The sequence below is a fragment of the Kitasatospora sp. NBC_01250 genome (assembly GCF_036226465.1).
Lineage (GTDB): Bacteria > Actinomycetota > Actinomycetes > Streptomycetales > Streptomycetaceae > Kitasatospora.
Genome location: NZ_CP108476.1, coordinates 6,511,019 through 7,433,764, shown reverse-complemented (window position 1 = coordinate 7,433,764; position 922,746 = coordinate 6,511,019). Strand labels below are relative to the sequence as shown.

Below are 922,746 nucleotides of genomic sequence, written 5' to 3'. Positions count from 1 at the left end.
GGCTACCGGCTGGTGCTCTGCAGCCGCGGCTGGTCCACCTCCTGAGGCCGGGGCCTCAGTCCGTCGCAACCGCCGCCTCCGCCGGGCGCTTGAACATCCGGGTGGCCGTGATCTCGCCGTGGATCACCGGGCCGTCCGGGTCCTGCGGGGCCGGCAGGCCGGGGCGCAGGTGCTCCTCGACCGAGATGTACTTGAGCCCGGCCCGCAGGTCGGCGTCGTTGCGCAGCCGGATGACCAGCGGGAACTCGGCCAGCGCGGTGGTGTCGAACAGCCCGGTGGTGTAGATCAGCTGGACGCCCAGCGCGTCGGCCACCGCGCGCTGCAGCTCCAGCAGGTAGGTGGCGTTGGCGCGCCCGATCGGGTTGTCCAGGAAGAGCGTGCCCGCGTGCCGCAGCTGTGACTGGCCGCGGTCGTTGGCCCGCAGCGCGGCCATCGTGCAGTAGAGCGCGATGGCCGCCGTCAGCAGCTGGCCGCCGGAGAAGACGTCGGACATCTGACCCACGCTCACCCGCTCGGCGCGCAGCACCGCGTCGGGCTTGAGGATCTCCACCGAGACGCCCTTGGGCCCGATCGCGGCGGCCACCGCGCGCAGCAGCAGGGACATGCCGTCGCGCCGCAGGTCGGAGTTCTTGCGCACGGCGGCCATGGTCGCCTCGTCGATCACCTCGCCGAGCCGTTCGGCGAGCACCGTCTGGTCCGGGTCCTCGAAGCGGATCCGCAGGAACTCCTGGCCCGACCACTCCCCCAGCCCCTCGGGCAGCCGGGAGAGCCGCTGGGCGGCGCGCAGCGTGGCCAGCGAGCTCTCCACCAGTCCGCGCAGCCGGTCCACGATGGAGCCGCGGTTGCGCTCCAGCTGGGTCAGCTCGTCGGTGAGCACCCGCAGCCGGGGGGCGAAGGCGGCGGCCCAGGCGGCGGCGTGCTCGGGCAGCGCGGCGGCCGGCAGTTCGCGGATCTGCTGGCGGGCGGGGGTGCGCACGGCCTCGTAGCGGGCCGCGTTGGCGTGCCGGACCAGCGCGTCGCTCGCGTCGCGCACCGCGAGGTCGGCGGCGGTCAGCTCGGCGGAGGCGGTGCGCAGCGCGCGGCGGGTCTCGGTGGCCGCGCTGCGGGCCTCGGCGAGCGAGTCCAGGTACGGCTCGGTGGGCGCCTCGCCCTCGTCGGGGGCGTGGTCGCGCAGACCGTCGCGCAGCTGGGCGGCCGCCTCGTCGAAGTCGGCGGCGGCCGACTGCGCGGACTGCAGGGTGCGCAGCAGCTCGCCGTGCTCGATCCGGGCACTCTCCAACGCCTCGCGCCGCTCGGCCAGTTCGCCGGTGGCCACGCGCAGCAGCTGCTGGGCGTGCTCGGGGTCGGTGGGGACGAGCTCCGCGGGCAGCTCGGTGTGCGCCTCCTCGCCGCCGGCCGGGGCCGAGCGCTCGACCTCGCCGCGCAGCCGGCCGAGCTGCTCGCTGGCGACGGCCGAGCGCGCCTCGATGGTGGCGACCAGCTCCTCGGCGCGGCCGGCGGCGGCCTGCCGGGCCGGGCCGTCGGCGCCGTCGGGGCTGTTCAGCAGCTCCTCGGCACGGGTGCGGACCTTGTTGGTCAGCCGGTCCAGCTCGGCCTGCGCGGCGGTCTCGTCGCTCTCCGCGCGGGCCTGCTCGGCGCGCAGGTCGGCGCCCACACCGACCTTCTCGTAGAGCTGGGCGGCGGCCCGGTAGGCCTCGCGCAGCGCGGGCAGCGAGGCGGTGGGCAGCTCCTCGGCGGGGGTGACGATGCCGGACAGCTCGGCGCGTTCGGCGCGCAGCGTGCGCGCGGTGCGGCGGGCGTCGTCGGCGGCGCGCTGGGCGGCGCGGCGGTCCTCGTCGCAGGCCTGGGCGCGCTCGGCGCAGGCCGCCTGGCGGCGCTCGCACTCGGCGGCGTCCTCGGCCAGTTCGCGCAGCGAGCGGGTCCAGCTGGGCCGCTCGCGCAGCCGGAAGGCGAGGCCGGCCAGCGCGTCCGCGCGGCGGCGGGTCTGCTGGGCGGCCTCCCGGCGCTCCTCGTGGACGGCGACGGCGGCCACCCGGTCGGCCTCGGCCTCGGTGTGGTCGGCCCGGGCGGCGGCGAGCTGGGCGGCGGCGAGCTCGGCCTGCTCGGCGGCGGCGCTGGTGGCCTCGGCCAGTTCGGCCAGGGTGCCGGGCGGGCAGCTGGCCTGCCAGGAGGCGAGCCGGGCGGCGAGCGCGCGGTCGGCGCCGAGCCGGGCGGCGAGCGTGCGGATCTGCTCGTCACGGGCGCCGGCCCGCGCGCGCAGCTCGCGGCGCTCGGTGTCGGCGGCGGACTCGTCGTGCATGGCCGGGTTCGGCGGCACCAGGAAGAACGTCGGTTCGTCGGTGATCGGGGCGATCAGCGCGGCGGCGGTGCCGACCGCGACGGTGGAGCGCGGCAGCAGCGCGGCGGCCTGCAGCGCCTCCCGGGCCCGCTCGAGCGAGGACGGGTCGGTGACCACCACGCCGTCGACCAGTTCGGGGCGGGCGGCCAGGATCGCCTCGTGGTCCAGCGGGTCGACCGACTGGGCCAGGTAGCGCCAGCCGGGCAGCGCGGGCACGCCCTGTTCGCCGAGGAACTCCACGGTGGCGAGCACGTCGGGGCCGGGCGGCAGCAGACCGCCGTCGCCGAGCGCGGCCAGGATCCGGGAGTCGTCGGCGGCAGCGGTGCGCAGGTCGAACAGGGTCCGCTCGGCGCTGCTCACCGCGCCTTCGAGCAGCTCCGCGAGGTCCTCGGCGGCGCGGTCCAGCACGTCGGGGGTGAGGGCACCCGAGGCGTCGTCACCCTCGCCGTCGTAGTAGGGATCCAGCCCCAGCAGCTCGGCCAGCCGGGGCTCGGCGGCCAGCTGCACGGCGGTGCGCCGCTCGGCGGCCAGCGCGCGCTGGGTGGCGCTGCGGGCGTCGCTGGCCCGCGCGGCGGCGAGCTCGGCGCGGCCCTCGGCGGCGGCGGCCTCGCGGGTGCGGGCGGTGGCCTGCTCGGCGGCGGCGCGGGCCTGCTCCAGGCCGGCGGTGGCGGCCTGTTCGGCGTCGGCGGCGTGCAGCGCGGCGCGGGCCGGGTCGGGCTCCTCGGTGGTCGGGTCGATCCAGCCGGCGGCCACCGCGGCCTGGGTCTCCTGCTCGACCTCGGCCAGGCGCTGGCGCAGGTGCTCGGCGTCCGAACGGGCCTTCTGTGCGGCGGTGGCGGCGGCCAGCGAGTCGGCCTGGGCGCGGGCGCCGTCCTCCTGCAGCTCGGCGGAGCGGGCCTCCTCGGCCTCGGCCCGCTCCTCGGCGGTGCCGGCGGCGGCCTCCAGCGCGTGGGCGAGCGCACCGGCGGCCTGGGCGCGGGCGGCCAGCGCCGGGGCGGCGTCCAGCTCGGCCTCCCGGATCGCGACGGCAACCCGGGCCGCCCGGTCGGCGGCGGCGCGCTGGCGCAGCACGGCCTCGGCGGCCTGCCAGGCGGAGTACAGCGTGCGGGCGTCGAGCAGTTCGCGGCGCAGCCCGGCGGCCTCGGTGGTGGCGGCGGCCAGGCTCAGGGTGGCGTGCCGGTGGGTCAGCTCGGCGGTGATCAGCGCGTGCCGGGTCCGGTCGCCCTCGGCGGCGGTGACCGCGCTCGCGGCGGCGGCCACCTCGATGGCGAGGTCCTGAGCCCGGTCCCGCTCGGCGCCGGCCCGGGCGGCGAGCGCCTGGGCGAGGCGGCGGGTGCGGCGCTCGGCGCCGCGGTGCGCCTCGCGGACCGTCTCGCGGGCGGTGGTGGCCGTGACGATCCGCTCCAGCAGGTCGAGCGAGCCGCCGGTGAAGTCGCGCTCGGCGGTCAGTTCGCCGCGCCGGCCGAGCTTGGCGGCGAAGCCGTGCACCAGGTCGGCCAGGCCGTCGGTGTCCCGGGTGTCGGTGACCGCGCGCAGCAGCAGGTCGGTGAAGTCGGCGTCGTGCTTGACCGCGAAGAGACCGGCCGCCTCGCCCTCGTCGGCGTTCATCTCGCGCTGGTAGCGGAAGAGTTCGGGGTCCAGGCCGAGGTCACCGAGGTGCTCGGTCCAGCGGTCGTGGCCGTCCTCGAAGGTGAGGTCGAGGTACGGGTAGGCCTTGCCGGCCTCGGTGAGGGCGTCGCGGAAGCCCTTCATGGTGCGGCGCCGGCCGCGCGGGCGGGCGCTGGGGTCGCCGAGGGGGGCCCGCTCGGCGACCGGCAGCGCGTCCAGGCTCAGGCCGGGGCCGGGCCGGAAGGAGTACCAGGTCTCGGCGAACTTGCGCGGGTCGGAGGAGACCTGACGCCCGCGCCACTCGCTGACCTTGCCGACCACGATCAGCTCGCCGGTCACGGTGTGCTGCCACTCCAGCGCCACGTGGCCGCAGTCGTCGGCCAGCAGGAACTTGCGCAGCACGCCGGAGCTGGCGCCGCCGAGCGTGTTGCGGTGGCCCGGCAGCATCACCGAGAAGATCAGCTTGAGCAGGACCGACTTGCCACCGCCGTTCTCCAGGAAGAGCACACCGGCCGGGGCCGGGCGGCGCGGCGGACCCTGCGGCTCCTCGCCGAACAGGCCCGGCTGCTGCGGGGCGGGGTTGGCCACCGGCTCACCGACACCGCGCAGGTCCAGCACGGTGTCGGCATAGCGGGCGCCGGCCGGGCCGATGGAGTAGAGGCGGACCCGGTTGAGCTCGTACATGAACCGACTTTCAGCTAGGGAGGTCTCGGGGACTCACGGCGACGGACTCACGGACTCCGAGCGGCTGTCCGCCCGGGCGGGCGGACTCGGAAGCGCCCGGACTCAGAGCGAGTGGAACGGCAGGCCGGCGTCGGCCACCAGTTCCTCGCTCTGGTCGGCGGGCAGCAGGGTGGCCGTGCCGTCGGTCACCGGGACCACCCCCAGGTCGAGCAGCTCGGCCATCGCGGCGCTGCCCGCCAGGTCGCGCACCTGGAGCTGGTAGCGGGCGGTGGTGCGGTAGGTGCCGCCGGCATCGTCCGAAGTCTTCTGCAGGAAGCCGGAGTCGACCAGGAAGGCCACCGCCTTGCCGGTGATCCCGATGGTGGAGCCGGCCAGCCGGCGGGCGTCCTTGGTGGCGCCGGTGGTGGAGCGGCGGGCCCAGACCCGCCAGGCCGCCTCCAGGCCCGGGGCGTCGCTGGCCGGGTCGGTGTTGTCGCCGGCCTGCTCGGCCTGCTCCTCCAGCCGGCGGCAGGCCTGGCGGACGAAGGCGTCCACGCCGTTGACGGTCACCCGGCCCAGGTAGCCCTCGTCGGCCAGGTCCTCGGGGCGGGGGAAGGCCAGGGCGGCGACGGCCAGGTGTGCCAGGCCGTGCAGGAAGCGGTCGGTGGTCTCGGAGGCGGCGCGGCGCGAGTAGTCGCCCATCTTGACCGCGAAGACCGAGTCCTCGGCGGCGGCCAGCGCCATGCCGGCCCGCACCGAGACCTCCAGCACCACCAGGCCGAGCCCGGTGGCCACCGCGTCGGCCAGCCGGGCGAACGGCGGGTCCTCGCGGTGGCGGCGGACCAGCTCGGTGTACTCGGCGTCGCGCGCGGGCAGCAGCTTGGCCTGCAGACCGAACGAGACCAGCCGGGCGGCGTCGGCGACGTCCGCGGGGGTGACCGCGCTCTCGCGCGGCTGGGCGTCGTCGTGCGGCGTCGTCACGAGAGGTGCTCCTGGGTACGGGTGAGGGCCTGGGGCTGATGGGTGCTGGTCACTGGGCGTCCTGCCGGTCCGCCGCCATGCCGACCGCGTCCAGCAGCGCGCTGCCGACGATCAGGTCGGCGCCGCCGAACTCGGGGTCGGCGAGCGTGCTGCCGTCGTCGACCGCGAAGAGCAGCCGCTCCTCGCCCTGGCGGTAGGCGGTGCCGACCGGCGGGCTGGCCGCGTGCACCGCCAGCAGCGCGACCAGGTACGGCAGTTCCGGGTCCTGCCGGCGGGCGTCGGCGAGCAGGCCGGAGAGCCGGCGCGGCGCGTCCGCGGGCAGGTCGAGCAGCACCAGGGCGGCCTCCAGCTGGGCCTCGGAGAAGCGGCTGTCGTCGGGGGTGGCCACCAGGTCGGGGTCCGGCAGCTCGGCGCCCAGGTGCTCGCGCTCCACCGGCGGGGTGAGCAGCAGGTCGACCAGGTCGGCCAGCCGGGTGGCGGTGGGCGTGCGCAGCCCGGTGCCGCGGGCGAAGAACGCGTCGGTGGGCCGGATCGCCTGGTCTATCGGCAGCCGCAGCACGGGCGCCAGCAGGTGCCCGTAGAGGTCGATGCCGGAGCGGGCGGTGGGCGCGGCGAAGGCCTGGCGGTCCTGTTCGGCGCGGAACAGCGGCCCGGCCTCCAGCAGCCTGGTCTGCAGCTGGGTGTGCCGGCGGATGCAGTCCTTGACGATGTCGACCAGCTCGGCGGCCTGCCGCTTGTGCTCCGCGCTCTCGGCCTCGTCGCGGGCCCGGCGGATGTTGGTGAGGATCGCGTTCTCGTGCCGGTAGCGGTCGGCGATGTGGTCGAGCGCCTCGTCGATCAGGTCGGGGACGGCCCGCATCCAGTCGACGGCCCGCACGTTGCGCCGGGTGGCGTCCAGCGCGCGGCGCAGCGTCTCGGCGTACTGGACGGTGCGGTAGCGGGCCTGCTCGGCGGCGAGCTGCGCGTCGGCCAGCCGGCCGCGGCGGATCAGCACCTCCAGCTTGACCTCGGCGGCGATCTGGGCGGAGGTGACGTCGGTGTCCAGCGCGCCGACCAGGACGTTGACCGCCTCGTCGGTGGTGCGCAGGTAGACCCCGCCGTCCGGCCCGGGGACCTCCTCGATCAGCTTGAAGTCGTAGTCGCGCCGGACGTAGCCGCCGTCGGCGGCGAAGGTGCCGTAGACCGCGCGGAAGCCGCGGTCCACGCTGCCGACGTTGATCAGCGACTCCAGCACCCAGCGGGCCACCCGCTGGTGCTCGGTGCCCGAGCGCTCGGGGTGCTGGGCGGCGACCCTGGGCAGCAGGCGGGCGAGCACTATCTCGCGGTCCGCGCCGGTGTCGAAGTCCATGTGCAGGGTGACCAGGTCGATCGCCGCCAGGCCGACCTCGGCCATCGCGTAACCGCCGTACTCGCCGGCCAGGTTCACCTTGCGGTTGTCCAGGTCGTGCAGCGGCGCGGTGCAGGCCAGCGCCTTCAGCCGACGGGCCAGGCCCTCGTCGGCCGCCGGCCCGGGCGCGGGGCGGGTGCCGCCGGCGGGCGGGCGGAGCTCACGCTCGGCGGGTTGATCTGCGATGACGGTCACGGTGGACAAGATTAGGGCCCCACAGGGACATGGTCCGAAACGGGGTGGCTGTACCCCTTTCTCCCGGTACCGGCGCACTCGTACCCAAAGGCCCGGCCGATCGGCCGCCCGGAGCGCGCCGAACCGTCCGCTGCGCAATCAGGCGCACGCCCCGCACAGCCAACGGGGTGACCGGGGCGGCTCCGGCCAACCGAGAGGCCCTACCATCCCCCTTGGGCATCCGCAGCAGCTCTGGGAGGCAATCGCTCGTGACCGGTGCGGTGATCGATCTCAACGCGGACCTCGGCGAGGGGTTCGGACGCTGGACGCTGACCGATGACGAAGCCCTGCTCTCGGTCGTGACCAGCGCCAACGTGGCCTGCGGGTTCCACGCGGGCGACCCCGCCACGATGCGCCGGGTCTGCGCGCTGGCCGCCGAGCGCGGCGTGCGGATCGGCGCCCAGGTCTCCTACCGGGACCTGGCCGGTTTCGGCCGCCGGGCGATGGACGTGCCGCCCGACGAGCTGGCCGACGAGGTGGCCTACCAGATCGGCGCCCTGCAGGTGTTCGCCCGCGCTGCCGGCTCCCGGGTGAGCTACGTCAAGCCGCACGGCGCGCTCTACAACCGGGTGGTGGCCGACAGCGAGCAGGCCGAGGCGGTGGTCGCGGGCGTGCTGCGGGCCGGCGCGGTCTGCGACGGGCCGCTGCCGGTGCTCGGGCTGCCGGGCTCCAAGCTGCTGGCGGTGGCCGAGGGGGTGGGCCTGCCCGCGGTGACCGAGGCCTTCGCCGACCGGGCCTACACCTGGGCCGGCACGCTCGTCCCGCGCACCGACGCGGACGCCGTGGTGCACGATCCCGAGACGGTGATCGCGCGCGCGGTCGGGATGGCCAGGGACGGCCTGGTGACGGCGATCGGCGGCGAGCCGGTGGCCGTCGACGCCCGCTCGCTCTGCGTCCACGGCGACACCCCGGGCGCCACCCAGCTGGCCTGGCGAGTGCGCGGGGCGCTGGCCTCGGCCGGGATCCGGGTCGAGGCGTTCACCTGATGGACCGCCAGGGCACCGTGACGGTCCGGGCGGTGGGCGACCACGCGCTGCTCCTGGAGGTCGACTCGGGGCCGCAGGTGGCCGCGCTCTACGCCCGGCTGCTGGCCGAACGGGCGCGCGGCGGGCTCGGCGGGGCCACCGAGATCGTCCCGGCCGCGCGCACCGTGCTGCTGGACGGCCTGCCCAGGCCCGCCGAGCTGGCCGGGCGGCTCGGCAGCTGGCGGGTGGCCGGGGACGCCCCGCCCGAGGGGCCGCTGATCGAGGTCCCGACCGTCTACGACGGCGCCGACCTGGCGGCGGTGGCCGCGCACTGGGGGGTCACGCCCGCGCAGGCGGTGGCGCTGCACAGCGGGATCGAGTACCGGGTGGCGTTCTGCGGCTTCGCGCCCGGCTTCGGCTACCTGACCGGCCTGCCCGCCGACCGGGCCGTGCCCCGCCGGGCCACCCCGCGCGCCGCCGTGCCGCCCGGCGCGGTGGCGGTGGCCGGCGAGTACACCGGGGTCTATCCGCGCTCCTCCCCCGGCGGCTGGCAGCTGCTGGGCCACACCGACCTGGTGCTCTGGGACGCCGACCGGGAGCCGCCCGCGCTGCTGCGCCCGGGCGCGCGGGTGCGGTTCGTCCCCGTCCCCGGTCCGGTGACGGGCTGAGCGGTGGCCGCGCCCGGGCGCTCCGGTACGTTTCGTGCCGGCCCCGGCGGTGATCGTCCGTCCCCGTTGACCTTCCCCCTGGGGGAAGGCCCAGCATCCTTCCCACCGGGCCGAACGCCCGGTACGAGGAGGACCCACGGATGGACCGGTTCACCATCGGCGCCTTCGCCCGGACCTGCGGGCTGACGCCGAAAGCGCTGCGGCTCTACGACGAGCTCGGCCTGCTGCGCCCGGCCGAGGTGGACCCGGTCTCCGGCTACCGCTTCTACCGCCGCGAGCAGCTGGAGCGCGCCCGGCTGGTCGCCCACCTGCGCCGGATCGGCCTGCCGCTGGCCCGGATCGGCCGGCTCTGCGAGCTGGCGCCCGAGCAGGCGGCCCGCGAGCTGACCGCCTACTGGGACACCGTGCTGGCCGACACCGCCGCCCGGCAGGACCTGGTCGCCCTCCTCGTCGACCACCTCACCGGGAGGACCACCATGACCACCACGCTCGGGCTGCGCTACGCCGCCCGCACCGACCAGGGCCTGGTCCGGGCCCGCAACGAGGACGCCGCCTACGCGGGCGGCGCGCTGGTGGCCGTCGCGGACGGCTTCGGCGGCCCGCAGGCGGCCGGGGCCGCGGTGGCGGCCCTGAAGGGCTTCGACGCGGCCGCCGTGGGTCCGGGCGACCTGCTGAACGCGCTGGCCGAGGCGGTGCGCACCGGCGTCGGGGCGGTGCCGGGCAAGGCGGGCACCACGCTCACCGCGCTGCTGCTGACCGGCTCCCGACTGGCCCTGGTGCACATCGGGGACTCCCGGGCCTACCTGCTGCGGGAGGGCGAGCTGTTCCAGATCACCCACGACCACACGCTCGTGCAGGCGATGGTGGACGAGGGCCGGATCACCGCCGCGGAGGCCGCCTCGCACCCGCAGCGCGCGCTGCTGCTGCGCGCGCTGAGCGGGCCGGTCGGCGACGCCCGGCCCGACCTGTCGCTGCACACCGCCAGGGCCGGGGACCGCTACCTGCTCTGCTCGGACGGGCTGAGCGCGGTGGTGCCCGAGTCCCGGCTGCACACCGCAGTGAGCACGATCGCCGAACCCGAGCAGCTGGTGCAGCAGCTGATCGCGCTGGCCAACCGGGCGGGCGGCCCGGACAACATCGCCTGCGCGGTGGCCGACGTGGTCGCCGAGCCGGCCGGCACCGAGGCGGGCTGAGGCGATGCCGCTGCGCACCGCCTTCCTCGACACCCGGCCGCTGCGACTGCCCGCCTTCCGCCGGCTCTGGCTCGGCTCCGCCGTCACCGCCGTGGGCGGGCAGCTCACCGCCTTCGCGGTGCCGCTCCAGCTCTTCCACCGGACCGGCTCCTCGCTCTGGGTGGGTCTGGGCAGTGCGGCCGGACTGCTGCCGCTGGTGCTCGCCGCGCTCTGGGGCGGCGCGCTGGCCGACAGCACCGACCGGCGCCGGGTGCTGCTGCTCGGCAACGCGGGCATCGCGCTCTGCTCGCTGCTGCTCTGGGCCCAGGCCGCCGCCGGCGGCGCCGACCCGCTCGCCCTGCTGCTCCTGATCGCCGCCCAGCAGGCCTGCTTCGGGGCCAACACCGCCGTCCGCGGCGCGGTGGTGCCCCGCCTGGTGCCCGCCGAGCTGCTGCCCGCCGCCAACGCGCTGCAGTCCACGGTGAGCTGGCTCGGCGGCATCGGCGGACCGCTGCTGGCCGGTGCGCTGCTCGCGGCGGGCGGCCTGGCCCCGCTCTACCTGCTGGACGCCCTCGCCCTGCTGGGCGCGCTGCTCGGCGTGCGGCGGCTGCCCGCGATGCCGCCCGCCGGGGGCGCTGCGCCCCGGCCCGCAGCGCGCTCGATCGGCGCCGGTCTGCGCCACCTGGTCGGCTGTCGGATCCTGCTGGCCGCCTACCTCGCCGACTTCACCGCGATGTTCTTCGGCATGCCGGTGGCGCTCTTCCCGCAGCGGGCCCGCGAGGTGTTCGGCGAGCCGGCCGGCGGGCCGGTGATCGGCGTGCTGTCGGCCGCGCTCTCGGTCGGCGCACTGCTCGCGGGCGGCTGCTCGGGCAGCTTCAGCCGGATCCGGCGGCACGGCGCGATGGTGGTGGGCGCGGTCTGCGCCTGGGGGCTGGCGATGGCCGGCTTCGGCCTGGTCCGCTCGCTCTGGCCGGCGGCGGCGCTGCTGGCGGCGGGCGGCGGGGCGCTGGTGGTGCTGAGCGCCTTCCGCAAGACGATCCTGCAGGACGCCGTGACGGACGCGATGCGCGGGCGGCTGCAGGGCGCCGACACCGTGATCGCCGCCGGCGGGCCACGGCTGGCGGGCCTGGCGCACGGCGCGGCGGGTGCGGCGTACGGGACGAGCTGGGCGATCGGCGGCGGCGGCGTGCTGGTGGTGCTGGTGATGCTGGCCACCGCGGCGGCCTGTCCGGCCCTCTGGCGCTACCGCGCCCCGGCATCGGCGGGCAGCGCGCCGCCGAGCTCCCAGGCGGCACCAGACCCGGTACCGGCGAGCGCGGCGGCCGCAGGCCCGTCGGCAGCGAGCGCGATGGCAGGCCCGGTGGCGGCGCGAGCCCGCGAGCTAAGCCCCGGCCGGGCCGCGTGAGGTCAGCCGGCCACGCACCGCGGCGTGCACCTCGGCCTCCTCGGCGGGATCGGCGGCCAGCCTGCGCAGCCGCTCCAGCACCCGGGCGTCGCCGGTGGTCACCACGTGGCGGGCGGCGAGTTCCCGGGTGGACTCCTCACAGTCCCACAGGCACTCGACCGCGGTGCCGCAGGCGAAGTAGCGGTCGGTGGCGGCCAGCGCCTGCGCGGCCCGGCCGCGCAGGTCGGAGGAGGCCGCCTCACCGTAGATGTGGCGCAGGATCGGAGCGGCGCCGGCGGCGGCCAGCCGCCCCACACCGTCCACCAGGCCGCCCAGTTGGGCGCCGCGCACGCCGTGCACCAGCACCCACCGCCGCAGGCCCGCCACCACCGCGGGGGCGTCCGACGGCTCGCCGATGTCGGCGAGCAGCAGCACCGCGGCCTCGCCGAGCGCGCTGTCCGCGCCGCCGGTGGCCGGGTCGGCCCAACGGCGGGCCCGGGCCAGGGCACGCGGGCCGCGCATCCGGGCCAGCACCTCGAGCGCGGCGCGCACCACCCGCTCGTCGGCGTCGGCGGCAGCGGCCTCGATCAGCTCGGTGAGCGCCGGATCGTCCTGGTCGACCAGGTGCCGCAGCGCGGCCCGGCGGGCGCCCTCGGCACCGTCGCGGGCGGCGGCGAGCAGAGTGTCGCGGTCCTCGGGCCGGGCCACGGCGGCCAGGCAGCGCGCGGCAGCCGCGGCGCGGCGCTCGACCGCCTCCGGCTCGGGGCGGGCCGCGGTGTCGGCCTGGTCGGCCCAGGCGAGCACGTCGGCCACGCTCCAGCCCGGGGTCACCCCGCCCCGGTTCAGCTGCCGTTGCCACAGGTCGAAGGGGGACTGCTCGCTGGCGGCGGCCACCCGCGGGTGGTGCTCGGCCCACAGGCGCCAGGCGCGTGGTTCGTAGGCGGCGCGGATCGCCGCGCGCAGGTCCGCCTCGCCCTGCTCGGTGGCCGGGAAGCGGCCCAGCACGGCGGGGGCCAGCGCCAGCAGCGCCTCGTCCTCGTCGCGCAGCGCCAGCTCGTCCAGCGCCCAGGCCCAGTTGCTGCCGGTGGCGGCGTACTGGCGCAGCAGCAGCAGCGCGTCGCGCCGGCCGTAGCCCGCCAGGTGGCCCAGGACCGCCAGCGCCAGGCCCGTGCGCTGCTCGTCGGGGTCGAGCAGGTCGTCGGGGTGGCTCAGGTGCTGCTCGATGCCGCCGAGCGGGGCTTCCAGGTCCATGTAGACGCGGGCGTAGTAGAGGGAGCGGTTCTCGACCTGCCAGTCGGCGCGCGGGTCGCTGGTGACGCACTCCTCCAGGGCGGCGATCGCCTCGTCACGGTCGGCTGCGAGCGCATGCAACTGCCCGTCACCGCGTCCTCGCTGGAGCAGGCCGAGGAGGCTGGCGCTTGGGGCTATCACGGGCTCGAACATGAGGTCAGCATCCGTTGCGGCGGTCGTCGTGGCAACGGGATTTCCGTCGCCGGGGGTCTGATGGTCACGCTGGGCGGGCGCCCGGGCGCCGGAATCACCGTAGGTTACCGCCTGGCCGCCCTGGACGCACCCGCCTCGGCAGAACCGGCCCTGACCAGTGGTTTTGCCGGGAGCCCGGCCGACCCACCGGCCACTGGGCCACCAGGGCGGGCCGATCCGGCGGCGGCGCCCCGGTCCGGCCGGCCCGCCCTCGCCCACCCCGGCCGGCAGACGCTTCCGGCATATGCCAGATGAAAAGTCCCGCTGTTTCTGCCATTACCCCCACACGGAGGGTGATGGTGTGCGACAGTCGTCCCACACCATCCCACCGCCCGTCACCCTCACCCCCGTGGGACACGTCGATGAGTCTCCACCTGCCCAGCGCTCCCCCGGCCCCGACCACGGCGGCCGTCGAGTGGGACCTGCTCCGCGACACCGTGCGCTGGGAGGCGGACGCCTACCAGGTGCTCGCCCGCGATCCCGGCCTCGGCCCCCTCACGCTCGACCAGCTGCCGGGCCAACTGGTGCCGCAGGACCGCCCGGCGCTCTGCCGGATGGTGACCGCGGCCCTGGTCCACGGCCGGCCGCTGGACGGCGTGGTCCACCTGCTGGCGCCCGGCGACCGGGGCCCCGCCGTGCACTGCTCGGGCCGCCCGGTGCTCGGCCCCGACGGCCAGGTGGTCTCGCTGCGCATGGTGCTGCGCACCGCGGGCTGAGCCGCGGGCCACGCCGCGCGCGTGCCTCCCCTCTCTCTGTACCGCCGCCCCGGGCACCGTGTCACGGCGCCCCCGGCGATCAGTTGCCGCCGAGCGCACATATGCTGTCGGCCGCAGCGTCGGCACAGGGCGGGCCTGCACCGAGGGAGGACCGATCATGGACAGCCAGATTCTTCACAAGGCCGCGTTCCTGCTGCACGAGTGCCACGAGCCCGAGCAGACCGTGGTGGAGCGGCTCAAGGAGTACTTCCCGGCCCTGAGCCTGGTCGAGCGCGAGCGCTACGTCCAGGAGGCCTGGGACCAGGTCCACAGCGCGGCCGTCGACACCCTCTGAGTCGAGACCCCCTGACCAGGGATCCGCGCCGAGCGGTGGGAACCGGTCGGCCTCAGCCGGCAGGGCGGCGGGCCGGTGGCACCGCCGCCCTGATCTCGGCCCGCAGCTCGGCCACCGCGGGCAGCCCCTGGTAGCGCGCGGCCAGCTCGTCCATCCGCCGCAGCCGGTCCCAGGTGCGGTGCGAGGAGGTGTCGCCGATCCTCGCCAGCACCGCCCGGGTCTGCAGCTCGCCCTGCTCCGGCTCCCCGGTGATCCAGTGCACCGCGGCGTACGAGATCAGGTCGAAGATGCCGGACCGCTCCTGTCCCTGCCCCTCGCGCAGCCGGATCGCGTCCGCCACCTGGGCCACCGCCCGCGGCGCCGCCGCCGGATCGTGCTCCGCCAGGGTGCGGTAGACCAGCGACTGCATACCGCGCAGCTCGGCCTCGTTGAAGGTCTGCATCCAGCTCGGCTGCGGCTCGCCCACCCCCCGCACGTACAGCTCCTCGGCCTCCCCGAGCAGCCGCACCACCTCCTGGGAGCGGCCCAGTGAGGCCTGCGCCCAGGCCTCGACCGTGTTGAACATCGCCCGGGTCAGCGGCGAGGTGTCCGGCCCGGCACCGGAACGGGCCATCCGCATCAGGTCGAGCGCCTCGTCGGCCCGGCCGTAGTGCAGCAATTGGCGGGCGCAGCGCGAGATCGCCTCCCCCGCCCTGGGCCGGTCGCCCGCCTCCCGGGCGGCCTGCGCGGCGATCACGAAGTAGCGCTGCCCGGTGACCTCCAGGCCGATGTCGTGCGACATCCAGCCGGCCAGCGCGGCCAGGTTGGCCGCCACCAGCCACAGTCTGCGCGCCAGCTCCGGCGGATGGCGGTGGGTCAGCAGACCGCCCACCTCGTTGAGCTGGCCGATCACCGCCTTGCGCTGCAGGCCGCCGCCGCGGGAGGCGTCCCAGGCCCGGAAGACCTCGAACGAGCGCTCCAGGGCCGCGACCTCCTCCACGCCGGCCGGCCCCGACTCGTAGACGTCCACGATCGGCTTGCCCGAACTCCCGGGCAGTTGCCCGGTGATCACCCGGCGGGCACCGGGACGGTCGGCGGCGTAACTGACGCTCTCGCCGGAGAGCCAGCGGTGCAGGGAGTCGGGGATTGCTGAGAGGCCCGGCAGTACCGGGGCCGTATCGGCCTGTTGACGTCGGTTGAGCATGAGATCCATTCCCGTGAACTCGGTGAGGATCTCGGCCGTCCGCTCCGGCTCTTCGGCCGTGGCGCCACCCGCCCCGGCCGTACTTGATCGCCGATGTCGCGCCAGACCGAGGTCCTCGATGGAGACGACACGGCCGAGCCGCTCGGTGAACACCGCGGCCAGCACCCGCGGCACCGGATCGCGCGGCACCTCCCCGCGCTCGATCCAACGCCGCACGCGCGAGGTGTCGGTGGAGAGCTGCTGCTGCCCCATCGCCGCACCACGCCGGTTGACCAGCCGGGCCAGCTCACCCTTCGACCAACCGGTCAGGGCGAACAGATCGGCGAGTCTGGTGTTGGGTCCGCTGCTCACATCAAGCCCCCAGGCTCCTCGGCTGGTTCGAGCCTAATGCGCTGTCATGTGCCACGCGAGCATTCGCCAGGCTTCGCCAGGGCACGCCAACTGGTGAGCCAGTGCACTCAAGGTGTCAGCTATGAATGCGCAACCCCACCCCGGGGCTCCGGATCCTTCCGGGCCTTGGCAGCACTGGGCTCGGCGGTCCGAACCGGTCCGAGCGCACAGGCTGACGGACCGCCCCGGCGGCCTGGCGAGGGGGGTGGCGCGACCGGGTGGCGCGTCGGCGCCGGGCCCGGCCGCCAGGGCGGACCAGCGCATTTCCCCAGGGTGCGCGGGTCCGGCAAGGCGGCCGGACCCGGTCCGGCGTCCCATCCGACCCGGCCAGCCATCCGGTCCCACCCACCCCGGGCGGCCACCGCGCCGGGTACGCCGGAGCACACCCCCCGTGCGCCGTCGCACGCACCAGCGAGTGGTGACGCCCAGCAGCACCGGTTGACGCGCCAGGGCGCCGCCGTCCAGCCCCGCCGGACAGCCGCAGCTGGCTGACCTGACATATGCCGTCGGCAAGGAAGGGACTCCCTCCCCCTCATGTACTCCTCCGCGACTTCCCCCACCGCGCCCCGGACCGGGACCGTTCAACGGCCGCCGTCCTCCGTGGCGGTCCGCCGGCCCGGGCCGAAGCCAGCTCTGCCCGCCCGCCCTGCCGGGCGCATCGAGGCACCCGGGTTCCTGCCGCGCGCCGGCGAGCGCCTGCTGCGCCCCCGCGCACCCCAGCCGGCCGCCCCCCTGGTCGAGCGGGTCGACACCGCCGCGCTCGCCACCCCGGCCGTGCGGGCCGCGCTCGCCCACATCACGCGGATATGTCCCGCCTTCTCGGCGCGTCAGGTGCTGCGCGAGGACGGGGCGCACATCCTGATCACCGGGCTGATCGGCCGCACCGCCGTGGTCGCCAAGTGCCTCTCCCCGCAGGCGGTGCAGGGCGACCAGCGGGCTCTGCTGGTGGAGCGGTTCCGTCGTGAGGTGGCGATCTACCGCGCCTTCGTCCGGCACCGGCCGCCGGTGCGGATGCCGCGGCTGGTGGCGGCCGACCACGACCGCTGCGTGCTGGTGATGGAACGGATCCCGGGCCGCCCGGCCGCCGTCGAGCGCCACCCGGCCAACGCCCCGACGCCGGGCGAGGTGCGGGCCGTGCTCGGCTCGGTCCGCGCGCTGAACCTCTGGCGCCCGCCCACCGACGTCTTCCAGCAGCCGCTCGACTACCACTTCGAGATCGGCCGCTACCACTCGGTGGGCCAGCTGACCGACCGCGACGCCGGCGACCTGCGGCAACTGCTGCACGGCCTGGCGCACACCGGCTGGCAGCTGTGCCACGGCGACGCGCTGCTCAGCAACATCATGCTGGCGCCCTCGGGCCCGGTGCTGCTCGACTGGGAGCAGGCCGGCTGGTACCTGCCCGGCTACGACCTGGCGGTGCTGTGGAGCGTGCTCTCCGGGGACACCGCGGCGCGGCGGCAGATCGCCCAGCTCGCCCAGCTCGGCGGCACGGTGGCGCGGGACGCCTTCCTGGTCAACCTGGTGCTGGTGCTGATGCGCGAGCTGCGGATCTACGACGTGCCGGGGGCGGGCGAGGAGCAGCGGCTGATGATCCGTCGGCTCTACGACGACGCGGCCCTCGCCCGCCGCGCGGTGCGGGCCGCGGTGGGGACGCGCTGAGTGGGACGGGCAGAACCGGTGCTGCCGGTGCTGCAGCTCCTGGCGGTGCTGCCGGTTCCACCGGTGGGGCCGGTGCGCATGGGGCGGTCGGGACGACGGGATTCGGCCGGCCCCGGTCGGCCGGGGCCGGGCCGTCGTCCGACGGCCGGTCAGACCCCGCGCGAGCGGCCGGCCCGGGCCAGGGCGGCCCGCCCCGTCTGCGCCAGCATCGTCTCCTCGCAGCGCCCGTGCTGCCGGGCGCTGAGCGCGTCGCGCAGGTAGCGCTCCAGCGGGTGGCGCCGGCTCAGCCCCGGGCTGCCGGTGAGCGCCACCGCCCGCTGCACCGCGTCCACCACCGCGCGGGTGACCACCAGTTGGGCCGGGCCGGTGCGCTCCAGGGCCCCGGTCTCCCCCGCGTCGATCCGCGCCGCCAGGCCCGCCACCAGCTCCTGCGCCCCGATCAGCGCGCTCTCCACCTCGCCGAGCGCCGCCTGGTAGCGCGGCAGGGTCCCCAGCGGCTCGGCCAGATTGGCCGGAGTGCGCTGGTTGAGGAAGCGCACCAACCAGTCCCGGGCCGCCCGGCCGATGCCCAGCTGCACCGCCGCCAGCGCCAGGTCCCGCCAGGCGGTGGCCGCCGCGGCCACCGGATCGGCCCCGGTCCCCGCCGCGCCCGGGTCGCCCGGCACCGGCCGCAGCCCGAGAGCCGCCTCGGCCGGCACCTCGACCTCGGTCAGGACCACGTCGTGCCCCGCACTGGCCCGCAGACCCAGCTGGTCCCAGACCGGATCGACCTCGACTCCCGGGCTCTCGCCCCGGACCAGGAAGAGTCCACCGCGCGGGTGCGGCTCGTCGGTCTCGGCCCGCACCACCAGCCAGGCCAGCGCCTCGGCGCCGGTGCAGCCGCTCCACCGGCCGGTCAGCAGCCAGCCCGTGCCGTTGCGCCGGGCGGTCAGCGGCGCGGTCCGGCCCGGCTCCACCTCCAACGTGTTCACCAGCGCGGGTCCGCGGCGGGACTCGGTCAGCAGCCGGCGGTAGGCGGCGGCCGGCCAGTACGCGGCACGCGTCTGCTCGGCGTGGAGCAGCAGGGTGCAGGCGGTGACCAGGGCCACCGAGGCGTCGCCGCGGCCGAGTTCGGCCAGCACCTGGACGGTGTCGGCGAGCGTGCCGCCCGGTCCGCCGAAGCGCTGACCGACCGTCAGGGTGAGCAGGCCGGCCTCGTGCACCGCCTCGACGCCCTGGTAGGGGAAGGTCGCGTCACGGTCGTGCTCCTCGGCGCGGGCGGCCAGCAGGTCGACCACCCGGGGCAGTCCGGCCAGCGCCTCGGCAACCTCGGCCCGCTGCCCGGCCGCTGACGGGTGCTCGACCGATGACTGATCGACTGGCGGGCGTTCGGAACGGGTGGTCATGGCGCTGCTGCCTCCGGTGCGTCCGTGGGGGTCCCCCGGCCGAGGGCCGGGGAGGGATGCCCGGCGTCGCGCGCCCGGCGGGAAATGGCGAGACACGGCCTCAGGGCCTGTCCGGCAGGCTCCGCCGAACAGGCCCTGAGGCCGACGCTTCCTAGCGACAGATCGCGCTGGCGGTCCGCCGCAGGTCCAGATAGCTGCGCCTGGTCAGCAGCGGGCGGCGGGACGGCATGCCGTGACTGTACGAAGTGTTGATCGAGCACGTCAAGCAATGGTCGAACACCTGACGCAACGCTCGTCGCGCCGGCGCATCCGAACGCGCCGGTCGGTCAGCCCTGCTGGAAGAGGTCCGCCGGCAGCGGCTTGAGCAGCTGGTAGAGGTCGTCCGCGATCGGCCGGTCCCAGGAGGCGATGGTGACCTGCACCTGGTCGCTCCGGTCGAACTGGGCGCAGAACACCCGCTCCTCGGAGACCTTGACCTTCTTCACGATCAGCAGGTCGTCGCCGAGCATCACCGGGAAGTCCTCGGCCGAGACGAACTCGACCGGCTCGTCCAGCTCCAGCGCCGCCAGCAGTTGTCTGACCTCGAACGGGACGCCGTCCGCGGTGTCGCGCGCGGGCGAGCCCTCGGGCAGGTTGCCGATGAACATCGCCGGGCCGCGACCGCCGAACAGGTCGTAGCGCAGGAAGATCCCCTGGCAGGAGCCGTCCGGGCCGGTCATCACCGCGGCGCCGAAGAGGCCTGGCCAGTCGCCCGGGTCCATCGCGAGGACGTCGAAGTCCGGGCCCGCGGGGGTGCCGGAGCGGCGGCGGAGAAATGACATGTCGCCATCGTACGTGCCCGGGGGCGCGCGACCGCACGGGGCGGCGCCGAGGCGCGTTTGCCAGACGTTCACACGTGCGCGAGCTCCACGCTCCGAGACGAATGTTGACGCTGAGCAACCGTCCGGGCTACGGTCGCGGATGTACGGCAGCTGCTGTGGTCCGTCCACGTGGGGGTGGCCTGCTGTGGCGCATTCGTGTGCGCCCATCCTCCGTTGGCACACCGTCGTGCGGCGACTGCGGCTGTTGCGCTAGTGAGTTTGCCCGAGTCTGTCACTCTTTCACCCAAAGCCTGGTTCACGGGTTCCCCGACTTCGTCGCGCTCGTGAACCGCGCTCGGGACACCGACGCGTGGGGGCGTTCGGATCCCGGGCACCGGCGGCCTGGACCCTCAGGGTCCCGCCGCCAGCCTCCCGGCGACGGGACCGGTCCACTCGGGCCGGCCCCGGGGAACCTCGGGAGGGAAACCCGGTTTCGCGAACCGGGTCGTACAGCAGGCGCCGTGCACGACCGCGTGGGGGCGGTCGGCACGGCGCCTGCCTGTTGTGCGCGCCGCCTGCGGCGCCCGCCGATACCCCCGGGCCCGGACACGCGAAGGGCCGCCGGTCGGTGGACCGACGGCCCTCGGGCCGGAACTCCGCGGCTCAGGTCAGGTCGAACTCGCCGTCCTGGGCGCCGAGCACGAAGGCCCGCCACTCCTCCGGCGTGAAGACCAGCACCGGGCCGTCGGGAAAGCGCCCGTCGCGCATGGCGATGTAGCCGTCGACGAAGGCGATCTGCACGTCACCCGGAGAGCCGTCCTCCTGCTTCGCGGAGAGCCACTCCGCGCCGGTGGTGTCCAACTTGGGCTTGCGCGCCGCGGGCACGCTCTCCGTGCCCTGGGCGCTCTGGCCGGCCCCGGCGGTCTCGGTTGTCACTGGTCGTGCTCCTCCCGAACGTCCTTCAGGGGGGTCAGCGTAACGGCCGACGACCCGGCCGGGGCGGCCTGTGCACGAACTCCACCCCCGGCGGCGGGCATCGGCGGGAGCGGGCCCCGCACGGGCAGCGATCGTGCTATCGGCGGATCCTGCCCGGGCCGGGCCCGACCGGCGCGGCGGGGCCCGGGCGGCGAGCCGCGTTTGCGAGAGTGGGCACGGCCGGCGCCGGTCGGGCGCGGCCCCCGCACGCGGGCGGCGGGAGAGGCCGGGAGAGCTGGGAGCAGCCGATGGGGCAGATCAGCCCGCGGGGCGGGAACGGGGCGGACGTCATCCCGATCGGGGAGGCGCCCTCGGCCGCCCGGGTGCCGAGCCAGGCCCCGCTCCGCTCGGCCGCGCTGGGCCGGGTCGGCGTCGTGCTGGTCTCGCACAGCGGGGAGCTGGCGCAGGACACCGCCGACCTGGCCCGCGCGATGTCGGGGACCGATGACCCGGCCCCCGTCGCGGCGACCGGCGGACAGCCGGGCGACGGCCTGGGCAGCAGCGCGCTGCTGATCGCGGCGGCGGCCCGGCGGGTGGACCAGGGCCACGGCGTGGCGGTGCTGGCCGACCTGCCCTCGGCCGTCCAGACGGTGGCCGCGGTGCTGGCGGCCGCCGACGAGCACGGTCTGCCGTTCCCGGTGCGGTTCGCCGACGCCCCGTTCGTGGAGGGCGCGGTGGTGGCCGTGCTGACCGCCTCGGCCGGCGGCGACCTGGCCGCGGTGGTGGAGGCCGCGGAGGAGACCTACCGGCAGCGCAAGCTCTGAGCCCGCACGGCGGTCCGCCGGCCCACCGGACGCCTCCGCGGGCCGACGGCCGGCGGAGGCTATGAGTCCGCTCTCATCCGCCGACGGGGTCTACACGGACCGTGTCCGGTCGGCTACGATCGGCTCCGCGTCCCGGCCGCCCCCGGCCCGGACCGACGAGCCCTCGTACTTCCGGGAGGAGGCCCCGCGATGCGCGTGGTCGTCACCGGCGGAGCCGGTTTCATCGGCGCCAACCTGGTGGCGGCGCTGCTGGAGCGTCCCGAGGTCACCGAGGTCCGGGTGGTCGACGACCTCACCGGCGGCGCCAAGGCCGACCTGGCCGGCTGCGACGCCACGCTGTACGACGGCTCGATCCTCGATCCCGGCCTGCTCGACGCGGCCTTCGCCGGGGCCGACGCGGTGGTCCACCTGGCCGCGCTGCCCTCGGTGCCGCGCTCGGTGGCCGACCCGCTGGCCAGCCACGAGGTCAACACCACCGGCACCCTGCAGGTGCTGGAGGCGGCCCGGCGGGCCGGCGGCCTCTACGTCGCGGCGGCCTCCTCGTCCTCGGTCTACGGGGCCAACCGCGAACTGCCCAAGCGCGAGACCATGCGGGCCGAGCCGCTGAGCCCCTACGCGGTGAGCAAGCTGGCCGCCGAGGGCTACCTGGCGGCCTACCACCACTGCTACGGGCTGGACGTGCTGCCGCTGCGGCTGTTCAACGTCTTCGGTCCGCTGCAGCCGGCCGGGCACGCGTACGCCGCGGTGGTCCCGTCCTTCGTGGCCGCCGCACTGGCCGGCCGGCCGCTGACCGTGCACGGCGACGGCCGCCAGAGCCGCGACTTCACCTATGTCGGCACGGTGGCGCGGGTGTTCACCGAGGCGGTGGTGCGCCGGGTGGTCCATCCGGCGCCGGTCAACGTCGCCCTCGGCACCCGGACCACCCTGCTGGAGCTGGTCGACGAGCTCGCCGCCGTCCTCGGGCGACCGCTGGAGGTGACGCACTCCGGGCCCCGGGCCGGTGACGTGCGTGACTCGGTGGCCGACGACGCCCTGCTGCGCTCCCTCTTCCCCGGCCTCGCGCCGGTGCCGCTGCGGGTGGGGCTGGAGCGGACGGTCGAGTGGTTCCGCACCCGGCCGGCCGCCTGATCCCGCCGCCCGCGCGCCACCCCTCTTCCCTGGATCCGCCGCCCCCGCGCAAACCGGTTCAAGGTGTCGTACCCATCGCGTACAACCATCCGGATTACGTACGAGTCGGTAGTACGTAGAGCGATCTCCTTGCCGGGTCCGCCCGGCCGCGCCTTGGGGGCACTGTGCCGCGACCGGATGCCAGTACGCCGGACCAGATGAACACGCCCGACCTGTGGTCGGCCGCGTGGCGGGCGATCACGCCCGGGCTCGTCGGGCCCAGGTCGCGCCCGGCACCGGCCCTCGCCCCCGAGCAGCCGGCGCCGGCCGGCGCCGACCGTCTGGTGCACTGGCTGCGCCACTCCCCCGCGCAGCCGCTCTTCCGCGCCTGCGCGGCCCGCCGGCTGGCGGTGCTGGCCTACCGCCGGGTGACCGACCGGCGCGCCTTCGGTGCGCAGCTGGACCGGCTGTGCCGGGTCGCCGTCCCGGTGTCGCTGCCCGCCCTGGAGCAGGCGCTGCGCGAGGGCCGGCCGCTGCCGCCGCGCAGTGTGCTGATCACCTTCGACGACGCCGACCGCGGCGTGCTGGACCACGCGTTGCCCGCGCTGACCGCCCGCCGGCTGCCCGCGGTCGCCTTCGTGGTGACCGAGCTGGTCGGCACCGACCGCCCGTCCTGGCGCCAGGAGGCCGCCTTCCTGCTGGCCAACGGCGGCTACGCGCGCGCCGTCACCGCCGACGGGCTGCCCGCCCGGCTGGCGCAGCTGGCCGCGCTGCCCGACCCGGACCGCCGCCGCAGCCTGCACGAACTGCGGGTCAGCTCGCCGGTCCGCCCGCCGCACCGGCAGCGGCTGACGCCCGAGCAGCTGCGCCAGCTGGCAGCCGGACAGGTGGCGATCGGCAGCCAGACCCTCGGGGATCCGGAGCTGCGGCACTGCGACGACGACACCGTGCAGGCCGAGATCCGCACCGCGCACCGGACCCTGACCGGCTGGCTCGGCACCGCCCCCACCGCCTTCGCCTACCCCGGCGGCGGCCACGACGTGCGCGCGGCCCGGCTGCTCGCCGAACTCGGCTACCGCAGCGCCTTCCTGGCCGACCACCGGCTCAATCCGCGGCTGCCGCGCGAGGCGCTGCGGGTCAGCCGCCTGACCGTGGACCCGGGCTGCGACGGGGACCAGTTCGAGGCGGTCCTGTCCGGGCTGCACCCGGCGGTCAGCCGCTGGCGCGGGGCGCAGCGCCTGGTCGGCAGCTGACCGCCGGGCGGCGCACGTCATCGACGCGCGCCGCCCGGGTCCGTCGCGTCAGTGCGCGCCGGCCGCCACGCTCTGCGGCTGGCCGAGCGCCCGCCCCTGCGGGTAGCAGGCCGCCGCCGCGGGCAGCGGGTGCGGCCGGCCGGCGTGCAGCACCGTCAGGGTGCCGCTCCCCCGGCGGGCCAGGGCCTCGGCGGGCAGCCGGCGCAGCACCTGGGCGACCACCGCGTCGGCGGAGCCGTGCAGCACCAGCTCCGGGTGCGCGGTCGGCGCCAGCGCCGTGCGGATCGACTCGGCGACCAGCTCGTAGTGCGTGCAGCCGAGCACCACGGCCACCGTGCCCGGCGGGGTGAGCGCGGCGGCGGCCTCGATCGCCGCCGCCCGGCCCGCCTCGTCGGCGTGCTCCACCGCGTCGGCCAGTCCGGGGCACGGGACTTCGGTCACCTGCGCGTCACCCGCGAAGTCCGCGATCAGCGCGCGCTGGTAGGGGCTGCCGGTGGTGGCCGGGGTGGCCCAGATCGCCACCGGGCCGCCGCCGCGGGCGGCCGGCTTGATCGCCGGCACGGTGCCGATCACCGGCAGCTCGGGCTCCAACTCGGCACGGATCGCGGCCAGCGCGTGCACGGTGGCGGTGTTGCAGGCCACCACCAGCGCGTCCGGACGCTGCGCGGCCGCCGCCCGGGCGCAGCCCAGCGCGTGCTCGACGAGGTCCTCGGTGGCACGCAGTCCCCAGGGCATGCTCTCGGGGTCGCTGGAAAGGACGAGATCGACGTCCGGGCGCAGGTTCCGCAGAGCGGCCGCGGCCGGAAGCAATCCAATTCCGGAGTCCATCAGTGCGATCTTCACAGGGTACGACCCTAGCGGATCCGGCCGGGCGGCCGCCTGAAGCGATGCCGCTGCGGCAGACTGCCACCGTGACGCTGCTGCCGTGGGTGACCGGTGTGACCGGACTGTCGCTGCTCTGCTGGCTCTGGCTGGCCTGCTGCCAGGGTTTCTTCTGGCGCACCGACCTGCGGATGCCGCCGCACCGGCCCGAGCCGGTGCTCTGGCCCGCGGTCGCGGTCGTGGTGCCGGCCCGGGACGAGGCCGCGGTGCTGCCGTCGAGCCTGCCGGGGCTGCTGGCCCAGAAGTACCCGGGGCGGGCCCGGGTGATCCTGGTGGACGACCACAGCTCTGACGGCACCGCACAGGTCGCCCGGGCCCTGGCCGACCAGTGCCCGGAGGGTCTGCCGCTCACCGTGACCACCCCGCCCGCGCTGCCGGCCGGCTGGACCGGGAAGCTCTGGGCGGTGCGGCACGGGGTGGAGCTGGCGGGCGGGGTCGAGTGGCTGCTGCTCACCGACGCCGACATCGCGCACGGCCCGGGGACCCTGGCGGCACTGGTCGCCGGTGCCCAGGCCGGGCGGCTCGACCTGGTCTCGCAGATGGCCCGGCTGCGCACCGAGACCCGCTGGGAGCGGCTGATCGTGCCGGCCTTCGTCTACTTCTTCGCCCAGCTCTACCCGTTCCGCTGGAGCAACCGCCCCGGCGCCCGCACGGCCGCGGCTGCCGGCGGCTGCTCGCTGGTGCGGCGCGAGGCGCTGGAGCGGGCGGGCGGGGTGGCCGCGATCCGGGGCGCGGTGATCGACGACGTCTCGCTGGCCCGGGCCGTCAAGCGCAGCGGCGGCCGGACCTGGCTCGGGCTGGCCGAGCGTCCCGAGGAGCTGCGGGTGCTGAGCGTGCGCCCCTACCCCGGGCTCGGCCCGCTGTGGCGGATGGTCTCGCGCAGTGCCTACGCCCAGCTGCGGCACTCGCCGCCGCTGCTGCTCGGAACGGTGCTCGGGCTGGGGCTGGTCTACCTGCTGCCCCCGGTCGCGACGGTGGCCGGGCTGCTGACCGGCCACTGGGGGCTGGTGGCCACCGGCGCCGCGGCCTGGGCCCTGCTGACGGCGACCTACCTGCCGATGATCCGCTACTACGACCGCCCGGCCCCGGCCGCGCTGCTGCTGCCGTTCACCGCTCTGCTCTACCTGCTGATGACCGTGGACTCGGCGGTGCAGCACTACCGCGGCCGGGGCGCGGCCTGGAAGGGCCGGACGTACTGACGGGGGGTCGGGCGGCTCGGGTCAGGCGGTACGGGCGGAGCGCACCTGGCCGAGCATCCGGTCCAGCGCCCCCGGGATCGCGTCCACGCCGCCGGCCTTGGTCGGCGAGGTCCGGTAGCGTCCCTGGACCACCACGCTGGGCAGCTCGTCGACCTCGTACCGGGCCAGGTCGCGGGGCGCCTGGTCGACCTCGCCGCGCACCTGCTCGGACTCGTAGGCCCGGGTGAACCGCGCGCGGTCCACGCCCTGCGTCTCGGCCCAGTCGGCGGCCGTCTCCTCACTGGTCAGATCGCGGTCCTGATCGCGCACGGCGTGGAAGACGGCCCGCTGCAGGCGGTCGACCTCGCCGAGCTGGTCCAGCGTGTAGTAGAGCCGGGCGTGCGCGCGTTCGACCGTCTGGTCCGAGGTGCCGGGCCACACGGCGGGCAGCCGGCGCAGCACCACGTCGGCGGGCTGCCGGGCCGCCCACTCCTCCAGCGGCGCTTCGAGCAGCTGGGAGTGCTGGCAGCCGTACCAGAAGACCTCCAGCACCTCGCGGCCCTTGGTCCCGTGCACCTCCTGCGGGTGGCGCAGGCTCACATACGGCTCGTTCGCGCGGCTCGTGCGGGTCGCGGCGGAGCCGCTCGGCGCGGTGCCGCCGAGCGCACAGGCGACGGAGACCAGCAGGACGAGGGTACGGGTGACGGGCTTCATGCCCGCCACCGTGCCAGCTCGGCACCGGGCCAAGCCAGTTGGAACGCCGCAGTTCCCCCGATCGGGCGGTTCCGGCTACTCCGGGCGGGCTTCCGGGCGGGCCTTCGCCGCGTCCGCCGCGGACTCGAAGAAGCGCAGCAGCTCGACCGGAAACGGCAGCACCAGCGTGGAGTTCTTCTCCGCCGCCACCTCCACCACGGTCTGCAGCAGGCGCAACTGCATCGCGGCCGGCGTCTCGGCCATCCGGTCCGCCGCCTCGGCGAGCTTGGCGGCGGCCTGGAACTCGCCGTCCGCGGTGATGATCCGGGCCCGCCGCTCGCGGTCGGCCTCGGCCTGCCGGGCCATCGAGCGCTTCATCGAGTCGGGCAGCGCGACGTCCTTGATCTCCACCCGGTCGATGTGCACGCCCCAGCCGACCGCCGGGCTCTCCAGCATCAACTCCAGCCCGCGGTGGAGCTGTTCGCGCCCGGTGAGCAGATCGTCCAGCTCGCTCTTGCCGATGATCGAGCGCAGCGAGGTCTGCGCGACCTGGAGCATCGCGAAGGAGTAGTTCTGCACGTCCACGGTGGCCCGCACCGGCTCGACCACCCGGAAGTAGAGCACCGCGTCCACCCGCACGGTGACGTTGTCCTTGGTGATCCCCTCCTGGGCCGGCACCGGCATGGTCACCACCTGCACGTTGACCTTGCGCATCCGGTCCACCACCGGCAACAGCAGCGCGAGCCCCGGCTCCCGCACGGCGCTGCGCACCCGCCCGAGCCGGAACACCACCCCGCGCTCGTACTGCTGGACCACCCGGACACTGGTGACCAGCCAGAGCAGCAACACGACGACCAGCACGACGACGATCGGCATGTCTCGTCCCCCTCGTACGGCGCGGACCACGCCGGGCCAGTATGCGCCCGCCGGCGGCCGCCGCACAGGGGGCGTGCAGCACCTCCGGCGCAGCCACCCGGCCGGTGCGTGCACGTCACATCTGATGAACCGTCAATTCTGTGCACCCGTTAGGCAGAGCGGGTGAATGCGGTTGGACCGCGGCGCCCGCGCCCGGACAGGATGGCGCCGTGAGCGGGGCCGGCCGTCGCCCCGCGTGAACCCCCTGGAGTCAGAGCCGTGTTCAAGGGCTTCCGCAGCTTTCTGCTGCGTGGAAACGTGGTCGACCTGGCCGTCGGCATCGTCATCGGCGCGGCCTTCACCGCCGTCGTCACCGGCTTCGTCACGGCGTTCCTGACCCCGCTGATCGGGGTCGCGGCCGGTGCGGTCGGGGACTTCAGCAAGCAGAGCTTCACGATCGGCGCCACCACCTTCCCCTACGGCGCCTTCCTGAACGCGCTGATCAGCTTTGTGCTGGTCAGCGCGGTGATCTACGTCGCCGTGGTGGTGCCGGTCGGGCGCCTGCAGGCACGGCTGGAGAAGCCGAAGGCGGCCGAACCGGCCAAGGTGGACTGCCCGCAGTGCCTGAGCCGGATTCCGGCCGCGGCCGTGCGCTGCGCCTTCTGCACCGCCGAGGTGGCCGAGCTGCCCGGGTTCCCGGCCCAGGCGATGCAGCGCGGCTGATCAGACGCCAGTTCGGCCGCGTGGCGCGGGCCTGCGGGTGCGCCGGCGTGAGCCCCCCGATCCGGGAGGCTCACGCGTCGACGATGAGCAAGATTGACCGGAATGTGTCGGCAGAATGTCCGAAGTCTGACCATTCATCCGCTTTGCGTTGGCGAAGGTTGCGTAAACACTCGAACTGCCACCCCTCCCAGGCTCCTCAGGGGCGCATTCTGGGCTTACGGTATGCCCCATGACCTCGCCCCGCTCCTACGACGGAGTCGGCTACTACCCTCCGTCCTTCTCGTCGGGCACGCCCATCTACGACAGCTTGGTCGCAGAACGTGGAGTCCCCCAGATCGCGCCGATCAACGTGCCGGCCGCGCTCCCGCCGGCCCCCACCCCGGTGCCCGGCTACGGTTCGGCGATGGAGTCGACCAGCCTGCTCCCGGCCCTGCCGCCGGCCCGCCTGGCACTGGGCCCCGGCCCGAGTTCCGGCCCCGGCTACCAGAACGTGCAACCGGTTCCCGGTCCCGGCGGCCAGCCGTACGTGCCCGGTCCTCGGGTACCCGGGCCGATGCAGCCGGGCTACCCGCAGCCGTCCGCGCCGCAGGCCTGGGACCAGCAGCCCGGCGCCTTCCGGCCGACCGGACCGATGGCACCCGCGCCGGGCGCCCCGATGCGGCCGATGCCGCCCCAGCAGTTCTTCCAGCAGCCCGGGCAGCAGTTCCCCGGGCAGCAGTTCACGGGAGCGCCGCAGCCCGGCCAGCAGCAGCCGCAGGGCTATGCGGGCCAGCAGCCGATGGGTCAGCAGCCCTTCGGTCAGCCGCAGTTCGGCCAGCAGCCGATGGGCCAGTCGCAGTTCGGCCAGTCCCAGTTCGGCCAGGCACCGCAGCCGCCGCAGCCGGGCCAGGGGCAGGCCTTCTGACCGAAGGCAGGCCGGTCGTCCCGACCGGGCGACAACCGAGGGGGATCGGTCATCCACGGGCCGCTGGGACCGCCGTTCGACGGCGGACCCGGCGGCCCGCGCGCATCCGCCCAGGGGCGACCGCCGACGGCCCGCCCCGTGGCCGTCGCAGGCCTCGCGACCTGGCAGGATGGTCATATGCCACTCCTCACCGGCCTGCACCGCTACCCCGTGAAGTCGTTCCACCGGCAGAGCCTGGAGCACGCCGTGGTGGAGCCGTGGGGACTGCGCGGGGACCGGCGGTGGATGCTGGCCCGCCCCAGCGGCCTGGCCGTCACCCAGCGGGACCTTCCGCAACTCGCCGGCTACCGGGCGGAACCGCAGGAGGACGGCACGCTGTGGCTCACCTCCCCCGAGGGCGACCGGCTGCGGATACCCGTGCCCCGAGCCGCCGAGGGCGCCCGGCCCACCGAGGCCGACGTGTTCGGCACCCGGTTCGCCGCCCTGGAGGCCGATCCGAAGGCGCATCTCTGGCTCGCCGAACGGCTCGGTCCGCACCCGTTGGGCGAGATCCGGCTGCTGCACCTGGCGGACCCGCGGGCCCGCGCGATCGTGCCCGGCTTCGGCAACCCCGGTGAGACCGTGAGCATGGCCGTCACCACCGCCTCGCTGGCCGCGCTCGGCGAGTGGCTGGTGGCGGGCGGTTCGCCCGCCGTCCCGATGGAGCGGTTCCGGCCCAACCTGGTGATCGAGGGCACCGAGGCCTGGGAGGAGGACCACTGGCGACGCGTCAGGGTCGGCGAGGTGACCTTCCGGGCGGTCAAGCTCTGCGGTCGCTGCGTGGTGACCACCACCGACCAGGAGAGCGGCGAGCGGGCGGGGGCCGAGCCGCTGCGCACCCTGGCCAAGCGCCGACGTTTCGAGAAGAAATCCGTCTTCGGCGTCAACCTGGTTCCCGAACGCCCCGAGCAGCTGAGCGGCCCCGAACTGGGCACGGTGCGCCTGGGCGACGAGGTGACCGTGCTGGCCCGTGGCGAACGGCTGCCGGCCGCTTGACGCGATCGAGGCCACCCGGGACGCGCTACGGTGTGGCAACGGTGCACCGGACGGCTCGGACGAGCCCCGGCGCGGGCGACCGGCGGCACAGCACGACCAGCGGAAGGCGGACGACGGAGCGTCATGACTGAGCACAGGGTCCGGGTCACGCAGGACAGCGGCTCGCGCTGGCGGCGCCGTGCCGGGGAGTACCAGACGCTGGCCGAGGCGCTGGCCGCCGCCGAGCCCGGCGACACCGTCACCGTGCGGCCCGGCGTCTTCCGGGAGAACGTGCTGCTCGACAAGGCGGTCACGGTGGTGCCCGCCGAGGGCCCCGGCACGGTGCGGATCGACCCGTCCTCGGGCGTGGCGCTCACCATCACCGCCGCCGCCACCGTGCGCGACCTGGTCGTCGAGGGCTTCGACAGCTCCGCCGCCGCCGTGCTGGTCACCGGCCCCGAGGCGGCGGCCACGCTGATCGGCTGCCGGGTGGACACCCACTCCGCGGTCGGCATCGAGGTGACCGAGCGGGCCACCGCCCGGCTGACCGGATGCACCGTCAGCAACCCCGCCGGACTGGGCCTGCGGCTGCGCGGCGCGGCCACCGCGCAGATCGAGGAGTGCGAGGTCGCCGCGGCCGGGCAGGCCGGCCTGGCGGTGCTGGAGGGGGCCGAGGCCAGGCTGGACCGCTGCCGGCTGCACCACGCGGCGGGCGCCGGGGTGCTGCTCACCGACGCCGGCAGCCTGGCCGAGCTGACCGGCTGCGAGCTGTACGAGATCCGCGGCAGCGGGGTGCAGGCCGAGGCCAAGGCGGTGGGCCGGCTGACCGACTGCGCGGTGCACCGGGTGACCGGCAACGGCCTGACCCTGGACACCGAGGCCGAGCTGCACCTGGTGGAGTGCCGGCTGCACGAGCTGCCGGAGAACGCCGCCGACCTGCGCGGCCACTCCACGCTGACGCTCGAGCGCTGCACGGTGCGGGCGTTCGGCCGCGGCGCGCTCTCGGTCTGGGACCCGGGCACCAGGGCCGAGGCCACCGGCTGCGTGATCGAGGACAGCACCGGCGACTACCCGGCGATCTGGGTCAGCGACGGCGCCCAGCTCACCCTGGCCGACTGCACCCTGCACGACCTGCCGGACGCGCTCTTCGTGCTCGACCGCGACTCCCGGGCAACCGTCACCGACACCTCGTTCAGCCGGATCCGCAGCTCCGCGATCTCGGTCAGCTCCGGCGCCACGGTGGCGCTGGAGCGCTGCCGGGTGCGCGAGGCGGGCACCGGCCTGTGGTTCCGCGACCACGGCAGCGGCGGTCTGCTGACGGAGTGCGAGATCGCCGAGGTGGCCACCGGGGTGATCGTCACCAAGGGGGCCGACCCGGTGCTGCGCGACTGCGTGGTGCGGGGCAGCGCGGAGGCGGCGGTCTACGTCTCGGCGCAGGGCAGGGGCAGTTTCGAGAACTGCCGGGCGGTGCAGGGCAAGGGCTTCGGCTTCCATGTGATCGACGGCTGCCGCACCGTGCTGACCCGCTGCCGGGCCGAGCAGAACGGCCGGGCCGGCTTCGAGTTCGCCGAGCCGGGCCCGGTGGTGGAGGCCTGCACCTCGGACGACGTGCCCAGTGCCAAGGCCCCCGCCGAGACCGTCCCCGCGCCGCGCACCGCGCAGCTGACGGCGGGTCCGGCGCTGGTCGCCCCGCCCCAGATCGCGCCGATCCCGGACTGCCGCCCCGCGGACGAGGCGCTGGCCGAACTGGACGCGCTGATCGGGCTGGCCACCGTGAAGCAGGAGGTGCGCACCCTGATCGACCTGATCTCGGTGGGGCGCCGCCGCCAGCAGGCCGGACTGAAGGCGCCCTCGCTCCGCCGGCACCTGGTCTTCACCGGCTCCCCCGGGACCGGCAAGACCACGGTGGCCCGGCTCTACGGCGAGATCCTGGCCTCGCTCGGGGTGCTGCAGCGCGGGCACCTGGTCGAGGTGGCCCGGGTGGACCTGGTGGGCGAGCACATCGGCTCCACCGCGATCCGCACCCAGGCCGCCTTCGAACAGGCCCGGGGCGGGGTGCTGTTCATCGACGAGGCGTACACGCTCTCCCCCGAGGACGGCGCCCGCGACTTCGGCCGGGAGGCGATCGACACCCTGGTGAAGCTGATGGAGGACCACCGCGACGCGGTGGTGGTGATCGTGGCCGGCTACACCGCCGAGATGGAGCGCTTCCTGGGCTCCAACCCCGGGGTCTCCTCCCGGTTCTCGCGCACCATCACCTTCCCCGACTACACCGACGCCGAACTGCTGGAGATCGCCCGCACCCAGTGCGCGGAGCACGAGTACGAGCTCGCCGAGGCGACCGCCGGCGCGCTGCTCGACCACTTCGGCACGCTGCACCGCGGGCCGTCCTTCGGCAACGGACGCACCGCCCGGCAGGTCTTCGAGACCATGGTCGAGCGGCACGCGATGCGGGTCGCCCAGCTGCCGGACCCCTCCACCGAGGACCTCCAGCTCCTGGTGCCCGCCGACCTCCCGCTGCCCCGCGGGTGACCCCCGGGCCGCTGCTCCCCGTCCGGCCGGGCTGACGTGGCAGGATAATCCCATTGAAGGAGCACCGAGAGGCGGGACAGCGCACGTGGCCGACAACAGCAACCTGCTCGCCGAGCAGCGCCGGGCGCTGATCCTCGACGAGGTCCGGCGGCGCGGCGGTGTGCGGGTCAACGAGCTGACCCGGCGGCTGAACGTCTCCGACATGACGATCCGCCGTGACCTGGACGCGCTCGCCAAGCTCGGCACGATCGAGAAGGTGCACGGCGGCGCGGTGCCGGTCGAGGAGGCCCGCACCCACGAGCCGGGCTTCGAGGCGAAGTCGGCGCTGGAGCTGTCCGCCAAGGAGGAGATCGCCCGGGCGGCGTCCTGCCTGGTGGCGCCCGGCAGCGCGATCGCGCTCTCCGGCGGCACCACCACCTTCGCGCTCGCCCAGCACCTCACGTCGGTCGGGCAGTTGACGGTGGTGACCAACTCGGTGCGGGTGGCCGACGTGTTCGAGCGGGCCCAGCGGCAGGGCGAGGCGGTGGGCACCACCGTGGTGCTGACCGGCGGGGTGCGCACCCCCTCGGACTCGCTGGTCGGCCCGGTGGCCGACCGGGCGATCCGCTCGCTCCACTTCGACCTGCTCTTCCTCGGCACCCACGGCCTCTCCCCGGAGGCGGGCCTGTCCACCCCGAACCTGGCCGAGGCGGAGACCAACCGGAACTTCGTGGCCTCGGCCCGCCGGGTGGTGGCGGTGGCCGACCACACCAAGTGGGGCGTGGTCGGCCTGTCGACCTTCGCCGAACTGGCCGAGGTGGACACCTGGGTGACCGACGCGGCGCTGCCCGCCGAGGCGGCCGAGGCGGCGCGGGAGCACGTGCGCGAGCTGCTCCTGGCCCCGGCCGGCGACCGTCCCGACCGGGCTGGTCAGGCCAGGTCGATCCCGTAGTACTTCAGCTCCTCGTCCTGGTGGGTGAAGGTCAGGCCGCAGGCCTCCATCACCCGCTGGGACGGGGTGTTGCCGAGGTCGGTGTCGCCGATCAGGCGCTTGACGCCCCAGCCGGGCGCGGCCGCCAGGATGCCGCGCAGCGCCTCGCTCGCGTAGCCCTGGCCGCGCACCGACTCGGACAGGCCGTAGCCGATGGTGGCGGTGCCGTGCTCGTCGGGCGCCCCGTGGAAACCGATGCCGCCGATCGCCGCGCCGTCCGAGCGCCGACGGATCTCCCAGCCGCCGAACGGCTGGCGGGCGCCGTGGTTCGCGGCCCGCTTGGCGAACATGCCGGCGCCCACCCGCTCGCCCGCGCTCGGGTAGTCGGCGGCCCAGTTGTCGCCGGGCTCCGCCTGGCCCGCTGCCACCCGCTCGGCCTCGGCGACGGTGAAGGGGTGCAGGATCAGACGGTCGGTCAGCAGATCATTCATGTCCGGTGAATATCACACCGCGCTCTGCTCCGACCAGGGGTTTCCCGCCAGGAACGCCTCCAGCGCGCGCTGGTAGGGGGCGATGTCCAGCCCCTGCGCGGCCAGCCAGGAGTCCGCGTAGTACTTGTCCAGGTAGCGGTCGCCCGGGTCGCAGATGAGCGTGACCACGCTGCCGCGCTCGCCGCGCTCGCGCATCTCGGCCACGATCCGCAGCGCGCTCCACAGCCCGGTCCCGCTGGAGGCGCCCGCCCGCTTGCCGAGCACCCGCTCCAGCACCCGGATCCCCGCGATCGACGCGGCGTCGGGGACCTTCATCATCCGGTCGATCGCGCCGGGCACGAAGCTGGGCTCCATCCGCTGGCGGCCGATCCCCTCGATCCGCGAGCCGCTCTCGCAGGTGGCCCCGGCGTCGTGGTCGAGCCAGCCGTCGAAGAAGCAGGAGTTCTCCGGGTCGGCGACGCAGATCCGGGTGTCGTACTGCTGGTAGCGCACGTACCGGGCGATGGTGGCCGAGGTGCCGCCGGTACCGGCGGTGGCCACGATCCAGGCCGGTTCGGGGTGCGGCTCCAGGCGCAGCTGGGCGAAGACCGACTCGGCGATGTTGTTGTTGCCGCGCCAGTCGGTGGCCCGCTCGGCGTAGGTGAACTGGTCCATGTAGTGGCCGCCGGTCTCGGCCGCGAGCCGGGCGGAGACCTCGTAGACCTCGCTCGGGTCGTCCACCAGGTGGCAGCTGCCGCCGTGCAGCTGGATCAGGTCGATCTTGGCCTGGCTGGTGGTCTTGGCCATCACCGCGATGAACGGCACGCCGATCAGCTTGGCGAAGTAGGCCTCCGAGACCGCGGTGGAGCCGCTGGAGGCCTCGATCACCGGCTTGCCGGGCCGGATCCAGCCGTTGCACAGCCCGTAGAGGAAGAGCGAGCGGGCCAGCCGGTGCTTGAGGCTGCCGGTGGGGTGGGTCGACTCGTCCTTGAGGTAGAGGTCGATGCCCCACTGCGGCGGCAGCGGGAAGCGCAGCAGGTGGGTGTCGGCCGAGCGGTTGGCGTCGGCCTGCACCCGACGGACCGCCTCCTTGAGCCAGCCGCGGTAGTCGGCGTCGGAGCGGTCCACGTCCACGGTGCTGGTGAGTGTCACTGCCATGCATCGATTGTAACGGAAAGTAATCATTTTGAGAGGTCCAGGTTCCGCTTATCGGGCCCCCGGAGTGGTCCGGGGGCCCGGCTGGCGGACGTCTCAGGTGTGGTCGGACCCGGTGTCGCCCGGCCCGCGTTCGATCAACACCGCACGCCGGGCGCGGTATTCGTCCTCGTCGATCTCGCCGCGCGCATAGCGCTCACCGAGCACGGCCAGCGGCGACTGCAGGGGGCCCGCGGCGCCGAAACGACCGGCGGGGCCGAAGGAGCCGACCGGGCCGCCGTAGCAGCCGCGCCGCCAGAGGGTGCGACGCAGCGTCACGAAGACCAGCACCAGGAAGGCCAGCCAGAGCAGTGGGAAGATCACGAACCACGGGCCCCCGTGCCAGTGGTCACCGGCCAGCAGGCCGGTCGCGAAGGTGTGCATCAGGATCCATCTCCTCGGGTGCGACCCGGGCGTCACCGGGTCCGTCCCTGTGAGCCTCCCGCGCACCGGTCCCCGGCGCGTCCTGCCGGCGGCGGCACCCTGCCTACCGCCCGTGGAGTAGCCGGCGGCGCGGCGACTACTCCACGGCGATGGGGATGCGGCACGGCCGCCGGTCCTCGGACGAGGAACGGCGGCCGCGGCGGCGGGAGGGCTCAGCTCTTCAGGTGCTCAGCTCTTCAGGTGCTCAGGGTTCAGGTGCTCAGGGGTTCGAGCTCAGTGGTTCGAGCGCTCAGTGCCAGGTCCAGCTCTGGTTGGTCCAGCCGTTGCAGGACCACAGCTGGACCTTGGCACCATTGGCGGGAATGGTGTTGGTGTCGCCGTCCAGGCACTGGCCCTTGTCCGCGTTCCTCAGCGTGCTGCCGTTCCAGATCCAGGTCTGGTTGCTCCAGCCGTTGCAGCCCCAGAGCTGGACCTTGGCGCCGTTGTTGCCGATGGTGTTGGTGTCACCATCCAGACACTGCCATTGGTCGCCGTTCTGGATGGTGTAGTAGCCGGTGGGCTGGCCCGGCGCGGGGGTCCAGTACCAGTTCTGGTTGCTCCAGCCGTTGCAGCCCCAGAGCTGGACCTTCGCACCGTTGTTGCCGATGGTGTTGGTGTCACCATCCAGACACTCGCCACCGTCGTTGTTGGTGAACGCGGTGGTGTGGTAGGTGACGTCGGGCGTCATGGCGTCGTCCGGCCGGGCGTCGCCGACCGCCGGGAGCGCTTGCGTCTGCGAGCCGAGCTCGACGACGTGCTTGCCGGAGGCCGGCCCGGCGGCGTCGCGCACCGCCGGGACGCTGGAGGCGTGCGGGACGGCGGCGTGGGCAGTGGCACCGAGCGCGAGGATGCTCGTCCCGACGGTGAGCGCGAGCATGAACCGGTTGATACGCATGTACTGTCCTCGGATTCGTCGCAGGTCTTGCTCCGTGTACGCCATTACAGGGAATGCGAAGAGCTTCGAGCAAGGGGTTCGAAAATAGAGTGACAGTAAGAAGAAGGGGACGGTGTGCACACAATCAAGCCACCGTCACTCTTTTCTGAGATTCAGTCAGAATGACTTATCCATAGGACGCGTCGGCCACCAGCTGGGGGTCCGCCAGGTACGGCCCCCAGGCCAGCTCCCCGGCGCCCACCAGCCCCGCCCCCCGCAAGGCCGAGGCGACGATCGGGACCTGGTCGCACCGCCCCCACAGGCTGTGCCGGGTGACCGCCGCCGGGAGCCGCTCGGGCGCGGCGGCGAGCAGGTCGCCGTGCAGGCCGCCGAGCACGATCCGGTCGGGGTTGAGGATGTTGGCCAGGCCCGCCAGCCCCAGGGCGAGCCGGTCCACCACCTTGTCCACGGCCGCGCGGGCGAGGGGGTCGTGCGCGGCGGCCCGCGCGAGCTCCTGGGCCTGGTCGAGCAGCGGGCGGGCCGGGTCCGGGGTGCGGCCGGCGGCGGCGAGCAGCGCCTGGGGGTCGGCCTCCACATTGAGGCAGCCGCGGTTGCCGCAGGGGCACGGGCGGCCCTGCGGATCCACCGTCAGATGGCCGACCTCCAGGGCGAGCCCGGCGCTACCGGTGTGCAGCCGGCCGTCCACCACCAGCGCGCCGCCGACACCCAGGTGGCCGGAGGTGACCAGCAGCAGGTGCCGGGCGTCGCGACCGGCGCCGTGGCGGTGCTCGGCAAGGGCGACGAGGTTGGCGTCGTTGCCGACCGCGGTGGGCAACGGGCGGCGGGCCGAGGGGCCCAGGTCCTGGGCGGCGATCGCGTCGGCGAACAGCTCCGCCGCCGGGGTGTCGCCGGGCCAGCCGAAGATCAGCGCGGCCGGCGCGGTCCCCCGCGGCTCGCGCACCGGGTTGGGCAGCGCGAGCGCGGCGCCCAGGCAGCGGCGGCGGTCGGCACGGACCAGCGCGGCGCCGGCGGTGGCGATGGCGGTCAGCAGTGTGGCCGGATCGGTGCGGTCGGGCACCGGGTGGTGCGCCCGCTCGCCCAGCGCGCCGCCGAGTCCGACCAGCGCCACCGACAGGCGGTCGGCGTGCAGTTGGGCGGCGAGCACCACCGGTCCGTCGGCGGCCGGGCCGAGCCGGTGCGAGGGCCGCCCGCGGCTGCTGCCGATCGGGTGCTGGTCGACGGTCACCAGGCCGAGCGCGGCCAGCTCGCCGGCGACGGCGCCGGCCGTGGCCCGGGTGACGCCGAGGGCGCTGGTCAGTGCGGAGCGGGTGGGCGCGCGACCGGTGTGGATGAGCTCCAGGGCCGGGCCGAGCAGGCTGCGGCCCCGGTCGGGGGCGCGGCGGTGGGCGGGTTCGCCGAGTCTTGTCGGAGTGTGCTGCACTCCTCTATTCTGACTTTGTGCCGCTCCTAAACAAAATAAGTCGCCCCACCACCTCCTCACCCCGCTCCACCGCCTCCCCTGCCGCCTCCCCCCTCGACCGGCCGACCGGTCGCGGCTGGTCCTCCGCCCGGCTGGCACTCACCGCGATCTTCGCCATCGACGGCTTCCTCTTCGCCGCCTGGGTGGTCCGGATCCCCGACATCCGCGCCCAGGTGCACGCCTCGCACACCGCCCTCGGCCTCGCGCTGCTCTGCCTGTCGGCCGGGGCGGTGGCCACCATGCCGGTGATCGGCCGGCTCTGCCTGCGCTTCGGCAGCCGCCCGGTCACCGTGGTCGCGCTCACGGTGCTGAGCGGCGCGGTGCTGCTGCCGTCGCACGCGCACTCCGTGCTCACCCTGGGCGCGGCGCTGCTGCTCTTCGGCGCGGGTTACGGCGCGGCCAACGTCGCGATGAACAGCGCCGCCGTCGAGCTGGTGAGCGAGCTGCGACGCCCCGTCATGCCCAGTTTCCACGCCGGCTACAGCCTGGGCGGCCTGCTCGGCGCGGCCATCGGCGGGCTGCTGGCCGGGCAGCTGACGGCGAGCTGGGCACTGGCCTGCAGCGGGGTGCTCGGGGCGCTGGTCACCGCCGGCGCGGGCGCGGTGCTGCTGCGCGCGGCGCCGAGCGCCCCGCATCGGGCCGAGCGCCGGGCCGAGCGCCGGGCCGGGGCCGCGCCGAGCGGGCGGCTGCTGCCGCAGGCCCGGCTCCTGGTGCTGCTGGTCGGCTGCACCGCGCTGTGCAGCTCCTACGGCGAGGGCTCGCTGGCCGACTGGGCCACCCTGCACCTGACCGACGACGTGCATGCAAGCGCCGCGCTGGCCGCCTTCGGGTACGCCGCCTACGCCTTCGCGATGACCGCCGGGCGGCTGGCCGGCACCTGGCTGGCGATCAGGCTCGGCCCCGCACGGCTGATGACCGCGGGCGGGCTGACCGCCGGCGTCGGGATGCTGATCGCCGCGCTGGTCCCCTCCGTGCCGGCGGTGCTGGGCGGCTTCGTGCTGGTCGGGCTGGGCCTGTCCAACCTGTTCCCGCTCGCCATCGCCAAGGCCGGCGAGACCGGTGGGCCGCAGGGCGTGGCCACCGCCTCCACGCTGGGCTACGCGGGCATGCTGATCGGCCCGCCGGTGATCGGCTTCCTGGCCGACGCGGCGAGCCTGCCGATCGCGCTCACCACGGTCGCGGCGGCCGGCGCCGGGGCCGCCGCGCTCGCCGTGGTGGTGCACCGCCCCGGCCGCCAGGCCCGCGGCCGGGCGGGTACGCTGCCCGGATGACCGTCCAGCAACTGCCCGCCGCCGACCGCACCCCCAGCCCCTGGCGCAACGGCGGCGGTGTCACCCGGGAGGTCGCGGCCGACCCGGCGGGCGCCTGGCGGGTGAGCCTGGCGCTGGTGGCGGCGGACGGGGCGTTCTCGCTCTTCCCGGAGTTCGACCGGGTGCTGACGGTGGTCGAGGGCCCCGGGCTCGAACTGACGGTGGGCGACGCCGCACCGGTCACCGTCGGCCCGCTGCGGCCCTTCGCCTTCTCCGGCGCGCTGCCCACCACCGCCCGCCTGCTGGGCGGCCCGGTCACCGCGCTCAACCTGATGACCCGTCGGCCCGGCGCCACCGTCACCGCGACCCCCGGCGGCGGCGAGCTGCGGCCCGCACCGGGCACCGCGGTGCTGGCGCTGACCCTGGCCGGCCAGGACGCGGTGCTGGTCACGCATCCCTCGACGGCCCCGGGCCCGGCCGGTCCCGGCGTGCTGATCACGCTCTGAGACCCCCGGGCGGGGCGAGCCGCACCGGCGCCGTCGTGCCGGCACGCTCAAGGTCGACCAGGCCGACTTCCGACGCCCCAGCACCAGCCCCCGGCCCCGGCCGCCGTGCCATGAAGACGTCGACCTCGTCCGCGCGCTCGGCCACGAAGCCGAAGCGCTCGTAGAGCCGCCGGGCGGGGCTGCCCCGGAGCACGTTGAGCCGCACCGTCCAGCCGCGCTCGTCCGCCCGCGCGAGCAGGGTGCGCAGCACCGCGCTGCCCAGCCCGCGGCCCTGGACGGCCGGGTCCAGGTAGAAGTGCTCCAGCCAGTGACCGTCCGCCGCCGGGCGCAGCGCCACGCACCCGGCGAAGGCGCCGGCGGCCAGCACCACCGAGGTGTGCTCGGGCTGGTAGGCGTCCCGCAGGCGCTGGCGGACCCGCTCGGGGTCGTAGCGGCCGAGGCGCTCCAGGTCGGCGCGCATCACCACCGCGCGCAGCTCGACGAGCGGTTCGAGGTCGTCGGCGGTGGCGGGACGCAGGCGAAGGCCTGCCGAGGGCCGGCTCACGGTGTCGGCTGCCGTCATCGCAGGAGTCCTCAGCCTTCGGTCGGCGGACGCAGGTCCCAGCCCACCAGCGCCCGCAGCTGCTCGGCGGTCACGCCGTCCGGCAGCGGCCTCGGCGGGTCGTTGCGGAACGGCGGCTGCCAGCCCTCCACCTCGCTGAAGCTGCGCACCACGCGGGCGGGCGCGCCGGCCACCACGCTGTGGTCGGGCACCTCGCCGCGCACCACCGAGCCCGCCGCGACCACCACGTTGCGTCCCAGCCGGGCACCCGGCAGGATCACCGCGCCGGTGCCGATCCAGCTGCCCGAGCCGATCTCCACCGGCTCGTTGCGCGGCCACTGCTTGCCGATCGGCAGCGTGGTGTCGCGGTACTCGTGGGCCTGGTCGCTGATGTAGACGTTCGGTCCGGTCCACACGTCGTCGCCGAGCACGATCGACTGGTGCCCCACCAGGTGGCTGCCGCGGCCGATCACGCAGCCGCCGCCGATGGTGATCACCGGCTCGGGGCCGAGGTCGAGCCCGGGCAGGAAGCCCGCCGACATGGTGACCCGCTCGCCGATGATGCAGAACGGCCCGATCGCTATCGACTGCTCGTTGAAGACGGTGCCGAGCGGAAAGGCCAGCTTGCTGCCGTCGCCGAGGGTGTGGAACCGGTAGGGCCCGGGGTTCTGGTTGGAGACCGCGCCGCACTCCTGCACCCAGCGCCAGCCCTGGTGCACGGCCCGCCCGGCGGCGCGGCGGGCCCGGGAGCGGACGGAGGCGAGCAGGGCGGCGGCGTTCGGCATGCGCACACCGTAGCCGCCGCCCACCGGCCGCGGACCGCCGGGGCGATCAAGGTCACACGGACCGGACCCGCCCTACGGCGCGTCGACCGCCCACGGCGCCGGGCGGCGCTCCAGGAAGGCCTTCATGCCCTGCTGCGCCTCGGCGGAGCCGAACAGCCGGGCGGACTGCTCGACCCGGGCGTCCGCGTCCTGCTCGAAGGAGCGCACCACCTCGGCGTTGACCAGCCGCTTGGACTCCGCGAGCCCCTGCGGGGAGGCCAGCCGCAGCGCCGCCAGCACCTCGGCCAGCGCCTTGGCGGCCTCGTCGACCTCGGCGGCGGCCACCGTGACCAGGCCGATCCGGGCCGCCTCGACGGGGCCGAAGGTCTCGCCGGTCAGGTAGTAGCGGGCGGCCGCACGCGGCTCCAGCTTGGGGCGCAGCGGCAGCGAGATGACGGCGGGGGCCAGCCCGAGGCGCACCTCGGTGAAGGCGAAGGTGGTCGCGGGCCCGGCGATCACCAGGTCCGCGGCGCCGAGCAGGCCCAGCCCGCCCGCCCTGACGTGGCCGTTGACGTAGGCGATCACCGGCTTGGGGCAGTCCACGATGGCGCGCTGGATGTCCACCAGCCCGCGCGGACCGACCGTGGGGTCGGCGCCGGTGGCCTCGGACAGGTCCGCGCCCGCGCAGAACACCGTGCCGGTGTGGCCGAGCACCACGGCCCGCACCGCCGGGTCGGCGGCGGCCTGCTCCAGCCCCTGCGCCAGCTCGGCCATCAGCCGGGTGGACAGCGCGTTGCGGTTGTGCGGGGAGTCGAGCTCCAGGGTGGTGACGGCACCGGCCGTGCTGACGCGGACGAAGGGTGCTGCGCTGGTCATCGGGTGGGACCTGCTTTCCGGTATCCGACAGGCGATCTGAGGGTGGATCGCTCGGGCTGGGAAGACTCTGGCACGCCGGACCCGGCGATCACCAGACCCGCCCCGGCCCACCGCGCTCGATCGGGTCACCCGGCGGCCCGCTCGCCGGCTCTCACCCGGCGACGCGCTGCGACCAGCGGGCGACCGGCCCCATCGCCGCCCCCGCGGCGGCGAAGAGGGCACCGAAGGCGAGCCAGCCGAGCGGCCCGTGGCCGACCACGCCCAGGGTGATCAGCGCGGGTCCGGCCATCAGGGCGGCGGCCATGCCGGCGTTGTAGACGCCCTGGTAGGCGCCGGCCGCGCGGTCCCCCGCCAGGTCGTAGCTGAGCGCCCAGCCGCCGGCCTGGGTGAGCACCTCGCCGCCGCCCTCGATCACCACGCCGAGCACCAGCACCACCGAGGCGAGCACCGCCGGCAGCCCGTGCGCCAGCCCGACCACCGCACAGCCCGCGCCCAGCAGCAGCCCGCCGCGCAGGCAGGCCCGGGCCGCCAGGCGCGGCTCCTCGGTGCCCTTGGTCGCGCGGACCTGGAAGAGCACCACCAGCACGGTGTTGACGATCATGACGGCGGCGACCAGGAAGCGCGGCGCGTGGGTGTCGCGCACGACCCACAGCGGGATGCCGATCTCCAGCATCGCGAACTGCAGGGTGAGCACGGCGTTCAGGCCGGTGAGGGCGAGGAACGGCAGGTCGCGCAGCGCGGGGTTGCGGCGCTCGGCCCTGGGTGCGGCGGCGGCCTCGTCGGCCGCGGCCGCGGCGGCGGCCGAGCGCCCGGGCAGCCGCCGCAGGACGAGCGCCACCAGCACGAAGCTGAGCGCGTCGGCGAGCACCGTCGCCTGGTAGGCGGCCCGGCTGTCGAGCTGCAGCGTCACGCCGGCCAGCACCGAGCCCAGGCCCATCGCCACGTTGGTGACCGCCCGCAGGTAGGCGCGGCCGGCCACCCGCTGATCGGCGGTCAGCACCTCGGCGTAGAGCGCGCTGCGGGTGGTGGTGGTACCCCGGTCGACCGCGGTCACCACGCAGGCGAGCAGCGCGAAGGCGGCCAGGCCGTGCACAAGGGTGTAGCCGATGGTCCCCACTCCCTCGGCGGCCACCAGCGCGATCAGCACCCGCTTGCTGCCCCAGCGGTCGGCGGCCCGCCCGGCCGGGATGCTGGCCGCCACCCCGCACAGCCCGGCCACCGTCAGCACCACGCCGACCTGGCCGACGCCGTAGCCGAGGATCCGGGTGAAGTAGAGCGCGCTGACCGTGTAGAACAGGCCGTTGCCGAACGCGTTGACCAGCGTGGTCCAGCTCAGCAGCCGCATGACCGGATCGCCCGGCAACAGGCGGCCACGGGGGCGGATGGTGCTCGCCGGCGCGGCGGCCGAGGTTGTCGTCGTCATGACACGATCTCAGCCCACGGTCCGTACTCTTCGGTATTGATTTAGCTCCAGCCTGAAGCGAAGGGTCGCTATGTACCGGTTCCACCTCGGCCTGGCGGATCTGGCCGCGGTCTCCTTCGCCTGCTCACCGCTCCAGGAGACGGTGCTGAGCCTGCGGATGTGGACGCACCCGGCGAGCTACCCGGCGCAGCAGGCGTGGTTCCGCCGGCTGCGGCCGGACTTCGAGCAGTTGGAGAGCCGCCAGCTGCTGTGCTCGCTGATCGCGGGCAACCGGTACGTCGCCGACTTCCTGACCCCGCGGCCGGCCGGCCCCGCCCCCAGCTTCCGGTCCGAGCTGGGCGTGCTGCGGGCCACCGACCCGGCCACCCTGCGGGTCGAGCTGGAGCGCGCCTTCCTGCCGCACGACGGCCGGCTGCCGACGCCGCTGGCCGAGCGGCTGGCCGAGCCCGCCCGGCTGCTGGAGGAGATCTGCCTGGCGCTGGAGGAGTACTGGGAGAACTGCCTGGCCCCGCACTGGTGGCCGCGCGCCCGCTCGGTGCTGGAGGCCGACATCGTGCACCGTGCCCGGACCCTGGCCCAGCACGGCGTGGGCGTGCTGCTGACCGAGCTGGACCAGCGGCTGCGCTGGGGGGACGGGGTGCTGACGATCGACCGCGGCTGGGGCCGCGGGCGGGACGTCGCCGGCCGGGACATCCGGGTCGACCAGCGCGGCCTGGTCTTCACCCCGAGCTGCTTCATCCGCTCGGCCAACACCTTCATCAGCGACCAGTACCCGCCCGCCATCGCCTACCCCGCCCGCGGCCAGGGCTCGATGGCAGGCGCGCTGGACCGGCCGAGCACCTCGCGCGCGCTGGAGCAGCTGCTCGGCGCGCCCAAGGCCCGCCTGCTCGCCCTGCTGCACGAGCCCGTCTCCACCACCGAGTTGGCGCTGCGACTGGGCGTCACCCCGGGCGCGGTCAGCCAGCACCTGGCGGTGCTGCTGGCCACCCGGCTGGTCAGCCGGGCCCGGCACGGCCGCTCGGTGCTCTACCTGCGCACCGCGCTGGGCGACGAACTGGCCGGCTGACCGGTCCACCGGACACGGCCTAGCCCAGCCAGCCCGGCCGGACCAGCCCGCTCTCATAGGCCAGCACCACCAGCTGCGCCCGGTCGCGCACCCCCGACTTGACCATCGCCCGGCTCACATGGGTCTTGGCGGTGAGCGGGCTGACCACCAGGCGGCGGGCGATCTCGTCGTTGGAGAGCCCCATCCCGACCAGCGTCAGCACCTCCCGCTCGCGCTCCGTCAGCAGCGCGAGCCCGGGTGCGCCCGGCCGCCCGGGTGCCTTGGAGCGGGCCGCGAACTCGCCGATCAGCCGGCGGGTCACCCCGGGCGAGAGCAGCGCGTCGCCGCCCGCCACCACCCGCACCGCGCGCAGCAGATCGGCCGGCTCGGTGTCCTTGACCAGGAACCCGGCCGCCCCGCCGCGCAGCGCCTCGAAGACGTACTCGTCCAGCTCGAAGGTGGTCAGCACCACCACCCTGACCCCGGCCAGGTCGGGCCTGGCGCAGATCTGCCGGGTGGCCTCCAGCCCGTCCAGGCCGGGCATCCGGATGTCCATCAGCACCACGTCGGGGCGCAGTTCGGCGGCCAGCGCCACCGCCGCCGCGCCGTCGTCCGCCTCGCCCACCACCTCGATGTCGCCCTGCGCGTCCAGCAGCGCCCGAAAGCCCGCCCGGACCAGCACCTGGTCGTCCGCCAGCAGCACCCGGATCATCGCGCCTCCCGCGCACTCGTTGCGACCGAGCCCTCGCCGCGCGTCGGGAGCAGGGCCCGCACCCGGAACCCGCCCTCGCGCGGCCCCGCCGTGAGCGTGCCACCGAGGGCGGCGGCCCGCTCGCGCATCCCGGCCAGCCCGTTGCCGCCGCCGGCCGGCTCCCCGGCCTCGGGCGCGGCGGCCGGGCCCGGGTCGTCCACCTGCACGGTCAGCGCGTCGGGCTCGCTCCAGTCCAGCAGCACCTCGGCCCGGCGCGCGGCCGAGTGCCGGATCACGTTGGTCAGCGCCTCCTGGACGACCCGGAAGGCGGCCAGCCCCACCCCGGCGGGCAGCTCCCGGGGCCCGCCCACCGTGCGCACGGTGACGGTCAGCCCGGCGTGCGCGGCCTGCTCGGTCAGCTCGGTCAGCCGGTCCAGGCCCGGGGCCGGTCGGCGCGGCGCCGCGTCGCCGGGCCCGCGCAGCGTGCCGAGCACCTGGCGGACCTCGCCCAGCGCCTCCTTGCTGGCCGCCTTGATGGTGACCAGCGCGGCCCTGGCCTGCTCGGGCCGGTCGTCGATCAGCTCCAGCGCCACCCCGGCCTGGAGATGGATCAGCGAAATGCTGTGCGCCAGGATGTCGTGCAGCTCGCGGGCCATCCGCAGGCGTTCCTCGTCCGCCCGGCGCCGGGCGGCGGCCTGCCGGGCGGCGTGGCGCGCGGCGGCCTGCTCGTGGCGGATCCGCAGCAGCTCGGCGACGGCGGCCAGCAGCAGCGCGACCAGGCCGAGCCCGAACTCCGGCCAGCCGCCGCCCCCGGCGCCCGCCCCGCGCAGCCAGCCGTGCGGCACCGCGAAGGCGAGCAGCAGGTGGCCGCCGTAGAGGGCGAGCAGGCTCAGCACGGCCGCCCGCCGGTGCCCGCTCCACACCGCCACGCAGTAGGCGACCACGAAGCTGGCGAAGACCGGACCGTAGGGGTAGCCGGCCGCCAGGTAGACCAGCGTCACCGCGGCGGTGCCGGCCACCACCGCCACCGGCCGCCGCCGGCGCAGCACCAGCAGCACCGGGCCGGCCACCAGCAGCAGGTAGCCGAACGCGTCCAGCGGCACCCGCCCGGAGGCCTGGTGCCGCCACTCGCCGGCGGTGCCCACCAGCTGGAGCAGGGCGACCAGCGCCGAGGACCGGACCGGCAGACCGCCGCCCGGGCCACCGCCGGGGCCGCGGGCCCACGGCGGTCCGCCGGAGAGCCCCCCGAAGAGGCCCCGGGTACCGCGCTCGCTGCTGCCGGTAGGGCTCATGCCGGAAGGCTAGGCGAGGCGGGCCCCGGCGCACGTCAGCCGACCGGGGTGGTCACCCGTACTCCCCCGGGAGTACGCGGCAGGCACTGCCTACCGCGCGGCCATCGCGGCCAGCCGCCGGGCGGCCCGGTACTGCCGCAGGATCTGGGCGAAGGTGGTGTGTCCCTGGGTGGTCTGGGCGAACGCCCCCCAGGCAGGCTTGATCGTGCAGACCGCCAGGTGGAACAGGTGCGGCCGGCGCTCGAAGGCCGCCAGCATCACCTTGCCGGCCCGCATCTCCACGCCCAGGCCCGCCTTGACCGCGAAGGCGTAGTTCAGGGCCTGGCGGCGCACCTCGCCGGGGCCGTCGGCCTCGGCCACCTGGACGGCCCACTCCCCGGCCAGCCGGCCCGAGCGCAGCGCGTACGAGATGCCCTCGCGGGTCCACGGCTCCAGCAGCCCGGCCGCGTCGCCGGCCACCAGCACCCGGCCGCGGGAGAGCGGCGAGTCCTCGGCCCGGCAGCGGGTCAGGTGGCCGGACTCGACGGCCGGGGTGAAGCCGGCCAGGCCGAGCCGGCGGATGTAGTCCGCCAGGTACTGCTTGGTCAGTTCGCCGTCGCCGCGTGCCGAGATCACCCCGACGGTCAGCGTGCCGGAGTCGGTCTTCGGGAAGACCCAGCCGTAACTGCCGGGCAGCGGGCCCCAGTCCAGGTGGATCCGGCCCTCCCAGGCCCGCACCACCCGCTCGGGCACCGGGATCTCGGCCTCCAGCCCCAGGTCGATCTGGTCGAAGGTCACCCCGACGTGCCGCCCGATCCGGCTGGCGCTGCCGTCCGCACCGACCACCGCGCGCGCCTGCACCGCGCGCCCGTCGGCCAGGGTCACGGCCACCGTGCGGCGGTCCGCACCGCCCTGCTGCTCCACGCCGGTGACGGTCACCCCGGTCACCAGCACCGCGCCGGACTGCTGGGCCGACTCGACCAGGCGCAGGTCGAACTCGCTCCGGTTGACCAGGCCGAAGAGCATCCGCCGGGAGCGGCGGGTGCGGGTGAACCGGCCGTTCAGCGCGAAGGTGACGGCATGCACCCGGTCCTGGAGCGGCAGCTTGAAGTCGGGCGGCAGGCTGTCCCGGGACGGCCCGATGATGCCGCCGCCGCAGGTCTTGTAGCGCGGGTGCTCGGCCTTGTCCAGCAGCAGCACCCGGCGGCCCTGCGCGGCGGCGGCCTGCGCCGCCGAGGCGCCGGCCGGGCCGGCCCCGACCACGACGACGTCCCAGACGCCGTCGAGCGGGTCGGGGGCGGTGTTCTCGGCTTCGGGGTCGGCTTCGGGTTCAGCCGCCACCGGCTCGGCCCGGGCGTCGGGTTCGACGGTCGTCAGGTCGCTGGGCAGGCTCGATTCGGGCGCGGTACCGGAGTCTCTCACGTCGAGTCATCCTATGCGGCGCGGCCCGGCGCACCGCCCTCGCCACCAGCGACAGCCCGGCGCGGCATCGCCGCCCGGGGCTGCGCCTATGCTCGATCGCGCACTGAGCACCGGCATCCGACCGGTGCTCCAGCCGACCGACCAGCCCGACCACGAGCCCGACCACGAGTCCGTCCGACCGACAGACCGACCAGCCTGTCCGACCCGCAGACCGACCGACAGACCGACCAGCCGACGCTTCCGGAGCCCGTTATGACCCAGCCCTCGTCCGATCTCGCCACCGCCGTCCGCGCCCTGATGCCCCGTGCCCACGACGAGCTGGCCGAGCTGGTGGCCTTCCCCTCGATCGCCGACCCCGGGCTCGGGCTGGAGCAGGAGTGCCAGGCGGCCGCCCACTGGGTGGCCGAGGCGCTGCGCGCCGAGGGCCTGACCGGCGTCCGGCTGATCGACACCCCCGACGGCACGCAGTCCGTGTACGGCGAGCTGACCGGGGTGCCCGGCGCGCCGACCGTGCTGCTCTACTCGCACTACGACGTGCAGCCGTCGCTGGACGAGAACGCCTGGACCACCCCGCCGTTCCAGCTCACCGAGCGCGACGGCCGCTGGTACGGACGCGGCGCGGCGGACTGCAAGGGCAACATCCTGATGCACCTGACGGCCCTTCGGGCGCTGCGCGCCAGCGGCGGCCCGCAGCTGCCGGTCAACCTGAAGGTGATCGTGGAGGGCTCCGAGGAGCAGGGCACCGGCGGGATGGAGCAGTACGCGCTGGCCCACCCCGATCTGCTCACCGCGGACGCGATCGTGATCGGCGACGTGGGCAACTTCGCGGCCGGTCTGCCGACCGCCACCGCCTCGCTGCGCGGGATCACCGAGGTGTCGGTGGAGGTCCGCACGCTGGCCGGCAACCTGCACTCGGGCGCCTTCGGCGGCGCCGCCCCCGACGCGCTGGCCGCGCTGCTGAAGATCCTCGCCTCGCTCTACGACGAGCACGGCGCCACCGCGATCGACGGGCTGCCCGCCGACCAGAGCTGGCCCGGCGTCAGCTACCCGGAGGACCGCTTCCGCGCCGACGCCCAGGTCCTGGAGGGCGTGCAGCTGGTCGGCACCGGCGACGTCGCCGACCGGCTCTGGGCCCGCCCGGCCGTCACCGTGGTCGGCATCGACGTGCCTTCGGTGATCGGCTCGACCTCCTCGGTGCAGGCCACGGCGAAGGCCAAGGTCAGCCTGCGGGTGCCGCCCGGCATGTCGACCGGGACGGCGCAGGACGCCCTGGTCGCCCACCTGGAGCAGGCCGCCCCGTGGCAGGTCCAGCTCACCGTCACCCGGCTGCACAGCGGTTCCCCGTTCCTCGCCGAGACCTCGGGCCCGGCCTACGAGGCGCTGGGCGAGGCGATGCGGGAGGCGTACGGGGTGGACATGGTGGTGGCCGGCGAGGGCGGCTCGATCCCGCTCTGCAACACGCTGCGCACGCTCTACCCGCAGGCGGAGATCGTGCTGATCGGCGTGGAGGAGCCGACCACCCAGATCCACGCGGTCAACGAGAGCCTGGACCCGCAGGAGCTGGAGCGGATGGCGCTCTCCGAGGCCCTGTTCCTGCAGCGCTACGCGCAGGCCTGGCAGGGCTGACCGGCCCTCACCCCGCCCCGGCGGCCGCCGGGCCCGCAGCCGGGGCGGGGTCGCCGGCCAGGCCCAGACGCTGGGCCGCGCCGAGAGCGGCCGCGGCGGCCAGGACGCCCGCGCCGGCGCCGAAGCAGAGGTCGGCGATCAGATCGGGCCGGCCGCCCGGGCCGCGCACCCGACGCGCGTGGCGCACCCGGTGCGCCGCCCCGACCACCCCGGCGACGGCGACCAGCGCGCGGCGCCGGGCCGACCCGGCGGTCGCGGCGGGCGTGACGGTCGTGGCAGTCACGGCGGGCGCGGCCGCCACGGCGGTCGGAGCCGTCTCCGCCGGGCGCAGCTCGCGGGCCAGGTAACCGCCCAGGGCCGCCAGCGCGAGCGCCGAACCGCCGTACTGGGCCACCGTGCAGAGCGGCACCCCGGCCACCCGCCGCTCCAGCACCGGGAGCAGCCGCACCCCCGCCCGGCCCGGGTGGGTGAAGGCGTCCCAGCCGACGTGGCTGGCCGCGCCCAGCGCGGCCGAGAGCGCGAACCACCCCGCCCGGCCACGGACCCCGCCCGCCGCCGGGCGCCACGCGGTGGCGGCATCGGCGGTCCGGGCCCAGGGCGGCGGCAGCAGGTCGAGCAGCGGTCGGCGCAGCACCGCGTGCCAACCGCCCACCAGACCGGCCGCGAGCGCGACGTCGAGGGTGGGCACCGCCCACCAACGGTGCGTCAGCCCGCCCGCCGCGTAGAGCCCGGGGCGCACGGAGGCGGCGAAGAACGGCAGGTCCGGCGCCATCGACCCGGCCACCAGCGCCGAGGCGACCAGCGGGCCGCGGGCGCGCAGCCCGCGCAGCAGCGGAAGCACGGCGGCGGGGTGGCTGAAGGTGAACGGCATGCCCCCATCCTGCCGCCACCGCGCGCCGCCGGCCCGCCCGGGTCCGGGGCCCTACCCCTGCGCCGCCGGCCGGCCCGCCTCCAGGTAGCGCGGGGCACCGACCCCGCGTGCCTCCAGGGCCACCGCGAGGCGGCGGTAGCGGCCCGCCGAGAGCAGTCCGCGCGACTCCCCCAGGGTCACGAAGCGCCAGTCCCGCAGCTCGTCCGGCGGCAGCCGCAGCGCCGCCCGCTGGCCGGCCGTCAGGTGTCCGCCGTCATAGACCAGGCGCATCCCGCCGCGGCGCACCCCGGAGCGCGGCTCCCAGTCGACGGCCAGCAGGCGCAGCGCCTCCGGGGCCAGGTTCAGGCCCAGCTCCTCGGCCGCCTCCCGGACGGCCGCCAGGGTCGGCGCCTCGCCGCGTTCGACCACGCCGCCGGGGAACTCCCAGTCCGGCTTGTAGACCGGGTCGACCAGCAGCACCCGGTCGTCCTCGTCGAAGAAGAGCACGGCCGCGGCCACGGTGTCGTCCGCCGAGTCCGCGGCCCGCACGATCGGGCAGTGCCCGGCGCCCTCCTTGACCAGGGCGGCCAGCGTGCGGGCGACCTGGAGGGGCGTCAGCCCGCCGGTCTCCAGCACCCGGGCGTCGCGGTGCAGCCAGGACTGCGCCCGCTGGTAGGCGGGCAGCTTGGCGAAGCGCCAGCGGCGGCACTGCTCGCTCGCCTCGGGGTCGCCGGGATACTCCTCGCTGTGCGCTATCCGCTCGCGCAGGATCGTTTCCTCAGCGTGCAGCACGAAGTGGTGCACGGTCAGGCCGCGGGCCGCCAGCGCGCCGAAGATCTCGTCCCGGTAGTCCTCGCGCAGCAGCGTCATCGGCACCACCAGGGTGCCCGGCACCTCGGCCAGCACGGCCGCCGCCACCTCCGGGACCAGCCGGCGCCAGGCCGGCAGGTCCTGGAAGTCCCTGACCTCGGCCAGCCGGTGGGCCGGCAGGATCCGGCGCAGCGCGTCGCCGACCTGCTCCGGATCGAAGAGCGTACTGCCGGGCAGCAGCTCGACCAGCTCGCGACAGGCGCTGCTCTTGCCCGCGCCGAATGTCCCGTTGACCCAGATGATCACGATTCCCCCTGACCTAGGGCTTGTCCGACCCTGGGGCGAACCCGGCAGCGTCCGCGCCGGACGGTGCCGGCCGCCCCCGCACGGGGCGGCCGGCTCGCCGACGCACCCCGACGCACCGAGCGCCCCGGCACCATCCGAGGTGGTACCCCCCGGGCCCGACCCCTCATTCCTCAAGATCTGACGTCACGTCACTTCGCACCCGCTTGATCCCGCGCACACAGCGCGGCGGCGTACCCCCGCCCCCGCGCACAGGCGCCGCGCGCGCCGTGCGACCCTCCCGGCACGCCCCCGTCAGGTCCGAGCCGACCACCGCCCGGCGGCGGCCCCGACCCTCCGCCCCCACCTGCTGGACTGCCGTACCGGGCCCCGCGGTTCCCGTCCCCCGCTTTCTGGACACCGCCGCCCACCGGGCCCGAGAATCGACCTCATGAGCGCTCTCGAGCCCTGCACCGGCGCGGTCTCCGCCGACGCCTCGGCCCGCCCCTCGGAGGCCGACCGCGAGCACGCCCTCGGGCTGCTGCGCGAGGGCGCGGGGCAGGGCCGACTGTCCCACGACACCTTCATGCGCCGGATGGAGCTGGTGCTGACCGCGCGCAGCTCGGCCGAGCTGGACGCGGTGCTCGCCGACCTGCGTGCCGACGGGCGCCTGGCCCAGCTGGCGCTGCGCACCGTGGGGCGCCTGTCGGCGTTCACCGTGCGGCTGCGCGAGGCCTGGCGGACCGAGCGGCTGCCCGGCCTGACACTGCCCCAGCAGGGTCAGCCGGCCGTCCGGATCGGCCGCGCACCCGGTTGCGGCCTGCGGCTGAGCGACCACTCGGTCTCCCGTCAGCACGCCGAGCTGCGCCTGGGCGCGGACGGCTGGGTGCTGTACGACCTCGGCTCGACCAACGGCACCCTGGTCAACGGCCACCGGGTGACCGGCGGGGTGCGGGTCAAGCCGGGCGACCAGGTGGCGTTCGGCAGCCTGGCGTTCCGCCTCGCGACCACCTGACGCCCCGCCCCGGACAGGCCCTGACGGCCGGTCAGCCCTCCAGCAGCTTCTTCTTCAGCACCTTGCCCATCGCGTTCCGCGGCAGCTCCTGGACCAGCACGACCCGGCGCGGGCGCTTGTGCGCCGACAGCCGGGTGGCGACGAACTCGGTGAGCTGGTCGCCCGTCACCGGCCCCGCCGGGATCACGAACGCCACCACCGCCTGCCCGAGGTCGGGATCGGGTGCGCCGACCACGGCCGCGTCCGCCACGGCGGGGTGGTCGCGCAGCGCGGCCTCCACCTCGCCGGCGCCGATCTTGAAGCCGCCGCTCTTGATCAGGTCCACCGAGGCCCGGCCGACGATCCGGTGGAAGCCGTCGGGGCCGACGGTGGCCACGTCGCCGGTGCGGAACCAGCCGTCGGCGGTGCGCACCTCGGCCTCGGCGTCCGGGCGGTTCAGGTAGCCGTCGAACAGCACCGGGCCGCTGACCTCCAGGTCGCCCACGCTCTCGCCGTCGGCGGGCACCGGTTGTCCGTCCTCGCCGACCAGCCGGGTGGCCACACCGGTCAGCGGCAGCCCGACGCTGCCGGGGCGGCGCTCGCCGCCGGCCCGGGTGCTCAGCGTGATCAGCGTCTCGGTCATGCCGTAGCGCTCGACCGGCTGGTGGCCGGTGAGCGCGGCCAGCCGGTCGAAGACCGGCACCGGCAGCGGGGCGCTGCCCGAGACCAGCAGCCGGGCACCGCTCAGCGCCCGGGCCGCGGCCTCGTCGGCGGCCACCCGGGACCAGACCGTGGGCACCCCGAAGTAGAGCGTGCCGCCCGCCTCGGCGTACGCCGCCGGAGTCGGGCGCCCGGTGTGCACCAGGCGGCAGCCGGTGCGCAGCGCGCCGAGCACGCCGAGCACCAGGCCGTGCACGTGGAACAGCGGCAGGCCGTGCACCAGGGTGTCCTCGGCGGTCCAGGCCCAGGCCTCGGCCAGCGCGTCCAGGTCGGCGGCCACCGCCCGCCGGGAGAGGATCGCGCCCTTCGGCGGCCCGGTGGTCCCGGAGGTGTAGAGCACGAAGGCCGGGCCCGTGGGCTCGGCTTCGCCGCGGCCGAAGTCGTGCCGCTCGGCGAGGTCGACCGGGAGCGCCTCGATGCCGTCCTCGGCCGCCACCTCGCGCACCGCCGCCCCCGCACCGGCGATCAGCTCGGCACCGCTGTCGCGCAGGATGTGCGAACGCTCCACCGGCCCGGCGTCCGGCGGCACCGGGACCACCGGCACGCCCGCCAGCAGACCGCCCACCACCGCCGTCACCGTCTCCGCCGAGGGCCGGGCCAGCACGGCCAGCGCCCGGGCGCCCGCGGCCCGGGCGGCCACCGCCCCGGCGGCCCCCAGCAGTCCTTCGCGGGAGAGCTCCCGGCCGTCGATCCGCAGCGCGTCGGCCGAATCCCCGCGCCCGTCCTGAAGTGCCGTCAAGAGAGTCACGTCGGCACTCTACGGTCCTGTCGGACGCCACAGGGCGTGATCCACACCACTGGGTGGATCACGCCCTGTGCCGGCACCGGTGCCGGATCGGCCCGGGCCCCTCGGGGGCCGCAGGCTCCCGCGTACTCAGCCCTTGCGGGCCTTGACCTCGCCGGTCAGCTGCGGCAGCACGTCGAACAGGTCGCCGACCACGCCGTAGTCGACCAGCTCGAAGATCGGCGCCTCGGCGTCCTTGTTGATCGCCACGATGGTCTTCGAGGTCTGCATGCCGGCGCGGTGCTGGATCGCGCCGGAGATGCCCGCCGCGACGTACAGCTGCGGGGAGACCTGCTTGCCGGTCTGGCCGACCTGGTTGCTGTGCGGGTACCAGCCGGCGTCCACGGCGGCGCGCGAGGCACCGACGGCCGCGCCGAGCGCGTCCGCGAGCTCCTCGACCACTCCGAAGCCCTCGGCGGCACCGACACCACGGCCGCCGGAGACCACGATCGCGGCCTCGGTCAGCTCGGGGCGGCCCGAGGAGACCCGCGGGGTGCGCGAGGTGACCTTGGCGGCCTTGCCGGTGAACTCGACGGTGACGTTCTCGACCGCACCTGCGGCCGGGGCGGCCTCGGGGCCGACGGCGTTCGGCTTCACGGTGATGACCGGGGTGCCACGGGTGATCTTCGACTTGACCTGGAAGGAGGCCGCGAAGACGGACTGGGTGGCGACCGGGCCGTCGGCCCCGGCCTCCAGGTCGACGGCGTCGGTGATGACACCCGACTCCAGGCGCAGCGCGACGCGGGCCGCGATCTCCTTGCCCTCACCGGAGGAGGTCACCAGGACGGCGGCGGCACCGGAGGCCTTGGCGATCTGGGTGAGCGCGTCGACCTTCGGGACGACCAGGTAGTCGGCGAACTCGGCGGCGTCGGCGACGTACACCTTCGCGGCACCGAACTCGGCGGCCTTGGCGGCGATGTCGGCGGCAGCGGCGCCGGCACCGAGGACGACCGCGGAGGGCTCGCCGATGCGGCGGGCCAGGGTGAGCAGCTCCAGGGCGGGCTTGCGGACGGCGCCGTCGGCGTGGTCCACGAGGACCAGGATCTCAGCCATGATTCTTTATCTCCTGATGGAACGTGGGTCCGGACGGCGGGATCAGATGAACTTCTGCGCGGCGAGGAAGCCGGCGAGCTGCTTGCCGCCCTCGCCCTCGTCCTTGACGATCGTCCCGGCGGTACGGGCCGGACGCTCGGTGACGGTCTCGACCGCGGTCCAGGCGCCGGCCAGGCCGACCTCGTCCGCATCGATGCCCAGGTCGTCCAGGTCCAGGTCCTCGACCGGCTTCTTCTTGGCGGCCATGATGCCCTTGAAGGACGGGTAGCGGGCCTCGCCCGACTGGTCGGTGACCGAGACGACGGCCGGCAGCGCGGCCTCGACCAGCTCGGTGGCGGCGTCGCCGTCGCGGCGGCCCTTGACGGTGCCGCCCTCGACCGAGACCTCGGAGAGCAGGGTCACCTGCGGCAGGCCCAGGCGCTCGGCGAGCAGCGCGGGCAGCACGCCCATGGTGCCGTCGGTCGAGGCCATGCCGCAGATCACCAGGTCGTAGCCGGTCTTCTCGAGCGCCTTGGCGACGATCGCGGAGGTGGCGATCACGTCCGAGCCGTGGATGTCGTCGTCGTTGACGTGGACACCCTTGTCGGCCCCCATGGACAGGGCCTTCTTCAGCGCGTCCCGGGCGTCGTCGCCGCCGACGGTCAGCACGGTCACCTCGGCGTCGTCACCGGCCGCCTCCTTGATCCGCAGCGCCTGCTCGACGCCGTACTCGTCGAGCTCCGACAGGAGGCCGTCCACGGCGTCCCGGTCGGTGGTGGTGTCGTCCGCGAAGCGACGGTCACCGGTCGCGTCGGGCACGTACTTCACACAGACAACGATCCTCAAGCTCACGGCCTGTCTCCTGTACTGGTCTTGTCCGGCGGCTGCGGCGGTGCAACGGACGGGTGCGCACTGGGCGGCACCCGCTACGGACAGCGCATTCCTGCTGCCCCGACCGGCACTTCCGGCAGCATACTCGGCAGCATCCCGCTCTGGTTACTCGTCAGTATCTAAATACCGGTCGCCCACATCTTGCCGCAATGTCAGGGCGTTATCCCCCCTGATCATTGTGACGAAGCTCTCGACCTGGACAGTACGCGCCCCACCGGTCCCCGCGGGCGCGAACTGCCCAGCTCAACGGGGGCGACTCGGCACGATCGCCGGGCCCGGCCCGAGGCCCGGCCCGGGGTCCTGTCCGGGGCCTGTCCGGGCCGTCACAGCGCCCGGCCGAGCGCGGCGATCACGTCCGCCCGGCGCGGCTGGCCGGCGGCGCGCCGCACCACCCGACCGGCGGCGTCCAGCACCAGCACGGTGGGGGTGCGCCGGATCTCCAGCCGGCGCACCAGCTCCAGGTTCTGCTCGGCGTCGATCTCCACGTGCGCCACGCCGGCCACCAGCCCGGCGACCTCGGCGAGCACCCGGCGGGTGGCCCGGCAGGGCTGGCAGAAGGCGGTGGAGAACTGCACCAGGGTCGCCCGCTCCCCCAGCGTCACGCCCTCGCCCAGGTCGGCGGCGGACAGCAGCACGGTCTCGTCCCTCCCGCACGCCGCCGTGGCGCGCATCAGCAGTCCCGTCACGCGCCCCAGTGTGCGCCACCGCGCTCCGGGCGCCACGGCCGCCACCGCGCCGCACCTTCCTGCGGCACGGCGCGCCGGGATGTTCGACTGCTACCGACCGCGGTGCCGCGGAGTTCCCGGCCACGCCGATCAGTGATGTGATGACAATCTCCCGCCCGCCGGGCACGCCCAGATGACAGAAGGCACCCCTTCGGGGGACCATCATCACCAGAATCACCCGTGTCAGCCGCGGCGTGCCGCGCCTCGGAGGCCCGGTCCACGCGGTCGGACCCGGGTGCCGTCGCACCGGGCCAGGGCCCGTAAGCAGAAGTAGGGCTGACCGTGGCAGAGTTCGTCTACCCGCCAGTGATCCGCACGGCACTGACCGTCTTCAAGGCGCTCGATTGCCGGATCAGCATCGCGGGTGCCGAGCACGTCCCGGCGACCGGGGGCGCGGTGCTGGTGAGCAATCACATCAGCTACCTGGACTTCCTCTTCGCGGGCCTGGGCGCCTACCGCGGCGGGGACCGCAAGACCCGCTTCATGGCGAAGGACGAGGTCTTCCGGCACTGGATCTCCGGCCCGCTGATGCGCGGCATGAAGCACATCCCGGTCGACCGCACCGACGGCCAGCCCGCCTACGACGCGGCCGTGCGCGCGCTGCGGGCGGGCGAGGTGGTGGGGGTCTTCCCCGAGGCCACCATCAGCCGCTCCTTCATGCTGAAGAAGTTCAAGACCGGAGCGGCCCGGATGGCGGCCGACTCCGGTGCCCCGCTGCTGCCGGTGATCCTCTGGGGCACCCAGCAGCTGTGGACCAAGGGCCGCCCGAAGACGCTGACCAAGCGGCACGTCCCGGTCACCATCATGATTGGCGAACCGATTCACCTGGAGCCCACGGACAAGCCGGTGATGGTGACGCGGCGGCTGCGGGCGGCGATGAGCGAGATGCTCGACCGGGCCCAGCGCGAGTACCCCGCCAAGCCGACCGGCCCGGACGACTCCTGGTGGCTCCCCGCCAGCCTCGGCGGCACCGCGCCGACCCTGGAGGTCGCGGAGGCCGAGGACGAGCAGGAGGCGGCCGCGAAGGCCGCCAAGCGGGCGGCAGCGGGGGCCTGAGCAACCCTGCCGGTCCGACTGTCGACGGCGCGTCACCCGACCGGGAGGCGCGCCGTCTGACGTCGGCTCGGGCCGAGCGGTGCTCAGCGGTCGGCCGCGAGTGCGGCGGCGAGGCGCCGGTTGGTCTCCCTGTCTCCTTCGAGCGGGAACGGCCGCCGGCTCACCACGCCGTCCGCCGCGAATCAGTCGTGCGCCGGAGTCGGACACAAACGCGAGAAAGCCCCGCACCCGGTCTCCCGGGGCGGGGCTTTCTCTGAATGATTGTTCGGCGGCGTCCTACTCTCCCACAGGGTCCCCCCTGCAGTACCATCGGCGCTGTGAGGCTTAGCTTCCGGGTTCGGAATGTAACCGGGCGTTTCCCTCACGCTATGACCACCGAAACACTATGAAACTGTCGACCGCAACCCGCCCGTTCTTTCCCTGGCAGGGGTCGTTGTTTCAGAACAACACAGTGGACGCGAGCAACTGAGGACAAGCCCTCGGCCTATTAGTACCGGTCAGCTCCACCCCTTACAGGGCTTCCACATCCGGCCTATCAACCCAGTCGTCTACTGGGAGCCTTACCCTCTCAAGGAGGTGGGAGTGCTCATCTCGAAGCAGGCTTCCCGCTTAGATGCTTTCAGCGGTTATCCCTCCCGAACGTAGCCAACCAGCCATGCCCTTGGCAGGACAACTGGCACACCAGAGGTTCGTCCGTCCCGGTCCTCTCGTACTAGGGACAGCCCTTCTCAACACTCCTACGCGCACAGCGGATAGGGACCGAACTGTCTCACGACGTTCTAAACCCAGCTCGCGTACCGCTTTAATGGGCGAACAGCCCAACCCTTGGGACCTACTCCAGCCCCAGGATGCGACGAGCCGACATCGAGGTGCCAAACCATCCCGTCGATATGGACTCTTGGGGAAGATCAGCCTGTTATCCCCGGGGTACCTTTTATCCGTTGAGCGACGGCGCTTCCACAAGCCACCGCCGGATCACTAGTCCCTGCTTTCGCACCTGCTCGACCCGTCGGTCTCACAGTCAAGCTCCCTTGTGCACTTACACTCAACACCTGATTGCCAACCAGGCTGAGGGAACCTTTGGGCGCCTCCGTTACTCTTTAGGAGGCAACCGCCCCAGTTAAACTACCCACCAGACACTGTCCCTGATCCGGATCACGGACCCAGGTTAGACATCCAGCACGACCAGAGTGGTATTTCAACGTCGACTCCACAACAACTGGCGTTGCCGCTTCAAAGTCTCCCACCTATCCTACACAAGCCGAACCGAACACCAATATCAAGCTATAGTAAAGGTCCCGGGGTCTTTCCGTCCTGCTGCGCGAAACGAGCATCTTTACTCGTAATGCAATTTCACCGGGCCTATGGTTGAGACAGTCGAGAAGTCGTTACGCCATTCGTGCAGGTCGGAACTTACCCGACAAGGAATTTCGCTACCTTAGGATGGTTATAGTTACCACCGCCGTTTACTGGCGCTTAAGTTCTCAGCTTCGCCCCGACGAATCAGAGCTAACCGGTCCCCTTAACGTTCCAGCACCGGGCAGGCGTCAGTCCGTATACATCGCCTTACGGCTTCGCACGGACCTGTGTTTTTAGTAAACAGTCGCTTCTCGCTGGTCTCTGCGGCCGGCCCCAGCTCGGGCAGCAAGTGCCTCCACCAGTTCCGGCCCCCTTCTCCCGAAGTTACGGGGGCATTTTGCCGAGTTCCTTAACCATAGTTCACCCGAACGCCTCGGTATTCTCTACCTGACCACCTGAGTCGGTTTGGGGTACGGGCCGCCATGAAACTCGCTAGAGGCTTTTCTCGACAGCATAGGATCATCCACTTCACCACAATCGGCTCGGCATCAGGTCTCAGACTATGTGCAAGGCGGATTTGCCTACCTTGCGTCCTACACCCTTACCCCGGGACAACCACCGCCCGGGCTGGACTACCTTCCTGCGTCACCCCATCGCTCACCTAATACCCTGTTGGATCAGCGGCTCCACCACGTCCCTTTGTCCGAAGACTCCGGGCCGGCTTCACGGCTTTAGCATTCAGAGGTTCAGCGTTGGCGCTTCAAAGCGGGTACGGGAATATCAACCCGTTGTCCATCGACTACGCCTGTCGGCCTCGCCTTAGGTCCCGACTTACCCTGGGCAGATCAGCTTGACCCAGGAACCCTTGGTCAATCGGCGCAAGAGTTTCCCACTCTTGTATCGCTACTCATGCCTGCATTCTCACTCGTATACCGTCCACGACTGGATTCCTCCGCCGCTTCACCCGGCACACGACGCTCCCCTACCCATCCACAGCGCCGTTGGGCGTATTCTGTGAATGACACGACTTCGGTGGTGTGCTTGAGCCCCGCTACATTGTCGGCGCGGAATCACTTGACCAGTGAGCTATTACGCACTCTTTCAAGGGTGGCTGCTTCTAAGCCAACCTCCTGGTTGTCTCTGCGACTCCACATCCTTTCCCACTTAGCACACGCTTAGGGACCTTAGTCGGTGTTCTGGGCTGTTTCCCTCTCGACCATGGAGCTTATCCCCCACAGTCTCACTGCCACGCTCTCACTTACCGGCATTCGGAGTTTGGCTAAGGTCAGTAACCCGGTAAGGCCCATCGCCTATCCAGTGCTCTACCTCCGGCAAGAAACACGTGACGCTGCACCTAAATGCATTTCGGGGAGAACCAGCTATCACGGAGTTTGATTGGCCTTTCACCCCTAACCACAGGTCATCCCCCAGGTTTTCAACCCTGGTGGGTTCGGTCCTCCACGCGGTCTTACCCGCGCTTCAACCTGCCCATGGCTAGATCACTCCGCTTCGGGTCTTGGGCATGCAACTCAACCGCCCTATTCGGACTCGCTTTCGCTACGGCTACCCCACACGGGTTAACCTCGCTACACACCGCAAACTCGCAGGCTCATTCTTCAAAAGGCACGCAGTCACGGCTGATCAGCAAGCTGACCAACGACGCTCCCACGGCTTGTAGGCACACGGTTTCAGGTACTATTTCACTCCGCTCCCGCGGTACTTTTCACCATTCCCTCACGGTACTATCCGCTATCGGTCACTAGGGAATATTTAGGCTTAGCGGGTGGTCCCGCCAGATTCACACGGAATTTCTCGGGCTCCGTGCTACTTGGGAGAAGCTCAAGTGAGCCGTACAAGTTTCGTCTACGGGGGTCTTACCCTCTACGCCGGACCTTTCGCATGTCCTTCGACTACCCATACGGTTTCTGACTCACCCGATCGCCGGCAGACGACCGAAGAACTTTCCCACGACCCCGAAGTGGCAACCCCTGCCGGGTCTCACACCACAACGGTTTAGCCTCATCCGGTTTCGCTCGCCACTACTCCCGGAATCACGGTTGTTTTCTCTTCCTGCGGGTACTGAGATGTTTCACTTCCCCGCGTTCCCTCCACATACCCTATGTGTTCAGGTATGGGTGACAGCCCATGACGACTGCCGGGTTTCCCCATTCGGACACCCCCGGATCAAAGCTCGGTTGACAGCTCCCCGGGGCCTATCGCGGCCTCCCACGTCCTTCATCGGTTCCTAGTGCCAAGGCATCCACCGTGCGCCCTTAAAAACTTGGCCACAGATGCTCGCGTCCACTGTGCAGTTCTCAAACAACGACCAGACACCCACCTACACAACCCGGCAAACACCAGGTCGGTCCGTGGGACCGGCACTGAGACAACGATTACTCGTTCCCTCAGGACCCAACAACGTGCCCGACACACCAGATCACCCGTAACCGTTCCACGCCGAAGCAGTACTAGGAAACAACCAACCCTGTGTGCCGAATAGTCAACGTTCCACCCATGAGCAACCGTGCGAGACATTCGCTCGCATCCGGCCATGTGCTCCTTAGAAAGGAGGTGATCCAGCCGCACCTTCCGGTACGGCTACCTTGTTACGACTTCGTCCCAATCGCTGGTCCCACCTTCGACGGCTCCCTCCCAAGGGTTAGGCCACCGGCTTCGGGTGTTACCGACTTTCGTGACGTGACGGGCGGTGTGTACAAGGCCCGGGAACGTATTCACCGCAGCATGCTGATCTGCGATTACTAGCAACTCCAACTTCATGGGGTCGAGTTGCAGACCCCAATCCGAACTGAGGCCGGCTTTTTGGGATTCGCTCCACCTCACGGTATCGCAGCCCTTTGTACCGACCATTGTAGCACGTGTGCAGCCCAAGACATAAGGGGCATGATGATTTGACGTCGTCCCCACCTTCCTCCGAGTTGACCCCGGCAGTCTCCTGTGAGTCCCCATCACCCCGAAAGGCATGCTGGCAACACAGAACAAGGGTTGCGCTCGTTGCGGGACTTAACCCAACATCTCACGACACGAGCTGACGACAACCATGCACCACCTGTATACCGACCACAAGGGGGCGACTATCTCTAGCCGTTTCCGGTATATGTCAAGCCTTGGTAAGGTTCTTCGCGTTGCGTCGAATTAAGCCACATGCTCCGCTGCTTGTGCGGGCCCCCGTCAATTCCTTTGAGTTTTAGCCTTGCGGCCGTACTCCCCAGGCGGGGAACTTAATGCGTTAGCTGCGGCACCGACGACGTGGAATGTCGCCAACACCTAGTTCCCAACGTTTACGGCGTGGACTACCAGGGTATCTAATCCTGTTCGCTCCCCACGCTTTCGCTCCTCAGCGTCAGTAATGGCCCAGAGATCCGCCTTCGCCACCGGTGTTCCTCCTGATATCTGCGCATTTCACCGCTACACCAGGAATTCCGATCTCCCCTACCACACTCTAGCCTGCCCGTATCGAATGCAGACCCGGGGTTAAGCCCCGGGCTTTCACATCCGACGCGACAGGCCGCCTACGAGCTCTTTACGCCCAATAATTCCGGACAACGCTCGCACCCTACGTATTACCGCGGCTGCTGGCACGTAGTTAGCCGGTGCTTCTTCTGCAGGTACCGTCACTTGCGCTTCTTCCCTGCTGAAAGAGGTTTACAACCCGAAGGCCGTCATCCCTCACGCGGCGTCGCTGCATCAGGCTTTCGCCCATTGTGCAATATTCCCCACTGCTGCCTCCCGTAGGAGTCTGGGCCGTGTCTCAGTCCCAGTGTGGCCGGTCGCCCTCTCAGGCCGGCTACCCGTCGTCGCCTTGGTAGGCCATTACCCCACCAACAAGCTGATAGGCCGCGGGCTCATCCTGCACCGCCGGAGCTTTCCACCAACCCCCATGCAGAGGAAGGTCGTATCCGGTATTAGACCCCGTTTCCAGGGCTTGTCCCAGAGTGCAGGGCAGATTGCCCACGTGTTACTCACCCGTTCGCCACTGATCCACCCCGAAGGGCTTCACCGTTCGACTTGCATGTGTTAAGCACGCCGCCAGCGTTCGTCCTGAGCCAGGATCAAACTCTCCGTGAATGTTTACCCGTAATCGGGTCGACACCCGCGTCGAGCGGCACGACAACCACCGGAATAGGGTGGCCTCGCGCACTGCGTCCTCGCTAGTGTTTTACTTCAAAAGGAATCTCCAACCCCAGTCCGAAGACCAAGGCCGGGGATGTCAACATATCTGGCGTTGACTTTTGGCACGCTGTTGAGTTCTCAAGGAACGGACGCTTCCTTCAAGCCGCTCTCGCAAGCTCTCCGGGCGCTTCGTTCTTTCGTGTTTCGAGCTTATCAGACCAGTTTCACTCCGATTTACCGAAGTTCATCTTCCCGACTTCACTCTGCCGCCCCTCTCGGCGCGACTCCGGAACTGTACGGGCAGCGGCCCGCCACAAGCAAATCGCCTCGTCCGGCATTCTGGGGGCCGACCCGAGGGAGGAATGGCCATGGACATGGTCAAGAGGTTGAGTGCGGCGCTGGGTGCCGAAGCGGTCCCGATCGACGGGGCGGCGACACCGAACCGGAGCAGCCACTGGCAGCTCGTCCTGCCGGACTCGACCGCGCCCTTGGTGGTCGACCTGGTGACCGATCCGGCGACGGCGGTACCGCACAGCGTCGCCGTCCTGCTCCCCGGCGGCGGTCTCAATGTCCGGGCGAGCTACTGCACCGCGCAGGACGGCGGCGGTCTGGCCGGATTCCTCGCCGCCCGCGGCCACCTCGTCCTCGGCATCACGCCCCGCGAGGACGCGCTGACCACGGAGAGCACCGGCCCGCACTGTGCCGAGTGGGGCCTCGCCGCCCACCGCCGCGACGTGCGGCAGGTGCTCGCCGCCGTCGACGAGGCGCTCGGCCTCCCCTACGACCTGCTCGGACACTCGGCCGGCGCCGCCCTGGCGCTGGACACGGCGGCCCAGCCCGACGCCCACCCCCGACGCGTCCTCGTCCTCGACACCACCGGGCCCTACGACCCGGCCACCGAACCCGAGCTCGCCGCCCGCGCCGGCGCGCTCACCGATGCGCTCCAGGAGCAGCTCGCCGCGGGCCACTGGACGGTCGACCCCGGCCTCAAGGGCCTGTTCGCCCGCGCCGCCGCCGACCCCGCGGGTGACAGCCCGCTCCCCCGCCCGGGCCACCCCGGCACGGCCTTCGGCAACCTCGCCCTGCTGCACTACGCGCTGACCCGCACCCACCTGCTGCCGGGACCGGCGAACTGGATCTACCACCGCGGCCACAGCAGCGGCTCCTTCGAGTTCGGCGCCACCGCGGTGCAGGACCGCTTCACCCTGGACCGCACGCCGCTGGCCGTCTGGTCCGAGGCGGTCGGCCGGCTCGGCAGCGGGGAGCAGCCGACCGCCCTGCTGCGCGATCTCGCCGCCGTGTGGGGTGGCCGCGAGGAGGTGTACCGGATCGATTGGGCGGCGATCCGCGCCGAGGTGGTGTGGATCAACACCGAACTCGGGCGCGGCGATCACGACCTCGGCGCACGGCTGATCCGCGCGGGCGGGGCGCGGGTCGACTACCGGGTGGTGCCGGGCTACGGCCACGCGGACGTGGTGTGGGCGCCCGATGCCGAGCGGGACGTCTGGCCGCTGCTGCCCGCGCGCTGAGCCGCGAGCGGCGGTCGGGCAGCACGAAAAGGCCTTCGGCCGGCCGGGACAGTGTCCCGGCCGGCCGAAGGCTGGAGTCGAGCAGCGGGCGGAAGGACTCAGAGGCCCCGGCCCAGCTCCTCCGCTATCGCCGCCGCGAAGGCGTCGATGTCCGCCTCGGTGGTGTCGAAGGCGGTCATCCAGCGCACCTCGCCGGTCTGCTCGTCCCAGAAGTAGAAGCGGTAACGCTTCTGCAGCCGCTCGCTGACCTCGCGCGGCAGGATCGCGAAGACGGCGTTGGCCTGCACCGGGCGGACCAGGGTGACGCCGTCGATCGCGCCGACCGCCGTGGCCAGGCGCTGGGCCATCGCGTTGGCGTGCCCGGCGTTGCGCAGCCAGAGGTCGCCGGTGAGCAGCGCCTCGAACTGCACCGAGACGAAGCGCATCTTCGAGGCGAGCTGCATCGACATCTTGCGCAGGTACTTCAGGTTCCGGACCTTCTCCGGGTTGAGCACCACCACGGCCTCGCCGAGCAGCAGGCCGTTCTTGGTGCCGCCGAAGGAGAGCACGTCCACCCCGGCGTCGGTGGTGAACTCGCGGAAGGGCCGGCCCAGCGAGGCGGCGGCGTTGGCCAGCCGGGAGCCGTCCATGTGGACGAGCATGCCGCGCTCGTGCGCGTGCTCGCAGATCGCCCGGACCTCCTCGGCGGTGTACAGGGTGCCGAGCTCGGTGCTCTGGGTGATGGAGACCGCGAGCGGGGCCGCCCGGTGCTCGTCGTCCCAGCCGTAGGCCTGCCGGTCGATCAGCTCGGGGGTGAGCTTGCCGTCCGGAGTGGGGACGATGTGCAGCTTGATCCCGGCCATCTTCTCCGGGGCGCCGCACTCGTCGACGTTGATGTGCGCGCTCTCGGCGGCGATCACCGCGCCCCAGCGCGGCAGCAGCGCCTGGAGCGCGACCACGTTGGCGCCGGTGCCGTTGAAGACCGGGTAGGCCTCGGTCTGCTCGCCGAAGTGCTTCTTGAAGACCGTCTGCAGGTGCTCGGTGTACTGGTCCTCGCCGTACGCGACCTGGTGGCCGCCGTTGGCGACCGCCAGTGCGGCCAGGATCTCCGGGTGGACACCGGCGTAGTTGTCGCTGGCGAACCCGCGCACGGCGGGGTCGTGGCGGCGGATCGCGTCGGTCCCGGACGGGGTGGTGCTCATCGGGCTGTCAGCCACAGGTGCTGTCCGTTCAGTTCTGCTGCGGGGCGGGCCCAGAGGTCCGCGAGGTTGTCGGCCAGGTCGGCGGTGTCGGTGAAGCCGGCGAACTTCGCCTCCGGCTTCTCGGCCCGCATCTCGGGGCTGACCAGGGCCTTGATCACCAGGATGACAGCCGCGGCGGTCGGCACGCCGTCCTCGGCGGTGGTCTCCTTCTGGAAGGAGTGCGCCATGGCGAGCGTCCAGGCCTCGCTGGCGGCCTTGGCCGCCGCGTAGGCGGCGCCGCCACCGGTGGGCTTGTGCGCGGCGGCGGCCGAGACGATCGCGTACCGGCCGGCCTCGCTGCGAAGCAGCGCGGGCTGGAAGGCGAGCGAGGTGTGCTGCAGGGTGCGGACCACCGTGTTGTGCAGGAAGTCCCAGTCGTCGATCCGGGTGTCGTGGAAGCTCTTGCTGCCGCGCCAGCCGCCGACCAGGTGGAACAGGCCGTCGACGTGGCCGTGCTCGGCCTCCAGGTGGTCGGCCCAGTCGTGCACCTCCTGCGGGTCGAGCAGGTCGATGACCTGGCCGCTGACCCGCGCCCCGGGCACGGATTCGCGCACCTTGGCGAGCGCACCGTCGAGGCGCTGCTGGTCGATGTCCGCGCCGATCACCACGGCGCCGCCGGCCGCGAGCCGGCGCATGGTCGCCTGGCCGGCCGGGCCGCTGGCACCGGCGACCGCGATCACCTTGTCCTGCAGGGCGCTCACGCGGCCACCTCCGTCACGCCGGCACCGGTGATGCCGGTGGTCGCGGCGATCACGCCGCTGAGCTTCTTCGACAGGGCCTCGTAGAACATGCTGAGCGGGAACTCGTCGGGGTGGACGGCGTCGCACAGCGCCTTGTTCAGCGCCTTGCCGTCCAGGTCCAGCGGCAGCGCCTCGGGGCCCTTGGCCCAGGTGGAGGCCGGGTGCGGGGTCAGGTAGCGGGAGACCAGCTCGTAGGCGGCGATCCAGTGGGCGGTCTTGGGGCGGTCGATGCCGGCCCGGTAGAGCGCCTCGATCTCGCCGCAGAGGGCGTTGGTGACCTCGGCGACCCGGTCCCAGTCGATGCTCAGCCGGTTGTCGCGCCAGCGCAGCGCGTCGTGCTTGTGCAGGTAGGCGAAGAGCAGCTGGCCGCCCATGCCGTCGTAGTTGCGGACCCGGCCACCGGTGACGGGGAAGCGGAACATCCGGTCGAAGAGGATCGCGTACTGGACGTCGCGGCCCTGCGGGTAGCCCTCGGCCTCCAGCCGGACGGCCTCCTTGAAGGCGGTCAGGTCGCAGCGCAGCTCCTCCAGCCCGTACATCCAGAACGGGCTGCGCTGCTTGATCATGAAGGGGTCGAACGGCAGGTCGCCGTGGCTGTGGGTGCGGTCGTGCACCAGGTCCCACAGGACGAAGGTCTGCTGCGAGCGGGCCTGGTCGGCGATCAGCTCGGCGGCGTCGGCGGGGATGTCCAGGCCGAGCAGCCGCACGGCCGAGGTGGACACGGCGCGGAACCGGGCGGCCTCGCGGTCGCAGAAGATGCCGCCCCAGGTGAACCGCTCGGGGGCCTTGCGGACGGCCACGGTCTCCGGGAAGAGCACCGCGGAGTTCGTGTCGTAGCCCGCCGTGAAGTCGACGAAGGTGATCGGCACGAACATCGGGTTGTCGAAGCGGGTGCGCTCCAGCTCGGCCAGCCAGTCGGGCCAGACCACCTCGAGGAGGACGGCCTCCAGGTTGCGGTCCGGGTTGCCGTTCTGGGTGTACATCGGGAACACGACCAGGTGCTGCAGGCCGTCCACCCGCTCGGCGGCGGGCTGGAAGGCGAGCAGCGAGTCCAGGAAGTCGGGCTCGCGGTAGCCGGTGTCGGCCCACTTGCGCAGGTCGGCCTGGACGGCCTCCAGGTAGGCCGCGTCGTGCGGGAAGAGCGGTGCCAGCTCCGCGATCGCGTCGAGCACGGTGGCCAGCAGCGGGTCGACGGTCTGCCGCTGGACCGCGGCCAGGTCGATCGAGCCGTCCTTGGACTGCAGCGGGCGCAGCTCCTCGACGGTCTGCTTCAGCCGCTGCCAGGCGGGGTGGTCGGAGAGGGGCGCCGCCGGACGGTCGGCCGCCACCGCGAGCTTCGACGAGAGATTCTGCATCGGGGACCTGCTTCGACAGAAGTTATTGAATCAAGGACACGATAAGGACGAAAGGTTCTCCTGTTCAAGGGGGGTTCGATGAGAGAATCTCCACTCGATGGGGTAGATGCCCGATTTCCTTCCGGTGACGGGCCGCTGAACGCCCAGGCCGGACGCCCGGATTGGCCCGCCGGGGGCGGGCGCCCGACCGGAACGACTCTCTCCGCTCCTGTGACGCGATCGCCAGCGCACAGGTCCAGTCGGCCGTGCCGACCGCCCGGGTCCGACCGTCGGCCCGCCCCGCCGACCTGCCCGGCCCCGCCCCCGGCGCGCGGCTCCACCCAGTGCCACCGGCGCACCTCAGTGCGCCCCTGTGCACGCCCTGCTCCGCACCCGTGGCCGTGGGTGATCGTGGTCGGTACCCCCGTTCCGCTTGGCGCGCGCACGCGGCGGGGACGGAGGGGGAGGCATGTACGGACCGGCTGTGCTCAGCTGGCTGCTGGCGCTGCTGACCGCCGGCACCGGCGGGATCTGTCTGATCCGGCTGCACCTCACCCCCCGCACCGCGCCTGGCGGCGGGCGCGGCTCGGACGCGGTGGAGGCCGCGATGGGCCTGGGCACCGCCGCGATGATCGCGCTCGGCGACCGGCTGCCGGCCGCGCTCTGGGTCGCGCTCTTCGGCCTGCTCTGCGCGGGCTCGCTCGGCGCGGCGGCGGGCCGCGGGGCGGGCGGACGGCGGGCCCACCGACTGCACCACGCGGTCGGCGCGGCGGCGATGGCCTACATGGCACTGGCGATGGGCGGCGCACCGCAGCAGCACGCGGGGATGGTGATGCCGATGGGCCGACCCGCGGTCACCGGGCTGCTGCTGGTCTACTTCGGCTGTTACGCGCTCTGGGCGGGCAGCCGGCTGCTGACGGTGCCGGTCCGGCCGGGCGCCACCGGAACGACGGGGCGGGTGGTGCTCGGCGGCCCGCTGCCCCAGGCCTGCCGGCTCGCGATGGGCGTGGGCATGTTCGCGATGCTGCTGGTGCTCTGAGTACCCGACGAGTGCTCGGCGAGCGCCTGGAGAGTGCTCGGCGAGTGCTCGGCGAGCGCCCGAAATCTTGCTCCGCGCGGGAACCCGGCGGCGTTGCCCGGCGTTCACCAGTACGCCCGCGTGGCGTTGGTCACTGCCGGGGAGCGGCCGTTCCACGCCGTCCACCGAGCGCCTAGATTGAGCCGCAGTGTCCGGTCACACCTTCATCTGGGGGGACCCACTGCCATGACGGCCCTGCTCGGCCTGCTGCTGCTCGGCGTGCTGCTCGCCACCGCCGGGCCACTCCTGCTGACCCGGGCCGGCTGGGCCGAGCGTGAACCGGTGCTCGCGCTGCTGGTGTGGCAGTGCCTGGTGATCGCCGTCCTGCTCTGCTGCCTGCTGAGCCTGCTGCTGGCCGTCTCGGCCGCGCTGCCCGAGGTGCGCACCCTGCTCTTCGCCGGGGCGCCGCGCGGCGTGGAGGCGGCGTACGGACTGGGCGAGGCCGAAGGCTGGGGCCGGTTCTGCGCGGCGCTGCTGGCGCTGGGCGGGCTGCGCACCGCGCTCTCGCTGGCCCGTGAGATCCGCTCGGCGCGCGCCGAGCGCGGCCACCGGCACGCCGAACTCGCGACCCGCGCACCCGAGTTGCCGGCCGCCGCCGGAGATCTTCCGGCCCGCCGCGAGCGCCTGGTAGTGCTGGAGAACGTCCAGCCGCAGGCCTGGTCGCTGCCCGGACCGCAGTCCCGCCTGGTGGTCACCACCGGGGCGCTGAGCCGGCTGACCGACCGGGAGCTGGCGGCGGTGCTGAGCCACGAGCGCAGCCACGTCCGGGCCCGGCACCACTGGCTGGCGCAGTGCGCGCAGGCGCTCGCGGCGGGCTTCCCCGGGGTCGGGGTGTTCAGCGCGTTCCGGGACCAGGTGGGCGAGTTGGTGGAGCTGGCCGCGGACGACCGGGCCGCCCGCCGGCACGGGCGACTGATCACGGCGCACGCGATGGTCGAGATCAATGCGGGGCGCGGCGTCTTCGCGTCCTGCCCCGGCGGCCCGGTCCCCGGTCAGCTGGCCCAGGCGCCGCGCCGGGTGGACCGGCTGCTGGCCGGCCGGCCGCGGCTGCCCGTGCTCACCCGGCTGCGGCTGACCGCGGCGGCACTCGCGGCGCCGGGCAGCGTGCTGCTGCTCGCGGTGCTGCCGGGCCTCAGCGCGCTGCACTGAGGCGCGCCACCGGGGCGGCTTCGTACGGATCGGGAGGTGGCGGAGCAGCGGTCGGCGCGGCTCGGGAGTCAGCCGCAGCTGGGCTGTTGGCGCTTGAGCAGCATCCGCTCCAGCACCTCGCGGTGCAGCGGCCGGGCCGCCTCGTAGCGCTCCTGGCCCAGCGGCGCGAGCCGGACGTAGATGCCGCGCCGGTCCAGGTCGCACATGGTCCGCTCGACCAGGCCGGCCTTCTCCAGGCGGCCGATGAGGCGGGAGAGCGCACTCTGGCTCAGATGGACCTTCTCGGCCAGCTCCTGCACCCGCAGCAGGTCGGCGGCCTCGGCCAGGCGCTCCAGCACCTCGAAGTCGCTCATGCAGAGCCCGAAGTGCTCGCCCAGCTCACGGTCCAGGGCACAGGCTGTCGCCGCATGACGGGCCAGCAGGTCACGCCACTCGGAGACCAGGGCGGCCGTCTCGGCCAGGTCTTGTACTGACACACCCGCATGCTACCACATGCATGAGCACTATATGAGTTCACATTATATTTACTTGCATTGAATGCACATGCATGTACTGTTTGGGCCATGACCTCCGCAGGCCACCGTGCGCCAACAGCCAGCACTGTCCAGACATCTGACCGTCCGTCCGACCAGCTCCAATGGAGCCCCCAGCTCTGGGGCGCCCTGATCGTTCTCTGTGCCGCCCTCTTCCTGGACGCCCTGGACGTCTCGATGGTCGGCGTCGCCCTGCCGTCCATCGGCTCCAGCCTCAAGCTCTCCACGTCGGCACTGCAGTGGGTGGTCTCCGGCTACGTGCTGGGCTACGGCGGTCTGTTGCTGCTCGGCGGCCGGGCCGCCGACCTGCTGGGCCGCCGCCGGGTCTTCCTGATCGCGCTCGCGGTCTTCGCCGCCGCCTCGCTGCTGGGCGGCGTGGTCAGCGACGGCGGGCTGCTGATCGCCGCCCGCTTCCTTAAGGGCGCCAGCGCCGCGTTCACCGCGCCCGCCGCCCTGTCGATCATCACCACCACCTTCCCCGAGGGCCCGGCCCGCAACAAGGCGCTGTCGATCTTCACCACCTGCGGGGCCAGCGGCTACTCGCTCGGCCTGGTGATCAGCGGCCTGCTCACCTCGGTGGGCTGGCGCTGGACCTTCCTGATGCCCGTCCCGGTCGCACTGATCGCGCTGGTGTTCGCGCTGAAGCTGCTGCCCAAGCACCCGCACGAGCGCTCCGAGGGCGGCTACGACGTGGCCGGCGCGATCACCGGCACCGCTTCGCTGCTGCTGCTGGTCTTCACCGTCACCGAGGCCCAGGGGGCCGGCTGGGCGAGCCTGCGCACCATCGGCTCGCTGCTCGCGGTGGTCGTGCTCGGCGCGGCCTTCCTGCTGATCGAGCAGCGCGCCGCGCACCCGCTGGTACGGCTCGGGATCTTCCGCAACGGCAACGTCGCACGGGCCAATGTGGCGGCCTTCGTGCTGATGGGCTCCTACGCGGGCTTCCAGTTCATCGTGGCGCTCTACCTGCAGCGACTGCTCGGCTGGTCGGCTCTGGAGATGGGCTTCGCACTGCTGCCGGCCGGCGCGCTGGTCGCCCTCTCCTCCACCAGGATGGGCGCCATCGTGGACCGCTACGGCACCGGCCGGCTGCTGCCGCTCGGCAGCCTGGCGATGGTGATCGGCTACGCGCTCTTCCTGCGGCTGGACACCCACAGCACCTTCGCCGCCCTGGTGCTGCCGACCATGGTGCTGCTGGGCATCGGCTTCGCGCTCTTCTACCCCTCCGCCAACATCGCCGCCACCAACGGCGTGGCCGACGAGGAGCAGGGGCTGGCCTCCGGCCTGGTCAACACCGCCATGCAGATCGGCAACGCGCTGGTGCTGGCCGTCACCACCGCGGTGATCACCGCGGGCAGCCACGGCGGGACCAGCCCGCAGGCCCAACTGGACGGCTACCGACCGGGATTGCTGCTGGTCACCGGGGTCGCACTGATCAGCCTGGTGGTCACCGCGAGCGGCGCGGTGCTGGACCGCCGACGCACCGTCACCCCGCCCGCCGTGCCGGACTACGATTACGGTCGGGTCAACGCCGAGGCGGGCGCTGGCCGGACGCTGACCGAGAAGGTCTGATCACCAAGACCTGGACATGCGGCGGCTGCCGACCGGTCTCCACCGGTCGGCAGCCTGCTGACCAGCCACCGCGCGCCGAGCCCTCGCCGCGCGGTGGTGCCGGTCTCACCAGTCCCCCGTTCTGGTGAGACCCGCACCTGGGTTTCCGTACCCCGGCCGACGTCCGCCTTCGCCTCGGACGTATGCCTGGGCCGCTCCTGGCCACGTATATTGACCGAGAGCCAACCAAAGTACGGAGCTGACACGATGGCACCTCGCGGGGAATCGGTCAACGAGGAGATGCGGCTGCGCTCCCGGCGACGGCTGATGCGAGCCACCGTGGAACTGGTCGACCAGCACGGATACGCCGCCACCACGCTGGCCGACATCGCCGAGCGGGCCGGGCTCGCCCGCGGCCTGGTGTCGTACTACTTCGACGGCAAACGACTCCTGATGCAGTCGGCCACCCACCGCCTGATGCACCTGGAGCTGGCCGCCGCGCTGGAGGCACTGCCGTCCGGCGCCTCACCGCAGCACCGGCTGGCCACGGCGATCGACGCGGTGCTCCACCTCGCCCTGAACCACCCGCGGGTGATGCGCTCGCACCTGGCGCTGATCCTCGACCCGGACATCGGCGGCTTCGTGCAGGACCCCGAGCAGCAGCAGCTGGGCACCATCCTGCGCGAGGTGCTGGCGGACTGGGGGGCGGGCGATCCGATCGCCGAACACGCCGTCCTGCGCAGCGCGTTGATGGGCGGCTGCATCGGCGTCCTGCTGCCCGGGGCGCAGACCCCGCTGCCGCCGATCCGGGCCGCCCTGTTCGCCCGCTACTCGCTGGCCTGGGAGCTGGGCTGCCCGCCGCAGCCGCAGGCACCCGCGCAGCCGCACTGGCAGCCGCACGAGGCCTCGGAGTAGCGCCCGGCAGGAGCGGCCGGACAGGCCCCGGGGCTTGTCAGACGGACCCTAGTGCCGCGTCAGGCAGCCTTTGCCCGTCGCGACGGGGCGAAGGTTGCCTGACGCGGCACTAGTTCTCGGCGAGGATCGAGGCGAGCAGCTCGACCGTCTTCTCGGGGGTGAGACTGTCCACGCACAGCCGCTCCATCACCTGCACGTAGGCGTCGACGTCGTCGCGCTTGTCCAGGTAGAGCGCGCTGGTCAGTTGCTCCAGGTAGACCACGTCGGCCAGGTCCTGTTCAGGAAAGCGCAGGATGCTGAAGGCGCCGCTCTCGCCGGCGTGCGCGCCGAACCGGAACGGCATCACCTGGATCACCACGTTGGGCTGCTCGGCGACGTCGATCAGGTACTGCAGCTGACCGCGCATCACCTTGGGGCCGCCGACCGGACGGCGCAGCGCCGCCTCGTCGATCACGGCCCACAGGCGCGGCCCCTGACCCTCCGTCAGGAGCTTCTGGCGGCGCAGCCGCAGGCCGACCAGGCGCTCGATCTCCTCGTCGCTCAGCACTGGCCGGCTCTGCCCGAAGACCGCCCTGGCGTACTCCTCGGACTGCAGCAGGCCGGGGATGAACTGCACCTCGTAGGTGCGGATGAGCGAGGCGGCCTCCTCCAGGCCCACGTAGGTCTGGAACCAGCCCGGCAGCACGTCGCTGAAACTGTGCCACCAGCCGGACTTGTTGGCCTCCCGGACCAGGCCGAGCAGCGACTCGCGCTCCTCCCCGTCGGTCACCCCGTAGAGGCTCAGCAGATCCGCGACGTCGCGCTCCTTGAAGCTGACCCGACCCAGCTCCATGCGACTGATCTTGGACTCGGAGGCGCGGATGGCGTAGCCCGCGTCCTCGCGCGTGATGTTGCGGCTCTCGCGCAGTCGGCGCAGCTGGGAGCCCAGGAGGATCCGGCGCACCATGGATCCGCCGCCTGGCTGCACTGTGGTCATGCCGTGGGAACCTCCGCGTCGGGAAAACAGCGCACAGTCTGCCATCACTTGGCCGCTCACAGTGCCTGTAGTGGCAGAAGGATCTATCAATTTTGCATCGGCACGTCCATCAGCACGTCCATTGGCACGTTCCGCTGCACGTGCATCCGGTGTCTGCATATGCCAATAGTGCGACTGCACGTGAATCGACTCTTGCATCTGCCGTGAGCGCAGAGCACGATGGTGCACGTGCAGTTGCACGCCCCTGGACATTCCCCGCGGGCTTCGTTGTCGACCGTGCACGCCGGGTCGGGGCGAGGACGAAGCGGCCGAGCGAGTCGGAGGTGACCGGCATGACCCCGCCGGGTCCAGCCGTGTCTGCCCCCTTATGGGAGGAGCTCTTCATGGGCACCGGTGCGGCCCTGGCCGTCGATCCTGACGTCGTGACGTGTACCCTCGCTCCCCGCTATGACGCGGTGAAGACTGCCCGCGACTTCACCAGAACCACTCTGCAGCGCTGGGGACTCGGCGATCTCTTCGACGATGTGGCCCTGGTGGCCTCGGAGTTGGTGACCAACGCACTCCGGCACGCGATCGGCGAGCCCACCGCGGCGAGCCTGCCGGGCGCCAAGGGCTGTCCCGGTGGCCTCTCCGCGATCCCGGCCCAGCCGGGCGCCGGACGCTGCACCGAGGGACAGCCGGCCGAGGGACGGCTGCCGATCCGGATCAGCCTGGTCCACCGGGGTTCCCAACTGGTGTGTGCCGTCAGTGATCCGAGCATCGCCGGACCGGTCACCCGGGAGGCGGACTTCGTCGCCGAGTCGGGGCGCGGGCTGCACCTGGTGGACTCCTTCAGCCACTCCTGGGGCTGGCACCCGCTGGCCTCCGGCTCCGGCAAGGTGGTCTGGGCGGTCTTCCAGGCCGACGGACCGTCAGTCGACCTCGCCAGCGCGATCGCTGACTCCATATCAGCCCCGGCCACGACGGCCGGACGCCACCGCCGCTCCGCCTAGGACCCCGCAGGACGCGCCGACCGGCCGCCCCGGGGTCGAACACCGCCCCGGGGTCCCGCCTGTCCACGACGCCCCGCCGGAACGGATCACCACACCGGCTCCCCCTCGGCACCACTGCGGCCGCACGCCTTCAGCCGTGCGCCAACTCCCCAGCAGCGCAACGCCGAACGCCGTCGCGGCCCCTGCTCCCACGACGGCGCGAACCAGCCTGCCCCACCCGGCCCGATCGGCCACTCAGGCCACCAGGTGGTCGAACTCCCCGTCCTTGGCACCCAGCAGCATCGCCGCTATCTCGTCGCGGGTGTAGATGAGCGCCGGGCCGTCCGGGAAGCGTGAGTTGCGCATCGCGACCGCGCCGTCCGGAAGGGCGGCGAACTCCACGCAGTTCCCCTTGGAGTTGCTGTGCTGACTCTTCTGCCAGACCACGCCATCGAGGTCCGCAGCAGCCATGCCGTTGTACGTGTGGTGCATAGAAATCTCCCAAGAGCCTGGAGTGCTCGTACTGCTCGGCGCCCAACCGATCCGGCCGCCGGCCGCCTCCGGCTCGTACGGGCAGGGCGGATGCCTTACTACTCGTAATGATAACGCTAATGCACGTGCATCGGCATGTGATTTTGCGCGTGCAGCCGCCTGTACGGGAGGTGACCAAACCGCCTCCTGGCGGGCCCATCGGATGTCCCGATCCGGACATATGACAGCAAATCAGCAGACTGACCGTGACCCCGCGTCTGAAGGACGGCCGGAGAGGCTGACCGGTTCGACCATTGACACGGGGGTTCGATTGATCAACTTCGCAGCCGATTCCTCACACTCCGTCACATTGATCGAAGTGGGCTGGCGATTTGTCAGTGATTACCCGGAAATGCCCGCCCGCCGACCGGGCGCACCGGCCAGGCGGCGGCTGCTGATATTCCGGTGGATATGCGACAGACGTGCGGTAACGGCAGCCGAATGCCGGATGGTCCGGCGCATGTCCTACGATCTCCGCCATGAGCACTGCAGCCATCCCGGGCGCGCCACTACCCGTCCGCACGCCAGGCTCCCGCGCGCGGGGGCGCCATCGTCGACCCGAACGGCCTGAGCTGCCGGTCGGCGCCCCGGCCCTCGTGCTCGCCGTCCCGGCCGAGGCGACGCCGCAGGCGGTCGCGGTGGTGGACGAACTGCTCTCGATCCTCCGCGGCGAGCAGCCCGGAATCCTGGCGGCGGCCGGCTGGCTGCCCACCGCGCCGTCCCCGGCGCCCGAGGCCGGCGCCACCGCCTCCGCCGCGGCCGATGCTGACGTCGACTCCGGCGCCGCCGACACCGGCGCGGCGGCCGGCACCGAGGCCGAGGCCGCCGAGCAGGCGGCCGAGGCGAGCCCGGCCCCGGCGGTCCAGCAGGTCGACACGGTCGAGAGCCTGGTCGCCGGCGCACTGGCGGCCGGAATGCCGGCCCCGGTGCTGGTGCCGCTGCTGCCCGGCCCGCACGGCTACCTGACGGAGCTGCACGCCCTGGCCGCGCGGACCGGCGCCCAGGTGACCGACGTGCTCGGCCCCCACCCGCTGCTCGCCGAGGCCGTCCACGTGCGCCTCTCCGAGGCCGGCCTGGCCCGCGCCGACCGCGCGCGGCTGTTCGCGATCGCCACCGCCGCCGACGGCGTGGTGCTCACCACGGTCGGCGGCGAGGACGCCGCGGCGGCGGCCGGGATCACCGGCGTGCTGCTCGCCGCCCGCCTGGCGGTGCCCGTGGTGGCCGCGGCCCTGGACGTGCCCGGCGCGGTGGCCGGTGCCGTCGAGCACCTGCGGGCCACCGGCTCCCAGCGCCCGGCGCTGGCCCCGCTGGTGATCGGCCCCGAGGCCCCCGAGGACCTGCTGCTCGCGGCGTGCGAGGAGACCGGCTGTCCGAGCGCGGCCGCACTCGGCGCCTACCCGACCCTCGGTCAGCTGATCGCCTCGGCCTACCTGGCCGCGCTGCCCGAGCCGGTGGCCGAGCCGCTGCCGACCGAGGAGCTGCTCACCGAGGAGCCCGTCGCCGGCGAGTGACCCCCTGACCAACGGCCCTGCCGGCCCGCTGATGGCCCCGCTCCCGCCCAGGAGCGGGGCCATCGGCATGTCCGGAGCACGGTTCGTCGGCCGGTCGGTCAGGGCGCCCCGGAGGTCCGTTGACGGGCCGATGGCGCACATGTGGTGAATTGGTGACGATTCAGTGTCCAGTCGGGAAGTGGTGGACAGGACCACCCCGCCGACCGATTGGTCGGCGTCGCGAGCTGACGCGATGACAGAAGGGGTAAATCGGACATTCGGTCGATGTCGACCAGTGCGCCGGACCGGGCCGTTCGCCCCGCCGACAGCCGGTCAGGGCGCTCCGGTCCGATCGGCCACCCCCTTGATCACCAAGGCCGAAAACGGACAGCCCATCAGCATCACCAACCCTGAGCCCACGGCACATCCCGTTTCCCGCAGGCACATTGCACGCCCCGGCCGGACCCCTCCCCCGACGCCCTCTCAGGTCCGCCGCCGGGGCGATCTTGAAGGTTCCATGGTGGGCCTGTGACGGCCATCACAGCTGTTTGCGGATTCAACTTATCTCTGTCTAACGTGCTCCCCGTTCGTGGTCACACGGACCCAGCACAGCCGGACGCCGAGTCCTGCCACCGGATGCGCTGGCAGCGCGAAAACGCACCACGGCAGGAGCGGGGGAACCAGGTAAGCCGCCCCGGCACCCGGTCTTCGGACCGAGTGACCGGAGCTAGGGGTGAAGCCGCGCAGCAGCGCGGCCGGGCAACTCCAGTCCGAATCCGACAGCTCACCTCGTAGGCGTAGGAGAGGAACGCGTCTTCATGCTGCCCACCACTGGCACGACCCGTCCGTCCCGCACCGCTCGCCGAGCGATCGCCGCCACCGGCCTGCTCGGTCTCGGCCTCGCCCTGCCGTGCATCACGGCCACCACCGCCTCCGCGGCGCCCGTCTCCACCTGGGACAAGGTCGCCCAGTGCGAGAGCAGCGGCGACTGGAGCATCAACACCGGCAACGGCTACTACGGCGGCCTGCAGTTCAGCGCCTCCACCTGGGCCGCCTACGGCGGCACCCAGTACGCCCCGCAGGCCGACCAGGCCACCAAGGACCAGCAGATCGCCGTCGCCGAGAAGGTCCTCGCCGACCAGGGCCCCGGCGCCTGGCCGGTCTGCTCCGTCCAGGCGGGCCTGACCCAGGGCGGCGCCCCCGCCGCCGTGAACCCCGGCGCCCCCGCCACCAGCGCCCCGGCCCAGCCGAGCGCCCCGGCCCAGAGCGCCCCGCAGTCCTCGCAGTCCTCGCAGAGCGGCAGCCAGGGCCACTGGAACCACCAGTGGAACGGCACCAAGAACTCCGGCGGCCAGACCTACACCGTGGCGCGCGGCGACTGGCTCTCCACCATCGCGCAGAGCCACCACGTGGCCGGCGGCTGGCAGAAGCTGTACGAGCTCAACAAGTCGGTCCTGACCGCCGGTCCTGACACGCTCTACCCGGGCCAGCAGCTGAGCCTGGGCGGCTCGGCCAGCGCCGCCCCGAGCAGCGACAGCGCCCCGGCCGCCAGCACCCCGGCGCCGGCCGTCAACGCCCAGACCACCGCCTCCACCACCGCCGCCACCCCGGCGCCCGCCTCCGGCGCGATGGCCACCGCCGTCGCCTTCGCGGAGTCGAAGGTCGGTCAGGCCTACATCTACGGCGGCACCGGCAACGGTGGCTGGGACTGCTCCGGCCTGACCCAGGCCGCGATGGCCTCGGCGGGCATCTCCATCCCGCGGGTGGCCGCCGACCAGGCCGCCGCCAGCACCCCGGTGTCGATGAACAGCCTGCAGCCGGGCGACCTGCTGTTCTGGTCGAACAACGGCCAGAACTCGGGCGTCTACCACGTCGCCATCTACGTCGGCAACGGCCAGTTCGTCGAGGCCGCCAACCCGAGCGCGGGCGTGAAGTACGAGACCATCGCCAACTACGCCCCGGACTTCGCCGGCCGGGTCTGAACCTGGTGACACAGCGCTGAGCAGCCGCTGGACAGCACCGAGGGCCGCCTCTCCACTCTCCGGGAGGCGGCCCTCGGCCGTGCGGTGAACCGGCGTCACTGCGCCTTCGGCTGCCGGCGCCGGGTGAACCGGAGCAGCGCGACGAAGATCGCCGCGCCGATCAGCGCGCCGATCAGGCTGGCCCCGCGGAACCAGGGCGCGTTCACGTCCATCGTCCGCTGTCCCGCGTGCGCGCCGCTGCCGTCGCCGACCACCACGCCCAGCGTCCACAGCTTCGGCAGCGCGAGGACCAGGGCGACCGCCACCCAGGCCACCCAGGCCACCGAGACCTTCCAGGACCGGCTCCGGCGCAGCCCGAACCAGGCCACCAGGAGCGGCAGCAGGGTGCAGGTGACGCCGGTGAGCAGGCCGAAGAGCAGTCCGCTGGAGAGCCGGCCGTGCACGCTGTCGCCCACCTGCTGGGCCCACCAGCGCGGGATCGTGGCGGCCCACAGGAAGGAGAGGCCGATCAGCGCGGCCAGCGAGCAGCCGCCGAGCAGCAGTCGGCGCCGCCGGTCCGGGTGGACCGACGGCGCCGTGTCGTCGGGTCGCGGTGCGGTGGCTCCCATGCCTCGATGCCGGCACCGGTGGATCTTCGGCGCCCGTCGGGACGGGGCCGACGACTCCCCGCGGCTGCCGCTCGCCGTGGCGGCTACTCCCCGCGGTGCGGCCTGGCCCCGGTGGAGCCGCGCATCACCAGCTCCGGCTGGAACATGTACTCCACCCGCTGGGCCGACTCGCCGCCGACCTCCTCCAGCAGCGCGTCGACGGCTGCGGTGGCCATCGCCTCCACCGGCTGACGGATCGTGGTGAGCGGGGGCTCGGTGAAGGCGATCAGCGGCGAGTCGTCGAAGCCGACCACCGAGACGTCGCCGGGCACGCTCAGCCCGCGCTGGCGCACCGCGCGGATCGCGCCCAGCGCCATCAGATCGCTGCCGCAGATGATCGCGGTGCAGCCGCGGTCGAGCAGCACGCCGGCCGCCGCGTGGCCGCCCTCCACGCTGAACAGCGTGTGGTGCACCAGTTCCTCGATCTCCTGGTCGCCGGCGCCGAGCACCGAGCGCATGGCCGCGGTGAACCCCTCGATCTTGCGCAGCACCGGCACGTAGCGGCGCTGACCGACCGCCAGGCCGATCCGCTCGTGCCCGAGCTCGGCCAGGTGCTGGACCGCCATCCACATCGCCGCCCGGTCGTCGGGCGAGATGAACGGCGCGGCGATCTTCTCGCTGAAGCCGTTGATCAGCACGAACGGGACCTGACGTCCGGTCAGCTTGGCGTACCGGTCGTGGTCGGCGGTCGAATCGGCGTGCAGGCCGGAGACGAAGACGATGCCGGCGACCCCCCGCTCGACCAGCATCTCGACCAGTTCGTCCTCGGTCGATCCGCCCGGCGTCTGGGTGCAGAGCACCGGGGTGTAGCCGTGCCGGCTGAGCTGCTGCTCGATGACCTGGGCCAGCGCGGGGAAGATCGGGTTGCTCAGCTCCGGGGTGATCAGCCCGATCAGGCCCGCGCTGCGCTGGCGCAGCCGGGTCGGCCGTTCGTAGCCGAGCACGTCGAGGGCGGCCAGCACGGTCTGCCGGGTCGCGGCGGAGACGCCCGCCTTGCCGTTGAGGACGCGGCTGACGGTGGCCTCGCTGACCCCCGCCTGCGCCGCGATGTCCGAGAGTCGCGCCGTAGTCACGAGCCCAGAGCCTATTGCAACCATGTCAGACCGCCCACCAGCTGGTGCTGTCGGGCGCGAGCAGTCCCGGCTCGATCCGGTCGGTGGAGCTGAGCAGCAGTCGGCCCTCGGTGGCGAACGGCACCGCCTCGGCGGTGGTGTTGACCAGGCAGACGAAGGAGTCGCGGCGGAAGGCGAGCACGCCCTCGGGGGCCGGCAGCCAGGTCAGCCCGGCGCCCGCGCCGAGCGCCGGGTCGCTGCGGCGGATGGCGAGCGCGCCGCGGTAGAGCTCCAGGGTGGAGGTCGGGTCGCCGGTCTGCGCCTCGACGCTGAGTCCGGCCCACTCGGCGGGCTGCGGCAGCCAGCTGGGGCCGCCCTCGACGGGGCCGAAGCCGTAGGGCGCGGCCTCGCCGGACCACGGGATCGGCACCCGGCAGCCGTCGCGGAAGCCGTCCTGACCGCTGGCGCGGAAGAACGAGGGGTCCTGGCGGACCTCGTCGGGCAGGTCGGTGACGTCCGGCAGGCCGAGTTCCTCGCCCTGGTAGAGGTAGGCCGAGCCCGGCAGCGCGAGCATCAGCAGGGTGGCCGCGCGGGCCCGGCGCAGGCCGAGTCCGCGGTCGCCGCGCTCGCGGATCTGGGTGCCGCCGGGCGGGTTGGCGAAGCGGGTGGCGTGCCGGGTGACGTCGTGGTTGGAGAGCACCCAGGTGGCGGGGGCGCCGACCGGGCGCATCGCGGCCAGCGAGGAGTCGATCACGGCGCGCAGCTCGGTGGCGTCCCAGGCGGTGCCCAGGTACTGGAAGTTGAACGCCTGGTGCAGTTCGTCGGGGCGCACGTAGTTCGCGGTGCGCTCCACGGTGGGGGTCCAGGCCTCGGCCACCGCGATCCGCTCGCCCGGGTACTCGTCGAGGATCCGGCGCCAGGTGCGGTAGATCTCGTGCACGCCGTCCTGGTCGAAGAACGGCATGACGTCGTTGCCGAGCAGCTTGAGCTGGTCGTGGCCGCCGAGGTCGGGCAGGCCGGGAGCCTTGACCAGGCCGTGCGCGACGTCGACCCGGAAGCCGTCGACGCCCATGTCCAGCCAGAAGCGCAGGATCGAGCGGAACTCGTCGGCGACCGCGGGGCTGTCCCAGTTGAAGTCGGGCTGCTCGGGAGCGAACAGGTGCAGGTACCAGTCGCCCGGGGTGCCGTCGGGGTCGGTGGTGCGGGTCCAGGCCGGGCCGCCGAAGATGGACTCCCAGTCGTTGGGCGGCAGTTCGCCGTCCTCGCCCTTGCCGGGGCGGAAGTGGTAGCGCTCGCGCAGCGGCGAGGCGGGGCCCTCGCGCAGCGCCCGCTGGAACCACTCGTGCTGGTCGGAGGAGTGGTTGGGGACCAGGTCCACGATGATCCGCAGGCCCAGTTCGTGGGCGTCGCGGATCAGCGCGTCGGCGTCCAGCAGGGTGCCGAACATCGGGTCCACCGCACGGTAGTCGGCCACGTCGTAGCCGGCGTCGGCCTGCGGGGAGGCGTAGAACGGGGAGAGCCAGACCGCGTCGACGCCGAGGTCGCGCAGGTAGGGCAGCCGGCTGCGGACGCCCGGCAGGTCGCCCATGCCGTCGCCGTTGGCATCGGCGAAACTGCGCGGGTACACCTGGTAGATGACCGCGTCGCGCCACCAGCGACTGGGTTCGCCGGCAGGGGTGGCGACGGCGGACAGCGGCCGGGGGGTGTCGGCCAGGTTCTGGGTCATCAGGCGGATCCCTTGGGAACTAGGTATCGTTTCGCGCACTCACTCGAGTGTGCGATCGACGCACGAGCAACAGGCAGAATACTGGTAGGAGTTGACCGTCCGTCAGGACTTTGCGGCACCCGCGGTCAGCCCGGTGACCAGATTCTTCTGGACCAGGTAGAACAGCGCCGTGACCGGAATCGCGATCAGCACGGCGGTGGCGGCCATCAGGTTCCACTGGCTGTCGTGCTCGCTGACGAAGCTGCTCAGACCCACCGCGAGGGTGTACTTGTCCGAGCTGAGCATGAAGGTGGAGGCGAACGGCACCTCGGCCCAGGCGGTCAGGAAGGAGTAGAAGACGGCGACCGCCAGACCCGGGCGGGCCAGCGGCAGGATCAGCCGCCAGAAGGTGCCGAACGGGCTGAGCCCGTCGACCCGGCCGGCCTCGTCGATCTCCGCGGGGATGGTGTCGAAGTAGCCCTTCAGCAGCCAGGCGCAGTACGGCACCGTGGTGCTGGCGTAGACCAGGATCAGGCCGCCGTAGCTGTCCAGCAGGCCGAGGTTGGCCATGATGTAGTACATCGGCACGATCAGCACGGAGATCGGGAACATCTGGGTCACCAGCAGCGACCACATCAGCGGGCGCAGGCCCGGGAACTTCATCCGCGAGACGGCGTAGCCGGTGCTGGCGGCGATCAGCACGCCGAACAGGGCGGTGCCGCCGGCCACGATCAGCGAGTTGCCGAACCAGGTCAGGAAGTCGGTGTGGTTCAGCACCGTGGTGAAGTTGGCGAAGGTGGCCTTGCCGAGGATCTTCCCGGGGTGCAGGTAGTCCGTCTCGTCCGGGCCGAGCGCGATGTAGAAGATCCACAGCACCGGGAAGACCGCGACCAGCGCGGCCAGGCCCAGGGCCGTGTGCAGCAGGGCGGTGGCACCGGCGCTGCGCTCACCGCGGGCGCGCACCTTGCGGGGCCGCGCCGGGGTGGCGGGCGCGGCCGGGCGGGCCGCGGCGGGCCGGTCGGTGGTGGTGCTCATCGGGTGGCCTTTCCGTTCCTGGGGGTCTGCTGGGCCTGCTCGGCGGGCTGCTCGGGGCGCGGGGCGGTCGGGGATCCCATGGCGGGTCAGATCGCCGTCTGGTCGTTGCGCTTGAGCCAGCGCTGGTAGAAGCCGGTGAAGACGATCAGGATGGAGAGCAGGATGATCCCGTAGGTGGCCGACTGCGCGTAGTCGCGCGGCAGTTGGCCGAAGCCCAGCTGGTAGGCCCAGGTGACCAGGATCTGCGCGTCGGGCGCGTTGGTCTTGCCGAACAGCAGGAAGATGATGGTGAACTGGTTGAAGGTCCAGATCACCCCGAGCAGCACCACGGTGCTGGTGACCGGGCGCAGGCCGGGCAGCGTGACGTAGCGGAACCGCTGCCAGGCGCTCGCGCCGTCCATCTCGGCCGCCTCGTACAGCTCCCCCGGGATCGCCTGGAGGCCGCCGAGCAGCGAGACCATCATGAACGGCACCCCGCACCAGGTGTTGACCAGGATCGCCGCAGCCTTCTGGGCCATCGGGTCCTCCAGCCAGCTGGGCTGCGGCAGGTGCAGCGAGCCGAGCAGCATGTTGACCAGGCCGCCGTCGGCCAGCATCAGCCGCCAGGAGAAGACGGTCACGAAACTCGGCACCGCCCACGGCACGATCAGCAGCAACCGGTAGAAGGTGCGCCCGCGCAGCTTCTGGTTGAGCATCATCGCCAGGCTCAGGCCCAGGCTGAAGTGCAGGCCGACGCAGAGCACGGTCCAGGTCATGGTCCAGATGAAGTGCGACCAGAACCGGTCGTAGGCGCCCTCGCCGAAGAGCACGTCCTGGTAGTTGTGCAGGCCGACGAACTTGAAGGTGTCGGGGATGTGGTTGACCCCGATCGTGTGCCCCACGTTGAGGCTGGTCGCGTCGGTCAGCGTCAGGTAGATGCCGCGGCCGAGCGGATAGGCCACCAGCAGGCCCAGCACGATCACCACGGGCGCGGCCATCGCGTAGGCGTACCAGTACGTGCTGTACGAGCGCTTCAGGCGCTGCACCAAGGCTGTCATGGGGGTGGAACACCTTCTCCGGGTCGGTACCTGACGGCGCACTCGTCCGGCCCGCCCCCTCGGCGGGCCGGACGAGTGCGGGGGCTTGGCAGCCTTACTTGCTGAAGTCCGGCAGCAGCTTGGTGTAGTCCTGGGCGCTGGCGTCCAGGCCGGACTGGATGCCCTGCTGGCCCTGCGCGATCTTGCCGAGGTTGGTGCTCAGCGAGGTGAAGAGCGAGGAGTACTCGGGCAGCGCCGGGCGCGGCTGGGCCACGTTCAGGATCTGCTGGAAGCCGGCGATGCCCGCGTTGGACTTGACGTCCGCGGTGAAGGCGTCGGGGCGGGTGGGCAGCGTGGAGTTCTTCTCCGCGATGAAGACCTCGCTGTCCGCGGAGGTCATGAAGGCGGCGAACTTCTCGGCGGCGGCCTGGTGGGCGGCGTCCGAACCGGCGAAGACGGCGATGTTCTGGCCGCCGGTCGGGGCGCCGGGCTTGCCGGTGGAGCCGGCCGGCACCGCGGCGATACCGAGGTTCCCGTGGTCGGTGAAGGCCGAGCCCTTGTAGATGTTGGTGATCTCCCAGGGGCCGTTGATGATCGCGGCGACCTTGCCGTTGTTGAACGCGTCCATCATGTGCGCGTACGAGTCGGTGGTCACGTCGGCCTTGACGGTGCCGGGCGAGGTGAACAGCGACTGGTAGGTGGTCACCGCCTTGACGGCGGTCGGCGAGTTGACGGTGATCTTCTTGTTGGCGGTGTCGACCAGGTCGGTGCCCTCGCCGAAGAAGAGCGGCAGCGCGTCGTAGGCGTCGCCGGCGTGCAGCTCGAAGCCGTCGACGCCGGTCTTGGCCTTGATGGTGGCGGCGTCCGCCTTCAGCTCGTCCCAGGTGGTGGGCGCGCTGGTGATGCCGGCCTGGGTGAACAGCGCCTTGTTGTAGAGCAGGCCCAGGGTGTCGGTGACCAGCGGCACGCCGTAGGTCTTGCCCTGGTACTGGGCCTGCTTGATCAGGCTGGGCTGGTAGTCCGAGGGCTGCGGCAGCGCGGGGGTGCCGTCCAGCGGGGTCAGGAAGCCGGACTTGGCGAAGGCCGCGGTCCAGCCCACGTCGGAGCGGAAGACGTCGGGGGCACCCTTGCTGCCCATCGCGGTCTGCAGCTTGTCCTGCGCCTGGTCGAACGGCACGTTGACGAAGTTGACCTTGATGTCCGGGTTGGCGGCCTCGAACTTCGTGACCACGGCCTGGTAGTTCGGGGCCTCGTTGGTCGCGTTGGAGGTGTCCCAGTAGGTGATGGTCACCGGGCCGGACGCCGCGCCGGACGAGCCGGAGCCGCTGCTGCCGCAGGCCGCGAGCGACACCGTGAGGGCCGCTACCAGGGCGAAGGCCGCGCTGCCACGCCGCATGAGAACTCCTAGGAGGAAAAGGGTGGTGGGGGTGGGTGCCCGGTCAGGACGGCGGGAGCGCATACTGGCCCCCTGACACCGACCGCACTGGGTGTCGACGCCGGGCTGTGAGCAGGAACGTAACAGCGCTGCAAGCCGGTTTGAAAGTTCTTGCAGCAAGTTTCTGCAAGAAGTCGGGGATCGTTACATCCGCGTGTCCGGAGAGTTGCCGCGGTGCGTCTTGACGGTTCGCCCGGATTCATCTCGGTTCCTCCTGCTGGGCCATGGGCCCACCAGGTCGGTCCTTGACAGCACCTGGCCGCTGGCCGTGGGATTGGTCTTGTCCACCCCCACCCCCGGGTGGACGCCCTGGCCGGCGCAGTCCAGGGTGGTCAGTCGCTCAGGAGGCGCAGATGGCGTACTACCGCACCGTCGGCACGGTGCCGCCGAAGAGGCACACCCAGCACCGCAACGAGGCCGGCGGCCTCTACTACGAGGAGCTGATGGGCGAGGAGGGTTTCTCCTCCGACTCCTCCCTCCTCTACCACCGCGCCATCCCCTCCGCCCTGGTCGACAGCCGGATCTGGGCCCTGCCGGAGGGCAAACCCGAGCCGAACCACCCGCTCAAGCCCTTCCACTTCAAGCTGCACGACCTCTTCCCGGGCGAGGAGTGGCGCCAGACCGATGCCGTGCGCGGACGCCGGGTGGTGCTCGCCAACGCCGACGTGCGGATCGCCTACGTCGCCTGCGGCCGGCCCTCGCCGCTCTACCGCAACGCCATAGGCGACGAGTGCGTCTACGTCGAGTCCGGCAGCGGCACGGTCGAGACGGTCTTCGGCTCGCTGGAGGTGGGCCAGGGCGACTACGTGGTGCTGCCCCGCGCCACCACCCACCGCTGGCTGCCCGCCGGCGAGGAGCCGCTGCGGCTGTACGCGATCGAGGCCAACAGCCACATCACCCCGGCCCGGCGCTACCTCTCCAAGTACGGCCAGTTGCTGGAGCACGCACCGTTCTGCGAGCGCGACCTGCGCGGGCCGGTGGGGCCGCTGCTGGCCGGGGAGGACGAGCGCGACCAGGACACCGAGATCTACGTCAAGCACCGCGGCAACGGCTCCTCCGGGATCGCCGGCACCGTCTTCGTCACCCCCACGCACCCCTTCGACGTGGTGGGCTGGGACGGCTGCCTGTACCCGTACGTCTTCAACATCCGCGACTACGAGCCGATCACCGGCCGGATCCACCAGCCGCCGCCGGCGCACCAGGTCTTCGAGGGCAACAACTTCGTGATCTGCAACTTCGTGCCGCGCAAGGTGGACTACCACCCGCTCTCCATCCCCGTGCCGTACTACCACTCCAACGTGGACAGCGACGAGGTGATGTTCTACTGCGGCGGTGACTACGAGGCCCGCAAGGGCTCCGGCATCGGCCAGGGCTCGGTCTCGCTGCACCCCGGCGGCCACACCCACGGCCCGCAGCCGGGCGCCTACGAGCGCTCGATCGGCGCCGAGTTCTTCGACGAGCTCGCGGTGATGGTGGACACCTTCCGCCCGCTGGAGGTCGCCGAGGGCGGCCGGGCGAGCGACGACGGCACGTACGCGTGGAGCTGGAGCGGGCGCGGCCCGCAGGACGGTGGCAAGCAGCAGTGACCTCCCTTCAGACCTGGGTGCCGGTGCCGGAGGGCTCCGACTTCCCGGTGCAGAACCTGCCCTACGGCGTCTTCACCCCGCGCGGCTCCAGCCAGGCCCGGGTGGGCGTGGCGATCGGCGAGTCCGTGCTGGACCTGTCCGCGGTCTGGGCCGGCACCCCGCTCGGCGCCGACCTGGCGACCGGCTCGCTCAACCTCTTCATGCGACGCGGCCCGGGCGAGTGGGCCTACGTCCGCGAGCGGGTCACCGACCTGCTCACCACCGAGGGCGAACGACGGCTGGTGGAGGCCAACCTGCACCGGATCGACGAGGTGCGCCTCCACCTTCCGGTGGAGGTGGCCGACTACGTCGACTTCTACGCTTCGGAGCAGCACGCCACCAACCTGGGCCACATCTTCCGCCCCGACGGCGAGGCGCTGCTGCCCAACTGGAAGCACCTGCCGGTCGGCTACCACGGCCGGGCCGGCACGGTGGTGGCCTCCGAGACCGGGATCCGCCGCCCCAGCGGACAGCGCAAGGGCCCCGGTGACCCGGCGCCGGTGTTCGGCCCCACCGTGAAGCTGGACATCGAGGCCGAGCTGGGCTTCGTGGTCGGCGCGGGCTCGACCCTGGGCGAGCCGGTGAGCGTGGACGACTTCGCGCAGCACGTCTTCGGCGCGGTGCTGCTCAACGACTGGAGCGCGCGCGACATCCAGGCCTGGGAGTACGTGCCGCTCGGCCCGTTCCTCGGCAAGTCCTTCGCCACCTCCATCTCCCCCTGGGTGGTACCGCTGGCGGCACTGGAGGCAGCCCGGGTGGCCACCCCGGCGCAGCAGCCGCAGCCGCTGCCGTACCTGCTGGAGAAGGAGCCGTGGGGTCTTGACCTCAGCCTCGAGGTCAAGCTGAACGGCGCGGTGGTCTCCCGGCCGCCGTACGGCGGGATGTACTGGTCCCCGGCCCAGATGCTCGCCCACACCACCGCCAACGGCGCCTCGCTGCGCACCGGCGACCTCTACGGCTCCGGAACCATCTCCGGGCCCGAGGCCGGCCAGCGCGGTTCGCTGATCGAGCTGACCTGGAACGGCCGGGACCCGCTGACCCTGCCGGACGGCACGACCCGCACCTTCCTGCAGGACGGCGACACCGTGACGATGTCCGCCTCGGCGCCCGGCCTGGACGGCGTGCGGATCGGCTTCGGCGAGGTCTCCGGCACGATCACCAGCTGACGCCCCGCCGGGCGGCGCATCCGCGCCTCCCGGTCGGGCCGGTGGCCGGTCACCCCCTCTGGGGTGGCCGGCCATTTCTCATGCTTCACACAGGAAGATTTGCACACTCGTAATACCAACTGCCGGACGGACTGCCCTACAGTTGTCGCCGCACCGTCAAAACGGTGGTCCCCCACTGAAGTTCGCGCGACAGCCACACCCTCCTCTCACCCCCACAGGGAGCAGCCATGTCCGCAACTCCTCGCCGCAGCCTGGCCATCGCCGCCGCACTCGCCGCGGTCCTCGCCAGCGCCGCCCCCGCCCTCGCCGCAGGTGCCCCCACCCTGGTCAACGCGCCGATGGCGGTGGGCCCCAACCACCTCACGGCCCACGGCGGGATCCTGCACAGCACCAGCAGCAACTGGTCCGGCTACGCCGCCACCGGCAGCAAGTTCACCAGCGTCAGCGCGAGTTGGGTCCAGCCCGCGGCCAGCTGCAACGGCGACGACACGTACTCCAGCTTCTGGGTCGGCCTGGACGGCGACGGCAGCAACTCGGTCGAGCAGACCGGCAGCGAGGTGGACTGCTCCGGCGGCTCGCCGCAGTACTACGCCTGGTACGAGATGTACCCGGCCTACCCGGTCAACTTCAGCAACTACGTGGCCCCCGGGGACCACTTCACCGCTTCGGTGACCACCAACGGCAGCGGTTCCTTCACGCTCAAGCTCTCCGACACCACGCAGGGCTGGAGCAAGACCGAGAACAAGACCCTGCGCAACGCCGCACTGGCCTCCGCGGAGATCATCGCCGAGGCGCCGTCCGACAGCAGCGGCGCGCTGCCGCTGACCGACTTCGGCCAGGTCAACTTCACCTCGGCCACCGCCAACGGCAAGTCGATCGGCAGCTTCAACCCGGACAACATCACCATGGCCAGCAACGGCACCACCCTGGCCAGCACCTCCGCGCTGAGCGGCGGCAACGCCTTCTCGGTGACCTGGCAGAACGAGAGCTGAGGTGATGTCGGGCGCGGCGGCGCACCCGAACGGGTGAAACACGAGGTCGTTCTGAGTATGTGTCACATCACCGGACCGTAAGACGGGCATAAGGCTTCTCAACGCCAACCCCCGTCCGTACACAACCTTCCGGTGGAGTCGCCATGCCCGTCCCCCGTCGCCGCGCCCTCGCCTGCACCGCCGCCCTGGCGGCGGTGCTCGCCAACGCCGTCCCCGCCCTGGCCACCGCGCTGCCGGCGCCGTCGAACGCACCACTGATCGCCACCTCGCCCGTGCTGGCCAACGCGCAGGACGGTCTGCGGCACGGCACCAGCACCAACTGGTCCGGCTACATCGCCACCAGTACCAACGGCACCAAGTTCACCAGCGTCACCTCGCACTGGACCCAGCCGGCGGTCACCTGCACCGACCAGGACACCTACTCCAGCTTCTGGGTGGGCCTGGACGGCGCGGTCAGCAAGACCGTGGAGCAGACCGGCAGTTCGGCGGACTGCTCCAGCGGCCAGCCGGTCTACTACTCCTGGTACGAGATGTACCCGGCCTACCCGGTCAACTTCTACAACACCGTAGCCCCCGGGGACCAGTTCACCGCCTCGGTGACCACCAACGGCAAGGGCTCCTTCACCCTCAAGCTCTCCGACACCACGCAGCACTGGACCCACACGGTCAACAAGACCCTGCTCAACGCCGAGCTGTCCTCCGCCGAGGTGATCGCCGAGGCACCCTCCACCACGAGCGGCCCACTGCCGCTGAGCAACTTCGGCACCGTCGACTTCAGTTCGGCCACCGCCAACGGCCAGCCGATCGGCGCCTTCAACCCGGAGAACGTCACCATGGCCCGTCAGGGCAGAACGCTGGCCGCCACGTCCCCGCTCAGCGCGGGTAACGCCTTCTCGGTGACCTGGAAGAGCAGCAACTGACCCCTGGTCAGTAGGGCTCGACCAGCACGTGCGCCGCGCCGGGGATGCCGATCTTCAGCAGCTCGTCCTCGGCCGGCGTGGTCGCCCCGCCGGTCTCCTGCCGCAGGACCGCCCGGGACAGCGCCTGCACCCACATGGCCCGCGGCCGGCGCCGCTCCTCCCAGGCGGCCAGCGCCTGCGGCAGCTGCGCGTGCGCGTCCAGCGACTGCGCCAGCACCAGCGCGTCCTCGACCGCCATCGCCGCGCCCTGCGCCAGGTGCGGGGTGCTGGCGTGCGCCGCGTCCCCGGCCAGCACCAGCCGGCCCACGTGCCACGGCGCCTCCACGGTGACCTGGGAGATCCGCGAGTAGACCACCGCGGCCGGGTCGGTGACCTGCGCCAGCGCGGCGGCGACCGGACCGCCGAAGCCCGCCAGCCGCTCGGCGAGCTGCTCGTGCGCGCGCAGCGGGTCGGGGCGGAAGTCGGCGGCCTCCGCGAAGACCGCGCCGAGGTACATCAGGTCCTCGGTGACCGGCGTGAGCAGCGCCTTGGCGTTCCGGTCGCCGGCGCTCATCAGCACGCCCACCACCTCGGGGTCCCGCGGCAGCATGACGCGCCAGTTGGCGAAGCCGGTGTACTCGGGGGTGAAGCGCTCGCCGTACATCCGGGTGCGCAGCGGGGAGCCGATCCCGTCGAAGCCGACCACCAGGTCGTAGCGCCCCGTCGTGCCGTCGGAGAGGGTGGCCCCGACGCCGGCGGCGTCCTCGTGCAGCTCGTCGATCGTGGTGCCGAAGCGGATCCGGGCTCCGGCCGCGCTCGCGGCGGCGCCCAGCACCCGGGCCAGCGCCGGGCGGGGTATGCCGTTGTTCGACGGCACGTCACCCATCCGCGGCTGCGGGATCCTGGCCAGGGTGGCGCCGGCCGGGTCGCAGATGGTCAGCACCTCCCACGCGAAGCCGGCCGCCAGGCACTCCTCGAGCACCCCGATCTCGCGCATCACGTGCAGGGCGTTGGAGGGCTGGATGATGCCGACCCCGAGCGCCTCCAGCTCCGCGCGCAGCTCGGCGACGTCGACCCGGTGGCCGCGGCGGGCCAGCGCGGTGGCCAGCGTGAGGCCGCCGATGCCGCCGCCGTGGATCAGCACGCGAAGGGGTGAAGTGGTCATCAGTGGTGGTCCCTTGGGAGAGGCTCAGACGAGGGCGGGCTGGTTGATCAGGTGGTCGACCAGGGCGAGCAGCACGTCCCGCCCGAACGGGCGCGAGCGCACGTCCCCGATCAGCAGCGGCACCTGCGGGTCCAGGTCGAGGGCGCTGCGGATCTCGTCGGCGGAGCGGTCGTCCACGCCGTCGAAGCAGTTGATCGCCACCACGAAGGGGATGCCGCGGCTCTCGTAGAAGTCGATCGAGGCGAAGCTGGTGTCCAGCCGCCGGGTGTCGGCCACCACCACGCCGCCCAGCACGCCGTTGACCAGGTCGTTCCACATGAACCAGAAGCGTTCCTGGCCCGGGGTGCCGAACAGGTAGACCACCAGGTCGGTGCCGATGCTGATGCGGCCGAAGTCGAGCGCCACGGTGGTGGTGTCCTTGGCGTCCACGCCGTCCAGGAAGTCCACCCCGACACTGGCCCGGGTCAGGTACTCCTCGGTGCGCAGCGGGGTGACCTCGCTGACCGAGCCCACCAGGGTGGTCTTGCCGACGCCGAAGCCGCCCGCGATCAGGATCTTGACGGCGGCGGGGGCCGCCTGGGTGTCTGTCATGTCAGAGTCTCCGGAGTCCGTCGCGTACGGCGGTCAGCAGGCCGAGGTCCACCCCACCGCTCGCCCGGGCCACCGCGATCGGGGCACGGGCGACCAGCAGGCCCTGGGCGATCAGGTCGCCCAGCAGGATCTTGGTCACCGAGACCGGCAGGTCCAGGTCGGCCGCCAGCTCGGCGACCGCCGCCGGCTGGCGCAGGCAGCGGGCCAGGATGGTGCGGTGCTCGGGCTGCAGCCGCCGCCCGGCCTGCTCGGCGGCCTGCGGGACGGCCGTCAGCACGGTGATCAGGGTCAGGTCGTCGCGCTCGGGCGCGGTACGGCCCCGGGTGATGGTGTAAGGGCGCACCATCGAGTCCGCTCCGTCGTCGCCGACTTCGCGCTCCGCCTCGCTCCAGTGCGGGCTCACCCCGCGCTCCGGATCGGGGTGCTGAGCTTCTGCCCGACCTGCTGCACCAGGGTGTGCATGGCCAGCGACATCACCTCGGCGTCCACCTCCTGGGAGGCGATCACGGCCAGGTGGGTGCCCTGCCCGGCGGCGGTGATGAAGAGCCACAGCTCGGCCAGCTCCACGATCACCTGGCGCACTCCGCCGCCGCCGAACAGCGTGCCCACGCCCCGGGCCAGGCTCTGCTGCCCGGTGGCGACGGCGGCCAGCCGCTCGGCGTCCGCCCGGTCGATGCCACGGGACTGGCTGACCACCAGGCCGTCGTCCGAGAGCAGCACGGCGTGTCTGGTCCCGGCCACCGAATCGACCAACCCGTCCAGCAGCCAGTCCAGGTCCTGGTGGGTGGCGGTGGTGCGCGTCATGACGGGTCCTTTGGGGTGAGGATGGGGGTCAGTTCGGTGGTCTCGTCACCGAGTCGGGCGGCGCGCGAACGCCGCTGGAAGGCGCCGATGGCGGCGCCGGAGCGGGCCGGTGCGTCGCTGGGCGACTCGGCCGCCGGGGCCGGTTCGACCGGTTCGGCGCCGTCCGGCGGTGTCTGTGGCAGGCGCAGCTCGGCGACCAGGCTGGCCTGGCGGACCCGCTGCGGCAGTGGGGGCTGGACGGTCTCGGCGGTCCGCTCGTGGTCGGCGCGGCGCTCGGCCCAGGACGGCCGCGCGGCGGGGAGCTCCGCGGGCTCGGGGGCGGGCCCGGGGGCGGGCTCGGTATCGGCCTCGGGTGCGGCCGCGGTCTCGGGCTCCGCTGCAGGTTCGGGTACCGGCTCCGCTGCGCGTACGGGCAACGGGTCGGCGGCCGGTGCTGGTGCCGGTGCTGGTGCCGGTGCCGCCACGGGCGCTGCGCTCACCGCGGCGGTGGCCCCGGCCAGCGCCCGCCCGCGCACCCGGGCCGGCAGCGCGCCGGGCTCGGGGGCGGCGGCCAGCACGGTCGGCGCGGGGACCGCGGAGTCGTCGCTGACCAGCTCATCGGGGATCAGCACCACCGCACGGGTGCCGCCGAAGGCGGAGGGGCGGAACTCCACCCGCAGCCCGAGGGTGTCCGCCAGCCGGGCCACCACGTAGAGGCCGAGGCGGATGTCGTCGGCCTGGGCCAGCACGTCCATCCGGGGCGGACGGCGCATCAGGGTGTTGGCGGCCTCGTACTGTTCGGGCTCCATGCCCAGGCCCCGGTCCTCGATCTCCACCGCCAGGCCCCGCCCGACCATGGCCGCACGCACCTCGACCGGCGTGGGCGGCTTGGAGAAGGCCGCGGCGTTCTCCATCAGCTCGGCCAGCACGTGCACCACCGGGCCGACCGCGCGCTCGGAGAGCCACGGGCTGCCCTCGACGTCGACCAGGATCCGCCGGTAGTCCTGCACCTCGCCCTGGGCCGCGCGCAGCACGTCCAGCAGCGGCACCGGCTTGCGCCACCGCCGCTGCGGCTGGCCGCCGGCCAGGATGACCAGGTTCTCCTCGTAGCGGCGCAGGCGCGCCGTCAGGTGGTCGAGGTCGAAGAGGCCTTCCAGCACCTCGGGGTCCTCGTGCCGGCGCTCCATCTCGTCCAGCGTCTTGAGCTGCAGGCCGATCAGCAGCTGGGTGCGGCGGGCGATGCGCTGCAGCAGGCGTTCGAAGCCGCGGTGCTGCTCGGCCTGGGCGACGGCGGCCGTCAGCGCACTGTGCCGGGCCGCGTTGAGCGCCTGGCCGAGCCTGGTCAGCTCGTCGCCGCCCTGCGGCTCGGTGCTGATCGTCCGGCTCTCCTCGGCCGGCTCCAGTTGCTCGCCGCGGCCGAGCCGCTCCACCACCTCGGGCAGCGTGCGTTCGAGCTCGCCGGCCTGGTCCTGCAGGTCGACGATCCGCCGCCGCAGCGAGCGGGTGAGCCGCCAGGAGGTGATGATCACGGCGATCACGGCGAGCAGGCCGATCACGCTGGTCAGCACCACCCGCAGGAAGAGCGAGAAGATGCTGTTCTTGCCGGTGCTGACCACCGCGTCGGTGCGGGCCTCCAGCAGCGAGACCAGCTGCGGAGTGACCAGGTCGACGGACTCGCGCCACTGCGACTGGTCGGGCGGCAGCGCGATGGTGGCGTCGGGGCCGGCCGCGGCGGGCTTCAGCAGGTCCTGCTCGACGCCGGCCATGCTCTGCCAGGCCGAGCCCCTGGTCATCCGCTGCGCCGCGGCGCTCTCGGCGGCCGGCAGGTAGGGCGCGATCTTGCTGCTGTAGAGGAAGCCCTCCGCGCCGATCAGCTGCTGAACGGTCTGCAGGTCCGCCACCGGGATCCGTCCGGAGGGCCAGCTGCGGGCCAGGATCGCGTCCTCGCGGGAGATGAGCTCCTTGGTCCAGAACTCGTCGACCAGGATCCGCGAGATGTAGCCGACCTCACCGTTGTCGACGTGGCTCAGCGCGGTGAAGAGCTTGAGGTCGACGCTGATCAGGTTGGTGTAGAAGGAGTAGGTGCTCTCCTGGTCGGCGCCGTGGTCGACCGCCGCGCGGCGCTGCGGCAGCTGGGTCATCGCCTGCTGGGCCGTTCGGACCGCGTCGCGCACCTCGGCCGGGGCGTGGTTCTCCGAGACCCTGGAGAGCTGCTGGAAGGTGTGCACCGCCTCGTCGGTGGCCGCGCGCTGGCGGGTCAGCGCGTCGGTCACGCTGCCGGGCTGGGCCAGCTGCTCGGCGCTGAGCCGACGCTCCTCCTGCAGGTTGTAGTACACGATGTTGGAGGGCTGGCCGGCCTTCTGGGCGAGCAGCCCCTGCGCGGCCTGCCGCTGGAAGTCGGAGAAGGTCTGCCCGGTGGTGACGGCCCAGAGCGCGGCGAGCGCGAGGCTGGGGACGATCGCCAGGACCAGCAGGGCGGTTCGCAAGCTCAGGCGGGTGCGCCTGGCTCTGGAGGGACGCGCGCGCAGGGCATTCTCCTCGGGAAAGGCGGCGCTGAGGGACGACTCGCCGTCTGTGGTACGAACTTTGACGCAGTGATACTAGTCATCTCATGTGACTAGTGGGAAAGTCCCAGGCAAACCGCAGGATCGTTACCGAGTGAAACTCCTGGCCGGGCCTCAGCTCGGTGGACGGGTAGTCCGGGTGGTGCGGCGAGTCCGGATGGTGCTGGGTCTCCAGCGCCACCCCGGCGTACGGCCCGTAGGCGCTCCCGCTCACGCCGCGCACCTCGCCCCGGAAGGCGTTGGCCGTGTAGACCTGCACGCCCGGTTCGGTGGTGAGCACCTCGACCGAGCGCCCGGATCCCGGGTCCTGGAGCAGCGCCGCGCGCGCCGGCGGGCCGTCCTGCGGGCGGGCGCGCAGCACCCAGTTGTGGTCGTAGCCGCCGGCTGCGGTCAGCTGCGGGTGGTCCTGGTGGATCGCCTCGCCGATCGGCCGGGCGGTGCGGAAGTCGAAGGGGGTGCCGGCCACCGGCTCGTACGGACCGTAGGGGATCTGCCGCGCGTCGACGGGGGCGTACGCGTCGGCGTCCAGGGTGAGCAGGTGCCCGAGCACGTCGCCGCTGCCCTCGCCGGCCAGGTTCAGGTAGGCGTGGTTGGTCAGGTTGACGACGGTGGCACGGGTGGTGACGGCCCGGTACTCGATGGCCAGCTCACCGGTGGGCGAGAGCAGGTAGCTCACCCAGACGTCCAGCGCGCCCGGGAACCCCTGGTCACCGTCCGGGCTGTGCAGGTGCAGCCGCACGCCGGCGCGCGGGCCGCCCGCCGCAGGCCCGGGCAGCTGCCCCTCGGCCGTCCCCTCCGCCGGCAGCGCCTCGGCGGTCCAGATCCGGTTGGCGAAGCCGTCCGGGCCGCCGTGCAGGGTGACCCCGCCGCCGGTGGGCGCGAGCGGGTGGGCCACCCCGTCCAGGGTGACCGCGCTGTCCGCGATCCGGTTGGCGTAGCGCCCGACGGTGGCCCCGAAGTGCCGGGCCGGGCCGAGGATCTGGCCCAGGTCGTCGGTGCCGAGCAGGACCTGGGCCACCGCTCCGGTGCGGTCCGGGATCCGCACCCCGTGCAGGGTGGCACCCAGGGTCAGCACCGTCACCTCGACGGGCCCGGCCCGCAGCGTCCAGCGCTCGATGGCGGCGCCGGCACCCCCGGGCGCCAGCGGGGCGTGCGAGACCGTCACCGGGTGCGCGGGATTCGGCGCCATCTGCTGCTCCTCGGGCCTGGGGAACCGGGCTTGTGCTGGCAGCCACCCTAAATGTTGTCAGGTCCGGTCCAGGTCACGGCTTCTCGGTGTCCTGGCCTGGCTTCCCGGTGCCCAGGTCACGGCTTCCCGGTGTCCGGCTCAGGGCCCCTCGGTGTCCTGCCCCGGCTTCTCGGCGTCCCGGCCCGGGATGCCGAGGGCCGCGGCCAGCCCCTCCCTGGTGCTGCCGGTCTTGCGGTGCACGGCCGCCAGCCGACGGTTGATCAGGCTCACCGCGACATTCAGCCGCTCGGCGATCTGTACCGGCGAGAGCCCCTCCACGGTCAGCTCGGCGACCCGCCACTCGGCCATGCTGAGCGCGTCCCGCCCTGTGCTGCGCAGCCGGTTGGGGCGCAGCCCGGAGGCCTTGAGCTCCTCGCGGGCCCGGGACACCAGCCCGTCGGCGTTGCACTCCACGGCCAGCTCCATGCCCTGGTGCAACTGCTCGGTGGCCTCGTCGAGCCGACCCACCCGGCGCAGCGCCGCACCGAGGTCGACCAGGGCGAAGGCGTGCTCGTAGCCCGCCGGGGAGCGGCCGAGCACCCGCACCGCCTCGCCGAGCAGTTCCACGGCCTGCTGGCCGTCCGCCACCGCCGCGCTCATCCGCAGTGCGCTGCCGACCGCCGAGGAGGCGCCGAACTCCCTGGCCCGGCGCGCCCCCTGCGCGGCCAGTTCACGGGCCCGGTCCGGCTCCTCGGGCAGCACGGCCTGAGCCAGGTGACCGATCCACGGCGCCCAGATGGTGTTGTGCCAGCCGCGTTCGGCCAGCCGCCCGCCGACCTCGGTGAAGACCTCCGCCGCGGGGCGCAGGTCGCGCTGGGCCAGCAGCAGCTTGCCGTAGAGGGTGGCCGCGTCCGGCAGCACCATCGCGGTGGGGTGGTAGGGCGGCGCGAAGTCGTGGTCGGCGGCCAGCTTCCAGGCCTCCTCGACCCGGCCGCGGGCCAGCAGGGTGTCCGCCAGCACGCCGACCGCGTCCCACTGCAGCGGCAGGCCGGGGCCCAGCCGGCGGGCGATCCGCAGCGCGCTGCGCAGGAACTCCTCCGCCTCGGCCAGCGCACCGCGGCGGAACCGCACCAGACCCATCAGGAAATAGGCGAAGCCGAGGTGGCCGCCGCCCCAGCCCGCCACCTCGAAGGCCGGATCGCCTCCTCGAAGAGCTTCTCGGCGCGGTCCAGCCGGTCGGTGTAGATGTAGGTCAGGCCGATGATCCCGGGCAGCTCCAGGCCCCAGACGCTGCTGGTCCAGCCCAGCCCCTCGGGCAGCCGGCCGTCCGGCAGCAGCGCCGAGTCCACCAGGGCCAGCACCTGGGTCACGTCGGCGCCCTGCAGCGTCAGGTCCCAGGCGCGCAGCGCCCGGGCGGCGCGCGCGTACAGGTCGTCACCCGCCGGGTCGGCGGCGGTCAGCTCGGCGCTGAGCTGCGCGAGCCGTGCGGAGCGGGCCGGGCCGTCCGCCTCCTCGCGCTGGAAGGCCGCCCAGATGAAGTGGGCCACCTGCAGCCTGGTCCGTCCCGGCCCCGGCGCGGTGCGCTCGGCCTCCGCCAACGTGACCTCGGCCGCCGCCACCAGCTGGCCGCTGTGCGCGAGCACCTCGGAGAGCCGGAAGGTCGCGTCCACCCGCAGCCCGCTGCTCAGGCCGGGGTCGTCCAGCGCGAGCCGCAGCTGGTTGACCGTGCTGACCGGGTCGGTGAGCAGCGTGGCGCAGCCCAGCTCGTAGATCACCTCGGCCCGGTCCTCGTCCTCCGGCGGCTCGGCCAGCGCCCGGTCCAGGCAGCGCACCGCGGCGTCCGGGGCGCCGACCGCCAGGTGCTCGCGGGCGGCCCGGCGCAGCTTGGCGACCACCTCGGGATCGCCCTCCGGGTGGGTCTCCAGCAGATGGCGGGAGGACTCCATCAACGGGCGCCCGGCGTGCTCCAACTCCTGCGCCGCCTTGCCGTGCATCGCGGTGCGCATGCCCAGCCGGATGGACTTGTAGAGCGAGGTGGCCAGCAGCGGGTGGACGAACTCCAAGGGGCCGTCGGCCGGACCGTAGAGCACCTGCTGGCGGCGCAGTTCGGCGATCGCCTCGGCCGCGGCGGCCGGGGTCATCCCGGCGATCCTGGTCGCCACCGGGATCGCGATCTGGGTGTTGAGCATCGCCGCGGCCTGGGCGAAGTTGAAGGTGTTCACCCCGAGTTTGCCCAGCCAGTACTCGCGGTCCATGCCCTGCGCCTCGGCGGCCAGGTCGTGCAGCAGCAGCACGTTCTCGTGCACCGGCTCGATGCCGCTCTCGCGGACCTTGGCCAGCAGGGCGTTGACCAGGAACGGGTTTCCGTCGGTGACCGCCCAGACCTGGCGGCAGAAGGAGTCCTCGGCGGTCTCGGGGAAGACCTCGCGGACCAGCTTCTCGGTGGCCTTGGGCTGCAGTCCCTGGAACTCCTGGTGCTGGTGCGAGTTGCCGGCCACCAGGGCGCGGAAGGCCTGGGCCTGCTCGGGCAGTTCGCCCGAGCGCCAGGCGACGGCCAGCAGCACGGGCAGCTCGGGACAGCGCTGCGCGAAGGACTCCAGCCAGCCCAGCGACTCCAGGTCCGCCCACTGCAGGTCGTCCACCAGCATCACCAACGGCGCCCTGAGGCGGGCCAGCTGGGTCATCACGTAGTCCAGGCCGACCCGCACGCTCTGCGGGTCGGCCGCCTCACCACTGGGGACCGCCAGGCCGATCGCCGGCCCGGCGACCTCGTGCCAGGGACCGAGCACCTCGCGGCGCTGCTCGGGGTCCAGCCGCAGCAGCTCGGGCAGCAGCAACTGGCGCAGCAGGTAGTACGGTTCGTTGCCGCGCTGCTCACCGGCCCGGCCGCTGAGCACGGTCAGGCCCTCGCGTCCGGCCAGCATCCTGACCTGGCGCAGCATGCTCGTCTTGCCCAGGCCCGGCTTGCCGCTGTAGAGCAGCAGCGAGCCGAGCTCGATGCCGCCGGCCGCGAACTGCCGCCCCAGGGTGTCGATCGCCGCCTTGGCCGCGCCGATCGCGGCCTCGCGCTCATAGAGTCGCGGGAGCGCCGGCGCCTCGTCCGCTTCCTGCCCGTTCTCCCGTTCGCTCACCGTCGGTCCCCTCCGCCTCTCCCGGGCCTGCCCCAGCTTGCGCGTCGAGTCGCGCGCTGCCGGATTTCGCGCACTCCTGCCGATGCCACGAGCTCTTTCCGTGAGGCTAGCGCCGTTACGGGCCCGACGCCGTCTCTTCGCGCAGGTAGCGCCTCTGATGATGGTTCAACTGCAGGTGCCGCGGGCAATTGCTGCGACAGTCAGGCCATCCGATGGTGTGATCGGCTACCCTGCGGCCCGGGCGACCCAGGGATCATGGCACGACTCACGGCGCCACCCAAAGCAGGCGTCACCCGTACGACCGGCCCTCACCTCCCGGGAGTCCGATGTCCGATGCAACCACCCTTGACGTCCCCTACCCCTACCGCCGCAACCCTCACCGGGTTGACGCCGAGACCCATCACCGGGCCTGGCTGGCCGAGCACCGGATGCTCGGCAGTGCGCTGACACCCGAGGCGTACGACCGCTGGGACGTGCCCGACCTGGCCGCCCTCAGCTACCCCGACTGCACGGCCGAGGAGCTGGCGCTGGCCACCGACCTGATGGGGTTCTACTTCCTCTTCGACGACCAGTTCGACGGACCGCTCGGCTACCAGCCCGCCGCGGTCGCCCAGCTCTGCGACCGGCTGATCGGCGTGCTGCACGGCACGCCCGCCCCCGAGGACACCCCCTGCGCCCGCGCCTTCGAGGACCTCTGGCAGCGGATCAGCCGCGGCATGTCCCCGCGCTGGCGGGCCCGCGCCACCTACAACTGGGAGTCCTACTTCGCCAGTCACCCGGCCGAGGCGGCGGGCCGGCGGGCCGGGCGGCTGCCCGACCGCGAGGCCTACCTGATCCTGCGCCGGGGCACCGCGGCGATGGAGTCGGTGCTGGACATGGTCGAGCGACTGGGCCGCTTCGAGGTGGCGCCGGCCGCCTTCCACAGCCCCCCGCTCAAGCAGCTGCGCCAACTCGTGGCCGACATCCCCTCGCTGAGCAACGACATCCGTTCCTACCCGCAGGAGGCACCCCGCGGCGACGTGAACAACCTGGTGATGATCGTGCAGCAGGAACGCGGCTGCTCGCTGGAGGAGGCCGGTTCGGTGGTGCTGGCCGAGGCCCAGCTGATGGTGGACCGCTACACCCACTTGGTGGACGAACTGCCGCGCACCTACCGGGAACTGGAACTGGGACCGGACCAGAGCCAGACCGCGCAGCGCTACGCGGACGGCCTGACCGCCTGGCTCTCGGGCTACCTGAGCTGGGAGAGCGGCACCGGCCGCTACCAGCCCTAGTGAGCACTTCGGTACACACCGTAGCCGATCAGCCCGCGCCCGGCTAGGGTGCCCAGAGCACGCCACAGTCGGCCACCGCCTGGCGAGGAGAAACCGGACTTGACGATCTTTCAGCCGCCCACCAGCTTCAAGTCCCGCTACGAGAACTGGATCGGCGGCGCCTGGGTGCCGCCGGTCCGCGGCCAGTACTTCCAGAACCCGACCCCGGTCACCGGTCAGGTCTTCTGCGAGGTCGCCCGATCCAGCGCCGCCGACGTCGAGTTGGCCCTGGACGCGGCGCACGCCGCCGCGCCCGCCTTCGGCCGCACCTCCCCCGCCGAGCGGGCGCTGCTGCTGAACCGGATAGCCGACCGGATGGAGAGCAACCTCGAACTGCTCGCCGTCGCGGAGAGTTGGGAGAACGGCAAGCCGGTGCGCGAGACGCTGGCCGCGGACATCCCGCTGGCCATCGACCACCTGCGCTACTTCGCCGGCGCGATCCGGGCCCAGGAGGGCTCGCTCTCGCAGATCGACGAGGAGACCGTCGCCTACCACTTCCACGAGCCGCTGGGCGTGGTCGGCCAGATCATCCCGTGGAACTTCCCGATCCTGATGGCGATCTGGAAGCTCGCCCCGGCCCTGGCCGCGGGCAACGCGGTCGTGCTCAAGCCCGCCGAGCAGACCCCCGCCTCGATCCTGGTCCTGATCGAGCTGATCGCCGACCTGCTGCCGGCCGGGGTGGTCAACGTGGTCAACGGCTTCGGCGTGGAGGCGGGCAAGCCGCTGGCCTCCAGCAGCCGGATCCGCAAGATCGCCTTCACCGGCGAGACCACCACGGGCCGGCTGATCATGCAGTACGCCAGCGCCAACCTGATCCCGGTCTCCCTGGAGCTGGGCGGCAAGAGCCCCAACCTGTTCTTCGCGGACGTCGCGGCCGAGCAGGACGCCTTCTACGACAAGGCGTTGGAGGGCTTCACCATGTTCGCCCTCAACCAGGGCGAGGTCTGCACCTGTCCCAGCCGGGCGCTGATCCAGTCGTCGGTCTACGACCGGTTCCTCGGCGACGGCCTGGAGCGGGTGCGGGCCATCAAGCAGGGCAACCCGCTGGACACCGAGACCATGGTCGGCGCCCAGGCCAGCAACGACCAGCTGGAGAAGATCCTCTCCTACATCGAGATCGGCCAGGCCGAGGGCGCCAAGGTGCTGGCCGGCGGCGAACGGGTCGAGCTCGGCGGCGATCTGGCGGGCGGCTACTACGTGGCGCCGACCGTCTTCGAGGGCCACAACGGGATGCGGATCTTCCAGGAGGAGATCTTCGGACCGGTGGTCGCGGTGGCCCGCTTCGAGGACTTCGAGGACGGCATCGCGCAGGCCAACGACACGCTCTACGGGCTGGGCGCGGGCGTCTGGAGCCGGGACGGCTCGACCGCCTACCGGGCCGGGCGGGCGATCCAGGCCGGGCGGGTGTGGACCAATTCGTACCACCTGTACCCGGCGCACGCGGCCTTCGGCGGCTACAAGAACTCCGGGATCGGCCGCGAGACCCACAAGATGATGCTGGACCACTACCAGCAGACCAAGAACCTGCTGGTCAGCTACTCGCCGCAGGCACTGGGCTTCTTCTGATGAACGGGCTTGCGACGGGCGGGACCCGCTGATGGCACGGGTGGCGATCACGGCGGCGGCGGCCGAGCTGCTGCGCGAACTCGCGCTGGAGCACGGGCCGCTGATGTTCCATCAGTCCGGCGGCTGCTGCGACGGGTCGGCGCCGATGTGCTACCCCGCCGGGGAGTTCCGCACCTCCGAGAGCGATGTGCTGCTCGGCGAGCTGACGGTGACCGGGCTGCGCGACCCGGTCGGTGTCTGGATGGCCCGCGACCAGTTCGCCTACTGGTCGCACACCCACCTGACCATCGACGTGGTGCCCGGGCGCGGCAGCGGCTTCTCGCTGGAGACGCCGACCGGGCAGCGGTTCCTGACCCGCTCGCGGCTGCTGACCGACCAGGAGACGGCGGAACTCGGCTGAACCGGTGGGCCGCCCGGCCTCGCGTCGGGCGGCCCACCGTCGGGCCTCCCGGAGGGACCCCCGGAGGGAGCGCCCTCAGGCGGCGAGGCAGGACCGCACGGCCGCGATCAGCCCCCGCGAGCGGATGTCGCCGGTCACCCCCGGCTGCATCCCGCAGGTGACGTAGCCGAAGCCCAGCCCGAGCTCCGGATCGGCGAACCCCAGCGCTCCGCCGCGCCCCGGGTGTCCGAAGGCCGCGGGCGAGGTCATCGGCGAGGTCGAACTGTGCCGGAAGTAACCGTGCCCGAAGCGCGAGTTGACGATCAGCACCCGGTCGGGCCCATCGGCGGCCGGCCCCACCGCCTCGGCCAGCGTCGCGGGCGAGAAGAGCGCGGGCAGCGGCTGCCCGGGCGGGCCACCGGGCCGGTCGGCCGCACCGATCAGCGCCGCGTAGAAGCGGGCCACCGCGCGGGCCGTGCCGACCCCGTTGGCGCCGGGGATCTCGGCGGCCTGCACGGCCGGGTCGTTCAGGTCCAGCCGCGGTTCGACGGCCCCGAAGGCGCGGGCGGTCAGCGAGGCCGGGTCCTGGTAGGCGGCCACCACCGAGCGCTTGGGCCGCAGTCGCAGCCCGCCCGACCCCTCACCGACGGCGACCGGCGGCGCGGGCAGGTCCACCAGCCGGCCCACCCGGGGCGCGGCTCCGCCCGGCAGCCCGATCCACAGGTCCAGGCCGAGCGGCCGGGCGATCTCCTCGGCGAAGTACCGCCCCACCGTGCGTCCGCTCACCCGCCGCACCACCTCGCCGACCAGCCAGCCGAAGGTGTAGGGGTGGTAGCCGTGCGCGCTGCCCGGCTCCCAGGCCGGCGCCTGCGCGGCGACGGCGGCCACCGCGGGCTCCCAGGCCAGCACGTCCTCCACCCGCAGCGGGGTGTCCAGCGCGGGCAGCCCGGCGCGGTGCGAGAGCAGCCAGCGCACCGGGATCCGCTCCTTGCCGGCCGCCTTGAACTCCGGCCAGTACCCGGCCACCGGCGCGTCCAGGTCGAGCAGGCCGCGCTGGGCCAGCAGCAGCGCGACGGCGGCCGTGCAGCCCTTGGTCACCGAGCGCAGCACCTGGGCGGTGTCCGCCGTCCAGGCCACCGCGGGCGCCGGCCGGCCGCCGACCTCGGGCCGCGCGTCGCCTCCCCACAGGTCCACCACCTTGTGCCCGCGGACATAGAGCGCCACGGCCGCACCGAGCTCGCCGTAGTCGCGGAAGTTCCGCTCGAAGGCCGCCCGCACCGGCTCGTACCCCGGCGCCGTCTCGCCCCAGATCTCCACCACCGCGCGTCCATCCCGCCGTCTTCGCCCCGCCGATTCCCTCAGCAGCCTAGTCTGATCATCATGAGTGATCCTCGGGATGAACTGCTGGACGTGGTCGACGAGCACGACCGGGTGATCGGCACCGAGCCGCGCGGCGAGGTCTACCGGCGCAACCTGACCCACCGCTGCGTGATGATCCTGGTCCGCGACGCCGAGGGGCGGATCTTCGTGCACCGCCGCTCGGCCGACAAGCTCTTCGCGCCGGGCGCCCACGACGTCTTCGTCGGCGGGGTGGTCGGCACCGGCGAGAGCTACGCCGAGGCCGCCGTCCGGGAGGCCGAGGAGGAGCTGGGCGTGACCGGCATCAGCACCGAGCCGCTGTTCCGCTTCCTCTTCGAGGAGCCCGGCCACTCCTGGTTCTGCGACGTGCACGAGGCCCGCTGGACCGGACCGGTGGCGCCGCAGGCCGAGGAGATCGACTGGCACGGCTGGCTCACCGACGCCGAGGTCGCCGACCGGCTGACCCGCTGGGAGTTCGTCCCCGACGGGCGCGAGGCCTACCGGCGCTACCTGGCCCGCGGCTGATCCGGCAGCCGCGCGGGGGCGCGGCCCGGACCGCTCGTCCGGTCGCCCTCCTCCTCGGTGGGCTCCCACTGCGGGTGCTCGCGCACCGCCCAGTCACGCTCCACCCACCCGGTGCGCATCCCGCGCCGGGCCTGCGGGTCGCGCAGCGCCATCCACAGGTGGCCGCCGACCACCACGCCCACCGCGAGCGCCAGCCAGTCGTGCACGAAGGTCGCCCCGGTGCGCCAGCTCAGCGGGGCCAGGCCGGTGAACCACATCAGCAGCCCGGTGCCGAGCATCACCAGCGTGGCGCCCGCGATCCAGCTCGCCCAGAGCTTCTGCCCCGCGTTGAACTTCCCGGCGCTGCGCCGGTAGGAGCGCCACAGCGCCGCCTTCAGCCACTCCCGGTCGTAGGGCGCGAAGCGGTTCAGCCGGCCCAGGTCCCGGCGCAGCGCCCGGGAGCCGAGGCCAAGCAGCAGTGGCACCGGCAGCGCCAGCCCCGACCACTCGTGCACCGTCTCCACCAGGCGCCGGCGGCCCACCAGCTCGGCCAGCTGCGGCAGGTAGAGGCAGGCGGCGGTGGCGATGCAGATCAGCATCAGCGTCGCCGTGCAGCGGTGCACCCAGCGCTCGGCGCGGGTGAACCGGGGCAGCGGCCGGTCCCCGTCCATGTCAGCTGGTCGGGGCATCGTCGCGCCCGTTCGACTTCCCGACCCAGGCGTCGACGTCATAGCCGTAGTTCTCCCAGTAACCGGTCTCGACCTTGGGTGTGACGGTGATGCCGGAGAGCCACTTCGCCGACTTGTAGAAGTACATCGGCGCCACGTAGAGCCGCACCGGGCCGCCGTGGTCGTGGGTGACCGGTTTGTCCTGCATCTTCAGCGCCACCAGCACGTCATCCCGGCGTGCCTGGTCCAGCGTGAGGCTCTCGGTGTAACTGCCGTCGAAGCAGGTGAAGTGCACGGCGGTGCCGCCCGCCTGGACTCCGGCCGCCGTCAACAGGTCCGCGAGCCTGACCCCTTCGAACGGCGTGCCGGGCACCCGCCAGCCGGTCACGCACTGCACGTCGTGCACCAACCGGGTCTGCGGCAGCGCCTGGAGGTCGGCCAGCGTGTAGCTGCGCGGCCGGTCCACCAGGCCACCGATGGAGAGCCGGTAGTCGGCAGCCGTCCTGACCGGAACCGGGCCGGTGACCGAGTAGTAGCGGAAACCGCCGGAGTCGGGCAGCAGGCCGGTCAGCCCGGTCGGGTCCTTCTGCGCTATCCCGGCCAGCGCCGAGTTCACGGCGTTGGACAGGGTCGGGCCCGCGGCGACCCCGGCCACGCCCAGGCCGAGCATCCCGAGCAGGACACGTCGGCCGACCGGAGTGCCTCGGGTCGGTGCATCGTCGTTCACGTCCGCCATTGTCACCGCCGTTGATGAGGGCCGGGCCGCTCGCGGCCGGGACGTCAGACTTTCGTCACATCCGCGAGCGGACCTCCGGCCCCCTGACAGGGGTGGGGCCGGATCGCAGGGCTGGATAGGGTGACGCCCATGTCCCCCCGCACGCCGCACGCGGCGTCCCAGCCCGCGGCCAGAGCCCAGCCGCGACGGCGGTTGAGCGTCGACGAGCGGCGTGAGCAGCTGATCGCCGTCGCCCTGGAACTGTTCAGCGCCCGGCCGCCGGAAGAGGTGTCGATCGACGACATCGCGGCGGCGGCGGGCGCCTCCCGGCCGCTGGTCTACCACTACTTCCCCGGCAAGCAGGCGATCTACGAGGAGTCGCTGCGCCGGGCCGGGCAGGAGCTGGCCGGCCGCTTCGAGGAGCCGCACACCGGCCCGCTCTCCGAGCGGCTGGCCCGAGTGATGGACCGCTACCTGGACTTCGTGGCCGGCCACGGCCCCGGCTTCGCGGCCCTGCTGCGCGGCGGCTCGGTGGCGGCCAGCCCCGGCACCAACGCGGTGATCGACGAGGTCCGGCAGGCCGCCCAGGACCAGATCCTGGCCCACCTCGCACTGGCGGATCCGAGCCCCGGGCTGCGGCTGGCGGTGCGGACCTGGATCGCCAACGCCGAGATCAGCTCGCTCGCCTGGCTGGCCGACCGGCAGCAGCCGCCCCGCGGGCAGGTCCGCCAGCGGCTGGTGCAGGACTTCGTGGCCGCCCTGGTGGTGACGGCCGCGCGCGAGCCGGAGCTGGCCGCCGCGCTGCCCGGCTTCCTGGCCGCCGAGCACCCGGGCACCCCGACCGGCGCGCTGGTGCGCGACCTCAGCGGCCTGCTGACCGTGCCCGGCCTGCCCGAGGCCCTCGGTGCCCTGGTCGCCCCGGCGCCGGATCCCGAGCAGGCGGGCACGTAGCCAGGGCCGTCCGGCCGGTCTGATACAACAGCGGAGCGGACGGAACAGCACGACAGAGAGCGATCGGGGGCTGCGGAGCATGACGCAGGACGGCCACGGGGGCGCGCCCATGGGCCTGGCGGGAGCAGGCGGTCAGGCGGCGGTGGGCCTGGCGGGAGCGGCCGTGGTGGCCCCCGCCGAACGGATCTCCGCGACGCTCGACTCGCTGGCCGAGGCGCTGCTCGGTCCCGACGTCAGCCGGCAGGCGCCCGAGGCCCTCTTCGCCGGCCCGCGCGCGGCCGGCGCGGAGCAGTCGCCGGGCCCCGCCCTCTTCGACACCTGGCTCCACCAGAGCGGCCACGGCCGGCTGGCCCGCCCCGGCCGCGGCACCCTGGTCTCCTGCGCCACGCAGCCGCCCACCGGCTCGGCCGCCGGCACCGTCGAGCAGTTGCTGGTCCGCTACGGCCGCGAGCCGGTGCGCGGGGTGGCGGCGACCACGCTGGCCGCCTTCCAGCTGCCGGTCACCGCCGAGCCCTCGGCCGCCCGGCTGCGGCCACCCTTCGCCGCACCGCTGGCCGAGCTCGCCGCCGGCCGGCAGACCCTGTTTCCCGCCGAACTGCCCACCGGCAGCGGGGTGGAGGTGCGGCTGAGCGTGCCGCCCGCCTTCCACGCGCTGACCGCGCGCGGCGGCGACCAGGCCTCGGCCGAGCAGCTCGGCGAGGTGGCGGAGGAGCTGTTCGCCGCCGAGGGTCCGTCCGCCCGCCGGGACTGGGCCGTGCTCAACGCCGCGCTGCTGGACGAGAACGCGGCTGCCGACGTGCGGTTCAGCGCGATCGCGGCGGTGCGGATCGAGGGGCGGCCGAGCAACGCCTCGCTGGTCGTCGCGCTGCACCGGGACCGGACACCGATCGCCGAGCTCGCCGCCGAACTGGCCACCTCCCGCCCCCAGGCGGAGGTGTGGACGGTGATCCTGCCGTCCGGTCCCGCCGTGGTGCTGGTCCAGGGCCGGACCGGGGCGATCCCGGCCGCGCTGGCCGCCGACGGCACCCGGCGCTGGGTGGTCTCCTCGGTGGTCCAGGCGTTCCTGCCGCTGCCGGACGGCGTCTCGCTGCTGACCGTGCAGCTGGGGACCGCGCACGGCGAGGACTGGGAGCTGTACGCGACCGTCTTCGCGGAGCTGCTGCAGAGCGTGGAGTTCGGCTGGGACGGGGTGGACGGGCGGCTCGACCCGGGCTCCGGCGCCGCTGCGTTCGCGCCGGCGACGGTGACGCCGGTGGCCCAGCCGCCCGCCCCGGCACCAGCCCCGGCTCCGGCTCCACAGCCGGCACCCGCTCCGGCACCTGCTCCGGCGCCCGCACCCGTACCTGCACCCGCGCCGCTGCCCGCGCAGCCCGCTCCCCCGGTCGCCGCACCGCCGCCACCCCCGATGCCCCCGACCGCGCCTGCGGCCCCGCCCGCGCCGCCCGTCGTCGCGCCCGCACCCACCCCCGCGCCCGAGCCGCAGCCCGAGCCCGCCAGGAAGGGCACCCCGGTCAACGTCCCCCCGCCGGACTTCGACCCCTTCGCGCCGCAGACCGAACCCCAGAGCGCACCCGAGCCGGCCGCAGCTCCCACCGCGGCCCCGGTGGCCGCCGCCGCGCCCGAACCGCAGCCCGAGCCCGCCCCGTCGGCGCTCGACCCGTTCGGCACGGTGGTGAAGAACGAGCCGCTCGACCCCTTCGGCACCGTCACCCGCAACTCGCCCAGCGCGCCGGCCAAGCCCACCACGGCCCCCACCGCCGCACCGGCCACCACCGCCGCGCCCGCCCCCGCACCCGGCAAGGGCACCCGCGTCAACGTCCCGCCGCCGGACTTCGACCCGTTCGCCCCGCAGACCGAGCCCCCGAGCGCACCCGCCGCCGAGCCGGCCGAGGCGCAGGCCCCCAAGGGCACCCCGGTCAACGTCCCACCGCCGGACTTCGACCCCTTCGCGCCGCAGACCGAACCCCAGAGCGCACCCGAGCCGGCCGCAGCCTCCAAGGGCACCCGGGTGAACGTCCCACCGCCGGACTTCGACCCGTTCGCGCCCGACAACCACGTCGCGCCCGCACCGGTGACCAGCAACGCAAGCGAATCGTCAGCGCCGCTCAAGCCCGATCCGTTCTCCTAGCCGCAGCAGCAGCTGACGGGGCGCCATCCGCCGGGCTCCCCTGGGGCCGCCCCCACCGGCCCGTCCCGGCAGGTCCCCCACACCGGCGCCCCGTCAGCAAGCTGCCCGGCCGGACACCCCCTGGTCCTGCTCGCCCTCCGGGCACTGGTAGACGCGGCGGACGCTGCTGCCCAGGCGCAGCACGTCCGCGCCGTAGAGGTGGATCGAGATCGCGGTGCCGCTACAGGAGTTGCGCACCAGGTGGATGTCCCCGGGCGGCGCGAAACCGGCGACCGAGCCGAGCGGGTTGACCACGTCCTCGGTGGCGACCAGCCGCGCCGTACCGGTGCCCTCGGGGACCAGCCGGTAGCGGCGCTCGCTCTCCTGGCCCTGGTGCACCCCGGCCACGCACCAGGAGACGTGGTCGTGGATCGCGGTCTGCTGCCCGGGGAGCCAGACCAGCGCGACCACCGAGAAGCTGCCGTCCACCTCGGCGTGCAGCACGTGCTGGCGGTAGTGGTCCGGGTCGCCGAGCTGCTGCTCGGCGGTGAGCAGTTCGGGGTCGCCGAGGAAGCCGCGCAGCTCCTCGGCCGCCAGCCCGGCGGTCAGCGCGGGGGTCAGACCTCGGCTCACCACGGCGCGGATCCGCGCCACCAGTGCCTCGGCCAACGGTGTGATGCGAGCGGCCGGACGGGCCGTGGTGGTCGCTGTCATGCCAGCAGCTTCCGCCCCGGCCCTCGGCCGCGTCCAAGCAGCGTTTCTTGGCGTTCCCCTACGCCCGCTTATCGATCCGCCCCGGTCCTCGGGGTGACGGCTCCTCAGCATCACTGCCCGAGAACCTGCCTGACGGCGACTCAGCAGCCGAGCCGGGCCGCGGCGGCCGAGCGCAGTCCGTCCAGCACCAGCTCGGTGGCGGGCAGCAGCAGGTGCTCGCGCAGCACGTAGGCGCAGACCTGGCGGCGGACGTGCGGCTCCAGCGCCCGCCCGGTGACCTTGCGGTGGCACAGGAAGGACAGGACCAGCGAGGGCGCCACCGCCAGCCCCACCCCGGCCGCCACCAGGCTCTGCAGTGCCAGGTTGTCGTCCGTGGTGAAGACGATGTCGGGTTCGAAGCCCGCCTCCGTGCAGATGTGCAGGAAGTTCGCCCGGCAGCGCGCGCACCCGGCGATCCACCGGGCCTGGGCCAGCTCGGCCAGCCGCACGGCGTGCCGGCGGCCCAGCGGATGGCCGACCGGCAGCAGCACCGTCAGCAGGTCCTCCATCAGCGGAATCTCCACCAGCTCGCCCGGCAGCTCGGCGCGCATCCCCGGGTAGCTGAAGGAGAGCGCGATGTCGCACTCGCCGGCCAGCAGCTTGTTCAGCGACTCGGGCGGCTCGGCCTCCAGCAGTTCGACCCGCACCGCCGGGTGGTCGGCCAGCAGCCGGGCCATCGCCGCGGGGATCAGGGTGGCGTTGGCGCTGGGGAAGGCGCAGACCCGCACCCGTCCGGCCCGCAGCCGGGCCAGCGCCTGGAGCTGCTGCTGCGCGGCGCCGAGGTTGCCGAGGATCACCGCGGCGTGCCGGGCCAGCGTCTCGCCGGCCTCGGTCAGCCGCATCCGGCGGCCGTCCCGGGTGAAGAGCGGGACCCCGGTCTCCCGTTCCAGCGCACGGATCTGCTGGGTGACGGCCGGTTGGGTGTAGCCGAGCGAGCGGGCGGCGGCGGTGTACGAGCCGGTGCTGACCACCTCGTGGAAGGTCCGGATGTGTCGGGAGTCCAGCATCCCTGAATCATAAGCAGAAGTTGGCAATCGCTCACCAAGGCCTACTTGCAGTGATCACTGACGCCGGATCCCGGCTGGTGGCGCGGGCTACCGCCCCTCGCGTCGGCCCTTGAACAGGTAGCCGATCACCCCACCGATCAGCAGTGTCGCGGCGAGCGCGATCCAGAGCGGTGCCGTCACGGTGAACACCCAGAACTGGATCTTGACGTTGTTGAGATTGGCCAGCAGGAACCACAGCGCGAGCGCGAAGAGCACCACCCCGGCGATCAGCCTGGTAGGGATGCCGGCGATGTCGCCCTGCCGCTTCTGTCCTGCGAACGGGTCCGATTTTCTGGTCACCCGGGCAGTCTGCGCCCCGCGGCCCCGACTGATCGTGCGATCCGCCGCCAGCTGCCCCGAACGGAGTAGCGCGGGGCGCCCAAGCGGGTGGCCGACGGCCCGGACCAGGCACAATCCGCCGCGCCGGGAACACCCGGAAGCTGCCGCTTGTTGACCCGACGGCAGAATTCGACAACCCCGAAGGGCCACCACAGCTCGTGAGCACCATCCCCACGATCACCCTGAACAACGGCGTCGCGATCCCGCAGCTCGGTTTCGGCGTCTGGCAGGTTCCCGACGACGAGGCGACCGCCGCCGTGCGGACCGCCATCGAGGCGGGCTACCGCAGCATCGACACCGCCGCCATCTACGAGAACGAGACCGGCACCGGCCTCGGCATCCGACAGGCCGGCGTCCCCCGCGACGAGCTGTTCATCACCACCAAGCTGTGGAACAGCGGCACCCGCGACTGGAGCGGCCAGGCCGGCCGGGAGGCCGTGCTCAGCGAGTTCGACGCCTCGCTGGCCAAGCTCGGCCTGGAGTACGTCGACCTCTACCTGATCCACTGGCCGCGCCCGATGCACGGCAGCTACGCCAACGTCTGGCAGGGCCTGGAGGAGCTGCTCGCCTCAGGTCGCACCAGGGCGATCGGTGTCTCCAACTTCGGCCGGGCCGAGCTGACCCACCTGTTCGAGACCACCTCGGTGGTGCCGGCGCTCAACCAGGTCGAGCTGCACCCGCACTTCCCGCAGCACGAGCTGCGCGCCTTCCACGCCGAGCACGGCATCGCCACCGAGGCCTGGAGCCCGCTGGGCCAGGGCAAGGACCTGCTCACCGAGCCGGTCCTGACCGAGATCGCCGCCAAGCACGGTCGGACCACCGCCCAGGTGGTGCTCCGCTGGCACCTGCAGAGCGGTCTGATCGCGATCCCGAAGTCGGTCACCCCCTCGCGGATCAAGGAGAACCTGGCGGTGACCGGCTTCGAGCTGGACGCCGAGGACCTCGCCGCGATCGCCGGCATCGAGACCGGCAAGCGCCTGGGCCCCGAGCCGACCACCTTCGACTGGAACTGAGTCACCGGCTCATGGGATCGGCCGATCCGGCCTCTCCCGGAGCACTGATGCTTCCGGGACTAACTGAGTGCGGATAGTTGAACCGCGCTCAGTCCGGGTCCGTTTTTTCAGGTGTGGGCTCCCGTCAGTCGACGGGCGCCCACACCTATGCGTAACTTCAGGTAATTCCCAGACAATTCCCAGGAATTTCCGGGCGAATCGTTACGCCACCGGTGCGAGTCGAGCCGCCTTTGCCAGCAGGGCAATGGCCGGCTGGTGCTCGGCCGGATCCAGCGGTTCGAGCAGCAGCCGCTCCACTTCCGCCACTCCGGCCGCGGCGCTGTGCAGCAGCTCCTGACCGGTCGGCGAGAGCGAGAGCAGGTTGCGCCGCCCGTCCGAGGGATCGCGCCGACGCAGCACCAGACCGCGCCGTACCAGTCGGCTGACCATCTCGGCCATCGTCGCCTTGTCCAGCGAGGCCAGCTCGCCGACGGTGCGCTGGTCAGCCCCTGGTTCGCTCTCCAGGGCGTCCAGCACGGCGAACTGAGGTGCCGTCAGCTCCGATCCGACGTGCTCGGACCAGAGCTTGGTGTGCACCTGCTGGCCGACCCTGATCAGGTAGCCGACCGCCCGCTGCGCGTCCAGCAGCGGCCTGGTGTCGGTCAGCGCGGCCACCGCGGCCGGCTCCAACTTGGCTATCTTGGCCAGGAATCGAACAAGATCGAGCTGCTCGTCGCTGGTCAGCGGCTCGAACAGGGTGCGCTGAACGCGCACCACGCCGCCGGTGGCCTCACGGACCGCCTGGGCGCCGTTCTGCGAGAGCGCGAGCAACTTGCGCCGGCCGTCCGCCGGATCGCGGCGGCGCAGCACCAGGCCACGCCGTACCAGCCGAGCGACCATCTCGGCCATCGTCGCCTTGTCCAGCGAGGCTCGTTCGCCCACGGTGCGCTGGTCGGCGCCCGGTTCGAGAGCGAGCGCGAGCAGGACCGCGAATTGAGGAGCCGTCAGTTCGGCTCCCACGTGTTCGGACCACAGCCGGGTGTGCACCTGCTGGGCCACGCGGATGAGGTGACCGGGCGACTGCTGAAGCCGTCCGGGCACACGGGTCGTCGGGATCTCCCCCAGCACCATGAATCCGTCCTGATGTCACACCCGGCGTGCTGTGGGACACCCGGGCGGGGCAGTAGCGGCGTGCTGGCCTCCCCCGGCCCGAATCGAGATCAACCGCACTGATTTCGACCCGAATCGAGGGGAGCTCCGCCGTGCAGCCGACGGCTGCTGGCGCACACTATACAAACGGAGTCCGCCCAGCGGCAGGCAGGGGCAGATAGTAGACGGATGTTCGGCGGACTTGTGGTATTTCTCCCCCAGCGTTCGGTCAGGAACAGCCCGGCAAGGCGCTCTGGTCCCCTCAACTACCCGCCGGTAGGGTGACCGCACAACGCTCTCGCCCCCAACTCCGGGGCGCTCCGGCACCAGCGGGACCGCGGCCACCTCCGGCCCACTCGGCCCGACCGGCCCTTCCGAACCAAGAGAGATGAGTACGACGCATGACGGAACAGAGCAGCACGCCCCGGGTCGCGATCGTCACCGGCGCCGCCCGCGGCATCGGTGCCGCCACCGCCCAGCGACTGGCCGCCGACGGCTACGCCGTCGCGGTGGTGGACCTGGAGGAGTCGGCCGGCAAGGACACCGTCGAGAAGATCATCGCCGCCGGCGGGCAGGCCCTGGCCGTCGGCGCGGACGTCTCGGACGAGGCCCAGGTGCAGGCCGCCGTGGACCGGATCGCGGCCCAACTCGGCACGCCGGTGGTGCTGGTGAACAACGCGGGGGTGCTCCGCGACAACCTGCTCTTCAAGATGTCGGCCGCCGACTGGGACACCGTGATGAGCGTGCACCTGCGCGGCGCGTTCCTGATGACCCGTGCGGTGCAGAAGCACATGGTCGACGCCGGCTTCGGTCGCATCGTCAACCTCTCCTCCTCCTCGGCGCAGGGCAACCGCGGCCAGGCCAACTACTCGGCCGCCAAGGCGGGCCTGCAGGGCTTCACCAAGACCCTGGCCATCGAGCTGGGCAAGTTCGGCATCACCGCCAACGCGGTGGCCCCCGGGTTCATCGCCACCGACATGACCGCCGCCACCGCGGCCCGGGTCGGCATGGAGTTCGAGGCCTTCAAGGAGGCCGCGGCCACCCAGATCCCGGTCCAGCGGGTGGGTGCGCCCGAGGACATCGCGCACACCATCTCGTTCCTCGCCAGCGAGGGCGCGGGCTTCGTCAGCGGACAGGTGATTTACGTAGCCGGTGGTCCGCTCGACTAGTCCGTCCGTCGTAGCGCCTCTGGTCATCGCGGGCAGAAGATGACCAAAGGCGCTACGTCTTTTTCCGGTCCGGAACCGGGCGCCGCCGAGGCGCACGGACAGACGGATCCCCGCCGGGGATGCGGCCCGGTGCACAACGGCGCACGCCGGGCGGCACCGCCGGACACGACTGTGCGCCGGGCGCGGCCGGCCGCGCCGAACCATGCGTTCGAACACGTCGCAGCACGTTCGCAGCTCCGGAGAGGGCGCAGCCCGGACGCCTGCTCGACCGAGCGATCAGCGCTCGCGCATCGCGCGTAACCGGGCTGCCTCCACGACCATCGCGGCCCGCTCGATCCGGCGGGCCTTGCGCGCCTCGTCCGCGCCGAGCGGCTCGACCACGTGGAAACATGCACCGCAGACGTAGCCACCCTCCGGCCCCTCGGAGACCGGGGTGCCGCAGTGGGCGCAGTACCGGGAGTAGGTGACGGTGGCGACCATGACGACCTCGCATCGACTACGAAGAGTACGTCCACGGTAGCCGCTTGACGCGGGCCCAGAAAGAGCGAACTGATGGTCGATCAAGCGTCGACGGGGTGGCTCCCGGTGATCGACCCCGTTCCGTCGCAGGTCCGGCACGGTTCCTCGCGGTAAGCCTGCTTGCTGCCGTCGGCCGAAACACGATAGCGGGTGTAGGTGCCGGTCCCGCTGCACAGGAAGCAGTTGCCGCCGCCGTCCCGCTCGGTGGTGCCCGTGCCCTTGCAGGTCCGGCACTGCAGACCGGCCAGCCGTCCGGTCCCGGTGCAGATGGTGCACACCGCGATGCTCACGCCGGATCCTCCGTTCCTCGCGCTCCCGCCAGGGGGCGAAACGCCACGACGCCGAGCCTACCGCCGGAATAACCCGGAGCGGCCGGGGTACCCCGATCCGGACGGAGGTGGACAGCATGCGCTATGCGACCACACCGCGCCGCTGGCGCAGCGGGACCGAGCCGGCCACCGCACGCAGTGCCCTCAGACTGCGCTTCCTGCTCTCAGTGATCTTCATACCGGTCTTCGCCCTGATGACGGCCGCCTTCGCCGTCGTCGCGGCGATGGCGAAGCCGACCGGTGTGCCCTCCCGGGGCGCGCTGACCGGCTTCGCCGTCGTCTGCTTCGTGCTGACCGTCGTCGCCGTCGTCGATCTCTACGTGGTGATCAAGAGACGCCGGGTCGAGCTGTGAACCGGACAGCACGGCCCGGCCGGGCCGGCGCTACCGGTTGCCCACCGCCTGCTTGACCAGGGTCTTGCCGAAGTCCCACATCAGCCCGCCGCCGCTGTGCGCGTCGTCCATCACCTCGCTGAACGCGTCCACGAACCGGTCCACCTCACGCTCGGTGATGATCAGCGGCGGGATCAGCTTGATCACCTCCAGGTGGTCGCCCGAGACCTGGGTGAGGATCCGGTGCCGCTGCAGCAGCGGCACCACCACCATCTGCGCGAAGAGCCCCTTGCGGGCGGCCTGCAGCGCGGTCCACCCGGTGCGCAGCTTGAGCGAGCGGGGTCGGCCGAACTCGATGCCGATCATCAGACCGCGCCCGCGGACCTCGGCCAGCATCTCGTACTTCGCGGTGAGCGCGGCCAACCGGGTGCGCAGCAGGTCGCCGACCCGGCGGGCATTGGCCACCACCTGCTCGTCGCGCATCACCTGCAGGGTGGCCAGGCCCGCCGCCATCGCCTGGGCGTTGGAGCCGTAGCTGGCCGAGTGCACCAGCACCCGGTCCATCGAGGAGTAGACCTTCTCGAAGATCCAGCCCTTGCCCAGCGTGGCGCCGATCGGCACGTAGCCGCCGGAGAGCGCCTTGGCCGCGCAGACCAGGTCGGGCTGCACGCCCTCCTCGCCCTGGTAGGCGAAGAAGGCCCCGGTGCGCCCGATGCCGGTCTGCACCTCGTCGCAGATGAGCAGCGCCTTGTTCTCGTGCAGCAGCTCCTGGGCGGCGCGCAGCCAGCCGGGCGGGGCGGCGTGCACCCCCTTGCCCTGGATCGGCTCGACGATCAGCGCGGCCACGTCGCCCTTGCGCAGTTCGCGCTGGAGCGCGCCGAGGTCGCCGAGCGGGATCGCGGTGTCCGGCAGCAGCGGGCCGAAGCCCTTGCGGAAGCCGCCCTCGCCGTTGATCGACAGCGATCCGGTGGTCAGGCCGTGGAACGCGTGGTCGCAGTAGAGGATCCGGCCGCGCCCGGTGGCGTAGCGGGCGAACTTGATCGCCGTCTCCACCGCCTCGGTGCCGCTGTTGCCGAAGAAGACCCGGTCCAGGCCGGGCGCCTCGGCGAGCAGCCGCTCGGCCAGCAGACCGGGCAGCGGCGGGCAGTCGAAGCGGGTCAGGTCGGGCAGGTCGAGGTCCATCACCTGCTGGATCGCGTCGCGCACCACCGGGTGGTGCCGGCCGAGCGCGAAGATACCGAAGCCGGCCAGCATGTCCAGGTACTCGTTGCCCTCGGCGTCGTAGAAGAAGGGGCCGCGGGCGTGGTCGTAGGTCTTGTCGAAGCCGATCGTGTGCAGCATCCGCGGCAGCTGCGGGTTGAGGTAGCGGCCGTGCAGCTCGTACCGCTCGCCGCCGCGCTCGGCGAGCAGGGCGGCGAGGTCGAGGGCACCTTCAGGTCGGTCAGCTGGCACGGGGTTCGTTCACTCCTCGGTTCGGCAGCAGGTACTTGGCGAAGGCGGCGGTCTGGGCGGCGATCCCGGTGCCGGTCAGCCCGGCCTCCTCCATGATCTCGCCGCGCCCGGCGTGCTGGAGGAACTCCTGCGGGATGCCCAGGTCGCGCAGCGGGGTGGCCACCTCGGCGTCCCGCAGCGCCTGGGCGATGGCGGCACCGACGCCGCCGGCCCGGCCGTTGTCCTCGACGGTGACCACCAGCTTGTGCGCGGCCGCGAGTTGGACGAGCGCCGGGTCGACCGGCTTGACCCAGCGCGGGTCGACCACGGTGGTGGCCAGGCCGTCGGCGGTGAGCAGCGCGGCGGCGTCCAGGCAGGCGCAGGCCATCGAGCCGACCGAGACCAGCAGCACGTCCTGGCCGGCCCGGCCCGGCACCCGGGTGCGCTGCAGCACGTCCACCCCGCCCAGGTGCTCGACGGCCGGGAGGTCCGGTCCGACCTCGCCCTTGGGGAAGCGCACCACGGTCGGCGCGTCCGTGACCTCCAGCGCCTCGCGCAGCTGGGCGCGCAGCTGCGCGGCGTCGCGCGGGGCGGCCAGCCGCAGCCCGGGCACCACCTGGAGGATCGACATGTCCCACATGCCGTTGTGCGAGGCGCCGTCGTTGCCGGTCACCCCGGCCCGGTCCAGCACGAAGGTGACACCCAGCTTGTGCAGCGCGACGTCCATCAGGACCTGGTCGAAGGCCCGGTTGAGGAAGGTCGCGTAGACCGCGACCACCGGGTGCAGTCCGGCGGTGGCCAGGCCCGCGGCGCTGGTGACCGCGTGCTGCTCGGCGATGCCGACGTCGAAGGTGCGCTTGGGGAAGGCCTTGGCGAAGTCGGCCAGGCCCACCGGCTGGAGCATCGCGGCGGTGATCGCCACCACGTCCGGGCGCTGGGCGCCGACGGCCAGCATCTCCTCGCCGAAGACCGAGGTCCAGGAGGTGCCGCCGGAGGGCGAGATCGGCAGGCAGGTGTAGGGGTCCATGGCCCCCACCGCGTGGAAGCGGTCCGCCTCGTCGAGCTCGGCGGGACGGTAGCCGCGGCCCTTGACGGTCAGGCAGTGCACGATCACCGGGCCGCCGAAGCCGCGCGCCTTGCGCAGCGCGGACTCCACCGCGGCGATGTCGTGGCCGTCGATCGGGCCGAGGTACTTCAGGCCCAGGTCCTCGAACATGCCCTGCGGGGCGAAGGAGTCCTTGAAGCCCTTCTTCGCGCCGTGCAGCGCCTCGAAGATCGGCTGGCCGACCACCGGAGTGCGCTGCAGCGCCTCCTTCCCCCAGGCCAGGAAGCGCTCGTAGCCCTGGGTGGTGCGCAGCGTGGCCAGGTGGTTGGCCAGGCCCCCGATGGTCTTGGCGTAGGAGCGCTCGTTGTCGTTGACCACGATGACCAGCGGCCGGTCCTGGGCCTCGGCGATGTTGTTGAGCGCCTCCCAGGCCAGCCCGCCGGTGAGCGCGCCGTCGCCGATCACCGCGACGGTCTGCCGGTCGCTGCGTCCCTGGATCTGGTGCGCCTTGGCGATCCCGTCGGCGTAGCCGAGCACGGTGGAGGCGTGCGAGTTCTCGATCACGTCGTGCTCGGACTCGGCCCGCGAGGGGTAGCCGGAGAGCCCGCCCTTGGCCCGCAGCCGGCTGAAGTCCTGCCGGCCGGTCAACAGCTTGTGCACGTAGGCCTGGTGGCCGGTGTCCCACAGGATCCGGTCGCGCGGCGAGTCGAAGACCCGGTGCAGCGCGATGGTCAGCTCCACCACCCCGAGGTTGGGTCCGAGGTGGCCCCCGGTGCGGCTGACCGCCTCGATCAGGAAGTCGCGGATCTCCTGGGCCAGTTGCGGCATCCGGTTGGCCGGCAGTCGCTTCAGGTCGGCTGGTCCGTGAACGGAGGACAGGAGTGACATGGCTCCACCTCTCGGCTTGGTCTACAGCTCGGTTTGCTCTACAGGGGCCCGGCCGCTGGCTGGGGGCGGAACTTCGGATCTCTCAGCCTGCCGCGATCACCGCCGGTACGCCCGCTGGGCCGCCGTCGGCCTGGTACCGCTCGGCGAGTTGCAGGGCCTCCTCGATCAGGGTCTCGACGATCTTCGACTCGGGCACGGTCTTGATCACCTCGCCCTTCACGAAGATCTGCCCCTTGCCGTTGCCCGAGGCCACCCCCAGATCCGCCTCGCGCGCCTCACCCGGACCGTTCACCACACAGCCCATCACCGCCACCCGCAGCGGCACCTCCATGCCCTCGAGCCCGGCGGTGACCTCCTCCGCGAGCTTGTACACATCCACCTGCGCCCGACCGCACGACGGACACGAAACGATCTCCAACCCGCGCTGACGCAGGTTCAACGACTCCAGGATCTGGATCCCGACCTTGATCTCCTCCACCGGCGGCGCCGACAGCGAGACCCGGATCGTGTCCCCGATCCCCTCCGCCAGCAGCGCACCGAACGCCACCGCCGACTTGATCGTCCCCTGGAACGCCGGACCCGCCTCCGTCACACCCAGGTGCAGCGGATAGTCGCACGCCGCCGCCAACTGCCGGTACGCATTGATCATCACCACCGGGTCGTTGTGCTTCACCGAGATCTTGATGTCCCGGAAGTCGTGCTCCTCGAACAGCGAGCACTCCCACAACGCCGACTCCACCAACGCCTCCGGCGTCGCCTTGCCGTACTTCTCCAGCAGCCGCTTGTCCAGCGAACCCGCGTTCACACCGATCCGGATCGGCACACCCGCCGACTTCGCCGCCCGCGCGATCTCACCGACCTTGTCGTCGAAAGCCTTGATGTTGCCCGGGTTCACCCGCACCGCCGCACAACCCGCATCGATCGCCGCGAACACGTACTTCGGCTGGAAGTGGATGTCCGCGATCACCGGGATCTGCGACTTCCTCGCGATGATCGGCAGCGCGTCCGCGTCGTCCTGCGAGGGCACCGCCACCCGCACGATCTGACACCCCGAAGCGGTCAGCTGCGCGATCTGCTGCAGCGTCGCGTTCACGTCCGAGGTCAGCGTCGTGGTCATCGACTGCACCGACACCGGCGCGTCACCACCGACCGGAACGTTGCCGACCATGATCTGACGCGAGACGCGGCGGGTGGCGAGCGGCTTGAGCGGCAGGGACGGAACACCGAGCGAGATCGCGGTCATGGCTGTACGCACATCCTTGCTGTGATGGTCTTGATGTCATGGTCGGGCCCGGCGCGCGCTCTCGCACGCGCGCCGGGCCCGGCGCTCAGCGGGTACCGGCCACGGTCTCCCGCATCGCGCGCAGCGACTCCTTGAGCGAGCCCATGGTGGCGAGCACCGCCGTGGGCTCGTAACCGCAGTGCGCCATGCAGTTCTCGCAGCGCGGGTCCTTGCCACGGCCGTACTTCGACCAGTCGGTCTTCTCGATGAGCTCCCGGTAGGTGGGCACGTACCCGTCGGACATCAGGTAGCAGGGGCGCTGCCACCCGAAGAGCGAGTAGTTCGGGATGCCCCAGGCGGTGCACTCGAAGTCGACCTTGCCCTCCAGGAAGTCCAGGAAGAGCGGGCTGTGGTTCAGCCGCCAGCGGCGGCGGTTGCCGCCGGCGAAGGTCTTGCGGAAGAGCTCCCGGGTCTGCTCCACGCCCAGGAAGTGCTCCTGGTCGGGAGCCTTCTCGTAGGCGTAGGCCGGGGAGAGCATCATCTCGTCGACCTTGAGCTCGTCGTTGAGGTAGTCGAGCACCTCGATGATGGTCTGCGGGGTGTCCGTGTTGAAGAAGGTGCTGTTGGTGGTCACCCGGAAGCCGCGTCGCTTGGCCTCCTTGATGGCCGCCACCGCCTCGTCGAACACCCCCTCCTTGGCCACCGACTCATCGTGCCGCTCGCGCATGCCGTCGATGTGGACCGTAAAGGTGAAGTACGGCGAAGGAGTGAACTTGTCCAACTTCTTGCGCAGCAGCATGGCGTTCGTGCACAGGAAGACGTACTTCCGCTTCGCCACCAGCTGACGGACGATCTCGTCGATCTGCGGGTGCATCAGCGGCTCGCCGCCGGCGATGGAGACCATCGGAGCACCGGACTCCAGCACCGCGCCGACCGCCTGGGCGACCGGCATCCGCTGCTTCAGCACCCCGGCCGGGTGCTGGATCTTGCCACAGCCCTCGCAGGCGAGGTTGCACGCGAAGAGCGGCTCCAGCTCGACGATCAGCGGGAACTTCTCGCGGCGCTTGAGCTTCTGCTGCATGAGGTACGTACCAACCCGCATGGTCTGGCGCAGCGGCATGGCCATGGCTAGCTCGCCTCCTGAGGGAGCGTCGGCAGGGAAGAGTGGGTCAACAGGGCAGGATCTGCCGGCTCCGGTATCGAACGGAGGTGCTGTGCACCGGCCCCGGCGCCGACCACGGCGCGGTGCCAGCCGAGCAGTGCGGGCACCAGGGCCCGCAGGGTACGGAACGCGCGCAGGCCGGCCGGCACGGTGCCGGGCCGGAACAGCTCGCGCTCGGGCGTGTCGACCACCACCCGGACCGCCGCCATCGGCAGACCGTCCGGTACCTGGTCGAGCACGCTGTCGAACACGGCCGCGGACTCCATGTCCACGGCCAGGATCCCCTGCCGGCTGAGCACGCGGCGCTCGTGGCCGCTCACCACGTGGTCGGCGGAGTGCAGGGTTCCGGTGCGGACGCTGAGTCCGAGGCCGGTCAGCGCCCGGGCGAGCGGCGCCGGCTGGTCGGTCGTCCGCACCCGGCCGGCCGGGCAGTGCACCCGGTCGGAAACGATCACTTCACCCGGTCTTGTCCCCGACACGGCCGCGGCGCAGAATCCGGTCATCAGCACCGCGCCGTAGCCCTGCGGGGCGGCCGACAGCAGGGTGCCCGCCGTCCGTCCGGCCCGCGCCGGGCCCATGCCGGTACGGGCCAGCACCGGCGGGCCACCGAGGGCCTGCGCCCAGTCGCCGCGGCGCAGCGCCCACTCCTCAGCGGGCAGTGCGCACAGCACCAGGAGCGGTGCACTCATGTCAGCCTCCCCAGCACCGGATTGCCGTGCAGGTAGCGGCCCAGCGCGGTGACCGGGAAGACCAGCCGGTAGAGGTGGTAGTTGATCGAGAAGTCCCACGGGAACCCGGTCCCGGTGAACTGCGGCTCGTCCCAGCTGCCTTCGGCCAACTGGGTGGCCGCCAGCCAGCGCACGCCGCGTTCCACCGCGGCGCTGCCCCGCTCCGGTCCGGGAGCGAACCGGCCGCCGGGCCCTTCGCCGGCCGACAGCAGCGCCATCAGCGCCCAGGCGGTCTGCGAGGCGGTGGACTCACCGCGCCCCGACCAGTTCTCCGGGTCCTCGTAGGAGCGCATGTCCTCGCCCCAGCCGCCGTCCGGGTTCTGCCGCTCCTCCAGCCAGCGCACCGCACGCCGGATCGCCGGATCGGACTCGGGCACCCCTGCCGCCACCAGGGCCGGCAGGACCGACCCGGTGCCGTAGATGTAGTTGGTGCCCCAGCGGCCGAACCAGGAGCCCTCGGCCTCCTGGTTGCGCAGCAGCCACTCCACGCCCCGCCTGGTGCGCGGGTCGTCCGCCTTGCCGACCTCGGCCAGCATCTCCACCACGTGGGCGGTGACGTCGGCCGACGGCGGGTCGACCACCTCGCCGAAGTCGCAGAACGGCAGCTTGTTCGGCAGCGTGCTGGTGTTGTCCACGTCGAAGGCGCCCCAGGCGCCGTTCTTGGACTGCATGCCGAGGTTCCACTCGACGCCGCGGTGCACGGCGCCGGCCACCCGCTCCGGCTCCGGGTGGTCCACCCGGCGCAGCGCCAGCACCACCTCGGCGGTGTCGTCGATGTCGGGATAGGTGTCGTTGTGGAACTCGAAGGCCCAGCCGCCCGGGGCCAGCTGGGGCCGCTGCACCGACCAGTCGCCCTTGGTGGTGATCTCCTCCGCGAGCATCCAGTCGGTCGCCCGGACCAGCGCCGGGTGGTCGGCCGGCAGACCCGCGTCGACCAGCGCGATGGTGGCCAGGCAGGTGTCCCAGACCGGGGACTGACAGGCCTCCAGCCAGCGCTTGCCGTCCTCGGTGTGCACGGTGAAGCGCTCGAAGGCGGCCAGCCCGGAACGCATCACCGGGTGGTCCAGCTCGTAGCCGAGCAGGTGCAGCGCGATCAGTGAGTAGACGGCGGGCGGCTGGATGCCGCCCCAGCAGCCGTCCGCCTCCTGGCGCTCGACGATCCAGCGTCCGGCCTGGCTCAGTGCCAGCCGGCGCAGCGGTCGCACCGCGCGCTTGTGGTAGGCGTGCAGCACCAGGTCGAGCCGCTCGAAGAGTCCGTCCCAGCTGGCGGGCGGGGCGAGCGGGCGCAGCGGGAAGGGGTTGGCCGGGTCGGTGTGCAACTCGGTGAGCTCGAACGGACCCGGTCTGACCGGGCGGTGCGCGGAGACCACGGTGAGCGGCACGATGGTCTGACGGGCCCAGCAGCCGAACGCGTAGATGTTCAGCGGCAGCCACTTGGGCAGGAACATGATCTCGGGCGGCATCTCCGGCAAACGCTCCCACGGCCACCAGCCGAAGAGCGCGAGCCAGATCCTGGTGAAGACCCGGGTCGCCGCGATGCCGCCGGCGCCCCGGACGTACTCGGCCGCGGCCCGCATGTGCGGGGCGTCCGGTTGGTCTCCGGCCAGGCGCAGCGCGACATAGGCCTCGACCGTGGTGGAAATCTCCGGCGGACCTCCGTGGAAGGTCCCCCAGGTGCCGTCCGCGCGCTGCTGCGAGCGGATCCACTCGGCGGTGGCCGCGGTCTGCTCCACCGTGCGGATTCCCAGGAACTGACGGAGTAACAGGTCCTCCGCGTCCATGGTGACGTTGGTCTCCAGGTCCCCCTTCCACCAGCCTTCGGTGTCCTGCAGGGACAGCAGGTGGGTGGTGGCCCGGTGCAAGCTCTGCTCGATCGCCGCGCGGTCCACGGGCGCCGGCGCGATCAGCTCCTCCAGAGCTTCGGTGCCGTGCCCGGCCACCTGCCACGGGCCGGCGTCGGCCGGACCGGCCAACGGGGCCGGTGGCCGCTCGTCCACCGCGACCGGCTCGGAATCGTACTCAGGGTCGAGCCGGCCGTCCGCGGTTGCTGTCAACTTGATGTCACCTCTCTCGTACCACCACGAATTCGGCGAGCGCGACGAAGCGCTCGCGCACCTCGTCGGCCATCGGGACCTCGTCCAGTGCGGCGAGGGCGGTCGTGTGCTGGCGGCGCGCCTCCTCCTGGGTCCAGGCACGGCCGCCCGCCTGCTCGATCAGCGCGGCCCGCCCGGCCAGCACCTCCTCGGACTCCTCGCCGCGCCCCTGCGGGTCGGCGAGCAGTTCGGCCAGCCGGCGGGAGGCCGCGCCGCCCTCGGCGAGGGCGGCGGCCACCGGCAGCGACTTCTTGCGCTGGCGCAGGTCGCCCCAGTGCGGCTTGCCGGTCACCTCGGTGGCACCCCAGATGCCGAGCAGGTCGTCCACGGCCTGGAAGGCAAGGCCCAGGTGGTGGCCGTACCGCTCCAGCGCGTCGGCCGTGCGGTCGTCGGCACCGGCCAGGACCGCGCCGATGGCGGAGGCGGCGGCCAGCAGCGCGCCGGTCTTGCCGCCCTCCATCGCCAGGCACTCCTCGACGGTGACCGCGTCGCGGTGCTCGAAGGAGAGGTCCTGGGCCTGGCCGTCGATCAGCTTGCGGGTCGCGGTGGTGAGCAGGCGCACGGCGCGGGCGGCGTCGGCCGGGGTCGCGGCGCCCTGGCCGGCGTCCAGCAGGACCTCGGTTCCGAGGGTGGCCAACGCGTCGCCGACCAGGATCGCCTGCGCCGGGCCGAAGACCGTCCAGGCGGTGGCCCGGTGCCTACGGGTCTCGTCACCGTCCATCAGATCATCATGCAGCAGCGAAAAGTTGTGCACCAGCTCAACGGCCACCCCACCAGGTACTCCGGCAGGTGCCTCGGCGCCGGCGGCCTCCGCCGAGAGCAGCGCGAGCGCCGGGCGGATCGCCTTGCCGCCGTCGCTCGCCGTCGGGTTTCCGGCCTGGTCGGTCCAGCCGAAGTGGTAGGCGGCGACCGCGTCCATCGGAGGGGCCAACCGGGCGACGGCCGCGCGCAGCGGCGGGGTACAGAGCGTGCGGCCCCTGGCCAGCAGCTCGGGTACCGAGACGGGCTCGGCCTGGGCCGTCGCTCCCGCGGCCGTGCTCGGGCGTGCCTCCACGTGTGTTCCCTCTCCCTGGGCCGGTGTGCTGGTGTCGGTGGTGGTGGGCGCGGCCGACCCGGCCACGGCGGCCGGCCTGCTCGCCCTCGGCGTGGGCGCCGCTTGAGTGGTCGCCATCGGGCGCCGGGGTCCGCTCATCGGGGCCACCGCCCGTCCCCGTGGTCCACCGGCACCCGCTCGCCCGCGGCGCGCAGCGCGGCGTCGGCGGCGGCGTGGCCGCTGCGCACGGCGCTCTCCATGGTCGCGGGCCACCCGGTGGCCGTCCAGGAGCCGGCCAGCAGCAGGCCGGGGATCCGGGTCGCGGCCACCGGACGCAGCGCGGCGGTGCCCGGGGCCGGATCGAAGGTGGCGGTGCGCTCGCGGGTGACGAAGAAGTCGAGCACCTCGGCGTTGCGGGCGGCCGGCAGCAGGCGCTCCAGCTCCGGCAGGTAGCGGGCCCTCAGCTCGGCGACCGGCAGGTCGATCTCGTCCCGCACGGCGGACTGGGAGAGCGCCAGGTACTGCGCGCCGGGGTGCCCGGTGGTGACCCCGGAGTGCGGGGTGCGGTCGAAGACCCACTGGACCGGGGAGTCCAGCGCGGCGAAGAACGGCCGGCGCAGCACCTGGCGGTCGTAGACCACGTGCACGTTGAGGATCGGCGCGGTGCCGAGCTCCGCCAGCCGGTGCTGCTCGGCGATCGCGCCCTCCGGCAGCAGCGCGGCCGCCGAGTCCTGGGCGCCGGCCAGCACCACCACGTCGGCGCTGAGCAGCTCGCCGTTCTCCAGCCGCACGGCGTGCGGCGGCCCGGCGGTGGTCGAGACGGACTTCAGCTCGACGACCTTGGTGCGCAGCCGCACCGTGACCTCGGCCCGGGCCAGCTCGGCCAGCGCCGCGTCATGGTGCAGGACGCCGAGCGGGACCGCCGCGACGCCGATGTCGCTGGCGCCCGGATCGGTGAGCAGACCGGTCTTGAAGACCATCGCGGCCAGCGCCAGCGAGACCTCCGCGGCCTTGGCGTTCAGGGTGGCGACCCCGACCAGGTCCCAGAGCGCGGCGATGGTGCGGTCGTTCTGGCCGTGCGAGCGCAGCCACTCGCCGAAGGAGAGCCGGTCGAGCGCCGGGTCGGCGAGGTCCAGCCGCTGCAGCGCGAGCGCGCCGCGCACCACCCGCAGCCGGTCCAGCGGCCGCAGGTGCGGGTAGCTCGCCAGGCTGGCGGCCAGGTGCAGCGGGACCGGCAGGCCGGCCCGGCGCAGCCGGCCGAGCCGGTGCCGGTCGCCGCGCACGGCGAGCACCGGGACGTCCAGCCGGGGCTGGATCTCGACCTGGCCGCCGGCGCCCAGGCGCTCGATCAGGCCGCGGTAGGCGGTGCAGCAGCGCAGGAAGACGTGCTGGCCGTTGTCCACGGTCAGCTCGCCGCGGCGGAACGAGAAGGCCAGGCCGCCCAGCCTCGGGCGGGCCTCCAGCAGGGTGACCCGGTGGCCGGCCTCGGCCAGCCGCAGCGCGGCGGTCAGTCCGGCCAGCCCGCCGCCCACCACGACGGCAGTCCGCTGGGCTTGCCCGCTCATCACACCTCCCCGCTGTTCGGTTCGCGCGCCTCGATGCGCACCCGTCCCACGCGCAGCATTCGCCACAACAGTGCCGGTGCTTGCGATGATTCCCCGTCGATGACGGCTGACGGAGGGTCGGACGGGTTCAAGAACGTCCTCCGGCCAGGCCGGAGAGCGCGACGTAGGCCTTCTCCCAGCCCGGCAGCGAGACCCGGCCGCGCAGCACCGACTCCGGCTCGGCGGCGATCCGCCCCAGGAGGCGGTGGTAGATCCCGGCCATCGCTGCGGTGCAGGCCCGGCTGCGCCGGTCCAGCATCGGCAGCAGCCGCAGGCCCTCCTCGAAGTAGCCCTGGGCCCGCTCGGCCTGGAAGGCGACCAGGCCGGTGAAGTCGGCGCCGACCGGCGGCGTGGGCAGCGCGAAGCCCTGCTCGCAGCCGAACCGGGCCAGGTCCTCGGCCGGCAGGTAGGTGCGTCCGTTGACCGCGTCCTCGCGCAGGTCGCGCAGGATGTTGGTGAGCTGCAGGGCCAGGCCCAGGGTGTCCGCGTACTCGGCGCCGCGCTTGGGGTCCGCGCAGCCGTACACACCGAGCGAGAGCCGGCCGATCGAGCCGGCCACGCAGCGGCAGTAGACCTTGAGGTCCTCGAAGGTCTGGTACTCGGCGCCGCGCAGGTCCATCTCGACGCCGTCGATCAGCTCGTCGAAGGCGTCCAGCGGGATCGGGAAGCGCCGGGCGGCGTCCGCCAGTGCCACCTTGATCGGATCGGTGTCCTCCTCGGTGACCTCGCCCGCCCGCACCTCGTCCAGCAGGGCGCGGGTGGCGAGCAGCTGCTCGGTCTTGCGCTGCTCGGACAGCTCGCCGTCGCCGATGTCGTCGACCCGGCGGGCGAGCGCGTAGAGAGCGGACATGGCCAGCCGCTTGGGCTCCGGCAGCAGCCGGATCCCGTAGCTGAAGTTGCGGGCCTGCAGGGCGGTGACCGCCTCGCAGTACCGATAGGCCGCCATGACCGGTGCCGACGCCAGTGGTGATGCCGCCACTCGGGCGTTCACCTTCCCTTCGCGAAGATGGCCGCCGCCTTCATCGCCAGGCGGCGCTTGTCGGGCTTCGGCTGCTGGGCCAGCACGTCGTACCCGGCGGCCTCGACGGCCGCCAGGGCCGCGTACCCGCCCGCGGTGAATCCCGCCAGGAGAAGTCGAAGCCTCCCCCGAACCGTACCCACCAGCGGGGCGCCGTGATCGAGCAGGGTCCGTGCCCGAGCCGCCTCGAACGCCACGAGTTCGCGCACCCTCGCGTCGGCGCTGGGGGCGGCGAGGTCGGCCTCGGTGACGCCGTGGCGGGCCATGTCCTCGGTGGGCAGGTAGATCCGCCCGCGGGCGAGGTCCTCGGCCACGTCCTGGAGGTGCTCGATGACCTGGAGCGCGGTGCAGATCGCATCCGAACGCTCGATCCGTTCCGGGGTCGCGACGTCGGCGAGCGCGAGCACCAGGCGGCCCACCGGGTCCGCGGACAGCGTGCAGTAGCCGACCAGACTTTCGAAGGTCGGGTATCGGGTGGTGGTCTGGTCCACCCGGTTCGCCTCGATCAGACGGCGGAACGGCTCCGGCGTCACCGCGTGGCGGCCGATCAGCGGCACCAGGGCGCCCATCAGCGGATGCCGCGGCGGCTCGCTGACGGTCCCGGGCAGCGCGGCCTCGAAGGCCCGGTCCAGATCGCGCTCCAGGCCGTCGAGCAGCCCCAGCCGGAACACCGTCTCGTCGCCGGCGTGCGCGGGCGCTCCCAGCACCGCGGCCGTCCCCGCGGGGTCCGCGAGATCGCCGTCGCCGGCGTCGTCCACCAGGCGGGCGAAGCCGTAGACCGCCATCAGGTCGTCGCGCCAGGCGGCCGGCAGGAAGCCGGGGGCGACCGGGAAGTTCTCCCGCGCCGCCTTGGCCAGCGTCTCCTCCTCAGAGGGACCGCCCACCCCACCGCTCCCCGGCCGCGCCGAGAACTGAGCCGAAGTCGTCACTGCCGTCACTCCCCCGTTCTACACCGGTGTTGACCATGGACCCGACTCGGACACGCTTCCCCCGCGCAGGCTGGACCGCTCCCGGACCCCCACCCTTTCACTTCCGGTCACGAGTCGAAAAGACCACCCCCCGGCGCGCCGACCCCCCTCACCCGCCCGGCGCACACGCGGGGGCGCGAGGGGCGCGGGAAGAGGCAGACACAACACGCGCGTCATGGTGGGCAGCCGATGCTTCACAGCCTCCGGTCCACCCGCCCGGAGGGGGCAAGCGCGAAATATTCGGGACAAATCAAGGCGAATTCCGAGAATACAGGCATTTATTGCCATAGCCACCCGCAGACCATCCGGGCAGTAATGAAGCACACGTTTGGATGCGGAAAATCAACGCCCCGTAGCGAGCTTGTCCGATTTTCCTTGCCCGGCTCACCCCAGGTCCCACGGGACGTAATAGTGGAGCCATATGCTCCATAAAAGAATCGCTAACAAGCTGGCAGGCGAGTCTTCTTCCGCCATAGGGTCACAACAGCTCCACAACGGAGAGCGCTCGCTTATCGCAGAGCAGCGCGTACACATACTCCAGGAGCAGCCTCACGCGTCACGTCAGTCCACGACAGGGGGGATCTTGATCATGAACAAGAAGCGCATTGCCAAGTTCGCCGTCATGGCAGCTGCGGTACCCGCACTGCTCCTGGCCAGCAGCGGATCCGCGTTTGCCGACGGCCACGGTATCTACTGGACGGACAACTCCACGGGGAACTGTCTGGAGTGGAAAGCAAACGGGACGGACGTAACCACACTCGGCATGGATACGCCCCCGTACTCCTGGCAGCCCTGCGCTTCCAGTGACGATCGACTCAAGTGGGATGACACCCAGGGCAACATCGTGAACCAGGATGGCAGCTACTGGAGGGAATCCCCGATGGACCAGGACAACATCTGCCTCGCCGCCGCTGGCAACTCGGTGTACTTGGAGAACTGCGCCAGCCCGGCCAACTACTACGAGCAGTGGCAGGAGAGGTGGACCGGTAGTGGCTTCAACCTGGTCAACCGGGAAAGCGGCTACTGCCTGGACAGCAACGTCGCGGGCAATGTCTACGCTCTGCCCTGCAACGGAGGCAAGTACCAGCTCTGGCACTGAGCCCCGATGAACGCGCCCACCTCACTGTTCGCGCCGTAATGGCATGACCCGGTCACGGGCTCAACCGTATGCGCAGCCGACGACACCGTAACAGCGATAGGCCGGTGGGGTCCGACCTCGTCGGACCCCACCGGCCTATCGGGTTGCCACTACGGCCGCTCGCCGCGTTCGTACATGCCGACGACCTCTTCGGTCGGGCCGTCCATGATCAGCTTGCCGGTCTCGATCCAGACCGTCCGCTCGCAGGTGTCACGGATCGCGTTGTTGTTGTGGCTGACCAGGAAGACCGTACCGGCCTCCTTGCGCAGTTCGCGGATGCGGGCCTCGCTGCGGCGCTGGAAGGCCTGGTCACCGGTGGAGAGCGCCTCGTCGATCAGCAGCACGTCGTGGGTCTTGGCCGCCGCGATGGAGAACCGCAGGCGGGCCGCCATGCCCGAGGAGTACGTGCGCATGGGCAGGTTGATGAACTCGCCCTTCTCGTTGATGCCCGAGAAGTCCACGATCTCCGGGTACCGGGTCTTCACCTGGGCCGGGCTCATGCCCATCGCCAGGCAGCCGAGGACCACGTTGCGCTCGCCGGTCAGGTCGTCCATCAGGGCCGCGTTCACACCGAGCAGCGAGGGCTGGCCGTTGGTGTAGATGCCGCCCTTCTCGGTCGGCAGCAGGCCGGCGATGGCCGACAGCAGGGTCGACTTGCCCGAGCCGTTCGAGCCGATCAGGCCGACCGCCTCACCCTTGTACGCGGTGAAGCTGACGCCGCGCACCGCGTGCACCTCGGTGATCGCGGGCGAGCGCTTGCGGGAGATCAGGCGGCTGAGCGCCGAGGTGGCGCTGCCCTTGCCCGCCGAGGCGCCGTGCACCTTGTAGACGATGTGCACGTCGTCCACGACGACGGTGGGGACGCGGGTCTCCTTGGCGGCGGCGACCGCCTTGGCGTCGCGCTCGCGGCGGAGGGCAGCGCGCTCCTCGCCGGTGAGCTCGGCCTCGTCGGTAGTGGTCACAGTGTCAGCCACGGCCGTACTCCTCCTCTGCCTTCCAGAAGAAAACGTACCCCGCAACAAAGAGCACCACGGCCCACGCGGTCGCGACAGCCCAGACGTGCGGGGGCAGCACCTGGTGCTGGCCCGGGTACTTGTGCGGGCTGTAGATCGACGGCATCATCGCGTGGCGCATCAGCTCCATGAACACCGACGCGGGGTTGATCTGCATGCAGATCTGCGCCCACTTCGGCCAGTGCGAGATGTTGTTCGCGACGCTGTACATCACGCCGGAGGTGTACATCCAGGTGCGCAGCAGGAACGGCATCAGCTGGGAGACGTCACTGGTCTTGGCGCCGATCCGGGCCATCACCAGGGCGAGGCCGGTGTTGAACATCGACTGAAGGATCAGCGCGGGGATGACCTGAACCCAGGTCTCCGTCAGCGGATAGCCGAACCCGAGCACGATGCCGATCAGGACGACCATGGAGATCAGCAGCTGCTGGAGCTGGATCAGGGTGAAGCCCATCGGCATGCAGGCGCGCGGGAAGTGCAGCGCCCGGATCAGCCCGAGGTTGTAGGAGATCGCCCCGGTGCCGGCCTGGATGGCGCTCTGGGTGAACTGGAAGATGAAGACGCCGATGCACAACCAGGGAATGTAGTAGGGCATGTCGCCCCGGTTGTGCAGAATGACACCGAAGGTGAAGTAGAAGACCGCACAGTTCAGCAGTGGCGTGACAACCTGCCAGACCTGGCCCATCTTCGCCGTCGTGTACTGCGCCACCAGCCGGGCGGTCGCGAAGGCGATGATGAAGTGGCGGCGCCCCCACAACTGCTTGGTGTAGGCGAAGAGCCCTGGCCGGGCGCCGCTGACGCTCAGACCGTACTTGTCGGCGAGCTGCTTCGGGGTCAGTCCGGTGTCAACACCCCCTGGTAGTGAGAGGTTGATCGGTTCAGTCACTGTCGACACATTCGTCCTTCACGGGCTCGGAAGTCCGGCTGCTGGCCGGGGGGCAGTCGCCGGGCTCTCGGCGGGGAGATCCATGGGGGATCACGGGGGTCCGGGTGGCGGTGTGGTGGTCCGCTGACCGGGTGATCAGATGACCGGCGGTCTGCCCAACCTGGTCAATCGCCATACAGTACGCCATCGCATCGGCCGTCGCTCGCCGCACGGCTTGCGCCAGCCTTCCCGGAAGCCGCCCCACCAGGCCTTCATCGCCTCCCCGGAGGGGCGGCGGGCCAGGGTGAGCAGCAGCCAGGTGCACAGGTAGAGAGGCACCAACGGGGCCGGGAGGTTCCGTCGGGCCAGCCACACCCGGTTGCGCGCCACGTTGTGGAAGTACGAGGCGTGCCGGGCGGGCGAGGTGGTGGGGTGGTGCAGCACGATGTCCGCGCGGTAGTCGATCGACCACCCTGCGTCCAGCGCCCGCCACGCGAGGTCGGTCTCCTCGTGGGCGTAGAAGAAGTCGGCGGGCAGCTGCCCGGCCTGCTCGAACACCGTCGAGCGGACCGCGCTGGCGCCGCCGAGGAAGGTGGTGACCCGCGAGGAGCGCAGCGGGTCGGCGGCGCGCAGCCGCGGGACGTGCCGGCGCTGGGTGACGCCGGTGTCGGGGTCGGCGATCCGGAAGCTGACGATGCCGAGCCCCGGGTCGGCGGTGAAGGCCTCGCGCAGCAGGCGGGCCGAGTCCGGGTTGGGCAGCGAGCCGTCGTCGTCCAGGAAGAGCACCGCGTCGACGTCGCGGCCGTCGGGGCCGAACAGCTCGATCCCCACGTTGCGACCGCCGGGGATCCCGAGGTTCTCGGGCAGCTCGACGGCGCGCACGCCGGCGGGCAGCGGCGGCAGCGGGGCGCCGTTGCCGACCACGGCCAGCTCGACGGCCGGGCCCTGCTGGCGCTGGACCGACTCGATCAGCGCGTTCAGTTCGGCCGGGCGGTTGCCCATGGTGATGATCACGGCGCCGAGACGGAAGTCGTCGGCCCTGGTGCCCGCGGGCGTGGTGTTCGTCGTGGTGTTGTTCGTGGTGTTGTTCATCGAAGCTTTCACCGCAGCCGACTGGAGAGGACGATGCTGAGCAGGTGGAGAACGGTCTGCAGCATGGCGATCGCGGCCAGCACGACCACCGCGAGACGGGTGAAGAGGAGCCCGCCGTGCACCGCGTCGGCGATCCCGGCGGCCAGGATGAGGAGCGAGGCCTCGACCGCACCGACCAGCCGGTGGAACTTCAGCAGCGAGGCGACCTGGCGGGCCCTGGCCACGCCGGCGGAGCGCGGCACCGAGGCGCTGTCGGCCACCGCCGTCATTCCGCTGCGGGCCCGGGCGACGTCGACCAGGTCGGTCTCGGACTTGATCAGGATCGCGCCGAGCGCGGCCAGGGTGCCGAGGAAGGCCCACTCCCAGTGGGTGGCGCCGCCGCTGCGGTGCAGCAGGTCGGCGCCGCGCAGGCCGAGGCCGGTGAGCAGCGCGGCCTCCGACATGTAGTGGCCGACCCGGTCCAGGTAGACGCCGGTCAGCGAGGTCTGCCGGCGCCAGCGGGCCACCTCGCCGTCCACGCAGTCGAGCAGCAGGTAGAGCTGAATCAGCAGCGCGCCGACGACCGCACCGGCGAGGCCCGGGAGGAGCAGCCCCGCACCGGCCAGGACGCCGGTGCACATCATCGCGTAGGTCAGGCCGTTGGGCGTGATCGCGGTGACCGTCGACAGCACCCGGGTGATCCGCAGCGAGATGCCGCGCATGTAGAGCCGGCCCGCCCAGTGCTCGGCGCTGCGGCGCTGGAGCATGCCCGCCGGGTGGATCACCGCGCGCAGCTCCTCGATCGAGGGGCGAACCGCGAGGTCGACCACGGCGCGGCCGGCGACCGGGGGCGCGGCGGCGGCCGAGGCTCGGGGCTCAGCTGTTGACGGCTTGGACATAGTCGGCGTACGCGTCCCTGATCGCTGCTGGGGAGAGGTCGAGGTACTCAAGAATCGTGAAGCGCCCCGGGCGGGTATTCGGAGCGTAGTGCACCGCTTCGATGAACTCCGCCTCGGTGAAACCGATCTGATCGGCAGTCACCGGCAGGCCGTGGGCCCGCAGACGGTCGACGATCAGCCCGGTCAGCTCGTGCTCGCCCCGCAGGAAGCTCGCGAAGGCCGCGCCGAGGCCGACCTGTTCGCCGTGCTGAGCCGAACGCTTGGGATAGAGCACGTCCAAGGCGTGCGAGATCTCGTGACAGGCACCCGAGGAAGGCCGGGTGCTGCCCGCGATGCTCATCGCGATGCCGGACAGTACCAGTGCTTCCGCGAGCGCCGTAAGGAGGTCCGCGTCCTCCAGGGCGCCCGGGTGGTGCAGCAGGTTCTCGCCCGCCGAGCGGGCCATCGCCACCGCCAGTCCGTCCACCTTCTCGCCCGTTTCGCGCTGGGAGAGTTCCCAGTCGGCGCAGGCCGAGATGTTGGACAGGACGTCACCGATGCCGGCCGCCACGAAGCGCTGCGGGGCCTGCTGGATCACGTCCAGGTCGACCACGATGCCGATCGGTCCGGGCACCCCGTAGGAGCCCCGCCCCGCGTCGTTGTCGAGGGTCGAGACCGGCGAGCAGATGCCGTCGTGCGCCAGGTTGGTGGCGACGGCGACCAGGGGCAGCCCGACCCGCGCGGCGGCGTACTTGGCGGCGTCGATGATCTTACCGCCCCCGAGGCCCACCAGGACGTCGTAGTGGCCGCTCTTGACCTCGTCCGCCAGCCGCACCGCGCCGTCCAGGGTGCCGTCCCCGGCCTCGAACCAGTCGGCGTTCGGCAGCATCGGCAGCAGGCGGTCGCGCAGCCGGGCCCCCGAGCCGTTGCTGATCGCCACCGCGACCCGCCCGGCGGTCGACAGCCGCTGGTCGGCGAGGATGCCGGCCAGCGAGTCCAGGGCGCCCGGGCGGATCTCGACGAAGACCGGCGAGGGAATCAGCCGGGTCAGTACTGGCACGCGATCTCCCGGGCCTTGGCCAGGTCCTCGTGGTTGTCGACCTCGACCCAGGAGACCTCGCCGATCGGCTGCACGTCGATCCGCAGGCCGCGGTCGGTCATCTCCTGGTAGCCGTCCTCGTAGTAGAGCTGCGGGTCGCGCTCGTAGGCGGTGCGCAGCGCGTCGGCCAGGTCGGCGGCGGCGGACGGGTTGATCACGGTGACGCCGATGTACTCGCCGGTCGCCTCGGCCGGGTCCATCAGCTTGGTGATCCTTTGCATGCCCTTGACCGGGTCGACGACGACCTTCATCTCCTCGTCGGCCAGCTTCTTGTGGGTGTCCAGCGCGAGCAGGATGCCCGGGGTGCGACCCTCGGCGATCAGGCGGTCGTTGCCGTCCAGCATGGTGCGCTGCACCGAGGCCGGGTGCACGGTGTCGCCGTTGGCCAGCAGCAGGCCCTCGGTGAACAGCTCACGGGCGCACCAGAGGGAGTAGGCGTTGTTCCACTCCTCGGCCTTGTCGTTCTCGACCAGGGTGAGCTTGACGCCGTACTTCTGCTCCAGTGCCTCCTGGCGCTCGTACACGGCCTCCTTGCGGTAGCCGACCACGATCGCGGCCTCGCGCAGGCCGACCTCGGCGAAGTTGCCGAGGGTGAGATCCAGCACGGTCTTCTCGCCGTCGACCGGCACCAGCGCCTTGGGCAGGGTGTCGGTGTACGGGCGGAGCCGGCGGCCGGCTCCGGCCGCCAGAACGAGGCCGATCATGCGGGGTCTCCTGTTTCGTCGGTACCGGGTGCGCAGTGCCGCCCTGGGGTTCCCCTCGACCGTCCGCGGGCCTGCCGGTGCACATCCGTACCCGCATGTGCCCGCCCACGGAACGACGCCCCGGTCCCGCCGCTCGGCGGTGCACCGTGTCGTTAGTGATGGTAGGCGACCGGCACCACCGGCCCGAACGCCGCCCGGCCCCCGCAGGTGCGCCGCGGGAGGCGGATCCGGCCCTCCGGTGAGGGTGCTCGGACGGTTGCGTGGCGGTCACGTGTCGGACTGGTGTACGAACATATCGACCCACTCGGACATCCGTTCTGGTCGATGCTGCTCCCCGGCTCCCCCGCACCGGTGATCCCGGGGATGGTGCGTCGAATCCGTCCCAGCACCTCGGGCATACGGCAGACTGGCACCGATGCCCTCCGTACGCGACACGGCACTGTTCGCGCCCGGGGGTGTGCTGCCGTCCGCTGGACCGGGGGGGCTCGCCCGGGTGGCGTATCCGGGTGGCGGCGCCGGTCCCCGTGCCGAAAGAGGCGCTATGCCCGAGAGTTCATCGACCAGCCTTGCCACCGACCCGGCCGGCGGGGTCGCGGAGCCCGCGGCCGCTCCCGAGATCCTGCTCGAGCTGGTGGACGACGAGGGTGCCACCATCGGCACCGCCGAGAAGCTCTGGGCCCACCAGCAGCCCGGCCACCTGCACCGGGCATTCTCGGTCTTCCTCTTCGACCAGCAGGGCCGGCTGCTGCTGCAGCGCCGCGCGCTGAGCAAGTACCACTCCCCCGGTGTCTGGTCCAACACCTGCTGCGGCCACCCCTACCCCGGCGAGCCGCCGTTCGTGGCCGCCGCCCGGCGCACCGCCGAGGAGCTCGGCGCCGCCCCCAGCCTGCTCGGCGCGGCGGGCACCGTGCGCTACGACCTGCCGGACGAGGCCTCCGGGCTGATCGAGCGGGAGTGGAACCACCTCTTCGTCGGCCTGCTCACCGACGAGCTGCGGCCCGACCCGGAGGAGGTCGACGACACCCGCTTCGTGACGGCCCGGGAACTGAAGGAGCTCCAGCAGGAGCGGCCGTTCTCGGTCTGGTTCAACACGGTCTTCGAGGCCGCCCTGCCGGGGATCCGGGAGATCGCCGGACCGAGCTGGTAGGTCCGGGCCGATCGGCGCCCTCGTGGGGCCGTTCAACGGCTGCTCGCGCCGCTCCCCGCCCGCTCGGCGGCGGGGAGCGGCAGCGAGGCCCAGATCACCTTGCCGCCGTCGCCGGTCCGCTCCACGTCGCAGGCGCCGCCGGCCGCCAGCGCGATGCTCTTGACCAGCAGCAGCCCGCGCCCGCCGGTCTGCTCGGGATCGCTCTGCACGGCCTTGGGCCGGTGCGGGTGCCCGTCCTCCACCGCCACCCGCACCTGGCCGCGGCCGATCGACACCTCCGTGGTCACCCGGGGCGAGAGCACCGCGGCATGCGTGACGGCGTTGGTGACCAGTTCCGAGACGATCAGCAGCAGGCCGTCGGTGAGGTCCTCGTAGCACTCCCCGGCCAGCCCGCGGGCCCGTAGCAGGTCACGCACCGCGTGCCGGACCCGCGGCACCGAGGACTCCCGCGCCCCGGCGACGATCCGCCACAGCCCGTCGGCGGCCCGCTCCACCTCGACCCCGTCCGGCACCTGGACCGGCGCCACCACCGTCGAAGTCCCCGTCGTCGTCCGCTCCACGTCCAGCCACCCTTCGTCGGGCCTCGGGAGGCACCGCCGGCACCGGCCGACCATCCGGGAACGGGGTGTTCCGTTCAGGGCTCCCCTTCATGTCCGAGGCTAGGAGAGCGACCGGAATCCCCGCGCCCGGTCGAGGAACTTGCCCCTGGCAGACCGCTTCCGACCGACCATGACCACAACAGCCCACTTCCTGGCCGACTTTCCCTGCGCCACCGACCCACGACCGTTCATCCACCCCGACCCGCCGTCGTCGCCGGTCGCAGCCGCCCCCGCGCCCGGGACCTGGGCAGCCACCCGGACGCCCACGGGGAGCGAGAACCGCAGGTGGGCGGCGGGGACGGGTGGGTCGGAGGTACCCCGAAAGCCTGATAGTGTTCTCTCTGTCGCCGCGGGGGACAGCACGAAGAACCCCGAGGCACACACCCTGTCCGGGTGGCGGAATGGCAGACGCGCTAGCTTGAGGTGCTAGTGCCCTTTATCGGGCGTGGGGGTTCAAGTCCCCCCTCGGACACGACCCATTGGCCAACATGGTTGGCCAGGGAATGCAGGTCAGGAGCGATCCTGACCTGCATTTTGCGTTGTGCGTGGTTGTAGTCGCAGCGTAGGCCGAGAGCGGCGTAGGTCTGGCGCTTGATCTCGGGGTTGGCGTCGTGCAGGACGTCGACCATGCTGCCGGCCTGGTTCACGAGGTCGGTGATCTGCTGTTCGGTCAGGGCTTGGGTGCGGCGGGTGCCGGAACCGTGAAGGGTGCCAAAACTCCGATCAGGCCGCTGAACTGGGCCTTTGATGAGAGTCAAGAGGTGGGCTGATTGAGGTGGCGTGGTACTCGTTGAGCAGGCCACCGAGCACTCGGCGGCGCCTGATCGCGGCAGCGGGCAGAGGGATGACATTCGGTTCGTCACCCGGGGCACGTAGGTCGAGGCCGCGATGGGCTCTTCCGGTGTTGTAGTGCTCGGCGTATTCGCCGAGCACGGCACGCAGGTGCCGCTCACCGGCGATGAGCAGACGGTCGGTGCATTCGGCTCGCACAGTGCGTATCCACCGTTCCGCGAAGGCGTTCGAGCGCGGGCTCTGCGGCGGGGTCAGGATCACCGTCGTGCCGTTACCGGCGAGGACGGCGTCGAAGGCGGCGGTGAACTTCGCGTCGCGGTCGCGGATGAGGAACCGAAAGTCACCGGCTCGGTCGCCCAGGTCCATCAGCAAGTTCCGGGCGAGCTGAGCCACCCACTCCCCCATGGGATGCGCTGTGACACCAAGGACATGGACCCGCCTGGTCTTGATCTCAATGACGAAGAAGACGTACAGGCGCTGAAGGAAGACAGTGTCCACGTGCATGAGGTCGCAGGCAAGGAGCGTGTGAGCCTGCGTCTGCACGAAGGTCCGCCAGCTCTGCCGACTGACGCGCTGGGGTGCGGGCGGCAGGCCCAGGCGACGCAGGACTCGACGGATGCTGGCTGCGGCGACCCGGTGGCCGAGCCGCCGCAGCTCGCCCTCGATCCTGACGTACCCCCAGGTCGGGTTCTCCCTGGCCAGGCGCTGGATGAGCGCGACGATCTCTTCGGGCACTGGTGGCCGGCCGGGTCTGGCCGGTGGCTGTCGCCACTTCCAGCGCACCAAACGCCGATGCCAGGACAGCAGCGTGCCCGGAGTGACGAGCCGATGCCGACGCAGCATCGACGGCAACTGGCGGGCCAGCGCGGATAGCACAGCGCGGTCCACCCAGGACATCCGCGGCCGCTCCACCTGGCGGCGCAGTACGGCCACCTCGTGCCGCAGGGCCAGGATCTCGGCATTCTTCACGGCAGAGGAACGACCCAACAGGGCAAGCCGGCCCAGCACCCGGCAGAAGATCAAGTAAAGCAGACGAAGAGCCACGGTCAACGATCATGCCCAGAACCCGCCCGCTCGGAAAGCCGCTGCTCAGCCACCGTAGCGACAGTGCAGACACCCTTCAGGGGTTAGGGCTGAGGCCGGCTCGGTTCGGCAGCGCGTCGGTCGAACGCTGCGTTGATCAGCAGACGAAATAGTCCTTGGCGTACTGGATGGCCCAGAGGACATAGTCAGCATCAAGGTCAAGTTGGCCGTTGATGCTGAAGTACAGGTGCTGCTGATCGTCGTCCCGCTGGCTCACGGCCATGTCGAGCCTCCGTGACGGAGAGAGTGAGTTGAACTCGAGGGTTTCGCACTCTCCGACGATGTCGGCGAATGCCGTGATCTCGACCATCGCACCCTTGAACTCTCGAATCACCGACACGCTGGCAGCCTTTCCGCCTCAGACGAATCCGACAAATGTTCCATCCATCTCGAATCTGGCACCGATCCCGCTGCCATTTCGGAATGAATGCAGATCATGGTACACACCTGCCACTCTTCCCTGTTCGACGGAATAGCTTGTCGATGGATCACCGAGTAGGCCATCAAGGAATTTCTTCGCCGAATCGTTGTAGCCAGCCTCGTTCGTCTTATCGGGCCGGAGGTGGTCCCACTTCGGAGCCTCTGGGCCGCGGCCGAGCTTCTTGGTGAGCGCCCGTCCGGCATTGGTGAAAGGAGTGTCCTTGAACTGATCGTAGGCCGAGTCCTTCATCTTTTGAATGTCTTCATCGCAAGGGAACAGTCCGAGTGGGTCGCTCCACGTGTGCGGGTTGTGGACGTAGGTGGCGGGGTTGGGTGCGGGCGTGAGGCCGAGGGGGTCGGGGGTGAGGTAGCGGGCGGTGTCTGGGTCGTAGTGGCGGTGGAGGTTGTAGTGGAGTCGCGTCTCGGGGTCGTGGTACTGGCCGGGGAAGCGGAGTGGGGTTGTGGTGGTGGCGCTCTTGGGCTGGGTGGTGGTGCCCCAGAGGGTGGTGCGGGCTTGCCAGGCGGTGGTGCCGTCGGTGGGGTTGAGGAGGTGGGTGGGGGTGCCGATGAGGTCGGTGACGATGGCGAAGAAGCGGCGGTCGACTTCGTCGTCGGTGAGGTGGAGGTGTTCGGTCTGGGTGAGGGGGTGCAGCCCGTCGTGGTCCCAGGTGAGGGTGTAGGGGCCGGGGAGGGTGGGGCCCTGGGCGGTCTGTTCGGCGAGGGTGGTGCTGTCCCAGGTGAAGAGGGTCCACTCGGCGGTGGCGGGGCACTGTTTGGCGATGCGGCGGCCGAAGGGGTCGTAGTGGTAGAGCCATTCGATGCCGTCGGGGGTGGTGACGGCGGTGAGGCGGTCCTCGGGGTCCCAGGTGTAGTGCCAGGTGTCGGTGCGGCCGGAGAGGGTGCGCCGGCGGCGGGTGGTGACGCGGCCCTGGGCGTCGTGTGTGTAGCGGATACGGCCGGCGGCGGTGATCCGGGTGCCGGTGTAGCTGCGGGGGCCGTGGGCGCTGTCGTCGCGGGCGGGCCAGTCGGCGTGGGTGAGGTTGCCGGCGTCGTCGTAGGCGTAGCGCTCGGTCCAGTCGGCGGCGTGGACGGCGGTGACCCGGCCGGCGGGGTCGAGGTCGAAGCGGCGGGTGCCAGTCTGCCGGTCGTCGATGCCGGTGAGGTTGCCGTCGGCGCGGTAGCGGTAGGCGCGGTGCTGGAGGACGTCGGGCCCGACGGTGAGGGCCTGGGCGGTGCGGCGGCCGAGCGGGTCGTAGCCGCTGGTGACGGTGACGGTGTCGGTGAGGTGGCGGGTGGTCTCGCGGCCGGCCGCGTCGTAATCGAAGGTGAGTGTGTGCCCGCCGGTGGTGAGGGCGAGCGGATTGCCGGCCGGGTCATAGGCCCAGGTGCTGAGCGTGCCGCCTGGGGTGGTGCGGGAGGTGCGGCGGCCGAGCGGGTCGTAGGTGTTGGTGAGGGTGCGGCCGTTGACGGTCTCGGTGAGCAGGCGGCCCAGCGGGTCGAGGGTGCGGGTCAGTTCGACGGCAGGGCCGGTGGCGGTGAGCAGGCGGCCCAGCGCGTCATGGGTGTAGCTGGTGAGGTCGCCCTCGACGTCCTTGCCGGTGAGGTTGCCCAGCAGGTCGTAGGTGTAGCCGATGCTCTCGCCCAAGCCGTTGGTGCGGGCGGCGAGCTGGCCGGCCGCGTCGTGGGTGTAGGCGAGGGTGCGGCCGTCGAAGTCGGTCTCGGCGGTGAGGCGGCCGGCTCGGTCGTGCTGGTAGGTCCAGGTCAGGCCCTGGGGGTTGGTGACCTCGATCAGCCGCAGTTCGGTGTCGTGGGTGAAGGTGTGGCGGGCGCCGTCGGGGGTGGTGCGGGCGGTGAGCAGGTCGAAGTCGGTGTACTCGAAGGTGGTGGTGGCGCCGAGTTGGTCGGTGTGGGTGAGGGTGTTGCCCTCGCCGTCGTGGGTCCAGGTCTCGGTGGCGCCGTCGGGGGTGGTGCGGGAGGTGAGCAGGCCCTCGGGGCTCCAGGTCAGGCGGGTGGAGTTGCGCAGTGGGTCGGTGATGGTGACGGGCCGTCCGAAGCCGTCGCGCTGGTAGGCGGTGGTGGCGCCGAGCGGGTCGGTGGCGGACAGGACGAGACCGGCCGCGTCGCAGTGGACGGCGGTGGTGTGGCCGAGGGCGTCGGTGAGTGAGGCGAGGTGCCCGTGGGCGTCGTAGCCGAAGAGTGTGGTGGCGCCGGCGGGGTCGGTGACCGAGGTGCGGTTGCCGTGTCCGTCGTAGGTCTGGCGCCAGTTGGAGCCGTCGGGGCCGGTGACGGTGACGGGCAGGCCCTGCGTGTTGTACGCGGCGGTGGAGCGGGCACCGTCGGGGCGGGTCACGGTGGTGGTGTTGCCGGCCGCGTCGTACTCGAAGGCGGTGGTGCGCCCGAGTGGGTCGGTGGTGGCGAGCAGGCGGTGGCGGTGGTCGCGGGTGTAGCGGGTGGTGTGGCCGAGCGGGTCGGTGTGGGCGGTGATCTGGTGGCGCTCGTTGACCTCGTAGCGGTTGACCGCGCCCAGGGAGTCGGTGGCCAGGGTCAGGCCGGGGCGGTAGTCGTAGCGCCAGCGCAGGTGGCCGCCGGAGCCACCCTGGGATATGCAGCGGTCCTGGTCGTCGTAGACGTAGTCGTAGCGGGATTCGTTGCGGTCGATCCACGCGGTCATCCGCCCGGCCGTGTCGTACTCGAAGCGCAGCGGCAGGCCGGAGGAGTTGACGATCTCGGTGAGGTGGCCCTCGGTGTAGCCGTAGCGGACGAGTTCCAGCCCGGCCGTCCGCAGGGCCGTGATCCGGAAGTCGGTGACGTCGACTTCCAGGTGGTAGCCGGCCGAGTGCCGGATGCCCATCAGGATGCCGTCGTGGTCGTAGTCGAAGACCAGCTGGTGGCCGGCCCGGTCGGTGATGGAGTCGAGCGGGGCCAGCACGTGGCCGGCGGCCTGGGCGGGGCTAGCGGGCTGGGCGGGGTCGGGGCGGAAGGTGCGGATGTGGCCGGTGGCCGGGTCGGTGACGGTGTACCGGCCCTCGGCGTCCACGGCCAGCGGCCAGCGCGCACCCGTGACCGGCAGCGTGGGCGTGCCGGGCGCGGGGTGCGGGTAGGCCAGCGCGATGCCGTCACCGCGCAGCAGGACCACGCCCTCGGCGTCGACCTCCAGCCGCTCGTCGAACGTGCACGCCCAGCTCGGCCCCATCCAACGCCCGGCGCGGTAGTGGGAGTCGTGGGTGCGGGTGAACAGGAGTGGGAGTACGCCCGCGAGGTGGGCGTCGGTCTGGGTGAGCGTCATGTAGCCGGTGGCCATGTCGATCGGGTCGCTCTTGCAGACGCGGTCGCCCGGGTCGCGCCCGTTGATGTCCGGGTCCTTGACCGCGTCACGCCCCCCGCCGCCGGCCGCGTCCTGGGCGGCATCCTTGGCGGCGTTCTTCCCCGCGTCCTCGGCGGTGGTCTTCGCGGCGGCCGCGGCGGTGGTCTTCGCGGCGGCCGCGGCGGCATCCGCCTCGGGACCCGCCCCGTCGGTCAGGGCACCGAACGCGACGTTGGTCAGGAGTTTGCCGCCGGCCTCGAAGGGGTCGGAGCCCCAGCCGGAGCCGACCAGGGACTTGACAACGTCGGTGGGGTGCATGTTGGCGTGGACCAGGCCGGCGGCGGTCTGGTTGAGGTGGTCGAGGTAGGTGGCGGGGTGGGTGACGTTGTAGACGTCCATCGGGTTCAGGCCGCGCCCGAAGTCCACGATGTCGGCGGCGCCCTTGAAGATCCCGCCGTACAGGTGCGCGCCGCCCATCGCGCCGCCCTCGGCCAGGTCCATCGAGTCCAGCTTCATCCGCTGCGTGAAGCTGGGCGTGGTCGGCGCGGTGGCGGTGGCCGCCTGCAGCGCCTTCGCCGCGCTGTCGGCCGCTTGGTCGCGTCCGGTGCGGGCGGCGCGCAGCAGGTCCTGGGCGTGCGTGAGCTGATCGGTGGACGGATCGTGAAAGTCGCCCGGATCGGTGGGCTTGGGACCGGGGTTGGGGTTGGGCTGGGCGGCGGCCTTGTTCCAGGTCTTGACGGCGTCGTTGTAGCTGCTGACGCTCGCGTTGTAGGCGGCCTGGGCCTGCTGGTGCGCCTTCTTCGCCGCGTTGTACGCGTCGATGGCCTCCTTGGCCTGCCCCTGCGCCCAGGTGACGGTCTGCGCAAAGCCGTCCAGCGCGGTGGCGGCGGCCGCGCACGCGTCGGCGGCGGTCAGCCACAGCGCCGGGTGCGGCTCGAACTTGGCACGGAACGCATCCGCGGCCTGGCCCTGCCAGTGCGAGGAGTCCAGCGCCTGCAAGCCGCTGCCGGTCTCCTGGAACGCGTCGTGGAACTTGCGCAGATGCGCGGCCGTGTCGCCGAGCGCCTTGGCGTCGCCGTGGACCAGGTCCTTGGGATCCTCGGACTGCCCCAGCTGCTTCTCCCCGACCTGCGCACCCAGGTCGTCGGCGACACTGTCACCCCAGTTGTCGACCATGTTCGCCGCGTCGTGCAGGCCCACGAAGTCGAGCATCCCGCCCACCGTGTGGGCGTTCTGGTCGAGGACCTGGCCGACCTGCTTCTTACCGTCCTTGTACAGCCCCTCCAGGCCGTCCCCGACGTCGTCCAGAAACCCCATCAGCCCTTACCCCCTGCCCCGGAGCCGGCATGAAGACCCCCGGCAGACCGGGCACGGGAACATGACCCTCGACGTCCTTGCCCTCCGCGGCCCACGTCTTACGGGTGTCGGCCGCCGCCTGGTCGAACGACGCCTTCGAGTAGTCCGGATCGGTGACCTGGGTGTACGGGTTGTTCTCCCACGTCTGACCCCAGGACTGCTTCTCCACCTGCTCCTGCGTCAGATCCGGGTTACCGATCGCGGCATTGACCACGTCCTTCATCACACCGGAGGCGTACTGCTCCTGGTCGTAGTACCGGCCCGCCGACAGACCCAGCCGATCCGCGATCTCGGTACCGTCGTGCACCAGAGTGCGCACCCCCCAGCCCCACCGGTCGCAGAAGTCGTCCAGCGCCGACTGCAGACCCGGGTTACCGACCTGCAACCCCGTCAAAGACAGACCGGAGAACCCGCGGCCCACCTCCGCGCTCTCATCGATCCCCAGCGTCTTCAACTCGGCGACCGCATCATTGATGCCCTTCGCCGTGTTCTTCAGCGCGTCCGGATCGACCTGATACGAATCAGCGATGAGCCGTCACCGCCGAAGCCGGGAGCAGGAACGGCGCGGGGCCGGCCACGTCCAACGCCACACCCGCCGACTCGCCCAGCGCGGGCACCGCCACATCCAGCAAACGGGAACCACGCACCGTCAGGTACTCCACTTCGCCGATGGCTCCACGTGCGGATGCGAACCTGCCCAGCGCCGCCTCGTCCGTGAACGCGTACAACCAGCGCACACCCTCCGAGTCAGCCGCCACCGGCTCCCCACCCCGCGTCGGCAGCAGCACCAGTGCCTCACGCAACTCCCCCACCAGTGCCGGACCATCCACATGACCCTGGTGCAACGCCGCCAGACGCGCCGTCAACCCCACCCCAGACACAAGCACCCCGTAACACTCGGCAACCAGTTCGATACGAATCTCAGCCTAGCCGACGGGAACGACAGTTCGGTCGCAACACCCAGCATGGCAACCGCCCAGGCAACTGTCGCGCGCCACGCGACTCACAGGAGTTGCGTCACACGGCCCGGCCGCGAATCCATCCCCGCTTCACAGTCGACCATCTGACAGATGCAAGACCGTGTCCCACTTCGACGATGCAGTCGATCCGTAGGGCAGTACGGCAGGCTCCCGGGCAGCCTTGCCGGATGGAGCCAGCCCGTTCGCCTCCGAGGTCACCCCAGTGGAAGGCGAAGCACTCGTCAAGGCGCCCCGAGGCCGTCCAGGTCCAGCACCGTATGGGCCCACTCGAGGTTGGAGGATGGTGCAAGTCCGGCCTCGGACACCGACTGATACCCCACGGGGATCGTTCAAGTGCTGGTCGAGATTCATCTCGACCAGCACTTTTTGCTTTCCGGAGTCGTAGGTGAGGATCAGGCCCAGCTGTTGGTAGAGCGTAGCCCGGTGCACTGGCTCGGCCTCGGCGAGGACTCTGACCAGATCAAGTGACCGCGGGCAAGGGTGGCGATGTCGTCGCGGGTCAGGTGGCCGGTGCGGGCTTGCTGGGCTGCGCGAAGTTCGGCTTCCCACTTGGCGTCGATCGCCTGCTTGGCCTGGTCCTGCGCCCAGCTGACGGTGTGCGAGAAGTCGTCCAGCGCCTTGGCCGCCGCCGCGCACGCGTCCGCCGCCGTCAGCCACTGCGCCGGGTGCGGGGCGAACGTGGCACGGAACGCCTCCGCGGCCTGGCCCCGCCAGTGATCGGCGTCCATCGAGCGCAGACCGCTGCCGGTCTCCTCGAACGCGTCATGGAAGGCCAGCAGATGCTTCGCCGACTCGGCGATCGCCTTCACGTCACCGTGCACCAGGTCCTTCGGATCGTCGGAGTCACCGAGCTGCACCTCCCCGACCTGGGCACCCATGTCGTCGGCCACCTGATCGCCGAACCTGTCGACCGCGTGCGCAACGTCGTGCAGGCCGACGAAGTCCAGCACCCCGCCGACCGTGTGAGCGTTGCCGTCGACGACCTTCCCGACCGCCTTCTTGCCGTCCTTGTACAGCCCCTCCAGGCCGTCTCCGACCGAATCCAACAACCCCATCAGCACCCCTCCCCCGTCAGCCCTGGCCACCCTGCGGATCGGCCATCGCCCGCAGCCGCTTCGACTCCGCCAGCAGGCGCTGCTGCTCCGCCGTGTCGGCGCCCGTGGTCCCGGTCAGCGCGGCGAGCGCCTGCGCCTGCGGGTCGCTCCCCAGCACGTCGGCCCCCTCGGCGTCCCAGGTCGCGGCCGAGTCCAGCATCGCCTTCTGGAAGGAGGCGGCCGAGTAGTCCGCGTGGCCGATCTGCGTGACCTCGTTGTCCTTCAACGTCGTGTCCCACGACTGCGCCTCGACCTGGTCCTGCGTCAGGTCCGGGTTGCCCATGGCCGCGTTCACCACGTCCTTGAGCATGCCCGAGGCGTACTGCTCCTGGTCGTAGTACATCCCCGCCGACAGTCCCAGGCGCAGCGCTATCTCGTCGCCGTCGTGGACCAGGCGCCGCACCCCCAGCTCCACCGTTCGCAGAAGCCGTCCAACGCGCCCTGCAGCCCCGGGTTGCCGACCTGCATACCCGTCAGCGAGACGTTGGAGAAACCGCGCCCGACCTCACCGCTCTCGCTGATCCCGAGCTTCTGCAGCTCCGCGATCGCGTCCTTGATCCCTTTCGCCGTGTTGTTCAGCGCATCCGGGTCGACCTGGTAGGAGTCAGCCACGATCCACCGCCACCGCATCCGGCACGATCCCGTGCACCGGCGGCAGCAGGAACGGCGCCGGCCCCGCCACATCCACCGCCACCCCCGCGGCAACCCCCATCGCCGGAACGGCCACATCCAACAACCGCGCCCCCGACACCGTCAGGTACGGCGCCGCGGCCCCCAACCCACGCGCCACCGCGAACCGGCCCAGCGCATCCTCACCACTGAACGCGTACAACCACGTGATGCCACCCAGATCACCCGCCAACGGCTCCCCGCCCACCGTCGGCACCAGCACCACACTCCGACGCATTTTTGTGTGTGCGCGTGGTCGCAGGGAGGCGTGGAATTCAATTCCGGTCGGACGGGCGAAGGCGACGTTCCGTGGGCGGGGATGCGCGGAGGGTGGCCGACCGGGCGGCGGTGCGCGGTCGAATCGCGCCGGGGGCGTGGAAGGTTGACGATCGACCTATGAGAGCCCTACCCACCCGCAAAGCAATCGCGGCTGCCGCGCTGGCCCTTGCCGGGCTGCTGCAGGTGGCGGCCGTACCGGCTCAGGCCGCCGCCCCCGCCCGGATGGTGCAGCAGGACCAGCCCGGCACGGAGGCGGGCAGGCTCGACAGTGCCATCCAGCAGGCGTTGCAGCAGACCGGTGTACCGGGCGCCATCGTCGGGTTGTGGCAGCCGGGGCAGCCCGACTACGTGCGTACGTTCGGCTATGCCGACTCCGCGACCAAGACGCCGATGAGCACCGACCTCCACATGCGGCTCGGCAGCGAGACCAAGACCTTCACCGCCACGGCCGTGCTCCAGCTCGTCGACCAGGGCAAGGTCGGGCTGGACGATCCGATCTCGAAGTACGTCTCCGGGGTCCCGAACGGCGACAACATCACGCTGCGTCAGCTGCTGGAGATGCGCAGCGGGCTGTTCCCGTACACCTCCGACTCGACCTTCATCAACAAGTTCCTCGCGAACCCGACCGCGCCGTGGACGCCGGAGCAGTTGGTCGCGCTCGGGTTCGCCCATCCGAACCTGTTCGCACCCGGCAGCCAGTTCCTGTACGACAACTCCAACTACATCCTGCTCGGCCTGGTGGTCGAGAAGGTGTCCGGCCAGGACCTCGCCGGCTACCTGCACGACCACGTGACCGGCCCGGCCGGGCTCAGCAACACCTACCTGGCCAGCGGCACCGCGCTCGCCGACCCGCACGCCCAGGGCTACACCGTCCAGACCCCGACCGGCCAGGAGGCCATCTCCACGAACTGGGACCCCAGTTGGGCCTGGGCGGCCGGCGCTGAGGTCTCGACGCTGAACGACCTGCACAAGTGGGCCGTCGACGTCGCCACCGGCACCCTGCTCGGCAATGCGGTCCAGGCTCAGCGGACCAACTTCATTCCCGTCAACTCCGCCAATCCGCAGGCTGGTTACGGGCTGGGCCTGGTCGACATCAGCGGCTGGATCGGACACAACGGCTCGCTCCCGGGCTACGAGAGCGTCGCCGTCTACCTGCCGTCGCAGCAGGCCACGCTGGTCGTGCTGATCAACTCCGACATCACGTACCAGGGGTACGAACCGAGCACGGTGATCGCAAAGGCCATCACCGGCATCGCGACTCCGGGCAACATCTACGACATCCCGCCGACCGGCTGACACGGCCCAGGGGCACCCCGGTCGCGGGGTGCCCCTGGGCTGCGGGCCGGGCAGGGTCGGTCAGACCCGGTCGGCGGCGATCAGCAGGTACTGGAAGGAACCGTCCCTGTAGGACGAGAGGAACGCCTCCTCGATGCCGGTGACCAGCGAGGAGGTGGCCCGCAGCTCCCAGTACGGCAGCGTGGCCGCGGTGAGGTCGATCACGGCGTTCGGGACGAGGCGGTTGTCGGCCATCGCGCGCAGGTACTCGCGGCGGGAGTGGATGTTGCACTCGAAGTGGGCGTTGATCTGCGAGACCCACTTGGAGGGCTGCCCGTAGACCGGGTTCCAGCAGCCGGTGATGGTCACGTAGCGGCCACCGACCGAGAGGATGCGCGCGTGCTCGGCGAACAGGTCGTGCAGGTCGACGTACATGCTGGACTCGTTGTTCCACGAGGCGGCCGCCTGGCCGGTCTCGAACGGCATGTCCAGCATGTTGCAGACCTGGGACCGGACATAGGACTCGATGCCGAGCTGCCGGACCCGCTGGTTGGCGAAGTCCGCCTGCTTGGCCGAGAGGGTCAGGCCCTCGACCCGGCAGCCGAAGCGCTGGTGCGCCATCACCATCGAGCCGCCGCGCCCGCAGCCGGCGTCCACCAGCATGCTGTCACGGGTGATCGCGCCCAGGTTGTCGAGCAGCACGTCGGCCTGCGCGGACTCCAGCCGGTGCAGCTCGGCGATCACCTTCTTCTCGCGCTCGCTGTCGTCGGCGGCACCCAGGGCGGCGACGTCGACGTCCCCGATCCCGTAGTGGTGGTGGTAGAGGCCGTCCACGTCGCCGAGCTTCAGGTTGACGGGGCGGGCCTCCTGGTCCCAGTAGCGGGCGATGTCGTCCTGATATGCCGTCGCGGGGCCGGGGATCGCGGCTGCGGTCTCGGTGGCGGGGGTGAGATCCATCGTGGTCACTTCATCAGCTCCATCGTTACCAGAAATCGGGCAGGCTGTAGCGGTAGGTGTTGGTCTGGTGCCAGTGGTGGTTTCCGTCGATCCAGGTCGCCACTCCGCGCAGGAAGCGCAGCAGCGTCGGATCGGGATGCGTGGCAGCCAGCGCCGCCGCGGTGGCCTCGAAGGTCTGCATCAGGTCGTTGTGCACGTCGACCGCCTTCAGGTAGGCCTCGCGCTCCGAGCAGCTCTCCTGCTCCGCGATCACCACCGGCAGGTTCAGGTGCTTGCCGGGAGAGGCGAGCTCCTTGGTGTACGAGTACAGGTCGTTGACGATCGTGGTGGCATTGGAACCGAGCGCGATGACCCGCTGCACGGCGGGCAGGGCGTGCAGGTGGGCCGGGAGTTCGTAGCCGCCGACGGTGTCGGTGATGGTGGGGCAGGGGCGGAAGTTGTTGAACTGCCGCATCGACAGGTACTCCCACGTCTGCGGGGTGTAGCCCGTCTCGGCCCAGGCGGCCTCGGCGAGGTACCCCATGTGCAGGCGGGCCATGTCGTGCCGGAAGCGGTCCGACTGGGCGGGTGTCGCGGACCGGGTGAAGTAGTCCATGGCGGAGCGGTAGCCGCGCCGCGGGGCGTCCGAGCTCAGCGACTCCTCCCACTGGGGGTGGTACTCCTGCGTGGTGTGCAACGGATCGAGTGCCGTGTGCGCGAGCAGCAGCCGGCCGCCGAGGCCGATCGGCGAGCCGCCGTGGTCCTCGCAGTAGCAGTCGTCCAGTGCGTTCTCGGCCGCCATGAGCCGGGTGGCGATCATCAGGTGGTCGACGGTCGGGGCGTCCGGGTGGCAGGCGACCATGTACCGGCCGAGCGAGAAGCCGTCGAACTGGTCCTCCCACTCGGGCGGGTAGAGCTGGACCTCGTCCAGGGCCCAGGACTTGATCCGCCGGCTCACCTCGGCCACCCGCTCGGGGTCGGGCTCGGCGATCGGGTGGTAGTAGAGCCCGGGAATCGGGTCGCCCGGCTGGGGCGGTCCCTCGCGCTGGGGTGCCTGCGGGCTCTGCGCCGCGGACGGGGCCTGAGCTGCGGACGGGCTCTGCGCCGCGGACGGGGTCGGCGAGGAGAGGCCGTCAGCCGGTGCGCCCGGGGCCGGGAGCGCGCATTCCGGCAGCGTCGCGGCCGACGCGGAGGCGGTCCGCTGGAGCGGTTGCAGACTTGCTGTACCGATTCCGCTGGGGCCGCGCAGAATCCGTTCCAGGGGGCTGGAATTCACGACCGCACCAGCGCGAACTCACCGGTGTGCGACCGCGGTTGCGGTTGGCATGCGGTGGCCTCGGGCAACGGAGGGACGGGCTGGGAAAACCTCGTGGAATGGGCGAAGCGGCCTGACCGCAATTCACCGGGGAATCCTGTGCGGGGCATTGACTACTCCTAGATCAGAGCTGCCGACTCTTCCAGATAACTGGACCGCGAGCGCAGGCGTCAATCGCATCCCACCCAGCGCATAGGCGCGCGCTGATGGCGCACGCCCGCCGAATGACACCAGATTCATCCGTGCCGTGGCGTTATTCGTACGCCATGACGTAGTAATCAAAAATACTTTCGTCCGACGGCCGGCCGGGGCAGCGGGTCGGCGAGCGCCGCCGGCGCCCGTGCCACCAGGGGTGCGAAGCGCCGAACCCGGCCACCTCGCACGGTCTTTGGGTCGTGCCATTGTGCTGGTCCACTCGCTCGGGGCCGCCTATCCTGATGCCACTGGCAACATCATGATGGAGCGTCAGATCGCCTTTCGCCCAAGGTCGTTGGTCTGACCTGCGCGGATCCGGCCGTGACTGGCGAACCGGCGGAGCTCGACGGCAAGGGGACGGTGCATGGCGCAGCTCGCACTGCTGCTGCTCGTGGTGGTGCTGGTCGGTGCGGGCGGCGCCGCGGTGGTTCGGCACAGACGCGCCTTGGACCCGGCCGCGGTGGGCCGCGCGCTCGCCAAGGCGGCGGCACAGGCCAGGGCCGGGCAACGGGAGCAGGCCCGGCGGCGGTATGCCCGGCTGGTCCGGCGGCTGGCGGCGGCACCGGAAGGGCTGCGGGCCCAGCGCGGCCTGGCCCTGCTCGGGCAGGCGGACGCCACGGCCGCGCTGGGCGATGCCCCCGCGGCACTGCCGCTCTACCGCGAGGCCTTCCCGCTCCTGCCGGAGCCGGCCTGGCAGTTGCCCAGGTGGAGCCTGCGCCAACTCGCCGGGGAGGCGGTCCGGTCCGCCGGTGGTCCGGCCGCCGATGACGGCCTGCCGCCGGTGCTCGCCTTCCTCCAGGCGACGGCGCAGGGCGCCGAGCCGGGGGCCGAGGCCGAGGCGGCGGCCGAGGCGCTGGACTGGCTGCAGCGCCGCTGCCGGGAGGGCCCGGACGCACAGCGCGAGCGCGCGACGACGGCCGCCCTGGCCGCACTGCCGGGACGGGACTGGCCGGTGCTCGCCCGGACGGCGCTGCTGCACGGCGCCGGCCGCCCGCAGGAGGCCGAGGCGCTGCTGGCCGCTGCCGCGCCCGCCGGCGGCGGCGAGCTCTGGTTCCGCCGGGGTGCCCAGCTCAGCGCGCGTCAGCAGGACGCCGCGGCGGTGGCGGCCTTCGAGGAGGCGCTGCGCCGCGGGCCGGGCGAGCCCAGTCCGTGGTCCCGGGGGCCGCTGCTGCGCGCGGAGTCCCTGCTCTTCCGCGGTCTGGCCCGGCAGCAGCTCGGCGCGTTGGAGGCCGCCGAGGCCGACCTGCGGGCCGCGGTCGCCGAGGCGCCGCGCGATCCGCGGCCACGCTACGCGCTGGGGCGACTGGCCCTGCTGCGTGGCGAGGACGAGCAGGCGCGGGAGCAGTTCACAGCCGCGCTGGGCACTCAACACACGTATGCACCTGCTCGGTTGGGCCTGGCCCTGCTGCACGAGCGGGCGTCCAGGCCGGCCGATGCGGCGGCCGACTACCAGGCGGCGCTGGCCCTTTCGCCGCACTGGCGGCCGGCCCGGGTGCGGCTCGGCGCCGCGCTGCTGGCGGCCGGCCGGGGCGCGGAGGCGGAACCGCTGCTGCGCGCCGAAGCCGCGGACCGGGCGCCGGGTGACACGGGTGACGCGGGTGACATGGGTGACGGGGCGGGCGCAGGGGCGGACGGCTGGCGCAGGACCGCCGCCTTCCACCACGGTCTGGCGCTGTCCCGGGCGGGCGACCCGGCGGGGGCGCTGGCCCGCTGGGAGCCGCTGCGCGGGGTGGACCTGCTGGACCGGCTCGCCCTGGCCCGGGACCAGCTGGCCCGCCGTCAGCTCGCGGCGGACCCGGCGGCGGCCCGCGCGCTCTGGCAGCAGGCGGTCACCGACGCACCGGCCGCGCCCGGCTACCGGTCGGCGCTGCGGGAGGCCGCACTGCGCGAGGCGGCGCAGCTGCTGATCGGGCGGCGCGACCTGACGCAGGCCGCCGCGGCGCTCGCGGTGGCCGCCCCGCCACCACCGGGGACGGCCGGACCGAGCGTGGCAGGCACACCGCACCCGGCGCCGGTCCCCGCGACGGCGGCCCGGCGGACGGCAGACCGGCAGACGGCAGACCGGCGGACAGCGCGGCTGCGCGCAGCGCTCGCGCTGGCCCAGGGCGCGGCGGACGGCGTGGCCGCCCTGCTCAGCCCGGTCGACGGCCCGCGCGAGCGCTACCACCTGGCCGCTGCCGCCCTGGTGACGGGCCGCCCGGTGCAGACCGTGGCGCTGCTCGCACCGCTGGAGCCCGCACCGACGGGCGACCCCGGTACCGCCCGGCTGCGCGCGCTGCTCGCCGAACGGGCCGGCAACTGGCCCGCGGCGCTGGAGTGGCACCAGCGCTTCCTGGACAGCCCGGCGGGGCACTCCCCCGCCACCGGCCCCGCGCCTGGCGTCGTGCCAAGCTCCGCGGCGCCGCATTCGCCGTGCGGCGCCGCCGTCGACACCTCCTGCGCCCGCACGGCCACCGGCGCCTGTGGCAGCTGCGGCCGGGAGGGCTGCGCCGACCACCTGTACCGCCCCGAGCAGGCCGGCGCCGGGTCGCCGCGCTGCGCCGGCTGCGTCGGCCCGGCGCTGCGCGCGCTGCTGGACTGCGCCCGCCGCGCCGGGCTCGTGGAGCAGGCCGAGAGCGCCCTGTCCGCCTGGGCCGCCGTGCTCGGCGAGGGCAGCGCCGATCCGGTCCGCCGCGACCTCGCGCTGCTCCGCGCCGAGCGGGGCGACCTGGCGGGTGCCCTGGCCACGCTCCCGGCCGGTGCGGCCCGCGAGCGCGGTGCCGTGCTGGTGCGCAGTGCCGCCGCGGCGCTGGCGGCCGGGCAGAGCGCCCGCGCGGCCGGCGAGCTGCGCCAGGTCGTCGACCTGATGCCGGAGCATCCGCAGGCCGGCGCCGCCCTCGCGCTGCTGGCCGAGCACGAGACCCACCTGCACGCCGTCGAGGGCCGCTACCAGCAGGCCTGGGAGGGCTACCGCGCGCTGCTGCTCAAGGACCCGACGCACCCGCGGCTGCAGCACGCCCTCGGGCTGATCGGCTACCGCCTGGCCACCGCGGGTGCCGGTGGTGGCGGCACGGGCAGCGACGCCGGCCCGGACGGCACGGCGGTCGAGCAGGACGAGTCGCTCTGGCAGTGGACCATCGGCTCGCTGACCGCCGCGCTCCACCAGCCCGAGCTGTGGCACGAGGCCGCCCGCAGCACCGGGCGGGCGGCCGAGGCCGAGCGCACGGCCGCCGCCCGCGCCGCACTCATCGACCGGCTCCGCGAGGACCTGCGCCTGCTCGACCGCGCGCACGGCCGCAGCGGCGACGAGGTGGCCGCGTGGACCGTCCGGCTCGGCATGGAGGCCCACAGCGCCGAGGCCTTCGCCCAGGAGGAGGAACTGCGGATATCCGCACCGAGCGGCGACAGCCGCCGGCTGATCCTCGGCCCGACGCTGGCCGGACTGCTGGAGGGCGCTTCGACGGGCCCCGAACTCCTCGACTGGCAGCGGGGGCTCGCACGCGCTGTGCAGCCCTGGCGGCGGCCGGGTCCGTTCGGCGTGCACCCGGTGACCCAGGCGCTCGGACTCTTCGGCGCCCTCGGCCCGCACCGCTACCTGCTGCTCCAGGGGCGGCACGCGGCAGCCGTCGCCGCGCTCGACGCGATACCCGGGCCCGAGCGGGACGAGGCCTGGCGCGAGCTGCTCCGGGAGGCGCTGACCAGCCAGGCCACCGAGCACCACCGCCAGCAGGACTGGCGCGAGGCGCTGGCCTGCCTGACCCGGGCGCGGCAGCTGGACGACGCCCCCACCCCGCCGGCCCTGGCCGAGATCGCCGCCGACTGCGGCCTGCGCGCCGCTCGCGCCCTGCTCAAGGAGACCGGCGACGACCAGGCGGGCGCGGTGGCCCTGCTGGAGCAGGCCCGGGCGCTGGCCCCCGAGCACGCGGAGGTGCGCAGCAACCTGGGTGCCGCCTACGCCCAGCTGGCCCGGAAGATCAGCAACGAGGACAAGGAGTTCACCCGCGCGCTGGCCCTGCTGCGCCAGGCGATCGAGCTGGCTCCGCAGGATCCGACCGCCCGGCACTTCCTGGCAGCTGCGCTGGGCAACCGGGCCCGTGAACTCAGCGCCCCCGGGCCGGAGCAGAGCCTGGTGACGGCGGTGGGGCTGTGGCAGGAGCTGATCGCCCTGGAGCCGCAGGAGAAGGAGCACCGGCTCGGCCTCGCCCACGTGCTGGGGCTGCTGGCCCGTACCGCCGCGCTGGCCGAGGACCGCGTGCAGGCCGTCGGCCGGATGACCGCCGCGCTGCAGGCCGATCCGGACTGGAACGGCAACACCGCCCGGGAGGCCCCGCGCCGGCTCGCGGTGCTGCTGGCCAACACCCTGGAGGAGTACCGGGACCGCCCGTTCCGGGAGCGGTCCGCGCTGCTGCAGCTGGCCCGTTCCTACGACGACTCGGTCGAGCTGCGCGGGTTGATGCTCGCCGTCTGGCGCAGCGAGGCGGCGGACCACTTCGGCGCCAAGCGCTTCCAGGACGCCACCACGCTGCTGGAGGAGGCACTGAAGCTGGCGCCCAACCCGGTGGCGGCCGGCAAGGTGCGCGAGGAGCTGGGCATCGTCTGCGGCGCGCACGCCGTCCGCCAGGCGAACATGCGCCAACTCCGGCAGGCCAGAAGCCTGATCGCACAGGCCGTGCAGTACGACCCAAAAGACCGGAACCTGCGCAACCTCCAGCGGCGGATCAACTCGCTGCGCTGATCCGCCCGTTCCCGCATCCACCCGCAAGGCCCGTCCACACCAGGGAGACGAGACCGCCACCATGCCGCTGCACGAACCGTCGCCGTACGAGGTCCTGGGTGTCCCGCTCAGCGCCGGCGTACGCGAGATCAACCTCGCCGTGGGACCGGCGGTCAAGCGGGGCCGCTTCACCCGCCAGCAGATCCAGGAGGCGGCGGCCCTGCTGCGCAACCCGGACCGGCGGCTGGAGTTGGACGTCCAGCAGGTGCTGCCGCCCGACCCGGTGTCGGGCGTCGCCGAGTTGCTGGCCCCGGCCCTGGCCGAGCCGCTGCTGGTGATCGACCGGCCGCCACTGCCGAGCGCCGAGTCGCTTCTGGTGCTGCACCGTGCGGAGTTGGCGGCGGACTTCGCGGAGCCGCCGCCGGCCGGCGTGGACCCGGAGCCGCCCGTCCCCGCGCGCTTCGCCGCCGACCTGTCGGTGCTGCCGCCGATCGAGATCCCGGAGTGAGCGGCATGACGACGCCCCAGACGCACGAGCCGCACGAGCCGCCACTGACGCCTGTGCCGGGCGAGCCCCTGGCGGTGCCGCAGCGGGCGCTGGAGGTCGATCTGGCCCAGGCGTTCAGCCAGTTGCTCTACCGCTGCTCGCTGCTGCAACGGCTGCGGGGTGAGGAGGCGCGGGCCGCCCGGGAGGCGCAACAGGAGCTGCTCGGGCTGCTGGTCGAGGTGGACGACGCGCTGGTGGCGCTGTCGCAGGACCGGGAGTCGGTGCTGCCGGGGCGGCGCGCGGGGATCGACGCCACCCGCCGCCGGCTGCTGGGCAAGCTGGCCAAGGCGGGCGTGCGCCCGATGCGGCTGGACGGGCTGGCGGCGGACCCGGCGCTGGCCGAGATCGTGGGCGGCGAGCCGCGGGCCGACGTGCCACCGGAGACGGTGGTCCAGACGGTGGTCACCGGCTTCTTCTGGCAGGACGAGGTGCTCCGCCGGGCGCAGGTGGTGGTCGCCACCACCCCCGCCACCACCCCCGAGACCGTCCCCGACACCACCGACGCGACCGCGGCCCCCTGGGCTGGGCCGGCCCCCGAAGCCGCACCGCCCACGGAACCGCTCACGGATGCCGCCCCGCCCACGGACACCGAGCCGCCCGCGCTCCCCACGGCCGGCCCCCCGAAGAGCGCTCCCCGCAAGGCCCGGACGCAAGCCCGCGGGACTCGTAAGGCCAAGGCCCGGCGCGGGCGACGCAAGCGATAGTCAGAGGGGAACGACATGTACCGCACGCTCGGGATCGACCTGGGGACCACCAACTCCGTGGTGGCCCATCTCCGCCGTGGCGAACCGGAGATCCTCTTCAACCGGCAGAACCAGGAGGCCACCCCCTCCGTGGTCGGCCGGGGCCGGCGCGGCGAGCTGCTGGTCGGCTCCACCGCCCGCGGGCGCCTGGCGCTGGACGGCGAGAACGTGATCCGCTCGGTCAAGCGCTTCATGGGCCGCAAGTTCCGCGACCCACAAGTGCAGGCAGCCCTCGACGAGTTGGACTACAAGGTCACCGCCGGCACCGACGGCGACGTCAACGTCTGGTTCGACGGCCGTTCCTACACCCCGATCGAGATCTCCGCGATCATCCTGCGCCGGCTCAAGGAGGACGCCGAGCAGCGCCTCGGCGAACCGTTCCACCGGGCCGTCATCACCGTCCCCGCCTACTTCGGCGAGCGTCAGGTCGCCGCCACCCAGGAGGCCGGCCGGCTGGCGGGCCTGCACGTGCTGCGGGTCATCAACGAGCCCACCGCGGCCGCCCTCGCCTACGGGATGACCGGCGAGGCCGGGGACGAGGCCCGCACCGTGCTCGTCTACGACCTGGGCGGCGGCACCTTCGACATCTCCATCCTGCTACTGGTGCCCGGCTCGGTCTCGGTGCTCGGCATCGAGGGCGACAACCTGCTCGGCGGTGACGACTTCGACCGCGCCATCACCGGCGCGCTGCTGGCGGACATCCGCGCCGAGCACGGCAGCGACTACCAGCCCGACCGCCGGGACCGGCCCCGGATCGCCGCCGCCGCCGAGGTGGTCAAGATCGAGCTGTCCGACCAGGAAGCCTCGGAGGTGGTCCTGCCCGGCCTCGGCGCGGGCCAGTTGGTCCTGGAGACGGTCTTCGAGCGCTCCCGCTTCGAGGAGTTGATCAGGGGCCGGATCGAGCGCACGATCGAGCTGACCCAGAAGGCCATCATGCAGGCCAACCTCACCGTCGGGGACATCGACGAGGTACTGCTGGTCGGCGGCTCGACCTCGATCCCGCTGGTGGCACGGCGGTTGGGCGAGGTCTTCGGCCACCAGCGGATCCGCCGCGGGGTCAACCCGATGCAGTGCGTGGCACTGGGCGCGGCCGTGCAGTCCGCGCTGGTCGCCGAGGTGGAGTGCCCGGAGTGCCGCGCCCCGGGCGACCTGGCCGCCTCGGCCTGTGCCAACTGCGCCGCCTCGCTGCTCGGCGGCCCCCGCCTCTCCTGCCCGGGGTGCCGTCTTCCGGTGGACGCCGCGGCCGAGGCCTGCCCCAAGTGCGGCCACCGGCCGGTCGCCGAGGCCGCCGACGCCGGGACCACCCCTGCCGGCGGATCCGCCGGCGCCACCAGCGCACCGACCGCGACGACGGCTGCCCCCGCCCCCGCCGCACCGGCCCACGGCTGCCCGCGCTGCGGCACCCCGGCCGCCCCCGGCACCACCAGCTGCGAGCTGTGCGGGATGTCGCTGACCGGCGCCGCCGGTAACACCAGCGCGGCCGAGGACGTGGGACTGCGCTGCGCGAGCTGCGGCACCGTCAACCCGCCCGGCACCGAAGTCTGCGCCTCCTGCGGCGAGTTGATGCAGGTCACCGACCCCTTCGACATCACCCCGAAGAACCTGGGCATCGAGCTCAACGACGGCCGGCTGGCCGTCATCATCCCCAAGAACACCAGCTATCCGACCACCTCGCCGGTCAGCCGCGAGTTCGTGGTCTCCGGCAGTGGCCGCCAGCGCCTGGAGGTCGCGGTCTACGAGGGCGAGCACGAGACCGCCCAGCAGAACGAGTTGATCGGCCACCTCTCCCTGCGGCTGCCCGGCGGCCTGGGCGGACGCACCCCGGTGGACGTCTCCTTCGGCCTGGACCGGGACCGCACCATCACCCTCTCGGTGCGGATCCAGGGCGGCGAGCAGAAGACCGTCAAGCTGGAGCGGGTCACCCTCGACCCCGAGCTCAAGGTGCAGGTGGAGGACCAGCAGCGGCAGATCGAGAGCTTCACCGACCGCTGGGGCGAGGAGCTCACCGAGGCCGAACTGCGCGAGGCCAGGCAGCTGATGGACACGCTGGACGACATGGCCGCGGGCCAGACCAGGGGCCGGTCGGTGGACGCGGCACTGGAGCGGGCCCAGTTCCAGCTCCAGGCGCAGCGCTGGGTGCGCGGCTCGGAGGCGTACCTGAGCCTGTTCATCCACTACTGCGAGAAGCACCTGGACCCCAGTGACCTGGTGCGGCTGCGCGCGGTGGCCGCGCGGCTGCGCGACCGGCGCGAGGCAGCGGACTGGGAGGGCGCGGTGGCCGCGGCCTCGGAGGCGGACGAGCTGTGCGCCTCGCTCGGGCACACCTTCCGGATGCTGACCATGTGCAACGTCTACGTCAGCCAGAGCCTGGTCTCCCCCGCTCTGGCCCAGCGGATCCTGGCCGAGCTGCGCGGGCTGGACGAGGCGGTCGAGTCGGCCAACATGGCCGCTGCCAACCGGCACAACTCGGCCCTGCTGCTGCTCTACGCCGAGGCGCAGCGGGAGTTGGGCGACGAGCCGGCACCGGAGTCGCTCGGCCCGGTCCGCCCCGAGGAGGCCGGCCCCCGATGAGCACCGCCGCCAACCCGCCGGACCTGCCGCCCATCGAGGTGCCCTGCCCGCAGTGCGCGGTGCCGGCGGACCAGGAGAGCCTGCGCTGCCCGTCCTGCCGCGAGGACCTGGCCGTGCTGGTCCGGCTGCGCTACGCCGGCCGGATCGACTACAACGAGGCCCTCGCGCAGCTGCGCGGCGGTGACGCCCCGGCGGCGCAGGTCCTGCTCCGCCGCGCCCTGACCACCGAGCCGGACCTGCGCCCGGCGCTGACCCTGCTCGCCGACCTGACCGGCGCCCGCGTCGCGCCGGCCGCCCGCACCGAAGCGGCCGACCGGTGACCCGCCGTCGGCGCCCGGCGGCCTGACGGGCACAATCACCGGTATGCGGCACATCCTCATCATCGGCATCGGCGCGGGCGACCCCGACCACCTGACGCTGCAGGCGGTCAAGGCCATCGCCCGCACCGACGTCTTCTTCATCCTGGACAAGAACGAGCAGCGCCAGGACCTCATCCAGCTGCGGCGCCAGCTGCTCGCCGACCACGCGCGGCCCGGCCACCGGGTGGTCGAGGTGCCGGACGCCGAGCGCGACCGCCGCACGCCCGCCTACACCGAGGCGGTGGACGACTGGCGCCGGCGCCGGGCCGACCTGGTCGAGGAGTTGATGGCCGAGCACCTGGGCCCGGAGCAGACCGGCGCGTTCCTGGTCTGGGGCGACCCGAGCCTGTACGACAGCGTGATCGCGGTGGTCGAGCAGGTGCGCGAGCGGGCCGGGGCGGACTTCGACTACGAGGTGATCCCCGGCATCAGCAGCATCTCGGTGCTGGCCGCCCGCCACCGCACCACCCTGACCCGGGTCGGCCGCGCGGTGCAGGTCACCACCGGGCGGCGGCTCGCCCAGGGGTTCCCCGAGGGGGTGGACGACGTGGTGGTGATGCTGGACGGACGGGCCGCGTTCACCGAGATCGATCCGCAGGGCCTGGAGATCTTCTACGGCGCCTACCTGGGCACGCCCGACGAGATCCTCGCCGCGGGTCCGCTCGCCGAGACCGCCGAGCGCATCCGCGAGGTGCGCGACGAGGCCCGGCAGCGCAAGGGCTGGATCATGGACAGCTACCTGCTGCGCCGCAGCACCGACTGACAGCGGGACCACGAAGCGGGTCGGTCGCCCTCCGGAGCGGAGGGCGACCGACCCGCACGGGGTGCACCGGAGATCAGCGGTGGGTGAAGGACGCCGGCCGCTTCTCGACGAAGGCCGCCATCCCCTCCTTCTGGTCCGCCGTGGCGAAGGTGGCGTGGAAGAGCCGGCGCTCGAACCGGACGCCCTCGGCGAGCGTGGTCTCAAAGGCCCGGTTGACGCTCTCCTTCAGCATCAGCACGGCCGGCGCCGACATCCCGGCCACCGTCTCGGCCACGGCCAGCGCCTCGCCGAGCAGGTCGCCGGCGGGCACCACCCGGGAGACCAGGCCGGAGCGCTCGGCCTCCTCGGCGTCCATCATCCGCCCGGTCAGGCACAGGTCCATCGCCTTGGCCTTGCCGATCGCCCGGGTCAGCCGCTGCGAGCCGCCGATGCCCGGGATCACGCCGAGCTTGATCTCCGGCTGGCCGAACTTCGCGGTGTCCGCGGCGAGCAGGACGTCGCAGAGCATCGCCAGCTCGCAGCCGCCGCCCAGCGCGTAGCCGGCCACCGCCGCGACGATCGGCTTGCGCACCCGGCCCAGCTCGTCCCAGGCGGTGAACCAGTCGCTCAGGTAGGCCTCGGCGAACTCCAGCGCCTGCATCTCCTTGATGTCGGCGCCGGCCGCGAAGGCCTTGGCCGAGCCGGTGACCAGCAGGCAGCCGATCTCCGGGTCGCGGTCGAACTCCTTGGCCGCCGCGACGAACTCGTTCATCAACTGGGTGTTGAGCGCGTTGAGCGCCTTGGGCCGGTTGAGCGTGATCAGACCGACCCGGCCCTTGCGCTCGACCAGGATGGTCTCGTACTCGGTCACTGACCGTCCTTCCGAAGGGTGGTGACGATCGCCGAGAAGTCCAGGGCGGCGCCCTGGCCCTCGGCGAACTGGGCGAACAGCTCGGCGGCCTTCAGGCCGAGTTCGGCCGGCACGCCGCCGGCCCGGGCGGCGTTGGCGGCCAGCCCCAGGTCCTTGGCCATCAGCGCGGCGGCGAAGCCCGCCGCGTAGTCGCGGTTGGCCGGGCTGGCCGGGACCGGGCCGGGGACCGGGCAGTTGGTGGTCAGTGCCCAGCACTGGCCGGAGGCGGTGGAGGCCACGTCGAACAGCGCCTGGTTGCTCAGGCCCAGGCTCTCGCCCAGCACGAAGGCCTCGCTGACCGCGATCATCGAGATGCCGAGGATCATGTTGTTGCAGATCTTCGCGGCCTGCCCGGAGCCGGCCGGACCGCAGTGGACCACCTTGCGGCCCATCGCCGCCAGCACCGGCTGCACGGTGGCGAAGTCGTCCTCGCCCGCGCCGACCATGAAGGTCAGCGTGGCACCGGTGGCGCCGACCACGCCGCCGGAGACCGGCGCGTCCACCGCGCGGTGGCCGGCCGCCACCGCCAGGGCGTTCGCGGCCCGGGCGTCGGCGACGTCGATGGTGGAGCAGTCCACGAAGAGGGTGCCGGGGCGGGCCGCGGCCAGCAGGCCGCCGTCGTAGGCGGCCAGCACGTGCCGGCCGGCCGGCAGCATGGTGATCACCAGGTCGGCCTCGGCCACCGCCTCGGCGGCCGAGGCCGCCGTCAGCACCCCGGCGGCGGCCGCCGCCTCCAGCGCCTGCGGAGCCAGGTCGAAACCGGTCACCCGGTGTCCGGCCTTGATCAGGTTGGCGGCCATCGGCCCACCCATGTTGCCCAGCCCGACGAATCCGATCGCGAGGGTCATCAGCGCTCCTGGGGTGTAGTGGTGGCAAGGCCGAGCTCGCGCTCGCCGAGCGGGGCGAAGAAGCGCGCCACGGCCTCGTCGGTGACGTCCGCCAGGGTCGGCGGGTCCCAGCGGGGGTTGCGGTCCTTGTCGATCACCTGGGCCCGGATGCCCTCGGCCAGGTCGGGCCCGGCCAGCGCGGCGCAGGAGGTGCGGAACTCCTGGTCCAGCACCTCCTCCAGGGTGTCCAGCGAGCGGGCCCGGCGCAGCGCCGCCAGCGTGGCCTTGACGGCGGTCGGCGACTTGGCGGCGATCTGCTCGGCGGCCTCCTTGGCCGCCTGGCGGCCGTCGGCGGCCAGCCGCCGCAGGATCTCCTCGACGGTGTCGGCGGCGTAGCACGCGTCGATCCAGTCGAGCTGCTCGGCGAGCACGCCCTGCGGCGCGGTGCCGGTGTGCTTGGCCAGCGCCTGCGGTACCGGCAGCTCGGCCAGGTCGGCGATCAGCAGCGGCAGCCGCTCGGCGGGCAGGTAGTGGTCGGCCAGCCCGCACAGCAGCGCGTCACCGGCGCCCACCGTGCCCGCGGTGAGGGCGATGTGGGTGCCGAGCTCGCCGCGGGAGCGGGACAGCAGGTAGATCCCGCCGACGTCCGGCACGAAGCCGATCCCGGTCTCCGGCATCGCCACCTTGGTCCGCTCGGTGACGATGCGCACGCTGCCGTGCGCGGAGACCCCGACCCCGCCGCCCATCACGATGCCGTCCATCACGGCGACGTACGGCTTGGGGTAGCGGGCGATCCGGGCGTTGAGGTGGTACTCGTCGCGCCAGAAGTCCTCGGCCAGCTGCGGCTCGCCGCTCACCGCGGCCTGCCGGATGGCACGGATGTCGCCGCCGGCGCACAGCCCGCGCTCGCCCGCCCCGGTGATCAGCACCGCGGACACCCGGTCGTCGAGCTCCCAGGCGTCCAGTGCCCCGGCGATCCGCCGCACCATGTCATGGGTGAGGGCGTTGAGCGCCCTGGGCCGGTTGAGGACGATGTGGCCCAGGCGCCCCTCGCGGCGTAGCAGGACCTCCTGCTCCTCGTCCGAGACGGCCGCCACGTTCGCGTTCAGGTCGGACTGGCTCATCAGGCGGCCCCGATCAGGCCGCGGGCCACGATGACACGCATGATCTCGTTGGTCCCTTCCAGGATCTGATGCACCCGCAGGTCGCGGACGATCTTCTCCAGACCGTACTCGGCCAGGTAGCCGTATCCGCCGTGCAGTTGCAGAGCGGCGTTGGCCACCTCGAAGCCGGTGTCGGTGACATGGCGCTTGGCCATGGCGCACAGCTGCGGTGCGCGCGGGTCCTTGTGGTCCAGCGCCCCCGCCGCGCGCCAGAGCAGCGCCCGGGCGGCCTCCAGCTCGATGGCCATGTCGGCCAGCCGGAACTGCAGCGCCTGCGCGTCCAGCAGCCGTGCCCCGAAGGCCTGGCGGTCCTTGAGGTACCGGGTGGCCCGTTCCAGGGCCTCCTGGGCGCCGCCCAGCGAGCAGGAGGCGATGCCGAGGCGTCCGCCGTTGAGCCCGCTCATCGCGATCCGGAAGCCGCCACCCTCCTCGCCGAGCAGCCGGTCGGCGGGCAGCCGGACGCCCTCCAGGACGACCTGGCGGGTGGGCTGGGCGTTCCAGCCCATCTTGTGCTCGTTGGGCCCGAACGACAGGCCCGCGTCCTCGCGGTCCACCAGGAACGCGGAGATCCCGCCGGGGCCGGGCCCGCCGGTGCGCGCCATCACGACGTACACCTGCGAGGCGCCGGCGCCGGAGATGAACTGCTTGACGCCGTCCAGCACCCAGCCGTCGCCGTCGCGCACCGCGCGGGTGCTCAGCGCGGCGGCGTCCGAGCCGGCGCCGGGCTCGGTGAGGCAGTAGCTGGCCAGGTGCTCCATCGAGCAGAGCCCGGGCAGCCACCGCTCGCGCTGCTGCTCGCTGCCGTACTGGTCGACCATCCAGGCGACCATGTTGTGGATCGAGAGGTAGGCGGCGATCGAGGGGCAGCCGGTGGAGAGCGCCTCGAAGATCAGCACCCCGTCCTGCCGGGTGAGCGCGGAGCCGCCGAACTTCTCGCCGACGTACACCCCGCCCAGGCCCAGGCCCGCCGCCTTGCGCAGCACGTCCACCGGGAAGTGCTTCTTCTGGTCCCACTCCACCGCGTGCGGAGCCAGGTGCTCGCGGGCGAACTCCCGCGTGGTCTCCGCGATGGCGAGCTGGTCCTCGCTCAGGTCGTGCACGGCGCTCAGTCCATCGTGGGGATGCTGAAGCTCGCGCTCTCCTTGACCCCGGAGGGCCAGCGCGAGGTGACGGTGCGGGTGCGGGTGTAGAAGCGGATCGAGTCCGGGCCGTGCTGGTTGAGGTCGCCGAAGCCGGAGCGCTTCCAGCCGCCGAAGGTGTGGTAGGCGATCGGCACCGGGATCGGCACGTTGACGCCGACCATGCCGGTGTTGACCCGGCGGGAGAAGTCGCGGGCGGTGTCGCCGTCGCGGGTGAAGATCGCCACGCCGTTGCCGAACTCGTGCTCGCTGGGCAGCCGCAGCGCCTCCTCGTAGTCCGCGGCGCGGACCACGGTGAGCACCGGGCCGAAGATCTCCTCGCGGTAGATCCGCATGTCGGTGGTGACGCGGTCGAAGAGCGAGGCGCCCAGGAAGTAGCCCTCCTCGTGGCCGGCGAGCTTGAAGTCGCGGCCGTCCACCAGCAGTTCGGCACCCTCCTCGACGCCGATGCCGATGTAGTCGCGGACCCGGTCCAGCGCGTCACGCCCGACCAGCGGGCCGAAGTCGGCCTTCGGGTCGTCGGAGCGGCCCACCTTCAGGGTGGCGATCCGCTCCCGGAGCTTGGCGACCAGCTTGTCGGCGGTCTCCTCGCCCACCGGGACGGCCACCGAGATCGCCATGCAGCGCTCGCCCGCCGAGCCGTAGCCGGCGCCCACCAGTGCCTCCACGGCCTGGTCGAGGTCGGCGTCCGGCATGATGATCATGTGGTTCTTGGCGCCGCCGAAGCACTGGGCGCGCTTGCCGTGGGCCGCGGCGGTGGCGTAGACGTGGGCGGCGATCGGGGTGGAGCCGACGAAGCCGAGGGCCTGCACCCGCGGGTCCTCCAGCAGGGTGTCCACCGCCTCCTTGCCGCCGTTGACGACATTGAGCACGCCGGCCGGCAGCCCGGCCTCCAGGAACAGCTCGGCCAGCCGCAGCGGCACCGAGGGGTCGCGCTCGGAGGGCTTGAGGATGAAGGCGTTGCCGCAGGCGATGGCGGGCGCGGCCTTCCAGAGCGGGATCATCGCGGGGAAGTTGAACGGCGTGATGCCGGCCACCACGCCCAGCGGCTGGCGCATCGAGTAGACGTCGATGCCGGTGCCGGCGTTGTCGGTGAACTCGCCCTTGAGCAGGTGCGGGATGCCGGCGGCGAACTCCACGACCTCCAGGCCGCGCTGCACGTCGCCGTCGGCGTCGGCGATGGTCTTGCCGTGCTCGGCGGAGAGCATCCGGGCCAGCGCATCGCGCTCGCCCTCGACCAGCTGCAGGAATCGCATCAGGACCCGGGCCCGGCGCTGCGGGTTGAAGGCGGCCCACTCGCGCTGGGCGCGCTCGGCGTCCGCGATGGCGGCCTCGACCTCGGCACGGTTGGCCAGCGGCACCCGGGCCTGGACCTGGCCGGTGTTGGGGTCGTAGACGTCTCCGAAGGCACCCGAGGTACCCGGGACGTGCTTGCCCCCGATGAAATGCGTCAGTTCACGGACCATCGGTTCCTGCTCTCTCGTGGGGTGGTGAGAGGAGGACGGGCGCTGCGCGCCCCGGCCGAATGCGCTGGTGGCGCGGTGCTGCCGGTGCCGTCCTCATGAAGCGACACGGCGGCGGGACCGTGCCGGATCTGCCCGACTTCCCGACACCGCGGACCTGCGAACCGACCATATAGTTGGACGTCCTAGTAAGTCTAGAAGGCAAATCAGGACGTCCACCGGGGTGGGGTTGGTGTCGACAGGGGTCCGTCACGGGATATCTTGATATCAAGACGTTGTAGCCGTGAAGCGGAGCACTGATGACTGACTCGACCATCATCTATACGCACACTGACGAGGCCCCGGCCCTGGCAACGTATTCGTTCCTGCCGGTGATCCAGGCCTACGCCTCGACAGCGGGCGTCAAGGTGGAGACGCGCGACATCTCGCTGGCCGGGCGCATCATCGCCAGCTTCCCGGAGTACCTGGAGGAGGGCCAGCGGATCGCCGACGCGCTCGCCGAGCTCGGTGAGCTGGCCAAGACCCCCGAGGCCAACATCATCAAGCTGCCGAACGTCTCGGCCTCGATCCCGCAGCTCAAGGCGGCCGTCGCCGAGCTGCAGAGCCAGGGCTACGCCCTGCCGGACTACCCGGACGACCCGAAGACCGACAAGGAGCGGGAGGAGCGCGCCCGGTACGACAAGATCAAGGGCAGCGCCGTCAACCCCGTCCTGCGCGAGGGCAACTCCGACCGCCGGGCGCCCGCCTCGGTCAAGAACTACGCCAAGACCCACCCGCACCGGATGGGCGCCTGGAGCTCGGACTCCAAGACCAACGTCGCCACCATGGGCGTCGACGACTTCCGCCACACCGAGAAGTCCGCGGTCATCGCCGAGGCCGGCACCCTGCGGATCGAGCTGGCGACCGCCGACGGCACCACCACCGTGCTGCGCGAGTCGGTCCCGGTGCAGGCCGGTGAGGTCGTCGACGCCTCCGTGATGCACGTCGCCGCGCTGCGCGAGTTCCTGACCGCCCAGGTGGCCCGGGCCAAGGCCGAGGGCGTGCTGTTCTCGGTGCACCTGAAGGCCACCATGATGAAGGTCTCCGACCCGATCATCTTCGGCCACGTGGTGCGCGCCTTCTTCCCCAAGACCTTCGCGCAGTTCGGCGAGGTGCTGGCCGGTGCCGGCCTGAACCCGAACAACGGCCTGGGCGGCATCCTCGGCGGCCTGGACGCGCTGCCGCAGGGCGCCGAGATCAAGGCCTCCTTCGAGGCCGAGCTCGCCGAGGGCCCGGCGCTGGCCATGGTCGACTCCGACCGCGGCATCACCAACCTGCACGTGCCGAGCGACGTCATCGTCGACGCCTCGATGCCGGCCATGATCCGCACCTCCGGCCACATGTGGGGCCCGGACGGCAAGGAGGCCGACACCCTGGCCGTGCTGCCGGACAGCAGCTACGCGGGCGTCTACCAGGTCGTCATCGACAACTGCCGCGAGCACGGCGCCTTCGACCCGACCACCATGGGCTCGGTGCCGAACGTCGGCCTGATGGCGCAGGCGGCCGAGGAGTACGGCAGCCACGACAAGACCTTCGAGATCCCGGCCGACGGCACCGTGCGCCTGGTCGACGCGGCCGGCAACGCGGTCATCGAGCAGCCGGTCAGCGCCGGCGACGTGTTCCGCGCCTGCCAGACCAAGGACGTGCCGATCCGCGACTGGGTCAAGCTGGCCGTCAACCGCGCCCGCGCCACCGGCAACCCGGCCGTCTTCTGGCTGGACGAGACCCGTGCGCACGACGCCAACCTGATCGCCAAGGTCAAGGCGTACCTGCCGGAGCACGACACCGAGGGCCTGCAGATCGAGATCCTCGCCCCCGAGCAGGCCACCGCCTTCTCGCTGGAGCGGATCCGCCGCGGCGAGGACACCATCTCGGTCACCGGCAACGTGCTGCGCGACTACCTGACCGACCTGTTCCCGATCCTGGAGCTGGGCACCAGCGCCAAGATGCTCTCGATCGTCCCGCTGATCAACGGCGGCGGCCTGTTCGAGACGGGCGCCGGCGGCTCCGCCCCGAAGCACGTCCAGCAGCTGGTCAAGGAGAACTACCTGCGCTGGGACAGCCTGGGCGAGTTCTTCGCGCTGGCGGCCAGCTTCGAGCACCTGGCGCAGACCACCGGCAACGCCGACGCCCAGGTGCTGGCCGACACCCTGGACCGGGCCACCGGCACCTTCCTCAACGAGGACAAGTCGCCCAGCCGTCGCCTCGGTGGCATCGACAACCGCGGCAGCCACTTCTACCTGGCGCTCTACTGGGCCCAGGAGCTGGCCAACCAGACCGGCGACGCCAAGCTCGCCGCGGCGTTCGGCCCGCTGGCCCGGACGCTGGCCGAGCAGGAGCAGACCATCGTCGACGAGCTGATCGCCGTGCAGGGCTCGCCGGTCGAGCTGGGCGGCTACTACCAGCCCGACCCGGCCAAGGCCGCGGCGGCCATGCGCCCCTCGAAGACCCTCAACGAGGCTCTCGCCACCCTCGGCTGATCCGGTCACCCTCCTCCTCGGCCCCCGGGTCCGCTGCTGCGGACCCGGGGGCCTTGCCGTGCCGTGCCGCGTCAGGAGGCGGCCCACAGCTCGGCGCGGCGGGCGGCGAGCTGGGCCCGGATGCGGGCCACCGCCTCGGCGACCGGCAGCGGTTCGAGCCGCCGGCCGTCGCGCAACCGCAGCGCCACCGCCTCCCCGGCCGCCTCCCGGGGGCCGATCACCGCCTGGTACGGCACCAGCCGCGCGGTGCGGATCCGCGCCCCCAGGCCGCCCTCCTCGGGCAGCACCAGCTCCGCCCGCAGCCCCTCGGCCACGCACCGCTCGACGAGCGCGGCGGCGGCCGGCACCTCGGCGTCGCCCACCGGCAGCGCGACCAGCTGCACCGGCGCCAGCCAGCCGGGGAAGGCGCCCGCGTGCCGCTCGATCAGCTGGGCCACCACCCGCTCCACGCTGCCGATCACCGCGCGGTGCACCATCACCGGGCGGTGGCGGGCGCCGTCCGGGCCGACGTAGCGCAGGTCGAACCGCTCGGGCTGGTGGAAGTCGACCTGGATGGTGGACAGGGTGGCCTCGCGCCCGGCGCCGTCGGCGACCTGCACATCGATCTTGGGGCCGTAGAAGGCCGCCTCGCCCGCCACGCTCTCGTAGTCGATCCCGGCCGCCGCGAGCACGCCGCCCAGCAGTTCCCCGGCCCGGCGCCACATCGCCGGATCGTCAACGTACTTGCCGCCCTCGCCGGGCAGCGAGAGCCGGTAGCGGGCGGCCTCGATGCCCAGCACCCGGTAGGCCTCGCGGATCAACTCCAGGGCGGCACGCACCTCCTGGGCCACCTGGTCCAGGGTGCAGAAGATGTGCGCGTCGTTGAGCTGGATCGAGCGGACCCTGGTCAGCCCACCCAGCACCCCGGAGCGCTCGGCGCGGTACATCCCGCCCAGCTCGGCCATCCGCAGCGGCAGTTCGCGGTAACTGCGGGCCCGGGAGCGGAAGATCACCGCGTGGTGCGGGCAGAGGCTGGGCCGCAGCACCAGCTGCTCGCCGCCCAGGTCCATCGGCGGGAACATGTCCTCGCGGTAGTGCGCCCAGTGCCCCGAGATCTCGTACAGCTCGCGTTTGCCCAGCACCGGCGAGCAGACGTGCCGGTAGCCGGCCCGGCGCTCCACCTCGCGGACGTACTCCTCCACCGCGTGCCGCACCGCAGCGCCGGCCGGCAGCCAGTACGGCAGGCCGGCGCCGATCAGCGGGTCGGTGTCGAAGAGGTCGAGCGCGCGGCCCAGCCTGCGGTGGTCGGGGGCGGGTTGGGCGGATTGGTCGGGCATGGGTACTCCTCGGATGGTGCGGAGCGAGTACCCACATGGCGAAGCCCCGGGGCACTCGCCCCGGGGCCTGGTCGACGTGAAGCAGCTGTCAGCGCACCGGGACGGTCTCCGGCGTCGTCGTCGCGACTGCGTGCTTCGGGAAGTTCATGTCTGCCAGCGTAACAGCGGCCCCCTCGGCCGGACATCGGATAAACGCCCCGGGAAACGCCACGGCCCCGGCCTCTTGTGGTGGCCGGGGCTGTGGCGAACGGCGGCCGGCCTAGCGGGCCGGGCGCCAGAGAGCGGGGAGCTGGTCCGGTCGGACCGAACGCTCGCCTCTTGGGGGGACGAGCCAGGCGAACAGCTTCTTGAGCATCGTAACCTCCTTTCATCGCGAACATGTCACGACTATGGCTACACCATGCGCATGAACGAATCCACTGGGTGAGGCCACTGGGGGCGGGTTCCGGCCAAAGAATGGCCGGGAGGGCGCACTTGCCCCTTGACACGCCCGCGGCGCCCGGCAGTCCGCGCCGGACGGTGCCCGGTCACCCCTGCCCCGCCCTGCGGGTGACCCAGCCCGGCAGCGCCAGGCCCAGCGCACGGCAGTAGTCGAGCACCCGCCAGGCCGTCGCCCGCGCCGCGCGGACGGTGGCGTCCGGCAGGTGGAGAGCCGCGGAGATCTCCCGCTCGGTCCACCCGTGGTTGAGCAGCAGCAGCACGACGCCGGGGCGGTCGCGCTCGGTCGGCGGCAGGCCCGCCGCGAGGAGCCCCTCCACCAGGCGCACCGCGCCCTCGCCCAGGGCCAGCAGCGCACTGCTCTGGCGGCGCAGCACCAGGCGCTCCATCGGCGTCAGCCCGCCCCAGATGCCGTCGCTCTCCCCGTCCGCCACCGCCTGCCGCAGGCAGGCCTGGCGCACCGGGCAGCACCGGCAGACGCCCTTGGCCGCCGCCACCCGGGCGCCGTTGTCCATGACCTGCCCGGCCTCGGCGCCGCGCCCGCAGGCGAAGAACAGCTCCGGGTCGACAAAGCGACATGCCGGCCCGGTGGTGGCGACCGTGGCCCCACCCGCCCGGCCGCCGGCCGAAGACCGTGACATTCCCGCCTCCTCGGCCCGTCCGTGGGCCGCACCGGCGGTACGGCCCCATCAGCTGTCACGGACCATCCGACCTGCGGGTTCACCAGGACCCGGGCATGAGCTCGGCCGAACGGCCGCAGCCGCGCACGGCGGCGGCGATGCGCAGCTGCTGAGCGGGCGTCAACCGCGGCGCGCCGCACCCGCCCGCGCCCCGCCCGGCGCGAGACCGGTACGACGAATCCCCCGGGTGCACCCGCAGGCCCGCCAGGTGGACCAGCGAGTGCAACATCACACCCGGTGACCCTGCTGCGGCTTCGGGCGCGGGCACTAACCTGCCCACATGACGGTCCCGCCCGAAGGGCTCCCCCTGGCCGCCGAGTTCCCGGATGCAAGCCGTGAGCAGTGGCGGCGCCTGGTCGAAGGCGTCCTGAGCAAGTCAGGTACGCAAGCCGCCCCCGGTTCGCCGGCCGAGGACGCGCTGGCCAGCACGCTTCAGGACGGGCTGCGCGCCCGTCCGCTGTACACCGCCGAGGACGCCCCGGCCCCGGCCGCGGCCGGCTACCCCGGCTTCCCGCCGTTCGTGCGCGGCGGTCGCCCGCAGGGTCCGGCGGTGGCGGGCTGGGAGGTCCGCCAGTACCACGCCGACCCGGACCCGGCGCGCGCCGCCGAGGCCGTGCTGGCCGACCTGGAGCACGGCGGCGGCTCGGTCTGGCTCGCGCTCGGCCCGGCCGGCCTGCCGGTCCCGGCGCTGCCGACGGCTCTGCGGGACGTCTACCTGGACCTCGCGGCCGTGGTGCTGGACGCCGGGGAGCAGACCAAGGCGGCGGCCGAGCGGTTCTTCGAGCTCCTGACCGAGCGCGCGGTGCCGAACGCGGCGGCCTCCGGCAACCTCGGCGCCGACCCGCTGGGCCTGCTCGCCCGCACCGGCAGCGCTGGCGACGGGGCCGACGCCGGCACCGACGCCACCACCGCCCGCCTCGCCGAGGCCGCCGAGCTGGCCGCACGCTGCCACCGCGACTACCCGGGCCTGCGCGCCCTGACCGTCGACGCCCTGGCCTACCACGACGCCGGCGCCTCCCCCGCCCAGGAGCTGGGCGCCGCGCTCGCCACCGGCGTCGCCTACCTGCGCGAGCTGACCGCCGCCGGGCTGTCCGTGGACGCGGCCGCCGGCCAGCTGGAGTTCCGCTTCGCCGCGACCGAGGACCAGTTCCTCACCATCGCCAAGTTCCGCGCCGCGCGCCGCCTGTGGGCCCGGGTCGCCGAGGTCAGCGGCGTCTCGCCGGAGGCCGCGGCCCAGCGCCAGCACGCCGTCACCTCGTCCGTGATGATGACCGCGCGCGACCCGTGGGTGAACATGCTGCGCACCACCGTGGCCACGCTGGCCGCCGGGGTCGGCGGCGCCGACGCGGTGACCGTGCTGCCGTTCGACAGCGCGCTCGGGCTGCCCGACACCTTCGCCCGCCGGATCGCCTGCAACACCCAGGCGATCCTGCTGGAGGAGTCGCACCTGGGCCGGGTGATCGACCCGGCCGGCGGCTCCTGGTACGTGGAGCAGCTGACCGAGGAGCTGGCGCAGGCCGCCTGGAGCTGGTTCCAGGAGATCGAGCGGGCCGGCGGCCTGCGGGCCGCGCTGGACTCCGGGCTGGTCGGCGGGACGATCGCCGCCACTTGGGCCGAGCGCTCGGCCAGGATCGCCAAGCGGCGCGAGCCGGTCACCGGCGTCAGCGAGTTCCCCAACCTCGGCGAGCAGCCGCTGGTCCGCGAGCCGGCTCCGGCCCCGCCCGGCGGCGGCCTGCCCCGGGTGCGCCGGGCCCAGGCCTTCGAGGCGCTGCGGGACCGCTCGGACGCGCACCTGGCGGCCACCGGCAGCCGGCCCAAGCTCTTCCTGGCCGCGCTCGGCCCGGCGGCCGTGCACACCGCGCGGGCCACCTTCGCCGCCAACCTGTTCCAGGCCGGCGGCATCGAGACGGTGCTCGCCGCGGGCACCGAGCCGGCCGCGCTGGCCGCGGAGTTCACCGCGAGCGGTGCGACCACGGCCTGCCTGTGCTCCAGCGACACGCTCTACGCTGAACTGGGCGAGGCGGTGGCCGGCGCGCTGAAGGCGGCCGGTGCCGGCACCGTACTGCTGGCCGGACGGCCCGGCGAGCAGCGCGAGGCCTACCAACGAGCCGGGGTGGACGGGTTCGTCTCCGCGGGCGGCGACGCGGTCGCGGTCCTGACCTCGCTCCTCGACCAGATCGGAGTGGCGCGATGATCCCCGACTTCACCACCATCGGGCTCGACGGGGAGCAGGCCGCCGCGGCCACCGCCGAGCAGTGGCAGGACGCCTGGCGCGAGGCCACCGGCAAGGACGTGGGCGAGCAGCTCTGGGAGACCCCGGAGGGCATCGGCGTCAAGCCGCTCTACACCGCCGAGGACCTGGCGGGCCTGGACTTCCTGGGCACCTACCCGGGCATCGCGCCCTTCCTGCGCGGCCCGTACCCGACGATGTACGTCAACCAGCCCTGGACGGTGCGCCAGTACGCGGGCTTCTCCACCGCGGAGGAGTCGAACGCCTTCTACCGCCGCAACCTGGCGGCCGGGCAGAAGGGCCTGTCGGTCGCCTTCGACCTGCCCACCCACCGCGGCTACGACAGCGACCACCCGCGGGTGACCGGCGACGTCGGCATGGCGGGCGTGGCGATCGACTCGATCTACGACATGCGCCAGCTCTTCGACGGCATCCCGCTCGACAGGATGTCGGTGTCGATGACCATGAACGGCGCCGTGCTGCCGGTGCTGGCGCTCTACATCGTGGCGGCCGAGGAGCAGGGGGTGCCGCCCGAGAAGCTGGCGGGGACCATCCAGAACGACATCCTCAAGGAGTTCATGGTCCGCAACACCTACATCTACCCGCCGCAGCCCTCGATGCGGATCATCTCCGACATCTTCGCGTACACCTCGCAGAAGATGCCGCGCTACAACTCGATCTCCATCTCCGGCTACCACATCCAGGAGGCCGGTGCGACGGCCGACCTGGAGCTCGCCTACACGCTGGCCGACGGCGTGGAGTACCTGCGGGCCGGGCTGGGCGCCGGGCTGGACGTGGACGCCTTCGCGCCGCGGCTGTCGTTCTTCTGGGCGATCGGGATGAACTTCTTCATGGAGGTCGCCAAGCTGCGCGCGGCCCGGCTGCTCTGGGCCAAGCTGGTCAAGCAGTTCGCCCCGTCGAGCCCCAAGTCGCTGTCGCTGCGCACCCATTCGCAGACCTCGGGCTGGTCGTTGACCGCCCAGGACGTGTTCAACAACGTCACCCGCACCTGTGTGGAGGCGATGGCCGCCACCCAGGGCCACACCCAGTCGCTGCACACCAACGCACTGGACGAGGCGCTCGCGCTGCCCACCGACTTCTCGGCCCGGATCGCGCGCAACACCCAGCTGATGCTCCAGCAGGAGTCGGGCACCTGCCGGGTGATCGACCCGTGGGGCGGCAGCGCCTACGTCGAGAAGCTCACCCACGACCTGGCCCGGCGCGCCTGGCAGCACATCCAGGAGGTCGAGGCGGCCGGCGGCATGGCCAAGGCGATCGACGCCGGCATCCCCAAGCTGCGCGTCGAGGAGGCCGCCGCCCGCACCCAGGCGCGGATCGACTCGGGCCGCCAGCCGGTGATCGGTGTCAACAAGTACCGGGTGGCCAACGACGAGCAGATCGACGTGCTCAAGGTCGACAACTCCTCGGTGCGCACCCAGCAGATCGAGAAGCTGCGCCGGCTGCGCGCCGAGCGCGACGAGGCCGCCTGCCAGGACGCGCTGCACGCGCTGACCCGCGCCGCCGAGGCGGGGTCGAGCAGCTCGCTGGAGGGCAACCTGCTGGCGCTGGCCGTGAACGCGGCCCGGGCCAAGGCCACCGTCGGCGAGATCTCGGACGCCCTGGAGAAGGTGTACGGGCGGCACTCCGGCCAGATCCGTACCATCTCGGGTGTGTACCGTGACGAAGCCGGAGCCTCCTCCACCGCCGTGCAGCGCACCCGTGACCTGGTCGAGAAGTTCGAGGCCGCCGAGGGACGCCGCCCGCGCATCCTGGTCGCCAAGATGGGCCAGGACGGCCACGACCGCGGCCAGAAGGTGATCGCCACCGCCTTCGCCGACCTCGGCTTCACGGTGGACGTCGGCCCGCTCTTCCAGACCCCGGCCGAGGTGGCCCGCCAGGCGGTGGAGGCCGACGTGCACATCGTCGGCGTCTCCTCGCTGGCGGCCGGGCACCTGACCCTGGTCCCGGCGCTGCGCGCCGAACTGGCCGCGGCCGGCCGGGAGGACATCACCATCGTGGTCGGCGGCGTGATCCCGCCGCAGGACTTCGAGGCGCTGTACGCGGCCGGTGCCGCGGCGGTCTTCGGGCCCGGCACGGTGATCCCGGACGCCGCGTACGAGCTGCTGGTCTCGCTCGGCGCCGAACTCGGCCACGAGCTGTGAGCCGCTGACCGATGGCTCGCACGATCGACCTCGACCAGTACCGGCAGGGTGTGCTCGACGGCTCGCGCGCCTGGATCGCGCGGGCCATCACCCTGGTCGAATCCACCCGGCCCGACCACCGCGAGCTCGCCCAGCGCCTGCTGGTCGACCTGCTGCCGCACTCCGGCAGGGCGGTGCGGGTCGGCATCACCGGCGTGCCCGGTGTCGGCAAGTCGACCTTCATCGAGGGTCTCGGCACCCGGCTGACCGGGCGCGGCCACAAGGTGGCGGTGCTCGCCGTCGACCCGACCTCCAGCAGGACCGGCGGCTCGATCCTGGGCGACAAGACCCGGATGGAGAAGCTCTCCGCCGACCCGAACGCCTTCGTCCGCCCCTCCCCCACCTCCGGCACGCTCGGCGGGGTGGCCCGCGCCACCCGCGAGTCGATGGTGGTGATGGAGGCGGCCGGCTACGACGTGGTGCTGGTCGAGACGGTCGGCGTCGGCCAGTCCGAGACCACGGTGGCGGGCATGGTCGACTCCTTCCTGCTGCTCACCCTGGCCCGCACCGGCGACCAGCTCCAGGGCATAAAGAAGGGCGTGCTGGAGCTGGCCGACCTGATCGCGGTCAACAAGGCCGACGGCCCGCACGACCGCGACGCCAGGGCCGCCGCCCGCGAACTGGCCGGCGCCCTGCGCCTGCTCCAGGCCCCGGACGCCGTCTGGACGCCCCCGGTGCTCACCTGCAGCGGCCTGGACGGCACCGGCCTGGACGAACTCTGGGAGCGCCTCACCCAGCACCGCGAGCTGCTGGAGGCCACCGGCGCGCTCACCGCCAAGCGGCGCGACCAGCAGGTCGCCTGGACCTGGGCCATGGTGCACGACCAGCTCTACGCCCAGCTCCACGAACACCCCGGGGTCCGCCGCCTGACCCCCGCGCTGGAACGCCAGGTCCGCGAAGGCACCCTCACCGCGACCCTGGCGGCCCAGCAACTCCTCGCCGCCTTCCAGCACCCCGGGGAGTAGGCAGGGAGCCACGGGCGTGGGGCGCCTGCGTCACGGCCGCCCCCGCCCCAGGCCCGCCGCCGTCACCGCGCCCGCCAGCACCGTGAAGGCCACGGCGAGCATCCAGTCGCCCGTGCGCTGGTACGGGGTGGTGCCCGAGACCAGCGGGACCTGGGTCACGAAGGCGCCGCGGTAGCCATCGCCGTGCCAGGCCAGCAGGTGGCCGTGCGCGTCGAAGACCGCGCTGTCGCCGGTCAGGCCGACCTGGACCGCGGGGCGGCCGGTCTCCACGGCGCGCACCGCGGCCAGTGAGGCGTGCTGGGGCTGGGCCCAACTGCCCTGGAAGGTGGACGTGCTGGTCTGGTACACCAGCAGCCGGGCGCCGTGCGCGACCTCGGTCCTGGCCATGTCGGGGAAGGTCGACTCGTAGCAGATCAGCGGTCCGAAGCCGACCGGCCCGGCCCGCATGACCACCGTCCGGTCGCCGCGCAGCACGTTGGTCGGCGCCGCCTTGCTGATGCCGGTCAGCCAGCCCAGCGCCGACCGGAACGGGATGTACTCGCCGAACGGGACCAGCCGGATCTTCGCGTACGTGCCCAGCACGCCGCCGGGGTCGATCAGCAGCGACTGCTTGTAGAAGCCCGAGCCGTCGGCCGCCGGCGCGTCGCCGTTGACCAGCAGGTCGCCGCCCACGGTACGGGCGAGCGCGGCGAGCGAAGCGTTCGAGGACACGCCGCTGTTCACGTTGTCCGCCAGCGAGCTCTCCCCCCACACCACCAGGGCCGGGTGCTGCGCGGCGAGCCGGCCGGTCGCCGCGACCTCGAAGGCCTGCTGCTCGGCGGGGGTGGCCACCCCGGGCTGCACCACGGCCACCGGCACGCTGCCGGTCACCGGCAGCCCCGGGCGCACCGCCGACCAGAGCGGCCCGGCCGCCAGGCACCCGGCGGCCGTGATCAACGCCGCGACCCGCAGCCGCAGCCGACGCTGGATCAGCACCACCGCCAGCGCCGTGTTCACCACGGCCACCAGGAACCCGGTGAGCCAGACCCCGCCCAGCGCCGCGGTGGAGAGCATCTCGGGCTGGTTCCACTGGGTGGCCCCCAGCAGCGCCCACGGCCCGCCCAGGCTCTGCCAGGACCGCGCGCCCTCCGCGCAGAGCCAGGCGCTGGGGACCACCACCAGCGCCGCCACCGTGCGCCGGCCGGTCAGCGGAGCGGCCAGCAGCCGGTGCACGGCCCAGCCCCAGGGCAGCCAGAGGGCACCGAGCAGCACGCCCGCCAGCGCGAGCGCGGGGCCGATGTCGGGCACCAGCCAGTACTGGGTGGCCATCTCGAAGCCCGCCAGGCCCCACCAGGCCCGCAGCACGCCCTCGCGCCGGGTCGGCGCGGCACGGACCACCAGGGTCAGCGGCACCAGCGCGAACCAGGCCAGCCACCACCAGGCGGGCGCGGGAAAGGCGAGCGCGGGCAGCATGCCGACGGCGAGGGCGCCGAGCCGTCCCCGGTAGCGGCCCGGCAGCTTCGCCCGCCGCTGCCGTCCGCCGGTCAGCCGGTGCGCCAGCCGCTCACGGGGCCGCCAGCCCTGTTCGACCGCCCCGAACACCACCCACCCGGCGGTGAAGCCGGCCGCCACCCACCACAGCAGCGCCCGCTGGTGCCCGGACTGCCACCAGGGCACCATCACCAGGCCGGCGAGCACGAACGAGACGTTGTAGAGCATGTCGTAGATCGCGAAGACCCGGCCGCGCGCCGCATCGGGCGTCGCACCGCCGACCAGCGCGTCGGTGCAGACCTTGAGCACCTGGAAGGCGAAGGCCGCCACCCCCACGCACGGCACCAGCACCCAGATCGAGGGCAGCAGCCCGCCGACGTAGGCCGCCGCGGCGGCCGGCAGGAAGGCCGCCGGCAGCAGCGCGCGGGCCCCGTAGCGGGCGGCCAGCGGCGGCGCCGCCGCGCTCGCCGCGAAGGTGGCGACCCCGGTGACGGCCAGCGCGATCCCGTACCCGGAGGCCTTCAGCCCGTACTGCGAGTCGGCGACCAGCACCAGCAGCACGAAGCCGGCCCCGAGCAGCAGCCGGTGGGTGGCCACCGCCAGCAGGGGCCGCCGGATCGCGGTGCTGCCGCCGGCCACCTTCACGCCGTCCCAGAGGTCCACCGCCACCCGGCGCAGCCGCACCAGCACGCGCTCAGCCCCGGCGCCGGCGCCCCGCCCGCCCAGGTAGGGCAGCGGCGCGAAGACCAGGGCGGCCGCCACGTACAGCAGGCCCGCCGCCATGAACCCGGCCGCCGCCGACCACCCCACGAACTGCGAACCGCCGACCGCGCCGAGGAACGCCGAGGCCGATCCGGCCAGCGCGGAGAGCGCGTTGGCCGGCACCAGCCGCTCCCGGGGCACGGTGCGCGGCAGCGCGGCCCCCTTGGCGGTGAGCACGAGGCGGGAGGAGGAGAGCAGCAGCAGGGTCGCCACGTACGCCGCCGGGGTCCACCGCTGCGCCACGATCACCGCGCCGGCCAGCACCAGCACCGCGCGCAGCACCGAGACCACGACCAGCGTGCGGCGCCGGTCGAACCGGTCCAGCAGCACCCCGGCGAACGGCCCCAGCAGGCTGAACGGCAGCAGCGTCACCGCCAGCACGAGGGCGATCCGGCCGGGCGTGGCGCCGCGGCCCACGTCGAAGAGGACGAACTGGGCGAAGGCGATCTGGGCCAGCCCGTCGCCCGCCTGGCCCAGGCACTGTCCGCCGATCAACCCGCGCAGCGGGCCGCTGAGGTCCTGCCGGACGGACCCGCCGCCCGGCCCGGTGGCCGCGCGCGGCACCGGCTCGTCGGGGGTCGGGCCCCGTCTGAGCCCCGTTCGTTCGCGCATCGGTGCAGATCACCCGCTGCCGTGCTGGTCAGTGGCCCGCGTCGGCGGGCCAGTGGTCCGCCGCGCCGATCTCGCCGTCGGCCCGGGCCCGCAGCTGCCGGGCCAGCGCGTGCAGCGCGCGGGAGGCGGCGAGCTCCTCGCCGATCCGGTAGTCGGGCCTATCACTCGTCTGGCGTAGTGCCGCACCCTGGCCGTGCAGGGCGGGGGCGCGCTCACCGGCCAGCCGGGCCGAGCAGGCCGTCCTGGTGCCGTCCTCCTCGAAGCTCAGCTCGATGTCCCACTGGTTGTCCAGCCGGTAGTTGCGCATCTGGCACCTCCCTGGCCGGGCACCACCCGACGGCGGTGCCCACCACCAGCGTGCTCCGGCCCGCGCCCGACCGGCAACGGCAACGGCTCAGCCCTGCGACGGCCGCTCCACCGCCCCCGGCCGGCCCTCCTCGCGGACCTCCACCACCTGCGAGGCCTGGGACGCCTGGGATGCCTGCGACGGCTGCGCTGCCTGGGGCTCCGGCGACCCCTTGGGCGTCGCGCGCTTCAGCACGTCCAGGATCGCCAGCCCCTGCCCCACGATCCCGGCGGCGACCTGGCTGACGCCCTCGCTGCCGTTGAGGATGGTCAGGTTCGAGCCCGCGATGCCCTGGGCCGCCGCCTCCACCAGCGCCGGCAGGTTCTCCACCACCCGGTTGGCCGCGATCAGCTCCTGCGCGCCGTCGCGCAGCGAGTCGGCCCGCACGGAGTTGGCGGCGGCCTGCGCCTCGGCGGTGGTCCGCTCCGCGTACGCGGCGCCGTCCGCCTGCACCCGCGCCGCCTGGGCCTCGGCGGTGGCCAGCGTGGTGCGCCGGTAGGCCTCGCCCTCGGCCTCGAACTTCGCCCGGTCGCGCTGCGCCTCGGCCAGCGCGCGCAGCCGGTAGGCCTCCGCGTCGGCCGGGCGGCGCACCTCGGCCTCCAGGCGCTGGGCGGCCAGCTCCGCCTGGCGCTGCGCCAGTGCGGTCTGCTCGGCGATGACCTCCTGCGAGGCCTTCGCCTGGGCCAGCGGTCCGGCCTGCGCGGCGCGGGCGTTGGCCTGCTCGGTCTCGGCCACGAAGCCGGCCCGCTTGATCGCGGTGTCCCGCTCGTACTGCGCCTTGAGGGCCATCGCCTCCTGCTCGCGCTCGGCGGCCTCCTGGTCGGCCCTGGCCTGCGCGATCCGGGCCTGACTGGCGACGGCGGCGGCGTGCGGGGCGGCCAGGTTGGTCACGTAGCCGGTGGCGTCCTCGATCTCCTGGATCTGCAGGGCGTCGACCACGATGCCGAGCTTCTCCATCTCGTTGTGGCTGCCGGCCTTGACCTCCTGGGCCACCCGGTCGCGCTCGCGGATGATCTGTTCCACCGTCAGGCCGCCGATGATGGACCGCAGATGGCCCGCGAAGATCCGCCCGACCAGCTCCTCCATCCGCGCCTGCTCGGCCAGGAACCGGCGGGCCGCGTTCGCGATCGAGACCGAGTCGTCGCCGACCTTGAAGACGGTGACGGCCCGGACGGTGAGCCGGATGCCCTGCTGGGTCACGCAGTCCTCGGCGATCTCCGCCTCGCGCAGCGCCAGCGAGAGGATCCTGGCCTTCTGCTTGATCGGCATCACGAAGCTGCCGTGCCCGGTGACGATCCGGAACTGGGTGTCCTGGGCCTGGCGCTTGGAACCGGAGATCAACAGCGCCTCGTTGGGCGCCGGCACGTGCCAGAACAACATCGCGAACTCCTCACGAACGTCCTATGTACGAGGGAACAGCACCACCAGTACCGACCTCGCCGATATCCGCTCCACGACCATGACCTGCGTGTTCCGCGCGATCGGCACATCGGCCCAGGCCGCGAACGCCTCGCTGCCCCCGCGCACCGGCAGCAGCACCTCGCCCGGCCCGTCCGCCGGGATCGAGACGGTGACCCAGCCGACCGCTCCGACCGGGCTCTGCTCGGCGTCGTCAGGCACCGCCATCAGGTCCACCCGCTCTCCGGCGCCGGTCCGCGGGCCCCGGCCATGGGGACCCCTGCTCTCCAATCTAACGAGCCCGCCACCGGAAAGAGCCGCCCGCGCCACGACGCGCGCGGGCACGGCCCTGACCCACCCGGTGGACGCCCCCGCCGCCCGGCCGCGCGGCTGCCCCGGCGGCCGGGCACCCCGTGCCAGGCTGACCGCCAGCACCCCACCACCTCAGCCGGAGGCCGCCGATGACCACCGTGAAGCCCGTGCCGGACGACTACCCGCGCGTTGTGCCCTACCTGAGCGTCGACGGCGCCGCGGCGGCGATCGAGTTCTACGTCTCGGTGCTCGGCGCCCAGAAGCGCGGCGGCGTGCTGACCGGCCCCGACGGACGGGTCGGCCACGCCGAACTCGCGCTCGGCGACTCGGTGATCATGCTCTCCGACGAGTACCCGGAGGTCGGCTCGCGCGGGCCGAAGAGGATCGGCGGCTCGCCGGTCACGCTCCACGTGTACGTCGAGGACGTGGACGCCGTCTTCGCCAAGGCGCTGGAGGCCGGCGCCGTCGAGCTGCGGCCGGTCACCGACCAGTTCTACGGCGACCGCGCCGGCACCTTCGAGGACCCCTTCGGCCACCGCTGGAACGTGGCCACCCACATCGAGGACGTCCCGCCGCAGGAGATGGCCCAGCGGGCCGCCGCCGCGATGGGCGACAGCTGACCGCGGTGTCCGACGACTCGGCGGCGAGGCCGCCGCACGCGGCCCGGCCGCACATGCCGGGCTACGGCATCCTGGGCGCGGACCAGGGCAGCGGCCTGCTGCCCTGGTCCTGGGCCGAGCGGCGGCTGACCGACTCGCACGACTACTGGGTCTGCACGGTGCGCCCGGACGGCCGCCCGCACAGCATGCCGGTGTGGGGCGTCTGGCTGCGGGGCGCGCTCTGGTTCAGCAGCAGCCGGCGCTCGCGCAAGTACCGCAACCTGGCCGACCGCCCCGACTGCGTGCTCACCACCGACAACCCCCACCAGCCGGTGGTGCTCGACGGGGTCGCGGAGGTGATGGCAGCGCCGGTCGACGTCGCCGCGTTCCTGGCCGCGCTCAACGCGAAGTACCGGACCAGCTACGGCCCGGAGTTCCTGGACCCGGCGGTGAACGCGACCATCCGGGTCCGGCCGGGCTCGGTCTTCGGCCTGACCGACGCCGACTTCACCGGCTCGCCGACCCGCTGGACCTTCGACTGAGCCCGGGCGCTGCTCCCCCCTGAGCGGCTGCCCCGGCCGCCCTTCGCGGAACTACCCTCGCCCGCCTTCGCAGTGTCACCCCCGCCCGCCCTTCGCAGCGCTACCCCCGCCCGCCCTTCGCAGCGCTACCCCCGCCCGCCCTTCCCTGTGACCGCCGTTCGCGCGATCTGCGACAGCTTCGCCACCTCGAACGCGCTGTACACGCCGCCCGCCAGCAACGAGAACTTCAGCCCCGCGCGCCCGCCCGGGCGCTTGAAGCCCGCCGGCAGGTAGCGCTGGTAGTGCTCGGCGGCCCGGTGGAAGAACCGCGGCCGGGCCGCCCGGGTGACACAGCCCGCCAGGTCGAAGACGAAGAGGTAGTGCCGGATCATCCGGCCGAACAGGTGGGGCCGCAGCACCTCGTGCTCCGGGCGCCGGTCGAGCAGTTCGAAGCTGCGCTCGTACTGGTCGAAGAGGTCGAAGGTGCTGCTGCCGGGCGACCCGGTGGGGTGCACGGTGTGGCGGCGCCGGATCTGCACCAGGTCCCGGTCCAGCACCGCGACCCGCTCGGCCGCCAGCAGCGCCTGGTAGGCCACCGGCACCTCCTCGTACTCGCCCTCGGGGAAGGCCAGCTCCTCGTCCTCCCAGAGCCGGCGGCTGATCAGCCGGTCCCAGACCTGGGCGGGCGCGCCGAGCAGTTCGGGGTGGTCGGCCACCCGGAAGCAGCCTGCCCCGGCCGCTTCCTGGACCGAGCCCAGCAGGGCGGCGGCGCCGCCCGGCCAGACCTGCCCGGCGTGCAGCCGGGTGTGGCCGAAGAGCAGCACCTGCGGATCCGCCGCGCTCACCTTTTCGGCCAGGGCCAGCAGTGCCCCGGGATCGAGCACGTGGTCGCTGTCCAGGAAGAGCAGATAACGCCCGGTGGCGCGCGCCGCCCCCGCATTGCGGCTGCGGCCCACGCCCACCGTGGCGTTCAGCCGCAGCACCGACACCCGCCCGTCCTGCGCCGCGTGCGGGACCCGGCTCGGGCAGTCGGGCGAGGGGTCCGTCACCACGATGACCTCGAAGCCGCCGAAGGACTGCTCGAGGATCGAGTCCAGGCAGTCGGCGAGCTGTCCTTGCAGGTCATAGGCGGGCAGGACGATGGAGATGAGGGGTGCGGGCATGCGCCAGAAGGTAAGCCGATGTCAGGAACGCAGCAAGGCCCATGAGGTGACTAATCCGGCATATCGCACGTTCCGCCAGTCATGCTCACAACACCCTCACCAGCCACGCAGATCCCGTCCACGTCAGCCGCCCGCCCCGCCCCACCCGCCGCAATATTTCTCGGCCCCCGAAGCCCGCGACCGCATTTGTCCGCCGATTCCGCGCCACTCGGGAATTTCTTTTGCGCTTTTCCCTCCAAGGCCCGCCCGCAGTAGGGTTTTCGGATCCGCGGACATTTTCCGGATCCGAAATTCACCAGCCCGCGCCACGAATTGTGCGAAGGACACCGAGTGACCACCTCCCCCGCCCTCGACGGCGCCCGGCTGGCCCGCACCGCCGCCGAGCACGGCACCCCGGCCTGGGTCTACGACGCCGGGCACATCCGCGCCCAGATCGCCCGGCTGCGCAGCTTCGACGTGATCCGGTTCGCCCAGAAGGCCTGCTCCAACACGCACGTCCTGCGGCTGATGCGGGCCGAGGGCGTCCTGGTGGACGCCGTCTCCCAGGGCGAGTTGGAGCGGGCACTGGCCGCGGGGTACGAGGTCGCGGGCCCGGACGAGCCGGTCGTCCTGACCGCCGACCTGCTGGACCGGCCCACGCTGCGCCGGGTGGTCGAACTGGGCGTCCCGGTCAACGCCGGCTCGCCGCAGATGCTCGACCAGCTGGGTGCGGCCAGCCCGGGCCACCAGGTCTGGATCCGGATCAACCCGGGCTTCGGGCACGGCCACAGCCGCAAGACCAACACCGGCGGCGAGCACAGCAAGCACGGCATCTGGCACGAACACCTCGCCGAGAGCCTGGAGTTGGTCGACCGTCACGGCCTCGACCTGGTCGGCCTGCACATGCACATCGGCTCGGGCGTGGACTACGGCCACCTGGAGGCGGTCTGCGAGACGATGGTCAAGCAGGTCCGGCTCTGCGGGCGGGACGTGCGGGCGATCTCGGCCGGCGGCGGCCTCTCGGTGCCCTACGCGCCCGGGCAGCCGGAGGTCGACACCGAGCGGTACTTCCGGATCTGGGACGCGGCCCGCCAGGAGCTGGTGCGCGAACTGGGCCACCCCGTACGGCTGGAGATCGAGCCGGGCCGCTTCCTGGTGGCCGGCGCCGGGGTGCTGCTCAGCGAGGTGCGGGCGCAGAAGCCGGTCGGCAGCAACCACTTCGTGCTGGTCGACGCCGGCTTCAACGACCTGATGCGGCCCGCCATGTACGGCAGCAGCCACCGCATCTCGGTGCTGGCGCCGGACGGCACGCCGCGGATCGCGCCGGCCCGCGAGACGGTGCTGGCCGGGCCGCTCTGCGAGTCCGGCGACGTGTTCACCCAGACCGCGGGCGGTGAGGTCGAGTCGGTGCTGCTGCCGCGCGCCGAGATCGGCGACCTGGTGGTCTTCCACGACACCGGGGCGTACGGCGCGAGCATGTCCTCCACCTACAACTCGCGCCCGCTGATCCCGGAGGTGCTGGTCGACGGGGCCGAGACCCGGCTGATCCGCCGCCGCCAGAGCGTCGCCGAACTGCTCGCACTGGAGACCGGACTGCCCGGCTGACCGGGCCACCGGCAGGGCCGCCGACCGGACCACTGGCGGATCGCCCCCTGGATCGACAGGCAGACTGCTAAGCTTTCCTCATCAGTCTGCCTGTCGATCCAGGGAGTACCGCTGTGCCGGATGACGCGCAGGACCAGCAGCAGCACCAGCAGGGCCAGCAGGGCCAGCAGGGCGCACCGCAGCAGCTGCAGGAGACCGCCGAGGAGCTGGCCCTCTCCCTGGGCCTGCTGGTGCGCCGGCTGCGCGCGGAGGCCTCGACGAGCGGCCTCACGCTCTCCCAGGAGGCCGCTCTCAAGCGGCTGGAGCGCGAGGGACCCCGGACGGCGGCCGAGCTGGCCCGGGCCGAGCAGGTCCGGCCGCAGTCCATGCTGGCCACCGTCGGCGCCCTGCTCGCCGAGGGGCTGATCGAGCGCACCCCGCACCCCGAGGACGGCCGGCAGCTGCTGATCTCGCTCACCGAGCCGGCCCGGACGCTGCTGCGCGAGCGCCGGGCCGCCGGCCGCGGCCGGCTGGTGGAGCTGATCGCCACCCGGCTCGACCCGGCCGAGCAGCAGACCCTGCACGAGGCCGCCGGCCTGCTGCGCCGCCTGGCGACCGACTGAGCGCCACGCCCTCCATCAGGCAGCCCTCCCCCCAGAACACAGGCAGCCCTCCCCCCCCCAGAACAAAGGAACCCGCTCCCATGTCCGAGATCGCCTTCTCGCCCGAACTGACCATCGACCCCAGCACCGCGCTGGTGCTGATCGACCTCCAGCAGGGCATCCTCGGCGCACCCACCGTCACCCCGGGCCCGGAGATCCTGGCCCGCGGCGTCCGGCTGGCCGACGCCTTCCGCGCCAAGGGCCTGCCCGTGGTCCTGGTCCGGGTCACCTTCTCCGCCGACGGCGGCGACCTGCCGCCGCAGCGCACCCTGCAGGCCACCCCGCGCGGCGGCTCCTGGCCCGCGAACTTCGCCGAGTTCCCGGCCGAGCTGACCACCGGCGAGCACGACATCGTCATCACCAAGCGCCAGTGGGGCGCCTTCACCGGCACCGAGCTGGACCTCCAGCTGCGCCGGCGCGGGGTGACCCAGATCGTGCTGGCCGGCATCGCCACCAGCATCGGCGTGGAGTCCACCGCGCGGGCGGCCTGGGAGCACGGCTACCACCTGACCTTCGTCGAGGACGCCACCACCGACATGAGCGCCGAGTCGCACCTGCACAGCTTCACCCGGATCTTCCCGCGGCTCGGCGAGATCGGCAGCACCGACACGGTGCTCACCGCGCTCGGCTCCTGACCGCGAACGCCTTCACCGGCAAGCTTTCTGACACTGCGTCATGTCCGCGCGGATACACCGTTCAGATAACAGACCGTCAGGTTTGATTTCATTCGGCGCGGATGAGAAGTTGGGCACGGCTTCCCAACTGACCACGCAGTAGCGGAAAGGACCGCCGCCCATGAAGGCAGTACGGATCCACCAGCCCGGCGACCACCACTCCCTCGTCCTGGAGGACGCCCCAACCCCCGTACCCGCCACCGGTGATGTGCTGGTGCGGGTGCACGCGGCCAGCTTCGTCCCGGACGAGCTGCACTGGCCGGGCAGCTGGGTGGACCGTGCAGGGCGCGACCGCACCCCCACCGTGCCGGCCCACGAGGTGGCCGGGGTCGTCGCCGAAGTCCGTTACGGCAGCACCGGCTTCTCCGTCGGCGAGCGCGTCTACGGGCTCGGCGACTGGCACCGCGACGGGGCGGCGGCGGAGTTCATCGCGATCGAGGCCCGCAGCCTGGCTGCGCTGCCCGATGCGGTCGACTTCAGCACGGCCGCCGCCCTGCCGCTGGCCGGACTGACGGCCTGGCAGGGCCTGTTCACCCACGGCGGGCTGGCGGCCGGGCAGCGGGTCCTGGTGCACGGCGCGGCCGGCGGCACCGGGAGCCTGGCCGTCCAGCTCGCCCACCGGGCGGGCGCCCAGGTGATCGCCTCCGGCCGCGGCAAGGCGGCGGCGCTGGCCAAGGAGCTGGGCGCGGAGCAGTTCGTCGACCTGGAGCAGGACCCGCTGGCCGCCACGGCGGGCCAGGTGGACCTGGTCTTCGACACCATCGGCGGCGAGCTGCTGGCCGCCTCCGCCCAGCTGGTGCGGCCCGGCGGCGTACTGGTCTCCGTCACCGCCCCGCCGCCGGTCGCGCCCGAGGCCGGCCGCAGCGCCTTCTTCATCGTCGAGCCCGACCGCGGCCAACTCGCCGAGCTGGCCCGTCAGACCGCCGCCGGGCTGCTCAAGCCCCAGGTCGGCGCGGTCTTCCCGCTGGCGCAGGCGCGGGAGGCGTTCGCGGCCAAACTGCACGGCATCCCGGGCAAGGCCGTGCTCCGAGTTCTCTGAGTCACCACTGATGACCGCTCAGCAGCGGCCGCCTTCACCACACTCGGCCCGCATTAAACCGATGATCTCAAATTGATATAGTCTCCCGCCAAGCGCCCAGGGGGAGGACCTGGCACAGCCAGAGCTTGGTGGTCAACCGCATGACGTTCGACGGCAACGGCCCTACCGAGGGCGGAAATCCGGGCGAGGGGCAGTTCGGGCCGGACGGTGGTCCTGGTCCGACGGGCAACCCTTCCGGAGCTCCCCAGCCCGCCGGTGGCCGCGCCGCCGCCCGCAAGGCCGCGAAAGCGGGCCCGGGCCGCCGCACCGGAACCCAGAGCGCGGCCGGCCCGGACGCCGGCGCCCCCGGCACCCCGCCGGCGGGCGGCCGGGCCGCCGCGCGCCGCGGCGCGGCCGGCGGCAAGCTCACCAAGGCCGCCAAGCGCAAGCGGATCCTCAAGTACACGGCGATGGGCGTGGGCTTCGTGGTGGTGGCCAGTGTCGGCGGCGGCTACCTCTACGTCCAGGAGCTCAACTCCAACATCCGCAAGGGCGCGCTCAACAACGGCGGCTCGGCGCTCGCCCCCGAGTCCAAGCCGAACGCGGCCGGCCAGACCCCGCTCAACATCCTGATGATCGGCTCGGACGGCCGGACCAGCGCGGACGACTGCAAGCTCGGCGGCTCCTGCGACGGCAGCGCCCCGCACGCCGACACCGAGATGCTGGTCCACCTGTCGGCCGACCGCAGCAACGCCTCCATCATGAGCATCCCGCGCGACACCCAGGCGGACATCCCGGCCTGCACCAATCCGACCACCAAAGCGGTCACCAAGGCCAAGCACGACATCATCACCGACAGCCTCAACGTCGGGGACGCGGGCTGCGTGGTGGACACCTGGGAGAAGCTCACCAAGATCCACATCGACCACTACATGATGGTCGACTTCGCGGGCGTGGTGAACATGGCCGACGCCATCGGCGGCGTCGACGTCTGCACCAAAGAGAACGTGATGGACTACCAGCCCTCCACGGACAAGGAGGGCGTCTTCCACCAGGTCGGCTCCCACCTGGAGCTGCCGGCCGGCACCCACTCGATCAAGGGCGAGCAGGCGCTGGAGTGGCTGCGCACCCGGCACGCCTTCGGCGACGGCACCGACCTCGGACGCGCCCAGGCCCAGCACCTCTACATCAACTCGATGATCCGCGAGCTGAAGTCGGCCAAGACCCTCGCCAACCCGCTGAAGCTCAACGACCTCGCCCAGGCGGCCACCAAGGCGCTGACCGTCGACAACGGCCTCGGTTCGGTGAACGCGCTGGCCTCGCTGGCCCTGGATCTCAACAAGGTGCCCACCAACCGGATCACCACGGTGACGGCGCCGACCGTCTACCAGGACAACCCGGCCAACCCCGACGCCGCCTTCGTGGTGACCACGCCCGACTCGTTCAAGCTCTTCCAGATGATCGCGGCCGACGTCCCGCTCGACCGCAACGCCCCGCCGCCCACCGCGGCGCCGGCCGACCCCGCCACCAGCAGCGCGCCGGTGGCGGCGACCAGCGCGCCCGCCCCGTCGCCCTCCGCGCCGGCCGCGCCAGTGGAGAAGTCCGCCGTGCGGGTCACGGTGCAGAACGCCAGCGGCGCCTCCGGCCGCAGCACCGCGATCAGCGACGCGCTCACCGCGCAGGGCTACACGCACGCCACGCTGGACCCCAGGACCGCACCCAAGTCGCCCACCAAGCTGCTCTATCCGGCCGCCGAGCAGGCACAGGCCAAGGCCGTGGCAGCCTCCCTCGGCCTGCCCGACAGCGTGCTGAGCGAGTCCACCGCGTCGGCCCATCTGACCCTGCTGGTCGGCACCGACTGGACCAGCGGCACCAGTTGGCCGAGCGGCGCGCCCGGCGGCGGCAACGCGGCGAGCCCGGCCGCCGCGCCGCCCGCACCCACCGCGATGCCGACCGCCGCGGTGGCGCAGAACGCGCAGGACGACGCCAACCAGTGCATGGACGTCAACCCGTCGCCGTACCACTCGTTCAAGGACGGCCAGTCGCACTACATCTACAGCTGGACCGGTCCGAACGCGCCGAACGTGCCGCAGCCCTGAGGCCGCCGGGTCCGCCCCGCCCCGACGCGTTTGACGGTCGTCCGCGCGGCGGGGCAGACTTTCACTATATTCCTAGTGATTTGGCGATCCGATGATCGAGTACCTCATCGACCGGCGCAGCGGCGTGGCCGCCTACCTGCAGATCGTGCAGCAGACCAAGCGGGCCCTGCGGCTGGGGCTGCTGCACGCGGGCGACAAACTGCCCACCGCGCGCGAGGTGGTCGAGGCCACCGCGATCAACCCGAACACCGTCCTCAAGGCCTACCGCGAACTCGAACGCGAGGGACTGGCCGAGGGGCGCCGCGGGGTGGGCACCTTCATCCGCCGCTCGCTGCCGGACCCGCGCCGCACCGCCGACTCCGCGCTGAGCGCCGACCTCACCGCCTGGGTCCGCCGGGCCCGCGCCGCCGGCCTCGACCGCGAGGACGCCGCGGCGCTGGTCTCGCTCGCCCTGGAGCACGGCTACGCCGGGCCGCCCGACGCCGCCTGAAGCGGTCCGGCAGCCGCCCGGCGATCCACCGGACCGGCCGTAAAGCAGTACGGGCGGCCCGTTGCGGGCCGATAGACTGGCAGCACAGTTTCGCTCTACCACCAACATGAACGGGAGCATCCCAGGATGGCTCGACACCTGATCACCAGCGCGCTTCCCTATATCAACGGGATCAAGCACCTGGGGAACATGGTGGGGTCCATGCTCCCGGCGGACGTCTACTCCCGGTACCTGCGCCAGCGCGGCCACGAGGTGCTCTACATCTGCGCGACCGACGAGCACGGCACGCCGGCCGAGCTGGCCGCCAAGGCCGCCGGCCAGTCGGTGGCGGACTTCTGCGCCGCCCAGCACGACGCGCAGAAGGCGATCTACGACGGATTCGAGCTCTCCTTCGACTACTTCGGCCGCAGCTCCTCGCAGCAGAACCGGGAGATCACCCAGGAGTTCGCCCGCGAGCTGAAGGCCAACGGCTTCATCGAGGAGCGCGCGATCCGGCAGGTCTACTCGATCGCCGACGGCCGCTTCCTGCCGGACCGCTACATCGAGGGCACCTGCCCGCACTGCGGCTACGACAAGGCCCGCGGCGACCAGTGCGAGAACTGCACCCGCCTGCTGGACCCGACCGACCTGATCAACCCGCGCTCGGCGGTCAGCGGCTCCACCGAGCTGGAGGTCCGCGAGACCACCCACCTCTTCCTGCTGCAGTCCAAGCTGGCCGGCGAGGTCGAGGCCTGGATCGACGAGCACGGCAAGGAGTGGCCGACGCTGGCCTCCTCGATCGCTCGCAAGTGGCTGACCGAGGGCCTCAACGACCGGGCCATCACCCGCGACCTGGACTGGGGCGTGCCGGTGCCGGCCGACACCTGGCCCGCGCTCGCCGCCGAGGGCAAGGTCTTCTACGTCTGGTTCGACGCCCCGATCGAGTACATCGGCGCCACCAAGGAGTGGTCCGACGCCGACCCGGCCAACCGCGACTGGAAGTCCTGGTGGTACGAGGCCGACGACGTGCGCTACACCGAGTTCATGGCCAAGGACAACGTCCCGTTCCACACCGTGATGTTCCCGGCCACCATCATCGGCACCCGGGCGCCGTGGAAGAAGGTCGACTACGTCAAGGCCTTCAACTGGCTGAACTACTACGGCGGCAAGTTCTCCACCAGCCAGCAGCACGGCATCTTCACCAACGCCGCGCTCGAACTGCTGCCGGCCGACTACTGGCGCTACTTCCTGATGGCCAACGCCCCGGAGTCCGACGACACCAGCTTCAGCTGGGAGATCTTCGCCGCCACGGTCAACAAGGACCTGGCCGACACCCTGGGCAACTTCGTCAACCGGGTGCTCTCCTTCTCGCTCAAGCGCTTCGGCGACACCGTCCCGGCGGGCGAGGCGCCGGGCGAGGCCGAGCGGGCGCTGGGTGCGGAGATCGCGGGTCTGCTGGCCGAGTACCAGAACCACCTGGACACCCTGCAGTTCCGCAAGGCGTCCCAGGCGCTGCGTGCGCTGTGGAGCGCGGGCAACGTCTACCTGGAGACCAAGGCCCCCTGGCTGGAGATCAAGACCAACGAGGCCGGCGCCGCGCTCACGCTGCGCACCGCGATGAACCTGATCCACCTGTACGGGGTCATCTCGGCGCCCTTCATCCCGGGCACCAGCGCCGTGATGCGCTCGGCCTTCGCGGGTGCCGAGGCCGGCGACCCGCTGTGGGTGACGGCCGAGCAGGCCGCCGAGCTGGACTTCGTCGCGGCCGGAACCGGCTTCACCATCCCGCCGGTGCTCTTCGCCAAGATCACGGACGAGGACCTGGCGGCCTGGCGCGAGCGGTTCGGCGCGCAGTAGCCCGCCCGGAGCCGTTTCCCCGGGGCCCGGTCACCGCACGGTGGCCGGGCCCCGGCGCTTCAGGAGAGCACCCGGCGCCGGAAGTTGCGCAGCCCCAGGCTCAGGAAGATCACGCAGAACGCGATCAGCACCGGGTAGACCACGTACAGCTGCAGGTGCGAGGCGTCGGTCAGCCCCGCCCGCATGCCCTCGGCGATGTAGATCAGCGGGTTGACCAGCACCAGGGTCTGCAGCCAGGGGAACCCGCCGACCTGCACGGCCCCCAGCTTGGTCCACTGGTAGTAGGTGCCGCCGAGGAAGACCAGCGGCAGCACGATGAAGCCGAACATCAGCCCGATGTTGCGCGGTTCGAAGGTGGTGCCGAGCACCAGCCCGAGCGAGGTCATCGCCAGGCAGGCCAGCGGGATCAGGGTGATCACCACCCACCAGTGCACCGACAGGTGCGCGTGCACCCCCGGCGCGTGCACCACGGCCGCGATCGGGAAGACCAGCACCGCCGAGATCAGCCCCTGGGCCGAGCCGGAGAGCACCCGGGCCACCGCGACCAGCCAGAGCGGGCAGGGTGCCTGCACCCGGTCCTCGATCTCCCGGGTGTAGCCGAACTCCTGGGAGAGCTGGATCGCCACCGACTGGATGCCCTGGAACATGATGGTCACCGCGACCACCCCGGGCACCAGCACGGTGGCGAAGTCGGACTCCCCGCTGCGGCCACCACCCGAGCCCACTCCCTGTCCGATGGTCGGGAAGACGTACAGGAAGACGAAGACCAGCAGCAGCGGCTGCATGACGGTCCGGCCGGCGAACTCGCCGAAGTTCTTGCGCAGCACCAGCAGGTCGCGTTTGATCAGGGCACCGAGCGCCGCCCGGGAGGCGGCGAAGGCCGAGCGCGGCGGGCGGACGCTGATCATGGGCAGGGTCGTGGTGGTCATCAGTCCCGCAGCTCCTTCCCGGTCAGGCTGATGAAGACGGTCTCCAGCGTGGGCTCGGCCACCGACAGGTCGGCCACCTCGAAGCCGCCGGCCTCGGCCGCGCCCAGCACCCGGGGCAGCAGCCGGTTGGCGCCGCCCTTGACCTGGAGCTCCACCCCGCCGGGCAGCAGCCGGGCCCGGTTGACCCCGCCCACCTCGCGGCTGAGCAGCTCGGCCAGCGCGGCCGGCTCCCCCGCGGCCGACACGGTGACCACGGTGTCGGCGTCCACCGCCTGCTTGAGCGCGGCCGGGGTGTCCAGGGCCAGCACCCGGCCGTGGTCGATGATCGCCACCCGGTCGCAGAGCTGGTCGGCCTCGTCCATGTTGTGGGTGGTGAGCAGGATGGTCTGGCCCTCGGCGATCAGCTCGGCCAGGATCTCCCAGAGCGCGAGCCGGCTCTGCGGGTCCAGCCCGGCGGTCGGCTCGTCCAGGAAGAGCACGGCGGGGCGGTGGTAGATCGCCCGGGCCACCATCAACCGCTGGGCCATGCCGCCGGAGAGCGCGAAGACCGAGGCGTCGGCCCAGCGGCCGAGGTGGAAGCGCTCCAGCAGCTCGTCCGCGGTGCGCCGGGCAGCGCGGCCCGCCAGGCCGAAGAGCAGCCCGTGGAAGACGAGGTTCTCCCGCACGGTCAGCGAGCGGTCCAGCGTGTTCTGCTGCGAGACGACCGCGATGACCTGCTTGACCAGCGTCGAGCGGCCGATCACGTCGATCCCGCCGATCCAGGCCCCGCCCGAGGTCGGGACCACCCGGGTGGTGAGCATGCCGACGGTGGTGGTCTTGCCCGCGCCGTTGGGGCCGAGCAGGCCGAACAGCTCACCCCGGTTCACCACGAGGTCGAGCCGGTCCACGGCGGCGACCTCGCTCTTGGGGTAGACCTTGGTCAGCGCCGCCGTCCGGATCACCGCGCCCGCCGCCTCGTCCGGCCCGGGACGCCCGTCCGGCGCGCCAGCCTGCTTCCAGGCCACTGGACACCTCGTTCCTGAGCCCTTCCTCCACGATGCGCCCGGCCGGGGGACCCGGCAAGCAGGAGGCGCGCGGGCGCGCGCCCGGTCCGCGCCCCTGCACACACCGCAGTGCGCCCTAAGTGGGCTTGCACGCCCCCTGGTTGACCCGAGCACGACCCCTTACCGTCGGTAGCGAGCCGCTGACGCCTGGAGGTTGCCGTGACTCCCGACCACCGTGACACGCCCGCCGCCCTCCCGCTGGTCCCCCTGCACTGCCTGCGCGCCATGGAACCCGGACCGCCCACCCGCACCGAACTGCTCACCGGCACCCCGGTCTGGATGGTGCGCCGGCACGCCGACGTCCGCCAGGTGCTCACCGATCCGCGGCTGGGCCGTGCCGAGCTCTACGCCCCGAACGCACCCCTGCTGACCCCGTACCCGAACCTGACGGACGCCCCGGACGGCCTGCTCAACCTGGACGGCCCCGAGCACCAGCGCCTGCGCCGCACCGTGCAGCGGGCCTTCACGCCCCGGGCGATCGCCCGGTGGCGGCCCTGGGTGGCCTTGGTGGTGGAGGAACTGCTCGACGCACTGAGCACCGCCGAGCGCCCGGTGGACCTGGTCGCCGCCGTCGGCAGGCCGCTGCCGGTCGCGGTGATCAGCCGCCTGATGGGCCTGGACGGGGTCGACTTCGAGCGGCTCTCCCGCTGGAGCGACCAGGCGCTGTCGACCAGCGCCTACACCCCGCAGGAGGTCATGACGGCGATGCGGGAGTTCGGCGAGTTCGCCGGGCAGCTGGTGGCCGAGCGCCGCGGCAAGCCGACCGACGACCTGGTGAGTTCGCTGGTCCAGGCGGCCGACCAGGACGGCGAGGTGACGGAGCCGCAGATCGTCACCCTGGTCGTCGGACTGGTGGTGGCCGGTCACGAGACCACCATCACCTCGCTCGGCAACGCGCTGGTGTACCTGCTCGACGAGAACCGCACGGCCTGGCACGCACTGGCGGACAGCGAGGAGCGGGCGGGCGCGGTGGCCGAACAACTGCTGCGCGCAGTGCCGCTCGGCGACCGCAACGTCACGCCGGGCCTGCTGCGCCGGGCGGTCGCGGACGTCGAGATCGGCGGGGTGCTGATCTCGGCCGGCGACGTGGTGGCCGCCGACACCTTCGCCGCCAATCACGACCCCGAGACCTATCCCGGCGACTGGCGCACGAGCCTGTTCGAGCCGCCGGCCACGCCGCACCTGACCTTCGGCGCCGGGCCGCACCACTGCCTGGGCGCCTGGCTGGCCCGGATGGAGCTGGAGCTGGCCCTGCACCGCCTGGCCCGGCGGCTGCCCGGACTGCGGCTGGCGGTGCCGGTCGAGCAGCTCGCCTGGCGCACCGGCCTGCTCACCCGCAGCCCGCAGTCCCTGCCGGTGACCTGGTGAGCGCCGGGCAGGAGGTGGTGGTCTCGGTGGACCGGGCCCGCTGCGTGGGCACCGGACTGTGCGCCGCCACCGCCCCCGCCGACCTCGAACTCGGCCCGGACGGCCGGGCCCGCCCGCGCCGGCCGCGCTCCGACGCGCTGGCGGAGGTCACCGACGCCGCCGAGCTGTGCCCGATGGAGGCGATCGCCGTCCATCGGGCCGGCACCGGCGAACGGGTCGCCCCGCTCTGGTGAACCGGTGGGCGGCGCCCTGTGGTTCAGGGCGCCGCCCACCGGGCAGCTAGCGGAAGTCCGCCCTTGCGTGCGGCGCCTGACGCTGCGCCGGCGGCACGACCGCGGCACGGACCGTCGGCGCCTTGCCGACCGGCAGGTGCGCGGCGCCGCCGACCAGCGGCAGCTGCAGCGAGGAGTCGGCCAGGTCGACGCTCAGGGTCGGCTGGGTGTCCGGCGGGTCGATCAGCCCGTTGTCGGTGCCCGCCACGATCAGCGCCAGCCGGTGCCCGGCCGGCACCACGTGGTCGGTGGCCGCCAGTTGCACGGTCATCCGGTACGGCGTGCCGGGCGTGAGCGCGACCGTGTGGTCCAGCCCCGCGTAGTGCCCCAGGTCCGCCCAACCCCGGCTGAAGACGGTCGCGTCGACCTGGCTGGTGTCCGCGGCCGTGTCCAGGAAGCAGGCGCTGTCACCGGCCGTGCTCTGGCCCCAGCAGGAGCGGGTGGTCAGCGTCTTGATGCCCGCCCCGTCGGCCTGGTAGTTGCGGATGGTGGCCGGACCGAGGTCCACCAGCACCGCACTGAGATGGGCGCTGCTGGTGCTCGACGTCACCGTCAGGCTCACCGAGCCGCTGCCCGAAAGCCGCAGGTCCTTGGTGAGCGCCCCGGTGGTGAAGGCCGTCTTGTCCGGGGTGACCTGGTCGACCTGGGCCGCCCAGGCGTTCTCGTCCTGACTCGGGTCGTCGGTGAAGGAGACCGTCCCGCTGTTCGAGGAGCCGCCCAGCGTGCCGGGGTTGAGGTGCACGGTGCTCTGCACGGTGCCGGGCGCGGGCCAGGTCGCATCGGTGGACCACTGGTCGGGGGCCCGCTCGACGTCGGCCATCGGCGCGTTCTGGATCCCGTTGTCCACGCCCATCAGGTAGTGGTCGAACCAGCTGTGCAGGGTGTCCACCCAGGCGCTGCGCCGGTAGTCGAACGGGTCGACGTGCCCGGTCTGGGAGAGCCAGATCTTGCGCTGCACCCCGTTCGCGGCCAGCGCGTCCCACCACTGCCCGAAGTTGACGGTCCGTACGTTGAGGTCCTGCATCCCGTGCACCACGAAGACGCTGGCCTTCACCTTGGCCGCGTCGGCCACGTAGTCGCGCTGCTGCCACAGCGGCGTCCAGTCGCCGTCGTAGGGGGCGCCGTCGGCGAGCGTGGACTGCTCGGCGGCACAGGTGCTGGTGGTCCCCGGATCCTCGACCAGGCTGGACAGGTCCGCGGGGGTGCCGCCGTAGAGCGGGGCGCCCTGGGAGCGGTAGTAGTCGTACCACGAGCTGATCGCGGAGATCGGCACGATCGTCTTGAGGCCGGCGACCCCGGTGGCCGCCACGCCGTTGGCGATGGTGCCGTCCCAGGACTTGCCGATCATGCCGACCGAGCCGTTGGCCCAGCCGGCCTTGACCGCGCTGCCGCCGGTGCGGGCGCTGTAGCCGGTGGCCCGCCCGTTCAGCCAGTCGATCACGGCCTTCGCGCTGGTCACGTCCGAGGTGCCGCCGACGTCCACGCAGCCGTCCGAGCGGTTGGTGCCCGCCAGGTCGACCAGCACCACCGCGTAGCCGCGCGGGACGAAGTAGTTGTCGTAGTAGAGCGGGAACTGGACCGGACGGCCCTGCGCGTCATAGGTCTTGACCTGGTCCTCGTTGCCGCGCCCGCAGCATTTGTAGTACGGGCTGGCATCCATGATCACGGGTATCTTCTGGCCGGCCGCCGCCGGCTCCTTGGGGCGGATGATGTCGGCGGCCACCCGGTCCCGGTGGCCGTCGCCCTCCCCGTCCAGACCGGTGTCGACCCAGACGGTCTCCCGGACGGCGTTGGCGTAGGAGTAGACGGGCTGGCTGGCACCGTTGTGGACGGTGCCGGCCCAGGCCGCGCCGGCAGGGGCGAGCAGCGCGGCGGCGAATGCGAGCAACACGGTGGCGAGGGCCGCCACCGGACGGATGCGGTGAGATCTCACAAGCGGAGACCGTACCCCGTCATGTCCATGTTGATTCGTCAGGTACAGAACAGAGCCGCGCCGCCGCGCCCGCCCCTCACCCCGGCTGCCGCGCCCCGCCTCACATCAGCGGATAGCTCGGCACCGGCCCGAGTTCGTCGATCTCCCCGTGCGCCTTCTCCAGCAGCTGCCGGGCCAGGTCCTGCAAGGCCCGGGCGGCGGCCACCTCCTCACCCACCCGCAACTGCTCCGGGTCGGCGGGGTGGCGACTGGTGTCGCCGTGCGCCCGCAGCTCCCGTCCGTCCGGCAGTCTGACCAGGGCGGCCGCCCTGGTGTGGCTCTCCTGCTCGGTGAACTCCAGCTCGATGTGCCAACCGACCAGCGTGTGTGTCATCACCGTCACCTCCAGCACTCACCTCCAGGATGCACCCGCCCGGCCTCACCCACAGTGAGCGGCGAACCGACGCTGCGAACCGACCGTCACACGTTCGCACGCTGTGTGGTGGCACGGTCACCGGGCGCAGCGGACGGTGGAGCATGCACCCCCGGATGTTCCCCTGGTCGACGGCCTGTCGGCCCGTCCGTCGTGTGCGAAGGGAACTCAACCATGCGTCGTGTATGTCACCTGGCCGCTGCCACCCTCTCCGCCGCCGCGCTGAGCCTGGCCGCCCCCGCCGTCGCCTTCGCCGACCCCGCCGGCCACGGCAGCCGGCCGGCGACCTCGTCGACCTCCACCACCGATGACGCGAAGAAGGCGCAGGACGGCTACCAGAAGGGCGATGACAAGAAGGGCGACGACAAGCGCGGCGACGACCGCGACAAGGACCGCGACAAGCGCTGGGACGACGGCAGGGACAAGGACAGGGACCAGGACAAGGGCCGCGACGAGGACGGCCGCCGCCCGCACGGTGGTGTGCACACCGGCGGCGGCTTCGCGGCGCTGAACAGCGGCAGCGCGGTCACCGGCGCGGCGCTGCTGGTCGGCGGCCTCGGCGTGGGGGCGCTCGCGCTGCGCCGCCGCCGTCCGAGCGAGTACTGAGCCACCGCTTCCCGCGCGCGCCGTGCCACCGCCCTGTCCCCGGCGGTGGCACGGCGCGCAGGGCGTACCGGCCGCAGCGCAGCGCCGTCCGGCCCGGTACCGCCTCACCCCGCTCGCCCCGCCCCGCAGAAAGGCTCCCCGCCATGGGCAACCACGCCGATCCGAACGGTGACCCGCCCACCACCGAATCGCTCGGCCGCCAGCGTCGCAGCGTGCTGTTCGCCGCCGTGGGCGCCTGCGTGCTCGGCCTGGTGATGATCCGCCACGCCGGCTCGCCGCCCCCGCTCCCGCCGCAGACCAGGGCCGTCGTGGCCGCCTCGCCCAGCGCGAGCGCCACCCCCGTGCAGCGCGCCCCCGTCCGTGTCGTCCCCGACGCGCACCCCGTCCGGCTGACCATCCCGGCCATCGGCGTCAACGCGCCCTTCACCGGCCTCGGCCTGGGCGCGAACGGCGTGCTCAACCCGCCGCCGCCGAACGACACCAACCTGGTCGGCTGGTACCAGGCCGGCACGGTGCCCGGCAACAAGGGCACGGCGATCGTGCTGGGCCACGTCGACACCAAGACGGCGCCCGCCGTCTTCTGGAGCCTGAGCGCGCTCACCAAGGGCGCCACCGTCGACGTGGCCCGGGACGACAAGGTGACCGCAACCTTCACGGTGGACAGCGTGGAGGTCTTCCCCAAGGACCAGTTCCCGGACGACCGGGTCTACGGCAAGTCCCCCAACGCACAGCTGCGCCTGATCACCTGCGGCGGCGTCTACGACCGCAAGCGCGCCGACTACACCGCCAACGTGGTGGTCTTCGCCCACCTCACCGGCTTGCGGGAATCCTGATCGGATCGGCGGACAGCCGCCACCGTCGCCCCATAGTCTGGCGGCTTCTCGCGGTCCCCCCACCGAGGAGGAGCAGGCCCATGGACCCCCTGAGCGCCCGTCAGCCCGCCGTCCCCAGCTGGCTCGCCGACGCCGTCCTCTACCAGATCTACCCGCAGTCCTTCGCCGACTCGAACGGTGACGGCATCGGCGACCTGCCGGGCGTCACCGCCCGCCTGGACCACCTGGCCGCCCTCGGGGTGACGGCCCTGTGGCTCAGCCCGTGCTTCAGCTCCGAGTTCGGCGACGCGGGCTACGACGTGGCCGACTACCTGACCATCGCCCCGCGCTACGGCAGCAACCAGGACCTCGCCGAGCTGGTCCGGGCGGCCGGCGAGCGCGGCATCCGGGTGCTGCTCGACCTGGTGCCCGGCCACACCTCGCACCGCCACCCGTGGTTCCGGCAGGCCGCGCACGACCCCGCCGACGACCGCTACATCTGGTCCGAGCGGATCGCCGCCCCGGTGCACGAGTGGATCCCCAACCAGGGCCGGCGCGGCGGCTTCTACCGGGCCAACTTCTATCCGATCCAGCCCGCCCTCAACTTCGGCTACGCCCGCCCCGACCCGGCCGAGCCCTGGCGCAGCCCGGTGGACGCGCCGGGCCCGCGGGCCAACCGGGCCGCGCTGCGCGAGATCATGGCGCACTGGTTCGCGCTCGGGGTGGCCGGCTTCCGGGTGGACATGGCCGCCTCGCTGGTCAAGGACGACCCCGGGCACCTGGAGACCGCCAAGCTCTGGGGCGAGATGCGCGGCTGGCTGGACCGCGAGCACCCCGACCGGGTGCTGATCGCCGAGTGGGGCGACCCGGCCCGCTCGGTCCCCGCCGGGCTGCACGCGGACTTCTTCCTGCACTTCAACGGGCGCGGGCTGCGCTCGCTGTGGGACAACGGCACCGGCAGCCAGGGCAGCTGGGCGCACGGGGAGCCCTGCTACTTCGACCCGGAGGGCGGCGGCTCGATGGCCGAGTTCCTGACCGCCTGGCGGGACGCCGAGGCCGCGATCGACGGCCGGGGACTGGTGGCCCTGCCCACCGCCAACCACGACTTCTCCCGGCTGTCCTGCGGCCCGCGCACCCGTGAGCAGCTGGCCTGCGCCTTCGCCTTCCTGCTGACCTGGCCCGGCCTGCCGGTGATCTACTACGGCGACGAGATCGGCATGCGCTACGTGCCCGGCCTGCCCGACAAGGAGGGCAGTCAGTTCGGCACCGAGGCGCGCCAGGGCTCGCGCACCCCGATGCAGTGGGACGACAGCCCGGGCGCCGGCTTCTCGGGCGCCCCGCCCGCCGACTTCTACCTGCCGCTGGACCCGGACCCGCAGCGCCCGAGCGTCGCCGCCCAGCGGCCGGATCCCGACTCGCCGCTGAGCCACGTCCGGCGGCTGATCCGGTTGCGCCGCGACACGCCCGAGCTCGGCACGGACTGCACGGTGACCGCGCTCAGCGACGGCTACCCGTTCGCCTATCTGCGCGGCGAGCGCCACCTGGTGGTGGTCAACCCGCGCCGCGCCCCGGCCGCACTGGCCCTGCCGCAGCTCGCGGGGCGTACGGCCGAGCCGCTGCTGGTCCACGGGGTGACGGCCGAGGGCGATCGGGTACGTGCCGAGGGGTTCGCGTACGGGGTCTTCCGCCTCTGACCCGGCGTCACCATCCGCTCGGGTCACCACCGAAGGGCCCACTTCGGCTCGCACGGTGATTCGTCCGTCTTTATGCTGGTTCGCGATGAGTGTGAACCGCCGCAGCATCCTGCGGACCACTGCCCAGCTGGCCACTCTGACCGCGGCCGGCGGCCTGCTCACCGGCTGCGGCCAGGAGGCCGCCACCGGTGGCGGGGCCACCGGCGCGGGCCACCCGGAGCACCCGAGCCCCGCGCCGGGCGCCCCGACGGTGCTGACGCCCAACCGGATCCCGGCCGCGACGCCCAGCGCCGCCGTGAGCGGCTCACCGGCGGCCGCCGGTGCCTCGCCCGGTCCGCCGGACCAGCCGCCGCTGGCCGCAGGCACCCCGGCCGAGGTGATCAGCGGGCCGCCCGACCGCCCGCAGGTCGCGCTGACCTTCCACGGGCAGGGCGACCCGGAGCTGGCCACCGCCCTGCTGACGGCGGCCGAGCAGCACGGCGCCAAGGTCACCGTGCTGGTGGTCGGCAGCTGGCTGGACCAGCAGCCGCAGATGGCCAAGCGGATCCTGGACGGCGGCCACGAGCTGGGCAACCACACCCTCAACCACCTGGACATCTGCTCGCTCTCCGCGGACCAGGCCTACGCCGAGATCGCCGGCTGCGCGGACCGGCTCAAGGAACTGACCGGCTCGATCGGACGGTGGTTCCGCCCCTCGGCCGCGCAGTTCGCCACCGCCCGGGTGAAGGCCCAGGCCCGCAAGGCGGGCTACGAGCACTGCCTCTCCTACGACCTGGACCCGCGCGACTACGCCGACCCGGGGGCGGAGGTGATCCAGCGCCGGATGCTCGGCTCGATCAAGCCCGGTTCGATCGTCGCCCTGCACATGGGCCACCAGGGCACGGTGGACGCGCTGCCGGCCGTTCTGGAGGCGCTCCAGCAGCGCGGCCTGAGCGCGGTGACGGCCAGTCAGCTCTGCTCGTGACCCGCTCCGGTACCGCTGGTCGCGCTCAGAGCGTGGCCCGGAAGTGGGCCAGCACCCGGTCCAGCGCGGCTGTCACGGTGGCCTCGTCGTCGTAGAAGTCGAACTGCGTGCCCGGCAGCCAGTGCAGTTCCTTGGGCGCACCCAACTCCGCGTGGAACCGCTCGGCGCCGGCCGGGATCGCGGCGTCGCGGCTGTGCACCAGGACGGTCGGCACCGTGACGCCCGGGACGGCCGCGAACGCGTCGAAGCCGAGCCAGCCCAGCCAACCCATTTCGGCGAACCGGTTGGTCCACTGCGGGAGGCCGCCCCTGGACTCGTCCAGGTAGTAGTCGAACGCGCCGACCATGGCCGCCCGTTGGTCGTCCCGGCTGACCGCGGGCACATAGCGCACCTCGCCGCTCTCCCGGTACCGCACCGCGGCCTCGGCGCCCCGCTCGCGCCGCGCCGCGACCTGCTCGGCCCCGCCGTAGAGCTCCAGCAGCAGCTCGTCGTCGTGCAGCCAGGGCGCGACCATCGCCAGCGAGCGCAGGCCCGCGCCGCGGGCGGCGGCAGCGGCGCTGTACCCGGCACCGGCACAGATGCCGAGCGCGCCGACCCGGTCGGCGGCCACGTCCTCGCGCGAACGCAGGTAGTCGACGGCGGCGGCGATGTCGATGCTCTTGCGCTCGGGCTCCTCAAGTTCGCGGGGGGCGCCGCCCGACTCGCCGTAGCCGTGGAAGTCGAAGGCGAGCGCCCGGAATCCGGCCTCGGCGAGCCGCTCGGCGTAGCCTCCCGCCATCTGCTCCTTGACCGTCGTCCAAGATCCCGAGACCACCACGGCCGGCCCTGGCCGGGCACTGCGCTCGGCGGCCGGATGGAAGAGGTTGCCGACGAGTTCACCGCCGGAACCGGTAAAGACGATCTTCTCAAGCTCGGTACGGTCTGCCACGGAACTCTCCTTCACAGGGCGGGCTGGTGAGAGCGACCGGGCCGCTGGCACCTCACCCGCCGGCCGGGGAACGTCAGCATAGGCAAGACGCTCGACGAACTGTCAAGGACGCCAAACCACCCACCGTCAGCGGAAGTTGACCGGAGAAGCGGAGCACGCCCAGCCGGTTCCAAGCGCCGCGGGACGGCCCTTTCAGGGCGAGTTGCCTGCCCAGTTGACCTGTACGCGACGGCGAACGGGGCGAACCGGGGCCGCCCCGGGTCAAGAGTTGACCAAGTATCAGGCAGCTTCAGCCACAGGCGACTTGACCGGAGCCGGCAGCACGCCGGCCACTACTACGGTAGGTTCCACCGCCCGGCCGCCCCGCTGCCCCGCTGCCCGGGCCGGCCCTCAGGCCAGCGGATCGCCCGGGCCGTACGGCCGCAGCCGCAGGGTCCGGGCGTCGGCCGCCCGGATCTCGGCGGCCTGCGCCACCAGGTTCTCCAGGTTGTCCTGTCCGGCGTGCAGGAACCGACCGTGCAGGGCGTCGAACCGCCCGCGCGCGGTGTCGACCGCGATGGCGGCCAGGTAGGGCAGGCTGTTCCACTCCTTCATCCCGGCGAACCGCGGCATCCTGGCGGTCATGTCGGTGGGCGAGGGCCCCGGGCTGATGTCGAGCACCACCACACCGTGCGCCGAGAGCGAGTCGGCGATGTTGCCGGAGAGCTGCAGCAGCGCGCCCTTGGAGGTGGCGTAGGCGGTGTAGTTGCTGTCCCGGCCCACCGCCAGGCCGGAGTTGAGGTTGAGCACCCGCCCGCGCCGGCGCGCCACCATGCCGGGCAGCACGCAGCGCAGCAGGTTGGCCGGGCCGCGCAGGTTGACCTCCACCACCTGCCACCACTGCCCGAGGTCCGCCTCCCAGAACGGCACCTCGGCCTGGTCGATCTGCCCGGCGTTGTTGACCAGCAGATCCACCGGGCCCAGGTCCCGCTCGACGCTGCGCACCGCCTCGCGCACCGCGCCGGGCCGCGCCACGTCCGCCGGCACCGCCACGCCCTTGGCGCCGATCCGCACGCAGGCCTTGAGCGTGTCGGTGAGCGTGTCCCGGGTGCGGCCGACCAGCCCCACCGCCATGCCCTCGGCCGCCAGGCCGAGCGCGATCGCCCGGCCGAGCCCTCGCCCCGCGCCGGTGACCAGCGCCACCTGTCCCGCCAGCGAACCGCCGCGCATCACAGCTCCCTCTGCCCCGTCATCCGCCTGAGCCGTCCGGCCCGGCCCTGTCGGACAGCATGCTGGCTGCACCCGCCCGGACCGCCTCGGCCACACGGCGGGAGGACACGGCTCATGCGAACGGCGTAGCCGGTTTCGCGGGGCCCCCGAGCCTTGATCTACCGGCAAGTAGTAACGTCGAGCGACATGGGCGGCGACCCCGCCCGGCTGGTAACCCGGGAAAGGCAAGTTCAGTGAGCGACATCGCGCGCGTCGGAGTGGTCGGCTGCGGACTCATGGGATCGGGGATCGCCGAGGTCTTCGCCCGGGCAGGGCTGGACGTGCTGGTCTCGGAGGCCACCGGCGAGGCCCTGGAGCTGGGCCGCACCCGGCTGACCAACTCGCTGGAGACCGCCGTCAAGCGCGGCAAGCTCACCGAGGAGCAGCGCGAGCAGGCGCTGGCCCGGCTGAACTTCACCACCGACCTGGCCGACTTCGCGGACCGCGACCTGGTGGTCGAGGCGGTCGCGGAGCGCGAGGACATCAAGATCCAGATCTTCCAGACCCTGGACCAGGTGGTGCGCCGGCGCGACGCGATCCTCGCCTCCAACACCTCCTCGATCCCGATCGTCAAGCTGGCCGCGGCCACCTCCCGCCCCGAGCAGGTGATCGGCCTGCACTTCTTCAACCCCGCCCCCGTGCAGCGCCTGGTCGAGGTGATCCCCACCCTGACCACCTCCGCCGAGACCACCACCCGGGTGGAGACCTTCGCCATCCAGGTCCTGGACAAGGAGCCGATCCGCGCCCGCGACCGGGCCGGCTTCGTGGTCAACGCCCTGCTCGTCCCCTACCTGCTCTCGGCGGTGCGGATGTTCGAGACCGGCGTGGCCACCGCCGCCGACATCGACAAGGGCATGGAGGCCGGCTGCGCCCACCCGATGGGCCCGCTGCGCCTGTGCGACCTGATCGGCCTGGACACCATCGCCTCGATCGCGGAGTCGATGTACGCCGAGTACAAGGAGCCCCTCTACGCGGCCCCGCCGGTCCTCTCCCGGATGGTCGACGCGGGCCTGCTCGGCCGCAAGTCCGGCCGCGGCTTCTACGACTACTCGGCCGCCGTCTGAGCCGACCGGCCCGCTCCCGCAACGCCTCGGCCCGTCAGCCCGTCAGCCCTCGGTGAACGAAGCACCCGGCGCGGACCGCGCCGATCTAGGCTGCGGACATGGATCTCGTGGAGGTACTCCCCCAGCTGCACCTGCTCCGCTTCGACGTCGGCCAGGCCTACCTGTGGAGTGACGCCGACGCGCTCACCCTGATCGACGCGGGGCCGGGCGGCTCGGCCCCCGCGATCGCCGAGGCGGTGCGCTCCCTCGGGCGCCGGCCCGGCGACATCCAGCGGATCATCATCACCCACGGCCACGAGGACCACGTCGGCGGCGCCGCCGAGGCGGCCGGCTGGGGTGACGCGCTGGTGCTGGCCGGCGCCGCGGACGCGGCCGTGATCCGGGGTGAACGCCCGGCCGCGGAGCCGGTGTTCGTCGCCGACTGGGAGCGCGAGCTGCGGGCGAGCCTGCCGCCGCTGCCCGCGGTCGACCCGGTGCGGGTCGACCGCGAGCTGCACGAGGGGGACACCGTCGACTTCGGCGGCGGCGCCCAGGTGTTCGCCGTCCCCGGCCACACCGACGGCAGCATCGCGATCTACCTGCCCGGCCCGCGGGTGCTCTTCACCGGGGACACCATCGCCAACGTCGGGAACGACGCCCGGCTGGGCGTGTTCAACACCGATCCCGAACGCGCCGCCGAATCCCTGGCCCGGCAGGCCGAGTTGGACACCGAGACGGCCTGCTTCGGGCACGGCGAGGCGATGGTCACCGGAGCCGCCGAGCGCCTGCGCCGGCTGGTGGGCTGAGACGCGGACGGCGGGAGCCGGTGGCCGCACGGCCACCGGCTCCCGCCGCACCAGCTCCCGGCTACGCCCCGCGCAGCACCGCGCCGGTGCGCGCCAGCGCGGCGGCCACCGCGCTCTCGCGCGCCGCCGAGGCCTCGTCGGCCGTCAGCGTGCGGTCGGTGGCCCGGAAGCGCAGCGCGTAGGCCAGCGACTTCTTGCCCTCGCCCACCTGCTCGCCGGTGAAGACGTCGAACAGCCGGATCGCCTCCAGGAGTTCGCCCGCGCCCTCGCGCAGCGCGGCCTCCACCTCGGCGGCCGGCACCGCGGCGTCCACGATCAGCGCCACGTCCTGGGTGGCGACCGGGTAGCCGGAGACCGCCGGGCCCTCGACCGTCCGCTCACCGTCGGCGCTCAGCAGGTCGAGGTCGATCTCGGCGACCGCGGTGCGCTCGGGCAGGTGCAGCGCCTTGATCACCCGCGGGTGCAGCTCGCCGGCGTGGCCGACCACCCGGTCGGTGCCGGCCACCAGCAGCTCGGCGCAGCGGCCCGGGTGCCAGGGCGCGTACTGGCCCTGACGGACCGTCAGCTCCACACCGGCCGCGCGCGCCACCGTGCGGGCCGCCTCGACGGCGTCCGCCCAGCTCGCCTGCGCGCCCTTGCCCCACCAGCCGGAGGGCAGCCGCTCCCCGGCCAGCGCGACGGCCACCCGCAGCGGCTGGCGCGGCAGCGCGGCGTTCAGCGCGGCGATCTCCTCGTCGCTCGGCCGGCGGTCGATCGCAGGCCGGGGGGCGACCTGCTGCTCGGCCTCGGGCAGGAAGACCAGACCGGTCTCGAAGATCGCCAGGTCGGTGTTGCCGCGCCCGATGTTGCGCCGCAGGGCGCCGAGCAGGCCCGGCAGCAGCGTGGTGCGCAGCGCCGGCTCCTCGTCGTTCAGCGGGTTGACCAGCTTGACGGTGCGCCGGCGCACGTCGTCCGCGTCCAGGCCGAGGCCGTCGAAGGCCGCCGCGCCGAGGAACGGGTAGTTGTGCACCTCGGCGTAGCCGGCGCCGGCCAGCGCCACGCCCACCCGGCGGTGCCGGCGCTGGGCGGCGGTGAGCCCCTGGCCCGGCGGCACGGTGGGCATCCGGACGGGGACGTTGTCGTAGCCCTCCAGCCGGATCACCTCCTCCGCCAGGTCGTTGGGGTCGGTCAGGTCGGGGCGCCAGGTCGGCGGGGTGACCTCCAGCAGGTCGGCGCCCGCCACCGAGCAGCCCACCTCCTGCAGCCGGCGGGTGACGGTCTCGCGGCCGTACACCATGCCCGCCACCTTGTCCGGCAGGTCGGCGGCGATGGTGATGGTGCGCACCGGGTGCGGGGCGGCGATGTCGGTCACCCCGGCCTCGGCGGTGCCACCGGCGATCAGCACCAGCAGGTCGACGGCGCGCTGCGCGGCGGCCCGGGCGGCCTCGGGGTCCACGCCGCGCTCGAAGCGCTTGGAGGCCTCGGAGGGCAGCTTGTGCCGCTTGGCGGTGCGGGCGATGGAGACCGGGTCGAAGTGCGCCGCCTCGATGATCACCTCGGTGGAGCCGGTGACCTCGCCGGTCTCCGGGTCCGTCACCGGGTCGATGATCTCGGTGGAGGCGCCGCCCATGACCCCGGCCAGGCCGATCGGCCCGGAGTTGTCGCAGATCAGCAGGTCCTCGGTGGACAGTTCGCGCTTGGCGCCGTCCAGCGTGGTCAGCCGCTCCCCGGCGAGCGCGCGGCGCACCTGGATCGGGCCGTCCACCCGGCCGCGGTCGTAGGCGTGCAGCGGCTGGCCGACCTCCAGCATCACGTAGTTGGTGATGTCGACGGTCAGCGAGATCGGACGGACGTGCATCTTCTGCAGGCGGCGCTGCAGCCAGATCGGCGACTTGGCGCCCGGGTCGATGCCGGTCACGGTGCGGGCCACGAAGCGGTCGCAGCCGGCCGGGTCGGCGACCTTGACCAGGTAGCCGAAGGAGTTGGCCGGCGGCACGTCCAGCAGCGCCGGGTCGGCCAGCGGCAGCCCGTACGCGGCGGCGGCCTCGCGGGCCACGCCGCGCATCGACAGGCAGTAGCCGCGGTCGGGGGTGACCGCGATGTCGAGCACCTCGTCGACCAGCTCCAGCAGCTCGATGGCGTCGGTGCCGGGCTCGTAGTGCTCGGGCAGCACGATGATGCCGTCGTGATCGTCGCCCATGCCGAGCTCGCGGGCCGAGCAGATCATGCCGGCCGAGGTCTGGCCGTAGGTCTGGCGGGCCGCGATCGGGAACGGGCCGGGCAGCACGGCACCGGGCAGCACCACGACGACCTTGTCGCCGACCTTGAAATTGCGGGCGCCGCAGACGATCTCCTGCGGCTCACCGGTGCCGTTGGCGTCGCCGACGTTGACGAAGCAGTGCCGGATCGGCTTCTTGAAGCCGGTCAGCTCCTCGATCGACAGCACCTCGCCGACCACCAGCGGGCCCTTGAGGTCGGCGCCGAGCTGCTCGACGGTCTCGACCTCCAGGCCTGCCCGGATCAGCTTCTCGGCCAGCTCCCGACCGGTCACACCGGCGGGCAGGTCGACGTACTCGCGCAGCCAGGAAAGCGGGACGCGCATCAGATCTCCATCCCGAACGGGAGAGTGAAACGCACGTCACCCTCGACCATGTCGCGCATGTCCGCGACGTTGTGACGGTTCATCAGGATCCGCTCCAGGCCCAGGCCGAAGGCGAATCCGCTGTAGCGCTCGGGGTCCACCCCGGCGGCGACGAGCACCCGCGGGTTGACCACGCCGCAGCCGCCCAGCTCGATCCAGCCCTCGGAGGAGCAGGTGCGGCACGGCGCGTCCGGGTTGCCCACGCTGGCGCCCCGGCAGACGAAGCACTCCAGGTCCACCTCGGCGCTCGGCTCGGTGAACGGGAAGTACGAGGGCCGCCAGCGCAGCTCCAGCTCGTCCCCGATCAGCTTGCTGACCAGCAGCTCGATGGTGCCCTTGAGGTCGGCGAAGGTGATGCCCTCGTCGACCGCGATGCCCTCGACCTGGCGGAAGACCGGGGTGTGGGTCGCGTCCAGCTCGTCGGTGCGGTAGACCCGGCCGACCGAGACGGCGTACAGCGGCGGCTGCTTGTCGAGCATCGCGCGGATCTGCACCGGCGAGGTCTGGGTGCGCAGCACCATGCCCGAGTCGGGCGAGCCGTCGCCGGCGGCGACGAAGAAGGTGTCCTGCATCGAGCGCGCGGGGTGGTCGGGGCCCAGGTTGAGCGCGTCGAAGTTGAGCCACTCGGCCTCGACCTCGGGACCCGAGGCGATGCTGTAGCCCATCGCGACGAAGGTGTCCTCGATCCGCTCGGCCAGCGTGGTCAGCGGGTGCCGGGCACCGCGCGGGGCGCGGTCGTAGGGCAGCGTGACGTCCACCGCCTCCTCGACCAGCACGCGCGCGTCGCGCTCGGCCTCCAGCTCCGTCTGACGCTTCGCCAACGCCTGGTTGACCGCGCCGCGGGCCTGGCCGATCAGCTTGCCGGCCGCGGCCTTGGCCTGCGGCGGCAGCGCGCCGATCTCGCGGTTGGCCAGCGAGAGCGCGGAGCGGTCGCCGGTGTGCGCGACCTTGGCCTGCTTCAGCTCCTCCAGGCTGGTGGCGGCGGCGAAGGCCGCGACGGCCTCGTCCCGGGCACGCTCGACCTCTTCCGGCTTCAATGCCTCAACCTCTACCGGGTCGTAGGACTTGTTGGGTGCCGACATCTCTATCTTTCCCGTGCTCCTGCTCGTCCGTGCTCGGATATGCAACCGCGGATACGCAACCGCCACGCCCTGCGTGGCCGGACAGCGGGCAGGCAGACCCCGCCGGTTCGGGCGGGGAGGGTGTCCGCGGCTCGGCCGCACGGGGCGTTACACCAGGTCGAGTGTAGTCGCAGGGCGCACACCGCCTGGTTTTCGGCCGGTCGCAACAGCCCGCCGGGCCCCTGGCAGGTCTGTGGTCAGACCATGAAGTCGGGCACCCCGGCGGGCAGGATAAATCGGAACCGGGCGCCGCCACCGGGCGCGCGGTCGATCCGGATCGTCCCGCCGTGCGCCTCGACGATGCCCTTGACGATGTAGAGGCCCAGGCCGGTGCCGCCGCGCTTGCTGCCGCGCCAGAAGCGGGTGAAGACGCGCGGCATCGACTCCTCCGGGATGCCGCTGCCCTCGTCGCTCACGGTGACCGCCGTTCCTTCCACGATCCGGGGCGGGGTGCCCGGGTGCTCCCAACTGGCGGCCTCGACGATCTCCTTCGCGGGCGCCACCTCGATGGTGACAGTTCCCTCGCCGTGCCGCACCGCGTTTTCCAGCAGGTTGGCGAGCACCTGGTCGATCTTGTCCGGGTCCGCCCACTGCTGCGGCAGGTCCTCGGCGAGCCTGATGTCGAAGCGCTCGGGCGCGATCCCGGCGGCCACCTTGCCCTCCACGTGCCGGCGCACCGCTGCCGCCAGGTCCACCACCTGCTTGCGCACCTCCAGCCGGCCCGCGTCGATCCGGGAGATGTCCAGCAGCTCGGCGATCAGCCGGGTGACCCGGTCGGCGTCCGAGTTCACCGTCTCCAGCATCAGCCGCTTCTGCCCGTCGGTGAACCGCTCCCACTTGTTCAGCAGGGTCGCGGTGAAACCCTTGACGCTGGTCAGCGGGGAGCGCAGCTCGTGCGCCACGGTGGCGATCAGCTCGGCGTGCGCGCGCTCGGTGCGCCGACGGGCCTCGGTGCCGCGCAGCGCGACCACCAGCTGGCGCAGCGGGCCGCGCGGGCGCTCGCGCAGGTAGGAGGCGGAGACCAGCAGCTCGCGGTTGGCACCGGCCAGCAGCAGGTTGCGCTCGGGCTGGCGGGTGCGGATGGCCAGCCCGCCGTACGGGTCGGTCAGCTGCCACCAGCGGCGGCCGTCCAAGTCCTCCAGCGGCAGCGCCTCGGCCAGCGGGCGGCCGAGCGCGGCGGGCCCGCTGATGCCGGTCAGCCGGGCGGCGGCGCGGTTGAAGCAGACCACCAGGCCGGCCCGGTCGGCGATCACCAGGCCGTCCGGCAGCTCGTCCGGGTCCAGCGGTGGGGCAGCCGGCACGGCCAGCCGCCAGTCCTCGCCGCCGACCATGAGAGCCCTCCCGATCCGCCGATCCGTGCGCCGCGCCCCCTTGGCGGACCGCACACCCGACCGGACCCCTGGCCCAGCCCGGCCCCCGCCCGGCCCGGCCCCCGTCAGGAGGACCGTGTTGTCAGACTGACCCTAGCGCTCCGTACCCGGCTCGCGACAGCCTGCGGGCGAACGCTGTGCGCGAGCGGAGGCGTAGAGGCACACGGCGGCGGCGGTGGCGAGGTTGAGGCTCTCGGCGTGACCGTGGATGGGCACGCGCACCACCTCGTCGGCGAGCGCGCGGGTCTGCTCCGGCAGCCCCCAGGCCTCGTTGCCGAAGATCCAGGCGCTCGGGGCACCCAGCGTGCCCTCGTCCAGCTCCTGGTCCAGGTCCCGCTCCCCCGCCCCGTCGGCGGCCAGCACCCGCACGCCGTCGGCCTTGAGCTCGGCCACCACTTGCTCGATCGGCACCCCGACGGCGACCGGCAGGTGGAAGAGGCTGCCGACCGAGGCGCGCACGGCCTTGGGGTTGTAGAGGTCGACCGAGGCGTCGGTCAGCACCACGGCGTCCGCACCGGCCGCGTCCGCGGTGCGCAGCACGGTCCCGGCGTTGCCGGGGTCGCGGACGTTGGCCAGCACCGCGACGAGCTTGGGACGAGCCTTCAGCACCTCGGCGAAGGGGGTGTCCAGGAAGCGGCAGAGCGCCACGATGCCCTGCGGGGTGACGGTGTCGCAGATGTCGGCGATCACCTCGTCGGTGGCGGTCAGCACCGGCAGGTCCGCCGCCCGGGCGGCAGCGACGATCTCGCCGTGCCGCTCGGCGGCCTCCGGCGTGAGGTAGATCTCCACCACCGCGTGCTCCCGCCCGCCCGGCAGCAGCCCGTAGGCGATCGCCTCGCGGACCGCCTGCGGGCCCTCGGCCAGGAAGCGGCGGTCCTTGCCGCGCTGGGCGCGCCGCGCCAGCTTGCGGGCGGCGATCACCCGCGGCGAGCGGAGCGAGCTGAGCTGGGGAGTGTCGGTGCTGGCCATGGTCACTTTCGACGGGGTGGGCAAGCGGGTCCGCGGGGACCTTCAAAAAGACCCGCAGGCTCGCGAGGAGCCTGCGGGTCCGGGTACTGCGGTGGATCAGGCGGCGTCAGCGGCGACCTTCGGCGCGTTGACGTCGGTCGGCAGCGCCTTCTGGGCGGCCTCGACCAGCGCGGCGAACGCGTTGGCGTCGTTCACGGCGAGCTCGGCCAGCATCTTGCGGTCGATCTCGATGCTGGCGGCCTTGAGGCCCTGCACGAAGCGGTTGTAGGTCATGCCGTTGGCACGGGCCGCAGCGTTGATGCGCTGGATCCAGAGCTGACGGAAGTCGCCCTTGCGCTTCTTGCGGTCGTTGTAGTTGTAAACGAGCGAGTGGGTGACCTGCTCCTTGGCCTTGCGGTACAGGCGCGACCGCTGGCCGCGGTAACCGCTGGCCCGCTCAAGGATGACCCGGCGCTTCTTGTGGGCGTTCACTGCCCGCTTGACGCGTGCCACTTCATTACTCCTAGGGGTTGGACCACGGACTACTTCACGTGGTCCGTCAATCGAATCGGTCGGAAAGGATCAGCCGGGCTCCGCGGCCGGCAGGGCCGCGGCGGGCGATCACTTACCGAGAAGCTTCTTGATCGTCTTGGTGTCGCCGGGGGCCATCTCGGCGGTGCCGGTCAGACGGCGGGTCACCCTGGAGGACTTGTGCTCCAGGAGGTGGCGCTTGCCAGCGCGCTCGCGGAGCACCTTGCCAGAGCCCGTGATCTTGAAGCGCTTGCTGGCGCCACTGTGCGTCTTCTGCTTCGGCATGTCGCCGTATCTCCTCGTCGGTCCGCTCTGGCCCGCGTGTTGCCACGCGGGCCCGAGCGCTTGGTGTTCTCCGGTCACCGGGACGGGAGCCCCGGGACCGCGGTGGCCGGATCACCCGAGCCCAAACCCGAAGGCTCAGGCGTCCTGAGCGACCTCGGCCGGCTGCTCGGCGGTGGCAGCGGTGTCGCCGGCCTCCGCCTGGTCCTGGACCGCCTCGGCGGCCTGGTCTGCGTCGTCGTTCTGCTCGGCGTCGGTCAGCTCGACATCGTCGGCGGACGTCGCCTCAGCGTCCTCAGCGTCCTCGGCCTCGTCGGCCTGGGCGCCACGGCCCAGGCGCTCGGCCTTGCGGGCGTCCTGCGCCGCACGGGCCTCGGCCATCGCCTCGGTCTTCTTCTTGTGCGGGCCGAGAACCATGATCATGTTACGGCCGTCCTGCTTGGCCGAGGACTCCACGAAGCCCAGGTCCTGGACGTCGTTGGCGAGCCGCTGCAGCAGTCGGAAGCCCAGCTCGGGGCGGGACTGCTCGCGACCACGGAACATGATCGTGATCTTGACCTTGTCGCCCTGCTTGAGGAACCGAACGACGTGACCCTTCTTGGTGTCATAGTCGTGCGGGTCGATCTTCGGCCGGAGCTTCATCTCCTTGATGACCGTGTGCGCCTGGTTCTTGCGCGCCTCACGGGCCTTCATGGCCGACTCGTACTTGAACTTGCCGTAGTCCATGAGCTTGCACACCGGCGGCCGGGCGGTCGCCGCGACCTCGACCAGGTCGAGGTCGTACTCCTGCGCAAGCTCCAGCGCCTTGGCAAGCGGCACGATGCCGACCTGCTCGCCACTGGGACCGACGAGTCGCACCTCGGGGACGCGAATCCGGTCGTTGATGCGGGGCTCGGTGCTGATGGGGCCTCCTTGGTTGCACCTTCTGCGATGCGGCCGTCAGGGAGGCGGTCGCACGTAGTGGACTTCGACCACTGGGCGGGGCTTCATTCGTGCTGCGCTGCCGTCCGGTACTCCGAAGCACCGCGGCACGAAAAAAGCCCCGCTCGTCACAAGCGGGGCTCCACACATCCGGGGGCGGCGTCCGGTGAGGGACGCTGCTCGGCGACGCACGGCCTTGAGAGCTGCTGTCGCGGACCGGGACCCGTCGACCCGCAGGCCGATCAGGTGGGAGACTGTCGCGGTTGCCCTCTCGGGCCTCCTGGGTGGAGCCTCCACTTGCTGGCCGGGCACGGTGAAGCGCTCAGCCGGTCGTTAAGCCACTTTACACTACGGGCGAGAGCACTGTCTGCCGGTACCCTCCCAGGGGTACGGATCCACCCCGAGGGAATGAGCCTTCCTTGAGCAGCCAGCCCGACAACGCTTCCGAGTCCTTTGACGAGACCGTCGGGTACGACGACCTGACCCGCGACATCGCCGAGGTGCCGGCCGTCGAGGTGATCACCACCGTGGCGGTGCACCTGATGAGCGCGGCGGCCGTCAAGTGCGGTCTGGCCGAGGGCGGCGAGAAGGACAAGGACCTGGACGAGGCCCGCAAGCTGATCACCGCGCTGGCCGGCCTGGTGACCGCGGGCGCCCCGGAGATCAGCAACTTCCACGCCGCCCCGCTGCGCGACGGCCTGCGCTCGCTCCAGCTGGCCTTCCGCGAGGCCTCGATGGTGCCGGACGCGCCGGGCACCGGGCCGGGCGAGAAGTTCACCGGGCCCGTCTACTCCTGATACTCCTGAACCGCCGCGGCCGTCATCCGGCCTGGTAGAAACCGCTGCCCGTCGGCCGTGCGCCGGCGGGCAGCAGTGCGAGGTCCAGGCCCCGGGTCAGGCGCACCCGCAGCACCGGGTCCGCCGCCAGCGCCGCGGCCAGCCGCTGGGCCAGCGCGGGCACGTCGGCGCCGTCCGCCGGCTCGAGCCCGAGCACCACGTCGGTCGTCCCGCCCGGGGTCAGCTCGGCACGGAGCACCTGCGGCTCGCCGGCCAGCAGCGCGCGCAGCGCGTCCAGCACCTCGGGGTCCTGCACCGGCGGCAGCCAGACCCGGTTCTCGGCCACTGCACGCATCCGGGCACCGGTCAGCTGGTAGGTCACCGGACCGGCCGGGTCGATCAGCAGGGTGTCGGCCCGCTCGGCGTAGGCCGTCATCACCGCCTGCGGCGCGTTCACCGGCGCGGGGCGGGCGTCGGCCTGCCAGGCGGCCAGCGAGGCCAGCGAGGTGAACGCGGGCAGCGCCCGGCGCCCGTCGGCCGCCTCGATCACCGGGACCGCCATGTCGCTGGTCTTCTCGTGCTTGAGGCCTGCCGCGTCCGTCTCCACCTCACCGAGCAGCGCGACGATCGGCACCATCAGGCGGGCCTGGCGCAGCGCGGCCAGCAGGGCCGGCTCGGCCGCGCCCTGCTGCTGCGACCAGTCGGCCAGCGCCCGGGCGAGGGCCGGATCGGCGCTGCCGTCGTCGGCGGCGAATCCGGGATTGGGAATGTTCTTACCGTCCACCCGGCGAGCCTAGCCGCTGGCCGGGCGCCCTCGAACCGTGCCGTGCGGCGCCGTGCGAAGCCTCTTTGCGGCACACCTATACCCAGCGGTAGCACCGCTGTGGCACGCTGCGCCCATGACGAGCTCACCGGACGCCGACCGAGCACGCTTCGACCGGGCCACCGCGCAGTTGACCGCCCCGCTGGCCATCGTCGACCTGGACGCCTTCGACGCCAACGCCGCCGATCTGGTGCGCCGGGCCCAGGGCAAACCGGTCCGGGTGGCCAGCAAGTCGCTGCGCTGCCGGGCCCTGCTGGAACGCGTGCTGGCCGGGGACGGCTTCGCCGGGGTGATGAGCTTCACGCTCGCCGAGTCGATCTGGCTGACCCGGGCCGGGGTCCAGGACGTGCTGCTCGCCTACCCCTCGGCCGACCGCGCGGCCTTCGCCGAGCTGACCGCCGATCCGAAGCTGGCGGCCAACATCACCGTGCTCGTCGACGATCCGGCGCAACTGGGCCTGATCGACGCCGCACGCGGCGGCGAGGAGCGGGTGCGGGTCTGCCTGGACCTGGACACCTCGCTGCAGCTGCTGGGCGGCCGGGTGCGGGTCGGCGCGCGGCGCTCGCCGCTGCGCACGCCCGAGCAGCTGGTGGCGCTGGCCGAACTGGTGCGCCGCCGGCCCGGGTTCGCGGTGGTCGGGCTGATGGCCTACGAGGGGCACATCGCCGGGGTGGGCGACTCGGTGGCCGGCCGGCCGGTGCGCTCGCGGGTGATACGGCTCATGCAGGCCAGGGCGCGCGCCGAACTCGCCGAGCGGCGCGCCGCGGTGGTGCGGGCGGTGCGGCAGGTGGCCGAGCTGGAGTTCGTCAACGGGGGCGGCACCGGCAGCGTGCAGAGCACGGCGGCCGAGGCCGCGGTGACCGAGGTGGCGGCCGGCTCCGGGCTCTACCTGCCCCGGCTCTTCGACAACTACCAGGCGTTCCGGGGCACTCCGGCGGCGCTCTTCGCCCAGCCGGTGGTGCGGCGCCCGGGGGTGGGCGTGGTGACGGTGCTCGGCGGGGGCTACCCCGCCTCCGGTCCGGCGGGTGCCGACCGCTCCCCCGTGCCCTATCTGCCGACCGGCCTGCGCTACGACCCCCAGGAGGGGGCCGGCGAGGTGCAGACGCCGCTGCTCGGCTCGGCGGCGGACGACCTGCTGGTGGGCGACCGGGTCTGGTTCCGGCACGCGAAGGCCGGCGAACTGTGCGAGCGCTTCGCCGAGTTGCACCTGGTGGCGGGCGACCGGCTGGTGGCCACGGTGCCGACCTACCGGGGCGAGGGGCGCACCTTCCTGTGACCGGACGCGCCCCGCCGCCGGGGGGAGGCAGCGGGGCGCGCGATCGGTGAGCCGAGCCGGCGTCAGGTGCTGCTGCCACCCGCCGCGTTGCCGCCGCCACTGCTGCCCGCGGGGGCGGCGTAGTCGGTGATCCCGCTGACGATGGTGTCCATCTGCGAGACGGCCGGGGCCTTGTCGGCGATGTCGAAGCCGAGCCGGACCGCGATCAGGCTCTTGCCGTCCGCGGTGGGGAAGACCACCGACTCCACCGTGCCGTTGTTGCCCTGGGCGGCGGTGACCTGCCAGCGGACCAGGTAGCCCTTGCGGCCGTCCACGGTGACCGCCCCGGACTTGAGCTCCTGGTGGGACTTGCTGCCCGGGTAGGAGGCGTCCACGGCGGTCTGGATGTCCTTCTCGGCGGCGGCCTGCGGGTCGGTGCCCTGGAGTTCGGCGGTGTTGACGCCGCCCAGCGAGCAGACCTGGTCCGCACCGCTGCCGCCGCCGGAGCCACCGCTGCCACCGGAGCCGCCGGAGCCGCTGCCGCTGGAACCCGGGCACTGGTACTGGCCGACGGTCAGGAACGCGGTGCCGTCATTGGCGGTGCCGCCCTGCCAGCCGCTCGGGACCGGCAACTGGATGTTGCTGTTCAGGTCGGCGGCCACGGTGCCCTGCCCGCTGCCACCGCCGCTGCCGCCGCCCGGCAGCCCCGGGAAGCCCGGGAAGCCGGGCAGGCCGCCCAGCCCGCCGCCGCCACCGCTACCACCGCTGCCACCGCTGCCACCGCTGCCACCGCTGCCACCGCTGCCGCTGCCACTGCCACCGCTGCCGCCCGAACCGCCGCCGCGCTGGCGCCCGGTCCCGTTGTGGTTGCCGTTGCCGTTGCCGTTCGGCTGGGAGTTCTGCTGCTGCGGGGCTGCCTGCACCTGGGCGGACGAGTCGTGGTGGTCCGTGGCCAGGTAGGTGACGCCGGAGCCCACCGCGAGCCCGAGCACGCCGGCCACCGCCGCCGCGACCAGCACCGGGCGGCTCATCCGCTTGAAGACGGAGGGCTTGCGGGGCAGCGGCTCGCCGTACAGGGCGCCGCTGGGGCCTGGCTCGGCGGGCGGCTCGGGGAACCGCACCGTCCCGTTCTCCAGCACCTCGCCCTCGATCACCCGGGCGCCGTCGAGCACGACGGTCTGCTCGATGCCCTCGCCCTCGGGGACGGGCTCGACCCCGGAGACGGTCTCGGCATCGGAGGCGCCCGAGGCGCCTGGACGGGTGGTGGCCGTCCAGCCGGTGCCGTCCCACCAGCGCTCGGTCCTGGGGTCACCGTCAGGGTCCTGCGGGTCCGGGTACCACCCGGCCGGAATCTTCGTATCGCTCACACCAGGAAATGTATGGGCAGGCGGATAAACGCGATATCAACTGAACGCCACAATCGGGTCGATTCGGATGAGATTACGGTGAGAGGGCTGATCGGACCCCCGAAAAGTGGAACGACAACGGTCACCACTGCAGCCTTTGGATCTCCGTCCGATATGCGGTTCACTTCCCTGCAGGGCACCCCCTCGATCACTCCCCGCGTTCAGGAGACGACCGCGATGGCCGGCCACACCGAGCACCCGCACACCCACACGCACGACGACCACGAGCACTCCCACGACCACGGCGAACAGGGCGGACACGGCCACGGCGGGCACGGGCACGGCGGACACGGCCACGGCGGGCACGGGCACGGCGGGCACGGCCATTCGCACGGTGTCGCGGCCGACGCCGACCGCCGCTGGCTGACCAGCGCGCTGGCCCTGATCGTCGTCTTCATGGCCACGGAGGTCGTGGTCGGCTTCGCCGCCGGCTCGCTGGCGCTGATCTCGGACGCCGCGCACATGCTCACCGACGCGGCCTCGATCGTGCTCGCCCTGGTGGCCATGCGGCTGGCGGCCAAGCCGGCCCGCGGCGGCTATACCTACGGCCTCAAGCGCGCCGAGATCCTCTCCGCCCAGGCCAACGGCGTCACCCTGCTGGTGCTCTCCGCCTGGCTGGGCTACGAGGCGGTCACCCGGCTGATCTCGCCGCCGCAGGTCGAGGGCGGTCTGGTGCTGGTCACCGCACTGGTCGGGGTGGTCATCAACATCGCCGCCGCCTGGTGCATGTCCAAGGCCAACCGCAGCTCGCTCAACGTCGAGGGCGCCTTCCAGCACGTGCTGACCGACCTCTACGCCTTCATCGCCACCGCCGTGGCCGGCGCGATCATGCTGACCACCGGCTTCCTGCGGGCGGACGCGATCGCCTCGCTGATCGTGGTGGCGCTGATGCTGCGGGCCGGCATCGGCCTGGTCCGCGACTCCGGGCGGATCTTCCTGGAGGCCGCCCCGGCCGGCGTCGACCCCGACGCGCTGGCCGACAGCCTGGTGACCACCCCCCTGGTCGAGGAGATCCACGACCTGCACGTCTGGGAGATCACCTCCGGGCAGCCGGCGCTCTCCGCGCACATCCTGGTCACCCCCAGCGGCGACTGCCACGCCGTGCGGCGCGACCTGCAGCGCCGGCTGCGCGAGGAGTACCGGATCACCCACGCCACCCTGCAGGTGGACCACCTCGGCGAGGACGACGACCAGCAGCTGCTGCAGATCACCGACTCCGCCGAGGCGCTGGCCGCCGAGCACTGCGCCGACTCGCACGGCCCCGTCCACCGGGCCGGACCGCATTCGCACTGAGCGGGCCCCGGCGACCGGCCGGAATGATCGGCACACCGCCCGCGTTGCGCCGATCATGACGACTGTTCTGCGTTACGCGGCTTTCACCACCGACCCCGCCGGCGGCAACAAGGCGGGTGTGGTGCCGGACGCCACCGGCCTGACGGACCAGCAGATGCTGGCCCTCGCCGCCGAGCTGGGCTACTCCGAGACCGCCTTCCTCACCGCCGTCCCCGGCACCGCCGACCGCCGCTACCAGGTGCGGTACTTCGCCCCCACCCTGGAGGTCCCGTTCTGCGGGCACGCCACCGTCGCCGCCGCCGTGGCGGTGGCGCACGCCGAGGGCCCCGGCGAGCTGGTCTTCGAGACGAAGGCCGGCACCGTGCCGGTCCAGGTCGCCGAGCAGGACGGCGTGCTGCACGCGACCCTGACCAGCGTCGAGCCCAAGGTGCTGCCGATCGGGGCCGAGGAGGTCGAGCAGGCGCTGGCCGCGCTCGGCTGGGCGGCTGCCGATCTCGACCCGGAGCTGCCGCCGCGGATCGCCTACGCGGGCGCCCACCACCTGGTGCTCGCCGTGCGCACCCGCGAGCGGCTGGCCGCCCTGGCCTACGACTTCGACGGGCTGGCGGCCTTCATGACGGCTCGTGACCTGGTCACCCTGCAGCTGGTCTGGCGCGAGTCCGAGACCGTCTTCCACGTCCGCGACCCGTTCCCGGTCGGCGGCGTGGTGGAGGACCCGGCCACCGGCGCGGCCGCCGCCGCGTTCGGCGCCTACCTGCGGGAGCTGGGCGGGGCCGGCGAGTCGGCCGAGCTGACCCTGCACCAGGGCGAGGACCTGGGCAGCCCCGGCCTGCTGCGGGTGAGCCTGGTGGCCGGCGACTCGCGGGTGCGGGTGACCGGCGCCGCGGTGCCGCTGCCGGAGGCCGCGAGCTGAGTCCCGGTGTCGGGTTGGGGGGTTGTCGGCGCGGTGCGCGATGATCGGGGCGTGACCGCACCGCGCCTGATGCTCCTCGACACCGCCAGCCTCTACTTCCGCGCGTACTTCGGCGTCCCGGAGTCCGTGAAGTCCCCCGACGGCGTTCCGGTGAACGCCGTCCGGGGCCTGCTGGACTTCATCGCCCGCCTGGTCCAGGACCACCGCCCGGACCAGCTGGTGGCCTGCATGGACGCCGACTGGCGGCCGCAGTGGCGGGTGGACCTGATCCCGACCTACAAGACGCACCGGCTGGCCGCCGAGGGCCCCGGGGTCGGCGCGGGCGCCGAGGAGGTGCCCGACACCCTCTCGCCCCAGGTCCCGGTGATCGAGCAGGTGCTGGACGCCCTCGGCATCGCCCGGGTCGGCGCGCCCGGCTACGAGGCCGACGACGTGATCGGCACCCTGGCCACCCGGGCCGCTGGGCCGGTGCGGATCGTCACCGGCGACCGGGACCTGTTCCAGCTCGTGGACGACGCCCGGCAGGTCACCGTGGTCTACCCGGTCAAGGGCGTCGGCGCCGCCCAGATCATCGACGAGGCCGCCCTGCGCGAGAAGTACGGCGTCACCGGCAGCGAGTACGCCGACATGGCGGCGCTGCGCGGCGACCCGAGCGACGGCCTGCCGGGCGTCAAGGGGATCGGTGAGAAGACCGCCACCCAGCTCATCCGCGAGTACGGCGACCTCGCCGGCATCCGCGCAGCCGCCGCCGACCCCTTCTCCAAGCTCACCCCGGCCCGCCGCAAGAACATCCTCGAAGGCGCCCCCTACCTCGACGTCGCGCCCACCGTCGTCCGCGTCGCCACCGACATCCCGCTGCCCGACTTCGACGCCGCGCTGCCGCGCGAGCCGCTGGACCCGATGACGCTGGAGGAGCTGGCCACCCGCTGGGGCCTCGGCAGTGCGCTGGAGCGGGTGCTTGCGGTGCTGACGCGCTGAACCGGTGGCGGAGTTGTGCAGCCAGCTCCGGCGGCGTTGTGCAGACATCTTTTTGCCGAAGAATGGTCGACCCGCGTTCTTCCGGTCGTACCCACCGGTAGCTACGGTTCCGGCTGTCATGCACAGCTGACCCCTTCTCAGGAGCCGTACTCCCATGACCCTGCGCCGTACCGCCGCCGCGCTCTGCTCGGCCGCCGCTGCGATCACCCTGCTCGGCGGCTTCGTGCCGCAGGCCGCCACGGCGGCCGGCGCGCCGGCCGGCAGCACGCTGTCGGTCCTCACCTGGAACGTCGACCTCGGCACCGCCGTGGTCGACTGGAGCCAGAACGAGAAGGCCAGCACCCGGACCCCGGTGATCGAGTCGATCGTCCGCCAGCACAGCGCCGACGTGGTGGTCCTGGACGAGCTGTTCAACAACTCCTCGATCAGCGACATCAACAGCAAGCTCGCCGACCTCTACCCCTACCGCACCCCGGTGGTCGGCGGGACCTGCTCGGGCGGCGGCTGGACCGGGACCAGCGGCAACTGCTCCAGCTCCCCGTTCGTGATCAACGGCGGGACGATGATCCTGTCGAAGTACCCGATCACCGCCCAGTACCAGCACGTCTTCACCAACTCCACCTCCGGCACCTGGGACTACCACGCCGACAAGGGCGCGGCGCTGGTGCAGGTGGACAAGGGCGGCGTGAAGACCTGGGTGGCCGGCACCCACCTGCAGGCCGACGAGTCCGACGTCTCCACCGACACCACCCAGGCCACCCGGCTCGCCCAGCTCGGCGAGATCAAGTCCTGGGTGAACGGGATCGTGGGGGCCGGCGCCCCGGTGCTCTTCGGCGGCGACCTGAACGTGGAGTACTACAACGGCCAGGCGCGCGGCGACTACGCCAACGCCCAGGCGGCGGTGGGCGGGGTGCTCGGCTCGCCGGCGCTGGACCCGAGCCAGAGCCTGGCCACCATGGACTGCACGGTCTCGGCCTGGTGCCAGTACATGTCCGGGGTCGAGACCTTCCCGGTCGACTACCGCGACGACCTGGACTACCTCGGCTACCTGAACGCCCCGGGCCGCCCCGTCCCGCTGGCGCTGCCCACCGTCGCGATCGACTTCGACCCGCAGGCCGGCTGGAGCGCCGGGCAGCTGGACACCAACGCGCCCAGCGACCACTACCCGGTCCAGGCCACCTTCCAGCTCGGCTGAGCGCCAGCCGCACCAGCCGTCGGCGGGGGCCGGATCACCGGCCCCCGCCGACCCGTCGTCAGCCCACCGACGAGTAGGCGATGATCCCGCGCCGCAGCGCGTCCACCGCCTTGCGCGCGGTGGTGCGCAGCTGGGCGTCCTCGCCGGCCGCGTCCTGGATCTGGCCGAGCACGTCGATCAGCTGCTTGGTCCAGCGCACGAAGTCGCCGGCCGGCATGTCGGCGTCGCGCAGCACCGCGTCCAGGCTGTGCCCCAGCGCCCAGCGGTAGGCGACCCAGGCGAAACCGAGGTCGGGCTCGCGCTGGCCGACGCCCTCGCTGGTGTTGATCCGGTGCTGCTCCTCCAGCGCGTCCAGGTGGCCCCAGATCCGCACCATCCGGCCCAGCGCCTGCTTGGCGTCGCCCTCCGGGAGCCGGGGCGCCGCCGCGTCGTCGGCCTGCCGGGACTCGTAGACCAGCGCCGAGGCGCAGGCGGCGAGCTCGGCGGCGGCCAGGTCCTTCCAGACCCCTTCGCGGATGCACTCCGAGGCGAGCAGGTCCAGCTCGCCGTAGAGCCGGCCCAGCCGCTTGCCCTCGGGCGTCACGGTGTCGCCGACCAGGTAGCCGAGGTCGGTGAGCAGGCCGCAGACCCGGTCGAAGGTGCGGGCGATGGTGTGGGTGCGCGAGCGCATCTTGCGCTCCAGCACCTCGGTGTCGCGGTGCAGGCGGTGGTAGCGCTCGGCCCAGCGGGCGTGGTTCTCCCGGTCGTCACAGCCGTGGCAGGGGTGCTGGCGCAGCTCGGTGCGCAGCCGGGCCAGCTCGCTGTCGTCGGCGGCGGCCGCGCGCCCCTTGCGGTAGCGCTCGGGCTCCAGGTGACCGGCCTTGGTGCGCAGCGCGGAGGCCAGGTCGCGGCGGGACTGCGGGCTGCGCGGGTTGAACGACTTGGGGATCTTGACCCGCTCGATGGCGACCACCGGGTGCGGGAAGTCGATCATCGCCAGCCGCTTGACCTGCCGCTCGGCGGTCAGCACCACCGGGCGCGGCCCGTCCTGGTAATCCGGGTGGCGGGTGGTGCGCGGGGAGCGGCTGACCGGCGGCAGGCCCGGGTCGATGACCAGCGCCAGCCCGGCGAACTTGCCGGTCGGCACGTGGATCACGTCGCCCGGCTTGAGCGCCTCGACCGCCTCGATGGCCGCCGCCCGGCGCTGGCTGCCGCCCTCGCGGGCCAGCTCGTTCTCCCGGTCCTTCAGCTGCCGGCGCAGGCTCATGTACTGCTCGAAGTCCCCGAGGTGACAGGTCATCGCCTCGCGGTAGCCCTCCAGGCCCTCCTCGTTGCGCTGCACCTGCCGGGAGATGCCCACCACCGAGCGGTCCGCCTGGAACTGGGCGAAGGAGGTCTCCAGCAGTTCGCGCGAGCGGTGCCGCCCGAACTGGCCGACCAGGTTGACGGCCATGTTGTAGGAGGGCTTGAAGGAGGAGCGCAGCGGGTAGGTGCGGGTGCCGGCCAGCCCGGCCAGCGCCTCCGGGTCCAGGCCGCGCTGCCAGAGCACCACCGCGTGGCCCTCGATGTCGATGCCGCGCCGCCCGGCCCGCCCGGTGAGCTGGGTGTACTCGCCGGGGGTGATGTCGGCGTGCATCTCGCCGTTCCACTTGACCAGCTTCTCCAGGACCACCGAGCGGGCGGGCATGTTGATGCCCAGCGCCAGCGTCTCGGTCGCGAAGACGGCCTTGACCAGGCCCTTCAGGAAGAGCTCCTCGACCACCTCCTTGAACCGGGGCAGCATGCCGGCGTGGTGGGCGGCCACCCCGCGCTCCAGGCCGTCCAGCCACTCGAAGTAGCCGAGCACGTGCAGGTCCTCGTCGGGGATCGCCGCGCAGCGGTCCTCCACGAGGGTGCGCACCTGCGCCCGCTCCTGCTCGTTGTTGAGCCGCAGCCCGGAGGTGAGCACCTGCTGGACGGCGGCCTCGCAGCCGGCCCGGCTGAAGATGAAGGTGATCGCGGGCAGCAGGCCCTCGGCGTCCAGCCGGTCGATCACGTCGACCCGGCCCGGGGTCCAGACCCGCCCCGGACGGCCGCCTCCCATCGAGCGGCCGCGGCCGCGCCCGGCGAAGCGGGGGTTGCGGTCGGCCTCCGAGCGGGCCAGGCGGACCAGCTCGGGGTTGACCGCCTTGGCCGGGTTCTTCTGGCTGAACTTGGGGCGGCCGTCCACGTCCGGGTCGGAGAACAGGTCGTACATCCGGTTGCCGGCCATCACGTGCTGCCACAGCGGGACCGGGCGGTGCTCGGAGACGATCACCTTGACGCCGCCGCGCACGGTGTCCAGCCAGTCGCCGAACTCCTCGGCGTTGGAGACGGTGGCCGAGAGCGAGACCAGCGTGACGGACTCCGGCAGGTGGATGATCACCTCCTCCCAGACCGCGCCGCGGAAGCGGTCGGCGAGGTAGTGCACCTCGTCCATCACCACGTAGCCGAGGCCGTCCAGGGCGCGCGAGTTCGCGTAGAGCATGTTGCGCAGCACCTCGGTGGTCATCACCACCACGGGCGCGTCGCCGTTGACGGAGTTGTCGCCGGTGAGCAGACCGACCTTGGCGGCGCCGTAGCGCTTGACCAGGTCGGCGTACTTCTGGTTGGACAGCGCCTTGATCGGGGTGGTGTAGAAGCACTTGCGGCCCGAGCGCAGGGCCAGGTGGACGGCGAACTCGCCGACGATGGTCTTGCCGGAGCCGGTGGGCGCGGCGACCAGGACGCCGTCACCGGCCTCCAGCCGCTCGCAGGCCTCCAGCTGGAAGACGTCGAGCGGGAAGTCGTACAGCTCCCGGAACTCGTACAGGGCGGTGGCCTGCTCCTGGCTGCGGCGGCGGGCGGCGGCGTAGGCCTCGGCGGGGCTCAGCGCGTCGTCGTCGGGCAGGGCGCTGCTCATCGGCGTCACCTTCTTCTTCCCGTGGTGATGGGTCGCAGACGGTGACGCCTGCGGCTGCGGGGCCGGCTCCTCGGACTGGGCCGAAGGGGGCGCGCAGCTGGTGTGGTCGGTGTGGTGTTCCAGCATCTCAGCCTGAGATTACCCGGCAGGGCTGACATTGATCGCACCGTTTTCCCGACCTGTACCGATCACCCACGCTCCCGACCGATCCCCGCCGAGCGTCTTCGATCAGGTGTGATCAAGGTGTGATCATTCGTCAACCCAGCGTTGTCGCCCTCCTTAGAGTCGGCGCCAGAATCCAGACCGGACGAGAGGCGAAGAGACATGGCGAATCTGGACACCGCACTCAAGGAAGCGTTCGGGATCGAGGGCGCGATCGGTGTGGCTCTGGTCGACTACGGCAGCGGGATGGCGCTCGGCACCCTGGGCGACAACCCCGAGCTGGACCTGAACGTGGCGGCGGCCGGCAACACCGACGTGGTACGGGCCAAGATGCGCACGATGGAGTTGCTCAAACTGCACGACAATGCGATCGAGGACATCCTGATCACGCTGAGCAACCAGTACCACCTGATCCGGCCCTTGACCACGCCCAGCGGACGCGGCCTCTTCCTCTACCTGGCGCTGAACCGGAACCAGTCCAACCTGGCCATGGCCCGGCACCAGCTCAGGCTGATCGAAATGTCTCTGGAGGTCGCCTGAGCAGTTCGGCCAGACCGGCCGCCAGCGCGTGGTACTCCTCGGCCCGGTTGTAGACCTGTGCGCTGATCCGCAGCACCCCGCCGCCCGCCCACGGCCGCACCGCGACCCGCGCGCCGAGCCGCCGGTGGACGGCCGTCATCAGCGCGAGCGCCTGCTCCTCGGTCTCGGCGACCCGCGGCGGCAGCCGCAGCGCGCGCATCGCCACCCCCGGCGAGGCCGGCAGTGCCGCGAGCCCGGCGACCTCGCCGAGCACGCGCTGCCCGTGGGCCGCCAGGCGGGCGTTGTGCTCCCGCACCCGGGCCAGGCCCAGCCCGTCCAGCAGGGCCAGCGCGCCGGGCGCGGCCAGCCACCCGGTGTAGTCGGCGGTGCCGCGCCACTCCACGTTCAACGGGAAGCCGCGCCCGTGCTCCCAGGAGTAGGTGAGCGGGCGGATCCGCTCGCGCCACTCGGGGCGCACCGCCAGCACGGCGGTGGGCCGGGGCGCGAAGGCCCACTTGTGCAGGTTGCCGAACCAGAAGTCGGGCCGGCCGACGTCCAGGTCGGCGTCCAGCATGCCGGGACCGTGCGCCGCGTCCACCGCGGTCAGCACCCCGCGCTCGGCCAGCGCCCGCAGCAGCGGTGCGGTGGCGATCTCCCGGGCGGTGGGCGAGGTGACCCGGTCGAGCACCGCCAGCCGGGTGTGCGGGCCGACCGCGGCCAGCACCAGCTGCGCCGGATCGGCCCCGTCCAGCGGGAGTTCCACGGTGCGTACCCGGGCGCCGCACTCGGCGGCCCGGCGCTCGGCGGCCCGGTTCACCACGCCGTAGCCGTGGTCGAGCACCAGGATCTCCTCGCCCGCCCGGAACGGGATGCTGTCCAGCACCACGGCGACGGCCTCGGTGACGTTGCTGAGCAGTGCCAGGCCCTGCGCGTCGGCGCCCAGCCAGCGGGCGACAGTGGCCCGGGCCTCGGCCAGCCGCTCGGGGGCCGCACGCAGGAAGCCGTCCGGGTCGGCCTCCTGCTCGGCCCGCAGCCGGGCCTGCTCGCGCTGGACCCCGATCGGGACGGCGCCGTAGGAGCCGTGGTTGAGGTGGGCCAGCGCGGGGTCCAGGGTGAAGAGCTCGGCCGCGCCGGCGATCGGCTCGGGCGCTGCCGTCGGATGCCGGGTCACGCCGCCCGACCCTCCTGGGCCCGGCGCAGGGTCAACAGCCCCCCGCGCGGCACCCGGACGGCGAACTCGCGGTCCGCCGGTTCGGCTTCGACGGCGGCGCGGGTGGCGCCCTGGCAGTCCTGGACCAGCACGGCCAGGCGTCCGGGCGGCGCGTCGAAGTCGAGCCGCACCAGGGTGTCCGGGTCGGCGTTGGCCACCAGCAGCAGGTCCCACCGGCCCGACACCCGCAGCGGCAGCGGCGCGTAGCGCCCGAAGGCGCGGGCCGCGCCGTGCCCGGCCTCCAGCAGCGGGTAGCCGAGTTCGGGGCGGTGCGGGCGGAAGGCGCCGCGCTGCAGCAGGTCGACGTGCTCGCGCATGACGGCCAGCCAGAAGCGCAGCGCGGCCAGCTGGTCGGGGCGCTGGCGGGCGAGGTCGACCGAGACCTGCGCGGTGGCGAAGAGCACGGACTGGAGCAGCACCGCGATCCCGGCCGGCTCCTCCTCGGGGTGCCAGGTCAGCGGGTCGGCGTGGACGGCGAGCGGACCGGCGGTGAGCCGCAGGTCGGTGGTGCGCTGGCGGTTCTCGGCGGCACTGTGCGGGCAGTCGGTGGCACGCACCATGGTCGCGTACGGCCACAGGCCCGGTCCCGCATAGGGCTGGCGGTGCTCGACCAGCACCTCGGGGCGGGCCGCGCGCAGCCGGGCGTCCAGTTCGGCGAGCAGGCTGTGCACACCCTCGGCCACCGCGGTCGGGTCGGTGGCGTACCGGGCGAAGGTGTCGATGAAGTCGATCTTCAGGCCGTCCACCCCGTGCCGCTCGACGAGCTCGCCGAGCCGGTCCACCAGGTCGGCGCGCACCCGCGGGTCCGCAGGGTCCAGCACGGAGGTCTCCAACTCCGGTATCCGCGCGAGCCGCCCGCTCGGGCCGCCGCCCGCCGCACTGCGGTCGCCGGCGAACGGCAGCGCGACCCAGAGCAGGTAGCGCAGCCCCAGCGCCCGGGTCCGCCGGACGTGCTCGGCGAAGTCCGGGAACGGGCCGGCGGCCGGCTGCCAGTCGCCGGTGGTGGCGTACGACCGCGAGGTCTCCTCGGTCTGCCAGCCGTCGTCCACCAGCACGGCGGTGAAGCCCAGTTGGGCCGCGAGGGCACCCAACTGCTCGACCTGCGCGGCGGTGATCGTCAGGTGGCTGACGTACCAGGTGCAGAAGACCGGCTCGAAGGCCGCCGCCGGCACCTGCGCCGGCCCGACCAGGCCGGCCCACCAGTGCGCCATCTCCTGTACGGTCTGCGCGAAGTGGCGGTGCGTCAGATCCAGGCGGAGCAGCAGCGGCGCCCCCGCCTCGTGCTCGACCCACCAGGCGAACTCGCCGCTCTCCTCCACCGCGCCCTCGCCGATGCTCACCGGGCGGACCAGTTCGCCCACCGCGAAGGTGCACAGCGCCGCGTCCCCGGCCCCCACCAGGCTGCCCACCGGCGCGCCCGCGGGCAGCGAGGCGGTGCGCGGGGCGCGCCAGGCGGGCGGCAGCCAGCGGGTGCCGGTGGCCGGGGTCCACAGGGCGGTGGCCCCGGTGCACGGCAGCCGCCACTCCACCCGCAGTCGCACCGGAGGCCCGTCCGGGCTCTCCGGTTCGAGCGGCACGACCTCGACGAGCAGCCGCCGGTCTCCGGCGGTGACCTTGACGTCCAGGGCGTGCGCGCCGATCGCGGTGGCCCGCAGGCCAAGGCCCGGGATCCCGGTGGCGATCTCCCGGGTGCACTCGCTGCGGCCCGAGGGCGGCGCGCTGCCGTCCCAGCTCAGAGGGGACACGGTGGGTCTGCCTTTCCTGTGGGTGCGAAGGGGGCGTCAGATGTCCGGCGTCAGGCTCCCGGCGCCAGGCTTCCGGCGTCAGGCTTCCGGGAAGTGGCAGGCGACCTGCCGCTGCCCCGGGCCGTGGTCCGTCAGCTGCGGTGCCTGGCTGCGGCAGATCGGCTGCGCCTTGGCGCACCTGGGGTGGAAGGTGCAGCCGCTGGGCGGGTCGGCCGGGCTCGGCGGGTCGCCGAGCAGCACGATCCGCTCCCTGGCCCGCTCGGCCGCCGGATCGGGCAGCGGCACCGCGGAGAGCAGCGCCTTGGTGTACGGGTGCGCGGGCGCCGCGTACACCTGCTCCTTCTCGCCGATCTCCACGATCCGGCCCAGGTACATCACCGCCACCCGGTGGCTCAGGTGCCGGACCACCGCCAGGTCGTGGGCGATGAACAGGTAGGCGACGCCCAGTTCGCGCTGCAGCCGCTCCAGCAGGCCGACGATCTGCGCCTGGATGGAGACGTCCAGCGCCGAGACCGGCTCGTCGGCCACCACCAGCGCGGGCCGGGTGGCCAGCGCCCGGGCGATGCCGATCCGCTGGGCCTGACCGCCGGAGAACTGGTACGGATAGCGCTCCAGGTGCTCGGGCGCCAGGCCCACCAGCTGGACCAGCTCCCGCACCTCGCGCCGGATCCGCTCCCCGGCCACCCCCTGCGCGCGCAGCGGCGCCGAGATGATCTGGGCCACCGTCCGCCGCGGGTTCAGCGAGGCGAACGGGTCCTGGAAGATGATCTGCAACTCGCTGCGCAGCGGCCGCAGTTCGCGCTGGCCCAGCCCGGTGATGTCCTGCCCGCGGAAGTCGACCCGGCCGGCGGTGGGATCCAGCAGCCGCACCAGCAGCCGCCCGGTGGTGGACTTGCCGCAACCGGACTCGCCGACCAGGCCGAGCGTCTCGCCCGCCCGCACCTCGAAGCTGAGCCCGTCCACCGCCTTGACGCCGGGCCGTCGCCGCAGCCCGTCACGGGCGCCGGGGAAGGTCTTGCCGAGGTCGCGCACCGTCAGCAGCGCACCGGTCATGCCGTCACCTCCGAGTGGATGCAGGCACTGCGGTGCCCGTCGGGCGTCAGCTGCCGCAACGGCGGCCGGGTGCCGGTGCAGGCCGGCTGCGGGGCGGCGGCGTAGACGGGGCAGCGCGGATGGAAGGCGCAGCCGGGTGGCGGCGCCAGCAGCGAGGGCGGGCTGCCCGGGATCGCCCGCAGCTCCTGCCCCTGCCCCGGGTCCGGGTCCAGACGCGGCAGCGAGTCCAGCAGCCCCTGGGTGTACGGGTGCCGGGGCGCGCCGAACAGCGCATCGGCGTCCGCCTGTTCGACGGCCGTGCCGCCGTACATCACGAGCACCTCGTCGGCCACCCGGGCGATCACGCCCAGGTCATGGGTGATCATGATGATCCCCAGCCCCCGTTCCTCCTTGAGCCGCATCAGCAGGTCGAGCACCTGGGCCTGCACGGTGACGTCCAGCGCCGTGGTCGGCTCGTCCGCGATGATCAGCTCGGGCTCGCAGGAGAGCGCGAGCGCGATCATCGCGCGCTGGCGCATGCCGCCGGAGAACTGGTGCGGGTACTCCCCCGCGCGCCGGGCCGGTTCGGGAATGCCGACGTCGCCGAGCACCTCCACCGCCCGCGCCCAGGCGGCCCGGCGGCTGGAGCCGAAGTGCTCGCGGTGCGCCTCGGCGATCTGGTCGCCGATGGTGAAGTACGGGTGCAGCGCGGTGAGGGCGTCCTGGAAGACCATCGCCATCCGCCGCCCGCGCAGCCGGCGGACCGTCTCGGCGGGCGCGCCGATCAGCTCGGTGCCGTCGAAGTCGACCGAGCCGGTGACCCTGGCCCCCGGGTGCAGGCCCATCACGGCCAGCGAGGTGACCGACTTGCCGGAGCCGGACTCCCCGACGATCCCCAGCGTGCGGCCGCGCTCGACGTCGAAGTCGACGCCCTTGACCACCTTCACCGGCCCCTCGCCGGTGGTGAACTCGACCGCGAGGTCGCGGACCTGAAGCAGCGTCACGAAAGTCTCGCTCTCGGGTCGATCCAGGCGTAGAGCAGGTCCACGACCAGGTTGGAGGTGACGATGAAGAAGGAGGCCAGCAGCGTGATGCCCATCACCACCGGCTGGTCGGACTTGTTGAGCGAGTCGGCGAACAGCTTGCCGACGCCCGGCAGTCCGAAGAGCGACTCGGTGATCATCGCGCCGGCCAGCAGGCTGCCCAGGTCCATCCCGAGCATGGTGGCCACCGCCGTCAGGGCCGGGCGCAGCCCGTGCTTGCCGACCACTCTGCGCTCGCGCAGCCCCTTGGCCCGCGCAGTGCGGACGTACGGCTCGGCCAGCGTCTCGATCACCGAACTGCGCGTCATCCGGGCGTACATGGCGGCCGTCGCGAGCGCCAGTGTGATCCACGGCAGCAGCAGGTTCTGCGCCCAGCCGACCGGGTCGTCCGTGAAGTCGACGTAGCGCGGGTACGGGATCAGGCCGAGCACCGTGACCACCACGTAGAGCAGGATCATCGCGGTGAAGTACACCGGCACGGCGGCCGCGCCGATGGTGGCGACCATCACCGTGCGGTCCACCCAGGTGTTCTTGCGCAGCGCCGAGACGACGCCCGCGCCCAGCCCCAGCAGCAGCCAGCAGGCCGCCGCACCGATGGCCAGCGAGAAGCTGGTCGGGAGCCGGTCCATCATCAGGTCCCAGACCGGCCGGCCGCTCTGGAAGGAGTAGCCGAAGCAGGGGAAGCCGCAGTGCACCGCGTACTGCCCGGTGCCCATCGTGCGGCCGGCGAAGATCGCCAGCACGTACCGGCCGAACTGGACGATCAGCGGCGCGTCCAGGCCCATCTGCTTGCGGACCAGCGCGATCTGGTCGGGCGCGCAGTCCTTGCCGCAGAACTGCACGGCCGGATCGCTCGGCAGCAGGTAGAAGATGGTGAAGGTGACCGCGCAGATCACCAGCAGGGTACCGGCGATGCCGAGCAGCCGGCGGATCAGGAAGGCGGTCATTCCCGGCCGCCCTTCGGGTCGAGGGCGTCGCGCAGCGCGTCGCCGAGCAGGGTGAAGGCCAGCACCACCAGGAACAGGCAGGCGCAGGGCAGGACGAAGAACATCGGGTCGACCTTGTAGTACAGCTGGGCATCGGTGATCATCTGGCCCCAGGACGGGGTGGGCGGGCGGACCCCGACCCCGAGGTAGGTCAGGCCGGCCTCCGAGCCGATCAGGCCGGGGATGGCCAGCGTGACGTAGACGATCACGGTGCTGGTCAGGTTCGGCAGGATCTCGGTGAGCACGATCCGCAGGCTCGGCGTGCCGCTGGCCCGGGCCGCCTCGATGTACTCGCGGCGCTTGAGCGAGATGGTCTGCCCCCGGATCACCCGGGCGATGTACGGCCAGGTGAACAGGCTCATCACGGCGACCAGCAGCAGCACCCGGTTGGCGTTCTGCACCACCGAGAGCAGCGCGATCATGAAGATCAGGCTCGGGAAGGACATCATGACGTCCATGAACCGGCTGATCACCGCGTCGGTGCGGCCGCCGAAGTAGCCGGCGGTGACGCCGAGCGCCACGCCGATCAGCGTGATCAGCAGCGCGGCGCTGAACGAGACCAGCAGACTGATCCGGGCGCCGTAGAGCAGCCGGGCGAAGATGTCGCGCCCCAGCATCGGCTCGACGCCGAGCCAGTGCTGCGGACTGATCCCGCCCAGGGCGCCGCGCGGCAGCCCGCCGAGGTAGGGGTCGATGGCGTACTTGTCGGTGTCGGCGGGGCCGTGGCCGCAGATCGCGGTGAGCACCGGGGCGAGCAGCGCGGCCAGCACGAAGAAGGCGATGATGCCCAGGCCCACCATCGCCGCCGGCCGGCGGCGCAGCCGGCGCCAGGCCGACCGCCAGGGCGATCCCGTGTCCTGATGCTCCGTCATCATGACGGTAACGGGCGGCGATTCGACCGTCATTTGACGGACTTCAGGCCGACGTTGGCGTAGTCGATCTGCCCCGACCAGACCGGACTCGCGAAGGCTCCGGCGATGTTGGTGCCGACCAGCAGCGGCTTCTTCTGCCAGGTGAGCGGCACGGTGGGCGCCTCGTCCATGAGCTTCGCGTCCAGCGCCAGCCAGGCCGCGTTGGCGGCGTTCACGTCGCTCAGTCCGGCGATCCGGTCCATCTCGGCGTCCACCGACGGGTCCTTGAAGCGGGACATGTTGCCCTGGTTGCCGGTGTCGACGATCACCCGGCTGTCGAAGAGCATCGGCAGGAAGGTGGCGGCCGAGGGGTAGTCGGGGCACCAGCCGGTGATCGCCAGGCCCGTCTGCTTGCTCTTGTCGCCGACCACCGAGTTGACCACGCTGGCGTCCAGCGCGTCGATCGTGACGTTGATGTCGATCTTCTTCAGCGCGGCCTGGATCGCCTCCGCCTGCTGGCGCTGGCCGGTGGAGACGGTGATCTCGGTGGAGATCGGGCCACTGACCCCGGCCTGCGCCAGGTACTGCTTGGCCTTGTCGAGGTCGCCGCCGACCGGGATGCCGAAGTGGTCGACCGCCTTGCCGCCGGTCAGCTCCGGCGGCAGGTAGGTGGTCGCGATGTCGGCGAGCGCCGGGCCGCCGACCGAGGACTGGAACGCCTGCTTGTCGATCGCGTACTCGACCGCCAGCCGCAGGTTCTTGTTGTCGAACGGCGGCTTGCTGTTGTCCATGGTCAGCATCGTCGTGCAGTTCTCGTTCTCGCTGACCAGGCGGGACTTGACGTCCGGATTGGTGATCACGTCGGGGATCTTGGCCGGCGTGAGGTCGGTGTACGCGATGGCGTCCTGGTCGTCGCCCTGCGAGGCGATCAGACGGTCGGCGATGCCGGCCGAGCCGAGCGTCTGGTCCACCACGATCTTGTCCGGATAGGCCTTGCGGACCGGGTCGGTGGCCTGGTCCCAGTAGGGATTGCGGACCAGCACCAGCTGCTTGCCGCGGTCGTACGTCTGGATCTTGTACGGCCCTGAGGAGAAGGGGTGGTTGCTGTAGTTGGCGCCGGCCTCCTTGGCGATCGGCACCGGCGCGAAGGTCGGCAGCGTGACCGTGTAGCCGAACTCGGCCACCGGGCGCTTGAGATGGAAGATGATCGTCTTCGCGTCGGGGACCTCGATCGCCTCCGGGCCCAGTCGCTGGCCGTGCAGCGGACCGGCGTAGTCGGCCGGGGCGTTCAGGTACTGCTTGGCGTAGTTCGGGCCGCCGGGCAGGTCGGGGGAGAACGAGCGCTCGACGTTGTACTTGATGTCGTCGGCGACGATCGGCGATCCGTCCTCGTACTTCAGGCCGTCCTTGAGGTGGAAGGTCCACGTCTTCGCGCCGTCGCTCGGCTCGCCCAGGTCGGTGGCCAGGTCCGGGACGATCTGCAGGCCCTGCGCGCCGGGCGCGGACTTGAAGGTGGTCAGCGTGCGGTAGAGCGTGCGGATGCCGAAGTCCATCTCCGGCTCGACCCAGTTGCGGGTCGGATCGAGCTGCGAGAAGTCCTGGTTGGACAGGATGTGCAGGGTTCCGCCTTTGACCGGGGTGCCCCCGACGATGCCGTCGCCCGCGGTGGTGATGCCGGCGCCGTCGTCGGTGCTGCCGCCACCGCTGCTCTCGTGGCCGGTGCACGCCCCGAGACCGAGGGTCAGGGTCGCCGCGAGCGCTGCCGCGAGGGCGGCATGGATACGTCTGGTCATGTGCACTCCGCTGTCATGGGACTGGCTCATCCGAGGTGTGACCCGTAACATAGTAATGTGAAATTGTACAAGCAAGAGGCTGTCTGACCCGTTACCCAGCTGTGTCCAAACGGTCAGTCAACTCCTGTGCACCACACGGATATCAGCACAGCTCAGCAGTGTGAGCCCGGACCCTCTGGAGCCCTCCCGTGACCCAGCCCCTCCCGTCCGCCAACACCGGGAGCCATGACCTCCCCGTCTCCCCCGCCCTCGCCGCATTCATGGCCACCGACTGGGCCGCCACCCCGCTGCCCGCCGCCGAGCGCGTTCCCGGCCACCAGGTCATGCCCGCCCGCCGGGCCCGCCTCTCCGCGCGTTTCCCGGGCGAGCGCCTGGTGGTGCCGGCCGGGCAGCTCAAGGTGCGCAGCAACGACTGCGACTACCGCTTCCGTCCGCACACCGCCTTCAGCTGGCTCACCGGCCTGACCGGCGAGGAACAGGCCGGCAGCGTCCTGGTGCTGGAGCCGGACGGCGACGCGGGCCACGAGGCGGTGCTCCACCTGCGACCGCGCTCGCCGCGCGACGGCGTCAGCGAGGAGTTCTACCGCGACCGCCGCTACGGCGAGTTCTGGGTCGGCCGGCGCCCCGACCTGGCCGAGACCACCCAGCTGACCGGCCTGCGGGCGGAACACCTGGACGGCCTGGAGAAGCTGCTGACCGGACGCCACCTCACGACGCGGCTGCTGAGCGGGGTGGACCCGGTGCTCGACGCGCTGCTCGACGACCGGTCCGACTCCGGTGGCGACGCCCGACTCGCCACCGTCCTCAGCGAGTTGCGGCTGGTGAAGGACGCCTGGGAGGTCGAGCAACTGCAACTGGCCGTCGACCACACCACCGCCGGCTTCGAGGACGTGGTCCGCGCCCTGCCCGCCGCGCTGCGCCACCCGCGCGGCGAGCGCTGGATCGAGGGCGTGTTCAACCTGCGCGCCCGGGCCGAGGGTGCCGGCACCGGCTACGAGACCATCGCGGCCTCGGGCGCCCACGCCGGTGTACTGCACTGGATCCGCAACGACGGCGCGCTCGACCCCGCCCAACTGCTGCTGCTCGACGCCGGGGTGGAGACCGACACCCGCTACACCGCCGACATCACCCGCACCCTGCCGCTGAGCGGCACCTTCTCCCCCGTCCAACGGCAGGTCTACGAGCTCGTGCTGGCCGCCCAGGACGCGGGCATCGCCGCACTGCGCCCCGGCGCCGCCTTCCGCGACTTCCACCGCGCGGCGATGCGGGTGATCGCCGAGGGGCTGGCCGACTGGGGCGTGCTGCCGGTCCCGGCCGAGCAGGCGCTGCGGGAGGAGAGCGGCCTGTACCGCCGCTACACCCTGTGCGGCAGCGGGCACATGCTGGGCCTGGACGTGCACGACTGCGCGAAGGCCCGGGCGGAGGCCTACCTGGACGGAGTGCTGGAGGCCGGTCAGGTGCTGACCGTCGAGCCCGGGCTCTACCTGCAGCCGGACGACCTGACGCTGCCGCCCGAGCTGCGCGGGATCGGGGTGCGGATCGAGGACGACCTGGTGATCACCGAGGACGGCGCGCGACTGATGTCCGGTGCGCTGCCGCGCACGGTGGCCGGGATCGAGGAGTGGATGGGGGCGCTGCTCGGGTGACGGTGCCGTCAGCCCGCCGTCCGCCTCCCGGTCGGCGGGCTGACGAGATGTCACTATGCGGGCGTATCCGAGATGTTATCGCCGGATGTTCCGCCCGAGGAGGACCTGCACGATGCCCCGCCCCACCACCCGACCCGCACTGCTGGCGGGCCTCGCCCTTGCCCTGCTCTCCCTGGCCGGTTGCGCCGGCGCCGACGAGAGCCCCGTCGCGGCCGGCGGCCCCCCGCCGCCGGAGAAGCCCTTCGGCCAGAGCTGCGCCGCACTGCCCGCGGACGGCCCGGGCAGTCTGGACTCGATGGGCGGCATCCCCGTGCTGTCGGCGATCGAGCAGTCCAAGGACCTGACCACGCTGGCCAAGCTGGTCAAGACGGCGAAGGCCAAGGACGTCTTCGACTCGATGGACAACGTCACCGTCTTCGCCCCCGACGACGCCGCCTTCGCCAAGCTCCCCGACGACCAGCGCAAGGCGCTGGACACCCAGCCGGGCGCCGGCGAGCTGCTGCGCAAGCTCATCGTGGTGCGCGACCTGAAGAAGAACGACCTCACCGACAAGTCCTACACCTCGCTCCAGGGCGCGGTGCTGAAGGCGACCGGCACCGGGGACGACTACCGGATCGGCGGCGCGCGGGTGCTCTGCGGCAGCATCCGAACCTCCAACGCCCGCCTCGCGACGCTCGACCAGGTACCGGCCTTCGGCGGCTGAACCACCCACCGCTGGGCGCCGCCTCCCCTGCGGAGGCGGCGCCCAGCGGTGTGAACCGGGCAGGCCCCAAGGACGTCCTGGTGCCGCGTCAGGCAGCCTTCGCCCGACGGGGCGAAGGCTGCCTGACGCGGCACTAGATCACCGACTGCCAGACCCCCAGCAGGTACGCCCCGTACCAGCTCCCGGCCAGCAGCGCCGCCCCCGCGACCGGCCAGGCCACCCGCCCGCGGGCCCTGGCCAGCGCGACGGCGCCGGGCAGCAGGAAGAGCAGCGCCGGCACCAGCAGGCGCGGCTTGCAGGAGGAGTAGTCGCTCTGGCCGATCGCGAGGGCCGTCACCAGCAGCCCGTAGAGCGCCAGCGGCGGCCAGGGCCGCCAGAGCAGCGCCAGCAGGCTGCCGCCGAGCGCCGCCAGCACCAGCAGCGCGATGCTGACGTCCACCCAGCCGGTGCCGCCGGTCAGCTGGTCGGTCACGTAGTCCCAGCTGTGCGCGCCCCAGTCCAGCGCGGTGCCCCACCCCGCCTGCTGGATCCGGAACCACCCGTCGGCCCGGCCGGTCCGCAACCCCACCCAGAGCAGGTAGCCCGGCGTGGCCGAGCAGGCCACCAGGGCGGCGACCAACGGCCGCACCCACGGCTTTCTCTGATGGATCGTCAGCCAGGCCGCCAGGGCGACCGCCGCGCCGACCGCGAGCCCGCTGGGACGGGTCAGCCCGGCCAGCACCCCCCAGGCCGCAGCCGCCGGCCACCGTTCGCGGTGGGCGGCCAGCAGCGCGCCCACCGCGCAGGCCAGGAAGACGGCCTCGCTGTACCCCATGCCGAGCACCACGGCCATCGGCTGCGCGACCGTCAGCAGCACCATGAAGAGCCCGGTCCGACGGTCGTACAACCGCCCGAACAGCCGGTAGAGCAGCACCACCGCGACCGCCCCCGCCACCCGGGAGACCGCCAGCGCCGCGTCCCCGAAGCTCGCGCCGGTGGCCAGGTGCACCAGGCGGATCGCGGCCGGGAAGACCGGGAAGAAGGCGAGATTGCTGCCGAGCCAGGCGCCGCTCAGATCACGCGGCGCGCCGGGGGCGGGGTAGCCGTGCTGGGCCACGTCCAGGAAGAGCCGCGCGTCCCAGCCCAGCAGCACCCGGCCGAGCTCGGGCGAGCCGGGCTGGCGCAGCAGCGCGAGCAGGCCGAGCTGGAGCGCGCAGGCCACACCGTAGAGCAGCAGCGGCGGCCCCCAGTCCAGCGCCAGGCGGCGGGCCGGGCGGGCTTGCGGGCCGCGGCACGCACCGGGCGCGAGGGTCACCAACCCCGGGGCGTCGCCCGAGACCGGCCCGGCGGTGGCGCCGGTCGGCCGCCCGTCCTCGGGGTCGGGCGGCGCGGGGCGCGGCTGGAGTGCGAAGTCGGTCATGCACGCGACGGTACGGTCGCCGTCGGCGCCGCCCCGCCTTGCTCGGACGTGTTGCGGCGCGACTGCACCGAACGGCGCCGAACGCTAGGCCGAAAGCGGGGAATCATATTCAAAGCACGATGACACGACGTCAGCTGATCATTTTTTAATCTCTTCTCCGGCTACTCCTTGACGCGCATGTGTGTTCGCGGGGGTCGCGAGAGGAGACGCCGGTGCGTCCGATGCGGTCCAGGGCTGGCTTCGAGGGTCGGCTCTCCACGGTGGTGCGGTGCGTCCTCGCACTCCTCTGCCTGATCCCGCAAGGCGGTTTCGCCCTCGCAGCCACCCCCGTGCGCCTGTCGGCGGCCGCCCCCACGCGCGCCACCGCGCCGGCGGCCACACCGGCGGCGACATCCGCGGCCCCGTCTGCTGCGTCGGCGTCCGCCTCCGTCCCCGGGAGCGCACCGGCGGCCTCGTCCACACCGACGGCAGCGTCCCCCTCGGCCTCCGCGCCCGAGCCGACGGCCACGCCGACCGGCACATCGACCGGCACGTCGACCGGCACATCGGCCGACACAGGCGAGTCGACCGCGCAGGCCGCGACCGACGCCCCCGCGCAGGCCGCCCCCGAACAGGCGGGCTCCGCCGACCCCGGCGAGCAGCAGCGTGCCGTGGTCTCCTGCACGCCCACCGGCAGCTTCACCAACTGCTCCCGGTTCACCTACAGCGGCGCCGACCAGTCCTTCACCGTGCCGCCCGGCGTGAGCAGCGTCTTCGTCCGCCTCTGGGGCGGTGGTGGCGGCGGCTCGCCGAGCGCGTACTACACCGGCCAGCGCGGCGGCGGTGGCGGCGGCTACACCACCGGCACCGTCGCGGTGACGCCCGGTCAGAGCTTCACCGTCACCAGTGGCCAGGGCGGCGTCCAGAACGGCACCAGCCGCACCTACGGCGGCGGCGGGGCGGGCGGTGTCGGCAAGAGCCTCGCCTCCGGCGGCAGCGGCGGTGGCCTGAGCGCGCTGTGGAACGGTGCCTACGCCGCCACCCCACTGCTGATCGCCGGCGGCGGTGGCGGCTCCTCACCGGGCGCCGACACCCTCAACCCCGCCGGCGGCAGCGGCGGCGGCAGCACCGGCGGCCAGGACAGCCAGCCGACGGTCTCCGGCCGGGGCGGCACCCAGAGCGCCGGCGGCGCCGCGGCCACCGACATCCGCTGCGGCGCCGGCGCCCCGGCCACCGCGGGCGGCCGGTACCTGGGCGGTGCGGGCGCCGGCGACACCGGCTACGAGGGCGGTGGCGGTGGCGGCGGCGGTCTGTTCGGCGGTGGCGGCGGCGAGTGCCAGCGCTCCGGCGGGCCCGAGGCCAACGGCATGGGCGGCGGCGGCTCCGGCTACACCGGCGGCAGCGGCGTCAGCGGCGCGCAGATCGCCAACGGCGGGATGAGCACGCAGAACCAGGTCGGCGGCACCGCGGGCGGCAGCAACGACCCGCTCTACAGCAGCGGTGTCGGTGCCGGCGGGGCCAACTCCAACGGCGGCAACGGCGAGGTGACCATCGAGTGGGTCACCCAGGTCGCCCTGGCGATCAACAAGACCGCGGACAAGGCGAGCTACACCCCCGGCGAGAGCCTCACCTACACGATCACCGCCACCAACGCGGGCCCGGCCCCGGCGCTCGGGGCAGCCATCCGCGACACCCTGCCGTCCGCGCTCGCCGGGTTCACCTGGACCTGTTCGGCGACCGCGCCCAGCACCTGCAACAGTCCGACCAGCGGCACCGGCACCATCGACACCACCGCGGACATCGCGGTGAACGGCACGGTCAGCTACACCGTCACCGGCACCGTCCCCGCGAACACCACCGGCACCCTCGCCAACACGGCCACCGTCACCCGGCCCGCGGCCACCGCCGACGACAACTGCGGCCCGACCTGCTCCAGCACGCTCAACACCCCCGCACTGCCCAGGACCGGCCTGTCCGTCACCAAGACGCCGGACAAGAACCCGTACGTCCCGGGCCAGTCGCTGACCTACACCATCGTGGTGCGCAACGCCGGCCCCTCCGACGCGACCGGTGTGACCGTGCAGGACACGCTGCCCGCTGCGATCCAGGGCTTCACCTGGTCCTGCACGGCGACCGGCGGCAGCAGCTGCGGCAGCACCAGCCGCGGGACGGGGAACATCAACACCACGGTCAACATCCCGGCCGGCGGCCAGGTCACCTACACCGTGACCGGCACCGCCCCCTCGACCGCCACCGGCTCGCTCGACAACCGCGCCACCGTCACACCGCCCAGCGGCGCCACCGACCCGAACTGCTCACCGAACTGCACCAGCACCGCCAACCCGCTGCCGCCCGACGGGCAGGCGAACCTGGTGATCTCCAAGGTGCTGCAGACCAACCCCGTGGTGGCCGGGCAGCAGATCCAGTGGCAGGTCCGGGTCACCAACAACGGACCCTCGCTGGCGCGCAACGTGGTCGTCCGGGACCGGGTCCCGGTCGGCGTCACCGGCGCCACGATGACCGCCGACGCCGACGGCACGCCCTGCCCGATCAGCGGCGGCACCGCCACCTGCCCGGCCGTCGAGATCCCCGTCGGTTCCTCGCTGACGTGGACGCTCACCGGCACCCTGTCGCCCGACGCGACAGCAACGCCGGTGAACACCGCCACCGTCACCGGCGGACCCGACCCCTCCGCCTCGGTCCGCACCGCCATCGCCTCACCGTCCACCTCACCGTCGGTCCAGGCGAACCTGGCGATCTCCAAGGCGCTGCTCACGAGCCCCGTCGTGCCGGGGCAGCAGATCCAGTGGCGCGTCACCGTCACCAACAACGGACCCTCACGGGCACGGAACGTCGTCGTCACCGACCAGATCCCCACAGGCGTCACCGGCACCACCATGACCGCCGACGCCGACGGCACCCCCTGCCCGATCAGCGGCACCACCGCGACGTGCCCCGCTGTCGAGATTCCCGCCGGCGGTTCGCTGACGTGGGCGGTCAGTGGCACGCTCGACCCCAACGCCACCATCGCACCCACCAACACCGCCATCGTCACCGGCGGACCCGACCCCTCGGCCTCGGCCCACACCGGCATCGCCTCGCCCTCCAACTCGTCCACACCGCAGGCGAACCTGACCATCTCGAAGGTGCTGCTCACCAATCCGGTCGTTCCCGGCCAGCAGATCCAGTGGCACGTCACCGTCACCAACAACGGACCCTCCCGCGCCCGTAACGTCGTCCTCACCGACCAGATCCCCACCGGCATCACCGGCGCCACGATGACCGCCGACGCCGACGGCACCCCCTGCCCCATCACCAACGGCACCGCCACCTGCCCGGCCGTCGAAATCCCCGCAGGCGGTTCGCTCTCCTGGACGGTCAGCGGCACCCTGGCGGCTGACGCCACAACGACACCCACCAACACCGCGGTGGTCACCGGCGGACCCGACCCCTCGGCATCGGCCCACACCGCCATCGCCTCGCCCTCCAACTCGCCCACACCGCAGGCGAACCTGACCATCTCGAAGGTGCTGCTCACCAACCCGGTCGTCCCCGGCCAGCAGATCCAATGGCACGTCACCGTCACCAACAACGGACCCTCCCGGGCACGTAACGTCGTCCTCACCGACCAGATCCCCACCGGCATCACCGGCGCCACCATGACCACCGACGCCGACGGCACCCCCTGCCCGATCAGCGGCACCACCGCCACCTGCCCCGCCACCGAGATCCCCGCAGGCGGCTCTGCCACCTGGACCGTGACCGGCACCCTGGCCGCCGACGCCACGACAACGCCCACCAACACCGCGGTCGTCACCGGCGGCCCCGACCCCTCGGCCTCCGCCCACACCGCCATCGCCTCGCCCTCCAACTCGCCGTCCCCCCAGGCGAACCTGGCAGTGACCAAGACCCTGTTGACCAACCCGGTCATCCCCGGTCAGCAGATCCAATGGCGCGTCACCGTCACGAACGACGGACCCAGCCGCGCCCGCAACGTCGTCGTCACCGACCAGATCCCCGCCAGCCTGACCGAGGCGACGATGACGGCCGACGCCGACAGCACCCCCTGCTCTGTCACCAACGGCACCGCCACCTGCCCAGCCACCGAAATCCCCGCAGGCGGTTCCGCGACCTGGACGGTCAGCGGCGTACTCGACCCCAACGCCACCACCGCGCCCGACAACACCGTCGTCGTCACGGGCGGCCCTGACCCCTCGGCATCGGCTCACACTGCCGTCGCAACACCGTCGACCTCGCCCTCGCTCCAGGCGAAGCTTGCGATCTCCAAGGTGCTGCTCACCACCCCGGTCGTCCCCGGCCAGCAGATCCAATGGCGCGTCACCGTCACCAACAAGGGCCCCAGTCGCGCCCGCAACGTCATCGTCACCGACCAGATCCCCACCGGCATCAACAACGCCACGATGACCGCCGACGCCGATGACAGCACCTGCCCGATCACCAACGGCACCGCCACCTGCCCCGCCGTCGAGATCCCCGCAGGCGGCTCGCTCTCCTGGACGGTGCGCGGCACGCTCGACCCCAACGCCACCGCCACACCCACCAACACCGCCGCCGTCACCGGCGGCCCCGACCCCTCGGCCAGCGCCCACACCGCCGTCGCCTCGCCGACGAGTTCGCCCGCGCTCCAGGCGAGCCTGACCATCTCCAAGGCCCTGCTCACCGACCCCGTCGTTCCCGGCCAGCAGATCCAATGGCGCGTCACCGTCACCAACAACGGGCCGTCCCGGGCTCGGAACGTCGTGGTCACCGACCAGCTCCCGGCCGGCGTGAACAACGCCACGATGACCGCCGATGCCGATGACAGCACCTGCCCGATCACCAACGGCACCGCCACCTGCCCCGCCGGCGAAATCCCCACGGGCGGCACGCTCTCCTGGACGGTCAGCGGCACCCTGGCCGCCGACGCCACGACAACACCCACCAACACCGCGGTCGTCACCGGCGGACCCGACCCCTCCGCCAGCGCCCACACCGCCATCGCCAGCCCCACCGGCTCCCCCGTGGCCCAAGCGAACCTGGCCGTCTCGAAGGTCCTGCTCACCAACCCGGTGATCCCCGGCCAGCAGGTCCAGTGGCGCGTCAGCGTCACCAACAACGGCCCCAGCCGCGCGCGGAACGTCGTCGTCACCGACCACATCCCCGACGGTGTGGCGGACGCCGTGCTGCAGTCCGACTCCGACAGCACGGTCTGCCCGATCACCAACGGCACCGCGACCTGCGCGCCCCTCGAGCTGGCCGTGGGCCAGGTGCAGTCCTACACGCTCACCGGCACGCTCGCCCAGGACGCGACCGCCACGCCGACCAACATCGCCGTCGTCACCGGCGGGCCGAACCCGTCCGTGAGCGCGTACACCGCCGTCGCCTCGCCGAGTGGCCTGCTCACCCCACAGGCGAACCTGACCATCGCCAAGGCCCTGCTCACCAATCCGGTGGTGCCCGGCGGGCCGATCCAGTGGCTGGTCACGGTGACCAACAACGGCCCCTCGCTCGCCCGCAACGTCGTGGTCACCGACCGGATTCCGGCCGGCGTCACCCATGCGACCATGCAGGCGAACGTCGACGACCGCAGCTGCCCGATCACCGGCGGCATCGCCACCTGCCCGGCGATCGAACTCACCGTCGGCCAGTCGGCCTCGTACACCGTGACGGGCGTGCTCGACCCGAACGCCACCACCGCACCGACCAACATCGCCGTGGTCACCGGCGGCCCCGACCCCTCGGCCAGCGCCCACACCGCCGTCGCCAGCCCCACCGGCCTCCCGGGCCTGCGGGCGGATCTCGAGATCGGCAAGGTGCTGCTCAGCAGCCCGGTGGTTCCTGGCCAGCAGATCCAATGGCGCGTCACCGTCACCAACAACGGACCCTCCCGCGCCCGCAACGTCGTCGCCACCGACCAGATCCCGGCCGGCGTCACCAACGCCACCATGACCGCCGACACCGACAACACACCGTGCCCGGTCAGCAGCGGTGTCGCGACCTGCCCGGCCATCGAGCTGGCCGCCGAGGCATCGGTCTCCTACACAGTCACCGGCACGCTCGACCCGAGCGCGACGAGCACACCGGTCAACGTCGCCTCCGTCAGCGGCGGCCCCGACCCCGACCCATCCAACAACACCGCCACCGCCCAGCCCTCCGAGAGCACCCGGCCGCAGGCCGCGCTCAGCATCTCCAAGGTGCTGCTGACCAACCCGGTGGTACCCGGCCAGCAGATCCAATGGCGGGTCGCCGTCACCAACAACGGCCCCTCGCTCGCCCGCAACGTCGTGGTCACCGACCGGATTCCGGCCGGCGTCACCCATGCGACCATGCAGGCGAACGTCGACGACCGCAGCTGCCCGATCACCGGCGGCATCGCCACCTGCCCGGCGATCGAACTCACCGTCGGCCAGTCGGCCTCGTACACCGTGACGGGCGTGCTCGACCCGAACGCCACCACCGCACCGACCAACATCGCCGTGGTCACCGGCGGCCCCGACCCCTCGGCCAGCGCCCACACCGCCGTCGCCAGCCCCACCGGCCTCCCGGGCCTGCGGGCGGATCTCGAGATCGGCAAGGTGCTGCTCAGCAGCCCGGTGGTTCCTGGCCAGCAGATCCAATGGCGCGTCACCGTCACCAACAACGGACCCTCCCGCGCCCGCAACGTCGTCGCCACCGACCAGATCCCGGCCGGCGTCACCAACGCCACCATGACCGCCGACACCGACAACACACCGTGCCCGGTCAGCAGCGGTGTCGCGACCTGCCCGGCCATCGAGCTGGCCGCCGAGGCATCGGTCTCCTACACAGTCACCGGCACGCTCGACCCGAGCGCGACGAGCACACCGGTCAACGTCGCCTCCGTCAGCGGCGGCCCCGACCCCGACCCATCCAACAACACCGCCACCGCCCAGCCCTCCGAGAGCACCCGGCCGCAGGCCGCGCTCAGCATCTCCAAGGTGCTGCTGACCAACCCGGTGGTACCCGGCCAGCAGATCCAATGGCGGGTCGCCGTCACCAACCACGGCCCCTCGCTGGCCCGCGACGTCGTGGTCACCGACACCGTGCCGAACGAGGTGGTCGGCGCCACCATGACGGTCGACGAGACCGGGGCCGCGTGCCCGATCACGGGCACCACCGCGACCTGCCCGCCGGTGCAGATCGCGCCCGGCGCCACCGCGTCCTTCACGCTCAGCGGCACCCTCGCCCAGGACGCGACCGCTACGCCGACCAACATCGCCGTGGTCACCGGCGGCCCCGACCCGTCGGCCAGTGCGCACACCGCCGTCGCCTCGCCCACCGACTCGCCCGCCCCGCAGGCCGCGCTCAGCATCTCCAAGATCCTGCTCACCGACCCGGTCGTCCCGGGCCGCCAGATCCAGTGGCGGGTCACGGTGACCAACCACGGCCCCTCGCTCGCCCGCGACGTCGTGGTCACCGACCGCATCCCCGACGGTGTGTCGGGTGCGGCCATGGCCTCCGACACCGACGCGACCCCGTGCCCGATCGCCAACGGCACCGCCACCTGCCCGGCGATCGAGCTGGCGGCGGGCCAGTCCCACAGCTACACGGTCAGCGGTGTACTCGACCCCAACGCGACCGGAACGCCCGGTAACACGGCAGTCGTCACCGGCGGCCCCGACCCCTCCGCCAGCGCCCACACCGCCGTCGCCTCGCCCACCGACTCCCCCGCCCCGCAGGCCAACCTGACCATCTCCAAGGCCCTGCTCACCAACCCCGTGATCCCCGGCCAGCAGATCCAATGGCGCATCACCGTCACCAACAACGGACCCTCCCGCGCCCGCAACGTCATCGTCACCGACCAGATCCCCACCGGCGTCACCAACGCCACCATGACCGCTGACACCGACAACACCCCCTGCCCCATCACCAACAACACCGCCACCTGCCCCGCCACCGAAATCCCCGCCGGCACCACCCTCACCTGGACCATCACCGGCACCCTCGCCCCCGAGGCCACCACCACCCCCACCAACACCGCCACCGTCACCGGCGGCCCCGACCCGGCCACCCCCACCCACACCGCCGTCGCCACCCCGACCGGGTCGCCGGAGCGACAGGCCCACCTCGACATCGCCAAGGTGCTGCTCACCTCCCCGGTGATCGCCGGGCAGCCGATCGCCTGGCGGGTGACGGTCACCAACAACGGTCCCTCGCTCGCCCGTGACGTCCAGGTCACCGATCAGGTCCCCGAGCAGGTCGACGGCGCGGCGATGAGCGCGGACGCCGACGGCACCCCGTGCCCGATCGCCAACGGCACCGCCACTTGCCCCGCCGTGGAGCTGGCACCCGGTCGGACGATCAGCTACACGCTCACCGGCACACTGTCGCCGGATGCCACCAGCGTCCCGGTGAACACCGCGGTGGTCACCGGTGGCCCCGACCCGTCCGCCTCCGCGCACACCGCGGTGGCCACGCCGACCGAGCCGATCACGCTCCGCCCTGACCTGCGGCTCGACAAGCAGGTCAGCCCCGCCCACCCCAAGCCCGGCGACCGGGTCACCTACACCGTGACCGCGACCAACAACGCGACCGCGACGTACTTCGGCGCCACCATCGTCGACGACTTCACCGGCGTGCTCGCTGCGGCCGTGTACGAGAGCGACGCCAAGGCCAGCACCGGCCAGACCTCCTACGTCGAGCCCAGGCTGACCTGGACCCTCGACATCCGTCCGGGTGCCACCGAGACGCTCGTCTACAGCTTCACGGTGCGGCGCGACGCCGGTGGCAAGCAGCTGCAGAACGTGATCGTCTCGCTCGGCGACGGCACCAACTGCCCCGCCGGTACCAACCTTCGCGCCACGGACACGTCCGGCTCCTGCAGCACCGACATCACGGTGACCCCGTCCAGCCCGTCCCCGTCCCCGTCCCCGTCCCCGTCCCCGCACCCCACGCACACCCACCGCCCGAGGCCCACCTCGGAGCCGTCGCCCGGCGGGAGGCCGGGCCCGCTGCCCGGGACCGGTCTGCGGGACGTCGCTCTGGCGGCCCTGGTGGCCACGCTCCTGCTGGGCGTCGGCGGTGGCATGCTGATCATCCGCCGCAGCCGCCGCTGACCGCAGGTCACCGACCGGGAGTGAACCGATCCGCCCGTACGCCGCTCTCCTACGGCGAACGGGCGGATCGCGTTCCCCCGGCCCGGCGCGGATCGGCGCACCGGGCAGGGCACCGCCCAAGGATGGCGCCACGCCGGCCCGCCGACCCTCCGTTGCCCTGCGCGCGGCCATCAGCAGCAGCTGGACCGGCCCGCTCCTGGTCACCCTGCTCGCCGGGCTGCTCCGGTTCTGGTACCTGGGCAGCCCGCGCGCGGTGGTCTTCGACGAGACCTACTACGCCAAGGACGCCTGGTCCCTGCTGCAGTACGGCTACGAGGGCAGCTGGCCGGACCAGGCCGACGCCCAGCTCCTCACCCATCCGGCCACGATCGGGCTCAGCCGTGCACCGGAGTTCGTCGCGCATCCGCCGGTCGGCAAGTGGCTGATCGCGCTCGGCGAGGGGCTCTTCGGCATGACGCCGTTCGGCTGGCGGTTCGTCCCCGCGCTGCTCGGCACCCTCTCCGTGCTGCTGCTCTGCCGGGCCGCCCGCCGTCTGCTGCGCTCCACCGCGCTGGGCTGCCTGGCCGGCCTGCTGCTCTCGCTGGACGGGCTGCACCTGGTGATGAGCCGCACGGCGCTGCTCGACATCGTGCTGATGTTCTGGGTGCCGGCCGCGTTCGGCTGCCTGCTGCTCGCCCGGGACGCCCTCGCTGCTCTGGTGGACCGCCCTGCTCGCCCTGGCCTACCTCGGCCACCTCCTGCTACGCCACCGCGACCCCCGTGCCGCCGCCGTGCTGGGTGCGGTCGCGGCCGGCTACCTCCCGTGGTTCCTCTACCAGGGCCGCACCCTCCTTCTACGCGGTCGCCTTCGTGCCCTTCCTCTGCCTGGCCGTCGCCGTCCTGGCACAGGACCTGCTGCGCACCCCGACCCGCCCGCGCATCCTCGTCGCCGGTCTGGCGCTGACCGCGATCGCCACCAACTTCGTCTGGTTCCTGCCGCTCTACACGGCCCACCCGATCCCGACGGCGGCCTGGCAGGCACGGATCTAGTTCGACGGCTGGCTCCGAAGCTCCCCGGCGGCGCGCAGCGGCCTCACCGCGGCTCCCGCTCCTGTGCCGTGCCCGTCCGCCAGGGAGTGTCCTGCCGCTGCGCCTCGTGCCACAGCCGCGCGGTGATCTCGCCCGCCGTCCCCGGCCGGGCCTTGGCGAAGGCGGTGCCCGCCCACAGGTGCATCTGCTGGGTGTCGGCACGGGCGGTGGCCGCGGCGCGCAGCGGGGCGGTCAGGTGGTGCACCTCGGGGTAGGCGTGGGGGGCGTGCCCGGCGTGCTCGTCGATGAAGGCGTTGCGCAGGCCGCGGGCGACCCGGCCGGTGAAGGCACGGGTGCCGACGGTCTCGGTGAAGGCCGGGTCGGCCAGTGCCGCGCGGTGCGGTGCGGAGGTGCCGGCCTCCTCGGCGAGCAGGTAGGCGGTGCCGAGTTGGACGGCCCTGGCCCCGGCCCGCAGCGCCGCGGCGATCGCGGCGCCGTCGCCGAGCCCGCCGGCCGCGATCAGCGGCAGGTCGACGGCGGCGCGGACCAGGGCGAGCAGCTCCAGCAGGGGTTCACCGCCCGGTTCGGGGCCGGCCTGGTGGGTGCCCCGGTGACCGCCCGCCTCCGGGCCCTGGACACAGAGCGCGTCCACTCCCAGCGCCACCGCCGCGCGGGCCTCGGCCACGCTGGTCACGGTGGCCACCTGGGCGGTGCCCGCCGCCCGCAGTGCGTCGGCCTCCTGACGGGTCGGCAGGCCGAAGGTGTAGGAGACCACGGGCACCGGATCGGCGAGCAGTGCGGCGATCTTGGCGTTCCAGTCCTCGTCGTCCGGGGCGATCCGCTCCGGCAGGGCGACGCCCCGGCGCTCCGCCTCGGGGAGCAGCTCCGCCCGGTAGGCGGGAACGCCGGCCAGCGCGGCGGGGTCGGTGGCGGCGGGGACGAAGAGGTTGACGCCGAACGGACGGTCCGTCAGTTCGCGTGTCCGGGCGATCTGCTCGCTCATCGCGTCGGCTCGTCTGTATCCGGCGGCGAGGTAGCCGAGGCCGCCCGCCTCATTGACGGCCGCGACCAGCGCGGGAGTTGAGGCGCCACCGGCCATGGGGGCGGCGATGATCGGCAGGGTCGGCTCGGGAAGAGTGGACACGCGCCCCACTGTACGACGCTGCGGGTGGGACGGGCGGGCCGGGCCGCGCTTGATCGCGGGCCAGGTGACCGTCGGGTGTGCGGGCCACGGGTCAGCCGGGCAGCCCGCGCGCCGCCGTCCGGATGGCCGTGAGCCGCTCGGGCGGGCAGCCGGCCCCGCAGGCCAGGCGCACCGCGGCATCGGCCACCGCGACGCAGACCGTCTCCGTCGCGTGTTCGGCGCACTGTCGCGAGACGGCCACGGTGCCCTCCACCAGGCCGAGCACCAGCTCGGCCCGCAGGGTCAGCTCCGACGCGGGCAGACCGTCCAGCCCGGCCAGCAGGGTGCGGTAGGCAGCGCCGAGTTCGCAGCGGAGCCGGCGGAAGTCGGCGAACCGCTCGCCTCGCACCTCGGGCAGCAGGTAGAGCGCGCCCAGGTTGGAGAAGCCGCCGAGCAGCAGAGCGGTGTCGAAGTGGACCATCGACCAGAGCCGGGCACCGGGCACCGGTTCGGCGGTCTCCAGCAGGCGGTTGGCGTGGGCGAGGGCGGGGGTGACGGTGCCTTCGAGCAGGGTGGCGAGGATGGCGTCCTTGCTCGCGAAGTGGTGGTACAGGGTGGACTGGCGCAGTCCGGCGCGTTCGGCGACCGCACGGGTGGTGGTGGCCGCGTAGCCGTCCCGGGTGAACAACTCGGCGGCGGCCGCGAGGACCTGGGCGCGGCCGGCGGTACCGCGCGCGACCGCGGCGGTGGGGCTGGAGTTGGAGGCAGCGGCGGCGGGGGACGGTGAGGCGGGGGGCATGGCGCGATCCTCCCACAGCCGGGTTGCATCAGATTCTCCTGATGCAGGCCGTTTCGTCAGCGGATCGTCCGCTTTGCCACCCCGGAAGCCGTAAAATCTTTTGCCTTGTCATGTCCGAGGTATGGACGCTCCCAGGGCCGGGCTGCTTGGGTAGGGCGTGTCACCCCCATGCGCCCCGCGCTTCCTCGGTGCCCATCGCCATCGGCAGGCCGTGCCGCCGTATGACTGGTACCCGCGTACAGCAGGGCTGAGCCCCGCGACGCCCCCGGTTCCCGGGCGGCCCGGCCTTGACGTGCGGTCAGGCCGAGCCGCCCGGCCACAACCGGTCTCCGGGTGCCCTCGGAGACCTCCAGCGGCTCCGGACGCCCTCCGTTCAGCCGGCGCGGTGTCAGCCGGCGCGGATCAGGCCGCTGCTCAGCCCGGCGGCGATCGCGGCGGTGCGGCTGTCCACGCCGAGCTTCTCGTAGATGTGCACCAGGTGGGTCTTGACGGTGGCCTCGCTGATGAAGAGGCGCTTGGAGATCTGACGGTTCGCCAGCCCCGATGCGAGCAGTTGGAGGATCTCGGACTCGCGGGGCGACAGCGTGGGCCGGCCGGCCCGTACCCGCCCGAGCAGGCGCGCCGCCACCGGCGGTGCCAGCACCGTCTCGCCCCGGGCGGCGGCCTGGACCGCGGCGACCAGCTCCGGTGGCGGGGCGTCCTTGAGCAGGTACCCGGTCGCACCGGCCTCGACGGCGGCCAGGATGTCGGCGTCGGTGCTGTAGGTGGTCAGGATGAGCACCGCGGGCGGGTCGGGCAGGGCGGTGATCCGCCGCGTGGCCTCCACTCCGTGCATGCCGGAGCCCATCTGCAGGTCCATCAGGACCACGTCGGGCCGCCGGGGCAGGGCGTCGAGCAGGCGCAGCGCCTCCGCTCCGTCGCCGGCCTCGCCGACGGCCTCCAGCTCGGGCAGCTCGTCGACCATGGCGCGCAGGCCCCGCCGCACCACCGGGTGGTCATCGACCAGCAGCACCTGGATCATCGCGGGGCCGCCAGACTCTCGCCCGAGCTCGCGGCCCGGGGACCGAGCAGGCGCGCGGCCAGGGCGTCGAGCCCCTCGTGGCCGTCCTGCGCGCTCAACCCGTCGAACGACAGGGGCCGCACCGGGCCGGACGGCTCGTCCGAGCCGTCCGGCCCGGGTGGGCCGCCCAGCGTGCCCGGCTCGTCCGGCTCATCAGGCTCGTCCAGCCCGTCCAGCCCGTCCAGCCCGTCCAGCCCGATCGGGCCCGTGAGAGCAACGAGCCGCAGGGAGGCCGCGACCACCGTGCCCTCGCCCGGGGCCGACTCGACGGTGAGACTGCCGCCGAGCGCCGCGATCCGCTCGTGCATCCCGTGCAGGCCGAAGCCGCTCCCGACCGCCGGGTCGGCCACCGCTCGGGGGTCGAAGCCCACCCCGTCGTCGAACACGTCGAGCGTCACCTCGTCGTCGAGGTAGCTGAGGGTCACCGCGATCCGCTCGGCCGCCGCATGCCGCTCGGCGTTGGCCAGCGCCTCCTGGGTCAGCCGGAGCAGGGCCACCTCGGCCTCCACCGGGAGCGCGTACGGTTCGCCGTCCAGGTGGAAGACCGCCCCGCGCCCGGCCGCCAGCCGGCGCAGCGCCTCGGCCAGCGTGGCGTCGTCCAGCGCGGGCGGGGTGAGCGCCTGCACGAAGCGGCGGGCCTCGGCCAGGTTCTCGGCGGCGGTGCGGCCCACTTCGCGGATCCAGTCGGCGGCGGCCTGCGGGTCGGCGGGCAGGGCAGCCTCGGCGGAGCGGGCCAGCATGACGATGCTGGAGAGCCCCTGGGCGAGCGTGTCGTGGATCTCCCGGGCCAGGCGCTGACGCTCCGCCAGCCGCCCCGCCTCGCGCTGGCTGGCGACCAGCTTGCCCTCGGTGCGCACCAGGTCCTCGATCAGGTGCTGCCGCTGGCGGTTCTCCCGGTAGAGGGCCGCGTAGCCGTAGGCGGTGAGAAGCGCGACCGCGGCCCCGGCCAGCGGGCCGAGCACCTTCGCCGTGCTCAGCCCGCCCGCCGTGCCGGCCTGGGCCGCTACCACCAGGCCGGTCAGGCCCAGCACGGCGGGCACTGCCCAGCGCACCGGGAGCAGGTGCAGGCAGATGAAGTAGAGCGGGAAAGCGAGGTAGCAGAACTCCGGGTGGCCGAGCGTGAGCGCCGCCCAGAGGAGCACCACCACGCCGAGCCAGGCACCGGCCCAGCGCCGATCGAACCGGATCCGCCGCACCAGCCCGCCGACGGCGTAGGCGGCGCCGAGCGCCAGCGCCGCGGCCAGCCCGGCCGCCCCGAGCTGGCCGTCCAGCAGACCGCGCAGCACCAGCACCGCCAGGAGGGTGAAGAACAGCCCGTGCAGGGCGAGGTTCATCACCCGCAGGGCGGGGGTGCTCACAGAATGTCCGGCGAGGGCGAGGGCAGGGACGGGGGCAGGGGTGGGACGACCGGGGTGATCGGCCCGGTCGGCACGGTTGAGGCGGCTCACGCCTTCCGAGGGTACGGGCCGGGCACGGCATCGCCGCACCTCTCGGCATCAACCGTTCGATGGATTCCGGGCTCCACCAGACGAGCGGCTTGCGAGCCGCTCCTCTCGGCGATGGCAGGCAGCCCGCCGGCCGACAGAGTGGAGCCACAACCTCTCCCCCGACCACGACACGACCACGACCACGACCATCCGCCCGCCCGCCCTCGACCAAGTAGGTTCCCGTGTTCGTCGCTCTGCGTGACCTCCGCTTCGCCAGGGGCCGCTTCGCCCTGATGGGCGCGGTGGTCACCTTGATCAGCACCCTGGTGGTCTTCCTCTACGGGCTGACCGGCGGCCTGGCCTCGGCGGCCTCCTCCACCATCGCCGGGCTGCCGGCCGACCGGATCGTCTTCGGCGCGCCCGCCGGCGCCGCGCCGACCGTCTCCTTCAGCTCCAGCTCCATCTCGTCCGAGCAGCAGGCGGGGTGGACGAGTGCGCCCGGGATCTCTTCGGTCGAGCCCCTCGGGGTCTCGATGACCAGGCTGACCGCCGGCGGGAGCGCCACCTCGGTCAGCGTGCTGGGCGCCGGCGGCCCGCTGCTGCCGCCGCTGCGCTCGGGAGCCGCCCCGGGCGACGGTCAGGTCGCGGTGGGCACCGACACCGCCGCCGACAGCCACCTGGCGGTCGGCCAGCAGGTCCGGCTGGGGCCCCGGACGCTGACCGTCAGCGCGATCACGGACCAGCGCTCCTATGCACACGCCCCCACCGTCTGGACCACGCTGCCCACCTGGCAGGCGCTCAGCGGCCAGACCCGCCCGACCGCCCTGGCGATCACCGCGGGCCGCGCCGCCGACCTCGGCGCCCTCGATCGATACCAGAACACGAAGGCCGCCACGCTGGACGGCGCCCTGGCCGGCATCGACGGCTACGCGGCCGAGCAAGGCAGCCTGCAACTGATCCAGGGCTTCCTCTTCGCGGTCAGTGCGCTGGTGGTCGGCGCCTTCTTCACCGTCTGGACGATCCAGCGCAAACCCGATATCGCCGTCCTCAAGGCGGTCGGCGCGAGCAGCGCCTACCTGGTGCGGGACGCACTCGCCCAGGCCACCGTGGTGCTGCTGGCCGGCGCCCTGCTCGGCGGGGCGGCGGGTGCGGCCGGCGGGGCAATCGCCGCCACCGACGTCCCCTTCGACCTGAGCGCGACCAGCGTGGCCGTACCGGTGGCCGCCATGGTGCTGCTCGGCCTGCTCGGCGCCGTGCTGGCCGTGCGCCGGATCACCGCCGTCGACCCGATCACCGCCCTGGGAGCCGCCCGATGACCAGTACCCTGACCACGCCGCGCACCCGCACAGGCCTGGCGCTGCGTGGGGTGACCCTCACCTACCCCGACGGCGAGCAGCGGCTCACCGCGCTGGACGAGGTCAACCTGGAGGTCGCGCCCGGCGAGTTCACGGCGGTGGTGGGGCCCTCGGGTTCCGGCAAGTCCAGCCTGCTGGCCGTGGCCGCGACCCTGCTGCGGCCCGACCGCGGCCAGGTGCTGATAGACGGTCAGGACGCGGGCGCGCTGTCCGCCAAGGCCCGCACCGCGCTGCGTCGCGAGCGGTTGGGCATCGTCTTCCAGCAGTCCAATCTGCTCGCCTCGCTCACCGCGGTGGAGCAGTTGCTGGTCCTGGCGGACCTGCGGGGCGAGCGCCCCGGCCGGGTCCGCTCCCGGGCCGAGCAGTTGCTCGCCTCGGTCGGGCTGGACGAGGCCAAGCAGCGCCGCCGCCCCCACCAGCTCTCGGGTGGTGAACGCCAGCGGGTCAACATCGCCCGGGCACTCTTCGGCCGGCCCTCGGTGCTGCTGGTCGACGAGCCCACGTCCGCGCTGGATCACGAGCGCGGGGCCCAGATCGTGCGGCTGCTGGCCGAGGCCACCCGCGAGCACGGCACGGCCACGGTGATGGTCACCCACGACCGGGCGCTCCTGAGGGAGGTGGACCGGGTGCTGGAAATGGCGGACGGACGTCTGCGCGGGTGACGGTCGACCGCGAGCGCTACCGCGTCCCCAGGCGCAGGGCCGGCTTCTCCGCCGCGGCCTCCTCGCGGCCGGCCGCCCACAGGGAGCGGACGTGGCTGAGGTGGCGGGCCATGCAGGCCTCGGCGGCCTCGGCGTCGCCGGAGATCATCAGGTCCAGCAGTTCCAGGTGCTCCTCGGCGGAGGAGACCAGCTCGCCGCGCTGGTCGAGGCGGGTCAGGCCGTAGAGGCGGGAGCGCTTGCGCAGGTCACCGACCACCTCGACCAGGCGGGCGTTGCCGGCCAGGCCCAGCAGGGTCAGGTGGAACTGGCGGTCGGCCTCCAGGTACCCGATCAGGTCGTGCTGGCGGGCGGCGGCCACGATCTCCTCGGCGACCGGCCGCAGCGCCTCCAACTGCTCGGCCGTGGCGCCGCGGGCGACCCGACCGACCGTCGGGACCTCGATCAGCTCACGGATCTCGGTGAAGTCGTCCAGGTCCCGCTCGGTCATCTCGGTGACCCGGAAACCCTTGTTGCGCACGGCCTCGACCAGGCCCTCACGGGCCAGGTCAAGCATCGCCTCGCGGACCGGGGTGGCCGAGACGCCGAAGTCGGCGGCCAGCGCGGGCGCGGAGTAGACCACACCCGGGCGCAGCTCACCGGAGATCAGCGCGGCCCGCAGGGCGTGGGCGACCTGGTCGCGCAGACGCTCCTGAACGGAGATGAGGGGGCGGGGCTTTGACTCGGTCACTGCGGTCCTCCGGAGAGTGCGGAGCCCCCAGCGTACAATGTCACGTTTCGACTGGTCAGCACGGCTGAGCGACGGATCGGCGCCGAATCGCCCGGCCGGCGAACCGCGAACACCCCACAGACGGTCCACGGATGCTCCACGGATGGTCCGCGCATGCCGCACGGATGACCCACGGGTGATCCACGGACGGCCCCCGGACCGCCCGGCCGGCCACCTTGCGGGCACGCCCGCCGTCCGGCACGCCCCCGCACTCCCTTTGACGCCGGGTCAGCCGTCAACGTCGGCGACGGTGAAGTTCCGCGGCGAGGGCGAGGTCCTGCCAGGCCATGCCGACGCTCTTGAAGAAGCGCGGCCGGTCCGTCGGGACGGCGGCCCTCCCGTTCACCAGCTCGGTGAGGTTGGCCCACGCCTTCGGCGCCTCGGGCCCGGCCCCGCCGTCCGCGAGCAGCAGGTCCCCCGCCTCCAGCCGGGCCGCCGCCCGGGCCTCCACGTAGCAGGCGGCCCGGGCCACCAGGACGCCGTCCACCTCCCGCGCCCGCGGGCTGTGCGAGCCGACCGCCGCCACCACCGCGTGCTCGCGGACGAGCGCGCCGTCGAAGAGCGGCGTGGTCGCGGTGGTGCAGCAGACCACCAGGTCGGCCCCGGCGACCGCGTCCGGCTCCCCCGCCAGCGCCGAAAGCCCCAGCTCTTGGGCGTACCGGACCAGCCCCGCAGCCGGTTCGGCCCGGCGCGCCACCACCGTGACCCGTCCCAGCGGCCGGACGGCGCACAGCGCATCGAGGTGCCCGTAGGCCTGCGGCCCGGCGCCGAAGAGCACCAAATGCTCGGCATCGGCAGCGGCCAGCCGGTCCACGGCGACAGCGGTCACGGCAGGCGTGCGCAGCGCCGTGAGTGCCGCACCGTCCAACAGCGCGAGCGGCAGCAGGGTGGCGCCGTCCAGCAGCAGATAGCTGCCGGTGATCCTGGGCAGGCCGAGCGCCGGGTTGGCCGGGGCCACGCCCGCGATCTTGACACCCGCGTACCCGTCGGCGGCGGCCGGCATCAGCAGCAGCTCGCCGCTCGGTACGGCCACGTTGCTGCGGCCCGGGCAGGCCTCCACATCGAGTCCGGCCCGCAGCACCTCGGCGATCGCGTCGATGGCCTGACGCATCGTCAGATCGACCGCCAGCTCGGTGATCACAGCAGGAATCCGGTGCCGAGCAGGTCGGCCGGGTCCAGCACGAACGTGTGCTCGCCGGTGCGATGGGCCTGCCCGGTGACCTCGGTCAGCACACCGCCCGGCCCGTGGCCGAGGACCCGGCCGGTGAAGACGGTGCCGATCACCGACTCGTGGCGCAACTCCTGTCCGGGGCCCAGCCGCCCGTCGGCCGCGAGCAGGGCCAGCCGCGCCGAGGTGCCGGAGCCGCAGGGCGAGCGGTCGATCTGACCGTCCGTGAAGACGGTGACGCTGCGCTGGTTCGGGCCGGCCTCGGTGTCGGGCAGCTCCTCATGGAAGATCACCCCGTACAGGTCGTACGTGTCGAGCAGCGCGGCCCGGATCTCCCGCCCGAGCGGGACCAGCGCCGCCAGCGCGCCCGGGGCCACCCGCGCACCGGAGCCCGCCGCCGCGAACGGCCCGCCGCCCGGCACCGCCAACGAGGCGTAGCGGGCCCCGGAGTCGGCCACGTCGACCTCCAGTGTCCCCACCGAGGTCGCCACCGGCAGCTTGCGGGCCAGGACCCGGGTCGGGACGTTGCGGAAGGTCACCGCCGTGGTGCGCCCGGCACTGCGGTGCACCAGCGCGGCGACCCGTCCGGACGGGACGTCGATCCAGACCCGGGCGGTGCCGTCGTCCGGCGCGGCGACCAGCCCGCTGTCCACGGCCCAGGCACCCAGCGCCATGGTGCCGTGACCGCAGGCGGTGGAGTAGCCGTCCTTGTGGAAGAAGAGCACGCCCAGCTGCGCCTCGTCGTCGTCCGGCGGCACCAGGAACCCGCCGTACATCCCCGCGTGTCCGCGCGGTTCCCGGGTCAGCAGCTGCCGCACGGTCTCCAGCGGGCCGGGCCGCGGCACCCGCGCGCCACCGACACCGACAACCGAACCGGCGGCCGGCCGCAGCGCGATGGCCCGGCGCTCGGCCACGCTCCCGCCCGGAACGGGCGGCAGACCGGCGGTGACGATCCGGAACGGCTCACCGGCGGTGTGGTAGTCCACCGTCCGGACTTCGAGTCCCGCCGGTGGCAACGGCTCCGATCCGGGCCCGCTCACCGCACCTCCCCCGCCGGCAGCAGCGAGATCGTGCGGCTCGCGGTGTAGAAGTCCAGCGCCGCTGCCCCCTGCTCGCGGGCGCCGTAGGAGGCCTGCTGGGTGCCGCCGAACGGCAGGTGGAAGTCGACCCCGCTGGACGGCGCGTTGATCCGGATCATCCCGGCCGCCAGCCGGTCGGCCGCCGCGAGCGCGACGTCCAGGTCCCGGGTGTGCACCGAGGCCGCCAGGCTGTGCCGGGTGGCGTTGGCCAGCGCGACCGCCTCGTCCAGATCGGCGGCGGCCAGCAGCACCGCGACCGGCCCGAAGAACTCCTCGGTCAGCAGCGGATCCCCGTCCGGCACCTGCTCCAGCAGCGTCGGTTCGACGAACCAGCCCGCCCGCTCGGGCACCCGCCCGCCCGTCAGCAGCTGCGCCCCGCCCGCCACCGCCGAGGAGACCGCGCCGGTCAGCCGCTCCCGCGCCGCCTCGGAGATCACCGGCCCGCACTCCACCTCCGCCAGCGCCTTGACCAGCGCCGCGCGCAGCGGTTCGAGCGCCGCGCCCACCGCGATCACCCGGCTGGTGGCGGTGCACTTCTGGCCCGCGTACCCCGCGATGGCGAAGGCCAGCTGGGCGGCCGCCTGCTCGACGTCGGCCGTCGGCAGCACGATGGCCGCGTTCACCCCGCCCAGCTCGGCCTGCACCGGCACCGAGCGCTCGGTGGCCGCGCGGATCACGGCCTGCCCGGTGCCGGTGGAGCCGGTGAAGGAGATGACGTCCGCCGCGGAGACCAGCGCCGCCCCCTCCGCCGCGCCGCCCGGCACCACGGTCAGCACGTCCGCGGGCAGCGCGAGCAGCTCGGCCAGCCGCAGTGCGCAGGCGCTCGCCTCCGGCGCGGGCTTGAGCACCACGGTGTTGCCGACTGCCAGCGCGGGCGCGGCCTTCCAGAGCGGAATGGCGTACGGGAAGTTCCACGGCGTGATGAGCCCGGCCACGCCGTGCGGGCGACGGCGGGTGAGCAGCAGCCCCGGCCCCGCGGCGGTCTCGTGCACGGCGCCGGAGGGTGCGAAGGGCGCCTGTGCGTAGTAGCGCAGGATGGCGACGGTCCTGGCCACCTCCCCCTGCGCCTCGGCGACCGGCTTGCCCACCTCGCGCACCGCGAGCGCGGTCAGCTCCGCGGCGTGTGCCTCGACCGCGTCGGCGGCCCGCCCCAGCGCGGCCGAGCGAGCGGCGGCGCCGAGCGCCAGCCAGCCCGGCTGCGCGGCCCGGGCCCGCTCGACGGCCGCGGTGGTGCCGAAGGCGCCGGGGGCCGGGACCTCGGCGACCAGGTCGGCCGGGTCGGCGGGGTTGTAGGAGCTGACAGTGGCGCTCACAGCAGGAAGCCTCCGGGGAAGGGGTCACTCGGGTCGAGGAAGTACTGGGCGGTGCCGGTCAGCCAGGCCCGCCCGGTGACGGTCGGAACCACCGCGGGCCGCCCGGCCACCTCGGTCGACTCGACCAGTCGGCCGGTGAACCGGGTGCCGATGAAGGACTCGTTGACGAAGTCCTGACCGATCGCCAGCTCACCGCGCGCGTGCAGCTGGGCCATCCGGGCCGAGGTGCCGGTGCCGCAGGGCGAGCGGTCGAACCAGCCGGGGTGGATCGCCATCGCGTGGCGGGTGTGCTCGGCGGTGGAGCCGGGGGCCAGCAGGTTGACGTGGTGGACGCTGTGGAAGGACGGGTCCTCGGGGTGCACCGGGCGCTCGGCGGAGGCGTTGATCGCCTCCATCAGGGCCAGGCCCGCCGCCAGCAGCTCCTGCTTGCGCGCCCGCTCGAAGGGCAGCCCGAACTCGGCTGCCGGCAGGATCGCGTAGAAGTTGCCCCCGTACGCCAGGTCGTAGCTGACGGCGCCCCAGCCGGGCACCTCGATCTTCCGGTCCAGCGCGACCGCGAACGAGGCGACGTTGCGGATGGTGACGGCGGTGGCGGCGCCGTCCGTCACCCGCACCTCGGCGGTGACCAGCCCTGCCGGGGTGTCCAGGCGGACGGTGGTGACCGGCTCGACCACCGGCACCATGCCGGTCTCCACCAGCACGGTGGCCACCCCGATGGTGCCGTGCCCGCACATCGGCAGCAGCCCGGAGACCTCGATGAACAGCACGCCGTAGTCGGCGTCCGGCCGGGTCGGCGGCTGCAGGATCGCGCCGCTCATCGAGGCGTGGCCGCGCGGCTCGTACATCAGCAGGGTGCGCAGGTGGTCCAGGTGCTGCTGGAAGTGGACGCGCCGCTCGGCCATGGTGGCACCGGGGATGACGCCGACCCCACCCGTGATCACCCGAGTGGGCATGCCCTCGGTGTGCGAGTCGACGGCGTGGAAGACGTGGCGGGTGCGCATGGGTGACCCTTCGTCAGCTGATATGAGGGGGGGTTGACGGCAGGCCCTAGCTCAGGCCCTCCGCGAGCGCCTTCTCGGTCGCGGCCCGGACGGCGGCCTCGACCTGCGCGGGCAGCGGTCCGCGCGGCGGCCTGGTGGGCCCGCCGGGCAGCCCGGCGATGTCCATCGAGAGCTTGATCGCCTGGACGAACTCGGTCTTGGAGTCCCAGCGCAGCAGCGGGTGCAGCGCCCGGTAGAGCGGCAGCGCGGTGGCCAGGTCGTGGGCGACGGCGGCCCGGTAGAGCGCGACCGAGGCCTCGGGCAGCGCGTTCGGGTAGCCGGCGATCCAGCCCACCGCCCCGGCCAGCGCGAGTTCGAGCAGCACGTCGTCCGCGCCGATCAGCAGGTCCAGCCCCGGCACCAGCTCGGCGATCTCGTAGGCCCGCCGGACATCGCCGCTGAACTCCTTGACGGCCACGATGCTGCCCTCGCCGTGCAGTTCGGCCAGCAGCTCGGGGGTGAGGTCGACCTTGGTGTCGTACGGGTTGTTGTACGCCACCACCGGCAGGCCGACCTTGGCCACCTCGGCGTAGTGCGCGCGCACGGCGGCGGCGTCGGCCCGGTAGGCGTTGGGCGGCAGCAGCAGCACCGACCCGGCGCCGGCCTCGGCGGCCTGCTCGGTCCAGCGCCGGGACTCCGCGCTGCCGTACGCCGCCACGCCCGGCATCACCCGGGCGCCGTCGCCCGCCGCCTCGACGGCGGTGGTGACGACTCTGGCGCGCTCCTCGGCGGTGAGCGTCTGGTACTCGCCGAGCGAGCCGTTGGGGACCACGCCGTCGCAGCCGGCCGCGATCAGGCGCTGGACGTGCTCGGCGAAGGCGTCGTAGTCGACGGAAAGGTCCGGGCGCAGTGGCAGCGCGGTGGCGACCATGATGCCGCGCCACGGACGGGTGCGATCGTGCTGGGGGTGGGTCACGAGCGACTCCTTGGTGAGGTGTGACATTTTATGAAGGGGGAACGAGATCGTGCAAGGGGGCGCTCCCGGTGTTCGCGTCCCCGGTGGATCAGTCCGACGGCAGCTCCGCCAGGTCACCGAGCCGCACCGGACAGGAGAACGGCCGACGGTCGGCAGCCGGCTCCTCAGCCCCGGCACCAGCACCGGCCAGGCAGGCGACGGCCGGACCGCACATCCGGCCCTGGCACCAGCCCATCCCGGCCCTGGTGAGCAGCTTGACGGTGCGGGCGTCACCGGCGCCCAGCTCCTGGACCGCCTCGGTGATCCGGGCCAGCGGCACCTCCTCGCAGCGGCAGACCTCGGTCTCCGGGGAGAGCCAGCCCGTCCAGCCGGGCCCGGGCCGGTGGACGGCCGCCATCAGCTCGGCGAAGGCGCGCAGTCGCCGGCGCCGGGCCAGCAGCGCGGCGGGCGGCTGCTGGCCGGCGATCGTCGCCGCAGCCAGTTCGCCCTCGGCCAGCGCGAGTTCCGCGCCGCCCACCCCGCAGGTCTCCCCCGCCGCCCAGAGGCCGGGCACGGTGGTGCGCTGGCCGGCGTCGACCCGCAGCGCCAGGGTGCCGTCCGGCACGGTCCTGGTGGCCGCGCCCAGCTCGGTGGCCAGCTCCAGCTGCGGCACCAGACCGTGCCCGACGGCCAGCGCGTCGCAGGCGATCCGCCGCTCGGTGCCGGGCAGCGGACGCCAGGTACGGTCCAGCCTGGCCACCGTGACGGCGCGCACCCGGTCGGTGCCGTGCGCCTCGATCACGGCGTGGGCGGTGCGCGGACGCACGGCGTGCCGGGCCAGCGCGGCACCGTGCACGACGCCCTCGGCCAGCTTGCCGGGGACCGCGGCGAGCGTGCCGGGGCTCCGGGCGTACCCGAGGTAACCGCCCGCCTCCAGCAGCGCGGGCACCTCGGCCCCGGCGGCGGCCAGCGAGGCGGCCACCGCGAGCAGCAGCGGCCCGCTGCCGGCCACCACGATGCGCCGGCCCGGCAGCACCAGGCCGGCCTTGAGCATCGCCTGCGCCCCGCCGGCGGTGACCACCCCGGGCAGCGTCCAGCCGGGGAAGGGCAGCTGGCGCTCGTAGGCTCCGGTGGCCAGCAGCACCGCACGGGCGTCGACCCGGCCGGTGCTCCCGGCCCCGGACTCGACACCGGAACTCGTGTGCAGGCGCCACCCCGTCGACGCCCCGGACACCGGCGGCGCTCCCGGCAGCGGCACTCCTTGCACCAGCACGACGTGGTGCCGCAACCGGACCTCGACCCGCCCGGCTTCGCGGTGCTCCGCCAGCCGCCGGGACAGCGCCGTGAAGGTCGACCAGTGGTGGTGCAGCCGGTCGGGGCGGGCGGCCCGCAGCTCGGCGGCGGGGTGACGGTAGTACTGGCCACCGAGACCGCCGCCCGCGTCCAGCAGCACGCAGCGCAGGCCCCGGTCGGCGGCGGCCACCACCCCGGCGAGCCCCGCGGGGCCGGCGCCGATGACGGCGAGGTCGTAGCCGGCGCCGCCGGCCGCGACACCCGTCGACCCGGACAGCTCGGACGACCCGGACGACCCGGACGGCTCAGACGGCGAGTTCGGCATGGCCGTGCCCTTCCTGCGTCGTGACGGTGTCGCCGGGCGCGGCCGGGAGCAGACAGGTGCGCTGGTTGGGCCGGCCGTTGACAGTGGCCAAGCAGTCGTAGCAGGCGCCGATCCCGCAGAAGGCCCCGCGCGGCCGGCCGCCCACCCGGGTGGTGCGCCAGGCCACGATGCCCTGCGCCCAGAGTGCGGCGGCGATGCTCTGGCCCGGCAGCGCGGGGATCGCCCGGCCGTCGAACTCGATGGTGTGGGCCGGCCCCGGGGTCGCCGCGACCAGCGCGGCGGGAGTGCGGGGACCAGGGCGGGGACGGCGCATGGGCGGGGTCCGTTCTGCGCGGGGGCGGACAGGAGCGGCGGACAGGATCAGGGCGGACGGGAACGGGACGGGCAGGAACAGGACGGGCAGGGCAGGCGGTCGGCGGTCAGTCGTCGAAGCGCTCGGGCCGGAGCGCCGCAAGGTCGACCCCCGCGCGATCCACCGCCCGCCGCCCGGTCAGCTGGTCGGCGATCAGCAGCCCGGTGGCCGGCGCCAGGCCGATGCCAGCGCCCTCGTGACCGCAGGCGTGGTAGAGGCCGGGCGCCCGGGGGTCCGCGCCGATCGCGGGCAGGTGGTCCGGCAGGTAGGGGCGGAATCCCCGGTAGGCGCGCAGCACCCGCACCCCGGCCAGCACCGGGAAGAGCGCGGTGGCCTGGGCGGCCAGCCGCTGCAGCGCCTCGACGGAGACCGTCCGGTCGAAGCCGACCCGCTCCCGGGTGGCGCCGATCAGGACCGGGCCGCCCGGGGTGCCCTCCACCACGGCGGAGCTCTGCAGCGCGGCCGACCCACTGGCCACGTCCGCCACGTAGTCGGCGGCGTAGACCTTGTGCCGCACCACCCGCGGCAGCGGCTCGGTGACCAGGACGAAGCCGCGCCGGGGCAGCACCGGCAGGCGCACCCCGGCCAGCGCGGCCACCTCCCCGCCCCAGGTGCCCGCCGCATTGACCACCGCGCCCGCCGCCAGCTCGCGCCGGGCGGTGCGCACGCCACGCACACCTGGCGCGCCGGACCGACCGGCCGCCGGGTCGAGCAGCAGGGCCGTCACCCGCTCGCCGGGGTAGAAGACGGCACCGGCCCGGCGCGCCTCGCGCAGCAGGTGCGCCGCGGCCAGGGCGGGCTGCACCTGGGCATCCTCGGGGTAGTGGAAGCCACCGGCCAGCCCGGGGGCCAGGTGCGGCTCGTGGTCGGCCAGCCGATCGGCGGCGACCTCCTCGGCCCGCACCCCGGCCGCTGCCTGCCGGGCCGCGAAGGCGCGCAGCGCCTGCTGCCCGGCCGGCTCGGCGGCCACCACCAGGCCGCCCTTGGCCTCGTACTCGATCGCTGCGGGCAGCTCCTCGGCCAACTCGCGCCAGAGTCGGGCGGAGAGCCGGGCGAGGTCGAGCTCGGGGCCCGGCGCCTTGTCGGAGAGGAGCAGATTGCCCTCGCCCGCACCGGTGGTCCCGCCCGCGACCGGTCCGCGGTCGACCACGCCGACGGACAGGCCGGCGCGGGCCGCGTAGTACGCGCAGGCGGCACCGACGATGCCGGCACCGATCACCACGACGTCATGGGATGGTCTCGTGAGCACACCAGTAATATGTCACATTGCCTTCATCGTGCCAAGGTCCTCCGGGGTCCGGACATGCGCATGCCCCGGTCCGCGGCAGCGGTCCGGGGCATGCGGCACAGCGAGGGCCGGGAGTCCGTCAGGTGATGTCGTCGTCCACCTGCTCGCCGCGCGCGGGCGGGACGGAGGCCACCGGCGCAGCCGAGGCGACGGCGGGGGCCGAGGCGGCGACCGACTCCGCGCCCTCGACGCCCTCGACCGACAGGTCCAGGTGCGAGGCTTCCTCGTCCGACAGGGCGGCATCCGGGTTGCGGCGCAGCCGGCGGCGGTCGTTGAGCAGGGCGAAACCCACCGCCACGAAGTAGAGCACCCAGATCGGCGAGGCCAGCGCCAGCATGCTGACCGGGTCGGCGCTGGGCGTGGCGACGGCGGCGAAGACCGTGATCGCCATGACCATGGCGCGCCACCAGCCGAGCATCCGCTTGCCGGAGAGCACTCCGCCCAGGTTGAGCATCACCAGCAGCAGCGGGAACTCGAAGGCCAGGCCGAAGACCAGCAGCATCCGGGTGGCGATGTTGAGGTAGTCCTCGACCGGCAGGATCTGCTCCGCGCCGATCGGGGTGAACGAGCCCAGCACCTCGATGGTGGTCGGCATCAGCAGGTAGCCGCAGGCGACGCCGCCGAGGAAGAGCGGGGTGCCCAGCCCCAGGAAGGTCAGCGTGTAGCGCTTCTCGTGCCGGTGCAGGCCGGGCGAGATGAAGGCCCAGGCCTGGTAGAGCCAGATCGGGACAGTGGCCACCAGGCCGGCCAGCAGACAGACCTTCAGGGTGAGGTTGAAGGGCTGGGTGACACCGATCACCGCCACCTTGGCGCAGTGCTTGATCCCGGGCAGCGGCTTGCCGTCGGGCCCGCACTCCGGCAGCGGCCGCATCAGGAAGTGCAGCAGCTCGTTCTTGAAGTACGCCGCCACGATCGTGCAGAGCACGATCGCCAGGACCGACTTGACCAGCCGGTTGCGCAGCTCACGCAGGTGGTCGCCCAGGGACATCCGTCCGTCATCGTGCTTGGGCGGCTTGGAAGACTTGCTCAACCCCGGTCCTCAAACTCGTGCGTCATGGCGCGCCGGGCGGCGGCCACTGGGTGGACCGGTCGCCCGCTCAACGCGTGCGGCCGGTTCGCTGCTCGGTGGCCGGCCGCGCGGTGGAGGAATCACCGGGTGCGGCCTTGATGGTCAGTGCCGGGTCGGCCTGCGGCGGCGCGACCGGCGGCTTCGCTTCCTTGTCGAACTCCTCGCGCAGAGCGGCGGTCTCGCTCTTCAGGATCCGCAGTGACCGTCCCAGGGCGCGGGCCAGATCGGGCAGCCGCTTGCCGCCGAAGAAGACCGCCGCCATCAGGATGATCACCAGGAACGCCAGGATCCTGCCCATGGACGACTACCTTCTGACTCGGCGCGGTTGTCCGGGCCCGACTGGACCCCGGCCGCTGCTGGACGGGACGACGCGGCCCGCGGGTACACCCGGCGCCACGGTGAGAGCCTAACCCGCGCGCTGCGGCGGCAGGAGACCCCCGGCTCACCCACGGGTGAAGTTTGGGCGGCCGCGGGGCACCCGCGAGGTGGTCGGCACCGGCCGCGGCCTCAGCGGCGCACGCTCTCGACGCTCTCGCCCAGTTCCTCGGCCGCGCCGGTCAGCGCCTGCGCGGCGCCGTCGACCTGCTTGGCCAGGCTCCGGACATCCAGCCACAGCCGCATCCCGAGCACCCCCAGCACCAGCAGCCCGGCGGTGGCCAGACCCACCGCGCCCATCAGCACCCAGGTCCCGGTCATCCGTCCACCGCCTGGAGCAGGCGGATGGTGGAGACCCCCGCACCGGTCAGCGCCGCCACGATCTTCTCCCCGGCCGGCTTGCGCACCGCAGCCCCGCAGGCGGGGCAGGTGAAGCTGTAGAAGGTGCGCTCCTTGGTCCGCCCGAGCGCCAGGCGGAACTCGGCCGCGGCCAGTTCCACCTTCTCCCGGCACTGCGAGCAGTAGACCTTGAACCGGGTGTCGGCCGTCGTCTCCGCGGCGTCGGCGGTCGCAGCGGTGTCGGCCGTCGCAGCGGTGTCGGCGCTCACGGCTGCTCCGGGTACCCGGCCAGCGCCGCGAGCGCGGCGGCCCTGGCCTGCTCGGCCAGCGGCCCGGGTGCCACGATCCGCCCGTCGCGGCCCAGTCGCAGCGCCAGCGTGCGCAGGCCCGAGGGGTCCGAGCTGCGCAGGGTGATCCGCAGGCCGCCGTCCGGCAGTTCCTCGGCCAGGTCGTGCGTGTAGTACTCGGCCACCCAGCGCCCGCCGGGGCCGACCTCGACCACCACCTCGGGGTCGTCGGCGGCCGGGTTGACCAGGCCCTGGGAGAGGTCGCGCGGCTCCAGCCGGGGCGGATCGGCCGGCTCGTCGAGGATCCTGATCTCGGCGACCCGGTCCAGCCGGAAGAGCCGGCGGTCCTCGGAGGTGCGGCACCAGCCGTCCAGGTAGGTGTGACCCTCCGTCAGCAGCCGGATCGGGTCGACCTCACGCTCGGTCATGCCGCCGCGCCCGTGCGAGTAGTAGCGCAGCCAGATCCGCCGGCCCTCGCTGAGCGCGCGGTCGATGTCGGCGAAGACCTGGCCCTCGGCCTCGAAGGTCACCCCGACCCGGGCGCTGCCCTCGGCGCTCTCCCCCGCCGCGTTCTCGATCTTGGCGACGGCCCGGGTGAGCGCCTGGCGGTCCCGCTCGCGCAGGCCCGGCAGACCGGCCACCGCCCGGGCGGCCACCAGCAGCGCGGTGGCCTCGTCGGCGGCCAGCCGCAGCGGCTGGGCCACGTCGTCGACGTTGTGCCACCAGATCCGCTCACCGTCGGTGTCGATGTCCAGCAGGTCGCCGCCGCGGAAGCTGGTGCCGCACATCGGCAGCACGTTCAGGTCGGCGATCAGCTCGCGCTCGGTGATCCCGAAGGCCCGGGCCACCTCGGCGACCTCCGCACCGGGGCGCTCGCGCAGGTAGGTGACCAGCGAGAGCATCCGCCGGGTCTGGTCGATGGCGTTGCTCACCCTCAGGCTCCTTCGACGGTGTCGACAGCGGAAACGGCGGACGCACCGGCACCGGTGCGCCCGGGCGGGGCGAGCGGCGGCAGCCCCGCCACCGCGCGCAGCCGGTCGACGACCTCGGCACGCAACTCCTCGGGCGCCAGCACCACCAGGTCGGGCCCGTACTCGGCCAGGTTGGCACCCAGCCCGTGGCCGTAGGGGATCTCCAACTCGTCCCAGTCGGCGTCCAGCTGACGGGTGGCCAGCGCCTTGGTGCGCAGCGGGAAGCCCGCCCCGCGGCGCAGCCGCACGGTGGCCGAGGCGGTGGCGCCCTCGCCGGCGAAGGTGGCCACGTAGGCACGGACGTCCACGTGCTCGGGCACCGGCGCGGTGAAGGCCGCCGCCCGGGAGCGGACCTTGCCGGTGATCCGGCTGAGCCGGAAGACCCGCACCGCGCCGCGGTCGCGGTCCCAGCCGGCCAGGTACCAGTGGCCGCGCCAGCACTCCAGCGCCCAGGGCTCCACCGAGCGCGGCTCGGTGACGGCGGCGCCGGCCTTGCGGTAGTCGAAGGCGACCGGGCGCCGGTCGCGGGCGGCGAGCAGCAGCGGCTCGAAGGCGGCCTCGCGCGCCGGGATGGTGGGCTCCAGCGCGGTGCGGCCCTCGGCGGCGTCCTCGGTGAACGGCACGCCGGCCGCGCGCAGCTTCTGCAGCGCGCCGCTGGCCGCACCGGAGAGCCTGGCCTGCTGCCAGACCCGGGCCGCCAGGCTCAGCGCGGCGGCCTCCTCGGCGTCCAGCGCGATCTCCGGCAGCCGGTTGCGGTCGCGCCGGGCCAGGTAGCCGGCCTCGCCGTCCAGGGTGTTCTCGTCGACGTCGATCACCAGGCCCAGCTCGCGCAGGTCGTCCTTGTCCCGCTCGAACATCCGGTTGAAGGCGTCCTCGCTGCCGGACTGCCAGGCCTCCCGATAGGCCTCGACGGACTCCCGCAGTTCCCGCTTGGAGAGCGGCCTTCTGGTGTTCATCAGGCACAGGGCGAGATTCATCAGCCGCTCTGCCTTGGCGATCGCCATCGCTGACCCTTCCGATATCCGCTGTCGGCCGCGCCGAGCGCGGGGCCGGCCCCGATCTTCCGGGCCCGGCGACCCTGACCGTACCGGGTGCGGGACCTGCGGCGAAAGCCGAGATCGCGCGGCGCGTCAGGAGAAGCGAACGGCGCCGGCCGCGCCTGCTGGTGGCAGGGTGCGGCCGGCGCCGGAACGGGATCAGACCGAGATGAGGTCGACCACGAAGATCAGCGTCGAGTTCGGCGGGATCAGCGGGGTCGGCGACTGCTTCCCGTAGCCCAGGTGGGCCGGGATGGTCAGCTTGCGGCGGCCACCGACCTTCATGCCCTGCACGCCCTGGTCCCAGCCCTTGATGACCCGGCCGCCGCCCAGCGGGAAGCGGAAGGTCGAGTTACGGTTCCAGCTGGCGTCGAACTCCTCGCCGGTCTCGAAGGTGACACCGACGTAGTGCACCTCGACGTTGGCGCCGGCCTTGGCCTCGGCGCCGGTGCCGACCTCGATGTCCTCGATCAGCAGCTCGGCCGGAGCCTCGCCACCCGGGAAGTCGATCTCCGGCTTCGTCTTCTGCGTCACAACTGCCTCTTTTCATCGGCCGCCGTCGGCGGCCCCACGTCACGTCCACACAGCACGGCGGCGGATCCGCCGCACGACGGCTTGGTCACAAGCCACCGTACGGGCATCCGCCGCCCGTGCAGTTCAGGCCCGGCCGCGGGTCACCCCGCGGACCGGAAGCCCCCATCTTGTCATCCGCTCTGGCCGGAACCCTGCCCCGCGTCCAGGATGTCGACCACGAAGACGAGCGAGGCGTTGGCCGGAATGCCGCTGCCGGCCGGCGGCTGGTCCTTGTAGGCCATCGACGCCGGGATCACCAACTCGATCCGGCTGCCGACGTTCTGGCCCACCACGCCCTTGTCCCAGCCCTCGATGACGTTGCCGCCGCCGACCGCGAAGCTGAACGCCTGGCCCTTGTCGAGCGAGGAGTCGAACTTCTTGCCGTCCTTGAGGGTCACGCCGGTGTACTGGACCAGCACCTGGTCGCCGTTGGCGATCTTCGGGCCCTTGCCCTGGATCAGCACGGCGGTCTTGAGGTCGGTCGGGTCGGTCACGTTGGCCGGCGGGGTGATGGTGTCGGCCTTCTTGTCGCCGTTCACCTTCACCTGCGGGAAGTCGGCCGGCGGCGGCGTCATGTCACCGCTGACCCGCGCGTCGGGCGCGTTCACCCGCTGGATGTCGGCCACCAGCACCAGGGTGTCCTTCGGGGCCAGACCCATGCCCTGGTTGCCCTGGTCGCCGAAGGCGGCTGCCGGCGGAGCGACGATCAGCACCCGGCTGCCCGCCTTCTGACCCACCAGGCTGGAGTCCAGGGCCGGGATCACACCGCCGGTGCCGGGCTGCAGCAGCAGCGGCTTGCCCAGGTCGTAGGAGCCCTGCAGGTCCTTGCCGCTCTGCCAGTCCTTCAGGGTGTAGTCGACGGAGACCCAGTCACCCTTGTTGATCTTGGCGCCGTCGCCCTCGGAGATCGGCTTGACCACGAAGGTGCCGTCGGGCGCCTCGGAGGGCACCGTGATGGTCGCCTTCTTGCCGAAGTCGCCGGAGACCGTCGGCAGCACCTTGGCGGTGTCCTTGATCGGCGGCACCGGCGCCTGGCTGGGCGAGGGCGGGGTGCTCGGCGCACTGGTGGCGGAGTCCGCGGCGCTGCTCTTGTCGTTGTGCTGGTTGACGACGTAGATGCCGATGCCGCTGCCGACCAGCAGCACCGCCAGCACCACGCCCAGCACGGCGCCCAGCCGTCCGCCGCCGCCCACGTTCTCGTAGTCGGCCTCGGAGATCTGCTGCTTGCGCACCGTGGAGGCGAAGACCTGCGGCTCCTCCGGCTGGGCACCGGCCGACGGAGCGGCCACGCGCTCGCCGGGCGCCGTCCAGCCGGCCTGCTGCTTGAGCACCGAGGGCGGGATGACGATCGATTCGCCGTCTCCCGACACCGGGCCACCCGGCCGCGACGCCGCCGGGCCGGTGACCGCGCCGCTCACGCCGTCGTCGGTCTCGCTCGGGTCCGGTGGATTCTCAGCCATTTCTCCCCATCCTCGCCATCAGGTCGCTCGCCGCTGTGCGAATCGGCAGCAGTATGTCAGTTCGCCCTGAGCACGGGCACTCATCGAGTGTGCATGACACACCGGAATTTCCCGCCCGCCCGGTGGACCGGCGCCCGCCTGGTCCCGCCGCCGGTCAGACGGCCGCCAGGATGTCGATCACGAAGACCAGCGTGGAGTTGGCCGGAATGCCGTTCTGCGCTTGGTCCTTGTAGCCGAGCGCGGGCGGGATCACCAGCTCCACCCGGCTGCCCACCGGCTTGCCGACCAGCCCCTGGTCCCAGCCCGCGATCACACTGCCGTTGCCGATCTGCAGCGCCTGCGCGCCGCCGTGGCTCCAGGACGAGTCGAACTGCTGGCCGTTGCTCCACAGCACCCCGGTGTACTGCACCAGCAGCGTCTGGCCCGACTGCACCGGCTTGCCGTCCCCGGTGATCAGCACCGAGGTCTGCAGCTGGGTCGGGGCCGGCTCGCCGGGCGGGATGGTGATCGTCGGCGCGGCCTTGCCGTTGTCCTTGACCTGCGGCATGTTCGCGGGCGGCGCGGTGGGCGTGCCGGTGACCACCGAGTCCTGCGGCACGGCCTGGGTGATGTCCAGCGCGAAGACCACGGTCTCGTTCTTGCCGACCCCGAGCTGCTGGTTGCCGTTGTCGGCGAAGGCCGTCGCGGGCGGCGCGACCACCAGCACCCGGCTGCCCACCTTCTTGCCCACCACGCTCTGGTCGAAGGCCGGCACCAGCTGGCCCAGCCCCGCCTGGTAGAGCTGCGGCTTGGAACCCGCGTCGTAGGAGCTGGGCACGTCCTTGCCGGTGGTCCAGTCCTTGGCGGTGTAGTTCACCGTCACCCAGTCGCCCTTGTTGACCGTGGCGCCGTCGCCCTCGATCACCGTGCTCACCACGAACTGGCCGCTCGGCTGGCCGCTCGGCAGCGTGATGGTCGCCTTCTTGCCGAACTCCCCGCTCACCATCGGCATCGGCGAGGCCGAGCCCACCGGGGCCGGCACACTCGGCGAGGCGCTGGTCGGAGCCGGGGACGGCCCGCTCTTCGCAGGCGTGCCGCTGCTGCACGCGGCAAGCACCAGCATCGGCAGCAGTACGAGCAACCCGGCTCTGCGGCGCACGGTGGTCCTCACTGTCGGTCACATCATCTACGGATCGGTGGACTCGACCACCCTAGGCCGTGAATCCCCGTCACCGGAGCAAGGCGGGCCGACGACATGCGGCGGGGAGGTGATCAGTCATCCGACCTGATCACCTCCCCGCCGCCGAGCAGCCGTCACATGCCCGCGATCAGCTTCTCCACCCGCTCGTCCACCGAACGGAACGGGTCCTTGCACAGGACCGTGCGCTGCGCCTGGTCGTTCAGCTTCAGGTGCACCCAGTCCACCGTGAAGTCGCGGCGCTGCTCCTGCGCCTTGCGGATGAAGTCGCCGCGCAGCCGGGCCCGGGTGGTCTGCGGCGGCACCGACTTGGCCTCGAAGGTCTTCAGGTCGGTGGTCACCCGCTGCGCCTGGCCCTTGTTCTGCAGCAGGTAGAAGAGCCCGCGCCGACGGTGGATGTCGTGGTAGGCGAGGTCGATCTGGGCGATCCGCGGGTTGGACATGCTCATCTGGTGCTTCTCGCGGTAGCGCTCGATCAGCTGGTACTTCATGATCCAGTCGATCTCGGTGCCGGCCTTGGCCAGGTCCTCGGTGCGCACCGCCTCCAGCGTGCGGCCCCACAGCTCGAGCACCCGGGCCACCGTGCCAGTGTTCAGGCCCTTGCGGTCGGCGAAGTCCAGCGCCTTGGTGTAGTACTCCTCCTGGATCTCCAGGGCGCTCGCCTCCCGCCCGTTGGCCAGGCGCACCTGGTGGCGCCCGGTGAGGTCGTGGCTGACCTCGCGGATCGCCCGGATCGGGTTCTCCAGGGTGAGGTCGCGCATCACCACACCGGCCTCGATCAGGCGCAGCACCAGGTCGGTGGCGCCCACCTTGAGCAGCGTGGTGGTCTCCGACATGTTGGAGTCACCGACGATCACGTGCAGCCGGCGGTACCGCTCGGCGTCCGCGTGCGGCTCGTCACGGGTGTTGATGATCGGGCGCGAGCGGGTGGTGGCCGAGCTGACGCCCTCCCAGATGTGCTCCGCGCGCTGGCTCACGCAGAAGACGGCACCGCGCGGGGTCTGCAGGACCTTGCCGGCACCGCAGATCAGCTGCCGGGTGACCAGGAAGGGGATCAGCACGTCCGCGAGCCGGGAGAACTCCCCGTGGCGGGCCACCAGGTAGTTCTCGTGGCAGCCGTAGGAGTTGCCGGCCGAGTCGGTGTTGTTCTTGAAGAGGTAGACGTCCCCGGCGATGCCCTCCTCGTGCAGCCGCCGTTCGGCGTCCACCAGGAGACCTTCGAGGATCCGCTCGCCCGCCTTGTCGTGGGTCACCAGCTCGGTGACATCATCACACTCCGGGGTGGCGTACTCGGGGTGCGAACCGACGTCAAGATAGAGGCGGGCGCCATTGCGCAGGAAGACATTGCTGCTGCGGCCCCAGGAAACTACGCGGCGGAAGAGGTACCTGGCCACCTCGTCCGGAGACAGACGCCGTTGTCCCCGGAACGTACACGTGACGCCGTACTCGTTCTCCAGCCCGAAAATTCGGCGGTCCATGCCTGGACTTTACGCTTTTGCCGGGGTCCTGAAACCGTTTCGGACACGCCAATCGGATCACGATCCGTGCCGGCGCCGTCACACCCGGGCACGCCGGTGGGGTGCGGCGCCATCGGCTCCGCACCCCACCGCGGGGGCCGCCCTCACTCCTCGGAGGAGGCCTCCGCGGCCGTCTCCCCCTCGGCGCCGTCCGCGCCCTCGGCGCTCGCGTCGCCGCTGAGCAGCCGGCTGAGCTGGGCGCCCAGGACCCGCTTGAACTTGCGCTGCTGGGGCCGGTTGCGGTCCAGCACCGCCACCTCCAACTGCTCGGCGGTCAGGATGCGCGGCGTGCCGCCGTTGGGGTCACGCGCCAGCGACTCGACGGCCAGCTTGAGCGCCTCGGCCAGCCCCAGGCCCTCCTGGTGACGCTGGCTCAGGTAGGTGCCGATCGAGTCGGCGTTGCCGCCGACCACCACGGTGTTCCGCTCGTCCACCACCGAGCCGTCGGGGGTGAGCCGGTAGATCTGGTCGTCCTCGGCGCCCCGGCCGACCTCGGCGACGATCAGCTCCACCTCGTACGGCTTCTCGCCGGTCGAGGAGAAGATGGTGCCCAGCGTCTGGGCGTAGACGTTGGCCAGCCCACGGGCCGTCACATCGGCCCGGTCGTAGGAGTAACCGCGCAGATCGGCGTAGCGCACGCCGCCGATCCGCAGGTTCTCGAACTCGTTGTAGCGACCGACCGCGGCGAAGGCGATCTTGTCGTAGATCTCGGACACCTTGTGCAGCGCCCGGGAGGTGTTCTCCGCCACGAAGACGATGCCGTCGGCGTAGGTGAGCACGACCACGCTGCGACCGCGCGCGATGCCCTTGCGGGCGTACTCCGCGCGGTCCGCCATGGCCTGCTGCGGCGAGACGTAGAACGGTGTGGACACCGGCTGGTCATCCCCTTCTGGATGGGCCTCTCCCGCCCGACGGCGGGCAAGGAGGGAGGGTGGCGGACTAGAGGAGCGGGGCCTGCGGGCCGTCGGGCTGGCTGCGGCGGTGCTCGGTGACGGAGACCGCGACCGCGGACACCTCGTCCTCGGAGAGCCGGCGCAGTCCGTCCTCGGTGATCAGGGTGACGATCGGGAAGATCCCTCGCGCCAGGTCGGGCCCGCCGGTGGCGGAGTCGTCGTCGGCCGCGTCGTAGAGGGCCTGGACCACCAGGGTGGCGGCCTGGTCCTCGGTCAGCCCGGTGCGGTAGAGCTTCTTCAGCGAGCCACGGGCGAAGACCGAGCCGGAGCCGGTCGCGGCGAAGCCGCGCTCCTCCGAGCGGCCGCCGGTGACGTCGTAGGTGAAGATCCGCCCGCGCCCGAGGTCCAGGTCGTAGCCGGCGAACATCGGCACCACGGCCAGGCCCTGCATCGCCATGCCCAGGTTGCCCCGGATCATGGAGGTCAGCCGGTTGGCCTTGCCCTCCAGCGAGAGCACGGTGCCCTCGATCTTCTCGTAGTGCTCCAGTTCCAGCTGGAACAGCCGGACCATCTCGACCGCGAGGCCCGCAGTGCCGGCGATGCCGACCGCGCTGTACTCGTCGGCCGGGAAGACCTTCTCGATGTCGCGCTGGGCGATCACGTTGCCCATGGTGGCCCGACGGTCACCGGCGATCACCACCCCGCCCTCGAAGACCGCCGAGACGATGGTCGTCCCGTGCGGCGCCTCGATCGTCAGTCCCTCCGGCAGGACCCGCCGTCCGGGCAGCAGCTCGGGCGAGTGGGCCGCCAGGAAGTCCACGAAGGAGGAGGACCCGGGCGTCAGGAAGGCAGCCGGTAGACGCCCGGTGCCACTCATGTTGGCTTCCACACGATTCCTTCCAGGTAGTCAGCGGCCCGGCGAGGGGCGTCGAGCCGGTCCCGCATTGCTGTCCCAGCGCCGCGCCGCGCGCGAAGCAGAGGATGCCACGGACCCTACCCGTTTCGTGGTCGTGATCCACATGCTCGGCGGGCTCGGTCGCAAGAGACCGGCACCCGGCGCCGGCGCGGGCAGAACGGGACGCGCTGCAGGCACGACAGGGCGCCTGCAGCGCGTTCCATCCGATCGGTTCTTTTACGGCATCAGCGCTCACCGATACCCGACCGCATTTCGGCACTGCTCCGCGAAATGCGATTCGGATACGGACTACTCGCCGCCCTTCTGGACAAATCCCCGGACAAAGTCCTCGGCGTTCGACTCGAGTACTTCGTCGATTTCGTCCAGTACGGAATCGACGTCCTCGCCCAGCTTCTCCTGGCGCTCCTTGAGCTCCTCGGACTGCTGCGCCTCCGCGGCCTGCTCCTCGACCTCATCCGAGGAGCGGTTGGCCCGCTGCTGGCCGCCGCCGGTGTCCTTGGTCGCCATGTCCCTCACCCCGCTCGCATTCGTCTGGCACGTTGGTCCGGGCTTGCTGCTCAGACCCTATACACCGGGTGGCGACTAGCGCTGCCCGTTTGGATCGTGTCCACGGGTGCCGCGGACACGGCCGGATCGCCGTTCGGTCCTGCTCCTTGATGAACGCTCGGACCGCACCTGGATGATTCCCCGCCGGGACTGTTTCACCCCACGTCAGCGATCAGTCACCCACCGGAAAGGAAGCGGACCAGCTCCTCCGCGGTGCGGCAGCGGTCCAGCAGCTCCTTGACGTGGTTGCGGGTGCCGCGCAGCGGCTCCAGGGTGGGCACCCGCTGGAGCGAGTCGCGCCCCGGCAGGTCGAAGATCACGGAGTCCCAGGAGGCCGCGGCGACGTGCTCGGCGTACTGGTCCAGGCAGCGGCCGCGGAAGTAGGCCCGGGTGTCCTCGGGGGGCTGGTGGACGGCGCGCAGCACGTCCTCCTCGGTCAGCAGGCGCTCGAAGCGGCCCCGGGCGACCAGGCGGTTGTAGAGGCCCTTGGCCTCGCGGACGTCGCTGTACTGGAGGTCGACCAGGTGCAGCCGGGGGTTGTCCCAGTCGAGCCCGTCGCGCTGCCGGTAGCCCTCCAGGAGCTCCTTCTTGGCGATCCAGTCGAGCTGCTTCGACAGGCTCATCGGATCGCGTTCCAGCCGGCCCAGCACGTCCTCCCAGCGGGAGAGCACGTCCTTGGTCTGCTCGTCGGCGTCGTGTCCGTAGCGGTCCTCGACGTACTTGCGGGCCAGCTCGTAGTACTCCGACTGCAACTGGACCGCGGTGAGTTTGCGGCCGTTGCGCAGTGTGATGAGGTACTGCAGCGAGGGGTCGTGGGAGACCCGGTGCAGGGTGCGCACCGGCTGGTCGACGGCGAGGTCGACGGCGATGAAGCCGTCCTCGATCATCGACAGCACCAGCGAGGTGGTGCCGAGCTTGAGGTAGGTGGAGATCTCCGAGAGGTTGGCGTCGCCGATGATCACGTGCAGCCGGCGGTACTTCTCGGCGTCCGCGTGCGGTTCGTCGCGGGTGTTGATGATCGGGCGCTTGAGGGTGGTCTCCAGGCCGACCTCGACCTCGAAGTAGTCGGCGCGCTGGCTGATCTGGAAGCCGTTCGCGGAGCCGTCCTGGCCGATGCCGACCCGGCCGGCGCCGGTGACCACCTGGCGGCAGACGAAGAACGGGGTGAGGTGGCGCACGATGTCGGCGAACGGGGTGGCCCGCTGCATCAGGTAGTTCTCGTGGGTGCCGTAGGAGGCGCCCTTGTTGTCCGTGTTGTTCTTGTACAGCAGGATGTTCTGCCCGTTGGGCAGCTCCAGCGCGCGGGCGGCGGCCTCGGCCATGATGCGCTCGCCGGCCTTGTCCCACAGCACGGCGTCGCGCGGGTTGGTGACCTCAGGCGAGCTGTACTCGGGGTGGGCGTGGTCGACGTAGAAGCGGGCCCCGTTGGTCAGGATGATGTTGGCCAGACCGATGTCCTCGTCGGTGAGCTGGCTCGCGTCGGCCACCTCCCGGGCGAGGTCGAATCCCCTCGCGTCCCGCAGCGGGTTCTCCTCCTCGAAGTCCCAGCGGGCGCGGCGCGCCCGGTGCATCGCCGCCGCGTAGGCGTTGACGATCTGGGACGAGGTGAGCATGGCGTTGGCGTTGGGGTGTCCGGGTACGGAGATCCCGTACTCGGTCTCGATGCCCATCACGCGCCTTACGGTCATGCGGCCCTCCTTGCCCGTCGCCCCGCCCCTAGCGGGCGGGACACCGACGTCCCTGCTGTGCACCGCGGCTGACGGTCCGTTGGATCCGTCAGCCGCGGGTCGTGCCTGGCGTTGTCAGAGGTACTGTCCGGTGTTGGCGACGGTGTCGATCGAACGGCCGGACTCGGCGCCCTGCTTGCCGGTGACCAGGGTGCGGATGAACACGATCCGCTCGCCCTTCTTGCCGGAGATCCGGGCCCAGTCGTCCGGGTTGGTGGTGTTCGGGAGGTCCTCGTTCTCCTTGAACTCGTCCACGCAGGCGGCGAGCAGGTGGGAGACGCGCAGGCCGCGCTGGCCGTGGTCGAGGAAGTCCTTGATCGCCATCTTCTTGGCCCGGTCCACGATGTTCTGGATCATGGCGCCGGAGTTGAAGTCCTTGAAGTACAGGACCTCCTTGTCACCGTTGGCGTAGGTGACCTCCAGGAAGCGGTTCTCCTCGGTCTCGCCGTACATCCGCTCGACCACGGACTGGATCATGGCGGCGACGGTGCTGTCCACCGAGCCGTCGTGCTCCTTGAGGTCGTCGGGGTGGAACGGCAGCGAGTTCTTGAGGTACTTGGAGAAGATGTCCTTGGCGGCCTCGGCGTCCGGACGCTCGATCTTGATCTTGACGTCGAGCCGGCCCGGGCGCAGGATCGCCGGGTCGATCATGTCCTCGCGGTTGGAGGCGCCGATCACGATGACGTTCTCCAGGCCCTCCACGCCGTCGATCTCGGCGAGCAGCTGGGGGACGATGGTGTTCTCCACGTCCGAGCTGACGCCGGAGCCACGGGTGCGGAAGAGCGACTCCATCTCGTCGAAGAAGACGATGACGGGTGTGCCCTCGCTGGCCTTCTCCCGAGCCCGCTGGAAGACCAGGCGGATCTGCCGCTCGGTCTCGCCGACGTACTTGTTGAGCAGCTCGGGGCCCTTGATGTTGAGGAAGTAGCTCTTGCCCTGGGGCCGCCCGGTGACCTCGGCCACCTTCTTCGCCAGCGAGTTGGCCACCGCCTTGGCGATCAGCGTCTTGCCGCAGCCGGGCGGGCCGTAGAGCAGCACCCCCTTGGGCGGGCGCAGCTCGTACTCCTTGAAGAGGTCGGCGTGCAGGTAGGGCAGCTCGACCGCGTCGCGGATCTGCTCGATCTGGTTGCTCAGGCCGCCGATCTGCCGGTAGTCGATGTCCGGGACCTCTTCGAGGACCAGCTCCTCGACCTCGGACTTGGGGACCACCTCGTAGACGTAGCCGGAGCGCGGCTCCATCAACAGGGCGTCGCCCGGGCGCAGGGTGATCTCGCGCAGCGGCTCGGCCAGCCGCACCACCCGCTCCTCGTCGGTGTGCCCGACGACCAGCGCGCGTTCGCCGTCCTCCAGCACCTCCTTGAGGGTGACCAGATCGCCGATCGACTCGAAGGCGAAGGCGTCGACGACGTTGAGCGCCTCGTTGAGCAGGACCTCCTGCCCACGGCGCAGCTCGTCCAGCTCGATGGTGGGGCTGACGTTGACCCGCAGCTTGCGACCGCCGGTGAAGATGTCGGCGGTACCGTCCTCGTTCTGGGCGAGGAAGGTACCGAAGCCGGCCGGCGGCTGAGCGAGCCGGTCGACCTCCTCCTTCAGGGCGACGATCTGGTCGCGGGCTTCGCGCAGCGTGGCGGCGAGCCGCTCGTTCTGCGCGGTCACCCCGGCCAGGTTGGTCTGGAGCTCGACGATCCGGTCTTCGAGAACCCTCGAAGAGCGCGGAGAGTCGGCCAGCTTGCGACGCAGCACGGCGATCTCCTGCTCCAGGTACGAGACCTGTGCGGCCTCGTCGGAACCACGGGCGGGCTTTCCGGCACTGCGGTTGTAGTCGTCTTCGTGGGCTGCCACGGTCCTCACCTCCTCCGGGGAGCGGGATGCTTCCAGACCCTACCTGCACCAGGGGTCGTGTAAACCCCTAGATCAAGAAAGACGGAAGGGGTGTGTCCGATCTTCACCCGTGTGTGCTTCCCCTCTGCCAACCAGATACCCACCGCACCCCTCGGGAAAGCGGCCGGATGTATGGTCGAGCGAGTCAATACCCGATCGTGACCGTTCCTCCTGGACGGATCGTCGGACAGCGGATCAGAACGGCAGGAAGTGGGATGTCAGTGACCAGTGGGACCGGCGCTGCCGAGCAGCTCGAGGTGTGGATCGATCAGGACCTCTGCACCGGTGACGGGATCTGCGTCCAGTACGCACCGGAGGTCTTCGAGCTGGACATCGACGGGCTGGCCTATGTGAAGGGCGAGGACGACGAGTTGCGCCAGCAGCCGGGTCAGAGCGTCCCGGTGCCGCTGACGCTGCTTCAGGACGTGGTCGACTCGGTGCGCGACTGCCCGGGCGACTGCATCCACGTCCGCCGGGCCGCGGACCGCGTCGAGGTCTACGGCCCGGACGCGGAGTGAAGTGAACGGGCCGGCCGGTGGCGGGCCCGCCGGCCGGGCACCGGCCCGCCGGAGCGCACTCGGTCGGGTCGGCGCCGTTCGAACGTGAGGTCGGCGCCGGTGCTCCGGCCCGCAGGGCGTCCCGAAGAGTCTTCTGACACCCCGTCAGGCTGCGGCCGACGGGGTGTCGTGCTGGGTCCGCTGGTAGCCGGCGCCCTGCCGGGTCCAGTCGAACTGCACGTTCAGATCCGGGCAGCAGCGCGGTACGTCGTTCGTGGAGTAGCCCTTGGCGAGGGCCGTGACGGCGCCGTCGGAGCGCAGCGCGAGGCGGGTGACGGTGAAGCCCTCCTGCCAGCGCAGCAGGGTGTCGTGCACGACGGGGTGCCCGTCGGGGCCGGCCACGAGGATGAAGACACCGTCGGGGGCGGAGCCGCCGCCGGCCTGGCAGTGCGCGGCGGCCACCGTGACCGGGGTGCCGTCGCCGAGGTCGGCGGCGAAGCTGACCGAGACCGCGGTGGGCAGCGGGCCGCAGTCCAACGGGAGCTGGGCCTGCGCGGCGTCCGGCGCCTGGCCGGCCGGCAGGGCGTGCGGCCGACCGCTGGCGCTGCCTGCGGCGCTCCGGGCCGTGGGGGCGACGCCGGGGGCGGCGGCCATCGTGCCGGCCACCAGGGCGGCGCACGCGGCGGCCACCGCGCCCCATCTCCAGGGGCCCGAGCGGGCGGCCGCGCCGGGTTCCGGCCGGCCCGCGGGCGACTGGGTCGTGTGTGCCAGATCGAGCGCCGCGTCCGCTGCGTCCGCCAAGAGGTCCCCTCCACCAACCGGGGTGAACGTGTGTGGGCAGCATCGTCGCACATCACCGGGCCAGGGCCCGCACGGGGGGCTGTCCGGGGCCGCCCGCAAAAACCGGCGGGGCGGCGCTCCCCACACACAGGTGGGCAGCGCCGCCCCGCGGGCGGACGGTGTGTCAGTCCTGGTCGATCACCGGGGTGGCTTCCCGGGCGGCGGCGCGGGCGGCGGCCCGCTCGGCCAGGGTGGGCTCGGGTGCCCCGTTGTCGTAGTCTTCGCCGTAGGCGCCCTTGGCGGGGCGGCGGCGGCGCAGCGGCGGCTCGACGCCGTCGGCGAGCCGACGGGAGGTGAGCAGGAAGCCGGTGTGGCCGATCATCCGGTGGTCCGGGCGGACCGCCAGGCCCTCCACGTGCCAGGTGCGGACCATGGTCTCCCAGGACTGCGGCTCGGTGAAGTTGCCGTGCTCGCGCAGCGCCTCGACGGTGCGCGAGAGCTGCGTGGTGGTGGCCACGTAGCAGCAGATCAGGCCGCCGGGGACGAGCGCCTTGGCGGCGACGTCCAGGCACTCCCAGGGCGCCAGCATGTCCAGGATGATCCGGTCGACCTCGGACTCCACCAGGTTGTCCTGGAGGTCCCCGACCGTGAGCTTCCAGGCCGGGTGCGGGCCGCCGAAGTAGCGCTCGACGTTCTTGCGGGCGATGTCCGCGAAGTCCTCGCGGCGCTCGTAGGAGGCGAGCATGCCGGTGTCGCCGACCGCGCGCAGCAGGTAGGTGCTCAGCGCACCGGAGCCGACACCCGCCTCCACCACCCTGGCGCCGGCGAAGATGTCGGCCATGGCCAGGATCTGCCCCGCGTCCTTCGGGTAGATCACGGCCGCACCACGCGGCATGGACAGGACGTAGTCGGGGAGCAGGGGGCGCAGCGCGAGATAGGGAACGTTCCCCGTGGTGCGCACGACAGTGCCCTCGGGGGCACCGATCAGCTCGTCGTGGGGGAACGCACCCTTGTGGGTGTGGAAGTTCTTCCCGGCTTCGAGCGTGAACGTGTAGTGACGGCCCTTGGGGTCGGTCAGCTGTACCTGGTCCCCGACCGTGAATGGCCCCCGCCTGCGGGTGGCACCGGTCGGTTCGGACATGCGGACAATCCTATCCCGACCCGCGCACCGCTCCGCGCCGCCCGTCGGCGCACCCCGGCGGCCGGCCGGTGGACGGTCAGCGGCCGGTGAGCACCGCGCTCAGGCGCCGCTCGACGTCGGAGACGGCCAGCACCCCGTAGACCGCGCCGTCCGCCTCCACCACCAGGTACTCGCTGGCGGGCACGCTGCGCAGCGCGGTGAGCAGCTCCTCGCCGTCCAGGTCGGCCGAGATCCGCAGGCCGGGTTCCAGCGAGCGGGCCAGCGGCCCCACCGCAACCCAGGGCCTGCGGTGCTCGGGGACCTGGAGCACCGCGGCCTCCTTGACCAGCGCGATCGGGTCGCCGTGCCCGTCGGCCACCACCACGGCCCCGGCCTGCGCCTCGCGGGCCCGGCGCAGCGCCTCGGCGAGCGGGGTGTCGGCGGGCACCGAGACGGCCCGGCGGGTCAGGCCGCGCACCGCCAGGCCCGGCAGCGCCTCCTTGAGCCGGGCGTTGCGCACCGCGCCACCCGCCCCGTTCCAGATCACCACGGCCAGCACCGCGGCCAGCGCGGAGTCGAGCAGCGACTGGCCACCGCTGCGCTGGCCGTGGTCCTGGGCCGCGGCGATGGCGGGCAGGCCGAACAGCACGGCCAGCGCGAGCACCCGCCCGGCCCAGGCGGCGGCGATGGTGCCGGTCATCGGGCGCCCGGTGATGCCCCAGACCACGGCGCGCAGCATCCGCCCGCCGTCCAGCGGCAGGCCTGGCAGCAGGTTGAAGACGGCGACCACCAGGTTGGCGACCATCAGGCCGGCCAGCAGCACGCCGGGCACGGTCTCCAGCTCGACCAGGTCCAGGAAGAGCCAGCAGATCCCGCCGAGCACCAGCGAGAGCAGTGGACCGACGAAGGCCAGCCAGAACTCGCGGCCCGGGGTCTCGGCCTCCTTCTCGATCTCGGAGACGCCGCCGAAGAACTGCAGCTGGATCCGGCGCACGCCGAGCTTGTAGCGCAGCGCCACCACGGTGTGGGCGAGCTCGTGGACCAGGACGGAGGCGTAGAAGGCGATCGCGAAGGAGAGCGCGATCAGGTAGCGGGTGAAGCCGAGGTCCGGCAGCACGTTGCTGAGCTGGTCGCCGAAGAGCCAGGTGATCAGGGCGGCGATCAGGAACCAGGTGGGGGTGACGTAGATCGGCACGCCGAAGGGGCGGCCCACCAGGATGGCGCCGGTCGGCCGGTCCGGCTGCTTGGCCTTCTTCGGCCCGTCCGGGCCGGCCGGCTGCTGTGGCTGCTGGGAGGTCTGCTGCCCCGTGGTGTCGCTCACCGTGACCCCTTCAGGTCGTCGTCCCCGCCGTGCCCCCGGCCACAGCGGACGGGAGGCTGCCCACGCTACGTGATCTCGAACCACGATGGCCTGACTGCCCCCTTGTCATCCTTGTACCCGCTTTCCGGCCTTTCGGTCCGCGGCACCGCGTTCCGGAGCTCCGCCCGCTCGTGGCCCCCGGATGCGGGCCCGACCCCATAGGGTCTTGGGTATGCAGCAGACCGAGACCGCCCGCCCGGCCGTTCCGCCGAGTGGCCTCTCCCCCTCCCGTGCCGGGGATTTCCTGACCTGCCCACTGCTCTACCGGCTGCGGGTGATCGACAAGCTGCCGGAGCCGCCGAGCCCGGCCGCCACCAAGGGCACCCTGGTGCACGCGGTGCTGGAGCGGCTCTTCGACCACCCGGCCGCCGAGCGCACCCCCGAGCGGGCGCTGGCGCTGCTGCGCCCGCAGTGGGAGCGCCTGCTGGGCGAACGGCCCGAGCTGGGCGAGCTGTTCCCGCCGGCGTCCGGCGACGGGACGGTGGACACCGAGGCGGTCGGCGAGCAGCTGGCCCGCTGGCTGGCGGAGGCCGAGAAGCTGCTGGGCCAGTGGTTCCGGCTGGAGGACCCCACCCGGCTGGAGCCGGTGGAGCGCGAGCTGTACGTGGAGACCGTGCTCGACTCCGGGCTGAAGCTGCGCGGCTACATCGACCGGGTCGACGTGGCCCCCACCGGCGAGGTGCGGCTGGTGGACTACAAGACCGGCCGGGCGCCCTCGCGGGACTTCGAGGGCAAGGCGATGTTCCAGATGAAGTTCTACGCCCTGGTGGTGTGGCGCTGGAAGGGCGTGATCCCCAAGCGGCTGCAGCTGGTCTACCTCGGCGGGGGCGGCGACGTGGTCAGCTACGACCCGGACGAGGCGGACCTGCGCTCGGTGGAGCGCAAGCTGCTGGCGCTGTGGGAGACGATCAGCCGGGCGGTGGCCACCGGTGAGTTCCCGGCCACCCGCAACCGGCTCTGCGACTGGTGCGATCATCAGGCCAGCTGCCCGGAGTTCGGCGGGACTCCCCCGCCGTACCCGCTGCCGATCCTGCCGCTGCCCTTGGTGCCCGCGGCCCGAACCGTCGAGGATCCCACGGGGGATGCTCGGATGAGCACGATGAGCAAGGAGTCCTAGGGTGACGATCCGTGTGCTGCTGGTCGACGACCAGCCGCTGCTGCGCACCGGCTTCCGGATGATCCTGGAGGCCGAGGCCGACCTCGTGGTGGTGGGCGAGGCGGGGGACGGCCAGCAGGCGCTGGAACAGGTGCGGGCGCTGCAGCCCGACGTGGTGCTGATGGACATCCGGATGCCCCGGATGGACGGGGTGGAGGCGACCCGCCGGATCGTGGGGCCCGGCCGCGACGGCCCGGTGAAGGTGCTCGTGCTGACCACCTTCGACCTGGACGAGTACGTGGTGGAGGCACTGCGGGCCGGCGCCAGCGGGTTCCTGCTCAAGGACGTGCCCGCCGAGGAACTGGTGCAGGCGATCCGGGTGGTGGCCGACGGCGCCGCGATGCTGGCGCCCTCGATCACCCGCCGCCTGCTGGACATGTACGCCACCCGCCTGCCCTCCGGCGACGAGGCGCCCTCGCCGGCGCTCACCACGCTGACCGAGCGGGAGATGGAGGTGCTGCGGCTGGTGGCCAAGGGCCTGTCCAACGCGGAGATCGCCGCCGAGCTGTTCGTCAGCGAGACCACGGTCAAGACCCATGTCGGCCATGTGCTGACCAAGTTGGGCCTGCGCGACCGGGTACAGGCCGCGGTCTTCGCCTACGAGAGCGGACTGGTGCGGCCCGGCGCCGCCTGACCGCTGCTCCGGCCCGTATCGGCGGGGCCCTCCGCTCCTGCGGACGGCCCCGCCGATACGTTTCTCCGCGCTGTTGCGCGCCGTTGCGCGCAGGTCAGCTGCGGCCGAGCTCGGCGAACCGGACGATGGAGGTCGAGTCCACCGCGGTCTCCACGCCGGTGATGTTCTGCCGCGAGACGTAGAGCGCCTTGCTCTGCTCCAGCGGCAGCATCGGCACGTCGACGGCCAGCTGGTTCTGGATGCTGGCGAAGGTACCGGCCGCCTGGGCGCGGTCGGCCTGGCGCTGGCTCTGCGGCAGCAGTTGCTCGCTGATCAGCGGGTCGTCGAAGCCGTTGTGGAACGCCCCGCCGTCGACCACCAGCGGCGCCACGAAGTCCTCGGAGTCCGGGTAGTCGGCGCTCCAGGCGGTGGTGTAGGCCTGGTAGCTGCCCTGCTGCCAGCCCTTCTGGTAGGTCGCCCAGTCGGCGACCTGCTGGGTGTTCACCTGGAACAGCCCGCTCGACTCCAACTGCTTCTTCAGCGCGGCCGGTTCGTCACCCGCGGCGCCGGAGCCGGTCCAGCTGAGGGTGAAGCTGACCGGGGTGGGGATCTTCGCGGCGGCCAGGATCGCCTTGGCCTTGGCCACGTCGGGCTGGCCGTACTTGTCGAAGAAGGCGGTGGTGTGGCCGGCGATGCCCTGCGGGACGAGCGAGTAGAGCGGCTGGACGGTGTTCGCGAAGACGCCGTTGGCGAGCGCCTCGCGGTCGACCAGCTGGGCGATGGCCTGACGCACCGCCTGCTGCCCCATGGTCTGGTCCTTGGTGTTGAAGACCATGAAGCCGCTGTCGCTGCTGTCCACCGGGGTGACGTTGAGGGTGCCCTTGCCGGCCAGCTGGTCGGCCTGCAGCTGGGCGGCCACCTTCGGGTCGAGGCTGTTGTCGGTCAGGTCGACCGCGCCGCTGTCCAGGGCGCTCTTCAGCTGGCCCGGATCGGTGAAGTAGCGGACGTCGATCTTCGAGGTGGTCGGCTTCTCGTCGCCCTGGTACTTCGTGTTGGCCGACAGGCTGATCTTGCTGGGCGCCTTGCCGCCGCCCGCGCTGGTGGTCTCGTCCACCGAGTCGATCTTGTACGGGCCCGAGCCGACCAGCTGGTTGTTGGGCAACTCCTTGTCGGCCGGGAAGACGCTGTGGTCGACGATCGAGCCGGCGGCGCTGGCCAGCTTGTCGGGCAGCACGGCGTCGGGCTCGGAGAGGTGGAAGACCACGTCGCTGTCGCCCTGCGCCTCGACCGACTTGACGGTGGAGAACAGCACGGCCGGACCGCTCGGGTCGTTGATCTTCTTCATCCGGTCCATCGAGAACACCACGTCCTGCGCGGTGAGCGGGTGGCCGTTGGAGAAGGTCAGGTTCGGGCGCAGCGTGCAGTGGTAGGTCATCGCGTCGGCGCTGAACGAGCAGGACTGCGCCGCGTCCGGCTCCGGCGTGGTGGCGCCGACCGGGAGCCGGAGCAGCCCCTGGAAGGTGTTCTCCAGGATCAGCCAGGAACCGTTGTCGTACGCGCCGGCCGGGTCGAGCACGCTGGTGGTGTTCACGGTGCCCAGGGTGATGGCACTGCTGCCGCCGCCGGCCAGTGACTTGACCGAACCGCAGCCGGCCAGGCTGGTGGCCACCAGGGCCGCGCAGCCCAGGGTCACCAGGCGTCCGGGCGCGCGTCGTATGGCTGAACTCATGCGTTCCTTCTCCGTGCGGGCCGGTCGGGATGGAGCCGGCGGGCAGGCCGAAGGGCAGCCCCGGATCAGGGATCGCCCCACACGCTCTGCCCAAGCGTGTCGGGATAGATCGCAGCAGCCTGCCACACGACCGGCCGGTCGTTTGACCGCAGAGCGCATACGGAGTATGAGAAATCGCTGGGAGTTTCAGCGACTTGTCGCCGATGTCCTGTTTCGACCCGAACCGATCGGCCCAGTGGGATGCGGGCTCGGGGTTGCGAGGTGATCAGCGTCACACGCGGGCGGTGACCGCCGAGCGCAGCAGGGCGAGGTCGAGGTCGGCCAGCGAGCGCAGCACGATGCGACCGGGCGCGGCGGCGATCGGCGCCACCGAGGGCACCGCGATCACCGGGCAGCCGGCCGCCTCGCCGGCCGCCACGCCCAGCGGGGCGTCCTCGATCACCACGCAGCGACCGGGCTCGGCGCCGAAACGGCGCACCGCCGTCAGGTACGGCTCCGGGTCCGGCTTGGTGCGGGCCACCTCGTCGCCCGCCACCGAGAAGGCGAACGGGTGGTCGCCGAGGTTCTTCAGCACCAGGTCGATGATCGGCCGGTGCGAGGCGGAGACCAGTGCCGCCGGGATCCGGTGCTCGACCAGCAGCGCGAGCAGCTCGGCGGCCCCGGGCATCAGCGGCGCCCCGCCGTCCAGCAGCTCGACGAAGCGCCGGTTGATCCCGGCGGCGACCTCGGCCGGGTCCAGTTCGAGCCCGGTGGCCGTGAGCAGGATGTCGATCACCCGGCTCATCGGGCCGCCGACCAGCTGCACCCGGTGGGTGTCGTCCAGCGGGTGGCCGAGGTCCGCGAAGAGCGAAGCCTCGGCCTCCCACCAGAAGTGCTCGGTGTCCACCAGCGTGCCGTCCATGTCCACCAGCACCGCCTGCGGGCCCTTGGCGCCCGGGGCACCGAGGTTCGGGATGCTGGTGTCGACGGTCGTCATGCGGGCACGCCCCTTCGCTGCTGGGCCCCGCCGGTGTCACGGGGTCGTCCAGGATACGCGCACCCTGGCGAACGGCGCGCGACCGGTGGATTACCGCGCGTTGAAGTACGTCGCCTCCGGGTGGTGGATGACGATCGCGTCGGTGGACTGCTCGGGGTGCAGCTGGAACTCCTCGGAGAGCACCACGCCGATCCGCTCCGGCTTCAGCAGCTCGGCGATCTTCGCCCGGTCCTCCAGCTCGGGGCAGGCCCCGTAGCCGAGCGAGAAGCGGGCACCGCGGTACTTGAGCTGGAACATGTCGCGGATGTCCTGCGGGTCCTCGTCGCCGAAGCCCAGCTCGAAGCGGACCCGGGCGTGCCAGAACTCGGCCAGCGCCTCGGCGAGTTGGACGGACAGGCCGTGCAGTTCGAGGTAGTCGCGGTAGGCGTTGGCGGCGAACAGCTCGTTGGCCGCCTCGGAGACCCGGTTGCCCATGGTGACCACCTGCAGGCCCACCACGTCGCGCTCGCCGGACTCCTCGGGGCGGAAGTAGTCCGCCAGGCACAGCCGCCGCCCGCGCCGCTGGCGCGGGAAGGTGAAGCGGGTCCGCTCGGTGCCGTCCTCGTGGTAGACGATCAGGTCGTCGCCCTTGGAGTTGGCGGGGTAGTAGCCGTAGATCACGGCCGGCTCCAGCCAGCCCTCGGTCTGCAGCCGGTCCAGCCACATCCGCAGCCGCGGGCGCCCCTCGGTCTCCACCAGCTCCTCGTAGGAGGGCCCCTCGCCGCTGCGCGCGGCCTTCAGGCCCCACTGGCCCTTGAAGAGCGCGTCCTCGTCCAGCCAGGAGGCGTAGTCGGCGAACGGGATGCCCTTGACGATCCGGTCGCCCCAGAACGGCGGCGTGGGCAGCCGGTTGTCCACCGACACGTCGGAGCGGACCTGGCCGAGGTTGACCTCCTCCGGCTCCGTCACCTCCACCCGGGCGTGGCGGCGCTGGCGCAGCTCGGGCAGCGCGGCCCCCGGCACCCCGCGCTTGACCGCGATCAGCGCGTCCATCAGCCGCAGGCCCTCGAAGGCGTCCCGGGCGTAGCGGACCTCGCCCTCGTAGATGGCGTGCAGGTCCTGCTCGACGTAGGCGCGGGTGAGCGCGGCCCCGCCCAGGATCACGGGGTACTGGGCGGCCAGCTTGCGCTGGTTGAGCTCCTCCAGGTTCTCCTTCATGATCACGGTGGACTTGACGAGCAGTCCGGACATCCCGATCACATCGGCCTGGTGCTCCTGGGCGGCCTCCAGGATCGCCGAGACCGGCTGCTTGATGCCAAGGTTGACCACGGTGTAGCCGTTGTTGGACAGGATGATGTCCACCAGGTTCTTGCCGATGTCGTGGACGTCGCCCTTGACGGTGGCCAGCACGATGGTGCCCTTGCCCTCGTCGTCGGACTTCTCCATGTGCGGCTCCAGGTGGGCCACCGCGTTCTTCATCACCTCGGCGGACTGCAGCACGAAGGGCAGCTGCATCTGGCCCGAGCCGAACAGCTCACCGACCGTCTTCATGCCGTCCAGCAGCGTCTGGTTGACGATCTCCAGGGCCGGACGCTGGGTCAGCGCCTCGTCCAGGTCGGCCTCCAGGCCCTCGCGCTCGCCGTCGATGATCCGGCGCTTGAGCCGCTCCTCCAGCGGCAGCGCCGCCAGCTCCTCGGCCCGGGAGGCCGCGCTGGAGGCGGAGGAGACGCCCTCGAAGAGCTGGAGCAGCTTCTGCAGCGGGTCGTAGCCGTCACGGCGGCGGTCGTAGACCAGGTCGAGGGCGACCTCGCGCTGCTCCTCGGGGATCCGGGCGATCGGCAGGATCTTGGAGGCGTGCACGATCGCCGAGTCCAGGCCGGCCTGCACGCACTCGTGCAGGAAGACCGAGTTCAGCACCTGGCGGGCCGCGGGCGACAGGCCGAAGGAGATGTTGGACAGGCCGAGCGTGGTCTGCACGCCCGGGTGGCGGCGCTTGAGCTCGCGGATCGCCTCGATGGTCTCGATGCCGTCGCGGCGCGATTCCTCCTGGCCGGTGCCGAGGGTGAAGGTCAGGCAGTCGACCAGGATCGAGCCCTCCTCGATCCCGTAGTCGCGGGTCAGCTCCTCGATCAGCCGCTCGGCGATCGCCACCTTGGTCTCGGCGGTGCGCGCCTGCCCCTCCTCGTCGATGGTCAGCGCGATCACGCCCGCACCGTGCTCGCGGGCCAGCGAGGCGATCCGGCCGAAGCGGGAGTCGGGGGCGTTGCCGTCCTCGAAGTTGACCGAGTTGAGCACGGCCCGGCCGCCCAGCTGCTCCAACCCGGCGCGCAGCACGGCGGGCTCGGTGGAGTCCAGCACGATCGGCAGGGTGGAGGCGGTGGCCAGCCGGCCGGCGATCTCGCGCATGTCGGCCACCCCGTCGCGCCCGACGTAGTCGACGCACAGGTCCAGCAGGTGCGAGCCGTCGCGGATCTGGCCGCGCGCGATCTCCACGCAGGCCTGCCAGTCGCCGGCCAGCATCGAGTCGCGGAACTTCTTGGAGCCGTTGGCGTTGGTGCGCTCGCCGATCGCCAGGTAGGAGGTGTCCTGGCGGAACGGGACGGACTGGTAGAGCGAGGCGGCGGCCGGCTCGGGGCGCGGGTCGCGCCGGACGACCTCCCGGCCGCGCACCCGCTCGACCACCTGGCGCAGGTGCTCGGGGGTGGTGCCGCAGCAGCCGCCGACCAGCGCGAGGCCGTACTCGCGGGTGAAGGTGTCGTGCGCGTCGGCCAGCTCGGCGGGGGTCAGCGGGTAGTGCGCGCCGTCCTTGCCGAGCACCGGCAGGCCCGCGTTCGGCATGCAGGAGAGCCCGATCCGGGCGTTCTTGGCCAGGTAGCGCAGGTGCTCGCTCATCTCGGCCGGGCCGGTGGCGCAGTTCAGGCCGATGTAGTCGATGCCCAGCGGCTCCAGCGCGGTCAGCGCGGCGCCGATCTCGGAGCCGAGCAGCATGGTGCCGGTGGTCTCCACCGTCACCGAGCAGATCACCGGCACGTCCAGGCCGGCCTCGGCGAGCGCCGCCTTGCAGCCCAGGATGGCCGCCTTGGTCTGCAGCAGGTCCTGGCTGGTCTCCACCAGCAGCGCGTCCGCACCGCCGGCCAGCAGGCCGGCTGCGTTCTGCTGGAATCCCTCGCGGACCAGCTCGAAGGTGGTGTGCCCCAGGGTCGGCAGCTTGGTGCCGGGGCCGATCGAGCCGAGCACCCAGCGCGGGTGGTCCTCGGTGCTGAAGGAGTCCGCCACCTCGCGCGCGATCCGGGCACCGGCCTCGGCCAGCTCGAAGATCCGCTCGGGGATGTCGTACTCCCCCAGCGCCGCGTAGTTGGTGCCGAAGGTGTTCGTCTCCACGCAGTCCACGCCGACCGAGAAGTACGCCTCGTGCACCCCGCGCACGATGTCGGGCCGGGTGACGTTCAGGATCTCGTTGCAGCCCTCCAGGTCCTGGAAATCCGCGAGGGTCGGATTCTGCGCCTGCAGCATCGTGCCCATCGCGCCGTCGGCGACGACGACCCGGCTGGCGAGGGCTTCGCGCAGCGCGGTGGCGCGGGCTTGCTGGGCGGCTGACTGGGCAGCTGAGGGGACACTGGTGGCCATGGGGCTACTCCCTGGGTGCGACGGCTGTCGGCTATGCGGTCCCCTCCGAACGGGGACGCACCCCGTCAGCGTATCCGGCTCGGGCACCGTCCATCGCGGGCATTCCGAATCGTGGGCCATCGGGGTGAGTCCGGGAACCGCGGCGACGGTTCGCGTGAGGACGGCGGACGGGCTGTGGCAGGTCCGCGCCGGCCTGGCCGGCAGGGGTCGCCGGGGCGGCCGGAGGCCGGTCGCACGGCTGGTCGCACGCCAGGTCGCACGGCCGAGGGCCGGTCCGGCGGGGTCGGCGCGGCAGCCGGGTAGCGTGGCCGGCATGTCTGCTGATCCTCCGATGGTGATACCGCGTCAGTCCGCTGCGGGCGGACTCGTCTTCGAAGGGCTCACCTACGCGGTGGAGCCCGGGTTCCGGCCGCTGCTGCTCGATCTGCACCTGCCACCGGCCCCGGCCGACGGCGCCGCGGTGCCGCTGGTGGTCTGGGTGCACGGTGGCGGCTTCCACTCCGGCGACCGCCGCCACCCGCCGGAGACGGTGCCGCCCGGGGCGCTGTGGGCGGCGCTGACCGGGGCCGGGATCGCGGTCGCCACGGTCGACTACCGGCTCTCCGGCGAGGCCCGGTTCCCGGCACAACTGGCCGACCTGACAGCGGCGTTGGCTTTCCTGCGGCGCAACGCGGCGACGCTCGGGCTGGACGGCGGGCGGATCGCGCTGTGGGGCGAGTCGGCGGGGGCGGCGCTCGCGGCGCTGGCGGCGTTCGCCGATGCGCGCGGCGCCGGCGAACGCTCGGCCGAGGGGGCGGACGGCGCGAAGGGCGTGGCCGCCCTGGTGCTGTGGTACCCGATCACCGACCTGTCGGTCCGCTCACCCCTGGACCCGGACTCCAGCGAGGGGCGGCTGCTCGGCGGCGCACCGCGCGAGCTGGCCCGACTCGCCGCGCAGGCAAGCCCGGTGGCGCAGGTGCCGGCCGACCCGCCGCCGGCGCTGCTGATCCACGGCCTGGCCGACGTGACGGTGCCGAGCGCGCACAGCGAGCGGCTGCACGAGGAGCTGCTCAAGGCGGGCGGGCGCGCCGAACTGCGCCTGGTGCCGGGTGCGGCGCACATCTTCGCGGGCTGTCCGGACGTACCGGCGCTGGTGACCGCCTCGGTGCGGTTCCTGGCCCGCGAACTGGGGTGCTGACCGCTCCGGGGGACCGAGCGCACCGCGGGTCGAGGGCCGAGCACGCCGGGGCCGAGCACGCCGCCGGGCCCGTCGGCAGTGGCCGTCGGGCCCCGGCGGCGTCCGGGCTCAGCTGAAGTCGAGCTCGCCCGTGCGGGTGCGCTTCAGCTCGAAGAACTTCGGGAAACCGGCCAGCAGGCGGGCGCCGTCGAAGACCTTGACGGCCTCCTCGCCGCGCGGGATCGCGGTCAGCACCGGGCCGAAGAAGGCCACCCCGTCGATGTGGATGGTCGGGGTGCCGACGTCCTCGCCGACCGCGTCCATGCCCTCGTGGTGGCTGCGCTTGAGCGCCTCGTCCCACTCGGTGCTGTTCGCGGCGGCGGCCAGCTCGGCCGGCAGGCCGACCTCGGCCAGCGCCTGCGGGATGACCTCGGAGTAGTCCTTGTTGTCCCCGTTGTGGATCCGGGTGCCCAGCGCGGTGTAGAGGTCGCGCAGCACCTTCGGGCCCTGCTGCTCGGCGGCGGCGATGCAGACCCGGACCGGGCCCCAGCCGCGGCCCAGCAGCTCCTTGTACTGCTCGGACAGGTCCTCGCGGCCGTCGTTCAGCACGGACAGGCTCATCACCCGGAAGTTGAGGTCCAGGTCGCGGTGCTTCTCCACCTCCAGGATCCAGCGGGAGGAGATCCAGGCGAAGGGGCAGATCGGGTCGAAGTAGAAGTCGACCTTGGTCGTCGGGCTCTGGTCGGAAGTCGTCATGGGCCCAACGATAGGACGCTGGTCCGACGTCCGGCACCGGCCGTCGATTTTCGGCCACCGGCCGACGGGCAGCCGCCGCGCACTGCGTTCGGTGGGTGCCCCGGCCTCGGGCCGGACCCGTGACCACGGCGACGGGGCACGGGGAAAACCAGTTGCCACCGAGCGCCCGTGCTGTTCTGCTGACCGCATGGATGCTGCGCACGTGCTGGCCAGATTCGACCGTGAGGCCCGTCAGGAGATGCCGCCGGACGGGCCGGGCGCCGTGGTCGAGCGGGTCGGTGGCGTGGTGCGCCAGGACGGCGGGGAGCACGGCTGGTCCGCCGTCCTCTGGTCGGACCTGGACGAGGCCGGTGCCGACGCGGCGATCGCCGAGCAGGTGGCCTACTTCGGCGCACTGGGCCGGGAGTTCGAGTGGAAGCACTACAGCCACGACCGCCCCGCCGACCTGGCCGACCGGCTGCGCGCGGCCGGCCTGGTCCCCGAGCCGGCCGAGACGCTGATGGTGGCCGAGGCCGCTGCCCTGACCGGCGAGGTCGAGCTGCCGCAGGGGATCCGGCTGCGCACCGAGACCGACCGGACGGGCATCGACCTGCTGGCCCGGGCCCACGAGCAGGCCTTCGAGAGCGACGGCTCGCACCTCACCCGGCGACTGCTCGACCAACTGGCCGAGGCCCCGCAGACGCTCGCCGTGGTGGTCGCGCTGGCCGGCGACGAGCCGGTCTGCGGCGCCCGGCTGGAGATGCTGCCGGGCAGCTCGTTCGCCGGCCTGTGGGGCGGCGGCACCGCGCCCGAGTGGCGCGGGCGCGGCATCTACCGGGCGCTGGTGGCCCACCGCGCGCGACTGGCGGTCGAGCGCGGCTACCGCTACCTCCAGGTGGACGCCTCCGACCAGAGCCGCCCGATCCTGGCCCGGCTCGGCTTCACCGCGCTCAGCGTCACCACACCCTTCATCTGTCAGCCGTGAGGCCTCGCCGACAGCCGTGAGCCTCGGACACGCATCGCGGTCGAACCACTACGATGCGTGGCCATGAGCTCTCCGTGCCACCGCACGAGCCGCCGCGGACTGGCTGCTCTCGCCGCACTCCCCCTGCTGTTCCTGGCCGTCGCACCACGCGCCGCGGCCGCGCCCACCGGCTATGTGGCGCTCGGCGACTCCTACGCCGCCGGCGTCGCCGCCGGCTCCTACGACCCGGCCAGCGGCGACTGCCACCGCAGCACCCGGGCGTACCCGGCGCTGTGGGCCGCGGCCCACCCGGGCGGCGCGTTCACCGACCGCGCCTGCAGTTCGGCGACCACCGACGACGTCCGCACCGGCCAGCTCCCCCAACTGCCCGCCGGCACCGGCGAGGTGACGCTGACCGTGGGCGGCAACGACCTCGACTTCAGCGACGCGGTGGTCCACTGCCTGCAGCCGCTGACCACCGAGAGCGCCTGCAACGGCGCACTGGACCACAGCGCGCAGCTGCTGCGCGACACCCTGCCGGGCAAGTACGACCAGCTGCTCGGTGCGATCGCGCAGGCGGCGCCGGGCGCCCGGGTGGTGGTCACCGGCTATCCGCACCTGCTCCAGGCCAAGGCGGCCGGCACCTGCTGGGCGGGCACCGAATCGCGCCGGGCGCGCTTCAACCAGCTGACCGACCGGCTCGACGAGCTGATCCAGCAGCAGGCCGGCGCGCACCACGCGCGGTTCGCCGACCCGCGGGCCGCCTTCGACGGGCACGGCGTGTGCGCGCCGGGCGGCTCCGAGTGGATCACCGGCATCGTGCTGCTGCACCTGTGGGAGTCCTTCCACCCCACCTCCGAGGGCCAGGCGCACGGCTACCTCCCGGCAGTGTCGGACGCCTTGGGCGGCTGACGGCCCGCGCGGCGGGGCCGTCCCGGGGCTGCCCCGGGGCAGCCCCGGGCGGACCGCGCGGGGTGACCCGCGCGCGATAACCAGTGGCACTCGTGGGACGGGCGGCCGAGACTGTCCGCACGCATGTCCCCACGGCCCCCGCAGGCCGGTGGCCCGTCGGGATCGGCGCGCTTCAAAGCCCGTAGGCTGGGCAGGTAGGGTCCGTGGAACGGAGCGTTCCACGTGAGGAGAGCAGTCGGCAGCCGGTCGTCCGCAACTGCCCGCAGGGTCGCCGTGAACCGGTCCCGGGGCGGCAGAGGCGGTCGCGCCGGCCGGAGGGAGACGCTGGGTGATCGAGCTGGAAGATGTTCCCGAGTTGATCGCCCCGGTCATGGTCTGTGCCTTCGAAGGCTGGAACGACGCGGGCGACGCCGCCTCCACGGCGGTCGGACAACTGGACGAGACCTGGGGCGGCAAGGTGTTCGCCGCCCTGGACGCGGAGGACTACTACGACTTCCAGGTCAACCGGCCCACGGTCTGGTTGGACGGCGGCGTGCGCCGGATCACCTGGCCGACCACCCGGCTCTCGGTGGTCCGGCTGACCGACCCCACCCCGCGGGACCTGGTCCTGGTGCGCGGGATCGAGCCGAGCATGCGCTGGCGCTCGTTCTGCAACGAGTTGCTGGCCTTCGCACACGAGCTGGGAGTGGAGCTGGTGGTGATCCTCGGCGCCCTGCTCGGGGACACCCCGCACACCCGCCCGGTGCCGGTCAGCGGTGTCACCTCGGACGCGGACCTGGCCCGGCGGCTGGACCTGGAGGAGAGCCGCTACGAGGGGCCGACCGGCATCGTCGGCGTGCTCCAGGAAGCGTGCGCGCACGCGGGCGTGCCCGCGGTGACGCTCTGGGCCGCGGTGCCGCACTACGTGGCGCAGCCGCCGAACCCGAAGGCGACGCTGGCGCTGCTGAACAAGCTGGAGGACCTGCTCGACCTGCGGATCCCGCCGGGTGAACTGCCCGAGGACGCCCGGGCCTGGCAGCTGGGCGTGGACCAACTGGCCGCCGAGGACAGCGAGGTGGCCGAGTACGTGCAGCAGCTGGAGGAGGCGCAGGACACCGCCGAGCTGCCGGAGGCCAGCGGCGAGGCGATCGCGCGGGAGTTCGAGCGCTATCTGCGCCGCCGGGACAACCAGGGCCCGGCGGGCGAGAAGCCGGTGGCCGGGCGGGCGATCGCGGAACGCGGGGCCGACGGCCCCAGCGGCCCGAGCACCGGCGGCACCGAGCCGGACGCGGACGCGGACGCGGACGAGCAGCACGGCGGCGAGCACCGCGCGGGCGACGGCGAGGCCGGCGACGAGGGGGCCGAGGGCGGCGCGAGCGACGGGCCGGACGGCAGAGGAACCGACGGTGCGGATCGGGACGGCGCCGGCGCGGACGGCGCGGACACCAACGGCGCGGGGGCGGACGGGGCCGACGGCAAGGGCAGCACCCGCTGAGCACGGGTCAGCAGCCGGCTGCTTGCGGTCGATGACCGGCGTCGGGCAGCCGCCGGTCATCGACCGCGACCAGTCCACCCGTCAGGACCGATACCTGTCAAGGGTCTAGACCATTTTCCGCCATGGGCGGCGTGCCGGTCCGCACCGGTCGGCGGGGCCGGGCCGGCGGGTCGGCCCGGGGGCGGCGCCGGCGGTGCGGGGGCCTGGGCGGCGGGGCGGCGGCTGGTCCGGCGGGGCCTGGCCTGGCGGGTTCGGGCCCGCCTCGTCCGTCCCACCTGCGGAGTACCGTGGAGGTCCGAACCGGTGCGGGCCGAGGTGATCAGCCATGTTGATCCTGGATGCGATCCTGGGGGCGATCGGCGTACTCGTCGTGCTGGGCGCGGCCTGGGGGGCACTGAGCATCCGGGTGGTGCAGCAGTTCCAGCGCGGTGTGGTGTTCCGCTTCGGCAAGGTCCGCTCCCAGATCCGTGATCCCGGCCTGGTGATGCTGCTGCCGGTGGCCGACCGGATCCGCCGGGTGAATGTCCAGATCGTCACCATGCCGATCCCGGGGCAGGAGGGCATCACCCGCGACAACGTGACGGTCCGGGTGGATGCGGTCGTCTACTTCCGGGTGGTCGACCCGGTGCGCGCCACCGTCAACGTGCAGGACTACCAGTTCGCCATCTCCCAGGTCGCCCAGACCTCGCTGCGTTCGATCATCGGCAAGAGCGAGCTCGACGACCTGCTGGCCAACCGCGAGCCGATCAACCAGGGCCTGGAACTGATGCTGGACAGCCCCGCACTCGGCTGGGGCATCGAGATCGACCGGGTGGAGATCAAGGACGTCGCGCTGCCCGAGTCGATGAAGCGCTCGATGGCCCGGCAGGCCGAGGCCGACCGCGAGCGGCGGGCCCGGATCATCACGGCGGACGGCGAGTTCCAGGCCTCCAAGCAGCTCTCCGAGGCGGCCGCGATCATGAGCGCCACCCCGGCCGCGCTCCAACTGCGGCTGCTGCAGACCGTGGTGGAGGTGGCCGCCGAGAAGAACTCGACGCTGGTGCTGCCGTTCCCGGTCGAGCTGCTGCGGTTCCTGGACAGCTCGACGAAGAACCAGGAGGCCCAGCGCGAGCGGACCGCCGAGCCGGCCACTGCTCCGGCCGCGCCGGATTCCCCCGAGCCTGCGGATCTGCCACCGGTGGAGGTGCCGCCCGCGGCGGCCGTGGAGGTGCCACCGGTGGAGGTGCCGCCCGTGCAGGTGCCGCCCGTGCCATCCGTGCCGCCGGTGCCGGTGGCGTCGGTGGAGGTGCCCGGTCAGGAGGCGCTGGAGTTCGGTGCGCTCACCGTCCCGGGCTCGAACGGCCACCGTCCGGCCCGGGGGCCCGGCGCGCCCAACGGCAGCGGCGCCGCGGGCCCGGACACCGGGCGGTAGGTAGACCCACCGCGGTGCCGGGCCGCGGCGCCGAAGGTCAGCGTCACAGCCGGTGGGTCGGGACGGGTGCGTCAGCGCCCTCGCATCAGCGCTCTCGCGTCAGCGCCCTCGTGTCAGAGCGCCACGCCCAGCAGCGCGTCCACCGTGCGCGAGACCAGGCCGGGCGCGCCGGTGTCCTCGCCTCCGGTGGCGGCCTGCTGCTCGGCCCAGCGGTCCACGGCGGCCAGCGCAGCGGGCGCGTCCAGGTCGTCGGCGAGCGCGGCCCGCACCTCGGCGAGCAGCTGCTCGGCCGACGGCCCGTCCGGGCGCGAGACGGCGGCACGCCAGCGGGCGAGGCGCTCCAGCGCCTCGTCCAGCGTGGTCTTGGTCCACTCCCAGTCGGACCGGTAGTGGTGCGCGAGCAGCGCCAGGCGGATCGCGGCCGGGTCCACCCCGTCGCGGCGCAGGGCGGAGACGAAGACCAGGTTGCCGCGCGACTTGGACATCTTGTGGCCGTCCAGGCCGACCATGCCCGCGTGCACGTAGGCCCGCGCGAAGGGGTGGACACCGGTGGCCGCCTGGGCGTGGGCGGCACCCATCTCATGGTGCGGGAAGACGAGGTCACTGCCGCCGCCCTGGATGTCGAAGGACATGTCCAGGTACTCCAGCGCGATCGCCACGCACTCGATGTGCCACCCGGGGCGGCCGTGGCCCAGCTCGGTGTCCCAGGCCGGCTCGCCCTCGCGGGCGGCCAGCCAGAGCAGCGCGTCCAGCGGGTGGCGCTTGCCGGGGCGGTCCGGGTCGCCACCGCGCTCGCCGAAGACCGGCAGCATCTCCTCGCGGCTCAGCCCGGAGACCTCGCCGAACCGGGGGTCGGCCTCGACCGAGAAGTAGATGTCGCCGTCCAGCCGGTAGGCGGCGCCGCTCTCCAGCAGCTTCTGGACCAGCGGCACGATCCACGGGATCGACTCGACCGCGCCGATGTAGTGGGCCGGCGGCAGGATCCGCAGCGCCGTCATGTCCTCGCGGAAGAGGGCCGTCTCGCGCTCGGCGAGCTCGGTCCAGTCCTGGCCGGTGGCGACCGCGCGCTCCAGCAGCGGGTCGTCCACGTCCGTCACGTTCTGGACGTAGTGGACGTCGTGGCCGGCGTCCTTCCAGACCCGCTGGATCAGGTCGAAGGTGTTGTACGTGGCGGCGTGGCCCAGGTGGGTGGCGTCGTACGGGGTGATGCCACAGACGTAGAGGCGGGCGGTCGGGCCGCTCGGCACGACCTCCCGGATCGTGCCCGCGGCGGTGTCGTGGATACGCAGGGGGAGTCCCTGACCAGGCAGGGCGGGAACCTCGGAGGCGGGCCAGGCATGCATGAAAATGACTCTAACCTTGCGATCATTTGAAAGGCTAACCAGTATGCGGAATCGGCTGAAACAAGCGGTCGCTCAGGCGGGCCGGAGCTCGCGCCGCCAGTCGGCGTGCCGGCCGGCAGCCGGTGCTCAGACCGGCGGCCAGGGGATCGAGGGCCACTCCTGCGAGGGCACCGGGTGCCGTCCGGCACGCAGCAGGTCCGCCACCCGCTCACGGGTCGCCGCCAGCTCGACCTGCGTCAGGTGGGGACGCAGCCGCTCCCCCAGGCCGCCCGCCAGCTCGGCCCGCAGGCGGTCCAGCATCTCCACCGCCTCCTCGGTCAGCGGCTGCTCGGCCCACCCCCAGAGCAGCGTGCGCAGCTTGCCGGTCGCCGCGAAGGTGACGCCGTGGTCGATCCCGTAGATCCGGCCGTCGGCGGCCGACAGCAGGTGGCCGCCCTTGCGGTCGGCGTTGTTGAGCACCGCGTCGACCACCGCGAGCCGGCGCAGCCGCTGGTCGTCCAGGTGCACCAGCAGCGCGGTGCGGCCCTCGCCGACCTGGGCCTCGATGATCGGCAGCCAGCCCTGCTCGGGCCCGGCCGGATCCTGCAGGGCCAGCAGCGGGGCCGCCCCGGGGTCGGGCTCGACCCAGATCTGCACCATGCCGGAGCCGTACGGGCCCTCGCGCAGCACGGTCGGCGGGATCGGCGCCCAGCCGGTGGCCGCGGCCAGCTCGTAGGCCGCCACCTCGCGCCCGGCCAGGGTGCCGTCGGGGAAGTCCCACAGCGGGCGCTCGCCGGCCACCGGCTTGTAGACGCACGGAGCCGAGAGGCCGTCGAGGGTGAGGGAGCAGTAGAGCGCCGCGTTGGAGGCGTCGGTGATCCGGCCGTGCACGGTGAGCTCGCCGTCGCGCAGCAGCTCCAGCGCGGCCGGGACGTCGGCGGCCAGGGCAGCGCCGGTGGCGGGGTCGGCCTCCGGTATGTCCGGGCCGTCCTCGGCCGGCGCGCCGTCCGGCCGCGGGCCCTCCTCGGCGGCGGGGGCGGCCTGGTCCGTCGGATCCTGGTCGGTGTTCAGCGCTTGTAACCGTTCTGACGCGGGCACAGGTGGCCCTCCGGGTCCAGCGGCAGGTTGCAGAACGGGCACGGCTTGCGGCCGGCCGCCACCAGGTCGAGCGCCCGCTTGGCGAAGACCCGGGCCATCGCACCGGTCAGCCGCACCCGCAGCATGTCCGGGCCGTTCTCGTCGTCCTCGAAGGCCAGCTCGGCCTCCTCGTCGTCGGCGTCCTCGGGCCCCTCGATCACCGCCTGCGCCTCGACCACCAGGTACCCCTCGGTGCTGTCCCAGGCCAGCGCCATGGTGCCGACCCGGAACTCCTGCTCCAGCGGCAGGTCGAGCGGCGCGGTGTCGACCAGCTCCGTCGGCGCCATGGCCGGAATCGGCGCCTGCCCGCCGCTGCGCCGCAGCGCCTCGTCCAGCACCTCCTCGACCCGCTCGGCGAGCGCCGCGACCTGCGTCTTCTCCAGCAGCACGCTGGTGATCCGGCCGCGCGCGCTGGCCTGCAGGAAGAACGCCCGCGAGCCGGGCTGGCCGACGGTGCCGGCCACGAACCGCTCGGGCTGGTCATAGAAGAAGACCTGTCGGGGCACTCTCTCGCTCCGGGGTGTGTAACGGGTCGGGGGTCAGGAATTCTGGGGCGGGTGGGGACGGGCGCGCCTTTTCACCCTACGGCTTCGGCGCCCCGGTCAGTCGGTGCCGGTGGAGCCGCCGACCACCGCGTCGCCGCTCGCGCCGTCGGCGTTCCCGTCCTTCTTGGCGTGCGGCCTCGGGGCCAGGCCGCGCAGGTTGCCGGTGTCGCCCATGCGCAGCAGGAACGGGCGCAGCGGGGTGTAGCGGATCGCGGTGACCGTGCACGGGTCGACGTTGATCCGCTGGAAGTGGTCCAGGTGCAGACCGAGCGCGTCGGCCACCACCGCCTTGATCACGTCGCCGTGGGTGCAGGCGACCCAGACCGCGTCCGGTCCGTGCTCGGCGGCGATCTTCTCGTCCCACTCGCGGGCCGCGGCCACCGTGCGGTGGCTCAGCGCCCGCAGCGTCTCGCCGCCCGGGAAGGCAGCCGCCGAGGCGTGGTCCTGCACCGTGCGCCAGAGCGGCTCCAGCGCCAGTTCGGCCAGCGGGCGCCCGGTCCACTCGCCGTAGTGGCACTCGCCGAACCGCTCGTCGAGCGTCGGCTCGCCCAGCTCGGGGCGGGCCGCCAGCAGCGGGGCCAGGGTCTGCCGGCAGCGCTCCAGCGGACTGCTCACCGCCGCGGCCAGCGGCACGCCGGCCAGCCGTTCGACCAGTGCGTCGGCCTGCGCCCGGCCGTTCTCGTCCAGGTCCACACCGGGTGTCCAACCGGCGAGGATCCCGGCGGAGTTCGCGGTCGACCTGCCATGGCGTACCAACAGGAGAGTGGGCATGCCCCAAGCCTACGGGTCCGGGCGCGGCGGTCCGTAGGCCGAGGGGTACCCGACGGGGCGCTGCCGGGCGGGAGGAATCAGGCGAGGCCGGCCAGTTCCAGCGCCTCGACGCCGGTGCGCAGCGCCGCGACCCGCTCCTCGAGCGTCCAACCCGCCGGGGACAGGGTGAGGGTGGTGACACCGGCCGCGGCGTAGGCCTGCATCCGGTCCGCGATCCGCTCCTTGGTGCCCAGCAGCGCCGTCGCGTCGATCAGCTCCTGCGGCACGGCCGCCGCGGCACCCGCCTTGTCACCGGTCAGATAGCGCCGCTGGATCTCCTCGGCGGCCTGCTCGAAGCCCATCCGCCGCGCCTGCTGGTTGTAGAAGTTCTTGTCCTTGCTGCCCATGCCGCCGATGTAGAGCGCGGTGTAGTCGCGCTGGGTGTCGGCGGCCGCCGCGATGTCCTCGCCGACCGAGATCGGCACCGTGGGGCAGAGGTCGAAGCCCTCCAGGGTCAGCCCGGCCTTGGCCCGGCCCGCCGCCAACGGGTCGAGCGAGGCCGCGGCGTGCTCGGGCGAGAAGAAGATGCCGAGCCAGCCGTCGGCGATCTCGCCCGTCAGCTCCAGGTTCTTCGGGCCGATCGCCGCGATGTAGAGCGGGATGTGCTCGCGCACCGGCACCACCGTGAGCTTGAGCGCCTTGCCCGGGCCACCGGGCAGCGGCAGCGTCCAGTTGGCGCCCTCGTGGGTGAGCCGCTCGCGCGCCATCGCCTTGCGGATGATCTCGACGTACTCCCGGGTGCGGGCGAGCGGCTTGTCGAACTTGACGCCGTACCAGCCCTCGGAGACCTGCGGCCCCGAGACCCCGAGCCCGAGCCGGAACCGCCCGCCGGACAGGGTGTCCAGGGTCGCAGCCGTCATCGCGGTCATCGCCGGGGTGCGGGCCGGGATCTGGAAGATCGCCGAGCCGACGTCGATCCGCTCGGTCTTCGCCGCGACGTAGGAGAGCACGGTGGCCGCGTCCGAGCCGTACGCCTCGGCGGCCCAGCAGACCGCGTAGCCCAGGCGGTCCGCCTCCTGGGCGACGGCGATGTTGTCGGCGTCCAGACCGAGTCCCCAGTAACCGAGGTTGATGCCAAGTCGCATAGCTGCCACGCCTTTCGGGAGGGGGTTTGGAGCCGAGGGTAGCCGGGTGGGCGAGGGCCTGCTACTGACCGGTAGTAGTGGCGCGGGTCACATCGCGCGCGCCGTGCGCCACCGGCCTGGGCGCACCGTTTCTGCAGGTCCGGGAGCGTTGCCCGGCAGGTCTGCGCGGCGGGCCGCGGGCCGCCCACTACGCTCGGCAGTGCCGGCCTTCCGCCGTCCCTTCCGCCGCCGTCCGCCGTCCTTTCCGCCGCCTTGAGCAGGCGCTTCCAGCGCCGCGGACCGGCGCGCGGCGGCGGCGTTCACACCACGATCGAGGGGGTCACCCTGCCATGGAGCAGCGTCATCTCGGCCGCACCGGTCTGCGCGTCTCGCGGCTGGGCCTGGGCACCATGACCTGGGGCCGGGACACCGACGAGCACGAGGCCGCCGAGCAGTTGAAGGAGTTCGTGGACGCCGGCGGCACCCTCGTCGACACCGCGGACGTCTACGCCGACGGCGGCGCCGAGTACCTGCTCTCCCGCCTGACGGACAGTCTGATCCCGCGCTCCGAACTGGTGATCGCCACCAAGTCCGGCAGCGCGCCGGACGCCACGCGCCGCTTCGACGCCTCGCGCGGACAGTTGCTCGCCGGGCTGGACGCCTCGCTGCGCCGGCTGGGCACCGATCACGTGGACCTGTGGCAGGTGCACGCGTTCGACCCGGGCACCCCGGCCGAGGAGACTCTGCACGCACTGGACCTGGCCGTCTGCTCCGGCCGGGCCCGCTACGTCGGCGTCTGCAACTACAGCGGCTGGCAGCTCGCCAAGGCGGCGACCTGGCAGCGCTGCGCCGTGGGCCGGGTGCCGCTGGCCAGCACCCAGATGGAGTACTCGCTGCTGCAGCGCGGCGTCGAGCGCGAGGTGCTGCCGGCCGCGATGGACGCCGGCGTCGGACTGCTCGCCTCCTCGCCGCTGGGGCGCGGGGTGCTGACCGGCAAGTACCGGCACGGCATCCCGCAGGAGTCCCGGGGTGCCTCGCCCTACCTGGCCGGCTTCGTGCAGCCCTACCTCGGCGATCGCAGCCGGCGCATCGTGGACGCCGTGGCCACCGCGGCCGACGGCCTGGCGAGCAGCCCGCTGGCGGTGGCACTCTCGTGGGTGCGCGATCGCCCCGGCACCGCGAGCGCGATCGTCGGCGCGCGCACGGCGGCACAGCTGCAGGCGGCGCTGTCGGTGGAGGCGCTTACGCTTCCGGATGAGATCCGCGGTGCGCTCGACGACATCTCGGCGCCGGTGCGTCGCTACCCTGATCAGGACTGGAACGAACTGTGAGTCAGACGCAGGACCCGGGCGAGGGCCCGCAGGAGACGGAGCCCGAGGCTCGGACGGCAGCTGAGGCGGCGCCCGGGGCGGCACCTGAGGCAGCGCCCGAGGTGGCACCCGGGGTGGCGGGGGCCGAGGCGGCCGGTGCCGGGGCGGTGACGGGGGCTGACGCGGTGGCGGGGGCCGAGGGGCGCGTGGAGGCGGTGCCCGAGCCGCGTTCGGAGGCGGTGCCGGCTGCGGCGGGCGCCGAGGCGGGGGGCGCTGAGGCGGGGGGCGGGGCCGACGGTGGTGCGGCCGACGGCGGTGCGCGGCGGGCGGCGGAGGTGGCCGCGCTGGCCGAGGCGATCCGGACGATCGGGGGCGGTGCCGGCGGAGCTGGGAGTGCTGGCAGGGCCGGCAGCGGTGACGGGGCCGGTTCCGGCGGTGGCGCCGGGTCCGGGGCCGCCGGTGGTGCTGGTTCCGCTCCCGTCGCTGCCTCCGACGAGGCGCGGGCGGCTGCCCTGCGGGCCGTCGGCGAGGTGCTGACGGCCGGCGGCGCTCCCGCGCCCGCCGTCGCCGCGCTGGCGTCGGCCGCCCTGACCGCGTTCGGCGAGGGCGCCGGCGAGGCCCTGCGCGCCGACCCGTGGGCGCTGCTCGCACTTCCCGGGGTACGCCCCGAGCAGGCGGACGGCTTCGCCCGCGCGCTGCTCGGCCAGCAGGCCGGCCCCGGCGACCCGCGGCGGGGGCAGGCGCTGGCCGTCTGGCTGCTGGAGCAGGCCGCCGTCCGCGGCCACTCCGCGCTGGAGGCGGACGAACTGCAGGCCGGGCTGGCCAAGCTCGGCCTGCCCGAACCCGAGCAGGCGCTCCAGGAGGCCGTGCTGGACGGCCGGGTGATGCCCTTTCAGGAGGAGGAGACCGACCCCGGCGCGCACTCCGCCGCCGAGGACGCGGAGCCTCCGGTGCGAATGCTGCTCGCGCTGGAGCGCCTGGCGCTCGCCGAGGACAGCGCGGCGGACGGCCTGGTCCGGATCATGTCGACCTTCGAGCCGCCCGTGCCGGAGGCTGCTGGTGGGGATGACGCTGCCGAGGGGGCGACCGGCGAAGAGGCAGCCGGCGAGGGGGCGGCCGGCGAAGGGGCGACCGGCGAGGAGCCGGTCGACGAGGGCGCGGCTGGTGAGCTCGTCCCGGCGCGGCCCTCCGCCGAAGCGTGGGAGGCCGCTGCCGCTGCCGCGCCGTCGTCCTCCGCCGCCGCCCTGCTGCGGGCCGTCGCCGCGAACCCGCTCGTGCTGCACACCGGCGACGCCGCCGCCCGCGCCGAACTCGCCGCCCTGCTCGCCGCCGCGCGCGGCCTGGGGCTGCGGGCCTGGGCCGCCGCCTGGAGCGAGCACGGCCGGGACGCGCTGACCGAGCTGCTGCCCGCCGGGACGGCCACCGGCAGCGCCCCTTCGCTGACGCTGGCCGAACTGCTGGGCGGCGCCGGCCCTGCCGTCCCCGTCGGCAACGCTCCCGGCCGGGCCGACGACGGCTCGCTCGCCGTCGACCTGTTGATCGTCCAGGACGCACCGCTGCTCGACCTCGAACTGGCCGCCACCCTGGTGGAGGCGCTGGCGGACGGCACCCGGCTGGTGCTGTCCGGCGACCCGGGCCAGCTCTGGTCGGCCGGTCCCGGCCGGCTCTTCGCCGACCTGCTCGCCGCCAAGGCCTGCCCCGTGGTCGCCTCCCGCACCCCTGACCTGAGCCCGATCGGCGAGCTGGTCTCCGGGATCGGCATCGGTGAGCTGCAGAGTGTCGAGGCACCGGACAAGGAGGTGGTGATCCTCACCGCGCGCGGCGCAGGCGAGGCCGTCCACCGCGCCGTCCAGCTGCTCACCGACTCGATCCCGCGCGCGCTCGGCATTCCCGCCGAGCAGACCGTGCTGCTGACCCCCGGCCACGGCGGCGAGGCGGGCACCCGCGCGCTCAACAGCGCCGCCAAGGCCCAGTTGAACCCCGGTCCCGGGCGGTTCGCCGGTTTCGACCCCGGTGACCGGGTGGTCTACTCCCCGCTGCCCGGGGTGAACCGCCCCGGCTCCGTGCTCGGCGGCGAGGCCGCCGGGCTGCGGCTGGCCCTGGCCGACGGCGAGGAACTGCTGCTGCCGCCCACCCAGGTCGACCGGCTGCGCCACGGCTGGGCACTGACGGCCCATCAGGCCGTCGGGCGGCGCTGGCCGGGCGTGGTCGTGGTGCTGCCCGAGGACGCCGCCGCCGCGCTGACCCGTCAGTGGGTGTACACGGCGTTCAGCCGGGCCGAGCGCCACCTGTCCGTGGTGCACGCCGCCGGCCCCGCGCTGGCCCAGGCCGTCGCCGAGCGCCCGGCCGCCGCCCGCACCACCCGGCTGCGCGCGATCCTGGCGGAGCACACGGAACAGGCGTACTGACGGCTGCGGGCCGGGCCGGGCCGAGGGGTGCGGTGCTGCGGAGCACACCCTCGGCCCGGCGGCCGGACAGGCCGTGTGGGCCGGGTGGGCCGGGTAGGCCGGGTGGGCCGTACGGCTTGTCCGACGAGCCCTACTCGATCTCGTCCTCGTCGTAGACCTCGCTGACGTCGAACCGGCAGAGCAGCAGCTGCGGGTCCGGGCTGTCGAACGGCTCGGCCAGCCACTCCCCGGGCTCGGTCGGCTCGGCCACCGTCACCCAGAGCGTCGAGTCGCCCTCCTCGAGGCCGAACTCCTCCGCGCGGGCGGCGATCTCGTCCGGGTCGTACTCGCCGAAGACGATCCCGACCGCGGCCGTCACGCCCTCCGCCGCGTCCGCCACGGCGGGCAGCGAGTCGTCCAGGCGCTCCGCCTGGACGCGCAGCCGCCGGGGGTCGGCGATCCGGTAGTCGCGGCGGATCAGCACGCTGATCGCCTCCGGCTCCTCCGGTCCCTGGTAACTGCCGGGCCCACCGTCGCCGGGGACCTCGAAGGGGGTGACCTCGTCATAGACCTCGTACAGCAGCTGGTCGTAGTGGATGGCCGCCGCGGCCAACTCCTCGTACGCGGCGAACACCGCCGGATCGTCGTCTGCGGTGGTGCTGGACACCGCTTCCAAATGGCGGTCGATGGCGGCCTTGACCGCCTCGGCGGCTTCGCGTACCTCGGTGCGGGTGAGCTGCGCGGCATCAGACATGGGTCAGACGCTATCCGTACCGGGGCCCGGGGCGCACAGGGGTTCCGCTCTCAGTTTGCGAAACCCCGGCAACTTGACCCGTGATGTCCGAACCATGTGCTTCTGCGCCCGCCCTGCACACCCCTCACCACGCCGCCTCCGGGCTCCTGCGAGAACTCGCGCGGGGGTGGTGCGCCCGCCCCCGCGCGCCTCGTGTGCGGCGCTTTCGTGGCCGTCGGCGCGGGTAGAGACTTCCTGACAGAGGGCGGAAGCCGTCGTTCGGGGGGAATTGACCGAGCATCAGCCGGCGTTTCCCCGGAGCCCGGCGTGAGGCCGGTCCGGGCCGAGAACCGGCGCTGGTCTCACCGTCGGAGGCAAGTCGTAGGCTTGCCTGAAGACGTCGCGCAGGAGGCGAATCTTGACCCCACCGAAACTGGTCCGACAGCCCGAGTACGAGTACCAGTCGCTGCGCATGCCGCGTGGCACGACGCGCAACGCGGCCCGGCAGCTCCTCACCGAGCACGCCGAGTACGGACACTGGGAGCTGGACAGGCTACGGCTCTTCCCCGACGGCAGCCGCACGGTGCTGCTGCGGCGCCGGATCATCCGGCAGGTGCGCAGCAGCTGGTAGGAGCGCGGCAGCCGGTAGGAGCGCGGCCGGGGAAGCCGACGGCGGGGCTGGGCAAGCCGGTAGCGGGGCTGGGGAAGCTGGTGGCGGGGCCGGGGACGACGTGGGCCGGTGCCCCCTGGAGAGCACCGGCCCACGTGGAACGTGCCTGACTCAGGCGGCCGTGCGGGAGCGGCGGTACAGCACCCCGCCCGCGATCAGCAGCGCCAGACCGGCCGGCGCGATCACGTCGAGCCCCTGGGAGCCCGTGAACGCGAGCTGCTTGGCAGCCGGCGCCGCGGCCTGGGGGGCCACTGCCGGAGCGGCGGCCGGAGCCACCACGGGCGCCGCGGCGGGCGGCGTGGCAGGCGCGCGGGTGGAGCCGTTGGGCTGCGTCTGGGCCGGCGGGGCCTGCACGGGCGGCGTGTTGACCGGCGTCGCGATGGGGGCCGGGGTGACCGGGGCGCTCTCGTGGTTGGCGCAGTCGTTGCCCATCACCGGGTTGAGCGCGCCGATCACGTTGATCGAGTTGCCGCAGAGGTTGACCGGCACGTCCACCGGGAGCTGGCCCGTATTGCCCGAGGCGACGCCGGGCGAGTGCGAGCCGACCCCGGAGGCGGAGCTGCCGCCGCTGGTCGAGCTGCCGGCGGTCGGTGTGTGGGAGACCGGTCCGCTCTGGGGGCCCGAGCTGTCGCCGCCGGGCATGGCGGGCGTCCCCGGCACTCCGGGCATGCTCGGGGTGCCGGGCCAGTTGCCCTGCTGGGGGCCGCCGCCCGGGCCGTTCTGGCTGCCGCCGCCCTGCTGACCGCCGCTGTTCTGGCCCCCGCTGTTCTGGGTGCCACTGTTCTGGCCGCCGCCGTTCTGGGTGCCACTGTTCTGGCCGCCGCCGTTCTGGGTGCCACCGTGCTGGCCGCCGTGCACGGATCCGCCGTGCGGGGAGCTGTTCCCGCACTGGTTCCCATAGGCCGGGTTCAGCAGCCCGACCACATCGACCGTGTTCCCGCAGACGTTGACCGGCGCGTCGACCGGCACCTGCACGGTGTTGCCCGAGCCGACCCCCGGAGAGCCGACCGCCGCGCCGCTCGCATCCGCACTCGCGTACGCATAACCCGCCGTGGAGGCCAGCACGCTGCCGGTGGCCACCGCCGTAAGGATCCCTTTCCTGGCAACCTGTCGCATAGGTACCCCTGACATGTGATGGTCGGTATTTCCGACGAAATCCATTCCCGCCCACTGCCTAACGAGCCGGCCCCGAAAAGGTTGACCCGGGCGGACCTGCCTCACTCGATCAGGTGGATTAAACCGCGAAAAAGGGCGCCCCGACCGGGACGCCCCTCTTTCGTGCACCGTCAAGCTGTCAAGCCGACTGGCCGACTGGCCTATGGTCAGACGTTCTGGCAGCCGTTGCCGAAGGCCGGGTTCAGCACGCCGATCACGCTGATCGTGTTGCCGCAGACGTTCACCGGAACGTGCACCGGAACCTGGACGACATTGCCGGCCACGACGCCGGGCGAGTGGACTGCGGCACCCTCGGCGCCGGCCCCGCCGTGCGCGGCCGCGACACCCGCGCCGGCCAGCATCAGCCCACCGGCGGCAGCCGAGACGACGGCAATCTTCTTCGCGTTCATCTTTTCCTCCTGATCATCTGAGCAGCCCGGTCCCCGAGCCGCCATAGGAGTGAACGAGGGCTCTGCCGAATGGGGTACGCCACCCGATCGGCATTCACTCGCAGCGGTGAAGTCTCGCTCGGATGATCGACCATGGAGAAAGTGGAAGAAACGATTCGGCAGCGGCGATTTCCGGCGGTGGCTCATCATCCCCTCACATAAAACGGGCCCGCTCCGGAGGCTTTCCATCCTCCCGGAGCGGGCCCATCGCCAGGCCGTTCGTGTTCTGCCGACCTACCGCTCAGCCGGTCCGACGCACGCCGCGATCAGCACGCGTCGATGAAGCGGTCGAGCACCCGCACGCCGAACTTCAGCCCCTCGACCGGCACCCGCTCGTCCACGCCGTGGAACATCCCCGCGAAGTCCAGCTCCGGCGGCAGCTGGAGCGGCGCGAACCCGAAGCAGCGGATGCCCAGGTCCTGGAACGACTTGGCGTCGGTGCCGCCCGACAGGCAGTACGGCACCGCCCGGGCGATCGGGTCCTCGGCGCGCAGCGCCAGCTGCATCGCCTCCACCAGCGGGCCGTCGAAGCTGGTCTCGATCGCCTTGTCCGAGTGCACGCTCTCGCGCTTCACCCGCGGGCCGAGCACACTGTCCAGCTCGGCGAGGAACTCCTCCTCGTAGCCCGGCAGGAAGCGCCCGTCCACGTGCGCCGTGGCCTGGCCGGGGATCACGTTCACCTTGTAGCCGGCGCCCAGCATGGTCGGCTGCGCGGTGTTGCGCAGCGTGGTGCCGATCATCTTCGCGACCCCGCCGAGGATCCGCAGCGTCTCGTCCATGTTCTCCGGGTCGAGCGGCACCCCCAGCGCGTCCGACAGCTCGTCCAGGAAGGCGCGGACCGTCTTGGTGATCCGCAGCGGGAACTCGTGCCGCCCGAGCCGGGCCACCGCCTCGCACAGCTCCGTGATGGCGTTGTCGTCGTTCATCATCGACCCGTGCCCGGCCCGGCCCTCGACCGTGAGCCGCATCCAGTGCATGCCCTTCTCGGCCGTCTCGATCAGGTAGAGCCGGGTCTTGTCGTCCACGGTGAACGAGAACCCGCCGACCTCCCCGATCGCCTCGGTCACGCCCTCGAACAGCCCCGGGTGCTTGTCCACCAGGTACCGCGCGCCGTAGGTGCCACCGGCCTCCTCGTCGGCCAGGAACGCGAGCACCAGGTCACGCGGTGGCTTGCGCCCCGTCCGCAGCCGGTCCCGGACGACCGCCAGGGTCATCGCGTCCATGTCCTTCATGTCCACCGCGCCCCGGCCCCAGACACACCCGTCCGCGATCTCGCCGGAGAACGGGTGGTGCGTCCAGTCGTCCGCGTTGGCCGGCACCACATCGGTGTGCCCGTGGATCAGCAGCCCCGGCCGCGACCGGTCCTCGCCCTCGATCCGCACCACGGTCGAGGCCCGCCCCTTGGCCGACTCGATGATCTGCGGCTCCAGCCCGAACTCGGCCAGCTGCTCCGCCACGTACTCGGCCGCCGCCCGTTCCCCCGGGCCCGACCCGTCGCCGTAGTTGCTGGTGTCGATCCGGATCAGATCGCGGCAGATATCGGCAACCTCCGACTCCCCGGTCACCCGCGACCCACCCGCCTGCTGCGCCTGCGACTCGCCCACACCCACTCCTCGTCGTCCGCTCGACCCGGGCACACGTCCGACCGCCCCGACCTCGCCGGGAACCGTCGAGCACCCTCCCGCTCATCCTCCCCCACGCCCTGCCCCACCCCAAGGAAATCCCCCCAGAACCTCTCCGAACCCTCCCGTCCACCGCCCGGCCACCCCCACTCCCCCAGGCTTTTGGGCCCCTGAGCCGATCTTTGCTACAGTTATGCATGTCAGCGAGACCGCAGGGCCACGCAGACACCACCTAGTCCGGGTGGCGGAATGGCAGACGCGCTAGCTTGAGGTGCTAGTGCCCTTTATCGGGCGTGGGGGTTCAAGTCCCCCCTCGGACACACTCTTTCCCCACGGCGCTCGGTTTCCGGGCACCGTGGATCGGCGCCCGTTCCAGGCCTTCGGCCAGGTGCGGGCGTTCGTCATTCCGCCGCTCTCGCTCAGCTCGCCGCTCGTCTCGCTGGATGGTCAGCCAATCAGGATCCTCTCGGCTCGCTCGGTGCCGGCGGTCAGAGCTTTGGTCACCGCGTCATAGGTCAGCGTGATGCCGCTGGCACGCAGGTACTCGACAGCGTCGAGGGCGGTCGGCGGCTCACCGGCTACTCCCCTATCAGCAGCCGTGAGGCGCAGGATGAGGGCCGGAAGGTGGGCGAGGATCTGGTCCTCTCGCACGTACGCGTTGCGCGGCCGGTCGGGCTGCGGGGTGGTGGCGCTGGTGTGACTGTGGCGGCAGCGGTAGCCGGGGCGTTGGTGGGTCCAGTGGGAGTCCTGAAGGGTGTCAAAACCTCGATCAGGCCGCTGAGCTGGGCGTTTCCTGTGGGCTGCGAGGAGGCCTGAGCGGGGTGGCGTGGTATTCGTTGATGAGCCCGCCGAGTACGCGGCGGCGCCTGACAGCGTTGGCGGGCATGGGGATGACGTTCGGTTCGTCGTCGGGGGCTCGCAGGTGCCCCTCGCCGGCGATGAGCAGACGGTCGGTGCACTCAGCGCGTGCGGTGCGTATCCACCGTTCCGCAAAGGCGTTCGAGCGCGGGCTCTGCGGCGGGGTCGGGATCACCGACGTGCCGTTGCCGGCGAGAACGGCATCGAAGGCGGCGGTGAACTTCGCGTCGCGGTCGCGGATGAGGAACCGAAAGTCACCGGCTCTGCCGCCCAGGCCCATGAGCAGGTTCCGGGCGAGCTGAGCCACCCACTCCCCCGTGGGGTGTGGGGTGACACCGAGGACGTGGACGCGCCGGGTCTTGATCTCCATGACGAAGAAGACGTACAGGCGCTGGAGGAAGACAGTGTCCACGTGCATGAAGTCGCAGGCAAGGAGCGTGTGAGCCTGCGTATGCAGGAAGGTCCGCCAGCTCTGCTGACCGACTCGCTGCGGTGCGGGCGGCAAGCCCAGACGGCGCAGAACTCGGCGGATGGTGGCAGAAGCGACCCGGTGGCCGAGTCGCCGCAGCTCGCCCTGGATCCTGACATACCCCCAGGTCGGGTTCTCTCTGGCCAGGCGCCGGATGAGCGCGACGATCTCGTCGGGCAGTGGCGGACGGCCCAGCTTGGCCGGTGACTGCCGCCACTTCCAGCACACCAGACGCCGGTGCCAGGACAGCAGCGTGCTCGGAGTGACAACCCGATGCCGACGCAGCATCGACGGCAGCTGGCGGGCCAACGCGGAGAGCACGGCGCGGTCCACCCAGGACATCCGCGGCCGTCCCACCTGGCGGCGCAGTACGGCAACCTCGTGGCGCAGGGCCAGGATCTCGGCGTTGTTCACGGCGGAGGAGCGCCCCAGCAGGGCAAGCCAGCCCAGCACCCGGCAGAAGATCGAGTAAAGCAGTCGAAGAGCCACGGTCAGCGATCATGCCCAGAACCCGCCCGCTCGCAAAAGTCGCAGCTCAGCAACTCTACGGCCAGTAAAGACACCCTTCAGGTGTCGAAGAACAGCAGGTCGACTTCGAGGTTGAGGAGGTTCGCGACCTCGTCGAACACCCGCTTCTCCAGGTCGTCGGTCACCTCGTGTAGCCAGTCCATCGCCCGGTAGCAGGCGTCTTCGTCGGTGGCCGGCAGGCCCTCGACATGCACGTCGTGCGTGACCCAGTCCGCGGCGGCCAGCTTCGACGACGGCGCCAGGGCCCGGTTCGCGACCAGGGAGAACAGCACCCGCTCGGTCACCGACATGTCCCGGCGTCGGCCCCGTTTGGGCTGCCCGACCTGACCGACGATCCTGTCGATCCTCAGCCGCCGCTAGAGATGATCGAGCACATAGTGCCACCGAACGGGACCGACGAGACGAACTCCAGGTCGCCCGCTGCCGTCGACGCCAGTGCCTCACCCGGCTCCAGCAGCCTCGATAGAGACGCGACCAGGCGCTTCACCGCATCCCGGTCGAGGTCGTCCTCACAGCCGAAGGTGAACAGGACCTTCGGGACCGCCCGGCCCTTCACCGGATCCCACTCGTTGTGGGCCAGGTGCAGGTACCGGACCGTGCCGGACTTGTTCTCCCGCTTCGTCGTCTTCACGTACACGACTCCAGACCCTACGGACCAAGTCCAGGTCAGCGCAGGCGAATCCGTAAAATCGCGCCTCTAGGCGAATCTGACCGCGTCACCAGTCCCCAACCAGCTGACCTGCATCTTCAACCCGGCAGGGACTCCAGTACCCCTGAATTACGCGGAACGCAGGGATCACATCGTGACCCTGAAGTCACAGCTCAGCGGAGGTGACAAGGTTGTCGGCACCCACAGGCTCGAACAGACCACCCAGACCACCGATATCCAAGAGCGGATCTTCAAGAACTGCGGTATCCCGATGCCGGCAAAGTTGAGCGGCCTCACCACCACCGGATAGGCCCTGATCAGGGCAAACACCCGCCGGAGGCGTGGACACACGCCCTCGACGGCACCTCACGCCCGTTCCCGCAGGTCACAACCGCGATCCGTCATGCTCGTGTGCCCGCCAGCTGTCGAACTCGGGGTTCAGAAGCCGTTGTCGTACCGAACTTGATCGGCGGGTTTCCGCAGTTCAGGCATGATGCCGGCATGGCGAGGCATGCTCGGGCCGTTGGGTTGTCTCGTTGGTGGAGGTGTCGGGATGGCGTCGGTGGTGGGTCTCCTGGAGGAGCGGGAGCTGGCCGCGCGTGAGCGCGTGGAGGAGCTTCGGGAGGTGGCGGACCGGGTACTCGCTGAGCTCGCCGAAGCGGAGACGGCCTGGCACGAGTGGCTGATCGCCCGGCAGCGCGTTGGCGAGGTCCTGTCCGGGCCGCGGCCCGGACAGGCAGGTGAAGCTGGCCCGGGAGCCGGTGAGTCCTCCGGGCCGGAGCCCGCGACGAACGCGCCCGCCGAGGTCCCCCTACCGAGGGCCGCGCGATCGGGCTCGATCGTCCCGGTGTGGCGTCCCGCGCTTTCCATGGACGCGCTCGCTCCCCACTACCAGCGCATCCTCGCTACGCTCGCCGAACACGCATCCAGCGGGAAGCCAGTGATGTCCTGTCAGGAGATCACTGCCGTACTCGGACTGGAGCCGGTTGCGGCATGTGTGGAAGGAGTTCGGTCGAAGATGAAGCGGCTGGCCGACCGGGGCTGGGCCGACGAGCCCACCCCGGGACGGTTCACGCTCGCCGCCGGGCCAGCCGGCAGCTCATGAGCATCGTCATCGACCACAGCACCATCTGCTCATGCACGGCGGGGCAGCGAATCGTCTCGTCCTCGCGTGATCGCCAACGAAAGAGCAAACGATGCAACCGATTGTCCTGTTCGACCTAGACGGCCTTTTGATCGACTCCGAGCCGATCTGGGACGCGGCAAAGCGTGAAGTGTTCGGTCCGCTCGGCCTGCACCTCACCACGGAGATGCAGGCGGCGACGCGCGGGCTGCGGCAAAGGGACATGGTGGCCTACTGGTTCGACCGGGCCACCATTCAAGCCGACCCCCACGACGTCGAGCAGCAGATCGTGGCCGCCGTGTGCCGTAGGTTGGAGGGAGTGGCGCTGAAACCCGGCGCCGAGCACGCCGTCGCGGCGTGCGCGCGTGCATCGAGGGCGATGGCCGTCGTGTCATCTTCGCCGGAGTCGGTGATTCGGGCTGCGCTCGCGAGCACCGGCCTTGACCGATCTTTCCATGCCGTGTTTTCGGCCGAAGACGACGAACACGGCAAGCCCCACCCGGGCGCCTATCTCCGCGCAGCCGCCGCCCTCGGGGCGTCACCCGCCGAATGCATTGTGATCGAGGACTCGCTCAACGGCGTCCTCTCCGGCGCGTCAGCCCAGATGACGGTCGTCGCCGTTCCCGAGGCCGCTGATCGCTGCGATCCTCGCTTTGCGATTGCCACTCTGGTACTGGAGTCCCTCAAGGATCTCGATACCTCTGTATTCGGCGCGTATGTGTCCAGGGGGAGCCGGGACGCCACGTGGGCATCGCGTGCTGCGGATCCTCAACCGTTCCGCGAACCAGATCATGCTGTATGACGCCCTCGATCATGGGCTCGGGCCTTCACGGGTGAAGGCCCGAGCCCTCCCCGGGACGGTTCACGCTCGCCGCCGGGCCAGCCGGCGGCTCATGAGCATCGTCATCGACCACAGCACCATCTGCTCGTGGACGGCGGGCAGCGTCTCGTAGTCGCGTACCAGGCGCCGCGAGCGCATCAGCCAGCTCAGCGTGCGCTCCACCACCCAACGCCTGGGTAGCACCACGAAGCCGGACGCGTCGTCGCTCCGTTTGACGATCTCAAGAGTGAGCCGCAGCGACTGCTTCGCCCAGGTGACCAGGCGGCCCGCGTAGCCGCCGTCGGCCCACACCAGGACGATCTTCCGGTAGCGGGCCCGCACACGTTCCAGCAGCGGCATCGCGGCGTCCCGGTCCGTCACGTTCGCCGCGGTGACCATCACGGCCAGCAGCAGCCCCAGGCAGTCGACCACGATGTGCCGCTTGCGCCCCGGCACCTTCTTGGCCCCGTCGTAGCCGCGGGTGGCCGCCGGCACCGTGGCCGCCGCCCGCAGTGACTGCGCGTCGATCACCGCCGCGGTCGGCTCCGGATCGCGGCCGGCCTCCTCGCGCACCAGGCCGCGCAGCCGGTCGTGCAGTTCCGCGAGCAGGCCCTTCACCCGCCACCGCCGCGCGAAGGCGTAGACGCGGTCCCACGCCGGGAAGTCGCTCGGCATCGCTCGCCAGGTGATGCCGCCCGCCACGAGATAGCGCACTGCGTCCAACATCTGCCGGTGGCAGTACCCCTCCGGCTGCCCGCCCCGCCCCTCCAGCCACGGTGGCACCGGCAGCGAGTTGCGCACGAGGGCCCATTCCGCGTCCGTCATGTCTGACGGATAGTGAGGCACACGGCCCGGACGGCCACCCGCGTTCCCGAACCGGTGAGCGAGGCAATCACACGATGGGGCGGTCGAGTTGGACTCCACCGGCACGAGAGCGTAAGACTGCAACAACAGGGCCTCCTGGTGTGCTCCGGCTTCGACAACCAGGAGCTGAACCGGAGGCCCTGCCTTCATGCGCGCACGAGCGGAAGATCACCCGACAGCGTCGCCACACTCGAACCGATGTCCACCATGATCGGTACGACAACAGCTTCTCAGGCCTCGTCCTCGCCGTCTTCGTCAGTACCGTCGTTTTCCTCGCTGTGGATGGCCTGCGCCATGTCCCACAGGCTCCGGCCGTCCGCAACGCACCAGCGGGCCGTGCCCTGGTTTGACACGGGTTGGTCGTCCCATCCAGATTCCAACCAGATCTTCGACACCAGTCCGGACGCAGAGTACTGCTGCTGATCGTAAGCCCAGAGGATCGACCTTGTACGGTGGTTGACCCACGTAGCCTGCCGACGGCTCTCGTCCTCGGCAAGCCACTCAGCCACAGCGATGCGCTCCGGCTCGGTCAGCGGCTCGTAGTGGAGCGGGGTTCCGTCCTTGATGAGACGACGGTCGACCAGCAGCGGCACCGTGTTCCTGCGGCGCGGCTTTCGCGGCTTCACAGGCTGTTCGGGGACAGCGATGCCATCAGCGAGCTGGCCGAGGACCTGTTGAACCAGCTCTCGGCAGGCCGCTGCGTCTTGGAAGGTCGTTCTGATCTGAGCGCGTGCCCCGTAGAGCGTAGCGATGAGGTGCGCAAGTCGTTTCACAAGCTCCGGGACCAAGGTTTCGATCTTCTCGAGGACCTCGCTGTCCCAGTCGAAATCAGGATCATCAATGCTGGCCGCGCCGAGGTGCTGGAAGAGCAGGTGAGCGATGAGGAAACCGCCATGCTCCGCGACCGTTGCCTCCCGGTCCTCGCGCTTGTTACCCAGCTCATAGACCCGGCTGCGGGCGGCACGCAACGTCAGTACCGAGCGCCAGACCTTCTGCGGGGAGGGTTCCCGGCCGAACAGCAGGGTGTGGCTGCCGTTGGGCCCCTGCTCCCAGAGGTTCTCCGTCGAGCTGGCGACCCTAGCGGCTTGCTCGGCATCCGGATGTAGGCAGGCAAGAGCGAGGGCGAGTTCATCCAATGAGCAGCCGATCGCCGGGGCAGGTACCGGCTCGCCTCGCTTGATGACGTACTGCCTGCGAAGTTCGGCACGCAGGTTGGCTTTTATCCTCTGGTGCACCGGCTCGAGAGCAACGTAGTCGCGCGCCTCGATCGCGTTTTGCCGGTTCGCGGCCTGGGAGACTCGAACGCCGAGGTCCTTGTCTCCCCCCGTGTTGATCACCTTGATGCTGAGGGTGGCATTCGCGGCGGCCTCACCCTCATCGCGCATTGCCTTGGCGACGGCTCGTACTGTCTGGGCACCGTTGACGATACTCACCCCGGTCACCGAGAGCGTGGTCGGCCTGCTCTGCGGGGCCTTCGCACTGTCGTGGCGCGCCTTGAGCGAGTCACAGATCATGGTGAGGCCGTTGTTGAGGTGCCAGAACATGGTGGGCTCGGAGGTGAGCGTCTGGCCGATCTCGACATTGGTGACGGTGATCCCCAGTGGAGCTCGAAGGTTCTGCTCGAACAGGCCGGCACCACACTGCTCGTACCACTCCGAGACGCTCTCTGCGGACACCGTGCCCTGGTATGCCTCCAGAGTCCCCTTCTGCTGGTACCAGTCGTCCAGGCGAACCTCCAGGTTGATCGGCTCCGGCCGGAGGTCCTCGTGGATCTGGTTGTAGAAGTCGGAGGCGAGCAGCACCCGGACGCTCAGGCGCGTGCCGTACTTGTTGAACTCCTCCAGCGCGTTGTCCAGGACCTCGCGGGTCTGCGGGGAAAGGTCGACCGTTCCCATCAGCGCGATGACCAGAGTGGCCTTCTCATTGACCAGCAGTGACCTCGCCTTTACCGCGAGGTCGGCGGCGCGCTGATTGAACTGCTCGTAGAGCTCGTTCTCGATCCGGTTGAGGCCGTCAACCATGGCCTTGGCTGCCGCCGGGTCCAGCGTGGCCGAACCCGCGTCACTCCACTTGGCCTGCACGAACAGCACCTGGCCGAGCTCGGGCAGCGGGGCGATGGCGTCCAGTCCCTGGTCGGCGATACCGTCAGTCACGTACTGGGCGGCCTCAGCGGCACTGCACTTGGCCACCCGCCGTACAGCGAGAGCCGCGAGAGCACGCGACAGGAAGCGCTGCTCGTAGCCGTCGCCTCGGAAGTGAGCGATGTCGCTCACGTTGAGTACGTCGTCGAAGACCTCGTGCAACTGCTCACGGACCTGCGTGACCTGACGAGGTATGTCAGCCCCCGGGGTAGCCATGGATGCTTGCCTTCCTTCTGGAGACTCTTGGGTGATCTAGCTGCGCTTGCCAAGGCCGGAGCCCTGGCTGCTGAAGTCGACTACAACCGGGGCAATGCCGACGATCTCGCGGGGTCCTTTATGCGAGTACGAGTGACATCGAGTAGCCGGGGTCAGTCCACGGCCCCGCCCACGAACCGGATCTTGGTGAGCAGATCGCGGATCTCCATCGTCTCTTGGTCCTCGGCTCCGTACCGAGCCGTCATGTCGATCATCAAGCCTTCGAGTTCCGCGATGGCTTCCGATCGTCGTTGGGCGGCAGAGAGCAACAGGCCGACGTGCCGACGGAGTCCGAAGGTCTCCTCGTCGTGCTCTCCATAGCGGGCCCGGACCCTCGCCAGGACCGACTGGCACTGCACGAGGGCTTCGACGGAATCGCCCAGTTCCGCACGGCAATAGGCAGCCTGTCGAGCACAGTCGAGCGCTTCGACGTCGTCAGGGCCGCCGAGGGCGATGTATGCCTCTGCGAGGACGTCGAACTCTGGCAATGCCTGGCGGTAGTCGCCGCCCAGGAAGAGTGCGGCCGCCCGAGTCCGACGGATCTCCAGTACCCGGGGGTCGTGTTCCCCTCGGGCTGCCGCCCCGGCGAGCACCTCGGCGAGCACCTCGGCAGCCTGCGAGAACCGCTCGTCCTCGACCAGCGACACCGCATGGTTGTAGGCCTCGTCCAACTCCTCGCTGCTGACCTCAGGCACCCGTGGCTGTACGCCAGTCAGTGGAGGAAGCGGAGGCACGGCGGCGTCGAGCACTGTGGGAGTCGGCCGGGCAAGTCGTGGATCAGAGACACGGGGGCGGGGCGCGAGTGGCCTGCGATAGGGACGGGTCGGGTCAGGCAGCGCGCCGATCGGGTCGGCCTGCTCACGGACTGATGGATCGTCCGGAGCAGGAAGGTGAGGGGCAAGCCGCTCGTACACCTCGTGGGCGTCCGCCGGACGATCCTCCGGCCGCTTGGCCAGCAACTGCAGGATGAGCTCTTCGATATCAGCGGTGAGGCCGCCACGCAGCTGGCGCACCGGGGTAGGAGGCTCGGTAACGTGCTGACGCATCAGGGTGTAGTCACCTGGCCCGTCGAAGACCTGAACGCCGGTCAGCAACTCATGCAGGATGCAGCCCAGAGCGTAGAGGTCGCTGCGCGGGCTGACCGCGCCGCATTCAGCCTGCTCGGGCGACATGTACGCCTTCGTGCCGATGATCTGACCCGCCGTGGTGATCTGCGTGACATCGGTGCGCAGAACGGCGGCAATGCCGAAGTCGAGCACCTTGACGGCACCACCGCGGGCAACCATGAGGTTGCCTGGCTTGAGGTCCCGGTGCACCACAGGCAGCGCGTGGGCATGCACAAGTACGGAGCAGATCTGAGCGGCGACGGCGGCGGACCAGCTCAGTGAGAACCGGCCCCGTTCCTTGATCAGCTGACTGAGTGGGACTCCGTCGACCAACTGCATCACAAGGTAGAGCCGGTCAACCTGGTCGTCAAAGGCCGCGTCGTAGACGGCAGGGACACCCGGATGGTCGATCTTGGCCGTGACCCTCGCCTCACGCCGAAAGCGCGCGATAAACTCCTCGCGCAGCGAGGAAGAGCCGGACGCAACGTCGGGGCGGATCAACTTGACCGCGATTTCCCGGTCCAGGACGGTGTCGTAACCGCGCCATACCTGGCCCATGCCACCGGTACTGATCGGCGCCACGATTTCGTAGCGGCCGGCGATGGTTTGCTGTGGCATGGTCGGAGCGCCCCTGTTCTCCCGTGTGCACCGGCAGTCACCGATACGGTACGAAGTGATCATTGTGACGGGCGGAATAGCGCCCCGTCCAGACCGTTTCCGTACGGCCCGTGGCCTGCCCGTCACAGTGGGCAGACCACGAGCGAACTCAGGTCGTGTCCGAGAGCCCGTGCCGACGGCGGATCATTCGGTACGCAGCCCGGCGCGCCTCGCGGGTGAGGCGACCCTGGAAGTCGTCGTCCGAGAAGAACCGCTCGGTTAGCTTGGTGTCAGCCTCGGCCCGTTCCACCATGATGTCCTTGAAACGATCATCGAAAGGCAACTCGAAGTCGCCCTCGTTCCGGCTTGCGACCGCTGCCTGCTCCAGGTCCGGGTCCTCCGCAGCGGCGACGATCCGTTCCTCGTACATCAGCCGGTCGGCTTCACTCAGGCCCAGGCCGAAGCGATCGTTGAACTCCTCAATCAGCTCGGACAGCAAGGCCTTGCGCGGGTCGTGGACGATGCCGGCGGCGCTGCTGTCGAAGCCGGGCAGCAACTCGATACTGTCTCCCTCCAGGTGGAGGTCGTGCTCGCCTGTCTTGTTCACCCGAAGGTGAGTCAGGTCGATCTCTCCTATGTCCACCGCCGGGTCCTGACGGGCGGGCAGGCGGTTGAGCAGGTGCTTGCCGAAGAGGTAGAGCCGCTCCAGGTCGGTGTCGATGAACTGCATGACTTGGGAGAGGAAGCCGTACTTCTTGAGGTAGTCCTTGAGGTCTGAACGGAACAGCTCGGCGGCGTCCCGGTCCTCAGCGGCAAGCCGCTCGAAGCGCTGCAGTGCCGGGTCGGTGAACTGGTAGAGCGCCGAGTGCCGCTTGTCCCACTGCCGGCCGCCTTCGTCACCGCCAGGCTGGGCGCCGAGGAAGGCGTCCACGAAAGCCTGCATTTCCGGCACCATCAGCAGTTGATGGCCCATCACCGCCCGCTGGGCGGCGTAGAGGATGTTGGGGTCACTGGGGGTGGTGCGGGCTTCCGTGAAGTAAGGCCTGAAAGCCTCCTGGACGTCGTCGGCCTCATTGGCGAAGTCGAGGACGAAGAGGTCGTCCTGGCTCTTCTTGGGGTGGGTTCGATTGAGCCTGGAGAGAGTCTGCACGGCAGCCACGCCCGCCAGCGGCTTCTCGACGTACATCGTGGTCAGCAGCGGCTGGTCAAAGCCGGTCTGGTACTTGTCGGCGACCACCAGGATGCGGTACTCGCTGCGCGATGGTGCGCCTCCGGGCTTGCCAGTACGAGCGGCGGCGTGCTGGTCGCCGGCTCGGGTGTAGGCGAAGGCCGCCGGCAACTCGCTCTCCGAGAAGCCATTGAGCTGTGCCTCGCTGACCTCGATGCCGTCCACGGTGAGCGAGCCGGAGAAGGCAACCAGGATGCCAGCGTCGGTCAGGCCGAGGTCGTCCGCCGCCTCGCGCAGCGCGTAGAACATCCGCACCGCGCTCTCCCGAGAGCGCGTCACCACCATAGCCTTGGCCTGGCCGCCGAGCCGGCGCTTGGTGTTGCGCTGAAAGTGGTCGACGATCACCTCCGCGTGGGCGCTGAGGGTCGCCGGGTTGAGGTAAACCAGTCGGGCCAACTGCGCACCGGCCTTGTCCGGATTGACCTCAATATCCTCCGCGCCCTCCTTGGCGACCTTCCAGTAGGTCTTGTAGGTGGTGTAGTTACGCAGTACATCGAGGATGAACCCCTCGTCGATGGCCTGGCGCATGGAGTAGATGTGGAAGGCCCGCATCTCGTCGGCGGCCGGATCGTGGACACCGAAGAGGTTGAGGGTCTTCTGCTTGGGGGTGGCGGTGAAGGCGAAGTAGGAAAGGTTGGGATGCCTGCCTCGGGAAAGCGCGGACGAGGTGAGGGGGTCGAGGTCCTCGTCGGTGTCATCGGCCCCGAGACCGCGCAGCACCTTTTTCAACTTGGTGACCGAATCGCCGGATTGACCGGAGTGCGCCTCGTCAACGATGACAGCGATCCGCTTGTCGGCGAGACCGCCGACACCTTCGAGGATGTAGGGGAAGGTCTGCACCGTCACGATGAGGATCTTGGTGGCAGTGTTGGAGAGCGCCGCCTTCACCTCGGCGGACTTGGAACCGCCTGAGCCCGTGATCCGCTCGACCACGCCAGGGGTGTGATCGAACTGGAAGATAGTGTCCTGGAGTTGCTTGTCCAGGACGGAGCGGTCGGTAACCACGACAATCTTGTGGAAGACCGGCTTGTTGACCTCGATGCGCCCGTTCTCCACCGTCTCTGGGTCGAGTGCACCGGGCTCGGCCGAGCCGTGCAGAGTGGACAGGCGGTGGGCGAGCCAGCCGATTGTGTTCGACTTGCCAGAGCCGGCCGAATGCATGACGAGGTAGTTACTGCCGGAGCCGTACCGAGCCACGTGCGCGGCGAGCTCGCGGACGGCGTGCCACTGATGATATCGCGGGAAGATGAGTGTCTGGCTGTGGACGCTCGTACGCCCCGCGACCGCGACGCCTCCGTTGGCACGACCCTTGGACTTCGCCGTCTTCGGGTCCTCAACGTGCAGGAACCGCTTGATGAGGTCCAGCCAGTTGTCCGGCTGCCAGACCTGTTCCCAAAGGTAGGAGGTGCGATAGGCGGGCACGTTGGGCTGGGTCGGGTCGATGGCAGGGTTTCCGGCGCTGCCGTCGTTTCCAGGGCCGGAGGTGCCCTGGTTGAAGGGTAGGAAACCGGTCTGCTGACCCTTCAGACGAGTGGTGAGGAAGACGAGATCCGGGTCGACTGCGAAGTGGACGAGGGTGCGCTTGGCGAAGATCAGCTCCTTCGGGTCACGGGCGGCGCTGCGGTACTGCTCCTTGGCGTGCTCAACGGTCTGGTTGGTAGCCGGGTTCTTCAACTCGGCCGTGGCCACTGGGATGCCGTTAACGAACATGACCAGATCAAGCTCGTTGGAGTTCAGGGCTGAGTAGCAGAGCCGAGGAACGACGGAGAGCCGGTTGCCGCGGTACTCGTCGAGAGCGTCCTCGGCAACGGTGTGAGCCGGCAGGAAATAGGCGAGGTTGATGCGGACGCCGCGGTCCTTGACACCATTGCGCAGGACGTCGAGGGCACCGCGGGTGTCGAGTTCCCGAGCGAGGAAACGCGCGAACTCGGCCATGGCGAGGTCAGCATCGCCGCCAGAGAAGGCCTTCAGCGTTTCCAGGACCAACGGCTGCGTAGCGCCGATGAAGTCCCAGAGGTATGCGGTATCGAGAGCGAGTTCGCGGCTGTAGTTGTCTTGCTGGCCCAGTTTCCAGCCGGCGGCAAGTAGGGAAGCAACGATCGCGTCCTCGAATGCCTGTTCCGTGTGGACGCGTCCGGTCATGAGCGCGTTCCCTCCTTACTGATTCGGAAGCAGCCGACGTCGTGCCAGGACGCGTCGAGCGACGGGGGGATTGGACCTGCCGGCCGCAGCTACTGGTGGCGCAGGTGTCAGTGAACTCAGGACACGTTCGCCCCTCGGGCCGTAGTGACATCGAACTGGCCGGTGACGGCTGCGGTGATCAGGGCTTGGCGGCGTTCAGCAAGGAGAGCAAGCTGACGAGCCACCGCATCCACCAAACGATCAATCGCGGCGTTCTGATCACGGATGGCGCCCACGATTCGCTGCTGCTCGCGGATGTCTGGCAGCGGAATCCGCAGCATCTGCAGATCGGGAACATAGATCGTCTTGTGAGTGGAGCCCATGGCCAACCGACCGAGCAGATCTTGCCGCATCGCTCTCAAGCACCAGAGCAGGTAGAACGGGTCGAGCCGGGGGCCGCATGTCCAGGTGGCGAAGTCCTGGCTGGTCGCCATGTCCGACCCCATGACCGCCGAGTAGCCAGCGGACGCAGTACGGCAGAGTACGACCGTGCCAGCAGGGTGAAGCTCAGCGGCGCTGTTCGCGAGACCTAGCTCGCTGATCTTTTCCCGGGTCTCTGTGATCACCTCGCGGCGGTCATCACGAACTTGGCTGACCTCACCTGTCGTGATCCACGGGATAGACGGAGCGACCCACCATTCGGGGCGCGACCTACTCGGCGTGTGGCCACTACCCATGCGGGCCAGCAGGCCCAGCCGGACCTCCGGCCAGTCCTCCGGGAGCGAATCGGCCCATTCGAGGCGCGACGCCCGATGGTCTGCATGATCAGCCCCAGTGACGTGCTCAATTACACCAGCTTCGCGGCGCTCGAGGAGGAGCTTTGAGAGGGCTTGCTGCCCCTTCACCAGGGCATCAATGCGACCAGTCTCGCCATCGAGGAAGTTGGCAACGCGGAATTGCTCCTCCATCTGGGGAATATGAAGCCTCAAATTCCCCACTTGTTCGAAATTCAACCCATCGCGATTTCCTCCGACCTGCAGCGCAGAGATCTGCTCCTGAACCGTCAACGACGAGAGCGCATAGGTCAGGAATCGAGATTCCACACCGTAGGCCGGCCGCACAATACACACGTGCTGGTTCACGTTCGCGCGAGGGAATCCAGCTGGAACGTAGGTAGTCCGCCCAAGCGAAGCCCCGGTAATATTTAGAAGAACATCTCCGTCACGCACCTGTGACGCTCTCATCTCACGATGGGTCACATCGTCGATGTATGCGACATCATTGAGCCGGAGCCCATCAAAGTGAATATTCTGGCTCCGCAGAAAGACAACTCCACTCTCCTGATAGGACTCACCACCCCCTGAAGGGGTCTTCCCACTGCCAATTTTCACAGCAAGTGTCTTGACCCTGCGCACATCCCAGGTACCGTCGAGCATCACACTCACCCCGTCACCTCGCCCAGAAGGGCCTGGATCTCGGCTTCCAGCGACTTCAGCTCAGCGTCAATCTTCTCCAGCGGACGCGGTGGCTGGTAGACGTAGAAATGGCGTGTAAAGGGGATCTCGTATCCCACCTTGGTCTTCTCGTGGTCCACCCAAGCGTCCGGTACGTGCGACAGGACCTCGCGCTTCATGTACGCATCGATATCCTCGTCCAGTGGCACGTTCTCGTTGTCACGCAGCTCCGGGTCGGGCTCGGGGTCGCCCTTCTTCAACTGGACCTCACCATGCGGGTCACGCACCGACAGCGCGGCCCACACCGCCTTCTCGACAGCGGTCGGCGGCTTGTCCACGCCACCAGCCGCATACGCGCCCCGCAGGGCCGTCGCGAACTCGATCTTCTTGAACGTGGGCGTCTCCCCCACCAGACTCCGCAGCGCGACGATGAGCTGCTCGCGGTACTCATACTTGGCGGTAGTCTTTCCTGCCGCCAAGGTAGCTTCCAGCTCAGTCAACATTTCCGCTGTGACCTCAAAACGCAGTTTGAGTGGCCGCTCGACCGTGATTCGGCGGTACCCGAAGTAGCGATTACCGAAGATCTTCACCTTTGCATGCAGCTCATGCTCAGGATCAGCCGCAGCCGTCGGCGCCTCTGCGTACAGCCGCATGATATCGTCGATCTGCTGATCGGTGATCAGCTTCCGCTTATCGCCGAGCGACTTAGGCATCTTCGCCCACTGGTCTCGCGCGTCAATCAGCATGACTTTGCCCTTGTGCGCAGCGTCCTTGCGGTTGGTGAGGATCCAGAAGTACGTCGAGATACCGGTGTTGTAGAAGAGCTGATCGGGCAGCGCGACAACCGCCTCAAGCAGATCCTTCTCCAGGATCCAACGGCGGATCTCCGACTCGCCAGACCCGGCCGCCCCCGTGAACAGCGGTGAGCCGTTGAAGACGATGGCGCAGCGGCTTCCGCCCTCGCTGACGGGCTTCATCTTGTCGATCATGTGCTGCAGGAACAGCAAGGAGCCGTCGTTGATCCTGGGCAGGCCAGCCCCGAAGCGGCCACGCCAGCCCAGGTCCTCACGCTCTTGCTCGACCTCATCCTTAACCTTCTTCCACTCCACACCGAAGGGCGGGTTGGAGAGCATGTAGTCGAACTTCTGGTAGCGAAGCCGGTCGTCGCTGAAGGAGTTGCCGAGCTTGATGTTGTCCGGCTCCTGATCCTTGATCATCAGGTCGGACCGGCAGATCGCCCAGGACTCCGGGTTGAGCTCCTGGCCGAATGCGAAGACGTTGGCCGTGGCGTTGTGCTCGAGGATGAAGTCTTCCGCGGCTGAGAGCATCCCGCCGGTGCCGCACGCAGGGTCGTAGACAGTGCGAGATGCCTTGGGAACCTTGATCTCGTCCAGGTCAGGAGCGATGAGCAGACCCGCCATCAGCTTGATGACCTCGCGCGGGGTGAAGTGCTCGCCGGCTGTCTCATTAGAGGCCTCGGAGAACTTCCGGATCAGCTCCTCGAAGAGGTAGCCCATCTCATGGTTGCTGACCACCTTGGGATGCAGATCCGTGTCGGCGAACTTCGAGACGACCAGATGCAGCAGCTTCGCCTCCGCGAGCTTGCCGATCTGCTCTGCGAAGCGGTATCGGTCGAAGACCTCGCGGGCGTTCTCGGAAAAGCCGTTGACGTATCGGATGAGGTTGGCGGCTCCCTGCTCGGGCGCGTCAGCGACCGACTTCAGGGTGTGTCCGGTGGAGTTGAAGAATCGGTGCTGGGCCTCCTTTCGAAGGAACGGCGTGATGTCCATGGACTTGCCGGACCAGCGCTCCTTCTCCTTGAGCACTGCTTCCCTGGTCGGCTCAAGGACGCACTCCAGCCGCCGCAGCACGGTAAACGGCAGGATGACCTTGCCGTAATCCGCCTGCTTGTAGTCGCCCCGCAGCAGGTCGGCTACCTTCCAGATCAGGTCGGCCAGGTTCTTGGGTGTGGTGGTGTCGCTCACCAGTGTCCTCTCCATCGTGCCGCCGTCGTGCGGCACGCCGTCATCCGTGCTGAGGGAAGTCTGTCGTGGGCCCAGCAGGCCCACCCAATGAACCCGCCGGTCAGGTAGCTCTGACCGGCTCCGCCGCGAAGCTGAGCGCGCATGGGCCATCCCCAACCCCACTAAGCTCCGCAGTGATCGCATCGGTGGCATCGCGTACCAATTGCTGACCCAGGTCATGGGCCGCACTTAGCGTCCGGTTGAACTCGGCGAGACGGCGGAACTCATCGCCGTATGCCCGCTGGGTGTCCAGAGGGAGAAGCGGCACCCGCACTCGACGTGGTTCGAATCGCGTCGACGCACCCAGGGTGCTGGTCAGTCGCTCAGCCTGTCGGCTGCCGTCACTACTCGACAGGTAGCCCGCGACGAACCACGGGTCGAGCACGGACGGGTCGACTCGGGCCAGGTAGACAGTGGGTGACAGGTAGGCTCCCGCATCGTCCGCCGTGGCCACTCTGGCGACCATCCGGTCGCCGAGGGTAGGGATGAGGACGTCCCCTTGCCGGATGGGCGGGTTGCGTAGCTCGTCGGCGGGAATCTGATCAACCTTTGAGGGCGTCTGTCCGCGCAGAACGTCCCCAGCAGTCAGAACCCGACCTTCAATCAAATTCTCGGCCACCTCCTCGGCGCCCCGCCCAGCAGCAGTCGGCGCTGCACGCCGCAGGAACAGCGCGCCGGACTTTGCGAGTTCGTCGAGTGTCGCCGTCCTTGCGTCTGCCACGACAGTCGGGGCGAGTGTCGGCGGGCTCGGCACTTCAGGGAGCTGGCGGATGAGTTCGGACAGTATCGCGCTCAAACGCTGATGCTTGGAGATGAGCTGAGCCCGGGAGATTCCAGGCACAGTGGGCAGTGGCAGGTGTCGGCGGGGCGAGAGATCGACTTCCTCATCGAGGAGATCTATCACCGGCACCGCACGCGCTACGCCGCCCCATGAGGCGGGGCCCTCACGTTCACCGAATCCGTCGGGATCCGCTGTGAAGTCTGTCCAGGCTTCCATGACGAGACCGCGGACGGTCGCCCACCCGGCATCATCGGCTCGCCACGGGCCCGCCGCCTCGCGTCCAGCCGCATCCACCATCAGCAGACGCTGCGCCGGCGCATCTTGCCCCGGGCGCTTTAGCACCCACAGTTGCAGGGCTAGCGCATAGTGCGCGGCGGCACCTGGCGGCAAGGAGACCACCGCGCGCAGGGCTCCGCGCCGGAGTAGCTCCGCACGGATGCGCCGTCCTGAGGGCCTTGCCGCCACTGCCGGAGGCAGCAGCATCACCACGGCTCCATCGTGACGGACGTGCGCGAGCGCCTGCTGGAGCCAGGCGAGTTCCGACTCGGGCCTGGCGGGCACGCCGTACTCCCAGCTCGGACTGTGCGTCAGTTCGTCGTAGCCCCAGTTGCGTTCAGCGAACGGAGGGTTGCAGACAGCAGCCGCAGCTCGTCCACGAGCGTATTCGGGCTGCCGTAGAGCGTCGTTCGTCCGGATGTCGAAGGACACTGGTGCCTCCGCGGCATTGCGGAATGCCAGGCGCAGTGCCGCGAGTCGAGCCAGCGCCGGATACAGCTCCTGGCCGTGGACGCGGGTGTAGCCGTGCTCGGCTCCGGCGAGCAGGAGCGTTCCACTTCCGCAGGCGAGGTCCAGCATCGTTCCTTCGGCTGGACCCGCGAGTTCCACCATGAGCTGGGCTAGGCCCGGCGGGGTCGCCGCGAAGCCAGCCCGAGGGCCTCCCTCGAGGAGACGAGAGCAGAGCGTGTCGAACGTCTGCGCCGGACCATCTGCAGCAGCGGCTTCAGCAGCGGCGCTGAGCAGGTGGAGCTGTCGAGCACCGTACTCGAAGGGGAGCGCGCGAGCCGCGAGGTCCGTAACACCAGCTCCCACTCCGCGTCCAGCGACGAACGAGTGCTCGGCCTCCTGCATCAGCCGACTGAAGCCCTCCCGGCTCGCGGGAAGGTCGACGCCCGGGTGCTGTCGCAGATGGAGCAGGAGCAGCCCGACCATCCCCAGCGCGTCATCGGGAGCCATGACTCCACGCACGGAGTCGAAGGCCTGCCAAAGGCGCTGCCCTGCCGGGATCACGGCGGTCTTGCCCTGTCCCCTGAGCCATGCCTCCACCTGGGCCAGATCGAAACGCGGGCTGCGGTCGGTCCCGCCTACTGGTTGAGGGAAATCGTCGTGCCGGCGGCGCCAGTTGCTCACTGCGGTGGGCTTCACCTCAGCGATCCGGGCGATGTCGGCCGAGGTGACCTCGACTCGTTCGCGCGCCATCGTGCCTCCTTCGTCGCAGATCGTTTTCCGTGAAGTCAACCATACACAGCCAGGCCAGCATCCCATATACACATGCACCGTGATCTATACCAACGAGCCTGGTTGACGCTATTCACACCCGCATGGTCTCATCGGAGGCACCAGCCATCCCGACTGGGACGCACGGCACCCTGCCTGGCTAGGCACGAGCCGTCTGGAAGAACAGCAGGGGGAAAGAGTTCGTGGTGCGTCAGTGGCTGCTGCCTCCCGCAATGGCAGGCGACCCTGGGTTGGTGCGGATCGGTCCGGGAACGGTCGGCGACGAGGACTACAGCTGTCCGGAGCAGCAAGCCGCCAGGGCCAGGCCCGCTGTCTACGCCAGGGCAGGGATGAGGCTGCCCAAGCCCCGCCTGGAGACCTTCACCCTTGCGCCCGTGATGGCAGCATTGGACCGGATCGAGCTCCACGGAGACAGCGTCGAAGCTGCTCTGGAGTTCGCGCGGCGCGGAAAGCCCGCGCACCCAGGCGTCCTGACCTTCGCGGAACACGCGGTGCGTTCCTATGTCGGCCGCAGCATGTCCGGCATGCGGCCGGTACCCGACTTCTGGGTCGCGCAGAAGAACAACGGCACGCTCTGGGAGCTCTACGCCTGGGGCCGTCGCTACGAGTCGCAGGACGGGCGGCGGCGCGAGTTCGTGTTTCTCCGCTTCGGCGAGGCAGGGGCGCGCGAACGCGATCGCGGACAGATCGCGATCGCCGCCTACGCCACCGCGTTCGGCGCCCCGGCCCGCTGGCCCCAGTCGTGGAGCGAACCGTTCACTCCGAACGGTTCCGCGACCGCGGTCGAACAGGTTCGAGTCGTCGAGGTCGGATTGTCCGGTGGCCCACCGCTGCTCCTGTTCGAGGGAACGCCCTCCCAGGTCACAGCGTATTTCGCCGACTACGGCCGTCGGGAGATCACCGAGATCGCGGCAGGCGGCCTGTCCCGACCCGGTTCCCCCTGTGCCGGTTGCAAGCTCTTGACCTCCTGTGACGCGCTGCCCCGCATCCCAGGCCTCCTTGGCATCAGCAGTCGGAGGGCTCCGCTACGCAAGGTCTCGGTGAGCGATCTGCGGTACTACGGCAAATGCCCAGCTCAGGCGCACATGAGCAGCGTTCACCTGCCTCGTGCGGCCGAGTACAGCGACGAGGCCAAGCTGGGCCAGGCCGTGCACGGTTGGCTGGAGACCAGCCACCGGGGCCGCATCCGGGCCGCATGCAACGGGCATGACGTGCCGAGAGGTGACCGGGACTGGACCGGCGGACGGTGGACGATGACCGGCGAATGGGCCCGGCTCGGCTCGCAGATGATCGCCCATCACACTGATGTCTGCCCCTATCGCGATGCCAGCTCGATCACGGAGGTAGAACTGGAGCCGGCCCTGGCCTTCCACGACACGGCGGCCCAGACCATCGTCATCGCGAAACCCGACATGATCTATCTCCAGGACAACTCCTGGGTATGGCGCGAGACGAAGACCACCCAGAAGCCCCGCTTCTACCACAGCGACCTCCTCGACGAATTCCCGCAACTCGCCTTGGCGTTGGTGCTCCTCGCCGAAGGCGCGCTGGGTGGTGAACTGACAGGCTCCCGCGTCGAACTCGAGGTTCTGCGGCCTCAGGGACAGGACCTCCTGTACGAGGACCCAACCGATCCACTGCGCGTGGCGAAGGCCCGAGAGGTGTTGCGCAAGCTGGCCGAGCCTTGGCGCGGCGACGAGGACTTCGAGGCCCGGCCGGGCCGGGCTTGTCAGACCTGCCCGGTATCCCGGTGGTGCCCGAGCTCTCCCGGCATCTCCCCTACTGACGAAGCGACAGGAGCGACCAATGGTTAGTCCCCCCAAGGCGGCGGCCGCCTCGTCGTTCTTCCACGGGGAGAACCTACTTCGCCTCATCGCCACCGCTCTGGTGCAGCTGTCTCGGCAACGTGGCCCGCAGGACCCGGTCTACGGGCATGCGGTACAGAGCGCCTACAACCACCTGGTTCTGCTGTGCCTGCGCTGCGGTGAACCGCCTCCCGACAGTGTGCCGGGCATGGTGCGCTGGGCCGCGGAGCGCACTCTGCGCGACTGGCCGCTGGCGCTGCCGACGGATCTGGAAGCGGCTGACGGATACCTTGTCGACACCGTGACCCGCATGCCCACCCAACAGTGCTTCGAGTGGGCGATCTCCGCGCCGGACCCTGCAGCAGAGGAGTTCGAGAACCAGCTGCTCCGCGAGGCGCTGACCACCACTCGGGCTGCAAAGGAACCGCAGGCGTACACCGCCTTCCGGAAGTTGCTGATTACCAGGCCGGTGCTGACCGGGACCGAGCTGGCTCTGCTGGGCGCGGATCTCTACCTCGCACTGCTCCACGACACGATCAAGCGGTCGTACGAGCCGGCGCCAGCCTCGTACCTGCACGACGACCAGTTCGCCGAGTGCGAGCGCTGTCATTGCTTGCTCGTCCCCGTCGGCCTTGGTACTCAGCGTGGCTGGCGGTGCGAGCTCGACCGCTGTCAGCGGGAGCGGCACGCACGGATCGGGCGTCGGCTGTCTCCGGCGCTCGCAGGAGGCGTCTACCAGCTGACCCGGCCGCTACGGATGTTCATCACCGGCCCCGGCCTTGCCGAGACCGAATTGGAGACAGCACTGGTCGCGCTCAATCTCAAGCCCGAGATGTGGCCCAACTTCGATGCGTACGACCTTCGGATCACACTCCCTGACCAGCAGGTCTGGGCCATCGATGTGAAGGACAGAGCCAACCCCGCCCTTCTCGGGCGCAATGCGCAACCGCTACGCCCTGATCCACCCTACGACCGAGCGCTCCTAGTCGTTCCGCAGTACCGCTTCGACGAGCGCGAGGCCTATCAGAGGATCTTCAACCACCACGGACCCGACGAGATCATCGGCCGGCTCGAACTGCTCTCCGACTCCCAACTGCTCCGCCGGGTCAAGACCGAGTTGCGGCGCATCCGGCACCGCTCGTCGGAGCCCGCCGCGCCTTCCCAGGAAGGGCCCAGCCATGCGTGATCGCAGCAACTGGCACCGAAGCCTCATTCCCGCATTGAAGGACGTGTGGCCGGCTGACCTCCGATCCTTCTCCCCCGGTGACCTGCTGGACGTCGAATGCGGCCTGCATCTGCTGACAAGCGTCATACCGACGCGGCCGGCCTCCGACGCCTGGACCCTGTTCGGCGGCTACCCCTACAGCGAAGCCTTCGGGGACGTGCGCACCGACGCTCAACGGCTCAAAATCCAGCGAGCCCGGCACTACCTCTGGGACATGCGCCGTCGCCGAGCCTGGCGAGAGGCAGTCCAGAGGTACCTCCAGGTGCCTCAGGAGCTTCGCGGTTACGATCTCGCAAGTCTCGATTCCGTACCTGAGCGGCGGTCACCAGCGCGGGCTGCCAAACGCTTCGCTGTGTACGAGCAGTTGCTCACCTCACCGCCTTCCTTCGAACGCAAGCCGCTGCCACTCGCCCAAGCTGGTGAGTACTGGTTTCGGGTACGCGACCGCAGGCACTCCGTCACCTTCACCTCAGACCTGGTACCCGGACCCGACCCGCGCCCGCATGATCTCGACTCGCTCCCGCCAGAGGCCGGCAGGCTGCTGGAAGTCACCTGGACAGAGCTGGAGGACGCCGCTGCTGAAATGGACACCATCGAGGCAGCCGCCCCGACCGGCAAACTCCACGAGTGGGCCAAGCGGCTCGGGCGGGTGAAGCTCCTTGTACGCGACGAAGCTGCTGGGGAGTTCACCACCAGTACGGTCCTGCGCATCGACAAGCTGCTCAATCTGGTCGGCATGGTCGGAGCCGGCAAGTCGACCGTGCGCGACATCCTGGCCTTCTGGGCCGCCACCCGGACCGGCCGACGGATCACCATCGTGGTCGGGGATGTCGCCGAGACACTCACCGTGGTTGAACAGTTCAACCGCCTCGGGGTAACGGCCGCTCCGATCCTCGGCCATTCGACCCGCGAGCGGAACATCCAGCGCCTGCACCGCCGGACCGCCACTGCCGGGGCCGCGACGATGCTCGCGCACGACAGCCCCGGGTTCAGCTACCTCAGCAGCGCCTGCCCACTCGATGCACTTCGAGGGCTGGAGGCGACACAACCGCTAAGGATCGGCGAGGCACCGTGCCTGTCCCTCTATCCCGTGGCCAAGACCAACGCGCAGCACCTCACCTCTGACCTCGAAGCCCTCGGGGTGGAGGCTGCCAAGCCGCACACCACCACGGCCCGGAAGAAGGGCGAGGACAAACCACCGACGCGGCACGCCTGTCCGCTGTGGACCCAGTGTCCCCGACATCACGGAGCCCGTGCCCTGGTCGACGCGCAGATCTGGGTAGCCACTCCGGCCGGCCTGGTTCACAGCGGAATCCCCCAGCATCTGCACGCCGAGCGGCTGCGCTATCTCGAACTGGCCTGCCGGATGAGCGATCTGGTTATCGTGGACGAAGCGGACCGGGTGCAGATGCAGCTGGACACCGCCTTCGCACCCGCGACCACCCTGGTCGGCCGCTCCCCGAACTCGTGGTTGGACGAGGTCGCCGGGCACAAGATCACGGAACTGGCTCGTCAGGGTCGGCTGCAACTATCTGCGCGCGAGGTCGACGACTGGAGTAACGCCGTCAACTCGGTCAGCAGCGCTACAGACCGGCTGTACGCCCTGCTGATCCGAGACGCCCCGTTGCGTAAGTGGATCACTGAGGACTACTTCAGTGCGCTGACCCTGCACCAGTGGCTGATCGGTGCTTGGTTCCCCGAGCTACGGCAGGACGCCGAAGCTGAGACCGGGTCCCAGGCCCTGCCCAGCGGGGTAACGAGGGAGCAGCGGGAGGCCACGAGAGGTCGCGTCGGCCGGATCCTCGATCTCTTCCGGGACGAACCGCTGCAGGAGCAACGGGGTGCAGACCTCGACCCCGATGTCACCGCCGCTGCCAATTCCCTCGTCCATCTCACTCTGGAGCTGCTGCACGCGCCACTGGAGTCCACCACTCGGGACCGGCTGCGAGCCGCGCTGCTGGAACTCCTGGACAACGACCCTCTGGTCGTCAAGGATCTCGACACCCATGCCACCCGGTTCGAGTTCACCCTGCTACTCGCGGCGCTGCACCATCGATTGGACTTCATGACGGTGCTGTGGCCAAGGGTTGAGGCCGCACTGAATCTCGAATCCACCTCCAACGTCTTGTCCCGACGGCCGCCCAAGGACTACGAGCCGGTAATCCCGGAGTCCCCGATGGGCAATGTGCTGGGCTTTCAATTCCAGCTGGGCGACCGCAATCGGGATGGAGACCAGAGTGGTGAGCTGCGGTTCTTCCGGTGCAGCGGAGTCGGCCGAGAGCTGATGCTGAGCCTGGCCGAGCTGCCGGCGGTCGATGACCGCCCCGGGCCCAAAGTGCTGCTCATGTCTGCGACCAGTTGGGCAGGGACTTCGAGCCGCTATCACGTCCATGCTCCGGTCGGCGCGATTCTGCGCCCCAACGACGAGGAGGTCGAGGCCGTCCTCCGCAGCGAGTTCCGAAAGGAGTTTCTCTACTGGCCCGGCACCTCCAAGGCCCTGCGGCTCTCCGGGAGTGCTTTGGAGGACCGCCCGCAGGTTCTCACCCAGATGCTGCACCAACTGGCCGTGCCCGACCGCAGCCTGACCGGCTCGGCCAGTCTGCTCGACTTGGAATTGGCCGACATCGAGGACCCTGACCGCCGCCGGATCCTGCTGCTGGTCGGCAGTTACGCCGAGGCCAAGCGGGCGGCCGAGTACCTGAACGCCGTCCCTGAGTGGACGGGCCGTGTCACCTTGCTCGTCTCGGACGACGCCGACCTCGACAATGCGTGGACCGCCATGCCCAGAGATCCTGCGGTCAGGACGCTGAGGCGCGGCGACGTCGCCTCCTTTGCCAAGACCGGCGGCGAGATCCTGGTAGCACCCCTCCTCGCTGTCGAACGCGGCCACAACATCGTCGTACCTGGAGGCAAGGCGGCAATCGGCAGCGTGTACTTTCTCGCCCGGCCGCACCCTAGGCCCGATGACATCGCGCTGGCGATCCAGGCCATCAACGATTGGGCCGTAAAGCAAGTCCGCGGCCCTGGACGTGAGTTCCGGCAAGCCGCGCTGGCAGCGGGAAGCCCGGATCTCGCCGGGCTGGCCTTTCGCCGCTCGGCCCGCAAGAAATGGAACCGCTTCCTGACCCGCCAGGTCTCCTGGACGAGTCTCCCAGCGGCGGAGAAGACCGCGTTCACCTGGGACCAGCTCGTGGTGATGTGGCAGGTCATCGGCCGTCTTGTACGGGGCGGGGTGCCTGCACGAGTGGTCTTCGTCGATGCAGCGTTCTCTCCTCGTGAGGCTGGCTTGAACGCCGTCGACACGCCCACGACCGGCCTGTTGGCCAGCATGTGCGAGCTCCTTGCCCCGTATTTCAACGACCAGTCCACGGTACCCGCGATCGAGCGCTCCCTCGTCAAGGCCCTCTACGAGCCGCTTTACCGCGCCCTCGCGGATATGGACTGACCCCCTCCGCTCGACCTGATCCCAAGGAGACCAACCGACATGGCGTATGATTCGATCCAGCCCGCCGCCTTCGTCCCAGATCCGAGCGCTGGTCCGTTCTACACCTCGCACCACGCGCTCACGTTCCCCGCGGCCTGGCGCCGGCCGATCCTCGACCTCTACCGGCACGGAAAGCCGGAGAAGAGCCAGGCGAAGATCAAGAACGTGCCGATTCGCAAGCTCAACCAGGCCATGCGGGCGGTGGCTCCCGACCTGGTAGCCGTGGACGCCACCGCCTCGTTCGACGCAGCAACGCCCTGGCTTTACGCAGACGCCGAGTACCCACCTGCGGTGATGGACACCTTCATCCATGCGTGGCTCCGCGACATGCAGCCGAGCCCCGAGGCGTACTCACTGTTCAAGGACACGGTGCGCTCTCTCGACACGAGGTCGCTGCGGTGGAACCTCGTGGGCATCGACATGCTCCAACAGTCCCGCTCCGAGGGCGGCACAGCGATGCCCGCCCCTCATCTGTACCGCCTGCTCACCGAGACTCTCGCCGCTCGCATCGCCCGGCTGCAACCGTACGAGCACGGCGGCGAGCGCCTCCACTTCCGTCAGGTCGCGGGCGACGCCCGAGCCAATGGTGCTGAGTTGGTCTCCTGGCCGCCTCTTGAGGAGATCAGCCGCACCAAGGACGACGGTCAACGGGTATGGCACTACTCTGCAGTCCTTCGGGTCTCGCTGCGAACCGTGCCCTTCTCACCCATTCCCCGACTCCACCTTGGGGCTGGTATCCGTCGTTGGGTCAATGGCCCAGTCTGGCTGCCATCCGAGGGGAGTGCGTCCACCTTCCTCCTCGCCGACAGTGCCTTCGTCGCGGACGCGCCGGCCCCGGCACGCTTTGCCGTCGCGCAACTGGCCTGGGACAGGAAGACTCGCAAGACCGGCTGGGCGCACGGCGGCCCGGAGGGTCTGTTGCCGCGCCTGTCCGCGCTGGACAATCTGCCCTCACCCGATGTCCTGGCCAAAGAGCCGGAGACCTGGATCGCAGGTCGAGACGGTGTGACCGCCGCAGTGGTCCATCACACCATGATGGGCCGTCACGCCATCGGGGCTGGACTGATGCCCAGTGAGCGCCGGCGCCTGGTGGAGTGGGCCGGCCAGGCACTGGAGCCAGAGTTCAAACCAGTCGGTGCTCTCCGGCGCAGCTCCATCAAGCGACAGACACCCACTCGCGTGCTTGAACGAAACGCATCGGTCCCGAAGGAGGGGACCGATGCGGAGCTTGCTGAGATCGCGGCTCTCAATGAGCAGGTCGCCATGCGAAATGCGGGCGAACGTCGCTCCCTCGTCGCGGCTGCCGTCGGTCGACACGGTCTGTCCACGTTCCTGCTCTACCAGTCCGATGCCATGCGGGACCATCTGATCCGGGCCGCCGAGAGCAGCCTCAACCTGTCCGAGTACCGGGTCGAAAGCGGGCCCTCGGTTTGGTCCTGGGAGGCACCAGAGCTGACAGTTCGCATCCATGCCCGGCCGCTCGGTGCTCTCGGCGCCCCTCTCGGAGACGAACGGGCTCCCCGAAAGGGAGCCGAGCAGGACCAGGCGATCCGTGACCGCCGCACCGAGACTTCCGCCTTCCTCAGGCAGCTTTCGCAATCCGTCGACTATCCCGGGAAGCTCACCTTCGTCGAGCTTGACGGGAAGGACGCGTTCAAGAAGCGGACCACCGATCCCAAGTTCGCCCTGCGGCTCGGCTGCGCCGATGCCGACACCGTCAGTCAGTTCATTCGGCCTCGCGATCCGGAGGCCGCCGATGAAAAGGACGACTCCGGCTTTCGCGCTGCAGCCAGCTGGGCCGACGGGCTGCGCCAGCTCGGAGTTCGCTTCGTTCCCCAGCACACGCTGGGCGACATCATCCCCACGCGGCTGAATCAGGTCGCATTCTGGCTCGTCAAGCGGCAGCACGACGGCCCCACCTACTACACCCAGTTCACACCCATCGCTATCTTGGTGCGTCCCGGCCAGGACTGCGTCATGGGCCGCAGTGCCGACATGCAGTCCTGGGTGCCCTATCCGGAACTGCTGAAGGCTCTGACCGGGAAGATCCGCCCCGAAGAACTGAAGACCGCTCAGCAGCAGTCCGACGCCACGGCGGCTTTCGTACGAACGACGCTCTACCAGATGCGCGGCGAGCCGACGCTGGTCGTCACCCACGCGCAGAACACCCGCTACCGCTGGCCATGGCTGCAGAACAACGGTCTGGTCCAGGACCGCATCCAGATCGGCGGCGGTCCACTGCAGCGACTTGCCCTCCAGGGCAAGCAACTTCGCATCGTCCGCGTGGCCACCAGCGACCGTGACGAGACCCCCGAGTGGTGGGCTCCAAAGCCCGAAGGCCGCGGCGGTATCGCCAAGGGCCTGTGGGTGCCAGAGGGCGAGGCTGAAGCTGACCGGGTGTTCTACAGCACCACGGACAAGGCAAGCACTCACACCCTGAGTGTCGACGCCGCGAAGCTGACGCCGCACCTGAACGCAAAGGGTAAGTCCGAGTTCAAGCCGCGGAAGAACGCCTGGAACCCTGAGCTGCTGGAATTCGCCATGGTCGGCCTCCAGGCGGGTGACTCGGCGGAGGACTGGGCGATGTACCTGCACCAGCAGCGGTTCAGCGAAGACTACCGGGACGGACTCGGTCTCCCACTGATCCTTCACCTGGCCGAACTCACCTCCGACTATGCCCTCCCTCACGCAGAAGCAGAGAAGGCCGGCGCCGACACCGAGGCCAGTCCGGATCAGCCCGAACAGTTGTCCTTCGACCTATTCAGTGAGGGGGAAGCCCTTGACTGACGATGCGAATTCGTACTGTACGAGGGAGCCCTCAACAGCACGAGCGCGTAAGGCTGGAGCCGCCCGGGAACGTGAGTCGGTGGCTCGGACGGGAGCGGGCAGAAGCCGAACTGGCGATCGCTACGCCTGCGGCGACGAGCACCGATCGCGCCGGCACTCGGCCCGCAGGCGCTCCTGGCCGGTCGGCACCGTGGCCGTCCCGAAGTCGGTACGCTGACGGCGTCCGCAGTGCCGTCCCGAGCGAGGCCTTTGATCCATGCGCATGTTCTTCGAGCCCGAGGACGAGGACGGCTACGCGGCAACCTGCGAGCTGCTGACTGGCCGCCTTGCGGCCTGGAGCCGGGCGCAGGGCCTGGCGGCGGAGCCCGTGGTGGTGGAGTCGGCGTTGGACTACCGCCATCGCGGCACCGTCGATGGTCGGCTGGGGCTGTGGCAGGCGCGGCATGTGGAGGAGTTCCTGCTCGATTGGCTGCCGCGCATGCTCACCCAGCTGCCCGGCGAGCCAACGGCGGACGGCCCCGCAGGGCTGCGCACGCTGCTGAGCTACCTGTGCGCCATGGGGCTGGACGATCCACGCGGTGAGCCGCTCGATGTCCTGGAGCGCGCGATCGACGCGGTGTCGCCCATGTTCGCCGAGGCCATGGCCGACCGGACTCGCTGGGGGATGGCGAAGTTCTGGGCGACCACCGCCGCCGAGCAGGGCGTCGACATCTTCGACCAGGTAGCGATGGAGCGGTTCACGGAGCGCGCGCGTCGTGGCGAAGTCCCCTACGACGAGGCGGCGCTGGAGGCGATCGCTCGCCGCCACCAGGTGACCGGCCCGCCCCAGATGGCGCGCGCTGAGCCCCAGCTGCCCGTCACATTGCCCGCTGAGGACGAGCTTCGAACCACCGCGACAGCGGTCCCGCTCATCGGCCAGCTGGCCGCTCTCGCCGAGTGGGCCGGGAAGGACGGGCGGGAACTGACGAAACTCGGACGGCTCAAGATCGCCGACGCCCGCGAGCTCGTCGCCACGCTTCGCACCGGTGACCGTCCAGGCTCGCCGCGCAGCAGCGCCGACCTGCCGCTCCTCAACCTGGTCTTCGAGTGGGCGAAGAAGGCCCGCCTGGTGCGCCCGGCCAAGGGCCGCCTGTACGCGGTTGCCAAGGCCCGGCCAGTCCTCAACGACCCGCTCGCGCTGTGGCAGCGGGCCTTTGAGGCACTCTTCGAGCTGCGCGAGGCGTTGATCGGTGACCGCGACGGCTACCGGCCGACCTCGATGCTCTATGCCGTGTACGAGGACATCCTGCCCGACATCCTCAACACCCTCTACAGCCTCCCCCATCCCATGCCCTGGCCCCGGCTGCGGGAATCGACCCACCTGGCCTACCGCGCCCGCTACCGTTTCAGCGGCGACGACACCGCGCAGGAGCGGATGTGGCTCCGGGCAGCCGACGCCGACCTCCACGACGTCCTGGACGCCCTGGAGCGGCTCGGCATCCTCACTCGCGAGCAGGGCATGGCCCACCCGCTCTTTCTCGACATGCCGGCCGTGCCGTCCGCGCCGACGCTGCCTCCAGGGATGCCGCCGGAGCTCGCCTTCCTCCTCGGCGCCCCGGCCCCCGACCCCGACGCACCACAGCGCGCGCAGGAGCTGCGCAAGGAACTCACCGCCGGCCCGGTCGAGCTGATCCGCCTCACCGACCTCGGCACCCGTGCCGTGCGGCTACAGCTGCTCGCCGAAGGCCGCGACGCTCCCCTCGTCGGCGAACTCGCCGACGCCCCGGCCGGCGGGCTGCTCGGCGTCCTCGCCGAGCACTACGACCCCGACTCCGCCCGCACCGAACTCGCCACGTGGACAGCCGCGCACGGCGGAGACCAAGCCGCGCTCGCGGAACTCGTCCAGGCCGTACGCGACACACCGTGGCGCAGCCGCGCCGAAGCCATACTCGACACCCTCACCACCGCCCTGCCCGACGGCGCGGGCGAGCATCTCCTGCGCGCCCTACGGAGCGATCCACAGCTCGCCCCGACCGCGCTCAGCGTCCTCACCCGCCGCGAGATCCTCGTCCCGGACGACCTCACCGAGCCGGAGTCGCTGCTGATTCTGGCCGAGGGCCTGCTCCAGCTGCTGGAGGTCGCAGGACAGGACTCCGCCATGAACTCCCTGCTTTCCCAAGGCCGCAAGCAGGCCCGCGAGATCATCGCCGCCGCCCTGGCCTCGGGGCACCCCGACCAAGCCGGGCTTGCCGCGCTCCGCTCCCTGGCCGACGGCCCGCTGTGGGAACGCTCCGCACAGCTCGGCCGCCAGAACGCCGCCCGCGCCCGCAAAGGCGGCACACGGGACAAGCGCAAGCGGCGACGCTGAACCCGGCCGCCGGGGGCTGTTGACTGCGGACTCCGTCCACGTCTTCGGCCCCGGCCCCAGGTGAAGGCCACTCGAACGAGTGAAATCCAGCTGCCGCCCTTCCCGCAGCCCCCTGCGCACTGGCACACTCTCTGCAGAGGACGAAGGAAGCCCGGGCCTCACCCATCCGAGACCAAGCCGTCGATCGCTACAGGCACAGCTCCCCACGCAGCAACGGCATGTGTGTATGGGTTGTGTCCGGCCTCGGACACATATGTCAGATGACCTGATCCGGCACTTGATCAGGTCATCTGCTTTTTGGGGCTGCCGGGCAGTCTGCGCGGGGCGGTGAATCTCGGTTGCCCGTCATCGGGTTGCACGGCGATGATCCCTGCATGTCCGACACCACCTCCGCGAGTCCCACGTGGCGGCCCTATCCCAAGGTCTCTGCCAGGCAGCGGCCTGCCGGATCCGGGAGCCGGGAGTGGGTCGCGGTGGAGAAGGTGCACGGGGCGCACTTCGCGGTGGTCTGCGACGGATCCGGAGTTCGTCCGGCGAAACGGCGCGAGCTGCTGGGTGACGATGCACTGGACGACTTCTTCGGCGTCAGCAGGGTCTGGCCGGCGCTCTCGGTGGCGGCAGCCCGCTTCGCCTCGTCAGTGCGCAGCAGCTGGGGCAACACTGCCGCAGTGACGGTTTACGGCGAACTGGCAGGCGGCTGCTACCCGCATCCGGATGTTCGCGTCGTTGCCGGAGTCGAGCCGGTGCAGACCGGCGTGTGGTACGCACCGGGCCTGCAGTGGCTGCCGTTCGAGGCCTCGGTCGAGCGGGCTGACGGCCGGTGGTGGCTCTCCGACCGTGCGCTGCGTGAAGCCGCAACCCCCGCCGGGCTCAACTGCGTTCCGGCGCTCGGGTACGGCGCGCTGAACAGGCTTCAGGAGTTGCCCAGCGCCTTCCCCACCAGAGTCCCAATCCTTTTCGGGCTTCCGGAACTGATGGACAACCTCGCCGAGGGCTACATCCTCAAACCGGCCGGCGAATGGCGGGAGGCCGATCCCGCAGGCACCGACCTGCGGCCAATGGTGAAGGTGAAGCAGAAGGCCTTCGCGGAGGACGCACGCTTCGACGGCGCACGTCCCTACCTCCCCCCATCGCAGGGCGCGGCCGGGATCCCCGCCTGGCTCCTGGTCCAGGCATCGGCACTCCTCACCCCCACCCGCGCGGCCGCCGCGGTCAGCAAGCTCGGACCCCGCACTCCCCCGAACGCCGTCGCGAGGGAGATCACCCAGGACGTAACGGAGGAACTCGCCGAAGCCCTGGGAGGACTCGAGGATGAGCTCCTGCACGCCCTGGAGCAAGCACTATGGCCCGGAGCCCACGCCCTGGCAGCGTTCGACGCCAAGGATCGCCACACTTCCCAGTGACGGGCGCTGGATGCGGAAGCCGATGTCATCAGCTGATCACCGGTGCCGAGATCACCCGCCTGGCCGGCGTGACCAGGGCCACCGTCTCCTACTGGCGACGGCGCTGCATTGCGGCTCTGACTGAGCGTTTCCTGGACGTCACCCGCCGCGCGGGATCCGACCAGGTCTCCTCCCCCAGATCGTGCGCACCGTGCAGCACTTCGCGGACCCCCTCCCCAGGACGGCACACATCCTCGACCCAGCCTGTGGCATCGGCAGCATCCTGCTCACTCGCGGCCCAGCTGCTGGACCGATCCGGCACGGCCAGGAAATAGACCCAGCGTTGGCTGAGTTCGCCCGTCGTGCCGCTCTCACCGGCCGCCAACAGGCGCCGTTCCACCGGTGCCAGTGGCACCTTCCGGGTCGACACCCGCGGTTCCCGCATCCCCCGGATGGGCATCGAGGAGCAACGCCGCTACGGCGCTGCCTTCCGTATGCTCCAGGAGTTCGACGAGTGCGCCAGGAAGCCGGCCCAGCTCAGCGAGCAGGCCGCCACGCTGGCCCGTGAAGGGCTTACGACCGGTGGCCTGCACCCGCCACCACTGGTCAAGGGCAACCGACCCTTCCACTCGGGCGCGCACGGGCAGGAAGTCGCTCGGCGCCGCACTTCAGGAGACGGCGAGCGCCTCACGGGCACGGGTGCAGGCCACGAACAGCGGGCAGCGCTCGCGCAACAGACCCGTCTCGTGCGGCGGGCGGTCCACGGCAGCCGGGGTGATCTCGCGGACGAGGGGCACCGCACTGGCGGTCGCACCGAGTACGGCGACCGCCTGGAATTCGAGGCCCTTCATGGCATGCATCGTGGCAATCCGCACTCCGGCTACCTGCGGTGCGGGGGGCTGTCCCTTACCCTCGCGACCGGGCGATCCAGTTCGGCACCCGGTCGACGAGGGCGGCGAGCTCCGCCTGCTCGGAGCTGTGCCCGTCGAGGTGCGGCCTGCGGCCGTGCAGCGGTGACCGGTACCCGGCGAGGCTGTCGTTCCCCTCCCCGCCGGGATCCTCGGCAGGCACGGTGCCGGCGTCAACTGCTCAATGGCGACGACGTTGCCGACCTCCAGGAGTTGCGTCGCCCCGGCTTCTCCAGGACGTCGTAGCTCTCCTGGAAGCTGTTCGCGAACGCGAGTTGGGCACTGGCGGAATCCCTGGCCCTGACGGATCTGCAGGTCGTGGTCAGACCGCTCGGTCGGCCGCCATCTGCCTGGCCAGAGAGCGGACTTCGCCCAGCAGCTCGGCGGGCGACCGGTCGAGGTCCAGCGCGTGCTGATGGATGACGATTCCGGCCTGACGGACCTGATGGGCCGTGTGCGGGGCGTTGCCCTTCGCGTACACGAGGTGTCCCTCCGGCAGGCCCAGGGCGGTGCAGTAGGCAAGCATCTGATAGAGGTCGGCGTCTGGATAGCCGTCGGGCTTCTCGGCCTTGTACTTGGCATCGGCGACGGCCTGCGGGGTTCCGGCGGGCCCGTACAGGACGAGGTCCGGCCGCATCCGAATCAGGGAGGCCTCGTCGAGGTGGTGCGGGTCCTGGAGGCGGCAGGTGAGGTCCGTTGCCCGGTAGGCCTCGCGCAGGGCGAGCGTCACGAAGTCCTCGAAGAGCTTGTTCATGTTGAACAGGAAGCCGTCGATGCGCAGTCCGCCGGCGAAGTGCTCGGGCGAGGACCCATCGAGAACCGCACGAGCGAGATGGAGGGCCTGGTGGTAGCGGGAGTTGAGGCGAGTCGGGTGCCAGGACGGGATGGCCTGGCCGCGCACCAGCGGAGTGACGTCGGCAAGGCGGGAGCGCTGGTGGAGCAGGCGGCGACGTACGTTCTGGGGTACGCCCGGCAGCCGGAGCAGCCGTTCGACGGCAGCGCGCAGGATGCGGTTCTCCGCGATGTCGGTGGTGAACTCGTCGTACGCGATCTCGACCGGCAGGGTCGCGCCGAAGCGGCGGCGGATCTGCTCGGTCTCCCGGATCCGGCCGCGGACGACGAGCGAACTGTCCTCAACGGCGCGGTATCCCTGCAGCAACCCCTGACGCAGAGCCCGGTCCACCTGTCGTTCCACGGCGTGCGCGAGGGCCGGCAGGAGGTCATGACGCTCGCCCAGCTCGACCTGGCCGTCGCGCCAGCCGTGCGGGTTGAGGCTGTACCCGATCAGGAAGAAGAGACGGGCGATGGGCACCTTGGGGGTAATGCGGACGGTGACGGGTTCGCCGCCCGGCACGCCCAGAGTCACCGCGCCGACCTTGCTGCCGGCGCGCAGTGTCCAGTGGCCTGGCCGGTAGGGGTCGGGGGTGGCGGTGTCGAGGATGCGGGAGGCGGCAAGCGCCTGACCGGCCGCATCCGGGAGCGGGACCGACAACGCCGGCGCGTGCTCGGCCAGTTCGACGATGGTCACGACTCGGCCGGGCCGGCTCCGGACCGGCCCTCGTCCTCCCGGGCCAGGTCGCCCGGCTGCGTGACGAACCTGGCACGCCGGGCAGCCGATTCGGCTTGCAGCACCGCGAGGCCGTACCGCTTCTCGATGTCGATGCCTTCGCCGTAGTGGTGCTCCTCCAGCAACGGAAGGATCTTGGTCCGCCAGGTGCGCTCCAGGCCGCGCTCGCGGTAGACGCCGGGCTTCATCAGATAGGAGGGTCCGATCCGGAACTCCGTTTCGTCGATACGGGAGTTGAGCGCGTCCAGCAGGTCGGCCGGCTCACTGTCGTGTCCCTTGGCGGCGAGCCACCGCCGCAGCAGGCCGCTGGTCGGCTCGGTGCGCGGCGACAGCTCGACGAACGCGAACCGACGCCGCATCGCCGCGTCGACGAGGGCGATCGACCGGTCGGCGGTGTTCATGGTGCCGATCACGAACAGGTTCGGCGGCAGCGCGAAGTCGTCGCCCGAGTACGTGAGCCGCACCGACTTGTTGCGGTACTCCAGCAAGAAGTACAGCTCACCGAAGACCTTCGCCAGGTTGGCCCGGTTGATCTCGTCGATGATCAGGAAATGCGGTACGTGCCGGTTGCCCTCGCGGGAGGCGAGGTCGGCCAGCTCGCGGAGGGGGCCCGGGGTCAGACGGAATGCGACCTCTCGGGTCTCCGGGTCCTCCTTAGGGCGGAAACCCTCGAAGAAGTCCTCGTAGGCATAGGAGGGGTGGAACTGGACGAGCTTGACCTGTTCGGGCCCTCCGCCCAGGAACTCGGCGAGCTTCTGCGCAAGGTACGTCTTGCCGGTGCCCGGAGGGCCGTACAGCACCAGCTGGCGCTCGTCCCAGAGGAGGTCGCGGACTTCCCGGAGCCATGTCACGTCATGGACGAGAAGGCCTCGGGCGAGCTCGGGGGTGGGCTCGGGCAAGGCCAGTTCGCGCCGGGCGATGAGGATCTCGACGCTCGGGTCGCGCTCTATGGCCTCGGCCTCCTCCTCCAGCTCCTGGTCGCTCAGTCCGAGGCCCTTGATCAGAGACTGCATGGAGGTGAGATCGACGACGTCGTGCTGCACGGAGAGCTTCTGCTGAAGCTCCTCGGGCAGGTCGGAGTACGGGTACCCCTCGCTCTGCCACTCCACCGGTCGGCGCAGGTTGGACCGGCCGTCCTCGGTGGCCATCTGCTCCGCCGGCCCGGTCACCTCACCCACGTAGAACAGCCCGCCGGAGATGGTGCACACGATGTCGCCGGGCTTGATCCGAGAGAGGAAGGCGTGCAACTGCTCGACGAGATCCTGCTGCTGACTGTACGTGGCCGTGGACTCGTAGTCGTCCTGGACGAACTCGCGCAACTGCTCCTTGCTCGTGCCCTGACCGACCCCCTGCCGCAGCCGGGACGCTGCGAGGCTGATCAGGCCGTCCGGCAGCCACAGCCGTTGGACGAGGTCGAGGCCGGTGACGTTGGAACCGCGAACCAGCCAAGCACGGTTGGGGCCGGCCCAGACGCCCGGCATGAACTCCGACAGCGGCCTGTCATCCTTCGTCCGCCACCGCGTCCAGCCGTTGGCCGATCGGCCCAGCAGAATCTCCGCCGCGGCGGAGGGAGAGCCACACTCCACATCCTCGGTCAGTTCGAGGTACCCCGGCCAACTCTCGGACGGGCGCAACTTGCCCTCTTCGATCAGCTGCGTCCGCAGGCGGTAGGAGGATGCCCTGCGCTCCGCGTAGTACGGCACGACACTTGCCTTGGCAGGCGCCCCCGCGCACACCAGGAACTTCTGGCTGCCGTTGCTGCCCTTCTCCGGCAGCAGCCGCCCGCGGGCGACCGGCCCTCCGACTGCCAGCCGCAGCTTGAACTCCTGGTACTCGTCCTCCACGACCCGTTCCCGCCCCTCAACCTTGAAGATCCTGCACGCACAATAGGGCCTGCCACCGACCGGCGAGGGCAACGGGTCGAGGGGTCAGGTCTCGCGCATATCGCTCACACCGGCGAGCGATCCACCAGGCCTCGCGCCGGGAGCCAGGTCGACTCGTCGAGTACGACCTCCCTGGCCAGATCGTTGCAGGCAGCGAGACGGCGGTCGCCGGGATCCACCACGAAGACGTAAACTCCCGCGTCGTCTGCGAAGGCGCGGGCGGGGCGTGTGGCGGAGTTCTCCGTCACGACCATCAGCCGTCGGCGTCGCGCGGCCGCGCTGCCGTACAGTCGCTGCACGTCCCCGAGGCCCACGCTCTTCGAGCGATTCCACCACTCGACGCGGAAGATATCCGACTCAAGTCGGCTGCATGTGCTGTCCGGTACGACGTCTGCGAAACCCATCCGAGTCAGCTCGCGGGCGACGCGGTCGACCAGGGTCGAGCCCTCCGGCCGGGTGTCCGTCTGTGGCAGTTGGGCGGGCAAGCCCTCCCGGCCGACGGACCTGCCGTCCACGGTGAGGACGCGGGGAAGGCCGACCAGCTCGGCAAGGACCTCCGCAAGCCTGGCCCGGGAGACGCGGCCGGACCCCACTCCCGGGACGACGGACGGCTCGCCGAAGAGGAGCTCTCCCAGGTCGAGCCGCCGCGAGACAGCCCCGCGCTCATCCCGCCGGACGTCGGCGCTCCAACCCGACACCTGATGGACGGCGGCCCGTGGCGCCGAGGGCACCCGCGAAAGCGACAGTGCGCGTGGGGGCCGGAAGGCGGGCAGACCGGCTCAGGTGGCTTCGACCACGCCGAGTGCGGCTGTGCTCGGCGGCGCGAGCCAAACCAGTCGCAAAGTCGCAATGCCGACGCAGCACCGTGTCCGGCTGAACCAGCAGCGCGATTGGTCCACCTCGACCACGCGATGTCGCGCCGTCCCAGGTGAAGAGGGTCCGTTCACCGGTGGCGGGACAGTGCTTCGCGGCGCGGCGGCCGAAAGGGTCGTAATGGTAGAACCCGTTCGGTGCCGTCGGGGGTGGTGACGGCGATGAGACGGTTCTCAAGGTCCCACGTGTAGCGCCAGGTGTCGGTGCGGCCGGACAGGCTGGTCTGGCGGCGAGTGGTGACGCGGCCCTGGGCGTCGTGGATGCAACGGGTCCGGCCGGCGCTGGTCGTGCGGGTGCCGGTGTAGCCGCGGGTACCGAGGGCGCTGTCGTCGCGGGTGGGCCGTGCAGCGTCGGTGGGAAGGCGATCGCCCCCGAGAAGGGCACGCGGCTGGTGGTCGAGGCCGAGGGCTGGATGGTGGCCAATGGCGTTCAGCTGATCGTGCCGTGGTTCACCCGAGAGGCGGGCCGTTGTGGGTGACGGGCTGGGGGTGGGCCGTCGGAGGGGTGCTCTGCTGGGGCGGGCACGGGATCGGCTGTCGCGCGGGTGAAGGACTCGCCGGTCATGGCGGCGGTCAGGGTGCCGCCGTCGGCCGGGTCGATCAGGAGGAACGAGCCGGTCAGCCGGTTGTCGGCGTAGGCGTCCAGGGCGAGCGGCTCGGCGGTGCGCAGGAGGACGTGGCCGATGTCGTTGACCTTCAACTCCTGGGTGTCGCCGCGCTGTTCGAGGGTGTCGATGTCGATCCGGTAGCTGATCTCCTTGACCAGTGCGCGCACGGTGCGGGTGGTGTGCTTGAGCAGTACCTTGTCGCCGGTGCGCAGCGGGCGTTCGTGGAGGTGGCAGACGGTGGCCTCGACGTCCTTGGTGGGGCGAGGGGTGGGGCCTGCGGCGATGAGGTCGCCGCGGGAGATGTCGAGGTCGTCGGTGAGGCGCACGGTGATCGACTGCGGGGCCCAGGCGATGTCGGTCTCGGTGCCGAGGGCGTCGATGCCGGCGATGGTGGTGGTGTGGCCGGAGGGGAGGACGGTGACGGTGTCGCCGGTGCGCAGCACGCCGGAGGCCAGCTGGCCGGCGTAGCCGCGGTAGTCGTGGTGTTCCTCGGACTGGGGGCGGATGACGTACTGGACGGGGAAGCGGGCCGGGTCGGTGCTGGGGTCGGTGCCGGTCTGGACGGTTTCCAGGTGTTCGAGGAGGGTGGGGCCGCCGTACCAGTCCATGTGGGCGGAGGGTTCGACGACGTTGTCGCCGGCGAGTGCGGAGATCGGGATGGCGATGATGTCACCGATTCCGAGGGAGGCGGCGTAGGCGGTGAATTCGGCGGCGATGGCGGCGAAGACGGGTTCGGCGTAGTGGGCCAGGTCCATCTTGTTGACGGCGAGTACGACGTGGGGGACGCGTAGCAGGGCGGCGACGGCGGCGTGGCGGCGGGTCTGTTCGACGACGCCGTTGCGGGCGTCGACCAGGACGACGGCGAGTTCGGCGGTGGAGGCGCCGGTGACCATGTTGCGGGTGTACTGCACGTGGCCGGGGGTGTCGGCGAGGATGAAGCGGCGCCGGGCGGTGGCGAAGTAGCGGTAGGCGACGTCGATGGTGATGCCCTGTTCGCGTTCGGCGCGCAGGCCGTCGGTGAGCAGTGCCAGGTCCGGTGCCTGCTGGCCGCGCTTGCGCGAGGCGTGTTCGACGGCTTCCAGCTGGTCGGTGAGCACCGACTTGGAGTCGTGGAGCAGGCGGCCGACCAGGGTGGACTTGCCGTCGTCGACGGAGCCGGCGGTGGCGAAGCGCAGCAGCGAGGTGGCGCCGAGGACTTGGGCGTCGGGGGGCTGGTCGCCGGTGGTGATGCTGACCATCTCTAGAAGTACCCTTCGCGCTTGCGGTCTTCCATCGCGGCCTCGGAGAGCTTGTCGTCGGCCCGGGTGGCTCCGCGCTCGGTCAGGCGGCTGGCGGCGATCTCGGTGATCACCTGGTCGATGGTGGCGGCGTCGGAGTCGACGGCGCCGGTGCAGGACATGTCGCCCACGGTGCGGTAGCGGATCAGGCGGCGCTGGACCGTTTCGCCTTCCTTGGGGCCGCCCCAGTCGCCGGCGGTCAGCCACATGCCGTCGCGGGCGAAGACGTCGCGTTCGTGGGCGTAGTAGATCTCCGGCAGGTCGATCGACTCGCGCTCGATGTACTGCCAGACGTCCAGCTCGGTCCAGTTGGAGAGCGGGAAGACGCGGACGTGTTCGCCCACGGCGTGCCGGCCGTTGTAGAGCGACCAGAGTTCGGGGCGTTGGCGGCGCGGGTCCCAGGCGCCGAACTCGTCGCGCAGGGAGAAGACGCGTTCCTTGGCGCGGGCCTTCTCCTCGTCGCGGCGCCCGCCGCCGAAGACGGCGTCGAACCTGCCCGTCTCGATGGCGTCCAGCAGCGGGACGGTCTGCAGCGGGTTGCGGGTGCCGTCGGGGCGCTCGCGCAGCCGGCCCTCGTCGATGAACCGCTGCACCGAGGCCACGTGCAGGCGAAGGCCGTGTTCGGCCACCACGCGGTCGCGGTAGGCGATCACCTCGGGGAAGTTGTGGCCGGTGTCCACGTGCAGCAGCGAGAACGGGACCGGCGCGGGAGCGAAGGCCTTCAACGCCAGGTGCAGCATGACGATCGAGTCCTTGCCGCCGGAGAACAGGATCACCGGCCGCTCGAACTCACCCGCCACCTCACGGAAGATGTGCACCGACTCCGCTTCCAGGGCGTCGAGGTGGGAGAGCGGGTGGGGGCGTCCGGGGCCGGACGCCGGGTACTCCGCGGTCGGCGGCAGCGGGTGGGGCGCGGTCGTCATGCCAGGCCCCTCTCGGCCAGGAAGGCGTGCAGCTCCGCCGCCGACTCGGCCACCGAGCGGCCCTGCGTCTGCAGGCGCAACTCCGGTGCGGCCGGCACCTCGTACGGGTCGTCGACCCCGGTCAGGCCGGTCAGCTCGCCGGCCGCCTGCTTGGCGTAGAGGCCCTTGACGTCCCGCTCGGCGCAGAGCTCCACCGGAGTGGCGACGTGGATCTCCAGGAGTTCGGTGCCCTTGGCCACGTGCAGCTCGCGGACCGCGGCCCGGGAGTCGGCGTACGGGGCGATCACCGGGGCGAGCACGGTGACACCGTGCGAGGCGAGCTTCTCGGCGACGAAGCCGATCCGGGTGACGTTGGTGTGCCGGTCCTCACGGGTGAACCCCAGGCCCTTGGAGAGGAATTCGCGGATCTCGTCCCCGTCCAGCACCTCCACCCGACGGCCCTCCGCCCGCAGCCGCTCGGCCACGGCGAGGGCGAGCGTGGTCTTGCCGGCACTGGGCAGCCCGGTCAGCCACACCGTGGCCCCGCGCTCGCGGCGGGCTGCCGCGGGGACCGCCTCCGCGACTCCCCCGACGACCGGGATGTCGACTGTGATCACGATCAACTCCAAAGGGGGAAAGCTTCCTTGGGGTCCGTGGGCGAGCCGGCTGCGGACCGCGGGCGCGGCGAGCCGCTGCCACCGCCCCCCACGACGTCTTCGGCCGTGCACGAGGAATCCCCGCCCGCAGATCTGGCGCATGCGCTCCATCCGGTTCGAGCTGTCCCAAGCCGTGACGACCGCGGCCGTCCGCACGCACCGCTCTTGAGGCTGCGGTCGCCCTGGTCCGGCCCGCGAGGGTTCGGACGTCAGGGATCAGGGTTCGTCGTGGGGGCGGCCAAGCGAGGCCACGACACCGAGCCGAGGTGAACCATCGCCGTGTCACTGCCAGTTCACTGTGGTGAGGGTGGATCGGTGGCGACTAGCCCTCCTCGTATGCCAGGAGGGCACGCTACCCGATCGTACGATCGGGGCCAAGAGGGCGCGGGCGCGGCCGGGGCGGCCTCCGGAGGGACGGTCGGCCGACTGCCGGGCACGGTGGGATTCCGAGTGATTCACCTCGCCGATCCATTGACATGTACTCGCAACTTGGGTTTAACCTAACGGCGTTACTGCCCAGTAGTCTCAGGTTGGACCGGATCGCGGGATGGCGCAACGGCGCCCCCGAGCAGCGAAGTTCGCGTCGCGGAAGGGCGCGTCGCGCCCTTCCGCACTTGCTCATGCCCCAGTTGCACCAGGATCCGACGCGGCCCGTGTTCCCCTCCCACCCCGCTGCCGAAGGAACACACCCCTTGTCTGCCACCCCGCTCGCCCTCACCCTGGCCAATCTGCTGCTCCGGCCGGGCTTCGGCACGCGTCGCAACCCCGACCGGGCCTTCGACCGGCTCATCGCCACAACCGCGCAGGCGGACGGAGACCAGCCGTTCGCGGACGACTTCCGGCTGCTGCTGCGCAACTGGTCGAGGGACGACAGCCTCACCCCGGTCGGCTGGGCCTCCGCGCAGGCCCACGTCCGCAGACAGCTCGGCAACCGGGCCCGGATCCGCCGGCTGATCTCCCAGCACCCCGCGATCGAGCGCGAGCCCATCGAGCAACCGGTGTTCGTGGTGGGCCTGCCGCGCACAGCCACCACCCTGACCCACAGCGTCCTGTCGCTCTCGGCCGAGCACCGCTGCCCCCTGCTGTGGGAACTGCTCACGCCCGATGTGGAGCCGACGCCCGATCAGCGCAGAAGGGCGATCACCACCGCGCGTCGGATGGTCGGCGCGATCGACCTCTTCGCCCCGCGGTTCCGCGACATCCACCCGCTCGACGCCGAGGGCCCCGACGAGTGCACCTTCGCCCTCCCGCACACCGTCATGCCACTGTCCCAGGCCCGCATCCCCAACTACACGGTCCGGCACTACGAACGGGACTTCATCCCCGACTACCGCTACCTCAAGCAGATTTTCCAGGTACTCCAGTACGGTCGCCCGCGCCGCCGATGGGTGCTGAAGTCACCCATGCACCTGGAGAACCTCGACGCACTGCGCACCGTCTTCCCGGATGCCACCATCGTGTGGACGCACCGCGACCCGGTCGCCGTCGTGGCGTCCTTCTGCAGCCTGGTCGAGCACGGGATGGCCATCACCGTCCGCCCCCTCGACCTGCACGGAATCGGCGCCACCTGGCTCGACGTACTGAGCCGCGCCATGACACGGGGCCTGGCGGCCCGTGCCTCGATCCCCGCCGAGGCGCTGGTGGACGTCCCCTACTCCTGGCTCGGGTCCCACCCCGCCACCGGCGCCCCCAGACTCTACGAATCCATCGGCGCCCGCTGGACGAGCGCCACCGCGGCCCGGCTTCCCGAGATCACCGCTCGCCCGAAGGGCACCCGCCCGCACAGCTACGACCTGGCGCGCTACGGCCTGACCCGCGCCGACGTCGAGGCGGCGTTCGCCGACTACAACACCGTGCGCGCCGAGGTCGACCGGAGCTGATGGCGCAGGGCGAGGATCTCCGCATCCTTCTCGCCCTCCCGCACCTGCGCATGGTGATCGAGACGGACACCGCCGACCTGGCCGGCCTCGAGCACGACGCCCCCACCGCACCCGGCCACCGCACGCCGTGGGACGACGGTGCGGGGGCCGGGTGCGGTGGGGCCGGTGAGGCGGTGGTCAGGCGGAGTGGGCCCGGTGTTCGGCGGGGGCGGGGTGGTGGCGGACCGGGCCGGCGGCGACGGTGGCGGCCAGCAGGTCGAGGGCGGCGGCCGAGGCGGTGTCGGGCTCGGCGCTGTAGAGCAGGACGCGGTGGCCGCTCTCGTCCGAGAAGCGCATGCTCTCGAAGGAGAGCTCCATCTCGCCGACCAGCGGGTGGTGGAAGGACTTGGTGCCCACGGTGCAGTTGCGGACCGGGTGACGTGACCACAGAGCCCCGAACGTCGGGCTCTGGATGGCGAGTTGACCGACCAACTGGGCCAGTCGCTGGTCCTCCGGGTGGCGGCCGACGACCAGTCGCAGGGCGGCCAGGGCGACCCGGGTCTCCTCCTCCCAGTGGGTGTACAGCTCCCGGGTGTGCGGGTCGAGGAAGAGCAGCCGGGTGAGGTTGGGGCGCTCGGCCGGGCGGTCGGGGCTGTCCAGGTCCAGGTGGCCGGCCAGCAGGGCGTGGCCCAGCGGGTTCCAGGCCAGGACGTCGTTGCGCCGGTCGAGCACCACCGCGGGGACCTGGGCCATCGCGTTGATCAGGTTGCGGGTGGCGGCGCGGACCCGCTCCGGACGCACCACCGGTGCCTTCGCGGCCCGCTCGGGACGGGCCAGGTTGCGCAGGTGCGCGTGCTCGTCCGGGCTCAGTCGCAGCGCGCGCGCGACGGCGTCGAGCACGCCGTCCGAGGCGTTGGCGCTCTGCCCCTGCTCCAGCCGGGTGTAGTAGGTCACGCTGACGCCGGCCAGCATGGCCAGTTCCTCGCGGCGCAGCCCGGGGACCCGCCTGCGGTTGCCGTGCGGGTTCAGGCCCACGTCCTCCGGACGCAGTTGGGCACGCCGGTTGCGCAGGAAATCTCCCAGTGCGGTTGATGTCTCCATGCGTCCAAGTCTGCCCGCGGGGTGGCTCGCGCGGGTGGCTCAAGCTGTCCCTGCGAGTGCTACTTTCGGCAGTCGTACCCAGCCGCTGGCTACCTTTCCCAGGGGTCTGGGTAGCCCCGCCGCGGCAGTGCAGGCTCGTTCTCGTACCCAAGACGACGAACGAAGGGTTCCTTGCCATGTCGGCGGTTGACGATCTGAACGTGCGGGAGCAGCGCCTGGCGGCGCCGGCCCCCAAGACCGATGAATCCCGGTTGTCGGGGCGACTGCTGCTGGTGCTGATCGTCCTGCTGGTCGCCCAGTTCATGCTCGCGGTCGACTTCTCCATCCTGAACGTGGCACTGCCGGTGATCGGCAAGGGCCTCGGCTTCTCGCTCGGCAACCTGCAGTGGATCGGCACCGCGTTCGCGCTGTCCGCGGCCGGTTTCACCCTGCTGTTCGGCCGGGTGGCCGACCTCTTCGGCCGCCGCAGGCTGTTCCTGCTGGGCCTGGCGCTGCTCGGCGCCGCCTCGCTCGCCGGCGGTCTGGCCACCAGCCCGACCATCCTGCTGATCGCCCGTGTCGCCCAGGGTCTGGCCACCGCCGCCGTGACGCCGGCCGGCCTGTCCCTGCTGACCACCTCCTTCCCCGAGGGCCCGCTGCGCGACAAGGCGCTGGGCCTCAACGGCGCGCTGATGTCGGCCGGCTTCACCACCGGCGCGATCCTCGGCGGGGTGCTCACCGACCTGCTCTCCTGGCGCTGGGCGTTCTTCATCAACGTGCCGGTCGCCCTGGCGGTCCTGCTGATCGCGCCGAGCGTGATCAAGGAGAGCCGCCCGCAGACCCGGCCCAAGCTCGACCTGCCCGGCGCCGCGACCGTCACCCTCGGCCTGCTCTCGCTGGTCTACGGCCTGACCCAGGCCGGCCAGCACGGCTGGGGCAACCCGACCGCGCTGGTCACCCTGGTCCTGGGCATCGTCCTGCTGGTGGCCTTCTACGCCGTCGAGAAGCGGGCCGCAGCACCGCTGGTGCCGGTCTCCATCCTCAAGCGCCCCACCGTCATCTGGGGCAACATCGCCGGCCTGATCGCCTTCCTCACCGAGACCTCGCTGGTCTTCCTGATGACCCTCTACCTGCAGGACGTCCTCAACTTCTCGGCGCTCGCCGCCGGTCTCTCCTTCGGCGTCCTGGGCCTGGGCACCGTCATCGGCGGATCCACCGCCGCCAAGATGATCGCCCGCACCAGCACCCGCAGCACCCTGGTGATCGGCGGACTTCTGCAGGCTGCCGCGACCGCTTCGCTGCTCGCCCTCGGCCAGAGCCACTCCTGGCTCGGCCTGCTGCTGCCGGCCACCTTCATCGGCGGCGTGGGCAACATGTTCGTGATCGTCGGGTTCATGGTCACCGCCACCTCCGGTCTGCCGGACCACGAGCAGGGCATGGCCACCGGCCTGGCCACCATGACCCAGCAGATCGGGATCACCATGGGCACCCCGATCATGAGCTCCATCGTCGCCACCCAGACCACCGCGCACACCAACGCCCACAGCGTGCTGGACGGCGTGGGCCTGGCGGTGCTGGTGAACGCGCTGCTGGTGCTGGTCGGCGTCCTGACCACCGTCTTCCTCCGCCGCCGCAAGGAGCAGCACAGCGGCGCCGCGGGGTAGGACGGGAATCGCGCGCCGACCCCTGCGGCGCGCCCGAGGGGAGCGGGACGGCCACCGGGCCGTCCCGCTCCCCTCGTTTTCCGTGCCGCTTTCCGTGCCGCTTTCCGTGCCGTTTTCCGTGCCGTTTTCCGTGCCGTGCCGGGCCCGGTGCTGCCTGTCCCTGGCAGTGCTAGCCACACCGGTGCTACCCGGCGCAGGGGCCTGGCTGGGCCCGGCGGACCACGGCAGGGTTGGTCCCAACAGGCCGTCAGGAGGAGTACAGCGATGGCGATCCACGATCACATGCGGCGGGACACCGTCCGCTGGCACAGCGTCCGGCTGCCGGCCGGCCGGCACCTGGTGGGGGCTCGGGTCTTCACCCCCGCGACCCCGCCGGAGGGCTGGCTGGTGTGGGCGCACGGCGGCAGTTGGCGGGCCGGCTCGGTGGCGGGCTGGCACGGCGCCACCGCCGACCTCGCACGGCACTCCGGCTGCGCCGTGGTCAGCGTCGAGTACCGGCTGAGCCCCGGCCACCGCCACCCGGCCGCCCTGGCGGACGTGCTGACCGCGGTGGACTGGGCGTTCGAGCAGGCCGGGGCGGCGGGCGCGGTGGCGGTCGGCGGCGACAGCGCCGGCGGCACGCTCGCCGCCGCGGCGGCCCTGGCCTGCCGCGACCGGGCACGGCCACTGGCCGCGCAGGTGCTCGCCTACCCGCCGCTCGACCCCGTGTGCGACGCCGACTCCTACACCCGCTACCAGGGCAACTTCCCCACCCCGCAGGCGATGGTCGCCGCCTGGCAGGACTACCGCGCCCCGGGCCGCCCGGTGGCCGAGGACGGCACCCGGCTGTACAGCACGCCGTTCGAGGCCGCCGACCTGCGCGGCCTGGCCCCGGCCGTGCTCGCCGTCGGCGAGTTCGACCCGGTGGCCGACGACGTGCGCCGCTACCGGGAACTCCTGCTGGCGGCGGGCGTGCGGGCCGAGCTGCGGGAGTTCCCGCAGACCTTCCACGGCGCCTTCCTGGACCCGGGGCAGCAGCCGCCCTCGACCGCGGAGGAACCCGGCCTGCGGCCCTGGCTGGGCACCGCGTTGCGAGCCCGGCTCGCCCGCGGCGCCCGCTGAGCCGGCCCGTCGCCGACCCACCGCCCCGTCCCATGCCCCGCTTCGCCTTCGCCCTGCCCCGCCCGGCGAGCCGCGTTCCCCCGTGCCCCGCACCGCGAGCCCCGATCAATCGCGCCCGGCTCTCCCGGGCTGCCCGACACCTTACGGAGACCCGATGAACTCCCCTGCCCGGACCTCGTCCCCGGCCGAACTCGACGGCCTGCTGAGGCACTTCGCCGACCTGCGGGACGGCACCCACGGCGACGCCGTCTCCCGCGGCGGCAAGGAGCGGCTCTTCGAGGCCGCCGTCGCCCTGCTCGACCCGTACGCCCGCCAGGCGCTGCGCGAGCTCGACGAGCGGCTGCTGCTGGGCCGCGGCGAGTTGACCGCGACCGGTGTCCGCCGCGGACCGGACGGCGGCGTCTACGCCGCCTGGCGGCTGTCCTGGGCCGAGCAGCGCGAGACGGGGATCGATCCGATCACCCTGCTCGCGCACTACGGCACCGGATTCCATCACCCGCACGTGCGCGGCGCCACGGTCGGCGAGTGGCCGCTGAACGTGTTCACCGACGAGCAGGCCGCCGCCGAGCTGCCCACGCTGCGCGCGATCGCCGCCGCCGACCTGCACAACCTGGTGTTCGAGCGGGACTACCGGATCGTGCCGGCCACCATGGCCGATGCCGCGTCCGCCCCGGCCGAGGAGGAGCGGGCATGACGCTGCGCCTGTCGGTCCTCGACCAGACGCCGGTCGGCGAGCACTCCTCCGGGGACCTGGCGCTGCGCTCCTCGGTGGAGCTGGCACGCGCCCTCGACCCGCTGGGCTTCACCCGCTACTGGACGGCCGAGCACCACGGTTCGCCGGGCTTCGCCGGCACCGCCCCGGAAATCCTGGCCACCGCGCTGCTGGGCGCCACCGAGCGGATGCGGATCGGCACCGGCGGGGTCCTGCTGCCGCGCTACCCCGCGCTGAAGGTGGCGGAGGTCTTCGGCGTGCTGTCCGCGTTGTACCCGGGGCGGGTGGACCTGGGCATCGGCCGCGCGGGCGGTCCCGCGCACCAGTTCCCCCGGCAGCTCGCCGAACTGCGGGACCACCTGGGCCTGGTGGAGCCCTTCGAGCCGACGGTGCCGCGCGGGGTGCTGCCGCCCAGGCTGTGGCTGCTGGGGGCCGGCACCGGCTCGGCCGAGCTGGCCGGCGAGGCGGGCAGCGACTTCGCCTTCGCGCACTTCCTCAACCCGCGTACCGGGCGCGCCGCGTTCGAGACCTACCGGCACGGCCTCGCGGCGCGGCCGGCGGAGGTGGCCGCCCTCGCCGGCCCGGCCCTCACCCGCCCGGCCGCCGGCACGGCGCGGCCGACGGCCGCGCTGGCCGTGCGGGTGGTCACCGCGGACACCGCGGCCAGGGCCGAGCTGCTGGCGCAGGCGATGCTGCTGTGGCGCAGCCGCAAGGACCTCGGCCACGACCTGCCGCTGCCCTCCGCCCACACCACGCGTCACCACCGCTGGACGGGGGCGGAGACCGAGCGGGCGCTGGCCAACAGTGCGGCCCTGGTGTCGGGGACGCCGGAGCAGGTGCACCGGCAGCTCACCGCGCTGGCGGCCGAGCACCAGGTGGACGAGCTCATCGTCAACACGCTCACCGCGGATCCGGCGGACCGGCTGCGCTCCTACGAGCTGCTCGCCGAGGTGTTCGCGCTGGACGGCGCACCGGCGCCGACGCCGGACGCGGGCCCGGTGCTGCGGGCCTGCTGACAGCTGACGAAGCCGGCTGCCGCCGCCCCGAACGGGGGCGGCGGCAGCCGGCTTCTGCGTGCCGCGGCGAGCCGGTGCTCAGGAGGGTGCCGGGGACGACCCGACCGGCAGCGCGGTGGCGGCAGCGTCCGCACCGGCTCCGGCGGCGGCACTGTCCGCAGCGACGCCGGCACCAGCACCAGCGCCGGCACCAGCAGCGGCTCCGGCGGCGGCTCCGGCACCAGCCGTCGGTGTCACCGCCGTCGAACGCCGGCGGGCGCGGCTGAAGCGGCGCATGGCCGGCATCTCGACGAAGCGCCACAGCGCCCAGCCACCGGCCAGGGTGACCGCGAGGAACAGCGCGAGCATGCCCAGCCCGACCGGCACGCTGTGCGAGCCGGACCCCAACTGCAGGCGCAGCCAGAAGATGGTGACGCCCTGCACCAGGTAGAAGCCGAAGGAGATCTCCCCCAGGCGCACCATGACCCGGCCGTTCAGCCCGGTGCGCCGGCCCGCCTGGTCGGCGGCGGCCACCGCGCTGATCAGCGCGCCGATCGGCACGATGGTGGCGACCACGAAGCTGTACTGGAAGGGCACCAGCAGCGCGGCGCCGTAACCGGCGGCCAGCAGCAGCACGCTGACCCGCACGCCCAGCGGGCGCGGCCAGCGCCCGGCGGCGACGATCCGGGCGAGCAGCATGCCGAGCACGAACTCGAAGAGACGGCCGGGCGGGAAGAGGTAGCCGAACCAGAACTGGAGGTCCGAGACGGGCGTGATGGCCGACTTCGGGGTGTCGGGGATCAGGAACTGGGTGACCAGCTGGACGCCGACCGTCCCGGCGACCATCACCGCGGCCCACCAGTACAGCCGCCGCTCGGCGATCCGGCGCACCGGCCCGATGAGCAGCGGGAAGAGCAGGTAGAACAGCAGCTCACTGCCGAGCGACCAACTGGGCGGACTGACACTGAGGTTGACGGACGCCTGGGGGAAGAAGGTGTGCACCAGGAAGAGGTTCGGCAGCCAGTCGAGAACCCCGTGCACGGCCTTGCCCGCGAAGAGCAGCATCGCGACGGCGAAGACCGCGAGGTGGTTGGGGAAGATCTTCACCAGCCGGCGCCGCCAGAAGGCGGTCATCCGCCCGCCGGGCCGGTGCGACCAGGCGAGCAGGAAACCGCTGAGCACGAAGAAGAACGACACCCCCACGTAGCCGGCCTTGCTGAAGAGCGTCTCGACCGCGTTCGCGACCCCGTGGTCGGCGAACGGGTTGATCGGACCGTTCGGCGGGATCGGGGAGTTGAACAGCGAGGAGTGGAAGCAGAAGACCAGCAGGGCGGCGAGGAAGCGCAACCCGGTCAGGGAGAGCAGGGGCGGTCGGGTGGTGGGGGCCGGCCCGGTGTCGGGGCCGCTCACCGCGGTTCGGGGCATGGCGATGGGCGCCTTTCTGGCGGTCGGAGGTGAGGGGGCACATGAACGGCGTGCGGGGGCGTCCCGAGGGCGCGCCCACGGCAGGGCGGGGCGGCTGCCGTGGCCGCCCCGCCCGAGCCGTGCGTCAGTCGGTGCCGATCTCGTTGCGGTAGAGCATGACCTTGGCGTCCTGGGCGACGTAGTAGTTCTGCACCGAGTAGGCGATGGTGGCGAAGTCGAGCCGGCCGTCGCCGTTGAAGTCGGCGGTCGCGATCCGGGCCACCGACTCGTCGCTGACCCGCCACTTGGCCCAGACGCCGTTCGCCAGGTCCACGGCCTTGTAGTACATGACGCCCTGCCAGGGCCAGGGGCCGCGCAGCGCGACCAGGAACTCCTCCTCGCCGTCCCCGTCGAAGTCGGCGCAGACGATCTGGTGGCCCGGACCCTCGCCGTTCTCGTTGGGGTCGCCGTACACGTCGAGCAGCACGCGGCGCCAGGGCACCTGGTCGGCCGGCCCCTCCTCGGCCTTGGTGTAGACGGCCACCGTATTGCCGTGGAAGGGCTCGATCGCGGCCACGTACGCCATCGGGTCGTCGCCGATCCGGCCGGCGTTGAGGTCGCCGCTGCCCCGGAAGCCGGTCTGCGGGAACTGGGTGAGCTCGCCGGTGCCGATCAGGGTGCGCACCCACTCGCCGACCGCGGTGTCGTAGTGCAGCCAGGTGACGCCCTCGTCGGAGGCGAGCAGCAGCGAGTCGAGGTCCGATCCCGGGATCAGGCCGGCCTTCTTCTCGGCGCCGTGGATCATGCGGAAGTGGGTGTCGTCGATGACGGTCATCGGCCACTCGGCGGCGTTGCGGACGTCGTCGGGCTGGGTGAAGAGCACCACCGGCAGCACCGCGTGCACGTCCTCCTTGGCGACGATCGGCAGGCCGATGATCTCCAGCCGCTCGGTCTGGGTGAAGTGGCCGACGCGCAGCCGGTGCATCCCGGTCGCCCGGCCGACGTAGTGCCGCTGCCAGCGCGACTCGTCCTTGTCCGGGCTGCCCGGGTTCTCCAGCCAGTCGATCTTCCCACCCGTGGTGTTGGCGTCGTGGATGGTGCCGATCGGGCCGTAGAGGTCGTAGCAGACGATGACGTCGGGCTCGCCGTTGCCGGTGATGTCGGCGTAGTCGGAACCGACCGGCATCGGGATCCGGTCGGCGATCAGCCGGCGGGTCCACTGGCCGTCGTTCTGGTACCAGTAGATCTCACCGAGCCGCAGGCCGTAGCCGAACAGGTCGGGGCGGCCGTCCTGGTCGAGGTCGGGCGCCTCCAGCCAATAGCCGTCCCGCAGTTGGTCGGCGACGATCTCCGGGGTGAATCTGGGGGCACGGATGGCGGGGGTGTCCTTGTCGGTCATGGTGCTTGCTCCTGGGAGGGATTGACGAGGGATCAGGACTGTCGGGCGTGGTACTCGACGGCCAGCCAGAGGCTGTCGGTGTCGGCGCGGTACTGGTGCCAGGGGTAGCGGAAGGCACCGTCCGGGCCGAGGTCGCAGAACGGGTCGTGCGTGTGGCCGGGGCTCATCAGGACGTCCTGGCGGAGCGTGGCGTGGTCCTCGGCCCGGAACGTCTGCATCCGGCCGGTGCCCTGGACCTGGGTGTGCACCTCCAGGAACGGGTGCCGGTCGTGCAGCCCGCAGTCGGTGCCCGCCGGCGCGAACCAGAGGTTCACACGGACTCCGAACTCCCGTGGCTGCTCGGTGCTCCGGCTCCCGCCGAGCAGTCGCGCCGGGTCCAGCTCGACGGCACCGAGGTCGTCCTGCGGGCCGCGCCACAGCGGGGTGTCGCGGGGGAAGCCCGGCAGCAGGTCCGCCAGCCGGGCCCAACCGGGCTCCGCGAGGATCACGGCGGCGGGCCGCTGCTCACGGACCCGCACCAGCACCAGCAGCTCGGCGCGGGCGACGGTGGCGTCGACCAGGACGGTGGAGGCGAGCGGCGGGATCACGGTGCGCGGTGTCCCGGCGAGCGGGGCCGGGTGGGCCCCGGCGTTGACCACGATCGTGCGGCCCTCGACCGGGAAGTCCTCGGCGTCCCGGACCACCAGCGCCTCGACCTGCGCTCCGCCGAGGGCGAGCGGGCGGATGCGGTTGGCGGTCCGGGCGGGCGCGGCCGCGGCGGGCGTGGTGGTCAAGGCTGTCGTGGCGGTCACGGCTGTCGTGGCGGTCACGGCGTTCGTGGTGGTCATGGCGTTCGTGGTGGTCATGGCGCTCACGCCGGGACGTAGTCGGCGGAACGGGCCAGCTCCGTGGCGAGTTCGTCCACCTGGACCGCCGGGACGAACGGCGTCACCGCCGGCCCCTCGCCGAAGAAGTGCGCGAGCGCGGCCACGGTCCGCTCGGTGGCCCGGCCGTCACCGTACGGGTTGGCCGCGCTCGCCATCCGCGCGTACTCCTGCTCGCTGCGCAGCAGCCGCAGCGTCTCGGCCACGATCCGCTCGGTGGTCTTGCCGACCAGCCGGGCGGTGCCGGCCACCACCGCCTCGGAGCGCTCGGTGACGTCGGCGAGCACCAGGGTGGGCTTGCCCAGCGCCGGCCCCTCCTCCTGGGAGCCGCTGCTGTCCGAGACGATCACGTCGGCACGCCGCATCAGCTTGCAGAAGCCCAGGTAGGGCAGCGGGTCGACGACGGTGATGTTCGGGTGGCCGCCGATGCCGCCCAGCATCGCCTCGCGGACCGCCGGGTTGCGGTGCAGCGGCACCACGACCCGCACCCCGGGCTCGTTCGCGATCTGCGCCAACGCCGCTGCTATCTCGGGAAGTTGAGGCCAGGCGTCACGACGGTGCGCGGAGGCCAGGACGACCCGGCGCGGGTCGCTGTCCAGGTCCTCGATGGCCGGGTGGCCGTACGAGCGGGCCTGGCCGCCGGCCCACCGCAGGGCGTCGATCACCGTGTTGCCGGTGACCACCACCGTGCTCGGGTCGACGCCTTCGCGCAGCAGGTTGACCCGGTTGCCGGGGGTCGGCGCGAGGTGCAGGGCAGCGAGCTGGGCGACCAGGCGCCGGTTGCCCTCCTCCGGGAACGGGGAGGACAGCCGGCCGCTGCGCAGGCCGGCCTCGACGTGCACCAGCGGGATCCCGTGGTGGAAGGCGGCCAGCGCGCCGGCCACCGTGGTGGCGGTGTCGCCGTGCACCAGCACCGCCTCGGCGGGGTGCGTGCGGAACAGCTCCTCCAGACCCGCCAGCGAGCGGTAGGTGACCTGGGACAGGGTCTGCCGGGGCGCCATGATCCCGAGGTCGACGTCGGCCCGCAGACCGAAGGCCTGCAGGGTCTCGTCCAGCATCTGGCGGTGCTGCCCGGTCGACACGACGGTGGGAAGGAAGCGTGGGTCGTCCTTGAGAGCCCGGATCACCGGAGCGAACTTGATCGCTTCCGGGCGGGTGCCGAGAACGATGGCTATCGACCGCATGGAATCTCTTTCCTTCGATCTTGGAACGGAAGGGCGGCAGTCGCGCTTCGGGAGCACCGTCCGCAGGCCGCGGAACGCGGGCAGGGGGCACCCCCGTGGGGGCGGCGGCGGGAAGCGCGGTGGGACGCGGAGACACGCCGGGACGAGACGTGCGACCGGCGGGGCCGTTCGCTGGGGAACCGGCCGGGAAACAGCTTTCCGGGCAGCCCCGGTGAGCGTCAACCGACTGTCCGGGCTGCCTGAACACCCGTGCGCGGACGGCGAAGAGCCCCGGTTCCCGCGTGCTGCGGGGACCGGGGCTCTTCGGGGTGGCGAGGGTGCGCCGCCGGCTGGGCGGCGGGTGGCGGGCGGCTGGGGCAGACGCTAGGGCAGCTTGACGGAGAGCGAGTGGCGGAAGTGGTCGCTCGGGTCCCAGCGCCGCTTCACCTGCTGCAGCCGGGGATAGTTGTCCTGGTAGTAGAGCGTGGACCACGGCACGCCCGAGCGGTTGTAGCGCGGATCGTCCATGTCCCGGTCGGGATAGTTGATGTAGCAGCCCTGGGTGTCCGCGCCGGGCCTGGGCACGCCGCCGGTGCTGACGAAGAAGTCCTCGTACAGGTCGCGCAGCCAGCCGAGGTAGAAGTCGTCCTGGCTCTCGTCCGCCCAGAAGGTCTGGAAGCACATCTTGAAGACCGAACCGCGCTGCGCGTTCGCGGTCGCGTCCTGGGCCACCGCGTTCACCTGGCCGCCGAAGGAGAACAGCACCAGCATGGTGTCCGGGTTCGTGAAGCCGGGATCGCTCAGGTGCCGGTAGAGGGTGGCGACCTGCTGGTCGGTGAAGTTGCGGCGCATGTAGGCGGACTTGTGCCCGCCGCGCGAGGTCGGGTTGGTGATCACCGGGTTGTTGGTGCCGACCAGGCGGGTGGCCTGGAGCCAGGGCAGCCGCTGCGGCGCGGCCAGCTGCGGCATCGCGGGCAGCTCCCCGGTGGGCCGGGTGAGCGCCTGCGGGGTGACGCCGGTGCCGGCGGTGATCGCCGTCAGATAGTCGTCCAGCAGTTGTCCGGCTCCGGGCACGGTGGCGTCGACCTGGGTGAACATGCCGAGGCTGCCATGGGCCTTGGAGCTGACGTTGAACAGGCTGCTGAGGTGGCGGTAGGGCGAGTCGGGCGCACTGTTCTTCTCGTGCCAGGCACCGAAGTTCTGCAGCAGCCGGGCGAAGCTCGCCTGGGTCAGCTGGTCCCAGGGGATGTCGACCGCGCTGACCAGGACCTCGGACGGCGGCGCGATCAACTGCTGCCCGGGGTCGGTCCCGGTGGCGTCCGGCGAGCGGAACCAGTACTTGGTCACGATCCCGAAGTTGCCCCCACCGCCACCGGTGTGCGCCCACCAGAGGTCGCGGTTGGGGTCGTTCGCCTCACGGGTGGCCACCACCGTCCGCACCTTCCCGCGCTCGTCCACGACCACCACCTGCACCGCGTACAGGTGGTCGGCGACCAGGCCGTGCGCCCGGGAGAGCAGCCCGTAGCCGCCGCCGGCGATGTGGCCGCCGGCCCCGACGCTGTAGCAGATGCCACCGGGGATGGTGACGCCCCAGCCCTTGTACAGCGCCTCGTAGACGTTCAGCAGCCGGCAGCCGGGATCGACGGTGAAGGCGCGGAACCGCGGGTCGTAGTCCACCCCGGTCATCTCGGAGAGGTCCAGGATGACCTCGATCTCCGGGTTGCAGGTGAAGTCGGCGAAGCAGTGGCCGCCGCTGCGCACCGACACCCGCTTGCCGGCCTGCACGGCCTCGCTCAGCGCCTGTTCGGCGTCGGCGGCGGAGCGGATCATCCGCACGTAGTCCGGACGGGCGACGAAGCGCTGGTTGTTGCCCGTGGTCAGCAGTGGGTAGCGGGGGTCGTCGGGCCGGATCGTCACCCCGCCCCGTGGTGCGGCGGCGGCAGGAGCGGCTGCGGCTCCGGCTGCGGGAGCCGGATCGGCGAAGGCTGCGCCGGGCAGGCCGACGGCCACGGCCGCACCGCCCACCGCGGCGGCGCCGCGGGCGATCAGGGTCCGGCGGTCGACACCAGTCATGGTGGTTCACCTCTCGTCAGAACGGAAACGGGTGACGTGCACAGGAGGTCTGCGGGGGATGCCGCAGAACGTCCCAGGGGTCAGACGACGTGGTAGGCGGGGGCTGCGGGCTGCTCGGCGGGACGCGCGGCAGCGCGGGTCCGCCGTTCCAGCAGCCCCGAGCAGGCCGCGGCGCCCAGGCCGGCGGCGGCCAGCACCGCGCCGATCCAGTTCGGCGCGGTGTAGCCGAGGCCGTGGCCGATGGCCAGGCCGCTCAGCCAGGCGCCGATGGCGTTGCCGAGGTTGAACGCGGCGATGTTGGCCGCCGAGGCGAGCGCGGGCGCTCCCTCGGCCTGCTGCATCACCCGCATCTGCAGCAGCGGGACGGTGGCGAAGCCCACGGCACCGAAGACGGCGATGGTGACCGCGGCGGGCAGCTCCGCGTGCGCGGTGGCGACGAAGACCACCAGGACCAGCGCCAGGGAGCCCAGCACGACGTACAGGCTGGGCATCAACCGCCAGTCGGCCGCCCGACCGCCCAGCAGGTTGCCCACGCACAGGCCGACACCGAACAGCACCAGCAGCCAGGCCACCGCCGGATCGGAGAAGCCGGCCAGCGTGGTCATCATCGGCGCCAGGTAGGTGAAGGAGGCGAACACCCCGCCGAAGCCGAGCGTGGTCATCGCCAGCGCCAGCCACACCTGCGGACGCGCGAAGACCCGCAGTTCGCCGCGGAGCCCGCCGGAAGGCTCCGGCGGCAGCACCGGAACCAGGACCAGGACGCCCAGCAGGCCCACCAGGCCGAAGGCGGTGACGCCCCAGAACGTGGCGCGCCAGCCGAAGTGCTGGCCGACCAGGGTGCCGACCGGGACGCCGGCCACGTTGGCGACGGTCAGGCCGGTGAACATCAGGGCGATCGCCCGCGCCTTGCGTTCCGGCGCCACCAGTTGGGCGGCGACCACCGAGCCGATGCCGAAGAACGCGCCGTGGGTCAGCGCGGCCACCAGCCGACCCGCCATCAGCACCCCGTAGGAGGGCGCCAGTGCGCAGATCAGGTTGCCCACGATGAACACGCCCATCAGGACGGCCAGCATGGTCTTGCGCGGCAACCGGGCCCCGGCGGCCGTCATCAACGGCGCTCCGACCACGACGCCCAGGGCGTATCCGGTGATGAGCAGACCGGCGCTGGGGATCGAGACCGAGAAGTCGCCGGCGATCTGCGGCAACAGCCCGACGATGACGAACTCGGTGGTGCCGATGCCGAAGGCCCCCAGGGCCAGGGCGAGCAGGGCGAGAGGCACGCCGCCTCCTTCGTAGTCTTCGGGTGTGTGTGCGTGCGTGTGTACGTGCATGGGTGCGTGCGTGGGTGTGTGCATGGGTGGGTGCGTGCGTGCGTGCGGGGGTTCGTGCGTGGTGCGTGGACGGCGCCGTGGGCGGTTCAGGCCGCGCCGTCCGCGTCGTCGGCCCGCTCGGCCAGCCGGTCGGCCAGCTCCTGCCAGGAGCGGGCGCTCAGTCGGGCGGCCTCGGCGACCGTGGCGGCGCGGTGCGAAGGCACCGTGCGGACCAGTTCCTGCCGCCGCCGCGCGCCGCCGAGCTGGAGGTCGAGCATGCGCAGCAGCAGCCGCCCGGCCTCGGTCAGGCGCAGCGCCGGATCCTGGCAGAGGTTGCGCACCAGTCTCTCCAGCGCCTGGTCGGCCCCGGGGTCGAACGCGACCACGACGCCTTCGTCGCCGAGGTCCTGTACCACCGGCCCGCGCCGCTCGACGGGCCGCAAACGCGGGGGCACCGGGTCCTCGCCCCGGTCGGTGCGCCGCCGCACGTCGCGCACGGTGCCCGGCGAGATCCGGGCCTGCCGTGCCACCTCACGCAGCGAGGCCCGCGGGTTGGCGGCCAGCAGCCGCGCCGCCTGCCGACGTCCTTCGGCGGTGTTCAGCGGCCGCACGACGCCGTCCCGGCCGAGCCGGGCCGGGACGGACTCCGGCCTGGCCGGCACCTCGTACCCGGTCTGCCCGGTCTGCCCGGTGCGGACGCGGCGGCGCAGCACCGCGACGGTCTTGGCCGCCAGACCGGTGCGGGCGGCGATCGCCCGGTCCGACCACTGGGGGTGACTGAGCAGGATCCGGCCTGCCGCCGCGCGGCGGTCCGCCCCGCGCAGCGGCAGGCCGTGACCGATGTTGGCCTCGACCGCGAGGACGAAGGCGTCCTCGGCGGTGCCGTCGAAGAACAGCACCTCGACGACTGCCTGGCCGCGCAACTCGGCGGCCCGCACCCGGTGGACGCCGTCGATCACTCGCATGGTGGCGCGGTGGACCAGGACCGGTGGGAGCGGTGTGCCGGAACCGGCCAGGGCGAGGACGTGCGCCGCGACCTCGCCGGAGGCCCGGGGAGAGTCGTCGGTGTGCAGCCGGTCGAGCGGGACCCGGTGGACCTGGTGGTCCCGGTGCCGCCACAGCCGGTACGGCGTGTCCTGTTCGTACGGCTGCTGAACTGTCCGATGCGTGGTCATGCGCAACACACCCCCGTGGGTTGGCTGGACGCCGGCGGCAAGGGCCGCTCGGTGGTCGGCCGGTCTCCGGCATCAGGAGAATACGTAACTACCGTTCGGTTATCCGGTTTCGAGCCGCGCCCCCGGACGACCTTGGCAACTCGCCCGCCCACCAGCACCGTTGTCGAGGACGACGGCCGGAACGCCGCGCCGGGGCCGGCGGCCGCAGACGCCGCGCCGGCACCGCCGACGGCAGTGTGCAACCGTGCCACCGACCGCAGTTGCTCATCCCACCGGAACCGGAGTCGCCTGCTCGACGAACTCCCGCAGCCAGGAACGGAACTCGGGCCCCAGGTCGGCGCGCTCCCAGGCCATCCGGACCGTGGCGCGCAGGTAGTCCGAGCGGTCGCCGGTGTCGTAGCGGCGCCCGGTGAACACCACACCGTGCACCGGCCCCGCGCCCGGCGTGCGGGCCAGTTCGGCCAGCGCATCGGTCAGTTGAACCTCGCCACCACGGCCGGGGGCGGTGCGGCGCAGCACGTCGAAGATCTCCGCATCGAGCACGTAGCGTCCGATCACCGCGAGGTCGCTGGGCGCCGAGCCCGGGTCCGGCTTCTCCACCAGGTCGACCACTCGGACCACGTCGTCCTCACCGGTGGCCGCCACCGCCGCGCAACCGTACTGGTGGATCAGCCGCCGGTCCACCCGCATCAGGGCCACCACGCTGCCGCCGTGGCGTTCGCGCACCTGCGCCATCCGGCTCAGCAGCGGGTCACGCGGGTCGATCAGGTCGTCACCGAGCAGGACGGCGAACGGCTCGCGGCCCACGTGCGGGGCGGCACACAGGACGGCGTGGCCCAGTCCGCGCGGGTCGCGCTGGCGCACGTAGTGGATGTCGGCCAGTTCCGTGGGGGCGCAGACCCGGGCCAGCCGGTCCAGGTCGCCCTTGCGCTGCAGGGTCTCCTCCAGCTCGTAGTTGCGGTCGAAGTGGTCCTCCAGCGGACGCTTGTTGCGGCCCGTCACCATCAGGACGTCGGACAGCCCGGCGGCCACCGCCTCCTCCACCACGTACTGGATGGCCGGCTTGTCGACCACCGGGAGCATCTCCTTGGGGGTGGCCTTGGTGGCGGGCAGGAAGCGGGTACCGAGCCCCGCGGCGGGGATGACCGCCTTGGTCAGTCGAACACCAGCGGATGAGTTCATGCCCGCCAAGCTAGCCGGGGCGACTTCCGAGCCAGAAGCCAACTTTCCTTCCAGCAGTGCTACTTGAGCAGATCCATACCGTGCAGCAGCAGACTCCAGATCTGTTCGATTTCGGCCTGGACGCCCGGCGAGGCACCCAGACCGCCCTCCTGCCCGGCCGCACACCGCAGGTGCACCTCGACACCGGCCACCAGGTGCCGGGCGAGCGCCACGAGCGGCCCGGCCGCCCCCGCGGGCGACGGCCCGCCCGTCACCCTGGCCGCCAGCCTGCCGAGCGCGGGGTTCCAGGCCGTGCACCAGACGGCCGGACAGCCGGGCCGCTCCCGGCTGAGCCTGGCCGCGGCGCGTACCGTGACGTCGCGCTCCAGCAGTCCGGCCAGGGCCAGCGTCAGGTCCACCACCCCCCGCAGCGGGGGCGGACGCAGCTCCGTCAGCCCGTCCACGACCAGCTGGGTGGTGTGCCGGCCGTGCCACTGGACGGCGTCGGCCAAGGCGTCCTTGGTCGGAAAGTGGAAGGTCAGCGCACCCGTCGACAGGTCGGCCGCGGTGCTGATCCGGGAGAGCGAGGTGCCTCCGTAGCCGTGCCGGTCGAACTGCTCGGCGGCGGCCACCAGGACGGCCCCCCTGGTACGCACGGCCCTGTTCTGCATGGCCAAGCCTCTGCCTCTTCCACTCCTGCGGCGCCCGGACGGCGACCCGCTCCGGCCAGCACACCCAATCCGGCAGGCCTCCTGGGGCCACCGCGCCCGATCGCAGCGCGACTTGGGCAACTCGGTGACGACGCCGCGACGTCGCACGCAGGCCGGGTCGCCACTCTGGATAAAAAAGCGAACGTTCTATATGGTTTCTACGTCGCCACCCGCCGTGCCCCGGCGACTCGGGAGGGAGAGCAGGACTGATGGCACTCGGCGCAAGCCCGCTACGGAACACCGCCCCAGGACAACTCGGCAGACCGTTCGACACGTTCAGCACACTGAGCCCATCCGACGCGGTCGGCACACCCGGCTCGGCCGGTGCGGTCGGCGCACTCGGCTCGGCCGGTGCGGTCGGCGCACTCGGCTCGGCCGACTCGTTCAGCACCTTCACCGAGGAGCTCTTCGGCCATCTGCCCCGCGCGGACCAGCGCAAGTGGGCGAACGGCTATCTCCAAGGGCTGCTCCGGACCCCGGGCAAGAAGACCGTCCGGCGGCTGGCCGCCACGGTCTTCGACTCCCCGACGGCCTCCCAGTCCCTCCACCAGTTCGTCAACTCCAGTCCCTGGCCGTGGGAACCGGCACGAGCCGGCCTCACCCACTGGAGCGCGCGCCGGCTGCCGCTGCGCGCCTGGAGCCTGGGCGCGGCGGTGCTGCCCAAACGCGGCGACCGCTCGGTGGGCGTGCACCGCCGCTTCGATCCCGCCCTCGGACGGACCGTCAACTGTCAGCTCGGACTGGGCCTGTTCCTGGCCGGCGGCCGGCACAGCATCCCGGTCGAGTGGCGGCTCTTCCTGCCGGCCCACTGGAGCGAGGAGCCGGCCCTGCGCGAGGGCGCCCGGATCCCGGACGCCACCCGGCACGAGCCGCTCTGGGCGCAGGCCGTCGACCTGGTCGACACGCTCGCCGCGCGCACCCCTCTCCCGCCGGTGCCGGTGGTTGCCGACCTCGTCGGCTTCCTCAGCCCGACCCAACTGCTCGACGCACTCGACGCCCGGGAGCGGGACTTCGTGCTCAGCGCGCCGACGGACCTTCCGGTGCTCGCGTCCGGCGGCCGGCTCGGCGGCCCCGGCGACCCGGGACCCACCGTCGTCAGCCGCGCCCACCACGTGCTGGGCATCGGACGCACCCGCGAGCCGCTCCCGATCACGGTGGCCACCCCGGACGGCGGGCGGCGCCAGCTGTGCGTCCGCTCCGCCCTGGTCCGTCTGCCCCAGGACCGGCCCGGCACCGGGTCGACCCAGCGCACCTACCGTCTCTTCGCCGCGCGCGAGCCCGGGGAGCCGTGGCCGGCCAAGGTGTGGATCAGCAATCTGGTGCACCGCCGGGTGGACGAGCTGCTGACCCTGGCCCACCTGGCCGCCGGGACCGCGTGCGCCGTCCGAGCCCTGGAGGACGACTTCGGACTACTGGACTTCGAGGGGCGCTCGTTCCCCGGCTGGCACCGCCACCTGACCCTGGTCTCGGCCGCGTACGCGCACCACCGACTCGGGTGGCGCGACCGGGCCCCCGGCGTCCAGCCGCCGTCACCGTCGCGGGTGCCGTTGCAGCGGCGCAGCGCGTGAGCGGTGGCACCCGGACGGCGCGGGCCGACCGGGGCGCCGCCGCCCGCTGCGGGCGCAGGGCCGGTCCGGCGGATCTTGTGGGACACGGCCTAACCGACCCCGAGGTGCGCGCGGTACCAGGCGGCCGCCTCGCCGATCACGTCCAGCGGGTCCGGGTCCGGTGCGCAGCCGGCCGCCCGCCACACCTCCTCGGAGCGGTACCAGTGGTCCTGGCCCAGCAGCGAGAACTGACGTTCACTCACCCACCCCTCGGTGGCGCGCAGCCGCTCCACCGAGCGCGACCAGCTCCAGTCCTCCTGGACCGCCGGCAGCACGCCGGCCTCGGCCAGCCGCGCCAGCAGGTCGCCGAGCCGTACCGGCACCGGATGGCCGGCGTGCCGGACCACGCCCCGGCCGGCTTCGGGCGCCGGCCGACCGTGGGCGGTCAGCAGGGCCACCAGCAGGCGGGCCAGGCTGCCCACTCCGACCAGCGACAGCAGCGCCCGGCCGCCGTCCCACCGGGCCGGGACCCGGGCCACCGCATCGGCCAGCGCCGGCACCACCCAGCGGTCGCCCGCACCCAGGATCAGGCCCGGACGCAGGACGATGCCACCGGCCGCCAGCGCGAACTCCTCGCCAGCCAGCCGGGACCGGCTCGCCGCGGAGACCGGCGCCGGCTCCACCTCGCCCACCGCGATCCCACGGTGCGGCCCGGCCCCGTAGACGGCCGCGGTGGACAGCTGCACGATCCGGCGCACCGCGCTCAGCCGCGCCTCGGCCAGCAGCGCCGCGCTGCCGTGCCGGTTCACCGCCTCGCCGACGGCCGCGTCAGGACCGATGTACGAGGCGAGGTGGAGGAGTGCGTCCGCACCCTCGCAGACGCCGCGCAGCGAGTCGGGACTGGCCAGGTCGGCCCGGACCCACTCCACCTCGGCACCCGGCACCGGCCCGGGCCGGGTCCGCCCGAGCACCCGCACCTGCAGCGGTGCACCGGCCGGGTCCGCGCTCTGATATCTCGTCAGCTCGGCCAGTACGGCGGAGCCGATGAATCCGGTCGCCCCGGTGAGGACGATCCGCCGCGGCCTCACGCCAGGCTCCGACATCGCCCGGCGTCGAAACAGAGCCGCTCCCGTGCCGCGGGCAGCGCCACCCCGGGCAGCAGGTAGCGCCACATCGCCTCGACCCGCTCGGGCAGGTCGGCCCGGCCGGTGGCGATCTGCGAGAAGAGCTGGGTGCCGCTGTAGGCCCCCACCAGCACCTGGGCGAGCGTCAGCTCCTCCACCTCGGGCAGCAGATCGCCCGACTCCCGCGCGGCGCTGAGCTCCTGGCGGAACCGCTCGACCCACAGCTGGTAGGGGGCGTCGTCGCGCATCCCGAACTCGCCCTGCTCGACCGCCAGCCGAACACCCGCCCGGAGCAGGACGTTGTGCTGCAGCTGGTTCGCCAGGTACAGCGTGATGTCGATCAACTGCTGCAGCCCCGGCTCGGCCTCCGGCAGCTCGAGGCCGGAGCCCTGACCGAGCATCACCGCCTGGGCCAACGCCTCCTTGGAGGCGAAGTGGAAGTACATGCTCCCCGCCGTGACCTGCGCACGCTTCATGATCCGACTGATGCTCGCACCGTGGAAGCCCGACTCGTCGAACACCTCCGCGGCGGCCTCGATGATCTGGGCCCGGGTGCGGACCGCCCGCTCCTGCTTGGGTTCTGCCATGCCTCGACCTACCGAAACTCATCGACAAACAAAACGAACATCCTTTATTTTACAGACGGCGGCACACGCCGCCAGAGTTCGGGCCGAACCGGGCTCGTGCGCGAATCGACCGGGGGTAGATCGTCATGTCCGGCACCACACAACTAGCCGTCCCCGCCCAACCCGTCACCCTGACCTCGACGGTGCCCCGCGAGTACGTCCACCGCACCGCCGTGGCCGAGGTGTTCCTCACCGGCTGGCAACCCACCGGCCCGGACGAGTTCCGGGTCACCGCCCAGTGGCCCCGGGCACACGCCTTCTACGGCACCCAGCACGGCCTGTACGACCCACTGCTGCTCTGCGAGACGATCCGTCAGACGTTCCCGCTTCTCTCCCACGCGGCCTACCACGTGCCCTTCGACCACCACCTCAGCTGGGACTACCTGCGCTACACGCTCCGCCCGGACGTCCTGCGGGTCGACCGTGCCCCCGCCGAGGTCGAACTGCGGATCAAGTGCTTCGACCTCACCCGCCGCGGCAACCGGCTGGCGGCCACCTCGATGCACTTCCAGGTCTTCCTGGACGGCACCCAACTGGCCACCGCCACCACCAGATTCGCCTGCCACTCCCCCGCTGTCTACCGCAGACTGCGCGAGGGCCGTGCCGACCACGGCCCGCTCCTGCACCCTCTCCTGCCGCTCGCCCCCGCCGTCGAGGCGAGCCTGGTCGGCCGGGACCGCGCCGGCGACGTGGTCCTCGGCGCCACCGACCGGCCCGGACAGTGGGAGCTGCGCGCCGAACTCACCCACCCCGTGCTGTTCGACCACCCGGTCGACCACGCCCCCGGGATGCTGCTGCTGGAAGCCGCCCGGCAGGCGGCCCAGGCCGTCACCGCCGACCACCCCACCCTGCCCACCGGCATGGACGCCGCGTTCTTCCGCTACGTCGAACTCGACTCCCCCTGCTGGATCACCGCCGAGTCCCCCGACCAGTCCCACACCCTGGTCACCGCCCGCCAGCACGACCGGACGGTCTTCTCCGCGACCCTCACCTCCCACGCCCTTCCGTAGCCCGGATGCCCCCGCCGGGCCGGCGAACCCGCCTCTCCCCGCGCGGATTCGGGGGCGGCCAGCCCGCTGCCAACCCCCACCGCTTCAAAGCCGGGCGCTGAACACCCGAACCGCTACGGCCTCCCCCAGGACACCAGCAGGGACCCCACTTCGCACGGAGTCCCTGCTGCTCCTGCGGGGGTGGCGTGCCGGCCGGCCAGCGCCGCAAGCACGGCGGCCGAGCCGTTCCGAGTCCCGACGGCGGGGCCGGGCCTCGACCGCTCACCGGACCCGGTCGACGCTCCACAGCGGCAGGTACTCGAAGACGGTGACCGCCTCGTCGCGCCAGCGGGGCCGCCAGCGGGCGGCCTCGGCGGAGGCCTGCTCCGCGTGGCGGCGCATGGCCGCACGCAGGGCCGCGGGGACCTCGTGGCGGTGGGCGATGTCGCGGACGGCGGCGATGGTCTCCTCGGGGCAGGCCTCGTCCCCGAGTGCGGATTCCACGACGGCCCGCTCGGTGTCGGTGGCCGCCCGCAGGATGGCGGCCACGGTGTAGTTGCGGCGCCCGTCACGGATGTCGGTCCCGGTGGGCTTGCCCATGGTCGCCGCGTCCCCGAAGAGGTCGAGGTAGTCGTCGCGCATCTGCCCGGCGATCCCCAGCAGCCGGGCGTAGCGCCGCAGTTCCGCGTCGTGGTGGGCCGGCTGCCCGCCGGCGGCGAGCAGTCCCAGCTGCAGGGGGGCCAGGACCGAGTAGCGCGCGGTCTTGTAGTCCGCCACGCCGTGCAGCACGTCCTCGTCCGGGATCGTGGTGAAGTCCCGCTCCATGTCGGCGATCTGGCCCACGAAGGTGGCCGTCATCGCCCGCGTCTGCGCCTCCACCGTGGCCTGGCGCACCGCGAGCGGGGCCGTGGAGTCGAGGAGCACCTGCAGCGAGAGGGCGAGCGCGAGGTCGCCGGCCAGCAGGGCGAGCCCCAGCGCGGCCTGCTGCTGGTCGGGGAACCGCTCGCGGTAGGCGTAGTAGGTCGACGGGCCGCCCCGCCGGGTGGGGCTGTTGTCGATGATGTCGTCGTGGATCAGCCCGTGGGTCTGCAGCAGCTCGATGCTCAGCGCCGCGGCGTCCAGCCCCTCGACGGGCTCGTCGGTCACCAGGCGGGCCGCCTCGTGCAGGAGCACCACGCGCATCCGCTTGCCCCCGCGCAGGGACAGGTCCCGCAGCAGCCGCACGCAGTCGGGCGTGAACCGGCTGAACGACGGCGCGTCCAGGGTGGTGCCCAGGCGCTGGAAGTACTCCTCGAAGAGCGCGTCGAACCGCTGCCCGTGTCCGGCGATACGGGCCCGGATCTGCTCGGTGGGGACGGCTGCACTGGCCACGGGGCATTTCTCCTGTTCGAGGGACTGGTGACACGGTCGCAGAATCCGGGGGTACGGCGAAATCCGCGGGCGCCGGGCCGGTGGCGGCGGCGCCCGGGCCGGTTAGGGTACGGCCGTGATCACCGATGAGAAGCCCCAAGCGCCCTGCCCCGTGCCGCCGAACCGGCGCGGGTGATCGCGGATGCGGAGCCTCGATCTGCACCCGATCTTCCGGAACAACCGTGACATCGAGCTGGCGATGCGTCAGTTCCTCTTCGCTGCCGCCCAGTCGGGCGACCCGGTCGCCGAGCTCATCCCCGGGAAGGGCTCGGGGCAGCTGATGCGGCGGGTGCTGGCGTTCCTGGACCAGAAGCACATCCGCAAGCTGTACGTGCGGCGCGAGCTGGACCCGCGGAATCCGGGTCGGGTGCTGGTGCACTTCCGGGAGGGGTGAGGGCACCCCGGGCGGGGTGGACACGCCGAGGCCCTGTGGCGGCGGGGCGGGGCGCCGGCACAGGGCCTGGGGGACGGAGCCAGGGCCTAACGCGGAGCGGGGTCGGGCTCGGCGGCCGGGACGGAGGCAGCCTCGGGGGCCGCATCCGGGTCGGGGGCCGGGCCGGCCGCGGCGGCTTCGTCGGCGGCCTGCTTCTCGCGGGCCTCGCGGATGTCGCGGCGCAGCAGCACGACCCAGCCGGTCGGGATCAGCGCGGCGAACAGCCACCACTGGATCGCGTACGGCAGGTGGACGCCCTGGCCGACCACCGCGTCGTCGTTGGTGGTGGTGACGTTGGGGGCCGGCACCAGCTCGGCCTCGTCGGCGGCCGGCGGGTTGGGGTTGGTGGAGACCAGCTCCAGGTAGCCCGCGACCACCGGCTGCTTCAGGCGCGCGGCCTGGTCGCTGCTGTTGATCCGCATGAACATCCGGTCCGGCAGTCCGCTGAGCTCGCGCCGGAAGGTCTCGTCGGGACGCAGCCGGCCGGTCACGGTCAGCTCGCCCGAGGGGGCCGGCGGCACCGTCGGGTAGCTGGTGGCGTCCGTCCCCAGGGCGACCCAGCCGCGGTTGACCAGCACCGTGTCACCCGCGTCGGTGACCAGCGGCGTGACCACGTAGTAGCCCATCGTGTCGCCGTCGGCCGCGGTGCGCTGGCGGATCACGAACTCGTGCGCCGGGTCGTAGTGCCCCGTCGCGGTGACCTGGCGGTACGTCTCCGAGGCGGGCACCGTCCCACCGGGGTGCGAGACGACGTCCATCGCGACCGGCGGCGCCTTCATGGCGGCGGCGGTCACGACGTTCTGCCGGTTGGTCTGCTCGTAGCGGTGGTACTGCCATCGTCCGAGCAGGACCATCGCCGGGATGATCGCGAAGAAGACGAGGGTCAGGATCACCCAGCGTCGGGTCATGAGGATTCGGAACAGCACCTGGCGACGCTATCTCCCTTTACCTCCCGACCACGAACCGGCCCCGCCTCGGCGGGGCGGACCGGTGGGCTGACCGGTGGGGAACCGGGGGGAACCGGCCGGCGGCGCGGTGGTACGGGCGGGGCGGGAGACCGGCCGGCGGCGGGGCGCCGGGATCATGTCCGGAATCCTGTGATGCCTGGCAGCCGGACGGGCAGGCGTAGGGTGACCGACATGCCCGCTCCGCTGCGACAGGTCGTGATCATCGGCTACGACCAGGCCGAACTGCTCGACATCGCCTGTGTCAGCGACACGCTGGACGCCGCCAACCGGCTGGGGGCCGAGCCCGGCTACCGGGTGCGGCTGGCATCGGTGCAGGGGCGGCCGGTGCGGTCGGCGAGCGGGCTGGCGCTGGTGAGTCAGGCCGCGGTCGAGCAGGTGCGCGGGCCGCTGGACACGCTGGTGGTCGCCGGTGGCCTGGGCCATGCGGAGGCGGCCGGGGATCCGCTGCTGCTGCAGCAGGTGCGCCGGCTGGCGGCGGGCAGCCGGCGGGTGGCCTCGGTGTGCACGGGGGCGAGCGTGCTGGCCGCGGCGGGGCTGCTGGACGGGCGACGGGCCACCACGCACTGGGCGTACGCGCGGGGGCTGGCCGAGCGGCACCCGAAGGTCGCGGTGGACCCGCGTCCGCTGTACGTCGTCGACGGCGAGATCTGCACCTCGGCCGGGGTGACCAGTGCCCTGGACCTGACGCTGGCCCTGGTGGAGGACGACCACGGCCCCGAGCTGGCCCGCTCGGTCGCCCGCTGGCTGGTCACCTACATGCAGCGGCCGGGCAACCAGGCCCAGGTGTCGCCCCATGTGCAGGACGCCCCGCCGGCCCACCGGCTGTTGCGCCAGGTGGTGCGCCACATCGCCGGCCAGCTGGACGCCGACCTGTCCACCGCCGCGCTCGCCGCCCGCAGCGGCGTCAGCGAGCGGCACCTGTCGCGCCTGTTCCTCGACGAGCTCGGCGAACCGCCCGCCCGCTACGTCCGCGCCGCGCGGACCGAGGCCGCGGCCACGCTGCTGACGAGCACCGCGCTGCCGCTGACCGCGATCGCCCGGCGCTGCGGGTTCCGCTCCACCGAGACGCTGCGCCAGGCGTTCCAGGCCCGGTACGGCACCACGCCCTCCGCGCACCGCGCCGCGCTGGGCCGGGCGCGGTGGGCCGAGGGTCCCGGGCCGTCCGGGACCTTCGCCTCTGGGCGGGGCACGGGGGGCGGCGCAGCATAGGGTGAATGTCCGCGACCATTGATCATGCCCCTTATACGTCGTTCCACCGCCGATTGGCGCTGGCCTGCTCGGGCGGGCCGTTGCTGGACGGGTACATCCTGAGCATCGTCGGAGTGGCCCTGATCGGCATGAAGCCGGAGTTGGGGCTGAGCACCGCGGAGGTGAGCCTGATCGGGGCCGCCGCGCTGATCGGGATGTTCGTCGGCGGTGCGCTGTTCGGGATGCTGACGGACCGGATCGGGCGCGAGGTGATGTACACCGCCGACCTGCTGGTGATCGCCGCCTGCTCGGTGGGCTCGTTCTGGGTGACCGACGTGTGGGCGATCGTCGCGCTGCGGTTCGTGCTGGGGATGGCGGTCGCCGCCGACTATCCGATCGCCACCTCGCTGCTCGCGGAGTGGCTGCCGATCAAGGACCGGGGCCGGCTGCTGGGCAAGCAGATCATCGCCTGGTACGCCGGTTCGGTGCTCGCCTACGTGGTCGGCTACCTCTTCCTGCAGCTGGGCGGGAACGGCAGCTGGCGCTGGATGCTGGCCAGTTCGGCGGTGCTCTGCGCGTTCTTCCTGGTGGTGCGGCGCGGCTCGCCGGAGTCGCCGCTGTGGCTGGCCCAGCACGGCCGGGAGCAGGAGGCCGTCGCGCTGGTGCGCCGTCATCTGGGACGCGAGGTGACGGCCGAGGAGCTGCGGGGGACGCCGGCCGACGGCGGCGAGCGGCTGGACCCGGGGTCGCTGCGGGTGCTGTTCAGCCCCGCCTACCGGCGCCGGACGCTCTTCTGCTGCCTCTTCTTCCTGTGCCAGGTGGCGCCGCTCTTCGCGATGCTGACCTTCGGTCCGGCCATCCTGGGCTCCTTCGGCATGCCGGGCGGCACCGTGATGGACACCCTGGGCACCGGAGTGATCAGCCTGGTCTTCCTGCTCGGCTGCTACCCGGCGCTGCGCGCCATCGACCGGCACGGGCGCCGGCCGACCATCATCTGGTCGTTCGCCCTGATGATGGTGCCGCTGGTCTTCCTCGGGGTCTGGCCGACGGCTCCGGCCCTGCTGGCGCTCTTCGCGCTCTGCGCCTACGCGTTCCTGTGCGGCGGGCCGAACGTGCTCGACTGGACCTACCCCAATGAGCTCTTCCCGACCTCGGTGCGGGCCACCGCCGTGGGCTTCGCCACCTCGGCGAGCCGGATCGGTGCGGCGGTCGGCACCTATCTGCTGCCGATCGCGCTGACCGGGGTCGGCATCGGCCCGACCATGCTGATGGCCGCCGCCCTCACCGCGGTCGGCCTGCTGGTCAGCGTGCGGTGGGCGGAGGAGACCAAGGGCGTGGGGCTGCAGGCCTCGGCGGAGGCCGTGCCCTCGCCCCGGCCGGCCGAGGCCGGCGCGAGGACAGCGGCGCTGCGGACCTGACACCTGGCACCTGACGCGCTGCGAGGCCCAAGGGCCTGTCCGGTCGGCAGGACCGGCCGGGCAGGCCCTACCGCGCCGCGACCGGCTCCGGGACGGCGGCCAGGGCCTGGAGGATGTCCTCGACGCTCTGCTTCGCGTCGCCGAAGAGCATGCTGCTGTTCTCCCGGAAGAACAGCGGGTTCTGGACTCCCGCGTAGCCGGAGGCCATCGACCGCTTGAAGACGACGACCTGTTCGGCCTCCCAGACGCGCAGCACCGGCATGCCGGCGATCGGGCTGGACGGGTCGTCGGTGGCGGCGGGGTTGACGGTGTCGTTGGCGCCGATGACCAGGACGACCGAGGTGGCGGCGAGGTCGTCGTTGATCTCGTCCATCTCCAGCACGATGTCATAGGGCACCTTCGCCTCGGCCAGCAGCACGTTCATGTGCCCGGGCAGCCGGCCGGCGACGGGGTGGACGCCGAAGCGGACCGCGACGCCGCGCTCGCGCAGCCGGCGGGTCAGCTCGGCGACCGGGTGCTGGGCCTGCGCCACCGCCATGCCGTAGCCCGGGGTGATGACCACCGAGCTTGCCCGGGCGAGCAGTTCGGCCGCCTCCTGGGCGCGGATCTCGCGGTGCTCGCCCTGTTCGGCGTCGCCGGTCGAGGGGGCCTCGATGCCGAAGCCGCCCGCGATGACGGACAGGAAGGAGCGGTTCATCGCCTTGCACATGATGTAGGAGAGGTAGGCACCCGAGGAGCCGACCAGCGCGCCGGTGACGATGAGCAGGTTGTTGTCGAGCAGGAACCCGGCGGCAGCCGCCGCCCAGCCGGAGTAGCTGTTGAGCATCGAGACGACCACGGGCATGTCCCCGCCGCCGATCGAGGCGACCAGGTGCCAGCCCAGGGCGAGCGCGAGCAGGGTGACCATGATCATCAGGCCGAGGCCGGGGCTGACGGTGAACCAGATCGTCAGCGCCGCGAAGGCGACGAGCGCACCGGCGTTGAGCGCGTTCTTGCCGGGCAGCGTCAGGGGGCGCGAGGCGATCCTGGCGGAGAGCTTGAGGAAGGCGACGATGGAGCCGGTGAAGGTGACGGCGCCGATGAAGATGCCGATGAACACCTCGGCGTGGTGGATGCCCAGCAGGTCGGCGGCGATGCGGGTCTGTGCCGACCCGTGCGACTCGACCTCCAGGTAGCTGTCCCAGCCGACCAGCACCGCGGCCAGGCCGACGAAACTGTGCAGGACGGCGATGAGTTCGGGCATCTGCGTCATCTCGACCTGGCGCGCCCGCCACAGGCCGAGCGCGCCGCCCAGGGCCATCGCGAGGACGATCAGCACGACCGCACCGGCCGTGATGCTCTGGGCGGCCACCACGACGGTGGCGACCAGGGCCAGGGCCATGCCGGCGATGCCGTAGCCGACCCCGGCCCGCGAGGTGCGGTGCTGGGAGAGCCCGGCCAGGCTGAGGATGAACAACAGGGCGGCGACCAGGTCCGCGGCGTGCGAGGCTGTCGTGGCGGTCATCGGGACTCAGCGCCTTTCCGGGTCCGTCGAGAACGTCGAGAACATGTTCAGCATGCGGCGGGTGACGGCGAAGCCACCGAAGATGTTCACACTGGTCAGCAGGATCGCCACGCAGGACAGCACGGTGACGAGCACGCTCTCGTGCCCGATCTGCAGCAGGGCGCCGATCACCACGATCCCGGAGATCGCATTGGTCACCGACATCAACGGGGTGTGCAGGGCGTGGTGCACCTTGCCGATGACGTAGTAGCCGATGACCACCGCGAGGGCGAACACCGTGAAGTTCTCCGCGAGTTGGGCCGGTGCCCAGGCGACGACGGCGAACAGTGCCAGCATCCCGGCGCCGATCAGGCCGAAGCGGGCCGCGGGGGTGAGCCGCGGCGGCTTCGGCGCCGCGGGGGCCGGAACGGCGACGGTCGGCTGCGCGGCGGGGGCCGCCGAGACGGCCACGGGCGGCGGCGGCCAGGTGGTCTCCCCCGCCCGCACCACGGTCACCGCGCGCTGGACCACGTCGTCGAAGTCGATGACCAGGCGCCCGTCCTTGCCGGGCGTCAGCAGCTTCAACAGGTTGACCAGGTTGGTGCCGAACAGCTGCGAGGCCTGGGCGGGCAGCCGGGCGGCGAGGTCGGTGTAGCCGATGATCGTGACGCCGTTGTCGGTCACCACCACGCGGCCCGGCACGGTGCCCTCGACGTTGCCGCCCTGCACGGCGGCCATGTCGACGATGACGCTGCCGGGCTTCATCACCGCCACGTCCGCGGCGGTGAGCAACCGCGGAGCGGGGCGGCCGGGGATCAGCGCGGTGGTGATGACGATGTCCACCTCGCGCGCCTGCTCGTGGTAGAGCTCGGCGGCGGCGCGGTCGTAGTCGGCGGAGGTGGCCTTGGCGTAGCCGTCGGTGCTCGCCTCCTGGGCGACCTGGACGGCGAGGTACTCGCCGCCCAACGACTTGACCTGGTCGGCGACTTCCGGACGCGGGTCGGTGGCGCGCACGATCGCGCCCAGGCTGGAGGCCGCGCCGATGGCGGCCAGGCCCGCCACCCCCGCCCCGGCCACCAGGACCTTCGCCGGGGGGACCTTGCCGGCGGCCGTCACCTGACCGGTGAAGAAGCGCCCGAACACGTGCGCGGCCTCGATCACCGCGCGGTACCCGGCGATGTTCGCCATCGAGCTGAGCACGTCCATCGACTGCGCCCGCGAGATCCGCGGCACCGCGTCCAGCGACAGCGCGGTGACCTGGCGCGCGGTCAGCGCCGCCAGCAGGTCGGGCCGCTGGGCCGGGGCGAGCAGGCCGACCAGGGTCGCGCCGTCACCCAGCCGGGCGATCTCCTCGGTCGACGGGGCGTTGACCTTCAGGACGGCGTCGGCCGCCCAGGCGTCGCCGGTGCTCGCGCCGGCCTCGGCGTAGGCCTCGTCGGTGAAGCCCGAGCCGGCGCCGGCCCCGGGTTCGACGACGACCTCGTAGCCGAGCGCGAGCAACCCGCGCACGGTCGACGGGGTGGCCGCGACACGGGTCTCGCCAGGGGCGGACTCGGCGACCACACCGATGCGCTGCGGGGGGTGGTGCGTGGAGCCGTCTGCAGACATCTCGTGGCTCTCTCTCGTCACAGGAGCTGTTGCCGGGGATCTGCGATCAGGGGAGGGACCTCCCCTTGGCCGCAGGAACCTACACGCCCGGGACCGGCGGGCTAAGGAGGCGGAGCCGTGACAAGTTTCACCACGGCGCCGGAGCGCCCGATGGGTAGGAGTGCCTGATGGCGAGTCAGGGCACCCGCAGCCGACCGGAGTCGACGTCGGATATATCACCCGAAGCCGGACTTCCGTGACTGCCGCACCGGCAGGAAAACCGCTCTTGTCGTGTCCATGTGATTACAGTAGAGTCACTTCGTGTTGGCGTTGGTGACGGGACCAACTGTTCCGCCGACGAACCACCCGGCCCAGTTGTGCCGCTCCACGGCCGGCATCGCACTCTCCTGACGGAGGGCGAGCCATGCGCACTTCCTCTACCACCGAAGGCTTTTCCAGGGCACTGCCCTGCGTTCACCAGGCACGCTGAACGACCGAACAGGCCGGGATCCGACGGGCACGGATGCCGGCCGTTCCTTCGCGACCAGCCCCTCGGGCGATCCCCACGGCAGGGGACCGCCCATCCGCACCGATTCGTGGGCGATCCGCATCACCCGCGAATTCGGGAAAGGGGCTGGGTTTCCGCTGCGTCCGGCCGTTTCCCGCAGGCCGGACGGCGGCCACCACCCACATCTTCGCCGAGGAGACGGGCGCGCCATGAAAATCATGATCACCTTGCCGGTCGCCGACATGACGAAGTCGGATTTCCTCCGGCTCGGGAACATCGTCCACCGCCCCGATCTCGCCGGCCGGTCGGAGGAGCACCTGCTGGAAGAGCTCGCCGCCCACGGCGCCGACGGGCTGATCACCGCCAGGCGGCCGGCGCCGGAGACGCTGGCCGCCTGGCGGCGAAGCGGCCCGGGGCGGCGGTTCCTCGCCTACACGATCGGCATCCCACCCCGCGACGCCCCGGACGACCTGGCCGAACTCCAGCTCACCGGGGGAGACTTGGCGGCCGTCGGGGACGCCCTGCGCTGGATCGAGCGGCAGAGCACCCTCGGCCGGCTGCCCCACCCACCGCACGGAAGCCGCCCGGTCGACCCGCCGCGATCGCGGGACGTGGTGCTGATCGGGGCGGGGATCGTCAACCTGATCACCGCGCTCGCCCTGCTGGAGGACGGCTTCCGGATCACCGTCCTGGACGGCTCGCCGGCCCCCAGCGAGAAGGACTGGCAGGCCTACGGCTGCACCCACGCGGGCGACGACGCACGGATGTTCACGCTCACCGAGATGGACGACTACAGCAACCAGGACCCCTTCGGCCGGCCACTGGACCTCTTCCGGGTCCCGGTCGACCGGTGCGGCTGGCGGGCGTACGGCGACCGGCCGCTCTCCCCCGCCGAGCAGGACTTCCTGCGCGACTACGAGCGGATCCCCTCCTGGCTCGCCCGCGGCTACAACGACGACATCTTCGGCTTCGCGGCCGAGGCGCTGGACGGCTGGCGCACCCTGCAGCGCGAACACCCGGAGCTGTTCGCCGAGTCGGCGCTGACGCACGGCATCCTGCGGCTGTACGGCGACCGGGACCACCTGGCGGCCTCCCTGGAACGGCACCGGCGGATCGGCGCGCTGCAGCGGGAGCTGACGAACCATCAGCTCGTCGCCGAGTACCCCGGCCTCGCACACGCCATCGGCGAGGGCGAACTGGCAGGCGGCTTCCTGGCGTTGGGCTTCACCGTGAACGTCCACAAGTTCTGCCGGGCGCTCATCGAACGGCTGGAGTCGCTGGGGGCCGTCTTCCAGTGGGACACCACGGTCGCGGGCGTGCAGCGGGACGCCCGCGGCACCGTCACCGGCCTCGACGCCGGCCGCGAACTGCCGCCCGGCGCCCATGTCGTGGCCTCCCCCGGCGCCTACGGTCACGCCGTGCTGGCCGGCTCGGCCTGCGAGGCGAAGATCCACGGCGTGCTGGGCGGCTGGAGCCGGATCAGCAACGCCTCGGTGGGGCTGTCCCAGTCGCTCAAGGTGGCCCGCAAGGGGCACGTGACCGAGGACGCGAACATCACCGTCGCGGTGGACGGCGACGGCCGCGACGTGCTGATCGTCGGTTCGGGCTACGGCTACCTCGGGGAGGCCGTCGAGGAGCCCGACCAGGCGCAGCTCGACACGATCCGGCTCGGCATCGCCGACACGATCACCCGGCTCTTCCCCGGGCACGGCCCGCTGCCGGCGTCCGCGGACCCGGCGGACAACTACGGCTTCAAGTACTGCGTACGCCCGTGGACCGCCACCTCGCTCGGCCTCTACCACGCCGAAGCCACTGCCTGGGGCAGCGAGTTCGTCATCAACGGCGGCCACAACACCGGCGGGTTCGCGCAGTCGCCCGCGGTCGCCGGCGCCGTGCTGGCCACCCTGCGCGGCGAGCACCACCCCATGCACGCGCTCTACCACCCGCGGCGCCTGGCGGCGTTCGCCGACGACCGAAGGAGCTGAACCCATGGTTGCCTCGCGCCCCATCCGCACGGCCAAGGAGCTGCTGGCACAGCAACTGATCGAGGAGGAGCAGCTCGCGACGATCGCCGACGTCGCGAAGCAGTACGCGGTGAGCATCACGCCGGCCATGCACAGCCGGATCGTGGACCTGGACGATCCGGTGGCCCGGCAGTTCGTCCCCAGCAGCGCCGAACTGGTCACCACCCCGGAGGAGCGCGAGGACCCGATCGGCGACGACCCGTTCACACCGGTGCCGGGGATCACCCACCGCTACCCGGACCGGGTGCTGCTCAAGCCCGTGCTGGTCTGCCCGGTGTACTGCCGCTTCTGCTTCCGCCGGGAGGTGGTGGGCCCGGGCGACTCGCTGCTGAAAGAGGACCAGCTCAAGGCCGCGCTGGACTACATCCGCGCCCGGCCGGAGATCTGGGAGGTGATCTTCACCGGCGGCGACCCGCTCATCATGTCGCCCGGCCGCCTGGAGCCGATCCTGCGCGAGCTCGACGCGATCGAGCACGTCAAGGTGATCCGCTTCCACACCCGGGTGCCGGTCGTCGATCCGGACCGGGTGACGCCGGAGCTGGTGGCGGCACTCACGCTGGACACTCCGGTCTGGGTCGTGGTGCACACCAACCACAGCCAGGAGATCGGCCAGGAGGCGCGCCGGGCGCTGCGGCTGCTGGCCGGCTCCGGCATCCCGCTGCTCAGCCAGACGGTGCTGCTCAAGGGGGTCAACGACACGCCCGAGGCGCTGGAGGACCTCTTCCGCACCCTCATCGTGAACCGGGTCAAGCCGTACTACCTGCACCACGGCGACCTGGCCGTGGGCACCAGCCACTTCCGCACCACGATCGAGGAGGGGCAGGAGCTCGTGCGCCGGCTGCGCGGCCGGGTCTCGGGCGTCTGCCAGCCCACCTACGTGCTGGACATCCCCGGCGGCCACGGCAAGGTGCCCATCGGCCCGCGCTACCTCGGCGAGGACGGCGCCTCGGTCACCGACCCGTGGGGCGTGGCGCACGCCTACCCGCCCAAGGCCCCACAAGAGTAGGAGGACCGACCGGCACGGCCGACCGAGGGCGCTACGGAAAGGCAGGCACGCCCATGAGCAGGACGATCCTGGCGAACATCAACAGCGACACCATGGCGGACCACCCCGGCGCCGCGTACCTGCGGGCGATGGCCGTGGTCAGCCCCCGGACGCTGTGGGAGGCGCGGCCCGGCGACTGCGTGGTGCTGCTCGCCCCGTGCGGGCAGCGCTTCCGCGAGTACGTCGCCGGCATCACCGGGGTGCCGACCGGGCAGGTCGAGATCGTCGAACCGCAGGAGATCACCTCGGCGCACGCGCTGGACGTCGCCGAGCAGCGCGGCGCCGTCCCCGGGATCGTCGCCCGCGGCGAACTCGACTGCTTCGCGCTGGACCGGCGGGTGCTGGACTTCGTCCGGCGGCACGGCCTGCGGCTGCACCCGTACGCCGAACCCCCGGCCGACGAGGTGCTCGCCACGGTGCGGCTGCTCAACACCAAGTCCGGGTTCCGGGCGGCGGCGCAGCGGCTCGGCCTGCCGCTCGCCGCGGGTGGCCACGCGGCCACCCGCGCCGAACTCCTCGACCGGGCCGGTGCGTTCCTGGCCGGCCAGGACGCGGTGATCATCAAGCCCGACCGCTCGTCCACCGGCTTCGGCAACGTGGTGGTCCGGGCCGAGCCGCGGGCGTCGCTGGCGGAGCGGCTGCTGGCCGCCGTCGCGGAGCAGGGCGAATGCGGCTGGGTCTACGAGGAGTTCCTGCCGCTGACCGCCTCCCCGAGCGCCGAGCTGATCGCCGAGGAGGCCGGCGTCCGCGACTACTACAGCTGCGACCAGCGCACGGTGAACAACGCCTGGACCGGCATGGTCACCCCCGCCCGCGAGGACGCCGCCTACCAGGAGCTGCACAAGGCGGCCACCGTCTTCGCCGACTGGCTGCACGGCCAGGGCTACCGGGGCGTCTTCGACGTGGACGGCGGGGTGTACGACGGCGGCAGCGACGGGGTGACCACCCAGGGGGTCGTCCTGACCGAGTCCAACGTGCGGGTCACCGGCGGCACTTACCTGGAGAAGCTGGCCCGGCTGCTGCGTCCCGGCGAGGCCCCGGTGCACTGGCGGGCCGACGGGCGCCGGGTCCCGGACTCCCGGCTGGACTTCCCCACCGCGGTGCGCCGACTGGAGTCCGAAGGCCTGCACGGGAGTTCGACCGCCGTACGCGCGGTGCTCAGCACCGACACGCACCACCTCGACGGCAAGTGGCGCTACCTGGTGGTGGGCGAGAATGCGGAGGTGGTCGCCGAGGCGGAACGCACCGTCGAGCTGGCCCTGGAGCTCTGAGCCCGAAACCCCCGAAGGGAAGGTGCGGAACCCCATGTCGCCTGAAACCACCCAGCCCCCGGGCCGGACACTGGTCCTGACGGATACTCAGACCAAGAGCGCGCGGCCCGGCTCCTTCCTGCGCCGCTCGGGCGGGACGCTGACGCTGATCGGCGCCTCGGCGATCTGGGGGCTGTGGACCACCGCCGAGAAGTACTCCCTGCGGGGGCTCCCGGTCATGACGGTGCTCGCCGTCTCGCTGGGCACCGCGACGGCGCTGCTCTGGCTCGTCCTGCTGCGCCGCGGGCACCGGCGCCCGCCCCGCGACCAGCTGCGCCGCCTCGCCCTGCTGGGCCTGTTCGAGCCGATGCTCGGGTACGGCGCCATCGGCCTCGGCCTGTCCCGGATCCAGGCGACCGAGGCGTCGATCCTGGACGGCACCGAGGCGTGCTTCGTGGTCGCGCTGGTCGCGCTGGTCAGCCGGCGGCCGCCCACCCTGCGCGGGGTCGGCGGCGTGCTGCTCGGCCTGGTCGGCGTCGCCGCCCTCGGCGGCAGCAGCGCCCTGCTGGGCCTGCGGGCCGGCGATCTGCTGGTGCTGCTCGGCGCGTTCGCGGCCGCGACGGCCACCCTGATCACCGACCGGGTGGTCCGGGACACCGACCCGCTGGTCGCCACCGCCTACCAGTTCACCTTCGGCCTGCTCTTCACCGTGCCGCTGCTGGTGGGCCAGTGGATCGTGGACGGCCGCCTGACCACGCCGCAGGCCGGCCCGCAGCACTGGCTGGTCGCGGCGGCGGTCTGCGGCGCAGGGCTGGCGAGCGCGTTCCTGATGTACAACTACGCGGTGACCCGCACCCCGGTGACCACGGCGGGGGTCCTGCTCAACAGCATCCCGGTGTTCGGGATCGTCTCCGCGGTGGTCTTCCTGGGCGAGCGCATCGGCGCGTGGCAGTACGTCGGGGCGGCGCTCGTCCTGGCGGGCATCTTCCTGTTCAGCGAGGCGGACACCGATGGCTGATCCGGGCGTCGCGGACGGCGGGCCGCAGTACCCGCTGCCCGGCCTGCAGGAGCCCGTGGAGGTGCTGACCGACACCTTCGGGGTCCCGCACATCTACGCCGCCGGCGAGGACGACCTCTTCCGCGCCCAGGGCTTCAACGTCGCCCGCGAGCGGCTCTTCCAGCTCGACCTGTGGCGCCGGCGCGGGCTGGGCCGGCTGGCCGAGGTGTTCGGCCCGTCCTACCTGGCCAGGGACCGGGCCGCCCGGCTCTTCCTCTACCGCGGCGACCTGCGCGGCGAGTGGCTGGCGTACGGGTCCAGCACCAAGCGGGTGGTGACCGCCTTCGTCGCGGGGATCAACGCCTTCGTCGACCGGTGCCGGGAGCAACCCGGCCTGCTCCCGGTGGAGTTCCGCGAACTCGGCTGCGCCCCCGCCCGCTGGCGGCCCGAGGACGTGGTGGTGATCCGCAGCCACGGCATGTTCGCCAACGTCGAGCAGGAGGTCGCCAGGGCGCGGATGCTGCGGGACTTCGGCCCCGCGGTGGAGGAGTTGCGCCAGGTCCTGGAGCCCGCGCACACCGCGACCGTCCCGGACGGGCTGGACCTCGCGGCGATCCCGGACGACGTGCTCGACGTCTACCGGCTGGCCACCTCGATGCCGGTGCTGGGCGAGGAGGACCTGCCCGGCCCGCGCACCCACGCCGAGGGCAGCAACAACTGGGTGGTCGGCGCCCGCCACACCGCGACCGGCCGCCCGCTGCTGGCCAACGACCCGCACCGCGCCCTGGAGCTGCCCTCGCTGCGCTACCTCGCGCACCTGTCCGCCCCCGGGCTGGACGTCATCGGCGGCGGCGAGCCCGCGCTGCCCGGCGTCTCGATCGGCCACAACGGGCACGTCGCCTTCGGCCTGACCGTCTTCGCGATCGACCAGGAGGACCTCTACGTCTACCGGACCAACCCCGAGGCGCCGCACGAGTACTGGTACGCGGGCCGCTGGGAGCCGATGCGGGTGGTGCGCGAGAAGGTCCGGGTGCGCGGCGGGGAGGAGGCCGAGGTGGAGCTGCGGTTCACCCGGCACGGGCCCGTCGTGCGCGAATGCCCGCGGGAGCACACGGCGTTCGCGGTCCGCGCCGCCTGGCTGGAGGCCGGCATGGCCCCCTACCTCGGCAGCATGGAGTACCTGCGGGCCCGCAGCGCGCAGGAGTTCGTCGACGCGCTGAACCGCTGGGGCTCCCCGGGCGAGAACCAGGTCTACGCCACCCCGGACGGCAGCATCGGGTGGCGCCCCGCCGGCCTGGTCCCGATCCGCCCCAACTGGGACGGTACCCTGCCCGTCCCGGGCGACGGACGCTACGAGTGGGCGGGCTTCCACGACGCCGATCGCCTGCCGGGCCTGACCGACCCGCCCGAGGACTGGATCGCGACGGCGAACGAGATGAACCTGCCGCCCGGCTTCCTGCGCCGGGAGCCGCCCGTCTCCTACGAGTGGGAGCCGCGGTTCCGCCGGGACCGGATCGCCGAGGTGCTGCGCGGTGCGGCGGGCCTGCGGGTGGCGGACTGCGTCCGGCTGCAGGCCGACACCGTCAACCTGGCCGCCCGCCGCCTGCTCACCCACCTGGACGGCCTCACCCCCGCCCCTGAGCTCGGGCCGGACCCCGCGCGCGCGGTCGGGCTGCTGCGGGCCTGGGACTGCGACGAGACCCGGGAGTCGGCCGCCGCGGCGCTCTTCCAGGTCTGGCTGCGCCGGCACCTGCGCCCGGACCTGCTGCGCCACACGCTCTCCGACGCGGTGGCCCCCGACGCGCTGCCCGGCCTGGTGCGCCTGCTGGCCGCCGACGAGACCCTCGGCGTCGACATCCGCACCGACCTGCTGCTGCTGGACCGCCTCGCCACCGACCGCGCGGCCCTCGTGCGCGTGCTGACCTGCTCACTGGCCGCCGCCTGGGCCGAGTGCCGCGAACTGCTCGGCGCGGACCCCAGGCGCTGGCGCTGGGGCCGCCTGCACCACGCCGCACCGGAACACGTGCTGGCCCCGCTGTTGGAGCGCCCGTGGGTGCGGCTGCCCGAGCGCGAGCGGCCCGGCAGCGGCGAGACCGTCCAGTGCACCTACTACGACGCCGACTTCCGGCAGACGGACGGCGCGACCTTCCGGATCGCCATCGACGTCGGGGACTGGGACCGCTCCCTGGCCATGAACGCCCCCGGCCAGTCCGGCCGCCCGGAGTCGGCGCACTGGGCCGACCTGTACGACCGGTGGGCCGAGGGCGGGGCGTTCCCGCTGCTCTACAGCCGCGCGGCGGTCGAGGCGCACACCGGGAGCCGCTACCGGCTGGTGCCGGCCGGGACGGCGGCAGCAGGTGCGGCCCCGGCGGATACGGCGCCCGCGGGGGCGGCGCGCGGCGGGTCGGCGCCCGCGCGGAGGAGTGCGTAACAAACGTTTGGTATGTAGAGTGACGGCGCTGCCGCCCACCGCACCGGCCCACAGGAGACGCTCGCATGCCCGACCCGGACCGCACCTCCCCCACCACGCTCTCGGCCGACCGGCTGCGGCAGGCCCGCGAGCTCGTCGCCCGGGCCGGCCTCGACGCCCTGGTGGTGTCGCCGGGCGCGGACCTGCAGTACCTGACGGGCTATCACGCCGCGCCGCTGGAACGCCTCACCTGCCTGGTCCTGCCGGTCGCGGGCGAGCCGTTCCTGCTCGTGCCGGCCCTGGAGGAGCCCGCCGCCAAGGCCTCGCCCGCCCCCGGCCTCGGCCTGGAGATCGTCGGCTGGCAGGAGACCGAGGACCCGTACGCGATCGCCGCCGGGCGCCTGCCCGCGCGCGCCGCCGTCGCCGTGGACAACCACATGTGGGCGGAGAAGGCCTTCGCCTTCCAGGCCGCCCTGCCCGGCGGGCGCCAGACGCTCGCCGGGCCGGTGCTGAGCGAGCTGCGGATGCGCAAGAGCCCGGCGGAGATCGCGGCGCTGCGCGAGGCGGGCGCGGCGATCGACCGGGTGCACGCCCGGATGGGCGAGTGGCTGCGGGTGGGCCGCACCGAGCGCGAGGTGGGCCGGGACATCGCGGAGGCGATCGTCGCCGAGGGCCACGTCCGGGTCGACTTCGTGATCGTCGGCTCGGGGCCCAACGGCGCGAGCCCGCACCACGAGCTGTCGGACCGGGTGCTGTGCGCCGGGGACCCGGTGGTCGTCGACATCGGCGGCACCACCGCGGCCGGCTACTGCTCCGACTCCACCCGCTGCTACACCCTCGGCGAGCCCCCGGCGGAGTACCGCCGCCTGTACGAGGTGCTGCTGCGCGCCCAGCGGGCGCAGACCGCGGCCGTACGGCCCGGCATCACCGCCGAGGAGCTCGACGCGGTGGGCCGGCGGATCATCACCGAGGCCGGCTTCGGCGCGGAGTTCCTGCACCGCACCGGCCACGGCATCGGCCTGGAGACCCACGAGGAGCCCTACATCGTGGCCGGGTCCGCGCGGCCCCTGGAGCCGGGCATGGCCTTCTCGGTGGAGCCCGGCATCTACCTGGCCGGGCGCTACGGCGCGCGGATCGAGGACATCGTGGTCTGCACGCCGGAGGGCGGCGAGCGGCTCAACCTGACGGAGCGCGACTTCACCGTCCTGCCGGGCTGACCCGAGCGGGTGCCCGCCCGCCATCGGGGCCGGCCGACCTGCAGTCGGCCGGCCCCGATGGCGGGGCGCGGGTCAGTGCTGCTGCTGGGCGGACTTGATCTGCTGCCAGGAGCGGGGCTCGGCGGCGGGGGCGGCGGTGGACAGGCGGGCCTTGGCGGCCGTCGGGAGGGCGGGCTTGGACGGGGTGTAGAGCCAGGCCTGGAACAGGTCGCCGAGCTTCTTGCCGGAGACCTTCTCGGCGAGCGCCTGGAACTGGGCGATCGTGCCGTTGCCGTAGGCGTGCTCGGCGGGCCAGGCCTTGAGGAGCTTGAAGAACGCGTCGTCGCCGATGGTGTTGCGCAGCACCTGGATGGCGAGCGCACCCCGGTCGTACACCGGGTCGGCGAACTGGTTCGCCGCGCCGGGGTCGCCGGGCTTGACGGTCCAGAAGGGGTCGTCGGCCGGGTGCGAGGCGTAGACGTAGTCGGCGAGCTGCTGGGCGGTGCCCTCGTCCTCGTGCTCCGACCAGAGCCACTGGGCGTAGGTGGCGAAGCCCTCGTTGAGCCAGATGTCGCTCCAGCGCTCCAGCGAGACGCTGTCGCCGTACCACTGGTGCGCCAACTCGTGGACGACCACCGAGGGGTTGGCGCCGTTGGCGAACTGCGCCGGGCTGTAGAAGACCCGGGTCTGGGTCTCCAGCGCGTAGTGCGTGGAGACGTCGGGGACGTAGCCGCCGGCCGAGCTGAACGGGTACGGGCCGAAGTAGCCGCTGAGCCAGTCGACCAGCTCGCCGGTGCGCTCGACGCTGGCCCGCGCGGCGTCGGCGTTGTCGCCGAGGTCGGGGCTGTAGGCGTTGACGACGGGGATGCCGCTGGGGCTGGTGCCGGTGGTGATGTCGAACTTCCCGATGGCCAGGGTGGCGAGGTAGGTCGCCTGTGGCTTGTTCTCGCGCCAGTTGTAGCGGGTCCAGCCGAGTGCGGAGCTCTGCGAGGTGAGGACGCCGTTGCTGATCGCCTGGGTGCCGTCGGGGACCAGGACGGAGACGTCGAAGGTGGCCTTGTCCGAGGGGTGGTCGTTGCTGGGGAACCACCACCAGGCGGCCTCCGGCTCGTCGGCGATCACCGCGCCGTCCGGCGTGCGCAGCCAGGCGTCGAACCCGTACCGGTCGACCTTGGACGGCACGCCGGAGTACCGGACCACGATGGTGGCCGAACTCCCCTTGGCGAGCGGCGCGTCGGGCGTGATCTGCAGCTCCTGGACCCCGGTGTTCGTGAACTTCGCCGGATGGCCGTTGACCAGCACCTGGCTGACGTCCAGCGCGAAGTCCAGGTCGAAGCGGGAGAGGTCCTGGGTGGCGGTGGCCAGCAGCGTCGCGGTGCCCTCCAACTGGTCCGTGGCAGGCTGGTACTTGAGCCGCAGGTCGTAGTGCGAGACGCGGTAGCCGCCGTTCCCGTAGGTCGGGTAGTACGGGTCACCGGCTCCTGGTGCCCCCGGGGTCGGGGTGGCCGCCGAGGCCGGGACGGTCAGCATCAGGGTGGCCGCAGCCGCAGCCGAGACGAGCAGCTTCTTGCGCACGGGAATCCTCCGGTTCGGTCGTCGGTTGACGCTGTCCCGGATCCCTGTCCCGCCGGGAGGCCCGGTACGCGCATTCCGTGAAGTGTTCATGCTAAGAAACACGCCAATGATGTGCTTGCACCGGATTGCTAGGGTGCGAACCGTGACCTACGTACCCGCCGGTCCCGTCCCGGACAGTCGCAGTGCCGCCCGGTTCCTCGCGTGGCTGACCATGCGTCAGCGGCGTCGGATCGTGGTGGGAGCAGTGGTGAGCACGACCTGGATGTGCTCCCTCATGCTGCCGCCGTACCTGATATCCAGGGCCATCGACGAAGGGCTCCAGCGGCACGACTCCGGGGCGCTGGCGCGCTGGGTCGCCCTGCTGGTCGGGGTGGGGATCGTCAACGCGTGGCTGGGGCGCATCCGTCATCGCACCATGACGATGATCCGGATGGAGACGGCCTTCGAGACCACCAGGGCCGTGGTCGCCCGGGCCGCCGTGCTGGGCGCGACGCTCGGCCGCCGGGTCTCGGTCGGGGAGGTGGTCACGATCGGGGCGGGCGACGTGGGGGAGATCGGCCAGGCCCTGACCGTGACCGGGCTGGGGCTCGGCTCGGTGATCGCCTACGTCGGGGTGGCGGTGCTGCTGCTCTCGGTCTCGCCGGTCCTGGCGGCCGTGGTCCTGCTCGGCGTCCCGGTCCTGGCCCTGATCATCGGCCCGTTGCTCGGCCGGCTGCAGAAGGCCGAATCCGTCTACCGCGGGCAGCAGGGCGAACTGACCGCCCGGGTGGGCGATCTGGTCAAGGGCCTGCAGATCCTCAACGGCATCGGTGGCAAGCAGCTGTTCGCCGACCGGTACCGGCGGCACTCGGCCGAGCTGCGCCAGGAGGGCTACCGGGTCGGGGCGGTGACCAGCTGGGTGCAGGCCCTGGGGGCCGGCCTGCCCGCGCTCTTCCTGGCCCTGGTCACCTGGCTGGCGGCGCGGATGGCCGCGACCGGCTCGATCACCGTGGGCCAACTGGTCGCCGTCTACGGCTATGTCGCGGTCCTCGCCGGGCCGGTGTCGTTCCTGATCGAGGGCGGCTACGGCCTCAGCCGCGGCCTGGTCGCCGCCGCACGCGTGGTCCGGATCCTGACGATCGAGCCCGAGCAGGCGGACGGCCCGCACCCTGCGGAGCTGCCCGACGCGTCCGCGACGCTCAGCGACCCCGCATCGGGGGTGGTGGTCTCCCCCGGCCGGCTGACCGCGCTGGCCGGCAGCCGGCCCAGGGACCTGGTCGCCGTCGTCGACCGGCTCGGCCGGTTCGCCGACGGAGCGGTGACCTGGGGCCCGACCAGGCTGCGGGACGCGGCGCTGACCGAGGTGCGGCACCGCATCATGGTCGCCGACAACGATGCCGAGATCTTCGCCGGCACGCTGCGCGAGGTGGTGTCCGGGGCCGGGAGCCCGGACGACGACCGGATCACCCGGGCACTGCACCAGGCGGTCGCGGACGACATCCTGCTGGGCCTGCCGCAGGGGCTCGACTCCGGGATCCGGTCCCAGGGCGCCAATCTCTCCGGCGGGCAGCGCCAGCGCCTGCGCCTGGCCCGCAGCCTGCTGGCGGATCCGGAGGTGCTGCTGCTGGTGGAGCCGACCTCGGCGGTGGACGCGCACACCGAGGCCGCCATCGCGGCGCGCCTGCGGGCGGCGCGCAGCGGTCGCACCACGGTGGTGGTCACCACCTCGCCGCTGCTGCTGGAGCAGGCCGACGTCGTGTACCACCTGGTCGACGGCCAGGTGGCCGCGGTGGGCAGCCATCGCGAACTGCTGGACGGGCCGGGCGGGTACCGGGCCCTGGTCTCCCGCGAGGACGGCGGCGAGGTCTTCGGTACGGACGGCGGGGTGCACGCGGCGGACGGCGTGCGCGCGGAGGCCGCGCGGTGAGCGCCGGACCCACGGTGCCCGCCGGGCAGCTCCCGGTTGCCGGGCCCGCGCAGTTCCGCCGCGCCGCGCTGCGCCTGGTCCGCCAGGACGGCCGGACCTTCGCGGTCGTCCTGGCGCTGAACCTGCTCGCCGCCGCGGCCGGGCTCGGTGCGCCCTGGCTGCTCGGCCGGATCGTCGACCAGGTCAAGGCCGGCCACGGGGTGGCCCGGATCGACCGGCTCGCGCTCGCGATCCTCGGCTTCGCCGTGGCGCAGATCCTGCTCACCCGGTTCGCCAAGTACACCAGCCACCGGCTGGGCGAGCGGGTACTGGCCCGGATCCGGGAGCAGGTGGTGGAGCGCACCCTCGCGATGCCCGCCACGCTGGTCGACCGGGTCGGCCTCGGCGACCTGATGGCCCGTGGCACCGGCGACGTCGCGGCGGTCGGCACCACGCTGCGCGACGCCGGGCCCGAGGTCCTGGTGGCCGCGGTCCAGGCGCTGTTGATCGTCGGCGCCGTCTTCGCGGTCGATCCACTGCTCGGGGCCTGCGGTGTGGTCGGCCTGTCCGGCATCCTGGTCGCGTCGCGCTGGTACCTGCGCCGCGCCCACCCGGCCTACCTGGCGGAGGGCAGCGCCAACTCGGCGCTCATCGAGGTGCTCGGCACCACCGTCACCGCCGCCCGCAGCGTCGAGGCGCTCGGACTGCAGGCGCGCCGCCTGGCGGCCTGCGAGGAGGCGATCGGCGCCGCGCGCGGTGCCCGCCGGGGAACGCTCGCGCTGCGCAGCGTCCTGTTCCCGGTCGTGGACGTCTCCTACGTCATCCCGGTGGCGGGCATCCTGCTGCTCGGCATCGCGCTGAGCGACCGCGGAACGGTGACCATCGGTGCGGTGATCTCCGCGGTGCTCTACCTCTGGCAGTTGGTCGATCCGCTGGACAAGATCCTGATGTGGGCGGACCAGATCCAGCGCGGCGCCGCCTCGTTCGCCCGGATCGAAGGGCTCGATGCGGCGCCCGCCGCCCGGGAGTCGACCGGAGCCGAGCCCGCCGGCGACCGGATCACCGTGGTGGACGCCCACTACGCCTACCACGGCGGGCGCGACGTGCTGCGCGGCATCACCCTGACCGTCCGGCCCGGCGAGCGGCTGGCGGTGGTCGGCCCCTCGGGCGCGGGCAAGTCCACGCTGGGGCGGCTGCTCTCCGGGGCCGACTCCCCTCGCTCGGGCTCGGTCGCGGTCGGCGGAGTGCCGCTCGCGGAGCTGGATCCGCAGCGCCTGCGCAACCAGGTCGTGCTCGTCACCCAGGAGCACCACGTCTTCCTCGGCACGGTGCGCGACAACCTCAGGCTGGCCGCACCCGACGCCACGGACGCGGAGCTGCGCGAGGCGCTGGAGGTCGTCGACGCCGACTGGCTGCACGAACTGCCCGACGGCCTCGACACGGACCTCGGCACCGGCGGCCACCGGCTGGACGCCGGGCAGAGCCAGCAGCTCTCGCTGGCCCGGGTGGTGCTCGCCGATCCGCACACCCTGATCCTCGACGAGGCGACGGCGCTGCTCGATCCGGCCACGGCGCGGCACACCGAACGGGCGCTCGCCGCGGTGCTCGAGGGCCGCACGGTGATCGCGATCGCCCACCGCCTGCACACGGCCAGGGACGCCGACCGGGTGGCGGTGATGGAGGAGGGCCGGCTCACCGAGCTGGGCACCCACGACGAGCTGATCGCGCAGGGCGGCAGCTACGCGGCGCTGTGGCGCTCCTGGCAGCCGGCCTGACGGGCGGACCGACACCGGCCCGCCCGCCCCGGGCTCCCTTCCGCGGAGGAAGGGAGCCCGGGGCAGCGGCAGCAGCAGCGGCCTCAGGCGGACTGCCAGGTGGCGCGGACGAGTTCGCGTTCGGCCGCGGTGAGGTGGACCGCCGCCGCCAACCAGGCCTGCGCGTAGTGGTCCTCGTCCGGGTCGCCGAGACGGCCGAAGACGTCGCGCCCGCGCCGGTCGGCGGCGGCCGCCAGGGTGGTGGTGAGGTCCGCGGCGGTGCGGAAGCCGGTGCGGCGCAGCGCGGCGGCGTCGGTGGCCGCGCTGCCGTTGCGGGCGGACTCGACGACGGCGCGCCGGCCGCCGGTGATCGCCAGCTCCACCTGGCGGCGGACCCGCCACAGCGGGGAGTCGTCCGGCGGCAGGTCAGCAGCCGGCGGGTCGGCCGGCGGCGGCGCGGCCGGGGCGGCGCACACCTCGGCGCCCGGCAACTGGGCGCCCTGCAGCAGGTCGTAGCCGAGGTCGGCGCGCCCCTGCCAGCGCGGCGGCAGGATGAGGGTGGCCTCGGTGCCCGGCACCGGGGCCACGGCCAGCGGACGCAGGGTGGCGGCCCGGTCCGGGTCGACCCGGGCCAGCACCCGGACCCGCAGGCCGGGTCGGCCGGCCAGTCGCGCGAGGTTGGCGGTGTGCGCGAGCTCCGGGTGCCCGTTGGCGGCCACCAGGCGGACCAGCGGACCGTGCGGCGCACCGCTCGCCGGGTCCAGCTCGCGGGCCAGCACGGCGTCACCGGCGGCGCCGAGCAGCACCAGGTCGCAGCCGACCGGCCGGCGCAGCAGCTCGGTCTGCTCCGGGTCGCCGAGCGGGTCCTCGGCGAGCCGTTCGGCGGCGGCCAGCGCCAGCGGCCGGGCGAACAGCGCGGCCACCGGGCCCTCGCCCCAGGGCGGCGCCGCCACCGGGGTGGCCCGCACCCCGCGGCCGGCCCCGAGCCGGCCGTCGCCCGAGACGGTCGCCCCCGAGATCAGCAGGCCGCCGCGGGAGAGCCGGGCGTGGTCGAGCCCGACCGCCCCCAGCGCGAGGGGCGCCGCGCCGGCCCCACGGGCGCGGGCCGCGCCGCCGGGCTTGACGTCGGCGACCGACAGCCACCGGCCGTCGTCGGTGACCAGATGGGTGACCACGCCGCCGTACCCCGTGGCGGTCAGCACCGGTTCGCGGCAGGCCCCGTACACCCGCAGCGCACCGCCAGGGCGGTAGGCGCGGCGGGCGCTGCCGAGCACCCCCGGATCGACCGGGCCGGAGCGCACCAGGGCCGTGCTGAGCAGCAGTTCGCGCAGCGCGGCGGCCAGGTCGGCGGTGCGATGGCCGCGGTGGCCGGCCCGGGCGCTGCGCAGGCCGCGGACCACCCGCAGCGCGGCGGCCTCGGCGCGGTACAGGTCGGCCAGCCGGGCGGTGTGCGCGGCCCGCAGCAGCTCGGCCTGCGGGACGGCCCCGGCCGCGGGCACGCCCGCGCCGAGCACGGCGGCAGCCGCCGCCCAGAGCACCTCGGCCGCGCCGCGCTGCGCCGGGGTCGGCTCGACGGGGGTGCGCGGGGATGCCGTGAGCAGCGTGGACTCCTCGGCGGGGGCGGGGTGTTCGGGCTCCCCCGCCGCCTCCGGGGCCTGGGACGCAGCGAGCGGGCAGCAGCTCAGCACCGCCGCCCGGTGCAGGCAGCGCGGCGCGAGCAGGCAGCTGCACCGGGCCTGCTCCGGCTCGGTGACCGCACCGCCGGGGCCCGGGGCCAGGGTCACCAGGGCGTCCTCGCCGCAGTGGACGACGACCGCACCCGGGGCGCCCGCGTCCGGTGCGGGCCGCGGCGTGCGGGCGGCGTACTGCTCGACGGCGGCGTCGAGCCGCTTGCGCAGCCGGGTGGTGAGCGCCTCCACCGCGGCGGCCAGCACCTCGGGGGCGACGGGCGGCAGGCGGAGGTCGTCGGCGGCGGGTGGGGTCGCCGGGGCGGGGGCGGTGGTCACTGCGTCTCCGGTCATCGGGTGTCGCCACGGAGGCGTTCGCCGACCCAGCGGGCCAGGGCGAGGGGGCTGAGGGCGGCCACCGGCATGCCGGCGGCGACGAGTTGCCGCGCGACGGGGACCGAGTAGCGCGGGGTGCCGGTGTCGTCCAGGGCCGCGCAGCCCAGCAGGTGCACCCCGGAGGACGCCAGCGAGCGGACCTCGCCGAGCAGGCCGCCCAGCGGACCGCCCTCCTCGAAGTCGCTGACGACCACCACCAGGGTGCGGCTGGGCACGGTCACCAGGGAGCGGGCGTGGGCCAGCGCGCCGGCGATGTGCGTACCGCCGCCGACCCGGACCTCCAGCAGCAGCGAGAGCGGGTCGCTCACCCGGTCGGTGAGGTCGGCCACCTGGGTGGAGAAGGCCAGGAAGTGGGTGGAGAGCGTCGGCACCCCGCCCAGCACGGCGGCGGTCAGCGCGGACCAGATCACCGAGGCCTCCATCGAGCCGGAGACGTCGACCACCAGGATCAGCCGCCAGTCCGCCTCCCGCCGGGAGCGGGTGCTGAACACCGGCCGCTCGGGCACCACGACCGTGCGGCCGTCCGGCAGCCTGCGGGTGTGCGCGAGGTTGGCGCGCAGGGTGCGCGGCAGGTCGATCCGGCCGCCCGGACGGCGGGTCGGGCGCGGGGTGGCCAGGCCGGTGAGCGTGGGGCGCAGCCGGGTGGCCAGCTCCCGGGACAGCTCGTCGACCAGTCGGCGCACCAACGGGCGCAGCCGGGCGAGCAGGTGCTCGGGCATGCCTCCGGCGAGGTTGAGCACCGAGGTCAGCAGCTCCATCGAGGGGCGGACGGCCGCGGGGTCGAGCTGGGTCAGCACATCGGTGCGACCCGCGTCGGCCGCGGCGGCGAGCACCTCCTCACGGACCTCGGGACCGAACAGCGCCGCCAGCTCCTCGGACCACTCGCGAGCGGTGGGGAAGGAGGCCTCCCGGCCGCCGCCGTTGCCGCTGCCGCCGTTGCCGCGGTCGAGGTCGGCGGCTCCCTCGCCGCGGCCCGCGCCGTACAGCTCGTCCAGGGCGTGCGCGTAGCGGCGGGCGCCCTGGGGCAGCCGCTCGGGTTCGCGGCCGAGCAGCAGCCGCCAGCGGTCGGCGGGCGGGATTCGATCGGGCGACTCGTTCGCCTCTGATAGAACCAGAGTTGACGGCACGTCAGGTGAGCCGGTGACGGCCGGCAGCGGCAGGCCGAGGGCGGTGAGGGCGCCGGCGGCGGCGGTGTCCGCTGCCGCCCAGAGGGCGAGCAGCTCGGCCGGGGCCGCGAGCGTCAGGTCCGGGCGCTCACCCAGGCGTTCGGTGACGGTCTCCAGCAGGCGGGTGCGCGCGGCCGGGCTGAGCGCGTCGAAGCCGGCCCGCAGGGCGGGCAGCCGGGTCAGGAAGCCCTCGTCCGACAGGCCGTCGATCCGGCCCAGCAGCGGGCCGAGGGCGTCCGGCGCGTACTGCAGCAGCGGACCACCGGCCGTCAGCAGACCGGTCAGCTGCCGGGCCAGCCGGCGCCGTCCGGCGGGGTCGCCGGCCGTGTCGAGCCAGCCCGCGGCGCGGGCACCCAGCCGGGCGGCCGGATCCAGGTCGAGCAGCACCCGGGCGGCGAGCGCCGCGCCCTGGAGCAGCGGCGAGCCGCCGGCGGCGAGCGTGTCCAGCGCCTCGTCCAGGCTCAGGCCGAGCCGGTGGTCGCCGGCCCGGGTGGCCAGCGCCACCAGCGCGACCGCGTCCGCGGGATCGTCGCTGCCGGCCAGACCGGGCAGGCCGCTGACGGCCGCATCCAGCAGCGTGGCGGCGAGTTCGGCGGCCTCGGCCCTGGCCGGTGCGCCGGCGCCGGGCAGATGGCCCAGCCGCAGCGCCTCCAACAGGTCGAGCGCGTCGAGGAGTTCGGGCAGCGTTGCGGCCGTCGGCAGCACTTGCGCCGCCTCCGTGAGCCGTTCGGCGACCAGCGCGGGCAGGTCGCAGCTCGCCGCGGCGCGCAGTCCGGCCAGGACCTGCTGCGCGGTCGGTCCGCCGTCCGCCACCGCCGTGCGCGCGGCCTTGCGCAGGGTGCCCGCCGCCGCGAGTTCGGCGGTGACCCCGCGCACGCCGGTCAGATCGAGACGGGCGGCGGTGGACGGCGTCCAGGCCAGCTGCCAGCGGGTGGAGAGTGCGGCGCTGTCCCCCGTGCCCGCCACCGCGAGCGGCTTGCCGTAGTCGATGCCGCAGACCGCCAGGCGCTGCAGCAGCACCTCGCGGCGCCGGTCCAGCGGGGAGCGCAGCGGCTCCAGGCGCAGCTCGCGGGCCTCGGGGTCGTCCGGACCGGGCAGCCGCAGCTCGGCCAACTCGGCCTCCACGGAGGGGCCGAGGCCCGAGCGCGGGGTGCCGGGGGCGAGCCGGCCGCGGTCGGCGCCGACCAGCACCGCCTCCAGCGCCTTGGCCAACGCCCGTCCGCGGCCCAGCAGTTCGCCCTGGCCGAGGACGGCGGTCACCGCCTCCAGCAGCTCACCGCGGCCGGGAGCCGGCAGGTCGCGCAGCCGGGCCAGGTCACCGGCCAGCCGCAGCGCCTCGGCGGCCTCGCCGGTGCCGGCCGGGTGGCCGGCGGCGCGCAGCTCGCGGCACACCTCGGTGATCGCGCGGGCCGCCGCGTCCTGCACCCGCCCGGGGTCGCCCTGCGCCGCCAGCACGGCCTGCTGCCAGCGCGGGTCGCGGATGCCCGCCGGGTAGCCGGAGCGGGCGTCGAGCAGGTCGAAGGTGTACGGGACGAGCGAGGTGGTCGAGGTGGCGGGCTCGGACCGGGGTGCGGGTACGGGGACAGGTACGGGTACGGGTTCATCGGGCTGGTCGGCGGCGGTGAGTGCGGGGCCGTGGAAGGCTCCGACCACCGCCGCGACCCGGCGGCCGTCCGCGCCCGCGCGGGCGATCACCCGGCGCATGTGCGCCTCGCGGGCGAGGTCGTGGACCGCCACCCCGCCGTGCTCGGCGGCGTCGCGGCGCAGCGCCCAGCCGACGGCCAGCGCCGCGCGCCGCACCTCGGCCGGGTCGCTGCCCGGAGCGCGGACCTCGACGGAGCGGTCCCACAGGTCGTCGCCCGCGCGGCCGGTGCCGGCGGCGTCCAGCGCGTCGGCGTAGCGGGGGGCGGCGGGGCCGGTGGGGGCGGTGGGCTCCGCGGGGCCGGGCCGGGTGTCCGGGGCCTCCGCCGACCAGCCGGGGTCGGCCAACGGGAGGTCGCAGCAGAGCACCTCGACACCGTGCTCGCGCGCCCAGCGGATCGCGGCGAGCTCCGGCGAGAAGTCGGCGAACGGGTAGAAGCCGAGCGGTCCGCCCTCGCGCGCCCCGGCCAGCGCCACCGGGGCGACGGTGCCGGGGTCGGCCAGGTGCGGGAGCCAGTGCTGGAAGTCGGTCGGCAGCTCGACGCAGAGCACCTGCGGGTCGGCCTGCGCCAGCAGCGCCGGCACCACCGCGGCCAGCGCGGGGCTGTGGTGCCGGACACCGATCAGATAGGGCCGGGTGCAGGCGGCGAGCGCCGCGACGGCCGCCCGCGGGTCGGCGCCGTCCACCGGGGTCGTCAGGGGTACGGGGCTGGGGTTGGTCACCGCAGGTTCTCCCGGAGGTCCCACAGGCGGCGCCAGAGGGCGGAGCCGTCCTCGGCGCGGCGGCGGACCGGGCCGTCCCAGTAGCCGAGGAGGCGGGTGTGGTCGGCCGGGTCGTCCTTGCGGACGGCGCCCAGCAGGTGGCCGGGGACGAGGTCGAGGACGTCGCCGGCGGGGAGGTAGGCGCGGGCCAGGCCGAGGGAGGCGGCGACCTGCACGGCCTCGGCGGTGGAGAGCACGGTGCTGGGGCGCTCGACGTCCCAGCCCTCGGCGGAGCGGCCGGTGCGCAGGTCGCGGAAGACGGTGACCAGGACGTCGAGCACGGCGTCGTCCACGCCGAAGGCCGCGCCGGCCCGCCGCACGGCGGCGGTGGCCTGGGTGCGGACCAGCTCGGTCTCCCGGGCCGGGTCGGCAATCGGGTGCACCGTCTCGAAGTTGAAGCGCCGCTTGAGCGCGGCGGACATCTCCGAGACGCCGCGGTCGCGCAGGTTCGCGGTGGCGATCACGGTGAAGCCGGGGGCGGCGGCGACCGTGGCGTGCGGGGTGCCGGCCAGCTCCGGGACGCTCACCCGGCGGTCGGAGAGGATCGACACCAGCGCGTCCTGCACCTCGGGCAGGCAGCGGGTGACCTCCTCGATCCGGGCGACCTTTCCGGTGCGCATCGCGGTCAGCACCGGCGAGGCGACCAGGGCCTGCGGGGTGGGGCCCTGGGCGAGCAGCAGCGCGTAGTTCCAGCCGTAGCGGAAGGCGTCCTCGGTGGTGCCGGCGGTGCCCTGGACGGTCAGTTCGCTGCTGCCGCTGACGGCGGCCGACAGCAGCTCGGAGAGCATCGACTTGGCGGTGCCGGGCTCGCCGACCAGCAGCAGCCCGCGCTCACCGGCCAGGGTGACCACGCACCGCTCCACCAGGGCCCGCTCGCCGATGAACTTCGGGGCGACCACCAGCTTCGCGGGCAGCGCACCGTCCTTGCGGCGCTTGGGCGCCAGGGTGAGCGCCCGGCCCTCGCTGCCGCAGACGAAGGTCACCACCGCGCTCGGGGTCAGGGCCCAGCCGGGCGGGCGCGGGCCCTCGTCGTGGGCGGCGAGGAAGGCGAGTTCGGCGGCGTGGCGCTCCTCGGCGGGCAGGACCTGGCGGGCCGGCGCCGCCTCGGTGCCGGGAGCGGTCGTCGGGACGGCCGCGGGGTCGGTGGCGGGATCGGTGGTCGGGACGGCCGCGGGGTCGGTCGTGGCGGGGGTGGCGGTCGGGGGCATGGGTGTGGTCCTCGGTCCTCGGGTCGCAGGGTTGGCAGGTCGTGGCGGGAGCCGGGCGGTCAGCGCCGTCGGCCGCGGCGGGCGCGGGGCGTGCGCAGCTCCTCGAAGCGCGGCAGGTCCCCGTCGAGCAGCCGCTGCCAGGCCCGGCGGTACAGCGCCGCCGCCGGCTCGCCGGGCACCTGGGCGCTCGACGGGGTGCTGTCGAACATCGGCAGCTTCCAGGTCTCCAGCGGCAGGCGCGGGCTGCTCTGCTCGCTCCAGCCGCCGGGCAGGAAGAGCGTGCGACCGGCGCGGGTCCGGGTGGCCTGCACGACCAGGTCGCTCGCGGCCAGCTCGGCCCGGGCCGCCTTCAGCCGGGCCGGCTTCCAGCCCGTCCAGCGGGCGGTGTTGCGGTCGGTGGGGTCGGGCATGGCCAGCAGCATCAGGTACAGCACGGCGGCGTCCGCGCCCAGGCCGTGCCGTTCGGTGACGGCCGCGACCAGGTCGGGCACCGAGCGGGACGGGTCCTGCGGCCACCAGGTGCCGTCCGCGCCGCGTTCGCCCGCGGCCGGGTCCCCGGGGTCGGCGAGCAGGGCCGCGAAGTCCGCCGAGCCCACCGCCTTGAGGGCGGTCTCGGCCGGGAAGGGCTGGGCCCCGTCGGCCCGCAGCACCGGCAGGTACGGGTCCTCGCCGGCCGCGTCCAGCAGGGCGGTGCGGATCGCGGGGGCGGGCTGGTCGTCGTGGGTGGACAGCAGCACCGCGCCGTAGCGCTCGTAGCCCTGGCCGGTCTCGGTCGGGGCGCCCGCGATCCTGCGGAAGCCGGACAGGCTGACGTACCGGCCGAGGTCCAGCAGCAGGTCGGGGTTGGCCAGTCGGGCCCGGACGGCGTCGAGCGCGGCCGGCAGCGTGCTGCGCAGCGGGTCGCCGGCGGGCAGCCGGTGGGCCAGCCAGCCGGCCATGGTGACCACGGCGACCAGGGTGGCCGCGGTGAACCCGGTGCGGGTGGGGTCGGTCGGGTGCGCCCGGTCGCCCTTGACGGCCCAGACCAGGTCCTCGGTCAACTCCCGGGTGGTGGCCGGGTCGAGCACCGCGGCGAGCGCCTGGCGGGCGGAGAATTCGGTGCGCACGGCGCGGCCGGCCTCGGCCAGCAGCGCCTCGGGGACGGCGACCCGGCGGCCGATCAGCTCGTTCCACACCCGGGCAGCCGCCTCGGCGTCCGGTCCGCCGGTCCACAGCTGCTCCGGGTCGGCGGGCAGCAGGGCGGCGAGCAGCCGGCGGCGGGTGAGCGGGGGCAGGGCGCGCAGCTCGTCGCGGGCCACGGCCGCGTCCGCGACCTTCAGCCCGAGCAGGGCGCGGGTCCCGGGGGGCAGGAAGTTGCGGTGCCAGCCCTCCAGCCGGGGCAGGCCGGCCACCACCAGCGCGGCCAGCGTGCCGGTGACGCCGGTGAGTTCGGCGAACCGCGCGGCGGCCTCGGGGAACCACGGGGCCGGCCCGCGCTCGGCCGCGACGGCGAGCACGGCCTCGGCGCGCCCGTCCGGCGCGGTGGCCACCGGCGCTGCGTCGGCGAGCAGTTCGTACGGGGCGGGCACCGCGAACCGCTCGGCCGGGTCGTGGAACAGCGCGGCGCACTCGATGTCCCCGTTGACCTGGGTGCTGTTCTGGGTGACGAGCAGGAAGGCGCCGTCGCCCAGCGGCAGCAGCCGCACCGGGTTGCCGTGCCGCCCGCCGGTGGCGCGGCCGGCCGTCCGCGCCGCGGGCAGCCGCAGCCGGACGCTGCGCCAGCGGGCGGCGCCCGCCGGGCTGGTGAGGCCGAGGCCGGCCAGCACCTCGACGAAGCCGCGCAGCGCCGTCCGGTCCTCGGCGGTGGAGGACGCCGTGACCGCGCGCAGCGCGACGGCCTCGGCCAGCGCGGGCAGCTCGGCCCAGAGCAGCCGCTGGTAGGGCGCCTGCGGGGCGTCCAGGTGCAGGGTGCCCGGCGTCGCGGCCGGGGCCCCGGGGCGGGCCGCCCGGGTGAGGAACCAGAGCTGCTCGGCGCCGCCGCGCGAGTCCTGGCCCCCGTACCAGCCGCCGAGCGCGCCGAGACCGTCGAGCGCAAGCCCGAGCGACGCGTCGTCGGGCCCGGGCGCCTCCTCGGCCGGGGCCGCGCCGCCGGCGAGCTCCAGCTCCAGCCGCTCGGCGACGGCGGCCAGCCGCTGCCGCGGGCCCACCGCGCTGCGCACCACGCCCGCGATGCCCGCGATCAGCGCCTCGTCGGTGACCTCGGGCAGCAGCGCGCGGATCTCGGCGGCCAGCTCGGCCGGGCGCTCCGGGTCGGCCGCGCCGGCGGCCTCGAGCAGGGCGGCGGCCGTCTCGTCGGACACCTGGCGCAGCGCGGCCGAGCCCTGCGGGTCGCGCGGGCGCAGGTAGTGCCAGTAGCGCAGCGGGGGCAGGATCAGGGTGCCCTGGGCGTAGGCGCCGGGGGCGGCGTCGGTACGGGCGGTGGCGGTGGTGACGCCGTCCGCGTCGACCAGCCGGATGCCGTAGCTGCCGTCGCGGACCACGGCCTGCGGCCGTGCGGCGCCCGGGAAGTGCACCAGACGCAGCGGCGTGCCCCGGTGCGGCGCCAGGGTGACGGCACCGCCGGCCAGGTCCTCGCCGCGGTGCGAGCCGTCCGGCAGGTGGATCGTCCGCCAGCCGAGCAGGCCGCCGTCCCCGGTGGGCGCGGGCTTGACCCAGCCGGACTCCAGCACGCTCCCCGAAGGCGCCCCGCGCAGCGCGTCCGCGAGGAAGGCGGGCGCGCTCGCCCGGCCGACGGTGTCGGTGACCGGGTCGTACTCGTGCCAGGCCGACTGCCGGGTGCCCTCCGGGTCGGCCCACACCCAGCAGGACCGTCCGTCGCCGATGACGGCGCGCTCGGCGGGCAACGCGGTGTCCCCGGCCCGCACCACGCCGTGGCCGGTGGTGCGGCCACCGCCGGGCAGCGGCAGGCCGTGGGTGTCCAGCGAGCCGAGCCAGTAGGTGCGCATCCCGCGGCAGCCGGTGCCCTCGGGCATGGTGAACACCTGGTCGGCGGCGGTGTGCCAGTAGCCGAGCACCTGGCGGTTGTTGGCCTTCGAGCGCCACTGGACCAGCAGCGAGCCGTCCACGTAGTGGAAGCCGCGCTCGGCCGGGTCGCCGGCCGGGAACCGCAGGTCGTGGGTGAGCACGGTGCCCTCGGCGTCGAGCACCCGGGCCTGGGAGGCGCCGGAGGCGATCAGGTGCGGCCAGGCGTCGGCGACCACGATCTCGTCGATGTCCTTGCGCGGGACCAGCTCGGCGGCGGCCTGGTCCCAGGCGGGCCAGCCGAGTTCGTCGAGCAGCCCGGCCCGCAGGCAGCCGGCCAGCAGGGCGCCCAGGTCGGTGCCGGCCACCGCCCGGACCTCCTCCTCCGCGAGCGCCAGGACCTCGCCCGGCAGCCAGCCCAGCCGGTCGAAGGCGTTGGCCAGCCCGGGCAGGCCCACCGCGGTGGAGCCGCGGGCGACCTCGGCCATCCAGGCGGCCAGCAGCGGGCGGCCACCGGGCGAGCGGGCCAGCAGACCCAGGGCCTGGCGTCCGGCCGGGCCGTTGCCGAGCCGGTCGGCGCCGCTGCGGAAGGCGGCGTGGAAGCGCGGGTCGGCGGCCAGCGCAAGCAGGTCGCGCCGGTGCTCCTCCTGCGCCCAGTTGTCCAGCCGCAGGCTGGTGCGCTCGGTCGGATCGGCCACCGGCACGCCGAGGGCCAGCAGTTGGTCCAGCAGGTCGAGGTCGGTCTCGGGGATCCGCAGGGCCGTGCCCGCCGCCGCGAGTTCGGCCCGCAGCTGGTCGACCAACCGGTCGACCAGCGGATAGAGCGCAGGGATCCGGGCCCGGCCGCCCCAGCGGCTGCCGTGCCGTTCGAGGAAGCGGCCGAACCATCCGGCGGTGCCGTCGCACGGGCGCTGCCCGGCCGGCAGGGTGCCGTCGCACAGGCCCGCCACCGCCCCGGTCTCGGCGAGGATGTCCAGCCAGAGCGTGCCCGACTCGTCGTCGTGGGCGCTCGGCATCAGGTCGAGCAGCCGGCCGCGGACGGCCGGGTCGCGCCGGCCCAGGGACACCAGGGCCGCGCGGTGGCGCTGCCACCAGCCGGTGGCGGCACGCAGGGTGGCGGGCAGCTCCAGCAGTTCGGCGAGGTACGCGCCCTCGGCGGCCTCCGGGTCCAGCGCGGCCGCCCGGGCCAGCCGGCGCAGGTCGGTGGCCATCACCGCGGACGGCTCCAGGCCGCCGGCGGTGCGGCGCAGGCACAGGTGCCGGAACCGCTCGAAGGCCTCGGCGGCCGGCACCCGGGCACCGAGCTCCTTGGCGTACCCGGACAGCACCTTGACGGGCAGCGCGCCGGCCAGCGCGAACTCCAGGAAGACCGCGTCCAGGCGCTGTTCGTCCACCGGCAGGCCGTGCTGGGCCTCGGCCTTGCGGGCCCGGGTGAACAACTGGGCGGCGTACTGCGGGTTCTCGGCGCCGAGGAAGACCCGGCCCGCCTGCTCGTAGAAGGTCGGCAGGAAGTGCGGCACGGCCGCGGCCAGCCGCTCGCCCAGTGCCAGGTAGCCGTCCAGGGCGGCCTTGGGCCGGCCGGCGGCCTGCCGGGCGAGCCGCTCCACCTCGGGGACCACGCCCAGCGCGTGGTGCCCGTCCTGCGGGTGGTGCGCGAGCACCCACTCGGGGAAGCCCAGCGCCTGGCGCAGGCCGAGGCCCACCTCGGCCGGGGCGCCGTCCGGCTCCAGCCCGAGGAACCCGGCGACCAGGTCCTCCGCCGCGCCCAGTTCGGCCGGCACCAGCCGCACCACGACCCGTCCGTCCAGGCCGGGGTGGCGGTAGCCGCGGGTGGTCAGCGGCACGGCGCGCTCGCCGGCGCCCTCGGTGCCCGGCGGCAGGACCGCGCCGGCCCGCAGCAGTTCGGCGGCCCGCGCCTCGGTCGTCGTCACAGTGCTGTTCCCCCGGGCGTTCGTGGGTGTCGTGGTGGGTGTCGTGGTGGGTGTGTCGGCGGGGGTGCTCATGCCTGCTTGACCTCCTCGACGGTGCGGCCCGCGTACAGCGCGGCGGCCATCCGCATCCCCTCCGACCAGGCGACCGGGCCGACCTCGCGCAGCGTCAGCGCCCGGCCGTCCGCGTCCCGCCAGCTCAGCGCGCCGGTCTCGGCGACGCCGTCCCAGTACGGCTCGCCGATCCACACCGCCGGCTCGACCGTCTGCCCGGCATCCCGCACCCGCCCGGTCGCGTAGCCGCCCGAGACCCGGTAGCCGAGCGAGGTGGCGCGGGCCGCCAGGCCGAACCGCGAGGAGAACCGGCCACCGGCGAACTCCCGTACCTCGGTGGCCTTCTCCGGCTGCTCGGCCGGCTTGCGCCAGGTCGCCCGGTGGATCTGCTCGACCCCCTGGACCACCCCCAGCTCGGCGGCGAACTCGCGCAGCTCGTCCAGGTCGGCCAGCAGCACGGGGTGCGGCAGCGTCACCGTGGCGGGCGCGATGCGCACCGTCTCGCCGTCCAGGTCGACCAGCCGCAGCTCGCCCTCGGGCGTCGCGTCCCGCAGGAACCCGACCTCCTCGGCCCCCTCCCCCACCACCGCGAGGTCGCGCAGCGCCGCCTGCCAGGCCTCGTCCGGCCACACCCGCGCCAGCAGCCCGGTCGGCACCGGCAGCGAGGAGACCATCCAGGCGTCCACCTGCTCGCGGCAGGAGACGGCGTGGCGCTCCAGCCAGGTCGCGAAGCGGCGCAGCCGGTCCGTCTCGGGGTGCTCCCGGACCGCCTTCGGCAGCGACTTCAGCACCCTGCCACCAGAGCGACCGCGCGTCGAGCGCGCCGTCACCCTGCCCTCCACCAGGGCGACCTCATACCCGTCACCCGCCGCCAGCCAACCCATAACGGACCCACCTCGTGTTCGACACGTCGTCAGAAACCCCGCAGCTGAACGGGGGTCCGGACACCCGTTTCGCGGTGATGGGGGAAAGCTAGCGCCCGACACGGACAACGGCCGACGGGTCGGCGGGGCCGCGGCGGCCGCGGGCGGCGGGGTCTGCAGCGAGGTGCGGATGCTCGCTGTACGCACCAGGCCGGGCAGGAGTCGATCATGACGCAGATCACAGGCCGGGGCCGGGCGGCGACCGTCCGTGCGGCCGGAGTGGCGACCCTTGACATGCCGTGGGGATGCTGGATTACTAGGCCGTGCCGCAGACAGACCGAATGGTCGGTCGGTACCAGGGTGGTGGATCGCATGACACGGACGTCCGTGACACAGGGCCCCGACCGGGCGCTCGGGCCGGTGGAGACGATGCTGGCCGCCGACCAGGCCTCGCGCGGGCTCGGCATCGAGCTGCTGGAGCACGGCACCGGACGGGCCGTGGTGCGGATGACGGTGACCGCGGCGATGGTCAACGGGCACCGGATCGCCCACGGCGGCTTCCTCTTCCTGCTCGCCGACACCGCGTTCGCCTGTGCCTGCAACAGCCACGGGCCGGTCACCGTGGCGGCCGGCGCGGACATCGAGTTCGTCGCCCCCGCCCACCTGGGGGACGTGCTGGTGGCCACCGCGCGCGAGCGGGTGCGCTACGGGCGCAGCGGCGTCTACGACGTCACCGTGCTGCGCGGCGACGAGGTGATCGCGGAGTTCCGCGGCCGCAGCCGGGACCTGCGCACCCCGGCCCCACCCGCCGCGGCCCCGTACCCACCGGCAGGCGGTCCGGCGACCGGGCAGGACGGGGAGGCGGGGCAGTGACGGACGGGGAGCCGACCGGAGCGTCGGCCGGGCCGGTGCGACGCCTGGGCGAGCCGCTGCCCGCCGAACTGCTCGACGAGGCCGAGAAGTTGCCGCCCGAGGAGCTGCGAGCCATCCAACTCACCCGACTGCAGGCCACCTTGCGGCATGCGTACGATCATGTCGAGCTCTACCGCCGCAAGTTCGACGCGGCCGGGGTCGGCCCCGAGGACTGCCGCAGCCTGGCGGACCTGGCCAGATTCCCGTTCACCACCAAGGCCGACCTGCGCGACACCTACCCCTTCGGCATGTTCGCGGTGCCGATGGACCAGGTGCGCCGGCTGCACGCCTCCAGCGGCACCACCGGACGCCCGGTGGTGGTCGGTTACACCGAGCGCGACCTGGACATGTGGGCCCGGGTGATGGCCCGTTCGATCCGCGCCGCCGGCGGCCGCCCCGGACACAAGGTGCACATCGCCTACGGCTACGGGCTCTTCACCGGCGGCCTCGGCGCCCACTACGGCGCCGAGCGGGCCGGCTGCACGGTGATCCCCGCCTCCGGCGGCATGACGGCCCGTCAGGTCCAGCTGATCCAGGACTTCCGACCCGAGATCATCATGGTCACCCCCTCCTATCTGCTCACCCTGCTCGACGAGTTCGAGCGCCAGGGCCTGGACCCGCGCGCCACCTCGCTGCGGGTGGGCATCTTCGGCGCCGAGCCGTGGACCGAGGAGATGCGCCGCGAGATCGAGGCGCGGATGGACATCCACGCCGTGGACATCTACGGCCTGTCCGAGGTGATCGGCCCCGGGGTGGTCCAGGAGTGCGTGGAGACCAAGGACGGCCTGCACGTCTGGGAGGACCACTTCTACCCCGAGGTGGTCGACCCGCTCACCGACCGGGCGCTGCCGGACGGCGAGCACGGCGAACTGGTGCTCACCTCGCTCACCAAGGAGGCGCTGCCGGTCATCCGCTACCGCACCCGCGACCTGACCCGCCTGCTGCCCGGCACCGCCCGACCCGCCTTCCGCCGGATCGAGAAGATCACCGGCCGCTGCGACGACATGATCATCCTGCGCGGGGTCAACCTCTTCCCCAGCCAGATCGAGGAGATCGTGCTGCGCACCCCCGGCGTGGCCCCGCACTTCCAGCTCCGGCTGACCCGGCAGGGACGGCTCGACCAGCTGACCGTCCAGGTGGAGGCGGCATCGCCCGCCACCGGCGCCGAGCAGCGCGAGACCGCCGCCCGGGCGATCGCCAGGGCGGTCAAGGACGGGATCGGGGTGAGCGTGGCGGTGGCGGTCGTCGACCCGGAGACCCTGGAGCGCTCGGTCGGCAAGATCCGCCGGGTCAGGGACCTGCGCGGGGCGTGACGCCGGGCCGGCCCGCCCGCCCGCCTACCCGGGGTCACCACGCCGTCACCATGGCGCTTGATCTTGCGTGTGGATACGATTACCGTACGTATGGTTGCCTTAAGCAACCAGCCGTACGGAGACGGGGCATGCCCGGGCCCGAGCAGATCTGCTGGTCCGTCACCACAGGCTGACACCAAGGGATATGACGAAGGGCCGACGATGCGCAGGGGGAGCGCGCGCCGACCGCAGAAGGGACCGGCCGCCATGTCTGGCGACGACCAAGCATTTGGCATGTACGTGGAGGAAAATCTCAACGCGCTCGCGCGCTGGCCCGAACGGGAGGCGGTGGTCCACGGGGAGCGGCGGATCAGCGCGGGCGAGCTGCGCGAGCTGATCTACCGGATGGCCCGCGCGCTGCTCGACCAGGGACTCGGGAGCGGAACGACCATCACCCTGCTGAGCGGCAACCTGCCCGAGACGATAGCGGTGCGCTACGCGGCCAACCTGATCGGCTGCACGGTCAACCACCTCTACAACAAGCTCTCGGCGGACGTGCAGGCGGCCATCGTGCGCGACATCGAGACCACCGCGCTGATCGTGGACCCGCGACTGGCCGACCGCGCCACCGAGCTGCTCGACCTCGCACCGGTGTCCACCGTCCTGACGCTGGGCCCGGCCGGGGTCGGCAAGGACCTGCTGGAGCTGGCCGCCGGCCAGTCGGCCGAGCCGCTGGCCGCGCTGGCCAAGCCCACCGACATCATGAGCATCCGCCACACCGGCGGCACCACTGGCCACCCCAAGGGGATCTGCACCACCTTCCGCCAGGCCGAGGCGTTCCAGCGGAAGCTGGAGGAGCTGGCGGAGGTGGAGCGCCAGCTCGTCTGCACCACCCTGGCCCACGTGGCCGGCCACCTGGCCGACCGGACCCTGGGCGGCGGCGGCACCGTCGTGCTGCTGGAGGACTTCGACGCCGCCGAGGTGCTCGCCACCGTCGAGCGGGAGCGGATCACCCAGCTGTTCGTCCTGCCGCCGCTGCTCTACCAGGTGCTCGACCACCCGGACGCGGCCACCACCGACACCTCCAGCCTGCGCAGCGTGGTCTACGGCGGCTGCCCCGCCTCGCCCGCCCGGCTGCTCGACGCCCTGCGGCGGTTCGGCCCGGTGCTCTTCCAGTTCTACGGTCAGAACGAGGTCGGCGGGATCAGCACGCTGGGCACCGCCGACCACGACCCCGAGCGCCCCGAACTGCTGCGCTCGGCCGGCAAGGTGCTGCCCGGCGTCGAGGTGGAGATCCGCGACCCCGAGGGCCGCGCGCTGCCGACCGGCGAGCTCGGCGAGATCTGCGTGCGCTCCGACGCCGTCATGGAGGGCTACTGGAAGCAGCCCGAGCTGACCGCGGAGGTGCTGCGCGGCGGCTGGCTGCACACCGGTGACCTCGGCCGCTTCGACGAGGAGGGCTACCTCTACATCCTCGACCGGCTGAAGGACATGATCATCGTGGTGGGCGGCCACGTCTACACCACCGAGCTGGAGGAGGTGCTCAACGCCCACCCCCAGGTCCTGCAGAGCGCCGTCTTCGGCGTCCCCGACGCCGACCGGATGGAGCAGGTGCACGCCGTGATCGTGCTCGCGCCCGAGGCCACGGTGGACGAGGCCGAGCTGCGTGCGATGGTGCGCGAGGAGCGCGGCGCGATGTACGAGCCGGCCCGGATCACCTTCGCCGAGGCGCTGCCGCTCACGGACGTCGGCAAGCCGGACAAGAAGCTGCTGCGCCGCCGGGCGGAGGAGCAGGCCGCCTGACCGGACGCCGGCCGCCGGTGCGCGCCGGGCTCCGCGGGGTACTCCCCCGCGGAGCCCGGGCGCCGTTGTCAGCGCCGGCCCCTAGCCTGGGCGCATCGTCCTCACGGACCCCGCTCCCCGGAAGGAACCCGCTCATGACGGCACCGGTGAAGGGCCCCGCCAGCTACTTCCCCTCGATCGAGCAGAAGTACGGCCACCCGGTCGCGCACTGGCAGGAGCTCATCCGCAGTTCGCCCCTTCGCAGGCACATGGAACTCGTCGCCTGGCTGAAGACCGAGCACGGCCTCGGCCACGGCCATGCCAACGCCCTCGTCGCCCACACCCTCGCCGAGGGCCGCTGATCCACGGGGATGCCCGGGCAACGGGCAACGCTCGGCGAATTCATCCCCAGTTCGCGTCGTCGCGGTCTTCCGTTCCGGGCCGGTGGCCACACTCGGCCCCGGCCCGAGCACCATGCCCGCCCCTCGGTGGACGCACCCGGAAGTCCACACGCCCGAGCGCACCTGACGATGAGGACAGAGCGATGACGAACCCGTTCGAGGATGTCGACGGCAGCTACCTGGTGCTGGTGAACGACGAGGGGCGGCACTCGCTGTGGCCCGCCCGAACCGAGGTGCCGCGCGGCTGGACCGTGGTGCACGGCCCGGCCGTCCGCCAGGACTGCGTGGAGTACGTGGAGGCCAACTGGACCGACATGCGCCCCGCGAGCCTCGCCCGCGCGACGACCTGACGCCACCGGCGGGTGAGCCGGTGGGCCGTGACCGCCCGTTGACGGACGGTGTCCGGGACGGGCGGGCGTGCCTGGCCGCGGGGCGGGGCGGCGGATACGATCGATAGAGCCCCACCTCTCCCGGGATGCGTGGTCGCCCATGACATCGATCTCCGAACGGCTGCCCCGCTACGTGCGGCTGGCGCCGTGGGCGCTGATCGCCGCCGGGCTGACCTGGAACGCCCTGGCCCCCGTCGAGTACTGGGGTGATCCCATGCTGGCCGCGGCGGCCGTGACGGCCGGGACGCTGCTGTCGTTCCGCGAGACGGTGCTCGTCAGCGTCGCGATCGTCGTCGGGATCCTGGTGCTGCTCGCCCATGACGGTTCGGTCGGCAACGACTCCGGCTACCTCGAACTGGCCAACACGCTGCTGGCGGTGTCCGTCGGGTTCTGGCTCAACCAGGTGGTGGCCCGGCACGGGCGGCGGCTCGACCTGCTGCAGTCGGTGGCCCGCGCGGCCCAACTGGCCGTGCTGCCTTCGCCACCGCCCGAGGTCGGGCCGCTGCGGGTGGCCACCGGCTACACCGCGGCCCAGACCGAGGCGCTGATCGGCGGGGACGCCTACGCCGTGCAGCAGACCCCGTTCGGGGTTCGGCTGCTGATCGCGGACGTGCGGGGCAAGGGCCTCAAGGCGGTGACCGCCGTCTCGGTGCTGCTCGGCGCCTTCCGGGAGAACGCCGAGCGGGCGCCCGATCTGGTCACCCTGGCCGACAGCGTGGAGCACGCCCTGCTGCGGGAGGTCGCGCACAGCGACGAGGAGCTGCGGATGGAGGGCTTCATCACCGCGCTGCTCGGCGAGTTCGATCCGCTCCGGGGCGAGCTGCGGCTGCTCGACTGCGGCCACCCCGGCCCCTACCTGCTGCCCGCGGGCGGGGGCCGGGTGCGCCGGCTCGACGCCGGCGATCCGGGGGTGCCGCTCGGGATGGCCGCCCTCGGCGGCCCCCGCCCGCGGCCCGACCACTGGCCGTTCGCCGTGGGCGACACGCTGCTGCTGGTCACCGACGGGGTGACCGAGGCCAGGAACGGCGCCGGGGAGTTCTACGACCCCCTGCAGCAGCTGGCCGGGCTGGGACACCGGGACGCGCCGCGGGAGCTGGTGGCGGCCGTGACCCGGGACGTCGAGCGGTGGACCGGCGGCCCCCGGGACGACGACATGGCGCTGCTGGCGGTGACCTGCCGGGCCGACGGGGCCGGGTCGGGCGGACCCTGACCCGCCCTGGCACGGCAGGACCGCCCGACACGACAGCCCCGCCCGGCGCAGCAGGCTAGCCCGGCCCGCCCGGCCCGGCAGGCCCGCCCGGTGCAGCGGGCCCGGCGTCACCCCAGGGCGGCCACCAGCTCGGCGATCGCGTCGAGCGGCCGGTGCGCGGCGAGTTCGGCGCTCAGCGCCCGGGCCCGCTCCCGGAACGCGGGCTCGCCGAGCACCTGGCCGACGGCGTCCGCGAGGTCGGCCTCCGCCGGGCGTCCGGTGCGCAGGTCCAGCCCGGCGCCGCTCCACTGGACCCGGGCGGCGACCTCGGGCTTGTCCTCGCCGGCGCCCGCGACCACCAGCGGCACGCCGTGCCGCAGCGCCGTGTGCACGCCGCCGTAGCCGCCGTTGCTGACCAGCACGTCCGCGTGCGGCAGCAGCCGCTCGAAGGGCAGGTAGCCGGCCACCCGGACGTTGCCGGGCAGCGTGCCCAACCTCTCGGCCAGAGCCTGCGGACCGTCCGGGCGGGCGGTGACCGCGACCACCAGCGCCTCGTGGTCCGCCAGCGCCCGCACCGCGGGGACCAGCAGCTCGGTCAGGTCGTCGTGGGCCAGGCTCCCCTGGGTGACCACCACCACCGGCCGGTCGTCCGTCAACTCGTGCCACCAGGAGGGGGTTTCGAACTCGGCGGCGGCGAGCGGCGGCAGCGCGCCAATGCACCGGAAGGACGCCGGGGCGTCGCTGCGCGGGTACTCGAAGCCCGGCACGGTGAGCTGGAGGTAGTGGTCCGGCGCCCGGACGATCGTGTCGGTCCGGGGCCCCTCGGGGAGGGCGACCCCCACGCTGGCGAAGAGCGCGGCGGCATACTGCCGCAGCGGTTCGCCGCGCCTGGTCGCCTCCGCGTTCAGCGCCAGGTTGCGCTGCCGCCCCTGCTCCCCCGCCAGCGGCGGCAGCCCGGGGCCGAACGGCGCGGTGTCCACGCTCTGCAGGGTGGGCGGGGCGGTGCCGATGCTGACGACGGCCGGCCGCTCGCCCTTCGGCCGCGCCAGGGCCAGCCCCAGCATGCCTTGGAAGAGGCTGTCGCCGATCACCGCCGTCGCCGGGAACTCCGCCAACAGCGCCTGCAGCGCCTGGTACTGAGCGGGTATCGGGTCGATGAAGATGTGCCGGACGTCGAAGAGGGCGCGCTCGGGACCGGCCGGCAGCTCCGCCCGCCCGGGGAAGGCCGCGTTGATGTCGCGGTCGTCGAAGTCGGCCACGGGCGGCAGCGCGACGAACCGCGCGCCGGTGGCCCCGGCCGCCTCGGCGAACCGGCTGCCGCCGAGGAAGGCCACCTCGTGGCCGCGGGCGACCAGATCGGCCGTGATGGCCAGCAGTGGACCGGTGTGGCCGTGCGCGGGCATGGCGACGGTGATGATGCGGGACACAGGTGCTCCGTGATCGGGTGGGCTGATGGTCGGGCTGGTGGTCGGGCCGGCGGGTGCCGGGTCGGGGTCGGCCGGCTTCAGGGGTCGCCCTCCCGGCCCGCCGGGCCCCGGCGGCGCCGCTCGGCGCACGCGAGCGCGCCGGAGAGGGCCAGGCCCGCGGCGAGCGCGAGCAGACGGCCGACGGCGGCGCAGTCGCCGTCCCCGATCCCGTCCAGCAGGTCCGGCCAGGCCAGGGCCAGCAGCACCAGCCAGCCGGCCCGCAGCCACACCGGCCGGGCGCGGCAGAGCGCCACCGTCATCGCCGTGACCACCAGGTAGGAGGGGCCGGTGTCGAGCTCGTGCGCCGCCACGGCCGGCAGCGCGTCGTGGTGGATCCGCCACCACACCAGCGCCTCGGTCAGCGCCGTGACACCCACGTGCACGAGCACCAGCGACACCACGGCTCGGGCCGGGCCCAGCAGCTCCACCACCGTGAAGGTGGCGAGCGCGAAGAGCGGCCACACCCAGGCGGAGTCCGGCGGGACGAAGGCCGAGACCACCAGCGCCCCGACCGGATGGCCCGCGGGCCACGGGTGCAGGTTCGCCAGGTTGGCCGACGACCACTCCTGCAGGTGGTTCAGCCGGCCGGGCGACAGCAGCGCCTCGACCGGCCACCCGAGGGCCAGCGCCGCCACGTACCAGGACGCCGGGTTTCGCAGCAGGGTGCGCCGGGCGGGCGCGGCGGGGGCGGCCCTGAGCAGGGACATCGGTGCTGGCTCCAGAGGATCGGTGCGGAGGCGACGAGCCGCATGATCGCCGACCCGGATCGACAAAAACTTGCCGTCCGCTTGCCGCCCCCGGATGACGGCCACCCGCGACCCCACCACCTAGGCTGGGAGACGGACCACGCCCCGCCCGAAGCAAGGGAGCCCGCGGTGAACGACCAACCCGAGCCTGCGGCCTATCCGCAGGTCAACGTCCAGGTCGACCAGGTCGAACCGGTGCCCCGGCGGATCCGCGCGGTGCTGGCCGGCGAGACCGTTCTCGACACCACCCGGGCCCACTACGTCTGGGAGGTGCCGTACTACCCGCAGTACTACATCCCGCTGGCCGACGTCCGCGCCGGGCTGCTGGTGCCGGAGGAGGGGGACGCGGCCTTCGAAGAGAGCTCGCGCGGCACCGCCCAGCGGCACGGGCTGTGCCTCGGCGACGAGTGGCGGCCCGGCGCGGCCAAGGTGCTGCCGCAGTCGCCGGTCCCCGGGCTCGGCGGCACCGCGCGCTTCGAGTGGGGCGCACTGGACGCGTGGTTCGAGGAGGACGAGCAGGTCTTCGTGCACCCGCGCAGCCCGTACGTCCGGGTGGACGCGCTGCGCTCGACCCGCACGGTGCGGGTCGAGCGCAACGGCACGGTGCTCGCCGAGTCGTCCTCGCCGGTGCTGGTCTTCGAGACCGGTCTGCCGACCCGGTACTACCTCGACCGCACCGACGTGGACTTCCGCTCCCTGGTCCCCAGCGACACCGTCACCGCGTGCCCCTACAAGGGCACCACCACCGGGTACTGGTCGGCCCGGATCGGCGGGCGGCTGCACCCGGACCTCGCCTGGTGCTACGACTTCCCCACCCATCAGCTCGCGCCGATCGCCGGCCTGGTCGCGTTCTACAACGAGCGGGTCGACCTCTGGGTCGACGGCCGCAAGCAGGCACGCCCGTAGCGGCCAGAGCCCGTCCGGCGGATCTTGCCGGGCGCGCGACGGAGCGTCACAGGGCCAGTGAGTCCAGCACCATGGCGGCCGTGGCCGCCGGTTCGCCGGCGGTTCCGACCAGCCACGCGTCCGGTTCCGGGCCGTGCCGGCCGGCGAGTTCCCGGGTCCGGCGCCGGCCTCCGCCGGTGATGTTCAGCAGCACCCGCGCGTCGCGGGGCACCCGGCCGGCCGCGACGGCCTCGCGCAGGCAGGCCACCGCCACCGCCGCGGCCGGCTCGATGTCGATGCCCTCGGTCTCCTCGAAGAGCGCGCCGGCCGCCCGGGCCGCGGCGCCGTCGGCGACCAGCACGTCGCCCGCACTGTCGGCGAGGATGTCGCGCACGCCGCCACGGACCGCGAACGGCGGTGCGGCGTTGACGAGTTCGGGCGCGTGGACGTCTTCCTGCCCCGCCGTCCCGCGCTGCCCGGCGGCCCCGCCGTCGCCCGGACCCGCCGCGACCGCACCGCCGGTGGCCTCCCAGTGGCGCCAGAGCCGGTGCAGCGGCGCGAACTCGCTGTTCTGGCAGAGCAGCATGCGCGGCACGCTCCCGCCGCCGGGCTGCGCGGCGATCCGGCGCGAGGCCTCGTGGGCGGCCACCGCCCCGGTGCCGCTGCCCACCGCCTGGACGTAGTAGTCGGGCAGCCGGCCCATCGCCTCGTACCCGGCGAGCATGACGACGGCGAGTCCGTCGCGCCTGGCGACGTTGCGCACCCCGCCCTCGGGGAAGAACACCGGATCGGCGGCCAGCAGGCCCTGGCTGTAGGCGATCGCGTCGTTGTAGGTGCCGCCCTTGACGGCGACGATCCGAACCCGCCTGCCGATGCCGTGCAGGGCGTCGATCACGCCCAGGTCGGGCAGCGCCCGGTCGGGCACCACGAGCACACAGGGGAGGTCGACCTGGTCGGCGGCCAGCGCGAAGGAGGCCGCGGTGTTGCCGGCGGACGCGACCACCATGACCCCGGCGTCCTCGGGGGTGCGGGCCAGGACGGTGAAGGCTTCCAGCTCCTTGAACGTCCCGGACACCAGGTGGCTGCCCCGTTCCGGCCAGTAGCCGTTGAACGCCACCCAGAGATCGGTCAGACCCAGTGCCGCTCCCAGGTTCTGACATCGGTGCACGGACGGCAGGCTCGAACCCGGGATCTCCCGGGCGACCGGCAGCCACTCCCGGTACCGGAAGATGCCCGACGCCCCGGCCGAGACCGGCAGCGCGGCGGCCCGGTAGTCGGTGCGCAGCAGCGAGGCATCCGCGCAGCCGCGGCAGCTCGTGATCAGTCCGTCGTCCGCGGAGCGCGTCCCGCACTCGACGCAGACGACGGCATAGTGTTCCCCGTTCAACGCCCGTCCCCCTGCTTGTTCTTGGCTGCCCAGCAGCCTTTGCCCCCGCGCGCGGCCGGCGCGGGGGCAGTGCCCCGACCCGGGGCAGCACGAACCGGCCCGGCCGAGGCATGGCAGCGGGGCTGCGGTGTCGGTCAGCGCTCGCGGTGCCGGGCGGCGCGTCGGTGGGACGCGCCGCCCGGCACCCGCGGCCGGCCCGGCAGGCCGGCCGGCGCGCACTACTCGGCGGCCTCCATGGCCTCGATCAGGCTCGCGGGCCGCATGTCGGTCCAGTTCTTCTCGACGTAGTCCAGGCACTCCTGGCGCTTGGCCGCCCCGAAGACCTGGTTCCAGCCGTCGGGCACCTCGGCGAAGGCCGGCCACAGCGAGTGCTGTCCCTCGCCGTTGACGAGCACCAGGTAGTCGGCATCGGGATCTTCAAACGGATTCGTCACCGCGTCGCCCTTCTCGGAAGCACATTGTTCGGAAGCACAGTGTGGATCGCGGTCGGTGGCAGCCACATCCGCTCTGGGGAACCCCCGTTCCACCGCGGCTCCACTATGGCCCAGGGGTCGTGACCGATCAAGTCTTGTTGATCACCCGCCGACGTGCCCGCTCGACGCCGACGGGACCCCGGCCGCCGGTCCGCGGCTGCGCCCCAGCTGCCCCCGGTGCCCCATCGGGAAGCGCGGTCGGGCAGCAACACCCCTGCCATCACGCCATCCTGGCGACGTAAGGACGGTCACAAAGGATCCGTCAAGACCGCAGACCTTCCTGCCACAGAGCATCTTCGACGCAAGATCTTCCACGCTCCCGCGTGGAACCACCCAGTAAAAGGAAGTTCTCACTTTGGTAAAAGATGCAACTTTCTCCACACGATGTCCAGAAACGGTCACCCTGCCAACTCCGGACGACCTCACTCGCCAAGCCCCCTCCACGCCCTGATAGGAATGAGCCGGACGGACCGATCGCGACCCATGCGTCATCGCGAGGCAGCACAACGGTGGCGCCGACGCCCTTTCTTGACGGTCCGTCATCAAATCGGGGGGCCGATTCAGCCATTCCAGTCATGCGCACTCAGCAATGGGGGGACACAGCCATGTCCGACAAGACGAGTACGACCGAACTCACCCGCCGCCGCATGCTCCAGGGCGCCGCCGTCGCCCTGACCGCCACCGCCGGCACGGCCCTGCTGGGCCTGTCCAAGCCCGCCGCGAAGGCCGCTGCGGCCGACGGCGGCAGTGCCACCTTCGACGAGGTCTTCCAGGGCCGCCACATCCAGGGCATGCCGATGAGCGGCGGCATGGCCGGCATGGCCGGCATGCACCACGGCTCCGGCTACATGGTGCTGATCGACGGTCAGGAACTGCACGTGATGCGCAACGCCGACGGCACCTGGATCAGCGTCATCAACCACTACCAGACCTTCAGCACGCCGCGCGCCCTCGCCCGCGCCGCCGTGAACGAGCTGCAGGGCGCCACCCTCACCCCGATCGACCTCTGAGCCCGGCCTGCCACCGCACGTCCGACTCCGCACCCCGAACACGTCACAAGGAGCACCCATGGCAGTCCGCAAGAACCAGGCGACCCTGACGGCCCAGGAGAAGCGCGACTTCGTCAACGCCGTCCTGGCGCTCAAGAAGCAGGGCCGTTACGACGCCTTCGTCACCACGCACAACCAGTTCATCATGAGCGACCAGGACGACACCGAGCGCACGGGTCACCGCTCGCCGTCCTTCCTGCCCTGGCACCGCAAGTTCCTGCTGGAGTTCGAGAAGGCCCTGCAGGCCGTCAACCCGGCTGTCTCGCTGCCCTATTGGGACTGGACCACGGACCGCACCCCGAACGCCTCGCTCTGGGGCCCGGACCTGCTGGGCGGCGACGGCACGGGCTCCGGCGGCCGGGTGACCACCGGCCCCTTCGCCTACGCCGCCGGGAACTGGCCGCTGACCGTACGCCCGGACAGCCGCCCCTACCTGGTCCGCAGGCTCGGCGGCGACACCCCGAACCTGCCCACCCGGGCCGACGTGGACAGCGTGCTGGCCATCACCCCGTACGACGCCGCACCGTGGAACAGCGACTCCGACGGCTTCCGCAACAACCTGGAGGGCTGGCGGGGCGTCAATCTGCACAACCGGGTGCACGTCTGGGTGGGCGGCGCGATGAGCACCGGCATGTCGCCCAACGACCCGGTCTTCTGGCTGCACCACTGCATGATCGACCGGCTCTGGTCGGCCTGGCAGAGCCGCCACCCCGACCAGGGCTACCTGCCCACCGCCACGACCCAGGACGTGGTCGCCCTGGGCGACCCGATGAAGCCGTGGAACGACACCGCCCCGGCGGCCCTGCTCGACCACACCGTCTTCTACACCTACGACAGCGCGTACTGATCCCGGGGCGCACCACGGGGGCCGGAGACCGGAGTTGGCGTCACTCGATGGAGCGATCGCCAACAGCCCACCGGATTCAGCGGTACGGAGACGAATCATCTCCGAGAGGACGTCACCCTACGGCTTCGTCGGGCATTCTCCGCGCTGGCCGGCACGGCAGCCGTGGCGCTCCGCCCGCGGGCGGAGCGCCGGCTCCAACTCCCCTTCACAGCCGCCCGAAGGTCCTCAGCAGGTACTCCTTGCGGTCCAGCGGGTTGCTGTCCGTCCGCTGCCGGGTCGGTACCGCCCCCACCACCGGGGTGAAGCCGTGGAAGCGCGTGAGCAGCACGCCCTCCCCCGCGCTCAGCCCCGGCAGCTGCTGCTCGAACTCCCGCGCCGTACGGGCCGGCAGGTGCCCCTCGACCAGGTAGCTGCCACCCCGGAGCACGGTCGTGGCCACCGTGGCCCCGCACTCGGCCAGGGTGAGCAGCACGGTGCTGACGTGCTCGGCCGGCACCTCCAGCTCGAAGCCGTTCACCGGCTCCAGCACCTGGGTGCCGGCCTGCCGCAGCGCGTTCATCAGCACCAGCGGGGTCAGCCTGCGGAAGTCTCCGGCGGTGCTGATCGGGCTGGCGAAGCCGGTGCGGGTCAGCGTCACCATGACGTCGAGCACCTCCCAACCGTGCAGACCCTGCTGGAGGGTGGCCCGCACCGCCTCCTCGATCCCCTTGTGGAAGGCGGCCGGCAGTGAGCCCGGTTCGACCGCGCGCCGGAAGACCGTCCCCGAGCCCGGCTCGCCGGGCTCCACCCGCAGACCCACGGTGGCCCAGAAGAGCGTCCGGCTCTGCGAGCCGATCTCCTCCACCGCCGCGCCGATCCCGATCGGCCGCTCCACGCAGATGATCCGGGTGTCCTCGAAGACCACGTCCAGTTGGTGCTCCTCGGCGAGCGTGGCCTTGATGACCTCCTTCTGCACCTCGCCGTAGAGCGAGACCGACACCCGGGGCTCCGCCTGCGTCCGGTCGACCCGCACATCGATGAGCGGATCCTGGTCGGCCAACTGCTGCAGGGCCTCGTAGAGTTGGGGAGCATCCCCGGGCCTGGTCGGCCGGATGACGGTCTCCAGCGTGGGCGGCGCGAACAGCTGGGGTCCGCCCGGCCCCGCCCCCTCGCCCGGCCGGTCGCCGATCCGGTCGCCGATCCGGATCCCCTTGAGCCCGCGCAGCTTGGCGATGTCACCCGCCACCGCCGTCCGCTCGACCAGCGCGGCACCCCGCTCGAAGACCTCCACCGCCGTGCAGCGGCCGGTCAGTCCGGTGACCGCGCCCTGGCGCTCGGGCCGGTGGAAGGCGACGTCGGCGCGCGCGGCCAGGGTTCCCGAGTGCAGCCGGACATAGGCGGTCCGCTCGCCGGCCCAGCCGCGTTCGATCTTGAACACCGTCCCGCGCAGCGCACCGTCCCCGCTCCCCGAGCACTGCGGCAGCAACCGCGCGATCGCGTCGGCCAGTTCGGCGACCCCGGTCCCGGCCAGCGCCGAGCCGAAGAAGACCGGGTGGACCTCGCCGGCCCGGACGCACCGGGCGAGAGCGTCCTCGTAGTCGGCGGCGGTCGGCTCCGGCCCCTCGCCGAGGTAACGCGCGAGGAAGGCGTCGTCGTGGTCACCGAGCAGCTCCGCCAGCTCCCCGGCGAAGTCCTGCTGCGCGAGCTGCCGGGCGCTCGCCCGCGCCAGCGGCGTGCCGAGCCCCGTCACCCGGCTCATCAGGACGGTGGCGGGCGTGAGTTCGGCGCGGATCTCGGCCAGCAGCTCCGACTCCCGGGCACCCCGGCGGTCGATCTTGTTCACGAAGACGAGCACGGGCATCCGCAGCCTGGCCAGCGTGCGCATCAGCAGGCGGGTCTGCGCCTGCACGCCCTCGACCGCCGAGACGACCAGGACCACGCCGTCGAGCACGCCAAGGGCCCGCTCGACCTCCGCGATGAAGTCCGGGTGACCGGGGGTGTCGATGAGGTTGACCTTCACCTCGCCGACGGTGAAGGAGACCACCGCCGACCGGATCGTGATGCCGCGCCGGCGTTCGAGCTCGTGCGAGTCGGTCTGGGTGTCCCCGCGGTCGACGCTGCCGATCCGGTCGATCACCCCGGCGGTGTGCAGCAGCCGTTCGGTCAGGCTGGTCTTACCGGCATCGACATGGGCCAGGATCCCGATGTTCACGCTTGTCATGACGTGCTTCTCCACGCTGTTCGGTCGTCAGTTCCATCACCGGAGCAACACGGATCTTTCGGGACATGACGCTCTCCTCAGCGGTGGCGACGACGGGGGCCGAACAGACCGGACCTTATCGGGGCGCACCGTGCCAAGCACCTGGTTTTCCCGCGCCGTTCGGCGTGCGGTTCGGCGTGGGAGGGCCATTGACCCGGCGGGCGGCGGACTATACCTTCCCTCTCATTGGTCTATGCCAATGCCGCTTCCCGCTGCCCGCACCCAGCACCGCCGGCGCGCGCCCTTGGCATCGCCAATTCCCCCACCGTTGCTCCTGCTTGAGGCATCCCGCCGAGGAGAGTCCATGCCAGCGCTCCGCCGTTTTGCCACCCGCCCTTCCGCGATCCGCAGAGCCGCCGTCAGCGCCGCGGCCGCGGCCTGCGCCGTCGCCCTGCTGGGCGCCGCCCCCGCCGGTGCCACGGCATTCGCCCGGACGGGCAGCCAGGCAGGCGACCACCACCGCGGCGGCGACCAGAAGGCACTGACCGGCTACTTCACCCAGTGGGGCATCTACTCCGGCTTCTTCGAGAAGAACCTGATCACCAGCGGCGACATCAAGCACCTCACCGAGCTGGACTACGCGTTCAGCACCGTCTCGCCGGACGGCCAGTGCGCCAGCGCCGACACCTGGGCCGACTACCAGCGCCCCTTCACCGCCGACGAGTCGGTGAACGGCCAGGCCGACCAGCCCGACCAGGCGCTGAAGGGCAACCTCAACCAGCTGCGCGAACTCAAGGCCGCCTACCCGAAGCTGAAGATCGTGATGTCGATCGGCGGCTGGTCCTGGTCGGGCCAGTTCTCCCAGCTGGCCGCCACCGCGGCCGGCCGGCAGAAGTTCGTCTCCTCCTGCGTCGACCAGTACCTCAAGGGCGACATCCCGGGCCTGCCGGCGGGCGCCGCGGCCGGCATCTTCGACGGCTTCGCGGTCGACTGGGAGTACCCGGGCGAGCCCGGCAACGGCAACCCGTACGGCCCGCAGGACACCCCCGACTACACCGCGCTGATGACGGAGTTCCGCCACCAGCTGTCCGGGCTGAGCCGGCAGGCCGGCGCCGGGCACTACCTGCTCACCGCGAACACCTCCGCCAACCCCGCCTTCGCCGCCAAGCTGGAGCTGCGCAAGGTGGCCAAGGTGGTCGACTGGTTCAACGTGATGACCTTCGACTACCACGGCAGCTGGGAGAACACCGGCCCGACCGACTTCTCCTCCGCCCTCCACCAGGACCCGGCGGACCCGAACCCGGCGAACAACCGGTTCACCGTGGACCAGGCGGTGAAGTACTACGAGAGCCAGGGCGTGCGAGCGGGCCAGATCGGCCTGGCGATCCCCTACTACGCCCACGAGTGGACCGGCGTCGCCCCGGGCCCCAACGGCGACGGCCTGTTCCAGCCCGCCACGGCGGGGGTGGCCACGACGCCGGACTACAACCAGGTGCTCACCGCCCCGGGGCAGACCTACTGGGACCCGGCGGCGGACGAGCCCTACAAGTACGACCCGGCCACCGGCACCTTCGCCAGCTACGACGACCCGGCCTCGGTCCGGATCAAGGGCCAGTACATCCGCCAGCAGGGGCTGCGCGGCACCTTCGTCTGGTCGCTGGACGGCGACACCGCGGACGGCAGCCTGACCGCCGCCCTCGGCGAGAGCCTCAACGGCCACTGACCCCCGGGGCCGTTCGGGGGCGCCCCCGAGCGGCGAGCGCGGACCACGGCATCATCGTGGTCCGCGCTCGCCGTTTCACCCCTCACAGAAGAAGCGTGCGCGCCGCACGCAGATGCGCTACAGTTCAGGAGAAGCGTGCGCAGCGCACGCAAAACCCCTGACTCCCCGGAGCTCGCCATGACCCGCACCGACATCACCAGCGCCCTGACCGACCTGCTCTTCAACCCGGAGCTGCCCCTGGACGAGGCCGCCGACCGCCACTTCGCCCCCGAGTACCGCCAGCGCACCGACGGCAGCTGGGCCGACCGCACCGAGTTCCTGGAGCACATCGCCCACCTGCGCGCCGTGGTCGCCTCCGGCTCGGTCGACGTGTACGAGGAGCTGGCCAACGGCCATCTCTACGCCGACCGGCACGCCGTCACCGTCACCAAGAAGGACGGCTCCACGGTCCGCATGGAGGTCTACCTCTTCGGCGAGTTCGCGCCCGACGGCCGGTTCGTCCGGATCGAGGAGACCACGCTGCTGCTGTCCGGCGGCGAGGCCGACCGGAACCTCGGCAGCGCCCGGGCCTGAGGTCCCGCGCAGCGCCCGGCCGGCGGAGGCCGGCCACCCCGGCCGGGCGTTGATTTTCAGACTATTGACACGGATTCTCACAAGTCAGTGACTAGCCGGTAACTTGGGCCTATCCTCACGGCCATGGACCTCGTACACGAGCGCCGGGGCGACGGCCCGCCCCTGCTTCTGCTGCACGGCATCGGACACCGCTGGCAGGGCTGGAAGCCCGTGCTCGACCTGCTCGCCGCCGAACGCGAGGTGATCGCCGTCGACCTGCCCGGCTTCGGCGCCTCGCCCACCCTGCCCGCCGGGATGCCCTACTCCATCGACAGCGCCATCACGGTACTGGGCGACTTCCTGAACTCGATCGGTGTCGAACGCCCGCACGTGGCCGGGAACTCGCTGGGCGGCCTGTTCGCCCTGCACGCCGCCCGGCACTCGCTGGCCTCCTCGGTCACCGCGCTCTCCCCCGCCGGCTTCTACCGAAGGCCCGGCTTCCTCTACGCGGCCGGCATGCTCAGCCTGCACCGCTTCGCCGCCCGCACCCCCGAGTCGGTCCGCGCCTCGCTGGCCCAGCGCCCCCAGGCCCGCAAGCTGATGTTCGGCGTGATCTACGGCCGCCCCGAACGGCTCGACCCCGACGAACTGATGCTGGACACCCGGGCGATGCTGGAGGCCCGCGGCTTCCACCAGACCCTGCGCGCCGGGCTCGGCGAGCACGTCGCGCGCTTCCCCGTGGGCATCCCCGCCGACATCCCGCTCACCATCGCCTGGGGCACCGAGGACCGGCTGCTGCTGAACGGCCAGGGCCGCCGGGCCCGCCAACTCCTGCCCGCCGCACGGTTCATCCCGCTGCCCGGCTGCGGCCACGTGCCGATGGGCGACAACCCCGCCCTGGTGGCCCGGGTGATCCTGGAGGGCAGCAGCTCGCCCCTGCTCACCGGCTGACCGTGCCGGACCGAGCCGGGTCTCCCCGAGCACGCGACCGATCGCCCTCGCAAGCGGGTTCGTCCTCGGGGACGTCCGGATCGAGAACGGCCGGCGGGACGGTCGCCCGCCCCGCCGGCCCGGACCACAGCCTGGATCCCTAACAGATCCGCGGCAGTTGCTCACCGAGCGGCAGGTCGACCACCCGGGTGCCGCCGAGTGCGGTGCGGGCCACCACCATGCCCGGGTGCTCGGCCACGCACTCACCGATCACCGCCGCCCGCGCGCCCAGCGGGTGGGCCCGCATCGCGGCCAGCACGGCCTCGGCGTGCTCGCGCGGCACGAAGGCCACCAGCTTGCCCTCGTTGGCCACGTACATCGGGTCCAGCCCGAGGATCGCGCAGGCGTTGGCGACCTCGGGCGGCACCGGGATCGAGCGCTCGGTCAGCACCACGCCGACTCCCGCCGCCGCCGCGATCTCGTTCAGCGCGGCGGCCACCCCGCCCCGGGTGGGGTCGCGCAGCACGTGCAGGTCCGGGGTGACGGCGAGCATCGCGGTCACCAGGCCGCCCAGCGCGGCACAGTCGCTGCTGATCCCGACGCCGAACTCCAGCCCCTCCCGGACGCTCATGATCGCCACGCCGTGCAGCCCGATCTCGCCGCTGACGATCACCACGTCACCCGGCACCGCGCGCTGCGGGTGCAGGTCGACGCCCGGTGGGATCAGGCCGATGCCGGCGGTGTTGAGGTAGATGCCGTCGCCGTGCCCGGCCTCCACCACCTTGGTGTCGCCGGTGACCACCGCGACCCCGGCCGCCCGGGCGGCCGCCCCCATCGCCTGCGCCACCCGGCCCACCAGGGCCATCTCGACGCCCTCCTCCAGGATCACCCCGCAGGAGAGGTAGGCCGCGCTCGCCCCGCTCATGGCCAGGTCGTTGACGGTCCCGTTGACCGCCAGGTCGCCGATGCTGCCGCCGGGGAAGAAGAGCGGTCGCACCACGAACGAGTCGGTGGAGAACGCGAGTCGGGCCCCGCCCAGGGTGAGCTCGGCCGAGTCGCGCAGTGCGGCCTGGGCACCGCCGAAGGCCGGGGCGAAGATGTTCTCCACCAGTTCGGCCGACATCGCCCCACCGCCGCCGTGCCCCATCACCACCCTCGGGTGGTCGCGCAGCGGCAGCGGGCAGGTCCAGCCGGCGAAGTCGGGCGCGGCCAGGGTCCGGGTCTCAGCCAACGGGGCTCGCCTCCAGCGCGGTCGGAGGCACAGCCCCAGCCGCGGTCGCAGCGGCGGTCGCAGTCGCAGCGGCCGGCGCGCCCAGCCGCCGGTAGAGGTAGTACGCGGCGCAGGCGCCCTCGGTGGAGACCATGGTGGCGCCCAGCGGATTGCGCGGCGTGCAGACGGTGCCGAACGCCTCGCACTGGTGCGGCTTGATCAGACCCTGCAACACCTCGCCGCTGCGGCAGAGTTCGGACTCGCGGGTGGTGATCCCGGTGACGTCGAACCGGTGCTCGGCGTCGAACTCGCGGTAGCGCTCGCTCAGCCGCCAGCCGCTGCCCGGGATCACCCCGATGCCGCGCCAGGCGCGGTCGGCGACCTCGAAGACGTCCTGGAGCATCGCGCGGGCCGCCGGGTTGCCCTCGGGCCGCACCGCGCGCTGGTAGGCGTTCTCCACGGTGTGCTCGCCGCGCTCCAACTGCCGTACCGTGCGCCGGATCCCCTCCAGGATGTCGAGCGGTTCGAAACCGGTCACCACGATCGGCACCTTGTGCCGCTCGGCCAGCTGCGGGTACTCCTCGGTGCCCATCACGCTGCACACGTGGCCCGCGGCCAGGAAGCCCTGCACCCGGCAGTCCGGCGAGGTCATGATCGCCTCGATGGCGGGTGGCACCAGCACGTGCGAGACCAGCATGCTGAAGTTGGTGATGCCCTGCTTGCGGGCCTGGTGCACCGTCATCGCGTTGGGCGGCGCGGTGGTCTCGAAGCCGATGCCGAAGAAGACCACCTCGCGGTGCGGGTTCTCCCGGGCGATCCGCAGCGCGTCCAGCGGCGAGTACACCACCCGCACGTCGCCGCCCTCGCCGCGGACCCGGAACAGGTCGCGGTCGGTGCCCGGCACCCGCAGCATGTCGCCGAAGGAGCAGAAGATCACCTCCGGCCGGCCGGCGATCTCCAGCGCCTTGTCGATCACCTCCAGCGGGGTGACGCAGACCGGGCAGCCCGGTCCGTGGATCAGCTCCACCTCGTCCGGCAGCAGCTGGTCGATGCCGTGGCGGATGATGCTGTGCGTCTGGCCGCCGCAGACCTCCATCACCGCCCAGGGCCTGGTCACCGTCGCCCTGATGTCCTCCAGCAGGACGCGGGCCAGCTCAGGGTCCTGGAACTCCTCCAGATACTTCACCGCTGCACCTCCGCACTCGCCCCGGCAGCCGCCGCTGCCTCCCAGGGATCACCGAACTCCTCCTGCAGCAGGCCGATTTCGGCGAAGAGCTCCAGCGTGCGGCAGGCCGACTCCTCGTCCAGGCGCTGCAACGCGAACCCGACGTGCACGATGGCGTACTCGCCGACCTGCAGGTCGGGCAGGTACTCCAGGCAGACGTCCTTCACCACACCGCCGAAGTCCACCACGGCCATCCTCGCGCCGTCGCGTTCCTCGATCTCCAGCACTCTGCCGGGCACCGCAAGACACATGGGACCATCTCCTCTCAACCGGCGGCTCGCGCCGCAATGATCAGCTGGCCGAGCGCCAACCCGCCGTCGTTCGGCGGCACCCGGTGGTGCCGCAGCACCGTGAAACCGTCCTCGCGCAGGCCGCGCGCGCAGGCCGAGGAGAGCACGGCGTTGGCGAACACCCCGCCGCTCAGCGCCACCTGGTCCGCTCCGTGCCGCTCACGGGCCGCCGCGCAGAGCGCACGGACCAGCGCGGCCACGCCGGCGTGGAAGCGCGCGGCGATCAGCCCGGCCGACGCGCCGGCCCGCAGGTCGGCCAGCACGGCGGCCAGCACCGGAGCCGGCTCGGCCACCAGCAGCAGGTCCGAGGCGTCGTCGCCCGCGCGCAGACCGAAGGCGTACGGCTGCGCCGGGCCGTGCGCTACCGCCGCCGCCTCCAGCTCCAGCGCCGCCTGCGCCTCGTAGCCGGCCCGCTGGCAGACGCCCGCCAGCGCGGCCACCGCATCGAAGAGCCGCCCCATACTGGAGGTCGGCAGGCAGTTCAGTGAGCGCGCCAACTGCTGTTCCAGCACGCGGCGTTCCTCCTCGGAACAGGCCCGCACACAGGGCAGGTCCGCCTCCCACGGCAGTCCCGCGGCGTGCAGCTGGGCCAGCGCCGACCGGTACGGACGGGCCACCGCCGCATCGCCGCCCGGCAGCGGCACGTACCCCAGGTGCGCCAGCCGCCGGAATCCGTCGTAGTCGGCCAGCAGCACCTCGCCGCCCCAGATCGCGCCGTCCTCGCCGTAGCCGGTCCCGTCGAAGGCGACGCCGATCACCGGCTCGTTGCCGGTGAGCCCGTGCTCGGCCATCACCGCCGCGACATGGGCGTGGTGGTGCTGCACCCGCACCAACGGCCGCCCGCGCGCGGCGCGCCCGGCCTGCCGGACCGAGCGGTAGCCCGGATGCCGGTCGGCGGCCAGCAGCTCGGGCACGACCCCGGTGACGGCCGTCAGGTGGGCGACGGCGCGGTCGAAGGCCCGCAGGGTGGCCAGGTCGTCCATGTCGCCGATGTGGGCGGAGAGCCAGGCCGACTCGCCCCGGGCCAGCGCGAAGGTGTTCTTCAGATCGCCGCCGACCGCGAGCACCGGCCGCACCGGCACCGGCAGTTGCACCGGCAGCGGGGCCCAGCCGCGCGAGCGGCGCAGCGGCAGCACCTCGCCGTCCACCACCCGCAGCACCGAGTCGTCGCAGGGCACCTGGATCGGCCGGTCGTGCATCACCCAGCCGTCCACCAGCGGGGCCAGCTTGGCGCGGGCCTCCGCGTCGTCGGTGACGATCGGCTCCCCGGCCAGGTTGGCGCTGGTCAGCACGAGCAGTGCGGGGCCCGGCGGGTCGCCGGGCAGCCCGAGCAGCAGGTGGTGCAGCGGGGCGTAGGGCAGCATCACGCCCAGGTCGGCCGAGCGCGGTGCGACGGCCTCGGCGAGCGCGCCCGCCCCGGGCCGGCGGCGCAGCAGCACGATCGGGCGCTGCGGCCCGGTGAGCAACTCCCGCTCCGCCGCGTCGAGTCCGACCAGGGGGTCGAGCTCGGCCAGGGAGCGGGCCAGCACCGCGAACGGCTTGTCGCCGCGGTTCTTGCGCCGCCGCAACCGGGCCACGGCCTCGGCGTCGGCCGCGTCGCAGGCCAGGTGGTAGCCGCCGATGCCCTTGACCGCCAGGATCGCCCCGGCGGCCAGCAGGTCGCGGGCCCGCTGCACCACGCCGGGCCCGCGGTGCAGCGCCCGCCCCGGCCGGACCAGGGCCAGCTGCGGCCCGCAGTCGTGGCAGGAGATCGGCTGGGCGTGGAAGCGCCGGTTCCCGGGGTCGGTGTACTCGGCGGCGCAGCGCGGGCACATCGGGAAGCCGGCCATCGTGGTGGCGGCCCGGTCGTAGGGCAGCCCGGTGATGATGGTGAAGCGCGGGCCGCAGTTGGTGCAGGTGATGAACGGGTGGCGGTGGCGGCGGTCGGCCGGGTCGGCGAGTTCGGCCAGGCAGTCCGCGCAGGTCGCGGTGTCCGGCGGGATCAGCGTGCGGACCCCGCCGGTGGCCTGGGAGGGCACGATGGCGAAGCCGGTGCCACCGGTGACCGCGATGCTCTCCTGCGCCACCGCGGCCACCTCGGCCAGCGGCGGGGCATCCGCCCCGATCCGGTGGCAGAACGCCTCCAGCGCCGCCGGCAGCCCCTCCACCTCGGCGAGCACGCCCTCGCCGGTGTTGGTCACCTGTCCGCTGAGGCCCAACTCGGTGGCCAGCCCGTAGACGAACGGCCGGAACCCCACCCCCTGCACGATCCCCCGCACCAGGACCCGCCGCCGCTCGGCCTGCCTCGTGTCCGTCAAGAGTGGTCCGCCAAGGGCGCGCCGTGCGCGTGTCCGGCCGGGCGGCCCATCACCGGGCGGTGCACCGGCTCACCCGCCAGCACCGCCAGCGCCCGGTCCAGCAGCGTGCCCACTCCCTGCCCGGTCCGTGCGGAGGTGAGCACCACCTCGACCCCGGGGTTGACCCGCCGGACGTTGGCCAGGAAAGCAGCCTCGTCGAAGCCGACGGCCGCCGCCAGGTCGGTCTTGGTGACCAGCACCAGGTGGGCGAGCCCGAAGGCCGTCGGGTACTTGAGCGGCTTGTCCTCGCCCTCGGTGACCGAGGCGAGTGCCACCCGCAGCGACTCGCCGAGGTCGTAGGAGGCCGGGCAGACCAGGTTGCCGACGTTCTCCACGAAGAGCAGCCGGGTGGCCTGCGGCAACCAGCCGTCCAGGTGGCCGCGGAGCATCACCGCCTCCAGGTGGCAGAGCCCGTCGGTCAGCACCTGCTTGACCGGCACGCCCGAACGGCCCAGCCGCAGCGCGTCGTTCTCGGTGGCGAGGTCCGCGGTGAGCGCCGCGACCGGCACGCCCCGCTCCCGGGCCAGCCCCAGTTCGCGCTCCAGCAGCTCGGTCTTGCCGCTGCCGGGACTGGAGAGCAGATTGACCGCGATCGTGCCGCGGGCGGCCAGTGCGGTGCGCAACTCCTGGGCGCTGTCGTCGTTCCGGGCGAGGACCGCCTGCTGCAGGTCAACCGTACGGCACATCGGGTTCAGCCTTCCTGGTCGGCTCGGGCGAGCACCGGGTCCGCGGCCCAGCGCACCTGAAGGATCTGCAACTCCCGCCCGGCCAGCAGCTCGGTGCGGGCGCCCCCGCACCCCGGACAAGCCAGGTCGGGCGGCATGCCCACCGCCCATTCACGCCCGCAGTCGACGCAGCGGGCCCGGGCCGCGACCGGCTCGACGGTCAGCGTCGAACCCGCCAGCACGGTGTCGGCGCAGGCGAGTTCGTAGCAGAAGTCGAGCGCCTGCGGCACCACGCCGGCCAGTTCGCCGACCTGGAGCAGGACCTCCTCGACGGCCTGCGCACCGTGCTCGGCGGCCGCCTGCTCCACCTGCTCGATGACGGCCAGCGCGATGGACATCTCGTGCATCGACCCTCTCCCCCGTTGTCCGGCAAGGCGGTTGGCTTGATGGCCCGGGAAACGGACCGGCGCGGTGGCCGGACGGCGGGCGGCTCCATTACAGAGCGCGGTGGCGGCAGCGGCTCGAAGCCGCGCCGCCACCGCGCCCGGGAGGTACGCCATTCGCAGCAGTACCGGCAGGCGAGAGGGTGTCTCACATGCGCAGCATCCGCAGATAGCGCTTGAGGTCGGGCAGGTTCTGCCAGACCAGCGTGCCGAGCGCGGCCAGCAGGGCACCGCGGAGCAGGACTTTCAGCATGGATGACGCCTCTCTCTTCGCTTCTCTCTTCGCTCTTCTCAACTCTTCACCGGCCGGCCGGTGCCCGGTCGGCCGCGGCCGGTGCCAGCAGGTCCCGGACCACCGTCACCGCCTCGTCCACCGCGGCCGCCACCGGCGCGCTCAGCCCGATGCCCTCCGCCAGCGAGGCGGGCTCGCAGCCGACCACCAGCACCCGCGCGGGCGGTGTGCCGCCGGTGCCGGCGCTGAGGGTGGCCAGCAGGGCGAGCACCGCGTCCGGCCCCATCCGGTGGCCGTCCAGCAGCGCGGGCCCGGCCTGCTCCACCGGCTGCTCGCCGGCCTCGATCAGGTAGACCGTGCCCGGCGCCCCGCCCCGTGAGGTGGCGTCCAGCAGCACCAGCATCCGGTAGCCGTCCAGGAGTTGGTAGGCGAGGTGGACCCCGCGCACCCCGAAGTCGACCAGCTCGACCCCGGCGGGCAGCGGGTGCTCCCCCAGCCGGCGCACGGCCTCGACACCGAAGCCGTCGTCACCGAGGAAGATGTTGCCCACCCCCGCGACCAGCACCCGGTCCGCAGATCCTGACTGATGCTCCGTCATTTCTCCTCCAGCGGGGCGACCTCGTCCGGCTGGAAGTACCGGAACCGCCCCTGGGCCCGCCACAGGTCGGCCCCCGGGTCACCGTCGACGGTCACCGCGAGGTGCACCGAGCCGTCCACGTCGTGCAGCACCGCCTCCACCAGCGCGGTGCGCCCGTGCAGGAACAGGTCCTGCGCATCGGTGCGCCGCCGCCCCGGCTTGAGCAGCACCCGGCTGCCCGCACCCACCGAGCGGCCGTCCACCACCACCCGGTCCCGGTCCGGATCGACCTCCCGGTCGTTGCCCGGGTCCCACCACGGCTGGTCCTGGTCGGCCGCGGCAGCGGTGGGCCCGGTGACCTCGCGCAGCGCGCGCACCGCGCCGTGCAGCCGCTCCAGCACCTCGGCGGGCATCGAGTCGGCCAGGTCGATCACCGCGCCGGCCCGCTCGTCGGTGCCGCGCGCCTCGCGCTTCTCCCGGTCGGTGAGCGCGGCCGTGCGCAGCGCGAGGATCTCGTCGATCTCGGTGGCGTCGTAGAGCACGCCCGGGCTCTCGGGGGCCACCTGCGGATGGTCCTCCAGGATGATCGGCGAGGAGAGCACCACGTCCTCGCGCCCCGCGCCGCCGACCAGCACCGGCCAGGTGTGCTCGTTGCGGCACTCGGCCACCGCCGCCCGGGCCCACTGCGGCGGATCGGTGGCGGACAGGAAGGCGCCGTGGTCCAGGCCGAGCAGCAGGTGCGCGGAGACCAGCGAGTACGGCAGCGCCTCCTCGCGCCGCCCGCCCGCCGGCGGCAGCCACTCGCAGGTGTTCGCCACCTCCGCGGTCAGCCGCAGCGCCCGGTAGGGCCCCGGGATCTCCTGGGTGCGCAACCGCAGGACGCCGTCGAGTTGTTCGCGCCGGCGCAGCAGCCGCCCGACGGGGGCCGAGTCCGGCGCGCCTCCGTCGTGCAGCAGCTCCTGCTCCTCCCCGGCCGCCAGCCGGAACGGGTGCAGCACGCCCTCCCCGGCCAACTGCTCGACCGGCACCAGCAGTTCGATCCGCTCTTCGACCCCCTCGTGCCAGGGCTGGAGCACCCGGTCGGCCAGCTCCAGCTCCTGGACGGTCTCGAACCGGCCGTCGGGCAGGGCGCGTTGCACGGTGCGCTGCTGGGCCCGCAGGAACCGCAGCTGGACCGCGAGCTGCGCCCCGCGCTTGGGCTCCATCACGCACTCGGTGCGCTGGCCGCTGTGCTCGGCACTGTCCTGCCCGTAGCCGGGCGGCACCAGGACGCCGAACTGCCAGCGCAGCCGGTTCTTGGCCGCCGAGGCCCGGTAGGGGTAGAGCACGTAGCCCTCGAAGAGAACCGCGTCGGCGATCTGCCGGGCCACCGCGAACCGTGCGTCGACCTCCGCCGGCAGCGTGGTCACAGCGCCACCTCCTCGATCAGGTCCGGTGCCACCGCCGGTGCCAGGCTCAGCAGTTCGCGCACGGTGGCCTCCCAGGACGGCAACGCCCGCCGGGAGCGGTAGGCGAGCAGCTCGTCGATCAGGTCGCCGGGCAGCCGCAGCCAGCCGCACCCCGGGAAGTGCTGCTCGATCGCCTCCTGCCAGACCCGCACCGGCATCCGCACCACCGCCTCCTTGTCCCAGGGCACCGGAGAGACCTGGAACCCGCCGGGTCCGGCGAAGGCGGTGCCGGAGAAGAGCAGCAGCAGCGGCACCTCGCCGCTCGCAAGGGCCCGCAGGTAGCGGCCGGCGGCCACCTCCAGGTCGTAGCTGCACGGCACCACCAGGTCCGTCTCGGTCTCGCCCTCGAAGCCGGGGACCATCAGCGAGACCTGGGCGAACTGGATCGGATTGAGCGTCTCGCCCCAGCGCGAGCGCTCGCCGAACAGGTCGGCGAGCTTCTCGCCCTCGGCCTCGCCGTAGGGGCGGCGGGCCGGTTCGATGCGCAACTGGCAGCGCAGCGCGAGCGCGTGCACCCGCACGCCCGGGGCCGCGGTGATCCGCAGGCGGAACACCAGCGTCGGCACGGCCGCATACGCATCGGCGCGAACCCCGGCGCACGAGAAGGCGAGTTCGGTCATGACAGGACCTCCGCCGGTGCCGTCGCCGTGCGTTCGGCCAGCCGGGCGAAGAAGCCGTCCAGCTCGGCCCGGGCCTGCGAGCCGCCGTCGAAGCCGTGCCAGCACAGCCGCAGCCGCCCCACCAGCTCGTAGCAGACGTCGATCGGGACCAGGTAGCAGTGGATCCCCTCCGCCGTGCGGCGCAGCAGCAGCGCCTCGGTGTCCGGGACCAGCTCGGCGGCCAGCCGGCTGCCGTCGAGCAGCGCCTGCGAGGCGGCCTCGTCGAGTTCGCTCTCGGCGGCGCCGGCCGGGCTCGGATAGAGGGTGACCAGCCGGTCCAGCGCGGTGTCCTTGAACAGGAAGGCGCAGCTGACCGGGATCCGCAGCGCCTGCCAGTCCTGCTCGGTCAACCGGTGCTCCGAGTCGGCGAGGTAGCGCTCCGACAGGCCCCGGTAGCGACCCTCGGCGGCGCCCGGCTGGCGCAGCAGCAGCGCGCAGGCCGTGCAGACGCAGACCAGCGAGCGCTCGTCGCGGTCGGCCAGGTGCCGGTGCTCGCCGGGCAGCCGCACGTCGCAGAACTCGCACCGCTCGGGCTGCGGGGGCGCCGGTTCACGCAGCCGGCGCAGCAGCGCGGTGCCGGGGCCCACGAGCTGACGCATGCTCACCTGGCCTCCACCGTGGGACGCGGGCCGATCTGCAACAGCACCGGCTGCTTGGCCAGTTCGACCGCGCTGACCTCGGGCGCGAAGCAGGCCAGCGCCTGCTCGACCCGCTCCTCGCCCTGGGCGGCACCGCAGCCGCATCCGCCGCCGCCCTCGCCCTCGTCCTGACGCAGCGTCAGCACGCCGGTGGCGGCGTCGAAGTCGCGCACCACCCAGCCGGGCGCCGCCGCCAGCGCCCGCCCGATCCGGGTGGGCACGTCCTCCGGGTGCAGGTCGTGCAGCACCAGCAGCCCGGCCGCCAGCTCGTCGCCGAGCGCCTCGGCGGGCAGCAGGGCCGCCATCCGGGCCAGCCCCGCGCCGTAGAACTCCATCAGGGTGCGCACCAGTTCCTCGGCCGCCTCGCCCTGTCCGGCCTCGGCCAGCTGGTCGAGCACCTGCTGGACCCGCAGGCCCACCTGCTCGGCGGTCATCCGCCCAGCCCGCTCAACCCGGTGGGCACGTGCATGGTCTGCACGGTCTTCCCGCCGCCGACGTACATGTGCACCCCGCAGGGCAGACAGGGGTCGAAGCTGCGCACCGCCCGCATGATGTCGATGCCCTTGAAGTTCTCCGGGGAGTTCTCCTCGAAGATCGGCGTGTTCTGCACCGCGTCCTCGTACGGCCCGGGGGTGCCGTAGCTGTCCCGGACGCTGGCGTTCCACGGGGTGGGCGGGTACGGGTGGTAGTTGGCGATCTTGCCGTCCCGGATCACCATGTGGTGCGAGAGCACCCCGCGCACCGCCTCGGTGAAGCCGCAGCCGAGGCCCTCGTCGGGCACCTCGAACTTCTCCCAGGTCTGGGTCTTGCCCGCGCGCACCTCGGCGAGTGCCTTCTCGGTGAAGTGCAGGGCGGCAGCCGCCGCGTAGGCCTGGAAGTAGGTGCGGGCGCGGTTGCGCTCGATCGCGTTGCTCCACTGCGGGATCTTCCACTCGAAGGTGGTCTCCGGCTTGGTCATCGACTTCGGCAGGTTGATCACCACGCTGTGCCCGGTGGCCTTGACGTAGCCGATATCGACCAGTCCGGAGAGCGCGGTGGACCAGAGCCGGGCGAGCGGGCCGCCGCCGGTGTCCAGCGCCAGGTGCTCCTTGCCGTCGAACCAGCGCGGCGACATGACCCAGCTGTACTTGTCGTCGAAGTTGCGCTTCTGCGGCTGCGGGATGGTGTGCTGGTTCCACGGATGGCGCGGGTCGACCGGGTTGCCGAGCGGGTCGTGGGTGACGAACAGCTCCTGGCCCTGCCAGTCCTCGTAGTACGAGCTGCCGAGCAGGATCCGGATGCCGAGGTTGATCTCGGTCAGGTCGTTGGTGACCAGCTTGCCGTCCACCACCACGCCCGGGGTGACGAACATCCGCCGGCCCCAGTCGGTCATGTTCCGGTAGGTGAAGTCGCAGTGGTCGGGGTCGTTGAGGCTGCCCCAGCAGCCGAGCAGCACCCGGCGGCGGCCGACCTCCTCGTAGCCGGGCAGCGCCTGGTAGAAGAAGTCGAAGAGGTCGTCGTGCAGCGGCACGACCTTCTTCATGAACTCCACGTAGCGCATCAGCCGGGTCAGGTAGTCGGTGAAGAGCTGGACGGTGGCCACCGTGCCGACGCCGCCCGGGTAGAGCGTGGAGGGGTGCACATGGCGGCCCTCCATCAGGCAGAACATCTCCCGGGTGTAGCGGCTGACCTGCAGCGCCTCGCGGTAGAACTCGCCCTCGATGGGGTTGAGCGAGCGCATGATGTCGGCGATCGTCTTGTACCCGTGGTCGCCGGCGTGCGGCGCCTCGGTGCGCTCGGCCAGCTCCAGCACGCCGGGGTTGGTCTCGCGGACCATCTTCTCGCAGTAGTCGACCCCGACCAGGTTCTCCTGGAAGATGTTGTGGTCGAACATGTACTCGGCCGCCTCGCCGAGGTTGATGATCCACTCGCCCAGGTGCGGCGGCTTCACCCCGTAGGCCATGTTCTGGGCGTAGACCGAACAGGTGGCGTGGTTGTCGCCGCAGATGCCGCAGATCCGGCTGGTGATGAAGTGCGCGTCACGCGGGTCCTTGCCGCGCATGAAGACGCTGTAGCCGCGGAAGACCGAGGAGGTGCTGTAGCACTCCGCGACCCGCTTCTGCTTGAAGTCGATCTTCGTGTGGATGCCGAGACTGCCCACGATCCGGGTGATCGGATCCCAGGACATCTCCACCAGGCCGCTGCCGTCGCCGGCCGGCTTCGTCGTCGCTGTCATCGTCTTGTCGCTGCCCTTCTGCGCACTGGGGGGGTCGAGCGGTTCATCGGAAAAGCGGAAAAGCGGGGTGTCGGGTCGAAGCGGGCGGGTGCGCAGGTAGGCCGCACGCGCACGGCGTGCGGCCTACCTGGATCCCCGCGTCACCAGGGCGGGCGGTAGCCGGTCGTCAGCTTGCGACCGGTCTGGCGCCACTTGGGCTCCTTGTCCACCGTCTTCGTGGTGATCGAGCGCAGGCGGCGGATCACCTGGCCGTACGCCGAGCTGGCGTTGCTGGAGACGTGCGAGCCGGGCGGCGGGTCCATGAACGGCATGAACTTGTCCGGGAAGCCCGGCATCGTGCAGGCGATGCAGATGCCGCCGACGTTGGGGCAGCCGCCGACGCCGTTGATCCAGCCGCGCTTGGGGACGTTGCACTTGACCACCGGCCCCCAGCAGCCCAGCCGCACCAGGCACTCGGGGCGGCCGTACTCGGTGGCGAACTGGCCCTGCTCGTAGTAGCCGCCGCGGTCACAGCCCTCGTGCACCGTGGCACCGAAGAGCCAGGTGGGGCGGAGCTTGTCGTCCAGCGGGATCATCGGCGCGGAGCCGGCCAACTGGTAGAGCAGGTAGGTCAGCGTCTCGGCGAAGTTGTCCGGCTGGATCGGGCAGCCGGGCACGCAGACGATCGGCAGGCCGGCCTTGGACTTCCAGTCCCAGCCGAGGTAGTCCGGCACGCCCATCGCGCCGGTCGGGTTGCCCGCCATCGCGTGGATACCGCCGTACGTGGCACAGGTGCCGATGGCGACCACGGCGGTGGCCTTGGGGGCCAGCCGGTCGAGCCACTCACTGGTGGTGATCGGCTGGCCGGTGGCGGGATCGTCGCCGAAGCCGCACCAGTAGCCCTCCGGCTTGATCGCCTCGTTGGGGATCGAGCCCTCGACGACCAGCACGAAGGGGTCGAGTTCGCCGCGGTCGGCCTTGAAGAACCACTCGACGAAGTTGTCCGCGCCCTGCACCGGACCGCACTCGAAGTCGATCAGCGGCCAGTGGACGGCGATCTTCGGCAGTCCGGGCAGCGCGCCGGTGACGATCTCCTCGATGCTCGGCTGCATCGCGGCGGTCAGCGCCACGGAGTCGCCGTCGCAGCTCAGGCCGGCGTTGATCCAGAGAATGTGCACCGGCGGCTGCTCGGCGCCCTGGGGGTCGCCGCGGCCTGCCTCAGCCGCGGTGGTTGCTGTCGCACCCATGAGGATGCCTCCTCAAGAAACGGGACGAGGCCGACAAAACGGTCTCGCTCCCCTTCTTAGCAGCCCCCGGAGCTCTTCGTACGGGTGAACGGCCGCGGCGGTACCCCGAACAGCGGCAGCCGCACTGGGCCGACCGGGTGGGCACCCGCGCGTCGCCGGACGCACGACGGGCCGGTGGCGACCCGTTCGGTCGCCACCGGCCCGTCAGCCGGTCAACGGGGCCCACGGCCCCGGAGTCCCAGAAGCCCGGAGTCCTAGAAGAAGGAGTCCCGCTCGATGATCTCCTCGCGCTCGACGATCTCCTCGCCGCCGAAGAAGCCGCCCAGGAAACCGGGGCGCTCGACGATGGTCTCGCGCTCGATGATCTCCTCTCGGCCGAAGGCGCCCCGACGCACGATCTCCTCGCGCTCGATGATCTCCTCGCCCCCGAAGAACCCGTCGCGCTCGATGATTTCCTCGCGCTCGTAGTACTCCCGCACGGTGTCTCCCCTGCCCGGTTTCTTGTTGCTGACGTGCCGACAGGCGTGAACGATAACGCATCCGGCTGAGCGTTCCCGGTACGGCTCCGTCACGCCCGCGTCCTGATCCCGTCACAGCGCCGGGCAGCGGAGAACGAGCAGGTCAGAGCTTGTCGCCACCGAAGGTGTAGGAGCTCCCGTAGGCCGCGAGCACCCGGCGCACCCCGCGCGGCGGGTGCAGCCGGGTGGGCGCGGTGGTGTGGATCGGAAAGACCGTACCGGGGCGCAGCCGCTCCAGCATCCGGTGCAGGTCGTCCTGGCTCGCGTGGCCCGAGCAGCCGATCTGGCGCAGCGGGATGCCCAGTGCGGTCAGCCAGTCGGCGAACGGCGCCCAGCGCGGTTCGAAGGGGCCCAGCGGCTCGCCGTTGGCGTGCACCAGGCAGGCCGGCGGGTAGCCGTCGCCGACCGGCAGGTCGAGCAGCGAGGGCAGGTCGTTCGGGTCCGGCATCAGCACGTAGCGGCCCGGCTCGGCGTGCACCTCGGCCAGCGGCACCTCGGCCGGCGAGAGCGCCTGCGGGACGCCGACCAGGCGCAGGAAGGCCGCGATCTGCTCGGTCCAGACGATCCGCCGCCCGGCCGCCTCGGCGATCTCCAGGAAGGCCCGCACCCGGTCGATGTCGCGCGGGTAGAGCGAGAGCAGCACCAGGCCCGGGGTGCGCTCCAGCGCGGCGGCGAAGTCGCGGGCCACGTCCTGCTCGTCACGCGGGCGCTCGGGGCTGTCCCAGCCGAGCGTGGTGCCCTCGGTGACCAGCACGGCGCTGTCGGCCGCCCGGTCGACGAAGTCCCAGGAGCGCTGCGGGTGGTGGCCGTGGAAGCGGTAGTCGCCGGTGAAGGCCAGGGTGCCGTCCGGGGTGTGCACCAGGTAGCCGCTGGCGCCGGGGACGTCGTGGTCGACCGGCACGCACTCCACCTCCAGCGGGCCCACGGTGACCTTCTGATTGCCCGTCAGGCGCTGCCAGTCGGGCTCGGCGTGGGTCAGGCCCTGCCCGGTGGCGGCCAGCGCGGTGAGCACGTCGACCGCCTCGGTGTGCGCGTACACCGGGACCTCGGGGCGCACGAAGCCGGCCAGGCCCACGTGGTCGATGTGCGGGTGGCTGACGAAGACCGCGGTCTCACCGGTCGGTTCGGCCAGCGGGGAGCCCGGGCCCAGCGCCTCGGGCGCGAACAGGCCGGGCAGCGCGGGCGCGGCGCCCAGCCGCAGCCGGTCGGCCAGCTCCCGGCCCGGGCGCTCGCGCACCGGCCGCCGGAACAGGTCGCCGCCGGAGGGGATGTCCATGCCGATGTCCAGCAGCACCCGGTGCCCGTCCTGCTGGACCAGGACCTTGCTGCCGCCGATGACGCCGACGCCGCCCCAGAATTCGATGGTGGCCATACGGGGGGATCAGTTCCTTTCGATCGGAGCCCGGGACGCGGCCCAGGTCCGGATGGAGTCGAGCAACCCCTCGACGGTGGGGGCGATCGCGTCGGCGGGGCCGTCGGCCCGGCCGAAGCGGTCGATGTAGGTGCTGTGCGCGCCGATCTCGCGGCCCGGCTCGATGTCGTTGCGCCAGTGGTCGCCGATCACGCACAGGCGGCCGGCCTCGGCGCCGGCCCGCTCCTCGTGCAGCAGCCGGCGCAGGCCCTCGGGCTTGCCGGTGCCGGAGACCACGGCGTCCAGCAGCGGCGGCAGTTCGAGCCGGTCCAGCAGCGCCTGCAGGCCCGCGGCCGGGCTGTTGGTGGCGAGCACCACCCGCACCCCCGAGGCGCGCAGCTCGGTGATCAGCTCGGCGTAGCCGGCGGGGACTTCGAGCGGACAGCGGACGGCGTCCAGCATCAGCTCGCGGGTCGCGGCGAAGGCCCGGTTCAGCTCCTCGGTGGCCAGGCCCGCCCGGCGGCCGAGCACCGCGACGGCCTCCCAGCCGTCGATGGCCCCGGCCAGGGCCCCGCCTGCGGCCTTGGCGCCGATCTCCAGGAACTCCTCCACCCCGCCGAGAAGTTCGGCGCGGGCGGCACTCGCGAGCGGGCGGGCGGCCTGCTCGGCGTAGTGCCGGATCGGCGCGTCGCCGCGGTACAGGGTGCCGTCGAAGTCCGTGATCAGTACGGAATGTGACGCTGTCTCAGCCACGGACACCACCTGCCGTCGACATGGCGCCGGTGACGAAGTGCCGCTGCAGCGCGAGGAAGAAGGCCAGCACCGGCACGGTGGTGAAGACGACCGCCGCGGCCAGGCCCGGGTAGTCGGTGCCGTCGGCGCCGGCGAAGGCCGCCAGGCCCACCTCGACCGGCTGCACGCTGGTGTCCTGGGTCATGATGAACGGCCACAGGAAGGAGTTCCAGCAGCCCAGGAAGACCTGCAGGGCGATGATCAGCATGGCCGGGCGCACCAGCGGCATGCCCACCGACCAGAGCATCCGCAGCCGCCCGGCGCCGTCCAGCTCGGCGGCGTCGAACAGCTCGCCGGGCAGGCCCAGGAAGAACTGCCGGACCAGGAAGATCCCGAAGACGCTCGCGCCCCAGGGCACGATCTGGATCCAGTACGTGTTCAGCCAGTTGATGTCACTGGCGATGACGTAGTCGGGGATGATCAGCACCGTGCTCGGCACCATCATCACCGCCATCACCAGGGTGAACAGCACGCCCCGGCCGCGGAACTTCATCACCCCGAAGGCGAAGCCGGCCAGCAGCGAGGTGGCCAGCGCCAGCACCACGGTGCAGGAGCCGATCAGCAGGGTGTTCAGGAACAGCCGCACCCAGGGCGCGGCGGCCCAGGCCCGGGAGTAGTTCTCCCAGTGCCAGTGCGGCAGCAGCAGGTCGGCGATGCTGCTGGACTGCGAGGCCGAGTTCAGCGAGGTGGCCAGCACGTAGTAGAAGGGGAACAGGAAGCAGAGGCCGATCAGCACGGCCGCGCTGCGGCGCAGTACGCCGCGCGGCCCGAGGGGGCTCCGGCCGCGCGGCACCGCCGTGGACGGGACGGTCACTGGTTCGCCTTCTGGTCGGCGACGGCGGCCTGCTGGGCGGCGTTGGCCGCGGACTGCGGGTCGGCGCCCTGCTCCAGCACCTTCTGCAGCGCGACGACCTCCTCGCCCTCCGCCTTGGCGACCCACGGGTAGGCGGGCTGCGCGATCGCGTAGTCCAGCGCCGCGGCGGCGGTCTTCATGTAGGGGTTCTTCGCCAGGAAGTCGCCCATCTGGTCGAGCGCCTTCGGGGTGACCGGCAGGTAGCCCGTGGTGCTGGACCACTGCGCCTGGCTGCTCGCGGAGGCCAGGAACTGCATGTACTTCCAGGCCGCCGCCTGCTGGGCCTTGCTGGCCGAGGCGAACATCGCGATGTTGGTGCCGGAGATGATGTTGCTCGGCTTGCCGGTGGAGCCCGCCGGCAGCACCTCGGTGCCCAGGGTGAACTTGCCGCCCACGGCCTGGTTCTCGAAGTAGTAGCCCGCCGCGCTGGACAGGTCGAAGGCGCCCTTCTTGGCGCCGAGCGCGGTCTCGCCCGGGTAGTTGGTGCCCACCGCGAGCGCGCCCGACTTCTTCAGGTCCGCCAGGTAGGTCAGCGCCTGCACGGCGGCCGGGCTGTTGAGCTGCGGGGTGCCGTCGGGGGCGAAGTCCGGGGTGCCGTTGGCGGCGCAGAGCGCCTGGAACATGTTGGTGCCGCCGCCGGGCGCGGCGGTGGTGCCCGGGTCGACGCTGATGCCGGTCACCCCGTCGGTGCTCACCGCCTTGGCGGCGGTGGCGAACTGGTCCCAGGTGGTGGGTGCGCTCTGGCCCTTGGCCTGCAGCATGTCCTGGTTGTAGAAGAGCACCTGGACGCTCTTGTTGAACGGCCACATCCACAGCTTGCCGTCGGGCAGCCGCAGGTCCTTCTGCACGCCCTGGTAGAAGTCGGTGAGGCCGGCCGGGTTGTCGCTGCCCGCGAACTGCGCGACGGGCAGGATCACCTGGCTCTTGGCGAAGTCGGCGGCCCAGCTCTCGTAGACCTGGCCGATGGTGGGCGGGTTGTGGGCCGCGACGCCGGCCGTCTCCTTGGCGTGCAGGGTGCCGTAGTCGGGCTGGAACTCCAGGTTGACCTTGATGTTCGGGTTGGCCTGCTGGAAGGCGTTGGTCAGCGAGGTGAGGGTGCTCTTCTGGGTGCCGCTGATCATGATCTGCATGAAGGAGATCGTGGTCGTGCCGCCCGAACCCGCGTCGGAGCTCTTGGAGCTGGAGGAGCAGGCGCTCAGCGCGCCGAGCACGGTGGCGGCGGCGAGCACACTGGCGGCGGTCCGGCGCAGTCTGGGGCTGGAGGAGATCACGAGGGTTTCCTTACCTACGGAGGGGACGGACGGGGCAGGGAAGTCAGGGCGGGCAGGCACGGTTCAGAAGTCCGCGGCCAGGCGGCCGCCGATCCGGCGCTGGAGCACCGTGAAGGCGGCGGTCACGATGAACAGCACCACCGCGAGGGCGGCGCCGTAGCCGGTGTCGAACAGCACGAACGCCTCCTGGTAGAGGAGGTAGCTGAGGGTGGTGGTGGCGTAGGCCGGGCCGCCGTGGCTCATCTCGTAGAACTGGGTGAAGGCCTGCAGCGAGCTGATGCTGGTGATCACGATCGAGAAGAGCGTCACGGGGCGCAGCTGCGGCCAGGTGACGTACCAGAACTCCTGGCGGGCGCTGGCGCCGTCCATCCGGGCGGCCTCGCTGAGTTCGGAAGAGACCACGGCCAGGCCGCCGAGGAAGAGCACGACGGTGAAGCCCACCTCGTGCCAGAGGCTGTAGACGATCACCGAGGGCATCGCCCAGGTGCTGGAGAAGAGGAACTGCGAGACCGGCAGGTGCAGGTCCTTGAGGACCATGTCCACCAGGCCGAACTGCGGGTTGAAGAGCCAGACCCAGGCGAGCGAGGTGGCCACGATCGGCGTCGCGTGCGGTGCGAAGACGGCGATCCGGGCGGCGGTCAGCGCCCGCCCGCCGCGCTGCAGCAGCAGGGCCAGCGCCAGGGATATCGCGGTGCCGCCGATCACCATCGCGCCGCAGTAGTAGAGCGAGTTCCAGGCGCTGGTCAGGAAGCTGGGCGAGGTGGACTGGAAGAGCTGCCGGTAGTTGTCCGTCCCGATGAAGGTCGACATCGAGGGGTTGAGGGTGTTCCAGTGGAAGGTGCTGATGTACAGCGTGTAGGCGGTCGGTCCGATGATGAAGACCGAGAAGATCAACAGCGCCGGCGCCGTGTACAACCAGCCGGCCCACCCCTCACGCGGCCGGTTGATCCGGCGGGACCGCTTGCTCAACTGCGCCATCGCACCTTCTCTTTGTCTTCGTTCCTGCTCAACGGCCAAGAGTGAAACGCGCGTAGACATACCCCGGATGTCCATGTCATGAACACTCGGCGAAGCAGTATCGGATACCTGATGACCTATGAGATCCTGAAATATTGGGCACCCTGCAGCCTTCCGCCGGGACCCCGGGGCTGGGCCGGGCCCGCGCCGAGCCGCACCGGAACAGCTGCCCAACCCCCCTTTCCAGTACGCCTCGAAAGACCTTGACACTCCGTCAGACAGCCCTTTAATCTCGTTTGTGGCCGATCAATTCAGAATGCCGGAAAGCGCATTCTTCATATTTAACGTTCAGCCTTGCGATCGGCAGGGGGTCCTCGTTGAACCACCAGCAGCAGGCTTCCGACACCGGAGCATCACCGCAGGTCATCGCCCTAATCGGCGGCCGCCTGGTGGACGGCACGGGCGCGCCGCCCAGCGCCAGTGGCGTCATTCTGATCGAACACGGCGTCCTGACCAGGCTGGCGCCCGACGGCGCCACCGAAATCCCGCCCGGTGCCGAGATCGTGCACTGCGAGGGGCAGAGCATCCTGCCGGGATTGATCGATTCCCACACCCATGTCGAACGCGACATTCCCGACGTCCTGGGCGCCTTCCTGCGCGACGGGGTGACCAGCATCGGCAACACGGGCAGCGGTCCGCAGCTGGTCCCGCAGCTGCGGGCCGCCGGACGCGAACCGGGCGCCGCCCGGACGTTCCTGGCCGGGCCGGCGATCACCGCGCCCGGCGGCTACCCGGTGATCCGCGGCGACGGCTCGGCGGCGCGCGGCGTCGACTCGCTCCCGCAGGCGGTCGCCGCCGTGGACGAACTGGCTGCACTGGGCGTGGACTTCATCAAGATCACCCAGGAGCCGTTCGACTTCGACTTCCGCCACCCCGGGCATCTCCCGGTGCTGGAGCCCGAGTTGATCAAGGCGGTGGCCCGGCGCGCCGCCGAGCACGGTCTGCCGGTGCGCTCGCACGTGCACCACGCCGACCAGCTGGAGGTGGCGCTGGCCGCCGGGGTGACCAGCGTCGAGCACCTGCTCTTCCCGCTGCCGCCGGACGTCGGCCATGTCGAGCTCCAGCGCACCGGCGCCCTGCACCTGAGCGCGCTGCCCGATCTCGCCCGGCAGCTGGACGCGATGGTCGAGCAGGGCATCTACCTGGTGCCGACCATCGGCAACGAACTGGCCGGCATCCGGATGGGTCTGCCGGAGCTGGGCGAGGCAGCCCTGCGCGAGATCGAGGCGTTCATGGTCGCGGTGCTCGCCCGCTTCGTCGCCGCCGGCGGCACCGTGGCACTCGGCAGCGACTGGGTCGGCCTGCCCGGGGTGCCGCCCGGGCTGCCGCGCGGCGAGCTGCGGTACCTGCTGGCCGCCGGCCTGTCCCCGCTCCAGGTGATCGAGTCCGCCACCCGGCACGCCGCCGCGGTCTGCGGGCAGCGCGAGACCCTCGGCGTGCTGGCCCCCGGAAGGCGGGCCGACCTGCTCGTGGTCGGCGGCGATCCGAGCACCGACCTCGCGGCGCTGGACGACCTGCGGCTGATCGTCAAGGACGGCCGTATCGTCCACCGCGCCGGCGCCCCCGAGGTGCCGCGCCAGGCCGCCTCCGCCGACCACGCCGCCCCATTCCGGCCGGCCGGCTGATGGGCTCCCCCGCGCCCCGCGCCGACGAGCGCCCCGCCGGCGGCTCGCCCTGGAAGACGCTGGTCGCGGTCTCGGTGGGCTCCTTCATGACCATCCTGGACGCCACGGTGGTCAACGTCGCCGTCCACGCGCTCCAGGAGACCTACGCGGCGCCGACCGCCGAGGTGCAGTGGGTGGTCAGCGGCTACGCGCTCGCGCTCGGCATCGCCACCCCGCTGGCCGGCGAGCTGGGCGAGCGCTTCGGCGCCAAACGGGTCTTCCTCGCCTCGCTGTTCGCCTTCGCGTTCGCCTCGCTGCTCTGCGGGCTGGCGCCGACCCTGGGCCTGCTGATCGCGGCCCGGGTGCTCCAGGGCCTGGCGGGCGGCTTCGCCCTGCCGCTCGGCTCGGCCCGGCTCTTCACCGCGTTCCCGCCCGAGCGACGGGGCGTGGCCTTCGGCGCCTTCGGGCTGGTGCTGGTCTTCGCCCCGATGATCGGGCCGCTGGTCGGCGGCGTCTTCGTGGACGCCGGTCTGATCAGCTGGATCTTCTTCATCAACGTGCCGATCGGCCTGCTCGGCGTCCTGCTCGGCAGCCGGTTCCTGGCCCCGGACGAGCCACGCCCGACCACCCCGCCCCGGGTGGACCGGGCGAGCGTGGCCGCCGTCTGCCCGGGCTTCGGCGGGCTGCTGCTGGGCGCCTCGCTGCTCGGCTCCGGCAACGGGCGCGGTGCGCTGGTCGCCTTCGGCGTGGGCGCCTTGGCGCTCGGCTTCCTGGTGCTGCACCAACTGCGCGGTTCGGGCCCCGGCCTGTTCGACTTCCGGCTCTACCGGGTGCGCACCTACGGGATCGGCAGCGCGATCAACGCGCTCAGCCAAGTGCCGTTCTTCGGCACGCAGTTCCTGCTCCCGCTGAGCATCCAGGTGGTGCACGGGTCGAGCGCGCTGGACGCGGGGCTGGCCCTGCTGCCACTGGCGATCAGCTCCGGTGCCACCGGGCTGCTCGGCGGGCGGATCCGCGACCGGCTCGGCCCCCGGCTGCCGATGACCCTCGGCTTCCTGCTGCTGGCCGGCGGCATCGCGCTGCTGCGCACGTACGCCGCCGACCCCGCCCCCGCCGCGCTGATCGGACCGCTGGTGCTGGCCGGCGCCGGCGCCGGGGTGATCCCGCCGCTGACCCAGGTCACGGCGCTGGGCGAGGTCCCGCGTGCGGCCGTCGCCCGCGGAATTTCCCTGCTCCAGGCCACCCAGCGGGTCTGCCAGGCGCTCAGCGTGGCGGTGCTGGCCACCATCGTGGCGCGCGCGGTGAGCGGCCTGGGCAGCGCCCGCGCGGACAGCCCCGGCTACCGCGCGCACTTCGCCACCGGGGTGGCCGCGGGCTACACGCTGGCCATGGTGCTGGCGCTCTGTTGCGCGGTGCTGGCCACGCTGCTGCCCGGCTGGCCGGCCCGCACCGCCACCGGCGCCGGGGCCGCCGACGGCCAGGACACGGACGTGGACCGGGTGCCGAGCGTGGGCGGTTGAGGCTCGATGTGCGGCTGCACGGCCCGGGCGGCCGGAGTACCGGACCAGGGACGGACGGTGGCCACGGAGCACCGCGACCAGGCGCGCGCGGCCGGCGCCGTCCACCCCGAGCCGGTTCGCGGTGAGCAGGCCGGACCGCCGCTGCGCGGGCGGGCCGAAGAACTGGCCCTGCTCGACCGGCTGGTGGAGCGCACCCTGAGCAGCTGCCGCGCCGCCGTCGCCCGGATCAGCGGGCCCGGCGGGGCGGGCAGGTCCCGGTTGCTGCGCGAGGGCGAACTGCTGGCCGCCGCCCGCGGCTTCCGGATCGCCCGGCTCACCGCGCCGCCTCCCGCACCCCTGACCGCCCCCGGGTGGACGCAGTCCGCCTGGCGGTCGGTCCCGCTCGGCGCCGCCGGGCCGCTGGCGGCGCTGGTGCCCGTGCTCGCCCGGGCGCTGGAGGTCCGGGTGCCCTCGGGCGCCGAGGAGTGGGACGAGCCGCAGGCCGGCCGGGCGCTGCTCGGGCTGCTGGACGGCCGGCTCCAGCAGGGCCCGCTGCTGCTGAGCTGTGACGGCGGGGCGGGCTGGCCGGCGCTGCTCGGGCAGCTGGTGGCGGCCCGGCGCGGTGCTCCCCTGCTACTGCTGACCACCGGGCACGAGGGCCACCCGCCGGGCCTGCGGCAGTGGCCGGGGCCGGGGCCGGGGCCGGGAGAGCGGTCCGGTCCGGAGGACGGACAGCTGCTGCGGCTGGTGCTCGGGCCGCTGTCGGCGGTGGCCGTCGGGCAGCTCTGCGCCGACCTGCTGGGCGCACCCCCGGACAGCGGCCTGGCAGCGCTGCTCGGCCTGGCCCGGGGCCGGCCGGGCGAGGTGTTCGAACTGCTCGGGGCGCTGGAGCGGGACGGCGCGCTGCGGCCCGGCGCGGACCCGCTCCAGCTGTCCGCCGGCGCAGCGGACGGCGGCCCGGCGGACGGCGGCCCGCCGCGCCGTCTCGGCGAGCTGATCGCGCGTCGGCTCTGCGCGGCGCCGGGCCGGGTGCGGCTGCTGTTGGAGGCCGCCGCCGTGCTCGGTCCGGCGAGCCTGCCGGACGAGGTGGCGCAGATGCTGGACGAGCCGGTGAGCGCGCTGGTCCCGGTCTTCCGCGAGGCGGCCCGCACGGGGCTGGCGCACTGCGAGAGCGAGTACCTGACGTTCCGGCACGAGCTGGTGCGAAGTGCCCTGCTGGCCGGGCTGCCGCCGGCGGTGCGGGCCGCCATGCACCGTCAGGCGCTGGCCGTCCAACTGGCCGGCGGGCGCTCGGCCGTCGCCGTCGCTCCGCACCTGCTGCACGGGGCCTACCGCGGCGACCCCGTCACCGGTCCGCTGCTGCGGCTGGCGGCGGCCCAGTCACTGGCCCGCGACCCGGCGACGGCGGCCGAGCTGGCGCTGCGCGGGCTGGACGTGCTCGGGGTGGGCGAAGGGCTGGGCGACGGCCTGGACGAGGGGCTGGGCGAGAGGCTGCTCGCAGAACCTGAGGCGGGTGCGGGCCCGGGCGCGGCGGGTGCGCCGGACGCGGCGGGCGACGGGGCGCTCGCGGCGGCGGAGCTGTCCGCGCTCGCCGCCGAGGCCTGCGTACGCTCCGGCGCGCTGGACCGGGGCCGTTCGCTGGCCGAGGCCGCGCTGGCCCGCCCCGCCGTGCCGGTGGCCGCCGCCGCCCGGCTGCGGATCGCGCTGGCCGACGCGCTGATGCTGCTCGACCGGCCCGCCGGGGCGCTGGCCCTGGCGGAACGGGCGGCCGGTGATCGGGGCATCCCCTCGACGGTGCGCCAGGAGGCGCTGCTCACCCAGGCCGCGGCGCTCGCCCAGGGGCCCGGCGAGCCGCACCGGGAGCTGGCCCGGCTGCTGCGCCGGGCACACACCCAGGGGCTCGACCTGCGGGCGGCGGTCCGGCTCGCCGACGGGGTCCTCGCCTGGCGGGCGGGGCGGCCCGAGGCGGCGCTGCAGCTCGGGCAGGAGGCGGTGGCGCTGGCCGCGCAGGGCTGCGCGACCGCCTGGCACACCCCGGCCGAGCCGATCCGGGCGCTGCTGCTGGTCCAGGCCGGCTGCCCGGACGAGGCCGCGGCGGCGATCGACCCGACGGCGGCCGACGGGTCGGCGTCGAGTGGCCCGGCAGCGTCGAGCGGCCCGGTTGCGGCGCGCCGGCCGGTGACGGTCGGCCCGTTCGTCCCGGAGCTGATCCGGCGGATCGTGCTGGCCCGGCTGGCGCTGGCCGAGGGCGCCCTGCAGCGGGCGGACGCCGAGGCCCATGCCGCGCTGCGGCTGGCCGAGCGAGCGGCCACCCCGCACTGCGCGGCGCTGGCCCGGCGGGTGCTGGCCACGGTGGCGGTCCACCGCGGCGACCACCCGGCCGCCGTCGAGCACACCGCCGCGCTGCGCGCCACGGCGGCGGCCCAGCGGCCCGTCCCGCCGCAGACGCCCGCTCCGGGCCTCGGCGCCGACCCCGCGACCGCGGCGGCCTGGTTCGAGGCCCAGCTGCTGGCGGCCGACGGCGACCTCGGCCCGGTGGGCCACGCGCTCAAGGAGCTGGCCGCCGACGAGGCCGCCCTCGGCCGGCTGACCCTGGACGAACCGGCCTGCGTGCCCTGGCTGGTGCGCGCGGCGCTGGCCGCCGGTGAGCCGGAGCGGGCCGCCGCGGTGCTGGCCGCGGTGCGGCGGCTGGCCGAGGCCAACCCGGCGGTGCCCGCTCTGCGGCCCGCCGCGGAGCACGCGCGCGGGCTGCTGGAGCACGACCCGCGGGCGCTGGCGGTCGCCGCCCGCGACCACCGGGACGCCTGGGCCCGCGCCTCGGCGGCCGAGGACCTCGGCGTCCTGCTCGGCCCGGCGGACCGCCCCCGGGCGGTGCGCAGCCTGGGCCAGGCGTTGGAGGCCTACCAGCGTCTTGGCGCCGAACGGGATGCGGCTCGGGCCCGGCGGCGGCTGCGCGCCCTCGGCGTGCGGCGGCGGCACTGGACCCGGGCCGAGCCGAGCCCGGCCACCGGGTGGGCGAGCCTGACCCGGACCGAGCGCACGGTGGCGGGGCATGCCGCCGCCGGGCTGACGAACCGGCAGATCGCCGCCCGGATGTTCCTCTCGCCGCACACCGTCGCCTTCCACCTGCGGCAGATCTTCCGCAAGCTGGGCATCCACTCCCGGCTGGAGCTGGCCCTGCGCGCGCCGGCCGAGTGACGACCGGCCCGCCAGGGCCTGTCAGACCAGCCTTAGCACGCCTCACCAGCGCAGCGGCAGCCGCTCCGGCCCGTGGAAGAGCAGGTCCTGGGCGTAGCGCACCGGCTGCTCCAGCAGCTGCGCGCCGGCCAGCCGCCCCAGCAGCTCGGCCAGCGCCAGCTCCACCTCCGCGCGCGCCAGCGCTGCGCCCAGGCAGTAGTGGATGCCGAGGCCGAAGGCGAGTTGCGGTCCGATCTGGCGGCGGTGCAGGCGTGGCGTGTCCGGATCGGCGAACTGGCCCGGATCGCGGTTGGCCGCACCGAGCAGCACGGTGACCTTGGAGCCGCGCGGCACCAGGTGGTCCCCGAGCCGCTCGTCGCGCTGCGCCCAGCGGGTGACGGCCTGGACCGGCGGGTCGTAGCGGGCCAGTTCCTCCACCGCCTCCGCCAGCAGCGCGGGGTCGGCCCGCAGGTGGGCCAGCAGCTCCGGGTTCCGCAGCAGCGCCAGCACCGACTTGCTGATCAGGTGGGTGGTGGTCTCGTGCCCGGCCGTCAGCAGGTGGACGCAGGTGGCGGCGATCTCCGTCTCGGCCAGGCCCTCGTGGCCGAGCAGCAGGCTGATCAGGTCGCGCCCCGGCCGCGCTCGCCGCGAGCCGATCTGCTCGCGGAAGTACCAGGTCAGCTCCCGGGCGGCGGCGTCGGCCTGCGCCGCCCCCTCGGGCGCCTGTCCGGCCCGCGAGCTGCTGCCCTGCTGGAGGCGCAGCGAGGCGGCGCGCAGCCAGCTGCCGTCCCCGGCGGGCAGCCCGAGCAGCTCGGAGATCACCAGCACCGGGAAGGGTGCGGCGAAGTCCTCGACCAGGTCGAGTTCTTGACGGTTCATCAGCAGATGGCGTGCGATCGCCGCCAGTCTGGGCCGCAGGCCGGCCACCATCCGCGGGGTGAACTCCCGGCTGAGGATGGCGCGCAGCCTGGTGTGGCGGGGCGGGTCCAGGAAGACCAGCCAGTCCTCCACCATCTCCCGCACGGCCGTGTCCGCGATCGCCCGGTGGGTGAGCGGGGTGTTGCCGCCGGGGATCCGGCGGCCCAGCCGGGGACTGCTCAGTGCGCGGGCGGCCGGGGCGTACCCGAAGACGTAGTAGCTGTCCGGTCCGCTCCCCTCCCCCGGCACCCGGTGCACGGTGGCGGCCTCGCGATAGCTGCGGTAGAGCGGGTAGGGATCGGCTATCCGCTCGGCCGGCCAGCCGGCCAGCGTGAAGGGGGGCAGCGCCGCGGGGGCCGTCACCGGGCACCCCGTACCGCGTCCGCCAGTACGCCCGGGTCGCGCGGCGCCTCGTCGTCGCGCCAGGCGACGTGGCCGTCGGGGCGGACCAGCACGAAGCGGCGCCGGTAGAGGTCGGCCATCTCCTTGTCGGCGCAGCCGGTGACCGTCAGCGGGACCCTTCGGTCGGCGAACGCCCGCACCACTCCGTCCAGTTGCGCCGGTTCGCGGCCCTGCGCGGTGAAGTCGAGCAGCTGGAAGCCCCGGCCGAACAGGTCCAGGACGGAGTGCCCTGGGGCCAGCCAGGCGTGCGGTGCGCGGGAGCCCGGGCGGCTGTTGGGCCGGTCCAGCGGCTCGTCCGGGTCGGCCGGCACCCGGTCCGGCAGCACGATCGCCGACTCGTACCGGTAGCCCATGTGGATCATCGGGGCGTCGAACTCCCGCCGCACCGCGCTCTCTTCGAGCCGCCGGGCCAGCTCCGCGCGGGCCAGCTCGCCGCGCGGCCCGTCCTCGTGCAGAGCGGCCGGCAGCTCGCGGCCCATGGTGCGGGCCAGGTTGCGGTTGGCCTCCTCGACCGCCTCGACGGCCACCGGCCGGCGCTCGGCGCGGTAGCTGTCCAGCAGCCCAGGGCCGGCCCAGCCGGCCAGCGCAGCGGCCACCTTCCAGCCCAGGTTGGCGGCGGCGGCCAGCCCGGTGTTCAACCCGAAGCCGCCGGAGGGCGACAGGGTGTGGGCGCTGTCGCCCACCAGCAGCACCCGCCCGTGCCGGAACTCCTCGGCCACCCGGTGGGTGAGGTGCCACTCGTGGTCGGAGAGCACCTCGATCGGGGTGTCCAGGGCGATCGCCCGGCGCAGCAGCTCGATCGCGGGAGCCGCCGCCTGCGCGCTGCCGTCGACCCGCACCGAGAGCCGGAACAGCCCGTCGCCGTCCATCGCGCGCATCGGGAAGCGCAGCGTGTCCGAGAGCAGCAGGAAGTAGAAGAGCGCGTTGCGCTCGCCGAGTTGGGCGCGCAGTTCGGGAGCCCGGAACAGGATGTTGCGGAACACCTGGGTGGGGAAGCGGGCGGGCGCCGGGATCGCACAGGCCTTGCGGACCGGCGAGGCGGCGCCGTCGCAGGCGATCAGGTAGCGGGCCCGCAGGGTGGTGCTCCGCTGCCGGGCCAGGTCGGTGGCGGTGGCGGTGACGCCGTCCTGGTCCTGGGTGAAGCCGTCCAGCCGGCAGCGCAGCCGCAGCGGCCCGTGGGGGTGGTGGCCGACCGCGTCGGCGAGCAGCGGCGAGAGCCAGTGCTGCGGGCAGATCGCGTCCGGCTCGGGGGTGTGCCGGAACGGCGGGCGGGTCAGCGCGCTGCCGAACCGCAGCCGGTAGACCTCGTGGCCGCCGACCCGGGTGACCCAGGCACTGTCCAGGGTGTGCTCGGGCGGCCAGCCGGCCGACCGGATCCGGTCCGCCAGGCCCCAGCGCCGGTAGTACTCCATCGAGCGCGGGCCGATGTTGCTGACCTTGGGGTGGCTGACCGAGCCGTCGCCCGCTTCGAGCACCACGCAGGCCACGCCGTGGGCACGCAGGTCCAGCGCCAGGGTCAGGCCGACCGGGCCGCCGCCGACGATCAGCACCTCGGTCTCCTGCTCCGGCCCGGTCGATGGCGCGGTCGGTGAGTGGGGGGTCGCTTCGTGCAGGGGTGCGTCGCTCATGGGTGTGTCGTGTCCTTCCGGAACAGCTCGACCAGGTAGGCCAGGGTCCCGAGGACCTGGTCGGGGACGAGCGGACAGCTGCGGGCCGCGTGCGCCAACCGCTCCAGCCGGGCGACCAGTTCGCGCCGGGTGGCGGCCGGCGGCCCGGCTAACGGGTGCGGGGCGCCACCCGGTTCGAAGGGCGGCCCGGCGGTCCGGCCCGGCACCCCGGAGGGCAGGTTGACCAGCAGTTCGGCGAGCGGACGCACCAGGCCGTTCATCACCTCGATCGAGGCGTTCATCAGTGGCGAGCGGCGCAGGCTGGCGGCGGGCAGCTCGGCGAAGTGCTGGACCATCAGCTGGGCCATCAGCGCGTAGGCCTCGTTGCCCAGCTCGGCCACCTGCCGGGCCACCGGATCGGTGATCAGCTGCTGGGCCGCGCTGCCGGGCCGCAGAGTGGGGTTGCGCAGCACCGGGTAGGCCAGGCGGGGCGCCGGGCCCGGCTGGGCGGCCCCGTGGTCCGGATCGAGGGCGGTGAGCAGGCCGGCGAGCCGGCGGAAGGAGTCGTGGTGCGACTCCTCCCCCGGCGGACGGTCCGGCGCCAGCACGCCGCCCTCGCCCTGCTCGGTCACGAAGTCGACGGCGAACAGCGCGCTGGCCAGGTCGTCGACCTGGAGCTGGTAGTCGGGGTGGCGGGCGTTGACCGAGCGGCGCAGGAAGACGTGGTGCTCACCGCCGCCGGGTCCCGCCTTCGCCGGGAAGAGGTCGGGGATGGTCCGCAGGCCGTGCCGGATCGCGGCGTAGAGCTCGCTGATCGAGTGGTAGGTCGTGCGCTGTCCGGCGGCGGGGCCGTGCCCGGTGGCGGGGTCGTGCCCGGTGGCGGGGTCGTGTCCGGTGACGCCGCGGTGCGGCCGGTCGCCGTAGCGGGGGTCGGCCAGCAGCCGGTCCGGCTGCTCCAGTTCGACGAACCGGTGCACGGCGGCGGGACCGAGGCCCTCCAGGGCGAAGTCGAGCGGGATCGGCAACCGGTGGTTGAGCGTGCCGAAGTCGATCACCGGGAAGGCGAAGGGCTCCCCCAGGGCGATCAGCAGGTTGTTGACGACCAGGAAGTGGGTCATCTCCTCGCGGGCCACCCGCAGCAGCGTGCTGCGGATCGAGTCCTCCAGCGTCTCGCCGCCGTCCCCGCAGACCACGGCGAGCCGGTGGGCGCTCCAGTGGCCGCGCCGCTGGTAGACCAGCCCCGCGCCGTGGGTGGGCAGCGAGTAGGCGGCGTACAGGTACTGCAGGGTGACGGCCAGTTCGATCGTGACGGCGTCGCGCACCGCCGCGACCAGGTCCTCGCGGCGGCTCAGCTCGGGGCCGGCCCGCCGCGGCGCGGGCCTCGCTCCGCAGGTCAGCAGCCGGCGCGGGGCGCTGCGCGCCCGCAGGTGGCCGAGCAGCAGGCGGGCCCTGGGCGCGGAGAGGTCGCGGGTGGGCGGCATGTAGTAGGTCCTGGACCTGTTGGCCGGATCGGACATCTGCCAGCAGAGCCGGGCGTAGGTCTCCACCCGGGCCTCGTCGGCCAGGCTGAAGACCTCCTCCTTCATGAAGGTGGAGGTCAGCTCGTAGTAGGCGAGGACCTCGCGGTGCAGCAGCTCGAAGGTGATCCGCTCGGGCGGCAGCTCGTCCAGGTGCCAGTCGTCCGGCAGCACCCGCAGCGCGAGCGTGCCGGTGCCCGACCAGTAGCGCAGCGCGTCGGCGTCGTCGTAGTGCGCTGCGGCATCCGGCAGTTGGGCACCGGCGGCGGTCAGCTCCTGCGGCAGCGGCTCGCCCGGGGCCGCGAGGAGCAGCCGCGCGCAGCCGGCCCGGGCCCCGCGCAGCACGAGGTGGCCCGCGCCGTCGGGGCCGGTGTCGAGCAGGCAGTCGGCCGCCCACGCGTCCGCCTCATCCGTCTCCGCCGGCTCCTGCTCCTGCTCCTGCTCTGCCGGCCCGCGCTCCGCGGTGGCCCCGGCGCGCAGCCGCGCGACCCGCAGCCCGGCCAGTTCGGCGGGCCCGAGCAGCGGCAGCGCGGCCGGGTTGGCGTACTGGCGCACCCGGATGCCCGTCACCGGTGCGGGCCGGCCGCGGACCAGCGAGCGGACGGTGACGGTCAGATCGTGCTCGCCGTCCCGGGCGTGCCGGGGGTGTTCGACGATCAGCGCGGCCTGGTCGGCCTGGACGTTGATCTCCCGCTCGCGCAGCACCGTGCTCCGCGAGCCGTCGCCCGGCACCCAGTCCAGGCGCAGCGCCTGGTCCTCCACCGCCGGCCCGTCCTGCCGGGCGACGGTGAGCAGCCGGCCGGGCGGCGCACCGAGCCCGCCCGGCAGGACGGCCACCAGCTGCGCCCCGTCCGCGGTGCGCAGCTCCCAGCGGCCGGGGTTCTCGTGCTGCTCCGCCAGGGCGTGCGGATCCGCGCCGATCAGGTTGACGCCGACCAGCCGCTCGCCCACCTGCACAGTGAGCTGGCGGGGCAGCGGGGCGAGCGGGTCGGGCCGCCCCGGCGGCGCGGTGAGCAGCCGGCCCGCCGGGTGGCTGCGCGGCTCGCCGTGGCGCCAGGGGGCGATGGTGCCGGTCAGCGTCCACTCGACGGGGCGTCCGGTCGGCAGCGGCCCGGGCGGCGCGGCGAGCGCGAACTGGACGACGAGCCCCGCCACCCCGGGCTGGGCAAGCGCCGCACGCAGCTCGTCGACCAGCGGCGACCGGTGCTCGGGCGCGGCCGGCGGCCACTGCAGCACCGCGTTCTCGACGGTGAACTGGTGGACCGTCTGGCGCGGCAGGCGCGGCCGGGCACCGCCCGGCTCCGGGCCGAAGCGGTGCCAGCGCGGCGGCTGGAAGCCCTCGACCTCGCCGGTGCAGAGGTAGCCGATGTCGTGCGAGCGCCCGCTGCGGCCGAAGCAGAGCCGGCCGACCATCAGCGTGGTGGTCCACGAGGAGGCCGGATCGACGTCGAAGACCCGGGCGCGGTTCACCGTGGTGGCGAAGTACTCGTTGTAGTGGCCCCACAGGTCCACGCTGCGGCCGAGCACCGGGTCGGCCGCGACCTGCTCGCCCGGGGTGCGCTCGGCGCCGACCACGGTGGCGGCGACGGCGAAGTGGCCGTTGCCCGCCAGGTGCGCACCGGGGGCGTCCAGCAGCCCGAGCCCGGCCAGTTCACGGTGGTACTCCGCGGCCGGGCGGGTCACCGGGAACGGCCGGCGCTCCCCGGTGAGCGCGGTGTTGTCCGTCAGGTCGACCAGACCGCTGCGCGCGCCGGTCGGCAGCTGGGTGGTGGCCGTGCCGGCGAAGTGCAGGCGCGGCAGGTCGAACACGCTCATCCGCCGCTCCCCGCACGCCGCGTCACGCCGGCTCCTCGACCACGGCGGCACAGGCGCCCTCGGCCGCCTCGCCCTGCTGGTGGCCGTCGATCAGCCGCACCGCGTGCTGCGCCGACTCGATCGCCCCCTCGATCCAGGCGGGGTGGCTGGAGCAGTGCTCGCCGGCGAAGAAGAGCCGCCCCTGGGGCCTTGCCACCATCTCCCGCTCGGCCTCGCAGGAGTCGGCGTCCTTGCCCCAGCGGACCGCCGCCGCCCCCAGCGAGGAGGGTTCGGTGCCCCAGACCTGGTCGGCCACGCCCAGCAGCATGCCCGGGCGGCGCAGCTCCGGGTGCACGGCGGCGACCTCGTCCAGCACCGCCGCGAGCCGGGCCCGGCGGCCCAGCCGGCAGAGCCGGTCGGCGTCCTGGCCGATGGTGTAGCTGGCGAGCAGCGCGGCGCCGAGCTTCGGGTCGCCCTCCACCGGCGGGTAGTAGGTCTGCCGGCTCAGCCCGCCGGTGAAGGAGGCGCCGCCGGTGATGCCGTCCCGCTCCCAGAACGCCTCCCGGCAGTGGAAGGCCACCTTGGTGGCCGCCCAGTAGCGCTGGCCGTGGATCGCGGCCAGCTTCTCCTCGTCCAACCCGGCCAGCTCCAGGCCGCGCAGCACCGAGAACGGTATGGTGCACAGCACGTAGTCGCAGAGCCGCCCGGCGGACCCGAAGCCGTGCCTGGTGCGCACCTGGACCCCGTGCTCGGCCACCGCCAGCCCGGTGACCTCCTTGCCGCAGCGCACCGGACCGCTGATCCGCTCGCGCAGCCGGTGGACCAGCTGGTCCATGCCGCCACTGAGCCGCATCAGGGTCGAACTGGTCTCGTTGACGATGTCGTCCACGAAGCGGTAGAGCCGGCCGCGGCAGCCGGCTCTGATCCCCGGGTGGTCGGCGAACAGGGCGCGCAGGTCTATCAGTTCGCCGCCGGCCCCGGGCGCCCGCACGTAGTCGGTCAGGTCGATCCCGGCGACCAGGCCCATCAGCTCGCCGTCCAGGCCGCGCCGGATGCTGTCCCGGAAGTCGCTGGGGGCAAGGGCGTTGACGCGTACCGCCATCCAGGCACCGAAGAGCAGGGTCTGCTCGTCGTACTCCTCGAAGCGGCCTGCGGGCAGCCGACCGCGCAGCTCCTCGACCAGGATCTCGGAGGCCTCGCGGATCCGCCGGTGGCCCTGGCTGGTCTGGACGTAGGCCGCGTCGTCCTGGAAGAGCGTGGTGAACTCGCGCAGCTGGTCGGCGAGTCCGAGCTTGCGCAGGTAGCGCATGGTGCGCCGGTGGGTGGTCGGCACCCGCATCGCGCCGAGCTCCACCAGCGGGCCCTCGCGGCCCGGCACGAAGCGGTGGGTGCGGACCCGGCCGCCGACCTGGAGGTGCCCCTCCAGGATCTCGACGCTGTGGCCGAGCCGCTCCAGTTCGTAGGCCGCCACCAGGCCGGCCACCCCCGCGCCGATGACGGTGACGCGCTTGCGCGGCTGCCACGGTCCGGGCGGCCTCACCTGTTGGGCCGGAGAGTCAGGCGACATGCTCTTCCCCCTACCTTGAGCGGACCGCCCCAGTGTCGGGACTGCCGGGGCGCGGCCACATCCCCGAGACTGACGGCGGGTTGACGGCATCCGAGGGACGGGCGGGCGGTCCTGGGGCGCCGGTCGGGTCGCCACCCCACACGAACGGATGGTTTTTGGCGGCCCGCCCCGAACCACCCCGCCCGGACGGCCATGCTGGAGGCCGTCGAAGGGAGTTCGCGATGGAACGCACGGCGGCCGACGCTCACGTTCCCGGTGCCCAGGTTCCCGAGGGCGGGCCGGGCGGATCGGGCCTCATGCCCGGCCCGTTGGAGCGCGCGGTCTACGGCCTGTTCGTCAGCAGCTCGCTGGATCTGGCGGCCCGGCACGGCGTGTTCGCCCGGCTCGCCGAGCACGGCCCGAGCGGTACCGCCGAACTGGCCTGCGCCCTCGGCCTGGACGAGGACACGCTGGGCCGACTGCTCACCGTGCTGCGCGCCTTCGGCGTGCTGACCGCGGACCCGCGGGGCCGCTACAGCGTGCCCGCCGCCTCGCTCCCCTTCCTCGATCCGCGCGAGTCCCGCTACCTGGGCGGCTTCCTGCGCCACCTGATGGAGAGCACCACCGAGCGGCTGCGCCGGCTGGACGCCTGCCTGACGCTCGGCAGGGCCGGCGCCGAGGCCGCGCTCGCCGAGCCGCTGGACGAGCCGTTCGCCGACCTCTACCGGGACGCCGAGTCCACCGACCGGTTCCTGGACGCGATGTGGCAGCTCAGCTTCGACGTCTCGGCCGAGCTGGTGGAGCTCGCCCAGCTGGAGGGCGCCCGCCACCTGGTCGACGTCGGCGGCGCGGGCGGCCCGTTCGCGGTCGCCGCGCTGCTGCGCCACCCGGGGCTGCGGGCCACCGTCTTCGACCTGCCGCAGGTGGGGCCCAAGCTCGCCGAGACCGGCGCGGCCTACCGGCTCGGCGAGCGACTGTCCTTCAGCGCGGGCGACTTCCACCGCGCCGAGCTGCCGGCGGGCGACTGCCTGGCATTCGGCTACATCCTCTCGGACTGGGCCGACGACACCTGTCTCGACCTGCTGCGCAAGGCCTACCGGGCCTGCGCGCCCGGCGGCGTGGTGCTGGTGATGGACCGCCTCTTCGACGAGAGCGGCTACCTGCCGCCGGCCACCGCCGCGATGAACCTGGCCATGCACGTGGAGACCCAGGGGCGGCACCGCACCGGGGCGCACTACCTCGAACTGCTCCGGGCGGCCGGCTTCACCGGGTGCGAAGTGCGCCACACCAGCCGGGAGAAACACCTGGTGCTGGGGCGGCGGGCGGCCGGCCCCGGCGGAGCGGAGCGGTGAGCGATGGACTGCCAGAACTTCGGCCCGGGTCTCGCACCGGACCGCCCCGGCCGGGTGGCGGAGATCGTCCGGCTCCAGCAGGCCCGCGGCCGCGCGGCGCTGACCGCGACCGAGCGGGCGCTGCTGGCCGACTGGTACGAGCAGACGGGCCCGGCGGGCTCAGCAGGTTCGGTGGGCTCAGCGGGCTCGGCAGGCTCAGCGGGCTCCGCAGGCGGGGAACGCGGGCCGGCGGGCGAGGAGGAGGAGCGCACCGTGATCGCGCTGCTCACCCGCCCGTTCAGCCGCGAGGAGATCCCCGAGTACTACCGGTACACCAGCCTGCACGTCTACGACTGGTTCCTGCGCCCCTACCAGGCCGATCCGCTGCCGGCCGGCATCACCGCGCTGCGGGCCACCCTGCTCGACCTCGCCGCCAAGGAGGCCGAACCGCCACCGGAGCTGCCCGCCTTCGGGGCGGCCGAGTCGACCGAGCGGCGATCACGACTGGCCGCGCTGATCAGCGAGTTGGACGAGCTGCTGGCGCAGACCGTGGCACGGAGCGAGGCGCCCTGGCCCGGCTCGCCGACTCCCGGGCTGCGGCGCCGGCTGAGCGTGCTGACCGGCTGCACCGGGTTCCCGCAGTCGCCGGAGCACCACGAGCACCTCTTCCTGCGCTCGGTCCACGCCTGCGAGGTGGTCTTCTACCTGGCCAGGTGGACGGCCTGCCAGGCGATAGCCGCGGTGCTCGCGGACGATCTCGACCGGGCGATACTGCGCACCCGGCAGACGGCGTCCTGCGCCGAGCTGCTGAACGGCATCCTGCACGTGCTGCGCACGCTCTCCCCCGAGCAGTTCATGACCTTCCGCGCGGCCACCGGCGCGGCCAGCGCCGTACAGTCGCTCAACTACCACCTGGTGGAGCTCGCGGTGTACGGGTACGACCCGCGCAAGGCGGAGGTCTTCCTTGGCATCGCCCACCTGCACGAGCTCAACAGCCGCCCCTACCGCGATCTGTGGCCGCTGCGCTCGGCCGTGCGCGCCACCGACGCGCCGGAGCTGACGGCCGCCTTCGAGGCGGTCGAGCGCGCCCTGCTGACCTGGCGGGGCCGCCACTACGGCTTCGGCGCCCGCTACCTGCCCCGCCAGTTGAAGGGCTCCGGCGGCACCGAAGGCGCCGGCTACCTGAAGCGGATCGTCGACAAGGACCCCTGCCGGCCCGGACCGGTCGGCGGCCCGCCGCCCGAGGCGATGTTCCGCTTCGCGCTCCGCTGAACCACCCCGCCCCCGGCGCGCCTGACTGACTCCTATCCTCCCACCCCTTCAAGCTATATGACACATCGTCACCTACCTCAGGAGTATGGACAGATGACCACCGCACCGATCATCTCCGCCGCCCAGGCCCGCAAGATCCTGGACGCCGCCCTGACCGAGGCGGCCGCCCTCAAGGTCGCCGTCGCGGTCGTCGTGGTGGATGCCGGCGGCAACCAGCAGACCCTGGCCCGGATGGACAGCGCGACCTTCTGGGCCACCACCGTGGCCACCCACAAGGCGGTCACCGCCGCCGGACTCGGCGTCCCCACCGCCGACTTCGGCAAGGTCGCCGGTGGCGACCCGGTCCTGCTCGCCACCATGGCAGCCCAGCCCGGCTTCGCCCTCCTCCCCGGCGGCATCCCGATCTTCGTCAACGGCGCCATCGCCGGCGCCATCGGCGTCGCGGGCGGCACCCGCGGCGAAGACCAGCCCATCGCCGAAGCCGGCGCCGCAGCCGCGGCCAGCTGACCGCCCACACCGTCCCCCGGCCCCCGCTCCGGCCCGCGCCGCAGCGGGGGCGCTGCGCTGCCCCGGCCGGCGGGTCGGCCGGCTCGATGCACCGTCATCGCCCCCGGTCGCCGGGGGAACGGTCACTGGTTGCCCGAGTAGTTCTGCGGGCCCGCCGCATCGACTGCGGCGTACGCTGCGGCGTCCGTCCATGGCGCAGCGCTCTTGTCGGTGCCCAGGCTGATGTAGATGGCCAGCGAGTGGATCAGATAGCGGTGGTGGTTGGTGACATAGCCGGACTGGGTGGCCTGGTCGGTGTTCTCACGATCGTTGCAGATCTGGGAGCCCGCTCCGGTATCCGGACACCAGAGGCCCCAGTCACCGTCGTACGCGTGGGAGAGGGAGTTGTGGCTTGCCGTGGCGGTCTGGGCATCCGCCATCGGCTCCACTTCGACGTCCACCATGATGTGTGACTGTGAGTCGGTGTAGGTCCCGACGATCTGGTTGACGCAGCTGCCATTGCGCAGCACGGTCTGTACGGCTTGGCTCTCGTGGCTGGTCAGGCAACTCTGGGACGATCCACTGTTCCTGGTGTAGACCACGCCTTTCGAGTCCGTGAACGAGTCGGGCAGCAGCGCCTCGCTGGTCAGCGGGGTCTGATCGATCCGGGAGCTGTCGAGCGAAGCCGGATCGAAGGACGGGGTGGTGGGGGCGAACGTGGGCGGGGCGTAGCTCGGCGGAGCGTAGGTCGGCGGGGCGTACGTCGGCGGAGCGTAGGTCGGCGGAGCGTACGTCGGTGGGGCGTACGTCGGCGGGGTGTACGAGGCGGTCGGCGCGGTCGGCGCGGGACCCGGGGCGGCGTTGGCCTGGCTCCTGGGCGCCGTGCAGAGCCGCACCTCCTGGTCGGCAGGGCCGACGAGGATGGTGCTGTCGGTCGAGCCGTCCCACCCGGCGAGGCCGGCGCAGGCGTTGGTCTGCCCGGTGGCGGCGGAGAGCTGCTGGAGCACCTTCCGGTCGGCGGCTGCGGAAAAGCAGGGAACCTCCGCCCAGCCGTGCTGGGGGTCCTGGTGCAGGCAGTCGCCCTGATGCGCGGAGGCAGCGTCGCCGGACAGGCCCATCGTGTCGGTCACGAAGGCGGCGAAGCCCTGATTGCCGTGGTAGAGCCAGGCAAGGATGCCCACGATGACGGCCAGGCTGAGCAGGAGGCCGGCCCGGGCCTCGGAACGAGGAGCGGGCCGAGCGGGCCGCTGGGGAGGCGGCACCCTCGTGTGTCCGTCCCCCCGCAGCGCTTCCTTCCTGGTCCCGTCCCCCTTGAGGCCTTCCCCCTTGAGCCTCTCCCCCTTGAGGCCTTCCCCCGGAAAGACCTTGGTGGGAGGGGACGGCGGCAGGACCACGGTGGTCGGCTCGCCGAGCAGGACGCGCGCCTTGGCGATGGTCGGCCGATCAGCGGGGTTCTTCGCGATCAGTTGGGTGATCAGCGGTGCCATCCACTCGGAGCGCCGTGGCGGTGGAGCCTCGTCGCTGAGCACCGCATGGAGTGAACCGAGAAGGGTCTCGCGCCGGAACGGCGAGATTCCCTCGAGCGCGTGATAGAGCGTCACCCCCAGCGAAAAGAGGTCGCCCGCGGTGCCGCCCTCCTCGCCGCGGGCTCGTTCGGGGGCCAGATATTCAGCCGAGCCGATGATCATGCCAGTTGTGGTCAAGCCACTGTCGGGCTGGAAGTGCGCGATCCCGAAATCGGTGAGCAGAACGGCCCCGTCGTCGGCGAACATGACGTTGGCGGGCTTGATGTCCCGGTGCACGATCCGCTTGCCGTGCGCGGCTTCGAGCGCATCGAGCAGTGCGGTGGCGATCCGCTTGACGGTGGCCACCGGCAGCGGGCCGTCGGCCAGCACCTCATGGAGCGAGCGGCCGTCGATGAACTGCATGACGATCCACGGGACTTCGTGCTCGATCAGGAAGTCGTAGACAGTGACGATGTTCGGGTGGTCGCGCAACTTCTGGGCGTTGCGCGCTTCGCGCTGGGCCCGTTCGAGGTGGCGACCGTACTCGGCCGCACTGGAAGCAAACGGGAGCCGGATCTCCTTCATGGCCACGGACGCGTCGCCGAGTCTCAGGTCATGTGCCAGCCAGACCCGCCCCGCTCCACCGGCCCCCAGCACCTTGACCAGCCGGTAGCGTTCGGCGATGACGGCCCCAGGTTCCGCGTCCAGCCTCATGCAACACCCCCCGATGTCTCACGAGTCGCCACGCCCGAGTCGGGCCAGCGCGTGCGAACGGGGTACTTCTACCGCGATGTTGGCCGTGGGTCAACCAACCGTAGCCGGTCGGGGTTGACGCCTGGGCGCCGCCAAGCCTGTCCCGCTGTCCTGCGAGCGCGTTGCCGAGTTCAATGCTGAAGCGGGTCGATGAACGCCCAACCATCGTGCATCCGAACCCGCGGCGCCGCCTCACCCTGGAGAGCATCGAGCAGACGCACGGCGTAGACCATGCCCAGCTCAGGAGTGCCCCGCCGCACTCGTCGCGTCCGCCAGCGCCCCAGGCGCGGCCTCCCACGGATATGCCGGCGGAGCACCCACCGGCCGCCGGTGACGGAACCGAACCGGGTGGCCCGTCAGCTCCTCGAGCTCACCGATATGTCCTGACATCCAGTCAACTATCGTCGTAGACAGGTTCACGCTGACGTCCCAGCCAGCAGCCTGGGCCTGCTCGATGACCGGCGGCAGCTCCAGGACGGGCGGCGCAGCAGAACCTAGCAGATCCCGGATGCTCCGGCCACGGTCCCACAGCTCGTCGACATGCTCCATGAATCGGCCGAACCTACCCGTCGTCCTTCGGCGCCGGTGGGCGAACCGACCGACGCATCAGCTGAAATGAATGGCAAGTTCTTGTAGCCTCACATCCGTTGACGCCCTCTCCGCAGCACTGCGATGCTCTGGGCAGCACATATGAACGTCTGAGCAGCACCCCCTCACCCGATCACCACGGAAAGGGCTCAACTCTCATGCGCCGTACCGCTGCTGTCATGATGACAACGCTGCTGGCCTCCGCCGTGGCCCTCACCCTCCCCGCCGCTGCCCAGGCGGCGGCCCCGACGAGCACCAAGGCGGCGCCGGCCGCTGCCCAGGACGGCGGGTGCAGCGCCTTCAACAACGGTGGCGGCTCGGCCATCGGGATCTGTACGGGCATCAACCCCCTGCAGTCCTGGCACGTGCAGGCGACGTGCACGTGGTACGTCAACGGCACGGGCCCGTACGTGATGATCGCCCAGGGCGCCACGATCGTCGGCACCGGCCAGAGCATCGCGTTCTGCGGCATCGACAAGACGATCTCGTTCCCGCAGGTCGTCTTCACCGGCGTGGTGACCCCGCCGCCCCCGCCGGTGGCCGGGCCGCAGGGCCAGATCACCGGGTATGTCGGCAAGTGCATCGACGACGCGGGCGCGAAGACCAACAACGGCAACCCGATCCAGATCTACGACTGCAACGGCAGCAACGCCCAGCACTGGACGGTCGGGGTCGACGGGACGCTGCGCGTGCTCGGCAAGTGCATGGACGTGACGGGCGGCGGCACCGCCAACCACACCATGGTGCAGCTCTACGACTGCAACGGCACCGGCTCGCAGCAGTGGAAGCCGCAGCCCAACGGCTCGCTGCTCAACCCGCAGTCCGGCCGCTGCCTGGACGACCTGGGCTTCGGCACCAACAACGGCAACCAGCTCGGCATCTGGGACTGCAACGGCGCGGCCAACCAGAACTGGGCACTGCCCCACTGAGCCACCCCGCACGGCCTGACGGCCCCGGCCGTCAGGCCTCCAGCGCCCCCAGGGGCATGAACTTCGCCGCCTGCTCCTCCGCCAGGAAGTCCAGCAGCAGCTGGTTCACCAGTGCCGGCTTCTCCAGCGGCGCCACATGCGAAGTGCCCGGGACCACCGCGAGCTGGGCGTCCGGCAGTGCGGTGGCGACCGCAGCGCTGTGCTCCACCCGCACGCCGTCGTCGTCGCCCTGCATCACCAGCACCGGCATCGACAGCTGCGCCAGCCGCTCGAAGCCGAAGTCCGGCTCCTCGCGCCACATCTGCAGCCACTTCTCGAAGACGACCGGGAAGTGCTCGGGCCCGTCCGGCGAGAGCGGCTCGTACTGCGGGCGGAGCATCGAGTCGAGCAGCACGGTCCCGGCCTCGCTCAGCAGCGCCTGATCGGCCTCCGTTCCGCCGTCACGCCGGACCCCCGAGCTGATCAGGACCAGCTTGCGGACCAGGTCGGGCCGCCGCAGCGCGAGCCAGAGCGCGACCTGGCCGCCGGCGCTCCAGCCGACCAGGTGCACCGGCCCGGTCCCCAGCTCGTCCAGGAAGGCCGCGGTGTCCTCGGCCATCAGCGCGCTGGTCACCGGGCCGGGCAGGTCGTGGGTCCGCCCGTGTCCGCGGCGCTCCGGCGCGTAGACCCGGTAGTGCTCGGCCAGCGCGGGCAGTTGGGCCCACCAGCTGTCGGCGGTCCTGCCGGCGATCGAGCCGGAGCGCTATCCGCACATGGCGGCCTGGGCCGCCGAGAAGCCGGCCGAGAAGGACGCGGCGTTCACCGCCGGCCTCGCACTGATCATCGGCGGCCTGCGGGCCGAACTCGCCGCGGACGCCTGAACCGCAGGCGCCCGAATCGCAGGCGCGCGAACCGCGAGCGTCCGAACCGCGGACGCCCGAACCGCGAGCGCACCCGCCGCCGGCGCGCCCGAGCCGAACGATCAGGCGGAGAGCAGCGCCTGCCCCACCGGCTCCACGATCGCGCAGTGCGTGGCGACCTCGTCCAGTCGCAGCCCCAGCGCCGCGGCCAGCGCGACCACCGTGAAGAACGCCGGGGTCGGCGCCCGGCCGGTCTCGATCTTGCGCAGCGTCTCGGCCGACAGCCCGGCCTGCGCCGCGACCTCGACCATGCTGCGGTCGCCGCGGGCCCGACGCAGCAGAGCGCCGAGCCGTTCGCCGCGTTCGCGTTCCTGCGGAGTGAGAGGAGTGCGCACCATGGCCGTTATTCTAATGCCGTGATACAAATACCGGTATAAGAATTGGCAGGGCCGGTGCCGCGACATGTCCGCACCCGGCCCGACCTGGCCCGATGGAGGCGACCGGAGATGGTGGAGATCAAGTCGGATGCGTCGCTGGACGCGATGCGCACGGCCGGCCGAGTCGTGGGCGAGGCCCTCGCGGCCGTGCGCCGAGCGGCGGACGTGCGAGTCTCGCTCAGGGAGCTGGACGAGGTGGCGCGCGAGGTCCTGCGCGAGGCGGGCGCCGACTCGCCGTTCCTGAACTACCGCCCGAGCTTCGCCGACACCCCGTTCCCGGCGGTGATCTGCGCCTCCGTCAACGACGCGATCGTGCACGGCATCCCGACGGACTACCGGCTGCGGGACGGCGACCTGGTGAGCATCGACTGCGGCGCCCTGCTCGGCGGCTGGGCGGGCGACGCGGCCGTCAGTTTCACCGTCGGCACCCCGCGCCCGGCCGACCTGGCCCTGATCGAGACCACCGAGCGCGCACTGGCCGCAGGCATCGCCGCCGCGGTGGTCGGCGCCCGGCTCGGCGACATCTCGCACGCGATCGGCAGCGTCGGCCGGGCCGCCGGCTACGGGATCCCGGCCGACTTCGGCGGCCACGGCATCGGCCGCCGCATGCACGAGGACCCGCACCTGCCCAACGACGGCCGCCCCGGACGCGGCATGCGGCTGCAGCACGGCATGGTGCTGGCGATCGAGCCGATGTTCCTGGCCGGGGGCCGCGGCGACTACGACACCGCCCCGGACGGCTGGACCCTGGTCACCACCGACGGCAGCCGCGCCGCCCACGCCGAGCACACGGTCGCGATCACCGACGAGGGCCCGCGCATCCTGACCCTGCCGTGACGGGCCGGGCGGCCGGGCGGCGACCGGCCGGGCGACACGCCGCCCGGACCCCCGATCTCTTGACATCAAGATAAATCAGGGAGCAAGCTCTCCCTGTAGATATCTTGATGTCGAGATACTTGGGAGCCCGCCATGTCCGCTGCCGACGCCACGCCCGCCAACGCCCCCGTCAACCCCCCGGCCAACGCCCCCGCCTGGGACCCCCAGCAGTACCTCCGGTTCGCCGACGAGCGCACCCGCCCGCTGCGCGAGCTGCTCGGCCGGGTACCGGAGCTGCCCGCCGACCCGGTCGTGCTCGACATCGGCTGCGGGCCGGGCAACTCGACGGCGGGCATCCGCCACCGGTGGCCGGCCGCGAAGATCACCGGCATCGACAACTCCGCCGAGATGCTCGCCACCGCCCGCTCCGCGCAGGGCGAGCCGAGCGCCGACTACCTGCTCGCCGACGCCGGGACCTACGACCCCGCACCGGCGGCGCCCGACCTGATCGTCTCCAACGCCACGCTGCAGTGGGTCGACGGCCACCTCGGCCTGCTGCCCCGCTGGGCCGCCGCGCTCAAGCCGGGCGGCGTGCTCGCCTTCCAGGTCCCGGGCAACTTCGAGGCGCCCAGCCACGTGCTGCTGGGCGAGCTGCGCAGCAGTGCGCGCTGGCGCGACCGGCTCGGCACCGAGGCCGTCCGCGCCGGGGTGCACGAGCCCGGCGCCTATCTGGAGGCGCTGCTCGCCGCGGGCTGCACGCCCGATGTCTGGGAGACCACCTACAGCACCCTGCTGACCGGACCCGACCCCGTCCTCGAATGGACCAAGGGCACCGCACTGCGCCCGGTCCTGGCCCGGCTCACCGATCCGGCCGAGCGCGCCGCCTTCCTGGCCGAGTACGCCGCCCTGCTGCGCGAGGCCTACCCGGCCGGACCGCACGGCACGGTCTTCCCGTTCCGCCGGATCTTCGCGGTGGGCGTGCGCACCGCCTGATCAGCCCCGCCCCTCCCGGCCCTGGCCCTGGCCCGGACCGTCGCCCTCGCCGGACGCCTCGCCGGGCACCTCGCCCGCGCGCTCCGGCTCGGTGAGCCCGCTGCGCTCCGCGAGCACTCCGCCCTGGAACCGGCTCTCCGCGCCCAGGGTGAGCAGCACGTCGGCGATGTGCCGCCGGCAGGTGCGCAGCGACATGCCGAGCCGGCGCGCGATCACCTCGTCCTTGACCCCCTCGGCGAGCATCCCCACCAGCGCGCGCCGCAGGCTGTCGCCGACCTCGCGGTAGGCGGCCTCGCTGGCGCCGTGGAACGGCGTGGCGGTGGCCCAGAGCTGGTCGAAGACCCGGCACAGGTAGCCGACGATGTCCGGGTCGCGGACCAGCACCGCCCCCTCTCCCGAGCCGCCCTCGGCGCGGGCCGGCAGGAAGGCCACCGAACGGTCGAAGACCACCGCCCGGTCGGGCAGCTCGGGCGCGGTGCGGTACTGGGCGCCGGAGGCGGTCAGGGTCTCCACGTAGCTCTGGGTGGCGAGGTTGGCGCGGGCGGAGTGCTGGTAGAGGGTCCGCATCCGCACGCCCCGCCCCAGCATCGCCAGGTCACGGCTGACCGCCTCCGCCAGCCGGCCGGGCTGCCGGCCGCCGCCGGGCTGGATGGTGAACACCTCCTCGCGGCACCGGGCGGACTCCTCGGTGAGCATCGCGGAGACGGTGCGCAGGTCCGGCAGCCGGTCGGTGCCGACCTGCCGGCCGCGCTCGCGCAGCGAGGAGCGGTAGCGCGGCATCAGCGCGTGCAGCTCGTCGCGGATGGCCTGCGCGTGCGAGCTGGCCTCGGCGATCCGCGCCTCCAGCGGGCCGAGCGCCTCGGCGGCGGCGGCCTCGGGGCTGGTGGGGATGAGCAGCTCGGGGCGGCCCGGCGCCGGGCGGAGCAGGCGCAGCGCGAGCAGCGTGTGCCGGGCGTGGCGGACCTGCTCGGGGGTCAGGCCGGCCGGCCACGCCGCCGTCCCGCCGTCGCCGGAGGCACCGCCCGACACACCACCGGCCGCACCGCCCGACGCGCCCGCGCCCTCGTCCGCACCCTCGCCCACGGCCTCGCCCGCACCCTCGCCCGCGCTCCCGGAACGGCTCCCGGCGGAGCTCCCGGGCGAGCCCCCAGCGAGGCCCTCGTCGAGGCCCCCGTGGGTGAGTACGTGATCGAACAGCGCGAGGGCCGTCATGTCGAGCTCCGGCAGCTGCTCGAACTCTGTACCGTTTTGCACGATTCACCCCTGTTTGCGACCCCCGAAACTCTCTGCCATGCACGCTATTGCCATCCTGCCCAGCTGGAAAAGCGCACCCCCGGCAGGGTGGACTGGTCTCCCGGGTCCGGGCAACGCTCCCACCACCCGGCATCCAACGCTCGACCGGCCAGTTGCGCCGCCGACGCGACCTTGACGACTCCGACTCACAGGAGCTGGCCCGTGGCCTCGATCCTCCGCCGCTGCGGCACCTCGGTGCTGCTCGCCGCCGCCGTTCTGATCCCCGTCGGCGCCGCTGCCCACCTCGGTCTGCCCGCCAAGGCGACGACCAACCACGGCCGGACCGTCGCCCTCCCCGACACCAGCTGGGGCGACGAGTACAAGCCGAAGCCCGTCCTGAACTGACCGGTTCCCCGACCGGCCCGTCCGCGCACCACTCTCAAGGAGTATCCCGGTGACCCTCGTCCCCTCGCCGAGCGCCGCCCTCAGGCTGTCCCGTCCCGTCCCGCGCCCCTGGGCGGACGACAACGGCTGGCTGATCGACCCGGCAGCCTGAGCAGCAGTCTGCCGGACACCTCCCGGGCCCGACCGGCCCGGCGGTGGCCTTCGTACAGCACCGAGCACACACAGCACGCGCAGCACACAGAGCACAGAGCACATGAAGGTACCCCTGCCCGGCGTCCGGGCAGGGGTACTTTCATGTGGTCACCGGCGGACGAGCCGTCAGATGGTGGCCGTGTCGATCACGAAGCGGTAGCGCACATCGCTCTTCAGCACGCGCTCGTAGGCCTCGTTGATCTGCGCCGCCCCGATCACCTCGATCTCCGAGCCGATGCCGTGCTGCGCGCAGAAGTCCAGCATCTCCTGGGTCTCGCGGATGCCGCCGATCATCGAGCCGGAGAGCGACTTGCGCCCCGGGATCAGCGCGAACGGCGCCACCTCCATCGGGTGCTCGGGGCCGCCGATCTGCACCAGGGTGCCGCCGGTGCGCAGCAGGCTCAGGTAGGCGTTGAGGTCGAGGTTGGCGGAGACGGTGTTGAGGATCAGGTCGAAGCTGCCCGCCAGCTGCTCGAAGGTGGCCGGGTCGCTGGTCGCGTAGTAGTGGTCCGCGCCCAGCCGCAGGCCGTCCTCGCGCTTGCTCAGGGTCTGGCTGAGCACGGTGACCTCGGCGCCGAGCGCGTGGGCGATCTTGACGCCCATGTGCCCGAGGCCGCCCAGGCCGATGATGGCGAGCTTGGTGCCCGGTCCGGCGTTCCAGTGCGCGAGCGGCGAGTAGAGGGTGATGCCGGCGCACAGCAGCGGGGCGGCCTCGTCCAGCTCGATGCCCTCGGGGATCCGCAGCACGTAGTTCTCGTCCACCACGATGTGCGTCGAGTAGCCGCCGTAGGTGGGCTCGCCGTCGCGACCGCGGCTGTTGTAGGTGCTGAACTGCCCGCCGGAACCGGTGCAGTACTGCTCCTCACCGGCCTTGCAGTTCTCGCACTCGCGGCAGGAGTCGATGAAGCACCCGACGCCGACCCGGTCGCCCACCGCGTACTTGCCGACCGCCGAACCGACCTCGGTCACCACACCGGCGATCTCGTGACCCGGCACCATCGGGTAGGTGCCCACGCCCCAGTCGGCGTTGACCTGGTGGATGTCGGAGTGGCAGATGCCAGCGAACTTGATCTCGATCAGGACATCGTGCTCACCCACCGCGCGGCGCGGGATGGTGGTCTTGGCGAGCGGGGCCTTCGGGGCGGGGGAGGCATAAGCAGCGACAGTGGTGTGGGTCATGACCAGAAGTCTGCCAAGCACCGAGGGGCCGAACCAGGCCGTCCTCCGCCTACGATCGCTGTGCGTACCACTGGTGGTATCACCCTCGTCCATACTTGACGTCATGGACCAGCGCACCGAACTGAGTGAGTTCCTCCGTTCCCGCCGGGCCCGGCTTCGCCCCGAGGACGTCGGGCTCGCCCACTACGGCGGCCGCCGCCGGGTACCCGGGCTGCGCCGGGAGGAGCTGGCCCAGCTGGCCGGGGTCAGCGCGGCGTACTACACCCGCCTCGAGCAGGGCCACGGCGAGAACGTGTCGACCGCCGTGCTGGACGCGATCTCCGGCGCGCTGAGACTGGGGCAGGCCGAGCGCGAGCACCTGGCCCGGCTCGTCCGCCCGGTGCGCCGGCGCGGCTACACCGCCACCAAACCGCAGGTGCTGCGGCCCGAGCTGCAGAACCTGATGGACACGATGGAGACCGTGCCCGCCTACGTGGTGGGCCGCTGGCTGGACGTGCTCGGCTGGAACCGGGCGGCGGCGGCGCTGTTCGGCGACTTCGGCGCGATGCCGGCCGAGCAGCGCAACCTGGCCTGGCAGACCTTCCGCAACCCGGCCCTGCAGGAGGTCTACGCCGACTGGCCGGGCAAGGCCGCCGACATCGTCGCCTCGCTGCGGCTGAGCGCCGGGCGCTACCCGAACGACCCGCGCCTCGGTGCGCTCTACGACGAACTCTGCGAGTCCAGCGAGGACTTCCGGCGGCTGTGGGACACCCACAACGTGTCGGAGAAGGGCCACTGCGCCAAGGAGCTGCGGCACCCGGTGGCCGGCCCGCTGACCCTGCAGCACGAGGCGTTCCGGCTGCCGGGCGACCCGGACCAGACGCTCTGCACCTATCACGCCGAGCCCGGTTCGCCCTCGGCCGAGGCGCTGCGCCTGCTCACCACCGGCACGCTCCAGTCCGCCTGACGCAGCGTCAGCTCCGGGCGTCAGGCCTCCGGGGCGACGGTCACCAGGACCTTCCCCACCACCGCGCCCTCGACCGCCGCGTGCGCGTCGGCCGTCTTCTCCAGCGGGAAGCGGTGCAGCGGCAGCCCGGCCGCCTCGCCGACCCGCAGCGCGCCGTCGGCCAGTGCGGCCGAGACCGCCGCCACGGCGTGCGCCTTCGCTTCGACGGGCATCGTGTAGACCAGCACGCCCTGCCAACGCAGGTTGGCGTCCATGATCTCGCGGACCGGGACGCGCACCTCGGCGCCGGGGTTCGCCGCGTAGCAGGCGATCACGGCGTCCGGCGCGGCCACCGCGTGGTCGAGCACGGCGTTCTGCTCGGCCGCGACCTCCACGATGACGTCCACCCCGCCGGGCGCCAGTGCGCGGATCGCGGTGGCGGCGTCCTCGGCCCGGTAGTCGACCACGTGGTGCGCACCCGCCGCGCGGGCCAGCGCGGCCTTGGCCGGGCTGCTCACGGTGGTCAGCACGGTGGCCCCGGCCCAGCGGGCCAGCTGGATCGCCGCATTGCCCACCGCGCCGGCCCCGCCCGCCACCAGCACGGTGCGGCCGTCCAGCGCGCCGGGCGCCAGCCGCTCGGGGCCCCGGTCGGCCACCGTCAGGGCGCGGTGCGCGGTGATCGCCGGGATGCCGAGCGCGGCACCCAGCTCGAAGGAGGCCGCCGCCGGGAGCGCCACGGCCTGCTGCTGCGGCACCACCGTGTACTCCTGCGCGGTGCCGTCGGCGCGCAGCCGGGCAGCCTCCCAGATCCAGACCCGCTCACCGATCCGGCCCTCCGCCACACCGGCCCCGATGGCGTCGATCACCCCCGCGCCGTCCTGGTTCGGCACCTGCACGGTGATCCCGGGGGCCAGGCCCGCGGTGCGGCTCTTCCAGTCGGTCGGGTTGACCCCGGAGACGTGCACCCGGACCCGCACCTGCCCGGGGCCGGGCTCCGGCAACGGCCGCTCGACCAGGGCGAGGACCTCGGGGCCGCCGCCGGCGGTGTAGACGATCGCCTTCATCTTCTGTCAACTCCGGTGCTCGGGTGCGGGCATGGCCGAGAGCCCCGGGTCGGGGCGCTCCCCGCGTGCACGCTACCCGATCACCGCGGCGCGACACCGGCGGCGGGGCGGGGCGCCCGCACTGCCGGACCTGCCGGTCAGTACACCAGGTAGGCCGGGCGCCGGCCCTCGTCGTCGATCTCGCCGGCCGCCTGTGCCCGCAGCTTGTGCGACAGGTCGTCCAGCGCCCGCCAGGCGGCCACCTCCTCACCGATCCTGGCCAGTGGCCGGTCCACCGAACTGCGGACCGCCTCGCCGTGGCCCGCCAGCCCCGGGGCCCTGCTCCCGACCAGCCTGGCGTCACACCGCGTGTTCACGCCGTCTTCCTCGAAGCTCAGCTCGACATCCCAGTTGTTTCGCATGACGCGCCTCCTGCTCCCTACCAGCCTGAACCCGCCGCCCCGCCCCCGGCAAGCGGCCACCGACCATGATCGGCCGCCCCCGGCGGGCCCCCGCCCCGGCCGACGCGCCCAGCACCCGTCCCCCCTTGTCCGCACCGGCCCGACTGCGGATGATCTGACGGTACGTCCGTTCCGGACGCCCCCCGAGGAGCCGCCATGCCGACCCTGCCCGAACCGCCCGAGCTGCCTGAGCCTCCCGAGCTGCCCGAGCCGCCCGAGCTGCCGGACATCCCGGATCTGCCCGACATCCCCGACCTGCCCGAAGCGCCGCAGCTGCCGGTGCCCGGCGAGCTGCCCGACATCCCCGACCTCCCGGAGCCGCCCGACCTCCCCGAACCGCCGAACCTGCCGGAGCCGCCGCAGCTGCCCGAGTAGGACCTGAGTCAGCGTCAACTTCCGTCCCAGGGAGGAGAGACGGCCGTCCTTCTCCATCCGGGGATCGATGCCACCGGCTCGGCGAAGCTGTGATGCTGGGCAGGCGCCGGGCCCCCGGCGCCCACCGAGAGGGAGCAGCATGCCGTACCGCTCGCCCACCCCCAAGCGCCGCCGCCGTGGCCTGCCGCTGGCCGCCGGGCTGCTCGCGGCCACCACCGTCCTCGCGTTCGCCCCGGCGGCCGGCGCCACCGTGCCGCCGACCACCGCACTCTCGCTCGCACCGGTCCAGGGTCGGCCGGACGCCCGGCCCGACAGCGCCGCGCTCCAGCAGGAGCTGACCGCGATCCTCGCCCAGGGCGGCGCCACCAGCGCGATCGCCGAGATCCGCGAGAACGGCCAGGTCGCCTGGCGCGGCTCCGCCGGAGTCGCCCGGCTCGGCAGCAGCGCCCCCGCGCCCCTGGACGGGCGGTTCCGGGTCGGCAGCGTGACCAAGACCTTCCTGGCCACGGTGGTGCTCCAGCTCTCCGCCGAGGGCAGGGTGGGCCTGGACGACCCGATCGAGCGCTACCTGCCCGGCGTCGTCCCGAACGGCGGGGCGATCACCGTGCGCCAGGTGCTCAGCCACACCGCCGGGATCTACGACTACACCGACGACCCCCGGTTCGCCGAGGACACCGAGGCCGAGCAGGAGCAGCTGGCCACCACCGGCCGCTGGACGACCTACACCCCCGAGCAGCTGATCTCCGTCGCCACCAGCCACCCGCCGTACTTCGCCCCCGGGCAGGGCTGGCACTACTCCAACACCGACTACCAGCTGGTCGGCGAGCTGATCGACAAGGTCACCGGCCACTCCTGGCGCACCGAGGTCCAGCAGCGGATCCTGCGCCCGCTCGACCTGCGCCACACCTACCTGCCCGGCACCGCCACCCGGATCCCCGGCCCGCACGCCCACGGCTACCTCCCGCTGGCCACCGGCCCCGCCGACATCACCGACCTCAACCCCTCGGTGGCCGGCTCGGCCGGCGAGATGATCTCCACCACCGACGACCTGGCCCGCTTCAACGCCGCGCTGCTCGGCGGCCGGCTGCTGGCCCCGGCCCAGCTGGCCGAGATGACCAGCACCGTCCCGGCCGGCCAGGGCATGGACTACGGTCTCGGCCTGATGCGCGCCACGCTGCCCTGCGGCGAGGCCTGGGGCCACACCGGGGGGATCTACGGCTACCTCACCTACCTGGTCGGCGACCGCAGCGGCACCCGCCAGATCGCCCTCTCGGTGACCCCGGACGACCCGGCCCGGTTCACCGCGGTCGCCCAGGCCATCAACGCCCTGGTCGGCCAGACCTTCTGCGCCGCTCCCACTGCCCCGGCACCGAGCCCCCGGGGCGGCGCCGGCCCGCAGCTGAGCCTCACCCGCTGACGAACCGCACAACGGCACCGCCGCCTGGACCGGACACCACTGGGCCGGGGCCGGGCCCGGACACCCCTGGGCCGGGGCCGGGGCCGGGCACCCCCTAGGCTCGCCGCCATGACCGAACTCCTCACCCCGCGCCTGCGGTTGCGCTCCTGGCAGCCCTCCGATCTGACCCTGCTGACCGCCCTCAACGCCGATCCGGAGGTGATGCGCTTCATCGGCGACGGCTCGGTGTTCACCCCGGAGCAGAGCGAGCAGCAGTGGCTGCGCATCCAACGGCTCTGGGACGAGCGGGGGTTCGGGATCCACCCGGTGGAGCTGCGGGAGAGCGGGGAGTTCCTGGGCTGGGTCGGGCTGGCCGTCCCCGCGTTCCTGCCGGAGATCCTGCCCGCCGTGGAGATCGGCTGACGCCTGGCCCGGCCGGCCTGGGGCCACGGCTACGCGACCGAGGCCGCGCAGGCCGTGCTCGCCCGTGCCTTCGACGAGCTGGGGCTGGAGCGGATCGTGAGCATCTGCCACGTGGACAACCACGCCTCGGCCAACGTGATGACCAAGCTCGGCCTGACCCTCGACCGCCGCACCACCGTGCCGAGCCACGGTGGTGCGGTGAAGGTGCTGGCGCTGACCGCCGAGGAGTACCGCTCAGGTCGAGGCCAGCGCCTCGGTGGGGGTCAGTCGTGAGGCGCGGATCGAGGGGTAGACGCCTGCCACCACGCCGACCAGGACCGCCCCGCCGATGCCGCCGAACAGCACCGGGAGCGGGATGACCAGCGGCCAGCCCTGGGAGGCGGTGTAGCCGAAGGTCGCCAGGGCGCCGATGGCGGTGCCGGCGATGCCACCGAGCCCCGACAGCGCCACCGACTCGGTGAGGAACTGGCCGCGGATCTGCCCCCGGTTGGCGCCCAGGGCCCGGCGCAGTCCGATCTCCTTGCGCCGCTCCAGCACCGAGATGACCATGGTGTTGGCGACGCCGATCCCCCCGACCAGCAGGGCCACGCCCGCGAGGCCGAGGAACAGGGCGGAGAAGGCGGTCTGGGTCTCCCGTTTCGCGGCCAGCGCGTCGGAGGGCCGGCTGACCTGCACCAGTCCCGGCTGCTGTGGATCGATGGTGGCGGGCATCACCGCGCGGACCGCTTCGATCTGCGACTCCTGGGACTGGACGTAGATCACCGTGGGGTTGCCGTCGAAGCCCAGCTGGGCCTTGGCCGCGTCCCAGCCGACCAGGACCGAGTGGTCGATGTCCGGCGCCAGCGGCACCGGGGCGAGGATCCCGATGACGGTGAACCAGCGGTTGCCGAGGTAGACCTGCGGGCCGGGCCCGCCGGGCGGCAGCGCGGTGATGCCGAGCCGGGTCGCAGCGGCGGCACCCAGCACCGTGGTGGGGAACTTCTCGGTGGCCGCGTCCAGGAAACGGCCCGTCCGGACCGTGCCGTTGACCGCCTGCAGCAGGTTCAGCCTGCTGGCCAGGACGGCGAGGCCGGTGTCGTGGTCGGGGTCGATCCGGTCGGAGCGGGCGACGGTGGTCTGGGTGTTGGCGACCGCGCTGGCGATGGTCACCGGGCCGATCCGGGCGACCATGTCCGGCGATTCGGGCGGGAAGACCACCGGCGGGTTCTGGCCGGGATTGGCCGTGGCCTGCAGCATGTTGGTGCCCAGCGCCGACAGCCGCACCAGCAGGGCCTTCTGGCTGGACGCCGGGATGCCCATGACGATGATCATCGTGGCGATCCCGATGGAGATGCCCAGGGCCGACAGCGCCGCCCGCGCCTTGCGGGTGCGGATGCCCAGCAGTCCGAGGCCGAGGACGTCGGCCGGGGCCAGCCGCACCGGCTTGGTCCGGTCCGCGACGGACCGGTGAGTGCCGCCGTTGCTCATGCGCCGACCCCGGTGCGGCGGTCGGACACCAGGTGCCCGTCCAGGATCTCGATCTGACGTGGCATCAGTTCGGCGATGCCCCGGTCGTGGGTGATGATCGCGATGGTGGTTCCCTCGTCGTTCAGCTTGGTCAGCAGCGTCAGGACCGCTCGGCCGTTGGCCGTGTCCAGGGCGCCGGTGGGCTCGTCCGCGAGCACCAGGGCGGGTTCGTTGACCAGCGCGCGGGCGATCGCCACCCGCTGTCGCTCGCCACCGGAGAGCTGGTGCGGCAGGTGTCCGACGCGGTGGGCCAGTCCGACCCGGCCCAGTGCGTCCAGGGCCAGCGGGCCCCGCCGGCGGCGCGGCACTCCGGCGTAGAGCAGCCCGGTGGCGACGTTCTCCGCGGCGCTGAGTCCGTCCGTGAGGTGGAACTGCTGGAACACGAATCCCAGCCAGCGTCCGCGCAGGGCGGACAGCCGGCGGTCGGAGAGCCGGGCGATGTCGTGGCCGCCGATCTCCACCGTGCCGCTGGTCGGCCGGTCCAGGGTGCCCATGATGTTGAGCAGGGTGGACTTGCCCGAGCCGGACGGTCCGACGATGGCCAGCAGTTCACCCTCGTCGATGGTCAGCGAGACGTCGTCCAGGGCCTTGACGCCGCCCGGATAGGCCATTCCGGCCCCGCGCACCGCAAGCACCGCGGTCATGAGGTGGTCACCACCTCGGTGCCCGCCGCGATGCCGTTCCCGGTGATCGCCACCATGCCCTTGGCGAACATGCCGGTCTGGACCGCCACCAGCCCGCCGCCCTTCAGCTGCACGGCGTAGCCGCCGCCGCTGAGCGCGAGCAGCGAGCCGACCGGAACGGCCAGCACCCCGGTCGCGGTCGCGGAGACGAAGGCCACCTGGACGGTGGCCGAGTCGAAGTTCTTCACCTTCGAGGGGTCGTCGACGGCCACGGTCACGTCGACGGTGGGCGGGGTGTTGAGTCCGGCGCCCGTACCGGAGGTGCCCTTGGCGCTCCCCTGGACGGCGGTGCCGATGCCGCTGACCGTGCCCGGTGTCGTCGAGCTGTCGGGCAGGCTGACGGTGACCTTGTCGCCCTGCTTGATCGAACCGACGTTGGCCGGGTCCACCGGCACGGTCACCACCTTGTCGGTCGGCGTGACCGACATCAGTGCCTCGGCCCCCTGCTCGCCGAGCTGCGTCTGCAGGGAGCCGACCCGGATCGCGCCCGGCAGGACCACCACGTCGCCGATCCCGAGACTTCCGGTCGGCTGCAGGCCGGCGTCCTTCTGCCAGTGCTTGACCGCGGCGATCAGGGAGGTGGTGACGACCCCGTCGCCCGTCCCCACCGTGACCTGGGTCGGCGCCGCGGGCGTGCTGCTGCCCGCGGCCGGGGCGGTGGCCGGGGCCGTCGGCCCGCCGGCGGGCGCTCCCGTGCTGCCCGCGGTCGCAGGTGCACTCGGCCCGCCGGAGGGGCTCGTGCTGCTCCCAGCGGCAGGGGCCGCCGGTGCACCGCCGCCCTTCGGCGAGGGTGCACCGCCGCCGGATCCCGGGTCGGCCACGGGCTGGGTGATCACGGTGCCGACCTTCGGCTGCGTCCCCACGTCGTAGCCGAGCGCCTGCAGGTTGCTCGCGACCACCTGGACGTCGCGGCCCACCAGGCCGGGCTTGTCGAGGGTGCGGAAAAGCGGGGTGCCGCCGTAGAAGAGCGGCACCGGCTGGTCGTTCACCCGGTACAGCTGCTGCCCCCTGGTCACGGTGGTGCCCGCGGCGGGCAGCGCGGTGATGATGCCCTGCTTGGCGCCCATCAGGGTCTGGGGCGTGCCGAATCCCAGGGTGCCGCTCAGGGTCTGGGAGTTCGACAGGTCCGTCCTGACCACGGCGACCGTCTGCACCTGCGCGCTGCTGCTCGCGGCCTTGGCCGGCCTGGCATGGCCGCGCAGCCCCACCGCGCCCGCCCCGATGCCGCCGACCGTCACGACGAGGGCGACGGTGACGACCACGCGCCGCCTGCGGCTGCGCCGCGCGGGCGGATCGGCGGCGGTGGCGTCCTCGGTGCCGGCGCGAGCGGCGTCAGTGCCCGCTGCCACTGAACGCCTCCATCTTGCAGGCCGAGATCACCTGGGTCTGCTGCGCCTGGGGCATCGTGGGCTGCCCGTCGAAGCTCCAGCCGCTGTCCCCGCTGCCGGGCGTGCCGTAGGCCTTGACCTTCAGCCCCTTGCTGTTGATGCAGTTGACCCAGGCGCTGAAGTCGGCGCTGTAGTTCGGGTTGAGCTTCGGATCCGTCTCCGGCGGCATCAGCGGCATCCTGGACTGGCAGGCGGTGAGGGCGGACTGGGGGATCGAGGTGCCCGGGGGCGGCTGCTTCTGGACGGGCTGTCCGGGGTAGCCGATCCCGCCGGTCAGCGGGACTCCGTTGTCGCCCAGGCAGTTGTAGTAGCCCGTCCAGAGCTGCACGTCGTGCTCGGGAGTGTCGTCCAGCCGCTCCTGGGGGCGGTCGGCGCTGGACGCGGGGGACGGCGCACCGGAGGCCGCCCCCGTCGCGGGGGACGCGCCCGCGGTGGGGGAGGCACCCGCGACAGGGTCCGCGCCCGCGGCGGGGTCCGCGCCCGCGGCGGGCCGGCTCGGCGCCGCGGAACTCGGCAGCGAGGCCACGGCGGCGCCCTGTGCGCTGCTCCGCGCACCCGAGCCGGACCCGCACGCCGTCAACGCGGCCAGCGGGAGCAGAGTCGCGGCGGCGAGCACCGCGGTCCGCAGCAGCCGGCGCTCCGCGCGCCGGGAACGATCATCAGTTGGCTTCGGCATGGCTGCGATGATCGCCAACGGATGTGTGGAACCTGTCAGGATGTCTTTCGATTCCGGTGCCGTGACCTGACGCGAGGTCACGGCACCGGGCACCACAGCGGCCCACCTATGATCGAACGCGTGAGCGCATATGTGCTGGTGGCCGAGGACGACCCGAAGCAGGCCGAGCTGGTCCGCCGTTACCTGGAGCTGGAGGGTCACACCGCCGCCGTCGTCCACGACGGACGCGCGGCCCTCGACGAGGTGCGGCGACGCGATCCGGACCTGCTGATCGTCGATGTGATGATGCCCCGGGTCGACGGCCTCGACGTGTGCCGCATCCTGCGCCGCGAGTCCGAGCTCCCGATCCTGGTGCTGACCGCCCGTTCCGCCGAGGACGACCTGCTGCTCGGGCTCGACCTGGGCGCCGACGACTACATGACCAAGCCGTTCAGCCCCCGTGAACTCATGGCCCGGGTGCGGGTCCTGCTGCGGCGCACGCAGCGGGCGCAGGTCCGCGGCACGGACGACCGGGTGCTGCGGGTCGGCGACCTCACGGTGGACCCCGACCGCCACGAGGTCCGCGTCGCCGGCACCCTCGTCCCGTGCACACCAGGGGAGTTCGACCTGCTCGCCACCCTGGCCCCGCACCCCGAGCAGGTCTTCAGCCGGGCGCAACTCCTCGGTGGCGCCAGCGGGTTCGGCTCCTACACCTCCGAGCGCACCGTCGACGTGCACATCATGAACCTGCGGCGGAAGATCGAACCCGATCCCCGGCACCCGGTGCGCCTGCTGACCGTCTTCGGCGTCGGCTACAAGCTCACCGACGGCACGGGAGGGCGCCGCCATGCGCCGTAGGGTGCCGCTGCGCAAGAGCCTGCTGGTCCGGCTGCTGGCCGCCTCGATCCTGGTCGCCGTCTGCTCGGTGGCGGCCACCGCCTGGCTGGCGGTGAACACCACCTCGCACGAGATCCAGCAGGAACAGGTCCAGACCCTGTCCGACGACGCCGGCATCTACGAGACCCTGCTCGGCTACGCGGCGACCCACCAGAACTGGGACGGCGCCGGCCCCGTGCTGGCGGACCTGGCCAGGCGCACCGGCCGTCACATCGCCCTGACCGGCCAGAGCCGCCAGCCCATCGGCGACTCCGCCGCCCCGCCCGCCTCGCCGGTACCGTCCAAGGCGTCGGCGGTGATCGACCCGCTCGACGTGGACCAGACGCTGGCACCGGGCGGCACCACCACCCGCATTGACCCGCGCGCCGTCGGGCCGTTCGCCCTCACCCCGGACGAACGCGCCCAGCTGCGCGCCCAGGCCGGCGCGACCGCGGACTGCCTGCGCACCCGCGGATTCGCCGCCGAGACCGGCACCGACCCGAGCGGCCGACCGAACGTGACCGTCGCCGGACCGACCCCGGACGACGGGACCGCCGCCGCCTGTGCCCTCCCCCAGCTGTCCGCACCCACCCCGACCGAGCAGCAGGCCCTGAGCAGGCTCGGCGAGCTGGTCGACGCCTGTCTGTCGCCCGAGGGGCTGGGGCCGGTCAAGCTCGGCATCGACCCCAGCGGAGTCGTGCCGGGCCCCCAGGTGCAGGGCGCCGGTCGGCCCCCGGCGAGCAGCGTCATCCCGCCCGGCCCGGTCGTCTCCCCCGCCGCCCCCAGCGCCCCGGCCGCCACGCCCGCGCCCCGGCCGAACCCGAGCGCCGAGCGGGACGACCAGGCCGTGGCGGCCTGTGTCGACTCCAGCCGCCGCCAGCAGCTCGCTCCCTATGTCGCCCCCGCCGCACTGCTGTTCATCAGCGACAGCAGCGGAACCACCGCCCCCGCCTTCCACCTGACCCGGGCCGGCACGCTGCGCATCGCCGGTGTCAGCGGCCTGGTCCTGGCCCTGACCGTGGCGCTCTCGGTCCTCCTCGCCACCCGGCTGGTCCGGCCGCTGCGCGCGCTGACCGACGCCGCCCAGCACCCCACCGAGCCGCACGCCCGCGTCCCGGTGACCGGCGACGACGAGATCGGCTACCTGGCCGCCGCGTTCAACGACCTCTCCGAACGCCGCGAGCGGATCGAGGAGCAGCGCAAAGCGATGGTCAGCGACGTCGCGCACGAACTGCGCACCCCGCTCAGCAACATCCGGGGCTGGCTGGAGGCCACCCAGGACGGCGTGGCCGTCCCGGACCAGGCGTTGATCGCCTCGCTGCTGGAGGAGGCCCTGCTGCTGCAGCACATCATCGACGATCTGCGGGACCTGGCGGCGGCCGACGCGGGCAGCTTCCGCCTGCACCGCGAGCCGGTCCGGATCGCCGAGCTCCTCGACCAGGTCGCCGAGGCCCACCGGGCCCGGGCCGAGGCCGCCGGCGTGCTGCTGAGCGTGCCGCCCGCGGACGGCGGGACCGAGCTGGTGGCCGATCCGGTGCGGCTGCGCCAGGCCGTCGGCAACCTGGTGGACAACGCCGTGCGGCACACCCCGCGCGGCGGGAGCGTCACGGTGGGCGCCCGCCCGGCGGGCGATGAGCTGCTCATCGAGGTGGCGGACACCGGCACGGGCATCGCCGCGGCGGAACTGCCGCACGTCTTCGACCGGTTCTGGCGGGCCGAGAAGTCCCGCAGCCGGCAGACCGGCGGCAGCGGCCTGGGGCTGGCCATCGTGCGCCAGCTCGCACACGCCCACGGCGGCACGGTGACCGCGACCAGCCGGCCCGGCGAAGGCGCGGTCTTCACCCTGCGGCTGCCGAGGACGCCGGCGAGCGCCACGGACTGACCGACTCCCCCGGCGGCTCAGTCCCGGCCGGCCAGCTCCGCCACCGCCCGCCGCCGGACCTCGGCCACCGCGGCGGCGCCGCCGAAGGCCTCGGTCACCTGGATCAGCCAGTCCGCCTCGGCGTCCACCGTGCCCGCACCGGGCACCGGCTGGGTCACGCAGGCCGCGGCCGCCGTGGTGTCGCGGGCCCGGCGGCCCGCCCGCCCCGCCTCCAGTGCCGCCGCCAGGGTGGCCGCCTCCACCAGCGCACCGTGCGGCGGGCCGCCGACCGCCTGGGTCACCCAGCCCGCCACCTCGGGGTGGACGTAGGGGCGCAGCGCCAGCTGCCCGTCGCGGATCTCGATGATCCGCCGGTAGAGCGCGAACTCCGCGTCCCGCAGCGCGGGCCGCCGCCCGGCGCCGGCTCCCTCGCCCAGCGCGATGCCGGGCACCGCCGAGTGCAGCGCCGACCAGAGCGGCTCCAGCGCGGTGTAGCGGCGGCGGGCCCGCAGCCAGCGGGCGGGGGCGGTGATCCGCGCACCCCAGCGGGTGCCGCCCCAGACGGTGGCGGTGGCGCCGCTGACGGTCAGTCCGGTGCAGAGCGCGCCGAGGATGTTGGAGAGGGTGTCCTCGCTGTCGCTCTGGCTGCCGTGGACGATCAGCCGCACCGCGTCGTCCAGCGCCCACAGGCTCCACAGCGCACCGACCGCCGCCGCCAGCGTCATCAGCCGCAGGCCGGTGCGCAGCAGGTTGCCGGCCGCCAGCCGGGTCTGGTGGGTCAGCACGCCGCCGAGCACCAGCAGGCAGCTCACCGAGTAGCCCGCGAACAGCAGGTTGTAGCCGACCAGGAACCAGCGGCCGTCGCCGTGCACCATCAACTGCCCACCGTGGTGGGAGGCATCGGCACCGCAGAAGAGCAGCACCAGGCAGAGCGGCACCACCGTGGCCGGCACCGACCAGCGGCGCAGCCGGGCCCGCACCACCAGCGGGTCGCTGCCGCGGGCCTGGAGCAGCAGCGCGACCAGCACCAGCAAGCTCACCGCGCCGATCTTCATCACGTCGCCGACCAGCAGCAGCAGTCCGGAGCCGATGCCGGTGGGGCCGGTGGCGGCCACCAGGCCGGGTGCCCGGGTCACCAGCGCCACGCCCATGCAGAACGCGAAGCCGCAGGCGTAGCGCTGCACCAGGTCGCCACGGTTGGCGCGGACGGCGGCCAGGCGCTGGCCCGCGAAGCCGAGCAGCAGCGCGGCGGCGCTGTACGCCGCGAGGTCGGCCGGACCGAGCTCAGCCACGGCCCGCCCCCGGACCGGCCGACCGGCCGGCCGTCGGCTCCGGGCCGCCCGCGCCGAAGACGGAGTCCGACCAGGAGCCGGGCGTGCCGCCGGCGTCGAGCACCGCGCGGTGCAGGATCAGCGAGGCGACCAGCTCCGCCTCGCGCTCCTGCGGTTCGGAGTAGACCGTGCGCCCCAGCACCCGCTGCACCAGGCTGCCGTTCAGGTGCGGCAGCAGGGTCTGGGTGGCGGGCGCGCTCTCGTGGTGACGGCAGATCAGGTGCGCGGCCTCGTGCAGCAGGATGTGCTGCTGGTGCAGCGGCGTGGTGTCGGCGGCGTACAGGATGCAGTCGGTCTCGTCGGTGGTGACCAGCAGGCCGCACGGCAGGTTCGGCCGCCCGCTGACCGGGATCAGCTCGATCGGCCGCCCCCGCTGCTCGGCCAGCCCGGCGATGAACCGCACGGCGTCGAACGGAGCGGGTAGCTCCAGCGCGTCGACCGTCTGCTGACATCGCTGCCAGGTCCTGCCACGCCGCGTCCGCCACCCGATCCGCACCGCGCATCCTCTCTTGGAGCCGCCGGACCCGCGCAGGCCCGTGGAGGTCCGGTCCCCCCGGCGCGGTCGGCCGGCGGGGACCGTCTCACCCTCTCCCGCCGCCCTCGCGCCGGGCGATCACGTCGATCAGGTCGTTGATCGTCCCCACGCCCTCCGGCGAGAGGTTGACCGCCCGCAGCGCCATGCTGCGGACCCCGGCGTCGCGCAGCGCGCCGAGCAGTTCGAGCTCCTGGGCGATGGCCGCACCCTGGTCGTCGTCGAAGAAGTAGGCCACCGGGACCTGGAAGAACTGGGCCAGCGCCTCCAGGTGGCGCTTGGTCGGGTTGTCCCGGCGCCCGGTGCGCAGCTGCCAGAGATAGGTGGCCGAGAAGCTCTCGCCGGTCGCCTCCCGACAGGCCTTGGCGACCTCCTCGTGGCTGTACTGCTCGCGGTTGGACCGGCGGACGACGCGGAAGAGGCCGTCGATCTTGTCGGCCAGCGTCGTAGCCCCGATCACGGCACCCGGTGCCGCACCCTCGGCTTCCGTCATCCCACACCTCCCGGTCCGCCCGGCACGCGCGGACCCGACATCAGTGGCGTTCATCCTAGTTCACGCCGTGACCCGCTGTCAGCGCACCGCTTCGCATCCGATCCAGAGCGCTGCCCGCCGACCGGCTGCGGGACAAAGAAGTTGATCGGTCATCCACCCAGGGCCTGTGCCGGCCCGCGGGTCCGCCGGGTCGAGCGCCCGCCACCCTTGCCAGCGGCCACCGATGGGAGTTGGATGACCGGTATCGGGTCAGTTGCGCCGATTGCTCCGACCGGCGCCTGCCCCGGGCCCGAGGAGTGTCGCCATGATCACTGAACTGGCTGTGGAGCACGTCGAGTTCACCTGCGGACACTGCTGGCACCAGTGGAGCGCCGACTACGACGTCCAGCACTACCGTGACGAGAGCGGAGCCGACTGGGAGAGCTTCTCCCGCGCCGGCATCCCGGCCGACTCCCCCTATTCGACGGACGGCGCGCCCGCCTGCCCCGAGTGCCACCGGCACTGGCTCGGCCACCTGGCCGGCCGCCACCTGCTCCCGCTGCCCACCGCGCAGTAGGGGCCCGGCGGCGCAGCGGTAGCCGCCCGGTGACACAACGGACGCGCCCGTCACCGGGCGCGTCCGTCACCGTGCGCTTCGCCTGCCGAAAGCCTCAGACGCCGACCGCCGCCTCCTCCTCTTCCTCGATCTCCTCCTCGACCGCCGCGGCCGACACCGCGGCCGGGGTGGCCGGCGCCGCCGCCGGGTGCCGCCGCTCGAAGCGGGCCGCACCGGCCAGCGCGAGCAGTCCGGCCGCCAGCCAGAGCACCAGCGAGAGCACCCGGCCGCCCAGGCCCGCGCCGCCGTCGAAGTACAGGACGCTGCGCACCCCCTCCACGAACCCGGCGCCGTTCCAGAAGTGGTGCAGCACGCCGAACATCCCGGGCTGCAGGTCGGGGCGGAAGATGCCGCCGGAGCTGGTGAAGTTGAGCATCACGAAGAGCACCATCAGGGTCAGCGTGGTCCAGCGCCGCAGGAAGGTGTGCAGGCCGATCCCGAGCAGCACGATGCCCGCCGAGTAGAGCCAGGCCAGTGCCCAGACGGCCGCGTAGTCGTGGTCCACCACATGGAAGACCGGCCCGGCGGTGACGATCCCGATCACGCTGACCACCAGTGCGGTGACCACCCCGACCGCCGCCCGCAGCCGCACGCTCAGCGCGGCCCCGGCCGCCCCGATCACCGCCACGCTGCCGTAGGAGCCGATGCTCAGCGCCACCAGCAGGAAGAAGACGCCCTGCCCGGTCGGGTCGCCCGGCGCGGTCGGCACCAGGTCGGTGACCTGGAGCGGGCTGCCCTGGGCGGCCGTGACCTGGCGGAACACCTGCTCGGCCGCGGTCGCGGAGGTGTCCGAGCCGGCGGTGGCGACCAGCAGTTCCGGGCTCTTCTGGTCCGGCAGGAAGGCACCGACCAGGTCCCGGTCGCGCAGCTGCTGCTCGGCCGCCGCCCGGGTCGGCACGCTGCTGACGTCCAGCGCCGGGCCCGCCTTGGCCTGGATGCCCCGGGTCAGGGCGAGGGCCTGCGGCGACTGGCCGACCACCGCGACCTTGAGGTGGTGCGGGGTGGGCTGGTGGAAGGCGCCCTGGTAGGCGAGCGCCATGCCCAGGCACATCAGCAGCGGGGTGAGCAGGTGGGTGGCGAGGTGGCGCAGCGTGTGCCGCAGGTCGGGTGTGCTGGTCATGACGGTGAGCAACCCTTCTGGCGAGAAAGCTAGGTGGTAAATGCAACCGAGAGTCCGCATGAGTCGTTGGTTTTTACAACTCATCTTGATGCACTTTACAACCAAACACTCGACGAGCCTATTCCTCGCCCACCCTGCGGCCACGCGTGCGGCGTGCGGCGTGCGGCGTCCGGCGTCCGGCGTCCGGCGTCCGGCGTCCGGCGTCCGGCGTCCGGCGGCTACGGCACCACGGTGACCGGCCAGCGTCCGGCCCGCACCAGCCGCACCGCCAGCGACCCGATCAGCCGGTGCCCGAGGTGCTCGGAGGCCCCCACCACCAGCGCGTCCGCCCGCACCTCGTCCGCGAACCGGGTGATCTCGGTGTACGGGTCCCCGGTGCGGGTGCAGAAGCGGATCGCCACCCCGCGGTCGCGGGCCGCCTGGTCGGCCAGCTCCTGCAGCAGCTTGGCGGTCTCCTCGGCGCCCTGCCGCAGCGCCAGCGCCGCCTCCGCACTGGTGCCGGCGAGCGCGCCGATCACCGGGACGTAGATCGCCAGCAGCTGGGCGTGCTGGCGCCGGGCCATCCCGGCCGCGTAGGCGCAGGCACGCAGCGAGGTCACCGAGCCGTCCACCGCCGCGACGATGGTGGTCGGGCCGTCGGTGCCGATTTCGAAGAGGTTCTCAGGCGCGGACATGGCCTCAGTATCGCCTGTCCACTCCTGGCACCCGAGCCCGCCCGGCCCCACCGGAGCCCAGGCTGGGCACGGCCGGGGGTGCGAAAATGGCCAGGCGGGCAGCGCCGCGGAGCGGATGGTCGACCATGGGCGAAGTCGAGCACGGCAGTGGGCAGGGCCGGAACCCCGACCCCTGGGGTGGTGCCGGTGCTGCCCCGACCCGCCCCGAGGCCCTGCTGATGCTCCCGATCGCCACCGCCCTGGTGCAGAGCGACGGCCGGATCCTGCACTGGAGCCACGACGCCGAGGAGCTGCTCGGCTACTCCGCGAAGGAGGCGATCGGCGCCCCCGCCGCCCAGCTGCTGGTGCCCGAGGAGCTGCGCCCCCGGGTGCTCGCGCTCTTCGCCCACATCCTGGCCGGGCACGACTGGGCCGGGGTCTCCCCGGTGCGCCACCGCGACGGCCACCTGATCACCCTGGAGTTCCGCACCCACCTGCTGACCGCCCCCGACGGTCAGCCGCTGGTGTTGGCGCTGGCCGCCGACGTCACCTCGCTGCGCCGGATCCAGAGCGATCTCGCCATCCTGAACGGGTTCTTCACCCAGTCCCCGGTGGGCATGGCGGTCTACGACGACCGACTGCGCTTCGTGCGGCTCAACGAGTCACTGGCCGCCATCAACGGGCTGCCGGTGGCCGACCACCTGGGCCGGCGGATCACCGAGCTGCTGCCCGGACTCAACGCCGACGAGATCGAGACGGTGATGCGCCACGTGCTGACCACCGGCGAGCCGGTCCTGGACGCCCGCTCGCACGGCAGCACGCCCGGCGATCCCGGACACGAACACGCCTGGTCCGCCTCGTACTTCCGGCTCGAGGGACCGCCGGGCGAGGTGCTCGGGGTCAGCTCGACCGTGGTCGACGTCACCGGGCGCTACCTCGCGGAGTCGCGCGCCGCCAAGGCGCAGGAGCGGCTGGCCCTGCTGGTGGACGCGACCGCCTCGATCGGCACCACGCTGGACCTGCGCCGCACCGCCCGGGAGCTGGCCGAGGCGATGGTGCCCCGGGTGGCCGACCTGAGCGGGGTCTTCGTGCTGGAGCACCTGGTCAGCGGCGTGCCGGAGGACGAGGACCAGGTCGCGCCCCGGGTGCGCCGCCTCGCCATCGCCAGCGCCGACCCGTCCTACCCGATCGAGATCCTGCCGGTGGACGAGGTCTACACCATCGCCGCCAGCTCCCCCTACGCCCGGGCGATGGACGGCGGACGCACCGTGGTGGTGCCCTCCTGGGACCTGCCGCCGCTGACCACCCGGCTGCGCGGCGACGCGCTGCGCGCCTTCCTCGGCCGCCGCTCGCGGTCGGTGCGGATCACCCCGCTGACCGCCCGCGGCACGGTGCTCGGCATGGTGGTCTACTCCCGGCGCGGCGAGCGCGAGTCGTTCGCCGAGGCGGACATCACGCTGGGCGACGAGCTGGCCTCCCGGGCGGCGGTGGCGATCGACAACGCCCGGCTGTTCACCCGCGAGCGGGAGGCCGCCGAGGACCGCCGCCGGGCGCTGGACGAGGTGCGCAGCGCCACCCAGCGCCTGGCGCTGCTCAACGAGGCCAGCTCGCGGATCGGCACCACGCTCGATCTGCCGCGCACGGCCGAGGAGTTGGTGGAGGTGGTGATACCCCGGTTCGCCGACTTCGTCACGGTGGACCTGCTGGACGCGGTGCTGGCCGGCGACGAGACGCCGACCGTGCCGCCCTCCGGCTCGGCCACCATGCGGGCGGTGGCGGTCGGCGAACTCGGTCCCGACGGCCTGCTGACCGGGGCGGCCGATCCGGTCGGCGGCACCTCCGAGTCGGCCAAGCTGTACGCGCAGAGCCTGCGCACCGGGCGCTCGATCCTGGTGGCGGAGGTGAACGAGGAGAACCTGGCGCTGATCGTGGCCTCCCCCGACCGGATCCAGCCGGCCCTCGACTCGGGCCTGCACTCCTACGTGATGGTCCCGCTGCTGGCCCGCGGGCGGGTGCTGGGCGGCGCGGAGTTCATGCGCCTGGGCAACCCCGAGCCGTTCACCCCCGCGGACGTGGCGCTGGCCGAGGAGCTGGCCGCGCGGGCCGCGGTCTGCATCGACAACGCCCGGCTCTACCGGCGCGAGCGGGACACCGCGCTGACCCTGCAGCGCAGCCTGCTGCCGCAGCGGGTGCACAACCCGCCGGGCCTGGAGATCGCCTACCGCTACCTGCCGGCCAGCCAGCTCAACGAGGTGGGCGGCGACTGGTTCGACGTGGTGCCGCTGTCCTGCGGCCGGGTGGCGCTGGTGGTCGGCGACGTCACCGGGCACGGGCTGCGCGCGGCTGCCACCATGGGCCAGTTGCGCACCGCGGCCCGCACGTTGATCACCCAGGACATGGACCCGGCCCGGGTGCTGCGACGCCTGGACGAGGCGGCGACCACCGCCGGCGACGGGTCGGACGAGGGCCAGTACGCGACCTGCGTCTGCGTGGTGCTCGACCCGGTGGACCGGGCCTGCACGGCCGCCTGCGCGGGCCACGTCCCGCCGCTGGTGACGGCGGCGGACGGTTCGCTGCGGGTGCTCGAGCTGCCCACCGGGGCGCCGCTGGGCGTGGGCGGGGTGCCGTTCGAGAGCGTGGAGTTCGAACTGCCCCCGCAGGGCCTGGTGGTGCTCTGCACCGACGGCCTGATCGAGCGGCGGGACCGCGACCTGGACGAGGGCATCGAGCTGCTGCGCGCCACGGTGGCCGCGCAGCACGGCGGGCTGGAGCGCTCCTGCGACGCGGTGCTCGCCTCGCTGGTCACCGGCTCCCGGGAGGACGACATCGCGGTGATCATGGCCCGCTCGCACCCGATCGGCCCGGACCAGCTCGCCATCCTGTCGTTGACCGGGGACCGTGCGATGGTCGGCCACGCCCGGCGGTTCGCCCGGCGCACGCTGTCCGCGTGGGGGCTGTCCGCGCTGACCGACCAGGCCGAGCTGCTGACCAGCGAGCTGATCACCAACGCCCTGGTGCACGCCGGGGCGCCGACCCAGCTGCGGCTCTTCCGCGACCACGTGCTCACCGTGGAGGTCTCCGACGTGGACAGCCACGCGCCGCGGCTGCGCCGGGCCCGTTCCGACGACGAGGGCGGGCGCGGGATGCACCTGGTCAACGAACTGGCGCACCGCTGGGGCAGCCGCAGCACCCGGCTCGGCAAGGCGGTCTGGTTCGAGCTGGAGCTGCCGATCGGCACCGCCGGCTGAGGGCGGGCGGGCCCTGCCGGCGGACCCTCCTACCGCGTCCAGCCCGCCGCCGATCCGGTCAGGCGCTCGCGCAGTTCGCGCTTGAGCAGCTTGCCGGAGGCGTTCTTCGGCAGGCCTGCCACGAAATGCACCGTCTTGGGCGTCTTGTAGGCGGGCAGCCGCTCGCGCGCGAAGGCGATCAACTCCTGTGCGAGGGCCGGCTCGTGCTCGGGCCCGACCGGCTCGCGGAGCACCACCACGGCCGTCACCGCCTCGATCCAGCGCGGGTGCGGCACGCCGATCACGGCCGCCTCGGCCACCGCGGGGTGCCCGTAGAGCACGTCCTCCACCTGTCGGGAGGCGACCAGCACACCACCGGTGTTGATCACGTCCTTGACCCGGTCCACCACGAAGAGGTAGCCCTGCGCGTCGCGCCGCACCAGGTCGCCGGAGTGGAACCAGCCGCCCTGGAAGGCGCCTTCGGTCTCGGCGGGCTTGCCCCAGTAGCCGGTGCACAGCTGCGGGGAGCGGTAGAGCACCTCGCCGACCACGTCCGGGCCGACCTCGGCGCCGCTCTCGTCCACCACCTTGACCTCGACGAAGAGCACCGGGCGGCCGGCCGAGTCGGGCCGCTCGGCGTGCTCCTCCGGGCGCAGCACCGTGGTCAGCGGGCCGGCCTCGGACTGCCCGAAAGCGTTGTAGAAGCCGGTTCCGGGCAGCGCCCGACGGAGCTTGGCGAGCACGGGGGCGGGCATGACCGAGGCCCCGTAGTAGGCCTTGGTCAGTGCGCCGAGGTCGCTGCCGGCGAAGTCGGGGTGGGCGGCGACGGCGCCCCAGACGGTGGGCGGGGCGAAGAAGCTGGTCAGCCGCTCCCCCGCGAGCAGGGCCAGCAGCTCGCCCGGGTCGGGGGCGGCGACCAGGTGGTTCTCCGCGCCGAGCAGCAGATGGGGCATCAGGAAGACGTGCAGCTGAGCGGAGTGGTAGAGCGGCAGCGCGTGCAGCGGGCGGTCCCGCTCGGTCAGGTCGAGGCCGGTGATCGCGGAGAGGTACTCGTGCAGCAGCGCCCGATGGGTCATCATCGCGCCCTTGGGGGCAGCCGTGGTGCCGGAGGTGTAGAGCAGCTGGGCCAGGTCGGTGTCCCGCACCTGGACGTCGAGCGCGGGGACCGGCCCCGCGGCGGCCGCCTCGCGCAGCTCCTCCAGGGTCGCGCGGGGCAGCGGGTCCAGCGCGGCCGCCGCGGCGGTGTAGTCGGCGTCGTGCAGCAGCAGGGCGCTGCCGGACTGGGTGACGAAATACCGCAATTCCTCCGTCGTGGCGTTGTAGTTGACCGGTACGTGCACCAGCCCGGCCCGGCCGCAGGCGAGGAAGAGGATCAGGTAGGCGTCGGAGTTGCGGCCGAGCGCGGCCACCCGGTCGCCCGCGCGCAGGCCGCGGTCCAGCAGTGCGGCGGCGGCCCGGGTGACGGCGGCGTCCAGCTCCCGGTAGCTCCAGCGGCGGTCCGCGAAGTGCAGTGCGATCCGCTCGGGCACCCGGGCCGCAGAGCGGCGCAAAACGTCCGGAACGGTACTCGGATGAGTCAGGTTCATGCCGGTGGGTATGTCCTGGCGAGCTGTGCGTGACGCCACGTCAGGCCGTCCTTTACTCTTGCTTGACCTGACATTCGGTCAGCGTACATCGAGGTTCAAACATCACAATCTTGTGATCTTCATAAAAAACTCACGGCGCGTCGAGCCGTGACAGGGCCTCCCATCTGCGATTGTCCGTCTATCGGACATCACTCCCCGATTAACGAAACCCACACCAGGTGTCAACCCCTTGTCGTGGCGGGCTTCGACACGATGAAATGCGTGAGCTTGTCGGGACGGGCGTTCCAGAAGCACGCGTGCGTCCGACCCCGGTACGCGCGGTCTGGCCGCGCCCCCTGACGTCTTATCAGACGAAGGGATGTTCATGATCGGCTGGCGCAAGTCGCAGCTCGCAGCCGTCACCCTCACCGCCGCATCCGTGGTCCTCGCTTTTGGGACCAACGCCATGGGCGCCCCGGCAGTTCCCGCCCCGAACGCCCAAGCGGCTTCGGAGAGCGGCGCGCCGGCTCCGGTGATCGTGATTCTGAAGGACCAGCTCTCCAGCACCCCGGCCGACGCCGGTCACCTGGACGCGCGCAAGCAGGACGCCGCCAAGGCCCAGGCCCCGCTGCTGGACCAGGTGAAGAAGTCCGGCGGCACCGACGTCAAGAGCTTCGTGGTCGGCAACGCCTTCTCGGCCACCGTCAGCCCCGCCCTGCGGGCGCAGCTGGCCGCCAACCCGGCCGTCGCCTCGGTCGTCGACGACCAGACCATCAAGGTCGCCCCGCCGGCGCCCAAGCCCGGTGCCGACCAGGACACCGCCGGCACCACCGCCCCCACCGGCGGCACGTCGAACGCGAAGGTCGCCGCCCCGGACACCAAGGGCGACTCGTACGACCCGAACGCGGTCTGCCCGAGCGACCCGTCCAAGCCGCTGCTCGAGCCCGAGGCGCTGTACTCGACGCACGCCGAGAGCACCCCCGGTCAGCCCGGCGCGCACGAGATCGCCGACGGCAAGGGCGTCAAGGTCGCCTACATCGCCGACGGTCTGGACCCCAACAACCCGGACTTCATCCGCCCCGACGGCTCGCACGCCGTGGTGGACTACAAGGACTTCTCGGGTGACGGCTTCTTCGCCCCCTCCGGTGGCGGCGAGGCCTTCGGCGACGCCTCGGCGATGATCGCCCAGGGCCGCCAGACCTACGACCTGTCGAAGTTCGTGAACCCGAGCCACCCGCTGCCGGCCGGCTGCAACATCCGCGTCGAGGGCATCGCCCCGGGCGCCTCGCTGGTCGCCCTCAAGGCCGGTGGCGAGCTGCTCCCGAACTCCGCGATCCTGCAGTCGATCGACTACGCGGTCTCGGTCGCGCACGTCGACGTGCTCAACGAGTCGTTCGGCAGCAACATCACCCCGGACAGCGGCGCGCACGACACCATCTCGCTCTTCAACGACATGGCCGTCGCCGCGGGCGTCACCGTCGCCGTCTCCAGCGGTGACGCGGGTGTCAACGGCACCGTCGGCACCCCGGCGACCGACCCGAACGTCATCTCGGCCGGTGCCTCGACGGACAACCAGAACTACGCGCAGACCGGTTACGGCGCCTTCCAGTTCTCCAACGGGACCTGGGCCGACAACCGCATCTCGGCGCTGTCCTCGGGCGGTGTCACCCAGGCCGGGCGCACCATCGACCTGGTCGCCCCGGGTGAGTCGGACTGGGCGCTCTGCTCCCCCGACAACAACACCTACGCCGACTGCACCAACTTCAACGGCCAGGGATCGGGCATCCAGCCCTTCGGCGGCACCAGCCAGGCCGCCCCGATGACCGCCGGCGCTGCCGCCGACGTCATCCAGGCCTACCGGGACAGCCACAACGGCGCCTCCCCGAAGCCCGCGCTGGTCAAGCAGTTCCTCACCGGCACCGCCGCGGACCTCGGCCTGCCGGCCGAGGAGCAGGGCGCCGGTCTGCTGAACGTGCGTGCCGCCGTCGAGGCCGCCCGCGGCTACCAGAGCCCGGCCGGTTCGCAGGACAGCAGCACCGTCGCGGTCACCAGCGGCCAGGTCACCGTGACCGGCCAGGCCGGCTCGGACCACACCACCGACGTCACCGTGGTGAACACCAGCTCCAAGCCGCAGACCGTGAGCGCCTCGACCCGCGTCTTCGCGCCGCAGAGCGACGCGAAGCAGACGGTCGCGCTCAACTCCTCGACCGACCCGCAGTTCCCGTACGCCACCAACGGCGCTCCCTGGGTCGCGCACAAGGTCACCTTCAACGTGCCGACCGGTGCCGACCGCCTGGGCGCGTCAATAGCGTGGCAGGGCGCGGCGCAGAAGTCCGGCAACAACGTGGTGACCCCGGTCGTCCGTCTGACGCTGCTGGACCCGTCCGGCCGCTACGAGACCAACACCCGTCCGCAGGGCGGCGCCACCTCGGCCAACTTCGGCTTCGTGGACGTCCCGCACCCGGCCGCGGGCACCTGGACCGGCATCCTCTACACCCCGGTCGGCGCCAACGGCTTCACCGGCCCGGTCCAGCTGGACACCTACACCCAGCGCGCGGTCCCGGCCGGCTCGGTCAGCCCGCAGGTCACCGACCTCAAGCCCGGTGAGACCAAGAAGCTGCACGTGCAGGTGACCACCCCGGCCACCGGCGGCGACACCACCGAGAACGTCGTGGTCGCCAGCTCCAACGGCGCCACCACCAGCGTCCCGGTCGTGCTGCGCAGCCTGGTCCCGCTCAACGGCAACAGCGGCACCTTCACCGGCACCATCACCGGTGGCAACGCCCGTAGCTCCTCGCCGGCACAGTCCAACTCCTGGGCCTTCGACGTCCCGGCGGGCAAGAAGGACCTGCGCGTCGGCGTGACCGTCGCCAAGGACCCGAACCTGGTGATGCAGGGCGTGCTGATCAGCCCCAACGGCACCCCGATCGACGCCGAGACCAACGTCGCCTTCGACGGTTCCGGCAACATCGCCTCCTACGCGGCCGGCGTCTCGGCCACCACCGTCAACCCGGCCGCCGGCCGCTGGCGGTTCGTGCTCAACGTGCTCAACCCGGTCAGCGGTGCCGAGCTCGGCCAGACCTTCAACGGCCAGGTCGCCTTCGACCAGGACCAGGCCACCGCGCCCGGCCTGCCGAACAACACCAAGACCAAGCTGGCGGCCGGCAAGCCGGTCACCGTCAACGTGCAGTACACCAACAACACCGCCGCCGTGCAGCAGCTGCAGGCCGACGGTCGTCTGAACAACCGCGTCGACCTGCCGCTGCTCCCGATCGGCGCCTCGGCCACGATCGCGCTGCCGCAGAGCACCAGCACCGTGACCCCCACCTTCATGGTTCCCCCGGGCACCGACAAGGTGACCACGGTGGCCGCCTCCACCACGCCGGCGCAGCTCGAGTTCAGCGGCCCGACCGCCTCGCCCGACCTGTTCGGCGACCTGAAGCGGGCGCAGAACGGCTCGACCGTCTCGGTCGTCCAGGACAGCGGCAGCGCCTCGCAGCCGATCGTCCCGGGTCTGTGGGGCACCTACGTCCAGCAGATCGGCCCGTTCCCGACCACCGGCGCCCCCGCGGGCAGCTCCACGGTGTCCGCCTCCGCGCACACCCTGGCGTTCGACCCGGCGCTGACCTCCAGCACCGGTGACCCGTACGCCGCCGCCTTCAACGCCACCGCGCCGGCCGTCACCCCGGTGGCCGTCCAGCCCGGTGCGACCGGCAACCTGCAGATCACCCTGACGCCCAAGGGCGCCAAGGGCACCCAGGTGCACGGCGTGCTCTACCTGGTCTCCGGCCCGGCCTCCAACCCGGTCGCGAACAGCGCGCTCAGCATCACCGGGTCGGTCCTGGCCCAGATCCCGTACAGCTACACCGTCAACTGATGCCGGGCGTCGATGACGCCTGATCGGTAGAGGCCGAGGCCGTCCCCGCTGCTGCGGGGGCGGCCTCGGTCGTTCGTCCCGCGGCGGGTGTGGCACCCTCGTGGGGTGAATCCCCCAGCTCAGACCGGTGCCCCGGCAGGCGTCCAGGCCCTCCTCCGCAACCCGATCGGCGCGCACGTGCCGGTGGCCGGGCGCGGGCTGGTCGGCACCGGGCTCGCCTACCTGGAGCAGATCGGGGGCGAGGCCGTGCAGGTCTTCGTCGCCAACCCGCGCGGCTGGGCCACCCCGGCCGGCGACCCCGCGCAGGACGAGGCCTTCAGGGCGGCCTGCGCCGAGCGCGGCATCCCCGCCTACGTGCACGCCCCCTACCTGATCAACTTCGGCTCGGACAGCCCCGCCACCCGCGAGCGCTCCACCGCCTCGCTGCGCCACTCGCTGCTGCGCGGCCGGGCGATCGGCGCGCTCGGCGTGGTCGTGCACACCGGCTCGGCGGTCGGCACCGCCGCCGACGGCTCCTCGCGGCGCGCCGAGGCGATGGCCCAGGTCCGCGACGACCTGCGCCCGCTGCTGGCCGAGCTGGACCGCCTCGGCGAGGACGCGCCCTGGCTGCTGCTGGAACCCACCGCCGGACAGGGCCGCTCGCTCTGCTCCCGGCTGGAGGAGCTGGCCGAGTACGCCGAGGCGCTGGACCACCACCCCCGGGTCGGGGTCTGCCTGGACACCTGCCACGCCTTCGCCGCCGGGCACGACCTGGCGGCCCCCGGCGGCGTCGGGCAGGCACTGGACGCGCTGACCGCCGCGATCGGCCCCGGGCGGCTGCGGCTGATCCACGCCAACGACTCCAAGGACGTGGTGGGCGCCCGCAAGGACCAGCACGCCAACATCGGCGACGGGCACATCGGCACAGGCGCCTTCCGCGAGCTGCTCGCGCACCCGGACACCGCCGGGGTCCCGCTGATCCTGGAGACGCCCGACCGCAGCGCCGCCCCCGGCTTCGGCCACGCCGCCGACGTGGCCCGGCTCAAGGAGCTGCGCGCGGCAGCCGGCGCCCCACCGGCGCGCTGACCGACCGCCGTTTCGCCTCCCCGACCACCCTTTCGCCTCCCCCGCGCACCGGTTCGCGCCCGCACCGCACCTGCGGTGCAGGAATTCTGCAAGGGTCCGGCAGGGCTTTCGCCAGCCCACCCAGGAAGGCCTCCTTCGGCCGCCGCACAGCGGCTGAACTTCCATGCTTCAAGGGGGAATTGACCATGTCGTCGGTTCAGACGCCGTCCCGCCCGGTGCACCGCGATCCCGGCCAGTGGGCGACCGTACCCGACTGCAAGAAGGTCCTGGTCGTCATCCACACCCTGGTCTACGGGATGCGGATCAAAGACCTGCTCGTGCTCTTCCGCGCCGATCTGCGGGTCAGCGTGGTCTTCACCGTCGCCCCGCACGCCTTCAACGACGGCACCGAACGGGTGCTCGCCGAGCTGGGCGGCACCGTGCTCCCCTGGGAGCGCGCCGTCGCGACCGAGTTCGACCTGATCCTGACCGCCGGCTCGCAGGGCATGGAGCAGCTGCGCGGGCCGCTGGTCCGACTGCCGCACGGCGCGGGCCACATCAAGATGTCCCGGCGCGGCGACGCCGCCGAGGGCAGCATCGGGGGCCTCGGCCGCGGCTACCTGACCTGGGACGGCAAGGTGGTGCCCCGGGCCTTCGCCGTCGCGCACAGCGAGGACCTGGACACCCTGGCGCACTCCTGCCCCGAGGCGCTGCCGATCACCGAGGTGGTGGGCGACGCCAGTTACGACCGGCTGGCGGCCGGCCTGCCGCACCGGGCCGCCTACCGCCGGGCGCTCGGGCTGCGCGAGGACGAGCGGTTCGTCCTGGTCTGCTCCACCTGGGGCCTGGGCTCGGCGTTCCACCGGCTCGACTCGCTGCTGCCCCGGCTGCTCACCGAACTGCCCGAGGGCTGCCGGGCCGCACTGCTCGTCCACCCCAATGTCTGGTCCGGCCACGGGGGTTGGCAGGTCAGGTCATGGCTGGCCGACGGCGCGGGCGGGCGGCTGCCGCTGCTGGCACCGGAGTCCGACTGGCGACCGCTGCTGATCGCGGCCGACTACATCCTCGGCGACCACGGTTCGGTCACGCTCTACGGGACGATGACCGGCGCGCCGATCCTGATCTCGCAGTACCCGTTCCGCACCGTCAACCAGAACTCCCCTGGCGCGCAACTCGCCCGCACCGCGCCGTCCCTGTCCCCGACCCGGCCGCTGACCGAGCAACTGGCGTACGCTGCCGAGCAGTACCGCCCCGAGGAGTACGCGGCGATCGCGGCCCGGATCTCCTCCGAACCCGGCGCCTTCAATCCCAACATGCGCCGACTGCTCTACCGGATCCTGGAGTTGGGCGAACCCGCGCACCGGCCGGAGACCGAGCCGCTGGAGCCGCCCAAGAGGCTCGACTCGAAGGAGGCCCGATGAACGGCGTGTTGGACGGCCAGGTGAGGGTGGCCCTCACCCCTGCCGGTCCGGACCGCAGCAGCCTGCTGGCCCAGCTGGAGCCGCCCGCGGGGGCCGACGCGGCGCCGCTGCTGGCCCAGTTGACGGCCGCGGCGCCGTACCGGGGCCCCCGGGTGGTCGACGAGCACCTCAGCGTCGACCTGGCGGGCCCCGGCAGCCGCGAGCCGGCCGATGTGCTGCACGGCGGCCCCCGCTTCGCCGGCTGCGAGGCGGAGCTGCTGACCGCCCACCCCGGCTGCCTGGTGGTGGCGGTCAGGCAGCCGGACGGGGCGGTGCGCACCCGGCTGGCCGGGACCAGCCTGTGCTGGCTGCCCGGCCCCGGTGATCGCCCGGTGCCCGCCGCGCTGCTCGGCTCCCTGCTGCACACCTGGCTGGTCGCCGGCCTGGCGCCGGGGGCGCTGCACTCGGTGGCGCTGCTCACCCCCGGGGGCGCGCTGCGGATGAACGCTCAGTCGGGTGCGGAGGCGGGCTCGGACGCGGGCGCGGGTGCGGGCTCGGGTGCGGGCGCGGGTGCGGGGGGCGCCTCGCGCAGGCGGTCGAGCTTCGCCGTCAGGCGCTGGACGTCGGGGGCGCCCAGCGCCTGGTAGCGCGCCAGGGAGGCCTCGTAGCAGTCCAGGGCCTGCTGCGAGGCCTCGCGCGCCTCGGCCAGCTCTCCGTGCAGTTCCAGGGTCCTGGCCTCCCAGGTCGGCGATCCGGTGCTGCGGAACAGGTCGGCGGCCTGGTCGAGCACCCGCTCGGCCGCCTGGTGGTCGCCGAGCGCGGTGTGCGCCCGGCCCAGGTGGGCCAGCGCCCGGGCGGCCTCGTAGGGTTCACCGATGTCCATCAACGTCTGGTACGCGACCGTGAGTTCGGGCAGCGCGAGGTCGGGTCGGCGCTGGGCGAGCGCGACATCGCCGAGCACCACCCGGGTCAGCGCGGCACCGCGGGCGTAGCCGACGGACAGCCGCAGCGCCAGATCCTCACGGAAGCACCGGGTCGCCTCGGCGAGCCGCCCGGCGAGCAGGTGCGCCTGGCCGATCCCGTGCAGCGCCTGCGCCTCGGCCTTGGCGTCACCGTCCGCCTGGGCCAGCTCCAGCGCCTCCTGGTAGCGGCGGATCGCCTCCTCGGGCCGGCCGAGGTTGCGCAACCGGCCGCCACCATCGGTCAGCATCCTCGCCAGCGCCGCCGGATCATCCGCCCTGCGGGCTGCCGCCAGCCCCAACCGGTGCGCCTCGTCCTGGAGTTCGAAGGCCCGCAGGCGGTGGAAGAGGGGATACATCGCGTCGACCAGCTGCCAACCGAGCGGGAACCAGCCGTGCGCCGCCGCTGCCCGGACGCCTTCCAGCAGGTGGCCGCGCTCCTGGTCCAGCCAGCGCAGTGCGGCCTGGGAGTCCGCCGCCCCGAACGGCGGGGCAGCGGGCGGGCAGGTGTGATCGCGCCTCAGGGTGGCGTGGTTGGGCGTGAGCAGCCGCTCGGCCGCGGTGGCAGTGGCGAGGTACCACTCGAGTATCCGGCGCAGGACCGCGTCCTGCTCGTCCTTCGCCAGCTCTCCTCGCACCTGGTCCCGCGCGTGCAGCCGGACCAGGTCGTGGAAGCGGAAGCGGCCGGTCCCCAGGTCCTCGATCAGGTTCGCCTCGGCCAGTTCGTCGAGCAGGGCGTCCGCGTCCGCGAAGGCGGCTCCGGTGAGCACCGCCGCGTCCTCGGTGCTGAAATCGGTGAACGGGAGCAGGCCGAGCAGCTGGTAGAGCCGGCGGACCCCGGGCACCAGGCCGCCACAGGAGGCGTCCAGCGCACTGCGCACCGCGGGTTCCCCGTCCACCCGCAGGGCGGTCAGCCGCTCGCTGTCACTCGCGAGGGAGGCGGCGGTGGCCGCCAGGGTGAGCCGGGGCCGGGCGGCCACCCGGGCGGCGACCAGCGAGACGGCGAGCGCCAGTCCCCCGCAGTGCGCCGCCACCTCGCGCACCGCCTCGGGCTCGCGCCCGGCCCGTGCCGGACCGATCCGACGGGTCAGGATCTCGGCGGCGGCCGACTCGTCCAGCAGCCCCAGCGGCTGGAACACCGCGCCGTCCACCCCCAGCCCGGAGAGCCGGTTGCGGCTGGCGACCACCACCAGCGCGCTCTGCGAACCGGGCAGCAGCTGGCGCACCTGGGCGGCGGTGAGTGCGTTGTCGAGCACCAGGGCGATCCGCCGACCGGCACTGACGGACCGCCACAGCGCGGCGGCCTCGGCCGGCGCCCCGGGCACCCGCTCGACCCCGAACGCGCGCAGGAGCGCCCCGAGCGTCTCCCCGGCCGGCGCCGGACCGCCGGGTGCGTGGCCGCGCAGGTCGGCGTAGAGGAGGCCGTCCGGACAGTCGGCGGCCAGCGAGCGCACCCATGCGAGGACCAGCGCCGTCTTGCCGACCCCCGCGGGGCCGTTCACCACGATCAGCCGGCGGCAGTCGGCCGGCCCGCCGCGCAGCTCCCCCAGGGCCGCCAATTCGGCCCGGCGGCCGACGAAGGGGCCAGTGGGCGGCGGCAGTTGTTGTGGCACCGGCGGCGGTGCGGCGGCAGGCCCGGCGCCGTGCAGGTGGACCGTGCCGTGGATGGCGCCGGCCTGGATCACCCCGCCGCTGATGCGGGCGGCGCCGGTGATGAGGTTGCGGGTCGCGCTCTCGTCTTCGGTTGTTCCCATGAGTTACCCCCCAGATCACTCATTTGCCGATCAACCGTTCATCAGTTACTGCTCCGTTCAGTCGATTCCGGCCTAATGCTTTTCTCAACTCGAAAGAGGTGATGCAGTGTCCTCTACCCCGCTACCACTCGTGCTATTGCCCTGGCCGCCCTCCAATCTGTCATGAGCACATGCGGGGCACGGGCGGCAACCGACCAGAGGAGGAGCATCTTGCTGGAAGTACGACTCCTGGGAACGGTCGAACTCCTGGTCGGCCGCGCGGCGTTCGCGGTCAGCCCGGAAAAGGTGCGCTGCCTGCTGGCAGCGCTCGCCTGGGACGCCGGACGTCCGCTGTCCCTGGACACCTTGGCCGACCGGCTCTGGGACTCCCACCTGCCCACCGACCCGGCAGGCGGCGTGCACTCCAACATCTCCAAGCTCCGCAGGCTCCTGAACAATGCCGCGAAGGGTGGGGGCGGCTGCCCCGCGCCGCTGATCCTCTCCCGCGGCCATGCCTACACCCTCGAAGTCGACCCCGGCATCGTCGACTACCACCGCTTCCGCCGCCTGACCCAGCGCGCCCGCGACGCCGCCGAACACGGCGACGACGTCACCGCTTTGACGCTCCTGACCCAAGCCGCCACCCTGTGGGCCGGCGATCCCCTGGCCGGCCTGCGCGGCGAGTGGGCCAGCGCCGCCCGCGCCACCCTCACGGACGAGCACCTGGCCGCTGCGGTCACCCATGCCGAAGTCGGCATGCGGATGGGCCACTTCGCCGAGCTCGTGACGGATCTTGCCCCGCTGGTCGCCGCACATCCGACCCACCAGACCCTGGTGGCCCGGTTGATGCTCGCCCTGCACGGCGCCGGCCGCCAGGGCGAAGCGCTGGCCCGGTACCGGGCCACCCGCCGGACCCTCGACCAACACCTGGGCACCGCCCCCGGGCATGAGCTGACCGAGCTGCACGCGCAAATCCTGGACGGAACACCAGCGGAGCGGCTGGTGCCGAGGGCACGGAACCTGGCCGCGAAAGCGCCGGCACCGGCCCCCACACCGTCGCGGCTACCGCAGTTACAACCCCTCGTCGGGCGCGAACAGGACCTGGCGGACCTGGTCCGCGCGGTCACAGGTTCCAGCCACACGCGAACCGTCGCCATCACGGGCACCGGCGGAGTGGGGAAGTCCATGCTGGCCCGCCATCTCGCCGAGCGGCTACGCGATCTCTTCCCCGAGGGGCAGTTCCTGGTCTCGCTGCACGGCTTCTCCGCCACCCGGCAGCCGCTGACCGCCGAGGGCGCGGTAATGGAGGTGCTACGGGCCATCGGGGTGCCGCTGACGAGGCTGCCCGCCGACCATGAGCAGCGCGTCGACCTCTGGCTGCGGATGCTGGCGGAGCGCCGCTATGTGATCGTGCTGGACAACGTCGCCCACGCGGACCAGGTACGACAGTTGATCCCAGCGGACGCGAACTCGCTGCTGATCCTCACCAGTCGAGTGAATCTCAGTGAACTCCCCGCAGTCCACCAGCACGGCGTGGGCCTTCTGACGATTGCGAGCGCGGTCGAGCTCTTCCAGCGGCTGGTGGGCGAACGGGCAGCCGACCAGGAGATCGTCCGGGAGATTGTCGCCCGCACCGGCTACCTGCCTCTGGCAGTCGAAATCCTTGCGACCCGCTTCCGGTCTCGGGCGGCCTGGACCCTCCAACACCTCGCGCAACGCCTGTCCACCACCTCCTCACTGATCGATGAATTCCACTACAAGGAAAATGATCTGACGATCCATCTCGCTCTCTCCTATCGCGCCCTCAGTACCGATCACCAGCGCGCCTTCCGGCTCCTCGGACTCCATCCCGGCCCGCGGTTCGACCAGTTCGCCGCGGCAGCGCTGCTGGGCTCCCCGCTGCGGCAGTCCGAGCGTGCGCTCGAAGCACTTCTCGACTCCCATCTGATCCAGGAGCCCAGCTTCGAGTCCTACGCCTTTCACGACCTGTTGGGCGCCTTCGCAGCGAGCCTGGCCGAGTCGGAGAGTTCGACCGAGGAGCGGGCCTCGGCAGCGAACCGGCTCACCGCGTACGCCCTGTGCGCGACGGACCATGCCGACCGGCTGCTCTATCCGCACCGGCTGCGGCTCCACTTCGCCGACCTGCCACCCGGTCCGGCGACGGGCCTGTCGTGGAACTCGCCTGCACAGGCGCGCCGTTGGCTTCTCAACGAGCAGGCAAGTCTGCTGGCGATCCAGCAACGTGCCGTGAACGATGACAACCGAGCCGACGCGTTCCGCCTCACCCACCTACTGGCCGGCTTCCTTGACGCCGAATGCTTCTGGGTCGACTCCGTACGCCTCCACCAGGCCGCTGCCGAGTTCTGGCACGCGACGGGCGAGCAGCAGGCCGAGGTGCGGGCCCTGCTGGATCTGGCCTATGCCCACCAGCGCGGCACGCAGTACCCGCAGGCGGATGCGATCACGGCAAGAGCACTGAGACTCGCGAGAGCGGCGCATGACGTGGAGGGTGTGGCGGAGGCACTCAATCAGCGCGGGATGCGGCATGCCCGAGAGGGTGACCAGTTGATCGCGCTGGAACTCCAACACGAGGCGCTCGCCGCCAACCAGCGCACCGGAAACCAGCGGCAACGTGATCGGATCATCAACAACATCGGCATCTCCTTCATGCACATGGGTCAGCAGGAGCGGGCGATCGCCGCTCTCGACGACGCGTTGGCCGGATTCCATGCAGCCGGGAACTCACGGCTTTCCGCACAGCTGCTCAACAACCTTGGCTATGCCCAGTCGAAATCCGGTGACACCGCGACAGCACATGCGACCTTCAAGCGTTCCTTGTCCACCGGCACCGGTGTGCTTTCCGAGCTGGAGATCGCCATGATCCAGAACAACCTGGTGGCAACCACCCGACTGCCTGCTGACCTTGATCAAGCGCGCACGCTTCAGGAGTCGGCACTGACGACGTTTCGAAGCGCGGGTGACCGTTGGAACCAAGCCGAGGGGATGATCACCCTCGGCAACCTCCACCAGCGGGCCGAGCACCCGCGGATGGCCGCAGCGCTGCACAGCGAAGCATTGACCCTGGCCAGCCGCATCGGTGCCGACCACAAGCAGGCAGCCGCACTTCTGGGCCTCGGACTTGCCGAGGCACAGCTGGGTCACGATGAGTCCGCGCGGCGGCACCTCCTGGCAGCCGCTGATCTTGCCGCACGGATCCAGGCGCCGGTGGAGGAGGCCCAGGCGCGCACCGCGTTGGCCGAACTTCGTGACCACAGCAACGGAAATCCCAAGGGCGAGCAGCATCGGGCGCTCTGAGCATGCCAAACAGCGATAGCTTTATATTACTTTCCCAGCCGCCTCACCCGGGTCGTGCTTCACCATATCCCCATTTGCCCCAGGGGGTGACAGCTCTGTACGTTAATCCCAACGTTCTGACGATCAGTCAGGATGATGAGATGGATACGTGCATATGGAGCAAGCCAGTTGAGACTCTTTGTCAGCACTGCCCTCATACTCGGGGTAGTGACTGTGGGTACCATCAGCACTGCACCACTGGGAGCCGCGAGCACCATCACGCACCCCATGGCGGTCACACTCGCACATCAGCCGCCAGCAGCTGATCTGTCTGCCGCCGTTGGCGTGACACGGATGCGCACCCAGGAAACAGTGTTCTGGATGTGACGCAAAACGGGCTCCTCCCGCACCCCGCACGGGAGGAGCCCGCGAGCCTGGCCCAGCTCAGAGTCCGACCCTACGGTCCCCCATCCCGAATGGCGGGGTGCTCGGCCGAGACCACCGGCCCCGCCCTCTCGGCCCTCTTGCAAAGGAGTCCGAGTGAAGCACAGTGCACAAGGCAGCCAGGATCTGCGCTATGCCGTGTGGCGGAAGAGCAAGTTCAGCGCTGACCAGGGCAACTGCATCGAGGTTGCCGACGGTTTCCGGGACATCATGCCCGTCCGCGACTCGAAGAACCCCCAGGACCCGGCGCTCGTCTTCACCGCCGACGCCTGGTCGGCCTTCGTCGCGTGCGTCAGGGCTGGCGCTCTTCCGCTCGCCTGACGTGTCGGTGCCGCGTGGGAGACTCCCGCGCGAGTGCAGCGATCACGATGCGGAGGATGTGCGATGGGCATGCAGGCCAAGGGGACGTTCGAGCTCACCTCGTTCGAGCCGGAGGTGCTCGACGAGGGGCCCGGGGCCGCGCTTGGGCGGGTGCGGATCAGCAAGTCGTTCCAGGGCAGCCTGAACGGGACGAGCACGGTGGCGATGCTGTCGGTGGCCGACGTCGAGGGCAATCCCGCCGCCTACGTGGCCGTGGAGCGGTTCACGGGAGAAGTGGACGGCCGGGTGGGCTCCTTCGTCCTGCAGCACAGCGCGCCCGGCAGCCATGGGGAGCGGCTGGCGATCCAGGTCGTTCCTGGGACGGGGGCCGGGGAGCTCGTGGGGATCACGGGCAGCTTCGAGATCATCCAGTCCGGGGACAGCAGCCACTCCTACGTCCTGGAGTACGCGTTGGACTGACTTCCAGGGGCGTGATGGTGATGACGTCGGCAGGCACACGCGCCCGGCGGTGCCGCGGAAAGCGGCAGGGGGAAGCGTGGAGAGTCCACGCCAGACCCCGGGGCCAGCGCTGCTGCGTACGCAGGCTGTGACCGGCGTCTCTTGACGCACCCGGTTATCATCGGGCGTATCTCACACAAGCCGCTGGTGATCCGGGTCACGGCTCCGTAGACTTTGCGGGCCCGCCAAGAGTGAGCCGAGGGTCGTGTGGGGTACTGGAAGAAGCACACCAAAGATCATCAGCAGGTTCTGGAGCTTTTTCACCGGAATGGGTGGACAGTCGAGGACCCGCCGAAGTACTACACCCTGAAGTGCCCCTGCGGAGTACACAAGCGGTGGTATCACTTGACTCCTAGCGGGGCAGACTACGCGAAGAACGTGGTTAGCTGGGGGAAGCGTCAGCCATGTTGGAAGGGGATCCCGTGAACGAGAATCTCCGAGCGAGTGTGCGTTGGACCTTCAAGGTCGTCGGACCAGAGAGCGCCGACGAGCTTTCTGACAGTGCTGAGCGCGTGATGGATGCTCTACTCGATCTTGAAGCGTGCGACCCGCGACTCTGTGACGCCGGCGTGGCCATGGACGCAGACGCCATGACGGTTGACGTGGAGCTGACTGTTACAGGTCCAACCGCTCCTGGGAACCTGGAGCACGCTCAAACAGCGATCCGCGCGGCTATTCACGCTGCTGGAGACGCAACTCCGGACTGGCCCAATGAGCCGTTCTCACCTGGTGGTGAGCCCGCTGTGGTTCCACGACACACCGCCGGGGAGTACCACCAGAAAGAGATCGAGATGCTTGCCTCCTGAGCCGAGGATCCAGAAGCCGCCTGCCGCCTCTGCGCTAGGCGGCTTCTTCGTATCGCGAAGCCCACGTCACCATCCGTGCAGAAGCCTCCCGATGCCCCACAACCCAGTCCCTCGCTCGGTGATCCGGTGGGCGACTGGCTGCCGTGGGTGCCGTCGGCGAAGGGCCGGCGGGACGGCGACCGCGACCAGGGGCGTACGGGAGCGCGACGGGGTGGCCCGGCTGCGGGGGCGGACAGGTCGGTCCCGCCCCGCGCGGGAGTGACGCGGTCGCGACGCCCGTCGGTGCGCGCGAGGATGGGGAGACGGCCGGACGCGAGGAGGTAGGCATGACGACCGACGGATTCACCACGTGCCTGTGGTTCGACGGGCAGGCGGAGGAGGCGGCGAACTACTACGTGTCGATCTTCAAGGGCGGGAAGCTGGGCCGGATCGGCCGGTACACCGAGGCGGGACCGGGGCCGGCCGGCAGTGTGCTGGCGGTCGAGTTCGAGATCAACGGCCAGCGCTTCGTGGGACTCAACGGCGGGCCGCAGTTCACCTTCAGCGAGGCCATCTCGTTCCAGATCGGCTGCGCGGACCAGGCCGAGGTGGACTACTACTGGACCAGGCTGAGTGAGAACGGCGGCCAGGAGGGCCCCTGCGGCTGGCTGAAGGACAAGTACGGCGTCTCCTGGCAGGTGGTGCCGACCCTGCTGCTCGAACTGGTCAGCGACCCGGACCCGGTGAAGGCCGTGCGGACCACCGAGGCGATGTACAAGATGGGCAAGCTCGACATCGCCGCCCTGCAGAAGGCCTACGACGGCGGCTGACCGGAACGGCGGGCCTCAGGCGGGATCGGCCCGGCGCCCCAGGTGGTTGAAGAGCAGGTTCAGCGTGATCGCCGCCAGGCAGCCCGCCGAGATGCCCGAGCTCAGGATCGTGGCGATCTGCTGCGGGAAGGCGTGGTAGAAGTCCGGGTAGGCGATCGGGAAGATCCCGAGCGCCAGACTCACCGCCACGATCAGCGCGTTGGAGCCGGCCGCCAGGTCGGCCTTGCCCAGCGTCCGCAGTCCGGCCACCGCCACCGAGCCGAAGAGCACCACTCCGGCCCCGCCCAGCACCGGCTGCGGGACCAGCGAGACCAGCCCGCCGACCACCGGCATCAGGCCCATCACGATCAGGAAGGCGCCGCCGAGCGCCACCACGAACCGGCTGCGGATCCTGGTCAGCGCCACCAGGCCGATGTTCTGCGCGAAGGCCGAGCAGATGAAGCCGTTGAGCGCCCCGCCGAGCGCGGTGGCCAGCCCGTCCGCGCGCAGTCCGGCCGCGATCGTGCGGTCGTCGGCGGGGCGCTCCACCACCTCGCCGAGCGCGATCATGTCGGCGGTGGACTCGGTCATCGCGACCAGCATCACCACCAGCATCGAGACGATCGAGGCGGTCTCGAAGCGCGGCGCACCGAAGGCGAAGGGGTGCGGCAGCTCGAAGAACGGCAGCGAGGCGAGCGCGTGCAGGTCCACCCTGCCGAACGGGATCGCCACCAGGGTGCCGATCAGCAGGCCGAACAGGATCGCGATCCGCTGCAGGAAGCCCCGCAGGAAGCGGTTGAGCAACAGCACGGCGAGCAGCGTGACCCCTGCGAGGCCGAGGTTGCCCAGCGAGCCGTAGCCCCGCGCGTGCGAGTCGCCGCCCTGTGCCCAGTTGCCGGCCACCGGCAGCAGCGAGACCCCGATCAGGGTGATCACGGTGCCGCTGACCACCGGCGGGAAGAAGCGGACCAGTCGGCAGAGCAGCGGCGCCAGCAGGAAGCAGGCCACCCCCGCGACCAGGGTGGAGCCGAAGATCAACGGCAGTGCGGCCCCCTGCTTCGCCGCCACCACGGCCAGCACCGGCGAGACGGTGGCGAACGAGACGCCGTTGACGAACGGCAGCCGCGAGCCGATCCGCCACACCCCGAGCGTCTGCAGCAGGGTCGCGAGGCCGGCGACGAAGAGGTTCGCGGCCAGCAGCGTGGTCAGCTGGGACGGCGTCAGGCCGACCGCGCCACCGATGATCAGCGGCGGCGCGGCGACCCCCGCGTACATGCTGGCCACGTGCTGCAGCGCGACCGCCGACATCCGCCCGAGCGGCAGCACTTCGTCCACGGGGTGCACGGCGGGCGGCGCGGCGACGTCCGGTTCTGCGACGGCGGTGTCCGGGTGCGACACCAGGTCCTGACGGCCCATGACTGTGGTCCCTCCACATCTGACCGATGGTGGCTTCGGGTCCGGGAACGACGACCGAAGTGCGGGACGGAGCACGGTGACGCTGGGACGACCCTGGCGGACGGCGGGACGGCCGTCCGCCCACCGGTACCTGCGGCGAACAGGACCGGCCCAGGCGAGCAGAGCGAAATTCCAGGAACTCCAGAGGTTTCAGGAGCTCCGTAATTCCATGATGCGGAAGCCGACTTCCGCGATGCAGTGAATCTAGGAAGCCCGGCCCGGCTCGTCAATAGCTCCTGCAGGATCGGCAACGACCAGCCGGACTCTTGGACCTTCCTCCAAGCGCGCTCAGTACCGCATCCCCATCGCCCGCGTCACCTCGGCCAGCGTCGCCTCGGCGACCTCGTTGGCGCGGGCGTTGCCGCGAGCCAGGACCGTGCGCAGGTGGCCGCGGTCGCCTTCGAGGGCGGCACGGCGTTCGCGGATCGGGCGCAGGTACTCGTTGACCGCCTCGATGACCACGGCCTTGAGGGCGCTCGCACCGCCGTCGCCGATCTCCTCGGCGACCGACTGCGGGTCGCGGCCCTGGCAGAGGGCGGCCAGTTGCAGCAGGCTGGCCACCTCGGGGCGGCGCAGCGGGTCGTACCCGATCCGGCGGTCGGTGTCGGTCCTGGCGCCGCGCAGCAGGCGGGCCGTCTCGTCCGCGCTGGCCCCCAGGGCGATCGCGTTGCCGCGGCTCTTGCTCATCTTGCCGCCGTCGGTGCCGAGCAGCAGCGGCAGCGCCGACAGCAGGGCCTGTGGCTCCGGGAAGAGCGGCGAACCACCATGTGGATAGCGGGCGTTGAAGCGGCGGGCGACGGTGCGGGCGACCTCCAGGTGGGGCAGCTGGTCCTGGCCGACCGGGACCAGGGCGGCCTTGCAGAACAGGATGTCGGCGGCCTGGTGCACCGGATAGGTCAGCATCAGGCCGCTGACCTGGGACTGGCGCGAGTGCGCGATCTCGTCCTTGACCGTGGGGTTGCGGTGCAGTTCGGCGGCGCTGATCAACGAGAGGAAGGGCAGCAGCAGTTGGTTGAGGGCGGGCACCGAGCTGTGTGTGAAGATCACCGCGCGCTCGCCGTCGATCCCCACCGCCAGGTAGTCGAGCAGCAACTCCTCGACGTACTCGGCGAGTCGGTCCGCCACGTCGCGGTCGGTGAGCACCTGGTAGTCGGGGATCACCACGAACAGCTCGGCGCCCTCGGCCTGCAGGCGGACCCGGTTCTGCAACGAGCCGAAGTAGTGGCCCAGGTGGAGCGGGCCGGTGGGACGGTCGCCGGTCAGCACGCGCGGGCGGGGCTGGATGGTCATCTGCTTCTCCTGTGGGGTGGCACGGGGTTGGCCGTCCGGCGTGGGCCCGTGCGGTGGAGCAAGCAGAAGGGCCGTCCGTCCGGACGGCCCAGGGCATGCGGGATGCGCGGCCGTCCTAGGACGGCCACCAGCTGATCGGGAGCATCGGCGTGCGCATGGGAACCACTGTAACCCCCGCCGACAGACCCTCCAAGCGTTCAGGGCGGCGCCGAACTCCGTTCACCGGGGCGGTGTAGGCGGCCGCTAGCGTGAACGGCCGTCAACGACCCCCCAGACGAGGAGTTTCCGTGGAGCAGTCCCATGACGCCCCCGAGCAGCACAGTGGCGCCGGCAGCGTGAGCCGGCGGGCCGCGCTGCGACTGACGGCCGGGGTGGGCGGTGCCGCGCTGACCGCCGGGCCGTTGCTCGGTGCGACGCAGGCGTCGGCCGACGACGGGTCGGGCGCGGGCGCCGCGCCCGATCAGGGCCAGGGCTCCCCGCTGCTGCTCACCCGGCCCGAGTCGCTCGGCGCACCGGCGGTCGAGGGGCTGCACCTGACCTTCGGCGCCGACCCGACCCGCCAGATGAGCGTCTCCTGGACCACCGACGGGCAGGTCCGCAACCCCCGGGTGCGCTTCGGCACGCTGGAGGGCGGCTTCGGCCACACCGTGGCCGCCGACACCCGGACCTACACCGACGGCATCAGCAACCGGGTCGTCCACACCCACCACGCGCGGCTGACCAACCTCAAGCCCGGCACCTACTACACCTACGTCGCCCTGCACGACGGCGGCCGTCCGGACGCCGGCACCTTCCGCACCGCCGCGCGCGGCCGGCAGCCGTTCACCTTCACCAGCTTCGGCGACCAGGCGGTGCCGAACACCACCTGGCAGCCGGACGGCAAGGGCGGCTACACCTCGGTGCCCAGCGGCATAGCCTCGCCCGCCTCGGCGGACATCGTGGCCGGCATCGAGCAGGTCGACCCGCTCTTCCACCTGCTCAACGGCGACCTGTGCTACGCCAACATCTCGCCGGACCGGCTGCGCACCTGGCAGGGCTTCTTCGCCAACAACACCCGCTCGGCGCGCTACCGCCCGTGGATGCCGGCGGCCGGCAACCACGAGAACGAGAAGTCCAACGGGCCGATCGGCTTCACCGCCTTCCAGACCCGCTTCGACCTGCCGGACAACGGCGGGGACGACGAGACCAAGGGCCTGTGGTACTCCTTCACGGTCGGCTCGGTGCACGTGGTGGTGCTGCAGAACGACGACGTGGCCTACCAGGACGCCGGCGACGCCTACGTGCACGGCTACAGCGGCGGCGCCCAGCGCGCCTGGCTGGAGAAGGACCTGGCCAAGGCCCGGGCCGACCGCTCGATCGACTGGGTGGTGGTCTGCATGCACCAGGTCGTCATCAGCTCCTCGGACGCCAACGGCGCCGACCGCGGCGTACGCGAGCAGTGGGGGCCGCTCTTCGACCGCTACCAGGTGGACCTGGTGGTCTGCGGCCACGAGCACGACTACGAGCGCTCGCTGCCGGTGCGCGGCACCGTCTCCGGCTCGGAGACGCTGACGCCGAACCCGGTCTCCACCGCCACCGACGTGATGGACACCTCGCAGGGCACCGTGCACATGGTGCTGGGCGGCGGCGGCAACTCCTCGCCGAGCAACAGCCAGTTCTTCAAGCCCGCCCAGGCCAAGGTGATCACCGGGGTCGGCGCGGTGGGCGCCAACGGCAAGCGCACACCGGTGTACGTGCACGAGGACGCACCGTGGATCGGCGTGCGGGACCTGGACCACGCCTACGGCTTCGCCGCCTTCACCGTGGACCCGGGCACCAAGCCGGGCGGCACCACCAGCATCCACGTCACCTACTACCGGGTGGCCCAGCCGGACGGGTCGATCAGCCCGATGGAGAGCTTCGTGCTGCACCGCAAGCGCTCCGACGGGCACTGAGAAGTCCGGCGGAGCCAGGGGCCGCGTCCACCACGGGTGGGCGCGGCCCCGCTGTTTTCGTTGACATCCCCCGCCAGGAGCGAGAGGCTAAGCAAGCGCTTAGTCAGTCCCACTCTCGCCGAGGATGCCATGACCGACAATCCCCCCGGACTCGACCTCGCCGCCCTCCGGGCCCACCTGGGCACCGGAGCGCTGAGCGCCGAGCTGATCGAGGGCGGCCGTTCCAACCTGACCTACCGGCTGACCGACGGCGAGCGGCGCTGGGTGCTGCGCCGCCCGCCGCTGGGGCACGTGCTGGCCACCGCGCACGACATGGCCCGCGAGTACCGGGTGATCGGCGCGCTCGCCGACTCGCCCGTCCCGGTGCCGCGCGCGGTGCGGCTGACCGAGGACCCGTCGGTGATCGGCGCGCCGTTCTACCTGATGGAGTTCGTCGAGGGCACCGCGCACCGCGACAGTGCGGCGCTGGCCGCGCTCGGCCCGGCCCGGGTGCGCGCGCTGGCCGACCACCTGGTGGACACGCTGGTCGCGCTGCACGGCGTCGATCCGCAGGAAGTCGGGCTGGCCGACTTCGGACGACCGGAGGGCTTCCTGGCCCGGCAGGTGCAGCGCTGGGGCAAGCAGCTGGCGGCCTCCCGCAGCCGCGAGGTGGCCGGCATCGACGAGCTGGCCACCAAGCTCGACGCGACCCTGCCGCCCTCCCCCGCGCCCACCCTGCTGCACGGTGACTACCGGCTGGACAACGTGCTGGTCGGCCCGGACGACCGGATCACCGCCGTGCTGGACTGGGAGATGTCCACCCTCGGCGACCCGCTCACCGACCTCGGGCTGCTGGTGATGTACACCGAACTGGCCGCCGAGTTCGCCGGGGTGATCCCGGGCGTCGCGCTGGCACCCGGCTTCCCGTCCGGCGCCGAGCTGATCGACCGCTACGCCGGCCGCTCCGGGCGGGACGTGGCCGCCGTCGACTGGTACGTGGCCTTCGCTTCGTTCAAGCTCGCCGTGGTGCTGGAGGGCATCCACTTCCGCTACGGCCAGGGGCGCACCGTCGGGGCCGGCTTCGACCGGGTCGGCGAGCTGGTCCCGCTCTTCGTCGCGCACGGCCTGACCGCACTCAAGGAGCGCTGACCCGCATGGACTTCGCCTTCGACGCCCGCACCGAGGAGCTGCGCGAACAGCTCTCGGCCTTCCTCACCGAACACGTCTACCCCGCCGAGTCGCGCCTGGTCGTCAACGAGGACTGGTCGACGCCGGCGGTCGTCCGCGAACTCCAGCAGGAGGCACGGGCGCAGGGCCTGTGGAACCTCTTCTGCGAGCTGCCCAACCTGCAGTACGCGCCGCTCGCCGAACTCACCGGCCGCAGCATCCTGCTGGCGCCCGCCGCGGTCAACTGCGCGGCCCCCGACACCGGGAACATGGAGCTGCTGGCGCAGTTCGGCGACGAGGCGCAGCGCAAGCAGTGGCTGGAGCCGCTGCTCAACGGCGAGATCCGCTCCGCCTTCGCGATGACCGAGCCGGAGGTGGCTTCCTCGGACGCCTCCAACATCGAGACCCGGATCGAGCGGCACGGCGGCGACTACGTGGTCAACGGCCGCAAGTGGTACATCACCGGGGCGATGAACCCCGACTGCCGGATCTTCATCGTGATGGGCAAGACCGACCCGCACGGCGACCCGCGCCGCCAGCAGTCGATGATCCTGGTGCCGCGCGACACCCCGGGCGTCACCGTCAAGCGGGCGATGACGGTCTTCGGCTACGAGGACCGCGACCACGGCGGCCACGCCGAGGTGCTCTTCGAGGACGTCCGGGTGCCGGCCGCCAACCTGATCGGCGAGCCGGGCTCGGGCTTCGCGATCGCCCAGGCCCGGCTCGGCCCGGGGCGGATCCACCACTGCATGCGGGCGATCGGGATCGCCGAGCGGGCCCTGGAGCTGATGTGCCGCCGGGTCACCGAGCGGGTCGCCTTCGGCAAGCCGCTGGCCGCGCAGGGCGTGGTGCAGGACTGGATCGCGGAGTCCCGGGTGCGGATCGAGCAGGCCCGGCTGCTGGTGCTCAAGACGGCCTGGCTGATGGACACCGTGGGCAACAAGGGCGCGCACACCGAGATCCAGGCGATCAAGATCGCGGTCCCGCAGACCGTCGAGTGGATCCTGGACAAGGCCGTGCAGGCGCACGGCGCGGCGGGGGTCAGCCAGGACACCCCGCTGGCCCAGCTCTGGGCGGGCAACCGCACACTGCGGCTGGCCGACGGACCGGACGAGGTGCACCGGCGCTCGCTGGCGCGCCGCGAGCTGAGGAGGTACCAGGGGTGAGCGAGGACGATCTGCGGGCGCGGGTCCAGGAGTTGCTGGCCGCCTACCCGCCGCAGGAGGTCGACCGGCTCGACTTCCTGCGCGCACGGTTCGATGCCGGCCTCGCCTGGGTCCACTTCCCCGTCGGGCTGGGCGGCCTCGGCGCGCCGCGCGCGTCGCAGGCCGTGGTGGACGCCGAGCTGGCCGCCGCCGGTGCGCCGGACAACGACCCGCGCCGGATCGGCATCGGCCTGGGCATGGCGGCGCCCACCATCCTGCGCTACGGCACCGCCGAGCAGCAGCACCGCTGGCTGCGGCCGCTGTGGACCGGCGAGGAGGTCTGGTGCCAGCTCTTCAGCGAGCCCGGCGCCGGCTCCGACCTGGCCGCGCTGGCCACCCGCGCGGTGCCCGACGCCGACGGCAGCTGGCTGGTCAACGGCCAGAAGGTGTGGACCTCCTCCGCGCACACCGCGCGCTGGGCGATCCTGATCGCCCGCACCGATCCGGCGGTGCCCAAGCACCAGGGCATCACCTACTTCGTCTGCGACATGACCGACCCCGGTGTGGAGGTCCGCCCGCTGCGGCAGATCACCGGCGAGGCGGAGTTCAACGAGGTCTTCCTGACCGACGTGCGGATCCCCGACACCGACCGGCTCGGCGCCGTCGGCGAGGGCTGGCGAGTGGCCACGACCACGCTGAACAACGAACGGGTGGCGATCGGCGGCCAGCGCACCCCGCGGGAGGGCGGCCTGATCGGCATCGTCGCCGAAACCTGGCGCGAGCGGCCCGAGTTGCGCACCGCCGAGCTGCACCAGCGGCTGCTGCAGCACTGGGTGGACGCCGAGGTGCTCCGGCTGACCGGCGAGCGGCTGCGCCAGCAGCTGGCGGCCGGCCAGCCCGGGCCCGAGGGCGCCGGCGGCAAGCTCGGCTTCGCCCGGCTGGCCCAGCAATTGACCGCCTTCGAGGTCGAACTGCTCGGCGAGGAGGGCCTGGGCTACGACGACTGGACGCTGCGCCGCCCCGAACTCGTGGACTTCAACGGCCGCGAGGCCGGCTACCGCTACCTGCGGGCCAAGGGCAACTCGATCGAGGGCGGGACCAGCGAGATCCTGCGCACCATCATCGCCGAGCGGGTGCTCGGCCTGCCGCCCGAGCCGCGCACCGACAAGGACGTCCCGTGGAAGGAGCTGTCCCGGTGAACCTGCTGTACTCGGAGATCGAGGAGGAGCTGCGGGCCAGCGTGCGCGACCTGCTGCACGACCGCAGCCCGGCCGAGGCGGTGCTGGCCCGGGTCTCGGCCGGCCAGGGCTACGACCCGGCGCTGTGGCGGGCGTTGGCGGTGGAGCTGGGCGCGGCCGGGCTGCAGGATCCGCAGGCCGGCGGCTCGCTGCGCGAAGTCGCTGTGGTGATGGAGGAGTTGGGTCGCTCGGTGGCGCCCACGGCGTTCCTGGGCAGCGCGGTGCTGGCGACGGCGGCGCTCGGCGCCGAGGACGGGCGACTGGCCTCGGGCGAGCGGACCGGGACCTTGGTGGTGCCGTTCTCGGGCGGGGCACCGAGCGTGCGGGCGACGGGCGGCCGGCTGACCGGGCGGGTCACCTCGGTGGCCGACGCGCTCACCGCCGACCTGCTGGTGGTGCCGGCGGCGGGCGGATCGCTGTGGGTGGTGGAGCGCGGCTTCACCGTCGTGCCGCGCACCTCACTGGACCTGACCCGGCCGCTGGCGGACGTCGTCCTCGACGACGCCCCGGGCGAGTTGGTCACCGAGGACCCGACGGTGCTGGAGCGGGCGCTGCTCACCGGGGCCGGGCTGCTCGCCTCCGAGCAGCTGGGGATCGCCGAGTGGTGCCTGAGCAGCACGGTCGCATACCTGCGCGAGCGGCGGCAGTTCAACCGCCCGCTGGGCTCGTTCCAGGCGCTCAAGCACCGTCTGGCGGACCTCTGGCTGGAGGTGGTCGGCGCCCGCGCCGCCGCCCGGGCGGCAGCCGACGCGCTGGCGAGCGGGGCGGCGGACGCGCCGCTGCTGGTCGCGGTGGCCGCCTCGCACTGCGGCACGGTCGCGGTGCGGGCCGCCGAGGAGTGCATCCAGCTGCACGGCGGGATCGGGATGACCTGGGAGCACCCGGCCCACCTCTACCTCAAGCGGGCCAAGGCCGACCAACTGGCGCTCGGCACGCCGGGCCACCACCGCGCCAGGCTGGCCGAGCTGGCGGACCTGCCTGGCTGACACGTGCGTTGAGCACGGTGAGCACGGCGATGCCCCGGGGAGCTGCTCCCCGGGGCATCGACGGTCCATCGCCGGTCTTCAGACCAGGATCACCACGCGCCCGGTGGTCCGTCCCTCGGCGACCCGCTGCACGCCGTCCGCCGCCTGCTCGAAGGCCAGCCGCTCGCTCACCAGCGGGCGCACCAGGCCGGCCTGCGCCAGCTCGGTCAGCTCCTGGTGGGCGGCCCGCACCGCCGCCGGGTCCTTGGTGGCGTAGAGGCCCCAGTGCAGCCCGAGCACCGAGTAGTTCTTCACCAGCGGGTGCCCGAGCGCGGGCGTCGGGATGCTGCCGCTGGCGAAGCCGACCACCACGATGCGGCCCTCGAAGGCGACGCACCGGGTCGAGCCGGTGTAGGCGTCGCCGCCCACCGGGTCGAAGACCACGTCCGCGCCGCGCCCGCCGGTGGCCTCCTTGACGGCGGCCACGAAGTCCTCGGCCGTCCGGTCGACGACCAGGTCGCAGCCCAACTCCTTGGCCACGGCGGCCTTCTCGGCACCACCGACCACGCCGATCACCCGGGCCCCGGCCGCCCTGCCCAGCTGCACGGCCGCGCTGCCGACGCCACCGGCCGCCGCGTGCACCAGCAGGGTCTCCCCCGCCCGCAGCGCGGCCCGGCGGTGCAGCGCGAACCAGGCCGTCTGGTAGCCGATGTGCAGCGCGGCGGCCTGCGCCTCGTCCAGCGCCGCGGGTGCCGCGAAGAGCGCGCGCTCGTCCAGCAGCGCGTACTCGGCGAACGCGCCCGTGCCGGCCACCGGATTGCCGATCACCAGCTCGCCGGAGGGCAGTTCGCCGCAGAGCTCGACGCCCGGGGTGAACGGCAGCGGCGGCTTCACCTGGTACATCCCCAGGCACATCAGCGCATCCGGGAAGTTGACCGCCGCCGCCCGCACCTTCACCAGCACCTGGTGCTCACCCGGGACGGGCACCGGCGCGTCCTCGACCAGCCGCATCACCTCGCGCGGCAGCCCCAACTCGCCCACCTGCCACGCCCTCATGCCTGCCCCTCCACGATCTTGCGCTGCAGGTGGTTCATCGCGCCCAGCCAGCCGTCCGGATCGGTGGCGCGGTTGGCGTAGTAGGCGGCCACCTCGGGGTGCGGCAGGATCAGGAACCGCTCCTCGGCGATCGCCCGCAGCACGTCCTGGGCCACCGCCGCGGGCTCCAGGGCGGTGGCGCCCATCAGCGCCTCGCCCACCGCGCCCGCCTCCTCGAGGATCTTGGTGCGCACGCCCTGCGGACAGAGCGCGTGCACCCGCACGCCGCGGTGCCGGTAGGTGGCGGAGAGCCACTCGGCGAAGGCGAGCGCGGCGTGCTTGCTGACCGAGTAGGGCGCCGAGCCGAGCATGGTGAGCAGGCCGGCGGCCGAGACGGTGGCGAGGAAGCGGCCCTCGCCGCGCTCCAGCCACTCGGGCAGCAGCAGCTCGGCGGCCCGGACGTGGGCCATCACGTTGACCTCCCAGGCCGCGCTCCAGGCGGACTCGGGCGCGTCCGCGCCCCCGCTGGTGCCGACCCCGGCGTTCGCGCAGTACACGTCGATGCCGCCGAGCTCGGCGCGGGCCGCCGTGATCAGCGCCGCCACGCCCTCGCGGCTCGCCGCGTCGCCGGGCACGGCCACCGCGCCCAGCCGGGCGGCGGTCGCCCGGGCCGCCTCGGCGTCCAGGTCGTTGACCACCACCTGGGCCCCCTCGGCCACGAAGGCCTCGGCCAGCGCCGCGCCGATCCCGCGCCCGGCGCCGGTCACCACGCAGCGCCGGCCGCTCAGCGGGCCACCGGGCCGCGCCGTCACAGCCCGCCGCCCAGGGTCACGCCGCCGTCCAGCACCAGGGTCTGCCCGGTGATCCAGGCCGCGTCCTCGGAGAGCAGGAAGGCCACCGCACCCGCCACGTCCTGCGGCACGCCGAGCCGCTTGAGCGGGTAGGGCGCCGCCGCCTCCTCCTCGCGCCCGCTGAACAGCGCCTCGGCGAACTTCGTCTTGACCACGGCGGGCGCCACCGCGTTGACCCGGATGTCCGGTCCGAGTTCGCCGGCCAGCTCCATGGTGAGCCGGGAGAGCGCGGCCTTGCTGACCCCGTACATCCCGATGCCCGGCGAGGTGCGCAGGCCCGCGATGGAGGAGACGTTGACCACCGCGCCGCCGTGCTCGCCCATCCAGGCCCGGTGGGCGAGCCTGGTCCAGGCGAGCGGTGCGAGCACGTTGACGGCCAGGATCTTGGCGGCGGCGGCCGGATCGGTCTCCAGCACCGGGCCGAAGATCGGATTGATCCCGGTGTTGTTGACCAGCAGGTCGAGCCGGCCGAAGGCCGCCATCACCTGGTCCACCGTGGCCTGCTGGTGCTCGGGGTCGTCCGCCTTGCCGGCCACCGCGATGGCGTGCTCGGGACCGCCGAGGTCCTTGACCGCCTCGGCGAGCGGCTCGGGGTTGCGGGCGGTGATGCAGACCCGGGCCCCGTGGGCGACGAGCTCGCGCGCGATTGCCAGGCCGATGCCCCGGCTCGCACCGGTGACCACGGCCACCTGTCCCTTGAACGAAAGCGTCATGGCCGTCCTCAACTAGTAACTAAGCGCTTGCTTAGCATCTGGGCCCCGGGGCACACTGTCAACACTCCGGCGCCGGGAACAGCGCGCCGCCCGTGCGAGGATGTCGCCCATGACCACCGCGCAGCACCTGGCCGAGCTGTGGCCCGGGGAGCGCCCCGAGGCCGCGCGCCGACTGCTGCTCGCCGCCGTCGACTCCTTCGCTTCCCGCGGCTTCCACGCCACCACCACCCGCGACATCGCCACCGCCGCCGGGATGAGCCCGGCCGCGCTCTACATCCACTACCCCTCCAAGGCCGCGCTGCTCGCCGAGATCAGCCGGCACGGACACGCGGCCACCCTGGCCCTGGTGGAGCAGGCGGTGGCGGGCGAGGGCGACCCGCGCTCCCGGATGCGGCAGCTGGTCGAGGAGTTCACCGCCTGGCACGCGCGCGGCCACACGGTGGGCCGGATCGTCAACTACGAGCTGCGCGCGCTGCCCGAGGCGGACTTCGCCGAGGTCGCCGAGCTGCGCCGGCGGATCGAGGAGTCGGTCAAGCAGCTGATCGAGGAGGGCGTGGCGGCCGGCCACTTCAGCGTCGTCGAGACCCGCACCGCGGCCCGCGCCGTCACCTCGCTCGGCATCGACGTCGCCCGCTGGTACAACGAGCGCAGCAGCGAGAGCCCCGAGGAGCTGGGCACCCGCTACGGCGACCTGGTGCTGCGGATGCTGGGCGCTCGGCTCGACTGACCCGCCGCCCAGGTCCTCAGATCCCGGCGCTGAGCGTGTTGGCGAGGTGCGGGCCGAGGTAGCCGAGGTAGATCCGGCCGCCGTGCGGGCTGTCGTCCAGGAAGTGCAGCCGCGGCGCCTTGCTGTTGCCCGCGCCGATCCGCAGGTGGGCGCCCATGAAGGCGGCGCCGCTCGGGTCCACCGCCACCGGCACCGGGAAGGTGCGCTGCCGGCGCCAGCTGCGGCGCCCGGCGGTCTGCGGCGACTCGTCGCGCACCACCTTGCCGGGCGGGAACCGGTGGCCGCCCGCCGGGGTCTCCCGGCACCAGTGCAGGAAGTCGCGCACCGGCGCCCCCTCGCGGCGGGCCCGCGCGTAGTCCTGCAGGGCCAGCAGCGCGTCCCAGGCGGTGGCGGCCCAGTGCGGGCCGAGCACCTGGGCGTCCAGCTCCACGGTGATCCGGCGGCTGCCGGTGAAGCGCAGCTCGGACAGTTCGGCGATCCGCTCCAGCAGCGCCGCGAAGCCGCCCGGGTTGCCGTGCGCGGGGTGCGGGGCGGGGTCGGCGTACGGGGCCGGGTGGGCGCACGGGGCCGGGCGGGCCTGGTGCGGATCGGCCTGGTGCGGATCGGCCGGCCCGCGCCGCAGGTCGCGCAGCTGGGCGCTGGTGCGCCGCAGCTCCTCGGCCTGCTCGGCGAGCTCGACGCTCAGCTCGAAGGCGTGCTCCTCCTGGGCGCGCAGCTCCTGGCGCAGCTCGCCGATCTCCCCGCGCCGCGCGCTCTCCTCGTGGCCGGCCTCCTCCAGCAGCCCGTTCAGCAGCGCGTTCTCCTCGCGCAGCCGCTCCAGCTCGGCCCGGCTCGCGACGGCGGGCGGCTGCGGGCGGCCGTGCAGCGCGGGGACGGTGGCCAGCTCGGCGGGCAGCGGGGCACGGGCGGCCAGCCGCCTGGGCAGCCGGGCCAGCAGGCGGCCGACCCGCTCCAGGTCCTCGCCGAGTCCGGGGCGCGGCATTGCGGGGTGCCGGAACCCGTCGGCCGCCTGGTCCGGCTCGACGCCGGGCAGGTAGCTGCGGGCTCCGCCGCTGGGCACCTGGTGGTGGGCGAGCGCCTGGTTGACGGCGGCCCGGGCCTCGGGGGTCAGCAGGTAGCAGACCGCCAGGCCCGGCAGGTGGCGGGTCAGCGCCTCGGCCGCCGGGGGCGCGGTGGCGAGCAGCACGATCGGCAACCGCCGCTCCGGGTCGCGCAGTTCGGCCAGCAACCGGTCGAGGTCCGCCGGCCCGAGCGGGCGCGGCCCCGCGGTGACCGCCACCCGGCCGTCGCGGGCCGCCAACCCCGCCAGCAGCGGGCCAACCAGCGTCGGCGCCTCGGACCAGCCGGGACGGGCACCGGGCGCGGCGGGCAGCTGCTCGGCCGTCAGGCACACCCGGGGCGTGGCCGCCCCTGGCCTGGCCCGGACCAGCAGCGTGGTCTGCCGCAGCCCCTCGGGACCGCTCTCCCGCAGGCGCCAACGGGTGTACGCGCCGGTGCGGTCGGCCTCGGCATCGGCGTCCAGCCAGGCCCCCGGCGCGAGGCGGACCCGCCCGGGCCCGTCCGCCGCGGCGCCGGTGTCGTAGCCGGCCTCGCCCAGCCAGCCGCGCAGCCGCTCGTCGGCGACGGCGCAGCTGCCGAGGTGGTCGAGTCCGCTGGTGACGACCATCCGGTAGGTACTGGTGTCCACGCGAGCAGAGTCTGTCAGGACACGGACCGCCCGACCAGTAATCCGCCTGGAAGCACCGGGACTTGACCAGGTTGCCAGGGCTTGTCCGGCAAGCCCTACGTCGTGGCGGTCACCGCGGCCACGGCGAGCAGCAGGACGGCCGAGGCGGTGGAGACGCGGCGGGCGCCCTGTTCGGAGCCTGCCAGCGAGCCGCCGGCGCGGCCGGCGAGCAGTGCCACCGCGCCGTATATGCCCGCGCAGGCCAGGATGTTGAAGGCGCCGAGCACGGCCACCTGGCCGCCGATCGGCAGCGCGGCGTGCGGGGAGATGAACTGCGGGATGAGGGAGAGGTAGAGCAGCAGGCCCTTGGGGTTGAGCAGTGCGGTCAGCAGGCTCTGCCGCAGCACGGCGGCGGTCGAGCGGCCGGCGGCGGAGGCGGCCAGGGCGGGGGTGCCGCGGCGGGCGGCACGCAGCATGTTGACCGCGATCAGCACCAGGTAGGCGGCGCCGACGTAGCGCAGCGCGGGCAGCGCCGCGGGTATCGCGCGCAGCGCGGCGGCCAGGCCGGCAGCCGCGAGCAGGGTGTGCACGGCGTAGCCGGCGCAGATGCCGGCGACCGCGGTCAGACCGGTGCGGCGGCCCTGGCCGAGGCTGCGGGCGACCACGTAGAGCCAGTCGGGACCGGGGGTGCAGACCAGCAGCAGGTCGACGCCGAGGAAGAGCAGGAGCAGGTGCGTGTCCATGATGGGGGCGACGCTAGCGGAGTGGCGCTAGCAGCCGATGCCCCGTTCATGCGGCTCCACCGGCGAGCATGGCAGGATAGTGCGCCATGGACCGCATCGACCGCAGAATCTTGCGCGAACTCCAGCAGGACGGGCGTCTCAGCAACGCCGAGCTGGCCGATCGGGTGGGGCTGACCCCCTCACCCTGCCTGCGCCGGGTGCGCCAGCTGGAGCAGGACGGGGTGATCCGCGGCTACCGCGCACTGCTGGACGGAGCCTCGCTCGGCCTCGGCCTCCAGGCCTTCGTGACCGTGGTGATGCGCCAGGAGGACAAGCCGACGGTCACCGAGTTCGAGCGGCAGGTGGCGGCGCTGCCCGAGGTGGTGGAGGCGCACCGGTTGTTCGGCGACCCGGACTACCTGCTCCGGGTCGCCGTGGCCGACCTGGCCGCCTACGAGCGCTTCCACACCGAGGTGCTCTGCGGGCTGCCGGGGATCGCCCAGGTCAACTCGCACCTGCCGCTCAAGCTGGTCCGCCCGGACGAGGGCATCCCGACCGGGGCCTGAGCCGGGCCCGGCGCACCGCAGCTACTGCGGCTGGGGCAGCACGCAGCCGGGCAGGCCGAGGTCGAGCTTGTTGCCGGGATCGAAGCAGGCGTCCAGCAGGTAGGTCTCCTCGGCGTAGTTGGTGCCCTGATGGACCGTCACATTGCCGTTCTGGTCGACCTCGCAGGGGTTGTCGACGGTGCAGGTCTCGCCGTCCTCGTTGCCGGTGTTGTTGACCGCGACCAGCAGACCGGTACTGGTGTCGATCACCGGCGAGCCCGAGGTGCCGCCGATGGTGTTGCAGGTGGAGGTGTAGCGGACCGAGTCCTTCCAGACCCAGTCGCCCTCGTGGAGCTGGTAGACGAAGCCGTCGATCGAGCACGAGTAGGTGGTCTTCCAGTAGCCGGAGACCACCTTGATCGAAGCTCCGGCCGTCGGGTGGTCCGGCGATATGGTCAACGGGCTGATGCCGTAGCGCTGCTGGATCGACGCGTAGCTGGTGCCCAGCTGATAGAGCGTCACATCGGTGTCGGTCATGGTGGAGTAGACGACCTTGCTCGCGCGCAGCGTGGCGACGCCCCGGCCCGAGGCGTTCAGCAGGGTGAACGTGCGACTCGACGGCTGGTTGACGATCACCTGACCGGGATCCGGCATGCCGGTCTCCAGGCAGTGGCCGTTGGTGAGCACCAACGCGGGGTCGCCGGCCTGGGAGTTGGGCAGTCGGACCACCGAGCCGGAGCAGTCGTCCAGCGCGACGGTGCCGGCGAAGCTCACGGTCACCGCGGGGGCGTGGGCCGGGGTGGCAGCACCGGCGGGCGCCGCGCCGGCCAGCGCGCTCGCGCCGCCGAGCAGGGCGGCGACCGCCGCGGCGGCCAGGGGTTTGGGCAGGGCGCGGGAGATCTGCACGGCGGGACTCCTCAGCTGTGGGGGTCCCGCAAATTTGGCCTGGACATGACCAGTTGTCAAGGGATCCGGCACCCCGCCGTGCCCCGGATTCCCTTGGGCGCAGGTGAGTTGGGGCCGGCGGGTCGGGCCTCAGGCCGGGTCGATGATCCGGCGCGCGACCTCCTCGGGCCGCATCGGCCGCCCGAAGTGCCAGCCCTGCGCCCGGTCGCAGCCCATCGAGCGCAGCCGCTCCGCGTGGTCGGCGTTCTCCACGCCCTCGGCGGTGACCGACAGCCCCAGCGTGTGCGCCAGCGAGACCAGCCCGCCCACGATCCGCCAGCCCAGCACCTGCTCGCGCCCGGAGTCCTTGAGGTCCTGGACGAAGGAGCCGGCGATCTTCAGCCCGGAGACCGGCAGATCACGCAGGTAGGCGAGGTTGGACCAGCCGGTGCCGAAGTCGTCCACCGCCAGCGAGACGCCCATGTCCACCAGCGAGTGCAGCGCCCGCAGCGAGGAGTCCTCCGGGCCGACCACGGCGCTCTCGGTGATCTCCAGCTGCAGCTGCTTGGGGTCCAGGCCGGTGTCCCGCAGGATCCGGTCGATGTCCGTGACCAGCCCGGCGTTGCGCACCTGGCGCACCGCCAGGTTGACGTTGACCTGCGGCGCCCGGTCACCGAACTGCCGTACCCAGTCGGCGCCCTGGCCGCAGGCCTGCTCCAGCACCCAGCGGCCCAGCGGCATGATCAGGCCGGTCTCCTCCGCGGTGCCGATGAACTCGTCCGGGCCGAGCACCCCCAGCTGCGGGTGGCGCCAGCGCACCAGCGCCTCCACCGCCGAGAGCGAGCCGTCGGCCAGCAGGCACAGCGGCTGGTAGTCGATGAAGAACTCGCCGCGGTCGAGGGCGACCGGCATCCGCACCGAGACCGCGTAGCGGCTCACCGCGCGGGCGTTGCGCTGCGGGTCGAAGAGCGTCCAGCGCCCGCGGCCCTCCTCCTTGGCCCGGTACAGGGTCAGGTCGGCGGCCCGCACCGCGGCCATCGGCGTGGTCGCCGCCACCGGCCGCTCCAGCACGCCGACGCTGGCGCCGATCGCCAGCCGGTGCCCGTCGATCGGCACCGGCTTGGCGAGCGCGGCCAGCACCGTCTTGGCGGCGGCCACCGCCTCCTGCTCGCCCCGGCAGTCCTCCAGCAGCACCACGAACTCGTCGCCGCCCAGCCGCGCCACCAGGTGGCCCAGCGGGCGCAGCGCCGCCTCCAGGCGCAGCGCCACCGCGGCCAGCAGCTGGTCGCCCATCTCGTGGCCCAGCGAGTCGTTGACCACCTTGAAGCCGTCGAGGTCGACGTAGCACAGGCCGAACCTGGCGCCGGGCTCGGGCGTGTCGAACAGCGCCTCCAGCCGCTCGAAGAAGGCCGAGCGGTTGGGCAGGCCGGTCAGCGGGTCGTGGGTGGCCTGGTGGCGCAGCCGCTCCTGCAGGCGGTAGCGGTCGGTGATGTCCTCCAGCATCGCCACCTGGTAGACCGGGGCGCCGTCGTCGTCGCGGATCAGCGAGACGGTCAGGTGGGTCCAGATCACCTCGCCGTCCTGGCGGTAGTACGGCTTGTCGATCGAGAAGTGCTCGATCTTGCCGCTGACCAGCTCCTCGTAGGCCTCCCAGACCCCCGGGGTGTCCTCCGGGTGCACCAGGTCGTTGACCCGCCGGCCCTGGATGTCCTCGGGGCGGGCGCCGAAGAGGTTCTGCAGCGCCTTGTTGGCCGCCAGGATGGTTCCCTCGACGTCGCCGATGCCGATGCCGATCGCGGCGCTCTCGAAGAGTGCCCGGAACCGGGCCTCCGACTCGCGCAGCGCCCGCTCGGCCTCCCGGCGGGCGGCGTCGGCGGCCAGCCGGATCGCCTCCTGCTCGTGCAGGGTGCGCTCGCGCAGCGCCGCGGCCCAGCCGGCCGCGAAGGCGCCGGAGAGCTCGGCGCCGCGCGGGTGCGCCTGGCCGTCGGCCAGCAGCACGATCGCCTTGGCCAGCAGCTCGGGGTCGGTGAAGTGCGACTCGACCAGCAGCGCGCCGGCCTCGGCGGCCGGGCCCGGGTCCAGCGGCTCGGCGCGCTGGGAGTCCAGCAGCAGCTCGATCACCTCGGCGACCAGCCGGTTCAGGGCGCCCGGGTGCATCGCCGCGCCCTGGCTGCTGTTGAGCAGCCGCGCCCACTGCTCCGGGTCGGTGGTCCCGGCGGCGGCTGCTCTGTCGCCCTCCGGCGGCGGCGCGGTCACTTCAAGAGCCCCACGCCCGCCAGACCGACCATCCGCTCCGGGTTCTCGCCGACCGCCGTCGGCTCGTCCGGGTGCCACTGCGGCAGGTAGACCACGCCGGGGTCGAGCAGCTCGAAGCCGTCGAAGAAGCCGGTGATCCGGTCCAGCGAGCGCATGGTCAGCGGGGTGGGCGTGCGGTTGTAGAGGTCCTGGTGGGTGGCGGCCTGGTCCTGGGCGCCCTCCAGCGAGGCGTGGCAGATGGCCAGCGCGCTGCCCGGCGGCAGCGCGGCGCGCAGGGTGGCCAGGATGCCCTCGGGGTCCTGCTCGTCGGTGACGAAGTGCAGCACCGCGACCAGCAGCAGCGCGACGGGCTCGCCCGCGCCCAGCAGCTCGGCCACCTCGGGGCGGGCGAGCAGGCCCGCGGGGTCGGTGAGGTCGGCGTCGACCACGGTGCTCAGCGGGTCGTCCTGGAGCAGCAGGCGGCTGTGCGCGACGGCCACCGGGTCCTTGTCGACGTAGACCACCCGGCTGTCCGGCTGGATCTCCCGGGCCACCTCGTGCACCGCGCCGAAGGTCGGGATGCCGGAGCCGATGTCCAGGAAACGGGTGAAGCCGCGTTCGGCCAGAAACGTGACGGAACGGCGCAGGAAGGCCCGGTTGGCGCGCATGATCAGCGGCAGGTCCGGCCACATGGTGATCGCCTTGCGGGCCATCTCGCGGTCCGCCGCGAAGTTGTGCGAGCCCCCCAGGTAGTAGTCGTAGACGCGGGCCGCGGCGGGCCGGTCAAGATCCATGTCCTCGGGCACCCACGGTGGTCGCCGCATCAGGGACCCCTTTCGACACAGAAATAGACAAGAGGCACAAAGATCATCCTATGAACCCAGGGCCTACCGCAACCGTACGGCCACCCCCGCGGGGCCCCGCAACAGCAGGCCGGACCCCTGCCGTCGGTCGACGGCAGGGGTCCGGCGGGGAGCTGCGGGCTGCTCCGGGGACTACTCGACGGTGACCGACTTGGCCAGGTTGCGCGGCTTGTCGACGTCGCGCTCCAGCGCCACGGCCGCGTGGTAGGCGAGCAGCTGGAGCGGGATGTTGAGCAGCAGCGGGTCCAGCTCGGGCTCGTTCCTGGGGACCAGCACCGTGTGGTTGGCGAACTTGGCGTCCGGGGTCCGGTGCGCGACGGCCAGCACCCGCCCGGCCCGGGCCCGGATCTCCCCCAGCGTGGTGAGGTTCTTGTCGAGCAGCTCGTCGTCCGGCAGCAGCGCCACGGTGGGCAGGTCGGGGCTGATCAGGGCCAGCGGGCCGTGCTTGAGCTCGGAGGCCGGGTAGGCCTCGGCGTGCACGTAGCTGATCTCCTTGAGCTTCTGCGCGCCCTCGCGGGCCACCGGGTAGCCGCGCACCCGGCCGATGAACATCATGCCCTGGCAGTCGGCGTACTCGGCCGCCAGGTCGGCGATCTCCTTCTCGTGCTCGAGGATCTCGCGGATCTGCCCGGGCAGCGCCTTGAGCCCCTCGACGATCCGGCGCCCGTCGGCCGGCGAGAGGTCGTTGATCCGGCCGAAGTGCAGGGCCAGCAGGGCGAAGGCGACCACCGTGGAAGTGAAGGCCTTGGTGGAGGCCACCGAGATCTCCGGGCCCGCGTGCAGGTAGATGCCGCCGTCGCAGGCACGGGCGATGGCGCTGCCGACGGTGTTGACCACGCCGAGCACCCGGCCGCCCTTGCGCTTGACCTCCTGGACGGCGGCCAGCGTGTCGTAGGTCTCGCCGGACTGGCTGACCGCGACGTAGAGGGTGTCGGCCTCGATCACCGGGTTGCGGTAGCGGAACTCGGAGGCGGGCTCGCTGTCGGCGGGGATCCGGGCCAGCTCCTCGATCAGCTGGGCACCCATCTGCCCCGCGTAGTAGGCGGAGCCGCAGCCGATGATCTTCACCCGGCGGATGTCGCGCAGCTCGCGGGCGTCCATGTTGAGGCCGCCCAGGTGCGCGGTGGCGAAGCGCTCGTTCAGCCGGCCGCTGAGGGTGCGCTCGACGGCGGCGGGCTGCTCGTGGATCTCCTTGATCAGGAAGTGCGAGTGCCCGGCGGTGTCGTAGGAGTCGATCTCCCAGTCCACGGTGGAGGGCTGACGGTTCGTCGGGCGCGCGTCCTCGGTGAAGGTGCGGAAGCCGTCGGCGCGGATCACCGCCAGCTCGCCGTCCTCCAGGTGCACCACCTGGCGGGTGTAGCGGACCAGGGCGGACACGTCGGAGGCGACGAACATCTCCTTCTCGCCGATGCCGAGCACGATCGGGCTGCCGTTGCGGGCCACCACGATCCGGTCGGGCTGCTCGGCGTCGACCACCGCGATGCCGTAGGTGCCGACCACCAGGGCGAGCGCGGCGCGCACCGCCTCCTCCAGCTCGGCGCCCGCGGCGGCGTGCGCGGCGATCAGGTGGACCAGCACCTCGGTGTCGGTCTCCGAGGCGAAGACCGCGCCGTCGGCGATCAGCTTCTCGCGCAGCTGGTCGGCGTTCTCGATGATCCCGTTGTGCACCACGGCGATCCGGCCCGCGTTGTCCAGGTGCGGGTGGGCGTTGGTGTCGCTCGGCTCGCCGTGGGTGGCCCAGCGGGTGTGGCCGATGCCGGTGCTGCCCTTGAACCGGGCCGGCACGGCGGCGGCGAGGTCGGCGACCCGGCCCTTGGTCTTGCGCACCTTCAGGCCGCCGCCCTTGCCGGTGACGGCGACGCCGGCCGAGTCGTAGCCGCGGTACTCCAGCCGCTGCAGACCTTCGAGCAGGAACGGGGTGGCGTCTTTGGGGCCGATGTAGGCAACGATTCCGCACATGGGGACATGGCTCCTGAGGGTGGAGGGACGGGTGGGACGAGACGCGGGCCGGGCCGCGGGCCGCGCGGGTGAGGGTGGACCCGGCGGCGCGGCGCCTGCGGGTCAGCCGTAGACGAGGCGGCGCAGCTGGCGGGCCGAGAGCTCCGGGGCGACCACCCGGCGGGCGGCCAGCTCCTCGGCGATCCGGGCGAAGCTCTGGTCGTTGGTCAGCCCACGGGACTGCAGCTCCCCGTGCCGGCGCTGGACGAACTCGGGCGTGGTCTCGGAGAAGTACGCCAGCACCTCCGCGACCACCCGCGCGGCCTCGGCCGGGCCCAGCACGCTGGTCCGGGTGAGGTGCGCCAGCAGGTCGGCGAAGAGCGGCTGGGTTGGCTGCGGTGAAGGGGGCACGGAGCGTGAGCCTAGGTGGACCGGCTGAAAAAACAAAGAATCCTGCCCGATAGCGGGCAGGATTCTCAGCTTTCCGGTCGAAGCCTGGGTGTCAGCCGGGTGAGCGGCGGCCAGGGCGCACCGGGCGGGGCTACGCGGAGACCGAGTGGTCGCGGCGGAACAGTTTGCGGCGGGCCGGCTGCTCGGGCGCCCAGCCGAAGGCCAGACTGCTGCCGATCAGGCCCAGCAGCATGCCGATCAGGAAGCCGCCCAGGTTGGAGGTGACCCAGGTGGCCAGGGTGGCCAGGATCGCCAGGATCGAGTAGAAGAGCCGCTGGGACGGGTTGAAGAGCAGCAGCAGGCCGCAGAGCACGAGGACGCTCGGGACCAGGTAGGCCGCCAGTCCCATCATGCCGACGTGCAGGACGACCGGCAGCGGCGCCTTCTCGGTGACCAGGATCTCGGCTCCCGCCAGCGTGGTCAGCAGCCCGCCCCAGAACGGGCGGCGGCCGCGCCAGGCCTTGAAGGAGCGGCGCGGGCGCTGCGGCGCGGCAGCGGGCTGCGGGGCCGCAGCGGGCGGCTCGACGGCGGGCTGCGGTGCCGCCTCGGCCGCGGCCACGGGCAGCTCGGTGGTCGGCGCCTCGGTGGTCGGCGGCTCGGCGTCCAGCGGTCTCTCCTCGGGCGACGGCTGCGGGTGCGGAACCGCCGGCGGGGGCGTGGAGGCCCCCGCCGGAAGGTCGTCCGTCATCTCAGCAACCCTGCGAGCTGAAGCTCAGGTGCAGGTTGGGCAGGGTGAACGAGCCCGCCGTGGTGGCGTAGTTGTGCTGCCGCAGGTTGTTGATGGTCACGTGGGTCGCCTGCTGGCCGAAGGAGTACATCGGGCCCTTGACGCCTGCGTCGGTGAAGGTGCTGGCGTCACCGCCGACCTCGATGTTCGAGAAGTTCGCGTCACCGCTCATCGTGTCGGAGTCGGTGGTCAGGTTCTCGGCCGAGACCGGGGTGCCGTTGTCACCGGCCGTGATCTTCAGGTTGGTGCCGCCCAGGTTGACGCTCTGGCACAGGTTGGTCAGCTTCCCGTCCTGGATCACGGAGACCGCCACCACCTGCTGGCCGCCGTTCGCCTTGCCGGCCGGATTGCCCTTGAGCATCGTGTCCAGGCCGCCGAACTGCTCGAAGCCGTTGCCGTCCAGCGAGGTGGCGGTGACGGTGAAGGCCATACCGGAGATCTGGAACTGGGCGGCGAGCACGCCCTGGGCGGTCAGCGCCATCAGCACGCCGCCGGCCACGCAGGCCGGTATCGCCATCAGGGCCGCGCGGCGCAGCCGGACCCGGCCGCGCGGGGCGGGTGTCGCGGCGACGGCGCCGGACGCCTCGTCGGGTATCTCTGCGGACGGGACCATGAATACTCCAGGGAGACGAGTGGGAGACCTGTGATCGCTTTGCACGGCGTCCTGGCGCGGACGACTCCCACGGCGAGTGGCCTGATTGCCAATCAGTTTCCGTCCCTGGCAGAGGATTTGGTGATCTTGGCCGTTGACGTGGTAGTGCCTGGAAGTTACCTCGGGGTAAGCAGAGGGTCAAGACTTCGCGCGCGTCGCGGCCGAACCACTCACCGACCCGACACGAATCGATCCTCCGGGGCCGTCGAGCACGCACGGAAGAACGGGTTTTCTCCAGCCCGCCCCGGCCGCCTCGGCCCGCGCCAGCCGCCGCGTCGCCTCGACGGGGCCGACGAAGGCCGCGATCGCGAAGTGCGCCAGGGTGGGGAGCAGGCCGGGGAGTTCGGCGTGCCGGCCGGCGGCGATGTAGCGGTAGAGGTTGGCGTAGATCCCGCCCACCACGCTGTCCACCAGCAGTTCACCGGAGACCGGGGCCGGCGGCGCGGGGCACTCGGCGAACAACCGCCTCAGCCGCACCCGCAGTTGCTCGCGCACCAGGCGTCCCGCCGGCCCCACCGCGTCCACCTCCACCACGGCCAGGGTCGCGAAGGCGGGCACCTCGGCGAGGATCGCCAGCACCACCCGCAGCGCCGCGTACACCCCCTCGCACCAGTCGCCGCACGCCCCGACGGCCTCCTCCATCCGCCGGATCACCACGGCGGTGCCGTGCCGGTGGGCGGCCAGGAACGCCTCCTCCTTGCCGCTGAACTGCTCGTAGAAGACCGGCCTGGTCACCCCGGCGGCCTGGCAGATGTCGCTCACCCGGGCACCGGCGTAGCCGTAGGCGGCCACCGTGTGCACCACGCCGTCCAGCAGCCGGTCGCGCTGGGTGGCCGCCACCACCTCCGGCGGCACCCGGCTGGGGCCGCGCCGGATGGAGCGGGCCGGGTCGCGACCACTGCGGGTACCGGGGAGCACGGCGTCTTCCGGAACGTCACCTGCTTCAAGATTTATCTGCAACTTACGCACCATCCCTTGACGTTGGCCTGAGCCGGGTTTAGAACCTTCCCAGGTTTCCAATATTGCGGCGCTGTTGCGATCCGCTCACGGCGACGCCGGCGAGCGGCCCGTGCCACGGATCGATCGGCCCGCTCGCGACGCCCCCCACCGGGCGTCCATGTTGATGCGCGGCCCGGGCTCCGGAGACCGGCGGTGGCAGCCGCCGGCCAGGTCGTACCGGTCCTGGGCACCGGACCGCCGAACTCGCTCGTGGCGCCGAGCGGTTCGGCGGCCAGGGCCTGCCCTTCGGCTGTCCGCGCGGGCCCCGGCCCCATGGTCGGCCCCATGGCCGCGTCCGCACTCCCGTCCACCCGCCGTGTCACGAGGAGTCCCGCCATGCTTCGAACTGCCCTGTCCGCCAAGCGACTGCTGCCCGCCCTGGCGGCCGCGGCGAGCGCCGCACTGCTGGCCACCGCCGCCCCGGTCCAGGCGGCACCCGCCGCCGCCCCTGGCGGCCCGTACACCGGGATGGGCAACTGCCCTGTCAGCTCAGCCGCGTTGAGCGATCCCACCAACCTCCAGGTGGGCTGCGTGGTGTCGGTCACCAACAGCGGAAGCTTCACCATCGGCTCCACGACCGTGCCGCTCACCTCCCCGATCACGCTGCAGTTCGGGGTCTACTGGGGCAAGTCCGCCCCGGTTGTCACCTTCCCCGACGGCAGCAAGGCCAACCAGTACGCGACCGTCGCCCCCACCGGCGCCCAACTGCTGACCGGCCAGCCGGCCCAGATCACCATTCCCGGGATCATCAACTTCCTGCCCGGCGTGACCAGTGTCTTCGCACAGGTCGAACTCGCCGGTCCGGTCACCGACTTCACCCCGCTGGCGGCCGGCGAGTCCTACCCGGTCTTCAAGCTGCCGGTCAAGCTCCACCTCTTCAACGCCTTCTTCGGCGACGACTGCTACATCGGCTCGGACAGCTCGCCGATCGTGCTGCAACCGACCACCGGCACCACCGCCCCGCCCGCACCCGCCCAGCCGATGACCGGCAGCCCGGGCACCATCGCGCTGAAGGGCGACCCGAACGGCCACCACGCGCTGATCGCCTCGTTCACCGGCGCCAAGCTGGTCGACAACACCTTCAGCGTCCCCGGTGCCTCGGGCTGCGGCCTCGGCGGCATCCTGGACCCGATCATCGACTGGACCATGGGCATCCCCTCCGGCGCGGGGCAGGGCTCGGTGACCTTCCAGCAGACCAACACCTCGCTCGCCCTGGACGGCAGCCTGAGCGACCTCACCGGTGCGCTGAACGCCTCGGCCGGTCAGTAGCGGCACCCCCTCAAGACCCGTGCGCGGTGCGTCATCCGTGCACGTCCACCCACCGGAACAGACAGAGGATCCCTCATGCGCAAAAGCCTCTACCTCGGCGCGGCGCTGGCCGCCGCCGGGCTCGCCATCCTGCCCGCCCTGCCCGCCTCGGCCAGCGGCAACGTGCTGACCTACGGCAGCGCCGGCGGCAGCGCGGTCGCCGTCGGCGACGTGCTCACCGCCTCGCTGCCCAGCGGCGGCGCCGCCAACTTCTACTCCGACTCCACCGGCGGCACCGGCGTGAGCTGTGCGTCCTCCTCGTTCAGCGCGACGGTGACCAGCAACCCGGCCGCCCCCGGCACCGCCGTGGAGACGCTCAACAGCCAGACCTTCGGCAACTGCAGCGCCCTCAACATCCCCGGTGTCCTCGATGTGAACAGCATCAGCGTGGACAACCTGAGCTACACCAACAACGTCGGTGACAGCTCCGGCAACCCGGTCACCCTGTCGCCGAACTCCGGTCCGATCCAGACCACCATGGTGCTGGACACCTTCCTGGGCCAGGTGACCTGCACCTACCAGGCGGCCCCGGCCAGCCTGAGCGGCACCACCAGCAACGCCTCGCAGTCCATCAGCTTCACCAACCAGCACTTCACCCTGAGCAGCGGCGCCGGGGTCTGCTTCTCGGACGGCTACTTCACCGCCGCCTACGGCCCGGTGCAGGACACCAGCAAGAGCGGCAGCCCCGCGGTGTACACCAACTGACGCAGTACCGGTTCTGAAACGGCCCGGTCGGGGCCGGTCCGCGCCGGGCGACGAGCAGTGGCTCGGCGCGGACCGGCTCAGATCCTGGCGGCCGCCTTCCGGGCGGCCACCAGGACCGGGTCCCAGACCGGGGAGAACGGCGGGGCGTAGGCCAGGTCCTGGAAGATCAGCTCCTGCACCGTCAGCCCGCTGCCCAGCGCCATCGCGCCGATGTCGATCCGCTTCGCCGCGCCGGCGCCGCCGACGATCTGCAGGCCGAGCAGCCGACCACTGCCCCGCTCGGCCAGCAGCTTGACGGTCATCCAGGCCGCGCCGGGGAGGTAGCCCGCCTGCGCGGTCGACTCGACGACGGCGGCGGTCCAGTCCAGGCCCGCCGCCGTCGCCTCGCGCTCGTTCAGCCCCGTCCGGGCGATCTCCAGGTCGCAGATCCGGGTGATCGCCGTGCCCACCACGCCGGGGAAGGCCGCCTCGCCGCCGCCCAGGTTGGTCCCGATCACCAGGCCGTGCTTGTTGGCGTGGGTGCCGAGCGCGACGTGCCGGTGCTGCCCGGAGACCAGGTGGCGCACCTCCACGCAGTCGCCGCCCGCCCAGAGCCCGGGCAGCGAGGTGCCCGCGGCGTCCACCACCCGCATCCGCTCGTCGGTGCGCAGCCCGCCGTGCACGCCCAGCGGCAGGCCGGCGGCGCGGGCCAGCGCGGTGCGCGGACGGACTCCGAGGCCGAGCACCACCAGGTCGGCCGGGTGCTCGCCCGCCGTGCTGCGTACCGCGCGCGGGCGGCCGTCCGGGCCGAGCAGCACCTCGGTGGCCTCGGCCTCCGGCACCACCTCGACGCCCAGCTTGGCCATGCCCCGGCGGATCAGCGCGCCCATCTGCGGATCGAGGCCCGGCATCGGCTCGGGCGTGCGGTGCACCAGGGTGACCTGGTAGCCCTGCCGCAGCACGGCCTCCACCATCTCGATGCCGATGTAGCCGCCGCCGATCACCACCGCCCGGCGCGGGCTCGCGGCTGCGGCACCGTCCGTCTCGCCGAGGCCGCCCGGCGCGCGGAGGCCGGCGAGGGTGTCGAGCAGGGCCCGGCCGTCCGGCAGGGTGTGGGCGGTGTGCACCCCGGGCGCGTCGAAGCCCGGCAGCGCGGGTCGCACCGGCTCCGCGCCGGTGGCGATGACCAGGTGGTCGTAGGGGGTCCACTCCTGCGCACCGGTGTCCAGGTCGCGGCTGCGCACCCGGCGCCGCTCAGGGTCCAGCGCGGTCACCTCGGTGCGCAGCCGCAGGTCGATGCCGCGGGCGCGGTGCTGCTCCGGGGTGCGGGCGATCAGCTCGTCGGCCTCGGCGACCTCGCCGCCGACCCAGTACGGGATCCCGCAGGCCGAGTAGGAGGTGACCGAGCCGCGCTCGAAGGCGGTGATCCGCAGCTCCTCGGGGCCGCGCCGGCGCCTGGCCTGGGAGGCGGCCGACATGCCCGCCGCGTCCGCGCCGATGACCACCAGATGCTCCGTCATGCCCACTCCCGTTCCGTCCGTCTGCCGGTGCCTGCCCGGTTCTGTCCGGACCTGCCCGTACACCGATACCCGCACCCGCCAGGGCCGCTCACGCTCGCGGGCGCGCGCGGCCCCTCCTTAGACTTTCACGATGATCACTTCGCGTCAGCTCGAGTATGTCCGCGCCGTGGCCCGGGAGCTGCACTTCACCCGCGCGGCGCAGGTGCTCGGCATCGCTCAGCCTGCGCTCTCCCAGCAGATCCGCAAGCTGGAGCGCCAGTTGGGCGTGGTGCTGTTCGAGCGGAGCAACCACCGGGTCGAGCTGACGGCCGCCGGGGCGGCGCTGCTGGCCGGCGCGGAGCGGATCCTGGCCGATCTCGCCACGGTCGAACAGGAGTTGCGGGGCTGGGCGGACGGCACGCTCGGGCGGATACGGCTGGGCTGCCTGCCCGGACTGACCAGCCGGCTGGCCCGGGTGCTGCGCGAGTTCGGCGCGGCCTGCCCGGGGGTGGAGGTGGAGCTGCGCGAGCTGACCACGGCGGAGATGACGCTGGCCCTGCGGGCGGGGCAGCTGGACGCGGCGATCGTGGCGCGTCGTACGGACACGACCGAGACCGACGGGGACGGGCTGGTCCACCGCTCGCTGGGCATCGAGCCGCTGGTGCTGATCAGCGCCGCGCCGGTGGGCGCGGGCGCCGGGGCCGCGCCGGTCGAGCCGCCGGTGCCGCTGGGGACGCTGCACGGCACCGATCTGGTCGGCTACCCGGTGGGCTCGACCGTGCGGGAGATCGTGCTCTCGGCGCTCACGCTGGCCGGCGCCACGCCCCGGTTCCGCTTCGAGACCCGTGATCCGGCGGCGGCGCGGGCCCTGGCCGCCTTCGGCGTGGCCGCGGCGATCGTGCCGCGCGCGGTGGCCGAGGGGCCCGGCCACCCCGTGCGGATTCGCCGGCTGACGCCCGAACCGCAGTGGATGCTCACCCTGGCCTGGTCGGCGGAGCGGCGCCCGGGCTCGGCGCTGGCCACCTTCCTCGACTTCGCGGGTGACCACCCCGCGCTGCTGACGCCCGCTTCGTGATCGGCGGGCAGCGCCGGCCGATGCATCCGCCGAGCGGACAGCTCGCGCAAAAGTATTGACATGGCCTCGATTAATAAGGAAACTTTCCTAACTTTCGGAGGCAACCCCAGCTCACTTCTCATTCCCCCAAGGAGAAATGATGCCCCGTCGGATCGCCGCGCCCCCGGCCCGGTCCCTGCTCGCCGCCACCACCGCGCTCGCCACCGCCGCGCTCGGTCTCGGACTGGCCGGCGCCGCCCCGGCCGTGGCCGCCGCGCACGCCGCGCACGCGTTCCCCAGCCACACCGCCTACCAGGTGGGCGTGCTGCCCTCCGCCTCGCAGGCCAGCCGCGACGCGGCCGTGGAGAAGCAGTACGACTCCTGGAAGTCCACCTACCTGCACCACGGTTGCGCGAGCAACGAGTACTACGTCTCCAGCAAGGGCGACGACGACGCCCCCAACAACGGCCCGGTCTCCGAGGGTCAGGGCTACGGCATGAACATCGTGCCGCTGATGGCCGGTTACGACGCCAACGCGCAGACCGAGTTCAACGGCCTGTGGCAGCTGGTCAAGGACCACAAGGACCAGTACGGCCTGATGGAGTGGAAGCTGGACGGCAAGACCTGCAAGTACGCCGACAAGGGCACCCCCGACGGCGCCACCGACGGCGACCTGGACGTCGGCTACGGCCTGATCCTCGCCGACAAGCAGTGGGGCGGCTACACCGCCGACGCCAAGGCCTGGCTGGCCGCCTTCTACGCCCACGACGTGGCCCCCGACGGCCACCTCAAGTGCGAGGACGACGGGCCGAACACCGACACCCGGCCGTCCGACATGATGCTCGACCACCTGCGGGCCTTCGCCGCCTACGACACCGCGCACGACTGGAACAAGGTCGTCCAGCGGACCGAGGCGGTGATCAGCTCGTTCACCAAGTCCTACTCCCCCAGCGGCGGACTGCTCTCCGACTTCGTGGTGAACGCCGACACCAGCAGCCCCAAGCCCGCGCCCGCCGACTACCAGGAGAGCCAGCCGGACAACATCGTCGGCTACAACTCCATCCGCGTGCCCTGGCACCTGGGCACCGACGCGCTGCTCTACGGCGCCGGCACGGCGGCGGTCTCGCTGAGCACCGCCAAGCTCGAATCCGCCTGCCTGAAGAAGGAGTCGGGCGGCAACCCGCAGAACGTCTACCCGCACACCAAGCTCAACTGCACCCCGTACAGCACCAGCGACCAGGCCGAGGAGGCCGGCGACTCGGTCGGCCCGGCCGCGATGGCGGCCGGCGACCAGGCCTGGACCGACGCGATCTGGAAGCAGCTGAGCCAGAACCCCTTCGGCGACGGCTACTACGGCGAGACCATCAAGACGCTGGTCTACCTGGTGATGGCCGGCGACTACTGGCGGCCGTGACCGCCGCACGCCACGCCGGACCGGCCCCGGGTCAGTTCCCCGGGCTGCGCCCACCTGCACCGCGCTCGCGCAGGTGCAGGTGGGCCTCGGTCGGGTGCGGCGGCTTGGGCGGGACCACCGCCGCCAGTCCGTAGCCCGTCTTCTGCGCCACCCGGCAGGACGCTGCGTTGTCCAGGCGGTGGAACAACTCCAGCTGCTCCAGCGGGAATTCCGCGAACGCCCAGTCGGTCAGCACGGCCAGCGCGCGCGGCGCCAGGCCCCGGCCGCGGGCCGCCCCCGTCGTCCAGTAGCCCACCTCGGCCGCCGGTGCGGCCGGATCGGGGCGCTTGAGCACGCTCAGGCCCAGGACCTCATCGCCCACCAGGACCGCGAAGGCGAACCGGTCGCCCCGTTCCCACGCCTGGCGCTGCGCCGCCAGCCACTGCTCGGCCTGCGCCCGGTCGGCCACCGCGAGCGTGTCGACCGACTCGGCAGCCGCCAGGACGGCCGGTGCGTCCTGCTCCGCCCAGGGGCGCAGCAGGAGGCCGTCCGCGCCGGTCAGGGTCATGTTCGGTGTCATGTGTTCTCCCCCGTCTCTCGTGGCCCCATTGGATCACGCGGATCAGGAGCGCGCGGGGGCGGCGGCTCTCCGGGGGTTTCTCTCCGGGGATCCTCTCCAGCGATCTCCCTCCGGCGATTTCCCTCCGGGGATCCTCTCCGGGGAGTTCTTACGAACCGCGAACGTAGCGCTCAGCGGCGGCAGTTCGCGGCCCGTCGCGGCTTAGCGTGTGGGGAGTACCGACGGCGCCCCGGTGCGGGCGCACCACGGGCACCCACCACACCTCCCCGAGGAGACTCCGCCATGCGCTCCACCCTGCGTTCCACCAGCGTCCTGATCGCCGCCGGAGCCGCGCTCGCCGCCACCGTGCTGGGGATCGGCCCGGCCTCGGCGGCCAGTGACCACCAGCAGCACGCCGCACCGGTCTTCGTGCAGAGCGACAACCCGGACGGCAACACCGTCGTGGCCTACACCCGCGCGGCGGACGGCACCCTGCGCCAGGCCGGGGTGTACGCCACCGGCGGTCGCGGCGGAGTGCTGGACGGCTCGATGGTCGACCACCTCGCCTCGCAGGGCTCGCTCGCCTACGACGCCGCCCACCGCCTGCTGTATGCCGTGAACGCGGGCAGCGACACCGTCACCGTCTTCGCCGTGCACGGCGACCGGCTGGAGCGGCGGCAGGTGCTGTCCAGCGGGGGCAGCTTCCCGGTCAGCGTCGCGGTCCACGGCGACCACGTCTACCTGCTCAACGCGCTCGACGGCGGCTCGGTGCAGGGCTTCCGACTGGTCGGCGAGAAGCTGCGGCCGGTCGCCGACCAGCACCGCGCGCTGGGCCTGGACCCGTCCGCCACACCGCAGTTCACCCACACCCCCGGGCAGCTCGCGGTCACCCCGGACGGTCGCGCGCTGGTGGTCACCACCAAGGCCGGCGGCCAGAGCATCGACGTCTTCCCGCTCGGCCCGGGCGGGGCGCCGTCCGCCGCCCCGGTGGTCAACGCCGAACCGGGCGCCGTGCCGTTCGGCTTCGTCTTCGACGCCCACGGCCGCCTCCAGGTCACCGAGGTCGGCCCGGGCGCGGTGGCCACCTTCGCCGTCGGCCGCGACGGACACCTCACCCCCCTCGGCCAGGCCCCCACCGGCCAGGCCGCGACCTGCTGGCTGGCCACCGCCGGCGGCCACCTCTACGCCTCCAACGCGGGCAGCGCGAGCCTGTCGGGGTTCACCGCGGGCAACCTCACGCCCCTCGGCAACACCGCCACCGACCCGGGCACCGTCGACGCCGCCGCCTCCACCGACGGGCACTACCTCTACGTGCAGACGGGTGGCAAGGGCATCGTCGACGAGTTCCGGGTGGGTGGGGACGGCGCGCTGACCCGCGTGGGGTCGGTGACGGTGCCGGGCGCGACGGGCGGCGAGGGCATCGTGGCGCTCTGACGCGGCATCTGGCGAGAAAGGGGCTGGAGAATTGTCGCCCGACCTGTTCCGGGCGAGGGCGGCGGGCGAGCTGGGCCCGGTCGTCGTGCGCTACAACGACCACCTGGCCCAGCTCGCCGTCGGTGATGCCCCAGAAGCCGACCGGCCCCTCGGTGCCGATCTCCGGGAGTTGCTGGAGGGCGTCCAGGGCCGCCCGGTACTCGGGGTCGCTCCACGTGAACGCGGGCCGGCACAAGGACTCGCCCAGGTTGGAGGCCGACAGCGCGGTCCGCGTCTTCGCCCGCCACTCGGCAGGCGGGGGCACCGCGGGCTGAGGTGGCACCGGGGCACGGATCATGCGGGCGCGTGCTGCTCCCGCATGATCCGGACCTCCGGCGGCTGGTAGCGGGAGCTGTCGGCGGTCCAGTCGGCGAGCGCGTGGCGGAACCGGTCGAGGGCGAGCGCGAAGCGGCTGGTGTCCGCTGAGGTGAAGCCGCCGCTGCGCACAGCGCTGTACAGCCACCAGAAGCGCTGCTGCTCGGCGAGCAGTTGCTCGGCCACCAACTCACGGGCGGCGACTGGCTCAAGGCTCTCGGCGGCGACCAGGGCGCCCACCGGGCCGAAGGGGTCACCGGAGTCGGCGAGGTCGTTGGTCAGACAGCCGACGGTCGAGAATGCGCGCAGCAGGGACTGGAGGAGGGGGTCGTGCCAGTCGGGGGTGATGACGCGCTCGGCCAGCTCCGTCCACATCGCGGCAAGCAGCATGCCACCGTCGGGCGGACGGATCGTCAGGTACTCGCGCAGCGTGGGGGTGCGACGCGGTTGCACGAAGTCGAGCAGCTTGGTGGAGGCGGCGTGCACCCAGTCTTCGAGGTGGGTGAGGTACCGCTGCCACCAGAAGGCGGGCATCAGCGCTTGGGTGTCGGCTGCGAGGTCGGCGAGCGCGCGCAGGGTGGGGTGGTCGGCGGCTCCCGGCTGCGTGCTGCCGCATGCCACGAGCAGGAGGGAGAGCGCGAACTCGCCGACGGCCTGCCGGGATTCGTCGAGCATGTCGGTATCGAAGGCGTCATCGACGATCCACGTCCAGAGGGCCCAGCGGGTGGCGAGGTCGAGCTCGACCCCGGAAGCCGTGGGCCACGCGGCCAGGCACAGGTCCACGTACCCGTGGGCGAGGTAGCCGGCGGGGTCGGGGTGGAGGGCGTAGTGGGTGAGGAAGGTGGCGGCGGAGACGTACAGGTCGGTGTGCCGGTGATCGGTGACCTCCATCAGGACACCTCCGCGCTCTGCTCGGCACAGCTGTCCACGACTGCCACCGAGCCCCGGAACTCGCCCCAGGGCGGCTGCGGCGTGCTGATCTCGCCGCCATAGCCGAGTTCACCCGAGGAGGCATCGAGCAAGTGACGACGCCGGGCCGCCTCTTGCGGGGTGCGGGGAACGCGCTTTGGGCCACTGGGACGCTTCACCGTCACAGCCACTCCTGTAGTCGCAGCATCACTGACAGCAAGAGTGTCGCCAAAGCAGAACCCCGGAACTACCACAGTTTGTGGTAGTTCCGGGGTTGCTGATCATTCCTCAGATACCGACCCAGACAGCGAGATTGGCCAGCGAGTCCGGGGCCGCCCGACGAGCTGCCACCAGTCCTGCGACCGTCTCCCGTACGACCGGGTGGTAACGGGTCTGCTGCGGCGCCGCCGCCCGGGCAGCTTGAAGATTCCGCAGCGCCGCCTCGCTCTGACCGATCCACAGCTGCGCATGCGCCACCTCGGCAAGGTGGTGGGCGCGCCGCGACGCCGGCCACGACTCCGGGATCGTGACGTCGGCTGCTGCACTCACCGCCTGCTGGTACTGAGACAGCTCGGCCATCACGCTGACCCGATGCGCCGCCACGTTGGTGGGTCCAAAGCTCAGCCAGTGAACGCGCTCTGCCGGACCGGTCAGCTGCGCGACGCGGTCGGCAGCGTCGAGGTGCCCGTCAGCACTCCCGCTGTCCCGGGCACGAGCAGCTATCACCGCAGCACCCAAGTGCAGCTGGCCGACGGCCACATCCCGTTCACGACTCGCGTCGGCCTGCTGGAGCATCCCCATGCCCACCTTCACCAAGCGCTCGCCAGTGCGGTACTGACCTGCCCGCAGGTAAGCAAGAGAGCGCAGATACTGGCGAACACCGGCGAGCACCGGATCGGAAGCACGCTCCGCGGCCCAGGCCATCCGGTCAAGGGCGACGGCGCACAGGTCCGCGAAGCCGAGCTTCGTGGTCACGTCGTACGCGGTCCGATAGGTGCTCGCCAGGACCGTCCATGCCTCGGCGCTCGGACTGGTGTGCGCGGCGGACGTCACCTCGGTGATCAGCCCGGGCAGTTCACTGGCGACATCCCGCAGGCGCGTCTCGCGGACCGCTGCGCACAGGGCCTCGGCGTGGACCACAAGCGCATTCAGCGGACGCGGCGCCACCTCAGGATCGACCCCGAGGTCGTAGACGTCGAGCGCTTCTCGGATGGGCTGGATCAGGCCATCCAGCTGGTCCTGCTGCAACTCGGAAAGGTAGGGCTGGCCGATGAGTTCGGCCACCGGAATCTGGAGTGCTCGGGCGAGCGCGGCGATCGTGGCGGGTGAGGTCGGCCGCTCTCCTTGCTCGATCTTCGTCAACATGCTGTACGAGATGTGTGCGCGCTCGGCGAGGCCTCGCTGGGTGAGGTGTCGCAGCTTTCGGTAGTGGGCGATGCGCATGCCGGTGTGTTCCGGTCCAGGCTGGGGCATACTGAACTCCGTTGCTCCGTTCCCGACTCGACATCTGGAACGGTACCCGCACTTTGCGGCGGGGAACACGCGAAGGGCCTGCACCGGCGGGCCCTTTCGCATGTCACGGCGAGGCCACCTTCAGCGCCCCCGACACGGCCCTACGCTGAACAGCACAGATCGGTGCAGCAGGAGGTCAGCGTGTCGTCGGTGTGGCGGAATCTCAGCGAACACACGGTCTACGAGAACCGCTGGCTGCGGGTCAACCTCGCCGACGTCGAACTCCCCGACGGGCGCCATCTCGACCACTACGTCCTGCGACAGCGAGCCGTTGCGCTCGCCACCACCGTCAACGAACGCGGTGAAGCGCTGCTGATCTGGCGGCACCGCTTCATCACCGACAGCTGGGGCTGGGAACTCGCGGCCGGAGTGGTCGAGGACGGCGAGCAGGTGGAGGCCGCGGCTGGCCGCGAAATGCTCGAGGAGACCGGCTGGCGGCCCGGGCCTCTCCGCCACCTGCTCACCGTGGAGCCTTCCAACGGCCTGGCCGACGGCCGGCACCACGTCTACTGGTCCGACACCGCCGAGTACGTCGGCCACCCCGAGGACGCCTTCGAGTCCGACCGCCGCGACTGGGTGCCGCTCTCCCAGGTGCCGGAGCTGGTGACGAAGGGCGAGATCCGGAGCGCCAACGCGGTGGCGGCGCTGCTCCTGCTCCACCACCTGCACCGCGCTGGGGCAACCGATCATGCCGAGGCGTGACTTCGAGGGCGATCTCCAGCGCTACCCGTTACCCAGAAGTCGGCGGTGCCGACTTCTCGTGTGACAGATCAGGGAGCTGGGCCTGCGGATCGCGCGTGGCACCGAGGATGCGCAGGAGACCACCGAGGGTGGCGGTCGCTATCGGCCCGCGAGCAGTTCGGCCGGGTGCACCGCTGCCCGGGTGCGGACGGCGTGGCGGGTCTCGGCGACGGCCAGGGCGGTGACCGCCAGCAGGAGTACCGCAGAGCCCGCCACAGTGGCGGGCGAGAGGTGCTCGCCGAGGGCGGTGACGGCGAGGGCGGTGGCGCTGACGGGCTCGATCAGGGCGATGACGGCGGCCGTGGTGGCCCGGACCACGGTGACGCCGGTGAAGTACAGCGCGTAGCCGAGGGCGGTGGGCACGGCGGCGAGGTAGAGCAGCACCAGCAGGGTGCGGCCGAGGCCGTGCGGGCTGGGCCACAGGCCCTGGGCGGCGGCGAACGGGAGCAGCAGCACGGCGCAGACCAGGAACGAGTACAGGGTCGTGGTCAGCGCGTCGGTCCGGCCGGCGCTGCGGCGGCCGTAGAGGGTGACGCAGGCGTAGCCCGCGCCCGAGAGCAGCGCCCAGGCCACGCCGCCGGGCCGCACGGCGGTGGCGCCGCTGGAGGTGCCACCGAGGATCAGCACCGCGAGCCCGGCCAGGGCGCCGAGCACCGCCGCCGTGCCGGCCGCGCCGAGCGGTTCGCGCAGCAGCAGGCGGGCGCCGAGGGCGACCAGGACGGGTGCGGCGCCGAGGGTGACCACCGTGCCGACAGCCAGGCCGGTGCCGTGCACCGCCTCGAAGTAGCCGATCTGGAAGAGGGTCAGGCCCAGACCGTTGACGGCGATGTCGCGCCGGGCGTGGGAAGCGCGAGGGCGACTGGTGGATCCACGGCGGCGGACGGCGAGCGCCACGAGCAGCAGCGCGGAGCCGCCGGCCGAGCGCCAGAAGGTGAGCGCCACCGGGCCGAGGCCGCTGTGGCCGTAGAGCAGGGTGGCGGCGGCCCCGGCGGTGCCCCAGGAGGCGGCCGAGAGCAGCAGGTAGAGCAGGCCCCGCCCGGCGGACAGGGGCCGGGACACGGGGCGAGTGGTTGTGGATGCGGACACGGAGGCTTCTCCCACCGAAGACGTGAACTGGTCGCGTGATCCCGTCTGCGGGCAGCACCGACCGGCCCAGGGGCGCACCCCTGGTCAGGGTCTTCCGTGGCCTTGCCGCCCGCCTAGGCGGCGGGAGGTGGCAGAACAGCGCTCGTCGGCATGGGTCCCACCCTACTCGCGTGCGGGAAAGCCCTGGTGACCAGGGAGTGGGGGCCTTGCGGGGGCCCGGTAGGCTGCCCCGGTGCGCCGCTGGTGCACCCCGTCCCCAGCATCGGAGGAGACCCCGTTGAGCAGCGTCCTGTCTGAGCCGCCGGTGACGGTCGTGGGCATCGGGGCGGACGGCTGGGACGGGCTCGTACCGGCCTCGCGCGAGGCGCTGGCGGCGGCCGAGGCGGTGATCGGCGGCCCCCGGCAGCTGGACCTGCTGCCCGCCGCGGTGACCGCCGAGCGCATCGCCTGGCCCTCGCCGCTGCGCCCGTCCGTGCCGGGGCTGTTCGCGGCGCAGGCGGGGCGGCGGGTGGCCGTGCTGGCCAGCGGCGACCCGATGTTCTTCGGGATCGGGCGCACGCTGAGCGAGGAGCTGGGCGCCGAGCGGCTGCGGGTGCTGCCGCACCCCTCCTCCGTCTCCTACGCCTGCGCGCGGCTCGGCTGGGCGCTGGAGGAGACCGGCACCGTCAGCCTGGTCGGGCGGGACACCGCCACCCTGGTCGGCGCGTTCTTCGACGGGCAGCGGCTGCTGGTGCTGAGCCCGAACGCGAGCACCCCGGCCACCGTGGCGGCACTGCTGAGCGAACACGGCTTCGGGGCGAGCGAGTTGCACGTGCTGGAGCAGTTGGGCGGGCCGGGCGAGCGGATGTCGACCGGGACGGCCGAAGGCTGGGCGCAGCCGCCCGGCGACCCGCTGAACATCGTCGCCGTGCACTGCCGCGCGGACCGGGCGGACGGCGAGGAGCGCCGCCGGCCCGCCCTGGTGCCCGGCCTGGCGGACGAACTGTACGAGAGCGACGGACAGCTGACGAAGCGTCATGTCCGTGCGGCGACACTGGCGACGCTCGCCCCGGCCCCCGGCGAGCTGCTCTGGGACATCGGCGGCGGCTCGGGCAGCATCGCGATCGAATGGCTGCGCGCGCACCGCTCCTGCCAGGCCGTCAGCGTGGAGCGGGACCCGGTGCGGGCCGCCCGGATCACCCGCAACGCAGCCGCCCTCGGCGTGCCCCGGCTGCGCGTGGTGACCGGCGCCGCACCCGCGGCGCTGGACGAACTGCCCCGGCCCGACGTGGTGTTCATCGGCGGCGGGCTGACCGCGCCCGGACTGCTGGCGGCCTGCTGGGCGGCGCTGGGCCCGGGCGGACGGCTGGTCGCCAACACCGTGACACTGGAGTCGGAGGCCCTGCTCACCGAGTGGTACCGGCGCCACGGCGGGGAGTTGCTGCGGCTCGCGGTGGCGCACGCCGTGCCGGTCGGCGGCTTCACCGGGTGGCGGCAGGCGATGCCGGTGACCCAGTGGTCGGTCCGCAAGCCCGTGGAGCCCGTGGAGCCCGCAGCACGCATGGAGCCCGCAGCACGCGTGGAGCCCGTAGAACGAGTGGAGAGTGAGGCGCTGTGACCGTCTACTTCATCGGTGCCGGCCCCGGCGCCGCCGACCTGATCACCGTGCGCGGGGCCAAGACGCTGGCGAACTGCCAGGTCTGCCTGTACGCGGGCAGCCTGGTGCCGGTCGAGCTGCTGGCGCAGTGCCCGCCCGGGGCCCGCCTGGTGGACACCGCCCGGCTGAACCTGGACGAGATCACCGCCGAGCTGCTCGCCGCGCACCGGGAGGGCCATGACGTGGCCCGGCTGCACTCCGGCGACCCGTCGGTGTTCAGCGCGGTGGCCGAGCAGATGCGCCGGCTGGACGCGGCCGGCGTGCCCTACGAGGTGGTCCCCGGCGTGCCCGCCTTCGCCGCCGCGGCGGCGGCGCTGAAGCGGGAGTTGACCGTCCCCACGGTGGGCCAGACGGTGATCCTGACCCGGATCGCCCAGCAGGCCACCCCGATGCCCGCGGGCGAGGACCTGGCCACCCTCGGGCGCAGCGGCGCGCTGCTGGTGCTGCACCTGGCGGCCCGGTACGTCGAGCGGGTGGTGGCCGAGCTGCTGCCGCACTACGGCGCCGACTGCCCGGTGGCGGTGGTGGCGATGGCCAGCCGCCCGGACGAACTGGTGCTGCGCGGCACGCTGGACTCGATCGCCGAGCAGGTGCGGGCGGCGGGGGTGCTGCGGACCGCGGTGATCATGGTCGGCCGCACGCTGAGTGCCGAGCAGTTCCCGGACAGCCACCTGTACTCGGCCCGGCGCGACCGCTCCTGCCAGCTCCCGTAGCGGGTCGGACCGTGCGACACATCCTGATCCTGGGCGGCACCACCGAGGGCCGCCGGCTCGCCGAGGAGCTGGCCGGGCTGCCCGGCCTCCGGGTGACCAGCTCGCTGGCCGGGCGGGTGAGCGCACCGCGGCTGCCACCGGGCGAGGTGCGGGTGGGCGGCTTCGGCGGGGCGGCCGGGCTGGCCGACTGGCTGCGCGAGCACCGGGTGACCACCCTGGTGGACGCCACCCACCCGTTCGCCCGGGTGATCAGCCGCAACGCCGCGCAGGCGGCCGCCGAGACCGGCGTCCGGCTGCTGGCGCTGCGCCGCCCCGGCTGGCAGCCGGTCCCGGGCGACCGCTGGCACCTGGTCGATTCGCTGGAGCAGGCCGCCGACGCGCTGCCGGCGCTGGGCCGGCGCGCACTGCTGACCACCGGGCGCCAGGGCCTGGCCGCCTTCGCCCGGGTCGAGGGCGTGCACCTGGTGGCCCGCTCGGTCGAGCCGCCCGACCCGCCGCTGCCCGCCGACCTGACGGTGCTGCTCAGCCGCGGACCGTTCCAACTCCAGGACGAGCGCGCGGTCTTCCGCGAGCACCGGATCGACGTGCTGGTGACCAAGGACAGCGGCGGTGCGGCCACCGCGCCCAAGCTGGCGGTGGCGCGCGAGCTGGCCGTGCCGGTGGTGATCGTGCGCCGTCCCGCGCTCCCGGACGGCGTCCCGATCGTGCCTGATGTGGCGGGAGTTCTGGGCGAGTTGGGGCTGGGCTGCGATAGCGTCGGCCCGGTCGGACCCGAGTGACGGCTGGGGCGCGGCACGCGCTGACGGCTGGGCGGACGCTGCACGGGGAATTGCCAGTGGCAAGGGGACTCGAGAGGAGCCGGTGATGGGCCGTCGGAGCAAGGACATCGCGGTACCCGACCAGCACGGCCGCCTGGCCGTGGTGACCGGGGCGAACAGCGGGATCGGCTTCGAGACCGCGCGCCGCCTGGCTCTGGCGGGTGCGGACGTGCTGCTGGCGGTCCGCGACGGCGACAAGGGCGAGCTGGCCGCGGCGCGGATCAGGGCGGAGACGGGCAGAACGGGCACGTCCGGCGCGGCAGGCGGGCCGGGCGGCTCGGTCACGGCGGCGGCGCTGGACCTGGCGAGCCTGGACTCGGTCGCCTCCTTCGCCGACGTCCTGCTGGAGCGCGGCCGCCCGGTCGACCTGCTGGTCAACAACGCCGGCGTGATGGGCGTACCGGCCCGGCACACCACCAAGGACGGCTTCGAGCTGCAGTTCGGCACCAACCACCTGGGCCACTTCGCGCTCACCGGGCGCCTGTTGCCGCTGCTGCGCGGGGCCGCCGCGCCCCGGGTGGTCAGCATCGGCAGCCTGACCGCCTGGACCGCCCGGATCGACCTGACGGACCTCAACAGCGAGCGCGGCTACCGCGCGATGGTGGCCTACGGCCGCTCCAAGCTGGCCGGCCTGCTCTTCGCGCAGGAGCTGGACCGGCTCAGCGCACGGGCCGGCTGGGGCCTGCGCAGCACCGCCGCGCACCCGGGCTGCTGCCGCACCAACCTGGCGTACGGCGGTCCGGTGCTCGACCGGGCGCCGGGCGGCGTCAACCTCACTGCGCTGGCGATGAGCGTGCCGGGCTTCTCCCAGGAGCCGGCCCGCGGGGCGCTGCCGCTGCTGGTGGCCGCGACCAGCCCGGGGGCGGTCGGCGGCGGGTACTACGGCCCGGACGGGCTGGGCGAGTTGACCGGTCTGCCGGCCCGCGCCCGACTGCCCCGGGGGGCGGCGGACCTCACCACGGCGGCCCGGCTGTGGCGGGCCTCGGAACAGCTGACGGGCGTCGGCTTCCCGGCCTGAGCCACGAAGGTACCGGGGCACCAAAGGGCAACGGTCGCCGAAAGACAAGGGGCGCCAAAGGGCCAGGGTCGTCGAAAGGCAAGGGTCACCGAAGCCTCCCGCCGGCCGGGGGCGCTCCGGTCGGCGCCGGGCGGGCGAGGCCCACGCCGCCGGAGTCTTCCGCCTCCCCTGGCGGTGCGGCACGGCCGGGTCGGGCCGGCCCCCCGTGGCCGGCCCGGCGCCGGCGGCGCCGCTCAGGAGGAGACGATAGGCGGGCGTTCATTGGCCCGCGTACAACGTAGGGATGACGTTGCGGGTAAACCCTCGCGGTACACCGTCGGCGTCACGACGGAGCCCGGTGGCGGCGGTCAGCGCTCCGGGTAGCGGCGCGGCGTCCAGACCACCTCGGTGCCGTCGCCCCGGCGCACCGCCCGGGTCTGCGAGGAGCCGATCAGCAGGATCGTCCGCATGTCCACCTCGGCCGGGTCGAGATCGGCCAGCCTGACGGTGCGCACCCGCTCGGTCGGACCGCCCACGTCGCGGGCCATCACCACCGGGGTCTCCGGCGCGCGGTGTTCGAGCAGGAGGTCGCGGGCCAGCCCGACCTGGGTGGTGCGGCTGTGCGAGCCGGGGTTGTAGAGCGCGAGCACCAGGTCGGCGGCGGCTGCCGCACGCAGCCGCTCGGCCACCACGGACCAGGGCTTGAGCCGGTCGGAGAGCGAGACCACCGCGTAGTCGTGGCCCAGCGGCGCGCCCGCGCGCGAGGCGGCGGCGTGCGCGGCCGTCATGCCGGGCACGATCCGCACCGGCACCTCGCGGTACGGGTCGGCGCAGGCCGCCTCCAGCACGGCGGTGGCCATCGCGAAGACGCCCGGGTCGCCGGAGGAGACCACCGCGACCCGGCGGCCGCGCCGGGCCAGGTCGAGCGCGAACTCGGCCCGCTCGGCCTCCACCTTGTTGTCCGAGCCGTGCCGGCGCTGGCCCGCCCGGACCGGGACCCGGTCCAGGTAGGTGGTGTAGCCCACCAGCTCGTCGGCGGCGGCCAGTTCACCGCGCGCCTCGGGGGTGAGCCAGAGCGGCCCGGCCGGGCCGAGGCCGACCACGACCACCGAGCCCGCACCCTGGGCGCCGAGCTCGGACGCCTCGGACGGATCCACCGCCTCCGACGACTCCACCGGCTCCGACGGCTCCACCAGCCCCGCCAGCCCCGACGACTCCGCCAGCCCCGACAGCTCCGACGGCTCCGACGGCGGCAGCCCGATCCGGCTGGGCAGCACCGCGAGCGAGAAGTACGGCACCGACTCCGGGTCCACCTCGGCCAGCGGCGCGGTGCGCTCCCCCGCCATGGTGGCGCGCTCCACGAACTGCGCCTCGGCCAGCCGCCCGGAACGCTCCAGCGCGCGGCGCACGGTCGGGAAGGTGCGGCCGAGCTTCATCACCACGGCCGAGTCGGTGGCGGCCAGCCGGGCCGTCAGCTCCTCCTCGGGGAGCGTGCCCGGCAGGATCGTCAGCACCTCCTCGGCCTCCACCAGCGGCCGGCCCAGCCGGGCGGCCGCCGCGCTGACCGAGGTCACCCCGGGCACCACCTCGGTCGGGTAGCGGTGCGCGAGCCGCTTGTGCATGTGCATGTACGAGCCGTAGAACATCGGGTCGCCCTCGGCGAGCACCACCACGGTGCGCCCGGCGTCCAGGTGCGCGGCCAGCCGCTCGGCGGCCTCGGCGTAGAACTCGTCCAACGCGCCCCGGTAGCCGCCCGGGTGGTCGGTGGTCTCGGTGGTGACCGGGTAGACCAGCGGCTCCTCCAGCTGGTCCGCGCGCAGGTGACGGGCGGCGATCGAGCGGGCGATCGAACGGCCGTGCCGGGCGCTGTGGTAGGCCACCACGTCGGCCTTGGTGATCAGCTCGACGGCCCGCACCGTCATCAGGTCCGGGTCGCCGGGGCCGAGGCCGACACCGTAGAGCCTTCCTGCGGTGGTCTTCTGAGAGTCCGTCATTCCACTTCGCTCGCAATCGCGTTGAGCGCGGCGGCGGCTATCGCACTGCCACCGCGACGGCCGCGCACCACCAGGTGCTCCAGACCCGAGGGATGTTCGGCCAGCGCCTGCTTGGACTCCGCGGCGCCGATGAAGCCGACCGGCACGCCGATCACGGCGGCCGGGCGGGGCGCGCCCGCCTCGATCATCTCCAGCAGCCGGAAGAGCGAGGTGGGGGCGTTGCCGACGGCCACCACGGAGCCCGCCAGCTTGTCCCGCCACAGCTCCATCGCGGCGGCGCTGCGAGTGGTGCCGAGTTCGGCTGCCAGCGCCGGCACCGAGGGGTCGGAGAGCGTGCAGACGACCTCGTTGTCGGCCGGCAGCCGCTTGCGGGTCACCCCGCTGGCCACCATCGAGACGTCGCACAGGATCGGCGCGCCGGCCCGCAGCGCGGCCCGGGCGGAGGCGACCACATGCGGGGTCCACAGCAGGTCGGCGACCAGGTCGGTCATCCCGCAGGCGTGGATCATCCGCACCGCGACCTGGGAGACGTCGGCGGGCAGTCCCGCCAGGTCCGCCTCGGCGCGGATGGTGGCAAAGGACTCGCGGTAGATCGCCGCGCCGTCCTTCTCGTACTCGATCACGTGGTCCTCCTGGCGGCGGCGACCGCCGCCGCCATCTGTTGGGTCGTCACTTCAGTTGCACCGTCGGGCAATTGGCTGTCGGTGATGCGGTAGCCGGTCGGGCCGGTGGCCAGCACGTCCACCCAGTGGCCGACCGGGTGACCGCAGCGGCGTGCGCACCCGGACCAGTGGACGGGCAGCGCCGGGCGGGCGGCCCCGGGCGGGCCCGCGGGGGGTGGGACGGTCGGCGGCAGGTCCAGCGCCGCGGCGGCGTCGGCCCGCACGTCCGCGAGCGACTTGGCGCACCCCGGCGCGCCGGTGCAGGCGGTGGCCCGCTCCCAGGGCGAGGCCGGATCGGTGCGCAGGCCGAGCGCCGCGAGCTCCGGCAGCAGCCCGGCCCCGGCACCGGGCAGCACCACGCTGCGCCAGGGGGTGACCCGTAGCTCATCGCCGGCCGACGCCAGCGCCCGCCACTGCCGGGCGGAGGCCCGTCCGAAGCGCAGGCCCACCACCAGCCCGCCGGGTCCGGCACCAGCACCGGCATCGGCACCAGCACCAGCACCAGCACCAGCGAACGTGCCGACCACGGGGCGAGCGCCCGTCGACTCGGGCAGCGGGCGGCGCTCCAGCCCGAGCCGGCCGGCCAGCGCCGCACCGTCCGGGTCCGCCTCGCGCACCCGCCAGGCGCCGTCCGCCAGCGCCACGAACGCCTCCGCCACCGCGAGCGCGGCGCGCGGCCCGTGCGGCACCTCGGCGCACCAGTCGGCGCGTCCCAGCCGCAGCAGCGCACCCGGCGCCGCCCCACCCTGCCGGCCGTCCTCGCCGTGCCCGCCGCCGTGGCCATCCCGGCCGTCCTCGACACCATGGCCGGCGGTGCGTGCGATCAAGGTCACATCGGCGTCGAGCGAGGCGACGTCACCACGCCCGTCGTCCAGGGCGAACAGGAACCGGCCCGACAGCTGCCGGGCCACGTCACTGGCGCAGAGCAGCGCGTCCAGCTGGTGGACCCAGTCGCGCAGTGCCGGCCCGGGGCCGTCCAGGCCGGCCAGCGGAGAGGCGACGATGTTGCGGACCCGGTCGTGCGGCAGCGACGGCAGCAGGCCGACGGCGCCGAGCCGGGCCGCGAGTTCCGCCCCCGCGTCGCCCGCCAGCCCGCGCAGCTGCACATTGCCGCGCGAGGTGGTCTCCAGCGCGCCGTCCCCGAGCTCCTCGGCCGCGCGCGCCAGGGCCAGCGCCTGATCCGCCGACAGCAGCCCGCCGGGCACCCGGACCCGCGCGAGCGCCCCGTCGTCCGCCTGGTGCAGTCGCAGCGCTCCCGGACAGGCGTCGTCACGCCCCCGACCAGCCCGGACGGGGGCAGGCTCGGAGGCGGCGGGTGCGGGTGACATGGGCGCGAGCATACCGATGATCCGACCGGAGGTATGCCCCGCAAAGGGCGTGATCCATCTCTCCAACCCGCCGCCGCCCTGACGGTCAGTCCGGGTCCGCCACGGCCGTCCAGGCCTCGCGCCGGGCCGCGGGGGTGGGCCGGTGAGGCGGGAGCCGTCCGCGCTCCCACGACCGCCGGCTCGCGCTGGAGCCCCTCGCGCGGCACGGCGTGCGCCATCGGCTCCGGGACCGCCGGCGTGCGCGCCCCGACGGCCACGGTTCTCCCCCTTCGGTGCTGTCGCGATGCCGGCCGGGGGGCGGGCAGATAAACCGCGCGCGTCCCGGGCAGCTGCTGTGGCAGGCTCAACCCCGCACTGTGCCACGGCAGATCACCCACCCCGGAGCGTTCGATGACCACCCCCGCACGTCTCGTCACCCTGCTGGAGGAGTTCGACTTCGCCCGCGAGCGCCTCGGCGGACGGCTGGCCGGCCCGACCGTGAACAGCGGCAACGGCGTGGCCGTCCCGGTCCCGGTGATGACCGACGAGGAGTACTTCTGGGAGCCGGTGCCGAACTGCTGGTCGGTGCGGCGGCGGACGGACGGCCCCGGCCCGGGCGCGGCGCTGCTGCTCGGCACCGGTGACTGGGGCCGCGACTCCGCCCCCTCCCCGCACCCCGTCCCACCGCCGTTCACCACCATCGCCTGGCGCCTGAACCACCTCACCGAGATGCTGACCCTGCGGGCGGACCACACGGCCGGCACCCACCGCCTGACCAACGCCGACTTCCGGGCCGCCGCCGACGCCGCCACCGCGATCGCCGACTTCGGCACCGGCGCCACGGCCTGGCGGGCGGCGGTGGCCGGCGCCGACGACGCAGCACTCGACACGGTGGGCCTGTGCAGCTACCCGCACGGCGGTGACCCGGAGGAGGCGTTCATCGACGTCGTCTGGTGGGTCAACCAGGAACTGCTGCACCACGGAGCCGAGATCGCCCTGCTCCGCGACCTGCACCGCGCCCAGCCGTGACGGGGAGCGGGGCAGGCCACCGGCGAACGGCCCGCACCGCTTCGGCCGGACAGGCCTGACGAGGGCCGCCGGCTCAGGCCGCGAAGCCGCCGTCCACTGCGATGGCCGCGCCGCTGACGTACCGCCCGCCCTCCCCCGCGAGGTGCGCCACCATCGCGGCCACCTCGGCGGGCCGGCCGAAGCGGCCCAGGGCCGTGAAGCCCTTCTGCAGATCGGCAGCCGGCCCCTCGTCCGGGTTCATGTCAGTGTCGATCGGACCAGGGTGGACCAGGTTGACGGTGATCCCGCGGGGGCCGAGCTCGCGGGCCAGCGACGTGGTCAGCCCGGTCAGCGCGGTCTTGCTCATCGCGTACAGCGCACCGCCGCCGAACGCGGCCCGCTCGGCCATGCAGCTGCCGATGCTGATGATCCGTCCGCCCTCGGTGAGGTGCCGGGCCGCCGCCTGGGCGACGAGGAAGGGCGCCCGCACGTTGACGGCGAGCACCCGGTCGACGTCCGCCAGTGCCACCGCCTCGACCGGGCCCACCAGGCCGACGCCCGCGTTGTTGACCACGATGTCGAGCCGCCCGAACTCCGCCGCCGCTGCTTCCACCGCCGCCCGCACCGCCGCCGGGTCCGCGCTGTCGGCCTCGACGGCCAGCGCCCGGCGTCCCAGCGCCTTGATCCGCTCGACCAGCTGCGCCGCCTGCTCCGCACCGCTGCGGTAGGTCAGCGCCACGTCGGCGCCGTCCGCGGCCAGCCGCAGCGCCACCGCCGCACCGATGCCCCGGCTGCCGCCGGTCACCAGGGCCGCCCTGCCGTCGAGCACTGCCGTCATCGTCCGCTCTCCTCTTCGTCCTTGCTGGTCACCGGAGTTCGCCGGCACCTCGATCCTGGTGCTCTGCGGGCGGACGGTCCGGCGGCATTCGGACGTCGCGTTCGGGGTCAGGCGCCGGGTGGGAGCACGCCCGAGCACGCCGAAAGGCACCGCGCGGTGGGCGCGGTGCCTTCGGTGGACGGGCTCGGGCGGGATCAGCGGCGCTGGAGGAGCCAGGCCCCCTGGCCGCCGCAGCCGCCCGCGTTGTAGGTGGTGCTGCGGAAACCGGCCGGCACCGGAGAGCCGGGGCAGGTCCACAGGCCGGCCTGGGCGGTCATCTGGACCCAGGCACCGATGCCGTTGCAGCCGGCGCGGTTGTAGTTGGTGGTCACGTAGCCCGACACGATCGGCGAACCCGCGCAGGTCCACAGGCCGCTCTTGGCGAGCTGGTGGTACCAGGCGCCGATGCCGCTGCAGCCGGAGGAGAGGTAGTTGGTGATGACGTACCCGGAGATGATCGGCGAGCCCGCGCAGGTCCAGATCCCGTTCCGCACCGGCTGCTGGTCCCACGAGCCGGCCCCGTTGCAGCCGCTGCGGTTGAAGCCGACCAGGACGTAGCCTGCCGGGATGGGCGTCCCGGCGCAGGTCCACCCGCCTGTCGCGGGCCGTGCGCCACGCTGCGCGGCGGCGGGCGCGGCAGCGGGCGCGGCAGCGGGCGCGGCGCTCGGGTGGGCGGTCGCGGCGACGGGAGCGGCGCTGGCGGTGCCGACGGCGGCGGTGCCGGTGAAGAACGCCGCCAGCAGCGCGACCGCGCCCACCACCCCGGCGAGCCGGCTCCGCAGCGCGGCCGCCGATGAACCGCCCACCGACGAACCGCCCACCGACGAACGGCTCACCCATGAACGGTCAAGAAAACGGCGATACTTGCTGTTCACTTCCCACCAGTCCCATCGACAGGTCCACCGGGCGCCGCACGATGGCCGTGCGGCGCCGCATTGTGGAGATGAGGTGACCCTAGTGGGAACCGAAGCAGTCGATCATCACAGAACGGACACACCATCAACTTGGCCGGAAACCAACCCGGCTAGCCCCGGCGCAGCCTGTGCACCAGGTCGCGGTAGGTCGAGAAGGCGGCCTTCGGGGTGTAGTCGTCGTTGAGCAGCCCGAAGTGGTCGAACAGGTTGGCCGAGGCGGACTTGTCGTCGCGCAGGTCGAAGTACTCGTAGGCGGTGATGTTCAACCGGCCCCGGTCGGCGTTGATCGCGGTCAGCTCCGAGGTCAGCGCGGCGCTCTGCTGCGCCTCGGTGCGCGGCGCGAGGGTGTCCCAGCCGTTCTCCGCCACGTGGATGGCCACCCGGTCCGAGAGCCCGGCGATCGGCATCTCCTGCCGGCGCACCACGTCGATCGCGCTCACCGCCTGCGCGCCCAGGTCGCCGGGTGAGGGGCGGAAGACGTCCGGGTAGAGCTCGAGGCCGACGTAGTCGATCGAGTCGCGGAACCGGTCGCCGCCCGTCGTCGCCAGCGACTGCCAGAACGCCGTCCCGGCCTGGCCGAACGCGCCCTCGTCGAAGCCGATCTGCAGCTTCTTCAGGCCAAGTCGGCGCGCCTCGTCCTTGGCCGCCTCGACCCCGGCGACCACCGCGGGCACCACCGAGGGGTCCGCGGCCGCGGCGAGGTTGACATCGACGCCCAGCGAGATGGAGGCCGCGTGCGGCCCGGCGTTGCGCACCTCGTTGCGGACGTAGGTCTCCCAGCCCGCCAGCGGGGTGCCGTGCCCGGGGTAGCCGAGCACCAGGTCCAGCTTGCGGCCGTGGCCCAGGTAGCCGAAGTACTTGCGGGCGTCCGTGCCGTCCGTCGACGTCCCGTCGTAGCCGACGTACTCGCGGACCAGGAAACCGGGGCCGCCGTGCAGTTGGTCCAGCGCACGGACCACCTTGGCCCCGTCGTCCGGCACCGGGTCGGTCGAGCCGCCGCCCGCATAGCCGCCGGGGTAGATCCCCAGGGCCAGCGGCCGCGGCCCGGCGGCACCCGCCGCGTCGGCCGCGGGAAGGTCCACCGCGAGCCCCGTCGCCACCAGCACCGCGGCGCAGACGGCCCCCCGCCATGATCGCCTCATGAACATCATCCTTCATTCGTGTCGGAACCTGTCCGCGCGATCATGCCAGCGCGGTGTGTCAGGCCCCACCGATGTGCGCCCGCGCCCCCGCTCACCCCTCCGCGCCGCCTGACCTCGCCCGTTAGGATGACGCCGGACCGGCCGTCAGGCCGGTGCACGCCAGCGACGGCACAGGGGCCCCACCGACGGGTCCCCGGGGGAGGAAACCGGTGCGACGCCGGTGCGGTCCCGCCACTGTGACCACGAGCCACCACCGGTCGTGGGAGCCAGGAACTCCCCGCCGTCCCGCCACCTCTCCCGGTCTGGGGCCGGGGGATCCCCCACGGGGCGCGGACCCCGAGGAAGGCTGCCGTTATGCGCACCGTCATGCCCGTATCCGCCCACCACCGCGGGAGGGCCGCCGCGTGATCCTGCTCCTGTCGACCTCCGACACCGATCTGCTCTCCGCCCGCGCCAGCACCGGCCCGGTCGGCTACCGCCTGGGCAACCCGGCCCGGCTCGGCCCCGACGACCTGCCGGCGCTGCTGGAGGGCACCGACCTGGTGGTGGTGCGCCTGCTCGGTGGCCGCCGCGCCTGGGAGGAGGGCCTGACCGCGCTGCTGGCCGGCCCGCGCCCGGTGATCGTGCTCAGCGGTGAACAGGCGCCGGACGCGCAGCTGATGGAACTCTCCACGGTGCCGGCCGGGCTGGCCGCCGAGGCGCACGCCTACCTCGCGCACGGCGGCGCCGCCAACCTGGCGGAGCTGGGCGCCTTCCTGTCCGACACCGTGCTGCTCACCGGCCACGGCTTCGCCGCGCCGGCCTCCGCGCCCGACTGGGGCCCGCTGGAGCGCACGCCCCGCCACGCCGCGCCCGCCGCCGACGGACCGACGGTGGCCGTCCTCTACTACCGCGCGCACCACATGAGCGGCAACACCGGCTTCGTGGACGCGCTGTGCGGCGCGATCGAGGAGGCGGGCGGTGTGGCCAAGCCGCTGTACTGCTCCTCGCTGCGCGGCGCACCGGCCGAGCTGCTGGCCGAACTCGGCCGGGCCGACGCGATCGTGACCACCGTGCTGGCCGCCGGCGGCACCCGGCCCGCCGACGCCTCGGCCGGCGGCGACGAGGAGGCCTGGGACGCGGGCGCGCTGGCCGCGCTCGACCGGCCAATTCTGCAGGCGCTCTGCCTGACCTGGTCGCGGGAGACCTGGGAGGGCAGCGACGACGGCCTCTCGCCGCTGGACACCGCCACCCAGGTCGCCGTGCCGGAGTTCGACGGGCGCCTGATCACCGTGCCGTTCTCCTTCAAGGAGCTGGACGAGGACGGCCTGACGGTCTACGTCGCCGACCCCGAGCGCTGCGCCCGGGTGGCCGGGATCGCGGTGCGCCACGCGCGACTGCGCCACATCCCGGCCGCCGAGCGGCGGTTGGCGCTGGTGCTGTCCGCCTACCCGACCAAGCACGCCCGGGTCGGCAACGCGGTGGGCCTGGACACCCCGGCCAGCGCGGCCCGGCTGCTGCGCCGGCTGCGCGAGGAGGGCTGGGACCTGGGCGAGGGCCTGCCCGGCATGGAGCCGACCGAGGGCGAGCACGAGGGCGACGCGCTGATCAAGGCGCTGATCGAGGCCGGCGGCTACGACCAGGACTGGCTCACCGAGGACCAGTTGGCCCGCAACCCGGTGCGGATCCCGGCCGCCGACTACCGCCGCTGGTACGCCACGCTGCCCGAAGGGCTGCGCGCCCGGGTCGAGGAGCACTGGGGCCCGGCCCCCGGCGAGCTGTACGTGGACCGCAGCCGCAACCCCGAGGGCGACATCGTGCTCGCGGGCCTGCGGGCCGGCAACCTGCTGGTGCTGGTGCAGCCGCCGCGCGGCTTCGGCGCCAACCCGGTGGCGATCTACCACGACCCCGACCTGCCGCCGAGCCACCACTACCTGGCCGCCTACCGGTGGATCGCGGCCGCCCGCAGCGACGGCGGCTTCGGCGCCGACGCCCTGGTGCACCTGGGCAAGCACGGCAACCTGGAGTGGCTGCCCGGCAAGACGGCCGCGCTGTCGGCCGACTGCGGCCCGGACGCGGCGCTCGGCGACCTGCCGCTGATCTACCCGTTCCTGGTCAACGACCCGGGCGAGGGCACCCAGGCCAAGCGCCGCGCGCACGCCACCCTGGTCGACCACCTGGTGCCGCCGATGGCCCGCGCCGACTCCTACGGCGACATCGCGCGCCTGGAGCAACTGCTGGACGAGCACGCCAACATCGCCGCGATGGACCCGGCCAAGCTGCCGGCCGTCCGCGCCCAGATCTGGACGCTGATCCAGGCGGCCCGCCTCGACCACGACCTCGGCCTGGACGAGCGGCCCGAGGACGACGGCTTCGACGACTTCCTGCTCCATGTCGACGGCTGGCTCTGCGAGGTGAAGGACGCTCAGATCCGGGACGGCCTGCACGTGTTGGGCCAGGCGCCCAGCGGCGAGGACCGGGTCAACCTGGTGCTCTCGATTCTGAGGGCCCGTCAGATCTGGGGCGGCGTCGCGGCGCTGCCCGGCCTGCGCGAGGCGCTCGGGCTGGACGAGGCGGCGCTGACGCTGGGCGCCACCGACGCCGCCGAGGCCAGGGCACGCGAGCTGGTCGAGGCGATGGAGGCGGCCGACTGGGACCCGGCGGCCGTCGAGCGGGTGGCCGAGGGACTGCCGGGCGCCGTCGCCGAGGTGCTGGCCTTCGCCGCGCACCAGGTGGTGCCGCGGCTGGCGGCCACCACCGACGAGCTGGACGCCGTGGTGCACGCCCTGAAGGGCGGTTTCGTGCCGGCCGGGCCCTCCGGTTCGCCACTGCGCGGGCTGGTCAACGTGCTGCCGACCGGGCGCAACTTCTACTCGGTGGACCCCAAGGCGGTGCCCAGCCGGCTCGCCTGGGAGACCGGGCAGGCGCTCGCCGAGTCGCTGGTCGCCCGCTACCGGGCCGACAACGACGGCGCCTGCCCGCCCTCGGTCGGGCTCTCGCTCTGGGGCACCAGCGCGATGCGCACCGCCGGTGACGACATCGCCGAGGCCTTCGCACTGCTGGGCATCCGGCCGGTCTGGGACGACGCCTCGCGCCGGGTCACCGGCCTGGAGGCGATCCCGCTGGCCGAACTCGGGCGCCCGCGCGTGGATGTGACGCTGCGCATCTCGGGCTTCTTCCGTGACGCCTTCCCGCACGTGGTCGCGCTGCTGGACGACGCGGTGCGACTGGCGGCGGCGCAGCAGGAGGCCGACGAGGACAACTTCGTCCGCGCCCACGTGCAGGCCGACCTGGCCGAGCACGGGGACGAACGCCGGGCCACCGTGCGGGTGTTCGGCTCCCGCCCCGGCACCTACGGGGCCGGGCTGCTGCAGCTGATCGACAGCCGGGACTGGCGCACCGACGCCGACCTCGCCGAGGTCTACACGGTCTGGGGCGGCTACGCCTACGGCCGCGACCTGAACGGGCGGCCGGCCCGCGAGGAGATGGAGACCGCCTACAAGCGGATCACCGTCGCGGCGAAGAACACCGACACCCGCGAGCACGACATCGCCGACTCGGACGACTACTTCCAGTACCACGGCGGCATGGTGGCCACCGTGCGCGCGCTGACCGGCCGCGCACCGGCCGCCTACATCGGCGACTCGACCCGCCCGGAGACGGTGAAGACCCGCACCCTGACCGAGGAGGCGGCCCGCGTCTTCCGGGCCCGGGTGGTCAACCCGCGCTGGCTGGAGGCGATGCGGCGGCACGGCTACAAGGGCGCCTTCGAGATGGCCGCCACCGTCGACTACCTGTTCGGCTACGACGCGACCACCGGCGTGGTGGCGGACTGGATGTACGAGCGGCTCACCCAGGAGTACGTGCTCGACCCGGTCAACCGCGAGTTCCTCACCGGGGCCAACCCCTGGGCGCTGCACGGGATCAGCGAGCGGCTGCTGGAGGCGGCCGAGCGCGGACTGTGGGCGGCGCCCGACCCGGAGCTGCTGGCCGAGCTGCAGGCGGCCTTCCTGGAGGCGGAGGGCGACCTGGAGGAGGGCGGCGAGGGCTGAGCAGCCCGCTGCCGGGCGGCCGGCCGGGGACTCCTCCCGGTTCAGCCACCCGGCAGCACCGGGATCAGCAGCAGCAGCTGACCGTCCGTCAGATCGCGCACCTCGAAGTGGCCGATCTCGCCGGGCTGGTAGCCGGTGCTGCCGGAGATCCGCAGCTCCGCAGCGGTCGGCGCGGCCGGTGCGCCCGGCGTGCCGTAGCCCGCGACCGGTACGGTCCAGCTGCTGACCGTCTGGTGCCCGCCCTGGACGGAGACGGCCACCAGCGAGCAGCTGCGCGGGCCGCTCACCCCGGCCAGCCGCAGGGTGACCGCGCTGCCCCAGCGCTGCCCGCTCACCCCGACGGTGGCGCTGATCCCGTCCGCCCCGGTGGCGGTGTGGCTGACCGCGGCGACGGCGGGCACGGGGGCCGGCGTGCCCGGGTCCAGCACGGTGGCCCCGGCGGCCACGCCGCCGAGCGTCAGGACGGCGGCCACCGCCGCCACCAGCCAGCGGCGGCGCACCCGGCTGCGGCGCCGGGCCGAGGCGGCCGCGGCCACCTCGGCGAGCACGGCGTCCAGCAGCCGCGGGCTCGGGCCGGCCACCCGCGATCCGTCCGGCCCGGCCCGGTGGATGACCGCCCCGGCCGCCCGCAGCACGGCCGGCCGGCCGGCCGACTCCGCGTCCGGCTGCGCGCCCCGGTCCGCGGCCGGCTCGGCGAGCGGCTCCGCGAAGGTCGCACCGTCCGCCCTGAACTCCGCCAGCAGCGGTCCCAGTTCGCCCAGCCGGCCGATCTCCTCGGTGCACCGCGGGCAGCCGGGCAGGTGCTCCTCGAACCGGGCCTTCTCCAACTCGCCGAGCAGGCCCAGCACATAGGCGCCGGCATCGAGGTGCCGGTCCCGCCCGTCCTGCGGGTCCCAGGGGGCCAGGGGTGCGGTCACGACGTCACTCCCCGTTCCTCCAGGGCGATCCTCAGCGAGCGCAGCGCGTAGAAGATCCGCGACTTCACCGTCCCCTCCGGGATGCCGAGGTCGGCGGCCACCTCGGCGATGCCCCGGCCCTTGAGGTAGCTCTCGACGATGACCTCCCGGTGCGCCCGGGTGAGCGCGCCGAGTGCGTCGGTGATCGCCATCATCCGCAGCGCGCGGTCGAGTTCGTCCTCGGCGGGGAGCAGTTCCAGCGCCGCCGCGGACGTCTCCGGCGGGCGGGCGGCGCTGCGCCGGTGCCCGTCGATGACGATCCGGCGGGCCACCGTGACCAGCCAGGGGCGCACCGAGCCCGCCGATACCTCCAGCCGGTCGGCGTTGCGCCAGGCACGCACGAGCGTCTCCTGGACGACGTCCTCCGCGCGCTGCCGGTCCCCGCCGACCAGATGCAGCACGAAGCCGAAGAGCGGGCCCGCATGCTCCTGGTAGAGGGCCCGGATCAGCTCCTCGTCCGGGCCGACGGCGCCGCCGTCCCGGGGTTCCTCGGTCACAAGCCCATCCTGGCGCACCCGTTCCTCCGGGTCGAGTAGTGGCGCTGCGCTTCCACCGGCCTCGCTCAGTAGCCGTTGCCGCCGATGGTGGTGTCACCGTTCGACGACATGTTCGGCGCGTTGGGGTGGGTGGGCGTCGCGGGCCTGGCCTCGCCACCGGTGGGGGTCACCGCCCACCAGGTCCCGCCGACGCCCTCGCCGTTGACCTGGCCGGCCTTGGTGTCCGGCGCGTAGCGGTAGAGCGGCCAGCCGTTCAGGGTCAGCTGCTTGGTGCCGTCGGCGCCGGTGACCGTGCCGATCAGCGAGGGGCTCACGCCGTTGCCGGTCAGCTGGCCCGGCGCGGCGGCGCCCGGCCACAGGGTGGCGCAGGAACCGGTGCAGGTGGCCCTGGACGGGTGCGCGCTGTCCTGGTCGAAGCGGTACAGGGTGAAGCCGTTGCTGTCGGTGACGATCTGGCCGAGCCCGCTGACCGTGGTCACCTTGACCGCCGCATCGGCGGGCATGCCCGGGGGCGGGGTGGCCGGCGCGGTGGAGGCGGGCGCCTGGGTGGTGGGGCTGGAGGTCATGCCGGGCGAGGCGGTGCCCGTGGAGGCGACGGTCGAGCCGCAGGCGGAGGCGAAAGCGAGGACGGCGGCACCGGCGGCGGTCAGCACCCCGACGCGGCGGATGTTCGGCATGGCGGTCCTCCCGGGCGCTGGGCGGCGCGACCTGCGACGGGGCGGCCGGGTGACCGCTCCACCCGGGGGTACGCAGCCCGCACGGCCGCCGTTCAACGCCCGGCCCGGCTGGACCGGGCCGCGCCGTCAGCTGCCCTCGCCGTCCCCCAGGGCGAGCAGCACGGACCGCAGGGTCTGCGCCAGCGCGGCCCGTTCGCCGCCGTCCAGGGCGGCCAGCAGTCGCTGTTCGGTGGCCAGGTGGTCGGGCAGCGCCCGGTCGATCAGCTCCCGGCCCGCCGCGGTGAGCGCGACGTGCACCACCCGTCCGTCCGTGCTGCTGGGCCGCCGGCTGACCAGTCCGCGCTCCTCCAGCCGCTCCAGGCGCTGGCTGATCGCGCCGGAGGTGACCATCGCCGAGCGCATCAGCTCGGCCGGGGTCAGCAGGTGCGGCGGATCGCTGCGGCGCAGGGTGGCCAGCACGTCGAAGGCGGCGGCGTCCAGCCCGTGCGCGGCGAAGGTGCGGCGCTGCTCGCCCTCGACCACCCGGGCCAGGCGCTTGAGCCGGCCGAGCACGGCCATCGGCGAGACGTCGAGGTCGGGGCGCTGCGCGGCCCACTGGGCGAGGATCCGGTCCACCTGGTCGCGGGGCTCGCCCCGCCGGTCGCCGCTGGGGGCGGAGGCGTCTGTCATGGAAACAGGCTAGCAATTCTCTTAGCGCTGAGATATTTTATCTTAGTGCTAAGGAATCGAGCAGGCATCATCCTGCTGACCGCGCTCGCCCCCAGCGTCTGGGGGACCACCTACTACGTGACCACCCAGTTCCTGCCGCCGAACCGCCCGCTGCTCGCCGCGGTGCTCCGCGCGCTGCCCGCCGGACTGCTGCTGGTGGCGGCCACCCGGCGGCTGCCGAAGGGCAGCTGGTGGTGGCGCTCGCTCGTGCTCGGGGCGCTCAACATCGGCGCCTTCTTCGCCCTGCTCTTCGTCGCGGCCTACCGGCTGCCCGGCGGCGTGGCCGCCACCATCGGCGCCCTGCAGCCCCTGCTGGTCGCCGCCCTCTCCAGCGGTCTGCTCGGCGAGCGGCTCTCGACCAGGACGGTCCTGACGGGGCTTGCGGGCGTGGCCGGGGTGAGCCTGCTGGTCCTGCGCGCCGACGCCGAGCTGGACGCGCTGGGCCTGCTGGCCGCCGTCGGCAGCGCGGTGGTGATGGCCACCGGTGTGGTGCTGAGCAAGCGCTGGCCCTCGCCTGCGCCGCTGGCCAGCACCGGTTGGCAACTGGTCGCAGGCGGACTGCTGCTGGTGCCGCTCGCACTGCTGGTCGAAGGACCGCCGCCGGCCGAGCTCACCGCCAGGAACCTGCTCGGCTACGGCTATCTGACCCTGGTGGGCGCCGCGTTCGCCTACGCGCTCTGGTTCCGCGGCATCCGCGCGCTGGCGCCGACCCAGGTGACCTTCCTCGGCCTGCTCTCCCCGCTGGTCGCCACCCTGGTCGGCTGGCTGGCCCTCGGCCAGTCGCTGTCGCCCGTCCAACTCCTGGGCGCGCTGGTGATCCTGGCCGCCCTGGTCCTCGCCCAGGTCCGCCCCCGGCAGAAGAGGACCCGGCAGCAGGAACGACTCGCAGCAGGCGTATGACGGTCCCGGGGCCGGGGCTCGCGGCTCAGCTGGTGAGCGGCCCGATGGTCAGCGAGTGGATGCTCGCACCGGCGCAGTGCTGGGTCTCCCAGGGCAGGAAGAGCGCCGCCTTCTCGCCGGGCGGGTAGATCCGCAGGCCCTTGACGGCGGTGAGCTGGCACTGGCCGGGGTCGTAGCCGGCCATGCCGTTGGCGTCGTGCAGGGTGGCCTTCGCGGTGCCGTGCGGAGCCAGCGTCACGGTGCGGTACGCATCGCCGGTGCGGGTCGCGGGGTTGCCGGACTGCTGGCCGTCGGCGGCCACGTAGGAGACCCCCGGGAAGCCGGTCAGCGTGCAGCTGTGGCCGGAGGTGTTGGTGAAGACCAGCGTCGAGTAGTACTGGCCCGCGCCCACGCCCGGGTCGCTCTGCACCACGGTCAGTTCGGAGCTGGTGCAGGAACCGGGGCCGGCCGGGGTGGGCGAGCCGAGCGAGGCCGTGGTGGTCCCCGAGGTGGGGGCGGCGGTGGCGCCGCCGCCGGGCGCGGAGGTGCCGGGGGCGGAGGTGGCGGGCGCCGAAGTGACGGGCGCCGAACTCCCGGGCGCGCCACCGGCACCGGTCGTCGGGGCGGTGGCACCGGGGTTGCCGGTGGCGGTGTTCCCGGCCGTCGGGTTGGCGGAGGTGCTGGACGACGAACAGCCGGCCAGGGTGAGGGTTGCCGCGGCGGCCACCAGGGTGGCGGCGGCGAGCGAGGTCCGGGCGAACCTGCGGGACATCGTGGTGCTCCTTCGCCGAGTCGGTCGGGGTCAACTGGGTTGACACGCTCACTGTGCCCGACTCGCCTGTCCGCTATCCGCGCTGATACACGCCTGTGGCAGAACCCGGGCGGCCCCGTGACGGGGCCGCCCGGAACAGCCGCCTCAGATCAGGGTCTTCCAGTAGTACCAGAACCTGTTGAGGATCAGCAGCGCGATCACGGCGTACCAGAGCACCGGAACCACCCAGTGGTACCGGTTCAACTCCCGCACCACCGGCTTCATCCGGTCACCGACCGGGATGACTCCGCTGCGCAGGTTGAAGAGTGTGGTGTACCAGAAGATCGCGATGGTCACCACCCAGACCACCATGCAGTACGGGCAGATCGCGCCGATCACGTAGAGCGTCTGGGTCATCAGCCAGGTGATCAGCACCACGCCCAGCAGCGAGGCGAACTGCAGGCCGAGCCAGAACCACGGCCGGAACCGGGCCCCCGCCAGCACGGCGGCGGCGATGGTCAGCACCACGCCGAAACCGACCAGCCCCAGCAGCGAGTTGGGGAAACCGAAGACCGCCGCCTGGTGGGTGCGCATCACCGAACCACAGCTGATGATCGGGTTGATGTTGCAACTGGGTACGTAGTTCGGGTTCTCCAGCAGCCGGATCTTGTCGATGGTGAGCACCGACGATCCGTACAGTCCCAGCGCGCCGGCGATCGCCAGCAGCCAGGTGAACGCGCGCGCGGGCCGGTACTCGGCCACGGACCCTCTCCCCTCGGCGGCGGTGGTCACTTGGTCCCTGTGCCCTGCTGGATGAGCGCGGTGTACTGGTCGGCGGTGATCGGGTTGCCGGCGTTGTCGAAGAGCGTGAGCGCCTTGCCGTCCAGCTTCATGGTCGGGGTGCCCTGGACGCCGCTGCTGTTGAAGGCGGCGGCCACCTTCTCGGCCCACGGCAGGTAGGTGCCGTCCTGGACGGCCTTGACGAAGGCGTCGGTCTTCAGGCCCGGCACCTTGGCCGCGACGTCGAGGATCGTGTTGACGCTGCCGTAGCCGTCGGTCTCCTCGCTCGGCTGGTTCGCGTAGAGCTCGTCGTGGAACTTCTTGAAGTCGTCCACGCTCTGGTTCAGCGCCGCACCGGCCGCCGCCAGCGCGGTGATCGAGCCCTTGCCGCCGAGGTTGTTGTCCAGGAAGGCGGCCATGTGGTACTGGATCTTGTACGTTCCGTTGTCGGCCAGCTGCTGCACGGTCTGGCCGTCGGTGGTCTCGAACTTCTTGCAGATCGGGCAGCGGAAGTCCTCGTAGACGTCCAGGGTGTGCGCGGCGTCGGCCTTGCCGTAGGTCACCACGGTCCCGTCCGTGCCGCTGGTGTTGGCCGGCACGACCAGCGGGGCGTTGCTGCCGGAGGCGGCGGAGGTGCTGTGGCCGCCGCTGTTGACGGCGATCGCCACACCGCCGGCCAGCGCGACCACCACGGCCACGGAGGCGCCGATCACGACCCGGCGCCGGATCTTCTCGGCGCGCACCTCGCGCGCCCGCGCCTCGGCCAGCCGTTCGCGGCGCGCGGCGCTCTTCTGGTCGTAGGTCTGCTTGCCGTTCGACTTGCTGCTCATGGGTGGGTCCTGTCCGCGTCACCCGGGCACACGGCTCTCGGGAACGCTCGAAGCGGGGAGTGGGCGTCGGTGGCGCACGGACCACTGGCCGACGGCTCCCCGCGAGGCGGAGGACGGGCTCAGCAGGCGAGCGCGAAGGACGCCGGCGGTCCGCGGTGACGGGACGGCGCGAGCGGCAGGTCCTCGGCGGGCGCGTGCTCCGGGCGGGGCTCGGGCAGCGGTGACCCGGGTGCGGGTCGGGCCGGGACGGGGGCGAGCAGCAGCAGGGCGCGCAGCGCGTCCGGCGCCAGCCGGGCCAGCGCGGCGAGCAGTTCGGGCAGCCGCACCAGGGCGGCGTCCGCCAGTCGCAGGCAGAGCGCGGCGACCATGGTGACCACCACCTGCACGGTCAGCAGCACCAGTTCCAGCACGGTCGGGGCGAGCGAGAGCGCGCCCTGGCCGCCGCCCACCGAGCCGCCGCCGCAGACCATGAGGTCCAGACCGTGGCCACCGCCCGCGTGTTGCGCGGACCTCGGTGAACCACAGGTGTCCTGGCCCAGGTTGAAGGTGGTGTTGAGCATCAGCTCGACCGGCAGCATCAGCGCGGCGATCTGGAAGAAGCCGCGATCGGCCCCGGCCAGCACCGCGGCCACCGCGAAGACCACCACCCCGGCGGCGACCACCACGCTCAGCGGCAACGGCCGCCCGGTCACCACCACCTGGCCGGCTGCGGCCAGCGGAACGGCCAGCGCGGCGAAGAGCATCGCGCGCAGCGTCCGGGTCAGGCGGCAGGTGGTCACGGTTCCGGAGTATGTCATGCGACGGTCGGCCGCGACGAGGGTGCGAACGCGACCTCGTCGTGAGAAAAACCGCAGAATTCCGCGGAACTCCTGATCGCCTCTCCCCTTCGGCACGGGGAACCCGCCCGTCCCCTTGTGCCCGAAGTCGCCGTGGCCCGGGGACGTCCGGGGACGGTCCGGGGACGGCCGGCGAATCCCCAGCGCGGCTCAGGGTCGCCGTGCGAGCATGCCCCGGTGACAACGGGGATATCGCGCACACGGGGAACCGACCGGCCGTCCTGGCTCAGGTCGAGGTGGCTCCGGCCGCGCACAGTGATCATGGTGGCGGGGGCGCTGGTCTTCGCGCTGCTGCTCTACTTCGAGTTCGCGGCCGCCAAGCGCAAGGTCGATCCGGTCGGCGCGGTGCTGGGCGCCACGCCGGGCTGGGCACTGCTGGCCGTGCTCGCGACGGCGGCCAGCTACCCGGCGGCCACCCTGGGCTTCCTCGGCTTCGTGCCCGAGCGGATCGGCTTCGCCCGGGCGAGCCTGGCCCAGCTGGCCGGCTCCTTCGTGAAGCTGGTGGCGCCCGGCGGCCTGGGCGGCATGGCCCTCAACACCCGGCTGCTGCTGCGCGCCGGGGTGGCGCCGGGCCCGGCGGCCTCCAGCGTGGGGGCCGGGCAGCTGGTCGGCCTGCTGCTGCACCTGCTGCAGCTCGCCTTCTTCCTCTGGCTCACCGGGTTCCACCCCGACCGGAAGTCGGACGGCAACGGCGAGCTGGTGGTGCTCGGCGGCGCGGGGGTCCTGCTGACGGCGGTCCTGGTCCTGCTGGCCGTGCCGCACTGGCGGCGCCGGGCGCTGGGGCGGCTGCGCCCGCTGACCGAGGGGTCGCTGACCCGGCTGCGCGACCTGGCCCGCCACCCGCGCCACCTGGCCGTCGGGATGCTGGGGCAGCTGCTGGTCTCGATGACACTGGCCGGCTGCCTCTACTGCTGCGTGCGGGCGACCGGCGGCGACGCGCGGTTCGCCACCGTGGCGGTGGCCTTCCTGCTCGGCAGCGCGCTGGGCTCCACGACGCCGACCCCGGCGGGCCTCGGCGGCGTGGAGGTCGTCACCGCGACGCTGCTGACGGCCACCAGCGGGCTGGACGCCACCCGGGCGCTGGCGGCCGTGGTGCTGTTCCGGCTGATCACCGTGGTGCTGCCGGTGCTGCCGGGCTGGGCCGCCCTCGGGGTCCTGCAGCGGCGCCAGGCACTCTGAGCCCGTCGCGGCACACCGCGTTCCGGGCGCCGGTGCCCGAGGATGGCTGACGGAACGTCACCCGTCCGCGAGGAAGTGAGTGCAGATGACCGCCGAGGCCACCGACTTTGACGTGATCGTGGTGGGCGCCGGGCCGACCGGCGAGAACCTGGCCGACCGCACCCGGGCCGCCGGGCTGAGCACCGCCCTGGTGGAGAGCGAACTGGTCGGCGGCGAGTGCTCGTACTGGGCGTGCATGCCCAGCAAGGCGCTGCTGCGCCCGCCCGCCGCGCTGAGCGCCGCCCGCGCGGTGGCCGGCTCGCGCGAGGCGGTCACCGGGCGGCTGGACGCGGCGGCCGTGCTGGCCCGCCGCGACTCCTTCGTCTCCCACTGGAAGGACGACGGCCAGGTCGCCTGGGTGGCCGGCACCGGCGCCGAGCTGGTGCGCGGCCAGGGCCGCCTGGACGGCCCGCGCCGGGTGCTGGTGCGCACCCCCGAGGGCGGCGAGCGGCTGCTCACCGCCCGGCACGCGGTGGCGCTGTGCACCGGCAGCCGCGCGATGCTGCCCGCCGACCTGCCGGGGCTGGCCGAGGCCCGGCCGTGGACCAGCCGGGAGGCCACCAGCGCCCGGGCGGTGCCCGCGCGGCTGGTGGTGGTGGGCGGCGGTGTGGTCGGCGTGGAGATGGCCGCGGCCTGGCAGGCGCTGGGCGCCGAGGTCACCCTGCTGGTGCGCGGCGGGCGGCTGCTGCCGCGGCTGGAGCCGTTCGCCGGCGAGCTGGTCGCCGCCGGGCTGCGCGCGGCGGGCGTCGACGTGCGCACCGGGGTGCAGCCGACGGCGGTGCGACGCGAGGGCGCGGTGGTCACCGTCACGCTCGACGACGGCGACTCGCTCGCCGCCGAGGAGCTGCTGCTCGCCACCGGGCGGGCCCCGCGCACCGAGGAGCTGGGCCTGGCCAGCGTCGGGCTGGTCGACGGCGGCTGGCTGACGGTGGACGACAGCTGCGCGGTGCGCGGGGTGGCCGGCGACTGGCTGTACGCGGCCGGTGACGTCAACCACCGCGCGCTCCTCACCCACCAGGGCAAGTACCAGGCGCGGATCGCGGGCGCCGCGATCGCCGCCCGCGCCCTGGGCCGCCCGCTGGAGCTCGGCGCCTGGGGCGCGCACGCGGCCACCGCCGACCTGGCCGCAGTGCCGCAGGTGGTGTTCACCGAGCCGGAGGTGGCGGCGGTGGGCCTCAGCGCCGAGCAGGCCGAGCGGGCCGGGCACCGGGTGCGGGTGGTCGACTACGAGCTGGGCCGGGTGGCCGGTGCCGCGCTGCTGGCCGACGACTACCAGGGGCGGGCCCGGATGGTGGTCGACCTGGAGCGCGAGGTGCTGCTGGGCGTCACCTTCGTCGGCCCGGGGGTGGGCGAGCTGCTGCACGCGGCGACGGTGGCGGTGGTCGGGCAGGTGCCGATCCACCGGCTCTGGCACGCGGTGCCCTCGTACCCGACGGTCGGCGAGATCTGGCTGCGGCTGCTGGAGGCCTACCGGGACGCCCCGCAGGACGCCTCGGAATAGCCGGGCGGCGGGGGTGGTTGGCGCCACCATGACTACCGTGGAACTCACCAAGGACAACTTCGACGAGGTCGTCACCGCGGACTCCTTCGTCCTGATCGACTTCTGGGCGTCCTGGTGCGGTCCCTGCCGCAGCTTCGCCCCGGTCTACGACAAGGCCGCCGAGAGCCACCCCGACCTGGTCTTCGGCAAGGTGGACACCGAGGCGCAGGCGGAGCTGGCCGCCGCGTTCAACATCACCTCGATCCCCACGCTGGCGATCATCCGGGAGAACGTGATGATCTTCGCCCAGCCCGGCGCGCTGCCCCCGGCCGCGCTGGAGGACGTGATCCAGCAGGCCAAGAAGCTGGACATGGCCGAGGTGCACGCGAAGATCGCCGCCGAGCAGTCCTGAGGCGCGGCGGCCCGGTTCCGGCGGTGGACCGCCGGCACCGAGTGCGGGCTGTCCGGCCACCCCGACCGGAATACTTCGGCCACTCACTTTGGCCGGTCTGACTATCGACGGGCTTTGGCATGCGCGCGCATAATCGCCTGTCATGCAGGTCACACCCCGCCCACCACCCTGAGGCATCTACCCTGGTGGACGTGCTTATTCTCGTCAGGCGTCGCCACGTGGACCTGCTCCGCGTCACGAGCATGTCCTGTCGCGGCCACCGCTGACCCCGTTCTCCCACACTTCCAGGACCCCGGCACCCGGGTCGCGGCGCCATCATCCGCCGCCTCCCCGGTCCACCCGGCCACCGCCGGGACCGTCGGGCCGAACCAGCGGATGTCACCCTCATGTCGCAGCAGCACATAGCCACCCCCACCGCCGCCACCCCCGCCACCGCTCTCCCGGTGATCGACCTCTCGGCCGCCTCGGGCACCCCGGAGCAGCGGGCCGCGCTGCACGCGGACCTCCTCCACGCGGCCACCGAGGTCGGCTTCTTCCATCTGATCGGCCACGGCGTCACCGAGCAGGAGACCACCGAGCTGACCGACGCCATGCACGCCTTCTTCGCCCTCCCCGAGGCGCAGCGGCTGGCGATCAGCAACCTCAACTCCCCGCACTTCCGCGGCTACACCCGGATCGGCGACGAGCGCACCGGCGGTCGCAGCGACTGGCGCGACCAGCTCGACATCGGCAACGAGCTGCCCGTGCACCGCCCCGGTCCCGGCGAGCCGGACTACTGGTGGCTGGAGGGCCCCAACCAGTGGCCGGAGGGCCTGCCCGCGCTGCGCACCGCCACGCTCGGCTGGATCCACCGGCTGAGCGGGGTCGCGCGGCTGCTGCTGCACGAGCTGCTGACCGCGATGGGCGCCAAGGCCGAGTTCTACGACCCCGCCTTCGCCGACCGGCCGCACCTGCGCCTCAAGCTGGTCCGCTACCCCGGCAGCGCCCCCGACGGCACCGGGCAGGGTGTCGGCGCGCACAAGGACTACGGCTTCCTCACCCTGCTGCTGACCGACGGCGTCGCCGGGCTCCAGGTCGAGATGCCCGACGGCGAGTTCCTGGACGTGCCGCCGATGCCGGGCGCCTTCGTGGTCAACCTCGGCGAGCTGCTGGAGGTGGCCACCGACGGCTTCCTGAAGGCCACCAACCACCGGGTGGTCAGCCCGCCCGGCGGTCGCGAGCGCTACTCGGTGCCGTTCTTCTACAACCCGCGCCTGGACGCCCACATCGAGCCGCTCGACTTCCCGCACGCGCACCACGCCCCCGGTGCCTCGGCGGACCCGGACAACCCGCTCTACGCCGAGTTCGGCCGCAACGAGCTGAAGGGCTACCTCCGCGCCCACCCCGAGGTCGCCCGCCGCCACCACCCGACGCTCTGAGCCCCGCTCCTCGAACGGGCGCCGCCCACTGCCCTTCCGGGCAGGGCCGGCGCCCGTTCGCCGTTTCCCGGCGCTGCCGCACTGCTAGTGTCACAGCAGGACTGTCGAACCGGGAGCCCCGATGCCTGCCACTGTGCCCCTTCGTCTGACCGTGGACGAACTCGCCGCGCGGGCCGGGGTCACGGTGCGGACGGTGCGTTTCTACAGCGGGCGGGGGCTGCTGCCGCCGCCCGAACTCGGGCCGCGGCGGGTCGGGTTCTACGGGGCCGGGCACCTGGACCGGCTGGAGCTGATCGAGGAGTTGCAGCGGCAGGGGCTGACGCTCGCCGCGATCGAGCGCTACCTGGCCCAACTCCCGCCGGACATCGGCTCGCTGGACCTGGCGATCCACCGGGCCCTGGTGGCCGCGTGGACGCCGGAGAGCACCGAGGAGGCCGAGGTCGGGCAGCTCTGCCGCCGGGTGGGGCGGGAGTTGACCGAGGACGACCTGGACCGCCTGGTGGCGATGGGGGCGCTGCAACGCACCGAGCGGGTCGGGGTGTTCCGGGTCGAGCCCGGGCTGCTGCCACTGGGGGCGCGGCTGTTGGACCTGCCGATACCGCTGGAGACCATCGTGGCGACCCGGGCGGTGGTCCGCCTGCACAGCCAGGCCACCGCACGGGAGTTGCACCGCCTGTTCCGGGAGACGGTGTGGAAGCCGTTCCGGGAGAGCGAGCCGGCCGAGGCCGAGGTCGAGCGGATGCGCGAGCTGACCGGGCAGATCGAGCCGATGCTGACCCAGGCCCTGGTGACGGCCTTCCACCGTTCGCTGGCCGAGCAGTTGGCCGAGGGCCGCTGACCGCGGCCCCCGGCCCGCCCGCGAACTGGGCGGTTTCTGCTGTCAGTTCACGTAGAGGTCGGCCTCGCCCATGATGCCGGAGCCGGTGAACGGCGGGTTGAACGGCGTCCAGGTGCAGTAGAACGACGTCCACTGATGGTTGGCGACACCCTGGTTGCCGAAGTAGGTGCACTGGTCCTGGTAGTAGTACGTGGCGTGCAGGGTGTAGCCGGGCGGGGTGACCGCCGGGGCGGCGGTCGCCGCGGAGGCGGCGGTGGCGGTACCGGCAGTCGCGAGGCCGGCGCCGACGGCCAGGGCGAGGGCGGCCGCGGTGCGGATGCGTCGGGTCATGGTCATGCCGTGGAGCCTTTCGTGGGGGGAGAGAAAGGAACGGAACGGGAGCCCGGACCCGCCGAAGCGGGGGCAGCACGAGGCTATTGAACTGGTCTGGACCAGTCAATGGTTTCCGTTCATCTCAGCTCACGGCATCCCGGCTCGCGCCACTCCCCTGACGTCACCTCAAAAAGCCCCCAGGAGACAGTCCCCCTTCGGTTGAGCCCGGTGTGCGGTCCCAGCCGTAGAGGCTACGGGACCACCTTCCGGTGGCAGGAGCCCAGTCCTGCCACCGGAAGGTGTCCCTGACTCGGTACCACCGCGGCCTGCCGGGAGTCGACCTGTTCGCGGTCGACACCAACGGCTCACTGGAGGAGCGGACCTGGCTCTGATGCGAGTACAGCCGCGGTACGCTGCCGGGATGTCTGCTGGGATGTCCGTCGACGGCCGCTACCGGCTGGAACAGCGGCTCGGGCAGGGCGGGATGGGCGAGGTCTGGCGGGCCCACGACCCCGCACTCGACCGCCCGGTCGCGATCAAGTTCCTCTCCCGGCAGGTGGCCGTCGACGGCGAACTCCTGGAGCGGTTCCGCCGCGAGGCGAGGGTCACCGCGCGGTTCCAGCACCCCGGCATCACCCAGGTCTTCGAGACCGGCTCCCACGACGGGCAGCTCTACCTGGTGATGGAACTGCTCGACGGGCGCGACCTGGGCGCACTGCTCAAGGAGCAGGCGTCCCCGATGCCCGTCGAGCAGGCGGTGGACCTGGCCGCCCAGGTCGCCGACGCGCTGGCGTACGCGCACCGGAAGGACATCGTCCACCGGGACATCAAGCCCGCCAACCTCATGCTGGTCGAGGGCGGCCGGGTCAAGGTCTGCGACTTCGGAATCGCGGGGTACATCCGGGCCGACTCCGACCTCACCCGGACCGGCCGCCTCATCGGAACCCCCGCCTACATGGCCCCGGAACAGTGCGAGGGGCGGCGGGTCGACGGACGGGCGGACCTCTACGCGCTGGGCTGCGTGCTCTTCGCGCTGCTCACCGGGCAGCCGCCGTTCAGCTCGCTCGGGAGCTACCCGGCGGTGCTGGTGGCCCACCTGCGGACGCCGCCACCGCTGTTGTCCGAGCGCCGGACGGGGGTGCCGGACGCGCTCCAGCGGATCGTCTCGGCGCTGCTCGCCAAGGATCCGGCGGCACGGCCCGGGGACGCGGGGGCGGTGGCGGAGCAGCTCAGGCGGGTGGGGCGGCCGGGCGCGGGGGGCGCCGTCCTCGCGGCTCTCCCGGACCTCGCGGCTCCCCAGGTTGTCCCTGCTCCCCGGCCGATACCGCCCGCCGCCGGCGAACCGGGCCGGCCCTCGGCCCCGGCCGGCTCGGGGATCGAGCTGGAGGTGTGCCAGAACGAGTACCTGCCGCCGGAGGCCGTGACGGCCGACGCCATCGTGACGGTGCGCGGGACGGACGCGGACCCGCCGGACCCGGCGGCCGCCGCGCCGCGCTCGCTCGTCCTGCTGCTCGGGCTCTCGACCGGACTGCCGGAGGCCGACTTCCGGGCCGTCAGGCGCGCTGTCGCCGAGGCGATCGACGCACTGGACGAGGGCGTCGCCTTCGCGGTGGTGGCCGGCTCGCAGTACGCGCGGATGCTGTACCCGGACAGCATGCGGCTGGTCCCGGCGACCGCGGCGACGAAGGCCGAGGCGCGGGCCGCGCTGGAGCGGTTGGAGCCGATGGCGGCGGCGGCCTTCGGGCGTTGGCTGCGGCTCGCCGACCGGCTGTTCGCCGCCCACGCCGACACGGTGCGCACGGCGATCCTGCTGACGGACGTGGACGCGGCGGCGGAGCGGCCGCAGGAGCTGGCCGCGGCCCTCACCGCCACGGCGGGGCGCTTCGCCTGCCACGCGCGCGGGATCGGCACCGCCTGGTCGGTGGCGCAACTCCGGTCGGTCACCAGCGCGCTGAGCGGGACGCTGGGCATCGTGGCCGAACCGGCGGCGCCGACGGACCTCCTCGCCCACGAGCTGGCGTCGATCATCGACAGCACCCGGCACGCCTTCGCGCGCAACCTCGCGCTGCGGATCAGGATGCCGGCGACCGTTCGGCTGCGGTTCCTCAAGCAGGTCGCACCGCTCCTGGAGGACCTGACCGCGCGCGGCGAGCCGGTGGGCCCGGGGACGTTCGAGTACCCGATCGACGTCCCGGGCAACGGGTCGAGCGACTACCACCTGTCCCTGGCAGTGCCGCCGGGTCGCGTCGGCGACACGATGCGGGCGGCCGAGCTGAGGGTCGTCCTGCTGCCCCCGGCGGGCGACGGGCAGACGCTCGCCCGGCAGGCGGTGCTGGTGACGCGGACGGACGATGCGTGGGCGGAGACCGGCCGGCCCGCCCGCTCCGCAGGACAGGAGGTCCGGTACACGGGACAGGAGGACCTGGCCCGCGCGATCCAGGAGGCTCTCGCGGCCCGGCGCGACGGTGGTGAGTCCCAGGCACCGCCGCGCCACTGACCTCGATCGGGCGCGGTGTCCCCCGCCGTGCGGCAGCCGGTCATGACCCCGCGTGCGACAGGTGCTCGGGCGGCACGACCGTCCCGCCGCGGTGCCTGAGGTTGACGGCCGAAGCCCGGGCCAGTGCCACGGGGTTCAGGAAGCGCAGCGGACCGATCAGGCGCGAGGCGAACAGGTACGTGTGCCGCGCCATCGCCTCGTCGCGCGCCGCCGCCGAGAACATCAACCGCTCCATCGGGTTGAACGGACGTGCCGTGGCGAAGTCGGCGGCCAGGTACTGGTGGCCGCGCAACCGGCGCCAGTGCTTGCGTGCGTAGGCCGCGAGCGCCCGGTCGAGGTCGCCCTGCCCGGTCGCGGCCGGGGCGAGGGCCGCTGCCAGCCAGTGCGCGGACTGCAGGGCCCACCCGCACCCCACACCCCACAGGGGGTCGGCGGTCAGGGCGGCATCGCCGATGAGCGCGACGCCCGGTGCGGTCGGTTTGCGGCTGTGCAGCGGGTAGTTGACCGTGCCGATGAGCTTCGAGATGCGCTCGGCGGCGTCGATGGGCGGCGCCTCGGGCAGGGCACGGACGAATGCGGAGAAGCTGCCCTCCAGGTCCTTCCGGAAGGCCGGCAGCCGCTTCTTGTCCGGCAGCACCGCGACGACCGTCACCCCGTCGTCGTTGGGGAACGCGTACGCCATGTCGGGCTCCAGGAACCAGACATGACCGATTCCGCCGGGCAGCGGGAGATCGCGGTACTGGGCGAGATAGCCGAACCGCGCGTTCTCGTGCAGCCGGACAGGCGCCCCGGCGTACTTCGCCACGGCCGAGTCCTTGCCATCGGCCCCGACCACCAGGCGGGCCCGGATCTCGCGCTCGCCCTGCGGTGTCGAGACACGCACCCCCGAGGAGCGCCCGGCCTCCCGGAGCAGCCCGGTCACCTGGTGACCGAGGAGCAGATCGACGCCGGGAGTGTCCCCCGCGCGGGACCTGATCAACGGGTCGAGGGTGCTGCGCCGGACGTTGTAGGCGTACGGCAGCTCGGGGCCGCCCGGCGCCGCCCTGGGCTCTATCCATCCCCAACGGGTGTACAGGCGGGACTGGTTGCGGACGGCTCCGGCCTCCTCGAGAGCGGGTATGAGGCCGATCTCGTCCAGCACCGGGTAGGCGTTGGCCGTGATGGAGTGGGTGCAGAGCACCTTGTACGCATCGGGGTCCGAGCGGCGTTCCAGCAGCGCGACGCGGACACCGCGTCGAGCGAGCAGGATCGCCGCGGCGCTACCGGCGAGGCTGGCCCCGCTGATGACGACGTCGTAGTCGTACCCCGCACTCTCAGGCTTGGTCATGTGCTGATCGCTCCCTTCGAGGTGGTGCCGTTCATGGGAGTGGTGCCATGCCAGTGCTGTCAGGAACATGAGCAGTTGTCAAGACTTCCGGCGCTCCCCAGGACCGCACGGCGGGCGGGCCCTCGGGCGCCGCACCACACCGTGGCGGGATCCGCTATCCGTTCCCGCGGCGGATCTGCGGACGTTTTCGGATAGCGCGGCCGCCACGCGGCTGGTGATGCTTGGCGAGGCCCGCGTTCCGTACGGCGGGCGCCGTTCTCAGCACCAGTACCCGGGAAAACAGCCACATGCCCAGCACACGGAAGCCCTCCGGTCCCGCCCGCGCCCTCGCCCCACTCCTCGCCCCAGCCACCGGCGTGGGCACTCCCGGGTCCGCCAACTAGTCCGGGACCAGCGGCAGACGGTCACGCCGAGCGGCGGAGCGTCTGGGACGGCGTGACTCCGTAGCAGTGGCGATAGGTCTGCGCGAACCGGCCCAGGTGGGTGAAGCCCCAGCGGAGCGCGACGTCCGTCACCGTTCCGGTGCCGCGTCCGTCGGCGATCGCCTGCAGGTCGCGGTGGGCCAGATCGAGGCGGACCCGGCGCAGATGGGCGAGCGGGGTGGTCTGCAGGTGGGTGCGGAAGCCCGCGCGCAGGCTCTGCGGGCTGACCCGGGCGGCCCGTGCCATGTCGGCCACCGAGATCGGCTCGTGGGCGTGCTCGGCGCAGTAGGCCGTGGCGCGGCGCAGCGCGCTCGGCAGGATGCCGGCGCCGCGGTCGGACAGCGCATCGGCGAGCGAGTGCGGCTGGGCGTCCAGCAGGCCGTGGACCAGCAGCTGCTCGTAGTGGCCCTGGCCGAGCGGCGACCGGTCGAGCAGACCGGCCCCGGCCCAGTCCGCGAATCCGGCCAGGCCGCGCAGCCAGGCGCCGGTGGCGCCGTCACCGGCGAGCACCGACTCGAACCGGGGCGGGCCTGAGGGCACTTCACCGAGGCGGGCGGCCAGCGCCTGCTCGATCGCCTCCCGGCGGATGATCACCACCCGGGCCAGCGTGTCCGCACTCCAGGCCATCGACAGCCGCTGCCCGGGGCCGGCCATGCTCAGGGTCGAGCGGAGCTGCCTGCCGTCGATCGCGACCGAGCCGCTGCCGGCGAGCGGGACCTGAACGTAGAAGTCGGGCAGCTCGCCCGGCTCGATCGCGACCGACGCGCCGTAGCCGATCTCGTACATGGACACCGTGCCCTGGCGCAGGCAGCGGAAGCTGGCTTGAAGACCAAGCGAATTGACCGAACGATCGTTCAGAATTCTTAGCCTGTGTGTAGTGAAATGCCGGCTCACCGCCGCTTGCATCCCCGAGGCGTCCTCACCCGCGAACACCACGCCGGGCGCCCCGGCCGGTGGAGCCGCACTGGTGCCGACCAGCCCTGTCCCCACGCTCACTCCTCTGACCTGTGCTGATGACGACGACGGACGCTGCAGCCTAGCTGTCGCGTGGCACGCTGACCATCAGGATCGAGTCATGAGCCGTACCTCCGGCTCGAGTCGCCGACCGACGGCCGTCAGCAGGCGGCAGCGATCTGCCGGTGCCGTGACAGTGCGGGCTGCGACCTTGGGAGTGGTCAGCGCGCCCTGAACGCGCAAAGGCCGTCCACAACCGCCAGTGAGAACGAGGGGGAATCGAGCAATGGACCAGTCGCTCGTGGAGCGCATGCGGGAGTACCTGAACGCCGGCCTCGCCATGGACCTGGAGGCACTCGACGCCACCTACGACCCGGACTTCGAGAACATCAGGGTCGACGACGCCGGTCAGGTGGTGACCCTGACGAAGGCCCACTTCATGGCACGCTTCCGAGCCCTGCGGGACCAGGGCCTGAGGATCGGCGAATCGATCGACGACGTACGCTTTCTGGCCACCAGCGTCTACGACGACCACGGATCGATCATCATGCACAGGCACCAGGACGGCGTCCCGGGGCTCTACAACTTCGTCTGGCGCCGGAAGGACGGACGCTGGGCCACGCTCCTGCGCGAGTTCACCGTCGACAAGGACCTGACCGACCTGGTCAGGACGACGGAGAGCGCGAACCGCCTCGCCGGATGACCCGGTGCCTCCTCCGGTGGACGCGTGCCGCATCATCGGGGACGTCCGCGGGAGGAGGATCGGTTGTCCGCACCGATCAGAGCCAGCCGCGCCTGGCCGCCTGGACGCCGGCCTGGAAGCGGGTGGTGGCGCCCAGCCCGGCCAGCAGCGCGGAGACCCGGCGCACGACGGTGCGGCGGCCCAGTCCCAGCCGTCTGGCGATGGCGTCGTCGGTCGCGCCACCGGCCATCAGCGTCAGGATCTGCCGGTCCCGGGCGTCGATCCCGGGGCCGATGCCCGCCGTCGACATCGGAACGGCGAGCCGCCACAGGCCGTCGAAGACGTTGGCCAGGGCCCGGAAGAGGCTGGAGGGGCGGACCACGAGCGCGATCACACCATGGTGGTCGTCGGCGTCGAGCGTCACGACGGCCGACTCGCGGTCACCGATGGCGAGCTTCATCGGCGGATCGTCCAAGGTCCGGGCCTGCTCACCGGCCTCGATCATGCGCGCCAGATTGGGGCCGGCGATCGGGTCGTCGAACGCGGTCCCGTGGTAGATGACCCGGTAGACGACCCCGGCGGCCATCCGCTCGCGCTGCAGCGCCTCCTGGTCGGGGTAGTAGTCGGGCGTCCCGGAGTACGGCGGCATGTCGATGACCCGCACCTCGTGACGGGCGGACCGCTGGAGCTGCCGCACGGCCGCCAGGACGCGGCCGGCGCCCTCGACGACCTCCAGCGCACCGTAGTGGCCCGCATCCCTGCGGGCGAAGCGGTAGAGCCGCTCCAGCTCCGCACCGGCCCGCCGCAGCTCGGCCCGGCGTACGGCGTCGCGTTCGAGCATCGCCCCGACCACCTGCGCGGGCGGCAGGGCGTCCCAGGCCCGGGACTCCGGGTCGAGCGTCACCACGGCGTCATCGGCCGCGAGTTGCTCCAGCGCCGCCCGGACGACGGCCTCGCTCAGGCCCGCCCGCGCCGCCAACTCGCCCGCCGACGCGCGCGGCAGGCCGACGAGCGAGCGGTAGACCCGCCCGCTGTCGGAGTCGGGATCCAGCACCGTGTCCACGCCGCCCCCACTTTGCCGTGTCCATGCCGAGAGTCTCGCCAACGGAAGCGTACCGCGCGCATGGCGCACATGGGCCGATGGCCCGTATGCGCCACCCGTCCGCTCTGGCACTCGGCGCTTCGGCACTGAGAGTGTCGTCATCCGAACACCCAGTGCCGAGCGGAAGAGCAGAGAGGAAGCGACACCTGTGACGTCAAACCCGGCCCCGAGCCACTCGGTGCCCCACCTGCGAGCGATAGCGGCGATCCTGATCACCTGTTGCATCGCCCTGGGGATCACGGCATCCCCGTTCTCGGCGGCCAAGGCCCACGCGGACACCGGCTGCGCCGCGCAGCTCCAGTGCCTGACGTTCACGTCCCTCAGCAACGGACGCCACCTCGACGTGCAGAACGGGACGATGGGCGCCGGCGCCTACATCGTCACCAACTCGGCGCCCGGCTACCACCAGTCCTGGCACCTGAACGTCAACCCGACGGACTCGTCCTTCAGCATCGTGAACAACGACACGGGCAACTGCATCGACCTCGCCATCCTGGTGCCGGCGCTGCGGCAGCAGGCCTGCCAGGGCCAGGCCAGCCAGAACTGGTACTTCCAGCCGGTGCCCGGGGCCACCGACGCGTTCATGATCCGCCACCAGGGCGACAACACCTGCCTCGACCTGATGCTCGGCGCCCAGTACGACGACGCCTGGACCGACCAGTACACCTGCAACGGCACGGCGAACCAGGAGTGGTCCACGGGTGCGCCCGCGGCGGCGATGAACCTGGCGGTCGACCACGGCGCCAAGCAGTGCCAGCAGGATCCGTCCAGCTGCACCTGGACCGAGAAGAGCGAGGCGGCGGCGGCTCCGCTGCCGAAGCAGTGCGTCTCGTCGGTCTGGTTCAACAACACGAGCAGCACGGTCGCGCAGGTCTTCGGCGTCCAGCAGATGAGCGGCTGGTCCAACACCATCGGGGCCGACATGGGAACGCAGTTCACCGCGGGGACCCCGAACAGCGTGGGCGTGCTCCAGGGCATGATCAAGGCCGACCTGACCACCAGTCACGTATGGAACGGTTCCACCACGGTCAACAACAGCGTCACGGTGACCGTGCCGCAGCAGCAGTACGGCTGGGTGACCCTGTCGGAGCTGGCGAAGAAGGTGACCGGCACTTGGACCTTCGACGCCCGCGGCATCCCGTGGACGGCCGACGACACCATCACCGTGCCGCTCGCGGACGACCCGAGCGGCGGCGCCACGCTCTACGTCGCGAACACCAGCCCGACGTTTACTTCGTGCTCGTGACCTGCTGAGCTAGAGGAGATGGTCGGCCTTGCCCGCCTTGATGTCGAGGATGAAGGCGCGCAGGGCGGCGAGGGAGTCGGTGATGGGGTGATCCTCCTGGCCGGCCACGGCGATGTAGGCGTTGCCGGCGGAGTCGGTGCCAAGACGGAAGCAGTTGCTGCAGTCCTGGCAGAACGGGTCTTCCCAGGTGATCTCAGGCATCGGGTCTCCGATCGATGGCGTGTGGGGCAGCGCGGACGCGCTGCCCCTTCGCGCTACAGGAGATGGTCGGCCTTGCCCGCCTTGATGTCCAGGATGAGCGTTCGGAGAGCCGAGACCGAGTCGGTGATGGGGTGATCCTCCTGGCCGGCCACGGCGATGTAGCCATTGCCGGCGGAGTCGGTGCCAAGACGGAAGCATGAGTTGCCCTCACCGCAGAACGGTTGCTCCCAAGTAACGCCAGGCATAGAACTCTCCTTACAGATGGTGAGCGATCTCGCGGATGACGTCACGAGATCGTTCTGGACTCAACGCCAGTTCTTCCAACCTGTCCAGCTGAGCCCGATATTTCGCGAGCTGGCCATCCGCGTCCAGGAATTCGGGCCCGTGCGTCCTGTCCACCTGCACGGTGTCGAGCTGTGGCACGGGCCCCTCGGCATACAGGACGGTCTGTCCGGCTCCCGGGAAGGCGCCGTGGTCAAACGGGACAACGCGGAGCGTGATGTTCGCCCGCTCGGACAAGTCGAGCAGGTACTCAAGCTGCGCCCTCGCGACCTGTCGGCCGCCGAACTGCATTCTGAGCGCAGCCTCGTGGACGACCGCAACACAGGGAATCAGTGCGTCGCCCGTGAGTACCTGCTGGCGCTCAGCGCGATGTGCAAGGCGTAGCCCAACCTCGTGCTCGGGCAACGCCGGAAGCACGGCACGAAAGACGGCAAGCGCGTAGTCCGAGCTCTGCAACAGCCCCGGAATGTGCACCGTGTTGCTGGTCCGCAGCCGCGTCGCGTGGGCTTCGAGTTCGGCGATGTCGAGCAAGCCCTGCGGAAGGCTGCCGCGATACCGCTCCCACCACCCCTTGCTCCCGGGCTGCACCATCTCGACCAAGGCATCGATGTACTTTTGCTCCACGCAGTGGCAGTTGTGAGCCAGCGTGCGCAAGCGCTCGGCACTGATCGGCCGCAGGCCTGACTCCATATTGGAGATCTTGCCGCGATCCACTCCGAGCAGGCCCGCCGCGAACTCGGCGCTCATGCCCGCCGACGTCCGGATCTTCCGCAGCTCGCTCCCGATGCGCTTCTGCCGTTCGGTGATGGCCATCCTGGGCGTCATGCCGTTCCTTCCCTGTGACGTCCCATGCAGTCTGCCGCCCGCGAGCACTGACCCACCATCACCTGGATGAGTTACCTCGATCTACTGGCAAATTTACCCCACGGCGAGCTACTCTCGGTGTTGCAAGGATCACACACGGCTAGATCCGGAAGTGCACCGCGCGAGCATGCCCACCATCCCTGGACCAGGCATGCCCGGGCCCAGGGAGGCAAGCCACCGGCGCGGCCGATTCACCATCGCTCAACCACCGCACACCCGCGAGGAGTCAGCCATGTCTGTTATCCCGCTCCCGGCCGCCGCCACCGCGCGTCCCCTCCCCACCCTCCCCTCCATCCCGGCGCACTGGCGCTTCCCGGCCGCGCTGGCGTCCGTCTCCGAGGCCCGGCGCGCGCTCGCTGCCGCGCTCCCCCCGCACACCCCTCCCCAACTCTCCTACGAGCTGCGCCTCCTGACCTCGGAACTCGTCACCAACGCGATCCGCCACGGCGCCCGCGCCGACGAGGACGAACTCGTGGAGCTCATCTACTGGATCGCCGACGGCCACCACTGGCTCGCCGTCTCCGACCCCGGCCCGAACCAGCCCGTCCTGCTCTCCCCCGGCCCCAGGACCTGCAACGGCCGCGGCCTGCTCCTCGTCGACTCGCTCAGCGACGTGTGGGCCGTCGTCCCCCGCCTCCCCCGCGGCAAGACCGTCGTCGCGGGCCTCCGCCGGCACACCGGTTCCTGACCACCGCTCACGCCGCGCCGGTGCGCTGCACAGAGTCCCGCAGCCCCGGCAGCGCGGCCGGTCCGCACAGCAGACTTACCGTCAGCACGTCTACGGCGGGCGGTATCGTCCGCGACCAGGACACCGAATGTCAGCCGATCCGCTCCGACAGCTCGACGACGATCCCCTCCGGACCGCGGACGTAGCACATCCGATAGCCCTTGTACCGCTCCAGCCCACCGACCAGATGTGCGCCGCGGGCCGCCAAGTCGGCCACGACGGCGTCGATGTCCTCGACGGCGAAGGCGACATGGCGGATGCCCGGCGTGTTCGCCGGCGCACCGCCATCGCCTCCCGGGCCTTGCGGCGCGTGGTACTTCGTCAGCTCGAGCCGCCCGTGGCCGTCCGGGGTCTGCACGATCGCGAAGTCCGCCCTGACGCCCTCGAGCCCCACGATGCGCTCCACCCAGCCGCCCTCGACCGACCCTTCGCGTTGCACCTCGAGCCCGAGCCCGACGAAGAACGCCGTCGCGGCCGGGAGGTCCTCGACGACGATGCCCACGTGGTCCATCCGCTGGATTGTCATGCCACCGAGCATAGGGTCCGGCCATCGGGCTCCACCAGCACCCCACAAGAGCCCCCGACAGCACCGGCCCCCTCCTGCAGCCCCGCCCACAGAGCACCGTGGAATCCCCAACTCGCGGACACCACCGGCCCCGTGCGACCCCTGGGCCTCGCACGCACCCTGTGCCGCGGCGAGCCGGGGCTGAGGCCGTCCGACGCCGTCCGGGAGCGTCCGGGAACGTCCGGGACGGTGCTCGACCGGTTGTTCCGCGTTCCGCCGGCTGCTGAGGTTCGGGGTGTGCCCCGGTGCCGACTCCGGGGCGGCACCGACTCATTGGAGGAGCTCCATGCGATTCACCAAGACCAGGAAGCGCGCCGCGGCTGCCGTCATCGCCGCGGTGGCGATGGCCGGGATCGGGATCGGGACCGCGTCCTCGGCCCAGGCCGCCGAGGGCACCTGGGGGTTCGGCACCGGTGGCTGTGCGGCGACGGAGATCATCCAGCTCGAGGGCGGCCACGACTACATGGCGATCGACCCGACCGCCAACCCCGGCCACTGTCTGTTCGGCATCTTCGACCGGAACAGCTGGAGCTGGATCTACGGCGCGACCACCAGCGGAGGCGAGTCGCCGTACTACTACGACGGTCCGGGCCAGAGCCTGGAGGCGTGCCTGATCGACACGAACACCAACACCTGGGCCTGCGGCCCGGTCAACTGACCGAGGTGCGGTGAGTGCGGCGGGCGCGGGCCCTCGGGTCCGCGCCCGCCGCGAGGGCAAGGCGCAAAACCCGACCATCACAGGAGGAGTACCGTGCGATTCACCACAACTGCCGGACGCGCAGCGGCCGTCGCGCTCGCAGCGGCCACGCTCGGCCTGGGCGCCACGACCGCGGCCCAGGCCGTCACGATAGGCGGCAGCACCACCATCACCAACGGCAGTTGCACGGTGCTGGCGGAATACTTCAACGGCGACCTGGCCTTCCGTCTGGCCCTCGGCGGCGTCGGCTGCTCCTTCGGCATCGTCGACTCGACCACCGGGAGCTGGATCCAAGTACCGGCGCCCCTCGCCCCCGAGGGGTGGTACTCACGCTATGTGGGCCCGGACAGGAAGCTGTCCGGCTGCGTGTACTCGGGCATGAGCACCATCCCGGTGTGTGCCCCGATCGCCCCCAGCGCGTGACCCACTCGGCTGAGCGCGGCCCGGCCCCCGCCCGACCTCACCCCGCGTACTGGTACGCCGGATACGTCAAGTACCCCGCATCGCCGCCCTGGTAGTACGTGGCCTCGTCCACCGGCGCGATCGGGAGCCCGCCCCGCAGCCGTTCGACCAGGTCGGGGTTGGCGATGAAGGCGCGGCCGAAGCTGATGAGGTCGGCGCCCAGGGCGAGCCAGTGGTCGGCGTCGTCCCGGCCGGTCTGCTTCGGTCCGAGCGGGAACACCGGGTTCATGATGAGGGTGCCCGGCCACGCCCGGCGCAGCGCGACGAGCACCTCCTCGTCGGTGGTGGCTTCGAGGTGCACGTACGCCAGCCCCAGGGGCGCCAGTTCGGTCAGCAGCGCCGTGTAGAGCTCGCGGACCTCGGTCTCCTCGACGCCCCAGAAGGTCACGCCGGGTGAGAGCCGGATGCCGGTCCGCTCCCCGCCGACGGCCGCCACGGTGGCGGCGACGGCCTCGACGGCGAACCTGATCCGGTTGGCGATCGGGCCGCCGTAGCGGTCGGTGCGCAGGTTGGCGTTGGACGAGAGGAACTGCGAGATCAAGTAGCCGTTGGCACCGTGCAGTTCCACGCCGTCGAAGCCCGCGTCGAGGGCACGGCGGGCGGCCGAGGCATAGGACTGCGCGTGCTCGGGCACCTCGGCGGTCTCCAGCGCGCGCGGCATCGGAGCGGGCTGGGGCCCGGTGGCGGTGAACACCTCGCCGAGAGCGGGGACGGCCGAGGGCCCGACCGGCTGCAGGCCGGTGGTGTCCGGGTGCGAGACCCGGCCGCCGTGCATGAGCTGGGCGAAGATCCGGCCGCCGTTGGCGTGGACGGCGTCGGTCACCGGGCGCCACGACTCGACCTGCTCGTCGGTGTGCAGGCCCGGCGTGCCCGGGTTGGACTGTCCGATCAGGCTCGGCTGCACGCCCTCGCTCACGATCAGCCCGGCCGTGGCCCGTTGGGCGTAGTAGCTCGCCATCGACGGCGTCGCCAGACCGCCCGCGGCGGCGCGGCTCCGGGTCATCGGGGCCATGACCGTCCGGTTGGGCAGCGTGAGGCCGCCCAACCGGTAGCTGGTGAACAGGGTCGTCATGTCAGGACTCCTTCGTGGTCCGCCCGGCCCGTGCCTCGGGCCTGGCAGCTACGCTAGAACCTCACATTGACGTCAGAGGCAAGCCTCTGTGACACAGACCTCAGTGGGGAGGACTCGGTGCGGATCGGGGAACTCGCGTCGCGAGCCGGAGTCAGTGTCCGGTCCGTGCGCTACTACGAGGAGCAGGGGCTGCTCACCAGCACCCGCAGCCCGAGCGGGCAGCGGCACTACACGGACAGCGACGTCGAACGGGTCGCGTTCATCCAGCGGTTGTACGCCGCGGGCCTGTCCAGCCGGACCATCATCGAGCTACTGCCCTGCGTGGACGCGCCCAGCGAGCAGCACTCCGACCTCGCCCTGGAGCGGATGGCGGCGGAGCGCCGGCGGCTCACCGCGCACATCGCCGACGTCACGCGGACCAGGGACACGCTCGACCGGCTGATGGCCACGGCCCGGTCCCACCGGGACCGGCAGGGCGACGACCACGCCCACGACGACCACGCCCACCCGTGCGGAGCCCAGTGACCGGCGACGCCTCACCGGCCGTCTGGCGGGCCACCGGGCTCGCCTGGAGCACGGGGGCGGCGGCGCTGGAGTGGTCGACCCCCGGCGACGGCGCCCCGAAGACGAGCCCGCTCGACCTCGGCGCCGCCGCCGAGCGCGCCGCCGCCCTGCTCGCGACTGCCGAAAGCGCCAAGTCCCTGTCCTGGCCGGAGGGGCAGACCCGCACCGACTCTTGAGTCGAAGGGCTTTCCGCACTCCTCAGTCGGCGCCCGGCAGCCACCCCTGCTGGACGGCGCGGACACCAGCCTCGAAGCGGCTGCGGGCACCCAACCGTTCCATCAGCTCGGTGGCCAGACGCCGGGCGGTACGGGTCGAGACGCCCAGCCGTTTGGCGATCGCCTCGTCGGTCAGCCCGCCCGCGAGCAGTTGGACGGCCGCCGTCTCCTGGGTGCTGAGCCCCCGGGCGTCACGGACCAGAATCTCGCCGAGAGGCTGCGCACCGGACCAGACGCACTCGAACAGCGCGCACAGCGCGGCGAGCGTGCCGTGTCCGGTCAGCACGACGGCACCCGCGGCGGAATCCTCGCTGCTGACGGGGATCACCGCCGTTGTCCGGTCGGTGATGATCATGCGGGTGGGCAGGGTCGGCGCGGTGCGGACCTGGCCACCGCGCTCAGCCAGCCAGTTGGCATGCAAGACGGTGGGCGCGTTGTTGCGCAGACTGTCCAGGTAGACGGTACGCATCCGCACGCCACGGCGCAGCAGGTCGTCATTGAGCGGACGCGACGCCTTCATGTTCTCCTCGGTCTGCGCGCCGTCGGGCGCGAAGGCCATCACCTCGCTCCGCACTGCCCGGGTGAGGGCGGCCAACCGGTCCCGGATCGCGTCCAGGCCGGTCAGCTGCTCGACTTCGACACGCCGGACAGCGGGCCGCAAGTCGGCGTAGTCGGCGATGAGCTCGGCCGCGGCCACCCGGGACGCCTCGATCCGCATCTGCTGGGCGGCGAGTTCGCTCTGTTGCCGGGCCATCAGCAGTTCCATGCCGATCTCGGGGGAGACGGCCCGCAGTTCGCCGTTCCGCTCGTGCGAGGGCCGCAGCAGGGACAGGTCGCTCAGTCTGTCCAGGGCCTCGCGAACCGACTCCTCGGCGAGGTCGAGCCGTTCCGCCAGCGCCGCGAAGCCGTCCCCCGGATGCGCGAGCATGCTGCGGTAGACGGCCTCCGACGTTGCATCGAGACCAAGCGCAACCAGCATTTGTGTCCCCCCGACACCAAGAACCCCCGTTCCTTACGCACGCGATCATTTCATACTACGTTTTTGTGAACCAGGGCCCGGTACCTGGCCTCTTCTGGCCAAGGACCGAAGCGTCCAGGCGGATCCTCTATGAGCCCGATGCCCGTTTCGGGAGAGTCGACACCATGTACCTGATCCATGCGAGATTCCGCCCACCGACGACCGGGCACCCGTTGCCGCCTCGTCTCGCCGCCCTGCTGCAGGCGACGGCGGCACCGCAGGACGGTATCGAACACATCGCGGTGCACGCTGAGGCCACCCCGTACCCGACGCTCGGGGTCTACCTGCTGGCGGACTGCCTGCGGGATGCGGAGGAACAGGTGACCCGGCTCAGCCGGAACTGGACAATGGACACCGCGCCGCTCGGGGGCTGGAGCCTGGTGAGCGCTGAGGCTCCGCTCGTCGCGCCCTTCTACGAGAAGCTGCTGTCCGAGTCCGCCTCCCCCACCGACCCGGCTCGGTGGACTCTTTGGGCCAGGGACACTTCGGGCCAGTTGATCTCTCTTCTCCGGCGGTTCGGATACGGCGAAGCTGATGACCACAGCCGGGGAGCAACGCCCGGCAGGCAAGCAGAAACCGCACCCGCATCACCTGGGGCAGCGTCACCGCGAGACGCGACAGGCGGGTCGGTACCTCTACCGGTCACCTCAAGGAGAATTCGCATGATCCGCACCCCTCTGGTGCTGACCGCCATGACCGCCGCCCTCGCCCTCGGCGGACTGCTCCCGGCGGCCGCCCTGGCCGCGGCCCCGCAGCCGACCGTCAGCGCGGTGTCCGTCGTCGCACCGAACGACATGGGCTGGCAGTAGCCGTACACCGTTCGACCTGACCGCTGCCCCGGTGGGGCAGCCGTCCCTTCGGATTCCCGGCCGGCCCGACGCCCTGGGGGGGCGCTCCACGGACCCGGTCCCATCCACCTGAACCGACACCTGGCACCGACAGCCGGGTGTTCAGCATGCCCGAAGCGGGGGAGCTCCACTGTGAACATCACGAAATCGATGGTCCTTCGAGCAGCGGTTGCACTTTCCGCGCTCACCACGGGCGTGGTGGCGACCGTGACACTCGGCGGCGGTGCGAGCGCCTCCGATGTTGCGCGGGGCAGTGCAGCAGCGTCACAGGTCTCGCCGGGCTCCGCAACCGGTACGCCGTCGACGGGTTCGCCGGGCGCAGTCACGCCGAGCGCATCCGCAGGCAGCGCCGCCACGGCTGCCGCCACGCCGGCTGCGCCCGCACCACAGACCGACAGCTCGGGCCAGAACGGTCGGCCTGAAACGGTCAGCGCGGCTCCCAGCGCCGCCACCCCCAAGCCGACCTCTTCGAAGGCCTCACCGAACGCATCGGTCAACGCCCCCTCGAACGCCCCGGTCGGTGCCTCCGGCGCGAGTCCCGCGGCCGGCGCCGCGCAGCCGGCGCCCGCTCCACTGCAGCCGGCTCAACTCCCGGACAGCGCAGCCGCCTCCTGGCAGCCGATCGCGCCGCCGCACACCCAGGCGGTCACCCACCAGGTCCGGCTCAACGAGTGCGCCGCGGTGGACAGCGCCGCGAACTGGCAGCAGCAGGGGTACGTGAGCTCGTTCCAGACCCCGGCCATCCAGGACTCCTTCACCTTCGCCGACAGCGCCGACGCACAGAGTGCCTACCGCGCCCTGCTGACCGCGATGGACGGCTGCCAGGACCGGTCCCAGACCTTGCAGACCAACGCGAAGATCACCGCTGACGCGAAAGTGACCAAGACCGCCACCAGCACCGACGGCACGGCCTACACCCGCGTGTGGACCGGCGTCGCCGGGATTTCCGCTCCGGGGCCGCAGACCGACCACGTCTACTTCGTACAGCGCGGCAGTGTGCTGACGGTGCTCCAGTACGGGGTACCCGCTGGCACCGACGGCGACCGCTCGCAGACGGTCTCCGACGACCAGGCAGCGCTGGCCGCCCTGTCCAACGGGCTCGACACCCCCGCTGCCGGCTGAACCAGCCCGCGACTCTCCACGCCCAGCTTCCGTTCCGGCTCCATCCTCCCCATCCCTTTTGACCAGGAGTGGACTTCTCCATGTCTCGTCTCACCCGTACCGCCTCCCGTTCCCTGGCGGCCTTCGTCGCCGCCGGCCTCGGCAGCACCCTGTTCGCCGTCGCTCCCGCCGCCCACGCGGCGTCGAGCGTGGGGGGCCAGATCACCCGCAGCGAGGTGCTGGCCCGGGCTCAGAGCTGGGTGGACCAGGGTGTCCCGTACAGCGAATCCGCCAACCACTCCGACGGCAACGGCTCGTACCGCGAGGACTGTTCGGGATTCGTCTCGATGGCCTGGCACCTGAACGACAGCTACGTGACGCAGACGCTGCACGAGGTCTCCAACCCGATCAGCCGCTCCCAGCTCGCTCCCGGAGACATCCTCGACTACGAGGCGGCGCACACGTTCCTCTTCGCCAACTGGACCAACCAGGGCAACGGCGACTTCACGTACTACGCCGAGAGCAACTCGCACTACCCCACCCACGGTCCGACCTCGGCCAACATCAACGACTCCACGCTGGAGGGCTGGCCGAACAGCTACTACACCGCCTTCCGCTACAAGAACATCGTCGACGACCCGGCGCCTGCTCCTTCGCGTCCGGCGCGCACCGCGGTGGGTGACTTCAACAGCGACGGCAAGCTCGACGTGGTCGGCATCGACGCCAACAACAACATGATGCTCTACACCGGCGACGGCCAGGGCCACGTGGGCGGCGGCTCCCCGATGCTCGGCACCACCGGCCTGTGGGCCAACTTCAAGGCCATCGCCACCGGCGACTTCAACGGCGACGGCAAGACGGACGTCGCCGGCATCGACGCCAACAACAACCTCATGCTCTACACCGGCGACGGCCAGGGCCACCTCGGCGGCGGCACCCCCATGCTCGGCACCAACGGCCTGTGGGCCAACTTCAAGGCCATCACCGCCGGCGACTTCACCGGCTCCGGCCACACCGACATCGCGGGCATCGACGCCTACAACAACCTGATGCTCTACCGCGGCGACGGCCAGGGCCACCTCGCCGCCGGCACCCCCATGCTCGGCACCAACGGCCTGTGGGCCAACTTCAAGGCCATCACCGCCGGCGACTTCACCGGCACCGGCCACCTCGGCATCGCCGGCATCGACGCCAACAACAACCTGAAGTTCTACCAGGGCGACGGCAACGGCAACGTCGGCGGCGGCATCAACATGCTCGGCGACAACGGCCTCTGGACCGGCTTCCACTCCGTCATGGCCGGCGACTTCGGCACCGGACACCTCAGCATCGCCGGCATCGACGCCAACAACAACCTCAAGCTCTACACCGGCGACGGCCAGGGCCACGTCAGCGGCGGCACCGACATGCTCGGCGGCAACGGCCTCTGGGCCGGCTTCTGACAACTGGCGGGCCGCCAGGATCTGACCGCCCCTGGCGGCCCGTCGGCTTCCATCACCCGCGCTGCCACCAACTTCCCCGTGCAGCCACTGCCTCGTGCCATGAACATCCAGGAGATTCCCGTGCACCGATCCACCGCTCTCCAGGCCGTCCGGAAGACAGCTCTGTTCTCCGCCGTCCTGTCCGGAGCACTGCTCTGTGTCCCGGCCACCTCGGCTCACGCCGCCTCGATCGCCACCTGGGACAAGGTCGCCCAGTGCGAGAGCAGTGGTGACTGGAGCATCGACACCCATAACTCCTTCTACGGGGGCCTGCAGATCTCCAGCCAGACGTGGGCCGCGTTCGGCGGCACCGCCTATGCCCCGGAGGCCAACCTGGCCAGCAAGGAGCAGCAGATCCTCATAGCGGAAAAGATACTCGCCGGCCAGGGTCCGGGTGCCTGGCGAAAGTGCGGGGCGGATGCCGATCTCGGTGCCGACCACGCCGACCCGTACCCGTCCGACCCGACTCCGCCTGCTCCTTCGCGTCCGGCGCGCACCGCGGTGGGTGACTTCAACAGCGACGGCAAGCTCGACGTGGTCGGCATCGACGCCAACAACAACATGATGCTCTACACCGGCGACGGCCAGGGCCACGTGGGCGGCGGCTCCCCGATGCTCGGCACCACCGGCCTGTGGGCCAACTTCAAGGCCATCGCCACCGGCGACTTCAACGGCGACGGCAAGACGGACGTCGCCGGCATCGACGCCAACAACAACCTCATGCTCTACACCGGCGACGGCCAGGGCCACCTCGGCGGCGGCACCCCCATGCTCGGCACCACCGGCCTGTGGGCCAACTTCAAGGCCATCACCGCCGGCGACTTCACCGGCTCCGGCCACACCGACATCGCGGGCATCGACGCCAACAACAACCTCATGCTCTACACCGGCGACGGCCAGGGCCACCTCGCCGCCGGCACCCCCATGCTCGGCACCAACGGCCTGTGGGCCAACTTCAAGGCCATCACCGCCGGCGACTTCACCGGCACCGGCCACCTCGGCATCGCCGGCATCGACGCCAACAACAACCTGAAGTTCTACCAGGGCGACGGCAACGGCAACGTCGGCGGCGGCATCAACATGCTCGGCGACAACGGCCTCTGGACCGGCTTCCACTCCGTCATGGCCGGCGACTTCGGCACCGGCCACCTCAGCATCGCCGGCATCGACGCCAACAACAACCTCAAGCTCTACACCGGCGACGGCCAGGGCCACCTCAGCGGCGGCACCGACATGCTCGGCGGCAACGGCCTCTGGGCCGGCTTCTAGGCCGTGTCTCACAATTCCCGCCAGGCGCGCGACGCCGGGCGCCCAACGCCGCGCGCTGATCCGACGCGAATTGTGAGACACGGCCTAACAGCGAGAACCGCCCCACCCGCTCGAACTCCCTTTTCGCAGAACCTGGATGACGAAGTGAAGCGCTTGACCTCGTTTGCCGTCCTGGCCGTTGCCGGTCTTCTCAGCCTCCCGCTCGCCCCGACCGTCGCGTCCGCCACGCCGTCGGGACCGCCGGAGCTGAAGGTCATGCCGCTCGGCGACTCGATCACCGCCGGCTGGCAGAGCTCCACCGGAAACGGCTACCGCGAACCGCTGTTGGAGCAGGTGGCCCAGCAGTCCCGGTACACCGTGAACCTGGTCGGCTCGTCACACAGCGGGACGATGGCCGACTCGGCGAACGAGGGGCACAGCGGCTTCGTGATCGACCAGATAACCAACGGCATAGACGGCTGGCTGGCCGCCGCCCACCCGGACGTGGTACTGCTGGACATCGGCTCGAACGACCTCGACCGCAACCTGGACCCCACGCACGCGGGCGACCGCCTCACCACCCTGGTGAACCGGATCTTCGCCGACCAGCCCGGCATCACGGTGATCATGCAGGGCGTGATACCAACCTCGACCTCACCGGGCGTGCAGGCTGGATTCAAGGCGTACAACCAGCAGGCCCTCCTGCTGGCGGGCACCGAGCAGCAGGAGGGCAAGCACTTCTGTTACGTCGATGCGCCTTCTCTTGTCCCCTACGGGCAGCCCGGCGCCGAGATGGCCGACGGCCTGCACCCCAACGACGCCGGCTACGTCAAGCTGGCGCAGGCCTTCTACGCGCCCCTCGACCTGGCGTTCTCCTACGGCTGGGTGACGGGCGGTCCGGCGACCGTGCCGTGGCGTCCGGCGCGCACCGCGGTGGGTGACTTCAACAGCGACGGCAAGCTCGACGTGGTCGGCATCGACGCGAACAACAACATGATGCTCTACACCGGCGACGGCCAGGGCCACGTGGGCGGCGGCTCCCCGATGCTCGGCACCACCGGCCTGTGGGCCAACTTCAAGGCCATCGCCACCGGCGACTTCAACGGCGACGGCAAGACGGACGTCGCCGGCATCGACGCCAACAACAACCTCATGCTCTACACCGGCGACGGCCAGGGCCACCTCGCCGGCGGCACCCCCATGCTCGGCACCACCGGCCTGTGGGCCAACTTCAAGGCCATCACCGCCGGCGACTTCAACGGCGACGGCCACACCGACATCGCGGGCATCGACGCCAACAACAACCTCATGCTCTACACCGGCGACGGCCAGGGCCACCTCGCCGCCGGCACCCCCATGCTCGGCACCAACGGATCGTGGGCTAACTTTAAGGCCATCACCGCCGGCGACTTCAACGGCGACGGCAAGACGGACGTCGCCGGCATCGACGCCAACAACAACCTCAAGCTCTACACCGGCGACGGCCAAGGCCACGTCAGCGGCGGCACCGACATGCTCGGCGACAACGGCCTCTGGACCGGCTTCCACTCCGTCATGGCCGGCGACTTCGGCACCGGACACCTCAGCATCGCCGGCATCGACGCCAACAACAACCTCAAGCTCTACACCGGCGACGGCCAGGGCCACCTCAGCGGCGGCACCGACATGCTCGGCGGCAACGGCCTCTGGGCCGGCTTCTAGGCCGTGTCTCACAATTCGCGTCGGATCAGCGCACGGCTCCCCCAGCCTTCGGCCGGGAGGTACCCCCACCACCCCGCCTGGCGGCTGGGTGGCGCCCGGCTGGGCGTGCCGGCGAAGCGTCCTCGTACTGGGTCGTACGTGGATGATTCGCCGGTGCGTCCAGGCGGGCAGCGACATCAGCAGCTGACGCTGCGGGCCGGCGTCGCGCGCCTGGCGGGAATTGTGAGACACGGCCTAACAGCGAGAACCGCCCCACCCGCTCGAACTCCCTCTTCGTAGAACCTGGATGACGAAATGAAACGCCTCACCTCGCTCGCCGTCATAGCCGTTGCGGGCCTGCTGAGCCTCCCGCTCACCCCGGCCGTCGCATCGCCCGCGCCCTCGGTACCGCCGGAGCTGAAGGTCATGCCGCTCGGCGACTCGATCACCGCCGGCTACCAGAGCTCCACCGGAAACGGCTACCGCGAACCGCTGCTGCAGCAGGTGGCCCAGCAGTCCCGGTACACCGTGAACCTGGTCGGCTCACAGCACGGCGGGTCGATGACGGACTCGGCGAACGAGGGCCACAGCGGCTCCGAGATCCAGGGGATCAGCAACGGAATCGACAGCTGGCTCGCCGCCGCTCACCCTGACGCGGTACTGCTGCACCTGGGCATCAACGACCTCAACAACGCCGATGACGACAAGGCGACCGCCGCGAACCGCGTCGAGGCGCTCGTGAACCGGATCTTCGCCGACCAGCCGGGGATCACGGTCATCATGCAGGGGCTGATCCCGACCACGCAGGGCGTACCCGCGAACCCGAACATGGCGAGCCTGGTCGAGGGGTACAACGATCAGGTGCGGCAATGGGCTCCCAGCGAGCTGCAGGCGGGCAAGCACTTCCGCTTCGTCGACGCGCCCGCGCTGGTCCCGGCCGGAGAGCCCGGCGCCGAGATGGCCGACGGCCTGCACCCCAACGACGCCGGCTACGCCAGGATGGCCCAGGCCTTCTACGCGCCCCTCGACCAGGCGTTCACGGACGGCTGGGTGGTGGGCGGTCCGCCGACTCCGCCTGCTCCTTCGCGTCCGGCGCGCACCGCGGTGGGTGACTTCAACAGCGACGGCAAGCTCGACGTGGTCGGCATCGACGCCAACAACAACATGATGCTCTACACCGGCGACGGCCAGGGCCACGTGGGCGGCGGCTCCCCGATGCTCGGCACCACCGGCCTGTGGGCCAACTTCAAGGCCATCGCCACCGGCGACTTCAACGGCGACGGCAAGACGGACGTCGCCGGCATCGACGCCAACAACAACCTCATGCTCTACACCGGCGACGGCCAGGGCCACCTCGGCGGCGGCACCCCCATGCTCGGCACCACCGGCCTGTGGGCCAACTTCAAGGCCATCACCGCCGGCGACTTCACCGGCTCCGGCCACACCGACATCGCGGGCATCGACGCCTACAACAACCTGATGCTCTACCGCGGCGACGGCCAGGGCCACCTCGCCGCCGGCACCCCCATGCTCGGCACCACCGGCCTGTGGGCCAACTTCAAGGCCATCACCGCCGGCGACTTCAACGGCACCGGCCACCTCGGCATCGCCGGCATCGACGCCAACAACAACCTGAAGTTCTACCAGGGCGACGGCAACGGCAACGTCGGCGGCGGCATCAACATGCTCGGCGACAACGGCCTCTGGACCGGCTTCCACTCCGTCATGGCCGGCGACTTCGGCACCGGCCACCTCAGCATCGCCGGCATCGACGCCAACAACAACCTCAAGCTCTACACCGGCGACGGCCAGGGCCACGTCAGCGGCGGCACCGACATGCTCGGCGGCAACGGCCTCTGGGCCGGCTTCTGACAGCGAAAACCCGACACCACGGCCCTCGTCCTGATCGCGGCTCCACCCGGAGCGCACGATCGGGACGAGGGCCGTGGTGCGTTGACCGGCACGGTCGCCCACAGCAACCGGCACTCCCCCGCCGTCGGTAACATGCAGGTCGTGGTGAGAGAAGAGTGACCGGCGAGGCCTCGCCGGCCGTCTGGCGGGCCACCGGGCTCGCCTGGAGCACGGGGGCGGCGGCGCTGGAGTGGTCGACCCCCGGCGACGGCGCCCCGAAGACGAGCCCGCTCGACCTCGGCGCCGCCCTCGCCTTCACCACCGGCGCCGACCGTCGCTGCACGGGACTGCGCCGCGCGGGACGCCGCCACGCCTGCCCCACCGCCGCACCCCTGCCCCCGGCCTCCCGCAGCGCGCAGTGTCCGGCCTGCCAGACGGCCGACCGCGCCGACTCCATCGCCGCCGACACCCGCCTGCACGACCCGCGCCCCTTCGCGGTCTACCTCGCGCACCACGGCAGCACCGTCAAAGTCGGCATCACCGCCGTCGAACGCGGCCAGGCCCGACTGCTCGAACAGGGCGCGCTGGCTTCCACCGTCATCTCCACCGGCAGCCTGCTCGCCGCCCGCCGGGTGGAGAACCTGCTCGGCCAGGCGCTGGGCCTGCCCGACCGGGTGAGCACCTCCCGCAAACGCGCGGCCCGCGCCCACCCCGGCACCGCCGCCGAGCGCGCCACCGCCCTGCTCGCGACTGCCGAAAGCGTCAAGTCCCTGTCCTGGCCGGAGGGGCAGACCCGCACCGACCCGCAGATCGCCGACCACACCACCACCTACGGCCTGCCCGCGGACGGCCTGCGTCCCGATGCCGCGATCCTGCCGCCCACCCCCGGCAGCGTGATCGCCGGCCGGATCACCTGCCGGATCGGCGCCGACCTCTACCTCCACACCCCCGCAGGCCTGGTGCTGCTCGACACCCGCCTGCTCGCCGGCTGGTCCCTCACCCGCGCCGAGCCCGACTTCCCCCTCACCGCCCACCTCGAACCCCTCACCGCCCCGGAGGCCCCACACTCCCCGAGCGACCAGGCCTCCCTCTTCTGAGCCACGGGGGCACGGCACGCCGCCGTCGTGCCGTGCCCCGGTGGTGCAGCGCTCCCGCCCCGGCAGGGCGGCACGCACCTGTCAGGCGCGGGTGTTGGGGCTCCAGATGGCGCCGCCGATTCCCTCGCCGCCCTCCTTCTTGTAGACGACGATGTTGCCGTCGTCCTGGAGCTTGAAGTAGGCGCCGGCGGCCCAGAAAGTGCCAGTGTTCCAGAGGCTGCCGGTGCCGCCTCCGCCGCCGTCGCGGTAGACGACCAGGTTGCCGTCGGACTGCATGGCCAGCCAAGCGCCGGGGTTGCCGGGGGTGCCGCTGGACCACAGGGCCGCACCGTCGCTCTTGCGGTAGAGGACGAGGTTGCCGTCGTCCTGGAGGCGGAGGTAGGCACCGGAGTTGGGGTAGGTGGCGCTGGCCCACAGGGCGCCGGTGCCGGCGGCGGGGTTGCCGTCGGGGGCGTAGACGACGAGGTTGCCGTCGGTCTGCATCTGGGCCCAGGCGCCGGGGTGTCCTGCGGTCTTGGTGCTCCACAGCACGCCGCCCGGGATGCCGCGGTGGGTGACGGTGAGGTTGCCGTCACCCTGCATGGTGAGCTGCAGGTCCTTGCCCGCGACGCTCTGGCCGGAGGCGATCTTGGTGCCTGGGGCCAGCAGCGGACCACCCTGGTTGGCGGCGGTGCTCACCCAGCCGGAGAGGTCGTCGACGCGGGTCTCGACGGCGCCGGTGCGGGTGCCGCTCTCGTTGATGCAACCGGCCTGGCCGGAGCGGCTGCTGACGGCGGCCAGCTCGACGGTGCCGTTCGTCTCCCGCAGGGCCGGTCCGCCGGTGTCGCCCTTGCAGACGGTGGCATCCGTCTTGGGGCTGATGCCGATCGTGGTAGCGGCGGCGGGTGTTCCGGTGGAGGGGTTGATGGTGAACGCGCCGGTGTGCAGCCGGGTGGTGATCCACTCGTCCTTGGTGCGGCCGTAGCCGGTCACCGTCAGTGCCTCGCCCGCCTTCGGTTCGCTGGTGGCGATGGCGGCCGGGGTGATGCCGAAGACGGGGTGGGAGAGCTTCGCCATGACCAGGTCGCGGTCCTGACGCGGGATGAGCTGCACGACGTCGGCCACCTGCCCGGCGCTCGTGGTCAGGTCGGCCCGCTACTCCGCACTGGACGCCGGCAAGGACGCCCGAGCCGCCGACCAGGATGCCCGGTCCGCCTACGCCACCGCCGTCGACAAGCAGCAGCAGGAGTGGCAGGCCTGGCTGGAGGCCAAGAAGAAGGAACAGGCCGACGCCTGGGCCAAGAAGAAGGCGGACCGGGAGGCCGAAGACCAGAGGATCATCAAGGAGACCGACGAACAGCGCAAGAAGTGGCTGCAGTGGAAGCAGCAGCAGGAAGACGCCCAGCAGGCGGCCCACAAGGACAGCGGCATCAGTGCCTGGGTGCACAGCGGCCTCAACTACCTTGACGACAAGGCCAACAAGGTCGCGCACGTCCTCCACCCCTTCCTGAACCCCGACCTCTGGCAGGGTGGCGCTCAGATCGCGGGCGGCTTCATCATGGTGGACGCAGGTGCGAGCGGATTCGTCGTCAGCGGCGGTTTCTGTGTCATCACCCTCGGCGTCGGTTGCGAGGTCGGTGTCCCCGCCGCCGCCGTGAGCGCCGCCGGCGTGGGCGTCGGGGCCGGCATGATGGGCGATGGCGCCAGGAAGTTCGGCAAGGGCCTGGGGGACGCACTCCGAGACGCCAGGACCGCAAACGGTTCCGGGAGCAACGATGTACCGTTGTCCAATCGGATCCGCCCGATCCGGGAGGGCGACAGGGAATATAGGGTCGATGATCCGAACAACTTCTCGGATACGATCACTGACATCGATCGCGTGGAGAAGGGGACCCTTTGGGAGGAGAAGACGGCCACCGGACAGGATCCTCGGATGAATATCCAGAGCTGGCTCCAGAAAAATGTTGTCAAGAAGCTTGACTCCTATGTCCGTGCCCGTCAGTATCTTTCCGGATATGAGAATGCTCCCATGGGCATCGATTTCACCGAACCCGGAGCGACCGCCGAGTTTAAATCCGCCGTAGAGCAGTCGGTTGAGCAGTGGAAGGCCGAAAATCCCGGCGTGGACGTCTCAGTAAGGTGGGCAAAATGAGCTGCACATTCCAGATCCAAGACAATGTCCTGTGGAGTCCCGCAATCAGGATCGGTCATCTTTTCAAGGGACAAGCAGAGGCGGCAGCTACAGCATTTCGGCTCACTTCCGGCCTTGATGACATCATCGAGGACGAATGCGAAATCGATCTCCCTATCTTCGAGAAGTTTGTGACGGAGATGCTCCGCGAATACAGCTCCGCTACCCATCCGGTGCTCCGCGCGTTGACACGAGACTTCATCGCCGCAGCCTCCGTGCTGGTTGAACGAGCCGGTGGCAGGTTCCCCGACCTCGGCGAAGAGCAGGACAGGATGTGGGATCAGCTGCGCCAGGAGTACGCGCGATCCATGCCGCGATAGTCATTGATGTGAGCCGTGCAGGAGCGTCGGGTCGCGGTCGGGCGCTCCCCGCACAGCTGCGGGCGCAATCTTTCTGCCTTGCCAATGTCTTGCACCCGCCTTCGGGGCAAGCGTGGCTCGCACCCAACGCCGTGGGTGCGGGCCACTGACTTCTTCGGGTGGATGGGTGCCACGTTTCCTCCGTGATGAGATCGCGCGAGCGGTCGAGTGCCCTAGCCGAGGCCGGATTCTGCGGACTGTCCCCTAGTATGCAGAACGGGGAATCTCGGTAGCTCCGTCCAATCTTCTTTCCGACACGTGAAAGAAGACCAGTTCTGCCCGCCTGCTTCCTGAGGGCGCTCGCCGAGGAATCGACGAACAGCAGGACGACATGGTCCGACTCGCGTCCGGCTTGCTGGAGAGGGTCCAGGGTGATGCAGTCCTGAACTTTCAGTCCGAGGTCATCTGGTTGCTACGGCGCGATGGTGACCTGAGCTTGAACGAGCAGGAGGACATCTGGCCGCGTCAGCGCCTGGCAGCTGTCTCCCAGCCGTTCCGTCGTGCCACCTACACGTACGAGTGGTGAGCATCCGCCGTTGAGGTTCTGCTGTACTCATCGCACAGCTTGATCCCTGTGCAGCTCCCAGCCTGAACGGTGCGCCGGCCCAATCCAGAAAGGACTGGGCCGGCGCACCGTCATCTGTACGACCGACCACGCGGCCGATCTCCCGGCGATAGGGACCACCGTAAGCATGTACCACTATGTCTTCATCCAGGCCGCGTCGCCCGAGGCGGACATCGTCACCGACCTTGAGGCGTCCTGTGGCAGGGCTCTCGCTCGGCGCACTGGCGATGGCGTCGACTACTCGGCGCAGCTGGACCGGGCAGCGCTGGAACTCCAACTCACGCATGACTTCGACGAGGACCGGGGCATCCCCTTCGACCGGTACCAGTCGGTCCTGGTCGTGCGCGACTTCGACCGGGACATGGAGCGACAGCTGGCCCTTGCCCGGAGGGTCGTTCGCAGTCTCGCCGACACCGGAAGGTACTGGGTGCTGCTGGTGTACGAGTTGCAGCAGTTCCTGGAGGCAGCCGCACCTGCCGGTGCGAGCTTGTCCGACATCTGGCCGCCTGCAAAGGCAACCGAATAGCTCAGTGATCAGACGGCCCGCACCCGGTCAAGGGGGCGGGCCGATCACCTGCTCGAGGTACAACATCTACGCCGTGGGCGACCTTGACTGGCGGCAGGTGAGTGCTTCGCTGGCGCGACAGTTCCCATGGTCGTCATTCCCGGTCAGGCTCAAGCCCCGGCGTCGCCCCCGCCCGGCATCGGTTCCGCGAGCGCCGCGCGCCAGTCGGGGGCGGCGAAGGCGTCGGTGAAGTACTGCGTCTCGTGGACCACGTGTCCGTCGGCGAACTCCATGATGCTCACCGCGTGGCTGGGCACCCCGTCGTAGGTGATGACGCACTCGCTCACCCACAGGTCCCCGCTGCCGGTGATCCGTTGGACGGTGAAGCGCCGATCGGCCGGGTGCCCGCCGCGCTGGGCCGCGATCGTCGCGCGGCCGCGGAAGCGTTCGCCCGACTGGGGGTAGTCGAGGATCGCGTCGGCGGCGTAGACGGCGTGCTCGGCCTCGGTCTCCCCACGGTCCGACGCTCGCCAGTGCTCCTGCAGTGCGGCCCTGGTCCGGGCATCAGGATCCATCGCTGTCGTCCTTTCGCTAGACAGTTGGAACGATCCAATGGCACTCTAGTGGCCGGAGGGCGATATCTGACGGACCGTCATGTCGCTTTCCGGTCACGTCGCGTAGGTCATGCCATCTGCACAGTCCCGGCGCCGCGCAGCTGTCGTGCGGCGCTTCGTCGAACCGTTTCGATTGGACCGGTGTGTGAAGTGAACCTCAAGTATCCTCGCCTGCAAAGTCGTTCATGGTTGGCGCCGGCCCGGAGCCGGCTCGCCGCGGCGGTGGGGGTGGTCGCGCTGCTGCTGGCCGTCATCACCGGCACGGCCGCCGGTACGGCCAGTGCGGCGCCCCTGGCGGCACCGGCCGCCGCCGCACCGCACGTGTCCCCCGGGTGGGTCTGTCCCGGCACGCCCATACCGGCGGGCTGGGTGATCACCCAGCGCGCGCCGGCCGCGTGCAACCAGGCCGGCGCCTGGTACATGCAGCCCGTGCAGGACGGGATCTGGACCTGCGCCACTTCGCCGATCCCGCCCGGTTACGTGATCACCATGCACAACGCCGTCGGCTGCAGCGGCATCGACTCCTGGTTCCTGCAACTGGTCCGCCCCGCCCAGTGGACCTGCGCGGGCTCGCCGATTCCCCCCGGCTACGTGAACACCGGTCACATGGACTCCGGCTGCGGCAACATCGGCTCGTGGTACATGCAAGTGGCCCACGCCGGGCTGTGGATGTGCCCCTACCAGCCCGTCCCGGCCGGCTTCCGCCAGGGTGCCCCGAACGCGAGCATGTGCAGCGGCCTCGGCGGCTGGTACCTGATCGCCGCCTGATCGGATCGGATGCGTCAGCCGGCATCCGGCATCCGGCATCCACTGGAAGGCGCCGCGCCTCGTGCGCGGTGCCTTCCGCCCCGGCCCGGAATAACCCGTCGCTCCCCCACGGACGATCACCTAGCATCCCAAGCCATGGCCATGTTCGTGCACTTGACGTCGGCGGCGACCGTTCCGCGGATCCGGCGGTCCGGGATCCGGGCGGTCAGCCATGGGCAGGGCGGCGCGCGTGGTGCCTACTGCTTCCCGGCGCTGGCGTCGTACACCCTCACCCATCAGTGGACCCGCGAGCTGGCGCGGTTCGGCAGTCGAGGCGGGCTGGTGGCCGTGCAGGTGCGGCTGGACGACGAGCAGCGGGTACTGGTCGGGCGGTACGGGGACCGGGTGCGCGGGGCCCAGGAGACCGTCCGCGCGGCGGAGGCGGTGCGGCGGATCGCGGCGCTGGCGGACCCGCGCGGGTGGGAGGTGTTCGTGCCCCGGGCGATCCGGCCCCGGGAGGTGCACCGGGTGCGCGGCGTCTCGCCGGTGACGGGGTGGCGGTACGTACCGGATGCGCACGGCACACGCCCTTGCACCTGTTTCGGCTGCCGGGTGCGCGGCGGCTACGGGTCGCGGCGGCTGCTCGAACGGCTGCCGCATCCGTTGGACGGCCCGCCGCCGCCGGTCGGGGTGCTGCTCGCCAGGATCGCGGCGGCGGGCGAACCCGGCGACCCGGCGGTGCTGCGCGAGGCGCTGCACTGGTTCGCCATGCGCCGACGTGGTCCGATCGCCCAACTGGCGTTCCTGGCAGGCCATCCCGACCCCGCGGTGCGGGAGGAGCTGGTCTGGGCGGTCGGCCGCTGGCGCACCCCCGGGGTGGCGGAGCTGCTCGCCGCCCTCGCTGGCGACCCACACCCGGACGTCCGCGAGGCCGTGGAAACGATGGCCGAGTTGACCCCGCGTTAGGCCGCCTCCCGGTCAGGCGGAACCTGGTTGACGTGGGCGTATGACGGGTTCGTAGGGTGGGGGCATGCCCGACGCGACGCCCGACACCCCCGACCGTCCCCCGACCGCCGAGCCCCCGCTGATCGGCAGCCTGCGCGCGGCCGTGGCTGCGGCGCCCCAGGACGTGCCCCTGCGGCTGCACCTCGCCGAGTTGCTGCTCGACGCCGGGTACGGCGACGCGGCGGTGACGGAGGCGGCCGTTGCGCTCAGTCACGCGCCCGGGGACGCGCAGGCGCGGGCCGTGATGGCGCGCGCCATGGGCGGCGGGCCGGCGGTCGAGCGGCCCGCGGCACCCGTCCAGCAGCCCGCGGCACCCGTCGAGCAGCCCGTAGCACCGCTCCAACCGCCCAGCCAGCGCGCCGGGTTCGACTGGGCCGCCGCCGAGCAGGAGGTCGGCGACGCCGTCCCGCCCCGGTTCGCCGTGAGCCCCGGCGCCGACACCTACGCCGCCACCGACGTCGGCCCCGGCCCCGGACCCGACGCCAAGGAAGCCCCGCTCGCCGTCGACGGCGGCACCGCCACCACCACCGGCACCGCCCGGGTGAGCGCCTACGACGTGGCGGCGCCCGACGCACCCGGCTCGGTGCGACTCGCCGACGTCGGCGGCATGCAGGAGGTCAAGGACCGCCTGGAGGCCGCCTTCCTCGCACCCATGCGCAACCCGGAGCTGCGTCGGCTGTACGGCAAGAGCCTGCGCGGCGGGCTGCTCCTGTACGGGCCGCCCGGTTGCGGCAAGACGTTCATCGCGCGGGCCGTCGCCGGCGAGCTCGGCGCGAACTTCGTCTCCGTGTCGATCAACGACGTGCTCGACATGTGGATCGGCAACTCCGAGCGCAACATGCACGAGGTCTTCGAGACCGCCCGCCGCAAGGCGCCGTGCGTGCTCTTCCTCGACGAGCTGGACGCCCTCGGCGCCAAGCGCAGCCGCACCCAGCACAACGGCATGCGCACCACCGTCAACCAGCTGCTGACCGAGCTGGACGGCGTCGACGACGTCAACGACGGGGTGTTCGTGCTCGCCGCGACCAACGTGCCCTGGGACGTGGACGTCGCGCTGCGCCGCCCGGGCCGGCTCGACCGCACGCTGCTGGTGCTGCCGCCCGACGGCCCGGCCCGGGACGCGATCCTCCGCTACCACCTGCGCGAACGCCCCATCGAGTCGGTCGACTTGGCGAAGCTGGTCAAGGCGACCGACGGCTTCTCCGGCGCCGACCTCGCGCACGTCTGCGAGAGTGCGGCCGAGTCGGCGCTGCTCGACTCCGCCCGTACCGGGACCGTCCGCATGATCAACACCAAGGACCTGCTGGGCGCCGCGAAGGCGATCCGCCCGTCCACCGAGCCGTGGTTCGCGGCGGCCCGCAACGTGGCGATGTTCGCCAACGAGGGCGGCCTGTACGACGAGTTGCTCGCCTACCTGAAGAAGGCACGGAAGCTGTGACCGCACCGCACCCCCTCGTCGAGCAGGCAGCCGCCCTGATGGAGCTCGACCGTTTCGACGAGGCCCGCGTCCTGCTCGCCCGGCGGCTCGCCGAGGACCCGACCGACGTGCGCGGCTGGGTGCGCCTGGCCCGCTGCCACCTGTCGGTCCGGGAGTACGAGGAGGTGCTCGCCGCCACCGGTGAGGCCCTCGCCCTCGCGCCGGAGGACTTCGACGCCCACCAGGTGCGCGCGTACGCGCTGCGGCGGCTCGGCCGGCCGGACGAGTCGCTGGCCGCGGCACAGGAAGCGGTCCGGATCGACCCCCAGCGCTGGCAGGGGTTCGCAGCCCTCTCGGAGTCCCTGATCGCCTGGCAGCCGCGCTGGCCGGAGGCGTTCGACGCGGCGGCGCAGGCCGTGCGGCTCGGGCCGCAGGAGACCGGTGCGCACTACGCGCTGTGGAAGGCCGCGCTGGTGAACGGCCGTGCGGACGTGCTGCGGCAGGCGCTGCTGGAGACGCTGCGGATCGACCCGCAGAACGCCTGGGCGCTCGGCGAGCTGGCCGCACACGCGGCGAAGGACGCCGCCGGGCCGCCGCTGACCGGCGCGGGCGCCAGGCTGCCGGCCGCCGCGGACGCGTACGCCACCGCACTCGCCGCCGACCCGCAGGACGCCGGGCTGCGCAGGGGCCTGGACGCGGCGGTGTTCCGGATGCTGCGCGGCACCCGCTGGCTCGCGCTGCTCTGCGCGGTGATCGCGGCCCTCGCCGGACGGGTCTTCCCGACCGGCGACGACCCGACGGCCCTGCCGGGACCGCTCGGCACCCGGCTCTACGGGCTCGCCCTGATGGCCGCCGTCTGGGGCTTCGGCGCCTGGCGCCGTTACCGGCGGCTGCGCACCGGCGTGCGGATGAGCCTGTGGTCACTGGTCCGGCAGGTCGGCTGGGCGCGGCTGGTCGTCGCACAGTCGGCCTGGTGCACGCTCACCGCCGTGCTGGTCGTGACCGTGCCGTGGTCCCAACGGACCGTCCCGCAGGTGCTGTTCTGGGTGGCGCTGGTGCCGACCCTGCTCACCGTCCGGTTCGAACGCGCGGCGATCCGCTCCTGAGGGAGTATGACCGAGTCTCTTTCATTACCGGGTTGCTTTTTTGCCCCGGTTGCGTTTTCGTGGACCCAGCACGACGACGAGACGGACGAGACGCGGCGGAGGAGTACGGATGACCAGCGTGTTGATCGTGGGGGCCGGACCGACCGGGCTGACCCTGGCCTGCGACCTGGCGCGGCGCGGCATCGCGGTGCGGATCATCGAGAAGTCGCCCGAGCACCCGCGCAGCTCACGGGCGAAGGGGCCCAACCCCCGCAGCCTCGAGGTCCTCGCGGACCTCGGTGTCGTCGACGAGGTGCTCGCCGCCGGGACCGCCCCGCTGACCATGCGCAAGTACCGGCACGGACAGCCGGTCGCCGACGCCCAGCCGTTCCTCGGCTCCAGGCCGACCCCCGACGCGCCCTACGACCGGCCGTGGCTGCTCCCCCAGTGGCGGCTGGAGGAGATCCTGCGCTCCCGGCTGGCCGACCACGGCGTGCGGGTCGAACTGGGCACCGAGCTGGTCCGGTTCACCCAGGACGCGTCCGGGGTCACCGCCGTCCTCGCCGACGGGCGGCAGATCGACGCGCGCTACCTGGTGGGCTGCGACGGCGCCCACAGCACCACCCGCAAGCTGCTGGGCGTCCCGCTGGCCGGCCGCACGGCCGAGGAACTGGTGATGGTCTGCGGGGACGTGGAGCTGGACGGGCCGGACCGCGGCTACTGGCACCAGTGGCTCGACGAGGACGGCGGAGTGATGCTCTGCCCGATCCCCGGCACCCGGGCGGGCTGGTGGTTCCAGGCCTCGCCCGAGCGGGACGCGCAGGGCGAGCCGCTCGCACCCTCGCGGGACGGCTTCCAGCGGCTGCTCGACCGGCACGCCAGGATTCCCGGCCTCCGGCTGGCCGACGCGACCCTGCTGTCGACCTACCGGGTCAACGTGCGCATGGTCGACCGCTTCCGGGTGGGCCGGGTCCTGTTGGCCGGGGACTCCGTGCATGTCCACCCCGTCGCGGGCGGACTGGGCATGAACACCGGTATCCAGGACGCCTTCAACCTGGGCTGGAAGCTCGCCCTGGTGCTCACCGGGCAGGCGGGGCCCGGCCTGCTCGACACCTACGAGGAGGAGCGCCTGCCCATCGCCGCCTGGACGCTGGACATCACCTCGGAGCGCCTGCAGGCCACCCTGGAGGCCATCAAGGAGCCGGGCGGCGGCCTGGACTCCGTGTTCACCCCGGAGACGAACACGCTGGGGCTGGGCTACCGGTGGAGCTCGCTCGCCGTCGGCCGCGAGAAGCCGGACGCGCCGGACGGGCAGAGCGGGCAGAGCGGGCACGACGAACAGGACGCGCACGACGCCCGGCTGCAGCCCGGCGACCGCGCCCCGGACGCGCCCTGCCGGGACGCCGCGACCGGCGCCCCGGTCCGCCTCTTCGAGCTGTTCGCCGGACCGCACTTCACCCTCCTCGGCTTCGGCCCGGGCGCGGCGCGGGCCCTGCGGGAGACGGCCGCCGAGCACGGCAGCGACAGTCTGCGGGCGTACCAGGTGGCCGACGGACCGCACGGGCCGGCCGGACAGGTCCTCGACGAGCACGGGCTCGCCCGCTCGGCCTACGGGATCACCGAGGACGCGCTGGTGCTGGTCCGGCCCGACAGCCACGTCGCGCTCATCGCCCCGGCCGGCGACACCCGGGCGGCGGCGGACTACCTGGACCGGCTGAAGCGCTTGGGGGCCTGAGGACCAGCCCGGATGCCGCCGGTCAGCCGGGCCGACCGGCAACGCCCGTGCGCTGCGGACCCGCGAGGTAGTGGTCGAGCACCGGGGCTCGGCCGATGACGATTCGTCAACTCAGATGACTGGATCGATCAAAACCACACACACCAGCTAACGTCACGCAGTAACCTTGGCTCGCTCAGTCACCACCGTGACATCCGGTTCGCAGGACTACAGTCGTCCCAGTCCGCGGACCGTTCGGCTCCACCCCAGGTGTACCTCGTCAACGTTCATCCAGGGAGACCGCTATGTCCGACACCACCGCACAGCCGAGCTTCGACCTCCAGGACTTCGACCTGGACCTCAGCTCCCTCACCGTCACCTCGCTGCGCGACACCGCCGCGCTGCCGGAGAACGGAGCGTCCCAGGGCGCGTGTTCCTGCGAGTCCTCGTCCTCCTGCGCCATCATTCCGCCGGTGGTCTCGCGGCCTCCGGCCGCGGTCTGACCGTCCAGGGCGCACACGGTCGCTGACCGGTGCGGGTCGCACGGCTCCTCGTGCGGCCCGCACCGGGCCGCAGCACGGCCGAACCACGGCCGAACCACGGCTGCAGCACAGCCGCAGCACGGCCGCACCAGGGCCGCACCAGGGCCCGCGATGTCGACGGGACCCACCGATGCCGCATTCCGCAAGGCCCGGCGCCACCGACGGCGATCCCGGCCGCCGCCCCACCCCGACGCCCGCTTCCGCTGCCGGGGGCTACCGCGTCCGGTCGGCGCCCTACGCGCTGGCGCGGTCGAACCTGCTGTGCCAGCCCGCCCAGAGCCGTCCTGCCTCCGCGTTCCGCGCCCTGCTGGCCGAGTTGACCGAGCTGGAGGCCGAAACAGCCTCCCTGCTACCGGTGTTGGGCGACACCCTGTACGCCAGCCAGGGCGGCCACCCGCAGGCGTTCCACCGCGACACCGTCCTGCCGCTGCGCCGCGCGCTGCACAACGGGCGCGAACCGCGTGCCGAACTGCTGGGCCGGCTGGGCGACCTGCCCGAGCGGCTGCCGCAGCTCGCCCGCTGGCTGACGCTGCGCGAGCAGCAGGCCCTGCTGCTCGACGAGTTGGCCGCGTCGGCCGAGGCCGCGCTGACCGCCGAGCGCGCCGCGCTGTCGGCCCTGTGCCGCGAACCGGCGCTCCTGCGGGCGGTCGCGCTCACCAGCTCCGACCTGCTGCGGGCACTGACGCGGACGGGCGCGGGCGACGCCGGGTCCGACCGCAGGGCCCGCAAGGAGGAACCGAACGTCCTGCGCTACGCGCTGCGGGCCGGCACCAGGACCAGTCCGCTCTCCTGGTTCACGGCGGTCGGGTGGGGTCTCCTGGACACCCCCGCGACCGCAGCCGCGACCGACTGGGGCGAGGCCGACCTGCCCGCCGCGGCACCCGCCTCGGTGGTCCGGGCCAGCCGGACCCTGGTGGGCGCACTGTGCCAGGCCCTGCTGGACGATCCGCGCCGCCGCGCCGCGCTGCCGCACCGGTTGGCCAGCTCCGCGCGGACCGTCGAGGGCCGCGCCTGCTTCTCCCGCAGCACCGTGGTGTTCGCCGGGGGCCGCTACCTGGCCACCCGGGAGGAGGAGATCGGGCTGCCGGCCGGCGGCCCGCTGGCCTCCCTCGCTTCGCTCGGCGCGGACCCGCGCCCGCTGAGGGAGTTGGCGCACCGGCTGAGCGGGACCCGGGACCCTGGTGACCGCCGCCCGGACGGGACCGCCCAGGTCACCGAGGAAGTCGAGGACACCGAGGACACCGAGGACACCGGGGCTGTGGCGGCTGCCGCCGGCTACCTGCAACGCCTGGCCGGTGCGGGCCTGTTGGTTCCCGCCGAGCCGGTCGACCCGCAGGACCGCGACCCGCTGGCCAAGGTCGCCGGCTGGCTGCGCACCGCCCCCGAGGACACCGGGCTCGCCGACCGGGTGGACGCGATCGCCGAGCGCACCCGGCGGTTCGCCACCGCCCCGGCCGACCTGCGGCCGGCCCTGCTCACCGATCTCGCCGATCGCTGGACCGACCTGCTGGCCCGCGCGGGCCGGCCGGTCCCCGAGCACAGCGCGCCGTTGAACGTCCTGTCCGAGGACGTGGTGGCCCGCCGTCCGCTGCGGCTGGGCGGCCTCCTCGACCGCGCCGACCACGAGGCGCTGGGCGAGGCGACCGCCCTGGCCGAACTCTTCGACGCGGGGCAGGTGATGCGCCGGATCGCCCGCGACCGCTTCGTGGACCGCTACGGGGCCGGCGGCGTCTGCCACCACCCGTGGGAGTTCGGCCCGGTCGTCGACGCCGCCTGGGCCGAGGCCGGCCGGCTGGCCGCACTGCCGCCCCAGGACGAGCGCGAGGGCGAACTCCCCAGCGGATACGGCGAACTGGCGGCGGTGCGCCGACTGCTCATCGACCGGATGCGGCCGGCCGTCCCCGACTCCGGCACCGACTCCGGCACCGACCCGGGCGGCGCCGACACCGACGCCGTGCTGCCCGCGGACCTGCTCCGAGGGCTCGGCGAGCGGCTCCCGTCCTGGATCCTGGCCCGCCCGTCGAGCTACGCGTTCTTCCTCCAGCGGGACAGCGCCGACGGCCTGCTCTGCGTCAACCACCTGTACGCCGGCTGGGGCCGGTTCACCAGCCGCTTCCTGGACGCCATGGAGCCCGTGGCCACCGCGGAGGTCGCCCGGCAGATCCGGCACGGGCTGCCGGAGCAGGCCCGGGCCGCCCAGATCCGCCCGGTCGGCGGCTTCAACGCCAACCTGCACCCGCTGCTGGTGCCCGACGAGATCGGGCCCGACCGCCGCTGGTCCTCGCTCGCGGAGTCGGAGCTGGACCTGGTCCACGACCGGGACAGCGATCAGCTCCGGCTGCGGCTGCGGGCCACCGGCGAGCTGCTCGACGTCCTGTACGGCGGCTTCCTCGCCCCGGTGCGGCTGCCGCAGCGGATCGCCCCGCTGCTCGCGGACCACCCGCAGGGCGCGGTCCGCCTGCGGTCCCTGGTGCCCCGGTACACGCTGGCGGCTCCCGGCGGCCGGGTGCTCCGCACGCCCCGGCTGCGGCACCGTCACGTCGTACTGCGCCGGCGCCGCTGGCACCTGCCGGCCGGCGTGGTCCAGGCGCTGCGCGCCGACCTCTCCACCGGCCCCGCGCTGCCGGTGGCCGCCACGGCACGCTGGCGGACCCTGCTCGGCCTGCCCGAACAGCTCTTCCTTCGCCCCGAGCCGGCCACACCGCCGGCCCGGCCGGCCGCGGACCCGGACGGCTACCTGCGGCGGCCCAAGCCGCAGTTCGTCGACCTCGGCAACGCGCTGCACCTGCAGGTGCTGGGACGGTGGCTGTCGCGCCACTCCGGCGGCGTCGTGCTGGAGGAGGCGCTGCCCGCGCCCGGCGGTCGGAGCCACCCTTTCCGGGCGGTGGAGCTCGTCCTGGAGACCTACCGCGCCGCACGGCCGGCCTGAGGACACCGTGCCGGGCCGGCGCCGGGGGCTGCTCGCCCGCCCGGCACCGGCCCGGGTCCGTGGGCCCTCGGCCCGCCGGGTCAGCTGCCCTGCGGCGCCGGGATTTCGCGGGTCAGCTGGGAGTGCCAGGGGCAGAAGGTGCTGTGCGGGAAGAGCGAGCCGCCCACCTGGTCCAGGTTGGCGTTGGCGAAGGCGATGTTCCCGTCGCACGCCTCCATCGCCATGCTGAAGAAGGTGATCGAGTTCGGGTCGAGCGTGAAGTTCCAGGGCTTGTTGTACGGGGCGGGGCTCTTCACGATCGTCCCCATCACGTGGGTCGGGTCGGTCTGCGCGCCGCTCAGGATGGACCGGGCCTCCTGGATCTTGGCCGGGTCGGTGAGCTGGATCACCATGGTGTCCGAGCTGTCGGTGAACTCGAAGTAGGCCGGCGCGGTGGCGTCCGCGGGGCGCACCGACACGGTGGGCTGCGCCGCCTGGGCGGGCTGGGCCAACGCCACCGCGAGCATCGAAACCGCCGCGAGACTACCGAACTTGGTCAGGGCACGTCGCATGTTGAGCACCTCCGGAGTCTGGCGGGCCGCGTCCACGACCCGTCCGCAACGAACCGTAATCGGACGGGCAACGGAACGGTCTCTTCTCTCCCAAGGCTGCCCCATTGGGCGACCAAAACCATGTAAAGCCTGCCCCATAGGGATGTTTGACACATGATCAAAGCCGGGAGCCCCCGGCCCGACCTGCGAAGAGGTCGGGCCGGGGGCTCCCGGGTGCGTGGGGCGGCGCTCAGTCCTTGAACGTCCCGCCCTCGGCGACCACTCGCTCCAGCAGCGCCGGCGGCGCGAACCGCTCGCCGTAGGCGGCGGCCAACTCCTGGGCGCGGGCGGCGAATCCCGCCGGGCCGCCCGGGTAGCCGTTGATGTACTGGAGCACCCCGCCGGTCCAGGCCGGGAAGCCGATGCCCAGGATCGAGCCGACGTTGGCGTCCGCGACCGAGGTCAGCACGGACTCCTCCAGGCAGCGCACCGAGTCGAGCGCCTCGGCGAAGAGCATCCGCTCCTTGAGGTCCTCGAACGGCACCTGCACCTCGGGGCGGGTGAAGTGCTCGCGCAGGCCGGGCCACAGGCCCAGCCGGCGGCCGTCCGCGTCGTAGTCGTAGAAGCCCGCGCCGCCGCTGCGGCCGGGGCGCTCGAACTCGTCGAGCATCCGGTCCATCACCGCGTCGGCGGGGTGCGGCTGCCAGACCCCGCCCGCCTCCTCGACGGCCCGGCGGGCCTCGCCGCGGATCTTGCGCGGCAGGGTGAGGGTCAGCTCGTCCAGCAGCGAGAGCACCTTGGCGGGGTAGCCCGCCTGGGCGGCGGCCTGCTCGATGGAGGACGGGTCGACGCCCTCGCCCAGCATCGCCACGCCCTCGTTGATGAACCGGCCGATCACCCGGGAGGTGAAGAAGCCGCGCGAGTCGTTCACCACGATCGGGGTCTTGCCGATCCGGCGCACCAGGTCGAAGGCCCGGGCCACCGCCTCCTCCCCGGTCCGCTCGCCCTTGATGATCTCCACCAGCGGCATCTTGTCGACCGGCGAGAAGAAGTGCAGGCCGATGAAGTCGGCGTCCCGGTCGACGCCCTTGGCCAGCAGGCCGATCGGCAGCGTGGAGGTGTTGGTGCAGAGCAGCGCGTCGGCGTCCACCACCTCCTGGATCTCCTGGAAGACCCGCTGCTTGAGCTCGACGTTCTCGAAGACCGCCTCGATCACCGCGTCGCAGCCGGCCAGGTCGGCGGCCGTGGCGGTCGGGGTGATCCGGGCCAGCAGTTCGGCACGCTGCTCGGCGGTGCTGCGTCCGCGCGCCACGGCCTTGTCCAGCAGCCCGGCCGAGTAGGCCTTGCCGCGCTCGGCCGCCTCGATGCTGACGTCCTTGAGCAGGACCTCGAGCCCCGCCTTGGCGCAGGAGTAGGCGATGCCCGCGCCCATCATGCCCGCGCCGAGCACCGCGACCTTGCGCACCGGGCGCTCGGGCACGGAAGCCGGTCGCGAGGCACCGGAGTTGACGGCCTGCATGTCGAAGAAGAGGGCCTGGATCATGTTCTTGGCGGTCTGCCCGCCGACCAGCTCGGTGAAGTAGCGGGCCTCGATCACGAAAGCGGTGTCCACGTCCACCTGGCTGCCCTCGACCGCGGCCGCCAGGATGTTGCGCGGGGCCGGGTAGGGGGCGCCGTTCAGCTGCTTGCGCAGATTGGCCGGGTAGGCGGGCAGTTGGGCCGCCAGTGCCGGGGTGGCGGGGGTGCCGCCGGGGATCTTGTAGCCCTTGACGTCCCAGGGCTGCTCGGCGCTCTCGTGGGCGGCGATGAAGGCCCGCGCCTTGGCCAGCAACTCATCCTTGTCGGAGGCGAGTTCGTGCACCAGGCCGGCCTCGACGGCAGCCGCCGGGCGGTACTGGCGCCCGGTCAGCAGCCACTTGAGCAGCGCGTCGGCCAGCCCGAGCAGTCGCACCGTGCGGACCACCCCGCCGCCACCCGGCAGCAGGCCGAGCGTCACCTCGGGGAAGCCGAGCTTGCTGCCCGGCGCGGTCAGCGCGATCCGGTGGTGGCAGGCCAGCGCCAGCTCCAGGCCGCCGCCCAGCGCGCTGCCGTTGATCGCGGCGACCACCGGCCTGCCCAGGGTCTCCAGGCTCCGCAGCGCGCGCTTGAGCCGCAGCGAGCCCTCGAAGAACTCCGCGGCGCCCTCGGCGTCGACCTTCGAGAGCATCCGCAGGTCACCGCCGGCGAAGAAGGTCTTCTTGGCGGAGGTGATGATCACGCCGCGCAGGCCCTCGAAGGCCGCCAGGCGCTCCACCGCGGCCTCGAAGTCGGTGGTGAAGGCGGCGTTCATGGTGTTGACGGACTGGTTGGGATCGTCCAGGACGAGGGTGACCACGCCCTCCTGATCCTGCTCCCAGCGGATAACGGTCAGCTCGCTCATGGGAATTGTCTCCGGGATCCAGGAAGGGGGGTCAGATGCGCTCGACGATGGTGGCCACGCCCATGCCGCCACCCACGCACAGGGTGACCAGGCCGTAGCGCAGTTCGCGCCGCTCCAGCTCGTCGATCAGCGTGCCGAGCAGCATCGCGCCGGTGGCGCCCAGCGGGTGGCCGAGCGCGATGGCGCCGCCGTTGACGTTCACCTGCTCGTGCGAGAAGCCGAGTTCGCGGATGAAGCGCAGCGCGACCGCCGAGAAGGCCTCGTTGATCTCGACCAGGTCGATGTCCGCGGCGGTCAGCCCCGCCTTGGCCAGCGCCTTGCGGGTGGCCGGCGCCGGGCCGGTGAGCATGATGGTCGGCTCGGAGCCGGAGACGGCGGCCGAGACGATCCGGGCGCGCGGGCGCAGCCCGTAGCGCTCGCCGATCGCCGGCGAGCCGATGGCCACCAGCGAGGCGCCGTCCACGATGCCGGAGGAGTTGCCGGCGGTGTGCACGTGGTCGATCCGCTCCACCCAGTGGTACTTCTGCAGCGCCACCGCGTCGAAGCCGCCCGCCTCGCCGATGCCCGCGAAGGCGGGCTTGAGGCCGGCCAGCGTCTGCGCCGTGGTGCTGGGGCGCAGGTACTCGTCGCGCTCCAGCACGACCAGGCCGTTGCGGTCGCGCACCGGGACCACCGAGCGGTCGAAGAGGCCGTCCGCCTGGGCCTTGGCGGCGCGGGCCTGCGACTCGGCGGCGAAGGCGTCCACGTCGGAGCGGGTGAAGCCCTCGATGGTGGCGATCAGGTCGGCGCCGATGCCCTGCGGGATGAAGGAGGCCTCGAAGTTGGTCATCGGGTCCATCGCCCAGGCGCCGCCGTCGGAGCCCATCGGCACCCGCGACATCGACTCCACGCCGCCCGCCAGCACCAGCTCCTCCCAGCCCGAACGCACCTTGGCGGCAGCCAGGTTGACCGACTCCAGGCCGGAGGCGCAGAAGCGGTTCTCCTGGACGCCGGCCACCGTGTCCGGCAGCCCGGCGGCGATCGCGGCGATCCGGGCGATGTCGGAGCCCTGGTCGCCGATCGGGCTGACCACGCCGAGCACCACGTCGTCGATCGCCGCCGGGTCCAACTCGGGGAGCCGGGCGCGCAGTTCCCGGATCAGGCCGACCACCAGGTCGATCGGCTTGGTACCGTGCAGGGAGCCCTTCTTGCCACGCCCGCGCGGGGTGCGGATCGCCTCGTAGACGTACGCTTCGGTACTCACGATTGCTGCTGCCTCTCAGGGGAGTCGGTTGGTCCGGCGGCCTTGGGTGAGCGGACGGTCAGGGGGCGAGGCCGGGCACGGCCCAGTCGCGGGCCACCTCGGCGGTGTCCGCGCCGGGCCGGGCCGGCGGGCGGCGCAGCTCGGCGGGGGTGGCCGAGAAGCGCGGTGCGGGGGCGGGTTGGGTCACCCCGTCCAGGGTCGGGTAGGTGCCGCGGGCCGCCAGATGGGGGTGCCGCACGGCCTGATGCATCGTCAGTACCGGCGTCACGCAGGCGTCCGTGCCCTCGAAGACGGCGGTCCACTCGGCGGTGGTGCGGCCGGCGAAGCGGGTGGCGATCAGCGCGCGCAGCTCGGGCCAGCGGGCGGTGTCGTACTGGCCGGGCGCCTCGGGGCCGAGGCCGAGCAGCCGGGCGAACTCGGCGTAGAACTGCGGCTCCAGCGCGCCGACCGCGAAGTGGCCGCCGTCGCTCGCCTGGTAGACCGCGTAGCAGGGGGCGCTGCCGTCCAGCAGGTTGCCGCCGCGGCGGTCCTGCCAGCGCCCCTCGGCGAGCAACCCCCAGAAGAGCGTGGCCAGATGGGCCGTGCCGTCGACGATCGCGGCATCCACCACCTGGCCCTGACCGGTGCCGCGGGCGTGCTGCAGGGCGGCCAGCAGGCCGACCACCAGGTAGAGCGAGCCGCCCGCGTAGTCGCCGAGCAGGTTGAGCGGGACGCTGGGCGGCCCGTCGGCCGGCCCGATCATGGAGAGGACGCCGGTGAGCGCGGTGTAGTCGATGTCGTGCCCGGCGGCGGCGGCCAGCGGTCCGTGCTGCCCCCAGCCGGTCATCCGCCCGTAGACCAGCGCGGGGTTGCGGGCCAGGCACGGCTCGGGGCCGACCCCGAGCCGCTCGGCGACCCCGGGGCGGTAGCCCTCGATCAGCAGGTCGGCGCGCTCGACCAGGTCGAGCAGCAGGCCGGGCCCGTCCGGCGCCTTGAGGTCGAGCAGCACCGAGCGCTTGCTGCGGTTGGTCAGGTCGAGCGCCGGATCCCCGGTCAGCGGCGAGCCGTTCGGCCGGTCCACCCGCACCACGTCGGCGCCCAGGTCACCGAGGAGCATCGCGGCGAACGGGCCGGGGCCGATCCCGGCCAGCTCGACCACCCGCACCCCGGCCAGCGGCCCCGCGCCCCGGCCGTCGGCCTCCCGGTCACCAGTCACCCGGCCGCCTCCTCGCGAGCGTGACAGTAGAGCTGTAACACTCGGGATGGTATGCCGGTGACCCGCCAGTAACAAGAGCCGCCGGGCCGCCGTCGACCGTAGGCTCGACCGGTGATCGATGCAGCGGAACTACGCGACGCCTACGACCGACAGCTGCGCAGCGGCCTCGACGGGCCCGACACGGTGCGCGACCAGGACGGGCCGCTGATCCGGCACACCGGTGAGAGCAGCGGCTTCGTCAACGCACCGCGCGACCTGGGCCTGCGCGGAGCCGAGCTGGACGAGCTGATCCACCGCCAACTCCGGCACTTCGCCCCCCGCAGCCGCCGCCTGGAGTGGAAGGTGCGCGGGCACGACCTGCCCGCCGAGCTGCCCGAGCGCCTGCGCGCGGCCGGTTTCACCGCCCAGCCCACCACCACCGTGCTGGCCGGGCGCAGCGAGCTGCTCGCGCCCCCGCCCGGCCGGGAGCCGGCGCTGCCCGCGGGCGTGACCGTGCGCCGCCTCACCGACCCCGCCGAGGCGGACCGGATCGCGGCTCTGGAGGCGGCCGTCTGGGGCGAGTACCACCAGTCCCTCGCCGACTTCCTGCACGGCCAACTGACCGACCACCCCGAGGGGATCGCGGTCCTGGCCGCCGAGTCCGGGGGGCAGTTGATCAGCACCGGCTGGCTGGTGCTGCGCCCGGGCAGCGACTTCGGAGCGCTGCTCGGCGGGGCGACGCTGGCCGAGTGGCGCGGGCGCGGCGTCTACCAGGCGCTGGTGGCACAGCGGGCCCGGATCGCCCACGCGTGCGGCCACCGCTACCTCCAGGTGGACGCCTCCGAGCACAGCGCGCCGATCCTGCGCCGGCTGGGGCTGATCCCGATCACCACCAGCACCCGCTACATCTGGACGCCGCCACCCCTCCCCCGCACGGGGGAGGACGGTCCCACCGGAGCCTGACGCCCCGCTATGGCTCGTGCCCCACGACTACTGCCCGGTAGAGTACGTCGACCCCCACCCGTACGACAGATCCGGTGAACGCCATGCACATCTGGACCCGACCCACGCTCTGGTGGCGCCTGGCCATCGTCCTGTCGAGCGGGTTCGGGCTGATCCTGGGCACCAGCTCGCTGGTGTACTTCACGGTCCAGAGCAACGTGCTGGTCTTCGGCTACTTCGCCGGCGCCGTCTACTGGATGACCAAGCGCGGCACGGCGGACGCGCCCGCACCCCGGCTGCGCGGCGCGGCGACGCTCTACATCATGATCACCGGCCTGGTCGCGCACATCCTGCTGAACCACGGCGCCGACCCGCTGCCCGGCCTGACCTCCGGGCCCGACCGGCTGCAGAACTGGTCCTCGTTCCTGCTGCACTACACCACCCCCGTGCTGGTGCTGCTCGACTGGCTCTGCGCCCGCCCGCGCAACGCCTCGCGCTGGCGCGACCTGCCGCTCTGGCTCTCCTTCCCCCTGACCTACGCGGGCCTGACGATGGCCCGGGCCGCGCTCTTCCCGGACTTCCCGAACAAGTACCCGTACTTCTTCTTCGACCCGAGCGGGCACGGCTACGGCTACGTCTGGGGACAGATCGCGCAGCTGACGGTGGAGTTCATCGTGCTGGCCGCCCTGGTGGTCGGCCTGGACCGGCTCGGCACCGCGGTGCGCGCCAGGCTGCGGCCCACCACGAGCACGTCCGCCGCGGCACCGGGCCAGGCCGAGGCGCAGGCCGTCCCGGCCGGGGAGCGGATCCGGTAGGGCGCGGGTCGCTGGACGGTCTACGGCTGGAGTGCTTCGCGGGTCAGGGCGCGGAAGCTCTCCAGCGCCTCCAGCAGGCGGCGGGCTTCCGGGCGGGCTGCGGGCGGCAGGCCGGCCGTCAACTCGCCGACCAGCACCGGCTCCCGTTCGGCGAGTCGGCGCAGCAGCGGTTCCACCTGCTGCCGCGTCAGCGTGGTGCGCAGCACGTGCCCGTTGGCGGCGCACAGCAGCGCTCCGTCGGCCGGCTCGTACAGCACCCGGGCACGGGCGCGTACCGCCGTGCCGTCGTCCAGGGGCTGCGGCACCTCGGGCGGCGGGGCGGGGCACAGACCGGACGCGCTCCAGTTGCGGAGCGAGACCGAGGCGACCCGGTCCCGCATCCGGTCGGGGTCGCCGTACTCCTGGAAGACGCGCAGGGTCTGCTCCAGCGCTTCGGGCAGCGCGCCGTCCGTCGGCGGTTCGGGCACCGACAGCGGGGCGGTGGCAGCGGGCAGCCGCACCAGGCCGGCGTCTGGATCGACCATCGCGTCCGGGGCCTTGCCCAGCAGCAGGTCGTCCACGTCGTAGACCGCGCGGTGCGCCTCGCGCGGCACGCCGACGTTGACGCTGGTCGCGGCCGTGGCGTCGACGCTCTCACCGACGTGGTAGTAGTCCGCGGGCCAGTACAGCAGGTCGCCGGGCTCGGGCTCGGCGGTGAACGAGGCGGCCAGGTGGGGCCGGTAGTCCAGCACGGTGGTCACCGGCTCGGTCCACGGGCGCTCCCGCCAGAACCGCATCCGCTTGCGGCCTTCGAGGGCGAACAGGAAGGTCGCGAAGCGGTCCTTGTGGACGCCGACCGGGGTGTGCTCGTAGCTGCCGTGGAAGAGCGTGGTGATCGCCCCCGACAGGGGCAGCCCGGTGCGCTCCCACAGCGGCTCGAAGAACGCGCGCTCGCGCTCCCACTGCCCGGCGTGAAAGGCGTGGAAGGCGTGCACGACCAGCGCGTACCGCCGCTCCTTCGAGAAGGCCGCCAACTCGGCGTCCAGCCGCTGCCGGTAGCCGTCGAACGTGCCGTCCTCGGCGCGCGGGAACCAGTTGGCGGGCTCGGACTGCTGGAAGCGTCCGACGGCGAACTGCGCGTTCGGCGGCATCAGGTACGAGCCGGGCGGCCGGGTGGCGAGCGCGGCGGCGGCGAAGACCTCGCGCAGTTCGAAGGGCGCCGGGTGGAGGGCCTTGATCAGCACCGGGCGGCGGTCCCAGTAGCGCGCGGTGAACTCGTCCCAGTCCAGGGGTCCTTGGACGATGGCCAGGTCGCTCACGGGTGCTGTCGTCATCCGTCCGTCCGCTCGTCGCCGGTCAGGTCGATCCCACGCAGCCGGTAGAGCTTGCGCAGCAACGCGGTCACGACGCCGTTGTGTTCGTCCGCGCCCACCGCCCGGCACAGCTCACCGACCGTCAGTTCGCGTCCGGGCCACAGCTGCTGGGCGATCCGCTCCCCCGCCGCCCCGCCGATCGGGAAGGCGTGCCCGTTGACGGCCCAGATCCGGCGGCCGGGCCCGTCCGGCACCCGGACGATCGCGCGCACCACCCGCAGCCGCTGCCCGGGGACGAGCGGGACGTCGGCGCGCGGCTCGGGTGCGGGTTCCAGCCCGGCCGAGGAGCACCAGGCCGCCCACCGGGTGCGCAGCGCGGCGGGCAGCTGCGCGCCCCCGGCCGCCGCGCGGGTCGCCTCGCCGACGGCGATCACGGCGGGAGCCGGGGCGGCCGGCCCGTCGGCGGGTGGGGGGTAGGGCAGGCAGGGCACCGTGCCGTCGTACTCCAGGCGGTCCCGCACGTCCTCGGCCAGCAGGTTCTTGACCGCGCCGGTCGCCAGGCGCTGCGCACGCGGGACGGAGATCCGCAGCGTCGTGCAGCCGTCGAGGTGGTGTTCGCGCCAGCGGGAGCCCTCCGGCCAGTACAGCAGCTCGCCGGCGGCGGCCCGCAGGACGCGCGGCCCGCCCGCCACCTCGTGCAGTTCGACCTCCAGGACGCCGTCCAACACCCAGGTCAGCACCGCGTGTTCGGAGTCGACGGCCAGGCCCCGGACGCGGGTGCAGTCGTCCCCCTCGGTCAGCTCGGCCTCGACCGGCAGGCACGGCCAGCCCACCTGGCGCCACAGCTCGGTGAGGGTGTCGCGGACCGCCGACCACAACGGGTAGTCGGTGTGCAGGGGCTGGCGGACGCTCAGCAGGAATCCCGCGTCCGGCCCGCTGCCGGGCGGCTCGCGGCGCAGCCGGGCCCGATAGCCGGCCGGGCTCGGGTCGGCGGCATCGGGCAGGAGTCTCCCCGGCGCGCCGAGCCAGCCGAGCGGGGTGTGGAAGCGGACCTGCGGGAAGGTCCGGAACACCGTTCCGGCGCGGAAGGACTCGCAGGCGGCGACGATCGTGCGGTGGAGGTGCCCCAGGTCCGCCGGGGCGGCGGCCCGGAGCAGGGCGGGCTCCTTGCCCCAGGCGCGGGCGAGGGGTTCGGTCCAGTCGGTCGCGATCACGCCTGTACCCCTTCGTTCGCGGGTGCCGGGTACGTCTGCGCCAGCAGGGCCGCGTAGTCGGCGAGCGGGCCGAGGACGACGGCCGCGCGGCGCTCGTCCACCCGGTCCTCGTCCTCGATCGGGCACGGCCGCAGTTCGCCGCCCGCGACCCGTTCGAACTTCGTGCCGTACAGCTGCGGTCGGCCCTCGGCTCGGCGCAGCGAGTCGGTGAGGTAGGCGGCGTCGCGCCGCAGCATGTCGCCGTCCTCGGCCGCGGCCTCGATCAGGGCCAGGCACTCGCGCCGGAACGCGAGGTCGCCGGTGTGGTGCTGGAGCAGTGCGCTCGCCACCGTGGCGGCCTCCGCACCGACCAGGCCGCGGCCGGGCCAGCCGTGCTCGGCGACCACGCCGCGCAGCCAGGCGATCCCGGCGCCGGTCAGCCGGTCGAGCTGCGCCTCCAGGTCGGTGTCGGTGAAGCCCCCGGCGGCCCAGGGGGCACGCAGCGAGGCGTCGATCCGGCCCAGGCGCAGCAGCCGCTCGCGGATCTCGACGGCCGTGCGAGCCGGGTCGGCCGTGCCGGTCAGGGGGTCGATGCGCAGCCGCAGCTTCGCCTCGTCCCAGGCGTAGGTGATGCAGCGGGCCGCCTGCGGCCAGTCGAAGGACACCTCGCCCTCCCGCGGGCCGCGCCGGCTGAGCCGTACCCCGCGCTCGGGATCGTGCACATCGCTCTGTTCTGGTGTCAGATCACCGTAGACGTGTTCGACCGCGTCGCGCAGGGCGATGCCGAGCCCGGCGAGGTCCAGCTTCCCGCCCTCGCGGACGGCAGCGACCGGCGGCCAGGGTCGGTCCTCGTCCCACCCGGGGGCGTCGGTCAAGTCCGTGCGCAACGCGCGGCCGGGCGGCATCCGCATCGCCAGCAGTGGGCCGCCGTCGGCGGCGCGGAAGAAGTACGGGACGTCGCCGCGGGCGAGCTGCGCCGACTCTCCGTCGGTGAAGGGGACTTCGCCGCCGTCCGGGTAGTCGGCCGTCGGGCGGGCGATCACCCGCACCACGTGACCGGCGGCCCGCTCCCCGATGAACTCGGCGATCCGGGCGCGGTTGCGGCACATCAGCGTCCAGGCGTCGAACATGCCGCGCAGCAGTGCCGCCAGGTAGGGGCCGTATCCGGCGCGGCCCTCGGTGTCCCCGACCACTGTGCGGGTCTCGGTCCGGGTCAGGGACAGGGTCCGCCGTTCCAGCCGCAGCGAGCCGTCCGGCTGCGGGCGCCAGCAGGTCGCGGGGCCGTCCAGCTCGCACCAGCGCGCGACGTTCTCCAGGCCGGCGTGGTGGTGCGCGCAGACCGCGGGATCGGACAGCAGCCCGGTCTCGAACAGGCGGTCCAGATCGGCGAAGTACGCCTCCAGGTCGACCGGGAACGGCAGCGGCTCGCCGTCCCCCGGGCGCTGCCCGATCAGCACGTTGCCGCCGATCAGGTCGGTGATCCCGAACGCGAACGCGGCGGCGGCCAGTGACCCGGCGCGGTGCCAGTAGCGGGCCGCCGCCGCTGGTTCGAGAACGGCGCCGCGCAGGCTCAGCTCGCCGTCGGCACGCAGGACGCCCCACGTGTCCGGCGGCTCGATCCACTCCTGCCAGGAGTAGCAGGCCCGGTCCGGGCCACTGCTCGTCCAGGTCCGCATGGTCGGCAGCCGGATCGGACCGGACGCCGGGGGCAGCGCGTTGAGCAGGGCGAACACCGAGTCCTCGGTGGCCAGGAACAGGATCTCGCCGGTCGCGGGGCGTGGCTTGTACGCGAGCCGGGTGCCGTCGGCGAACTCGACGCGCAGCACCCGCTGGCCGCCGTTGTGCGTCTCCTCGCCGTTCGCCCACAGGCCGGTGACCCGGTGGCCGGGGGGCTGGTCGCGGGCCAGCCGCTCCAGGAACAGGGCCAGGAAGTCCAGGTACTGCTCGGCCCGTTGGGCGACGAAGGCGGCGGCGCGCTCGGGCGGTCCGGCCACGCAGGCCTCCAGGGCCTCGGTGAGCAACGGCCCGAACAGGTCCGCGTTCTCCGGCCGCAGCACCTGCGGATCGAACCGCCGGGCGTCGGCGTCGACCCGCGCGGACCAGGCGTCGATCCGCCGCAGCACATCGTGCAGCGGCGCGAAGCGGGCGTCGGCCAGCGCATGCGCCAGGGCCCGCGCGTCGGACGGGCCGCCCAACAGGCGCTCGACGGCGAGCGTGCCGTCCGGCCCGGGGACGGCCACCGGCGGGAACGCCCGCCCCGCCCGGCCCTCGGCCAAGGCCTTCAGCAAGGGACGTGTGGTGGAGGGGAGTTCGGGCGAACCGGTGGCGTCGCCGGGATCGCGCAGTTCCATTCGGCCCCTAGCCAGGAGATCGATGTACGGCCGCGCGGCGCGGCCGCTCGGGCCCGCGCCGCGCGGCGTCGTGGTCTGCGCTGTGCCTGGAAGCAGCGACGTTGTCAGGGGGCTGTTCCCCGGGACGACCTCAGAAACGCCTGCTACAGAGCGCAGTAGACGTGGAAACAGGTCCCGGCACTCGGCGTGCTTTTCGGAGCATCCTGCTCCAGGTCACCGATCACGAGGTCGAACTCCTCGTCGGTGATGAGGGTGTCGTCCTGCGGAGCTTGTGCGGTGGGAGCTTCCATGGAGAGTCCTCCTGACACAGATGTGGCACCACAGGCCACCACGGCTCGGGTGACCAGGCGTCGTGCGGTTTCACTGAATATGCCTCGGTCGCGCGTACGCGACCGGAAGCCAGTGTTGCCCAGCCGAACAGCACCGTCAACAGAACTGCCACACCGGTACGCCGACTTCGGTTCCTCGTCGCGGGTCTAGATCCGCCACTCCCGGATCCGGTCGGCCGCCGCGAAGACGTCGGCCTTGGCGTCGGCCACGTCGCGGGCCAGCTCGACCAGGGCGCCGTAGGGCGGGTCGATGCCCTCCTTGGCCGCGTGCATGTAGGCGGCGGTCGCCATGCAGGCGTAGAGGTTGTTGCGCACCGGCAGCGGGCGCAGCAGCACGATGGTGTGCATCAGCGTGGCGGCGCACCAGGCCGGGTCGGCGTCATGGCCGAGCTGGGCGGTGTTCACCCGGTGCCGGGCCACGGCGGCCTGCAGCGCGGAGTAGTCCCGCACGCTCAGGTCCTCCGGCGAGGCCTGCTCCTGGACGTCGAGGAGCCAGCAGATGTCGACGTGCAGGATCATCACGCCGCACTGCGCCGGGCGGCGGGCGTGTCCTCGGGGAAGGCGGCGTCGAACTCCTCCAGGTGTGCGTTCCAGAACGCCACCGCGTGGTTGACGAAGGTCCGCCGCTGCTGCTCGCGCACGCTGAGGTCGTGCACGTACGCCTTCACGCTCTTGCCGTCGGCCGCGGCGGCCTCACGGATCGCGGCCAGTTCGGCCTCGGTGTACTCGATGTTGAGAGCCGGCATGCCGCTCAGGGTACCTGAGCGGTACCGGCCCCGGGACCGGTCCTGAGAATTCCCCGGACTACCCTGCAACATGACCTTCGGCCCACAGCGTTAGCCAGGCATGGACCACTCACCGACGACCGATCAGGCGCCACCAGGGCCGCTCGATTTCCTGGAGTTCGCCACGGCCCGAGGCGGGCAGCTCTACCAGACCGCCTACCTGCTCACCGGCGGCGACCGGCACCTCGCCGAGGACCTGGTGCAGGAGGCGCTGAGCCGGATGTTCGTGCGCTGGAAGCGCCTGTGCCGGCTGGAGAACCCGGCCGGCTACGCGCAGACCGTGCTCGTCAACACCTTCCTGTCGATGCGCCGCCGGCGCAGCAGCACCGAGCGCACGATCTCCGAGTTCCCCGAGGTCGCCGTCACGGACGCCGACCCCACCACCCGGGTGACCCTGCTGCGTGCGCTGCAGGAGCTCTCCGCGCCGGACCGCGCGGTGGTGGTGCTGCGGTTCTGGGAGGACCGCAGCGTCGAGGAGACCGCGAGCATGCTCAGCCTGAGCTCCACCGCCGTGCGCTCGCGCAGCCACCGCGCGCTGGCCAAGCTGCGCACCCGCCTCGGCGACAGCTTCGCCGAGCGGCTGCAGGCGCAGCCCCGGCGGCAGCCGCAGCAGCAGCCACAGCCGCACTGACCGGCCCTCGCCGGGTCGGATCCCGGCACGCCTCGGTCCTCTGCCCCTTCCCCGACCTCAGACCGAAAGCGCGGTTCCGCCATGCCTTTTGAAGACGATCTGGGCCTTGCCCTGCGGGAGGCCGTCGACGCCTCCCCACCCCCGCGACTGGACCTGCTGGCGACCGGCGCCGCCCAGCGCGGGCAGCGCCGCAAGCGCCGGCGCACGGTGCTCGCGAGCGTCGCGTCCGTCGCCGTGCTGGCGGGCGCGGGCGCGGTGGCGCTGAACCAGGGCCCGGCCGACGGCCCGACGGGCACCAGCGTGGCGGCCGGCCCGACCACCGCCACCCAGAGCACCACCGCCACCCCACCGCCCACCGCCACCCCGAGCCCCGGTTCCTCCCCGGGTGCCACGACCGCCGTCCCCAGCTCCCAGGTGCTGAAGCTGTTCAAGAGCAAGCTGCCCGACGGCTTCCAGACCAGCCACCCGGTGAACCTGGACCTCACGGAGCCCGAGCCCGGTGTACGGGCCGGCGTCGCCATCAGCAACGGCAGCGGCAAGGGGACCGCCTCGATCACCATCACCCGGGGGAAGTCCGGGCCGTGGCTGGCCCCCGGCTGCGGGACCACCACCACCGTCTCCCACTGCACCGACACCCCGCTGCCGGGCGGCGCCGAGCTGATGCTCTGGCTGCCGGACCGCGTCCCCAACGGCACGCAGGTCTGGAACGCCACCCTGAAGCGCTCCGACGGGATCACGCTCACGGTCGAGTCGGGCAACGTCCCGGACCAGGGCTCCGGCGACACCGACGTCTACCCCAACCCGCCGCTGCTCACCGGGGCGCAGCTGACCGCCCTGGCCGAGGACCCGGTCTGGCTCCCGGTGATGGCCTCGATCCCCGCGCCCTGAGCCGCGCGCGAACCAAGCGGCGAACCAAGCGCGAACCCCGGGCCCGTGTGCCGCCCTCCCGCACCGGGGACGGGAGGGCGGTGCGCGCCTCACATCGGGTCCACCCGGCGCAGCCCGGACTCCTCCAGCCGCAGCCACCTGGTGAGCCCGAGGCCGCGCAGGAACGGCAGGTCGTGGCTGACCACGACCAGCGCGCCCTGGTAGGACTCCAGCGCGTCGGTGAGCTGGCGCATGCTCGCCAGGTCGAGGTTGTTGCTCGGCTCGTCGAGCAGCAGCAGTTGCGGGGCCGGGTCGGCCAGCAGCAGCGCCGCCAGTGTGGCGCGGAACCGCTCGCCGCCGGAGAGGGTGCCGGCCCGCTGGTCGGCGCGCCCGCCGCGGAACAGGAACCGGGCCAGCCGGGCCCGGATCTGGTTGTCCGTGTGACCGGGGGCCAGCGCCTTGACGTTCTCCGCCACGCTGAGCGAGTCGTCCAGCAGATCGAGCCGCTGCGGCAGGTACCCGACCGGCACCGGACGGGTGATCTCGCCCTCCAGCGGTGGCAGTTCACCGGCGATGGTGCGCAGCAGGGTCGACTTGCCGGCCCCGTTGCGGCCGACCAGTGCGATCCGCTCCGGGCCGCGCAGGTCGAGCTTGACCTGGTGGCCGAAGGCGAGCCGCACGTTCTCCATGGTCAGCACGGTGCGCCCGGCCGGGACCTCGGTGCGCGGCAGGTCGATCCGGATCTCGGCGTCGTCGCGCAGCGCCTCCTCGGCGGCGGTCAGCCGCTCACGGGCGTCGGCCAGCCGCTCGGCGTGCATGCCGCGCACCCGCCCCGCGGTGACCTCGGCCTTGCGCTTGAACGCGCCGGCCAGGATCTTCGGGTCGTTGCGCTGGACGGAGAGCTTCTTGCCGTAGCTGGCGCTGCGGGCCAGGCGGATGTTGGCCTCCACCAGATCCCGCTGCTGGCGGGTGACATCGGCCTCGGCGTTGCGCACCAGCCGCTCGGCCGTCTCCTGCTCGGCCTCGCGCGCCCGCTCGTAGTCGGCGAAGTTTCCGCCGTACCAGGTGACTTCGCCCTCCCGAAGATCGGCGATCCGGTCCACGTGCTGGAGCAGCTCGCGGTCGTGGCTGACGATCACCAGCACGCCCGGCCAGCTCGCCACCGCCTCGTGGAGCCGGGCGCGGGCCACGCCGTCCAGGTTGTTGGTCGGCTCGTCGAGCAGCAGCACGTCGGGGCGGGCCAGCAGCAGCGCCGCCAGCCGCAGCAGCACGGCCTCGCCGCCGGAGAGCTCGCCGGTGCTGCGGTCCAGGTCGAGCCGGGCGAGTCCGAGCTTGTCCAGGGTGGCCCGGGCCCGCTCCTCCACGTCCCAGTCGTCGCCGAGCACGGTGAAGTGCCGCTCGTCGACGTCCCCGGACTCGATCGCGTGCAGTGCCTCGCGGCGCTCGCGCACGCCCAGCGCCTCGTCCACCCGCAGCCGGGTGTCCAGCGCGAGGTCCTGCGGCAGGTAGCCGATCTCGCCGCCCACCCGCACGCTGCCGCCGGTCGGCGTGAGCTCGCCCGCCATCAGCCGCAGCAGGGTCGACTTGCCGGCCCCGTTGAGGCCGATCAGGCCGGTGCGGCCGGGGCCGACGGCGAGGTGGAAGCGGTCCAGGACGGGCTTGCCGTCCGGCCACTCGAAGCTGAGGTCGGTGCAGAGGATCGCGGTGGTCGCTGATGCCATGGGGGCCTCCTGCGGGTTGCTCGTCAAGGGAATGGGCAACACGAGAGACACCGCGAGAGGGCTGGAAGGGCGGACGGCGGAACGACGAAGGCTCCCCACCGAGGCCGAGCACACTCCTCAACCGCGCGAGGACTCAGCGCGGGAGCGGTGTCTCATGACCTCAGTAGAGCAACGGCCTTCTCCTGTTCCGGTGAACCGACGGGCGCCGGTGGACCAACGACGACCACGCTACGACGGCCGGCGACGACCGGCAACGCATTAATTCGGGCCACCTCACCCGGCCGTCTAGGATCGTGGCCATCATGAGTGCCACTCTCGTAACCAAGGACCTCGCCGCCGGCCACGGCGACCGCACCCTGTTCGCCGGGCTCGACCTGGTCGTCTCCCCCGGCGAGGTGACCGGGCTGGTCGGCGTCAACGGGGCCGGCAAGTCGACCCTGCTGCGGCTGCTGGCCGGCCTGGACCGCCCCGAGAGCGGCTCGATCACGCTCAGCCCGCGCAGCGCCAACGTCGGCCACCTGCCGCAGGAGCCGGAGCGCCGCGCGGACGAGAGCGTCGGCGCCTTCCTGGCCCGGCGCACCGGGGTCACCGCCGCCCAGGCCGCACTGGACGCGGCCACCGAGGGCCTGGTGGAGGGCCGCCCGGGCGCCGACGACGCCTACGCCGAGGCGCTGGACCGCTGGCTGGGCCTGGGCGGCGCCGACCTGGAGGAGCGCGCCGAGCAGGTCGCCGACTCGCTCGGTCTGCGGATCGGCCTGGAGTCGCAGATGACCTCGCTCTCCGGCGGCCAGGCGGCCCGCGCGGGCCTGGCCTCGCTGCTGCTCTCCCGCTACGACGTCTTCCTGCTCGACGAGCCGACCAACGACCTCGACCTGGACGGGCTGGACCGGCTGGAGGCCTTCGTCACCGGCCTGCGCGCCGGCACCGTGCTGATCAGCCACGACCGCGAGTTCCTGGCCCGCACGGTGACCCGGGTGCTGGAGCTGGACCTGGCCCAGCAGCAGGTCAACCTCTACGGCGGCGGCTACGACTCCTACCTGCAGGAGCGCGCCCGGGCCCGGCAGCACGCCCGCGAGGAGTACGAGGAGTACGCCGACACCAAGGCCGGCCTGGAGGCCCGCTCGCGGATGCAGAAGGGCTGGGCGGACAAGGGCGTGCGCAACGCACTGAAGAAGAGCCCGGACAGCGACAAGTTCCGCAAGGCGGCGGCCACCTCCTCCTCCGAGAAGCAGGCCGCCAAGGCCAAGCAGACGCAGCGGATGATCGAGCGCCTGGACGTGGTGGACGAGCCGCGCAAGGAGTGGGAGCTGCGGATGGAGATCGCGGTGGCCCCGCGCTCCGGCGCCGTGGTGGCGACGCTGCGCCAGGCCGCGCTGCGGCGCGGCGAGTTCGGCTTCGGCCCGGTGGACCTGCAGATCGACTGGGCGGACCGGGTGGCGATCACCGGTGCGAACGGCGCGGGCAAGTCCACCCTGCTGGCCGCCCTCCTCGGGCGGCTCGAACTCGACTCGGGCCAGGCCACGTTGGGCTCCGGCGTGGTGATCGGCGAGGTCGACCAGGCGCGCGGCCTGTTCTTCGGCACCGAGCGGCTGCTGGACGCCTTCGAGGCGGCCGTCCCCGAGCAGCCGCCGGCCGACGTCCGCACCCTGCTGGCCAAGTTCGGGCTGAAGGCGGCGCACGTGCTGCGCCCGGCCGACACCCTCTCCCCCGGCGAGCGCACCCGCGCCGCCCTCGCCCTGCTGCAGGCGCGCGGGGTCAACCTGCTGGTGCTGGACGAGCCGACCAACCACCTGGACCTGCCCGCCATCGAGCAGTTGGAGGCGGCGCTGGCCTCCTACACCGGCACCCTGCTGCTGGTCACCCACGACCGGCGGATGCTGGAGACGGTCTCGGTCAACCGCCGGCTGGTGGTGACCGACGGGAAGGTCGCGGAGGTTTAGACCACCGGCCGGGCTCCCATACAGGTCGTATGACGACCTCCTACCCGACCGTCCCCCTGCACCCGATGCACGTGCCGGCCCACGAGGCCGAGGCACGTGCCCGGGACTTCCACGACGTGATGGCCCAGCGCCGCACCGTCCGCGACTACGACCGCCGCCCGCTCCCCGAGGGGGTGCTGGACTGGGCGATCCGCACCGCCGCGACCGCGCCCAGCGGCGCGCACGTGCAGCCCTGGCGGTTCGTGGTGATCACCGACCCGGACCGCAAGCGGCGGCTGCGCGAGGCCGCGGAGGCGGAGGAGCGCGAGTTCTACGACCACCGGGCCTCGGCGGAGTGGCTGGCGGCGCTGGCGCCGATCGGCACCGACTGGCACAAGCCGTTCCTGACCGACGCGCCGGCAGTGATCGTGGTCTTCGAGGTGCACAAGGGGCCCCACTCGCCCCGGCCGTACTACACCAAGGAGTCGGTGGGGATCGCGGTCGGCCTGCTGCTGGCCACCCTGCACCAGGCCGGACTGGCCACCCTGACGCACACCCCGAGCCCGATGAAGTTCCTCAACGAGATCTGCGAACGGCCCGCCGAGGAGCGCGCCGCCTACGTGATCCCGGTCGGCTACCCCGCCGAGCGGGCGCAGGTGCCCGATCTGCACCGCAAGGAACTGGACGAGGTGGTGGTCCGGCTCTGAGCGAACGCCCTCCGGCAGCCGCTTTTTCGCTGGTCGGCGGCGCGCACGGGCTGCCATGATGCGTGTCATGAACCAGACCGCGGGTGACCCCGTAACCTCCGCCGCGCCGCCGACCGCCAGCCGCCCGCCCGAGTGGCTGGAGCTGCCCGACGGCTTCGCCCTGCGCCGCCGCACCATCGAGCACGCGCGCGAGGTCAACGCGGCGGTCACCCGCAACCTGGAGCACCTGCGGCCCTGGATGCCCTGGGCGACCGTCGCGCCGTCGCTGTCCCGCACCGAGGAGATGACCCGGCGCGGCTGGCAGCTCTGGGAGGACGGCTCGGACTTCCTCTACGTGCTGGAGCACAGCGAGCGGCCCGGCAGCGTCCTGGGCATGTTCGGCCTGCACCGGCGGGTGGGCCCCGGCGCGATCGAGATCGGCTACTGGATCGACCAGGAGCACACCGGCCGCTCGCTGGCCACCAACGGCGCCGCCGCGCTGACCGGGGCCGCGCTCGGACTCCCGGACATCGAGCGGGTGGAGATCCACTGCGACGAGGCGAACGCGGCCAGTGCCACCGTCCCGCGCAAGCTCGGCTACCGCCTCGAGCGGATCGACCAGACCCCGACCACGGCCCCGGCCGAGACCGGGCGCAAGCTGATCTGGATCCAGCAGCGGCCCGCCCGCTGAGGCTCGCCGGGTACGGGTGGGCGCCCCGGGCCGCCCACCCGCCCGCCGGGGTTCAGGCCGCCGGCACCATCCGCGCCCGGCCGATCAGCGCCGTGGTGTCCACCCCGGTGGGCAGCGTGCCGAAGGCGTTGCCGTGGTCGCCGCCCAGCCGCGAGGCGCAGAAGGCGTCCGCCACCGCCGGATCGCCGTGCCGCACCAGCAGCGCGCCCTGCAGCACCAGCGCCATCGTCTCGACCAGCCGGCGGGTGCGGTACTCGATCTCGCCCGGGTCGCCGATCTCCTTGCGCAGCCCGGCCACCGCCGCGTCCAGCCGCCGGTCGGCGCCGGCCACCGCGTCGAGTTCGGCGAAGTAGGCCTGGACCGACTGCGGGCTGCGGGCCATCGCGCGCAGCGCGTCCAGCGCGGCGACGTTGCCCGAGCCCTCCCAGATCGAGACCAGCGGCGCCTCCCGGTAGAGCCGCGGCATCCCGGACTCCTCCACGTAGCCGTTGCCGCCCAGGCACTCCAGCGCCTCGGCCGCGTGCGCCGGACCGCGCTTGCAGACCCAGTACTTGGTGACCGCCAGCGCCAGGCGCTTGAAGTGCGCCTCGCCCTCGTCGCCCGCCGACGCCCGGTCGGTGGCCTCGGCCAGCCGCAGCGCCACCGTGGTGGCCGCCTCCGACTCCAGCGCCAGATCGGCCAGCACGTTGCGCATCAGCGGCTGGTCGATCAGCTCGGCGCCGAACGCCCGCCGGTGGGCGGCGTGCTGCACCGCCCGCTGCACGCCCAGCCGCATCCCGGCGGCGGCGCCGAGCGTGCAGTCCAGCCGGGTCATGTTGACCATCTCGATGATGGTCCGCACCCCGCGGCCCTCCTCGCCGACCAGCCAGCCCACCGCCTCCTCGTACTCCAGCTCGGCGGAGGCGTTGGAGCGGTTGCCCAGCTTGTCCTTGAGCCGCTGGATCCGCAGCGCGTTGCGGGTGCCGTCCGGCAGCACCCGCGGCAGCACGAAGCAGCTGAGGCCGCCCGGCGCCTGGGCGAGCGTCAGGAACACGTCCGACATCGGCGCCGAGGTGAACCACTTGTGGCCGGTCAGGTGGTAGGTGCCGTCGCCGGCCGGCAGTGCGACGGTGGTGTTGGCCCGCACGTCCGAGCCGCCCTGCTTCTCGGTCATCGACATGCCGGCGATCAGCCCGCGCTTGCCGGACGGCTCGCGCAGCCCGAAGTCGTAGACGTTGGCGGCGAGCAACGGCTCCAGCCACTCGGCCAGTTCGGGGGTGGCGCGCAGCGCGGGGACGGCGGCGTAGGTCATCGAGACCGGGCAGCCATGGCCGGCCTCCACCTGGCTCCACAGGTAGAACTTGGCGGCGCGGGCGGTGTGCGCGCCCGGGCGCGGGTCGCGCCAGGGGGCGGCGTGCAGGCCGTGTTCGACCGCGACGGTCATCAGCTGGTGCCAGGCCGGGTGGAACTCGACCTCGTCGATCCGGTGTCCGTAGCGGTCGTGGGTGCGCAGCACCGGCTCGTGCTCGTTGGCCAGGCGGCCCCACTCGGCGGCCTGCTCGGTGCCGGCCAGCGTGCCCAGTTCGCGCAGCTCGGGCTCGGCCCAGCCGGCACCGGCCCGGTGCAGGGCGGCGAGCAGCGCGGGGTCCTCGGCGAGGTTGTGGCCGTAGGGCGGCGGAACCTGGTTGGTGACCTCGTGGGTGTGCGGCACGGCCTGCTCCCTACTCGCGAGTAAGTTGGACAGCACCAGAGTAGGGGTTCCGCCCCCGCGCGTCGCCTGTCCGTCGGAGGCGGCGATTACGATCACCGGATGACACCCAGCACCGATCTCAGCAGCCCGCCCGAGGACCGCTTTCCCGCGCTGTTCGCGCCCCAGCGCTGGGAGTGGGGCGGCATCGACGCGCGGTTCGCGATGGCGCAGCCACCGGACGAGCTGATCACCAACATTCACCTGATCGGGTTCACCGGCGAGTCGGTGGTGCTCTGCCGCGACAGCCGCGGCCACTGGTTCCTGCCCGGCGGCACCCGGGAGCCGGCCGAGTCCGTCGAGGCCTGCCTGGCCCGCGAGTTGCGCGAGGAGGCCGGCGCCCGGGTGCTCGGCGGGCCGCTCTGGGTCGGCGCCCACGAGGCCGTGACGGACCGCGCCGCGCCCTACCGCCCGTGGCAGCCGCACCCGCGCAAGTTCTGGCTCTGGGGCTGGGCCGAGGTGACGGTGGACGGCGCGCCGACCAACCCCGAGGACGGCGAGCTGGTGGAGGAGGTGCGCGCCGTGCCGGTGGCCGAGGCGGTGGCGCTGCTGTCCGGCGAGGGCGAGCCCTGGCGGGGCGAACTGGTGGCGCTGGCCGCCGAGCTGCGGGCCGCCGCCCGCCGCTGACCGCAACGGGCGTGGGACGTCGACCGGATCGACCTCCCACGCCCGCCGCCGCGCCCGCGCGGACCGCTACGTGCCCAGCCCCGCCCGCCGCAGCGCGTCCGCCATCGCGCTGTTGGCCACGGGCGCGGAGCCGCCGCGCTGCTCGCCGCCGCGCCGGTCCTGCCGCGGCGGACGCTGCCCGCGCTCGCGCTGGCCCTCGCCCCGCTGGGCAGGCCGCTGACCCTCGCCGCCCTGGCCTCGGGCCGGCCGCGCCGCCTCGTCGTCCAACCGCAGGGTCAGCCCGATCCGCTTGCGCTGCACGTCCACCGAGACGACCTTGCAGCGCACCACGTCACCCGACTTGACCACCTCGCGCGGGTCCTTGACGAACCTGGTGGAGAGCGCCGAGACGTGCACCAGGCCGTCCTGGTGCACGCCGACGTCCACGAACGCGCCGAAGGCCGCCACGTTGGTGACCACGCCCTCCAGCACCATGCCCACCTCCAGGTCGCCGATCTTGTCGACGCCCTCCCGGAAGGTGGCGGTGCGGAAGGCCGGCCTGGGGTCGCGCCCGGGCTTGTCCAGCTCGCCCAGGATGTCGGTGACGGTCGGGATGCCGAAGGTCTCGTCCGCGAAGTCGCCGGGGCGCAGCGCCCGCAGCGCGGCGCCGTTGCCGACCAGGTCCGCCAGCGTGCCGCCGGTGGCCGCCAGGATCCGGCGCACCACCGGGTAGGCCTCGGGGTGCACCGCGGAGGCGTCCAGCGGGTCGTCACCGCCAGGGATCCGCAGGAAGCCCGCGCACTGCTCGAAGGCCTTGGGGCCCAGCCGCGCCACGTCCTTGAGCGCCTTGCGGGTGCGGAAGGGGCCGTTGGCGTCGCGGTGCGCCACGATGTTCTCGGCCAGCGTGCCGGTCACCCCGGAGACCCGGGTGAGCAGCGGCGCGGAGGCGGTGTTGACGTCCACGCCCACCGCGTTCACGCAGTCCTCGACCACCGCGTCCAGCGAGCGGGAGAGCTTCACCTCGCTCAGGTCGTGCTGGTACTGGCCGACCCCGATCGACTTCGGGTCGATCTTCACCAGCTCGGCCAGCGGGTCCTGGAGCCGGCGGGCGATCGAGACCGCGCCGCGGATCGAGACGTTGAGGTCCGGCAGCTCCTGCGAGGCGAAGGCCGAGGCGGAGTAGACCGAGGCGCCGGCCTCGGAGACCATCGCCTTGGTCAGCTTCAGCTCCGGGTGCCGCTTGATCAGGTCCTCGGCGAGCTTGTCGGTCTCCCGCGAGGCGGTGCCGTTGCCGATCGCGATCAGGTCCACCCGGTGCTCGGCGGCGATCCTGGCCAGGGTGGCGATCGAGGCGTCCCACTTGTTGGCCGGCTGGTGCGGGTAGATCGTGTCGTGCGCGACCACCTTGCCGGTGTCGTCCACCACGGCGACCTTGACGCCGGTGCGGAAGCCCGGGTCCAGACCCATGGTGGCCCGGGTGCCGGCCGGCGCGGCCAGCAGCAGGTCCCGCAGGTTGGCGGCGAACACCTTGACCGCCTCGTCCTCGGCCTCCTGGCGCAGCCGGGTGCGCAGGTCCAGGCCGAGCCGGACCAGGATCCGGGTGCGCCAGGCCCAGCGGACGGTGTCGCCGAGCCACTTGTCGGCCGGTCGGCCGTGGTCGGCCACGCCGAACCGGGCGGCGATCCGCTGCTCGTAGTCGCTGGCGCCGGGCAGGTCGCCCTCCTCGTCGCCGTCGAAGGGCGACAGGTCGAGGTCGAGCACCTCCTCCTTCTCACCGCGCAGCATCGCCAGGATCCGGTGCGAGGGCAGCTTGGTGAACGGCTCGGCGAAGTCGAAGTAGTCGGCGAACTTGGCGCCGTCCTGCTCCTTGCCGGCCCGCACGGTGGCCACCAGCCGGCCGCGGCCCCACATCCGCTCGCGCAGCGAGCCGATCAGGTCGGCGTCCTCGGCGAAGCGCTCCACCAGGATCGAGCGGGCGCCGTCCAGCGCGGCGGGCGCATCCGCCACCTGCTCGTTCAGGAACGCCCCGGCCGCCGCGGCCGGATCGAGCGAGGGGTCGGCGAGCAGCTGGTCGGCCAGCGGCTCCAGGCCCGCCTCGCGGGCGATCTGCGCCTTGGTGCGCCGCTTGGGCTTGTAGGGCAGGTAGATGTCCTCCAGGCGGGCCTTGGAGTCGGCGGCCAGGATCTGCGCGCGCAGCGCGTCGTCCAGCTTGCCCTGCGCCTCGATCGACTCCAGCACCGCGGACCGGCGCTCCTCCAGCTCGCGCAGGTAGCGCAGCCGCTCCTCCAGCGTGCGCAGCTGGGCGTCGTCGAGCTCGCCGGTGACCTCCTTGCGGTACCGGGCGATGAACGGCACGGTCGAGCCGCCGTCGAGCAGCTCGACGGCCGCCCTCACCTGCCCTTCGCGGACCCCGAGTTCCTCGGCGATCCGCCGCCCGACGGCCTGTTCGGCCGCCGCTGCTGCCTGTGCTGCCTGCTCGGCTGGCGTGGTCACGAAGCCGGTCACCTTCTCATGAGTTGCCTTGCGGGTACGCCCCGCATTCTGTCAGCTGCGCAGCTCGGGAAAGTGTTCGTCACGCCACTCCTGCGGCAGTTCGCCGGCTCCCTCCTCCCGGGCCCGCAGCTCTACCCGGCGGATCTTGCCGGAGATGGTCTTCGGCAGCTCGAAGAACTCCAGCCGGCGCACCCGCAGATAGGGCGCCAGGTGCTCGCGCGCGTAGGCCAGGATCGACAGCGCCGTGGCGCGGTCCGGCGCCCAGCCGGGGGCCAGCGCCACATAGGCCTTGGGCACCGCGAGCCGGGTGGCGTCGGGCGCGGGCACCACGGCCGCCTCGGCCACCGCCGGGTGCTCGATCAGCACGCTCTCCAGCTCGAACGGCGAGACCTTGTAGTCGGAGGCCTTGAAGACGTCGTCGGTGCGGCCGATGTAGCTGAGGTAGCCGTCCGCGTCCCGGCTCGCCACGTCGCCGGTGTGGTAGTAACCGCCCGCCGTCACGGCGGCGTTGCGCTCGGGGTCGGCCAGGTAGCCGGTCATCAGGTTGACCGGGCGCCGCGCCAGGTCCAGGCAGATCTCGCCCTCCTCGGCCGGCTTGCCGCTGACCGGGTCGACGAGCACCACCGGCACCCCCGGCAGCGGGCGGCCCATCGAACCGGGCTTGACCGGCAGCCCGGGCGTGTTGCCGACCAGCAGGGTGGTCTCGGTCTGCCCGAAGCCGTCCCGGATGGTCAGCTCCCAGCGCCGCTCGATCTGCGCGATCACCTCGGGGTTGAGCGGTTCGCCGGCCGCGATCAGCTCGCGCAGCGCCGGCGGGCGCTCGCCCAGCTCGGCCTGGATGAGCATCCGCCAGACCGTCGGCGGGGCGCAGAAGGTGGTGACCTCGGCCCGGCGCAGCTGCTCCAGCAGGCGGGGGGCGTCGAACCGGGTGTAGTTGTGCACGAAGATCGTCGCCTCCGCGATCCACGGCGCGAAGAAGCAGCTCCAGGCGTGCTTGGCCCAGCCCGGCGAGCTGATGTTCAGGTGCACGTCGCCCGGGCGCAGACCGGCCCAGGCCATCGTGGTGAGGTGGCCGACCGGGTAGGAGACCTGGGTGTGCTCGACCATCTTGGGCAGGCTGGTGGTGCCGGAGGTGAAGTAGACCAGCAGCGGGTCGTCGGGCGCGGTGGTGGCGGTGAACGGCGCGGGGTCGGCGAGCCGGTAGCCGGCCTCGAAGGGCGCCCAGCCGTCGGCGGCGCCGCCCACCACGATCCGGGTGTAGCCGGTGCCGGTGAACTTCGCCGTGTCGCCCGCGTTGGCCACCACGTGCCGGGCGCCGCCGCGCCCGATCCGGTCGGCCAGGTCGGCCGCGCCCAGCGCGGTGGTGGTCGGCATGATCACCGCGCCGAGCTTCATCACCGCGAGCATCGCCTCCCACAGCTCGACCTGGTTGCCGAGCATCAGCAGCACCCGGTCGCCCGCCGCCACGCCGAGCCCGGCCAGGTGGTGGGCGAGCTGGTCGGAGCGGTGCGCCAGCTCCGCGAAGCTGTACTTCGCCTCCGTGCCGTCCTCCTGGACGATCCACAGCGCGGTGCGCTCGTTGCCCCGGGCGATCGCGTCGAACCAGTCGACGGCCCAGTTGAAGCGGCCCTCGATCACGGGCCAGGCGAAGTCCTCCTGACGCAGCAGCACGTCACGGGCCGCGCGGTAGCGTTCGGTGGCGGTGGGGCTGGTCACGGCATCTCCTCGCAGGACGGCTGCGGCCGATCATAGGGCCACGTCAGGTTCCCGTCCTGGCGTGTATACGTCGCCCCCGCGGGCTGTCCGGCCCCCGGCCCCGCACCCACCATCTGGACATGAGACTCACCCCTCACAAGCGGCTGCGGCGCGTCCTCGCCACCTCCGGCGCCGTCCTCCTGCTCGGCCTGGTCCCCGCCCTGGCCGAGGCCCCCGGCGCCCTCGCCGCGCCGCACCCGACCCGTCCCGGCAGCTACTCCGCCGCCGCGCCCACCCTGCACGCCGCCCCGGCCCGGCACCGCCCCGGCACCGACCAGGTCTCCTACAACGGCGGCCCGGTCCAGCACAGCCCGGTGGTCTACCTGGACTTCTGGGGCAGCCAGTGGGACAGCGACGGCAACGGCGTCCAGCCGTACATGACCAGCCTGTTCAACGGGCTTGGTACCAGCCAGGACCACTGGTCCACCATCACCGCGCAGTACCCCGACTCCTCCGGCAGCGGTCCCGCCTTCACCGGCCCGGTCCTCGGCGGCAGCTGGGTGGACGACGCCTCCCCCGCCCCCGCCTCCTCCCAGCAGCAGGACATCGCCGCCGAGGCCGACAGCGCCGCCGCGCACTTCGGCGTGGCCGGCGACCCGGACGCACAGATCGTGGTGATGAGCCCGAGCGGGACCTCCCCCGACGGCTGGCCGGCCTCCGGCTTCTGCGCCTGGCACGACTACACCGGCAGCGTCTCCTACACCAACATGCCCTACCAGCTGGACGCCCCGGCCGGCAGCCGCTGCCCGAACAACCTGCTCGGCGACAAGCTGTCCGCCTTCAGCATCGTCGAGGGCCACGAGTACGCCGAGTCGATCACCGACCCGCAGCCGTCCAGCGGTTGGCTGGACCCCTCCGGCGAGGAGATCGGCGACCTGTGCGAGAGCAACTTCCAGAACGTCACGCTGCCCACCGGCACCTTCCCGATGCAGCCGCTGTGGAGCAACAACGGCGGCGGCTGCGTGATCAGCGGCTGACCCGGGCGGCCCTCGGAGCTCACCCCTGGTAGGGCGCCAGCTCGGCCTGCTTCGGCGGCCGTCCGTCACCCGACGAGCGGCCGGTCAACCGCCGCCCCAGCCACGGCAGTACGTGGATCCGCAGCCAGCGCAGGTCGCCGCGGATCCGGGCGGCGCGGCCGGCGGGCGCGGCGGGCGGCAGCGCGGCGCGCCAGTCGAAGGCCGCCGGGCGGCCGAGCGCCTGGCGGACTGCCTCGGCGACCCGGCGGTGCCCCTCCGCCGACAGGTGCAGGCGGTCCTCCGCCCACAGCCGCCGGTCGTCGAAGCAGGGCGCGGTGAACAGGTCGACCACCGCGACCCGCGGGTGGGTACCCAACTCCTGCACGAAGTGGCGCAGTTGCCGGATGGCGGGGAGCAGCCGGGCGCTGCCCGCCATCCGCCGGGTCGGGTCGGTGCTGGTGAAGAGCACCACCGTGGCGCCGGTGGCCAGCAGCTTCTCGGCCGCCTCCCCCAGCTGCGCCCGCACCGCCTCGATCTCGCAGCCCGGTCGCAGCACGTCGTTGAGGCCGCCGGCCAGGGTGACCAGCTCGGGCCCGGCCGCGACGGCCGGCGCCAGCTGCTCGGCGCCGATCTGGCCGATCAGCTTGCCACGCACGGCCAGGTTCGCGTACCGGAACTGCGCGGGCGCGACCTCCGCCGCCAGCGAAGCCGCGAGCCGGTCGGCCCACCCCCGGTAGTGGCCGTCGGGGCGCAGCTCGTCGCACATCCCCTCGGTGAACGAGTCACCGACGGCGACGTAGCTGCTGAAGCGGGTGAAGGCGGGTTCCTGGTCCATGGCGCTCCCGATGCTACCGGGGCCTGTCCGGCGGATGTTGTCGCGCGCCCGGCAGGATCCGCCGGACAGGCCCCAGCGGTCTGCGTCAGGCGGCAGGCGGCGTCCAGACGTAGCGCAGGTCCGGCTCGCGCTCCTCGTTGCGGCTGCCGTCGGTGCGCTCGGCCTCGACGAACCCGTGCCGCTGGTAGAACCGCTGGGCCGGGCCGTTGACCTGGAAGGTCCACAGCGCCAGGCCCGCCGGACGCAGGCTCTTGGCCAGCTCGACCAGGCGGTCGCCCAGGCCCTTGCCGCGCCAGTGCGGCGCCAGGTAGAGCTGCTCCAGCGAGCCGTCCTCCAGCACCAGCAGCCCGGCCAGCTCGCCCTCGGGCGTCTGCGCCACCCAGGTCTCCAGCTGCGGCACCACCACGTGGCGGAACCAGCCGTGCACCTCCTCGGGGCTGTGCGCGAGCCGCACGGTGGGCAGGGCCGCGGCGAAGGAGGAGAGGTAGAGCGCTGCCGCGGCGTCGGCGTCCGGCTCGGTGGCGCGGCGCAGTTCGAGGTCGTTGATCGTCACAACCCGCAACGATGGACGCCGAACTCCCTGATCGGCAACCGGTTTTCCGGGGCCGCCCGGGCGGCCCCGGCCCCCGGTGCTCAGGCGCTGGTGACCCAGTGCCCGCGCACCGCGTCCGTCGGCCGCTGCTCGCCCAGCGCCGGCAGGCCCCAGCTGCCCAGCGCGTCGACCACCTGGCGCAGCTGCCGGCCGCGCTCGGTCAGCTCGTACACCGTCGCGTTGGCCGGCCGCTCCAGCTTGCGCCGGGCCACCAGGCCCTCGCCCTCCAGCTGCTTGAGGCGGGCGGCCAGGATGTCCGTACTGACCCCGGGCAGGTCGGCGTGCAGGTCGGTGTACCGGCGCGGGCCGCCGAGGAGTTCACGGACGATCAGGAGGCTCCAGCGCTCCCCCACCGCGTCCAGGGCCCGGGCGACAGCGCAGTACTGGTCGTAGCTTCGGCGTGACATGGCATCAGCATAGCCAATAGGTTGGACTTTCCAAGTGCTTACTTGGTAGAACAAAGCGACCACGTTGGCGGCCCACGCCGGGAGGCACCAGATGGAGTTTCGGCAGTCCAGCAAGCTCGCGGGAGTGTGCTACGAGATCCGCGGCCCGGTGGTCGACCAGGCGAACGCGCTGGAGGAGGCCGGGCACAGCGTGCTGCGCCTGAACACCGGCAACCCGGCCCCCTTCGGCTTCGAGGCGCCCGAGGAGATCCTGCAGGACATCATCCGCAACCTCCCCAACGCGCACGGCTACAGCGACTCGCGCGGCATCCTGCCGGCCCGCCGCGCCGTGGTGCAGTACTACCAGCAGCGCGGCGTCACCGGCGTGGGCGTGAACGACGTCTTCCTCGGCAACGGCGCCTCCGAGCTGATCCAGATGGCCGTGACGGCACTGGTGGACGACGGCGACGAGGTGCTCGTGCCGGCCCCGGACTTCCCGCTGTGGACCGCGGTGGTGCGCCTGGCCGGCGGCAAGGCGGTGCACTACCTGTGCGACGAGGAGGCCGAGTGGTACCCGGACCTCGACGACATCGCCGCCAAGATCACCACGCGGACCAAGGCGATCGTGGTGATCAACCCCAACAACCCCACCGGCGCGGTCTACCCCAAGGAGCTGCTGGAGGGGATCCTGGACCTGGCCCGCCGGCACGGCCTGATGGTGCTGGCCGACGAGATCTACGACAAGATCCTCTACGACGGCGTCGAGCACCACTGCCTGGCCGCGCTCGCCGACGACGTGCTCACCCTCACCTTCAACGGCCTCTCCAAGGCCTACCGGGTGGCCGGCTTCCGCAGCGGCTGGCTGGTGGTCTCCGGGCCCAAGCCGCACGCGAAGGACTACCTGGAGGGGCTCACCATGCTGGCCGGCATGCGGCTGTGCCCCAACGTACCGGCCCAGTACGCGGTGCAGGCCGCGCTCGGCGGGCACCAGTCGATCCACGACCTCACGCTGCCGAACGGCCGGCTGACCGAGCAGCGCGACGTCACCTGGCGCGCGCTCAACGAGCTGCCCGGGGTCAGCTGCGTCAAGCCCAAGGGCGCGCTCTACGCCTTCGCCAAGCTGGACCCGGCGGTGCACAGGATCAAGGACGACGAGCGCTTCGTGCTCGACCTGCTGCTCCGCGAGAAGATCCACATCGTCCAGGGCACCGGCTTCAACTGGCCGCGCCCCGACCACTTCCGCTTCGTCACACTGCCCCGGGCGGACGACCTGGAGACGGCGATCAGCCGGATCGGGCGCTTCCTGACCACCTACCGGCAGTAATCCACGCCGCCCGCCGGCAGGCCGCACCTTCATCGCTCGAACTTCACTCGAAAGATCAAGGTGCGGCCGATTTCGCACGCCTCCCCGCACTGCCATACGCGTCTTTCGGACCGTCGAACCACTCCAGAGACTGGGTGCGAGCCCAGACTTGACGATGATCGACGGTCCGAATTCCTGGTAGGGGGATCCCATGGCGAAACCGTTCACGCTGCCCGAGTTCTATCTGCCGCACCCGGCCACCCTCAACCCGCACCTGGAGGGCGCCCGGGAGCACACCCGGGCCTGGGCACGCGAGATGGGCATGCTGGAGGGGTCCGGCATCTGGGAGCCGAAGGACCTGGAGGACCACGACTACGGCCTGCTCTGCGCCTACACCCACCCGGACTGCGACAGCGCCGCGCTCGACCTGGTCACCGACTGGTACGTCTGGGTCTTCTTCTTCGACGACCACTTCCTGGAGACCTTCAAGCGCTCGCTCGACCGCTCCGGCGGCCAGGCCTACCTGGACCGGCTGCCCGCCTTCATGCCGATGGACCTGAGCGAGGGGTTCCCCGAGCCGACCAACCCGGTCGAGGCGGGCCTGGCCGACCTGTGGGCGCGCACCGTGCCGCACATGTCGCTCGACTGGCGGGCCCGGTTCCGGGAGAGCACCGAGCACCTGCTGAACGAGTCGATCTGGGAGCTCTCCAACATCAACGAGGGCCGGGTCGCCAACCCGGTCGAGTACATCGAGATGCGCCGCAAGGTCGGCGGCGCCCCCTGGTCGGCCGGCCTGGTCGAGTTCGCGGCACAGGCCGAGGTGCCCGCCCGGGTGGCCGGCAGCCGCCCGCTGCGGGTGCTGCGCGACACCTTCTCCGACGGCGTGCACCTGCGCAACGACCTCTTCTCCTACCAGCGCGAGGTCCAGGACGAGGGCGAGCTGAGCAATGGCATCCTGGTGCTGGAGCGCTTCCTCGGCTACACCACCCAGCAGGCCGCCGAGGCGGTCAACGAGATCCTGACCAGCCGGCTGCACCAGTTCGAGAACACCGCGCTGACCGAACTTCCCTCACTCTTCGCCGAGTTCGCACTCCATCCGGACGAGGTGGCGAAGGTCGCCCGCTACGTCAAGGGCCTGCAGGACTGGCAGGCCGGCGGCCACGAGTGGCACATGCGCTCCAGCCGCTACATGAACGACCGGGCCGGCGCCGACGCCCCCGGCGGCACGTTCTCCGCCGTCCCGGTGGGCCTGGGCACCTCCGCCGCCTCCTTTCGCCGGTACGTCGACCTGCCCGGCGCGCTGCGGCAGTTCAGCCACGTGCCGTACCAGCAGGTCGGCCCGACCCCGCTGCCCGAGTTCCCGATGCCCTTCCCGCTGCGGATCAACCCGCACCTGGCGGCGGCCCGGGAGCACAACTACGCCTGGTGCCGGGAGATGCGCTACACCGAGCCGACCCCCGGCCTGTCGGACTCCGGCGGCTGGACGGAACGCTCGATGCGCAACGCCGACGTCACCCTCTGCGGGGCCGGCATCGCGCCGGACATCCCGCAGAACGCGCTCGAACTCAACTCCGACTGGCTGGCCTGGGGCACCTACGCGGACGACTGGTTCCCGATGGCCTTCGCCTACCCGCCCAGCCCGCTGGGCGCCAAGGCCTGCGCCGACGGACTCAAGCCGTACATGCCGCTGGACTCGCCCGACCGGGGCCCGCTGCCCACCACCGCCCTGCAGCACGGCCTGGCCGACCTCTGGCAGCGCACCGCCACCCCGCTCACCACCGCGCAGCGGCAGATCCTGCGCGGCAGCATCGAGGAGATGCTGGACTCCTGGGTCTGGGAGATCGGCAACATGGCGCAGCACCGGGTCCCCGACCCGGTGGACTACATCGAGATGCGCCGCCTCACCTTCGGCAGCCAACTGACCAGCAACCTGGCCCGGTTCGGCGCCGAGGAGGCGGTGCCGGCGGAGGTCTGGCGCTCCGGCACGGTCAAGGCGCTGGTGAACTCGGCCTCCGACTACGCCTGCCTGATGAACGACGTCTTCTCCTACCAGAAGGAGGTCCAGTTCGAGGGCGAGGTGCACAACGGCGTCCTGGTGGTGCAGAACTTCTTCGGCTGCGACCGGGACCAGGCGCTGGGCATCGTCCACGACCTGATGTCCTCCCGGCTGGACCAGTTCCAGCACGTCGCGGCGAACGAACTGCCGATCCTCTACGAGGACTTCAAGCTCGACGCGGCAGGCCGCCAGGCGCTGGAGGACTACGCGCAGGGGCTGCGGAACTGGCTCTCCGGGATCCTCAACTGGCACACCCATGTCGGGCGCTACCGCGAGGAGGAGCTGGAGTACCAGCCGGACGCCTACGTCCGGCGGATGACCGCCCAGCCGCCGGCCCCCGCACCTGCCGCACCGGCCCCTGCCACAGCTGCCCCTGCCGCACCTGTCGCACCCGCCGCCGCGGCTCCCGCCGGATTCACCCCGCCCACCGCCGCCGGCCTCGGCACCTCCGCCGCCCGGATCGCGCGCGAGCTCGCGACGGCCCTCAGCCACTGACCGGGCCCCGTGGCCGCTGCCTTCCCCGAGGCAGCGGCCATCGCGCACCCCCGCGCCCCGTAGGCTGACCGGCATGACCGTGCTGCGCTCCGCCGCCCTCTTCGTGCTGGCCGCCCTGGCCGAGATCGGAGGCTGCTGGCTGATCTGGCAGAGCGTGCGGGAGTCACGCCCCTGGTGGCTGGCGGGCCTGGGCATCGTGGCGCTCGGCGGCTACGGGTTCGTCGCCGCCTTCCAGCCGGACAGCCAGTTCGGCCGAGTGCTGGCCGCCTACGGCGGGGTCTTCGTGGCCGGATCGCTGGCCTGGGGCGTCGTGGTGGACGGCTTCCGCCCCACCCGCTACGACGTGCTCGGCGCCCTCATCTGCCTGGTCGGCGTGGGCGTGATCATGTACGGCCCGCGCCGCTGACGCCCCGCCGCCGATCGCCTCAGAGCTCCAGCAGCTGCGCCACCGCCGCCGCCAGGCTCGCCGCGGTGGTCGCCGGGTCGCCCAGCGCTGCGCCCACCATGGCGCCGTCGCGCAGCAGGATCAGCACGTCCGCCCGCCGCTCGGGCCCGCTCAGGCCGGCCTCGCGGAGCAGGCGGACGATCAGCCCGCGCAGCCAGGCACGGTGGTCGGCGATCGCCAGCGAGACCGGGTGCTGCGGATCGGGGTACTCGGCGGCGGCGTTGATGAACGGGCAGCCGCGGAAGCCCGGGCCGCACATCTCCTGGCCCAGCCGCTCCAGCAGGATTCCGAGCAGCTGGGCGGCCGTCAGTCCGCTGCCGAGCCCGGCCGCCACCTCCGCCCGGATACCCGCGTCCCAGCCCTGGATGTACTCCCGGACCAGCTCCTCCTTGCCGGGGAAGTGCCGGTAGAAGGTCGCCCGGGTCACCTCGGCCTCGGTGACGATCCGGTCCACGCCGACCGTGTGGATCCCCTCGGTGTAGAACAGCCGGGTCGCGGTGTCGAGGACCCGTTGGCGGGCGGCGGAAGGTGTACTCACACCACTGACCGTACTACTATCAGCGAGGAAGAACGAACGTTCTGTCCGCCCTTCGCGAGCGCTAAGGACCCACCATGGCCAAGTCCCCCGAGGTCGGCACCCCCGCCCCCGGCTTCACCCTGCCCGGCCTGCTCCTCACCGAAGGCTCCGCCGAACGCCGCGACTACCGCCTCGCCGAGGCCCAGGGCAGCCCGCTGGTGCTGGTCTTCTACCCCGGCGACGACACCGCGGTCTGCACCAAGCAGCTCTGCTCGTACACCTCCGACCTGGACCGCTTCAAGGGCCTGGGCGCCACCGTCTGGGGCATCAGCCCGCAGGACGTGGACAGCCACGAGGCCTTCGCCCGCAAGCACCGCCTCGGCTTCCCGCTGCTCGCCGACACCGACCGCGCGGTGGCCAAGGCGTTCGGCATCGCGGTGCCGGGCCTGGGCCTGCGCCGCTCGGTCTTCATCCTGGACGCCGACGGCACGGTGCGCTGGAAGCACGTCGCGCTGGCCGGTCTGACCTTCCAGCACAGCGACACCCTCACCGCGCAGCTCGCCGCGCTGTGAGGGTGTCGCCCCGGTGCGGTGGCGGTCAGTGACCCCGGGCCACCCACTCCTCCAGGTGCGGAGCCTCCTCGCCGATCGTGGTGGTCGGCCCGTGGCCGGTGTGCACCACGGTCTGCGGGGGCAGCACCAGCAGCCGCTCCTGGATCGAGCGGATGATGGTCGGGAAGTCGGAGAACGAGCGCCCGGTCGCCCCTGGGCCGCCCTGGAAGAGCGTGTCCCCGGTGAACACCGCGTCCAGCGCGGGCACGTACACGCTCACCCCGCCGGGGGTGTGGCCGGGCGTGTGCCGGATGTGCAGGTAGAGCCCGCCCACGGTGATCCGCTGACCGTCCCGCAGCTCCTCGTCCGGGTGGTCGCCCGGGTGGGCCTGCTTCCACAGCGGCAGGTCGTCGGGGTGCAGCAGGATCGGCGCACCGGTCAGCTCCGCCAGCTCGGGCGCGGCGTTCACGTGGTCGTTGTGCGCGTGGGTGCAGATGATCGCCACCACCCGCCGGTCGCCGACCGCCGCCGCGATCGCCGGGGCGTCGTGCGCGGGGTCGATCACCACGGCGTCGCGGTCGTTGGCGATGATCCAGACGTTGTTCTCCACCTCCCAGCTGCCACCGTCCAGGTCGAAGGTGCCGGCCGTGACGAGGTGCTCGATCTCGGGCTCGGGGGGCAGCAGCTGCATCAGAACACCACCACCGAGCGGAGCACGTCGCCGTCGCGCATGGTGGCGAACGCCTGCTCGACCTCGTCCAGCGTGATCGTCTCGGTGACGAACGCGTCCAGGTCGAGCCGGCCCTGCAGGTAGAGGTCGATCAGCATCGGGAAGTCCCGCGAGGGCAGGCAGTCCCCGTACCAGGACGACTTGAGCGCGCCGCCGCGCCCGAAGACGTCCAGCAGCGGCAGCTCCAGCTTCATCTCCGGCGTCGGCACGCCGACCAGCACCACGGTGCCGGCCAGGTCCCGGGCGTAGAAGGCCTGCCGGTAGGTCTCCGGTCGGCCCACCGCCTCGACCACGACGTCCGCGCCGTGACCGCCGGTCAGCGCGCGCACCGCCTCCACCACGTCGGTGCCGTCGGAGGCGTTCACCGTGTGGGTGGCCCCCAGGCCCTTGGCGCGCTCCAGCTTGCGCGGGTCCAGGTCCACCGCGATGATCTTCGCCGCGCCGGCCAGCTTGGCCCCCAGCACGGCGGCGTTGCCGACCCCGCCGCAGCCGATCACCGCGACGCTGTCGCCGCGGGTCACCCCGCCGGTGTTGATCGCCGCGCCCAGCCCGGCCATCACGCCGCAGCCCAGCAGCCCGGCCGCGGCGGGCGAGGCCGCCGGGTCGACCTTGGTGCACTGCCCGGCCGCCACCAGCGTCTTCTCCGCGAAGGCGCCGATCCCGAGCGCGGGGCTCAGCTCGGTGCCGTCCAGCAGCGTCATCTTCTGCTCGGCGTTGTGGGTGGCGAAGCAGTACTGCGGCCGGCCGCGCCGACAGGCCCGGCACTGACCGCAGACGGCACGCCAGTTGAGGATCACGAAGTCGCCCGGCGCCACCTCGGTGACCCCGGCGCCGACGCTCTCCACCACACCGGCGGCCTCGTGGCCGAGCAGGAACGGGAACTCGTCGTTGATCCCGCCCTCCCGGTAGTGCAGGTCGGTGTGGCAGACGCCGCACGCCTGGACCTTGACCACCGCCTCGCCAGGTCCAGGGTCGGGCACGACAATCGTCGCCACCTCCACCGGTTCGCCCTTGCCCCGGGCGATGACGCCCCTGACCTGCTGTGACATCCGGCCTGCCCCTTTCGTGACTGCCCCGAGAAAGCCGAACGGCCCCTCGGGAGATCATTCTCTCCCGAGGGGCCGCCCGCGACGCCCGTTCCGTCAGCCGGCGTCGCTCGGAACGCCGGTGCCTCGGCGTCCCGCACGGGCAGTTGGCTGGTGAAATCCGTGCCCGGTGGACGCGTCAGCGGTCGCCCGCGCTCCAGCCCCAGCCGCCGCCCTGGCCGTCGTCGTCCGAGTCGCTGTCCCAGCCCTCGCCGACCGTGCGCACGATGGTGTAGTGGTCGATCTGCTGGCCGGTCTCGGTCAGCGCGGTGACCTTCATCGAGGACTTCTGCCCCAGGTGCGCCGGGGTGACGTCGACCTTGATGAAGGAGTAGCCCAGGTAGCGCACCCGCGACCACTCGACGGTCTCGGCGACCTTCTGCCGGCCCTTGGCGTTGTAGAAGCTCTGGACCTCGTCGACCCGGTTCTCGTGGCCCTCGTAGGTCTGCGGCGCGCCGAAGCTGTAGAGGCTGCGGCCCGCGGCGCCGGCGGTCACGTAGACCACGCCGTCCTTCTCGGGCTCCAGGGTGGCGCCGCTCGGGACCGCCTTGGAGACCTTGTTGCCGAGGATCGCGTCGGTGCGCTCGTACACGTGGTTGTGGCCGTTGATCACCAGGTCGACCCGGTACTTCTCGAACAGCGGCACCCAGGCCTCGCGGACCCCGCCCTCGGAGGCGTGCGAGGTGGTGGTGGAGAAGGCGCAGTGGTGGAAGAAGACCACGACGAAGTCGATCGTCTCGTCGTTGCGGAAGTCCTTGAGCTGGCGCTCCAGCCACTTGGTCTGCCGGCCGGCGGTCAGGCCGAGGTTGGCCGGGATCTCGTAGGACACGTCGTTGGCGTCCAGCGAGATGACACCGACGTTGCTGTACCGGAAGGCGTACACGCCGGGGGCCTTGCGCGGGTCCGGGCCGTTGTCCGGCAGGAACCAGCGGGCGTCCTCGCCGCCGTAGCCGTTGTGCGAGTACCAGGCCTCCATGTCGTGGTTGCCGTAGGCGACCATCCACGGGATCTTGGCGGCCACGGCCTCGGTCTGCACCAGGAAGGCGTCCCAGGTCTTGGCGTTGAAGTCGGCCTTGTCGGCGTCCAGGCCCTGGCCGTCCGGGTCGGCGTAGCAGATGTCACCGGCGTGCAGGTGGAACTTGGGGTTCTGCGCCAGGATCACGTTGTCGTTGTTGACCGCGTGGGCGCTCACGCCCTGGTCGCCGAAGGCGGTGAAGGTGAACGGCTCGTAGACCTTGCCCCAGCGGTCGTCGCGCGAGGCGGCGGTGCGGAAGGTGCCGAGCGAGGAGATCGCCTGCTGGCCGGCAGGGTCGAAGCCCTTGTGGCCGACCGCGTAGTAGTACGTGGTGTCGGGGCCCAGGTCCTCCAGGGCCACGTGCACGTAGTACTGGTCCAGCGGGCTCTGACCGGGCACCAGCGCCGGGGTGTGCAGCGAGCGGATCTCCGCGTCGATCTTCTCGCTCAGCTCCCAGGGGGTCCGGCCGTAGCGCACGAAGGGCTTCTTGACCGGGAGCGGGACCTGCCAGGAGATCCGGAACTGGGTGTCCGGCTCGGCGCCGAACTGCAGGTGCCGGCCCACCGGGATCACCTTCGAGCCGTCCACGGCCGAGGCCGCGTCACCGACCAGCGTCGGCGTGCTCTTCGGCGCGGCGTACGCGTTGCCGGAGCCCAGCACGCCACCCACGGCGAGCGCCCCGACCGCCACCGCGCTGCCCCGCAGCACCCGGCGGCGGGAGAGCTTGCCCCGCAGGTACTCGTGCTGCTCGGCCATGCTCATCCGGGCGGCAAGCTGCTGCGGCACACCCATGTTCGGAATATCCATCTCCATGCGGGGGACTTTGCCAGCCGTTGAGGTACACCGCTCGGACGCTCGATGAACAGCTACCGACGAGTCGGTGGCCTGCGTGTCACTGACTTGTGATCAATCCGTTTGCCAAGAGGGTCCGCCAGTAGGGGGACCCTCTAAGCCGTCGCTTCGGCCGCCGCGCGGCCCGCCGTGCGGCCGGAGAAGAGGCAGCCGCCGAGGAAGGTGCCCTCCAGCGAGCGGTAGCCGTGCATCCCGCCGCCGCCGAAGCCGGCCACCTCGCCGGCCGCGTAGACGCCCTCCAGCACCGAGCCGTCGGCGCGCAGCACCCGGGCGGACAGGTCGGTTTCGAGGCCGCCGAGCGACTTGCGGGTGAGCACGTGCAGCCGCACCGCGATCAGCGGGCCGGCCTTGGGGTCGAGCAGCCGGTGCGGGGCGGCGGTGCGCACCAGCTTGTCGCCGAGGTAGCGGCGGGCGCCGTGGATCGCGCCGACCTGGAGGTCCTTGCCGAACGGGTTGGCGATCTCGCGGTCGCGCGCCTCGATCTCGCGGCGCAGCGCGGCCTCCTCGATCAGCTCCTCGCCCGCTCCGGAGGAGTCGACCAGCCGGTTCATCCCGCGCACCAGGTCGCCGAGCCGCTCGGCGACCACGAAGTCCGCCCCGTACTTCTTGAACGCCTCCACCGGCCCGGGCGCGCCGGGCAGCGCGCGGCCGAGCACCTTGCGGGGGCTACGGCCCGTCAGGTCCGGGTTCTGCTCGGAGCCGGAGAGCGCGAACTCCTTCTCGATGATCTTCTGGGTGAGCACGAACCAGGTGTGGTCGTACCCGGTGCGCCGGATGTACTCGAGCGTGCCCAGGGTGTCGAAGCCGGGGAAGAGCGGCACCGGCAGCCGGTTGCCGCGGGCGTCCAGCCAGAGCGAGGAGGGCCCGGGCAGGATCCGGATGCCGTGCCGGGCCCAGACCGGGTTCCAGTTCTCGATGCCCTCGGTGTAGTGCCACATCCGGTCACCGTTGACCAGGTGTCCGCCGGCCGCACCGGCCACCTGCTGCATCAGCCCGTCGACGTGCGCGGGCACGCCGCTGAGCAGGCGCGCGGGCGGGGTGCCGAGCCGGGCCGGCCAGGCCTTGCGGACCAGTTCGTGGTTGCCGCCGATGCCGCCCGAGGCGATCACCACCGCCTGCGCGCGCAGCTCGAAGGCGCCGGCCACCGCGCGGGAGCTGGCCACCCCGCGCGCCACGCCGCTGGGCACCAGCACCTCGCCGCGCACCGTGTCGGTGACGCCCGCGGTGCTCGCCAGTCCGGTCACCCGGTGCCGGAAGAGCGGGCGCACCAGCCCCTTGGCGACGGCGGCCCGCACCCGGCGGGCGAACGGCTCGACCAGGCCGGGGCCGGTGCCCCAGGTGATGTGGAAGCGCGGCACCGAGTTGCCGGGGCCGCTGGCCAGCAGCCCGCCGCGCTCCGCCCAGCCGACCACCGGGAAGAACCGCACCCCCTGCGCGTGCAGCCAGGCGCGCTTCTCGCCCGCGGCGAAGTCCAGGTAGGCCTTGGCCCACTGGCGCGGCCAGTTGTCCTCGGGCCGGTCGAAGCCGGCCGTGCCGAGCCAGTCCTGCCAGGCCAGTTCGTAGGAGTCGCGGATCCGCAGCCGGCGCTGCTCGGGCGAGTCGACCAGGAACAGGCCGCCGAAGGACCAGTGCGCCTGGCCGCCGAGGGAGGCGGCCGGCTCCTGGTCGAGCAGGATCACCGTGCGCCCCGCGTCGGCGAGTTCGGCGGTGGCGGCCAGGCCCGCCAGGCCGGCTCCGATCACGATGACGTCGGCGTCCAGTGCCATGGGGTTCTCCTTCGCGCAGCCCGTTTCCCGATCCTCGTGCCTGCGCTTCGCCCTCGTCAACGGCCACGTCGGCGGCCACTCTGACGGTCCCTCGGCCGTCGACGGACCGCTGAATGCACCGGTATGTCCGCTACTGTCGGTTTCGGCACCACGCCTAGCCGCCCCCGGGAGGACCGCATGCGACACCCCGACGCGTACCCGTACCGGATCACCCGCGAGGACCTGCGGATCCCGATGGCCGACGGCGTCGAGCTGTACGCCCGCCTCTGGCGCCCCGTCACCGAGGAGCCGGTGCCCGCGCTGCTGGAGTACCTGCCCTACCGGCTGACCGACTGGACCGCCCCGCGCGACGCCGAGCGCCACCCCTGGTACGCCGGCCACGGCTACGCGAGCGTGCGGGTGGACATCCGCGGCCACGGCAACTCGGGCGGCCTGCCCGGCGGGGAGCACGACGCCCAGGAGCTGGCCGACGGCGTCGCGGTGGTCGAGTGGCTGGCCGCACGGCCCTGGTGCACCGGTCGCGTCGGCGTGTTCGGGATCGGCTGGGGCGGCACCGGCGCACTGCAGCTGGCCGCGCTGGCCCCCGCACCGCTGCGCGCCGTGGTCGCCGTCTGCGCCACCGACGACCGCTACGACAACGACGCGCGCTACCTCGGCGGTTCGGTGCTCGGCGCGGACCTGCACGCCCGGTCGGCCGGCCTGCTCGCACTCGCCGCCCGCCCGCCGGACCCCCGCTACGTCGGCGATCAGTGGCGGCGGCTCTGGCTGGCCCGGCTGGCCGCGCTGGAACCGCACAGCCACGCCTGGCTGAGCCACCAGACCCGCGACGACTACTGGCGCCACGGCAGCGTCGGCGAACGGTACGGGGCGATCGGGGCCGCGGTGCTGGCCGTGGGCGGCTGGGCCGATCCGCACCGGGACACCGTGCTGCGCCTGGTCGAGCACCTGCGGGGGCCGGTGCGCGGGCTGATCGGCCCCTGGCCGCACCAGTACCCCGACCGCGGTCTGCCGCCGGGCCCGGCGATCGGGTTCCTCCAGGAGACGCTGCGCTGGTGGGACCAGTGGCTGAAGGACCAGGAGACCGGGATCATGGCCGAGCCCCGGCTGCGCAGCTGGATGCCCGAGCCGGCGCCGCCCGGCGCCACCGGGGACCTTGCCGGGCGCTGGATCGGCGAGGACCAGTGGCCCTCCGACGACGTGCGGGAGATCCACTACGGCCTGGCGGACACGCTGCGCACCGCGGGCACCCCCGAGGGCGAGCGCTTCGTGCCGGTCCGCTCGCCGCAGCACACCGGGACCGACGCCGGGCGCTACCGCCCGGTCGGCGCCGCCGCCGACCTGCCGCCCGACCAGCGCGCGGAGGACGGCCGCTCGGTCTGCTTCGACACCTCGCCGCTGGCCGAGCGGCTGGAGATCCTCGGCCGCCCCACGCTCCAGCTGCGGCTGCGCTGCCCGGCGGCCCGCGGGCAGGTGGTGGCCCGGCTCTGCGACGTGGCCCCGGACGGCTCGGCCAGGCTGGTCACCCGCGGCGTGCTCAACCTCGCCACCCGGCAGGGGCGCGAGCAGGCGGTGCTCTGGGAGCCGGGCGCGGTGGCCGAGGTGGCCCTCGAACTCTCCGGCATCGCGCACGCCTTTGCGCCCGGGCACCGGATCCGGCTCGCGCTCTCCTCGGCGTACTGGCCGTGGGTCTGGCCGCAGCCCGGGGCCGCCGGGTTCGAGGTCGACCCGGGCCACAGCGCGCTGATGCTGCCGGTGCGCCACCTGGCCGCCGACGTGGGGCGGGCGCCGATCGCCTTCGCCGAGCCCGAGCAGGCCGCCGGGCCGGAGGTGCGGCACACCACCGCGAGCGACCCGCGGCCCGAGCGGCTGGTGGTGCAGGACGTGGCGGCGGGCGAGTGGCGCCTGGAGGTGGACCCCAGCCACCAGGGCTCGCGCGCCTACCCCGACGGCCTGATCTGCACCGAGCAGGCGCTGGAGACCTACCGGATCCGCGAGGACGACCCGCTCTCCGCCGCCGCCCGGGCCGCCTGGACGATCCGCCTGGAGCGGCCCGAGGACGGCTGGGACGTGACCGTGCAGACCCGCTCGGAGATCGGCTGCGACGCCGAGGCGTTCACGGCGCGCAGCCACCTGACCGCCTGGGAGGGCGGCGCGGTGGTCTTCGAGCGGGACTGGGAGCAGCGGATCCCGCGCACGGCGGGGTGAGCGGGATCGGTGGGATCAGCAGGGTGGGCGCGGCCGGTGCGGCCTACGGCATCGGGTAGGAGCCGGGCGGCACCGTGGAGGTGCTGGCGTTGCCGCCGACCACCGGCTGCAGGGTGATCTTGACGGTGGAGTACGTGGTGCTGGTGGTGGTGAAGTCGGTGCTGTCGTCGAACTTGGTGTAGTCGCAGTTCTCGGTGAACTTCTTGCTGGCGTCGTCCCAGTCGAAGCCGCCGGCGAAGTACATGTCGTACGTGCCGTCCTCGATGCCGGTCAGCTTCGCGCTCTGGCCCTTGACCACGTAGAAGGAGTAGGCCGACTGGCCGCCCTTGACCAGGGTCAGCACGGCGTCCACCGTGCCGCCGCTGTTGTCCACGGTCAGCTCGCCGGCCCCGTCGTTCGCCCCCTGGCGCACCAACGCGCCGTTGCTCAGGGCGCGTTGCTGCTGCTGCGGGGTCTGCGGCACGTTGAAGGTGGTGGTGTAGCCGCCCTGCGCCAGGGTCTGCAGCGCGGTGGGCACGTCCTTGAGGCCCTGCGCCGCGCCGGTCTCGGCGAGCGCGGAGGAGGTGGCGCAGACCTTGTCGTCGCCGATGTCGGTCTGCACCGCGCCGAGGTTGGTGGCCAGCGTGTCCAGCGCCACCGACAGCTGGCGGTTGGCGTCGGAGACGCTGGGGGGCGGGTTGGCGCCCGACAGCGACTGCGAGGCGGTGCTCGCGGCCTGCTGGGCAGTGGCCAGGTCGCCGTTCAGGTCGTCCACGCTGCCGGCCTGGGTCAGCTTCGCGAGCGCGTCGTTGACCGGGCCGATGGCGCCGCTCAGCGTGATGCCGTACGGGACGGTGTAGGGAGTGGGACTGCTGGGCGCCATGGTGCCGATCGAATCGGCCCCACCGTCGCCGTTCGCGCTGCTGCTCGCATGGGTCGAGCTGCAGGCGGTGACCAGGAGCAGTGCACCGGTGAGGACCGCGGCGTGGCGCAGCGGCCGACGGACGAGACTCCGCTCAGCGGTGCTGGTGGTGCGTGCTGAACCGTGCAAGGTGAAGCCCCCCAAATGGCCCTGGCGTGCGGGTGCGCCGCACAGCGTCTCAAAACCGGACTGACCGGGTCAATGCCGCTGGCCGCGGCGGTGCGCGGTGGCCCCGACCGGTGCCGGAGGGGCCCGGCCGAGGGGGCCGCCGACGGCCGCGCGTATCGTCCCATAGGATCGCCGGGTGCTCGCGCTGACCGGACTCCCCCTGCAGATCATCGCCTCGCTGCTGGCTGTGGCGGCCTTCGTCGTGACCATCTGGCTCTGGCCCAGGCTCGGCGGCAAGGGCGTCAAGGCGGTGCTCGGGCGGCTCGGCGCCTTCCTCGGCACCCAGGCGCTGGTGCTGGTCGCGATGGCGCTGGTGGCCAACTCCTACTTCGGCTTCTACACCACCTGGACCGACCTGCTCGGCACCGCCGGGGGTCCCGGCACGGTGGTGGACCACAAGCCGAGCAACGGACTCTCGGTGACCGGCGAGCAGAAGTTCTACTCCTCGCAGGGCTCGGCCGAGGACCGCTCCGGGGTGATCCAGAACGTCGAGCTGACCGGCGCCCGCTCGGGGCTGACCAACCAGGCCTACGTCTACCTGCCGCCGCAGTACTTCCAGCCGGCCTACGCCGACAAGAAGTTCCCGATGGCGCTGATCCTCTCCGGCTACCCCGGCTCGGCCGAGAAGCTGATCTCGCTGATGCAGTACCCGGCCAGCACCCTGAAGGCGATCAACGCCAAGGAGCTGCCGCCCACCGTGCTGGTGATGATGCGGCCCTCGCCGATCGCCAACCGGGACACCGAGTGCATGGACGTGCCGAACGGCCCGCAGGTGGAGACCTTCTTCACCGACGACCTGCCCAAGGCGCTGGCCACCGGCTACCGGATCGACCCGCAGGCCGGTGCGCACGCCGCGATGGGCGACTCCACCGGCGGCTACTGCGCGCTGAAGTTCGCGCTGCGCAAGCCGGACGCCTACGGTGCGGCGATCGCGCTCTCCGCCGACTACAACGTGAGCAACGACCCGACCACCGGTGACCTGTTCGGCGGCAGCGAGCAGCTCAAGCGGGAGAACGACCTGCTCTGGCGGCTGCAGAACGCCCCCGCGGTGCCGGTCTCGCTGCTGCTGGCCACCAGCCCGAACGAGGACAACTACCGGGCCACCCAGCAGATGGTGGCCGCCTTCAAGGCGCCCACCAAGCTCTCCACCATCACGCTGAACAGCGGCGGCCACAACTTCCACACCTGGGGCCGCGAGATCCCGCCGGCGCTGGCCTGGCTCGGCCGGCAGTGGGCGCAGCTGCCCTCCTCGACCGCCACCCCGAGCACCCCGAACGCCGCCCCAGGCACCCCGCGCACTGCCCCGAGCACCCCGGCCAGCGCCTGACGGCACGGCAGCACCGGCCCGGGTCAGCCGGCCGCCGGCAGCTCCAGGAACTCCGCGAAGAACGCCAGCAGCTCCGCCAGTTGGGCCGACCGGGCCGGCCGGCCGCCGCGGGCCCCCGCACCGCGGCCCGGTCCGGCCGCCCGGCGCAGCAGCACCGGGCGCCCCGAACTGCTCGCCTGCTGCAGGGCGGCGCACATCTTGCGGGCGTGCAGCGCGTCCACCCGCTCGTCCGCCTCGAAGGCCGTCAGCAGCACGGCGGGGTAGGCCGTGCCGGGGCGCACGTGGTGGTACGGCGAGTAGCCGAGCAGCCAGTCCAGCTCCCTGGGCTCCTCGCGGGAGCCGAACTCCTCCGTCCAGTAGGGGCCGTGGCCGCTCAGCTGATAGCGGGCCATGTCCAGCAGCGCCGCCGAGAGGGCCACCGCGCCGAACAGCTCGGGCCGCTGGGTCAGCGCCGCGCCCACCAGCAGACCGCCGCCCGCGCCCCGGCCCAGCGCACCCAGCCGCCCGGGGGCGCAGCGACCGGTGTCCAGCAGGTACTGCGCGGCCGCGCTGAAGTCGTCGATGCCCTGCTGCTTCTGCTCGCGCATCCCCGCGCGGCGCCAGTCGGCGCCCTCCTCGCCGCCACCGCGCACACCGGCCACCGCGAACTGCCCGCCGCGCTCCGCCCAGGCCAGCGCCGCCGCGTGGTAGCCGGCCAACTGCGCTGCACCGAAGGCACCGTGGGCCTGGAGGATGGTGGGCAGCGGCCCGGCGGGGGCGGCGGCCGGGCGGGTCAGCAGCAGCCGCACCGGTGACCCGTCGGCGGCGGGGTAGCCGAGCTCGGTCACCAGGACCTCGGGGGCACCCGGCCCCGAGCGCCCGCCCGCGCGCCAGAGCGTGCGGCGGCCGGCAGCGGCGTCGTAGCGGTGCACGCCCTGCGGGGTACGCGGGTCGGCGTAGCCGAACCAGGCCCCCCGGCCGTCCGCGGCGCGGGTCAACCCGGCCACCACGCCCGGCCCTGGCAGCTCGACCGCTCCCAACGCCGCACCGCTGTCGAGCCGGTGACGGGTGAGCAGGGAGCGGCTGCCGCTCGACCGCAGCACGAGCAGCTCGGGCGCCGGGAGCCCGGCGCCGTCGAGCACCGCGAAGGAGTCCAGCCGGGTGTGCTCGTCCCCGGCCAGCAGGGTCCGCACCGGCGCACCGGGGGCCGCGGCGAGCAGCCGTCCGTGCGGTGCCCGGTCCCGGTCGAGCAGGTAGAGCGTGCCGTCGGCAGCCGGCCAGGGCAGGCCCGCGCCCCAGTCCTCGATCAGTTGCTCGCGCAACTGCGGTCGCTCCAGCGGGCCCTGGCGCAGGTCGGCGACCCAGAGCCGGTGGCCGGCGCCCCGGCCACCGGTGGCGGTCACCACCAGCGTCCGGCCCGGCGCACCGGTGGTGGCGTCCAGTCGAGTGCCCGCCGGCAGTCCGGCGCCGAAGACCTCCTGGTCCACCGGCCGCCCGAGCCGGTGCAGGTGGAGCAGTTCGCCGCCGTCCTCGGTGCCGCGGCTGTAGTAGAAGGCGTCGGCGTCGGCCGTCCAGGCGACGGTGCCGTACCGGCAGCCGTCGATCGGCGCGTCCACCAGCCGCCCGGTGGCCACCTCCAGGATCCGCAGCGTGTACCGCGTCGAGCCCGCGCCGGCGCCCTGGGAGCGGGCTCCCTGGTAGGCGACCAGCCGCCCGGTGGGATCCGGCGACCAGCCGCCGAGCACACCGCGCCCGCCCGGGTCGACCAGCACCCGGCGCCCGCCCGCCTCCTCGACCACCAGCACGGGCTGCCCGCCGTCCGGCGCGCGCACGGTGCAGAAGACGCGGCCCCCGGCGAAGCGCGGCACACCGGGCTGCTCGAAGGCGGTCAGCCGCTCCAGCGCACTCCGGAACGCCCCGATCCCCGGCCAGCCGCGGGCGACGCGGCGGAACAGGTCGTCCTGCGCGGCCGACCAGCGCCGGGTGTCGGGGTGCGCGGCGTCCTCCAGCAGGCGGTAGGGATCGGCGACCGCACGCTCCCCCAGCCGCTCGACCGTCTCCCCGCGCGGCGCGACGGGGTACACCAGGGGCGGCGGATCCCCGGACGGGAGCGGATCGGACGAGGAACGCACACTTCCCCCAGCAGGGTTGGTGGACGGCAGGACGACCCCGCCGCGCCGCCCTCACCCCGTGCAGAAGCCGGCTGACCGCGCGCCATCATAGGCACGCGGTCAGCACGGGCGTCAATGAGGATGCTTGACGAATCGTCAGCTCTCGTTGGCGGGCGGGTTGGTGGCGCAGTGCGTACCCGCCGCCGGCATGGTGCCGTCGATCAGGAACGCGTCCACGTCCGACTTGATGCAGCTGCTCTTGTCGTACCCGGTGTGTCCGTCGCCGTCCCGGGTGAGCAGGGTGGCGTTGGCCAGGCTGCTCGCCAGGTGCTGCGCCCAGGCGTAGGGGGTGGCGTCGTCACCGGTGGAGCCGACCACCAGGATCGGGGCGCTGCCGGTGGCCTTGAGCACCTGCGGCGGCGTGGAGCCGTGCACCGGCCAGTCGGCGCAGTCCATCGCCGCCCGCACGTCGTCGGCGTTCATGTGGTTGGTCAGGTAGGGCGCCTTGGTGTGCAACTGCTGCAGGGCCTGCTGGATCTGGTCGTCGGTGGGCGGCGTGGAGCCGTCGTCCGCGCAGTTGATCGCCTGGTTGGCGTCGGCCTGGTTGCTGTAGTGCCCCTGCTGGTCCCGGCTGTTGTAGTCGTCGGCGAACTCGATCAGCGCATCGGGGCTGTGGGCCTTCATGGCGTTGCTCAGCCCGATCCGCAGGTACCCCCAGGACTTGGCGTCCCCGTAGAGCATGTCCATGGTGCCGGTCCAGCCCAGCGCCTGGGTGAGCGTGCGGCCGCTGGTGGCCGAGGTCAACGGGTGCGCCTCCAGGCCGTCCAGGAAGTCGGCGGCCTTCTTCGCGGCGGTGGAGGCGTCGCTGCCGAGCGGGCAGTCGGACTGCTTCACGCAGTCGGCGGCGAAGTGCTCGAAGACGCTCTCGAAGCCGACCATCTGGGCGATGCTGCTGTCCAGGTTGCTGACGCTCGGGTCCATCGCGCCGTCCAGCACCAGCCGCCCCGTGCGGTCGGGGAACTGGTTGGCGTAGAAGGTGCCGAGGTAGGTGCCGTAGGAGAAGCCCAGGTAGTTGAGCTTCTGGTCGCCCACCGCCCCGCGCAGCACGTCCAGGTCGCGGGCCGCGTTGACGGTGCCGACGAACGGCAGCAGCTTGCCGGACCTGGCCTCGCAGGCGGCCCCGAGGTCCTTGACGCTGGTCGGCCCGGCGTGGTTCTGGGCGTCGAGCCGGTCGCGGGCGGAGTCGTCCAGGCAGTGCACGGCGGTGGACTTGCCGACGCCGCGCGGGTCGAAGCCGATCAGGTCGTAGCGGTTGTTCAGGTTGCCGAACGAGCTGGTGGCCGCGTTGGTGAGCAGGTCGAGCCCGGAGCCGCCGGGGCCGCCCGGGTTGAGGAAGAGCGAGCCGAGCCGCTGGTCCTGGTGGATCGCCGGCTTGCGCATCAGCGCCAGGTCGATGGTGTCCGCACCCGGGTTGGCGTAGTCCAGCGGGACGTGCGCGGTGCCGCACTGGAAGGCCGACAGGTCGACGTCCTTCTGCGCCGGGTCGGCCGGGCAGCTGCTCCAGGCGATCTGCTGCCCGTAGAACGGCTTGAGCGCCGGGTCGGCGTCACCCGTCGGCGTCGGCGTGGGGCTGGCGGAGGGCGGCGGCGGGGCGCTGGCCGAGGCGGCGGTGCTGGGAGCGGCCGGGGCGGCGGAGGACGACGTGCCCTTCGCGACCGGCGAGTTGCCGGACCCGCCGCAGCCGGCGAGCACGGTGGCTGCCAGTACGGCGGGCAGGATGCGGCGCGACAGACGCGCCCAGGTGGTGTTCACCGCAGAGAAATATCATCTTCTGATCGCACAAGCACCCCGATAGCTGCAGCTCAGCCCTCGGTCAGCCCTCGGTCATCCGTCGGATCAGCCGCCGATCGCCGACATCGGCCGTTCGGGCCGGCGGAAGTCGGCGGAGTTGATCTCGTGGCCGGGTCCCTTGCGCCCGATGGCACCCCGCCAGGCCCGCTCGATCTCCGCGTCCCCGGCCCCACCGCGCAGCAGCGCCCGCAGATCGGACTCCTCGGTCGCGAAGAGGCAGTTGCGCAGCTGGCCGTCGGCGGTCAGCCGGACCCGGTCGCAGGTGCCGCAGAACGGCCGGGTGACCGAGGCGATCACCCCGACCACGGTGTCCGTCCCGGCGATCCGCCACTCCTCGGCCGGCGGGGTGCCGCGCCCGGCGGCCAGCGGCTCGCGCGGCACCGGGACCAGCTCCCAGCGGCCACCGAGCACCTGCAGCAGCTCGTCCGCGGTGATCATCGCCGACCGGTCCCAGGCGCCCTGGGCGTCCAGCGGCATCGACTCGATGAAGCGGATCCGGTAGCCGTGCCCGGCGGCGAACTCGACCAGGTCGAGCAGCTCGTCGTCGTTGACCCCGCGCACCGGGACGGTGTTGATCTTGACCGGCGCAAGGCCCGCCTCCCGCGCGGCGGCCAGCCCCGCGAAGACGTCCGCGATCCGGTCGCGCCGGGTGATCTCCGTGTAGCGCTCGCGCCGCAGCGTGTCCAGGCTGACGTTGACCCGCCGCAGCCCGGCGGCCCGCAACTCCCCCGCCGTCCTGGCCAGTCCGATCCCGTTGGTGGTCAGCGACAGCTCGACACCGAGCCCGGTCAGGCGGGCCACCAGCCCCGGCAGCCCGCGCCGCAGCAGCGGCTCGCCGCCGGTCAGCCGCACCGAGGCGATCCCCAGCCGCTCGACCCCCACCCGCACCAGGCGGACGATCTCCTCGTCCGTCAGCACCTCGGCGCGCGGCAGCCAGGCGAGGCCCTCGGCCGGCATGCAGTAGGTGCAGCGCAGGTTGCAGCGGTCGGTCAGGGAGACCCGCAGATCGGTGTGGACCCGGCCGAAGCGATCGAGCAGCGGGGCAGGTGCGGTGTGCATAACGGCCAGTAGAAGCGGGCGGGCGGCAAAGATCCAGGGGTGCATTGCCCGGCTTCCCGCCAAGGTCACCGCCCCTGCCTTGTGCGATCACACAGGACCGCGGCGGCCCGCCGACCGCCATCCTGGTGCCATGACTCCGGCCGCCGCCCCCACCCCGCCCCCGGTTCCGACCCCGCCCGTCGCCGCCCTGGTGCTGGCCGCGGGCGGCGGGCGGCGGCTCGGCGGACGGCCCAAGGCCCTGCTGCCGTTCCGCGGCCGGCCGCTGGTCGAACACGCCGTGCGCGTGGTGCGCGAGGGCGGCTGCGACCCCGTCCTGGTGGTGCTCGGCGCCGCCCGCGCGCGGGTGCCGGTCGAGGCGGAGCTGAGCGGCTGCACCCTGGTCACCAACCCCGACTGGGCCGAGGGCATGGGCGGCTCGCTGCGCGCGGGCCTGGCCGCCGTGCCGCCGGGCTGCTCGGGCGTGCTGGTCTTCCTGGTCGACACCCCCGGCGTCACCCCCGCCGCCGTCGCCCGGCTGCTCGCCGCCCACCGGTCCGGCGCCGCCCTGGCCGCCGCCGGCTACGCGGGCCGCCGCGGCCACCCGGTGCTGATCGGCGCCGCCCACCTCGCCGAGGCCGCCGCCGGAGCCCGGGGCGACGCCGGCGCCCGCGAGCTGCTGAACCGCCGCCGGGCCGAACTCCGCCTGGTCGAGTGCGGCGACATCGCCGTCCCCGACGATCTGGACACCCCCGCCGATCTGGCCCGCTGGTCGGCCGGATAGCGCCACGACGGCCCAGAACCTGGGCCGTTGATCCTGTTCACCCTGAAAAATCCCTGATCATTAGGGGCAATCGCTGCCACCGCAGGGCTGGATCGGGAAGCATGGGCGACGGGGAGCACCGGAAGCGACCCCGCCCACTCGACCCGAACGGACGGTGTGCCTTGTCCGGACTTCCGCTGCCCGACGACTTCACCGGCCGCGACCCGCGGGAGGGCGGTGGGCCGCACGGTGGCCACGGTCCGTACCCGGGCGACGAGCCGTACGCCGCCGCCGAGTTGCCCGAGGCGGCCACCACGCCGCCCAGCGCGCGGGCGATCCGCTGCCCGGCCTGCCGCCGCGAGCACGTCTACGAGCCGCCGACGCTGCCCTGCCCGTGCGGAGCGGCGCTCAAGGTGCCGCTGCTGCGCGGCGGGGTGCCGGTGCAGGTGCGGTTCCGCTCCTGGGAGGACTCCTGGCTGAGCATGCGCTGCCCGAACTGCGGACGCTCCGACCAGTGGCCGCAGCCGGAGTTCACCTGCAACTGCGGCGCCACCGTGCGCCTGCCGGTGGACCGCGCGCCGCGCCCCGGCGCGAGCGGCCCGCAGGGCTCGCGCCCGCTCGGGGTGCGCCCGCAGGTGCCCGCGCCCGGCGCGTGGCAGGGCGACGGCGCGCTCTACGCCGACCACCCCGGCTCCCTGGGAGCGCCGGGCGGCTCGCGCCGGATACCGCACGCCGACTCGCACCCCGGGCCCGGCGCACCGGCCGTGCCGCCCTCGGTGCCGCAGGGCGGGCGCTGGCAGAACCGGCCGCCGTTCCGCCCGCAGCCCATCCGCACCGGGCAGGACGCGGTGCTGGCCGCCGCCCGCTACCTGGAGTGGCTCGGCTTCGGCGAGCTGGAACTGACCGAGGGCCAGGAGCGGGAGTCGGTCACCCTGCTCGGCGACCGCCTGGTGGCCCAGGTGGACAGCTGGCCCGAGCAGGCCGACATGCGCGCGGTGGAGTGCCTGTGGCTGCAGACCCTGCACGCCGAGGAGATGGCCGCCGCGATGTTCACCACCGCCGGCTACTCGCACCAGGCCACCGTGCGCGGCGAGCAGTTGCTGGTGGCGCTCTTCCTGCTGGACGACGGCGGTGTCCCGCAGCCGGTGAACGGCGCGGCCGAGGCGCTGCTGGAGACGGGCTGGACCTCCTGACCCACCCTTCCCACCTGCCCCGTGGGGCCCGGACGGGCGCACGGGGACACCGAAATACGTCACGCTCGTGATCTGGTGCACAAGCTCCCTCGCGTGTTGAATTGCGGTGCTCCAGGGCCCTGGCCGTCTGGGGGCACCGCATGGCCGTGGGGCACCGCACACAAGGAGGTGGCGTTGTCGGAGCACGGAACGGCCCCGCTGAGCGGGGGGACACGTGGCCGGCCGGCGGATGCCGACCACAGTGGCGGGCCACCACGTCTGGCCGGTCCACCGGGGGTGCCGCCGCACGGCGGCGGGCTCCATCCGGGCAAGGACGGCCACCTCGACGAGATCACCAGCGGCACCGTGTGGCGGCTGCGATCGCGCGCCTGCTGGCAGGAGGCGGCCGAGCTGCTCGGCCAGGGCGCCGAGCGGGACCCGCGGACCGCCCTGGTCCGTGCCGAACTGCTGATCGAGCAGTGCCTGTTCACCGCCGACCACTGGGAGGAGGCGGAGTCCGCGTTACGGCTGGCCGAGGCCGGGGTGACCAGCACCGAGCAGCGCGCGGCGGCCGCCTGCGCGCGAGGCTTCCTGGCCTACCTGGGCAGCGTGCTCGGTCCGCGCGACCGGCTGGACGAGGCCCAGGCCGCGCTCGGCCGAACCTCGGCGCTGCTGCCCGCGGGCGCACCGGGCCGCCCGCTGCTGGACTTCCGGCGCGGGCTGGTCGCCGAGAACCTGCTGCGCGACCACACGGCCGCCTGGATCGCCTACCGCCGGGCCCACGACGGGGCGTTGGCCGGCGGGGACTCCCTGCTGGCCTCCTCCACCTGGCGCCACCTGGCCGCGCTCGCGCTGGCCGGCGGCGACCGGGTCAGGGCCCGGGAGGGGTTCACCGCCTCACTGCGGCTGCGCGAGGAGCTGGGCTTCATGGTGGGGGTGGCGCCGGCACTCGCGGCGCTGGCCGAGGTCGCCGAGCCGGCCGAGGCGCAGCGGCTGCGGGCGGAGGCCGGGCGCCTGGTGCAGTCGCTGGGGGGCGTGCCGGTCTGGCTGGTGGGCCGGCTCGGCGAGGACGCCGCGGCCCTGACGCCCGGCGGCCCACCGGGTGCACCGCGCGGCGCACCACCGAGCGCGCGCCCGGGTGTGCCGGGCGGGCGCGCGGGCGGCGGCACTCCGGCGCCACCGGGCACGCCCGGCAGCACCGCGTGGGCCGGGCGCCCGACCGACCCCCCGGACGGACGCGGCGAGCGGGACAGCCGACGGCCTGTCAGCTAAGGTGAGCCTAACCTGATGGGTGAGGTGCGCGCGGAGACCGTCCGCGCGCACCTCACGCGTCCGGGCCCAGCTCACCCGGGGCCGCGCGCGGTCACCCGGCCGATCCGATGGGGCACGCCTTGACCGAGTGCACCGACCTCAGCCCCGGGCGACACCCGACACCCCCCTTCGCCGGCGCCTACACCGCCTTCGCCCAGGTCTTCCCCGACCTGCGGATCCACCACCGCACCGAGGTCCCGGCCCACGACGGCTGGGTGACCACCCGTCAGCTGCTCGCCGATCCGGCGCTGCGCGCCCGCCTGGTCGCCGCCGAGGCCCGGCACGGCCGGGCCCGGTTCGGCACGGCGCCGCGCGCCGATGTCGCGGCCGGCTTCTGGCTGCACCGCTATGCCTGGCCGCTCTGCCTGGTCTTCACGCTGCCCTGGCTGCTGGAGCAGCGGGTGCCGCTGCTGCCGGTCGAGCAGCTGGCCAGCCGCCGACCGGCCGGCGGCTGGGGTCCGGCCGAGCTCGCGCTGCTGCCGGGCACCGGGCCGCTCGCCTTCGCCTGCCTGCCCGGCGACCCGGCGGCCGGTCTGCCCGGCGCCCGGGTGGTGGCCGACCCGGCGGCCCTGCGCGCCACCCTGCGCACCACCGTCGCCGCCCAGTTGGACCCCCTGCTGACCGCCTTCCGCCCGCTGCTGCGGCGCGGGCCGCGCACCCTGTGGGGGCTGGTGACCGACGAGCTGGTGGAGGGGCTCTGGTACGCGGCCGGACTGCTCGGCGAGGAGGCGCGGGCGGTGACCGCCCTGACGGCGCTGCTGCCGGAGCCGCCCGCCGAAGCCACTGGGGCCACCGATGCCACCGATGCCGGCGGGGCCGACCGCATCGACACCGCGCCGTTCACCGGCGCCGCCGCGTTCCGCCTCGCGGCCCCGCGGCAGCCGGGGGTCGCCGCGGCCCCGACCCGCACCAGGGTCAGCTGCTGCCTCTACTACACCGTGCGCCCCGCGGACCTCTGCCCCGGCTGCCCGCGCACCTGCGGCTGAGCCGTCGCCGGGCCCCTGCAGGACCCGTGTTCCGCGCGTCGGTCATACCATCATCATGACGAAACGTCAGTTCACGCTCTCTCCAGTGTATTTGAGCGCAAAACGCCCGTACGGCCGCCGGGCATCGGCCATGATGGGCGTCCTCTCGGGTGGCGCCGCGCCACCCGACCACCGAGAGAGCGAGGCTGGCTCAGACCATGAAAATGCCGGACATACCACTGGGCTGGGCCGTCGCCGCCGTCGCCGTCCTGCTGCCGGGGGCGCTCCTGGTGGCGATCATGCGCAGCCGGGGGGCCACCGCCGCGCGCGGCGCGGACTCCTGGGAGCGCACCGAGGAGCGGCGGCGGCGCAAGGAGTCGCTCTACGGCGGCGCCTCCTACACCCTGCTCTTCTGCTGCGCGGCCGTGGCCGCCGCGCTCTCCTTCCACGGCCTGGTCGGCTTCGGCACCCAGAACCTGGGCCTGTCGGGCGGCTGGGAGTTCCTGGTCCCGTTCGGCCTGGACGGCGCCGCGATGTTCTGCTCGGTGCTCGCGGTGCGCGAGGCCAGCCACGGTGACGCGGCGCTCGGCTCGCGCCTGCTGGTCTGGCTCTTCGCCGGCGCCTCGGCCTGGTTCAACTGGGTGCACGCTCCGCGCGGCTTCGGGCACGCCGGCGCACCGCAGTTCTTCGCCGGGATGTCCCTGTCGGCCGCGGTGCTCTTCGACCGGGCGCTGAAACAGACCAGGCGGGCCGCCCTGCGCGAGCAGGGGCTGGTGCCCAGACCGCTGCCGCAGATCCGGATCGTGCGCTGGCTGCGGGCCCCGCTGGAGACCTACGCGGCCTGGTCGCTGATGCTGCTCGAAGGGGTGCGCAGCCTGGACGAGGCGGTGGAGGAGGTGCGCGACACCAAGCGCGAGGCCGTGGTCAACCGGGAGCGCCAGCGGCTGGCCAGCCGGCGTGAGCGGGCCGAGATCCGGGCGATCAACCGCTCGCACGGGGGCTGGGGCCGGGCCAGGGGTGCCGCCACGGCGCCCCAGCTGGAGCCCGGCGGTGCGGAGCCCGCGATAGCGGCGGGTGCCGCGGAGCCGCCCGCCGTGGCCGCCGCGCCCGTGCCCGGCCTGCTGACCGGCCCCGGTCGGCGGACCATCGACCTGACCGCCGACGACGAGACCATGACGCTGCCCCGGCTCGACTCGCTGGAGCAGAAGCTCAAGGACCTGGAGCGGCAGTTCGGCTGAGCATCAGCAGGCGGTGGCGGCCCGACCCCGCGGCCCTTCCCAGGGAAGGCCCGCGGTCAGGCCGCCTCGCCCGCCGACAGCTCGAACCACATCCGCTTGCCCGAGCCGCGCGGCTCCACGCCCCAGGCGTCGGCCAGCGCCTCGACCAGCATCAGTCCGCGCCCCGAGGAGGCCTGCTCGCCGGGGGTGCGGCGCTTGGGCCACAGGTCCGACTCGTCCTCCACCTCGATCCGCAGCCGCGGCTCGCGGCGGTCCTCGCGGTAGAGGCGCGCGGTGAACATCGCGTCCCGGTCGGTGTGCCGGATCGCGTTGGTGACCAGCTCGGAGGCGAGCAGCTCGGCGGTGTCGATCAGCTCCGGCACGCCCCAGCGGCGCAGCGCGTCGCGCAGCTCACCCCGCAGCTCGGCCACTCTGGCCAGATCCGCCTGGCCGATCCGGCGGCGCAGCTGCTGGGCGGCCAGCCCGCCCTCGGGACCGTCCCAGCGCAGCAGGAGCAGCGCTATGTCGTCCTCCCGCTCGGCGGAGTCCGCGGCCCGGGCGGCGATCCGGTCGGCGAGCTCCTCGATCGGGTCCACGCCTCCCTGCTCCAGCGGGGGCAGGTCGCCAGCCACCGCCTCGCACAGCCGGGCCATGCCGGTGTCCAGGTCCATCTCGCGCGACTCGACCAGGCCGTCGGTGCAGAGCACCACCGTCTCGCCGGGGTCCAGGCTGAACCGGGTGACCTGGTACTCCTGCGCGGCGCCGATCCCCAGCGGCAGGCCGCCGACCACGCTCTGCACGGTGCTGCTGCCGTCGGCCCGGCGGACCACCGGGTCCAGGTGGCCGGCCCGCACCGCGTAGACCACGCCGTAGTCGACGTTGACCTCGGCGTAGGTGCAGGTGGCGAAGTGGTCGGTGTCCAGATCGGCCAGGAAGCGGGAGGCGCGGGCCATCACGGCGGCCGGCGGGTGGCCCTCGGCGGCGTAGGCGCGCAGCGCGATCCGCAGCTGCCCCATGATGCCGGCCGCGTGCACGTCGTGGCCCTGCACGTCGCCGATCACCAGGCCGACGTGCCCGCCCGGCAGCGGCACCACGTCGTACCAGTCGCCGCCGATCTGCAGGCCGGAGCCGGCCGGCAGGTAGCGCACGGCGGTGGTCACCCCGGGCACGGCCGGCACGGTGCGCGGCAGCATCACCCGCTGCAGACCGGCGGCCAGCTCGTGCTCGGCGTCGTGCAGCCGGGCCCGGGCCAGTGACTGGGCGACCAGGCCGCCCAGGGTGGAGAGCAGGGTGCGCTCGTCGGCGTCGAGCTCGCGGGCGTCGTCGAAGCTGACCACGCACAGGCCGATCGCCCGGCCGCTGGCCACCAGCGGCAGGAAGGCCCAAGCGCTGCGCCCGGTGTCCTTGGCGCGCGGCCAGGCCTCGGGAAAGCGCTCCCGGTACTCCTCGCGGCTGGCCAGGAAGACCGGCAGCCGGCGGCGGATCGCCTCGGCGGCGGGCTGGAACGGCTCCAGCGGCATCCGGTCGTAGAGGGCCACCGACTCCTGGCGGTAGCCGCTGGCGCCCAGGATCCGCAGCCGTCCGGCCTCCAGCGCGGCCAGCACCAGGCCGTCCGGCGGCAGCCCCGGCAGCGGCAGCTCGGTGAAGACCCGGGCCACGTCCCGCACGGTGACCGCCTCGGACAGCGCCCGGGCCGCCTCCTTGATGAACCGCGAGCGGTCCTCGCGCAGCGCGGCCCGGCGCCCCGCGTCGGCGCGCTTGTGCAGCTCGGCGGTGGCGTCCCAGACGAAGCCGACCATCTGCGAGGGGCGCCCGAAGGCGTCCGCGAGCACCCGCCCGCGGAACCGCACCGCGTGCAGCTCGCCGCCGGGGAAGACGGTGCGGTAGTAGGCGCCGCACTGGCCCAGCTCGGCCACCGCGCGCTCGACCCGGCGGCGCACCACCGGCGCGTCCTCGGGGTGCAGCAGCGCGAGGAAGGCCTCGGAGCTGAGGTCGAAGGTGGTGCCGTTGACGCCGATGATCGCGCAGGCGCGGTGGTCGGCCTCGATCACGTCGCGACGGATGTCCCAGTCGAAGGAGCCGATGCCGTTGGCGGCCATCGCGGGCTCCAGCCAGTCCGGCATGGCGTCCCCGGTCCGGTTGGGCAGGCTCTGCACGGCCGGGGCGGCGGTGGCCGCGGCCAGCCGCCCCGCCGCGACGCTGGTGGCGCGTACTCCGGCGCGCCGACCGCCCTGGGCCTGCGGGCCGAGCGGAAGACGCGCGGTCCCCTGTGGCTCGGGCTCAGTCGCCATGGTTCTCCTGCCCCTGCCGGGTCCGTCGGTTGGGTGGGTGTGCTCCGCGGACCGCCCCGCTGCGAGGGCCCCGGTCCGGACACACATTCTCACTATCCTGTCGAATGTTCGACCACGCGGCAATAACACTCCGGACCGCGGCCCGGATCGGGCCGTGCCCGTCAGGTGCCGGCGGCCCGTCGCCCGGGCTGCGGACGCGGGGGCGCCAGCTCGAACCAGGTGATCTTGCCGTCGGCGTGTCGGCGCACGCCCCAGCCGTCCGCCAGCACCTCGACGAGCAGCAGCCCGCGCCCGCTGGTGGCCGTCTCGGGGGCCCGGCGCGGCCTGGGCAGCTGGGGCAGCCGGGCGCCGCCGTCCCGGACCTCGACCCGCAGCCGCCCGTCGAGGCCGAGCCGGGCCTCCAGCGCCGCGCCGCCGCCGGTGTGCTGGAGCGCGTTGGCCAGCAGCTCCGAGGCCAGCAGCTCGGCGGTGTCGGCCAGTTCGGGTACGCCCCAGCGGCGGAGCGCGGCGCGCAGGGCGGCGCGCAGCGGGGCGATGGCCCCGAGGTCGGCGGGGGCGAGCACGGCGTGCAGGCCGTACTCGGGCGCGCGGTCGGGCCCGCCCGCGCACTCGGGCTCGGCTGCGGGCTCGTGGTCGGACGGGCGGTCGGACGGGCGGTCGTCGTCGGGCAGCTCGGCACCGACGCCGAACCTTTGCTGACTCTCCATCAGTTCTGTCCCCCCAGCAGTGCTCAGCTCCATCGTGAGTCCCGCGCACCCGCGGTCGCAACGGTGCACGAAACGTCGACTGGAGTACACGGGGGGCTCACGGCGCGCGAGTTGCTGACACTCTGTCAACATCCGCCGTCCGGCGGCGCTGGCGCCGGGCCCCCGACCAGGGCCTCTCCCGCGGATCCGCCCCCGGAGCACGGCCCCGACCGGCGCCGCCCGCCACGCAGGCGTGCCGGCGGCACCGGGCGGTCACCCCGACGCGCAGCACAACGCGCAGAACCCCGCAAGCCAGGCGAGGCTGGACAGTGCGACCCGATCGGGGTTCAATGGCCAGCACTAGTTTGAACGCCGTTCTAACTCCGCCTACCGCGAGCGAGGCACCGTGCGACTCACCCCCACCGAACGGGACCGGCTGCTGATCTTCACAGCCGCCGAACTGGCCCGCGCCCGGCGTGCCCGGGGCTGCCTGCTGAACGTGCCCGAGGCCACCGCGCTGATCGCCGACACCGTCTGCGAGGCCGCCCGCGACGGCAGGCGGCTGGCCGAGGCGATCGAGGCGGGCCGCACCGTGCTGAGCGCGGCGGACGTGCTGCCCGGGGTGCCCGACGTGGTCACGGTGATCCAGGTGGAGGCCGTCTTCGACGACGGCACCCGGCTCGCCGTGGTCAACGACCCCTTCCAGGGCGCGGGTTCGCTCGGCGAGGACGGCCCGGGCGCGGCCCTGCCCGGCTCCGGCGAGGGGTACGACCCGGTCGAGGAGACGGTGGTCGTCACCGTCCACAACACCTCCACGGTGCCGATCTCGGTCACCTCGCACTACCACTTCTTCGAGGTCAACCCGCGTCTGGCCTTCGACCGCGCCGCCGCCTACGGCACCCGGCTCGCCGTCCCGGCCGGCTCCTCGGTCCGCTTCGACCCGGGAGCCGTGGTCGAGGTCGGCCTGGCGCCGATCGCGGGCGAGCGGGTCGCGATCGGCTTCGCCGGCCTGGTGGACGGCCCGCTGGACGCCCCCGGCGCCCGCGAGGCCGCACTCGCCAAGGCCCGCGCCACCGGCTACCTGATCAACGCCGACGACCAGGAGGTCGAGTCGTGACGTCCATCTCCCCGCACGACTACATCTCCGTGCACGGGCCGCGGGCCGGCGACCGGATCCGGCTCGGCGACTCCGGGCTGATCGTGCGGGTCGAGTCCGACTCCCAGGCGCCGGGCGAGGAGTTCCTGGCCGGCTTCGGCAAGACCGCCCGCGACGGCCTGCACCTGAAGGCCGCCGCCGTCCGCGACACCTGCGACGTGGTGATCAGCAACGTGCTGGTGATCGACGCGATCCAGGGCATCGTCAAGACCTCGATCGGCCTGATCGGCGGCCGGATCGCGGCCATCGGCCGGGCCGGCAACCCCGACACCATGGACGGCGTCGAGGTGGTGGTCGGCACCGGCACCACGATCGTCTCCGGCGAGGGCCTGATCGCCACCGCCGGCGCCATCGACACGCACGTCCACCTACTGTCGCCGCGGATCATGGAGGCCTCGCTGGCCTCCGGCGTGACCACCATCATCGGCCAGGAGTTCGGCCCGGTCTGGGGCGTGGGCGTCAACTCCCCCTGGGCACTGCGGCACGCCTTCAACGCCTTCGACGCCTGGCCGGTCAACATCGGCTTCCTGGGCCGGGGTTCGTCCTCCGACGAGGGCCCGCTGGTGGAGGCGCTGGCCGAGGGCGGCGCGAGCGGCTTCAAGGTGCACGAGGACATGGGCGCGCACACCCGCGCGCTGGACACCGCGCTGCGGGTCGCCGAGCAGTACGACGTCCAGGTGGCCCTGCACACCGATGGGTTGAACGAATGCCTGTCGGTGGAGGACACCCTCGCGGTGCTGGAGGGCCGCACCATCCACGCCTTCCACATCGAGGGCTGCGGCGGCGGGCACGTGCCCAACGTGCTGAAGATGGCCGGCGTCGCCAACGTGATCGGCTCCTCCACCAACCCCACGCTGCCGTTCGGCCGCGACGCGCTCGCCGAGGCCTCCGGCATGATCGTCTCGGCCCACGACCTCAAGCTCGACCTGCCCGGCGACGCGGCGATGGCCCGCGACCGGATCCGGGCCGGCACCATGGGCGCCGAGGGCGTGCTGCACGACCTGGGCATGATCGGCATCACCTCCTCCGACGCCCAGGGCATGGGCCGGGCCGGCGAGACCGTGCGGCGCACCTTCGCGATGGCCGGCAAGATGAAGGCCGAACGCGGGCCGCTGGACGGCCCCGACGGCGGCTACGGCACCCACGACGGCGGCGACGACAACGAGCGGGTGCTGCGCTACATCGCCAAGCTCACCATCAACCCCGCCATCGCGCACGGCCTTTCCCACGAGGTCGGCTCGATCGAGATCGGCAAGCTCGCCGACATCGTGCTCTGGCGGCCCGACCACTTCGGCGCCAAGCCGCAGCTGGTCCTCAAGTCCGGCTTCCCCGCCTACGGCGTGGTGGGCGACCCGAACGCCTCCACCGACCGCTGCGAACCCCTGGTACTGGGCCCGCAGTTCGGCGCACACGGCGCCACCGCCGCCGACCTCTCGGTGGCCTTCGTCGCCCAGGCCGCCGCCGACGGCGCCTACCTGGACCGGGCCGCCGACCAACTCCCCACCCGGCGACGGCGGGTGGGCGTGCGCGGCACCCGTGGCATCGGCCCGCGCGACCTGGTGCGCAACGCCCGCACCGGCCAGGTCGGCGTGGACGCCGGCACCGGGCTCGTCTCGCTGGACGGCGAACCGCTGCGCTCCGAGCCCTCCGAGAGCGTCTCGCTCAGCCGCCTCTACTTCCTCTGACCCTCCCCCACCCCCGAGGACCCCTCACCATGACCACCCCCGCTTCGCTCGGCTACTCGATGCCCGCCGAATGGCACCCGCACGAGCGCACCTGGATGGCCTTCCCCACCGCCAACCAGACCTTCGACACCCCCGAGGGTCTGCACGCCGCCCGGCTCGCCTGGGCCCGGGTGGCCGACACCATCGTCCGCTACGAGCCGGTGACCCTGGTCGTCAACCTCGGCGAGACCGCCACCGCCCGCGAGTACGTCGCCGAGCAGGTCGAGATCGTCGAACGCCCGCTGGACGACGCCTGGATGCGCGACATCGGCCCCAGCTTCCTGACCGACGCCCAGGGCGCGCTGGCCACCGCCGACTGGATCTTCAACGGCTGGGGCGCCCAGTCCTGGGCCAGCTGGGAGCACGACCAGCACATCGCCGAGCACATCAGCGAACTGACGGACGCCCAGCGCTTCGCCTCCCGCCTGATCAACGAGGGCGGCGGCATCCACGTGGACGGCGAGGGCACCGTGCTCGTCACCGAGACCGTCCAGCTCGGCGAGGGCCGCAACGCCCACTGGACGAAGGAGGAGGTGGAGGCCGAGCTGCACGCCCACCTCGGCACCACCAAGGCGATCTGGCTGCCGCGCGGACTGACCCGCGACTACGACGAGTTCGGCACCCGCGGCCACATCGACATCGTCGCCGCCTTCGTGCGCCCCGGCGTCGTGGTCGCCCACGTCCAGCCCGACCCCGCCCACCCGGACCACGCCGTCTGCCAGGAGCTCGTCGCCATCCTGCGCGCCGCCACCGACGCCCGCGGCCGCCGCCTGGAGGTCGTCGAGCTGCCCGCCCCCACCGTCCTGCACGACGAGGACGGCGAGCCGGTCGACTACTCCTACATCAACCACTACGTGGCCAACGGCGCCGTCATCCTGTGCGCCTTCGACGACCCCCGCGACCAGGAGGCGGCCGACCTCCTCGGCGAGGCCTTCCCCGGCCGCACCATCGAACTCGTCGACGCCCGCGAGATCTTCGCCAACGGCGGCGGCATCCACTGCATCACCCAGCAGCAGCCGAGGGTGTGAGAAGGTACGAGGTCAGGGGAACGACCTGCGGGGATGCGGATGCACAATCCGGGACGAGCGGGGCCGATCCCGGACCTGCGGCGGCAGTTCGACGCGATCGTGTGGCGGTGTTCCACCCCCGATGGAGTGGAAGTCGTGAGAGGGTGCCGCCCAGCGGGCGGCACCCGCCGACAGTCCCCTCTGCCTGCTCCCGTATCAGCTCGTCAGTCCGGCCCGTCGGCGCTCCGGTCACGGCGGCTGAACGACCTCTTGGCCAGGAGTTGCGAGTAGGCGGCCGCCTCCGGCGTGAGTTCCTCGTAGTAGTCGATCGGGTCGCCCTTGTACACGGTGGCTGAAGCGCATCCGACGCACCAGGCGTATCCGGTGTCCAGGTCGCGCAGCGCGGGCAGGGCCGTCCTGCACCAGAAGCACTTCTCAGCGAGGACGACGGTGCGCATGCATGCCTCGCACCAGTCGCTCCCGGTCTCGTGGTCACGGAAGCGCGGGCCTGGTGCCTGGCACCCGCCGCACTTGCGGCGGTGGCGCCCCCAGCCGGCCGAGGAGCGTGCCCCGGTCAGCGGGTCACCCCGTAGACGGCCAGTTGCTGGCTGATGTGGATCGGGCCGCCGGCCTGCGCCGGATCGAGGCCGGCCAGCCATGCCTGGAGCGTGCTGGTGGTGTCGCCCACGATGTCTTCGACGTGCAGCGCGCTGAGGTTCGGCGGGAGGGCGGCACGCATCTCGGGATGCTCGGCGGCCTGGTCGGCGAGCTGCTGGAGGACCCAGTGCCGTGTCAGGAGCTGCACGCCGAGGGTGATGTGGATGGACTGCTGGTCCTCGGTGTGGCCGAAGTGGATCCAGCCGCGAGGGATGTACAGCACCTGGCCTGCGGTCAGGGTCACGGTGCGCGCAACGCGGTGGATCTGGTCGAGCTGCTCCTGGGTGAGGCCGACCCGGGTCCAGGGATGCCGTTCGAGCGGGTCCGTGAACACGGGCGGGTGCAGGCGCCAGACCTTCATGCCGTCGACCTGGGCGAGGAACACGTGATGGGTGTCCCAGTGCGGCCCGTACCCGGTCGCGTCGGCCGGGGTGCGGTACACGTTGGCGGTGACCGGGTGCCCCAGCTCGGCCGACAGGAGCCGGGCGGCGTCGCGCAGCGGCGGCCACGACAGGTGCAGGCCGTTGAGGACCAGCGTGTCCCTCGGGTGGTCGGCGTCCGGGGCGCTGGTCAGCGCCGTGCCGCTGGTGACCATGCCCATGCCGATCGGCCGCAGGGCCGGATCGGTGACGATGCGGCGGGCGTCGCCGTGGGTGAACAGCTCGGCCAGGTCGGCGGCGTCGCGCTGGTAGACGGTCGGCTCGGCGGGCCAACCGGCAGTGAACTCCTGCGGCTCACCAACGAGACGGGCGAGGGTGGACATCTACAGCCCCCTGGGATGGGTGTGCGGGCGGGGCGGGCTCCCCCCGGTCCGAGGAGGAACACGGGGAGCCCGCAGCGGTGGTGGGTCAGATCAGGTGGTCGAAGTCGCCGGCCTGGGCGCCGCGCACGAAGGCGCTGAGCTCGTCGCGGGTGGCGGTGAGCGGGATCTGGTCGGGGTCCGTGGTGATGCCGATGCGGACCCGGTCGCCGTCGGCCGCGAGGCCGATGCAGTCGTCGAGCTGGGTCGGCCGACACATGCTGCTCTTGATCCACTCCAGGCCCGGCGCGCCGGCGGGGTCGTATCCCTGGACGGGGACGGCGTTACTCATGGCGTTCTCTCCTTGTGCGTGAGGTGCCGACTCGCCGGGTTGGCAGGCCGGAGCATCTGGGTACCTCTGACCACTTGGGTTGTGGCGTCGGGCCCGCCCCGGCCGCTGCACGGCAGCAGGCAGGTAGCCGACGCGGGAGTCTGATCGGCAGCGTCCGCGTCACGCCACCAGCCGCAGCCGCCGAACTCGCAGCGGCACCGGCGCCGGGGCGCACGGCAGTGCGAGGCCCCGGGCCACCGGAGCCGTGATCCGCAGGCGGGCCGCGGACATCCTCGTGAGCAGCCTGTCCAGTGCCCTGTCCGGGGCGCCGCTGACAGCCGCGATGTCCAGGCGCCGGCCGAGCGCACGCAGGTGGGCGTGCGCGTCACCGCCAGTGTCCTGCTCCGGCGCGGGGTCGACTGGCTCGGTCACCGGGCGACCTGCGGTTCGATCAGCGCGTACCGGGTGCTGGCCCTGGTCCAGGCGGTCAGGGCGTAGCGGAACCGGTCGAGCGACCGGGCGAACTGGACCGTGGCGGGGTCGAGTTCGTCGTCCCGGACAGCGGTGTACAGCCACCAGAACCGGCGTTCTTCTGCCGCCAGCAGCGCCAGTGCCTCCTGCCGGGCCTCGGTCGGTGGGAGGCCCTGGCTGGCGGCCAGGGCGGCGATCGCCGTGAAGGTGTCCGTGTCGGGGGCGGCGAGGTCGTTGGTGAGGAAGCCGACCGACGAGAACGCGGCGACCAGGCTGCGGACCAACGGATCGTTCCAGTCGGGCGTGACGCACTGCTCGGCCAGCTCGCACCACATCGCGGCGAGCACCATGCCGCCATCGGTCGGACGGAGCGCGAGGTACTCGCGCAAGGTCGGCGTCCGGTGCGGCTGCAGGAAGTCGGTGAGCTTGTCCGCTGCGGCGTCCAGCCACGCGAAGAGGTGGCGCCGGTAGCGCTCCCACCACTGCGCCGTCATCATCGCGCAGGTGTCCCGGCACAGTTCGGTCAGCGCGAGCGCGAGCGGGTGGCCGGTGGTGAGTCGCGCGCCGTCGATGGGCGCGGCCAGCAGATCACGGTAGAGCGCGTGGATCTCGTCCCGATCGGCGGAGCGCAGACCGTCGTCCAAGTAGTCGTCGGCCGTCCACGTCCACAGCGCCCAGCGGGTCGCGAGGTCGAGCTGCGCGCCGCGGGCCCCCGGCCACGCCGCGAGGCACAGGTCGACGTACCCGTGCGCGAGACAGGACGCGGGGTACGGATGCAGGCGGTACTCGGTGAGGAAGGCGGCGACGGAGGCGTACAGGTCGGCGTGCCGCGGATCGGTGACGGTGGCCATCACGGCCCCTCGCCAACGTGGTTGGCGCACGCCACCAAGGCCCACGCGAGCTGCCCCGGACCGGACGGCGGCGTCACAGCATGGCCAGCAGGCACGAAGGCACTGCCCTCGGCCCCACAGACGATGCAAGCCGCCGAATGCAGCTGAGCGAGGGTTACGAGCATCCGCTGAGGCGCTGAGCCCAAAGGGTGATACTCCGCCACGGCGGCGGTGCGCACCCGGTCCAGGGCGCGCCTTAGCAGGCCCGCGTCCACCAAAGCGCCCGGGTCGTCCGGATCGGGAGGAACAATCCAGCATGGCCCGGGCGACTCCAGCGTCGTTGGCCCCGGAACCGTGACGAACGAACCGGCCGTCAGCAAGCGCTCGTGGGTCCATGCCAGAGGCGAGGCAACTGGGATGAGGAAGTACAGCCGGGGCCAGCCGGGGCTATCCCGGACAACCGGGCCAGGGCGCCGCATTGAAGCCTGTCCGAGGTTCTCCAGGGCCGCAAGGCCGATGTGCTGAGGGACGGCGACCGCGTCCCAGAACTGCCCGGCTGCTACGGCCTCAACCGTGCCCTCCGGCGGAACCCATCGCGCGGTAGCGCGCTCCATCACGTGCACTGCTGCTCCTGACTGGTCGTCTGCCAGTAGAAGCGTGCCGGGCTGCAAGGGAGCCAACTATCACGACCTGGTGATAGTGAGTCAGATACCCAGCCAGGCAGCGAACCCGGTGACGGTGTCGGGTACGGTCCGGCGGGCACGCACGATGGCGAACATCGTCTCCCGTACCGTTGGGCTGTGCCGTGACTGCTGTGGAGCGAGCTCACGGGCCCGTAGAAGGTTCTGGAATGCCGCGTCGTGCTTGTTGGTCCACAGCAGTGCCCGGGCGATCTCCGCATGATGTCGGGCAGTCCTGCTGGCAGGCCAGTCGGTTGGGACGGTGACGGTAGAGGCGACCTGTAGGGCCTCTTGGTAGAGGCATTGATCGATCAAGGCGCTGGTCCGGTGGACGGACACGTTGGTGGGTCCGAAGGTCAGCCACCTAACACGGTGGATCTCGCCTACCTCGTTGGCAATGCGGTCTGCGGCGGCCAACTGCTCTTCTGCCTCATCTCGTTGCCCTGCGCGGGCGGCCAGGACCGCCGATCCGAGGTGCAGTTGCCCGATCACAGCTTCTCTCTCAAGACCGTCGGCGGCCTGAGCGGCAAGCTGGCGGCCGACCTCCGCAATGCGCATCCCGGTGCGGTATTGACCAGCCCGCAGGTAGGCGAGGGAACGCAAGTACTGGCGAGTGCTGGCGCTAACAGCATCGGATGCTCGTTCGGACGCCCAAGCCATGCGGTCCAGGGCGAGAGCCGAGAGGTCGTGGAATCCGAGCTTATGGGCGATGTCATACGCGGAGCGGTACGTGCTGGCGAGGGCCTGCCACAGGCGATCGTCTGGGGTCGTATAGGCAGCGCTCGTAATTTCGGCGATCAGGCCCGCAAGCTCTGCAGCGACGGTCCGCAGGTCGCCGCCGCGGATCAGGCCGCACATGCGATCCGCATCTGCCACCAGCTCCTGGATCGAGCGGATGGACAGGTCATCGTCGGCACCGAGGTCAAACAGGTCCAGGGCCTCGCGAATGGGCTGGATCAACCCGTCGAGCCGGTCTTGGCAGAGCGCGTCCACGTACGGCTGGCCGGTGAGGTCCGCGACCGACACCGAGAGCGCCCGTGCAAGCGCCGCGAGGACTGGAGGGCTTGCGGGTTTGTCGCCCTGCTCGATCTTGAACATGAGGCTGTAGCTGATGTTCGCCCTGTCAGCGAGGCCTCGCTGGGTGAGGTGGCGGACTTTGCGGAACGCGGCGATGCGGGCGCCCACGCTGTCAGGATCTGGATTGGCCATGGCGGATCCCCTGGTCTGACTACCGAGTGCGATGACGATACCCCCGAACGTGGTCACTGTGATCCGGATCTCGTACTGTCAGCGGCATGCCGACTGATCGAGTGCTCTATCTGCTGGGGTCCGCAGCACCGCCCGTGCTCAACCTCGCACCAGTTATCGAACAGGCCCAGACCGATGGGTGGCGTGTGTGCCTGGGATTGACGCCAACGGCGGCCGACTGGCTGACTGGCGAGCTCGCCGAGCTGGAGCGCCTCACTGGTCACCCTGTACGCAGCCGCCACCGACGCCCGGGCGAGCCCGATGTCTGGCCTCCCGCCACGGCCGCCCTGCTGGCGCCAGCCACCTTCAACACCCTGAACTCGTGGGCACTCGGCCTGACGAGCAGCTTCATCGTTGGCTTCGCGGCTGAGGCCATCGGCAAGGGGATCCCGCTGGTCACGATGCCCTGCGTGAACTCAGCGTTCCTCGCGCATCCGCAGTTCGAACACAGTGTTGCCGTGCTCCGCGGGGCTGGTGTGCGTGTGCTCCTCGGCCCGGGCGGCTTCGTGCCGAACATCCCTGGCCAGGGCAACCCTGCCGCGTATCCGTGGGGCGCGGCGCTGGCGACCGTCAGGAATGTGACCTGACACCTGCGATGGAACGTCGCATTGCGGGTTCCCTGCAGGAGCGGCCGAGAGGTCGACAGGCGGCGGCATCCACTGCATCACCCAGCAGCAGCCCCAGGTCTGACGCTGGCTCAGCCCGCAGCCCCCGGCGGGGCCTGAGGCGGCCGGGGCGGGCGGCTGCCCTTGCGGGGGCCGGGCGTGCCACGGCGCCCGCCGGGGTGGGAGGGGCCGGCGGCGCCCGGCGGCGGGACATGGCCGCCCGGGGCGGGTCGGGGGGCGCCGGCCAGAATCCAGGCGTAGAGCGGGTCGCCCGGGCACTGGGTCGGATAGCCGTCCCGGTGCCCCTTGACCTCCGACCCGGCGCCGCCCTCCCGCCTCAACCACTCGATGGCGTCGCACACTCCGGCCAGCAGCGCATCGTTCGGCTCGGTGAGCCCGGAGTCGCCGAGCATGGCGCAGACCGCGTAGTGCGCGAGGTTGAGCGGCTGGTTGCCGTTGGCACCCGTCTCGTGGTGCGGGCCGCGTCCCTCGAAGACGTAGGAGTGCGGGCAGATCACGGCGTTGTAGGCGATGTCGATCCAACCCTCGGTGGGGTTGGCCAGGTGCGCCGCCTGGATGGCGCGTACCCGCCCCGCGCACCACTCGTGATGGTCCACCAGATCGGCCGGGACCGGCTCACCTTCGTAGTGGACCTTCACACCCTGGGTAGTCGCCACGTACGTCCAGTCGGCCTTGGGCGGTTGCGCACCCCACTCGGCGCGGGTGACCAGCTGCATGCGACCAGGCTAGCGACGTCCCGCAGGGCCTGTCACCCGACCTGCTGTCACCTAACCTGAGAAGCACCCCGCCCCCGGCCCCAAGGAGTCCGCAGCATGGCAGAGCCCCGGTCCCGGCGGCCCGCGCGGCCTCGGGAGGAGGTGCTGGCGGTGGCGATGGCGGCGATCGCGGAGCACGGGCTGGCGAAGCTGACCATGGCGGGCCTCGGCAAGCAGCTGGGGATGAGCGCCGGGCACCTGCTCTACTACTTCGGCAGCAAGGACCAGCTGCTGCTGGAGACGCTGCGCTGGAGCGAGGACCAGCTCGGCGAGCGGCGGCGGGCGGCGCTGGGGCAGCCGGGGTTGAGCGCCTGGCAGCGGTTCACGGCGTACGCGGAGCTGTATCTGGCCGACGGGCCCGGGGATCCGCGCTGGATCCTGTGGGTCGAGGTGTGGGGGCGCTCACCGGCCAGCGAGGAGATCCGGCAGGGGCAGCTGGCGATCGAGGCACCGTGGCAGGCGGACCTGGCGGCACTGATCGAGGACGGGGTGGCGCGGCGGGAGTTCCGGCCGGGCTCGGCCGAGGAGCGGGCGGCGCAGTTGCGGGCCGTGCTGGACGGGTTCTCGGTGCCGCTGGCGATCGGGCTGCCGGGAGTGGCGCGGGAGAGTTCGGCGGCGCAGGTGTCCGCGGTGGCGGCGGCGCTGCTGAAGCCGCTCGCCGCCACCGCGGAGTGCTGATCCGTCAGTCCGACCAGAGCGCGGCGGCCGTGCGGTCGTCCGCGTAGCCCTTGGCACGGACCTGGACCTGGCGCAGGAAGTCGACCGTGCCGGGCGGGTGCGGGTGGGACCAGTGGGTGGCCAGGAAGTGGGCGACGGCCGGCTCCTCGGCGATCGGCTCGGCCAGCCCCGGCGAGCAGAGCAGCAGGATGTCGCCGGGCGTCACCGGGACCAGCCGGAACCGGAACGGGCGCGGCTCGGGCACGGCGGCCGGGCCGTCCGGGTGGTGCAGCAGACGGGCGCCGTAGGCGTCGATCCAGTGCCCGGCCCGGAGCAGGTAGAGGCCGCCGGGGCCCAGGCCGAAGGCGGCCCGGTGGGTGGCCGCCGGGTCGAGGGAGATCAGCAGGCAGTGCAGCGCCCCGGCGTCCGGCGCCACCGCGCGCAGGCCCGCGGCGGCGCGCGCGGTCAGCCGCTGGAGCCCGTAGCGCAGCCGGTCGCGGGCGCCCTCGCGCAGGTCGGCGGCGAGTTCGGCGCACGAGCGGCCGATCGCCTCGGCCAGGTGGGCGCAGGCCTGCTGGATGGTGTCGGGCAGCGGTTGGGCCGGGTCGGCCGCGGCCCCGGCCGCGGAATCGACGCGCGGATCGACCCGGGGGCGGGCCCGGCTGCCGAGGACGGCGAGCACCAGGCCGTCCGGCGCCTCACCGAAGCGGGTCACCAGGAGCGCGTCCCCGCGCGGCTCGCCGCGGTAGCGGGCGGAGTCGCCGCGCACGGAGGCGGCGCGCAGGGTGAAGCCCGGGTACTGGGCGCCGTCGAGGACCGTGTCGGGGACGACGGCTGACGCGCGTTCGGGGAGCGCGGCGGGCAGCACGGTGGGCTCGGGCCCGTAGGTCGGCGGCCGGGAACCGACGTGCGGCGCGGGGGCGGGCGGGACTACGGGGGCGGGCGGGGGCACCGGGGCAGGCGGGGCGGCGGGGGCGGGCGGGGCGGCGGGAGGACGAGCGGGCTTGGTGAGGTCCAGCTTGGCGGGAGCGGGCGCGGGCGTGGGGACGGGCACGGGTGCGGGCGCGGCCTCGGAAGCGGGCTGCGACTCAGGTCCGGGCTCGGGCTCCGCCGCCGCCGGCTCAGGCTCCGGCTCCAGGTCCGGCTCCGCCGCCGGCTCGCCCTCCCCCGAGCGCTGCGTCCCGATCAGGCCCACCGCCGAGGCGATCGAGTCGAACCAGTCGTCCACGCTGCCGTCCCCGCCCGCCGCCTGCGGGGTGTCGGGCAGGCGGCCGGCCGGACCCTCGTAGACGTGGGCCCACCAACCGTCCCGCGCGTCCCCGTCCTCCGGGCGGCGCTGTGCTGGGGCGCCCTGGTTGGTCATCTTCCGGCTCCTCGTCGCTTGGCAGGCGTGCGTGCGGGTCAGCTGCGGGGGTGGGCCACCAGGTCATTCTGCCCACGGGCTCGGCCGCTGTCCGGGCTTTGTCCGGGCTTTCCCCGCGAAGGCGACGATCCGGCCTCCGCCGCGGAAACACCCGATCCGGCACGGTTTCAGCCAAAAGAAGCGACCTATAAGGGGGACCCCACCACCCATCTGGCTGATTAATATGTGCGCATGACCGCGCCAGGACCTGTCCGACCGAAGCCGGGGAGTGCCGCTTTCGCCGGCCGCCCGGGCGGCGTGTCGTGGATCCTGCCGCTGGTCGGCCTCCTGGTGGCGCTGCTGGTCGCGCTGCCCTGCGCGGGCTCGGCCCACGCAGCGACGCCCGTCCCGACGCCCGCGCCCGTTCACACGGCGACGGCGGCACCGTCGAGCGCGGCACCGTCCGCTGACGAAGCCGGCCGGTCCCACCTCGGCAAGGGCCGCCCCGGCAAGGACCGGGTCGCACCGGGGTACCCCTTCCAGCCGACCCTGTGCATGGTCAGCGACCCCGATCGCAGGCCCGGCGACGGCTGCTCCAGCCACCCGTTCAGTGCCCAGGAAGCACAGCTGCCGAACGCCCCGCCGCACCCCGGCAAGGCCGAGCCGCCGCTGCTGGTGACGGTCGCACCGGCCCCGGCGCTCCGCCCCGCGGACACCGAACCAGGGCCGAGGACCGCCCCTGATCTCCACCTGCTTCAGGTCAACCGGACCTAGAGCGGAACCCCCGCCGGTCCGGCCCCGGGCACACCGTGACGTCCCGTTCGACGGTGTCCGCCCCTCGCCCGGCCTGCGGTCTCCACCCCTTCCTGTTACACCTCATTCCGCCGTGCGCACACCCCGCCGGCGGGGACAAGGATGATCTCCGTGGGTTCCGCCTCCAAGCAGACCAACAACGGCCCGGGCGGCAAGAACGCCGGCGCCGCCAAGTCGGACGAGCCGCTGGTGACCAACCGCTCGGCGAAGGCCAAGGGCGGCAAGCAGGCCGACCGCCGCGAGCGCATCGCCCAGCTGCGGGCGGAGGAGCAGCGCCGCGAGAAGCGGATGAAGGTCATCGCCTTCTCGGTGGCCGGCGTGCTGATCGCGGCCACCGTCGGCGTCGGCGGCTACATCGTCGTCGACGCCAACAAGAAGCACGACAAGGAGGTCGCGGCCGCGAAGGCGCCGATCCCGGGCGTGCAGACGTGGACCGGCCTGACCCGCAACCACGTGCAGGGCACGGTCAACTACCCGCAGACCCCGCCGGTCGGCGGCGACCACAACCCGGTCTGGCTGACCTGCATGGGCAACGTCTACGACAAGCCGGTGCAGAACGAGAACGCGGTGCACTCGCTGGAGCACGGCGCGGTCTGGGTCACCTACAACGACAAGGCCACCGCGGACGACATCAAGACGCTGTCGGACAAGGTCAAGGTCACCCCGTACTCGATGATGAGCCCGTACCCGACCGAGAAGGGCACCATCACCCTCAGCGCCTGGGGCACCCAGCTCGTGCTGGACAGCGCCAAGGACCCGCGGGTGAACGAGTTCTTCACCAAGTACGTCCAGGGCCCGCAGACCCAGGAGCCCGGCGCGTCGTGCAGCGACGGGGCGATGTAGTGGCCGCCGCGCAGGGTGGCGCCGAGCCGCCTGCCGCCGACGAGCTGCCCGGCTTCGACGAGACGGACCGGCTGGACGACACCGGCGCCCTCGAGTCCGCCGCCGCGCCCGAGCGGCGGCGCACGCTCTGGTGGCCGGCCGCGCTGGCGGCGGTCGTGGCGCTCTGCCTGGGCGTCCCGGCGCTGGTGGCCAGCGCCTCCTCGGCCTCCGGCTCGTCGGTGTCCGCGCCGTCCACCAGCTCGCCCGAGGCCGGGTTCGCGCGGGACATGGCGACGCACCATCAGCAGGCGATCGACATGTCGTTCATCGTCCGGGACCGGACCGACAACGCCGAGGTGCGCGGGCTCGCCTTCGACATCATCAACACCCAGGCGAACCAGCGGGGCATGCTGATGGGCTACCTCGACCAGTGGGGGCTGACCCAGGCCTCCTCGGCCCCGCCGATGGCCTGGATGAAGATGGCGCCCTACCAGGCGCACGACGGCTCGCTGATGCCCGGGATGGCGACCAACACGCAGCTCGCCCAGCTCCAGCAGCTCAGCGGCACCGCGGCGGAGATCTTCTACCTGCAGCTGATGCTCAACCACCACAAGGGCGGCATCGCGATGGCGCAGGCCTACGCCGACGTGGCGCAGAACGCGGCGGAGAAGCGGCTGGCGGACTCGATGGTGGCCTCGCAGAGCTCCGAGATCCAGCTGATGACGACCATGCTCGCGGAGCGCGGCGCCAAGCCGCTGCCGTCCTAGCCGTCGCAACCGCTGTCGCAGCCGCAACCGCTGTCGCAGCCGCTGTCGTACGAGTCGGGCCAGGACCGCGCCCGTCGGCCCGGGGTCTCCACGGAGATCGCCGGGCCGGCGGGCGCGGTCGTGTCCGGACGGGCGTGCGCGGCTCCGACCGGGCCGTCCGACGCGGAATCAGCAGCGGCAAACCGCTACGCTGTCGCCCATGTCCGCCGCGCCCCGCCCCCTGCCGCCGACCGACCCGGCCGATCAGGCCGATCAGTCCGGCCACGCCGGTTCCGGCCCGGAGCGGGCCCAGGGCCAGGACGCCGCCCGGCAGCTCGGCTCGGCGCTGGAGGAGGCGCAGGCCATCGAGCGGGCGCAACGGCTGACGGACGTCGTGACCCGGCTGCGCCGCGCGCTGCGCAGCAGCATCAGGACCGACTACCCGTGGGAGTCGCTGCCCATGGCGCAGGTGGAGCTGCTGCAGACGCTGGCCGCCGCCCCGCTGCGGGTCGGCGAGCTGGCGGCCCGGCAGAAGCTGGCGCCGAACACGGTCAGCGGTCTGGTCGGCAAGCTGCTGGACGCCGGCTTCGTGGACCGCCAGGCCGACCCCGGCGACCGCCGCACCGCCCGGATCGCGCTCACCGCGGCCGGCCACCAGCAGCTCGCCGACTGGCAGCGCGCGCACGAGCGCCGGATCGCGGGCGCGCTGGCCACGCTCTCCCCCGCGGAGCACGACGCGGTCATGGCCGCGCTGCCCGGCCTGGACCACCTGGCCAGGGCGCTGGCGGGCGGCATCCCGGCCGACGCCTGACCCCTGCCGCCCGCGCTGCGACCGTCCGCGCTGCGACCCGCCCGCGCTACCTCGCGTCCGACGCCGACGCCCCGTCCGAAGGCCCGTCCGACGCCGACGCCCACAGCTGGTGCACCGCGTACGAGCGCCACGGCGACCAGGCGAGCGCCGCCGCCGCAGCCGACCTGGCGTCGCCGGGTGCGCCGAGCCGGACCAGGCCGTGCCGCACGCCGAGGTCGCCGGGCAGGAAGACGTCCGGGTCGCCCAGTGCCCGCATCCGCAGGTAGCCCACCGTCCACGGGCCGATACCGCGCAGCGCGAGCAGTTGCTCGGCGGCCTGCTCGCGGTCCACGCCGGGATCCAGCCGCACGGTGCCCTCGGCGAGCGCCGCACACAGGCCGCGCAGCGCCTGCTGCCGGGAGGCGGGCATCGCGAGGTCGGCCGGGTCGGCGTCGGCCAGCGCGCCCGCCTCGGGGAAGAGCACGCTGAGCCCGCCGCTCGGCTCGCCCTCGCCCTCGCCGCTCGTAGGCCGCGCGGTGCCCATCGAGAGCGGGGTGCCGTAGCGGGCGGCCAGCCGGCCGGCCAGCGTGCGAGCGGCGGCCACGGTGACCTGCTGGCCGAGCACCGCGCGCACCGCGAGCTCGTGCGGGTCGACGTGGCCGGGCGAGCGCAGTCCGGGGCGCCGGGCGACCAGCGGGCCGAGCAGCGGGTCGGCGCCGAGCTGTTCGGCGACCGCCTGCGGGTCGGCGTCCAGGTCGAAGAGCGCGCGCAGCCGGTGCACGGCGGTGGTCAGGTCGCGCAGGTCGGTCAGCCGCAGCCGGCAGTCCAGCCAGCCCCGGTCCGGCCGCACCGCGTCACCGGGCGGGAGTGCGTCGACCTCGGCGATCGCCTGGCCGTGCGGCAGGCGCAGCGTGCGGCGGTAGGTGCGCACGCCCCGGGCACCGCTGACCACCTCCTCCACGCCGGGGACGGCGCGCAGTGCGAGGAAGTCCATCAGGTGCCCGGTGTCGATCGACCCCCGGTAGGCGAGCCGCAGGCTGAGCGCACCGGCCACCGCCGCCTGCGGGCCGCCGGCGCTCCCGCCGCCGCCCGCGCCGCGCGCCTCGGCCCGCAGGCCGCTGGGCGTGCGGTCGTAGACCTCCCGCACGGTGTCGTTGAACTGCCGCACCGAGGCGAATCCCGCCGCGAACGCGACCTCGGTGACCGGCAGCCGGGTGGTCTGCAGCAGCAGCCGGGCCGCCTGCGCGCGCTGCGCGCGGGCCAGCGCGATCGGGCCGGCGCCCAGCTCGGCGGTCAGCTGGCGCTGCAGCTGGCGGGCGCTGTAGCCGAGCCGCTCGGCCAGCCCGGCCACGCCCTCGCGGTCCACCACGCCGTCGCCGATCAGCCGCATCGCGCGGCCGACCAGGTCGGCGCGGTGGTTCCACTCCGGGGAGCCGGGCACCGAGTCGGGGCGGCAGCGCCGGCAGGCCCGGAAGCCGGCCCCCTGCGCCGCGGCGGCGGTGGGGTAGAAGGTGCAGTTGACCCGCTTGGGCGTGACCGCCGGGCAGCTGGGCCGGCAGTAGATGCCGGTGCTCGTCACCGCCGTGAAGAACACCCCGTCGAAGCGGGCGTCCCGACTGTCCACCGCTCGGTACCGCGTCTCGTCATCGATCACGGGTCCAGTGTGCGCCGCGACGGGAGGCCGGACTGGCGGGAATCGGACATGACCGTCAGCGGCTCGACCCGGTCACGGGCGGATGTGGTCCCGCGCTCCCTTCGTGCGCAGCTTCCAGACCCGCGCCCGCTCGGACGCCAACCGGGCGTCGGTGCGCGAGGCGATCCACTCGTTCTCGCGCTGGAGCTTGAGATAGCTGTCCATCCGGCGCTGCGGCAGCGTGCCGTCGGCGAGCGCGGCCTGGACCGCGCAGCCGGGCTCCGAGCGGTGCGAGCAGTCGTCGAAGCGGCACTCCTCGGCCAGCTCGGCGATCTCGGCGAACGCCTGGTCCAGGCCCTCGCCACCGTAGAGGCCCACGCCACGCAGGCCGGGCGTGTCGATCAGCACGCCGCCGCCCGGCAGCGGGATCAGCTCGCGCGTGGTCGTGGTGTGCCGGCCCTTCTGGTCCACGTCGCGGGTCTGCTGAACGGTCATCACCTGCGCGCCCGCCAGCGCGTTGGTCAGGGTGGACTTGCCGGCGCCGGACTGGCCGATCAGCGCCGTCGTGGTGCCGAGGCAGGCGCGCAGCACGTCCAGTCCGGCGCCGGTCTCGGCGCTGACCACCAGGACGGCGACGCCGGGCGCGACCCGCTCGACGTCCTCGCGGACGAACTCGGCGTCGTGCACCAGGTCGGCCTTGGTGAGCGCGACCAGCGGCTGCGCACCGCTCTCCCAGGCCAGCGCGACGAAGCGCTCGACCCGGCCGAGGTCGGGATCGCCGGCCAGCGAGACCGCGATCAGCACGGTGTCGATGTTGGCCGCCAGCACCTGGCCCTCGGAGGCCTTGCCGGCGCTCTTGCGGATGATCGCGCTGCCGCGCGGCAGCAGCGCCGCGACGGCGGCCAGCGGCTCGTCCCCCTCTCCGCGGGCCGTCGCGGACCTGCCGAGGTCGAGGGCGACCCAGTCCCCGGTGCACGGGTTCTCGATCGTCTCGGCGCTGCCCACCGCGCGGGTGTCGGCGCGGACGGTGCGCAGCTCGCCGCTGTCGGGATCGGCGATGACGACGTCGGCCCGGCCGCGGTCGACCCGGGCGAGCCGGCCCGGGACCAGGCCGGCCTCGGCGAACGGGGTGAAGAGGTCGGCCAGCTCGGCCGTCCAGCCGTGGCCGCCCAGCGGGAACGGCACCGGCTCGGCCGCCGGCGCGGCCGAGGAGTCGAGGGAGAGCGAAGAGGAGGAGGAAACGGAGAACGCGTGAGCGTCGAACAACGTGGTGAAGCCCTTCGGGAGGAAAGCGCGGTCCCGGGGGCTGAACGATCGTCAGCCGGCGGCCGGGGAGGAGAGCGGGGTACGAGTGCTGCGCGGGGCAGCCGTGAGCGCGGTGACGGTCATCGGGGCCCACCTCCTGCTTCTGCTTCCAGGGCCGTCGTACGGCCTGACGATCACGTGGACGAGCACGTGCGGGTGGCAGCCTAGAACACGCCGCCACCCGCCGCACCTGATTTTTCTACCGTGCCGCGGGCGAAGGGCCCGAGGACCTCAGGAGCCGTCCCACGGCGGCCTCGGCGGGTGGCTCGGCAGCGCCGAGTCCACCGGCCCCAGCTCCCCCGGGAACCGCCCGTCCCCCGCCCACGGCTCCACCGGCCGCTCGGCCGGCGCGCCCGGCAGCGGCTCGGCCGCCCGGTGCGGGGCGGCCCGGCGCGGCGCGGGGCGGTCGGTGTCCGGCGGCGGCGGCTGGACGCGCCGGTTGTGCCGGCGCGAGGGGCCGAGCCGCCCGCGGACGTTCTCCGGCGCCAGGAAGTCGGCCCACCGCTCGGGGTACTCCGAGGGCGCCTCGTCCTCGCCCTCGCCGTTCTCGTCCTCCTCCTCGAAGCCCTCGGCCAGGCCCAGCGCCCGGGCCCGCTGCGCCCGCTCGGCGGCCCGGCGGGCGCTGATCTCGCGGACCACGGCGGCGGCGTGCTGCTCGCTGGCCCGCTCGTTCTCGGCCCGCGCGTCAGCGGTCTCCACACTGGGCCAGCGGCGGTCTATCGCCGCGTTCATGGCCGCGCCGATCAGCACCGCGAGGGCGAGCACGAAGATCCACAGCAGCACCGCGATCGGCGCGGCCAGCGACCCGTAGATGGTCTGGCCGCCCTCGACCGAGTGCACCAGGTACAGGCGCAGCAGCAGGCTGCAGATCACCAGCATGCCGAGCGCGACCAGCGCGCCGGGGATGTCCTCGCGCCAGGGCGTGCTGGCCGGGACGGCCAGGTGGTAGAGCGTGGTCAGGAAGATGATCAGCAGCACGATCGCCACCGGCCAGTAGAGCGCGCTGACCAGTCCGGAGATGCTCGGCACCGCCGACATCACCAGCCCCGGTCCGGCCACCAGCAGTGGCAGCACCAGGGAGCCGATCACCAGCGCGCCCAGGTACAGGCCCAGCGACATGGACCGGGTCTTGACGATGCCGCGCTTGCCGTCCAGGCCGTACATGACGGTGATGGTGTCGATGAAGATGTACAGCGCCCGGGAGCCCGACCAGAGCGAGAAGAGGAAGCCGATCGAGATCAGGTCGGGGCGGCCCTTGGCGAAGACGTTGAGCAGCAGCGGCTTGACGGTCTGGTTGATCGAGGAGGGCGAGAGCACCGTGCCGGCCGCCGTCAGGATGTCCTGCTGGAGCTTCTGGATGGTGCCGGCGCCGAGCAGGTCGTCCAGGTAGCCGAGGGTGCCGGCCAGGCAGAGCAGCAGCGGCGGGATCGACAGCAGCGTGAAGAAGGCCGCCTCGGCGGCCAGCCCGGTGACCCGGTACTCGACGCAGGTGTTGGTGGTGTCCTTGATCAGCGCCCAGGCCGTGGCCTGCCAGTTCGAACGCCGTGCCGCCCGGCGGGCGCCCTTGCCCCGTCGTCGGGAGGGTCGCTCGGCCCCCGCTCTACTGGTCTCACCTGGTGCTTGCACACCGCATACGGTATCGGGCGGCCCGCGGCACCCGACCCCCCTCGGCTCGAACCGGCGGTCCGTCTTCACTCGTGGCGGCTACGGCAGTCACGCGTGGCGGCACTCGCGGTCGCGCGTGACGGCAATCGCCGTGCCACCCGACTCTCGGCCGCATCTCGCTATACGGAACAAACTCGTCCAGCTTTTGGACACCAGTGGACCGCGCCTCGCTCGCCGTGCGAATCTCTTGCCATGCCTAGCGCCGGAACCACCTTGGTAGGTCGACTCCACGTCGATCTCCTTCGCGTGTCCAGCGCCATCTGTCCGGTGATCTGAAGCCCCACCCCGGCCGCCGCCACCGCACCCGGCGCCACCCTGCCGCTCCTCTTGCCGCCCCGACTGCGCGAGCGCCCAGAGCCACGATCACCACCCCCCACCTCCTGCTGCGAACTCGCAGGTCAGCGTGGGTGCGTGCAGGTCCGAGGCCTGAGCGGGCACAGCCTCGTCAGAACCACCTGCCCGAAGGACGTCTGTTATGGCCACCACTCCCGACCCGGTCGAGCCCCAGCCCGCGGGCGCCGTCGCGCCGCGCGCCGGCGCGGCCCGCAAGGTGACCCGCCACCGCGGCGAGGGCCAGTGGGGCATGGGGCACTACACCCCGCTGAACGCCAACGAGCAGTTCAAGAAGGACGACGACGGTCTCAACGTGCGGACACGTATTGAGACGATCTACGCCCACCGGGGCTTCGACTCGATCGACCCGTCCGACCTGCGCGGCCGGATGCGCTGGTGGGGCCTCTACACCCAGCGCAGGGAGGGGATCGACGGCGGCAAGACCGCGATCCTGGACCCGCACGAGCTGGACGCCGAGTACTTCATGCTGCGGGTGCGGATCGACGGCGGCCGCCTGACGGTGGCCCAGCTCAAGGCGGTCTCCGAGGTCTCCCAGCAGTACGCGCGCGGCACCGCCGACCTGACCGACCGGCAGAACATCCAGTTCCACTGGATCCGGATCGAGGACGTCCCGGCGATCTGGCAGAAGCTGGAGGCGGTGGGCCTGTCCACCACCGAGGCCTGCGGCGACACCCCACGCGTCATCCTCGGCTCGCCGGTGGCCGGCGTCGCCGAGGACGAGATCATCGACGGCACGCCGGCGATCGAGGAGATCAACCGCCGCTTCATCGGCAACCCCGACTTCTCCAACCTGCCGCGCAAGTTCAAGTCGGCGATCTCCGGCTCGCCGCTGCTGGACGTGGCACACGAGATCAACGACGTCGCCTTCGTCGGCGTGGTGCACCCCGAGCACGGGCCGGGCTTCGACCTGTGGGTCGGCGGCGGCCTGTCCACCAACCCCAAGCTGGGCGTGCGGCTGGGCGCCTGGGTCCCGCTGGACGAGGTCGCCGACGTCTACGGCGGCGTGATCGGCGTCTTCCGCGACTACGGCTACCGCCGGCTGCGCAACCGCGCCCGGCTGAAGTTCCTGGTCGCCGACTGGGGCGTGGCCAAGTTCCGCCAGGTGCTGGAGGACGAGTACCTCAAGTACCAGCTGGTCGACGGCCCCGCGCCGACCGAGCCGAGCGGCACCTGGCGCGACCACGTCGGCGTACACCGGCAGAAGGACGGCCGCTACTACGTCGGCTTCGCGCCGCGGGTGGGCCGGGTGGACGGCGCGCTGCTCGGCAAGGTCGCCGAACTCGCCGCCGGGCACGGCTCGGACCGGCTGCGCACCACCGCCGAGCAGAAGATGCTGGTGCTGGACATCGCCGAGGAGCAGGTCGAGTCGCTGGTGGCCGGCCTGGAGGCGCTGGACCTGCGGGTCACCCCCTCGCCGTTCCGGCGCGGCACCATGGCCTGCACCGGCATCGAGTACTGCAAGCTCGCCATCGTCGAGACCAAGGAGCGCGGGCGCACCCTGATCGACGAACTGGAGCAGCGGCTGCCCGACTTCGCCGAGCCGCTCACCATCAACATCAACGGCTGCCCGAACGCCTGCGCCCGTATCCAGGTGGCGGACATCGGTCTCAAGGGGCAGCTGGTGACCGACGCGGACGGCAGGCAGGTGGAGGGCTACCAGGTCCACCTCGGCGGCGCGCTCGGCCTTCAGGCCGGCTTCGGCCGCAAGGTGCGCGGCCTGAAGGTCACCTCCGAGGAACTGCCCGACTACGTGGAACGGCTGCTGACCCGCTTCCAGGCCGAGCGCCACGAGGGCGAGCGGTTCGCCCAGTGGACCGCCCGGGCCGGCGAGGAGCAGCTGTCGTGAGCGAACGTGCAGCCCCTTTCTACTGCCCCTACTGCGGTGACGAGGACCTCCGTCCGTCGGAGACCGGCGGTCACGGCGCCTGGGAATGCGCGTCCTGCCGCCGCGCCTTCCAAGTGAAGTTCCTCGGCCTGCTGTCAGCTACGAACGGGGTACCCGCAGATGAGCACCGACCCTGAGACGACCGCCGCCGCCCGCGACCTGGCGGCGCTGGCCACCGCCGCCGCCCGCGACCTGGAGGAGGCCCCGGCGCAGGAGATCCTGCGCTGGGCCGCCGACACCTTCGGGCGCGGGCTCTGCGTCACCTCCTCGATGGAGGACGCGGTGGTGGCCCACCTGGCCTCCACCGCGCTGCCCGGCATCGACGTGCTCTTCCTGGACACCGGCTACCACTTCCCCGAGACCATCGGCACCCGGGACGCGGTGGCCGCCACCATGCCGCTCAACGTGATCACCCTGACGCCGCGCCAGAGCGTGGCCGAGCAGGACGCCGAGTACGGGCCCGACCTGCACGACCGGGACCCGGACCTGTGCTGCTCGCTGCGCAAGGTCGAGCCGCTGCAGCGCGGGCTGATGGGCTACGACGCGTGGGCCACCGGGCTGCGCCGCGACGAGTCGCCGTCACGGGCCGCCACCCCGGTGGTGGCCTGGGACGCCAAGCGCCGCAAGGTGAAGATCGCGCCGATCGCCCGCTGGACCCAGGACGACGTGGACGCCTACGTCCAGGCCAACGGGGTACTGCTCAACCCACTGCTCTGGGAGGGTTACACCTCGGTCGGCTGCGCACCGCTCTCCTGCACCCGCAAGCCCGGCGAGGGCGAGGACGCCCGGGCCGGCCGCTGGGCCGGGTCCGGCAAGGTCGAGTGCGGCATCCACCTCTGAGCAATTTTTTTGACCCTTCGTTACTTAATTTTGGAGCGAAACGTGAGCACAGCCGACACCTTGGCTGCCGCCGGGGAAGCCGCGGAGGCGGCCCCCGCGGCCGCCCCCTGTGACCGCGGCGCCACGGTGTGGCTGACCGGGCTGCCGAGCGCGGGCAAGACCACACTGGCCTTCGCGCTGGCCGAGCGGCTGCGGACCGAGGGGCACCGGGTGGAGGTGCTCGACGGGGACGAGATCCGCGAGTTCCTCTCCAAGGGCCTCGGGTTCACCCGCGAGGACCGGCACACCAACGTCACCCGGATCGGCTTCGTGGCCGAGAAGCTGGCCGCCAACGGCGTGAAGGTGCTCGCCCCGGTGATCGCCCCCTACGCCGACTCGCGCGCCGCGGTGCGCGAGCGCCACGCCGAGCGGGGCAGCGCCTTCCTGGAGGTGCACGTCGCCACCTCGGTCGAGGTCTGCTCCGAGCGCGACGTCAAGGGCCTGTACGCGCAGCAGGCCGCCGGCACCCTCACCGGGCTGACCGGCGTGGACGACCCCTACGAGGTGCCGGCCGCACCGGAGTTGCGCCTGCACACCGAGGGCCGCACGGTCGCCGAGTCGGCCGCCGAACTGCACACCTTCCTGACGACGAGGGGCCTGGCATGACGACCGCGACGCAGCGTCTGCTCGACACCGCGAAGAACCCCTTCGCGCTCTCCCACCTGGACGTGCTCGAAGCGGAGTCGGTGCACATCTTCCGTGAGGTGGCGGGTGAGTTCGAGCGGCCGGTGATCCTGTTCTCCGGCGGCAAGGACTCGATCGTCATGCTGCACCTGGCGTTGAAGGCCTTCGCTCCCGCGCCGGTCCCGTTCTCGCTGCTGCACGTGGACACCGGTCACAACTTCCCCGAGGTGATCGCCTACCGCGACCGCGTGGTGGCCGAACACGGCCTTCGTCTGCACGTGGCCTCAGTGCAGCGGTTCATCGACGAGGGCCGGCTGCGCGAGCGCCCCGACGGCACCCGCAACCCGCTGCAGACCGTCCCGCTGCTGGACGCCATCGAGACGGGCAGGTTCGACGCCGTCTTCGGCGGCGGGCGCCGCGACGAGGAGAAGGCCCGCGCCAAGGAACGCGTCTTCTCCCTGCGCGACGAGTTCGGCGCCTGGGACCCGCGCCGCCAGCGTCCCGAACTCTGGTCGCTCTACAACGGCCGGCACGCCGTGGGCGAACACGTCCGCGTCTTCCCGCTCTCCAACTGGACCGAGCTGGACGTCTGGCAGTACATCGAGCGCGAGTCGATCGACCTGCCGGAGATCTACTACGCCCACGAACGCGACGTCTTCGCCCGCGACGGCATGTGGCTGACCGCCGGCGACTGGGGCGGCCCCAAGGAAGGCGAAACGGTCCAGCGCCGCCTGATCCGCTACCGCACCGTGGGCGACATGTCCTGCACCGGCGCCGTCGACTCCGACGCCGCCACCATCGACCAGGTGATCACCGAGATCGCCGCCAGCCGCCTGACCGAGCGCGGAGCCACCCGGGCCGACGACAAGCTCTCCGAGGCCGCGATGGAAGACCGCAAGCGCGAGGGGTACTTCTAACCATGCCCAGCACCACCGAACTCACCCCCGCGGGGCAGAACGCAGCCACCTCGCTGCTGCGCTTCGCCACCGCCGGCTCCGTCGACGACGGCAAGTCCACCCTGGTCGGCCGCCTGCTCCACGACTCCAAGTCGGTCCTCACCGACCAGCTGGAAGCCGTCGAACACGCCTCCCGCAAACGCGGCCAGCAGGCACCGGACCTGGCACTGCTCACCGACGGCCTGCGCGCCGAACGCGAACAGGGCATCACCATCGACGTCGCCTACCGCTACTTCGCCACCGCCAAGCGCCGCTTCATCCTGGCCGACACCCCCGGCCACGTGCAGTACACCCGCAACATGGTCACCGGCGCCTCCACCGCCGAACTCGCCGTCGTCCTGGTCGACGCCCGCAACGGCGTCGTCGAACAGACCCGCCGCCACGCCGCCGTCGCCGCCCTGCTACGCGTCCCCCACGTCGTACTCGCCGTCAACAAGATGGACCTGGTCGACTACGCCGAACCCGTCTTCGCCGCCATCGCCGCCGAATTCACCGCCTACGCCGCCTCCCTCGGAATCGGCGACATCGTGGCAGTCCCGATCTCCGCACTCGCCGGCGACAACGTCGTCGAACCCTCCGCCCACATGGACTGGTACGGCGGCCCCACCCTCCTCGAACACCTGGAAACCGTCCGGACCGGCACCGACCCCAGCACCGACCCGGCCCGCTTCCCCGTCCAGTACGTCATCCGCCCCCAGTCCGAGGAACACCACGACTACCGCGGCTACGCCGGCCAACTGGCCTCCGGCGTCCTGCGCACCGGCGACACCGTCACCGTCCTCCCCTCCGGCCACACCACCACCGTGGCGGGCATCGACGTGCTCGGCGAGCAGCGCGACATCGCCTGGGCCCCGCAGTCGATCACCGTGCGCCTCACCGACGACCTCGACATCTCCCGCGGCGACCTCATCACCGCAGGCCCCACCCCTCGTCCCACCAAGGACGTCGAGGCCACCGTCTGCCACCTGCACGAGCGTCCGCTGCGCGCCGGCGACAAGGTACTGCTCAAACACACCACCCGCACCGTGCGCGCGCTGGTCAAGGAGATCAGCTACCGGATCGACATCGACACCCTCGAACAGCGCGGCGAAACCCAGGAGTTGAAGGTCAACGACATCGGCCACGTCCTCCTGCGCACCGCCGAGCCACTCGCCCTGGACCCCTACGCCGACAACCGGCTGACCGGCTCGTTCCTCCTGATCGACCCGGCCGACGGCAGCACCCTGACCGCCGTCATGGCCGGCGAGTCCTTCACCCGCGCGACAGCCGAGGGCGCCCCGGCGGCCGAGGAGGAGTGGGTCTGATGGCCGGCGAGGCGTTCTCCGGCATGGACAAGGAAGGCGGCCGCATCGGCAGCGGCGCCCGTGGCAGCGGCCGGGGCGGCATCACACGATGTGCCTGCGGACGGGGTCTCTGACGACGGCCCCGTCACCGGGTCCAAACGGCGACAGCGGCGCGTGAGCCCACCCACCGCTTCCCACCCGGCGTGCCGACGCACCACCCTCCCTTGACCGTTCCAGCCCGAAGGACGCTTCGATGACTCCTCCGCAGGCCACAGGCCATAGCCTCCCCCGCCCGAACGCCGGTCGCGCCAGACGGGTCGCCGCGATGGCCCTGGCCGGCCTGACCGCCGTCAGCCTGCTGACCGCCTGCAGCTACGGCTCCAAGTCCGACAAGACCGACGCGGCCCCGGCCCCGGCGGCGTCGGGCGGCCCCAAGCTCTCCGCCGACACGGTGAAGATCGGCTACTTCGCCAACCTGACCCACGGCACCGCGCTGGTCGGCCTCCAGGAGGGGCTGTTCCAGAAGGAGTTGGGTGCCACCCAGATCAAGACCCAGGTCTTCAACGCGGGCCCGGCCGAGATCGAGGCGCTGAACGCCGGCTCGATCGACATCGGCTGGATCGGCCCCTCGCCCGCGATCAACGGCTATGTGCAGTCCAAGAGCCAGTCGCTGAAGATCATCGGCGGCTCGGCCTCGGGCGGCGTCGAACTGGTGGTCAACCCGAACAAGATCAAGACCCTGGACGACCTCAAGGGCAAGAAGATCGCCACCCCGCAGCTGGGCAACACCCAGGACGTGGCCCTGCTCAACTACCTGGCGGGCAAGGGCTACAAGGAGGACCCGCAGACCGGCGCCGGCGACGTCTCGGTAGTGCGCACGGACAACAAGGTCACCCCGGACGCCTACGCCTCCGGCTCCATCGACGGCGCCTGGGTGCCCGAGCCGACCGCCTCCACCCTGGTGGCGAAGGGCGCGAAGGTGCTGCTGGACGAGAAGTCGCTGTGGCCGAACGGGCAGTTCGTGATCACCAACATCATCGTCTCGCAGAAGTTCCTCAAGGCCCACCCGGACGTGGTGGAGGCCGTGCTGCGCGGCTCGGTGAACACCAACGCCTTCATCAAGGCCAACCCGGCCAAGGCCGAGCAGGACGCCAACGACGCGATCAAGGCGGCGGGCGGCAACTCGCTGCCCGCCGGCATCCTCGACCCGGCCTGGAAGAGCATCGACTTCCTGGACGACCCGCTGGCCGGCACCCTGCAGGCGGAGGCGGACCACGCGGTGACCGCGGGCCTGCTCAAGAAGCCGGACATCAGCGGGATCTACGACCTGTCGCCGCTCAACAAGGTGCTCACGGCGGCCGGAAAGCCCACGGTCTCCGACGCGGGCCTCGGCACCGGCTCCTGACGCGACGTCAGGCAGCTTGCCAAGCACCGCGCAAGACTCCGGGCTCCGTCCCCGGCCCCGCCCAGTCGATGCCCAGTCACCGGGCCGGGCCGGGGCGGAACCCGGCTCCAGCAGCCTTCTCCGCTCGCCCCACTCATGCCAGGAGGTGCCCGCAGATGAGCCAGGCACTGACCACTCCGGACGACACCCGCCGCGACGCCGGTGCGGACGGTACGCCCGCCGTGCGGATCGCCGGCGTGCACAAGTCCTTCGGTCGTCCCGGCGCCGCCGTCGCGGTGCTGGACGACATCACCCTCGACGTCGCCCCGGGTGAGTTCCTCTGCCTGCTCGGCGCCTCCGGCTGCGGCAAGTCCACCCTCCTCAACCTGGTCGCCGGCCTGGACCTGCCGACCGCGGGACAGATCGAGGTGCCCGGCGGGCGGCCGGCCCTGATGTTCCAGGAGCACGCGCTCTTCCCCTGGCTGACCGCCGGCAAGAACATCGAACTCGCGCTGCGCCTCAACGGCGTGCCGCGCGCCGAGCGCCGGCCGGAGGCCGAGCGGCTGCTCGAACTGGTCCGGCTCGCCGGTTCCTACGGCAAGCGGGTGCACGAGCTGTCCGGCGGCATGCGCCAGCGCGTCGCCCTGGCCCGCGCGCTGGCCCAGGGCAGCAGCGTGCTGCTGATGGACGAGCCGTTCGCCGCGCTGGACGCGATCACCCGCGACGTGCTGCACGAGGAGATCACCCGCATCTGGCAGGAGCGGCGGCTCACCGTCCTGTTCGTCACCCACAACGTGCGCGAGGCGGTGCGCCTGGCCCAGCGGGTGGTGCTGCTCTCCTCGCGTCCGGGCCGGGTGGCCCGCGAGTGGCGGATCGACCTGCCGCAGCCGCGCCGCATCGAGTCCGCCGCCGTCGCGGACCTGTCCGTCGAGATCACCGAGCACCTGCGTGGGGAGATCCGCCGCCATGGCCAGCACTGAGACCACCTCGATCCCGGCCCCGGCCGAGGCCGACCCCCGGGCCGCGACCGGGCCCCAGGCCCATGCCGACCTGGCCGGCGTCGAGGCCGGACTGGACGCGCTGGACAGCGTCCAGATCCAGCGCCCCTCGCTCGGCCAGCTGCTGCGCGAGAAGCTGCTGCCACCGGTGCTCGGCGCGCTGTTGGTGGTCGGCGCCTGGCAGCTGACCTACGAGCTGCACGTCACCGCCTCCTACAACCTGCCCAGTCCACTGGACGTCTGGCACAGCCTGACCGACCTCTGGTACCAGGGCACGCTCTTCTCGATCATCTGGACCAGCGTCTGGCGCGGCATCTCCGGCTTCGCGATGGCGGTGGTGATCGGCACGCCGATCGGGCTGGCGGTGGCGCAGGTGAAGTTCCTGCGGGCCGCCGTGGGCCCGATCCTCTCCGGGCTGCAGTCGCTGCCCTCGGTGGCCTGGGTGCCGGCCGCGGTGATCTGGCTGGGCATCAACGACCAGGCGATGTACGCGGTGATCCTGCTCGGCGCCGTCCCCTCGATCGCCAACGGCCTGATCTCGGGCATCGACCAGGTGCCGCCGCTCTTCCTGCGGGCCGGCCGCACGCTGGGCGCCCGCGGGCTCAGCGGCGCCCGGCACGTGCTGCTGCCGGCGGCGCTGCCCGGCTACCTGGCCGGCCTCAAGCAGGGCTGGGCCTTCTCCTGGCGCTCGCTGATGGCCGCCGAGCTGATCGCCAGCTCGCCGGACCTGGGCCTGGGCCTGGGCCGGTACCTGGAGAACCAGCGCGACGCCTCGGACATGTCCGGGGTGATGCTCGGGATCATCCTGATCCTGGTGGTCGGCGTCGCGATCGACCTGCTGATCTTCACCCCGCTGGAGCGCCGGGTGCTGCGCACCCGCGGCCTGCTGCAGAACGCCCGCTGATCTCCTACTCCTGAGAGGTCGTCAGATGCCTTCCCCCCCAGCCCTTTTGCTGATCGCCCACGGCAGCCGCGACCCGCGGCACGCCGCGACGGTCGAGGCGCTGGTGCGGCGGGTACGCCTGCTGCGGCCCGGCCTGTCCGTCGCCACCGCCTACCTGGACCACTGCGCGCCCCGCCTGCCGCAGGTCGTCCAGCGGCTGGCCGGGGCACCGGCGGTGGCGGTGCCGCTGCTGCTCAACCGGGCCTTCCACGCCAAGCACGACATCCCGGCCGCGCTGCGGGCCGCCCGGGCGGGCTGCCCGGTGGCCGCGGTGCTCGGCCCCGATCCGTTGCTGCTGGCCGCGCTGGAGCGCCGGCTGGCCGAAGCCGGCCTGGACCTCGCCTCGGCCGCCGCCCGCGCCCGCACCGGTGTGGTGCTGGCCGCGGCCGGCTCCTCGGACCCGGCCGCCGACGCCACCACCCGGGCGCTGGCCGCCCGCTGGCAGCGCGAGCGCGGCTGGGGCGCGGTCACCGTCGCCTACGCCTCGGCCGGCGGCCCCCGGGTGCCGGACGCGCTGGCCGCGCTGCGCGCCCAGGGCCTGCGCCGCACGGCCGTCGCGCCCTACCTGCTGGCACCGGGGCTGCTGCCGGACCGGATCGCGACCGCCGCCGAGGAGGCCGGGGCCGACGTGCTGGCCCCGGTGCTCGGCGCCGCACCGGAGGTGGCCCACCTGCTGCTGCGCCGCTACGCCGAGGCCGGCCAGGGCCTGCGGGCCGTCGCGGCCTGAGCCTCCCGGCCCTACGGCCCCTGGGGCGTGTCGTGCGCGGGCTCCGCCGCCCCGCGCAGCGGCACCTCACGGATCAGCCAGGCGAGCAGGAAGACCGCACCCGACAGCAGTGCGCCGCCGACGAACACCCCGTACAGCCCGTGCGTCACCCCCTGCTCGAACGCCGCCCTGGCCGGCCCCGGCAGTCCCTTGAGCGCGGCCGGCGGGATGTGCGCCGAGATCAGCGCGTGCCCCTGCGCCCCGAGCCGCCCGGTGAGCTGGTGGTCCAGCCCGCGGGTGTAGAGCGAGCCGAGCAGCGCGATCCCCAGCGAACCGCCGATGGTGCGGAACAGCGTCACCGAGCCGCTGGCCGCTCCCATGTCCCGCAGCGCCACGCTGTTCTGGGTGATCAGCATGGTGTTCTGCATCAGGAAGCCGAGCCCGATCCCCACCACCACCGTGAGCAACGAGCCGACCAGCACACTGGTGTCCACCCGGAGCAGCAGCAGGACCAGCATGCCCACGGTGAGCACCGCGCCGCCGGTGATCACGAACGCCCGGTACCTGCCCGTCCTGGTGGTGATCTGAGCTGTCGTCAGCATCACCGCGAGCATGCCGAACATCAGCGGCAGCAACAGCAGACCGCTCGCGGTGGGCGACGCGCCCTGGACGTACTGCATGTACTGCGGAAGGAAGTTGACCGCGCCGAACATCGCCGCACCGACCAGGAAGCTGAGCACCTGGGCGACGGTGAAGTTGCGGTCCCGGAACATCCGCGGCGGCAGGATCGGCTCGGCGACCCGGTGCTGCGAGACCACGAAGGACGCCAGCGCCAGCACCGCGAGTGCGGTCAGGGCGAGGATCGGCGCCGAGCCCCAGGCGTACTGACCGCCGCCCCAGCTCGCCACCAGGGTGATCGCCACCACGCCGACGGTCAGCAGCGCCCCGCCCAGGTAGTCGAGCCGGGCCGTGCTGCGGCGCCGCGGCAGCCGCATACCGAGCCCGGTGACCAGCAGCGCCAGCACGCCCAGCGGCAGGTTCACGTAGAAGCACCAGCGCCAGCTGAGGCTCTGGGTCAGGAAGCCGCCGAGCAGCGGGCCGCCGACGAAGGCGATGGGCATCATCGCGCCGATCATGCCCATGTAGCGACCGCGTTGGCGCGGCGGCACCAGGTCGCCGAGGGTGGCCATCGCGCCGACCATCAGGCCGCCGGCGCCCAGCCCCTGGAGCGCGCGGAATCCGATCAACTGGTCCATGTTCCGCGAGAGTCCGGCCAGCGCCGAGCCGCCCAGGAAGACCACGATGGCGACCATGAACATGCTCTTGCGACCGTGGAGGTCGCCCAGCTTGCCCCAGAACGGAGTGGTGACGGCGGCGCCCAGCGCATAGGCGGTGACCACCCAGGAGAGCCGGGCCAGGCCGCCCAGGTCGCCGACGATGGTGGGCAGCGCGGTGCTGACGATCAGGTTGTCGAGCATCGCCATCAGCATCCCGAGCATCAGCCCGGTCATGGCGACGTAGATGGTCCGCCGGCTGACGGGCTGCTGATCGGTCTCGGGGGAAACGGCCTTGGTGTCGCTCATCGACACGCTCCTCGAATGGAGCCGGTACCTCCTTTCACGGTACCCAGTCGCCGACACCTGCGAACGATGTCGGGCAGGGGATGATTGGATCTTCCTATGACAGAACTCCACATCCTCCGGGTCTTCTGCGGCGCCGACGGCGGCGCGGGCAATGCGCTGGGCGTCGTGCTGGACGGCGGCGCGGTGCCGGGCGAGCCGGCGCGGCAGGCGCTCGCGGCCGAACTCGGCTTCAGCGAGACGGTCTTCGTCGACGACCCGGCGCAGGGGCGGGTCGACATCTACACGCCGAGCGTGCGGCTGCCCTTCGCCGGGCACCCGCTGGTCGGGACGGGCTGGCTGCTGCGACGCGAGGGCCTCGCGCCGGACGTGCTGCGCCCGCCGGCCGGGGACGTCCCGGTGCGCCAGGACGCGGAGTTCAGCTGGATCCGCGGCCGCGCCGAGTGGGCCGCCGGGCGCAACACCCGGCGCTACGACTCGGTGGCGGAGGTCGACGCGCTGCCCACCCCGCCCGAGGGCACCGGCTGGCTCTACGCCTGGGCCTGGCAGGACGAGACCGCGGGCCTGGTCCGGGCGCGCGCCTTCCCGCGCCGCGGCGACAGCATCGCCGAGGACGAGGCGACCGGCGCCGCCGCGCTCGTGCTCACCTCGGAACTCGGCCGCGCGCTCGACATCCGCCAGGGCGTCGGCTCGCAGATCCTGACCCGGCCGCACGGTGACGACACGATCGAGGTCGGCGGCCGGGTGGCCCTGGAGGGCTCCCGGCCGCTCTGACGCCGCCGCGGGCTCTCAAGTCGCCTAGGCCATACGGCTGATATGCGCGATGCCAGGTTGTATGCGCACGGTGTCACTGTGTGATCGTTTCCCCATGCGTCGTACCGCCCTCACCGTGCTCATCGCCGCCGCCACCCTCATCGGGGTGGCGGCCGCGCCCGCCCAGTCCGCCAGCGGCAATGTCGTGGTCTTCTCGACCGAGCTCCAGCCGCTGACCGTCTACCCGAACCCGCAGGGGTGCCAGCAACTGCCCAGGCTGGCCCATGTGCTGAACAACGAGACCAGCAGCGACATCCAGGTCTTCGGCGACCCGTTCTGCACCGTCCCCGCCACCCTGCCGATCAGCGGCATCGGCATCCTCCCGTCCGGCTACGGCACGCACGTCACGGGGGCGGGCAGCTTCCGCGCCCAGTGACGGCCTGACGACCGACGGGCCGTCAGCCGCCCAGCGGGTAGGTCCTGAGCACGTTCCCGGTCGGGCTGATCTCCAGGTATCCGCCGCCGTAGGTGTTGGTCAGGTAGAGGTCGAGCGTCGGGGCGCCGGTGATGATGTCGGCGCTGACGGTCAGGTAGGGCTCGTTCGGCGCCGGGACCTTCAGGGTCGCCTGGGCCTGCTGGAACAGCGCGGGCAGCTTGTCCCAGTCGAAGCCCTGGAGGTCCACCGGCTTGACGACCGGGGGCTCGGTGCCGCCCGGCGAGCGGGTGGGCCTGCCATCGCGGTACTCGACCTGGTCGTACAGCTGCGGGTTCGCGGCGACCGGGACGTCGGCGTTCGCGTAGTCCGGATAGATGGTCAGGCGAAAGACCTTGGTGCCGCCCATGGTCGGGCTCATCGCCGCGATCGTGGCGCGCACGTCGGCCGGGGCGAACCCCTTCGGCACGCCGACCGGGGCCGAGGCGGGTGTGGCGCTCGCCGACGGGCCGGCTGCCGGCGGGCTCGGCACGGGCGAGTCGCTCGGCACGGGCGAGTCGGTCACCGGCGGACTCGCGGCCGGCAGGCCGGACGGCGCGCCGGCGGTCGTCCGTGCACCGCCCGCGCGGTGGCCGTCCGCCTGGGTGCCGGGCCGCAGCGTCCATCCGAGCACCCCGGCGACGGCCACCAGGGCGACAGCCAGCGCTATCAGGCCACCGCGTCGCCCACCCGCCGCCCGCTGCGCCGCAGCCGGCACCCGGTCCGCGACCGGCGTGCCCGGCGCGCTCGCCGAGTCCGCCGCGCCCGGCGGCGTGAGCAGCACGGTCGGCCCGCCCGGCCGCGCGCCCCGCTCCGCCTCGTGCACCAGCCGCGCGAGCGCGTCGTCGAGCTGCGCCGCGTCCGGCCGCGCGGCCGGGTTCCTGGCCAGCATCGCCGCCAGCAGCGGGCCGAGCGCCCCGGCCCGCGCCGGGGGCGGCAGCGGTTCGTCGAGCACCGCGGCGAGGGTGGCGATCGCGCTCGCCCGGCGCAGCGGGTGGTGGCCCTCGACCGCGACGTAGAGCATCATGCCCAGCGACCACAGGTCGGAGGCGGGGTTGCCCTCCTCGCCGCGGATCCGCTCGGGCGCCATGAACTCGGGCGAGCCGATCAGCATGCCGGTGCTGGTCACCGTGGTGGCGCCGGACATCGCGGCGATGCCGAAGTCGGTGAGCACCGGGGTGCCGTCCGGCCGCAGCAGCACGTTGCCGGGCTTGACGTCCCGGTGCTGGATGCCGACGGCGTGCGCCGCGCGCAGGGCGCCGAGCACGCCCCGCCCGAGCCCGGCCGCCTCCAGGACCGTCAGCGGCCCCTGCTCCAGCCGGTCGGCGAGGCTGCCGCCGGTGACCAGTTCCATGACGAGCCAGGGGTGCGGGTGCTCGTCGGTGTCGACGATGTGGTGGATGATCACCACGTTCGGGTGCTGGAGCCGGGCCAGCGCCCGCGCCTCGCGCAGCACCCGGGCCCGGGTCTCGCGCACCTCGGCCGGATCGGTGGCCGCCGTCCCGGGGTCCGGCGGGCGGACCTCCTTGAGCGCGACCTCGCGGTGCAGGGCGTTGTCGCGCGCCCGCCAGACCAGGCCCATCCCGCCGCCGCCGAGGCGTTGCAGCAGTTCGAAGCGGTCGTCGATGAGCCGTCTGCCCGACTCCCCTGTAGTCATGCGCGCCATCGTAGAGAACCGGACCGACGGCGTCCGCCGCGGGCACCGGACCTGGCCAGCCGGACTCCCCGCACAATCTGACGTTCCGTCAGACTGTCCACCACCCAGGGGTTGAGCGCGGGTGGAGAGCACGCCTCCACCCGCGCGTTGACGACCGCCCGGCCCCACTCCCCCGATGCTGGAGGCACGCATGATTCGGCACGGCGCCGCCCGGCTGCGCGGCGCGGCGCGGCGGCGCGGCGCGGCGCGGCGGCGCGGAAGGGAGTGCTTCGTGTTCCGCACAAGGACGTTCCGCACCTCGCCGGGGCTGCTGGCGGCCGGGGCCGCCACGCTGAGCCTGCTGCTCACCGCGGCAGGCCCGGCGGGCGCCGCGACGGGCGACGACGGCAGCACCGCCGCCAGTACCCGGGACTGCCGCACCGGCACCTCGGTGGGCCGGGTGCAGGGGCTGCCCCAGGGCGGCGTCTGCTCGTACCTGGGCATCCCCTACGCCGCGCCGCCCGTTGGTGCGCTGCGCTTCGAGCCGCCGGTTGCGGCGGCCCCCTGGCACGGGACGCTGCAGGCCACCGCCGCCAAGCCGGGCTGCCCGCAGGACCTGAGCGTGATCGACCAGGGAGTGGAGGACTGCCTCTACACCAACGTCTGGCAGCCGCGCACCGGCGGTGCCCACAAGCCCGTCATGGTCTTCATCCACGGCGGCGCGGACGAACTCGGCTCGGCCGGCGAGCCGCTCTTCGACGGGGCCGGGCTGGCCGCCCGCGGCGACGCGGTCGTGGTCGACCTGGACTACCGGCTCGGCATCCTGGGCTGGACCGAACTCGGCGGCCTGGACCCGAAGTACGCCGGCTCGGGCAACAACGGGCTGCGCGATCAGATCGCGGCGCTGACCTGGGTGCACAAGCACATCGCCTCGTTCGGCGGCGACCCCTCCGACGTCACCGTCTTCGGCGAGTCGGAGGGCGCGATCTCGATCGACGCGATGCTCGCGGGCGACCACCCGGAACGGCTCTTCCACCGGGCCATCCTGGAGAGCGGTCCGGGCTACCTGGTGCACACCCAGGAGTACGCCGAGGACGCCGCCGCGCACATCCTGGCGGCCGGAAACGTCACCAGCGCCGCGCAGTTGCAGGCGATGAGCACCACCCAGGTGCTGCAGCTCCAGGAGAAGGCGCAGCAGGGCATCGCGGGGCTGGCCGACGCGCTCTTCTTCGGCCCCTCCATCGACGGCCGGCTGATCCCCGGCCCGGTGGTCGACCGGATCGCGGCCGGCAGCGCCCGCGACGTCGAGATCATGGCCGGCAGCAACGAGAACGAGACCGACTACTGGGCGCTGTTCGAGCCGCAGGTGCTGGACCTGCCGCTCAGCGGCTACCGCAGCTTCCCCGCCGAACTGGCCGACGACAAGCAGCGAATGTACGAGGTGTACGCCGCCGACCGCCCGGGCCGGTCGCAGGGGCGGGTGGTGAACGCGATGATCACCGACCAGACCCAGCGGGTGCCCACCCTGCGGCTGGCCGAGGCCCAGTCGCGCTGGCGGCCCACCTACGTCTACCAGTTCGACTGGCACGTGCCGTACGTCGCGGGGCTGCCCGCCGCGCAGAACCTCGGCGCGATGCACACCCTGGAGCTGCCGTTCGTCTTCGGCAACCTCGACCTCGACGGCATCCCGCGCGGGGCCGCCACCCTGGCGGCGCAGCGCCCCCGACTCACCGGGCTCTCCGACGCCATGATGGACTCCTGGACCTCCTTCGCGCGCACCGGACGGCCCGGCTGGCCGTCCTACACCCCGGCGGTGCGGGCCACCCGGATCTGGGACCTGCAGCCGAGCGTGCAGAACGCCCCGCAGGAGCAGGAGCGGGAGCTGTGGAACGGCTACGCCTTCCCGGCCTGGAGCTTCGAGAGCTGGCCGGCGCAGTAGCCGCCCGGCCCGGTCCTCGTCAGGCCCGCAGCCCGGACCAGTCCAGCGCGAGCTGCTGACGGCGCGGCAGGCGGGCCACGATCAGGTCGTAGGAGTCCTCGATCATCTCGCCGACCAGCCGGTCCGGCAGCGAGCCGTCGAGCAGCACGGTGTTCCAGTGCCGCTTGTTCAGGTGCCAGCCCCCGGTGATCGCCGGGTGCGCCGCCCGCAGCTGCACGGCGATCTCCGGCTCGCACTTGAGGCTCACCCGCAGCGGCTCACCGTCCAGCGCGCTGATCGCGAAGATCTTCCCGCCGACCTTGAAGACGGAGGTCTCGGGGCCGAACGGGAACAGCTCCTCGGCGCCGTTGAAGTCCAGGCAGGCGGTGCGGAGCTGATCGGGCGTCATCGTCATGAGCACATACTGCTACGCGCCGCCGACAGCCCTTGCCGGGCTGTCGGCGGCGCGTGGCCAGGAGTGCTGCGAAGGTCAGCGCGCGGCGCGGCGCTGGCGTCCGGTCCCGTAGTTGGAGCCGCTCTTCGAGCCGCTGCCCGGGGTGGCGCCCGAGGAGGCCTTGCCCGAGAAGCCGGCCGCGGTGCGGCCGCCGCCGGCGGCGGCGGTGCCGGTGCCGCTGCCCATCCGCTGCTTGGGGCGGCGGCGCTTGGGGTTGCCGTTGATGTCCACGTCGGTCGGCCGGCTGGAGCGCGGGCCGGAGGAGCGGCGCTTGGCGGTGCCGGCGGCCGGGGCGGGCTCGGCGGTGACCGGCGGGGCCAGCGTCACCGCGACGCCCGAGGGGGTGCGGGCGCCGGTGATCCGGGCCAGCTCGGCGTCGCCGGGGCGCACCTTGGTGGTGACCGGGCGGATGCCGGCGGTGGACATCAGGCGGGTCATGTCCCGGCGCTGCTCGGGCAGCACCAGGGTGACCACGGTGCCGGACTCGCCGGCCCGGGCGGTGCGACCACCGCGGTGCAGGTAGTCCTTGTGGTCGATCGGCGGGTCCACGTTCACGACCAGGTCCAGGCCGTCGATGTGGATGCCGCGGGCGGCGACGTTGGTGGCGATCAGCGCGGTGACCTGGCCGTCGCGGAACTGGTCCAGGGTGCGGTTGCGCTGCGGCTGCGACTTGCCGCCGTGCAGCGCGGCGGCCCGCACGCCGGTGGCCAGCAGCTGCTTGGCGAGGCGGTCGGCGCCGTGCTTGGTGTGCACGAACATGATCACCCGGCCCTCGCGGGAGGCGATGTGCGCGGTGGCGGAGACCTTGTCGGCCGCCTCCAGCTGGAGCACGTGGTGCTCCATGGTGGTGACCGCGCCGGCCGAGGGGTCCACCGAGTGGGTGACCGGGTCGGTCAGGAAGCGCTGCACCAGGCGGTCGATGTTCTTGTCCAGGGTGGCGGAGAAGAGCATCCGCTGCCCGCCCTCGGCGACCTGCTCCAGGAGCTTGGTGACCTGCGGCAGGAAGCCCATGTCCGCCATCTGGTCGGCCTCGTCCAGGACGGTGATCTGCACCTCGTCCAGGCGGACGTCCTGGCGGTTGATCAGGTCGTCCAGCCGGCCCGGGGTGGCCACCAGCAGCTCGGCGCCGCGCCGCAGCGCGTTCGCCTGACGGGTGATCGACATGCCGCCGACCACGGTGGCGATGCGCAGGTTGACGGCGGTCGCGTAGGGCGTGAGCGCGTCGGTGACCTGCTGGGCCAGCTCGCGGGTGGGCACCAGCACCAGGGCCAGCGGCTTGCGGGCGTCCGCGCGCTTGCCGGCGGTGCGGGCCAGCACGGACAGGCCGAAGGCCAGCGTCTTGCCGGAGCCGGTGCGGCCGCGGCCGAGCACGTCGCGCCCGGCCAGCGAGTCCGGCAGGGTGGCGGACTGGATCGGGAAGGGCTCGGTGACGCCCTCGCGGGTCAGCGCGGAGAGCAGCGCCTTGGGCATCTCCAGCTCGGCGAAGGTCGCCGCCGGCGGACGGGCGGGGGTGCCGACGACCACCGTGAAGTCGGCGGAGGCGGCGGGCGCCGTGGTGCGCGGGCGGCCCTGGCCGCGACCGCGGCCCTGGGACTGGCCGCGCAGCCCGCCGGAGCTGCGCCCGGCGCGGGCCTGTGCGTCGCTGAAGCCGCCGGTGCTGCCGGAGCCCTGCGAGCGGCTGCCGCCCGCACCCTGGGCGCGGGAGCGGCCACGGCCGCCGGTGGGGCGTGACTGATCGGTCATACGAGTACTCCGTCCTAGCGGTCACCGTCGAGGGGTGACCCATGGGTCGGCCGCCAGGAGTGGAGAGCGCCGCCCCGGCCGTTGGGCGACATGGGCGAAGGCCCGCACCGTGCGGTACGGGCCTTCGCTGCGTCGTGCGAATCCAGCAGTGCCGGAAACGTCAGATGACGCGGATGTTCTCGGCCTGCGGGCCCTTCTGGCCCTGGGTGACGTCGAACTCAACGTGCTGGCCCTCGACGAGCTCGCGGAAGCCGTTGGCGTTGATGTTGGAGTAGTGGGCGAACACGTCCGGGCCGCCACCCTCCTGCTCGATGAAGCCGAAGCCCTTTTCGCTGTTGAACCACTTCACGGTGCCGGTAGCCATAACCGTCTCCTCTAAATACTGGGGCAACGAGACCACACCTCGTGGACCTCGCGTAGCCGCGATCCCCATCCGGAGATGACACCGGACAAAACAAATGCGCCTGTTGGTTGAACCAGCAGGCGCACACAAACGTTCATGGGAACCAAAACTGCAACTGACTCGACTGTAGCACGGGAGCACCGCAGATGATCGGGTTATTTTCCGCCTACGTCACGTCGTCCGCACCTCGGGCGCACCCCGTGGCGGCGGCCCCCACGACAGCCGGGCCGCCCCCGGGGAAAGTCCCCGGGAACGGCCCGTGACGCACGGCTGACGTGTCGGTGCCGTGCTACTTGGGGTAGCGAGCCGTCACCAGTTCGTCACGCTCGGTCCACTCGCCGGGCGCGACCGGCGCCGGCTCCTGGTGGCCGGGCCACCAGGCCTTGCGGCCGAGCAGCGCGGTGAGCGCCGGGGTGAAGAACATCGCCATCACGAAGGCCGACAGCGCGATGCCGAAGGCGATCGAGAAGCCGATCTCGCTGAAGAGCACGTTGCCCGCCAGCATGAAGGTGGCGAAGGAGGCCGCCAGGATCGAGCCGGCCGAGGCCACGGTCGGACCGCCGTGCTTGATCGCCTCGTAGGCCGCCTCGCGCGGGTTGCGGCCCTCGCGGGCCTCCTCCCGCAGGCGGGCGATCATCAGGATGTTGTAGTCGGTACCGATCGCCACCACGAAGAGGTAGATGAAGATCGGCAGCATGAACATCAGGCCGGACTGGTTGTCGAGCTTCTGGAACACCATGCTGGTGGCGCCCAGGGTCGCACCGAAGCCGAGGCCCACCGAGGCCATCAGGTACCACGGGGCCACCACGCTGCGCAGCAGCAGGCCCAGGATGACCATGATCAGGACCGCGGCGATCGGGAAGACCGTCTTGTAGTCGTGGTCCATGGCGGCGTTGATGTCCGCCTCGACGGCCGTCTGGCCGCCGACCACGGCCTTGGTGCCCGCGGGCGCCGCGGAGTGCGCGGTGGAGCGCAGCCCGTCCATGGTGTCGATGGCCGCGTTGGAGGCCGGGTTGTCCTTGAGCGTCACGGTGAAGTCGGCGGTCAGGCCGTCCTTGCTCAGCGCGGGCTGCGCGCCGACGTCGGCGACGCCCTTGACCCCCTTGAGCGCGTCCGTGTAGGCCGAGAAGGTCGACTTGTCCAGCGGGGCGCCGTTGGTGGAGGTGACGAAGACCTGCGAGGGGTCGGCGGCACCGGCCGAGAACTCCGACATCACGGCGTTCTGGACCACCATCGACTCGGCCGTCTTCGGCATCGAGCTGCCGGCCAGGTCGAAGGTGCCCTTGTAGCCGAGCGAGCAGAGGGTCAGCAGGATCAGGAAGCCGCCGGAGACGGCTGCGACCAGGCCGGGACGGCGCTGGGTCATCCGGCCGAGCGCGGCGAACCGGGCCCCCGGCTTCTCCACGCGCCACTTCTTGCCGGGCCAGAAGAGCGCCTTCTCCGGGATCACCGAGAGCACGGCCGGCACCAGGGTGATCGAGGCGATCGCGGTGGTGACGACGGCGATGGCCAGGGCCGGGCCGATCGCCTTGAAGAGTCCGAGGCTGGAGAGGATCAGCACCGCGAAGGCGACGGTGACCGCACCGGCCGCGGAGGCGATCGCCTCGCCGACCCGGCCGATCGCATTGACCATGGCCTCCTTGCGCGGCTCACCGGCCCGCAGCCGCTCCCGGTAGCGGAACATCAGGAAGAGGAAGTAGTCCGTGCCGACCCCGAGCAGCACCACGATCAGGATGGCCGACATGGTGCTGTTGGCCTTGAGGCCGAACAGCTTGGTCGCGTCCGCGATCAACGCGTTGCTGGTCGGCATGATCACGGCCATGATCAGGATCAGCGGCAGGATCGAGATGATCGCACTGCGGAAGATGATCGCGAGGATCAGCACGATCAGCAGGAAGCTGCCCAGGAAGATCAGCGCGTCGGCCGTGTTGGACGAGTCCGACTGGTCGAGGCTCTGCGCCGCCTGGCCGCCGAGTTGCACCTTCAGGTTGCTGTTGCCGGCCAGCGTCTTGGCGTCGGCGCGCAGCTTCTTCGCGGTGTCGGTGTTGGACTGCGGTGCGTCCTTGGTGTAGCCGATCAGGGACAGCGCGTACTTGCCGTCCTTCGACATCGACTGGTCGCTGACCGGGACGACGGCGGAGACGTACGGGATGTGCTCGGCCGTCAGCCCGTCGGTGACCTTGGTCATCGTGGCCTTGTCGTCCGCGGTCAGCTGGCTGCCGTCGGTGCGCTGGAAGAGCAGCATCGCGCTCGGCGTGAACGCCGACGGGAAGGCCTTCTGCTGCAGGTCCGCGGCCACGATGGACTCGTAGTGGCGGGGCAGGAAGTCGCTCTCGTCGTCCGAGGAGGCCAACTTGGGGGCTGTCACGGAGATCGCGACGGCAGCGACGAGCCAGGCGACTATCACCCACCAGGCACGCTTGACGACGAATTGTCCGATTCGGTGGAACATGCTTGCGATGCCTCCTGGCATGGTTCACCGCAGCCCTTGGGGGACGGGACGTTGGGCGACGGCTGAGACGGCTGAGACCTCGTCGGTCATTAGCCGGTCGGCAGGTAAGTACTGGAGGAAGCATCATACGAGAACTTACTAGCCGGCCGGTTAGCAGCCCCCCGTGGACCGACAGCCTCGGCTGAGTACCCCCTCGGGGCCTTCCAACGGCCCCGCACCATCCTGACGGGTCACCCCCCGCCCGTACCTCGTCCCCCGGGTGGAGATCCCTCCCCCTCAGGGTGGACTTCCGCCCGTACCCAGGTCGGAGGGCATGGTGGGGTAAACCCCACCCCCGACCCTGAGGCCACTCCCAGGGTCACCGGGCCCGCTGGCCGCATTCTCCGGCAACGCGCCCGTCCCTAGGGTCAGTTGTGAGCCCGGGAGCAGCCCCGGGCCGTCACGCCGGCGGGCCGCACCGCCGCGTCCCAGGGGGAGTCCACCCGTGCCAGCCACACCCGTCCCGGCCATGCCCGCAGCCCGTCCCAGAACCGGCTTCGCCGCCGCCATGGGCGCCTGGAGCGCCCGCCACCGCAGGACCGCCGTCTTCGGCTGGCTGCTCTTCGTCGTCCTGGCCGCCTACCTGGGCGGCGCGGCGGGCAGCCACAAGGTGACCGATGCCGAGTCCATGCCGGGACAGGTGGCCCAGGCCGCCCGGATCCTGGACCAGGCGGGGCTCAAGCCCCCGTCCGGCGAGAGCGTCCTGGTGCAGAGCGCCACGCTGACCGCCGACGCCCCGGCCTTCCGGGCCGAGGTCGGCCAGGTGGTCGCCGCCGTCGAGGCCACCGGCCGGACCACCGACCTGCGCTCGCCCTACGACAGCAAGGCGATCTCCGCCGACCGGCACTCCGCGCTGGTCCGGTTCACCGTGGTCGGCGACAGCGACCAGGCCACCGTGAACGTGACCGCGCCGCTCGACGCGGTGGCCGCGATCCAGCGCGGCGACCGCTCCTTCACCGTCGCGGAGTTCGGCGACGCGAGCTCGAACAAGTGGTTCGCCGACCAGTTCGGCCACGACTTCGCCCGCGCCGAGTGGACGGCCGTGCCGCTCGCGCTGGGCATCCTGCTGATCGCCTTCGGCGCGGTGGTCGCCGCCGTGCTGCCGGTGGGGCTGGCGCTCACCGCGTTCGTCGCGGCCGGTGGGCTGGTCGCGCTGAGCAGTTCCTTCCTGCACACCAGCGACGACGCCGGCTCGGTGATGCTGCTGGTGGGCCTGGCCGTCGGGGTCGACTACTGCCTCTTCTACCTGCGCCGCGAACGCGAGGAGCGGGCGGCCGGGCGCAGCGCGGCCGATGCGCTGGCGGTGGCCGCCGCCACCTCGGGCCGGGCGGTGCTGGTCTCCGGGGTCACCGTGGTGGTCGCGATGGCCGGGATGTTCCTCACCGGGATCGCCGACTTCCAGGCGATGTCCTACGCGACCATCGTGGTGGTGGTCACCGCCGTGCTCGGCTCGCTCACCGTGCTGCCCGCGCTGCTGTCGATGCTCGGCGACCGGGTCGAGAAGGGCCGGGTGCCGCTGCTGCGCCGCCGGGGGGCCACAGACCCGAGCGGCGGCAGCCGGATCTGGAACGCCGTGCTGACCCCGGTGCTGCGCTTCCCGCTGGTGGCGGCCGTCCTGGCCGGCGGCCTGCTGCTCGCACTGGCGGCCCCGCTGCTGACCATGCACACCGCCAACCTCACCTTCCAGCAGATGCTGCCCCAGGGCAACGCGCTGGTGCGCACCTCCGAGCAGATCGAGGCCGCCTTCCCCGGCAGCCCCGCGCCGGCCACCGTGGTGGTCAAGGCCGCCGACCTGTCCTCCCCCGCGATGACGCAGGCGCTGGCCGACTTCCAGACCCGGGCGCTGGCCACCGGCCGGATGCACGGCCCGATCGAGATCACCCGGTACGCCGCACAGAACGTCGCCACCATCGACGTTCCGCTCAACGGCAGCGGCAACGACGCGACCAGCACCGCCGCACTGCGGACGCTGCGCCAGGACGTGGTGCCGGACACGCTGCTCAAGGTCCCCGGCACCCAGGCTCCGGTGGCCGGACAGACCGCCGGCTCCTACGACTTCAACCGGCAGATGACCGGCAGCATGCTCCCGGTCTTCGCCTTCGTGGTGCTCTTCGCCTTCCTGCTGATGCTCGCCTCGTTCCGCTCGCTGGGGATCGCGATCACCGCGGTGCTGCTCAACCTGCTCTCGGTGGGCGCCGCGTACGGGGTGCTGACCCTGGTCTTCCAGCACGGCGTGGGCGCCTCGCTGCTCGGCACGGCCGGGGTGGGCGCGGTGGAGTCCTGGGTGCCGCTCTTCCTCTTCGTGATCCTCTTCGGACTGAGCATGGACTACCACGTCTTCGTGGTCTCCCGGATCAAGGAGGCGCACGACCGGGGCCTGCCCACCCGGGCCGCGGTCTCGCACGGCATCCGCTCGACGGCCGGGGTGGTCAGCAGCGCGGCGATCATCATGGTCGCGGTCTTCGCGGTCTTCGGAACCCTGTCGATGCAGTCGATGAAGCAGATGGGCGTGGGCCTGGCGGTCGCGGTGCTGGTGGACGCGACGGTGATCCGCGGCGTGCTGCTGCCCTCGGTGATGAGCCTGCTCGGCGAGCGCAACTGGTACCTGCCGCGCTGGCTGTCCTGGCTGCCGGACCTGTCGCACAGCGAGCCGGCGGCTCCGGTGCCGGCCGCGGTGGCGGAGGGCCCGCGGCACCGACGGGTCGTGGTCTGAGCCCCGACCTGCTGCCGGTGGCCTGCCGGTCGACCTCCGCCCCCGGGGTCGACCGGTAGGTTTCGGCCATGGTCTCCCTCTCGTCGTCCCCCTTCACCGAAGCCCGGGCCCGCGCACTGCTCGCCCGGGCCCGCGCCGCCGCGGGCATCCCGGGTGGGACCGGGCGGCTGCTGGCCCTGGGGGAGAACGCCGTCTTCGGGCTCGACGACCTGGCGCTGGTGGCCAAGGTGGGCCGGGAGCCCGCGCTGCGGGCCCGGGCGGCGCGCGAACTGGCCGTCGCCCGCGGGCTGGACGACGCGGGCATCCCGGTGGTGCGGCCCGCCGACTCCCTGGTGCCGGCCCAGCGCGAGGCGGTGGTGACCGCCGACGGGCACCCGGTCACCTTCTGGCAGCAGTTGGCCCCGGCGGTTCGCCCGGCGGGCACCGCCGACCTCGCGCCGCTGCTGCGCGCGCTGCACGAACTGCCCGGGTCCGCCGGGCTGGCGCCGCCGGGCGAACCGCTGCCGCGCCGGGACCTGTTGGCCCCCGTCGAGCACTGGCTGCGCACCGCCGAGGGCCATCTCGACCCGGACGACGCCGCGTTCCTGCTGGAGCGCCGCACCGAGCTGGCCGCCGCCCTCGAGACGCTGAGCCCGGCGCTGCCGCCCGGTGTGATCCACGGCGACGCGCTGCCGCGCAATGTCCACGTCGGCCCGCACGGGCCGGTGCTGCTGGACCTGGAGTACGTCTGCGACGACCTGCGCGAGCACGACCTGGTGACGCTGGCGCTCAGCTGCGACCGGTACGGCGTGCCGGAGCAGGAGTACCTCGCCTTCACCCGCGCCTACGGCTGGGACGTGCGGGACTGGGACGGCTGCGCGGTGCTGCGCGGGGCCCGGGAGACGGCCAGCGCGGCGTGGGTGGCGCAGCAGGTGCCGGGCAGTGCGGCGGCGCTGGCGGAGTTCCGGCGCCGGGTGGCCTCGCTGCGGGAGGGGGACGCGGCGGTGCGCTGGTTCGCGTTCTGAGCCGGGCCGGGGCCCGAGCCGCAGGAGGGCCCGAGCCGGAGCGGGGCGCCCGCGGAGCACTGAAACGGACTCCCAGGCTTCGGTGAGATTTGTCTCAAGATGCTTTCATCATTTCGGAACTGCCTGATCGGCGGCCATCGTCGTAGGGAACAGCCGCGACCACCCGGGGGCGGCTGGTCCACGTCAGGAGTTGCCGCATGCCCGTTCCCGGCACCCACCGCACTCTGCTCCGCCGCGCCGCCGGCGGCTGCGCCGCGATCCTCACCCTCGCGCTCGCCTGCGCGTGCGGGAGTTCATCGGGCGCGACCACGTCGGCGGACCGGGCACATCCGAGCGTGACGCTGACCGCCGCCCCGAGCACGAGCGCGGGCGCGGCCCCGACCGTGGTGGCGAGCACGAGCCCGACCACGGCAGCGAGCCCGACCACGACCCCGAGCGCGGCAGCGACACCGACCCCGACACCGAGCAGGGCGGCGAGCACGACGCCGGGCGCGGCAGCGGGCCGGACGCCGAGCGCGGCCGCGAGCACCCCCGCCTCGCCGGCCCCGGCGACCACCGCGGGCGCACCGGTGCCCGCGAAGGACGCGCCCGGTTCCTCGATCTCCTACGCGACCGCCACCGGCGGCCGGACCGTCGCGCTCACCTTCGACGACGGCCCCGGCAAGGCCACCGGCCAGGTCCTGGCGCTGCTCGCCCAGTACCACGCCAAGGCGACCTTCTGCGAGATCGGCCCGCAGGCCACCGCCAACCCCGCCCTGGTCAAGCAGATCCTGGCCGGCGGCCACCGCCTGTGCGACCACACCGTGCACCACCCGCAGCCGATGCACACGCTCTCGCACGACAAGCAGGTCTACGAGATCGACGCGGCCAAGGACATGATCACCGCGGCCGGCGGTCCGGGCACCCAGGTCAGCTGGTTCCGCGCGCCGGGCGGCGACTTCAGCGCCGACAACCGCCAGATAGCCGTCCAGGACGGCCTGCGCCCGCTCGGCTGGACGGTCGACACCCGCGACTGGTCCAAGCCCGGCGTCCCGGCGATCATCGCCAACGTCAAGAAGGAGCTGCACCCCGGCGGCATCATCCTGATGCACGACGGCGGCGGCGACCGCAGCCAGACCGTGGCCGCCCTCCAGCAGTTGCTCCCCTGGCTGGTGCAGCAGGGCTACACCTTCGACTTCCCCGCCGCCTGACGCCGAGTCGGCCCAGGTCGGCCCAGGTCGGCTCAGCTCACCGGATCGGCCAACGGGCGTCGACCACGGCCTGCGGGTCCTTGCCCTTGCGCAGCCAGGCCTGCAGGCCCTCGGCCCACTCCCGGTACCAGTGCACCTGCTGCTCGTGCAGCGCGGCCAGGGGCAACTCCCCCACCTGCGCCGGGTAGCGCTCGCCCAGCGCGACGGCCACCCGGACCGCCGCGAGTGCGTCGCTGGCGGCGTCGTGGGCGTCCAGCAGCTCCACCCCGTAGACCTCGCAGACCCGTTGCAGACCGCGCGAGCCCTTGCGGTAGCGGTCCACCGCGCGGTCGATCACCAGCGCGTCCAGCACCGGCGCGACCAGTCGCCCGGCCAGCCGCTCGGCCAGGCCCACCCGGCCGTGGCGGCGCAGCTCGGCGTCGAGCAGCGAGAGGTCGAAGGGGGCGTTGAACGCCACCACCGGGGTGCCCTGCGCCAGCCGCTCGCAGAGCGCGGCGGCGATCTCCTCCACCGCGGCGCCCGCGGGGCGGCCCCGGGTGCGGGCCTGTTCGTCGCTGATCCCGTGGATCGCCCGGGCCTGCTCGGGTATCGGCACCCCGGGGTCGAGCAGCCAGCGCGTGGTGCGCACCGGCACGCCGCCGACCGTCTCCACCAGCGCGGCGGTGACGATCCGTGACTCGGCCGGCTCGGTGCCGGTGGTCTCCAGGTCGAACCCGATCAGCGGGCCCTGCCACCACCGCACCCGCGCGGCCGTGCGCACCGCCCCAGCGGCAGGTCTCGCCGCATTGCCCAGCTCACCCATCAGCAGCGCCTTCCGTCGGGGTGTCCTCTGACGTCCCCCATCATGGCCGCCGCCTGTGACAACGCCGCCCGCCCACGGCCTGCGGGGCCGTGGGCGGGCGGGTGTCGCAGAGACTCCCAAGGGGTCTCAGGGGGTCTCAGGCCGCGGCGAACATCGCGCGGCCGAGCCAGTCGTTGGTGTCCCGCACGCCCGGCAGCACGAAGAAGTAGCCACCGCCGGTCGGCGAGATGTAGTCCACCAGCGGCTCGTCGATCAGCCGGGTCTGGGTCGCCTCGAACTGGCGCACCACGTCCTGCTGGTAGCAGCAGAACGCCAGGCCCATGTCCAGGTTGCCGACCTTGTCGACGCCGCGGTCGTAGTTGTAGCCGCGGCGCAGGATGCGCGAGTCGTCCGTCTGGTCGGTGCGCGGGTTGGCCAGCCGGATGTGGGCGTCCACCGGGATCGCGTTGCCCTGCGGGTCCCTGGCGTAGTCGGGGATGTCGGTCTCCTTGGCCCCGTCCAGCGGAGCGCCGGTGTCCTTGCGGCGGCCGAACATCTTCTCCTGCTCGGAGAGCGAGACCCGGTCCCAGAACTCGACCAGCATCCGGATGATGCGGATCACCTGGTAGCTGCCGCCGGTGGCCCAGGCCGGTTCGCCGCCGCCGTCCTTGACCCAGACGAGCTTGTCCATCTCGCGCCCCGAGGTGACGTCGGGGTTGGCGATGCCGTCCTTGAAGCCGAGCAGGTTGCGCTGCGCGCCGGCCGGACGCGGGGCGTTCTGGAACCCGTCGATCCGCCACTTGATCTGCATCGCACCGCGGGTGTGCTTGGCGATGTCGCGCAGCGCGTGCAGCACGGTGTCCTGGCTGTTGGCGCAGATCTGCAGCGACAGGTCGCCGTGCAGCTCGGCCGCCTGCAGGTTGTCGTTCGGGAAGGTCTTCATCGGGTTCAGCTTGACCGGCTTGACCTTGCCCAGGCCGTAGCGGCCGTCGAAGAGCGAGGAGCCGACCCCGACCGTCACCGACAGGCCGTCACTGGGCACCGTCGGGCCCAGGATGCCGTTGTCGGAGGGCGGCGCGCCGACGCCCAGGTCGGGCGGGGTGCCGCCGGCGGTGAGGAACCTGATCCGGTCGGTGAGGATGTGGAAGAGGTCTTCCAGCGCCTTGCGGTCGGGGGCGATGACGTCGAAGGAGAGGAACATCGCGGCGGTCTGCTGCGCGGTCAGCACGCCGGCCTGGTGCTCGCCGTGGAAGGGCACCAGCGCGTTGGCACCCGTGGCGTCGGCGGCCTGTGCCCGCCCGGCGCCACCCAGCGCGAGCGCTCCGCCGGCCAGCGCGGCACCGGCCGCGCCGACGCCGAGCGCCGCGCCCAGGAAGCTGCGGCGCGCGGGGGCGGCCGGGCAGCCGGCCGCATCGGCCCGGGCGGCCTCGGCGGCGGCGAGCGCCTCGTGCGGGAAGGGGCAGGAGCCGGTTCTGGGCTGGCTGGTCATCAGGCGGACTTCCTGATCTCAAGAAGGTCGGGAATGGGGGCGAGGTCTTCGAGCAGCTGGCCGGTGGCGCCGTTGAGCTGCGTGCGGACCGAGGGGTCGAGCTGCTCGACCGGGGTCCAGCTGCCGTCCTGGTGGCGGGCGCCGGCCAGCAGGTCGCCGAACCGCTTCAGGTCGGCGTTGACGGTGCCGAGCAGCTGCGGGCTGCGCTGCTGGATCAGCGGCGTCAGGACGTTCAGCAGCTCCTGGGTGCCGGCCAGGTTGGCCTGGGCGGTGGCCAGGTTGGTGCCGCTGCCCTCGTCGGTGTCGGCCGTCAGCTCGAACTGGAGGGTGTTCTCCAGGATCTCGTGGGTGCGCAGCGGCAGGTCGGTGGGGTCGAAGTCCTGGGTCGGGAACGCCTTGCCGAGGCCGTCCACGTCGGTGACCAGCTGGTCGGCGACCGGGGCGAGGTCGCTGGCGCTCTGGCCGTGCCACAGGCCGTACTCCAGGCGGTGGAAGCCGGCGAAGTCCTTGTCGGCGACGCCGTCCGGCAGGCCGTCGGCCCGGCCGTTGATCTTCTTGTCGAAGTCGGCGAAGGTGCCGTAGGCGGCGCCCAGCGAGGAGTACTGCAGGTGCGCGGTGAGCCAGTCGGCCTTGGCGGCGTCCAGGTCGCCCGCGTGCAGGTCGGCCTGGAGCTTCTGGGTCTGGGTCAGCAGCGTGGCCAGGCCCGCGTTCACGTAGGACTTGTACTGGTCGAGCGGGCCCTTGAGGTCGTCCTCGGAGACCGGCAGCACGGCGTTGACGCTCTGTCCGCCGCTGACGTGGAAGGTGGCCGAGGTGACCGGGTCGCCGCTGCTGGGCACGCAGCGCCAGGCGAGGTCGCCGCTGCCGATGGTGGCGGTCAGCGGGCGGGTGGTGCCCGGGGCCAGGCCCTCGATCTCGCCGTAGACGGCGTTGGTGGCCGGGTTGACCAGGTAGACCTCGGAGGTCTTGCTGCCGGCGTTGTGCATCTGGAAGGTCTGCTGGCCGGGCTGCGGGGTGCTGAAGCCCTTGCCGCAGTCGCTCTTGGCGTCCGAGACGGTGACGGTGCCGGCGGCGGCGGGCTTGCCGTCGCTGGCCGCGATCACCACCCCGGCCACCACGGCCGGGACGGCCACCAGGGCGGCGGGGAGCAGCCAGCGGTTGCGGGAGCCGGCGGGCCGCGGCTCGGGCGCGCTCGACGGCTCGGCCTCCGCAGCCTTCTCCGTCACCGACTCCGCAGCCTTCTCCGTCGCCGGCTCCGGAGCCTTCTCAGCAGCGGCCACCGCCGGCTTGGGCGCACTCGCCCGCACGCCGCGCACGAAGAGCGTCATCACCAGCGCGAGGTAGAGCACGTACGCGGCCACCTGCAGCCAGGTCATCGTGACGGTGATGTTGAACACGCCCTGCATCAGCGTCGCGTACCAGGACCCGCCGTCCAGCGAGCCGCTCAGGTCGAAGGCGTACGCGGTCGAGCCGGGCAGCACGCCGCCCTCCTGCAGGTCGCGCAGCCCGTAGCTGAGCACGCCGGCCGCGATGACGATCAGCACCACGCCGGTGCAGGTGAAGAACTTCGTCAGGTTGATCTTCAGCACCCGGCGGTACAGGCCCCAGCAGAGTCCGGCGGCCAGCACCAGGCCGATCCCGGCGCCGATCGCGGGCCCGGTGGCCTCACCGGCGGAGCGCGCGGTGGTCCACAGGAAGAGCGAGGTCTCCAGGCCCTCCCGGCCGACGGCCAGGAAGCTGGTCAGCACCAGCACGCCGCCGCCCATGGTGAGCGCGGAGGCGACCTTCTCGCGGATCTCCGAGGAGAGGTTGCGGGCCGAGCGCCGCATCCAGAACACCATCGCGGTGACGAAGGCCACCGCGATCAGGCTCAGGGTGCCGCCGAAAGCTTCCTGCGCGCTGCCGGAGAGGTTGGCGGCGGTGAAGGTGAGCACCGCGCCGAAGCTGAGGGCGAGCGCGATGGCGGCCAGCACACCGGTCCACACCTGGGGCAACCGGGCCTTCTGGCCCGAGCGGACCAGGGTGGCGACCAGGATCGAGACGATCAGGCCGGCCTCGAGACCCTCTCTGAGCCCGATCAGAAAGCTTGGAAACGCGTCGTCCCACATGGGTGGTGAACTCTCCTAGGCATGGCAGCGCCGCTAAGCACGGCCCGCTTAGCTTAGGCATACCTTAGCCAGAGAGGATGAGAACGTCGATGCCCGGGGGGCGGTCAAGGCGACACGCCGGGAATGCGCCGGTCCGAGCCCGCCTCAGCTGACCGGGCGTGAGTCGGTCCAGACCCCCTCGAACTCCTCCCGGTAGACCTCCAGCAGCCCGGGCTCGCCCTCCTCCGCACCGGGCTGGGCCGCCCGCAGCACCAGGGCCGGCGACTCGATCCCGCGGGCCCGGCGCAGGTAGGGCTGGACCACGCCGAGGTCGCCGCCGCGCCGCCGCACCCCGGGCGGGCGGGCGCCCTCCACCAGGTAGGCGGTGAACCGGGGCGTCTCGTCGAAGACCCGGATCTCGAAGGCGCCCTGGTCGCGCAGCCGGGCCCGGACCCGGCGCACGTGCATGATGTTGGTCTCGATCGAGCGGGACAACTCACCTCGGCCCAGCCCCAGTTCCCGCTCCCGCCGGCGCACCGCGCTGCTGGCCGGGTTGAGGAAGAGCAGCCGGATCCGGCAGCCCTCGGCGGCCAGCCTGGCCAGCCGCTTGCCGGTGAAGTTCTGGCAGAGCATGCCCAGCGCGATGCCGAGCGCGTCCAGCCGACGGGCGCCCTCCAGCAGGTCCTCCACCGGCAGGTCGCGCTGGAGCAGGATCCGGTCGGCGTGCACCGCGGCGACGTCGGCGTAGCGGCCGGCCACCAGCTCCTCGATGACGTCGGAGGGCAGCCCGGCCCCGGCGGCGGGCCGCCCGTCCAGCAGGCCGAGCACCCGGGCCGCGGCCCGCTCGGTCTGGGCCAGCACGGTGGGGGTGAGGCTGCGGTTGCGCGAGACCACGTGCCGGGCGACCTCCAGCTCGTCCAGGGTCAGCTCGATCTCCCGGCGGTCGTCCAGGTACGGCTCGAAGCACGGCCAGTGCTGCACCATCAGCTCGCGCAGCTGGGGCAGGGTCAGGAAGACCAGCGGGTCGTCGTCGACCGGGTCGAGCAGGTAACCCTTGCGCCGGCTGACCTCGCGCACGGCGGAGGCCCGGCGCACCCACTCCTCGCCGGCCGGGCCGGCCGCGGCGGTCACCCAGTCCACGCCGTGGGCGGGCTCGTAGACGGGGCGCAGCAGGTCGTCCAGCAGGGCGCGCAGCCGCTGCTCGACGAGATTGAGCCAGACGTAGGCCCGCCCGGTCAGCCGGACCCGCTGGTAGGCGTGCTGCCACCGCTCGCCGTCCCAGGCCGGCTCGATCGCCTCGGTACCGGGCTGAGCGGGGCTCAGGCGGCCGCCGCCGGGGGAGCCCAGCACCGCGGTCGGCGCCTCTGCCCGGACCCCGGTACCCGCCGCCCCGCTGGACCCTTCGGGCCATTCGTCGGCGGGATAGACCATCTGATTACCTCAACTCTCGGCACCCGGCCCTGTGACGATCAAGGGTACTGCCAGGGCGCCCCGCCAGGCAGCCCGTTGCCCATCCGCAACTCGAACGCGCACCACTGGCCGGACCGTCCCGAACATCTGATACGAGTGCGCCGGACACCCGTTCGGGCGAAAGGAAGCCGAAAGAGCGTCAGAACAGCACGGGAGCGGCAACGATGGCCATGACAGTGCGTCGATCGGCAGTGTGCCGTGCGTCACGCTGAGCGGCGCACAGACATGTGACGCGCGCCACGGGGCATACCGCACCCAGCGGTGCGCCAACGTCCCGAGGGAGCATCAGATCCCCTTGACATCAGGGAAGTTGAGGCTTATGCAGGTCTGGCCGGGGCAACCGTACCCCCTGGGTGCCACCTACGACGGGGTGGGCACCAACTTCGCGGTGTTCTCCGAGAGCGCGGACCGGATCGAGCTGTGCCTGCTCGGCCCGGACGACACCGAGACCACCATCGAGCTGCGCGAGACCGACGCGTTCGTCCGGCACGCCTACCTGCCCGGCATCCAGCCCGGCCAGCGGTACGGCTTCCGGGTCCACGGACCGTACGAGCCCGCGCGCGGCCAACGGCACAACGGCGCCAAGCTGCTGCTCGACCCGTACGCCAAGGCGATGAGCGGCACGATCGACTGGGACGAGTCGGTCTACGGGTACCACTTCGGCGCGCCCGAGCGCCGCAACGACCTCGACTCGGGCCCGCACACCATGCACTCGGTGGTGATCAACCCGTACTTCGACTGGGGCAACGACCGCCCCCCGCGCACCGACTACCACCGGTCGGTGATCTACGAGGCGCACGTCAAGGGCCTCACCCAGCTGCACCCGGGCATCCCCGAGGAGATCCGCGGCACCTACGCCGCGCTCGCCCACCCCGCGCTGATCGAGCACCTGGCCAAGCTCGGCATCACGGCGATCGAGCTGATGCCGGTGCACCAGTTCGTGCGCGACCACCGACTGCGTGACATCGGACTGTCCAACTACTGGGGTTACAACACCATCGGCTTCTTCGCCCCGCACGGCTCCTACTCCTCGGTGGGCGACCGCGGCCAGCAGGTGCAGGAGTTCAAGTCGATGGTCAAGGCGCTGCACGCGGCCGGGATCGAGGTGATCCTGGACGTGGTCTACAACCACACCGCCGAGGGCAACCACCTGGGCCCCACCCTTTCGATGCGCGGCCTGGACAACGCCTCGTACTACCGGCTGGCCACCGACCGCCGGTACTACATGGACACCACCGGCACCGGCAACAGCCTGCTGATGCGCAGCCCGCACGTGCTCCAGCTGATCATGGACTCGCTGCGCTACTGGGTCACCGAGATGCACGTGGACGGCTTCCGGTTCGACCTCGCGGCCACCCTGGCCCGGCAGTTCCACGAGGTCGACCGGCTCTCCTCGTTCTTCGACCTGGTCCAGCAGGACCCGGTGGTCTCGCAGACCAAACTGATCGCCGAGCCCTGGGACGTCGGCGAGGGCGGCTACCAGGTGGGCAACTTCCCGCCGCTGTGGACCGAGTGGAACGGCATGTACCGGGACACCGTGCGCGACCTGTGGCGCGGCGAGAACGCCACGCTGGCCGAGTTCGGCTCCCGGCTGACCGGTTCCTCCGACCTCTACCAGCACGACGGGCGGCGCCCGATCGCCTCGATCAACTTCATCACCTGCCACGACGGCTTCACGCTGCGCGACCTGGTCTCGTACAACGAGAAGCACAACGAGGCCAACGGCGAGCACAACCGGGATGGCGAGTCCTTCAACCGCTCCTGGAACTGCGGCGCGGAGGGCCCGACCACCGACCCGCAGGTGCTCCAGCTGCGCGGCCGCCAGCAGCGCAACTTCATCGCCACCCTGCTGCTCTCCCAGGGCGTGCCGATGCTCTCGCACGGCGACGAGCTCGGCCGCAGCCAGCTGGGCAACAACAACGCCTACTGCCAGGACTCCGAGCTGTCCTGGGTCGACTGGCCCGGCGACGGCGACCTGCTGGAGTTCACCCAGGGCATGGTCTGGCTGCGCCGCAACCACCCGGTCTTCCGCCGCCGGCGGTTCTTCCGGGGCCGCCCGGTGGCCGCCGCCCACGACGACCTGACCGACATCGCCTGGTTCACCCCCGGCGGCGAGGAGATGACCGAGCAGGACTGGAGCGCCAGCTACGCCAAGTCGCTGACGGTCTTCCTCAACGGCGCGGCGATCTCCGAGCCGGACCGGCGCGGCGGGCGGATCACCGACGACTCGTTCCTGCTGATGTTCAACGCGCACCACGAGTCGCTGCAGTTCACCGTCCCCCGGGAGCACGGCGAGCAGTGGCAGGTCGTGGTCGACACCACCCTCGCGACACTCCCGACCCCGGGGGCCGGACTTCGGGTGAAGGAGGGCGACGGGCTCTGGCTCGCCGACCGCTCCTTGCTGGTGCTTCAGCGGTCCGCCTGAGAAACGCGGTCGCCCGGGTGCCGCAAGCGGGTCGTGCGGCCCCGGGCGACCGGGTAGGCATGGGGTGTGATCACACCCCCTACAGCGAGCTACCGGCTCCAGCTGCAGCCCTCGTTCACGCTCGCGGACGCCGCCGCGGCCCTGCCGTACCTGGCCGGGCTCGGCATCTCCCACCTGCACCTGTCGCCCCTGCTGGAGGCGACACCCGGCTCCACCCACGGGTACGACACGGTCGACCACACCCGGATCAGCGAACAGCTCGGCGGCGAGGGCGCCCTGCGCGCCCTCGCCGCCGCGGCCCACGAGCACGGGCTGCGGCTGATCGCCGACGTGGTCCCCAACCACATGGCGCTGCCGGTCCCCGAGCGCCTCAACACCCCGCTCTGGCACGTGCTGCGGGACGGGCCCGAGTCGGCCTACGCGCACTGGTTCGACATCGACTGGGCGGCGCACGGCGGCCGGATCCTGCTGCCGGTGCTGGGCGACCGGCTGGGCGCGGTGCTCGACCAGCTGAAGGTGGATCAGGACACGCTGCGCTACTACGACCACGTCTTCCCGCTGCGCCCGGGCACCGAGCACCTGCCACTGGCCCAGCTGCTCTCCCGCCAGCACTACCGGCTGGCCTGGTGGCGACTGGCCGGCACCGAGCTCAACTACCGCCGGTTCTTCAGCATCAACGAGCTGATCGCACTGCGGGTGGAGGACCCGGAGGTGTTCCGGGCCACCCACGGGGTGCTGCTGCGGCTGCGCGAGGAGGGGGTGCTGGACGGCTTCCGGGTCGACCACCCGGACGGCCTGGCCGACCCGCGCGCCTACCTGCGCCGGCTGGCCGAGACCAGCGGCTGCGCCTACACGGTGGTGGAGAAGATCCTCACCGGACACGAACGGCTGCCCGGCGACTGGCCCTGCGCGGGCACCACCGGCTACGACGCACTGCGGCACATCGACGGCGTGCTCACCGACGGGCCCGGGGTGCACCGGCTGACCGGGCTGTACGCCGAGTACACCGGCCTCGACTCCTCGGCCGCCGAGCAGGCCCGGATCGGCCGTGCCGAGATGACCGGCCCGAGCGGCGAACTGGCCGCCGAGATGAACCGCCTGGTCCGGCTGGCCGAGCAGATCGGCGCGGCCGAACCGGCGCTGGCCGACCACGCCCCGCTCGCGGTGCGGGCCGCGCTCTGTGACCTGTTCACCCACTACACGGTCTACCGGCCCTACCTCTCCCAGGCCGAACGGACCGTCACCACGCCGCAGTCCACCAAGGAGTTCGTCGAGCTGCTGACCCAGGGCCACCTGGGCTCGGGCCCGCTGAAGGACGAGTTCCGCACCCGGTTCGCCCAGACCGCCTCGGCGGTGGCGGCCAAGGGCGTGGAGGACACCGCCTTCTACCGCTGGTACCCGCTGCTCTCGCTGAACGAGGTCGGTGGCGACCCCGGCCACCCGGGCGTCGAACCGGCCGACTTCCACCGCTGGTGCGAGGACATCCAGCGCCACTGGCCGCTGACCATGACCACGCTGTCCACCCACGACACCAAGCGCAGCGCGGACGCCCGGGCCCGGCTCGCCGTGCTGGCCGAGCTGCCCGAGCAGTGGACGGCCGAGTGCCGCGCGTGGTCGGCGCTGGCCGGCGGGCTGGCCGACCGCAACGCCGAGTGGCTGCTCTGGCAGACCCTGGTGGCCGCCTGGCCGATCGACGTGGAGCGGCTGCGCTCGGTGCTGCTCAAGTCGGTCCGCGAGGCCAAGCTGACCACCAGCTGGACCGCCCAGGACGCCGACTACGAAGCCGCCCTCGCCCAGTACGCCGAGACCGTCCTGAGCATTCCCGAACTCACCGCGCGGATCGAGGCGTTCGTCGCCTTCCTGGAGCCGTACGCGCGCAGCAACAGCCTGTCGGCCGCGCTGCTGCACCTCACCATGCCGGGCGTGCCCGACCTCTACCAGGGCTCCGAGCGCCCGCTGTACACCCTGGTCGACCCCGACAACCGCGCCCCGGTCGACTTCACCCTCCCGGACGCCGCACTCGGCGACTTCGCGCGCCGCAAGCTGCACCTGACCCGCACCGCCCTGCACCTGAGCCGCCCGCTGGGCCGCTACCGCCCGCTGGCGGCGGGCGAGCACCTGATCGCCTACCAGCGCGGGCCGAACCTGACGGTGGCCGCCACCCGGCTGCCGTACGCGCTGGCCGGGCGCGGCGAAGGCGCGACCCTCGAACTGGCCGGACGCTGGCGGGACCTGCTGACCGGCCGGCCGTTCACCGGCACCGTGGACACCGTCGCGCTACTGACCAAGGAGGCATCGTGAGGTACCAGGTCTGGGCTCCGGCGGCCGGGCGGGTCGAGGTGGAGGTGGACGGTGTGCGCAGCCCGCTGGCCGCCGAGCCGGGCGGCTGGTGGCGCGGCGAGGCAGCAGCCGGGCAGGACTACGGCTTCGCACTCGACGGCGGGCCCGCCCTGCCCGACCCGCGCTCGGCCCGCCAGCCGCACGGCCCCGACGGCCCGAGCCGGCTGGTCGACCACGCGGACTTCCGCTGGTCGCAGAGCGACTGGCACGGGCGGGCGCTGCCCGGCGCGGTCGTCTACGAGCTGCACGTCGGCACCTTCACCCCGGCCGGCACCTTCGCCGGCGCCGAGCAGAAGCTCGACCACCTGGTCGAACTGGGCGTGGACTTCGTGCAGTTGCTGCCGGTCTGCCCGTTCCCCGGCCGGCACGGCTGGGGCTACGACGGGGTGGCGCCCTGGGCGGTGCACGAGCCCTACGGCGGCCCGGAGGGCCTCAAGCGCTTCGTGGACGCCGCGCACCGCAAGGGCCTGGGCGTGATCCTGGACGTGGTGCACAACCACCTCGGCCCCTCCGGCAACCACCTGCCCGCCTACGGTCCGTACTTCACCGAGCGGCACCAGACGCCCTGGGGCGCGGCGGTCAACCTGGACGCGCCCGGCTCGGACGAGGTGCGCGCCTACCTGATCGGCAGCGCGCTGGCCTGGCTGCGCGACTACCGGATCGACGGCCTGCGGCTGGACGCGGTGCACGCGTTGGTGGACGACCGCGCGGTGCACTTCCTGGAGGAACTGACCACCGCCGTACGGGCGCTGGCCGCAGCCGAGCGGCGCCCGCTGTTCCTGATCGGCGAGTCCGACCTGAACAACCCGCGGGTGACCGATCCCCGGCAGGCGGGCGGCTACGGGCTGGACGCCCAGTGGAGCGACGACTTCCACCACGCGCTGCACGCCGCGGCGACCGGCGAGACCCAGGGCTACTACGCCGACTTCGGCCGGGCCCCGCTGGCGGCGCTGGCCCGGACGCTGACCCGCGGCTGGTTCCACGACGGCACCTGGTCCTCCTTCCGCGGCCGCCACCACGGCCGCCCCTTCCCCGCGGCGGGCGGCGGGCACCGGCTGCTCGGCTACGCGCAGACCCACGACCAGATCGGCAACCGCGCCCAGGGCGACCGGCTGAGCGCCGGCCAACTCGCCCTGACCGCACCACTGGTGCTCACCTCGCCGTTCACCCCGATGCTCTTCATGGGCGAGGAGTGGGGAGCCGCGACCCCCTGGCAGTACTTCACCGACCACACCGATCCGCAGCTCGCGGAGGCGGTGCGCCAGGGCCGGCGGCGGGAGTTCGCCGCCTACGGCTGGGCGGCCGAGCAGGTGCCCGATCCGCAGGAGCCCGCCACCGTGCTGCGCTCCACCCTGGACTGGACCGAGCCGCGCGCCGGACAGCACGCCGAACTGCTCGCCTGGTACCGGCGGTTGATCCGGCTGCGGCGCGAGAACCCGCAGCTGGTGGACCCTGACCTGACCGCGGTCGCGGTGGAGTTCGACGAGGCACAGGGGCAACTGACCGTGCACCGTGGCCCGTTCAGGATCGCGGTGAACTTCGGCGACAAGCCGGGCGAGCCGCCGGCGGGCGAGGTGGTCGCCCACTGGGGCGAGCTGGGCGCCGGCCGCCTGGGGCCGCGCTCCTGCGCCATCACCCGCGTGGCAGGAAGCTGACGATCCGCTGCCGCAGTCCGGGCGCGGTGAGGCCGTAGGCCGCCAGGTGCTCCTCGATGCTCCCGTAGTGCCGGTGCTCCTCGCGCGGCACGCCGAGGCCGAGCACCCGGTGCGGCAGGTCGGCCAGCGCCCGGTTCACCTCGCCGCCGGAGGTCCCGGCGAGGTAGGGCTCGACCAGCACCACGTCGGTGGGGCCCGCGGCGCGCAGCGCGGCGGCGTCGAAGGGCCGCACCGAGGTGGCGTAGAGGACGGTGACGTCCAGCCCCTCGGTGGCGGCCAGCACCGCGTCCAGCATCGGGCCCACCGCCACCACGGTGGCGGCCGCGCCCCGGCGCAGGGTCAGGAACCGGCCCGGCACCACCGGCCTGGCCTCGGCGTTCTGATGCGCGGAGAGCCGCACGTAGACGTTGCGCTCGCCGTCGGCCACCGCGTGCCGCAGCAGCGTCTCGGTCTCGTCGGGGTGCCCCGGCACGTGCACCGTCCAGTCGGGCAGCGTGTCGAGCAGCGCCACGTCGCCCGGCGCCATGTGGGTGCGCCCGCCGGCCGGCCAGTCGTACGAGCCCAGCGCGCTGACCAGCACCGCGCCCACCCCCTGGTGGCCAAGGTCCAGCTTGACCTGCTCGAAGGGCCGTTCGACCAGGAAGCTGGCGAAGGTGTGGGCGATCGGGCGCATCCCGGTCAGCGCCAGGCCCGCGGTCACCCCGATCAGCAACTGCTCGCGGATGCCCACGTTGAGCACCCGGTCGGGGTGGGCGGCGGCGGCCCCGGTGAGCTGGGCCGCGCCGATGTCGGCGAGCACCAGGGCGGTGCGGGGGTCCTGGTCGAGCAGGTCGCTCGCCACGGTGGCGAAGCGCTCGCGCATGGTGTCCATCGTTCTTCTCCCCGTCGGTGGTGACTAGTTCTTGGGCTCGACCCGGGCGATCACGGCGTGCGGCCGGCCCGGGTGCTCGGTGGTGTACGCCTGGTACAGCGCCTCGTGGTCGTGGCCGTCCACGGTCACCGCCGACCAGCCGGCCGCCGCGAAGCGGGAGGCGATCCCGCCCTGCCAGCCGTGGGTGGCCGAGGTGTTGTCGATCACGATGGCGTGCAGCCGCTCCAGCCCGACCGCCCCGGCGTAGGCCAGTGCCTCGTGGTTGCTGCCCTCGTCGAACTCGGCGTCCCCGATCAGCGTCCAGACCGCCGGATCGGTCAGCCCCTGCGCCCGCAGGCCCAGCGCGGTGCCCACCGCGAGCGGCAGGCCGTGGCCGAGCGAGCCGGAGCCGATCTCGACGCCCGGGACCAGCAGCCGGTCCGGGTGGTGGCCCAGCGGCGAGTGGTAGCCGCCGAACCCGTCCAGCCACTCGGCGGGCAGGAAGCCCTTGGCGGCCAGCACCGCGTAGTACGCCATCGGGCCGTGGCCCTTGGAGAGCAGGAACCGGTCCCGCGCCGGGTCGTCCGCCCGCTCGGGGTCGATGCGCAGCACCCGCTCGTACAGCACCCAGAGCGCGTCCAGGGTGGAGGTGGCCGCCGGGCCGTGCTTCTCGGCTCCGGTCATCCGGCCCAGCAGGCCGGGGAGCTCCTCGTAGGTGGTGATCATGCGGATGATCCTGCTACCTCAAGTCGACTTGAGGTCAAGCCCTAGAATCGCGGTCATGACCGCCCAGCAGCCCCGGATGACCATCGGCGAACTGTCCGCCCGCAGCGGCCTCGCGCCCAGCGCGCTGCGCTACTACGAGGAGCTGGGCCTGATCCACGCCGAGCGCACGGCCGGCGGGCGCCGGCTCTTCGCCCGCCAGATGCTGCGCCGGGTGGCCTTCGTCCGGGCCGCCCAGGCCGTCGGCCTCTCGCTGGACGAGGCCCGCGAGGCGATGGCGGGCCTGCCGGTCGACCGCTCCCCCAGCGCCGCCGAGTGGGCCCCGGTCGCCACCGCCTGGCAGGAGCGGATCGACCGCCAGATGGCCGACCTGCAGCGCCTGCGCGACCACCTCACCGGCTGCATCGGGTGCGGCTGCCTCTCGCTGGGCAAGTGCGCCCTGTACAACCCGCACGACATCCAGGGCGCCCAGGGCCCCGGAGCCCGCCGGCTTCAATCCTCGTTCAGTCGCGACAAGTCCGTGTCGCAGGCCCCCCGCAGGCCTTAGGCTCTGCCGGGACGCCGCCACGGGGCGGCAACCTTGAGCCGGGAGAACAGCGATGACCGACCATCAGTTACGTGTCGATCGGAGTTGGATGTCCTGGTCGGACGACGCACCGCCGCCCGCCGAGCTGCACCCGGAGATCCCGCACCCCGCGCGGATGTACGACTACTACCTCGGCGGCAAGGACAACTTCCCCGCCGACCGGGCCGCCGCCGAGCAGTTGCTGTCGTCCAGCCCGATGGTGCGGGTCGCCGCCCGGGCCAACCGGGACTTCCTGCAGCGGGCGGTGCGGGAGCTGGCCGGGCTCGGGGTGCGACGGTTCATCGACGTCGGCACCGGGATCCCCACCGCCGGCAACACCCACGAGACGGCGCAGCAGGTGCACCCGGAGTCCCAGGTGGTGTACCTGGACAACGATCCGATCGTGCTGGTGCACAGCCGCGCACTGCTCTCCGGCAGCACGGCGGGGTGCACCACGGTCGTCCAGGCCGACCTGCGCGAACCGGCGGTGATCCTCCAGGACCCGGCCGTGCAGCGGCTGCTGGCGCCGGGCGAGCCGGTGGCGCTGCTGCTCTTCGCGATCCTGCACTTCGTCGACGAGGCGGACGACCCGCACGCGATCGTGCGCGAGCTGGTCCGGGCACTGCCGCCGGGCAGCTACCTGGCGCTCTCGCACGGCACCGCCGACTTCCTGCCGCCGGAGGAGCGCGGCCTGGGCCCGGCGGTGTACCGCAACGCCTCCGCCCAGCTGACCCTGCGCGGCAAGGACCAGGTGGCCCGGTTCTTCGACGGCCTCGAACTGGTGGACCCGGGCCTGGTCACCGTCGCCCAGTGGCGGCCCGACCAGCCGCCCGCGCAGACCGACGCCCAGGTCGGCATCTGGGCCGCGATCGGCCGCAAGCCGTAGGTCCTGGCCCCGCGGGCAGACCGTAGGGTGGCCGGATGATCACACACACCGCACTGCTGGTCCGCGACTACGACGAGGCCATCGACTTCTACGTCCGGGCGCTCGGCTTCGAGCTGCGCGAGGACAGCCCGCGCGCCGACGGCGGGCGCTGGGTGGTGGCGGGCCCCAGGGACGGCGGAGCGGGCCTGCTGCTGGCCCGGCCCGGCAAGCCCGAGCAGCTGGCCCGGGTCGGCGACCAGACCGGCGGGCGGGTCGGCTGGTTCCTGCAGACCGCCGACTTCGCGGGCGACCACCGGCGGATGCTCGCGGCCGGGGTGCGCTTCCTGGAGGAGCCGCGCACCGAGCCCTACGGCACGGTGGCGGTCTTCGCCGACCTCTACGGCAACCGCTGGGACCTCATCCAGCCGTCGACGTCAGGCGCTGCCACAACGCCGTGACCCGCTCGGCGAGTTCGGCCTCGGTGCCGTTGTTCTCCACCACCAGGTCGGCGACGGCCAGGCGCTGCTCGCGGGTGGCCTGCGCGGCCATCCGCGCCCGGGCCTCCGACTCGGCCATGCCGCGCAGCTCGACCAGGCGCCGCACCCGGACCTCCTCGTCGGCGTCCACCACGACCACCTGGTCGAACAGCGTCTGCAGCCCGTTCTCCGCGAGCAGCGGCACGTCGTGCACCACCACGGCGTCCGGGTCGGCCGCCGCCTCCAGCTCGGCCGAGCGGGCCCGCACCAGCGGGTGGACGATCGCGTTGAGCGCCGCCAGCCGCTCGGGGTCGGCGAAGACGACGGCACCCAGCGCGGGGCGGTCGAGCGCACCGTCGGGGCCGAGCACTCCGGGGCCGAACTCGGCGACCACGGCGGCGAGTCCGGGCGTGCCCGGGGCCACCACCTCACGGGCGATCCGGTCGGAGTCGACCAGTACCGCGCCGTGGGCGACCAGCAGCCCGGCGACCGCGCTCTTGCCCGCCCCGATACCGCCGGTCAGTCCGATCTTCCGCATGGCGGCAGACTACACAGCGTCCAGCTCCAGGCCGGCACCGGAGGGCAGGTACCGGTAGGGCGCCCCCGTCCCCGGGCCGCCCTCCCCCAGCATGCGCTCCCCGATCCCGCGCCCGATGTCGTTGAGCACCCCGTCGTGGATGCCCAGCGCCTGGGCCGGCTTCACCTCGCGGACGTAGTCGATCAGTTCGCCGATCTTGTTCCACGGCCCGGCCATCGGCAGCAGCAGCGTCTGCACCGGCTGCTCGGGGACGGTCAGCGCGTCGCCGGGGTGGAAGACCCGCCCGCCCAGCAGGAAGCCGATGTTGCCGACCCGCGGCAGGTCGGGGTGGATCACGGCGTGCCACTCGCCGTGCACCGAGACGTCGATCCCGCCGACGTCGAACGCATCCCCGGCGCCGACCGCGTGCACGGCGGCGCCGAGGCCGGCCAGCTGGTCGGCGACCGCGCGGTTGGTCCAGATCTGCAGGCCGGGGTTGGCCGCGAGGGCGGCGCGCACCTGGTCCTCGGTGAAGTGGTCGAAGTGCTCGTGGGTGATCAGCAGCGCATCGGCGCCCTGGACGGCCTCGGGCTCGGTGAACGCGCCCGGGTCGATCACCAGTGTGCTGCCGTCCTGCTCGATGCGGACGCAGGCATGTCCGAACTTGGTCAGTCGCATGGGAAAAACAGTACAGCAATGCTGTGCAGTTCTGCTGGATAAATTTCCGGCCGCCGCTAGAGTTGACCCCATGAGCACCGACCCCGCCTCGCTCCAGCTCGCCGCCGACCTGCGCGCCGCCGTCGGCGAGCTGGTGCGCCTGGTGCGGGCCGACACGGTGCTGCCGCAGAACCAGGTCGGCGCGCTGGGCTGGCTGGTCCGCGAGGGCCCGCACACCACCGCCGAACTGGCCGACCGCCAGCGGGTGCGCCACCAGTCGATGGCCCGCACCGTCACCCTGCTGCTCCAGGCCGGCCTGATCCGCCAGCAGCCGCACCCCAGTGACGGGCGCAAGGTGGTGCTGAGCGCCACCGAGGCGGGCGTCGAGACGCTGCACGAGCAGCGCCGCCGCCGCGAGCAGCGGCTGGCCGAGGTGATCGAGCGCGAGCTGACCGAGCCGGAGCGGCAGGTGCTGCGCCAGGCGGTCGGGCTGCTGCGGCGGATCGGCTGACCGGCGGCAGTCACCTTTGCCGACCGGCCGTCGTTGTGCTGGGCAGATCCGTCCCGCCCAGCCCTAAGGACCCTCGCGTGACCTCCCTGCGCACCGACGACGCCCCGCCCGCCCGGCCGGCGCCCGCCACCTCCCTGCTGTCGAAGCGCCGCGCGCTGCCGCTGCTGACCGTCACCCTGGTCGGTCTGATCCTCGCCGGCGCCGGCAGCGCCGCGGCCTGCGACTCCGCCAACCTCGGCGGCCTCGGCAACGCCGGCTTCGGCAACGCCTGCGTCAACTCGGAGTAGGCACCGGCTCCTCGGCCACCGCCCGCGGGGTGCGCGGGCCCGGCACCGCCGCCGCGGCGGGCACCTCGAGCGGCGGCAGCGCCACGTGCTCGCGCAGCCCGAACCGGTTGTACAGCCGGCGCAACGGCGCCGGCGCCCACCAGTTGAACTCGCCGAAGAGCGACATCGCGGCCGGCACCAGCAGACAGCGCACCAGGGTCGCGTCCACCGCGACGGCCACCGCCAGCGCGATGCCCATCTGCTTGACCATGAGCATCTGCCCGGCCGCGAAGCCGGCGAAGACGATCACCATCAGCAGCGCCGCCGAGGTGATGATCCGGCCACTGCGCTGCAGGCCCAGTTGCACGGCCTCCTTGCAGTTGTAGCCCTGGTCCCGCAACTCCTTGATCCGGGCCAGCAGGAAGACCTCGTAGTCCATCGACAGCCCGAAGGCGAAGGCGAAGACCAGCACCGGGATGAAGGTCTCCAGCCCCCCGGTCGGGGTGAAGCCCAGCAGCCCGCTGAACCAGCCGAACTGGAAGACCATGGTCAGCGCGCCCAGCGAACAGCCCAGCGAGAGCACGTTCATCAGCAGCGCCTTGACCGGCATCACCACCGACCCGGTCATCAGGAAGAGCAGCACCAGGGTGCCGACCGCCACCAGCCCCAGCGCCCACGGTCCGCGGGCCAGCAGCTCGTGCTGGAAGTCGACCACGCTCGCCGCGTCGCCCGTCACGTAGGTGGTCAGCCCGCCCCGGTCGGCGCGCAGCTCGTCCACCACCGACTTGGCCGCGCTGCCCTGCGGGTCGCCGTGCACCAACACCTCGACGGTGCTCAGGTCCGGGCCGGCCGGCTGCACCGCGCGCACCCCGGCGACCTCGGGCAGCTTGGCGACCACGGTGTCGGCGTAGTGCGCGGCGGCCTGCTGGTCGCCCTGCACCACCACCGTCACCGGGGCCGAGGCCAGCTGCGGGAAGCGCTGCGCGATGGTGTCGCTGACCTGGCGGCCCGCCGAACTGGTCGGCAGCACGGCGGCGCCGGTGCTGCGCATGTCGGCGTGCAGGAACGGCGCCCCGGCCGCCGTCAGCAGCGCCACGCAGATCAGCGCGACCGGCACCGCCCGGCGCTGGACCCGGCGCACGGTGCGGGCGAAGAAGCCCTCGTCGGGCTCGGAGTGCTTGGGCGGCTTGATCCGGTGCCCGGCGAAGCCGAGCAGCGCGGGAACCAGGGTGAGCGCGGCGAGCACCGCGATCACCACCACGCTGACGCCGGCGGCGGCCACCGCCCGGAAGACCGGGCTGGTGAAGACGAAGAGCCCGCTGAGCGCGACCGCCACCGTCAGCCCGGAGAAGGCCACCGTGCGCCCGGCCGTCGCGGCCGTCCGCTCCACGGCGGCGGCCTGCCCCGCGCCGGCCCCGCGCTCCTCGCGGAACCGGTTGACCATCAGCAGCGCGTAGTCGATCGACAGGCCGAGGCCGAGCACGGTGGCGATCGGCAGCACCGTGGTGTCGATGTCCATGATCTGGCTGAAACCGAACATCGCCAGCAGCGCGCCACCCACCGAGGCGACGGCACCGATCACCGGCAGGCTGGCCGCGGCGAGCCCGCCGAAGACCAGCACCATCACGATCAGGGTCAGCGGCAGGGTGACGATCTCGCCGAACTTCGTGTCCGACTGGGTCTGCGCCTTGACCTCGTGCTGCAGCACCAGGTCACCGCCGACGGTCACGTGCGCGCCCGGCACCTCGAGGTTCGCCAGCTGCTGGCCGACCGCCTGCTGCTGCTTGGCGGTGGAGTCGGCGGCGAGCCGCACGTCCAGCACGCTCGCCGACCCGTCGGCCGCACGCAGCGCCTGCTGGCCGCCCTGGTAGGCGTCGGAGACCGAGAGCACGCCGGGCAGCTTCGCCAGGTCCTGGGCGGCGGCGGTGACGGCGTCGCGCACCGCGGGGGTGTCCACCGGTGCTCCGTCGACGACCGCGGTGACCGTCCCGGCCGACGGGTCGGCGGCGGCCACCACGGCGGTGCCCTTGGTGGACTCGTAGCCGTCGGAGGAGGTGTTGGTGACGGAGCCCTCGAAGACCCGGCCACCGATCAGGACGCCGAGCGCGAGCACGCCCACCCAGAAGGCGAGGACCCAGCGCCGGTGGCGGTGGCAGAAACGGCCGAGCACGGCGAGCCGCCCGGGAGCGGCGGCAGGGGCTGAGGTTGGTGCGGCGAAGGAGCGCATCAAGCGGGTGGCCTAGCGTGCGAGAGCGGGGAAGCCACCCGGCCGTTGACGGTGCGGGTAACTCGTCCCACGCTAGGCGTTGTGTCCTAAAAGACCCATAAAGTTGGCATGAGCGCCTTATCACATCGATGCACTCCGGTGGCACCCATCAGGCGGGAACCACCGGCAACAGGCCGGTGAACGGCAAGTGGGCCCCCACCCGGTCTCCCGGGTGGGGGCCCACTCTCAGTTCAGCTCAGCCCAGCCGAGCTGCCCTGGTGCGATCAGCTCTGGCCGCCGGCCAGCTTCTCGCGCAGGGCGGCCAGCGCCTCGTCCGAGGCGAGGGCGCCGGAGCCCTCGTCGCTGGAGGAGGTGTAGTTGCCACCGGCGGCGGCGGCAACAGCGTCGCCACCCTCGGCAGCGGCCTCGGCGTCGGCCTCGCGGCTCTTGATGACCTGGGCCTGGTGCTGCTCGAAGCGGGCCTGCGCCTCGGCGTACTGGCGCTCCCACTCCTCGCGCTGCTTGTCGAAGCCGGGCAGCCAGTCATTCGCCTCGGGGTCGAAGCCCTCGGGGTAGATGTAGTTGCCGGCGTCGTCGTACGAGGCAGCCATGCCGTACAGGGTCGGGTCGAACTCGACCGAGGCCGGGTCGGCACCGAGCGACTCGTTGGCCTGCTTCAGCGAGAGGCTGATGCGGCGGCGCTCGAGGTCGATGTCGATGACCTTGACGAAGATCTCGTCGCCGACCTGGACGACCTGCTCCGGGATCTCCACGTGGCGCTCGGCCAGCTCGGAGATGTGGACCAGACCCTCGATGCCCTCGTCCACGCGGACGAACGCACCGAACGGAACCAGCTTGGTGACCTTACCCGGGACGACCTGGCCGATCTGGTGCGTACGGGCGAACTGCTGCCACGGGTCCTCCTGGGTCGCCTTCAGCGACAGGGAGACGCGCTCGCGGTCCATGTCAACGTCGAGAACCTCGACGGTGACCTCCTGGCCGACCTCGACAACCTCGGACGGGTGGTCGATGTGCTTCCAGGACAGCTCGGAGACGTGAACCAGACCGTCGACGCCGCCCAGGTCCACGAAGGCACCGAAGTTGACGATCGAGGAGACGACGCCGGAGCGCACCTGGCCCTTCTGCAGGGTGGTGAGGAAGGTCTGGCGGACCTCGCTCTGGGTCTGCTCCAGCCAGGCACGGCGGGACAGGACCACGTTGTTGCGGTTCTTGTCCAGCTCGATGATCTTGGCCTCGAGCTCCTTGCCCACGTAGGGCTGGAGGTCGCGGACGCGGCGCATCTCGACCAGCGAGGCCGGGAGGAAGCCACGGAGGCCGATGTCGAGGATGAGACCACCCTTGACGACCTCGATGACGGTACCGGTGACGATCCCGTCCTCTTCCTTGATCTTCTCGATCGTGCCCCAGGCGCGCTCGTACTGCGCACGCTTCTTGGACAGGATCAGACGACCCTCCTTGTCCTCCTTCTGGAGAACCAGGGCCTCGATCTCGTCGCCGACCTTGACGACCTCGTGCGGGTCGACGTCGTGCTTGATCGAGAGCTCACGGGAGGGGATGACACCCTCGGTCTTGTAACCGATGTCGAGGAGCACCTCGTCACGGTCGACCTTCACGATGATGCCCTCAACGATGTCGCCATCGTTGAAGTACTTGATGGTCTCGTCGATCGCCGCGAGGAAAGCTTCCGCGTCGCCGATGTCGTTGACCGCAACCTGCGGGGTGGTGCTGACAGAGGTGTCGGTGGGGCTCGTCATTAGGAAAAGGGCTCCGGTACGGACATGAAGTCGTAGGTAATGCCACGCGGAGGGCCCGTATCGCTCCCACCGAAAGCCGGACAGCCCAGAACACGGCCCACCGTCCTGGAAATTCAGGAGGGGTCCGTCTTGCGACCGTGGGGTCTTCGACAGACGCGAGCGCGACCTGCTCCGTCCGAGGCGCGCAGGCCCGCAGCGCAACTTGTAGCATACGGGGACAGTCAGCCATGGTCAACGCCGAAGAAGACGAGACCGGCAGTCTGGTATGGATCAGGCCATATCCTCCAACTGCGCACCTCACGCGAGCCACCCGGGCCGCGTGGGGAGTGGCAGTCGACAGGGCCCGCTCCCCGGATGCCACCGCCTGCTCCCGACCCCCGAAAGGGACGGTCGCACGCAGCGGCGCTTTCCGCATCCCCCACCCTACGCGAGGCGCATCATGATCCCCGACACCGCCCCTGGCAACCCGGCCGACGCGGCCTTCGAGGACTCCGACGACGAGGACTTCGCGCTGCGCCGCCCGGCCCCGGCCGCGGAGAGCAGCCGGGCCAGCCGCCACTGGTGGGACCGCAACGCCGACGAGTACCAGGACGAGCACGGCGCCTTCCTCGGCGACGACCGCTTCACCTGGTGCCCCGAGGGCCTGGACGAGGCCGAGGCGCACCTGCTCGGCCCCACCGCCGAGCTCGCCGGCCGCGAGGTGCTGGAGATCGGCGCGGGTGCCGCGCAGTGCTCGCGCTGGCTGCGGGCGCGCGGCGCCAGGCCGGTGGCGCTCGACATCTCGCACCGGCAGCTGCAGCACTCGCGGCGGATCGACCTGTCCCGCGGGGACGTGCCCGTCGCACTGGTGCAGGCGGACGCGGCGGTGCTGCCGTTCGCGGACGGCTCCTTCGACCTGGCCTGCTCGGCGTACGGCGCGGTGCCGTTCAGCGCGGACACCGCGGCGCTGATGCGCGAGGTGCACCGGGTGCTGCGCCCGGGCGGGCGCTGGGTCTTCTCGGTCACCCACCCGATCCGCTGGGCCTTCCCGGACGAGCCCGGGGTGGAGGGGCTGACCGCGACCGCCTCCTACTTCGACCGCACGCCCTACGTCGAGCAGGACGAGCAGGGGCGGGCCAGCTACGTCGAGCACCACCGCACGCTGGGCGACCGGGTGCGCGAGCTGGTGGCCGCCGGGTTCACGCTGCTCGACCTGGTGGAGCCGGAGTGGCCGGCCGGGCTGCGGCAGGAGTGGGGCGGCTGGAGCCCGCTGCGCGGCAAGCACCTGCCGGGGACGGCGATCTTCGTGAGCCGGCGGGCTTCGTGAGCTGACGGCTTCGTCGAAGGGGCGGGCTTCGTCGAAGGGGCGGGCTCCGTCGAAGGGGCGGGCTTCGTCGAAGGGGCGGGGCTGAATACTGGCACCCGTGACCTTCGACCTCCCCGTCCGCAGCGCCCTGCCCGCGCTGGCCGCCGCCCTCGACGAACGGGGCGTGGCCGTGCTCGCGGCGCCGCCCGGCACCGGCAAGACCACCCTGGTGCCGCTCGCGCTGGCCGGGCTGCTCGACTCCGCCGGCCCGCGGCGCACGGTGCTGGTGGCCGAGCCCCGACGGCTCGCGGTGCGGGCGGCCGCCCGGCGGATGGCCTACCTGCTGGGCGAACAGGTGGGCGGGCGCGTCGGCCACACCATCCGCGGCGAGCGGGTGGTCGGGCCCGCGACGGTGGTCGAGGTGGTCACCACCGGCGTGCTGCTGCAACGGCTGCAGCGCGACCCGGAGTTGCCCGGGGTGGACCTGGTGCTGCTGGACGAGTGCCACGAGCGGCACCTGGACGCGGACACCGCGCTCGCCTTCCTGCTGGACGTACGCGCCGCGCTGCGGCCCGAACTGGCCGTGGTGGTCGCCTCCGCGACCTCGGACACCGCGGCCTGGGCCCGCCTGCTGGACGACGGCCCGGTGGTGGAAGCACACGGCAGCGCGCACCCCGTCGAGGTCGTGTGGGCGCCGCCGCCGAGCGCCGTGCGACCGCCCCAGGGCACCCGCACCGACCCCGCCCTGCTGGAGCACGTGGCGGCCGTGGTGCGCCGGGCGCTGACCGAGCGCGGCGGCGACCTGCTCTGCTTCCTGCCCGGGGTCGGCGAGATCGCCCGGGTGGCGGGGCGGCTCGCGGACCTCACCGGCGTCGACGTCCTCCAGCTGCACGGGCAGGCGCCGGCCGCCGTGCAGGACGCGGCGCTCACCGCCGGGGCGCGGCGCCGGGTCATCCTGGCCACCTCGGTGGCGGAGTCCTCGCTGACCGTCCCCGGCGTGCGGATCGTGGTGGACAGCGGGCTGGCCCGCGAGCCGCGCACCGACCACGCGCGCGGCCTCGGCAGCCTGGTCACCGTGCGGGCCTCGCTCGCCGCCGGGCGCCAGCGCGCGGGGCGGGCCGGGCGTGAGGCGCCGGGGACGGTGTACCGGTGCTGGGCCGAGGTGGCCGACGCCCGCGCCCCGCGCTTCCCCACGCCGGAGATCGCGCTGGCCGATCTGACCGGGTTCGCGCTGCAGGCCGCCTGCTGGGGCGACCCCGACGCGCAGGGGCTCGCACTGCCCGACCAGCCGCCGGCGGGCGCGCTGGCGGCGGCCCGGCAGACGCTGCTCGCGCTGGGCGCGGTGACGGCGGACGGGCGCGCCACCGAGCGCGGGCGCCGCTTCGCGCGCACCGGGCTGCACCCGCGGCTGGCCCGCGCACTGCTCGACGGCGCGCCGCTGGTCGGGGCGCGGCGGGCGGCGGAGCTCGTCGCGCTGCTCTCCGAGGAGCCGCCGCGCGCACTGGGCGACGACCTGGTGGCGGTGTGGCGCGCGGTGCGGGAGGCCGGCGACCCCTACGCGGGCCGCTGGCGGCAGGAGGTGCGCCGGCTGCGCGCCCAACTGCCGGGTGCCCAGGCGAAGGCGCCCGACGGCGCGCTGACGGATGCGGGCGCCGCCGGGCTGGTGGTCGCGCTCGCCCACCCGGAGCGGGTGGCGCGGGCCCGGGGCGACGCCTTCCTGATGGCCTCCGGCACGGCCGCCCGGACCGCGCCGGGCTCGGCGCTCGGCGGCGCGCCGTGGCTGGCCATCGCGGTCGCCGACCGGCCCGCGGGGGCGCCCTCGGCGCGCGTCCAGCGGGCCGTGCCGATCGACGAGAGCACCGCGCGCACCGCCGCCGCCCACCTGCTCACCGAGCGGGACGAGGTGCACTGGGCGACCCCGCCCGGCAGCCGGCGCGGCGACCTGACCGCGCGCCGGCTCACCGCCCTGGGTGCGCTCGAACTCGACGAGGCCGCGCTGCGCTCCCCCGCCCCGGCCCTGCTGCGGGCCGCGCTGCTCGAGGGCCTGGCCCGCGAGGGCGTGAGCGAGCTGCTGCGCTGGCCGGAGGGCGCGCTCTCGCTGCGCGCCCGGCTCGCCTTCCTGCACCACGCGCTCGGCGCACCCTGGCCCGACGTCGGCGACCAGGCGCTGCTGGCCGCCGCCGAGCAGTGGCTGGAGCCCGAGCTCTCCCGCGCCAGGCGCCGGGCCGACCTGGAGCGCCTGGACGTCACCTCGGCGCTGCAGCGCCTGCTGCCCTGGGCCACCGGGGAGGCGGGCCGGCTGGACGAGCTGGCCCCCGAGCGGATCACCGTGCCCAGCGGCTCGCGGATCCGGGTGGACTATTCGAGCGAGCGCCCGGTGCTGGCGGTCAAGCTCCAGGAGCTCTTCGGCTGGTCCGCGGCCCCGGCACTGGCCGGCGGCCGCGTGCCGCTGACCATCCACCTGCTCTCCCCGGCCGGCCGCCCGGCCGCGGTCACCGGCGACCTCGCCTCCTTCTGGCGCGAGGGCTACCGCGCCGTCCGCGCCGACCTGCGCGGCCGCTACCCCCGCCACCCCTGGCCCGAGGACCCCACCACCGCGGAGCCGACCAGGCGGACCAACCCGAGGAAGTGATCCGTGCCACGAACCGGTCGTCCAGAAGCCCTGGGCCGGGGCGAGTCGGACCTGGAGGACGGATGTACGCGCACCGTCTCGACCTGATCGAGGGAGACCGGGAGGGAAGGTCCGGGACTACCCCCGGACGGGGATCCCCGCCTACCTGATCGTCGACCCCGGACAGCAGACCGTGATGCTGCTCAGCGAGCCCGGGAACGACCGCTACCGGCTCCGGGAGGACGCCGTCTTCGGGGAATCGGTCCACATCCCCGCGCCGTTCGGGTTCGTTCTCGACACCACCGGTCTCCTGCCGTACCGACCGGCGGGCCGGGCCGCCGGGCTCCGCACGGAACCCGGCGGCCCTTGGCCTCAGTGCGCCGCCGCCTCCCAGTCGGGGCCGACGCCGACCGAGACGTCCAGCGGGGCGCGCAGGTCGTAGGCGCCGGCCATCTGCTCGCGGACGATGGCCTCGACCGGCTCGCGCTCGCCGGGGGCCAGTTCGAGCACGATTTCGTCGTGCACCTGGAGCAGCATCCGCGAGCGCAGCCGCGCCTTCGTCAGCTCGGCGTCGACCCGGAGCATCGCGATCTTGACGATGTCGGCGGCCGAGCCCTGCACGGGGGCGTTGAGCGCCATCCGCTCGGCCATCTCGCGGCGCTGGCGGTTGTCGCTGGTGAGGTCGGGCAGGTAGCGGCGACGGCCGAGCAGGGTCTCGGTGTAGCCGGTGGCGCGGGCCTCCTCGACCACCCGGTGCAGGTAGGTGCGGATGCCGCCGAAGCGCTCGAAGTAGGTGTCCATCAGGCCCTGGGCCTCGGCCGGCTTGATGCCCAGCTGCTGGGAGAGCCCGAAGGCGGACAGGCCGTAGGCCAGGCCGTAGGACATCGCCTTGATCTTGCGGCGCATCTCGGCGTCGACGGCCTCGGGGGCCACGCTGAAGACCGAGGAGGCGACCGTGGTGTGCAGGTCCTCGCCGCTGGCGAAGGCCTCGATCAGCGCCGCGTCCTCGGACAGGTGGGCCATGATGCGCAGTTCGATCTGCGAGTAGTCGGCCGTCAGCAGCGACTCGTACCCCTCGCCGACCACGAAGGCCCGCCGGATCAGGCGGCCCTCCTCGGTGCGCACGGGGATGTTCTGCAGGTTCGGGTCCTGCGAGGAGAGGCGGCCGGTGGCGGCGACCATCTGGTTGAAGGTGGTGTGGATCCGGCCCTGCGGCGAGACCGTCTTGAGCAGGCCCTCGACCGTGGTGCGCAGCTTGGCCTGGTCGCGGTGGCGCAGCAGGATGACCGGCAGCTCGTTCTCGGTCTGCCCGGCCAGCCAGGTCAGCGCGTCGGCGTCGGTGGTGTACCCGGTCTTGATCTTCTTGGTCTTGGGCAGCGCCAGCTCGCCGAAGAGGATCTCCTGGAGCTGCTTGGGCGAGCCGAGGTTGAACTCGCGCCCGGCCGCGCGGTGCGCCTCCTCCACCACGCGCTGGATCTCGGCGGCGAACTGCTGCTCCAGCGACTGGAGCCAGGCGCGGTCGGCGGCGATGCCGGTGCGCTCCATCCGGGCCAGCAGGGCTGCGATCGGCAGCTCCATGTCGCGCACCAGCTCCACCGCGCCGGCCTCGGCCAGCCGGGCCTCGAAGAGGGCGGCCAGGTCGAGCACCGTGCGGGCCTGGACCATCAGCGCGCGGGCCCCGGCGGTGGTGTCCTCCTCCGGGGCGTCGAAGGCGAGTTGGCCGCTCTCGGCCGCCTCCACCGGGGCCAGCGAACGGCCCAGGTACTCCTCGGCGAGCACCTCCAGGGTGAAGGTGCGCCGTCCGGGCTTCTCCAGGTAGGCGGCGAGCGCGGTGTCGGCGGCGATGCCCTCGATCGCCCAGCCCCGCTCGGCGAAGGCCCGCAGCACGTGCTTGGCGATGTGCAGCGCCTTGGGGCGCTCGGGGTCGGCGAGCCAGCCGGCGAAGGCGCGTTCGTCCTCCTCGGCGAGCTGGCTGGGGTCGAACCAGGCGGCGGACTCGGCGGTGGCCAGCGCCACTTCCTGCACCTCGCCGCTGCCCAGCGCCCACTGGTAGACGGCCGCCAGCGCGACCTGCCCGGGGCCGGCCGCGTGCTCGGCCAGCCAGCCGGCCAACGCACCGGGCTCGGTGAGCAGTTCGCCCGCCACCTCGATGCCGGGGGCGGCCACCGCCTCCTCGGCCGCCTCGGCGCCGCCCACGTCCAGCGCGAAGACGCGGTCGCGGAAGTTGGCGTTGCGGAACTCCAGCGACTCCATCAGCTGCCCGACCGCCTCGCGGTCGAACGGCTCGCGGCCCAGCTCGGCCACGCCCACCGGCAGTTCGACGTCGCGGACCAGCTCGGTGAGGACCCGGTTGCGCTTGACCGAGTCGAGGTGCTCGCGCAGCTTCTCGCCGATCTTGCCCTTGACCTCGTCGGCCCGGGAGACCAGTTCGTCGAACGAGCCGAACTGGTTGACCCACTTGGCGGCGGTCTTCTCGCCGACGCCGGGGATGCCGGGCAGGTTGTCCGACGGGTCGCCGCGCAGGGCGGCCAGGTCCGGGTACTGGCGCGGGGTCACGCCGTACTTCTCGGCGACCTTCTCGGGGGTGTAGCGGGTCAGTTCGGAGACGCCCTTGGTGGGGTAGAGCACGGTGACGTGCTCGGTGACCAGCTGGAGGGAGTCCCGGTCGCCGGTGACGATCAGGACGTCGAAGCCGTCCGCCTCCGCGGCGGTGGCCAGGGTCGCGATGATGTCGTCGGCCTCGAAGCCCTCCAGCGAGAGCCGGGTCACCTTCATCGCGTCCAGCAGCTCGCCGATCAGGCCGATCTGGCTGCGGAACTCGTCCGGCGTCTTGGCGCGGTTGGCCTTGTAGTCGGGGAACTCCTCGGACCGGAAGGTCTTGCGGGAGACGTCGAAGGCGACCGCGAGGTGGGTGGGGGCCTCGTCGCGCACGGTGTTGGCGACCATCGAGGCGAAGCCGTACACGGCATTGGTGGGCTGCCCGGTGGAGGTGTTGAAGTTCTCCACTGGCAGCGCGTAGAACGCCCGGTAGGCCAGCGAATGGCCGTCGAGCAGCATCAGCCGGGGCCGGGCCCCGGCCGCCGCGCCAGTACCGCCCGCGTTCTGCACCGCACTCCGCGTAGCCACGTCAACGTCCGTTCCTTGCCGGTTTCACTGCCGCCCCCGATCCTAGGGCGCCCCGCCGACAACACCGACCAGCCACGGCCGGGCTCACCGGCGCCCGGAGCCGCCTCGGCCGTACGATCACGAAAGGCGATCACGAGAGGCGATCACCACCGTCGACCAGGAGAGAGACCGATGACCGAGCAAGCCCCGACCGACAGCCCCGCCCAGGCGCCCGCCCACCAGGCGCCGCTGGTGCTGGACGTGCCGCAGGACGTGCTGGACCACTTCGCCAAGCTCGGCGTGGAGCCCGGCACCTTCTCCGGCGGCACCCTCGGCGACAAGATGGGGATCCGGGTGGTGGAGGCCTCCGGCGACCGGGTGGTGGGGACGATGCCGGTGGAGGGCAACCAGCAGCCGTACGGGCTGCTGCACGGCGGCGCCTCGGCCGCGCTGGCCGAGACGCTCGGTTCGATAGGCGCGATGCTGCACGCCGGCCCCGGCCGCTACGCGGTGGGCGTGGATCTCAACGTCACCCACCACCGCTCGGCCACCTCCGGACTGGTCACCGGTGTGGCCACCGCCGTCTTCAAGGGCCGCACCGCCGCCACCTACGAGATCGCGGTCACCGACGACACCGGCCGCCGCCTCACCAGCTGCCGCCTGACCTGCGCGCTGCGCGACCTGTAGCAGCCGCACCACCCACAAGACCCTGACGCGCCCCCTCGTTTGGCCGCCGCCCGCCCTGGGCAGGTCCCTGGCCTACGAGGGGGCGCAGCCATGTCACCGGCCGACCGCGCCGGGCGACGGCCACCCCCGTTTGTAACGCTGCGTAACAAGCAGGTCATCCGCTCCACCCCTCGCCTTCATGATCCGAGCACCGCACGAGGCCTGTCCCAACACTTCGTCAAGTCCGTATTTCGGACATGCGCGCCCGGATCAACCCGTCTGAACACTGACGTTCGGTCAGCGAACGGACGGCCAACCACCACGGGATTCCACGGCACTTGGCACGCGACGCAACAATCGCCCGCCCTCCGGCCGGCCCCGCCGATGCCTCCCGGGCCCATGATGCGAGACGACCCGCATGCCTCACTGATAACAAGAGAATCACAGCAGGCGCACACCCCTGCCACCATCGCGCCCCTCGCTCTAGAGTCACCGCCAGTCACCGCGCCACCGGATCGGGCCACCAGTTCGGGCTGCCCCAGTGCGCGAACCGGCCGTCGGCCGCCCCCGGCCACTGCCTTTCAGACCAGAAGGGGACCCTCGTGCGTCATCGTTCACTGCTCGTGCTGAGCATCGCCCTCACCGGAGCCCTCACCGTCACCGCCTGCGGCTCCCGCGGCGGCAGCAGCGGGAGCACCAACTCCGCCGGCGGCGTGACCGTCACCATCGGCGTCGACGCCCCGCTGTCCGGCGAGAACTCCTCGACCGGCCTCGGCATCGAGTACGGCGTGAAGATCGCCGTGGACGACGCCAACGCCAACCACCTGGTGCCCGGCGTCACCTTCGCCGTCAAGGCGCTGGACGACCAGGCGCAGCCCGCCACCGGCCAGCAGAACGCCACCGCACTGGTCGCCGACAACAGCGTGCTCGGCGTCGTAGGACCGCTCAACTCCGGCGTGGCGCAGTCGATGCAGCAGGTCTTCTCGACCGCCAACCTGGTCGAGATCTCGCCCTCCAACACCAACCCGCAGCTCACCCAGGGCCCCAACTGGGCCAGCGGCCAGAAGGTGCGCCCGTACAAGACCTACTTCCGCACCGCCACCACCGACGCCCTGCAGGGCGCCTTCGCCGCCCAGTACGCGAGCGGCATCGGCAAGAAGAAGGCCTTCGTCGTCGACGACAAGCAGACCTACGGCGCGGGCCTGGCCAGCATCTTCAAGGACTCCTTCCAGAAGGACGGCGGCTCGATCGTCGGCACCGACCACGTCAACACCGGCGACAAGGACTTCTCCACCCTGGTCACCAAGATCAAGTCCTCCGGTGCCGACCTGCTCTACTACGGCGGCCAGTACGACGAGTCCTCGCTGCTCACCAAGCAGCTCAAGGCGGCCGGCGCCGCCATCCCGCTGATGGGCGGCGACGGCATGTACTCCACCACCTACATCTCCACCGCCGGCCAGGCCGCCGAGGGCGACTACGCCACCGCCGTGGGCGTCCCGGTCGACACCCTGGACACCGCCAAGGACTTCATCGCCAAGTACAAGTCCGCCAACTACCCCGGCGACTACGGCTCCTACGGCGGCTACTCGTACGACGCGGCCACCGCGATCATCAAGTCGGTGGGCACCGTGCTGGCCGCAGGCGGGAACAAGATCTCCTCGGACACCCGCAGCAAGGTCGTCGACGCCGTACAGAAGATCGACTTCAACGGCATCGCCGGCCACGTCTCCTTCGACCAGTACGGCGACACCACCAACAAGCAGCTGACGGTCTACCAGGTCACCGGCGGCAAGTGGGTCTCGGTCAAGACCGGTACCTACAACGGCTGATCGAGCCCCGCACCACCGTCACGGGGCCGCCGCCCGAAGGCGCGCGGCCCCGCTCCACCCGCCCCGGCCCCGGCCCGGGGACCCCCATCCCGTGCGGGCGCCGCAGACCCCCGTGGCCCGCGCGCACCCACGCGACGTCAGCACAGCGACCTGGAGGCTGCGGTGCACACCCTGCCGCAACAACTCGCCAACGGCCTGTTCCTAGGCTCCACTTACGGGCTCATCGCCATCGGATACACGATGGTCTACGGCATCGTGCAGCTCATCAACTTCGCCCACGGCGAGATCTTCATGACCGGCGGCTTCGGCGCGCTCACCGTCTGGCTGGTCCTGCCGCACGGCACCAGCCTCTGGCTCGCCCTGCCACTGATGCTCATCGGCGGCGCACTGACCTCCGTCCTGATCGCGCTGGGCGCCGAGCGGTTCGCCTACCGGCCGCTGCGCAACGCCCCACGGCTGGCCCCGCTGATCGCCGCGATCGGCCTCTCGCTCGCCCTGCAGCAGGCCGTGCACAACCTCTACCCCAAGGCCACCAGCCCCCGCACCTTCCCCCAACTGGCCGCCGGACCCTGGCACCTGGGCAGCATCCGGATCCAGGCCGGCGACCTGTTCACCGTCCTCGCCGCCCCGGTCTGCATGATCGTCCTGGCACTGTTCGTCCAGCGCTCCCGCACCGGACGCGCCATGCAGGCCACCGCCCAGGACCCGGACACCGCCCAGCTGATGGGCATCGACACCAACAAGATCATCGCCGCCGCCTTCGCCATCGGCGCCCTGTTCGCCGCCGTCGCCGCCGTCTGCTACGGCCTGCGCTACGGCGAAGTCGACTACAGCATGGGCTTCGAAGCCGGACTCAAGGCCTTCACCGCCGCCGTCCTCGGCGGCATCGGCAACATCTACGGCGCCATGCTCGGCGGCCTGGTCCTGGGCCTGGCCGAAGCCCTCGCCACCGCCTACGTCTCCGACATCCCCGGCATGCAGCAACTGGGCGGCGGCAGCTGGGCCTCCGTCTGGGCCTTCGTGCTGCTCATCCTGGTCCTGCTGCTACGACCACAGGGACTGCTCGGCGAACGCGTCGCGGACCGGGCCTGAGGCCGAAGGAGAAGCAGAGATGACCACCAGCCCCACCACGGCCGCCCTGCGCCGCACCGCCACCGCCGCACTCGCCCGGCTCCAGGGCACCGTCCCCGCCCCCGTGGCCCGCGCCCTGATCGCCGCCGGCGGCGTCCTCGCCATCGCCTCCGCGTTCCTCTCCTGGACCTGGACCGCCCGCTTCCCCGGCGACCTCACCGTCACCGGCTACCCCGGCGGCCTGCAGTGGCTCACCATCGCCACCGCCGCCCTGCTGCTCCTCCAACTGCTCGGCGCCCACGGCGTGCCGGTGCTGCGCGCCCTGGCCCCGCACGGCCACACCGCGCCGCTGCGCCTGCTCGCCCTGGCCACCCTCGCCACCACCTGGTTCACCCTGATCGCGATCGCCGCCGAACTCGGCGGCCTGGCCAACCTGACCACCGGCGGCTGGATCGCCGGCATCACCGTCCTGCCCGCCCTCTACGGCGCACTCGCGCTGCCCGACGAGCAGCGCACCACGGCGCGCGCCGCCGCACCCGCACCCGCACCCGCACCCGCCTGGATCGAACGCCTCCAGGTCACCCTGCTCGCCGCCCTGGGCCTGGCCGTCTTCACCTACGGCATCGACACCGCCTACGGCGAACTCTTCGAGGGCTTCCTGATCGCCGTCGCCCTCAGCGCCGCCGCCTACCTCAAGGGCGGACTCCTCGAACACCTGGCCACCCTGCTCCAGCGCCAGCGCCCCTTCGCCCTGGCCGCCGGCTTCGTGGCCGCCGCACTCTTCCCGCTGACCCAGAACAACGACCACGACGCCAACGTCGGCGTCAACATCCTGATCTTCGCCACCGTCGCACTCGGCCTCAACATCGTCGTCGGCCTCACCGGCCTGCTCGACCTCGGCTACGTCGCCTTCCTCGGCGTCGGCGCCTACACCGCCGCCCTCGTCTCCGGCTCGCCCTACTCGCCCTTCCAGCACGCCGAAGTCCCCTTCTGGGCCGCCGCCCTGATCGGCGCCGCGGTCTCCCTGGTGTTCGGCGTACTGATCGGCGCCCCCACCCTGCGCCTGCGCGGCGACTACCTGGCCATCGTCACCATCGGCTTCGGTGAGATCTTCCACATCACCGTGCAGAACCTCGACGGCACCTCCGGCCCGAAGATCACCAACGGCCCCAACGGCATCCCCGCCATCCCCGACATCAGCCTCTTCGGCCTCGACCTCGGCACCCCCCACCAGCTCGGCTCCATCACCATCGGCCGGTTCGCCAACTACTTCTTCCTGATGCTGATCGTCACCCTGATCGTCATCGCCGTCTTCAGCCGGGCCGGCAACTCCCGCATCGGACGCGCCTGGATCGCCATCCGCGAGGACGAGACCGCCGCCGAGGCGATGGGCATCAACGGCTTCCGCACCAAGCTCACCGCCTTCGCCCTCGGCGCCTCCCTCGCGGGCCTGGCCGGCACCGTCAGCGCGCACGTCACCTACAGCGTGGTCCCCGACCCGTACGTCTTCGCCGGCTCCACCCCGCCCAACTCCGCCTTCCTGCTGGCCGCGGTGGTCCTCGGCGGCATGGGAACCGTCAGCGGACCGCTGCTCGGTGCCTCGCTGCTCTACCTCATCCCGGAGAAGCTCTCCTTCCTGCAGAACTACCAACTGCTCGCCTTCGGCGTCGCGTTGATCCTGCTGATGCGCTTCCGCCCGGAGGGCATCATCGCCAACCGGCGCCGCCAGCGCGAGTTCCACCAGGACGATGCGGCAACCCCCGACCTGCCCGCCCAGAGCGGCGGTCCTGGCACCGGCAAGCTGAACCTCGACACGGCAGGGGCGTGACCGATGAGCACCACCACCGCGACCACCCTGCTGGACGCGCGCGGCGTCACCATGCGCTTCGGCGGCCTGACCGCCGTCAACAACGTCGACCTCACCGTCGGCGAAGGCGAGATCATCGGTCTGATCGGCCCCAACGGCGCCGGCAAGACCACCTTCTTCAACTGCCTCACCGGCCTCTACGTGCCCACCGAGGGCACCGTCAGCTACCGCGACAAGGTGCTGCCGCCCAAGCCCCACCTGGTCACCCAGGCCGGCATCGCCCGCACCTTCCAGAACATCCGGCTCTTCGCCAACATGACCGTGCTGGAGAACGTCCTCGTCGGCCGGCACAGCCGCACCAAGGAGGGCCTCGTCTCCGCACTGCTGCGCGGCCCCGGCTACCGGCGCGCCGAAGCCGACAGCCGCGAGAAGGCGATGGCCCTGCTCGAATTCACCGGCCTCGCCGACAAGGCCGACCACCTGGCCCGCAACCTCCCCTACGGCGAGCAGCGCAAACTGGAGATCGCCCGCGCCCTGGCCAGCGAACCCGGCCTGCTGCTGCTCGACGAACCCACCGCCGGCATGAACCCCCAGGAGACCCGCGCCGCCGAGGAACTCGTCTTCGCGATCCGCGACCGGGGCGTGGCGATCCTGGTCATCGAGCACGACATGCGCTTCATCTTCAACCTGTGCGACCGGACCGCGGTGCTGGTCCAGGGCGAGAAGATCGTCGAGGGCGACCGCGAACTCGTCCAGAACGACGAGCGGGTGATCACGGCATACCTGGGCGAACCGCTGGTCACCGAAGCTGCCGGAGCTGCTGGAGCCGTCGATGCCGCTACCGACGCAGCCGTCGACGCCACTACCGACGCCGCCGCCGATGCCGCTCCCGACGACACCACGGAGAACCCCGCATGAGCAACGCCCTCCTGGACGTCCAGGACCTCCGGGTCGCCTACGGCAAGATCGAGGCCGTCAAGGGCATCAGCTTCACCGTCGCCGCCGGCGAGGTCACCACCCTGATCGGCACCAACGGCGCCGGCAAGACCACCACCCTGCGCACCCTCTCCGGCCTGCTGCGCCCCACCGCCGGCAGCATCACCTTCGACGGCCAGGACCTCGCGACCGTCCCCGCCCACCGCATCGTCGCCCTGGGCCTGGCCCACTCCCCCGAAGGCCGGCACATCTTCCCCCGGATGACCATCGAGGAGAACCTGCTCCTCGGCGCCTTCCTGCGCAAGGACCAGGCCGGCATCACCCAGGACGTCGAGCGCGCCTACACGCTCTTCCCGATCCTCGGCGAACGCCGCAAGCAGGCCGCCGGCACCCTCTCCGGCGGCGAGCAGCAAATGCTGGCGATGGGCCGGGCCCTGATGTCCCGGCCCAAGCTGCTGATGCTGGACGAGCCGTCCATGGGCCTCTCGCCGATCATGATGCAGAAGATCATGGCGACCATCGTCGAGCTGAAGGCCGCCGGCACCACCATCCTGCTCGTCGAGCAGAACGCCCAGGCCGCCCTCTCCCTCTCCGACCACGGCTACGTGATGCAGACCGGGCGGATCGTCCTCACCGGGACGGGCGCGGAACTGCTGCGCGACGAGTCGGTGCGCAAGTCCTACCTCGGCGAGGACTGAGCCAAGGACTGAGCCCGTACACGCCGAGGGCCGGCCACGCGAGCGTGACCGGCCCTCGGGGCGGACCTGCTTCCGTCCTGCCTACCGCGCTACTTCCCGCTCTGCTCCCCGGCGGAGTCGGCGCTCTTCTTGTCCTGCGCCGCACCCTCCTCGATCACGGCCTCCGCCACGGCGGCCATGGTCATCCGGCGGTCCATCGAGGTCTTCTGGATCCAGCGGAAGGCCGCCGGCTCGTTCAACCCGAACTTCGTCTGCAGCACGCTCTTCGCCCGGTCCACCAGCTTGCGCGTCTCCAGCCGCTGGGTGAGGTCGGCGATCTCCTGCTCGAGCGTGCGCATCTCGGTGTACCGCGAGACCGCCATCTCGATCGCCGGCACCAGGTCGCTCTTGGAGAACGGCTTGACGATGTACGCCATCGCCCCCGCATCCCGCGCCCGGTCCACCAACTCCCGCTGCGAGAACGCGGTCAGCATCAGCACCGGCGCGATCTGCGCCTCATGGATCTGCTCGGCGGCGGACAGCCCGTCGAGGATCGGCATCTTGACGTCCAGGATGACCAGGTCGGGCCGCAACTCCTCGGCCAACCTGAGCGCCGTCGCCCCGTCCCCGGCCTCCCCGACCACGGTGTAGCCCTCCTCCTCGAGCATCTCCTTCAGGTCGAGACGGATGAGCGCCTCGTCCTCGGCGATGACAATTCGGGTGATCTGGGGCGAGTCGGTCTCAAGCGCCTGGGGCTGCTCGTCGGCGGTGCTCACGGGACTCCTCGTTCCGGCGGGGGGTGCATGCACGAGGGTACCTAGACCCTGTATGTTTGAGATTCGCAGGGTCGAGGGGAACCTTCGATTCAACGGGCGCCCCGGTAGCCCAGCGGGAGAGGCACGGTGCTCAAACCACCGACAGCGTGGGTTCGAATCCCACCCGGGGCACTTTTCCTTTGATTCGAAGGTTATCAGGATATTCGAACAGTCGCCGATCTTCGTGCATCCGGGTGATCTTTCTCGGCTTTTTGGTGCCAATCGGCATAATGCCGTCGATCCTCGGCCGTATGTACGACCAGGCCACTCGCTCACGCGCCATCGCGCTGCACCGCTCAGGCCTGACCCTCAGTGAAGTCAGCCGAGCCACCGGCATCTCGCGCCACTCCCTCCGGCAGTGGACCCTCAACGGCACCGCCCCGAGCGCCCGGATGACCGCCGAGTGCCCGGTCGCATCGGGCAGCCTATGGCGTGCTGCGCGTCCCGGCCCCCGGTTGCACGTCGGTGGTGAGCACCAGCAAGCACTGGCCCTGCCTCTTCCCCCAGCACGGCCCCGGCAAGAAGCACGAGCACCCATCATCCTCGCGCCGTGGCAGCAGGGGATCGTGGACGCCCACCCCTGGGAGCTGCTGCGTGGCCTGATCCACTCCGACGGTTGCCGGATCGTCAACTGGACCACCCGGGACAGCAAGAGGTACGAGTACCCCCGGTACTTCTTCACCAACACCTCCACCGACATCCTGCGCATTTCCACCGACACCCTCGACGCCGTCGGCGTCCAGTGGAAGGCCGCCCGCCGAGCCAACGGCGCCGTCAACATCTCCATCGCCCGCCGCGCCTCCGTCGCCCTGCTCGACCAGCACATCGGCCCGAAGTACTGACCACCCCGCAGCTGGTCAGCTCACGCCGACCCCGAACACCGTGAGCCGCCCGCCCCCCGTGTGCGAGGTGGCGGCGTCGTCCTGCTCGTAGTCGCCGGCCATGAAGCGCACCAGGTGCCCGCTCCAGGCCGGCGGCACCGGAATGGTGACCGGGGAGCCGGCCTGGCAGCCGGGGGTGCCGGCGCAGTCGCCGGTGAAGGTGAGGGTGCCGTTGCCGTTGTCGGTCACGGTGTAGCCGAACGGCGTCCCCAGCCGGACCCCGCTGAGCAGGTGGTACTTCAGGATCTTCTCGCCGGCCGGCGCGGGCCCGACCGATCCCTCGCTCTTGGGCACCGTCTCCAGCGTCACCCCGACACTGTCGCCCTGGACGGCCAGCATGACGAAGGGCGCGGCCTCGTCGGCGTCCGTGCCGTGGATCTGTCCGATGGTGATCTCGTGCGACACCTCCGGCAGTTGGCCGACGGACAGGCTCTCGGTCAGGTGGTGGCAGGCGGTGCCGGGGGTGAACGTCCCGAGCGCGGCCAGCTCGGTGCGGGAGTGCAACGAGTGCGCGGTGGTGGCACCACCGGCGGGGGCCCAGAAGGTGAGGCTGCCGCCGGGGCCCTGGGTGAGGTAGGGGTCGGTGGGCCGGGCGGGGGTCAGTTGCTCGGCCGCCTTCGGATCGCCGGGCTTCGCGACGGGGAGGATCAGCTGCCAGGCGTTCAGGTCGACCGGGGTGACGGCCGGGCCGGCGCCGGACGCGGGCGCAGCCGTCGTGCAGCCGCCCGCCGGAGCCGTCGTGGCTGCGGTCGGGGCTGTGGTCGGGGCTGTGGTCGGGGCCGCGGTGGGGGCCGACGCCGCTGCCCGGTGGTGGCCGCTGGCCCCAGCGGCCCCACCAGACCCACCCGTCCCACCGCACCCGCTCAGCAGAAGCGCGCCGGCCACGGCCGCCGCCGCCCCGCCTGCCCGGGCTCGGGATCGGGCCGTGGCACGCTGGGTGTCCGTCATGTGGGGGGGGTCCTTCCGGATGCGATCGATCCCTGCGCCCGTCATGACGCACCGAGGCGGCCCCCGGTTCACACCTCCGCGGCCACGACCCCCACCGGTGCCGCCGCCCCCGCCACTGGCGTCACCACTGTCGCCGCCACCGCGTGTCGCGCGGCGGTGAGCAGTGCCTGCGGGTCCGTCTCCCGGCTCAGCCAGGCCAGGTGTCCGTCGGGGCGGACCAGGGCCGCGCTGACCCCGGGCCAGTGGGCCCGGCCCTCGACCGGCGGCGCGCTGTGCACGTCCAGGCCGGGGCCGGTGCGGTGGGCGAGCGCGGCAAGCGGGGCCGGCGGAGCGAGGTCGCCACCGAGCCGGCCGGTCAGGTCGAGCAGCACGAAGCGCCCGGGACGCAGCAGCCCGAAGAGGCTGCCCGTGCCCGCCAGTGCGAGGTCCGGTGCGCGGGTGCCGGTGAGCGGGTGTGCCGCCGCGCTGGCCGCCGGCGGGTAGGCGACCGCGAGTCCGGCCACCCGGTTGGCCAGCTCGGTGGAGAACTCCCCGACCGTGGTGATGAGTTCGCCGATCAACTCGCGCAGGGCCAGCGTCTCGGGGGTGTAGCTGGTCATGAGTCCGGTCTGTGCCCGGGTACTGCGCAGCAGTTCGGCGCCGACCGGGTGGCGTTCGGTGTGGTAGCTGTCCAGCAGCCCGGCGGGGGCGGTGCCGGAGAGCGTCTGGGCGAGCTTCCAGCCGAGGTTGGCGGCGTCCTGGAGGCCGACGTTGAGTCCGGGGCCGCCGGAGGGGAAATGCATGTGCGCGGCGTCGCCCGCGAGCAGCACCCGTCCCTTGCGGTACTGGGCGGCCTGTCGGGTGGCGTTGCCGAAGCTGGAGAGCCAGCCGGGGTCGCGCATGCCGAAGTCGGTACCGGCGATCCGGCGGACCTTGGCGCGCAGTTCCTCGAAGGTGGGCGTGCCGGGGCGGGTGCGGACGCTCTCGGCGTCGTTGCCGACCACCCGGTGCACTCCGCCGGGCAGGGGCCAGACCATCACGGCGCCCTGGGCGTTGGAGACGGAGCGCCGGTGGGGCGGTTCGTCGAGGACGACGTCGGCCATCCAGGCCCAGGCGGTCGCGTCCGTGCCGGGGAAGTCGATCCCGGCTGCGGTGCGCACGGTGCTGCGCGTGCCGTCGCAGCCGACGAGGTAGGCGGCCCGCAGGTGCCGTTCGCCCTGCGGCCCTTCGACGTCCACGGTCACCGCGTCGCCGTCCTGGGCCAGTCCCGTCACCCGGTGGCCGCGCAGCAGGCGGACGCCGACCGCCTCGGCGTGCGCCGCCAGCAGTGCCTCGGTGCGGGCCTGCGGGAGGGCGAGGGTGAACGGGAACGGCGTGTCCAGTTCCGTGAAGTCCATCCGGTCGGGGAGGGCGGCGAAGTGTCCGCTGGGGATCTTGAGTCCCTCGGCGAGGAACGGCTCCACCAGGCCTCGGCAGGCGAGCAGTTCGAGGGTGCGCGGGTGGAGGGTGAGGGCCCGGGAGTGCGGGTCGGGTTCGGTGCGGCTCTCCAGCACGGTGACCGGGATGCCGTAGAGGCGCAGTTCGGCGGCAAGCCAGAGGCCGACCGGGCCACCTCCGGCGATGACGACCTGTTCCATGTGCTGCTCCATGATCCGCTCCCCTTTTCTTGGTCGGTGACCAATGGCGTGCCTTCAGTAGACTAGGTCAGTGACCAAGAATCAAGCCCAGCCCTCCCCCCGGACCCGACTGGACCCGGACACCGTGGTGCGCGCCGCCCTGGAGCTGCTGGACGAGAAGGGCGCCGACGCGGTCTCGGTGCGCGGCACCGCGGATCGGCTGGGCGTGCGGATGAACACCGTGCTGTGGCACGCCAAGACGAAGGCGCGCCTGCTGGAGCTGATGGCCGAGGCGATCGTCGGCGGGATCTCGCTGACGGAGCTGCCCGAGCCGTGGCCGGACCGGGTGGCCGAGCTGGCCCGCCGCTACCGGCGCTGTCTGCTGGCCCATCGCGACGGCGCGGCCATCGTCGCGGGTACGTACGCCGCCGAGCCGGCGACGCTGGGCTTCGCCGACGTCGCGATCGAAGCCCTGCTCGGCGGCGGGCTGGACGAGCGGCAGGCGGCCTGGGCGTTCTGGAGCATCCAGTACCTGACGCTCGGACTCACCCAGGAGGAGCAGTCGCTGGCCGCGCAGGGCGACGGCGAGCACTCGCTCACCGGTGCGCTGGCCGCGGGGAGTTACCCGTCACTGGCGCGGGTGGCGGCCCACCTGGAGGACACCGCCTTCGACGAGCGCTTCGAGTTCGGCCTCTCGCTGATCCTGCGCACCCTGGAGACACTGCCGCACGCGCGCCCCTGACCGGCCCCCGTCCCGCGCGCGGGACCTCGATGTGCTCCCTCAGGCCTCCCCCTCGGCCACCCCCACCACCGTCGCCACGCCCGGGTGCGTCGCCGCGATCCCGGCCACCACCATCGCGAGCCCCCGCTCGAACCGCTCCTCGAACCCCGTGAAGAGCCCCTTCCCGGCGCCGGCCGCGAGCGGGAGCTCCGGGCCGATCCGCTCGGCCCGCGCCGCCACGTCGAAGTAGGGGTCGCTCTCGCCGGGCACGGGGTGGACCGCCTGCTCCTCGACGACGAAGCCGATGGTGAAGGCGTAGGCGGTCGACGAGACGAGCACGGCCTCGTCCAGCGTGAAGCCGGCCGCGCACAGTGCGCCGAGGTGGCGATCGAGCTGGACGGCGTGGTCGTTGCCGACGAAGCGGGTGCCGCTGAAGACCTTCGCACCGTCCCGGTACCCGAGCAGCGCCCGGCGCAGCGTGCGGGCGGAGGCGGTGATCCACTCCTGCCAAGGGGCGTCCGCCGCGGGCGGCGGCGTGGCGGCCATCCGCCGGTGGATCTCGGTGGCCATGGCGTCGAGCAGCGCCTGCTTGTTGGCGAAGTGCCAGTAGAGGGCCGGCGCCTGGACGTCCAGCTCCTTGGCGATCCGTCGCAGGGTCAGGCCTTCGAGGCCGGTCTCGTTGAGCAGCCGCAGCGCCGTGTCGGTGACCTGGTCGGGGTCGAGTTTGCTTGCCACCGCCCCATCCTCTCAGGCCGGCGAGCCGGAGCCCCATTGACAACTTAACACCGTTAAGCCGACACTGGGCGAGCTCGAACTTAACAACGTTAAGGAGACGGCTCATGACTCTTCCCTCCGCACAGCCCGAGGCCCTGCCGCCCGACGCCCTCGCCGACGTGCTGGTGGTGGGCGCCGGCGCGACCGGACTCGCCCTCGCCTGCGACCTGGCCAGGCGCGACGTGCGCGCGCTGGTCATCGAGCAGCAGGACGGCCTCTTCCCCGGCTCGCGCGGCAAGGGTGTCCAGCCGCGCACCCAGGAGGTCTTCGACGACCTCGGCGTGATCGACGCGATCCGGGCCGCCGGCGGCCGGTACCCGAAGATGCTCACCTGGCGGGGCGACCAGCCGGTGCGGGAGTGGGACCTGATCGCGCAGGACGCGACCGAGCCCGGCACGCCCTACCCGGCGCCGCTGATGATCCCGCAGTGGCGCACCCAGGAGATCCTGCACGAGCGGCTGCTGCAGCTCGGCGGCTCGGTGGCCTTCGGCACCCGCCTGGCGGAGTTCACCCAGGACGCCGAGGCGGTGACCGCCGTCCTGGAGTCCGCCGACGGCGACCGGCGCACCGTCCGCGCCCGTTACCTGGTCGGCGCCGACGGCGGGCGCAGCACCGTGCGGCGGGCGCTCGGCATCGCGATGGACGGCGAGACGGTCGACCCCCGGCCCGCCCTGGTGGCCGACGTGCGGATCGACGGCCTCGGCCGCGGCAACTGGCACGCGTGGCCCGAGGCGCCCGAAGGTGCGCTGCTGCTCTGCCCGTTGGCGGGCACCGACCTCTTCCAGCTCTTCGCCCAGTACGCCACGGGCGAGCCGGTCCTCTCCCTGGACGAGGTCCGGCGACTGATCGGCGAGCGGACGCCGCTCGACCCCGAGGCGGTGCGCGAGGTGCGCTGGGCCTCCGACTTCCGCCCCCGGGCCGCCCTGGCCGACCGGTACCGGGCCGGGCGGGTCCTGCTGGCCGGTGACGCCGCGCACGTCCACTCACCGGCGGGCGGGCAGGGGCTCAACACCGGCGTGCAGGACGCCTACAACCTCGGCTGGAAGCTCGGCCAGGTGCTCCGGCACGGCGCCCCGGACTCCCTGCTGGACAGCTACGAATCCGAGCGCCGCCCGGTCGCCGCCGACGTCCTGGGCCTGAGCACCAGGCTGCACCGGGCCGGGCGCAGCGGCGACCCGGTCTCCGTGCAACGCGGCAAGCAGACCTCACAGTTGGGCGTCGGCTACCCGGACAGCCCGCTGACCGCCGAGCGTCGCACCGGCCTGCCCGAGGACGCGCTGCGCGCGGGCGGGCGCGTGCCGGATTTCGAACTCCCCGACTCCACAAGGCTCTTCGACCTGCTACGCGGCCCGCACTTCACCCTCCTCGCGGTCGCGACCCCGGCACCTGCCACCCACCCGGGCATCCTGACCAGGGAGTTCGCCGCCCTGGATCCCCTGTCCCCGGGCCTCTACCTGATCCGCCCGGACGGCTACCTGGGCCTGGCCACCCGCGACGCGGCCGACCTGGCGGACTACCTCGCCCTGGTCTCCGGCCAGCATGCAGGCAGGGCCATGTGACGATACGTCAGCTTCCTATTCCGGACCTCCGCTGACCACGACCGACGACCGGAGGCCGACCTCACCACGGAGACTTCCCTGGGCAGCCACCGATGGCCACGACGAATGCCGAGCCAGCCGCCCAACTGCAGGACCACAGTCCTTGGAAGCGCGGTCCTGACGGAACGGCGAGCGGAACGGCATCTGCCACACCTCGAACAGCCGGACCGCGCGGGGGATCTTGCGACCAGGAAAGCGGAGCGCCCGCGCCGTGAAACGGCGCGGGCGCTCCGCCCTGCACAGGACACGAGCCTCGAACGCGCAAGAGGTTGCTACCCACGAGCCTTTTCAGCCACCGGCCGGGAAGCCCCCGGTACGCACGCCCGCCAGGAACAACCGCCACGCCTCGGCGCTGAACACCAGTGCGGCGCCATCCGGATCCTTGGAGTCGCGGACCGGCAGCAGCCCGGGGAGACCGTCAGCGACCTCGATGCAGTCGCCGGAATCGCCACTGAAGGTGCTCTTTCGCCACCGGGCGCCACGGAAGTTCTGAGTGAGCATTCCTGATACCTCTCAACTGTCCTAGCGGTTAGAGTTCTTGCTTGACCCTAGTGATCATGTCGAGGCTCTCGGTAGGGCTCAGGGCAGCCGATCGCAGCGAGTCGAAGGTAAGCGTGTAGGCGTCCGTCTCCTCTGGCGTCTCCATGTACAGGGTGCCCGTCCGGTGCTCCACGCACACGACATCAGAGAACGCTGGTGTCGGGAAGCTGAACAGCACGAACGACCCCATGACACCGGCATGAGCTCCGGCGCTGAGTGGCAGCACCTGGAGTTCGACCACCTCGGCCAGCTCCTGGAGAGCTCCGAGCTGAGCTTTCATGACCTCAGGTCCGCCCACTTGAGCCCGCAGCGCAGCCTCACCCTCGATGACACAGACGCGAGGGGCGCTATCGGCGGTCAGGATCTCCTGCCGCTGCATGCGAACCGCCACCAGCTCCTCCACGCGATGCGGAGCGATCCGGGTGGGTGAGGCTGGAACGAGCGGATGTAGTCAGCCGTCTGCTCGTAGTCGATGTAGTCCGCGTAGGACGGCAGCGCTATTCCCACACGCTGGGTCCAGCCCCGCTCACCACTCCGGCGAGCGAGATCCACCAGGTTCTCCACATAGTCGGTGTCCGCCACCCCGTAGAACGAGAGCAGGTCCCGAAGTTCGCTCATGGACAGCGGCAGACGAGCATTCTCGATTCTGCTGATCTTCGTACGATGGCAGCCGATTCGCTCAGCCGCCTCCTCTGGCGTCCTGCCGGCCTGCCCACCCACCGGGGGCGCAGAGGCGCGGGCGCGCGCCTGAAAGTGCGCAACAGCGAAGGCTGGCGGGACTGCACCCCCTGCGCCGAGCCACCCGTCCATCACTACGGACTGGAACGGGCTTCTCACCGTGAGCACTTGACGTTCCGGCAAGCCTGCGACACCGTAGCGCAAACACGTAGAAGCGACCTGTCATCGGAGGACGCCACGTCGCTACTGTTCACTGGCATTGACCCGAACACCGGCGGTGGCGGCTCGCCGACGGTGTGGGTGGACGACGAGAACTGGGACATCCTGGTGCAGAGCACCACCGCCGACGGCGCCACCATCACCAAGATCGGCGACACCGAATGGGTTCCCGGGCACGCCAAGGGTGTGCCCGCCCACGAGTCCGTGATCCGGATCCCGTCCCGTATGGTGCCGATCTTGAGGAAGGCGTGCGATGTTGCAGAGCAGCGAGCAGCCGCAGACGGTTCCTGACTTCGCAGCGCTGCTGCGGAGGGCGACCCGATCGGCCGCCCACCTGGAGATGCGTGACCTTTACAGCGTCGGCGACGAGTCCGAGATCATCAGCAAGTTCAAGCGCACTGGAAAGGCCGCTCTCGACCCCACCGACCCTTACTGGGCCGAATGGCTGGGGATCGTGCGGGAAGCCGTCGGGCGCGGTGTCGTGATGCGCCGTGCCCGGATCGTTTCCGAGCCGGTCACCGACTACATCCGGTGGGAACACGCCGTCACACCGTTGAACTTGAACGCCGGCGAACAGGTCCGCTGGCTGCCCCGTCGGCTCTCGTCCGACATCGCGCTTCCCGGCAACGACTTGTGGCTGATCGACGACCGTCTGATCATGTTCCACTGGTTCACGGGTGATGGAGACTGGGCCGGCCACGAGTTCAACGAGGACCCGGCCACGGTGAAGATGGTGACGGATGCCTTCGAAGCGGTGTGGGCACGCGCCATCCCGCACGACCAGTACGCCGTCTGACCCTCCGAGCACCGGACAGCCCGCCCATGGCCACCCTGCCGTCATCCAGCGCCCAGGGCGCCCGCGAAGCGGTCGCCTCACGCCTGCGTGAACTGATGCTCGACGCCGGCCTCAGGGGCCAGGAGCTGGCTGCCCGGTGCGGGTGGAACCCGTCGAAGACCTCCCGCATCGTCAACGGCATCACGCCCCCGTCCGAGGGCGACATCCGGGCGTGGTGCACGGCGTGCGACGCCGACGACCAGGCGACCGACCTGATCGCCACCTCACGTGCCGTTGAGTCGATGTACATGGAGTGGCGACGACTCCACCGCACTGGGCTGCGCCGGACACAAGAGGACTTCTACACCCGGCACAAGGAAGCCCAGATCTGTCGCGTCTACGTCTCCAACGTGGTGCCGGGGTTCTTCCAGACCCCGGGCTATGCGACCGCACTGCTGAAGTCGATCACCCAGTTCCAGGGAACACCTGATGACGTGTCCGATGCGGTCGCCGCCCGCGTCGCCCGCTCCCGCTTCCTGTATGAAGGCGGGCACCGCTTCGCCGTCGTCATGGAGGAAACGGTGCTGCGGCACCGACTCGGTGACGCGGCCACGATGGCCGGCCAACTTCGGCATCTGCTCGCGGTGATGCCGCTCGCGTCCGTCTCCCTCGGGATCATCCCGTTCGGCGCCGAGCGGACCGTGTGGCCGCTCGAAGCCTTCTATCTCTACGACGACCGATCCACCCTGGTGGAGACGCTGACCGCAGAGATCAACGTCAGGCAACCACGCGAGATCGCCGACTACGTAAGGGCGTTCACTCAGCTGTCGCACTCTGCCGTGTACGGAGATGCCGCACGCGAGCTGATCCATTCAGCGTTGACCGCCCTCGGGTGAATCCGTGCAATCACGTAGAAGTCTGTGGCGGGTGCGCGGGCTTGCTCCCTACCGTCGACCTCGTCGCCCGGAGTAACGGACTGGGAGCTCAGGGGGACGCACCGCTCGACGACACCGAGAGGGAGCACTGATCGTGACCATCACCACCTTGGACAACCCCACTGCCGTGCGCACGCGGGATCCTCGTGAGCTGCTGAACGCTGTGCAGCCCCACGTCCAGCACCTGAGCATCAATGTGCTCGACTCCGGCATGACCATCTGGGACCGCGAGGTGGCGCTGCTGCTCCGCGACGAGGTCATGGTCCGGGACCTGGCCGAGCGGATCCTGGGCAACGCGATCATGTATGTGGTCGCCTCCATGGAACACCCCGAGGTCCACCTTGGCGTGGGCAAGATCGTGGACATCGGCGTTCACCAGGTCATCCTCGACACCCCCGTGTACTTCGCCCTGTGCGAGCTGTACAACGGCAGCGCCTACAAGCACCACGCGCCGTTCATCCAGCGCCGCAACGACGGGACCGTCGCCAGCACCGCCGACTTCCTGCGCTCGATCGGATTCGACCCCGACGACGAGTTGTGGGCCCGCGACGGCGCCGAGTGCTCCCCGTGTGACAGCAAAGTCCCTGACAGCCACTGATGGCTGACGGATCGTTCAAGGGGAGGGGCTCCACAGGCTAGGCCACGGCGGAGCCCCTTCCATTCCCACCCGAGTGAGGAAACTCCCGTTGCCGACCGCTCCGCACAACCTCGACCACGAACGGCAGCTCTGGGACACCTACGCCGAGTCGGCGTTCACGGACGACTTGGAGCCGGCGTTCGGGTGGACGCAGTACCGCGACCACCCCGGAGCCCCGGGGCCGGAACTGCTGGGCGATGCCGGGTCGGTTCTTGAAATCGGGTGCGGCACCGGCCGCGCCCTGGCCCACCTCGCTCAGCGGGGCGTCAAGGGCACCGGTGTGGACCTGTCCAGGGTGATGGTGGAGCGCGCCAGCGAGCAGTGGGAGCAGCTCGGGGTGGAGTTCGTCCAGGCGGAGATCCTGGAGTACCTGGGTAACACAGGGCAGCGGTTCGACGCCGTGTACTCCATCTTCGGCGCGGCCTGGTTCACCGACCCCGAGCGCCTGTTCCCGCTCGTGGCCGCACACCTGAGCCCGAGTGGCGTCTTCGTCTTCTCCCAGCCACCGGCCATTCCCGGCGCGTACGGGCCGCAGGGCATGTACAAGGGCGGATTCGCCGGGCCGGCGATGTACACCTACCGCTACAGCTACGAACCGGCGGGCTGGACGCGCTTCCTCACCGAGGCCGGGTTCGTCCACGCGGACGTCCGCGTGATCACCGCCCCCACCCCGGGCCACATCGGCACACTGATCGGCCGCGCCGTACGCCCCTGAGCAACACGTGAGCGCCCGGCACATCCGGCCACTCTGCGCGGGCGCCGGCGGACCCGTCATGGACTGCCACCTAGCAGTGAACCTGAACGACCCCGTAGGCGCCGCTGGTCCGCCACTTCTCCCCCGTGGCGTCCAGCCTCGCGACCACGGGAGCATCAAGTCCGACGACGACGTCCGACTTCAACGTGCGCAGCGCCGCCACCGGGGACGGGAAGTGGCCGGCCCGCTCCCCGAACGGGGTCGTGGGGTCCCAGAGCTGGTCCCCCACCAGGCGGCGGTAGTTGAGGTCGCCCTTGACGAGGGTCAGCGTGGCGCCGGAGAGTTCGGCCCTGAGGTCGGCGGGCATGGCGTGGAACGGGAGCGGTGCGCTGAAGAACGGGTGGGTGCGGACCACGAGGGCGCCGCTGTTCATCGCCTGCCAGAGCCGGCGCCCGATCCGCTCCGCCTCCCGATCCGCCTCCTGCCCTGCCTGCTGCCCCGCTTCCGGCCCCGGCGCGGTGCGAAGGCGGCGGACGGTCGCGAGGACGTCGGCCGTCGTCGCGTCCGACACGTAGTACGGGGAGGGCTTGACGTACAGCACCACCTCGGCGGCCTGCCCGCTCACCAGGAGGTGGTCGATCAGGACCAGGTCGGGCAGCAGCTCCCGCCCGGCGTTGTCCGCGATCACGCAGACCTTCGGGCTGCCCGCGGCGGCGAGCGCGGACCACAGGAGCGCGCTGTCGTCCGCGATCAGGGCCGAGGAGTGGCCGGCGTCCCCGCGCGAGGCCGTGATCTGGAAGCTGAGGTCCGCCCGGTTCCCCCAGAGCGCCGACCCGAGCAGCGCCTCTCCCCGCTTGTCGGCCGCGAGCGCGACCAGTTCACCCAGCGCTGCCAACTCGGCATCGACCGCGGGGCCGGCCAGTTCGGCGTCCTTGAACGGCGCGAACGGGTCGATGCCCTGCCACGCTCCGGGGCGGAAGTAGCCGGTGGCTTCGAGCAGTCTGCGGTAGAAGTAGCTCTCGGCCCACAGGAAGGGCGCTTCACCCCACGGCCGCCCGAACAGGCCCTGGCCCCACTGCAGCCACTGCTCGTGGTCGTGGGCGTCCGGGCCGAGCGGCTCCAGCACGCCGCCGGTGCTCTCGGCGAGGAGCTCCTCGATCGCCGCCCGCTCGGTGGGCCCGTACGGCAGCGCGTCGAGCACCTGTCGGATCAGCTTCGGGTGCCGCTCGTGGAAGACGCTCCAGGCGAAGGAGCCGGGTGCGTCACTGCGGATCACGGGCGCGGTGGTGGGCATGCGCGGACCGTATCAGCCTGGTCGGCGGCGGTGCTCGAAGACCCGCACGGGGGTGCCCGCTCGGCGGACACCCCCGTCCGGGAGGGTCAGTTGTCCAGCTCTCCCACGTGGTGCACCCGCACCAGGTTGGTCGAGCCCGCCAGTCCGGGCGGGGAGCCCGCCGTGATGATGACGATGTCGCCGCGCTGGCACCGCCCCAGGCTGAGCAGCGCGCTGTCCACCTGGGCGACCATCTCGTCGGTGGTCGGCACGAACGGGCCCAGGAAGGTCTCCACGCCCCAGGTGAGCGCCAACTGGCTGCGCACGGAGGGCTCGTAGGTGAAGGCCAGGACCGGGATCGGGGAGCGGTAGCGGGTCAGCCGGCGGGCGGTGTCGCCGCTCTGGGTGAAGGCGATCAGGTACTTGGCGCCCAGGAAGTCGCCGATCTCGGCGGCGGCCCGGGCGACCGCGCCGCCCTGGGTGCGGGGCTTGTTGCGCTCGGTCAGCGGTGGCAGGCCGGCGGCCAGCACCTCCTCCTCGACCGCCTCGACGATGCGGCCCATGGTCTTGACCGTCTCGATCGGGTACTTGCCCACCGAGGTCTCGCCGGAGAGCATCACCGCGTCGGCCTGGTCGAGGATCGCGTTGGCGACGTCGGAGGCCTCGGCCCGGGTGGGGCGCGAGGCGTGGATCATCGAGTCGAGCATCTGGGTGGCGACGATGACCGGCTTGGCGTTGCGCTTGGCCAGCTTGACCGCGCGCTTCTGGACCAACGGCACCTGTTCCAGCGGAAGTTCGACGCCCAGGTCGCCGCGGGCGACCATGATGCCGTCGAAGGCGCTGACGATGCCCTCCAGGCCGTCCACCGCCTGGGGCTTCTCGATCTTGGCGATGACGGGGAGGAAGCGGCCCTCCTCGCGCATCACGGTGTGCACGTCCTCGATGTCCTTGCCGCTGCGGACGAACGAGAGTGCGATCAGGTCGGCGCCGACTCGCAGGGCCCAGCGCAGGTCGGCGACGTCCTTGTCGCTGAGCGCGGGCACCGAGACGGCGACTCCGGGCAGGTTGAGGCCCTTGTGGTCGGAGACCAGGCCGCCTTCGATGACGATGCAGTGGACGCGCAGCCCCTCCACCCGGGTGACTTCGAGGCAGACCCGGCCGTCGTCGATCAGGATCCGCTCCCCGCGCGAGACGTCGCCCGCGAGGCCGGAGTAGGTGGTGCCGCAGATCTCCTTGTCGCCGGGGACGTCGTCCACCGTGATGGTGAACTCGTCGCCGCGTTCGAGGAGTACGGGGCCTTCGGCGAAGGTGCCCAGGCGGATCTTCGGGCCTTGAAGGTCGACCAGGATGCCGACGCTGCGGCCGGTCTCGTCGGAAGCCTTGCGGACCCGGCGGTACCGTTCCTCGTGTTCGGCCTGGGAGCCGTGGCTCAGGTTGAAGCGGGCGATGTCCATGCCGGCGTCGACCAGGGACTTGATCTGGTCGTACGAGTCGGTGGCCGGCCCGAGAGTACAGACGATTTTTGCTCGGCGCATGGTCCGAGCGTATGCACTACCCGTGCGTAACAACGACGCTCCGACGGACCGTCACATGTCCACTACCAGAAGCTTCGTTGAACTTTCCGACGCAACGCGACCCTGCGTGATCGAATCCGCGGTCGGCCAACGGCCGCCGCGTCGGCGGTGCCACGGATGCGGATCCGTGAAGGCCTGTTCACCCCTGGTTCACCGAGGCGTCGGCCGGCGCTCGACCCCCGGCGGGAGGCTCTGCACCCGAGCCGCGACGGCCCGGGGTGGCGACGGGGAACGGGGAGGGGCGCCATGGGACGACGGCTGCTCGGGCTCATCGTGGCACTGGGACTGGTGATCGGTGTCCTGGTGCTGGTCCAGCAGCAGCACCGGCCGCCCAAGCCCGGCCCGCAATCGTCGGCCACGGCCGGCACCATCGCGCTCACCGGCCTGATCGGCTCCGAGAAGAGCGACTTCTTCACCTCCGACCAGGTCCGGCAGGCCCTGCGGGCCAAGGGGCTGGCGGTCTCGGTGCGCACCTCGGGCTCCTGGCAGATGGCCGACGAGGCCAGGGCCGAGCCGCCCGGCGCGGCCTTGGGCCCGGCTTCCGGTCCACCGCCCGGCTCGGCCTACGACTTCGTGATCCCGGCCAGTTCGGTGGCCGCCAAGGCGATCGGCACCCCGATCACCACCACCCCGGTCCGGCCGTTCTACTCCCCGCTGGTGGTGGTCACCCACCAGCAGACCGCCCAGTTCCTGAAGGGCGTGGGCCTCGCGTCGCCGGACGCCGACGGCGTCTGGACCTTCCACATGGCGCAGTACCTGACGGACGTCCAACAGCACCTGGGCTGGGGCGATCTGAAGGGCGCCACCCCGCCGCCGGACCTCGCCGGGAAGATCTACATCGCCACCACCGACCCGAACACCTCCTCCTCCGCCTCGCTCTACCTGGCGGTGATGTCCTACCTGGCCAACGGTGACCAGGTGGTGTCGGATCAGAGCGGAATCGACCGGACCGCATCGCTTCTGCGCTATCTGATGGCCAATCAGGGTGCCCTGCTCGCCAGCAGCGACCAGTTGTTCCGGGACTTCGTGGCCGGCACCGGCAAGCCGCTGAGCTGGACCTACGAGTCCGAGGTGGCCGAGCAGGCGATGAAGGGCAAGCTGCCCGGCGACATGGTGGTGCTCTATCCGGATATCGGCATCACGAGTGACCACACCGTGGTGGAGTTGACGCCGAAGGCGGACGCGCTCGCCCAGGCGCTGCTGAACGACCCGGCACTGATCAGCCTGGAGGCCCAGTACGGGTTCCGGCCCACCGCCGATCCGCAGGCGATGGTGGCGGCCCTGAAGGCCAAGGGGCACGCCCAGGGCTTCCTCGCCGACCTGACCTCGCTCGGCTCCCAACCACCGCCGCCGACCACGGACATCCTGCAGAAGATCGTGGCGGCGGCCTCCCCGGCAGGAGGTGGCAACTGATGAGCCAGGAACCTTCGAGGCTCACCCGCCGCCGGCTGGTCGGCGCGCTGGCGCTGGGCCTGGCCGCTGCGACGACCGGATGTGACAGCGGCGGGGGCGCGAAGCCGCAGCCTGGCCCGGCCCGCAGCACGGCCACCGCAGCGACGCCGAGCCCCACCGGGCCGTCGCCCACCGGCGCCCCGTACACCCTGCGGGTGCTGGCGGGCAGCGAACTGCAGGACATGCAGCCGGTGCTGGACGACGTCCGCAAGGCCACCGGCGTCACCGTCACGCTCAGCTACACCGGCACCCTGGACGGCGCCCAGACGGTCGCCGGCGGCAAGGCGGACGGGAACTACGACGCGATCTGGTTCGCCTCCAACCGCTACCTGCGCCTGGACCCGACCACGGCCGGCAAGCTCCTCTCGGACACCTCGGTGATGGTCTCCCCGGTGGCACTCGGGGTCCGCTCCTCGGTGCTCACCGCCCTGGGCTGGGATCCGGCGGGGACCACCTGGTCGCAGGTGGGCGCGGCGGTGGCGGCGGGCATGCTGACCTTCGGCATGGCGGACCCCTCGCAGTCCAACTCGGGCCTGTCCGCGCTGATCGCGCTGGCCTCCGCGTTCTCCGGGGCGCAGGCGGCGCTGACCCAGGACGACGTGGCCAAGGCGGCCCCGGCGCTGCACGCGTTCTTCGCCGGGCAGAAGCTGACCTCGGGCTCCTCGGGCTGGCTGGCCCAGGCCTACCAGCGCACGGCGCAGGGCGGTTCGGGCGAGCAGGTGGGCGCGCTGGTGAACTACGAGTCGGTGCTGCTCTCGCTGAACCGCACGCTGCCCTCCAGCGGCCAGCTGACGGTGATCCGACCGACCGACGGGGTGGTGTCGGCCGACTACCCGCTGACCCTGCTGAGTTCGGCCGGCGCCGCGGCCGTGGACGCCTTCTCCCGGCTGACCACCGAGCTGCTGCGCCCGGAGATCCAGCGCGAGCTGTCGGACGTCACCGAGCGGCGCCCGGTGGTCCCGGGAGTGGCGCCGGGGCCGGGGCTGGGCGCCGACCGGCGGCCCGAACTGCCCTTCCCCGGCAGCCGGGCGGTGGCGGACGCACTGCTGGCGGCCTACCAGAACCAGCTGCGCCGCCCGTCCCGGACGGCGTACGTGCTGGACACCTCGGGTTCGATGCAGGGGGCCCGGCTGGCCGCGCTGCAGCAGGCGCTGGAGCAGCTGACGGGCGCCGGCGGCAACCTGGTGGCGAACGGGTTCCGGGAGCGCGAGGAGGTCACGCTGATCTCCTTCGCGGACGGCGTGAAGTGGCAGCACACGCACCAGATCCCGGCCGACGCCCCGCAGGCGGCGCTGGCGGCGATCACAGCCGATGTGCAGAGCCTGACGGCCGAGGGCGGCACCGCGATCTACAGCACGCTGGAGCGGGCCTACCAGCTCCTGGCCCAGCAGCAGGCGGCCGAGCAGGACGACCGGTTCACCTCGATCGTGCTGATGACGGACGGCGAGAGCAACGAGGGCGCCTCGGCGGACGACTTCACGGCGTTCTACAAGAAGCTGCCGGCCTCGGGCCAGGCGGTGCCGGTCTTCCCGATCCTGTTCGGCGAGGGCGCCAAGCAGCAGCTGCAGGGGATCGCCGACCTCACCGGCGGCAAGCTGTTCGACGCGCTGACGGACGGCTCGCTGGGCGGCGTCTTCGAGGAGATCCGTGGCTACCAGTGACCGGCGCGGCGCGCTGCCGGCCTGGTTCGGCAGCCGCGCGCACTACGCGGGCAGCGGCGGGGCCGTGCTGGGTCTGGTGGTCTCGCTGGTGGACGGGCTCGGCCCGGTCGGGGTGGCGGTGGTCGGCGGGCTGTACGCAGCGGGCGCACTGGTCGCGCTGGTGATCGCGCCACCCGCACCGCCTCCACCGCCTCCACCCCCGCCGCCTCCCCCGCCGCCGCCTCCCCCGCTGCTGGACGAGCTGGCCGCCCAGCGCGAGCGGGTGGCGCTGTCCCGCTGGCCGGAGGCGAGCATCGTCCGCGCGGAGCAGCTGCTGGAACAGCTGGCCGACCGCCTCGGTGCACCCGCCGGCCACCCGGCCGAGGAGCTGCACGAGCTGAACGGGCTGGTGGACGCCACGGTGACCGCCCTGGACCACTACGAGCGCGACCGCTGCTGGGCCCGCCTCGAACCGGCCGACCCGCCGCCCGAGAGCCGCTTCGGCGAGCGGCTGGAGGCGGTGCTGGCGCGGCTCGGGCAGCCCGCCGCCCAGGCATGAGGAGCCGGCACCCCGCGCCTGCGGGGTGCCGGCTCCTGGCGGCCGTGAGTCGGCTCGCCCGCGCCTGCCGGCGTCAGTGCGCCGAGTGCCGCTCCGCACCGCGGTGCCGGTGGCCCTTGAGCTCGGCGTGGCCGGGTTGCGCCCCGGTGTGGGCCCGCTCCTCCGGGGCCCGCCGTCCGCCGTGGCTGAAGGGTGTCTCGCCGGCCAGCGCCGCGTACGTGCCGTGGCCCACGGCTCCGCTGCCGCCGCCGTTCGTCCCGGTGTGCAGGACCGGGCCGAACGGGCGGGGCTTGGCGCCCGCGCCGGACACCATGCCGCGGCTCGCCAGCAGCTCCTGGGTACCGCGGCGCAGCTTGTTCGTCTTGCCCGTCGGTCGCTTGGTCATGCCTGGCCTCCCATCCGTCTTTCTGTGATGGTATGTCCAGGTTCGCCAGCTTTCACCCGGCCGGTCCCAGAGGGCCGCAGCCCCACAGCCCCGCAGCCCCGCAGCCCCGTGGAGCTTCTCAGCCCCGCAGACCCGAAGCCCCTCAGAACGGGAAGCGGCTGCGCCCGTGCTGGATCGAGATCCACTTCAGCGTGGTGAAGGCCTCCACCGTGGACTCGCCGTTCAGCCGCCCGAGCCCCGAGTTCTTCTCGCCGCCGAAGGGCACGATCGCCTCGTCGTGGATGGTGCCGTCGTTGACGTGGATCATGCCGGTCTCGACCCGCCTGGCCACCCGCACACCGCGCTCCAGGTCGCCGGTGTGCACCGCGCCGCTGAGGCCGAAGGGCGTGTCGTTGGCGAGCGCCACCGCCTCCTCCTCGCCCTCGAAGGGCACCAGCAGCACGACCGGGCCGAACAGCTCGCGCTGCAGGATCGGCGCCTGCGGAGCCAGGTCGGTGAGCACTACCGGGGACATCAGGGTGCCCACCGTGCTGCCGCGCAGCAGCGCCGTGGCGCCCTCGGCGAGCGCCTGGTCGACCTGCGCGGTGAGCGCGTCGGCCTGGGTGGTGTTGATCAGCGGGCCGATCTGGGTGGCGGGGTCCTTGGGGTCACCGACCGTGAGCGAGGCGACCTTGGCGACGAACTTCTCGGTGAACTCGGCCAGCACCGCGCGGTCCACCAGGATCCGGTTGGCCGCCATGCAGACCTGGCCCTGGTGGGCGAAGCGGCTGAACACGGCGGCGTCCACCGCGTAGTCGACGTCGGCGTCGTCCAGCACGATCAGCGCGCTGTTGCCGCCGAGCTCCAGCACCGAGCGCTTGAAGTGCGAGGCGGCCACGGTGGCCACGTGCCGCCCGACCCGGTCGGAGCCGGTGAACGAGATGACCTTGGGCACGGGGTGCTCGATCAGCGCGTCGCCGATCTCGGCGATGTCGGTGATCACCACGTTGAGCAGGCCGGCCGGCAGCCCGGCCTCCTCGAAGATCTTGGCGAGCAGGGTGCCGCCGACGATCGGGGCGTCCTGGTGCGGCTTGAGGACCACCGCGTTGCCGAGCGCCAGCGCGGGCGCGACCGGCTTCATCGACAGGAAGAGCGGGAAGTTGAAGGGGCTGATCACGCCGACCACGCCGACCGGCAGCCGGTAGACGCGGTTCTCCTTGCCGTCCACCGCCGAGGGCAGGATGCGGCCCTCGGGGCGCAGCGCCAGCTGCATCGCCTCGCGCAGCATGTCCTTGGTCAGCGAGAGCTCGAAGGCGGCCTTGAGGCGGGTGCCGCCGAGCTCCGCGATGATCGTCTCGGTGATCTCCTGCTCGCGCTCCTCGATGATCCGCAGGGCGCGCTCGAAGACCAGGCGACGGGCGTAGGGGTTGGTCTCGGCCCACGCGCGCTGGGCGCGCTCGGCCGCCCGGTAGGCCTCGTCGACCTCGGCCACCGTGGCCACGGTGATCACCGCGAGCTTCTCGCCGTTGTACGGGTTGATGTCCACGATGTCCCAGGAGCCGCTGCCCGGGCGCCACTGGCCGTCGATGTACTGCAGGGCGAGGTCCGAAAAGTGAGACACCTGACTCCCCTTCAAGGCTGACTGGGAATCATCCTACTGACACGTCAGGCCTCTTGGAGCAAAGTGCCCAAAAGCGCGCGACTGCGCTCGGGGCTCAGGCTGTCGGCCCGCAACCGCTCCAGGGCGTCCACGTATTCGGCCACCTCGCGCGGCCGGTCCAGGTAGAGCGCGGTGGTGAACTGCTCCAGGTAGACGACCTCGGCGAGGTCCGGCTCGTCGAAGCCGAGCAGCGAGAACGCCCCGCTCTCGGCGACCAGCCCGTCGAAGCCCAGCGGCATCACCTGGAGTTCGAGCCGCGGCAGCTCGGCCAGCGCCAGCAGCCGGGCCAGCTGGCCGCGCATCACCTCGGGTCCGCCGCACGGCCGGCGCAGCGCGGCCTCGTCGATCACGGCGACCAGCTTCGGCCCGCTCTCGCCGGCCAGCAGCCGCTGGCGGCGCATCCGCACCGCGACCCGGCGCTCGATCTCCTCCTGCGGGGCGTTCTGCGCGCCGAGCCGGATCACGGCGCGGGCGTACTCCTCGGTCTGCAGCAGGCCCGGGACGAACTGCACCTCGTAGCTGGAGATGGTGCCGGCCGCCTCCTCGAAGCCCAGGTAGGTCTGGAACCAGCCGGGCACCACGTCGGCGTAGGCGTGCCACCACGGCGTGGCATTGGCGGCGCGGACCATCGAGAGCAACTCGGCACGCTGATCGGGGGCGTTGACGCCGTAGAGGGTGAGCAGGTCGGCGACGTCGCGCTCCTTGAAGCTGACCCGGCCCAGTTCCATCCGCCCGATCTTGGACTCGGAGGCGCGGATCTCGTAGCCGGCGTCCTCCCGGCTGACGCCCCGGGCCTCGCGCAGCCGGCGCAGCTGCGAGCCCAGCAGCAGCCGGCGGACCGTCACCCCACCGCCGGTCTGACCGGTGCCCGCGCTCATTGCCCTCTCCTCCCCAAGTGCCGTTCCGGGCCGCAGTCTGCCATGTCGCACGGATACAAAGCACGGGCTGGAACCTGTGAGTTCACCCAGACGTCCAACCGCGGTCCCGACGAACCGTCAGCTATCCCGAAGGAGTTGAGTTCCGCGATGACCTGGCGCATCTTCCGGTCGCTCCCCGCCGCGCTGCTGCTTCTCGCCGCCCTGGCCGGCTGCGGCAGCACCGGCGCGTCCCACGGGCCCGTCGGGGTCCCGGTCCACGTGACCCTGCCCCCGGCGACCGGCAGCCCGAGCGGCCCGCAGCTGGCCCGGGCCACCGCGGTGGCCCGGGCCTGGCCCGGCTCGCCGTCGGCGCGCAGCTGGGACCACGGCTACGCCCCGGTGGCCGTGCCGAACGTCTGGCTGCCGGCCGACGGCTTCCACAGCCCTGCCGACGCCCTCGCCTACCAGAACGACGAGTTGGACCTGCGGGCCGCCCTGCCCTACTCCCCCGAGACCGGCACGGTGCGCTGGGCGGACGGCTCGACGCTCACGCTGCCGCTGCTGGCGGCCGCGCAGCTGATCAAGGAGCCGCCCGCGGCCTCGACCTGCTCGGCGTCCACGGAGTCCTGCGCACCGCCGCCCGGCCGGCCCAGCGGGGGCAACCCCGGCTGCCCGAGCCACCAGTGCACCGGCTGGCTGGTCGTCACGGCCGTCACGCCCGGCACCCGCGAGGTCGACACCAGCCGGGGCACGGCGACCATCCCCACCTGGCAATTCACCGTCCAGGGCTACGGGACCCCGTTCAGCTACCCGGCTGTCAGCGCCCCGCCCGCCACCCCTCTGCCCGGCGGCACGCCCGTCGCCGGCCTGACCGCCGTGACCGACTGGACCTCGGTGTCGGGGGACGGCCTGACCCTCACCGCCCATCAGGAGGGCGGCGGCTGCCGCCAGCCGCTGCCCGGCGAGGTCTACGAGACGGACACGGCCGTCGTCCTCCTCGGCCGCTACACCCCGCACACCGGCAGCGGCGTCTGCCCGCTCTACGCCTCCATGGCTCCCGTCGCCTTCCGCCTCAGCCACCCGCTCGGCACCCGCGACGTCCTGGACGCGGCCACCGGCACCGCCCTCGCCCGCACCCCGATCCAGCCCGGCGGCCCGATCGGCTCGCCCACGCCCTGAGCGCAGGACGCCGGGCACCTTCGGGCGGGTCCGGACAGCACCCGACGGCACCTGCCCGCAACTTGGTCGGGGAGTGGGCAGGCGCCGTCGTTAGTGCTCCGCTGAGGGACCGGCGGCTCTGGCGGGTCAGCGGGTGGTGCGGCCCGCTGGAAGCAGCGGGCGGTGTGCGGGAGGGTTTTTCCCGGTATGGCTCTTCGGGGGCGGTCGGACCGGCAGCGGTCAGACCACCAGGGGGCGGTCGGTGGGGCGGATCGGGGCGGGCAGCGGGCTCTTGCCGCCGAGGTGGGCGTCGACCGCCGCAGCGGCCGAGCGGCCCTCGGCGATCGCCCACACGATCAACGACTGACCACGGCCGGCGTCACCGCAGACGTAGACACCCTCCACGTTGGTGGCGAACCTGCCGTCACGGGCCACGTTGCCGCGCGCGTCCAGCTCGACGCCCAGTTGCTCGACGAGGCCGTTCTTCACGTCCGTCCCGGTGAAGCCCATGGCCAGGGTGACCAGCTGCGCCGGGATGGCCCGCTCGGTGCCGGGCACCGGCTCGAATCGGCCGTCCTTGAACTCCACCTCCACCAGGTGCAGCTCGGCGACGTTGCCGTCCGCGTCCCCCGTGAAGTGGGTGGTGTTCACAGAGTACACGCGCTCCCCGCCCTCCTCGTGCGCGGAGGTGACCTTGTAGGTCATCGGCATCGTCGGCCACGGCTGGTGGGCCGGGCGCTCGTCGCCGGGGCGCGGCATGATCTCCAGCTGGGTGACCGAGGCCGCCCCCTGGCGCAGCGCGGTGCCCAGGCAGTCGGCACCGGTGTCGCCGCCGCCGATCACGATGACGTGCTTGCCCTTGGCGCTGATCGGGGCCTCGACGTAGTCGCCCTCCTGGACCTTGTTGGCCAGCGGCAGGTACTCCATCGCCTGGTGGATCCCGCCCAGCTCGCGCCCGGGCACCGGCAGGTCGCGCGCGGTGGTGGCGCCGGCGGCGACCACGACCGCGTCGAACCGCTCGCGCAGCTGCTGGCCGGTGAGGTCGGTGCCGACCTCCACGCCGGTGCGGAACCGGGTGCCCTCCGCGCGCATCTGCTCGATGCGGCGGTTGATGTGGCGCTTCTCCATCTTGAACTCGGGGATGCCGTAGCGCAGCAGGCCGCCGATCCGGTCGGCCCGCTCGTAGACGACGACCGTGTGCCCGGCCCGGGTGAGCTGCTGGGCGGCGGCCAGGCCCGCGGGGCCCGAGCCGACCACGGCCACCGTCTTGCCGGACAGCCGCTCGGGCGCCTGCGGGCGGACCCCGCCGTTGTCCCAGGCCTTGTCGATGATGGTGACCTCGACGTTCTTGATGGTCACCGCGTCCTGGTTGATCCCCAGCACACAGGCCGACTCGCACGGCGCCGGGCACAGCCGCCCGGTGAACTCCGGGAAGTTGTTGGTCGCGTGCAGCCGCTCGATCGCCCCGGACCAGTCGTCCCGGAAGGCGAGGTCGTTCCACTCGGGGATCAGGTTCCCCAGCGGGCAGCCGTTGTGGCAGAACGGGATGCCGCAGTCCATGCAGCGCCCGGCCTGCTTGCTGATGACCGGCAGCAGGCTGCGCTCGACGTAGACCTCGTTCCAGTCCCGCAGCCGCACGTCCACCGGACGGCGCTCGGCGAGCTGCTTCGGGGTGGTCAGGAAGCCCTTGGGGTCAGCCATGTGCCGCCTCCATCATCTTGCGAGTGGTCTCGGACTCGGAGAGTCCATCGCGCTGCGCGGCGTCCTTGGCGGCGAGCACTGCCTTGTAGTCGGTGGGCATGATCTTGGAGAAGCGGGAGACCCCGCTGCCCCAGTCGGCCAGCAGCTCGGCGGCGATCGTCGAGCCGGTCTCCTCGTAGTGCTGCTGCACGGTCTCGCGCAGCCACTCGCGGTCCGCCGCGTCGGGGGCCTCGATGCCCACCATGCCGCCGTTGACGTTGGCCGGACGCAGGTCCAGCACGTAGCCGATGCCGCCGGACATGCCCGCGGCCAGGTTGCGCCCGGTGGCGCCCAGGATCAGCACCCGCCCGCCGGTCATGTACTCCAGGCCGTGGTCGCCCACGCCCTCCACCACCAGGGTGGCGCCGGAGTTGCGCACCGCGAACCGCTCACCGGCCTTGCCGCGCAGGTGGATCCGGCCGCCGGTGGCGCCGTAGCCGATGGTGTTGCCGGCGATCACGTGGGCCTGCGCGTCGGCGCCGATCGCGGCCGCGTCGCGGGCCGGGCGGACCACCAGCACGCCGCCGGACAGGCCCTTGCCGACGTAGTCGTTGGCGTCGCCCTCCAGGCGCAGCGTGATGCCGCGCGGCACGAAGGCGCCGAAGGACTGGCCCGCGCTGCCGGTGAAGGTGACGTCGATGGTCCCCTCCGGCAGGCCCTCGCCGCGGTAGCGCCTGGTCACCTCGTGGCCGAGCATGGTGCCGACCGTGCGGTTGACGTTGCGGATCGGCAGCTGGATGCGGACCGCCTCGCCGCGCTCCAGGGCGTCGGCGGCCAGCTCGATCAGCTGGTTGTCGAGCGCCTTGTCCAGCGCGTGGTCCTGCGCGGTGGTGCAGTGCAGGGCCGCGCCCTCGGGCAGCTCGGGGACGTGCAGCAGCGGGGCGAGGTCGAGCCCGGCGGCCTTCCAGTGGTCGACGGCGGCGGTGGCGTCGATGTGCTCGGCGTGGCCGACCGCCTCCTCGATCGAACGGAAGCCCAGCTCGGCGAGGATCTCGCGGACCTCCTCGGCGATGAACTCGAAGAAGTTGACCACGAATTCGGGCTTGCCGGAGAAGCGCTCGCGCAGCACCGGGTTCTGCGTGGCGACGCCGACCGGGCAGGTGTCCAGGTGGCAGACCCGCATCATGATGCAGCCGGAGACCACCAGCGGAGCGGTGGCGAAGCCGAACTCCTCGGCGCCGAGCAGCGCGGCGATCACCACGTCGCGGCCGGTCTTGAGCTGGCCGTCGGTCTGCACCACGATCCGGTCGCGCAGGCCGTTGAGCAGCAGGGTCTGCTGGGTCTCGGCCAGGCCGAGCTCCCAGGGGCCGCCCGCGTGCTTGAGCGAGGTCAGCGGGGAGGCGCCGGTGCCGCCGTCGTGGCCGGAGACCAGCACCACGTCCGCGTGCGCCTTGGAGACGCCGGCCGCCACCGTGCCCACGCCGACCTCGGAGACCAGCTTCACGTGGATGCGGGCGGCCGGGTTGGCGTTCTTCAGGTCGTGGATCAGCTGGGCCAGATCCTCGATGGAGTAGATGTCGTGGTGCGGCGGCGGCGAGATCAGACCGACGCCGGGGGTGGAGTGCCGGGTCGTGGCGATCCACGGGTAGACCTTGTGGCCGGGCAGCTGGCCGCCCTCGCCGGGCTTGGCGCCCTGGGCCATCTTGATCTGGATGTCGTCGGCGTTGACCAGGTACTCGGAGGTGACGCCGAAGCGGCCGGAGGCGACCTGCTTGATCGCCGAGCGGCGGGCCGGGTCGTACAGGCGCTCCGGGTCCTCACCGCCCTCACCGGTGTTGGACTTGCCGCCGAGCCGGTTCATCGCGATGGCCAGCGTCTCGTGCGCCTCCATCGAGATGGAGCCGTAGGACATCGCGCCGGTGGAGAAGCGCTTGACGATCTCGGAGACCGGCTCGACCTCCTCCAGCGGGACCGGCGGGCGGCCCTGGCCGTCCAGCTTGAACAGGCCGCGCAGCGTCATCAGCCGGGTCGACTGCTCGTTCACCCGCTCGGTGTACTGCTTGAAGATGTCGTAGCGCCGGCTGCGGGTGGCGTGCTGCAGCCGGAAGACGGTGTCCGGGTCGAACAGGTGCGGCTCGCCCTCGCGCCGCCACTGGTACTCGCCGCCGATCTCCAGCGCGCGGTGCGCGGCCGGGATCCCGGAGGCCGGGTAGGCCTTGGCGTGCCGGGCGGCCACCTCGCGGGCGATCTCGTCCAGCGAGATGCCGCCGAGCTTGCTGGTGGTGCCGGTGAAGTAGGCGTCCACCGTCTCCTGGGAGAGGCCGATCACCTCGAACACCTGGGCGCCGCGGTAGGAGGCGACCGTGGAGATGCCCATCTTGGACATCACCTTGAGCACGCCCTTGCCGAGCGCCTTGATCAGGTTGCGGATCGCCTTCTCGGGCTCGACGCCGGTCAGGAAGGTGCCCTGGGCGACCAGGTCCTCGACCGACTCCATGGCCAGGTAGGGGTTGATCGCGCTGGCGCCGTAGCCGATCAGCAGCGCCACGTGGTGCACCTCGCGGACGTCGCCGGCCTCCACCAGCAGCGAGATCCGGGTGCGCTGCTTGGTGCGGATCAGGTGGTGGTGCACCGCGGAGGTGAGCAGCAGCGAGGGGATCGGTGCGTGCTCGGCGTCCGAGTGGCGGTCGGAGAGCACCAGGATCCGGGCGCCGTCGGCGATCGCCGCGTCCGCCTCGGCCGCGATGGCCGCGAGCCGTGCGGCCAGCGCCTCGCCGCCGCCGGAGACCTTGTAGAGACCGGAGAGCGTGACCGCCTTCAGGCCCGGCTGGTCGCCGTCGGCGTTGATGTGGATCAGCTTGGCGAGCTCGTCGTTGTCGATCACCGGGAACGGCATGCCGACCGAGCGGCAGGCGGCGGCCTCGGTGGCCAGCAGGTTGCCCTCGGGGCCGAGGTTGCTCAGCAGGGAGGTGACCAGCTCCTCGCGGATCGCGTCCAGCGGCGGGTTGGTGACCTGGGCGAAGAGCTGGATGAAGTAGTCGAAGAGCAGCCGGGGCTTCTCGGAGAGCGCGGCGATCGGCGAGTCGGTGCCCATCGAGCCGAGCGCCTCACCACCGGTCCTGGCCATCGGCGCCAGGATGACCCGCAGCTCCTCCTCGGTGTAGCCGAAGGTCTGCTGACGGCGCGTCACCGAGGCGTGGGTGTGCGCGATGTGCTCGCGCTCGGGCAGCTTGGAGAGCTGGATCTGCCCGCCCGCCACCCACTCCGCGTAGGGGTGCTCGGCCGCGAGCTCGGACTTGATCTCCTCGTCGGTGACGATCCGGTGCTGCTCGGTGTCGATCAGGAACATCCGGCCGGGCTGGAGCCGGCCCTTCTCGACCACCTTCTCCTGCGCCAGGTCGAGCACGCCGACCTCGGAGGAGAGCACCACCAGGCCGTCCTCGGTGATCCAGTACCGGGCCGGGCGCAGGCCGTTGCGGTCCAGCACGGCGCCGATCTGGGTGCCGTCGGTGAAGGTGACGCAGGCCGGGCCGTCCCAGGGCTCCATCAGGTTGGAGTGGTACTGGTAGAAGGCGCGCCGGGCCGGGTCCATGGTGGCGTGGTTCTCCCAGGCCTCCGGGATCATCATCAGCACCGAGTGCGGCAGCGAACGGCCGCCGAGGTGGAGCAGCTCCAGGACCTCGTCGAACGAGGCCGAGTCGGAGTGGTCGGGGGTGCAGACCGGGAAGATCCGGCTGAGGTCCTGCCCGTTGCGGTTGGCCGGGATCAGGTCGGTGGCCAGCTGCGACTCCCGGGCCTGCATCCAGTTCCGGTTGCCCCGGACGGTGTTGATCTCACCGTTGTGCGCGACGAACCGGTACGGGTGGGCCAGCGGCCAGCTCGGGAAGGTGTTGGTGGAGAAGCGCGAGTGGATCAGGCCGATCGCGGAGGCGTAGAGCCGGTCCGACAGGTCGGGGAAGAACGGCTCCAGCTGCCCGGTGGTGAGCATGCCCTTGTAGACGATGGTGCGGGCGGAGAGCGAGGGGAAGTACACCCCGGCCTCGCGCTCGGCGCGCTTGCGCACCACGAAGGCGACCCGGTCCAGCGCGAGGCCGGCCTTGCCGTCACCGGCGAGGCTCTGACCATTGCTCGCTGCCGCGAGGCTCTGTTCATTGCTCGCTGCCGCGAGGAAGAGCTGCCGGAAGCGCGGCATCACCGAGCGGGCAGTGGCGCCCAACAGGTCGGGGGCGATGGGGACTTCGCGCCACCCGAGGACGGTCAGGCCCTCCTCGTCGGCGATCCGCTCGATCTGCGCCACCGCGGCGGCGTCGGCCGCGTCCTCGTCCGGCAGGAAGGCGATGCCCACCGCGTACTCGCCGGCGGTCGGCAGCTCGAAGGCGGTGCGGGCGCGCAGGAAGGCGTCCGGGATCTGGGTCAGGATGCCCGCGCCGTCCCCGGAGTCCGGCTCGGCGCCGGTGGCGCCGCGGTGCTCCAGGTTGCGCAGGACGGTCAGCGCCTGCTCGACGATGGTGTGGTCGGCGATGCCGGTCAGCGTGGCGACGAAGCCGACGCCGCAGGCGTCGTGCTCGTTTCGTGGGTCGTACAGGCCCTGAGCTGCAGGTCGCGCATCCGGAACGAGCGCGTACGGGGAGCGGCTGCTGCCCTGGGGCTCGTTGGCGGAGTGCATGGATGCAGACAGCATCGGCTCTCCCGTCGTCGTCTTGGCATGAGGGGCATCCACCCGGCCGATGGCCAGGGGAGCGGTGGTGCAACAGGGACGACGTTGGCCCTCTGCGATTTCGTGCAGGTTACATGATGCGGCAAATCCCGGGAAGTGGAATCTGACGTCCATATGGCGGACACAGTCCCAGCTCAGGGGCCGTTACCGGCCAGTAGTCACGCGCCCGGAAATCGTCTTCCCGGCGGCTGCGTGCCTCACCAGTGTGCCCCGGGCTCCGGCGCCTGAAACAGGGGCGACATCCCGCCGACCACCACCGCACCACCGCCCGCCTGCGATTCCGCCCCACGGGAACGACGCGAGGCGCTGGACCGATGGTCGCCAGCGCCTCGCAGCAGGGAATCCTGCATGGTTATGCAGTTACCTGAGTGATTTTCCACACACGGTCAGCCCACGTGGCCGCCGATCAGAGCGCCCAGCAGGTACGTCACGCCGGCTGCGGCACCGCCCAGCACCAGCTGGCGCAGCCCGCTGAACCACCAGCTGCGGGCCGTCACCCGGGCCACCACCGCACCGCACAGGAAGAGGCCGAGCACGGCCAGGACCAGCGCCGGCAGCAGCGAGGTGGCACCCAGCAGGTAGGGCAGCAGCGGCAGCAGCGCACCGAGCGCGAAGCAGCCGAACGAGGAGACGGCGGCCACCAGCGGGCTGGGCAGGTCGTGCGGGTCCAGGCCCAGCTCCTCGCGCGCGTGCACCTCCAGCGCCTGCTCCGGGTCGCGGGTCAGCTGCCGGGCCACCTCGCGGGCGAGCTCCGGCTCGACCCCGCGGGAGATGTAGACCTGCGCCAGCTCGGCGAGTTCGCCCTCCGGGTTGCGGCGCAGCTCGATCCGCTCGGCCTCGATCTCCGCCAGCACCAGCTCGCGCTGCGAGGCCACCGAGGTGTACTCCCCCGCCGCCATCGAGCAGGCACCGGCCGCCAGCCCTGCCAGGCCCGTGAGGATCACCGTGCTGTTGGCCGCCGCGCCGCCGACCACACCGGTCATCAGCGCGAGGTTGGAGACCAGTCCGTCCATCGCACCGAAGACCGCGGGGCGCAGCCAGCCGCCGTTGACGTCGCGGTGGTGCCCCTCGGCCGGCACCCTCGGCTGGGCGGGCTCCTCGACGACGGGCTTGGTCATGGTCACGGACATGGTGCTGCGCCCTCCTGTTGCTGCTCCCCCCTGCCAGGCTGCGTCCGAGCACGGCGAAGAGCCGTGAGACCAGTGCTGCCGCCAGGGCTTCTCACGCCTCGAACGTAGCCCGATGATCTGACGTTTTCCAGCAAGCAAGCCCTGGCTTACCTCGCTGACCTGCGGCTTTGTCGAGCGGGGCAGCAAAACGGGCCCCGGAGTGCGTGCACTCCGGGGCCCGTTCGACAGGGCGGGTCAGGGGGTCGGGCGCTTCTCCTCGGACGCCTGGGCGCCGCCGCCGGCCGCCTCGGGGCCACCGGCGTCACCCGGAAGCTCCGGCTCCGCCGGCGCGTCCGCCACCGGCTCGCCCTCGACGGGCACCGGCCGGGCGGCCGGGTCGATCGAGTCGGGCGCCTCCCGCCCGGGCCGCTTCCTGCCGACGATCACCAGGTAGGCCACCGCACCCAGGAAGACGACGATCGAGGTCCAGTCGTTGAGCCGCAGGCCCAGGATGTGGTGCGCCTCGTCGATCCGCAGGTACTCGATCCAGGCCCGGCCCACCGTGTAGGCCGCGACGTAGAGCGCGAAGGCCCGGCCGTGGCCGAGCTTGTAGCGGCGGTCGGCCCACAGGACCAGGAAGGCCACGCCGACGCACCAGATCGACTCGTACAGGAAGGTCGGCTGGAAGATCCCGTCGGTGACCGTGCCGTCCGGGTTCACCTTGTGGATGTGCAGGCCCCAGGGCAGCGTGGTGGCCTTGCCGTAGAGCTCCTGGTTGAACCAGTTGCCCCACCGGCCGCAGGCCTGAGCCAGCGCGATGCCGGGCGCGATGGCGTCGGCGTAGGCCGGCAGCGGCACTCCGCGGCGGCGGCAGCCGATCCAGGCGCCGACCGCGCCCAGCGCGATGGCGCCCCAGATGCCGAGGCCGCCCTCCCAGATCTTGAAGGCGTTCCAGGGGTTCTGCCCCGGGTCGAAGTAGAGCTGGTGGTCGGTGATCACGTGGTAGAGGCGACCGCCGACCAGGCCGAACGGCACCGCCCAGACCGCGATGTCACCGACCGTGTGCTTGGCGCCACCACGGGCGACCCAGCGCTTGCTGCCGAGCCAGACGGCGACGGCGACACCGATGATGATGCAGAAGGCGTACGCGCGCAGCGGGATCGGTCCGAGGTGGATGACGCCCCGCGACGGGCTCGGGATGTAAGCGAATTCCATGGCGCCTCCGACGCTACCGCCTCGTGACCTCCGGACCAGCACCGACGGGGGTACCGGTTCGGAAACGGCCGGCCCGCACCCCGGGGCGGCGGGGTGCGGGCCGGCGCGGGTCCGGCCTGCCTCAGCTGCCGGGGCTGGCCGGCGGCTGGTTCGGGTCGGTCTCGGCGGCCGTGCTGGTCGGCGCGGGGCTGGCCGAGGCGCTGCCGGTGGTGCCCAGCTGCTTGCCCTGGTTGGCCTCGTTCACCCACTTGACCAGGTTGTCCGGGGTGATCTCGTCGTTGCCGTTCTTCGGGTAGATCGGCTTGCCGTTGAGCAGCACGGTGGGGGTGGAGCTGTAGCCGGACTTGTCGAAGTCCTCCTCCACCGCCGAGACCCAGCCGCCGAACTTGTTGGTGTTGACGCAGGCCTCGAAGGTCGGCGAGTCCAGCCCGGGGACCTGCTTGGCCAGGTCGATCAGCTTGGACTTGTCCTTCCAGCTGTCCACCGTCTCGTCCGGCTGATTGCGGTAGAGCACGTCGTGGTAGGCCCGGAAGTAGCCCGAGTCCTGGGCGCAGGCCAGCGCGTTGGCGCCGTTCTTGGAGCCCTTGCCATTGTCGTGCCGGTCGATGAACGAGACGATGTGGTAGTTGCCGAAGAGCTTGCCCTGGTCCTGCAACTGGTCGACGGTGGGCGCGAATTCACGCTCGAAGGCGCCGCAGGCCGGGCACCTCGGGTCCTCGTAGACGGTCAGCGTGGAGGGCGCGTTGGCCGGGCCGTCGGGGATCACCAGGTTCTTGTTGCCGATCGCGCCGGCCGGCGCGGCCTTCGGGGTCGAGGAGCTGGACCGGCCGCTCTGCACCGCCACGCCGATGCCCGCCCCCAGCACCAGGACGGCGAGCACCGAGCCGAGCACGATCAGCTTCTTCCTGCGGGCGTCCTTGACCTCCTGGGCGGCCCGCTCATCGCGCATCCGCTCGCGGGCCGTGCGCTTGCCTTCTCGGTTCTTCTCACTCATGTTCTTTTGCTTCCAGGGGTTTTGGAGCCAGTCGGGATGCCGGTCGGGGGCGCGGGACCATCGGACACGGGGCCATCGGGCGCAGGACCATCGGGCGCGGGACCATCGGGCGCAGCGCCGTCAGAGGGCGAGCCAGGAGTCCACCGACACCCTGGAGCGCGGCCTGACGACCAGCCAGAGCGCCACCAGCAGAAAGCCGATGTCGCGCAGGATCTCCTGCAGGTACTGCGTCTGCGAGGCGGCCACCGCTCCGCCGCCGCCGAAGCAGCCGCAGTCGATGGCGATGCCGCGGGCCCAGGTGGAGGCGATGGCGGCGATGAAGGTCAGCAGCAGGATCACCGAGATCACCGCGGCGATCCGCACCCCGAGGCCGATCACCAGCAGCAGCGCCAACCCGATCTCCAGGAACGGCAGTCCGTAGCCGACCGGCTTGACCAGCCCCTCGGGCAGGATCCGGTAGGCGCGCACCGCCTGGGCCGCCACCGCCGGATCGGAGATCTTCGCCAGCCCCGCCCAGGCCCAGACCACGGCGAGCCCCAACCGGGCCACCGTGCTGATCCACGGGGCCGCCACCGCGAACCGCCGCCCCACGACCTGCTCGCTCCCGGCCATCCGGCCCACCCCCTCATCAGACGTCCGCCACGGGGGCACCGCGCCCGCCGGAGTTCCTGATGAACCGTAGGGGATTTCTGCCGCTTACTCCAATCTCGCCCCATTCACCCGAATGGGTGAGGATAGGTCATCTGTCCCTTTTGGCGATCCCGCCGGGGCTCTGCGGCGCGCCGCTGGTGCCGTTCTGCCGGGCCGCCAGCTCGGCGCCGCGCTTGGCCAGTGCGTGGCCCACCGCGTGCTCCCCGCCGAACGCCGCGGCCAGCACCAGGGCGGCGGCAACGGCCCTGAGCAGGACGCCACGGTGCAGGGCGACCACGGCGGCACCTCCCTCTCGTCGATCCCGGATGGTGGAGAAGTACACGAAGGGCAGCGACCCGAACCATTCCCCACGGAGCACCCGGTGCAACGGCCCGACAAACCCGATGACACGTCAGGCCGTGTCGATTCACCCGTACGGGCCGAGGAAAGCCGACGGCCCGCCACCCACTTGGGGTGACGGGCCGTCAGGCCGCAAGGTTCAGCGCTTGCGCACGCCCTCGGCGAGGTCGGCCGCCAGCGCGCGGACGGCCGCCAGCGCGCCCGCCTCGTCCCCGTCGGCGTCCAGGATCCGCTGCACGAAGGCCGAGCCGACGATCACGCCGTCGGCGAAGCCGGCCACCTGGGCGGCCTGCGCCGCCGTGGAGACCCCGAGGCCCACGCAGACCGGCAGGTCGGTCGCGGCCCGGGTGCGGGCGACCAGGTCCTCGGCCAACTCGCCGACCTGCGCCCGGGAGCCGGTCACGCCCATCACGGCGGCGGCGTAGACGAAGCCGCTGCCGGCCGCGGTGACCTCGGCCAGCCGCTGGTCCCGGCTGCTCGGCGCGACCACGAAGACCGTGTCCAGCCCGTGCTCACCCGCCGCCGCGCGCCACTCGACGGACTCCTCCACCGGCAGGTCGGGCAGGATCACGCCCGCGCCGCCGGCCGCGGCCAGGTCGGCGGCGAACCGGGCGACGCCGTAGCGGTCCACCGGGTTCCAGTAGGTCATCACCAGCACCGCCGCCTCGGGGTGGGCACCGGCCACCTCCTGGACGGTGCGCAGCACGTCCTTGATCCGCACGCCACCGCGCAGCGCGATGTCGTCGGCGGTCTGGATGGTCGGGCCGTCCAGCACCGGGTCGGAGTGCGGCAGGCCGACCTCGACGATGTCGCAGCCGCCCTCGACCAGCGCGTTGACGGCCTTGATCCCGCCCTCGACGGTGGGGAAGCCGGCCGGCAGGTAGCCGATCAGCGCGGCCCGGTCCGCGGCCTTGGCAGCGGCCAGAACCGTGCTCAGCTTGGAGGCGCCCATGGTCACTTGCCCTCGCTGTCGTAGAGGCCGAAGTACTGCGCGGCGGTGTGCATGTCCTTGTCGCCGCGCCCGGAGAGGTTGACCAGGATGGTGGCGTCCGGGCCCAGCTCGCGGCCCAGCACCAGCGCGCCGGCCAGCGCGTGGGCGCTCTCGATGGCCGGGATGATGCCCTCGGTGCGCGACAGCAGGCGCAGCGCCTGCATCGCCTCGTCGTCGGTGACCGGGCGGTACTCGGCCCGTCCGGTGTCCTTCAGGAAGGCGTGCTCGGGGCCGATGCCGGGGTAGTCCAGGCCCGCCGAGATGGAGTGGCTCTCGATGGTCTGGCCGTCCTCGTCCTGCAGCACGTAGCTGCGCGCGCCGTGCAGCACGCCGGGCTCGCCCTTGGTGAGGGTGGCCGCGTGGCGCGGGGTCTCCACGCCCTCGCCGGCCGCCTCGCAGCCGATCAGGCGCACCCCGGCGTCCGGGATGAACTCGTGGAAGATGCCGATCGCGTTGGATCCGCCGCCCACGCAGGCGACCACGGCGTCCGGCAGCCGTCCGGTGCGCTCCAGCACCTGGGCGCGGGCCTCCACGCCGATCACCCGGTGGAAGTCGCGGACCATGGCCGGGAACGGGTGCGGGCCGGCCACCGTGCCGAACAGGTAGTGGGTGGAGTCGACGTTGGCGACCCAGTCGCGGAAGGCCTCGTTGATGGCGTCCTTCAGCGTGCGGCTGCCGGACTTGACCGCCACCACCTCGGCGCCGAGCATCCGCATCCGGGCCACGTTGAGCGCCTGGCGCTCGGTGTCGACCTCGCCCATGTAGATCGTGCAGTCGAAGCCGAAGAGCGCGCAGGCGGTGGCGGTGGCCACGCCGTGCTGCCCCGCACCGGTCTCGGCGATGATCCTGGTCTTGCCCATCCGGCGGGTGAGCAGGGCCTGGCCGAGGACGTTGTTGATCTTGTGCGAGCCGGTGTGGTTGAGGTCCTCGCGCTTGAGCAGCACCCGGGCCCCGCCGGCCTCGGCGGAGAACCGGTGCACGTCGGTGAGCGGGCTCGGCCGCCCGGTGTAGTCCTTGAGCAGCAGGTCGAGTTCGGCGGCGAAGGCCGGGTCCTGCTTGGCCTTGGCGTACTCCTCGGCGACCTGCTCGACGGCGGCGACCAGCGCCTCCGGGATGAAGCGGCCACCATAGGCGCCGAAGTATCCCCGGGCGTCGGGGACCTGAGGGTCGGTCAGATTTTCGGGCATGCGGAATCCTGGGGTGATCGGCCCGCCCGGCGCGAGGCGCGACAGACGGACAGGCGGACGGAACGAACTTAGGCCCGTGCCGTCCGACGCCATCGGCGCCCGGGCACCTGCCCGGGCTCGCAGCCGATCACGTAGCGCACCCGGCGCCCCAGCACACGGCGTGCGGGCGCGCGGCAGCCGCGCGGGCGGCAGCCCTTCTGGAGACGGGTGGCGATGGCCATCGGGTGCCGGTCAGCCCCGCCCGTGGCGCAGCGCCGGGTGGGCGCCGGCGGCGACCAGGTCGGCGACGGCCGCCTTCGGGTCCCGGCCGGTCACCAGCGACTCGCCGACCAGCACCGCGTCCGCACCCTCGTTCGCGTAGGCGATCAGGTCGTGCGGGCCGCGGACCCCGGACTCGGCCACCTTGACGATGTGGGCCGGGATCGCGTGCGCCACGTTGGCGAAGGTGTTGCGGTCCACCTCGAGCGTCTTGAGGTTGCGCGCGTTGACGCCGATGATCTTCGCGCCGGCGTCCACCGCGCGGGCGATCTCCTCCTCGTCGTGCACCTCGACCAGCGGGGTCAGCCCGATCGACTCGGCCCGCTCGATCAGCGAGACCAGCGCCGGCTGGTCGAGGGCCGCCACGATCAGCAGCGCGAGGTCGGCGCCGTGCGCGCGGGCCTCCCAGAGCTGGTAGGCGGTGACGATGAAGTCCTTGCGCAGCAGCGGGGTGTCCACCGCCGCCCGGACCGCGTCCAGGTCGGCCAGCGAGCCGCCGAAGCGGCGCTGCTCGGTGAGCACGCTGATCGCCGCCGCACCGCCGGCGGCGTAGTCGACGGCCAGCGCGGCCGGGTCGGCGATCGCGGCCAGCGCGCCCTTGGACGGGCTGGAGCGCTTGACCTCGCAGATCACCCGCACGCCTTCGCCGCGCAGGGCGGCCACGCCGTCCTTGGCGTCCGGCGCCTTGGCGGCCAGCTCCTTGAGCTCGTCCAGGGAGACCCGGGCCTGCCGCTCCGCGAGGTCCGCACGGACCCCGTCGATGATCTCGTCGAGCACGCTCACGCGGGCGCCCCCATCAGTGTCTAGCCGGATGTTCCAAGCGGTGACGCGGGTTCCGTTCGGCTCCGCACGCCCCCGCCGGCACTTCGATGGTATCGGCACCGGGGGGCGCAGAGCGCATCCGCCCGGCGCGCGTCTCGCGGAACGGACCGGTTTCCGGGCAGGTGGGGCCGGTGGTGCCGGTGACCGGACAGGCGCGGTCGGGGGCAGCCGGGGCGGGTGTGGAACCGGTCACGGTGCCGCGCTGCAGCGGCCGCTCAGACCAGCGGGGGCGCCAGCCCGGCGCCCCCGGGCAGGTTGCGCACGACCGTGAAGGCGAGCACCAGCACGCCCAGGCCGATCAGCCGGGAGCGGCTCAACTCGATCCGGGGCGGGCGTCCACCGGTCAGCGCGGCCCAGAACCAGCCCGCCCAGAGCACGCCGAGCACGCCGAAGAGCGCGACGGCGAGCAGGTTGTCGTGGCAGGCGGTGGTCAGGTCGCCGCGGCTGAGCGCGTGCACGCAGCGCAGGCCGCCGCAGCCCGGGCACCACCAGCCGGTGGCCTGGAGGAACGGGCAGGTCGGGTAGTGGCCCGGAGCGTTCGGGTCCACCGCCGAGACGTAGAGGGCGGGCAGCGCGACGGCGCCGAGGGCCGCGAGCGGACGGGCCAGGCGGCGCAGCGCACGCGGGCCGGCCGGAGTGCTGGGGGCGGTCACGGTGCTGATTCTCCCCCTGTTCGGGTGGCCGACGCGCCACGCCGCGCAGCGGGCCGCACGACCGGGCGCACGACCGGGCCCGCGCGCCCCACCGGGGCCCGGCACGGACCGGAACGCACGCGGACCGGGGCGCCGGGCTGCTGGAGCTCCGGCGCCCCGGTCCGGGGCACGCGTGGGAGGGTGCTGCGCGATCAGTGCGCGGCGGCCGTGGCGGTCGCGGCGACCTCGGCGACCTCCGGCTTGGCCGTGACACCGCGGCGCGCGTCGGCCAGCACCTTGGCGACCGCCAGGTCCGGGGTCTTGCCCATGCCGGCCATCGACATCGCCTTGCCGACGACACCGCCGATGAGGATCACGGCGATCCCGGCCCAGAAGATCGGCACCGACGCCATGATCATCGCGGCGCCGCTGACGCAGAAACCGACGAAGACGATGGCCGAACCGGTCCAGGCCGCGGGGGTGTGTCCGTGGGCTTGCGACGACATCTGGGTACTCCTTGGTTCTGCGGCTCTACCGGGACCGGCGGCCGGGTCGGCGTACGGGACGCCCCCAACCGGCAACGGCCGATTGTCACCCTCCATTGTTGCGGACGCCCCCACGAGCCCCAAAGCCGGGTCCGGGTGAGGACGGTCACGGTTGACCCGCGGCGGTGCGGGTAGCCCCGTGGTCAGCCGAGGGTGGGGTCCTCGCCGCGGTCCAGCGCCTTCCACAGGTCGGCGGGCGTGTGCGCACCGCCGGTGGGGGCCTTCGCCTTGGCGACCGGGGCGTCGTAGCGGGTACCCATGCTCGGCCAGGCCCTGCCGCGCAGCACGGTCAGCCCGCCCGCCGCGGCCAGCAGCAGGCCGCCGAGCAGCGCCACCCAGGGCCAGGCGGTGTGGCTGACCTGCTCGGCGGTGGTGCCCAGCAGCCCCAGCTTCTTGGCCGCCTCGGAGTCCACCGCGCCGCTGTCCACCGAGCCCATCCCCGCCGCGACGGCCGCGCCCAGGCCCGCCAGCGTCACCAGCGCGCCCACCACGTACCGCCCGACCCCGCGCACCGCGAAGATCGCCACCGCCGAGGCCAGTCCGACCAGCGCCAGCGCCCCCGGCAGCCCCGAGACGTCACTGCCGGTCGCACTCACCGCCAGCCCCTTGACCTGCCCCTCGCTCCAGGTCCGCCCGACCGCCACCAGCACCAGGACCGCCCCGGCCAGCGTGAGCAGCAGCATCAGCAGCAGGCTGCGCCGGTCGGCGGTCCTGCGGGCGGGGGCGGCGGAAACAGCGGGAGCGGGCGACGGTGTGGCGGTCATCCGTCCACTATCCCCCGACTCCGCTCCCACCCCCGCACCGGGTCACCCTCAGTCGCGCATCACACCACCGGCGCCCGCAGCGTGTTCGCGGTGGCGACGGCGCGCAGGACGGCGGCGGCCTTGTTGTGGCACTCGGTGTCCTCGCTCACCGGGTCGGAGTCGGCGACCACGCCCGCGCCCGCCTGGACGTAGGCGACGTGGTCGCGCAGCACGGCGGTGCGGATCGCGATCGCGGTGTCGGCGTCGCCGGCGAAGTCGAGGTAGCCGACGCAGCCGCCGTACAGGCCGCGGCGGGTGGGTTCGAGCTCCTCGATGATCCGCATGGCGCGCGGCTTGGGGGCGCCGGAGAGGGTGCCGGCCGGGAAGCAGGCGGTGAGCACGTCGAAGGCGGTGCGGCCGTCGGCGACCTCGCCGGTGACGGTGGAGACGATGTGCATCACGTGGCTGTAGCGCTCCACCGACATGAAGTCGACCACCTCGACGCTGCCCGGGGTGCAGACCCGGCCCAGGTCGTTGCGGCCCAGGTCGACCAGCATCAGGTGCTCGGCGCGCTCCTTGGGGTCGGCGAGCAGCTCGGCGGCCAGCTCGGCGTCCTCCTGCGGGGTGGCGCCGCGGTGCCGGGTGCCGGCGATCGGATGCACCATCGCCTGACCCTGCGTCACCTTGACCAGTGCCTCGGGGCTGGAGCCGACCACGTCGAAGGCGCCCTCGGCGCCGCCGTCGGGGCCGGGGAAGCGGAACAGGTACATGTACGGGCTGGGGTTGGTGGTGCGCAGCACCCGGTAGACGTCGAGCGCGGAGGCCGGGCAGGGCGCCTCGAAGCGCTGGGAGGGGACCACCTGGAACGCCTCGCCGGCCCGGATCCGCTCCTTGATCTGCTCCACCACGGCCTGGTAGGGCGCCCCGCCGAAGGCCGACACGGCGTCAGCGGCGGTGGGGGTGACGGTGGCCAGGCCCGGCTCGACCGGCTTGCCCAGCTCGGCCTCCATCGCGTCCAGCCGGGCCACCGCGTCCGCGTAGGCCTCGTCGACCCCGCTGGCCAGGTCGTTGTGGTTGACCGCGTTGGCGATCAGCAGCACGCTGCCGTCCACGTGGTCGAGCACGGCGAGGTCGGTGGCGAGCAGCATGGTCAGCTCGGGCAGCTGGAGGTCGTCCGGGTTGAGGTCGGGCAGCTTCTCCAGGCGGCGCACGATGTCGTAGCCGAGGTAGCCGACCAGGCCGCCGGTGAGCGGCGGCAGGCCGTCGTCGACCGGCCGCGGGGTGTGCAGCGCGCTCAGCGCGACGCGCAGCACCTCCAGCGGGTCGCCGTCGCGCGGGATGCCGACCGGCGGGGTGCCCAGCCAGCGGGCCTGGCCGTCCGGGCCGACCGTCAAGGTGGCGGCGCTGCGCACGCCGACGAACGAGTAGCGCGACCAACTGCGGCCCTGCTCGGCCGACTCCAGCAGGAAGGTGCCGGGCCGCTCGGCCGCCAGCGAGCGGTAGAGGCCGATCGGCGTGAGGCCGTCCGCCAGGAGCCGGCGGGTGACCGGGATGACCCGGGTGTCGGCGGCGAGCTTGCGGAAGGCTTCGAGGTCCATGGGTCGGGCACCGATCTTTCTGGGGTGGGCGGACGGGAGCGCGGCGGGCCGCTCAGCCGGGCAGCAGGACGTCCTCGTCGAAGCAGGTCCTGGCCCCGGTGTGGCACGCGGCACCGACCTGGTCGACCTGGACCAGCAGGGTGTCCCCGTCGCAGTCCAGCGCCACCGACTTGACGTGCTGCAGGTGGCCCGAGGTGTCGCCCTTGACCCAGTACTCGTTGCGGCTGCGGCTCCAGTAGGTGCAGCGCCCGGTGGTCAGGGTGCGGTGCAGCGCCTCGTCGTCCATCCAGCCGAGCATCAGCACCTCACCGGTGTCGAACTGCTGCGCGACGGCGGGCAGCAGCCCGTCCTCGGTGCGCTTGAGGCGGGCGGCGATGGCCGGGTCGAGGTCGGTGCTGCCGGGGGTGGCGGGGACGGACGGCGTTACGGAGGACATGCGGACATTGTGGCAGGCCCGGGCCGGGCACGGGGACCTCCCGCGATCTTCGGCAAAGGCCCACCGGGGCGGGCCGCGCTGCGGGATTCTGGTGTCCATGACCCAGTCCGCACGCCGCACCGGACCGTTGCTCGCACTCGCCGTCGTGCTGCTGCTCACCGCGGGTGCGGTGACGGCGGCGCTGCTCTGGCCCGCATCCGGGCACCGGGCGGCCGAGCCGCCGCCCAGCCCCTCGCCGTCGGCCTCCCCGTCCCCCTCGCCCTCGCCCTCCCCCAGCCCGAGCAAGGCGCTGCCGTATCCGTGGTTCGCGGTCGGCAGCTGCCTGGACCACCCGCAGTTGAGTCCGGTGATCACCACCGTCCAGCCGCGCCCCTGCGACCAGCCGCACGACGCGGAGGCGATCGCCAACCCGAAGCTGCCGGACGGGCTGACCAAGGAGAGCCAGATCGCCATGGCGATGCTGACGGCCTGCCGGCCCTCGGTGGACAGCTGGCAGGCCAAGCAGGGCGGCGGCACCTTCTACAGCTTCCCGCTGGGCCTCTCGCTGGCCTACTACGACCAGGGCTTCCGCGACGTGACCTGCCTGCTGACGGTCTCCCAGCACGAGGGCGGCCCGAAGCTGACGGGCCCGCTCAAGAGCTGACCCGTCAGCAGCAGGGCGCGCCTCAGCGCACCGGGTGGCCCGCCTCGCGCAGCGCGCTCTTCACGTCCCCGATCCGCAGGTCGCCGAAGTGGAAGACGGAGGCGGCCAGCACGGCGTCCGCCCCGGCCTCGACCGCCGGGGCGAAGTCGGCGAGCTTGCCGGCGCCGCCGGAGGCGATCACCGGGACGCCCACCCGCTCGCGCACCGCGCGGATCATCGCCAGGTCGTAGCCGTCCTTGGTGCCGTCCGCGTCCATCGAGTTGAGCAGGATCTCGCCGGCGCCCAGCTCCGCGGCGCGCTCGGCCCATTCGACGGCGTCCAGGCCGGTGCCGCGGCGCCCGCCGTGGGTGGTCACCTCGTAGCCGCTGGCCGTCCCGGTGCCGCCCTGGACCTTGCGGGCATCCACCGAGAGCACCAGCACCTGGCGGCCGAACCGCTCGGCGATCTCCCGGAGCAGCTCCGGGCGGGCGATCGCCGCGGTGTTGACGCCGACCTTGTCGGCCCCGGCCCGCAGCAGCTTGTCCACGTCGTCGACGGCCCGGATGCCGCCGCCGACGGTGAGCGGGATGAAGACCTGCTCGGCGGTGCGGCGCACCACGTCGTAGGTGGTCTCCCGGTCACCGGACGAGGCGGTGATGTCCAGGAAGGTCAACTCGTCGGCGCCCTGGGCGTCGTAGGCACGGGCCAGCTCGACCGGGTCGCCCGCGTCGCGCAGGTTCTGGAAGTTGACGCCCTTGACCACCCGGCCCGCATCCACGTCCAGGCAGGGGATCACTCGTACGGCCAGGGTCACGGGGTACTACCTTCCAGAGTCTTGCCCAACCCGGCGCGGTAGGCGTCGAGTTCGACCTCGACCATCATCCGGGAGTCGATCAGTCCGGCCACCACCAGCATGGTGGCGGCCGGCCGGACGGCGTCGAACAGCTGCTTGTGCGCCCGCCCCACCTCGTCGGCGTCACGGACATGGGTGAGGAACACCCGGGTGCGGACCACGTCGTCCGCCGTCAGACCGTAGGGGGCCAGCGCGCCGAGCGCGGCGCCGAAGGCGGTGAGCGCCTGGTTGTACGGATCGTCGTGCTCGATCCGGCCGTTCACCAGCGCGGTGCAGCCGGACACGTGCACGTGGTCGCCGGCCGCCACCGCACGCGAGAAGCCGAACTGCTCCTCCCAGGGCGAGAACCCCGACACCCGGCCGCGAACGATCTGACGATCTGTCACGAGACAGCCTCCAAGGCCTCTTCGAGGGTGAACTTCTGCTCGTAGAGGGCCTTGCCCACAATCGAACCCTCGACACCCTCGGGCACCAGGGTGGCGATCGCGCGCAGGTCGTCCAGCGAGGAGACGCCGCCGGAGGCGACCACCGGACGGTCGGTGCGGGCGCAGACGTCGCGCAGCAGCTGCAGGTTGGGGCCGGTCAGGGTGCCGTCCCGGTTGACGTCGGTGACCACGTAGCGGGCGCAGCCCTCGGCGTCGAGGCGGGCCAGCACCTCGTAGAGGTCGCCGCCGTCCTTGGTCCAGCCGCGCCCGCGCAGCGTGGTGCCGACCACGTCCAGGCCCACCGCGACCTTGTCGCCGTGCTCGGCGATCACCTTGGCCACCCACTCGGGGGCCTCCAGCGCGGCGGTGCCGAGGTTGACCCGGGTGCAGCCGGTGGCGAGCGCCGCGGCCAGCGACTCGTCGTCCCGGATCCCGCCGGACAGCTCGACCTTGATGTCCAGCCGCCCGGTCACCTCGCGCAGCAGTTCGCGGTTGCTGCCGGTGCCGAAGGCGGCGTCCAGGTCGACCAGGTGCAGCCACTCGGCGCCGGCCTGCTGCCAGGCCAGCGCGGCGGCCAGCGGCTCGCCGAAGGAGGTCTCGGTGCCGGAGGCGCCCTTGACCAGGCGCACGGCCTGGCCGTCGCGGACATCGACGGCGGGGAGGAGTTCGAGGCGGCTCATCGTGTGCAACTTTCCTGGCTTCAAAGGGGCTTCAGAGGGTGTTGACCCAGTTGGTGAGCAACTCGGCGCCGGCGTCGCCGGACTTCTCGGGATGGAACTGGGTGGCCCAGAGCGGACCGTTCTCGACCGCCGCGACGAACGGCTGACCGTGGGTGGTCCAGCTGACCAGCGGAGCGTTGATCTTCTCGTTGGTGATCGTAAGCTCCCAGCGCCGCACCCCGTAGGAGTGCACGAAGTAGAACCGGGTCTCGGGGTCCATCCCGGCGAAGAGCCGGCTCTGCTCGGGCCAGTCGACGGTGTTCCAGCCCATGTGCGGGACGACCGGCGCCTCCAGCGGCTCGACGGTGCCGGGCCACTCGTCGCAGCCCGCCGTCTCGACCCCGTGCTCGACCCCGCGCTCGAAGAGGATCTGCATCCCCACGCAGATGCCCAGCACCGGGCGGCCGCCGGCCAGCCGGCGGCCGATGATCTGCTCGCCGCGCACCGCCCGCAGCCCGCGCATGCAGGCCTCGTAGGCGCCCACGCCCGGCACCAGCAGACCGTCCGCGTCCAGCGCCTGCTGGAAGTCGGAGGTCACCGTGACGGTGGCGCCGGTGCGCTCCACGGCCCGCTGCGCGGACCGCAGGTTTCCCGATCCGTAGTCGAAGACCACGACGTTCTTGCCCATGGTGAATTCTTTCCGTGGTCCGGGACTAGAGGCGCATGACGCCGGCAGCCAGGCAGAACGCCGAGCTGATGGCGAGCAGGAAGACGACGCCCTTGGGCAGCTTCTGCTTCCAGAACGAGTACACGCCGCCGCCCAGGAAGAGGCCGACGACGATCAGGATCGTGGCCTTGCTCACAGCGCGCCCTTCGTCGAGGGGAGGATGCCGGCCGCGCGCGGATCGAACTCCGCGGCGTAGCGCAGGGCCCGGGCCAGCGCCTTGAACTGGCACTCCACGATGTGGTGGGCGTTGCGGCCGTAGGGGACGTGCACATGCAGGGCTATCTGGGCCTGGGCCACGAAGGACTCCAGGATGTGCCGGGTCATGGTGGTGTCGTAGCTGCCGATCATCGGCGCCATGTTCTCCGGCTCGGTGTGCACCAGGTAGGGGCGGCCCGAGAGGTCCACGGTCACCTGGGCCAGCGACTCGTCCAGCGGGACGGTGCAGTTGCCGAACCGGTAGATGCCCACCTTGTCGCCCAGTGCCTGCTTGAAGGCGGCACCCAGCGCGAGGGCGGTGTCCTCGATGGTGTGGTGGGTGTCGATGTGCAGGTCGCCCTCGGTCTTCACGGTGAGGTCGAACAGGCCGTGCCGGCCCAGCTGGTCGAGCATGTGGTCGTAGAACCCGACGCCCGTGGAGATGTCGGTCTGGCCGGTGCCGTCGAGATCGATCTCGACCAGGACCGTGGTCTCCTTGGTGGTGCGCTCCACGCGCCCGATGCGGGACATGTCCGGTTACAGCTCCTTGATCGCGGTGGCCACGGCGGCCAGGAAGGCGTCGTTCTCGGCGGGAGTGCCGGCGGTGACGCGAAGCCGCCCCGGTACGCCGTTGTTGCGCACCAGCACGCCCTGGTCGAGCACCGCACGCCAGACGGCCTGCGGGTCCTCGAAGGTCCCGAACTGGATGAAGTTCGAGTCCGAGTCGGTCACTTCCAGGCCCATCGCGCGCAGCGCCTCGACCACCCGGTCGCGCTCGGCCTTGAGCTTCTCGACGTAGCCGAGCAGCGTGTCGGTGTGCTCCAGGCAGGCCAGCGCGGTCGCCTGGGTGACGGCGGACAGGTGGTAGGGCAGCCGGACCAGCTGGACGGCGTCCACCACCGCCCGGTCCGCGGCCAGGTACCCCAGCCGCAGGCCCGCCGCGCCGAAGGCCTTGGACATGGTCCGGGTGATCACCAGCAGCGGCCGGCCGTCGAGCAGCGGCAGCAGCGAGGCGCGGTGCGAGAACTCGACGTACGCCTCGTCCACGATCACCAGGGTCGGCTTGACCGCCTGCGCGGCCTCGTACAGCGCGAGCACCGTCTCGCGCCCGACGGCGGTGCCGGTCGGGTTGTTCGGCGAGCAGATGAAGAGCACGTCGGGGCGGTGCTCGGCCAGCGCCGTGACCGCGTTCTCGACGTCGATGGTGAAGTCGGCCCGGCGCGGGCCGGCGATCCAGCGGGTGCCGGTGCCGCGCGAGATCAGCTCGTGCATCTGGTAGGACGGCTCGAAGCCGAGCGCGCTGCGGCCCGGGCCGCCGAAGGTCTGCAGCAGCTGCTGGATGATCTCGTTGGAGCCGTTGGCCGCCCAGACCTGCTCCAGGCCGCGCTCGAACCCGGTGGTGCGGGTCAGGTAGCGGGCCAGCTCGGTGCGCAGCTCGACGGCGTCGCGGTCCGGGTAGCGGTTGAGGGTGCGGGCCGCCTCGGCCACCCGCTCGGCGATCCGGGCCACCAGCGGCTCGGGCAGCGGGTAGGGGTTCTCGTTGGTGTTCAGCTGGACCGGGACGTCCAGCTGCGGGGCGCCGTAGGGCGACTGTCCGCGCAGCTCGTCACGGACCGGCAGGTCGTCGATGTTCAAGAGTTCGGCACCGTCCAGTCGAACCGAGCGCGAATGGCGTCGCCGTGCCCGGGCAGGTCCTCGGCGTTGGCGAGGTTGACCACGTGCTCGGCGATCTCCGCCAGCGCCTCGCGGCTGTAGTCGATCACGTGGATGCCGCGCAGGAACGACTGTACGGACAGGCCCGAGGAGTGGCAGGCGCAGCCGCCGGTGGGCAGCACGTGATTGGAGCCGGCCGCGTAGTCGCCCAGCGAGACCGGTGCGAAGCGGCCGACGAAGATCGCGCCGGCGTTGCGCACCCGGGCGGCCACCGCGGCGGCGTCCCGGGTCTGGATCTCCAGGTGCTCGGCGGCGTAGGCGTTGACCACGGCCAGGCCCTGCTCCAGGCCGTCCACCAGCACGATGCCGGACTGCCGGCCGCTCAGCGCCTCGGTGACCCGCTCGCGGTGCTTGGTCCTGGCCACCTGCTCCTCGAGCTCGGCCTCCACCGCGTCGGCGAGCACGGTCGAGTCGGTGACCAGCACGGAGGCGGCCATCGGGTCGTGCTCGGCCTGGCTGATCAGGTCGGCGGCCACCTCGGCGGGCACCGCGCTGTCGTCGGCCAGGACGGCGATCTCGGTCGGGCCGGCCTCGGCGTCGATCCCGATCCGGCCCTTGAGCAGGCGCTTGGCGGCGGCCACGTAGATGTTGCCCGGCCCCGTGACGAGGTTCACCGGCGGGCACTCGGCGGTGCCGTAGGCGAACATCGCGATCGCCTGGGCGCCGCCGACCGCGTACACCTCGGTGACGCCCAGCAGCGCGCAGGCCGCCAGGATCGCGGGGTGCACCTTGCCGCCGAAGTCCTTCTGCGGCGGGGAGGTGACCGCGATGCCCGGGACGCCGGCCTCCTGGGCGGGAACCACATTCATCACAACGGAGGACGGGTAGACGGCCAGGCCGCCCGGCACGTAGAGGCCGACCCGGTCCACCGGCACCCAGCGCTCGCTGACCGTGCCGCCGGGCACCACCTGGGTGGTGTGGTCGGTGCGGCGCTGCTCGTGGTGGACCAGGCGGGCCCGGCGGATCGACTCCTCCAGGGCCGCGCGCACCTTCGGGTCCAGCGTCTCCAGCGCGGCGGTGATCTCCGCCTCGGGCACCCGGGTGCGCGTCAGTCGGACCCCGTCGAAGCGCTCGGTGAGCTCGACCAGCGCCTCGACCCCGCGATGGCGTACGTCCTCGCAGATCGGCCGCACCTTCGCAAGGGCGGCCTCCACGTCGAACTCGGCACGGGGCAGCAGGTCGCGCGGGTCGCCGGTGGCGCCGCGCAGGTCGATTCGAGAGATCACAGGCCCAAGTGTAAGGAGTGGCCGGAATAGGTGGTCCCGCATTTCAGTCCGTGATACGAACACTGAGATCGGACAGGCCGAGGGGGGAGCTGGGCATGAGCGAGGTGCCGGCGGACTGGAATCCGGTGGAGCAGCGGCTGTGGGAGGACTTCCGGCGCGGTGCGGTGTGCGACCTGTCCGTACACGACCAGGCCGCCGACGACCCGGGTTCGCCTGTCGACTGGGGCCCGGAGCGAACAGTACGAGCCACCGTGCTCGCGCTGCTGCTGCTCAGCGGCCCCACCGCCGTCCCCGGCACGGTGCGCGGCCTCAAGCTCACCGGCGCGCTGATCACCGGGCGCCTGGACCTGGCGGGCGGGCGGCTCGAGGACTTCGTCGAGCTGCGCGGCTGCCGCTTCGACACCGGCGTGCTGCTCTCCGAGGCGCAGGGCGGCACGATCCGCTTCGACGGCTGCTGGCTGCCCCGGCTCGACGCCTCCCGGCTGGTCACCAGCGGGGACCTGGTGCTGGCGCGCTGCGCGGTGGCCTCCGGCGTGCGGCTGACCGACGCCCAGATCGGCACCGACCTGATCGTCAACCACCTGGTGGTCGGCGGCGACCAGTACGGGCACGCGTTCTCCGCCGACGGCCTGGCCGTCCACCAGGACTTCGAGGCCGACCGGCTGGTCACCTACGGCGACCTGAGCCTGCGCACCGCCCGGATCGGCGGTCGGCTCTCGCTGCGCGGCGCGCAGCTGTACGCCCGGCCCGGGCAGGGCAACTGCCTCAACGCGGCCCGGATCAGCGTGGGCAGCACCTGCTACCTGTCCGGCTGGCTGCCCGCCCAGGCGGGCAGGTCGCGGACGGACCTGTCCTGGCAGGCGCCGGCACCGGTGGGCTACAGCCTGCGCAGCCGGGACCCGGGGCCGTACTACCGCGACCCGCAGAGCAGCGACCCGGGCGCCGCCAGGGCCGCACTGGACGTACCGGACGCACCGGACGCACCGGCGGCGCCACAGACGCCACAGACGCCGCAGGCCAGTGGCGTACCGGGCCCGCCGGGCCTGCCGGCACCGCGCTCCGCGGCCGGTGAGCCCGGGAACGGGCCCGCCGGTGCGGCCCAGGCGCCCCTCGCGCTGGGCAGCGACCCGGGCAGCATGTACGGCCAGGGCTTCGGCCAGGTGGAGCCGGCGGGCAGCCGGAGCATGCCGTTCCGCGCCTTCGGCGGGGTGCGGCTGGACGACGCCCGGTTCGAGAGCGCCTGCCTGATCTCCAACGCCGAGTTCCACCTCGGCCACGGCCAGGAGCTGTCGCTGCGCCGGATCCAGACCCCCGAACTGCGCTTCACCTGCCCGGCCCCGCCCACCGGCACCGTCGCCCTCTCCCGCGCCCGGGTCGGCAACCTGGTCGACACCCCGCAGGCCTGGCCGCGCAACGGCAGGGTCCGGCTGACCGGCTTCGCCTACGAGTCGCTGCGCCCGCCGGAGGACTCCTCCTTCACCGTCGAGCAGCGCATCGCCTGGCTGGACCACGCGCTGGACACCTACCACCCCGAGCCCTACGAGCAGCTGGCCGCCGCGCTGCGGCGCGACGGCCTGGACGAGGACGCCCGCGAGGTGCAGTACGCCAAGCAGCGCCGCCGTCGCCAGGGCCTGCCGCTGCCGGGCCGGGCCTGGTGCTGGTTCCAGGACATCACCGTCGGCTACGGCTACCGCCCGGGCCGGGCCGCGCTGTGGCTGGTGGCCGCCTGGGCGCTGGGCACCTTCTGGTTCGCCGGCCACCAGCCCGCACCGGTCAAACTCGACGAGCACCCGCACTGGAACCCGGCGCTCTACTCGGCCAGCCTGGTGCTGCCGATCGTCAACCTGGGCCAGGACGGCTGGGCCCCGGCCGGGTTCGACCAGTGGCTGAGCGCGGCCCTGGTGCTGACCGGCTGGCTGCTGGCGAGCACGGCCGTCACCGGCGCGACCAGGGTCCTGCAACGGGGCTAGTGCCGCGTCAGGCAACCTTCGCCCCGTCGCGACGCCCGGCACGCACTCTCGCCGCACCGGCCGAAAGCCCAAGTACGTCCAGTACGAGGACTTCCGGCCGGCACGCCGACAGCACGCCCCGGACGCCGCTCCTTGACGGGCAAAAGTTGCCTGACGCGGCACTAGGACATGTCCCAGAGCCTTGGCCCGTCCCGCACTTGGCCGCCGGTCCCACTTTGGACCACAGTCCGCTGATTCACCAACTCCCGTCACGCAAGCGGCAGATGGACCGACCGCGGGATCGTCTCATGTGGTGTGGACCGGTGACCTGGGGCTGTCGGGCGGACCGGCCCGGCGGCCGGCCGCGTGTCGCATGATGGGTGCCATGGTTGATGTCCTGTCACATCGACTGGTTCCTGATCGGCTGTGGAAACTGGTCGAACCGCTGCTGCCCGCCTTCCTGCCGCGCCCCCAGGGCGGCGGCAGCGCCCCGCTGGACGACCGGACCGTCTTCACGGCCGTCGTCTACGTCCTGACCAGCGGCTGTTCCTGGCGCCACCTGCCGCCCGAGTTCGGCGTCTCGCCCGCCACCGCGCACCGCCGGTTCCGCACCTGGGACCGGGCCGGACTGTGGCAGCGACTGCACCAGGCCGCCGCCGAGCAGTGCGGCCCCCGCTCCGAGGGCCACTGGCTCACGATGATCGTGCGCGCCGCGCTGGCCCGGCAGGACCGCTGACCGACCCACGGCCGGCCGCGGGGCACCCCCTTGCCGTCCCCTTGCCCGCAACCCCCGCGCCCCGGCCGCGAAACCGCCCCGACCCTTTGCCGCCACCCCTCCGCGGGAATGCGGTCACGCTCGGAATCAAAGATTCCCCCTCCCCTCCCCCAGCTGTTCGGAAAAAATCCCCGTGCGATCGAACAGACATGCCGGTCACCCTTATCCGCCAGCCCTTTCAGTGGGCCTCCCGATCACCCGTCCGAGGTCACCACATGAGACGGGTGAACGAAAAATGAGAAATTCCTGAACGCTCCGAGCGCCCCTTGCCTCACTTGCGCGGACCGGCATAGTGTCCGTTGCGTTAAATCACCGAAAGGTGATTGGGGGACGTCCGCCCCGCGGACGCAGTGCCATGTTGCCGGTCGCACACCGGCGGGGAATCCGCCGACTGTGCCAAGTACCGCGCGGGCACGGGGGATTGAGCAGATCGACGATGCCGCCACGTCGATCGCCGGGCTGTGCGCAGGTCACGCACGTCAACCGGGGCAGCTCCAGAGGTTTGCCACGGTTTTACCAGGGCGCGCCGAAAGCGCTTTCGCAGCTTTGCGCCGCCCACTGTCACAGTTATTCCGATCATCGCCCGAATGCCCGATGAAGGTGTCGAGCGTTAAATCAACGGCTGTTGCAACCACCGCTACTCTCCTGCGGACAGGAGGAATCATGCCGAGAGTTGAATCGCCCTCGCAGCACAGCGAACCGCGGGGCGGCCCGGACGTTTCGGAGCCCGCCAGTCACTGGATTCTGCCGTCGGTCCCGTGGCTGGCCCGGTACTTCGAGCGGACCTGCGACCGGGTGCCGGACAATACCGCCGTCAGTTGCGGCGCCGTCCACCTCAGCTATGCCGAACTCGACCGTCGGGCCAATCAGCTGGCCCGGCTGCTGCGCGAGCGGGGAGCCGGGCCCGGCGCGAGCGTGGGAATTCTGCTGGAACGCTCCCCGGAGTCCTACGTCACCCTGCTCGCGGTCCTGAAGTCCGGTGCGTCCTACGTGCCGCTGGACCCCTCGTTCCCCGCCGACCGGGTCGGCTTCATCGCGCGCGACGCCGGGCTGTGCGACCTGGTGACCACCTCCTCGATGCGCCACCGGACCCCCGAGCTGCCCTGCCGGGTTCTCGAACTGGACGGGCTGGCAGACCAGTTGAGCATGCAGTCGGCAGACCGGCCGAACGTCGCGATCGACCCGTCGTCGGTCTGCTACGTCATCTACACCTCCGGAACCACCGGACGCCCCAAGGGCGTGGCCGTCTCGCACGCCAACATCGTCAACTTCCTGCAGTCCGTCGCCCCGATCTACCAGGTCCGCGAGGAGGACCGGGTCTACCAGGGGCTCTCGCTCGCCTTCGACTTCTCGGTCGAGGAGATCTGGCCCGCCTGGGTGGTGGGCGCCACCCTGGTGGCCGGGCCCACCGACGACCGGCGGGTGGGCGAGGGACTGGCCGCCTTCCTGGTCGAGCAGGCGATCACCGTGCTCTGCTGCGTGCCGACCCTGCTGACCACCATCGAGGCCGAGGTCTCCTCGCTGCGCAGCCTGCTGGTCAGCGGCGAGGCCTGCCCGCCCGACCTGGTCAGACGCTGGTCCAAGCCGGGCCGGCGGTTCCTGAACGTCTACGGGCCCACCGAGTCGACGGTCAGCGCCACCTGCGGCGAACTGTCGCCGCGCCGCCCGGTCACCATCGGCACCCCGCTGCCCAGCTACCGGGTCTACCTGCTCGACGAGAAGCTGCGCCCGGTGCCGGAGGGCGAGAGCGGGGAGATCTGCATCGGCGGCCCCGGCGTGGCGATCGGCTACCTCAACCGGCCCGAGCTCACCGCGGAGAAGTTCGTCACCAACCCGGTGGCGCACGACCGCGCGCAGAGCCCGCGGATCTACCGCACCGGCGACCTGGGCAGGCGCACCGCCACCGGCGAGATCGAGTTCCTGGGCCGGATCGACACCCAGGTCAAGATCCGCGGCTACCGGATCGAGCTGGCCGAGATCGAGGAGGTGCTCCGCGAGGACCCCGCCGTCGAGAACGCGGTGGTCGTGCCGCGCGAACTCGACGGCGTGGTGCAGGACCTGGTCGGCTACCTCACCCTGGCCGGCGGCCCCGCGGCGGACGGCGAGGAGCTGCGCGAGCGGCTGCACACCACGCTGCGCGGCCGGCTGCCGGAGTACATGATCCCCTCCTTCGTCGAAGTCCTGGCCGCCTTCCCGCTGCTGGCGGCGGACAAGGTCGACCGGTCCGCACTGCCCGCACCCACCTCGCCGCCGCTGGCCAAACGTTCCCGCCCGCACGCGCCCGCCGAAACCGCGACCGAACGCCGGCTGGCCGCCGCCTGGCAGGAGGTGCTCGGCCTCACCCAACTCTCCGTGGAGGACGACTTCTTCCTCGACCTGGGCGGCCACTCGATGGCCGCGGCCCGGCTCATGTCGCGGCTGCGCAGGCTGCCGGAGCTGTCCCACCTGGCCATGGCGGACCTCTACGGCCACCCCACGGTGCGCGCGCTGGCCGGCTTCGTCGACCGGGCCGCCGCCGAGGCCACCGCCCCGCAGCCCGAGCGGCCCCAGGGCCCGCCACCGCGCCGCCACACGACACTCCGGACGGCCCTCTGCGGCAGTGCCCAACTGGTGCTGCTGTATGCCTGGTTGATGGCCTTCGGGCTGCCCGCCCTGGTGCTGCTCTACCGGCTGCTGGCCGCCTGGCACGAGCCGCTCGCACGGGTGGCCCCCGGCAGCCCGCTGGACCACCTCGCGCACCTGGGGATCGGCGCGTTCATCCCGCTGGAGATCGGCTGGACACTGCTGGACCTGCTGCTGCTCCCGGTGCTGGGCTGCCGGCTGCTGCTGGCCGGCGTGCGGCCGGGCTGGTACCCGCTGTGGGGCGTGACCTACCTGCGGTTCTGGCTCTTCACCAAGGTGATGGCGACCTCGCCGGTCGCGCTGCTGGCCGGCTCACCGCTGCTGCCGCCGTTCCTGCGGCTGCTCGGCGCCCGGATCGGGCGCGGCTGCCACATCTCGACGCCCTTCGGCCTGCCCCGGTTCGTCGAACTCGGCGACCACGTGAGCGTGGGCTACGGCGCCCGGGTGCAGTCCTACACGGTCGAGGACGGCTGGCTGCGGCTGGCACCCGTCAGGCTCGGTGACGGCAGCTGCCTGGGGACCAACAGCGTGGTGCTGCCCGGCGCCGTGCTCGGCGCGGGCGCCTCGGTCGGCGAGCAGTCGCTGGTCTGGGCCGACCACGCGGTGCCGGCCGGCGAGCACTGGGCGGGTGCGCCCGCCAGCGCGCAGGAGGCCGCCCCGCCGGTGCTCCAGGCGATGGCCGAGCAGCCCGACGAGCGGCCCTGGCCGCTGCCGGTGCTGGCCGGCTTCGCCGGCGGCGCGCTGCTGCTCATCCTGCTCCCGCTGCTCATCGCGGCCGCCGGATCGGCGCTGATCGGCTGGGTGGCCTGGCAGGACGGCTTCGGCTCGGCGCTGCTCTCCACCCTGGCGGCCGGACCGGTCTTCGTGCTGACCACCTGCACCCTGGTGGTGCTGATCAAGCGCGCGGTGCTGCCCCGGGTGCGGGCCGGCATCCACACCGAGCGCAGCGGCTTCGGGGTGCGCAAGTGGATCGGCGACGGCCTGCTGGCCACCAGCCTGACGCTGACCCACTCGCTCTACTCCACGCTCTACCTGGTGCCGTTCCTGCGCCTGCTCGGTGCCCGCACCGGCCGCCGCTCCGAGGTGGCGACGATCAGCTTCGTCGACCCGGACATGCTCATCATCGGCGAGGAGAGCTTCGTCGCGGACGTCAGCGTGGTGGCCCCCGCGGTCTTCCACCGCGGCCGGATCGCGCTGGCGCCCGCCGAGGTCGGCAGGCGCAGCTTCGTCGGCAACGGCGCGCTGCTGCCGGGCTCCTGCCGGATGGGCGACAACAGCCTGCTGGGCGTGCACTCGGTGGCACCGGCCAGGCCGGTCGGCCCGGAGACCACCTGGCTCGGCTCGCCGGCGATCTTCCTGCCGCGCCGCGAGGAGAGCCGGCGCTTCCCGTCCAAGTACACCTACGACCCCAGCCCCGGGCTGATCGCCGCCCGCCTGGCCATCGAGTACCTGCGCGTCACGCTCCCCTCGACCATCGCCGCGCTCGTCGCGCTCGGCGCCCTGTACGCGGGCATCGCGCTGGCCAGGACCGGCTCACCGCTGCTCCTGCTGCTGCTGGGACCGGCCCTGCTGCTGGGCGCCGGTCTGGCCGCGACCCTGCTGGTCGTGCTGCTCAAGTGGCTGGTCATCGGCCGCTACCGGCCCCGGGTGGAACCGCTGTGGGGCATCTGGGTGCGCCGCACCGAGCTGATCACCGGCCTGTTCGAGAACCTGGTGGTGCCCGCCCTGCTGAACCTCCTCACCGGCAGCCCGCTGGCGCCCTGGGTGCTGCGGCTGTTCGGCGCCCGGATCGGGCGCCGGGTCTGGCTCAACACGACCTACCTCACCGAGTTCGACCTGGTCGAGGTCGGCGACGACGCGGCCGTCGGCGAGGTGACCTCGCTGCAGACCCACCTGTTCGAGGACCGGGTCATGAAGATGTCCGACGTCCGGGTCGGGCGGGCCGCTTCGGTGGGCCCGCGGTGCGTGGTGCTGTACGACGCCGAGGTCGGCGCCGGCACCTGCCTGGACGCGCTCTCGCTGGTGATGAAGGGCGAGCAGCTGCCGCCCGGCACCCGCTGGCGCGGCATCCCCGCCCGCCGCTGCTGAACCACCCCACCCGCCCCCACACCTTCCTACCGGAGACCTCCATGACCTCGTTCCACCAGCTCGACGCCCGCACCGCCCCCCACGTGACCGGCGACCTGCCGGGCCCCCGCTCCGCCGAGTACCTGGCCCGCCAGCAGGGCTACGAGTCCAACGCCCGCAGCTACCCCAGGCGCCTGCCGATCGCCATCGCGCAGGCCGCCGGCAGCCTGGTCCAGGACGTGGACGGCAACGTCTTCATCGACTTCCTGGCCGGCGCCGGCGTGCTCTCGCTCGGCCACAACCACCCCGAACTGGTGGCCGCCGTCACCGCGCAGCTCGGCGTGCTCACCCACGGACTGGACTTCCCCACCCCCGTGCGGGAGGCCTTCGTCGAAGCCCAACTGTCCCTGCTGCCGGAACCGATGCGCGATCGCATGAAGATCCACTTCTGCGGGCCCACCGGCGCCAACGCCGTGGACGCCGCGCTCAAGCTGTGCAAGACCGCGACCGGCCGCGGCGACGTCATCACCTTCCAGGGCGGCTTCCACGGCAGCAGCCACGCGGCGATGGCGCTCACCGGGCTGGTCTCGCAGAAGCGGCCGATCGCCAACGGCGTGCCCGGCGTGCACTTCTTCCCGTACTCCTACTGCGCCCGCTGCCCCCTCGGCCTGACCCCCGACAGCTGCGCCACCAACTGCGTCACCTACCTGGAGCGGGCGCTGACCGACGGCAACGGCGGCGTGCCGCTGCCCGCCGCCGTGGTGATGGAGATGATCCAGGGCGAGGGCGGCATCATCCCCGCCACCACCGACTTCGTCCGCCGGGTCCGCACGCTCACCCGTGAACTCGGCATCCCGCTGGTGGTCGACGAGGTGCAGACCGGCTGCGGCCGCACCGGGACCTGGTTCGCCTTCGAGGAGTACGGCATCGAGCCGGACGTCATCATCGCCTCCAAGGCGCTCAGCGGCATCGGCGCCCCGGTCGCGCTCATCCTGTACGACGCCGCGCTCGACACCTGGGCGCCCGGCGCCCACACCGGGACCTTCCGCGGCAACCAACTGGCCTTCGCCGCCGGGGTGGCGGCCGCACGCATCGTCCAGCGGGACGACGTCCTGGGCAACGTCCTGCGGCGCGGCGAGCAGATCGCCGACCTGCTCAAGCCGCTGCTGGACGACCCCTGGGTGCTCGACGTGCGCGGGCGCGGGCTGATCCGGGGCATCGAGTTCGCCGACCCCGCCACCGGACGTCCCGCGGGCGCGCTCGCCGCCGCCGTCCAACGCGCCGCGCTGCAGCGGGGGTTGATCGTGGAGGTCGGCGGGCGCGAGGACGCCGTGGTGCGGCTGATGCCGCCGCTCAACGTCACGGCGGCCACCGTGGAGACCGCCTGTTCGATCCTGCTCGACGCGATCCGCACCGCAAAAGCCACTCAATCGGAGGTCTGAGCCATGAGTCTGATCGTGCAGAAGTACGGCGGCTCCTCCGTGCACAGCACGGAACGGATCAAGCGGGTCGCCGAACACGTCGTGGCCACCCGGCGACAGGGGCACGACGTGGTCGTGGTGGTCTCCGCCATGGGCGACACCACGGACGAACTCCTCGACCTGGCAAGAGCCTTGACGCCAGCGGCGGCCCCGCGCGAGCTGGACGTGCTGCTGACCACGGGCGAGCGCATCTCCAACGCGCTGATGGCCATCGCCATCGAGTCCCTGGGCACCGAGGCGCGCTCCTTCTCGGGCGCGCAGGCCGGCGTCCGCACCACCGGCGCGGCCGGGCGGGCGCGGATCGTCGAGGTGGTCCCGGACCGGGTCCGCAGCGCCCTGGACCGGGGCGCGGTCGCCGTGGTCGCCGGATTCCAGGGGATCAGCCGCGACACCGGGGACGTCACCACCCTGGGCCGCGGCGGCTCGGACACCACCGCGGTCGCGCTGGCCGCCGCGCTCAAGGCCGACCTCTGCGAGATCTACACCGACGTGGACGGCGTCTACAGCGCGGACCCGCGCCTGGTGCCCGACGCGCGACTGCTGGAGAACGTCGGCTACGAGGTGATGCACGAACTGGCCATGAGCGGCGCCAAGGTGCTCGCGCCGCGCAGCGTCGCGTACGCCGCCCGGCACCAGGTCCCGATCCGCGTCCGGTCCTCGTTCAGCACCAACCCCGGCACCATGGTGGCCGGTTCGGCGGACCTCCCGCCCGCCGAACACTCCAGCGTCACCGGCGTGGCGCACGACTCCTCGAAGGCGAGGATCACCCTCGCCGGGGTTCCGGACGCGCCCGAGCTCACCAGCCGGATCCTGCACCTGGTGGCCGACGTCGAGGCCGAACTCCACTTCGCCGTCCGGGGCCGGACCGACATCTCCCTCGTCCTGCCCGCGGCCGACGGACCACCCGCCCTGCGCGCGCTGCGGCAGGAGTGCGCGGACCTCGGCGTCGAGGAGCTGCACTACGACGAGCAGATCGGCAAGGTCTCCCTCGTCGGCAACGGCCTGCTCTCCCACCCCGGTGTGCTGGCCACCTGCTGCGAGACCCTCACCGAGGCCGGCGTGCACCTGGAGACCATCACCACCTCCGACATCCGCATCACCGCCCTCTGCCCCGCCCCCCAACTCCCCCACGCCGTCCGCGCCTGGCACACCGCCTTCGCCCTCGCCGCCCCCGAACTGGCCACCGTCCATGCGGGCAGCGGTCGCTGACTAATCGTCAGATAAGGACAGGATGGTGGCCCCGGCGCCCCAACGCCGGGGCCCGCCATCCCCTGCCGGTTCAGCGACCACGCACCCCGCGCCGCCGCCGGTAGTAGTCCACCGTGACGACCGCGAGCAGCGGCCCCCACAGCAGGAGCGGTGCGTAGCAGGCGTCCATCAGGACGAGGGCCGGCCCGGTCGGCGCTCCCTTGGCCCCGCCGAAGCCACGGGCGTTGGGGATCGTCAGCAGGAGCAGGACGGCCGCGCCGAGCGAGGCCGGGACCACCGCGGCCAGCGGCGCGACCCGCCTGCCCCCGATCAGCGGGATCCAGCCCGGCACCACCTCGCCCCAGGGCCGGACCAGGCCGAGCGTCAGGAACGTCAGCCCTTCGACGCCCAGGCTCATCGCGACACACACCACGGTGAACCAACCGGGAACGCTCAACTCCCTGGTGTCGAAGCCCACCGGAATGCCGAGTCCCATCACGGTCCGCCACACCCCGGACGGTACGGCGGTGAGGGCCGCGACCTGCGCGGCCCGCACCGCCCAACGAGCGGGCGGCGCACTCGCGCGGACGGCGACGGCTGACGGTGTCCCACAGATGACCATGGCTCCATGCTGTCCGGCCGGCCACCCGAGCGGATCCTCCGCAGGGGCCGACCCGGCTCCCCCTCCCGGGGGAAGACGCCCCGTCGCCCTCCGCCGGAGGGCCGAGCCCCGCAGCCCACTACCCCGCGAACTCCACGTCCGGGTACGCCGCCGAAGGCCCGTCGAGCAGGTGGTCGTCCGTGCCCCGCAGCCAGCGGTCGAAGAACGAGGCCAGGTACGCCCGCTGTTCGGCGACGGCGCGGGTGGGCGCGATGGTGCCGAGGGCCTTGGTGACGGTGTCCGGCGGGAGGTTCAGCTGCCGGACGATCTGCGGCAGCATCGACTCCTTGTCGGTCATGGTCGTCTCGGTGGAGCCGCTCAGGGTCAGGTCGCGGTGCCAGCCGGTGCTGTGGTCCCACAGCGCACCCCAGGACGGATCGGTGCGGATGTCGTCGCCCTGGCTGCCCAGCAGCAGCACCGGGCGGTCCACGCCGTCGGTGGCGGCCGTCGAGGGGTTGGCGGAGTCGTTGTCGTCCCCGACGTAGCCGAGCAGGCCGTCCAGGTCGGCGGCAACCTTGATCCGCGGGTCGTCGTGCATCGCCTGGATCGCCGTGAAGCCGCCGCCGGACTGGCCGAACATGCCGATCCGGTCCGGGTCGAGCGCGCCGGCCAGCCCCTGGGGCAGCTGCTGGTGGTCGGCGTCCGGGTTCCGTCCGGCGGCCAGCGCGTCCAGCTGGTCGAGCACGAAGCGGGTGTCGGCCACCCGCACCCCGACCACCTTCTTCAGCAGCGCGGTGATCTTCGCCGGGTCGTTCCCGACCTGGCCGGCCTGGTCCCGCAGGACGCTGGTGACCACCCGGTGGCCGGGGAACTCCACCGCCGGCGCCTCGTAGGTGTGGTCGATGGTGACCACGACGAAGCCGCGCGAGGCCAGGTCGTCGGCCAGGGTGCTGTTCAGCGAGCGGGGATCGCCGGCACCCGGCGAGTAGAGCACCACCGGGAGCGGGCCGCCGCGCCGGTCCACCGGCGCGCCCTGGTGGGCGTGGGTGAGGGTGGCCGACCAGTCGACCCGGTCGAGCGGCACGTCGTCGGCGTTCAGGTACTGGCCGGGGAAGGCCGCCGCCTCGCCCGCCGTCAGCTGCGGCGCGAGCGGGTAGCGGTCGGCGTCCCGGGCCGGGTAGCGGATGCTGACCATCAGCTCGCGATCGGGCTGCGTGGCGACCCACGGGTCGGGCCGCGAGGTGTCCACCAGGTGCAGCGAGACCGTGCCGACCTGGTGCGGGCCGCTGGGCGCGGGCAGTGCCACCCGGGCCTGCCGCGTCGGGCCGGCCGCCACCGCGGCCGGCCCGCCCGTCCCGGGCTGTGCCGAGGCGGCACCGGCCGTGCCGACCGCGCCCATGGTGGCCAGCAGCGCCGCCGCGAGCACCAGCCCGCTGCGCGGCCGACGACGCCGGGGGGTGCCGGTGACGGCCTCGATCATGGCGGACATGGCGCAACTCCCTTGTCTGGTGGGCGACGGAGCCGTTCCGCCGCCGGCTCAAGACTTTCGCAGCCGCGCGTCCGGCAACAGCGTGGCACCACCCCGGGCGGGGGTGGTGCCAGCACGAGTGGCGACCGGCGCAGCGGCCCGGCAGCCTCCGAGCGTCGGGCTGACACCGCGGGCGGCTACGCTGTGCGCCGTGACAGAACGGCTGCCGATCTTCCCGCTGAATGCCGTGCTCTACCCCGGGCTGGTGCTCCCCCTGCACGTGTTCGAGGAGCGCTACCGCCGCCTGGTCGCCGATCTGCTCGCCGGGCCGGAGGACCAGCCGCGGCGGTTCGGCGTGCTGGCGATCAAGGACGGCCGCGAGGTCGCCCCGGTCACCGAGAGCGACGAACCGGCGGGTCCCCTGGACGGCCTCGGCACGGCCACCGGCGATCCGCTGGAGGCGCTGCACCACATCGGCTGCGTGGCCGACGTCGCCTCGATCACCCCGCAGCAGGACGGCCGCTACGAGCTGCTGATCACCGGCACCACCCGGTTCCGGCTGCGCGAGGTGGAGACCGGCGGCCCGTATCTGACGGGCCGGTGCGAGCTGATCGAGGAGGAGCAGGGCACCGGGGCCGGTGCGCTGGCCGGCGGTGTGGAGCGGGCGTTCCGGGCGTACCAGAAGCGGCTGGCCGGTGCCCGGCAGGCCAGTCTGACCGGCGACCAGGAGCTGCCCGACGACCCGCAGGTGCTCTCCTACCTGGTGGCGGCGGCCTCGGTGCTGGAGGTGCCGGTCAAGCAGCAGCTGCTGGCCTGCCCCGACACGACGACCCGGCTGAGCACCGAGCTGGAGCTGCTGCGCCGGGAGACCGCGCTGCTGGCCTGGCTGCCCTCGGTACCGGCGGTGGAGCTGACCCGGCAGGCCTTCAGCCCGAACTGAGGCCCGAACTGAGGCCCGGACCCCGAGGTCTCGAACCGAGATTCCAGGAGCGCCCATGGCGAAGGCGAAGAAGAGCAAGGGCGGCACCCCCGCCACCGTGACCCTGGAGGCCGCGGGCGTGCCGTTCGCCCTGCACGCCTACGAGCACGACCAGGGGGCCGCCTCCTACGGCGGCGAGGCGGCCCAGGCGCTGGGCGTCGACCCGCTGCGGGTGTTCAAGACGCTGGTGGCCGAGGTCGACGGCGCCCTGACGGTCGGCGTGGTGCCGGTGGCCGGGCAGCTGGACCTGAAGGCGCTGGCCACCGCCGTGGGCGGCAAGCGCGCCGCGATGGCCGACCCGGCGGCGGCCGAGCGCAGCAGCGGGTACGTGCGCGGCGGGATCTCGCCGCTGGGGCAGCGCAAGGCGCTGCCCACGGTGCTGGACGCGAGCGCGCTGGCCCACGACACGATCTACGTGTCCGCGGGCCGGCGCGGTCTGGAGGTGGAGCTGGCGCCCGCCGACCTACTGCGGCTGACGGGTGCTGTCAGCGCCGAGATCGGCCGGGGCTGACGGACTGCCCACGGTCTGACCGGCCGGGGTCCCCGTACCCTGGCCGCCCACCGCCTGGGCGCCGACCACCGGCCCCGCCCCCGGCGAGGCCTCCGGCTTCTCCGCGGCACCGGCGTCCGCAGCCGACGGGTCCGCAGCGCCCGAAGCGTCCGACACCCCCTCGCCCTCGGCGGCCGTCGGCACCGGGAGCTCGTCCACCGGGCCGCCCGCCGAGGGCAGCACCGGACCGGCCCAGTACGGCGGCGGGTCCTGCTCGCGCTTGCCGAAGGTGGCGGTGAGCGCCAGCAGCGCGAGCAGCGCGGCGAACGGCCAGGCCAGCAGCGCCCCGTAGGCACTCAGCTGGAGCGCCTCGTTGAAGGTATGCCCGTCGCCGACCTGCTTGGCGTGGGCGATCAGGTTCGTGGTGGGGCCCAGTGCCATGCCCAGCCGCCAGGCGATCAGCGAGCCCGCCAGGCCGCCGAGCCCCAGTGCCAGCGCGACCACGACGCCGCCGCCGCGCTGCCGGGTGCGCAGGAACGCGGCCCCCGCGGTGACCAGGCCGAAGGCCAGGCCGAGCAGCACGAAGGTGCCGTCGGCACCGGCCCGCTGCTCGCCCTCCGGGTCCACGTACAGCACGCTCTGGCCGTGCACCACGAGCGGCACCTCGGGCGCCAGCCAGTACCAGAGCGCCCCGAGCAGCACACCGAGCAGCAGACAGGCGCCGAGGATCGGAGCGCCGACCCTGAGCTCGTCCATCAGCCGGTTCCCGTGGGCGGAGCGGGTCAGTCCGGTCCACCGGCCCGACGGCTGCGCGGCCGTCGTCTCCGGCGTCTCGGAGACCGGCTGCGCGGCCTCGCGGTCCGACGCCGCGGGAGTGTCCTGGGCCGCGGCCGGCTCCGCGGCGGTCGGCGCCTGCCCCCGGGCGCCGTCACCGGTGTCCTTCGGCAACCCCCCAGCGCCCTTCGGCAGGCCGCCGGAAGCGTCGCCCTGGTCGGCCCCCTGCGGCAGATCCTCGGAGATACCCAGCGGGTTGCCGCCCTGAGGGGCACCCGGAGGCGTGTTCGGTACGGTCACGTCACCCATCGTTTCACGCCGAGTGCCCAGATCCGGCTAGCGGGTCGTGGCGCGGCGGTAGGACCATGTCGCGATTGCCAGCGAGAGCACGCCGACGCCCGCGCAGACCGCCAGATCGCCCAGCACCAGCGCCCAGTCGGGCCGGCGCGCGAAGGTGGCGGCGAAGGCGTCCACCCCGTAGGTGGACGGGAGCAGGTCGCGCAGCGCCCGCACCGCCGTCGGCAGGTGCGAGGCGGGCAGCACGCCGAGCAGCAGCGCAGCGGACATGCCGAGCTGCCCGGCCATGGTGGCCAGCTCCTGCTTGGGGGCGAGCAGGCCGAGCGCCGCGCCGATGCCGGAGAGCGCGGCGCCGGCCAGCGGGACCACCACCAGCAGCACCCACAGGTGCGCCGGCGAGAGCCCGAAGAGCACCGCGCCGAAGCCCGCCGTGACCAGCGCCCCCGGCAGCGTGAAGGAGGCGTAGGCCGCCGCCGCGCCGAGCACCACGGAGGCTGCCGGGACGGGCAGCGTCGCGTAGTGGTCCAGGCCGCCGGTGGCGCGCAGCCGGCCGAAGTACTGGGCGAGCAGGTTGAGTGCCACGAAGGCGACCACCAGCACGCTGGAGCCCGCCACCACCGCGCGCGCCGAGGGGTTGTCACCGCTGTCGACCACCCCGCGCATCATCACCAGGATGCCGATGGACTGGAAGCTGGCGACGAACATCAGCGGGATCCGGGCCACCTTGGCGCGGGCCAGCTGGGCCCGGTAGACCGCCGCGAGCGCGGGCAGCAGCCGGGCGGCCGGAGCCAGCGGGGCGGCGGCACGGGTGGCGGCCGGCGCGGGGGTGGGGGTGAGTACGGTCACTTCGCCAGTCCTTGGTGGCGGCCACCGAGCCGGAGGTAGACGTCCTCCAGGCTCGGCGTGGCCAGGGTGAAGTCGTCCAGGGCGGCGAAGGCCGGCCCGGTGGTGACGGCGGCGACCAGCTCCCTGGCCTCCTCCGGTGTGGTCCGCACCGTCCAGCGCCGGCCGGTGCGCTCCGCGCGCTCGGCCAGCCGGGCGACCGCGGGCACCTCCACCGGCGGCTCGGTGCGCCAGACCAGGTCGAGCCGGACGTCCCCGTCGACCATCGCCTTGAGACCGCCGGGGGTGTCGCAGGCGATCACCCGGCCCTCGTCCAGCACGGCGACCCGGTCGAGCACCGTCTCGGCCTCGATGACGTTGTGGGTGACGAGCAGCACGGTGGTGCCGCGCTCGGAGCGGCGGCGGTCCACCGCCGACCAGACGGCGCGCCGGGCCACCGGGTCCATGCCGGTGGTGGGCTCGTCCAGGACCAGCAGCGGGCGCTCGCCGACCAGGGTGGCGGCGAAGCAGGCCAGCCGGCGCTGCCCGCCGGAGAGCTTGGCCAGCGGGCGCGCGGCCAGCGGGGTCAGGCCCAGCTCGTCGAGCACCTCGGCGCTCGCGGCGCGGGCCGCGGCGCGGCTCAGGCCGCGCAGCCGGCCGGTGGTCTCGGCGGCCAGCGCCACCGTCAGCTCGTCCAGCGCGGTGGATTCCTGGCCGAGGTAGCCGAGCAGCCGGGCCGCCCGCTCGGGGTGGCGGACCACGTCGTGGCCGAGGATCTCGACGCTGCCGGCGTCCGGCTGCAGCAGGCCGGTGAGCTGGCGCACCAAGGTGGACTTGCCGGCGCCGTTGGGGCCGAGCAGGCCGAAGATCTCGCCCTGGCGGATCTCCAGGTCGACCCCGTCGTTGGCCCGGATCTCGCCGTGGCGCTTGGTGAGGCCCCGGACGGAGCAGCAGGGCAATGGGGCGTCACTCACGAGCGAAGACTCTACGCGCCGACCATGAGGAAACCGGACCAGGGGCCCGTTCGGCACCACTGTCAGCCGCCGACTCCCCCGATCAGTCGTCCACCACGATCAGCTCGCCGCCCGGCACCCGGGCCGCCAACTCCTTCCAGAAGCCGGCCCGGATCGCGTACCGGTCGTGCTCGTCGATCTGGTCGTCCTTGTGGGCGAGCAGGCCGAACCGGGCCGCGTAGCGCAGCAGCTCGCCGTCGACCCGGTGCGGGATGCGCGGGTAGTCGCCCCAGATCGGGGTGAGCCGTTCGCGGTCGCCCAGGCGCTCGGTCCAGCGGCGGGCGAAGACCTGGCCGACCTCGTGCGGGTCGCCGCCGATCGCGGTGATGTCCTCCTCGCGGTCGGCCCAGCGCTGCTCGGCGGTGGTGAGCTGGGCCAGGGTGGGCAGCGCGTCGGCGGCGGTGGGGGCCTCGGTGGGCGGGCGGTCCACCCAGCCGCGGTCGGAGGACCAGCGCAGCACCGGGCCGTTGCTCGCGGTGGCGGGCGGCTGCTGGTGCTGGTGCGCCTGGGCGGTGCGGCCGGCCAGGTCCTTGGGGGTGGGGACGACCTTGAGCGCGGCGGGCGGCATCGCGGCGGGCGTGGCCGGCGCTTCGGAGGCCTCGGCGGCGGCGGGGCGGGCGGCCGGCGGGGCGGCCAGGATCTTGGCGATCTCCGGGCGCGGCCCGGCGGGCGGGAAGGCCACCGCGGGTTCGCGCAGCCGCACCGAGCGGGTGATCCACTCCCGGTCCAGCACCCGGCGCTCGTCGGCCTCGCCGACCAGGTCCTCGGACTGGTTGAAGTCGCCGTCGGCGGCCTGCAGCGCCCACAGGTGGACGGCCACGCCGTGTTCCTTGGCCGACATCATGCCGGGCAGCAGGTCCCCGTCGCCGGTGACCAGCACCACGTCCGCGCAGGCCCGGTTGCGGGCCAGCTCGGAGAGTTCGGCGTGCATCGCGGCGTCCACGCCCTTCTGCACCCAGCGGCCCTCGGCCCGGGTGAGCGCGCCGAGCCGCACGGTGACCCGGGGCAGCACCCGCAGCCGGCGGTGCTCGGGCATCGGGCGGCGCTCAGGGGCCGCGTCGAACCAGTAGATCCGCAGCAGCGGCAGGCCGGTCTCCTCCTCGGCCCGGTCGCGCAGCGAGGCGATCAGCGCGGTGTGGTCGACCGTCACCCGGGAACGGGCGGGCTCCCCGGCCAGCAGGCTGGCGGCGGCCCCCAGCAGGTATCCCGCATCCACCAGGACGACACAGCGGTCCATGAGGTACCCCTCTTCCTGTGCTCTGCCGCTGAGCACGGGCAGTTCGTGCAGTCTGCCCGAGCGAGGCTCACCTGGGCACCCTGCCGGACCGTTGCGGTCTCCATTACCCCCCGAAGGCGTCGTGAATCACCCGGCTGCGCGGGCTTCGCGGTAGGCCGGCCGAGGGACACGGACGGCGCGGCGACTCCGTTCGGCCCAGTTGACGGGGCCGCGGTGGGAAAGCCGCGGGGGCTCCTGACACCTGGTCAGGAGCCCCCGCGGTCCGGCTTCGCCCGGTCGGCCCAGTCCTGGTCGACGCAGTCCCGGTCGGCCCGGTCCCGGTCAGCCGAGCTCGGCGGCGACCAGCTCGGCGATCTGCACGGCGTTGAGCGCCGCGCCCTTGCGCAGGTTGTCGTTGGACAGGAAGAGCGAGATGCCGTTCTCCGCCGTCTCGTCCCGGCGGATGCGGCCCACGTAGCTCGGGTCCTGGCCGGCCGCCTGCAGCGGGGTGGGGATGTCGGTCAGCACCACGCCCGGCGCCCCGGCCAGCAGCTCGGTGACCCGCTCGGGGCTGATCGGACCCGCGAAGCGGGCGTTGACCTGGAGCGAGTGGCCGGTGAAGACCGGCACCCGCACGCAGGTGCCGGAGACCTTGAGCTCGGGGATGCCGAGGATCTTGCGGCTCTCGTGGCGCAGCTTCTGCTCCTCGTCGGTCTCGTTCAGACCGTCGTCCACGATCGAGCCGGCCAGCGGGATCACGTTGAACGCGATCGGACGCCGGTAGACCTGCGGCTCGGGGAAGTCGGCGTTCGACCCGCCGTGGGTGAGCGCCGCGGCACCGTCCACGACCTTGTGGGCCTGCTCCTGCAGCTCGGCGACACCGGCCAGGCCGCTGCCGGAGACGGCCTGGTAGGTGGCCACCACCAGCGCGGTCAGCCCGGCCTCCTGGTGCAGCGGGCGCAGCACCGGCATGGCGGCCATCGTGGTGCAGTTCGGGTTGGCGATGATGCCCTTGGGACGCTCGGCGATCGCCTGCGGGTTGACCTCGGCCACCACCAGCGGGACCTCGGGGTCGCGCCGCCAGGCGGAGGAGTTGTCGATCACCACGGCGCCGGCCGCGGCCACCTTGGGTGCCAGCTCCTTGGAGGTGCCACCGCCGGCGGAGAAGATCACGATGTCCAGGCCCGTGTAGTCGGCGGTGGCCGCGTCCTCGACGGTGACCTCGCCGCCCTGCCACGGCAGCGTCTTGCCGGCCGAGCGCGCCGAGGCGAACAGGCGCAGCTGCTCGACCGGGAACGAACGCTCCGCCAGGATCTCCCGGACCACGCCGCCGACCTGGCCGGTGGCGCCCACAATGCCGATCTTCATCCGTACTTCCTCCTCCGATGTGCTGCTCAGCTTCATCTTGCCTGCTCGCCGACATATCCCCGCACGGTATTCACCACGTGGACACCGTTCACCGGATGGACACCGGCAGCCGCTCCAGCAGTTCCACCGCGGCGGCCACCGACGCCGGGCTCGCGGGCAGCAGCGGCAGCCGCACCGCCGCGCTCGGGATCCGCCCCTGGGCGTGCAGCACCCCCTTGACCACCACCGGGTTGGGCTCGGCGAAGAGCGCCGCCGAGAGCCCGGCCAGCCGGTGGCCCGATTCCCGTGCCCGCGCCGCGTCCCCGGCCGCCCACGCCTCGGTCAGCTCGACGAAGTGCCGGGTGGCCAGATGCGCCGAGGCGAGGATCCCGCCGCTCGCGCCGAGCGCCAGCATCGGCGACAGGAAGGTGTCGTCGCCGGGCAGCACCGCGAAGCCGGGCGGCGGGTCGGCCAGCAGCGCCACGGCCGGCGCGTCCAGCGCGCCGGTGGCGTACTTCACACCCACGATGCCGGGCAGCCGGGCGATCGCGCCGAGCGTCCGGGCGTCCAGCTGCTGGCCGGTGCGATAGGGGATGTGATAGACGATCAGCGGCACCGGGCTGTGCGCCGCGAGGTGCTCGAAGTGCGCCAGCACGCCCGCCGGGCCGGGGCGCACGAAGGCCGGCACGGTGGTCAGCGCGGCGACCACCTCGCGGCGGCCGCCCAGCTCGGCCAGGGCCGCCAGGCACTGCCGGGTCCCGCCACCGCCCGCGCCGACCACCAGCGGCACCCGGCGCCGGTCGGCGACGCGGGCGCAGACGTCCAGGACGGCGGCCCGCTCGGCCGGGTCCAGGGCGGCGGGCTCGCCGGTGGTGCCGAGCGCGACCAGCCCGGCCGCCCCCTCGTCCAGCACCTCGTGCGCCAGTGCCTCCAGCGCGTCCAGCGCGACCGTGTCGTCGTCGGTGAACGGAGTGATCAGCGGGACGAAGATCCCGCGCAGTTCGTGATCCATGCCTTGAGCCTGCGGCCCGGCCACTGTGCGGGTCCAGTTCGCGTTTCCACCGCAAACCGTAAGCTGTGCTGATGCTCGACGTCCGCCGCCTGCGGCTGCTGCGGGAACTGGCCCACCGCGGCACCATCGCTGCCGTCGCCGAGGCGCTGGCCTTCAGCCCCTCGGCCGTCTCCCAGCAGCTCACCGCACTGGAGCGGGAGGCCGGGGTGGCGCTGCTGGAGCGCACCGGGCGGCGGGTCGCGCTGACCCCCGCCGCGCACGGCCTGGTCCGGCACGCCGAGACGGTACTGGCGGTGCTGGAGGCGGCCTCGGCCGAGCTGGCCGGGGCCCGCCGCGGTCCGGCCGGTCCGCTGCGGATCGGCACCTTCCCCTCCGCCGCCCGGGTGGTGATCCCGCCGGCCCTGGTGCTGCTCGCCGAGCGCTGGCCGGAGCTGGAGCCGATGGTCGCCGAGGTCGACCCGGCGGGCGTGGCCGACCTGCTGCGCGCGGGCGAGCTGGACGTCGCCCTGGTGCACGACTACGACTTCGTCCCCGCGCCCGCCGAACCCGGCATCGCGAGCGAGCCGCTCTTCGCCGAGGCGATGTACCTGGCCACCGCAGAACCTGGCGCCGGACCGGCCGACGGCCCCCCGGACGACGGCACGCTGGGCGCCCACGCCGAGGGCTCGTGGATCCTCGCCACCCACGGCACCCTCTGCCACGCGATGGCGATCCGGGCCTGCCAGGCGGCCGGCTTCACGCCACGGATCCGGCACCGCGTCGACGACTTCGACACCGTGCTCGCCCTGGTCGCCGCCGGCCAGGGGGTGGCGCTGGTCCCGGAGCTGGGCCTGCTGGCCCCGCCGCCGGCCGTGCGGCTGCACCGGCTGCCGATGTCGCGGCGCACCACCGTCGCCTTCCGCCACGGCGCGGGCGGCCACCCGGCCGTCGCGGCCTTCGGGGCGGCGGTCCGTGCGACGCTCCCGGTAATTCTCCGTAACAGTTGATCCCCAAGCCTTCCTAAAGGAATGTCAGGCCCGCTAGACATCTGGGGGTAAGCCACCACGAGACGAGCGGGCAGATGACCAACGAACCCCCCGGCTACGGCTATCCGTCGGACCAGAACCCGTACGGCCAGCCGCCGCAGCCCGGCCAGCAGAACCCCTACGGCCAGCAGCCCCCGGCACAGCCCGGCTACGGCGTCCCGCAGGGCCCGTACGACCCGCAGCCACAGCAGCCCGGCTACGGCACCCCGCCCCCCGGCGACTACGGCCAGCAGCCCGGCTACGGCTACCCCCCGCCGCCCGGCGGCTACCAGCAGCCGGGCCAGCTGCCGCCGTGGCTCGGCCCGACGAACCCCTACGGCCCGCCGCCGCCCGGCACCCGCACCCTGGCCGGCCCCGGCGACCGCTTCCTGGCGCGCCTGATCGACGTCGGCGTGCTGCTGATCCCGTTCCTGCTGGTGGAGGCCGTGCTCGGCTTCGGCAGCATCGTGTCCGACATCGTCGTCGCCCTGCTCGTCTTCGTCTACGAGGGCGCGATGATGCTCAGCCAGCAGCAGCAGAGCGTCGGCAAGAAGGTCATGAAGCTGCGGGTCGTCTCCGCGGCCCACGGCGGGCGCCCCAGCGACAACGAGCTCTGGGCCCGCTCCGCCGTCTACGGCCTGCCCCAGGCCGTCATCTGCATCGGCACGCTGTTCGCCCTGGTCAACGTGCTCTCGCTGCTCTGGGACAAGCCGCTGCAGCAGTGCTTCCACGACAAGGCCGGGAAGACCGTGGTGGTCAAGGAGGGCTGAGTCAAGGCGAGTTGAAACTCCTCGGCCGGGCCCGGTAGGGTCCGGCCGAGGTGCTTTGCGGCCCCGCGGGCGACCGGTACCACAGCGACACCGGTCACCGCGAGTGGCGTCGGGGACCAGGGTGGCGGCGCGTTAGGGTGGAAGGCCCCCAGCCGCAGACCTCACGCTTAGGAGCCGTCCCTCGTGGCCGACAGCTTCGTTCACCTGCATGTCCATACCGAGTACTCCATGCTCGACGGGGCGGCCAAGAACGGCAAGCTGGTAGCCGAGGCCGCGCGACAGGGCATGCCGGCCATCGCCATGAGCGACCACGGCAACATGTTCGGCGCCTACGAGTTCTTCCACAAGGCGACCCCGGACAGCGGCGTCAAGCCGATCATCGGCATCGAGGCCTACGTCGCCCCCGGCTCGCGCTTCGAGAAGAAGCCGGTCTTCTGGTCGCCCGGCGGCCAGCGCCCGGCCAGCTCGGACGGTGAGGGCGGCAAGGACGTCTCCGGCGGTGGCCGCTACACCCACATGACCATGTGGGCACAGAACGCCACCGGTCTGCGCAACCTCTTCAAGCTCTCCTCGCTCGCGTCGATGGAGGGCTACTACATGAAGCCCCGCATGGACCGCGAGCTGATCGCCGCCAACGCCACGGGCATCATCGCCACCACCGGCTGCCCCTCCGGCGAGATCCAGACCCGGCTGCGCCTGGGCCAGTACGACGAGGCGGTCAAGGCTGCCGACGCCTACCAGCAGATCTTCGGCAAGGAGAACTACTTCCTGGAGCTGATGGACCACGGCCTGTCCATCGAGCAGGACGTCCGGGCGGACCTGCTGCGCCTGGCCAAGCAGCTGAACATCCCGCTGCTGGCCACCAACGACTCGCACTACGTCACCGCCGACCAGGCCGACGCCCACGACAGCCTGCTCTGCGTCGGCGTGGGCAAGAACAAGGACGACCCGAACCGGTTCAAGTTCCAGGGCACCGGCTACTACGTCAAGACCGCCGAGGAGATGCGCGCGCTCTTCAGCGAGCTGCCCGAGGCCTGCGACAACACCCTGGCGATCGCCGAGCGGGTGGAGTCGTACGCGGAGGTCTTCAACTACGTCGACCGGATGCCGCAGTTCGACGTCCCCGAGGGCGAGACCCAGGCCTCCTACCTGCGCAAGAAGATCAGCGCCGGCCTGCGGCACCGCTACGGCGACAACCCGAGCCAGGAGGTGCTGGACCGGATCGAGCTGGAGATGGGCGTCATCACCCCGATGGGGTTCGACGCCTACTTCCTCGTGGTCGCCGACATCTGCCAGTACGGGCGCGACAACGGCATCCCGGTCGGCCCGGGCCGTGGCTCGGCGGCAGGCTCGATGGTCGCCTACCTCACCGGCATCACCCAGCTGGACCCGCTGGAGCACGACCTCCTCTTCGAGCGCTTCCTGAACCCCGAGCGCATCAACCCCCCGGACGTCGACATCGACTTCGACGACCGCCAGCGCGACCAGATGGTGCGCTACGTCACCGACAAGTACGGCGAGGCGTACACCGCCCAGGTGAACACCTTCGGCACCATCAAGGCCAAGGCCGCCGTCAAGGACGCCAACCGGATCCTCGGCTACCCCTTCGCGATGGGCGACCGGATCACCAAGGCGATGCCGCCGGACGTGATGGGCAAGGGCGTCCCGCTCGCCGACTTGTTCAACGAGAAGCACCCGCGCTACAACGAGGGCACCGAGATCCGCTCGCTGTACGCCAACGAGCCGGACGTCAAGAAGATCATCGACACCGGTCTCGGCATCGAAGGCCTGATCCGCGGCACCGGCGTGCACGCCGCCGCCGTCATCCTCTCCTCGACCCCGCTGCTCGAACTGATCCCGCTGCACAAGCGGGACAAGGACGGCGTGATCATCACCGGCTTCGACTACCCGTCGTGCGAAGCCATGGGTCTGATCAAGATGGACTTCCTGGGTCTGCGGAACCTGGGCATCATCGACCACTGCATCAAGATCGTGAAGTCCAACCGCGGCATCGACGTCGACATCGAGAAGATCCCGATCGACGACCCGACCACCTACGAGCTGCTGGCCCGCGGCGACACGCTGGGCGTCTTCCAGCTCGATGGCGGCCCGATGCGCGCACTGCTCAAGCTGATGAAGCCCACCGAGTTCGCCGACATCTCCGCCGTCTCGGCGCTGTACCGCCCCGGCCCGATGGGCATGAACTCGCACACCAACTACGCGCTGCGCAAGAACGGCCAGCAGGAGATCATCCCGATCCACCCGGAGCTGGAGGAGCCGCTCAAGGAGGTCCTCGGCCCCACCTACGGCCTGATCGTCTACCAGGAGCAGGTGCAGCGAGCCGCGCAGGTGCTGGCCGGCTACAGCCTCGGACAGGCCGACCTGCTCCGCCGCGCGATGGGCAAGAAGAAGAAGGAGGTCCTCGAGAAGGAGTTCGTCCCGTTCCACGCCGGCTGCAAGGAGCGCGGCTACTCCGACGAGGCCATCCAGGCGGTCTGGGACGTGCTGGTCCCGTTCGCCGGCTACGCGTTCAACAAATCGCACTCGGCCGCCTACGGCCTGGTCTCGTACCAGACCGCCTACCTCAAGGCGAACTATCCCGCCGAGTACATGGCCGCCCTGCTCACCTCGGTCGCGGACGACAAGGACAAGATGGCCGTCTACCTGGCCGAGTGCCGGTCGATGGGCATCAAGATCCTCTCCCCCGACGTCAACGAGTCCGTGGTCGACTTCACCGCCGTCGGCTCCGACGTCCGCTTCGGTCTCAAGGCCGTGCGCAACGTCGGCGTCCCGGTCATCGAGTCGATGATCAAGACCCGCAAGGAGAAGGGCAAGTTCTCCTCCTTCGCCGACTTCCTGGACAAGGTCGAACTGGTCGCCTGCAACAAGCGCACCGTCGACTCGCTGATCAAGTCCGGCGCCTTCGACTCGCTGAACCACACCCGCCAGTCGCTCTGCGCGGTGCACGAGCAGGCCATCGACGCCGTCACCGGGGTCAAGAAGCAGCAGGCGATCGGCCAGGACGACCTGTTCGGCGCCCTCGACACCGGTTCCGACACGCCCACCATCGGCCTGGACTTCGAGCTCACCGACCGCGAGTGGCCGCGCCGCCAGCTGCTCAGCCTGGAGCGCGAGATGCTCGGCCTCTACGTCTCCAGCCACCCGCTGGACGGCGCCGAGCACATCCTGGCCCGCAACCGCGACGTCTCGATCGCCGAGCTGATGGGGTCGGGCCGCACCGAGGGCGAGGTCCGGCTCTCCGGGCTGATCACCGGGGTCGACCGGCGGATCAACAAGGCGGGCAACGCCTGGGCGATCATCACCCTGGCCGACCGCGACGGCTCGGTCGAGGTCCTCTTCTTCCCGGCCACCTACAACCTGATGGCCGACCAGATGATCGAGGACAACGTCATCTCGGTGCGCGGCCGGCTCAACGAACGCGACGGCGCGCTGAGCATCTTCGGCCAGGAGATCATCAGCCTGGACATCTCCGCGGCCGAGCACGGCGGCAAGCCGCCGGTGCAGATCACCGTGCCCTACCCGAAGGTGACGGCCACCATGGTGCGCGAGCTCAAGCTCACGCTCCAGGCGCACCCCGGCGACGTGCCGGTCCGGCTGCTCACCACCAGCCGCCAGCGCGACGTCCTCTACGAGCTCGGCTTCCTGGTCAACCCCGACACCGCCTTCGCCAGCGAGGTCAAGACGCTGCTCGGCCCGGCCGCCTGGAGCGCCTAGCCCTCGGAGCCCAGGGCTCCCGGTGCACGCTAGTCTCAGCGCGCACCGGGAGCCGTGGAGACGCCATGGCCCCGCCGTCCGGAGGGGACACCATGAGTTACGCGCCGCCCGTCGGAGGCTTTCCGACCCCGCAGCGGGCACCGGCCGGAGCCCGCCCGGCGGCACTGCCCGGGCTGGCGGTCCTGATGATCGTCGACGTCCTGCTCGAACTCGCGCTGCTGGGCTTCGACCTCATCAAGCAGGGCGCGGCCTACCTGCCGACCGCGCTCGGCATCAACTACGACCACTTCGTGCGGGACTCCGCGGTCAACTTCGCCGCCACCGACACGGCGTTCGTGGTCGCGCTGGTGGTGCTGATCGTCGGCGCCTTCTCCGGCGCCGGCTGGGTGCGCGGCGCCGGGGTCGCGGTGCTCGGGGTGAGCGCCTACGGCTCAGCGATGGTGGAGATCGCGCAGCTGACCGGGAACCAGTACCTCTCGCACGCCTTCGGCTCGCCGGTCTCCAACCTGCTGCTCAACCTGGACCTCATCCTCCAGGTGATGATCGCCTTGGCCTTCGTCCTCGCGGTGGCGGTCACCCGGCGACCGGCCGGGGCACAGCCGGCCGCGGCGGCGGCACCGGTCGGCTACCCCGCCGCCGGCGGCTACCCGGCCCCGTTCCCCTCGCAGGGCGCCCCCGGCTACGGCGCGCCCGTCGCGCCCCAGCCGGTCGCCGGCTACCAGACGCCGGTGGCCCCGCCCGCCCAGCCGCCCGCGTACGGCTACCCGTCCCAGCCGCCGCAGGCTCCGCCGACGGCCTGACCGCCCGTCAGTCCTGCTACTCGGCGAGCTCGTCCAGCTCGGTCAGGAAGTCGAGCGCGGCGGCCCAGGCGGTCTCGGCCGCCTCGGCGTCGTAGTCGGGCAGCTCGGCGTCGGTGAACAGGTGCCCCGCGCCCCGGTAGCGGTGCACCTCCACCTCGGCGCCGGCCCGGCGCATGCCCAGGTACCAGGTGTTCAGCCAGTCCTCGGTCTCGAACGGGTCGGGCTCGGCCACGTGCAACTGCACCGGGATCCCGGTGGCGGCGTCCTCGCGCAGGTCCGAGGTGCCGTGCAGGAGCAGCAGGCCGAGCGCGTGCTCGTCGGCCAGCGCCAGGTTCTGGGCCAGCCCGCCGCCGAGCGAGAACCCGGCGTAGACCAGCCTGGTCCCGGCGGCGCCGAGCAGCGGGGCGGCGGCGCCGACCGCCCGGCGCAGCAGCTCGTCGTTGCCGAGCTCCTCGCGGTAGGCCATGCCCTCCTCGACGGTGTCGAAGACCTTGCCGTCGTACAGGTCCGGCACGTGCACCTGGTGTCCGGCCGCGCGCAGCCGCTCGGCGGCGGCGTGCACGGCGGGGCGCAGCCCGTAGGCGGAGTGGAGGAGCAGGATCTGGGCCACGGGGGGACTCCGTACATCGTTCGAGGCGGTACCCGCCCATCCTCCCCTACGAGACGATGTCCTTGCGCGCGAACCCCCGGAAGGCCAGCGCCAGCAGCACGGCCGCGTAGGAGAGCGAGAGCGAGACGCCCTGGAGCATCCCGCCCCACTCCAGCTGCGGCTGCAGCGCGTCCGCCCAGGCGTACTGCCAGTGCGCGGGCAGCCACTCGCGCAGCCCGCCGAGCGCGGTGATCGCGTCCAGCACCCCGGTGATGATGCTCAGGAAGACGGCGCCGCCGACCGCGCCGAGCGGGGCGTCGGAGGCGGTGGAGAGGAAGAAGGCGAGCGCGCCCACCACCACCTCGCTCAGGATCACGAACCCCACCGCGATGGCCAGGCGGGGCAGCGCCTCGGCGGCGGGCAGGCTGCCGCCGGCGGGCAGCTTGAGGTCGCCCCAGCCGTAGGCGGCGGTGCCGACGCCGAGGCCGACCAGCGGCAGCAGCACGATGGCGGCGGCCGAGAAGAGCAGCCCGACGGTGAGCTTGCGGGCCAGCAGCTGGGCCCGGGGCACCGGCGCGGCCAGCAGGTAGCGCAGCGAGGACCAGCCGGCCTCGGCGGCCACCGTGTCCCCGCAGAACAGCGCGACCGGGATCACCAGCACGAAGCCGGTGCCCATGAAGAGCAGGGTGGCCGCGAAGTTCGGCCCGGAGGCGGTGGCCAGCGAGACGAAGGTGACCTGGTCGGGCCGGCTCGGGGTGCCGCCGATCTGGAAGGCGGCCAGCACCACGAACGGCAGCGCGAAGAGCGCCGCCGCGATCACCAGGGTGCGGCGGCGGCGCAGCTGGCGCAGCGCCTCCACCCGCAGCGGCAGGGTGCGCTGGGGGCGGTAGCCGGGCGCCCGGTCCGCCAGGGTGCTGCTCATGCCGGGCCTCCGATCATCGACAGGAACGCGTCCTCCAGGCGGCGGTGCGGACCGGCCCGCTCCACCGGGACGTCGAGGCGGACCAGCTCGGCGACCAGCTGGTGCGCCGTCAGTCCGTCCAGCCGCACCAGCAGCCCGTGCCCGGCGACCTCCGCCGAGCCCACGCCGGGCAGCCCGGCGGCCTTCTCGGCCGCCGCCGCCAGCTCGGCGGCGCCGTACGAGGCGGGGGTGCCGACCAGCAGCAGCTCGCCGCCGCCGATGATCTCCGCCACCGCGCCCGCGCTGACCAGCCGGCCGCGGTCCATCACCACCAGGTGGGTGCAGCTCTGCTCGACCTCGGCGAGCAGGTGGCTGGAGACGATCACGGTGCGTCCGGTGGCCGCGTAACGGATCATCACCTCGCGCATCTCGCGGATCTGCGGCGGGTCGAGCCCGTTGGTCGGCTCGTCCAGGATCAGCAGGTCCGGCAGGCCGAGCATGGCCTGGGCGATCGCCAGGCGCTGGCGCATGCCCTGCGAGTAGGTGCGCACCGCGCGCTCCAGCGCCTCGCCGAGGTCGGCGATCGCCAGCGCCTCGGCCAGGTGCGCGTCCTCGGCGGGGCGCCCGGTGGCCCGCCAGTACAGCTCCAGGTTGGCCCGTCCGCTCAGGTGCGGCAGGAACCCGGCGCCCTCCACGAAGGCACCGACCCGGGAGAGCACCGGGGCGCCGGCGCGCACGGCGTGGCCGAAGATCCTGATCTCGCCCTCGTCCGGGCGGATCAGGCCCATCAGCATCCGCAGCGTGGTGGTCTTGCCGGCGCCGTTGGGCCCGAGCAGGCCCAGCACCTGGCCCGGCTCGACGGTGAAGCCCAGCTCGCGCACGGCGTAGCGGTCGGCGGCACCCTTGTAGCGCTTGCTCAGCCCGGTGATCTGCAGCGGGACCTGGGCCAGCGCCGGGTCCGGCGGCGGCACCGCGCGGCGCCGGCGCACCGTCAGCAGCAGGCCGGCGGCCACCACCAGCGCGAGCAGCGGCAGCTGCCAGACCCGGGCCGGCAGCGGGGCGGCCTCGGTGTGCAGGGCGCTGTCGGTGGGGACGGTCAGCGGACTCACGGCCGCCACCTGGTAGGTGGCGGGGGCGTTCGGCGAGGCGTAGGCCAGGTCGGTGCTGGCGAGCACCAGGCGCATCCGGTGGCCGGCTGCGAAGGAGTGGTCGACGGCGGGCAGGTCGACGGTCACCGTCCGGCCGCCGGGCGCATCCGCGCCGGTGACCCGCAGCGGGGCGGCCAGCTGCTGCGGCAGGGTCTGGCTGCCGTCCGGGGCGACGTCGTAGAGCTTGGCGAAGAGCACCGCGTCCGGCTGGTCGGCCTGCACGGTGACCTTGACGGTGGGGCTGCCGGTCAGCTGGATCCCGTCGGCCAGCGGGGCGGAGTCGAAGGTGGCGGACTGCCCCGGGAAGTCGAGCGAGAGTCCGACGCCGAGTTGGGAGGCCTGGGCGAGCGCCCCGAGGCCCGGCACGGTGGAGATCGCCGGCGGCGCGCCGCCGGGCGGGTTGGCGATGGTCTGCTGACCGCCGGTCAGCTGCACGGCGGTGCTCGCGGTGCCGCCGAGGCCCGGGTAGCGGTCGGCATCGGCGCCGCGCAGCACGGCCTGGAAGCCGGTGGAGTCCACGCCCCCGGTCCGGGTCACCCGGAAGGTCGGCCCGGTGTCGCTGCCCTGGTGCTTCAGGTACTTGTCGAACCAGGCGATCACCCGGTCGTCCACCCGGTCGCTGGTCTCGGTGCCGCCGTCGTGGCCGCCGGCGAACCAGTCGACCGAGACCGGCGCGCCGTTGGCGGCGATCGCCTTGGCCATCGCGTCGCCCTGGTCCAGCGGGAAGAGCGAGTCCTGCTCGCCCTGGACCACCAGGGTGGGCACCTTGATCTGGGAGGCGAACGTCGACGGGCTCGACTTCTCCAGCAGGGCGACGGCCTGGGCGTCGGGCCGGCCCGCGCTGGCCACCCGGTTGTACATCGCGCACAGGTCGGCGGTGAAGCGCCCGCAGCCCACCGGGCCCGGGCTGCTGACCGCGGGCGCGGGCTTGCCGGTGGTGGACGCCGTCAGGTCGCCGGCCGAACCGTCGGTGAAGAAGATGCCGGCCCAGAGCTTCTTGAACACCCCGTCGGCCGCACTGCCGCCCTGGACGTTCTGCGGGAAGAGCGCGTCGGCCAGGTTCCACCAGGTAATCCGGGGAGCGATGGCCTTGATCCGGGGGTCGGCCGCCGCCGCCAGCAACGCGATCGCGCCGCCGTAGGAGGCACCGGTGATGCCGACGACCGGGTCGCCGGGCCTGTCCTTGAGCACCTCGGGCCGCTGGGTCAGCCAGTCCACCAGGTGCTTGACGTCCTGCACCTCGCCGTCCGGCGAGTCCAGGCCGATCTGCCCGGTGGAGTGTCCGAAGCCGCGCGAGGACCAGGTGAGCACCGCGTAGCCGGAGCGGGCCAGCTTGCGCGCCTCGCCCGCCTCGTCGGCCTTGCTGCCGCCGAAGCCGTGGGCGAGCAGCACCGCGGGGCGCGGGCTGCTGCCGGTGGTGAAGAAGGAGGTGTCGATGGAGACCTGCTGGGAGCTGCCCGGCGCCTCGGGCATCGAGAGGAAACGGTCCTCCTGGTGCACCGCGGCCGGGGCGCCCGCCACCGCGGTCGCCGTGCCCAGGCCGGCCAGCACCACCAGCGCCAGCCCCCCGGCCAGCAGCCGACGGCGGGTCGGCTTGCCACGTGCGCGCCAACGCCGCCAGGGGCCAGGGAGGTTCATGGATAGCGATCCTATCCGCGCCGTGTGAAGACCGGTTAAGAACCGGTCGAGCTGCGGCGGTTTGCCCGACTTGTCCGCGTATCGTGTGTGCCGTGCTGCAGCCCCTGCTCACCCTGCTCGCCACCGTCGCCGTCACCCTGGTGGCCGGCTGGCTGGTCGACCAGGCGCTGCAGCGGGTCAGCGCCCGGCACCCCGGGCACCCCCTCTGGTCCCTGCTGCGGCGCTGCCGGATCCCGCTGCAACTGGTGGTGGCCCCCGCCCTGCTGCTGGCCGCCCGCCCCGTCGCCCAGCTGGCCGACCAGGGGGTTCGCCACGCGCTGCTGCTCGTGCTGCTCGCCGCGCTGGGCTGGCTGACCACCCGGGTCATGGCGGCGGTGCTGGCCGCGGTGCAGATCCGCTACGAGTCGGCGGCCGGCGATCCGTCCCGGCTGCCGCGGGTGCGCACCCAGCTCAACATGCTGCGCCGGGCGGTCAGCGCGGTGATCGTGACCGTCACCGCGGCCGTGATGCTGCTGACCTTCGCCGAGATGCGCACCATCGGCGCCAGCCTGCTCGCCTCGGCCGGCATCATCGGCGTGGTGGCGGGCATCGCGGCGCAGAACACCCTGGGCAACTTCTTCGCCGGCCTGCAGATCGCCTTCGGCGACACCGTCCGGATCGGCGACACCGTGGTGGTGGAGAGCCAGCAGGGCACGGTGGAGGAGATCACCCTCACCTACCTGGTGGTGCGGCTCTGGGACTACCGGCGGCTGATCCTGCCGGTCTCCTACTTCGTCAGCAAGCCGTTCGAGAACTGGACCCGCAAGGACCCCGGCCTGCTCGCGGTGGTCCTGCTGCACCTGGACCACACCACCCCGGTCCCGGCGCTGCGCGAGCGACTGCGCGAGACGCTGGCCCGCTCGCCGCTGTGGGACGGCGCCGAGTGGGCGCTGCGGGTCGTCGACACCACCCCGAGCACCATCGTGGTGCGGGCCACCATGACCGCCCGCACCCCGGAGGACACCTTCCTGCTGCGCTGCGAGGTCCGCGAGGACCTGCTCGGCTTCCTGCGCGACGAACATCCGCGGGCACTGCCCCGGGTGCGCACCGACTGACCTCAGAGGTTCGTGAGCTTCTCGCCCTTGAGGTCCTGCAGGGTGTGGTCCACGCAGACTGCCAGGACGATCAGCAGCACGGCGTCCTGCTGGCTCAGCACGTCCACGGCGTAGGCGTCGCGGATGCTGAACCAGCGCCGGGAGATGTGCGCCAGTGTGGTGCCCTCGTGCCGGATGTCGAACTCCCGGTCCCAGACGTTGCCCACTATCTTCAACTGCCGCCCGTCCCGCAGCCGGACCTTGAAGCGGTCGCCGAACAGCTTGAGGAACCGCTTGCTGATCTTGGCCACCACCTCACCCTCGTGCTTGATCAGGATGGTGTGGTGCCAGGTCAGGGCCTTGCGCACGATGGTGGCCACCACCGCGCCCTGGGTGTCCACGAAGTGGAAGGTGCTGCGCAGCCGCAAGAGCTTCTTGTTGACCCGGTAGAGCTTCTCGCGGTGCTCGGTCTCGATCCAGGCCTCCTCGTGGAAGGCGAACATCCGGTCACGGATCAGGTAGCGCATGGGGTCCCCCCGCAGCTGAGTGGTGTGCCGCCCCAGAGCGTAGTGCGAGAAAGGTCAGAAGGCCTTGACCATGGTGCGGTGCGGTATCCCCGCGTCGTCGTAGACCGGCCCCTCGGCGGTGTAGCCCAGGCGCTGGTAGAAGCCGAGCGCCTGGACCTGGGCGTGCAGCTCGCACTCGGTGGCGCCCAGCTCGATCCCGGCCCGCTCGACCGCGCCGACCAGCGCCGACCCCAGGCCAGTCCCGCGCGCCCGCGCGCTGACCGCGAGGCGGCCGAGCAGCACCCGGCCCGCGACGCCGGTCAGCTCCATGGCCGGCTCGCCGCTGATCAGCCGCGCGGTGCCGACCGGCGCGCCGGTCGGGTCGAGCGCGAGCAGGTGGGTCGAGCCGGCGTCCAGCTCGTCGTACTCCAGCTCGGGCGCGATGCCCTGCTCGACCACGAAGACCTCGTGCCGCACGGCCTTGGCGAGCTCGAACTCCCGCTCACTGCCGACCACCCGGATGTCCACCGTCCCGTCCCCCACCGGCTCAGCTCTCATCGGCGATGATCTCCAGCGCCTTGCGCAGGTCCTCGGGGTACTCGCTCTCGAACTGCACCCACTCGCCGTCGGCCGGGTGCTCGAAGCCGAGCGCGACGGCGTGCAGCCACTGGCGGGTCAGCCCCAGGCGCTTGGCGAGCGAGGGGTCGGCACCGTAGGTCAGGTCGCCCACGCACGGGTGGCGCAGCGCCGACATGTGCACCCGGATCTGGTGGGTGCGGCCGGTCTCCAGCTTGACCGTCAGCAGGGAGGCGGCCCGGTAGGCCTCGATCAGGTCGTAGTGGGTGATCGAGGGCTTGCCCTCGCGGGTCACCGCCCACTTCCAGTCCGAGCTGGGGTGGCGCCCGATCGGAGCGTCGACGGTGCCGCTGAGCGGATCGGGGTGGCCCTGGACCAGGGTGTGGTAGGTCTTCGAGGTGATCCGGTCGTGGAACTGGCGCTTGAGATCGGTGTAGGCGCGCTCCGACTTGGCGACCACCATCAGCCCCGAGGTGCCGACGTCCAGGCGGTGCACGACGCCCTGGCGCTCGGCGGCCCCCGAGGTGGAGATCCGGTAGCCGGCGGCGGCCAGGTGGCCGATCACGGTCGGGCCGGTCCAGCCCGGGCTCGGGTGCGCGGCGACCCCGACCGGCTTGTCGACCAGCACGATGTCCTGGTCGTCATGGACGATCCGCATGCCTTCGACGTGCTGGGCGACGACCTGCACCGGGGCGGCGGGCGCCGGGATCTCGACCTCCAGCCAGCTGCCGGCCATCACCCGGTCGGACTTGCCGGCCGTGGCACCGTCGATCCGGACCTTGCCCTCGGCGGCCAGCTCGGCGGCCTTGGTCCGCGAGAGGCCGAACATGCGGGCGAGGGCGGCGTCGAGACGCTCGCCCTCAAGGCCGTCGGGTACGGGAAGCGTGCGGATCTGCGCTGCGGTGCTCACCCGTACGAGTATGCCGCAACCGGCCGCCCGCTCCCGCTGCCCGCGGCGGCCCTCACCGCCGCGGGGTCACTCCCCCTTGGCGGTGTTGTGGTTCGAACCGTCCGGGTTGCTGCCGCGGAAGGAGAGCAGCACCACCAGGATCCCGCCGCAGACGATGGCGGAGTCGGCCAGGTTGAAGACCGCGAAGTGCTGCACCGAGATGAAGTCGACCACGTGGCCGCGCAGCACCCCCGGGGCACGGAAGAGCCGGTCGGTCAGGTTGCCCAGCGCCCCGCCGAGCAGCAGGCCCAGCGCGATCGCCCAGGGCAGGCTGTACAGCCGGCGCGAGATCCGCCAGATCACCACGATCACGGCCGCGGCGATCAGCGTGAAGACCACCGTCATGGTCTGGCCCATCCCGAACGCGGCACCGGCGTTGCGGATCACCTGGAAGGTCACCACGTCACCGATCACCTGGATCGGATCGTGGCCCTCCAGCTTGGCCACCACCAGCAGCTTGCTGCTCAGGTCGATCAGGTAGGCCAGCAGCGCCACCGAGAAGAGCAGGACGAGCCGGCGGCGGCGCACCGCGGCGCGCGCCTCGGCCAGCGGGCTCGCACCGGCCGGGCCGTCCGGCGTGCCGGTCGACGCTTCGGCGGTGTCGGCCGGCTCGGTGGGCTCGTCCTGGGTCTGGGGGGAACCTGGGGTAGTGATGATCCGCTCCGCTACCGAGAAAAAGGGGCCGACGTTACGGGGTCGAGCGTACGCCACGCGGTGCGCGCGACCGCTCGACCCCGTCCCGGTCGACCCCGGCGACGGACCGTCAGCGCCGCTCCTGCTTCGCCTTGCAGGCCACGCAGAGGGTCGCCCGCGGGAAGGCCTGCAGCCGCGCCTTGCCCACCGCCTGGCCGCAGGACTCGCAGTCGCCGAAACCCACGCCCTCCAGCCGGGTCAGCGCGCGCTCGGTCTGGTCGAGCATGTCGCGGGCGTTGTTGGCCAGCGCGAGTTCGCTCTCCCGGTTGATGTTCTTGGTGCCGGCGTCCACCTGGTCGTCGCCCGCTCCGTCGTTGGAGTCGCGCATCAGGCCGGTGATCGCCGCCTCGGCGCTCTCGATCTCGTCGCGCAGCCGTGCCAGCTCGCCGTTCAGCTCGGCGTGCACCTCGGCGACCTCGGCCGCCGTCCACGGGTCCTCACCCGGGCGGACCGGCAGCTCGGCCGGGTCGACGGACTCGGCTCCGGCCGGCGCCGGGACCGTGGCCCGGGCTCCGCTGGCGACGGGGGTGTGGTTACGGCTGGTGGCCGCGCCGCGCCCGGTGGTGGTGCTGGTCTTCCGCCGTGTCGTGGTCACGGAACCCTCCCCTTGGTCGCCTGCCACGGCCTTCCGAGTCCGCCTGGTGGCGGTGCCCGCGCCCGTTGCCTTCTCAGCCATGGCTCGACCCCATCTACGAATGACTCCGGCCGACGGTTCCCGTCGGCCTCTGGTGCCGGAACGATAATCCTGATCGAATCCGGTCACAACGGGACATACCGATGCCGCGAATCGATCCCACTCGGGCAGCCGCCGGGCCCGAAGCCCGATGGACGCCGTGCCTGGGCATTGACAAAGTTGTGCCCAGATCGTCACCGGCTAACCGTTTCCCCGCGCGCTGGCGAAACTGCCTTGCCCTCGCCCTATAGACTGGGCCGGCAAGGCGCAGATGGGACGAGTACCGACGTACGCAGCCATGAGCGACCCGGGGACGGTGTGAGCCCGGGGGTGTGCGCGACGGGAAGATCACCCCGGAGCCGCCGGAAGAACGGCCCCACCCGTGGGGCCCACTAGACCCGGCCGCAAGCCCAAGGAGTGGGCCGTCGAGAGTGTCCGACGGCCAAGGAGGGTGGTACCGCGGGGCGCTTTTGGCCTCGTCCCTCCGTCGGAATGCCCGTCCACGCATCCGCCGGAGGCGCAGTGAGTACGTACAACCCCGTCCCCGCCCAGGTCGACCTGCCCGTCCTCGAGCACGGCATCCTGAGCTTCTGGCGCGACCAGAAGATCTTCCAGCGCAGCCTGGAGCAGTCCGAGGGCCGTCCCGAGTGGGTCTTCTACGAGGGCCCGCCGACCGCCAACGGCATGCCGGGCGCGCACCACATCGAGGCCCGCGTCTTCAAGGACGTCTTCCCGCGCTACCGGACCATGAAGGGCTACCACGTGGCCCGCAAGGCCGGCTGGGACTGCCACGGCCTGCCGGTGGAGCTGGCCGTCGAGAAGGAGCTGGGCTTCTCCGGCAAGCCGGACATCGAGCGGTACGGCATCGCCGAGTTCAACGCCAAGTGCCGCGAGTCGGTCACCCGGCACACCGACGAGTTCACCAAGCTCACCGAGCGGATGGGCTACTGGGTCGACCTCGACGAGGCCTACCGGACGATGGACCCCTCCTACGTCCAGTCGGTCTGGTGGTCGCTCAAGCAGATCTTCGACAAGGGCCGGCTGGTCCAGGACCACCGCGTCGCCCCCTGGTGCCCGCGCTGCGGCACCGGCCTGTCGGACCACGAGCTGGCCCAGGGCTACGAGACCGTGGTCGACCCCTCGGTCTTCGTCCGCTTCCCGCTGACCAGCGGCCCGCTGGCCGGCCGGGCCGCGCTGCTGGTGTGGACCACCACCCCGTGGACGCTGGTCTCCAACACCGCCGCCGCGGTGCACCCGGAGGTCACCTACGTGGTGGCCACCGACGGCACCGAGCAGCTGGTGGTGGCCGAGCCGCTGGTCGCCAAGGCGCTCGGCGAGGGCTGGGAGGTCACCGGGGAGTCGTTCACCGGCGCCGAGATGGAGCGCTGGGCCTACCGGCGCCCGTTCGACCTGGTCGAGATCCCGGACGCGCACTACGTCCTGAACGCCGACTACGTGACCACCGAGGACGGCACCGGCATCGTCCACCAGTCCCCCGCCTTCGGCGCGGACGACCTGGCGACCTGCCGCAAGTACGGCCTGCCGGTGGTCAACCCGGTGGAGACCGACGGCACCTTCGCCCCGGAGGTCCCGCTGGTCGGCGGCGTCTTCTTCAAGAAGGCGGACGAGGCGCTGGTCGCCGACCTCAAGGAGCGCGGCCTGCTCTTCCGCCACCTGCCCTACGAGCACAGCTACCCGCACTGCTGGCGCTGCCACACCGCGCTGCTCTACTACGCGCAGCCGTCCTGGTACATCCGGACCACCGCCGTCAAGGACGCGATGATCCGCGAGAACGAGGCCACCAACTGGTTCCCGGAGACGGTCAAGCACGGCCGCTTCGGCGACTGGCTGAACAACAACATCGACTGGGCGCTGTCCCGCAACCGCTACTGGGGCACCCCGCTGCCGATCTGGCGCTGCGAGGAGGGCCACCTGACCTGCGTCGGGTCGCTGGCGGAGCTCACCGAGCTGACCGGCACCGACCAGAGCGGGCTCGACCCGCACCGCCCGTTCATCGACGCGGTCACCTTCGCCTGCCGCGACTGCGGCGGAGCAGCCACCCGGGTGCCCGAGGTGATCGACGCCTGGTACGACTCGGGGTCGATGCCGTTCGCGCAGTACGGCTACCCCTACCAGAACAAGGAACTGTTCGAGAGCCGCTACCCGGCGCAGTTCATCTCCGAGGCGATCGACCAGACCCGCGGCTGGTTCTACACGCTGATGGCCGTCGGCACCCTGGTCTTCGACAAGTCGGCCTACGAGAACGTGGTGTGCCTGGGCCACATCCTGGCCGAGGACGGCCGCAAGATGTCCAAGCACCTGGGCAACATCCTGCAGCCGATCCCGCTGATGGACCAGCACGGCGCCGACGCGGTGCGCTGGTTCATGGCGGCCGGCGGTTCGCCCTGGTCGGCCCGCCGGGTCGGCCACGGCACCATCCAGGAGGTGGTGCGCAAGACGCTGCTCACCTACTGGAACACCGTCGCCTTCCAGGCCCTGTACGCGCGCACCGCGAACTGGGCGCCCAGCGCGAGCGACCCCGCCCCGGCGGACCGCCCGCAGCTGGACCGCTGGGTGCTCTCCGAGCTGAACACCCTGGTCCGCGAGACCGACGCGGCGCTGGAGGCCTACGACACCCAGCGGGCCGGCAAGCTGCTCTCCGGCTTCGTCGACGACCTGTCCAACTGGTACGTGCGCCGTGGCCGCCGCCGCTTCTGGCAGGGCGACGCCGCCGCGCTCGCCACCCTGCACGAGGCACTGGAGACGGTGACCCGGCTGATGGCGCCGCTCACCCCGTTCATCACCGAGCGGGTCTGGCAGGACCTGGTGGTCCCGGTCGCCCCCGAGGCCCCGGCCTCGGTGCACCTGAGCAGCTGGCCGGTGGCCGACGAGTCGCTGATCGACCCCGACCTGTCCCGGCACATGGCGCTGGTGCGCCGACTGGTCGAGCTGGGCCGCGCCACCCGCGCGGAGTCCGGCGTGAAGACCCGTCAGCCGCTGTCCCGCGCACTGATCGCGGCCCAGGGCTGGGAGGAGCTGCCCGGCGATCTGCGCGCGCAGATCGCCGAGGAGCTCAACGTCGCCACCCTGGAGTCGCTCGCGGCCGTCGGCGGTTCGCTGGTCGACACCACCGCGAAGGCGAACTTCCGCGCGCTGGGCAAGCGCTTCGGCAAGGGCGTCCAGGAGGTGGCCAAGGCGGTCGCCGCCGCCGACGCCGCCACGCTCGCCGCCGAGCTGCGCGCTTCCGGCACCACCTCGGTGCTGCTGGACGGCGAGCCGATCAGCCTCTCGCCCGATGAGGTGATCATCACCGAGACCCCGCGCGAGGGCTGGGCCGTCGCCAACGAGTCCGGCGCCACCGTCGCCCTCGACCTGGCGATCAGCCCCGAACTCAAGCGCCTGGGCATCGCCCGCGACGCCATCCGCCAGATCCAGGAGGCCCGCAAGAACTCCGGTCTGGACGTCGCCGACCGGATCGTGCTGCGCTGGCAGTCGGCCGACGCCGAGACGGTGGCGGCCGTCACCGAGCACGGCGCCCTGGTCGCCGAGGAAGTGCTGGCCACCGACTTCGCCGCCGGCGAGGCCGACTGGCAGTCGCCGGACTTCACCGACGAGGGCCTCGGCCTGACCTTCCAGCTGCGCAAGGCGTAGCGGGAGCGGATCGGGGGCTCACCCGCCCGGCGGGTGAGCCCCCGTACGCACGCGCGAAGGCGCCCGGCCACTTCGGTGGTCGGGCGCCTTCGCACACCGGTCAGGAGGAAACGGCCGAGGCGCGTGCACCGGGCTCAGCGCAGGAGCCCGGGGCACGCGCCTCGGTACGAACCGACCTAGTTGTCGCCGTCCTCGTCGATCAGGAAGCCACGCATCGGAGCGGGGGCCTGCTGCATCGGCTGCATGGGCTGCGGCGGCTGCGGACGGACCGCGGCCATCGGCTGGGTCATGCCGGCCGGAGCCATCTGCGGGGCACCGTTGGCCGAGGGCTGACCACCGAACGACGGGGCACCGGAGCCGCCGCCGAAGGACTGGTTGCCACCGAACGACGGGTTGCCGCCGAAGGAGGGCTGGCCGCCACCGAAGGAGGGGGCGCCCGCGGAGGCCATCGACGACGCGGCCGGCGGCAGCGAAGCGGTGGCCGGGATCCGCGGCGGGGCGAGCGAGTCGTCGGCCTGCGACTCCAGCTGGCGCAGCTGGGTCTCCAGGTAGGACTTCAGGCGGGTGCGGTACTCGCGCTCGAAGGCACGCAGGTCCTCGACCTTGCGCTCCAGCGTGGCGCGCGCCGACTCCAGCGAGCCCATCGCGACGCGGTGCTTCTCCTGCGCGTCCCGCTCCAGCGCGTCGGCCTTGGCACGGGCGTCGCGCTCCAGACCCTCGGCGCGGCTGCGAGCCTCACCGACAATCTTGTTGGCCTCGGACCGGGCCTCGGAGATCGCCTGGTCGGCGGTCTGCTGGGCGAGCGCGAGCACGCGGGCCGCGCTGTCGCCGCCGGGGCCCTGCTGCTGCATCGGCGCGCCGAGCGGACCGCCGAGCTGCTGGCCGAGCGGGCCGCCCATCGGGGCGAGCTGCTGCTGGCCGCCCATGGTGCCCATCGGCTGCTGGCCCATCTGCTGCTGCATCTGGCCGCCCATCGGCTGCAGCATCTGACCGCCCATCGGCTGCACCAGCTGCTGCTGGCCGCCCATGGTGCCCATCGGCTGCTGGCCCATCTGCTGCTGGGGCTGCATCTGCTGCGGCTGCATCTGCTGCTGGCCGGGGACCTGCTGCTGCATCGGGGCGCCCTGGCCGGGCGGCAGCTGCGGGGCGCCGGACGGCAGACCCAGCGGCTGCTGGCCCATCTGCTGCTGCGGCGGCTGCTGCTGGCCGGGACCCTGCTGGCCGGGGACCGGCGGGCCGGATATGGCGGCGGGCACCGGACCGCCCTGACGCGGAGCGTCCTGCGGCTGCTCCTTGCGCATGTTCGCCTGGTTCTGCGCGGCGGCCCGGGTCGCCGCGGCCAACTTGGCCCGCAGGTCCTCGTTCTCGCGCAGCAGGCGGGTCAGCTCGGCCTCGACCTCGTCGAGGAAGGCATCGACCTCGTCCTCGTCGTAGCCTTCGCGCAGCCGGACGGTCGTGAACTGCTTGTTCCGAACGTCCTCGGGGGTCAACGGCATCTCTTCACCTCAACGTGATCGTCGGCACACTGGCATCCTGCCGCATCGCTCACCACGGCAGACGCTGCACGAGCGAGATCAGGACATACACAATGATCATCAGTACGAAGAAGGACAGGTCGAGCGCCACGCCCCCGAGACGCAACGGCGGAATGAACCGCCGAAGAAGCTTGAGTGGCGGATCCGTGACAGTGTACGTGGCCTCCAGGACCACCACCATGGCCTTGCCCGGACGCCACGAGCGGGCGAACTGGAAGACCCAGTCCATGACCAGGCGGAAGAGCAGAATCACCAGGAAGACGGTCAGTGCGTAGTAGAGCACCGCCCCCACGATCCCCATCGGGTATCCCTCTCCCAGTTCTTCCGACTCTGCCTGTTCACGAAACTGCTAGGTCACTCACTGTCCATCAGGTCCACACATGACGTCGTGGCCGGGTCAGCTCTGGTTGAAGAACCCACCCTCGGCGATTCGTGCCTTGTCCTCCGCCGTGACATCGACGTTAGCAGGAGACAGCAGGAACACCTTCTGCGTCACGCGCTCGATACTGCCGTGCAGACCGAAGACGAGTCCAGCGGCGAAGTCTACGAGGCGCTTCGCGTCGGTGTCGTCCATCTCGGTCAGATTCATGATCACCGGGGTGCCGCCACGGAACTGTTCCCCGATGGTACGGGCCTCGTTGTAGGTCCTCGGGTGCAGCGTGGTGATGCGGTACGGCTCCCGCTCGTTCACGACCTTGGGCATGATCACCGGCGCACTCTTCTCCAGATTCTGACGACGTTCGGGTGTGATGGACGACACGGGTGCCATCCGCGGCGGCTCCTGCCGGATCGGCACCGCGGCCGGCACCGGCTGGGGCGCGATCGAGGCGACTTGCGCCGGTGGGGCGGAGGCGGGCCGCGGGATGTCCTCGGTCCGCCCGGTCCGGATGGGCTCGGGGTCCGTGTCGTAGTCGTCGTCCGGGTCGTAACCCTGACCGTCGTACGTCTCGTCCTCCACGAGGCCGAGGTAGACCGCCATCTTGCGCATTGCGCCGGCCATGCTCCTGTCCTCCGCTCTGTGGTGGATCGGCTTCGTCACCGGCCAGGCCCGCGAAATCCGTCACCGTGAAGTACGGTGGGTTTCCCGGGCCCGCGGTCCGCTCACGATCTGTCAGGCCACGGCTACGGAGAGCCGATGATCTGTCAGGGTGTGTGCGTGGCCGCGGACATACGATCCACGATTGATTGGCATCCTCAGGACGAATCGGTGCTTTGTCCTGATTTGTCCTGCAGTCTGATCTACTACCCGGTGACGTTACCCGAGCCGTGACCGCGCACCGAGCACCGCCGTACCGACGCGTACATGTGTCGCTCCGGCCGCGATCGCCTGCTCAAGGTCACCGCTCATCCCTGCCGAGACCATCGTGGCAGCAGGATGGGCCGCGCGTACGGCGGTTGAGATTTCCGCCAACTTCGCGAACGCCGCGGCCGGGTCGCCGGCCAGAGTTCCCGTCAGCGGAGCGACCGTCATCACACCGTCAAGGCGCAGCCCGGGCGTGTCGGCGATGCGGTCCGCCAGGGCCAGCACGTCCTCGGCGGCGACCCCGGCCCGGCCCTCACCCGACTCGCCGGCGCCGGCCTTCTCCTTCTCCAGCGCCACCTGCACCAGGCAGCCCAGCGGGGGCCGTTCGGCCTTCGACACCGCGTCAGCCAGTGCCGTGACCAGCCGCTCCCGGTCGACCGAGTGAACATGGTGTGCGTAGCGCACCACCGAGCGCACCTTGTTCGTCTGCAACTGTCCGACGAAGTGCCAGGTCAGCGCGAGATCGGCACACTCGGCCGCCTTGGGGGCGGCGTCCTGGTCGCGGTTCTCGGCCACCTCGCGGACACCGAGCGAAGCCAGCAGCCGGGTGTCCGAAGCCGGGTAGGTCTTGGTGACCACGATCAGGGAGACCTCGGAGCGCGCTCGTCCGGCTGCCGCACAGGCGGCCTCGATCCGGCGCTCCACGGCCGCAAGACCGCTCCTGAGCTGCTCGAGGCGGTCGGGCGCCGGGAACTCGGCGGACTGCTGGTTCGTCATATTCACTGCCTATCACACGCGACGATGCCCACCCCAGCCGTCCGGCCGGGGTGGGCATCGAGCCCTGCACGAATTACTTCAGGAAGTCCGGAACGTCCAGCTCCTCGGCCGGGCTCTCCACATAGGGCGAGCGGACCGGCTGGACCTGCGGCGGCACCGGCGGGGCCACCGTGGTCTCGGTCTTCGAGGCGGCGGTCGAGCCGTTGGCGCCCTCGTCCGACGAACGGCCCGTCACCGAACCCAGCCCCCCGCTGCCGTACGGCCGGCCGGCCGCGCTCATCGGACGCTCGGTCGGGGCGGGCGGAGTCGCCTTCACCACCGGGTCGCGCACGATGGCCGGCGGCTGGCCGCCGTCGAACCCGGCCGCGATCACGGTGACCCGCACCTCGTCGCCGAGCGCGTCGTCGATCACGGCACCGAAGATGATGTTCGCCTCGGGGTGCGCCGCCTCGCTGACCAGCTGGGCCGACTCGTTGATCTCGAAGAGACCGAGGTCGGAGCCGCCGGAGATGGAGAGCAGCACACCGCGGGCACCGTCGATCGAGGCCTCGAGCAGCGGGGAGGAGATGGCCATCACGGCCGCCGCCTTGGCCCGGTCCTCGCCGCGCGCCGAGCCGATCCCCATCAGCGCCGAACCGGCGTCCGACATGACCGACTTGACGTCGGCGAAGTCGAGGTTGATCAGGCCCGGGGTGGTGATCAGGTCGGTGATGCCCTGCACGCCGGAGAGCAGCACCTGGTCGGCCGAGCGGAACGCGTCCAGCACGCTGACCTGGCGGTCGGAGATCGACAGCAGCCGGTCGTTGGGGATCACGATGAGGGTGTCGACCTCCTCGCGCAGCCCGGCGATGCCGTCCTCGGCCTGGTTGGCGCGACGCCGGCCCTCGAAGGTGAACGGCCGGGTGACCACGCCGATGGTCAGCGCGCCCAGCGAGCGGGCGATGTTGGCCACCACGGGCGCGCCGCCGGTGCCGGTGCCGCCGCCCTCGCCGGCCGTGACGAAGACCATGTCGGCCCCCTTGAGGACCTCCTCGATCTCCTCGCGGTGGTCCTCGGCGGCCTTGCGGCCGACCTCGGGGTTGGCGCCGGCGCCCAGACCCCGGGTGAGCTCGCGGCCCACGTCGAGCTTGACGTCGGCGTCGCTCATCAGGAGGGCCTGTGCATCGGTGTTGATCGCGATGAACTCGACGCCCTTGAGACCGACCTCGATCATCCGGTTGATGGCGTTGACACCGCCGCCGCCGATACCGACGACCTTGATGACTGCGAGGTAGTTCTGCGGTGCTGCCACGTCGAAGGCCTCTCGCCTCGGATGTCCGGGTCGGCTCCTGGGTCGTGACAGTTGCACGAACCACGATGCCGACGGATGTCGATGGGTGGGGGAGCCCGATTCCTGACTGATTGTCCGAAAATGCGGACCGCCGACCCGAACCCTAAACTTGACGTTGAGGGTTCATGCTGTGCCTGCGTCAGATCCTGAAGACGCATCAGATCCCCGACCGCAGATCAGCGCTCCGTCAGATCGCCACTGCGTCAGATCACCGTAGTGAACAGCCTGGTGACACAGGACACTAAGTGCCGGGCGGGCCCGTGTTCAACGAACACGCCGAGCTTCCCTTTTTTCTTTTGAGCCTATGTGATCATCACCCGGCAGTCAGCACCGGGGTCGATCACCCAGGGTCGGGGAATCACCGATGGATCGTCAATAGTGACGAATCGACCGGTCAAGATCCCGACAACCCCGAGGAGTACAGAACCTACCGGATTTCCGTTCAGCCCGAGATCGCCGGGGCGTCCGGGGCGCTGACGTCGTAGGTCGCGGCCTTCTGCTTCAGCAGGGCGAGCAGCACCGTCGCCTTGCGCTGCCCCCGGTCAGGGCTCCCCCACCGCACGGTGGCACCCCCGGGCAGTCGCAACTCGATGTCGTCATACGAACGAACCAGTAGTGCCGGGCTCTGCTTGGCCACGTCGGGCGGCAGCGCGGTGGCCACCCTGACCGCGCCCTGGACCAGCCGGCTGGCCGGAAAGACCGCGGCGGCGTCCTGGGCCGGCTGGCTGAGCTGGAGTTCGACCACCGGAACACCGGGCGGCGGCGTTGGTTCGGTGGCGAAACTCACCCCAGATGCATCCATCTGAGTGAACTTTCCATCAGAAGTCTTGACAGCCGCAACAGGTTGACGCTCGATCACCTTCACCCGCAGGGTGTGCGGCCAGCCCCGCCAGACCTCCGCCCTGGCGACCCGCGGGATCGCCTGGACCCGGCGCTGCACCGCGTCCAGGTCGACGCGGGCCAGCGGGCCGTGCTGGACCGGCCCTATGGCGGCCCGGACCTCGTCGACCGTCAGCTGGTCGTTGCGCAGCCCCTGGATCGCCACCGACTGGACGTCCAGCACCGAGGAGAAGAAGACCAGCCAGGCCAGCAGGCCCAGGACCGCAGCCCCGAGCCCACCGAGCACCAGGACCCCGCGCCGCGACAGCCGCAGCGCGGGGGGCTCGTCCTCCTCGTCCTCCGCGGCCAACTCCTCGTCGCTCGGCGCGGCGGTGAGCCGGTCAGCCACGACGCCGGCCACCCCGGGCCGCGTCGATCGCCTCGTACACCATCCCGACCAGCAGGTCGTCGGCGTCCCGGCGGCCGAACTCGGCGGCTGCCCGGCTCATGTCCCACAGCCGCTGCGGGTCGGTGAGCACCGGCAGGACATTGCTCAGCACCCAGTCCGGGGTCAGCTCGGCGTCGTCCACCAGCAGGCCGCCGCCAGCCTTGACCATCGGCTGGGCGTTCAACCGCTGCTCGCCGTTGCCGATCGGCAGCGGCACGAAGCAGGCCGGCAGGCCGACGGCGGCGAGCTCGGCCACCGTCATCGCGCCGGCCCGGCAGAGCATCAGGTCGGCGGCAGCATAGGCGAGGTCCATCCGGTCCAGGTACGGCACCGCGCGGTAGGGCGGCATGCCGGGGATGTCGTCGATCCGCGGCAGCTCGTTCTTCGGGCCCACCGCGTGCAGCACCTGGACGCCGTACTGCTGCAGGCGCGGCGCGATCGCCTGGATGGTCTCGTTCAGCCGACGCGCGCCCTGCGAGCCGCCGGAGACCAGCAGGGTGGGCAGCCGCTGGTCGAGGCCGAAGTAGTGCCGGGCCTCGGGGCGCACCGCGTTGCGGTCCAGGGTCGCGATGGTGCGGCGCAGCGGGATGCCGATGTAGCGCGAGTCGCGCAGCTTGCTGTCCGGGGTGGAGACCGCGACGAAGTCGCTGTACCGGGCACCGATCTTGTTGGCCAGGCCCGGTCGGGCGTTGGCCTCGTGCACCACGATCGGCACCCCGGCCCGCTTGGCCGCCAGGTAGGCGGGCATCGCGACATAGCCGCCGAAGCCGACCACGGCGTCCGCCTTGACCCGCTCGATGATCTCCTGGGCGGCCCGGACGGTGCCCCGCAGCCGGCCCGGCACGGTGATCAGCTCGGGGGTGGGCTTGCGCGGCAGCGGGACGGCCGGGATCAGCTCCAGCTGGTAGCCGCGCTCGGGCACCAGGCGGGTCTCCAGGCCGCGCTCGGTACCGAGCGCGGTGATGCCGATGCTCGGGTCGTGCCTGCGCAGCGCGTCCGCGAGCGCCATGGCCGGCTCGATGTGTCCTGCGGTACCCCCGCCGGCGAGTACGACATGCACCGAAAATCACCGCTCCCTGCGCGGCGGCCGGGCGGCCGGGCGCGCTGTGGTTCGTCGTGGCAGCACCCGGCGCAGACCTGTCCTGAACCGGGACTTCGAGCTCCGGGCGGCCAGTGCCGCCTTCGCCCCCGGGACGCTGCGTGCGAAGCAGAGCAGCATCCCCAGGGCGCACATGGCCGACAGCATGGCGGACCCGCCGTAGGAGAACAGCGGGAGGGGCACGCCCGCGATGGGCAGCAGTCCCAGCGCCGACCCCAGGTTGATCATGGCCTGGGCCATGATCCACGTGGTGGCGGCTCCCGCGGCGTACCTGACGAAGGGGTCCTTCGTGCCGATGGCCACTCGGATACCCGCATACCCTAGTGCCGCGAAGAGACCGATCACCGACAGCGTCCCCACGAGACCGAGTTCCTCACCGGTCGCGGCGAAGATGAAGTCGGTGTGCGCCTCCGGGAGCTGGCCCCACTTCTCGTAGCCGGCCCCGAGGCCGGTGCCGAAGGTACCGCCCAGTCCGAAGGCGTACAGGCCGTGCAGCGCCTGGAAACAGTCGTGGTCGACCGACGGCTTGGTGGTGCCGATGCAGGCCAGCCGGTCCAGCCGGTGCGGCACGGTGATGATCAGCGCGGTGCAGGCCACCACGGCGACCCCGAGGGTCGCGACGAAGAGCCGCAGCGGAGCGCCGACCATCCACAGCAGCGCGAAGACCATCGCCACCAGGATCATCGAGGTGCCCATGTCGCCGCCGAGCATGATCAGCATCAGCAGCACCAGGGCGCCCGGCACCAGCGGGACCAGCAGGTGCTTCCACTGGGTGAGGGTGCCGGCCTTCTGCTTGCGGGCCAGCAGGTCGGCCCCCCAGAGCAGCAGCGCGAGCTTGGCGAACTCCGAGGGCTGGACCTGGAAGAAGCCGAAATTGAGCCAGTTCCGGTTGCCGTTGACCTTCATCCCGATGCCGGGGATGGCCACCAGCACCATGGCGCCGATCGAGCCGAGCAGCACCGGGTAGGCCAGCACCCGGTGCACGGCGACCGGCACCTTGGCGGCGGCCACCAGCAGCACCGATCCGAGCACCACCGCAACCAGCTGCTTGCGGAAGTAGAAGAGCCCGGGCAGGCCCTGGTGGATGGCCGTGATGTTGGAGGACGAGAAGACCATCACCAGGCCGAGCACCAGCAGCAGCGAGGCCGCGCCGAGGATCAGGTAGTAGGGCGTCAGCGGACGGCCCAGGGTCCAGCGCAGCCGGTCGCGCAGCGCACGCAGGCGTCCGGTCAGACCCTCGGTCTTGAAGATCGTGCTGGTCGCCGAGATCAGCGACGGGCCGGGGCCGCCGCCGGGCGGGGAGGCGGCGGCACGCTCCGGCGCCGCGGCCCCGCCGCGCTCCGGCCGGGTGGCCGCCTTGCCCTGACCCGCCACGGCGCCTGCCCCTCTCCCGGTTCCCGTCGTCAGTCCGTCAGCCCCCGCACCGCCTCGGCGAACAGGTCGCCCCGCTCGCCGTAGTGGGTGAACATGTCCATCGAGGCGCAGGCCGGGGCGAGGAGCACGGTATCGCCCGATCGGGCGAGGCCCTGGGCGGTGCGGACCACCTCCGCCATCGCCACCGCGCCAGTCTGGCCTTCGGCCGCCTCGATCACTGGTACATCCGGGGCGTGTCGCGCCAGCGCCGCGCGGATCAGCGCGCGGTCCTCGCCGATCAGCACCGCGGCGCGCAGCCGGGTGGCCGCGCCCTTGACCAGCTCGTCGAAGGTCGCGCCCTTGGCCAGGCCGCCGGCGATCCACACGATCGGCTCATAGGCCGCCAGCGAGGCGGCGGCGGCATGGGTGTTGGTGGCCTTGGAGTCGTCGATCCAGCGCACCCCGCCGACCTCGGCGACGAAGGCGATCCGGTGCGCGTCCGGCCGGAAGGCCCGCAGCCCCTCGCGCACCGCCTTGGCCTCCACGCCGTAGGCGCGGGCCAGCGCGGCGGCGGCCAGGGCGTTGGCGATGTTGTGCGGGGCCGGCGGCTCGACGTCGTCGACCGAGCCGATCTCGGCCGCGTTCTTGGCCCGGTCCGGGACGAAGGCCCGGTCCACCAGCAGGCCGTCCACCACGCCGAACTGGGAGAGCCCGGGGGCGCCGAGGCCGAAGCCGATGGCCCGGCAGCCCTCCTCGACGTCGGCCTCGCGGACCAGTTCCTCGGTGGCGGGGTCGGCCAGGTTGTACACGCAGGCGACCTGGTTGCCCTGGTAGATCCGGCCCTTGTCGGCGCCGTAGGCCGCCATCGAGCCGTGCCAGTCCAGGTGGTCGGGGGCCAGGTTGAGCACGGCCGCCGAGTGCGGGCGCAGCGAGGGCGCCCAGTGCAGCTGGTAGCTGGACAGCTCGACGGCGAGCACGTCGTACGGCTGCTGCTCGCTCCCGGCGGCGGCGTCGAAGCCCGCGAGGACGGCGTCCAGCACCGAGACCCCGACGTTGCCGACGGCGGCGGTGCGCCGGCCGGCCGCGGTCAGGATCGAGGCCAGCATCTGGACCGTGGTGGTCTTGCCGTTGGTGCCGGTGACGGCCAGCCAGGGGGCCGGCTCGCCGGTGGCGGGCAGCGGCCTGCGCAGCCGCCAGGCCAGCTCGACATCGCCCCAGACCGGCACGCCGGCCGCCTCGGCGGCCGCGAACAGCGGGCTGCTCGGCGGCCAGCCGGGCGAGGTGACGATCAGTTCGGTGCCCTCGGGCAGCGTGTCGCCGTCGCCGAACCGCACCCCGATCCCGTCCAGTTCGGCGGCGCGGGCGCGCAGCGCGGGGCTGTCGCCGCCGTCCACCACGGTGACCTCGGCGCCCAGGTCGCGCAGCACCCGGGCCGCGCTGATGCCGGAGACGCCCAGGCCCGCCACCACGACCGGCAGCCCCGGCCAGTTCGGGGTCGTGCTCAACTGCTCACCCATCCCGCGTAGAAGATGCCGAGGCCCACCGCCACACAGAGGCCCTGGATGATCCAGAACCGGACCACGATCAGCACTTCGCTCCAGCCCTTGAGCTCGAAGTGGTGCTGTAGTGGTGCCATTTTGAAGACGCGCTTGCCGGTCAGCCGGAACGAGCCGACCTGGATGATCACCGACAGGGTGATGATCACGAAGAGGCCGCCGAGCAGCGGCAGCAGCAGCTCGGTGCGCGAGCAGATCGCCAGACCGGCCAGTGCGCCACCGAGGGCCAGCGAGCCGGTGTCGCCCATGAAGATCTTGGCCGGTGAGGTGTTCCACCACAGGAAGCCGAAGCAGGAGCCCATCAGCGCCGAGGCCACCACCGCCAGGTCCAGCGGGTCGCGGACCTCGAAGCAGTTGGCGGTCGCGGTCACGAACCGGTCGCAGGACTGGCCGTACTGCCAGACGCCGATGAAGACGTAGGCACCGAAGACCATCACGGAGGCGCCGGTGGCCAGGCCGTCCAGACCGTCCGTCAGGTTCACGCCGTTCGACATGCCGGCGATCATGAAGTACGCCCACATGACGAACAGCACGGGGCCGATCGACCAGCTGAAGTCCTGGATGAAGGAGAGGCTGGTGGAGGCCGGGGTCAGCCCGCGCGGGTCGTGGAACTGCAGCGACAGGATCGCGAAGGCCAGACCCACGAAGGACTGCCCGAGCAGCTTCGCCTTGGCCCGCAGGCCCAGCGAGCGCTGCTTGACCACCTTGATGTAGTCGTCCAGGAACCCGACCAGGCCCAGACCCGACATCAGGAACAGCACCAGCAGGCCCGAGGCCCGCGGCTGGTCACCGGTGATCACCTTGGTCAGCGCGTAGGCGATCAGGGTGGCCAGGATGAACGCGATGCCGCCCATGGTCGGCGTACCGCGCTTGCTGTGGTGGGCCTTGGGGCCGTCGTCGCGGATCATCTGGCCGTAACCGTGCCGGGCCAGCAGCCGGATCAGTGCCGGGGTGCCGAACAGCGACAGCACCAGGCCGATCAGTCCGGAGTAGAGAATCTGCTTCACTGAGCGGCACCGTCCGCCAACAGCGCCTGGGCGACCCGCTCCAGGCCGACCGACCGGCTGGCCTTCACCAGCACCACGTCCCCTGGCCGCAGCTGACCGCGCAGCAGCTCGACCGCCGCGTCCGCGTCGGACACCAGCACCGACTCCTCACCCCACGAACCTTCGTTCCTCGCGCCCAGTTCCATGCAGGCCGCCTCCCGTCCGCCCACCGCCACCAGCTTGGTGACGTCGAGTCGGACCGCGAGCCGCCCGATGGCGTCGTGCTCGTCGAGGCTCTCCTCGCCGAGCTCCCGCATCTCTCCGAGCACCGCCCAGGTGCGGCGGCGCTCCGGGCCGCGGCCCCCCATCGTGGCGAGCGTGCGCAGCGCGGCCCGCATCGACTCCGGGTTCGCGTTGTACGCGTCGTTCACGACGGTGACCCCATCGGCCCGGTCGACGACCTCCATGCGCCAGCGGGACAGCGCACCCGCCTCGCCCAGGGCGGCGGCGGTGTCGTCGACGGACAGTCCGAGCTCCATCGCCACCGCGGCGGCGGCGAGGGCGTTCGAGACGTGGTGCTCACCGTACAGGCGCAGTTGTACGGGTGCGGAACCGGCCAGGGTGCTCAGCGTGAACGATGGCCGACCGGTGGCGTCCAGGCGAACGTTCTGTGCCCGGACGTCGGCGCCCGGGGTCTCGCCGAAGGTGACCACCCTGGCCCGGGTGCGCGAGGCCATCGCGCGCACCAGCGGGTCGTCCGCGTTCAGCACCGCGACGCCGTCCTCGGCCAGCGCCTCGACCAGCTCGCCCTTGGCCTCGGCGATGCCCTCCTTGGAGCCGAACTCCCCCAGGTGGGCGCTGCCGACGTTGAGGACCAGGCCGATCGAGGGGCGGGCCAGCGAGCACAGGTAGGCGATGTCGCCCTTGTGCCGGGCCCCCATCTCCAGCACCAGGTGCCGGGTGTCGGTCTCGACCCGGGTCGCGGTCATCGGGAAGCCGAGCTCGTTGTTGAGCGAGCCCTCGGTGAAGACGGTCGGGCCGATCCTGGTCAGCAGTTGGGCGATCAGGTCCTTGGTGCTGGTCTTGCCGGCCGAGCCGGTCAGTGCCACCACCGTGGCGCCGGCCCGGTCGGTCACCGCCTGGGCGAGCCGGCCCATGGCCACCTGCACATCGGCGACGACCACCGCGGGCACGCCCAGCGCACGCTCGGCGAGCACCGCCACCGCGCCGGCCGCGACGGCCCGGTCGGCGTAGTCGTGTCCGTCCACCCGCTCGCCGCGGAAGGCGGCGAAGAGGCCGCCGGGCGCCGCCTTGCGGGAGTCGACCGCCAGCGGGCCGGTCACCAGCGCCTGCGGGTCGGCCCCGTCGACCAGTTCGCCGCCGGTCACGGCGGCCACCTCGGCCAGGGTCAGTGCGATCACGGCTGCTCCACTCCTCGGGACTGGGGGTGGCTGCGGACAATGGCCTCGCGCAGCACCTCCCGGTCGTCGAACGGGCGGACCTCGCCCTTGACGTACTGGCCGAGCTCGTGGCCCTTGCCGGCCACCAGGACGGTGTCCCCGGCGTGCGCGCGGGCCACCGCGGCGGCGATCGCCGCCGCCCGGTCCGGCACCACCAGGACCTCGCCGCGCTCGGCCTCGGGGACCTCCAGCGCGCCGCCCAGCATGCTGGCCAGGATCGCCAGCGCGTCCTCGGAGCGCGGGTTGTCACTGGTCAGCACGGCGGTGTCGGCCAGCAGGGCGGCGCTGCTGCCCATCGGGGCGCGCTTGAAGGGGTCGCGGTCGCCGCCGCAGCCCACCACCACGTGCAGCCGGCCCTTGGTGACCTCGCGCAGCGAGGCCAGCACCGCGTTGAGCGCGTCCGGCTTGTGCGCGTAGTCGACCACGGCGACGAAGTCCTGCCCGGCGTCCACCCGCTCCAGGCGGCCCGGCACGCCCGGCACGGCGGCCACCCCGGCCACCGCGTCGGCCAGCGGCAGCCCGGCGGTGGCCAGCGCGGCGATCGCGGCCAGCGCGTTGGCGACGTTGAAGGGCCCGGGCAGCGGCACCGCGGCGTCGGCCGCCTGGCCGCCGGGGCCCAGCACCCGGAAGGTCGAGCCGGTCGGGCCCAGCTGCACGTCCACCGCGCGCCAGTCGGCCTCGGCGGCACCGGTGGCGGAGAAGGTGCTGACCGGGATGGCGGCCTCGGCGGCCAGCCGGCGGCCGTAGGCGTCGTCCAGGTTGACCACCCCGGCCCGGCTGCGGCCGGCCTCGAAGAGCCGTGCCTTGGCCCGGTAGTAGTCCTCCATGTCCGGGTGGAAGTCGAGGTGCTCGGGGGTCAGGTTGTTGAAGACGGCCACGTCGTAGCTGACGCCGTCGGCCCGGCCGAAGACCAGCGCGTGGCTGGAGACCTCCATCACCACCGCGTCGGCCCCGCGCTCGCGCATCACGGCGAGGATCGCGTGCAGGTCGGTGGCCTCGGGGGTGGTGCGCTCGCTCTTGATCCGCTCGGCTCCGACCCGCATCTCCACCGTGCCGATCACCCCGGGGGTGCGGGCGGCGCCCTTGAGGCCGCCCTCGATCAGGTACGAGGTGGTGGTCTTGCCGTTGGTGCCGGTGATACCGATGGTCAGCAGCGCCTGCGAGGGGTCGCCGTAGATCCGGGCGGCCAGCGTGCCCATGAACGCGCGCGGGCTGGCCACCACCAGGACCGGCACGGACAGCCCGCCCGTCAGGGCGCTCGCCGCCTGCTCGGCGCCCGCCGGGTCGGTGAGGACCGCGACGGCTCCGGCCTGCGCGGCCTGGGCAGCGAAGGCTGCACCGTGGTGGTTGGCCCCGGCGAAGGCCACGTAGAGGTCGCCCGGTCGCACCGCGCGCGAGTCGTGGGTGATGCCGGTGGCCGGCTCGCCCTCGACCGCCGCGACGCCCAGCAGTTCGGCGATCTCGGCGAGCGGGACGGGCACCGCCGCACTCGGGCGGGGTGGGCTCACACGGGTTTGGTCTGATTTCGGCACGGCGGGCAGGCTATCGGCCCCAGGGCTCCGGAAGCCAAGTGAGCCTCGGTCAGCCCCTTGGGCGGGACCGGTGGATGTGAGGTGGTTCACAGGTGTGGCCATGTTCTCAGGGCTTCCAGTCGACGGGCAGGTTGGGTGCCGCGCTGCCGCTCGGCGGCACCTGGAGGGTCTTGAGGGTGAACTCCATCACCTGCTTGAAGACCGGACCGCAGAGCTGGCCGCCGAAGTGGCCGTTGACCGGGTTCTGGATCACGCAGGAGACCGTGACCCGGGGCGCGTCGGCGGGCGCGAAGCCGATGAAGGAGGCGGTGTAGCCGTTGTACTTGCCGGTCTTGGGGTCCACCCGGTTGGCGGTGCCGGTCTTGCCGGCCACCCGGTAGCCCGGGATCTGGGCGGCGTTGCCGGTGCCCTGCTCGTCGGTGACCACCGACTCCAGCATCTCGCTCACGGTCTTGGCCGTCTCCGGCTTGACCACCCGGGTCTGCGCGGGCGCGGCGGCGGGGGTGTAGCGGCCGTCCGGGCCGGTCACCCCGGCCACCAGGCTGGGCGCCACCCGGACGCCGCCGTTGGCGATGGTGGAGAAGACCGAGGTGGCCTGCAGCGCGTTGACGGACAGGCCCTGGCCGAACGGGATGGTGTACTGCTGCGAACCCTTCCAGTCGGCCGGGTTGGCCAGGATGCCGCGGGTCTCGCCGGGGAAGCCGAGGCCGCTGGGCTGCCCGATGCCGAACTTCTGCAGGTAGGAGCCGAGGATCTGGTTCGACTGCTGCTGGTCCTTGCCCAGGTGCTCGGCGGCCTCGATGGTGCCGATGTTGGAGGACTTGGCGAGCACCCCGGCCAGGGTCAGGTACCAGGTGTCGTGGTCGACGTCGTCGTGGAAGACCCGGTCGGCGCGCTGCAGGGTGCCGGGGACGGTCACGTGGCTGTCCCAGTCGGCGCTGCCGGTGTCCAGCACGGCGGACATGGTCATCAGCTTCGCGGTGCTGCCCGGCTCGTAGGCGTCCTGCAGGGCCGGGTTGCCGAGCTGGTCGGCGCTGGCGGTGCTCAGGTCGTTGGGGTTGAAGCCGGGCGAGGTGGCCATGGCCAGGACCTGACCGCTCTTCACGTCCTGGACGATCACGTAGCCGCTGGAAGCGCCGGCCGCGCTCACCTGGTCGGTGATCGCCCGCTGGGCGGCCCACTGGATGTCCTGGTCGATGGTCAGGCGCACGTCGCTGCCCGGCACCGCGTCCTGCTGGGTGGTGCCGCTGCCGGTGGGGATCGGCTGGCCGCCGGAGACCGCCGAGGTGCGGTGCCCGGCCTTGCCGGCCAGCAGGTTCTGGTACTGCAGCTCCAGGCCGCCGGCCCCGGTGCCCTCGCTGTTGACGAAGCCGACCAGGTTGGAGGCCAGCCCGTTGGCCGGGTAGACCCGGCTGGAGGTCTCCTTGGAGAAGATCCCCTCCAACGGGTTGGCGCAGGCGTCGTCGATGCTGGTGCGGCCGCCCTGGCCGGCCGGCTTGCCGGCCTGCTGCTTCTGGGCCCGGCAGGTCTTGGTGTCGACCTTCTTGGTGAGCGCGGTCTGCAGGTCCATGATCTGGTTGCGGGTCTGCGGGCTCTGCTGCGGGGCCACCGTGATGCCCTTGGTCCTGGGCGTGCGCAGCTTGGCGATCACCTTGTCCCGGGGCATGTTCAGGATCGGCGCCAGCAGGTCCGCGGCCTGCTCGGGGCCGTCGGGGATGTGCAGTGCCTCGGGGGTGAACATGGTCGGGTCCGCGGTGATGTCGTAGGCGTCCACCGTGGTGGCCAGCGCCACGCCGTCTGCGGTCGTTATCGAGCCGCGGGTCGCGGGGAGCGTGACCTCGACGTAGCGGTAGGTGCTGGCGTCGGCGGCCAGCGCGCTGGAGTCGACCAGCTGGATCTGCACCAGGCGCCCGGCGAAGATCGAGAAGACCACGGCCAGCGCGATGGTGACCACCCGCAGCCGGCGCCGGGGGTCGGCCAGCGTGAGCCGGCGCACCTGCGGGCGGGCGGCGGGCCGACGGGCGGGGGCCGGGCGCTTGGCGGGCGCCGGTCGCCGGGCGGGCGGGCGGGCGGCGGTCCGGGCCGCGCCCGACGGCTTGGCGGCGGCCTTCGGCGGCTGCTCGCCCGGCCGGCGCGGCCGTTCGCCCGTGCGGCGCTGCTGGGGGGCGGCGGGCCGCTCACGGCGCTCGCCTGGGTTGCTGGGGCGGCGTGGGGTGCTCATCGGGGGCTTCCGCTCGGGCTCGGACTGGGAGTTGCGCTGGCGCCGGGGCTCTGGCTCGGCTGCGGGCCGACCGGGTCGACCCGCAGCGATCCCTCGGCAGTGGCCGCCGGATCGGCTGCCCCGCCCGCCGCGGCCGAACCGGCGGGGGCCGGGGCGGCGGCCGGCGCGGGCGCCGAGGGCCCGGCGGCCGGCCACAGGTCGGCGCCGGAGCGCTTGACCGGCGGGCTGTCCTTGGCGGGCCCGGGGCTGCCGAGCACCTTGCCGTCGTCCTGCAGGAAGGCCGGGTCCCCACCGGGCACCATGCCGAGCTGGCGGGCACTGCGCTCCAGCGCGTCGGGGGCCGCGGCGTGGTCGATCTGCTGCTGCAGGCTCTGCTGCTGGTCGGTCAGGGTGTTGGTCTGCTTCTGCAGCTTGGTCAGCTCGAACGAGCCCTCGTTGAGCGCCGTGTTCAGCATCAGCAGTCCGAGCAGCCCGGAGGCCAGCAGCAGCACCATCAGCACCGCGAACGGCATCCGCCCGCGCCCGCCGCGCGGCGGGCGCCCGGGGCGCACGGTGATCCTGGCGCGTCCCGGCTGCCCGGGCAGCAGCCTGCCCCGCTGGTCGCTGCCGGCCGCCTGCACCCTGTTCTCCCGGTTCACCTTCACACCCTCGCCCGTCCTCGCCCCCCGTACGGCCTTGGGTCCGGTCAGGACCTAGCCCCGGGTCTTCGTACTCCGGATCCTCTCCGCCACCCGCAGCCGCACGGGCGCGGCGCGCCGGTTCTCCTCGATCTCCGCCTCGGTGGCCAGTTCGGCACCGCGGGTGATCAGCTTGAGCCAGGGCTGGTGCTCCTCGGGGATGAACGGCAGCCCGGGTGGTGCGGTGCTGGTGGCGCCGGCCGCGAAGTACTGCTTGACCAGCCGGTCCTCCAGGGACTGATAGGACATCACGGCGATCCGCCCGCCGAGCGCCAGCACCCCGAGCGCGTTCGGGATGGCCCGGTCGAGCACCTCCAGCTCGCCGTTGACCTCGATCCGCAGCGCCTGGAAGGTCCGCTTGGCCGGGTTGCCGCCGGTGCGCCGGGTCGCCGCCGGGATCGCGTTGCGTACCAACTCCACCAGACGCGCGCTGTTGCTGAACGGTTCCTTCTCGCGCTCCCGCACGATCACCGAGGCGATCTTGCCGGCGAACCGCTCCTCGCCGTAGACCTTGAGGATCCGGGCCAGCTGGCCGTGGGTGTAGGTGTTGAGCACCTCGGCCGCGCTCAGCCCGCGGCTCTGGTCCATCCGCATGTCCAGCGGGGCGTCCTGGGCGTAGGCGAAGCCGCGCTCGGCCTCGTCCAGCTGCATCGAGGAGACGCCGAGGTCGAAGAGCTGGCCCTGGACCTCGCCGATGCCGAGGTCGGCCAGCACCTCGGGGATCTCGTCGTAGACGGCGTGCACCAGGGTGGCCCGCTCGCCGAACGGCGCCAGCCGTTCGCCGGACAGTCGCAGCGCCACCGGGTCGCGGTCCACCGCGACCAGGCGGACCTCGGGGAACTGACGCAGCAGCGCCTCGCTGTGCCCGCCCAGGCCCAGGGTGGCGTCCACCACCACGGCACCGGGGGCGCTGATCGCCGGGGCCAGCGCGTCCATGCAGCGTTGCAGCATGACCGGGACGTGCTTGGGTTCCGGTGTGCCAGTGGCCATGCGCGGGGGCGCCTTTCCTCGGTGCGGGTGCCGCCCGTCAGCCGCCTGCGGGCGCCGGGAGCCGTGATCCGCCCCATTCTCGCCCACAACACCGGCGCTCCCGGACGCCGCCCGGGGTCCCCGCCCGCTCGCTGGGGGGAAGGCGCTACCGCCCGGCGCCGGGGAAGGTGCGTCAGGTGGCACGGAGCGGGAGGAGGCCGCGGGCTGTGTACGGACCGTCAGACTACCGTCCGCGCCCCTGGCGTCGACTTGCGCCACGCGCACCCCTATGCGCTCCATCACACCGGCCGACGGATCGGGCACCGGGCCCACCACGCCCACTCAATTCCTACTAACGTCACACCTATGACAGTGACCCCAGACGGTATCTCGCCCGCCGGCCCCACTGCCTCGGCCGTCGGGACGATCATCGATCGCTTCGTCACCGCCAACCGCGCCTACGCCGAAGGCTTCGAGGACGGCGGCATGGACGCCCGCCCGGTGCAGAAGGTCACCGTGGTGGCCTGCATGGACGCGCGTCTCGACCTGTTCGCCGCGCTCGGTCTCGAACTCGGCGACGCCCATGTGATCCGCAACGCCGGCGGCGTGGTGACCGACGACACCATCCGCTCGCTGACCATCAGCCAGCGTGCGCTCGGCACCCGGTCGGTCGCGCTGATCCACCACACCGGCTGCGGCCTGCTCGGCCTGACCGAGGACTTCCGCCACGAGCTGGAGCTGGAGGTGGGCCAGCGCCCGCAGTGGGCGGTGGAGTCCTTCGTCGACCTGGACGGCGACGTGCGCCAGTCCATGCAGCGGGTGCGCACCTCACCGTTCCTGCCGTACACGGACGATGTGCGCGGCTTCGTCTTCGACGTGCACACCGGCCTGCTGCGCGAGGTGCACTGACCCGGGCTCCGACCCGCCCGCGTCCGCCCCGTCGCCCCATCGGGTGACTTCTGGCCGCCGCTCAGGGAAGAATGCGGCTGCGGACCGGCATCTCGACCACCGGAGACGGTCCGCCCGCGAGCCCAACCCCGAGCTTCGATCGGACCCTGATCCGAACCGGGCCCTGGCCGCGTCTGACCGGGTGGGGCCGGTTCCGGTTCAACGGACCGGTGTGAGCAGGGGCGAGGAGCGAACGGGTGACGACCTACAACGAGCAGGCCGGTCTCGACAGGCACGGGGACATCCCGCGGTCTGCGGCGGCGGTCCCGATGGGACCGGTGGGCCTGCCCGAGTTGAGCGCGGTCATCGAGCGGGTCCGGTCCTCGGTCGAGAGCGTGATCGAGGGCAAGCCGGAGGCGGTGCGCCTGGCACTGACCGTGATGCTGGCCGAGGGGCACCTGCTGCTGGAGGACGTGCCGGGCGTCGGCAAGACCATGCTGGCCAAGGCGCTGGCCCGGTCGGTGGACTGCACGGTGCGCCGCATCCAGTTCACCCCCGACCTGCTGCCCTCGGACGTCACCGGCACCAACGTCTTCGACCAGCAGCGGATGGACTTCGAGTTCCGGCCCGGCGCGATCTTCGCGCAGATCGTGGTCGGCGACGAGATCAACCGGGCCTCGCCCAAGACCCAGTCGGCGCTGCTGGAGTCGATGGCCGAGCGGCAGGTCACCATCGACGGCACCACCTACGAGCTGCCGCTGCCGTTCATGGTGGTGGCCACCCAGAACCCGGTGGAGATGGAGGGCACCTACCCGCTGCCCGAGGCCCAGCGGGACCGCTTCATGGCCCGGATCTCGATCGGCTACCCGAGCCCCGAGGCCGAGCTGGCGATGCTGGACTCGCACGGCGCCAGCTCCCCGCTGGAGGACCTGCAGCCGGTCGCGCACGCGGACGACATCCTCAAGCTGATCGACGTGGTGCGCACCGTGCACGTGGCCGAGAGCATCCGCCGCTACGCGGTCGACCTGGTCACCGCCACCCGCCAGTCGCCCGAGCTGCGCCTGGGCGCCTCCCCGCGGGCCACCCTGCACCTGATCCGGGCCGCCCGCGCGGCGGCGGCGCTGGCCGGACGCGAGTACGTGCTCCCCGACGACCTGCAGGCGCTGGCCGTGCCGATCCTGGCGCACCGCCTGCTGCCCACCGCCGAGGCGCAGCTGAGCCGGCGCAGCGCCGAGCAGATCGTCGCCGAGCTGGTCACCCGGGTGCCGATCCCGCACCCGCAGGGTCCGGGCGCCGGCGGCCTGGGTCGGCGGTCCTGAGGTGGCGCCAGCCGGTGAACCGTCCGGCTTCCGTGCCGGGATGCGCGGCCTGACCACCCGCGGCCGCTCCTTCCTCGCCGCCGGTGTGACCGCGGTGGTCTGCTCCTACCTGCTGGGCCAGAACGCGCTGCTGCGGGTCGGCATGCTGCTGGCCGCGCTGCCGCTGGCCGCCGTGCTGCTGATGCTGCGCACCCGCTACCGGGTGGCCAGCGGGCGCCGGCTCACCCCGCACCGGGCAACCGCCGGCCAGGAGGCGCGGGTGCACCTGCGGGTGGACAACATCTCGCGCACCCCCACCGGCCTGCTGATGCTGGAGGACAGGGTCCCCTACGTGCTCGGCCCGCGCCCGCGCTTCGTGCTCGACCGGGTCGAGCCGCGCGGCTTCCGCGAGGTCTCCTACCGGGTCCGCTCCGACCTGCGCGGCCGCTACCCGCTCGGCCCGCTCCAGCTGCGGCTGAGCGACCCGTTCGGGATGGTCGAGCTGACCCGGGCGTTCACCGCCTCGGACACCCTCACCGTGGTTCCCCAGGTGCAGGCGCTGCCGCCGGTGCGGCTGTCCGGCGAGTGGGCCGGCTACGGCGACAGCGTGTCCCGCGCGGTGGCGCTGGCCGGCGACGACGACACCGTGCCGCGCGAGTACCGGCACGGCGACGACCTGCGCCGGGTGCACTGGAAGTCCACCGCCAAGTACGGCGAGCTCATGGTGCGCCGGGAGGAGCAGCCGCTGCGCGCCCGCGCCACCGTGCTGCTCGACACCCGCGAGAGCGGGCACCGGGGCAGCGGCCCCGCCTCGTCCTTCGAATGGGCGGTCAGCTGCGCGGCCTCGGTCGGCAACCACCTGATGGAACGCGGCTACCAGACCCGGCTGCTGACCGACAGCGGCATCCAGGTCCCCGGGACCAGCGCCGGGGGCAGCGGCTCGGTGAGCGAGTCGGTCGGGCTGCTGCTCGACTCGCTGGCCGTACTGGAGCACTCCCAGGGCAGCGGGCTGGCCCGCGCCGAGGAGGTGCTGCGGCTGGGCGGCGAGGGGCTGGTGGTGGCGATCCTCGGCACGCTGGAGGACGGACAGGTGGCCGAGCTCGGCCGACTGCGGCGCCGCGCGGGGGCGGCGATCGCCTTCGTGCTGGACACCGCGACCTGGGCCGGCCTGCGCCAGCTCTTCCCGGACAGCGCGTCCGAGGAGTACGACCGGCAGCTGCGGCTGCTGCGCGAGGCCGGCTGGACCGTGCTGCCCGTCCGGGCCGGGGACTCGGTGCCCGAGCTGTGGCGACTGGCGGACCGGCACCAGGCCCAGGCCGGCAGCGGCCGGGGCGCGAAGGGGGTGGGCGCGTGACCACGCGCGCAAGACTGACCTTGTACGCGGCGCTGGCCACCGCGCTGGCGATGCTGGGCCTGACCCCGCTGCTGCGCCCGGCCGGCTGGGTGCAGCCCGCCGTCCTGCTGATCCTGGCGGTCGCCCTGATCGGCGCCGGGCTGCGCCGGCTGGCGGCGCCGCGCCCGTTGATCGTGCTGGCCCAGCTGGTCGTGGTCTGCTACCTGCTGCTGCTCGGCTCGGTGCACCCGAGCTTCACCGCCGGGGTGCTGCCCGGTCCGGGCACCGTGGCGGCCTTCAACGACCTGCTCACCTCCGCCGGCAACGACATCAGCGCCTACGCCATCCCGGCCCCGGCCAGCACGGGCCTGCGGTTCCTGCTGGTCGCCTCGGTGGCCCTGGTGGCGGTCGCGGTGGACGCGCTGGCGGTCACCTACCGCAAGGCGGCGCCGGCCGGCCTGCCGCTGCTGGCCCTCTACTCGGTGGGCACCGGCCTGGCCGGTTCCCAGGACGGCGCCACCTGGCTCTGGTTCCTGGCGGCCGGTGGCGGCTACCTGATGCTGCTCTTCGCCGAGGGCCGCGACCGGCTCTCCCGCTGGGGCCGGGTCTTCCGCGGCTCCGGCTCCCCGGAGAGCCGCGACGGGCTGCCCACCGGTGGCCACCGGATCGGGCTGATAGCGCTGGTCTGCGCGCTGGTGCTGCCGGTGCTGGCGCCCAACTGGGACCTCAGCCTGGTCAACGGCGGCTTCGGCGACAACGGCTCCGGCTCGGGCAACGGCAGCATCAACGCGCTCAACCCGGTGGTCTCGCTGACCGACGGGCTGCGCCGCCCGGACAACCAGGAGCTGATCGAGTACCACGGCGACGACCCGGCGCTGGCCACCACCTACCTGCGGATCACCGCGCTGGACGAGTTCAACGGCGTCGAGTGGAAGCCGGGCAACCAGCCGGCCGAGGTGGTCCCCAGCACCGTGCCGCGGCCCGACGGGCTCTCCAGCGACGTCACGGCCCCCCCGATGGAGACCCAGATCCAGGTGTCCAGCAGCCTGAGCACCGACTGGCTGCCGGCGCCCTACCCGATCAGCCGGGTCGACGCGCCGGGCAACTGGCGCTACGAGCCGGAGGTCGGCGCGGTGATCGGCGACCGGGGCCAGAAGGCCACCGGCCTGAACTACTCGGTGACCTCGCTGACCGTCATGCCGACCGCCGACCAGCTGCGCGCGGCACCGCCGGCGCCCAGCTCGATCACCAGTCGCTACACCCAGCTGCCCAGCAACCTGCCGCCGGTGGTCAAGCAACTGGCCCAGCAGGTCACCAACGGCAGGAGCTCGGACTACGACAAGGCGGTGGCGCTGCAGGACTGGTTCACCACCAGCGGCGGCTTCGTCTACAGCTCCTCGGTGGACCCGGGCACCGGGCCGAACGCGATCGCCACCTTCCTGCAGGACCGCAAGGGCTTCTGCGTGCACTTCGCGGCCACCATGGCCGCGATGGCCCGCACGCTGGGCATCCCGGCCCGGGTGGCGGTGGGCTTCGCGCCCGGCGCCGACCAGGGCAACGGGAACTACGTGGTGGGCAGCAAGGACTACCACGCCTGGCCCGAGCTCTACTTCTCCGGCGCCGGGTGGATGCGCTTCGAGCCGACCCCGAGCCGCGGGGTGGCGCCGGACTACAGCGGGCCGCAGGTCGCGCCGAGCCAGAGCGTCCCCACCGCGCAGCCCTCCGCCCGGGCCGACGCCCCGGCGCAGTCGGCGCCCTCGGCCGACTCCAGCTGTGCGGGGCCGACCCGCAAGCAGGGCGGTTGCGGCCAGCAGGAACCGCAGCAGCTGCCGACGGCGGCGGCGCCCGCCGCAAGCGGACCGTCCGGGCAGGTGCTGGCGCTGATCGGCGCCGTTGCGGCCGTGCTGCTCCTGCTGCTGTCGCCCATGCTCTGGCGGACCAGGCTGCGCCGGCGCCGGTTGGGCGGCGGCCGGCGCGGGCCCGGCGGCCCCGGCGGGCAGCTCACCGACGAGCAGGTGCTGGCGGCCTGGGCGGAGCTGATCGACACCGCCTGGGACCTGGGCATCCCGCCCGACCAGGCGCACAGCCCGCGGCACACCGGGGAGCGGATCAGCCAGGCGGCCGAGCTGGACGAGCCGGGCCGGGCCGCGGTGGGCCGGGTGGCGCTGGCCACCGAGCAGGTGCTGTACGCCCGGGCGGCCGGCCCGCAGCCCTCGCTGGGGTCCGACGTGCGCGCGGTGCACCAGCGCCTGCGGAACTCGGCCGGGCGGGGGAAGCGGCTGCGTGCGCTGCTGCTGCCGCCCTCGGCGGTACGGCTCGTCTGGCGGCTGGCGGACCGGCTGCTGTCGGCGCGGCTGCGCGGGCAGGCCGCCGGGCGGCGCCTGACCGGCGTGCTCGGACGTCCGTTGCGCCGGCTGCGGCGCTCCGGGCAGGACTAGGGCCAGAGCCGGTCCAGGGCCTGGGGCCCCGGACCGGCGGGGCACGACAGCAGGTGGGCGGGTGATCCTCTCGGATCACCCGCCCACCTGCTGCGTTCGGTTGACTTCGCGCGCCCGGTTCGTACCGCCCGGCTTGCCCCGGCCGACCTGCCTAGAGACCGTCGTGCTCGTCCCGGCGGCGCTGCCAGCGCTGTTCCATCCGGTCCATCACGCCGGCCTTGCGCCGGACCGGCGGGGCCGCCCGCAGACCGGGGCCCGGCCCGACCACGGGGTTCTTGCGCCAGCCCGCCACCGCGACCAGCGCGCAGCCGAGCATCACCAGGAAGCCGATCACGCTCAGCCAGATGAGCTGCGGCTGGATGATCATGCCTCCCATCAGGAGGGCCACTCCGACCACAAACCCCGCCGCGGCCAGGTACACCCGCCGGCGGGTGTGTGTGCGCAGCCCGGTTCCCTCAAGCGCCGTCGCGAACTTGGGATCTTCGGCGTACAGCGCTCGCTCCATCTGATCGAGCAGTCGCTGCTCGTGCTCCGAGAGCGGCACGGAGTCCTCCTACTCGTCGGTCGCGGGGCGACCGGTCCGCCACCTGGCCTTGTTGTGGTCCATATGCCCCATGCGTCAGGCCGTCATGCGTTCTGGCTTTACCCAGATCATACGGTCCGTCGACGGGTTACGGGGTGGGCGGCGGCCGGTCGTGTCCGCCACATCCGCCCCTCCCCACCACCAGGGAAACGCGCGTGGTGGCCGTCGAGTGCCCGCCCAGGTGAACCGGGGCCCCGGCGGGCTCAGCCGAGGTGGGCGAGCAGGTGCAGCTGGGTGGCGACGGCGTGGAAGGCGGGCTGCTGGGCAGCGGCCTCCTCCAGCTTGAGCAGTGCCTCCATGGCACCCGGCTCGGTGTCCACCAGGACGCCGGGCACCAGGTCGGCGAAGACCCGCACGCCGTGCACCGAGGCCACCTGCAGGCCGCTGTCGGCGGCCAGCTCGTGCAGCTCCGCGGCGGTGAAGCGGCGCGGCATCGGGTCACCGGCGCCCCAGCGGCCGTCGGGGGCGTCCAGCACGGTGCGGGCCTCGTCGAAGTGGCCGGCCAGCGCGCGGGCCAGCACGGCGCCGTTGCGGTTGGCGGCCAGCAGGCTGACCAGGCCGCCCTTGTGCAGGGTGGCGGTCAGGTGGCCGAGCGCCTCGGCGGGGTCGTCGACCACCTCGAGGACACCGTGGCAGAGCACCGCGTCCACCGAGGCGGGGGCGATCACCTCGGGCAGCGTCTGGGTGTCGCCCTGCACCGCGCGGACCAGGTCGGTCACCCCGGCCTCGGCCGCCCGGCGTTCGAGGGCGAAGAGCGCGTCGGGGCTGGGGTCCACCACCGTGACGCGGTGGCCGAGGCGCGCCACCGGCACGGCGAAGTTGCCCGTCCCGCCACCGGTGTCCAGCACGTCCAGCACCGGCTGGTCCAGCTCGCTGGCGCGGCGCTCCAGCGCCGCCCTGACCACCTCCCAGACCACGGCGGTGCGCAGGGCGCTGCGAGGACGCGTCGGGTACAAGGGTCGTCTCCTTCAGGAGGCCGGCGGCTCAGTCGCTCTCGATCCTATTGCCTCCCAGCTGCAGGACTCGCTCGACCAAGCGGACGAAGAGGGCGGCGTTGCGGATCAGGTCGTCGGCGTCGCGGGCCGAGGCCGCGCCGGGCACCCCGGCCTCCGCGGCCGAGCGCTTGGCGGCCCCGGCGGCGAAGTAGAGCGCCCACTCGGCGAGCTCGGGGGCCACCTCGGGCAGCACCTCCCAGGCACTGCGTATGGCCTTGCGCCGGCGCGGGTTCTTCTCGGGGCGGCCCCGCACCGCGAGCACCGCGGCGGTGGTGCGCAGCGCGGCCAGGTGCGCGGTGGCGTAGCGCTCCAGGGGGTCCTGGGCGGCGGCGGCCCGGAGCAGGGTGCGGTGGGCCTGGGCGAGCAGGTCGCGGGCGGCGGGCGGGGCACCGGCCTTGAGCAGCACCGGGTGCACGTCGACGGAGCGCAGCGGGAGCTGGCCCCCGGCCTGCGGCCGGGACGTGCCCCCATGGAGGTCGGCGACGGTCATGGTCTCTCCCCCGGTCCAGAGCGGGCGGTGCGGGCCGGTCGACCCGTCCACCGCCATGCTCGCGCCCGGCACTGACAATCCGGCCCGGCGCCCGACCGGCGCCGGTGGACCGGGCGCCGCTCGCTCCTGCTCGACCTGCTGGGCTTCGGCCTCAGCGACCGGCCCACCGACTTCTCGTACACGCTGGAGGCCCATGCCGACGCCGTCGCGGGCGCCCTGCGCGCGGCCGGGGTCGGCGGCGCGGAGCTGATCGGGCACAGCATGGGCGGAGCGGTGGCGATCGTGCTGGCGCACCGGCACCCCGAGCTGGTCGCGGCGCCGGTGCTGGTGGACGCCAACCTGGATCCGGTCCCGCCCCGGGCCGGGCACGGCGGCAGCCGCGGGATCGCCGCCCACTCGGAGGCGGAGTTCCTGGCGGGCGGCTGGCGCGAGGTGCGCGAGGCGGTCGGTCCGCACTGGTGGTCCACCATGCGGCTGGCCGGGCGCACCGCGCTGGACCGCAGCGCCGTGCAGCTGGCCCGGGGCACCAGCCCGACCATGCGCAAGCTGCTGCTGGAGCTGCCGATCCCGCGCGCCTTCATCCACCCCGCCGCGGACGGCACCGCGCACCTGCCGGGCCCGGGGGTGCGCCACTTCGCGATCCCCGACGCGGGGCACAACGTGATGCTGGACAACCCCGACGCCTTCGCCCGTGCCGTGACCGAGGCACCGGCACCAGCACCAGCACCAGCACCGGCGGATTAAGATCACGCGTCATGGCACGGATCGTCATCATCGGAGCGGGCATCAGCGGACTGGCAGCGGCGGCCCGGCTGGCCACCGTCGGGCACCGGGTGACGGTCTGCGAGGCGGCCGGGACCTACGGCGGGATGCTCGGGCACCACCAGTGCGACGGCTTCGCCTTCGACACCGGACCGACCCTGCTGACGCTGCCCGCCGTCTATCGCGACCTGGCCCTGAAGACCGGCCGGGAGCCGCTGGAGCAGCTGGTCGAGCTGGCCCCGGTGGACCCCGAGAGCCGGCACCTGTTCGCCGACGGCACCACGCTGACCCTGCCCAACGCCTCCCGCGGCGGCGTCGCGCAGGCGCTGGACGCGGCGCTCGGCACGGGGGCCGGCGAGCGCTGGGGCGCGGTGATGAACCGCGGCCGGGCCGTCTGGGAGGCCACCCGCCGCCCGCTGCTGGAGGAGCCGCTGCCCGCCGACCCCGGCGCGCTCGGCACCGACCCCTACCCCGCCGCCCCGCGCCGCGGCCTGGCCCGGCTGCGGCCCGGCGCCCCGGCGCCGACCCTGGACCAGATCGCCACCCGCGAGCTGGACGGGCACCCCGCGCTGACCGCGCTGCTCACCGAGTACGCGCTGCGGTTCGGCTTCGACCCGCGCACCGTGCCGGCCGGCGCCACCGTGATCCCCTACATGGAGCAGACCTTCGGCGTCTGGTCGGTGCGGGGCGGACTGCGGGCGCTGGCCGAGGCGGTGTACCGGCGGTGCGAGCAGCGCGGGGTGGAGTTCCGCTTCGACACCCGTATCGAGCAGGACCCGCCGGAGGCCGACCTGGTGCTGCGCCCGGCGCCCGCCGAGGCCACGCTGCCGGGGCGGGTCAGCGTGCTGCTCGCGCTGCGCGGCGCCCGCCCGCCCGGCACCGCGCAGCGCACCGTGGTGCACGCCGCCGACCGCGACGCGGAACTCACGGCGCTGTTCGCGAAGGTGCCGGGCCTGTGCGACCGTCCGACCGTGCAGGTGCTGCGTCCTGACGACCCGTCGACCCGCCCGGACGAGGAGCACGAGGCGGTCACCCTGACCGTGACCGTCCCCTCGCAGGCGCGGCTGGACTGGACCGCCCCGGGCGTCGCCGACCGCTTCGCCGACCAGGTGCTCGCCCACGTGGACGCGGCCGGGCCGGGCCTGGGCGAGCGGGTGCTCTGGCGGGTGGTGCGGACCCCGGCGGACACCGAGCGGGAAACCCTGGCCCCGGGCGGCGCCGTACCGCGCCCGGCCCTGGCCGGCGCCGGCAGAGCCTTCCTGCAGCCCGCCAACACCACCGGGCGGGCCGGGCACTACCTGCTCGGCGGGGCCGCGCACCCGGGTGGCGGGCTGGCGCGGGCCGGCATGTCGGCCTGCGTGGTGGCGGGGCTGATCGGGCCGGCCTGAGCGCGCTCCCGGGCCGGGGCGCCGGGCGGTGCTACTGCCAGGCCTCGGGCTGCGGCTGCTGGTAGTACTCGTACGACTGCTGCTGCGGGATGTGCTGCTGCGGCACGACGTAGTCCGGCTGGTACTGGCTCGGGTCGTAGGGCTGCTGCTGCCACTGCGGCTCGTACGGCACGTAGGGCTGCTGCTCCTGGTAGTACCCCGGGTACTCCTGCTGCTGGTAGCCGTACTGCGGGTCGAACTGCTGCTGCTCGGCGTACCCGTACCCGGGCTGCTGCTGACCGGGCGTCATCAGCTGCTCCTGCATCACCGGCCGGCCGTCCATCGACGGGCCGTTCATCGACTGGGCGCCCGCGAACTGACCGCCGGTGTACTGGCCATCCGGGAACTGACCGGCCGTGAACGAGCCGTCCGTCGACTCGTAGGCGGTCTCGTACACGCCGTAGTCGCCGTCCTCGGCCGCCGGCGGCACCGCCGGCTCCGGCAGCACCTGCTGCCCGGACTCCTCGATCGGCCCGACCTCGCCGACCTTCTCCGCCGCCACCGCCGCGGCCGCCACCGCCGCCGCGCCCCCGGTGGCCGCGCTGAGCAGCGGCACCTTGGCGAGCGGTCCGGGCAGTGAGCCGTCGGCCCCCCGCAGCGACCAGCCCTTGGCGTAGCCGCGCTTGACGGAGAGGGTCACCATCGCCTGTCCCCCGGCGAACGCCAGCGCCCCCACCGAGATCACCGGCACCGAGTGGATCGCCATCCCGGCCGCCACCAGCAGGAATCCGCCGAGCGCGAGACCCCGCCAGTGCAGCGGCGCGCGGTTCTGCAGCAGCAGCTCGGCCAGCAGCCAGAGCGCGACCACGGCGAGCGCCGCGTACAACGCCAGCATCCCGATGCCCATCAGCGTCCTCCAGCACAGCCCGGCGCGCGGCCGCGCGCGTGCGGCGACTGTACCTGTTCGACCGCCGCCGCCCCACATCCCCCGATGCCGCGGCCGTCAGCCCCGGTGCAGGCCGAGGTTCTGGTAGATCTGCAGGGTGGCCGTCGAGCCGTTGAGGGTGATGAAGTGCAGGCCCGGCGCACCCTCGGCGAGCAGTCGCTCGGACATCGCGGTGGCGTGCTCGATGCCCACCTCGCGCAGCGCCGCCGGGTCGTCGGCCACCGCGCGCAGCCGGGCGTCCAGCTCCGCCGGGAAGGCCGAGCCGCTCAGTTGCGGGAACCGCTCCAGCTGCTTGACGTTGGTCACCGGCATGATCTCCGGGATGATCGGCGCCTCGCAGCCGGCCGCCACGACCTTGTCGCGCAGCCGCAGGTAGTCCTCCACCTCGAAGAACATCTGGGTGATCGCGTAGTCGGCACCGGCCCGCATCTTGGCCACGAAGTGCCGGATGTCCTGGTCCCAGTCGCTGGAGCGCGGGTGCATCTGCGGGAAGGCGGCCACGCCCACGCAGAAGTCGCCGATCGACTTGATCAGTTCGACCAACTGGTAGGCGTAGCTGACGCCCTGCGGGTGGCGCACCCACTCGGCGCTCGGGTCGCCGGGCGGGTCGCCGCGCACCGCGAGGACGTTGCGCACGCCCTGGTCGGCGTACTGGCCGATGATGTTGCGCAGTTCGGCCACCGAGTGGTCGACGGCGGTCAGGTGGGCGACCGGCGTCAGCGTCGTCTCGGTGGCGATCCGGCCGACCATGTTGACGGTGCGTCCCCGCGAGGAGCCCCCGGCGCCGTACGTCATGCAGACGAAGTTCGGGTTGAGTCCCTCCAGGCGACGGATCGCGGCCCAGAGCTTGTGCTCGGCCGCCTCGCTGCGCGGCGGCATGAACTCGAATGAGTACGAACGCTTCCCAGCCGCCAGGAGTTCGCGGACCGTGAGCGCGCGGTCGGTTCTGGTGGACGGAGTGCCGAGTGCCATGCTCGCAGAGTAGCCGTCGCAGTGGCGGCGCGGACAAACAATGCCCAACTACTGAGACAATCTGTCCGCCCGCTGGGGCGGGTGCCCGGCTCCGGTGGCTGCTGGCCGGTGGTGCGCCGTGCCGGTCCGGCCGCCCGGCTAGTCTGATCTCCACCCACGTGACTCCGGAGTGCCTCGTGACCTCGCCCAGCCCCACACCCGCGCGACCGCTCGACCAGGCGGGTGCCCGCACCCAGGTGGACGCCGCGCTCACCCGGTTCATGGCCGAGCAGCACGCGCTGCTGAGCTCGATCTCCCCGGACCTGGTGGCAGCGGCCGACGCGCTGCGGGACTTCCTGCTGGACGGCGGCAAGCGGCTGCGCCCCGCCTTCTGCTACTGGGGCTGGCGCGGCGCCGGCGGCGAGGACGGCACCGACCCGGCGGGCGCGGGCAGCACCGGGATCGCCAACGCCGCCGCCGCGCTGGAGCTGCTGCAGGCCAGCGCCCTGGTGCACGACGACCTGATGGACCGCAGCGACACCCGGCGCGGCCTGCCCTCGATGCACCGCCGCTTCGAGGCGCTGCACCGCGAGCAGGGCTGGCGCGGCGACCGCGAGCAGTACGGGGCGGCGGCGGCGCTGCTGCTCGGCGACCTGCTGCTGATCTGGTGCGACCAGCTCTTCGTGCGCTGCGGGCTGGACGCGGCGGCGGTGCTGGCCGCCAAGCCGGTCTTCGACCTGATGCGCACCGAGGTGATGGCCGGTCAGTACCTGGACGTGCTGGAGCCGGTGGCCGGCGACTCGACCGACGACCTGGCGCTGACCCGGGCCACCACGGTGCTCCACTTCAAGTCGGCCAAGTACACCATCGAGCGCCCGCTCCAGGTGGGTGCCCGGCTGGCCGGGGCGAGCGAGGAACTGGTCGCCGCGTACGGGGACTTCGGGCTGCCACTGGGTGAGGCCTTCCAGCTGCGCGACGACCTGCTCGGCGTCTTCGGCGACCCCGCCGTCACCGGCAAGCCGGCCGGTGACGACCTGCGCGAGGGCAAGCGCACCCTGCTGGTCGCGCTCGCGCTGCGCGCGCTGCCGCGGGCCGAGGCGGCCCGGCTGGACGGGCGGCTGGGCGCGGCGGACCTGACGGCCGCCGAGATCGCCGAGCTGAGCGCACTGGTCGCCGCCAGCGGTGCGCCCGCGCAGGTGGAGCAGCGGATCGAGGCGCTGATGGAGCGCTCGCTGGCCGCGCTGGCCGCCGCGCCGCTGAAGGACGAAGCGGCCCGGGAGACGCTGCTCGCGCTCGCCCGGGCCGCCACGGTCCGTCGTTACTGACCGGCGCTGCCGGCTGTCGCTACCGGCCCGCCGAGCGGACCCGGCGGGCCAGCTCGGCCGCCGCGGCGCCCGGGTCGTCGGCGGCGGTGATCGCGCGGACCACCACCACCCGGCGGGCGCCCGCCGCGAGCACCTGGTCCAGGTTGCCCAGGTCGATCCCGCCGATCGCGAACCACGGCCGGTCGGTGGTCGCCCGGGCCGCGTACTCCACGAGGCCGAGGCCCGGTGCGTGGCGGCCCGGCTTGGTCGGGGTCGGCCAGACCGGTCCGGTGCAGAAGTAGTCCACCCCCGGCTCGGCGACCGCCCGGTCCACCTCGGCCTCGGCGTGGCAGGAGCGGCCGATCAGCACGTCCGGGCCGAGGATCGCCCGGGCCGCGGGCACCGGCAGGTCGTCCTGCCCCAGGTGCAGCACGTGCGGCCCGGCGGCGTGCGCCACGTCCGCCCGGTCGTTCACCGCGAAGAGCTTGCCGTGCCGCTCGGCCGCCGCGGCGAAGACCTCCAGCAGCTCCAGCTCCTGCCGGGCCTCCAGGCCCTTGTCCCGCAGCTGGACGATGTCCACGCCGTTCGCCAGCACGGTGTCCAGGAACTGCGCCAGGTCGCCCTGCTCGCGGCGGGCGTCGGTGCACAGGTAGAGCCGGGCGTCGGCCAGCCGCGCCCGCGCCGGGGTACCGGGCGTCACAGCGACATCGCCTGGGCGCGCCGCTTCACCTCGGTACCGCGGTTCTCCTGCAGCGCCTGGATCGGGCTGCCCGGCAGCGAGGGGTCCTCGGTGAAGAGCCACTCCAGGATCTCCTCGTCGGTGAACCGGCCGTCCCGCAGCACGGTCAGCGTCCCGGCCAGGTGCTTGACCAGGCCGTCGTCCGTGATGAAGGCCGCGGGGACCTGCAGCGACCGGTTGGGACCGCGGCGGACCGCGATCAGCTTGTGATCCTTGACCATCTGACGGACCTCGGTGACCAGCACCCCCCAGCGCTCGGAGATGTCGGGCAGGTACATCCAGTCGTTGACCAGGGATTCGATCTTGGCTTCCATGTCGCTCACGGCACCAGCCTGCCACCTTTGCCGGGCCCCGCGCACCCACCCGCCCGTCAGGGGGGCGTCAGCGGACGGCCGACTTGAGCGGCAGCGCGGGGTCGGCGGCCAGCGCCGGGTCCAGCACCGCACCCTGGTCGATCAGCCGCCGGGCCTGGGCCAGGTCGCGCGGGCGGTCCACGGCGAGCACCGCCACCGGCCGCTCCTCGCGCAGCCACAGCACGCTCCACTGCGCGTCCTCGGGTGAGCCACGCCACAGCAGCCGGTCGCCGGCGCAGTGCCGCCCGACGTACTGCACCATCCGCCCGAACTGCTCGGACCAGAAGTACGGCACCGGGTCGTAGGCGACCTCACCGCCCAGCAGCGCCGCCGCCACCGCCCGGCCCGAGTGCAGCGCGTGGTCCCAGTGCTGGACCCAGACCCGCTCGCCGTAGCGGGCCGAGGGGTAGCTGACGCAGTCGCCCGCCGCCCAGACCCCGGGCAGCGTGGTGCGCAGCGCCGCGTCCGCCAGCACGGCGCCCCCGGCGTCCAGCTCGACGCCGGAGCCGGCCAGCCAGCCGGTGTCCGGGCGGGCGCCGATCCCGACCACCACCTCGTCGGCCGGTACCAGTTCACCGGTGGTCAGGTGCACGGCGCCCGGCTCGATCCGGTCCACCCGGGCGCCCAGCCGCAGCTCGACACCGGCCTGCGCGTACCACTGCCGCATCGGCGCGGTCAGCTCGGCGGGCAGCGCGCCCGGCAGCGGGGCGTCGGCGGCCTCCAGCACGGTCACCCGGCAGTCGAGCCGGCGGGCCGCGGTGGCGGTCTCGGCGCCGATCCAGCCCGCGCCGACCAGGACCAGGTGTGCGCCCGGGCGCAGGACTGCACGCAGTGCGAGGGAATCGTCGATGGTCCGCAGCACCCGGGCCGAGGCGGCCCCGGGCAACCGGATCGGGGCGGCTCCGGTGGCCAGCACCAGGCGGTCCCAGGGCAGCTCGCCGGCGTCGGTGCCCAGGCTCCCCGGGGCCACCGAGGTGGCCCGGCGACCGGTCAGCAGCTGAACGCCGAGCGCCTCCCAGTCCAGGTCGAGGGCCGTCCGATCGGCCTTCGCGAGCAGGACGTCCTTGGAGAGCGGCGGCCGGTCGTAGGGGTTGTGCGGCTCCGCGCCGACCAGACTCAGCGACCCGTGCCAACCCCCCTCCCGCAGCGCCACCGCACACTGTGCGGCCGCCACCCCCGCGCCGACCACGACCACCCGATCCGTGCTCTTCAGCTCTGCCATCTGGCGAACTCTACTGAGCGCGTCCGCCGTCCACCCGGCGATCGGCGCCTTCAGTCCCCAAGGCGCCCGGCGTTATGGTGGGGGCATCCTCACGGGAGCCCGGTGCACCGGGCTGAGAGGCGGGCTGCGGCGGCCTGCGACCGTCCGAACCTGATCCGGGTCATTCCGGCGAAGGGAGAACCGGTTCTCTTGGCACGCGATCTTTCGACAGACTCCCGAACCGACACCGACGTGCTGGTGATCGGCGGCGGGATCATCGGTCTGGCGGTCGCCTGGCGCACCGCGCAGCGCGGCCTGCGGGTGGCGCTGGTCGACCCGGCCCCCGGCGGCGGCGCGGCGCAGGTGGCGGCCGGCATGCTGGCCCCGGTCACCGAGCTGCAGTACGGCGAGGAACCGCTGCTGCGGCTGGGCATGGCCTCCAACAGCCGGTACGCCGACTTCGCCGCCGAGTTGACGGCGGCCACCGGGCAGGACACCGGCTACCGCGCCACCGGAACGCTGGCCGTCGCGCTGGACGCGGACGACAAGGCCGAGCTGAGCGAGTTGCACGCCTTCCACCACCGGCTGGGCCTTGCGTCGAGCTGGCTGACCGGTCGCGAGGCCCGCCGGCTCGAACCGATGCTGGCCCCCGGCGTGCGGGCCGGCCTGCACGTGACCGGCGACCACCAGGTGGACGGGCGGCGGCTGGCCGCGGCCCTGGTGACGGCCTGCGAGCGGGCGGGGGTACGGCTGCACCGGGCGGAGGCGGGCGAGCTGCTGGTCGAGGCCGACCGCGCCCGCGGGGTGCGGCTGGGCGGCGGCGGCGAACTGCGGGCCGACCAGCTGGTGCTGGCGGCCGGCTCGCGCAGCCACCAGCTGCCCGGCCTGCCGCCGGGGGTGCTGCCCGCGATCCGTCCGGTCAAGGGCCAGATCCTGCGGCTGCGGATCCCCGGGGCCTACGCCCCCTTCCTGTCGCGCAACGTGCGCGCGGTGGTGCGCGGCGGCCACCTCTACCTGGTGCCGCGGGCGAACGGCGAGCTGGTGATCGGGGCCACCACCGAGGAGCAGGGCTACGACACCACGGTCACCGCCGGCGGCGTCTACGAGCTGCTGCGCGACGCGCACGAGCTGGTCCCCGGCATCACCGAGCTGCCGCTGGTGGAGACCAGCGCGGGCCTGCGCCCCGGCTCCCCGGACAACGCCCCGCTGCTCGGCCCCACCGCGCTGCCCGGCCTGCTGGCCGCCACCGGCCACTACCGCAACGGCGTGCTGCTCACCCCGGTCACCGGCGACCTGCTCGCCGAGTGCCTGGCCACCGGGACCGTGCCGGAGCTCGCCGTCCCCTTCTCCCCCGCCCGCTTCGCCGCTGTTCCGACCCTTGCCGGGAGTGCCCGATGAACCAGATCCCCCTCACCGTCAACGGCGAGCCGCGCGAGGTGGCCGGCTCCGCCACGCTGGCCGAGCTGGTGGCCCAGCTCTCCAAGGCGCCCTCGGGCGTGGCCGCGGCCCTCAACGAGACCGTGGTGCCGCGCGGCAGCTGGCCCGAGACCCGGCTCGCGGCGGGCGACCGGGTGGAGATCCTCACCGCGGTGCAGGGGGGCTGAGCGGCGATGGCTGACGACCTTCTGACGATCGGCGACACCACCTTCGCCTCCCGGCTGATCATGGGCACCGGCGGCGCACCGAGCCTGGAGGTGCTGGAGCAGGCGCTGCGGGTCTCCGGGACCGAGCTGACCACGGTGGCGATGCGCCGGGTCAAGGCGGACACCCAGGGCTCGGTACTGGAGGTGCTGGCGCGCAACGGCATCCGGGTGCTGCCCAACACGGCCGGCTGCTTCACCGCCGGCGAGGCGGTGCTGACCGCCCGGCTGGCCCGCGAGGCGCTGGGCACCGACTGGGTGAAGCTGGAGGTGATCGCCGACGAGCGGACCCTGCTGCCCGACCCGATCGAACTGCTGGACGCCGCCGAGACCTTGGTGGACGACGGTTTCACCGTGCTCCCCTACACCAACGACGACCCGGTGCTCGCCCGCAAGCTGGAGGACGTGGGCTGCGCGGCGATCATGCCGCTGGGCTCTCCGATCGGCTCCGGCCTCGGGATCCGCAACCCGCACAACTTCCAGCTGATCGTGGAGAGCGCGGGGGTGCCGGTGATCCTGGACGCCGGTGCGGGCACCGCCTCGGACGTGGCACTGGCCATGGAACTGGGCTGCTCGGCGGTGATGCTGGCCTCCGCCGTGACCCGGGCGCAGGACCCGGTGCTGATGGCGGACGCCATGCGCCGGGCCACCGAGGCCGGGCGCCTGGCCCACCGGGCGGGCCGGATCCCGCGCCGCTTCCACGCCGAGGCCTCCTCCGCGATGGCCGGCCGCGCCGATCTGGCACCGCACCCGGACCACCGCGAGCGGCCCGCCTTCTGACCTGCCGTCACCGGTACTGATGACGAACCAGGACACCAGGGTCACCCAACCGTGTTCTGACCGCCCCTAGACTCCTGGGGTGGACACGACGTTGAACGACCCCCTGGTAGGAGTCCTGCTGGACAACCGGTACCGGGTCGAGGAGCGGATCGCGGTGGGTGGCATGGCCACCGTCTACCGGGGCACCGACACCCGGCTCGACCGGGTGCTCGCGCTCAAGGTGATGCATCAGGCGCTGGCCGGCGACACCGGGTTCACCGACCGCTTCATCCGCGAGGCCAAGGCGGTCGCCCGGCTCTCGCACCCGAACGTGGTCAACGTCTTCGACCAGGGCGCCGACGGCAACGCGGTCTTCCTGGCCATGGAGTACGTGCCGGGGCGCACCCTGCGCGACGTGCTGCGCGACCGCGGCGCGCTCTCGGTGCGGGCCGCGCTCGACGTGCTGGAACCGGTGCTGGCCGCGCTCGGTGCCGCGCACCGGGCGGGGCTGGTGCACCGGGACGTCAAGCCGGAGAACGTGCTGATCACGGACGGCGGCCTGGTGAAGGTCGCGGACTTCGGCCTGGTGCGGCTGCTCTCCGGGGCGGACGCCGCGGTGACCAACACCACCACCCCCGGCGTGATCATGGGCACGGTCTCCTACCTGGCCCCCGAGCAGATCCAGCCGCAGGCCGCCACCGACCAGCGGGTGGACGTCTACGCGGCCGGGATCATGCTCTACGAGCTGCTGACCGGCAGCCGGCCCTACCTCGGCGACAACCCGATGCAGGTGATCTACCGTCACCTGCACGAGGACGTGCCACCGCCCTCGCAGACCGTGCCCGGCCTGGCGCCCGGGCTGGACGCGATCGTGGCCGCCGCCACCGCGCGCGACCCGCAGGCCAGGCCGTGGGACGCGGTCGAGCTGCTGGGCGCGGTGCAGCGGGTGCGCCGGGCTCTGACCCCGGCCCAGCTGGACGCCGAACCGCCCGCCGCCACCCGGCCCGCGCCGCGCTTCGCCCCCGGCGAGGCGACCTCGGTGCTCAGCGGCATGACCCCCGTCACCGGCCCCGAGCACACCAGCGTGATGGCGGTCCCGCCGCCCGAGCTCTTCGTCCAGCCCCGCCCGTACGACGAGCCGCCCCCGCCGCGGCGCGCCAAGCGCACCCGATCGCGGCGCACCAAGCGCTCGCTGGTCTGGGGCTCGGTGCTCGGCGCGGTGCTGCTGGTGGTCGCGGCGATCAGCTACTTCCTGTCCGGCGCCGTCTACGCGACGGTGCCCAGTGTGCTCGGCCAGACCCAGGCGCAGGCCACCAGCACCCTGGACGGCTCGGGCCTGCGGGCCAGCTTCAGCCAGGCGTTCAGCGAGACGGTGCCGGCCGGCCAGGTGATCGGCAGTGATCCCGGGGTGGGCGGGCGGGCCCGCAAGAGCGACGCGGTGAAGGTCACCCTGTCCAAGGGGCCGGAGCGGATCGCGGTGCCCGACGTCACCGGCAAGCCGCTGGACCAGGCGCAGCAGCAGCTGACCGCCGCCCGGCTGACGCCCGGCACCACCACGCAGGACTACAGCCCGACCGTGCCGCAGGGCTCGGTGATCTCCACCTCCCCGGCCGCCGGGCAGCAGCTGGCGGTCAACGCGCCGGTGGCGCTGGTGGTCAGCCAGGGCGCGGCGCCGGTCGCGGTGCCCGACACCACCGGGCAGCCGGTGGCCGCCGCGCAGAGCACCCTGACCGGGGCGGGCTTCAAGGTGGCGCTGGCCACCGACCAGACCTGGTCGGACACCGTGCCCAGCGGGTCGGTGGCCGCCCAGGACGTCACCGGCACGGCCTCGCCGGGCAGCACGGTGACGCTGACGCTGTCCAAGGGCCCGCAGCCGGTGCCCGTGCCGTCGGTCACCGGGATGAGCCAGTCGGACGCCACCAAGGCGCTGACCGGTGCCGGGTTCAAGGTGAAGAGCACCGGGCTGAACTTCTTCGGGCTGAGCAGCGTCTCGGGGCAGAGCCCGTCGGCCGGCACCATGCTGCCCAAAGGCTCGACGGTGACGATCAACTTCTAGCCCCCGCCCGGGCCCGGGACGGCCCTGCCGCTGCTGCCGCGGCTCAGCGCAGCGGGCCGTCCCCGGGCTCCTCCTGGTAGGAGTAGCGCTGCTCGCGCCACGGGTCGGCGCGGTTGTGGTAGCCGCGCTCCTCCCAGAAACCGCGGCGGTCGGCCCGCATGTACTCCACCGCGCGCACCCACTTGGGGCCCTTCCAGGCGTAGAGCCCGGGGACGATCAGGCGCACCGGGAAGCCGTGCTCGACGGTCAGCGGCTCGCCGTCGTGGTGGGTGGCGAAGAGGGTGCCCGGGTCGGCGAACCGCTCCAGCGGGAGGTTGGCGCTGTAGCCGTACTCGGCCCAGACCATCACATGGGTGACGTCCGGGGCCGGCGGTGCGAGGTCGAGGACGGTGGCGGCGGCCACCCCGCTCCACTCGCTGCCGAGCATGGAGAACCTGGTCACGCAGTGGAAGTCGGCGCGCACCGTGCTGCGCGGCAGGCGGTGGAAGCCCTCGTGGTCCCACCGGCTCTTCTCGGCCGAGGCGGTCGCCCCGAAGACCTGGAAGTCCCAGCTCGACGGCTTGAACCGGGGCACCGGACCGTAGTGCAGGACGGGCCAGCCGCGCTGCACGCGCTGACCGGGGGGAAGCCGGGGGTCGACCTGCGGCGATCGTTCGTGTGGAGAACGTTCGCTCGGAGACCGTTCCTGTTCCGGCTGACCCATGGCTCCATGGTGACAGACGGCGGACGCCCGAGAACGCGCGCCCCTCGGCGCAGCCGCACGCCCCTGCGAACAGGTCATTAGCGGGCAAATCGGAAAATCCGCCACAGACCCGAGTGAGTGTGAACTTACTGGAAATATCACCCACAGTGCTGCCAGGATGCGTCCACCCGGTTCCCGCAGCGCAACGCAGGAAGGCACCGCCATGAAGGGCGACCCCGAGGTCATCGAGTTCCTCAACGAGCAGCTCACCGCCGAGCTGACGGCCATCAACCAGTACTTCCTGCACGCCAAGATGCAGGAGAACTTCGGCTGGACGAAGCTCGCGAAGTACACCCGCCACGAGTCCTTCGACGAGATGAAGCACGCCGAGATCCTGACCGACCGGATCCTCTTCCTGGACGGCCTGCCCAACTACCAGCGGCTCTTCCACGTGCGGATCGGCCAGACGGTGAAGGAGATGTTCGAGGCGGACCGGCAGGTGGAGGTCGAGGCGATCGACCGGCTGCGCCGGGGCATCGTGGTGATGCGGGCCAAGAACGACGTCACCTCGGCCAACATCTTCGAGGACATCCTGGCCGACGAGGAACACCACATCGACTACCTGGACACCCAGCTCGAACTGGTGGAGAAGCTCGGCGAGGCGCTCTACATCGCGCAGCTGATCGAGCAGCCGGAGAGCTGACCCGGCAGCCCTCAGGCGGTGCGGCGAAGGGCGAGCGGCCGATCGAGCGGTCGGCCCAGCACCGTGGCCAGGGGCTGGTTGGCGGGCAGGTCGGCCTCGGGATCGGCCAGACCGAGCTTGGCGGCCAACCGGGCCGTCGGGCACGGACGGCCGCCGTGCTCACCGAGCATCGCCTGGATCCGGCGCACGCAGGAGCCGCAGTCCGTCCCGGCCCTGCAGCCCTGGGCTATCTGGCGCGGGGAGTTGGCACCGCCGTCGATGGCCTTCTTGACCTGGTCCTCGGTGACCGCATGGCACATGCACACGTACATCGCGGTCACTCCCGGGGTCGGTGGCCTGTGAGCCAAGGTCTGCGGCGCTCGAGGGCCGCGGCTTTTCAGCTAAGCCTTACCTTACCTGCCCCGTCGGGCACGCAGAAGGCCCTGCTCCTCCAAGAGGAGCAGGGCCTTCGTCACATTCCCGGGTCACCGGCGCCGGCGCCGGCGCCGGTCACTGCCCGCGGTACATCTCCGCGACCAGGAACGCCAGGTCCAGCGACTGGCTGCGGTTCAGCCGCGGGTCGCAGGCCGTCTCGTAGCGCTGGTGCAGGTCGTCCACCAGCACCTCGTCACCGCCGCCGACGCACTCGGTCACGTCGTCGCCGGTCAGCTCCACGTGGATGCCGCCCGGGTGGGTGCCGAGCCCGCGGTGCACCTCGAAGAAGCCCTTGACCTCGTCGAGCACGTCGTCGAAGCGGCGGGTCTTGTGCCCGGTCTCGGCCTCGAAGGTGTTGCCGTGCATCGGGTCGCAGATCCACACCGGCTGCGCGCCGGAGGCGGTGACCTTCTCCACCAGGGTGGGCAGGTGGTCGCGGATCTTGCCCGCGCCCATCCGGGTGATGAAGGTGAGCCGGCCCGGCTCGCGCTCCGGGTCGAGCCGCTCGATCAGCGTCAGCGCCTCGTCGACCGAGGTGGTCGGGCCGAGCTTGACGCCGATCGGGTTGCGGATCCTGGAGGCGAACTCGATGTGCGCCCCGTCCAGCTGACGGGTGCGCTCGCCGATCCAGACCATGTGGCCCGAGACGTCGTACAGCTCGCCGGTACGCGAGTCGACCCGGGTCAGCGCCGTCTCGTAGTCGAGCACCAGCGCCTCGTGCGAGGAGAAGAACTCGACGGTCTTGAACTCCTCCGGCGCGACCCCGCAGGCCTGCATGAAGTTCAGCGCGTTGTCGATCTCCTTGGCCAGGCGCTCGTAGCGCTGGCCGGCCGGCGAGTTGCGCACGAAGTCCTGGTTCCAGGCATGCACCTGGCGCAGGTCGGCGTAGCCACCGGTGGTGAAGGCGCGCACCAGGTTGAGGGTGGCGGCCGAGGCGTTGTACATCCGCTTCAGGCGCTCGGGGTCCGGGCGGCGGGACTCGGGGGTGAACTCGAAGCCGTTCACCGAGTCGCCGCGGTAGACCGGCAGGGTCACGCCGTCGCGGGTCTCGGTCGGCTTGGAGCGCGGCTTGGAGTACTGGCCGGCGATCCGGCCCACCTTGACCACCGGGACGGAGGCGGCGTACGTCAGCACCGCCGCCATCTGCAGCAGGGTCTTCAGCTTGTTGCGGATGTGGTCCGCCGAGACGCCGTCGAAGGCCTCGGCGCAGTCGCCGCCCTGGAGCAGGAACGCCTCACCACGCGCGACGGCACCGAGCCGGGCGCGCAGCTGGTCGCACTCGCCTGCGAAGACGAGCGGCGGATACGAGGCGAGGTCCGCGAGAGCGGTGCGCAGCGCCTGCGGGTCCGGCCAGTCAGGCTGCTGCGCCGCGGGCAGGGATTGCCAAGAGTGGTGATTTGTCACGGTCACGGTGTCAAGGCTACGGGGTGTGACAACCGATTTGTGCCCGCCTTCCAGTGGATGAGACGCCCGGCGGACATTTCCCGGGAGTCCGGCTCACCCTCCGGGGAGTCCGGCTCACCCCGTCGGCCGATCCGCTACTGTCATCACCATGCACGCGCCACACACCTTTTCCTGGTGGTGGGCCAACCCCCGGGTCGGCCCACAGCTCGCGCGTCCCTGAGACGACACGACGGCCGCCCCACTCGGGGCGGCCGTCGTCGTATTCCCGGACGGCCTTCCCGGCAGAGCGGACCAGCCCCGCCCCTCCCTCCGGAAAGAAGCCGACCGTGATCCGTGCCACCACCGCCGCGCTGCTCGACCGTCTGACCGCCCCGGACGCCCCCGCCTTCGCCCTGCTGCACCGCCGCACCCCGCGACTGGCCCCCGACACCGTCGAGCTGCTGCTCGGCGAGGTCGGCTCGTACGACACGCTCGCCCAGCTGCCGCTGCCCACCGGCGCCCCCGCCGACGGCCGGCCGCGGCACGACCTGCTCGCACTGGTCCCCTACCAGCAGATCCGCGAGCGCGGTTTCGAGGCGCACCAGGACGGCACCCCGCTGCAGGCGCTGCGGGTGGCCGAGCAGTACCAGCTGCCGCTCGGCCAGGTGCTGGCCGAGCTGCCGCAGCTGCCCGTGCGGCTCACCGGGGGCGGCTTCGACATCGACGACGAGCAGTACGCCGAGATCGTCCGGCAGGTGATCCGGGAGGAGATCGGCAGCGGCGAGGGCGCCAACTTCGTCATCCGCCGCGACTTCCACGGCACCCTGCCCGACTTCTCCACCGAGCTCGCGCTCAGCCTCTTCCACCGCCTGCTCGACCAGGAGCGCGGCGCCTACTGGACCTACCTGGTCCACACCGGGGACCGGGTGCTGGTCGGCGCCTCGCCCGAGGTCCACGTGCGGCAGAGCGGCGGCACCGTGGTGATGAACCCGATCTCCGGCACCTACCGCTACCCCGCCGAGGGGCCGAGCCTGCCCTCGCTGCTGGCCTTCCTGCACGACCCCAAGGAGCTGGAGGAGCTCACCATGGTGGTCGACGAGGAGCTCAAGATGATGTGCACGGTCGGCGACCTGGGCGGCCAGGTGCTCGGCCCGCGGCTCAAGGAGATGGCCCACCTCGCGCACACCGAGTACGAGCTGCGCGGGCGCACCTCGCTGGACGTGCGCGAGGTGCTCAGGGAGACGATGTTCGCGGCCACCGTCACCGGCAGCCCCGTGCAGAACGCCACCCGGGTGATCCGCCGCTACGAACGCACCGGGCGCGGCTACTACGCCGGCGCGCTCGCCCTGATCGGGCGCTCGGCCAGTGGCGGGCAGCAGCTGGACTCGCCGATCTGCATCCGCACCGCCGACATCGACCCGGCCACCGGCTGCCTGGTGGTCCGGGTCGGCGCCACCCTGGTGCGCCACTCCGACCCCGCCTCGGAGGTGGCCGAGACCCACGCCAAGGCGGCCGGCGTGCTGGCCGCGATCGGTGCCCGCCCGGCGGCCGCCCGCCCGGCCGGGCGCGACTGGCCCCGGCTGGGCGAGAACCACCGGGTGCAGGCCGCGCTGAACGGCCGCCGCGCCGACCTGGCGCCGTTCTGGCTGCGGATGCAGCAGCAGGTGACGCCCGACCAGCCCGAGCCGACCCTGGTGGTGGACGGCGAGGACACCTTCACCGCGATGCTGGCCCACCTGCTGCGCGCGATCGGCCACCAGGTCTCGGTGCTGCGCTACGACACCCCCGGTCTGGCCGGGCTCGTCGCCGCGCACCGCGGACCGCTGGTGCTCGGTCCCGGGCCGGGCGACCCGGCCGACCCCGCCGACCCGAAGATGGCCGTGCTGCGTCCGATCGCCGCCGAGGCGCTGGCCGACGCCCGGAGCGGGCAGCGCACGGCGCCGCTGCTCGCGGTCTGCCTCAGCCACCAGCTGCTCAGCGCCGAGCTCGGCCTGCCGCTGCACCGCAAGGCCACCGTCTACCAGGGCGCGCAGGAGACCATCGACCTGTTCGGCAGCCCGCAGACGGTCGGCTTCTACAACACCTTCGTCGCGCGCTGCTCCCCGGCGGACGCGCAGCGCCTCGCGCAGGCGGGCGTCGAGGTGGCCCGCGACCCGCTCACCGGCGACGTCCACGCGCTGCGCGGCCCCGGCTTCGCGAGCCTGCAGTTCCACCCGGAGTCGGTGCTGACCATGGACGGCGTGACCGTGGTGGCGCAGCTGCTGCGCACGGCGGTGCCGGTGGTCGGCTGACGGCTGACGGCCGTGGACGGTCGGCGGGGCGCGGCCCCGGCGGCCGTCGTCGGCCGGTCGCCGTGCCGCCGTGCCTGCCGCCGGGTCGGGGTGACGCACGCCACAATGGCCGCATGCGCATCGGAATCCTCGGCACCGGCACCGTCGGGCAGACCCTCGCCGACAAGCTGCTCTCCCTCGGCCACGAGATCACCCTCGGCTCCCGGAGCCCGTCCAACCCCGCGGGCCTCGCCTGGGCGCAGGCGGTGGGGCCGCACGGGCACAGCGGGACCTTCGCCGAGGCCGCCGGGTTCGGCGAACTGGTGGTCAACGCGACTCCCGGCACGGTCTCGCTCGACGTGCTGGCAGCCGCCGGGGCGCAGGCGCTGGCCGGCAAGATCGTGGTGGACGTCTGCAACCCGCTGGTCTTCGCCGCCGACGGCACGGTCACCCTCGACCCGGTGAACAGCGACAGCATGGGCGAGCGGATCCAGCGGGCCTGCCCGGACTCCCGGGTGGTCAAGGCCCTCAACACGCTCGCCGCACCGGTGATGGTCAACCCGGGGCGGGTGCCGGGCCGGCACAACCTCTTCGTCGCGGGCGACGACGCCGGCGCCAAGCAGGAGGTCACCGCGCTGCTGGAGTCCTTCGGCTGGCCGGCGGCCGACATCGTCGACCTGGGCGGGATCCAGGCGGCGCGCGGGATGGAGATGCTGATGCCGTTCTGGCTGAACCTGATGCGCCACTACGGGCACACCGACTTCAACTACCGTCTCCAGGTGGCCGACTGACCGACGCGCTCAGCCGAGCTCCTCGTCCAGGCCCTGCTCGATCGCGTAGCGGACCAGCTCGACCCGGTTGTGCAGCTGGAGCTTGCCGAGGGTGTTCTGCACGTGGTTCTGCACGGTGCGGTGCGAGAGCGTGAGCCGCTCGGCGATCTGACGGTACGACAGCCCCTTGGCCACCATCCGCAGCACCTCGGTCTCCCGGGCCGTCAGGTGCGGTACCGGCGGCCGCCCCGCGCTCGCCGCGGCGGGCGGCTCGGCGGCCAGCCGCCGGAACTCGCCGAGCACCAGGCCGGCCAGCCCCGGGGTGAAGACCGCCTCACCGGCCGCCGTGCCGCGGACCGCGGCCAGCAGCTCCTCACGGCCCGCCGACTTCACCAGGTAGCCGGTCGCGCCGGACTTCACCGCCTCCAGCACGTCGGCCTGCTCGCCGCTGGCGGAGAGCACCAGCACCCGCACCGCCGGGTCGCGCGCCAGCACCTGGCGGCAGACCTCGACCCCGGGCAGCAGCGGCAGGTGGAGGTCCAGCAGCAGCACCTGCGGACGGGCGGCGGCGGCCCGGCGTACCGCCTGCGCGCCGTCCCCGGCGGTGGCGACCACCTCGAAACCCGCGTCGGCCAGGTCCCTGGCCACCGCCTCACGCCACATCGGATGGTCGTCGACCACCATCACCCGCAGCCGCTGCTCCATCAGCCCTCCCTCGGAACCCGCAACTCGACCTCGACGCCCGCCCCGGGCTCCGAACTGAACTCCGCCGTGCCACCGAGGTCGCGCAGCCGGCCCTCGATGGACTGGGCCACCCCGAGCCGCCCGTCGAGCCTGGCCCGGGCCAGCCGCCCGGCCGGGAACCCGGGGCCGTCGTCGCGGATCGACACGGTCACCACGGCCGGCTCGTCCTCCAGCAGGATCCAGGCCCGGGCCCGGGCCCCCGCGTGCCGGTGGACGTTGTCCACGGCGGCGCCCACCGCAGCCGCCAGCTGCTCGGCCCGCGGCCCGGGCAGCAGCACCGCGGTGCCCGGGACGGCCAGGGTGACCCGGTCGCTCTCGTACCGGGCGAGCAGCGCCCGCAGGTCCTGTTCGGCCCTCGCCCCTGCGGCCCCGGACGGCGGCCGCGCGGCGACCGAAGCCCCCGTCATCAGGGCCCGCAGCGCCCGCTCCTGCTCCCCCGCCAGCCGGCCGAGCTCCACCGGGTCGAGGACACGGCCGGCATCCGCCGTCGCCGCCTCGCCCGCCTGACGCTGCACCAGGGCGAGCACCTGGAGCACCCCGTCGTGGATGTCGCGGGAGAGCCGCTCCCGCTCCCGGTTCGCCGCCTCCACCCGCAGCGCCTCGCCGAGGGTGGCCTCGCTCGCCCTGGCCAGCTCGATCACGTAGCCGATCGCGCAGCCGGTCAGCAGCAACAGCACGCAGTCGTGCACGTTTCCCAGGGTCAGGCCGCCGTGCCCGAGGACGTTCGCACCGCCGACCACCAGTCCCGCCACCGCCGCGAGCCGCCAGCCGCCCTTGGCGGCGAAGCCGAGCACCGTGCCGGCCGCCCAGATGGTCGGCACCGTGACCGCGCCGGCCGCGATCCGCGCCGGGGTGTCGATCGCCCCGCTCAGCACCACCCCGGTGACGGAGACCACCAGGTCGACGCCGAGCATCGGCCAGGGGCAGCGGGCCGGGTTGCCGAAGGCACGCGAGGTGGCCAGCGTCCAGAGCACCAGGGCGCCCAGGTAGATCCAGCCGGCCACCGGGTGGCGGTAGTGCAGGTAGGCGAGGTCGTAGCGGACCAGCGCGTAGACCATGGCGAGCACCCGGTACCAGCTGATCGCACGCCAGAGCGGCAGCTCCACGGACATGCCGCCGGCCGCCACCGCCCCGCTCGGGCCGTGCTGCGAAACCGCCATCGCTCCCCCTGGCGAACGCGGACCTAGGGACCGCCGGGCAGACCCCTGGGAGCCGCCCGGCTCAGGAGTCGCCCGGCTCCTTCTCGCCCGACTCCTGCCGGGCGGCCTCACGCTCGGCTGCCTCGGCCTTCTCGGCCGCCTGCTTCTCCTTCTCCGCCGCCCGCTCCGCGCGCTGCTCGGCCCGGCGCTCGGCGTCCGCGCGCTTCTTCTCCTCGGCGATCTGCCGCTTGGCGGCGGTCGCGTAGATGTCCACGTACTCCTGGCCGGAGAGCCGCATGATCTCGTACATCACCTCGTCGGTGACCGAGCGCAGGATGAAGCGGTCGTTCTCCATGCCCTGGTAGCGGGAGAAGTCCAGCGGGCGGCCGATCCGGATGCCGGGGCGGATGCCGAAGCTGGGGATCACCTGGCCGGGCGGCTGCACCTTCTCGGTGTCGATCATCGCCACCGGGATGACCGGCGCGCCGGTCTGCAGCGCGACCCGGGCCAGGCCGCCGACCTTGCCCCGGTAGAGCTTGCCGTCGGGCGAGCGGGTGCCCTCGGGGTAGACGCCGAACAGCTCGCCGCGGTCGATCACCGCGATCGCGCTGCGGATCGCCGCCTCACCGGCCCCGCGCACCCCGGAGCGGTCCACCGGGAGCTGGCCGACGCCCTTGAAGAAGGCGGCCGTCAGCTTTCCCTTGAGGCCCGGGGTGTTGAAGTACTCCGCCTTGGCGATGAAGGTCACCCGACGCTTCATCAAGGCAGGCAGGAAGAAGGAGTCCGAGAACGAGAGGTGGTTGCTCGCGATGATCGCCGGGCCCTCGTCTGGGATGTTCTCCGCACCTTCCATCCACGGCCGGAAGAAGATCCGCAGCATCGGTGCGACGATCATCTTCATCAGTCGGTAGAACAACCCGGACCTCCTGTATTGCAGACCGGTCGATCCTAATGCCCCAAAGGGGTCCCCGACGCACGGCAGGGGTGACGGCGGGCGGCGGAGAGGGTCTGTACGCCCCGCCGACCCCGTGCAACGATGGCGACGCCGTTGCCTCGTCTGCCCCGTCGAAGTCGAAGGAGTCCACGGATGCCGCCGCTGCCCGGTGCCGAGCCCTACCACCACCGCGGTGGCCCGATCGGTGTGCTGCTCTGCCACGGGTTCACGGGCTCCCCGCAGTCGCTGCGCCCCTGGGCGGAGTACCTGGCCGAGGCCGGCCTGACCGTCTCGCTCCCGCTGCTGCCCGGCCACGGCACCCGGTGGCAGGACCTCGCGGTGACCCGCTGGGAGGACTGGTACGCCGAGCTGAACCGGGCCTTCGAGCAGCTCACCGAGGAGTGCGAGCGGGTCTTCGTCTTCGGCCTCTCGATGGGCGGCGGCCTGAGCCTGCACCTGGCCGCCGAGCACCAGGAGAAGGTCGCCGGACTGGTCCTGGTCAACCCCTCGGTGCGCGCGGACAACCCGGCCACCCCGCTGCTGCCGGTGCTGCGCCACCTGGTGCCGAGCCGGCCGGGGATCACCGGCGACATCGCGCTGCCGGGCGCCGTCGAGATCGGCTACGACCGCTTCCCGCTGCACGCCGCCTGGTCGCTGAGCCGGCTGTGGCACACCGTCCAGCAGGAGCTGGTGCGGGTCGGTCAACCCGTGCTGCTGCTGCGCAGCCCGCGGGACCACGTGGTCTCCCCGGCGAACTCCGCTCTGGTGCTGGCCCGGATATCCTCGGTCGATGTGACGGAGCGGCTGTGCGAACGCAGCTTCCACGTCGCGACCCTGGACTACGACGCCGAACTGATCTTCGAGGAGTCCCTCGGGTTCGTCCGCCGTCTGGCCGGGGTCCCGCAGGCCACCGACGCCACCGACCAGCGGGGCTGAGGGCCACCAGGACTGAAGGGCCGGCAGTGCACGAGCACGAGAACAACACGGCGGGCGACGACGAGGACCGCCCCCAGGAGAGCGAGCAGCGCCCCGCGCCCACCCCCAGCAGCCAGGCCGAGCACGACGCGATCTTCGCCCAGCTGGTGGCGCAGTTCGACGACCCGGTGGACCTCACCCGGCCCGACTGGCCCGAGATCGAGAACCTGCGCGCCCGCAACGACCTGGCCACCCGCGGCGACACCGGCCTCGGCACGCCCCAGCCCCGCCCCCGCGCTGCCGAACCCGCGCCGCTCGACCCCGCCCGGCTCGGCCCGCGCGACTGGGACGCCGCCGAGGACCCGGACGAGGGCCACTTCGTGCCGCCGGAGCCGCCGCCGCTGCCCACCGGCGACACCACCGCCAAGTTCGCCTGGATCGCGGTGCTCGGCGGCCCCGCGCTGCTGCTCTTCGACGCCCTGGTCTGGCGCGAGGTGGCCGGCTGGCCCGCCTGGGTGGGGCTGACGGCCTTCCTGGGCGGCTTCACCACGCTGATCGTCCGGATGAAGGACCGCGATCCGGACGAGCCGCACGACCCGCACGGCGGTGCGGTCGTCTGACCCGCGCGCAGGGCGCCCCCGGGACCGATGTCCCGGGAGCGCCTTCGGTGTTGACGCGGGATCAGAAACCGGTGGTCACCGTGACGCCCGCGAAGGCGCTGGTGCCGTAGAGGCTGATGTAGTTCCAACCGGCCTTCGGGGAGGCGATGGTGAGGGTGTGGGCGGTCCCCGGTCCGGTGGTGTGGGCGGTGGCGTCGGCCTGGGTGGCCCAGGTGCCGTCGTCGAAGTAGAGGTTGGCGTCGCCGGTGCCGCCGCTCGCGGTGATGGTGAGCTGCTGGGTGCCGGCCGGGACGTCGACGTAGAGGTAGCTGTAGTCGCCGGCGGGCGCGGTGAGGTTGCTCCGGCCGCAGTTCCGGCCGAGTTCACGGGGGTCGGGGGCGGCGCAGTCCGTCGACGCGGCCACCGTGACGGTCGCGGTGGTGGCGGCCGAGGCGCCCTGGCTGTCCAGCACGGTCAGGTGCACGGTGTAGGTGCCCGGCGCGGCGTAGGTCTTCGTCGGGTTGGCGTCGGTGGAGCCGGTGCCGTCGCCGAAGTCCCAGGTGCGGGCGGTGATGGTGGCGCCGGGTGCGGTGGAGGTGTCGGTGAAGGCCGCCGTGAGGCCGTCGGTGGTCCTGGTGAGGGCGGCGGTCGGCGGCTGCGGGATGTTGTCGCTGCAGGCTCCCGCGGCGCAGGCGGCCAGCCAACTGGACCAGTCGGCGTCGTAGCTGGTGCCGATGCCGGTGAGGAGGTTCAGCGCGCCCTGGTAGTCGCCGGACCGGTAGAAGCCGAGCAGGCTGTCGACGTCGGCGCGGTGGCGCTCCAGCATGTAGCGCACCGAGAGGTAGCCCCACGGGTAGATCCGGTCCTGGCCGCTGTCGTAGGTGTTGGCGAAGATCGTGCTCAGCGGGTAGGCGGCGGTGGCCGCGTCGGTGACCGCGTCGGTGTCGGCCAGGCCGCGGTAGGTGTAGGAGTCGTACTCGGCCAGGCCCTCGATCCACCAGATGGTGTCGGGCGTCGAGGTGGCCGCGGTGAAGTCCCCGGCGGTGTCGAAGCGGCCGTCCAGGTAGTGGGTGAACTCGTGGTTGAGGTTCCAGATCTGGAAGGCCGGCCGCAGCCAGTCGGCCTCGTAGGCGACGAACCGGGGCACGTTGGCGGGGTTGGTGGGGTCGCCCTCCATGTACATCCCGCCGTTGTCGGTGCTCATGCCGAAGATCTCGCCGGCATAGGTCTGGTAGTCGGCGGTGGAGTGGAAGACGTCCAGCGTGAGCGTGGTGTTGAGGTCGCCGGGCAGCGGGCCCGGGTCCTTGACCAGGTTGTGGAAGAACGCGGTCTCACCGATCAGGCTGTTGCAGGTGGCGCTCAGCTCGTCGTCGGTCAGCGCCTGGGCCTCGATCTTGATGTACGGGCTGCAGGTGTACTGGATCGTCAGCACCGCGGCCTTGAGCCGGTCGGCCAGGTCGCAGGTGTTGTAGTCGGCGCAGTTGCCCTGGTCGTACTGGTCGGCCTGGGTGGCGACGCCGACCCACAGCGGGGCCGTGGCACCGGTCATCGCCGAGTCGGCGAGCAGGCCCTCGACCAGCGGGCGCACCGTCGGCAGCAGCGTGGCGTCCTGCAGGAAGCGGGCCAGCTCGGTGCCCGCGTTGGCGGCCAGGAAGCTCTGCGGGCCGCCGAGCAGCGCGAGGTTGCCGGTCGCGAAGGTGTCGAGGGTGGTGAGGATGCTCGGGTCGGCCTCGGTCGCGGCGACGAAGTCGGCGTTCTGGTGGCCGCGGAAGAGCACGGTATAGACGTTGTTGACGGCGTTCACCATGTTGTACGAGCTGTTGTACGCGGTGGTGTAGCCGGCCAGCAGGCGCTTCTCGACCGGCAGGTAGCGGGCGTTCTGGCCGGCGCTGTCGATCAGCGTGACGGCCTCCGCGAGCACCGCCCCGTTGGCGTCCGTGACGTCCTGGCTGTGCGGGGCGGCGTAGAAGGCGTCCAGCGCGGCCTGGATCGCGCTCTGCAGCGTGCTGCCGTAACTGCCCACGTCGGCGGCGTCGTTCCACTGCACGTAGTAGCCGGCCCGCAGGTAGAGCACCAGCTCCAGCAGGTGGCTGCTGTCGTCGCCCGGGTAGCTCGGCGCGGCGGCGGCCAGCGCGTTCGCGACGGTGGTCATCTGCGACTCCTGGAAGGCCTGGTGGGCCTGGGAGCCGGTGAGGTTGAAGAAGGTGTTGACGCAGTCGGAGCCGGCCGACTCCACGGCCTGGACCAGCGCGTCACCGGTGTCGGCGCTGATCGCGGCCGGGTCGCAGGCCGTTGCCGCCCTGGCCATCGGGCGCGTGGGCTTGTCGTAGTCCTGGTGCAGTGCGGAGTCGTCGGCGGGCAGCGGCGGGCGGTCCTTGGCGCTGACCCGCTGCGAGTCGTCGGGCCGGGCGGCGCCGGTGGCCGGCTGCGGGGCGAGGCCGGGGCGGGTGGCGGGACCGGCAGGCCCGGGGGTCGCGGGCCCGGGCGCCGGGGCCTTGGCGGCCGGAGCCTTGGCGAGGGGCGCGGCGTAGGCCTGGCCCTGGGTGCCGGCCAACCCGAGGCCGAGGGTCAGCGCCAGGGCGGATATCAGGAGTCGGGGCAGCTTCGTCCCGAGGAGTGGAGGTCTCACGTGAGGTTCTCCCGGTGTGGGGGGCCGCGCGCGGGGGCGCGGCGTACGGCGGGGACCGTGGCAGGCGCGGAGCATGACGATGCGTCAGCCCTGCTCGATGGGCGCCGGTGTCGTGGGGTGGGACAGGCGCCCGGGCAGGTTGGGGCCGCTTGAGCATGCACACGGCTAGACGTGTGACATGTACCATTGCATACATCACATGCTTCGTGAAGACATCCGGAGAACCTCCTGAGAACAGCCCTCGGCGCCCCGCCGGACCGGCGGGGCGCCGAGGTCGGCAGACGGTCAGGAGCCGTCAGGGCGCGGCGGGCACCCGCAGCACCGCCACCACCGGCAGGTGGTCGGTGGCCGCCAGCAGCTCGGCGACCGGCAGTGGCGGCACCCCGCAGGAGAGCACCTCGATCCCGGGCGAGGCGAAGACGGCGTCCAGCCGCTGCAGCGGGTCCCCGGGGCGCGAGGTGTACTCCCCGCCCCACGGACTGGTCGCCCAGCCGTCCTGGTACGCCTCGGCCAGCTTGCGCCAACCCGCGTCCTCGGGATGCTCGTTGAAGTCCCCGGCGATCACCGAGTACGGGCTGATCGACCCCTGCTCGTGCAGCAGCTCGAACTGCTGCACCCGCTCGGGGCCGATGAAGCTCAGGTGGCAGCTGGTCAGCGCGAACGGCACCGCGCGCCCGATCCGCAGCACCGCGCTCGCGAAGCCGCGCGCGTGCATCCCGCGGTGCTTGGGCAGCAGCCGGTCGTGCCGGCCGAGCACCTCGACCCTCAACCCTCCCAGCAGCAGCGGTCCGGCCGCCGTGCGCCCGCCGCCGGCCAGCACCACCGTCCCGGTGTTCCTGGCCAGCCAGGCCGCCTGGCCCTCGGGGCGCCAGTAGCGCGGTGACTCCTGCACGCAGACCAGGTCGGGCTCGCAGGAGCGGATCACCCGGGCCAGCGCCCGGCGGTCGTCCCGCTGCGAGCGGATGTTGTAGCTCAGCACACGGACGAGTTCGGCTCCGTCCGGCTGGGGACCGGAGCGCGGCAGGTCGAGGGTCACCCCCGACACGCTACCGGCTCCGCCGGGGCGGAGCCGGTCGGACCTGACGACCACTCAGGGGTCGGGCCTGCCGCTGGAGCTACGCGGTGCGGGCCAGGTCGCCCGCGCCCACGATGCCCGCCGAGGAGCCCATCGAGGCCAGCACGACCTCGGCCCGCGGCCGGTGCACCCCGCCCGTCAGGTACTTCTCGAAGTCCTTGGCCACCGGGTCGAGCAGCAGCCGCCCGGAGTCCGAGACGCCGCCGCCGAGCACGAAGACGCCCGGGTCGAAGAGCGCGGCCAGGTCGGCCATCCCGCGGCCCAGCCAGTCGGCCAGCTCGGCGTAGCACTCCAGTGCCAGCGGGTCGCCGTACTCGGCGGCCTCGGTGATGTGGATGCCGCGGATGGTCTCCGCCACTCCGTCGTTGAGCTCCAGCATCCGCCGCCCGCGCACCGGGTCGGCCGCCGCCCGCTCCCGGCCGTAGCGGCGCAGCGCCCGCCCCGAGCCGTACTGCTCCCAGCAGCCCTTGCCGCCGCAGCCACAGAGCAGGCCGTCCGGCACCATGTTCAGGTGCCCGATCTCGCCGGCCACGCCGAACCGGCCGCGGTGCAGCCGCCCGTCCAGCACGATGCCGCCGCCGATGCCGGTGCCCACGGTGATCAGCACCATGTCGGTGTGCTCGGCCGCGGCACCGAAGCGGAACTCGGCCCAGGCCGCGCAGTTGGCGTCGTTCTCCACCACCGTGTCGAGGCCGGTGAGCTCCTCGATCCGGCCGCGCAGCGGCTCGTTCTCCCAGGCGATGTTGGGCGCGAAGATCACCGTGGAGCGGTCGCGGTCGACGAAGCCGGGGGCGCCCACGCCCACCGCGCTGACCTCGGTGTACTGCTCCTTGAGCTCGCGCACGGCCTGGGCGATGGCATCGACCGCCCACTGCGGGTCGGCCGGGGTGGGAACCCGGGTCCGGGCCAGGATCTCGCCGTTCTCGTCGACCACGCCGGCCGCGATCTTGGTGCCGCCGACATCGACGCCGATGGTCAGAGCCATGTGTCCCTCAGTCATTCGCTCGTGCCCGATGGGCGGAACGGTACCCGCCCGGCCGTGCTCCCGTACACACCTGGCCATACATTATCCGAAGACAAGGTTGCGAAAGCCCCGCCGCAAGGCTTCAAAAGTCGTACGATTCAAGCCCCTGCGTAGCCCCGGGATTCCCCTCGGTGATGAACACGGCGAGCGCTATTCGTCCAGGTCGATCCGCTCGGAGTCGGACGGCTCGGGGGCCGACCAGCGCCGCTCGTGCCCGGCCACGGCGGCCCGGTAGGCGGCCAGCAACTCGGCGCCGGCGGCGGCCAGGTGCTCGAAGACCTCGGGGTTCTCCGCCTTCACCCGCCCGTAGACGCGCTCCGCCTGCTCCCCCACGGTGGCGGCGAGCTTGCGCACCTCGTCGATCAGCGGACTGCCCTCGTCCTGGGGGTTCTCGTTGTCGACAGGATCTGAATTGTTCATGACGTGCGCCTTCCGGTGCCGGTGCCGCGGACGCACCAGGGAGCGCGCCCGCTCGGTCCCTTCAGACGCTACCGGTTACCGGCCACCGGTCGGCCAGAGGTCCGGGTCGGGCGCGAAGCGCAACGTCAACTCACCGCCGCGCAGCGCCGCCCCGGCCACCGTGCAGCGGCGCAGGGCGCCCGGCAGCGGCAGGATCCGCCGGTAGGAGCCGAGCCCGACCACCAGCTCGTCGCCGCGGCGCATCAGCTCCAGGTCGGCGCGCTCGGCGCCGGGCGCGGCCAGCCGCCAGAGCAGCACGCCGTCCTCCGCCAACCGGTCCTCGGCGGTCCACGGCCAGCGGGTGCTCGGCTCGGGGCCCGTCCCGGCGCCGTACAGCTGGTCGGCCACCGCCGGCAGGTCGGCGGCCAGCTGGTCGGCGACCAGCAGCGGCACGTCCAGGCCGATCGCGGCCAGCCGCTCCCGCTCGCGCCGGGCCTGACCGGCCAGCCACGGATCGGCGGACTCCAGCGCGGCGGCGGGCAGCGCGCGGTGCGCGGCCACGGCGTCCAGCCGGTGACCGAAGAGCGCCAGCCCGGCGGCGGCCCGGCGCAGCGCGGGCACCGAGCAGGAGCCGGCGTCCACCGCCAGGCGCACCGAGGTGCGGCTCGACTCGATCACCGCACGGGTGGCGGTCAGCTCGCCGCCCACCCAGGCCCGCGCGGAGTACAGCCAGTCGGCGGGCATCGGCACCCCGGCCACCGCGGCCAGCAGCGGGCGCAGCGCCCGGGCGGCCTGGCGCTGCTCGGGCAGCAGGCGGCTCAGGTAGCGGTCCAGCTGCTCGGGCAGCGCGAGCGCCATGGTCAGCTCGGCGGGCGGCGGGGCGGCGGCCACCACCAGGTCGTAGCTGTCGGCCGGCACCCGCAGCGCGCGCAGCAGGGCGAGCTGGCGGGTGCCCGGCAGCGCGGTCAGCTCGTCGGGCTCCAGCGGCTCGACGCCGAGCAGGTCGAAGCCGGTGCGCAGTTTGCCGTCCAGGGCGCCGAGCGCCCGGCGGAACGCCTGCTGCTCCTCGATCCGCACGGCCCACAGGTGGTGGTCGATCTCCGCCGGCTGGTCACCGAGGCGCGCTCCGAGCACCTCGTCGACCGCGCGGTGCGGATCGTCGGCGGCCAGCAGCAGGGTGCGCAGGCCGCGGCCCGCGGCGTGCAGCGCGGTGGCGGCGGCCACCGCGGGCACGGCGGCGGCGTCACCGGTGACCAGCACCGTGCGGGTCATCGCGGGGTCAGCTCGCGCCGGTGGCGGGGGCGGACCCGCCCTCGGGCCGGCTCTCCACCCGCTTCTTCAGGCCGGCCAGCGCCCGGTCGATGATCACCTTCTCGGCCTTGCGCTTGATCATGCCCAGCATCGGGATCTTGACGTCCACCGCGAGCTGGTAGGTGACCTCGGTGCCGCCGGGGGCCGGCGCGAGCGAGTAGGAGCCGTCCAGCGAGCGCAGCATCTGGCTCTTCACCAGGGTCCAGGAGACCTCGCGCTCCGCGTCCCAGGTGTAGGCGAGCACGTGCTCGTCACGGATCGCACCGGCGTCGAGCAGCAACCGGACCTGGGTCGCACGGCCCTCCTCGGTGCGGCCGAGCACCTCGATCTCCTTGACCTCACCGGTCCACAGCGGGTACGCCTCGAAATCGGCGATCACCGCCATCACCTCGGCCGCCGTCGCCTCGACGACGATGCTCGACCTGGTGTGTTCCGCCATCGGTGGGCCTCCGCGTTGTCCCGTGCCACTGGTCAGGTGCCACCGAAGGCTATCGCGGCCGTCGCCACCCCCGAGCCCGTGGGGCACCGGCGAGCGGCCCGTGGAGGGCTACCGGCGGGTCACCTGTGCGCTGCCGTAAGGTGCGAAGCACAACGATCAGTGCCTCCCCAAGGGGTGTGACACTTCGAACACCGCGGCTGACCCCCCTACCCGAATCTGGCTACCGGGCAGTAACGTCCTGCCGTCCCGCAGCGTCGCAGACGAGGAGCAGTAGTGCTCGACTTCAGCCTTCCGGCCCGATACCAGGTCCCGAGCGGTGGCAACCTCTCCGACCTGGTCCACCAGAACGCCGCGGACCACGCACAGGTCGCGGTGCTCAGCCGGAAGCTGGACGGCCGCTGGCAGGACGTCACCGCCGCCGCCTTCCTCGCCGAGGTGCACCGGACGGCCAAAGGGCTGATCGCCTCCGGCGTGCAGCCGGGCGACCGGGTCGGCGTGATGTCGCGCACCCGCTACGAGTGGACCCTGCTCGACTTCGCGATCTGGAGCGCCGGCGCGATCACCGTGCCGGTCTACGAGACCTCCTCCGCCGAGCAGGTGCAGTGGATCCTCGGCGACTCTGGCGCGGTCGTGGTGGTCACCGAGACCGACAGCCACGCCGCCGTGGTCGAGTCGGTCCGCGACCGGTTGCCCGAGCTGCGGCACACCTGGCAGATCGAGCGCGGCGGGATCGAGGAGCTGAACACGGCGGGCGCCGACGTGCCGGACGCCACCGTGGCCGAGCGCCGCTCGATCCCCGGCCCCGACACGATCGCCACCATCGTCTACACCTCGGGCACCACCGGCCGCCCCAAGGGCTGTCAGCTCACCCACGGCAACTTCATGGCCGAGCTGGGCAACGTGGTCGCCCGGATGCCGGACCTGTTCCGCACCGGTGAGAGCTCGGTGCTGCTCTTCCTGCCGCTGGCCCACGTGCTGGGCCGGATCGCCGAGATCGCCGCCGCGATCGCGCCGATCAAGCTGGGCCACGTCTCGGACATCAAGGACGTCACCGCCGAGCTCGCCTCCTTCCGCCCGACCCTGATCCTGGGCGTGCCGCGGGTCTTCGAGAAGGTCTACAACACCGCGCGGGCCAAGGCCCAGGCGGACGGCAAGGGCAAGATCTTCGACCAGGCCGCCGACGTGGCCATCGCCTACAGCCGCGCGCAGGAGCTGGGCGGCCCCGGCCTGCTGCTGCGGCTCAAGCACGCGGTCTTCGACAAGCTGGTCTACAGCAAGCTGCGCGCCGCCCTCGGCGGCCGGGCCACCCACGCGATCTCCGGCGGCGCGCCGCTGGGCGAGCGTCTGGGCCACTTCTACCGGGGCATCGGCTTCACCGTGCTGGAGGGCTACGGGCTGACCGAGACCTGCGCGGCCACCGCCTTCAACCCGCACGACAAGCCGAAGATCGGCACGGTCGGCCAGCCGCTGCCCGGCTCCGCGGTGCGGATCGCCGAGGACGGCGAGGTGCTGCTGAAGGGCCCGCAGATCTTCACCGGCTACTGGAACAACCCGGTGGCCACCGAGGAGGCGCTGCGGGACGGCTGGTTCGCCACCGGTGACCTCGGGTCGCTGGACGAGGACGGCTACCTGACCATCACCGGCCGCAAGAAGGAGATCATCGTCACGGCCGGCGGCAAGAACGTCGCCCCCGCCGTGATCGAGGACCGCATCCGGGCGCACCCGCTGATCGGCGAGGTGATGGTGGTCGGCGACCGCAAGCCGTTCATCGGCTGCCTGGTCACCATCGACCAGGAGTTCCTGCCGCGGTGGCTGGAGCTGAACGGCCGTCAGCCCGCGAGCGTGGCCGAGCTGCTCCAGGACCCGGCCCTGCTGGCCGCCGTCCAGGAGGCGGTGGACGAGGGCAACAAGGCGGTCTCGCACGCCGAGGCCGTGAAGAAGTTCCGGGTCCTGGACACCGAGTTCTCCGAGGCCAACGGCTACCTGACGCCCTCGCTCAAGCTCAAGCGCAACGTGGTGCTGAAGGACTACGCGGGCGAGATCGAGGCGCTCTACCAGCGCTAGGCCCGGCCCCCGGCCTAGAGCCAGGCCCTGGGCCTGGCTCTAGGCCTGACTTTGGCCCTGGCCCGCCAGCAGATCGCCCAGGCGCTGGGCCAGCAGGTCCCAGCGCCAGGCCTCCTCCACCCAGCGCCGCCCCGCCCGGCCCAGCCGCCGGCGCAGCGCCGGGTCGGCGAGCAGCCGCACGATCCGCTCGGCGACCTGCTCCAGCGAGCCGCCGGGGACCACGTAGCCCGTCTCGCCCTCCAGCACGGCGTCCGGGGCACCGCCGGAGTCGCCCGCCACCACCGGCAGCCCGGTGGCGGAAGCCTCCAGGTAGACGATCCCGAGCCCCTCCACGTCCAGTCCCCCGCGCCTGGTGCGGCACGGCATCGCGAAGACGTCGCCCGCACCGTAGTGGGCCGGCAGCTCGGCCCACGGCACCTCGCCGGTGAACCGGACCGAGGCGGCCACCCCGGTCGCCTCGGCCAGCTTGCGCAGGTCCGCCAGGTAGGGGCCGCCGCCGACGATCAGCAGCACGGTGTCCGGCTCGGCGGCCAGGATCAGCGGCAGCGCGCGGATCAGCGTGTCCTGCCCCTTGCGCGGCACCAGCCGGGAGACGCAGACCACCACCGGACGGTCCGTCAGCCCGAGCCGGGCCCGCACCTCGGCGCCGCCCGAGTCCGGGTGGAAGGTCTGCTCGTCCACCCCCGGCGGCAGCTGCGCCATCCGCGCGGCCGGCCCCGGACCCACCGCCCGGGCGATCCGCGAGCGGGTGTACTCGCCGAGGTAGGTGAGCGTGTCGGTGCCCTCGCCGATCCGCCGCAGCAGCTGGCGCGAGCCCGGGAGTTGGGCCCAGGCGGCCTCGTGGCCGTGCGTCATGCCGAGCAGCCGGGCCGCCCCGGCGCGGCGCAGCGCGGGCGCCATCAGGCCCAGCGGCGCAGCCGCCCCGAACCAGACCGTGTCGCAGCCCTCGGCCCGCAGCAGCTCGGCCGCCCGCCGGGTGACCCGGGGGGTCGGCAGCAGCATGGTGCTGCGGTCGCGGATCACCGGGAACGGCTGCTCGGCGTCGAAGCGCGCGACCTCCCGGCCGTCGCGCCACGATGAGGCGTACACCACAATGCTGCCCGCCGGCCGGCGCACCGCCATGTTGTGGACAAAGGCCTGAATTCCGCCTGGACGCGGGGGAAAGTCGTTGGTGACGACAAGGGTCTTCGGCATACTGTCCACGGCTCGCTCGGTCGGGGGGTGCTCGGTTCACCGCTCGGTGATCCGTACCATAGGTCACCATGCCGACTCGGCGGGAACGAACGGAGCGGGGGCGGGCGGACCGTCGGGAACGGAAGGCCGGGCCGGAACCGTTTCCCTCCTGAGTCTGTCCTAGTCGAAGCCGGCCCCGCCCGGTACGCACCGGCGCGCGTGGACAGGCGCCGGCTCGGGCGCGGGCAGCCGCGCGCGACGAACGCGGTCGCGCGCAGAGAACGAGGGAGCACAGTGGAGTTGGCCCAGGACGGCCCGGCGGACGAGGTCGCCAGCGGCGGCAGCGGTGGTCTCGCGCTCGCCGCACCCCCCGCACCGGGCGCCACTGCCGTCACCCCGGCCGCCCCCGCGCGTGGCGCGCTGTGGGGCATCGGCGCCACCTGGCTGGCCACCAGGGTCCTGCTGATCCTGATCGTCACCGGCGTCATCCGGTTCGGCCTGGACGTGACCACCGACGTCTCGGTGATCTACCACGCCTGGTACGGGGTGTTGCAGACCGGCACCTTCCCGATGGACGACGTGACCTGGCAGTACCCGCCGGGCGCGGCGCTGGTGATCCTGGCCCCCGGGCTCTTCCCCTGGTCGTACCTGATCTCCTTCTTCGTGCTGTGCGGGATCTTCGACACCGTGGCGATCGGCATGCTGGTGCGCTACGGGCTGCGCCGCGGGCGCAGCCTGGCCGGTGCCTGGGTCTGGGTGGCCGGGGTGCCGCTGCTGGGCCCGACCGTCTACTGCCGCTACGACATCCTGGTCACCGCGCTGGCGGTGGCCGGCCTGCTGGTGATCCTGCGACGCCCGGTGCTGGGCGGCATCCTGCTGGGCATCGGCGGGCTGATGAAGCTCTGGCCGCTGCTCGGACTGGCCGGCACCCCGCGCGGCCGGCGCACCCGGCGCTCCTGGACCTCGGCGGTCGCGGCGATGAGCACGCTGGCGTTCCTGCTGGCCGCGGGGATGAACGGGGCCTTCGAGTTCCTCACCTTCCAGGCCGACCGCGGCATCGAGGTGGAGTCGCTGGCGGCACTGCCGCTGCACTTCGCCAAGCTGTTCGGCGACTGGCAGGGCAAGACGATGATGCACTACGGCTCGGTGGAGTTCATCGGCACCGGCGTCGACGTGATCTCCAAGATCGCGCTCGGCGGCACCCTGGCCGGCTTCGCCTGGCTGCTCTACTGGCGGCTGCGGGCCCGGCGCTGGCAGCCGTCCACCACCTACGACGCTGCGCTCGCGGCCCTGCTGATCTTCACCGTTTCCAGCCGGGTGATCAGCCCGCAGTACATGGTGTGGCTGGTCGGCCTGGCGGCGGTCTGCCTGACCGTGCGGGGCAGCAGCCAGCGCCCGGTGGCCGTGATGATCCTGATCACGACGGTGCTGACCACCCTGGAGTTCCCGCTGAACTTCGGGCAGGTCGTCACCAGCTCCGGCATCGGCGTCACCATCATCAGCGCCCGCAACCTGCTGCTGCTGGCCGCCACGATCGTCTCCTGCCGCCGGCTGTGGCGCTCCACCCAGGCCCCGCAGGCCGCGGCGGCGCCCGCCGCGGCACCTCCCGCGCCCGCGGCCGAGCCGGAGCGCGGCTACCCGGTGCGCCCGGGGATCGCCTACGAGCAGAGCCTGCTGGACGACGTCCAGCGCGGCTGACCAGCACCGCCCGCGCGAGCGGCGGGGTCAGTTGTCCGGGCCGACCTGGCGCAGCACCTCGGCGATCCACCGCTTGGTGAACTCGGCCAGCCCGTAGCCGAGGTGCTCGCCGAACACGCTGTCCAGCTGCTGCTCGCGCCCTGCCCCCGGCCCGGCCGCGCCGACCGCCCGGTAGACGTCGACCAGGGTCTGCGGGCCGTGCTCGGTGGCGATCAGGTTGCAGGCCAGCCAGGAGAGCTCGTAGGCCTGCGCGATTCCGGCGGAGCCGGCCGAGAAGTCGGCGTCGGCGGGCAGCGCGGTGGGCAGCTTGCCGGCCGCCACGTCCTCGGTGAGCTCGGGGGCGATCTGCCGGGCGGTGCGGCCGGTGTTGAGGTAGCCGGTGTAGTCGGCCACGCCCTCGGAGAGCCAGAGCGGGGTCCAGGGGTGGGTGTCGGCCCGGGTCGCCACGTGGGTGCTCTCGTGGGTGAGCACGGCCTGCCGGCCGAAGGCGCTCAGTTGGCGGAACCCGTCGGGGTTGACCAGCACCCGGTCCGCGGGCGTGTGCAGCGGAGCGCCGGCCGCCGCGACGGTGACCGCGGCCATGTCCGAGTAGGTACGCGGATCGGCACCCAGCAGCTGGGTGAACTGGGCTTCCGTGGTGGGCAGTTGCAGCACCAGTCGGCCCGCCCAGGCATCTCCCCAGACCGCGCTGACGGCGGCCACGGCCTGGTCGGCCAGCGTGGCCAGCAGGGTCAGCTCCTCCGGCGCCGCGGGCCCCAGCACCACGCAGTGGGCGCCCCGCACCGGCGTCGGATCGCCCAGGTCCCAGGGCGCGACGGCGCTGCCGGGCGCCGCCGTCTCGCCGCTCACCGCGCCGTCGGCCAGCGCGATCCGGCGCTGGAGCACCACCGGGTCGTCGTCGAAGCCGGTCAGCCGGTAGGAGAGTTCGGCACTGACCGTCTCCGCGTCCCAGGAAGTGGGCCGGTAGTCCAGCTGGGCCAGCCGCAGCGGCGCCAGCTCGCCGGTGCGCAGCGCCTGGGCGTGCGCGGCGAGCAGCGGCGCCAGCCGTCCGGCCGGCAGGACCGCGGGCGTCCCGGCCCGGGCGGGCGCGGGTCTGGGCACCGAGAGCTGCACCAGCGCGCCGCCCACCAGCAGCAGCGCGGCACGGCGCGACACCCCGCCGCCCGCGAGGGGCCGGACGGGGCGGGGCTCGGCGGCGGACTCCGGGGCGGTCAGGGCCGCACCACCGCCGCGACCGGCATCGCGGCCACGCTCTCGTAACGCACCCGGGCGCCGGGGTAGGGCGCGTGGATCACCGTGCCGCCGCCGGCGTACATGCCGACGTGGTGCATGTCGTGGAAGAAGATCACCAGGTCTCCCGGTCGCGCCTCGGACAGGCTCACCCGCTGCCCCCCGAACGCCTGCGCCTGCGAGGTGCGCGGCAGGGTCACTCCGGCCTGCCGCCAGCTCCAGTACATCAGACCCGAGCAGTCGAACGCACCGGGCCCGGTGGATCCGTACACGTAGGGCGAGCCGAGCTTGCTCAGCGCCGCCGCCAGCGCCGCCGCCGCCCGGTCCGAGGAGGGCGGCTGGGTGCCCAGGTCGACCCGTTCCGCGGCGCGGGCCGCCCGCTCGTGCGCCTCCCGGTCGTCCTGCGCCTGCAACTGCGCCCGCTCGGTGGCGGTGAGGCTGCTCAGCAGCGCCTGCGCACTCTTCAGCCGCTGCTGCACCTGCTGCTTGGCCTCGGCCAGCGAGGTGCGCACGGTCTCCAGCTCGGCCAGCTTGCCGGTCGCCTCCGCCCGGCGCTGGTCCAGCCGGCGCTGCTGCTCCTGCACCTCGTGCAGGGTGGCGGCGCGCTGCTCGCCCACCTGGGCCAGGGTGCGGGCCTTGGCCAGGTAGCCGGCCGGGTCGCTGGAGAGCATCAGCTGCACGGTGGGGTCCATGCCGCCGGCGCGGTACTCGGCACCCGCGACGGTGGCCAGGTCCAGGCGCATCCGGTTCAGGGTGTCCTGTCCCCGGGCCACCTCCTGCTGCAGGGTGCCGGCCTCGGCCTGCAGCCGCTTGGCGGCCTCCTCCGCGGCGTTGGACTTCTCCGAGGCCTGCTCGGCCTCCGCGTAGAGCTGGTCGACCTGCGCCTTGACGTCCTTCTTGTCCGGTCCACCTGGAGCACCGTGCGCACTGGCCGTCATCGCCAGCACCGTGGTCGCGGCAGCGGTGACCGCCACCACCCGGGCGAATCGCCGCGCGGTGCCCGACGGGGGTGTACTCGCCATCGCTGACGACTCCTATCGCCGAGTGAGCCCGAAGAAGCCGCCGACGAACCGAGGGCTTCGCCGGAGCTGAGGTCCGAGCGCAGACGTTAGCGAGTCCGGGCGAGCGAGTCCAAACCCCTACCGATACGAATATTTGATCCCAATTCGGACAGCGGAACGGCCGTCCGACGCCGAAGGCCCGGTCTCCAGGAGGAGACCGGGCCTTCGGGGACGACGGTGCGTCAGGGGCGGATGATCGCCGCGATCGGCATCACCGTGGCCGACTCGTAGCGGACCACGGCGCCGGTGTGCGGGGCGTGGATCATCTGGCCGCCACCGACGTACATGCCCACGTGGTGCATGTCGCTGTAGAAGACCAGCAGGTCGCCGGGCTGGGCGTTGGCGATGTTGGTGCCCTCGTTGGTACCGGCCGAGGCCTGGTCCTGCGAGGTGCGCGGCAGCGAGACGCCGGCCTGCGCGTAGGCCCACTGCATCAGGCCCGAGCAGTCGAAGGAGCTCGGCCCGGCGGCACCGTAGACGTACGGCGAACCCAGCTTGCTGACGGCGGCGGCGATCGCGGCCTGCGCGGCCGAGCTGCCGGCACTCGGCGTGCTGGGGGCGGCCGTGGTGGAGCCGGTGCTCCCCAGGTCGGTGCGGGAGGAGCCGCGCGAGGCGGTCTGCGCGTCGGTCTGGGCCTTGGCAGCGGCGGCGGCCTTGGCCTGCGCGGCGGCCTGGTCGGCCGCCGCCTTGGCGTCGGCGGCAGCCTTGGCCTCGGCCGCGGCCATCGCCTGGCGCTGCTGCTCGGTCAGCGTGTTGAGCAGGTCCTGAGCCTGCTTCAGCTTGGCCTGGACGGCGTCCTTGGCGGTCTTCAGCTGCTGCGTGGTGGCATCCAGCTCGGCGAGCTTGCCCTGCGCCTCGGACTTGTCCTGGTCGAGCTTGCGCTGCTGCTCCTGGAGCTGCTTCAGCGTCTCGCTCTCGGTGCTGCTCATCTGGTTGAGCGAGCTGGCCTGGCTCAGGAAACCGTCCGGCTTGCTGGAGAGCATCAGCTGCACGGTCGGCGAGATGCCGTTGCTGGCGTACTGGTCGGCGGCCACCGAGGCCAGCCCGGACTGCAGGTTGGTCACCTGGTCCTGCTGCCGCGCCACCTCGTCCTGCAGGTCACTGACCTGCTTCTGCAGGGTCTGCTGCTTGGCCTGCGCGCCGTCGTACTGCTGGGAGGCCTGCTCCGCCTGGTTGTTGAGGTCGTCGACCTGGGACTTGACCTGGTCGAGCGAGGGCGCCGGGTCGGCGTGCGCCGCCCCCTGCGCGGAGAGCGCCACGGCGGTCGCGGCGGCAGCGGTCAGGATCGACGCGCGAGTACGGCCGACGGGCTTGGGACGACGATGGGACGCCACGAATCCTTCTTCCTCCGACCGCCTACCGGGTGAGCTGACGGGTTCGGGCTGGAAGAGATGCCCTACGACGCCTCACCGGCCTGACGGCCGACCTGGCGCCGATTCACCCCGAGGAACATGGTTCCCCGGCTCCGGTCCGCAGCTCCCCGGTGAGGGGGTCCCCGTCGGGCAGTCAACTGCCCGTGCTGCTTTCCAGACTCGGCGGTAACCCCCGCTGCCACCCGGGTCGGGTGATCACCATCGCGGTGGTCTGATGAGCGACCCTAGTAACAACTCTGTGATCCGTTCAAATCCTTGTCAGAAAAAACGCCTAACTTTGACTCTGGGTGCTATGGAGATCACCCGCGCGTGATCATGCCGGATACGAACAGGTGGCCCCCGTCACACCGCACGAGTGACGGGGGCTCAGCGGCGGTCGGCGCGCGCCGGGGCGACGGCGGGTCAGACCCGGCGGATGATGAAGGACTCGCCCATCGTGGTCGGGTCGGCGATCCGCACCACGTCACCGGTGTGCGGCGCGTGCACCATCTTGCCGTTGCCGATGTACATGCCCACGTGGTGCCGGTCGCCGCCGAAGATGATCAGGTCGCCCGGCTGCGCCTGGGACAGGCTCGGCACCGCGGTGCCCACCGTGGCCTGCTCCTGCGAGGTGCGCGGCAGCGAGACGCCGGCCTGCGCGTAGGCCCACTGCATCAGGCCCGAGCAGTCGAAGGTGGTGGAGCCGGTGGCGCCCCAGACGTAGGAGTCACCGAGCCGGCTGAGCGCCGCCTGCACCGCCTGGCCGGCGTAGCCGCCGGCCGCCGGGAGGTCGAGCGAGCCGAGGTCGGTGCGGGCGCTGCTGCGCGAGGCGCGGTCGGCGGCCTGCAGCGTGGCGCGGTCCGAGGCGCTCAGCGAGTTGAGCAGCTTCTGCGCCGCGGCCAGCTTGCTCTGCACGTCCGCCTTGGCCTGGTTCAGCTGCTGGGTGGCGCTGTCCAGCTGGGCCAGCGTGTCGGCGGCTTCCTTCTTCTCCTGGTCCAGCTTGCGCTGCTCGCCCTGGAGCGACTTGAGCGCGTCCGCCTCGGTGCTGGTCGCCACCTGCATGCTGGACGCCTGGTCCAGGTAGTTCTGCGGGTTGGAGTTGAGCATCAGCTGGACGGTGGGGTCGATCCCGCCGGTGCGGTACTGCTCCCCCGCCACCGTCGCGAGCCCGGACTGCAGCTGGGTCAGCTGGTCCTGGGTGCGGGCCACCTCGTCCTGCAGCTGGGAGGCCTGCTGGCGCAGCTGGTCGCCGCGCTCCTTGGCGCCGTCGTACTTCTCGGCGGCCGCTTCCTGCTGGTTGTTCAGGTCGTCGATCTGCGCCTTGACATCCTGGATGGACGGCTTGGGGTCTGCCCAGGCCCCGGTCTGCGAGGAGATCGCGACCGCGGTCGCCGCAGCGGCGGTGAGCACGGTGATCCGCGCGCGGCTCGACTGCTTGGGACGGCGATGGGACGCCAAGGGACCGCTCCTTCTTCTGCCGGCCTCACCCGATCGGATGAGTGACCGGAAAAATAGGTTTGACGCCAGACCCTAGTGAACATCACTTCCCCGCGCCACTCCCCTGCCGTCACGAACTACCCCTACGGGCAAGGATCTCACGCAACATTCACAGAACCGGTCTTGACCGACTGAGGGGTGGTCAGCCGCGGGAGAGGCGGTTCAGCAGCAGCACCGAGGCCACCGGGCGGGCACCGGCCTTGCGCACACCGTCCGCGACCTCACGGTCCGTCGAGACCACCACCACCGGCCGGCCCTGCGGCTCGGCCCGCACCAGCTGACGGATCAGCTCGTCCGCCGTCTGCCCGGTCCGGCTGAACCGCACCCGGACTCCGCGCGGCGGCGCCATGATCACCGGCACGTCCAGGTCCTGCCCGTCGAAGACGCAGGTCACCTCGGCCTGGGTGCGCTGGGCGAGCATCGCCAGGCCGCCCAGCAGGCGCAGTCGCTGCTTCTCCAGCGGCAGCGTCGGGTAGCCGGTCTTGGTCACGTTGTAGCCGTCCACCACCAGGTGGACCTGCGGGATGGCCAGCAACTGGTCCAGCAGCGCCGGGTCGTCCTCGGCCAGCCCGCGCCGGGCCACGTCGTGCGGCGAGGCCGAGCCCGGCACCACCGCGTCCACCAGGTCCGCCGGGTGCAGCGTGGTGATCGGCAGCGCCAGCTCGCGCTGCAGGCCCTGGGCCGATTGCAGCACCGTGTCGAGCAGCAGCCGCAGCCGCATGTCCTCCACGCTGCGCCCCTCGCGGGCCGAGCGGCGGCTGGCCTCCAGCGCGCTCTCCAGCTCGGCCACCCGGTGCCGCAGGCGCCGGCTCTCGCTCTCGGCCACCCCGCGCTCGGTGCCGGCCGCGGCCGCAGCGGCGGCCAGCTCGGCCTGCAGCTTGCGGGCCTCGGCCTGCGCCCGGCGGGTGTCGCTCTCCAGGCTGCGCACCTTCTTGCGCAGCGACTCCGCCTCCTTGCGGATGCCCTCGGAGTCCGCGCGCTGGCGCTCCAGATCGGCCCGGGCCGCGGCACGGGTGGCGGCCAGCTCCTCCTGGAGCTTCTCCACCAGGCGGGCCGCCTCCGCCGCCGCGTCCTGCGCGCCGGCCCGCTCGGCCTCCTCGCCGGCCTCGGCGACCAGCCTGGTCCAGCCGCTGGTGCGCAGCAGGTAGGCCGCAGCCGCCACGTCCAGCGGCTCGGCGGCGCCCGGCACCTGGCCGGTCTCCAGTGCCCTGACCAGGTCGGGCTGCCCCAGCCGCAGCCGGTCCGCTATCCGCAGCCGGAAGACCGGCTCGGCCTCCAGCGCGGCGGCCAGCGCGGTGCCGGCGTACTTGGCCCGCCGGGCGGGGGTGAACTTCGCGTACGGGCGCAGGGTCGGCGGCAGGTCGGCGGGCGGCAGCCCGCCGAGCGCGTCCGCGGCCAGCCCGATCACCCGCCGGCGCACGCCCTCGGGCAGCGGGCGGTCCAGCTGCTCGGCCGCCGCGGGCTCGGCGCCGAGGTCGGCCGTCGGCTCCGCCGGTTCGCCGCCAGCGGGCACGGGCCCCTGCGACTCGGCGGCCTGGCTGGCTGCGTCCATCGCGTCCTCGGCTCCGATCCTGTCTGTGCGGCTGCCCCGGCCCTGTGCCGGCACACCCTGACTCACCGCCCGGTGACTCACCGCTCCATGCAATTGTCGCGTGCGCGGCGGTGATTTTTCAGCAGCCCCTGGTCCGGGGCGGGCTCAGCCCGCGCTCTCGGCGCCCGGGCGGGCCACCAGCTCGACCTGGTCGACCGCGTTGCACCAGCGGCAGCGGATCGACTCCAGGCTCTCGCTGAGCACCTCGCGCTCCTCCACGCTCGCCTCGCCGGCCAGGTCCAGGTGCAGGTACTCGACCACCCGGGAGGACCGGGTGACGTCGAACCGGGTCAGGTTGCCACAGAGCGTGCAGCGCCAGCGGGTCTCGGCGGTGGGCGCGGGGACGGGCATGAGCTGGGTCCTCTCGGCTGCGGCCTGCTCCGGGCCAATGCCCGGCCGGGCCTCAAGCCTAGGGCCTGACCCCGTGGCGGTGGCCACCGGATACCCCTTCCGACCAGCACCGCCATCCCTCGAACACCCGCGCGGGCCGTCACCCGCTCGCCGTACAGCGCGGGTGTCGCCGACCGCCCGGCGCGGAATGCATCGCCGCATGCCGCTCCCCCGGCCCGCCTGGGCCCAGCCCCCCGACGGCGGTCCGGTCCCGGTCGTCACCTGCCTGCTCATCGCGCTGAACTGCCTGGTCTTCCTGGCCGGCCCCAGCGGCATCAACCCGCACTACGGCACCGGCGCCGCCGTGCGGGCCTGCGCGGCGCAGCACTACCAGCAGCGCTGGGGCGCGATCCCCGTCGAGCTGCTGAGCAACCGTCCGCTGACCCAGGGCCGGCTGGCCACGCTGACCGCGCCGGTGAGCGGCTGCCCGCTGCTGACCACCCCGCACAAGATCCCGGCGCTCTCCGCGCTCAGCTCGCTCTTCGTGCACGGCGGATGGCTGCACCTGCTGGGCAACATGCTCTTCCTCTATGTCTTCGGCGCCGACGTCGAGGAACGGCTGGGCCGAGTCCGCTTCCTCCTCTTCTACCTGACGGTCGGCGCGCTGGCCGCCTACGGCTACGCGGCCGCCTGCGGGCACGGCACCGAGTCGCTGCGCCCGCTGGTCGGTGCCTCGGGCGCGATCGCCGGGGTGCTCGGCGGCTACCTGCGCCTGTACCCGCGGGCCCGGGTGACCGCGCTGGTCCCGCTGCTCTTCTTCCTGCCGCTGCGCTTCCCGGCCTGGCTGGTGCTCGGCCTCTGGTTCGCCGTCCAGTGGTGGTCGGTGCACCAGGCCGGGCCCGGGGTCGCCTATCTGGCCCATGTGATCGGCTTCAGCGCGGGGTTCCTGGCCTTGTGGGTGCTGGGCAGGCGCGCCGGATACCCTGGCCCCACGCTCCCCCAGCCTTCCCCCGGGGGGACCCCCAGCCCAGGAGCCTCGCCGTGATCACCGCCATCGTGCTCATCAAGACCAGCGTCGACCGGATCCCCGAGATCGCCGAGGCGATCGCCGCGATCGACGGGGTCAGCGAGGTCTACTCGGTGACCGGCGGCTACGACCTGGTCGCGATGGTGCGGGTGCGCCGGCACGACGACCTGGCCGAGGTGATCCCCGGACGCCTCAACAAGGTGCCCGGGGTCGCGCACACCGAGACCCAGATCGCCTTCCGCACCTACTCGCAGCACGACCTGGAGGCCGCCTTCGCGCTCGGCCTGGACGGCTGACGGCACCTCTCAGCGCCGGGTGTCGGCGACGCAGCGGCCGCCCTCGTTGCGGTAGTTCCAGCGGGCGCCGTCGCTGACCAGCTCGCGCACGGCGGCCAGGAAGCGGTCGATGTGCTCCTCGGGCGTGCCGGCCCCGAAGCTGACCCGGATCGCGTTCAGGCTGCGCTCGCCGGGCAGCGAGGGCTCGGGCGCCCCGCACTCGGACGGGGCGGCCTGCTCACTGCCCAGCAGGGTGCGCACCAGGGGGTGGGCGCAGAAGAGCCCGTCGCGCACCCCGATGCCGTACTCGGCCGACAGCGCCGCCGAGAAGTGCGAGCTGTTCCAGCCCTGCACGACGAAGGAGAGCACGCCGACCCGCGCCGCCGCGGGGCCGAACAGGCTGAGCACCCGGACCTCGGGGATCTCGGCCAGGCCGGCCGTCAGCCGGTCGATCAGGTACTGCTCGCGCTCCTGCAGCGCCTCGAAACCGGCCTCGGTCAGCGCCCGGCAGGCCGCGGCGATGGCGTAGGCACCGATCACGTTGGGCGAACCGGCCTCGTGCCGGGCCGGGCCCTGGTGCCACTCGACGGCCACCGAGCCGTCCACCTCACGGGCCACCGTGCGGCTCGCGCCGCCGCCCGCCAGGTACGGCTCCGCCGCGTCCAGCCAGTCGCTGCGCCCGGCCAGCACACCCGCGCCGAACGGGGCGTAGAGCTTGTGGCCGGAGAAGGCGACCCAGTCGACGTCCAGCTCGCGCACCGAGACCCGGTGGTGCGGGGCCAGTTGCGCGGCGTCCAGCACCACGCGGGCGCCGTGCCGGTGCGCCACCCGGGTCAGCTCGGCCACCGGCCACAGCTCGCCGGTGACGTTGGAGGCGCCGGTGACGCAGAACAGGCGGGGCTCGGCGGGGCTGCCGGCGGCCAGCGCCTCGGCCAGCGCGGCGACGGCCTGCTCGGGCGAGCTCGGGGCGCGCAGGTAGCTGACCGCCAGGCCGGCCTGGCGCCAGGGCAGCAGCGAGGCGTGGTGCTCGGTCTCGAAGGCGAAGACCCGGGTGCCGGCCGGCAGGGCGCCCGCCAGCAGGTTGAGCGAGTCGGTGGTGGCCCGGGTGAAGACCACCTGGTCGTCCTCGCGCAGGTCCAGGAAGTCCGCGACGGTGCGCCGGCTCTGCTCGAACAGGTCGGTGGAGAGCTGCGAGAGGTAGCCGGCGCCGCGGTGCACGCTGCCGTAGTACGGGGCGTAGGCGGCCACCTCGTCCCAGACCCGCTGCAGCGCGGGCGAGCTGGCGGCGTAGTCGAGCGCGGCGTAGCCCACCTTCTCGCCGGAGACCAGCGGGACCTGGACGTCGGCGCCGAGCACGGCGAGGGGGGCGCAGAGATCGAGGGAAGACGGCATGAGGATGCACTCCTTCGGAGTCAGGACCCCGGGAGTGCGAATATGCCGGTGGTCCGCGCTTGCCACACGGACCTGTCGCCGTCTGGCCTGGTCTTCACCCAGGGCACCCCGCCACGGACGGAGGGTTGCCGGACAGCAAGCTGGGGCTCGTCGCGCTGTCACTCATGACCTGGCGAAGACTTTAGATCAGCTCCCGAAGTGCGGTCAAACACCGTCCCGGCATCCGGACACACATGAGACCCGCAGGCCAGCGGCCCGCGGGTCTCGTGGAACTGACGCCGGGTCAGTGCGCGGTGGCCTCCGCCCAGCGCTTGAGGGTGTCCTGCGCGGCGCCCGAGTCGATGGCCGCGGTGGTGCGCCGCATCGCCGCGGCCAGCTGCTCGACCAGCGGCGCATCCGTCAGCTCCAGGGCGACCAGCGCGGCTGCCGAATTGAGCACCACGGCGTCGCGCACCGGCCCCTGCTCCCCGGCCAGCACCCGGCGCGCCACCGCGGCGTTGTACTCGGCGTCCGCCCCGCGCAGCGCCTCGATGCCGACCAGCTCGATGCCCAGCTCGCGCGGGTCGAGGACGGTCTCGGTGACCCGGCCCCCGCGCACCACCCAGACCCGCGAGGTGGCGCAGACGGTCAGCTCGTCCAGCCCGTCGTCACCCCGGAACACCAGTGCGGAGGAGCCGCGCTCCGCGAGCACCCCGGCGATCAGGCCGGCCAGCCGGGTGTCGAAGCAGCCGACCGCGTGCGCGGTGACGCGGGCCGGGTTGGTCAGCGGACCCAGGATGTTGAAGGCGGTGGCCACCCCGAGGTCGCGGCGGGCCGGGGCGGCGTGCCGCATCGCCGGGTGGAAGGTGGCCGCGAAGCAGAAGGTGAGGCCGACCTCCTCGGCCACCTCGGCGACCCGCCGGGCGCTCAGGTCCAACCGGATCCCGAGCCGCTCCAGCACGTCGGAGGAGCCGCTGGCGGACGAGGCCGCCCGGTTCCCGTGCTTGACCACCTTGGCGCCGGCCGCCGCCGCGACGATGGCCGACATGGTGGAGATGTTGACGGTCTTGGCCCGGTCGCCGCCGGTGCCGACGATGTCCACCGCGGGGCCGGGGATGTGCAGCGGCTCGGCGTGCGCGTACATCGCCTCGACCAGGCCGCAGACCTCGGCCACCGTCTCGCCCTTGGCCCGCAGCGCCACCACGAAGCCGGCCACCTGGGCCGGGCTGGCCTCGCCGCTCATGATCCGGTCCATCGCCCAGGCGGCGTCCGCCTGGGTCAGGTCCTGGCCGGTCAGCAGCGCGTTCAGCAGGTCCGGCCAGGTGCGGACCACCTGCGCGGGGTCCTGACCGCCGTTCGCAGGGTTCACATTCACCATGGCCGACTCCAGCTCGCATCCGGTGCTCGTTACGGGGATGCAGCCAGCCTATCGACCGGCGAAGGGCCGCCGCGGCACCCGCGACGGCCCTTCTCTGCTCGTGAGACACCGGCCGGCGGCCGGCGGCGCCGGCCGTCCAGGAGGCGGAACGCTCAGCGCGCCAGGCTGCGCGCGCCCAGACGGGCGCGGAGCAGGGTGGCCACCGTCTCGGCCAGTGCCACCGGGTCGACCGGCTGCGAGATCGCCGCGTCCGCCCGGCTCCAGGCCGCCAGCCAGGTGTCCTGCGGGCGGCCGATCAGCACCAGCACCGGCGGGCAGCCGTAGATCTCGTCCTTCACCTGGCGGGCCAGCCCCAGTCCGCCGGCCGGCACTGCCTCGCCGTCGAAGAGGCAGAGGTCCACGCCGCCCTTCTCCAGCGCGCGCAGCACGGCGGGGACCGTGGCGCACTCCAGGTACGTAACCTCCGGCAGGTCGGCGGCCGGCCGCCGGCCGAGCGCCGAGGTGACCTGCGCGCGGGTGTTGCGGTCATCGCTGTAGACGAGAACGGTGAGCGTCTCGTCACTCGTGTGCGTCGCCATCGACCTGCTCCCATGTGATCCAGACCACGTCCAGTCACCACCGGATGCTACTCCCGATCACCCCCCGCGGGGCGCGACTGGCGCGATCTCTTCCGGATCCGGCCCGCCGGCGCCGCCCGCCGGGCCGGGCGGGCCGGCCCGGGCGGGCGGCCCGCCGGGCGGGTGGCAAGCTGTCACCCACCCGGGCGAGACGGCGTCACCCTCGGCGGTACAGTCCACCCGGACGGCCCACAGCGGTACGCCACCGGTGCCCCGCTGGCCGTCAGGACACGCGTGGCACCCGGGTGGTCCGGCCCAACGCGCCGTCAGAAAATCACCATCCGCACGACGAAACCCCTCGTCAACCGGCGCGCACCGGATACGCACGGCCACCGGCGCAGCCATCCGGGCATACCGCACGCACCGGACACTCCGAGGGAGACCCCCCGGCGTGAAGACGGAATAAGGGACCGACATAATGTCGGTCGTGGCGACAGCAACAGCAACAGAAACCGGGCACGCTCATGGATCGGTCAACCGACCGAACATGACCAGTGTCGGAACCATCGTCTGGCTGAGTTCCGAGCTGATGTTCTTCGCGGCCCTCTTCGCGATGTACTTCACGGCTCGCTCCGTGAAGGGACCAGACTTCTGGGCCGAGAAGGCGCATGCCCTCAACGTCCCCTTCTCCTCCGTGAACACCACGATCCTGGTGCTCTCCTCGCTCACCTGCCAGCTCGGCGTGTTCGCTGCCGAGCGCGGTGACGTCAAGAAGCTCCGCACGTGGTTCTCGATCACCTTCATGATGGGGGCGATCTTCATCGGGGGTCAGATCTACGAGTACACCAACCTGGTGAAGAAGGACGGCATCTCGCTCTCCTCCGACCCGTACGGTTCGGTGTTCTACCTGACCACCGGCTTCCACGGGCTCCACGTGACGGGCGGTCTGATCGCCTTCCTGCTGGTGCTGGGGCGGACCTACGCTGCCAAGCGGTTCACGCATGAGCAGGCCACCGCGGCGATCGTCGTGTCGTACTACTGGCACTTCGTCGACGTGGTCTGGATCGGCCTCTTCGCGACCATCTACCTGATCAAGTAACCGATCAGGTCGCTGGCCGCCGGCCGGACCCCGTGCCCTCACCGGCTCCGGGTCCTTTGCCCGTGCCCGCCTTTGCCGATGCCTACCGGCACCGGGCCCCTCCACCAGTCGACCAGATCCTGACACCGGGGTTATCTCGTGAAAAAGCTCTCCGCACGACGGCGCCACCCACTGGCGGCGCTGGTCGTCCTACTCTTCGCCCTCGCGGCCATCGGGGGGCTGTACGCCGAGTTCGCGCCCGCCGAGAACGCGCAGGCCGACAGCTCCGCGCAGTCGCTCGCGATCGATGAGGGCAAGCGGCTCTTCGCCGTGGGCTGCTCCTCGTGCCACGGCCTCAACGGCGAGGGCAGCAGCACCGGCCCCAGCCTGGTGGGCGTGGGCTCCGCCGCCGTCGACTTCCAGGTCGGCACCGGCCGCATGCCCGCCCAGCAGCCGGGTGCGCAGATCCCGAAGAAGAAGAACATCTACAGCCAGAGCGACATCGACGCGATGGCCGCCTTCGTCGCCTCGCTGGGCCCCGGCCCGGTGACGCCGACCAAGGACCAGTACACCTCCACCGAGACGGACGCGATCTCCAAGGGTGGCGAGCTGTTCCGGACGAACTGCTCGCAGTGCCACAACTTCGCCGGTGCCGGCGGTGCCCTGACGCAGGGTAAGTTCGCGCCCTCGCTGGAGAACGTCGACCCGAAGCACATCTACGAGGCCATGCAGACCGGCCCGCAGAACATGCCCTCCTTCCCCGACACCACCATGCCGGAGAAGCAGAAGCAGGAGATCGTGGCCTTCGTCCGCTACCAGGCGAACGAGGCGCCCAACCCCGGTGGTCTCTCGCTCGGCAGCCTCGGTCCGGTGACCGAGGGTCTGTTCGGCTGGATCTTCGGTCTCGGTGTCCTGATCGCGATCGCGATCTGGGTCGCCGCTCACACCACCAAGGCCAAGAAGTCATGAGCCACGACATGTCAGACGACAAGCTGCCGCAGGCGCACGCCGCCGGCGAAGGGCACGGCGAAGCCGCCGTTGCCGACAACCCGTTCGCGGACCCGGGGCTGCCGCCCCACGAGCCGCGGCGGACCGACATCGACGAGCGGGCCGCCAAGCGGGCCGAGCGCCAGGTGTCGCTGCTCTTCATCGTCTCGATGCTGGCGACCGTCGGTTTCATCGCCAGCTACGTCAGCATCGACGCCGACCGGATCGTCTACATCTTCCCGCTGGGCCACATCAGCGCGCTGAACTTCGCGCTCGGTATGACCCTGGGTGTGGCGCTGTTCTGCATCGGCGCGGGCGCGGTCCACTGGGCCCGCACCCTGATGTCGGACGTCGAGCTGCCGGCCGAGCGCCACGCGATCGAGGCCGACGACGAGACCCGCGCGGACGTCATCGAGCAGTTCAAGACCGGCGCCGCCGAGTCCGGCTTCGGCCGCCGCAAGATGATCCGCAACACCCTGATCGGGTCCATGGCCCTGGTGCCGCTCTCCGGCGTGATGCTGCTGCGCGACCTCGGCCCGCTGCCCGAGAAGAAGCTCGACGTCACGGGTTGGAACGAGGCCACGCCGAACGCTCCGATCCGGCTGGTCAACATGAACACCAACGAGCCGATGAAGGCCGAGGACATCGCGGTCGGCTCGCTGACGTTCGCCAAGCCCGGCCCGTCCGCGCTGCGTCCGGCCGGTCTGCAGGAGTCCGACGAGGACTTCCAGGAGGCCATCGCCAAGGACGCGCTGATGCTGATCCGCATCCAGCCGAACGACATCAAGGACGCCGACTCGGCCGCCCTGGGCTTCGAGGGTGTGCTGGCGTACTCCAAGATCTGCACCCACGTCGGTTGCCCGATCTCGCTGTACGAGCAGCAGACCCACCACGCGCTCTGCCCCTGCCACCAGTCGACCTTCGACCTGTCGGACGGCGCGCGCGTTATCTTCGGCCCGGCCGGGCACCCCCTGCCGCAGCTGAAGATCGTCACCGATGCCTCCGGCTACCTGGTAGCCCCCGGCGGCTTCGAGCACCCCGTCGGTCCGAGCTTCTGGGAGCGCAGCGAATGAGTTCCGCGTCGACTAGCGCGAAGCAGGCCGCACCGGCCAGCACGCGCGACAAGCCCGCCAACAAGGCGGAGGCCGCAGCCGACTGGGTGGACGGCCGGCTGGGGATCTACTCCCTGGCCAAGGCCAACCTGCGGAAGATCTTCCCGGACCACTGGTCCTTCATGCTCGGTGAGATCTGCCTCTACAGCTTCATCATCATCATCCTGACGGGCGTCTACCTGACGCTCTTCTTCAAGCCCAGCATGGGCGAGGTCATCTACAACGGCTCGTACTCGCCGTTGGACGGCATCCGGGTCTCGGAGGCCTACGCCTCCACGCTGAACATCAGCTTCGAGGTCCGCGGCGGTCTGCTGATCCGGCAGATCCACCACTGGGCCGCGATCGTGTTCGTCGCCGCGATGTTCGTGCACATGATGCGCGTCTTCTTCACCGGCGCGTTCCGCAAGCCCCGCGAGATCAACTGGCTGTTCGGCTTCCTGCTGCTCTTCCTGGGCTTCTTCGACGGCTTCCTCGGGTACTCGCTCCCCGACGACCTGCTCTCCGGCACCGGTATCCGGTTCATGGAGGGCGCCATCCTGGCCGTCCCGCTGGTCGGTACCTACATCTCGTTCTTCCTGTTCGGCGGGGAGTTCCCGGGGACCGACATCGTGCCGCGGTTCTTCACGATCCACGTGCTGCTGATCCCGGGCATCATGCTCGGCCTGCTGGTGGCGCACCTGATCCTGGTCTTCTACCACAAGCACACCCAGTGGGCGGGCCCGGGCAAGACCGAGAAGAACGTGGTCGGCATGCCGCTCATGCCGGTCTACATGGCCAAGGCCGGCGGTTTCTTCTTCCTCGTCTTCGGCATCATCGCGGCGATGTCCGCGATCGCCTCGGTCAACCCGGTCTGGGCCTACGGCCCGTACCGTCCGGACCAGGTCTCCACCGACGCCCAGCCCGACTGGTACATGGGCTTCGCCGAGGGTCTGATCCGTGTCATGCCGGGCTGGGAGATCCGGGCCTGGGGCCACACCCTGAACCTGGGTGTCTTCATCCCGCTGATGCTCTTCCCGCTGGTGCTGGCCGCCATCGCCGTCTACCCCTTCATCGAGGGCTGGATCACCGGCGACAAGCGCGAGCACCACATCCTGGACCGCCCGCGCAACGCCCCCGTGCGTACCGCGCTGGGTGCCGCCTGGATCAGCCTCTACCTGGTGCTGCTCTCCGGCGGTGGCAACGACCTGATCGCCACGCACTTCCACCTGTCGCTGAACGACATCACGTACTTCGTGCGGATCGGTTCGTTCGTCGTCCCGGTGGTGGTCTTCTTCGTGACCAAGCGCTGGTGCCTGGGCCTGCAGCGCCGGGACAAGGAGAAGGTGCTGCACGGTCGCGAGACCGGCGTCATCAAGCGGCTGCCGCACGGTGAGTTCATCGAGGTGCACGCCCAGCTCCCGCAGGGCACGCTCCACACGCTCACCTCGCACGAGCAGTACGAGCCGGTCGAGCTGCCGGCCGAGGTCGACGAGAACGGTGTCGCCCGCAAGGTCGGCCTGGCGACCAAGACCCGCGCCAAGCTCTCCGAGGGCTACTTCGGCGAGGGCAACCAGATCCCCAAGCCGACTCCCGAGGAGCACAAGGAGATCACCAGCGGCCACGGCCACCACTGATCCCCTGCTCTGACAACGCGTCAGCCACCTGAGGGCCCCGTCCGGCACTGCCGGTCGGGGCCCTTGGCGTGGGGGCGGCACAATGGGTGACGCACCATCAGCCCAGGAGAACCGAGGAGACCCGCCCCGTGCAGGTGAGCATCGACCACGCCGTCGCCACACCGCCCTACGAGCAGCTGCGCGCGCAGATCGCCGAGCAGGCCAGGACCGGTGTGCTGGCGGCCGGGCTGCGGCTGCCCACCGTGCGCGCGCTGGCCGAGCAGCTGGGGCTGGCCGCCAACACGGTGGCGCGCGCGTACCGGGAGCTGGAGGCGGACGGCGTGGTGGAGACGCACGGCCGCCGCGGCACCCTGGTGGCCGCCACCGGGGACACCGCGCACCGGCTGGCCGCCGACGCCGCCACCGAGTACGCCGCCCGGGCCCACCGCCTGGGCGTCACGCGGGACGAGGCCCAGGCGGCCGTGTACGGCGCGCTGGACCTCGTCTACGGGGCATCGCCGTCCGGGTCGTCCTGACCCGCCCCGGGGGACGCCGGCGGCTCAGACCTGCGGGCGCAGGGTGGCCGCCGCCTTCGGTACCGGGGGCGTGGCCACGGTGTTCAGCGGCCGGCCCATCGCACTGCCCTTGAGCCAGTCGTCCCAGCTCAGGTTCCAGTCGCCGAAGCCGTTGCCGAACGGCTCCATGTCGTGGCCCCTGCTGTTGACCACCTCGACGATGTCGCCCACCCGGACCTGGTTGTAGAACCACCTGGCGTTGTCGGTACTCATGCCGGTGCAGCCGTGGCTGACGTTCTCCACGCCCTGCGAGGCCACCGACCAGGGCGCCGCGTGCACGTACTCCCCGCTCCAGGTCACCCGGGTGGCCCACTCGACCTTGAGGTCGTAGGCCTCGCTGCTGCCCTTGGCGATGCCGATGGTCTCGCTGCTCATCTGCACCTCCCGCTCCTGGCCGAGCACCACCTTGATGCCGTTGCGGGTGTCGAAGCCCGGCTTGCCGGTGGTCACCGGGATGGTGTTGACCACCTCGCCGTTGCGCTTGAAGGTGAGCTCGTCGCTGGCCGCGTCGACCACCGCCTCCACCCGGTCGCCGGTGCTGAACGAGACGCTGGCGGTGGGGCCGCCGTACAGCCCGCCGTCGATCTGCCGGCCGTCGGCGTCGTAGGTCAGCTTGACCTTGGTGTTGGCCGGCCAGTAGTCCTTCGGCCGGAAGTGCAGGTTCTTGCCGTCGACCCAGTACCAGCCGCCGGTCACCGCCGGTTCGGAGACCACGGTGAGCGCGCTCTCCACCTGCCGCCGGGCGGCCGGGTCCTTGACCTCCTCGGAGAGCTTCACCGTGAGCGGCTCGCCGACGCCGTAGACCTGCCGGCCGAGGTCGGGGCCCAGGGTCGCGTTGAGCAGCCGGTCGGCGGGCTTGGTGGTGAAGTCCTGGGTGGTCTCGCCCCGGCCGCCCTCCGCGTCCACGGCGGCGATCCGTGCCGTGTAGTGGGTGGCGGGCGCCAGCGGGGTGGCGCTGTGCCAGGTGCGCCCGTCGGGGTCCAGGCTCCCGGCCAGCACGCGCCCGTCCGGGCCGCTGAGCGTGACGTCGGTGACCCGGTCGCCGCTGTCCGCGCTGACCGTGAACGGCTTGCCGGGTTCGGCACCCGCCCCGGCCGAGCTGTGCACCAGGTGGGCGGCGTCGACCACCCGCGGCGGGCCGCCGCTGCTCGCCGAGCCGCCGGCCGAACAGGCCGTGAGCGGGCCGAGCACCAGGGGGGTGACGGCCAACAACCAGAGGGCTGCCCGGCCAGCGAACCTGACCTTCGGGCTCTGCCCCCCTACCGCGCATCTGCGGGCCACCGGAGCCTCCTGGGGTTCGGATGATGCATCAGATGGTAGGAACATCACCGCATCTGAACGGCCCGCCCGCACCCCACTGAGCCCGGGCGGGTGACGGCAGCACCCGCCCGGACCAACAGAAGAGGCGCCCGGTCGCCCCGGGCGCGAAACGAAACGGCGGGCCCCCTCCGAGGAGGGAGCCCGCCGTGTGCGTGCCGAGACCTGGAACCTACTGGTTCTGGTTCTCGCCGCGGTAGAACTCGAAGACCCAGCCGAACAGGCCGATCATGATCATCGGAGCGGCCCAGAACATCAGCCACCAGCCGAAGATGACGCCGCAGAACGCGAGCGCGCCACCGATGGCCAGCGACAGCGGCTGCCAGCTGTGCGGGGCGAAGAAGCCCATCTCACCGGCGTCGTCCGAGACCTCGGCCTCGGGGTTGTCACCGGCGCCCAGGTCCACCCGGCGGGCGGTGAAGCCCAGGTAGAAGGCGATGAAGGCGCACAGGCCGAAGGCCAGGAAGAGCGCGGTGGTACCGGCCGCCTCCGTGCCGTGGGAGCTGTGCGTGGTCCACACGCCGTAGACCACTGCCATGATCAGAATGAAGGCGGCGAAGCCCGCGAAGATCTTGCCCTGCTCCTTCATCAGGCGTCGCCCTCCTTCTTGCCCTTGCTCAGCTGCGGGTTGTCGTACTCGGCCGGGACGACGCCCTCCAGGTGCTTGGCCAGGTGGCCGTGCAGCTCCAGGTAGTCGAGCGCGGCGATGTCCGGGTGGTGCAGGTCGAACGCCGGGGATTCGGAGCGGATCCGCGGCAGGGTGAGGAAGTTGTGCCGCGGCGGCGGGCACGAGGTGGCCCACTCCAGCGAGCGGCCGTAACCCCACGGGTCGTCGACCTCGACCTTCTCGCCGTACTTGGCGGTCTTCCAGACGTTGTAGAGGAACGGCAGGATCGACATGCCCAGCAGGAAGGAGCCGATGGACGAGACCACGTTCAGCGTGGTGAAGCCGTCCGACGCCAGGTAGGTGGCGTAGCGACGCGGCATGCCCTCGGCACCCAGCCAGTGCTGCACCAGGAAGGTGGTGTGGAAGCCGATGAACAGCGTCCAGAAGGTGATCTTGCCGAGGCGCTCGTCCAGCATCTTGCCGGTCATCTTCGGCCACCAGAAGTGGAAGCCGGCGAACATCGCGAAGACGACGGTGCCGAAGACCACGTAGTGGAAGTGGGCGACGACGAAGTACGAGTCCGAGACGTGGAAGTCGATCGGCGGGGAGGCGAGCAGCACACCGGTCAGACCGCCGAAGAGGAAGGTGACCAGGAAGCCGACCGTCCAGAGCATCGGGGTCTCGAAGCTCAGCGAGCCCTTCCACATGGTGCCGACCCAGTTGAAGAACTTCACACCGGTGGGGACCGCGATCAGGAAGGTCATGAAGGAGAAGAACGGCAGCAGGACCTGCCCGGTGACGTACATGTGGTGGGCCCACACCGTCACGGAGAGACCGGCGATGCCGATGGTGGCCGCGATCAGACCCGAGTAGCCGAACATCGGCTTGCGGGAGAAGACCGGGATGATCTCCGAGATGATGCCGAAGAACGGCAGCGCGATGATGTACACCTCTGGGTGGCCGAAGAACCAGAAGAGGTGTTGCCAGAGCAGTGCTCCACCGTTGTTCGGGTCGAAGATATGTGCCCCGAATTTACGGTCGACTTCCAGCGCGAAGAGCGCGGCGGCGAGCACCGGGAAGGCCAGCAGCACCAGCACCGAGGTGAGCAGGACGTTCCACACGAAGATGGACATCCGGAACATCGTCATGCCAGGGGCGCGCATGCAGATGACGGTGGTGATGAAGTTGACCGCGCCGAGGATGGTGCCGAAGCCGGAGAAGGCCAGACCCATGATCCACATGTCGGCGCCGACGCCCGGCGAGCGGACCGCGTCCGACAGCGGCGAGTAGGCGAACCAACCGAAGTCGGCCGCGCCCTGCGGGGTGAGGAAGCCGCCGACCGCGATGGTCGAGCCGAACAGGTACAGCCAGTAGGCGAACATGTTCAGTCGCGGGAAGGCGACGTCCGGTGCGCCGATCTGCAGCGGCATGATCCAGTTGGTGAAACCGGCGAACAGCGGCGTCGCGAACATCAGCAGCATGATCGTGCCGTGCATCGTGAACGCCTGGTTGAACTGCTCGTTCGACAGGATCTTGCCGTCCGGCTGCGCCAGCTGGGCGCGCATGACGAGCGCCAGGATGCCACCGATCAGGAAGAACGCGAACGAGGTACCGAGGTACAGCGTCCCGATCGTCTTGTGGTCGGTGGTGGTCAGCCACTTGATGATGGTGGCGCCCGGCTTGCGGGTGCGCGGGGCCGCGCCGGCCCTGGCGGTGCCCCCAGGTGCCCCGCCGGCCGCGGCGGGTTCGTTGAGGATCGTCACTTCGTTTCACTTCCCATGCTCGTGATGCCCGAAGGCACCGCGCCGGCCTGGCCGCTGGCCCGCAGCTGCTGCAGGTGCTTCACGTAGTCGTCATGGCTGACGACCTTCACCTTGAAGAGCATCCGGGAGTGGTCCACACCGCAGAGTTCCGCACACTTGCCGTCGTACTCGCCGATGACGGTGGGCGTGACCTCGAACTTGTTCACCACGCCCGGCACGACGTCCATCTTCATCATGAAGTTGACGGGCCAGAAGTCGTGGATCACGTCACGGGAGGTCAACCGGAACTGGACCGACTCGTCGACCGGCAGCCACAGCGTCGGGATCTGGCTGGGGGTGCCCACGTCGTACGCGGCGGTCTGGCTGGTCGGGTCCGGGGTCTCGGTGTTCTCGTAGTTGAACGCCCAGCTCCACTGGAAGCCCACCACGTTGACGTAGTGCTGCGGCTTGGCGGAGACCTGGGTCAGCTTCGCCTCGTCGCGCGCGACGAAGTAGAAGAGGACCGAGACGATAACGATGGGGACCGCGGTGTAGAGCGCCTCGATGGGCACGTTGTACCGGGTCTGCGGAGGGATCTCGATGCCGGTGCGGCTGCGGCGGTGGAAGATCACACTCCAGATGATCAGACCCCACATCAGTACGCCGACCACCAGCGCCGCGATCCAGGACCCCTGCCACATCTGAAGGACGAGGTGTCCAGTCGTGGTCACAGGGCTGGGGAGGCCAAGCCTGGGCAGGTCATTGGCCGAGCAGCCGGTAGCGGTCGCGATGACGAGGCCCAGTGCCAGCGCCTGAGGCAGCTTCCGCCGCATCGTGCGCCGCGGCGAGCGGTCGGAGCCGTTGGGACTCACGTAGCGCCTTCCCGAAGTCTCGCCCGCGATCGCGCCGCCCCCGGGAGTACTGTGAGCCTCCCCGGCGACCCGTCCACGGGCACGGTTTGAATGCTTATGCGGGCCAAACCCTACTCCAGCCTTATGCGGACCTGACGAGCAGGTCCCGGTAACGCGCCGCCCCGCTACCCGATCAGCCCCGGCAGGCGTGGATTCGCAGGTCATGGTGGACTTTCGGGCTCCGTACACCCGATCGGGGGGCGGCCATACGACGACCGGGTGACGGTCCGTCGGGCGCGGACGAAGCGGACAAAATGCCGCCCCGCGGGGTGATCGGCTGACGGGGTGTGAGGCCCCGGTACGGTGTCGGGCATGCCGTCCACCGAGCCCCTGTATTTCGATGTGGCCTCCACCGCCCCGCTGCACCCCGTGGCCCGGCAGGCGCTGACCGCCGCGCTGGACGAGGGCTGGGGCGATCCGGCCCGGCTCTACCGCTCGGGCCGGCAGGCCCGGCTGCTGCTGGACGCGGCCCGGGAGACGGTGGCCGAGCTGATCGGCGCCCGCCCCGACGAGGTCTCCTTCACCGGCAGCGGGACCCAGGCGGTGCAGCTGGGCATGCTCGGCGCGCTGCGCGGGCGGCGCCGGACAGGCCGTCACCTGGTGCACTCGGCCGTGGAGCACTCCAGCGTGCTGCACACCGCCGAGGGCCACGCGGCCGAGGGCGGCGAGGTCTCGGTGGTCCCGGTGGACCGCGGCGGGCGGGTGGCCGCCGATCGCTTCGCCGCCGCGGTGCGGCCGGACACCGCGCTGGCGGTGCTGCAGTCGGCCAACCACGAGGTCGGCACGGTGCAGCCGGTGGCCGAGGTGGCCGAACTGCTGCGCGCCTCGCCCGGCGAGGTGCCGCTGCTGGTGGACGCCGCGCAGAGCATCGGGCGGCTCCCGGCGCCCGCGGGCTGGTCGCTGCTGACGGCCAGCGCGCACAAGTGGGGCGGCCCGGCCGGGGTCGGGGTGCTCGCGGTGCGCAAGGGCGTCAGGTTCCGCTCCGCACTGCCCGCCGACGAGCGGGAGAGCGGACGGGTGCCGGGCTACGTCAACGTGCCGGCCATCGTGGCGGCCGCCGCCGCGCTGCGCGCGGTGCGGGCCGAGGCCGCGGCCGAGAACGACCGGCTGCACGCGCTGGTGGAGCGGATCAGGACCCGGGTGCCGCAGCTGGTGCCGGAGGTCGAGGTGGTCGGCGATCCGGTGCGCCGGCTGCCGCACCTGGTCACCTTCTCCTGCCTCTACGTGGACGGCGAGGTGCTGCTGACCGAGCTGGACCGGGCGGGCATCGCGGTCTCCTCGGGTTCCTCCTGCACCTCCAGCACCTTGACCCCCAGTCACGTGCTGGCCGCGATGGGCGTGCTGACCGAGGGCAACGTGCGCCTCTCGCTGCCGACCGGGACGACCGGGGCCCAGGTGGACCGCTTCCTCGCGGTGCTGCCCGAGGTGGTCGCCGCCGTACGGGCGCCGCTGGGGCTGGACCTGGCGGTGCCGGCCGCCGATGCGCCCGCGGAGCTGGTCGTCGACGCACTGGGCAAGCGCTGCCCGCTGCCGGTGATCGAGCTGGCCAAGCGGATCGGCGAGGTGCCGCCCGGCGGCCTGGTGGTGGTGCTGGCCGACGACGAGGCCG

General features: G+C 72.7%; 781 protein-coding genes, 3 tRNA genes, 3 rRNA genes, 8 pseudogenes and 5 riboswitches (2 of these 800 only partly in view). Of the genes and pseudogenes, 334 read left to right on the top strand and 461 right to left on the bottom strand.

Translation table 11 applies throughout. The features are described from left to right. Nucleotides 1-45 carry the final stretch of a VOC family protein gene (locus OG500_RS31520; RefSeq protein ID WP_329584968.1) on the top strand. The gene continues 369 nt to the left of window position 1, outside the view, so only the last 45 of its 414 coding nucleotides appear in the window; the start codon falls outside the window, past its left edge; its stop codon occupies nt 43-45. 10 nt (nt 46-55) lie between these two features. Here the strand turns inward: OG500_RS31520 and OG500_RS31515 are convergent, their stop codons facing one another. The 3 genes from OG500_RS31515 to OG500_RS31505 all read right to left on the bottom strand — a co-directional run bounded on the left by OG500_RS31515 (nt 56) and on the right by OG500_RS31505 (nt 7,172). Continuing rightward, entirely contained in the window at nt 56-4,630 is a 4,575-nt protein-coding gene (locus OG500_RS31515) for a hypothetical protein (RefSeq protein WP_327070219.1), read from the bottom strand. A gap of 102 nt (nt 4,631-4,732) precedes the next feature. Then, on the bottom strand, nt 4,733-5,590 hold the full coding sequence (locus tag OG500_RS31510; RefSeq protein WP_329584965.1) for a hypothetical protein: 858 nt from the start codon (nt 5,588-5,590) through the stop codon (nt 4,733-4,735). A 49-nt stretch (nt 5,591-5,639) separates the two neighbouring features. After that, nucleotides 5,640-7,172 (bottom strand): hypothetical protein, encoded by a 1,533-nt coding sequence (locus OG500_RS31505; protein WP_442789266.1) that lies wholly within the window; start codon nt 7,170-7,172, stop codon nt 5,640-5,642. Nucleotides 7,173-7,420: 248 nt separating this feature from the next. On the opposite strand from OG500_RS31505, the gene OG500_RS31500 reads away from it, so the two are divergent. The 4 genes from OG500_RS31500 (at nt 7,421) to OG500_RS31485 (ending at nt 11,421) form a co-directional block, all read left to right on the top strand. Continuing rightward, nucleotides 7,421-8,197, top strand: coding sequence for a LamB/YcsF family protein (locus OG500_RS31500; protein ID WP_327070217.1), 777 nt, complete (start codon nt 7,421-7,423; stop codon nt 8,195-8,197). Continuing rightward, nucleotides 8,197-8,844: a 5-oxoprolinase subunit PxpB gene (pxpB, locus tag OG500_RS31495; RefSeq protein ID WP_329584962.1), complete on the top strand. Its 648-nt coding sequence runs from the start codon at nt 8,197-8,199 to the stop codon at nt 8,842-8,844. Before OG500_RS31500 ends, pxpB begins: the two co-directional genes overlap by 1 nt. Nucleotides 8,845-8,984: 140 nt before the next feature. Beyond that, nucleotides 8,985-10,037 carry a MerR family transcriptional regulator gene (locus OG500_RS31490; RefSeq protein WP_329584960.1) on the top strand — a complete coding sequence of 351 codons (1,053 nt, stop codon included), beginning with the start codon at nt 8,985-8,987 and terminating at the stop codon, nt 10,035-10,037. A 4-nt stretch (nt 10,038-10,041) separates the two neighbouring features. After that, complete coding sequence (locus OG500_RS31485) at nt 10,042-11,421, top strand: MFS transporter (RefSeq protein WP_329584958.1); 1,380 nt, start codon at nt 10,042-10,044, stop codon at nt 11,419-11,421. Here the strand turns inward: OG500_RS31485 and OG500_RS31480 are convergent. Next, the gene (locus OG500_RS31480) at nt 11,398-12,843 is read right to left on the bottom strand and encodes a HEAT repeat domain-containing protein (RefSeq protein WP_329584955.1); all 1,446 of its coding nucleotides are present in this window, start codon (nt 12,841-12,843) and stop codon (nt 11,398-11,400) included. The two genes, OG500_RS31485 and OG500_RS31480, sit on opposite strands and share 24 nt — an antisense overlap. Nucleotides 12,844-13,244: 401 nt before the next feature. Here OG500_RS31480 and OG500_RS31475 point away from each other — a divergent pair, with 401 nt between their 5' ends. Continuing rightward, complete coding sequence (locus OG500_RS31475) at nt 13,245-13,598, top strand: hypothetical protein (RefSeq protein WP_327070212.1); 354 nt, start codon at nt 13,245-13,247, stop codon at nt 13,596-13,598. 157 nt (nt 13,599-13,755) lie between these two features. Next, a complete protein-coding gene (locus OG500_RS31470; RefSeq protein WP_327070211.1) occupies nt 13,756-13,932 on the top strand; it encodes a hypothetical protein in 177 nt (58 codons plus the stop codon). 52 nt (nt 13,933-13,984) lie between these two features. Here OG500_RS31470 and OG500_RS31465 read toward each other — a convergent pair whose 3' ends face one another. Then, complete coding sequence (locus tag OG500_RS31465; RefSeq protein WP_327070210.1) at nt 13,985-15,466, bottom strand: DNA-binding protein NsdB; 1,482 nt, start codon at nt 15,464-15,466, stop codon at nt 13,985-13,987. Between the two features lie 573 nt (nt 15,467-16,039). On the opposite strand from OG500_RS31465, the gene OG500_RS31460 reads away from it, so the two are divergent. Then, the gene (locus tag OG500_RS31460; protein WP_329584951.1) at nt 16,040-17,164 is read left to right on the top strand and encodes a phosphotransferase; all 1,125 of its coding nucleotides are present in this window, start codon (nt 16,040-16,042) and stop codon (nt 17,162-17,164) included. 149 nt (nt 17,165-17,313) lie between these two features. On the opposite strand, the gene OG500_RS31455 is transcribed toward OG500_RS31460, so the two are convergent. From OG500_RS31455 to OG500_RS31445, 3 genes are all read right to left on the bottom strand, one after another. Next, nucleotides 17,314-18,549, bottom strand: coding sequence for an acyl-CoA dehydrogenase family protein (locus tag OG500_RS31455; RefSeq protein ID WP_327070208.1), 1,236 nt, complete (start codon nt 18,547-18,549; stop codon nt 17,314-17,316). Nucleotides 18,550-18,875: 326 nt separating this feature from the next. Beyond that, nucleotides 18,876-19,370 (bottom strand): hypothetical protein, encoded by a 495-nt coding sequence (locus OG500_RS31450; RefSeq protein ID WP_327070207.1) that lies wholly within the window; start codon nt 19,368-19,370, stop codon nt 18,876-18,878. 642 nt (nt 19,371-20,012) lie between these two features. Beyond that, nucleotides 20,013-20,234: a DUF397 domain-containing protein gene (locus OG500_RS31445; RefSeq protein WP_327071759.1), complete on the bottom strand. Its 222-nt coding sequence runs from the start codon at nt 20,232-20,234 to the stop codon at nt 20,013-20,015. A 338-nt stretch (nt 20,235-20,572) separates the two neighbouring features. Here OG500_RS31445 and OG500_RS31440 point away from each other — a divergent pair, with 338 nt between their 5' ends. The 3 genes from OG500_RS31440 (at nt 20,573) to OG500_RS31430 (ending at nt 23,448) form a co-directional block, all read left to right on the top strand. Further along, nucleotides 20,573-21,088 (top strand): PTS-dependent dihydroxyacetone kinase phosphotransferase subunit DhaM, encoded by a 516-nt coding sequence (locus tag OG500_RS31440; RefSeq protein ID WP_327070206.1) that lies wholly within the window; start codon nt 20,573-20,575, stop codon nt 21,086-21,088. 189 nt (nt 21,089-21,277) lie between these two features. Beyond that, nucleotides 21,278-22,216 carry an NAD-dependent epimerase/dehydratase family protein gene (locus OG500_RS31435; RefSeq protein WP_327070205.1) on the top strand — a complete coding sequence of 313 codons (939 nt, stop codon included), beginning with the start codon at nt 21,278-21,280 and terminating at the stop codon, nt 22,214-22,216. 197 nt (nt 22,217-22,413) lie between these two features. Continuing rightward, nucleotides 22,414-23,448, top strand: coding sequence for a polysaccharide deacetylase family protein (locus OG500_RS31430; protein ID WP_329584946.1), 1,035 nt, complete (start codon nt 22,414-22,416; stop codon nt 23,446-23,448). Between the two features lie 48 nt (nt 23,449-23,496). On the opposite strand, the gene OG500_RS31425 is transcribed toward OG500_RS31430, so the two are convergent. Further along, the gene (locus OG500_RS31425; protein ID WP_327070203.1) at nt 23,497-24,291 is read right to left on the bottom strand and encodes a glutamate racemase; all 795 of its coding nucleotides are present in this window, start codon (nt 24,289-24,291) and stop codon (nt 23,497-23,499) included. 44 nt (nt 24,292-24,335) lie between these two features. Here OG500_RS31425 and OG500_RS31420 point away from each other — a divergent pair, with 44 nt between their 5' ends. Beyond that, the gene (locus OG500_RS31420) at nt 24,336-25,529 is read left to right on the top strand and encodes a glycosyltransferase (protein WP_329584944.1); all 1,194 of its coding nucleotides are present in this window, start codon (nt 24,336-24,338) and stop codon (nt 25,527-25,529) included. 21 nt (nt 25,530-25,550) lie between these two features. Here OG500_RS31420 and OG500_RS31415 read toward each other — a convergent pair whose 3' ends face one another. Further along, a complete protein-coding gene (locus tag OG500_RS31415; protein ID WP_327070201.1) occupies nt 25,551-26,222 on the bottom strand; it encodes a thiol:disulfide interchange protein DsbA/DsbL in 672 nt (223 codons plus the stop codon). Between the two features lie 75 nt (nt 26,223-26,297). Then, nucleotides 26,298-27,077: a slipin family protein gene (locus OG500_RS31410; RefSeq protein WP_327070200.1), complete on the bottom strand. Its 780-nt coding sequence runs from the start codon at nt 27,075-27,077 to the stop codon at nt 26,298-26,300. Nucleotides 27,078-27,335: 258 nt separating this feature from the next. Between OG500_RS31410 and mscL the strand changes: the two genes are divergently transcribed. From mscL to OG500_RS31385, 5 genes are all read left to right on the top strand, one after another. Next, on the top strand, nt 27,336-27,779 hold the full coding sequence (gene mscL / locus OG500_RS31405; protein WP_327070199.1) for a large conductance mechanosensitive channel protein MscL: 444 nt from the start codon (nt 27,336-27,338) through the stop codon (nt 27,777-27,779). A gap of 229 nt (nt 27,780-28,008) precedes the next feature. Beyond that, entirely contained in the window at nt 28,009-28,683 is a 675-nt protein-coding gene (locus OG500_RS31400) for a DUF6643 family protein (protein WP_329584939.1), read from the top strand. Between the two features lie 177 nt (nt 28,684-28,860). Further along, a complete protein-coding gene (locus tag OG500_RS31395; RefSeq protein WP_329584936.1) occupies nt 28,861-29,718 on the top strand; it encodes an MOSC domain-containing protein in 858 nt (285 codons plus the stop codon). A gap of 123 nt (nt 29,719-29,841) precedes the next feature. After that, on the top strand, nt 29,842-32,229 hold the full coding sequence (locus OG500_RS31390; protein ID WP_327070196.1) for a right-handed parallel beta-helix repeat-containing protein: 2,388 nt from the start codon (nt 29,842-29,844) through the stop codon (nt 32,227-32,229). A gap of 85 nt (nt 32,230-32,314) precedes the next feature. Further along, nucleotides 32,315-33,160, top strand: a complete 846-nt coding sequence (locus tag OG500_RS31385; RefSeq protein ID WP_329584933.1) for a DeoR/GlpR family DNA-binding transcription regulator — start codon at nt 32,315-32,317, stop codon at nt 33,158-33,160. Here the strand turns inward: OG500_RS31385 and OG500_RS31380 are convergent. The 5 genes from OG500_RS31380 to OG500_RS31360 all read right to left on the bottom strand — a co-directional run bounded on the left by OG500_RS31380 (nt 33,139) and on the right by OG500_RS31360 (nt 37,541). Beyond that, on the bottom strand, nt 33,139-33,630 hold the full coding sequence (locus OG500_RS31380; RefSeq protein ID WP_327070194.1) for a GNAT family N-acetyltransferase: 492 nt from the start codon (nt 33,628-33,630) through the stop codon (nt 33,139-33,141). The genes OG500_RS31385 and OG500_RS31380 overlap by 22 nt on opposite strands. Nucleotides 33,631-33,642: 12 nt before the next feature. Beyond that, nucleotides 33,643-34,767, bottom strand: a complete 1,125-nt coding sequence (locus OG500_RS31375; RefSeq protein ID WP_327070193.1) for a PLP-dependent cysteine synthase family protein — start codon at nt 34,765-34,767, stop codon at nt 33,643-33,645. A gap of 93 nt (nt 34,768-34,860) precedes the next feature. Beyond that, the gene (locus OG500_RS31370) at nt 34,861-35,187 is read right to left on the bottom strand and encodes an SHOCT domain-containing protein (protein ID WP_329584928.1); all 327 of its coding nucleotides are present in this window, start codon (nt 35,185-35,187) and stop codon (nt 34,861-34,863) included. Between the two features lie 289 nt (nt 35,188-35,476). Continuing rightward, nucleotides 35,477-36,121 carry an RICIN domain-containing protein gene (locus tag OG500_RS31365; RefSeq protein ID WP_327070191.1) on the bottom strand — a complete coding sequence of 215 codons (645 nt, stop codon included), beginning with the start codon at nt 36,119-36,121 and terminating at the stop codon, nt 35,477-35,479. A 166-nt stretch (nt 36,122-36,287) separates the two neighbouring features. After that, entirely contained in the window at nt 36,288-37,541 is a 1,254-nt protein-coding gene (locus tag OG500_RS31360; protein ID WP_329584925.1) for an ROK family protein, read from the bottom strand. Between the two features lie 17 nt (nt 37,542-37,558). Here OG500_RS31360 and OG500_RS31355 point away from each other — a divergent pair, with 17 nt between their 5' ends. Both OG500_RS31355 and OG500_RS31350 read left to right on the top strand, forming a co-directional pair. After that, nucleotides 37,559-38,851, top strand: coding sequence for an MFS transporter (locus OG500_RS31355; RefSeq protein ID WP_329584922.1), 1,293 nt, complete (start codon nt 37,559-37,561; stop codon nt 38,849-38,851). Next, nucleotides 38,848-39,336: a HutD/Ves family protein gene (locus OG500_RS31350; RefSeq protein ID WP_327070188.1), complete on the top strand. Its 489-nt coding sequence runs from the start codon at nt 38,848-38,850 to the stop codon at nt 39,334-39,336. Before OG500_RS31355 ends, OG500_RS31350 begins: the two co-directional genes overlap by 4 nt. On the opposite strand, the gene OG500_RS31345 is transcribed toward OG500_RS31350, so the two are convergent. The 4 genes from OG500_RS31345 to OG500_RS31330 all read right to left on the bottom strand — a co-directional run bounded on the left by OG500_RS31345 (nt 39,326) and on the right by OG500_RS31330 (nt 42,940). Beyond that, entirely contained in the window at nt 39,326-39,898 is a 573-nt protein-coding gene (locus OG500_RS31345) for a GNAT family N-acetyltransferase (protein WP_329584919.1), read from the bottom strand. The genes OG500_RS31350 and OG500_RS31345 overlap by 11 nt on opposite strands. Before the next feature lie 11 nt (nt 39,899-39,909). After that, nucleotides 39,910-40,662 (bottom strand): acyltransferase, encoded by a 753-nt coding sequence (locus tag OG500_RS31340; RefSeq protein WP_327070186.1) that lies wholly within the window; start codon nt 40,660-40,662, stop codon nt 39,910-39,912. Between the two features lie 72 nt (nt 40,663-40,734). Continuing rightward, complete coding sequence (locus OG500_RS31335) at nt 40,735-41,517, bottom strand: enoyl-CoA hydratase family protein (protein WP_327070185.1); 783 nt, start codon at nt 41,515-41,517, stop codon at nt 40,735-40,737. A gap of 151 nt (nt 41,518-41,668) precedes the next feature. Continuing rightward, a complete protein-coding gene (locus tag OG500_RS31330; protein ID WP_329584916.1) occupies nt 41,669-42,940 on the bottom strand; it encodes an MFS transporter in 1,272 nt (423 codons plus the stop codon). 70 nt (nt 42,941-43,010) lie between these two features. On the opposite strand from OG500_RS31330, the gene OG500_RS31325 reads away from it, so the two are divergent. Next, the gene (locus OG500_RS31325) at nt 43,011-44,006 is read left to right on the top strand and encodes an ArsR/SmtB family transcription factor (RefSeq protein WP_329584913.1); all 996 of its coding nucleotides are present in this window, start codon (nt 43,011-43,013) and stop codon (nt 44,004-44,006) included. A gap of 19 nt (nt 44,007-44,025) precedes the next feature. On the opposite strand, the gene OG500_RS31320 is transcribed toward OG500_RS31325, so the two are convergent. The 3 genes from OG500_RS31320 to OG500_RS31310 form a co-directional block, all read right to left on the bottom strand. Beyond that, the gene (locus OG500_RS31320) at nt 44,026-44,697 is read right to left on the bottom strand and encodes a response regulator transcription factor (protein WP_327070182.1); all 672 of its coding nucleotides are present in this window, start codon (nt 44,695-44,697) and stop codon (nt 44,026-44,028) included. Beyond that, on the bottom strand, nt 44,694-45,968 hold the full coding sequence (locus OG500_RS31315) for a sensor histidine kinase (protein ID WP_329584911.1): 1,275 nt from the start codon (nt 45,966-45,968) through the stop codon (nt 44,694-44,696). The genes OG500_RS31320 and OG500_RS31315 overlap by 4 nt, the downstream gene beginning before the upstream one ends. 90 nt (nt 45,969-46,058) lie before the next feature. Next, nucleotides 46,059-47,288, bottom strand: coding sequence for a geranylgeranyl reductase family protein (locus tag OG500_RS31310; protein WP_442789375.1), 1,230 nt, complete (start codon nt 47,286-47,288; stop codon nt 46,059-46,061). 333 nt (nt 47,289-47,621) lie between these two features. Here OG500_RS31310 and OG500_RS31305 point away from each other — a divergent pair, with 333 nt between their 5' ends. Next, nucleotides 47,622-48,995, top strand: a complete 1,374-nt coding sequence (locus tag OG500_RS31305) for a dipeptidase (protein ID WP_329584907.1) — start codon at nt 47,622-47,624, stop codon at nt 48,993-48,995. A 7-nt stretch (nt 48,996-49,002) separates the two neighbouring features. Here OG500_RS31305 and OG500_RS31300 read toward each other — a convergent pair whose 3' ends face one another. Further along, nucleotides 49,003-49,866 carry a DUF4184 family protein gene (locus OG500_RS31300; RefSeq protein WP_329584904.1) on the bottom strand — a complete coding sequence of 288 codons (864 nt, stop codon included), beginning with the start codon at nt 49,864-49,866 and terminating at the stop codon, nt 49,003-49,005. Nucleotides 49,867-49,917: 51 nt separating this feature from the next. Further along, on the bottom strand, nt 49,918-50,961 hold the full coding sequence (locus OG500_RS31295; protein WP_329584902.1) for an NUDIX hydrolase: 1,044 nt from the start codon (nt 50,959-50,961) through the stop codon (nt 49,918-49,920). 427 nt (nt 50,962-51,388) lie between these two features. On the opposite strand from OG500_RS31295, the gene OG500_RS31290 reads away from it, so the two are divergent. Beyond that, a complete protein-coding gene (locus OG500_RS31290; RefSeq protein ID WP_327070177.1) occupies nt 51,389-51,952 on the top strand; it encodes a DUF1707 and FHA domain-containing protein in 564 nt (187 codons plus the stop codon). 31 nt (nt 51,953-51,983) lie between these two features. Here the strand turns inward: OG500_RS31290 and OG500_RS31285 are convergent, their stop codons facing one another. The 4 genes from OG500_RS31285 to OG500_RS31270 form a co-directional block, all read right to left on the bottom strand. Then, nucleotides 51,984-53,399 (bottom strand): AMP-binding protein, encoded by a 1,416-nt coding sequence (locus OG500_RS31285; RefSeq protein ID WP_329584899.1) that lies wholly within the window; start codon nt 53,397-53,399, stop codon nt 51,984-51,986. Nucleotides 53,400-53,525: 126 nt separating this feature from the next. Continuing rightward, complete coding sequence (locus OG500_RS31280; RefSeq protein WP_327070175.1) at nt 53,526-54,488, bottom strand: electron transfer flavoprotein subunit alpha/FixB family protein; 963 nt, start codon at nt 54,486-54,488, stop codon at nt 53,526-53,528. A 42-nt stretch (nt 54,489-54,530) separates the two neighbouring features. Further along, a complete protein-coding gene (locus OG500_RS31275; protein WP_442789264.1) occupies nt 54,531-55,319 on the bottom strand; it encodes an electron transfer flavoprotein subunit beta/FixA family protein in 789 nt (262 codons plus the stop codon). Nucleotides 55,320-55,681: 362 nt separating this feature from the next. Further along, nucleotides 55,682-56,029, bottom strand: a complete 348-nt coding sequence (locus OG500_RS31270) for a TlpA family protein disulfide reductase (protein ID WP_327071757.1) — start codon at nt 56,027-56,029, stop codon at nt 55,682-55,684. 336 nt (nt 56,030-56,365) lie between these two features. Between OG500_RS31270 and OG500_RS31265 the strand changes: the two genes are divergently transcribed. Then, the gene (locus tag OG500_RS31265; RefSeq protein WP_329584895.1) at nt 56,366-57,139 is read left to right on the top strand and encodes a lysophospholipid acyltransferase family protein; all 774 of its coding nucleotides are present in this window, start codon (nt 56,366-56,368) and stop codon (nt 57,137-57,139) included. A gap of 263 nt (nt 57,140-57,402) precedes the next feature. Here the strand turns inward: OG500_RS31265 and rrf are convergent. The 3 genes from rrf to OG500_RS31250 form a co-directional block, all read right to left on the bottom strand. Next, nucleotides 57,403-57,519: ribosomal RNA gene (gene rrf, locus OG500_RS31260) — 5S ribosomal RNA — on the bottom strand. Nucleotides 57,520-57,606: 87 nt separating this feature from the next. After that, a 23S ribosomal RNA gene (locus OG500_RS31255) occupies nt 57,607-60,725 on the bottom strand. Nucleotides 60,726-61,002: 277 nt separating this feature from the next. Continuing rightward, nucleotides 61,003-62,524: ribosomal RNA gene (locus OG500_RS31250) — 16S ribosomal RNA — on the bottom strand. The 16S, 23S and 5S rRNA genes sit together here, the layout of an rRNA operon. 413 nt (nt 62,525-62,937) lie before the next feature. Between OG500_RS31250 and OG500_RS31245 the strand changes: the two genes are divergently transcribed. After that, nucleotides 62,938-64,098, top strand: a complete 1,161-nt coding sequence (locus OG500_RS31245) for an alpha/beta hydrolase (RefSeq protein WP_327070172.1) — start codon at nt 62,938-62,940, stop codon at nt 64,096-64,098. A 98-nt stretch (nt 64,099-64,196) separates the two neighbouring features. Here OG500_RS31245 and OG500_RS31240 read toward each other — a convergent pair whose 3' ends face one another. From OG500_RS31240 to OG500_RS31230, 3 genes are read right to left on the bottom strand one after another with little or no spacing between them, the layout of a single operon-like run. Then, complete coding sequence (locus OG500_RS31240) at nt 64,197-65,279, bottom strand: threonine aldolase family protein (RefSeq protein WP_327070171.1); 1,083 nt, start codon at nt 65,277-65,279, stop codon at nt 64,197-64,199. Continuing rightward, the gene (locus tag OG500_RS31235; RefSeq protein ID WP_327070170.1) at nt 65,276-66,019 is read right to left on the bottom strand and encodes an SDR family NAD(P)-dependent oxidoreductase; all 744 of its coding nucleotides are present in this window, start codon (nt 66,017-66,019) and stop codon (nt 65,276-65,278) included. The genes OG500_RS31240 and OG500_RS31235 overlap by 4 nt, the downstream gene beginning before the upstream one ends. Beyond that, nucleotides 66,016-67,413, bottom strand: a complete 1,398-nt coding sequence (locus OG500_RS31230; RefSeq protein WP_327070169.1) for a DUF6421 family protein — start codon at nt 67,411-67,413, stop codon at nt 66,016-66,018. Before OG500_RS31230 ends, OG500_RS31235 begins: the two co-directional genes overlap by 4 nt. 448 nt (nt 67,414-67,861) lie before the next feature. Here OG500_RS31230 and OG500_RS31225 point away from each other — a divergent pair, with 448 nt between their 5' ends. Together OG500_RS31225 and OG500_RS31220 are read left to right on the top strand one after the other, a co-directional pair. Next, nucleotides 67,862-68,431: a DUF5134 domain-containing protein gene (locus OG500_RS31225; protein WP_327070168.1), complete on the top strand. Its 570-nt coding sequence runs from the start codon at nt 67,862-67,864 to the stop codon at nt 68,429-68,431. Between the two features lie 225 nt (nt 68,432-68,656). Continuing rightward, nucleotides 68,657-69,619 carry a M56 family metallopeptidase gene (locus OG500_RS31220; protein ID WP_327070167.1) on the top strand — a complete coding sequence of 321 codons (963 nt, stop codon included), beginning with the start codon at nt 68,657-68,659 and terminating at the stop codon, nt 69,617-69,619. 68 nt (nt 69,620-69,687) lie between these two features. On the opposite strand, the gene OG500_RS31215 is transcribed toward OG500_RS31220, so the two are convergent. Further along, nucleotides 69,688-70,095 carry a MarR family transcriptional regulator gene (locus OG500_RS31215; protein ID WP_329584889.1) on the bottom strand — a complete coding sequence of 136 codons (408 nt, stop codon included), beginning with the start codon at nt 70,093-70,095 and terminating at the stop codon, nt 69,688-69,690. 87 nt (nt 70,096-70,182) lie between these two features. Between OG500_RS31215 and OG500_RS31210 the strand changes: the two genes are divergently transcribed. Both OG500_RS31210 and OG500_RS31205 read left to right on the top strand, forming a co-directional pair. Then, on the top strand, nt 70,183-71,721 hold the full coding sequence (locus OG500_RS31210; protein ID WP_327070165.1) for an MFS transporter: 1,539 nt from the start codon (nt 70,183-70,185) through the stop codon (nt 71,719-71,721). Between the two features lie 246 nt (nt 71,722-71,967). Beyond that, nucleotides 71,968-72,615 carry a TetR/AcrR family transcriptional regulator gene (locus OG500_RS31205; protein ID WP_327070164.1) on the top strand — a complete coding sequence of 216 codons (648 nt, stop codon included), beginning with the start codon at nt 71,968-71,970 and terminating at the stop codon, nt 72,613-72,615. A gap of 109 nt (nt 72,616-72,724) precedes the next feature. Here the strand turns inward: OG500_RS31205 and OG500_RS31200 are convergent, their stop codons facing one another. Further along, the gene (locus OG500_RS31200; protein WP_327070163.1) at nt 72,725-73,591 is read right to left on the bottom strand and encodes a helix-turn-helix domain-containing protein; all 867 of its coding nucleotides are present in this window, start codon (nt 73,589-73,591) and stop codon (nt 72,725-72,727) included. 383 nt (nt 73,592-73,974) lie between these two features. On the opposite strand from OG500_RS31200, the gene OG500_RS31195 reads away from it, so the two are divergent. After that, nucleotides 73,975-74,583, top strand: a complete 609-nt coding sequence (locus tag OG500_RS31195) for an ATP-binding protein (RefSeq protein ID WP_327070162.1) — start codon at nt 73,975-73,977, stop codon at nt 74,581-74,583. Nucleotides 74,584-74,817: 234 nt separating this feature from the next. Here OG500_RS31195 and OG500_RS31190 read toward each other — a convergent pair whose 3' ends face one another. After that, nucleotides 74,818-75,054 (bottom strand): DUF397 domain-containing protein, encoded by a 237-nt coding sequence (locus tag OG500_RS31190; protein ID WP_184934102.1) that lies wholly within the window; start codon nt 75,052-75,054, stop codon nt 74,818-74,820. A 518-nt stretch (nt 75,055-75,572) separates the two neighbouring features. Here OG500_RS31190 and OG500_RS31185 point away from each other — a divergent pair. Then, nucleotides 75,573-76,604, top strand: a complete 1,032-nt coding sequence (locus OG500_RS31185; protein ID WP_327070161.1) for a hypothetical protein — start codon at nt 75,573-75,575, stop codon at nt 76,602-76,604. A 625-nt stretch (nt 76,605-77,229) separates the two neighbouring features. Next, nucleotides 77,230-77,394: riboswitch (cyclic di-AMP (ydaO/yuaA leader) on the top strand. A 7-nt stretch (nt 77,395-77,401) separates the two neighbouring features. Next, nucleotides 77,402-78,565, top strand: coding sequence for a transglycosylase family protein (locus tag OG500_RS31180; protein ID WP_327070160.1), 1,164 nt, complete (start codon nt 77,402-77,404; stop codon nt 78,563-78,565). A gap of 95 nt (nt 78,566-78,660) precedes the next feature. On the opposite strand, the gene OG500_RS31175 is transcribed toward OG500_RS31180, so the two are convergent. From OG500_RS31175 to OG500_RS31150, 6 genes are all read right to left on the bottom strand, one after another. Beyond that, nucleotides 78,661-79,173, bottom strand: coding sequence for a hypothetical protein (locus tag OG500_RS31175; RefSeq protein WP_327070159.1), 513 nt, complete (start codon nt 79,171-79,173; stop codon nt 78,661-78,663). An 83-nt stretch (nt 79,174-79,256) separates the two neighbouring features. Then, on the bottom strand, nt 79,257-80,309 hold the full coding sequence (locus tag OG500_RS31170) for a LacI family DNA-binding transcriptional regulator (protein WP_327070158.1): 1,053 nt from the start codon (nt 80,307-80,309) through the stop codon (nt 79,257-79,259). 1 nt (nt 80,310) lies between these two features. After that, nucleotides 80,311-81,990, bottom strand: a complete 1,680-nt coding sequence (locus tag OG500_RS31165) for a glycoside hydrolase family 13 protein (protein ID WP_327070157.1) — start codon at nt 81,988-81,990, stop codon at nt 80,311-80,313. 102 nt (nt 81,991-82,092) lie between these two features. Continuing rightward, nucleotides 82,093-83,004, bottom strand: coding sequence for a sugar ABC transporter permease (locus OG500_RS31160; protein WP_327070156.1), 912 nt, complete (start codon nt 83,002-83,004; stop codon nt 82,093-82,095). Nucleotides 83,005-83,090: 86 nt separating this feature from the next. Beyond that, nucleotides 83,091-84,041, bottom strand: a complete 951-nt coding sequence (locus OG500_RS31155; protein ID WP_327070155.1) for a carbohydrate ABC transporter permease — start codon at nt 84,039-84,041, stop codon at nt 83,091-83,093. A 94-nt stretch (nt 84,042-84,135) separates the two neighbouring features. Beyond that, complete coding sequence (locus tag OG500_RS31150; RefSeq protein WP_327070154.1) at nt 84,136-85,416, bottom strand: extracellular solute-binding protein; 1,281 nt, start codon at nt 85,414-85,416, stop codon at nt 84,136-84,138. 392 nt (nt 85,417-85,808) lie between these two features. On the opposite strand from OG500_RS31150, the gene OG500_RS31145 reads away from it, so the two are divergent. From OG500_RS31145 to OG500_RS31130, 4 genes are all read left to right on the top strand, one after another. Next, complete coding sequence (locus OG500_RS31145) at nt 85,809-87,041, top strand: homogentisate 1,2-dioxygenase (protein WP_329584878.1); 1,233 nt, start codon at nt 85,809-85,811, stop codon at nt 87,039-87,041. Continuing rightward, entirely contained in the window at nt 87,038-88,246 is a 1,209-nt protein-coding gene (gene fahA, locus OG500_RS31140; protein ID WP_327070152.1) for a fumarylacetoacetase, read from the top strand. The genes OG500_RS31145 and fahA overlap by 4 nt, the downstream gene beginning before the upstream one ends. A gap of 227 nt (nt 88,247-88,473) precedes the next feature. Further along, entirely contained in the window at nt 88,474-89,238 is a 765-nt protein-coding gene (locus tag OG500_RS31135; protein ID WP_329584875.1) for a G1 family glutamic endopeptidase, read from the top strand. A 143-nt stretch (nt 89,239-89,381) separates the two neighbouring features. Next, nucleotides 89,382-90,158, top strand: a complete 777-nt coding sequence (locus OG500_RS31130; RefSeq protein ID WP_329584872.1) for a G1 family glutamic endopeptidase — start codon at nt 89,382-89,384, stop codon at nt 90,156-90,158. 7 nt (nt 90,159-90,165) lie between these two features. Here OG500_RS31130 and OG500_RS31125 read toward each other — a convergent pair whose 3' ends face one another. The 8 genes from OG500_RS31125 to OG500_RS31090 all read right to left on the bottom strand — a co-directional run bounded on the left by OG500_RS31125 (nt 90,166) and on the right by OG500_RS31090 (nt 99,539). Beyond that, the gene (locus tag OG500_RS31125) at nt 90,166-91,302 is read right to left on the bottom strand and encodes an FAD-dependent monooxygenase (protein ID WP_329584868.1); all 1,137 of its coding nucleotides are present in this window, start codon (nt 91,300-91,302) and stop codon (nt 90,166-90,168) included. Nucleotides 91,303-91,326: 24 nt separating this feature from the next. Then, on the bottom strand, nt 91,327-91,893 hold the full coding sequence (locus tag OG500_RS31120) for a GTP-binding protein (protein ID WP_327070148.1): 567 nt from the start codon (nt 91,891-91,893) through the stop codon (nt 91,327-91,329). A gap of 1 nt (nt 91,894) precedes the next feature. After that, complete coding sequence (locus tag OG500_RS31115) at nt 91,895-92,296, bottom strand: DUF742 domain-containing protein (RefSeq protein ID WP_442789263.1); 402 nt, start codon at nt 92,294-92,296, stop codon at nt 91,895-91,897. Further along, entirely contained in the window at nt 92,293-92,697 is a 405-nt protein-coding gene (locus OG500_RS31110; RefSeq protein WP_327070147.1) for a roadblock/LC7 domain-containing protein, read from the bottom strand. The genes OG500_RS31115 and OG500_RS31110 overlap by 4 nt, the downstream gene beginning before the upstream one ends. Beyond that, nucleotides 92,694-95,162: a sensor histidine kinase gene (locus tag OG500_RS31105; protein ID WP_329584865.1), complete on the bottom strand. Its 2,469-nt coding sequence runs from the start codon at nt 95,160-95,162 to the stop codon at nt 92,694-92,696. Before OG500_RS31105 ends, OG500_RS31110 begins: the two co-directional genes overlap by 4 nt. 118 nt (nt 95,163-95,280) lie before the next feature. Beyond that, nucleotides 95,281-96,429, bottom strand: coding sequence for an aldose epimerase family protein (locus OG500_RS31100; protein ID WP_327070145.1), 1,149 nt, complete (start codon nt 96,427-96,429; stop codon nt 95,281-95,283). A 138-nt stretch (nt 96,430-96,567) separates the two neighbouring features. Then, nucleotides 96,568-97,593, bottom strand: coding sequence for a hypothetical protein (locus OG500_RS31095; RefSeq protein WP_329584862.1), 1,026 nt, complete (start codon nt 97,591-97,593; stop codon nt 96,568-96,570). Continuing rightward, nucleotides 97,548-99,539, bottom strand: coding sequence for an AAA family ATPase (locus tag OG500_RS31090; RefSeq protein WP_329584859.1), 1,992 nt, complete (start codon nt 99,537-99,539; stop codon nt 97,548-97,550). Before OG500_RS31090 ends, OG500_RS31095 begins: the two co-directional genes overlap by 46 nt. 326 nt (nt 99,540-99,865) lie before the next feature. Between OG500_RS31090 and OG500_RS31085 the strand changes: the two genes are divergently transcribed. From OG500_RS31085 to OG500_RS31075, 3 genes are all read left to right on the top strand, one after another. Then, a complete protein-coding gene (locus OG500_RS31085; protein WP_327070143.1) occupies nt 99,866-100,813 on the top strand; it encodes a terpene synthase family protein in 948 nt (315 codons plus the stop codon). A gap of 99 nt (nt 100,814-100,912) precedes the next feature. Then, a complete protein-coding gene (gene exaC / locus OG500_RS31080; RefSeq protein ID WP_327070142.1) occupies nt 100,913-102,418 on the top strand; it encodes an acetaldehyde dehydrogenase ExaC in 1,506 nt (501 codons plus the stop codon). A 31-nt stretch (nt 102,419-102,449) separates the two neighbouring features. Continuing rightward, nucleotides 102,450-102,818, top strand: a complete 369-nt coding sequence (locus OG500_RS31075) for a DUF779 domain-containing protein (RefSeq protein ID WP_327070141.1) — start codon at nt 102,450-102,452, stop codon at nt 102,816-102,818. A 75-nt stretch (nt 102,819-102,893) separates the two neighbouring features. On the opposite strand, the gene OG500_RS31070 is transcribed toward OG500_RS31075, so the two are convergent. After that, on the bottom strand, nt 102,894-104,117 hold the full coding sequence (locus tag OG500_RS31070) for a serine hydrolase domain-containing protein (protein WP_327070140.1): 1,224 nt from the start codon (nt 104,115-104,117) through the stop codon (nt 102,894-102,896). A 60-nt stretch (nt 104,118-104,177) separates the two neighbouring features. On the opposite strand from OG500_RS31070, the gene OG500_RS31065 reads away from it, so the two are divergent. Further along, complete coding sequence (locus OG500_RS31065) at nt 104,178-104,681, top strand: NUDIX hydrolase (protein ID WP_327070139.1); 504 nt, start codon at nt 104,178-104,180, stop codon at nt 104,679-104,681. On the opposite strand, the gene OG500_RS31060 is transcribed toward OG500_RS31065, so the two are convergent. Continuing rightward, on the bottom strand, nt 104,663-105,349 hold the full coding sequence (locus OG500_RS31060) for a cytochrome b/b6 domain-containing protein (RefSeq protein WP_327070138.1): 687 nt from the start codon (nt 105,347-105,349) through the stop codon (nt 104,663-104,665). The genes OG500_RS31065 and OG500_RS31060 overlap by 19 nt on opposite strands. Continuing rightward, nucleotides 105,333-106,064, bottom strand: a complete 732-nt coding sequence (locus OG500_RS31055; RefSeq protein WP_442789262.1) for a molybdopterin-dependent oxidoreductase — start codon at nt 106,062-106,064, stop codon at nt 105,333-105,335. The genes OG500_RS31060 and OG500_RS31055 overlap by 17 nt, the downstream gene beginning before the upstream one ends. Nucleotides 106,065-106,193: 129 nt before the next feature. Here OG500_RS31055 and OG500_RS31050 point away from each other — a divergent pair, with 129 nt between their 5' ends. Next, complete coding sequence (locus OG500_RS31050) at nt 106,194-106,994, top strand: TetR/AcrR family transcriptional regulator (RefSeq protein ID WP_327070137.1); 801 nt, start codon at nt 106,194-106,196, stop codon at nt 106,992-106,994. A 79-nt stretch (nt 106,995-107,073) separates the two neighbouring features. Continuing rightward, complete coding sequence (locus OG500_RS31045) at nt 107,074-109,122, top strand: hypothetical protein (protein WP_327070136.1); 2,049 nt, start codon at nt 107,074-107,076, stop codon at nt 109,120-109,122. A 93-nt stretch (nt 109,123-109,215) separates the two neighbouring features. Here OG500_RS31045 and OG500_RS31040 read toward each other — a convergent pair whose 3' ends face one another. From OG500_RS31040 to OG500_RS31030, 3 genes are all read right to left on the bottom strand, one after another. Beyond that, complete coding sequence (locus OG500_RS31040; protein ID WP_327070135.1) at nt 109,216-109,815, bottom strand: cysteine dioxygenase family protein; 600 nt, start codon at nt 109,813-109,815, stop codon at nt 109,216-109,218. A 140-nt stretch (nt 109,816-109,955) separates the two neighbouring features. After that, complete coding sequence (locus OG500_RS31035; RefSeq protein WP_327070134.1) at nt 109,956-110,861, bottom strand: LysR family transcriptional regulator; 906 nt, start codon at nt 110,859-110,861, stop codon at nt 109,956-109,958. Nucleotides 110,862-110,948: 87 nt separating this feature from the next. After that, nucleotides 110,949-111,200, bottom strand: a complete 252-nt coding sequence (locus tag OG500_RS31030; RefSeq protein ID WP_327070133.1) for a LapA family protein — start codon at nt 111,198-111,200, stop codon at nt 110,949-110,951. 197 nt (nt 111,201-111,397) lie between these two features. On the opposite strand from OG500_RS31030, the gene OG500_RS31025 reads away from it, so the two are divergent. Beyond that, nucleotides 111,398-112,252, top strand: a complete 855-nt coding sequence (locus tag OG500_RS31025; RefSeq protein ID WP_327070132.1) for an aldo/keto reductase — start codon at nt 111,398-111,400, stop codon at nt 112,250-112,252. A gap of 201 nt (nt 112,253-112,453) precedes the next feature. Here OG500_RS31025 and OG500_RS31020 read toward each other — a convergent pair whose 3' ends face one another. Next, entirely contained in the window at nt 112,454-113,290 is an 837-nt protein-coding gene (locus OG500_RS31020; protein ID WP_327070131.1) for a MarR family winged helix-turn-helix transcriptional regulator, read from the bottom strand. A gap of 491 nt (nt 113,291-113,781) precedes the next feature. On the opposite strand from OG500_RS31020, the gene fabG reads away from it, so the two are divergent. After that, nucleotides 113,782-114,549, top strand: a complete 768-nt coding sequence (fabG, locus tag OG500_RS31015; RefSeq protein ID WP_327070130.1) for a 3-oxoacyl-ACP reductase FabG — start codon at nt 113,782-113,784, stop codon at nt 114,547-114,549. A gap of 276 nt (nt 114,550-114,825) precedes the next feature. Here the strand turns inward: fabG and OG500_RS31010 are convergent, their stop codons facing one another. Continuing rightward, complete coding sequence (locus OG500_RS31010; RefSeq protein WP_327070129.1) at nt 114,826-115,029, bottom strand: hypothetical protein; 204 nt, start codon at nt 115,027-115,029, stop codon at nt 114,826-114,828. An 80-nt stretch (nt 115,030-115,109) separates the two neighbouring features. Continuing rightward, nucleotides 115,110-115,358 (bottom strand): hypothetical protein, encoded by a 249-nt coding sequence (locus OG500_RS31005; RefSeq protein WP_184934133.1) that lies wholly within the window; start codon nt 115,356-115,358, stop codon nt 115,110-115,112. A gap of 116 nt (nt 115,359-115,474) precedes the next feature. On the opposite strand from OG500_RS31005, the gene OG500_RS31000 reads away from it, so the two are divergent. Beyond that, nucleotides 115,475-115,750, top strand: a complete 276-nt coding sequence (locus OG500_RS31000) for a DUF6343 family protein (RefSeq protein ID WP_329584844.1) — start codon at nt 115,475-115,477, stop codon at nt 115,748-115,750. 30 nt (nt 115,751-115,780) lie between these two features. On the opposite strand, the gene OG500_RS30995 is transcribed toward OG500_RS31000, so the two are convergent. The 10 genes from OG500_RS30995 to hpnC form a co-directional block, all read right to left on the bottom strand. Then, nucleotides 115,781-117,181 carry an aspartate aminotransferase family protein gene (locus tag OG500_RS30995; protein WP_327070127.1) on the bottom strand — a complete coding sequence of 467 codons (1,401 nt, stop codon included), beginning with the start codon at nt 117,179-117,181 and terminating at the stop codon, nt 115,781-115,783. Then, complete coding sequence (gene dxs, locus OG500_RS30990) at nt 117,171-119,093, bottom strand: 1-deoxy-D-xylulose-5-phosphate synthase (protein WP_327070126.1); 1,923 nt, start codon at nt 119,091-119,093, stop codon at nt 117,171-117,173. The genes OG500_RS30995 and dxs overlap by 11 nt, the downstream gene beginning before the upstream one ends. Before the next feature lie 82 nt (nt 119,094-119,175). Further along, nucleotides 119,176-120,336 (bottom strand): flavodoxin-dependent (E)-4-hydroxy-3-methylbut-2-enyl-diphosphate synthase, encoded by a 1,161-nt coding sequence (gene ispG, locus OG500_RS30985; RefSeq protein WP_327070125.1) that lies wholly within the window; start codon nt 120,334-120,336, stop codon nt 119,176-119,178. 85 nt (nt 120,337-120,421) lie between these two features. After that, nucleotides 120,422-121,441, bottom strand: coding sequence for an adenosyl-hopene transferase HpnH (gene hpnH / locus OG500_RS30980; protein WP_327070124.1), 1,020 nt, complete (start codon nt 121,439-121,441; stop codon nt 120,422-120,424). A 2-nt stretch (nt 121,442-121,443) separates the two neighbouring features. After that, nucleotides 121,444-122,166 (bottom strand): 5'-methylthioadenosine/S-adenosylhomocysteine nucleosidase family protein, encoded by a 723-nt coding sequence (locus OG500_RS30975; RefSeq protein ID WP_327070123.1) that lies wholly within the window; start codon nt 122,164-122,166, stop codon nt 121,444-121,446. Further along, complete coding sequence (gene shc / locus OG500_RS30970; RefSeq protein WP_442789261.1) at nt 122,163-124,259, bottom strand: squalene--hopene cyclase; 2,097 nt, start codon at nt 124,257-124,259, stop codon at nt 122,163-122,165. The genes OG500_RS30975 and shc overlap by 4 nt, the downstream gene beginning before the upstream one ends. Before the next feature lie 7 nt (nt 124,260-124,266). Next, nucleotides 124,267-125,469, bottom strand: a complete 1,203-nt coding sequence (locus OG500_RS30965) for a polyprenyl synthetase family protein (RefSeq protein ID WP_327070122.1) — start codon at nt 125,467-125,469, stop codon at nt 124,267-124,269. A 17-nt stretch (nt 125,470-125,486) separates the two neighbouring features. After that, nucleotides 125,487-126,962 carry a hydroxysqualene dehydroxylase HpnE gene (hpnE, locus tag OG500_RS30960; RefSeq protein WP_327070121.1) on the bottom strand — a complete coding sequence of 492 codons (1,476 nt, stop codon included), beginning with the start codon at nt 126,960-126,962 and terminating at the stop codon, nt 125,487-125,489. Nucleotides 126,963-127,023: 61 nt separating this feature from the next. Beyond that, nucleotides 127,024-127,881, bottom strand: coding sequence for a presqualene diphosphate synthase HpnD (gene hpnD / locus OG500_RS30955; protein ID WP_327070120.1), 858 nt, complete (start codon nt 127,879-127,881; stop codon nt 127,024-127,026). Between the two features lie 41 nt (nt 127,882-127,922). Beyond that, on the bottom strand, nt 127,923-128,837 hold the full coding sequence (gene hpnC / locus OG500_RS30950; protein WP_327070119.1) for a squalene synthase HpnC: 915 nt from the start codon (nt 128,835-128,837) through the stop codon (nt 127,923-127,925). A 673-nt stretch (nt 128,838-129,510) separates the two neighbouring features. On the opposite strand from hpnC, the gene OG500_RS30945 reads away from it, so the two are divergent. Next, nucleotides 129,511-130,020, top strand: coding sequence for a ricin-type beta-trefoil lectin domain protein (locus tag OG500_RS30945; RefSeq protein WP_329584835.1), 510 nt, complete (start codon nt 129,511-129,513; stop codon nt 130,018-130,020). A 149-nt stretch (nt 130,021-130,169) separates the two neighbouring features. Here OG500_RS30945 and OG500_RS30940 read toward each other — a convergent pair whose 3' ends face one another. The 6 genes from OG500_RS30940 to OG500_RS30915 all read right to left on the bottom strand — a co-directional run bounded on the left by OG500_RS30940 (nt 130,170) and on the right by OG500_RS30915 (nt 135,689). Next, nucleotides 130,170-130,907 (bottom strand): ABC transporter ATP-binding protein, encoded by a 738-nt coding sequence (locus tag OG500_RS30940; protein WP_329587845.1) that lies wholly within the window; start codon nt 130,905-130,907, stop codon nt 130,170-130,172. 118 nt (nt 130,908-131,025) lie between these two features. Beyond that, nucleotides 131,026-131,967, bottom strand: a complete 942-nt coding sequence (locus OG500_RS30935) for an ABC transporter permease (protein WP_442907084.1) — start codon at nt 131,965-131,967, stop codon at nt 131,026-131,028. A 126-nt stretch (nt 131,968-132,093) separates the two neighbouring features. Beyond that, a complete protein-coding gene (locus OG500_RS30930; RefSeq protein WP_327071752.1) occupies nt 132,094-132,939 on the bottom strand; it encodes a glycosyltransferase family 2 protein in 846 nt (281 codons plus the stop codon). A gap of 98 nt (nt 132,940-133,037) precedes the next feature. After that, entirely contained in the window at nt 133,038-133,775 is a 738-nt protein-coding gene (locus OG500_RS30925) for a CDP-alcohol phosphatidyltransferase family protein (RefSeq protein ID WP_327071751.1), read from the bottom strand. Between the two features lie 109 nt (nt 133,776-133,884). Further along, entirely contained in the window at nt 133,885-134,946 is a 1,062-nt protein-coding gene (locus tag OG500_RS30920) for an iron-containing alcohol dehydrogenase family protein (protein WP_327070117.1), read from the bottom strand. After that, nucleotides 134,934-135,689, bottom strand: coding sequence for a phosphocholine cytidylyltransferase family protein (locus OG500_RS30915; RefSeq protein WP_329584828.1), 756 nt, complete (start codon nt 135,687-135,689; stop codon nt 134,934-134,936). Before OG500_RS30915 ends, OG500_RS30920 begins: the two co-directional genes overlap by 13 nt. A 541-nt stretch (nt 135,690-136,230) precedes the next feature. Between OG500_RS30915 and idi the strand changes: the two genes are divergently transcribed. Continuing rightward, the gene (gene idi / locus OG500_RS30910; RefSeq protein ID WP_327070115.1) at nt 136,231-136,836 is read left to right on the top strand and encodes an isopentenyl-diphosphate Delta-isomerase; all 606 of its coding nucleotides are present in this window, start codon (nt 136,231-136,233) and stop codon (nt 136,834-136,836) included. 32 nt (nt 136,837-136,868) lie between these two features. Here the strand turns inward: idi and OG500_RS30905 are convergent, their stop codons facing one another. Continuing rightward, entirely contained in the window at nt 136,869-137,396 is a 528-nt protein-coding gene (locus tag OG500_RS30905; RefSeq protein WP_442789260.1) for an ATP-binding protein, read from the bottom strand. A gap of 426 nt (nt 137,397-137,822) precedes the next feature. On the opposite strand from OG500_RS30905, the gene OG500_RS30900 reads away from it, so the two are divergent. Continuing rightward, nucleotides 137,823-137,907 (top strand) — tRNA-Leu (locus OG500_RS30900). Between the two features lie 251 nt (nt 137,908-138,158). On the opposite strand, the gene OG500_RS30895 is transcribed toward OG500_RS30900, so the two are convergent. The 9 genes from OG500_RS30895 to OG500_RS30855 form a co-directional block, all read right to left on the bottom strand. After that, the gene (locus OG500_RS30895) at nt 138,159-139,271 is read right to left on the bottom strand and encodes an integrase core domain-containing protein (RefSeq protein ID WP_329584824.1); all 1,113 of its coding nucleotides are present in this window, start codon (nt 139,269-139,271) and stop codon (nt 138,159-138,161) included. Between the two features lie 136 nt (nt 139,272-139,407). Continuing rightward, nucleotides 139,408-139,650: a hypothetical protein gene (locus OG500_RS30890; protein ID WP_329584821.1), complete on the bottom strand. Its 243-nt coding sequence runs from the start codon at nt 139,648-139,650 to the stop codon at nt 139,408-139,410. 18 nt (nt 139,651-139,668) lie between these two features. Then, nucleotides 139,669-144,351, bottom strand: a complete 4,683-nt coding sequence (locus OG500_RS30885) for a putative T7SS-secreted protein (protein WP_329584818.1) — start codon at nt 144,349-144,351, stop codon at nt 139,669-139,671. Beyond that, nucleotides 144,296-144,844 (bottom strand): hypothetical protein, encoded by a 549-nt coding sequence (locus tag OG500_RS30880; RefSeq protein ID WP_329584815.1) that lies wholly within the window; start codon nt 144,842-144,844, stop codon nt 144,296-144,298. Before OG500_RS30880 ends, OG500_RS30885 begins: the two co-directional genes overlap by 56 nt. 67 nt (nt 144,845-144,911) lie before the next feature. Beyond that, a complete protein-coding gene (locus OG500_RS30875; RefSeq protein ID WP_329584812.1) occupies nt 144,912-145,256 on the bottom strand; it encodes an SseB family protein in 345 nt (114 codons plus the stop codon). A 506-nt stretch (nt 145,257-145,762) separates the two neighbouring features. Next, on the bottom strand, nt 145,763-146,425 hold the full coding sequence (locus OG500_RS30870; protein ID WP_329584810.1) for a putative T7SS-secreted protein: 663 nt from the start codon (nt 146,423-146,425) through the stop codon (nt 145,763-145,765). Nucleotides 146,426-146,441: 16 nt separating this feature from the next. Next, nucleotides 146,442-146,867: a hypothetical protein gene (locus OG500_RS30865; RefSeq protein ID WP_327069987.1), complete on the bottom strand. Its 426-nt coding sequence runs from the start codon at nt 146,865-146,867 to the stop codon at nt 146,442-146,444. Further along, the gene (locus OG500_RS30860; RefSeq protein WP_327069986.1) at nt 146,834-147,076 is read right to left on the bottom strand and encodes a hypothetical protein; all 243 of its coding nucleotides are present in this window, start codon (nt 147,074-147,076) and stop codon (nt 146,834-146,836) included. Before OG500_RS30860 ends, OG500_RS30865 begins: the two co-directional genes overlap by 34 nt. After that, nucleotides 147,069-147,359, bottom strand: coding sequence for an SseB family protein (locus tag OG500_RS30855; RefSeq protein ID WP_327069985.1), 291 nt, complete (start codon nt 147,357-147,359; stop codon nt 147,069-147,071). The genes OG500_RS30860 and OG500_RS30855 overlap by 8 nt, the downstream gene beginning before the upstream one ends. Nucleotides 147,360-147,529: 170 nt before the next feature. Between OG500_RS30855 and OG500_RS30850 the strand changes: the two genes are divergently transcribed. Then, a complete protein-coding gene (locus tag OG500_RS30850; protein ID WP_327070114.1) occupies nt 147,530-148,708 on the top strand; it encodes a serine hydrolase domain-containing protein in 1,179 nt (392 codons plus the stop codon). A gap of 60 nt (nt 148,709-148,768) precedes the next feature. Here the strand turns inward: OG500_RS30850 and OG500_RS30845 are convergent, their stop codons facing one another. Both OG500_RS30845 and OG500_RS30840 read right to left on the bottom strand, forming a co-directional pair. Continuing rightward, entirely contained in the window at nt 148,769-149,644 is an 876-nt protein-coding gene (locus tag OG500_RS30845) for a geranyl diphosphate 2-C-methyltransferase (RefSeq protein ID WP_442789374.1), read from the bottom strand. A 25-nt stretch (nt 149,645-149,669) separates the two neighbouring features. Next, on the bottom strand, nt 149,670-150,875 hold the full coding sequence (locus OG500_RS30840) for a family 2 encapsulin nanocompartment cargo protein terpene cyclase (protein ID WP_329587841.1): 1,206 nt from the start codon (nt 150,873-150,875) through the stop codon (nt 149,670-149,672). A gap of 622 nt (nt 150,876-151,497) precedes the next feature. Here OG500_RS30840 and OG500_RS30835 point away from each other — a divergent pair. The 6 genes from OG500_RS30835 to cobF all read left to right on the top strand — a co-directional run bounded on the left by OG500_RS30835 (nt 151,498) and on the right by cobF (nt 160,809). Continuing rightward, nucleotides 151,498-155,847, top strand: coding sequence for a hypothetical protein (locus OG500_RS30835; RefSeq protein WP_329584804.1), 4,350 nt, complete (start codon nt 151,498-151,500; stop codon nt 155,845-155,847). Between the two features lie 61 nt (nt 155,848-155,908). Next, complete coding sequence (locus OG500_RS30830; RefSeq protein WP_327070111.1) at nt 155,909-156,334, top strand: hypothetical protein; 426 nt, start codon at nt 155,909-155,911, stop codon at nt 156,332-156,334. A gap of 5 nt (nt 156,335-156,339) precedes the next feature. Then, the gene (locus OG500_RS30825; protein ID WP_329584801.1) at nt 156,340-157,077 is read left to right on the top strand and encodes a nucleotide exchange factor GrpE; all 738 of its coding nucleotides are present in this window, start codon (nt 156,340-156,342) and stop codon (nt 157,075-157,077) included. Nucleotides 157,078-157,092: 15 nt separating this feature from the next. Continuing rightward, complete coding sequence (locus OG500_RS30820) at nt 157,093-159,687, top strand: Hsp70 family protein (RefSeq protein ID WP_329584797.1); 2,595 nt, start codon at nt 157,093-157,095, stop codon at nt 159,685-159,687. Further along, nucleotides 159,684-160,007 carry a hypothetical protein gene (locus OG500_RS30815; protein WP_329584794.1) on the top strand — a complete coding sequence of 108 codons (324 nt, stop codon included), beginning with the start codon at nt 159,684-159,686 and terminating at the stop codon, nt 160,005-160,007. Before OG500_RS30820 ends, OG500_RS30815 begins: the two co-directional genes overlap by 4 nt. Nucleotides 160,008-160,050: 43 nt before the next feature. Further along, a complete protein-coding gene (cobF, locus tag OG500_RS30810; RefSeq protein WP_327070107.1) occupies nt 160,051-160,809 on the top strand; it encodes a precorrin-6A synthase (deacetylating) in 759 nt (252 codons plus the stop codon). A gap of 73 nt (nt 160,810-160,882) precedes the next feature. Here the strand turns inward: cobF and OG500_RS30805 are convergent, their stop codons facing one another. The 5 genes from OG500_RS30805 to OG500_RS30785 are packed head-to-tail and all read right to left on the bottom strand — an operon-like array spanning nt 160,883 to nt 166,293. Further along, a complete protein-coding gene (locus OG500_RS30805) occupies nt 160,883-161,659 on the bottom strand; it encodes an enoyl-CoA hydratase (RefSeq protein ID WP_327070106.1) in 777 nt (258 codons plus the stop codon). Further along, nucleotides 161,656-162,546 (bottom strand): 3-hydroxyisobutyrate dehydrogenase, encoded by an 891-nt coding sequence (gene mmsB / locus OG500_RS30800; RefSeq protein ID WP_329584791.1) that lies wholly within the window; start codon nt 162,544-162,546, stop codon nt 161,656-161,658. The genes OG500_RS30805 and mmsB overlap by 4 nt, the downstream gene beginning before the upstream one ends. Continuing rightward, nucleotides 162,546-163,649: an enoyl-CoA hydratase/isomerase family protein gene (locus OG500_RS30795; protein WP_327070104.1), complete on the bottom strand. Its 1,104-nt coding sequence runs from the start codon at nt 163,647-163,649 to the stop codon at nt 162,546-162,548. The genes mmsB and OG500_RS30795 overlap by 1 nt, the downstream gene beginning before the upstream one ends. Next, entirely contained in the window at nt 163,649-164,797 is a 1,149-nt protein-coding gene (locus tag OG500_RS30790) for an acyl-CoA dehydrogenase family protein (RefSeq protein WP_327071748.1), read from the bottom strand. The genes OG500_RS30795 and OG500_RS30790 overlap by 1 nt, the downstream gene beginning before the upstream one ends. Further along, nucleotides 164,794-166,293 carry a CoA-acylating methylmalonate-semialdehyde dehydrogenase gene (locus OG500_RS30785; protein ID WP_329584788.1) on the bottom strand — a complete coding sequence of 500 codons (1,500 nt, stop codon included), beginning with the start codon at nt 166,291-166,293 and terminating at the stop codon, nt 164,794-164,796. The genes OG500_RS30790 and OG500_RS30785 overlap by 4 nt, the downstream gene beginning before the upstream one ends. A 296-nt stretch (nt 166,294-166,589) precedes the next feature. On the opposite strand from OG500_RS30785, the gene OG500_RS30780 reads away from it, so the two are divergent. Further along, nucleotides 166,590-168,809: an NADP-dependent isocitrate dehydrogenase gene (locus OG500_RS30780; RefSeq protein ID WP_329584785.1), complete on the top strand. Its 2,220-nt coding sequence runs from the start codon at nt 166,590-166,592 to the stop codon at nt 168,807-168,809. 71 nt (nt 168,810-168,880) lie between these two features. On the opposite strand, the gene thrS is transcribed toward OG500_RS30780, so the two are convergent. Both thrS and OG500_RS30770 read right to left on the bottom strand, forming a co-directional pair. Further along, nucleotides 168,881-170,125, bottom strand: a complete 1,245-nt coding sequence (gene thrS / locus OG500_RS30775) for a threonine--tRNA ligase (RefSeq protein WP_329584783.1) — start codon at nt 170,123-170,125, stop codon at nt 168,881-168,883. 527 nt (nt 170,126-170,652) lie between these two features. Next, the gene (locus OG500_RS30770; protein ID WP_329584781.1) at nt 170,653-171,204 is read right to left on the bottom strand and encodes a WhiB family transcriptional regulator; all 552 of its coding nucleotides are present in this window, start codon (nt 171,202-171,204) and stop codon (nt 170,653-170,655) included. Nucleotides 171,205-171,523: 319 nt separating this feature from the next. Between OG500_RS30770 and OG500_RS30765 the strand changes: the two genes are divergently transcribed. The 3 genes from OG500_RS30765 to meaB are packed head-to-tail and all read left to right on the top strand — an operon-like array spanning nt 171,524 to nt 176,639. Next, a complete protein-coding gene (locus tag OG500_RS30765; RefSeq protein ID WP_329584779.1) occupies nt 171,524-173,437 on the top strand; it encodes a methylmalonyl-CoA mutase family protein in 1,914 nt (637 codons plus the stop codon). After that, nucleotides 173,434-175,635: a methylmalonyl-CoA mutase gene (gene scpA / locus OG500_RS30760; protein WP_327070098.1), complete on the top strand. Its 2,202-nt coding sequence runs from the start codon at nt 173,434-173,436 to the stop codon at nt 175,633-175,635. Before OG500_RS30765 ends, scpA begins: the two co-directional genes overlap by 4 nt. A gap of 11 nt (nt 175,636-175,646) precedes the next feature. Next, nucleotides 175,647-176,639, top strand: coding sequence for a methylmalonyl Co-A mutase-associated GTPase MeaB (meaB, locus tag OG500_RS30755; RefSeq protein ID WP_327070097.1), 993 nt, complete (start codon nt 175,647-175,649; stop codon nt 176,637-176,639). 30 nt (nt 176,640-176,669) lie between these two features. On the opposite strand, the gene lnt is transcribed toward meaB, so the two are convergent. The 4 genes from lnt to OG500_RS30735 all read right to left on the bottom strand — a co-directional run bounded on the left by lnt (nt 176,670) and on the right by OG500_RS30735 (nt 181,455). Beyond that, entirely contained in the window at nt 176,670-179,483 is a 2,814-nt protein-coding gene (gene lnt / locus OG500_RS30750) for an apolipoprotein N-acyltransferase (RefSeq protein ID WP_329584775.1), read from the bottom strand. 28 nt (nt 179,484-179,511) lie between these two features. Beyond that, the gene (locus tag OG500_RS30745; RefSeq protein WP_327070095.1) at nt 179,512-179,790 is read right to left on the bottom strand and encodes a dsRBD fold-containing protein; all 279 of its coding nucleotides are present in this window, start codon (nt 179,788-179,790) and stop codon (nt 179,512-179,514) included. Between the two features lie 87 nt (nt 179,791-179,877). Beyond that, nucleotides 179,878-181,209, bottom strand: a complete 1,332-nt coding sequence (locus OG500_RS30740) for an SPFH domain-containing protein (RefSeq protein ID WP_329584770.1) — start codon at nt 181,207-181,209, stop codon at nt 179,878-179,880. A gap of 21 nt (nt 181,210-181,230) precedes the next feature. Next, nucleotides 181,231-181,455, bottom strand: a complete 225-nt coding sequence (locus OG500_RS30735) for a hypothetical protein (RefSeq protein WP_327070093.1) — start codon at nt 181,453-181,455, stop codon at nt 181,231-181,233. Nucleotides 181,456-181,688: 233 nt separating this feature from the next. Here OG500_RS30735 and OG500_RS30730 point away from each other — a divergent pair, with 233 nt between their 5' ends. Both OG500_RS30730 and OG500_RS30725 read left to right on the top strand, forming a co-directional pair. After that, complete coding sequence (locus tag OG500_RS30730; RefSeq protein WP_327070092.1) at nt 181,689-182,159, top strand: VOC family protein; 471 nt, start codon at nt 181,689-181,691, stop codon at nt 182,157-182,159. A gap of 5 nt (nt 182,160-182,164) precedes the next feature. Continuing rightward, on the top strand, nt 182,165-182,680 hold the full coding sequence (locus tag OG500_RS30725) for a pyridoxamine 5'-phosphate oxidase family protein (RefSeq protein WP_327070091.1): 516 nt from the start codon (nt 182,165-182,167) through the stop codon (nt 182,678-182,680). A 125-nt stretch (nt 182,681-182,805) separates the two neighbouring features. On the opposite strand, the gene OG500_RS30720 is transcribed toward OG500_RS30725, so the two are convergent. Then, the gene (locus OG500_RS30720) at nt 182,806-183,822 is read right to left on the bottom strand and encodes a glycosyltransferase family 2 protein (protein ID WP_327070090.1); all 1,017 of its coding nucleotides are present in this window, start codon (nt 183,820-183,822) and stop codon (nt 182,806-182,808) included. Nucleotides 183,823-184,152: 330 nt separating this feature from the next. Here OG500_RS30720 and lysA point away from each other — a divergent pair, with 330 nt between their 5' ends. From lysA to metG, 7 genes and pseudogenes are all read left to right on the top strand, one after another. Continuing rightward, nucleotides 184,153-185,406 carry a diaminopimelate decarboxylase gene (lysA, locus tag OG500_RS30715; RefSeq protein WP_329584765.1) on the top strand — a complete coding sequence of 418 codons (1,254 nt, stop codon included), beginning with the start codon at nt 184,153-184,155 and terminating at the stop codon, nt 185,404-185,406. A 113-nt stretch (nt 185,407-185,519) separates the two neighbouring features. Continuing rightward, nucleotides 185,520-186,008: a MarR family winged helix-turn-helix transcriptional regulator gene (locus OG500_RS30710; protein WP_329584762.1), complete on the top strand. Its 489-nt coding sequence runs from the start codon at nt 185,520-185,522 to the stop codon at nt 186,006-186,008. 80 nt (nt 186,009-186,088) lie between these two features. Further along, nucleotides 186,089-186,682 carry a hydrolase gene (locus tag OG500_RS30705; RefSeq protein WP_329584759.1) on the top strand — a complete coding sequence of 198 codons (594 nt, stop codon included), beginning with the start codon at nt 186,089-186,091 and terminating at the stop codon, nt 186,680-186,682. 160 nt (nt 186,683-186,842) lie between these two features. Then, nucleotides 186,843-187,760: an NADP-dependent oxidoreductase gene (locus tag OG500_RS30700; RefSeq protein ID WP_329584756.1), complete on the top strand. Its 918-nt coding sequence runs from the start codon at nt 186,843-186,845 to the stop codon at nt 187,758-187,760. Between the two features lie 140 nt (nt 187,761-187,900). After that, entirely contained in the window at nt 187,901-189,838 is a 1,938-nt protein-coding gene (locus tag OG500_RS30695; RefSeq protein ID WP_329584753.1) for an LCP family protein, read from the top strand. Nucleotides 189,839-189,929: 91 nt separating this feature from the next. Further along, a complete protein-coding gene (locus tag OG500_RS30690; protein WP_327070084.1) occupies nt 189,930-190,328 on the top strand; it encodes a GntR family transcriptional regulator in 399 nt (132 codons plus the stop codon). A 105-nt stretch (nt 190,329-190,433) separates the two neighbouring features. Then, nucleotides 190,434-192,164: pseudogene (gene metG / locus OG500_RS30685) on the top strand (methionine--tRNA ligase); the annotation flags it as partial. A 59-nt stretch (nt 192,165-192,223) separates the two neighbouring features. Here the strand turns inward: metG and OG500_RS30680 are convergent. Next, nucleotides 192,224-193,093, bottom strand: a complete 870-nt coding sequence (locus tag OG500_RS30680) for an ABC transporter permease (protein ID WP_327070083.1) — start codon at nt 193,091-193,093, stop codon at nt 192,224-192,226. Then, nucleotides 193,093-194,097, bottom strand: coding sequence for an ATP-binding cassette domain-containing protein (locus tag OG500_RS30675; RefSeq protein ID WP_329584749.1), 1,005 nt, complete (start codon nt 194,095-194,097; stop codon nt 193,093-193,095). Before OG500_RS30675 ends, OG500_RS30680 begins: the two co-directional genes overlap by 1 nt. Nucleotides 194,098-194,295: 198 nt before the next feature. Between OG500_RS30675 and OG500_RS30670 the strand changes: the two genes are divergently transcribed. Further along, nucleotides 194,296-195,504 carry a cytochrome P450 gene (locus OG500_RS30670; RefSeq protein ID WP_442907080.1) on the top strand — a complete coding sequence of 403 codons (1,209 nt, stop codon included), beginning with the start codon at nt 194,296-194,298 and terminating at the stop codon, nt 195,502-195,504. Next, nucleotides 195,501-195,737: a ferredoxin gene (locus tag OG500_RS30665; RefSeq protein WP_327070081.1), complete on the top strand. Its 237-nt coding sequence runs from the start codon at nt 195,501-195,503 to the stop codon at nt 195,735-195,737. Before OG500_RS30670 ends, OG500_RS30665 begins: the two co-directional genes overlap by 4 nt. 46 nt (nt 195,738-195,783) lie before the next feature. On the opposite strand, the gene OG500_RS30660 is transcribed toward OG500_RS30665, so the two are convergent. Next, nucleotides 195,784-197,709, bottom strand: a complete 1,926-nt coding sequence (locus tag OG500_RS30660; protein WP_327070080.1) for a Xaa-Pro dipeptidyl-peptidase — start codon at nt 197,707-197,709, stop codon at nt 195,784-195,786. A gap of 100 nt (nt 197,710-197,809) precedes the next feature. Then, nucleotides 197,810-198,082, bottom strand: coding sequence for a DUF1876 domain-containing protein (locus OG500_RS30655; protein WP_327070079.1), 273 nt, complete (start codon nt 198,080-198,082; stop codon nt 197,810-197,812). 213 nt (nt 198,083-198,295) lie between these two features. Between OG500_RS30655 and OG500_RS30650 the strand changes: the two genes are divergently transcribed. The 4 genes from OG500_RS30650 (at nt 198,296) to OG500_RS30635 (ending at nt 202,197) form a co-directional block, all read left to right on the top strand. Beyond that, a complete protein-coding gene (locus OG500_RS30650; protein ID WP_329584743.1) occupies nt 198,296-198,727 on the top strand; it encodes a hypothetical protein in 432 nt (143 codons plus the stop codon). A gap of 143 nt (nt 198,728-198,870) precedes the next feature. Then, on the top strand, nt 198,871-199,560 hold the full coding sequence (locus tag OG500_RS30645) for a class F sortase (protein ID WP_327070077.1): 690 nt from the start codon (nt 198,871-198,873) through the stop codon (nt 199,558-199,560). An 80-nt stretch (nt 199,561-199,640) separates the two neighbouring features. Continuing rightward, the gene (locus OG500_RS30640) at nt 199,641-201,233 is read left to right on the top strand and encodes an alpha-amylase family glycosyl hydrolase (protein ID WP_327070076.1); all 1,593 of its coding nucleotides are present in this window, start codon (nt 199,641-199,643) and stop codon (nt 201,231-201,233) included. A gap of 85 nt (nt 201,234-201,318) precedes the next feature. Next, on the top strand, nt 201,319-202,197 hold the full coding sequence (locus tag OG500_RS30635) for a polysaccharide deacetylase family protein (protein WP_329584738.1): 879 nt from the start codon (nt 201,319-201,321) through the stop codon (nt 202,195-202,197). A gap of 25 nt (nt 202,198-202,222) precedes the next feature. Here the strand turns inward: OG500_RS30635 and OG500_RS30630 are convergent, their stop codons facing one another. Both OG500_RS30630 and OG500_RS30625 read right to left on the bottom strand, forming a co-directional pair. Beyond that, a complete protein-coding gene (locus OG500_RS30630) occupies nt 202,223-203,125 on the bottom strand; it encodes an alpha/beta hydrolase (RefSeq protein WP_329584735.1) in 903 nt (300 codons plus the stop codon). A gap of 390 nt (nt 203,126-203,515) precedes the next feature. Continuing rightward, nucleotides 203,516-204,334, bottom strand: a complete 819-nt coding sequence (locus OG500_RS30625; protein ID WP_327070073.1) for an SDR family NAD(P)-dependent oxidoreductase — start codon at nt 204,332-204,334, stop codon at nt 203,516-203,518. Between the two features lie 233 nt (nt 204,335-204,567). Here OG500_RS30625 and OG500_RS30620 point away from each other — a divergent pair, with 233 nt between their 5' ends. Then, nucleotides 204,568-205,437 carry a 3-hydroxybutyryl-CoA dehydrogenase gene (locus OG500_RS30620; protein WP_327070072.1) on the top strand — a complete coding sequence of 290 codons (870 nt, stop codon included), beginning with the start codon at nt 204,568-204,570 and terminating at the stop codon, nt 205,435-205,437. Nucleotides 205,438-205,535: 98 nt separating this feature from the next. Further along, nucleotides 205,536-206,222, top strand: coding sequence for an MBL fold metallo-hydrolase (locus OG500_RS30615; protein WP_327070071.1), 687 nt, complete (start codon nt 205,536-205,538; stop codon nt 206,220-206,222). Between the two features lie 61 nt (nt 206,223-206,283). Here OG500_RS30615 and pheT read toward each other — a convergent pair whose 3' ends face one another. The 7 genes from pheT to infC all read right to left on the bottom strand — a co-directional run bounded on the left by pheT (nt 206,284) and on the right by infC (nt 213,997). Further along, on the bottom strand, nt 206,284-208,803 hold the full coding sequence (gene pheT, locus OG500_RS30610; protein WP_329584729.1) for a phenylalanine--tRNA ligase subunit beta: 2,520 nt from the start codon (nt 208,801-208,803) through the stop codon (nt 206,284-206,286). Then, nucleotides 208,803-209,924: a phenylalanine--tRNA ligase subunit alpha gene (pheS, locus tag OG500_RS30605; RefSeq protein WP_327070069.1), complete on the bottom strand. Its 1,122-nt coding sequence runs from the start codon at nt 209,922-209,924 to the stop codon at nt 208,803-208,805. Before pheS ends, pheT begins: the two co-directional genes overlap by 1 nt. A gap of 236 nt (nt 209,925-210,160) precedes the next feature. Beyond that, nucleotides 210,161-211,294 (bottom strand): sensor histidine kinase, encoded by a 1,134-nt coding sequence (locus OG500_RS30600; RefSeq protein ID WP_327070068.1) that lies wholly within the window; start codon nt 211,292-211,294, stop codon nt 210,161-210,163. Between the two features lie 132 nt (nt 211,295-211,426). Next, nucleotides 211,427-212,302, bottom strand: a complete 876-nt coding sequence (locus OG500_RS30595; protein WP_327070067.1) for a TrmH family RNA methyltransferase — start codon at nt 212,300-212,302, stop codon at nt 211,427-211,429. Between the two features lie 96 nt (nt 212,303-212,398). Beyond that, nucleotides 212,399-212,794: a 50S ribosomal protein L20 gene (gene rplT, locus OG500_RS30590; RefSeq protein WP_327070066.1), complete on the bottom strand. Its 396-nt coding sequence runs from the start codon at nt 212,792-212,794 to the stop codon at nt 212,399-212,401. A 108-nt stretch (nt 212,795-212,902) separates the two neighbouring features. Further along, a complete protein-coding gene (rpmI, locus tag OG500_RS30585; RefSeq protein ID WP_184934509.1) occupies nt 212,903-213,097 on the bottom strand; it encodes a 50S ribosomal protein L35 in 195 nt (64 codons plus the stop codon). A gap of 135 nt (nt 213,098-213,232) precedes the next feature. Continuing rightward, nucleotides 213,233-213,997 carry a translation initiation factor IF-3 gene (gene infC / locus OG500_RS30580; RefSeq protein WP_327071746.1) on the bottom strand — a complete coding sequence of 255 codons (765 nt, stop codon included), beginning with the start codon at nt 213,995-213,997 and terminating at the stop codon, nt 213,233-213,235. A 437-nt stretch (nt 213,998-214,434) separates the two neighbouring features. On the opposite strand from infC, the gene OG500_RS30575 reads away from it, so the two are divergent. Next, nucleotides 214,435-214,812, top strand: a complete 378-nt coding sequence (locus OG500_RS30575; protein WP_327070065.1) for a DUF1844 domain-containing protein — start codon at nt 214,435-214,437, stop codon at nt 214,810-214,812. 22 nt (nt 214,813-214,834) lie between these two features. Here the strand turns inward: OG500_RS30575 and OG500_RS30570 are convergent, their stop codons facing one another. Further along, on the bottom strand, nt 214,835-215,575 hold the full coding sequence (locus OG500_RS30570) for an SseB family protein (protein ID WP_327070064.1): 741 nt from the start codon (nt 215,573-215,575) through the stop codon (nt 214,835-214,837). Between the two features lie 115 nt (nt 215,576-215,690). Between OG500_RS30570 and OG500_RS30565 the strand changes: the two genes are divergently transcribed. Further along, a complete protein-coding gene (locus OG500_RS30565) occupies nt 215,691-216,890 on the top strand; it encodes an alanine racemase (RefSeq protein ID WP_327070063.1) in 1,200 nt (399 codons plus the stop codon). A gap of 62 nt (nt 216,891-216,952) precedes the next feature. On the opposite strand, the gene OG500_RS30560 is transcribed toward OG500_RS30565, so the two are convergent. Further along, the gene (locus tag OG500_RS30560; RefSeq protein ID WP_329584719.1) at nt 216,953-218,236 is read right to left on the bottom strand and encodes a DUF2510 domain-containing protein; all 1,284 of its coding nucleotides are present in this window, start codon (nt 218,234-218,236) and stop codon (nt 216,953-216,955) included. 216 nt (nt 218,237-218,452) lie between these two features. On the opposite strand from OG500_RS30560, the gene OG500_RS30555 reads away from it, so the two are divergent. The 4 genes from OG500_RS30555 (at nt 218,453) to OG500_RS30540 (ending at nt 222,654) form a co-directional block, all read left to right on the top strand. Then, entirely contained in the window at nt 218,453-219,568 is a 1,116-nt protein-coding gene (locus tag OG500_RS30555) for a cation diffusion facilitator family transporter (RefSeq protein ID WP_329587834.1), read from the top strand. A gap of 55 nt (nt 219,569-219,623) precedes the next feature. Then, nucleotides 219,624-220,481: a PhzF family phenazine biosynthesis protein gene (locus OG500_RS30550; protein ID WP_329584715.1), complete on the top strand. Its 858-nt coding sequence runs from the start codon at nt 219,624-219,626 to the stop codon at nt 220,479-220,481. A gap of 69 nt (nt 220,482-220,550) precedes the next feature. Then, nucleotides 220,551-221,459 (top strand): 5'-3' exonuclease, encoded by a 909-nt coding sequence (locus OG500_RS30545; RefSeq protein ID WP_327071744.1) that lies wholly within the window; start codon nt 220,551-220,553, stop codon nt 221,457-221,459. Between the two features lie 154 nt (nt 221,460-221,613). Next, a complete protein-coding gene (locus OG500_RS30540) occupies nt 221,614-222,654 on the top strand; it encodes a sphingomyelin phosphodiesterase (RefSeq protein WP_327070060.1) in 1,041 nt (346 codons plus the stop codon). Nucleotides 222,655-222,712: 58 nt separating this feature from the next. Here the strand turns inward: OG500_RS30540 and OG500_RS30535 are convergent, their stop codons facing one another. Further along, nucleotides 222,713-225,553, bottom strand: coding sequence for a DEAD/DEAH box helicase (locus OG500_RS30535; RefSeq protein WP_329584710.1), 2,841 nt, complete (start codon nt 225,551-225,553; stop codon nt 222,713-222,715). 324 nt (nt 225,554-225,877) lie between these two features. Between OG500_RS30535 and OG500_RS30530 the strand changes: the two genes are divergently transcribed. Next, entirely contained in the window at nt 225,878-226,255 is a 378-nt protein-coding gene (locus OG500_RS30530; protein WP_327070058.1) for a hypothetical protein, read from the top strand. Here OG500_RS30530 and OG500_RS30525 read toward each other — a convergent pair. The 7 genes from OG500_RS30525 to OG500_RS30495 all read right to left on the bottom strand — a co-directional run bounded on the left by OG500_RS30525 (nt 226,221) and on the right by OG500_RS30495 (nt 234,894). After that, nucleotides 226,221-227,405, bottom strand: coding sequence for an aminotransferase class V-fold PLP-dependent enzyme (locus OG500_RS30525; RefSeq protein ID WP_327070057.1), 1,185 nt, complete (start codon nt 227,403-227,405; stop codon nt 226,221-226,223). The two genes, OG500_RS30530 and OG500_RS30525, sit on opposite strands and share 35 nt — an antisense overlap. Next, nucleotides 227,402-229,189 carry a glycoside hydrolase family 36 protein gene (locus OG500_RS30520; RefSeq protein WP_329584706.1) on the bottom strand — a complete coding sequence of 596 codons (1,788 nt, stop codon included), beginning with the start codon at nt 229,187-229,189 and terminating at the stop codon, nt 227,402-227,404. Before OG500_RS30520 ends, OG500_RS30525 begins: the two co-directional genes overlap by 4 nt. A gap of 78 nt (nt 229,190-229,267) precedes the next feature. Next, the gene (locus OG500_RS30515) at nt 229,268-230,242 is read right to left on the bottom strand and encodes an ABC transporter ATP-binding protein (RefSeq protein ID WP_329584703.1); all 975 of its coding nucleotides are present in this window, start codon (nt 230,240-230,242) and stop codon (nt 229,268-229,270) included. Continuing rightward, the gene (locus OG500_RS30510) at nt 230,239-231,225 is read right to left on the bottom strand and encodes an ABC transporter ATP-binding protein (RefSeq protein ID WP_327070054.1); all 987 of its coding nucleotides are present in this window, start codon (nt 231,223-231,225) and stop codon (nt 230,239-230,241) included. Before OG500_RS30510 ends, OG500_RS30515 begins: the two co-directional genes overlap by 4 nt. Next, nucleotides 231,222-232,211 carry an ABC transporter permease gene (locus OG500_RS30505; RefSeq protein WP_327070053.1) on the bottom strand — a complete coding sequence of 330 codons (990 nt, stop codon included), beginning with the start codon at nt 232,209-232,211 and terminating at the stop codon, nt 231,222-231,224. Before OG500_RS30505 ends, OG500_RS30510 begins: the two co-directional genes overlap by 4 nt. Further along, entirely contained in the window at nt 232,208-233,122 is a 915-nt protein-coding gene (locus tag OG500_RS30500) for an ABC transporter permease (RefSeq protein ID WP_329584699.1), read from the bottom strand. The genes OG500_RS30505 and OG500_RS30500 overlap by 4 nt, the downstream gene beginning before the upstream one ends. Before the next feature lie 29 nt (nt 233,123-233,151). Further along, a complete protein-coding gene (locus OG500_RS30495) occupies nt 233,152-234,894 on the bottom strand; it encodes an ABC transporter substrate-binding protein (protein WP_329584696.1) in 1,743 nt (580 codons plus the stop codon). A gap of 188 nt (nt 234,895-235,082) precedes the next feature. Between OG500_RS30495 and OG500_RS30490 the strand changes: the two genes are divergently transcribed. Both OG500_RS30490 and OG500_RS30485 read left to right on the top strand, forming a co-directional pair. Next, the gene (locus OG500_RS30490) at nt 235,083-236,540 is read left to right on the top strand and encodes an aminopeptidase P family protein (protein ID WP_329584695.1); all 1,458 of its coding nucleotides are present in this window, start codon (nt 235,083-235,085) and stop codon (nt 236,538-236,540) included. A gap of 112 nt (nt 236,541-236,652) precedes the next feature. Continuing rightward, a complete protein-coding gene (locus tag OG500_RS30485; RefSeq protein WP_327070049.1) occupies nt 236,653-237,243 on the top strand; it encodes a fasciclin domain-containing protein in 591 nt (196 codons plus the stop codon). A gap of 133 nt (nt 237,244-237,376) precedes the next feature. Here OG500_RS30485 and OG500_RS30480 read toward each other — a convergent pair whose 3' ends face one another. After that, on the bottom strand, nt 237,377-238,642 hold the full coding sequence (locus OG500_RS30480) for a glycosyltransferase family 39 protein (protein ID WP_329584693.1): 1,266 nt from the start codon (nt 238,640-238,642) through the stop codon (nt 237,377-237,379). 221 nt (nt 238,643-238,863) lie between these two features. Here OG500_RS30480 and OG500_RS30475 point away from each other — a divergent pair, with 221 nt between their 5' ends. Next, nucleotides 238,864-247,695: a DUF7927 domain-containing protein gene (locus tag OG500_RS30475; protein ID WP_329584691.1), complete on the top strand. Its 8,832-nt coding sequence runs from the start codon at nt 238,864-238,866 to the stop codon at nt 247,693-247,695. Nucleotides 247,696-247,786: 91 nt separating this feature from the next. After that, nucleotides 247,787-248,389: pseudogene (locus OG500_RS38275) on the top strand (phospholipid carrier-dependent glycosyltransferase); the annotation flags it as partial. Nucleotides 248,390-248,767: 378 nt separating this feature from the next. On the opposite strand, the gene OG500_RS30465 reads toward OG500_RS38275, so the two are convergent. From OG500_RS30465 to OG500_RS30450, 4 genes are all read right to left on the bottom strand, one after another. After that, complete coding sequence (locus tag OG500_RS30465) at nt 248,768-249,802, bottom strand: nitronate monooxygenase (RefSeq protein WP_442907154.1); 1,035 nt, start codon at nt 249,800-249,802, stop codon at nt 248,768-248,770. Between the two features lie 136 nt (nt 249,803-249,938). After that, entirely contained in the window at nt 249,939-250,625 is a 687-nt protein-coding gene (locus OG500_RS30460; RefSeq protein ID WP_329584687.1) for a TetR/AcrR family transcriptional regulator, read from the bottom strand. A 388-nt stretch (nt 250,626-251,013) separates the two neighbouring features. Beyond that, nucleotides 251,014-251,646 carry a response regulator transcription factor gene (locus OG500_RS30455; RefSeq protein ID WP_327070044.1) on the bottom strand — a complete coding sequence of 211 codons (633 nt, stop codon included), beginning with the start codon at nt 251,644-251,646 and terminating at the stop codon, nt 251,014-251,016. Continuing rightward, on the bottom strand, nt 251,643-253,043 hold the full coding sequence (locus OG500_RS30450; protein WP_329584685.1) for a sensor histidine kinase: 1,401 nt from the start codon (nt 253,041-253,043) through the stop codon (nt 251,643-251,645). The genes OG500_RS30455 and OG500_RS30450 overlap by 4 nt, the downstream gene beginning before the upstream one ends. A gap of 311 nt (nt 253,044-253,354) precedes the next feature. Between OG500_RS30450 and OG500_RS30445 the strand changes: the two genes are divergently transcribed. Both OG500_RS30445 and OG500_RS30440 read left to right on the top strand, forming a co-directional pair. Beyond that, entirely contained in the window at nt 253,355-254,428 is a 1,074-nt protein-coding gene (locus tag OG500_RS30445) for an ABC transporter permease (RefSeq protein WP_329584683.1), read from the top strand. Beyond that, nucleotides 254,425-255,129 carry an ABC transporter ATP-binding protein gene (locus tag OG500_RS30440; RefSeq protein ID WP_329584681.1) on the top strand — a complete coding sequence of 235 codons (705 nt, stop codon included), beginning with the start codon at nt 254,425-254,427 and terminating at the stop codon, nt 255,127-255,129. Before OG500_RS30445 ends, OG500_RS30440 begins: the two co-directional genes overlap by 4 nt. Nucleotides 255,130-255,145: 16 nt before the next feature. Here the strand turns inward: OG500_RS30440 and OG500_RS30435 are convergent, their stop codons facing one another. From OG500_RS30435 to OG500_RS30350, 18 genes are all read right to left on the bottom strand, one after another. Next, on the bottom strand, nt 255,146-255,856 hold the full coding sequence (locus OG500_RS30435) for a GntR family transcriptional regulator (RefSeq protein ID WP_327070040.1): 711 nt from the start codon (nt 255,854-255,856) through the stop codon (nt 255,146-255,148). Between the two features lie 274 nt (nt 255,857-256,130). Beyond that, the gene (locus tag OG500_RS30430) at nt 256,131-257,036 is read right to left on the bottom strand and encodes an ornithine cyclodeaminase family protein (RefSeq protein WP_327070039.1); all 906 of its coding nucleotides are present in this window, start codon (nt 257,034-257,036) and stop codon (nt 256,131-256,133) included. After that, nucleotides 257,033-258,103 (bottom strand): proline racemase family protein, encoded by a 1,071-nt coding sequence (locus tag OG500_RS30425; protein WP_329584678.1) that lies wholly within the window; start codon nt 258,101-258,103, stop codon nt 257,033-257,035. Before OG500_RS30425 ends, OG500_RS30430 begins: the two co-directional genes overlap by 4 nt. Continuing rightward, on the bottom strand, nt 258,100-259,455 hold the full coding sequence (locus OG500_RS30420) for an aldehyde dehydrogenase family protein (RefSeq protein ID WP_329584676.1): 1,356 nt from the start codon (nt 259,453-259,455) through the stop codon (nt 258,100-258,102). The genes OG500_RS30425 and OG500_RS30420 overlap by 4 nt, the downstream gene beginning before the upstream one ends. Next, entirely contained in the window at nt 259,452-260,456 is a 1,005-nt protein-coding gene (locus OG500_RS30415) for a proline racemase family protein (protein ID WP_327070037.1), read from the bottom strand. Before OG500_RS30415 ends, OG500_RS30420 begins: the two co-directional genes overlap by 4 nt. Nucleotides 260,457-260,502: 46 nt before the next feature. After that, nucleotides 260,503-261,366 (bottom strand): dihydrodipicolinate synthase family protein, encoded by an 864-nt coding sequence (locus OG500_RS30410; RefSeq protein WP_329587831.1) that lies wholly within the window; start codon nt 261,364-261,366, stop codon nt 260,503-260,505. Nucleotides 261,367-261,499: 133 nt separating this feature from the next. Further along, nucleotides 261,500-263,008 (bottom strand): NAD(P)/FAD-dependent oxidoreductase, encoded by a 1,509-nt coding sequence (locus OG500_RS30405; RefSeq protein ID WP_329584673.1) that lies wholly within the window; start codon nt 263,006-263,008, stop codon nt 261,500-261,502. Further along, nucleotides 262,989-263,321, bottom strand: coding sequence for a (2Fe-2S)-binding protein (locus OG500_RS30400; protein ID WP_329584671.1), 333 nt, complete (start codon nt 263,319-263,321; stop codon nt 262,989-262,991). The genes OG500_RS30405 and OG500_RS30400 overlap by 20 nt, the downstream gene beginning before the upstream one ends. Nucleotides 263,322-263,427: 106 nt before the next feature. Further along, nucleotides 263,428-264,609 (bottom strand): NAD(P)/FAD-dependent oxidoreductase, encoded by a 1,182-nt coding sequence (locus tag OG500_RS30395; protein WP_329584669.1) that lies wholly within the window; start codon nt 264,607-264,609, stop codon nt 263,428-263,430. Between the two features lie 118 nt (nt 264,610-264,727). Beyond that, the gene (gene tatC, locus OG500_RS30390) at nt 264,728-265,678 is read right to left on the bottom strand and encodes a twin-arginine translocase subunit TatC (protein ID WP_327070033.1); all 951 of its coding nucleotides are present in this window, start codon (nt 265,676-265,678) and stop codon (nt 264,728-264,730) included. A gap of 67 nt (nt 265,679-265,745) precedes the next feature. Continuing rightward, complete coding sequence (locus OG500_RS30385; protein ID WP_327070032.1) at nt 265,746-266,015, bottom strand: twin-arginine translocase TatA/TatE family subunit; 270 nt, start codon at nt 266,013-266,015, stop codon at nt 265,746-265,748. A gap of 209 nt (nt 266,016-266,224) precedes the next feature. Beyond that, complete coding sequence (locus OG500_RS30380) at nt 266,225-266,413, bottom strand: hypothetical protein (RefSeq protein ID WP_327070031.1); 189 nt, start codon at nt 266,411-266,413, stop codon at nt 266,225-266,227. After that, the gene (locus tag OG500_RS30375) at nt 266,410-266,700 is read right to left on the bottom strand and encodes a hypothetical protein (protein ID WP_327070030.1); all 291 of its coding nucleotides are present in this window, start codon (nt 266,698-266,700) and stop codon (nt 266,410-266,412) included. Before OG500_RS30375 ends, OG500_RS30380 begins: the two co-directional genes overlap by 4 nt. Next, nucleotides 266,697-267,620, bottom strand: coding sequence for a helix-turn-helix transcriptional regulator (locus tag OG500_RS30370; protein ID WP_327071741.1), 924 nt, complete (start codon nt 267,618-267,620; stop codon nt 266,697-266,699). Before OG500_RS30370 ends, OG500_RS30375 begins: the two co-directional genes overlap by 4 nt. Nucleotides 267,621-267,652: 32 nt before the next feature. Then, nucleotides 267,653-268,693 carry a helix-turn-helix transcriptional regulator gene (locus OG500_RS30365; RefSeq protein WP_327070029.1) on the bottom strand — a complete coding sequence of 347 codons (1,041 nt, stop codon included), beginning with the start codon at nt 268,691-268,693 and terminating at the stop codon, nt 267,653-267,655. Nucleotides 268,694-268,885: 192 nt separating this feature from the next. Continuing rightward, nucleotides 268,886-269,260, bottom strand: a complete 375-nt coding sequence (locus tag OG500_RS30360; RefSeq protein ID WP_327070028.1) for an FKBP-type peptidyl-prolyl cis-trans isomerase — start codon at nt 269,258-269,260, stop codon at nt 268,886-268,888. A gap of 170 nt (nt 269,261-269,430) precedes the next feature. Continuing rightward, complete coding sequence (locus OG500_RS30355) at nt 269,431-270,759, bottom strand: FKBP-type peptidyl-prolyl cis-trans isomerase (protein ID WP_327070027.1); 1,329 nt, start codon at nt 270,757-270,759, stop codon at nt 269,431-269,433. A gap of 154 nt (nt 270,760-270,913) precedes the next feature. Next, nucleotides 270,914-271,744: an FKBP-type peptidyl-prolyl cis-trans isomerase gene (locus tag OG500_RS30350; protein ID WP_327071740.1), complete on the bottom strand. Its 831-nt coding sequence runs from the start codon at nt 271,742-271,744 to the stop codon at nt 270,914-270,916. Here OG500_RS30350 and OG500_RS30345 point away from each other — a divergent pair. Next, the gene (locus OG500_RS30345; protein WP_327070026.1) at nt 271,722-272,027 is read left to right on the top strand and encodes a hypothetical protein; all 306 of its coding nucleotides are present in this window, start codon (nt 271,722-271,724) and stop codon (nt 272,025-272,027) included. The genes OG500_RS30350 and OG500_RS30345 overlap by 23 nt on opposite strands. 25 nt (nt 272,028-272,052) lie before the next feature. Here OG500_RS30345 and pafA read toward each other — a convergent pair whose 3' ends face one another. The 6 genes from pafA to arc all read right to left on the bottom strand — a co-directional run bounded on the left by pafA (nt 272,053) and on the right by arc (nt 279,377). Beyond that, nucleotides 272,053-273,414: a Pup--protein ligase gene (gene pafA / locus OG500_RS30340; RefSeq protein ID WP_327070025.1), complete on the bottom strand. Its 1,362-nt coding sequence runs from the start codon at nt 273,412-273,414 to the stop codon at nt 272,053-272,055. A 143-nt stretch (nt 273,415-273,557) separates the two neighbouring features. Beyond that, on the bottom strand, nt 273,558-274,325 hold the full coding sequence (gene prcA, locus OG500_RS30335; protein ID WP_329584665.1) for a proteasome subunit alpha: 768 nt from the start codon (nt 274,323-274,325) through the stop codon (nt 273,558-273,560). Between the two features lie 67 nt (nt 274,326-274,392). Beyond that, nucleotides 274,393-275,235: a proteasome subunit beta gene (gene prcB / locus OG500_RS30330; RefSeq protein WP_327070023.1), complete on the bottom strand. Its 843-nt coding sequence runs from the start codon at nt 275,233-275,235 to the stop codon at nt 274,393-274,395. 315 nt (nt 275,236-275,550) lie between these two features. Beyond that, on the bottom strand, nt 275,551-275,769 hold the full coding sequence (locus OG500_RS30325) for a ubiquitin-like protein Pup (RefSeq protein ID WP_327070022.1): 219 nt from the start codon (nt 275,767-275,769) through the stop codon (nt 275,551-275,553). Between the two features lie 215 nt (nt 275,770-275,984). Then, nucleotides 275,985-277,496: a depupylase/deamidase Dop gene (dop, locus tag OG500_RS30320; RefSeq protein ID WP_329584662.1), complete on the bottom strand. Its 1,512-nt coding sequence runs from the start codon at nt 277,494-277,496 to the stop codon at nt 275,985-275,987. Between the two features lie 114 nt (nt 277,497-277,610). Continuing rightward, on the bottom strand, nt 277,611-279,377 hold the full coding sequence (arc, locus tag OG500_RS30315) for a proteasome ATPase (RefSeq protein ID WP_327070020.1): 1,767 nt from the start codon (nt 279,375-279,377) through the stop codon (nt 277,611-277,613). Nucleotides 279,378-279,631: 254 nt separating this feature from the next. Between arc and OG500_RS30310 the strand changes: the two genes are divergently transcribed. Continuing rightward, nucleotides 279,632-279,934 carry a ferredoxin gene (locus OG500_RS30310; RefSeq protein ID WP_327070019.1) on the top strand — a complete coding sequence of 101 codons (303 nt, stop codon included), beginning with the start codon at nt 279,632-279,634 and terminating at the stop codon, nt 279,932-279,934. Between the two features lie 144 nt (nt 279,935-280,078). On the opposite strand, the gene OG500_RS30305 is transcribed toward OG500_RS30310, so the two are convergent. From OG500_RS30305 to OG500_RS30295, 3 genes are all read right to left on the bottom strand, one after another. Then, nucleotides 280,079-280,714 carry a hypothetical protein gene (locus OG500_RS30305; RefSeq protein ID WP_329584660.1) on the bottom strand — a complete coding sequence of 212 codons (636 nt, stop codon included), beginning with the start codon at nt 280,712-280,714 and terminating at the stop codon, nt 280,079-280,081. Nucleotides 280,715-280,877: 163 nt separating this feature from the next. Continuing rightward, the gene (locus OG500_RS30300; protein ID WP_327070017.1) at nt 280,878-281,834 is read right to left on the bottom strand and encodes a tRNA (adenine-N1)-methyltransferase; all 957 of its coding nucleotides are present in this window, start codon (nt 281,832-281,834) and stop codon (nt 280,878-280,880) included. 76 nt (nt 281,835-281,910) lie between these two features. Then, entirely contained in the window at nt 281,911-283,134 is a 1,224-nt protein-coding gene (locus OG500_RS30295; protein ID WP_327070016.1) for a site-2 protease family protein, read from the bottom strand. Between the two features lie 211 nt (nt 283,135-283,345). Between OG500_RS30295 and OG500_RS30290 the strand changes: the two genes are divergently transcribed. Continuing rightward, nucleotides 283,346-284,290 (top strand): RecB family exonuclease, encoded by a 945-nt coding sequence (locus tag OG500_RS30290; RefSeq protein WP_327070015.1) that lies wholly within the window; start codon nt 283,346-283,348, stop codon nt 284,288-284,290. A 1-nt stretch (nt 284,291) separates the two neighbouring features. After that, nucleotides 284,292-284,963, top strand: coding sequence for a response regulator transcription factor (locus tag OG500_RS30285; RefSeq protein ID WP_327070014.1), 672 nt, complete (start codon nt 284,292-284,294; stop codon nt 284,961-284,963). Nucleotides 284,964-285,057: 94 nt separating this feature from the next. Here OG500_RS30285 and OG500_RS30280 read toward each other — a convergent pair whose 3' ends face one another. The 3 genes from OG500_RS30280 to metH all read right to left on the bottom strand — a co-directional run bounded on the left by OG500_RS30280 (nt 285,058) and on the right by metH (nt 291,253). Next, complete coding sequence (locus tag OG500_RS30280) at nt 285,058-286,671, bottom strand: ABC transporter substrate-binding protein (protein WP_329584657.1); 1,614 nt, start codon at nt 286,669-286,671, stop codon at nt 285,058-285,060. A gap of 271 nt (nt 286,672-286,942) precedes the next feature. After that, nucleotides 286,943-287,647: an HAD family hydrolase gene (locus OG500_RS30275; protein WP_327070012.1), complete on the bottom strand. Its 705-nt coding sequence runs from the start codon at nt 287,645-287,647 to the stop codon at nt 286,943-286,945. 90 nt (nt 287,648-287,737) lie between these two features. Next, the gene (metH, locus tag OG500_RS30270) at nt 287,738-291,253 is read right to left on the bottom strand and encodes a methionine synthase (protein ID WP_327070011.1); all 3,516 of its coding nucleotides are present in this window, start codon (nt 291,251-291,253) and stop codon (nt 287,738-287,740) included. 313 nt (nt 291,254-291,566) lie between these two features. On the opposite strand from metH, the gene OG500_RS30265 reads away from it, so the two are divergent. After that, nucleotides 291,567-292,430, top strand: coding sequence for an alpha/beta hydrolase (locus tag OG500_RS30265; protein ID WP_329584654.1), 864 nt, complete (start codon nt 291,567-291,569; stop codon nt 292,428-292,430). 108 nt (nt 292,431-292,538) lie between these two features. Here OG500_RS30265 and OG500_RS30260 read toward each other — a convergent pair whose 3' ends face one another. Continuing rightward, a complete protein-coding gene (locus OG500_RS30260) occupies nt 292,539-293,165 on the bottom strand; it encodes a mycothiol-dependent nitroreductase Rv2466c family protein (RefSeq protein ID WP_329584652.1) in 627 nt (208 codons plus the stop codon). A gap of 187 nt (nt 293,166-293,352) precedes the next feature. On the opposite strand from OG500_RS30260, the gene OG500_RS30255 reads away from it, so the two are divergent. The 4 genes from OG500_RS30255 to OG500_RS30240 all read left to right on the top strand — a co-directional run bounded on the left by OG500_RS30255 (nt 293,353) and on the right by OG500_RS30240 (nt 297,905). Then, nucleotides 293,353-294,129 carry a GNAT family N-acetyltransferase gene (locus OG500_RS30255; protein WP_327070008.1) on the top strand — a complete coding sequence of 259 codons (777 nt, stop codon included), beginning with the start codon at nt 293,353-293,355 and terminating at the stop codon, nt 294,127-294,129. A gap of 63 nt (nt 294,130-294,192) precedes the next feature. After that, entirely contained in the window at nt 294,193-295,020 is an 828-nt protein-coding gene (locus OG500_RS30250; protein ID WP_327070007.1) for an SGNH/GDSL hydrolase family protein, read from the top strand. Nucleotides 295,021-295,348: 328 nt separating this feature from the next. After that, nucleotides 295,349-296,494: a PAC2 family protein gene (locus OG500_RS30245; RefSeq protein ID WP_329584650.1), complete on the top strand. Its 1,146-nt coding sequence runs from the start codon at nt 295,349-295,351 to the stop codon at nt 296,492-296,494. Between the two features lie 325 nt (nt 296,495-296,819). Further along, on the top strand, nt 296,820-297,905 hold the full coding sequence (locus OG500_RS30240; RefSeq protein ID WP_329584648.1) for a slipin family protein: 1,086 nt from the start codon (nt 296,820-296,822) through the stop codon (nt 297,903-297,905). A gap of 113 nt (nt 297,906-298,018) precedes the next feature. On the opposite strand, the gene mshC is transcribed toward OG500_RS30240, so the two are convergent. The 5 genes from mshC to OG500_RS30215 form a co-directional block, all read right to left on the bottom strand. Then, nucleotides 298,019-299,248 (bottom strand): cysteine--1-D-myo-inosityl 2-amino-2-deoxy-alpha-D-glucopyranoside ligase, encoded by a 1,230-nt coding sequence (mshC, locus tag OG500_RS30235; RefSeq protein WP_327070004.1) that lies wholly within the window; start codon nt 299,246-299,248, stop codon nt 298,019-298,021. Between the two features lie 126 nt (nt 299,249-299,374). Next, on the bottom strand, nt 299,375-300,205 hold the full coding sequence (locus OG500_RS30230) for an SCO1664 family protein (RefSeq protein WP_442789372.1): 831 nt from the start codon (nt 300,203-300,205) through the stop codon (nt 299,375-299,377). Nucleotides 300,206-300,294: 89 nt separating this feature from the next. Beyond that, on the bottom strand, nt 300,295-300,870 hold the full coding sequence (locus OG500_RS30225) for a DUF3090 domain-containing protein (RefSeq protein ID WP_327070003.1): 576 nt from the start codon (nt 300,868-300,870) through the stop codon (nt 300,295-300,297). A gap of 96 nt (nt 300,871-300,966) precedes the next feature. After that, nucleotides 300,967-301,680: a histidine phosphatase family protein gene (locus OG500_RS30220; RefSeq protein WP_327070002.1), complete on the bottom strand. Its 714-nt coding sequence runs from the start codon at nt 301,678-301,680 to the stop codon at nt 300,967-300,969. A gap of 77 nt (nt 301,681-301,757) precedes the next feature. Next, a complete protein-coding gene (locus OG500_RS30215) occupies nt 301,758-302,804 on the bottom strand; it encodes an LLM class F420-dependent oxidoreductase (RefSeq protein WP_327070001.1) in 1,047 nt (348 codons plus the stop codon). A gap of 329 nt (nt 302,805-303,133) precedes the next feature. Here OG500_RS30215 and OG500_RS30210 point away from each other — a divergent pair, with 329 nt between their 5' ends. Next, entirely contained in the window at nt 303,134-304,114 is a 981-nt protein-coding gene (locus OG500_RS30210; RefSeq protein WP_327070000.1) for an aldo/keto reductase, read from the top strand. Continuing rightward, a complete protein-coding gene (locus tag OG500_RS30205) occupies nt 304,111-306,501 on the top strand; it encodes an ATP-binding domain-containing protein (protein WP_329584644.1) in 2,391 nt (796 codons plus the stop codon). Before OG500_RS30210 ends, OG500_RS30205 begins: the two co-directional genes overlap by 4 nt. Before the next feature lie 130 nt (nt 306,502-306,631). On the opposite strand, the gene OG500_RS30200 is transcribed toward OG500_RS30205, so the two are convergent. Next, nucleotides 306,632-307,234: a hypothetical protein gene (locus OG500_RS30200; protein ID WP_327069998.1), complete on the bottom strand. Its 603-nt coding sequence runs from the start codon at nt 307,232-307,234 to the stop codon at nt 306,632-306,634. A gap of 412 nt (nt 307,235-307,646) precedes the next feature. Between OG500_RS30200 and OG500_RS30195 the strand changes: the two genes are divergently transcribed. Further along, nucleotides 307,647-307,844 (top strand): DUF5703 family protein, encoded by a 198-nt coding sequence (locus tag OG500_RS30195; protein WP_221521849.1) that lies wholly within the window; start codon nt 307,647-307,649, stop codon nt 307,842-307,844. A gap of 150 nt (nt 307,845-307,994) precedes the next feature. Here the strand turns inward: OG500_RS30195 and OG500_RS30190 are convergent, their stop codons facing one another. The 3 genes from OG500_RS30190 to OG500_RS30180 all read right to left on the bottom strand — a co-directional run bounded on the left by OG500_RS30190 (nt 307,995) and on the right by OG500_RS30180 (nt 311,091). After that, entirely contained in the window at nt 307,995-308,963 is a 969-nt protein-coding gene (locus tag OG500_RS30190) for a chaplin (RefSeq protein ID WP_329584641.1), read from the bottom strand. Nucleotides 308,964-309,205: 242 nt separating this feature from the next. After that, nucleotides 309,206-309,448 carry a chaplin family protein gene (locus OG500_RS30185; protein ID WP_327069996.1) on the bottom strand — a complete coding sequence of 81 codons (243 nt, stop codon included), beginning with the start codon at nt 309,446-309,448 and terminating at the stop codon, nt 309,206-309,208. 305 nt (nt 309,449-309,753) lie between these two features. Next, the gene (locus tag OG500_RS30180) at nt 309,754-311,091 is read right to left on the bottom strand and encodes a M20/M25/M40 family metallo-hydrolase (protein WP_327069995.1); all 1,338 of its coding nucleotides are present in this window, start codon (nt 311,089-311,091) and stop codon (nt 309,754-309,756) included. A gap of 253 nt (nt 311,092-311,344) precedes the next feature. Between OG500_RS30180 and OG500_RS30175 the strand changes: the two genes are divergently transcribed. Next, nucleotides 311,345-311,429: transfer RNA gene (locus OG500_RS30175), tRNA-Leu, on the top strand. 127 nt (nt 311,430-311,556) lie between these two features. Here OG500_RS30175 and OG500_RS30170 read toward each other — a convergent pair. From OG500_RS30170 to OG500_RS38270, 3 genes and pseudogenes are all read right to left on the bottom strand, one after another. After that, entirely contained in the window at nt 311,557-311,760 is a 204-nt protein-coding gene (locus tag OG500_RS30170; protein ID WP_329584638.1) for a hypothetical protein, read from the bottom strand. Nucleotides 311,761-311,878: 118 nt separating this feature from the next. Beyond that, entirely contained in the window at nt 311,879-312,925 is a 1,047-nt protein-coding gene (locus tag OG500_RS30165) for an IS3 family transposase (RefSeq protein ID WP_329584636.1), read from the bottom strand. Between the two features lie 80 nt (nt 312,926-313,005). Beyond that, nucleotides 313,006-313,601 (bottom strand): annotated as a pseudogene (locus OG500_RS38270) (IS1634 family transposase); the annotation flags it as partial. Nucleotides 313,602-313,767: 166 nt separating this feature from the next. Between OG500_RS38270 and OG500_RS30150 the strand changes: the two are divergent. The 3 genes from OG500_RS30150 (at nt 313,768) to OG500_RS30140 (ending at nt 315,538) form a co-directional block, all read left to right on the top strand. After that, on the top strand, nt 313,768-313,923 hold the full coding sequence (locus OG500_RS30150; protein WP_329584630.1) for a hypothetical protein: 156 nt from the start codon (nt 313,768-313,770) through the stop codon (nt 313,921-313,923). Between the two features lie 243 nt (nt 313,924-314,166). Continuing rightward, nucleotides 314,167-314,718 carry a hypothetical protein gene (locus OG500_RS30145; RefSeq protein WP_329584629.1) on the top strand — a complete coding sequence of 184 codons (552 nt, stop codon included), beginning with the start codon at nt 314,167-314,169 and terminating at the stop codon, nt 314,716-314,718. A 91-nt stretch (nt 314,719-314,809) separates the two neighbouring features. Continuing rightward, nucleotides 314,810-315,538: an HAD family hydrolase gene (locus OG500_RS30140; RefSeq protein WP_329584627.1), complete on the top strand. Its 729-nt coding sequence runs from the start codon at nt 314,810-314,812 to the stop codon at nt 315,536-315,538. A gap of 60 nt (nt 315,539-315,598) precedes the next feature. On the opposite strand, the gene OG500_RS30135 is transcribed toward OG500_RS30140, so the two are convergent. The 7 genes from OG500_RS30135 to OG500_RS30105 all read right to left on the bottom strand — a co-directional run bounded on the left by OG500_RS30135 (nt 315,599) and on the right by OG500_RS30105 (nt 329,603). Beyond that, on the bottom strand, nt 315,599-316,381 hold the full coding sequence (locus tag OG500_RS30135) for an IS5 family transposase (protein WP_329584625.1): 783 nt from the start codon (nt 316,379-316,381) through the stop codon (nt 315,599-315,601). Nucleotides 316,382-316,650: 269 nt separating this feature from the next. Beyond that, nucleotides 316,651-318,777 carry an AIPR family protein gene (locus OG500_RS30130; RefSeq protein ID WP_329584623.1) on the bottom strand — a complete coding sequence of 709 codons (2,127 nt, stop codon included), beginning with the start codon at nt 318,775-318,777 and terminating at the stop codon, nt 316,651-316,653. A 152-nt stretch (nt 318,778-318,929) separates the two neighbouring features. Further along, nucleotides 318,930-320,540 (bottom strand): serine/threonine-protein kinase, encoded by a 1,611-nt coding sequence (locus OG500_RS30125; protein ID WP_329584622.1) that lies wholly within the window; start codon nt 320,538-320,540, stop codon nt 318,930-318,932. 148 nt (nt 320,541-320,688) lie between these two features. Continuing rightward, on the bottom strand, nt 320,689-323,889 hold the full coding sequence (locus OG500_RS30120; protein ID WP_329584620.1) for a type I restriction endonuclease subunit R: 3,201 nt from the start codon (nt 323,887-323,889) through the stop codon (nt 320,689-320,691). Between the two features lie 116 nt (nt 323,890-324,005). Continuing rightward, the gene (locus OG500_RS30115; protein ID WP_329587826.1) at nt 324,006-325,304 is read right to left on the bottom strand and encodes a restriction endonuclease subunit S; all 1,299 of its coding nucleotides are present in this window, start codon (nt 325,302-325,304) and stop codon (nt 324,006-324,008) included. A gap of 5 nt (nt 325,305-325,309) precedes the next feature. Next, nucleotides 325,310-327,307, bottom strand: coding sequence for a type I restriction-modification system subunit M (locus tag OG500_RS30110; RefSeq protein ID WP_329584618.1), 1,998 nt, complete (start codon nt 327,305-327,307; stop codon nt 325,310-325,312). Between the two features lie 100 nt (nt 327,308-327,407). Beyond that, the gene (locus tag OG500_RS30105) at nt 327,408-329,603 is read right to left on the bottom strand and encodes an N-6 DNA methylase (protein WP_329584616.1); all 2,196 of its coding nucleotides are present in this window, start codon (nt 329,601-329,603) and stop codon (nt 327,408-327,410) included. 224 nt (nt 329,604-329,827) lie between these two features. On the opposite strand from OG500_RS30105, the gene OG500_RS30100 reads away from it, so the two are divergent. The 6 genes from OG500_RS30100 to OG500_RS30075 all read left to right on the top strand — a co-directional run bounded on the left by OG500_RS30100 (nt 329,828) and on the right by OG500_RS30075 (nt 342,693). Further along, nucleotides 329,828-331,456: a PD-(D/E)XK nuclease family protein gene (locus OG500_RS30100; RefSeq protein ID WP_329584613.1), complete on the top strand. Its 1,629-nt coding sequence runs from the start codon at nt 329,828-329,830 to the stop codon at nt 331,454-331,456. Further along, nucleotides 331,449-332,633 carry a restriction endonuclease-related protein gene (locus tag OG500_RS30095; protein WP_329584611.1) on the top strand — a complete coding sequence of 395 codons (1,185 nt, stop codon included), beginning with the start codon at nt 331,449-331,451 and terminating at the stop codon, nt 332,631-332,633. Before OG500_RS30100 ends, OG500_RS30095 begins: the two co-directional genes overlap by 8 nt. Next, complete coding sequence (locus OG500_RS30090; protein ID WP_329584610.1) at nt 332,626-336,117, top strand: signal recognition particle; 3,492 nt, start codon at nt 332,626-332,628, stop codon at nt 336,115-336,117. The genes OG500_RS30095 and OG500_RS30090 overlap by 8 nt, the downstream gene beginning before the upstream one ends. 39 nt (nt 336,118-336,156) lie before the next feature. Next, a complete protein-coding gene (locus tag OG500_RS30085) occupies nt 336,157-338,943 on the top strand; it encodes a pPIWI_RE module domain-containing protein (RefSeq protein WP_329584608.1) in 2,787 nt (928 codons plus the stop codon). Between the two features lie 262 nt (nt 338,944-339,205). After that, nucleotides 339,206-341,290 carry a hypothetical protein gene (locus tag OG500_RS30080; protein WP_329584606.1) on the top strand — a complete coding sequence of 695 codons (2,085 nt, stop codon included), beginning with the start codon at nt 339,206-339,208 and terminating at the stop codon, nt 341,288-341,290. A gap of 374 nt (nt 341,291-341,664) precedes the next feature. Next, nucleotides 341,665-342,693: an RNA ligase family protein gene (locus OG500_RS30075; RefSeq protein ID WP_329584604.1), complete on the top strand. Its 1,029-nt coding sequence runs from the start codon at nt 341,665-341,667 to the stop codon at nt 342,691-342,693. Between the two features lie 88 nt (nt 342,694-342,781). Here the strand turns inward: OG500_RS30075 and OG500_RS30070 are convergent, their stop codons facing one another. The 8 genes from OG500_RS30070 to cysC (OG500_RS30030) form a co-directional block, all read right to left on the bottom strand. Then, nucleotides 342,782-343,072 (bottom strand): hypothetical protein, encoded by a 291-nt coding sequence (locus tag OG500_RS30070; RefSeq protein WP_329584602.1) that lies wholly within the window; start codon nt 343,070-343,072, stop codon nt 342,782-342,784. Between the two features lie 268 nt (nt 343,073-343,340). Next, nucleotides 343,341-343,523 (bottom strand): hypothetical protein, encoded by a 183-nt coding sequence (locus OG500_RS30065; protein ID WP_329584600.1) that lies wholly within the window; start codon nt 343,521-343,523, stop codon nt 343,341-343,343. A 379-nt stretch (nt 343,524-343,902) separates the two neighbouring features. Further along, nucleotides 343,903-345,108 (bottom strand): McrC family protein, encoded by a 1,206-nt coding sequence (locus OG500_RS30060; protein ID WP_329584598.1) that lies wholly within the window; start codon nt 345,106-345,108, stop codon nt 343,903-343,905. Next, nucleotides 345,105-346,991, bottom strand: coding sequence for a DUF4357 domain-containing protein (locus OG500_RS30055; RefSeq protein WP_329584596.1), 1,887 nt, complete (start codon nt 346,989-346,991; stop codon nt 345,105-345,107). Before OG500_RS30055 ends, OG500_RS30060 begins: the two co-directional genes overlap by 4 nt. Nucleotides 346,992-347,095: 104 nt before the next feature. Beyond that, the gene (locus tag OG500_RS30050; protein ID WP_329584594.1) at nt 347,096-347,728 is read right to left on the bottom strand and encodes a restriction endonuclease; all 633 of its coding nucleotides are present in this window, start codon (nt 347,726-347,728) and stop codon (nt 347,096-347,098) included. Between the two features lie 604 nt (nt 347,729-348,332). Beyond that, nucleotides 348,333-349,748 carry a sulfate adenylyltransferase subunit 1 gene (locus tag OG500_RS30040; RefSeq protein ID WP_329584592.1) on the bottom strand — a complete coding sequence of 472 codons (1,416 nt, stop codon included), beginning with the start codon at nt 349,746-349,748 and terminating at the stop codon, nt 348,333-348,335. Between the two features lie 2 nt (nt 349,749-349,750). Further along, nucleotides 349,751-350,710 carry a sulfate adenylyltransferase subunit CysD gene (gene cysD / locus OG500_RS30035; RefSeq protein WP_329584590.1) on the bottom strand — a complete coding sequence of 320 codons (960 nt, stop codon included), beginning with the start codon at nt 350,708-350,710 and terminating at the stop codon, nt 349,751-349,753. Beyond that, entirely contained in the window at nt 350,707-351,291 is a 585-nt protein-coding gene (cysC, locus tag OG500_RS30030) for an adenylyl-sulfate kinase (RefSeq protein WP_329587823.1), read from the bottom strand. The genes cysD (OG500_RS30035) and cysC (OG500_RS30030) overlap by 4 nt, the downstream gene beginning before the upstream one ends. 746 nt (nt 351,292-352,037) lie before the next feature. On the opposite strand from cysC (OG500_RS30030), the gene OG500_RS30025 reads away from it, so the two are divergent. Then, a complete protein-coding gene (locus OG500_RS30025) occupies nt 352,038-353,225 on the top strand; it encodes a sulfotransferase family protein (protein WP_329584587.1) in 1,188 nt (395 codons plus the stop codon). Nucleotides 353,226-353,402: 177 nt separating this feature from the next. On the opposite strand, the gene OG500_RS30020 is transcribed toward OG500_RS30025, so the two are convergent. Then, nucleotides 353,403-354,305 carry a helix-turn-helix domain-containing protein gene (locus tag OG500_RS30020; protein ID WP_327069980.1) on the bottom strand — a complete coding sequence of 301 codons (903 nt, stop codon included), beginning with the start codon at nt 354,303-354,305 and terminating at the stop codon, nt 353,403-353,405. Between the two features lie 176 nt (nt 354,306-354,481). Here OG500_RS30020 and OG500_RS30015 point away from each other — a divergent pair, with 176 nt between their 5' ends. The 4 genes from OG500_RS30015 (at nt 354,482) to OG500_RS30000 (ending at nt 358,777) form a co-directional block, all read left to right on the top strand. Continuing rightward, nucleotides 354,482-355,948 (top strand): MFS transporter, encoded by a 1,467-nt coding sequence (locus tag OG500_RS30015; protein ID WP_327069979.1) that lies wholly within the window; start codon nt 354,482-354,484, stop codon nt 355,946-355,948. Nucleotides 355,949-356,212: 264 nt separating this feature from the next. Beyond that, complete coding sequence (locus tag OG500_RS30010) at nt 356,213-357,049, top strand: alpha/beta hydrolase fold domain-containing protein (RefSeq protein WP_329584584.1); 837 nt, start codon at nt 356,213-356,215, stop codon at nt 357,047-357,049. A gap of 154 nt (nt 357,050-357,203) precedes the next feature. After that, nucleotides 357,204-357,743 carry a hypothetical protein gene (locus tag OG500_RS30005; RefSeq protein WP_329584582.1) on the top strand — a complete coding sequence of 180 codons (540 nt, stop codon included), beginning with the start codon at nt 357,204-357,206 and terminating at the stop codon, nt 357,741-357,743. Next, nucleotides 357,740-358,777, top strand: coding sequence for an MsnO8 family LLM class oxidoreductase (locus OG500_RS30000; protein WP_327069976.1), 1,038 nt, complete (start codon nt 357,740-357,742; stop codon nt 358,775-358,777). The genes OG500_RS30005 and OG500_RS30000 overlap by 4 nt, the downstream gene beginning before the upstream one ends. A gap of 78 nt (nt 358,778-358,855) precedes the next feature. On the opposite strand, the gene OG500_RS29995 is transcribed toward OG500_RS30000, so the two are convergent. From OG500_RS29995 to OG500_RS29955, 9 genes are all read right to left on the bottom strand, one after another. Then, complete coding sequence (locus OG500_RS29995; protein ID WP_329584580.1) at nt 358,856-360,181, bottom strand: acyltransferase family protein; 1,326 nt, start codon at nt 360,179-360,181, stop codon at nt 358,856-358,858. Between the two features lie 124 nt (nt 360,182-360,305). Beyond that, entirely contained in the window at nt 360,306-361,559 is a 1,254-nt protein-coding gene (locus tag OG500_RS29990; RefSeq protein WP_327069974.1) for an FG-GAP repeat domain-containing protein, read from the bottom strand. Nucleotides 361,560-361,591: 32 nt separating this feature from the next. Continuing rightward, nucleotides 361,592-362,404: a hypothetical protein gene (locus OG500_RS29985; protein ID WP_329584578.1), complete on the bottom strand. Its 813-nt coding sequence runs from the start codon at nt 362,402-362,404 to the stop codon at nt 361,592-361,594. A gap of 5 nt (nt 362,405-362,409) precedes the next feature. Continuing rightward, on the bottom strand, nt 362,410-363,606 hold the full coding sequence (wecB, locus tag OG500_RS29980; RefSeq protein WP_327069972.1) for a non-hydrolyzing UDP-N-acetylglucosamine 2-epimerase: 1,197 nt from the start codon (nt 363,604-363,606) through the stop codon (nt 362,410-362,412). 363 nt (nt 363,607-363,969) lie between these two features. Then, nucleotides 363,970-365,658, bottom strand: coding sequence for an FAD-dependent oxidoreductase (locus OG500_RS29975; RefSeq protein WP_329584577.1), 1,689 nt, complete (start codon nt 365,656-365,658; stop codon nt 363,970-363,972). 80 nt (nt 365,659-365,738) lie between these two features. Further along, entirely contained in the window at nt 365,739-366,938 is a 1,200-nt protein-coding gene (locus OG500_RS29970) for an MFS transporter (protein WP_329584576.1), read from the bottom strand. Between the two features lie 137 nt (nt 366,939-367,075). Next, nucleotides 367,076-368,143: a ParB/RepB/Spo0J family partition protein gene (locus tag OG500_RS29965; protein ID WP_329584575.1), complete on the bottom strand. Its 1,068-nt coding sequence runs from the start codon at nt 368,141-368,143 to the stop codon at nt 367,076-367,078. Nucleotides 368,144-368,407: 264 nt separating this feature from the next. Further along, complete coding sequence (gene galU / locus OG500_RS29960) at nt 368,408-369,325, bottom strand: UTP--glucose-1-phosphate uridylyltransferase GalU (RefSeq protein ID WP_327069968.1); 918 nt, start codon at nt 369,323-369,325, stop codon at nt 368,408-368,410. A gap of 59 nt (nt 369,326-369,384) precedes the next feature. Next, on the bottom strand, nt 369,385-369,960 hold the full coding sequence (locus tag OG500_RS29955; RefSeq protein WP_327069967.1) for a helix-turn-helix domain-containing protein: 576 nt from the start codon (nt 369,958-369,960) through the stop codon (nt 369,385-369,387). Nucleotides 369,961-370,223: 263 nt separating this feature from the next. Here OG500_RS29955 and OG500_RS29950 point away from each other — a divergent pair, with 263 nt between their 5' ends. Beyond that, nucleotides 370,224-371,582, top strand: coding sequence for an IS701 family transposase (locus tag OG500_RS29950; RefSeq protein WP_329584572.1), 1,359 nt, complete (start codon nt 370,224-370,226; stop codon nt 371,580-371,582). A gap of 89 nt (nt 371,583-371,671) precedes the next feature. Here OG500_RS29950 and OG500_RS29945 read toward each other — a convergent pair whose 3' ends face one another. Together OG500_RS29945 and OG500_RS29940 are read right to left on the bottom strand one after the other, a co-directional pair. Then, entirely contained in the window at nt 371,672-372,649 is a 978-nt protein-coding gene (locus tag OG500_RS29945; protein WP_327069965.1) for an NAD-dependent epimerase/dehydratase family protein, read from the bottom strand. Beyond that, on the bottom strand, nt 372,646-373,272 hold the full coding sequence (locus tag OG500_RS29940; protein ID WP_327069964.1) for a ScbR family autoregulator-binding transcription factor: 627 nt from the start codon (nt 373,270-373,272) through the stop codon (nt 372,646-372,648). Before OG500_RS29940 ends, OG500_RS29945 begins: the two co-directional genes overlap by 4 nt. A 125-nt stretch (nt 373,273-373,397) precedes the next feature. Here OG500_RS29940 and OG500_RS29935 point away from each other — a divergent pair, with 125 nt between their 5' ends. Continuing rightward, entirely contained in the window at nt 373,398-374,321 is a 924-nt protein-coding gene (locus OG500_RS29935; RefSeq protein WP_327069963.1) for a ScbA/BarX family gamma-butyrolactone biosynthesis protein, read from the top strand. Between the two features lie 261 nt (nt 374,322-374,582). On the opposite strand, the gene OG500_RS29930 is transcribed toward OG500_RS29935, so the two are convergent. Then, a complete protein-coding gene (locus tag OG500_RS29930) occupies nt 374,583-375,671 on the bottom strand; it encodes a polyprenyl synthetase family protein (protein WP_329584569.1) in 1,089 nt (362 codons plus the stop codon). A 181-nt stretch (nt 375,672-375,852) separates the two neighbouring features. On the opposite strand from OG500_RS29930, the gene OG500_RS29925 reads away from it, so the two are divergent. Beyond that, the gene (locus OG500_RS29925; RefSeq protein WP_327069961.1) at nt 375,853-376,104 is read left to right on the top strand and encodes a Smr/MutS family protein; all 252 of its coding nucleotides are present in this window, start codon (nt 375,853-375,855) and stop codon (nt 376,102-376,104) included. A gap of 86 nt (nt 376,105-376,190) precedes the next feature. Here the strand turns inward: OG500_RS29925 and OG500_RS29920 are convergent, their stop codons facing one another. Beyond that, entirely contained in the window at nt 376,191-377,069 is an 879-nt protein-coding gene (locus OG500_RS29920) for an SURF1 family cytochrome oxidase biogenesis protein (RefSeq protein ID WP_327069960.1), read from the bottom strand. A 213-nt stretch (nt 377,070-377,282) separates the two neighbouring features. Here OG500_RS29920 and OG500_RS29915 point away from each other — a divergent pair, with 213 nt between their 5' ends. Then, entirely contained in the window at nt 377,283-378,320 is a 1,038-nt protein-coding gene (locus tag OG500_RS29915) for a GlxA family transcriptional regulator (RefSeq protein ID WP_329584568.1), read from the top strand. Between the two features lie 5 nt (nt 378,321-378,325). After that, nucleotides 378,326-379,717 carry an MFS transporter gene (locus OG500_RS29910; protein ID WP_327069958.1) on the top strand — a complete coding sequence of 464 codons (1,392 nt, stop codon included), beginning with the start codon at nt 378,326-378,328 and terminating at the stop codon, nt 379,715-379,717. Nucleotides 379,718-379,784: 67 nt separating this feature from the next. Here the strand turns inward: OG500_RS29910 and pntB are convergent, their stop codons facing one another. Both pntB and OG500_RS29900 read right to left on the bottom strand, forming a co-directional pair. Further along, the gene (gene pntB / locus OG500_RS29905) at nt 379,785-381,221 is read right to left on the bottom strand and encodes a Re/Si-specific NAD(P)(+) transhydrogenase subunit beta (RefSeq protein ID WP_327069957.1); all 1,437 of its coding nucleotides are present in this window, start codon (nt 381,219-381,221) and stop codon (nt 379,785-379,787) included. A gap of 6 nt (nt 381,222-381,227) precedes the next feature. Beyond that, a complete protein-coding gene (locus tag OG500_RS29900) occupies nt 381,228-382,808 on the bottom strand; it encodes a Re/Si-specific NAD(P)(+) transhydrogenase subunit alpha (protein WP_327069956.1) in 1,581 nt (526 codons plus the stop codon). 696 nt (nt 382,809-383,504) lie between these two features. Between OG500_RS29900 and OG500_RS29895 the strand changes: the two genes are divergently transcribed. From OG500_RS29895 to OG500_RS29870, 6 genes are all read left to right on the top strand, one after another. Continuing rightward, nucleotides 383,505-385,280 (top strand): NAD(P)/FAD-dependent oxidoreductase, encoded by a 1,776-nt coding sequence (locus OG500_RS29895; protein ID WP_327069955.1) that lies wholly within the window; start codon nt 383,505-383,507, stop codon nt 385,278-385,280. Between the two features lie 4 nt (nt 385,281-385,284). Further along, entirely contained in the window at nt 385,285-386,325 is a 1,041-nt protein-coding gene (locus tag OG500_RS29890; RefSeq protein WP_329584567.1) for a lysine-2,3-aminomutase-like protein, read from the top strand. Nucleotides 386,326-386,378: 53 nt separating this feature from the next. Then, the gene (locus OG500_RS29885) at nt 386,379-387,635 is read left to right on the top strand and encodes a hypothetical protein (protein ID WP_327069953.1); all 1,257 of its coding nucleotides are present in this window, start codon (nt 386,379-386,381) and stop codon (nt 387,633-387,635) included. Nucleotides 387,636-387,669: 34 nt separating this feature from the next. Beyond that, nucleotides 387,670-388,632 (top strand): DMT family transporter, encoded by a 963-nt coding sequence (locus OG500_RS29880; RefSeq protein ID WP_327069952.1) that lies wholly within the window; start codon nt 387,670-387,672, stop codon nt 388,630-388,632. Then, entirely contained in the window at nt 388,625-391,042 is a 2,418-nt protein-coding gene (locus OG500_RS29875; RefSeq protein ID WP_329584565.1) for a penicillin acylase family protein, read from the top strand. Before OG500_RS29880 ends, OG500_RS29875 begins: the two co-directional genes overlap by 8 nt. Nucleotides 391,043-391,107: 65 nt before the next feature. After that, complete coding sequence (locus tag OG500_RS29870) at nt 391,108-392,238, top strand: M24 family metallopeptidase (RefSeq protein ID WP_329584563.1); 1,131 nt, start codon at nt 391,108-391,110, stop codon at nt 392,236-392,238. Nucleotides 392,239-392,310: 72 nt separating this feature from the next. Here OG500_RS29870 and OG500_RS29865 read toward each other — a convergent pair whose 3' ends face one another. Continuing rightward, nucleotides 392,311-393,747 carry a M1 family metallopeptidase gene (locus OG500_RS29865; protein ID WP_327071736.1) on the bottom strand — a complete coding sequence of 479 codons (1,437 nt, stop codon included), beginning with the start codon at nt 393,745-393,747 and terminating at the stop codon, nt 392,311-392,313. Between the two features lie 256 nt (nt 393,748-394,003). On the opposite strand from OG500_RS29865, the gene OG500_RS29860 reads away from it, so the two are divergent. After that, nucleotides 394,004-395,698 carry an ABC transporter ATP-binding protein gene (locus OG500_RS29860; RefSeq protein WP_329587820.1) on the top strand — a complete coding sequence of 565 codons (1,695 nt, stop codon included), beginning with the start codon at nt 394,004-394,006 and terminating at the stop codon, nt 395,696-395,698. A gap of 14 nt (nt 395,699-395,712) precedes the next feature. Further along, nucleotides 395,713-397,452, top strand: coding sequence for an ABC transporter ATP-binding protein (locus OG500_RS29855; RefSeq protein ID WP_327071734.1), 1,740 nt, complete (start codon nt 395,713-395,715; stop codon nt 397,450-397,452). 83 nt (nt 397,453-397,535) lie between these two features. On the opposite strand, the gene OG500_RS29850 is transcribed toward OG500_RS29855, so the two are convergent. The 5 genes from OG500_RS29850 to OG500_RS29830 are packed head-to-tail and all read right to left on the bottom strand — an operon-like array spanning nt 397,536 to nt 410,137. After that, the gene (locus tag OG500_RS29850) at nt 397,536-399,452 is read right to left on the bottom strand and encodes a hypothetical protein (protein WP_327069949.1); all 1,917 of its coding nucleotides are present in this window, start codon (nt 399,450-399,452) and stop codon (nt 397,536-397,538) included. Then, nucleotides 399,449-403,024: a vWA domain-containing protein gene (locus tag OG500_RS29845; protein WP_327069948.1), complete on the bottom strand. Its 3,576-nt coding sequence runs from the start codon at nt 403,022-403,024 to the stop codon at nt 399,449-399,451. The genes OG500_RS29850 and OG500_RS29845 overlap by 4 nt, the downstream gene beginning before the upstream one ends. Further along, on the bottom strand, nt 403,021-404,271 hold the full coding sequence (locus OG500_RS29840; RefSeq protein ID WP_327069947.1) for an AAA family ATPase: 1,251 nt from the start codon (nt 404,269-404,271) through the stop codon (nt 403,021-403,023). The genes OG500_RS29845 and OG500_RS29840 overlap by 4 nt, the downstream gene beginning before the upstream one ends. A gap of 59 nt (nt 404,272-404,330) precedes the next feature. Continuing rightward, complete coding sequence (locus OG500_RS29835) at nt 404,331-409,274, bottom strand: DNA-binding protein (RefSeq protein ID WP_327069946.1); 4,944 nt, start codon at nt 409,272-409,274, stop codon at nt 404,331-404,333. Next, on the bottom strand, nt 409,271-410,137 hold the full coding sequence (locus tag OG500_RS29830; protein ID WP_327069945.1) for a DUF4132 domain-containing protein: 867 nt from the start codon (nt 410,135-410,137) through the stop codon (nt 409,271-409,273). Before OG500_RS29830 ends, OG500_RS29835 begins: the two co-directional genes overlap by 4 nt. Nucleotides 410,138-410,488: 351 nt before the next feature. On the opposite strand from OG500_RS29830, the gene paaI reads away from it, so the two are divergent. The 6 genes from paaI (at nt 410,489) to OG500_RS29800 (ending at nt 416,102) form a co-directional block, all read left to right on the top strand. Further along, nucleotides 410,489-410,989, top strand: a complete 501-nt coding sequence (gene paaI / locus OG500_RS29825) for a hydroxyphenylacetyl-CoA thioesterase PaaI (RefSeq protein ID WP_329584558.1) — start codon at nt 410,489-410,491, stop codon at nt 410,987-410,989. Then, complete coding sequence (paaK, locus tag OG500_RS29820; protein WP_329584556.1) at nt 410,986-412,341, top strand: phenylacetate--CoA ligase PaaK; 1,356 nt, start codon at nt 410,986-410,988, stop codon at nt 412,339-412,341. Before paaI ends, paaK begins: the two co-directional genes overlap by 4 nt. 246 nt (nt 412,342-412,587) lie before the next feature. Further along, a complete protein-coding gene (locus OG500_RS29815) occupies nt 412,588-414,123 on the top strand; it encodes an AMP-binding protein (protein ID WP_329584554.1) in 1,536 nt (511 codons plus the stop codon). Between the two features lie 134 nt (nt 414,124-414,257). Beyond that, nucleotides 414,258-414,464, top strand: coding sequence for a DUF4287 domain-containing protein (locus OG500_RS29810; RefSeq protein ID WP_327069941.1), 207 nt, complete (start codon nt 414,258-414,260; stop codon nt 414,462-414,464). Between the two features lie 182 nt (nt 414,465-414,646). Then, nucleotides 414,647-414,853, top strand: coding sequence for an MbtH family protein (locus tag OG500_RS29805; RefSeq protein ID WP_327069940.1), 207 nt, complete (start codon nt 414,647-414,649; stop codon nt 414,851-414,853). Between the two features lie 139 nt (nt 414,854-414,992). Then, nucleotides 414,993-416,102 carry a PP2C family protein-serine/threonine phosphatase gene (locus OG500_RS29800; protein WP_329584551.1) on the top strand — a complete coding sequence of 370 codons (1,110 nt, stop codon included), beginning with the start codon at nt 414,993-414,995 and terminating at the stop codon, nt 416,100-416,102. 107 nt (nt 416,103-416,209) lie between these two features. On the opposite strand, the gene OG500_RS29795 is transcribed toward OG500_RS29800, so the two are convergent. Beyond that, nucleotides 416,210-417,508, bottom strand: a complete 1,299-nt coding sequence (locus OG500_RS29795; protein WP_329584548.1) for a nucleotide disphospho-sugar-binding domain-containing protein — start codon at nt 417,506-417,508, stop codon at nt 416,210-416,212. 77 nt (nt 417,509-417,585) lie between these two features. Then, complete coding sequence (locus OG500_RS29790; RefSeq protein ID WP_329584546.1) at nt 417,586-418,254, bottom strand: rhomboid-like protein; 669 nt, start codon at nt 418,252-418,254, stop codon at nt 417,586-417,588. Nucleotides 418,255-418,422: 168 nt separating this feature from the next. On the opposite strand from OG500_RS29790, the gene OG500_RS29785 reads away from it, so the two are divergent. Then, nucleotides 418,423-419,199, top strand: a complete 777-nt coding sequence (locus OG500_RS29785) for a DUF427 domain-containing protein (protein WP_329584544.1) — start codon at nt 418,423-418,425, stop codon at nt 419,197-419,199. A gap of 46 nt (nt 419,200-419,245) precedes the next feature. Here OG500_RS29785 and OG500_RS29780 read toward each other — a convergent pair whose 3' ends face one another. Further along, nucleotides 419,246-420,565: a cysteate synthase gene (locus tag OG500_RS29780; RefSeq protein WP_329584542.1), complete on the bottom strand. Its 1,320-nt coding sequence runs from the start codon at nt 420,563-420,565 to the stop codon at nt 419,246-419,248. Nucleotides 420,566-420,783: 218 nt separating this feature from the next. After that, a complete protein-coding gene (locus OG500_RS29775; RefSeq protein WP_327069934.1) occupies nt 420,784-420,999 on the bottom strand; it encodes an MbtH family protein in 216 nt (71 codons plus the stop codon). A 644-nt stretch (nt 421,000-421,643) separates the two neighbouring features. On the opposite strand from OG500_RS29775, the gene melC1 reads away from it, so the two are divergent. Beyond that, nucleotides 421,644-422,048, top strand: coding sequence for an apotyrosinase chaperone MelC1 (gene melC1 / locus OG500_RS29770; RefSeq protein ID WP_327069933.1), 405 nt, complete (start codon nt 421,644-421,646; stop codon nt 422,046-422,048). A gap of 58 nt (nt 422,049-422,106) precedes the next feature. Beyond that, a complete protein-coding gene (gene melC2, locus OG500_RS29765; RefSeq protein ID WP_329584540.1) occupies nt 422,107-422,934 on the top strand; it encodes a tyrosinase MelC2 in 828 nt (275 codons plus the stop codon). Nucleotides 422,935-423,139: 205 nt separating this feature from the next. Here melC2 and OG500_RS29760 read toward each other — a convergent pair whose 3' ends face one another. Continuing rightward, entirely contained in the window at nt 423,140-425,134 is a 1,995-nt protein-coding gene (locus OG500_RS29760) for a translation factor GTPase family protein (protein ID WP_329584538.1), read from the bottom strand. Nucleotides 425,135-425,477: 343 nt separating this feature from the next. Here OG500_RS29760 and OG500_RS29755 point away from each other — a divergent pair, with 343 nt between their 5' ends. The 3 genes from OG500_RS29755 (at nt 425,478) to OG500_RS29745 (ending at nt 428,339) form a co-directional block, all read left to right on the top strand. Then, nucleotides 425,478-426,836 carry a glycoside hydrolase family 18 protein gene (locus OG500_RS29755; protein WP_329584537.1) on the top strand — a complete coding sequence of 453 codons (1,359 nt, stop codon included), beginning with the start codon at nt 425,478-425,480 and terminating at the stop codon, nt 426,834-426,836. A 177-nt stretch (nt 426,837-427,013) separates the two neighbouring features. Beyond that, nucleotides 427,014-427,409, top strand: coding sequence for a nuclear transport factor 2 family protein (locus tag OG500_RS29750; RefSeq protein ID WP_327069929.1), 396 nt, complete (start codon nt 427,014-427,016; stop codon nt 427,407-427,409). 123 nt (nt 427,410-427,532) lie between these two features. Beyond that, nucleotides 427,533-428,339, top strand: coding sequence for an alpha/beta fold hydrolase (locus OG500_RS29745; protein ID WP_329584534.1), 807 nt, complete (start codon nt 427,533-427,535; stop codon nt 428,337-428,339). A gap of 139 nt (nt 428,340-428,478) precedes the next feature. Here the strand turns inward: OG500_RS29745 and hypE are convergent, their stop codons facing one another. From hypE to OG500_RS29650, 20 genes are all read right to left on the bottom strand, one after another. Further along, nucleotides 428,479-429,465, bottom strand: coding sequence for a hydrogenase expression/formation protein HypE (gene hypE / locus OG500_RS29740; RefSeq protein WP_442907153.1), 987 nt, complete (start codon nt 429,463-429,465; stop codon nt 428,479-428,481). 76 nt (nt 429,466-429,541) lie between these two features. After that, complete coding sequence (gene hypD / locus OG500_RS29735; RefSeq protein WP_327069926.1) at nt 429,542-430,714, bottom strand: hydrogenase formation protein HypD; 1,173 nt, start codon at nt 430,712-430,714, stop codon at nt 429,542-429,544. Beyond that, the gene (locus OG500_RS29730; RefSeq protein ID WP_327069925.1) at nt 430,711-431,004 is read right to left on the bottom strand and encodes a HypC/HybG/HupF family hydrogenase formation chaperone; all 294 of its coding nucleotides are present in this window, start codon (nt 431,002-431,004) and stop codon (nt 430,711-430,713) included. The genes hypD and OG500_RS29730 overlap by 4 nt, the downstream gene beginning before the upstream one ends. Nucleotides 431,005-431,018: 14 nt before the next feature. Beyond that, complete coding sequence (hypF, locus tag OG500_RS29725) at nt 431,019-433,340, bottom strand: carbamoyltransferase HypF (RefSeq protein ID WP_327069924.1); 2,322 nt, start codon at nt 433,338-433,340, stop codon at nt 431,019-431,021. Next, the gene (gene hypB / locus OG500_RS29720; protein ID WP_327069923.1) at nt 433,337-434,065 is read right to left on the bottom strand and encodes a hydrogenase nickel incorporation protein HypB; all 729 of its coding nucleotides are present in this window, start codon (nt 434,063-434,065) and stop codon (nt 433,337-433,339) included. Before hypB ends, hypF begins: the two co-directional genes overlap by 4 nt. Nucleotides 434,066-434,070: 5 nt before the next feature. Continuing rightward, on the bottom strand, nt 434,071-434,451 hold the full coding sequence (hypA, locus tag OG500_RS29715; protein ID WP_327069922.1) for a hydrogenase maturation nickel metallochaperone HypA: 381 nt from the start codon (nt 434,449-434,451) through the stop codon (nt 434,071-434,073). A 184-nt stretch (nt 434,452-434,635) separates the two neighbouring features. Beyond that, complete coding sequence (locus OG500_RS38265; RefSeq protein ID WP_442789252.1) at nt 434,636-434,740, bottom strand: DUF6893 family small protein; 105 nt, start codon at nt 434,738-434,740, stop codon at nt 434,636-434,638. Between the two features lie 46 nt (nt 434,741-434,786). Next, nucleotides 434,787-435,317, bottom strand: a complete 531-nt coding sequence (locus OG500_RS29710; protein ID WP_327069921.1) for a hydrogenase maturation protease — start codon at nt 435,315-435,317, stop codon at nt 434,787-434,789. Continuing rightward, complete coding sequence (locus OG500_RS29705) at nt 435,314-436,705, bottom strand: hypothetical protein (RefSeq protein ID WP_327069920.1); 1,392 nt, start codon at nt 436,703-436,705, stop codon at nt 435,314-435,316. Before OG500_RS29705 ends, OG500_RS29710 begins: the two co-directional genes overlap by 4 nt. Next, a complete protein-coding gene (locus OG500_RS29700) occupies nt 436,702-437,364 on the bottom strand; it encodes a DUF6084 family protein (protein ID WP_327069919.1) in 663 nt (220 codons plus the stop codon). Before OG500_RS29700 ends, OG500_RS29705 begins: the two co-directional genes overlap by 4 nt. After that, entirely contained in the window at nt 437,361-438,002 is a 642-nt protein-coding gene (locus OG500_RS29695) for a DUF5947 family protein (protein ID WP_327069918.1), read from the bottom strand. The genes OG500_RS29700 and OG500_RS29695 overlap by 4 nt, the downstream gene beginning before the upstream one ends. 2 nt (nt 438,003-438,004) lie before the next feature. Continuing rightward, entirely contained in the window at nt 438,005-438,475 is a 471-nt protein-coding gene (locus OG500_RS29690; protein WP_327069917.1) for a hypothetical protein, read from the bottom strand. Next, complete coding sequence (locus OG500_RS29685; protein WP_327069916.1) at nt 438,472-440,256, bottom strand: nickel-dependent hydrogenase large subunit; 1,785 nt, start codon at nt 440,254-440,256, stop codon at nt 438,472-438,474. Before OG500_RS29685 ends, OG500_RS29690 begins: the two co-directional genes overlap by 4 nt. A 140-nt stretch (nt 440,257-440,396) precedes the next feature. Further along, nucleotides 440,397-441,482: a hydrogenase expression protein HypE gene (locus OG500_RS29680; protein WP_327069915.1), complete on the bottom strand. Its 1,086-nt coding sequence runs from the start codon at nt 441,480-441,482 to the stop codon at nt 440,397-440,399. A gap of 254 nt (nt 441,483-441,736) precedes the next feature. Next, nucleotides 441,737-441,961: a hypothetical protein gene (locus OG500_RS29675; RefSeq protein WP_327069914.1), complete on the bottom strand. Its 225-nt coding sequence runs from the start codon at nt 441,959-441,961 to the stop codon at nt 441,737-441,739. 142 nt (nt 441,962-442,103) lie between these two features. Further along, nucleotides 442,104-443,372, bottom strand: a complete 1,269-nt coding sequence (locus tag OG500_RS29670) for an MBL fold metallo-hydrolase (RefSeq protein ID WP_329584527.1) — start codon at nt 443,370-443,372, stop codon at nt 442,104-442,106. Between the two features lie 9 nt (nt 443,373-443,381). Further along, complete coding sequence (locus tag OG500_RS29665; protein WP_329584524.1) at nt 443,382-444,104, bottom strand: HAD family hydrolase; 723 nt, start codon at nt 444,102-444,104, stop codon at nt 443,382-443,384. After that, nucleotides 444,097-444,957 (bottom strand): carbohydrate ABC transporter permease, encoded by an 861-nt coding sequence (locus tag OG500_RS29660; protein WP_327069911.1) that lies wholly within the window; start codon nt 444,955-444,957, stop codon nt 444,097-444,099. The genes OG500_RS29665 and OG500_RS29660 overlap by 8 nt, the downstream gene beginning before the upstream one ends. Further along, nucleotides 444,954-446,267, bottom strand: a complete 1,314-nt coding sequence (locus tag OG500_RS29655) for an extracellular solute-binding protein (protein ID WP_327069910.1) — start codon at nt 446,265-446,267, stop codon at nt 444,954-444,956. The genes OG500_RS29660 and OG500_RS29655 overlap by 4 nt, the downstream gene beginning before the upstream one ends. 63 nt (nt 446,268-446,330) lie before the next feature. Beyond that, nucleotides 446,331-447,245: a carbohydrate ABC transporter permease gene (locus OG500_RS29650; protein ID WP_327069909.1), complete on the bottom strand. Its 915-nt coding sequence runs from the start codon at nt 447,243-447,245 to the stop codon at nt 446,331-446,333. 356 nt (nt 447,246-447,601) lie between these two features. Here OG500_RS29650 and OG500_RS29645 point away from each other — a divergent pair, with 356 nt between their 5' ends. Genes OG500_RS29645 through OG500_RS29635 form a run of 3 tightly spaced genes read left to right on the top strand, consistent with a single transcriptional unit; the run spans nt 447,602 to nt 453,585 of the window. Next, nucleotides 447,602-448,909: an amidohydrolase family protein gene (locus OG500_RS29645; RefSeq protein ID WP_327069908.1), complete on the top strand. Its 1,308-nt coding sequence runs from the start codon at nt 447,602-447,604 to the stop codon at nt 448,907-448,909. After that, nucleotides 448,909-450,408, top strand: a complete 1,500-nt coding sequence (locus OG500_RS29640; RefSeq protein ID WP_327069907.1) for a DHA2 family efflux MFS transporter permease subunit — start codon at nt 448,909-448,911, stop codon at nt 450,406-450,408. The genes OG500_RS29645 and OG500_RS29640 overlap by 1 nt, the downstream gene beginning before the upstream one ends. 57 nt (nt 450,409-450,465) lie before the next feature. Then, nucleotides 450,466-453,585 (top strand): helix-turn-helix transcriptional regulator, encoded by a 3,120-nt coding sequence (locus OG500_RS29635; protein WP_329584521.1) that lies wholly within the window; start codon nt 450,466-450,468, stop codon nt 453,583-453,585. Between the two features lie 42 nt (nt 453,586-453,627). Here OG500_RS29635 and OG500_RS29630 read toward each other — a convergent pair whose 3' ends face one another. From OG500_RS29630 to OG500_RS29615, 4 genes are read right to left on the bottom strand one after another with little or no spacing between them, the layout of a single operon-like run. Continuing rightward, a complete protein-coding gene (locus OG500_RS29630; protein ID WP_327069905.1) occupies nt 453,628-454,845 on the bottom strand; it encodes a cytochrome P450 in 1,218 nt (405 codons plus the stop codon). Continuing rightward, nucleotides 454,842-456,512: an FAD-dependent monooxygenase gene (locus tag OG500_RS29625; RefSeq protein WP_327069904.1), complete on the bottom strand. Its 1,671-nt coding sequence runs from the start codon at nt 456,510-456,512 to the stop codon at nt 454,842-454,844. Before OG500_RS29625 ends, OG500_RS29630 begins: the two co-directional genes overlap by 4 nt. Continuing rightward, on the bottom strand, nt 456,509-459,823 hold the full coding sequence (locus tag OG500_RS29620) for a ferritin-like domain-containing protein (RefSeq protein ID WP_329584517.1): 3,315 nt from the start codon (nt 459,821-459,823) through the stop codon (nt 456,509-456,511). The genes OG500_RS29625 and OG500_RS29620 overlap by 4 nt, the downstream gene beginning before the upstream one ends. A 22-nt stretch (nt 459,824-459,845) precedes the next feature. Further along, a complete protein-coding gene (locus OG500_RS29615) occupies nt 459,846-461,369 on the bottom strand; it encodes a flavin monoamine oxidase family protein (protein ID WP_329584515.1) in 1,524 nt (507 codons plus the stop codon). 221 nt (nt 461,370-461,590) lie between these two features. On the opposite strand from OG500_RS29615, the gene OG500_RS29610 reads away from it, so the two are divergent. The 3 genes from OG500_RS29610 to OG500_RS29600 all read left to right on the top strand — a co-directional run bounded on the left by OG500_RS29610 (nt 461,591) and on the right by OG500_RS29600 (nt 464,458). Further along, on the top strand, nt 461,591-462,700 hold the full coding sequence (locus OG500_RS29610; RefSeq protein WP_329584512.1) for a methyltransferase: 1,110 nt from the start codon (nt 461,591-461,593) through the stop codon (nt 462,698-462,700). A 3-nt stretch (nt 462,701-462,703) separates the two neighbouring features. Next, entirely contained in the window at nt 462,704-463,951 is a 1,248-nt protein-coding gene (locus OG500_RS29605) for a tryptophan 2,3-dioxygenase family protein (RefSeq protein ID WP_329584510.1), read from the top strand. Nucleotides 463,952-464,044: 93 nt separating this feature from the next. Further along, nucleotides 464,045-464,458: a GlcG/HbpS family heme-binding protein gene (locus OG500_RS29600; RefSeq protein WP_327069899.1), complete on the top strand. Its 414-nt coding sequence runs from the start codon at nt 464,045-464,047 to the stop codon at nt 464,456-464,458. Nucleotides 464,459-464,580: 122 nt separating this feature from the next. On the opposite strand, the gene OG500_RS29595 is transcribed toward OG500_RS29600, so the two are convergent. Both OG500_RS29595 and OG500_RS29590 read right to left on the bottom strand, forming a co-directional pair. Beyond that, on the bottom strand, nt 464,581-466,656 hold the full coding sequence (locus OG500_RS29595; protein WP_329584508.1) for a serine/threonine-protein kinase: 2,076 nt from the start codon (nt 466,654-466,656) through the stop codon (nt 464,581-464,583). 279 nt (nt 466,657-466,935) lie between these two features. Further along, complete coding sequence (locus OG500_RS29590) at nt 466,936-467,244, bottom strand: hypothetical protein (protein ID WP_329584506.1); 309 nt, start codon at nt 467,242-467,244, stop codon at nt 466,936-466,938. A gap of 218 nt (nt 467,245-467,462) precedes the next feature. On the opposite strand from OG500_RS29590, the gene OG500_RS29585 reads away from it, so the two are divergent. Continuing rightward, complete coding sequence (locus tag OG500_RS29585; RefSeq protein WP_329584505.1) at nt 467,463-468,212, top strand: ricin-type beta-trefoil lectin domain protein; 750 nt, start codon at nt 467,463-467,465, stop codon at nt 468,210-468,212. 31 nt (nt 468,213-468,243) lie between these two features. Here the strand turns inward: OG500_RS29585 and OG500_RS29580 are convergent, their stop codons facing one another. Continuing rightward, a complete protein-coding gene (locus OG500_RS29580; protein WP_329587817.1) occupies nt 468,244-468,942 on the bottom strand; it encodes an alpha/beta fold hydrolase in 699 nt (232 codons plus the stop codon). Between OG500_RS29580 and OG500_RS29575 the strand changes: the two are divergent. Next, a pseudogene (locus OG500_RS29575) lies at nt 468,914-469,072 on the top strand (TetR/AcrR family transcriptional regulator C-terminal domain-containing protein); the annotation flags it as partial. The gene OG500_RS29580 and the pseudogene OG500_RS29575 sit on opposite strands and share 29 nt — an antisense overlap. 101 nt (nt 469,073-469,173) lie before the next feature. On the opposite strand, the gene OG500_RS29570 reads toward OG500_RS29575, so the two are convergent. After that, complete coding sequence (locus tag OG500_RS29570) at nt 469,174-469,449, bottom strand: helix-turn-helix transcriptional regulator (protein ID WP_327069891.1); 276 nt, start codon at nt 469,447-469,449, stop codon at nt 469,174-469,176. Between the two features lie 108 nt (nt 469,450-469,557). On the opposite strand from OG500_RS29570, the gene map reads away from it, so the two are divergent. Together map and OG500_RS29560 are read left to right on the top strand one after the other, a co-directional pair. Next, a complete protein-coding gene (map, locus tag OG500_RS29565) occupies nt 469,558-470,325 on the top strand; it encodes a type I methionyl aminopeptidase (protein WP_329584503.1) in 768 nt (255 codons plus the stop codon). Nucleotides 470,326-470,457: 132 nt separating this feature from the next. Further along, nucleotides 470,458-471,297 (top strand): methyltransferase domain-containing protein, encoded by an 840-nt coding sequence (locus OG500_RS29560; RefSeq protein WP_329584501.1) that lies wholly within the window; start codon nt 470,458-470,460, stop codon nt 471,295-471,297. Here OG500_RS29560 and OG500_RS29555 read toward each other — a convergent pair whose 3' ends face one another. Then, nucleotides 471,298-472,551: a DUF6879 family protein gene (locus tag OG500_RS29555; RefSeq protein ID WP_329584499.1), complete on the bottom strand. Its 1,254-nt coding sequence runs from the start codon at nt 472,549-472,551 to the stop codon at nt 471,298-471,300. Nucleotides 472,552-472,752: 201 nt separating this feature from the next. On the opposite strand from OG500_RS29555, the gene OG500_RS29550 reads away from it, so the two are divergent. Further along, the gene (locus tag OG500_RS29550) at nt 472,753-472,935 is read left to right on the top strand and encodes a hypothetical protein (protein ID WP_327069887.1); all 183 of its coding nucleotides are present in this window, start codon (nt 472,753-472,755) and stop codon (nt 472,933-472,935) included. A gap of 318 nt (nt 472,936-473,253) precedes the next feature. On the opposite strand, the gene OG500_RS29545 is transcribed toward OG500_RS29550, so the two are convergent. Continuing rightward, a complete protein-coding gene (locus OG500_RS29545) occupies nt 473,254-474,306 on the bottom strand; it encodes an NAD(P)-dependent alcohol dehydrogenase (RefSeq protein WP_327069886.1) in 1,053 nt (350 codons plus the stop codon). A gap of 103 nt (nt 474,307-474,409) precedes the next feature. Here OG500_RS29545 and OG500_RS29540 point away from each other — a divergent pair, with 103 nt between their 5' ends. After that, nucleotides 474,410-475,252 carry a helix-turn-helix domain-containing protein gene (locus OG500_RS29540; RefSeq protein ID WP_327069885.1) on the top strand — a complete coding sequence of 281 codons (843 nt, stop codon included), beginning with the start codon at nt 474,410-474,412 and terminating at the stop codon, nt 475,250-475,252. A 20-nt stretch (nt 475,253-475,272) separates the two neighbouring features. Here the strand turns inward: OG500_RS29540 and OG500_RS29535 are convergent, their stop codons facing one another. Further along, complete coding sequence (locus OG500_RS29535; protein WP_329584497.1) at nt 475,273-476,295, bottom strand: NADPH:quinone reductase; 1,023 nt, start codon at nt 476,293-476,295, stop codon at nt 475,273-475,275. Nucleotides 476,296-476,432: 137 nt separating this feature from the next. Next, nucleotides 476,433-476,696 carry a dsRBD fold-containing protein gene (locus OG500_RS29530; RefSeq protein WP_327069883.1) on the bottom strand — a complete coding sequence of 88 codons (264 nt, stop codon included), beginning with the start codon at nt 476,694-476,696 and terminating at the stop codon, nt 476,433-476,435. A gap of 195 nt (nt 476,697-476,891) precedes the next feature. Here OG500_RS29530 and OG500_RS29525 point away from each other — a divergent pair, with 195 nt between their 5' ends. From OG500_RS29525 to OG500_RS29515, 3 genes and pseudogenes are all read left to right on the top strand, one after another. Continuing rightward, nucleotides 476,892-477,110 carry a hypothetical protein gene (locus OG500_RS29525; RefSeq protein ID WP_327069882.1) on the top strand — a complete coding sequence of 73 codons (219 nt, stop codon included), beginning with the start codon at nt 476,892-476,894 and terminating at the stop codon, nt 477,108-477,110. Nucleotides 477,111-477,249: 139 nt separating this feature from the next. Next, nucleotides 477,250-478,527: a serine hydrolase domain-containing protein gene (locus OG500_RS29520; protein WP_329584495.1), complete on the top strand. Its 1,278-nt coding sequence runs from the start codon at nt 477,250-477,252 to the stop codon at nt 478,525-478,527. Nucleotides 478,528-478,635: 108 nt separating this feature from the next. Further along, a pseudogene (locus OG500_RS29515) lies at nt 478,636-479,202 on the top strand (GNAT family N-acetyltransferase). Here OG500_RS29515 and OG500_RS29510 read toward each other — a convergent pair. From OG500_RS29510 to OG500_RS29495, 4 genes are read right to left on the bottom strand one after another with little or no spacing between them, the layout of a single operon-like run. After that, nucleotides 479,164-480,396 (bottom strand): ABC transporter permease, encoded by a 1,233-nt coding sequence (locus OG500_RS29510; protein WP_327069879.1) that lies wholly within the window; start codon nt 480,394-480,396, stop codon nt 479,164-479,166. The pseudogene OG500_RS29515 and the gene OG500_RS29510 sit on opposite strands and share 39 nt — an antisense overlap. Continuing rightward, a complete protein-coding gene (locus tag OG500_RS29505; protein ID WP_327069878.1) occupies nt 480,393-481,079 on the bottom strand; it encodes an ABC transporter ATP-binding protein in 687 nt (228 codons plus the stop codon). The genes OG500_RS29510 and OG500_RS29505 overlap by 4 nt, the downstream gene beginning before the upstream one ends. Further along, nucleotides 481,076-482,467 (bottom strand): peptidoglycan-binding protein, encoded by a 1,392-nt coding sequence (locus tag OG500_RS29500; RefSeq protein ID WP_329584491.1) that lies wholly within the window; start codon nt 482,465-482,467, stop codon nt 481,076-481,078. The genes OG500_RS29505 and OG500_RS29500 overlap by 4 nt, the downstream gene beginning before the upstream one ends. Then, nucleotides 482,451-483,182: a hypothetical protein gene (locus OG500_RS29495; RefSeq protein ID WP_329584489.1), complete on the bottom strand. Its 732-nt coding sequence runs from the start codon at nt 483,180-483,182 to the stop codon at nt 482,451-482,453. The genes OG500_RS29500 and OG500_RS29495 overlap by 17 nt, the downstream gene beginning before the upstream one ends. A gap of 120 nt (nt 483,183-483,302) precedes the next feature. On the opposite strand from OG500_RS29495, the gene OG500_RS29490 reads away from it, so the two are divergent. After that, complete coding sequence (locus OG500_RS29490; RefSeq protein WP_329584488.1) at nt 483,303-484,019, top strand: response regulator transcription factor; 717 nt, start codon at nt 483,303-483,305, stop codon at nt 484,017-484,019. Beyond that, complete coding sequence (locus OG500_RS29485) at nt 484,009-485,919, top strand: HAMP domain-containing sensor histidine kinase (RefSeq protein ID WP_327069874.1); 1,911 nt, start codon at nt 484,009-484,011, stop codon at nt 485,917-485,919. Before OG500_RS29490 ends, OG500_RS29485 begins: the two co-directional genes overlap by 11 nt. A 17-nt stretch (nt 485,920-485,936) precedes the next feature. Here OG500_RS29485 and OG500_RS29480 read toward each other — a convergent pair whose 3' ends face one another. From OG500_RS29480 to OG500_RS29470, 3 genes are all read right to left on the bottom strand, one after another. After that, nucleotides 485,937-487,190, bottom strand: coding sequence for an MAB_1171c family putative transporter (locus OG500_RS29480; protein WP_327069873.1), 1,254 nt, complete (start codon nt 487,188-487,190; stop codon nt 485,937-485,939). Further along, a complete protein-coding gene (locus OG500_RS29475; RefSeq protein ID WP_329584485.1) occupies nt 487,183-487,725 on the bottom strand; it encodes a ParH-like protein in 543 nt (180 codons plus the stop codon). Before OG500_RS29475 ends, OG500_RS29480 begins: the two co-directional genes overlap by 8 nt. A gap of 85 nt (nt 487,726-487,810) precedes the next feature. Beyond that, nucleotides 487,811-488,254 carry a helix-turn-helix domain-containing protein gene (locus tag OG500_RS29470; protein ID WP_327069871.1) on the bottom strand — a complete coding sequence of 148 codons (444 nt, stop codon included), beginning with the start codon at nt 488,252-488,254 and terminating at the stop codon, nt 487,811-487,813. Nucleotides 488,255-488,558: 304 nt separating this feature from the next. On the opposite strand from OG500_RS29470, the gene OG500_RS29465 reads away from it, so the two are divergent. Next, nucleotides 488,559-488,810, top strand: a complete 252-nt coding sequence (locus OG500_RS29465) for a hypothetical protein (protein WP_327069870.1) — start codon at nt 488,559-488,561, stop codon at nt 488,808-488,810. A gap of 94 nt (nt 488,811-488,904) precedes the next feature. On the opposite strand, the gene OG500_RS29460 is transcribed toward OG500_RS29465, so the two are convergent. Together OG500_RS29460 and OG500_RS29455 are read right to left on the bottom strand one after the other, a co-directional pair. Further along, nucleotides 488,905-489,969, bottom strand: a complete 1,065-nt coding sequence (locus OG500_RS29460; RefSeq protein ID WP_329584483.1) for a hypothetical protein — start codon at nt 489,967-489,969, stop codon at nt 488,905-488,907. 218 nt (nt 489,970-490,187) lie between these two features. After that, complete coding sequence (locus OG500_RS29455; protein WP_329584481.1) at nt 490,188-490,643, bottom strand: universal stress protein; 456 nt, start codon at nt 490,641-490,643, stop codon at nt 490,188-490,190. A gap of 125 nt (nt 490,644-490,768) precedes the next feature. Between OG500_RS29455 and OG500_RS29450 the strand changes: the two genes are divergently transcribed. Beyond that, nucleotides 490,769-493,870: a SpoIIE family protein phosphatase gene (locus OG500_RS29450; protein ID WP_329584479.1), complete on the top strand. Its 3,102-nt coding sequence runs from the start codon at nt 490,769-490,771 to the stop codon at nt 493,868-493,870. Between the two features lie 29 nt (nt 493,871-493,899). On the opposite strand, the gene OG500_RS29445 is transcribed toward OG500_RS29450, so the two are convergent. Further along, nucleotides 493,900-495,435 (bottom strand): fatty acyl-CoA synthetase, encoded by a 1,536-nt coding sequence (locus tag OG500_RS29445; protein WP_329584477.1) that lies wholly within the window; start codon nt 495,433-495,435, stop codon nt 493,900-493,902. A 364-nt stretch (nt 495,436-495,799) separates the two neighbouring features. Here OG500_RS29445 and OG500_RS29440 point away from each other — a divergent pair, with 364 nt between their 5' ends. From OG500_RS29440 to OG500_RS29430, 3 genes are all read left to right on the top strand, one after another. Next, entirely contained in the window at nt 495,800-499,291 is a 3,492-nt protein-coding gene (locus OG500_RS29440) for a S8 family serine peptidase (RefSeq protein ID WP_327069865.1), read from the top strand. Between the two features lie 105 nt (nt 499,292-499,396). After that, a complete protein-coding gene (locus OG500_RS29435) occupies nt 499,397-500,356 on the top strand; it encodes a deoxyribonuclease IV (protein WP_327069864.1) in 960 nt (319 codons plus the stop codon). Nucleotides 500,357-500,541: 185 nt separating this feature from the next. Further along, nucleotides 500,542-501,756, top strand: a complete 1,215-nt coding sequence (locus tag OG500_RS29430; RefSeq protein ID WP_327069863.1) for a hypothetical protein — start codon at nt 500,542-500,544, stop codon at nt 501,754-501,756. Nucleotides 501,757-502,243: 487 nt separating this feature from the next. Here the strand turns inward: OG500_RS29430 and OG500_RS29425 are convergent, their stop codons facing one another. Further along, entirely contained in the window at nt 502,244-504,448 is a 2,205-nt protein-coding gene (locus tag OG500_RS29425; protein ID WP_329584475.1) for a tetratricopeptide repeat protein, read from the bottom strand. A gap of 210 nt (nt 504,449-504,658) precedes the next feature. Here OG500_RS29425 and OG500_RS29420 point away from each other — a divergent pair, with 210 nt between their 5' ends. The 5 genes from OG500_RS29420 to OG500_RS29400 all read left to right on the top strand — a co-directional run bounded on the left by OG500_RS29420 (nt 504,659) and on the right by OG500_RS29400 (nt 510,599). Beyond that, the gene (locus tag OG500_RS29420) at nt 504,659-507,742 is read left to right on the top strand and encodes an AfsR/SARP family transcriptional regulator (protein WP_327069861.1); all 3,084 of its coding nucleotides are present in this window, start codon (nt 504,659-504,661) and stop codon (nt 507,740-507,742) included. A gap of 519 nt (nt 507,743-508,261) precedes the next feature. Beyond that, nucleotides 508,262-508,486 (top strand): DUF397 domain-containing protein, encoded by a 225-nt coding sequence (locus OG500_RS29415; protein WP_327069860.1) that lies wholly within the window; start codon nt 508,262-508,264, stop codon nt 508,484-508,486. 63 nt (nt 508,487-508,549) lie between these two features. Next, on the top strand, nt 508,550-508,945 hold the full coding sequence (locus OG500_RS29410; protein ID WP_327069859.1) for a DUF3224 domain-containing protein: 396 nt from the start codon (nt 508,550-508,552) through the stop codon (nt 508,943-508,945). A 461-nt stretch (nt 508,946-509,406) separates the two neighbouring features. Further along, nucleotides 509,407-509,790, top strand: a complete 384-nt coding sequence (locus OG500_RS29405; protein ID WP_327069858.1) for a hypothetical protein — start codon at nt 509,407-509,409, stop codon at nt 509,788-509,790. A 326-nt stretch (nt 509,791-510,116) separates the two neighbouring features. Beyond that, a complete protein-coding gene (locus OG500_RS29400) occupies nt 510,117-510,599 on the top strand; it encodes a VOC family protein (protein ID WP_327069857.1) in 483 nt (160 codons plus the stop codon). Between the two features lie 15 nt (nt 510,600-510,614). Here the strand turns inward: OG500_RS29400 and OG500_RS29395 are convergent, their stop codons facing one another. Both OG500_RS29395 and trpS read right to left on the bottom strand, forming a co-directional pair. Next, nucleotides 510,615-511,994 (bottom strand): nucleobase:cation symporter-2 family protein, encoded by a 1,380-nt coding sequence (locus OG500_RS29395; protein WP_442789250.1) that lies wholly within the window; start codon nt 511,992-511,994, stop codon nt 510,615-510,617. A 327-nt stretch (nt 511,995-512,321) separates the two neighbouring features. After that, a complete protein-coding gene (gene trpS / locus OG500_RS29390; RefSeq protein ID WP_327069856.1) occupies nt 512,322-513,323 on the bottom strand; it encodes a tryptophan--tRNA ligase in 1,002 nt (333 codons plus the stop codon). A 287-nt stretch (nt 513,324-513,610) separates the two neighbouring features. Here trpS and OG500_RS29385 point away from each other — a divergent pair, with 287 nt between their 5' ends. The 5 genes from OG500_RS29385 (at nt 513,611) to OG500_RS29365 (ending at nt 519,772) form a co-directional block, all read left to right on the top strand. After that, nucleotides 513,611-515,257 (top strand): purple acid phosphatase family protein, encoded by a 1,647-nt coding sequence (locus OG500_RS29385; RefSeq protein ID WP_327069855.1) that lies wholly within the window; start codon nt 513,611-513,613, stop codon nt 515,255-515,257. A gap of 129 nt (nt 515,258-515,386) precedes the next feature. Then, nucleotides 515,387-516,385, top strand: coding sequence for a phosphotransferase family protein (locus OG500_RS29380; RefSeq protein WP_329584471.1), 999 nt, complete (start codon nt 515,387-515,389; stop codon nt 516,383-516,385). A 5-nt stretch (nt 516,386-516,390) separates the two neighbouring features. Beyond that, on the top strand, nt 516,391-517,569 hold the full coding sequence (locus OG500_RS29375) for an acyl-CoA dehydrogenase family protein (protein WP_327069853.1): 1,179 nt from the start codon (nt 516,391-516,393) through the stop codon (nt 517,567-517,569). Beyond that, nucleotides 517,566-518,747 (top strand): acyl-CoA dehydrogenase family protein, encoded by a 1,182-nt coding sequence (locus OG500_RS29370; RefSeq protein ID WP_327069852.1) that lies wholly within the window; start codon nt 517,566-517,568, stop codon nt 518,745-518,747. The genes OG500_RS29375 and OG500_RS29370 overlap by 4 nt, the downstream gene beginning before the upstream one ends. Further along, nucleotides 518,744-519,772 carry an acyl-CoA dehydrogenase family protein gene (locus OG500_RS29365; RefSeq protein WP_327069851.1) on the top strand — a complete coding sequence of 343 codons (1,029 nt, stop codon included), beginning with the start codon at nt 518,744-518,746 and terminating at the stop codon, nt 519,770-519,772. Before OG500_RS29370 ends, OG500_RS29365 begins: the two co-directional genes overlap by 4 nt. Before the next feature lie 78 nt (nt 519,773-519,850). On the opposite strand, the gene OG500_RS29360 is transcribed toward OG500_RS29365, so the two are convergent. The 3 genes from OG500_RS29360 to OG500_RS29350 are packed head-to-tail and all read right to left on the bottom strand — an operon-like array spanning nt 519,851 to nt 522,350. Next, nucleotides 519,851-520,807: an NADPH:quinone oxidoreductase family protein gene (locus tag OG500_RS29360; protein ID WP_327069850.1), complete on the bottom strand. Its 957-nt coding sequence runs from the start codon at nt 520,805-520,807 to the stop codon at nt 519,851-519,853. After that, nucleotides 520,804-521,598, bottom strand: coding sequence for an SDR family oxidoreductase (locus tag OG500_RS29355; protein ID WP_327069849.1), 795 nt, complete (start codon nt 521,596-521,598; stop codon nt 520,804-520,806). The genes OG500_RS29360 and OG500_RS29355 overlap by 4 nt, the downstream gene beginning before the upstream one ends. After that, nucleotides 521,595-522,350 (bottom strand): SDR family oxidoreductase, encoded by a 756-nt coding sequence (locus tag OG500_RS29350; protein ID WP_327069848.1) that lies wholly within the window; start codon nt 522,348-522,350, stop codon nt 521,595-521,597. The genes OG500_RS29355 and OG500_RS29350 overlap by 4 nt, the downstream gene beginning before the upstream one ends. Before the next feature lie 109 nt (nt 522,351-522,459). Between OG500_RS29350 and OG500_RS29345 the strand changes: the two genes are divergently transcribed. Beyond that, nucleotides 522,460-523,077, top strand: coding sequence for a TetR/AcrR family transcriptional regulator (locus OG500_RS29345; protein ID WP_327069847.1), 618 nt, complete (start codon nt 522,460-522,462; stop codon nt 523,075-523,077). Between the two features lie 16 nt (nt 523,078-523,093). On the opposite strand, the gene OG500_RS29340 is transcribed toward OG500_RS29345, so the two are convergent. Together OG500_RS29340 and OG500_RS29335 are read right to left on the bottom strand one after the other, a co-directional pair. Continuing rightward, nucleotides 523,094-524,764 (bottom strand): hypothetical protein, encoded by a 1,671-nt coding sequence (locus tag OG500_RS29340; protein ID WP_327069846.1) that lies wholly within the window; start codon nt 524,762-524,764, stop codon nt 523,094-523,096. Nucleotides 524,765-524,859: 95 nt separating this feature from the next. Continuing rightward, nucleotides 524,860-525,486: a LysE family translocator gene (locus OG500_RS29335; RefSeq protein WP_327069845.1), complete on the bottom strand. Its 627-nt coding sequence runs from the start codon at nt 525,484-525,486 to the stop codon at nt 524,860-524,862. Nucleotides 525,487-525,572: 86 nt separating this feature from the next. On the opposite strand from OG500_RS29335, the gene OG500_RS29330 reads away from it, so the two are divergent. Then, complete coding sequence (locus tag OG500_RS29330; RefSeq protein ID WP_327069844.1) at nt 525,573-526,031, top strand: Lrp/AsnC family transcriptional regulator; 459 nt, start codon at nt 525,573-525,575, stop codon at nt 526,029-526,031. A gap of 21 nt (nt 526,032-526,052) precedes the next feature. Here the strand turns inward: OG500_RS29330 and OG500_RS29325 are convergent, their stop codons facing one another. From OG500_RS29325 to OG500_RS29290, 8 genes are all read right to left on the bottom strand, one after another. After that, a complete protein-coding gene (locus OG500_RS29325; protein WP_442789370.1) occupies nt 526,053-526,898 on the bottom strand; it encodes a trypsin-like serine peptidase in 846 nt (281 codons plus the stop codon). Nucleotides 526,899-527,045: 147 nt separating this feature from the next. Beyond that, nucleotides 527,046-529,151, bottom strand: coding sequence for a putative bifunctional diguanylate cyclase/phosphodiesterase (locus OG500_RS29320; RefSeq protein ID WP_327069843.1), 2,106 nt, complete (start codon nt 529,149-529,151; stop codon nt 527,046-527,048). Further along, the gene (locus tag OG500_RS29315; RefSeq protein WP_327069842.1) at nt 529,148-529,954 is read right to left on the bottom strand and encodes an SAM-dependent methyltransferase; all 807 of its coding nucleotides are present in this window, start codon (nt 529,952-529,954) and stop codon (nt 529,148-529,150) included. Before OG500_RS29315 ends, OG500_RS29320 begins: the two co-directional genes overlap by 4 nt. Nucleotides 529,955-530,125: 171 nt before the next feature. Next, the gene (gene glmS / locus OG500_RS29310) at nt 530,126-531,952 is read right to left on the bottom strand and encodes a glutamine--fructose-6-phosphate transaminase (isomerizing) (protein ID WP_327069841.1); all 1,827 of its coding nucleotides are present in this window, start codon (nt 531,950-531,952) and stop codon (nt 530,126-530,128) included. 102 nt (nt 531,953-532,054) lie between these two features. Next, complete coding sequence (locus tag OG500_RS29305; RefSeq protein ID WP_329584461.1) at nt 532,055-532,342, bottom strand: hypothetical protein; 288 nt, start codon at nt 532,340-532,342, stop codon at nt 532,055-532,057. Between the two features lie 130 nt (nt 532,343-532,472). Then, entirely contained in the window at nt 532,473-533,069 is a 597-nt protein-coding gene (locus OG500_RS38260) for a DUF6114 domain-containing protein (RefSeq protein WP_442907077.1), read from the bottom strand. A 1-nt stretch (nt 533,070) separates the two neighbouring features. Next, a complete protein-coding gene (locus tag OG500_RS29295; protein WP_327069839.1) occupies nt 533,071-533,721 on the bottom strand; it encodes a DUF6230 family protein in 651 nt (216 codons plus the stop codon). 177 nt (nt 533,722-533,898) lie between these two features. After that, complete coding sequence (locus OG500_RS29290; protein ID WP_327069838.1) at nt 533,899-534,678, bottom strand: TetR/AcrR family transcriptional regulator; 780 nt, start codon at nt 534,676-534,678, stop codon at nt 533,899-533,901. Between the two features lie 417 nt (nt 534,679-535,095). On the opposite strand from OG500_RS29290, the gene OG500_RS29285 reads away from it, so the two are divergent. Then, nucleotides 535,096-536,028, top strand: coding sequence for a hypothetical protein (locus OG500_RS29285; RefSeq protein WP_327069837.1), 933 nt, complete (start codon nt 535,096-535,098; stop codon nt 536,026-536,028). Between the two features lie 75 nt (nt 536,029-536,103). Next, a complete protein-coding gene (locus tag OG500_RS29280; RefSeq protein ID WP_327069836.1) occupies nt 536,104-536,772 on the top strand; it encodes a Tat pathway signal sequence domain protein in 669 nt (222 codons plus the stop codon). Nucleotides 536,773-536,849: 77 nt separating this feature from the next. Here the strand turns inward: OG500_RS29280 and OG500_RS29275 are convergent, their stop codons facing one another. Beyond that, on the bottom strand, nt 536,850-538,271 hold the full coding sequence (locus OG500_RS29275) for an FAD-dependent oxidoreductase (protein WP_329584457.1): 1,422 nt from the start codon (nt 538,269-538,271) through the stop codon (nt 536,850-536,852). A gap of 130 nt (nt 538,272-538,401) precedes the next feature. Here OG500_RS29275 and OG500_RS29270 point away from each other — a divergent pair, with 130 nt between their 5' ends. Together OG500_RS29270 and OG500_RS29265 are read left to right on the top strand one after the other, a co-directional pair. After that, nucleotides 538,402-539,325, top strand: a complete 924-nt coding sequence (locus OG500_RS29270; RefSeq protein ID WP_327069834.1) for a LysR family transcriptional regulator — start codon at nt 538,402-538,404, stop codon at nt 539,323-539,325. A gap of 139 nt (nt 539,326-539,464) precedes the next feature. Further along, on the top strand, nt 539,465-540,718 hold the full coding sequence (locus tag OG500_RS29265; RefSeq protein WP_327069833.1) for a glycosyl hydrolase family 8: 1,254 nt from the start codon (nt 539,465-539,467) through the stop codon (nt 540,716-540,718). 31 nt (nt 540,719-540,749) lie between these two features. Here the strand turns inward: OG500_RS29265 and OG500_RS29260 are convergent, their stop codons facing one another. Then, nucleotides 540,750-541,277, bottom strand: coding sequence for a GNAT family N-acetyltransferase (locus OG500_RS29260; protein WP_329584454.1), 528 nt, complete (start codon nt 541,275-541,277; stop codon nt 540,750-540,752). A gap of 282 nt (nt 541,278-541,559) precedes the next feature. Here OG500_RS29260 and OG500_RS29255 point away from each other — a divergent pair, with 282 nt between their 5' ends. Further along, on the top strand, nt 541,560-542,690 hold the full coding sequence (locus tag OG500_RS29255) for a lactonase family protein (RefSeq protein WP_327069831.1): 1,131 nt from the start codon (nt 541,560-541,562) through the stop codon (nt 542,688-542,690). Between the two features lie 333 nt (nt 542,691-543,023). Here the strand turns inward: OG500_RS29255 and OG500_RS29245 are convergent, their stop codons facing one another. The 3 genes from OG500_RS29245 to OG500_RS29235 all read right to left on the bottom strand — a co-directional run bounded on the left by OG500_RS29245 (nt 543,024) and on the right by OG500_RS29235 (nt 545,426). Beyond that, the gene (locus OG500_RS29245) at nt 543,024-543,935 is read right to left on the bottom strand and encodes a terpene synthase family protein (protein WP_329584452.1); all 912 of its coding nucleotides are present in this window, start codon (nt 543,933-543,935) and stop codon (nt 543,024-543,026) included. Next, a complete protein-coding gene (locus tag OG500_RS29240) occupies nt 543,935-544,066 on the bottom strand; it encodes a hypothetical protein (protein WP_327069829.1) in 132 nt (43 codons plus the stop codon). The genes OG500_RS29245 and OG500_RS29240 overlap by 1 nt, the downstream gene beginning before the upstream one ends. Nucleotides 544,067-544,241: 175 nt before the next feature. After that, nucleotides 544,242-545,426, bottom strand: coding sequence for a helix-turn-helix domain-containing protein (locus OG500_RS29235; RefSeq protein ID WP_327069828.1), 1,185 nt, complete (start codon nt 545,424-545,426; stop codon nt 544,242-544,244). A gap of 180 nt (nt 545,427-545,606) precedes the next feature. Here OG500_RS29235 and OG500_RS29230 point away from each other — a divergent pair, with 180 nt between their 5' ends. Continuing rightward, complete coding sequence (locus tag OG500_RS29230) at nt 545,607-546,167, top strand: NUDIX hydrolase (RefSeq protein WP_327069827.1); 561 nt, start codon at nt 545,607-545,609, stop codon at nt 546,165-546,167. 138 nt (nt 546,168-546,305) lie between these two features. Here the strand turns inward: OG500_RS29230 and OG500_RS29225 are convergent, their stop codons facing one another. Further along, nucleotides 546,306-547,265: a DMT family transporter gene (locus OG500_RS29225; protein ID WP_327069826.1), complete on the bottom strand. Its 960-nt coding sequence runs from the start codon at nt 547,263-547,265 to the stop codon at nt 546,306-546,308. Nucleotides 547,266-547,569: 304 nt separating this feature from the next. Here OG500_RS29225 and cbiE point away from each other — a divergent pair, with 304 nt between their 5' ends. The 4 genes from cbiE (at nt 547,570) to OG500_RS29205 (ending at nt 551,477) form a co-directional block, all read left to right on the top strand. After that, nucleotides 547,570-548,889 (top strand): precorrin-6y C5,15-methyltransferase (decarboxylating) subunit CbiE, encoded by a 1,320-nt coding sequence (gene cbiE, locus OG500_RS29220; RefSeq protein ID WP_329584449.1) that lies wholly within the window; start codon nt 547,570-547,572, stop codon nt 548,887-548,889. Then, nucleotides 548,886-549,641: a precorrin-4 C(11)-methyltransferase gene (gene cobM / locus OG500_RS29215; RefSeq protein ID WP_329584447.1), complete on the top strand. Its 756-nt coding sequence runs from the start codon at nt 548,886-548,888 to the stop codon at nt 549,639-549,641. Before cbiE ends, cobM begins: the two co-directional genes overlap by 4 nt. An 11-nt stretch (nt 549,642-549,652) precedes the next feature. Beyond that, on the top strand, nt 549,653-550,420 hold the full coding sequence (locus tag OG500_RS29210; RefSeq protein ID WP_329584445.1) for a cobalt-precorrin-6A reductase: 768 nt from the start codon (nt 549,653-549,655) through the stop codon (nt 550,418-550,420). Between the two features lie 85 nt (nt 550,421-550,505). Beyond that, complete coding sequence (locus tag OG500_RS29205) at nt 550,506-551,477, top strand: SDR family oxidoreductase (RefSeq protein WP_329584442.1); 972 nt, start codon at nt 550,506-550,508, stop codon at nt 551,475-551,477. A 347-nt stretch (nt 551,478-551,824) separates the two neighbouring features. Here OG500_RS29205 and OG500_RS29200 read toward each other — a convergent pair whose 3' ends face one another. Genes OG500_RS29200 through OG500_RS29190 form a run of 3 tightly spaced genes read right to left on the bottom strand, consistent with a single transcriptional unit; the run spans nt 551,825 to nt 555,440 of the window. After that, the gene (locus OG500_RS29200) at nt 551,825-553,450 is read right to left on the bottom strand and encodes a precorrin-2 C(20)-methyltransferase (RefSeq protein ID WP_329584440.1); all 1,626 of its coding nucleotides are present in this window, start codon (nt 553,448-553,450) and stop codon (nt 551,825-551,827) included. Further along, on the bottom strand, nt 553,447-554,073 hold the full coding sequence (locus OG500_RS29195) for a precorrin-8X methylmutase (RefSeq protein WP_327069820.1): 627 nt from the start codon (nt 554,071-554,073) through the stop codon (nt 553,447-553,449). Before OG500_RS29195 ends, OG500_RS29200 begins: the two co-directional genes overlap by 4 nt. After that, nucleotides 554,070-555,440, bottom strand: coding sequence for a hypothetical protein (locus tag OG500_RS29190; RefSeq protein WP_329584438.1), 1,371 nt, complete (start codon nt 555,438-555,440; stop codon nt 554,070-554,072). The genes OG500_RS29195 and OG500_RS29190 overlap by 4 nt, the downstream gene beginning before the upstream one ends. A 390-nt stretch (nt 555,441-555,830) precedes the next feature. Here OG500_RS29190 and OG500_RS29185 point away from each other — a divergent pair, with 390 nt between their 5' ends. Then, entirely contained in the window at nt 555,831-556,448 is a 618-nt protein-coding gene (locus OG500_RS29185) for a DinB family protein (protein WP_327069818.1), read from the top strand. Between the two features lie 73 nt (nt 556,449-556,521). Here OG500_RS29185 and OG500_RS29180 read toward each other — a convergent pair whose 3' ends face one another. From OG500_RS29180 to OG500_RS29170, 3 genes are all read right to left on the bottom strand, one after another. Next, nucleotides 556,522-557,265 carry an SDR family NAD(P)-dependent oxidoreductase gene (locus OG500_RS29180; RefSeq protein WP_329584436.1) on the bottom strand — a complete coding sequence of 248 codons (744 nt, stop codon included), beginning with the start codon at nt 557,263-557,265 and terminating at the stop codon, nt 556,522-556,524. Between the two features lie 194 nt (nt 557,266-557,459). Further along, the gene (locus tag OG500_RS29175; protein WP_329584434.1) at nt 557,460-558,140 is read right to left on the bottom strand and encodes a hypothetical protein; all 681 of its coding nucleotides are present in this window, start codon (nt 558,138-558,140) and stop codon (nt 557,460-557,462) included. A 188-nt stretch (nt 558,141-558,328) separates the two neighbouring features. Next, a complete protein-coding gene (locus tag OG500_RS29170; RefSeq protein WP_329584432.1) occupies nt 558,329-559,360 on the bottom strand; it encodes a hypothetical protein in 1,032 nt (343 codons plus the stop codon). A gap of 199 nt (nt 559,361-559,559) precedes the next feature. Then, nucleotides 559,560-559,636, top strand: a riboswitch (cobalamin riboswitch). A gap of 128 nt (nt 559,637-559,764) precedes the next feature. Here OG500_RS29170 and cobN point away from each other — a divergent pair. Then, on the top strand, nt 559,765-563,391 hold the full coding sequence (cobN, locus tag OG500_RS29165; RefSeq protein WP_327069814.1) for a cobaltochelatase subunit CobN: 3,627 nt from the start codon (nt 559,765-559,767) through the stop codon (nt 563,389-563,391). A gap of 41 nt (nt 563,392-563,432) precedes the next feature. Here the strand turns inward: cobN and OG500_RS29160 are convergent, their stop codons facing one another. The 4 genes from OG500_RS29160 to OG500_RS29145 form a co-directional block, all read right to left on the bottom strand. Then, entirely contained in the window at nt 563,433-564,308 is an 876-nt protein-coding gene (locus OG500_RS29160) for a zf-HC2 domain-containing protein (protein WP_329584430.1), read from the bottom strand. Continuing rightward, a complete protein-coding gene (locus OG500_RS29155) occupies nt 564,305-564,862 on the bottom strand; it encodes a sigma-70 family RNA polymerase sigma factor (RefSeq protein ID WP_442907076.1) in 558 nt (185 codons plus the stop codon). Before OG500_RS29155 ends, OG500_RS29160 begins: the two co-directional genes overlap by 4 nt. A 47-nt stretch (nt 564,863-564,909) precedes the next feature. Continuing rightward, the gene (locus OG500_RS29150) at nt 564,910-565,521 is read right to left on the bottom strand and encodes a hypothetical protein (RefSeq protein WP_329584426.1); all 612 of its coding nucleotides are present in this window, start codon (nt 565,519-565,521) and stop codon (nt 564,910-564,912) included. 126 nt (nt 565,522-565,647) lie between these two features. Further along, on the bottom strand, nt 565,648-566,190 hold the full coding sequence (locus OG500_RS29145) for a MarR family winged helix-turn-helix transcriptional regulator (RefSeq protein WP_327069810.1): 543 nt from the start codon (nt 566,188-566,190) through the stop codon (nt 565,648-565,650). A 45-nt stretch (nt 566,191-566,235) separates the two neighbouring features. On the opposite strand from OG500_RS29145, the gene OG500_RS29140 reads away from it, so the two are divergent. Beyond that, nucleotides 566,236-567,129, top strand: coding sequence for an EamA family transporter (locus OG500_RS29140; RefSeq protein WP_329584423.1), 894 nt, complete (start codon nt 566,236-566,238; stop codon nt 567,127-567,129). A gap of 25 nt (nt 567,130-567,154) precedes the next feature. Here OG500_RS29140 and OG500_RS29135 read toward each other — a convergent pair whose 3' ends face one another. The 4 genes from OG500_RS29135 to OG500_RS29120 all read right to left on the bottom strand — a co-directional run bounded on the left by OG500_RS29135 (nt 567,155) and on the right by OG500_RS29120 (nt 570,248). Further along, complete coding sequence (locus OG500_RS29135; RefSeq protein WP_327069808.1) at nt 567,155-567,880, bottom strand: DUF4232 domain-containing protein; 726 nt, start codon at nt 567,878-567,880, stop codon at nt 567,155-567,157. A 144-nt stretch (nt 567,881-568,024) separates the two neighbouring features. After that, nucleotides 568,025-568,621, bottom strand: a complete 597-nt coding sequence (locus OG500_RS29130) for a vitamin K epoxide reductase family protein (protein ID WP_327069807.1) — start codon at nt 568,619-568,621, stop codon at nt 568,025-568,027. Between the two features lie 26 nt (nt 568,622-568,647). Next, complete coding sequence (locus OG500_RS29125; RefSeq protein WP_329584421.1) at nt 568,648-569,469, bottom strand: DsbA family protein; 822 nt, start codon at nt 569,467-569,469, stop codon at nt 568,648-568,650. 119 nt (nt 569,470-569,588) lie between these two features. Continuing rightward, nucleotides 569,589-570,248, bottom strand: a complete 660-nt coding sequence (locus OG500_RS29120; protein WP_327069805.1) for a hypothetical protein — start codon at nt 570,246-570,248, stop codon at nt 569,589-569,591. 318 nt (nt 570,249-570,566) lie between these two features. On the opposite strand from OG500_RS29120, the gene OG500_RS29115 reads away from it, so the two are divergent. The 5 genes from OG500_RS29115 to OG500_RS29095 all read left to right on the top strand — a co-directional run bounded on the left by OG500_RS29115 (nt 570,567) and on the right by OG500_RS29095 (nt 575,671). Continuing rightward, nucleotides 570,567-571,484, top strand: coding sequence for a lysylphosphatidylglycerol synthase transmembrane domain-containing protein (locus OG500_RS29115; protein WP_329584417.1), 918 nt, complete (start codon nt 570,567-570,569; stop codon nt 571,482-571,484). A gap of 85 nt (nt 571,485-571,569) precedes the next feature. Beyond that, nucleotides 571,570-573,024 (top strand): dihydrolipoyl dehydrogenase family protein, encoded by a 1,455-nt coding sequence (locus tag OG500_RS29110; RefSeq protein WP_329584415.1) that lies wholly within the window; start codon nt 571,570-571,572, stop codon nt 573,022-573,024. A 28-nt stretch (nt 573,025-573,052) separates the two neighbouring features. Next, a complete protein-coding gene (locus OG500_RS29105; RefSeq protein WP_329584413.1) occupies nt 573,053-573,415 on the top strand; it encodes a thioredoxin family protein in 363 nt (120 codons plus the stop codon). Nucleotides 573,416-573,801: 386 nt separating this feature from the next. Further along, entirely contained in the window at nt 573,802-574,833 is a 1,032-nt protein-coding gene (locus OG500_RS29100; protein ID WP_329584411.1) for an isopenicillin N synthase family dioxygenase, read from the top strand. A 121-nt stretch (nt 574,834-574,954) separates the two neighbouring features. Further along, on the top strand, nt 574,955-575,671 hold the full coding sequence (locus OG500_RS29095) for a MerR family transcriptional regulator (RefSeq protein WP_327069800.1): 717 nt from the start codon (nt 574,955-574,957) through the stop codon (nt 575,669-575,671). Nucleotides 575,672-575,713: 42 nt separating this feature from the next. On the opposite strand, the gene OG500_RS29090 is transcribed toward OG500_RS29095, so the two are convergent. Then, complete coding sequence (locus OG500_RS29090) at nt 575,714-576,007, bottom strand: hypothetical protein (protein ID WP_329584409.1); 294 nt, start codon at nt 576,005-576,007, stop codon at nt 575,714-575,716. 397 nt (nt 576,008-576,404) lie between these two features. On the opposite strand from OG500_RS29090, the gene OG500_RS29085 reads away from it, so the two are divergent. Then, entirely contained in the window at nt 576,405-578,480 is a 2,076-nt protein-coding gene (locus tag OG500_RS29085) for a serine/threonine-protein kinase (RefSeq protein WP_329584407.1), read from the top strand. A gap of 40 nt (nt 578,481-578,520) precedes the next feature. Here OG500_RS29085 and OG500_RS29080 read toward each other — a convergent pair whose 3' ends face one another. Together OG500_RS29080 and OG500_RS29075 are read right to left on the bottom strand one after the other, a co-directional pair. Further along, nucleotides 578,521-579,807, bottom strand: a complete 1,287-nt coding sequence (locus OG500_RS29080; RefSeq protein ID WP_329584406.1) for an NAD(P)/FAD-dependent oxidoreductase — start codon at nt 579,805-579,807, stop codon at nt 578,521-578,523. A 404-nt stretch (nt 579,808-580,211) separates the two neighbouring features. Continuing rightward, nucleotides 580,212-581,135 carry an AraC family transcriptional regulator gene (locus tag OG500_RS29075; protein WP_329587810.1) on the bottom strand — a complete coding sequence of 308 codons (924 nt, stop codon included), beginning with the start codon at nt 581,133-581,135 and terminating at the stop codon, nt 580,212-580,214. Between the two features lie 334 nt (nt 581,136-581,469). Between OG500_RS29075 and OG500_RS29070 the strand changes: the two genes are divergently transcribed. Next, nucleotides 581,470-581,886 carry a nuclear transport factor 2 family protein gene (locus OG500_RS29070; RefSeq protein WP_329584403.1) on the top strand — a complete coding sequence of 139 codons (417 nt, stop codon included), beginning with the start codon at nt 581,470-581,472 and terminating at the stop codon, nt 581,884-581,886. 76 nt (nt 581,887-581,962) lie between these two features. Here OG500_RS29070 and OG500_RS29065 read toward each other — a convergent pair whose 3' ends face one another. Then, nucleotides 581,963-582,928: a hypothetical protein gene (locus OG500_RS29065; protein ID WP_327069795.1), complete on the bottom strand. Its 966-nt coding sequence runs from the start codon at nt 582,926-582,928 to the stop codon at nt 581,963-581,965. A gap of 187 nt (nt 582,929-583,115) precedes the next feature. Here OG500_RS29065 and OG500_RS29060 point away from each other — a divergent pair, with 187 nt between their 5' ends. Then, nucleotides 583,116-584,213 carry an RICIN domain-containing protein gene (locus OG500_RS29060; RefSeq protein WP_329584401.1) on the top strand — a complete coding sequence of 366 codons (1,098 nt, stop codon included), beginning with the start codon at nt 583,116-583,118 and terminating at the stop codon, nt 584,211-584,213. Between the two features lie 9 nt (nt 584,214-584,222). Here OG500_RS29060 and OG500_RS29055 read toward each other — a convergent pair whose 3' ends face one another. The 3 genes from OG500_RS29055 to OG500_RS29045 are packed head-to-tail and all read right to left on the bottom strand — an operon-like array spanning nt 584,223 to nt 585,521. Further along, nucleotides 584,223-584,414, bottom strand: a complete 192-nt coding sequence (locus OG500_RS29055) for a hypothetical protein (protein ID WP_327069793.1) — start codon at nt 584,412-584,414, stop codon at nt 584,223-584,225. A gap of 53 nt (nt 584,415-584,467) precedes the next feature. After that, nucleotides 584,468-584,659 carry a hypothetical protein gene (locus OG500_RS29050; RefSeq protein WP_329584399.1) on the bottom strand — a complete coding sequence of 64 codons (192 nt, stop codon included), beginning with the start codon at nt 584,657-584,659 and terminating at the stop codon, nt 584,468-584,470. Between the two features lie 10 nt (nt 584,660-584,669). Next, nucleotides 584,670-585,521, bottom strand: a complete 852-nt coding sequence (locus tag OG500_RS29045) for a helix-turn-helix domain-containing protein (RefSeq protein WP_442907075.1) — start codon at nt 585,519-585,521, stop codon at nt 584,670-584,672. Nucleotides 585,522-585,792: 271 nt separating this feature from the next. Here OG500_RS29045 and OG500_RS29040 point away from each other — a divergent pair, with 271 nt between their 5' ends. Continuing rightward, the gene (locus tag OG500_RS29040) at nt 585,793-586,248 is read left to right on the top strand and encodes an ATP-binding protein (protein WP_329584395.1); all 456 of its coding nucleotides are present in this window, start codon (nt 585,793-585,795) and stop codon (nt 586,246-586,248) included. Between the two features lie 130 nt (nt 586,249-586,378). Here the strand turns inward: OG500_RS29040 and OG500_RS29035 are convergent, their stop codons facing one another. Next, nucleotides 586,379-586,813, bottom strand: a complete 435-nt coding sequence (locus OG500_RS29035) for a VOC family protein (protein WP_327069789.1) — start codon at nt 586,811-586,813, stop codon at nt 586,379-586,381. A 325-nt stretch (nt 586,814-587,138) separates the two neighbouring features. On the opposite strand from OG500_RS29035, the gene OG500_RS29030 reads away from it, so the two are divergent. Next, on the top strand, nt 587,139-587,510 hold the full coding sequence (locus OG500_RS29030; protein WP_327069788.1) for a hypothetical protein: 372 nt from the start codon (nt 587,139-587,141) through the stop codon (nt 587,508-587,510). A gap of 93 nt (nt 587,511-587,603) precedes the next feature. Beyond that, nucleotides 587,604-587,972, top strand: a complete 369-nt coding sequence (locus tag OG500_RS29025) for a hypothetical protein (protein ID WP_329584392.1) — start codon at nt 587,604-587,606, stop codon at nt 587,970-587,972. A 37-nt stretch (nt 587,973-588,009) separates the two neighbouring features. On the opposite strand, the gene OG500_RS29020 is transcribed toward OG500_RS29025, so the two are convergent. After that, nucleotides 588,010-589,083, bottom strand: a complete 1,074-nt coding sequence (locus tag OG500_RS29020) for an alkene reductase (RefSeq protein WP_329584390.1) — start codon at nt 589,081-589,083, stop codon at nt 588,010-588,012. A gap of 117 nt (nt 589,084-589,200) precedes the next feature. Here OG500_RS29020 and OG500_RS29015 point away from each other — a divergent pair, with 117 nt between their 5' ends. Further along, on the top strand, nt 589,201-589,608 hold the full coding sequence (locus tag OG500_RS29015; RefSeq protein ID WP_329584388.1) for a MerR family transcriptional regulator: 408 nt from the start codon (nt 589,201-589,203) through the stop codon (nt 589,606-589,608). Beyond that, nucleotides 589,605-589,823 (top strand): hypothetical protein, encoded by a 219-nt coding sequence (locus OG500_RS29010; RefSeq protein WP_329584387.1) that lies wholly within the window; start codon nt 589,605-589,607, stop codon nt 589,821-589,823. The genes OG500_RS29015 and OG500_RS29010 overlap by 4 nt, the downstream gene beginning before the upstream one ends. 22 nt (nt 589,824-589,845) lie before the next feature. On the opposite strand, the gene OG500_RS29005 is transcribed toward OG500_RS29010, so the two are convergent. Then, on the bottom strand, nt 589,846-590,841 hold the full coding sequence (locus tag OG500_RS29005) for a helix-turn-helix transcriptional regulator (RefSeq protein ID WP_329584385.1): 996 nt from the start codon (nt 590,839-590,841) through the stop codon (nt 589,846-589,848). 701 nt (nt 590,842-591,542) lie between these two features. Here OG500_RS29005 and OG500_RS29000 point away from each other — a divergent pair. The 7 genes from OG500_RS29000 to OG500_RS28970 all read left to right on the top strand — a co-directional run bounded on the left by OG500_RS29000 (nt 591,543) and on the right by OG500_RS28970 (nt 600,186). After that, nucleotides 591,543-591,689, top strand: a complete 147-nt coding sequence (locus tag OG500_RS29000) for a hypothetical protein (RefSeq protein ID WP_329584383.1) — start codon at nt 591,543-591,545, stop codon at nt 591,687-591,689. 720 nt (nt 591,690-592,409) lie between these two features. Beyond that, nucleotides 592,410-592,850, top strand: coding sequence for a hypothetical protein (locus tag OG500_RS28995; RefSeq protein WP_329584381.1), 441 nt, complete (start codon nt 592,410-592,412; stop codon nt 592,848-592,850). 80 nt (nt 592,851-592,930) lie between these two features. Continuing rightward, a complete protein-coding gene (locus OG500_RS28990) occupies nt 592,931-594,271 on the top strand; it encodes a C40 family peptidase (protein WP_329584379.1) in 1,341 nt (446 codons plus the stop codon). Between the two features lie 120 nt (nt 594,272-594,391). Beyond that, on the top strand, nt 594,392-595,579 hold the full coding sequence (locus OG500_RS28985; protein ID WP_329584377.1) for a transglycosylase family protein: 1,188 nt from the start codon (nt 594,392-594,394) through the stop codon (nt 595,577-595,579). Between the two features lie 153 nt (nt 595,580-595,732). Next, nucleotides 595,733-597,259, top strand: coding sequence for an FG-GAP-like repeat-containing protein (locus OG500_RS28980; protein ID WP_329584375.1), 1,527 nt, complete (start codon nt 595,733-595,735; stop codon nt 597,257-597,259). 294 nt (nt 597,260-597,553) lie between these two features. Beyond that, complete coding sequence (locus OG500_RS28975; RefSeq protein ID WP_329584373.1) at nt 597,554-599,110, top strand: GDSL-type esterase/lipase family protein; 1,557 nt, start codon at nt 597,554-597,556, stop codon at nt 599,108-599,110. 155 nt (nt 599,111-599,265) lie between these two features. After that, nucleotides 599,266-600,186 carry a DUF2797 domain-containing protein gene (locus tag OG500_RS28970; RefSeq protein ID WP_329584371.1) on the top strand — a complete coding sequence of 307 codons (921 nt, stop codon included), beginning with the start codon at nt 599,266-599,268 and terminating at the stop codon, nt 600,184-600,186. An 81-nt stretch (nt 600,187-600,267) separates the two neighbouring features. Here OG500_RS28970 and OG500_RS28965 read toward each other — a convergent pair whose 3' ends face one another. After that, on the bottom strand, nt 600,268-601,278 hold the full coding sequence (locus tag OG500_RS28965) for a trypsin-like serine protease (protein WP_329584369.1): 1,011 nt from the start codon (nt 601,276-601,278) through the stop codon (nt 600,268-600,270). Between OG500_RS28965 and OG500_RS28960 the strand changes: the two genes are divergently transcribed. The 4 genes from OG500_RS28960 (at nt 601,268) to OG500_RS28945 (ending at nt 603,806) form a co-directional block, all read left to right on the top strand. Next, on the top strand, nt 601,268-602,317 hold the full coding sequence (locus OG500_RS28960) for a hypothetical protein (RefSeq protein ID WP_329584367.1): 1,050 nt from the start codon (nt 601,268-601,270) through the stop codon (nt 602,315-602,317). The two genes, OG500_RS28965 and OG500_RS28960, sit on opposite strands and share 11 nt — an antisense overlap. After that, nucleotides 602,314-602,676, top strand: coding sequence for a DUF6086 family protein (locus tag OG500_RS28955; RefSeq protein ID WP_329584365.1), 363 nt, complete (start codon nt 602,314-602,316; stop codon nt 602,674-602,676). The genes OG500_RS28960 and OG500_RS28955 overlap by 4 nt, the downstream gene beginning before the upstream one ends. A 322-nt stretch (nt 602,677-602,998) precedes the next feature. Then, entirely contained in the window at nt 602,999-603,241 is a 243-nt protein-coding gene (locus tag OG500_RS28950; protein ID WP_329587807.1) for a SitI3 family protein, read from the top strand. Nucleotides 603,242-603,407: 166 nt separating this feature from the next. Next, nucleotides 603,408-603,806, top strand: a complete 399-nt coding sequence (locus OG500_RS28945; protein ID WP_329584363.1) for a hypothetical protein — start codon at nt 603,408-603,410, stop codon at nt 603,804-603,806. 149 nt (nt 603,807-603,955) lie between these two features. On the opposite strand, the gene OG500_RS28940 is transcribed toward OG500_RS28945, so the two are convergent. After that, nucleotides 603,956-604,360, bottom strand: coding sequence for a nuclear transport factor 2 family protein (locus tag OG500_RS28940; protein ID WP_329584361.1), 405 nt, complete (start codon nt 604,358-604,360; stop codon nt 603,956-603,958). A gap of 228 nt (nt 604,361-604,588) precedes the next feature. On the opposite strand from OG500_RS28940, the gene OG500_RS28935 reads away from it, so the two are divergent. From OG500_RS28935 to OG500_RS28905, 7 genes are all read left to right on the top strand, one after another. Then, nucleotides 604,589-605,167: a hypothetical protein gene (locus tag OG500_RS28935; protein WP_329584359.1), complete on the top strand. Its 579-nt coding sequence runs from the start codon at nt 604,589-604,591 to the stop codon at nt 605,165-605,167. Nucleotides 605,168-605,302: 135 nt separating this feature from the next. Continuing rightward, on the top strand, nt 605,303-606,112 hold the full coding sequence (locus OG500_RS28930; RefSeq protein WP_329584357.1) for a HEAT repeat domain-containing protein: 810 nt from the start codon (nt 605,303-605,305) through the stop codon (nt 606,110-606,112). Between the two features lie 64 nt (nt 606,113-606,176). Beyond that, nucleotides 606,177-607,589, top strand: coding sequence for an ATP-binding protein (locus OG500_RS28925; RefSeq protein WP_329584355.1), 1,413 nt, complete (start codon nt 606,177-606,179; stop codon nt 607,587-607,589). Next, nucleotides 607,586-608,674: a tetratricopeptide repeat protein gene (locus OG500_RS28920; protein ID WP_329584353.1), complete on the top strand. Its 1,089-nt coding sequence runs from the start codon at nt 607,586-607,588 to the stop codon at nt 608,672-608,674. Before OG500_RS28925 ends, OG500_RS28920 begins: the two co-directional genes overlap by 4 nt. A gap of 109 nt (nt 608,675-608,783) precedes the next feature. Beyond that, nucleotides 608,784-610,388: an FAD-dependent monooxygenase gene (locus OG500_RS28915; RefSeq protein WP_329584351.1), complete on the top strand. Its 1,605-nt coding sequence runs from the start codon at nt 608,784-608,786 to the stop codon at nt 610,386-610,388. A 284-nt stretch (nt 610,389-610,672) separates the two neighbouring features. Further along, nucleotides 610,673-610,870 carry a thiazolylpeptide-type bacteriocin gene (locus OG500_RS28910; RefSeq protein WP_327069777.1) on the top strand — a complete coding sequence of 66 codons (198 nt, stop codon included), beginning with the start codon at nt 610,673-610,675 and terminating at the stop codon, nt 610,868-610,870. A gap of 169 nt (nt 610,871-611,039) precedes the next feature. Next, nucleotides 611,040-613,838: a lantibiotic dehydratase gene (locus OG500_RS28905; protein WP_329584348.1), complete on the top strand. Its 2,799-nt coding sequence runs from the start codon at nt 611,040-611,042 to the stop codon at nt 613,836-613,838. Between the two features lie 80 nt (nt 613,839-613,918). On the opposite strand, the gene OG500_RS28900 is transcribed toward OG500_RS28905, so the two are convergent. The 4 genes from OG500_RS28900 to OG500_RS28885 form a co-directional block, all read right to left on the bottom strand. Next, entirely contained in the window at nt 613,919-614,389 is a 471-nt protein-coding gene (locus OG500_RS28900; protein WP_327069775.1) for a BP74-related protein, read from the bottom strand. A 229-nt stretch (nt 614,390-614,618) separates the two neighbouring features. Beyond that, complete coding sequence (locus OG500_RS28895) at nt 614,619-616,787, bottom strand: 3-hydroxyacyl-CoA dehydrogenase NAD-binding domain-containing protein (protein ID WP_329584345.1); 2,169 nt, start codon at nt 616,785-616,787, stop codon at nt 614,619-614,621. A 31-nt stretch (nt 616,788-616,818) separates the two neighbouring features. Continuing rightward, entirely contained in the window at nt 616,819-618,030 is a 1,212-nt protein-coding gene (locus OG500_RS28890; protein WP_329584344.1) for an acetyl-CoA C-acetyltransferase, read from the bottom strand. Nucleotides 618,031-618,088: 58 nt separating this feature from the next. Next, nucleotides 618,089-619,225 (bottom strand): CaiB/BaiF CoA transferase family protein, encoded by a 1,137-nt coding sequence (locus tag OG500_RS28885; RefSeq protein WP_329584342.1) that lies wholly within the window; start codon nt 619,223-619,225, stop codon nt 618,089-618,091. A gap of 111 nt (nt 619,226-619,336) precedes the next feature. Between OG500_RS28885 and OG500_RS28880 the strand changes: the two genes are divergently transcribed. Then, on the top strand, nt 619,337-620,167 hold the full coding sequence (locus OG500_RS28880) for a GNAT family N-acetyltransferase (protein WP_329584340.1): 831 nt from the start codon (nt 619,337-619,339) through the stop codon (nt 620,165-620,167). 83 nt (nt 620,168-620,250) lie between these two features. Beyond that, nucleotides 620,251-620,961, top strand: coding sequence for a Pr6Pr family membrane protein (locus OG500_RS28875; protein WP_329584338.1), 711 nt, complete (start codon nt 620,251-620,253; stop codon nt 620,959-620,961). Between the two features lie 20 nt (nt 620,962-620,981). Here OG500_RS28875 and OG500_RS28870 read toward each other — a convergent pair whose 3' ends face one another. From OG500_RS28870 to OG500_RS28845, 6 genes are all read right to left on the bottom strand, one after another. Next, a complete protein-coding gene (locus OG500_RS28870; protein ID WP_329584336.1) occupies nt 620,982-622,274 on the bottom strand; it encodes a JmjC domain-containing protein in 1,293 nt (430 codons plus the stop codon). Beyond that, nucleotides 622,271-623,467 carry a hypothetical protein gene (locus OG500_RS28865; RefSeq protein ID WP_329584332.1) on the bottom strand — a complete coding sequence of 399 codons (1,197 nt, stop codon included), beginning with the start codon at nt 623,465-623,467 and terminating at the stop codon, nt 622,271-622,273. The genes OG500_RS28870 and OG500_RS28865 overlap by 4 nt, the downstream gene beginning before the upstream one ends. Beyond that, a complete protein-coding gene (locus tag OG500_RS28860; protein ID WP_329584330.1) occupies nt 623,464-625,797 on the bottom strand; it encodes a DUF4135 domain-containing protein in 2,334 nt (777 codons plus the stop codon). Before OG500_RS28860 ends, OG500_RS28865 begins: the two co-directional genes overlap by 4 nt. Before the next feature lie 143 nt (nt 625,798-625,940). Next, nucleotides 625,941-626,087, bottom strand: coding sequence for a hypothetical protein (locus OG500_RS28855; RefSeq protein WP_329584328.1), 147 nt, complete (start codon nt 626,085-626,087; stop codon nt 625,941-625,943). A gap of 186 nt (nt 626,088-626,273) precedes the next feature. Continuing rightward, the gene (locus OG500_RS28850) at nt 626,274-626,645 is read right to left on the bottom strand and encodes a toxin Doc (RefSeq protein ID WP_329584326.1); all 372 of its coding nucleotides are present in this window, start codon (nt 626,643-626,645) and stop codon (nt 626,274-626,276) included. Next, nucleotides 626,645-626,872, bottom strand: coding sequence for a hypothetical protein (locus OG500_RS28845; RefSeq protein WP_327069763.1), 228 nt, complete (start codon nt 626,870-626,872; stop codon nt 626,645-626,647). Before OG500_RS28845 ends, OG500_RS28850 begins: the two co-directional genes overlap by 1 nt. Before the next feature lie 100 nt (nt 626,873-626,972). On the opposite strand from OG500_RS28845, the gene OG500_RS28840 reads away from it, so the two are divergent. Together OG500_RS28840 and OG500_RS28835 are read left to right on the top strand one after the other, a co-directional pair. Beyond that, complete coding sequence (locus OG500_RS28840; protein ID WP_329584324.1) at nt 626,973-627,542, top strand: SigE family RNA polymerase sigma factor; 570 nt, start codon at nt 626,973-626,975, stop codon at nt 627,540-627,542. An 81-nt stretch (nt 627,543-627,623) separates the two neighbouring features. After that, nucleotides 627,624-628,430, top strand: coding sequence for a hypothetical protein (locus OG500_RS28835; protein WP_329584322.1), 807 nt, complete (start codon nt 627,624-627,626; stop codon nt 628,428-628,430). 89 nt (nt 628,431-628,519) lie between these two features. Here OG500_RS28835 and OG500_RS28830 read toward each other — a convergent pair whose 3' ends face one another. Then, nucleotides 628,520-630,130, bottom strand: coding sequence for an ABC-F family ATP-binding cassette domain-containing protein (locus OG500_RS28830; protein ID WP_329584321.1), 1,611 nt, complete (start codon nt 630,128-630,130; stop codon nt 628,520-628,522). 302 nt (nt 630,131-630,432) lie between these two features. Between OG500_RS28830 and OG500_RS28825 the strand changes: the two genes are divergently transcribed. From OG500_RS28825 to OG500_RS28815, 3 genes are all read left to right on the top strand, one after another. Then, nucleotides 630,433-632,070, top strand: coding sequence for an ABC-F family ATP-binding cassette domain-containing protein (locus OG500_RS28825; protein WP_329584319.1), 1,638 nt, complete (start codon nt 630,433-630,435; stop codon nt 632,068-632,070). A 29-nt stretch (nt 632,071-632,099) separates the two neighbouring features. Beyond that, nucleotides 632,100-632,756, top strand: coding sequence for a nitroreductase family protein (locus OG500_RS28820; RefSeq protein WP_327069758.1), 657 nt, complete (start codon nt 632,100-632,102; stop codon nt 632,754-632,756). A 67-nt stretch (nt 632,757-632,823) separates the two neighbouring features. After that, nucleotides 632,824-633,426, top strand: a complete 603-nt coding sequence (locus tag OG500_RS28815; protein WP_327069757.1) for a GNAT family N-acetyltransferase — start codon at nt 632,824-632,826, stop codon at nt 633,424-633,426. Between the two features lie 52 nt (nt 633,427-633,478). Here the strand turns inward: OG500_RS28815 and OG500_RS28810 are convergent, their stop codons facing one another. Continuing rightward, on the bottom strand, nt 633,479-635,116 hold the full coding sequence (locus OG500_RS28810) for an isovaleryl-CoA dehydrogenase (RefSeq protein WP_327069756.1): 1,638 nt from the start codon (nt 635,114-635,116) through the stop codon (nt 633,479-633,481). 99 nt (nt 635,117-635,215) lie between these two features. Here OG500_RS28810 and OG500_RS28805 point away from each other — a divergent pair, with 99 nt between their 5' ends. Next, complete coding sequence (locus tag OG500_RS28805) at nt 635,216-635,779, top strand: NUDIX hydrolase (protein ID WP_329584316.1); 564 nt, start codon at nt 635,216-635,218, stop codon at nt 635,777-635,779. 66 nt (nt 635,780-635,845) lie between these two features. Here OG500_RS28805 and OG500_RS28800 read toward each other — a convergent pair whose 3' ends face one another. Beyond that, entirely contained in the window at nt 635,846-638,251 is a 2,406-nt protein-coding gene (locus OG500_RS28800; RefSeq protein WP_442789248.1) for a Tex family protein, read from the bottom strand. 51 nt (nt 638,252-638,302) lie between these two features. Beyond that, nucleotides 638,303-639,967, bottom strand: a complete 1,665-nt coding sequence (locus OG500_RS28795) for an AMP-binding protein (protein ID WP_329584314.1) — start codon at nt 639,965-639,967, stop codon at nt 638,303-638,305. A gap of 119 nt (nt 639,968-640,086) precedes the next feature. Here OG500_RS28795 and OG500_RS28790 point away from each other — a divergent pair, with 119 nt between their 5' ends. Further along, entirely contained in the window at nt 640,087-640,983 is an 897-nt protein-coding gene (locus OG500_RS28790; protein ID WP_329584313.1) for a hypothetical protein, read from the top strand. 19 nt (nt 640,984-641,002) lie between these two features. Here the strand turns inward: OG500_RS28790 and OG500_RS28785 are convergent, their stop codons facing one another. From OG500_RS28785 to OG500_RS28775, 3 genes are all read right to left on the bottom strand, one after another. Next, nucleotides 641,003-641,797: an SGNH/GDSL hydrolase family protein gene (locus OG500_RS28785; protein ID WP_329584311.1), complete on the bottom strand. Its 795-nt coding sequence runs from the start codon at nt 641,795-641,797 to the stop codon at nt 641,003-641,005. 85 nt (nt 641,798-641,882) lie between these two features. Further along, nucleotides 641,883-642,350, bottom strand: a complete 468-nt coding sequence (locus OG500_RS28780) for a GNAT family N-acetyltransferase (RefSeq protein WP_327069751.1) — start codon at nt 642,348-642,350, stop codon at nt 641,883-641,885. Nucleotides 642,351-642,430: 80 nt separating this feature from the next. Continuing rightward, nucleotides 642,431-642,796: a winged helix-turn-helix transcriptional regulator gene (locus OG500_RS28775; RefSeq protein WP_327069750.1), complete on the bottom strand. Its 366-nt coding sequence runs from the start codon at nt 642,794-642,796 to the stop codon at nt 642,431-642,433. Between the two features lie 91 nt (nt 642,797-642,887). Here OG500_RS28775 and OG500_RS28770 point away from each other — a divergent pair, with 91 nt between their 5' ends. From OG500_RS28770 to OG500_RS28760, 3 genes are all read left to right on the top strand, one after another. Then, a complete protein-coding gene (locus OG500_RS28770) occupies nt 642,888-644,099 on the top strand; it encodes a pyridoxal phosphate-dependent aminotransferase (protein ID WP_327069749.1) in 1,212 nt (403 codons plus the stop codon). Between the two features lie 190 nt (nt 644,100-644,289). Beyond that, on the top strand, nt 644,290-646,629 hold the full coding sequence (locus OG500_RS28765) for a terpene synthase family protein (RefSeq protein WP_329584308.1): 2,340 nt from the start codon (nt 644,290-644,292) through the stop codon (nt 646,627-646,629). Between the two features lie 73 nt (nt 646,630-646,702). Then, entirely contained in the window at nt 646,703-647,035 is a 333-nt protein-coding gene (locus OG500_RS28760; RefSeq protein ID WP_327069747.1) for a YnfA family protein, read from the top strand. Between the two features lie 19 nt (nt 647,036-647,054). Here the strand turns inward: OG500_RS28760 and OG500_RS28755 are convergent, their stop codons facing one another. After that, the gene (locus OG500_RS28755) at nt 647,055-647,612 is read right to left on the bottom strand and encodes a TetR/AcrR family transcriptional regulator (protein ID WP_327069746.1); all 558 of its coding nucleotides are present in this window, start codon (nt 647,610-647,612) and stop codon (nt 647,055-647,057) included. A 74-nt stretch (nt 647,613-647,686) separates the two neighbouring features. Here OG500_RS28755 and OG500_RS28750 point away from each other — a divergent pair, with 74 nt between their 5' ends. Then, a complete protein-coding gene (locus OG500_RS28750) occupies nt 647,687-648,163 on the top strand; it encodes a peroxiredoxin (protein WP_329584305.1) in 477 nt (158 codons plus the stop codon). Between the two features lie 25 nt (nt 648,164-648,188). Here the strand turns inward: OG500_RS28750 and OG500_RS28745 are convergent, their stop codons facing one another. The 4 genes from OG500_RS28745 to OG500_RS28730 all read right to left on the bottom strand — a co-directional run bounded on the left by OG500_RS28745 (nt 648,189) and on the right by OG500_RS28730 (nt 653,590). Continuing rightward, nucleotides 648,189-648,833 (bottom strand): MBL fold metallo-hydrolase, encoded by a 645-nt coding sequence (locus OG500_RS28745; RefSeq protein WP_327069744.1) that lies wholly within the window; start codon nt 648,831-648,833, stop codon nt 648,189-648,191. Further along, complete coding sequence (locus tag OG500_RS28740) at nt 648,833-649,921, bottom strand: S-(hydroxymethyl)mycothiol dehydrogenase (protein ID WP_327069743.1); 1,089 nt, start codon at nt 649,919-649,921, stop codon at nt 648,833-648,835. The genes OG500_RS28745 and OG500_RS28740 overlap by 1 nt, the downstream gene beginning before the upstream one ends. Nucleotides 649,922-650,096: 175 nt before the next feature. Next, a complete protein-coding gene (locus tag OG500_RS28735; protein ID WP_329587804.1) occupies nt 650,097-651,764 on the bottom strand; it encodes a purple acid phosphatase family protein in 1,668 nt (555 codons plus the stop codon). A 155-nt stretch (nt 651,765-651,919) separates the two neighbouring features. Then, a complete protein-coding gene (locus OG500_RS28730; RefSeq protein WP_327069742.1) occupies nt 651,920-653,590 on the bottom strand; it encodes an FAD-binding dehydrogenase in 1,671 nt (556 codons plus the stop codon). 177 nt (nt 653,591-653,767) lie between these two features. On the opposite strand from OG500_RS28730, the gene OG500_RS28725 reads away from it, so the two are divergent. After that, nucleotides 653,768-655,795, top strand: coding sequence for a CocE/NonD family hydrolase (locus OG500_RS28725; RefSeq protein WP_329584303.1), 2,028 nt, complete (start codon nt 653,768-653,770; stop codon nt 655,793-655,795). A 43-nt stretch (nt 655,796-655,838) separates the two neighbouring features. Here the strand turns inward: OG500_RS28725 and OG500_RS28720 are convergent, their stop codons facing one another. Next, a complete protein-coding gene (locus tag OG500_RS28720) occupies nt 655,839-656,825 on the bottom strand; it encodes a hypothetical protein (protein WP_327069740.1) in 987 nt (328 codons plus the stop codon). 175 nt (nt 656,826-657,000) lie between these two features. Here OG500_RS28720 and OG500_RS28715 point away from each other — a divergent pair, with 175 nt between their 5' ends. Then, nucleotides 657,001-658,191, top strand: a complete 1,191-nt coding sequence (locus OG500_RS28715) for an alpha/beta hydrolase (RefSeq protein WP_329584299.1) — start codon at nt 657,001-657,003, stop codon at nt 658,189-658,191. A 23-nt stretch (nt 658,192-658,214) separates the two neighbouring features. On the opposite strand, the gene OG500_RS28710 is transcribed toward OG500_RS28715, so the two are convergent. The 3 genes from OG500_RS28710 to moaA form a co-directional block, all read right to left on the bottom strand. Further along, a complete protein-coding gene (locus OG500_RS28710; RefSeq protein WP_327069738.1) occupies nt 658,215-660,254 on the bottom strand; it encodes a prolyl oligopeptidase family serine peptidase in 2,040 nt (679 codons plus the stop codon). Nucleotides 660,255-660,437: 183 nt separating this feature from the next. Beyond that, the gene (locus tag OG500_RS28705; protein ID WP_329584297.1) at nt 660,438-662,093 is read right to left on the bottom strand and encodes an alpha/beta hydrolase; all 1,656 of its coding nucleotides are present in this window, start codon (nt 662,091-662,093) and stop codon (nt 660,438-660,440) included. Nucleotides 662,094-662,177: 84 nt separating this feature from the next. Continuing rightward, a complete protein-coding gene (gene moaA / locus OG500_RS28700) occupies nt 662,178-663,191 on the bottom strand; it encodes a GTP 3',8-cyclase MoaA (protein WP_327069736.1) in 1,014 nt (337 codons plus the stop codon). Between the two features lie 130 nt (nt 663,192-663,321). Between moaA and OG500_RS28695 the strand changes: the two genes are divergently transcribed. The 5 genes from OG500_RS28695 (at nt 663,322) to OG500_RS28675 (ending at nt 668,616) form a co-directional block, all read left to right on the top strand. Further along, nucleotides 663,322-663,951 carry a nucleotidyltransferase family protein gene (locus tag OG500_RS28695; protein ID WP_329584295.1) on the top strand — a complete coding sequence of 210 codons (630 nt, stop codon included), beginning with the start codon at nt 663,322-663,324 and terminating at the stop codon, nt 663,949-663,951. Between the two features lie 161 nt (nt 663,952-664,112). Next, on the top strand, nt 664,113-665,123 hold the full coding sequence (locus OG500_RS28690) for a hypothetical protein (protein WP_327069734.1): 1,011 nt from the start codon (nt 664,113-664,115) through the stop codon (nt 665,121-665,123). A gap of 168 nt (nt 665,124-665,291) precedes the next feature. Then, nucleotides 665,292-666,374 (top strand): hypothetical protein, encoded by a 1,083-nt coding sequence (locus OG500_RS28685; protein WP_442789247.1) that lies wholly within the window; start codon nt 665,292-665,294, stop codon nt 666,372-666,374. A gap of 119 nt (nt 666,375-666,493) precedes the next feature. After that, nucleotides 666,494-667,399: a (2Fe-2S)-binding protein gene (locus OG500_RS28680; protein WP_329584292.1), complete on the top strand. Its 906-nt coding sequence runs from the start codon at nt 666,494-666,496 to the stop codon at nt 667,397-667,399. Nucleotides 667,400-667,596: 197 nt separating this feature from the next. Further along, the gene (locus tag OG500_RS28675) at nt 667,597-668,616 is read left to right on the top strand and encodes a DUF2637 domain-containing protein (RefSeq protein ID WP_327069731.1); all 1,020 of its coding nucleotides are present in this window, start codon (nt 667,597-667,599) and stop codon (nt 668,614-668,616) included. A gap of 56 nt (nt 668,617-668,672) precedes the next feature. On the opposite strand, the gene OG500_RS28670 is transcribed toward OG500_RS28675, so the two are convergent. Together OG500_RS28670 and OG500_RS28665 are read right to left on the bottom strand one after the other, a co-directional pair. Then, nucleotides 668,673-670,886 carry a SpoIIE family protein phosphatase gene (locus OG500_RS28670; protein ID WP_329584290.1) on the bottom strand — a complete coding sequence of 738 codons (2,214 nt, stop codon included), beginning with the start codon at nt 670,884-670,886 and terminating at the stop codon, nt 668,673-668,675. Between the two features lie 161 nt (nt 670,887-671,047). Beyond that, nucleotides 671,048-671,593, bottom strand: a complete 546-nt coding sequence (locus OG500_RS28665; protein WP_329584288.1) for an ATP-binding protein — start codon at nt 671,591-671,593, stop codon at nt 671,048-671,050. A 385-nt stretch (nt 671,594-671,978) separates the two neighbouring features. On the opposite strand from OG500_RS28665, the gene ureA reads away from it, so the two are divergent. From ureA to OG500_RS28650, 3 genes are read left to right on the top strand one after another with little or no spacing between them, the layout of a single operon-like run. Next, the gene (gene ureA, locus OG500_RS28660; RefSeq protein ID WP_327069728.1) at nt 671,979-672,689 is read left to right on the top strand and encodes an urease subunit gamma; all 711 of its coding nucleotides are present in this window, start codon (nt 671,979-671,981) and stop codon (nt 672,687-672,689) included. Then, nucleotides 672,686-674,413 (top strand): urease subunit alpha, encoded by a 1,728-nt coding sequence (locus OG500_RS28655; protein ID WP_442789246.1) that lies wholly within the window; start codon nt 672,686-672,688, stop codon nt 674,411-674,413. Before ureA ends, OG500_RS28655 begins: the two co-directional genes overlap by 4 nt. A 29-nt stretch (nt 674,414-674,442) precedes the next feature. After that, the gene (locus OG500_RS28650) at nt 674,443-675,480 is read left to right on the top strand and encodes an agmatine deiminase family protein (protein ID WP_329584286.1); all 1,038 of its coding nucleotides are present in this window, start codon (nt 674,443-674,445) and stop codon (nt 675,478-675,480) included. A 203-nt stretch (nt 675,481-675,683) separates the two neighbouring features. Here the strand turns inward: OG500_RS28650 and OG500_RS28645 are convergent, their stop codons facing one another. From OG500_RS28645 to OG500_RS28620, 6 genes are all read right to left on the bottom strand, one after another. Beyond that, nucleotides 675,684-675,917: a hypothetical protein gene (locus tag OG500_RS28645; RefSeq protein ID WP_329584285.1), complete on the bottom strand. Its 234-nt coding sequence runs from the start codon at nt 675,915-675,917 to the stop codon at nt 675,684-675,686. A gap of 116 nt (nt 675,918-676,033) precedes the next feature. Next, nucleotides 676,034-676,879, bottom strand: a complete 846-nt coding sequence (locus OG500_RS28640; protein ID WP_329584283.1) for a JmjC domain-containing protein — start codon at nt 676,877-676,879, stop codon at nt 676,034-676,036. An 85-nt stretch (nt 676,880-676,964) separates the two neighbouring features. Beyond that, nucleotides 676,965-677,207: a DUF397 domain-containing protein gene (locus OG500_RS28635; RefSeq protein WP_329584281.1), complete on the bottom strand. Its 243-nt coding sequence runs from the start codon at nt 677,205-677,207 to the stop codon at nt 676,965-676,967. A gap of 159 nt (nt 677,208-677,366) precedes the next feature. Next, entirely contained in the window at nt 677,367-677,618 is a 252-nt protein-coding gene (locus OG500_RS28630) for a hypothetical protein (RefSeq protein ID WP_329584280.1), read from the bottom strand. Beyond that, nucleotides 677,615-678,508 carry a terpene synthase family protein gene (locus OG500_RS28625; RefSeq protein WP_329584278.1) on the bottom strand — a complete coding sequence of 298 codons (894 nt, stop codon included), beginning with the start codon at nt 678,506-678,508 and terminating at the stop codon, nt 677,615-677,617. Before OG500_RS28625 ends, OG500_RS28630 begins: the two co-directional genes overlap by 4 nt. Before the next feature lie 683 nt (nt 678,509-679,191). Beyond that, nucleotides 679,192-680,376: a helix-turn-helix domain-containing protein gene (locus OG500_RS28620; protein ID WP_329584276.1), complete on the bottom strand. Its 1,185-nt coding sequence runs from the start codon at nt 680,374-680,376 to the stop codon at nt 679,192-679,194. A gap of 86 nt (nt 680,377-680,462) precedes the next feature. On the opposite strand from OG500_RS28620, the gene OG500_RS28615 reads away from it, so the two are divergent. Next, on the top strand, nt 680,463-681,002 hold the full coding sequence (locus OG500_RS28615) for a flavoprotein (RefSeq protein ID WP_329584274.1): 540 nt from the start codon (nt 680,463-680,465) through the stop codon (nt 681,000-681,002). Nucleotides 681,003-681,112: 110 nt separating this feature from the next. Here OG500_RS28615 and OG500_RS28610 read toward each other — a convergent pair whose 3' ends face one another. Next, the gene (locus tag OG500_RS28610; protein ID WP_327069726.1) at nt 681,113-681,757 is read right to left on the bottom strand and encodes a peptidoglycan recognition protein family protein; all 645 of its coding nucleotides are present in this window, start codon (nt 681,755-681,757) and stop codon (nt 681,113-681,115) included. A gap of 96 nt (nt 681,758-681,853) precedes the next feature. On the opposite strand from OG500_RS28610, the gene OG500_RS28605 reads away from it, so the two are divergent. Further along, nucleotides 681,854-682,474 carry a TetR/AcrR family transcriptional regulator gene (locus OG500_RS28605; protein WP_327069725.1) on the top strand — a complete coding sequence of 207 codons (621 nt, stop codon included), beginning with the start codon at nt 681,854-681,856 and terminating at the stop codon, nt 682,472-682,474. Between the two features lie 4 nt (nt 682,475-682,478). Here the strand turns inward: OG500_RS28605 and OG500_RS28600 are convergent, their stop codons facing one another. Further along, the gene (locus tag OG500_RS28600; protein WP_329584269.1) at nt 682,479-683,816 is read right to left on the bottom strand and encodes a protein phosphatase 2C domain-containing protein; all 1,338 of its coding nucleotides are present in this window, start codon (nt 683,814-683,816) and stop codon (nt 682,479-682,481) included. A 297-nt stretch (nt 683,817-684,113) separates the two neighbouring features. Between OG500_RS28600 and OG500_RS28595 the strand changes: the two genes are divergently transcribed. From OG500_RS28595 to OG500_RS28580, 4 genes are all read left to right on the top strand, one after another. Then, complete coding sequence (locus OG500_RS28595; protein ID WP_329584267.1) at nt 684,114-684,569, top strand: hypothetical protein; 456 nt, start codon at nt 684,114-684,116, stop codon at nt 684,567-684,569. 150 nt (nt 684,570-684,719) lie between these two features. Continuing rightward, nucleotides 684,720-685,451, top strand: a complete 732-nt coding sequence (locus tag OG500_RS28590; RefSeq protein WP_327069722.1) for a DUF3105 domain-containing protein — start codon at nt 684,720-684,722, stop codon at nt 685,449-685,451. Continuing rightward, nucleotides 685,430-686,197 carry a DUF305 domain-containing protein gene (locus OG500_RS28585; protein ID WP_329584265.1) on the top strand — a complete coding sequence of 256 codons (768 nt, stop codon included), beginning with the start codon at nt 685,430-685,432 and terminating at the stop codon, nt 686,195-686,197. Before OG500_RS28590 ends, OG500_RS28585 begins: the two co-directional genes overlap by 22 nt. Before the next feature lie 199 nt (nt 686,198-686,396). Beyond that, on the top strand, nt 686,397-686,987 hold the full coding sequence (locus tag OG500_RS28580) for a MarR family winged helix-turn-helix transcriptional regulator (protein WP_327069720.1): 591 nt from the start codon (nt 686,397-686,399) through the stop codon (nt 686,985-686,987). 46 nt (nt 686,988-687,033) lie between these two features. On the opposite strand, the gene OG500_RS28575 is transcribed toward OG500_RS28580, so the two are convergent. The 3 genes from OG500_RS28575 to OG500_RS28565 all read right to left on the bottom strand — a co-directional run bounded on the left by OG500_RS28575 (nt 687,034) and on the right by OG500_RS28565 (nt 691,530). After that, a complete protein-coding gene (locus OG500_RS28575) occupies nt 687,034-688,620 on the bottom strand; it encodes a DNA-3-methyladenine glycosylase 2 family protein (RefSeq protein ID WP_329584262.1) in 1,587 nt (528 codons plus the stop codon). Nucleotides 688,621-688,692: 72 nt separating this feature from the next. After that, entirely contained in the window at nt 688,693-689,865 is a 1,173-nt protein-coding gene (rsgA, locus tag OG500_RS28570) for a ribosome small subunit-dependent GTPase A (protein ID WP_442907072.1), read from the bottom strand. 270 nt (nt 689,866-690,135) lie between these two features. After that, the gene (locus OG500_RS28565; protein WP_327069718.1) at nt 690,136-691,530 is read right to left on the bottom strand and encodes a YihY/virulence factor BrkB family protein; all 1,395 of its coding nucleotides are present in this window, start codon (nt 691,528-691,530) and stop codon (nt 690,136-690,138) included. Nucleotides 691,531-691,761: 231 nt separating this feature from the next. On the opposite strand from OG500_RS28565, the gene OG500_RS38255 reads away from it, so the two are divergent. From OG500_RS38255 to OG500_RS28515, 11 genes are all read left to right on the top strand, one after another. After that, entirely contained in the window at nt 691,762-691,845 is an 84-nt protein-coding gene (locus OG500_RS38255) for a putative leader peptide (protein WP_329492070.1), read from the top strand. 199 nt (nt 691,846-692,044) lie between these two features. Beyond that, nucleotides 692,045-693,769: a nitrite/sulfite reductase gene (locus tag OG500_RS28560; protein ID WP_329584260.1), complete on the top strand. Its 1,725-nt coding sequence runs from the start codon at nt 692,045-692,047 to the stop codon at nt 693,767-693,769. Next, nucleotides 693,766-693,945: a hypothetical protein gene (locus tag OG500_RS28555; RefSeq protein WP_329584258.1), complete on the top strand. Its 180-nt coding sequence runs from the start codon at nt 693,766-693,768 to the stop codon at nt 693,943-693,945. The genes OG500_RS28560 and OG500_RS28555 overlap by 4 nt, the downstream gene beginning before the upstream one ends. Beyond that, nucleotides 693,929-694,648, top strand: coding sequence for a phosphoadenylyl-sulfate reductase (locus tag OG500_RS28550; RefSeq protein ID WP_329584256.1), 720 nt, complete (start codon nt 693,929-693,931; stop codon nt 694,646-694,648). Before OG500_RS28555 ends, OG500_RS28550 begins: the two co-directional genes overlap by 17 nt. Before the next feature lie 60 nt (nt 694,649-694,708). Further along, nucleotides 694,709-695,293, top strand: coding sequence for an adenylyl-sulfate kinase (gene cysC / locus OG500_RS28545; RefSeq protein ID WP_329587798.1), 585 nt, complete (start codon nt 694,709-694,711; stop codon nt 695,291-695,293). Continuing rightward, the gene (gene cysD, locus OG500_RS28540; RefSeq protein WP_327069714.1) at nt 695,290-696,228 is read left to right on the top strand and encodes a sulfate adenylyltransferase subunit CysD; all 939 of its coding nucleotides are present in this window, start codon (nt 695,290-695,292) and stop codon (nt 696,226-696,228) included. Before cysC (OG500_RS28545) ends, cysD (OG500_RS28540) begins: the two co-directional genes overlap by 4 nt. A gap of 2 nt (nt 696,229-696,230) precedes the next feature. Beyond that, nucleotides 696,231-697,571, top strand: a complete 1,341-nt coding sequence (locus OG500_RS28535) for a sulfate adenylyltransferase subunit 1 (RefSeq protein ID WP_329584254.1) — start codon at nt 696,231-696,233, stop codon at nt 697,569-697,571. 304 nt (nt 697,572-697,875) lie between these two features. After that, the gene (locus OG500_RS28530) at nt 697,876-698,955 is read left to right on the top strand and encodes an aliphatic sulfonate ABC transporter substrate-binding protein (protein WP_329584251.1); all 1,080 of its coding nucleotides are present in this window, start codon (nt 697,876-697,878) and stop codon (nt 698,953-698,955) included. A 155-nt stretch (nt 698,956-699,110) separates the two neighbouring features. Next, nucleotides 699,111-699,914 (top strand): ABC transporter ATP-binding protein, encoded by an 804-nt coding sequence (locus OG500_RS28525; RefSeq protein ID WP_327069711.1) that lies wholly within the window; start codon nt 699,111-699,113, stop codon nt 699,912-699,914. Further along, the gene (locus OG500_RS28520) at nt 699,901-700,836 is read left to right on the top strand and encodes an ABC transporter permease (RefSeq protein ID WP_327069710.1); all 936 of its coding nucleotides are present in this window, start codon (nt 699,901-699,903) and stop codon (nt 700,834-700,836) included. The genes OG500_RS28525 and OG500_RS28520 overlap by 14 nt, the downstream gene beginning before the upstream one ends. Nucleotides 700,837-700,861: 25 nt before the next feature. Further along, a complete protein-coding gene (locus OG500_RS28515; RefSeq protein ID WP_329584249.1) occupies nt 700,862-701,602 on the top strand; it encodes a sirohydrochlorin chelatase in 741 nt (246 codons plus the stop codon). 11 nt (nt 701,603-701,613) lie between these two features. On the opposite strand, the gene OG500_RS28510 is transcribed toward OG500_RS28515, so the two are convergent. Further along, nucleotides 701,614-703,164 carry an MDR family MFS transporter gene (locus OG500_RS28510; protein ID WP_329584247.1) on the bottom strand — a complete coding sequence of 517 codons (1,551 nt, stop codon included), beginning with the start codon at nt 703,162-703,164 and terminating at the stop codon, nt 701,614-701,616. Nucleotides 703,165-703,260: 96 nt separating this feature from the next. Here OG500_RS28510 and OG500_RS28505 point away from each other — a divergent pair, with 96 nt between their 5' ends. Both OG500_RS28505 and OG500_RS28500 read left to right on the top strand, forming a co-directional pair. After that, nucleotides 703,261-703,935, top strand: a complete 675-nt coding sequence (locus OG500_RS28505) for a PhzF family phenazine biosynthesis protein (protein ID WP_329584244.1) — start codon at nt 703,261-703,263, stop codon at nt 703,933-703,935. 94 nt (nt 703,936-704,029) lie between these two features. After that, complete coding sequence (locus OG500_RS28500; protein WP_327069706.1) at nt 704,030-704,350, top strand: hypothetical protein; 321 nt, start codon at nt 704,030-704,032, stop codon at nt 704,348-704,350. A gap of 22 nt (nt 704,351-704,372) precedes the next feature. On the opposite strand, the gene OG500_RS28495 is transcribed toward OG500_RS28500, so the two are convergent. Next, nucleotides 704,373-706,043, bottom strand: coding sequence for a serine/threonine-protein kinase (locus OG500_RS28495; protein WP_329584241.1), 1,671 nt, complete (start codon nt 706,041-706,043; stop codon nt 704,373-704,375). A 190-nt stretch (nt 706,044-706,233) separates the two neighbouring features. Here OG500_RS28495 and OG500_RS28490 point away from each other — a divergent pair, with 190 nt between their 5' ends. Then, complete coding sequence (locus OG500_RS28490; RefSeq protein ID WP_329584239.1) at nt 706,234-707,961, top strand: carboxylesterase/lipase family protein; 1,728 nt, start codon at nt 706,234-706,236, stop codon at nt 707,959-707,961. Between the two features lie 19 nt (nt 707,962-707,980). Here the strand turns inward: OG500_RS28490 and OG500_RS28485 are convergent, their stop codons facing one another. From OG500_RS28485 to OG500_RS28470, 4 genes are all read right to left on the bottom strand, one after another. Then, a complete protein-coding gene (locus OG500_RS28485) occupies nt 707,981-708,349 on the bottom strand; it encodes an MmcQ/YjbR family DNA-binding protein (protein ID WP_329587795.1) in 369 nt (122 codons plus the stop codon). 81 nt (nt 708,350-708,430) lie between these two features. Beyond that, on the bottom strand, nt 708,431-710,137 hold the full coding sequence (locus OG500_RS28480; RefSeq protein WP_329584237.1) for a DEAD/DEAH box helicase: 1,707 nt from the start codon (nt 710,135-710,137) through the stop codon (nt 708,431-708,433). A 160-nt stretch (nt 710,138-710,297) separates the two neighbouring features. Beyond that, on the bottom strand, nt 710,298-710,501 hold the full coding sequence (locus tag OG500_RS28475) for a cold-shock protein (RefSeq protein WP_184934859.1): 204 nt from the start codon (nt 710,499-710,501) through the stop codon (nt 710,298-710,300). A 328-nt stretch (nt 710,502-710,829) separates the two neighbouring features. Then, entirely contained in the window at nt 710,830-712,992 is a 2,163-nt protein-coding gene (locus OG500_RS28470) for an MMPL family transporter (protein ID WP_329584234.1), read from the bottom strand. A 508-nt stretch (nt 712,993-713,500) separates the two neighbouring features. On the opposite strand from OG500_RS28470, the gene OG500_RS28465 reads away from it, so the two are divergent. The 3 genes from OG500_RS28465 (at nt 713,501) to OG500_RS28455 (ending at nt 717,938) form a co-directional block, all read left to right on the top strand. Further along, entirely contained in the window at nt 713,501-715,744 is a 2,244-nt protein-coding gene (locus OG500_RS28465) for an MMPL family transporter (protein WP_329587792.1), read from the top strand. Between the two features lie 68 nt (nt 715,745-715,812). After that, complete coding sequence (locus OG500_RS28460; protein WP_329584232.1) at nt 715,813-716,748, top strand: phosphotransferase enzyme family protein; 936 nt, start codon at nt 715,813-715,815, stop codon at nt 716,746-716,748. Nucleotides 716,749-716,945: 197 nt separating this feature from the next. Further along, a complete protein-coding gene (locus tag OG500_RS28455) occupies nt 716,946-717,938 on the top strand; it encodes a polysaccharide deacetylase family protein (protein WP_329584230.1) in 993 nt (330 codons plus the stop codon). A gap of 37 nt (nt 717,939-717,975) precedes the next feature. Here OG500_RS28455 and OG500_RS28450 read toward each other — a convergent pair whose 3' ends face one another. From OG500_RS28450 to OG500_RS28435, 4 genes are all read right to left on the bottom strand, one after another. Beyond that, complete coding sequence (locus OG500_RS28450; RefSeq protein ID WP_329584228.1) at nt 717,976-718,740, bottom strand: exonuclease domain-containing protein; 765 nt, start codon at nt 718,738-718,740, stop codon at nt 717,976-717,978. A 136-nt stretch (nt 718,741-718,876) separates the two neighbouring features. Then, nucleotides 718,877-720,208, bottom strand: coding sequence for an iron uptake transporter deferrochelatase/peroxidase subunit (gene efeB, locus OG500_RS28445; protein ID WP_329584226.1), 1,332 nt, complete (start codon nt 720,206-720,208; stop codon nt 718,877-718,879). Beyond that, a complete protein-coding gene (gene efeU, locus OG500_RS28440) occupies nt 720,208-722,316 on the bottom strand; it encodes an iron uptake transporter permease EfeU (RefSeq protein WP_329584224.1) in 2,109 nt (702 codons plus the stop codon). The genes efeB and efeU overlap by 1 nt, the downstream gene beginning before the upstream one ends. A 144-nt stretch (nt 722,317-722,460) precedes the next feature. Continuing rightward, a complete protein-coding gene (locus OG500_RS28435; RefSeq protein ID WP_327069695.1) occupies nt 722,461-723,726 on the bottom strand; it encodes an SAV2148 family HEPN domain-containing protein in 1,266 nt (421 codons plus the stop codon). Between the two features lie 358 nt (nt 723,727-724,084). On the opposite strand from OG500_RS28435, the gene glgX reads away from it, so the two are divergent. The 3 genes from glgX to treZ all read left to right on the top strand — a co-directional run bounded on the left by glgX (nt 724,085) and on the right by treZ (nt 730,185). Then, nucleotides 724,085-726,190 (top strand): glycogen debranching protein GlgX, encoded by a 2,106-nt coding sequence (glgX, locus tag OG500_RS28430; protein ID WP_329584222.1) that lies wholly within the window; start codon nt 724,085-724,087, stop codon nt 726,188-726,190. Between the two features lie 66 nt (nt 726,191-726,256). Further along, the gene (gene treY, locus OG500_RS28425; RefSeq protein ID WP_327069693.1) at nt 726,257-728,491 is read left to right on the top strand and encodes a malto-oligosyltrehalose synthase; all 2,235 of its coding nucleotides are present in this window, start codon (nt 726,257-726,259) and stop codon (nt 728,489-728,491) included. Then, nucleotides 728,488-730,185 (top strand): malto-oligosyltrehalose trehalohydrolase, encoded by a 1,698-nt coding sequence (gene treZ, locus OG500_RS28420; RefSeq protein WP_327069692.1) that lies wholly within the window; start codon nt 728,488-728,490, stop codon nt 730,183-730,185. Before treY ends, treZ begins: the two co-directional genes overlap by 4 nt. Here the strand turns inward: treZ and OG500_RS28415 are convergent. Both OG500_RS28415 and OG500_RS28410 read right to left on the bottom strand, forming a co-directional pair. Further along, a complete protein-coding gene (locus OG500_RS28415; protein ID WP_327069691.1) occupies nt 730,163-731,056 on the bottom strand; it encodes a transketolase family protein in 894 nt (297 codons plus the stop codon). The two genes, treZ and OG500_RS28415, sit on opposite strands and share 23 nt — an antisense overlap. Before the next feature lie 24 nt (nt 731,057-731,080). After that, a complete protein-coding gene (locus OG500_RS28410; protein ID WP_327069690.1) occupies nt 731,081-731,761 on the bottom strand; it encodes a transketolase in 681 nt (226 codons plus the stop codon). Nucleotides 731,762-731,816: 55 nt separating this feature from the next. Here OG500_RS28410 and soxR point away from each other — a divergent pair, with 55 nt between their 5' ends. The 3 genes from soxR to OG500_RS28395 are packed head-to-tail and all read left to right on the top strand — an operon-like array spanning nt 731,817 to nt 733,646. Then, nucleotides 731,817-732,305 carry a redox-sensitive transcriptional activator SoxR gene (soxR, locus tag OG500_RS28405; RefSeq protein WP_327069689.1) on the top strand — a complete coding sequence of 163 codons (489 nt, stop codon included), beginning with the start codon at nt 731,817-731,819 and terminating at the stop codon, nt 732,303-732,305. A 52-nt stretch (nt 732,306-732,357) separates the two neighbouring features. Next, nucleotides 732,358-733,209 carry an SAM-dependent methyltransferase gene (locus OG500_RS28400; RefSeq protein ID WP_327069688.1) on the top strand — a complete coding sequence of 284 codons (852 nt, stop codon included), beginning with the start codon at nt 732,358-732,360 and terminating at the stop codon, nt 733,207-733,209. Nucleotides 733,210-733,244: 35 nt separating this feature from the next. Beyond that, nucleotides 733,245-733,646: a VOC family protein gene (locus tag OG500_RS28395; protein ID WP_329584217.1), complete on the top strand. Its 402-nt coding sequence runs from the start codon at nt 733,245-733,247 to the stop codon at nt 733,644-733,646. Here the strand turns inward: OG500_RS28395 and coaE are convergent. Both coaE and OG500_RS28385 read right to left on the bottom strand, forming a co-directional pair. Further along, complete coding sequence (gene coaE / locus OG500_RS28390; protein ID WP_329584214.1) at nt 733,606-734,202, bottom strand: dephospho-CoA kinase; 597 nt, start codon at nt 734,200-734,202, stop codon at nt 733,606-733,608. The genes OG500_RS28395 and coaE overlap by 41 nt on opposite strands. A gap of 9 nt (nt 734,203-734,211) precedes the next feature. Continuing rightward, complete coding sequence (locus tag OG500_RS28385) at nt 734,212-734,859, bottom strand: MBL fold metallo-hydrolase (RefSeq protein WP_329584212.1); 648 nt, start codon at nt 734,857-734,859, stop codon at nt 734,212-734,214. Between the two features lie 70 nt (nt 734,860-734,929). On the opposite strand from OG500_RS28385, the gene OG500_RS28380 reads away from it, so the two are divergent. Beyond that, entirely contained in the window at nt 734,930-735,349 is a 420-nt protein-coding gene (locus tag OG500_RS28380; protein ID WP_327069684.1) for a MarR family winged helix-turn-helix transcriptional regulator, read from the top strand. Nucleotides 735,350-735,426: 77 nt separating this feature from the next. Then, a complete protein-coding gene (locus tag OG500_RS28375) occupies nt 735,427-735,636 on the top strand; it encodes a hypothetical protein (RefSeq protein WP_329584211.1) in 210 nt (69 codons plus the stop codon). On the opposite strand, the gene OG500_RS28370 is transcribed toward OG500_RS28375, so the two are convergent. Both OG500_RS28370 and rpsA read right to left on the bottom strand, forming a co-directional pair. Continuing rightward, nucleotides 735,623-737,842, bottom strand: a complete 2,220-nt coding sequence (locus tag OG500_RS28370; RefSeq protein WP_329587789.1) for an MMPL family transporter — start codon at nt 737,840-737,842, stop codon at nt 735,623-735,625. The genes OG500_RS28375 and OG500_RS28370 overlap by 14 nt on opposite strands. 263 nt (nt 737,843-738,105) lie before the next feature. Further along, entirely contained in the window at nt 738,106-739,596 is a 1,491-nt protein-coding gene (gene rpsA, locus OG500_RS28365) for a 30S ribosomal protein S1 (protein ID WP_184934878.1), read from the bottom strand. 439 nt (nt 739,597-740,035) lie between these two features. On the opposite strand from rpsA, the gene OG500_RS28360 reads away from it, so the two are divergent. From OG500_RS28360 to OG500_RS28350, 3 genes and pseudogenes are all read left to right on the top strand, one after another. Beyond that, nucleotides 740,036-740,902, top strand: coding sequence for a class I SAM-dependent methyltransferase (locus OG500_RS28360; protein WP_329584210.1), 867 nt, complete (start codon nt 740,036-740,038; stop codon nt 740,900-740,902). Between the two features lie 97 nt (nt 740,903-740,999). After that, on the top strand, nt 741,000-743,513 hold the full coding sequence (gene hrpB / locus OG500_RS28355; RefSeq protein ID WP_329584208.1) for an ATP-dependent helicase HrpB: 2,514 nt from the start codon (nt 741,000-741,002) through the stop codon (nt 743,511-743,513). Between the two features lie 97 nt (nt 743,514-743,610). Then, a pseudogene (locus OG500_RS28350) lies at nt 743,611-743,934 on the top strand (Uma2 family endonuclease); the annotation flags it as partial. Here OG500_RS28350 and polA read toward each other — a convergent pair. After that, complete coding sequence (gene polA, locus OG500_RS28345) at nt 743,865-746,549, bottom strand: DNA polymerase I (protein ID WP_329587786.1); 2,685 nt, start codon at nt 746,547-746,549, stop codon at nt 743,865-743,867. The pseudogene OG500_RS28350 and the gene polA sit on opposite strands and share 70 nt — an antisense overlap. Before the next feature lie 240 nt (nt 746,550-746,789). Between polA and OG500_RS28340 the strand changes: the two genes are divergently transcribed. The 6 genes from OG500_RS28340 to OG500_RS28315 all read left to right on the top strand — a co-directional run bounded on the left by OG500_RS28340 (nt 746,790) and on the right by OG500_RS28315 (nt 753,604). Continuing rightward, complete coding sequence (locus tag OG500_RS28340) at nt 746,790-747,284, top strand: PaaI family thioesterase (protein ID WP_327069680.1); 495 nt, start codon at nt 746,790-746,792, stop codon at nt 747,282-747,284. Between the two features lie 581 nt (nt 747,285-747,865). Next, entirely contained in the window at nt 747,866-749,092 is a 1,227-nt protein-coding gene (locus OG500_RS28335; protein ID WP_327069679.1) for a branched-chain amino acid ABC transporter substrate-binding protein, read from the top strand. A 162-nt stretch (nt 749,093-749,254) separates the two neighbouring features. Next, a complete protein-coding gene (locus tag OG500_RS28330) occupies nt 749,255-750,184 on the top strand; it encodes a branched-chain amino acid ABC transporter permease (RefSeq protein ID WP_327069678.1) in 930 nt (309 codons plus the stop codon). 19 nt (nt 750,185-750,203) lie between these two features. After that, entirely contained in the window at nt 750,204-751,991 is a 1,788-nt protein-coding gene (locus OG500_RS28325; RefSeq protein ID WP_329584205.1) for a branched-chain amino acid ABC transporter permease, read from the top strand. Nucleotides 751,992-751,994: 3 nt separating this feature from the next. Further along, nucleotides 751,995-752,888: an ABC transporter ATP-binding protein gene (locus tag OG500_RS28320; protein WP_329584203.1), complete on the top strand. Its 894-nt coding sequence runs from the start codon at nt 751,995-751,997 to the stop codon at nt 752,886-752,888. Further along, nucleotides 752,885-753,604 carry an ABC transporter ATP-binding protein gene (locus OG500_RS28315; protein ID WP_327069675.1) on the top strand — a complete coding sequence of 240 codons (720 nt, stop codon included), beginning with the start codon at nt 752,885-752,887 and terminating at the stop codon, nt 753,602-753,604. Before OG500_RS28320 ends, OG500_RS28315 begins: the two co-directional genes overlap by 4 nt. An 89-nt stretch (nt 753,605-753,693) precedes the next feature. Here OG500_RS28315 and OG500_RS28310 read toward each other — a convergent pair whose 3' ends face one another. After that, on the bottom strand, nt 753,694-754,359 hold the full coding sequence (locus OG500_RS28310) for an ANTAR domain-containing response regulator (RefSeq protein WP_327069674.1): 666 nt from the start codon (nt 754,357-754,359) through the stop codon (nt 753,694-753,696). 98 nt (nt 754,360-754,457) lie between these two features. Between OG500_RS28310 and OG500_RS28305 the strand changes: the two genes are divergently transcribed. Beyond that, nucleotides 754,458-754,530: transfer RNA gene (locus OG500_RS28305), tRNA-Leu, on the top strand. A gap of 119 nt (nt 754,531-754,649) precedes the next feature. Further along, a pseudogene (locus tag OG500_RS38250) lies at nt 754,650-755,240 on the top strand (transcriptional regulator). Nucleotides 755,241-755,255: 15 nt separating this feature from the next. On the opposite strand, the gene OG500_RS28295 reads toward OG500_RS38250, so the two are convergent. Both OG500_RS28295 and OG500_RS28290 read right to left on the bottom strand, forming a co-directional pair. Next, nucleotides 755,256-756,227: a polysaccharide lyase family 7 protein gene (locus OG500_RS28295; RefSeq protein WP_329584199.1), complete on the bottom strand. Its 972-nt coding sequence runs from the start codon at nt 756,225-756,227 to the stop codon at nt 755,256-755,258. Nucleotides 756,228-756,295: 68 nt separating this feature from the next. Further along, nucleotides 756,296-757,843 (bottom strand): FAD-dependent monooxygenase, encoded by a 1,548-nt coding sequence (locus tag OG500_RS28290; protein WP_329587783.1) that lies wholly within the window; start codon nt 757,841-757,843, stop codon nt 756,296-756,298. A 70-nt stretch (nt 757,844-757,913) separates the two neighbouring features. Here OG500_RS28290 and OG500_RS28285 point away from each other — a divergent pair, with 70 nt between their 5' ends. Then, the gene (locus tag OG500_RS28285) at nt 757,914-758,564 is read left to right on the top strand and encodes a TetR/AcrR family transcriptional regulator C-terminal domain-containing protein (protein ID WP_329584197.1); all 651 of its coding nucleotides are present in this window, start codon (nt 757,914-757,916) and stop codon (nt 758,562-758,564) included. A gap of 39 nt (nt 758,565-758,603) precedes the next feature. Here OG500_RS28285 and OG500_RS28280 read toward each other — a convergent pair whose 3' ends face one another. Next, a complete protein-coding gene (locus tag OG500_RS28280) occupies nt 758,604-759,278 on the bottom strand; it encodes a TetR/AcrR family transcriptional regulator C-terminal domain-containing protein (protein ID WP_329584195.1) in 675 nt (224 codons plus the stop codon). Between the two features lie 104 nt (nt 759,279-759,382). Here OG500_RS28280 and OG500_RS28275 point away from each other — a divergent pair, with 104 nt between their 5' ends. Then, on the top strand, nt 759,383-760,876 hold the full coding sequence (locus OG500_RS28275; protein WP_329584193.1) for an FAD-dependent monooxygenase: 1,494 nt from the start codon (nt 759,383-759,385) through the stop codon (nt 760,874-760,876). Between the two features lie 327 nt (nt 760,877-761,203). On the opposite strand, the gene OG500_RS28270 is transcribed toward OG500_RS28275, so the two are convergent. Genes OG500_RS28270 through OG500_RS28260 form a run of 3 tightly spaced genes read right to left on the bottom strand, consistent with a single transcriptional unit; the run spans nt 761,204 to nt 762,073 of the window. Next, nucleotides 761,204-761,416: a DUF397 domain-containing protein gene (locus OG500_RS28270; protein ID WP_329584191.1), complete on the bottom strand. Its 213-nt coding sequence runs from the start codon at nt 761,414-761,416 to the stop codon at nt 761,204-761,206. Between the two features lie 28 nt (nt 761,417-761,444). Continuing rightward, a complete protein-coding gene (locus tag OG500_RS28265) occupies nt 761,445-761,846 on the bottom strand; it encodes a DUF5753 domain-containing protein (protein WP_329584189.1) in 402 nt (133 codons plus the stop codon). Next, on the bottom strand, nt 761,813-762,073 hold the full coding sequence (locus tag OG500_RS28260) for a hypothetical protein (protein ID WP_329587960.1): 261 nt from the start codon (nt 762,071-762,073) through the stop codon (nt 761,813-761,815). Before OG500_RS28260 ends, OG500_RS28265 begins: the two co-directional genes overlap by 34 nt. 45 nt (nt 762,074-762,118) lie before the next feature. On the opposite strand from OG500_RS28260, the gene OG500_RS38245 reads away from it, so the two are divergent. The 5 genes from OG500_RS38245 (at nt 762,119) to OG500_RS28230 (ending at nt 765,414) form a co-directional block, all read left to right on the top strand. Next, nucleotides 762,119-762,643 carry a hypothetical protein gene (locus OG500_RS38245; protein WP_442907167.1) on the top strand — a complete coding sequence of 175 codons (525 nt, stop codon included), beginning with the start codon at nt 762,119-762,121 and terminating at the stop codon, nt 762,641-762,643. Continuing rightward, entirely contained in the window at nt 762,606-763,148 is a 543-nt protein-coding gene (locus tag OG500_RS28245) for a DUF6879 family protein (RefSeq protein WP_327069665.1), read from the top strand. The genes OG500_RS38245 and OG500_RS28245 overlap by 38 nt, the downstream gene beginning before the upstream one ends. A gap of 26 nt (nt 763,149-763,174) precedes the next feature. Beyond that, nucleotides 763,175-764,023, top strand: coding sequence for a helix-turn-helix domain-containing protein (locus OG500_RS28240; protein ID WP_327069664.1), 849 nt, complete (start codon nt 763,175-763,177; stop codon nt 764,021-764,023). Nucleotides 764,024-764,156: 133 nt separating this feature from the next. Then, on the top strand, nt 764,157-764,660 hold the full coding sequence (locus tag OG500_RS28235) for a hypothetical protein (RefSeq protein WP_327069663.1): 504 nt from the start codon (nt 764,157-764,159) through the stop codon (nt 764,658-764,660). An 88-nt stretch (nt 764,661-764,748) separates the two neighbouring features. Continuing rightward, nucleotides 764,749-765,414, top strand: a complete 666-nt coding sequence (locus OG500_RS28230) for a class I SAM-dependent methyltransferase (RefSeq protein WP_327069662.1) — start codon at nt 764,749-764,751, stop codon at nt 765,412-765,414. 70 nt (nt 765,415-765,484) lie between these two features. Here the strand turns inward: OG500_RS28230 and OG500_RS28225 are convergent, their stop codons facing one another. Together OG500_RS28225 and pyk are read right to left on the bottom strand one after the other, a co-directional pair. Continuing rightward, nucleotides 765,485-766,687, bottom strand: a complete 1,203-nt coding sequence (locus OG500_RS28225; protein WP_329584186.1) for a damage-control phosphatase ARMT1 family protein — start codon at nt 766,685-766,687, stop codon at nt 765,485-765,487. An 86-nt stretch (nt 766,688-766,773) separates the two neighbouring features. Then, nucleotides 766,774-768,201, bottom strand: a complete 1,428-nt coding sequence (gene pyk, locus OG500_RS28220) for a pyruvate kinase (RefSeq protein ID WP_329584184.1) — start codon at nt 768,199-768,201, stop codon at nt 766,774-766,776. 285 nt (nt 768,202-768,486) lie between these two features. Here pyk and OG500_RS28215 point away from each other — a divergent pair, with 285 nt between their 5' ends. Genes OG500_RS28215 through OG500_RS28205 form a run of 3 tightly spaced genes read left to right on the top strand, consistent with a single transcriptional unit; the run spans nt 768,487 to nt 771,891 of the window. Beyond that, nucleotides 768,487-769,653, top strand: a complete 1,167-nt coding sequence (locus OG500_RS28215; RefSeq protein ID WP_329584182.1) for a hypothetical protein — start codon at nt 768,487-768,489, stop codon at nt 769,651-769,653. Beyond that, entirely contained in the window at nt 769,653-771,353 is a 1,701-nt protein-coding gene (locus OG500_RS28210; RefSeq protein ID WP_329584180.1) for a VWA domain-containing protein, read from the top strand. The genes OG500_RS28215 and OG500_RS28210 overlap by 1 nt, the downstream gene beginning before the upstream one ends. Beyond that, complete coding sequence (locus OG500_RS28205) at nt 771,340-771,891, top strand: hypothetical protein (RefSeq protein WP_327069657.1); 552 nt, start codon at nt 771,340-771,342, stop codon at nt 771,889-771,891. Before OG500_RS28210 ends, OG500_RS28205 begins: the two co-directional genes overlap by 14 nt. 73 nt (nt 771,892-771,964) lie before the next feature. Here the strand turns inward: OG500_RS28205 and OG500_RS28200 are convergent, their stop codons facing one another. The 3 genes from OG500_RS28200 to OG500_RS28190 form a co-directional block, all read right to left on the bottom strand. Then, complete coding sequence (locus OG500_RS28200; RefSeq protein ID WP_329584179.1) at nt 771,965-772,276, bottom strand: hypothetical protein; 312 nt, start codon at nt 772,274-772,276, stop codon at nt 771,965-771,967. 142 nt (nt 772,277-772,418) lie between these two features. Beyond that, complete coding sequence (locus OG500_RS28195; RefSeq protein WP_329584177.1) at nt 772,419-773,876, bottom strand: aldehyde dehydrogenase family protein; 1,458 nt, start codon at nt 773,874-773,876, stop codon at nt 772,419-772,421. Nucleotides 773,877-773,920: 44 nt separating this feature from the next. Further along, on the bottom strand, nt 773,921-774,793 hold the full coding sequence (locus tag OG500_RS28190; RefSeq protein WP_327069654.1) for a helix-turn-helix domain-containing protein: 873 nt from the start codon (nt 774,791-774,793) through the stop codon (nt 773,921-773,923). Nucleotides 774,794-774,940: 147 nt separating this feature from the next. On the opposite strand from OG500_RS28190, the gene OG500_RS28185 reads away from it, so the two are divergent. Next, complete coding sequence (locus OG500_RS28185; RefSeq protein WP_329584175.1) at nt 774,941-775,951, top strand: hypothetical protein; 1,011 nt, start codon at nt 774,941-774,943, stop codon at nt 775,949-775,951. Nucleotides 775,952-776,170: 219 nt separating this feature from the next. Here OG500_RS28185 and OG500_RS28180 read toward each other — a convergent pair whose 3' ends face one another. The 16 genes from OG500_RS28180 to hisI form a co-directional block, all read right to left on the bottom strand. Continuing rightward, nucleotides 776,171-777,631, bottom strand: a complete 1,461-nt coding sequence (locus OG500_RS28180; RefSeq protein ID WP_327069652.1) for a glutamate synthase subunit beta — start codon at nt 777,629-777,631, stop codon at nt 776,171-776,173. Next, complete coding sequence (gene gltB, locus OG500_RS28175; RefSeq protein ID WP_329587778.1) at nt 777,624-782,276, bottom strand: glutamate synthase large subunit; 4,653 nt, start codon at nt 782,274-782,276, stop codon at nt 777,624-777,626. Before gltB ends, OG500_RS28180 begins: the two co-directional genes overlap by 8 nt. 437 nt (nt 782,277-782,713) lie before the next feature. Beyond that, nucleotides 782,714-783,445, bottom strand: a complete 732-nt coding sequence (locus OG500_RS28170) for a VIT1/CCC1 transporter family protein (RefSeq protein ID WP_327071716.1) — start codon at nt 783,443-783,445, stop codon at nt 782,714-782,716. A 246-nt stretch (nt 783,446-783,691) separates the two neighbouring features. Beyond that, nucleotides 783,692-784,651 carry a prolipoprotein diacylglyceryl transferase gene (gene lgt, locus OG500_RS28165; RefSeq protein ID WP_327069651.1) on the bottom strand — a complete coding sequence of 320 codons (960 nt, stop codon included), beginning with the start codon at nt 784,649-784,651 and terminating at the stop codon, nt 783,692-783,694. A gap of 121 nt (nt 784,652-784,772) precedes the next feature. Beyond that, nucleotides 784,773-785,645, bottom strand: a complete 873-nt coding sequence (locus OG500_RS28160) for a DsbA family protein (RefSeq protein ID WP_329584172.1) — start codon at nt 785,643-785,645, stop codon at nt 784,773-784,775. 120 nt (nt 785,646-785,765) lie between these two features. Then, the gene (locus OG500_RS28155) at nt 785,766-786,257 is read right to left on the bottom strand and encodes a MauE/DoxX family redox-associated membrane protein (RefSeq protein WP_327069649.1); all 492 of its coding nucleotides are present in this window, start codon (nt 786,255-786,257) and stop codon (nt 785,766-785,768) included. Between the two features lie 127 nt (nt 786,258-786,384). Next, the gene (locus OG500_RS28150; RefSeq protein ID WP_327069648.1) at nt 786,385-786,573 is read right to left on the bottom strand and encodes a hypothetical protein; all 189 of its coding nucleotides are present in this window, start codon (nt 786,571-786,573) and stop codon (nt 786,385-786,387) included. Nucleotides 786,574-786,774: 201 nt separating this feature from the next. Beyond that, entirely contained in the window at nt 786,775-787,587 is an 813-nt protein-coding gene (gene trpA, locus OG500_RS28145; RefSeq protein WP_329584169.1) for a tryptophan synthase subunit alpha, read from the bottom strand. A gap of 2 nt (nt 787,588-787,589) precedes the next feature. Further along, a complete protein-coding gene (gene trpB, locus OG500_RS28140; protein WP_327069646.1) occupies nt 787,590-788,813 on the bottom strand; it encodes a tryptophan synthase subunit beta in 1,224 nt (407 codons plus the stop codon). 68 nt (nt 788,814-788,881) lie between these two features. Then, entirely contained in the window at nt 788,882-789,034 is a 153-nt protein-coding gene (gene trpM / locus OG500_RS38240; RefSeq protein WP_442789244.1) for a tryptophan biosynthesis modulator TrpM, read from the bottom strand. A 10-nt stretch (nt 789,035-789,044) separates the two neighbouring features. Continuing rightward, nucleotides 789,045-789,854 carry an indole-3-glycerol phosphate synthase TrpC gene (gene trpC / locus OG500_RS28135; RefSeq protein ID WP_327069645.1) on the bottom strand — a complete coding sequence of 270 codons (810 nt, stop codon included), beginning with the start codon at nt 789,852-789,854 and terminating at the stop codon, nt 789,045-789,047. Nucleotides 789,855-790,108: 254 nt separating this feature from the next. Continuing rightward, nucleotides 790,109-790,546, bottom strand: a complete 438-nt coding sequence (locus OG500_RS28130; RefSeq protein WP_327069644.1) for a DUF2752 domain-containing protein — start codon at nt 790,544-790,546, stop codon at nt 790,109-790,111. A gap of 191 nt (nt 790,547-790,737) precedes the next feature. Then, nucleotides 790,738-791,031: an HGxxPAAW family protein gene (locus OG500_RS28125; RefSeq protein ID WP_327069643.1), complete on the bottom strand. Its 294-nt coding sequence runs from the start codon at nt 791,029-791,031 to the stop codon at nt 790,738-790,740. 182 nt (nt 791,032-791,213) lie between these two features. Continuing rightward, nucleotides 791,214-791,834 (bottom strand): TIGR02234 family membrane protein, encoded by a 621-nt coding sequence (locus tag OG500_RS28120; protein WP_329584166.1) that lies wholly within the window; start codon nt 791,832-791,834, stop codon nt 791,214-791,216. 59 nt (nt 791,835-791,893) lie between these two features. Beyond that, nucleotides 791,894-793,411: an anthranilate synthase component I gene (locus OG500_RS28115; protein ID WP_327069641.1), complete on the bottom strand. Its 1,518-nt coding sequence runs from the start codon at nt 793,409-793,411 to the stop codon at nt 791,894-791,896. A gap of 52 nt (nt 793,412-793,463) precedes the next feature. Continuing rightward, nucleotides 793,464-793,847 (bottom strand): phosphoribosyl-AMP cyclohydrolase, encoded by a 384-nt coding sequence (hisI, locus tag OG500_RS28110; RefSeq protein WP_327069640.1) that lies wholly within the window; start codon nt 793,845-793,847, stop codon nt 793,464-793,466. Nucleotides 793,848-793,944: 97 nt separating this feature from the next. On the opposite strand from hisI, the gene OG500_RS28105 reads away from it, so the two are divergent. After that, nucleotides 793,945-794,490, top strand: coding sequence for a hypothetical protein (locus OG500_RS28105; protein WP_327069639.1), 546 nt, complete (start codon nt 793,945-793,947; stop codon nt 794,488-794,490). Between the two features lie 22 nt (nt 794,491-794,512). Here the strand turns inward: OG500_RS28105 and hisF are convergent, their stop codons facing one another. From hisF to hisD, 8 genes are read right to left on the bottom strand one after another with little or no spacing between them, the layout of a single operon-like run. Beyond that, on the bottom strand, nt 794,513-795,283 hold the full coding sequence (gene hisF / locus OG500_RS28100; protein ID WP_329584163.1) for an imidazole glycerol phosphate synthase subunit HisF: 771 nt from the start codon (nt 795,281-795,283) through the stop codon (nt 794,513-794,515). Next, on the bottom strand, nt 795,280-795,708 hold the full coding sequence (locus tag OG500_RS28095) for a Rid family hydrolase (RefSeq protein WP_327069637.1): 429 nt from the start codon (nt 795,706-795,708) through the stop codon (nt 795,280-795,282). The genes hisF and OG500_RS28095 overlap by 4 nt, the downstream gene beginning before the upstream one ends. Beyond that, a complete protein-coding gene (gene priA / locus OG500_RS28090; RefSeq protein WP_327069636.1) occupies nt 795,705-796,427 on the bottom strand; it encodes a bifunctional 1-(5-phosphoribosyl)-5-((5-phosphoribosylamino)methylideneamino)imidazole-4-carboxamide isomerase/phosphoribosylanthranilate isomerase PriA in 723 nt (240 codons plus the stop codon). The genes OG500_RS28095 and priA overlap by 4 nt, the downstream gene beginning before the upstream one ends. 31 nt (nt 796,428-796,458) lie before the next feature. Beyond that, a complete protein-coding gene (hisH, locus tag OG500_RS28085; protein ID WP_327069635.1) occupies nt 796,459-797,094 on the bottom strand; it encodes an imidazole glycerol phosphate synthase subunit HisH in 636 nt (211 codons plus the stop codon). Nucleotides 797,095-797,119: 25 nt separating this feature from the next. Next, the gene (locus OG500_RS28080) at nt 797,120-797,269 is read right to left on the bottom strand and encodes a hypothetical protein (RefSeq protein ID WP_184934917.1); all 150 of its coding nucleotides are present in this window, start codon (nt 797,267-797,269) and stop codon (nt 797,120-797,122) included. Beyond that, on the bottom strand, nt 797,266-797,859 hold the full coding sequence (gene hisB, locus OG500_RS28075) for an imidazoleglycerol-phosphate dehydratase HisB (protein WP_329584158.1): 594 nt from the start codon (nt 797,857-797,859) through the stop codon (nt 797,266-797,268). The genes OG500_RS28080 and hisB overlap by 4 nt, the downstream gene beginning before the upstream one ends. A 6-nt stretch (nt 797,860-797,865) precedes the next feature. Then, complete coding sequence (locus tag OG500_RS28070; protein WP_327069632.1) at nt 797,866-798,963, bottom strand: histidinol-phosphate transaminase; 1,098 nt, start codon at nt 798,961-798,963, stop codon at nt 797,866-797,868. Further along, entirely contained in the window at nt 798,960-800,267 is a 1,308-nt protein-coding gene (gene hisD / locus OG500_RS28065; RefSeq protein ID WP_329584156.1) for a histidinol dehydrogenase, read from the bottom strand. The genes OG500_RS28070 and hisD overlap by 4 nt, the downstream gene beginning before the upstream one ends. Before the next feature lie 95 nt (nt 800,268-800,362). On the opposite strand from hisD, the gene OG500_RS28060 reads away from it, so the two are divergent. The 5 genes from OG500_RS28060 (at nt 800,363) to OG500_RS28040 (ending at nt 810,370) form a co-directional block, all read left to right on the top strand. Beyond that, complete coding sequence (locus OG500_RS28060; protein WP_329584154.1) at nt 800,363-802,237, top strand: oxidoreductase; 1,875 nt, start codon at nt 800,363-800,365, stop codon at nt 802,235-802,237. Between the two features lie 364 nt (nt 802,238-802,601). After that, a complete protein-coding gene (locus tag OG500_RS28055) occupies nt 802,602-802,952 on the top strand; it encodes a transposase (RefSeq protein WP_329584153.1) in 351 nt (116 codons plus the stop codon). A 702-nt stretch (nt 802,953-803,654) separates the two neighbouring features. Beyond that, nucleotides 803,655-807,701 (top strand): Pls/PosA family non-ribosomal peptide synthetase, encoded by a 4,047-nt coding sequence (locus tag OG500_RS28050; protein ID WP_329584149.1) that lies wholly within the window; start codon nt 803,655-803,657, stop codon nt 807,699-807,701. A gap of 41 nt (nt 807,702-807,742) precedes the next feature. Next, complete coding sequence (locus tag OG500_RS28045) at nt 807,743-809,122, top strand: diaminobutyrate--2-oxoglutarate transaminase family protein (RefSeq protein WP_327069627.1); 1,380 nt, start codon at nt 807,743-807,745, stop codon at nt 809,120-809,122. A gap of 3 nt (nt 809,123-809,125) precedes the next feature. Beyond that, complete coding sequence (locus OG500_RS28040; RefSeq protein WP_329584147.1) at nt 809,126-810,370, top strand: aspartate kinase; 1,245 nt, start codon at nt 809,126-809,128, stop codon at nt 810,368-810,370. Nucleotides 810,371-810,440: 70 nt separating this feature from the next. Here the strand turns inward: OG500_RS28040 and OG500_RS28035 are convergent, their stop codons facing one another. Beyond that, the gene (locus OG500_RS28035; protein ID WP_329584145.1) at nt 810,441-810,971 is read right to left on the bottom strand and encodes a hypothetical protein; all 531 of its coding nucleotides are present in this window, start codon (nt 810,969-810,971) and stop codon (nt 810,441-810,443) included. A 118-nt stretch (nt 810,972-811,089) separates the two neighbouring features. Next, on the bottom strand, nt 811,090-812,439 hold the full coding sequence (locus tag OG500_RS28030; RefSeq protein ID WP_329584141.1) for an alpha/beta hydrolase family protein: 1,350 nt from the start codon (nt 812,437-812,439) through the stop codon (nt 811,090-811,092). Between the two features lie 190 nt (nt 812,440-812,629). Between OG500_RS28030 and OG500_RS28025 the strand changes: the two genes are divergently transcribed. Next, the gene (locus OG500_RS28025) at nt 812,630-813,358 is read left to right on the top strand and encodes an LON peptidase substrate-binding domain-containing protein (protein WP_329584139.1); all 729 of its coding nucleotides are present in this window, start codon (nt 812,630-812,632) and stop codon (nt 813,356-813,358) included. A gap of 55 nt (nt 813,359-813,413) precedes the next feature. Then, the gene (gene ybaK, locus OG500_RS28020; protein ID WP_327069622.1) at nt 813,414-813,908 is read left to right on the top strand and encodes a Cys-tRNA(Pro) deacylase; all 495 of its coding nucleotides are present in this window, start codon (nt 813,414-813,416) and stop codon (nt 813,906-813,908) included. Here the strand turns inward: ybaK and OG500_RS28015 are convergent. The 6 genes from OG500_RS28015 to OG500_RS27990 form a co-directional block, all read right to left on the bottom strand. Then, nucleotides 813,861-814,961 carry a hypothetical protein gene (locus tag OG500_RS28015; RefSeq protein ID WP_329584137.1) on the bottom strand — a complete coding sequence of 367 codons (1,101 nt, stop codon included), beginning with the start codon at nt 814,959-814,961 and terminating at the stop codon, nt 813,861-813,863. The two genes, ybaK and OG500_RS28015, sit on opposite strands and share 48 nt — an antisense overlap. A 36-nt stretch (nt 814,962-814,997) precedes the next feature. Further along, nucleotides 814,998-815,804, bottom strand: coding sequence for an ABC transporter permease (locus tag OG500_RS28010; protein ID WP_442789243.1), 807 nt, complete (start codon nt 815,802-815,804; stop codon nt 814,998-815,000). Further along, entirely contained in the window at nt 815,801-816,754 is a 954-nt protein-coding gene (locus tag OG500_RS28005; protein ID WP_329584135.1) for an ABC transporter ATP-binding protein, read from the bottom strand. Before OG500_RS28005 ends, OG500_RS28010 begins: the two co-directional genes overlap by 4 nt. Nucleotides 816,755-816,836: 82 nt before the next feature. Continuing rightward, nucleotides 816,837-818,030 (bottom strand): NYN domain-containing protein, encoded by a 1,194-nt coding sequence (locus tag OG500_RS28000; RefSeq protein WP_327069619.1) that lies wholly within the window; start codon nt 818,028-818,030, stop codon nt 816,837-816,839. 321 nt (nt 818,031-818,351) lie between these two features. Continuing rightward, entirely contained in the window at nt 818,352-819,377 is a 1,026-nt protein-coding gene (locus tag OG500_RS27995) for an aspartate-semialdehyde dehydrogenase (RefSeq protein WP_327069618.1), read from the bottom strand. Nucleotides 819,378-819,465: 88 nt separating this feature from the next. Then, on the bottom strand, nt 819,466-820,368 hold the full coding sequence (locus OG500_RS27990) for a dihydrodipicolinate synthase family protein (RefSeq protein WP_327069617.1): 903 nt from the start codon (nt 820,366-820,368) through the stop codon (nt 819,466-819,468). 71 nt (nt 820,369-820,439) lie between these two features. Here OG500_RS27990 and OG500_RS27985 point away from each other — a divergent pair, with 71 nt between their 5' ends. The 4 genes from OG500_RS27985 to OG500_RS27970 all read left to right on the top strand — a co-directional run bounded on the left by OG500_RS27985 (nt 820,440) and on the right by OG500_RS27970 (nt 826,677). Then, nucleotides 820,440-821,354 carry a LysR family transcriptional regulator gene (locus OG500_RS27985; RefSeq protein WP_329584132.1) on the top strand — a complete coding sequence of 305 codons (915 nt, stop codon included), beginning with the start codon at nt 820,440-820,442 and terminating at the stop codon, nt 821,352-821,354. Nucleotides 821,355-821,428: 74 nt separating this feature from the next. Then, the gene (locus OG500_RS27980) at nt 821,429-822,142 is read left to right on the top strand and encodes an RDD family protein (RefSeq protein ID WP_329584129.1); all 714 of its coding nucleotides are present in this window, start codon (nt 821,429-821,431) and stop codon (nt 822,140-822,142) included. Nucleotides 822,143-822,325: 183 nt separating this feature from the next. Further along, a complete protein-coding gene (gene dnaE / locus OG500_RS27975) occupies nt 822,326-825,877 on the top strand; it encodes a DNA polymerase III subunit alpha (RefSeq protein ID WP_329584126.1) in 3,552 nt (1,183 codons plus the stop codon). A 92-nt stretch (nt 825,878-825,969) separates the two neighbouring features. After that, a complete protein-coding gene (locus tag OG500_RS27970) occupies nt 825,970-826,677 on the top strand; it encodes a hypothetical protein (protein WP_327069613.1) in 708 nt (235 codons plus the stop codon). Nucleotides 826,678-826,693: 16 nt separating this feature from the next. Here the strand turns inward: OG500_RS27970 and OG500_RS27965 are convergent, their stop codons facing one another. The 3 genes from OG500_RS27965 to OG500_RS27955 are packed head-to-tail and all read right to left on the bottom strand — an operon-like array spanning nt 826,694 to nt 830,953. After that, complete coding sequence (locus OG500_RS27965) at nt 826,694-827,287, bottom strand: dienelactone hydrolase family protein (RefSeq protein ID WP_327069612.1); 594 nt, start codon at nt 827,285-827,287, stop codon at nt 826,694-826,696. A 46-nt stretch (nt 827,288-827,333) separates the two neighbouring features. Beyond that, the gene (locus OG500_RS27960) at nt 827,334-828,188 is read right to left on the bottom strand and encodes an ABC transporter permease (protein WP_329584124.1); all 855 of its coding nucleotides are present in this window, start codon (nt 828,186-828,188) and stop codon (nt 827,334-827,336) included. Further along, a complete protein-coding gene (locus OG500_RS27955; protein WP_327069610.1) occupies nt 828,185-830,953 on the bottom strand; it encodes an alpha/beta fold hydrolase in 2,769 nt (922 codons plus the stop codon). Before OG500_RS27955 ends, OG500_RS27960 begins: the two co-directional genes overlap by 4 nt. A 92-nt stretch (nt 830,954-831,045) precedes the next feature. Between OG500_RS27955 and OG500_RS27950 the strand changes: the two genes are divergently transcribed. Next, complete coding sequence (locus OG500_RS27950; RefSeq protein ID WP_329584122.1) at nt 831,046-832,047, top strand: mechanosensitive ion channel family protein; 1,002 nt, start codon at nt 831,046-831,048, stop codon at nt 832,045-832,047. Between the two features lie 2 nt (nt 832,048-832,049). Here the strand turns inward: OG500_RS27950 and OG500_RS27945 are convergent, their stop codons facing one another. From OG500_RS27945 to OG500_RS27925, 5 genes are all read right to left on the bottom strand, one after another. Further along, on the bottom strand, nt 832,050-832,553 hold the full coding sequence (locus OG500_RS27945) for an LURP-one-related/scramblase family protein (RefSeq protein WP_327069608.1): 504 nt from the start codon (nt 832,551-832,553) through the stop codon (nt 832,050-832,052). Nucleotides 832,554-832,607: 54 nt separating this feature from the next. Further along, complete coding sequence (locus tag OG500_RS27940; protein ID WP_329584119.1) at nt 832,608-833,090, bottom strand: GNAT family N-acetyltransferase; 483 nt, start codon at nt 833,088-833,090, stop codon at nt 832,608-832,610. After that, nucleotides 833,080-834,018, bottom strand: coding sequence for an RluA family pseudouridine synthase (locus OG500_RS27935; RefSeq protein WP_327069606.1), 939 nt, complete (start codon nt 834,016-834,018; stop codon nt 833,080-833,082). The genes OG500_RS27940 and OG500_RS27935 overlap by 11 nt, the downstream gene beginning before the upstream one ends. A 66-nt stretch (nt 834,019-834,084) precedes the next feature. Then, complete coding sequence (gene lspA / locus OG500_RS27930; protein WP_327069605.1) at nt 834,085-834,768, bottom strand: signal peptidase II; 684 nt, start codon at nt 834,766-834,768, stop codon at nt 834,085-834,087. 52 nt (nt 834,769-834,820) lie between these two features. Further along, entirely contained in the window at nt 834,821-835,345 is a 525-nt protein-coding gene (locus OG500_RS27925; RefSeq protein ID WP_327069604.1) for a TraR/DksA family transcriptional regulator, read from the bottom strand. Nucleotides 835,346-835,945: 600 nt separating this feature from the next. On the opposite strand from OG500_RS27925, the gene ileS reads away from it, so the two are divergent. Beyond that, entirely contained in the window at nt 835,946-839,074 is a 3,129-nt protein-coding gene (ileS, locus tag OG500_RS27920) for an isoleucine--tRNA ligase (protein WP_329584116.1), read from the top strand. A 176-nt stretch (nt 839,075-839,250) separates the two neighbouring features. Here the strand turns inward: ileS and OG500_RS27915 are convergent, their stop codons facing one another. The 15 genes from OG500_RS27915 to rsmH all read right to left on the bottom strand — a co-directional run bounded on the left by OG500_RS27915 (nt 839,251) and on the right by rsmH (nt 857,100). Continuing rightward, the gene (locus tag OG500_RS27915; protein ID WP_327069602.1) at nt 839,251-840,570 is read right to left on the bottom strand and encodes a DivIVA domain-containing protein; all 1,320 of its coding nucleotides are present in this window, start codon (nt 840,568-840,570) and stop codon (nt 839,251-839,253) included. A 49-nt stretch (nt 840,571-840,619) separates the two neighbouring features. Beyond that, a complete protein-coding gene (locus OG500_RS27910; protein ID WP_110665401.1) occupies nt 840,620-840,910 on the bottom strand; it encodes a YggT family protein in 291 nt (96 codons plus the stop codon). A gap of 96 nt (nt 840,911-841,006) precedes the next feature. Next, nucleotides 841,007-841,609 (bottom strand): cell division protein SepF, encoded by a 603-nt coding sequence (locus tag OG500_RS27905; RefSeq protein WP_327069601.1) that lies wholly within the window; start codon nt 841,607-841,609, stop codon nt 841,007-841,009. Between the two features lie 255 nt (nt 841,610-841,864). Further along, a complete protein-coding gene (locus OG500_RS27900; RefSeq protein ID WP_327069600.1) occupies nt 841,865-842,629 on the bottom strand; it encodes a YggS family pyridoxal phosphate-dependent enzyme in 765 nt (254 codons plus the stop codon). Nucleotides 842,630-842,702: 73 nt separating this feature from the next. Next, a complete protein-coding gene (gene ftsZ, locus OG500_RS27895; protein WP_327069599.1) occupies nt 842,703-843,920 on the bottom strand; it encodes a cell division protein FtsZ in 1,218 nt (405 codons plus the stop codon). Between the two features lie 481 nt (nt 843,921-844,401). Further along, nucleotides 844,402-845,187, bottom strand: coding sequence for a cell division protein FtsQ/DivIB (locus OG500_RS27890; protein ID WP_327069598.1), 786 nt, complete (start codon nt 845,185-845,187; stop codon nt 844,402-844,404). Then, complete coding sequence (gene murG, locus OG500_RS27885; RefSeq protein ID WP_184934951.1) at nt 845,180-846,286, bottom strand: undecaprenyldiphospho-muramoylpentapeptide beta-N-acetylglucosaminyltransferase; 1,107 nt, start codon at nt 846,284-846,286, stop codon at nt 845,180-845,182. The genes OG500_RS27890 and murG overlap by 8 nt, the downstream gene beginning before the upstream one ends. A gap of 6 nt (nt 846,287-846,292) precedes the next feature. Next, nucleotides 846,293-847,699 (bottom strand): putative lipid II flippase FtsW, encoded by a 1,407-nt coding sequence (gene ftsW / locus OG500_RS27880; RefSeq protein ID WP_442789242.1) that lies wholly within the window; start codon nt 847,697-847,699, stop codon nt 846,293-846,295. Nucleotides 847,700-847,728: 29 nt separating this feature from the next. Next, nucleotides 847,729-849,195, bottom strand: coding sequence for a UDP-N-acetylmuramoyl-L-alanine--D-glutamate ligase (murD, locus tag OG500_RS27875; protein WP_327069597.1), 1,467 nt, complete (start codon nt 849,193-849,195; stop codon nt 847,729-847,731). Beyond that, nucleotides 849,180-850,241 carry a phospho-N-acetylmuramoyl-pentapeptide-transferase gene (mraY, locus tag OG500_RS27870; protein WP_327069596.1) on the bottom strand — a complete coding sequence of 354 codons (1,062 nt, stop codon included), beginning with the start codon at nt 850,239-850,241 and terminating at the stop codon, nt 849,180-849,182. Before mraY ends, murD begins: the two co-directional genes overlap by 16 nt. Then, nucleotides 850,238-851,641: a UDP-N-acetylmuramoyl-tripeptide--D-alanyl-D-alanine ligase gene (locus OG500_RS27865; RefSeq protein ID WP_327069595.1), complete on the bottom strand. Its 1,404-nt coding sequence runs from the start codon at nt 851,639-851,641 to the stop codon at nt 850,238-850,240. Before OG500_RS27865 ends, mraY begins: the two co-directional genes overlap by 4 nt. Next, nucleotides 851,638-853,314, bottom strand: coding sequence for a UDP-N-acetylmuramoyl-L-alanyl-D-glutamate--2,6-diaminopimelate ligase (locus OG500_RS27860; protein ID WP_442907070.1), 1,677 nt, complete (start codon nt 853,312-853,314; stop codon nt 851,638-851,640). The genes OG500_RS27865 and OG500_RS27860 overlap by 4 nt, the downstream gene beginning before the upstream one ends. Nucleotides 853,315-853,318: 4 nt before the next feature. After that, nucleotides 853,319-855,433 (bottom strand): peptidoglycan D,D-transpeptidase FtsI family protein, encoded by a 2,115-nt coding sequence (locus OG500_RS27855; RefSeq protein WP_327069593.1) that lies wholly within the window; start codon nt 855,431-855,433, stop codon nt 853,319-853,321. Beyond that, the gene (locus OG500_RS27850; protein ID WP_329584106.1) at nt 855,430-856,071 is read right to left on the bottom strand and encodes a cell division protein FtsL; all 642 of its coding nucleotides are present in this window, start codon (nt 856,069-856,071) and stop codon (nt 855,430-855,432) included. Before OG500_RS27850 ends, OG500_RS27855 begins: the two co-directional genes overlap by 4 nt. A 54-nt stretch (nt 856,072-856,125) precedes the next feature. Beyond that, nucleotides 856,126-857,100 (bottom strand): 16S rRNA (cytosine(1402)-N(4))-methyltransferase RsmH, encoded by a 975-nt coding sequence (gene rsmH, locus OG500_RS27845; protein ID WP_327069591.1) that lies wholly within the window; start codon nt 857,098-857,100, stop codon nt 856,126-856,128. A 345-nt stretch (nt 857,101-857,445) separates the two neighbouring features. Here rsmH and OG500_RS27840 point away from each other — a divergent pair, with 345 nt between their 5' ends. From OG500_RS27840 to OG500_RS27825, 4 genes are all read left to right on the top strand, one after another. Continuing rightward, complete coding sequence (locus tag OG500_RS27840) at nt 857,446-857,988, top strand: beta-class carbonic anhydrase (protein WP_329584104.1); 543 nt, start codon at nt 857,446-857,448, stop codon at nt 857,986-857,988. 308 nt (nt 857,989-858,296) lie between these two features. Continuing rightward, the gene (locus OG500_RS27835) at nt 858,297-859,286 is read left to right on the top strand and encodes an AAA family ATPase (RefSeq protein ID WP_327071712.1); all 990 of its coding nucleotides are present in this window, start codon (nt 858,297-858,299) and stop codon (nt 859,284-859,286) included. Nucleotides 859,287-859,326: 40 nt separating this feature from the next. Next, nucleotides 859,327-860,619, top strand: coding sequence for a DUF58 domain-containing protein (locus OG500_RS27830; protein WP_327069589.1), 1,293 nt, complete (start codon nt 859,327-859,329; stop codon nt 860,617-860,619). Beyond that, the gene (locus OG500_RS27825; RefSeq protein WP_327069588.1) at nt 860,616-863,036 is read left to right on the top strand and encodes a transglutaminase family protein; all 2,421 of its coding nucleotides are present in this window, start codon (nt 860,616-860,618) and stop codon (nt 863,034-863,036) included. Before OG500_RS27830 ends, OG500_RS27825 begins: the two co-directional genes overlap by 4 nt. Nucleotides 863,037-863,187: 151 nt before the next feature. Here OG500_RS27825 and OG500_RS27820 read toward each other — a convergent pair whose 3' ends face one another. From OG500_RS27820 to OG500_RS27810, 3 genes are all read right to left on the bottom strand, one after another. Continuing rightward, nucleotides 863,188-863,580, bottom strand: coding sequence for a DUF3040 domain-containing protein (locus tag OG500_RS27820; RefSeq protein WP_327069587.1), 393 nt, complete (start codon nt 863,578-863,580; stop codon nt 863,188-863,190). 242 nt (nt 863,581-863,822) lie between these two features. Then, the gene (locus tag OG500_RS27815; RefSeq protein WP_327069586.1) at nt 863,823-864,575 is read right to left on the bottom strand and encodes a methyltransferase domain-containing protein; all 753 of its coding nucleotides are present in this window, start codon (nt 864,573-864,575) and stop codon (nt 863,823-863,825) included. A 28-nt stretch (nt 864,576-864,603) separates the two neighbouring features. Beyond that, nucleotides 864,604-865,104 (bottom strand): SAV_6107 family HEPN domain-containing protein, encoded by a 501-nt coding sequence (locus OG500_RS27810; protein ID WP_327071711.1) that lies wholly within the window; start codon nt 865,102-865,104, stop codon nt 864,604-864,606. 111 nt (nt 865,105-865,215) lie between these two features. On the opposite strand from OG500_RS27810, the pseudogene OG500_RS27805 reads away from it, so the two are divergent. Together OG500_RS27805 and OG500_RS27800 are read left to right on the top strand one after the other, a co-directional pair. Next, nucleotides 865,216-865,848 (top strand): annotated as a pseudogene (locus tag OG500_RS27805) (alpha/beta fold hydrolase); the annotation flags it as partial. 11 nt (nt 865,849-865,859) lie between these two features. Then, on the top strand, nt 865,860-867,254 hold the full coding sequence (locus tag OG500_RS27800) for a phytoene desaturase family protein (RefSeq protein WP_327069585.1): 1,395 nt from the start codon (nt 865,860-865,862) through the stop codon (nt 867,252-867,254). Nucleotides 867,255-867,285: 31 nt separating this feature from the next. Here the strand turns inward: OG500_RS27800 and OG500_RS27795 are convergent, their stop codons facing one another. Then, nucleotides 867,286-868,140 carry a hypothetical protein gene (locus OG500_RS27795; protein WP_329584099.1) on the bottom strand — a complete coding sequence of 285 codons (855 nt, stop codon included), beginning with the start codon at nt 868,138-868,140 and terminating at the stop codon, nt 867,286-867,288. A 96-nt stretch (nt 868,141-868,236) separates the two neighbouring features. Then, nucleotides 868,237-869,151, bottom strand: coding sequence for a methylenetetrahydrofolate reductase [NAD(P)H] (gene metF / locus OG500_RS27790; RefSeq protein WP_327069583.1), 915 nt, complete (start codon nt 869,149-869,151; stop codon nt 868,237-868,239). 176 nt (nt 869,152-869,327) lie between these two features. On the opposite strand from metF, the gene OG500_RS27785 reads away from it, so the two are divergent. Beyond that, complete coding sequence (locus tag OG500_RS27785) at nt 869,328-870,455, top strand: polyprenyl synthetase family protein (protein WP_327069582.1); 1,128 nt, start codon at nt 869,328-869,330, stop codon at nt 870,453-870,455. A gap of 19 nt (nt 870,456-870,474) precedes the next feature. Here the strand turns inward: OG500_RS27785 and thiE are convergent, their stop codons facing one another. The 3 genes from thiE to OG500_RS27770 form a co-directional block, all read right to left on the bottom strand. Then, nucleotides 870,475-871,134, bottom strand: a complete 660-nt coding sequence (gene thiE, locus OG500_RS27780; RefSeq protein ID WP_327069581.1) for a thiamine phosphate synthase — start codon at nt 871,132-871,134, stop codon at nt 870,475-870,477. Then, the gene (locus OG500_RS27775; protein WP_442789367.1) at nt 871,131-871,487 is read right to left on the bottom strand and encodes an Rv2175c family DNA-binding protein; all 357 of its coding nucleotides are present in this window, start codon (nt 871,485-871,487) and stop codon (nt 871,131-871,133) included. The genes thiE and OG500_RS27775 overlap by 4 nt, the downstream gene beginning before the upstream one ends. Nucleotides 871,488-871,554: 67 nt before the next feature. Next, nucleotides 871,555-872,748: an NAD(P)/FAD-dependent oxidoreductase gene (locus OG500_RS27770; RefSeq protein ID WP_327069579.1), complete on the bottom strand. Its 1,194-nt coding sequence runs from the start codon at nt 872,746-872,748 to the stop codon at nt 871,555-871,557. Nucleotides 872,749-872,829: 81 nt separating this feature from the next. After that, a riboswitch (TPP riboswitch) is annotated at nt 872,830-872,942 on the top strand. Between OG500_RS27770 and thiO the strand changes: the two genes are divergently transcribed. The 4 genes from thiO (at nt 872,938) to pknB (ending at nt 877,182) form a co-directional block, all read left to right on the top strand. Then, the gene (gene thiO / locus OG500_RS27765; RefSeq protein WP_329584095.1) at nt 872,938-874,125 is read left to right on the top strand and encodes a glycine oxidase ThiO; all 1,188 of its coding nucleotides are present in this window, start codon (nt 872,938-872,940) and stop codon (nt 874,123-874,125) included. Its footprint overlaps the riboswitch before it by 5 nt. After that, complete coding sequence (gene thiS / locus OG500_RS27760) at nt 874,122-874,331, top strand: sulfur carrier protein ThiS (RefSeq protein WP_327069577.1); 210 nt, start codon at nt 874,122-874,124, stop codon at nt 874,329-874,331. The genes thiO and thiS overlap by 4 nt, the downstream gene beginning before the upstream one ends. 6 nt (nt 874,332-874,337) lie before the next feature. Then, on the top strand, nt 874,338-875,147 hold the full coding sequence (locus tag OG500_RS27755) for a thiazole synthase (RefSeq protein ID WP_327069576.1): 810 nt from the start codon (nt 874,338-874,340) through the stop codon (nt 875,145-875,147). Between the two features lie 79 nt (nt 875,148-875,226). Beyond that, a complete protein-coding gene (gene pknB, locus OG500_RS27750) occupies nt 875,227-877,182 on the top strand; it encodes a Stk1 family PASTA domain-containing Ser/Thr kinase (protein WP_327069575.1) in 1,956 nt (651 codons plus the stop codon). A 43-nt stretch (nt 877,183-877,225) separates the two neighbouring features. Here pknB and OG500_RS27745 read toward each other — a convergent pair whose 3' ends face one another. Continuing rightward, nucleotides 877,226-877,885, bottom strand: a complete 660-nt coding sequence (locus tag OG500_RS27745; protein WP_327069574.1) for a sulfite oxidase-like oxidoreductase — start codon at nt 877,883-877,885, stop codon at nt 877,226-877,228. Nucleotides 877,886-878,087: 202 nt separating this feature from the next. Between OG500_RS27745 and bfr the strand changes: the two genes are divergently transcribed. After that, nucleotides 878,088-878,567 (top strand): bacterioferritin, encoded by a 480-nt coding sequence (bfr, locus tag OG500_RS27740; protein WP_327069573.1) that lies wholly within the window; start codon nt 878,088-878,090, stop codon nt 878,565-878,567. An 11-nt stretch (nt 878,568-878,578) separates the two neighbouring features. Here the strand turns inward: bfr and OG500_RS27735 are convergent, their stop codons facing one another. Together OG500_RS27735 and OG500_RS27730 are read right to left on the bottom strand one after the other, a co-directional pair. Then, on the bottom strand, nt 878,579-878,878 hold the full coding sequence (locus OG500_RS27735) for a (2Fe-2S)-binding protein (protein ID WP_329584091.1): 300 nt from the start codon (nt 878,876-878,878) through the stop codon (nt 878,579-878,581). Nucleotides 878,879-879,056: 178 nt separating this feature from the next. Next, complete coding sequence (locus OG500_RS27730) at nt 879,057-880,391, bottom strand: class II 3-deoxy-7-phosphoheptulonate synthase (protein ID WP_327069571.1); 1,335 nt, start codon at nt 880,389-880,391, stop codon at nt 879,057-879,059. A gap of 323 nt (nt 880,392-880,714) precedes the next feature. On the opposite strand from OG500_RS27730, the gene OG500_RS27725 reads away from it, so the two are divergent. Together OG500_RS27725 and OG500_RS27720 are read left to right on the top strand one after the other, a co-directional pair. Then, entirely contained in the window at nt 880,715-882,655 is a 1,941-nt protein-coding gene (locus OG500_RS27725) for an anthranilate synthase family protein (protein ID WP_329587774.1), read from the top strand. Nucleotides 882,656-882,768: 113 nt separating this feature from the next. After that, a complete protein-coding gene (locus OG500_RS27720; RefSeq protein ID WP_327069570.1) occupies nt 882,769-883,425 on the top strand; it encodes an NADPH-dependent F420 reductase in 657 nt (218 codons plus the stop codon). Between the two features lie 9 nt (nt 883,426-883,434). Here the strand turns inward: OG500_RS27720 and OG500_RS27715 are convergent, their stop codons facing one another. The 3 genes from OG500_RS27715 to OG500_RS27705 all read right to left on the bottom strand — a co-directional run bounded on the left by OG500_RS27715 (nt 883,435) and on the right by OG500_RS27705 (nt 886,188). After that, nucleotides 883,435-884,109, bottom strand: a complete 675-nt coding sequence (locus OG500_RS27715; RefSeq protein ID WP_329584089.1) for a response regulator transcription factor — start codon at nt 884,107-884,109, stop codon at nt 883,435-883,437. Beyond that, nucleotides 884,109-885,308 (bottom strand): MacS family sensor histidine kinase, encoded by a 1,200-nt coding sequence (macS, locus tag OG500_RS27710; RefSeq protein WP_329584087.1) that lies wholly within the window; start codon nt 885,306-885,308, stop codon nt 884,109-884,111. Before macS ends, OG500_RS27715 begins: the two co-directional genes overlap by 1 nt. A gap of 61 nt (nt 885,309-885,369) precedes the next feature. Continuing rightward, the gene (locus OG500_RS27705; protein WP_329587772.1) at nt 885,370-886,188 is read right to left on the bottom strand and encodes a lysophospholipid acyltransferase family protein; all 819 of its coding nucleotides are present in this window, start codon (nt 886,186-886,188) and stop codon (nt 885,370-885,372) included. Nucleotides 886,189-886,374: 186 nt separating this feature from the next. On the opposite strand from OG500_RS27705, the gene OG500_RS27700 reads away from it, so the two are divergent. Continuing rightward, complete coding sequence (locus OG500_RS27700) at nt 886,375-887,157, top strand: alpha/beta hydrolase (RefSeq protein WP_329584085.1); 783 nt, start codon at nt 886,375-886,377, stop codon at nt 887,155-887,157. Between the two features lie 26 nt (nt 887,158-887,183). After that, nucleotides 887,184-887,756 carry a hypothetical protein gene (locus OG500_RS27695; protein ID WP_329584083.1) on the top strand — a complete coding sequence of 191 codons (573 nt, stop codon included), beginning with the start codon at nt 887,184-887,186 and terminating at the stop codon, nt 887,754-887,756. Nucleotides 887,757-887,817: 61 nt separating this feature from the next. On the opposite strand, the gene OG500_RS27690 is transcribed toward OG500_RS27695, so the two are convergent. From OG500_RS27690 to OG500_RS27665, 6 genes are all read right to left on the bottom strand, one after another. After that, on the bottom strand, nt 887,818-890,364 hold the full coding sequence (locus tag OG500_RS27690) for a collagenase (protein WP_329584081.1): 2,547 nt from the start codon (nt 890,362-890,364) through the stop codon (nt 887,818-887,820). Nucleotides 890,365-890,659: 295 nt separating this feature from the next. Further along, entirely contained in the window at nt 890,660-891,400 is a 741-nt protein-coding gene (locus OG500_RS27685; protein WP_329584079.1) for an endonuclease/exonuclease/phosphatase family protein, read from the bottom strand. Between the two features lie 79 nt (nt 891,401-891,479). Beyond that, nucleotides 891,480-892,424 (bottom strand): ROK family glucokinase, encoded by a 945-nt coding sequence (locus OG500_RS27680; RefSeq protein ID WP_327069563.1) that lies wholly within the window; start codon nt 892,422-892,424, stop codon nt 891,480-891,482. A 189-nt stretch (nt 892,425-892,613) separates the two neighbouring features. Then, nucleotides 892,614-892,883, bottom strand: a complete 270-nt coding sequence (locus OG500_RS27675; RefSeq protein ID WP_327069562.1) for a DUF5304 family protein — start codon at nt 892,881-892,883, stop codon at nt 892,614-892,616. Nucleotides 892,884-892,958: 75 nt separating this feature from the next. Beyond that, on the bottom strand, nt 892,959-894,134 hold the full coding sequence (locus OG500_RS27670; protein WP_327069561.1) for an ArsA family ATPase: 1,176 nt from the start codon (nt 894,132-894,134) through the stop codon (nt 892,959-892,961). Between the two features lie 7 nt (nt 894,135-894,141). After that, nucleotides 894,142-894,612: an SRPBCC family protein gene (locus OG500_RS27665; protein WP_327069560.1), complete on the bottom strand. Its 471-nt coding sequence runs from the start codon at nt 894,610-894,612 to the stop codon at nt 894,142-894,144. A 273-nt stretch (nt 894,613-894,885) separates the two neighbouring features. Between OG500_RS27665 and OG500_RS27660 the strand changes: the two genes are divergently transcribed. Next, complete coding sequence (locus OG500_RS27660; RefSeq protein ID WP_327069559.1) at nt 894,886-896,676, top strand: AMP-dependent synthetase/ligase; 1,791 nt, start codon at nt 894,886-894,888, stop codon at nt 896,674-896,676. Nucleotides 896,677-896,715: 39 nt separating this feature from the next. Here the strand turns inward: OG500_RS27660 and OG500_RS27655 are convergent, their stop codons facing one another. After that, nucleotides 896,716-897,870 (bottom strand): glycosyltransferase family 4 protein, encoded by a 1,155-nt coding sequence (locus tag OG500_RS27655; protein ID WP_327069558.1) that lies wholly within the window; start codon nt 897,868-897,870, stop codon nt 896,716-896,718. Between the two features lie 273 nt (nt 897,871-898,143). Between OG500_RS27655 and OG500_RS27650 the strand changes: the two genes are divergently transcribed. Further along, the gene (locus OG500_RS27650) at nt 898,144-899,547 is read left to right on the top strand and encodes a glycosyltransferase 87 family protein (protein ID WP_327069557.1); all 1,404 of its coding nucleotides are present in this window, start codon (nt 898,144-898,146) and stop codon (nt 899,545-899,547) included. 27 nt (nt 899,548-899,574) lie between these two features. Here OG500_RS27650 and OG500_RS27645 read toward each other — a convergent pair whose 3' ends face one another. The 6 genes from OG500_RS27645 to OG500_RS27620 form a co-directional block, all read right to left on the bottom strand. Next, entirely contained in the window at nt 899,575-900,702 is a 1,128-nt protein-coding gene (locus OG500_RS27645) for a hypothetical protein (protein WP_329584076.1), read from the bottom strand. Between the two features lie 56 nt (nt 900,703-900,758). Next, nucleotides 900,759-901,799 (bottom strand): C40 family peptidase, encoded by a 1,041-nt coding sequence (locus OG500_RS27640; protein ID WP_329584075.1) that lies wholly within the window; start codon nt 901,797-901,799, stop codon nt 900,759-900,761. Between the two features lie 221 nt (nt 901,800-902,020). Then, nucleotides 902,021-903,172, bottom strand: a complete 1,152-nt coding sequence (locus OG500_RS27635; RefSeq protein ID WP_329584073.1) for a C40 family peptidase — start codon at nt 903,170-903,172, stop codon at nt 902,021-902,023. 3 nt (nt 903,173-903,175) lie between these two features. Continuing rightward, a riboswitch (cyclic di-AMP (ydaO/yuaA leader) is annotated at nt 903,176-903,326 on the bottom strand. Between the two features lie 287 nt (nt 903,327-903,613). Then, nucleotides 903,614-904,648 carry a C40 family peptidase gene (locus tag OG500_RS27630; RefSeq protein ID WP_327069553.1) on the bottom strand — a complete coding sequence of 345 codons (1,035 nt, stop codon included), beginning with the start codon at nt 904,646-904,648 and terminating at the stop codon, nt 903,614-903,616. Nucleotides 904,649-904,829: 181 nt separating this feature from the next. Then, nucleotides 904,830-906,239, bottom strand: coding sequence for an NYN domain-containing protein (locus OG500_RS27625; RefSeq protein ID WP_329584071.1), 1,410 nt, complete (start codon nt 906,237-906,239; stop codon nt 904,830-904,832). A gap of 144 nt (nt 906,240-906,383) precedes the next feature. Beyond that, entirely contained in the window at nt 906,384-906,629 is a 246-nt protein-coding gene (locus OG500_RS27620) for a hypothetical protein (protein ID WP_327069551.1), read from the bottom strand. 199 nt (nt 906,630-906,828) lie between these two features. On the opposite strand from OG500_RS27620, the gene OG500_RS27615 reads away from it, so the two are divergent. Continuing rightward, nucleotides 906,829-907,653, top strand: a complete 825-nt coding sequence (locus OG500_RS27615) for a rhomboid family intramembrane serine protease (protein ID WP_327069550.1) — start codon at nt 906,829-906,831, stop codon at nt 907,651-907,653. Next, on the top strand, nt 907,650-907,931 hold the full coding sequence (locus OG500_RS27610; RefSeq protein WP_327069549.1) for an Lrp/AsnC family transcriptional regulator: 282 nt from the start codon (nt 907,650-907,652) through the stop codon (nt 907,929-907,931). The genes OG500_RS27615 and OG500_RS27610 overlap by 4 nt, the downstream gene beginning before the upstream one ends. A gap of 9 nt (nt 907,932-907,940) precedes the next feature. Here the strand turns inward: OG500_RS27610 and OG500_RS27605 are convergent, their stop codons facing one another. From OG500_RS27605 to OG500_RS27595, 3 genes are all read right to left on the bottom strand, one after another. After that, entirely contained in the window at nt 907,941-909,302 is a 1,362-nt protein-coding gene (locus tag OG500_RS27605; RefSeq protein ID WP_327069548.1) for an aminotransferase class V-fold PLP-dependent enzyme, read from the bottom strand. Between the two features lie 50 nt (nt 909,303-909,352). Beyond that, nucleotides 909,353-909,472: riboswitch (SAM riboswitch) on the bottom strand. Nucleotides 909,473-909,585: 113 nt separating this feature from the next. Next, nucleotides 909,586-910,659: an anthranilate phosphoribosyltransferase gene (gene trpD, locus OG500_RS27600; RefSeq protein WP_329584068.1), complete on the bottom strand. Its 1,074-nt coding sequence runs from the start codon at nt 910,657-910,659 to the stop codon at nt 909,586-909,588. A gap of 152 nt (nt 910,660-910,811) precedes the next feature. Further along, entirely contained in the window at nt 910,812-911,237 is a 426-nt protein-coding gene (locus tag OG500_RS27595) for a hypothetical protein (protein ID WP_327069546.1), read from the bottom strand. Nucleotides 911,238-911,694: 457 nt separating this feature from the next. Between OG500_RS27595 and ctaE the strand changes: the two genes are divergently transcribed. The 5 genes from ctaE (at nt 911,695) to OG500_RS27570 (ending at nt 916,521) form a co-directional block, all read left to right on the top strand. Continuing rightward, nucleotides 911,695-912,315, top strand: a complete 621-nt coding sequence (ctaE, locus tag OG500_RS27590; protein WP_327069545.1) for an aa3-type cytochrome oxidase subunit III — start codon at nt 911,695-911,697, stop codon at nt 912,313-912,315. Nucleotides 912,316-912,453: 138 nt separating this feature from the next. Further along, nucleotides 912,454-913,263 carry a cytochrome bc1 complex diheme cytochrome c subunit gene (gene qcrC / locus OG500_RS27585; RefSeq protein WP_327069544.1) on the top strand — a complete coding sequence of 270 codons (810 nt, stop codon included), beginning with the start codon at nt 912,454-912,456 and terminating at the stop codon, nt 913,261-913,263. Then, nucleotides 913,260-914,354 carry a cytochrome bc1 complex Rieske iron-sulfur subunit gene (qcrA, locus tag OG500_RS27580; protein ID WP_442789240.1) on the top strand — a complete coding sequence of 365 codons (1,095 nt, stop codon included), beginning with the start codon at nt 913,260-913,262 and terminating at the stop codon, nt 914,352-914,354. Before qcrC ends, qcrA begins: the two co-directional genes overlap by 4 nt. After that, nucleotides 914,351-916,006 carry a cytochrome bc1 complex cytochrome b subunit gene (qcrB, locus tag OG500_RS27575; protein WP_327069542.1) on the top strand — a complete coding sequence of 552 codons (1,656 nt, stop codon included), beginning with the start codon at nt 914,351-914,353 and terminating at the stop codon, nt 916,004-916,006. Before qcrA ends, qcrB begins: the two co-directional genes overlap by 4 nt. Before the next feature lie 128 nt (nt 916,007-916,134). Beyond that, complete coding sequence (locus tag OG500_RS27570; protein WP_329584065.1) at nt 916,135-916,521, top strand: GntR family transcriptional regulator; 387 nt, start codon at nt 916,135-916,137, stop codon at nt 916,519-916,521. Nucleotides 916,522-916,545: 24 nt separating this feature from the next. Here the strand turns inward: OG500_RS27570 and OG500_RS27565 are convergent, their stop codons facing one another. From OG500_RS27565 to ctaC, 4 genes are all read right to left on the bottom strand, one after another. Next, the gene (locus OG500_RS27565; protein ID WP_327069540.1) at nt 916,546-917,769 is read right to left on the bottom strand and encodes a L,D-transpeptidase; all 1,224 of its coding nucleotides are present in this window, start codon (nt 917,767-917,769) and stop codon (nt 916,546-916,548) included. Nucleotides 917,770-918,049: 280 nt separating this feature from the next. Next, nucleotides 918,050-918,466 carry a cytochrome c oxidase subunit 4 gene (locus OG500_RS27560; protein WP_327069539.1) on the bottom strand — a complete coding sequence of 139 codons (417 nt, stop codon included), beginning with the start codon at nt 918,464-918,466 and terminating at the stop codon, nt 918,050-918,052. Further along, on the bottom strand, nt 918,466-920,247 hold the full coding sequence (gene ctaD, locus OG500_RS27555; protein WP_327069538.1) for an aa3-type cytochrome oxidase subunit I: 1,782 nt from the start codon (nt 920,245-920,247) through the stop codon (nt 918,466-918,468). The genes OG500_RS27560 and ctaD overlap by 1 nt, the downstream gene beginning before the upstream one ends. Beyond that, nucleotides 920,244-921,098, bottom strand: coding sequence for an aa3-type cytochrome oxidase subunit II (ctaC, locus tag OG500_RS27550; protein WP_327069537.1), 855 nt, complete (start codon nt 921,096-921,098; stop codon nt 920,244-920,246). The genes ctaD and ctaC overlap by 4 nt, the downstream gene beginning before the upstream one ends. A gap of 351 nt (nt 921,099-921,449) precedes the next feature. On the opposite strand from ctaC, the gene OG500_RS27545 reads away from it, so the two are divergent. Continuing rightward, nucleotides 921,450-922,746, top strand: the 5' portion of a protein-coding gene (locus OG500_RS27545; RefSeq protein ID WP_327069536.1) for a cysteine desulfurase/sulfurtransferase TusA family protein. The gene runs 119 nt beyond the window's last position; 1,297 of the gene's 1,416 nt are visible here — the first part of the coding sequence; it begins with the start codon at nt 921,450-921,452; its stop codon lies beyond the right edge, outside the window.

Excerpts from the sequence above, each read along its gene's own strand:
- OG500_RS31515 (WP_327070219.1), bottom strand. The coding sequence starts at position 4,630 with ATGTACGAGCTCAACCGGGTCCGCCTCTACTCCATCGGCCCGGCCGGC.
- pxpB (WP_329584962.1), top strand. The coding sequence starts at position 8,197 with ATGGACCGCCAGGGCACCGTGACGGTCCGGGCGGTGGGCGACCACGCG.
- OG500_RS31490 (WP_329584960.1), top strand. The coding sequence starts at position 8,985 with ATGGACCGGTTCACCATCGGCGCCTTCGCCCGGACCTGCGGGCTGACG.
- OG500_RS31485 (WP_329584958.1), top strand. The coding sequence starts at position 10,042 with ATGCCGCTGCGCACCGCCTTCCTCGACACCCGGCCGCTGCGACTGCCC.
- OG500_RS31480 (WP_329584955.1), bottom strand. The coding sequence starts at position 12,843 with ATGTTCGAGCCCGTGATAGCCCCAAGCGCCAGCCTCCTCGGCCTGCTC.
- OG500_RS31475 (WP_327070212.1), top strand. The coding sequence starts at position 13,245 with ATGAGTCTCCACCTGCCCAGCGCTCCCCCGGCCCCGACCACGGCGGCC.
- OG500_RS31470 (WP_327070211.1), top strand. The coding sequence starts at position 13,756 with ATGGACAGCCAGATTCTTCACAAGGCCGCGTTCCTGCTGCACGAGTGC.
- OG500_RS31460 (WP_329584951.1), top strand. The coding sequence starts at position 16,040 with ATGTACTCCTCCGCGACTTCCCCCACCGCGCCCCGGACCGGGACCGTT.
- OG500_RS31455 (WP_327070208.1), bottom strand. The coding sequence starts at position 18,549 with ATGACCACCCGTTCCGAACGCCCGCCAGTCGATCAGTCATCGGTCGAG.
- OG500_RS31450 (WP_327070207.1), bottom strand. The coding sequence starts at position 19,370 with ATGTCATTTCTCCGCCGCCGCTCCGGCACCCCCGCGGGCCCGGACTTC.
- OG500_RS31440 (WP_327070206.1), top strand. The coding sequence starts at position 20,573 with ATGGGGCAGATCAGCCCGCGGGGCGGGAACGGGGCGGACGTCATCCCG.
- OG500_RS31435 (WP_327070205.1), top strand. The coding sequence starts at position 21,278 with ATGCGCGTGGTCGTCACCGGCGGAGCCGGTTTCATCGGCGCCAACCTG.
- OG500_RS31430 (WP_329584946.1), top strand. The coding sequence starts at position 22,414 with ATGAACACGCCCGACCTGTGGTCGGCCGCGTGGCGGGCGATCACGCCC.
- OG500_RS31420 (WP_329584944.1), top strand. The coding sequence starts at position 24,336 with ATGCCGCTGCGGCAGACTGCCACCGTGACGCTGCTGCCGTGGGTGACC.
- OG500_RS31415 (WP_327070201.1), bottom strand. The coding sequence starts at position 26,222 with ATGAAGCCCGTCACCCGTACCCTCGTCCTGCTGGTCTCCGTCGCCTGT.
- OG500_RS31410 (WP_327070200.1), bottom strand. The coding sequence starts at position 27,077 with ATGCCGATCGTCGTCGTGCTGGTCGTCGTGTTGCTGCTCTGGCTGGTC.
- OG500_RS31400 (WP_329584939.1), top strand. The coding sequence starts at position 28,009 with ATGACCTCGCCCCGCTCCTACGACGGAGTCGGCTACTACCCTCCGTCC.
- OG500_RS31395 (WP_329584936.1), top strand. The coding sequence starts at position 28,861 with ATGCCACTCCTCACCGGCCTGCACCGCTACCCCGTGAAGTCGTTCCAC.
- OG500_RS31390 (WP_327070196.1), top strand. The coding sequence starts at position 29,842 with ATGACTGAGCACAGGGTCCGGGTCACGCAGGACAGCGGCTCGCGCTGG.
- OG500_RS31380 (WP_327070194.1), bottom strand. The coding sequence starts at position 33,630 with ATGAATGATCTGCTGACCGACCGTCTGATCCTGCACCCCTTCACCGTC.
- OG500_RS31375 (WP_327070193.1), bottom strand. The coding sequence starts at position 34,767 with ATGGCAGTGACACTCACCAGCACCGTGGACGTGGACCGCTCCGACGCC.
- OG500_RS31370 (WP_329584928.1), bottom strand. The coding sequence starts at position 35,187 with ATGCACACCTTCGCGACCGGCCTGCTGGCCGGTGACCACTGGCACGGG.
- OG500_RS31365 (WP_327070191.1), bottom strand. The coding sequence starts at position 36,121 with ATGCGTATCAACCGGTTCATGCTCGCGCTCACCGTCGGGACGAGCATC.
- OG500_RS31350 (WP_327070188.1), top strand. The coding sequence starts at position 38,848 with ATGACCGTCCAGCAACTGCCCGCCGCCGACCGCACCCCCAGCCCCTGG.
- OG500_RS31345 (WP_329584919.1), bottom strand. The coding sequence starts at position 39,898 with ATGACGGCAGCCGACACCGTGAGCCGGCCCTCGGCAGGCCTTCGCCTG.
- OG500_RS31340 (WP_327070186.1), bottom strand. The coding sequence starts at position 40,662 with ATGCCGAACGCCGCCGCCCTGCTCGCCTCCGTCCGCTCCCGGGCCCGC.
- OG500_RS31335 (WP_327070185.1), bottom strand. The coding sequence starts at position 41,517 with ATGACCAGCGCAGCACCCTTCGTCCGCGTCAGCACGGCCGGTGCCGTC.
- OG500_RS31330 (WP_329584916.1), bottom strand. The coding sequence starts at position 42,940 with ATGACGACGACAACCTCGGCCGCCGCGCCGGCGAGCACCATCCGCCCC.
- OG500_RS31325 (WP_329584913.1), top strand. The coding sequence starts at position 43,011 with ATGTACCGGTTCCACCTCGGCCTGGCGGATCTGGCCGCGGTCTCCTTC.
- OG500_RS31320 (WP_327070182.1), bottom strand. The coding sequence starts at position 44,697 with ATGATCCGGGTGCTGCTGGCGGACGACCAGGTGCTGGTCCGGGCGGGC.
- OG500_RS31315 (WP_329584911.1), bottom strand. The coding sequence starts at position 45,968 with ATGAGCCCTACCGGCAGCAGCGAGCGCGGTACCCGGGGCCTCTTCGGG.
- OG500_RS31305 (WP_329584907.1), top strand. The coding sequence starts at position 47,622 with ATGACCCAGCCCTCGTCCGATCTCGCCACCGCCGTCCGCGCCCTGATG.
- OG500_RS31300 (WP_329584904.1), bottom strand. The coding sequence starts at position 49,866 with ATGCCGTTCACCTTCAGCCACCCCGCCGCCGTGCTTCCGCTGCTGCGC.
- OG500_RS31290 (WP_327070177.1), top strand. The coding sequence starts at position 51,389 with ATGAGCGCTCTCGAGCCCTGCACCGGCGCGGTCTCCGCCGACGCCTCG.
- OG500_RS31280 (WP_327070175.1), bottom strand. The coding sequence starts at position 54,488 with ATGGCTGAGATCCTGGTCCTCGTGGACCACGCCGACGGCGCCGTCCGC.
- OG500_RS31270 (WP_327071757.1), bottom strand. The coding sequence starts at position 56,029 with ATGCGCGCCACGGCGGCGTGCGGGAGGGACGAGACCGTGCTGCTGTCC.
- OG500_RS31245 (WP_327070172.1), top strand. The coding sequence starts at position 62,938 with ATGGACATGGTCAAGAGGTTGAGTGCGGCGCTGGGTGCCGAAGCGGTC.
- OG500_RS31240 (WP_327070171.1), bottom strand. The coding sequence starts at position 65,279 with ATGAGCACCACCCCGTCCGGGACCGACGCGATCCGCCGCCACGACCCC.
- OG500_RS31230 (WP_327070169.1), bottom strand. The coding sequence starts at position 67,413 with ATGCAGAATCTCTCGTCGAAGCTCGCGGTGGCGGCCGACCGTCCGGCG.
- OG500_RS31225 (WP_327070168.1), top strand. The coding sequence starts at position 67,862 with ATGTACGGACCGGCTGTGCTCAGCTGGCTGCTGGCGCTGCTGACCGCC.
- OG500_RS31220 (WP_327070167.1), top strand. The coding sequence starts at position 68,657 with ATGACGGCCCTGCTCGGCCTGCTGCTGCTCGGCGTGCTGCTCGCCACC.
- OG500_RS31210 (WP_327070165.1), top strand. The coding sequence starts at position 70,183 with ATGACCTCCGCAGGCCACCGTGCGCCAACAGCCAGCACTGTCCAGACA.
- OG500_RS31205 (WP_327070164.1), top strand. The coding sequence starts at position 71,968 with ATGGCACCTCGCGGGGAATCGGTCAACGAGGAGATGCGGCTGCGCTCC.
- OG500_RS31200 (WP_327070163.1), bottom strand. The coding sequence starts at position 73,591 with ATGACCACAGTGCAGCCAGGCGGCGGATCCATGGTGCGCCGGATCCTC.
- OG500_RS31195 (WP_327070162.1), top strand. The coding sequence starts at position 73,975 with ATGGGCACCGGTGCGGCCCTGGCCGTCGATCCTGACGTCGTGACGTGT.
- OG500_RS31190 (WP_184934102.1), bottom strand. The coding sequence starts at position 75,054 with ATGCACCACACGTACAACGGCATGGCTGCTGCGGACCTCGATGGCGTG.
- OG500_RS31185 (WP_327070161.1), top strand. The coding sequence starts at position 75,573 with ATGAGCACTGCAGCCATCCCGGGCGCGCCACTACCCGTCCGCACGCCA.
- OG500_RS31180 (WP_327070160.1), top strand. The coding sequence starts at position 77,402 with ATGCTGCCCACCACTGGCACGACCCGTCCGTCCCGCACCGCTCGCCGA.
- OG500_RS31175 (WP_327070159.1), bottom strand. The coding sequence starts at position 79,173 with ATGGGAGCCACCGCACCGCGACCCGACGACACGGCGCCGTCGGTCCAC.
- OG500_RS31170 (WP_327070158.1), bottom strand. The coding sequence starts at position 80,309 with ATGGTTGCAATAGGCTCTGGGCTCGTGACTACGGCGCGACTCTCGGAC.
- OG500_RS31165 (WP_327070157.1), bottom strand. The coding sequence starts at position 81,990 with ATGACCCAGAACCTGGCCGACACCCCCCGGCCGCTGTCCGCCGTCGCC.
- OG500_RS31160 (WP_327070156.1), bottom strand. The coding sequence starts at position 83,004 with ATGAGCACCACCACCGACCGGCCCGCCGCGGCCCGCCCGGCCGCGCCC.
- OG500_RS31155 (WP_327070155.1), bottom strand. The coding sequence starts at position 84,041 with ATGACAGCCTTGGTGCAGCGCCTGAAGCGCTCGTACAGCACGTACTGG.
- OG500_RS31150 (WP_327070154.1), bottom strand. The coding sequence starts at position 85,416 with ATGCGGCGTGGCAGCGCGGCCTTCGCCCTGGTAGCGGCCCTCACGGTG.
- OG500_RS31145 (WP_329584878.1), top strand. The coding sequence starts at position 85,809 with ATGGCGTACTACCGCACCGTCGGCACGGTGCCGCCGAAGAGGCACACC.
- OG500_RS31135 (WP_329584875.1), top strand. The coding sequence starts at position 88,474 with ATGTCCGCAACTCCTCGCCGCAGCCTGGCCATCGCCGCCGCACTCGCC.
- OG500_RS31130 (WP_329584872.1), top strand. The coding sequence starts at position 89,382 with ATGCCCGTCCCCCGTCGCCGCGCCCTCGCCTGCACCGCCGCCCTGGCG.
- OG500_RS31125 (WP_329584868.1), bottom strand. The coding sequence starts at position 91,302 with ATGACCACTTCACCCCTTCGCGTGCTGATCCACGGCGGCGGCATCGGC.
- OG500_RS31120 (WP_327070148.1), bottom strand. The coding sequence starts at position 91,893 with ATGACAGACACCCAGGCGGCCCCCGCCGCCGTCAAGATCCTGATCGCG.
- OG500_RS31110 (WP_327070147.1), bottom strand. The coding sequence starts at position 92,697 with ATGACGCGCACCACCGCCACCCACCAGGACCTGGACTGGCTGCTGGAC.
- OG500_RS31100 (WP_327070145.1), bottom strand. The coding sequence starts at position 96,429 with ATGGCGCCGAATCCCGCGCACCCGGTGACGGTCTCGCACGCCCCGCTG.
- OG500_RS31085 (WP_327070143.1), top strand. The coding sequence starts at position 99,866 with ATGTCCGATGCAACCACCCTTGACGTCCCCTACCCCTACCGCCGCAAC.
- OG500_RS31075 (WP_327070141.1), top strand. The coding sequence starts at position 102,450 with ATGGCACGGGTGGCGATCACGGCGGCGGCGGCCGAGCTGCTGCGCGAA.
- OG500_RS31065 (WP_327070139.1), top strand. The coding sequence starts at position 104,178 with ATGAGTGATCCTCGGGATGAACTGCTGGACGTGGTCGACGAGCACGAC.
- OG500_RS31060 (WP_327070138.1), bottom strand. The coding sequence starts at position 105,349 with ATGCCCCGACCAGCTGACATGGACGGGGACCGGCCGCTGCCCCGGTTC.
- OG500_RS31055 (WP_442789262.1), bottom strand. The coding sequence starts at position 106,064 with ATGGCGGACGTGAACGACGATGCACCGACCCGAGGCACTCCGGTCGGC.
- OG500_RS31050 (WP_327070137.1), top strand. The coding sequence starts at position 106,194 with ATGTCCCCCCGCACGCCGCACGCGGCGTCCCAGCCCGCGGCCAGAGCC.
- OG500_RS31045 (WP_327070136.1), top strand. The coding sequence starts at position 107,074 with ATGACGCAGGACGGCCACGGGGGCGCGCCCATGGGCCTGGCGGGAGCA.
- OG500_RS31040 (WP_327070135.1), bottom strand. The coding sequence starts at position 109,815 with ATGACAGCGACCACCACGGCCCGTCCGGCCGCTCGCATCACACCGTTG.
- OG500_RS31035 (WP_327070134.1), bottom strand. The coding sequence starts at position 110,861 with ATGCTGGACTCCCGACACATCCGGACCTTCCACGAGGTGGTCAGCACC.
- fabG (WP_327070130.1), top strand. The coding sequence starts at position 113,782 with ATGACGGAACAGAGCAGCACGCCCCGGGTCGCGATCGTCACCGGCGCC.
- OG500_RS31010 (WP_327070129.1), bottom strand. The coding sequence starts at position 115,029 with ATGGTCGCCACCGTCACCTACTCCCGGTACTGCGCCCACTGCGGCACC.
- OG500_RS31000 (WP_329584844.1), top strand. The coding sequence starts at position 115,475 with ATGCGCTATGCGACCACACCGCGCCGCTGGCGCAGCGGGACCGAGCCG.
- dxs (WP_327070126.1), bottom strand. The coding sequence starts at position 119,093 with ATGTCACTCCTGTCCTCCGTTCACGGACCAGCCGACCTGAAGCGACTG.
- ispG (WP_327070125.1), bottom strand. The coding sequence starts at position 120,336 with ATGACCGCGATCTCGCTCGGTGTTCCGTCCCTGCCGCTCAAGCCGCTC.
- hpnH (WP_327070124.1), bottom strand. The coding sequence starts at position 121,441 with ATGGCCATGCCGCTGCGCCAGACCATGCGGGTTGGTACGTACCTCATG.
- OG500_RS30975 (WP_327070123.1), bottom strand. The coding sequence starts at position 122,166 with ATGAGTGCACCGCTCCTGGTGCTGTGCGCACTGCCCGCTGAGGAGTGG.
- OG500_RS30965 (WP_327070122.1), bottom strand. The coding sequence starts at position 125,469 with ATGGCGACCACTCAAGCGGCGCCCACGCCGAGGGCGAGCAGGCCGGCC.
- hpnD (WP_327070120.1), bottom strand. The coding sequence starts at position 127,881 with ATGGCGGCCTATCGGTACTGCGAGGCGGTCACCGCCCTGCAGGCCCGC.
- OG500_RS30945 (WP_329584835.1), top strand. The coding sequence starts at position 129,511 with ATGAACAAGAAGCGCATTGCCAAGTTCGCCGTCATGGCAGCTGCGGTA.
- OG500_RS30930 (WP_327071752.1), bottom strand. The coding sequence starts at position 132,939 with ATGGGCAACCGCCCGGCCGAACTGAACGCGCTGATCGAGTCGGTCCAG.
- OG500_RS30925 (WP_327071751.1), bottom strand. The coding sequence starts at position 133,775 with ATGCTCCAGCGCCGCAGCGCCGAGCACTGGGCGGGCCGGCTCTACATG.
- OG500_RS30915 (WP_329584828.1), bottom strand. The coding sequence starts at position 135,689 with ATGATCGGCCTCGTTCTGGCGGCCGGAGCCGGCCGCCGGCTCCGCCCG.
- idi (WP_327070115.1), top strand. The coding sequence starts at position 136,231 with ATGCCCGAGAGTTCATCGACCAGCCTTGCCACCGACCCGGCCGGCGGG.
- OG500_RS30885 (WP_329584818.1), bottom strand. The coding sequence starts at position 144,351 with ATGGGGTTTCTGGACGACGTCGGGGACGGCCTGGAGGGGCTGTACAAG.
- OG500_RS30870 (WP_329584810.1), bottom strand. The coding sequence starts at position 146,425 with ATGGGGTTGTTGGATTCGGTCGGAGACGGCCTGGAGGGGCTGTACAAG.
- OG500_RS30850 (WP_327070114.1), top strand. The coding sequence starts at position 147,530 with ATGAGAGCCCTACCCACCCGCAAAGCAATCGCGGCTGCCGCGCTGGCC.
- OG500_RS30845 (WP_442789374.1), bottom strand. The coding sequence starts at position 149,644 with ATGGATCTCACCCCCGCCACCGAGACCGCAGCCGCGATCCCCGGCCCC.
- OG500_RS30835 (WP_329584804.1), top strand. The coding sequence starts at position 151,498 with ATGGCGCAGCTCGCACTGCTGCTGCTCGTGGTGGTGCTGGTCGGTGCG.
- OG500_RS30830 (WP_327070111.1), top strand. The coding sequence starts at position 155,909 with ATGCCGCTGCACGAACCGTCGCCGTACGAGGTCCTGGGTGTCCCGCTC.
- OG500_RS30825 (WP_329584801.1), top strand. The coding sequence starts at position 156,340 with ATGACGACGCCCCAGACGCACGAGCCGCACGAGCCGCCACTGACGCCT.
- OG500_RS30820 (WP_329584797.1), top strand. The coding sequence starts at position 157,093 with ATGTACCGCACGCTCGGGATCGACCTGGGGACCACCAACTCCGTGGTG.
- OG500_RS30815 (WP_329584794.1), top strand. The coding sequence starts at position 159,684 with ATGAGCACCGCCGCCAACCCGCCGGACCTGCCGCCCATCGAGGTGCCC.
- cobF (WP_327070107.1), top strand. The coding sequence starts at position 160,051 with ATGCGGCACATCCTCATCATCGGCATCGGCGCGGGCGACCCCGACCAC.
- mmsB (WP_329584791.1), bottom strand. The coding sequence starts at position 162,546 with ATGACCCTCGCGATCGGATTCGTCGGGCTGGGCAACATGGGTGGGCCG.
- OG500_RS30795 (WP_327070104.1), bottom strand. The coding sequence starts at position 163,649 with ATGAGCCAGTCCGACCTGAACGCGAACGTGGCGGCCGTCTCGGACGAG.
- OG500_RS30785 (WP_329584788.1), bottom strand. The coding sequence starts at position 166,293 with ATGGTCCGTGAACTGACGCATTTCATCGGGGGCAAGCACGTCCCGGGT.
- OG500_RS30780 (WP_329584785.1), top strand. The coding sequence starts at position 166,590 with ATGACTGACTCGACCATCATCTATACGCACACTGACGAGGCCCCGGCC.
- thrS (WP_329584783.1), bottom strand. The coding sequence starts at position 170,125 with ATGCCCGACCAATCCGCCCAACCCGCCCCCGACCACCGCAGGCTGGGC.
- OG500_RS30770 (WP_329584781.1), bottom strand. The coding sequence starts at position 171,204 with ATGTCACGGTCTTCGGCCGGCGGCCGGGCGGGTGGGGCCACGGTCGCC.
- OG500_RS30765 (WP_329584779.1), top strand. The coding sequence starts at position 171,524 with ATGACGGTCCCGCCCGAAGGGCTCCCCCTGGCCGCCGAGTTCCCGGAT.
- scpA (WP_327070098.1), top strand. The coding sequence starts at position 173,434 with ATGATCCCCGACTTCACCACCATCGGGCTCGACGGGGAGCAGGCCGCC.
- meaB (WP_327070097.1), top strand. The coding sequence starts at position 175,647 with ATGGCTCGCACGATCGACCTCGACCAGTACCGGCAGGGTGTGCTCGAC.
- lnt (WP_329584775.1), bottom strand. The coding sequence starts at position 179,483 with ATGCGCGAACGAACGGGGCTCAGACGGGGCCCGACCCCCGACGAGCCG.
- OG500_RS30745 (WP_327070095.1), bottom strand. The coding sequence starts at position 179,790 with ATGCGCAACTACCGGCTGGACAACCAGTGGGACATCGAGCTGAGCTTC.
- OG500_RS30740 (WP_329584770.1), bottom strand. The coding sequence starts at position 181,209 with ATGTTGTTCTGGCACGTGCCGGCGCCCAACGAGGCGCTGTTGATCTCC.
- OG500_RS30735 (WP_327070093.1), bottom strand. The coding sequence starts at position 181,455 with ATGGCGGTGCCTGACGACGCCGAGCAGAGCCCGGTCGGAGCGGTCGGC.
- OG500_RS30730 (WP_327070092.1), top strand. The coding sequence starts at position 181,689 with ATGACCACCGTGAAGCCCGTGCCGGACGACTACCCGCGCGTTGTGCCC.
- OG500_RS30720 (WP_327070090.1), bottom strand. The coding sequence starts at position 183,822 with ATGCCCGCACCCCTCATCTCCATCGTCCTGCCCGCCTATGACCTGCAA.
- OG500_RS30705 (WP_329584759.1), top strand. The coding sequence starts at position 186,089 with ATGTCCGAGATCGCCTTCTCGCCCGAACTGACCATCGACCCCAGCACC.
- OG500_RS30700 (WP_329584756.1), top strand. The coding sequence starts at position 186,843 with ATGAAGGCAGTACGGATCCACCAGCCCGGCGACCACCACTCCCTCGTC.
- OG500_RS30695 (WP_329584753.1), top strand. The coding sequence starts at position 187,901 with ATGACGTTCGACGGCAACGGCCCTACCGAGGGCGGAAATCCGGGCGAG.
- OG500_RS30690 (WP_327070084.1), top strand. The coding sequence starts at position 189,930 with ATGATCGAGTACCTCATCGACCGGCGCAGCGGCGTGGCCGCCTACCTG.
- OG500_RS30680 (WP_327070083.1), bottom strand. The coding sequence starts at position 193,093 with ATGACCACCACGACCCTGCCCATGATCAGCGTCCGCCCGCCGCGCTCG.
- OG500_RS30655 (WP_327070079.1), bottom strand. The coding sequence starts at position 198,082 with ATGACACACACGCTGGTCGGTTGGCACATCGAGCTGGAGTTCACCGAG.
- OG500_RS30650 (WP_329584743.1), top strand. The coding sequence starts at position 198,296 with ATGCGTCGTGTATGTCACCTGGCCGCTGCCACCCTCTCCGCCGCCGCG.
- OG500_RS30645 (WP_327070077.1), top strand. The coding sequence starts at position 198,871 with ATGGGCAACCACGCCGATCCGAACGGTGACCCGCCCACCACCGAATCG.
- OG500_RS30640 (WP_327070076.1), top strand. The coding sequence starts at position 199,641 with ATGGACCCCCTGAGCGCCCGTCAGCCCGCCGTCCCCAGCTGGCTCGCC.
- OG500_RS30635 (WP_329584738.1), top strand. The coding sequence starts at position 201,319 with ATGAGTGTGAACCGCCGCAGCATCCTGCGGACCACTGCCCAGCTGGCC.
- OG500_RS30625 (WP_327070073.1), bottom strand. The coding sequence starts at position 204,334 with ATGCGCGGCGGTTCGCTGGCGGGACAGGTGGCGCTGGTCACCGGCGCG.
- OG500_RS30615 (WP_327070071.1), top strand. The coding sequence starts at position 205,536 with ATGGATCTCGTGGAGGTACTCCCCCAGCTGCACCTGCTCCGCTTCGAC.
- pheT (WP_329584729.1), bottom strand. The coding sequence starts at position 208,803 with ATGCGCGTCCCGCTTTCCTGGCTGCGCGAGTACGTCGACCTGCCCGCC.
- pheS (WP_327070069.1), bottom strand. The coding sequence starts at position 209,924 with ATGTCGGCACCCAACAAGTCCTACGACCCGGTAGAGGTTGAGGCATTG.
- OG500_RS30600 (WP_327070068.1), bottom strand. The coding sequence starts at position 211,294 with ATGGTCGGCGGCGAGGACTGGCGGCTGGCCGTGCCGGCTGCCCCACCG.
- OG500_RS30595 (WP_327070067.1), bottom strand. The coding sequence starts at position 212,302 with ATGGCCAGCACCGACACTCCCCAGCTCAGCTCGCTCCGCTCGCCGCGG.
- rpmI (WP_184934509.1), bottom strand. The coding sequence starts at position 213,097 with ATGCCGAAGCAGAAGACGCACAGTGGCGCCAGCAAGCGCTTCAAGATC.
- OG500_RS30565 (WP_327070063.1), top strand. The coding sequence starts at position 215,691 with ATGACGAGCTCACCGGACGCCGACCGAGCACGCTTCGACCGGGCCACC.
- OG500_RS30555 (WP_329587834.1), top strand. The coding sequence starts at position 218,453 with ATGGCCGGCCACACCGAGCACCCGCACACCCACACGCACGACGACCAC.
- OG500_RS30550 (WP_329584715.1), top strand. The coding sequence starts at position 219,624 with ATGACGACTGTTCTGCGTTACGCGGCTTTCACCACCGACCCCGCCGGC.
- OG500_RS30545 (WP_327071744.1), top strand. The coding sequence starts at position 220,551 with ATGCTCCTCGACACCGCCAGCCTCTACTTCCGCGCGTACTTCGGCGTC.
- OG500_RS30540 (WP_327070060.1), top strand. The coding sequence starts at position 221,614 with ATGACCCTGCGCCGTACCGCCGCCGCGCTCTGCTCGGCCGCCGCTGCG.
- OG500_RS30535 (WP_329584710.1), bottom strand. The coding sequence starts at position 225,553 with ATGAGCAGCGCCCTGCCCGACGACGACGCGCTGAGCCCCGCCGAGGCC.
- OG500_RS30530 (WP_327070058.1), top strand. The coding sequence starts at position 225,878 with ATGGCGAATCTGGACACCGCACTCAAGGAAGCGTTCGGGATCGAGGGC.
- OG500_RS30515 (WP_329584703.1), bottom strand. The coding sequence starts at position 230,242 with ATGACCGGTGCGCTGCTGACGGTGCGCGACCTCGGCAAGACCTTCCCC.
- OG500_RS30505 (WP_327070053.1), bottom strand. The coding sequence starts at position 232,211 with ATGACCGCCTTCCTGATCCGCCGGCTGCTCGGCATCGCCGGTACCCTG.
- OG500_RS30500 (WP_329584699.1), bottom strand. The coding sequence starts at position 233,122 with ATGACGGAGCATCAGGACACGGGATCGCCCTGGCGGTCGGCCTGGCGC.
- OG500_RS30495 (WP_329584696.1), bottom strand. The coding sequence starts at position 234,894 with ATGACCAGACGTATCCATGCCGCCCTCGCGGCAGCGCTCGCGGCGACC.
- OG500_RS30485 (WP_327070049.1), top strand. The coding sequence starts at position 236,653 with ATGCCCCGCCCCACCACCCGACCCGCACTGCTGGCGGGCCTCGCCCTT.
- OG500_RS30480 (WP_329584693.1), bottom strand. The coding sequence starts at position 238,642 with ATGACCGACTTCGCACTCCAGCCGCGCCCCGCGCCGCCCGACCCCGAG.
- OG500_RS30475 (WP_329584691.1), top strand. The coding sequence starts at position 238,864 with ATGCGGTCCAGGGCTGGCTTCGAGGGTCGGCTCTCCACGGTGGTGCGG.
- OG500_RS30465 (WP_442907154.1), bottom strand. The coding sequence starts at position 249,802 with ATGGCCGGTGGCGCCTCAACTCCCGCGCTGGTCGCGGCCGTCAATGAG.
- OG500_RS30460 (WP_329584687.1), bottom strand. The coding sequence starts at position 250,625 with ATGCCCCCCGCCTCACCGTCCCCCGCCGCCGCTGCCTCCAACTCCAGC.
- OG500_RS30455 (WP_327070044.1), bottom strand. The coding sequence starts at position 251,646 with ATGATCCAGGTGCTGCTGGTCGATGACCACCCGGTGGTGCGGCGGGGC.
- OG500_RS30440 (WP_329584681.1), top strand. The coding sequence starts at position 254,425 with ATGACCAGTACCCTGACCACGCCGCGCACCCGCACAGGCCTGGCGCTG.
- OG500_RS30415 (WP_327070037.1), bottom strand. The coding sequence starts at position 260,456 with ATGCGCACCCGCCACGTCTTCCACGCCGTCGACTCGCACACCGAGGGC.
- OG500_RS30410 (WP_329587831.1), bottom strand. The coding sequence starts at position 261,366 with ATGGTCGCCACCGCGCTGCCACTGCGCCCGGACCTTTCCGTCGACTAC.
- OG500_RS30405 (WP_329584673.1), bottom strand. The coding sequence starts at position 263,008 with ATGCCGAACTCGCCGTCTGAGCCGTCCGGGTCGTCCGGGTCGTCCGAG.
- OG500_RS30400 (WP_329584671.1), bottom strand. The coding sequence starts at position 263,321 with ATGCGCCGTCCCCGCCCTGGTCCCCGCACTCCCGCCGCGCTGGTCGCG.
- OG500_RS30385 (WP_327070032.1), bottom strand. The coding sequence starts at position 266,015 with ATGGGCAGGATCCTGGCGTTCCTGGTGATCATCCTGATGGCGGCGGTC.
- OG500_RS30380 (WP_327070031.1), bottom strand. The coding sequence starts at position 266,413 with ATGACCGGGACCTGGGTGCTGATGGGCGCGGTGGGTCTGGCCACCGCC.
- OG500_RS30370 (WP_327071741.1), bottom strand. The coding sequence starts at position 267,620 with ATGCTCTCGCTGGTCACCTACCTGCGCGAGCGCCCCGGTGCGGAGGTC.
- OG500_RS30365 (WP_327070029.1), bottom strand. The coding sequence starts at position 268,693 with ATGGCGATCGCCAAGGCAGAGCGGCTGATGAATCTCGCCCTGTGCCTG.
- OG500_RS30355 (WP_327070027.1), bottom strand. The coding sequence starts at position 270,759 with ATGGCTGAGAATCCACCGGACCCGAGCGAGACCGACGACGGCGTGAGC.
- OG500_RS30350 (WP_327071740.1), bottom strand. The coding sequence starts at position 271,744 with ATGGTGAGCGGGGAGTTCGGCAAGAAGGCGACCATCACGCTGCCGAGC.
- pafA (WP_327070025.1), bottom strand. The coding sequence starts at position 273,414 with ATGGACCGCCGAATTTTCGGGCTGGAGAACGAGTACGGCGTCACGTGT.
- OG500_RS30325 (WP_327070022.1), bottom strand. The coding sequence starts at position 275,769 with ATGGCGACCAAGGACACCGGCGGCGGCCAGCAGCGGGCCAACCGCTCC.
- dop (WP_329584662.1), bottom strand. The coding sequence starts at position 277,496 with ATGACCGTAAGGCGCGTGATGGGCATCGAGACCGAGTACGGGATCTCC.
- OG500_RS30310 (WP_327070019.1), top strand. The coding sequence starts at position 279,632 with ATGTCAGTGACCAGTGGGACCGGCGCTGCCGAGCAGCTCGAGGTGTGG.
- OG500_RS30300 (WP_327070017.1), bottom strand. The coding sequence starts at position 281,834 with ATGTCCGAACCGACCGGTGCCACCCGCAGGCGGGGGCCATTCACGGTC.
- OG500_RS30290 (WP_327070015.1), top strand. The coding sequence starts at position 283,346 with ATGCAGCAGACCGAGACCGCCCGCCCGGCCGTTCCGCCGAGTGGCCTC.
- OG500_RS30280 (WP_329584657.1), bottom strand. The coding sequence starts at position 286,671 with ATGAGTTCAGCCATACGACGCGCGCCCGGACGCCTGGTGACCCTGGGC.
- OG500_RS30275 (WP_327070012.1), bottom strand. The coding sequence starts at position 287,647 with ATGACGACCGTCGACACCAGCATCCCGAACCTCGGTGCCCCGGGCGCC.
- metH (WP_327070011.1), bottom strand. The coding sequence starts at position 291,253 with ATGGCCACCAGTGTCCCCTCAGCTGCCCAGTCAGCCGCCCAGCAAGCC.
- OG500_RS30265 (WP_329584654.1), top strand. The coding sequence starts at position 291,567 with ATGTCTGCTGATCCTCCGATGGTGATACCGCGTCAGTCCGCTGCGGGC.
- OG500_RS30260 (WP_329584652.1), bottom strand. The coding sequence starts at position 293,165 with ATGACGACTTCCGACCAGAGCCCGACGACCAAGGTCGACTTCTACTTC.
- OG500_RS30255 (WP_327070008.1), top strand. The coding sequence starts at position 293,353 with ATGGATGCTGCGCACGTGCTGGCCAGATTCGACCGTGAGGCCCGTCAG.
- OG500_RS30250 (WP_327070007.1), top strand. The coding sequence starts at position 294,193 with ATGAGCTCTCCGTGCCACCGCACGAGCCGCCGCGGACTGGCTGCTCTC.
- OG500_RS30240 (WP_329584648.1), top strand. The coding sequence starts at position 296,820 with ATGTTGATCCTGGATGCGATCCTGGGGGCGATCGGCGTACTCGTCGTG.
- mshC (WP_327070004.1), bottom strand. The coding sequence starts at position 299,248 with ATGCATGCCTGGCCCGCCTCCGAGGTTCCCGCCCTGCCTGGTCAGGGA.
- OG500_RS30220 (WP_327070002.1), bottom strand. The coding sequence starts at position 301,680 with ATGCCCACTCTCCTGTTGGTACGCCATGGCAGGTCGACCGCGAACTCC.
- OG500_RS30215 (WP_327070001.1), bottom strand. The coding sequence starts at position 302,804 with ATGCGACTTGGCATCAACCTCGGTTACTGGGGACTCGGTCTGGACGCC.
- OG500_RS30210 (WP_327070000.1), top strand. The coding sequence starts at position 303,134 with ATGGAGCAGCGTCATCTCGGCCGCACCGGTCTGCGCGTCTCGCGGCTG.
- OG500_RS30200 (WP_327069998.1), bottom strand. The coding sequence starts at position 307,234 with ATGTCTGATGCCGCGCAGCTCACCCGCACCGAGGTACGCGAAGCCGCC.
- OG500_RS30185 (WP_327069996.1), bottom strand. The coding sequence starts at position 309,448 with ATGAACGCGAAGAAGATTGCCGTCGTCTCGGCTGCCGCCGGTGGGCTG.
- OG500_RS30145 (WP_329584629.1), top strand. The coding sequence starts at position 314,167 with ATGGCGTCGGTGGTGGGTCTCCTGGAGGAGCGGGAGCTGGCCGCGCGT.
- OG500_RS30140 (WP_329584627.1), top strand. The coding sequence starts at position 314,810 with ATGCAACCGATTGTCCTGTTCGACCTAGACGGCCTTTTGATCGACTCC.
- OG500_RS30135 (WP_329584625.1), bottom strand. The coding sequence starts at position 316,381 with ATGACGGACGCGGAATGGGCCCTCGTGCGCAACTCGCTGCCGGTGCCA.
- OG500_RS30130 (WP_329584623.1), bottom strand. The coding sequence starts at position 318,777 with ATGGCTACCCCGGGGGCTGACATACCTCGTCAGGTCACGCAGGTCCGT.
- OG500_RS30125 (WP_329584622.1), bottom strand. The coding sequence starts at position 320,540 with ATGCCACAGCAAACCATCGCCGGCCGCTACGAAATCGTGGCGCCGATC.
- OG500_RS30120 (WP_329584620.1), bottom strand. The coding sequence starts at position 323,889 with ATGACCGGACGCGTCCACACGGAACAGGCATTCGAGGACGCGATCGTT.
- OG500_RS30115 (WP_329587826.1), bottom strand. The coding sequence starts at position 325,304 with ATGCTCGACGGTACCTGGGATGTGCGCAGGGTCAAGACACTTGCTGTG.
- OG500_RS30105 (WP_329584616.1), bottom strand. The coding sequence starts at position 329,603 with ATGGCGCGCGAACGAGTCGAGGTCACCTCGGCCGACATCGCCCGGATC.
- OG500_RS30095 (WP_329584611.1), top strand. The coding sequence starts at position 331,449 with ATGGTTAGTCCCCCCAAGGCGGCGGCCGCCTCGTCGTTCTTCCACGGG.
- OG500_RS30090 (WP_329584610.1), top strand. The coding sequence starts at position 332,626 with ATGCGTGATCGCAGCAACTGGCACCGAAGCCTCATTCCCGCATTGAAG.
- OG500_RS30085 (WP_329584608.1), top strand. The coding sequence starts at position 336,157 with ATGGCGTATGATTCGATCCAGCCCGCCGCCTTCGTCCCAGATCCGAGC.
- OG500_RS30080 (WP_329584606.1), top strand. The coding sequence starts at position 339,206 with ATGTTCTTCGAGCCCGAGGACGAGGACGGCTACGCGGCAACCTGCGAG.
- OG500_RS30075 (WP_329584604.1), top strand. The coding sequence starts at position 341,665 with ATGTCCGACACCACCTCCGCGAGTCCCACGTGGCGGCCCTATCCCAAG.
- OG500_RS30065 (WP_329584600.1), bottom strand. The coding sequence starts at position 343,523 with ATGAAGGGCCTCGAATTCCAGGCGGTCGCCGTACTCGGTGCGACCGCC.
- OG500_RS30040 (WP_329584592.1), bottom strand. The coding sequence starts at position 349,748 with ATGGTCAGCATCACCACCGGCGACCAGCCCCCCGACGCCCAAGTCCTC.
- cysD (WP_329584590.1), bottom strand. The coding sequence starts at position 350,710 with ATGACGACCGCGCCCCACCCGCTGCCGCCGACCGCGGAGTACCCGGCG.
- OG500_RS30020 (WP_327069980.1), bottom strand. The coding sequence starts at position 354,305 with ATGGAGACATCAACCGCACTGGGAGATTTCCTGCGCAACCGGCGTGCC.
- OG500_RS30015 (WP_327069979.1), top strand. The coding sequence starts at position 354,482 with ATGTCGGCGGTTGACGATCTGAACGTGCGGGAGCAGCGCCTGGCGGCG.
- OG500_RS30010 (WP_329584584.1), top strand. The coding sequence starts at position 356,213 with ATGGCGATCCACGATCACATGCGGCGGGACACCGTCCGCTGGCACAGC.
- OG500_RS30005 (WP_329584582.1), top strand. The coding sequence starts at position 357,204 with ATGAACTCCCCTGCCCGGACCTCGTCCCCGGCCGAACTCGACGGCCTG.
- OG500_RS30000 (WP_327069976.1), top strand. The coding sequence starts at position 357,740 with ATGACGCTGCGCCTGTCGGTCCTCGACCAGACGCCGGTCGGCGAGCAC.
- OG500_RS29995 (WP_329584580.1), bottom strand. The coding sequence starts at position 360,181 with ATGCCCCGAACCGCGGTGAGCGGCCCCGACACCGGGCCGGCCCCCACC.
- OG500_RS29990 (WP_327069974.1), bottom strand. The coding sequence starts at position 361,559 with ATGACCGACAAGGACACCCCCGCCATCCGTGCCCCCAGATTCACCCCG.
- OG500_RS29985 (WP_329584578.1), bottom strand. The coding sequence starts at position 362,404 with ATGACCACCACGAACGCCATGACCACCACGAACGCCGTGACCGCCACG.
- wecB (WP_327069972.1), bottom strand. The coding sequence starts at position 363,606 with ATGCGGTCGATAGCCATCGTTCTCGGCACCCGCCCGGAAGCGATCAAG.
- OG500_RS29975 (WP_329584577.1), bottom strand. The coding sequence starts at position 365,658 with ATGACTGGTGTCGACCGCCGGACCCTGATCGCCCGCGGCGCCGCCGCG.
- OG500_RS29965 (WP_329584575.1), bottom strand. The coding sequence starts at position 368,143 with ATGACCACGCATCGGACAGTTCAGCAGCCGTACGAACAGGACACGCCG.
- galU (WP_327069968.1), bottom strand. The coding sequence starts at position 369,325 with ATGAACTCATCCGCTGGTGTTCGACTGACCAAGGCGGTCATCCCCGCC.
- OG500_RS29950 (WP_329584572.1), top strand. The coding sequence starts at position 370,224 with ATGGCACTCGGCGCAAGCCCGCTACGGAACACCGCCCCAGGACAACTC.
- OG500_RS29940 (WP_327069964.1), bottom strand. The coding sequence starts at position 373,272 with ATGGCAGAACCCAAGCAGGAGCGGGCGGTCCGCACCCGGGCCCAGATC.
- OG500_RS29935 (WP_327069963.1), top strand. The coding sequence starts at position 373,398 with ATGTCCGGCACCACACAACTAGCCGTCCCCGCCCAACCCGTCACCCTG.
- OG500_RS29925 (WP_327069961.1), top strand. The coding sequence starts at position 375,853 with ATGCGGAGCCTCGATCTGCACCCGATCTTCCGGAACAACCGTGACATC.
- OG500_RS29915 (WP_329584568.1), top strand. The coding sequence starts at position 377,283 with ATGCCCGCTCCGCTGCGACAGGTCGTGATCATCGGCTACGACCAGGCC.
- OG500_RS29910 (WP_327069958.1), top strand. The coding sequence starts at position 378,326 with ATGTCCGCGACCATTGATCATGCCCCTTATACGTCGTTCCACCGCCGA.
- pntB (WP_327069957.1), bottom strand. The coding sequence starts at position 381,221 with ATGACCGCCACGACAGCCTCGCACGCCGCGGACCTGGTCGCCGCCCTG.
- OG500_RS29900 (WP_327069956.1), bottom strand. The coding sequence starts at position 382,808 with ATGTCTGCAGACGGCTCCACGCACCACCCCCCGCAGCGCATCGGTGTG.
- OG500_RS29895 (WP_327069955.1), top strand. The coding sequence starts at position 383,505 with ATGAAAATCATGATCACCTTGCCGGTCGCCGACATGACGAAGTCGGAT.
- OG500_RS29890 (WP_329584567.1), top strand. The coding sequence starts at position 385,285 with ATGGTTGCCTCGCGCCCCATCCGCACGGCCAAGGAGCTGCTGGCACAG.
- OG500_RS29885 (WP_327069953.1), top strand. The coding sequence starts at position 386,379 with ATGAGCAGGACGATCCTGGCGAACATCAACAGCGACACCATGGCGGAC.
- OG500_RS29880 (WP_327069952.1), top strand. The coding sequence starts at position 387,670 with ATGTCGCCTGAAACCACCCAGCCCCCGGGCCGGACACTGGTCCTGACG.
- OG500_RS29875 (WP_329584565.1), top strand. The coding sequence starts at position 388,625 with ATGGCTGATCCGGGCGTCGCGGACGGCGGGCCGCAGTACCCGCTGCCC.
- OG500_RS29870 (WP_329584563.1), top strand. The coding sequence starts at position 391,108 with ATGCCCGACCCGGACCGCACCTCCCCCACCACGCTCTCGGCCGACCGG.
- OG500_RS29865 (WP_327071736.1), bottom strand. The coding sequence starts at position 393,747 with ATGCTGACCGTCCCGGCCTCGGCGGCCACCCCGACCCCGGGGGCACCA.
- OG500_RS29860 (WP_329587820.1), top strand. The coding sequence starts at position 394,004 with ATGCGTCAGCGGCGTCGGATCGTGGTGGGAGCAGTGGTGAGCACGACC.
- OG500_RS29850 (WP_327069949.1), bottom strand. The coding sequence starts at position 399,452 with ATGACCGGAGACGCAGTGACCACCGCCCCCGCCCCGGCGACCCCACCC.
- OG500_RS29840 (WP_327069947.1), bottom strand. The coding sequence starts at position 404,271 with ATGCCCCCGACCGCCACCCCCGCCACGACCGACCCCGCGGCCGTCCCG.
- OG500_RS29835 (WP_327069946.1), bottom strand. The coding sequence starts at position 409,274 with ATGAGCACCCCCGCCGACACACCCACCACGACACCCACCACGACACCC.
- OG500_RS29830 (WP_327069945.1), bottom strand. The coding sequence starts at position 410,137 with ATGGGTTGGCTGGCGGCGGGTGACGGGTATGAGGTCGCCCTGGTGGAG.
- paaI (WP_329584558.1), top strand. The coding sequence starts at position 410,489 with ATGACACGGACGTCCGTGACACAGGGCCCCGACCGGGCGCTCGGGCCG.
- OG500_RS29815 (WP_329584554.1), top strand. The coding sequence starts at position 412,588 with ATGTCTGGCGACGACCAAGCATTTGGCATGTACGTGGAGGAAAATCTC.
- OG500_RS29810 (WP_327069941.1), top strand. The coding sequence starts at position 414,258 with ATGACGGCACCGGTGAAGGGCCCCGCCAGCTACTTCCCCTCGATCGAG.
- OG500_RS29805 (WP_327069940.1), top strand. The coding sequence starts at position 414,647 with ATGACGAACCCGTTCGAGGATGTCGACGGCAGCTACCTGGTGCTGGTG.
- OG500_RS29800 (WP_329584551.1), top strand. The coding sequence starts at position 414,993 with ATGACATCGATCTCCGAACGGCTGCCCCGCTACGTGCGGCTGGCGCCG.
- OG500_RS29790 (WP_329584546.1), bottom strand. The coding sequence starts at position 418,254 with ATGTCCCTGCTCAGGGCCGCCCCCGCCGCGCCCGCCCGGCGCACCCTG.
- melC1 (WP_327069933.1), top strand. The coding sequence starts at position 421,644 with ATGTCCGACAAGACGAGTACGACCGAACTCACCCGCCGCCGCATGCTC.
- melC2 (WP_329584540.1), top strand. The coding sequence starts at position 422,107 with ATGGCAGTCCGCAAGAACCAGGCGACCCTGACGGCCCAGGAGAAGCGC.
- OG500_RS29760 (WP_329584538.1), bottom strand. The coding sequence starts at position 425,134 with ATGACAAGCGTGAACATCGGGATCCTGGCCCATGTCGATGCCGGTAAG.
- OG500_RS29755 (WP_329584537.1), top strand. The coding sequence starts at position 425,478 with ATGCCAGCGCTCCGCCGTTTTGCCACCCGCCCTTCCGCGATCCGCAGA.
- OG500_RS29750 (WP_327069929.1), top strand. The coding sequence starts at position 427,014 with ATGACCCGCACCGACATCACCAGCGCCCTGACCGACCTGCTCTTCAAC.
- OG500_RS29745 (WP_329584534.1), top strand. The coding sequence starts at position 427,533 with ATGGACCTCGTACACGAGCGCCGGGGCGACGGCCCGCCCCTGCTTCTG.
- hypE (WP_442907153.1), bottom strand. The coding sequence starts at position 429,465 with ATGGGGCACGGCGGCGGTGGGGCGATGTCGGCCGAACTGGTGGAGAAC.
- OG500_RS29730 (WP_327069925.1), bottom strand. The coding sequence starts at position 431,004 with ATGTGTCTTGCGGTGCCCGGCAGAGTGCTGGAGATCGAGGAACGCGAC.
- hypB (WP_327069923.1), bottom strand. The coding sequence starts at position 434,065 with ATGTGCCGTACGGTTGACCTGCAGCAGGCGGTCCTCGCCCGGAACGAC.
- hypA (WP_327069922.1), bottom strand. The coding sequence starts at position 434,451 with ATGCACGAGATGTCCATCGCGCTGGCCGTCATCGAGCAGGTGGAGCAG.
- OG500_RS38265 (WP_442789252.1), bottom strand. The coding sequence starts at position 434,740 with ATGCTGAAAGTCCTGCTCCGCGGTGCCCTGCTGGCCGCGCTCGGCACG.
- OG500_RS29710 (WP_327069921.1), bottom strand. The coding sequence starts at position 435,317 with ATGACGGAGCATCAGTCAGGATCTGCGGACCGGGTGCTGGTCGCGGGG.
- OG500_RS29700 (WP_327069919.1), bottom strand. The coding sequence starts at position 437,364 with ATGACCGAACTCGCCTTCTCGTGCGCCGGGGTTCGCGCCGATGCGTAT.
- OG500_RS29695 (WP_327069918.1), bottom strand. The coding sequence starts at position 438,002 with ATGCGTCAGCTCGTGGGCCCCGGCACCGCGCTGCTGCGCCGGCTGCGT.
- OG500_RS29690 (WP_327069917.1), bottom strand. The coding sequence starts at position 438,475 with ATGACCGCCGAGCAGGTGGGCCTGCGGGTCCAGCAGGTGCTCGACCAG.
- OG500_RS29685 (WP_327069916.1), bottom strand. The coding sequence starts at position 440,256 with ATGACAGCGACGACGAAGCCGGCCGGCGACGGCAGCGGCCTGGTGGAG.
- OG500_RS29680 (WP_327069915.1), bottom strand. The coding sequence starts at position 441,482 with ATGGGTGCGACAGCAACCACCGCGGCTGAGGCAGGCCGCGGCGACCCC.
- OG500_RS29670 (WP_329584527.1), bottom strand. The coding sequence starts at position 443,372 with ATGGCCACCATCGAATTCTGGGGCGGCGTCGGCGTCATCGGCGGCAGC.
- OG500_RS29650 (WP_327069909.1), bottom strand. The coding sequence starts at position 447,245 with ATGGCGCAGTTGAGCAAGCGGTCCCGCCGGATCAACCGGCCGCGTGAG.
- OG500_RS29640 (WP_327069907.1), top strand. The coding sequence starts at position 448,909 with ATGGGCTCCCCCGCGCCCCGCGCCGACGAGCGCCCCGCCGGCGGCTCG.
- OG500_RS29625 (WP_327069904.1), bottom strand. The coding sequence starts at position 456,512 with ATGAGCGACGCACCCCTGCACGAAGCGACCCCCCACTCACCGACCGCG.
- OG500_RS29620 (WP_329584517.1), bottom strand. The coding sequence starts at position 459,823 with ATGAGCGTGTTCGACCTGCCGCGCCTGCACTTCGCCGGCACGGCCACC.
- OG500_RS29615 (WP_329584515.1), bottom strand. The coding sequence starts at position 461,369 with ATGTCGCCTGACTCTCCGGCCCAACAGGTGAGGCCGCCCGGACCGTGG.
- OG500_RS29610 (WP_329584512.1), top strand. The coding sequence starts at position 461,591 with ATGGAACGCACGGCGGCCGACGCTCACGTTCCCGGTGCCCAGGTTCCC.
- OG500_RS29605 (WP_329584510.1), top strand. The coding sequence starts at position 462,704 with ATGGACTGCCAGAACTTCGGCCCGGGTCTCGCACCGGACCGCCCCGGC.
- OG500_RS29600 (WP_327069899.1), top strand. The coding sequence starts at position 464,045 with ATGACCACCGCACCGATCATCTCCGCCGCCCAGGCCCGCAAGATCCTG.
- OG500_RS29595 (WP_329584508.1), bottom strand. The coding sequence starts at position 466,656 with ATGAGGCTGGACGCGGAACCTGGGGCCGTCATCGCCGAACGCTACCGG.
- OG500_RS29590 (WP_329584506.1), bottom strand. The coding sequence starts at position 467,244 with ATGGAGCATGTCGACGAGCTGTGGGACCGTGGCCGGAGCATCCGGGAT.
- OG500_RS29585 (WP_329584505.1), top strand. The coding sequence starts at position 467,463 with ATGATGACAACGCTGCTGGCCTCCGCCGTGGCCCTCACCCTCCCCGCC.
- OG500_RS29570 (WP_327069891.1), bottom strand. The coding sequence starts at position 469,449 with ATGGTGCGCACTCCTCTCACTCCGCAGGAACGCGAACGCGGCGAACGG.
- map (WP_329584503.1), top strand. The coding sequence starts at position 469,558 with ATGGTGGAGATCAAGTCGGATGCGTCGCTGGACGCGATGCGCACGGCC.
- OG500_RS29560 (WP_329584501.1), top strand. The coding sequence starts at position 470,458 with ATGTCCGCTGCCGACGCCACGCCCGCCAACGCCCCCGTCAACCCCCCG.
- OG500_RS29545 (WP_327069886.1), bottom strand. The coding sequence starts at position 474,306 with ATGACCCACACCACTGTCGCTGCTTATGCCTCCCCCGCCCCGAAGGCC.
- OG500_RS29540 (WP_327069885.1), top strand. The coding sequence starts at position 474,410 with ATGGACCAGCGCACCGAACTGAGTGAGTTCCTCCGTTCCCGCCGGGCC.
- OG500_RS29535 (WP_329584497.1), bottom strand. The coding sequence starts at position 476,295 with ATGAAGGCGATCGTCTACACCGCCGGCGGCGGCCCCGAGGTCCTCGCC.
- OG500_RS29530 (WP_327069883.1), bottom strand. The coding sequence starts at position 476,696 with ATGCGAAACAACTGGGATGTCGAGCTGAGCTTCGAGGAAGACGGCGTG.
- OG500_RS29525 (WP_327069882.1), top strand. The coding sequence starts at position 476,892 with ATGCCGACCCTGCCCGAACCGCCCGAGCTGCCTGAGCCTCCCGAGCTG.
- OG500_RS29520 (WP_329584495.1), top strand. The coding sequence starts at position 477,250 with ATGCCGTACCGCTCGCCCACCCCCAAGCGCCGCCGCCGTGGCCTGCCG.
- OG500_RS29510 (WP_327069879.1), bottom strand. The coding sequence starts at position 480,396 with ATGAGCAACGGCGGCACTCACCGGTCCGTCGCGGACCGGACCAAGCCG.
- OG500_RS29505 (WP_327069878.1), bottom strand. The coding sequence starts at position 481,079 with ATGACCGCGGTGCTTGCGGTGCGCGGGGCCGGAATGGCCTATCCGGGC.
- OG500_RS29495 (WP_329584489.1), bottom strand. The coding sequence starts at position 483,182 with ATGCCGAAGCCAACTGATGATCGTTCCCGGCGCGCGGAGCGCCGGCTG.
- OG500_RS29485 (WP_327069874.1), top strand. The coding sequence starts at position 484,009 with ATGCGCCGTAGGGTGCCGCTGCGCAAGAGCCTGCTGGTCCGGCTGCTG.
- OG500_RS29470 (WP_327069871.1), bottom strand. The coding sequence starts at position 488,254 with ATGACGGAAGCCGAGGGTGCGGCACCGGGTGCCGTGATCGGGGCTACG.
- OG500_RS29465 (WP_327069870.1), top strand. The coding sequence starts at position 488,559 with ATGATCACTGAACTGGCTGTGGAGCACGTCGAGTTCACCTGCGGACAC.
- OG500_RS29460 (WP_329584483.1), bottom strand. The coding sequence starts at position 489,969 with ATGACCAGCACACCCGACCTGCGGCACACGCTGCGCCACCTCGCCACC.
- OG500_RS29455 (WP_329584481.1), bottom strand. The coding sequence starts at position 490,643 with ATGTCCGCGCCTGAGAACCTCTTCGAAATCGGCACCGACGGCCCGACC.
- OG500_RS29450 (WP_329584479.1), top strand. The coding sequence starts at position 490,769 with ATGGGCGAAGTCGAGCACGGCAGTGGGCAGGGCCGGAACCCCGACCCC.
- OG500_RS29445 (WP_329584477.1), bottom strand. The coding sequence starts at position 495,435 with ATGAACCTGACTCATCCGAGTACCGTTCCGGACGTTTTGCGCCGCTCT.
- OG500_RS29440 (WP_327069865.1), top strand. The coding sequence starts at position 495,800 with ATGATCGGCTGGCGCAAGTCGCAGCTCGCAGCCGTCACCCTCACCGCC.
- OG500_RS29430 (WP_327069863.1), top strand. The coding sequence starts at position 500,542 with ATGTCGTCGGTTCAGACGCCGTCCCGCCCGGTGCACCGCGATCCCGGC.
- OG500_RS29425 (WP_329584475.1), bottom strand. The coding sequence starts at position 504,448 with ATGGGAACAACCGAAGACGAGAGCGCGACCCGCAACCTCATCACCGGC.
- OG500_RS29410 (WP_327069859.1), top strand. The coding sequence starts at position 508,550 with ATGGGCATGCAGGCCAAGGGGACGTTCGAGCTCACCTCGTTCGAGCCG.
- OG500_RS29400 (WP_327069857.1), top strand. The coding sequence starts at position 510,117 with ATGACGACCGACGGATTCACCACGTGCCTGTGGTTCGACGGGCAGGCG.
- OG500_RS29395 (WP_442789250.1), bottom strand. The coding sequence starts at position 511,994 with ATGGGCCGTCAGGACCTGGTGTCGCACCCGGACACCGCCGTCGCAGAA.
- trpS (WP_327069856.1), bottom strand. The coding sequence starts at position 513,323 with ATGACCATCCAGCCCCGCCCGCGCGTGCTGACCGGCGACCGTCCCACC.
- OG500_RS29380 (WP_329584471.1), top strand. The coding sequence starts at position 515,387 with ATGACCGACAATCCCCCCGGACTCGACCTCGCCGCCCTCCGGGCCCAC.
- OG500_RS29375 (WP_327069853.1), top strand. The coding sequence starts at position 516,391 with ATGGACTTCGCCTTCGACGCCCGCACCGAGGAGCTGCGCGAACAGCTC.
- OG500_RS29360 (WP_327069850.1), bottom strand. The coding sequence starts at position 520,807 with ATGAGGGCGTGGCAGGTGGGCGAGTTGGGGCTGCCGCGCGAGGTGATG.
- OG500_RS29350 (WP_327069848.1), bottom strand. The coding sequence starts at position 522,350 with ATGACGCTTTCGTTCAAGGGACAGGTGGCCGTGGTCACCGGTGCGAGC.
- OG500_RS29345 (WP_327069847.1), top strand. The coding sequence starts at position 522,460 with ATGACCACCGCGCAGCACCTGGCCGAGCTGTGGCCCGGGGAGCGCCCC.
- OG500_RS29335 (WP_327069845.1), bottom strand. The coding sequence starts at position 525,486 with ATGGACACGCACCTGCTCCTGCTCTTCCTCGGCGTCGACCTGCTGCTG.
- OG500_RS29330 (WP_327069844.1), top strand. The coding sequence starts at position 525,573 with ATGGACCGCATCGACCGCAGAATCTTGCGCGAACTCCAGCAGGACGGG.
- OG500_RS29315 (WP_327069842.1), bottom strand. The coding sequence starts at position 529,954 with ATGCGGCGACCACCGTGGGTGCCCGAGGACATGGATCTTGACCGGCCC.
- glmS (WP_327069841.1), bottom strand. The coding sequence starts at position 531,952 with ATGTGCGGAATCGTTGCCTACATCGGCCCCAAAGACGCCACCCCGTTC.
- OG500_RS38260 (WP_442907077.1), bottom strand. The coding sequence starts at position 533,069 with ATGACGGACGACCTTCCGGCGGGGGCCTCCACGCCCCCGCCGGCGGTT.
- OG500_RS29295 (WP_327069839.1), bottom strand. The coding sequence starts at position 533,721 with ATGGTCCCGTCCGCAGAGATACCCGACGAGGCGTCCGGCGCCGTCGCC.
- OG500_RS29285 (WP_327069837.1), top strand. The coding sequence starts at position 535,096 with ATGCTTCGAACTGCCCTGTCCGCCAAGCGACTGCTGCCCGCCCTGGCG.
- OG500_RS29280 (WP_327069836.1), top strand. The coding sequence starts at position 536,104 with ATGCGCAAAAGCCTCTACCTCGGCGCGGCGCTGGCCGCCGCCGGGCTC.
- OG500_RS29275 (WP_329584457.1), bottom strand. The coding sequence starts at position 538,271 with ATGACGGAGCATCTGGTGGTCATCGGCGCGGACGCGGCGGGCATGTCG.
- OG500_RS29270 (WP_327069834.1), top strand. The coding sequence starts at position 538,402 with ATGATCACTTCGCGTCAGCTCGAGTATGTCCGCGCCGTGGCCCGGGAG.
- OG500_RS29265 (WP_327069833.1), top strand. The coding sequence starts at position 539,465 with ATGCCCCGTCGGATCGCCGCGCCCCCGGCCCGGTCCCTGCTCGCCGCC.
- OG500_RS29260 (WP_329584454.1), bottom strand. The coding sequence starts at position 541,277 with ATGACACCGAACATGACCCTGACCGGCGCGGACGGCCTCCTGCTGCGC.
- OG500_RS29255 (WP_327069831.1), top strand. The coding sequence starts at position 541,560 with ATGCGCTCCACCCTGCGTTCCACCAGCGTCCTGATCGCCGCCGGAGCC.
- OG500_RS29245 (WP_329584452.1), bottom strand. The coding sequence starts at position 543,935 with ATGGAGGTCACCGATCACCGGCACACCGACCTGTACGTCTCCGCCGCC.
- OG500_RS29235 (WP_327069828.1), bottom strand. The coding sequence starts at position 545,426 with ATGCCCCAGCCTGGACCGGAACACACCGGCATGCGCATCGCCCACTAC.
- OG500_RS29205 (WP_329584442.1), top strand. The coding sequence starts at position 550,506 with ATGGGCCGTCGGAGCAAGGACATCGCGGTACCCGACCAGCACGGCCGC.
- OG500_RS29200 (WP_329584440.1), bottom strand. The coding sequence starts at position 553,450 with ATGACGGACTCTCAGAAGACCACCGCAGGAAGGCTCTACGGTGTCGGC.
- OG500_RS29190 (WP_329584438.1), bottom strand. The coding sequence starts at position 555,440 with ATGTCACCCGCACCCGCCGCCTCCGAGCCTGCCCCCGTCCGGGCTGGT.
- OG500_RS29185 (WP_327069818.1), top strand. The coding sequence starts at position 555,831 with ATGACCACCCCCGCACGTCTCGTCACCCTGCTGGAGGAGTTCGACTTC.
- OG500_RS29180 (WP_329584436.1), bottom strand. The coding sequence starts at position 557,265 with ATGACGGCAGTGCTCGACGGCAGGGCGGCCCTGGTGACCGGCGGCAGC.
- OG500_RS29170 (WP_329584432.1), bottom strand. The coding sequence starts at position 559,360 with ATGAGGCGATCATGGCGGGGGGCCGTCTGCGCCGCGGTGCTGGTGGCG.
- OG500_RS29150 (WP_329584426.1), bottom strand. The coding sequence starts at position 565,521 with ATGCCGAACATCCGCCGCGTCGGGGTGCTGACCGCCGCCGGTGCCGCC.
- OG500_RS29145 (WP_327069810.1), bottom strand. The coding sequence starts at position 566,190 with ATGACAGACGCCTCCGCCCCCAGCGGCGACCGGCGGGGCGAGCCCCGC.
- OG500_RS29135 (WP_327069808.1), bottom strand. The coding sequence starts at position 567,880 with ATGTCCCGCAGGTTCGCCCGGACCTCGCTCGCCGCCGCCACCCTGGTG.
- OG500_RS29125 (WP_329584421.1), bottom strand. The coding sequence starts at position 569,469 with ATGAGCAGCAAGTCGAACGGCAAGCAGACCTACGACCAGAAGAGCGCC.
- OG500_RS29115 (WP_329584417.1), top strand. The coding sequence starts at position 570,567 with ATGGTGGCGGGGGCGCTGGTCTTCGCGCTGCTGCTCTACTTCGAGTTC.
- OG500_RS29110 (WP_329584415.1), top strand. The coding sequence starts at position 571,570 with ATGACCGCCGAGGCCACCGACTTTGACGTGATCGTGGTGGGCGCCGGG.
- OG500_RS29105 (WP_329584413.1), top strand. The coding sequence starts at position 573,053 with ATGACTACCGTGGAACTCACCAAGGACAACTTCGACGAGGTCGTCACC.
- OG500_RS29100 (WP_329584411.1), top strand. The coding sequence starts at position 573,802 with ATGTCGCAGCAGCACATAGCCACCCCCACCGCCGCCACCCCCGCCACC.
- OG500_RS29095 (WP_327069800.1), top strand. The coding sequence starts at position 574,955 with ATGCCTGCCACTGTGCCCCTTCGTCTGACCGTGGACGAACTCGCCGCG.
- OG500_RS29090 (WP_329584409.1), bottom strand. The coding sequence starts at position 576,007 with ATGACCATGACCCGACGCATCCGCACCGCGGCCGCCCTCGCCCTGGCC.
- OG500_RS29085 (WP_329584407.1), top strand. The coding sequence starts at position 576,405 with ATGTCTGCTGGGATGTCCGTCGACGGCCGCTACCGGCTGGAACAGCGG.
- OG500_RS29080 (WP_329584406.1), bottom strand. The coding sequence starts at position 579,807 with ATGACCAAGCCTGAGAGTGCGGGGTACGACTACGACGTCGTCATCAGC.
- OG500_RS29075 (WP_329587810.1), bottom strand. The coding sequence starts at position 581,135 with ATGCAAGCGGCGGTGAGCCGGCATTTCACTACACACAGGCTAAGAATT.
- OG500_RS29070 (WP_329584403.1), top strand. The coding sequence starts at position 581,470 with ATGGACCAGTCGCTCGTGGAGCGCATGCGGGAGTACCTGAACGCCGGC.
- OG500_RS29055 (WP_327069793.1), bottom strand. The coding sequence starts at position 584,414 with ATGCCTGAGATCACCTGGGAAGACCCGTTCTGCCAGGACTGCAGCAAC.
- OG500_RS29050 (WP_329584399.1), bottom strand. The coding sequence starts at position 584,659 with ATGCCTGGCGTTACTTGGGAGCAACCGTTCTGCGGTGAGGGCAACTCA.
- OG500_RS29045 (WP_442907075.1), bottom strand. The coding sequence starts at position 585,521 with ATGACGCCCAGGATGGCCATCACCGAACGGCAGAAGCGCATCGGGAGC.
- OG500_RS29040 (WP_329584395.1), top strand. The coding sequence starts at position 585,793 with ATGTCTGTTATCCCGCTCCCGGCCGCCGCCACCGCGCGTCCCCTCCCC.
- OG500_RS29035 (WP_327069789.1), bottom strand. The coding sequence starts at position 586,813 with ATGACAATCCAGCGGATGGACCACGTGGGCATCGTCGTCGAGGACCTC.
- OG500_RS29030 (WP_327069788.1), top strand. The coding sequence starts at position 587,139 with ATGCGATTCACCAAGACCAGGAAGCGCGCCGCGGCTGCCGTCATCGCC.
- OG500_RS29020 (WP_329584390.1), bottom strand. The coding sequence starts at position 589,083 with ATGACGACCCTGTTCACCAGCTACCGGTTGGGCGGCCTCACGCTGCCC.
- OG500_RS29005 (WP_329584385.1), bottom strand. The coding sequence starts at position 590,841 with ATGCTGGTTGCGCTTGGTCTCGATGCAACGTCGGAGGCCGTCTACCGC.
- OG500_RS29000 (WP_329584383.1), top strand. The coding sequence starts at position 591,543 with ATGATCCGCACCCCTCTGGTGCTGACCGCCATGACCGCCGCCCTCGCC.
- OG500_RS28990 (WP_329584379.1), top strand. The coding sequence starts at position 592,931 with ATGTCTCGTCTCACCCGTACCGCCTCCCGTTCCCTGGCGGCCTTCGTC.
- OG500_RS28975 (WP_329584373.1), top strand. The coding sequence starts at position 597,554 with ATGAAACGCCTCACCTCGCTCGCCGTCATAGCCGTTGCGGGCCTGCTG.
- OG500_RS28960 (WP_329584367.1), top strand. The coding sequence starts at position 601,268 with ATGAGCTGCACGACGTCGGCCACCTGCCCGGCGCTCGTGGTCAGGTCG.
- OG500_RS28955 (WP_329584365.1), top strand. The coding sequence starts at position 602,314 with ATGAGCTGCACATTCCAGATCCAAGACAATGTCCTGTGGAGTCCCGCA.
- OG500_RS28945 (WP_329584363.1), top strand. The coding sequence starts at position 603,408 with ATGTACCACTATGTCTTCATCCAGGCCGCGTCGCCCGAGGCGGACATC.
- OG500_RS28940 (WP_329584361.1), bottom strand. The coding sequence starts at position 604,360 with ATGGATCCTGATGCCCGGACCAGGGCCGCACTGCAGGAGCACTGGCGA.
- OG500_RS28930 (WP_329584357.1), top strand. The coding sequence starts at position 605,303 with ATGGCCATGTTCGTGCACTTGACGTCGGCGGCGACCGTTCCGCGGATC.
- OG500_RS28925 (WP_329584355.1), top strand. The coding sequence starts at position 606,177 with ATGCCCGACGCGACGCCCGACACCCCCGACCGTCCCCCGACCGCCGAG.
- OG500_RS28915 (WP_329584351.1), top strand. The coding sequence starts at position 608,784 with ATGACCAGCGTGTTGATCGTGGGGGCCGGACCGACCGGGCTGACCCTG.
- OG500_RS28910 (WP_327069777.1), top strand. The coding sequence starts at position 610,673 with ATGTCCGACACCACCGCACAGCCGAGCTTCGACCTCCAGGACTTCGAC.
- OG500_RS28905 (WP_329584348.1), top strand. The coding sequence starts at position 611,040 with ATGCCGCATTCCGCAAGGCCCGGCGCCACCGACGGCGATCCCGGCCGC.
- OG500_RS28900 (WP_327069775.1), bottom strand. The coding sequence starts at position 614,389 with ATGCGACGTGCCCTGACCAAGTTCGGTAGTCTCGCGGCGGTTTCGATG.
- OG500_RS28895 (WP_329584345.1), bottom strand. The coding sequence starts at position 616,787 with ATGAGCGAGCTGACCGTTATCCGCTGGGAGCAGGATCAGGAGGGCGTG.
- OG500_RS28875 (WP_329584338.1), top strand. The coding sequence starts at position 620,251 with ATGCACATCTGGACCCGACCCACGCTCTGGTGGCGCCTGGCCATCGTC.
- OG500_RS28870 (WP_329584336.1), bottom strand. The coding sequence starts at position 622,274 with ATGACGACAGCACCCGTGAGCGACCTGGCCATCGTCCAAGGACCCCTG.
- OG500_RS28860 (WP_329584330.1), bottom strand. The coding sequence starts at position 625,797 with ATGGAACTGCGCGATCCCGGCGACGCCACCGGTTCGCCCGAACTCCCC.
- OG500_RS28855 (WP_329584328.1), bottom strand. The coding sequence starts at position 626,087 with ATGGAAGCTCCCACCGCACAAGCTCCGCAGGACGACACCCTCATCACC.
- OG500_RS28850 (WP_329584326.1), bottom strand. The coding sequence starts at position 626,645 with ATGATCCTGCACGTCGACATCTGCTGGCTCCTCGACGTCCAGGAGCAG.
- OG500_RS28845 (WP_327069763.1), bottom strand. The coding sequence starts at position 626,872 with ATGCCGGCTCTCAACATCGAGTACACCGAGGCCGAACTGGCCGCGATC.
- OG500_RS28840 (WP_329584324.1), top strand. The coding sequence starts at position 626,973 with ATGGACCACTCACCGACGACCGATCAGGCGCCACCAGGGCCGCTCGAT.
- OG500_RS28835 (WP_329584322.1), top strand. The coding sequence starts at position 627,624 with ATGCCTTTTGAAGACGATCTGGGCCTTGCCCTGCGGGAGGCCGTCGAC.
- OG500_RS28830 (WP_329584321.1), bottom strand. The coding sequence starts at position 630,130 with ATGGCATCAGCGACCACCGCGATCCTCTGCACCGACCTCAGCTTCGAG.
- OG500_RS28825 (WP_329584319.1), top strand. The coding sequence starts at position 630,433 with ATGAGTGCCACTCTCGTAACCAAGGACCTCGCCGCCGGCCACGGCGAC.
- OG500_RS28820 (WP_327069758.1), top strand. The coding sequence starts at position 632,100 with ATGACGACCTCCTACCCGACCGTCCCCCTGCACCCGATGCACGTGCCG.
- OG500_RS28815 (WP_327069757.1), top strand. The coding sequence starts at position 632,824 with ATGAACCAGACCGCGGGTGACCCCGTAACCTCCGCCGCGCCGCCGACC.
- OG500_RS28805 (WP_329584316.1), top strand. The coding sequence starts at position 635,216 with ATGACACCCAGCACCGATCTCAGCAGCCCGCCCGAGGACCGCTTTCCC.
- OG500_RS28790 (WP_329584313.1), top strand. The coding sequence starts at position 640,087 with ATGAGACTCACCCCTCACAAGCGGCTGCGGCGCGTCCTCGCCACCTCC.
- OG500_RS28785 (WP_329584311.1), bottom strand. The coding sequence starts at position 641,797 with ATGGACCAGGAACCCGCCTTCACCCGCTTCAGCAGCTACGTCGCCGTC.
- OG500_RS28775 (WP_327069750.1), bottom strand. The coding sequence starts at position 642,796 with ATGTCACGCCGAAGCTACGACCAGTACTGCGCTGTCGCCCGGGCCCTG.
- OG500_RS28770 (WP_327069749.1), top strand. The coding sequence starts at position 642,888 with ATGGAGTTTCGGCAGTCCAGCAAGCTCGCGGGAGTGTGCTACGAGATC.
- OG500_RS28765 (WP_329584308.1), top strand. The coding sequence starts at position 644,290 with ATGGCGAAACCGTTCACGCTGCCCGAGTTCTATCTGCCGCACCCGGCC.
- OG500_RS28760 (WP_327069747.1), top strand. The coding sequence starts at position 646,703 with ATGACCGTGCTGCGCTCCGCCGCCCTCTTCGTGCTGGCCGCCCTGGCC.
- OG500_RS28750 (WP_329584305.1), top strand. The coding sequence starts at position 647,687 with ATGGCCAAGTCCCCCGAGGTCGGCACCCCCGCCCCCGGCTTCACCCTG.
- OG500_RS28745 (WP_327069744.1), bottom strand. The coding sequence starts at position 648,833 with ATGCAGCTGCTGCCCCCCGAGCCCGAGATCGAGCACCTCGTCACGGCC.
- OG500_RS28740 (WP_327069743.1), bottom strand. The coding sequence starts at position 649,921 with ATGTCACAGCAGGTCAGGGGCGTCATCGCCCGGGGCAAGGGCGAACCG.
- OG500_RS28735 (WP_329587804.1), bottom strand. The coding sequence starts at position 651,764 with ATGGGTGTGCCGCAGCAGCTTGCCGCCCGGATGAGCATGGCCGAGCAG.
- OG500_RS28730 (WP_327069742.1), bottom strand. The coding sequence starts at position 653,590 with ATGGCACTGGACGCCGACGTCATCGTGATCGGAGCCGGCCTGGCGGGC.
- OG500_RS28725 (WP_329584303.1), top strand. The coding sequence starts at position 653,768 with ATGCGACACCCCGACGCGTACCCGTACCGGATCACCCGCGAGGACCTG.
- moaA (WP_327069736.1), bottom strand. The coding sequence starts at position 663,191 with ATGCACACCGCACCTGCCCCGCTGCTCGATCGCTTCGGCCGGGTCCAC.
- OG500_RS28695 (WP_329584295.1), top strand. The coding sequence starts at position 663,322 with ATGACTCCGGCCGCCGCCCCCACCCCGCCCCCGGTTCCGACCCCGCCC.
- OG500_RS28675 (WP_327069731.1), top strand. The coding sequence starts at position 667,597 with ATGAAAATGCCGGACATACCACTGGGCTGGGCCGTCGCCGCCGTCGCC.
- OG500_RS28670 (WP_329584290.1), bottom strand. The coding sequence starts at position 670,886 with ATGGCGACTGAGCCCGAGCCACAGGGGACCGCGCGTCTTCCGCTCGGC.
- OG500_RS28665 (WP_329584288.1), bottom strand. The coding sequence starts at position 671,593 with ATGGAGAGTCAGCAAAGGTTCGGCGTCGGTGCCGAGCTGCCCGACGAC.
- OG500_RS28650 (WP_329584286.1), top strand. The coding sequence starts at position 674,443 with ATGACCACCCCCGCTTCGCTCGGCTACTCGATGCCCGCCGAATGGCAC.
- OG500_RS28645 (WP_329584285.1), bottom strand. The coding sequence starts at position 675,917 with ATGCGCACCGTCGTCCTCGCTGAGAAGTGCTTCTGGTGCAGGACGGCC.
- OG500_RS28640 (WP_329584283.1), bottom strand. The coding sequence starts at position 676,879 with ATGTCCACCCTCGCCCGTCTCGTTGGTGAGCCGCAGGAGTTCACTGCC.
- OG500_RS28635 (WP_329584281.1), bottom strand. The coding sequence starts at position 677,207 with ATGAGTAACGCCGTCCCCGTCCAGGGATACGACCCCGCCGGCGCGCCG.
- OG500_RS28625 (WP_329584278.1), bottom strand. The coding sequence starts at position 678,508 with ATGGCCACCGTCACCGATCCGCGGCACGCCGACCTGTACGCCTCCGTC.
- OG500_RS28620 (WP_329584276.1), bottom strand. The coding sequence starts at position 680,376 with ATGGCCAATCCAGATCCTGACAGCGTGGGCGCCCGCATCGCCGCGTTC.
- OG500_RS28615 (WP_329584274.1), top strand. The coding sequence starts at position 680,463 with ATGCCGACTGATCGAGTGCTCTATCTGCTGGGGTCCGCAGCACCGCCC.
- OG500_RS28610 (WP_327069726.1), bottom strand. The coding sequence starts at position 681,757 with ATGCAGCTGGTCACCCGCGCCGAGTGGGGTGCGCAACCGCCCAAGGCC.
- OG500_RS28605 (WP_327069725.1), top strand. The coding sequence starts at position 681,854 with ATGGCAGAGCCCCGGTCCCGGCGGCCCGCGCGGCCTCGGGAGGAGGTG.
- OG500_RS28600 (WP_329584269.1), bottom strand. The coding sequence starts at position 683,816 with ATGACCAACCAGGGCGCCCCAGCACAGCGCCGCCCGGAGGACGGGGAC.
- OG500_RS28580 (WP_327069720.1), top strand. The coding sequence starts at position 686,397 with ATGTCCGCCGCGCCCCGCCCCCTGCCGCCGACCGACCCGGCCGATCAG.
- OG500_RS38255 (WP_329492070.1), top strand. The coding sequence starts at position 691,762 with ATGCCTAGCGCCGGAACCACCTTGGTAGGTCGACTCCACGTCGATCTC.
- OG500_RS28560 (WP_329584260.1), top strand. The coding sequence starts at position 692,045 with ATGGCCACCACTCCCGACCCGGTCGAGCCCCAGCCCGCGGGCGCCGTC.
- OG500_RS28550 (WP_329584256.1), top strand. The coding sequence starts at position 693,929 with ATGAGCACCGACCCTGAGACGACCGCCGCCGCCCGCGACCTGGCGGCG.
- cysD (WP_327069714.1), top strand. The coding sequence starts at position 695,290 with ATGACGACCGCGACGCAGCGTCTGCTCGACACCGCGAAGAACCCCTTC.
- OG500_RS28535 (WP_329584254.1), top strand. The coding sequence starts at position 696,231 with ATGCCCAGCACCACCGAACTCACCCCCGCGGGGCAGAACGCAGCCACC.
- OG500_RS28530 (WP_329584251.1), top strand. The coding sequence starts at position 697,876 with ATGGCCCTGGCCGGCCTGACCGCCGTCAGCCTGCTGACCGCCTGCAGC.
- OG500_RS28525 (WP_327069711.1), top strand. The coding sequence starts at position 699,111 with ATGAGCCAGGCACTGACCACTCCGGACGACACCCGCCGCGACGCCGGT.
- OG500_RS28520 (WP_327069710.1), top strand. The coding sequence starts at position 699,901 with ATGGCCAGCACTGAGACCACCTCGATCCCGGCCCCGGCCGAGGCCGAC.
- OG500_RS28515 (WP_329584249.1), top strand. The coding sequence starts at position 700,862 with ATGCCTTCCCCCCCAGCCCTTTTGCTGATCGCCCACGGCAGCCGCGAC.
- OG500_RS28510 (WP_329584247.1), bottom strand. The coding sequence starts at position 703,164 with ATGAGCGACACCAAGGCCGTTTCCCCCGAGACCGATCAGCAGCCCGTC.
- OG500_RS28505 (WP_329584244.1), top strand. The coding sequence starts at position 703,261 with ATGACAGAACTCCACATCCTCCGGGTCTTCTGCGGCGCCGACGGCGGC.
- OG500_RS28500 (WP_327069706.1), top strand. The coding sequence starts at position 704,030 with ATGCGTCGTACCGCCCTCACCGTGCTCATCGCCGCCGCCACCCTCATC.
- OG500_RS28495 (WP_329584241.1), bottom strand. The coding sequence starts at position 706,043 with ATGACTACAGGGGAGTCGGGCAGACGGCTCATCGACGACCGCTTCGAA.
- OG500_RS28490 (WP_329584239.1), top strand. The coding sequence starts at position 706,234 with ATGATTCGGCACGGCGCCGCCCGGCTGCGCGGCGCGGCGCGGCGGCGC.
- OG500_RS28485 (WP_329587795.1), bottom strand. The coding sequence starts at position 708,349 with ATGACGCCCGATCAGCTCCGCACCGCCTGCCTGGACTTCAACGGCGCC.
- OG500_RS28480 (WP_329584237.1), bottom strand. The coding sequence starts at position 710,137 with ATGACCGATCAGTCACGCCCCACCGGCGGCCGTGGCCGCTCCCGCGCC.
- OG500_RS28475 (WP_184934859.1), bottom strand. The coding sequence starts at position 710,501 with ATGGCTACCGGCACCGTGAAGTGGTTCAACAGCGAAAAGGGCTTCGGC.
- OG500_RS28470 (WP_329584234.1), bottom strand. The coding sequence starts at position 712,992 with ATGTTCCACCGAATCGGACAATTCGTCGTCAAGCGTGCCTGGTGGGTG.
- OG500_RS28465 (WP_329587792.1), top strand. The coding sequence starts at position 713,501 with ATGCCCGCAGCCCGTCCCAGAACCGGCTTCGCCGCCGCCATGGGCGCC.
- OG500_RS28460 (WP_329584232.1), top strand. The coding sequence starts at position 715,813 with ATGGTCTCCCTCTCGTCGTCCCCCTTCACCGAAGCCCGGGCCCGCGCA.
- OG500_RS28455 (WP_329584230.1), top strand. The coding sequence starts at position 716,946 with ATGCCCGTTCCCGGCACCCACCGCACTCTGCTCCGCCGCGCCGCCGGC.
- OG500_RS28450 (WP_329584228.1), bottom strand. The coding sequence starts at position 718,740 with ATGGGTGAGCTGGGCAATGCGGCGAGACCTGCCGCTGGGGCGGTGCGC.
- efeB (WP_329584226.1), bottom strand. The coding sequence starts at position 720,208 with ATGACCAGCCAGCCCAGAACCGGCTCCTGCCCCTTCCCGCACGAGGCG.
- efeU (WP_329584224.1), bottom strand. The coding sequence starts at position 722,316 with ATGTGGGACGACGCGTTTCCAAGCTTTCTGATCGGGCTCAGAGAGGGT.
- OG500_RS28435 (WP_327069695.1), bottom strand. The coding sequence starts at position 723,726 with ATGGTCTATCCCGCCGACGAATGGCCCGAAGGGTCCAGCGGGGCGGCG.
- glgX (WP_329584222.1), top strand. The coding sequence starts at position 724,085 with ATGCAGGTCTGGCCGGGGCAACCGTACCCCCTGGGTGCCACCTACGAC.
- OG500_RS28415 (WP_327069691.1), bottom strand. The coding sequence starts at position 731,056 with ATGGACACCATGCGCGAGCGCTTCGCCACCGTGGCGAGCGACCTGCTC.
- OG500_RS28410 (WP_327069690.1), bottom strand. The coding sequence starts at position 731,761 with ATGATCACCACCTACGAGGAGCTCCCCGGCCTGCTGGGCCGGATGACC.
- soxR (WP_327069689.1), top strand. The coding sequence starts at position 731,817 with ATGACCGCCCAGCAGCCCCGGATGACCATCGGCGAACTGTCCGCCCGC.
- OG500_RS28400 (WP_327069688.1), top strand. The coding sequence starts at position 732,358 with ATGACCGACCATCAGTTACGTGTCGATCGGAGTTGGATGTCCTGGTCG.
- OG500_RS28395 (WP_329584217.1), top strand. The coding sequence starts at position 733,245 with ATGATCACACACACCGCACTGCTGGTCCGCGACTACGACGAGGCCATC.
- coaE (WP_329584214.1), bottom strand. The coding sequence starts at position 734,202 with ATGCGGAAGATCGGACTGACCGGCGGTATCGGGGCGGGCAAGAGCGCG.
- OG500_RS28385 (WP_329584212.1), bottom strand. The coding sequence starts at position 734,859 with ATGCGACTGACCAAGTTCGGACATGCCTGCGTCCGCATCGAGCAGGAC.
- OG500_RS28380 (WP_327069684.1), top strand. The coding sequence starts at position 734,930 with ATGAGCACCGACCCCGCCTCGCTCCAGCTCGCCGCCGACCTGCGCGCC.
- OG500_RS28370 (WP_329587789.1), bottom strand. The coding sequence starts at position 737,842 with ATGCGCTCCTTCGCCGCACCAACCTCAGCCCCTGCCGCCGCTCCCGGG.
- rpsA (WP_184934878.1), bottom strand. The coding sequence starts at position 739,596 with ATGACGAGCCCCACCGACACCTCTGTCAGCACCACCCCGCAGGTTGCG.
- OG500_RS28360 (WP_329584210.1), top strand. The coding sequence starts at position 740,036 with ATGATCCCCGACACCGCCCCTGGCAACCCGGCCGACGCGGCCTTCGAG.
- polA (WP_329587786.1), bottom strand. The coding sequence starts at position 746,549 with ATGCTGCTCGACGGCCATTCGCTGGCCTACCGGGCGTTCTACGCGCTG.
- OG500_RS28340 (WP_327069680.1), top strand. The coding sequence starts at position 746,790 with ATGACCGAGCAAGCCCCGACCGACAGCCCCGCCCAGGCGCCCGCCCAC.
- OG500_RS28325 (WP_329584205.1), top strand. The coding sequence starts at position 750,204 with ATGACCACCAGCCCCACCACGGCCGCCCTGCGCCGCACCGCCACCGCC.
- OG500_RS28320 (WP_329584203.1), top strand. The coding sequence starts at position 751,995 with ATGAGCACCACCACCGCGACCACCCTGCTGGACGCGCGCGGCGTCACC.
- OG500_RS28315 (WP_327069675.1), top strand. The coding sequence starts at position 752,885 with ATGAGCAACGCCCTCCTGGACGTCCAGGACCTCCGGGTCGCCTACGGC.
- OG500_RS28295 (WP_329584199.1), bottom strand. The coding sequence starts at position 756,227 with ATGACGGACACCCAGCGTGCCACGGCCCGATCCCGAGCCCGGGCAGGC.
- OG500_RS28290 (WP_329587783.1), bottom strand. The coding sequence starts at position 757,843 with ATGGAACAGGTCGTCATCGCCGGAGGTGGCCCGGTCGGCCTCTGGCTT.
- OG500_RS28275 (WP_329584193.1), top strand. The coding sequence starts at position 759,383 with ATGACTCTTCCCTCCGCACAGCCCGAGGCCCTGCCGCCCGACGCCCTC.
- OG500_RS28270 (WP_329584191.1), bottom strand. The coding sequence starts at position 761,416 with ATGCTCACTCAGAACTTCCGTGGCGCCCGGTGGCGAAAGAGCACCTTC.
- OG500_RS28260 (WP_329587960.1), bottom strand. The coding sequence starts at position 762,073 with ATGAGCGAACTTCGGGACCTGCTCTCGTTCTACGGGGTGGCGGACACC.
- OG500_RS38245 (WP_442907167.1), top strand. The coding sequence starts at position 762,119 with ATGGCAGCCGATTCGCTCAGCCGCCTCCTCTGGCGTCCTGCCGGCCTG.
- OG500_RS28245 (WP_327069665.1), top strand. The coding sequence starts at position 762,606 with ATGTTGCAGAGCAGCGAGCAGCCGCAGACGGTTCCTGACTTCGCAGCG.
- OG500_RS28240 (WP_327069664.1), top strand. The coding sequence starts at position 763,175 with ATGGCCACCCTGCCGTCATCCAGCGCCCAGGGCGCCCGCGAAGCGGTC.
- OG500_RS28225 (WP_329584186.1), bottom strand. The coding sequence starts at position 766,687 with ATGCCCACCACCGCGCCCGTGATCCGCAGTGACGCACCCGGCTCCTTC.
- pyk (WP_329584184.1), bottom strand. The coding sequence starts at position 768,201 with ATGCGCCGAGCAAAAATCGTCTGTACTCTCGGGCCGGCCACCGACTCG.
- OG500_RS28215 (WP_329584182.1), top strand. The coding sequence starts at position 768,487 with ATGGGACGACGGCTGCTCGGGCTCATCGTGGCACTGGGACTGGTGATC.
- OG500_RS28210 (WP_329584180.1), top strand. The coding sequence starts at position 769,653 with ATGAGCCAGGAACCTTCGAGGCTCACCCGCCGCCGGCTGGTCGGCGCG.
- OG500_RS28200 (WP_329584179.1), bottom strand. The coding sequence starts at position 772,276 with ATGACCAAGCGACCGACGGGCAAGACGAACAAGCTGCGCCGCGGTACC.
- OG500_RS28190 (WP_327069654.1), bottom strand. The coding sequence starts at position 774,793 with ATGAGCGCGGGCACCGGTCAGACCGGCGGTGGGGTGACGGTCCGCCGG.
- OG500_RS28185 (WP_329584175.1), top strand. The coding sequence starts at position 774,941 with ATGACCTGGCGCATCTTCCGGTCGCTCCCCGCCGCGCTGCTGCTTCTC.
- OG500_RS28180 (WP_327069652.1), bottom strand. The coding sequence starts at position 777,631 with ATGGCTGACCCCAAGGGCTTCCTGACCACCCCGAAGCAGCTCGCCGAG.
- gltB (WP_329587778.1), bottom strand. The coding sequence starts at position 782,276 with ATGCACTCCGCCAACGAGCCCCAGGGCAGCAGCCGCTCCCCGTACGCG.
- OG500_RS28170 (WP_327071716.1), bottom strand. The coding sequence starts at position 783,445 with ATGACCAAGCCCGTCGTCGAGGAGCCCGCCCAGCCGAGGGTGCCGGCC.
- lgt (WP_327069651.1), bottom strand. The coding sequence starts at position 784,651 with ATGGAATTCGCTTACATCCCGAGCCCGTCGCGGGGCGTCATCCACCTC.
- OG500_RS28160 (WP_329584172.1), bottom strand. The coding sequence starts at position 785,645 with ATGAGTGAGAAGAACCGAGAAGGCAAGCGCACGGCCCGCGAGCGGATG.
- OG500_RS28155 (WP_327069649.1), bottom strand. The coding sequence starts at position 786,257 with ATGGCCGGGAGCGAGCAGGTCGTGGGGCGGCGGTTCGCGGTGGCGGCC.
- trpA (WP_329584169.1), bottom strand. The coding sequence starts at position 787,587 with ATGGGCGCCTCCAAGCTGAGCACGGTTCTGGCCGCTGCCAAGGCCGCG.
- trpB (WP_327069646.1), bottom strand. The coding sequence starts at position 788,813 with ATGCCCGAAAATCTGACCGACCCTCAGGTCCCCGACGCCCGGGGATAC.
- trpM (WP_442789244.1), bottom strand. The coding sequence starts at position 789,034 with ATGGCCATCGCCACCCGTCTCCAGAAGGGCTGCCGCCCGCGCGGCTGC.
- OG500_RS28125 (WP_327069643.1), bottom strand. The coding sequence starts at position 791,031 with ATGTCGTCGCAAGCCCACGGACACACCCCCGCGGCCTGGACCGGTTCG.
- OG500_RS28120 (WP_329584166.1), bottom strand. The coding sequence starts at position 791,834 with ATGACCGCCACACCGTCGCCCGCTCCCGCTGTTTCCGCCGCCCCCGCC.
- OG500_RS28115 (WP_327069641.1), bottom strand. The coding sequence starts at position 793,411 with ATGGACCTCGAAGCCTTCCGCAAGCTCGCCGCCGACACCCGGGTCATC.
- hisI (WP_327069640.1), bottom strand. The coding sequence starts at position 793,847 with ATGTCCTCCGTAACGCCGTCCGTCCCCGCCACCCCCGGCAGCACCGAC.
- OG500_RS28105 (WP_327069639.1), top strand. The coding sequence starts at position 793,945 with ATGACCCAGTCCGCACGCCGCACCGGACCGTTGCTCGCACTCGCCGTC.
- priA (WP_327069636.1), bottom strand. The coding sequence starts at position 796,427 with ATGAGCCGCCTCGAACTCCTCCCCGCCGTCGATGTCCGCGACGGCCAG.
- hisH (WP_327069635.1), bottom strand. The coding sequence starts at position 797,094 with ATGGGCAAGAACGTCGTGGTCTTCGACTACGGATCGGGAAACCTGCGG.
- hisB (WP_329584158.1), bottom strand. The coding sequence starts at position 797,859 with ATGTCCCGCATCGGGCGCGTGGAGCGCACCACCAAGGAGACCACGGTC.
- OG500_RS28060 (WP_329584154.1), top strand. The coding sequence starts at position 800,363 with ATGAGCGAGGTGCCGGCGGACTGGAATCCGGTGGAGCAGCGGCTGTGG.
- OG500_RS28055 (WP_329584153.1), top strand. The coding sequence starts at position 802,602 with ATGGTTGATGTCCTGTCACATCGACTGGTTCCTGATCGGCTGTGGAAA.
- OG500_RS28050 (WP_329584149.1), top strand. The coding sequence starts at position 803,655 with ATGCCGAGAGTTGAATCGCCCTCGCAGCACAGCGAACCGCGGGGCGGC.
- OG500_RS28045 (WP_327069627.1), top strand. The coding sequence starts at position 807,743 with ATGACCTCGTTCCACCAGCTCGACGCCCGCACCGCCCCCCACGTGACC.
- OG500_RS28040 (WP_329584147.1), top strand. The coding sequence starts at position 809,126 with ATGAGTCTGATCGTGCAGAAGTACGGCGGCTCCTCCGTGCACAGCACG.
- OG500_RS28035 (WP_329584145.1), bottom strand. The coding sequence starts at position 810,971 with ATGGTCATCTGTGGGACACCGTCAGCCGTCGCCGTCCGCGCGAGTGCG.
- OG500_RS28030 (WP_329584141.1), bottom strand. The coding sequence starts at position 812,439 with ATGTCCGCCATGATCGAGGCCGTCACCGGCACCCCCCGGCGTCGTCGG.
- ybaK (WP_327069622.1), top strand. The coding sequence starts at position 813,414 with ATGGCGAAGGCGAAGAAGAGCAAGGGCGGCACCCCCGCCACCGTGACC.
- OG500_RS28000 (WP_327069619.1), bottom strand. The coding sequence starts at position 818,030 with ATGGACCGCTGTGTCGTCCTGGTGGATGCGGGATACCTGCTGGGGGCC.
- OG500_RS27995 (WP_327069618.1), bottom strand. The coding sequence starts at position 819,377 with ATGAAGATCGGCATTGTGGGCGCCACCGGCCAGGTCGGCGGCGTGGTC.
- OG500_RS27990 (WP_327069617.1), bottom strand. The coding sequence starts at position 820,368 with ATGGATCACGAACTGCGCGGGATCTTCGTCCCGCTGATCACTCCGTTC.
- OG500_RS27985 (WP_329584132.1), top strand. The coding sequence starts at position 820,440 with ATGCTCGACGTCCGCCGCCTGCGGCTGCTGCGGGAACTGGCCCACCGC.
- OG500_RS27980 (WP_329584129.1), top strand. The coding sequence starts at position 821,429 with ATGACCAACGAACCCCCCGGCTACGGCTATCCGTCGGACCAGAACCCG.
- OG500_RS27970 (WP_327069613.1), top strand. The coding sequence starts at position 825,970 with ATGAGTTACGCGCCGCCCGTCGGAGGCTTTCCGACCCCGCAGCGGGCA.
- OG500_RS27960 (WP_329584124.1), bottom strand. The coding sequence starts at position 828,188 with ATGAGCAGCACCCTGGCGGACCGGGCGCCCGGCTACCGCCCCCAGCGC.
- OG500_RS27955 (WP_327069610.1), bottom strand. The coding sequence starts at position 830,953 with ATGAACCTCCCTGGCCCCTGGCGGCGTTGGCGCGCACGTGGCAAGCCG.
- OG500_RS27945 (WP_327069608.1), bottom strand. The coding sequence starts at position 832,553 with ATGCGCTACCTGATCCGTGACCGGATGTTCGCCTTCCACGAGGAGGCC.
- OG500_RS27940 (WP_329584119.1), bottom strand. The coding sequence starts at position 833,090 with ATGAGAGCTGAGCCGGTGGGGGACGGGACGGTGGACATCCGGGTGGTC.
- OG500_RS27915 (WP_327069602.1), bottom strand. The coding sequence starts at position 840,570 with ATGCCGTTGACCCCCGAGGACGTTCGGAACAAGCAGTTCACGACCGTC.
- OG500_RS27910 (WP_110665401.1), bottom strand. The coding sequence starts at position 840,910 with ATGGGGATCGTGGGGGCGGTGCTCTACTACGCACTGACCGTCTTCCTG.
- OG500_RS27905 (WP_327069601.1), bottom strand. The coding sequence starts at position 841,609 with ATGGCCGGCGCAATGCGCAAGATGGCGGTCTACCTCGGCCTCGTGGAG.
- OG500_RS27900 (WP_327069600.1), bottom strand. The coding sequence starts at position 842,629 with ATGACGAACCAGCAGTCCGCCGAGTTCCCGGCGCCCGACCGCCTCGAG.
- murD (WP_327069597.1), bottom strand. The coding sequence starts at position 849,195 with ATGGGTGAGCAGTTGAGCACGACCCCGAACTGGCCGGGGCTGCCGGTC.
- OG500_RS27860 (WP_442907070.1), bottom strand. The coding sequence starts at position 853,314 with ATGGCCACACCTGTGAACCACCTCACATCCACCGGTCCCGCCCAAGGG.
- OG500_RS27855 (WP_327069593.1), bottom strand. The coding sequence starts at position 855,433 with ATGAGCACCCCACGCCGCCCCAGCAACCCAGGCGAGCGCCGTGAGCGG.
- rsmH (WP_327069591.1), bottom strand. The coding sequence starts at position 857,100 with ATGGCCACTGGCACACCGGAACCCAAGCACGTCCCGGTCATGCTGCAA.
- OG500_RS27840 (WP_329584104.1), top strand. The coding sequence starts at position 857,446 with ATGACAGTGACCCCAGACGGTATCTCGCCCGCCGGCCCCACTGCCTCG.
- OG500_RS27835 (WP_327071712.1), top strand. The coding sequence starts at position 858,297 with ATGGGACCGGTGGGCCTGCCCGAGTTGAGCGCGGTCATCGAGCGGGTC.
- OG500_RS27830 (WP_327069589.1), top strand. The coding sequence starts at position 859,327 with ATGCGCGGCCTGACCACCCGCGGCCGCTCCTTCCTCGCCGCCGGTGTG.
- OG500_RS27810 (WP_327071711.1), bottom strand. The coding sequence starts at position 865,104 with ATGACCGTCGCCGACCTCCATGGGGGCACGTCCCGGCCGCAGGCCGGG.
- OG500_RS27800 (WP_327069585.1), top strand. The coding sequence starts at position 865,860 with ATGGCACGGATCGTCATCATCGGAGCGGGCATCAGCGGACTGGCAGCG.
- OG500_RS27795 (WP_329584099.1), bottom strand. The coding sequence starts at position 868,140 with ATGGGCATCGGGATGCTGGCGTTGTACGCGGCGCTCGCCGTGGTCGCG.
- metF (WP_327069583.1), bottom strand. The coding sequence starts at position 869,151 with ATGGCACTCGGCACTCCGTCCACCAGAACCGACCGCGCGCTCACGGTC.
- OG500_RS27775 (WP_442789367.1), bottom strand. The coding sequence starts at position 871,487 with ATGGAAGCCAAGATCGAATCCCTGGTCAACGACTGGATGTACCTGCCC.
- OG500_RS27770 (WP_327069579.1), bottom strand. The coding sequence starts at position 872,748 with ATGGCAGAGCTGAAGAGCACGGATCGGGTGGTCGTGGTCGGCGCGGGG.
- thiS (WP_327069577.1), top strand. The coding sequence starts at position 874,122 with ATGAACCAGATCCCCCTCACCGTCAACGGCGAGCCGCGCGAGGTGGCC.
- OG500_RS27755 (WP_327069576.1), top strand. The coding sequence starts at position 874,338 with ATGGCTGACGACCTTCTGACGATCGGCGACACCACCTTCGCCTCCCGG.
- OG500_RS27745 (WP_327069574.1), bottom strand. The coding sequence starts at position 877,885 with ATGGGTCAGCCGGAACAGGAACGGTCTCCGAGCGAACGTTCTCCACAC.
- bfr (WP_327069573.1), top strand. The coding sequence starts at position 878,088 with ATGAAGGGCGACCCCGAGGTCATCGAGTTCCTCAACGAGCAGCTCACC.
- OG500_RS27735 (WP_329584091.1), bottom strand. The coding sequence starts at position 878,878 with ATGTACGTGTGCATGTGCCATGCGGTCACCGAGGACCAGGTCAAGAAG.
- OG500_RS27720 (WP_327069570.1), top strand. The coding sequence starts at position 882,769 with ATGCGCATCGGAATCCTCGGCACCGGCACCGTCGGGCAGACCCTCGCC.
- OG500_RS27715 (WP_329584089.1), bottom strand. The coding sequence starts at position 884,109 with ATGGAGCAGCGGCTGCGGGTGATGGTGGTCGACGACCATCCGATGTGG.
- macS (WP_329584087.1), bottom strand. The coding sequence starts at position 885,308 with ATGGCGGTTTCGCAGCACGGCCCGAGCGGGGCGGTGGCGGCCGGCGGC.
- OG500_RS27705 (WP_329587772.1), bottom strand. The coding sequence starts at position 886,188 with ATGAAGATGATCGTCGCACCGATGCTGCGGATCTTCTTCCGGCCGTGG.
- OG500_RS27700 (WP_329584085.1), top strand. The coding sequence starts at position 886,375 with ATGCCGCCGCTGCCCGGTGCCGAGCCCTACCACCACCGCGGTGGCCCG.
- OG500_RS27680 (WP_327069563.1), bottom strand. The coding sequence starts at position 892,424 with ATGGCTCTGACCATCGGCGTCGATGTCGGCGGCACCAAGATCGCGGCC.
- OG500_RS27675 (WP_327069562.1), bottom strand. The coding sequence starts at position 892,883 with ATGAACAATTCAGATCCTGTCGACAACGAGAACCCCCAGGACGAGGGC.
- OG500_RS27670 (WP_327069561.1), bottom strand. The coding sequence starts at position 894,134 with ATGACCCGCACGGTGCTGGTCACCGGTGACGCCGCCGCCGTGCCCGCG.
- OG500_RS27665 (WP_327069560.1), bottom strand. The coding sequence starts at position 894,612 with ATGGCGGAACACACCAGGTCGAGCATCGTCGTCGAGGCGACGGCGGCC.
- OG500_RS27655 (WP_327069558.1), bottom strand. The coding sequence starts at position 897,870 with ATGCCGAAGACCCTTGTCGTCACCAACGACTTTCCCCCGCGTCCAGGC.
- OG500_RS27640 (WP_329584075.1), bottom strand. The coding sequence starts at position 901,799 with ATGGCGAGTACACCCCCGTCGGGCACCGCGCGGCGATTCGCCCGGGTG.
- OG500_RS27625 (WP_329584071.1), bottom strand. The coding sequence starts at position 906,239 with ATGGACGCAGCCAGCCAGGCCGCCGAGTCGCAGGGGCCCGTGCCCGCT.
- OG500_RS27620 (WP_327069551.1), bottom strand. The coding sequence starts at position 906,629 with ATGCCCGTCCCCGCGCCCACCGCCGAGACCCGCTGGCGCTGCACGCTC.
- OG500_RS27615 (WP_327069550.1), top strand. The coding sequence starts at position 906,829 with ATGCCGCTCCCCCGGCCCGCCTGGGCCCAGCCCCCCGACGGCGGTCCG.
- OG500_RS27605 (WP_327069548.1), bottom strand. The coding sequence starts at position 909,302 with ATGCCGTCTTCCCTCGATCTCTGCGCCCCCCTCGCCGTGCTCGGCGCC.
- trpD (WP_329584068.1), bottom strand. The coding sequence starts at position 910,659 with ATGGTGAATGTGAACCCTGCGAACGGCGGTCAGGACCCCGCGCAGGTG.
- OG500_RS27595 (WP_327069546.1), bottom strand. The coding sequence starts at position 911,237 with ATGGCGACGCACACGAGTGACGAGACGCTCACCGTTCTCGTCTACAGC.
- ctaE (WP_327069545.1), top strand. The coding sequence starts at position 911,695 with ATGTCGGTCGTGGCGACAGCAACAGCAACAGAAACCGGGCACGCTCAT.
- qcrA (WP_442789240.1), top strand. The coding sequence starts at position 913,260 with ATGAGCCACGACATGTCAGACGACAAGCTGCCGCAGGCGCACGCCGCC.
- qcrB (WP_327069542.1), top strand. The coding sequence starts at position 914,351 with ATGAGTTCCGCGTCGACTAGCGCGAAGCAGGCCGCACCGGCCAGCACG.
- OG500_RS27560 (WP_327069539.1), bottom strand. The coding sequence starts at position 918,466 with ATGAAGGAGCAGGGCAAGATCTTCGCGGGCTTCGCCGCCTTCATTCTG.